This is a genomic window from Prolixibacter bellariivorans ATCC BAA-1284, from assembly GCF_000621705.1.
Lineage (GTDB): Bacteria > Bacteroidota > Bacteroidia > Bacteroidales > Prolixibacteraceae > Prolixibacter > Prolixibacter bellariivorans.
On the sequence record NZ_JHXO01000001.1, the window covers coordinates 1 to 733612 of the forward strand.

At 45.1% G+C, this 733612-nt stretch carries 591 protein-coding genes, 6 tRNA genes and 2 pseudogenes; 305 read left to right on the forward strand and 294 right to left on the reverse strand.

Features of this window, described 5'->3' with window-relative positions:
* Positions 1 to 671 precede the first annotated feature (671 nt).
* A complete protein-coding gene (locus T426_RS0100010; protein WP_025862462.1) occupies positions 672 to 1115 on the reverse strand; it encodes a hypothetical protein in 444 nt (147 codons plus the stop codon).
* Positions 1116 to 1618: 503 nt separating this feature from the next.
* Here T426_RS0100010 and T426_RS0100015 point away from each other — a divergent pair.
* The gene (locus tag T426_RS0100015) at positions 1619 to 2386 is read left to right on the forward strand and encodes a DUF6261 family protein (RefSeq protein WP_027585118.1); all 768 of its coding nucleotides are present in this window, start codon (positions 1619 to 1621) and stop codon (positions 2384 to 2386) included.
* 651 nt (positions 2387 to 3037) lie between these two features.
* Here T426_RS0100015 and T426_RS0100020 read toward each other — a convergent pair.
* Entirely contained in the window at positions 3038 to 4165 is a 1128-nt protein-coding gene (locus T426_RS0100020; protein ID WP_025862467.1) for a GNAT family protein, read from the reverse strand.
* A gap of 257 nt (positions 4166 to 4422) precedes the next feature.
* Here T426_RS0100020 and T426_RS0100030 point away from each other — a divergent pair, with 257 nt between their 5' ends.
* Positions 4423 to 4908 carry a glutathione peroxidase gene (locus T426_RS0100030; RefSeq protein ID WP_025862468.1) on the forward strand — a complete coding sequence of 162 codons (486 nt, stop codon included), beginning with the start codon at positions 4423 to 4425 and terminating at the stop codon, positions 4906 to 4908.
* A gap of 3 nt (positions 4909 to 4911) precedes the next feature.
* Here the strand turns inward: T426_RS0100030 and lipB are convergent, their stop codons facing one another.
* Both lipB and lipA read right to left on the reverse strand, forming a co-directional pair.
* Positions 4912 to 5613 (reverse strand): lipoyl(octanoyl) transferase LipB, encoded by a 702-nt coding sequence (gene lipB / locus T426_RS0100035; RefSeq protein WP_025862469.1) that lies wholly within the window; start codon positions 5611 to 5613, stop codon positions 4912 to 4914.
* Between the two features lie 144 nt (positions 5614 to 5757).
* A complete protein-coding gene (lipA, locus tag T426_RS0100040; protein WP_025862470.1) occupies positions 5758 to 6615 on the reverse strand; it encodes a lipoyl synthase in 858 nt (285 codons plus the stop codon).
* Positions 6616 to 6737: 122 nt separating this feature from the next.
* Between lipA and T426_RS0100045 the strand changes: the two genes are divergently transcribed.
* The 8 genes from T426_RS0100045 to frr all read left to right on the forward strand — a co-directional run bounded on the left by T426_RS0100045 (position 6738) and on the right by frr (position 14201).
* Complete coding sequence (locus T426_RS0100045; protein ID WP_025862471.1) at positions 6738 to 8192, forward strand: MFS transporter; 1455 nt, start codon at positions 6738 to 6740, stop codon at positions 8190 to 8192.
* Between the two features lie 172 nt (positions 8193 to 8364).
* Complete coding sequence (locus T426_RS0100050; RefSeq protein ID WP_027585119.1) at positions 8365 to 9528, forward strand: hypothetical protein; 1164 nt, start codon at positions 8365 to 8367, stop codon at positions 9526 to 9528.
* Positions 9529 to 9857: 329 nt separating this feature from the next.
* Entirely contained in the window at positions 9858 to 10313 is a 456-nt protein-coding gene (rplM, locus tag T426_RS0100060) for a 50S ribosomal protein L13 (RefSeq protein WP_025862474.1), read from the forward strand.
* A gap of 5 nt (positions 10314 to 10318) precedes the next feature.
* Entirely contained in the window at positions 10319 to 10705 is a 387-nt protein-coding gene (gene rpsI / locus T426_RS0100065) for a 30S ribosomal protein S9 (RefSeq protein ID WP_025862475.1), read from the forward strand.
* 111 nt (positions 10706 to 10816) lie between these two features.
* Positions 10817 to 11788: a 30S ribosomal protein S2 gene (gene rpsB / locus T426_RS0100070; protein WP_025862476.1), complete on the forward strand. Its 972-nt coding sequence runs from the start codon at positions 10817 to 10819 to the stop codon at positions 11786 to 11788.
* Between the two features lie 33 nt (positions 11789 to 11821).
* Positions 11822 to 12649, forward strand: a complete 828-nt coding sequence (gene tsf, locus T426_RS0100075; RefSeq protein ID WP_025862477.1) for a translation elongation factor Ts — start codon at positions 11822 to 11824, stop codon at positions 12647 to 12649.
* 176 nt (positions 12650 to 12825) lie between these two features.
* The gene (gene pyrH / locus T426_RS0100080) at positions 12826 to 13536 is read left to right on the forward strand and encodes a UMP kinase (protein WP_025862478.1); all 711 of its coding nucleotides are present in this window, start codon (positions 12826 to 12828) and stop codon (positions 13534 to 13536) included.
* Between the two features lie 98 nt (positions 13537 to 13634).
* Positions 13635 to 14201 (forward strand): ribosome recycling factor, encoded by a 567-nt coding sequence (gene frr / locus T426_RS0100085; RefSeq protein ID WP_025862479.1) that lies wholly within the window; start codon positions 13635 to 13637, stop codon positions 14199 to 14201.
* A gap of 73 nt (positions 14202 to 14274) precedes the next feature.
* Here frr and T426_RS0100090 read toward each other — a convergent pair whose 3' ends face one another.
* Entirely contained in the window at positions 14275 to 15075 is an 801-nt protein-coding gene (locus T426_RS0100090) for a BtpA/SgcQ family protein (protein WP_025862480.1), read from the reverse strand.
* Between the two features lie 614 nt (positions 15076 to 15689).
* On the opposite strand from T426_RS0100090, the gene T426_RS0100095 reads away from it, so the two are divergent.
* A complete protein-coding gene (locus T426_RS0100095) occupies positions 15690 to 16184 on the forward strand; it encodes a thioredoxin family protein (RefSeq protein WP_025862481.1) in 495 nt (164 codons plus the stop codon).
* Positions 16185 to 16223: 39 nt separating this feature from the next.
* Here T426_RS0100095 and T426_RS0100100 read toward each other — a convergent pair whose 3' ends face one another.
* From T426_RS0100100 to rbfA, 7 genes are all read right to left on the reverse strand, one after another.
* Positions 16224 to 17270 carry a DUF4421 family protein gene (locus tag T426_RS0100100; protein ID WP_025862482.1) on the reverse strand — a complete coding sequence of 349 codons (1047 nt, stop codon included), beginning with the start codon at positions 17268 to 17270 and terminating at the stop codon, positions 16224 to 16226.
* A gap of 81 nt (positions 17271 to 17351) precedes the next feature.
* A complete protein-coding gene (locus T426_RS22220) occupies positions 17352 to 17786 on the reverse strand; it encodes an SPOR domain-containing protein (protein WP_081782319.1) in 435 nt (144 codons plus the stop codon).
* Positions 17787 to 17964: 178 nt separating this feature from the next.
* Positions 17965 to 18924: an aldo/keto reductase gene (locus tag T426_RS0100110; protein WP_148303635.1), complete on the reverse strand. Its 960-nt coding sequence runs from the start codon at positions 18922 to 18924 to the stop codon at positions 17965 to 17967.
* Between the two features lie 241 nt (positions 18925 to 19165).
* Positions 19166 to 21241 carry a sensor histidine kinase gene (locus T426_RS0100115; protein ID WP_036984085.1) on the reverse strand — a complete coding sequence of 692 codons (2076 nt, stop codon included), beginning with the start codon at positions 21239 to 21241 and terminating at the stop codon, positions 19166 to 19168.
* 198 nt (positions 21242 to 21439) lie between these two features.
* Positions 21440 to 22666 carry an FtsX-like permease family protein gene (locus T426_RS0100120; RefSeq protein WP_025862486.1) on the reverse strand — a complete coding sequence of 409 codons (1227 nt, stop codon included), beginning with the start codon at positions 22664 to 22666 and terminating at the stop codon, positions 21440 to 21442.
* 12 nt (positions 22667 to 22678) lie between these two features.
* Positions 22679 to 23512: a class I SAM-dependent methyltransferase gene (locus T426_RS0100125; protein ID WP_025862487.1), complete on the reverse strand. Its 834-nt coding sequence runs from the start codon at positions 23510 to 23512 to the stop codon at positions 22679 to 22681.
* Positions 23513 to 23547: 35 nt separating this feature from the next.
* On the reverse strand, positions 23548 to 23889 hold the full coding sequence (rbfA, locus tag T426_RS0100130; protein WP_025862489.1) for a 30S ribosome-binding factor RbfA: 342 nt from the start codon (positions 23887 to 23889) through the stop codon (positions 23548 to 23550).
* 326 nt (positions 23890 to 24215) lie between these two features.
* Between rbfA and T426_RS0100135 the strand changes: the two genes are divergently transcribed.
* The 5 genes from T426_RS0100135 (at position 24216) to T426_RS22235 (ending at position 30899) form a co-directional block, all read left to right on the forward strand.
* Positions 24216 to 24947 carry a GntR family transcriptional regulator gene (locus T426_RS0100135; RefSeq protein WP_025862490.1) on the forward strand — a complete coding sequence of 244 codons (732 nt, stop codon included), beginning with the start codon at positions 24216 to 24218 and terminating at the stop codon, positions 24945 to 24947.
* Positions 24948 to 25068: 121 nt separating this feature from the next.
* A complete protein-coding gene (locus T426_RS0100140) occupies positions 25069 to 25509 on the forward strand; it encodes a YqaA family protein (RefSeq protein WP_025862492.1) in 441 nt (146 codons plus the stop codon).
* A 112-nt stretch (positions 25510 to 25621) separates the two neighbouring features.
* A complete protein-coding gene (locus T426_RS0100145) occupies positions 25622 to 26134 on the forward strand; it encodes a dihydrofolate reductase family protein (RefSeq protein ID WP_027585121.1) in 513 nt (170 codons plus the stop codon).
* Positions 26135 to 26329: 195 nt separating this feature from the next.
* On the forward strand, positions 26330 to 27343 hold the full coding sequence (locus tag T426_RS24785; protein WP_025862494.1) for a YeeE/YedE thiosulfate transporter family protein: 1014 nt from the start codon (positions 26330 to 26332) through the stop codon (positions 27341 to 27343).
* Positions 27344 to 28112: 769 nt separating this feature from the next.
* The gene (locus tag T426_RS22235; protein ID WP_025862497.1) at positions 28113 to 30899 is read left to right on the forward strand and encodes a hypothetical protein; all 2787 of its coding nucleotides are present in this window, start codon (positions 28113 to 28115) and stop codon (positions 30897 to 30899) included.
* A gap of 108 nt (positions 30900 to 31007) precedes the next feature.
* Here the strand turns inward: T426_RS22235 and T426_RS0100160 are convergent, their stop codons facing one another.
* The 5 genes from T426_RS0100160 to T426_RS25965 form a co-directional block, all read right to left on the reverse strand.
* Entirely contained in the window at positions 31008 to 31784 is a 777-nt protein-coding gene (locus tag T426_RS0100160) for a toll/interleukin-1 receptor domain-containing protein (RefSeq protein ID WP_025862499.1), read from the reverse strand.
* Between the two features lie 100 nt (positions 31785 to 31884).
* Positions 31885 to 32619 carry an Ntn hydrolase family protein gene (locus T426_RS0100165; RefSeq protein WP_025862501.1) on the reverse strand — a complete coding sequence of 245 codons (735 nt, stop codon included), beginning with the start codon at positions 32617 to 32619 and terminating at the stop codon, positions 31885 to 31887.
* Between the two features lie 259 nt (positions 32620 to 32878).
* A complete protein-coding gene (locus T426_RS26160; protein ID WP_262502771.1) occupies positions 32879 to 33010 on the reverse strand; it encodes a hypothetical protein in 132 nt (43 codons plus the stop codon).
* A 22-nt stretch (positions 33011 to 33032) separates the two neighbouring features.
* Complete coding sequence (locus T426_RS25905; RefSeq protein ID WP_169737663.1) at positions 33033 to 33209, reverse strand: hypothetical protein; 177 nt, start codon at positions 33207 to 33209, stop codon at positions 33033 to 33035.
* Between the two features lie 56 nt (positions 33210 to 33265).
* A complete protein-coding gene (locus tag T426_RS25965; protein WP_025862503.1) occupies positions 33266 to 34984 on the reverse strand; it encodes an acyltransferase family protein in 1719 nt (572 codons plus the stop codon).
* A gap of 196 nt (positions 34985 to 35180) precedes the next feature.
* Between T426_RS25965 and T426_RS0100185 the strand changes: the two genes are divergently transcribed.
* Positions 35181 to 37271, forward strand: a complete 2091-nt coding sequence (locus tag T426_RS0100185) for a helix-turn-helix domain-containing protein (protein ID WP_211253546.1) — start codon at positions 35181 to 35183, stop codon at positions 37269 to 37271.
* A 337-nt stretch (positions 37272 to 37608) separates the two neighbouring features.
* Here T426_RS0100185 and T426_RS0100190 read toward each other — a convergent pair whose 3' ends face one another.
* Together T426_RS0100190 and T426_RS0100195 are read right to left on the reverse strand one after the other, a co-directional pair.
* On the reverse strand, positions 37609 to 38202 hold the full coding sequence (locus T426_RS0100190) for a MarC family protein (RefSeq protein ID WP_025862504.1): 594 nt from the start codon (positions 38200 to 38202) through the stop codon (positions 37609 to 37611).
* Between the two features lie 168 nt (positions 38203 to 38370).
* Positions 38371 to 40581: a GH92 family glycosyl hydrolase gene (locus T426_RS0100195; protein WP_036984087.1), complete on the reverse strand. Its 2211-nt coding sequence runs from the start codon at positions 40579 to 40581 to the stop codon at positions 38371 to 38373.
* A 251-nt stretch (positions 40582 to 40832) separates the two neighbouring features.
* Between T426_RS0100195 and trpS the strand changes: the two genes are divergently transcribed.
* Entirely contained in the window at positions 40833 to 41840 is a 1008-nt protein-coding gene (gene trpS, locus T426_RS0100200; RefSeq protein ID WP_025862506.1) for a tryptophan--tRNA ligase, read from the forward strand.
* 328 nt (positions 41841 to 42168) lie between these two features.
* On the opposite strand, the gene T426_RS0100205 is transcribed toward trpS, so the two are convergent.
* The 7 genes from T426_RS0100205 to T426_RS0100235 all read right to left on the reverse strand — a co-directional run bounded on the left by T426_RS0100205 (position 42169) and on the right by T426_RS0100235 (position 49585).
* Positions 42169 to 42633, reverse strand: coding sequence for a MaoC family dehydratase (locus T426_RS0100205; RefSeq protein ID WP_025862508.1), 465 nt, complete (start codon positions 42631 to 42633; stop codon positions 42169 to 42171).
* 96 nt (positions 42634 to 42729) lie between these two features.
* A complete protein-coding gene (locus T426_RS0100210; RefSeq protein ID WP_025862509.1) occupies positions 42730 to 43827 on the reverse strand; it encodes an AI-2E family transporter in 1098 nt (365 codons plus the stop codon).
* A gap of 169 nt (positions 43828 to 43996) precedes the next feature.
* Entirely contained in the window at positions 43997 to 45196 is a 1200-nt protein-coding gene (locus T426_RS0100215) for an ABC transporter permease (RefSeq protein ID WP_025862511.1), read from the reverse strand.
* A 12-nt stretch (positions 45197 to 45208) separates the two neighbouring features.
* Positions 45209 to 46390, reverse strand: coding sequence for an ABC transporter permease (locus tag T426_RS22240; RefSeq protein ID WP_169737664.1), 1182 nt, complete (start codon positions 46388 to 46390; stop codon positions 45209 to 45211).
* Between the two features lie 50 nt (positions 46391 to 46440).
* Complete coding sequence (locus tag T426_RS0100225; protein WP_027585125.1) at positions 46441 to 47439, reverse strand: HlyD family secretion protein; 999 nt, start codon at positions 47437 to 47439, stop codon at positions 46441 to 46443.
* A complete protein-coding gene (locus T426_RS22245) occupies positions 47429 to 48904 on the reverse strand; it encodes a TolC family protein (protein WP_169737665.1) in 1476 nt (491 codons plus the stop codon). The genes T426_RS0100225 and T426_RS22245 overlap by 11 nt, the downstream gene beginning before the upstream one ends.
* A gap of 69 nt (positions 48905 to 48973) precedes the next feature.
* A complete protein-coding gene (locus T426_RS0100235; protein WP_025862514.1) occupies positions 48974 to 49585 on the reverse strand; it encodes a TetR/AcrR family transcriptional regulator in 612 nt (203 codons plus the stop codon).
* 409 nt (positions 49586 to 49994) lie between these two features.
* Here T426_RS0100235 and T426_RS22250 point away from each other — a divergent pair, with 409 nt between their 5' ends.
* Positions 49995 to 51434 carry a sodium:solute symporter family protein gene (locus tag T426_RS22250; RefSeq protein ID WP_025862518.1) on the forward strand — a complete coding sequence of 480 codons (1440 nt, stop codon included), beginning with the start codon at positions 49995 to 49997 and terminating at the stop codon, positions 51432 to 51434.
* Between the two features lie 228 nt (positions 51435 to 51662).
* On the opposite strand, the gene mnhG is transcribed toward T426_RS22250, so the two are convergent.
* From mnhG to T426_RS0100280, 7 genes are read right to left on the reverse strand one after another with little or no spacing between them, the layout of a single operon-like run.
* Positions 51663 to 52022: a monovalent cation/H(+) antiporter subunit G gene (mnhG, locus tag T426_RS22255; protein WP_036984089.1), complete on the reverse strand. Its 360-nt coding sequence runs from the start codon at positions 52020 to 52022 to the stop codon at positions 51663 to 51665.
* The gene (locus T426_RS0100255; RefSeq protein WP_025862520.1) at positions 52012 to 52299 is read right to left on the reverse strand and encodes an MrpF/PhaF family protein; all 288 of its coding nucleotides are present in this window, start codon (positions 52297 to 52299) and stop codon (positions 52012 to 52014) included. Before T426_RS0100255 ends, mnhG begins: the two co-directional genes overlap by 11 nt.
* A complete protein-coding gene (locus tag T426_RS22260) occupies positions 52296 to 52634 on the reverse strand; it encodes a Na+/H+ antiporter subunit E (protein WP_025862521.1) in 339 nt (112 codons plus the stop codon). The genes T426_RS0100255 and T426_RS22260 overlap by 4 nt, the downstream gene beginning before the upstream one ends.
* A 12-nt stretch (positions 52635 to 52646) precedes the next feature.
* Entirely contained in the window at positions 52647 to 54143 is a 1497-nt protein-coding gene (locus T426_RS0100265; protein ID WP_025862522.1) for a Na+/H+ antiporter subunit D, read from the reverse strand.
* A gap of 3 nt (positions 54144 to 54146) precedes the next feature.
* On the reverse strand, positions 54147 to 54488 hold the full coding sequence (locus T426_RS0100270) for a Na+/H+ antiporter subunit C (RefSeq protein ID WP_025862523.1): 342 nt from the start codon (positions 54486 to 54488) through the stop codon (positions 54147 to 54149).
* Positions 54488 to 54913, reverse strand: a complete 426-nt coding sequence (locus T426_RS0100275) for an MnhB domain-containing protein (RefSeq protein WP_025862524.1) — start codon at positions 54911 to 54913, stop codon at positions 54488 to 54490. The genes T426_RS0100270 and T426_RS0100275 overlap by 1 nt, the downstream gene beginning before the upstream one ends.
* On the reverse strand, positions 54910 to 57225 hold the full coding sequence (locus tag T426_RS0100280; protein ID WP_027585127.1) for a putative monovalent cation/H+ antiporter subunit A: 2316 nt from the start codon (positions 57223 to 57225) through the stop codon (positions 54910 to 54912). The genes T426_RS0100275 and T426_RS0100280 overlap by 4 nt, the downstream gene beginning before the upstream one ends.
* 394 nt (positions 57226 to 57619) lie before the next feature.
* Here T426_RS0100280 and T426_RS0100285 point away from each other — a divergent pair, with 394 nt between their 5' ends.
* From T426_RS0100285 to T426_RS0100295, 3 genes are all read left to right on the forward strand, one after another.
* A complete protein-coding gene (locus T426_RS0100285; protein ID WP_036984090.1) occupies positions 57620 to 59404 on the forward strand; it encodes an ATP-binding response regulator in 1785 nt (594 codons plus the stop codon).
* A gap of 135 nt (positions 59405 to 59539) precedes the next feature.
* Positions 59540 to 60739 carry an acyloxyacyl hydrolase gene (locus T426_RS0100290; protein WP_025862531.1) on the forward strand — a complete coding sequence of 400 codons (1200 nt, stop codon included), beginning with the start codon at positions 59540 to 59542 and terminating at the stop codon, positions 60737 to 60739.
* 77 nt (positions 60740 to 60816) lie between these two features.
* Positions 60817 to 61614, forward strand: a complete 798-nt coding sequence (locus T426_RS0100295; RefSeq protein ID WP_025862532.1) for a DUF2797 domain-containing protein — start codon at positions 60817 to 60819, stop codon at positions 61612 to 61614.
* Here the strand turns inward: T426_RS0100295 and T426_RS24795 are convergent, their stop codons facing one another.
* The gene (locus tag T426_RS24795) at positions 61615 to 62574 is read right to left on the reverse strand and encodes a DUF3667 domain-containing protein (RefSeq protein ID WP_025862534.1); all 960 of its coding nucleotides are present in this window, start codon (positions 62572 to 62574) and stop codon (positions 61615 to 61617) included.
* 291 nt (positions 62575 to 62865) lie between these two features.
* Between T426_RS24795 and T426_RS0100305 the strand changes: the two genes are divergently transcribed.
* Entirely contained in the window at positions 62866 to 63888 is a 1023-nt protein-coding gene (locus T426_RS0100305) for a branched-chain amino acid aminotransferase (protein WP_262502772.1), read from the forward strand.
* Positions 63889 to 64011: 123 nt separating this feature from the next.
* On the opposite strand, the gene nadA is transcribed toward T426_RS0100305, so the two are convergent.
* The 3 genes from nadA to T426_RS0100325 form a co-directional block, all read right to left on the reverse strand.
* Entirely contained in the window at positions 64012 to 65001 is a 990-nt protein-coding gene (gene nadA / locus T426_RS0100310; protein WP_027585129.1) for a quinolinate synthase NadA, read from the reverse strand.
* A gap of 143 nt (positions 65002 to 65144) precedes the next feature.
* Entirely contained in the window at positions 65145 to 66050 is a 906-nt protein-coding gene (locus tag T426_RS0100315) for a patatin-like phospholipase family protein (protein WP_025862536.1), read from the reverse strand.
* Between the two features lie 158 nt (positions 66051 to 66208).
* A complete protein-coding gene (locus T426_RS0100325; RefSeq protein ID WP_025862537.1) occupies positions 66209 to 68890 on the reverse strand; it encodes a TonB-dependent receptor in 2682 nt (893 codons plus the stop codon).
* A gap of 966 nt (positions 68891 to 69856) precedes the next feature.
* Here T426_RS0100325 and T426_RS0100330 point away from each other — a divergent pair.
* The 16 genes from T426_RS0100330 (at position 69857) to T426_RS0100415 (ending at position 90062) form a co-directional block, all read left to right on the forward strand.
* Complete coding sequence (locus T426_RS0100330) at positions 69857 to 72439, forward strand: TonB-dependent receptor (protein ID WP_025862538.1); 2583 nt, start codon at positions 69857 to 69859, stop codon at positions 72437 to 72439.
* A gap of 41 nt (positions 72440 to 72480) precedes the next feature.
* Complete coding sequence (locus T426_RS0100335) at positions 72481 to 74361, forward strand: choice-of-anchor J domain-containing protein (protein ID WP_025862539.1); 1881 nt, start codon at positions 72481 to 72483, stop codon at positions 74359 to 74361.
* A gap of 161 nt (positions 74362 to 74522) precedes the next feature.
* Entirely contained in the window at positions 74523 to 76322 is a 1800-nt protein-coding gene (gene typA / locus T426_RS0100340) for a translational GTPase TypA (protein ID WP_025862540.1), read from the forward strand.
* Positions 76323 to 76964: 642 nt separating this feature from the next.
* Entirely contained in the window at positions 76965 to 77420 is a 456-nt protein-coding gene (locus T426_RS0100345; RefSeq protein ID WP_025862541.1) for a hypothetical protein, read from the forward strand.
* Positions 77421 to 77443: 23 nt separating this feature from the next.
* Positions 77444 to 77770 (forward strand): PadR family transcriptional regulator, encoded by a 327-nt coding sequence (locus T426_RS0100350; RefSeq protein ID WP_025862542.1) that lies wholly within the window; start codon positions 77444 to 77446, stop codon positions 77768 to 77770.
* A 32-nt stretch (positions 77771 to 77802) separates the two neighbouring features.
* On the forward strand, positions 77803 to 79368 hold the full coding sequence (locus T426_RS0100355) for a PspC domain-containing protein (RefSeq protein ID WP_025862543.1): 1566 nt from the start codon (positions 77803 to 77805) through the stop codon (positions 79366 to 79368).
* A 45-nt stretch (positions 79369 to 79413) separates the two neighbouring features.
* Positions 79414 to 79917 carry a DUF4252 domain-containing protein gene (locus T426_RS0100360; protein WP_025862544.1) on the forward strand — a complete coding sequence of 168 codons (504 nt, stop codon included), beginning with the start codon at positions 79414 to 79416 and terminating at the stop codon, positions 79915 to 79917.
* Positions 79918 to 79938: 21 nt separating this feature from the next.
* Positions 79939 to 80148, forward strand: a complete 210-nt coding sequence (locus T426_RS0100365; protein WP_025862545.1) for a PspC domain-containing protein — start codon at positions 79939 to 79941, stop codon at positions 80146 to 80148.
* Positions 80149 to 80388: 240 nt separating this feature from the next.
* Positions 80389 to 81885 (forward strand): DNA/RNA non-specific endonuclease, encoded by a 1497-nt coding sequence (locus T426_RS0100375; protein ID WP_025862546.1) that lies wholly within the window; start codon positions 80389 to 80391, stop codon positions 81883 to 81885.
* Positions 81886 to 82677: 792 nt separating this feature from the next.
* The gene (locus T426_RS0100385; RefSeq protein WP_025862547.1) at positions 82678 to 82905 is read left to right on the forward strand and encodes a hypothetical protein; all 228 of its coding nucleotides are present in this window, start codon (positions 82678 to 82680) and stop codon (positions 82903 to 82905) included.
* Between the two features lie 38 nt (positions 82906 to 82943).
* Entirely contained in the window at positions 82944 to 83522 is a 579-nt protein-coding gene (locus tag T426_RS0100390) for a non-canonical purine NTP diphosphatase (protein WP_025862548.1), read from the forward strand.
* A gap of 9 nt (positions 83523 to 83531) precedes the next feature.
* Entirely contained in the window at positions 83532 to 85541 is a 2010-nt protein-coding gene (locus tag T426_RS0100395; protein WP_027585132.1) for a YfhO family protein, read from the forward strand.
* Between the two features lie 42 nt (positions 85542 to 85583).
* Entirely contained in the window at positions 85584 to 87896 is a 2313-nt protein-coding gene (gene porZ / locus T426_RS24800; RefSeq protein ID WP_051568904.1) for a type IX secretion system anionic LPS delivery protein PorZ, read from the forward strand.
* A 4-nt stretch (positions 87897 to 87900) separates the two neighbouring features.
* On the forward strand, positions 87901 to 88626 hold the full coding sequence (gene recO, locus T426_RS0100405) for a DNA repair protein RecO (protein ID WP_025862553.1): 726 nt from the start codon (positions 87901 to 87903) through the stop codon (positions 88624 to 88626).
* Between the two features lie 118 nt (positions 88627 to 88744).
* Positions 88745 to 89905: a methionine aminotransferase gene (locus T426_RS22275; RefSeq protein ID WP_025862555.1), complete on the forward strand. Its 1161-nt coding sequence runs from the start codon at positions 88745 to 88747 to the stop codon at positions 89903 to 89905.
* An 82-nt stretch (positions 89906 to 89987) separates the two neighbouring features.
* Positions 89988 to 90062, forward strand: a tRNA-Arg gene (locus T426_RS0100415).
* Positions 90063 to 90101: 39 nt separating this feature from the next.
* Here the strand turns inward: T426_RS0100415 and T426_RS0100420 are convergent.
* Both T426_RS0100420 and T426_RS0100425 read right to left on the reverse strand, forming a co-directional pair.
* Positions 90102 to 91448, reverse strand: a complete 1347-nt coding sequence (locus tag T426_RS0100420) for a sensor histidine kinase (RefSeq protein WP_027585133.1) — start codon at positions 91446 to 91448, stop codon at positions 90102 to 90104.
* The gene (locus T426_RS0100425) at positions 91438 to 92790 is read right to left on the reverse strand and encodes a sigma-54-dependent transcriptional regulator (RefSeq protein WP_027585134.1); all 1353 of its coding nucleotides are present in this window, start codon (positions 92788 to 92790) and stop codon (positions 91438 to 91440) included. Before T426_RS0100425 ends, T426_RS0100420 begins: the two co-directional genes overlap by 11 nt.
* A gap of 304 nt (positions 92791 to 93094) precedes the next feature.
* Here T426_RS0100425 and T426_RS0100430 point away from each other — a divergent pair, with 304 nt between their 5' ends.
* From T426_RS0100430 to T426_RS0100455, 6 genes and pseudogenes are all read left to right on the forward strand, one after another.
* Complete coding sequence (locus T426_RS0100430; protein WP_234406328.1) at positions 93095 to 94354, forward strand: efflux RND transporter periplasmic adaptor subunit; 1260 nt, start codon at positions 93095 to 93097, stop codon at positions 94352 to 94354.
* A 102-nt stretch (positions 94355 to 94456) separates the two neighbouring features.
* A pseudogene (locus tag T426_RS0100435) lies at positions 94457 to 96748 on the forward strand (ABC transporter permease); the annotation flags it as partial.
* A gap of 84 nt (positions 96749 to 96832) precedes the next feature.
* A complete protein-coding gene (locus T426_RS0100440) occupies positions 96833 to 97510 on the forward strand; it encodes an ABC transporter ATP-binding protein (RefSeq protein ID WP_025862562.1) in 678 nt (225 codons plus the stop codon).
* 134 nt (positions 97511 to 97644) lie between these two features.
* Positions 97645 to 99996 (forward strand): ABC transporter permease, encoded by a 2352-nt coding sequence (locus tag T426_RS0100445; RefSeq protein ID WP_025862564.1) that lies wholly within the window; start codon positions 97645 to 97647, stop codon positions 99994 to 99996.
* 27 nt (positions 99997 to 100023) lie between these two features.
* A complete protein-coding gene (locus T426_RS0100450) occupies positions 100024 to 100701 on the forward strand; it encodes an ABC transporter ATP-binding protein (protein WP_025862566.1) in 678 nt (225 codons plus the stop codon).
* A gap of 58 nt (positions 100702 to 100759) precedes the next feature.
* Positions 100760 to 103177 (forward strand): ABC transporter permease, encoded by a 2418-nt coding sequence (locus tag T426_RS0100455; RefSeq protein WP_025862567.1) that lies wholly within the window; start codon positions 100760 to 100762, stop codon positions 103175 to 103177.
* A 55-nt stretch (positions 103178 to 103232) separates the two neighbouring features.
* Here the strand turns inward: T426_RS0100455 and pepE are convergent, their stop codons facing one another.
* The 9 genes from pepE to T426_RS0100505 all read right to left on the reverse strand — a co-directional run bounded on the left by pepE (position 103233) and on the right by T426_RS0100505 (position 112563).
* The gene (gene pepE / locus T426_RS0100460; RefSeq protein WP_025862568.1) at positions 103233 to 103943 is read right to left on the reverse strand and encodes a dipeptidase PepE; all 711 of its coding nucleotides are present in this window, start codon (positions 103941 to 103943) and stop codon (positions 103233 to 103235) included.
* Positions 103944 to 104052: 109 nt separating this feature from the next.
* On the reverse strand, positions 104053 to 104862 hold the full coding sequence (locus T426_RS0100470; protein ID WP_025862570.1) for an outer membrane beta-barrel protein: 810 nt from the start codon (positions 104860 to 104862) through the stop codon (positions 104053 to 104055).
* 98 nt (positions 104863 to 104960) lie between these two features.
* A complete protein-coding gene (locus T426_RS22280; RefSeq protein WP_081782323.1) occupies positions 104961 to 105884 on the reverse strand; it encodes an outer membrane beta-barrel protein in 924 nt (307 codons plus the stop codon).
* 55 nt (positions 105885 to 105939) lie between these two features.
* On the reverse strand, positions 105940 to 106992 hold the full coding sequence (locus tag T426_RS0100480; RefSeq protein WP_025862573.1) for an anti-sigma factor: 1053 nt from the start codon (positions 106990 to 106992) through the stop codon (positions 105940 to 105942).
* Positions 106992 to 107477 carry an RNA polymerase sigma factor gene (locus T426_RS0100485; RefSeq protein WP_025862574.1) on the reverse strand — a complete coding sequence of 162 codons (486 nt, stop codon included), beginning with the start codon at positions 107475 to 107477 and terminating at the stop codon, positions 106992 to 106994. Before T426_RS0100485 ends, T426_RS0100480 begins: the two co-directional genes overlap by 1 nt.
* Positions 107478 to 107624: 147 nt before the next feature.
* Entirely contained in the window at positions 107625 to 109253 is a 1629-nt protein-coding gene (locus T426_RS22285) for a S41 family peptidase (protein ID WP_025862575.1), read from the reverse strand.
* Position 109254: 1 nt separating this feature from the next.
* Positions 109255 to 109707: a dCMP deaminase family protein gene (locus T426_RS0100495; RefSeq protein ID WP_025862576.1), complete on the reverse strand. Its 453-nt coding sequence runs from the start codon at positions 109705 to 109707 to the stop codon at positions 109255 to 109257.
* Between the two features lie 109 nt (positions 109708 to 109816).
* A complete protein-coding gene (locus T426_RS0100500) occupies positions 109817 to 110191 on the reverse strand; it encodes a response regulator (protein WP_025862577.1) in 375 nt (124 codons plus the stop codon).
* Positions 110192 to 110331: 140 nt separating this feature from the next.
* On the reverse strand, positions 110332 to 112563 hold the full coding sequence (locus T426_RS0100505) for a DUF5916 domain-containing protein (RefSeq protein WP_025862578.1): 2232 nt from the start codon (positions 112561 to 112563) through the stop codon (positions 110332 to 110334).
* Positions 112564 to 112732: 169 nt separating this feature from the next.
* Here T426_RS0100505 and T426_RS0100510 point away from each other — a divergent pair, with 169 nt between their 5' ends.
* The gene (locus tag T426_RS0100510) at positions 112733 to 113188 is read left to right on the forward strand and encodes a transposase (RefSeq protein ID WP_148303639.1); all 456 of its coding nucleotides are present in this window, start codon (positions 112733 to 112735) and stop codon (positions 113186 to 113188) included.
* Between the two features lie 52 nt (positions 113189 to 113240).
* Here T426_RS0100510 and T426_RS0100515 read toward each other — a convergent pair.
* Positions 113241 to 113324 (reverse strand) — tRNA-Leu (locus tag T426_RS0100515).
* A gap of 82 nt (positions 113325 to 113406) precedes the next feature.
* Complete coding sequence (locus T426_RS0100520; RefSeq protein WP_027585139.1) at positions 113407 to 114786, reverse strand: MFS transporter; 1380 nt, start codon at positions 114784 to 114786, stop codon at positions 113407 to 113409.
* 257 nt (positions 114787 to 115043) lie between these two features.
* Between T426_RS0100520 and T426_RS22290 the strand changes: the two genes are divergently transcribed.
* From T426_RS22290 to T426_RS0100545, 5 genes are read left to right on the forward strand one after another with little or no spacing between them, the layout of a single operon-like run.
* A complete protein-coding gene (locus tag T426_RS22290; protein WP_025862580.1) occupies positions 115044 to 115700 on the forward strand; it encodes an RNA polymerase sigma-70 factor in 657 nt (218 codons plus the stop codon).
* A complete protein-coding gene (locus T426_RS24805; RefSeq protein ID WP_025862581.1) occupies positions 115697 to 116704 on the forward strand; it encodes a FecR family protein in 1008 nt (335 codons plus the stop codon). The genes T426_RS22290 and T426_RS24805 overlap by 4 nt, the downstream gene beginning before the upstream one ends.
* A gap of 22 nt (positions 116705 to 116726) precedes the next feature.
* Positions 116727 to 118289: a PDZ domain-containing protein gene (locus T426_RS0100535; protein ID WP_027585140.1), complete on the forward strand. Its 1563-nt coding sequence runs from the start codon at positions 116727 to 116729 to the stop codon at positions 118287 to 118289.
* Between the two features lie 4 nt (positions 118290 to 118293).
* Positions 118294 to 119787 carry a carboxypeptidase-like regulatory domain-containing protein gene (locus T426_RS0100540; protein ID WP_153637578.1) on the forward strand — a complete coding sequence of 498 codons (1494 nt, stop codon included), beginning with the start codon at positions 118294 to 118296 and terminating at the stop codon, positions 119785 to 119787.
* 10 nt (positions 119788 to 119797) lie between these two features.
* Positions 119798 to 122383, forward strand: a complete 2586-nt coding sequence (locus tag T426_RS0100545) for an MG2 domain-containing protein (protein WP_025862587.1) — start codon at positions 119798 to 119800, stop codon at positions 122381 to 122383.
* A 68-nt stretch (positions 122384 to 122451) separates the two neighbouring features.
* Here T426_RS0100545 and T426_RS0100550 read toward each other — a convergent pair whose 3' ends face one another.
* Entirely contained in the window at positions 122452 to 123219 is a 768-nt protein-coding gene (locus T426_RS0100550) for a TIGR00266 family protein (protein WP_025862588.1), read from the reverse strand.
* Positions 123220 to 123510: 291 nt separating this feature from the next.
* Between T426_RS0100550 and sucC the strand changes: the two genes are divergently transcribed.
* Positions 123511 to 124650, forward strand: coding sequence for an ADP-forming succinate--CoA ligase subunit beta (gene sucC / locus T426_RS0100555; RefSeq protein WP_025862590.1), 1140 nt, complete (start codon positions 123511 to 123513; stop codon positions 124648 to 124650).
* 62 nt (positions 124651 to 124712) lie between these two features.
* Positions 124713 to 125585, forward strand: a complete 873-nt coding sequence (sucD, locus tag T426_RS0100560) for a succinate--CoA ligase subunit alpha (protein ID WP_025862591.1) — start codon at positions 124713 to 124715, stop codon at positions 125583 to 125585.
* A gap of 76 nt (positions 125586 to 125661) precedes the next feature.
* On the opposite strand, the gene T426_RS0100565 is transcribed toward sucD, so the two are convergent.
* Positions 125662 to 128052, reverse strand: coding sequence for a TonB-dependent receptor (locus T426_RS0100565; RefSeq protein ID WP_027585142.1), 2391 nt, complete (start codon positions 128050 to 128052; stop codon positions 125662 to 125664).
* Positions 128053 to 128143: 91 nt separating this feature from the next.
* Positions 128144 to 128521: a VOC family protein gene (locus T426_RS0100570; protein WP_025862592.1), complete on the reverse strand. Its 378-nt coding sequence runs from the start codon at positions 128519 to 128521 to the stop codon at positions 128144 to 128146.
* Positions 128522 to 128817: 296 nt separating this feature from the next.
* On the opposite strand from T426_RS0100570, the gene T426_RS0100575 reads away from it, so the two are divergent.
* The 5 genes from T426_RS0100575 (at position 128818) to T426_RS0100595 (ending at position 134193) form a co-directional block, all read left to right on the forward strand.
* Positions 128818 to 129657 (forward strand): alpha/beta fold hydrolase, encoded by an 840-nt coding sequence (locus T426_RS0100575; protein WP_025862593.1) that lies wholly within the window; start codon positions 128818 to 128820, stop codon positions 129655 to 129657.
* Between the two features lie 142 nt (positions 129658 to 129799).
* Positions 129800 to 130486, forward strand: coding sequence for a succinate dehydrogenase cytochrome b subunit (locus T426_RS0100580; protein WP_025862594.1), 687 nt, complete (start codon positions 129800 to 129802; stop codon positions 130484 to 130486).
* Between the two features lie 24 nt (positions 130487 to 130510).
* On the forward strand, positions 130511 to 132451 hold the full coding sequence (locus tag T426_RS0100585; RefSeq protein ID WP_027585144.1) for a fumarate reductase/succinate dehydrogenase flavoprotein subunit: 1941 nt from the start codon (positions 130511 to 130513) through the stop codon (positions 132449 to 132451).
* Between the two features lie 69 nt (positions 132452 to 132520).
* Positions 132521 to 133282: a succinate dehydrogenase/fumarate reductase iron-sulfur subunit gene (locus T426_RS0100590; protein WP_025862595.1), complete on the forward strand. Its 762-nt coding sequence runs from the start codon at positions 132521 to 132523 to the stop codon at positions 133280 to 133282.
* Between the two features lie 179 nt (positions 133283 to 133461).
* A complete protein-coding gene (locus T426_RS0100595; RefSeq protein WP_025862596.1) occupies positions 133462 to 134193 on the forward strand; it encodes a hypothetical protein in 732 nt (243 codons plus the stop codon).
* Here the strand turns inward: T426_RS0100595 and T426_RS24810 are convergent.
* Positions 134190 to 135155, reverse strand: a complete 966-nt coding sequence (locus T426_RS24810) for a CPBP family intramembrane glutamic endopeptidase (protein WP_148303640.1) — start codon at positions 135153 to 135155, stop codon at positions 134190 to 134192. The genes T426_RS0100595 and T426_RS24810 overlap by 4 nt on opposite strands.
* Before the next feature lie 179 nt (positions 135156 to 135334).
* Between T426_RS24810 and dusB the strand changes: the two genes are divergently transcribed.
* On the forward strand, positions 135335 to 136348 hold the full coding sequence (gene dusB / locus T426_RS0100605; protein WP_025862598.1) for a tRNA dihydrouridine synthase DusB: 1014 nt from the start codon (positions 135335 to 135337) through the stop codon (positions 136346 to 136348).
* A gap of 40 nt (positions 136349 to 136388) precedes the next feature.
* Positions 136389 to 136769 (forward strand): YkvA family protein, encoded by a 381-nt coding sequence (locus T426_RS0100610; RefSeq protein WP_025862599.1) that lies wholly within the window; start codon positions 136389 to 136391, stop codon positions 136767 to 136769.
* 115 nt (positions 136770 to 136884) lie between these two features.
* On the opposite strand, the gene T426_RS0100615 is transcribed toward T426_RS0100610, so the two are convergent.
* The gene (locus T426_RS0100615) at positions 136885 to 137766 is read right to left on the reverse strand and encodes a metallophosphoesterase (protein WP_081782324.1); all 882 of its coding nucleotides are present in this window, start codon (positions 137764 to 137766) and stop codon (positions 136885 to 136887) included.
* Positions 137767 to 137879: 113 nt separating this feature from the next.
* Between T426_RS0100615 and T426_RS0100620 the strand changes: the two genes are divergently transcribed.
* Complete coding sequence (locus tag T426_RS0100620) at positions 137880 to 138638, forward strand: sulfite exporter TauE/SafE family protein (protein WP_025862601.1); 759 nt, start codon at positions 137880 to 137882, stop codon at positions 138636 to 138638.
* Between the two features lie 145 nt (positions 138639 to 138783).
* Here the strand turns inward: T426_RS0100620 and T426_RS0100625 are convergent, their stop codons facing one another.
* The 3 genes from T426_RS0100625 to T426_RS0100635 form a co-directional block, all read right to left on the reverse strand.
* Positions 138784 to 139593, reverse strand: coding sequence for an SDR family NAD(P)-dependent oxidoreductase (locus tag T426_RS0100625; protein WP_025862602.1), 810 nt, complete (start codon positions 139591 to 139593; stop codon positions 138784 to 138786).
* Between the two features lie 86 nt (positions 139594 to 139679).
* Positions 139680 to 140411 (reverse strand): head GIN domain-containing protein, encoded by a 732-nt coding sequence (locus tag T426_RS0100630; protein WP_025862604.1) that lies wholly within the window; start codon positions 140409 to 140411, stop codon positions 139680 to 139682.
* Positions 140412 to 140474: 63 nt separating this feature from the next.
* Complete coding sequence (locus T426_RS0100635) at positions 140475 to 141266, reverse strand: CPBP family intramembrane glutamic endopeptidase (RefSeq protein ID WP_025862605.1); 792 nt, start codon at positions 141264 to 141266, stop codon at positions 140475 to 140477.
* Between the two features lie 403 nt (positions 141267 to 141669).
* Here T426_RS0100635 and T426_RS0100640 point away from each other — a divergent pair, with 403 nt between their 5' ends.
* Complete coding sequence (locus T426_RS0100640) at positions 141670 to 143901, forward strand: tetratricopeptide repeat protein (RefSeq protein WP_025862606.1); 2232 nt, start codon at positions 141670 to 141672, stop codon at positions 143899 to 143901.
* 29 nt (positions 143902 to 143930) lie between these two features.
* Here the strand turns inward: T426_RS0100640 and T426_RS0100645 are convergent, their stop codons facing one another.
* Positions 143931 to 144701 (reverse strand): type III pantothenate kinase, encoded by a 771-nt coding sequence (locus T426_RS0100645; RefSeq protein ID WP_025862607.1) that lies wholly within the window; start codon positions 144699 to 144701, stop codon positions 143931 to 143933.
* Positions 144702 to 144855: 154 nt separating this feature from the next.
* Here T426_RS0100645 and T426_RS0100650 point away from each other — a divergent pair, with 154 nt between their 5' ends.
* The 3 genes from T426_RS0100650 (at position 144856) to T426_RS22305 (ending at position 146547) form a co-directional block, all read left to right on the forward strand.
* Entirely contained in the window at positions 144856 to 145053 is a 198-nt protein-coding gene (locus T426_RS0100650; protein ID WP_025862608.1) for a YwbE family protein, read from the forward strand.
* Between the two features lie 26 nt (positions 145054 to 145079).
* Entirely contained in the window at positions 145080 to 145820 is a 741-nt protein-coding gene (locus T426_RS0100655) for an inorganic diphosphatase (protein WP_025862609.1), read from the forward strand.
* A gap of 226 nt (positions 145821 to 146046) precedes the next feature.
* Entirely contained in the window at positions 146047 to 146547 is a 501-nt protein-coding gene (locus T426_RS22305) for a response regulator (protein WP_025862610.1), read from the forward strand.
* A gap of 68 nt (positions 146548 to 146615) precedes the next feature.
* On the opposite strand, the gene T426_RS0100665 is transcribed toward T426_RS22305, so the two are convergent.
* Both T426_RS0100665 and T426_RS0100670 read right to left on the reverse strand, forming a co-directional pair.
* On the reverse strand, positions 146616 to 147587 hold the full coding sequence (locus tag T426_RS0100665) for an NAD(P)-dependent oxidoreductase (RefSeq protein WP_025862611.1): 972 nt from the start codon (positions 147585 to 147587) through the stop codon (positions 146616 to 146618).
* Positions 147588 to 147666: 79 nt separating this feature from the next.
* Entirely contained in the window at positions 147667 to 149352 is a 1686-nt protein-coding gene (locus T426_RS0100670; protein WP_025862613.1) for a S41 family peptidase, read from the reverse strand.
* Positions 149353 to 149814: 462 nt separating this feature from the next.
* Between T426_RS0100670 and rsgA the strand changes: the two genes are divergently transcribed.
* Positions 149815 to 150765, forward strand: coding sequence for a ribosome small subunit-dependent GTPase A (rsgA, locus tag T426_RS0100680; protein WP_027585145.1), 951 nt, complete (start codon positions 149815 to 149817; stop codon positions 150763 to 150765).
* 7 nt (positions 150766 to 150772) lie between these two features.
* On the opposite strand, the gene T426_RS0100685 is transcribed toward rsgA, so the two are convergent.
* Positions 150773 to 151069 (reverse strand): hypothetical protein, encoded by a 297-nt coding sequence (locus tag T426_RS0100685; RefSeq protein ID WP_025862614.1) that lies wholly within the window; start codon positions 151067 to 151069, stop codon positions 150773 to 150775.
* Between T426_RS0100685 and T426_RS22310 the strand changes: the two genes are divergently transcribed.
* Both T426_RS22310 and T426_RS0100695 read left to right on the forward strand, forming a co-directional pair.
* Positions 151068 to 151970, forward strand: a complete 903-nt coding sequence (locus tag T426_RS22310; RefSeq protein ID WP_025862616.1) for a prephenate dehydrogenase — start codon at positions 151068 to 151070, stop codon at positions 151968 to 151970. The genes T426_RS0100685 and T426_RS22310 overlap by 2 nt on opposite strands.
* Before the next feature lie 4 nt (positions 151971 to 151974).
* Positions 151975 to 153066, forward strand: coding sequence for a chorismate mutase (locus tag T426_RS0100695; protein WP_025862617.1), 1092 nt, complete (start codon positions 151975 to 151977; stop codon positions 153064 to 153066).
* A 64-nt stretch (positions 153067 to 153130) separates the two neighbouring features.
* Here T426_RS0100695 and rnpA read toward each other — a convergent pair whose 3' ends face one another.
* The 3 genes from rnpA to T426_RS0100710 form a co-directional block, all read right to left on the reverse strand.
* A complete protein-coding gene (rnpA, locus tag T426_RS0100700) occupies positions 153131 to 153544 on the reverse strand; it encodes a ribonuclease P protein component (protein ID WP_025862618.1) in 414 nt (137 codons plus the stop codon).
* A 74-nt stretch (positions 153545 to 153618) separates the two neighbouring features.
* Positions 153619 to 154368 carry a uroporphyrinogen-III synthase gene (locus T426_RS0100705; RefSeq protein ID WP_025862619.1) on the reverse strand — a complete coding sequence of 250 codons (750 nt, stop codon included), beginning with the start codon at positions 154366 to 154368 and terminating at the stop codon, positions 153619 to 153621.
* Positions 154369 to 154408: 40 nt separating this feature from the next.
* Positions 154409 to 155491, reverse strand: coding sequence for a DUF4271 domain-containing protein (locus T426_RS0100710; protein WP_025862620.1), 1083 nt, complete (start codon positions 155489 to 155491; stop codon positions 154409 to 154411).
* Between the two features lie 126 nt (positions 155492 to 155617).
* Here T426_RS0100710 and T426_RS0100715 point away from each other — a divergent pair, with 126 nt between their 5' ends.
* Together T426_RS0100715 and ybaK are read left to right on the forward strand one after the other, a co-directional pair.
* Positions 155618 to 156580: a tRNA dihydrouridine synthase gene (locus tag T426_RS0100715; protein ID WP_036985331.1), complete on the forward strand. Its 963-nt coding sequence runs from the start codon at positions 155618 to 155620 to the stop codon at positions 156578 to 156580.
* A gap of 12 nt (positions 156581 to 156592) precedes the next feature.
* Positions 156593 to 157060 carry a Cys-tRNA(Pro) deacylase gene (gene ybaK / locus T426_RS0100720; RefSeq protein ID WP_025862621.1) on the forward strand — a complete coding sequence of 156 codons (468 nt, stop codon included), beginning with the start codon at positions 156593 to 156595 and terminating at the stop codon, positions 157058 to 157060.
* 19 nt (positions 157061 to 157079) lie between these two features.
* Here ybaK and polA read toward each other — a convergent pair whose 3' ends face one another.
* Entirely contained in the window at positions 157080 to 159869 is a 2790-nt protein-coding gene (gene polA, locus T426_RS0100725; RefSeq protein WP_027585147.1) for a DNA polymerase I, read from the reverse strand.
* A 153-nt stretch (positions 159870 to 160022) separates the two neighbouring features.
* Positions 160023 to 160325, reverse strand: a complete 303-nt coding sequence (locus T426_RS0100730; protein WP_025862622.1) for an ArsR/SmtB family transcription factor — start codon at positions 160323 to 160325, stop codon at positions 160023 to 160025.
* Positions 160326 to 160592: 267 nt separating this feature from the next.
* On the opposite strand from T426_RS0100730, the gene T426_RS0100735 reads away from it, so the two are divergent.
* A complete protein-coding gene (locus T426_RS0100735) occupies positions 160593 to 161609 on the forward strand; it encodes a polyprenyl synthetase family protein (RefSeq protein WP_234406332.1) in 1017 nt (338 codons plus the stop codon).
* 56 nt (positions 161610 to 161665) lie between these two features.
* On the opposite strand, the gene deoC is transcribed toward T426_RS0100735, so the two are convergent.
* From deoC to dtd, 3 genes are read right to left on the reverse strand one after another with little or no spacing between them, the layout of a single operon-like run.
* A complete protein-coding gene (deoC, locus tag T426_RS0100740; protein ID WP_025862624.1) occupies positions 161666 to 162532 on the reverse strand; it encodes a deoxyribose-phosphate aldolase in 867 nt (288 codons plus the stop codon).
* Between the two features lie 16 nt (positions 162533 to 162548).
* A complete protein-coding gene (locus tag T426_RS0100745; RefSeq protein ID WP_234406333.1) occupies positions 162549 to 162884 on the reverse strand; it encodes a nucleotide pyrophosphohydrolase in 336 nt (111 codons plus the stop codon).
* A complete protein-coding gene (gene dtd / locus T426_RS0100750) occupies positions 162885 to 163337 on the reverse strand; it encodes a D-aminoacyl-tRNA deacylase (RefSeq protein ID WP_025862626.1) in 453 nt (150 codons plus the stop codon).
* Between the two features lie 104 nt (positions 163338 to 163441).
* On the opposite strand from dtd, the gene lplA reads away from it, so the two are divergent.
* Positions 163442 to 164422, forward strand: a complete 981-nt coding sequence (lplA, locus tag T426_RS0100755) for a lipoate--protein ligase (protein ID WP_025862627.1) — start codon at positions 163442 to 163444, stop codon at positions 164420 to 164422.
* 27 nt (positions 164423 to 164449) lie between these two features.
* Here lplA and uvrC read toward each other — a convergent pair whose 3' ends face one another.
* The 7 genes from uvrC to hemW all read right to left on the reverse strand — a co-directional run bounded on the left by uvrC (position 164450) and on the right by hemW (position 174057).
* Positions 164450 to 166282 carry an excinuclease ABC subunit UvrC gene (gene uvrC, locus T426_RS0100760; RefSeq protein ID WP_025862628.1) on the reverse strand — a complete coding sequence of 611 codons (1833 nt, stop codon included), beginning with the start codon at positions 166280 to 166282 and terminating at the stop codon, positions 164450 to 164452.
* A gap of 9 nt (positions 166283 to 166291) precedes the next feature.
* Entirely contained in the window at positions 166292 to 166825 is a 534-nt protein-coding gene (locus T426_RS0100765; RefSeq protein ID WP_036984095.1) for an adenine phosphoribosyltransferase, read from the reverse strand.
* 67 nt (positions 166826 to 166892) lie between these two features.
* Positions 166893 to 168779: a tRNA uridine-5-carboxymethylaminomethyl(34) synthesis enzyme MnmG gene (mnmG, locus tag T426_RS0100770; RefSeq protein WP_234406334.1), complete on the reverse strand. Its 1887-nt coding sequence runs from the start codon at positions 168777 to 168779 to the stop codon at positions 166893 to 166895.
* Positions 168780 to 168791: 12 nt separating this feature from the next.
* Positions 168792 to 169214: an rRNA maturation RNase YbeY gene (ybeY, locus tag T426_RS0100775; RefSeq protein WP_025862631.1), complete on the reverse strand. Its 423-nt coding sequence runs from the start codon at positions 169212 to 169214 to the stop codon at positions 168792 to 168794.
* A 2-nt stretch (positions 169215 to 169216) separates the two neighbouring features.
* Positions 169217 to 169627 (reverse strand): ATP-binding protein, encoded by a 411-nt coding sequence (locus tag T426_RS0100780; protein WP_025862632.1) that lies wholly within the window; start codon positions 169625 to 169627, stop codon positions 169217 to 169219.
* Positions 169617 to 172895 (reverse strand): coiled-coil domain-containing protein, encoded by a 3279-nt coding sequence (locus tag T426_RS0100785; RefSeq protein WP_025862633.1) that lies wholly within the window; start codon positions 172893 to 172895, stop codon positions 169617 to 169619. The genes T426_RS0100780 and T426_RS0100785 overlap by 11 nt, the downstream gene beginning before the upstream one ends.
* A gap of 34 nt (positions 172896 to 172929) precedes the next feature.
* Complete coding sequence (gene hemW / locus T426_RS0100790; RefSeq protein WP_025862634.1) at positions 172930 to 174057, reverse strand: radical SAM family heme chaperone HemW; 1128 nt, start codon at positions 174055 to 174057, stop codon at positions 172930 to 172932.
* Positions 174058 to 174089: 32 nt separating this feature from the next.
* Here hemW and T426_RS22315 point away from each other — a divergent pair, with 32 nt between their 5' ends.
* On the forward strand, positions 174090 to 174476 hold the full coding sequence (locus T426_RS22315; protein WP_025862635.1) for a VanZ family protein: 387 nt from the start codon (positions 174090 to 174092) through the stop codon (positions 174474 to 174476).
* Here T426_RS22315 and T426_RS0100800 read toward each other — a convergent pair.
* Together T426_RS0100800 and T426_RS0100805 are read right to left on the reverse strand one after the other, a co-directional pair.
* A complete protein-coding gene (locus T426_RS0100800) occupies positions 174473 to 174919 on the reverse strand; it encodes an RrF2 family transcriptional regulator (protein ID WP_051538391.1) in 447 nt (148 codons plus the stop codon). The genes T426_RS22315 and T426_RS0100800 overlap by 4 nt on opposite strands.
* Positions 174916 to 176295: a lactate utilization protein B gene (locus T426_RS0100805; protein WP_025862637.1), complete on the reverse strand. Its 1380-nt coding sequence runs from the start codon at positions 176293 to 176295 to the stop codon at positions 174916 to 174918. The genes T426_RS0100800 and T426_RS0100805 overlap by 4 nt, the downstream gene beginning before the upstream one ends.
* 731 nt (positions 176296 to 177026) lie before the next feature.
* Between T426_RS0100805 and T426_RS0100810 the strand changes: the two genes are divergently transcribed.
* Both T426_RS0100810 and ruvB read left to right on the forward strand, forming a co-directional pair.
* On the forward strand, positions 177027 to 177431 hold the full coding sequence (locus T426_RS0100810; protein WP_025862638.1) for a response regulator: 405 nt from the start codon (positions 177027 to 177029) through the stop codon (positions 177429 to 177431).
* A 56-nt stretch (positions 177432 to 177487) separates the two neighbouring features.
* Positions 177488 to 178513, forward strand: coding sequence for a Holliday junction branch migration DNA helicase RuvB (gene ruvB / locus T426_RS0100815; RefSeq protein ID WP_025862639.1), 1026 nt, complete (start codon positions 177488 to 177490; stop codon positions 178511 to 178513).
* Positions 178514 to 178570: 57 nt separating this feature from the next.
* Here ruvB and T426_RS0100820 read toward each other — a convergent pair whose 3' ends face one another.
* On the reverse strand, positions 178571 to 179650 hold the full coding sequence (locus tag T426_RS0100820) for a glutaminyl-peptide cyclotransferase (protein ID WP_025862640.1): 1080 nt from the start codon (positions 179648 to 179650) through the stop codon (positions 178571 to 178573).
* A gap of 289 nt (positions 179651 to 179939) precedes the next feature.
* Between T426_RS0100820 and T426_RS0100825 the strand changes: the two genes are divergently transcribed.
* The 5 genes from T426_RS0100825 (at position 179940) to T426_RS0100845 (ending at position 185823) form a co-directional block, all read left to right on the forward strand.
* Positions 179940 to 181409 carry a lipopolysaccharide biosynthesis protein gene (locus T426_RS0100825; RefSeq protein ID WP_025862641.1) on the forward strand — a complete coding sequence of 490 codons (1470 nt, stop codon included), beginning with the start codon at positions 179940 to 179942 and terminating at the stop codon, positions 181407 to 181409.
* A gap of 83 nt (positions 181410 to 181492) precedes the next feature.
* A complete protein-coding gene (dut, locus tag T426_RS0100830) occupies positions 181493 to 181927 on the forward strand; it encodes a dUTP diphosphatase (RefSeq protein WP_025862642.1) in 435 nt (144 codons plus the stop codon).
* 36 nt (positions 181928 to 181963) lie between these two features.
* On the forward strand, positions 181964 to 183733 hold the full coding sequence (locus tag T426_RS0100835; protein WP_025862644.1) for a tetratricopeptide repeat protein: 1770 nt from the start codon (positions 181964 to 181966) through the stop codon (positions 183731 to 183733).
* 2 nt (positions 183734 to 183735) lie between these two features.
* On the forward strand, positions 183736 to 184617 hold the full coding sequence (gene lolB1, locus T426_RS0100840) for a lipoprotein insertase outer membrane protein LolB1 (protein ID WP_487042761.1): 882 nt from the start codon (positions 183736 to 183738) through the stop codon (positions 184615 to 184617).
* 3 nt (positions 184618 to 184620) lie between these two features.
* Complete coding sequence (locus tag T426_RS0100845) at positions 184621 to 185823, forward strand: murein hydrolase activator EnvC family protein (RefSeq protein WP_025862646.1); 1203 nt, start codon at positions 184621 to 184623, stop codon at positions 185821 to 185823.
* A 40-nt stretch (positions 185824 to 185863) separates the two neighbouring features.
* On the opposite strand, the gene T426_RS0100850 is transcribed toward T426_RS0100845, so the two are convergent.
* On the reverse strand, positions 185864 to 186562 hold the full coding sequence (locus tag T426_RS0100850; protein WP_025862647.1) for a Crp/Fnr family transcriptional regulator: 699 nt from the start codon (positions 186560 to 186562) through the stop codon (positions 185864 to 185866).
* A gap of 102 nt (positions 186563 to 186664) precedes the next feature.
* On the opposite strand from T426_RS0100850, the gene T426_RS0100855 reads away from it, so the two are divergent.
* From T426_RS0100855 to folK, 7 genes are all read left to right on the forward strand, one after another.
* A complete protein-coding gene (locus T426_RS0100855; RefSeq protein ID WP_025862648.1) occupies positions 186665 to 187078 on the forward strand; it encodes an OsmC family protein in 414 nt (137 codons plus the stop codon).
* A 3-nt stretch (positions 187079 to 187081) separates the two neighbouring features.
* Positions 187082 to 187972: a helix-turn-helix domain-containing protein gene (locus tag T426_RS0100860; RefSeq protein WP_025862649.1), complete on the forward strand. Its 891-nt coding sequence runs from the start codon at positions 187082 to 187084 to the stop codon at positions 187970 to 187972.
* Between the two features lie 83 nt (positions 187973 to 188055).
* On the forward strand, positions 188056 to 188649 hold the full coding sequence (locus tag T426_RS0100865; protein ID WP_025862650.1) for a YceI family protein: 594 nt from the start codon (positions 188056 to 188058) through the stop codon (positions 188647 to 188649).
* Between the two features lie 34 nt (positions 188650 to 188683).
* Entirely contained in the window at positions 188684 to 189394 is a 711-nt protein-coding gene (locus T426_RS0100870; protein WP_025862651.1) for a pirin family protein, read from the forward strand.
* Between the two features lie 85 nt (positions 189395 to 189479).
* Positions 189480 to 190199, forward strand: a complete 720-nt coding sequence (locus tag T426_RS0100875; protein ID WP_025862652.1) for an SDR family NAD(P)-dependent oxidoreductase — start codon at positions 189480 to 189482, stop codon at positions 190197 to 190199.
* A 72-nt stretch (positions 190200 to 190271) separates the two neighbouring features.
* Positions 190272 to 190622, forward strand: coding sequence for a dihydroneopterin aldolase (locus T426_RS0100880; RefSeq protein WP_025862653.1), 351 nt, complete (start codon positions 190272 to 190274; stop codon positions 190620 to 190622).
* Entirely contained in the window at positions 190619 to 190996 is a 378-nt protein-coding gene (gene folK / locus T426_RS0100885) for a 2-amino-4-hydroxy-6-hydroxymethyldihydropteridine diphosphokinase (RefSeq protein ID WP_025862654.1), read from the forward strand. Before T426_RS0100880 ends, folK begins: the two co-directional genes overlap by 4 nt.
* Positions 190997 to 191017: 21 nt before the next feature.
* Here folK and T426_RS0100890 read toward each other — a convergent pair whose 3' ends face one another.
* Positions 191018 to 192193, reverse strand: a complete 1176-nt coding sequence (locus tag T426_RS0100890; protein ID WP_148303642.1) for a DUF6051 family protein — start codon at positions 192191 to 192193, stop codon at positions 191018 to 191020.
* Positions 192194 to 192532: 339 nt separating this feature from the next.
* Between T426_RS0100890 and T426_RS22320 the strand changes: the two genes are divergently transcribed.
* The 4 genes from T426_RS22320 (at position 192533) to T426_RS0100915 (ending at position 198489) form a co-directional block, all read left to right on the forward strand.
* Positions 192533 to 193393: a LytR/AlgR family response regulator transcription factor gene (locus T426_RS22320; protein WP_051568907.1), complete on the forward strand. Its 861-nt coding sequence runs from the start codon at positions 192533 to 192535 to the stop codon at positions 193391 to 193393.
* Positions 193394 to 193815: 422 nt separating this feature from the next.
* A complete protein-coding gene (ileS, locus tag T426_RS0100905) occupies positions 193816 to 197256 on the forward strand; it encodes an isoleucine--tRNA ligase (RefSeq protein ID WP_025862657.1) in 3441 nt (1146 codons plus the stop codon).
* Between the two features lie 93 nt (positions 197257 to 197349).
* Positions 197350 to 197727 (forward strand): TraR/DksA family transcriptional regulator, encoded by a 378-nt coding sequence (locus tag T426_RS0100910; RefSeq protein ID WP_025862658.1) that lies wholly within the window; start codon positions 197350 to 197352, stop codon positions 197725 to 197727.
* A 114-nt stretch (positions 197728 to 197841) separates the two neighbouring features.
* A complete protein-coding gene (locus tag T426_RS0100915; RefSeq protein WP_051568908.1) occupies positions 197842 to 198489 on the forward strand; it encodes a lipoprotein signal peptidase in 648 nt (215 codons plus the stop codon).
* An 87-nt stretch (positions 198490 to 198576) separates the two neighbouring features.
* Here the strand turns inward: T426_RS0100915 and T426_RS0100920 are convergent, their stop codons facing one another.
* From T426_RS0100920 to T426_RS0100950, 7 genes are all read right to left on the reverse strand, one after another.
* Complete coding sequence (locus tag T426_RS0100920) at positions 198577 to 199035, reverse strand: toxin-antitoxin system YwqK family antitoxin (RefSeq protein ID WP_025862659.1); 459 nt, start codon at positions 199033 to 199035, stop codon at positions 198577 to 198579.
* A 336-nt stretch (positions 199036 to 199371) separates the two neighbouring features.
* On the reverse strand, positions 199372 to 199728 hold the full coding sequence (locus tag T426_RS0100925; RefSeq protein WP_025862660.1) for a carboxypeptidase-like regulatory domain-containing protein: 357 nt from the start codon (positions 199726 to 199728) through the stop codon (positions 199372 to 199374).
* 298 nt (positions 199729 to 200026) lie between these two features.
* Complete coding sequence (locus T426_RS0100930) at positions 200027 to 200503, reverse strand: hypothetical protein (RefSeq protein WP_148303643.1); 477 nt, start codon at positions 200501 to 200503, stop codon at positions 200027 to 200029.
* Positions 200504 to 200515: 12 nt separating this feature from the next.
* Positions 200516 to 203347, reverse strand: coding sequence for a TonB-dependent receptor (locus T426_RS0100935; protein ID WP_036984096.1), 2832 nt, complete (start codon positions 203345 to 203347; stop codon positions 200516 to 200518).
* Between the two features lie 150 nt (positions 203348 to 203497).
* The gene (locus T426_RS22325; RefSeq protein ID WP_025862663.1) at positions 203498 to 205219 is read right to left on the reverse strand and encodes a hypothetical protein; all 1722 of its coding nucleotides are present in this window, start codon (positions 205217 to 205219) and stop codon (positions 203498 to 203500) included.
* A 583-nt stretch (positions 205220 to 205802) separates the two neighbouring features.
* Entirely contained in the window at positions 205803 to 208589 is a 2787-nt protein-coding gene (locus tag T426_RS0100945; RefSeq protein ID WP_025862664.1) for a glycoside hydrolase family 2 protein, read from the reverse strand.
* Positions 208590 to 209148: 559 nt separating this feature from the next.
* Positions 209149 to 211395 (reverse strand): inorganic phosphate transporter, encoded by a 2247-nt coding sequence (locus T426_RS0100950; RefSeq protein WP_027585154.1) that lies wholly within the window; start codon positions 211393 to 211395, stop codon positions 209149 to 209151.
* Positions 211396 to 211593: 198 nt separating this feature from the next.
* On the opposite strand from T426_RS0100950, the gene T426_RS0100955 reads away from it, so the two are divergent.
* The 3 genes from T426_RS0100955 to T426_RS0100965 all read left to right on the forward strand — a co-directional run bounded on the left by T426_RS0100955 (position 211594) and on the right by T426_RS0100965 (position 213948).
* Positions 211594 to 212646 (forward strand): sensor histidine kinase, encoded by a 1053-nt coding sequence (locus T426_RS0100955; RefSeq protein ID WP_027585155.1) that lies wholly within the window; start codon positions 211594 to 211596, stop codon positions 212644 to 212646.
* 79 nt (positions 212647 to 212725) lie between these two features.
* On the forward strand, positions 212726 to 213427 hold the full coding sequence (locus T426_RS0100960; RefSeq protein ID WP_025862665.1) for a response regulator transcription factor: 702 nt from the start codon (positions 212726 to 212728) through the stop codon (positions 213425 to 213427).
* A gap of 80 nt (positions 213428 to 213507) precedes the next feature.
* A complete protein-coding gene (locus tag T426_RS0100965; protein WP_025862666.1) occupies positions 213508 to 213948 on the forward strand; it encodes an SPOR domain-containing protein in 441 nt (146 codons plus the stop codon).
* On the opposite strand, the gene T426_RS0100970 is transcribed toward T426_RS0100965, so the two are convergent.
* From T426_RS0100970 to asnS, 3 genes are all read right to left on the reverse strand, one after another.
* Positions 213916 to 214521, reverse strand: coding sequence for a hypothetical protein (locus T426_RS0100970; RefSeq protein WP_025862667.1), 606 nt, complete (start codon positions 214519 to 214521; stop codon positions 213916 to 213918). The two genes, T426_RS0100965 and T426_RS0100970, sit on opposite strands and share 33 nt — an antisense overlap.
* A gap of 41 nt (positions 214522 to 214562) precedes the next feature.
* Positions 214563 to 216020 (reverse strand): RNA polymerase factor sigma-54, encoded by a 1458-nt coding sequence (gene rpoN / locus T426_RS0100975; protein ID WP_027585156.1) that lies wholly within the window; start codon positions 216018 to 216020, stop codon positions 214563 to 214565.
* Positions 216021 to 216136: 116 nt separating this feature from the next.
* Positions 216137 to 217576, reverse strand: a complete 1440-nt coding sequence (gene asnS, locus T426_RS0100980; protein ID WP_025862669.1) for an asparagine--tRNA ligase — start codon at positions 217574 to 217576, stop codon at positions 216137 to 216139.
* A gap of 168 nt (positions 217577 to 217744) precedes the next feature.
* Here asnS and T426_RS24815 point away from each other — a divergent pair, with 168 nt between their 5' ends.
* On the forward strand, positions 217745 to 218092 hold the full coding sequence (locus T426_RS24815) for a hypothetical protein (RefSeq protein ID WP_148303645.1): 348 nt from the start codon (positions 217745 to 217747) through the stop codon (positions 218090 to 218092).
* Positions 218093 to 218327: 235 nt separating this feature from the next.
* Positions 218328 to 218723, forward strand: a complete 396-nt coding sequence (locus tag T426_RS0100990; RefSeq protein WP_025862671.1) for a hypothetical protein — start codon at positions 218328 to 218330, stop codon at positions 218721 to 218723.
* A 7-nt stretch (positions 218724 to 218730) separates the two neighbouring features.
* Here the strand turns inward: T426_RS0100990 and T426_RS0100995 are convergent, their stop codons facing one another.
* Complete coding sequence (locus T426_RS0100995) at positions 218731 to 220764, reverse strand: thioredoxin domain-containing protein (protein ID WP_025862672.1); 2034 nt, start codon at positions 220762 to 220764, stop codon at positions 218731 to 218733.
* 209 nt (positions 220765 to 220973) lie between these two features.
* Between T426_RS0100995 and T426_RS26270 the strand changes: the two genes are divergently transcribed.
* The gene (locus tag T426_RS26270; RefSeq protein WP_051538405.1) at positions 220974 to 221171 is read left to right on the forward strand and encodes an HTH domain-containing protein; all 198 of its coding nucleotides are present in this window, start codon (positions 220974 to 220976) and stop codon (positions 221169 to 221171) included.
* A gap of 449 nt (positions 221172 to 221620) precedes the next feature.
* Here T426_RS26270 and mgrA read toward each other — a convergent pair whose 3' ends face one another.
* Positions 221621 to 222610, reverse strand: a complete 990-nt coding sequence (gene mgrA / locus T426_RS0101005) for an L-glyceraldehyde 3-phosphate reductase (RefSeq protein ID WP_025862675.1) — start codon at positions 222608 to 222610, stop codon at positions 221621 to 221623.
* A 163-nt stretch (positions 222611 to 222773) separates the two neighbouring features.
* On the opposite strand from mgrA, the gene T426_RS0101010 reads away from it, so the two are divergent.
* From T426_RS0101010 to T426_RS0101020, 3 genes are all read left to right on the forward strand, one after another.
* Positions 222774 to 223490 (forward strand): hypothetical protein, encoded by a 717-nt coding sequence (locus T426_RS0101010; protein ID WP_148303646.1) that lies wholly within the window; start codon positions 222774 to 222776, stop codon positions 223488 to 223490.
* A 52-nt stretch (positions 223491 to 223542) separates the two neighbouring features.
* Positions 223543 to 224163, forward strand: coding sequence for a flavin reductase family protein (locus T426_RS22340; RefSeq protein ID WP_025862677.1), 621 nt, complete (start codon positions 223543 to 223545; stop codon positions 224161 to 224163).
* A 171-nt stretch (positions 224164 to 224334) separates the two neighbouring features.
* Complete coding sequence (locus T426_RS0101020) at positions 224335 to 226443, forward strand: M3 family metallopeptidase (protein ID WP_027585157.1); 2109 nt, start codon at positions 224335 to 224337, stop codon at positions 226441 to 226443.
* Positions 226444 to 226530: 87 nt separating this feature from the next.
* Here T426_RS0101020 and T426_RS0101025 read toward each other — a convergent pair whose 3' ends face one another.
* Both T426_RS0101025 and T426_RS0101030 read right to left on the reverse strand, forming a co-directional pair.
* Positions 226531 to 228987, reverse strand: a complete 2457-nt coding sequence (locus T426_RS0101025) for an FAD-dependent oxidoreductase (protein ID WP_025862678.1) — start codon at positions 228985 to 228987, stop codon at positions 226531 to 226533.
* A 265-nt stretch (positions 228988 to 229252) separates the two neighbouring features.
* Entirely contained in the window at positions 229253 to 230266 is a 1014-nt protein-coding gene (locus tag T426_RS0101030; RefSeq protein ID WP_025862679.1) for a glycoside hydrolase family 18 protein, read from the reverse strand.
* Positions 230267 to 230443: 177 nt separating this feature from the next.
* Between T426_RS0101030 and T426_RS0101035 the strand changes: the two genes are divergently transcribed.
* The 7 genes from T426_RS0101035 to pheS all read left to right on the forward strand — a co-directional run bounded on the left by T426_RS0101035 (position 230444) and on the right by pheS (position 236802).
* Positions 230444 to 230845, forward strand: coding sequence for a hypothetical protein (locus T426_RS0101035; protein WP_025862680.1), 402 nt, complete (start codon positions 230444 to 230446; stop codon positions 230843 to 230845).
* Positions 230846 to 231005: 160 nt separating this feature from the next.
* Positions 231006 to 232475, forward strand: a complete 1470-nt coding sequence (locus T426_RS0101045; protein WP_025862681.1) for a hypothetical protein — start codon at positions 231006 to 231008, stop codon at positions 232473 to 232475.
* Between the two features lie 163 nt (positions 232476 to 232638).
* On the forward strand, positions 232639 to 232869 hold the full coding sequence (locus tag T426_RS0101050) for a helix-turn-helix transcriptional regulator (RefSeq protein ID WP_025862682.1): 231 nt from the start codon (positions 232639 to 232641) through the stop codon (positions 232867 to 232869).
* Positions 232856 to 233185: a HipA N-terminal domain-containing protein gene (locus tag T426_RS0101055; protein WP_025862683.1), complete on the forward strand. Its 330-nt coding sequence runs from the start codon at positions 232856 to 232858 to the stop codon at positions 233183 to 233185. The genes T426_RS0101050 and T426_RS0101055 overlap by 14 nt, the downstream gene beginning before the upstream one ends.
* Entirely contained in the window at positions 233182 to 234174 is a 993-nt protein-coding gene (locus T426_RS0101060) for a HipA domain-containing protein (protein WP_027585158.1), read from the forward strand. Before T426_RS0101055 ends, T426_RS0101060 begins: the two co-directional genes overlap by 4 nt.
* 171 nt (positions 234175 to 234345) lie before the next feature.
* A complete protein-coding gene (locus T426_RS0101065; protein WP_025862685.1) occupies positions 234346 to 235671 on the forward strand; it encodes a DEAD/DEAH box helicase in 1326 nt (441 codons plus the stop codon).
* Positions 235672 to 235782: 111 nt separating this feature from the next.
* A complete protein-coding gene (gene pheS, locus T426_RS0101070) occupies positions 235783 to 236802 on the forward strand; it encodes a phenylalanine--tRNA ligase subunit alpha (protein WP_027585159.1) in 1020 nt (339 codons plus the stop codon).
* Positions 236803 to 236879: 77 nt separating this feature from the next.
* Here pheS and T426_RS0101075 read toward each other — a convergent pair whose 3' ends face one another.
* From T426_RS0101075 to T426_RS0101125, 11 genes are all read right to left on the reverse strand, one after another.
* A complete protein-coding gene (locus T426_RS0101075) occupies positions 236880 to 237470 on the reverse strand; it encodes an outer membrane beta-barrel protein (RefSeq protein ID WP_025862686.1) in 591 nt (196 codons plus the stop codon).
* A gap of 129 nt (positions 237471 to 237599) precedes the next feature.
* The gene (locus T426_RS22345) at positions 237600 to 238451 is read right to left on the reverse strand and encodes a DUF6599 family protein (protein ID WP_025862688.1); all 852 of its coding nucleotides are present in this window, start codon (positions 238449 to 238451) and stop codon (positions 237600 to 237602) included.
* 81 nt (positions 238452 to 238532) lie between these two features.
* Positions 238533 to 239711 (reverse strand): aldo/keto reductase, encoded by a 1179-nt coding sequence (locus T426_RS0101085; protein ID WP_027585161.1) that lies wholly within the window; start codon positions 239709 to 239711, stop codon positions 238533 to 238535.
* 84 nt (positions 239712 to 239795) lie between these two features.
* Positions 239796 to 240356: a hypothetical protein gene (locus tag T426_RS0101090; RefSeq protein WP_025862689.1), complete on the reverse strand. Its 561-nt coding sequence runs from the start codon at positions 240354 to 240356 to the stop codon at positions 239796 to 239798.
* A gap of 200 nt (positions 240357 to 240556) precedes the next feature.
* Positions 240557 to 241954: an alpha-amylase family glycosyl hydrolase gene (locus T426_RS0101095; protein ID WP_027585162.1), complete on the reverse strand. Its 1398-nt coding sequence runs from the start codon at positions 241952 to 241954 to the stop codon at positions 240557 to 240559.
* A gap of 23 nt (positions 241955 to 241977) precedes the next feature.
* Positions 241978 to 244341: a glycoside hydrolase family 31 protein gene (locus tag T426_RS22350; RefSeq protein ID WP_153637579.1), complete on the reverse strand. Its 2364-nt coding sequence runs from the start codon at positions 244339 to 244341 to the stop codon at positions 241978 to 241980.
* Positions 244342 to 244423: 82 nt separating this feature from the next.
* A complete protein-coding gene (locus T426_RS0101105; protein ID WP_027585163.1) occupies positions 244424 to 246277 on the reverse strand; it encodes a glycoside hydrolase family 13 protein in 1854 nt (617 codons plus the stop codon).
* A 4-nt stretch (positions 246278 to 246281) separates the two neighbouring features.
* Positions 246282 to 248612, reverse strand: a complete 2331-nt coding sequence (locus T426_RS0101110) for a family 65 glycosyl hydrolase domain-containing protein (protein ID WP_027585164.1) — start codon at positions 248610 to 248612, stop codon at positions 246282 to 246284.
* A 180-nt stretch (positions 248613 to 248792) separates the two neighbouring features.
* Positions 248793 to 249443: a beta-phosphoglucomutase gene (gene pgmB, locus T426_RS0101115; RefSeq protein WP_025862692.1), complete on the reverse strand. Its 651-nt coding sequence runs from the start codon at positions 249441 to 249443 to the stop codon at positions 248793 to 248795.
* A gap of 5 nt (positions 249444 to 249448) precedes the next feature.
* Positions 249449 to 250822, reverse strand: a complete 1374-nt coding sequence (locus T426_RS0101120) for an MFS transporter (protein WP_025862693.1) — start codon at positions 250820 to 250822, stop codon at positions 249449 to 249451.
* A 280-nt stretch (positions 250823 to 251102) separates the two neighbouring features.
* Positions 251103 to 252119 (reverse strand): LacI family DNA-binding transcriptional regulator, encoded by a 1017-nt coding sequence (locus T426_RS0101125; protein ID WP_025862694.1) that lies wholly within the window; start codon positions 252117 to 252119, stop codon positions 251103 to 251105.
* A 379-nt stretch (positions 252120 to 252498) separates the two neighbouring features.
* On the opposite strand from T426_RS0101125, the gene T426_RS0101135 reads away from it, so the two are divergent.
* From T426_RS0101135 to metF, 8 genes are all read left to right on the forward strand, one after another.
* Positions 252499 to 255486, forward strand: coding sequence for a SusC/RagA family TonB-linked outer membrane protein (locus tag T426_RS0101135; protein WP_025862695.1), 2988 nt, complete (start codon positions 252499 to 252501; stop codon positions 255484 to 255486).
* A gap of 19 nt (positions 255487 to 255505) precedes the next feature.
* Positions 255506 to 257119, forward strand: coding sequence for a RagB/SusD family nutrient uptake outer membrane protein (locus tag T426_RS0101140; RefSeq protein ID WP_025862696.1), 1614 nt, complete (start codon positions 255506 to 255508; stop codon positions 257117 to 257119).
* A 19-nt stretch (positions 257120 to 257138) separates the two neighbouring features.
* Entirely contained in the window at positions 257139 to 258212 is a 1074-nt protein-coding gene (locus T426_RS24820; RefSeq protein WP_025862697.1) for a SusE domain-containing protein, read from the forward strand.
* Positions 258213 to 258224: 12 nt separating this feature from the next.
* Positions 258225 to 259838, forward strand: coding sequence for a SusF/SusE family carbohydrate-binding protein (locus tag T426_RS0101150; protein WP_081782327.1), 1614 nt, complete (start codon positions 258225 to 258227; stop codon positions 259836 to 259838).
* 82 nt (positions 259839 to 259920) lie between these two features.
* The gene (locus tag T426_RS22360; protein WP_051568912.1) at positions 259921 to 261894 is read left to right on the forward strand and encodes an alpha-amylase family protein; all 1974 of its coding nucleotides are present in this window, start codon (positions 259921 to 259923) and stop codon (positions 261892 to 261894) included.
* A 42-nt stretch (positions 261895 to 261936) separates the two neighbouring features.
* Positions 261937 to 264705 carry an alpha-amylase family glycosyl hydrolase gene (locus tag T426_RS0101160; RefSeq protein WP_025862701.1) on the forward strand — a complete coding sequence of 923 codons (2769 nt, stop codon included), beginning with the start codon at positions 261937 to 261939 and terminating at the stop codon, positions 264703 to 264705.
* A gap of 861 nt (positions 264706 to 265566) precedes the next feature.
* The gene (gene metH / locus T426_RS0101165) at positions 265567 to 269241 is read left to right on the forward strand and encodes a methionine synthase (RefSeq protein WP_025862702.1); all 3675 of its coding nucleotides are present in this window, start codon (positions 265567 to 265569) and stop codon (positions 269239 to 269241) included.
* A 231-nt stretch (positions 269242 to 269472) separates the two neighbouring features.
* A complete protein-coding gene (metF, locus tag T426_RS0101170) occupies positions 269473 to 270426 on the forward strand; it encodes a methylenetetrahydrofolate reductase [NAD(P)H] (protein ID WP_025862703.1) in 954 nt (317 codons plus the stop codon).
* A 54-nt stretch (positions 270427 to 270480) separates the two neighbouring features.
* Here metF and T426_RS0101175 read toward each other — a convergent pair whose 3' ends face one another.
* Positions 270481 to 270987 (reverse strand): GNAT family N-acetyltransferase, encoded by a 507-nt coding sequence (locus tag T426_RS0101175; RefSeq protein WP_025862704.1) that lies wholly within the window; start codon positions 270985 to 270987, stop codon positions 270481 to 270483.
* Between the two features lie 324 nt (positions 270988 to 271311).
* Here T426_RS0101175 and rnr point away from each other — a divergent pair, with 324 nt between their 5' ends.
* Positions 271312 to 273456 carry a ribonuclease R gene (gene rnr, locus T426_RS0101180; RefSeq protein WP_027585167.1) on the forward strand — a complete coding sequence of 715 codons (2145 nt, stop codon included), beginning with the start codon at positions 271312 to 271314 and terminating at the stop codon, positions 273454 to 273456.
* A 138-nt stretch (positions 273457 to 273594) separates the two neighbouring features.
* Positions 273595 to 274197, forward strand: a complete 603-nt coding sequence (locus T426_RS0101185; RefSeq protein WP_025862705.1) for a TetR/AcrR family transcriptional regulator — start codon at positions 273595 to 273597, stop codon at positions 274195 to 274197.
* A 61-nt stretch (positions 274198 to 274258) separates the two neighbouring features.
* On the opposite strand, the gene T426_RS0101190 is transcribed toward T426_RS0101185, so the two are convergent.
* From T426_RS0101190 to T426_RS0101210, 5 genes are all read right to left on the reverse strand, one after another.
* Complete coding sequence (locus T426_RS0101190; protein WP_025862706.1) at positions 274259 to 275041, reverse strand: radical SAM protein; 783 nt, start codon at positions 275039 to 275041, stop codon at positions 274259 to 274261.
* Positions 275042 to 275080: 39 nt separating this feature from the next.
* On the reverse strand, positions 275081 to 276280 hold the full coding sequence (locus T426_RS0101195; RefSeq protein WP_025862707.1) for an amidohydrolase family protein: 1200 nt from the start codon (positions 276278 to 276280) through the stop codon (positions 275081 to 275083).
* The gene (locus T426_RS0101200; protein WP_025862708.1) at positions 276267 to 276647 is read right to left on the reverse strand and encodes a DUF4296 domain-containing protein; all 381 of its coding nucleotides are present in this window, start codon (positions 276645 to 276647) and stop codon (positions 276267 to 276269) included. The genes T426_RS0101195 and T426_RS0101200 overlap by 14 nt, the downstream gene beginning before the upstream one ends.
* A gap of 419 nt (positions 276648 to 277066) precedes the next feature.
* The gene (locus T426_RS0101205) at positions 277067 to 277846 is read right to left on the reverse strand and encodes an ABC transporter ATP-binding protein (RefSeq protein ID WP_027585168.1); all 780 of its coding nucleotides are present in this window, start codon (positions 277844 to 277846) and stop codon (positions 277067 to 277069) included.
* Complete coding sequence (locus T426_RS0101210; protein WP_025862709.1) at positions 277843 to 278583, reverse strand: MlaE family ABC transporter permease; 741 nt, start codon at positions 278581 to 278583, stop codon at positions 277843 to 277845. The genes T426_RS0101205 and T426_RS0101210 overlap by 4 nt, the downstream gene beginning before the upstream one ends.
* 344 nt (positions 278584 to 278927) lie before the next feature.
* Here T426_RS0101210 and T426_RS0101215 point away from each other — a divergent pair, with 344 nt between their 5' ends.
* From T426_RS0101215 to T426_RS24825, 4 genes are all read left to right on the forward strand, one after another.
* Positions 278928 to 280016: a mannose-1-phosphate guanylyltransferase gene (locus tag T426_RS0101215; RefSeq protein ID WP_025862710.1), complete on the forward strand. Its 1089-nt coding sequence runs from the start codon at positions 278928 to 278930 to the stop codon at positions 280014 to 280016.
* Between the two features lie 112 nt (positions 280017 to 280128).
* Entirely contained in the window at positions 280129 to 280956 is an 828-nt protein-coding gene (locus T426_RS0101220) for a peptidylprolyl isomerase (RefSeq protein WP_025862711.1), read from the forward strand.
* Positions 280957 to 281076: 120 nt separating this feature from the next.
* Positions 281077 to 281892: a peptidylprolyl isomerase gene (locus T426_RS0101225; RefSeq protein WP_025862712.1), complete on the forward strand. Its 816-nt coding sequence runs from the start codon at positions 281077 to 281079 to the stop codon at positions 281890 to 281892.
* 9 nt (positions 281893 to 281901) lie between these two features.
* Positions 281902 to 283227, forward strand: coding sequence for a peptidylprolyl isomerase (locus T426_RS24825; RefSeq protein WP_159103275.1), 1326 nt, complete (start codon positions 281902 to 281904; stop codon positions 283225 to 283227).
* On the opposite strand, the gene T426_RS0101235 is transcribed toward T426_RS24825, so the two are convergent.
* A complete protein-coding gene (locus T426_RS0101235) occupies positions 283228 to 283929 on the reverse strand; it encodes a 2-C-methyl-D-erythritol 4-phosphate cytidylyltransferase (protein ID WP_025862714.1) in 702 nt (233 codons plus the stop codon).
* A 106-nt stretch (positions 283930 to 284035) separates the two neighbouring features.
* On the opposite strand from T426_RS0101235, the gene T426_RS0101240 reads away from it, so the two are divergent.
* From T426_RS0101240 to T426_RS0101265, 6 genes are all read left to right on the forward strand, one after another.
* Positions 284036 to 284701 carry a DUF2461 domain-containing protein gene (locus T426_RS0101240; protein WP_025862715.1) on the forward strand — a complete coding sequence of 222 codons (666 nt, stop codon included), beginning with the start codon at positions 284036 to 284038 and terminating at the stop codon, positions 284699 to 284701.
* A gap of 295 nt (positions 284702 to 284996) precedes the next feature.
* Positions 284997 to 285677 carry a DUF5020 family protein gene (locus T426_RS0101245; protein ID WP_025862716.1) on the forward strand — a complete coding sequence of 227 codons (681 nt, stop codon included), beginning with the start codon at positions 284997 to 284999 and terminating at the stop codon, positions 285675 to 285677.
* Positions 285678 to 285703: 26 nt separating this feature from the next.
* A complete protein-coding gene (locus T426_RS0101250) occupies positions 285704 to 286996 on the forward strand; it encodes an NCS2 family permease (protein WP_025862717.1) in 1293 nt (430 codons plus the stop codon).
* Between the two features lie 104 nt (positions 286997 to 287100).
* A tRNA-Val gene (locus T426_RS0101255) sits at positions 287101 to 287175 on the forward strand.
* Between the two features lie 323 nt (positions 287176 to 287498).
* On the forward strand, positions 287499 to 288860 hold the full coding sequence (locus T426_RS0101260) for a sugar MFS transporter (RefSeq protein WP_025862718.1): 1362 nt from the start codon (positions 287499 to 287501) through the stop codon (positions 288858 to 288860).
* A gap of 94 nt (positions 288861 to 288954) precedes the next feature.
* Entirely contained in the window at positions 288955 to 289935 is a 981-nt protein-coding gene (locus tag T426_RS0101265) for an ROK family protein (RefSeq protein WP_025862719.1), read from the forward strand.
* A gap of 94 nt (positions 289936 to 290029) precedes the next feature.
* Here the strand turns inward: T426_RS0101265 and T426_RS0101270 are convergent, their stop codons facing one another.
* The 4 genes from T426_RS0101270 to T426_RS0101285 all read right to left on the reverse strand — a co-directional run bounded on the left by T426_RS0101270 (position 290030) and on the right by T426_RS0101285 (position 293381).
* Positions 290030 to 290209, reverse strand: a complete 180-nt coding sequence (locus T426_RS0101270) for a hypothetical protein (protein WP_025862721.1) — start codon at positions 290207 to 290209, stop codon at positions 290030 to 290032.
* Positions 290210 to 290306: 97 nt separating this feature from the next.
* Entirely contained in the window at positions 290307 to 292433 is a 2127-nt protein-coding gene (locus tag T426_RS22365) for a TonB-dependent receptor (protein WP_051568913.1), read from the reverse strand.
* Between the two features lie 29 nt (positions 292434 to 292462).
* Entirely contained in the window at positions 292463 to 292891 is a 429-nt protein-coding gene (locus T426_RS0101280; RefSeq protein WP_211253547.1) for a pyridoxamine 5'-phosphate oxidase family protein, read from the reverse strand.
* 82 nt (positions 292892 to 292973) lie between these two features.
* Positions 292974 to 293381, reverse strand: a complete 408-nt coding sequence (locus T426_RS0101285) for an OsmC family protein (RefSeq protein WP_025862725.1) — start codon at positions 293379 to 293381, stop codon at positions 292974 to 292976.
* A gap of 104 nt (positions 293382 to 293485) precedes the next feature.
* On the opposite strand from T426_RS0101285, the gene T426_RS0101290 reads away from it, so the two are divergent.
* Together T426_RS0101290 and T426_RS0101295 are read left to right on the forward strand one after the other, a co-directional pair.
* Complete coding sequence (locus T426_RS0101290) at positions 293486 to 294091, forward strand: riboflavin synthase (protein ID WP_025862726.1); 606 nt, start codon at positions 293486 to 293488, stop codon at positions 294089 to 294091.
* Positions 294092 to 294553: 462 nt separating this feature from the next.
* Positions 294554 to 295237 carry a ComF family protein gene (locus tag T426_RS0101295; protein WP_025862727.1) on the forward strand — a complete coding sequence of 228 codons (684 nt, stop codon included), beginning with the start codon at positions 294554 to 294556 and terminating at the stop codon, positions 295235 to 295237.
* Here the strand turns inward: T426_RS0101295 and T426_RS0101300 are convergent.
* The 3 genes from T426_RS0101300 to T426_RS0101310 all read right to left on the reverse strand — a co-directional run bounded on the left by T426_RS0101300 (position 295234) and on the right by T426_RS0101310 (position 297226).
* On the reverse strand, positions 295234 to 295809 hold the full coding sequence (locus tag T426_RS0101300) for a UbiX family flavin prenyltransferase (protein WP_036984101.1): 576 nt from the start codon (positions 295807 to 295809) through the stop codon (positions 295234 to 295236). The two genes, T426_RS0101295 and T426_RS0101300, sit on opposite strands and share 4 nt — an antisense overlap.
* Positions 295810 to 295904: 95 nt before the next feature.
* The gene (locus tag T426_RS0101305; protein WP_025862729.1) at positions 295905 to 296513 is read right to left on the reverse strand and encodes an outer membrane beta-barrel protein; all 609 of its coding nucleotides are present in this window, start codon (positions 296511 to 296513) and stop codon (positions 295905 to 295907) included.
* A gap of 23 nt (positions 296514 to 296536) precedes the next feature.
* Positions 296537 to 297226 (reverse strand): SIR2 family NAD-dependent protein deacylase, encoded by a 690-nt coding sequence (locus T426_RS0101310; RefSeq protein ID WP_025862730.1) that lies wholly within the window; start codon positions 297224 to 297226, stop codon positions 296537 to 296539.
* A 200-nt stretch (positions 297227 to 297426) separates the two neighbouring features.
* Here T426_RS0101310 and T426_RS22370 point away from each other — a divergent pair, with 200 nt between their 5' ends.
* Positions 297427 to 298176 carry a YkgJ family cysteine cluster protein gene (locus T426_RS22370; RefSeq protein WP_025862731.1) on the forward strand — a complete coding sequence of 250 codons (750 nt, stop codon included), beginning with the start codon at positions 297427 to 297429 and terminating at the stop codon, positions 298174 to 298176.
* Between the two features lie 28 nt (positions 298177 to 298204).
* On the opposite strand, the gene T426_RS0101320 is transcribed toward T426_RS22370, so the two are convergent.
* On the reverse strand, positions 298205 to 298618 hold the full coding sequence (locus tag T426_RS0101320) for an RNA recognition motif domain-containing protein (protein ID WP_025862732.1): 414 nt from the start codon (positions 298616 to 298618) through the stop codon (positions 298205 to 298207).
* A gap of 254 nt (positions 298619 to 298872) precedes the next feature.
* Between T426_RS0101320 and dnaG the strand changes: the two genes are divergently transcribed.
* Both dnaG and T426_RS0101330 read left to right on the forward strand, forming a co-directional pair.
* On the forward strand, positions 298873 to 300840 hold the full coding sequence (dnaG, locus tag T426_RS0101325) for a DNA primase (RefSeq protein ID WP_025862733.1): 1968 nt from the start codon (positions 298873 to 298875) through the stop codon (positions 300838 to 300840).
* A gap of 82 nt (positions 300841 to 300922) precedes the next feature.
* Complete coding sequence (locus T426_RS0101330; RefSeq protein WP_025862734.1) at positions 300923 to 301951, forward strand: NAD-dependent epimerase/dehydratase family protein; 1029 nt, start codon at positions 300923 to 300925, stop codon at positions 301949 to 301951.
* Between the two features lie 1514 nt (positions 301952 to 303465).
* Here the strand turns inward: T426_RS0101330 and metK are convergent.
* A complete protein-coding gene (gene metK / locus T426_RS0101335; RefSeq protein WP_025862735.1) occupies positions 303466 to 304725 on the reverse strand; it encodes a methionine adenosyltransferase in 1260 nt (419 codons plus the stop codon).
* A gap of 227 nt (positions 304726 to 304952) precedes the next feature.
* On the reverse strand, positions 304953 to 305864 hold the full coding sequence (gene gldA / locus T426_RS0101340; RefSeq protein ID WP_025862736.1) for a gliding motility-associated ABC transporter ATP-binding subunit GldA: 912 nt from the start codon (positions 305862 to 305864) through the stop codon (positions 304953 to 304955).
* 272 nt (positions 305865 to 306136) lie between these two features.
* Between gldA and ispG the strand changes: the two genes are divergently transcribed.
* Positions 306137 to 308002: a (E)-4-hydroxy-3-methylbut-2-enyl-diphosphate synthase gene (gene ispG, locus T426_RS0101350; RefSeq protein WP_036985333.1), complete on the forward strand. Its 1866-nt coding sequence runs from the start codon at positions 306137 to 306139 to the stop codon at positions 308000 to 308002.
* Positions 308003 to 308027: 25 nt separating this feature from the next.
* Here the strand turns inward: ispG and T426_RS0101355 are convergent, their stop codons facing one another.
* Entirely contained in the window at positions 308028 to 308651 is a 624-nt protein-coding gene (locus T426_RS0101355) for an HAD family hydrolase (protein ID WP_025862737.1), read from the reverse strand.
* A 117-nt stretch (positions 308652 to 308768) separates the two neighbouring features.
* Between T426_RS0101355 and T426_RS0101360 the strand changes: the two genes are divergently transcribed.
* Entirely contained in the window at positions 308769 to 309587 is an 819-nt protein-coding gene (locus tag T426_RS0101360; protein WP_025862739.1) for a glycoside hydrolase family 97 N-terminal domain-containing protein, read from the forward strand.
* 77 nt (positions 309588 to 309664) lie between these two features.
* Positions 309665 to 310630: a DUF1848 domain-containing protein gene (locus T426_RS22375; protein ID WP_025862741.1), complete on the forward strand. Its 966-nt coding sequence runs from the start codon at positions 309665 to 309667 to the stop codon at positions 310628 to 310630.
* Between the two features lie 3 nt (positions 310631 to 310633).
* On the opposite strand, the gene T426_RS0101370 is transcribed toward T426_RS22375, so the two are convergent.
* A complete protein-coding gene (locus tag T426_RS0101370; protein WP_025862743.1) occupies positions 310634 to 311083 on the reverse strand; it encodes a hypothetical protein in 450 nt (149 codons plus the stop codon).
* 188 nt (positions 311084 to 311271) lie between these two features.
* Here T426_RS0101370 and T426_RS0101375 point away from each other — a divergent pair, with 188 nt between their 5' ends.
* Entirely contained in the window at positions 311272 to 312066 is a 795-nt protein-coding gene (locus T426_RS0101375; RefSeq protein ID WP_025862744.1) for an ABC transporter ATP-binding protein, read from the forward strand.
* A gap of 6 nt (positions 312067 to 312072) precedes the next feature.
* The gene (locus T426_RS0101380) at positions 312073 to 313737 is read left to right on the forward strand and encodes a hypothetical protein (RefSeq protein ID WP_025862745.1); all 1665 of its coding nucleotides are present in this window, start codon (positions 312073 to 312075) and stop codon (positions 313735 to 313737) included.
* 65 nt (positions 313738 to 313802) lie between these two features.
* Here the strand turns inward: T426_RS0101380 and T426_RS0101385 are convergent, their stop codons facing one another.
* Positions 313803 to 314468 carry a PQLLE family protein gene (locus T426_RS0101385; protein ID WP_025862746.1) on the reverse strand — a complete coding sequence of 222 codons (666 nt, stop codon included), beginning with the start codon at positions 314466 to 314468 and terminating at the stop codon, positions 313803 to 313805.
* A 463-nt stretch (positions 314469 to 314931) separates the two neighbouring features.
* Here T426_RS0101385 and T426_RS0101390 point away from each other — a divergent pair, with 463 nt between their 5' ends.
* From T426_RS0101390 to T426_RS0101410, 5 genes are all read left to right on the forward strand, one after another.
* Positions 314932 to 318945: a hybrid sensor histidine kinase/response regulator transcription factor gene (locus tag T426_RS0101390; protein WP_036985335.1), complete on the forward strand. Its 4014-nt coding sequence runs from the start codon at positions 314932 to 314934 to the stop codon at positions 318943 to 318945.
* Between the two features lie 331 nt (positions 318946 to 319276).
* Positions 319277 to 320098: a glycoside hydrolase family 16 protein gene (locus tag T426_RS0101395; protein WP_025862748.1), complete on the forward strand. Its 822-nt coding sequence runs from the start codon at positions 319277 to 319279 to the stop codon at positions 320096 to 320098.
* Between the two features lie 17 nt (positions 320099 to 320115).
* Positions 320116 to 323307, forward strand: coding sequence for a SusC/RagA family TonB-linked outer membrane protein (locus tag T426_RS0101400; RefSeq protein WP_027585173.1), 3192 nt, complete (start codon positions 320116 to 320118; stop codon positions 323305 to 323307).
* Positions 323308 to 323348: 41 nt separating this feature from the next.
* Entirely contained in the window at positions 323349 to 325019 is a 1671-nt protein-coding gene (locus tag T426_RS0101405; RefSeq protein ID WP_025862749.1) for a SusD/RagB family nutrient-binding outer membrane lipoprotein, read from the forward strand.
* 36 nt (positions 325020 to 325055) lie between these two features.
* Positions 325056 to 326312, forward strand: a complete 1257-nt coding sequence (locus tag T426_RS0101410) for a hypothetical protein (protein ID WP_025862750.1) — start codon at positions 325056 to 325058, stop codon at positions 326310 to 326312.
* A 217-nt stretch (positions 326313 to 326529) separates the two neighbouring features.
* On the opposite strand, the gene T426_RS0101415 is transcribed toward T426_RS0101410, so the two are convergent.
* The 6 genes from T426_RS0101415 to T426_RS0101440 form a co-directional block, all read right to left on the reverse strand.
* A tRNA-Ile gene (locus tag T426_RS0101415) sits at positions 326530 to 326603 on the reverse strand.
* 72 nt (positions 326604 to 326675) lie between these two features.
* Complete coding sequence (mtnP, locus tag T426_RS0101420) at positions 326676 to 327422, reverse strand: S-methyl-5'-thioadenosine phosphorylase (protein ID WP_025862751.1); 747 nt, start codon at positions 327420 to 327422, stop codon at positions 326676 to 326678.
* Between the two features lie 37 nt (positions 327423 to 327459).
* The gene (locus T426_RS0101425; protein WP_025862752.1) at positions 327460 to 328059 is read right to left on the reverse strand and encodes a class II aldolase/adducin family protein; all 600 of its coding nucleotides are present in this window, start codon (positions 328057 to 328059) and stop codon (positions 327460 to 327462) included.
* Positions 328060 to 329163, reverse strand: coding sequence for an S-methyl-5-thioribose-1-phosphate isomerase (mtnA, locus tag T426_RS0101430; RefSeq protein WP_025862753.1), 1104 nt, complete (start codon positions 329161 to 329163; stop codon positions 328060 to 328062).
* 172 nt (positions 329164 to 329335) lie between these two features.
* The gene (locus tag T426_RS0101435) at positions 329336 to 330007 is read right to left on the reverse strand and encodes a DUF7847 domain-containing protein (protein WP_025862755.1); all 672 of its coding nucleotides are present in this window, start codon (positions 330005 to 330007) and stop codon (positions 329336 to 329338) included.
* A 100-nt stretch (positions 330008 to 330107) separates the two neighbouring features.
* Positions 330108 to 330323, reverse strand: coding sequence for a hypothetical protein (locus T426_RS0101440; protein WP_025862756.1), 216 nt, complete (start codon positions 330321 to 330323; stop codon positions 330108 to 330110).
* Between the two features lie 170 nt (positions 330324 to 330493).
* Here T426_RS0101440 and T426_RS24830 point away from each other — a divergent pair, with 170 nt between their 5' ends.
* Complete coding sequence (locus tag T426_RS24830) at positions 330494 to 331429, forward strand: helix-turn-helix transcriptional regulator (RefSeq protein ID WP_025862757.1); 936 nt, start codon at positions 330494 to 330496, stop codon at positions 331427 to 331429.
* Here T426_RS24830 and T426_RS0101450 read toward each other — a convergent pair.
* The gene (locus T426_RS0101450) at positions 331426 to 332451 is read right to left on the reverse strand and encodes a 2-hydroxyacid dehydrogenase (protein ID WP_025862759.1); all 1026 of its coding nucleotides are present in this window, start codon (positions 332449 to 332451) and stop codon (positions 331426 to 331428) included. The genes T426_RS24830 and T426_RS0101450 overlap by 4 nt on opposite strands.
* Before the next feature lie 192 nt (positions 332452 to 332643).
* On the opposite strand from T426_RS0101450, the gene tsaA reads away from it, so the two are divergent.
* Positions 332644 to 333126: a tRNA (N6-threonylcarbamoyladenosine(37)-N6)-methyltransferase TrmO gene (gene tsaA, locus T426_RS0101455; RefSeq protein ID WP_027585174.1), complete on the forward strand. Its 483-nt coding sequence runs from the start codon at positions 332644 to 332646 to the stop codon at positions 333124 to 333126.
* A gap of 151 nt (positions 333127 to 333277) precedes the next feature.
* Here tsaA and T426_RS0101465 read toward each other — a convergent pair whose 3' ends face one another.
* The 7 genes from T426_RS0101465 to T426_RS0101495 all read right to left on the reverse strand — a co-directional run bounded on the left by T426_RS0101465 (position 333278) and on the right by T426_RS0101495 (position 341480).
* Positions 333278 to 333739 (reverse strand): DoxX family protein, encoded by a 462-nt coding sequence (locus T426_RS0101465; protein WP_025862760.1) that lies wholly within the window; start codon positions 333737 to 333739, stop codon positions 333278 to 333280.
* A 267-nt stretch (positions 333740 to 334006) separates the two neighbouring features.
* Entirely contained in the window at positions 334007 to 336583 is a 2577-nt protein-coding gene (locus T426_RS0101470; RefSeq protein WP_025862761.1) for a beta-mannosidase, read from the reverse strand.
* Between the two features lie 260 nt (positions 336584 to 336843).
* Positions 336844 to 337839 carry a sugar phosphate isomerase/epimerase family protein gene (locus T426_RS0101475; RefSeq protein WP_025862763.1) on the reverse strand — a complete coding sequence of 332 codons (996 nt, stop codon included), beginning with the start codon at positions 337837 to 337839 and terminating at the stop codon, positions 336844 to 336846.
* Between the two features lie 13 nt (positions 337840 to 337852).
* Positions 337853 to 339025, reverse strand: a complete 1173-nt coding sequence (locus tag T426_RS0101480) for a Gfo/Idh/MocA family protein (RefSeq protein ID WP_025862764.1) — start codon at positions 339023 to 339025, stop codon at positions 337853 to 337855.
* A gap of 148 nt (positions 339026 to 339173) precedes the next feature.
* On the reverse strand, positions 339174 to 339626 hold the full coding sequence (locus T426_RS0101485) for a DUF3192 domain-containing protein (RefSeq protein ID WP_025862765.1): 453 nt from the start codon (positions 339624 to 339626) through the stop codon (positions 339174 to 339176).
* Between the two features lie 191 nt (positions 339627 to 339817).
* Positions 339818 to 340552, reverse strand: a complete 735-nt coding sequence (locus T426_RS24835; RefSeq protein WP_025862766.1) for a class I SAM-dependent methyltransferase — start codon at positions 340550 to 340552, stop codon at positions 339818 to 339820.
* Between the two features lie 34 nt (positions 340553 to 340586).
* Positions 340587 to 341480 carry a coiled-coil domain-containing protein gene (locus T426_RS0101495; RefSeq protein WP_025862768.1) on the reverse strand — a complete coding sequence of 298 codons (894 nt, stop codon included), beginning with the start codon at positions 341478 to 341480 and terminating at the stop codon, positions 340587 to 340589.
* Between the two features lie 256 nt (positions 341481 to 341736).
* Between T426_RS0101495 and pdxH the strand changes: the two genes are divergently transcribed.
* Positions 341737 to 342372, forward strand: coding sequence for a pyridoxamine 5'-phosphate oxidase (gene pdxH / locus T426_RS0101500; protein WP_148303649.1), 636 nt, complete (start codon positions 341737 to 341739; stop codon positions 342370 to 342372).
* Position 342373: 1 nt separating this feature from the next.
* Here the strand turns inward: pdxH and T426_RS0101505 are convergent, their stop codons facing one another.
* The gene (locus tag T426_RS0101505) at positions 342374 to 344002 is read right to left on the reverse strand and encodes an amidohydrolase (RefSeq protein WP_025862771.1); all 1629 of its coding nucleotides are present in this window, start codon (positions 344000 to 344002) and stop codon (positions 342374 to 342376) included.
* A 100-nt stretch (positions 344003 to 344102) separates the two neighbouring features.
* On the opposite strand from T426_RS0101505, the gene T426_RS0101510 reads away from it, so the two are divergent.
* Complete coding sequence (locus tag T426_RS0101510; RefSeq protein WP_025862773.1) at positions 344103 to 344492, forward strand: DUF3859 domain-containing protein; 390 nt, start codon at positions 344103 to 344105, stop codon at positions 344490 to 344492.
* A gap of 52 nt (positions 344493 to 344544) precedes the next feature.
* Here the strand turns inward: T426_RS0101510 and T426_RS22390 are convergent, their stop codons facing one another.
* Complete coding sequence (locus T426_RS22390) at positions 344545 to 344832, reverse strand: hypothetical protein (RefSeq protein WP_025862774.1); 288 nt, start codon at positions 344830 to 344832, stop codon at positions 344545 to 344547.
* 147 nt (positions 344833 to 344979) lie between these two features.
* On the reverse strand, positions 344980 to 346845 hold the full coding sequence (locus T426_RS0101520) for an Ig-like domain-containing domain (RefSeq protein WP_036984103.1): 1866 nt from the start codon (positions 346843 to 346845) through the stop codon (positions 344980 to 344982).
* Positions 346846 to 346976: 131 nt separating this feature from the next.
* Between T426_RS0101520 and T426_RS0101525 the strand changes: the two genes are divergently transcribed.
* On the forward strand, positions 346977 to 348209 hold the full coding sequence (locus T426_RS0101525) for a hypothetical protein (protein WP_025862777.1): 1233 nt from the start codon (positions 346977 to 346979) through the stop codon (positions 348207 to 348209).
* Positions 348210 to 348260: 51 nt separating this feature from the next.
* Here the strand turns inward: T426_RS0101525 and glmS are convergent, their stop codons facing one another.
* From glmS to T426_RS0101540, 3 genes are all read right to left on the reverse strand, one after another.
* Positions 348261 to 350099, reverse strand: a complete 1839-nt coding sequence (gene glmS, locus T426_RS0101530) for a glutamine--fructose-6-phosphate transaminase (isomerizing) (protein ID WP_025862778.1) — start codon at positions 350097 to 350099, stop codon at positions 348261 to 348263.
* A gap of 69 nt (positions 350100 to 350168) precedes the next feature.
* Positions 350169 to 351473, reverse strand: coding sequence for a DUF4270 domain-containing protein (locus tag T426_RS0101535; protein ID WP_027585176.1), 1305 nt, complete (start codon positions 351471 to 351473; stop codon positions 350169 to 350171).
* Between the two features lie 41 nt (positions 351474 to 351514).
* Positions 351515 to 352318 (reverse strand): glycogen/starch synthase, encoded by an 804-nt coding sequence (locus T426_RS0101540; protein WP_025862780.1) that lies wholly within the window; start codon positions 352316 to 352318, stop codon positions 351515 to 351517.
* A gap of 149 nt (positions 352319 to 352467) precedes the next feature.
* Between T426_RS0101540 and panC the strand changes: the two genes are divergently transcribed.
* The 3 genes from panC to radA all read left to right on the forward strand — a co-directional run bounded on the left by panC (position 352468) and on the right by radA (position 355131).
* A complete protein-coding gene (gene panC, locus T426_RS0101545) occupies positions 352468 to 353316 on the forward strand; it encodes a pantoate--beta-alanine ligase (protein ID WP_025862782.1) in 849 nt (282 codons plus the stop codon).
* 9 nt (positions 353317 to 353325) lie between these two features.
* Positions 353326 to 353676, forward strand: coding sequence for an aspartate 1-decarboxylase (panD, locus tag T426_RS0101550; RefSeq protein ID WP_025862783.1), 351 nt, complete (start codon positions 353326 to 353328; stop codon positions 353674 to 353676).
* 90 nt (positions 353677 to 353766) lie between these two features.
* Positions 353767 to 355131, forward strand: coding sequence for a DNA repair protein RadA (gene radA / locus T426_RS0101555; RefSeq protein ID WP_025862784.1), 1365 nt, complete (start codon positions 353767 to 353769; stop codon positions 355129 to 355131).
* Between the two features lie 62 nt (positions 355132 to 355193).
* Here the strand turns inward: radA and T426_RS0101560 are convergent, their stop codons facing one another.
* From T426_RS0101560 to T426_RS26275, 3 genes and pseudogenes are all read right to left on the reverse strand, one after another.
* Positions 355194 to 357545: a penicillin-binding protein 1A gene (locus tag T426_RS0101560; RefSeq protein ID WP_027585178.1), complete on the reverse strand. Its 2352-nt coding sequence runs from the start codon at positions 357543 to 357545 to the stop codon at positions 355194 to 355196.
* 646 nt (positions 357546 to 358191) lie between these two features.
* Positions 358192 to 359826, reverse strand: a complete 1635-nt coding sequence (locus T426_RS0101570; protein ID WP_036984104.1) for a tetratricopeptide repeat protein — start codon at positions 359824 to 359826, stop codon at positions 358192 to 358194.
* Between the two features lie 186 nt (positions 359827 to 360012).
* Positions 360013 to 360324, reverse strand: a pseudogene (locus tag T426_RS26275) (helix-turn-helix domain-containing protein); the annotation flags it as partial.
* 382 nt (positions 360325 to 360706) lie between these two features.
* Here T426_RS26275 and topA point away from each other — a divergent pair.
* The 7 genes from topA to porN all read left to right on the forward strand — a co-directional run bounded on the left by topA (position 360707) and on the right by porN (position 370269).
* Positions 360707 to 363145, forward strand: coding sequence for a type I DNA topoisomerase (gene topA / locus T426_RS0101575; RefSeq protein WP_027585179.1), 2439 nt, complete (start codon positions 360707 to 360709; stop codon positions 363143 to 363145).
* A 106-nt stretch (positions 363146 to 363251) separates the two neighbouring features.
* Complete coding sequence (locus T426_RS0101580) at positions 363252 to 364373, forward strand: arginase family protein (RefSeq protein ID WP_025862786.1); 1122 nt, start codon at positions 363252 to 363254, stop codon at positions 364371 to 364373.
* Positions 364374 to 364501: 128 nt separating this feature from the next.
* Positions 364502 to 365443: a PorP/SprF family type IX secretion system membrane protein gene (locus tag T426_RS22395; protein WP_025862787.1), complete on the forward strand. Its 942-nt coding sequence runs from the start codon at positions 364502 to 364504 to the stop codon at positions 365441 to 365443.
* Between the two features lie 47 nt (positions 365444 to 365490).
* Positions 365491 to 366828 carry a T9SS ring complex lipoprotein PorK/GldK gene (porK, locus tag T426_RS0101590; RefSeq protein WP_027585180.1) on the forward strand — a complete coding sequence of 446 codons (1338 nt, stop codon included), beginning with the start codon at positions 365491 to 365493 and terminating at the stop codon, positions 366826 to 366828.
* A 31-nt stretch (positions 366829 to 366859) separates the two neighbouring features.
* A complete protein-coding gene (porL, locus tag T426_RS24840) occupies positions 366860 to 367753 on the forward strand; it encodes a type IX secretion system motor protein PorL/GldL (RefSeq protein ID WP_025862788.1) in 894 nt (297 codons plus the stop codon).
* Between the two features lie 22 nt (positions 367754 to 367775).
* Entirely contained in the window at positions 367776 to 369326 is a 1551-nt protein-coding gene (porM, locus tag T426_RS0101600) for a type IX secretion system motor protein PorM/GldM (RefSeq protein ID WP_051568915.1), read from the forward strand.
* Positions 369327 to 369417: 91 nt separating this feature from the next.
* Positions 369418 to 370269, forward strand: coding sequence for a type IX secretion system ring subunit PorN/GldN (gene porN, locus T426_RS0101605; RefSeq protein ID WP_025862790.1), 852 nt, complete (start codon positions 369418 to 369420; stop codon positions 370267 to 370269).
* A gap of 341 nt (positions 370270 to 370610) precedes the next feature.
* Here the strand turns inward: porN and T426_RS22405 are convergent, their stop codons facing one another.
* The 3 genes from T426_RS22405 to T426_RS0101620 all read right to left on the reverse strand — a co-directional run bounded on the left by T426_RS22405 (position 370611) and on the right by T426_RS0101620 (position 376660).
* On the reverse strand, positions 370611 to 374084 hold the full coding sequence (locus T426_RS22405) for an efflux RND transporter permease subunit (RefSeq protein ID WP_051568916.1): 3474 nt from the start codon (positions 374082 to 374084) through the stop codon (positions 370611 to 370613).
* 30 nt (positions 374085 to 374114) lie between these two features.
* Positions 374115 to 375239 (reverse strand): efflux RND transporter periplasmic adaptor subunit, encoded by a 1125-nt coding sequence (locus T426_RS0101615; protein WP_036984151.1) that lies wholly within the window; start codon positions 375237 to 375239, stop codon positions 374115 to 374117.
* 80 nt (positions 375240 to 375319) lie between these two features.
* Positions 375320 to 376660 (reverse strand): TolC family protein, encoded by a 1341-nt coding sequence (locus T426_RS0101620; protein ID WP_081782329.1) that lies wholly within the window; start codon positions 376658 to 376660, stop codon positions 375320 to 375322.
* A 796-nt stretch (positions 376661 to 377456) separates the two neighbouring features.
* Between T426_RS0101620 and cysS the strand changes: the two genes are divergently transcribed.
* Together cysS and T426_RS0101640 are read left to right on the forward strand one after the other, a co-directional pair.
* On the forward strand, positions 377457 to 378932 hold the full coding sequence (cysS, locus tag T426_RS0101635; protein WP_025862794.1) for a cysteine--tRNA ligase: 1476 nt from the start codon (positions 377457 to 377459) through the stop codon (positions 378930 to 378932).
* A 151-nt stretch (positions 378933 to 379083) separates the two neighbouring features.
* On the forward strand, positions 379084 to 379455 hold the full coding sequence (locus tag T426_RS0101640; RefSeq protein WP_025862795.1) for a hypothetical protein: 372 nt from the start codon (positions 379084 to 379086) through the stop codon (positions 379453 to 379455).
* A gap of 75 nt (positions 379456 to 379530) precedes the next feature.
* On the opposite strand, the gene rfbB is transcribed toward T426_RS0101640, so the two are convergent.
* Positions 379531 to 380586, reverse strand: a complete 1056-nt coding sequence (rfbB, locus tag T426_RS0101645; protein WP_025862796.1) for a dTDP-glucose 4,6-dehydratase — start codon at positions 380584 to 380586, stop codon at positions 379531 to 379533.
* Positions 380587 to 380632: 46 nt separating this feature from the next.
* Positions 380633 to 381661, reverse strand: a complete 1029-nt coding sequence (gene galE, locus T426_RS0101650; RefSeq protein ID WP_025862797.1) for a UDP-glucose 4-epimerase GalE — start codon at positions 381659 to 381661, stop codon at positions 380633 to 380635.
* Between the two features lie 160 nt (positions 381662 to 381821).
* Here galE and T426_RS0101655 point away from each other — a divergent pair, with 160 nt between their 5' ends.
* The gene (locus T426_RS0101655; RefSeq protein ID WP_025862798.1) at positions 381822 to 382850 is read left to right on the forward strand and encodes an HU domain-containing protein; all 1029 of its coding nucleotides are present in this window, start codon (positions 381822 to 381824) and stop codon (positions 382848 to 382850) included.
* A 154-nt stretch (positions 382851 to 383004) separates the two neighbouring features.
* On the opposite strand, the gene T426_RS0101660 is transcribed toward T426_RS0101655, so the two are convergent.
* The 6 genes from T426_RS0101660 to metG form a co-directional block, all read right to left on the reverse strand.
* Complete coding sequence (locus T426_RS0101660; RefSeq protein ID WP_027585185.1) at positions 383005 to 387447, reverse strand: LamG-like jellyroll fold domain-containing protein; 4443 nt, start codon at positions 387445 to 387447, stop codon at positions 383005 to 383007.
* Positions 387448 to 387837: 390 nt separating this feature from the next.
* A complete protein-coding gene (locus T426_RS0101665) occupies positions 387838 to 388626 on the reverse strand; it encodes a gluconate 5-dehydrogenase (protein WP_025862801.1) in 789 nt (262 codons plus the stop codon).
* A gap of 3 nt (positions 388627 to 388629) precedes the next feature.
* On the reverse strand, positions 388630 to 389472 hold the full coding sequence (kduI, locus tag T426_RS0101670; RefSeq protein ID WP_025862802.1) for a 5-dehydro-4-deoxy-D-glucuronate isomerase: 843 nt from the start codon (positions 389470 to 389472) through the stop codon (positions 388630 to 388632).
* 14 nt (positions 389473 to 389486) lie between these two features.
* A complete protein-coding gene (locus tag T426_RS0101675) occupies positions 389487 to 390638 on the reverse strand; it encodes a glycoside hydrolase family 88/105 protein (RefSeq protein WP_174820387.1) in 1152 nt (383 codons plus the stop codon).
* A 10-nt stretch (positions 390639 to 390648) separates the two neighbouring features.
* Positions 390649 to 391674 (reverse strand): LacI family DNA-binding transcriptional regulator, encoded by a 1026-nt coding sequence (locus T426_RS0101680; protein ID WP_025862805.1) that lies wholly within the window; start codon positions 391672 to 391674, stop codon positions 390649 to 390651.
* A gap of 597 nt (positions 391675 to 392271) precedes the next feature.
* On the reverse strand, positions 392272 to 394305 hold the full coding sequence (gene metG / locus T426_RS0101685; protein ID WP_025862806.1) for a methionine--tRNA ligase: 2034 nt from the start codon (positions 394303 to 394305) through the stop codon (positions 392272 to 392274).
* Positions 394306 to 394493: 188 nt separating this feature from the next.
* Between metG and T426_RS0101690 the strand changes: the two genes are divergently transcribed.
* The gene (locus tag T426_RS0101690; RefSeq protein WP_027585186.1) at positions 394494 to 395297 is read left to right on the forward strand and encodes an ion transporter; all 804 of its coding nucleotides are present in this window, start codon (positions 394494 to 394496) and stop codon (positions 395295 to 395297) included.
* 36 nt (positions 395298 to 395333) lie between these two features.
* Here T426_RS0101690 and T426_RS0101695 read toward each other — a convergent pair whose 3' ends face one another.
* A complete protein-coding gene (locus T426_RS0101695; protein WP_027585187.1) occupies positions 395334 to 395642 on the reverse strand; it encodes an isoamylase early set domain-containing protein in 309 nt (102 codons plus the stop codon).
* Between the two features lie 297 nt (positions 395643 to 395939).
* Between T426_RS0101695 and T426_RS0101700 the strand changes: the two genes are divergently transcribed.
* Together T426_RS0101700 and T426_RS0101705 are read left to right on the forward strand one after the other, a co-directional pair.
* Positions 395940 to 396845: a S66 peptidase family protein gene (locus tag T426_RS0101700; protein WP_025862807.1), complete on the forward strand. Its 906-nt coding sequence runs from the start codon at positions 395940 to 395942 to the stop codon at positions 396843 to 396845.
* Positions 396842 to 397210 (forward strand): YraN family protein, encoded by a 369-nt coding sequence (locus T426_RS0101705; RefSeq protein ID WP_025862808.1) that lies wholly within the window; start codon positions 396842 to 396844, stop codon positions 397208 to 397210. Before T426_RS0101700 ends, T426_RS0101705 begins: the two co-directional genes overlap by 4 nt.
* Positions 397211 to 397213: 3 nt before the next feature.
* Here T426_RS0101705 and T426_RS22410 read toward each other — a convergent pair whose 3' ends face one another.
* Entirely contained in the window at positions 397214 to 397612 is a 399-nt protein-coding gene (locus T426_RS22410) for a response regulator (RefSeq protein WP_025862809.1), read from the reverse strand.
* 220 nt (positions 397613 to 397832) lie between these two features.
* Between T426_RS22410 and T426_RS0101715 the strand changes: the two genes are divergently transcribed.
* The 3 genes from T426_RS0101715 to T426_RS0101725 are packed head-to-tail and all read left to right on the forward strand — an operon-like array spanning position 397833 to position 399492.
* Positions 397833 to 398186, forward strand: coding sequence for an MmcQ/YjbR family DNA-binding protein (locus T426_RS0101715; RefSeq protein WP_025862810.1), 354 nt, complete (start codon positions 397833 to 397835; stop codon positions 398184 to 398186).
* A 12-nt stretch (positions 398187 to 398198) separates the two neighbouring features.
* A complete protein-coding gene (locus T426_RS0101720) occupies positions 398199 to 399281 on the forward strand; it encodes a C1 family peptidase (RefSeq protein WP_025862812.1) in 1083 nt (360 codons plus the stop codon).
* Position 399282: 1 nt separating this feature from the next.
* Positions 399283 to 399492 (forward strand): RNA-binding S4 domain-containing protein, encoded by a 210-nt coding sequence (locus T426_RS0101725; protein WP_025862813.1) that lies wholly within the window; start codon positions 399283 to 399285, stop codon positions 399490 to 399492.
* 291 nt (positions 399493 to 399783) lie between these two features.
* Here T426_RS0101725 and T426_RS0101735 read toward each other — a convergent pair whose 3' ends face one another.
* Positions 399784 to 400332 (reverse strand): GNAT family N-acetyltransferase, encoded by a 549-nt coding sequence (locus T426_RS0101735; protein ID WP_025862814.1) that lies wholly within the window; start codon positions 400330 to 400332, stop codon positions 399784 to 399786.
* 163 nt (positions 400333 to 400495) lie between these two features.
* Positions 400496 to 401689 carry a phosphoglycerate kinase gene (locus T426_RS0101740; RefSeq protein ID WP_025862816.1) on the reverse strand — a complete coding sequence of 398 codons (1194 nt, stop codon included), beginning with the start codon at positions 401687 to 401689 and terminating at the stop codon, positions 400496 to 400498.
* Between the two features lie 196 nt (positions 401690 to 401885).
* Between T426_RS0101740 and holB the strand changes: the two genes are divergently transcribed.
* From holB to porX, 8 genes are all read left to right on the forward strand, one after another.
* Entirely contained in the window at positions 401886 to 403013 is a 1128-nt protein-coding gene (gene holB, locus T426_RS0101745; RefSeq protein ID WP_027585188.1) for a DNA polymerase III subunit delta', read from the forward strand.
* A 131-nt stretch (positions 403014 to 403144) separates the two neighbouring features.
* Positions 403145 to 404350, forward strand: a complete 1206-nt coding sequence (locus T426_RS22415) for a PSP1 domain-containing protein (protein ID WP_025862821.1) — start codon at positions 403145 to 403147, stop codon at positions 404348 to 404350.
* A complete protein-coding gene (locus T426_RS22420; RefSeq protein WP_051568917.1) occupies positions 404319 to 404822 on the forward strand; it encodes a gliding motility lipoprotein GldH in 504 nt (167 codons plus the stop codon). Before T426_RS22415 ends, T426_RS22420 begins: the two co-directional genes overlap by 32 nt.
* 65 nt (positions 404823 to 404887) lie before the next feature.
* Positions 404888 to 405637 carry a tRNA (guanosine(46)-N7)-methyltransferase TrmB gene (trmB, locus tag T426_RS0101760; protein ID WP_025862822.1) on the forward strand — a complete coding sequence of 250 codons (750 nt, stop codon included), beginning with the start codon at positions 404888 to 404890 and terminating at the stop codon, positions 405635 to 405637.
* A gap of 19 nt (positions 405638 to 405656) precedes the next feature.
* On the forward strand, positions 405657 to 406007 hold the full coding sequence (locus T426_RS0101765) for an MGMT family protein (protein ID WP_025862823.1): 351 nt from the start codon (positions 405657 to 405659) through the stop codon (positions 406005 to 406007).
* Positions 406008 to 406067: 60 nt separating this feature from the next.
* Positions 406068 to 407159 (forward strand): Mrp/NBP35 family ATP-binding protein, encoded by a 1092-nt coding sequence (locus T426_RS0101770; protein WP_025862824.1) that lies wholly within the window; start codon positions 406068 to 406070, stop codon positions 407157 to 407159.
* A 173-nt stretch (positions 407160 to 407332) separates the two neighbouring features.
* Positions 407333 to 411016, forward strand: coding sequence for a type IX secretion system periplasmic lipoprotein PorW/SprE (gene porW / locus T426_RS0101775; RefSeq protein WP_027585190.1), 3684 nt, complete (start codon positions 407333 to 407335; stop codon positions 411014 to 411016).
* A 56-nt stretch (positions 411017 to 411072) separates the two neighbouring features.
* On the forward strand, positions 411073 to 412626 hold the full coding sequence (gene porX / locus T426_RS0101780; protein WP_025862827.1) for a T9SS response regulator signal transducer PorX: 1554 nt from the start codon (positions 411073 to 411075) through the stop codon (positions 412624 to 412626).
* Positions 412627 to 412633: 7 nt separating this feature from the next.
* Here porX and T426_RS0101785 read toward each other — a convergent pair whose 3' ends face one another.
* The 3 genes from T426_RS0101785 to T426_RS0101800 all read right to left on the reverse strand — a co-directional run bounded on the left by T426_RS0101785 (position 412634) and on the right by T426_RS0101800 (position 414736).
* Positions 412634 to 412828 carry a DUF4177 domain-containing protein gene (locus T426_RS0101785; RefSeq protein WP_025862829.1) on the reverse strand — a complete coding sequence of 65 codons (195 nt, stop codon included), beginning with the start codon at positions 412826 to 412828 and terminating at the stop codon, positions 412634 to 412636.
* 84 nt (positions 412829 to 412912) lie between these two features.
* A complete protein-coding gene (gene rlmN, locus T426_RS0101790) occupies positions 412913 to 413956 on the reverse strand; it encodes a dual-specificity RNA methyltransferase RlmN (protein WP_027585191.1) in 1044 nt (347 codons plus the stop codon).
* A 99-nt stretch (positions 413957 to 414055) separates the two neighbouring features.
* Positions 414056 to 414736, reverse strand: a complete 681-nt coding sequence (locus T426_RS0101800; protein ID WP_051538430.1) for a ferredoxin--NADP reductase — start codon at positions 414734 to 414736, stop codon at positions 414056 to 414058.
* Positions 414737 to 414934: 198 nt separating this feature from the next.
* Here T426_RS0101800 and dcd point away from each other — a divergent pair, with 198 nt between their 5' ends.
* The 5 genes from dcd to T426_RS0101825 all read left to right on the forward strand — a co-directional run bounded on the left by dcd (position 414935) and on the right by T426_RS0101825 (position 418333).
* Positions 414935 to 415453 (forward strand): dCTP deaminase, encoded by a 519-nt coding sequence (dcd, locus tag T426_RS0101805; RefSeq protein ID WP_027585193.1) that lies wholly within the window; start codon positions 414935 to 414937, stop codon positions 415451 to 415453.
* Positions 415453 to 415722: a membrane protein insertion efficiency factor YidD gene (yidD, locus tag T426_RS22425; protein WP_025862832.1), complete on the forward strand. Its 270-nt coding sequence runs from the start codon at positions 415453 to 415455 to the stop codon at positions 415720 to 415722. The genes dcd and yidD overlap by 1 nt, the downstream gene beginning before the upstream one ends.
* 9 nt (positions 415723 to 415731) lie before the next feature.
* Entirely contained in the window at positions 415732 to 416622 is an 891-nt protein-coding gene (locus tag T426_RS0101815) for a metal ABC transporter solute-binding protein, Zn/Mn family (RefSeq protein ID WP_025862833.1), read from the forward strand.
* Between the two features lie 110 nt (positions 416623 to 416732).
* Positions 416733 to 417488: a metal ABC transporter ATP-binding protein gene (locus T426_RS0101820; RefSeq protein WP_025862834.1), complete on the forward strand. Its 756-nt coding sequence runs from the start codon at positions 416733 to 416735 to the stop codon at positions 417486 to 417488.
* A complete protein-coding gene (locus tag T426_RS0101825) occupies positions 417488 to 418333 on the forward strand; it encodes a metal ABC transporter permease (protein ID WP_211253548.1) in 846 nt (281 codons plus the stop codon). The genes T426_RS0101820 and T426_RS0101825 overlap by 1 nt, the downstream gene beginning before the upstream one ends.
* Here the strand turns inward: T426_RS0101825 and T426_RS0101830 are convergent.
* From T426_RS0101830 to T426_RS0101840, 3 genes are all read right to left on the reverse strand, one after another.
* Positions 418319 to 418747 (reverse strand): hypothetical protein, encoded by a 429-nt coding sequence (locus T426_RS0101830; RefSeq protein ID WP_025862836.1) that lies wholly within the window; start codon positions 418745 to 418747, stop codon positions 418319 to 418321. The two genes, T426_RS0101825 and T426_RS0101830, sit on opposite strands and share 15 nt — an antisense overlap.
* Positions 418748 to 418877: 130 nt before the next feature.
* Positions 418878 to 420671 (reverse strand): bifunctional metallophosphatase/5'-nucleotidase, encoded by a 1794-nt coding sequence (locus T426_RS0101835; RefSeq protein ID WP_025862837.1) that lies wholly within the window; start codon positions 420669 to 420671, stop codon positions 418878 to 418880.
* 153 nt (positions 420672 to 420824) lie between these two features.
* Positions 420825 to 420897: transfer RNA gene (locus tag T426_RS0101840), tRNA-Met, on the reverse strand.
* A gap of 74 nt (positions 420898 to 420971) precedes the next feature.
* On the opposite strand from T426_RS0101840, the gene T426_RS0101845 reads away from it, so the two are divergent.
* From T426_RS0101845 to T426_RS0101865, 5 genes are all read left to right on the forward strand, one after another.
* Positions 420972 to 421964, forward strand: a complete 993-nt coding sequence (locus T426_RS0101845; RefSeq protein ID WP_159103277.1) for a M23 family metallopeptidase — start codon at positions 420972 to 420974, stop codon at positions 421962 to 421964.
* A gap of 10 nt (positions 421965 to 421974) precedes the next feature.
* Complete coding sequence (locus tag T426_RS22430; protein ID WP_025862839.1) at positions 421975 to 423132, forward strand: 1-deoxy-D-xylulose-5-phosphate reductoisomerase; 1158 nt, start codon at positions 421975 to 421977, stop codon at positions 423130 to 423132.
* Between the two features lie 21 nt (positions 423133 to 423153).
* Positions 423154 to 424485, forward strand: a complete 1332-nt coding sequence (gene rseP, locus T426_RS0101855; RefSeq protein WP_025862840.1) for an RIP metalloprotease RseP — start codon at positions 423154 to 423156, stop codon at positions 424483 to 424485.
* A gap of 78 nt (positions 424486 to 424563) precedes the next feature.
* Positions 424564 to 424779: a twin-arginine translocase TatA/TatE family subunit gene (gene tatA / locus T426_RS0101860; protein ID WP_174820388.1), complete on the forward strand. Its 216-nt coding sequence runs from the start codon at positions 424564 to 424566 to the stop codon at positions 424777 to 424779.
* Between the two features lie 271 nt (positions 424780 to 425050).
* The gene (locus tag T426_RS0101865; RefSeq protein WP_027585197.1) at positions 425051 to 426133 is read left to right on the forward strand and encodes a DUF4837 family protein; all 1083 of its coding nucleotides are present in this window, start codon (positions 425051 to 425053) and stop codon (positions 426131 to 426133) included.
* Positions 426134 to 426221: 88 nt separating this feature from the next.
* Here T426_RS0101865 and mqnC read toward each other — a convergent pair whose 3' ends face one another.
* On the reverse strand, positions 426222 to 427340 hold the full coding sequence (mqnC, locus tag T426_RS0101870) for a cyclic dehypoxanthinyl futalosine synthase (protein WP_025862844.1): 1119 nt from the start codon (positions 427338 to 427340) through the stop codon (positions 426222 to 426224).
* A 130-nt stretch (positions 427341 to 427470) separates the two neighbouring features.
* On the opposite strand from mqnC, the gene T426_RS0101875 reads away from it, so the two are divergent.
* The 4 genes from T426_RS0101875 (at position 427471) to sov (ending at position 438260) form a co-directional block, all read left to right on the forward strand.
* Entirely contained in the window at positions 427471 to 428895 is a 1425-nt protein-coding gene (locus T426_RS0101875; protein ID WP_025862845.1) for a leucyl aminopeptidase family protein, read from the forward strand.
* A gap of 119 nt (positions 428896 to 429014) precedes the next feature.
* On the forward strand, positions 429015 to 430076 hold the full coding sequence (gene pdxA / locus T426_RS0101880) for a 4-hydroxythreonine-4-phosphate dehydrogenase PdxA (protein ID WP_027585198.1): 1062 nt from the start codon (positions 429015 to 429017) through the stop codon (positions 430074 to 430076).
* A 44-nt stretch (positions 430077 to 430120) separates the two neighbouring features.
* Positions 430121 to 430702, forward strand: coding sequence for a Holliday junction branch migration protein RuvA (gene ruvA / locus T426_RS0101885; protein ID WP_025862846.1), 582 nt, complete (start codon positions 430121 to 430123; stop codon positions 430700 to 430702).
* Between the two features lie 49 nt (positions 430703 to 430751).
* A complete protein-coding gene (gene sov / locus T426_RS22435; RefSeq protein WP_027585199.1) occupies positions 430752 to 438260 on the forward strand; it encodes a T9SS outer membrane translocon Sov/SprA in 7509 nt (2502 codons plus the stop codon).
* 23 nt (positions 438261 to 438283) lie between these two features.
* Here the strand turns inward: sov and T426_RS0101895 are convergent, their stop codons facing one another.
* Positions 438284 to 439726 (reverse strand): oligosaccharide flippase family protein, encoded by a 1443-nt coding sequence (locus T426_RS0101895; protein WP_025862847.1) that lies wholly within the window; start codon positions 439724 to 439726, stop codon positions 438284 to 438286.
* 100 nt (positions 439727 to 439826) lie between these two features.
* Between T426_RS0101895 and T426_RS22440 the strand changes: the two genes are divergently transcribed.
* The 7 genes from T426_RS22440 (at position 439827) to T426_RS0101935 (ending at position 452048) form a co-directional block, all read left to right on the forward strand.
* Complete coding sequence (locus T426_RS22440) at positions 439827 to 440960, forward strand: glycosyltransferase family 4 protein (RefSeq protein ID WP_025862848.1); 1134 nt, start codon at positions 439827 to 439829, stop codon at positions 440958 to 440960.
* 25 nt (positions 440961 to 440985) lie between these two features.
* The gene (locus tag T426_RS0101905; RefSeq protein WP_025862849.1) at positions 440986 to 441585 is read left to right on the forward strand and encodes a ribonuclease HII; all 600 of its coding nucleotides are present in this window, start codon (positions 440986 to 440988) and stop codon (positions 441583 to 441585) included.
* Positions 441586 to 441769: 184 nt separating this feature from the next.
* Positions 441770 to 445132, forward strand: a complete 3363-nt coding sequence (locus T426_RS0101910; protein WP_025862850.1) for a CPBP family intramembrane glutamic endopeptidase — start codon at positions 441770 to 441772, stop codon at positions 445130 to 445132.
* A 64-nt stretch (positions 445133 to 445196) separates the two neighbouring features.
* Positions 445197 to 447353, forward strand: a complete 2157-nt coding sequence (locus T426_RS0101915) for a S46 family peptidase (protein WP_027585200.1) — start codon at positions 445197 to 445199, stop codon at positions 447351 to 447353.
* A 79-nt stretch (positions 447354 to 447432) separates the two neighbouring features.
* The gene (gene rnhA, locus T426_RS0101920; RefSeq protein ID WP_027585201.1) at positions 447433 to 447906 is read left to right on the forward strand and encodes a ribonuclease HI; all 474 of its coding nucleotides are present in this window, start codon (positions 447433 to 447435) and stop codon (positions 447904 to 447906) included.
* A gap of 61 nt (positions 447907 to 447967) precedes the next feature.
* Positions 447968 to 449197 (forward strand): 3-deoxy-D-manno-octulosonic acid transferase, encoded by a 1230-nt coding sequence (locus tag T426_RS0101925; RefSeq protein WP_025862852.1) that lies wholly within the window; start codon positions 447968 to 447970, stop codon positions 449195 to 449197.
* A gap of 301 nt (positions 449198 to 449498) precedes the next feature.
* Positions 449499 to 452048: an adenosylcobalamin-dependent ribonucleoside-diphosphate reductase gene (locus T426_RS0101935; RefSeq protein ID WP_027585202.1), complete on the forward strand. Its 2550-nt coding sequence runs from the start codon at positions 449499 to 449501 to the stop codon at positions 452046 to 452048.
* Between the two features lie 195 nt (positions 452049 to 452243).
* Here T426_RS0101935 and T426_RS0101940 read toward each other — a convergent pair whose 3' ends face one another.
* From T426_RS0101940 to T426_RS0102035, 20 genes are all read right to left on the reverse strand, one after another.
* Complete coding sequence (locus tag T426_RS0101940; RefSeq protein WP_025862853.1) at positions 452244 to 452441, reverse strand: hypothetical protein; 198 nt, start codon at positions 452439 to 452441, stop codon at positions 452244 to 452246.
* A 148-nt stretch (positions 452442 to 452589) separates the two neighbouring features.
* Complete coding sequence (trpA, locus tag T426_RS0101945) at positions 452590 to 453378, reverse strand: tryptophan synthase subunit alpha (protein WP_025862854.1); 789 nt, start codon at positions 453376 to 453378, stop codon at positions 452590 to 452592.
* Between the two features lie 28 nt (positions 453379 to 453406).
* Positions 453407 to 454594: a tryptophan synthase subunit beta gene (gene trpB / locus T426_RS0101950; RefSeq protein WP_025862855.1), complete on the reverse strand. Its 1188-nt coding sequence runs from the start codon at positions 454592 to 454594 to the stop codon at positions 453407 to 453409.
* 26 nt (positions 454595 to 454620) lie between these two features.
* Positions 454621 to 455283, reverse strand: a complete 663-nt coding sequence (locus T426_RS0101955; protein ID WP_025862856.1) for a phosphoribosylanthranilate isomerase — start codon at positions 455281 to 455283, stop codon at positions 454621 to 454623.
* Positions 455280 to 456068 carry an indole-3-glycerol phosphate synthase TrpC gene (gene trpC, locus T426_RS0101960; RefSeq protein ID WP_025862857.1) on the reverse strand — a complete coding sequence of 263 codons (789 nt, stop codon included), beginning with the start codon at positions 456066 to 456068 and terminating at the stop codon, positions 455280 to 455282. Before trpC ends, T426_RS0101955 begins: the two co-directional genes overlap by 4 nt.
* Entirely contained in the window at positions 456065 to 457060 is a 996-nt protein-coding gene (trpD, locus tag T426_RS0101965) for an anthranilate phosphoribosyltransferase (RefSeq protein WP_027585203.1), read from the reverse strand. Before trpD ends, trpC begins: the two co-directional genes overlap by 4 nt.
* 30 nt (positions 457061 to 457090) lie before the next feature.
* A complete protein-coding gene (locus tag T426_RS0101970; RefSeq protein ID WP_025862858.1) occupies positions 457091 to 457657 on the reverse strand; it encodes an anthranilate synthase component II in 567 nt (188 codons plus the stop codon).
* 18 nt (positions 457658 to 457675) lie between these two features.
* Complete coding sequence (locus T426_RS0101975) at positions 457676 to 459085, reverse strand: anthranilate synthase component I family protein (RefSeq protein WP_027585204.1); 1410 nt, start codon at positions 459083 to 459085, stop codon at positions 457676 to 457678.
* Positions 459086 to 459104: 19 nt separating this feature from the next.
* Positions 459105 to 459314 (reverse strand): hypothetical protein, encoded by a 210-nt coding sequence (locus T426_RS0101980; RefSeq protein WP_025862859.1) that lies wholly within the window; start codon positions 459312 to 459314, stop codon positions 459105 to 459107.
* Positions 459315 to 459499: 185 nt separating this feature from the next.
* Positions 459500 to 459733, reverse strand: a complete 234-nt coding sequence (locus tag T426_RS0101985; RefSeq protein WP_025862860.1) for a hypothetical protein — start codon at positions 459731 to 459733, stop codon at positions 459500 to 459502.
* 154 nt (positions 459734 to 459887) lie between these two features.
* The gene (locus tag T426_RS22445; protein WP_025862861.1) at positions 459888 to 461123 is read right to left on the reverse strand and encodes a DUF4857 domain-containing protein; all 1236 of its coding nucleotides are present in this window, start codon (positions 461121 to 461123) and stop codon (positions 459888 to 459890) included.
* Positions 461120 to 461791 carry a hypothetical protein gene (locus tag T426_RS0101995; RefSeq protein ID WP_025862862.1) on the reverse strand — a complete coding sequence of 224 codons (672 nt, stop codon included), beginning with the start codon at positions 461789 to 461791 and terminating at the stop codon, positions 461120 to 461122. The genes T426_RS22445 and T426_RS0101995 overlap by 4 nt, the downstream gene beginning before the upstream one ends.
* A 16-nt stretch (positions 461792 to 461807) precedes the next feature.
* Positions 461808 to 462692, reverse strand: coding sequence for an ABC transporter ATP-binding protein (locus T426_RS0102000; protein ID WP_025862863.1), 885 nt, complete (start codon positions 462690 to 462692; stop codon positions 461808 to 461810).
* Between the two features lie 10 nt (positions 462693 to 462702).
* Complete coding sequence (locus tag T426_RS0102005) at positions 462703 to 464379, reverse strand: T9SS type A sorting domain-containing protein (RefSeq protein WP_025862864.1); 1677 nt, start codon at positions 464377 to 464379, stop codon at positions 462703 to 462705.
* 85 nt (positions 464380 to 464464) lie between these two features.
* A complete protein-coding gene (locus T426_RS0102010) occupies positions 464465 to 466012 on the reverse strand; it encodes a DUF6850 family outer membrane beta-barrel protein (RefSeq protein WP_169737666.1) in 1548 nt (515 codons plus the stop codon).
* A 1-nt stretch (position 466013) separates the two neighbouring features.
* Positions 466014 to 467258 carry a DUF4876 domain-containing protein gene (locus T426_RS0102015; RefSeq protein ID WP_025862867.1) on the reverse strand — a complete coding sequence of 415 codons (1245 nt, stop codon included), beginning with the start codon at positions 467256 to 467258 and terminating at the stop codon, positions 466014 to 466016.
* Entirely contained in the window at positions 467259 to 469970 is a 2712-nt protein-coding gene (locus tag T426_RS0102020) for a TonB-dependent receptor (protein WP_025862868.1), read from the reverse strand.
* A 166-nt stretch (positions 469971 to 470136) separates the two neighbouring features.
* Positions 470137 to 472863, reverse strand: coding sequence for a YCF48-related protein (locus tag T426_RS0102025; RefSeq protein WP_159103279.1), 2727 nt, complete (start codon positions 472861 to 472863; stop codon positions 470137 to 470139).
* 147 nt (positions 472864 to 473010) lie between these two features.
* Positions 473011 to 474933 carry a 4Fe-4S binding protein gene (locus T426_RS0102030; RefSeq protein ID WP_025862870.1) on the reverse strand — a complete coding sequence of 641 codons (1923 nt, stop codon included), beginning with the start codon at positions 474931 to 474933 and terminating at the stop codon, positions 473011 to 473013.
* A 45-nt stretch (positions 474934 to 474978) separates the two neighbouring features.
* Positions 474979 to 475428 carry a hypothetical protein gene (locus T426_RS0102035; protein ID WP_025862871.1) on the reverse strand — a complete coding sequence of 150 codons (450 nt, stop codon included), beginning with the start codon at positions 475426 to 475428 and terminating at the stop codon, positions 474979 to 474981.
* 208 nt (positions 475429 to 475636) lie between these two features.
* Between T426_RS0102035 and T426_RS24845 the strand changes: the two genes are divergently transcribed.
* The gene (locus T426_RS24845; RefSeq protein ID WP_025862872.1) at positions 475637 to 476221 is read left to right on the forward strand and encodes a DedA family protein; all 585 of its coding nucleotides are present in this window, start codon (positions 475637 to 475639) and stop codon (positions 476219 to 476221) included.
* 80 nt (positions 476222 to 476301) lie between these two features.
* On the opposite strand, the gene kbl is transcribed toward T426_RS24845, so the two are convergent.
* Entirely contained in the window at positions 476302 to 477492 is a 1191-nt protein-coding gene (gene kbl, locus T426_RS0102045) for a glycine C-acetyltransferase (protein WP_025862873.1), read from the reverse strand.
* A gap of 276 nt (positions 477493 to 477768) precedes the next feature.
* Here kbl and T426_RS24850 point away from each other — a divergent pair, with 276 nt between their 5' ends.
* Both T426_RS24850 and T426_RS0102055 read left to right on the forward strand, forming a co-directional pair.
* Positions 477769 to 478185: a QcrA and Rieske domain-containing protein gene (locus T426_RS24850; RefSeq protein ID WP_159103280.1), complete on the forward strand. Its 417-nt coding sequence runs from the start codon at positions 477769 to 477771 to the stop codon at positions 478183 to 478185.
* Between the two features lie 191 nt (positions 478186 to 478376).
* The gene (locus T426_RS0102055; protein ID WP_025862875.1) at positions 478377 to 478802 is read left to right on the forward strand and encodes a QcrA and Rieske domain-containing protein; all 426 of its coding nucleotides are present in this window, start codon (positions 478377 to 478379) and stop codon (positions 478800 to 478802) included.
* Between the two features lie 102 nt (positions 478803 to 478904).
* Here T426_RS0102055 and T426_RS0102060 read toward each other — a convergent pair whose 3' ends face one another.
* Together T426_RS0102060 and T426_RS0102065 are read right to left on the reverse strand one after the other, a co-directional pair.
* Positions 478905 to 479477 (reverse strand): DUF502 domain-containing protein, encoded by a 573-nt coding sequence (locus tag T426_RS0102060; RefSeq protein WP_027585206.1) that lies wholly within the window; start codon positions 479475 to 479477, stop codon positions 478905 to 478907.
* Positions 479478 to 479488: 11 nt separating this feature from the next.
* Positions 479489 to 480268: a CHAD domain-containing protein gene (locus tag T426_RS0102065; protein WP_025862877.1), complete on the reverse strand. Its 780-nt coding sequence runs from the start codon at positions 480266 to 480268 to the stop codon at positions 479489 to 479491.
* Between the two features lie 162 nt (positions 480269 to 480430).
* Here T426_RS0102065 and gltX point away from each other — a divergent pair, with 162 nt between their 5' ends.
* The 3 genes from gltX (at position 480431) to T426_RS0102085 (ending at position 489924) form a co-directional block, all read left to right on the forward strand.
* Positions 480431 to 481960, forward strand: a complete 1530-nt coding sequence (gltX, locus tag T426_RS0102075) for a glutamate--tRNA ligase (protein ID WP_025862878.1) — start codon at positions 480431 to 480433, stop codon at positions 481958 to 481960.
* A 432-nt stretch (positions 481961 to 482392) separates the two neighbouring features.
* Positions 482393 to 488806 carry a cadherin domain-containing protein gene (locus T426_RS0102080; RefSeq protein ID WP_081782333.1) on the forward strand — a complete coding sequence of 2138 codons (6414 nt, stop codon included), beginning with the start codon at positions 482393 to 482395 and terminating at the stop codon, positions 488804 to 488806.
* 203 nt (positions 488807 to 489009) lie between these two features.
* The gene (locus tag T426_RS0102085; RefSeq protein ID WP_027585208.1) at positions 489010 to 489924 is read left to right on the forward strand and encodes a DNA adenine methylase; all 915 of its coding nucleotides are present in this window, start codon (positions 489010 to 489012) and stop codon (positions 489922 to 489924) included.
* Here T426_RS0102085 and T426_RS0102090 read toward each other — a convergent pair.
* The 4 genes from T426_RS0102090 to T426_RS0102105 all read right to left on the reverse strand — a co-directional run bounded on the left by T426_RS0102090 (position 489921) and on the right by T426_RS0102105 (position 493908).
* Positions 489921 to 490403: a DUF7004 family protein gene (locus T426_RS0102090; RefSeq protein ID WP_027585209.1), complete on the reverse strand. Its 483-nt coding sequence runs from the start codon at positions 490401 to 490403 to the stop codon at positions 489921 to 489923. The genes T426_RS0102085 and T426_RS0102090 overlap by 4 nt on opposite strands.
* A gap of 33 nt (positions 490404 to 490436) precedes the next feature.
* Positions 490437 to 491099, reverse strand: coding sequence for an NADPH-dependent F420 reductase (locus T426_RS0102095; RefSeq protein WP_036984160.1), 663 nt, complete (start codon positions 491097 to 491099; stop codon positions 490437 to 490439).
* A 47-nt stretch (positions 491100 to 491146) separates the two neighbouring features.
* A complete protein-coding gene (locus tag T426_RS0102100) occupies positions 491147 to 492139 on the reverse strand; it encodes an isoaspartyl peptidase/L-asparaginase family protein (protein ID WP_027585210.1) in 993 nt (330 codons plus the stop codon).
* A 152-nt stretch (positions 492140 to 492291) separates the two neighbouring features.
* Entirely contained in the window at positions 492292 to 493908 is a 1617-nt protein-coding gene (locus tag T426_RS0102105) for an ABC-F family ATP-binding cassette domain-containing protein (protein ID WP_025862883.1), read from the reverse strand.
* A gap of 237 nt (positions 493909 to 494145) precedes the next feature.
* On the opposite strand from T426_RS0102105, the gene T426_RS0102110 reads away from it, so the two are divergent.
* The 5 genes from T426_RS0102110 (at position 494146) to T426_RS0102135 (ending at position 496960) form a co-directional block, all read left to right on the forward strand.
* Positions 494146 to 494718 carry an RNA polymerase sigma factor gene (locus T426_RS0102110; RefSeq protein ID WP_051538442.1) on the forward strand — a complete coding sequence of 191 codons (573 nt, stop codon included), beginning with the start codon at positions 494146 to 494148 and terminating at the stop codon, positions 494716 to 494718.
* Between the two features lie 57 nt (positions 494719 to 494775).
* Entirely contained in the window at positions 494776 to 495204 is a 429-nt protein-coding gene (locus tag T426_RS0102115; protein WP_025862885.1) for an anti-sigma factor family protein, read from the forward strand.
* Between the two features lie 7 nt (positions 495205 to 495211).
* Positions 495212 to 495757, forward strand: a complete 546-nt coding sequence (locus T426_RS0102120) for a Spy/CpxP family protein refolding chaperone (protein WP_025862886.1) — start codon at positions 495212 to 495214, stop codon at positions 495755 to 495757.
* A gap of 117 nt (positions 495758 to 495874) precedes the next feature.
* Positions 495875 to 496327 carry a Spy/CpxP family protein refolding chaperone gene (locus tag T426_RS0102125; RefSeq protein ID WP_148303655.1) on the forward strand — a complete coding sequence of 151 codons (453 nt, stop codon included), beginning with the start codon at positions 495875 to 495877 and terminating at the stop codon, positions 496325 to 496327.
* 252 nt (positions 496328 to 496579) lie between these two features.
* Positions 496580 to 496960, forward strand: a complete 381-nt coding sequence (locus T426_RS0102135) for a (deoxy)nucleoside triphosphate pyrophosphohydrolase (protein ID WP_025862889.1) — start codon at positions 496580 to 496582, stop codon at positions 496958 to 496960.
* Between the two features lie 293 nt (positions 496961 to 497253).
* On the opposite strand, the gene pgeF is transcribed toward T426_RS0102135, so the two are convergent.
* The gene (gene pgeF / locus T426_RS0102140) at positions 497254 to 498081 is read right to left on the reverse strand and encodes a peptidoglycan editing factor PgeF (protein WP_025862890.1); all 828 of its coding nucleotides are present in this window, start codon (positions 498079 to 498081) and stop codon (positions 497254 to 497256) included.
* Positions 498082 to 498277: 196 nt separating this feature from the next.
* Between pgeF and ppk1 the strand changes: the two genes are divergently transcribed.
* Positions 498278 to 500344, forward strand: coding sequence for a polyphosphate kinase 1 (ppk1, locus tag T426_RS0102145; RefSeq protein ID WP_081782335.1), 2067 nt, complete (start codon positions 498278 to 498280; stop codon positions 500342 to 500344).
* 37 nt (positions 500345 to 500381) lie between these two features.
* Positions 500382 to 500936 (forward strand): hypothetical protein, encoded by a 555-nt coding sequence (locus tag T426_RS0102150; protein WP_025862892.1) that lies wholly within the window; start codon positions 500382 to 500384, stop codon positions 500934 to 500936.
* Here T426_RS0102150 and T426_RS0102155 read toward each other — a convergent pair.
* Complete coding sequence (locus T426_RS0102155) at positions 500909 to 501421, reverse strand: hypothetical protein (protein WP_027585212.1); 513 nt, start codon at positions 501419 to 501421, stop codon at positions 500909 to 500911. The genes T426_RS0102150 and T426_RS0102155 overlap by 28 nt on opposite strands.
* Positions 501422 to 501626: 205 nt before the next feature.
* Between T426_RS0102155 and T426_RS0102160 the strand changes: the two genes are divergently transcribed.
* The gene (locus T426_RS0102160) at positions 501627 to 502253 is read left to right on the forward strand and encodes a YgjV family protein (protein WP_025862894.1); all 627 of its coding nucleotides are present in this window, start codon (positions 501627 to 501629) and stop codon (positions 502251 to 502253) included.
* Here T426_RS0102160 and T426_RS24855 read toward each other — a convergent pair whose 3' ends face one another.
* Entirely contained in the window at positions 502254 to 502892 is a 639-nt protein-coding gene (locus T426_RS24855) for a DUF3267 domain-containing protein (RefSeq protein ID WP_025862895.1), read from the reverse strand.
* Between the two features lie 308 nt (positions 502893 to 503200).
* On the reverse strand, positions 503201 to 503770 hold the full coding sequence (locus tag T426_RS0102170; RefSeq protein ID WP_025862896.1) for a peptidylprolyl isomerase: 570 nt from the start codon (positions 503768 to 503770) through the stop codon (positions 503201 to 503203).
* Between the two features lie 142 nt (positions 503771 to 503912).
* On the opposite strand from T426_RS0102170, the gene T426_RS0102175 reads away from it, so the two are divergent.
* Positions 503913 to 504173: a CPF_0552 family protein gene (locus tag T426_RS0102175; RefSeq protein WP_025862897.1), complete on the forward strand. Its 261-nt coding sequence runs from the start codon at positions 503913 to 503915 to the stop codon at positions 504171 to 504173.
* A gap of 9 nt (positions 504174 to 504182) precedes the next feature.
* On the opposite strand, the gene T426_RS26165 is transcribed toward T426_RS0102175, so the two are convergent.
* Complete coding sequence (locus T426_RS26165; protein ID WP_025862898.1) at positions 504183 to 506651, reverse strand: helix-turn-helix domain-containing protein; 2469 nt, start codon at positions 506649 to 506651, stop codon at positions 504183 to 504185.
* Between the two features lie 182 nt (positions 506652 to 506833).
* On the opposite strand from T426_RS26165, the gene T426_RS0102185 reads away from it, so the two are divergent.
* Positions 506834 to 507043, forward strand: coding sequence for a dodecin family protein (locus T426_RS0102185; protein ID WP_025862899.1), 210 nt, complete (start codon positions 506834 to 506836; stop codon positions 507041 to 507043).
* A 101-nt stretch (positions 507044 to 507144) separates the two neighbouring features.
* On the opposite strand, the gene T426_RS0102190 is transcribed toward T426_RS0102185, so the two are convergent.
* Together T426_RS0102190 and folB are read right to left on the reverse strand one after the other, a co-directional pair.
* Positions 507145 to 507215: transfer RNA gene (locus tag T426_RS0102190), tRNA-Cys, on the reverse strand.
* A gap of 129 nt (positions 507216 to 507344) precedes the next feature.
* Positions 507345 to 507695, reverse strand: a complete 351-nt coding sequence (gene folB, locus T426_RS0102195) for a dihydroneopterin aldolase (protein WP_025862900.1) — start codon at positions 507693 to 507695, stop codon at positions 507345 to 507347.
* Positions 507696 to 507800: 105 nt separating this feature from the next.
* On the opposite strand from folB, the gene T426_RS0102200 reads away from it, so the two are divergent.
* A complete protein-coding gene (locus tag T426_RS0102200; RefSeq protein WP_234406354.1) occupies positions 507801 to 509585 on the forward strand; it encodes a glutamine--tRNA ligase/YqeY domain fusion protein in 1785 nt (594 codons plus the stop codon).
* Positions 509586 to 509659: 74 nt separating this feature from the next.
* Here T426_RS0102200 and T426_RS24860 read toward each other — a convergent pair whose 3' ends face one another.
* Together T426_RS24860 and T426_RS0102210 are read right to left on the reverse strand one after the other, a co-directional pair.
* Positions 509660 to 510115, reverse strand: coding sequence for a DUF4395 domain-containing protein (locus tag T426_RS24860; RefSeq protein ID WP_025862902.1), 456 nt, complete (start codon positions 510113 to 510115; stop codon positions 509660 to 509662).
* A 24-nt stretch (positions 510116 to 510139) separates the two neighbouring features.
* Positions 510140 to 511504 carry an MATE family efflux transporter gene (locus T426_RS0102210; RefSeq protein ID WP_027585213.1) on the reverse strand — a complete coding sequence of 455 codons (1365 nt, stop codon included), beginning with the start codon at positions 511502 to 511504 and terminating at the stop codon, positions 510140 to 510142.
* Between the two features lie 180 nt (positions 511505 to 511684).
* On the opposite strand from T426_RS0102210, the gene T426_RS0102215 reads away from it, so the two are divergent.
* From T426_RS0102215 to pulA, 6 genes are all read left to right on the forward strand, one after another.
* A complete protein-coding gene (locus T426_RS0102215; protein WP_025862904.1) occupies positions 511685 to 514405 on the forward strand; it encodes a 4-alpha-glucanotransferase in 2721 nt (906 codons plus the stop codon).
* 101 nt (positions 514406 to 514506) lie between these two features.
* Entirely contained in the window at positions 514507 to 515247 is a 741-nt protein-coding gene (locus T426_RS0102220) for a LiaF transmembrane domain-containing protein (RefSeq protein ID WP_027585214.1), read from the forward strand.
* Between the two features lie 18 nt (positions 515248 to 515265).
* On the forward strand, positions 515266 to 516336 hold the full coding sequence (locus T426_RS24865; RefSeq protein ID WP_051568918.1) for a sensor histidine kinase: 1071 nt from the start codon (positions 515266 to 515268) through the stop codon (positions 516334 to 516336).
* 49 nt (positions 516337 to 516385) lie between these two features.
* Positions 516386 to 517138, forward strand: a complete 753-nt coding sequence (locus tag T426_RS0102230; protein WP_025862907.1) for a LytR/AlgR family response regulator transcription factor — start codon at positions 516386 to 516388, stop codon at positions 517136 to 517138.
* Positions 517139 to 517449: 311 nt separating this feature from the next.
* Positions 517450 to 517983 (forward strand): hypothetical protein, encoded by a 534-nt coding sequence (locus tag T426_RS0102235; protein WP_025862908.1) that lies wholly within the window; start codon positions 517450 to 517452, stop codon positions 517981 to 517983.
* Positions 517984 to 517986: 3 nt separating this feature from the next.
* Positions 517987 to 519933 (forward strand): type I pullulanase, encoded by a 1947-nt coding sequence (gene pulA / locus T426_RS0102240; RefSeq protein WP_025862909.1) that lies wholly within the window; start codon positions 517987 to 517989, stop codon positions 519931 to 519933.
* Here the strand turns inward: pulA and T426_RS0102245 are convergent.
* Positions 519930 to 521147: an alanine dehydrogenase gene (locus T426_RS0102245; RefSeq protein WP_025862910.1), complete on the reverse strand. Its 1218-nt coding sequence runs from the start codon at positions 521145 to 521147 to the stop codon at positions 519930 to 519932. The genes pulA and T426_RS0102245 overlap by 4 nt on opposite strands.
* A gap of 11 nt (positions 521148 to 521158) precedes the next feature.
* Entirely contained in the window at positions 521159 to 521578 is a 420-nt protein-coding gene (gene tsaE / locus T426_RS0102250) for a tRNA (adenosine(37)-N6)-threonylcarbamoyltransferase complex ATPase subunit type 1 TsaE (RefSeq protein ID WP_036984164.1), read from the reverse strand.
* 189 nt (positions 521579 to 521767) lie between these two features.
* Between tsaE and gcvH the strand changes: the two genes are divergently transcribed.
* Positions 521768 to 522148 carry a glycine cleavage system protein GcvH gene (gene gcvH / locus T426_RS0102255; protein ID WP_025862912.1) on the forward strand — a complete coding sequence of 127 codons (381 nt, stop codon included), beginning with the start codon at positions 521768 to 521770 and terminating at the stop codon, positions 522146 to 522148.
* A 67-nt stretch (positions 522149 to 522215) separates the two neighbouring features.
* On the opposite strand, the gene infB is transcribed toward gcvH, so the two are convergent.
* From infB to rimP, 3 genes are all read right to left on the reverse strand, one after another.
* Positions 522216 to 525338, reverse strand: a complete 3123-nt coding sequence (infB, locus tag T426_RS0102260; RefSeq protein WP_025862913.1) for a translation initiation factor IF-2 — start codon at positions 525336 to 525338, stop codon at positions 522216 to 522218.
* A gap of 84 nt (positions 525339 to 525422) precedes the next feature.
* Complete coding sequence (nusA, locus tag T426_RS0102265; RefSeq protein ID WP_025862914.1) at positions 525423 to 526661, reverse strand: transcription termination factor NusA; 1239 nt, start codon at positions 526659 to 526661, stop codon at positions 525423 to 525425.
* A gap of 13 nt (positions 526662 to 526674) precedes the next feature.
* The gene (gene rimP / locus T426_RS0102270) at positions 526675 to 527139 is read right to left on the reverse strand and encodes a ribosome assembly cofactor RimP (RefSeq protein ID WP_025862915.1); all 465 of its coding nucleotides are present in this window, start codon (positions 527137 to 527139) and stop codon (positions 526675 to 526677) included.
* Between the two features lie 213 nt (positions 527140 to 527352).
* Here rimP and T426_RS0102280 point away from each other — a divergent pair, with 213 nt between their 5' ends.
* From T426_RS0102280 to lpxA, 4 genes are all read left to right on the forward strand, one after another.
* Entirely contained in the window at positions 527353 to 528603 is a 1251-nt protein-coding gene (locus tag T426_RS0102280) for an HD domain-containing protein (protein WP_025862916.1), read from the forward strand.
* Positions 528604 to 528644: 41 nt separating this feature from the next.
* The gene (lpxD, locus tag T426_RS0102285; protein WP_025862917.1) at positions 528645 to 529685 is read left to right on the forward strand and encodes a UDP-3-O-(3-hydroxymyristoyl)glucosamine N-acyltransferase; all 1041 of its coding nucleotides are present in this window, start codon (positions 528645 to 528647) and stop codon (positions 529683 to 529685) included.
* Between the two features lie 130 nt (positions 529686 to 529815).
* Entirely contained in the window at positions 529816 to 531207 is a 1392-nt protein-coding gene (locus tag T426_RS0102290; protein ID WP_025862918.1) for a bifunctional UDP-3-O-[3-hydroxymyristoyl] N-acetylglucosamine deacetylase/3-hydroxyacyl-ACP dehydratase, read from the forward strand.
* 48 nt (positions 531208 to 531255) lie between these two features.
* Complete coding sequence (gene lpxA, locus T426_RS0102295) at positions 531256 to 532038, forward strand: acyl-ACP--UDP-N-acetylglucosamine O-acyltransferase (protein ID WP_025862919.1); 783 nt, start codon at positions 531256 to 531258, stop codon at positions 532036 to 532038.
* A gap of 68 nt (positions 532039 to 532106) precedes the next feature.
* On the opposite strand, the gene thiL is transcribed toward lpxA, so the two are convergent.
* Positions 532107 to 533159, reverse strand: coding sequence for a thiamine-phosphate kinase (gene thiL / locus T426_RS0102300; RefSeq protein ID WP_027585217.1), 1053 nt, complete (start codon positions 533157 to 533159; stop codon positions 532107 to 532109).
* A gap of 163 nt (positions 533160 to 533322) precedes the next feature.
* Between thiL and sufB the strand changes: the two genes are divergently transcribed.
* The 13 genes from sufB to glgP all read left to right on the forward strand — a co-directional run bounded on the left by sufB (position 533323) and on the right by glgP (position 549491).
* Positions 533323 to 534768 carry a Fe-S cluster assembly protein SufB gene (gene sufB / locus T426_RS0102305; protein WP_025862920.1) on the forward strand — a complete coding sequence of 482 codons (1446 nt, stop codon included), beginning with the start codon at positions 533323 to 533325 and terminating at the stop codon, positions 534766 to 534768.
* A gap of 32 nt (positions 534769 to 534800) precedes the next feature.
* A complete protein-coding gene (gene sufC / locus T426_RS0102310; RefSeq protein ID WP_025862921.1) occupies positions 534801 to 535553 on the forward strand; it encodes a Fe-S cluster assembly ATPase SufC in 753 nt (250 codons plus the stop codon).
* A 1-nt stretch (position 535554) separates the two neighbouring features.
* The gene (gene sufD, locus T426_RS0102315) at positions 535555 to 536928 is read left to right on the forward strand and encodes a Fe-S cluster assembly protein SufD (RefSeq protein WP_027585218.1); all 1374 of its coding nucleotides are present in this window, start codon (positions 535555 to 535557) and stop codon (positions 536926 to 536928) included.
* A gap of 122 nt (positions 536929 to 537050) precedes the next feature.
* On the forward strand, positions 537051 to 538268 hold the full coding sequence (locus tag T426_RS0102320; RefSeq protein WP_025862923.1) for a cysteine desulfurase: 1218 nt from the start codon (positions 537051 to 537053) through the stop codon (positions 538266 to 538268).
* Positions 538269 to 538319: 51 nt separating this feature from the next.
* Positions 538320 to 538751 carry a SufE family protein gene (locus T426_RS0102325; protein WP_025862924.1) on the forward strand — a complete coding sequence of 144 codons (432 nt, stop codon included), beginning with the start codon at positions 538320 to 538322 and terminating at the stop codon, positions 538749 to 538751.
* 3 nt (positions 538752 to 538754) lie between these two features.
* Positions 538755 to 539060: an iron-sulfur cluster assembly protein gene (locus tag T426_RS0102330; protein WP_025862925.1), complete on the forward strand. Its 306-nt coding sequence runs from the start codon at positions 538755 to 538757 to the stop codon at positions 539058 to 539060.
* Between the two features lie 61 nt (positions 539061 to 539121).
* Positions 539122 to 540054 (forward strand): tRNA epoxyqueuosine(34) reductase QueG, encoded by a 933-nt coding sequence (queG, locus tag T426_RS0102335; RefSeq protein ID WP_027585219.1) that lies wholly within the window; start codon positions 539122 to 539124, stop codon positions 540052 to 540054.
* 63 nt (positions 540055 to 540117) lie between these two features.
* Positions 540118 to 540948 (forward strand): alpha/beta hydrolase, encoded by an 831-nt coding sequence (locus T426_RS0102340; protein ID WP_025862927.1) that lies wholly within the window; start codon positions 540118 to 540120, stop codon positions 540946 to 540948.
* Entirely contained in the window at positions 540945 to 541940 is a 996-nt protein-coding gene (locus tag T426_RS0102345; protein ID WP_036985338.1) for a GSCFA domain-containing protein, read from the forward strand. Before T426_RS0102340 ends, T426_RS0102345 begins: the two co-directional genes overlap by 4 nt.
* A 109-nt stretch (positions 541941 to 542049) precedes the next feature.
* The gene (locus T426_RS0102350) at positions 542050 to 543993 is read left to right on the forward strand and encodes an amylo-alpha-1,6-glucosidase (RefSeq protein ID WP_025862928.1); all 1944 of its coding nucleotides are present in this window, start codon (positions 542050 to 542052) and stop codon (positions 543991 to 543993) included.
* A 35-nt stretch (positions 543994 to 544028) separates the two neighbouring features.
* A complete protein-coding gene (locus T426_RS0102355; protein WP_025862929.1) occupies positions 544029 to 545342 on the forward strand; it encodes a glycosyltransferase in 1314 nt (437 codons plus the stop codon).
* A gap of 12 nt (positions 545343 to 545354) precedes the next feature.
* A complete protein-coding gene (locus tag T426_RS0102360; RefSeq protein WP_027585222.1) occupies positions 545355 to 546737 on the forward strand; it encodes a glycoside hydrolase family 57 protein in 1383 nt (460 codons plus the stop codon).
* Positions 546738 to 546899: 162 nt separating this feature from the next.
* The gene (glgP, locus tag T426_RS22475) at positions 546900 to 549491 is read left to right on the forward strand and encodes an alpha-glucan family phosphorylase (protein WP_051538450.1); all 2592 of its coding nucleotides are present in this window, start codon (positions 546900 to 546902) and stop codon (positions 549489 to 549491) included.
* A 65-nt stretch (positions 549492 to 549556) separates the two neighbouring features.
* On the opposite strand, the gene T426_RS0102370 is transcribed toward glgP, so the two are convergent.
* Together T426_RS0102370 and T426_RS0102375 are read right to left on the reverse strand one after the other, a co-directional pair.
* Positions 549557 to 551209: an AMP-binding protein gene (locus T426_RS0102370; RefSeq protein ID WP_025862930.1), complete on the reverse strand. Its 1653-nt coding sequence runs from the start codon at positions 551207 to 551209 to the stop codon at positions 549557 to 549559.
* A 12-nt stretch (positions 551210 to 551221) separates the two neighbouring features.
* Entirely contained in the window at positions 551222 to 551797 is a 576-nt protein-coding gene (locus T426_RS0102375) for a helix-turn-helix domain-containing protein (RefSeq protein WP_025862931.1), read from the reverse strand.
* 306 nt (positions 551798 to 552103) lie between these two features.
* Here T426_RS0102375 and dprA point away from each other — a divergent pair, with 306 nt between their 5' ends.
* Both dprA and T426_RS22480 read left to right on the forward strand, forming a co-directional pair.
* Positions 552104 to 553213 carry a DNA-processing protein DprA gene (gene dprA / locus T426_RS0102380; protein ID WP_025862932.1) on the forward strand — a complete coding sequence of 370 codons (1110 nt, stop codon included), beginning with the start codon at positions 552104 to 552106 and terminating at the stop codon, positions 553211 to 553213.
* A 287-nt stretch (positions 553214 to 553500) separates the two neighbouring features.
* A complete protein-coding gene (locus tag T426_RS22480) occupies positions 553501 to 554976 on the forward strand; it encodes a DEAD/DEAH box helicase (protein WP_199898430.1) in 1476 nt (491 codons plus the stop codon).
* Positions 554977 to 554997: 21 nt separating this feature from the next.
* On the opposite strand, the gene T426_RS0102390 is transcribed toward T426_RS22480, so the two are convergent.
* From T426_RS0102390 to T426_RS0102420, 7 genes are all read right to left on the reverse strand, one after another.
* A complete protein-coding gene (locus T426_RS0102390; protein WP_025862934.1) occupies positions 554998 to 555561 on the reverse strand; it encodes a manganese efflux pump MntP in 564 nt (187 codons plus the stop codon).
* 136 nt (positions 555562 to 555697) lie between these two features.
* Complete coding sequence (groL, locus tag T426_RS0102395; protein ID WP_025862935.1) at positions 555698 to 557332, reverse strand: chaperonin GroEL; 1635 nt, start codon at positions 557330 to 557332, stop codon at positions 555698 to 555700.
* Positions 557333 to 557373: 41 nt separating this feature from the next.
* Positions 557374 to 557652, reverse strand: a complete 279-nt coding sequence (locus T426_RS0102400) for a co-chaperone GroES (protein WP_025862936.1) — start codon at positions 557650 to 557652, stop codon at positions 557374 to 557376.
* A 300-nt stretch (positions 557653 to 557952) separates the two neighbouring features.
* On the reverse strand, positions 557953 to 558267 hold the full coding sequence (gene secG / locus T426_RS0102405) for a preprotein translocase subunit SecG (protein WP_234406355.1): 315 nt from the start codon (positions 558265 to 558267) through the stop codon (positions 557953 to 557955).
* Between the two features lie 51 nt (positions 558268 to 558318).
* Positions 558319 to 559206, reverse strand: coding sequence for a hypothetical protein (locus T426_RS0102410; RefSeq protein ID WP_036984111.1), 888 nt, complete (start codon positions 559204 to 559206; stop codon positions 558319 to 558321).
* An 11-nt stretch (positions 559207 to 559217) separates the two neighbouring features.
* A complete protein-coding gene (locus tag T426_RS0102415; RefSeq protein ID WP_025862939.1) occupies positions 559218 to 559748 on the reverse strand; it encodes an LptE family protein in 531 nt (176 codons plus the stop codon).
* A gap of 8 nt (positions 559749 to 559756) precedes the next feature.
* Complete coding sequence (locus T426_RS0102420) at positions 559757 to 560998, reverse strand: sigma-54 interaction domain-containing protein (RefSeq protein ID WP_025862940.1); 1242 nt, start codon at positions 560996 to 560998, stop codon at positions 559757 to 559759.
* Positions 560999 to 561183: 185 nt separating this feature from the next.
* Here T426_RS0102420 and kdsB point away from each other — a divergent pair, with 185 nt between their 5' ends.
* The 4 genes from kdsB (at position 561184) to T426_RS0102440 (ending at position 565763) form a co-directional block, all read left to right on the forward strand.
* Complete coding sequence (gene kdsB, locus T426_RS0102425; RefSeq protein ID WP_025862941.1) at positions 561184 to 561963, forward strand: 3-deoxy-manno-octulosonate cytidylyltransferase; 780 nt, start codon at positions 561184 to 561186, stop codon at positions 561961 to 561963.
* 31 nt (positions 561964 to 561994) lie between these two features.
* Positions 561995 to 564007 carry an alpha amylase C-terminal domain-containing protein gene (locus T426_RS0102430; RefSeq protein ID WP_234406356.1) on the forward strand — a complete coding sequence of 671 codons (2013 nt, stop codon included), beginning with the start codon at positions 561995 to 561997 and terminating at the stop codon, positions 564005 to 564007.
* A gap of 88 nt (positions 564008 to 564095) precedes the next feature.
* Positions 564096 to 564293, forward strand: coding sequence for a CDGSH iron-sulfur domain-containing protein (locus T426_RS0102435; protein ID WP_025862943.1), 198 nt, complete (start codon positions 564096 to 564098; stop codon positions 564291 to 564293).
* 111 nt (positions 564294 to 564404) lie between these two features.
* A complete protein-coding gene (locus tag T426_RS0102440) occupies positions 564405 to 565763 on the forward strand; it encodes an LVIVD repeat-containing protein (protein WP_027585224.1) in 1359 nt (452 codons plus the stop codon).
* Between the two features lie 76 nt (positions 565764 to 565839).
* On the opposite strand, the gene T426_RS0102445 is transcribed toward T426_RS0102440, so the two are convergent.
* Positions 565840 to 566298, reverse strand: coding sequence for a hypothetical protein (locus T426_RS0102445; RefSeq protein WP_025862945.1), 459 nt, complete (start codon positions 566296 to 566298; stop codon positions 565840 to 565842).
* An 86-nt stretch (positions 566299 to 566384) separates the two neighbouring features.
* Here T426_RS0102445 and aroB point away from each other — a divergent pair, with 86 nt between their 5' ends.
* Complete coding sequence (gene aroB, locus T426_RS0102450) at positions 566385 to 567458, forward strand: 3-dehydroquinate synthase (protein ID WP_025862946.1); 1074 nt, start codon at positions 566385 to 566387, stop codon at positions 567456 to 567458.
* Between the two features lie 12 nt (positions 567459 to 567470).
* Positions 567471 to 568715, forward strand: coding sequence for a 3-phosphoshikimate 1-carboxyvinyltransferase (locus T426_RS0102455; protein WP_025862947.1), 1245 nt, complete (start codon positions 567471 to 567473; stop codon positions 568713 to 568715).
* Between the two features lie 22 nt (positions 568716 to 568737).
* On the opposite strand, the gene T426_RS24870 is transcribed toward T426_RS0102455, so the two are convergent.
* From T426_RS24870 to T426_RS0102470, 3 genes are all read right to left on the reverse strand, one after another.
* Positions 568738 to 570354 (reverse strand): M28 family peptidase, encoded by a 1617-nt coding sequence (locus T426_RS24870; RefSeq protein WP_051538454.1) that lies wholly within the window; start codon positions 570352 to 570354, stop codon positions 568738 to 568740.
* A gap of 45 nt (positions 570355 to 570399) precedes the next feature.
* Positions 570400 to 571104, reverse strand: a complete 705-nt coding sequence (gene deoD, locus T426_RS0102465) for a purine-nucleoside phosphorylase (protein ID WP_025862949.1) — start codon at positions 571102 to 571104, stop codon at positions 570400 to 570402.
* A gap of 99 nt (positions 571105 to 571203) precedes the next feature.
* A complete protein-coding gene (locus T426_RS0102470) occupies positions 571204 to 571647 on the reverse strand; it encodes a nucleoside deaminase (protein ID WP_027585226.1) in 444 nt (147 codons plus the stop codon).
* 158 nt (positions 571648 to 571805) lie between these two features.
* Here T426_RS0102470 and aspS point away from each other — a divergent pair, with 158 nt between their 5' ends.
* Positions 571806 to 573563, forward strand: a complete 1758-nt coding sequence (aspS, locus tag T426_RS0102475) for an aspartate--tRNA ligase (protein WP_025862951.1) — start codon at positions 571806 to 571808, stop codon at positions 573561 to 573563.
* 138 nt (positions 573564 to 573701) lie between these two features.
* Here aspS and T426_RS0102480 read toward each other — a convergent pair whose 3' ends face one another.
* The 8 genes from T426_RS0102480 to gdhA (T426_RS0102515) form a co-directional block, all read right to left on the reverse strand.
* Positions 573702 to 574175, reverse strand: a complete 474-nt coding sequence (locus T426_RS0102480; protein WP_025862952.1) for an ExbD/TolR family protein — start codon at positions 574173 to 574175, stop codon at positions 573702 to 573704.
* 15 nt (positions 574176 to 574190) lie between these two features.
* Complete coding sequence (locus T426_RS0102485) at positions 574191 to 574769, reverse strand: ExbD/TolR family protein (protein WP_025862953.1); 579 nt, start codon at positions 574767 to 574769, stop codon at positions 574191 to 574193.
* A 60-nt stretch (positions 574770 to 574829) separates the two neighbouring features.
* The gene (locus T426_RS0102490; protein ID WP_025862954.1) at positions 574830 to 575279 is read right to left on the reverse strand and encodes a hypothetical protein; all 450 of its coding nucleotides are present in this window, start codon (positions 575277 to 575279) and stop codon (positions 574830 to 574832) included.
* A 21-nt stretch (positions 575280 to 575300) separates the two neighbouring features.
* Positions 575301 to 576101 (reverse strand): MotA/TolQ/ExbB proton channel family protein, encoded by an 801-nt coding sequence (locus tag T426_RS0102495; protein WP_234406357.1) that lies wholly within the window; start codon positions 576099 to 576101, stop codon positions 575301 to 575303.
* A 264-nt stretch (positions 576102 to 576365) separates the two neighbouring features.
* A complete protein-coding gene (locus T426_RS0102500) occupies positions 576366 to 577388 on the reverse strand; it encodes an asparaginase (RefSeq protein ID WP_036984112.1) in 1023 nt (340 codons plus the stop codon).
* 177 nt (positions 577389 to 577565) lie between these two features.
* On the reverse strand, positions 577566 to 578330 hold the full coding sequence (locus T426_RS0102505) for a TatD family hydrolase (protein WP_025862957.1): 765 nt from the start codon (positions 578328 to 578330) through the stop codon (positions 577566 to 577568).
* A gap of 167 nt (positions 578331 to 578497) precedes the next feature.
* Positions 578498 to 579832 carry an NADP-specific glutamate dehydrogenase gene (gdhA, locus tag T426_RS0102510; protein ID WP_025862958.1) on the reverse strand — a complete coding sequence of 445 codons (1335 nt, stop codon included), beginning with the start codon at positions 579830 to 579832 and terminating at the stop codon, positions 578498 to 578500.
* Positions 579833 to 580194: 362 nt separating this feature from the next.
* Positions 580195 to 581562, reverse strand: coding sequence for an NADP-specific glutamate dehydrogenase (gene gdhA / locus T426_RS0102515; RefSeq protein WP_025862959.1), 1368 nt, complete (start codon positions 581560 to 581562; stop codon positions 580195 to 580197).
* 258 nt (positions 581563 to 581820) lie between these two features.
* On the opposite strand from gdhA (T426_RS0102515), the gene leuS reads away from it, so the two are divergent.
* From leuS to T426_RS22490, 3 genes are all read left to right on the forward strand, one after another.
* A complete protein-coding gene (gene leuS / locus T426_RS0102520) occupies positions 581821 to 584481 on the forward strand; it encodes a leucine--tRNA ligase (protein WP_025862960.1) in 2661 nt (886 codons plus the stop codon).
* A 90-nt stretch (positions 584482 to 584571) separates the two neighbouring features.
* Complete coding sequence (locus T426_RS0102525) at positions 584572 to 585429, forward strand: YitT family protein (RefSeq protein ID WP_025862961.1); 858 nt, start codon at positions 584572 to 584574, stop codon at positions 585427 to 585429.
* 54 nt (positions 585430 to 585483) lie between these two features.
* Positions 585484 to 586812, forward strand: coding sequence for a peptidoglycan DD-metalloendopeptidase family protein (locus T426_RS22490; protein ID WP_025862962.1), 1329 nt, complete (start codon positions 585484 to 585486; stop codon positions 586810 to 586812).
* A 41-nt stretch (positions 586813 to 586853) separates the two neighbouring features.
* Here the strand turns inward: T426_RS22490 and purN are convergent, their stop codons facing one another.
* The gene (gene purN / locus T426_RS0102535; RefSeq protein ID WP_025862963.1) at positions 586854 to 587414 is read right to left on the reverse strand and encodes a phosphoribosylglycinamide formyltransferase; all 561 of its coding nucleotides are present in this window, start codon (positions 587412 to 587414) and stop codon (positions 586854 to 586856) included.
* A gap of 211 nt (positions 587415 to 587625) precedes the next feature.
* Between purN and T426_RS0102540 the strand changes: the two genes are divergently transcribed.
* The 6 genes from T426_RS0102540 (at position 587626) to rprY (ending at position 592500) form a co-directional block, all read left to right on the forward strand.
* Entirely contained in the window at positions 587626 to 587862 is a 237-nt protein-coding gene (locus T426_RS0102540; RefSeq protein ID WP_025862964.1) for an acyl carrier protein, read from the forward strand.
* A gap of 32 nt (positions 587863 to 587894) precedes the next feature.
* Positions 587895 to 589145: a beta-ketoacyl-ACP synthase II gene (gene fabF / locus T426_RS0102545; protein ID WP_027585230.1), complete on the forward strand. Its 1251-nt coding sequence runs from the start codon at positions 587895 to 587897 to the stop codon at positions 589143 to 589145.
* A 16-nt stretch (positions 589146 to 589161) separates the two neighbouring features.
* Positions 589162 to 589878 carry a ribonuclease III gene (gene rnc / locus T426_RS22495; protein ID WP_159103282.1) on the forward strand — a complete coding sequence of 239 codons (717 nt, stop codon included), beginning with the start codon at positions 589162 to 589164 and terminating at the stop codon, positions 589876 to 589878.
* A gap of 352 nt (positions 589879 to 590230) precedes the next feature.
* Positions 590231 to 590521 (forward strand): SH3 domain-containing protein, encoded by a 291-nt coding sequence (locus T426_RS0102555; protein ID WP_025862965.1) that lies wholly within the window; start codon positions 590231 to 590233, stop codon positions 590519 to 590521.
* Between the two features lie 89 nt (positions 590522 to 590610).
* Complete coding sequence (locus T426_RS0102560) at positions 590611 to 591807, forward strand: sensor histidine kinase (RefSeq protein WP_169737667.1); 1197 nt, start codon at positions 590611 to 590613, stop codon at positions 591805 to 591807.
* A gap of 3 nt (positions 591808 to 591810) precedes the next feature.
* Positions 591811 to 592500: a response regulator transcription factor RprY gene (gene rprY / locus T426_RS0102565; protein WP_025862966.1), complete on the forward strand. Its 690-nt coding sequence runs from the start codon at positions 591811 to 591813 to the stop codon at positions 592498 to 592500.
* An 83-nt stretch (positions 592501 to 592583) separates the two neighbouring features.
* Here rprY and lepA read toward each other — a convergent pair whose 3' ends face one another.
* Positions 592584 to 594371, reverse strand: a complete 1788-nt coding sequence (lepA, locus tag T426_RS0102570) for a translation elongation factor 4 (protein WP_027585233.1) — start codon at positions 594369 to 594371, stop codon at positions 592584 to 592586.
* Positions 594372 to 594722: 351 nt separating this feature from the next.
* Here lepA and T426_RS0102580 point away from each other — a divergent pair, with 351 nt between their 5' ends.
* From T426_RS0102580 to T426_RS0102600, 5 genes are all read left to right on the forward strand, one after another.
* Positions 594723 to 595442 (forward strand): glycosyltransferase, encoded by a 720-nt coding sequence (locus T426_RS0102580; protein WP_027585234.1) that lies wholly within the window; start codon positions 594723 to 594725, stop codon positions 595440 to 595442.
* Complete coding sequence (locus T426_RS22500; RefSeq protein WP_025862968.1) at positions 595442 to 596119, forward strand: lipid-A-disaccharide synthase N-terminal domain-containing protein; 678 nt, start codon at positions 595442 to 595444, stop codon at positions 596117 to 596119. Before T426_RS0102580 ends, T426_RS22500 begins: the two co-directional genes overlap by 1 nt.
* Entirely contained in the window at positions 596116 to 597768 is a 1653-nt protein-coding gene (locus T426_RS0102590; protein ID WP_036985339.1) for a glycosyltransferase family 39 protein, read from the forward strand. Before T426_RS22500 ends, T426_RS0102590 begins: the two co-directional genes overlap by 4 nt.
* The gene (locus T426_RS0102595; protein WP_025862969.1) at positions 597768 to 598739 is read left to right on the forward strand and encodes a GDP-mannose 4,6-dehydratase; all 972 of its coding nucleotides are present in this window, start codon (positions 597768 to 597770) and stop codon (positions 598737 to 598739) included. Before T426_RS0102590 ends, T426_RS0102595 begins: the two co-directional genes overlap by 1 nt.
* 97 nt (positions 598740 to 598836) lie before the next feature.
* The gene (locus T426_RS0102600) at positions 598837 to 599715 is read left to right on the forward strand and encodes a cation diffusion facilitator family transporter (RefSeq protein WP_025862970.1); all 879 of its coding nucleotides are present in this window, start codon (positions 598837 to 598839) and stop codon (positions 599713 to 599715) included.
* A 6-nt stretch (positions 599716 to 599721) separates the two neighbouring features.
* Here T426_RS0102600 and T426_RS0102605 read toward each other — a convergent pair whose 3' ends face one another.
* Positions 599722 to 600885, reverse strand: a complete 1164-nt coding sequence (locus T426_RS0102605; protein WP_051538465.1) for a metallophosphoesterase — start codon at positions 600883 to 600885, stop codon at positions 599722 to 599724.
* A 218-nt stretch (positions 600886 to 601103) separates the two neighbouring features.
* Between T426_RS0102605 and T426_RS0102610 the strand changes: the two genes are divergently transcribed.
* Positions 601104 to 601595 carry a DUF6452 family protein gene (locus T426_RS0102610; protein ID WP_027585236.1) on the forward strand — a complete coding sequence of 164 codons (492 nt, stop codon included), beginning with the start codon at positions 601104 to 601106 and terminating at the stop codon, positions 601593 to 601595.
* A complete protein-coding gene (locus tag T426_RS0102615) occupies positions 601546 to 602358 on the forward strand; it encodes a DUF6048 family protein (RefSeq protein WP_025862973.1) in 813 nt (270 codons plus the stop codon). The genes T426_RS0102610 and T426_RS0102615 overlap by 50 nt, the downstream gene beginning before the upstream one ends.
* Here T426_RS0102615 and T426_RS0102620 read toward each other — a convergent pair.
* The 9 genes from T426_RS0102620 to T426_RS22515 all read right to left on the reverse strand — a co-directional run bounded on the left by T426_RS0102620 (position 602355) and on the right by T426_RS22515 (position 612229).
* Positions 602355 to 603125, reverse strand: a complete 771-nt coding sequence (locus T426_RS0102620; protein WP_025862974.1) for an HvfC/BufC N-terminal domain-containing protein — start codon at positions 603123 to 603125, stop codon at positions 602355 to 602357. The two genes, T426_RS0102615 and T426_RS0102620, sit on opposite strands and share 4 nt — an antisense overlap.
* Positions 603109 to 603951, reverse strand: a complete 843-nt coding sequence (locus T426_RS0102625; protein WP_025862975.1) for an HvfB family MNIO-type RiPP peptide maturase — start codon at positions 603949 to 603951, stop codon at positions 603109 to 603111. Before T426_RS0102625 ends, T426_RS0102620 begins: the two co-directional genes overlap by 17 nt.
* 108 nt (positions 603952 to 604059) lie before the next feature.
* Entirely contained in the window at positions 604060 to 604515 is a 456-nt protein-coding gene (locus T426_RS22505; protein WP_025862976.1) for an HvfA family oxazolone/thioamide-modified RiPP metallophore, read from the reverse strand.
* Positions 604516 to 604603: 88 nt separating this feature from the next.
* Positions 604604 to 604918: an anti-sigma factor family protein gene (locus T426_RS22510; RefSeq protein ID WP_036984114.1), complete on the reverse strand. Its 315-nt coding sequence runs from the start codon at positions 604916 to 604918 to the stop codon at positions 604604 to 604606.
* An 18-nt stretch (positions 604919 to 604936) separates the two neighbouring features.
* Positions 604937 to 605506, reverse strand: coding sequence for a sigma-70 family RNA polymerase sigma factor (locus tag T426_RS0102640; protein ID WP_025862978.1), 570 nt, complete (start codon positions 605504 to 605506; stop codon positions 604937 to 604939).
* Between the two features lie 109 nt (positions 605507 to 605615).
* Positions 605616 to 606791, reverse strand: a complete 1176-nt coding sequence (locus tag T426_RS0102645; RefSeq protein WP_027585237.1) for an alkaline phosphatase — start codon at positions 606789 to 606791, stop codon at positions 605616 to 605618.
* A 180-nt stretch (positions 606792 to 606971) separates the two neighbouring features.
* On the reverse strand, positions 606972 to 609020 hold the full coding sequence (locus T426_RS0102650; protein ID WP_027585238.1) for a DUF5074 domain-containing protein: 2049 nt from the start codon (positions 609018 to 609020) through the stop codon (positions 606972 to 606974).
* A 280-nt stretch (positions 609021 to 609300) separates the two neighbouring features.
* Positions 609301 to 611346: a DUF5074 domain-containing protein gene (locus tag T426_RS0102655; protein WP_027585239.1), complete on the reverse strand. Its 2046-nt coding sequence runs from the start codon at positions 611344 to 611346 to the stop codon at positions 609301 to 609303.
* A gap of 223 nt (positions 611347 to 611569) precedes the next feature.
* Entirely contained in the window at positions 611570 to 612229 is a 660-nt protein-coding gene (locus tag T426_RS22515; protein WP_081782338.1) for an AlbA family DNA-binding domain-containing protein, read from the reverse strand.
* Positions 612230 to 613653: 1424 nt separating this feature from the next.
* Here T426_RS22515 and T426_RS0102665 point away from each other — a divergent pair.
* The 3 genes from T426_RS0102665 to yjjX all read left to right on the forward strand — a co-directional run bounded on the left by T426_RS0102665 (position 613654) and on the right by yjjX (position 616278).
* A complete protein-coding gene (locus tag T426_RS0102665; protein ID WP_148303657.1) occupies positions 613654 to 614010 on the forward strand; it encodes a helix-turn-helix domain-containing protein in 357 nt (118 codons plus the stop codon).
* A 63-nt stretch (positions 614011 to 614073) separates the two neighbouring features.
* Positions 614074 to 615720: a glycoside hydrolase family 9 protein gene (locus T426_RS0102670; protein ID WP_027585240.1), complete on the forward strand. Its 1647-nt coding sequence runs from the start codon at positions 614074 to 614076 to the stop codon at positions 615718 to 615720.
* A 15-nt stretch (positions 615721 to 615735) separates the two neighbouring features.
* Positions 615736 to 616278 (forward strand): inosine/xanthosine triphosphatase, encoded by a 543-nt coding sequence (yjjX, locus tag T426_RS0102675; protein WP_025862984.1) that lies wholly within the window; start codon positions 615736 to 615738, stop codon positions 616276 to 616278.
* A gap of 59 nt (positions 616279 to 616337) precedes the next feature.
* Here yjjX and T426_RS0102680 read toward each other — a convergent pair whose 3' ends face one another.
* Positions 616338 to 616685 (reverse strand): carboxymuconolactone decarboxylase family protein, encoded by a 348-nt coding sequence (locus T426_RS0102680; RefSeq protein WP_025862985.1) that lies wholly within the window; start codon positions 616683 to 616685, stop codon positions 616338 to 616340.
* Between the two features lie 6 nt (positions 616686 to 616691).
* Complete coding sequence (miaB, locus tag T426_RS0102685; protein WP_051568919.1) at positions 616692 to 618041, reverse strand: tRNA (N6-isopentenyl adenosine(37)-C2)-methylthiotransferase MiaB; 1350 nt, start codon at positions 618039 to 618041, stop codon at positions 616692 to 616694.
* A 183-nt stretch (positions 618042 to 618224) separates the two neighbouring features.
* Here miaB and T426_RS0102690 point away from each other — a divergent pair, with 183 nt between their 5' ends.
* The 3 genes from T426_RS0102690 to T426_RS0102700 all read left to right on the forward strand — a co-directional run bounded on the left by T426_RS0102690 (position 618225) and on the right by T426_RS0102700 (position 621457).
* A complete protein-coding gene (locus T426_RS0102690) occupies positions 618225 to 618974 on the forward strand; it encodes a YebC/PmpR family DNA-binding transcriptional regulator (RefSeq protein ID WP_025862989.1) in 750 nt (249 codons plus the stop codon).
* A gap of 80 nt (positions 618975 to 619054) precedes the next feature.
* A complete protein-coding gene (locus tag T426_RS24875; RefSeq protein ID WP_025862990.1) occupies positions 619055 to 619537 on the forward strand; it encodes an SPOR domain-containing protein in 483 nt (160 codons plus the stop codon).
* 18 nt (positions 619538 to 619555) lie between these two features.
* Entirely contained in the window at positions 619556 to 621457 is a 1902-nt protein-coding gene (locus T426_RS0102700; protein WP_027585243.1) for an amidophosphoribosyltransferase, read from the forward strand.
* 75 nt (positions 621458 to 621532) lie between these two features.
* On the opposite strand, the gene T426_RS0102705 is transcribed toward T426_RS0102700, so the two are convergent.
* The 4 genes from T426_RS0102705 to glsA form a co-directional block, all read right to left on the reverse strand.
* The gene (locus T426_RS0102705) at positions 621533 to 623128 is read right to left on the reverse strand and encodes a M56 family metallopeptidase (protein WP_025862991.1); all 1596 of its coding nucleotides are present in this window, start codon (positions 623126 to 623128) and stop codon (positions 621533 to 621535) included.
* Entirely contained in the window at positions 623128 to 623520 is a 393-nt protein-coding gene (locus T426_RS0102710; protein ID WP_051538473.1) for a BlaI/MecI/CopY family transcriptional regulator, read from the reverse strand. Before T426_RS0102710 ends, T426_RS0102705 begins: the two co-directional genes overlap by 1 nt.
* A gap of 211 nt (positions 623521 to 623731) precedes the next feature.
* A complete protein-coding gene (glsB, locus tag T426_RS0102715; RefSeq protein WP_025862993.1) occupies positions 623732 to 624703 on the reverse strand; it encodes a glycine N(alpha)-acyltransferase GlsB in 972 nt (323 codons plus the stop codon).
* 66 nt (positions 624704 to 624769) lie between these two features.
* On the reverse strand, positions 624770 to 625612 hold the full coding sequence (glsA, locus tag T426_RS0102720) for a 1-acyl-sn-glycerol-3-phosphate acyltransferase (protein WP_025862994.1): 843 nt from the start codon (positions 625610 to 625612) through the stop codon (positions 624770 to 624772).
* Between the two features lie 297 nt (positions 625613 to 625909).
* Between glsA and T426_RS0102725 the strand changes: the two genes are divergently transcribed.
* Genes T426_RS0102725 through T426_RS0102795 form a run of 15 tightly spaced genes read left to right on the forward strand, consistent with a single transcriptional unit; the run spans position 625910 to position 643029 of the window.
* Positions 625910 to 626371: a division/cell wall cluster transcriptional repressor MraZ gene (locus T426_RS0102725; RefSeq protein ID WP_025862995.1), complete on the forward strand. Its 462-nt coding sequence runs from the start codon at positions 625910 to 625912 to the stop codon at positions 626369 to 626371.
* Positions 626372 to 626390: 19 nt separating this feature from the next.
* Positions 626391 to 627290, forward strand: a complete 900-nt coding sequence (gene rsmH / locus T426_RS0102730) for a 16S rRNA (cytosine(1402)-N(4))-methyltransferase RsmH (RefSeq protein WP_025862996.1) — start codon at positions 626391 to 626393, stop codon at positions 627288 to 627290.
* Between the two features lie 2 nt (positions 627291 to 627292).
* The gene (locus T426_RS0102735; protein WP_025862997.1) at positions 627293 to 627640 is read left to right on the forward strand and encodes an FtsL-like putative cell division protein; all 348 of its coding nucleotides are present in this window, start codon (positions 627293 to 627295) and stop codon (positions 627638 to 627640) included.
* 6 nt (positions 627641 to 627646) lie between these two features.
* A complete protein-coding gene (locus T426_RS0102740) occupies positions 627647 to 629782 on the forward strand; it encodes a penicillin-binding protein (protein WP_025862998.1) in 2136 nt (711 codons plus the stop codon).
* On the forward strand, positions 629783 to 631249 hold the full coding sequence (locus T426_RS0102745) for a UDP-N-acetylmuramoyl-L-alanyl-D-glutamate--2,6-diaminopimelate ligase (protein WP_025862999.1): 1467 nt from the start codon (positions 629783 to 629785) through the stop codon (positions 631247 to 631249).
* Positions 631250 to 631255: 6 nt separating this feature from the next.
* A complete protein-coding gene (gene mraY, locus T426_RS0102750) occupies positions 631256 to 632506 on the forward strand; it encodes a phospho-N-acetylmuramoyl-pentapeptide-transferase (protein ID WP_027585244.1) in 1251 nt (416 codons plus the stop codon).
* A gap of 2 nt (positions 632507 to 632508) precedes the next feature.
* A complete protein-coding gene (gene murD / locus T426_RS0102755; RefSeq protein ID WP_027585245.1) occupies positions 632509 to 633849 on the forward strand; it encodes a UDP-N-acetylmuramoyl-L-alanine--D-glutamate ligase in 1341 nt (446 codons plus the stop codon).
* Positions 633850 to 633861: 12 nt separating this feature from the next.
* The gene (locus T426_RS22525) at positions 633862 to 635088 is read left to right on the forward strand and encodes an FtsW/RodA/SpoVE family cell cycle protein (RefSeq protein ID WP_025863000.1); all 1227 of its coding nucleotides are present in this window, start codon (positions 633862 to 633864) and stop codon (positions 635086 to 635088) included.
* Between the two features lie 37 nt (positions 635089 to 635125).
* Complete coding sequence (murG, locus tag T426_RS0102765) at positions 635126 to 636238, forward strand: undecaprenyldiphospho-muramoylpentapeptide beta-N-acetylglucosaminyltransferase (RefSeq protein ID WP_025863001.1); 1113 nt, start codon at positions 635126 to 635128, stop codon at positions 636236 to 636238.
* On the forward strand, positions 636235 to 637620 hold the full coding sequence (murC, locus tag T426_RS0102770; protein WP_027585246.1) for a UDP-N-acetylmuramate--L-alanine ligase: 1386 nt from the start codon (positions 636235 to 636237) through the stop codon (positions 637618 to 637620). Before murG ends, murC begins: the two co-directional genes overlap by 4 nt.
* On the forward strand, positions 637613 to 638365 hold the full coding sequence (locus T426_RS0102775) for a cell division protein FtsQ/DivIB (protein WP_025863002.1): 753 nt from the start codon (positions 637613 to 637615) through the stop codon (positions 638363 to 638365). Before murC ends, T426_RS0102775 begins: the two co-directional genes overlap by 8 nt.
* Before the next feature lie 6 nt (positions 638366 to 638371).
* Positions 638372 to 639712: a cell division protein FtsA gene (ftsA, locus tag T426_RS22530; protein WP_082229514.1), complete on the forward strand. Its 1341-nt coding sequence runs from the start codon at positions 638372 to 638374 to the stop codon at positions 639710 to 639712.
* Between the two features lie 33 nt (positions 639713 to 639745).
* Positions 639746 to 641095 carry a cell division protein FtsZ gene (gene ftsZ, locus T426_RS22535; protein ID WP_025863004.1) on the forward strand — a complete coding sequence of 450 codons (1350 nt, stop codon included), beginning with the start codon at positions 639746 to 639748 and terminating at the stop codon, positions 641093 to 641095.
* Between the two features lie 35 nt (positions 641096 to 641130).
* A complete protein-coding gene (gene ftsZ / locus T426_RS0102790; RefSeq protein WP_027585247.1) occupies positions 641131 to 642555 on the forward strand; it encodes a cell division protein FtsZ in 1425 nt (474 codons plus the stop codon).
* Positions 642556 to 642579: 24 nt separating this feature from the next.
* The gene (locus T426_RS0102795; RefSeq protein WP_025863006.1) at positions 642580 to 643029 is read left to right on the forward strand and encodes a GatB/YqeY domain-containing protein; all 450 of its coding nucleotides are present in this window, start codon (positions 642580 to 642582) and stop codon (positions 643027 to 643029) included.
* 169 nt (positions 643030 to 643198) lie between these two features.
* Here T426_RS0102795 and T426_RS0102805 read toward each other — a convergent pair whose 3' ends face one another.
* From T426_RS0102805 to nadB, 8 genes are all read right to left on the reverse strand, one after another.
* Entirely contained in the window at positions 643199 to 645307 is a 2109-nt protein-coding gene (locus T426_RS0102805) for a peptidylprolyl isomerase (protein ID WP_025863007.1), read from the reverse strand.
* A 95-nt stretch (positions 645308 to 645402) separates the two neighbouring features.
* Positions 645403 to 646671: a hemolysin family protein gene (locus T426_RS0102810; protein WP_025863008.1), complete on the reverse strand. Its 1269-nt coding sequence runs from the start codon at positions 646669 to 646671 to the stop codon at positions 645403 to 645405.
* 18 nt (positions 646672 to 646689) lie between these two features.
* Positions 646690 to 647301, reverse strand: coding sequence for an LPS export ABC transporter periplasmic protein LptC (lptC, locus tag T426_RS0102815; RefSeq protein ID WP_025863009.1), 612 nt, complete (start codon positions 647299 to 647301; stop codon positions 646690 to 646692).
* Positions 647273 to 648892, reverse strand: a complete 1620-nt coding sequence (locus T426_RS0102820; RefSeq protein ID WP_159103284.1) for a tetratricopeptide repeat protein — start codon at positions 648890 to 648892, stop codon at positions 647273 to 647275. The genes lptC and T426_RS0102820 overlap by 29 nt, the downstream gene beginning before the upstream one ends.
* A gap of 25 nt (positions 648893 to 648917) precedes the next feature.
* Entirely contained in the window at positions 648918 to 650201 is a 1284-nt protein-coding gene (gene bamG, locus T426_RS0102825; protein WP_025863011.1) for a BamG family beta-barrel-assembly machinery protein, read from the reverse strand.
* A complete protein-coding gene (locus T426_RS0102830; RefSeq protein WP_025863012.1) occupies positions 650185 to 650919 on the reverse strand; it encodes a type III pantothenate kinase in 735 nt (244 codons plus the stop codon). Before T426_RS0102830 ends, bamG begins: the two co-directional genes overlap by 17 nt.
* An 8-nt stretch (positions 650920 to 650927) precedes the next feature.
* Positions 650928 to 651779, reverse strand: a complete 852-nt coding sequence (nadC, locus tag T426_RS0102835; protein ID WP_036984116.1) for a carboxylating nicotinate-nucleotide diphosphorylase — start codon at positions 651777 to 651779, stop codon at positions 650928 to 650930.
* Position 651780: 1 nt separating this feature from the next.
* Positions 651781 to 653361: an L-aspartate oxidase gene (nadB, locus tag T426_RS0102840; RefSeq protein WP_025863014.1), complete on the reverse strand. Its 1581-nt coding sequence runs from the start codon at positions 653359 to 653361 to the stop codon at positions 651781 to 651783.
* Between the two features lie 563 nt (positions 653362 to 653924).
* Between nadB and T426_RS22540 the strand changes: the two genes are divergently transcribed.
* From T426_RS22540 to T426_RS22550, 3 genes are all read left to right on the forward strand, one after another.
* On the forward strand, positions 653925 to 655061 hold the full coding sequence (locus tag T426_RS22540; RefSeq protein ID WP_051568921.1) for an efflux RND transporter periplasmic adaptor subunit: 1137 nt from the start codon (positions 653925 to 653927) through the stop codon (positions 655059 to 655061).
* Between the two features lie 120 nt (positions 655062 to 655181).
* The gene (locus T426_RS22545; RefSeq protein ID WP_051568922.1) at positions 655182 to 658460 is read left to right on the forward strand and encodes an efflux RND transporter permease subunit; all 3279 of its coding nucleotides are present in this window, start codon (positions 655182 to 655184) and stop codon (positions 658458 to 658460) included.
* 25 nt (positions 658461 to 658485) lie between these two features.
* Positions 658486 to 659814, forward strand: coding sequence for a TolC family protein (locus T426_RS22550; RefSeq protein WP_025863017.1), 1329 nt, complete (start codon positions 658486 to 658488; stop codon positions 659812 to 659814).
* Between the two features lie 92 nt (positions 659815 to 659906).
* Here the strand turns inward: T426_RS22550 and T426_RS0102860 are convergent, their stop codons facing one another.
* From T426_RS0102860 to T426_RS22555, 3 genes are all read right to left on the reverse strand, one after another.
* On the reverse strand, positions 659907 to 660134 hold the full coding sequence (locus T426_RS0102860; RefSeq protein ID WP_025863018.1) for an OST-HTH/LOTUS domain-containing protein: 228 nt from the start codon (positions 660132 to 660134) through the stop codon (positions 659907 to 659909).
* Positions 660135 to 660246: 112 nt separating this feature from the next.
* A complete protein-coding gene (locus T426_RS0102865) occupies positions 660247 to 660936 on the reverse strand; it encodes a response regulator transcription factor (RefSeq protein WP_025863019.1) in 690 nt (229 codons plus the stop codon).
* Positions 660929 to 662560 carry a sensor histidine kinase gene (locus T426_RS22555; RefSeq protein WP_025863020.1) on the reverse strand — a complete coding sequence of 544 codons (1632 nt, stop codon included), beginning with the start codon at positions 662558 to 662560 and terminating at the stop codon, positions 660929 to 660931. Before T426_RS22555 ends, T426_RS0102865 begins: the two co-directional genes overlap by 8 nt.
* Before the next feature lie 154 nt (positions 662561 to 662714).
* On the opposite strand from T426_RS22555, the gene T426_RS0102875 reads away from it, so the two are divergent.
* Positions 662715 to 663443, forward strand: a complete 729-nt coding sequence (locus tag T426_RS0102875) for a hypothetical protein (RefSeq protein WP_025863021.1) — start codon at positions 662715 to 662717, stop codon at positions 663441 to 663443.
* 90 nt (positions 663444 to 663533) lie between these two features.
* On the opposite strand, the gene T426_RS0102880 is transcribed toward T426_RS0102875, so the two are convergent.
* The 14 genes from T426_RS0102880 to nagB (T426_RS0102950) form a co-directional block, all read right to left on the reverse strand.
* Positions 663534 to 665027 carry a Gfo/Idh/MocA family protein gene (locus T426_RS0102880; protein WP_027585248.1) on the reverse strand — a complete coding sequence of 498 codons (1494 nt, stop codon included), beginning with the start codon at positions 665025 to 665027 and terminating at the stop codon, positions 663534 to 663536.
* A gap of 153 nt (positions 665028 to 665180) precedes the next feature.
* Complete coding sequence (locus T426_RS0102885) at positions 665181 to 666674, reverse strand: Gfo/Idh/MocA family protein (RefSeq protein ID WP_025863022.1); 1494 nt, start codon at positions 666672 to 666674, stop codon at positions 665181 to 665183.
* Between the two features lie 276 nt (positions 666675 to 666950).
* Positions 666951 to 669422 (reverse strand): TonB-dependent receptor, encoded by a 2472-nt coding sequence (locus T426_RS0102890; protein ID WP_025863023.1) that lies wholly within the window; start codon positions 669420 to 669422, stop codon positions 666951 to 666953.
* A gap of 182 nt (positions 669423 to 669604) precedes the next feature.
* The gene (locus T426_RS25680; RefSeq protein WP_148303659.1) at positions 669605 to 669799 is read right to left on the reverse strand and encodes a hypothetical protein; all 195 of its coding nucleotides are present in this window, start codon (positions 669797 to 669799) and stop codon (positions 669605 to 669607) included.
* A 54-nt stretch (positions 669800 to 669853) separates the two neighbouring features.
* The gene (locus T426_RS22560) at positions 669854 to 670411 is read right to left on the reverse strand and encodes a YdeI/OmpD-associated family protein (RefSeq protein WP_025863025.1); all 558 of its coding nucleotides are present in this window, start codon (positions 670409 to 670411) and stop codon (positions 669854 to 669856) included.
* Between the two features lie 65 nt (positions 670412 to 670476).
* Entirely contained in the window at positions 670477 to 672264 is a 1788-nt protein-coding gene (locus tag T426_RS0102905) for an MFS transporter (protein WP_027585249.1), read from the reverse strand.
* A gap of 2 nt (positions 672265 to 672266) precedes the next feature.
* Positions 672267 to 674738 (reverse strand): bifunctional glycoside hydrolase family 9 protein/polysaccharide deacetylase, encoded by a 2472-nt coding sequence (locus tag T426_RS0102910; RefSeq protein WP_025863026.1) that lies wholly within the window; start codon positions 674736 to 674738, stop codon positions 672267 to 672269.
* Between the two features lie 18 nt (positions 674739 to 674756).
* On the reverse strand, positions 674757 to 676109 hold the full coding sequence (locus T426_RS0102915; protein ID WP_025863027.1) for a SpoIID/LytB domain-containing protein: 1353 nt from the start codon (positions 676107 to 676109) through the stop codon (positions 674757 to 674759).
* 450 nt (positions 676110 to 676559) lie between these two features.
* Entirely contained in the window at positions 676560 to 676706 is a 147-nt protein-coding gene (locus T426_RS25685; RefSeq protein WP_153637582.1) for a hypothetical protein, read from the reverse strand.
* Between the two features lie 102 nt (positions 676707 to 676808).
* On the reverse strand, positions 676809 to 677828 hold the full coding sequence (locus T426_RS0102930) for a DUF4922 domain-containing protein (protein WP_081782341.1): 1020 nt from the start codon (positions 677826 to 677828) through the stop codon (positions 676809 to 676811).
* Positions 677825 to 679279: a glycosyltransferase family 2 protein gene (locus T426_RS0102935; RefSeq protein ID WP_025863029.1), complete on the reverse strand. Its 1455-nt coding sequence runs from the start codon at positions 679277 to 679279 to the stop codon at positions 677825 to 677827. Before T426_RS0102935 ends, T426_RS0102930 begins: the two co-directional genes overlap by 4 nt.
* Positions 679280 to 679307: 28 nt before the next feature.
* Entirely contained in the window at positions 679308 to 680864 is a 1557-nt protein-coding gene (locus T426_RS0102940) for a glycoside hydrolase family 10-like protein (protein ID WP_027585251.1), read from the reverse strand.
* Positions 680865 to 680872: 8 nt separating this feature from the next.
* Positions 680873 to 681976, reverse strand: coding sequence for an acyltransferase family protein (locus tag T426_RS0102945; RefSeq protein WP_025863031.1), 1104 nt, complete (start codon positions 681974 to 681976; stop codon positions 680873 to 680875).
* Positions 681977 to 682044: 68 nt separating this feature from the next.
* Positions 682045 to 684030, reverse strand: coding sequence for a glucosamine-6-phosphate deaminase (gene nagB, locus T426_RS0102950; RefSeq protein ID WP_027585252.1), 1986 nt, complete (start codon positions 684028 to 684030; stop codon positions 682045 to 682047).
* A gap of 115 nt (positions 684031 to 684145) precedes the next feature.
* Here nagB (T426_RS0102950) and T426_RS0102955 point away from each other — a divergent pair, with 115 nt between their 5' ends.
* The 8 genes from T426_RS0102955 (at position 684146) to T426_RS0102990 (ending at position 697722) form a co-directional block, all read left to right on the forward strand.
* Complete coding sequence (locus T426_RS0102955; RefSeq protein WP_027585253.1) at positions 684146 to 684979, forward strand: hypothetical protein; 834 nt, start codon at positions 684146 to 684148, stop codon at positions 684977 to 684979.
* A gap of 44 nt (positions 684980 to 685023) precedes the next feature.
* A complete protein-coding gene (murQ, locus tag T426_RS0102960) occupies positions 685024 to 685827 on the forward strand; it encodes an N-acetylmuramic acid 6-phosphate etherase (RefSeq protein ID WP_027585254.1) in 804 nt (267 codons plus the stop codon).
* 166 nt (positions 685828 to 685993) lie between these two features.
* On the forward strand, positions 685994 to 689014 hold the full coding sequence (locus T426_RS0102965; RefSeq protein WP_025865668.1) for a SusC/RagA family TonB-linked outer membrane protein: 3021 nt from the start codon (positions 685994 to 685996) through the stop codon (positions 689012 to 689014).
* Positions 689015 to 689034: 20 nt separating this feature from the next.
* Positions 689035 to 690603 (forward strand): RagB/SusD family nutrient uptake outer membrane protein, encoded by a 1569-nt coding sequence (locus T426_RS0102970; protein ID WP_025865669.1) that lies wholly within the window; start codon positions 689035 to 689037, stop codon positions 690601 to 690603.
* Between the two features lie 250 nt (positions 690604 to 690853).
* The gene (locus T426_RS0102975) at positions 690854 to 693847 is read left to right on the forward strand and encodes a golvesin C-terminal-like domain-containing protein (protein ID WP_027585256.1); all 2994 of its coding nucleotides are present in this window, start codon (positions 690854 to 690856) and stop codon (positions 693845 to 693847) included.
* Between the two features lie 6 nt (positions 693848 to 693853).
* The gene (locus tag T426_RS22565) at positions 693854 to 695014 is read left to right on the forward strand and encodes a C40 family peptidase (protein WP_025865670.1); all 1161 of its coding nucleotides are present in this window, start codon (positions 693854 to 693856) and stop codon (positions 695012 to 695014) included.
* A 32-nt stretch (positions 695015 to 695046) separates the two neighbouring features.
* Entirely contained in the window at positions 695047 to 696201 is a 1155-nt protein-coding gene (locus T426_RS0102985) for an enolase C-terminal domain-like protein (RefSeq protein ID WP_025865671.1), read from the forward strand.
* Positions 696202 to 696297: 96 nt separating this feature from the next.
* A complete protein-coding gene (locus T426_RS0102990; protein ID WP_082229515.1) occupies positions 696298 to 697722 on the forward strand; it encodes a transglutaminase-like domain-containing protein in 1425 nt (474 codons plus the stop codon).
* A gap of 339 nt (positions 697723 to 698061) precedes the next feature.
* On the opposite strand, the gene T426_RS0102995 is transcribed toward T426_RS0102990, so the two are convergent.
* The 3 genes from T426_RS0102995 to T426_RS24880 form a co-directional block, all read right to left on the reverse strand.
* Positions 698062 to 700728: a SusC/RagA family TonB-linked outer membrane protein gene (locus T426_RS0102995; protein ID WP_027585258.1), complete on the reverse strand. Its 2667-nt coding sequence runs from the start codon at positions 700726 to 700728 to the stop codon at positions 698062 to 698064.
* A 119-nt stretch (positions 700729 to 700847) separates the two neighbouring features.
* Entirely contained in the window at positions 700848 to 701657 is an 810-nt protein-coding gene (locus tag T426_RS0103000; protein ID WP_025865675.1) for a hypothetical protein, read from the reverse strand.
* A gap of 56 nt (positions 701658 to 701713) precedes the next feature.
* Positions 701714 to 702784: an AbiH family protein gene (locus T426_RS24880; protein WP_051539150.1), complete on the reverse strand. Its 1071-nt coding sequence runs from the start codon at positions 702782 to 702784 to the stop codon at positions 701714 to 701716.
* Between the two features lie 501 nt (positions 702785 to 703285).
* Here T426_RS24880 and T426_RS0103010 point away from each other — a divergent pair.
* From T426_RS0103010 to T426_RS0103040, 7 genes are all read left to right on the forward strand, one after another.
* The gene (locus T426_RS0103010; protein WP_025865677.1) at positions 703286 to 703849 is read left to right on the forward strand and encodes a hypothetical protein; all 564 of its coding nucleotides are present in this window, start codon (positions 703286 to 703288) and stop codon (positions 703847 to 703849) included.
* A 1216-nt stretch (positions 703850 to 705065) separates the two neighbouring features.
* Positions 705066 to 705725, forward strand: coding sequence for a TetR/AcrR family transcriptional regulator (locus T426_RS24890; protein ID WP_025865679.1), 660 nt, complete (start codon positions 705066 to 705068; stop codon positions 705723 to 705725).
* A gap of 4 nt (positions 705726 to 705729) precedes the next feature.
* Positions 705730 to 706581 (forward strand): ABC transporter ATP-binding protein, encoded by an 852-nt coding sequence (locus T426_RS0103020; protein WP_025865680.1) that lies wholly within the window; start codon positions 705730 to 705732, stop codon positions 706579 to 706581.
* Entirely contained in the window at positions 706578 to 707276 is a 699-nt protein-coding gene (locus tag T426_RS0103025) for a fluoroquinolone export ABC transporter permease subunit (RefSeq protein ID WP_025865681.1), read from the forward strand. Before T426_RS0103020 ends, T426_RS0103025 begins: the two co-directional genes overlap by 4 nt.
* Before the next feature lie 10 nt (positions 707277 to 707286).
* Positions 707287 to 707997: an ABC transporter permease gene (locus T426_RS0103030; protein WP_027585259.1), complete on the forward strand. Its 711-nt coding sequence runs from the start codon at positions 707287 to 707289 to the stop codon at positions 707995 to 707997.
* A 272-nt stretch (positions 707998 to 708269) separates the two neighbouring features.
* Positions 708270 to 709940 (forward strand): SulP family inorganic anion transporter, encoded by a 1671-nt coding sequence (locus T426_RS22580; protein ID WP_025865684.1) that lies wholly within the window; start codon positions 708270 to 708272, stop codon positions 709938 to 709940.
* Positions 709941 to 710153: 213 nt separating this feature from the next.
* Positions 710154 to 711449 carry a hypothetical protein gene (locus T426_RS0103040; RefSeq protein ID WP_025865685.1) on the forward strand — a complete coding sequence of 432 codons (1296 nt, stop codon included), beginning with the start codon at positions 710154 to 710156 and terminating at the stop codon, positions 711447 to 711449.
* A 36-nt stretch (positions 711450 to 711485) separates the two neighbouring features.
* On the opposite strand, the gene T426_RS0103045 is transcribed toward T426_RS0103040, so the two are convergent.
* The 5 genes from T426_RS0103045 to mfd all read right to left on the reverse strand — a co-directional run bounded on the left by T426_RS0103045 (position 711486) and on the right by mfd (position 720120).
* The gene (locus T426_RS0103045) at positions 711486 to 712211 is read right to left on the reverse strand and encodes a FadR/GntR family transcriptional regulator (protein WP_027585260.1); all 726 of its coding nucleotides are present in this window, start codon (positions 712209 to 712211) and stop codon (positions 711486 to 711488) included.
* A gap of 75 nt (positions 712212 to 712286) precedes the next feature.
* Positions 712287 to 713843 (reverse strand): glycoside hydrolase family 10-like protein, encoded by a 1557-nt coding sequence (locus T426_RS0103050; RefSeq protein ID WP_025865686.1) that lies wholly within the window; start codon positions 713841 to 713843, stop codon positions 712287 to 712289.
* Positions 713844 to 713952: 109 nt separating this feature from the next.
* Positions 713953 to 715941 carry a glucosamine-6-phosphate deaminase gene (nagB, locus tag T426_RS0103055; RefSeq protein ID WP_025865687.1) on the reverse strand — a complete coding sequence of 663 codons (1989 nt, stop codon included), beginning with the start codon at positions 715939 to 715941 and terminating at the stop codon, positions 713953 to 713955.
* A 98-nt stretch (positions 715942 to 716039) separates the two neighbouring features.
* On the reverse strand, positions 716040 to 716672 hold the full coding sequence (locus T426_RS22585) for a DUF4294 domain-containing protein (RefSeq protein WP_051539151.1): 633 nt from the start codon (positions 716670 to 716672) through the stop codon (positions 716040 to 716042).
* Positions 716673 to 716751: 79 nt separating this feature from the next.
* Positions 716752 to 720120 (reverse strand): transcription-repair coupling factor, encoded by a 3369-nt coding sequence (mfd, locus tag T426_RS0103065; protein WP_027585263.1) that lies wholly within the window; start codon positions 720118 to 720120, stop codon positions 716752 to 716754.
* Between the two features lie 668 nt (positions 720121 to 720788).
* Between mfd and T426_RS0103075 the strand changes: the two genes are divergently transcribed.
* The 3 genes from T426_RS0103075 to T426_RS0103085 all read left to right on the forward strand — a co-directional run bounded on the left by T426_RS0103075 (position 720789) and on the right by T426_RS0103085 (position 723911).
* Complete coding sequence (locus tag T426_RS0103075) at positions 720789 to 721277, forward strand: GNAT family N-acetyltransferase (protein WP_051539154.1); 489 nt, start codon at positions 720789 to 720791, stop codon at positions 721275 to 721277.
* A gap of 106 nt (positions 721278 to 721383) precedes the next feature.
* Entirely contained in the window at positions 721384 to 722217 is an 834-nt protein-coding gene (locus T426_RS22590; RefSeq protein WP_025865690.1) for a patatin-like phospholipase family protein, read from the forward strand.
* 437 nt (positions 722218 to 722654) lie between these two features.
* A complete protein-coding gene (locus T426_RS0103085; RefSeq protein WP_025865691.1) occupies positions 722655 to 723911 on the forward strand; it encodes an aspartate kinase in 1257 nt (418 codons plus the stop codon).
* A 42-nt stretch (positions 723912 to 723953) separates the two neighbouring features.
* Here the strand turns inward: T426_RS0103085 and T426_RS0103090 are convergent, their stop codons facing one another.
* The 6 genes from T426_RS0103090 to T426_RS0103120 form a co-directional block, all read right to left on the reverse strand.
* Complete coding sequence (locus T426_RS0103090) at positions 723954 to 724556, reverse strand: hypothetical protein (protein WP_025865692.1); 603 nt, start codon at positions 724554 to 724556, stop codon at positions 723954 to 723956.
* A 113-nt stretch (positions 724557 to 724669) separates the two neighbouring features.
* Positions 724670 to 725233 carry an outer membrane beta-barrel protein gene (locus T426_RS0103095; protein WP_025865694.1) on the reverse strand — a complete coding sequence of 188 codons (564 nt, stop codon included), beginning with the start codon at positions 725231 to 725233 and terminating at the stop codon, positions 724670 to 724672.
* A gap of 1012 nt (positions 725234 to 726245) precedes the next feature.
* Positions 726246 to 727454 carry an aminotransferase class I/II-fold pyridoxal phosphate-dependent enzyme gene (locus tag T426_RS0103105; RefSeq protein ID WP_025865695.1) on the reverse strand — a complete coding sequence of 403 codons (1209 nt, stop codon included), beginning with the start codon at positions 727452 to 727454 and terminating at the stop codon, positions 726246 to 726248.
* Between the two features lie 898 nt (positions 727455 to 728352).
* On the reverse strand, positions 728353 to 728835 hold the full coding sequence (locus T426_RS0103110) for a hypothetical protein (protein ID WP_148303830.1): 483 nt from the start codon (positions 728833 to 728835) through the stop codon (positions 728353 to 728355).
* Between the two features lies 1 nt (position 728836).
* Positions 728837 to 730201: a dihydroorotase gene (locus T426_RS0103115; protein ID WP_025865697.1), complete on the reverse strand. Its 1365-nt coding sequence runs from the start codon at positions 730199 to 730201 to the stop codon at positions 728837 to 728839.
* Between the two features lie 220 nt (positions 730202 to 730421).
* Entirely contained in the window at positions 730422 to 731153 is a 732-nt protein-coding gene (locus T426_RS0103120; RefSeq protein WP_025865698.1) for a polyprenol monophosphomannose synthase, read from the reverse strand.
* A gap of 118 nt (positions 731154 to 731271) precedes the next feature.
* Here T426_RS0103120 and T426_RS0103125 point away from each other — a divergent pair, with 118 nt between their 5' ends.
* Positions 731272 to 732426, forward strand: a complete 1155-nt coding sequence (locus T426_RS0103125; RefSeq protein WP_025865699.1) for an AraC family transcriptional regulator — start codon at positions 731272 to 731274, stop codon at positions 732424 to 732426.
* Positions 732427 to 733402: 976 nt separating this feature from the next.
* On the opposite strand, the gene T426_RS25970 is transcribed toward T426_RS0103125, so the two are convergent.
* A partial coding sequence (locus T426_RS25970) for a hypothetical protein (protein ID WP_027585266.1) occupies positions 733403 to 733612 on the reverse strand: 210 nt, incomplete at its 5' end.

Genomic DNA, 733612 nt, shown 5'->3' on the forward strand with positions numbered 1-733612 from the left:
AAAAACCTTTTAAGTGGTCCGCAACATCTCTTCTCATCACCTTCTGAACGCTGCCTCCCTTTCGGAAAGCGGATGCAAAGAAAGCGTATTTTTTCCGTTCCCTCCAAACCTTTTTCTATTCTTTTTTCACGTAAAGATTCAAGTACCTGAGGGACTGGCCCGTTTTATTTCAAAAAAATACTTAAAAGATGTTGGCCGACCGGCGGAGGCGGGGAAAACGGCTTCCGGAAACGACGGGATGAGAAATACGGGAATAACCCGCCACAGCTTGTACGCGGACGTTGCCTGTCCATACTTTATCTGTACTTAATCTCTATTTTTTCCTACTACTTCTGCAACTGCTTACTCTTAAAATACAAACGGATTAGCTGTTCTTTTGGCTTGTCCCAAAAGAACGAAAAAGACAAGTCAAAGTGATCCTTCCACCCGCGTCAAGGTTTTGTCTTTCCTGCCCACTTCCCTGAATTCCCGCACAAAACCATTCCCGCTCGCTCCTGCCCGGACTACTTTGACCGGCCAACCCGCTTTTCGTCTGACGACGAAATGAGGGACGAAGCGTTCTTGAAAAGTTTACCATTGACGCAGAACAACAGAAACAATTCCAACAACAGGAACATCAGAAACCACAAAGCGCAACCTGTAACTTGAAATTTTGAAACCTGTAACCGAATTTACCCAATCACCACATCCAGTTGACGGCCTTCTTCTTTGGCCTTTTTATCCATTTGGGTTCCCACACCTGCTCCAATGGCCAGGCCTATAGGCAGGCCAACTCCCAGGTAAGCAATATTCCCTAAAGCCTGGCCAATGACAACACCGATGGGAAGTCCAAAGGCAGCCATTCCGATTGCCGTCCAAAGGTTTCGGTAATAGCTTTTCGGAACGAGCTTCAACCGCTTCTCCAGTTCTTTCACCACATATGCTTTCGACTTCACCAACTGGCGGGCAAAATCCTTCTCGGAAACGGAATTTAGTCGCTCAATTTCCTGGTTAATTAGTTCCATCATTTCATCCGGAAGTGTTCGCTTCTTCAATTCCTCAATCAATTCTGTAAACTGCGTATAGTTCTTCATCTCCCGTCCGGAAGGTTGTCTGTTTAATTCGGTAAACGTCATCTGCTTTTTTATGAAATTATAATAATGATGGAAACCGCTGCCAAAGCGGCGACTGGCACCTCTGCGCAACCGCCCGCTATTGCCTGTCGGCAGCACATGAAAGTATAAAAAATCCTCCGACCATCATAACCAGGGCACTAAAACCCGATGCATTTGAACGGTCGACCGGTTCCCGCCAGCATAATCGTTTCGATGAACAGCCCTGACGAAAGATATCGTCATTCTTCGTTGGATAAGCACCGCAAAACGATTTTCGGGTGCCGATTTCACATGTCCACAGCCTTCCCTTCGGAAAAATAGCGACGTGAAGATTTAATTACAATGTGATATCATATGTTTTCATTTATTCATTAATTGAAAAATATTTATTTCATCTCTATTCTTTCTATTCATTATATAATTACTTAATATCATTAAGTTATATCTCTATTATATTGAATAATGACATTTTGAAATAATCTGTTTTCACTATTTCATTATCTGTTTATTCATCGTAACTTATTATGAGTAATGCCTTCCGGATGAAGAACAGTGTCCGGAAGGGAAAAAGTCTCGTAATCATGCTGACCAAACTCATGACCAACTGCCGCGCCACCGAAGCAGGAAGCGTATCGGGCGAAATACTGATTGCATACCGTCGTGCTGCCATTAACGGCGACAGCCACCTGGCGAACATCATGGAGGCGATGGAAAAACAAACGAAAGCTCTGACGACAGCCATCGATCGGGACCGGGCCAAATCGGCGCTGAAGGAGAAGAATGCCGCACGCCACAATCATTGGCGGAGCCTGTCGTACCAGCTACTGGGAGCGGTTCACCATCCCGCCACCGAGGTGCAATCGGCCGGGGAAAAGGTGTATCATGTGTTTGAAAAGTACGGACTGGCCCTGATGAGGAAAAGTTACTCCACGCAAACAACGCTCATTCGCTCGTTTTTGATGGACCTGTCGGAACCGGACATGCAACAGCCGATTGAACTAATATCGGGGTGCACCGAGCGGCTGACACTCCTGGAAGCGGCCCAGGAGGAGTTTGAAGACAGTCGGTTAAAATTACAGACAGCCCGCGGAAAAGAGCGCAAGCTAGTGAGCGCGACCCGGCTGAAACAAGAAGTGGTGAGCCTGGTTAATAAGCAACTGGTCGTTCACCTCAGGGCCATGCAACAGGTAGACGATGCTACTTACGGCAACTTTGCCCGCACCGTGGCGAAGATGGTTGCCGGAACCAATTTGCAGGTGAAAAGACGGAGGAAGAAAACAGAGAAGGCGTAAGCTTTTCCAATGTTTGAGACTTTGGAAAAGCTCAGGGCAATGAAAGCACCCCTCCCAACCTCCCCAAACCGGGGAGGGATTCGGTCGCGAAGGACGGAGCGTTGAAGAACGAGACAGCAACCCAGGGCGTCAGACCTTCAGCCTGGCGGGCTCCGGTCGGCCTGAAAGGCCAAATTATTTCAGCCCAATGGCAACGCCTTGGGGAATGAGGCTATAGAGTGAAGCGGTCGTGTCATGATTGTGTTTGAAAATGAGAGGTTGTTTCGACCGCAAGGGCGATGGAGCGGATAGAAGATATTTTAATCGTAGTTCCTAAGTGTGGCGCAACAACGTTGTCTCTATATATAATGGCCGGAAGGTGCGCCTCTCGCTTTCACGTGTATCCGAACCCCGGGGTAAGGCATCCCAGGCTAACAACAACAGAAACGTTTTTAACGATAGAAACAACAGGAACGGCAAAGCAGCCTAACCTGTAACATGAAATTTTGAAACCTGAAACCGTCTCCCGCGGCAGGGCGGAGGCCGGCAGCCGGACGAAGCGGGGCCGGTTGGACGGACGGGAGAGCCGGGGCGACTGAAAGAAGCCCCCGGAACGACCAGTGCGACCACGGCCACGCAAGTACGCTAAAGGCTGCAGACCGTGAAGCCGCCCTAAACTAATTTTTTACGGTAACAGCGTTTGCGCTTGTGCTGGATATGGTCGAAGTTCTTCCAGTGCTGAATGGCCTTGTGGTTGGTTTCGATCATACCGGTGGTTTCGAGGTGCTGCACGCCGCTGCCAATGAGCTCTTGTAACAATTCGGAGAAGAGCAGCGAAACCATTCCCTTCCCCTGCCAATCGGGATGAACGCCTGTGAGCAACAAATCGCACTCAGTCGGATTTTTCAGTGCTTTGCGAATGTGGTAAAAACCGAAGGGAAAAACCTTGCCATTGGCTTTTTGCAATGCTTTGGAGAGCGATGGTAGCGCGATGATGAATCCGGCAATGTTGCCTTCGCCATCCTCAATCATTTTCACAAATTTGGGGTTGAGCAGCGGGATATACTTATTCAGATAATAACTACTCGTTTCCTGATTGAATTCGACCACGCTGAACAGGTCGCGGAAAGCAGAATTTAATATTTCGAAAACCCGCTGGCCACATTCGTGTAGCTCTTTCCGCGATGTAAAATTGATGACTTTGAGACCGTAACGACGCTTCACCATGTCGTTGACGCGCACAGCTTTTTCGGGCAACGAAAAACCGGCCAGTGAAAGTCGAAACTCAACCCAGTCCATCTCCTTGCTGTATCCCAACCGCTCCATGTGCTCCTGGTAATAGGGTAAATGATATTCGGAAACGACAGACGGAATATGGTCGAATCCTTCGACGAGCATGCCCTGGTGATCGAGATTGGAAAATCCGAGCGGACCATGAATGCCGCTCGCACCTTGCTCTTTGGCCCATCCTTCAGCTTTCGCGAAAAGCGCATCGACCACTTCAGCATCATCGACAAACTCGGCCCGGGAAAAACGAACCATCTTCTCCCCGGTTTTTTCGTTGTGCTTGTGATGAATGATTCCGGCAAGCCTTCCCACACATTTGCCGTCTTTACGGGCCACCCACAAGATTGTATCGCAATCGCGCATAGCGGGATTTTTCTGTGGTAACAAAGCTTTTCGCTCTTCGCTTTTGATGGGAGGAACCCAATAAGGATTATCCCGATAGAGTTCAAAAGGAAATTCAACAAATTCTCTCAATTCATCAGTTGACCTGACTTCAACCACTTCAATTGCCATTTGATTATGTTTCGGTTCGGAAATTCCAAAGATGCTCATTTTTCATCTTCGAATCAATTCGATGCCCGGTTTTCAAAATCTGCTGTTGTGAACTAAAAATCCACATACCACTCGCAGCCAACTGCATATCAAAGCATTGTCGGCGAGGTATAATAATTTATCTGTTCTATTTATGAATAAGCCATTTACCCTAGCAGGCAGACCATTGAACTTTGCTGAATCAACTGCGTTTTTGAAATCACAGAAAAACGAACGAGATGAATGATATTTACGACTTTGAAGCTGAAACGCTGGACGGAAAAAAAGTAACACTGGACGCTTATCGCGGAAAGGTAGTGCTGATTGTGAATACGGCCAGCAAGTGCGGTTTTACCCCACAATACGAAGGACTGGAAAAAATTTACGAGCAATATAAAGATGATGGTCTGGTCATTCTTGGGTTTCCGTGCAACCAGTTTGCCAACCAGGAGCCCGGAGGCAAAGAGAGTATTGAGCAGACATGCCGGGTAAATTACGGCGTTACCTTCCCGGTGTTTTCGAAAATTGATGTGAACGGGAAGAGTGCCCATCCTTTATATCAATACCTGAAAAAAGAAAAACCCGGTTTCCCGGGAAGACGTATCAAGTGGAACTTCACCAAATTTCTGGTCGACCGAAACGGAAAGCCGGTGAAACGTTTTGCTCCTTACTTTAAACCGGAAAAACTGGGCGAGTACATCGAGCCGCTGTTGAATAACCGTTGACGGTTAAATCATTTCGGCACCAAACACCTCGGCAAATTTCTGGCGTGTCAAAGCTTTAATGGCTTCGAAATCCCGCTCTTTGCCTAACTCCTTTTGCAGCGAAGTGACTCCCTTGTCGACAAATCCGCACGGATTGATGTGCTGAAAATAATCGAGGTTGGTATTCACGTTGAAGGCAAAACCGTGCATGGTGACGTGGCGTGAGCTCTTTACCCCGATGGCGCAAATTTTCCGTGCTGTGGGTTTGCCTACGTCGAGCCAAACGCCGGTAGCACTTTCGTCGCGCGAACCTTCCAGCCCAAATTCAGCAATGGTTTTGATGATGGTTTCTTCGAGATTATAGATATACTGGCGCAAACCAATATCGAAATTCTCGAGGTCGATGATGGGGTATCCTACAATTTGCCCCGGACCATGATAGGTAATATCGCCACCACGGTTGGTGCGGAAGAACGTAGCATCATTTGCCTGTAATTGAATGTAATTAAGCAGCAGGTTGTGTTCGTCGCCGCTTTTCCCCAACGTATACACATGAGGATGCTCGACAAAAATCAAGTAATTGGGAGTTTCCTTCCGGGAAGAAGGTTCTGCATTTTTATTATCCAGTTTCATCTGGATGGTTTCCCCCATCAACTCTTCCTGACGATCCCAGGTATGTTTATATTCGGCTACACCGAAATCGAGATACTGAACTTTATGATTCATTTGGGTTGTACTCCTAATTCAGGCCAATAAAATTCACCCCTCCAAACCTCCCCTGAAGGGGAGGCTTAAGTCCCCTTTAGGGGATTTAGGGGTAAAAATAACTTCGTCACATATTCAACGTGACCTCTTGTCCGGTAAAATTAATTAATTCACCCGGGGCCTGATATGACGTTCGGCATGGTAGGATGAACGAACGAGCGGTCCACTCTCCACAATCCGGAAGCCGCGACGCAAACCTTCTTCCTTCAACGAACGGAATTTATCAGGATGAACGTATTCCTCTACCGGAAGATGAATCTTCGTAGGCTGCAGATACTGTCCCATGGTCAGGATTTCGCAACCATTGGCCACCAAGTCATCCATTGTTTTATAAATCTCATCGAGAGTTTCTCCCAAGCCGAGCATTAATCCGGATTTGGAAACGGTTCCCGATTCGGAAATCGTCTTAATTACTTTCAGGCTGATATTATATTCCGCCTTACTCCGCACCTGCGGCGTCAAACGCTCAATGGTTTCCAGGTTGTGTGAAATGATATCGGGCTTGGCGTCGATGATTTGTTTCACCAGTTCCGGCTTTCCATCAAAATCCGGGATCAACACCTCCATGGTGGTATCCGGATTCACTTCCTTAATCTTGTTGATGGTTTCCACCCAGTGAGCGGCGCCTCCATCGGGCAGGTCATCACGGTCAACCGATGTAATCACGGCATGTTTCAGATTCATCAATTGCACCGAACGGGCCACATTGGCCGGCTCATTCGGATCGAGGGGTTTCGGGCGACCGGTTTTGGTAGCGCAAAACTTACACGAACGGGTACAGATTTCCCCCAAAATCATGAAGGTTGCGGTTCCGGCTCCCCAGCACTCACCCATGTTCGGGCACTGTCCGCTGGTACAAATGGTATGTAGATGGTGATCACGAACGACACCTTTTACGTGACGGTAATTTGTCCCAATCGGCACCTTGATTTTCAGCCAATCGGGCTTTCTTCTAGTCTCCATAGCGAATCTACTTTTTTAAAAGTTGCGCAAGATAAGCATTTTACAACAAAGCACCTTTTCGTACTTATCTGGCATATTTTTATAATTTTGGCTCCATTGTTCTCTCAAAAAACACAAAACAAATGAAGGCACTTCAGGTTTTTAAAAAATTTCCACGCACATTTTGGGTTGCGAATACAATGGAGCTGTTCGAGCGTTGGGCATGGTATGGTTTCTATATTCTTTTTGCATTATATCTTACCAAATCTACGGATGAAGGAGCATTAGGATTCACCCAGGTTCAAAAAGGTTGGATCATGGGAGTCGGTACCGCCATCTTATATTTCCTCCCACTCATTACCGGGGCCATTTCCGACAAAATCGGTTACAAAAAGACGTTGTACATTGCCTACTCAGTCTATACGACCGCTTTCCTAGCTATGCCATTCTTTCATTCTTTTGTTTCCGTATTTGCTATTTTCCTATATCTCGCACTTGGTGCTGCCCTTTTTAAACCCATTGTTTCGGCAACTGTGGCCAAAACCACCGATAAAACCACTTCTTCCATTGGTTTCGGTATTTTTTACATGATGGTGAATATCGGGGCATTTGTTGGCCCTTTTGTTACCGGTCACTTTCAGAAAATTGCCTGGGAATATGTTTTCATTTCCTCCGCACTGGTAATTGCCTTCAATTTCGTCTTGCTAACCTTTTTCTACAAGGAGCCCAAGCACGATGACGAGCCGGAAAAAGTAAAAGAACCTCTCGGGAAAAATATCGCCGGAGCATTTAAAAATATCGCCGTGGCGCTAAGCGACGTCAAATTCGTCATCTTCCTGGTTATTATTGCCGGGTTCTGGACCATGTATAACCAGCTATTCTTCACGCTACCGGTATTCATCGATCAATGGGTAGACACTACCGGTGTTTATAATTTCCTTGCCAATGTATGGCCCTGGCTGGCACACAAACTTGGGACTGAACAGGGAACCATTTCAGCTGAATATTTAGTAAATGTCGATGCCGGTTCCATTATTCTGTTCCAGATTATCATCTCCTCCATCGTCATGCGGATGCGTCCGCTAAACGCCATGATAAGCGGAATCTTTGTGGCTTCGATTGGTATCGGTTTGTCGATGATGACCCACAGCGGGATGTTTGTGGTTCTCGCTCTTTTCATTTTTTCAATTGGCGAAATGTCAAGCTCACCGAAAATCACCGAGTACATTGGCCGCATTGCTCCAGCCGACAAAACAGCACTCTACATGGGTACCTCGTTTCTGCCGGTTGCCGCCGGAAACTTTTTCGCCGGTATCATTTCCGGTAATGTGTACCAGCAGATGTCCGATAAAGTGCAATTGGCCAGAGACGAAATGGTTGCCCGTGGAATTCACCTGCCGGCTATCAGTCACAAGTTTACCCAAAATGATTTTCTGGAGGCAGCAGCACACAAACTTAACATGAACACGCACGAATTCCAGATGTTCCTCTGGGATAAATACCATCCGTCACACATTTGGATGGTTGTAACCGGAATCGGACTGGGCGCTACTCTTCTGCTATTCCTGTACGACCGCTTGCTACTGAAAAAGCAATAAGCCGACGATATAAAACGAATTCATCCGGAACATTGGAATCTACCTTTCCTGTTCCGGATTTTTTATTTATCCGCTACCGCGAAAAACTTTCAGAGCAGGAAAAATAAATGTATTTTCAGCCGGATTTATTATTGTCAACTTCCGCGAGAAGCTCTTAATTGAAATGCATTTCATGAAACAATTATTCTCATTTCCTGTTTCCCGTTTCATCATTCCTGCCGGGATTGTTTTTATCCTGATTTCATTCGTTAACCTGAAGTCAGCTTCCGCACAAAACGATTATCACTTTTTCCGGTACACCGAACCTTACCTGCCCGATACCACCGGCAACATCTATTTCGCACTCGACAATACCAATTTCTTTAAGAACAACGAATACAGAGGCACTATTGCCACTGGTGCCACGATTCTGGGCGCCTGGTTCCGGCCCAAAGCAGTGTACTATCCCTCCAGTCAGCTTCGGCTCGAACTGGGTGTACATATATTAAAATATACCGGCCGCACCGACTACGAAAATATTAGTCCGTGGTTTACGGTCCGCTATCATCCTACTTCCGCACTAACGCTCATCATGGGCAACCTCGACCAGGATGAGAACCACATGCTGCCGGAGCCGGTATACGACCCGCAACGGTTTTATACCGACAAGCCGCAGGGTGGCATCCAGGTAAAGTACGAAACAGAGAAGCTCTACACCGATATGTGGATCAACTGGAGACAAATGATTCTTCCGGGTGACCCGTTTCAGGAGAAATTCTCGTTCGGGGTCATGAATAAATGGACTGCTTGGGAGAACGGCACCAATCAGGTATCTGTTCCGCTGAGTTTTTTCGGCACCCATGCCGGTGGCCAGATTAACGCGGCCCCATCCCGTGTCCGGACCTACATCAGCGTTTCGCCCGGCGTGATGTTTAACCACAATACCGGCGGCCATTTTCTGACGGATATCGGTACCAATGATAATTTTTTCATTACTACCGGCCCGAAGGATGATACCGTCTCTCCTTTTTCGAAAGGAAGTGCCGTACTGCTTTCAGGATACGTCAACACACGTTTGGGAAATATCACGGCTGCCTATTGGCACGCGCATCACTTTTATGCGCCTTTCGGCGGAATATTGTACCAGAATGTTTCGAGCCGGCATCCCGGCACGTCGGTTGAAAACCGCGAACTGGTGAACCTGAAATATCATTTCGACAAACTCATAACACCGCAAACCCACATGGGATTCATGTTCGATTTTTATTACGACACCATCGAAAATAAAACGATGAATGCTGCAGGTTTATATCTTGTCGTAAATTTTGGTGTTGTTCCCCGAAAAAAGCGACAATAAGCAAGCATTTCAACGAAAGTGAGGTATTTCCCGCTGTCGGATTCAGGCAAAACTTCAAGACCTAATGATTTTCTACTGTTCATCACAGCATAAAATGATCTTTTGTATTGATTTTGTAGCAGTTATTTTTTCCCACCCCAGTTGTATAATTAAAAAATAACAAATACTTTTGCAGTCCCGATTATCATCCGTACTTGCAAACATGCATGGAGGACGACAGCGAAACTGCCTTAGCAACAGTGCCGGACAACCGGCAACCTGCTGTTGAAAATCCGGGAAAAATGCATGTGCGTTAATAAGTTGTTTCATTCATTAAATTAAAGAAGCAAGTGGATACTTTGAGTTACAAAACCGTTTCGGCAAATAGTGCTACGGTAAATAAAGAATGGATTGTGGTTGACGCCACTGATCAGACCCTTGGTCGGTTTGCCAGCAAAGTTGCCAAAATCATCAGGGGTAAGAACAAACCGAACTTCACCCCTCACGTTGATTGCGGTGACAATGTAATTGTTATCAATGCAGAGAAAATCCGTCTAACCGGAAACAAGTGGAATGCCAAAGAGTACATCCGCTACACCGGATATCCGGGTGGTCAGCGTACGCAGACTGCCAAGGAAATTCTGGCCAAACATCCGGAAAGACTGGTTGAAAAAGCTGTAAAAGGCATGCTCCCGAAAAACCGTTTGGGACGCAAGTTATTTACAAACCTGTATGTATTTGTGGGTAGCGAGCATGACAAACAAGCTCAGAACCCAAAAGTAATTAACATTGATAACATTAAATAAAAAACATGGAAATCATTAACGCAATCGGTAGGAGAAAAGCCGCTGTTGCCCGTGTTTACGTCACCGAGGGTAAGGGGAATATCACTATCAACAAACGGGATTTGGCAGAATATTTCCCGGTTGATACAATGCAGTATATCGTAAAACAACCGCTCAACCTGCTCGAAGTAGCTGGTCAGTACGACATCAAAGTGAACCTTGACGGTGGTGGTGTGAAAGGACAGGCCGAAGCGCTTCGTCTCGGTATTTCACGTGCATTGATCAAAATCGACGAAGAGAGTCGTCCGAAGTTGAAAGCTGCCGGATTCCTGACTCGTGACCCACGCGAAGTGGAACGTAAGAAGCCAGGTCGTCCGAAAGCACGTAAACGCTTCCAGTTCTCTAAACGTTAATCTTATTTGCCGAATCATTAACAGTTTTTGTTTAGCATCTAAACTGTCCGGACTCGGAGTGCCCGACTACCGGATGGTTGCTTGAACAGAACGTAAACAAAAAACAATTTTATGCCTAGAACAGAATTCAAGCAATTGCTCGATGCCGGTGTTCACTTTGGACACCTGAAACGTAAGTGGAACCCGAACATGGCTCCGTACATCTTCATGGAGAAAAACGGAATCCACATTATCGACCTTCAGAAAACGATTGTAAAAGTAGACGAAGCAGCTGCTGCGTTGAAATCCATTGCCAAGTCAGGACGTAAAGTTCTTTTCGTTGCAACGAAAAAACAGGCAAAAACAATTGTTTCGGAGCGCATCAAGGAAACCAATATGCCTTACATTACTGAGCGTTGGTCAGGTGGTACACTCACCAACTTCCCAACCATCCGTAAGGCCGTTAAGAAAATGACCTCCATCGATAAAATGATGAAGGACACAAGCTGGGATAACCTCTCAAAACGTGAAAAACTGCAGATTACCCGTCAGCGTGCCAAGCTGGACAAAGTGCTCGGTTCTATTGCCGACCTGACCCGTTTGCCTGCTGCCCTGTTTGTAGTTGACGTAATGAAGGAAAAAATCGCTGTTCGTGAAGCTCAGCGCTTGAATATTCCCGTTTTCGCTATGGTCGATACCAACTCGAATCCCGAAGGAATCGATTTTGTTATCCCGGCAAACGACGATGCTTCTCAGTCAATTGATCTCATCATCGGTGTAATGGCCGAAGCCATCAAAGAAGGTCTTTCGGAGCGCAAAGTTGAGCGTGAGAAAGAAGGTGGCGATGAAAAACAACAAAAACAACCGGCCAGACAAAAACGTGGAAGCCGTAAAGCTGCAGCTAAAGAAGCTGAACCCGTAAAGGAAGAAGTAAAAGAAGCTAAACCTGCAAAGGAAGAAGCTCCTAAAGCTGAACCTGTTAAGGAAGAAGCTAAAAAAGCTGAGCCGGTAAAAGAAGAAGCTCCTAAAGCAGAGCCTGCAAAGGAAGAAGCTAAAGAAGCTCCTGTTGCCGAAGAGAAAAAAGACGAAGAAGCTGAAAATTAATCGCATTCAAAAAATCAAATAAATCATTTCAACATGGCTATTTCTGCTGCTGATGTAATGAAGTTGCGTAAAGCAACCGGTGCCGGTATGATGGACTGTAAAAAAGCCCTCGGCGAAGCCGACGGTGATTTCGACCGCGCTGTTGAAATCATTCGTGAAAGAGGTAAACTCGTGGCTAACAAGCGTGCCGACCGCGATGCAACCGAAGGTGCTGCTCTCGCTAAAGTATCGGACGATAAAAAATTCGCCGCTCTGGTTGTCCTGAATTGCGAAACCGACTTCGTTGCGAAAAATGAAGGCTTTGTTGCTTTCACCGAAAAGATCCTGGATTTGGCTATTGCCAACAAACCGGCCGATCTTGAGGCACTGAAAGCTCTCGATATGGATGGTCGCTCAGTTGAAGCTCATGTTACCGAACAAACCGGTATCATTGGCGAAAAACTGGAGCTATCAGCTTATGAAACTGTTCAGGCTGAAGATACCATCGCTTATATCCACCCGGGTAATAAACTGGCAACTATTGTTGGCTTCTCGAAAGAAGTTGCTGACGAGCACGTAGCCAAAGATATTGCAATGCAAGTTGCTGCAATGGCTCCGGTGGCTGTTGACAAAGATGACGTTCCTGCTGAAGTTGTTGATCAGGAGCTCAAAATTGCCAAAGAGAAATTCCGTCAGGAAGGCAAACCTGAAAACATGCTTGACAAAATCGCGCAGGGTGCTTTGAATAAATTCTTCAAAGAAAGTACGCTGTTGAATCAGATTTACGTAAAAGATGGAAAAATCACCATCCGTGAATTCCTTGCGTCTAACGACAAAGAATTGAACGTAACTGATTTCAAGCGTTTCACGCTGAATGCCTGATTACGGTAAAGAATATACTGAAAAGCTGCTTCGAACGAGGCGGCTTTTTTTATGTCTCCCACTCGGAAACCTCTTATTTCAGAAGAATAAGACCAGAACCAGAGAAAAAGCATTTTGAAAACTCGGCGGTTTTTATTGTTCATCGTATCTTTACCGAAATTAAATCCAACGCACTCATGGGAAAATTTAAACGTGTATTGTTGAAACTGTCCGGTGAATCGCTGATGGGCAACCAGCAATATGGTATCGACAGGGAACGCCTGACGGATTACGCCAACGAAATTAAAGAGGCCGTCGGTCTGGGAATCGAAATCGGTATTGTTATCGGTGGCGGAAATATTTTTCGCGGACTGAGCGGTGCTGCTAACGGTTTCGACCGTGTAAAAGGCGACCAGATGGGTATGCTGGCAACGGTAATCAACAGTCTCGCCCTTAGCTCTGCCTTGCAGGCCACCGGCGTTAAAACGCGCGTTCTTACCGCCATTCGAATGGAACCCGTTGGTGAATTTTATGCCAAAGAAAAGGCTATCGAATCGTTGGAGAAAGGCGAAGTAGTCATCTTATCGGCCGGAACCGGAAATCCTTATTTCACGACCGATACCGGCTCATCGCTTCGGGGCATTGAAATCGAAGCGGATGCGATGCTAAAAGGTACCCGCGTGGATGGAATCTATTCGGCCGACCCGGAGAAAGATCCAACCGCCACCAAATTCGATGAGATTACCTATGATGAAGTATACAATCGGGGCCTAAAAATTATGGATTTAACGGCCACAACCATGTGTAAGGAGAACAACCTCCCTATCGTGGTTTTCGACATGGATACGCCCGGTAATCTGCTGAAATTATTGAAAGGTGAAAAGATCGGCACGTTGGTTCACAATTGAAACGACTGAATATCTGTAGTATATATATTTAATACTTTGATATCTTTCAATTTTTTCTAAATTTGTTTATATCAACATCCTGGAAAAATAATCGCTCTATGAACGAAGAAATTCAAATGATATTGGATGACGCCCGTACCCGGATGGAACAGGCGCTTGAGCATCTCGAAAAAGAACTGGCACACATTCGTGCCGGGAAAGCTAATCCGCGTATGCTGGATGGTCTGATGGTTGATTATTATGGCTCGCAAACACCGCTGAACCAGGTTTCCAGTGTCAGCACACCGGATGCCCGTACCATCGCTATTCAACCTTGGGAAAAGAAATTGATTCCAGAAATTGAAAAGGCCATTATCAATGCCAATCTTGGTTTTAATCCTGATAATAATGGCGACATCATCCGTATTAATGTACCTGCTTTGACCGAAGAACGACGTAAAACACTGGTAAAAGACACGCACCGCGAAGGTGAAAATGCCAAGGTTAGTATTCGTACGGCACGGAAAGATGCCAACGATTACCTGAAGAAATTATTGAAAGAGAAGGAGATTTCGGAAGATATGGAGAAGATTGGTGTTGATGAGGTACAGACCATTACCGATTCTTACATCAAAAAAGTTGATGAAGGAATCGAAAACAAAGAGAAGGAAATCATGACGGTATAATTACCCCATGAAAACTAAAATATAAAGGCTGCAATCATAAACATTGCAGCCTTATTTTTTTTGCATTTACTTCTTACTTTTCCCTCAGTTCTTTCACCTTTTCCATTAGTGAATCGACCCGGTTTTTATCGACCGCGTTCATCCAATAACCGTCTTCCTTCAACGATGAACCGATAATAAAACCATCGGCGAACGGCCAATAAGACTCGATATTTTCCTCCGATATGCCGGACCCGATCAGAACCGGAAGCTTAGAAGCCTTTTTAGCCGTCTTTACATCCTCAATAGCGGCTTTTTTCCCGGTCGCTGCACCTGTGATAATAATTCCGTCGGAAAGGAAAAATTCGGCCGCCTGAATGGTTTCTTCGAGGTTCACGTCTGCTGTAATATTGTGCGAGGCATGTTTCTTCCGGATGTCGGTAAAAATGCCTACATCATCTGCTCCTATCGATTTCCTGTAGCGCATCAGAAGGGCAGCGTCTGAATCCATATAACCTTCATCGGCCACATGACCAAACACATAACCCTCGGCCCTCACAAAAGCGAGGCCGGCCGCTTTGGCTATCGCGACAGCATCAGTGTTAGCCCCTGCCAAAACCTGAATTCCAACCGGTATTTCAATTTCCTGCTGAACAGCCAGTGCGACAGCCGTCATGGCAGCGGTAATTTCCGGTCCTACCTTCCGGTTCAGGTAGGGCACATCGTGCATGTTCTCAATCATGACGGCATCCAACTCATGACTGTTATAAATTAAGGCTTCCTTTACCGCCGTTTCAATAATTTCGGTCATGCTCATCTTATGTCGGGGTGTCCCCGGCAATGCTCCCAGGTGCACCATTCCAATAATGGCTTTTCGTTTAAACGATAATTTCACTTTTTTGGATTTTATCTAATGATTCGTGAACTGATTCAATTTTCTCATGATTGCTGAAAACGCATGATGAAAGATAAAAATAAAACCTACGCACTTCGGCGCATCAAATAGAATTTTACAAGAATCTGATATCTCTTGTGCCATAATTGTCAATTTCAGATGATAGTTTTCAACTGTTTTTTGTTAAGAACTTTCCAATTTTCGTAAAGATTCATCGATGAAATATTCGTAATTTGAATAGCGAAACCAATCGATAACCTCCCTCCTCTTTTTTAATAACTTACAATGGATATTGTAAATTATTTTAACACTATTTTTACTCGCGAACAGCGTATGTTCATACATAATATTACACCTTCTTCGCATTCCTCTTCCCATATAAATTAGCCCCCATCCACATTTCGCTTAAATCCAAAATTTAATTCCCAGATACGAACGAAATTCTCCTTCGCCGGAAATAACATTCACGGAATATCACTACCATGAAACTTACCGTTGGATATTACGTTAAACTTTGACATATTATCGCCAGACAAATCAGATGATCATTAAAAGGCGATCCATCGTTTTGAATAGCGCTTCATTAAAATTCTTAAAATCAAATTTTATTGTACATGAAAAGAATTGTTTTCGCTCTCCTTTTTGTCCTCGGACTATCCGTTAACCCGATTTTTGCACAGGGGGTACATATTTACAATCCACAAGCCAATGCCACCGAACAAATCGCTGCGGCTGTAAAAAAAGCCCATACTGAAGGGAAAAACGTTTTTCTGCAGATTGGTGGTAACTGGTGTCCCTGGTGTGTGAAATTCCACGGATTTTGCGATAATACCCCTGAAATTCATCAATTGATGGAGAAAGATTATGTAAGGGTAATGGTGAACTATAGCAAGGAGAACAAAAATCTGGACGTGCTTGCCAAATTAGGTTATCCGCAGCGTTTTGGTTTTCCGGTTTTAGTTATTCTGAATGACAAAGGGGAACGTATACACACACAGAATTCGGCCTATCTGGAAGAAGATGGAGGTTACAGCATCAAAAAAGTGGCCGGTTTTCTGAAGAACTGGAGCCCGGATGCGTTGAACCCGGCACACTACGCTTCGAAATAAAAATTACCGGAAAGCGGGGCATAACATCGTTCCGCTTTCTTATTTCTTACCAGGAAAAATCTTTATTTCCTTTTTCAAACTAAACCGATACGCAATATTGGCCCTGATATTCCCCGATCGATAGTGAGTTTTGGTCTTGTCAAGAGGCAAATTGAACAGCATATCCATGTTCACACATGTCGCTCCAACATACACTCGTCCATACTGATAGCCCAATCCAAAACGTTCAGTCAACTTATAAAATGGTGTGTACGTGTGATAATCACGACCGTCCATATCGGCAAGCATACTTCGTCCCACTCCAACTCCGCCAATAGCTGAGAGCATGACAAAGAACCGCTTATCAATTACAAAAGTATACGCATAGCCACCAGTTGTCGCTAAAGCCAGCAATTCCCATCGTTTAAACGCTACTCCATCATAAAAATCCGGAATAGCAATACCCGATGGAACGAATGAAGAATCAGCGTCCGAGCCGCCCCAATAGATTCCGCCACCTGCGAAAAAGCTTCCTGCACTCCTCTTCTGCCACTCGTCCTGAAGAAAAGGCGCCCGGAAACTAAAACGGGAGTAGTTGAAATTGTAATTGACCTCAGCGTTCACAGCATATGAGCGAATATCCGGACGGGCGTAGTAAAAGCCTTTTTCGGGAGGGACACTTAACATACTTGAACTGTTGGCCAGATATTGTCCCCAGAAGACATGAGAAAACAGATCGAAGGTAATCCGCCGCAGGTAAACGTGAGACTGTAACTCGAAGAAAGATGTTTTCCCATACTTGTCCGGGGATCTTCTCATCGATGGAAGACTGAATCCGGCATTAATCCCCAAGAGTTTGTAATTAATACCGAAACCGACCAGGTAATTATTACTGGGTTGATAACTGAGACTTTTTGATGCAGAACCATCAAGGAACTGTTGCCCCATATATTTACGGGAGGTATATAACCTAACGATGAGATCGTTCCGGTAGGAGGCAACAAAACTGGTATCAGGCGGTGAGTTCAGTTTTTTCCAAAACGAATCCTGCCCGTCAACAGTATTGGAAAGGAAAGAAAATACAACCAGAAAGAGAATCAACCGCATAACCCCATTTTCAAACCACTGCAAATTTTGCGGGGGGAAAGGTATAAAAAAAGAGAGCGCTCCGGCTCTCTCAATATGTTCTTAATCTTCCTTTTTAATCAGTAACCAGACATCACTATACTGCTTATACTTGTTCCGTATATCCGAAACCTTACTCCGTGCCGTATTTTCGTCATCGTAACTATCTACACAAACCCGGTACAAACCGTTTTCGTTGACCAGAATTCCGGGATAAAAACCTTCGTGCATCAACTCACTTTTAAACTTTTGTGCATTCTGATACACACCAAAACTTCCAAGGATCACATAAAAACGCTTGCTGTCCAGAGATTTTTCTTCACCGGCAGGAACACTTACGCGTTCTTCTTTCACCACAATTTTCGGTGCATTGTCAATCTTAGCGGTTTCTGGTTCTTTTATTTGTTCGGGAGTTGTAGCTTCCGGCATCAAGTGTTGGGTTTGACAACCGAATACAAATGCCAGACTAAGTATGAAGAGGACTCTCAGAATTTTCATAAGTACAAAATTAAGAATAGGAATATGTAAAACGAATATAAGAATATTTTACCAGTTGCTTATCATTTCATTACACAGCTGTTGAAAAATATACCTCCCTGATGTCATACATCCGTTTCCCGAAAACAGGAAAAAGAAATTTCCGCAAAAAGAAAGTGGCACTTTCGTGCCACCATAATTATGCCATTGGATACTGGAAAATGGGAGTTCCGGCTTTTCCTTTTTCTTTCATCATCTTTATCTCTTCATCGGATAAGGGCTTGATGCGGGACGAAAGCTCCAGCGCCATTTTGAACAGTTTCTCGTTGCCCGGAGGAAGCGCAGCTGTAACCGGATGCGAAAGTGTGAACCGCAATCCCATCAAGGCTTCTTCCGGGTCGGTTAATGGTTGATACCAGCATTTGGGCACTTTGCTCGTTGTTCCTTCCGGATAGGGGCTTTTGGCCATCGCTTTTAATGCGAGAATTCCCATTTGTTTATCATGCGCCCTTTCCAGCACCTGCGGACCGAAGTTCCCGCCGTACCATGTCGTATAATTCACGGGAAACAGAACTGTATCGAAGTTGTGCTGATCCATCAGGGCATTGGCGGCCTCCACTGAATGAGCGGAAAAACCAAGGAAACGAACCTTGCCCTCATTACGAGCGGCCAGAAAAGTTTCCATAGCGCCACCCGGAGCGAAAATCTGTTTCACGTCATCGGGGGTCGTCACTGCATGCAACTGGTACAGATCAAAATGGTCGGTCTTCAGCCTTTTCAATGACTGCTCCAATTCTTTGCGTGCTCCGTCCCTGGAACGCTCCGTTGTTTTACACGCCAGAAAAACGTCCTTACGGTAAGGTTCAAGTGCAGGTCCCAGTTTGATTTCCGCATCGCCGTAACTGGGTGCCACATCAAAATAATTGATACCATGGTCGATGGCTTCGCTCACTCTGGAAGAAGCTTCCTTCGGTGTAGCATCCATTACGACAATTCCACCGAATCCTAACATCGACAATTTTTCTCCTGTTTTTCCGAGCGAACGTTTTTCAATCTGCCCGGGAGGAGTTTCCCTAATCATGCCAGCCAGATCAGCCGGGAAAAGACTGAGGAGAGGAACAGCTTCCGCCGTTGTTTTAATGAAATTTCGTCTTTTCATCATCATTGCATTTTTTTATTGGATTGTTCTACTTGCGACCGGTCTCGGCCGGAATACGTGTACATCAACATTGTGATTACACACAAAAACGTTTTTTGTTGATAGAACATTCGAGTGGAAATAAATCGTTTGAAACAGCATAGTCTAATGCTGACTTCAAATGGCACAAATAAAGTTATGATTTTTTAAGAAGGAATGGAATCAAACAACGGTTGATGTTTTAATGCCATCAGTATATTACTTAAAGAGAATACTTAACATACTTATGTACCAACATGACAAAATCACTTCCTTCGCCGGGGTGACTCCAGATTTCCAAACTGCCTTTGTTTTGAAGTGCAAGCTCCCGACACAGCTGCAAGCCTAAGCCGGTTCCCTTTTCGTTATTGGTTCCGGCTGATGTGAATTCAATTCCTTCCCGCAATTTTTTCAACGTCTCTTCATCAATCCCAATACCGTTATCCTTTACATGAATTTCGAGCATATTATCAGCTACAGATCGAACAAATACGTCTACCGCCCCGCCTTCGGGTGTAAATTTTATGGCATTGGAAATGAGGTTTCGGACAGCCAACTGAATGGAATTCGAATCAATAACGGCTTCGTAATCTTCCTTCAACTCAAGACTGAGTTCGATTGATTTTGCCTGTGCTGTCTGTTCCAACTGCTCCACGCTGTCCTTCAATATTTTTGTCAAACTATGCCTTTTCAACTCATACTTTACCTGGTTATTCCGGCTACGTCCCCAAACCAACAGATTATCGACCAGCCCCACGAGCGAACGGGCCGAGACCTTCAGCTCTTTTCTTAATTCCCGGCGGCTATCTTCGTCCAGTTCGTCGCTGTCCATCATATCCATTGCCTGTACAAACACGGCCAACGGTGAACGCAAGTCGTGTGCAATAATCGAAAACAGACGATTCCGGCTAACCACATCCTCTTTCAACTGCTCGTTTTGTTTCGAAATCGACCGATTTTTATGCTCAATCTCCTCTTTCTTCTGATTAATCTCTTCCGTTCGTTCTTCTACCAGCGACTCAAGGTTGGCATTGACAACTTCCAACTCACCCGTCAATTTCTTCTCGCTACGGATGGTCAGCACAAAACGCTTTAACAAGATGGCGGTTTCAATGTAAATGAATACTACAAAGCCATACTTCATCAGGTATCCACCGTAATGCACTTCAATGGCATTTGCGACCAATATATCATGTAAAATGATGACGAGAATTAAACTAATTCCGATTAAGTGATATCGGGCAAACAATACCTTTTCTTCTGCCAATTTCAGCGAGAAATAGAAAATCAGTAATCCTGAAAAGAAAACGAGTCCGTAGAAAATGAATAACGAATAGGCAAATATTCTTACCGGGAGAAAAAGGATCACCAGCCCACAAAATAAAGTTATATAGGTGAGTAGCCTGTTCCACGCATAAAAAGCCTGATTCCGGTAGAAGTAGTAGTAATACCAGTTGAAGAACATCAGGGCCAGGAAAGTCGACAAATATTCAATTCGGATAAGCCAGTCCCACGACAAAGTGAATATATCATTGACCAGAAAATTATCGTTCGCCAGACTGCGCAATACGACAAACCAAAGTGACAGGCTAAAATACAACAGCGATTTCTCTTCGCGATAGTAGAAAGCAAAAATGGAGTAGAAAATGCCAAAGGTTATCAGGAAAATCAACGCCGCGAAGACCAAATGCCCATGGCTATGAGCTTGCCGGGCAATGGAATGTGGTGTTCCCAAATAGATTGACTTCCAAAAGCCGCCCCGACGATGATGAAAATTCGAAACCTGTATGACTATATCAACAGGATTTTTGCCGACAACGAAGTTGACACGTCCCGGACGATAATGCGGAACGGATGAACCAATAGAAGTACCTACTTTACCGCTCGTGTAACTCAGGTGCCCGTCAATATAGAGTTTGAAAGCTGAATCGAAAATGGGAATCAGCAAGCTCAATGTATCATTTTCACCTCCTTCGATGTTCAGTCGGGCATAGTAAGTGGCATACCCCCTTCCGGGCAGAGATTCCCCATTCAGTGTATATTTGGTCCAATAAGCCGGGACATGGACCAATTCCGAAATTTCAGAAAAGGAGGACGCTGAGCCAAGACTGTCAGGAGAAACCAATTTGTGCCAAAAAAAATGCCAGGTGCCATCCAGTTTAACCGGCTCACCTTGCTTTATCTGAGTAATTGGAATATTTGCTTTACCATTTGAAACCAATTCAGCTCGCAAATGGCCCGGCAGACTACTCCAAATAATCAGTAAAAAAAGTATATACAGAGCACCTTTCTGTCTCATTTTTTCCTGGTAAAAAAACATACTAATGAATCACCCCAGCACATCAGAACAACCACCTGAAAACAAACCCGTAAAGCTAAAAATACTCGTCTGGCACCGGTCTCTCACTATGATGGTCATATTCCGTTTCAAAATACTAAAACGTACCAGCTGCACAAATATTCTTACAGGCTAATAATTTTCTCAGAAAAAAGTATGTCAGTGTGATTCGTTGGTAAGGTATTTACCTGAAATAAAGCGAACCGGGAACCAGGCTGCAAAGAAGCCGATGACCAGTACAGAGATGAAAATAGCGGTTACATCCATGGGGATGATTTTTACAGGATACGCGTCGATAATGAAGGAACTTCCGCCGGTAAGTTTCAGCAAACCGTATTGCTGCTGAATCCAGCTGACAGCCAGCCCGAGGAAAGTTCCGACGACAGCACCAATGATGGAAATGGACCAGCCTTCGAAGAGGAAGATTTTACGAATGAGACTGTGATTGGCGCCCATACTTTTCAGGATGTTGATGTCTTCCTTCTTATCGAGGATAAGCATGGTCAGCGAGCCAACAATATTGAACGATGCAATGAGTAAGATAAAGACCAGAATGAGATAAACAGCCCATTTCTCGCTTTGCATAATTTTGTATAGGTAGTCGTGTTGCTGGTACCGGTTTTTCACCACAAACTTATCGCCCAGCATCGCCTGGATTTTCTGCTGTACTTCCTTAACCGGAGCATCTTTCTTTAGCTTCAATTCGATGGCACTCACACCGGTAGGCATCTCGAACAAACGACGGGCAAATGCCATGGGAACGATTACATATTTTGAATCGATTTCCTGCTGAATACTGAATATTCCGGTAGGAAAAATAATATCATGATTGAAATTCCCTACCAGGCCCAACCCAGAGGTTCGCCCCCGTTGCGGAACATACACCTGAATGGGATTGATGAAGTTAAGCCCGACAGACAGGTAATAAGCTACTCCCTGACCTATCACGGCGTAATAGTTATTGGCGTCCTCCAGTTTAAACTTGCCGTCCACCAACATGGTATCGATGCCGGTCATTTGCTGGAACGACGGACTGACACCCATAACGGTGGCGATGTATTGCTGATTGCTGTATCGAAGCAGCGCGTTCTCCTCAATAATTTGAGCATAATCGGCCACCTCGGGAAGGTGACGCAATTGCTGAAAGACCGTGGTACTGTCCTGGAAACTCTTCCCTTCAGCAACCGTAATTTTCAGATCGGGATCGAACGATGAAAAAAGCGATTTGATCAAGCCGTCGAAGCCATTGAACACCGACAATACCACCACCAGCGCCATGGTTCCCACCGACATTCCCACGATGGAAATTCCGGAGATGATATTGATGATGTTGGTCTTCTTCCGCGAAAGCAGATAACGTTTGGCTATGTATAACGGCAGATTCATCGCTTTCCCTTTTTATTTCGATGGCTTTTCAGCTTTCACCATCAATCCGGTTCCGGTTTCATGCTTTCCGTGTACATCGAAGTAATTCAGCAAAGCTGAAACTGGGTAGGCAATCAGGTAATAAAAAGGTAGCAACACAAAGAAAATTTTTGAAACACCCAGCATCTGAATCGGATACTTCATGGAAAGACGCCAAGAGATTTTTCCCGGTTTCCCGTATGTGTAGCGAACATCAATGTCCGAAAAACCGGCTCTTTCCAGCTTTTCGCGAATATCTGTCACACCGTAGCCATCGCGCACGTGCTCGTCGATAAAACCATGGACATCTTCTTCATGGTCGTGATCGTGACTGTCGGACCCCCCTTGATCAGAAGGAGTGGAAATGAACAGCACGCCACCCGGCTTCAATGAAGCGTTAAAATTGCGGAACACCTGTTCGTCTTCCAGGATGTGCTCCATCACGTCCACCGACAGAACTAAATCGTAAACCTCCGATTCGTTGAATTTCGTCAGGTCGGCTTCCTCAAAATGCACCTGTTCTCCCTTACCAATACGGGTGAAAAACTGGTTGCAATCGGCAATCTGCTCCTCTTTAACATCCACTCCTTTTATCTGCGAAAGCGGAAAAAGACGGCTCATGCGATAAGTGTACTGCCCGAAACCTGAACCGGCATCAAGGATTTTCAGTTCTTTACCGGAATGTGATTTGCCCCATTTTTTCAGCTCACGGCTCACGTGCCAGGCACGCAGTAAAAGCATATCGAGCAGGGAATAGAAAACTTTGCGTAGAAAAGGCGTCCGGTTGAAAGCTTTTCCCAGAACGCGTTTGATCGGATCGTATTGCATGTGCCTGATATCGTTTTAAAATGGAGAAATCGTATTTATTTCAGCAGGTTGTCGAGATTTTCGATGTAATCGAGACTGTCGTCAAGAAAGAACTCCAGATCGGGGATAACCCGTAACTGGTGACGCACAATCCGTCCCAGTTCGCCACGCAGGTGGCCTTTCCGGTCATTGATGTTATCCAGAATCTCCTGTGCATTTTCGGACGGGAATATACTGAGGTAGCAACGGGCTAGCGACATATCGCGGGTCACCCTTACAACCGTTACGGTAATCAATTTTCCCCGAAAAAGCATCTGGCTTTCACGACGAAACAACTCGCTCATCTCCTTCTGAATCAACCGGCCAATCTTATTTTGACGGGTACTGTATTCTTTCATTTCTGTCTTCTTTCTTTTAGCTAACAAACATATGCCCGCAAATGACGGGAGCATTTCAATAACCTAAACAGGCTTCACTTGATTCATATGTCAGATTTTAAGCGCAAAGGTAAATAATTATGGCGGAAGATAATCTATCGCCAAAACACACCACTTCATTTATGAAAAGTTTTCGTTGCGTTTTTCACTTAACCATTGACTTTTCGCCGAATCACCGTATATTTATATGTGCAGACATACTGTCTGAATCATTTATTAATCGTGAGTAACATCAAATTCGTTTGTCAGAATTACGAATATGACCATCCAATTCATTTAAGTACTTTATGAAACTCAAAATCGACCACAACAGTTCAAAGCCCCTGCATGCCCAGGTTGAAATCATGTTGCGTAAACTGATGGAAAAACCCGAGTACCAGGAAGGCGCCTATCTGCCCAAAGAGGTTGATTTAGCTAAAAAATTGGGCATTTCGCGGAATACGGTCAGACAAGCTATCAATAAGCTGGTTTTCGAAGGGCTTCTCGTCCGGAAAAAAGGACAGGGAACCACCGTCGCCAAAAACGGAAATCATACACTGCAGGAAACCGGCAAGGCTGTGGCCCGTGAGGCGATGATAGATGAAGAGCCACTTACCGATTTACAAACTCAAATAACCCGCGAGGATGCCAATGAAGCCTTAGCCAGTTTCATGCAAATACCGGAAGGAACGCCGGTTTTGAAAATCAGCAGACTGCAGGGAAAGGATGATGCCCCTATCGTCTTTCTCGAAAGTTATCTGCATCCAAGGCTGGAACTGACCGGTGAAGAGGATTTCTCCAGGCCATTACACGAATTGCTAACGAAGGATTTATCGATAGTACCATCGCTTTCGCGGGAAAAAGTAGAGGCTAAGACCGCATCCACCATCACGGCCAAACGGCTGGGAATAACCACCATCGATCCCGTACTGGTTCGGGAACGCTATCTCTACGATACCGAAAACCTGCCTGTTGAATTCTCCATTAGTTTTTTCAACGCCTATAAATACGCGTATAATATTGAGATTCAACACGAATAGATCAGCTTGCCAATCAATAAGATTCTCTATTTAAAACGAAGACGGAATTTTCCGTTCTTTGTTGTTATATCTCTGGTTGACGACTTCACCAACCCTTTATGTTTAAACATAGAATTTTCGAATGGAAGCACTGGCAACATACGGTTTAATTGGCTTATTTGTAGCAGCCTTTGTAGCGGGAACGCTCATTCCGTTTAATTCGGAAATCGTGCTGAGCGCTGTTTTGGTGGCCGGTGCCGATTTAACCACGGCGCTCATCGTCGCTACAGTTGGCAATACTCTGGGCGGACTGGTCACCTATTACATGGGGCACATCGGGAAACCGGAGTGGTTGGAAAAGTATGGTAAGGTAAAACACGAAAAACTGGTGGAGATAAAACCTCAGCTCAATCGCTACGGACCCGCTGCCGCTACGCTGTCGTTTGTTCCCGGACTTGGAAATGTTATTATTCTCGGACTCGGCTTTTTCCGCATTGCGCCGTTCTGGAGCTTCATTTTTATGACATTTGGTAAACTTGCCCGTTACGCTGTCTGGGGATATGCCACTGATTTAGTGATTTAACACCCCAAAAAAAGATCGAGCGAACTGAACCAACTGTTGCCTAAATGGTTGTATCTTTTTACACGGGAATGAATTTGTTGCAACTTGAATAATACCCCTATCCAATGAGTCCATGCGAAAGCTCATTTTGAATATTGCCCTAAGCCTCGATGGTTGTATTGAAGGCCCGAACGGTGAATTCGACTGGTGTTTCACTGATCAGGACTACGGAATGACCGAATTCTTGAAGCAGATCGACACCTTGTTGATGGGAAGGAAGAGTTACGAAATCTTAACAACTACTTCCACGGATCCTTTTCCCGGTAAAGAAATGATCGTTTTTTCGAGAAGACTAAGAAATCTCCAACCTCCGGCACGACTTCATCAGGGAAACCTGAAACATACAGTAACACAATTAAAAATTCAAACTGGCAAAGATATCTGGTTATTCGGCGGTGCCGACATCGCCGGCCAGTGCCTCGATTTGGGGTTGGTAGACGAAATGCAACTGGCTGTTCATCCACTGTTCATCGGCAACGGGAAATCATTGTTCCAGTCGTTGCACAGGCACAGCCGTTGGAAACTAAGCGAAATAAAACGATTCGATACAGGCTTGATTCAACTCTTCTACAAGAAGGATCAGTAGTCAGAAACAGTTATTCAGGCTATTCATTTTAATGACATCAATAACCTCACGTTATTGATTATAATCGAATTGTATTTGTACATCCGACTGATTACCACTTATTTTGACACCATACATCAACTATTTCAATTATGTTGATAATTAAAGTCTTTCCTATCGGGAAAAACATAACCGAAACGATAAAATAAGACAACTATGAGCCTTCAGATTTTAGTATTTGGGTTCCTCTTCGGAGCCATTCTTCAGCGGGCACAGCTGAACAAGTACAACACCATCAGCGGGATGGCCACACTGGAAGATTACACCGTGGCTAAAGCCATTCTCGTCGCCATTGGGTTGGGTGTTATGCTCATCAATTTCGAAATCGGAACCGGCCAGGCACTCTATCACGTGAAACCGTTCATCGCCGGTGGCATAATGCTGGGCGGATTGATTTTCGGAGCAGGTATGGCCATACTGGGTTACTGCCCCGGAACCATGGCAGTCTCGCTGGGCGAAGGCTCCATCGATGCCTTAGTCGGTATCGTTGGTGGATTGCTGGGCGGCGTTGTGTTTACAGCTGTTCTGCCAGCCATCAATCCTATTCTGGGTCCCGATTGGGGGAAAATTTCCCTTTACACCATCATGGGAGGTCAAACAACGTATCTTTTTTATTTTATCACAATGTTGCTGGGAGCCGGGTTTATTCTGCTGGCGTTTTACTTCGACAAGAAACATAAAGCCCCGAATTACCGCTGGTTGTTTGCCGGTTTGGCTTTAGCGGTTCTTAATGCAATGGTCTTCCTGAAGGTGACTTCTAACCGTCCCATTGGCGCCTCAACCAGTTATCCGTACGCTGCCAACCAGCTCACAGGAATGACCGGCAACGACTATTTCAGCAAAATTGCTACTCCCGGTCATTGGGAAATGATCTTCCTGCTGGGCGCCATGATCGCCGGACTGGTTTTTTCGCTCATGTCGAAAGAATTCAAAATTACAGCCATTCACAGTCGCTGGGAGCATTATAAAGGCAAATCAGTTAGCAAACGACTGGTTGCGGCTTTCATTGGCGGATTTATCCTCATCTTCGGAGCACGTGTGGCCGGAGGTTGTACCAGCGGACATATTCTTTCGGGGGGCATGCAATTGGCCGTGAGCAGTCTGGTATTCGGCATCTTCGTTTTTGCCGGCCTGCTCATTACCGGAAAATTGTTCTACAAGAAAAAGTAACTTCCACTTAAATAACCCATTCGGGGAAAAACTCCTTTCTATGTTCGAACATATTGAAAGGAGTTTTTTTTTAAGGAAGTGCCAGACGCCAGACAGAAGAAATTCCAGGTTTTAGGTTGCAATTAGAAGGGTTCCTGTCATTCCTATGGTTACAGTTGTTGTGCTCCAATCGACAACACCGCTATTGCGGTCGAAACGCCTCCCGTGTTTCAACCTTCACCCGCTCGCGACCACTGAAGGCGCATCCGCACCCTGATCCCGGAGTGCCCTCAAAGCATCATTCTACCCCAAACCATCCCTCAATTTTCCATTGTTCCCTTTCCCTGTATCATGGCGGAAGCCAAATACCAGTTAGCGGAGTCTGACCACTACTTAGCGGGCAGTCCCCACCAGTCAGCGGAGTCCGCCCACCACTTAGCGGACGATCCCCACCAGTGGTTACCCCCGGGTGTGGGCCGGCCGCCAACGCTATGGTACCGGTTCGCTTTATGGAAGTGGTGTGGTTTGCCGCCGACCGAAAAAGACATATAACAAAGCGCCTAAATCGCCCGGTTAAAGGCTCTTATTTTATTATCATTTCGTGATTTTTCTATTGCAAAATCACGACACTTGCGACCAGATGAAAAGCTATCCATCTCACTTTTTTCGGGTTACCAACATAAAGTTTTCGTCATCCCGCCAATCGCTTTTGTAACCCGTTGGATATCCTCAGCCAAACATATACCTTAGAATGGTTCAAAACAGACTTGACAACTGACAATTAAATACTATGAAAAAGCTTTTCACTGCTTTTGCGGTACTCGCATTCGGGCTGATTCTTTGGTCCTGTCAGCCGCAAAAGAAAGAGGCCGCAGTGCTAACGGCTCCGGCCGGTGACCGTCCCACGAAAATTATGAAGGGTGGCGAAACAGTGCTTCCCAACGGACGACTCATTACACCTTTCGGGAACACCTTTACGGTAGCTCCACACCCGTTTGGTTTAACACTCAGCCACGACGGAAAGGTAGCCGTCACTGCCAACTCGGGAACATCGCCGCTTTCTATCTCTATTTTAAAGAAAATCACCTCTAAAAAGCCGGATATCCGGCAGGTACCTCCTGGTCCTTCGACCGACCGTGGCGTGCTGGCTTCGGTGTTCATGGGACTGGCCATTTCGCCGGACAATCAAGTGGTGTACGTAGCGGGCGGACAGACCAACCAGATTTACCTGTTCGACATGAACACCGGTGCCAGACTCGACTCCATCGACTGCAACGTGATGGCCGATGGCGAGAAAACGCCTTATGGTTACATCGGCGACATGGTGCTGAGCAAGGATGGCAAAACCCTTTACGCTGTCGACCAGATGAATTTCCGCCTCATCATCGCGGACACGCAGACGAAAGAGGTATTGTATTCGGTTCCTACCGGACGATATCCATTCGGGGTCACCCTCTCGCCCGACGAAAGCAAAGCATACGTGGCCAACGTAGGTATGTTCGAGTACAAGAAGATTGATGACATCGAGTCGGAACACAAGATTGACAAGGCGTTGAAGTTTCCGGCGTTTGCTTACGGCTCGAAGGAAATGAAAGAAGGCACCGTCATCGACAGCATGAAGGTGCCGGGCCTCGGTGATCCGAACGTTCCCGAGTCGTTCTCGGTGTGGGCCGTATCGCTGAAAGGCACGCCACATGTAACGGCCAAAATAAAAACCGGAACAATGGTCGGAGCCAAAGTGGAAGGTATTCCGGCCGTGGGCGGTTCGAGTCCAAACTCGGTTGTGGCCACCGATAAATACGTTTTCGTGAGCAACGGAAATAATGACAATATATCCGTTATCGATGCACAGAAGGATACCATCGTCAAGGAAATCTACCTGAAACCAGCCGACCCGCTCAAACATTTCCGCGGAGTCATTCCGTTTGGACTGGCGGTTTCTCCCAAACAGAAAAGATTGTACGTGGCCGAATCGGGTATCAATGCCGTGGGTGTGATTGATATCCCGACATTGAAAGTTCTCGGCCACATTCCGGTAGGCTGGTTCCCATCGAAACTGAAGGTAACGCCTGACGGGAAAAAGCTGATTGTGGCAAATGCCAAAGGGTACGGTGCCGGTCCAAACGGAGGAAAAGACTTCAAGGAAGGCCCCGAAGGAACCTACATTGGTAACCTGATGAAAGGAACCGTGACGGTGATGAACATTCCGGACGACCGGGAACTGGCTGCTCTGACGCAAAAGGTCATTAGCAACAACTTTAAAATTCAAACCGTGAAAGAGGCCATGAAAGGCCGCGAGAACAATCCTATTCCGCTTTACGGCGGACAGAAAGAAGCACCCATCAAGCACATTGTTTTCATCTCGAAAGAGAACCGCACGTATGATGAGATTCTCGGTCAGCTGAAAAAGGCCAACGGTGACCCGACCCTGGCGCGCTACGGAAGTGACGTGAGCTTTACCAACCACGAAGGCACCATGAAAGTGGAGCACGCCACCGTGATGCCCAATCACCTGAAACTGGCCCGACAATTCGGCATCGGCGATAACTTCTATGTGGATTCGGATGTATCGGCTGACGGACACCGCTGGCTCGTGAATACCTATCCCAACGAGTGGGTGGAAACCTGTACGCCGGCCAGCTACGGAGGCAACCGCCGTTACAATCCGGAATCGACGGCACCCGGTGCTTTGGCCATGAACGGCGCCGCGGGAGCCATCTATCCTGAAGATTACAACGAGGCAGGTTCGCTGTGGGACCACCTGGAACGCAACAAAATCGACTTCTACAACTTCGGGTTCAGCGTGATGTTCGAGCCGGCTTTCTACGACAAGTCGTACAAGTACACCGGCATTAAGCAGTTTGCCAACTTCCCGGTGCCGCAGCCCATCTTCACCCGCTCATCGAAGATGTACCCGACATTTAACATGAACATCCCGGACCAGTTCCGCATCAGCCAGTTCATCAAGGAATTCAATCAGAAATGGATCAACAGCAACGATACGATGCCGAGCGTAATGACGGTCATCATTCCCAATGACCACGGCGCCGGCGAGCGGCCCGACGAAGGTTATCCTTTCCGCGAAAGCTACATGGCCGACAACGACCTGGCAGTGGGACGCATTGTCGAATTCCTGTCGCACACGCCGTACTGGAAGAATATGGCGATTGTAATTACCGAGGACGATGCGCAAAACGGGGTTGACCATGTGGATGCGCACCGTAGCGTGCTGATGGTGATTTCACCTTACGCGAAACATCATTATGTGGGCCATGTGCATTACAGTTTTGGAAGTATTTTCAAAACCTTCTGGAATGTGCTGGGACTACCTTACCTGAACCAGTACGATGCCGGCGCTACCGATCTGGCGGATATGTTTACCGACAAGCCCGACTTTACACCATACGAAGCCGTTCCGGTAGACCAACGCATTTTCGATCCGAAGAAAGCGCTCGATCCGCTGGACGAAAACTTTGACTGGGCCGCCCTCAACAAGGGCACGAAACTCGACGACCCGGATGACATGGTGAAAGACCAGAAGGAACAGCCGGAGTACCGGACGGAAGATCAGAAATGAATGGAATCCCGAGAATTCGGGAGATAATGGAAAATTAAAGTCCCTGAGGTTTCGGGGACTTTAATTTTGTCTAAAGTCTCATCATACAGCGGCGAAATATTCAGTTTTCTATTGCTTAATTGGAATCGGTTGATACTCCTCTTCAGATGTCTGGTGAAGTACTCCGATAAACTTGAAATCAACTCCGTCTGTCTTTTTCATCAAAATACGTAGAGGAATCGTAGGAGTTATCCCTCTTGGAGCTCTCATCAATTGGGCATTAACAACCCTTCCATTATTTAATGGTACCCCCTTGTTAAATCCACCGACAAACATGTTCTCGTTCGGTAATTCAAACTTCAATTCACCGTCCTCATTATCAACCAAAATCAGAAAATTTGGAATGGGTTCCAAATAATAATTTGCTGCTATTTTTATTTCAAGTTCATTTTCCGACTTCTGTGTTAATTCAAATGTCAAATTTGAAAATACATTATTTGATGAACTAAAAGTTGAATTTCCTTGGATCACATTTACCATTTGCCCTATTGAAGCATCCAATCCATTAGAATATAGATCAATATATAGACTCTGCGAAAGTATGGCTGGCATTGAAGATGAATCGAGTCTAACTGGAATTACCTTACACTTTCCATTCGATGCTTTAAAAATGGCATTTTGCCATTCCATTTTGACCATGTTACTTTTCAAACTATTGGCCGAAACGAAAAAGAAAAAATGCGTAGTTTTTTCCAACCCCTCATTCATTTTATCAATGATACCATCACCTGGTTGCATTGACCAAGAATCATAAAAAACCTGATCCTGTCCAAATATATCAGCAAGCCTGATTGCAATAGGTTCAATAATACCCTTGTCGTTATGATTGTGACTTAAAAAGATCATCTGCCTGTTTATTGAAAATGATTAATCTAAAGTTACTTCTCCACACACAAATAATTGGAACGATAGTTTTCTTTTGCTCTATTCCGATATAAAAGCAAATTTAGTTTTTTGTCAATTCCTTTTTTGAAATCCAAATAGACTCGCTTGGTTTTATTACCAAAACATCTATTGGGCCTCCGACGGTCTTGGCTCTTGGTAAAAACCTAACCGAGTCTATAGTTGTACGAATTGCATACACGGCGAAATCTATAGCATCTTGTAACGTAAAAAATTGCCACGGAATAGGAAAAAATGGTAATTGTTGGTAATCCCCATTTTCATCTCTCGAAAAGACAGGCTGTATTAATCGGGCAAGAATATCCCCTTCTCCACCCCATGCTGCTCCCTGAGTCGGATCGCCATTGGGTAAATCGGTGTTCTTGATTTGAACTAAATCATGTAATGGAGCAACCTGATATACCATTTGCTTAAGACCATATTCTGTGTCATCATATCCCGCGACATGAAATCCAACATCAGGAATAGGATCAAATGTTCTAAAATGAGTATTTAAATCATTTGCAAATTCTGAAACAGAAGGATCTTCTGATTCATGTTCTCGAATAAATTTCTCTATAAAACTACTAACTGGGGCACCTTTAATATCTGCTTGGCCAAAAGTAGAAATACCTATTTTGTCTTGGAAGAGAAACGTTTTATTATTAGAATCACTCATTCCTGCTGCCAAAAGCAGTTTTTTCCCATCAGGAGTTTGTTGCTCGGAATTAATAGTAACACGGCTATCCGATGCCATTACAATTCCGTCTCGCGTATAAAGTGTAATAATAAACGACATAGCTTTTGCTTATTAAATTATAATTGTACACAATTTTAAATAGTCAAAAAATAATATTCCCTAAATAATGACTACTCAGAAAAAACAGTAGTGAAGCTTATCCTCATCAATTGTTTTTTTGTCTGTCTTTAAGCATCTAATTTACATTTTTATGTTTATACGCTTTACCAAAATTATAAGTTCTTCAGCATAACTTATTATAATAAAAACAAAAAACCGCCTGATAGGCGGTCTCCAATCACTTCATATGGGCTCATTTCTATTCTTCTTTTACCGCCCCCACTTCCTCATCAATTAACGCTATCAGCGTTTTGATATCCTCCTGGGCCTGGTTGTAGGCACCTTCTTTGCCTTTGGTGAGGAAGAGGCTTTCGATGAGAAAGGCTGCCATACAGCCATAAAAAATCCCGGTTTTAAAACCGGGAAATGATAGCCGTCAGGATCAAGCCCAGACCGAGACCACCAATGAGACAGCCCACAAAGGCCAATGCAGATGTTTGCAGGAAAAAGAATCCGATACCCAACCCCAGCAGTAATCCGCCACCAATAGCCCAGGTACTCTTGTCTTCAATTTCGCTTTTTTCGTTCATTTTTAGTTCCTCCGTTTACGTTTATCGTTCATCAATTAGTTGGAAATCAATTAAAGTTATGACTGTTGCAGCATTTTTGCAATTTCGGGACGAGTGGTTTTGATACGTTCGTAGTCCAGTTTCAGTCCAAGCGGACCAAATACCTTCCCGAAATAATCGTAAATACCTTTCACCGCTTCGAAGGGAACCTGTACGGATTCGAGGGCTGTAGAGCCGGCGTTGTTTTTAATGGATGCATCAGCACCATGTGCCAGCAACGCCTCAACAATTTCCGTACGGCAGAAGAATGCAGCCGTATGCAAAGGCGTGGAACCATCGTTGTTCCGAAAGTTGACATCGGCTCCCGCTTCAATCAAGGCCAGCGCCATTTCTTTCCGGCCAAAGGTGGCTGCCGTTATCAGCGGACTCGAACCGCCGGAAGGTTCTTTGATATTCAGGTCGGAACCCGCTGCGATGTGCCGCTGAACAGCTTCCATATCACCCAGAATGATGGCTTCATGCAGACTGACTTCCGGCGCGGTTTTTATTTCTACCTGCTTTGCCGGTTGTACCGTCTCTGCAGTAGCCGGTTTCTCACTTCCCAATACAATGAAGGCAAACAACCCGCCTACCAATACGGCAACGGTAGCCAGTTTTAGTGCGACATTCGGCTGGAAAACCCGGTGGTACACGATAACCAGCAAATTGCTCACGGCGTATGTCAAAATGGTCAGTACGGCGTATTTGACCAACGCCGGAACAGGCGCATGCATAAGGCCAACCGCAATCAATCCCATCACGATAACGTGAATGATGTACACCGAATAAGAGCTTTTATTCAATTCGTCCGTCAGCCAGTTGGTCTTGTTCAAACTGAAACGGAACGCATGGATCAATACATACAGGAAGCTCAGCATCGAAAGCATGGATGATACATTGTACAAAAGCCTGTCGACGAACGGGGAAACGAAGTAAAAATTCCTTCCGGGATTGATGATATTGAAGAACAGGTTCAACGCTACCGCCGTGAAAACCAGCAATGAGAAGGTCAATACCACATTTGATTGTATGTACAGCTTTTTATTTTTCGTGTTCGACTCAAACACTTTCAACTTATTGCAGAGGGTTCCCAACAGGAAGGACATGAAATAGATCAACAACCTTTCCCGCTGAAAATCGAAAACTGCTGTGTGCGTCCAACCTCTCAACCCGGCCTCGGAAATGACCATGCCGTAAAGCACCCCAAACAAGAAAGTCAAAACCACACCCGTTTTCAGTGAAATTTTGAATGATAACAGGTTGAGTTTGTCAAGTGCCAGGTAAATCATCTGGAACAGAAACAGGATGGGTAAAAACCACAGCCAGTTCTGGGTCGGATTATTGGCAAAAAAGTACAGATCGGTTCCGGCCCGTTGGAACACATGGAAATAGGTGTACCAGGCTTCCTGCGGCAGTCCTCTTGAGAAAAGGAAGATCGCTTTGTAGGCCGGAATCAAGGTAACTACGGCAATTAACCATGGAACCATGATTCGTTTCAGTTTCGATTTCACGAAACCCCAGGTGTTTTTACTTTTTAATGAATATGGAATAAAGTATCCGGAGATGAAGAAGATACTGAACATCACAAAGAGGTCCAGGTACATGCGTAATAATCCAATGGAATTATTCTTTACCGGATCGACTACGATCCAATTTCCTTCGAGAACTTGTTCATAAACCAAACCGGCGTGCAGCAGCACCACCAGAAAGATGAGGAAGGTCCTCAGATTGTCCAAAAAATAGATTCGTGTTTTCATGACCGCATCGTTTAAATTTCAACTTCTAATTGACAGTGTAAAGTTCTGTCAGGCGCTGGCGCAAAGCCTATCACCCATGCGGTGAATCGTATCAAGTTTGAAGAAGCCATGAAAATTATGACGCAGGCATATCAATTATGACGCAAACGGCGACGAAACGGCCTGAAATGGGGGTTTAAAACTTTATGCGTAACTTTTGCACAAAATACCTGATGCGAAACTGACCATGCCCGAATCCGGAACCATAGAAAACGAATTTTTAAGCAAAGCGACGGCCATTATCGAAGAGAATTTGTCGAACGAGCAGTTCGGTGTGTCGGAGCTGGCGAACGAAATGGGCATGAGCCGTTCCAACCTTCTCCGCAAGGTGAAAAAGCTGACCAATCTTTCGGCCAGTCAGTTTATTCGTCAGGTACGCCTGGATGCAGCTATGGAACTGCTGAAAGAAACGTCGCTGACTACCTCGGAAATTTCGTACCGGGTGGGATTTGGCAGCACCTCTTACTTCATCAAATGCTTCCGCGACCAGTATGGCTATCCGCCCGGCGAAGCAAAAGGAAAGGCTTCCGCCGAAGAAGAACCGGACCGGGCCGACCTTCCGAAAAAAAAGAGAAGTCTGGTTTGGCTGTGGGCCGTTATTCTGGTTGTCATTACGGCCAACATCATCTACCTCATCATCGGGCCGATGGCCCAAAAGCCCAAAACACAGGAGAAATCCATCGCGGTGTTGCCTTTTATCAACGACAGCAACGACTCCACCAACGTGTACATCATCAACGGCGTGATGGAATCCATCCTCAACAATCTTCAAAACATCAAACATATGCGGGTCATTAGCCGCACTTCCGTGGAAAAATACCGTCACCATCCCGAACTCATTTCCGAAATCGCCAAAGAGCTCAACGTGACCTATGTGGTGGAAGGCAGCGGACAGAAAATCGGGGATCACATCCGGCTGAATGTCCAGCTAATTGAGGCCAATGGCGACAAACACTTGTGGGCGGAACAATACAACCGCGAAACGAAGGATATTTTTTCACTGCAAAACGAAATCGCTAAAAACATCGCTGAGAAAATCGAAGTCATCATCACGCCGGAGGAAAGGAAACGCATCGACAAAGTACCCACAAAGAATTTGGTCGCTTACGACTACTTTCTGAAAGGAATGGACTACTTCCACGAAGGAACCGGTGAAGGCCTGAAAAAAGCCCTCCCATTGTTCCAAAAGGCGGTAGAACACGACCCGAAGTTTGCCCGCGCTTACGCCGATATCGCCATTGCATACTATTACCTGGACATTAACCAAACGCATAAGCAGTACAGCGAAGAGATTAACGAAAATGCCGACAAAGCGCTGCTATACGATGCACAATTGCCACAAAGTTTGATAGCCAAAGCGCTCTCGTACATGCACGGTAAGGAGTATAAGCTGGCAGAGCCTTATCTGCAAAAGGCGCTGGAATATCATCCCAATTCTGCCATCGTCATCAACCTCCTGTCTGATTTTTATTCGACTTACTCCCCCAACACGGAGAAGTACCTGGAATATGCCTTGAAAGGCACCCAACTGAACATTGCCGCCAACGATTCGGTGACAGCCAGCTTCATTTTCCTCCACATCAGCAATGCATTCATCCAGAGTGGCTTTGTGAATGAAGCTGAAAAATATATCAACAAGTCACTTGCTTATCATTCCGATAATCTCTACTCTCAATATGTGAAAGCATACATACAGTATGCCCGGAATCCAGACTTACAGAAATTGCGAAATCGTCTGATTGCCGTGCTGAAAAAGGATACGACCCGGCTGGATGTGTTGCAGGAGGTGGGAAAAATCTGTTACTACCAGCGTGATTACGAAAGCGCTTATCGCTATTACAAACCGTTCATTGCTGCCAAAGAGAAGTATCACCTGGCGATTTTCCCGGGCGAAGACGCCAAGATTGGACTGGTACTGGCCAAAGTAGGACAAACTGCCAAGGCAGCTGAATATTTGCAGAATTACAAAGCTTTCGCTGAAGGCGACCAATCCATCTACAAGCACTTAAGCCTGGCGATGTATGAAGCCTACGAAGGCAACACAGCTAAAGCAATTGAACAGTTGAAACTGTTTTCACAACAAGATGATTACCACTACTGGGTGGTTCTATTCCTTAAGATCGACCCGCTCATCGATAACGTGAAAGACAACCCCGACTTCAAGAAGATTTTGCATACCATCGACAGCAGATTTCAGAACCAACACCGCGAAATGAAAGCCTCGCTGGAGGCAAAAGGGGTGATATAAGTCAAAACAATGTTCTTCCTGACAATTACATGCATTTCTCTTTACCGGATCAAAGCTCTCAAATCCGGCAACTAATTTCCCTCAGTCAGAAATTGATTTCTCGTATTCTGGAATTCATTTCTCACATCGGACAAAACATGTCCCTTGTTTAGAATCCTTATCTCGTATCCGGAGATGTATTTCTCCTGTTCAGAATCTATTTCTTACATCCGGCAAGACATTTCTCTCGTTCGGAAACCTATTTCTCTTATCCGGCAATGTATTTCTTCCTTCTGATCATGTATTTCCCGTTTACCGGAAGGCATTTCGAGCAAATGGGAACTGTTGTATCAAGAACTTACAGTATTTCCTTAAAGCCGTCAAGTAGCATCTGTACAGCCATCATCACCAAAATCATTCCCATGAAACGTTCGAGGGCAATCAATCCTCGCTGTTTCAACACTTTGATGAGGGCTGGTGCCACCAACAGGATAATGAAGGACATGATCCAGGCAATCACCAGGGAAAGGACTAAGCCGACACGGTTCGCGGGACTCCCCTGGCTCATCAGGATTAACATGGACAGGACGGATGGCCCGGCTATCATCGGAATGGCAATAGGAACAAGAAAAGGTTCGCCTCCGGGTGTTTGGCCCATCACTCCTTCCGGTTTCGGGAAAATCATTCGTAAGCCAATAATCAAAAGGATGATTCCTCCGGCGATGGTCACGGCCTCTTTTTGCAAGTGCATAAAATTCAGCAAGGGCTTTCCGGTGAAAATGAAAAATACCAAAATCCCCAGAGCAATCAGCAGCTCCCGGATGATGATGGTCCGCTGACGTTTAAGCTCAATTCCTTTCAGCACCGCCAAAAGTATGGGTATGTTGCCAATCGGGTCCATGAGCAAAAACAACAAAACGGCTGCCGACCAAATAGTATTTCCTGTGTCCATGATGGTTAAAATTGATTAGGTTAAGACTTTCGTCCAAATTAGAATAGAGAACAAGATTCCGACAGAATAGTTTCCGGCTGAATTTGCCTTTGCAATAATAAGCAAACCCGCCAGGTTTTGGAAACCTGACGGGTTGAGCAGCGGGAACGAATTCCCCTATGATATCATTTACTGAAACAGGTTCTTGTTCGGTTCCGGTCCCATTTCAAAAACCAGCGTATCGCCGTTCATAATTTCTTCCTGCGTGATGTACGAACGGTGCAACTCCTGTCCGTTCAGTTTTACCGACTGCACATACAGGTTATCCTCCGAAGCATTCGGTGCTTTTACGGTGAACACCTTGCCGGGAGCCACCGTAATTTGCGCCTCCTGCACGATGGGCGAACCCAGCTGATATTGCTGGTCGGAAGGACTGACCGGATAAAATCCCATGGCGCTGAACACATACCACGCCGACATCTGTCCGCAGTCTTCGTTTCCACAAAGACCATCGGGTGCGTTGTAGTACATCTCGGTTTGAATCTGACGGTTCAGTTCCTGCGTACGCCACGGCTCACCAGCATAGTTGAACAGGTAGGTAATATGGTGACCGGGCTCGTTCCCCTGTGCATATCCACCAATCAAACCAGAAATATCGGGTGACGCTTCGGCGCCTTTTACACCATGCTTCAGCGCAAAAAGCGTATCGAGTTTATTGGCGAAAGCATCTTTGCCGCCCAGCAAATCAATCAAACCGGGCACATCCTGCGGCACTTCCCACAGATACTGCCACGCATTTCCTTCGGTATAATCGCTCTGGCGATGTTTCGAATAAGCCGGATCGAAATCGCCTGTCCAGCTGCCATCTAATTTTTTCCCACGGAAGAAACCGGTTTTGGGGTCGAAAATATTTTTGAAATTCCGCGACCGCTTCAGAAAGTAATTGTAATCATCGGTCTTGCCCAATTTCTTCGCGACAAGCGCCACGCTGTAATCGTCTATGGCATATTCCAGTAATTTGGAAACCGACTCGTTCACCTTATCGGCCGGGATGTAGCCAAGCTTTTTGTAGTAATCCAGTCCGTCGCGATCCGACATCATGGTATTCTTCATCGCTTCATAGGCTTCTTCACGGTCGAAATTGCCTATGTTTTTCAGAATGGCTTCACCAACGACCGGTACGCCGCTGTTTCCTACCATGCAGAAGGTTTCATTGCCTTCGAGTTCCCAAACAGGTAACAGGCCGGTCTGCTTGTAATGGTCGAGCATGGTTTTCACCATATCGTTCACCCGGTCCTGATGCATAACCGTAAACAGCGGATGCAGCGCGCGGTAGGTATCCCAAAGCGAGAACACGGTGTAGCGATTATAACCTTTCGCCTTCAGGGTACTGCCGTCGACACCTTTAAAATCGCCGTTTTTGTCCGAAAAAAGTGCAGGTGCAACCATCGTATGATACAACGCGGTGTAGAAGGTCGTCTTCTGATCGGGGTCGTTCGATTTGATGCGAACTTTATCCAGCTCTTTTTCCCATGCATCGCTGGCTGCCTGGTGTACTGCATCGAAATCCCAGTTCTCCGGTGCCGATGTGAGGTTGGCTATGGCATTGTCCACCGAAACGGAGGAAATTGCCACTTTCACCATCACATGGTTTTCGCCGAACGTGAATACGCCCACTTTCTCGGCATCCGTCGGTGCATCGAAAATTTTTGATTTCTGAATTGGGGCACTGAACCGGGCTACGAAGAAAACGTGCTGGTCGGCTGCCCAACCGTGCGAAAAACGTTTCCCGGTAATGGTATGATCATCCACTACCGTGATGGCGGTTTCGTAAGGTTTGTCCCAGTTGATGGCGAAACCGAGGTTCAGCATGATGTTGTGCTCTCCCTCGTCGGGAAAAGTATAACGCTGCCACCCGGAACGCTCGGTCACCGTCATTTCGGCCCGCACATCGCGATCCTGCAATGTCACGGCATAATATCCCGGTGAAGCCATCTCTTCGTCGTGCGAGAAAGTAGCTGCATACTTTTTGGTAAAGTCAGCATTTTTTTCACCCGGCTTGTAGGTTACGGGCTCATTCACCGGAAGGAAAGAGATATCGGCCAGATCGCCGATGCCGGTTCCGCTCAGATGCAAATTGGAAAATCCGGAAATGATGCTGTCGGAATAGTGATAACCTGAACACCAGTCCCAGCCCGAAACGCCGTTATCGGGGCTCAACTGTATCTGTCCGAACGGATAAGCCGCTCCCGGATAGGTATGTCCGTGGCCGGCGGTTCCGATAAACGGGTTGACAAAGTCGGTCAACCGCTCCGGTTGCTGCACTGTCTTCTTTGTTGGTTGGCAAGCCACTGCCAACAACATAATCCCGGTAAGTAAAGGAAGAATGTTACGAATCATTGGTCACAAAAGTTTGTTTTACAAATAGGATAAAAATTCACTGATAAAAATACCGAAAGTTCCAGAATAGACTAAAAATTATAAAAGTAAATCCATTTGAAAACATTTCTCGTTTACGAATTTCCTACCTGCAATGATTCAAACCGGAAACAATTGCCTAAGCCGGAGCCGATTCATCCTTCCCCTTTCGGGAACATTTGCTATTTTTGCATCTGTTTTTATTCATCCGTAAATCATAACAACACAACGATATGAACTCCAAAGTACCAACAGTCGTCAGCGGAATCCGCTCAACCGGCAACCTTCACCTGGGAAACTATTTCGGGGCTGTGAAGAATTTCGTGCAGATGCAGCATGACATGAACTGCTATTTCTTTATTGCCGATATTCACTCGTTAACCACACACCCGCATCCCGATCACCTGTACCAGAATGTACGACAGGTACTTTCGGAATACCTGGCCTGCGGACTCGATCCGGAAAAAGCCACGCTGTTTATACAAAGCGATATTCCGGAAATTACCGAAATGTACACTTTCATGAACATGAATGCGTACCTGGGCGAGTTAGAAAGAACGACTTCATTTAAAGATAAGGCCCGGAAGCAACCCGATAATGTGAATGCCGGCCTGTTGACCTACCCGGTGCTGATGGCGACCGACATTATTATCCACAAAGCACACTTTGTCCCGGTAGGAAAAGATCAGGAGCAAAACCTGGAAATGGCGCGTACATTTGCCCGCCGTTTTAACCGGATGTACAAGGTGGAAGAGTTTCCCATTCCCAAGCCTTTCACATTCGACGGAAAGGATATGATCAAAATCCCCGGACTGGACGGCTCAGGAAAAATGGGTAAATCGGAAGGTAATGCTATTGGTTTAGCGGAAGATCCGAAAAGCATTCGCAAGAAAGTGATGCGCGCTGTAACTGACGCCGGCCCGACCGAGATGAACCAGGAAAAGCCGGAACCCATTCAGAACCTGTTTACTCTGATGGACGTGGTTTCGACACCGGACACGGTAAAACATTTCGACGATGCTTACAACAACTGCTCTATCCGTTACGGCGATTTGAAAAAACAGCTGGCAGAGGATATTATTAACTTTACGACGCCCATACGCGAACGAATTGAGGAGATTGTGAAGGATGATGCCTATCTGGGTAAAGTAGCCCAAATGGGCGCTGAAAAAGCCCGTGAATCGGCTTCTCAAACGCTGAAGGAAGTGCGTGAAATCATTGGTTTCCGGAAATTCTATTAATGGATTAATCCACTTTATCACGATAATATTGAAGACCCTGGCTGATGCCGGGGTTTTTCATTTGCGGCTATTGCACGCTGCTATAGTTAAGGTGCGTCATTCCTCTGAGGGATGATATCCTCATATAGGAAGCCTAAAAGCCAATCGGTGGCAGACTTTCCCAAGCAAACCGGAGGCTCGGGATGAGTGGAAAGTACGGATAAAACAAACGTCGCCAGTAATCCGGCGACGTTTGTTGATATCATCAATCCCGCAATAATGCCGGTATGTGGAAAACATGCTTCATAATGAATTCCGTAACACCCGGCTTACCAGGAACCCAAATGGTTTATTCGAAGTGGTAAAGGAAAATCAGCGTAGCAGTAAATGCCGGCTTTTTCTTGTCTTTGATTTCCAGTTCCACATTAAGTTCTGCCTTGGTCGTGCCACGAAGATTTACCACCGATTTCAGTTTGGCCCGCAAACGAATCTCATCTTCTACACGAACCGCCTCGCTAAACTTCAATTTATCGATTCCGTAGTTGACCAGCATTTTCACATTGTGAAACTCTGCAATCTGCTCCCAAAGATAAGGAAGAACAGAAAGCGTCAGATATCCGTGGGCAATGGTTGTTTGAAACGGACTTTCCGTTTTCGCTCTTTCGGGATCGGTATGAATCCATTGGTGATCGAGTGTCGCATCTGCGAAAAGGTTGATTTGTTCCTGCGTAATTTTCAGGTATTCGGAAACACCCATCTCCTTCCCGTCATACGCCTTGAATTCTTCAAAGCTGCCGATAACTAATTTACTCATCGTTCAATTTGGTTTTAATTTTGATTCAGCTGGCAAGATAAATCATTTTCGCCAATCATCCGACGAAAAATCGAAGCCGCTGACGGCAATACACTGTCAATCTTCTGTTTTCATTTCTTGGTTTTCCAGTATATTTTCACCTTCAACTTTGTTGGTATCACTCAGAAAAACAGCAAAAGGTCGTAGGCTGGGAACCTCTTCCAGGATAATTTTCACCACACCAACAATCGGGATGAACAGCACCATGCCTGATACTCCCCAGACCATCCCCCCGACGATGACTGAGATGAGCACCACGAAAGCATTGATTTTAGTGGAAGAGCCCACCAACCACGGCCGTACCAGGTTTTCCTGCAACATGTTGGCTGCCCACAACAATCCGAGTACCAGAAGCGGAATCAATAAGGAATCGGAGGTGAGCAACGCATAGCCCACCACCACAATCATGGCAATCAGGTTTCCCACATAAGGAATCAGGTTGAGCAGCGCAATCATTACCGCGAAGAAAAGGGCATAGTTAACGCCCAAACTTATCAGGACGATGAAATCCATGACAGCTGTGGTCATGGTCAGCCAAAGTACACCGACCATGTACTTTTCGATCATCTTCTGAATCTTGAAGAAAATATGACTTACCGATTCGCGGTTTTCCCGGTCGCGATAACGTTCCTTTACGAATTGGGCCGGTAATTCACGATAGTACAAAAGGAAATAAACAAACACCGGCATCAGGAAAACATACATGAGCGTTTGCCCGATGGTGGTTACGTGTTTCAAAAAGTAGGACGCCACTTTCTCAACCTGTCCAACCAAAAGCTTCTGCAAGTCGCTCCCCTGCGGAATAATATTTAAATGTGCCTCAACAAAGTCTTTCACATCGTTAATGTACACCGACAGCTTCCCCGTAATGGAGGGCAATTCACTACTGATGGCCACCACCTGCGAACCCAGGAAGTAAATGAGCGCCCCAATAATGATGAGAAACAATATCAGTGAAGTGAGAATGGCCAACGGCCGTTTCCATCCGTGCTTTTCCAGGAAAATGACCAGGGGGACCAAAAGAAAGGAAAACAAGATGGCCCATGCCAGCGGCACCAGGATACTACGTCCAACAATCAGGAATACGATCATCAGAGCAATCGTGGCGCTCCAATAGAAATACGCGGGAATATTCGGCTTGATGTCTTTCTCCATAATTGCTGTCTGCTCAGGTAGTGTTGTCTGACTCAATAAACCAACAAACGCATTATTTCGTTCATCAAATTACGAAATCCGCTGTATGGCACAAAAAATAGTCCCCGCAATCCGGAAAAACCGGGACAGGGACTATCGCTTAAATAACCACAGTGCTACGAAAAGCGTCTTACATCCTGCGATGTTTTTTTACAATTCCTGTAAACGAAATCCAGGCAGTACCAAAATAGAAAAATGCCATTACCCAAAGAATAAACCACTCACGGCTCACCTGATGAAACGTAGCACTCATCTGGTGAAGCTTAATAAAGCCTTCGATGCCCGGCGTGCTCGGAATGATTTGTGCCAGCCCGCGCCAGAAAGCAGGCATGGATTCCACCGGCCATGAAATTCCGCTTAAAAAAAGGATGGGAATGGAAAGAAAGATCAGGAACATGATGGATTGTTCCCGTTTCCGGAACCACGAAACCATCGTCAGCCCGAGGAAGGTAACCGCGAGCATCATTGGGAATATAAACACCAGAACTTCGGGCAATGAACTTCGGACCGGGAGATGAAATACCCGGAAGACAACGCCGAAAAGATAAATGGCATGGATTAGGTATATGGAAATATAGGCTCCTGCTTTTCCCAGAATAATAGTGAGGGCGCTATTGACCGTGCTCCCTTTAAGTATGGCAAAATGGAAAGAATTCTGCTCGCGCTGGCTTCCGCCCAGCATACCAATTCCAATAAGCAACGTTTGCTGCAAAATCAATATCAACACCGCCGGCATTACATAGGTACCATAGCCTCCGGTTCGGTTATACAACGGTGTTTCCACCAAACCAAGCGGAGTTGTCTGCGCCTTTGCTTGTATGAGGGTAGCGCCATGGGCCATCGCCCGCTGCACTTTGATTTGCCCGGCAAGGGTTCCGGCCGCGTAATTGGCGCCCTGCAGCACCTGTTTGTAATTCATGAAATAGCTGGCATCGCAGTACACCGAAACAGTTGCTTGCTGCTGTTTATAGATATTAGCAGCAAATCCTTTCGGAATAAGCAATACACCATCTACTTTCCCCTTGTAGAAATCGCTCTCTGCCTCATTCAGGCTTCCAGGCATCTCCTTGATCTTCATCTCTTCAGTCGCATCAATCATTCGGGTCAACTGCCGGCTGAGGCCGGTCCCGTCCAGATCGACCAGCGCTACCGGAGCATCGCGTAACACTTCGGTACTGTATGCGTAGCCATATAGTAACGGATAGGCAGCCGCGGCAATGACAAGAATGAGCAACACCCCGAAATCGGACAGAATGTTGATATACTCCTGCCTCCAAACGCTAAACACGCTCCGTATCCCTCCTATCAGTCCTGTTTTATTTTTTCTCATAGTCGAAAACGCTTAAATCCTGTGCCAGTATTCCGGAGCATAACTTACCCGTTTGAGCTTATGCAAAGCCAGCCATGGAAGAACCAGGAATGCACTCAAACCAGCAATCGTCAGCAGATCGACAGCTAGAGGCGCTCCCCGGAACGCCTGATCGATAAACAGCTTCAGGAAATGACTAAACGGAAAAAGCATCCCAAACAACTTTGCTCCCAAAGGCATCGCGGAATACGGAAACGTTAATCCTGAAAAGGTAAAAGCCATGGCTCCATATGACGAGGCTATGCTTAGGCACATGCGAAGACTGGGAAAGACGCTGACAAAAAAAATACTGACCGCCTGGTAAGTAACCACAAACAACAGTGTTCCAAACAAAATCAACCCCAAACTTCCCCGCAAGGGCATCCCGAAATAGCTGAATTGCCCAATAACCATAAGAAAGGCAATCAACAGGAATACCAAACTGTAAGGCAACATTTTTCCAAACAACCCTTTTATCACATTTCCGCCTGCACTGTCGAGCCAATCGGATGCCGTTCCGTCTTTGAGCTCCGTTCCCAGGGCATAAACGGTAACGGTCATAATAAAAATCTGGAGCATCACCGGAAGGAAACAGGATACCAGATAATAGAAATAGCTAGTATACGGATTGAACAACACGTGAGTATCGAGGCGGATAGGTTGGATTTGAGCCATGGCCTGGTTTGGTGTGCTCCCTTTCTTTTCGCTGGTCGATAAGGCGATGCCGGCCGAAACCGTTCCAACCACCGTTTTAATATCACGCTGAAGCAAACTGCCCGGTATCAGGAACGCATTGTTGTAATAAGCCACCACATTGGGAGCGGTTCCGCGATAAACATCCTTTTCCATCCCGGTAGGAAAAACAACTAAGCCATATACCTTTTTCTCCTGCAACAATGCTTTCCCCTGAGCCAAATCATCCACTTCACGGGTAATCCGGATGGAAGAAGTCGCATCGATCATGCGGGTTACCTGCCGCGAAAGAGAAGAATGATCGGCATCGTAAACCGCTACCGGCAGATTTTCGGGCTTGCCCCCCTGAAACATGGTGATAAAAAACACGAATGTAGCCAGGGGCAAAACGAGCATCAGCAACAAATACACCCGGTCGGAGGCCATGCGCCCCAGCTCTCGACGTAAAGTATTCCAGACTCCGTGCTGTGAATTATCGCTCATTGCCATAGGATCTTTCCATTTTACAATCCGGCCCAAAAGGCGCCGGGCACTCAACGATTCAACGGTTTATATTTATCCCAGTTAATCAGGGCACTCATTCCGGGACGCATCCCATCAAGCTTTTTCACCGGAACAGCACGCACCTCAAAGGTTTTCATGTCGAAATCACCGGTACTGCGCGTGGCCCGCCATGTGGCATAGTCGCCCAACGGATTGATGTACGTAATCTTCACGGTCACCTCTTGTTTTCCGAGTGCAGGAATGCTTACGTTGAATTCGTCACCCATCCTCATTTTGGCCAGCATGTCTTCACGGATATTAAAGGTTACCCAGATGTCATTCAGATCGACAATCGTGATCACCGGAAAACCGGTACTGATCAATTCGCCTTCACCGGGAATGATATTCGAGATTTCACCGTCAATGGGTGCCTCCAGTTTTGTTTCTTTCAAATACGATTCGACTTCCGAAACGGCGCCGTTGGCTTGTTCCACCATAGCATCTGCAGCTGCCTTATCTTCCGAACGGGCTCCCTTCACAGCCATATCATATTGAGCCCGTGCCGCACGGGCTGTCATCTCTGCCGCTTCCTTTTGCGTTTCAACTTCATCCTTTTGCTGCAACGGAATCACGCCTTCGTTATAAAGATTCAATACCCGCTCATAAGTTTTGGCCGCCAACTCCGATGCCGCCTCCGCCTTCATCCACATATTCTTAGCCGCGACAATCTTCTCAACCCTGGTCCCTTTATCCGCCTTGTTTTTCTGCGCTACAGCAGCTGAACGAGCCGCACGGGCCTGTTCCAGTTTGGCTTCTACTTCCGAACTGCTAATGGTGAGTAAAACCTCACCGCGCGTTACTTTCTGCCCTTCCTTTACCGGAATGCTGTTAACACGACCTGCCAGCTTCGATGCAACCTTGATTTCCTTCGCATCCACTTCGCCCTGCAACATGGTAGGCGCCGGCTTAAAAGCAAACCACCCAACCAATGTCAGGACAACCAACGCAGCTACAATCGCTGCTCCGATAGTTAAATTCTTATTGTTCATAGGATATTCCTTGATTATTCATTCGAATGGTTTCAAAATCGTTGCTCCGGCCACATATCTCCAGCATTTTAGCCAGCATAACATCAAATTCATACACCACTTTCAGGCGTTCAATACGGGTTTTGGAGAGATTAAGGCTGGCATCCACCACATCAGTCGATGAAGCCAACCCTTGCTGGAAGGCCTTGTTCTTCACCCGAAGATATTCGTCGGCAAATTCCAATGATTTCCCAAGCGATTGGTATTGTTCGTTATCGTTTTGCATTTCGAGGTATAGCTTGGTGACTGCTGTTTGAATATCAAACCGGACTTTCCTTTCATAAGCTTCCACCTGGTCTTTTGCCGATCGGGCAGCATGAATTTTATTGACCCGGGCACGCCCGTCAAACAGATCGAACTTCAAACCAACGCCCACATACCAGTCCGGCATATACTCTGACAAATCCTTGTTATACACATTGGCGGTTCCCATCATATACACATCGGGATACCAGGCCGATTTTTCCTTTTTGATACCCTGGTCAGCCAGCATCTTTTTTGACTGGATTTGGCTCAAGCCAGGATTGTTGGCCAGCGCTTCGCTTTTGAACTCCTCCAAATCACCGAGGTTGGCCGTGAGGAACAGACTTGTTGACGGAAAAAAGTTACCATTCTTTTCCAGCGTACTTTGAAGTGAAGTCCGGATGAGGTCGGCATCGCGTTGTGCTTTGTTAAATTCCCGTTCCGCATCCGCATAGGCCACTTCAGCATGTAATCGCTCGGCAGCTGCAATCATTCCATTTGCTTCCAGTTTACGTGCATCGTCCAGGTGCTTGGCCATTCCTTCCATCACCTCCCGGCGCACTTCCACTACTTTTTCAGCCAGTCGTAATCCAAAATACCGCTGCACCAAGTCGGAAACCTGCTCTGCCGAAGTTGCTTTCAGTTTTGCATCTGCAACCTCAACTTTAATTTCGGCTGCTTTATTTGCCGCATCTATTTTTCCTCCGGTGAACAATGGCCAAAACATAGTCGCGTCAACGGTTCCAAACCTGTCTTTCTGAATAATCTGGATCCAATTCGTTCCCTCAATCTGTTCCAGACCGGCAGCCAGTTGTTGCCTGATTTGCGGCGTGGCAACATCAGGAGAGAAGCTTCCGTAGCCAGCCAGCGTTTGATACAAAGGGGTGATGGCATCCTTAACCGGTGTCAAATCGAGGTGAATCGGATCGGACATTGCCACATAGTTGGCTGATAACGAAACATGCGGAAAACGAAGGCCTCCGGTGGCTTTCTTCTCATATTCGCTTTGCTTCTTTTCCGAACCGGCCATTTTGATCATCCCATTGGCCTCATATAGTTGATGCAACGCGTCAGCAAAAGAAATAGTCACCGTATCGGCAGCATCACTTTCCCCTTCCTGCGCCCATGCTGACGGGACGGTTAGTGTCATCAAAATTCCCAGGAGAACAGGAAACTTTTTCATTTTTTTTCTTGTCATTTTATGTATTCTGCCAGTTGTTTGGTATCCTTCCGAAAACCTGTGAAAAATTCATCATCCACGATTTTCTCCGTCTTTTATTCCATCAAAAATAACATCCACAATTCCATTAAAAACCTGTTCCGGCGTATGTGGAATTCGCTGCTTCAAAGCTGGCGGCAACGATTCGCGATACCGCGGATCCAACAAGTTTTCCACCGAGATCAAAAAAATGAGCAATCCCATATTTGTCTTGTCATTTTCCTGTAAAAAACCCTGTCTTACACCTTCCGCCAACAAATTGTTCAGGTACATCAATGCCGCTTCCTTCTTGAACTGATTCAGTACTTCCCAGGCATCGGGTACATGTTCGCGAATGTCTTTTGAGAACACTGCTACGTCGTTCAGCCACATGCCCACCACTGTTAGCTGAGCTTTTAGTATTTCCCGGTAGGTAAGGCCCGGCTGATTCATTGCGGCTTCAATATCCTGCTGAAACTTCTGTTTGATGAGCTCAATTACTTCATCCAGAATCTCTCTTTTACCGGTGAAATGATTATAAATCGTTTTTTTACTAATCTTCATTTCCCGTGCAATCTCTTCTACCGTAATACGGCTGTACCCGAAACGGAAATAGAGAAGTCTTGCGGTTTCAACAATCTTCTGATAATTTACGGACTTTTTCACACTCCCTTAATTATACTTTTTTCGTTTTTTTAGTTTCCACACAAAAGTAGCGAAGTTTTTCGTGTAGTAATCATCCAACACTATCCGTAACAAAAAATTAATCCTTTATCCGGTTGCCCCCAAAATAAAAGGAAGGTAATCCGAGGTATTCCATTAATGAGATAACACCACTTTTGGTCAAACGCCCGTGATTCATTATTTTAGCAAAAGGGTGGGCCAGTTCGGTATGACTCTCCCTTTTTTTATGTTCATCGCTGAGACAGGTGAACAACCGATACCTGCTGACGGGAATCCGGGGCAAATCATAAGCCTCATTCCGCCTAACCCTTTCGGGGAAATACATCCGGGTATTGTCAAAAAATATTCATACCGAAATCTTTTTTTAGCCTAATCAAAATATTGAGTTGTTATGACACTGATTGATGCAGTCGTTCTGATTATTTATTTCATTGTTGTTTTAGCCATCGGTATTTACCACCACCGGAAAAACGAAAGCGAAGAAGATTATTACGTGGGCGGACGCCAAATGGGAAGCTTTCATATCGGCCTCTCGGTCGTCGCTACCGATGTGGGTGGGGGATTTTCCATCGGACTTGGCGGGCTGGGTTTTGTGATGGGCCTTTCGGGAAGCTGGATGTTGTTTACCGGTTTGATTGGTGCCTGGCTGAGTGCCGTCATCCTTATTCCTAAGATTTTTCAGTCAGCACGTGATCAAAATCTGCTTACTTTTCCTCAACTTCTGGGTACTCATTACGATAAACGAGTAGCTTTTGCGGCCGGAATTATTTCAGCCATTGGTTACATCGGTTTTACCAGTTCGCAGCTGCTGGCGGGAGCAAAACTGGCAACTGCAACCTTCCCGGAAATTGACACCAAAATTGCCCTGATTGTGATGGGTGTGATTGCCGTTGCCTATACTGGCCTTGGCGGCCTGAAAGCGGTAATTTACACCGACAGTTTCCAATGGGCCATCCTAATGTTTGGACTGGTCTTCATTGGAATTCCATTGGGTTTTATCGGGATTGGCGGAATGGATGGTATTAACGCTACTTTGCCTGACAAATTTTTCTCGTTACAAAATATTTCCATTGCCAAAATCATCAACTGGAGTATTACCATTATTCCTATCTGGTTTATAGGAATGACGCTTTACCAGCGGATTTATGCCTGCAAAGATGAAAAGACGGCGAAACGCGCCTGGTACATCGCCGGCTTGTTCGAATATCCGCTGATGTCGTTCATGGGCGTTTTACTCGGAATGTTTTCCCGTGTGGCCACCATCCAGGGGATGTTTGCTGATGCCGGTTTCGCCGATGTTAATAGCATTGATGCAGAGCTGGGACTTCCATTGCTATTGAAATATGTACTTCCTGCCGGCGTCATGGGGCTTATGCTGGCGGCTTATTTTTCAGCTGTCATGTCCACCGCCGACAGTTGTTTGATGGCTGCTTCCGGAAATATTCTGACTGATATCTTCAAATTCAAAGGCAAATCCGGACGGGGCAAAATGGTTGTCCCTCAGATAGTGACCATTATCGTGGGTGTTTTTGCCATTCTGCTGGCTTCCAGCATGCAGAATGTGCTGGAGCTGATGCTTTATTCCTACGCCTTCATGGTTTCCGGCCTCCTGATTCCCGTTCTCGGAATTCTGTATTTCAAACGAAAAGACCCCGGTGCCGCTTTCTGGTCAATGGTAACCGGCGGAACACTAACGATTACATTGACGCTCATCAAGAAAGATTTGCCATACGGCCTTGATCCTATCTTCTTTGGTATCATTGCAGCTTTGTTAGTATTTATTCTGGTTAACCGAATAAAAACGCCAAAGCCTGCCTACCTATATAAGTGATTAGGCATTTAAACGAAAAGGGTGACCCGCAAACAGGTCACCCTTTTTTTAAAATTATACGTTGGCATTTAGCAATGAGTGCACTTAGGTCATGCTCCCAATCTATTTAAACTATTTCTTTAAGAAAACGGAAGGATGTACATCTTCAGTCTCTCGTGAAAACTTTATCGAAATCACTTGAATACACTAATTAACTGTAGTTTACATGGAATATATTAAAGTATTACATTAATCATCAGTTTTACCTCCCTTTTCATCATAATGAATTCGATTTTCCAGCTCGTCGATGATTGTTTTTTCCCATTTTGGCACTTTTAACAAGTGGGCAATCCGACCAATCATGTGTGAGGCGACCGGAGCGGTGATGAAAATGAAAATAATGACAAGCGCCGCTTCGATGATCACATAAGCAACCGGAAAATGGATGGATACCGCCACCAGCATTAACAGTGCTCCAAACGAAGAGGCTTTAGTGGCAGCATGCATTCGAATGTACAAATCGGGAAGACGCAACACGCCAATGGCAGCCAGCAACATAAAAAAGGCACCCAAAACCAGTAATACCGCCGAAATCCATTCACTTATCATAGTATCGCTTTTTTAGATAGATGGCAAAAGCCACCGTTCCCATAAATGTGATGAGCGCAATCATCACCGCTACGTTCAGGTAAACTTTTTCTCCGCTTAAAAAAGTTATGGCGAGCGTAATTCCGATCACCAGAGAAGCAATCAGATCGAGTACAACCACTCTATCGGGCAAACTGGGTCCTTTCACCAGCCGCCAGAAAGCCAGAAAAAATGCGAGCAGTAACATACCCATCGCCACGTTGGCCGCATTGGTAATAACCGTTGAGAGAAGTATCATGACCAAACCTCCTTTACTCTTTTTTCAAGCCCTGTTTTCACCTCTTCCCTGTAGGCTTCCGGGTCCTCCAAATACAAAACATGTACATACAGCCTTTTCTTGTCTTCCGACACATCTAGGCTCAAACTCCCCGGAGTCATGGTGATCAGGTTCACCAACGTGACGATTTCCGCATCACTTTTTATGTCCAGCGGAATTTCCACAATGCCGGGTTTCATGTGATGCGTCGGCGTTAAAATATCGTACGCCAATACCAGATTAGCTTTGAGCAGTTCCCACAAATAAAACCCGGCGAACGCGATGACCTGAACTATTTTCACAAAGATGTACTTCATTGTTTTCCGGTATTAGTTTCCTAAAACGGCTTTTATATAAGATGACGGATCGAGCAATTGATGAGCTGCCGTCATGCAGAAATCGAAAAAGAAACCGACGGCAACCCCCATCCCGATAGAAAAGAGCGCCAGTACCACTGATGGAAATATCATGGCAAACCCCAATTTCTTTTCCTGGTAAGCGATCACCTCTTCTGCGTCTTCCGGCTGCTTTTTCCAGAATCCTTCATTCCAGATCTTCATCATCGAAAAGAGGGTGATAAGCCCCACAAACAATGAGATGGCTGTCACCAGAAAATGGTGCGAATCGAAACCGGCTTTTACCAAAATGAATTTCCCGAAGAAGCCGGACAAAGGCGGGACTCCGGCCAGTGCAAACGCCGGAATCACAAACAACAGTGCCAAATAGGGATGTGATTTGTACAAACCTCCAATACTCTTTAACTCAAAAGTGCCTTTTAGCTTACTCACCATGCCCCCGACCATAAACGTATTGGTTTTGGCCACAATGTTGTGCCCCATATAGTAAATGGCTCCGGCAATCCCCAACGGCGTGAAAAAACCGAGTCCCATAATCATGTAACCGATTTGGGAGATGATGTGAAACGACAAAATCCGCCGGATATCGTATTGCGATGCAGCCGTAAAGACACCAATCAGCATTGTCAGGCCACCGGTTATCAGGAACAGCTCTTTCCAAATTCCGCCAAGCGGCATAAAAAACAGGGTAAAGAACCGAATCATGGCATACACCCCCACTTTGGTTAGCAACCCGGCAAAAAGTGCCGTAACCGCCACCGGCGGCGTGTGATAGGATGCCGGCAACCAGAAAAAGAAAGGAAAAACAGCCGCCTTAATACCAAAAGCAATGAAGAACAACATCGCAGAACTATTCACCAGATTCGAAGCAGGCTCGTGTTGCAACTTTACCGCCAAATCGGCCATATTCAGTGTACCCATCTTTCCGTAGAGCAATCCGGCTGCCGCCAGAAAAAGCATCGACGAAACCATGTTGATGGTCACATATTTCACCGCTCCTTCCAGTTGTTTACGTTCTCCGCCCAGCGTAATCAAAACAAACGACGAAATGAGCATCACCTCGAACCAGACGTAGAGATTGAATACATCGCCGGTTATGAAAGCGCCATTCACGCCCAACAGCAGAATATTGAACAGCAAATAGAAATGGAATTTCAATCGACGTTCGTCCATCATCCCCAGTGCATACACCGAAACCGTAAAGCCAATAAGTCCGGCAAAGAAAAGCATGATGGCACTGAACATATCAGCCACCAGCGTAATGCCAAACGGTGCCGGCCAGCTTCCCACTTGCAACACCAGAATGCCATCGCGGTAGACTTTAACCAGAATAACGATAGCAACCGCCAGTTGCGCCAGCGTGAAAAACACTCCCGAAGCCTTTCGGAAGTTCAGGCTGTTTTTTGCGAACAAACTGACAATTGCCGCTAAAACAGGAAGAACCAAAGGTAACATGAGTAGGTTTTCCATCTGCTAATCCTCTTTTAGTTGGTCGAAATCAACTGTTCCCGACGATTGATAAAAACGGTAAATCAATACCAGCGCAAACGCTGTAATCCCAAATCCAATCACCAGCGAAGTCAAAACCAACGCCTGCGGTAACGGATCGGCCACACTAGCCTGCGCCACTTTCTGTCCTTCCTGCACAAACGGCGGACTCACTTTCGACAGACTTCCCGCCAGGAAAACCAACAAATTGGTGGCATGACTGAAAAATATCAACCCGAGAATCAGCTTCACAATGCTTCGCCTCAACAGAAGATAAACGCCTGCTGCATATAAAACGCCGATGACAATAGCCAGTATGATTTCCATTATTCTATGTCGATTATATCAAACATGATGGTTAATAACACCCCGATGACCGCCAGATATACTCCCGCATCGAAGAGCACCGGAGTTCCCAAATGAAGCTCCTGCCCGAACGGCAGATGTAAGGTCGTCCACATGCCGGTCATAAACGGCTCGCCAGCCAAAACACTCAGCAAACCAGAAACCAGGATAACAGCCAAACCTGTTCCCAGTAAAGCGGAGGTGGAAAGTGGTAATTTCCTTCTTGCTTCCGCAGAATTGAAGGCTAAAGCGTAGAGAATGTAAGCTGAAGCTGCCATCAATCCGCCAATAAAACCACCTCCCGGCTGTTGATGCCCGCGATACAGGACGATCAGCGAAAGGATGAACAGCAGCGGTCGTAATTTCGTGGCTGCGATGCGGAAGATATTCGAATACGGATTACTCATTCTTCCTTCTTCTTTTTGGGTTTCAACTTCAATAGCGAAAACACTCCTATGGCCGCAATCATCAGCACAACGGTTTCACCCATGGTATCCAGTCCCCGGAAATCAACCAGAATGACATTCACGATGTTGCGGCCATGGCCTTTGGTAAATGCTTCTTTCAGGAAATAGTCGCTGATGGGCGGACTGATTTTGATGAACTCGGCTTTTAAAACCAGCGCTGTCATAAAACCGCCGAAAACCAAGGCAATGATTCCATCCCTGATTCGGCTTGTCGGTCGGGAATACTTGGGCATGTACGATGGCAAATGATACACCACCATCACGAAAAGGACCAGCACCAGCGTTTCCACCAGGATAAGCGTAATTGCCACATCGACTGCTCCATACAAAATGAATATAAAAGCCATGGCATAACCGATAACCCCCAACAAAATGATGGCAACCAAACGGGAGCGCGTAAACACGGCGCCCAACGCGGCCGTAATGATAAGCAGACTTATCCCGATAAGGTAAAACGGAACTTCCTCCCAGTTGGCCTCAAATCCCCAGCCACGCGTGTGGTAAATCTGGTACCAAACCAGCAACGACGAAACAATAAAAATCAACATCAGGTAGAAGCGGTGATAACCATGCTGAACCACTTCAGTATGCCTTTTTGTAAACGAGAGGAAGCTCTCTACCAGCTTCCGGAACAGGTCGGCAAACTCAATCTTGAAATAACGTTGATTAAATTTTCGCAGGGCTTTTGTCGCTGGTTTCCGAAAGAAAAAGAGCGTTAGCCCCAGCGTAACCGTAATTACACTTAGCAGAAATACCAGATTCAGCCCGTGCCACAATTGAATGTGGAGTTTAACCGGACTGGCATTCACCGCATCGATGGCCGGCAGCACCAGCGGTTGTGTTAGTATGGCCGGATAAATTCCCATGAACAAACTGGTCACCGAAAGTACTACCGGACCAATCAGCAATGGAATGGCTGGCTCGCGTGGAATTTTGGGTGGGTCTTTTTTCTTGCCGAAGAAAACACCATGACCAAACAAGAACGCCACAGCGACCATGAATATATTGGCCGCAACCGCCAGTATGGCCAGGTAAACAGCAATTTCAGGGGCCTGTACTTTCGCATCGTAGATAACTTCCTTCCCAATGAATCCAAGGAACGGAGGTAATCCCGCCATGGAAAAAAGTGTTAGAAATGTTGCGACAGCTGCTACCGGCATCACCGGCCACATGCCTCCCAGGTGTCTTATGTCACGGGTACCTACGGTTTTATCAATAGCCCCGGCAATCATAAACAATGCACCTTTATACAAGGAATGGACAATCAGAAAGATGACCATGGCTGTAATGGCCAGCTCGGTGCCTATTCCAACCAGCAGCACCAACATTCCCAGCGCACTAATGGTCGTATAGGCCAGTATTTTCTTTAAATCGAATTGCGTAAACGCGAAGTAGGCTCCTACCAACATCGTCATGGCGCCGGCCAAGCCCAGCGAAAATTGCCAGAGATCTGTCCCGCCCAAAATAGGCTGAAGCCTTGCCAGTAGGTATATTCCGGCTTTTACCATCGTCGCCGAATGCAAGTAAGCACTTACCGGAGTGGGTGCTTCCATGGCGCCGGGAAGCCAGAAATGAAAGGGAAATTGCGCCGACTTAGTGAATGCTCCCGCCAGAATCAATAACACCAACGGCATGTACATTTTGCTGCCTTTCACCACAGCACCATCCTGCAACAGGTCGGTCAGCTCGTAACTTCCGGCTACATTACCCAACAGAACAAATCCGGCCAGCATGGCTAAACCTCCAAAGCCGGTAATCAACAATGCCTGCAGTGCTGCCGCCCTGGCTTCCGGACGTTCATGATTAAAACCAATGAGGAGAAACGAGGAGAAACTGGTAATTTCCCAAAACAGGAACAGCGTAATCAGGTTATTGGCCAGCACCAAGCCCAGCATTGCTCCCATAAACAGAAGGATATAGAAGTAAAATCTTCCCCGCATGGGATAATGCTGCATGTAATAACCTGAATAGATAAAAACCAGCGTTCCCATTCCGGTTATCAGCAAGGCAAAAAGAAGACTCAATCCGTCCAGGTAAAACGATAAGTGGACATGCAACAATGGGAACCAATCGATTGACTGAATGATAAAATGCCGATCGATAATATCCGGAAGCTGCTTAAGCAACAACGTAAATAGTAAAGCCGGCAGTAAAGCATACAGGTAGCCGGAAATCTTTCCCAGTCGTTTGTCAATGAACGGGGTCAGAAATGCCAGGAAAAAAACTACACCGACAATCCGGATTAACTGCATAAGTAAAAGGTTTAGTCAGACTCGAACATCGTTCGAAGTTGTTGTTTAATTGTTTTTTAAGAATACAACTAAATTATGGTTTTGTTTATCTCTTTATTCGTAAAAACACCCGACTATAAAAAAATACTTTATTATTTCGCTACGGCATTGGTATCTTATGATTTTAAACATTTAGCCTTTTAAAGCTGTTTATTTAGCGTTATCTTCAGGTCATTAAATGTCAATACATCAAGACAATAAACAATCGTTCAAAAAATATTGACCTGTCTGATTTAAGTTAGTAAGCTATTGGGGAGCCGACTGACTGCTAACGAAATAAATATTTCGGGTTGGGTTAAAGACATCGTTACCGGCTAATGAATGTATGCAGCAACCAACAAATGAAAAGCGAAAGGTGAGAGGGAAAACTGAAGTACGCATCACCATTATCTACTTAGTCATTGGTATTCTTTGGATCACTTTATCCGATGAGGCTATCCTCATGCTGGGCCAAAGCGCCGAGGACATCACCCGTCTGCAAAATTACAAAGGTTGGTTCTTTGTTATTTCCACTTCCTTACTCATCTTCTTTCTTATCAGACAGGAAATTCGGAAGCGAAATGCCGTTGAAGATCTTTTACGCTTAAGAAACGAAGAACTTTCTGAGAGCCTGGAAACCATCCGCCAATATCAAACCGAAAAACGTTCGAGCCAAAAGCGTTTTCTGGGTTTATATGAAAATATACGGGAAGGGTTTGCCTGGTTGGATATTTCCGGAAATATTAAGGGAGCCAATCCTGCTTTTCTGAATATGCTCAATTTTGCTTCGGAACAGTTACTCGGGAAACACTACCGTGAACTCTGCCCCATCGGTTTCACCCGGTTTTTATCCGAAATTGAGGAGCGAGGTTATACGGATATTATCGATATTGAACTGTTAAATTCAACGGGTCAAAAAGTTCCGGTATCGCTAATGGCCTACAAAATGCCCGCTCCCACAGGAGATAGTGAGGAAATCTGGGTAATTGTTAAAGATATTGTCGATCAGAAAAAAGCGGAAAAGGATATCTTAAAAGCAATGCACCGTGCCAAGCAAAGCGAACGATTGAAATCAGCATTTCTGGCTAATATCTCGCATGAAATACGGACGCCAATGAACAGCATCATTGGTTTTGCCGAGCTTTTGGGAAACGACGATCTACCCGACGAACGAAGAAAATGGTATAGCCGCATCATTGCCGAAAATGCTGAGATGTTGCTGGCAATTGTCAACAACGTATTGGATATCTCCCGCCTGGAAACCGGGCAGCTAAAAGTGGTTCGCCACGAAACCGATTTGAATAAGATCATCTCGGATATTTATGACCTGTTTACTCTTCAGGCTCAGGAGAAAGGCATTGAACTAAACATTAAGAATCTTCTTCCCAAAGAGTTGGCCATTGTTCATACCGATGAATCGAAACTCAAGCAAATTCTCATCAATCTTACCGGTAATGCAATAAAATTTACCCATGAGGGACAGATAAATATCAGCTGCTCCGTTGAAAACGGCGAAGTTTATTTCTCTATCGCTGATACAGGTATAGGTATTGCTCCCGAGGACCAGAAAGCCATTTTTGAGCGATTCCGTCAGGTAGACGATTCGACGACCCGGAAATATGGAGGAACCGGCCTGGGATTGACCATTTCACTTGGCTTAACCGAACTTCTGGGAGGCTCATTGAAACTCGAATCTGAACACGGAAAAGGTTCCGTATTCCACGTCCGCATTCCGGTACAAACTCCGGTCCCTGGAAATGAGACGACTTTGAAGAAAGATTCCGTTCTCTCCCGTAAACCGGAAGGTGCTTCCATTCTGGTTGTTGAAGACGGGCGGGCCTCCTCTCTCCTTATCAAAGAGGCCCTAAGAGAACTCGATGCAAATATCATCCTTGTTAAAGACGGAGAATCAGCCATTGAAGTCTGCTCCGAAAACACGGCCATCCGGCTCGTTCTTATGGATTTAAACCTACCGGGAATAGACGGAACAGAAACGGCCCGCCTGATAAAAGAAAAATGCCCGGGAATTCTAATCATTGGTCAAAGTGCGCAGCAGCCCAGTCATCAAAATTCATCTAAACAACAGACCATTTTCGATGATTTCCTTCTCAAACCCTATCTCCCGAAAGAACTCGTAGCGTTAGTGAAAAAGCATATTTGATTTTTTTGTAAAAACTGCCCTTTCCGGCACACCAATTGAATAAGTTTACCAAACATATTTCCTATTTTTAGTCTCCTTATCCTGCTTGATCATTACCGACAAAAAAGTTAGATTATTCATCCCAAATCACTCACAATGAAGAAATTCATCGTGTTCTTTTTCATGTTAACATCCGTTCAACTGTTTGGAAAAGGGCTACTTAGCGACACACTGCGGGCGAAGGTCCAAAAACACCTGTTCATTGGATTGAAATATGCCCCGGGATTTGTCATGCAGACATCCAACTTCTTTAGGGGCTATAATGAGAACTCTACCCCAATCGACCACAATCATTCGGAAACTGTCATCCTGGGGTGGCAGTCGTATGGCGATCGCGAATGGGAACAATATTACGGTTATCCGGCATATGGAATTGGCTTTTATACGGCAACCTTCCCAGGACAAAACAATGAACTGGGTAAGCCCATCGCTATCTATGGCTTTTTCAGAGGGCCTTTTAAACGATTCAATAAAGTAGCATTGAACTACACGGTTGGATTGGGCCTTACCTACAACTGGAAACCATACGACCCTGTTACCAACCCATGGAACACCGTGATTGGCTCGAAAGAAACCGTATATATTGAGTTTGGCACCAACGTATCCATTCCGCTATCCAAACATTTTGAACTGGTTGCTGGTGGTCAGTTCAACCATTTCTCCAATGGTTCCTTGAAGAAGCCCAACAAAGGCATCAACCTGGTGGCTCCGTTTGTGCAGCTGAACTACCAATTCAACGAACGACCGGAGTTCAAATGGCAGTCCCCTGCCCCCATCTCGAAAATCTGGGAAACCAACATCTCCATGGGCTATGGTGTAAAACAACTGCAACTCGATATATCGAAGATGCCGGGAGTTTCTCCATGGAATGACAAATTATTCAATGCCTGCAACCTGAGCGTGAACTTTCAGCGACCCGTAAGCCACATTGTAAAAGCGGGGTTCGGTACCGATGTGGTGTACGATGAAACTTTTAATACGACGTTAGCTTTCGACGACCAGGATAATCCTTACAAAGTGCACGGCAATTTCTGGGATGGAATCAGCCTGGGCTTTTTCGGCTCAGCCGAATTCTATTTGAACCGGTTTGCCGCCTGGACTCAAGTGGGATATTACGTTATCCGGAAAAACGACAACGAGGACGGGCACAAACTCTTCCAGGTCGTTGGCCTGAAGTTTTTCTTCCTGAAAAATACTTTTGCGGCCATAGGCCTGCGGGCTACCGAGTTTTCTAACGCCGATTACATTGCCTGGACCATTGGACACCGGATAAAATGGACCCGAAAAAGTCGGTAGTTCATCCAAAGTTCGTTAAACTCTTCGAAGATTTTTCCGTTACCTTTAACATCACAAAATTGTAGCGAAATATTACCATGCAGCACGAAGGAAACCTGATTAAAATGAGAACGGAAGCCGAAAGTCCCGTCCGTTATTTTTTACCTCTTGGCGAAGAAGTTATTGCCATGAACGATCTGATTGGAAGCCAATTGACTATTAGCTTTTCCGGGCAAATCAATTGCATCCATTGCGGGAAAAAGACCAAGCGTTCCTTCGGACAGGGCTTTTGTTACCAGTGTTTCCAAACGGCTCCGGAAGCTGATCCCAGTGTAATGCGGCCGGAATTATCGCGTTCACACCTTGGAATTGCCCGGGATTTGGAATGGGCGCAAAAGCATGACCTGATTGACCATTATGTTTATTTGGCTGTGACGGATGCCCTAAAAGTGGGGGTTACACGTCATCATCAGGTACCAACCCGATGGATTGACCAGGGGGCCAGCTTTGCCATCAAACTAGCGAAGACGCCCAATCGCCACATCGCCGGTGTAATAGAAGTATTCCTGAAAAATTATCTGAACGATAAAACCAACTGGCGCGCCATGCTGCGAAACCAAGTGGATGAATCCATCGATTTGGCTGATGAGAAGGAACGGGTTGCAACCCTGCTCCCGGAAGAGCTCCGAAAATACCTCAGCGACGAACATGAAATCATGTCGCTTACCTATCCGGTAAACAAATTTCCTGATAAGATTAAAAGCATTTCACTCGATAAAACACACCAGGTAGAAGGGGTGCTCAGTGGCATCAAAGGGCAATACCTGCTCTTCGATGACGACCGTGTTTTCAATGTCCGGGCTCACAACGGCTACTTCGTGGAACTCAAAGCCTGATTACAGGAATTTGAACGAAATATATACCGCTGCCGAGAGCATGATCATTAACGAGATGAAATAGAAAAAGGAAACCCAGATAAACCGTTTGACAGTAACCCACCAGCTCCGTTGGTAGAACTTTCGGATAGCCAAAAAGAAATAGGTGCCTGCTGCCACAAAAAGCAACGTGGTAATATAGCCGTCGAGTTTGGGGCCGGCCACCCAAATTCCCAGTAAAGCAATGATTCCGGCCAGATAGAGAAAGGCATGAAAATGCACTGTAAAGATCAAATGATTGATGTAATACGGATGCGTTTTCCGGAAAAACAAACTAAGAAACAGTGCAAACACCGGAATTAACAAAAATACCAGCCAGGAAGTCGTCTGCAGCAACTTAGACATAAAGACTTCAGGATATTTCAACAACATCGAAACCTTCTGAAATATTTCCTTTTCCGACGAATTGGTAAGGGTATCTTTTCCAGCCTCCATCTGTTTTGAAACTTCCTGCAGAATATCGCCGTGCGTCTTCATCTTCTCCACGGCTTTATTCTGCAACGAATCAACTGGCAAACCCCGGCTACTGATCTGCTTTTCGATTTTGTCTGCATCTTTGAGATGAGATCGGAGAACTCCTCTGTAATGAAAACTCAACAACAAGAAGAATACAAAACTGAAGAAAAAAAGCAACCGGAATGGCGGAACATAACGCACCCGCTTCCCGGCCAGAAATTCTTTCGTCAACTTTCCGGGCCGGAGAAAAAGCGGTTTGATGGTATGCCATAACCGGGTATCGAATGCGGCCACATTGCCCAGAAAATCGACAGCTACCATACCAAAAGGTTTCTGAAAATCACGCACCGACTGTCCACATTCAGGGCAATAATACCCTTGAAATGTTGTTCCGCAATTTTTACAGGTCTCCTGATTTTCAGGCTCAACAGGCATGTTATTCAACATTAAATCCGACTTTGTCATGAGCGATAAACCGTTTGGTTAGTGTTATTGGTAAATATAATATTATGAATTATTCTTATAAAATTATCACCAATAATTCCATCCGGGAATGAATTTCGAATTCAAAAAGCCGATACGATGATTAATTGATTTCAGGCAGGTATCCATCTAAAAATAGCTATCTTCGCATCTGGTCTGAAATTAAGACCTGTGGCTCGGGTATAGGGAAGAAAATCATTTTATTTTCCTGTAAATTTACCTTAGTTTATCATTCATTCGAGAACTGTGAATGATCGTTTGAATAATATAATTATGCATCATATGGAAACTATTGACTGGAAAAATTTAGGATTCGGCTACCGGAAAGCCGATTATAATATCCGGTGCTGGTATCGCGATGGAAAATGGGGCGAATTGGAGGTATCCGATTCGGAACAGGTAACCATGCATATGGCAGCCACCGCACTGCATTACGGCCAGGAAGCATTTGAAGGACTGAAAGCTTTTCGTGGAAAAGACAACAAAGTACGTGTTTTCCGCATGGATGAAAACGCCAAACGTCTGCGCAATTCTGCTAACGGAATTATGATGGCTCCCGTTCCGGAAGACCTTTTCATGGACGCTATCCGGAAAGCTGTTAAAATGAACGAAAAATATGTGCCTCCGTTCGAATCAGGCGCAGCACTATACATTCGTCCACTATTGGTTGGTACCGGACCTCAAATTGGCGTAAAACCTGCGGAGGAATACCTTTTCATGGTATTTGTGATGCCGGTAGGACCTTACTTTAAAGAAGGCTTTAAACCGACTGATTTGGTTATTTATCGCGAATATGATCGGGCTGCTCCTCACGGAACCGGTATTTATAAAGTGGGTGGTAACTATGCTGCTAGTCTGCAGGCCGGAACCCGTGCACACAAAGAAGGATACTCTGCCGTTCTTTATCTCGATGCCAAAGAGAAAAAATACCTGGACGAGTGTGGACCCGCCAACTTCTTCGGTATTAAAAACAATACTTACGTAACGCCGAAGTCGACTTCCATCCTGCCTTCCATTACCAACATGAGTCTTCGTCAGCTGGCAGCTGATATGGGAATGACAGTGGAGGAACGGAAGATTCCGGTAGAAGAGCTGGCCGAATTCGAGGAAGTGGGAGCCTGCGGTACCGCGGCCGTTATTTCGCCCATCAAACGGGTTTACGACGCCGATATCGACAAGGAATATACCTACGGAAAAGAGCCCGGCGTTGTCAGTCAGAAATTGTACGATAAACTTCGCGCCATTCAGTACGGAACCGAACCGGATCCTTACGGATGGACTGAAGTAATTGAATAAGAAATAAGAGTCAGCTCCAACTGGCTTTCAACCGTTTTCCCTACCGGGAAGACGGTTTTTTTATACAAAAAATCCCCGCCCAACAAAGGACAGGGATTCTTTCAGCTATTTTGAAAGTATCTTTTAAGAAAGCTCCAACATCCGCAGAATAGGCGCTTTCGCTTTTTCGATGGTTTCAGCGTCCAGGTTAATTTCCGGGCGCTCGTGTTTCAGTGCCAGGTACAATTTCTGAACCGTATTCAGCTTCATGTAGGTACAATCGTTGCAACCACAGGTCGAATCGATGGATGGCGCCGGAATAAAAACCTTATCGGGACATGCCTTCTGCATCTGATGCAAAATTCCGCTTTCAGTGGCAACAATAAACTTTTTAGCCTCGTGCTGCTGAACGTAATTGAGTAGTGCCGTTGTTGAACCTACGTATTTGGCCACCATCAGCACTGGCCTTTCGCACTCGGGATGAGCGATGAATTCCGCATCAGGATTCGCATCCATCAACTCCAAAATCCGCTCCAGCGAATACTTTTCGTGGACCATGCAGGCACCGTCCCACAACACCATGTCACGTCCGGTTTGCGAGTTGAGGTAATTGCCCAGGTTTTTGTCCGGGGCAAAAATCAGTTTCGCATCTTCCGGGAACGAATCGACAATCTTCTTCGCGTTCGAGGAAGTAACAATCACATCGGAGAGTGTTTTAATATCGGCGGTGCAGTTGATGTAGGAAATGACCTTGTGGTCGGGATGTTCGGCTTTGAATTTGGCAAAAGCTTCTTTCGGCGCCGATTCGGCCAATGAACAACCGGCTTTTAAATCCGGGATAATCACTTTCTTGTCGGGATTCAGAATTTTGGCGGTTTCGGCCATGAAATGAACTCCCAGAAAAACGATGACATCTGCATCTGTTTCCTGCGCTTTTCGAGCCAAAGCCAACGAATCACCTAAAAAATCAGAAATATCCTGCAGTTCAGGAGTGATATAGAAATGTCCCAGAATGACCGCATTTTTTTCCCGCTTCAGTCGCTGAATCTCTTCAATCAGGTTGACCTGCGGGGAAACAGGTTCGTCAATGAACCCTTTGTCCTCCAGCATTTGCCGGATTGCTATTTCTTCCATTCCTCTGCTCAATCTTTAAAGGTTATGTTTGGATGCCACAAGGCAAAATAACGGAGGCAAAGGTAAGAATTTATCGGCAAATGAAATGTGAATGCAATCTTCCCGTAATCAGTTCAGCGCAATCCAATATAAGCGCTTCAGTTTCATCCGGCCGATTTGATGAGTCGCTTTTCTTCCCAGGCATCCAGTGCTGATATGGCAATTTCCCGCCCCTTTGCCCGGATTTCAGCTGAGCGATCGAATTCCCAGGGAGTGGCCAGTTGGAAAGGTATGTTCATGACAATATCGGGCTGATAATTTTGAATCGTCAAGGCGGCAATTTCCCGCTGCATTAGTTCAAAGGTTTTCCCGATGGTTTCAAGGTAGTCAAACTTAATCCCAGGCATCTGGAAGGTAAAAAACTGTGATAGTTTTTGTTTCAGTGTTTGCGTCTCCTGCTCCTTCTGGTCTATTGCGTGCTGATTTCTTTTGCTCTTTTTCTTCTCTCTTATGACATTCTTGTCACCCGATAAATTAACCACTACCAGAATATCGCCCTCTGTTCTCTCAATATATTGAATGGGAATAGGCGAAATCAGGGCACCATCAACCAACCGCTTTTCTCCCAGCTCAACAGGCGTAAAAACATCGGGAACCGAAATAGAGGACCGTATCGCAGTAAACAGGGACCCACGGTTGAATACTTCCAGTTGATGCGAAACCAAATCCGTAGCCACAGCAGTAAACGGAACCGGCAAATCCTCGATATTCACATCGTGGGTAAACTCTTCGTGGATGGTTTTGAATATCCGGTCGCCTTTAACAAAGCCGCGGCTGCTAATGGTCAAATCCATGTAATGCCAGAGGTCGCGCATAGTCAGTGAACACATTCGTTTGGCAAAAGGCTCCAATACGCCGGCGGCATAAAAACCGCCAACCATCGCTCCCATCGATGTGCCGGCAACGGAACTGATTTCATAGCCACGAGCTTCCAGCTCCTCAATAACTCCTATATGAGCCAATCCCCGGGCACCACCGCTGCCCAAAACTAAAGCGACCTTCTGTTTCATATGCTTCATTTATATACCACTAATACAATCATTCTTGCCACAGGTTCAAACAACGTCTCTTCCTGCTAAGTAAATGTAATGATTACCAGTATTGAAAAAGAAAAAGGGCTGCCTAAAAAGACAACCCTTTTGTTTATTATCTGGTATTTCGGTAATTCTTAGAAGTTCACACGGAGTGAGAAGTTGAAGTTACGTCCGAATCCCCAGAAACCAACCATGTTATCGCGGGTGTGTTTTCCAACACCTGAACCACCATCCCATGCATCAGCAATGTACGATGTATTAAATACATTGTAGCAGTTCATATTTAAATATGAATCAAGTGTTCCGATTTTGAAAGCATATCCCACGCGCGCATCCAGCGTATTGTAGTTCGGGATTTTCCAGGGTTGCTCACGATCAGCAGCACTTGTGCGTTTTTCAGGAGAGAACTTGGAGTAGAAATCAGCATTGTACAACCAATTCAAACCAAGATCAATCTGCTTGGTCAGATTTGCTTTAGCTGCCAAACCAAATTGTGTTTGCGGAGCATCAGCTACTTTCAGACCTTTCGTATAAACGGTTGCCGAACCAATTTTCTGGCGATTGGCATCGAAAATATCAACATTTACGTCTTTAGTATAATGCCAGTCGTTAACAGACCCCTGAGCAGCCAGACGCAACCAGTGAGTCGGATTGTATTTCAACTGTGCCTCAATACCCTTGTGCAACTCGTTAAGACCCTTGAAATAAACAGTGTGCTTGGTTGATGCATCATCATAATAGGAACCCTGTGTCCACCGGTCATTCCACTGTGTGTAATAGGCATTGATTTTCGCATCGAATTTTTTCGATTTGTATCCATAACCTGCTTCAATCGACGAGATTTTCTCTGTTGTATAATCCGGATTTACGTCGTTCGAGTAGTTAATAAATACATAATCGAAGTAAGGTGCACGAGCATAATAACCAGCGTTCACAAAGAAATTCGAACGTGGAGAAACGTTCCAGTTAACACCACCTTTTGCGTCGTAACCCAGCTGGTTTTTAGTCGGGCTTTTTACGCCAGTGTAATTGGGAGCACCATTGTAGGTACCGTCATTGTATTTGTTGCTGTCGTAAGTAAAGTAATCGATACGCTTGTACCAGGTATTCGAAACGGTTGCAGCAACAAAAGCTGACCAAATATCGTTAGACCACTCCAACTGCGAGAAACCACCCAGGTAATTTACCAGACCATCATCATAATAATCGATTTTATCACCTTTTTTGGCCATGGCATTACCCGACTTGTAACCGGCATATGAATCATCGTAGTAGGTTGCACCCAACAGATCGCGTACTTCGCGGTAGTGCATACCTTTATACATACGGCCATCGATACCGGCTACCAAATTGAGGTGCTCACCCAGACGTTGGTTCAGTGATGAAAGAATACCTTCCCAGTTGTGCTGGTTCACCGAATTACGGAGAATTTGTACAGCACCCTCACCGTTTGATGCAGCATCAAGGTTGGCAGCTCTGGAGATATTAAAGTCTTCCAGCTGATAATGATCAGCTATATTCCATCCGGCAGAACCAATACCAGCTCTTGGAACATCATATTTATAATTGAAGTTTGGTACTTCCTGACCATTGTACTGGAAAGGTCCATATTTACGTCCCAACAAACCGGAACCACCACCACGGCCAACGGAAGCGTAAACTGAAGTCTTTAGTTTTGCGTTATCGCTGATATCCCAGTACCAGTTCAATGCAAACTGAGGTTTGTGGTAGTAATTTACCTTTTCGTTCATCTGCTTACCATCGAGGTAACCATAACGATAGTTGTATTTGGAACCCATAGCGTTGTGTTCTGCATCTGTCAGGGCAGAATACTCATCATTCGGACGCTGACCATGCTCCTGAGGAGCACCAATAGCAGTGAACTGAAGCAGGTTCTTGTCGTTCAACTGTTTTGAAACAGAGAGGAAGTAAGACCAGGCATTCACCCAGGTTGCATCGATATAACCAGTTCCTTCGGTACGGCTGCCAATGAATGATACGGCCCAACCATCTTTCATCAATCCGGTGGACAATCCAATCATGTATTTACGGCGACCGTAATCAGTCATTCCGTACTGAGCAAATCCACCTTTTTTCGCGTCGGTCGTTTTCGTGATGATGTTCAACGTACCTCCAACAGAGCTGATGGCCAGTTTAGATGCACCCAAACCACGCTGAACCTGCATCAAGCGGGTAGCGTCAGACAGACCAGCCCAGTTTGACCAGTAAACCCATCCGTTTTCCATATCGTTCACCGGAATACCGTTAATCAAAACAGCCACATTCCGTTGGTCGAAACCACGAACATTGATACGGGAATCACCGTAACCGCCACCTAATTTACTGGTGTATACACTCGGAGTCATTTTCATGATTTCAGGAAATTCCTGAGATCCAAGTTCCAACTGAATGGTTTTGGCATCGATGGTGGAAACAGCCACCGGAGTTTTACGGCTCACTGCAACGTTAGCCATTACGTTCACTTCCGAAAGACCTACCGCGTCATTCTTCAGCGAAACTTTCTTCATATCGACCATGGCACCGTTTTTTACCGTTACGGTTTGCTTTTTCTGCTCATAGCCAATATAAGAGAATACAACGGTTTGCTCTCCGGCAGGGACCTGCAACTTGTAGCTTCCATTGAAATCGGTTGCCGTTCCAATGGTTGTGCCACGAACTGTAACCGCGGCACCAATCAGGCTCTCGCCTGTTTCTGCGTCAACTACCTTTCCGGTAATTGTTCCCTGTCCAAAAGCGGTGAATGAGTAAAGCCCCATTATCATTCCGAGAAGGACAGCAAAGACTGACTTTTTCATAAAATATTGATTAGTAAAATTCCAGTTAAACTATGTAATGATGCTACTATTAATAGAAATCAAATCGATGTTTCACAATCTGCTTTTTAACGCGCTGTAAAATTATGTTCTTACCAAACGGCGAACTGCAAGCAGCCATTAACGATTTGTTAAGTGAATGATAATCAAAAATTACAAACATGTTACAGAGCTAAATCAATACGGATACACATCCCTAAAAATCAGGGCACTAAAATTTTGTTTGAATATATTGTCTTCAAAATCTTTTCATCACTATTGTGAAAACTCATAAAACTGCACGGATTTAAAAAACTGATATAAACAATGGGTCTTTGAAATTGGGCAAGCATGATTTGCCCCGACTGGATGGAAAAGTAAAAATCTCATATAAGGAAATCTGGAAATTTTCATGTGATACGTTACCAGAAAAAATAAGATTCGGAAAATCCGATAACTCAGATCTTCAACTTTTATTGTCGGCGAATTTAATCTTGTTTAACAAATCCACAAAGTCCATTTTCGAATCTTAACAATGAATTCATTTTCAACATTAAGTTAATTATGAGCGCTTAAACAAACTTATTAAGAATTAGACTAAATTATCCTCCTGGTAATCAAGACTGTATTTTTATAAATAAACATTTTTTAACATTTACAACACATAAGACCAACAGATCAACCTCATCTTTGTTATGTTCGTTTTTTGAATAAGATATTATGCAACATAATTGCTAAACTAATTGAGGAAAGTTCAATATCTTAGGCCGACCTATGAGACCATCTAGAACTTACAAACCTGCAATATACGTAGCTAAACCGCCTATTTCAGGCGGATCAATTCTACACGAGCTTTTTCGTTTCCCATTTTCCAATGTTGCTTTTTACCTACCCATTACCTGCACTTTTTACTATTCCATTCAAATAATTATTGTTCAACAAGTTAATTTGTAATCTAACCTAGAAAGTATGAAAGCAAGATTTATTAGGGTTTTCCTTTTAGCTTTTCTATCGCTATTCTCTGTTACGGCCTTTGGACAAGGTACCGTAACCGGAGTATTAGTCGATTCATCAACAGGTGAAAACCTGGTAGGTGCTGCCGCAGTTGTGAAAGGCACCTCAATTGGTACAGCCTCTCTTTTCGATGGAACCTTTACACTTAAAGTTCCAGCAGGCAAACAGACGCTGTTATTTTCCTACATCGGTTACATCCCTTCCGAGAAAGAGATAACCGTAAAAGATGGCCAAACGCTTGATCTGGGTAACGTACCGCTGAAATCCAATACAGTAGGTCTCGATGAAGTATTGGTTGTCAGCTCTTTTGCCCGCGACCGTCAAACACCGGTCGCTCTTTCCACCATTCAACCTCAGCTTATTCAGGAAAAACTGGGTAACCAGGAATTCCCGGAAATTTTAAAATCCACCCCATCGGTGTATGCTACCAAGCAAGGTGGAGGTTATGGTGATTCCCGTATTAACCTTCGTGGATTTGATTCCAATAACATCGGGGTACTGATTAATGGTGTTCCGGTAAACGGTATGGAAAATGGTAAAGTATACTGGTCAAACTGGGCCGGCCTATCCGATGTAACGCAAACGATGCAGGTACAGCGTGGTTTGGGTGCTTCCAAACTGGCTCTCTCTTCGGTGGGAGGTACCATTAACATCATTACCCGTAGTACCGATGCAGAAAAAGGAGGATCGGCATATGCTGGAATTGGAAACGATGGTATGCACAAATACATGTTTACAGCGTCAACCGGTTTGTTGGAAAATGGTTGGGCAGTAACGTTATCAGGAGCTCACAGCTATGGTAACGGTTATATCCGGGGAACCAATTACGACGGATACTCCTATTTCCTGAACGTTTCCAAACAAATCAACGACGCCAACCGCCTCTCTTTTACCATCTTTGGTGCACCTCAGTGGCATAATCAAAGATATAATAAACACAAAATTGCTACCTACCGTGGAGAAAATCCTGAAATCCCCTACCAGGTGCAAGATGGCTACAAGTACAATAGTGACTTTGGCTACCGCAATGGCAAGGTATATGGAGGTGGTTATGGATACAACGTTTATCATAAACCGCAAGCCTCGTTGAACTGGTACTGGAAATTGAACGAGGAAACCCTCCTGTCTACAGCTGTTTACGCATCCATCTCTTCAGGAGGAGGCCGTCGAGTGGACGGTACTGGCAGTAATATGCTGAACTGGGACTACCGCAACGACCGTCCCTATAGTACAACTAAACTTACACCGGAAGGTTATTATGACTATAATGCCGTAATGGATGTCAACAAGGCTTCACTCAATGGATCGGAAGCCATCATCGGTATGAGCGTGAACTCTCACCAATGGTACGGTATACTGTCTACTTTGAATACCAAAGTGAATAACATCAACATCACGGCAGGTCTGGATGGACGTTACTACATCGGTAACCATGCCAAACAAGTTGATGATCTCTTGGGTGGTGCATTCTTTATCGATAACGCTAACATCAATCGTCCTGCCAATTCTCCACTGAGAAAAGGTGATTATTACTCCTATCACAACGACGGGATCGTTCGCTGGATTGGTCTTTTCTCTCAGGCAGAATACGTAGTCAATAACTTCTCTGCCTTCCTTTCCGCTTCTATCTCATCTCAGTCATATAACCGGAAAGACTACTTCCAGTATACTCCTGGTAACCAGATGTCAGGATGGGTGAACTACATGCCCTGGAGTGTAAAAGGTGGTGCCAACTACAACATCAACAAGCATCACAATGTGTATGTAAACGGAGGTTATTTTACCCGCTCACCTTACTTCAACATTGTCTTTCCTAACTATACGAACGATATCAACAATGACGCGAAATACGAACGTATTCTCTCTACAGAAGTTGGTTATGGATATACCAGCAGCAAGCTGAACGTGAAACTGGGAGTTTATCGCACCAACTGGATGGACAAAGGCTTGCGTGTATCGCTCGGACAGGTCAGTTCGAACATTAGTGGTTTGAACGCGCTGCACCAGGGAATTGAATTGGAAGGTAACTATAAGCCGATTCCGAAACTGAGTCTTCGTGGTATGGTTTCCATTGGTGACTGGAAATGGCAAAACGACGTTTCCTTCGACGTATACGATGACAACAATGTTTACCAGGGAACATACAATGCCTATTTGAGCGGTATCCACGTTGGAAACTCAGCTCAGACTACTGCGGCCTTTGGCGCTGAAATGGAAGTATTAACCGATCTGAAGATTGGTCTCGACTGGAACTACTACGGACGCAATTACGCCGACTTCGACCCGTCGAACCGTACCGACGCAGCGGATCGCTCGGATGCATGGAAAATGCCCGACGCAGCACTCTTCGATTTGAACATTAACTACGGTTTCAAAATCGGTCCTTTCGATGCATCGCTCTATGGCAACGTGAACAATTTGCTTGGCAATGTTTACATCACCGATGCGACGGATGGTAAAGAACATAATGCTACTAGTGCGCTGGTATGGTACGGTTTTGGCCGGACCTGGTCTACCGGTTTAAAAGTCAGGTTCTAATCCATGCATAGAATGATTTAACCGTGAAAAATCTGATAAGAATGAATAAGTTATATAAATTTCTGATCGTCATCGCCGTTGCTCTGGCAGGCTGTAATCCGATGGAGGATATTAATAACCAGATAGATCAGCAGAAAGAAGCTCCTACGGCAGAATTTGAATACACACTCTCTGATGCGGATTATTCAACGATCTCATCTGAAGCTCTCGCAATTGCTGCCAGCAAAGAAGATTCAACAACGGCTTCATACATCAAATCGAGCCTGTCTCTTCCCGAAGGTTTTGCAGCGGATTATGTACCGGCTGTTTTGAAAAGTATGTATCCGGCACTGGGTAAAAACTCAGTAGCCAAGGTAACCTACAACTATAATAATGGCCCTAAAACCTACCTGACTGAGTATACCGATGCAGGTGAGTACTACATCAGTTCTTCTGATTACGAATCAATTGGTGGTGCTGTAAAAGTGTACAAATATTTCTCACCATCTAACCCACCGGAAACTTATCTGCCCGATTTGCTAGCGAATAAATATCCGGATGCAGCCGACAGTACGCTTAAAATGGTAACGTACAAGTATGCAACTACCGACCCGGCAGGTGGTGAAGTAGGTATTTATACCGAAGAATTTACGACCCTGAATAATGTCAGTACGTTCGATGTTGTTGGCGACCAAAGCTGGTATGCTTCTTCTTATAAACAGGATGACTTTGCTAAAATTTCGGGTTATGTTTCCAAGGACACTGCTTCATATGACAACGAAGATTGGTTGGTATCAGCTGCTATCGATTTGAATGGATTTACTTCTCCCGTTATGCAGATTAGCCAGGCCATCAATTTTCTGAATGACCAATGGGATCAAATTAATATATTAATCTCAACTGATTTTGATGGAACAGATGTCAGCACAGCTACTTGGACTCCAGTCAATATTACTACTCTTCCAACAGGAAGTAGCTGGAGTTTTGTCACTTCTGAGCGCATCGATCTTTCGGCATATGAAGGACAAACCGTTTATGTTGCATTTAAGTACATTTCATCGACAACTAATGCCGCCACCTGGGAAATAAACTGGTTGAAAGTTTATGGAACCATCGAAGGAAGCGGAAGTGGTACAGCTGATCCGGAAGTTATCACCAAAAGCGATTTCTATCGTCTGGATGGAACAACCTGGAAGATGGAATCAGATGGTGTTTATGCGCTTAGCTCTCAAGATTATGACTCGATGGGCTCACCAGGTAAATACAATAACTTCAGTAGTTCAGATAATCCCGATGACTATCTGCCGCAATTCCTGTCGATGAAATATCCGTATGCGCAGGAAGGTGATAAACTGGCCGTTGTATACAAGTACTACTCTGGTGGCACCTCGACCCGCGCTGATGAATACAGTTTCAGCATGAACGAATGGACCAAGTATGATCCGGTTGAAGTTAAAACTGACCAGTTCATCAACGTTGGTTCCAAGTGGATTTTCGACCCAACGGTTAAATTCACGATGGCCTCAGCTGATTATCAATTAATCGTTGATGCAGTAAAAGCCAATCCAGATACCAAAAATCTTGTCGACAGTTACGGAACAGGCGAGTTCTATTATGGAGCAAACTCTCATTACAACAACTTCGATATTCGTCTTGTGAAACGCACAACAGGTGATTTTGCCCAGGCAGAATACAGCGATCTCACAGAAGAAGAAGCCAATGCTTTGATCATGGATCGAATGGCTGAAGGAGTGGGTGTCATGCTAAAAGCTAAATTCCCCAACGCAGTTGCTCAGGTGAGTGGTGTCGACGTAATGTACGAAGTAACCGTCAGCACATACGAAAATGACGGAAGTTACGGTACTTACGTGGTTACCCTCCAGTGTACCAAGTCAGGACCTGACCCAAGTTTCGAGCTGGTAGAAGGACCAACCAAGCAATAATAGACACATTTTTTATCTTTTTGATTAGGGGGCATTTGCCCCCTTTTTTTATACTCATAACACCAAAACGGTTTAAGCCAATGTTATCGTTTGGTTTAATCTTTCAACCCCAAGAGACTACACGGATATAATTCATATATTTGCCGACTAAATTTTTGAAGATGCAGAACATTCGCAATATTGCTATTATTGCTCACGTCGACCACGGAAAAACTACGCTGGTGGACAAGATGATCCTTCACTCGAACCTCTTCCGTGACAACCAGAAGCCGGGTGAATTGATACTCGATAGTAACGATCTGGAGAGGGAGCGCGGGATTACCATCCTTTCTAAAAACGTGTCCGTAGTTTACAAGGATACTAAAATTAACATCATCGATACCCCTGGTCACTCTGACTTTGGAGGGGAAGTGGAGCGTGTGCTGAATATGGCCGATGGTGTATTGCTGCTGGTTGACGCTTTTGAAGGAACCATGCCGCAAACTCGTTTCGTATTACAAAAAGCAATCCAGCTGGGGCTGAAACCCATCGTGGTGATTAACAAGGTTGATAAGCCAAACTGCCGTCCGGAAGAAGTTCAGGAAGAAGTTTTTGACCTGATGTTCTCGCTTGACGCCACCGAAAAGCAGCTGGACTTCCCAACCATATACGGATCAGCCAAACAGGGCTGGATGAGTGCCGACTGGAAAGAGAAAACTGACAATATTATACCGTTGCTTGATGCGATTGTTGAACACATTCCTGCTCCCATCGAAAATAAAGGAACACCGCAAATGCTCATCACCTCGCTCGACTATTCAAAATATGTCGGACGAATTGCTATTGGCCGGGTCAACCGCGGAGAGCTGAAAGAAGGTATGAACGTTTCGATGGTAAAACGTGATGGTAAAGTCATCCGGACCAAAGTCAAAGAATTGCAAACGTTCACCGGCCTCGGTCGCGAGAAAGTTAATTCTGTTCAAAACGGTGACATCTGTGCGCTTGTCGGAATTGATGGTTTCGATATTGGCGATACGGTTTGCGATTTCGAAAATCCGGAACCACTCGACCCAATTGCTGTCGACGAACCAACCATGAGTATGTTATTTACCATTAACAACTCACCATTCTTTGGTAAAGAAGGAAAATTTGTGACCAGTCGCCACATTCACGACCGGTTGATGCAGGAGCTGGAAAAAAACCTGGCACTTCGGGTTGAAACCACCGAGTCAGCCGATGCATGGAATGTACACGGACGCGGTGTATTGCACTTGTCGGTATTAATCGAAACCATGCGTCGCGAAGGTTACGAAATGCAGGTTGGCCAGCCACAGGTTCTCTTCCGCGAAATTGGAGGAGAGAGACATGAGCCGATTGAGTTGCTGCACATCGACCTTCCGGAAGAGATGAGTGGAACAGCTGTCGACATGGTCACCCGGCGAAAAGGCGAAATGCTGAATATGGAGCGGAAAGGCGAACGAATTCACCTCGAATTCGAAGTTCCTTCACGCGGTATTATCGGCCTTCGTACCAATATGTTGACCGCAACGCAAGGTGAAGCAGTAATTTCGCACCGGTTCCACAAATATGATTTGCATAAGGGACCGATTGAAACACGCCTCAATGGTTCATTGATTGCCATGGAAACCGGAACCGCTTTCGCTTACGCGTTGAACAAACTGCAGGATCGTGGTCGTTTCTTTATCGACCCACAGGAAGACATTTATGCCGGTCAGGTAGTAGGTGAAAATAGTCGTGAAGGTGATATCGTTCTCAATGTCACCAAATCGAAGAAGCTGACCAACATGCGAGCTTCCGGTTCCGACGATAAAGTACGTTTGGCTCCTCCTATCCGGTTCAGCCTGGAAGAGGCACTGGAGTACATTCAGCGGGATGAATATGTGGAAGTAACGCCCAAATCCATCCGCCTGCGTAAAATCTTACTTGACGAAAATCAGCGCAAACGCGCTTCGAAGAATTAATATATCCAACCATTTGGGTTAAACCACTCCAGCTTTTAGGAGTGGTTTTTTTATGTCATCACTTTTCCAAAAAGGTGATTTTTCCCTCAATAATATCAACGTGAGAAACCCAGCCCTGTCAACTTTTTGGCCACCCGACAGACCAATTGTCTATCCATACATTTCAAGGCTTACAGACTACTTTGTATAAAATTTTTACGATTTGACAATTAGATTTTACTTTCTGGACAGTCCGTATTGTGCATTTACTATTTCTTAGCGTCACATAAAATGTGTTTAAAGAAACAGTAAGCCCAATTAAATAACCAATCTTGAAACCCCAAAGGCTGCCTCCGGACTATTTTTCGGCAGGCAGTCTTTCTTTTTTCCTTCCGGAAGAAGACATAATTATTGAAATGAGCTGAAAAATTTCAGCTTATCTCAAAGAAAATCATTAAAAATATTCTTTCCCAAAAACACTGCGAATTCCTTTTACACAAAGGTTTTCAGTATGATAATCACTCCTTCAGTCTGAAAAAAAATAAACTTTTCTTGAAAAATATACTACTTTGTATTGCATGGTACTGTTTTTTGTACATATATTTGCATTACATACTTCAATGCCTTAAAAGGTATTTTTGAAATGTAAACCGAAAAGTAGTCATGAAACGAATAGGAAATCACATCAAAGTAACCCTGGCACTGACAACCCTGTTGGTTTTAAGTTCCTGTACGAGGACAGTCAGCTTTTACCCAGCTTCCCTGCTGGTTGGAGAAGGTTCAAAGAGCACGGTGATTTCCACGGTTCTTTTAAAACTTCCCGGAAAATTGATCGATGCAGCAGCTACCGAAATGGAAACTCATTTTCAAAAGGATAAGCAGAAGCACAAAAAGAAAACAAAACAAAATGCTTCCGACAAGGTGCTGAGTCTTCCTATACATACACGGATTGCCAACCCCATTCCGTTAAAGAAAGACAACAAAACACTGAAAGCAACAAAAGCATCAAATAACAATAGCCATACAAGTACTAGTGGGACTACTAAGCTGGAGAATGATAACAAATCGAACCCGGATACTAAAAACCAGGATACCCCGATTTGTTGCCGGCTGATGTAAGTATAAAGAAAGGGATCACAATAATGAAACTGGAAAATACAAAAGCTCAAATGCGTAAAGGAGTTCTGGAGTACTGCATACTCCTGATACTCTCCAAGCGCCCATCCTATGCCTCCGACATCATCGGTGAGATGAAGTCGGCACGCATGATTGTGGTGGAAGGCACGCTTTACCCGCTGCTCACCCGGTTAAAAAATGCCGGTCTGCTCGGATATCGCTGGGAGGAGTCATCACAGGGACCTCCCCGTAAATACTACGAATTAACCGAAAACGGCAGCCAATTTCTTTCCGAACTGGAAGGCTCGTGGCAGGAACTGGTCGGGGCTGTCGCTGAAATCAAAAACAGTTAACTGCATTCGCCCGAATCACAAAAATATTGGACATGAAAAGAACACTAACCATTAATATCAGCGGAACCGTTTTTCACATCGACGAAGATGCTTACGAAAAGTTGCAGGCTTATCTTCTCGACATTAACCGATACTTCGGTTCCGATCCGGAAGGAAGAGAAATCATTATGGACATTGAGGCCCGTATTGCAGAGCTCTTCCAGGAAAAAACAAAATCCGACGGCAACGTGGTCACCATACAGCATGTGGAAGAAGTGATTGAGGTAATGGGACAACCTTCTGATTTCGCCGCCGAAGAAGAGGAAGAAGAACCTGCTTCCCATCATAAAAAGCGCACTTTTCGAACCGGTAAACGACTCTACCGCGATCCGGAACACACGGTGCTCGGAGGTGTCTGTGGCGGATTGGGAGCCTACTTTAACCTGGATCCTGTCATTTTCCGTTTAGCTTTCGTTTTACTGTTCCTCGTTTCACACGGAATCATCGTGTTGCTTTACCTGATTTTCTGGATTGTCGTCCCGAAAGCTTCCAGCACGTCACAACGACTGGAAATGAGAGGTGAAGATGTCAACATCGACAATATAAAGAAGACCATTAAAGATGAATTTCAGGACGTAAAAAAAAATTATCAAAAGTTCCGAAATTCCCCTTCGTACGAGCGGGGACGGGAAAAAGTAAATGAAGCTGGTAGTGTGTTGGGTTCCGTTCTCCGCGTGATACTGAAAGTTTTGCTAATCATTATTGGAGTCGGACTGATTGTCGGTGGATTGCTCACCATCATCGGTTTGGTCGGATCGTTATTCGTATCGAATGCCTTTCTGGGAATTGTTCCCTGGGGCAGCCATATGATTCCACAATTCTTCCATTTTTATGTAGGAACTGACACCTTAAACTGGTTAATGATTTCGGTTGCTGCATTGGTCGGAATTCCGTTGCTGGCGTTGATTTACCTGGGAACCAAACTGGTCTTCCGGTACAAATCGAATAATGCAGCGGTTGGCCTCAGTGCTTTTGCTCTATGGATTATTGCCCTGATGATTTTACTCGGAACCGGCATCAGCAAAGTCAACTATTTCAAACGTCAGGGAACGTTTACGCAACGGCGTGAAATCACGACCAAAGCCGATACACTTTACCTGAAGCTGGCTCCGGATCAGTACCGCGATTATATCAACGATGACATCCAACTGGATGACATGCGCATAGCCACACTCAACGGACGCGATGTACTGGTTGGCCATCCTTCTTTTGATATCGAATCAACTTCGGGAAGCGAACCGGAACTAATCATCCGGTCAAAAGCGCGTGGGAAAACAATCGACATGGCGCAGGACAACGCGGAAAGTGCTAATTACAAGATTATCGTCAGAGACTCACTGGTCAACTTCTCTCCGTGGTTCGAAATTGCGGAAGGAAAACAATGGCGCGACCAGGAAGTGCATGTCATTCTGCGTCTTCCGGTAGGAAAAACCGTTTACCTCGGTGATAGAATGATCAAGATTATTAACGACATCGAAAATACGACAAATACCTGGGATGGCGACATGGTCGGAAAATTCTGGACAATGACTCCCCAGGGACTCTCACTGGCAAAATAATCCGTTTGCCGGACAACAGAATTCATCCATAAAAACAAAACCGAGATGAGTTTGATTTATAAAATCGGAATCATGATTGCGCTGTTGTTAACCTCGCTGGTTTCCAACGGGCAAAGTAAATCGTACCGGATTTACAACGAATTTGATCATCAGGACGGCTTCTCCTGGTTTTCCGTATCGAAAAGCATGCTCGATGTGGTGGACCTGACACTAGACGATGAGAACAAAAAAGTGACCGGCGATTTGAAAGAAATCCGGGTGATGGTTTTCAATCCGAAAAAGGCGGAACTGCACAAAAACTTTTACCGGATGATGAACCATAAGCTTTCGCGAATGCACTATAAAAAGGCGGAACCTGAAGACAGCGATCCGTCCGATAATGTTACTTTTTGGATCAAAGGCAACAAGCGAAAAGTGCGCGAATGTCACATTGTTATCGGGAACGATAATCCGAATGGATTGAACTGCCTCATCTCTTTTTATGGTGACATGGATGTCCGTAACCTCGATGAGTTGAAATCGATCGGCGAAAGCCAGATAGACCTTTAATCGACAAAATTTTAGTTAGCTATGCAGAAAAGATTAACCCGGTCGTATCACAAAAGCTTACTTGGTGTATGCGGCGGCATTTCCGAATATTTGAATCCACAAATGGACCCGGTATTTGTGCGAATAGCCTGGGTCGTATTATCATTTATAAATCCGCTGATGGTAGTGCTCTATTTCGTACTGGCCATCATTATGCCCGAACCTGACTATCGTTATCATAGCGGGTACTAGTCCGGCTTTCGGGCAAACCTTTGAAGAGGCAGTTTTTCGAATGCACTGCCTCTTTTTTTGTTTTCTAACTTCCGCTTCTGAGCACTCCCTCGCATTTTTATATCCTCAAATCGGATAACCGCTGGTTCCATTTAGAATTTTAACACTTTATCCGTTGTAATTTTCCTAAGTTTGGGGCTACCAATGATTAACTGACAGAAAACTCCCCCGTTTCAGCGAGTTTTAGAGGATTTTTATGATATGAAGAAACTACCGACAAATCTGCAACGATGGCTGTTCATGGCCTTCGTTATTCTGGCCGTGGCCAGCTGTACAAAAAATGACACACCGGTTACCCCAACCGACGGCAATCAAACCGGCACCGATTCGGGTTCCGATTCTAATTCAGATTCCGGCTCACAACCAGGAACGAATACCGATCCTTTTTCGATAACCGAAACTTTCGAAAGTGGCCAAAAAACGGCATATGCAGACGCAGATGTAACGTTAAGCACCGGCAGTTGGCAAATGGATGATGCACTCCTCGGAAATCTATCCAGCGATGCCAAAGACGGTAATCAATCAGTGCGTTTGCGTAATGGAAGTATTGCGATGAATTTTGACATCAATGGTGTGAAAATGCTTTATGTGAAACATGCAAAATTCGGAAGCGACGGTAATTCCACCTGGCAGTTGATGATATCGGACGATGGCGGCTCGACATACACTCAAATCGGAAGCGACATTTCCGAAACGTCCACCACACTGAAAACCGATTCGTTCAGCATCAGTGATACGCTGGCAGTACGGTTTAAAATCATGAAATCCGGCGACAACCGGGTCAATCTCGACGATATTACGTTCAAAGGAATCGGCAATCCCGGCGTTTCCGTTTCGGAGCCCGATACGACCTCAACCGGTGGCGGAGGAGGTTCGACATCGGATGCAGCTGAACCAAGAAATGTAACCGTCGGAAGCGACGCGCCTCCCACATCAGGCGACAACAGCAACATGTTGTTGGGAAATCCGTCAGACGCCGTTAATTCCATCGTATCGAAAGACAATTACCTCATCGACATGGGTTATTACACCGAGTCGTACAGTGCGAGCCGGGCTGAGCCCAACTGGGTCAGCTGGCACCTCGATGCTTCGAACATTACCCGTGCCGTGAGCCGGCAGGATAATTTCGCCGCGTGGGCCGATTTGCCCTCCGACTGGTTCCAGGTGCAGGATAACAGCTACCACGGGAGTGGTTTCGACCGGGGACACAACTGCCCTTCGGCCGACCGGACCAGCTCCTACGACGCCAACTCTGCTACTTTTCTCATGACCAATATGATTCCCCAGGCTCCCAATAACAACCAGCATACCTGGGCCGACCTGGAGAATTACCTGCGCGATGAAGTCAGGAATAAAGGCTACGAAATCTACATCATCATGGGGTCTTACGGGGAAGGCGGAAGTGGCTATTACGGAACCACGGTGAACACCATCGATAACGGAAACATTACCGTGCCGTCCCATATCTGGAAAATTGCGGTCATGCTCAAAACCGGCGACAACGATTTGAGCCGCATCGATTCCAATACAACCGTTTTGGCGGTAAATACACCCAACACGAATAATATTGATGCCGACTGGACCAAGTACATTGTCACCGTAAGGGACATTGAAAAAGCCACCGGATACAACTTCCTGTCGGAGTTGCCGCAATCGGTGCAGGACGCCATCGAAACAAAAACTTACTCGCCCAACTAACCATAGTCGATAAAAACACCGAAACGGCCGGGAGATATTTCCGGCCGTTTTTTCTTTTACAGGAAATTCCTTTCGACCGTCGCCCTCCCCTGGCCCACTTTCTTTACCGAAAAGTTCGCCGAACAAGCGCCGGAGTTCTTCGAACGGCTCGCTGAGTTCTCTGCACGCCTCCCGACTGTCATTGCAGCAGTCACGACTGCCATTGAGTCAGTCAAGGAGTTCTCTGCATAAACCTTCGAGTTCTTTGAACGGGAACACAAGTACTTTGCATGACCTTCGGAGTAGTTTGAACGACAAGCTGAGTTCTTCGAACCACGAACCGAGTAGTTTGCAGCTCCACCCGACCTCTTTGAACCAAACGTGGAGTAGTTTGTACGAGTTCTGAATGTCCCTGAAACAGATTTAAACAATCTATTCACTCAGCGATGAAGTAGTTGTGTCAGCGTAGGCAGACATGTCAGCGGCACTCGTTGGCTGGATTTTTATCTACTCACCCCATCCGGACTGCGTCCGAATTGCCCCTCTCTACAAGTAAAGATGGGCGGCGGCCGGTGATGGCATCGACGTTTGTATTTCCATTTTTCCCGATAGGATACCAGGTTGTTTTTGGAAATGATGCCTTGCCAATTCGCAGCGGCGTGAGTCCTTCTCTATGATTAGAGAAGGGTTGGGATGAGTAGAACATTCCCGCGGCGTCGCCACCGGCCTTAATTAATCCGGGGCTCATTCTTCTTTTCTCCCTTTCCCTGCTTCTCCTTTTTTCGTACCTTATTCTTACTAAAACCGCTGGTCATGAATACATCACGAAGAAATAACCGGCGAATCACCTGGCTGGGCCTGGCTGTTCTATCGGCCATTGCGGGCCTCATGCTAATGGTGATTTCCCGCTACGACCCTTCGCTGCTGTTCCTGTCCGGACTCTTCATCGGTGTTTCGCTCTGCATCACCATCCGTTTGTTCTTCAACTCCCGCTCGAAAAAACCACAGAACCTTCCCCGTGAAAACGACGATTCGCCCTAAATGCTTTACATTTGTGCCAAACGCATTTAAGGTCATTTATGAAAAAACTCGTTTTTGCCACCAACAATCCACACAAACTGAGAGAACTTCGCGAAATACTGGGTGAACAATTCGAACTGCTCAGCCTGAATGACATCGGCTGTACCGACGATATCCCGGAAACGGGTGATACGCTGGAAGCCAATGCCGCACAGAAATCGTTTTATATTTGGGAGCGCTATCAAATCAACTGCTTTGCCGACGATACCGGCCTCGAAATCGATGCGCTGAATGGCGAACCGGGGGTTTACTCGGCCCGCTATGCCGGTGAGGCAAAAGATGCCCGCGAAAATGTGAAGAAGGTATTGCGCCTGATGAATGGCGAAACGAACCGGACTGCCCGCTTCCGCACCGTTATTTCGCTTATTATCGATGGGAAAGAAACGCAATTCGATGGAATAGTAGAAGGCGAAATACTCGATGAAACACGCGGTGATGCTGGTTTTGGTTACGACCCGATTTTCCTTCCGGAAGGAAAAGAAAAAGCGTTTGCCGAGATGGAAGCCGACGAAAAGAACGAAATCAGTCACCGGGGCCGTGCCGTGGCCAAACTGGTCGACTACCTGATGAAAAACTAAACCTCCATTATGCAGCTAACGCGAAAAAAGACCTTGCTCATTTTGCTGGTGGCCGTGCTGGCCGCTTTCTGGCAGGTGGCCTTTTTTCGCAACACGCTCAAGTGGGACGCCCTCGATATTTCCTTTCCGTGGCGATTCATCATCACCGCTACGGCCTGGCACGGTGAGTTGCCTTTGTGGAATCCATTCCAGTTTTTGGGATTTTCGCAGCACAGCGACCCGCAAACCTGGTATCCCATCTTCTGGCTGTTTGCCCTTGCCGGGAAATACACCCTTTACTCACTGAGCCTGGAGTTTTTACTGCATATTTTTCTGGCGGGTTGGGGGATGTTTCGCTTGTCGCGAAGCCGTGGACTACTTCCGGAAGTCGCCCTCTTCTGTGCCATCGGGTACATGTTTTCGGGCTTCTTTGTGGGAAATGCCCAACACCTGGGCTGGATTATCAGCGGAGCCTGGTTGCCTTTTGTGCTCGAAGCGTATCTCCGTTTCCTGGAAAAGGGAAAACCGCGCCACTTAGCATTGACGGTTCTTTACCTCTTTTTCCTGTTCACCGGAGGTTACCTCGCCTTTTTTGTCACTACGGTTTATATTCTTCTGGGAATATTTCTGTGGCGTACCTACCGGGAAATCCGGAACAAGAATTTTGCACGGCTGACCCGCCAATGGAAAAGCCACCTGTTGCTCGGCGTTATCTTCGCTGCGGTTAGCGCGGTGGTATGGATTTCAATCCTCGACTTAATGCCGGTGATGCACCGCGGAAACGGCATCTCGCTGGATCGGGCTCTCTCCGTTCCGTTCTATCCGGTCGATCTGCTCTCGCTCTTTTTTCCCGCTGCCGAAAACTACAGTCGCACATTTTGGATTGGCGACCAGTCAATGGTCAACGTTTTCTTTGGCATACTGCCGCTCGTGCTGTTCGTGAGCTGGCTTTTCACCAAAGGAAAGAAACGAACCGAATGGTGGTATTTCGCAGGAGCTATTTTTTTCCTGGCCGTATCGCTGGGACAAAGCCTGCCGTTGCGCTCCTGGCTTTATTACACGCTGCCTTTGTTCAACTACTTCCGCATCCCGGCCCTTTTCCGGCTGTTTTTCGTGTTTTTTAGCCTGCTGCTGGCCGGGACATTCCTCAACCGGATGATCGCACATCACAAGCGCCGGTTGCGAAGAATGACGGCTGTTGCCCTCTTTGTTTTTCCGCTACTCGCCTCTCTCCTGCTCTTTTTCCTAACGGGAAAACTGGAAGACAAGGCACTACATGCTATCTTCCGACAAGCAGTGTTGGAGGAAATTCTTCTGTTCGTTTTCTGGTATTTCGTTCTCCGGATGAAAAAAGCGAACTGGAGACTGGTGATGCCCGGCCTTATTTTCATCGACATGTTGTTCGCTGTTCAAAGCAACATTCACATGTCAGTCATCGACGATTTTCGGCCGGCCCAAACCCAAGCCGAACTAAACCGGTTGCCCAAAGGTTTTCCTTTTCCGGATTTGAGCCAACGAATTGCCACCGTTCGCCAACGAACACCCGATATTCGTCCGCTGTGGCGGAATGTGCCAACTTTCTACAAGCAAATTAGTTTCGACGGTTATTCGCCGTACCAATACCGCAACTGGCTTGCACTCGAAGATTCGTCCGTTTTTCGGGTGGTTATCGACCATCCGTTGCTCTTCTTCCGGAAGGGAAATAACAACGATTCCACCCGAATTGCCATCACCGGATTTGGCGCTAATTACATCGAAGCAGATGTTTCGCTAAATGAACCTTCGGAACTAATTTATCTGCAGAATTTCAAAAACGGCTGGCAGGCTTTCATCGATGGCAAAGCGACAACGATTCAACCAGTCTACCGGGCCTTGATGAAGATTCCGGTTCCAGCCGGTGAGCATCACATCCGGCTCCGTTACCACCCGACGAAAGTGGTGGAAGCTTTTGCGGTGTCTGCCATCAGTTTTTTCCTGTTGGTGTTGTGGCTCCTTTGGGACACTTTTCTGCGGAAGCAAAAAAAGAAAACGGTTGCCTGACGCGATTTTTTTAACTTGGGGCAAGAAAACAAACCTGACGGAATGCACAAACGAATTTACCTTCTCCTGCTTTTACTGGTTACCGGAATCACCCAGGCCCAGGTGCCTTTGTATCACTGGCGTTCGCATCTTTCGTTCAACGATGTGATAGCCGTGACCGAAGCCGACGGAAAAGTGTTTGCGGCGACCAGCCAGGGACTTTTCAGCTATAACCAGAGCGATAACAGCGTAGAAACCTTCACCCGGGTGGAAGGATTATCGGATGCCGGAATCTCGGCCATCGGCTGGTCGGATGCGGCAGGCATGCTGGTGATCGGTTATTCCAACGGCAACATCGATTTGCTGGAGGGAGAAACCATTCACAACATTTCCGCCATCAAACGGAAGACCAACCTCACCCGGAAATCCATTAACCAAATCACTACCGATGGCAGCGATGCTTACCTCAGTTGCGGCTTCGGCATCGTGAAACTGAACCTGGAGAAACGAGAAATCAGCGAAACCTGGCTGATTGGAAATGGTGGCGCTTCGGTGATGGTGAATGCGCTGACCATCGATAATACGTACTATTGGGCAGCTACCGCCAACGGAATTTACCGGGCGCGAAAAGACGAACCCAACCTGCAGGATTACGCCAACTGGGAACAACAAACCTCGGTTCCGGGTTCCACCGACGACTTTACCGCCATCGCTTCTTTTCAGAACGAAGTGTATGCTTTCGATAATACAGCCAAACAACTATATCGCTGGAACGGAAATTACTGGCAAACAGCTTTTACCGGCATCAACGATTGTCTGAACCTGACCAGTAGTGACGACCAACTGGTGATAACCCGAAGCGGGTCGGTTGATGTGTTCAATGGCTCTTCGCTTTCGTCCATCACCACCTACAGTCCGGAAATCGTGCAGTGGCAAACCATTTCGCCCTCCGATGCATTTGCCGGAAACGGAGGCAATCTTTGGATCGGTGACAGCAAATTTGGAATGGTTGAGCGAACCGCGGGTGGCAGCTTTCAGCAAATCATTCCCGATGGCCCGGCTGACAATTTGGGCGCTTCACTCTCTTCAGGCGACGGGACCGTTTTTGCCGCCACCGGTTCCAAAAGCGGCGACGTATTCCTGCCCGCTGAAGTTCATCTTCTGAGCAATGGCGAGTGGCACACCATCAACGCTAATACCACGACGAATCTCGACAATGTAAACGATTTGGTTCGTGTGGCTTCCGTACCCGGAAATCCCGATAGGTTTTACGGTGCTTCGTGGGGAAAAGGATTGATTGCGTTCGATAATCTCCAGGCAACGGCACATTACGATGCTTCCAACTCGCCACTGGAAGCTTACGGTGATAATCTGTGCTGGATTGGCGGCCTGTCGTTCGATCGCAACAACAACCTCTGGATGACCAATGCATTCGTCGAGCACCAGGTGAAAGTGCTGAAAGAAGACGGTAGCTGGGTCAGCCTGAAATATCCGGGACTGGAAAGCACCGACAATTTTGTGGGCGATATTCTGGCTACAAAATCAGGCATTAAATGGGTTATCATTACCAACGTGGGTTTGTTTGCTTTCGATGACAACCGCACCATAGACGACCAGACCGACGACAAATACCGGAAGCTAACGGTGAGAAGCGTCTTCTCCAACAACGAAACCACCATCTCCAGGCTCTATTCCAACATCCAGTGCATGACCGAAGACCACGATGGCGCACTTTGGGTGGGAACCGGGAAAGGCGTGGTGGAATATTACAATCCCGATAAGGTTTTCGACACCTCCGACTTTTACGGCATCCAACCCGGCGTTGATTTGGGTGACGGCCTCTATCACCCGCTGCTGGAAAAAGAAGTAGTGACTTCGATTGCAGTGGATGGCGGCAACCGGAAATGGTTCGGAACGAAAAACTCCGGGGCCTTTCTCTTCTCGGATGACGGGCAAACACTCATTCGTCAGTTCAATACTGACAATTCGCCGCTTCTCTCCAACAACATTAAGTCGATAACCATCAATGCGAAGAATGGCGAAGTATTCTTTGCAACCGATTACGGCATCCAGTCGTACATGAGCGATGCATCGGGCGGCAACCAAACATTCGAGAATGTCTACGTGTTTCCTAACCCGGTGAGGGAAACGTACCACGGCGATATTACCATCGACGGCCTGATGGACCAATCCACCGTGAAGATTACCGACATTGCCGGCAACCTGGTTTTCCAGACCACGTCGAATGGTGGCCGAGCCATCTGGAACGGAAAAGATTCCTACGGACGCCGTGTGAACACCGGCGTGTACCTGGTCTTCTGCTCCGACCAGAACGGCGATCAGAGTTTTGTTTCCAAACTGCTTTTTATCCGGTAAACCAATGCAACAGAAAACACGCGCCATCGTCCTGCATTACCTTCGCTACGGCGAAACCAGCATGATTGTCACGCTGTATACCGAAGCCTTCGGACGCATGTCGTTCATGATGCAGGGCGTGCGGGGAAAAAAGTCGCGCAGCAAAGCTAACCTGTTGCAGCCGCTCTTTCTGCTAGACATGGAAGTATCGTACAAACCGGGGCGGGAATTACAGCGGGTGAAAGAGATGCGAAACGCTGTTCCTTATAACTCCATTCCTTTCGAAATCGGGAAATCCACGCAGGCCATGTTCCTGGCGGAAATCCTGTATAAAGTGTTGCGGGAGGAAGAACCTCGCCCGGAACTTTTTGAGTTCCTGTTTCATTCGGTACAATATCTCGATTTGGCTACGGAAGGAACCGCCAACTTTCACCTGGTTTTTTTGCTGCAGTTTGCCCGTTACTTGGGATTTGGCCCGAGAGACAATTACTCCGAAGAAAAGCCTTATTTCGATCTCCGGAACGGTGTGTTTGTGACCATGCCTCCTCCTCATCCTGACTACCTGATGAAAGAGGAAAGCCGGATATTCGCGAAATTAATCCACGTTAACTTCGATTCGCTGGAAACGCTGAAACTCGATCACAAACTCCGCGACCGCTATCTTGAGGCCTTGCTGAATTATTTCAGTTTGCATCTTGAGAGTACCATCCACATTAAATCCCTGTCGATCCTGCGGGAATTGTTTTCGTAGGACAATCTTGCCACAGGCGTTTTCTCTTCCCGAAAAATCAAGTAAATTGTAGGTGGAAAAAGGCTGTTGCGCCAGCCAAATAATTACTACTTTTGACCCCAATCTTCTAAAATAATCTATGGTTTCATCAAAGTTGCCAACATCAAGAAGAAGTATCATTGCGATGATGACCCAATTGGCAAGAGAACATCATGCAATTGACCTCGCTCTGTCGGTTTCTGATCTTCCCAGTCCGGAGCCGCTCGTTGAGCTGATGCATAAGTATGTATTGGAAGGATACAACAACTATGCGCCCATGGAAGGGATTGAGCCACTTCGCCAGGTCATTGTCGAACGCATTAAGCAACTACACCAAAACGAATACAATCCGAATACCGAAATAACCATTACGGCCGGTTCGACCCAGGCTATGGCCACCGCTATCAGCGCCTTCATTAAGGAGGGTGAGGAAGTGTTGCTATTCGAGCCGGTTTCGGAATCGTACATCTCGGCCATCGAACTGAATGGCGGACGTCCGGTATATGTGAACCTGAAGAAGCCCGATTTTCATATCGACTGGGATGAGGTAAAGAAGCTGATGAACGCCAAAACCCGGATGATCATCATCAACAACCCGCAAAACCCAACCGGACGGGTGATGAACGAAGAGGACATCAACCAGTTGAAAAGGCTGACCAACGGAACGCGGATTGTGATTCTGAGCAACGAAATTTTCGAGCACATTGTCTTTGACGAAGAGAAACACCGCAGCATGTCGTCGGTTCCCGAACTGGCGGAACGTAGCCTGGTGGTTTCCTCGTTCGGACCTGTGTATAAAATCAGTGGCTGGGGAATCGCCTATGTGGTTGGCCCTGAAAAACTAATGAACGAGTTCCGGAAGATTCAGCTGTTCCAGGGCTATAGTGTCAACACGCCCGGACAGTATGCGCTGGCTGAATTTCTGCAGGAAGACAATAAATACGAAGAGATTGCTGATTTCTACCAGGGCCGGCGAAACTATTTCAACCGCCTGATGAATGAAAGTAATTTCGACGTGATTCCAGCTGCCGGAACCTACTACCAAGTAATCGATTACAGTAAAATATCGGACGAAACCGACGTGGAATTTGCCATGCGACTGGTGAAGGATTACGGTGTTTCGGTGTTGCCGCTCTCTGCTTTTCAGCACGAGAAAACCAAGTCGCGGATGTTGCGCATCTGTTTTGCCCGCAACAACGAGGTTCTGGAAGAAGCAGCCAAGCGTTTGTGCTCGGTTCCGGTGTTGCATCCGGCTGAGTAATGACAAACGGATTCGCACGGCCAGACTTGTCTGTAATTGATTTTTATCTATTTTTGCACTGCCCGAGCGCAGTGTTTTTTATGGCCCCATAGTTCAAGGGATAGAACGACAGTTTCCTAAACTGTAGATCCAGGTTCGAGTCCTGGTGAGGCTACCAAGGAGTGGAAAAATATTTCTACTCCTTTTTCTTTTTCAGCTATCCCGGCAACACCACCGTAAACGTGGTTCCCATTCCCGGAATGGAATGAAACGAGAGGGTTCCGCTATGCCGGTGTACAATCTGGCGCGAAAGGGCCAGCCCGATGCCGCTTCCGCCCTGCCGGGTGGTGAAGAACGGCACGAAAACCTGATCGGCATATTCTTCGGGAATGCCTACACCATTGTCGGCTACCACAATCCGGGTTTCCTGTTCGCCTTTCTGCACACTCAGGTTGATCTCGGCATTCTCTGTTTCCGAAACCGCTTCCACTGCATTTTTCAGCAGGTTGATCACCACCTGCGAAATCAGTTTGTCATCGGCCATGAATTCCGTGATTCCGTTCGATACGTTCACGTGGAATCTGATATTCCTTTGCTGCATCTCTTGGTGGTACAAAATCCGGAAACGCGAAAGCCAGTCTTCAATGGCAATGGGTTTTAGTACCGGTTCAGGAATTTTATACAGTTTCCGGTACCGTTCGACGAACGACATCATCAAATCGCCCTGTTCCTCAATGGCGCCGGCACTGTTCCGGATACGCTCGATATCGATTCCGGATTGCGTACAGATTTCCGAAACCTCTTCGGGCAACGAACGTCCGATGGACTGGGCAAGCGAAGTAATCGGGGCAATGGAGTTCATGATTTCGTGCGACATGATGCGGAAAAGCTTTTGCCACGATTCCACTTCACGCTCTTCCAGCTCGGCTTTGATGTTTTGCAACGCCAGTAGATGGTAATGCTTATCGCCGAAAATAAATTCGCTGGCGCGGAGCTGTAATACTACCACCTGCCCATTGACTGAAAATTTATAGAGCAAAGGCTTGCCCGGCTTCAGTCGCTGCAGTTTTTGATAAAAATCGGGCACGCGGTGTTCCAGCGTTTTCACGGAAGTGAGATGATGTAAATTGAGCAGTTGTAATACGGCCGGATTGGCGATGATGACTTTCCCTTTCTCGTCGTAAGCCAGCAAACCGGTTCCTGAATGGCCAATCAGCTCTGCGTAAAACTGTTCCTGAAAACGGTTGTGCACCCGCTCTTTCCGGATGGCACTGCGTAACCGGAGCAACGATTCCTTTAACTCGTCAAATCCCGGCGGTGCAATTCCCTTCTCGAGATTCAACGACGAATCTTCATTCAGCATTCCCTCGAAAAAAAGGCTCAAATCGCGGTTCGTTTTTCCGAGAAAACGGTACAAACGGGCTGTGACGATTATAAAAACAAACAACGACAATCCACTCCAAAGATACCAGCTGGCGAACCACAAAAAGGCCGCCAGAATAGCCAGGGCTCCCATCACCAGAACAAAGCCGGCGAGTCTCCGGTTGAATCGGTTAAAGCCCATATTTCTTCACTTTATTGTAGAGCGTTTGTCTTGTAATTCCTAGCCGCGTGGCTGCCGAGCTCATGTTGCCACCACTCTCTTCGAGCGCCTGCTCAATCATGCTACGCTCCATTTCCTCCAGCGTGGTGGGCGCCTCTTCCTGCTCGATAACCGGACGGAAATGAAAATCTTCAGGTTGCAACACCTCGCCATCAGCCAGGATAACGGCCTTTTCGATGGCATGACGTAATTCCCTTACGTTTCCCGGCCAGGAATAGCGGCGTATTTTTTCCCGCGCCATTCCCGAAAGGGTAAGATGTTGCTTGTGGTATTTCTCGCCGTAAAACTCCAGAAAATGCTTTGCCAGCAATACAATGTCTTCCTCCCGCTCGCGCAATGGCGGTGCCTCGATGCGGATGGTGTTCATACGGAACAAAAGGTCTTCCCTGAATTTTCCTTCTTCCACCATCGCTTCCAGGTTACAGTTGGTCGCACAAATCAGCCGGATATCTACCGACACGGGTCGGTTAGCTCCTACCGGGATAACCTGCCGGTTTTCCAACACCGCCAAAAGTTTTGCCTGCAATGGAAGCGAGAGATTCCCGATTTCATCGAGGAAAAGAGTGCCGCCATTAGCAATGATAATCTTCCCTTCGCGGTCGACGCGTGCATCGGTAAAAGCGCCTTTCACATGGCCAAACAGCTCACTTTCGAACAGCGTTTCGCTGATAGCGCCCATGTCGACACTCACCAATGGTTTGTTGGCCCGCTCCGAATGCCGGTGAATAGCTTGTGCAACAAGTTCCTTTCCGGTGCCGTTTTCACCCGTGATTAGTACGTTGGCCTTGGTAGGCGCCACTTTCTCGATCAACCGGAAAACATATTTCATCGCGCTGGATTGTCCCAGCAGCTCCACATTGTCCTCTTTGTGATCGCTCTTTTCTGTCTTACCTGCCGACTTTCCCAGTTTTTCCTGCGACTGCCGTACCCTGACAGCCGATTTCAGTGTATCGATTAACCGGTTGTTATCCCACGGTTTCAGCACAAAATCCGACGCTCCCATTTTCAGCGCTTTCACCGCCAGGTCCACATCGCCAAAGGCTGTAATCATCACAACCGGAATATCCGGCTTCATCTTTTTGATCTCGGTCAACCAGAAAATTCCCTCGTTCCCGGTATTCACTCCAGCCACAAAATTCATGTCGAGTAGAATAACATCTACCGAATTGGTTTGCAAAAAGAAGGGCAACCGGTTGGGATTGGAGAGTGTCGAAACCTTACTAAATTCCGGCTGAAGTACCAGTTCCAGGGCACGTAATACAGTTCGGTTGTCGTCAACGATTAAGATATTTCCGGAAGTCATAGGCACAATTTGATAATCAAAGATAAGTTGCCAATCCCCGACAATCAAGGGGTTGTAAAAACATTTGTCGAACTTGTAAAGAAACTTGACATTTCGACCAGCATAACAGAAGAATACATTCGCTTATTTTACTGAAGATGTAATCATTACATCTGTTGGCACAGAATTGGTAAATAAGGAGGCGAATCCGGGAAAGTGTACACGATAGTACCGAATCAAAGCTTTTTCGGATGAATGAAAACGAAAATTTAATTCTGAATTTTTAAAAACAAGTCGGTAAGGACTTTCTAATTTTTGAATTCTTATGTCTGGAATGGATCGCCAAATAGAGCAAAAGAAAGGATTAAAGAAGAAGCATTTCTGGATGATTGGAGGAGGACTGGTCTTCCTCGTTTTTCTGATGTCGTTGGTTTTTGGTAATCACGAATCAACCATTCGGGTCGAGCGGGACAAAGTTTCCGTCAGTCCGGTTACAGAAGGGCTTTTCAACGACTACATCCGGGTTATCGGAACCGTGGAGCCCATTCGTTTTATTTACCTCGATGCAACCGAAGGCGGGCGCGTAGAAGAAATTATCAATGACGAAGGTGCCATGGTGAAAAAGGGAGATATCATCCTGAAGTTATCCAATCCCGACTTGAAATTGAATATTCTCACGGCCGAAGCACGACTGGCCGAACAAATTAACTTCCTCCGTAACACCCGTATTCAGATGGAGCAGGACAAACTATCCCTGCAACGTAATATCCTGGAGATGGATTACGACATTCTGAAAAAGAAGCGGAAGTTTACACAAAACAAGCGCTTCTATAAAAAAGACATGATTTCGGAAGATGAATACCTGGCTTCCAAAGAAGATTACGATTATGCGGTGAAAACCAGTAAAATTCTGGATGAGCGACAAAAAACCGATTCAGCTTTCCGCGCTGTTCAGGTCAAGCAGATGGAATACAACCTCGACCGGATGAAAACCAACCTCGATTTAGTGAAAGAACGGATGGATAATCTGGATGTGAAGGCCCCCATCGACGGCCAAATTGGTTTGCTCGACGCCGAAATCGGTCAGTCTATTCCGCAGGGAAGTCGTATTGGTCAGGTAAACGATCTGAGTGCATTCAAAGTAACCGCCCAGGTTGACGAGCACTACATTGACCGGGTTAAAAAAGGCTTGAAGGCCTCGTTTACCCGACAGGATAAAGCCTATGATATGACCGTGAAAAAGGTTTACCCGGAAGTTCGCAACGGTACCTTCAAAATTGATATGGTCTTCGATAACGAAGTGCCGAAAAATATTCGCTCGGGACAAACTTACCATGTGGAACTGCAGCTGGGACAGGCACAAAAATCGGTGTTGATTCCGCGTGGAGGATTCTTCCAGTCAACCGGAGGACAATGGATTTTTGTCCTGACCAAAGACGGTAGCGAAGCCACACGCCGCAACATCCGGATTGGACGGCAGAATCCGCAGTACTATGAAGTACTTGAAGGACTGGAACCGGGCGAACAGGTGATTACCTCCGGGTACGACACCTTTGGAGATAACCAACGAGTGGTTTTTAAATAAACCTGTGAGATAAAGCATTTCATAATCTATCAAACGAGATACTTGATAACGATGATATTTAAAGGACTTAAAATTGCGCTGAAAAGCCTGCTGAAGCAGAAAATGACCACACTGCTCAACGTTTTAGGGCTTACACTGGCTTTCTTTGGTTTCCTGCTCATTATGATTTACATGCAACATGAGTTGAGCTACGATAAATTCAACAAGAATTACAACCACATATACTTGTTGACCGCCAAAATAGACCAGGGAAAGCGTCAGGCAACACTCCCTGCATTACTGAAAAAGGAAATCGGTAATTCCATTCCCGAAGTGAAGTCCGTCACCGTGTTTCACCAACTATCCAACTTAAACAATGTTCACCGGACCGACAAACCTGAAAACGATTACCTGGCTAAACCTATTTTCGCCAGCAAGGAGGTTTTCAGCACATTCACGTTCCCATTGCTTCAGGGAAACCCGGAAACAGCACTGAGCAAACCCTTTACTGCCGTCATTTCTCAGTCGCTGGCCCATAAAATATTTGGCGGCGAGAACCCGGTTGGTCGGCAGATTACGTACATACGGGGAAGAAGTCCATTCACCATTACCGGTGTGATGAAGGACATTCCGTCCAATTCGTCTGTCAAAACCGATTGCTTCTTTTCGATGGCTACCGAAACGGAAGATCCGAACAGCGGTGCCAATTTGGCTTCGGAATATAGCTATGTGTTGTTTTTTCTGTTGAAGCAAGGTGCCAATCCCGATCAAACAGCCCAAAAGATCGAAGCCAATGCGGGGAGTATGACAAAGGACTTCAACGCTTTCAAAAAGAGTGTTCATTGGGATAAACTACTTTATCTAAAACCACTCAAGGATATTCACCTCAACAGTGACGGAAGCACCGACTTCCTCAACTCTATTAATCCCCTGTTTTTGAAAATATTCGGGTCGGTAGCTTTTTTGATTTTGCTCATGGCCTTTGTAAATTATATCAACCTGATTTCCGTACAAGCCGGCAAGCGGATTCATCAACTGGGCATTCAACGGGCACTGGGGGCGACACGCTTCCAGGTACAGTTACAAATCATTTTCGAGGCTATTGCTCTCGCGTTGATAGCTTTCTTACTGGCAACCGTGGCTGTTGAGCTACTGGGAACCGATATGCAGGACATTCTTCCTTACCGGGATTTGTCCATGATGAAGCAAACGAACTTGCTTCTGCTTCCCGCGGTGTTAGCTATTCTGTTCGGCTTTTTTGCCGGTCTGTATCCGGCTTACCTCCTCTCATCCGCCGAACCCGCCAAAATCCTGCATGGGGAAGTTCAGTTTGCCGGTAACGGCAAACTCCTGAGAGGAACATTAACCACGTTACAGCTGGTCATTTCCACCGCGCTCATTATTGGGGCTTTCACCATTCACCGGCAGTTGAATTTCTGGAAAAACTTCGATACCGGTTTATCTCCCAACAACGTAGTTTACCTACAAACCGATGGCTCTATCACCCAGCATGGCAGGGCTTTCGCCGAAGAATTACTGAAGAACAATCAAATAACCAATTATACGTACGCGGGATTTGTTCCCGGACAGGTGCAAATGTCATGGGGACGCGATGTCGGCGAACAACATGTCACACTCTGGGCCTGGCCCGTTGATGAACGCTTCCTCGATTTCTTTCACATCAAAATCGATAAAGGCCGTGCCTTCTCTCAAAATATAGCTGCAGACAGGAATGACTTAATCGTAAACGAAAAGGCAGTTCAAAACTACGGATGGAAAAATCCGCTGGATGTATCTTTCCCGGCATTGGGCGGAGCCGGACACGTGATAGGTGTTGCCAAAAATGTTACGTTCTCTTCCTTGCGGGAGGAATTACAACCCATGGTCTTTTGGCTGACCGATAATCCGGGATGGCAACGGTATATCCTGTTGAAAGTACAACCTGGAAACCTGACTCAAACAGAGCAATACATCAAAAACACCTGGTCGAAGTTTTCGTCGGCTCCGGCACCGTCCCTCCAATTCCTCGATCAGAAATATGCATCATTGTACAGCCGTGAAAATAAACTGGCGAACTTCATCCAGTTCGGTACATTGATGTCGCTGCTGATTGCCCTGATTGGTATCATCGGTCTGGTAACTTACCTGACGCAGAAACGTTCGAAAGAGATTGCCCTGCGCAAAACCAACGGAGCTTCGACCATGCAAATACTTATTCTATTGAATCAAAGCTTTATTCGATGGATTGGCATTGCCGTGGTGATAGGTGTTCCTTTGGCCTGGTATTTCATGAACCAATGGTTGCAGAACTTTGCCTACCGGACTAATCTGCCCTGGTGGGTATTTGTTAGCGCTGCCATGATTGTCCTTAGTATTTGCCTGACCGTCATTAACTATTTCAGTTATAAAGCAGCCAATACCAATCCGGTTGATAGTTTACGAAATGAATAATTCTGATTAAATTTTCACAATATATTTTGAATACAAAATCTTAGCATCATGATACAAACAGAAAATCTGACGAAAACTTTCCAGACCGAAGAAGTGGAAACGACAGCATTAAATTCGGTTAATTTCAATGTTAAAAAGGGCGAATTTGTGGCCATTATGGGACCTTCGGGTTGCGGCAAATCAACGTTACTGAATATTGTCGGGTTGCTCGATAACCCTTCGGCTGGCACCTATCTGTTCGACGGCGTGGAAGTGTCGAAGATGCGGGAACGGGATCGTACCCAGTTGCGCAAGGGAAACATTGGCTTTGTCTTCCAGAGTTTTAACCTGATTGACGAGCTAACCGTTTTCGAAAATGTGGAGATGCCGCTCATCTACCTAAAGATGAAAGCATCGGAACGAAAGGCCCGCGTCGAAGCTATTCTCGAACGGATGAAAATCAGTCACCGGCGGAAACACTTCCCCCGGCAATTATCGGGAGGTCAGCAGCAACGTGTCGCCATTGCCCGTGCCGTAGCAGCCAATCCGGGCCTCATCCTCGCCGATGAGCCCACCGGTAACCTCGACTCCAACAATGGTCTGGAGGTAATGAATCTGCTTTCGGAACTGAATAACGAGGGAACCACTATCGTAATGGTGACTCACTCGCAGCACGACGCCGATTTCGCCCATCGCATTATTAACCTGTTCGACGGTCAGATTATTACAGAAAAGCATAACAGATAGGTTCATTCTACTTCATAGGGTAGATCAAATGGGATGGTGCAATTTCAATATCGATTTTGCCCATCCCGGTTCATCTCCCCGTTCAATTTAGACAGACTGTATGAAAAAGAAATGCTGAGCATAAACCTTGTCCCATGAAGCAACTTCGCTACACCTTTCGCACTTTGAAACGAAATCCGCTCCTGATCTTCGTTACCCTTCCCGGATTGGCTTTCGGCTTGGCGGCCTTTCTTTTGCTATCAGTTTATGTCCGTCATGAGCTTAGCTACGACCAGCAATTCCCCACCAAAGACCGTGTCGTTAGAATTGTCAATCACGTCGTCGAAAAACAGTCGACTGAAAACGAACCAATATGTCTTCGTGATGCTTATAACGAGATTCCCGCTAAGGTGCCCGGAATTGAGGCAGCAACACAGCTGTATCGCGGCTGGGACGTCAATGTCGATACCAAAACACAGCGGTTTGAAAAGAAAGAACTCCTTTATGCCGATCCGGGTTTCTTCAAGGTTTTCGGATTAAACCTCCTTGCCGGAAACCAGGAAACCGCTTTACGTGATTTAAACACGGTGGTACTGACCGGCCAAACAGCCAAACAGCTCTTCGGAACGACCGATTGTATTGGGAAAGTGATTTCCATTTCCGACCAGCCGTTCACCATCACCGGAGTCATCAAAAAGCTCCCCTCAACTACCCATTTTCAGTTCGATTTGCTGGCATCCATGTCGTCCGTACATCCGGAACGATTCGGAGGTTTGGATTTCTTCACATACTTCCTTTTAAACGCTCATGCCAACCGGGCACAAACCCTGGCACAAATCAACCGGGTAAATTCAGATTTGATGAAGCCGTGGGCCGCACCTTTCGACATGAAGGTTACCTCCGAAACGGAGCCCCTGACCCGGATTCATCTCCACACCAAAGCTGATTACGATTTATCGGAGAAAGGAAGCCTGGGCAGTATCTACCTGATTGCCGGACTGGCCTTTTTCATCCTGCTAATCGCCATGATCAACTACATCAACCTGTATGTCCTTCACGGAGAAAAAAGAATCAAAGAAATTGCGTCACGAAAGGCATTGGGAGCCGACAAACGAACACTGGCTAAACTGTTCTACACCGAAACCGGGATCATCAGCTTTTTTGCCTTGTTCCTCGCTGTGTGGTTAACCGGTATAGCTCGCCCGTGGTTTGCCCACCTGATGCAGCGTTCGCTGCCGGCATCCGAATTGTTCTCCCCTTCCGGGATTTTAATCGTGCTGGGCTTTCTCGCTTTATTGGTGCTAATCAGCGGTGCGTACCCTTCATTCCACTTGTCCGGCATCAATCTGGTAACCGGACTGAAAGGTCAGCGCGATACCAGACGAAAACGAAGTCCCTTATCTATTTTATCGGTTGTTGTGCAATTTTCAGTAGCCATCTTCCTGATTACCTCGCTGGTGGTTATCCGATCACAGATTCACTATTTGAAAAATGTTCCGTTGGGCTTCAATGCATCCAACGTGATTGGCATTTCCGGTTTAAACGAAGAAACCAAAGCTCACGCTAAGACAATACAGAACGAACTAAATAAGATGCCCTTTGTGGAGAGTACCGCCTATTCGCGACACCGTATGGGTAGCGGATCCAGCGGACAGGGAATCAAACTTTACGGAAACACAACCGGGAGTTTCCATGGCATTAACGAATACCGGATCCATCCAGGGTTTGGAAAAACCATGCAGCTTCGTCTTTTACAGGGCCGCTTTTTCGATGATCGGAAAACGGATCAACAGGCAATTATCCTCAACGAAGCAGCCGTGAAAATGCTGGGTATCAAAGACCCGATTGGAAAATTGGTGATTATGCATACCGATCCCATGAAAATAATTGGTGTTGTGCATGACTTCTATTATAATTCCAGCAGCAGCGAAAAGATTGCTCCGCTTGCGCTGACCAATTACGATACCGGCCTGCAGTACTTCTTCTTCCGCACTTCCGGAACGTTTACCAAGGCTGAGCAAAAGCAGGTAACTTCGGTCTTTCAACAGTACGATCCGAACTTTATATTTAGCTCTTTCCGGTTAACCGATATTTACAATGACAAGTTTGCCGGCGAAGAACGGGTACTGCACCTGATTTCGGCCGGAACCATACTGGCCATTATCATCAGCTTCATGGGTATCATGGCGTTGTCGATTTTCACCACGGTGCGCCGGACGAAAGAGATTGGCGTCCGCAAAGTGATGGGAAGCTCGGTACAGGAAATCCTGCAACTGTTGCTTTTTGATATGCTCATTTGGGTAGTTGCCGCGATGCTGGTGGCTTTTGCTGTTGATTACTTTGCCCTGAATAACTGGCTTAGCAATTATGCCAACCGAATTTCGTTGCATCCGGGTTATTTTATCCTCAGTGGGTTGCTTGCCTTACTGGTAGCCTTAGCTGCCGTTGGCTGGCAAAGCTGGAGAGCCGCGACCCGCAACCCGGTAGATGCCCTTCGATATGAATAAAATACAACGCATTAAACATATACTATCATGATTAGTCTGAAAAAAATCTACAAGTACTACGACAACAAATACGAACGGACCTATATCCTGAAAAACGTGAATCTCGAAGTCGCGGAAGGCGATTTTGTGTCGGTCATGGGGCCCAGCGGCGCCGGAAAATCGACCTTGCTCAACATCATTGGTCTGTTGGACGACCCGAACGAAGGGGAATATTTCTTCCTCGATCAGCCGGCCCATCAGCTGAACGAAAAAAAGAAAGTCGACTTTCACCGCCATCATGTGGGCTTTATCTTCCAGGCTTTTCACCTGATTGAAGAAATGACCGTTTACGAAAATATCGAAACACCGCTCTTCTACAAAGGGATGAAGAAGAAAGAACGCCAGTCGGTAATCGCCGATTTGCTCGACCGGTTCAACATGGTAGCCAAGAAAGACTTGTTTCCGCAACAGCTTTCCGGAGGACAACAGCAACTGGTTGGTATTGCCCGCGCCATCGCAGGGAAACCCAAACTTTTGCTGGCCGACGAACCTACCGGGAACCTGCATCACGACCAGGGAAAAATGATAATGGACCTGCTGAAAAAACTGAATGAAGAGGGTATGACCATCATTCAGGTGACGCACAACCAGGAGTTTGCCAACTACGGCAAGCGCATTATCCGGCTAACCGACGGAGAAATAGAAGAAGAAATACTGAATAACTAAACTCTCCTTCTCGTTTACTATTTTCGCAAAAGAACTGAACTAAACCTTCAACTGAACCATGCTACGGAATTACCTGCTGGCAGCGATTCGCCATCTGCTGAAAAACAAACTATTCACAGCCATCAATGTCCTTGGCCTGGCCATTGGGATGGCGGTTTCGCTGCTGATACTGAACTATGTGAACTTCGAGTTCAGCTACGACAACATGCACCACCTGGCCAAACGCATTTACAGGGTGGAGTCACGTTTTTTCGAAGGCAATACCCTGACAGACGACTGGCCAACCAGCTCATTCGGTTATGCTCCCGCCATGATGCAACACATCAGTGGCATTCAGGATGCGGTGCGCGTCGATATTCATGAAACAGAACAAATTGTCAGTTACGAAAATATCCGTTTCCGCGAAAGCGATGTAGCGGTTACCGAACCGTCATTCTTCCGGATTTTTGATTTCCCGTTGCTGGAAGGCGATCCGAAAACAGCGCTGGAAGGTCCCAACAAAGTGGTGATTACTCAAACCGCTGCTCACCGTTACTTTGGCGAAACCGATCCCATTGGGAAGATATTGAAGTTCAGCACAACCGGCTCGGTGAAAAATTGCGAAGTGACTGGTGTAATAGCCGATTTGCCACCTAACTCTCACTTTCATTTCGATTTTTTTATTTCGTGGAAAACCCTGCCTGATTGGATGAATAACTTCTGGTACCTGCACGAAGTGTATACGTACGTTTTACTGCAACCCAACGTGTCTCCGGCCAGTATCGAGAATGCTTTTCCCAAAATGGCCGAGCAGTATAAAACAGCAGCTGCATTGAAGAATAAAACCTGGGCCATTCATCTGAATCCGCTAAGGAACATCCACCTGACACCGCAAAAGCAATACGAACGCGAAACCAAGGGAAACCGGAACGCCGTAAACGCGCTAATGCTGGTAGCCCTGGCTATTCTGGTGATTGCCTGGTTCAATTACATCAACCTGACGACTGCGAGGGCGCTGGACCGTGCCCGCGAAGTGAGTGTCCGCAAAGTTTCGGGCGCTTCGAAAATACATATCATCATTCAGTTTCTGATGGAATCGTTACTGGTGAATGGTGTCGCTCTCGTTCTGGCCATTGGTGTCATGCTGGTTTCGGTTGGAGGGTTTAATCAACTCACCGGAAAGAATATTCCGTTCCAACTGTGGAAAGATTCCACATTTTGGATTCCCATCGTACTGGTATTCCTGTCCGGAATCTTCATTTCGGGCTTCTACCCCGCTTCGGTGCTGGCTTCCATTAAGCCTATCTCTATTCTTCGGGGGAAAAGCAAACAATCCAAAGGCACCGGTTCCATGCGGAAAGGACTCGTGGTCGTTCAGTTTGTGGCTTCGTTTGTGCTAATATTCAGTACAATTGTGGTGTACAATCAGCTCGATTATATGATGAACCAGCCCACCGGTGTGAACATCAACCGGGTGATGGCCATTAAGTTTCCGGCACAAACCGACGAATTACAACAAAAAATCATCAGCTTCAGACGAGAACTGAAAGGTTTTACCGATGTGAAAAATGCAGCGATTTCCAGTGCCGTACCCGGAATGGAAGTGGCGTTTTTTGCCTCGAACCACCGGGCTGATGACCCGAACAAACAGAACCGCCTGTACGAAATGCTGAGCGCCGATGATAATTTCGCCTCAACCTACGGCATGAAAATCATTGCCGGACGTGGTTTCTCGGAAGATTTCGGTGACGACCGGAACAAACTGGTGGTAAACGAGGAAGCATTGAAATTGCTTGACCTTCCGGACAACGAAGAATCCATTGGCCGCCGGATAAGCGTAGAGGGCGAAGAGGAGCCGTTCGAAATCATTGGTATCATGAAGAATTACCATCAGCAATCGCTGGTGAAAGCCTACACGCCCATCATGATGATAAAATACGATCGCATTCCATGGATTTCTCCCCGGTTCATCTCCGTCAAAATGACGGGTAATCCATCGGCAAAAACCATGGCCAATATCCGGAATTTGTGGGAACGCTTCTTCCCCCAATCCACTTTCGATTATTTCTTTGTTGACCAATTTTACCAGCAACAGTACAAGTCCGATCAGCGCTTTGGTTCCGTATTCGGCTTTTTCTCGGCTTTAGCCGTATTCATCGCCTGCCTCGGTTTATGGGCGCTGGCCATGTATTCGGGAGTAACCCGCAGAAAGGAAATTGGCGTGCGGAAAGTAAACGGTGCTTCGGTCGGTTCCATCATGTCAATGCTCAATGCCGATATCCTGAAATGGGTGATTTCAGCGTTTATTATCGGTGTTCCCCTCTCGTGGTACCTCATGCACAAATGGCTCGAAAATTTCGCATGGAAAACCGCCTTAAGCTGGTGGATTTTTGCTTCGGCAGCTCTGTTCACCCTCGTTATTGCTATAGCCGCCGTTAGCTGGCAAAGCTACAAAGCCGCCAACCGAAATCCGGTGGAAGTGTTGAAAGATGAATAAAACAAAAAGGGAGGAATATTATTTCCTCCCTTTTCTTTTTTCATATCCTGAATAACTACTCCTTTAACAGGAAGTTGAAATTGTCTTCACTACTTAATTCCAGTGGCTTTTGGTCCTTTTTGAAAATCCGTGCCTTGAGGTTTCCAATCAGCGAAAGCTTATCATCATCGTACTTCAGCATGGTTCCTTCACGTAAGCCCACCACATAAATATCGGGATTGACTTCCAGAAACTCTTCGATGCGCTGTTCGCGGGTTTCGCCGGCATGTCCATCCGGATTTTTATCCTGATAGTGCGGATTAATCTGGAAAGGAATCAACTTCAGACAGTCAAATCCCAGCGGATCGATGATGGGCATATCGTTGGTGGTCCGCAGTGTGGGACAAGCCACATTAGAGCCGGCACTCCAGCCAATATAAGGCATTCCGTTCGCTACGCGTTTGGCAATCGGTTTCATTAGGTTGTTGTCGTGCAGCATGCGCACCAGCTGCCAGGTGTTTCCGCCGCCCACCACAATGGCTTCGGCCTCTTCCACCGCTTTAACCGGGTCGTCGTAATGATGAATTCCACGCACATGGTGCCCGATTTCGGCAAAACGTTGCTCTACTTTCGCTTCGTAATCATCAAAAGAGAAAGTGACGGCTGCGTAAGGAATGAAGAGTGCTTTTACGGGTTTATCGCCAAGAAATTTTTTGATTTCGTGTTTGGGGTAATCGAGGTATGGCTCTCCGGCCATTGTCGAATTACTGATGAGTAAAAGTTGCATAGTTTTATTGATTCGATTTATGTTTTCGGATTGCAATTAAGTCAAATTCAGGGAATGAAAAAAGAAGGAACGGCAGGTTCGGAGTCAATTTATTCCAGGAAAATCATGCTTAAAAACTGACCAGTGTCATGCCGGCAGAAAACGGATAAAGTACCGGACCATGGCCGTCTTTGAAAAACGGAACCGGCGAATACTCTGCAAATACGTTAAACCATTTGTATCCCATACGCACCGTGTAGCTGTAACGATAATCGTTCAGATACAATTCGTCGCGGAACTTCACCTTTTCACTGATACCTTCCTGATGGTATTTCAGTTTGGTATGGCTACCCAATTTATAACCAAACACCACACCAGCCGACATCCAGAAGCGTCGCTGAAAATGCCCGATAGGTATCTGAAATTCAAGCAACAGCGGAATTCTTCCATAAAACGTACTGAGTTTGGATTTCCGCATCTCTTCGTAACCCGGATAGATGGGCTGTATAACGCCGTTTGCATCTGCTTCGATGGTTAGTTCCGGGTTAAACCGGTAATCATCGAAGCATAATCCCAAACCTGTAACCAGGCCAATGGCATCATGATACCGCTGTAAACTGATACTCTTTTGCCAAAAATTGACCTGATAAGAAAACGAGCGCCAGATTTTCAAATTCATGAACCCGTCCTGCGAAGGCGGATAAGCTGAATAGTCCTTTTGTAAAAAGGAATTAATCCCCAGATGAAAACCGCTCCAGTGACCGGAAAAATTCCGATCCCAGAAACTTCGGTAACCGTCCTGGTTCCCCATAAAATCGTTAATAGAAACTGCATGCCTGGGTTTTGCCGGCACAATCGTGATGGTATCGTTTTGTTGTGCCACCAGAATTTGGGCAAACAACAACGCGGTTATTGTGAATGTCAGGTATTTTCTAGTCATGGACCGAGGTTTGTACAAATTTAACTGAAAAAGCAGCAGAAAAAAAATGAGCCGGTTACAAGCCGGCTCATCTATATTTCAATTTTACAAACTGAGTATTACCAATTCACAAGTCCCAATCCGATGGTGAAAGGATACATTTCCGGGCCACGGTTACTTTCGTAGAACGGTGTAAAGTAATAGGTGGCAAAAAGGTTAATTCCCTTGTAACCGATTCGGGCAGTTGCCCCGTACCGGAAAGGTGAGATATTGAAGTCATCCCGGTTTTTATCCTTTGTTCCGCTGTGCTTTACTTTGGTGTGCGAACCCAGTCTCAGCCCACCGATAACTCCTCCGGAAAAATAGGCTCGCTTATACGATTTATTAATCGGAATCTGGAATTCAAACATTAACGGAGCCTGCAAATACAAGGTATTCAGTTTGGTTTTATCGATATTGTCGTAAGTAAGATAAACCGGACTGGTAACGCCGTTTTCATTCGAAAGGGTATTCCTGTTCGAGAACCGGTAGTCGTTCCAGTTCAATCCGAGCCCGGTGACCAATCCAATGGTGTTGTGCTGCTTTTGCAAACCAATACTGTACCGCAGGAAGTTGATGTTGACCTCGTAGGATTTGTTGTGGTTCAAATCCATCCAGTTAGACTCGGGAAAACCCGCATACGTGGCATTGGCAAAGGAGTTCACTCCCATTTCAAACAGCGCCCAGTGCCCTTTGAATTTAGGCCGGTGACCGGTCCATTTTTCAAATTCATCGTCATCCAGCGTATCAAAATCAACAGAGGAACCGTGCCAACCATCAGCAATGACAATCGCCTTGCGTCCCAACCGGATTTTCACCGTATCGTTATCGAAGGAATTTACATCAACCGAATTGTCACCAACCTGGACATTGGTTTTCCCCATTCCATCAATCACCGTAACGGCATTCTTTCCAAGCACTTTTACCCGCACCGTATCTTGTGCCATCATATACTGAGCGCTGAACATGATCAGCATAAAGCTTAGAAGTATTCTACCAAACATAGCTTTTTGTTTTTGTTTGTGAGTAGGACGAACCGTTGCCGGATTTTGTTACAGGTTAGCGATTTTTATTCACCGGAAGGGAGAAGGAAATTAGCCGGCTGTGGAAAGAGATGGACTTTATTTCGCCGTCATTCCCGCGCTTTCCGACCAGTCGATCGCCTGATGCCCGTGCAATCAGCTGAAGTCCACCCAACGCAATGTTGTCGGACGAAAGCAATTCCCGGTCTTCGCTGTGTAAGGAGTTTTCCAGTTTCCTGTCCAGGAGATCCACTACAGGAATTTCATCAGCCAACGCATTTCCCGGAGCCTCGTAATCCAGCACCATCACCACTTTCTCCGGCTGCACATCAAAGCGGATAACCTTCGCTTTCATCGGTTCCGGAATATTCATCGCAATACGCTCGAGCTCCGGTTGTGCTTCTTTCTGGGGTATTGCTTTTGCTTTCGCCGGAAGAATCTCAGCTACCCGCAACGGTTTTTCCCTCACAATCTTTTTCTGCGGTGGGGTCGCCAATTTGCTTTCATCTTTCACACCTTCTTTTTCCTTACCGGGAACCGCTTCCCGCTCACTATCGGTAACAGGCGCTTCGGCGACTTTCGGATTAGGCGACTGCTGAACAGTTCCATCTTTTTCGGGATAGAAAAGGAACATTCCCAACGTCAGTACTGCAGCGGCAGCAACACTCCACCAGATGGGTAGTACGCGGGTTTTTCTTTTCAGCTTTGCTTTATTGGGAAAAACAATGCTCGCATCGGGTTGCAGTTTTAACCGGGCAAACTGGCTGACGGTTTCTTCCGCTTCTGCGTGATTTTCCAGCCAGGTTTGGAACGCGGCAACTTCTTCATTAGAAAGGTCTCCTTCGGAAAGCGCAATAGCAGCTTCTTCCAGTCCTTCCGGGGTATCGAAAACAGACTTATGCAGTGAGTTCTTTCCTTTCATCGATAACTCCTCCGGCTGAAGCCTCAACGAAGAAATTCCTTCTTCATCAGGAGCCAAACGGGGATGCTCCCGGAAGAAAGCCTCCAGCATCTTCCGCGTTTCCGGATCTAATTCCCCTTCCAGGTAATCCAGAACAAACTCCTCGTAATTTTCAGTCGTTATCTTCATCACACCACCACATCAATGCTACCGATGTACTTCTTCAAAAAAACGCGGGCCCGGTAAATATAAACCTTTACCTGCGCTTCGGTTAAACCGGAAATTTCGGCAATTTCCCGATAGGAATAGCCTTCGTAATCGCGCAGCAACACTACGCTGCGTTGTTTTTCCGGCAAACGGGAAACTGCTTCATGAAGCACTTCCTGCAAATCGGAAAAACCATTTCGTTCGTGGCGGATCTCATGTTCCAACGGATCGCCAATGACTTCCCGTTTACTTTTCCGCATACGATCAATCATCGTGTGATAAGCCGTGGTAAACAGGTAGGTTTTGACCTTTGTTCCGTCAATATTATCGCGATGCCGCCACATCTTTTCGTAACTGTCCTGCACAACGTCCCTTGCCCCGTCTTCGTCGTGCATATTTTTCACGACAAAGCGGTATACTCTGTCAGTCCATTCATCTACTGCGCGGTTATATTCATCAAGGGTCATCCGGTCAGGCTACAATTACATGTTGGAAGTAAGACGACTGTTTCCTGTTAAAGTTACAGCCATCACCGGATTTTTTCAACTTCCTGATTTTTTGCCACAAAAAAAAAGGTTGCTCGTTGGAGCAACCTTCTGTATATGAATTGTCATTTATTTCTTCTGTTCGGCAGTTTGGTCCGATTCAATCACACTAATGGCCTTGCGCAGTGTGGTGTCAATCTCTTTGATGATGGGATAAAATCCTTCCTCACCAAGAATATTCCGGGCAATGTAGGCATTGAGTTGGATTTTCAGAATTTTCCCTGAAACCTTCAATCCTTTGCTATCGCGAGGAACACCATTCTTTGCGGCAAACCGGACAAATTGCGAGAATACATCCTGCTTATTCAGGTAATCCTCGATGGCTTTGGCGTCTTTCATTTTCGATAGCAATTCGCGATGCGAGTCGGCATAATCGAAGGCAAAACGGTAAACCAATCCTTTCGAAGTAATCTTGCCATAATAGTCGGAGAAACCGGTTGTATCAGCCGGAACAAACACATCCGGCATGATTCCTCCACCGCCGTAAACAACCCGGCCTGTACGGGTATGATACTTCAATGAATCGTTGAAATGGATACTGTCTCTTTGCTCAAATTCACCATGCTTGTAACGCCGGGCAATATCCTGGTAGTAAGCCTGGTTTCCATCCGTATACGGCTTCTGTATACATCTGCCGGAAGGCGTGTAATAACGGGCAACCGTTAAACGCATAGCGGAACCGTCGCTGAACGGAATCTGCTCCTGCACCAATCCTTTTCCAAATGAACGGCGACCGACAATCATCCCCCGATCGTTATCCTGGATGGCACCGGAGAAAATCTCGCTGGCCGATGCTGAGAACTCATCGATCATTACAACCACTTTTTTGCCAAGCATACTGCCCTTGCCGTCGGCCCGGAACATTTTCTTCGGCTGATGCAGACCTTTCGTATATACAATCAATTCGCCCTTATCGAGGAACTCACTCACCATCTTGATGACCGCTGCCAGATAACCACCCGGGTTACCACGAAGGTCGATGATGATATTCTGAGCGCCATCCTTGTTCAATTTGTCTAATGCTTTCATGAACTCGGCGTACGTGTTTTCGGCAAAACGGCTCACTTTCACATAACCGGTCTTTTTATCGATCATATATGAAACATCGACACTGTAAAGCGGAATATTTCCACGTGTAATGTCAAAGTCGATCAAATCGGGGATTCCGCGACGGGCGATAGAAACCTTTACATGTGTTCCCTTTTCGCCACGAAGTTTCTTGATAACCTTATCGTTCGTGATATTGACTCCGGCAATCGTGGTATCGTTAACCATCACAATGCGGTCGCCAGCCTGAATTCCAAGCTTCTGAGATGGCCCACCCGAGATGACATCGACCACAGTAACCGTATCATTTTGAATGGAAAACTGCACACCGATTCCGCCAAAATTACCTGACATTTCCTCGTTCACTTCCTGCATATCCTTTTTGGGAATGTATGTCGTGTGCGGATCGAGTTGTTTCAGTATATCGGGAATGGCGTTATTGACCAGTTGTTTTTCGTTGACCGAATCGACATAATAGTCGTTGATCAGATTCATGATGAGATCGATCTTATTATTGGCCGGCGACTTGAGGTGATCGTAAGCGGACTGTTGCCGACGCTGCAGGACAATCCCGATGAAAATTCCAACAATAATGGCAAATGCCAGTAATACCGGGGTCCAGGTGATTAATCTTCTGTTTTTCTTATCCATTTTATTCTTCCTGTCTGTTTGATTCCAAATCTATCTGTACTATTTCTATCGAAGCTCTTTTAAGCAACTCAATTCCATCGTTTAACCGGTACGAGTCGGAGAAAACAACCTTGCTGATGCCTGCCTGAATAATCAGTTTTGAACATTCGAGGCAAGGTGAGGACGTAACATATAACGTGGCATTTTCGCTGCTGTTGTTCGACTTGGCCACTTTTGTAATAGCGTTAGCCTCAGCATGCAACACGTAAGGTTTTGTTTTGTTCTCTTCATCCTCACAGTTGTTTTCAAAACCAGAGGGAGTACCGTTGTAACCATCCGAGATGATCATTTTGTCTTTCACCAGCAAAGCTCCTACCTGCCGGCGCTTACAGTACGAATTTTCGGCCCAGATACGAGCCATACGCAGATAGCGATAGTCAAGTAACGCTTGTTTGCGGTTATTCGTTTTATCCATGCAATGCGTTCGTTTTACTTAATAACTGCGTTCGGTTTAGACGGTGTCTCAGAAAAAGCACATGAAAAAAAACCGCCTTGAACGGGGCGGTATAAATGATCTCAGTCGTTCAGAGGAAGTTTTTTATTTTATCCAGAATATCTTTCGATTTAATGGGCTTGGCCCAGAAGTCGTCACACCCACTCTCCTTCGCCATTTCAACATCTTCCGGCATCACAAAGGCGGTTTGGGCAATCACCGGCAACTCTGGTCTGATCTCCTTTATCTTGCGGGTGGCATCGAAGCCATTCATAATGGGCATTTGTAAATCCATCAATACCAAACTAACCGCCGGGTTCGTTTTGACCGTTTTAACCGCTTCCTGCCCGTTCTTGACCCAAATCATTTCTGCATCAATCTTACGCAAAACAGCTTTCAGATACAGATAGTTGGACTCGGCATCTTCAACAACAAGAATGACAAATTTCTTCTCTGGGTTTTCCACTTATGTTTAGCTTTTGGGTCCTGTGAAATTCAAATATATACAAAAATATTTTAGTTATGCTTCATAGGTCGAAAAATACACCGTACATAAAATAAACGCTCAATTCAACCAACTTATTATTTCCTAAATCATTGTGATAATTAATTGAACCAATAGGTCATTTTGAAAACCAGCGCCCTGTTCTTTGCCTGCATGTTTCCCGGAAAATAGTTATCGGTGTACACCAGGTAAATATCTGATACCGGCTGATACCGCCATTGCAGCCGGGCATTTACATTGATGTTGTCAATCTGCTCATTGTATTGCACATAGGTGGTGAAGAACAGTTTATCGGTAAAGGTTACATCCAGCTTCGGGCCAACCAGCCAGTAACCGGTATCGCCCCAGGGCTGTGGTAACTTCAGGTTATTGTAACTGAACACCATCGACACATATCCAAACGGCTGGAAACGGTAGTTCAACATTCCTTCAACATGTAGGCGGTTTCCATTAAAGAAGCCACCGTAACCGGAAGAAAGTTCATACTTGAAGGTTTTTCGGTTGTCAGATTGGTAAATCAACGTGGCATCGAACCAATTGTAACCGGTACCTGCTTCAAGGAAATGGTTTCCCTGGTTGGTGGGATCGAAAGCATTGCGCAGCTTGATGTACCAGAAATTGGTTTCCAGTTCCAGATGACTCCGGTTATGAAACTGGAAAAAGTAATCGAAGCTGACTTCGCGATCGGTTAATTCCATATCTCCCGGACGGAAATATGTATCCAATTCAGTGAAAAATCCGTGATATTCCACATTGCTCTTGTCCGGATAAAATCGAACGGTGGCTGTCGGATTCAGGCGCAAATAATCCACACGGGGAACGTACCCGGTTTCCGCATTGTAGTTTTTCCCTACATAATATTCTTTGATTCCCAGGTCATATTGCTTCCGCGAATAATTTAACTGGGTTCCCTGCGCAAACTGCTCTCCGGAACTCATGCCAGGTGTAAACGAACGAAACCCGAAAAATTCGCCCGTCCAGTAATTGTTCGAACTGGCCAGATTGTATTCCAAACCAGCTACCCGGTTGTATTCGTTCCCTGTAAAACCGGAAGGAACGTTCATGTTCTGCTTATTCACAAAGATGGCTCCGATATTCGAGCGCGAAAAAACTTTCTTTTGCACCGAAGCCACAAAAAAGTTGCGTGCCAGCAAATCACCCTGCTTTTCTGTTTCCATGTCCATCACTCCAAGTCGCCAGTCGTTTCCAAGTTTTCCGCTTAAGCGGGCACCGGCCAACACCGGCGAATCCAAACCAATACGACGTGAAAAAAACGGACGGATTTGACCGGAACCATAATTGGCAAACAGGTCGCTGTTTTCGAGAAAAAACTGTCGCTTCTCGGGGTAATACAATTCGAAGCGATCGAGATTGGTTACCTGATCGTCAACTTCCGCCTGCGAAAAATCAGGATTGTAAGTGAGATCGAGGTTAAGTGATGACGACAGTCCCAGCTTGGCATCCATTCCGAAATCCTTGCGGTAACGGGTATCGGTCCCGGCTTCAAAATCGCGCGACGCACTTCCAAAAATGTAAGGGATGAGTGAAAACTGCAGTCCGGATTTTGGTGGAGGGGTTTCCCATTGCACCACTCCCGCATACGCCAACGAAGCGGTTGGAAATTGCTGCGGAACAGGTGCCCAGGCCGACTTTTCGTTCCGTTTTAGGTCCAATCTAGAAAACTGCACATTCCAGTGATCAACGCCACTTTGGTACCGGATAGACTTAAACGGAATCCGCATTTCGGTGACCCAACGGTCTTTGTAATTTTTGGTCTTCGACTGCCACTTGCAATCCCAAATCAAATTCACGCTGTGACCGTCACTCATCGTTCCGTCCCATTTGGCTCCGGCAGCATTTGCTCCGAATGAATAACCGGTAGTTTGATCGTTGTACGTATCGAGAAACAGTAAGAAATTATCATTATTACCAAAGACAAAATCGCGCCGCAACGACTCTACCGGCCTTTTACCCGGGATGGTGTCGTAAAAAACAAACGCCAGATAAAAAGCCTTGTCGCCATAAGTCATCATCACTTCCGACTTCGCGGCAGCATAACCGGTATCGTATGGCAGAACCATGTAAAAATTGGTGGCCTTTTGCGCCCGCTTCCAGTCTTCCTCATCCAGTACGCCGTCAAGTTTAATCGGGCCGGTCCGCTTTTTTACATGCAAAACATAGTCGCTGTTAATGGTATTGATGGTAACGGTGGAATCTTTCCGTGAAAACGAAAAAGACTGAGCGGTCAGACCATTATTTCCGGAAGCAGATACTCCTTCGGTTACGAGAACCAGCCAAACAGCCAGTGTCGTCAATACTTTGGTAAGTTTCATAGTTAGTTAGTATGCAGTGATTTGGACGCTACAATATAGAAAAATCAATCTTACAGTCAAAACAACAATATCATTACATTTTTCACAGTAAAATTGAGTTAACGTAATGGATGAACGCACACCAAATGAGATTATTTAGTATCTTGAAGATGAACGAACTTAAACCTCCGTGGAAAATACATTTATCAGTTGTTTGATGCATGTGGTGTTTGGGACGATGGGCCAGCGAAGTTACCTATCACCCGATATACGCTCTCAAATGGTATCTTATCTTTCGGCCATAGCCAAATCGAGGGGAACCCGCTTGATTACGCTGGGCGGAACCGAAAATCATGTGCATCTGTTATTAGCCATTCCTGCAAGACTTTCCGTTGAGTCAGCTGTACTTCCACTTAAAGAAGCTTCACAAACCTGGTTGCGACAACACTTCGATAATTGCAAAGGTTTTACCTGGCAGAAGGGGTTCGCGGCTTATTCCATCAGTCGCTCACAACTTGAGAGTACCATGCGATTCATCCAGAATCATCAGCAACATCACCTGCACAAATCCTTCCGCGAGGAGTACATCGAATTCCTTCGTTACCATCACATTCCCTTCCGGGAAGAAAAATTGTTTGGGAACTAACACGGAATTCAGGGCATAAAAAAACCTTCTCCCTTTTGGAAGAAGGCTTCAGTACCCGGGGCGGGAATCGAACCCGCACGATATTGCTATCACTGGATTTTGAGTCCAGCGCGTCTACCAATTCCGCCACCCGGGCGAGTAGACTACCGGTTTTTTCCGGCGCGGCACAAATATAGATCAAAAATTCACTTCCGAAAAATATTTTTCATGGAAAAAACTCATATTTCCTTTATTCGACGGGCATCGATGGCTGCCGTCACTTTTCCGTAAATCACCAGCGAAATGGCCGATACGATGGCAATGCCCACAAAAACAAACCAGATATAATGCGCATGATCGTATGCATGAAGCTTTTCCGCTTCACTAAGCGTCAACGGGTCGGGACAATATTTCCCGAGCAAATAACCTGATAAACCGAAGCCTACCAGCGACGAAAAAAACGAATGAAGATGACTGAATCCGAGGTAAAGTCCCTCCTCGCCCCGCGGAGCCTGCAACGAAAAATATTCGAGAAAACGGGGCGATATGAACGATTCAGCAACTCCCTGAAAAACGATTCCTACCACCATCATGAACGCGACCGGATGCATACCAAAAATCGGTTCCTGTACAATCATATTTCCGGAAGCCATGGCCAACGCCGAAAACGGCATGATGAACATGCCTACCATCATGGAGGTAATTGCCTTTTTCTTCCGCATCAACTGCGTAATTAGGCTAACCGTCAAAACCACGACCAGCGGATTAACGTTGGCATACCAAGAAGGAGATGCGCCCTCTCCTGCCATGCGCAACACATATTTGGGCATGGTGGCATACAACTGATGCTGCACCATCCAAAAGCCGGTGATGATGAGAATCAAAACAATCAAACGTACGTTGGAGACGACTTTGATAAGCGCCTGCCATATTTCTTTCAGCGATTTTCCCTGACCTTCGTGATGCGACGATTTAAACATGAAGAAAACAACGATAAATCCGAGTAAGGTTGCTCCGGCCGAAAAGTAATTCAGGGTAATCAGACCTTCGTTTCCCAACGCTTCCCGCAAGGGTTTCACAATGGTTTTTCCGGAAAAGGCACCAATATTCACCATCGCGTAAAAGATGGAAAATCCGCGGGCCCGGTTTTGCTCGGTGGTCTCTTTCGATACGGTTCCGGAAATCACTGATTTGATGAATGAACCACCAATGATGATGAGTGCCATCACCGGGAGAATGCCCCACTTGGCGGTACTCTCACGTAAACCGGAAAACTCCGTCAGGTGGCCGTAGTGCACTAACCCGGCTGACTGCAATGTGGTAGGCAACAATCCCAATCCTAAATAACCAATGGAAAGTAACCCGAAAGCCAGCAACAATCCACTTCGAAATCCGATTTTATCGGCAATCGCTCCGCTAAAAGTGGGTAAAAGGTATAGCAGCGCGGAAAAGGTCCCGGAAATGAATCCGGCCTGAACATCTGAAAAACCGAGTATCCTCGAAAGATAAAGGGTAATGACAATGAAAACTCCGTAGTAGGCCGCCCGCTCAAACAGTTCAACGGTATTAGCCACCCAAAATGCCCGGGAAAAACGCCAGGTACTTTCTCTCTCCATCATGTTAAAAGTCAAATTAGTAGTTCGGTATCTTCTGCGAAAAGCATCAAAGATAAAAAATTGCCCGAAAGTTCCGGCCCTCTGAATTTTCGACCTGAAGGTATCTCAACTGTCCAATAAATTTGTGACTACTCGTCGATTGTTGCTCTTTTTCATTAAATTAAAGCATCAATTAAAAATTATGCCTCTTAACATAAGGGTCTTTTGATGATGAACTGTCATTATACTATTATATTGATGAGGCGATGCAAAAATCTCAGATGATACAGGACGAGGATAACAGACGGCTTCAGGCTATCCGCGAAGGCGATAAACAAGCTTTTGAGGCGCTCTTCTATGAGTGCTATCGTCCGATGGTTGCTTATGCCTTTCGCTTTCTGGGCGATATGGAACCTTCGGAAAGTGTTGTTCAGGATGTGTTTCTCAAATTCTGGCAAAAACGAAAGGAACTGATGATTACCTCTTCCCTCCGAAGCTACCTGTTCCGGGCCGTTCGCAACCTGAGCCTCAACTATCTTGAGCACCGAAAAATCATGTCTGGTTATGCTCATATGGTGATGGAACGGGAATCGGACCGTTACGACTACAGCGACTTTTATGTGGAAGTAGGTTTGAAAGAGAAAATCGATACAGCGGTTTCGGCTTTGCCGGAAAAGCGGCAGGAAATTTTCCGCCTGGCACGGGAAGAAGGATTGAAGTATCGTGAAATTGCCGAGCAATTAAACATTTCGGTGAAAACCGTTGAAACGCAAATGACGCTGGCACTGAAACAATTGAGAACGTCGTTGAAGGATTATCGTCACCTGGTTCTCTTCTTCCTGGGAACAGGAAGCAACCAATCGAAAAATAATTTACCAGATCAATCCATTTCCGTTAAGGGTAAAAAGCTGATTAACTGTCTTCCATACAGATTATGAAAAGCGAGAAGAACATATCGAAACTGACGCCGGAAGAGTGGACTGCTTTCCTGAACGGCGAAAGAGGTACGGAGACGTTTTCGGGAGAGGAAACCTCTGAGATGAGAGAGATGCAAGAAGCCTGGGAGCTGAGTGGTACGGTTTTCAGCCATTCGGCTGCTGACCCGGACAAAGCCTGGGCTAAATTAAATAAACAACTGGATAAAACTCCTCAACCGGCAGAACAACCAACCCGTCGCCTGTTCCGGCGCGTTATGCAATATGCCGCTACCATACTGGTACTTGTTGCTCTTGGTGTTACCGGTTATTGGCTCAGCCGGCCTAAGCAACCCGTGACATCGCAGTGGGTTGTTCAGCAAAGCGTGGTGCAGCCGACCGTTATCAAACAAGTTACCTTACCCGACGGAACCATTGTTAGTCTGAACGCCGATTCCCGCATCGAATATCCGGAAAGTTTTTCGGGACAGAAAAGAACCGTGAAATTGGTCGGTGAAGCATTTTTTGATGTTCACCACGATGCACTTCACCCGTTTATCATCGAAACCGAAGGAGCAGAAATTGAAGTGTTGGGAACTTCGTTCAATGTGTCGGCTTATCCCGGCAAGGAGAAAGTGGAAGTGAATGTGCGTACCGGTACCGTCCGACTGGTTTCGACCCGCAAGAAAGGGAAGCAAGCCGAAGAGATCCTTCCGGCCGGACAGCGCGGATGGGTGAATTTAAGCGATGGTTCTACGTCCAGTCAACTGGGTGTTGCTCCCAATTACCTTTCGTGGGTAAACAAGGACATCCGGTTTAAGAATACGCCCCTTTCGGAAGTATTCGGCGTACTCGAAAATACGTACCACGTTAAAGTCGAAGGTGCCAATGCTCACATCGATACACTGCGATACACGGCTGACTTTGAGAAACAGAATCTTGATTTCATCGTCGATGTCATTGGTCGTACCCTGAATCTGAAGGTCTCGAAAACAGACGATGGTATCGTGTTTGCCATGAAGAAATAGTCACAGGAAAGGAGGCCGTTAGATGAAACGGCAAAAAGGGAAACGTATCATTGTTGCTTTCAGCCTGATGCTGATTTTCCTTTTTACACTTCCCTGTCCGCATACAAAAGCACAGGAAACTATCCTGCAACAGAAAATATCGCTCCGGGCAAAGGAGCAGCCGCTCATTGACATTATTCATCACGTAAGTGATACCCTCGGGTTGCAATTAACCTATAATGCCAATGCAGATGCAAATGAGTTGGTCAGTTTTCGGTGCGAGAATGAAGCGGCGGGAAAAGTGCTAAAGGAATTATTGAATCGTTACCAGCTTGACTACATGGTATCGAGCGGACACCTCATTGTCCATGATTTGTTTAACAATGACCTAAATAATTACCAGCAAATTGAATCGACAACCGGAAAACCACCCTATCAATCATTTGTATTCAATCATACCGAAAGGAAATCCGTAGCCATTCCTTTCATCGACGCCAGTAACCTCATCATCATTCCTGTCCGGATTAATAATTCGGAGAACCTGAATTTCATTCTTGACACCGGAGTGAAAGTGCCAACCATCACCGAACTTCCCGACACCAATCAACTCAACCTGAAATTTTTGCAGCCACTAAAACTTGCCGGTCTGGGAGAACTAAAAGAAGTCAACGCCTACGCTTCGTTTAATAACAAAATCGAATTTGCCGGTCTGACAGGTTATAATCAAACCATCCATGTAGTCGACAACCCCGATTTCAGAATATCACCGTTGATTGGCATCCCGGTTCACGGCTTAATTGGATTTAACCTGTTTAAAGATTATGTCATAAAAATCGATTATGCGCGCAAGATAATTTACCTTTATCAACCGGAGCACTTCAACATGAAACGGGCTTTGAGAAAATCGGAGGTTGTGAACCTGGAATTCACCGATACCAAACCGTTGATGAAAGCGACCATTTTCATGGAAAATGAAAAAAACGTTCCGGTAAAACTGATGGTCGATTTGGGTGCCAGCGAGGCAGTTTGGCTATCATCCGGCTCCGATAAACGGTTACAGCCGCCGGAAAATAGCATCAGAACATTTCTAGGGCGCGGAATGGCTGGCGATCTTTATGGAAAGAAAGGACGGATACAGGCGATACAGATAGGCAGAGTAAAATTTGAAGAACCCATCGCTTCATTTCCCGATACAAGCCACATTGGTGGTATTACCGGGAAAAAACGGAACGGAAGTATTGGAGGTGAGATCCTAAGACGGTTTATCGTCGTAATCGATTATCCAAATCGACGAATGCTGTTGCAACCGGGGCGTAAAATTCACGAACCCTTCAATTACAACATGAGTGGAATTGATATTGTGAATCCGATGCCTGGCTTGCCCTATTATAAGATCATTAATGTGCAGAAGGATTCACCCGGCGATTTGGCCGGATTATTGCCGGATGATGTAATCGTGTACATTAACCATGCGGCTGCCAAAGACATTACGCTAAGCGAGCTCAACCAACTCCTGATGAGTCGGGAGAACCGAAATATAAAAATGCTGGTGAAAAGAGACGGAAAGTTGATAAGAGCCGATTTTCGCCTGCAAAAAGTTTTCTAGACCTATGTTTAAAAAGTACGGAATTCTGTTGTGGCTTTTGTGCCTTTTTATGCCCGGAGTATATGCTCAGGAAGCTCTTTCCGTACTGCAACGCCCTATCACAATTTCCGTCGACAGCTCATCTGTCGAAAATATCATTGACAGGTTGGTAATCGAAAACGATCTCTATTTTTCGTACAACCCACAAATCCTGCCAACAGGCCTTCATTCGTGCCATGCAGAGAAAATGCCGCTGAAGAATGTTTTGCGCAAGCTTCTTCCGGGCAGCGACTATCAATTCGAGGTTATCGATAACCAGATTATTATCAAACGCCTTGAAAGAGAACCGCTGCGTGTTTCCGCGCAGGTGATCGATCGCAAAAGCCGCGATCCGGTGCCCTACGCCTCCGTAACCATTGAAGGGCAGAGCATCGGTACCATCACCAACTCCGATGGCCGCTTCGATTTGGTTATCCCGCAGCGATTGCTCGACCACGATATTCTCATCGGTTGTCTGGGCTATGTGGAGTTCCGCATTGCACCGGACAGCCTGAAAAGTGTAAGTCAAATCGATCTCAAACCGGTCTCATATCGCCTGCGTGAAGTAAGAGTAAAACCGGTAGAACCGGAAGAAATTATTGCCCGGTTCAGAGCGCACATTACAGATAACTATACGCTTACTCCCCAGTTGATGACTACTTTCTACCGCGAAACAGTGAAACAGGACGGTGAGTACATGGGCATGTGGGAAGCCGTGATGGAAATGTTGAAGAGCCCTTATAGAGGAGTTGCAAGTGACAAGGTGCGATTTGTCAAAGGCCGGAAAAGCGAATTCAGCAATTCGTATAAAGATGTCAAGTTGAAAATTCAGGGGGGCCCCTATTATATTACCAAGCTCGACGTGGTGAAAAACCTGGAGAGTTTTCTTGATCCAAAATACGAACTAATCTACCGCTACCGCTTCGATCAACCCATCGTGTACAACGGCCGGATAGCTTGGGTTATCCGCTTTGCGCGAAAAGAAAGAGTGGATTATCCCTGCTTCAATGGCTACTTCCTGATCGATGCGGAATCGTATGCCTTGATTATGGCTGACTTCTCGTTAGACAATAAGAGTTTAAAAATTCTGGGCGAATCGTTCATTAAAAAACAACCCCACGGCATAAAAACACAGCCTATCAGAGCCGAATACAGAATTACCTACCGGGAATTAAACGGAAAATGGAGTTTCTACATGGCCCGAACCGATGTTCAGTTCAGGGTGCGCAACAAGCTAAATCACAAGCGTTCAATATTCCGCAGCATTTCCGATATGGTGGTTACACAGCAGTACCGTTTCCCGCGAAGGGCACGATTTGGGCCATCAGGGATTTTTCGGTCAAACGATATTTTTACCGACTTCATTGGCAACTATGACCCGCAATTTTGGGAAAATTATAACGTGATAAAACCAGATGAAGATCTGCGTAATGCACTGAAGAAAAATATCAATCCTTCAGAAAATAACGTTCAACAATAACACCCTTGTTATGAAATCAATTATCCGTCTTATTCTGTCAGTGATTTTTCTGTTTGCCGGATGGCTGCACGCACAGGAAACAGAGAAACCTCATTTAGTTGATCAGCTTACCAATCAATTAAAAAATTACCGGTTGCAAACAGTTAATCAGGAAGTGTACGTTTCAACCGATAAATCGCTATACCGCCCGGGTGAAGACCTGTGGTTCAAAGGCTATGTCACCGATGTGCAGACACATCTTCCTTCCCTGAAAAGTCTGGAACTGGATGTCCGGTTAATCAGCGATAAAGGAGATGAAATCAAGAGCGATCGGTTCAAGCTGCAAAATGGCATTACCAATGGCGATTTCAAACTTCCGGAGACAGTGGCGCAAGGAAATTACTACCTCATTGCCTATACTCCGGAAATGACCTACCGACCAGTGAGCCAGATCTTCCACAAGCGCATCATCATCAAGCGGCCCGAACAGCAAAACCTGCACTACGACATGGTTTTCGACAAGCCTTTCTATCAGGCCGGAGAAAATGTAACCGCCAAACTTCTTGTTTCTGATCTCCGCAAAAAGCCTGAAGCGAATGTGAGAATAAAGTATTCTGTTCACTCAGGCGATAACACCCTCGCTTCCGGAAAAGTGAAAACGGAAAAGAATGGAAGTGCACTTGTCTCTTTTAAGGCTCCCGAAGATCAGCTTGAAGCGCCATTACTGCTCGACATTGAATTCAACGAGAACAAAGAGGATTATCATTTCAGTAATCATGTGCCGCTTGCGAACGACAAGCTTACCATTCACTTTTTCCCGGAAGGTGGAAACCTGGTACCTGCAGCAGATCAAATGGTTGCGTTCCGTGCTTTCGATGCCTTTGGTAACCCAATGAATGTAAGTGGCAATGTAATCGACCATAACGGCAAACTGTTGGCTAAAGCGGGGACCGTTGCTCCCGGTTTGGGCATTTTTAGTTTGGTTTCCCAGAATGACAAGCAATTGAAGCTCGTGGTTACCAGTGAGCCCGGTAAAGGTCAGGAATTTTTGTTGCCGAAACCCGACCCCGAAGCCGTTTCCATTACCGCGAGCCAAAGCAATACTGATACACTGTGGGTAACAATAAAAAGACCGGCGGGAAGCGAAAAGAATACCTACTCTATGCTGGCGGTGAATCGTGGTGACATGGTCTGGGCCTCTGAATTCAAAATTGGAGCTGCTGGACGAATTCCGGTTAACCTGAACATTTTTCGCCAAGGGGTTACGCTGCTGTCCGTTTTTGACGAAGCGGGGAATTTACGAGGCCAGAGATTGGTCAACATCAACAAAGGTAAATCGGTAAATGTAAAAGCTGAATTTCCTGAATCGATGGCAACTGAACAGGATGGGAAAATTCACATCTTGTTAACCGACGAAAAAGGCCGGCCGGTAAAAGGCGAAATCGCCGTCTCGGTAACGGATATGCAGGCAAATATTCCTGAAGCATGCGGCATATCTAGTCTAAACTGTGGAACATCATTACCAATTCCGTTGCCAGATCCTGAATCGGAAACAAATGCTGCCCGGTTTAAATTTTACCTGATGGCCAACCATCTGCAAAATTTCAATTGGAATGAAGTTCGATCATTTAAGGACTCTGCTTCTGAAACACCCGCTGAATTGAATATCGGTATTTCCGGAATGGTTTTCGACCGAAAAGATCAACCCGTGGCAAACGCCAAAGTCAATGTTGTCAATACCAGCATGCAAGTATTTACCACGACCAGTGATGCAAACGGACATTTTACCATTGACTCTCCGCTATTGTCCAACCCGAGCGATCTGACCGTCAATGCCACCGATGATTCAGGCAAGAAAGACCTAACCGTTAAGCTGGACAAAAGCTTTGCCGAAAAGGTCGTCGACTATATCCGCAGCAAACCCGAAGACGATCCATGGAAAACGGAAATGAATCTCCTTCAGACAGCTTATTTTGAAACAAATCCGGATTTGTTTGCTTCTGTTCCCGACAAAAAAATGGACGCTTTTAACAATAAAAGAAAAGACGACTTTTGGAGAGCATATCTCGATCAATCTACGAACCTGCTCGACATCATCAACATGATTAAACCCTTTGATTTGATGGGAGAAAGAATTGTCTTCAAAGGTTCACATAACAGCTTGTTGAACCAGGGAGGTGCGTTAATTGTAATTGATGGACAGCAACTAGGAACGTCTGCTTCTACGCTGAGTTCAATCCCTCCGATGAATGTAGAAGATATTCATGTCTCCACGAAACTTTCGGACGTGGCTAAATACACTGGCTTAAATTCAGTGGGCGTCATCGAAATTACCACCAAGAAGGGAAAACGTATAGAATCCAAGAAAGAACAGGGACCGGAGTATGACAAAGGATTGCGGATGTCACGACAATTTTCACCTCAACCAATCGGGAAATCCAAGTACAATCTGGAAACAACACTGCTATGGGATCCGGTTGTTTTTACCAACGAAAAAGGGGAAGCAGAGCTCAACTTTAAGACCAGTAAATTAAAGTCAACGTACAATGTCCATATCGAAGGAATTACCGTTGACGGAACCTGGTTCAGTAAAAACGAGCAACTGAAAGTGGAATAATGTAAATAATTTGACAGATCATAAAAATCCCCTGAAATCAATCGGTCTCAGGGGATTTGTCTAATATTTTAACGCTCGAAAAGTTCACCCAGAATGGATCGATCTCCGGTTCCCTGATTTTTGCCTACCGGTGACAACGCTTTAATCAATTTGCTGACCGGCATCGACTGTAACCATACTTTTCCGGTTCCGCGTAACGTAGCCAGAAATATCCCCTCCCCTCCAAATATCATGGAGCGCAATCCTCCGGCCGCTTCGATAGAAAAATCGATGGATGGCTCTAAAGCCACAATACATCCCGTATCTACGCGCAAGGTTTCGTTATTCAGCTGCCGTTCAACAACTGTACCTCCTGCATGAACAAACACCTTACCGTCACCATCGAAGCGCTGCAAAATAAATCCTTCGCCACCGAAAAATCCGGCTCCCAACTTCCGGTTTAACGCTACACCAACTTTGGTTCCGTAAGCCGCACATAAAAAGGCGTCTTTCTGAGCCAAAATAGAACCTCCATGATTTGGTAAGTCGATTGGAAGAATGGTCCCGGGGTAAGGAGCTGCAAATGCCACATGCCCTTTTCCCAATCCGCGATGGGTAAAATGTGTCAGAAACAGAGACTCCCCAGTGAGCAAGCGCCCCCCGGCTGACAATAGTTTGCCTAAAACACTTTGATTAGCCTGAGAACCGTCTCCCATGTGGGTTTCAAAACTCACCGACTCTTCCATGTACATCATGGCTCCGGCCTCGGCTATGACCGTTTCTCCCGGATCCAATTCCACCTCCACAAACTGAAGGTCTCCGCCAACAATACGATAATCAATTTCATGTGAACGCATAAGCAAATATTTACAATGGATGAATGAATTCACGATAGGTAAAACCAATCACCTATTCTTTTGTTAATGATGGAAAACCCTCTAAAGTTAACCGATTTCATTTAAGAGCGCAATCCATGCTGTTTTGAACCTGTTTCATGTGATATACAACATATTTATTTATTCATATTTTTCAATACTTTAGAGGCTTATTTACGTGGTAAATTTTACATAAAACTTTCACGTAGCGCATTGAATTTTTGTAAAAATTTTATCAAATAGTTAGTTAAGAACTCTAACAACCAGCATTAAATGAAAATTCACGAATACCAGGCAAAGCAGATATTTGCCGATTATGAGATCCCTGTCTCGGATGAGATTCTCTGCCACTCTGTAAAAGACGTGGAAAAAGCTGCTGAAAAACTAGGCCTACCCGTTGTGGTTAAAGCCCAGGTTCTCGCGGGAGGACGAGGTAAAGCCGGTGGTGTAAAACTGGCAAAAACCAAAGAAGAACTGGTTAATGCAGCTAACCAAATTCTTGGAATGGACATCAAAGGTTACACTGTTGAGAAAGTGCTGACCGCCAAAGCCATTTCGTTTACCGACGAGTTTTACGTTGGACTGACCATCGACCGGAATACCAAGTCGGTTGTATTCATGGCCAGTAGCGAAGGTGGTGTCGAAATCGAAGAGGTTGCCAAAGACAACCCCGATGCCATTCATAAATTTGTCATCGATGCAGAAATCGGCCTGATGCCTTTCCAGGCTCGTCAAATCGCTTTCAAACTTTTCGATGACATCAAACTGGTTCGCCAGGGTGCAGATTTGTTCGAAAAACTGTATCGTTTGTTTATCGATACCGATGCTTCACTGGCTGAAATCAATCCGCTGGTGATTACTGCAGAAGGTAACCTGATGGCACTCGACGGTAAAATGAACTTCGACGATAACGCCTTGTTCCGCCAGCCGGAAGTTTTGGAAATGCGCGAGCCTACCGAAGACGAAAAGACAGAAATCGAAGCAAAGGAAAAAGGACTAAGTTTCATCAAACTCGATGGTAACATTGGTTGTATGGTGAACGGTGCCGGACTGGCTATGGCCACCATGGACATTATCAAGATTTACGGTGGCGAACCGGCTAACTTCCTTGATATTGGCGGTAGCTCGAACCCGCAGAAAGTGATTGACGCCATGAACCTGCTCCTGGCCGATAAAAACGTGAAAGCCGTTATGATCAACATTTTCGGTGGTATTACCCGTTGCGATGACGTAGCTAAAGGTATCATCTCGGCACTTGAGCAGATGGATGTGAAAATCCCGATTGTCGTTCGCTTGTCAGGTACCAATGCTGCCGAAGGTTTGGAGATTTTGAAGAAAACCAACCTGGTAACGGTAGCTTCTATGGGTGAAGCTGCTGAAAAAGCCATTGAAATGGCCGGTCAGACTGTTTAATCGACGTTTTCTGAAATTAATTAACTGATTTACCCTTTGTTTCAATTTTTAATTCAAATCAAATGAGCATTCTAATCAACTCAGATACCCGCCTCATTGTACAGGGAATTACCGGTCGTGACGGTAGTTTTCATGCACAGAAAATGAAAGAATACGGAACTAATGTCGTTGGCGGAGTTTCACCAGGTAAAGCCGGACAGAAAGTTGGCGATATTCCGGTTTTCAATACGGTGAAAGATGCCGTAGCTGCAACCAAGGCCAATGCAACCATCATCTTCGTTCCGCCGAAATTTGCCGCTGATGCCGTTTATGAAGCATCCGAAGCTGGCGTGGAACTGGTGATTACCATTACCGAAGGTGTTCCAACCCTCGACATGGTGAAACTGATGCCTTACCTGAAGAAGAACGGCACAAAAGTAATTGGGCCCAACTGCCCCGGATTGGTTACTCCAGGCGAAGCACTGGCTGGTATCCTACCGGGAAATATCTTCAAGAAGGGCAATGTGGGCCTGATGAGCCGAAGCGGTACACTCACCTACGAAATGGTGAACCAGCTGACCACAAACGGATTGGGTCAGAGTACTTGTGTAGGTATTGGCGGTGACCCCGTTGCCGGACTGTATTATGAGGAGCTTCTGGAAATGTTCGAGAATGATCCGCAGACCGATGCCATTGTACTGATTGGTGAAATTGGTGGTGATGCCGAAGAGCGGGCTGCCAAATACATCAAAGAGAAAGTAACCAAACCTGTTGTTGCTTTCATCGCCGGACAAACAGCACCTCCCGGGAAACGCATGGGACACGCTGGTGCCATTATTTCCAGCGGAAGCGGTACAGCTGCCGAAAAAATCAAAGCATTTGAAGAGGCTGGTGTTCCGGTGGCCAAAAAACCGACGGAAATCCCGGTGCTCATCAAAGAGCGTTTAGGAAAGTAATTTTTTCAAGTCCATACAATGTTTAAAAAGTGGCAATATCTTCGGGTGTCGCCACTTTTTTATTTTCCTACCGGGATTAAAACTCAATCATGATGCCGATGGTAGGCAATACTGTTCCGCTTTCCGGATTAATGGTTTTCAACTCATACCGGCTCGGATCGTTCGGATCAATTACCGGACTACCGCTGGCATCTTCCACCAGCACCAGATCGGCCGGTTGATCGGCCTTAAAGTTGTATGCATTCTGTACATCCACATAAACCATTAATGACCACTTCTTAAAATAGTAGGATTTATCCACCCTGAAATCGAGCTGATGAAAGGCTTTCAACCGCAATTGGTTGTACCGGCTGTAATCGAGGTAACCTCGTCCTCGGGCATCCCAGGCAGTACGAAGCGATGAAGTTTCCATGTCCCACGGAGTGTAAGGCGCACCACCCACATAACGCCATTTAAAACCGAAATCCCAGTTTTTCTTGAGGCTTTTATTCGCCGTAATATTGAAAATGTGCCGGTTATCCCACGAAGCAGGAATGTATCTTCCTTTTCCTTCGCGAAACTCGCTCCGAACAAACGTGTAGGAAAACACGGTATTAAATCCCAGGAAATCCTTGTCGCGCCCTAAAACTTCAAAACCGTATGCCCGACCGTTGCTATTGGGAAGTACTTCCTCGTCACCGTAGGTACCGTAGTCAGCTCCCTTGCTGGCCAGCGAAACCGAATCGGCAACCGAGAAAGGATAATCGTTGTAGCCCTTGTAAAAGCCTTCTACCGAGAATTGCCGGTCGGGTTGAGGCTGCCAGGTTATTCCGGCTACATAATGATTCACCGAAATGTATTTCAGTCCATTATCCCGATTCACCAGCGTGCCCGAATTATCGCGGTAGCCCATGGTTGTGTAAGACGGTAATTGGTAATAACGACCGGTATTCATGCTCGCTGAAAGTGATGGAGTAAAATTGTAACTGGCCGAAAAACGAGGCGAAAGCTGCTGTAACGGGTTATTCATTTGAGCAGAATAATTGTTGGCATCAGCGCGCAATCCCAATGATAGTACCAGCCTTTCGTCTAAAAAGTGTCGGCTCGCCTGTCCAAAGAAAGAATACTTCCAGAACGACAAGTCGGTCCGGTAGTTCAGCTCAGTCAGTTCACCATTAATGAAGTTTTTCCGGTAGGTCCGGTTAAAATATTCGGCATACTGTAATCCGCCGCCGTAATTCAGCCGGAAACCATTTGACGCAGTGCAATTATGCTCATAGCGGAATCTTGTCTCCCGCTCATACGAATCGTAATCGAGCAACAGGTTTTCCGGTTGTTCCACATTATTCTGGTACTTGTACTGAATGTTGTTGAGTCGGTTTTGACTGACGACCCAGGTATCATAGCCCTTTTCACGGTAGTGTTTATAAACGGCACCTACCGCATAACTCCATTGTTTATTCACCGGTAAGTATCCGAGTAAATAGCGTTGCTCTTCGGTATCATTCGCGTCGGTATTCAGTTTGAACTGGTCCAGAGCACCAATTCCCGTAAAATATATTTCGTTCTTATCATCAATCTTGGTTCGTACTTTGAATTGAAAATCGTTGTAAGTGGGCAGAAAAGGAAGTTCCAAAGCACTGAAAAGAAACTGCAGATACGATCGACGCGCCGAAAAAATGGCTGTGGTATTTTCGGAAAGTGGACCATCGAGCGTCAGGGCCAAATCGGAAGCGCCCAGGGTGGCCCGGTATTTCATCTTATCACTGTTGCCGTCTTTTTGCTTGAACTCAAGCACTGAACTTAACGCGTTTCCACGGTCAGCCGGGAAAGCGCCGGAGTAAAAATCCACCTTGCGAATAAAATCGACATTAATGATTCCAACCGGACCTCCCGAAGCGCCCTGCGTGGCAAAGTGATTGAGATTCGGAATTTCCACATCATCGAGGAAAAAACGGTTCTCGGACGGACCGCCCCCCCGAACAATCACATCGTTCCGGAATGCCGGCGTTGAAGAAACGCCAGGATAACTCTGAATAACCTTGGAAATGTCGCGGTTTCCACCAGGATTCTTCTCAATTTCATCGATGCCAATACTTCGCAACGAGACCGGGCTTTCTTCCCGCCTACGAAACTGCGATGGCTTTACCGTTATCGCATCCAGATTGACGGTCGATTCTTCCATAGGAATATTTATCTCGGCGCTGCTGGCATTGGTTACCCGAAAAGCTTCAGTAATATTAATCTGGTAACCTACTGAAGAAGCCTGCAACTTGATAAAACCGGGTGCTAACCCTGTCAACTGAAAATTTCCATTGGAATCGGAAGTCGTTCCGATATTTGTTCCAAACACAACAATATTTGCAAAAGGAACGGGTTCGTTATTACTGGCATCATAAATTCGTCCTTTCACTACCCCGTTATTCTCCTGACTAAAGAGATGAGGTGCGATGAATAAGGCAATGATTAGCAATAGTGTCTTCTTCATTTGGTTAATTTTTGTCAGATAGAAAACACCAAGATAATTATTTTTGTTTAATCTTTTATAAAATACATTAAACAATTTTAAATTGTCTCATTCAATGCCTTGAATGAATCCGGATATGATTTCCTTCAGAATCAGTGAAACCTGCGTAGTATCCGATTTCGTCGGTAATTTTCGTTTTCGGAATGGTGACTCTACCTCCGGCAGGTTCCACCCGATTCAACATCGGCGTTAAATCATTTCCACCATTCAGATAAACAATCACTCCCGAACCGGAAGGTTTGAAATCGTCAAATAAAGTAATAGCTCCTCCCACACCCTCGCTTTGTGGCGTCATAGGGAGAAATCCCATTGTCTCTCCAAACCGTGAATCTACGTAAACAGGTTTTTCGAAAAGCGCTTCGTAAAATTTCCGGGCCCGGTTAAAATCGGCTACCGGGATTTCGAACCAGTTCACCAGGTTTTCTTCCATAAGACTATGAATTAGGTTTAATACATGGAAAGTTACGGAAGTTTACCTGAAAAATTATCGCAGAGATGACGCAAAATACCCGAAGAAGGTTTTTCCGAACCGGTTGAATGAAAGACTTTTTTCCTCAGCAACGGTCGGACAAATTCCAGAATCGAACCATAAAAACGAAATTATAATTATACATTTTCATATCTACATAAAATGATGTTTCAAAACATTTGATTTATCATAAGCATTGGGGATAAAATGCTTCCGATTCGCCTGCTGAAAAAGAAGAAATGTGTTAATTTGCACAGATGAACCAGACCCAGCTTTACCACTTCTCTACCGGACGTAAATTATCCTATTCCCTTTCAGGAAAAGGTGAGTTATTGGTTTTGCTTCACGGGTACCTGGAGTCGTCGGCTATTTTCGATGACCTGCTGCCGGAACTTTCCAGTCATTTTCAGATTCTGACGGTCGATTTTCCCGGGCACGGCCATTCCGATCTTCCGCCGGAAGGCTATACTTTTCTTGATTTTGCGAAAGAGTTGTACTCTCTTCTGGAAGAAATTGGCCACACAGACCAATTGACTCTGGCAGGGCACTCGATGGGTGGTTATAACGCACTGGCTTTTGCCAGCCTTTTTCCTGAGAAAGTTAAATGGCTGGCTTTATTGCACGCATCGGCTGATGAAGCATCGGAAAGCCATGTGAACATGCGCCGCCGTGAGATGGGGTTGATTGAGAAAGGAAGGCTGGAACTGATTATCCGGAACTCGTTGCACAACAACTTTGCGCCTTGCAACCGGGAACGGTTTCCGGAGTTGCATTACCAGCTGCGGGAAATGGCTTCCCGGGTATCGCCTGAAGCAGCCATTGCGGCAATCAGGGCCATTATGGGAAGACCCTCCTATCTTGAATTTCTGAATACGGCTCCTTTTCCGGCACTGATTATTGCCGGAGAAGAGGACAAAATACTGGCAGCTGCCAAACAATGGAACGAAGCACATCATATCCGAAATGCCACTTATGTCGGTTTGGAAAATTGCGGACATGTGGGCTTCATCGAAGAGAAAAGTTTATTTTTAGAGAAATTTTTGAATTTTTCGGTTGAACAGCCCGAAAACAGTGAGATTGATGGTCGGGACAGATAATTTCTGCGAAATAATAGAAACAATATAAATTATTTGGTTTGCCTCCGGTTATGTTGTTTAGCATATGACCATCGTCTACATTTGTGATGATTTTTTTGCAACACAAATCATACATGGAATAATTTACTTAAAACAAGGACTTATGAGCAGTTTCATGAAAGCCTCGATTGGGCGGAAGTTTTTTATGAGCTTAACAGGACTTTTTCTGATTGTCTTCCTGTTTGTTCACCTCACATTGAACCTGTTCCTGACGTTTGACGACTCAGGAGTTTTGTTCAACGAGGCCGCACATTTCATGGCGACAAATCCAATTATTAAAATAATGGAACCAGTCCTGGCACTTGGTTTCGTTATCCACATTATTTGGTCGGGATGGATCACCCTTGAAAATATGAAGGCGAGACCGAAGGGGTACCAGGCCGGCGACAATCTGTTGAAGTGGTATGCTCCGGCAAAGAACATGTTTATTCTGGGAGGCATGGTTCTGATTTTCCTGATTATCCACCTTTTCAACTTTTACGTAAAGATGCGTTTCACCGGCGACCCGCTGCTGAATCAACCGGGACCGGGGCTGGAAGACGGCGTTCATAACTCATACGCATTGGTAGCCAACCTCTTTATTCACTACCCGGTTTACGACATCATTTACATTATCGGAGGTATCCTGGTCGGACTCCACATTTCGCACGGCTTTTGGAGCGCTTTCCAAACCATTGGCCTGAATAACAGCAATTGGATGAAAAGACTGAAGTTTCTGGCTCACCTGGTGGCTTTCATCATTGGTGCCGGATTCGCATACATCCCGCTGTATTTCCTCATTAAGTTTTAATTGAACCTTAAAGACATTTAAGACATGAGCAACATAGATTCCAAAATACCTGAAGGCCCGTTGGCCGAAAAGTGGTCTCGTCATAAAGCTGCTATACGCGTAGTAAGTCCTGCCAACAAACGGAAACTCGACATCATTGTTGTGGGTACCGGCCTGGCCGGAGCATCAGCTGCTGCATCGCTGGGCGAACTGGGATACAATGTAAAAGCATTCTGTTACCAGGATAGTCCACGCCGGGCTCACTCCATTGCCGCACAGGGCGGTATTAACGCTGCCAAAAACTACCAGAACGATAACGACTCCGTTTATCGTCTGTTTTACGATACCATCAAAGGGGGTGACTATCGTTCCCGCGAAGCAAACGTTCATCGTTTGGCCGAAGTTTCTCCAAATATCATTGACCAGTGCGTAGCACAGGGTGTCCCATTTGCCCGCGAATATGGTGGTAACTTAGCCAACCGTTCATTTGGTGGTGTACTGGTAAGCCGTACATTTTACGCCCGAGGACAGACCGGCCAGCAGTTGCTGCTGGGTGCCTACTCTGCCCTCAACCGCCAAATTGACGCCGGAAGCGTGGAAATATTTGCCCGTCATGAAATGCTTGACGTCGTAGTTATCGACGGGAAAGCCCGTGGGATTGTTGCCCGCGACCTGACAAACGGCGAAGTCAAACGCTTTGGAGCACATGCTGTGGTATTGGCAACCGGAGGTTACGGCAATGTATTCTTCCTGTCGACCAATGCTATGGGATGTAACGGTTCTGCCGCTTGGCAGGCATACAAGCGTGGCGCTTACTTCTCCAATCCTTGTTACGTACAGATTCACCCGACCTGTATTCCGGTTCACGGTTCGCAGCAATCGAAACTGACACTGATGTCCGAATCACTGCGTAACGACGGACGGGTTTGGGTTCCGAAGAAAAAAGAAGATGCTGAACGCCTACGCAAAGGCGAAATCAGTGCAAACGATATCAAAGATGAGGACCGCGACTTCTACCTGGAGCGCCGTTATCCGTCATACGGTAACCTGGTTCCCCGCGATGTTGCATCGCGTGCAGCCAAAGAACGTTGTGATGCCGGTTTCGGTGTGAATGCTGAAGGCAAAGCCGTTTTCCTCGATTTTAAATATGCCATTGAGCGTCTGGGTCGCGATACGATTGAGAAACGCTACGGTAACCTTTTCCAGATGTATGAAAAGATTACTGACGTGAATCCCTATGAAAATCCGATGCAGATTTATCCGGCTATTCACTACGCCATGGGCGGAACCTGGGTTGATTACAACCTGATGACTTCCGTTCCCGGATTATATTCCATTGGCGAAGCTAACTTCTCCGATCACGGTGCCAACCGCCTGGGTGCTTCTGCATTAATGCAGGGACTGGCCGACGGTTATTTCATCCTGCCTTACACCATTGGTGATTATCTGGCTGGTGAAATTATGGTTCCGAAAATCGATACCAATGCTCCCGAATTTGAAGAGGCCGAGAAGAATGTAACCGGCCGGTTAGAAAAACTCTACAACATCAAGGGTGATCAGCCGGTGGATTACTTCCACAAAAAACTGGGCCACATCATGTGGGAATATGTGGGTATGTCACGTAACGAAGAAGGTCTGAAAAAGGCTATCGAAGAAATTGCCGAACTCAAAAAAGAGTTCTGGAGCAATGTGCGCATCCCCGGTGAAATGAACAACATCAATCCTGAACTCGAAAAAGCCGGCCGTCTGGCCGATTTCATCGACATCGGTGATTTGATGGCACGCGATGCACTGAACCGCAACGAGTCATGCGGTGGTCACTTCCGTGAAGAATCAGTAACCGAGGATGGTGAAGCCAAACGTAACGATGAAATCGGTTGTTATGCTTCCGCCTGGGAATTCCAGGGCGAAGACAAAGAGCCGGTTATGCATCGTGAAGAACTGGTATTCGAGAACGTGAAACTCACCCAGAGAAGTTATAAATAAGAGTTAAGTACCCGTATCCGGAAGCACATTATCCGAATACATCTTACTTAAATCTAAATAATTAAGAAAATGGCTGATAAAATCTTAAAGAAAATATACGTCAAGGTTTGGAGGCAAAATAATCCCTCCGATAAAGGTCGGTTCGAAACGTACGAGGTGGAGAATATTTCACAGGGTAGTTCGTTCCTCGAAATGATCGACATCCTGAACGACCAGCTTATTCGTGAAGGCAAAGACCCGATTGCTTTCGACCACGATTGCCGCGAAGGTATTTGTGGTATGTGTTCCATGTACATCAATGGTCATGCGCACGGACCAGACAGCGAAATTACCACGTGCCAGCTGCACATGCGGAAATTCGAAGATGGCGAAACCATTACCGTTGAACCATGGCGTGCCGGTGCATTCCCGGTTATCAAAGACTTGATTGTTGACCGGGTAGCATTCGATAAAATTCAGCAGGCTGGTGGTTATGTTTCAGTGAATACAGGCGGTGTACCGGATGGAAATACCATCCCGATTGCACAGGTTGATGCTGAAGAAGCCATGGACGCAGCTGCTTGTATTGGTTGCGGTGCCTGTGTGGCTACCTGTAAAAACTCGTCCGCTATGCTGTTTGTGGCGGCCAAAGTATCGCAGTTTGCCAAACTTCCGCAAGGAAAAGTAGAGGCCAAACGTCGCGCGAAAGCTATGGTAGCCAAAATGGATGAGCTCGGATTTGGTGGTTGTACCAATACCGGTGCCTGCGAACTGGCCTGTCCGAAAAATATTTCTATTTCGCATATCGCCCGATTGAACCGGGAATATTTGAAAGCGAAATTCTCTGATTAACAAATCACTCTAAAGCAAGCAATAGATGAAAGGCTTTCCATTACGGAGAGCCTTTTTTCGTTTTTTCACCCATCTGTTTCTAAAGTTATTGTTAAACCCTTCAGCGAATATTGAATTCCATTTCATTTTTTATAACTTCGCTCACATCCCACAATTTCAATCATAACAATAGCTTGCTCATGCCTTATCGCAGATTACCCAACACTGACCAGGCCCGCTTGCGGGCTTTAAAGGCTGCAACCGACATCGCCCTCCAGAAGTCGATTGACGACCTGGCTTTTTCTACAGCCACGTTAGCCAAAGCACGCGCCTTTTTCCCGGGCTTCGAAAGTGCTATTCTACAACTAAAACAGGCCAAAAAACAGCAATCGGCCAATAGCCGAAAATATAACGAAGTGGTGAAGAAAGCGCGGCTCTATGTCTCACACTTTATTCAGGTACTCAATTTCTGCATCCTTAGAGGCGAAATTAAGCCCGAAGTACGGGAATTCTATGGTATGGATACCCAAACCCAAAAATTACCGTCATTAATCCTTGAATCGGATTTGCTGGAGTGGGGCAAAAAAATTATCGATGGCGAACAACAGCGAAGCATGCACGGTGGAAGTCCTATTTACAATCCCGGCATCGCCGTTGTAAAAGTCAAGTACGACCAATTTGCCGATGCGTATCACTTCCAGAAGACACTTCAAAGCAATACGGCGCGCTGGTCGGAGAAAGTCGCCGAAATGCGCCACGAAGCCGATGAATTGATTCTGAACATCTGGAACGAAGTGGAACTGCACTACGGGCATTTTTCTGACGAAGAAAAGCGCATCAAAGCACAGGAATACGGTGTGATTTATTTTTTCCGCCCCAGTGAGAAGAAGAAGATGGAAGCCGACAAAATGCAGAAAAACCTTTCCTTTTAATCAGTCGGAGGGTTCGGCTCTTCCGAAGTAGTCCATAACTCTCCGGCTCCGCGAACCTGCACGTAAAACGAGCGCAACAGTACCATCACGAAAATAAGGCTAAGGATTGCAAGATACGTTCCCTGACCATCCGGTGTACCAACTTTTTCGAGGCTGGAACCAACCACTCCTTTATCAACCAGGTAAGACAATACAACCGCTGAACCGTTATTCACAAAGTGGCCAATCATCGGAATCCATAGTGAGCCGCTCCATTCGAGGAGGTAACCAAACAAGGCTCCAAGCATCATTCTTGGTAAAAATCCGAAGAATTGCATATGCAGCGCACTGAACAAGGCTGCACTCAACCAAATCGCTAAATGTGCATTCTGCGTCCAGTCTTTCAGGATACGTTGCACGATTCCTCTGAAAAGCAACTCCTCTCCGATGGCCGGCAGTAATCCAATCATAAACAGATTAAAGAACATCCCACCTAAACCATCAACATGCAGAAAGGCTTTGGTAATCTGGTCGGCCTGATCTTCAGAAGCTTTCATCCAGTCCTGAACGCCGGAAAGCCAGTCGGGTAACTGCAAGCCTGAATTAAATTCAGCCATCCAGTTAATCATCGGTGTGGCAAAATAAACCAACACAACAACCAGAATAACACTTTTGAGTGTAGTTATTTTGTCGAGATGCAGATAACCAATCGGACGTTCGCTTAGTACCCAGGCAATAATGAATGGCGGAATGACAAAAATTCCAATGGCTTGTACCGTCTGGAAATATTTCATCAGGGTAACTCCTTGCGGAGAAGAAAAATCGGTCATCACAGCACCCATATCGCCTATGCTCAAATGGAATATCGGGATAGCCATCAAAAATCCGGCAAAAAGTGCCAATACGGCTAAAACAACTACTACCAGCGTAGCAAACATCAGCTGGGTAAACGGACCTGAGGTACGTAACAATCGGAATCTCACTTGTATCTGTTTAAGAAATGATTATCAACATTCAATGAATTCATGGCAAAGTTAATATTCGAACGCAAAGCTCACGCTGAATTCAAGTTAATGAAACTGAATTTCGGCTAATATTGTTCCGGAATATTGCCGAACAAATAATTTTTATATTTGCACGCAAATTTTAAAAAACTGGTATTGTGAAGATTGGGGAACTCGAACTGGGCGAAATGCCATTGTTTTTATCACCGATGGAAGACGTGACTTACAAGTCGTTCCGGTATATCTGCAAAAAATACGGAGCCGATGTGATGTCAACCGAATTCATCTCTTCCGAAGCGCTCATCCGTGACGTGAATAAAACCATGCGGAAAATGACGCTTTTCGAGTTCGATCGCCCCATTGCCATCCAGATTTACGGCGCCAATATCGATTCGATGGTCGAAGCTGCCAAGCTTGCAGAAACCTTCCAGCCCAACTACATCGATATCAATTTCGGCTGCCCAATGAAAAAAATCGCTGGCAAAGGCGCCGGTTCCGGCTTGCTTCGCGACATTCCCAAGATGATTGAGATGGCCAGCCAGATTGTGAAAGCGGTCAATCTTCCGGTAACGGCAAAAACCCGTGTGGGCTGGGACGACAACGACAAACCCATCGTCGAGGTCTCCGAACGGCTGCAGGATGTGGGAATTCAGATGTTGGCCCTTCACGGACGTACCCGCCAGCAACTGTACACCGGTGAGGCTGACTGGGAAATGATTGGAAAAGTGAAGAGCAATCCGCGTTTTAAAATTCCCCTTATCGGGAATGGTGATATCAATGGGCCGGAAAAAGCAAAAAAAGCGCGTGATATTTCAGGAGTTGATGGATTGATGATTGGACGTGGGGCCATCGGTCGTCCCTGGATTTTCCGCGAAATCAAGCATTATTTCCAAACCGGAAAAATGTTGCCGCCTCCTACTGTCCCCGAAATTGTCGAGGTTATCAAAGAGCAAATGGAACAATCACTTTCGTGGAAAGAGTACGAAAAGCAAGCCATTTGGGAGATGCGCCGCCACTTTGCCCGCTATTTCCCGGGTGTCCCCGATTTCCGGGAGTTGCGGATAGCGCTCCTCCGGGCAGAAGAACATGCCCACGTACTGGAAATACTCGACCAGATTGTCGACAAATACAAGGACACACCTGTCGATTACACCAACATGAGTCTGAAATAGAATTGTTTGGCATTCCCGATGATTTGCCTATATTCGTTTCATGCGACTGCGAGATTTTACGAAATATTACTCTCCGTCCTCCTTCCGGGAAAAGCTGAAAATGTATGGAGGAAAAGCGGGACTAAAAGTAGTCTATCCGGCTTTACTGCTATACTACATGCTGAATGACCCGGACATTTCGTTGAAGAACAAGTTATACCTCGCCGGCGCATTGGGCTATTTCATTTTCCCCGCCGATGCCATTCCGGATTTTGCCCCGCTGATTGGCTTTACCGACGACATCAGCGTTCTTTTTCTGACACTCTCCCTGCTCAAAGAGAGCATTACAGACAAACATCGGGAACAGGCAAGTGAAAAGTTAAAGAAATGGTTTAATAATTATTCAAAAAAAGAGTTGAAGGCGATTGAAACCAGCTTCTAATTTTAATTATTTATTCTTCACAGTCTTCTTATTATAAATACCTTATCGCATCTTATAATAACTAATAGATTAATTTCATCTATTTCTATCTTATTGAAAATAATATTGTTGCTGATTAATCGAAAATTTGGTCTTTTGTCTTGCGAAATCCTCTGATTTTGATGGGTTCTTCGTTATTCAACTCAACAATCGCATAATTGTTATTTTCCAATCCGTCTCCATCCACCACAGCTTTTAAGGTGTAGTAAAAAATGCCATTGATTTCTGAGAAACTTCCTTTGTGGTAATGTCCCTGGAAAACAGCTTTCACTTTTCCCGAATCTTCCAAAATCCGGCGTACTTCATCTGCATTCACCGGACAATGCCTTTTGTCCGGAACCTTTGTCGAATCGAGCTGATGATGAATAAAAACAATAACCGGTTTGCCCGTTAACGCCAAATCGGTCTTTAGCCACTCCAGTTGCCGATGAGGAACATAAGCCTTTGTCCAATCAAAGTCGCCGTGATCGTAATCGGAACCATCCGGCGAGTAGTTGGCGTCCAGCACTACAAAATGATAGCCATGGCTGGAGAATGAGTAATAGTTGAGCGAATCGTACTGACCTTCATTCGTAATGTGATCAAGAAATTGGATTTTGGAAAGGCTGTCCATGTCATGGTTACCCAGCACGTGAAAAACCGGTCCGTCGAAATCCTGCAACTCCGACTCGATAGCAGCCAGGTAACTCAGCGTTTCACTTTCGTCCGGCGGATCGCCCTGATCCTTCAGGTCGCCAATTTCAATCAGAAAATCCACTTTCTCACGATTCATTACCTCGACACACTCGCGCACCTTCTGTAACGATTGGCGGTAATAGCGACCACTTTCCAGGTTCGGATCGCGATCGGCATAATGAATGTCGGTTAAAATCCCGAAACGGAGCGTTCTCCGCTTTCTTCTGCCAAAAGCAAATGAGGGAAACGAAATTCCGGCCAGGACTGATAATGTGGTTGCCATAAAACGTCGGCGATTAATGGTGTGATTCATCTGAAGAAACTCTATGATAACGTTCTAAAATTACAAAACCCCTGAATTAATCTTAAATTTGAGCGGAATTAAAATCCCCATTTATGCTCAGCTTGCTCAATTCCTTTCATCTCACTACACTGCATTGGATTTTGATTGCCTTGTGTGGAATGCTAATCGGTATGTCCAAAACCGGCGTCCCGGGCATGTCAATGATTGTGGTTCCTATCCTGGCCTCCATCTTCGGAGGAAAACAGTCAACCGGAGTACTGCTCCCGATTCTCATCATGGCTGATGTATTTGCTGTAAGTTATTACCACCGACATGCCAATTGGAAACACCTTCTTCGGGCACTACCGTGGGCGTTGGCAGGTGTACTAATTGCGTTGTGGGTTGGTGAGAAAGTGAATGACCTGCAATTCAAACGACTGATCGCGATCACCATCTTTGTTTCGGTGGGGATTATGCTTTGGCGTGATCGCGTGGCGAAAAAAGAATCCATCCCCGATTCTCCCTGGTTTGCAGCATTAATGGGATTGGCAGGAGGTTTTGCCACCATGATTGGCAACGTGGCCGGCCCAATATTCGCCGTCTACCTATTGGCCTTGCATCTTCCAAAGAAGGTTTTCATTGGTACCACGGCCTGGTTCTTTTTCATCGTCAATTTGTCGAAGTTCCCACTCCATGTGTTTGTTTGGAAAACCATACATTGGCCAACACTCCTGATTGATTTGCTTGTTCTTCCTGCCATAGCAGCCGGAGCTTTCCTGGGGATTACAGTCGTGAAAAAAATACCGGAATCAACCTATCGCTGGTTCGTTATCATCATCACGATAGCTTCCGCGCTGTTAATTTTCATATAATTCTATTTATCAACACTTTAAACAGATACAGTTGAAGTCTTAAATGAGATATTTACTCCAATAAGATTTCCCGAAAAGGAATCGGATTTCAATACTTGTATTAAAAATTAAAATAGAATAAACTAATAAATTTTAAAACAATAAATTAACTATTTAAATCGTTATCTAAAATCACGGTTCTTTTGTGGAAAATCGAGAGGAAAAACCGGAGTATAATCTTCCACGTTGTCAGCCAGGCAATCTTCGCATCATTTTTCTGATTCTTTAGAATTTCCTCGGCAAGAAAAGGAGCCACTGTTTCGACCCTGTCAGCCAGAATGTTGAATATCCTGATGCTTTGCTGATGGCCTTCCGGATTCTTTTTTACTGAATCGAATAGCAAATCGGTGACTACCATGCCCGGACTTAAGGTTCCTAGCAAAACCTTTTTTTCCTCTATTCCCTTTGCAAAACTACGCGTGAAATAACGAACAGCCCGTTTCGTAGTCCCATACAGAGTCATGCCCGGCATCATCCGCCCATCGCTCCCAAAACCTTCCATATTGTATATTGCTCCGTGCCCCTGCTGCTTCATGTGTAAATATGCGACACGGGTTCCGTTCATCACCCCGAGCAGGTTGGTTTGAACCACCTCGCTAATTTCTTGCGGATGAATATGATGGAATAACTCATCGGATTGACCGATTCCCGCATTGTTGATCCATATATCAACGGGTTTCCAGAGTGATGCTTTTAACCACAACTGATCGATGCTGCGGGGCGTTGTAACATCGACCACAAACCCAGATACTTTTTCCGGGCCAAACTCCTGTTGCAGTCTCCAGGCAACAGCATTTACCGATTCCCGGTGTCTCCCGGAAACGGAAACAAAATGTCCCATAGCGAGAAATGCCCGGGCTAACCCTAACCCGATTCCACGCGTGGAACCAGTAATCACAATATGTCTGGAATTCATGATAAAGCGTTCTTGATAAACAAAATGTAAAGAAACAAAAAAGGCCGGCTTCCAAAGAAACCGGCCCTTATAAGCTTCACATTTTCTTATCTCTTATTTACATCACCACCGCTGGAACTGTGCGTATTGATGGATGTAGGTGTGCCTTTGTAATAAATATCAGCGCCGCTGCTCGCGTGTGCTTCAAAATTTCCGTTTACCGTCAAACGGATATCGGAACCGCTGGAAGCTTCAGCAGTACAATCTTCAGCAGTCAAATCATATGCATTAATGTCCGAACCACTGGAAGAATCGGCATGGAAATTTTTTGCTTTTCCTCTCAAAGTCAAATCACTGCCGCTACTGGTTCCTCCGGATAGTTGATCGGCGTATACCTCCATCTTCACATCTGAACCACTGGAAACACCAATCTCCAGCGAACTAACGGTTAAACCGGTCTGACTGACAACATCGGAACCAGCGGATGCTCTCAGCTCCTTCAGGTCCTTAACCGTGACATGCACCTTCATGGCCTTTGCATTCCGGATGGATTTATCGACATATAATTTCAACCGGTTACCATCGACTTTGGTCATAATGATATCCTGCAAATTTTCATCGGCCTCAACGACAACGGATTCATTATCTCCCTGTGAGATATACAAATCGAGACCGCTGCTGACGGAGATTTCATCAAATCCGGTCAGGTGACGATCGACTTTCACTACATTTCCATTTCCTTTCACTCCTCCCCAGTTCCAGAAAGACTGGGCCGAAAGCGAAAATGAAACAAGCATCAGCGAAAGCGTAAAAACGGATAACAGAACTTTGTTTTTCATGCTTTATAAGATTTGGTATGGTTCATTCTTGAACAAAAAAATATTCATATTAAAAAGACGACTTCATTTTGCGAAGGTTGCATTCAATTTTCCTCCAGCGCTTTTTACTAAATCTTTTCTCCTAAGATACAGGACAACCATCATCATAATCGATAAATAGAGTATGAAAATCCAAAATGGCTTCATGCTGCCGGTAAACTCAGGCAAAAGCAGCAGGTAATTAAAAGCCATATTTGCGCTGATATGCGCCAGAATTGATGTCAGTACGCTTCGTGTATAATAATAAATCCACCCGATAAAAAAGGAACCCAAAACGACCCACAGCAAGAAAACCAGGAAGTTCATCTGCAAAGGGACTCCCGTTCCGATCAGATACGCTGGAAAATGCCAGAACCCCCATATGAACCCGAGTATTATTGCTGATGAGAATAAACTGAATCGATTCATCAATCGTGGTAGTAAGAATCCTCTCCAGCCATACTCCTCTCCCAATGCGATTAATACGATAATAACCATTTGGGGCATCAGCTGCGAAGTTCTCAAACTAAACTTTGCAAGTTCGAAATCCAAAGAGGTAAGCACAGCCAACGAAGCAACAAGGGGAATTCCAACCAGGGAAATGAGCAGCCATCTGAACTTCGTTTTCCTAATCATTTGTTTAACAAATAATTCAACAACTCCTTTCTTCCCTTTGTTGATTGCAGTATAAATAAGAGCAAGAACTGACGGAATGAAAACAGATAATATGGATAGATTGGAATTGTCTGTCTTGTAAGCGACAAAACAAATTAACGAACTCAGGAGTATCGCCGTTACGGAGAATACTATAATCTCTTGTTTTTCCAGTCTATTCATGCTTTACTTGATTCTGAAGAGACGAAAATTACTTCTGTTTTCGGTGATTAGGTTGTCAAGTAACTCATTCAATCTCTTTATGATTTGATTTACCCATCACATTATTGTGATATGACGCTTAAACCTCTATCTTGGTTACACACTGAGCAAACTTTAATAAGCGGGCAAAAATTCAATAATGAACCGGCTTAAGACAAAATGTCAGAAAAATGGCCATATCGTCTACTCAAGCTTAAGAAACAGTAATAAACTAACTTACTGCATTTTATTCATTCTTTTATGGTGGTATAAACACATCTCTCCGCCGAAGGATAGAACAACTGATTGATTGGTTCGGCTTTTGATCGATGAATAACCGGAAAGGCTATTTCTGCCAACAACGCTCACATAGGAAGAATACATTATGAATGATCAGGAGATAACGCAAAAGTACAACGAGATTTGTCAGTTACTTGCTTCGCGGAAGCTGAAACCCGCATTCGACCTGCTGGAACAGCTGATTACGGAAACCGGAGCGGGTGATTTTCGCGACGAATACCACAACCTCGAGCAGACATACAAATACATGCTGCAGTACACGGTCGAAGGGATTAACGACCCCGAAAGACAGAAGGTCTACCGCCATTTGCTTGTCTCGACTTTCGAGCTGGCCGATAAGGTGACCGAAACCCTGAGGATGCGTTTTTCCAACCTGTTTCCTTACCAGAAGAAAAGAGGCTTTGCGGGACTATACATCGAAAATCTTTCGGAAACACTCCAGGAAATTGAAGAGTTCCACGTGCATAACGAGCTGCAGTCATTGATTGATGAATCGATTTCGGCTCAGCCGGGAAATGAAAATGCAGCGCGCACCCACCTGGAAAAACTGAATTACGTTTTCTATCATTTCTGGTTCCGGGACTTACTAACCGATGATGAAATGAGCTTTGCCCGGAATTTCCTTTCCGGCGAAAGCATTCCGGTTCACGAAAAAGCCTTGTTTGCAACAGCACTCACATTCAGTCTGGCCCGGTATTTCGATGAGCAGAAATTCAATTTGCTCTTTGAAGTTTACGATACCACCGACGAACTGGTTCGTCAGCGGGCATTGGTTGGCCTGATGCTTACATTGTACCAGTACGATTTGCGCCTTCCCTTCTTTACCCAGATTACCGGCCGGCTGGCTATTCTGAACGAAGATCCCGAATTCAAGCGGTTGTTCGAAAAAGTGATTCTACAGTTTATCCGAAGCAAGGAAACCGAGGAACTCCAACGTCGCCTGCAGGACGAAATTCTTCCGGAAATGATGCGATTGAGTCCGAACCTCCGGAACAAACTGAACATGGACAACCTGATGGGCGAAGGAATGATGGACGATAAAAACCCGGATTGGCAGGATATTTTCAGCGAATCGCCCGGTTTGATGGACAAAATGGAAGAGTTATCGGAACTGCAAATGGAGGGTGCCGATGTGTTCATGGGCTCTTTTTCCATGTTGAAGAATTTTCCGTTTTTCAGTGAGTTTGTAAATTGGTTTATACCCTTTTTCCCGCAGCATCCCGAAATCAGTGGTATCACCGGAGACAAAGGCGACGAAGCGACCAACACTTTTATGGAAGCCATCGTCAAATCGCCGATGCTTTGTAACTCCGATAAATACTCGTTCTGCCTGAGTTTGCAAAACATTCCGAATGAATACAAAGAGATGATGTCGGGTTCGCTCAAGGCGGAAATGGACCAGATGGAGGAATTGCAACAAGATGAGATGGCCGTTTCGCCGAACAAAGCTGCTGAAGTGGCTTCCAATCAATACATCCAGGATTTATACCGCTTCTTTAAACTGCATCCCAACCACACCGATTTCGAAGATGTGTTCGCCTGGCGGCTCGATTTTCACAACAAAAACACGTTCCTGCCCCTTTTACAGGAAGATTTGGGAATTCTTCGGAAAATGGCCGAATTCTATTTTGCCAAGAATTATTTCGATGAGGCATCGGAAATTTATCTCATGCTGTTGCAGGAAAACGAAGATGGCGAGCTTCTCCAAAAAGTGGCTTTTTGTTACCAGAAAACCGGCAATTACGAGGAAGCGCTTAAGTATTATCTGAAAGCCGACTTATTCGATGTCAATAAAATCTGGAACCACAAGAAAATTGCGCTTTGTTACCGTAACCTGAAGGAACCGGAAAAAGCGTTGGATTACTACAAACAAGCCGAGATTCTGGAACCCGATAATCTGAGTACGCACATCTCTGTTGGGCATTGCTACATGGAGCTAAAAAAATACGAAGATGCTTTAAAGTATTATTTTAAGGTGGAGTATTTATCTCCTGGAAACAAAAATGTTTGGCGCCCCCTTGCCTGGTCATCATTGCTCGTTGGTAAGCTGGAGCAATCGGAGAATTATTATCGGAAACTGATTGACGGTTCGCCCAACAAATACGATCTGATGAATATGGGACATGTGCAATGGTGCCTCGGTAACCGGAAAGAAGCTTTGGAATGGTACCGGAAGAGTATCCGGAACAAAGAAAACTCGGAAGCGGAATTTATGGCTGCTTTCGACGAAGATATAGAACACTTACTCAAACAGGGAATTGATCCGGAAGATGTTCCGATTATGCTCGACCAGTTGCGCTATTCACTTGAATCGTAAAATAATATGCCGCCACTTTCGCCGGCTTTTTAATGTAGTTCAATCGTTTCACTAATCAGGCGTAAACCTTCGAGCGTCAATTGTTGATCGACAACCCGGATGTATTTTGAAATGGGCGAAAGCACATTGGCCAAGCCGCCGGTAGCAATCACTTCAGGAAGTTTCCCCAATTCGTTCCGTGTCAAATCAATCAGATGATCCACTAATCCTGAATAGCCCAGCACAATACCTGATTGCAGCGCATGAACCGTATTCTCTCCGAGTACCGAAGGTGGTGGTGTTAAATGCACCGAAGGCAACTGAGCGGTATTTCCGGTTAACGATTTAATGGCTGTTTTTAATCCCGGAGCGATGGAAACACCCAGGATTTCCCCATCATCCGAAATAGTGGTAAGTGTCAAAGCCGTTCCAAAATCGACAACGGTACACAACGAACCAAACCGCTTGTAAGCAGCCATTGAGTTGGCAATCAAATCGGTTCCGATTTCGTATGGATTGAGGACTTTCAGAGGAAGCATCGGGTAAATCTCCGGACCAACGATCAACGGTTTCACGCTAAACAACGAATCCATCATCTCGGTGAAAGCCCGTAAAAGCTGAGGAACTACGCTGCTGACCACAATCCGGTCGACTTTTTCGACATAATCGATAGAGTTCGTCAACAAGGAACGGAAAATGACTTCGTATTCGTCAGCGGTTTTATCGGCTACCGTTAAGATGCGCCATTCATTCACCCATTTTTCACTATCGTGAATACCAAAAACAATGTTCGAATTGCCAATATCGATTGCCAGCAGCATGTTTTTCAGTTTTAATATTCATGACGAAACTACACCATCCCGGCATTTTTTGAAACTTTTCACGTCAGATATTACACGATTCCACAGGAAATAACGCTGGCTTCATCTTCCGGTAAACCGAATGCGCTTTCTTTGTATCAGAAATTGAAACGCTATGGATGGAAAAAAACGTTCAAACATCAGGGCCGGATTGCATGTTTCCATTGTTCTGAAAAAAGACCAGCGAACCGGTAAACGCACCGAAGGAGTTGTGAAAGATATTCTGACCAACTCACCCACACACCCACATGGCATTAAAGTGCGGTTAACTTCGGGAGATGTAGGTCGTGTTCAGGAAATTTCACCGGATTAACTTTCCGCACCAAGATTGATTAGCGCATGTTTAGCAAGGCAATTAAAAAATACCTTCAACAGGAACAACTGAATCGTTTTGATTTAAAGGCCGTTTTCTTCGACATGGATGGCGTATTATATGATTCGATGGGACATCACGCGGCATCATGGACAAAAGCTTTCACCGAAGCAGGTATTCATTTTCATGAAGAACTGGCTTACCTGAATGAAGGTAGAACCGGTTCCTCAACGGTTTTAACGGCTGTAAAAGAAGCACAAAACCGGACAGCAACCGACGAAGAAATCCAGGCAATTTACCGTCGAAAGACGGAAATACTGCATACTATGCCGCGTGCTCTTCCCCTGGAAGGGATGAAAAACCTATTGGAACAGGTAAAGACTGCAGGTCTCGATATCTGGATTGTGACCGGCTCATCGCACATGCGGTTTATTGACAACCTGAAAGTAGATTTCCCCGATTTGATTGATCCCGATCATATCGTTAGCGGAAAGGATGTCAAACACGGGAAACCCAACCCCGAACCTTATCTGATGGCATTGAAGAAATCGCATTTAAAACAACATAATGCTATCGTGATAGAAAATGCGCCATTGGGAATTCAGGCAGCTAAAGGAGCCGGACTATTCACGGTAGCCATTAATTCCGGGATTTTGGATAATAAAATTTTGTCAGATGCAGGTTCTGATATGCTTTTTAATGATGAAAAAGAGCTGGCAAAAAACTGGGAGAAATTACTTTTTAGCATTCAAACATTTAACCAATAATCTGACTATTTGGTGGATGTTTTGCTCTGAGGTAATTTAAAATTTGAAATATTTTAACTTTCTTGGTAATAAATAATCTTAAAACCACGTTGTAGTAGAGAATTAGATGTTCAAGATGGTAATCATAAAAAATTATTATCTTCACTCTTTTCTTAAAATAATATTTTGAAAATTATTATACAGCGTTTCATCATCGCAATTGCGACTAAAACAAAATCAGGCAGACATGCAAAATCTTAAGGATCCCTTAATTTTCGTTGTTGAAGACAATCAGGTTTACAACAAACTGGTCGTTAGCTATCTTCGCTCAAAAAAATTCAACCGGGTAGAAAGTTATACCAGTGGTGAAGATTGTCTGAACGCCCTGGAGAAAAAACCCGATATCATTATTCAGGACTACTTGCTGGAGGGAATGAACGGAATTGATGTGCTAAAAGCCGCAAAAAAAGTGCATCCCGAAATTGAATTCATTTTCCTATCGGGACAGGACAGCATTGATGTCGCTATTAATACCATGAAATACGGTGCCTACGATTATATCGTGAAAGACCAGATGGCACTGAAAAAAATTGTCAATAAGATCACCAAAATTATCTCGGTACAACAACTGGTTAAGAGTAACAAACGCTACAAAATGGGCGTAACACTCTTCTTTGTTGCGCTGGTGGTCATTATCATACTCATTTTAAGTCTTACCGTATTCTTCCCAACGGAATTTGAGTGGTAAGATCCTATTTGCATGTATGTGATAACCCGCTGACGATCGTTACTCCGACGATTTTCAGCGGGTTATTTTTATGCAAAAATTTCCGGATTCACGATGGAAATATCTTTTCTTCCTGAAAAGAAACCGATAATATTTTGTGATGCTTCCCTCGCTGTTTCAATGCGCGTTTCGATGGTTCCGGTGGCATTGTGAGGGGTTAAAACCACATTCTCCATTTCAAAAAGCTCTTTGGTAATTTTCGGCTCTTCTTCGAATACATCCAGGCCGGCGCCGGCAATCTTTCCGTTTCGAAGGTATTTAACCAGCATTTTTTCGTCGATCACGGGTCCTCTCGCGGTATTGACCATAAAAACGCCATCCTTCATTTTTTGCATCCCTTTTTCGCCTAAAAGATGACGTGTTTCCTCCGTCAAAGGCGTATTCACCGAAATCACATCCGAACGCTCCAGTAGTTCGTCCATCGAGACATAGGTAGCATTGAGAGGCTTTTCCAGTGATGCATCCAGGCGATTGCGGTTGTTGTAGATAATTTCCATTCCTGAAGCCACAGCCCGGCGGGCCAAGGCTCTTCCGATTCGTCCCATGCCAATAATTCCAAGCGTTTTTCCGGTTAAACCGAAACCCAGGTTGCGCATCATTCCCCACTGAAAATCGGGATTCGTGCGCAAATTACGGTCGGTTTCAGCGATGCGGCGCATTGTAGCGAGCATTAATCCCAGGGCCATTTCAGCAGTTGGTTCGGTAACCGCGTTGGGCGTGTTGCAAACCGCGATTCCGCGACGGGTAGCCTCCGCCACATCGATGTTGTTGTAGCCGACTCCGAAATTGGCAATGATTTTCAATTTGGGGGCACGCGCCATCAGTTCAGCAGTTACAGGACGAATGAAAACCGATAAAACTGCGTCGCAATCCACAATTCGTTTTTCGATGTCAGCTGGAGTAAATTCTTCCTTTTCAGGATAAATGACATCAAATTTTTCTTCCAGTTCCCGGATGCCTTCTCTCGGAATCCGGTAGGTAATCAAAATCTTAGGTTTCATTTTCGGCTAATTGAAAAGTTATTTACTGTAAAGAAAAAATGCCCGACAAGCGGGCATTTCATATTCTGAACTTTAAGAATTATTTCATTGCACTAATCACATTATCCGGCGCCAGTAGTGCTTTGTACTTAGCAGGATTATGCAACAATTTTACTGCTGCTTGAATATCCGGATCATCACTCATGGATGCTTTGATGGCACCTTGCTGGTAATAGTAACGCGATACAATCTCGTCCCTCAGCAGGTCTTTGATATCACTGCTGAAACGATTCATATCCTGATCGATATTGGTTGACAAGTCTGCATGAAGCGTTTTAAATGCATCGGCAGCACCGTCATAGTATTTCTCTTTCTTTGCCGTTTTAATCAAATCCTGCAGAGCTTGTTCACTTTTCGACTCATAGGTAAAGTGATGACTTTTGACAAACTCTTTGAAATTATTGTAGATATCATCCGTGATTTTGAACTCACCTGCTGGTGCGATTGTCGGATGAGAGTTGGCAAACTGCGTGGCAAAATCAAATATCATAAACTTCTGAACCAGTTGTACCACCATGTTACTCAGGGTTTCCTGATCGATTTTCACATCGGGTGAAATGCCTCCACCGTCGAATACCGTACGACCATCTTTCGTGCTGAACTTGGAAATCAACGAATCGGGAATCGTTCCCACGCTTCCGTCCGGATTACGATGCGCATAATCAAGTGCCTGAATACAGCGACCACTGGGAATGTAATACTTAGCCGTGGTTACTTTCAGTTTTGAATTATAACTCAAATCGCGGGTAGTTTGAACCAACCCTTTTCCGAAAGTTCTTGTTCCCATAATAACAGCCCGGTCCAGATCCTGCATCGAACCGGTCACAATTTCAGCTGCAGAAGCAGATCCCCGGTTAACCAAAATAACCATCGGCATAATTGTATCCACTGGCTCTTCTGTTGCGCGATAAGTTTTGTCCCACTGCGCAACTTTTCCTCGTGTGCTGACAATTTCCTGTCCCTGATTAACAAACAAATTGGCAATTTTCACCGCTTCCACTAACAAACCACCTGGGTTTCCACGCAAGTCGAATACCAGCTTTTTGGCACCTTTATTATTACGAAGGTCGAGCAATGCTTTTTTCACATCGTCGCCGCAATTGGCGGTGAAACTCGAAAGGCGGATGTAGCCGGTGCTGTCATCCAGCATTCCATAATAAGGAACCGGATCAATCTGAATTTTTTCTCGAACAATATTTACCTCATAAGGCTTCTTCTCTCCGGGACGTTGCATCTTCAGTCGGATCGGCTTATTGGCCGGCCCTTTCAGCAATTCCGAAACATCCGAAACCTTCATATCTGAAGTCTTTTTCCCATCAACTTCCAGGAAAATATCACCGGCTTTCAAACCGTTTTTCTGAGCCGGAAAACCTTTGTATGGTTCAGCCACAACAATGCTATCACCATGCTTGCTGATAAGCGCTCCGATTCCGGCATACTCTCCCGTTGTCATAAAATTAAAGTCTTCCATCTCCGATTCCGGGATGTAAACGGTATAAGGATCAAGCGAGGCAAGCATGTCGTCAATACTCTCTTTCACCAATTTACCGGGGTCAATATCGTCCACATAGAAGAGATTCAGTTCCCTAAACAAGGTGTAATAGATATCCAGGTTCTTGGCAATCTGAAAATTCTTCTGATCACGATTAAATCCCCAGAAGGAAAAGGCCAAAACCAATACCAGTAAGGACGCCAGGCCCGTTTTCAGAATTCGTCTTTTTTTCATGTGCTCTTTGTTTTCTTTTCAAGGGTCAGATAGTCCCGGATAATACCGGATCCGCCATACTTTCAGCAATCTTCACTTACTATGAATTGCTTTTGGCCCGTCCCACTCGCAATATTTATATTTCTATTTAACGCATTTACATGATATCCCCTCCGTTTTACCTTTTTCCCGAAACGGAAAGTCATTGGATAACCAAATTGCCGGTAAATGATGGAATGGATTATCAATCTGTAATTTATTCCTCATTAAAATTGGAATCAAGCAAAGGTAATAAAACCAAAATTATCAATTGTTACATTTCTTGTTAAGAGATGTTATAACGCTCAGGTCCCTATTCACAAAGGATTATCCCGAATCACAAAATCACTGCGTACAGGTCAACTTCCTGATACCGCTATTTTTCACTTACTTTGAAACGGTTTTACTAACCAACTTGTTTTACGCGGTAAAAATTGTACAAATTTGGAAAAAGGATTGGTCATACGTTCAACAGGCAGCTGGTATTCAGTGAAAACGGAAAGCGGTGAGGTTATCGACTGCCGGATCAAAGGCAAATTCCGCATGAAGGGAATTCGTACCACCAATCCGGTGGCTGTTGGCGACAAGGTCAAATATACAGTTGAAGAGAATGAATCGCACAACGTAACAGGCGTTATCACTGACATCGAGGAACGGCGAAATTACATCATTCGAAAAGCCTCCAATCTTTCGAAGGAGAGCCAGATTATTGCCGCCAATATCGACCAGGCATTTCTGATTATTACCATTAAGGACCCCCTGACCCTTCCGGGGTTTATTGACCGCTTCCTGGTTACAGCCGAAGCGTACCGTATTCCGGCCAGTCTGGTCATTAACAAACTCGACATCTATAACGAAAAGGATTACCAGAAACTGGAAGAATATCTATGGACTTACGAGGAAATTGGGTATAAATGCTACCAGGTATCGGCAGAAAAAAATTTCAATATTGATACGCTCCGCGATGACATGCGGGGAAAAATCAACGTTTTGGCCGGACACTCCGGTGTTGGAAAATCAAGTATTATTAACCGCCTCGATCCGGAACTGGACTTGAAAACGGGTCAAATTTCGGATTATCACCGTCAGGGAAAACACACCACCACTTTTTCCGAAATGTTTGAAATGAATGGAGGCGGCTACCTAATTGACACACCCGGAATTCGCGGTTTTGGAGTAATTGATATGGAGAAGGAAGAGATTTCCCATTTCTTTCCCGAAATCTTCAAGTTACTGAAAGACTGTCGTTACCATAACTGCACACACATTCATGAACCTGGTTGTGCCGTCAAAGCAGCTTTGGAAAACGGCAAAATACCGGTAACACGCTATGAATCGTACCTTTCTATGGTATTAGGTGAAGACTCCAAGCACCGGCCCGATATCTGGAAATAAAACGTTGTTAAGTTACCTTACTGTTAAAATCATCACAAATTTTCATTCCGAAAGGAAAAAGCATTTGTTTTTTTAGATTATTAAGTTTTACTTTGACAACAAGAGAAAAAGATAAGTAATGAATAGATTTCAGAACAATAGCTTTTATTACTGGTTTTATTATTTCGGCCTCAATGAGGGGATCGACCGGTAAAGTATTGTCTGAATAGAAACGATATGAAACACAAGGTCCCCAAGTTGATTGGGGACCTTTTTTTATGTCTGCTTTTTTCGCAAATAACGAATTTAAGATATTATCAACCATGAATGTAACGATTATCGGACTTGGATTAATTGGTGGTTCCATTGCCAAAGACCTGAAACGAACTGGTTTTGCCACAGAAATTGTAGGCGTCGACAGTAATCCCGAACACGGGAAGCAAGCTGTTGAACTGGGTATTGCCGACCGTTATGAAGAGTTAGAAACTGCCATTAAGCAAACCGATGTAGTCGTTATCGCCATTCCGGTCGATAAGATTAAACTCGTTCTTCCGCAGGTGCTGGATTTAATTCCGGCCAATGCTACGGTTACAGATGTTGGTTCGACAAAGCGTGAAATTGTCACCGTGGTGCAAAATCATCCGAAACGAGGAAACTACGTGCCATCCCATCCCATGTCGGGGACGGAAAACAGCGGACCAATTGCTGCCATCGAGAATTTATTCGAAAACAAAATCTGTATCATTTGCGATCAGCAAAACTCGCGGCCGCAACATCTGGCACTTATCGAGAAGATGTATCAGTCCATCGGGATGTCAACAGCTTACATGACCAGCGATGAACAGGATCACAACACAGCTTTTGTCTCACATTTACCGCACGTTACCGCCTTCGCACTGGCCAACGCTGTTTTAGCCAAAGAAGACCGGAGCATTATTTTCGATTTGGCTTCCGGTGGATTTCGTTCCACCGTTCGGTTGGCCAAGAGCTCTCCGGAGATGTGGGGCCCTATTTTCAACCAAAATAGCGATTACATGGTGGAAGCCATCGAAGAGTATCAAAAGCATCTGGAAGCTTTTAAAAAGAGCATTCAGCATGAAAATACCGACGAAATGATGAAGCTCATCAAACATGCCAATGGCATTCGGACTATTCTCGACGGCGGTAATCAATCGATGATTAAAAATGAAAAAACAATAATTCAATTATTTACTCCTAAAAATTGACCCAATGGTTGCTGAATTGGATATCATGCCCATTAGCCACTGGCTGCCAAACATCGACAATCCCTTGCTGATTGCCGGTCCGTGTAGCCTCGAAACAGAGGAACAGGCGCTGGCTACCGCCCACGAACTGGCCAAAGACAAACGCGTATTTGTCTATCGCGGTGGCATATGGAAACCCCGTACCCGTCCCGGCTCTTTTGAAGGTGTTGGCTCAATCGGGCTTGAGTGGATGAAACGGATCAAAGAAGAAACCGGTTTACCGGTTGGAACTGAAGTGGCCAATGCCCAACACGTGGAAGAGTGCCTGAAGGCCGGCGTTGACGTGATGTGGATTGGAGCACGCTCAACAGCTTCTCCGTTTACCGTACAGGAAATTGCCGACGTACTGAAAGGTACCGACCAAACCGTTATGGTAAAGAATCCTGTCAATCCGGATGTTCAACTCTGGATTGGAGCGCTGGAGCGACTGAACCAGGCCGGAATTAAGAACCTCGTAGCTATTCACCGTGGTTTTACTCCCTTCCGGGAATCGAAATACCGGAACTATCCCAGCTGGAAAACAGTAATCGAGCTGAAGCGATTGCTCCCAAATCTCCCGATTATCGGCGATCCGAGCCACATTGCCGGAAAGCGTGAATACTTGCTGGAAATCTCACAGAAAGCATTTGATATGGGACTGGATGGCCTGATGCTTGAGTCGCACATCGATCCTTCGTGTGCCCTGAGTGATAAGGCCCAACAGGTAACTCCCGCTGATTTGGGTAAAATATTGGATGCCCTGGTTATCAAATATGCCAGCTCCGATGATCCGTTATTCGAAAATAAACTCGAAGAATTGCGCGGACGCATCGACCAGATTGACCACGAAATGATGGAAATTCTGGCTTCACGGATGGAATTGGTTAATCAAATCGGTGAGTATAAGAAGCAGAATAAAGTAACGGCGCTCCAGATTAATCGTTGGGCACAGATGATGGACGATCGCTCCAACCTGGCAGCTAAATTACATCTGGATGAGACATTTGTGAAAATTCTTTTCCAGTTGATTCACGAGGATTCGGTACGTCAGCAAACAGAATTGATTGAGAAGAAATAACCTGTTCACCTGTCAATTATTAACACGGGCCCCAAAGCACCTATCACGCTTATGCCCGTGTTTTTTATGCTTTTTTTTCAGTGTTGGTGCGGTTAGTCAATTCCTTTTTAAGGCGGTTAATCGCTTTTTTTACACTTCCTTCTATCTTCCGATAGCTTAGCGGTTCTTTTCCCACATAAATAAACATAACGGCCACTTGCTGACCGGTTGTACTTAAATATTCATGCAACTCATGTTTTTGTAACCGATAAGCTTCGCGTATCCTGCGTTTTAAGAGGTTTCGCTTCACGGCACGTTTGAAGTTTTTCTTCGGCACAGTAAAGCCCACCTGAACAGGCGTGTCACCATCCAGAGCTTCCGGAGTATAATAAACTACCTTTACCGGATAAGTGAGAAAGGACTGCCCCGATTCAAACATCGTTCCGATGAGCTTCCGGCTGCAAAGCCGCTCTTCTTTATGAAAAGTATAACGTACCATGCGTTTTTTTCGGTACAAAAAAGGGGGAATAACCATCCCCCTTTCTCTCCGAAGCTATCTTTTAAAGCTTGGCTTTATTTCTTGTTGTTAAATTCCTTCACGTATTTCTCCAATGCCATCGTCATCGAGGGAGCATCCGGGACCGGAGCTTCGATATCGAGTTTCAGACCAGCCTCACGAACCGCCTTGGCAGTGGATGGACCAAAAGTAGCAATCTTGGTATCATTCTGCTTAAAATCAGGGAAGTTCTGCAGTAATGACTTAATGCCTGACGGACTGAAGAAAACGAGAATGTCATAATTCACATCTTTCAAATCCGAAAGATCGCTGCTTACCGTACGATACATGACCGCCTTGGTGTACTTCAGCTTTGCTTTATCCAGTAATTCAGGAATTTCTGCCTTATGGATATCGGAAAGCGGGATAATGTATTTTTCATCCTTATGTTTCTTAAGGATGTCAACCAAATCGGCAAATCTTCCATTGCCGTAAAAAATCTTTCTCTTCCGGTAAACGATATATTTCTGAAGGTAGAAGGCGGTCGCTTCTGAAATACAGAAATACTTCATCGAATCAGGAACAGTAATGCGTAATTCCTGAGCAATACGGAAAAAGTGGTCGATAGCGGTTCTACTCGTAAAGATAACCGCCGTGTGATCCAGAATCTGTATACGCTCTTTTCTAAAATCTTTTGAAGATATCCCTTCTACCTGAATAAACGGACGAAAGTCAATCTTCAAATGGTTTTTCTCAGCGAGATCTTTGTAAGGAGATCGAGCTGAAGTAGGTTCTGGTTGCGATACTAAAATGCTCTTGATCTTCAATTTTTCAAGATTTTTTGGGTGAAAAGCGTTTGCGCCTGGTTTATACCTGCCCGAAAATGAGCTTATAAACCAAAAGCAACGGAAAAATTTCAAGGATACAAAGGTACAAAATCAAATAGAATATAGAAATACCATTTCGTAAGGCCACTAAAGCTCCCCGGATCAATGATGTTGTATAGAGAAGCGCGCTAATGGAGATTCCTGCTACAAACATAATCTTTGACCATTCGTGAGCCAAAGATGTCACAATTATGATTGGTAACAGAAAAATTCCTAACGCTTTGGTATATATTCCGTAATTGAAAAACACTTCCGAAATCACAGGACTTCTCATAAATAACGCACCGCTTAGATGATATAAAATCATCTTTCCAATCCCATAAGCTCCCAACAATACAAAATATGCCATCAACAGTTTGTAGCCACCCAGGCCGAGCCAGGTAAAACTACCGTCGTGATTGGAGAGCTGGTAAACAAAAATAGAAGTCACCACCAGAGACATGACATCCAACCGGAAAGAACCATGGGAAATTTTATATCCGCGTTCGCGGAAAAGCCGGCTGGCTGTCGAATAGTTTATCAAACTCGTCATCAGGTGATTGAGGTATTTACCGAAAACCAACCGAACCGATGCAAAAAGGATTAATGCCACCAAAATAACTCCCAATAACCAATCCTGCCGGACGGAAACAAATTCCTTTCCTTCCTTTCCCATCGGAATCATCGGCAACTCAGTTGTCAGCGTGTCTTGATGCAGGGTATCCCGAACAACCGTCAGCGAATCAATCTGGAGTGAATCCTGGTGGACAACCAACGTATCGTTGGCCTGAGCTTGCTGAGCGGCCTGAATTGAGTCTTGTTTCTGCTGTGCTTTTATTCTGGCTTGACGCGCTGCCCGGGCCTTCCTCCTGGCAGCCTGTTCTGCCTGTGCATTCGCGATGGAATCCCTGATAGCCATCTGTCTGAATATTCTGGCCGCAGCTGTATCGACTACCGTCTGGCTCTGAACTTTCAGAACCGGCTTGGCAGTATCCTGATGCGTTTCTGTTTGAATCGGTTGCACCAGCGAATCTACTCGCAGAGAATCACTTTGCTGACTTTGTAATAAAGGGGAAATCACCATAAAATTAGGCACTTTTCAGGCTCTGCAAAGATATAAAATATTGGATTACGCAATGCAATCTCACATTTTTCGATTTGATTCGTCAAAAGTTGATCGATGCCCGCTAATCCTCTTTACTTTTGCAGAATGAATACAGAGAAAAATCCTATCAGCATCTACATGGCTCCCTTGCAGGAGTATACCGATGCCGTATACCGGAATGCACATTTTCGCCTCTTTGGTGGAGTGAATAAATATTTCGCACCGTACCTGGTGCTTCAAAACGATGGCTCCGTAAAAAAATCCACCTGGCGGGATATCCTTCCGGAAAATAACCCAAACGTTTTACCGGTTCCGCAGATCCTGGCCGGAACATCCAATGAATTTGCAACATTAGCAAATAAGATTCACGAATTGGGCTACCGCGAAATGAACTGGAACCTGGGCTGTCCGTACCCTATGGTCACCCGACGTGGCCGGGGATCGGGCCTGCTACCCCATCCCGGTAGAATCAGGGAAATTCTTGATAAAGCATTCACTCTTCCGGAAATCAACCTTTCGGTGAAATTGCGGGCCGGACAGGAATCGAAAGATGAACTCTTCCCGGTTTTGGAGGTGCTCAACGATTTTCCGGTAACGGAAATCATCCTCCATCCACGCATCGCCAAAGACTTGTATAAAGGCGAAGCCGACCGGAAGTTATTCGCGGAAGCGAAAGAAATTTGCCAGCATCCGCTTATTTACAACGGTGATATTACGACGGCAGATGATGCAACGAATTTTACCGAACAGGAAAACATTTCCACCATCATGATTGGACGCGGAATCCTGCAGAATCCCTTTCTGGCTGGTGAAATAAACGGGACTTCTGTTCCTGACCCAAAAGAAAAAAATCAGCTACTCCGGGAATTTCATGCGGAAGTTTATTCTGCTTACGCTGAAAGGCTAAACGGTTTTAGTCACCAGCATATGCGGATGATTAAGTTTTGGAGCTATTTCAGCGAAAACTTTCCGGAACCGAGAAAAGCAATGAAGAAAGTGAAAAAAGCAACTTCCGATGCGAAATACGACGCGGCAGTCGGCGAAGCGTTTCGTCAATTCGAATGGTAAAAACAGAGAATAATGAAGAAAACCAACGCAGCCCGTATACTCGACCGTTTGAAAATCAACTACAAACTGGTTACCTATACCGTCGATGAAAATGATTTGAGTGCCGAACACCTGGCCGAAACGGCCGGACTTCCGGTGGAGAAAGTTTATAAAACGCTGGTAGCACGCGGCGATCGTAACGGGATTTTTGTTTGTGTAGTTCCGGGTGCCGCCTCACTCGATTTGAAAAAAGCCGCCAAAGCCTCCGGAAACAAAAAGGTCGCCATGGTTTTGATGAAGGAATTGGAACCACTGACCGGCTACATTCGCGGCGGTTGTTCTCCTTTGGGGATGAAAAAGAATTACCCGGTTTTTGTCGATGAGTCGGCATTAGAACAGGAGGAGATTTTCATTAGTGCCGGCCAACGTGGCTTGCAGCTTCATCTTACTCCTTCCGATTTACAAAAAGCAACCGGAGCCCAGGTCGTATCGCTCACCTGACACTCCGGCATATATTTTATCAGTGTGCCTCGAGCCAGTTGTCAGCCGACTGCATATCGACCGTCAGTGGTACTTCCAGCTCGAAAGCGTGTTCCATTTCCTGTTTGACCAACTTTTTCAGATCTTCCAATTCGTCTTTTCGCGCATCGAAGTTCAATTCATCATGCACCTGCAGAATCATCTTCGACTTCAGACCTTTTTCCTGCATTTTCCTATGAATATTGATCATTGCGACTTTAATGACATCCGCGGCTGAACCCTGAATCGGTGCATTGATGGCATTTCGTTCGGCTACGCCACGCACGACGGCATTGCTCGAATTAATATCGGGCAGGTAACGCTTCCGGCCCATAAGGGTCTCCACGTAGCCTTTTTCGCGGGCATTGTGAATCTGTTCATCCATGAACTGCTTCACGCGACTGAAATTCTCAAAATAGCCGTCAATAAGCTGTTTCGCTTCCGTTCTGGGAATATTTAACCTTTGGGATAGCCCAAAGGCAGAAATGCCGTAAATGATGCCGAAATTGGCCGTCTTGGCCTTACGACGCATGTCGGATGTGACTTCGTCCAACGGAATACCGTAAATCTTCGCTGCCGTGGTCGCATGAATGTCCTCGCCGTTGCGGAATGCTTCAATCATGGCTTTATCGCCCGAAATGGCGGCCATGATGCGCAGTTCAATCTGGGAATAATCGGCAGAAAGATAAACATGTTCGTCATCAGACGGAACAAATGCTTTCCGGATTTCCCGCCCGTTTTCATCGCGAATAGGAATATTCTGCAGGTTCGGATTATTCGAACTTAAACGGCCGGTAGCGGCAACTGCCTGGTTAAACGAAGTATGAATTTTTCCCGTACCGGAATTGATCAACTTGGGCAAGGCTTCCACGTAAGTACTTAATAATTTCTTCAAGCCGCGATATTCAAGTACTTTTCCGACTATCTCATGCCTATCCTGCAACTTTACAAGAGTCTCCTCGTTGGTTGAATATTGCTTGGTCTTCGTCTTCTTCGCCTTGCTGTCCAGATTCAGCTTTTCAAACAAAATGACTCCCAGCTGCTTCGGCGATGAAACATTGAACTCCTCGCCAGCCAGCTGATGAATATCTTTCTCCAGTTTGATGATCTGTTCACGGAGTGTTTCGGCGTAAGCGTCGAGCGCTTCTTTGTCGATTTTCACACCGGACTGTTCCATGGCAACCAACACTTTCAGTAATGGCATTTCTACTTCGCGGAAAAGCTTTTCGACGCCGGTTTTCTCCAGCTCGCGGGCAAGAATTGGTTTCAATTGCCAGGTAATATCGGCGTCCTCGCCGGCATATTCCTTTATTTGAGAAACCGCTACATCACGCATGGAGCGCTGGTTCTTTCCTTTTTTGCCAATCAGTTCTTCAGTCGCCACTTTCTTGTAGCCAAGGAACAGCTCACTCAGGTAATCGAGGTTATGGCGCAATTCCGGTTGCACCAGATAATGGGCAATCATCGTGTCAAAGATTTCTCCTTTTACCTCGATGCCGTAATTTCCCATTACCAGGATGTCGTATTTCAGGTTTTGCCCGATTTTTACAATACGTTCGTCGGCAAAAATGGAGCGGAATTCATCAACCAGCGCCTGTGCTTCTTTCTGGTCGGCCGGAACCGGGACATAAAAGGCTTCGTGATCTTTCCACGAAAAGGACATACCGACCAACTGCGCGTTGTGCGGATCGATATCGGTGGTTTCTGTATCGAAACAGAATTCCTTTAATACACACAAATCGGCACGCAAATCGGCACGCAATTCCGGTGTATCCATCAGGAAATACTGATGATCGGTTGAGTTGATGTCTGAAATATTTTCCGGTGCTGTTTCGACCTCCTGCGTCGGTTCCGGCGCACCAAACAGTGTGCCTTGCTGGAAGTTTTGCTCCTGCTGAACAGGTACCTCCTCATCCAAAATGCGTTTGGCCAATGTGCGGAATTCCAGCTCACTGAACATGTCCCGTAAAATATTTTTATCCGGTTCCAAACGAACCAAACCATCCGGCTTGACATCCAAGGGAACATCCAGAATAATGACAGCCAGTTTCCTGGAAAGGCGAACCTGCTCCTCATTCTCTATCAGTTTCTCTTTCTGTTTACCTTTCAGCTTGTCAATGTTCTCATAAACGCCATTGATGCTCGAAAAATCAGCTATCAATTTCATGGCTGTTTTGGGACCAACACCGGGGCACCCGGGAATGTTATCTGCTGTATCGCCCATCAAACCAAGGATATCGATGACTTGTTCCGGCTTTTCGACCTGGAAATTTTCGCTCACTTCTTTCAGTCCCCACACTTCCAAATCGTTTCCGCTACGCTTGGGTTTGTACATGAAAATGTTCTCCGAAACCAGCTGCGCGTAATCTTTATCAGGAGTTACCATGAACACTTCGTATCCCTCTTTTTCAGCCGATTTAGCCAACGTACCGATAACATCATCCGCCTCATAACCTTCTCGTTCGACAATAGGAATACGATACGCTTCGATTAGCTGACGGATATAAGGGATGGATTTCCGCAAATCCTCAGGCATTTCTTCGCGATTAGCCTTGTACGGCTCGTACATTTCGTGCCGAAAAGTTGGCGCTTTTAAGTCGAAGGCAACGGCAATATGACTCGGATCTTCCTGTTTTAAGATTTGTTCCAACGTATTTAAAAATCCCATGATGGCTGAAGTATTCAGTCCTTTGGAATTATATCGCGGATTTTTGATGAAGGCAAAGTAGGAGCGGTAAATCAGTGCATATGCGTCGAGCAGAAACAGTCGTTTCGGATTTTTTTCGGCCATCGTATTGATTTTCTTGAGTTATCGGATTGAAGTTACTGTAAAGTCCCTGCTTTGTCAAGTAATCGGCAGGGCTCAGATGGCCAAATCTACGGAAAGTAAAGGCAAAAAAAAACCGCCCCGGTAAGCAGGGCGGTGGTTATCGCAATTCGCTGTTTATTCACTGCAGGTACACTGGCCAATGCAATCAACCAGTTTACTCAGACTTTCGTGTTTTAGAAAATAGAAGGTGTTTTTGCCATCGCGCTGCGAGCAAAGCACTCCTTTATCTTTCAGAATTCCCAAGTGGTGCGAGGTTGTAGACTGCTCAATTCCGAGTCGTTCGTGAATTTCGGTTACGGTAAGTTTCGTGTCCCCCTCTAAAAAGCTGAGAATGGCAATCCGCATTGGGTGCGCAATTGCTTTCAACATATTGGCAGCTTTTTCCAGTTTTTCGCTTTCAAGTTCAGTTATATTCATCCAAAAAGCATTTTAACGAGTTATCATTCAGGTTACTTCTATCATATATCATTCAAAGATGCAAATATATAAATATATTATGCGAGTGTCACCTTGTTCATGCTTAGGGCATTGGCTATTTTTTCCCGCTAATTCTATTATATGTTATAAAACATTGAATATCAAAGCTTAAGAATCATCTATAAAAGCATTCTATTTTACTTATAATCAGTAATTTAGAAAGTTTCAAAACAAGTTGACGTTCGCAGATCAAATTAATTCTTACCTTTGGACGTTGCGGATTATAAGGATAGTACGATAAAGATGCCAACTGTTTCGATTGATCAAATAAAGAATCCAATAGCTGAAGAGCTCAAAGGTTTCGAGCCGTTTTTCCGTAAGTCAACGAAAACGGATATTCCACTGCTCAATTCCATTATTAACTATATTCTCAGGCGTAAGGGTAAGCAGATGCGCCCCATGCTGGTTTTTTTGACAGCCAAGCTGAACGGAACATTCAATACCCGAACCTATCATGCTGCCCTGACCATCGAATTGCTTCATACGGCAACGCTGGTACACGATGATGTAGTTGACGAGTCGTACCAGCGCCGTGGATTTTTTTCAGTAAACGCCATCTGGCGGAATAAACTGGCTGTTTTGGTTGGCGATTTCATTCTGGCCAAAGGAATGCTGTGGTCTATCGAACACGAGGACTACGACCTTCTTCAATTGATTTCCAAAGCAGTAGGTGACATGAGTGAAGGAGAAATTCTTCAGATTGAGAAAGCCCGGAAACAGGATATCGATGAGGAAGTTTATTTCGAAATTATTCGGAAAAAGACAGCATCGTTGCTCGCCACCAGTGCTGCAGTAGGTGCCAGTTCGGTTAGTACCGATAAAGAAGTGATTTCAAGGATGCGGCAATTAGGTGAATTTGCCGGAATTGCCTTCCAGATTAAAGATGACTTGTTTGATTACGAAAAGACCAACCTGGTGGGTAAACCTACCGGGAATGATATTCGAGAGAAAAAAATGACACTCCCGCTCATCTATGCTTTGAGCCAGTCGAAAAACGGAGAAGCGAAAAAAATTCAGAAGATCGTTAAGAAGCGCATCAAATCAGCCGAAAATATCGAGGAAGTTGTCAATTTCGTGAAAGCAAACGGTGGAATTGAATATGCTCACCAGGTGATGCTCGATTACCGAGACAAAGCGCTAAATATTTTGGCTGATTACCCCGAATCAGACGTTAAAACGGCACTTCAGCAATACATCTACTACATTACCGACCGAAATAAATAAACCCCGTAAAAAGCGCTTAAACGGCGTTTTACGGGGCCACTATTCTTTTTCAGGAATCAAAAGTATTTCACTTCCTCTCCTACCAATTCCGTTAACAGATTATTAGCCAATCGACTGGCACCAATTCGGAAGAGTTGATTGTTCATCCACTCCTTGCCTAGCACCTCGTCCACAACTGTCAGATATTGTAGGGCTTCATCTGCTGTCGAAATTCCGCCGGCAGGTTTGAATCCCACTTTTCGTCCGGTTTCTTCGGAATAGTGACGAATGGCCGTTGTCATTACCCAGGCTGCTTCCAATGTGGCCGCCGGTTCCATTTTCCCGGTAGAGGTTTTGATGAAATCGGCACCGGCATGCATCGCAATCAACGAGGCTTTCCAGATTGCTTCCGGCGTTTTTAACGCTCCCGTTTCCAGGATAACCTTCAAGTGAGCATCGCCACAGGCTTCTTTCAATTGCTTGATTTCATCGAAAACAAACTCATAGTCTCCGGCCAGAAAATCACCGATGGAGATAACTATGTCAATTTCGTCAGCGCCCAGCTCCACTGTCTTCTTCGTTTCCATCACCTTCACATCAGCGAAAGTCATGGAAGAAGGAAAGCCGGCTGAAACCGCTGCAATATTTACGCCCTCTGCTTTCAAATTTTTCCGGACAACCGGAACCAGCTTCGGATAAACACAAATGGCTCCTACATTAGCGAGGCCTGGAAATTGTATACTGAAATTGGAAACATTGTCGGCAAATTGTTTTCCGCGTGATTCGGTATCCGTTGAATTCAACGTGGTAAGATCGATGCAGGAAAAAGCCAGTTCCAGCGTTTCGTCATTACGGTAACCAGCATATTTATTTTGCACATTTTCAATGGCTTCTTTTACTTCTTCGTCCGCAAATTTGCGTTCGAAACCGTTGATGGATTTCATTCTAATAACTTTATGTTTATAATTTCTGATTATTCTTATGTCGCTCGCTATCGCGATTTGTTTTCTTTTCCAGGTTTTTACGGAAAGCCGAAGTAATGTCTACTCCGGTTTGATTGGCCAAACAAAGTAGCACCCAAAGTACATCGGCCATTTCGTCGGCTAATTTACTGCCATCTTCTCCTTTTTTGAATGACTGATCTCCATATTTCCGTGAAATAATGCGGGCCAATTCTCCCACTTCTTCCGTCAGGATAGCCATGTTGGTCAGCTCGCTAAAATAGCGGACGCCGTACTTTTTGATCCAGTCGTCCACCATTTTCTGAGCTTCCTGCAGTGTCACCTGTTCTTCCATTTATTCCTTGTTTTTGGTATCGATGAGAATCGTAACCGGTCCGTCATTCGCCAACTCAACGTCCATGTGCGCGCCAAATTCACCGGTCTGCACTTCTTTACCTAAATCTTTCGATAATTGTTCCACAAAAGCTTCGTACATCGGAACAGAAATTTCCGGTTTGGCTGCTGTGATGTAGGATGGCCTGTTTCCTTTCTTCGTCTTCGCGTGAAGCGTAAACTGACTAACAACAAGCATCTCTCCACCAACGTCTTTAACCGAAAGATTCATTACATCATTGTCATCATTAAATACTCGTAGTTGAGTAATTTTATTACTCAACCATTGAATATCTTCTTGTCCGTCAGCCTCTTCAATTCCCAATAAGACAAGTAACCCTCTGTTAATGTGCGACTTAATATTTCCATCTATGGTTACTGAAGCCCGGCTCACCCGCTGAATGACTACACGCATAATACCTCCAAATTTTGGAGCACTAATTTAAGGATTTACTGCTGTATGAAGCAAGATTGAGTGCAAAACCCTATTTTTGCCAGCGTATTGACAAACATCAAGCTATGTATTACCTGGTTTCGTCGTCGAATGACCCGTATTTCAATATTGCATCGGAAGAGTACTTGCTAAAGAACTTCACCGAGGAGTTCTTCCTGTTATACATCAACGAGCCCTCTATTATCGTGGGTAAACATCAAAATACGCTTTCAGAAATCAATCTCGATTATGTGGAAGCTAACGGTATTAAGGTGGTTCGGCGGTTATCGGGTGGCGGTACTGTCTTTCATGATTCAGGAAACCTAAACTTCTGTTTTATCCGGAATATCGCTGCCAATGAGGATATCTCGTTCAAACGATTTACCCAACCTATTGTAAATGCGTTGGCCACCATCGGCATTAAAGCAACATTTTCGGGCCGGCACGATTTGCTTGTGAACGGCAAAAAAATATCAGGTAATGCTATGCATGTTTTCAAAAAGCGGGTTTTGTCACACGGAACATTGCTTTATAATTCCCAAATCGGGAGGCTTTCCAGTGCTTTGAAATCAAATCCTTCGTTTTTCCAGGATAAAGCAGTCAAATCAAATCGTTCGCGCGTTGCCAATATTTCCTCATTTCTTTCCTCTCCTCCATCGATTGAAGAGTTTACACTGCAAATTCTGGGACATATCCGTGAAGTTAATCCCGATGCAAAACCATATACTTTTTCCGGCGAGGAATTAGCTGCGATCGAACAATTGCAAAAAGAAAAATTCGGAACATGGGAATGGAACTATGGCTATTCTCCTAAATATGTATTCCGGAAAGACGGGCTAGTTTCAGGAAAAACTGCTTCACTTAGCCTGAAAATAGAGAAAGGCAGGATTAAAACGGTGGAATTAAAGAGTGAGATTTTACCGGCCGAATTGGTGAAAGCTCTTTCCGGGAAATTGATGGATACCTTCCACGAACGAAAAGATATAAAAGAGAAATTACAGCAGTTTTTGAAGGAAAATGAGCTGAAGAGTATAAAAATGGAGGAATTGCTGAACCTTTTTCTTTAGTTTAGCTACTAAAAATTCAAGTAATATTTATTTATTAACTGATTTACTGCGATTTGATTTAATGTAAGAAATCACCTTTTCAGCTTTTGACTGCCCAATCACTCCAGCAATTTCTTCTACCGAACGGCTTTTTATTTGTTCCAAAGATTTAAATTCCTTCAAAAGTGCTTCAACCGTTTTAGGGCCGACACCTGGGATATTATCCAGTTCTGATTTAATAAAACCTGCAGAACGTTTATTGCGGTGAAAGGTAATTCCGAAACGGTGTGCTTCATCGCGCAAATGCTGAATAATCTTTAAGGTCTCTGAGTTTTTATCGAGGTAAATAGGAACGCTGTCACCCGGGAAAAAGATTTCCTCCAGCCTTTTTGCAATACCAATTATGCTGATTTTTCCTCTTAAATCGAGTTTTTCCAAAGCATTCAATGCAGACCCCAGTTGTCCTTTTCCCCCATCAATCACGATTAGTTGCGGCAGTTCTTTCTCCTCATCCAACAACCGACGATAGCGACGAAATATAATCTCCTCCATCGAGGCAAAATCGTTTGGACCTTCTACTGTTTTAATATTGAAATGTCGGTAATCTCTTTTAGCTGGTTTTCCATTCCGAAAAACAACACACGATGCCACCGGATAATTCCCCTGGATATTGGAATTATCGAAACACTCGATATGAACCGGCGCCTCTTTCAATCGCAAATCAGTCTTCATGGTTTCCATGATACGGTCCACTTTGTTTTGAGGATTGCGAAGCGATTGTTGTTTTCGTTTTTCCAATTTGTAAAACCGTGCATTTTTCTGCGAAAGCTCTAATAATTTCTTCTTGTCTCCGCGCTGGGGAATCGTAAAATTGATTTGATCAAAATCAGTATCCGGAGAAAAAGGAACCACAATCTCCCGAGAGTTAGAAAATACTTTTTGCCGGATTTCGACGATTCCAAGTGCCAATAACTCTTCTTTTGATTCATCCAAACGCTTCCTCATTTCGATAGTATGCGATTGGATAATGGCTCCATCGACTACTTTCAGGAAATTGACATATCCAAATTTCTCATCTTCATCGAAAGAAAATACATCCAGATTGGTAATAGAAGCACCAACAATTGTGGACTTACTACGATACTTTTCGAGGATATCGAGCTTCGATTTTATTTCCGCCGCTTTTTCAAATTCATACGAAGAAGCATACTCATCCATTACTGATTTGAGATGCGACGTGACCGAATTCAGATTTCCTTTGAGGATGTTTTTAATCTGAGCAATCATCTCGTTGTACTCCTCTTCTTCCTGAAACCCCTCACATGGACCTTTACAATTTCCTAAATGGTATTCCAGACAAACCTTGAATTTACCTTTAGCAATATTCTCCTGCGCCAAATTATAACCACAAGTACGGATGGTGTACAGTTGTTTTATGACATCCAGAATCGTCCGTACCATTCCCACCGAAGTGTAAGGGCCAAAATAAAGAGAACCGTCTCGCACTACTCTTCGGGTAGAAAACACTCTCGGAAAAGGTTCATTCTTGATACAAATCCAGGGATATGATTTATCGTCCTTGAGAAGGACGTTATAGCGTGGCTGGTATTTCTTGATGAGATTATTCTCCAGAAGAAGGGCATCTTCTTCTGTCTCGACCACCACATGTTGAATATCGGCAATCTTCCGAACCAGAATTTCTGTTTTCCGGTTATCGTGGCGTTTGGTGAAATAGGAGGAAACCCGCTTTTTAAGGTTTTTGGCTTTACCTACATAAATGATTTTTCCATCGGAGTTGAAATACTGATAAACCCCGGGAGATTCGGGAAGGACCCGAACCAGTTCTTTCAATCGTTCGTTCCGCAGGTTTTCCTCACTCATATTCTCTGCTTAAAAATGAATCAACGACCAAACAGGTACCTGCTTATCGATCTTTTCACTCCCCTTCAGGAAATCTAACTCAACGAAAAAATTGACAAAAATCTTCTTTACCCCAAATTTACGAACCAAATCAATTGTAGCACCAACCGTTCCCCCTGTAGCCAATAAATCGTCATGAATTAAAACCACATCATCCGGAGAAAGTGCATCGGTATGCATCTCCAGCGTATCGGTTCCATACTCTAATTCGTAAGATTGTTTATATGTTTCGGCGGGCAATTTACCAGGCTTACGAACCGGCACAAAACCGGCATCCAATTCATAAGCCAAGGCACTACCCAAAATAAATCCACGGGACTCCACTCCCACAATTCGGGTTATTCCGAGGTTACGATAATGAGCGGCAGTCTCCTCCACAATAAAGCGGAAAAGCTCAGGCTCTTTAAATGCAGTGGTTACATCCTTAAACTGAATTCCCGGCTTCGGAAAGTCGGGAATATTTCTGATAGATGCCTGTACAACATCCAAATTAATTTTAGTCATTTTATCTCTTTAATTGTAGGAAAATCAATAAGTCTGCAATATCTATTTTTATGTTCCACGTGGAACATTATCGTCCTAAAAGCACCAAAAGTACATTAATATCACTTGGCGAAACCCCTGAAATTCGACTAGCCTGCCCAATCGTATCGGGCTGAATCCGATCCAATTTCTGCCTTGCTTCAGTAGACAGTGATTCCAACGAAAGGTAGTCGAACTTACCAGTGATATCGATATTCTCAAGCCGGCTCAATTTATCAGCAATCCCTTTCTCTCTTTCGATGTATCCGGAATATTTCATGAGAATCTCAGCGGACTCCAAAATCTCGTCTCTCCTATCCTCTGGTAACGATTCGTACAATCGTTTCAATCCTCGAACCGTTCCCAGTAAATCGAAAATCCTAAGCTGCGGCCGCAGAACCAGATTAAACAATTTTGTTCCTTGCTTAAGCGGTGCTGTATTTTTTGACTCAAGAAGCTCGTTTATATATTGTGGCTTGACAGAATACTCTTTGCAGAACTCAATCACTTTATCCCGCAAGGATATTTTCTCCTCCAACAGTGCATAACGCTTCTCGTCTGCCAGGCCAAGTCTATAAGCTTTTTCAGTTAATCGAATATCAGCATCATCCTGGCGAAGAAGAATCCGATACTCTGCGCGACTGGTAAACATGCGATATGGCTCATCAACTCCCTTTGTTACCAAATCGTCTATCAGCACGCCAATGTAGGCTTCGTTCCGACTTAACGTGAATGGTTCCTCACCATTAATTTTCAAATGGGCATTGATTCCTGCGATGATACCTTGAGCCGCTGCTTCCTCATAACCCGTCGTTCCATTAATCTGTCCTGCAAAGTACAAATTAGAGACCATCTTAGTCTCAAGGGTATGATGTAACTGGGTCGGATCGAAATAGTCATATTCAATGGCATAACCAGGTCGCAGTATCCGCGCATTCTCTAAACCTTCCACTTTGTGGATGGCTTTGATCTGAACATCCCAGGGCAATGAAGAAGAAAATCCGTTCAGATAATATTCAATGGTGCTCTCACCTTCGGGTTCCAGAAACAATTGATGTTTTTCCTTATCGGCAAACGTTACCAACTTGGTTTCAATACTCGGACAATATCTTGGCCCCAGCCCCCCGATACTTCCGTCGAACAGCGGAGAAAATGCAAATCCGGTGGAAAGTTCTTCATGAACTTCCTTGTTTGTATATGTAATAAAACAACTTTTCTGCTTTAACGAACTATTATCAGATTCCGTGAGGTAACTGAATTTCCCATAAACTTTGTCGCCGGCCTGCTCCTGTAATTTACTAAAATTAATAGAGCGGCCATCTATCCGAACCGGTGTTCCAGTCTTCATCCGTCCAACCTTAAATCCGAAATCGAAAAGCTGAGCGGACATACCTTTTGAAGAAGGCTCTGAAATACGCCCCCCTTCAATTTGGGTTTTTCCAAAGTGCATTAAACCGTTCAAAAAAGTTCCGTTTGTCAAGACAACCGCCCTCCCAAAAAATTCAACGCCTAACTCTGTCCGAACTCCTGAAACCTTATTTCCTTCAAAAATCAAATCTTTTACAGTTCCTTGCCAGAAATCAACGTTCGGAATGCCCTCCAAAACGGTTCTCCAATTCTCTGAGAATCGCATCCTGTCGCACTGAGCCCTGGGACTCCACATTGCAGGCCCTTTAGAGCGGTTTAACATTCTGAACTGAATTGTACTCTTATCAGTTACAATTCCCATATAGCCACCAAGCGCGTCTATCTCCCTAACTATTTGCCCTTTAGCGATGCCTCCAACAGCAGGATTACAACTCATTTGCGCAATCTTGTTTAGATCCATAGTTATCAATAAAACCTTCGAACCTAAATTTGCTGCTGCTGCTGCAGCCTCACTACCGGAATGTCCGGCTCCAACCACTATCACATCATATTTTGGCAGCATTGTCATCACATCTAAAATTTAAATATTATGATAATCTAAAATTGACTCATTTTCCTTTTGCGTCATCACTTCCTGATCGGCTTCATTTTTGTCATTAAATCCGATCAAATGAAGAATGCCATGCGAAATGACACGCAGCAACTCTTCATCATAAGAAACATTGAATTCAACAGCATTTTCGGCTACGCGATCAGTACTAATAAAAACATCACCAGAAACCGTGTTCTCTTCTGTATAATCGAACGTAATAATATCCGTCAAATAATCATGATCGAGATATTGCCTGTTTACCTCCAGTAGATACGAATCGCTACAAAAGATGTAACTAATCTCGCCAACTTCTTTTTCATGCTTTCCTGCAATGAAAAGAAGCCATTTTTTTACGCGTTCAGTATCGAGATGGGGTAACACCACATCTTCATTGTAAAATTCGATATTCACAGCTAAATCCGGATTACTAATTTGACGATATTCCCTTTACCGATAACCTGAAAATCATCGCAAAGGTTTTTAATAAAGAATATTCCCCTTCCGTTCTCTTTTATCAAATTATCGCCACAGGTAGGATTGGCAATACAATCGGGATCAAAACCATTCCCTTCATCTTCGATAAGAACCTCAATGACAGAGTCATCTACCGTTAAGCTGATCGTGACCTTCTTACTGTCATCCATTTTATTTCCATGGATAATAGCATTCTGAACAGCCTCAAGCAACGAAGTTTGAAAAGAAAAGTAGGTATCACAATCAAGCGACAATGAATCACGCATATCATGACAAACCCGAAGGCATGTCTTCAATTCTTCAATGCGGGAATCAATCTGTAGTTGTCGTTTGATTATGTTACTGACCATTAATGTTCTTTAGATAAGAATTAAACTTTTTACGATAGAAATAGTTCATTCTCCACGCAGAGCTAGACATTATGTCAAACTCATTTTCTTTCGTTTTATCGTTGTTAAAGTAGCTCTTTGGATGACTAACCAATTGATTTTTTGCACTTTCGGACTCCCTTTCATTGTCGGAATTTCGCTGCATTTTGGCATTTCTGGCATCCAATAAATGTTCAAAGATAAGATTTTGTCTGTTAACAGTCTGTTGGGTAACGTTTTTACTTAACAAATCATTCCGATTTTGATTAAGCAACCGTTGTGCCTCTTTTAATTGGGTTTCCACATCCGGCCCCAAATTACCTTTCAATACCTGTTCCTGAATAGCCTGTTGAAGAATCTCTTGCTGCATCAACATTTTCCCAATTTGTGCATTTCCTGGTTTTACACCATTCTTCAAATCATTCATCATGCTTTGCATCTGCTTCTTCAACTTATCTTGAATAGCCTTTAGTCCAGGCATCGAACTACCATTTCCCCCAGGTTTATTGCAGCTTCCATCGCCAGGTTGTGCATTCTTCATCATATCCATAACCTGCTGAAGCGCTTCCGATAAATAAAGAGCCAGATTATTCGCAGAGGCCATCGAAAATTGCTGATTTACCCTTCCTTTTGGGTATTGGCTCTCTTCCAGATTGGAAAGTGCCTTATCCGTGTAAAACTTCCAGTTTAGGGATTCTTTACCAATTTGCGCATTAATCTGCGGCGCTTGTTTCGACAATAAATACAGCGTGTCTCGTAACTGAGCTTCGAACTGAACAAGATTTTTCTGTTTATCCAGGTAACTTGTCAACGAAGGATCCAATGCCGAAACACCGGTCATATCCATCATCAACTTTTCTTGCTCAAAAGAAAAAGTCAGAATATTCGCAGCCAAATATTGTAATCGCCTGATTTGAACCCAATCAATCTCCATCTGAGAAGACAACATACTCTTTTTCAAATTGTTTGCCATCTGTTTCAACGATCGTGCGATACGTTCGGAGATCTCACTCTGTTGCCGTCGTTTCCCTTTTCCATCCATATCAGAAAGAGTATTCAAATCTTTGCTGATTTTATTCTGCAGAGAACCTGATTTATTGATCGAATAAGGTCTGTCCAACTCTTCGTTTTGATGCGCGGCTGAGTCAAGTGCCGAAAAAGTTTGATGAATCTCTTCACTTTGCTGCCGTAACATATTCCTCAATGAATCGGTAGTCATATGTGAAGACCGCTTCACATCATCAGAAAATTTCTGTTGTCCGTTTGCCAACTTTTCCAAATTATTCTGAATATCCTGAATGGATTTTTCCACCTGCATTTTCTTCAACATCGCAATATTGCGATCCAACTGCTTATTCAAATCATCCAGCCGATAGTTTAAATCCTTTGTCAATTCATCGAATTTCTTTTGATCAAACTGATTGAGCAGCGAATTAAACTCATCAAATAACTTCTTCAACTCATCGGAATACAACTGGTCCATCAACTGCTCGACCTGTTTCTGCTTCTGTAACAACACAGGAGACAATTGAGAGAAATTTTTGGAAAGATTATTCAACCGGCGGTTTTCATTACTTACATTTTGCATCAGTTGTTGTAGCTGGCCGCTCTGCTTTTTGATTCCCTCGGTTATCTGCTTCTTTTCCCAATCAGTTAACTGACCGTTGAGCATTTGTCTACGCATCTTCTCAAAATCCTGCTGAATATTCCGGGTTACCTCTTTACCTTCAGTTAAGTTTTCCTGAAGCTGGCTATACCCGCTTTTATTTTGCAACTCAATTTCCTTAAAACCAGGAAAACGAAAAGTGAAAACTTTGCTTTGCTTCTCTTTAAAATGATGCAGTACGTCATTGTCAGCCACTGTGAACCAATATCGATAAACGCCAGGTTTCATGCTGCTGAAATTATATCCATAGAAAAAATCCTGTGGATTTCGGTTGGTATGAATAGCCACATTTAAACCGGTATCAATTTCACCGCCAGCAACATGAAATCTCACATTCTTTATTCCATAATCGTCAGAGATACCGCCATGAAAATAAAAGGAAGTAAGATTCACGGTATCCTGAACCTGATTTACCGCTATCGTAGGCGATTCATCATTCAAAATCTTCAGATTATAAACTAATCCATCGTTTGTAAAGTATTGATTGCTTGCGCGGAAAAAGTATTCCATTTGAGAACTAACCGATGAATCAACGCTAAACGAATTCCTTATTCCCTCTTTCATCGGCTGCAATAATTTACCAAAGGACAAAAACAACGAATCTGCATCAACGGAATTTACCGTCCAAAACAGATGGCTCCCAACAGGAACTTCAGCATCACCTTGATTTTGTAAAACAAACTTCTTCAATCCGGTATAACCAGGTGGAACAACCTCCAGGGAAAATGAGCGAACAAGGGGTACCGGCAAACACCTGATATGGTATACGCTTGAGTAATAGTTGCCTCCATTCAGCTGAAACTGCAAATCATGGTACACATTCCCGATAGAATAGCTAAACGAACCGTCTCCATTAACCTTCATCGCCATCCGGTTTCCATTCATGACGACATTGAGTTGCTCCGGAAAGTTCCTCCCTTGCAATCGAGCCTCAATTTTAAAGGAACTTCCTTTCTTTACGGCGAGTGAATCGTTCAATAAAACGAATGTAAAATCAGGCGAAGGCGAAAACTCCTGACGGTAATGCGTGTATTGAAAGAATCCTTTGGAAACAAAATTTGACTTACCTATACCAACCAATAAAACAACACTAGCTAAGAAAATTAGGCTCCATTTTTCGGCGCGGGGCAAAACAAAACGAAAGGCATCTGCCAATGGAAACTGCTTGACGACATTCAATTTCTGTTGAATACTGGCCTCCGTTAATTCATTACCAGAATCATTTCCCTTAAACACATCAACCAATTCCAGCATATTGATGAACCGATCAGCTATCGCAGGAAATTGAGATTTTAGAATATTATTAACCTCCATCCTTTTGACACCCGGAATAAATCGAAATCGCTGCGCCAAAGGCCTAATAACCCATAAAATCAACAGGGAAAGAAAAAGCAAAATAAAGAGGTAAAAAAGGAATGTCCTTACCCAGGAACCAAAGTAGTAAACGTACTGTAATCCAATGAAAAGAAAAAACATTCCGCCCATTGCGACCACGAACCGAACTATGCCCAACAGTGTCTTATTGCGGTAGTAAAGGTTGCAAAGCCTCTGGTAAATTTGCTGTATTTCCTTCCAATCCTTCATTGCACCAAAGTTCCGTACTGACTAAGTTAATCAATCACGCATAAAAGAAGTCCTCCATTATCCGGTCGGAAACGAAAATTCCTTTTTCAGTCAAGCGCAGGACTTGATTTTCGAGATAAACCAAATCGGAATCAATATACTTATTCAAAGCCCGTTGAAAATACGCTGCCAACACGTCATTATATGTATTATCAATACGTCGAACGTCAATTCCCCATATGGTCCTTAAAGAGGTAATAATGTAATCGTTATACCGATCAACTTCACTCAGTTCTTCAATTTCGAAAAATTGCTCTCCCTGGCTAATCAACTGAACGTACTGCGGATTACTCCGAATATTCCATTGCCGGGTTTGTCCGTCATAACTATGAGCTGAAGGCCCTATACCTAAATATTTTCTTTCTTTCCAATAAGCAGAATTATGTCGTGAATAAAAACCAGGCTTTGCGAAATTGCTCACTTCGTAATGTTCGTAACCAGCTTTCTTTAATGCCCTGATGAGATACTCATACTGCTCCAGACTCACTTCATCAGGGACCTCACTCAACTTTCCGTCCTTCAACCGTTGATACAACACAGTTCCTTCGTGATAAGTAAGATGATATGCTGAAACATGTTCCACATCCAAATCTATTACCATATCAACAGATCGCTCCCACGCTTCTTTGCTTAAACCGGGAATTCCGTATATCAAATCAACTGAAATATTATGAAATCCGGTCTCTCTCGCCAACAAAACCGATCTAACTGCTTGTTGCGCATCATGCCGTCGATTTAAATAGGTGAGAATTTCCCCATCGAAACTCTGAGTGCCGATACTCAATCGATTAAAACCTGACTTCTGTAAATCAAACAGATACCTTTGCTCTAAATCATCGGGATTAGCCTCGAGTGTCCACTCCGCCTCTTCACTAACCTCAAACAGGGATTTAACGGAGTTCCGAATTCTCGATAAATATTCCAGATCCAACAGTGAAGGTGTCCCTCCGCCCAAATAAACAGTATCAACCGACTCCGAGCCAATATAATTTTTCCTGAGAGAAAGCTCTTTAAATTCGGCCTCCATAACACCAGGTAAGTCAGCCAACCGGCAACTGGTATGGAAGTCGCAATAATGACAATGTGTTTTACAGAAAGGTATGTGAAAGTATATGCCCGCCATTTTTGTATATTCGCAATTCAATCTAAATCAAAATGCAAAAGTACATTAAAATTATTGCCTGGTTTGTTGTTATTCTCTACTTAAGTTTAACTCCGGCCGGCGATATTCCAAAGTTGTCGATATTATCGTTACCTGGTTTCGATAAAGTGGTTCATTTCACGATGTATTTCGTTATGTCACTGCTTCTCGCAGGCTACTTTCATCAGTTCAAAAAATATTCCAACGGAAAAATTATTCTCATTAATGCCTCGCTGCTAATCTTTGTAGGAGGCCTGCTTGAAATACTTCAATACGAGTTACCCATTAACCGCGATTGCAGCTGGGGCGATTTTTTCTTTAATTCCATGGGAGCCATTACCGGTACGATAATTTACCTGTACTGGTTGAAGAATACATTTATTGGTAAGTGGTTAAGTTAGAATTTCATTTTACCCGGAAAACCGTCTGTTTCAGAAAGTAAATCAGAAATCATTTTCTCTTTAAAGGTAAGAATCAGTTGTTTTCGGATATCGGAATAACTATCGTGAAGCGCACAAACGTGAGATGCTTCCCTGCGTCCATCACAAGTATCATCGGAAAGTACGCAGCTTTCAAACAATTCCTTTCCATCAATAATTTCGACCACTCGATATAACGAAATCTTATCTGGTGGAGCCGCTAGCGCAAAACCACCGTTAGGTCCTTTATTGGAAATCAAAACATTGAAACGCGCTAGTTTCTGAAGTATTTTACTTAAAAAAGGCGCTGGTATTTGTAATTCCTCAGCCAGCACTTTAATTCCACACTTCTGATCTTCCCTATAATTTGCAGCCATATAAATGACCGCGCGAACCGCATATTTACACGTTTTTGATAACATCATCCGTTTTTACTTTTTATTTTCCATTGCCGCGAAAAGGAGAGCTCTTCAAAAGTCGGCATCGATTTATTTTTTCCCATTAAGTTTTTTCCGGATATCGAAACAGCCGAATTTTTTAAACGGCCTTGTGTCAAATCCATCAGTTTTCGGTTAGAGCTAATGTATTCAAAAAATTTCATACCTGTGTCCCATCGCCAATCATTGCCTCCATTTTCGTTTGTTAGTTTTCGGTTTAAAAGTAATAATCTGGGCAATGGAATCATAACCGGGCATACTTCTTCACATTTTCCACACTGCGTACAGGCTGTATTGAGGTGACCAAATTCTTTAAAACTGGTCGTGTATGGTGTAATAACGGAGCCAATAGGGCCACTATAAACCGTATTGTACGTATACCCGCCAACCACTTTGTAAATCGGACAAGCGTTTAAACAAGCGCCGCATCGGATACATTTCAAAGCTTGCCAATGTTCATCGGTATCCAACAACGCTGAGCGTCGATTATCGATTAAAACAATAAATTGCTTATAAGGACCGTCCGATTCATTGCCCTTCCTGGGGCCGTTAAAAATCGAATTATACGCCGAAATCTTTTGTCCGGTTCCATGTCCAGCCAGCAAAGGCCAGATAAAACCTAAATCCTTCATCGAAGGAATGACCTTCTCAATGCCGGAAATGACGATATGTACCTTTGGAAAAGAAGTACTCATCACTCCATTTCCTTCGTTTTCGGTTAAAGCAACACTTCCGTTATCGGCAATAAGAAAATTAGCACCGGTTATACCAGCGCCGGCCTCCTGATATTTAATACGTAGTTTTTCCCTAACAAAGTTTGTCAGCTCAACCGGGGTTGAGCTAAGCGGTGTTTGAAAGTGTTCATGGAAAAGCTCTGCTACGTCTTCCTTTGATTTATGCATAGCCGGTGTTACAATATGAAAAGGCGGTTCACCGGCAGTCTGAACGATAAATTCCCCCAAATCAGTTTCCTGACTTACCATCCCCAGTTTTTCCAACTCTTCATTTAAATGAATTTCCTCACTGAGCATGGATTTGCTTTTAACGACCAATTCTACCTTCTCATCCAAAAGTATATTAGTAATCAACTGAATGGCTTCTTCTTTGTCGTTCGCCCACAAAACCTGACTTCCATTTTTAGTAGCATTTTCCTCAAATTGAACCAGAAAATCTTCCAGGTGAGAAACAACCAAATCCTTTATATCCGAAGCCCTTTCTCTGAGAGCTTCGTGATTGGTAAAGCGATTAATTCCTGTATAAAACGCTTTATCATATTGTTGAATATTGTACTTCAGCTTCTGTCTTAAATCCACGTTTCGGGAAGCGTTTTGAGAATCGATAATAAAGCGCTTTTTCTTCTTCATTGTAACATATTATGTTGTTCACTGACCATCCGGTTCTGGATACTTCTTCATCCTGAAATTAACTACCTACAAAACCGTAAAATTGCTAAAATCCCCGGTTTTCAACAGTAATTAACAACGTTGATAACTCCGTAAAATTCTGTTCTTCATACCCTCTTTCAAGTTAAACCCCAAAAAAGTGATTCTTATGTTGAAATAGAATGTTTCAATCATGTTAAGAAATAAAGACAAAATCTGAAAAATATTTTTGGCGAATAGAAAATTAATTCCATTAAAACGACCCATTGCAAGATCCAAAAAAGTTAGCGATCAATTTCACTCAAAAAAATCAACTCCTTTTACACGGAATTAACACGTTTCAACAAAATAAACAGCTATTGACAAAACGATCTTAACAAGCTGTTGAAATCACGCTAAAATACTGAATAATACGGAAAAGTTATGTTTATTACTTGTCGGAATAAGTAAAATGGAGGTTAATAAGAACTATTCCTAGAGAATAAATATGAACTTTTGATCGTTATAAACCGTATATCATTAACATCATTATTTTTAATTTTTAATCTTATCTTTAATAATAATAAATGAAGATGTGGATTCAGATTTGTTTATTTCTCCGCGAATAGATTTATTTGTAGTACAACTTTGAAAATAATTTGAATTCAAAGGGTATCCTTTTACATAAAAATCGTATTAATATGTAAAGGGATTTGTTTCTAAACTCTGCTGATTTGAAAATTGAAGATCAAAATAAAGAAGGGCTGTCCATACTGCTGGTAGAGGATAATTTTCTAAATCAGAAAATTACTACTTACAATCTGCGTAAGTATAACCACAAGGTTTCTATTGCTAATAACGGACTGGAGGCGGTGAATCTTTTCAAAGAGAAGAAATTTGATTTGATTCTGATGGATATAATGATGCCTGTGATGGATGGATTGGAAGCGACTAGGGAGATAAGAAAAATTGAAAAAGAGCATAAGCTGAACGAATACACTCCAATCATCGCTGTTACTGCCAATACGCTCGATAATGATCGTGAAAAATGCCTTTCGTGGGGAATGGATGAGTTTATTGCCAAGCCCTTTGATATGAATCAGCTCAATGAGATTTTGATGAGTCTCAAGATTGTCTGATTATTGTTTTCCTCCCTTCATTCACTAACTTTACCTGGTAAAGAATCCCTTATACTATGAGCGACTTCATTGATCTCAGGGGCAATCAGGTTTCTGAAACTGAACGTGAATTTGATAATAAGTTACGTCCGCTTCGTTTCCAGGATTTTAAAGGGCAGGCTAAGATTGTTGAAAACCTGCAGGTATTTGTCAAAGCTGCGCTCATGCGGGGTGATGCTCTCGATCATGTCTTGCTTCACGGCCCTCCCGGATTAGGAAAAACTACCCTCTCAAATATTCTGGCCAATGAATTAGGTGTTAATTTAAAATTGACTTCCGGACCGGTATTGGATAAACCAGGTGATTTGGCCGGATTGCTGACCAACCTCGAAGCAAATGACGTACTGTTTATCGATGAAATACACCGGTTAAGTCCTGTTGTGGAAGAATATCTGTATTCGGCTATGGAAGATTACCGGATTGATATCATGATCGATAAAGGTCCCAGTGCTCGTTCCATTCAGTTGGAGTTAAATCCGTTTACACTAATTGGAGCTACTACCCGGTCGGGTTTGTTAACAAGTCCGTTGCGCGCACGTTTTGGAATCAACTGTCACCTCGAATATTACGATACGGAAATACTGACAGGTATTGTGCAACGATCGGCTTCCATTCTGAATGTTCCGATTAATCGTGATGCTGCACTTGAAATAGCCTCACGAAGCCGTGGTACGCCGCGAATAGTGAACGCTCTCCTTCGCCGGGTACGTGACTTTGCCATGGTGAAAGGAAACGGCAAAATAGACATCGAAATCACCCGTTTTAGCTTAGAGGCCCTCAATATTGACAAACATGGGCTGGATGAAATGGATAACCGTATTCTGACGACTATTATCGATAAATTTAAGGGAGGCCCGGTTGGAATCAGTACGATTGCTACTGCAGTTGGTGAAGATGGAGGAACCATTGAGGAAGTTTATGAGCCTTTCCTTATTAAGGAAGGCTTTTTAAAAAGAACACCCCGTGGGAGGGAAGCTACAGAGCATGCTTATCATCACCTGGGAAGATCGAAAATTGACGGAGATAATCCATCTCTGTTTTAAAATAAAAAGGCCGGTACAAATGAAGTACCGGCCTTTCTTTTATCTTTTTTCCTTCATTTATTTCTTTACAGGGACAATTTCGAAAAGTTTTGGCCACAGTTTTCCGGTTACGTAAATGGCGTTGGTTTTGGCATCCCAGGCAATTCCGTTCAATACATCAATCGGTTTATTTTCATCGCGGTACATTACACTGAGTAAACCGGTTAAATCAATCCTTCCAAGTACTTTTCCATTGTTAGGGTCAATTCTGACAATCGTATTCGTCGTCCAGACATTAGCCCAAATTTCACCGTTGATGTATTCCAATTCGTTCAGAAATTTTACGGCGCCTTTGTTATCGTAAACACTCAATGTTTTTATAACCTGAAGATTGTCAGGGTTGAGAAAACGGAGGTTTTCTGTTCCGTCACTCATGATGAGATTCGTTCCATCGTTAGTCAATCCCCACCCTTCTTTGGCGTCAAAATGCCAATCTCCGGTTTTATCGAATGTTTTGGCATTATAAATAAAGCCGGTTTGCGCCTTATAGGTAAGCTGGTAGAGTTTGTTGTTTAGTATGGAAATTCCTTCACCAAAGTATTTGTTGTCCAGCTTCTTCTCCTGTACAATTTTTCCAGTCTTCAGAATTTGTTTAGCAATTACTGATTGACCTTTTTCCCCCGTTCCTTCGTACAAATAACCGTCGTGAATCAGTAAACCTTCGGTGAAAAATTTAGTATTGTGAGGGTAGGTTGCAGTAATTTTGTACGTGTAATCAACGGGCTTGGTATCGGAAACAATGGTAAAATCGGAATAGTTTTCACCCGTTACGCTGTCAGTTTTGATGGCGGTAACCTTTATGGAATGCTTTCCCATCGACATTTGATGAGTCGCTACCTTAATTTCGTTTTCCAGTGTTTTTCCGCTGAAGTAAGTTTTTCCGTCAACCTCTACAGTTATGTTCTGGATGGTGCCGTTTTTTACATTGGTTTTAGTTTGGATGGTCAATGGAGTTCCTTGTGGGTACAGTTTACTTTTGGGCAAAACCTCGATGGATGTTACCGGTTTTCGGGAACGCTTCGGGGTACTTGAACATTGGAACAAAAGAATTCCTGTTAATGACAGGAAGAATGTGAGAACAGCTAACTTTTTCATCATATCAACTGGTAAACAAACAACGAAATTTAAAAATGGTAATGGTCAGCGGCAAATTTTCAAAATTTTCGGCAGTTATTAACAATTTTGCCTGATTTATTAAAATTGCTTCACGTGGAACGCTTTTGTTTACTGCTTTCCACGGTAGTGAAGTGTCAATAATTCATGTGAATAAATACGTTTGAGCGACGAAGTAAAAAATTTTGCGCTTTCTCGCAAAGTCTCTTCGATGTACAACGGCTAACCTTATATTTGTAAAAGTAAAATAATTCATCGTTAATAAAGCACCGATTTGAGCGCACTGAAAAAACTGGCCGGAGAAACCGTCATTTATGGTGGTTCGAGCATCATTGGACGATTTCTTAACTGGTGGTTGGTTCCTTTCTATACCCGGATGTTTCTTCCGGAACAATATGGTATTGTCAGTAATGTTTATGCCTATGTTGCATTTTTGCTGATTCTGCTAACCTATGGAATGGAAACTTCTTTCTTCCGGTTTGCCGGAAAAAGTAAAAAACCTGACGAAGTTTATAGTACAACGCTTATTTCGTTGCTGGTTACATCAATCTCATTTGTGCTGGCAGTTTTTGTCTTTTCAGGAAATATTGCTGACTGGATGGAATACCCCAGTCATCCTGAATATATCCGTTGGATGGGATTAACAGTAGCGCTCGACGCATTTACCTCCATTCCATTTGCGCGGCTTCGCCTCAAAAGTCGGCCGGTTCGGTTTGCTTTCGTGAAGCTAACAGGAATATTTGTCAACATCGGTTTAAATATTTTCCTGATTTATTACTGTCCTAAAATTATTGATGCAAATCCCGATTCCATTTTCAGGTACATTTACAATCCTCATATCGGAATTGGGTATGTGTTTATCTCGAATCTGGTTTCATCTGCTGTTATGTTGCTGCTTCTCTTTCCCGATTTCATCAGAAAGAAAATGGTATTCGACAAGCAATTACTGCTGCAGATGCTTCGGTATGGATGGCCTTTGCTTATTGTTGGTTTGGCCGGAATGGCAAATCAGAATATCGAAAAAATACTGATGCCAAAATTATTACCTGCATCAGTTGATGGTTTGAAACAACTGGGAATTTATGCGGCCAACTTCAAGCTGGCTGTTCTGATGAACCTCTTTATTCAGGCATTCCGTTATTCGTTCGAACCGTTTTTCTTTTCACATTACAAAGGAGAAGATTCGAAAATGACTTATGCCCTGGTGATGAAATACTTTGTCATTTTCGGACTGATCATCTTTCTGGGCGTGATGCTGTACATTGGTATGGCCAAGTATTTTATTGGGTCCCGTTATTACGAGGGTTTGCGAATTGTTCCCTTCATCCTGATGGGATATTTCTTTCAGGGAATATTTTATACCCTCTCGCTATGGTACAAACTGACCGATAAAACCAGTTACGGCGCCAAACTGGCGTTGTTGGGAGCTGTAATCACCATTGGATTAAATGTGTTGTTTATTCCGGTTCTGGGATATATGGCATCAGCGTTGGCATTTTTGGTCGCTTCGGTTGCTATGACCGTTGCTTCTTATATTCTTGGACAAAAACATTTCCCGGTAAAATACGATTTGAAAAGAGTAGCACTTTATTTTGTCGTTGCCTTGGTCCTTTATGCTGTAGGAGTGAACATCAACATATCGAATATTGTCATTCATTATGCCCTTCGGACAATTGTCATCTTGATTTTCCTGGGATTTGTTGTTGTAAAAGAAAAAAGAGAACTGAAACGTTTGTTTGTTTAGGACTTGACAAGGCAAAACATTTTTTAACTAATTGGTTTCGCTTAAGTTTTATATCTTAGCGAGTTAAATACCGAAATGAACATATGGAAGTGAAAATTGTCAATCATTCAGGTCACCCTCTGCCGCACTATAGCACTGAACACTCAGCCGGTATGGATTTGAGGGCCAGCCTGAAACAAGATATTGTTTTAAAACCCCTTGAACGTACGCTGGTTCCTACTGGACTTTTTATTGAACTTCCTGTAGGATACGAAGCACAGGTTCGACCCCGTAGCGGTCTTGCTTTGAAAAAAGGCATTACCGTTTTGAATTCTCCCGGAACCATCGATGCTGATTATCGTGGTGAAATTAGGGTTATCCTCATCAATCTTTCCTCCGAAGAATTTGTTATTTCCGATGGCGAGCGTATTGCACAAATGGTAGTCGCTCAGCACGAAAAAGTGGAATGGGTGAAAGTGACTGAATTGGTTGAAACAGTTCGCGGTGAAGGCGGATTCGGGCACACCGGAAAAAATTAAATTATACACAGGCACACGGTGCTATTAATTAACACCATGATTAGAAAAAATACAATTACCTACTGGGTTCTGTTTCTGGCCCTCGTTGGTTTGTCATCTTGTACAGCAACAAAACAAGTGGCACAGAAAACTCCTGAAAAACAGGTGGCACAGGAAACAACTCAGGTTACCAAAGATCAGGAAAGGGAATTTCAATATTTGTTAATTGAAGGGTTAAAGCAGAAAGCATTGGGAAATATTGATAAAGCCATCCCTATTTTCTCGCGTTGCCTCGAAATTGATCCTTCTTCTTCGACAGCCATGTTCGAGTTGGCAAATATTCACATTGCCAAAGGGGATTTTACCAGCGCGATGTTATTGCTCGAAAAAGCAGTTGCCAACAATCCCGAAAATGAATATTACCATTTGATGTTGGCGCGCGTTTATCAGCAAAATAAACAGTTCGATAAAGCGGCCGACCAATACGGACAGCTGGCCATTCTGGTTCCCGGAAACGATGATTACAAGTATTATCATGCTTCATTGCTGGCCCAGGCTGGTAAGTACGAAGATGCGTTGAAAGCATTTGATGTACTTCAACAATCGACAGGCCCGCTGGAACAAATAGCGGTGGCGAAACAGCAGCTTTACCTCAAAATGGGGAAAAAGAAAGAAGCATTTAATGAAATTGAAGGATTGATTAAAAACAATCCGAAAGATACCCGTTACTACGGTTTGTTGGCCGATATGTACCTGGCCGACGGAGATAGTGCGAAAGCATTGGAGTTTTACCATAAAATTTTGAAAATCAATCCGGATAACGGTTTTGTGCAAATTTCGCTGGCTAATTTTTATCGCGAAAGCGGAAAACCGGATGAAGCATATAAACATTTGTTATTAGCGTTCAAAAATCCAAACCTGGATGTTGATACGAAGATTCAGATGTATGCGATGATTGCTCGTAAGGATAGCGACAAGGTGACCGATGCTCAGGAGCTCGAATTGCTAAAAGCAATGATGAATGCCAACATGGATGATGAGCGTCCCCGTGCCATGTATGTGGATTACCTTATCCAGCAGAATAAGATTGAAAAGGCCCGTGATGAGATGCGTATTGTGGTGGGAATGAATAAGGATAATATTCAGTACTGGCAACGATTGCTGTTCCTCGACAATAACTTGCAGGACTGGAAGGCCATGTACACCGATGGTGATGATGCGCTCAAATACTTCCCGAGTCAGCCGCTTGTATACATCATGAAGGCAGTTGGTGCTTTACAAATGGAAAAATACCAGGATGTTATTTCTATTTTAGACAAGGGGCAACAGTATGTCGGCGATAATAATCAGGTGAGCTCGCAGTTTTATATGTATCGTGCGGAAGCGTTGTACAAAATGAAGAAACTGAAGGAGGCATACGCCATGTTCGACAAAGTTGTACAGCTCGATCCGACCAACTACACCGCGATGAACAACTATGCGTACTATCTGTCATTGAGAAACGACAGTTTACAATTGGCCGAAAAGTTGAGTGGTAAGGTTGTGCAAGCCAATCCGGATAATGCAACCTTCCTGGATACTTATGCCTGGGTGCTTTTCAAGAAGAAAGATTACAAGTTGGCTAAATTCTATATGGAGTCTGCCATCCGGAACGACAACGATAAAAATCCGGTTCTGCTCGAGCATTATGGCGATATTCTTTATTTCCTTGATGAAAAAGACAAAGCTTTGGAAAATTGGGAAAAGTCGGAGAAAATGGGAAATGACTCACCTACGCTGAAAGAGAAAATTAAGAAGAAAACCTACATCGAAGAAAATCCGAATTAACCGTGTTAAAAATTACCAGGAGAGTTGTATTCCGTTTTATCTGGGTTGGCATCATAGCAACACTTTTATTTTCATGTAAATCGACTGAAAAAATTACGACGGCCAGGAAGATTAGGCACATGAGCTGTGGACGTATTTTGAAGAACGTTTCAGTGAATGAGCCATCTTATGAAAACATGTCTGTTAAACGAGTTTCAGTTAGTGTGGAAGCGCAAGGTAAGAGCCATTCATTCAGGGCTTCGTACCGAATTAAAAGAGATAGTGTTATACAGATTAATGCACAGAAAGCTACCATTCCGGTAGGTAAACTGGAGATTACCCCCGATACCTTCCGGGCGGTTTATTATATCGACAAAGAGTATTACGAAGGTGCTTTGAATTATTTATCAAAGCGAATGGGGATGGACATTGGCTTTGATATGTTCGAAGCAATTTTCACCAACCAGCTCTTTTCGTTTCGAAATAATCCGAAAGACCGCGATTTCAGAGATTTTCATTGTGTAATTGATGATGGTATGTACCGGATTTCGTCAATGAAAGATCGAAAGTTGCGGAAGGTTATCCGGAAGGAGGAAAAATTGGAACGATACCGAAACCGCTTTGATGAAGAGCATTTAATAAGGCAGGATATTTACGTGGACCCGAACAGGTTTGTGATACGAAAACTGGTATTTAACGATATCGATTATAATCGTACCATGAGTTTGGATTTCTCCCATTTTGAGATGATTGATGGTCGATGGTTTCCGGAGGAAATCCGTCTCAAATACACCGGCAAGGAAAATTACGAGGTAAAAGTAAAACTCAGCCGGATTTCGTTTGATCAACCGGAATCTTTTAATTTTAGAATTCCATCGAAATACAAACAAATATTGCTGAACTAATCCATGAAAAGGTGTACTGGCATTTTGATAGCTTTGTTTTTTGTGCTGGCAGGAGTCACATCGGCTTCAGCTCAGTCGCTTTCTGAGCTTCGAAAGAAAAAGCAAAAAACAGCTGAAGAGATCAAGTATACCAATCAATTATTGGAAGAGACCAGTAAACACGCGCAGACTTCATTAAACCGGCTGGCGCTTCTAAATAGGCAAATCAGGTTACGTACACAGCTAATTAGTGAAATTAACGGTGAAATTGCTTACCTCGACAGTTCAATTTCCGACAATGCATACGTAGTCAATAGCCTGACTTCCGATTTAAAGAAGATTCGGGACAATTATGCTCAGATGATTCGGTATGCCAGGAGGAACGCTGATGCCAATAGCAAGCTTTTGTTTTTGTTATCAGCCGAGGATTTCAACCAGGCTTACAAACGGTTTCTTTACTTGCGGCAATATGCCGATTACCGGAAAAAGCAAGTGGAAGCAATTGTTGCTGTGAAAGATATTTTGGACAGCAAACTGGCTGATTTGGAAAAGCGCCGCAAAGAGAAGGAAGAGATGTTGGGGCAGAAGCGAGACGAATCAAATCAAATACGTCAGCAAAAGAACCAGCAAAACCAGTATTACGCTAACCTTCAGAAAAAGCGGCGCGATTTAAAGAAGAAGTTGGAACAGCAGCGTAAGGTTGAACAACGTCTTCAAAATGAGATTGAGCGCATCATTGCTGAAGAAGCGAAGAAAAGTGCAGCCAAAAATAAGAAAGGCTTCAGTTTAACGCCCGCCGAAAAGGAACTGTCCGCTGATTTTGGAAAAAACAAGGGACGTTTCCCCTGGCCGGTTGACCGCGGTTTGATTACTGAGGAGTTTGGGGAACACGCCCATCCGGTACTGAAACGTGTGATGGTGCGGAATAACGGTATCGATATTACAACGAGTGCAGGTGAAAAAGCACGTGCTATTTTCAGAGGAACGGTTTCGCGCGTAGTGGCTATACCGGGCGGTAACATGGCCGTAATTATCCGCCACGGAAATTACCTTACCGTTTATTCCAATCTGAGCGATGTGTTTGTTCGTGCGGGACAAAAAGTGGAAACGAAACAGGAAATTGGAAAAATATACACCGATCCGGGAGATAACAAAACCGTTTTGAAGTTTCAGCTTTGGCACGAGAATAAAAAGCAAAATCCCGAGGATTGGATTGTAAAAAAATAGCGAACAAAAAAAGCTGTCCCCCAAAGACAGCTTTTTCATTTTATAAGTTGGCTACCCTTGTCAATCCGGGTAAATCGATGATTCGTATTTTCCTTCCGTGAAGCTCGATCAATTGGTCGTGTTTAAACTCCGAAAGAAGCCGAATAACGGATTCTGTCGCCGTACCAACCATATTGGCCAATTCTTCCCGCGTAAGCGAAATTTGGAGCGTTTTATTGTCGTCCAGGTCAAAGCTGTCTTTCAACAACAGTAAAACTTCAGCAAGTCGTTCGCGAACCGTTTTCTGTGCAATGTCTGTGATGAAATCGTTGGCATCTTTCAGCTCGGCACAAACAATACGCAGCATCGCCAGCGAAAACTTCGAGTTTTCATCAATCAGATACAGCAAAGTCTTGTATGGAATGTGGCATAAAACGGCGTCTTCGATAACTTTGGCGGTGGTACATGCCGATTCCTGACTAAGTAAAGAACGATAAGCAATGATATCTCCTTTCTTTACAAAGCGGATGATCTGCTCTTTGCCGTCGATTCCGGTTTTATAAATTTTCAGAATCCCACGGGTGATACAGTAAAATCCGGTTAACCGGTTACCTTCCCTATAGATTACGCTTCCCTTCTTGTAAAATGAACAGGTCTTTTCATAATTCAACCTTTCCATTTCGTCCGTTGTTAATGTCTGAAAGAAACGGAATTTGGAAAGATCGGCCTCCTCCTCTATGGGTTCATTATAATTTCTCATTCTGAAAATGCGATTGAATTGAATAGTTTTTAGATTTCGTAAATATACAATTTACGGTTCGAATAACTAAAAATGCTTGATTAACACTTAAAGCCTGATATTATGAAACATATGGTGGATTTAGCATGGCATGAAAACATGTTTTTCGACACGGTTTTAGACGGACACCGCCTTACGATTGATGCTTCGGAAGAAAACGGTGGCACAGATAAAGGACCCCGGCCCAAGAAACTAATGCTATTAGCATTAGCAGGTTGCACTGCCATGGACGTGATATCGATGTTACGAAAAATGAAAATTATACCCGATAAATTCAATGTTATCGTTGAAGCGGATGTAACAGATGAACATCCGAAGAAATACGATAAGATGAAAGTAATCTATCAGTTTAGCGGAAAAGACCTTCCGTTAGCTAAGCTGGAGAGAGCTGTTCAATTATCAGAAGAAAAGTATTGTGGCGTAAGTGCGGTTTATCGCGAAGCATTGGATATGACTTCGGAAATACGAATCGTCTGACCTATGGTTATACCTGTAATCGAAAAATTAGACCCGCATAAAGGCTGGACCAACGACCAGTGGTTCTTTCGGTTGATGACTATTTGTGATTACAAAGCGGAAAATCAATCGGAGGCTTTTCATTTGCATGATTACTATTCAGTCTTCTGGATAAAAACGGGTGAAGTGGTTCATGCTACCGATTTTGTTGAATATACACTGGCGGGAAACAGCATTCTGTTTGTTCCGCCAGGTATCCGTCACCGAATGATTCTCGATAAGTATTGCGATGGCGTTACCTTCATTTTCAATGAAGAATTCATCCGGATGAATTTTGATTCCAATATTCCTGTCCGCGAATACGAGATATTCTTCAATCATACTTTCAAAAGCATGATTACACTCACCGATGAAGACATTCCTGCTTTCGAGATGATTGTGGACAAACTGATGAAGGAGTATAACCGGCACGATAAATTTTCACGCAGTATTGTCCTTAATTTGCTCAACTTGTTTTTTCTCGAAGCATCGCGTATTTACGAAGAGCAGAATCAGGAAGAAGAAGTTGAAGCCGGAGATGCTCCCAATTCTTCTATTATAGAATTTAAATCGTTGATAAATAAATACTACCGTGAAGAGAAAGGCGTAGCGTTTTACGCCGAAAAACTAAATATGCAGCCCTCGTGCCTGAATAGCGTTACCCGAAGGACTTCCGGAATTACAGCGGGCGAAATGATTCGTAACCGCATTATCACGGAAGTTAAACGACTTTTGTTTACTACCGATATGTCTATCAAGGAGATTGGTATTGAAATGGGATTTGACGATCCTGCCTATTTTAGCCGGTTTTTCAAAAAGTACACCGGTACTTCCCTTTCTGATTTCCGAGAACTCTCGCGTAAAAAGTACAAGTAAAGTATATTTTTGTCCATTTACGGGAATACCAGTCAGTTATACCTTTGTATCATAATTCAATTAAAAACCAAAAATTGACAATTATGAAAGTAAAGGTAAATAAACTGGCTGTGGTTCTCGCTTTGCTTGTAGGGACTGTAACTCCTGCATTGGCTCAGTCCTATCAGGTTAATAAAGATGCGAGTACAATTAAATGGACAGGCAAAAAGGTGGCTGGAAGCCATCATGGAACGATTGCTTTTAAAGAAGGTAATCTGGACGTGAAAGACAATCAATTGACTGGTGGAAGTCTTGTTGTCGACATGGCCACTATCAAGGATTTGGATTTAACCGACCCGGAATGGAATCAGAAATTGATTGGGCATTTGCGTTCCGACGATTTCTTTGGAGTAGAAAAGTATCCGGTTTCGAGATTGGTGATTAACAAAGTAGAATCCAAAGGTGGAAATCTGTATCATTTGACAGGAGATCTGACCATCAAAGGAATTACAAAGCCGGTTGAATTCGATTCAAATATTTCGGTAACTGGAAACAAGCTGGAAGCCACCGGAACAATTCCTGTCGATAGGACAAAGTATGGTATCAAGTATGGTTCCGGATCGTTCTTTTCCAATTTGGGTGACAAAATGATTGACGATGTTTTTACCCTGGAATTTAGTTTGGTAGCTGAAAAGTAACCAATCAACTTTCAGAAACAGAAAGGAAATTATCATGCAAAAAGTAATTCATAGAGCCGAAACCCGTGGTCATTTCAATCATGGGTGGCTCAATACCTGGCACTCATTCAGTTTTGCTGATTATTACAATCCCGATCGCATCCAATTTGGTTTGCTTCGGGTACTGAACGATGACATCGTGAAACCTGGAATGGGCTTCGGAACGCACCCACACAATAATATGGAAATTATTACCATTCCGTTGGAAGGACAATTGGAACACCGCGATAGCATGGGGAATGGTTCCGTCATTGAAGCGGGCGAGGTTCAGGTTATGACTGCTGGCTCGGGAATTACGCATTCCGAGTTTAATCCTTCTCAGGAAGAAGAGGTGAATTTGCTGCAAATCTGGGTTTTCCCGAGCGAGCGGAATTTAACACCGAGGTACGATCAGAAACGATTTGATACCTCGAAGATGAAAAATCAGTTCCTGACTGTGGTGACACCCAACGGGGAAGGCGAATCACTTTTCATTCATCAGGATGCCTGGTTTTCATTGGCCGAAACAGATGCTGATAAAGAGATGAAATATCTAATGCATTCCGGCAACAGTGGTGTATACCTGTTTGTGATTGACGGAGAATTGGAAGTGGATGGAGATACGCTGAAAAGCCGCGATGGAATGGGAATTTACGATGTTCCCGAGTTTTTGGTAAAGAGTAAAGAACAGGCGAAATTCCTCGTTATGGAAATTCCCATGAATTAATTTTCGCAATAGTAGTAAGGGTTTTTCGACCTTTTTATATGATTCTCTTTCGTCGTACCTTTAGTGAAAATAAAAACCACGAGGTATGCGAAAAGTGGCTCTAATTACCGGAAGTGCCAAACGTATCGGACGAGCCGTTGCATTGCACCTGGCACAGTCAGGATGGGATTTGGCACTTCATTTTCACCATTCGGAAACAGCAGCAGCTGAATTAAAGAAAGAGCTGAAACATATCAATAGTCGCGGAACCTATCGTTTGTTTCAGGCCGATTTGAATCATGTTCCGGATGTCGAAAGTTTGATTTCCAACGTAATCAGCGTTTTTGCCGGGCTCGATTTGCTGGTTAATAATGCTTCTGTTTTTCAGCCGGGCACGATACAAGATACCTCTTCCATGTTGTTGCAGAGAAATCTGCAGGTCAATTTTATCGCTCCTTTCATTCTTACCCGCGAATTTGCTATTCACGCCGACAATGGCGTCATTGTCAATTTGGTGGACACCCGGGTACGGAAGAACTCCTTTTCACATGCCGCTTACAGTTTGTCCAAGAAAGTACTCTGGGAACTTACCCAAATGAGTGCTGTGGAATTGGCTCCGGCATTCCGGGTAAATGCTATTGCCCCTGGTGCCGTTCTTCCTCCGGAAGGAAAGGATGAAACCTATCTGAATACGTTAGCTGAGTCAACTCCACTGAAAGAGCCGGCGGGTTTGAAGCCGGTTTTGCAAAGTCTTTCCTATATTTTGGAGAATGAGAATCTGACCGGGCAGGTTTTATTCTGCGACAGCGGCGAACAATTGCTTTAACTTTTCACCAATCATTTTGTTTTTATTTATCGAAGTGCTATTTTTTGCTTGCTAACTTAGATTCTCCATTTTATGGCCCTCATACGCATTAAAGATCTGCTGATACGAACCATTATCGGATTTAATCCCGACGAGCGCAAAAACCGTCAGGATGTGCTGATAAATATCGAGATAGAAGTCGATACTCAAAAAGCAATAGAAACCGATGAATCGGAAGGTATCTACGATTATAAAGCGATTACCAAACAAGTGATAAGCCTTGTACAGGAGAGTGAGTTTAATTTACTGGAACGGCTAACCCACGAAATTCTCTCACTCATTATGAAAGATGAGCGGGTAATGCGCGCCAGGGTAGAAGTAGACAAACCCCACGCTTTGCGATTTGCCGAATCGGTTTCGGTTGTAATGGAGGACGAGAGATGAGCAAAGTAAACACCTGTGTGGTTGGTGTCGGTTCCAATATTCAACCGGAAGAGAATATCCGGGAAGCACTTCGCATTTTGGAAGAAGAACAGACACTTCTATCGGTTTCGGCGATGGTAGAAACCGAACCCATCGGTATTACCGATCAGCCGGCTTTCATGAATGGCGCCGTCAAGGTTTCCACTTCGATGAAGCAGTTGGAATTCGCAGCATACCTGAAAAATATTGAAGATCGGTTGAAACGGGACCGCTCGCAGCCCCGTTTCGGACCCAGAACCATCGACCTTGATGTAGTTGTATGGAACGGTAAAGTAGTCGATCGCGATTATTATTCCCGTGAATTTTTAAAGAACGCTGTCGACGAAGTGCTCTGAATCAAAACCAATCTTATGTTTTTAGCTTAAAAAAGCAGCCGCTTTGCTGAATACCTGGCGGAAACTTTCATCTACATCTTTCGCTATTCCATTATTACTTACCGGAAAAGGATTTTCGTGGCTGTAAGAAAACGGAAAATCAAGCACTTCCATGGGAACCGGCACGTCGCCCTTTCTTCCGTGTAGTGTCCGATCGATGGCATCGGGCGGCATAACTTTATCTTTTACCAGGGCAATGGAATAAATCTGTTGATTGTATTTTTTGAAGAAATGCTCTCTTTTTCGTTGTTTTTTTTCAATTCGCAACATGGTCACGAAGGACCTCCACATCTCGCGAAAGCGGAGAATGCCGTACATCTTCAGAATTGCCCGTATCTCCCGGTTTCGTTTGTGAAAAAACATCTGACGCAGGGAGAGAAAAGCCTGGTTGTCCATGATGTATTTTGACGCTCCGTTCATTTGGTCGAAAGTCGGGCCACCGCAAAACATAAACAGCCGCGCATCCTTCAGCAAACCCTTCGGATTGGACAGAAAAAGGATTTCCGAAAGGAATGCTCCTATGGAATAAGCAAAGAAGTCAATTTTAGTTCCTTCCGGGAAGAGTTCATGTTCTCCCTTCGTTATTTGTTTCAGCAAACTGACGATATCCTGGTAGCTTTGAGCGCCTGAAAGAAAAAACTGCTCGGGACGTTCATCCAACCGCGAACTTAATGCAGCGTTAGCGAATGAAAGCTCTTTTAATTCTGACGAGCTGGTTTTCCGTTCTCTTACCACCGAGTTCATTTCTCTCGGATTGGTCCACTTTTTCGGAGAGCGGTTCATGTGAAACGCGATGGGAAACAAGATGACAGGTTTGCCAGTATGTTCGGCCAGATAATCTGCCCATGAGAAATACTTGTCCCAGGTTCGTTCATTCAACCCATGTAATAACAAAATGGCTTCGTCTGGTTTTCTGTTCTCATGTGGTACAAAAACAGGATACCAGAACTGGTCATTTTCCGGATAACTGGTCGCCAGTAACTCATCACCAGACTGTGAAGCCGGGAATAAATCTTTCCAACTGCGCTTTTTCCTGAATTCCGAATGAAATTGAAAATTCCGAATACGAACCTGGCAATTTTCTAATTTAATTTCCGGCTGGTCCGCCACAAAGTTTGCCGCAATCATCTGTTGCATCTCTGTATACTCTCTTGTCATCGCAATTTTCAGTATGGTTGATAATCAGTATTTTCACTTGCAAGTTAGGTCAATATACCGGCTCGGTTATAGTGATTTTACCCCGTTGTTATAAATGCTCCCGATTTGGGATGGAAACTTTATTTAGGGGATGAAATTTCGTATTCAGGGATAAAATTCGGGGCAAATTGGGTGTGCTTATTCTTATTCGAAGTGGTCGCCATTTTCAAATTTTGCGGATTTGCCACGGAAGTGTAGTTTTGAATGGAAATTCGAATGGGATGCTGCCTCGTTCGAATATTGGCAGTTGAAATATGTTTACTTTTATCGCAAGAATAAGTTAATACCACCCCCTTGTTTATGGAAAGACCCAAAAACATACCTGAATATTTCATCAGTAAACGAAACATTTACATTCAGATAGTTTTTACAACCGTCTTTGCATACGCATTTATCAATATTTACGAGCCGTTTGGTGCTGCTCACTGGTATGCCATTACCAAATGGCAGTTTCTACTCTATTCCGGGTTGTTGGTTTTGCTGGGAATGGCGGTTGTTGTCGTGAGCCGGGTAATCATGTACCAGATAAATAGAGTGCGGCCGGTTTCCATTTTACAGTACAGCTTAATGGTGGCCGGTGAAATCTTCATCATGGCCGCTTTTTTTGCGCTCATCGAGGATTATGCGCTCGACGATTCGCGCAGTTACGCTGAGCTTTGGTTTGTCGCGATTCAGAATACGGCACTTATTCTGTTAATTCCCTATCTGATTAGCTTGCTCTATTTTGCTTTTCAGGAAAAGAAAATCAAGCTTGAAAATCTTACTTTCGATTACTTTCGGAAACCTGTCATCGATTTTATTCCCTTCCGGGATGAAAATGGTGTGATGCGCCTGAGCCTCAAAAAAAGTGATCTGCTTTTCCTCGAAGCCAGCGAAAATTATGTGCTCGTTCATTATCGTGTCCGGAATGAAGTGAAGCAGTACTTGTTGCGAAACAGCCTGAAAAAGCTTGAAAATGAAATGAAGCCTCACCACATTTTGCGTTGCCACCGTTCCTACATGGTCAACATTGGACAGGTAAAAATGATGCAAAAGGGAAAGAAGGGCCTGGAACTTCATTTATCAGTACCTGAAAATGTAGTCATCCAGGTTTCCAAAACTTATGAGCCGGCAATTATTGCCGAACTCGACTTGTTGCCTTCTACCGACCAATCCGTGTAGTTGAACCAATGACGGTTTCATTCCCAAAGCATTATTATTAAATACCTTTTTGAGCCCTAGTAAAAAAGAACAAGGGAAGTTGAAATCTTTCTACTGTTCTTTTTCCATCTTTCTAAGTAGGAGTACTGATCACTTATAAGTAGAAGTTTTCAAAAAGAACAGTAGAAGTTGCTGAACTTATACGTAGAAGTTTTTGCTGCCCGACCAGACCTTTGTTTTTGAGAATAAAATCACTTTCACAAGTGCTGTGGTAAAGAATTGTATTTAGGTTTTATGATAAACTACGGACACCTGAAGTTCTCAATAATTTCGTCAGAAAATTGTACACTTTGACCCCATTTGGAAAGCCATAAAACATCTGAGCTTCAATAAAAATTTTCCTATATTTGTAGACTTTTAAAAACCGGAGGTTTTCAATCATTATGACGAGGAAATTCAGGGAATATAAGGAGTTTGATCTATCGCAAATAAACAAGGATGTCCTGAGCTATTGGGAGCAGGACGACACGTTCCATAAATCCATGTCGACCCGCGAAGGACGACCGACATTCGTGTTCTACGAAGGTCCACCTTCCGCCAATGGTCAGCCGGGTATTCACCATGTAATGGCCCGCGCTATCAAAGATGTTTTTTGTCGCTACAAAACCCAACAGGGTTACCTGGTAAAACGGAAAGCCGGCTGGGATACCCATGGACTTCCGGTTGAACTGGGCGTTGAAAAAATGCTGGGCATTACCAAGGAAGACATTGGTAAGAGCATTACCGTTGAGGAATATAACGCTGCCTGCCGCAAAGAGGTGATGAAATACACCGACATGTGGGAAGAGCTGACCCGCAAAATGGGTTACTGGGTGAACATGGACGACCCGTACATCACATACGATAACCGGTACATCGAAACACTTTGGTGGCTATTGCGCCAGTTGTACGACAAGAATATGTTGTACAAGGGCTACACTATCCAGCCTTATTCGCCGGCTGCCGGGACCGGATTGAGCTCACACGAGCTGAACCAGCCGGGTTGCTACCGCGATGTGAAGGACACCACCTGTGTGGCTCAGTTCAAGGTCATTCGTGACGAGAATTCGGAGAAGCTTTTCAACGGCGTCGATACGGAATTATTCTTTATCGCCTGGACCACTACTCCCTGGACGTTGCCTTCTAACACGGCGCTGGCTGTAGGTGAAAAGATTCAGTATGTCCGCGTAAAAACATTTAATCCTTACACCGGAACTCCGGTAACAGTTATCCTGGCCAAGGATTTGCTGAGAAGCTATTTCCCTGAAAAGAATGAAGAACTTTCGCTGGATGAATACCAACCCGGCGATAAAAAGATACCCTACCAAATTACTGCCGAGTTTAAAGGCTCCGATTTGGAAGGTTCTGCATATGAGCAATTGATTCCCTGGGTTAAACCGATGGGGGATGCCTTCCGGGTTATCACCGGTGATTTTGTGACAACGGCCGATGGTACCGGAATTGTGCACATCGCTCCCACGTTCGGTGCGGATGACGACCGTGTAGCAAAGAGAGCAGGTATTGCCCCGTTGATTCTGATCGACAACGAAGGACGTCGTCAGCCGATGGTGGATAAAAAAGGCCGTTTCTTCCGCACGGAAGACCTGGACAGCTCTTTTATTAACGAATTTGTTTCTACTGATTTATATGCTGAATATGCCGGCCGGTATGTGAAGAATGCCTACGATGAGAGTTTGGCTGATGATGACGCAACACTGGATGTGGATATTTCGGTGATGCTGAAGAAGGAAAACAAAGCCTTCCGTGTCGAAAAGCACGAGCACAACTATCCGCACTGTTGGCGTACCGATAAACCGGTGCTCTACTACCCGCTCGATTCCTGGTTCATCAAGACGACAGCGGTTCGCGATGATTTGATAGAGCTGAACAATACCATCAACTGGAAGCCGAAATCGACCGGAACCGGCCGTTTTGGTAACTGGCTGGAAAACCTGGTTGACTGGAACCTGTCTCGTTCGCGTTACTGGGGAACTCCGCTGCCAATCTGGAGAACCGAGGATGGTTCGGAAGAGAAATGTATTGGTTCGGTGGAAGAGCTTTACGGAGAAATTGAGAAAGCGGTAGCTGCCGGATTCATGGATAAGAATCCATATGAAGGATTTGTACCGGGTGATTACTCGAAAGAGAATTACGACAAAATTGATTTGCACCGTCCCTACGTCGATAACATCGTGCTTGTCTCACCGAATGGTGAAAAGATGATGCGCGAGTTGGATTTGATTGATGTTTGGTTCGATTCGGGCGCGATGCCGTTTGCACAGATGCACTACCCGTTTGAAAACAAAGAGATTTTTGAACAGGTTTTCCCGGCCGACTTCATTGCTGAAGGTGTTGACCAAACCCGTGGATGGTTCTTTACATTGCATGCCATTGCTACCATGACGAAAAAGTCGGTAGCATTCAAGAATATTATTTCTAATGGTCTCGTTCTCGATGCCAAAGGAAACAAAATGTCGAAGCGACTCGGCAATGCAGTCGATCCGTTTGAATCGATTGAAAAATACGGTTCCGATCCGTTGCGGTGGTACATGTTGACCAACTCCCAACCCTGGGACAACCTGAAATTTGATATTTCGGGAGTGGAAGAGGTGCGCCGTAAGTTCTTCGGAACGCTGTATAATACCTATAGCTTCTTTTCGCTTTACGCGAATGTAGATGGCTTTACCTACAGCGAGCCGGAAGTAGCAGCTGCCGATCGTCCCGAGATTGACCGTTGGATATTGTCGTTGCTGAACAGTTTGGTGCTGGAAGTGAGCGATGCTTTGGAAAGCTATGAGCCAACCCGTGCCGGACGCGCTATTTCGGAGTTTGTTACCGAGAATTTGTCGAACTGGTACGTACGCCTGAGCCGGAAACGTTTCTGGGGCGGCGAGTATGGTACCGACAAGATTTCGGCTTACCAGACGCTATACACTTGTTTGGAAACAGTTGCCAAACTGGCTGCTCCTATCGCACCATTTTACATGGAACAGCTGTTCCGCGATTTAAATGCGGTGACCGGACGTGATGAAGATATCTCGATTCACCTGACTGAATTCCCAAAAGCAGACAGTTCGCTTATCGACAAATCGCTGGAAGAGCGGATGGATATTGCACAAAAGGTTTCTTCCATGATTCTTGGCCTTCGCCGGAAGGAAAAACTGAAAGTGCGTCAGCCGCTGGCGAAAATCATGGTTCCGGTGCTGAATGCACATTTCCGTGAGCAATTTGAGGCTGTCCGGGATATTATTTTGACGGAAGTCAACGTTAAGGAAGTAGAGTATATCGATGATACAGCTGGTATTATCAAGAAAAAGATAAAACCGAATTTCAAGACGTTAGGTCCGAAGTACGGAAAAATCATGAAGCAGATTGCCGGTGCTATCAACCAGATGACGCAGGATGATATCGCCCGCTTCGAAAAGGAGAATGCTTATGAACTCGCTGTTGGTAACGAAAGCGTTCATCTCGGACTGGAAGATGTGGAAATTCTTTCGGAAGATATTCCGGGATGGTTGGTTGCCAGCGAAGGCGGACTGACCGTTGCTTTGGATATCGAAGTGTCGACCGAATTGCGACAGGAAGGAATTGCCCGTGAGTTCATCAACCGTATTCAGAATCTCCGCAAGGAAAGCGATTTTGAGGTAACCGATAAGATTAACCTTCAAATTGCCCGCCACGATGAGATTAATGAAGCGGTCGAAAATTTTAGTGATTACATCAGTAACCAGACATTGGCTTCGAATCTCGAACTGGTGGACGCCATAGAGGATGGAAAGGCCAGACTGGTTGAGATTGATAAAGGAGTCGAAACCTATATTATGGTTGAGAAAGTGGGAAAATAATTTCCCCTGTTATCAGCCATGGTAATATAAGCTGAAAAAAGTTATATTAGTCAGCTTATTTTAAGCCTGTATTCACCTTAATACTTTTACATTATGGCTGAAAAAATGCGATATTCAGATGAAGAATTGGCGGAGTTCAAGGATATCATACTGAAGAAACTTGAAAAAGCGAGGAAAGATTACGAGTTGTACCGAAATGCTATAACCCACGGCGACGGAAACGACACGCAAGACACTTCGCCTACATTTAAAGTGCTGGAAGAAGGAGCTGCCACGCTTTCGAAAGAAGAAGCCGGAAAACTGGCTCAACGGCAGCAAAAATTTATTCAGCACCTGGAAGCTGCATTGATCCGTATAGAGAACAAAACTTACGGTATTTGCCGCGAAACAGGAAAATTAATTTCGAAAGAACGACTGCGTGCCGTTCCTCATGCTACGCTCAGTATCGATGCAAAAAACAAGCAACGGTAATTGGTCGCACAGCGGGAACTGGATGAAAGTTGTAAGAAATAAATGACTTATTTTGTCCGGAGTGGAATTCTACGCTCCGGATTTTTTATAATGGTTTGTTGAAAGATTATGGTAATGGGTAAGAAAACCAGCTCGTTGTTGATCGTATTCCTGATTTTACTGGCCGATCAGACATTGAAGTTTTGGGTGAAGACGCATATGATGCTTGGACAGGAGTTTTCCATTTTCGGAAAATGGTTTGTCATTCATTTTGTGGAGAATAACGGAATGGCCTTTGGGTTTGAGTTTGCCGGAAATTATGGTAAGATTTTTCTGAGTGTTTTCCGTATAGCTGCTGTGGGCGGTATTGGTTGGTACCTGACCAGGCTTTGGAAGCGAGATGTACCTTTCGGTTTGATTGTCAGTGTTTCCCTTATTATGGCTGGAGCGATTGGCAACATTCTGGACAGCGCATTTTACGGGATGATTTTCAACGATAGCTACGGACAGGTGGCCACGCTTTTCCCTCCCGATGGAGGTTATTCAACCTTTTTGCATGGAAGAGTGGTAGATATGCTCTATTTCCCGATTCTTGAAGGGCATTACCCGATGTGGTTTCCGTTTTGGGGAGGACAACAGTTCATCTTTTTCCGTCCGGTTTTCAACTTAGCCGATTCATCGATTACCATTGGAATATTTATGATTCTGCTTTTCTACCGACGTTTTTTTGATCGGCATGAAACGGTCAGTGCTTCGGTTACTCCAACTGAAAATGTTGAATAAATGATAAAGAAAAAGCCGGTGTTTAAACCGGCTTTTTCATTCCATAAGATGTAATCTATTAACCCGAATTTTTGATTCAAAGAATCATTAAAAGGTTCGTTCACTCAGTAATTTTCCTTCTGAGCCATATTTTTTCCATGTGCCTGATTTCTCACCATTCACATAATTCATTTCATAAATCAGACTTCCCTGGTCGTCCCAGATTTTCCATTCACCATCTTTCTTTCCTTCTTTGTAGTTGGCAACAGCAACTTTCACTCCCTGCCGGTTATAGGTAATCCAGGTACCATCCATTTCGTTGTTCTTATACGAACAAATTCCTTTCAGTTTACCATCTTCGAAATAGAGTTTTGCTTTTCCATCCTTTAAACCTTCTTTCAGGTTCATTTTCATTTTCGGATTTCCATTATCGTAGTACTGGGTATATTCGCCTGAATACGGTTTCGAATCGGCGTAGTACGTACCATCAATTTTGCTGATATCCTGTGCGAATGTATTGGGTAAAAGGAAAAGCAATATCGCGATTAATCCAATCAACTTCTTCATAACAACCTCCTTATCTCTAACATGTTTTATTATGCTAAAGTTAAGTAAAAGTTAACTGAATTGATTTTGGGTTAACAGAAAATTAATGTTAAATATTTATTTCAAAATGAAAATTACAAATAAAGAAGAGAGATTATAATGATAGTATTATGGTGCAGTAGTAATACTATAGATAACATAATGTGAATATTGGGCTTTTTTTGTAGGCTTTATTTGCTGTCTTATGTCAGGAATGAGTGGTTGTAAAACGCTGCAACGAGTGCGAATTATGTCAGAAAATTCAATAAAAAACCCGTTCCGGGGCAACAGAACGGGTTAGCATGCTAGAAACAAATTTTAGTTCGAATTCTTCAGACTAAAATCAACTTCATTGGCTTTGGGTGTGAGTTGAATATTTTCGACTGTCGAATTTTCATAAGAAATATAGGAAGCTGTCAATTTGTATTTACCGGGCTTCAAATTGTCGAAGCTGTATTTTCCATCGAAATCGGTGTAGGCAACTTCGTTGGTTCCGTCGATGGTTACTTTTACGCCGACCAGTGTTTCATTCGTGTTTTTGTCAATTACTTCTCCATAGAGTTGGGTTAGTGCGGCAGTGTTACTCGATGCGTTTTCCGACTTACTTTCTTTGTTGGCAGCCATTGCCAAAACTGTGCTTCCAATCAATAAAAAGGATAAAACAAATTTTTTCATTTCGCTAGTGTTTATTCACAAAGAAAAGTATGGCTAAATAATTACAGAGTGGTTACAAAAAAGTTAAGATCCGATGAAGATTAGAAGCTTAATTTGAGCATAATTGATTGATTATAATGTTTGTTCATAATGAAAAAATGCCCGCTCTCTTTTGAAAGCGGGCGTTTTCAGGTCTTAAGAATGAACCAGATCTGGTTGAAGATACTGGTTCACTCATCCTGTTTAGCGCCATCAATTCAGTAGAATTTTACAATTCCGCATGCTGTATAGTTAAATTGAAAGCGTAAACAGTTATACTTTAGTCTTTCAGTTTAAAGTATATTTTGAAATTTTGTTTGGGCCCCTTCTTCTTGCTTCCAACCAAATAGTAGTTCACTACTTCATATTCCGGGTAGATATTTTTCCACATGAAATAGGCGCTACTATCGCTGCTGGTTGGCTGTTGAAAGGGTAAGCCAAATTTAGTAATGCTCTGGGGTATGTAATCTACCGGAGGGCTATTCACGATGATTTCAATCAGTTTGTTCTTCTTGAAACGAAATTCAGCAGAGTCCATCGAATTGTAGAGTTGGATGAATCTGCGCTGACCGAAATACCAACGGTAATAACTCGTATCAGGTTGAGCATGCAAAAGCTTTTTAACCTCTGTCGTATCCGGATGCCCTTTTATTTGCGTCGCGTCAAAAATGAGGCTGTTTCCGGACTTATTGTTGCCACAGCCAAATACCAGTGCCGTTAACACGACGAGAATGAAAATTTGAGCAGATTTCTTCATCTGAATCATGTTTTACTGTTTACTTAACCGATAGTTGAAAGTTATTGCATACGTGCGTCCCTGCTGGTATTTGGTGGTGTAGTAAATGTTATCGCCTAGGGTGATTTGCTCCTTATAGGTATTGTTCAGGAGGTTCTTGGCTTTAAACATCAGCGAACAGCGCTTCGACAGGTCTTTTTTCAGTGTGAAGTTCATGTCAGGCATAGGCTGCAGATAAATCGACGGAAGGTCAATCTGGTACACAATCAACCGTTTTCCACTTACGTTGAAACTCAGTGTCGATTCCCATCCTTTTTCAGGATTGTCGTACGATAAACTTCCGTTGAATGTGTAAGGTGCCTGGTTGTACATCGGCCGCGTATCACTTGCGCCCGGGTCCCAACTGCGAATGGCTAGCAGCTCTGCAGGTGTGACATTGACGTACGAATAGACGTAGGTGAAGTTGGCCGAAACACGGAAGTTTTTTAGTGCTTCGGCGAAGGAACCGAGGTTCTTCCGAACTTCTACTTCTGCTCCATACAAACTGGACTTATCCACATTTTTGAACTGGAACTGACTGGTTGATCCGCCTGCTCGTGGCAGCTGAGCATTTTCAATCGGATTGAAGAACTTTTTGTAGAACAAGCTGGCCGAAAGATATTCTCCCGGACTCGGGAATTTTTCCCAACGCAGGTCGAAGTTGTTCACCAGCGTTCGCTTCAGCTCCGGGTTACCGTTCTGAATATAACCACCAAAGAAGTCGTAAGTAGCCAGTGGTGCAAACTCTCTGAATGACGGACGGGCGAGCGTTCGGTTGGCCGAAATGCGAATATTGGTTTTGTCGTTGACGTTGTATGTTAATGCCAGCGACGGAAGGAGATCGTTCGTGTTAATTGTACCAGTCGAATCATTGAAGGCGCGTAGGTTCATGTCGGTTTTTTCCATTCGCACACCGGCCGTAAGATTCAGTTTTTTAGCAATCGGGCTTTCAATCATCGCATAGGTTGCCAACAATCGCTGATAGGCATCGAAGTTGTTACCGTCGATGTTTATCATCATCAGGTAATTTTTCAATACACCATCTACATAACCGAGATTTTGGTCCAGGAAGAAGACGCTGATATCGCCATCGAAGTTTTTGTTTGCCTGAATATTGTACTGGTAAATATTCTCCCGGAATGTACGGTTTTTATACGTATACAATCCGCCAAACTTCACTTTCGACTCGCGTCCGCCGAATAATTTTGCCGGAAGGGTAAAATCAAGTTTCGAACTATTGTTGGTCTCTTTCAGATCACGGTAGAAACGTGAAGGACGGTCGAGGTTTCCCATATAATACAGCGTATCTCCCTGCGGATTGATGGTGTATTGGTTCCTGATCATCCGCGTATCAGGCTGCTTAATGGAAGAGGTGGTAAATGAATTGCTCCATTTCACATTCAGGTTGTGCAAGCGAGGAAATACATGTTCACCTCTCAACTGTCCATTCCGGAAAGCTCTTTGCGTATAAGTGATAGCGCGGTTTTGCAACCGGGTTGTTGAGTCCGGATTTGCGTCCAGCAGGTAACCTTCCTGGTAGCGTGCTTCGCTGGTTCCGCTTTGGTTGGTTAAAAGACTCAATCCAATTTTGTTGTTACTGTTGAACTTGTAGGAAGTATTAAACATGGCTCCCAACAACACTTCGTCTTCTGATTTTTGCTCTAAGCTGGACGTATGCACATCTCTGTTCAGTGTTGTTTGCCCTTCGCTAATACCTTCGTAAGCATTCTGGACTCCATCGGTATAATTTGAATATTTCCGGTTATACGAAAGTCCTAAAATATATCCGAGTGGTTTATTGAAGAGCTTAACCTGATCACCTACCGAGAAACTGAAACTATGATTCAGGAACTGCGAAGCTTTTCCGGGATTGAACTGCCTGTTCTTGAATGCTCTGGAAACATTTGTGATTTCTGTTTTATTCATGTACGGATCGGGAAAATCGCTGGCACTGTATTGACTGATTTCTTTTGGCAAAGCCCGGAAACCGTTGTCGTAACCAAGGAAATCGGTTGGACTTCCCTTTGGAGCCAGGAAATCGCTGTTAAAGTTGGCTTGGGGATTGTATTCAAGCCCCAGCGAAAAAGTAAGATTAAAGGATGTTGGAAAATCTTTGGTAGTGATATCAACCAATCCGCCGGTAAAATCGCCAGGCAGGTCGGGTGTGAATGTTTTATATACAATAATATTGTCAATCAGGTTAGTGGGGAACAAATCAAGTTGGACCGAGTTTTTATTCGGGTCCAGACTGGGAACATCCGATCCGTTCAGAACCGATTTACTGTATCGGTCTCCCAAACCTCTGACAAAGACATATTTTCCTGATTCAATGGTAACACCGGTTACCTTTTTTAATGCTCCGGCTGCATCGCTTACGCCCATGCGCGAAAACTGGTCAGCAGTAATTGCATCGAATAGCTTCGGCGATTTTCGTTGCAAGGTTAGCAGGGCATTTTCACTATTCTTGGCTGCTTTAGCGGTGATGACTACCTCATTGATTTCGAGATCTGCCGGCTTTAGATGAACGGTGAGTTCTTCGGCTTTGCCCGCTTCTACTTTGACATCACTGATGACGGTAGTTTGGTATGAAATGTAGGACACCCTGATGTTGTAGGTGCCTGAATTTATATCGTTGAGTGTGGCAATTCCATCAAAATCGGTAATGGTACCTTTTGAGGTCCCTTCAATCATGACAGTTGCTCCAATCAATGTTTCACCGGTTTTATCGTCAACCACTGTTAACCGGATGGAACCTGTTTGAGCAAAGGCAGTAAAAACACTACCAATTACCAACATTAGACTGAATACAGCATGCTTAAAATTCATAATAAATCTGTTAAATTCTGAGATTGAGTAAGGGAAGGACTAGCTAAGTTGGTTTGTTATTAAGGTGTTTTTATGTAAAGGTTTTGTCACATGTTATTTTAAAAAAAGGGCCAAGATGAATTGGCCCTTTTCTTATATAACCTCTGGGTATTATCTGTTAATGACTTCCCAGGTGTACGACCAGTTGGCAAAGAATGGAGTGCCGTTCGGGTCAACTGCTCCTTTGTAAGCCGGAGTAGTAAGGCCGAAAGATGAAACATCTGCCATGTTGCTGGTTACGTCAGCGGAGCTGGGAGTAAATTTGTCAGCTCCGGTTCCAAAACCCGGGTCAGCAATTTTGTTGTGAGCCATCAGGTATTGCTCAACTTCATATTCTTTAGCTGCGTCAGTTTCGTCGCTAAGCTGGAATACATTGGCAAAACCAGTTGAATCGTTAGAAAATGAACTGTTGGTGTAAATCACGTTATTTTCAATTTTCAAATAACCATAACCACCGTTGGCAACTGATACCCACATGTCGTAGCTACTTGCTGATTTGTTATCAGCAGCGTTGATTTTGTCGGTTCTTCTTTCCATGTCAATCGGGCCATCGAATCCGTAGAAAATGGAGTTATAGAAGCTACCACCCCAACCGTCGCGCATGTAGAAAGTCTGCTTGTTGCTGGCAGTCAGGTTGTCATTGGTACCTTCGTTGAAGAGTGTAATGTTGGACATTTTGGGAGTAGCAAATGGCTTTGCAGCTTCGTTGGCACCAACACCACCATCAAGTTCTGCACCACGAGGGTCGCTACTTTCGTTGGTAGAAGCTTTTTTCCATACCAGTGCATACTGAACCGTTCCGTGGAAACCTTCGTCTTCGTCCAGACCGTCATCACCTGTGTACGACAGCACAACGTTGGTCAGGTTCGGGGCACCTCCGAAGAACTCAATGCCATCGTCGAAGTTGGAGAATACTTCGATATGATCGAGCGTTGTTTTGGAACCTACAGCGCCCAGTGAAATACCGTTGATTTCGTTATCGGCACCAATCACACTACCGCCGTGACGAACCGATACATATTTCAGTACACCTGAATTGTCAGCATCATCGGTACCACCGTACAATCCGCGTGATTCAGTTTCGGGAATACCTTCGATTGATTTTTCACCGCCTTCAGCTACGTTGCTGGTTGTTGCTTTACCCAGGATAATTAAACCACCCCAGGTTTGGTTGGCATCGTCCGGTAATGAGCCATTTAGGTCATCTGCTTTACCAGTCATAATGATCGGTGCTTCAGCAGTACCTTCTGCCATGATTTTACCACCACGGGCTACAATCAGAGCAGAAGCTCCTGAACCTTGACCGGGAAGTCCTTTAATAACAGTACCTGCTTCAATCGTCAGGGTCTGACCATCGTTTACAAAGATAAAGCCGTGGAGAACATACACAGTATCTTTGCTCCATGTTACTGTTCCGGTACCATCAGCGCTGGCATAGATGTCTTTAATTGCACCGTTACTTTTGTTAATGAGTGCGGTTGCTTTGGTTGAGTTTTGATTGGCATCGGTAACGGTTAGACTAATTGAAGCAGCACCTTCGTCACTGTCAGCGGTAAAAGTTACGACAACATCTCCACTCGTTGCTGCTGCGCTAGGTTCACTTTTCACTGTTGCGGTACCACCGGTAGCGTTAACCTGAGATGCACCATATCCTCCGGGAACAGTTGCGGTGAATGTTACATCGACATTCGATCCGGTCTGAACGTCAGCAGTGGTAGGAGTTGTTAATGCAGGCCCGTCTGGAACAGCATTGTTGTCATTGTTTGAGCAGGAATTCAGAATTGCCGCACCCAAGATCAGCGACATGAATACCCATAATTGCAGTTTTTTCATAATCCTCTTTAAGTATTTAAATTAAAATTCGGGTTCTGTTTTTGTGTTTAGTATTTCAAATTGTATGTTATGATTCGGCATTATTTATGTTCACTAACTCCTTGCAATTTTGTCTTTGATATGACTGTATTTTGTGAAGAAATTAACTGTTACATTTTTGTCATATTTTTGAATATCAATCCCTTTGGATTTCGATGTGAAGAACGACGTAAAATATTACACAGTGATTAAGGAATATTAACTTTTGTGTTACAATCCATTGAGGGCTGTTACATTTGGTGTGTATGGTAAAAGCCAGTAATACAGGTTGTAGTTGGCGTTTAGGGCGCGTTTTTCCGAATGATTTTGTAACAAGGAAGTCGGTCTGTTCGCAAATTAGATTTTGGTGGATTTTAGCCATTTTTTGACTAAATAATGAAGAGTAACGAAGGAGTGAATAATGAGGGAGATTAACTGTAATATAAAGATTTGACTGGCTTGGAGAGAGTACTAAGTAAGGAACAAAATAGGGTGTTACAATTTCATTAAAATAAAAAAGGGTGGAAAGAACTTCCACCCTACTCTATATTTATTACATACAGAATTACTCGTTTGTCAGGAATTCAATTTGCGGATTGACTGGATATTTTCCGGATTCGGCTCCGTAAATAGAGAGACCTCCTTTCTCTGATGTCAGACGAACAGTGATGAATCCTTTTTTCACGGCTTCTTTCACTTGTTCAAGCGATAATCCTACTGAGATTAGATATCCGTATGAACCCGCTTCATCGAGCATCCATTTTTTCCCGGTGTTTTCTCCCCACTTATCTCCGGGTTCCTGATTCATCCAAGAAAGCATACCCTGGTGGTCAGCCGGATCATCGTCCAGGTGAATTTGGTTCAGTGGTTTTCTATCGATGGAAATGGAAAGCAAACCGGAATATCTCTTTTCATCGGTCTGCGGATATGAGTTTTGTCCGTAGCCCGGGTCTGTTCCTTTTTCGGTCACAATTGTCATCCCGATATTTTCGGTGTCGCCAATTTCCAGGTACTTGCTCTGTGGATATCGTGAAGCTACTTCGCAACGGAAAACGGCTCCGGTAACATTATCTTCCGGTAGGTTGGCCGGAACTTTGAATTGATATTCAAAATAACCGGTACCCATACCCCACACTTTTTTCCCTTCCTGGGGTTTCCGGTACTTGAGGCTCCAATCAGCTTTGCTGAATTGTGAAGGAGAAACAGCTACTGTGTTTTCGGGCAATTTTGCACCGGTTGCCCGGAAAGGAAGAAAATTTCGATTAACAATGTTCCCGTTTTCGTCTTTTAACAATGTAACGAGCATCCCGGATGCCAGGTTTCCAGGAATCGTCGTCGTAATATCTTGTTGAGGAATAGCTTCAAATGCTTTTACTACAGCGGGGACAGAACCTGTCTCTCCTTCAATTAATTTTCCCGAAGGAGAATATCCTTTGACATACCACGAGATTGTTGCGTGTTCTAAATTGCCGTTGGTAACCGATGAAATTGTTACCGGAATACTTATTTTCTCGCCGGCATTGTATACTTTGAAGAAATCATTGCCGGGGATGACATAGTGGTCGGAATGAAAATCCTGCATACTCATTCCCGGAACCAGTTCCGATAATCCAAAAATTTTCTTGCTACGGTCAAACCGGTAATAGCCGTTCCATTCATTAATCACATCGTGGAATTCAGTGAACAGGAAGCCAGCGATTTTCGGCCTGCGCCGGAATTCGTTCATCATGATGTGATACTCCCAGGTCAGATCAATGTCGCCGGTGCTGCCGGCATAACCCCAGACAGCACCGCATTCTGAATTCAGCATTGGGACCTCGCCTTGTTTGTTTCCACCGATAAAGTTGAACGTTGAGCCAGGAAAGGTTTTGGCAACAACGTTGTCCAGAAAGTCGGACCATTGCCTTGCCGGAAGATACGCATGCCAGGTATTGAGGTCAGTCTCCACATGGTCGTAGTTACAAGGCGAGTTGTCTTCCACCAAACGGGTTGGGTCCATTTCCTTTGCTTTGTGATACCAGTTGGCGACCCATTGTTGTGTTGCCGGTGTGTATCTTCGGTTATCTCCTTTGCCGGAAAAAAGTCCCCAGGTTTCGTTGAACAGTACCCACGAAAAAATGGATGGATGATTGAAATCGCGATTGATTTCGGCGACAGCCAGTTCTTCCCAGTTCTTTTTGGCTTCAGGAGTTGGTGGCCCCCAGAAATTGGGAATATCTTCCATAATAAGCAAACCAAGTTTATCGGCCCAGTAAAGCTTTCGTGGAATTTCTGCTTTGATATGAATTCGGAGGCCGTTCAAACCGAGAGCCTTTGCGCGCTCGATTTCGTCCTTCATAAATGCATCCGAAGGAAATGTATAGAAGCCTTCCGGATGATAACTCTGGTCGAGCGTTAGTCGAAGGTAAATTGGTTTGTTGTTCAGGGCTACGTACCAGAAATCCTGTCCGGGAAGTTTCACCGACGATATTTTTCGCATTCCGAAGTAAGTATGTACTACGTCGGTTTGGGAGTTATTTCCGGTTGTTACCGTTACATCATACAAAAACGGGTTATTCAAATCCCATAAATGCATATTCTTTACCGGAAGGGTGAATTCAGCCATTTTATCGTTTGCCGGAATTGTTTCTTCTATATGCAAACGGTTGTTGTTTCCTGTTAAGGAGAAAGGCCAATCGGTTTCTGTCTTCCGCGAAAGCGTTATCCGAACGGTTACCTCCTTTTTGTCGATATTGGGAAGGAAATGAACTTGCTGTATGAATACATCCGGACGTTTTTCGAGGTAAACGGTTTGCCAGATTCCCCTCGCGTTTCCATAATATTGTTTCCCGGCTGGACGATTGTCCAAGTCTCGATCCTCGACGCGTACCACTAGCCGATTCTTTCCTTGTTGCAGGTAAGGTTGAATATTGAAATCGAAAGGAACGTAACCACCGCGATGCTCACCTACTTTTTGGCCATTTAGCCAAACTGTTGAATGAAAATCACTGGCCATAAAAACCAGATAGGTTTCCCCTCCGGATGCAGTGAGTTCATCATTCAATGTGAATTCCCGGGTGTACCATCCGTAATGTACGTCGGATTCTTCTATTCCCGACTTGGGACTGGCCCATGAAAACGGAATCAGGATTTGCTTCTCAAATTTTTCCGGATGTTTTTGCCACTGCTGTTTCATCCCTCTATTCTTTTTATCGCTCCGAAAACTCCATATCCCGTTCAAATTTTGGAACGTTTGACGCTGAAATCCCGGGCGTGGGTGTTCTTTTAACGGGATATTTTCGGTAGCGTTCAGTGCTGCAAATGATGCAAAGGAAAAGCAGCAAAAGATGAGTAGTGATAATGTTAGTTTCATTGTTTGGTTTATTTTGGATTAGAACACATTAAAGATAACCACATTCCGTATTGAAATGAAGTTTGAGTTAGTGCTGGTACAAAAAAAGGGCACCCGACGCTTCAGGTACCCTTTTTGGAAAGGAAAGTTACTTGCCATCTAACAAATGGCTTCTTTAAAATATTATGTCCGTAAATTTTCAGTCACCTATAATGTTTGCAGACCTACCGAAAAACAGACAGAATTGTTATGAACCTATTGTTTGTATTAATCTATGCTTGTACCGGATTTTGCAGTAGAAAGGAGATGATGGTGAGTTCTATTTCGTTTTCATTCCAACCTTTATGCAACACAACAAAACTAGATATGCAATGAAAAGTAAATGCTAATCAGAGTTAAATAATTGTTTACCATATCATTGCAGTTGTATTTCAGTTGTATTGCGTAGATATTACGGAGCAATGATGAACTAACAAATGCTCACAAATGTCCTGAAAAAGAGGATTGGCATTTGATGGTAAAAAGAAAACCCCTCCCGGGCGGGGAAGGGTTTAGGTTATCGGAGCAACCAGTTTTATTGTTAATCCATTGGAGTATGGGTAATAAAATCTCTGGTCGATTTTACCATATTGACGGTTTGCAGCAATAAGTTCTTGGTTTCAGACATGATATTGAAAAACAGAACCGAGTTGCGGCTGTTAACTTCCTTTTTCTTGATCCGGCGAATCTGATTTTTCTCCAAATCACGAATGTTATTAATGATGACTTGTCTTTTTTCAATCAGTTCTTCAATCTGCTCGAATTCACTCTCTTTAATAATGCGAAGAGCAAAATTCATGAAATCAGTAATTTGTGAACTGAACTTGGTTAAATCTTCAACCTGGTCATCGTTAAATGGCTTATGATTGTTCTCTACGTGTTGATGCAATGGTCCGACAACATACTTGATAGAGTGAGCCATTTCACGCAGGTAATCCACTATTTGTACATAAAAGTGACCTGTCTCAACTGAATCTTTCTGCAGCTTCTGCACAACTTTGGAAATATTGGCTTTCAGTTTTCTGGCTTTTTGATTGAATTCTTCAACGTCTTCATCAATCTTGGCCAATTGCTTGCGGTTCTGTGCAAAGAAACTTTCCAGCCCGAGAAAATAAGCTTTTGATGTGGAAATGATGGCGGCGATTACTTTCTGGTTGGATTTATCGAGTACTTTTTCTACTTCAACGGTTGCTTCCGGGAAATCTTCCTCTTCCAGCTTTTTGGCTTCGCGTTTACGGAAGAATACATAGGTGCGGATAACCATAACGGCGGCTACAGCCGCGAACACGAAAATCATGAATTTACCGCCCAACGCAATCAGCGTAGCAACAATGAGTGAAACGGTGAAAGCCACAAAGGCTGTCAGGAACCAACCACCTACTACCGTGAAGACACCCGAAATCCGGTAAACTGCCGATTCGCGATCCCATGCGCGGTCGGCCAGCGAAGTACCCATGGCGACCATGAAGGTAACATAGGTTGTCGAAAGTGGTAGTTTCAGATTGGTACCAATGGTAATTAAAACCGATGCAACAATCAGGTTGCTTGCTGCCCTGATTTTATCGAAAGACGGGCGATCGGGATTGGTATCATCTACCGGAACTGCTTCGAAACGACTTTCGACCCAGCTAGTAATTCTATTACCCAGTATTTTTTTCAGACGATCGCCGGTGCGAATAGAGGAGCGAACCAATGCACGTGACGCATATGATGAACCAAACCTCTCATCTCCTTCAGCCTGACGAGCCAGGTCGACCGTCGTGGCAACTACCGATTTCGCTTTTTTGGAAGCGATAAGGGTTCCAATCATGATCAAACCGGCAATTAACAGCATATAGGTATCAGTTCTGACCGGTTGGTTCAGGATGCTCATTGTATATCCATCAGGATTGACTGCACCGGCTGCTATCCATGCTTTAAACGATTCAAATCCGGCAAGGGGTACCCCGATAAAGTTCACCAAATCGTTTCCGGCGAAAGCCATGGCTAAGGCAAAGGTTCCGACGAGAACAATGAACTTAAGGACATCGAATTTCTTGAAAACGAATTGCAGGATTTGCAACAAAATGGTCCAGCCTATGAAGCTGAATAGCAAAATCAGCCACATGTTGTTTTTGAGGTACGCAATATTTTCCGGTGTTAACCACGATGCACCTTTTGCACCTTTAATGACGATGAAGTAGGTAATTATGGCAAATGCGAAACCTCCGAACATGGATCCGATGTAGCGGATTTTTTTCTCGTATTTGAAGGTGAAGACCAGTCGGGTAAACCACTGGACAATTGTTCCGACAGTAAATGCTATGACCACCGAAACCAGAATTCCGGAAATAATAGCGAGCGCTTTTTCAGTATTAATGTATTGAGCCAGTTCAACCATCGAACCCGAAGATTCTTTGATTTTTACAGCGGCCACTGCAACAGCGGAGCCTAACAACTCGAATACGATGGATACCGTTGTGGAGGTTGGTAAACCAAATGTATTAAACATGTCCAGCAGGATGATATCCGTTATCATCACCGCCAGGAAAATGGTCATGATTTCGGAAAAAGCAAACATGTCGGGATGGAAGATTCCTTTCCGGGCTACTTCCATCATACCGCTGGAAAAGGTTGCACCAATAAGAACACCTAAACCGGCGACACCCAAAATGAGCCATTTGGGAGCGGCTTTGGAACCTATGGCTGAATTCAGAAAGTTAACGGCATCGTTACTTACCCCGACAATCAGGTCGGACACAGCCAAAGCAAACAGGATAATTACAAGGATTAGATAAAAGTTTTCCATTGATTAGATTTTTGTAAAAAACTCGTGCCAAAGATATTGTTACACAGTTGTTACCCATGTTAAGAAATGTTAAAATAATGTTAACTGGTTATCATTATCTCGATTTTCTTATTTATTGTTTAGTTTAGGTTTACTGGATGAACAATTCCTATATTTGCTGATATTTAGAGTGTAATAGAATTGAAAAACGAACAATTAATGAATACTTCTTCTCCAAGAAGGATGTCGGTACTACTGTCGGTATCCCTCACGCTTGTGTTCACCCTTTTGTTGGCAGGCTCATTTTTCATGCATGTAACTTACTGGTACTGGAGTTTTCTCTTTGTTCCGGCTTTCTTCGGCGTTGCCTATTTGCTGATTCACTATATTTTGAATCATCTGATATACGATAAAATTACCCCAATTTACAAAACCATTCGGGAAGTTCCGGTGGAAGGGAAAAAACAATTGAAACGACAGGAAGGAAGCAGCGATATTATTTCGCAGGTGAACATAGAAGTGAAAGCATGGGCCAGCGAAAAGTTATCGGAAATTGAACGCCTTCGTGATTTGGAAAAATACCGGAAAGATTTTCTGGGAAATGTTTCGCACGAGCTGAAAACCCCAATTTTTAATATTCAGGGATATGTTCTCACGTTGCTTGATGGAGGAATGGATGATCCGAAGATCAACCGCCTGTACCTGGAACGCACAGAGAGAAGTATCGACCGGATGATTAGTATCGTGGAGGATTTGGAATCGATTACGAAGCTGGAGTCAGGTGAATTGAAGTTGAATTGGGAGACTTTCGACATTGTGAAACTGACGGAAGATGTTTTTGAGCTCGAACTGATGGAAGCTCAGGAGCGTCGTATTTCGCTTCTTTTCCAGCAAACCAATACCAAACCACTTTGGGTATTGGCCGATAAAAAACGCATTTTCGAAGTCGTTAGCAATTTGGTGATGAATGGTTTGAAGTATGGGAAAAAAGGTGGCTATGTAAAAGTAGGCTTCTTCGATATGGATGACCACGTACTGGTGGAAGTGAGCGATAATGGACTTGGTATTTCCAAGCAGGATTTACCCCGCATTTTTGAGCGTTTTTATCGTGTTGACAAAAGCCGTTCGCGACAGCAAGGTGGCACCGGTTTGGGATTGGCAATTGTTAAACATATTATTGAGGCACACGATCAAACCATCCAGGTACGAAGTGTCCTCGATAAAGGAACAACCTTTACCTTTACGTTAGAAAAGGGTACTCCGGGCAAATAATTTTTCCGGAATGCTTCAAACCAAATTAACATTTTGTAATTTGGGAGGGTAAAACTGACCCGGCATAATCATAATCATTATGGCAGAAAAAGAAAACAACTACAAAATTCTCCTGGTAGACGACGAAGAGGACATTCTTGAATTTATCAGTTACAACCTCGAACGTGAAGGGTTTAAAGTTTATTCGGCGCGAAACGGAGTGGAGGCCATTAAAATGGCTGAAAAGAAAAAACCGGATCTGATTATTCTTGATGTTATGATGCCTGAAATGGATGGTATTGTGGCCTGTGAAGAAATACGCAAGATTCCGTCATGTAAGGATACAGTGATTGCCTTCCTCACTGCACGTGGTGAAGATTATTCGCAGATTGCCGGTTTTGAGGCTGGCGCCGATGATTATATTACCAAGCCCATCAGGCCAAAGGTGCTTATCAGTCGTGTAAAAGCTTTGCTGAAGCGCTCGGGTGTTGTCGCTGCTGATATGGCTGCTCCGGAACAGGTTATTGTCATTGGTAATCTGACGATTGATAAGGAGCGCTATCTGCTGAAAATCGATGATAGGGAGATGATTCTTCCCCGAAAGGAATTTGAATTGCTGTCGTTACTCGTTTCAAAGCCGGAAAAAGTATTTACCCGGGAGGAGATTTACAATGCGGTTTGGGGCGAAAATGTGATCGTGGGCGATCGAACCATTGATGTGCACATCAGGAAATTACGCGAGAAAATAGGTAACGATCATATCAAAACTTTGAAAGGTATTGGTTATAAGTTTGTGAATTAACCCCGTTGTCCGGATAGTTTTCATAATGGAATTCAACCGGATAATTATTACATTTGTTATAATCACGTAAATTCACGCTTATGAAGAGATTTGTGATTGCCGTAATGGTTATTGTCGTCGCATTTTCCTATTCCTGTAAAAATAAGGAAAAGCCGGCGCCACCTCCACCGGCACCTCCAAAAATTGAGACTCCTAAGCCGAAACCAAAACCCGTAGCCAAGTCTAAACCGGTTGTTAAGGACGAAGGAGTTAATCTTAATGACAAGTTTTTTGTCATTGTAAATAGCTATACGATTCCTGAATATGCCCGAGAAAAAAGTAAAGAATGGAGCAAGAAGGGATTTAAACCGCGCGTAATTATGCGGAATATGGATGGCTATTATCGTTTAGCGGTTAAATCGTTTAACGATTATTCTGATGCCATGGCTGCTGCGTTAAAACTTCGAAATGAATACCCGGAGTTTAAAGATGCCTGGGTGATGAACCGCTCAGACAAAATTGAAGATGAGGAACAAAATTGAAAATCCTAAGATATACCCGGCATAAACTTGTGCCGGGTTATTTTTTCCCATAACCAGCCGGGCATAACCGGTAAACCCTCCTGCCAACAAAATCAATCCGATCAGCATCATATCGTGTTGCCCCAGACGCAGCATAATGGCCAGTACAATGCCAAACAAGGCTCCTAAAGCGGTCATATGTGAGCTAATGTTCCAACGGAGTGAAATTAGTGCAAGTGCGACGAGAACAAGTGTACCTGCAAGGAAAATAGCATTGAAAAAACCGGCAACCGGTAATTTTGATATCAAATAGTAGCCGGCAAAGTAACTCACACCGGAAATCAGATAGGTTAACGTTTGCACCGGCATTTTTTCCCAGGATTCAACTCCATTTCTAAGTGTTTTTCCGGTAAGAAAAAATAAGGCAGGAATTGCTCCTGTGCTGATAAACGTGCTAATGATAATCACTTGTTTCAACGTTCCGGATAAAAAGGTAATGTACAAATCGGTCTGAAACAGAAGAAGTAAACCAAGTGTGGGGAGTAATAGCGGATGAAAAATAATCGATATACTGCGGGCTAAGAATTTTTCCATTTGGGTGTCATTCAAATAATTATTGTCGTTTGCCTTTGTCTTTATAACTCCTTTCGCATCCGGGCTACCGGAATATCCATCTGCTCACGATACTTGGCGACAGTACGACGTGCAATCGGGTATGATTTCTGTTTGAGTATTTCGGCCAAAGCCTGGTCGGTTAATGGTTTTCGTTTGTCTTCGGCTTCAATGCATTCCTTGAGTATCTGTTTGATTTCTCTGGTAGAAACTTCCTCGCCGGTGTCTTTTTGCATCGATTCGGAAAAGAAATATTTGAGTGGAAAAATCCCGAAATGTGTTTGAATGTATTTACTGTTCGAAACGCGCGAAACCGTGGAAATATCAAGTCCGGTCCGGTCGGCGATATCTTTCAGGATCATCGGCCGCATCCGGGTTTCATCACCTTCTAAGAAGTATTCTTTCTGGTAATCGATGATTTCATTCATCACCAGAAGAAGCGTCTGTTGTCGTTGACGAATAGCATCGATAAACCACTTGGCCGAGTCGAGCTTTTGCTTCATAAACATTACGGTATCCTTATCCTGCCGACTCAGATTTTTCCGGTTTTCCTGGTATGCTTTGAGCATGTTGGCATAATGCCCGTTAATGTGAAGATCGGGTACGTTACGCTGATTCAGCGAAAGCTGAAGGTCACCATCCATCAGTTCCAAAATAAAATCCGGAATAATGGTTTGGTTGGTGCGGTTGATGGTGTTACTGAAGGAACTTCCCGGCTTGGGATTTAGCTTTAATATTTCATCAATTGCTTTTTTCAAATCGTCTTCGGAAATACCAAACTTCCGAGTTATTTTGTCATAATGCTTTCGCGTGAACTCATCGAAGGTGTCGCGAAGAATACGAGAAGCCAGTTGTATTTCCGGTTTCGACAAATCTTTCCGTTCCATCTGTAAACGAAGGCATTCCCGAAGGTTGCGTGCACCAACGCCAGGCGGATCAAATTCCTGGATAACCCGGAGAATGCGAAGCAGTTCAAACTCATCGGTGGTGACATTTTGCATGAATGCCAAATCGTCCATTATCGATTCCAAATCGCGGCGCAAATAGCCATCTTCATCGATGTTCCCGATGATTTGCTCAGCTAATACTAATTCGTCTTCCGAAAGCGATACTTCGGTCAATTGTTGTTCGACAAATTCGTGGAATGATGATCCGGCCGAAAATGGTATTTCTGTATACTTATCGTCTTTTGAATAATTCTGTGAGGAGTATTTGTACGAAGGGTAATCTTCGTCATTCAGGTAATCGTCTACTGAGAATTCTTCATTGTCCTTGTCATCGTTGGATTTCAGGTCAGTATCATACTCTTCTTCCTGAGAATCTGAACCTTCATTGTCGAGATCGAGTACCGGATTCTCTTCCAGCTCTTTCTTGATGCGCTGCTCCAACTGCATCGTAGGAATTTCCAACAGCTTGATAACCTGTATCTGCTGTGGTGAAAGTTTCTGCAGTAGCTTTTGTTGAAGACTTAGTTTTTGCATCTCTGGCTGTATTATTCTGTCCGAAATTTATAAAATAAAGAACAATAATCAGTGAAAATAAAACCCCGCTAATACAATAATTAACGGGGTTCATGTATTTTAAGTTTTTAACTTAATTAAAATTCACAGTTTTTTGGCGTGCGCGGAAATGGAATAACGTCTCGAATGTTGCCCATTCCGGTGACGAACAGCACCAATCTTTCGAACCCCAGTCCAAATCCTGCATGCTGACATCCGCCAAAGCGACGGGTATCGAGATACCACTGCATTTCATCGGCGGGAATATTCATTTCTTCCATACGACTTTCCAACACATCTAAACGCTCCTCACGCTGCGAACCACCAATGATTTCGCCGATTTGCGGGAAGAGAACGTCCATGGCTGCGACCGTTTTATTATCGTCATTCATTCGCATGTAGAATGCTTTGATTTCTTTCGGATAGTCGGTCAGGATCAACGGTTTCTGGAATTTTTTCTCTACCAGGTAACGTTCGTGCTCGCTTTGCAGGTCGGTTCCGAATCCTTTGATCGGATATTGAAATTTGCCTTTTTTATTTTGTTTCGAATTCTTCAGAATATCGATAGCTTCGGTATAAGTCAGGCGAACAAATTCGTTGTCGGCTACAAACCTGAGCTTTTCGATGAGCTCCATCGAACGTTGGTCGGCCGGCTTATTCTTCTCTTCTTCCTGAAGGCGCTTGCTGAGGAATTGCAAGTCGTCCATGCAGTTATCCAACGCATAGCGAATAAGATATTGCAGGAATTCTTCCGCCAAATCCATGTTGTCGTTCAAATCGAAGAATGCAACTTCCGGCTCAATCATCCAGAACTCGGCGAGGTGACGCGAAGTGTTGGAGTTTTCAGCACGGAATGTAGGGCCAAATGTGTAAATACGTGACATGGCCATCGCGAACAACTCGCCTTCCAGCTGACCCGAAACGGTCAGGTTGGTCGATTTTCCGAAGAAATCCTCGCTGTAATCAATCTGACCTTCTTCCGTTTTGGGAAGATCGTTCATGGGTAAAGTGGTTACCCGGAACATTTCGCCGGCACCTTCAGCATCCGAACTGGTGACAATGGGCGTATGTATGTTGTAAAATCCCCGCTCGTTAAAGAAATTGTGAATGGCGAAAATCAACTTGTGCCGAATGCGGAAAATAGCGCTGTAGGTCGCCGTACGAGGGCGCAAATGCGCAACCTCGCGCAAAAATTCAAGCGAATGGCGTTTGGGCTGAATTGGGTACTTATCCGGATCGGCTTTACCGATGATTTCGATTTTCCCGGCCTGTAATTCTACCGACTGACCACTTCCGGTGGACTCGACCAGTTTTCCGGTCGCCGCAATAGCCGCACCCGTATTGATGTGCTTCAGAATCTCTTCTCCAAAATTTTCAGCATCAGCTACCACCTGCAAATTATTGATGGTTGAGCCGTCATTTAAAGCGATGAAACTTACATTTTTGCTGCCGCGACGGGTTCTAACCCAACCTTTCACTGTAATTTCGGCACCGACCTGGCCCGATTCCAGAATGTCAATAATTTGATTCTTCTTCATTGTAAAATATTTTATAGCTGATTGAACAGAAGTACAAAAGTAAGATTTTTGTTTTTTACAGGGTGACCACAACTTTAAATCTTTTTAATTGTCAAGGAACAGAGTGACAGAAAAACGGTATAGCCGACTTTGATGTCTTTTTTTACCTTTGTAAAAAAGAATAAGAAAATGAGTAAACCGCAAAATTGGAAAGAGTTGTGTGACCGGCTGAGCGATATGTTCGCTATGGACGTTGACCTGAATGGCGTGTTATACCTGGTTGGAGTGAGGGAGCGCGGATTGACTCTACGTAAATTCTCCAAATTTGAGAAATGGAGTCTGATAAATTTGGGTAGTTGTGTGCTGTATAAAGAAATCGGGATGGTAGAAGAGATGGGGACCGATCGGGATGGCTGGCCGATGTTTCGCGAAAAATCTCTTTTGACGAACTGGACCGAAGAGCGAAAACAAAAAACGCTTCAGGATTGCGCGATTCGTTATTTCTCCAAGGTTTTTGAAGATAGTGCTGCGGAGTAATGCGTTGATCTTTTATAGTTTGTTTCTCCTTCCGTTTGGAATAATCATTTTTTCAGGATAAATTCGGGATAGAAAGACAGATAACATCTGGGTAAATAAAAAAAGAGGTCAAATCTTCAATTGCTCTGTTTGCAAATTAATGATTGCCGCCGGAAAGTATGACTTGCATAGCTAACTGTAATGTCGCAGGGAATGAATCTGTCTACATTTGTTTGACTAATTAATCTTTTTTAGAATGGCTAGAAGAGTTGCCTCTTCAGTGAAACAAGATCATCTGTTGCTATTACTGGCCTACTTGTTCACACTATCCATGGCAGTAGTTTTTGTGAATTGGGAAGCTACACCTTATAATCCTGGGTATGCTTGTGTCCAAACCGTGGAAGTATTTGGTATTTTACTATTCACATTCGTTTTAAGTGATTATCCTGCACGAAAATATATTAAGCACCAGTTTGGGCAGTTTTTGTTTCGGTTGGTCGTTCTTTTTGGTGCTTCTTTGCTTATTATTCGTTTAAATATTGAGTTCACTCCTTATAACGTGGAGTTTGTTTTGCTCCGTGCTTTGAAAGTCTTTGCAACGCTTTCGTTGTCAATGATTATCCGGTTAATTTTTATCCGATATCAAAAGTAGAGTTAAACTATTTTAGCATAGCCAACGCATCTGCTACATCTTCCACTGGAAGTTGACATGCCCGGTTTACACACACGTATATTCTCGTTTTATCTTCGGCAAACCGCTCTTTCAGAAGCGGTATTTCGCTGGGTTTATTACCCGGACATATCACCGTATTGGGTAAATAGTACTGATTGATTTTATTCGAAACGGTCAGGGCATCAGGTCCTGAAATAGCTATTTCGAAGTATGGATTTGCCAGATTGAGCAACAATTTTCCCCAGTTGGCAAAAGCCCCCGGAAGTTTCATAAACAGCTTTTTGTGTTGAAGTGCCATACGTGAAGCTAATTCAATCCATTCCCTGTTTTCAAGTAAGTGCCCGAGACGAAAAAGTGCATTTGCCATGACTGAATTGGCTGCAGGAATGACGTTGTCGTACGTTTCGTACGAATTGGTAATAAAAGCCTCTGCTCCTCCGGGAGAATAATAAAAAAGATTGTCCTGTTCGTTGTAGAACCGATGAAAACAGGTTTGTGTCAGTTGTTCTGCCCGCGTCAGCCACATAGAATCGCCGGTTATCTCGAACAGCCCAATACTGGCTTCGGTCAGCATAGCATAATCATCAAGAAAGCCATCAATATTACTTTTGCCGTTTTTATAATTCCGAAGCAGATTTCCTTCCGGCGAAAGCTGATTGGCGAACAAAAAATTGCCGTTTTGAATGGCAAGGTTTAGAAATTCGTTTTCGCCGAAAGCCCGGTAGGCTTTTACCAGACCGGATATCATAAGTGCGTTCCACGAAGTCAGTGTTTTGTCATCTAACCCCGGACGTTCGCGTTCGTTCCTGGCTGCCATTAACTGCGATTGCCAGCTTTCTGTTTTATTCTGTAAAACAGTTAATTCAATATTTTTTTCTTTGGCAAACAGCTCATCACTTTGCGTTCGGTAAAGGATATAACTTCCTTCTTCCCAATGTCCAAGGTCATTGACGTTGTAATAGTCGGAAAATAGCGGGAAATCTTCACCCAAAATCTGTTTCAATTCGGCTTTTCCCCAAATGTAAAATCGACCTTCTTCTCCTTCGCTATCGGCATCGAGTGCGGAATAAAATGCTCCTTCCGGTGAGGTCATTTCACGCTTGATAAATTCGATGGATTGATAGACCACTTGTCGATATAATGCCTTTCCTGTTTTCTGAAAAGCCTCAGCGTATACACCTATCAGTTGCGCATTATCATACAGCATTTTTTCGAAATGAGGTACTTTCCAGATTTCATCTACCGAATAACGGGCAAAGCCTCCTCCAACCTGGTCGTAAATTCCGCCAAAGGCCATTTTTTGCAGCGTATTTTCGAACGCGCGGAGTACTTCCTCATCCTTCAACAAGTGGGCTGCCTGTAACTGGAAACTGAGATTAATGGGCATTGGGAACTTGGGGGCCCCTTTGCTTCCTCCGTATTCATCGTCCGTATCGCCGAGAATGTTCTTTAGTACTGTATCCAGCTCTTTTTTTGTAATGGGTTCTTTATCGGTCGGCTCTAAAGCCAGTGATGTTTGAATGATGCCCTGGTTGAGCTGTTCGGCGTATTCAACGGTTTTTTGCCGGTTATCGCGATAAAAACCTGCAATGGTATTCAGGTAATGTGTCCATTGTTCTTTTGGGAAATAGGTTCCCCCCCAAATTGGCCGGCCATCGGGAAGGGCAATGCAGTTCAACGGCCATCCGCCCTGTCGCGTCAGCAATTGAACAGCTGTCATGTATATTTTGTCGACGTCCGGTCGTTCTTCCCGGTCAACCTTAATACACACATAGTTTCGGTTCATTAAATCTGCGACTTCCGTGTCTTCAAAGCTTTCGTGCTCCATTACATGACACCAGTGACAGGCAGAATAGCCAATGCTAATGAGGAGAAGCTTATTTTCCGATTTAGCTTTTTCCAGCGCCTTATTCCCCCACGGATACCAGTTAACCGGGTTGTGGGCATGCTGAAGCAGATAAGGACTGCTTTCGTTAATAAGTTCGTTACTGAATTCAGGTCGATGAGAATCGGTTTTCATTTTACTCCTCCACTAACTTTTCATTTGTGTCGCTGCTTTTATCAAACGGAATCGGGAATAATAAGTTTATTTTTTGTGGTGATAGAACGAAAAGAATTACGATTGGTATGGCATCATACTTGCAATATCATTTACCATTTTGTAAAATTGTTATTCCGTAACCTGAGTAACTGGATGAGCTAATGAAAATGGTTGATGTGCTTGAGCGAATGGAAGAATCCATTCACCAGGCGAGTACAGGAGCGCCCGACGAATTTGCAAGGCGTTTGGGGATATCTACCCGCACGCTTTATAATTATTTGCATTTTCTTAGGGACCGAGGTGCGCCAATACTATATAGTCGTGCACGGGAAACCTATTATTATGAATTTCCCGGAAAAATGATGATCAAGTTTGAGCCCGAGTAACGGGCTTTTTTATTTTGTTAAAATTCGTTAAAGATTATGAAAAAGAGCCTACTGCAACTGAATTGCAGTGGACTGACATATATTTGCGTTGGCCGGAAAACCGGTTTGTGTGATAGTAAGTATTAAATTTTTTCTTTTGAGTTTAGGTGGTAAACTGCCCTGTATTCCGGGGCAGTTTACTTAATTCTTTTCCGGAAAAGTTTATTGGTTTATTCCTATTAAAGATCAGGCGTTATTGCCTTGGTTTAGCACTTTTTAATGGAAAAAGAATTGAGAGAAATGTGTGAGCTATCTAAGATATTATCATGGTAATATGATTGTATTATTAGGTAGTTGTGAAGCCAAAGCGGGGAAGAGTGGTTGCTTCCCCGCTTATTTTTTATAAAAAGCTAACGGTAACGTTGAACGACAAAAGCCGGAGTCAGGCCGTCAGCTATCGAATTCCTTACTTACTTCAGAATTTTCTCGATCTGATTCAGTTCCGATTCACTAAATTCCAGATTCTTCAATGCCGAGAGGTTGTTCTGCAGTTGTTTTACTGAACTGGAACCAATCAGCACGGAAGTTGTTCTTGGGTCACGCAGCAGCCAGACGATAGCCATTTGTGCCAACGACTGTCCGCGTTTTTCTGCCAGTTGATTCAGTTTTCTCACTTTTTCCAATGCCGGTTCAACAGCATCTTTCTGCAAAAAGCCCCACGATTTGGCTGCGCGTGAATCTTCCGGAATACCATGAAGATAACGGTCGGTTAAAAGTCCCTGCGCCAGCGGTGAAAAGGCAATCAAACCAATTCCTTCCTCTTCCAGTGTATCAGTGAGTCCGTCTTCTACCCAACGTTCGAACATCGAATACTTGGCCTGGTGAATCAGGCAGGGCGTTCCCAGTTCTTTGAGAATACGGGATGCTTCTTTGGTGGCTTCTTTCGGGTAATTGGAAATGCCGGCATACAATGCTTTTCCTGAACGAACAGCGTAGTCGAGTGCACCCATTGTCTCTTCCAGCGGTGTTTCCGGATCGAAACGATGCGAATAGAAAATATCCACATAGTCCAAATCCATGCGCTTCAGACTTTGGTCTAAACTCGAAAGTACATATTTACGTGAACCCCATTCTCCGTAAGGGCCATCCCACATCAGGTAGCCGGCTTTGGTGGAAATGATCAGTTCATCGCGGTGAGGCATAAAATCCTTTCTCATGATGACACCGAAGTTTTCTTCAGCTGAACCGGGAGGCGGGCCATAATTGTTGGCCAAATCGAAATGTGTTACACCATGATCGAATGCATAACGCAGCATGGCACGGCCATTTTCCATGACGTCCACCCCACCGAAGTTATGCCAGAGTCCCAGTGATATAGCAGGAAGTTTCAGCCCGCTTTTTCCGCAGCGGTTATACGGAATTTTGTTATCGTAGCGATCGGATGCCGGTAAATAGTTCATTTGATTTTTGTTTTACGATTAGTTGGTTAAAGGTAGCAAGAAGTAGAGGAAATATGCAATCTGTATTTTGTACAACATTGCGTTTCCTTTTCCTCTGATATGACTTTCAGCAGCATTGATAAAAATCCTGTTTGATGTTTTTCCGGTTGCTTTTCTTCGCCGTATGAAAAAGTGGCTTATTGTTTCGTCTTTTTTCCTGTTTTTCTTACCAGGAAATGGATTCGGTGCGGAAAATGCAACAGCAGAGGATGATTTTTCCATTGCCGGAACGTTTTTGCTACGTTCTTCTCATATTTGGAGAGGAATTCCGGTGAGCATGGATTATTGTTTCGAGCCTGAGTTGACGATTGGCAAGGGAAACTGGGCATTTACTTCGTGGGCGGCCCGCTCCTTCGATGGTAACTATAATGAGTTCGATCTCATCCTTTCATGGAAAACACCTTTCGTGGAGTTAACGCTTTACGACTATTATAATCCGGTCAGAGGAGAAACCAACCGTTTTCTACAATGGAATGGCGCTCAGCAGCGGCATTCAATGGAAGTGTCCGCCGAAATATCTGCCATCGAGCATTTCAGCCTCTTCGGAGCGACTTTTCTGACTGGGGACAATGATGAAACGGGGCGACCTTTTTACAGTACCTACATCGAAGGACGCTGGGAGCAATCCATCAACAAAATAGATTTTCAGCTCTTCGCGGGAATGACACCTTTTAAAGGTTATTATGCATCAGAAGCTTCGTGGCTGAATCTGGGAGCAAAAGGAGAATATGTTTTTCCGGTAGGTAAAAAGCTGAACATGCCTGTCGAAGCGGCCTGGCATTACAATCCTTCTCTTCGTCAGCATTTTCTGGTTTGGAGTCTTGGGTTTACCGGTTGGTAACAACAGGCTACATCGCCCTCTTTTTCGTATTTTAGCCTAAATTTTCGAAGATATGGGAAAACAAAACTGGAAACCCGGAAACATGGTATATCCGTTGCCGGCTGTCCTGGTAAGCTGCGGACATACCCCGGAAGAATATAACCTGATTACGATTGCCTGGACCGGAACCATCTGCTCCGATCCGCCCATGTGTTACATTTCGGTTCGGCCCGGAAGACATTCCTACGACATCATCAAACGCACCGGCGAGTTTGTTATTAACCTGACGACGGAAGAAATGGCCAACGTGACCGACTGGTGTGGTGTACGCTCGGGCCGCGATTACGACAAGTTCAAAGAAACAGGATTAACTCCTGCCGAGGCATGGGTGGTAAAATGCCCCATTGTTGAGGAAGCGCCGGTGAGTATCGAATGCCGGGTGACGGAAATCAAGCCGCTGGGAAGCCACGACATGTTTATGGCGGAAGTGGTAAATGTAATTGCCGACGACAGGTTCATTGATCCGGAAACGGATGCTTTTAGCCTGATTCGCTCTAAACCGATTGCTTATTCACACGGTCATTACTATTCACTGGGAAAAGAAATCGGGCGGTTTGGTTACAGTGTAATGAAGCCGAAGACAAAAAAGCGCTTGGCCCGGAAAGGGAAAAAACCGGCTAGCGGGAAGAATTAATTTTCCTAAGGATTTCGAACTAAACTATTCCATGGTACTACTGTTACTATGGAATTGCGACCGGTTAATGATTTTTAATCAGGATGTTTGCCCGTTTATGTAATAAAAAGGAAGTTATGAAGACTTAAAAAGAAAAATAATAATAACCAGAGTAACTAACCATTGTTAATCATGAAAAAAACAATTCTATTGTCGATGATGATTCTATTTAGCATAGCTTCTTCACAGGGAGCTTCCGAAGGAACGGAAAGCAATCCGCTATTGATGAAGTGGAATACGCCGCACGAAACGGCACCATTTAATTCGATTAAAACAGAAGACTTTGTTCCGGCTATCGACGTGGCTCTGACAGAGGCCCGCAAGGATGTTGACGCGATAATCAATAATTCGGACCCGGCAACTTTTCAAAATACCATTGAAGCACTGGAGGTTTCCGGCGAGAAACTCGATCGGGTAGCCGGCGTGCTCTTCAATCTCAATTCAGCCGAAACGAACAAAGAGTTGCAGGCGGTGGCCCGTGAAGTTTCACCGAAGTTGTCAGAATTTGGTAACTACGTTTCGTTGAATGAAGATCTGTTCAAGCGCGTAAAGGCGGTTTACGATAAACGTGAATCGCTGGATTTGACGGCAGAGCAAGCCAAGTTGTTGGAGAATTCCTACAAAGGTTTTGTTCGCCGGGGAGCCAATCTTCAGGGAGAAGCTAAAAAAAGATACGCTGAAATCACTACGGAGCTGGCCCAGCTTTCGCTGAAATTTGGTGAAAACGTGCTGGAGGAAACCAACGCATTTGAGCTGTTGATTACCGACGAAAAAGACCTCTCCGGTCTGCCGGAAGCGGTTCGCGAAGCGGCTGAACAGCTGGCGAAGTCGAAAGGCAAGGAAGGCTGGATGTTCAATTTGCAATATCCAAGTTATCTGCCGTTTATGAAGTATGCCGATAATCGCGAACTGCGTGAGAAAATGTACAAGGCTTATACTTCGCGCGCCTTCAAAGATAATGAATACAATAACGAAGAGACGATTCACAAGATTGTGAATCTCCGTTTGGAGAAAGCCAATTTGCTCGGCTTTAAAAGCCATGCCGATTATGTGCTTTCAGAAAGAATGGCCGAAACTCCCGAGAAGGTGAACAGCTTCCTGGAGGAGTTGCACGAAGCATCGAAACCTTATGCAGAAAAGGAATTTAAGGAAGTGACCGATTTCGCGAAAGCGAAAGGGCTGAAAGGCGACCTGCAACGTTGGGATTGGGCCTATTATTCGGAAAAGCTGAAAACGGAGAAATTCGGTTTCGACGAAGAGGAAGTGAAACCATACTTCCAGTTGGAAAAAGTGCGTGAGGGCGTTTTCGAACTGGCGCACCGTCTGTACGGATTGAACTTTAAAGAGAATAAGGATATCCAGGTTTACCATCCGGATGTGACCGCGTATGATGTGTTCAACGAGGATGGTTCATTCCTGTCGGTGTTGTACCTCGATTTCTTCCCACGGGATGGAAAGCGCGGCGGCGCCTGGATGAATGACTTCCGTGCCCAGAGCAATATTAATGGTAAGATGGAGCGTCCGATTATTACGGTCGTGACCAATTTTACCAAGCCCACCGAAACGAAACCTTCGTTGCTTACCTTTGACGAAGTAGAAACGTTCCTGCACGAGTTTGGTCATTCGCTGCATGGCATGTTGGCCAATACGGTTTACCCGAGCATGTCGGGAACAGGCGTGTATCGCGATTTCGTGGAGTTGCCTTCTCAGATTATGGAAAACTGGGCAACGGAGAAAGAGTGGCTCGACCTGTTTGCTGTGCATTATAAAACCGGTGAAAAGATTCCGGCCGAGCTGGTTCACAAACTCATCGAAGCCCGCAATTTCCAGTCGGGTTACCTGAGCGAACGCCAGTTGAGCTTTGGAATGGATGACATGGCCTGGCATTCGATTACCAAGCCAGTTACTGACGATGTGATTTCCTTTGAGCAGCGGGTGATGAGTAAAATGGAGCTGTTCCCGCACGTGGAAGGTAGCTGTTTTAACACCGCCTTCTCGCACATCTTTGCCGGTGGTTACGCGGCCGGTTACTACGGTTACAAATGGGCCGAAGTACTCGATGCCGATGCTTTCTCGATGTTCAAGAAGAACGGTATTTTCGATAGAGCTACGGCCGAATCGTTCCGCAAGAATATTCTGGAAAAAGGTGGAACGAAACACCCGATGGAACTGTATAAAGCTTTCCGCGGACAGGAGCCAACTGTCGAGGCGTTGCTGGAACGCAGCGGACTGAAAGATTAATCATACTGCACCATAAATGAAGAGGGCATCCTAAAACGGGATGCCCTTTTTCTTTGAATGATAAACTTATGTGCAGGTTTATAAAAGTTACACAAACAGATTGACGTTCGACTGCTCGGCTTCTTCGAGGTAGTTGGCTACCCCGCCAATGTTCACAGGGTCGAGCAGTTCCTCTTTTGTCACACCCATGATGTCCATGCTCATCTGGCAGGCAATCATGTTTATGCCCATTTCAGCCGCCTTGTCAATCATCCGCTCCAGCGCATCCACGTTCTTGGCCTTCATGCGCTGACGCATCATCTTTGAGCCGATACCGCCCATGTTCATGTTCGAAAGTTTCAGCTTTTTGGCGCTGGTCGGCATTAGTTTGTTGAGCATACTAACGGTAAACTCTTTCTTCACTCTGGGCTTTTCTTGTTTCTTAATCACGTTCAGTCCCCAGAAGGTAAAGAACATGGTCACCTTTTTGCCCATTGAGGCGGCGCCATTGGCAATGACAAACGAGGCCAGTGCTTTGTCGAGATCATCACTAAAGACGATGAGCGTTTTATTGCCTCCCTGGTTCATTACCTTCACTCCTTCAGTCGGCTGTGCTTTCTCGATGATGGCTCTGATTTCACCGTTTTCACGCGAACGTGCTACCAGGCGGTTTCCGGTTACGTTACACCACGACTCCACATCTTTATAAAAACCAGCGTCGGTGGCCAATACGCGCATCCGTTCGCCCGGCTGAATCTTTGCAATGTCTTCCTTCAGCTTCAAAATGGGACCGGGACACTGCAGCCCGCAGGCATCGACTTCCAATGTTTTTACATTGAAATGGTTTTTGGCATGTTCGGTCGGTTCGCTTTCGTGGACGTAAAGCTCTTCGTGGTAACTAATGCGATTGGATTGCTCGGCGATGGCATCCTTGCACACTTTCAAGCCGCCGGAGAGGTTGTACACCTCATTGAAGCCTTTTTGGCGGAGAATACGTGCTGCTACATAACCGCGAAGTCCAACACCGCAGTAGATGTATATCTTTTTGTCCTTCGGAATGCGATCGAGATTGTCGCGAATGCTGTCTACTTCAATATTGGTTGCATCATCGAGGTGATCCAGCTGAAATTCTTCCGGGGTGCGCACATCCAATACGAATGTATTTTCTTTTTCACGTGAGTGAAATTTGTACGGCGACAGTGGTTTGAACAGACCTTTGATGATGTTCTCGGCATTGAAGCCGGCCTGGTTTACCGGGTCTTTGGCCGAGCTGAACGGCGGTGCATAAGCATGCTCGAGTTCCTGTAAATCGTAAATATCTCCACCTTTTTTGATAACGGCTGCCAGCATGTCCAGGCGTTTGTCGACGCCTTTGTAACCGACTACCTGTCCGCCGTATAATCTTCCGGTTTCCGGATGGAACGAAACTTTCAGCACCATCTGCATGGCACCGGGATAATAACCCGCGTGCGAACCGGCATTCACGATAGTGGATTGGTAAGGTAAACCGGCTGCTTCGAGCGCTTTATCGCTCAAACCGGTAATACCGGCGGTTTTGTCGAATACTTTGGCGATGGCTGTCCCGATGGAACCCTGGTATTTTCGCAAATTTCCGTAAACCATATTGTCAGCCAGGATGCGGCCCTGCTTGTTGGCCGGACCAGCCAGGAATGCCAGCGAAGGCTTTCCGGTAACCGGATGCGGAAACTCAATGCCGTCACCTACCGCGTAAATATCTTTGACCGATGTTTCGAGGTATTCGTTCACAATAATTCCGCCGCGCTCACCGGTTTCGATGCCGGCCTTTTGGGCCAGACGCGTATCGGGCTTCACCCCGATGGAAAGAATCACGAAGTCGGCCTTGAGCTTCTTGCCACTGCCCAGGCTCACTTTTAGCTGGTGACCGTCGGGTGTAAATTCCTTTACGGCATCGTCGAGGTAAAGTGCTACCTCCATCTCCTTGAAATGCTGATGTAGCTGGGCGGCCATTTCGGGGTCCATCATGTTCATCACCTGCTCAGCAGCTTCCACTACCGTGACTTTTACGCCACGGCGATGCAGGTTTTCGGCCATTTCCAACCCAATGAATCCGGCGCCAATAACAATCGCCGAATGCGGTTCGTTGTCGTCAACAAAAGCCTTGATGCGGTCGGTGTCCTGTACATTCCGCAAGGTGAAAATATTGGGTGAGTCGATGCCCGGAATGGGAGGCCGCATGGGTGACGCACCGGGCGATAGTACTAGCTTATTGTATGTTTCGTAGTACGTTTCGCCGGTCCGGGAATTGTATATTTTTACTTTTTTGTTGGTTGCATCGATGTCTTTCACTTCGGTGTGAATACGCACATCGATATTGAAACGGGAACCAAAGCTTTCGGGGGTTTGCACCAAAAGTTTGTCGCGCTCTTTGATGACTCCGCCTATGTAATAAGGTAATCCGCAGTTGGCATACGAAATGTGCGGACCCTTTTCACACATAATGATTTCTGCCTCTTCATCTACTCTCCTCAGCCGGGCTGCTGTGGTCGCGCCACCGGCTACTCCTCCTACAATGATGTACTTCATGCTCTTTTTTATATCAACTCGTTCGACTGTCTGCACTGGTGAACAGACAATATTTTTACCTTTTTAAATTGTTCTTTTGATTTACTGACAGGTTGGATGGTTGACTCTATTGGTTTGCTTTTCGGGCTGCAAATATATAAAAATGGAGGTGTCTGGATATGTAGATGATGAGATTATAAGGAATCCTTAACCTTCTGCATGCCCTCTTAAAACAGGGGTAACATAGAAGTCGATATTATTCGCGCTAAGCGGAAAATGAAGTCATTTAGCGGGCGGTGGTTGCTTCGGTATGAATAGCACGAAGGAGCGATGTGGCGGCTCCCGGAGCCACATCCTGAGTCAGCTCCCAGGCCATGATACCGCTGTACCCGTTGTCGATGAGGTAGCGGGTCTTCTGCGTCAGCAAATCGGGGCCGTTGTAGGAGTAATTGCCAGCCTTGTTCATGCTCACATCGGGTTGATATTTCGCGACGATTTGCCGGTAGGTGAGCGCTGAAGGCTCGCTGCTGGTGTTGTCCCAGGGTTTTCGTCCGTAAAACGGAACGCCTCCTATCAGTTTGGCTTTGGGAATACTAGCCTGGCTGAATGCAGTGAGTGCACTGACAAATTGTTGGTAGGTGGCCTGATTGTCGTTGCTATCGAACGAGTCGTAAATCATCAGGTTAATGTAATCGGTGTAGTTGGCTACTGCGAGGGAACGATCGACATTGTAAGTAGTTGCCGCCACCGAGAACATCAGCTTTTGCTTATGTAAGGATGCTGACAAGTCCGAGCAGAGTGCTTCGTAACCCTGCTGCGGGATGGTTTGCGGGTAATCTTCCCAGTCGAGGTCCACTCCGGCGAGTTTTTCGCTTACGCAGAAGTCTGTGATATCGGCGACATATTGTGCCCGTTTTTCGGCGGAAGCCGCCATCGGGAAAATGGTTTCTGATTCGTACCAACCGCCCAATACCAGGAAGAGCTCGATATTCTGGTTGCCAATAGCCGATTTGACCTCACGAATGTGCGCCGTCATTTCCGGAGAAATGACAAAGTTGCCCGATGAATCAGGAGCTACCGAGAAGAAATAGACGCGCGACAGTAAATTCAGTGCGTCGAAATCGAAGCTGCTGAAGCTGTAATCGGGCAAATAGCCGGCGATGATGACGGGACTTTCAATGGTTGCGGGTTCCGGCGGCGTTACAGGGCTGTCGTCCTTTTGGCACGAAGCAAGGATAAACATCAGCGGCAGTATCCACACCAGCCACTTCAGTTGAAATCGGAGCAGGTTATTTTTCATTGATCGGTCAGGTATTCGTCTGGAAAAGCATGGTACGGTGCCGAAGATAGTCATCTGCGACATGACTGGCAAAACTTTTCAAATGTGGAAAGAGTCAGAAAGAAGGCAGGGTTTAACGACGGAGCCGGGTGGTTGTACCGGACAGATCAGATTGGCTGAAACACCCGGTCTTACTGGTTGGAACAACTCCGTCCGTCGTTGGAAGATGTCAGCGGTTGGTTGGAACTACTGCGACAGGTGTTGGAACTACTCCGTCATGCATTGGACGAAGTCAGCGGGGCGTTGGAACTACTAATGCAGCCGTTGGAACCACTTCCCCGGTCGTTGGAACTACTTCGCGAGTCGTTGGAACATGTCGGCCGTTGGTTGGAACCACTCCGTCATGCCTTGGAGGAACCCGGCGGTCAGTTGGAACTACTCCGTGCGTTGTTGGACAAACTCAGTGACTCGTTGGAACATGCCGCTGCGTTGTGGGAACTACTCGGGGGAGAGCAGAATGAACTTCCGGGGCACCGGAATCGACTTGCTGCCGGGCAAAACGGGGATGACGGGAGACTTTTGTGTCAAGGCGGTGAGTGATGGAGGCGGCATTGCCGAAAAATCGTTACTTTGGACTTCGTTATTGGAATATTCCCTTACCGGGAAGCTGAACTTACCTCGGCGGTTGAGGTTTTTTCGCGCGCCGAAGAATGAGAAAACAGCGGAAATTCCTTTGCCATTCAACTGACTTAAGCGATTGATGAAAAAGACAGGCTACATCCTGATTACCGGCATCATTTTCCTGTTGTCGTTCCGATTGTATTCGGCGTTGTTTTATCCGGCCCTTAATTCGGATAATGCTGTGGGTATATTGATGGTGCACTATTTTCATCTGCCACACGACTGGTATGCCTGGGGACAGGACCGGATGGGCAGCCTGATTCCGTTGCTGGCACAAATCCCGCATCGCCTCTTTCACTGGTCGGCTCTAACCTCCGAGTCGGTTATCCATTACGGTATCCTCCTGCTCGGGTTTCTGGCTTTCGCCTCTTTCCTGAAATCGAAGTTCTACCGGGTTGTCTTTGCCATCGTCTGGTTTTTTCCGCCCATGCGCCTCATCGATGTAACGCAGTTTGCGTTTGGTATTCAGTACAGCCTCATTGCCATGGCGTGTTACCTGCTTAGCCGGTCGGACAAAGCATCGGTTCGCGGGAAGCCGGTTGTGTACCACCTCATTCTTTTAGCAACAGTGCTGGTATTGATAAGCGCCGTTTGGGTGTCCGATTTGGCCGTGGTATCGGTTGTTTTGTTGCTGGGTATCCGTCTTTTCTTCCTGGTAAAGGAAAACGGGCCGCAATCTCCGGTACTCCGGAATTCGGGAATATATTATGCCGTTGCCACTATCGTGGCGGGCGGATGGTTTATTCTGTACGCCAAAGCGAATGCCGGCGCCGGGCACAACTATGCCGCTATCGACAGCCTGCATACCTTCGGGCGTGCCCTGGGCATTTTCACGAAAACCGTGGTCGACTTGTTCCTCTTCCGGGCCAACGAACCGTTCACCAGCGTTTATTCGTGGCTGGTTTTACTCATCCTGGGCTTTGCGGTATCCCGTATCCGGAAGATGGAATGGAACGACACCATCCGGAAATGGGGCATCTTTTTCCTGCTTGATGCAGTGGTGGTGTTTGCCGTGATTATGCTTTCGCGATGGACGTTTCTGAACAACGTACCACGACGGTATTTTACCTGCACGTATATCTCCCTGTCGTTTGTGGTGTTGCTGGTTTTCGATAATGGACACTTACGTGGAAAGCAGCTGAAAATGTGGCAAGCCTTTATTGCCCTGACGGTCGTCATTGGCGGGGCGGGCACTATCTATAACCTGAAATACATTTGGCCCGGTACTTTAACACCCAAGGTGAAGGTCGTGGGTGAATTTAAACAACTGGGGAAAATCGGGGTGATTGCGGAGTATTGGAATTCGTACATTACGTCGTGTGTCGATCCGGAAATGATTAAAGCAACGCCTCACGATACCACCTGGGCAGTAAAAAGCCGGGAGCAGGTGAAGGAAGTTTTTGAGCAAAAAAACATCTACGTCATCCGGGATATGTGGCTGAAGAGTTTCCCGGATACCCTAAAGGAATTTGGACATACCCTGCTGAAAGACGGGGAGCCGTTTCATATCGGCGATTGCGATGTGTGCAAGTACGCGAAGACGGAATGATTGTTTCATTTCTGTTGTTTTATACCCATACGGGTATACCTGGGGTGGTTTGAGTATTTATTATACCCGTACGGGTATGTTTCTATATTAAAATCACTATTTTATACCCGAACAGGTATAATTAACCAGAATAATGTTATTTTTATACCCGAACAGGTATATTATGGATAGTAAGAAGGTACATCAATTTGTTAAGGAGAAACGAAAGGCTTTGGGGTTAACCCAGGAAGAACTTTCGTTTAAAGCCGGTGTCGGCCTGCGGTTTGTCCGTGAGCTCGAACAGGGTAAATCAACTTTGCAAATGAACAAGGTGAATCAGGTACTTAAACTTTTTGGGTACGAACTGGGCCCGGTTCCTGTCGACAGAAATGATTTGATCCATGAAGGAAGCTAACGTTTACATGCATGATAATTTGGCTGGCTTGCTCATTGAAGATGAAAATGGGTATCGCTTTCAATACAGCCGGGCCTACCTTGAGCTGGACGACCCTGAACCGGTTAGTCTGACTTTGCCGTTAACCAAAGACGCATACCATAGTCCGGTGTTGTTTCCGTTTTTCGACGGATTGATTCCGGAAGGCTGGCTGCTGGATATCGCTGAACGAAACTGGAAGCTCAATCCCCGCGACCGAATGGGGATTCTGCTCGCTACCTGCCGTGATTGTATTGGTGCTGTTTCCATTCACCCCGTTGAAACCGATCGCGTATGAGCAGGTGTTTGTATTGCTATAAAGAACTCACCTACGACGAGCTGAAACAGCCAGCCGGAAAAGCTGGTTATCACACAGCCTGCAGCCGGAAGCTTTTTGGAAAGGCAGTTCCTCCGGAGTTACCCTATACCGAAAATGACATCCTTAGGTTGGCTGAGCAGGTTGTGCGAAGTCAAAAAATTGTGACCGGCGTGCAACCCAAGTTGTCGCTGGGGATTGAAAAGATGAAGGAGAAGGATGCGCCGGATCGGTTTACAATCATTGGACTGTGGGGAGAATACATTCTGAAACCCCAGACAGAGCATTTTTCGCATTTACCCGAAATTGAAGACCTCACCATGCATTTAGCCGAGGCAGCGCGAATCAGTACAGTTAACCATGGATTGATTTACTTACGATCGGGCCAGCTTGCTTACATAACGAAACGGGAAGATCGGAACCGGGGCAAAAAGCTGCATATGGAGGACATGTGTCAGTTAACTGAGCGATTGACCGAGCACAAGTACAAAGGTTCGTACGAGCAAATAGCCAAAGCAATACTCAAATATGTTGCTCATCCCGGATTGGATGTGGTCAACTTTTATGAGCAGGTCGTTTTTAGTTTTCTGACGGGAAATAACGACATGCATCTGAAGAATTTTTCCTTGCTAAAGGATGACCAGCGAAACTACAACCTTTGTCCTGCTTACGATATGGTGGCATCGGAGTTGGTAGTAGAAGGTGATACTGAAGAGTTAGCTCTCAACCTGAATGGGAAAAAGCGGAAATTGAAGCGAAGTGATTTTGAAACGGCCATGCTGAGAGCCGATATTGATGCCAAGGTCATTGCCAATATTTTTAAGCGTTTCACGCGAATCTTGCCCAAATGGCACGAATGGGTCGATACGAGTTTTCTTACCGAAGATTTAAAGAATGCCTATCACGAAATGCTCGACCGGAAAGCGAGACAGCTGGAACTTGTGTCAGGTAAGGAGTCAACTGAAGTCTAACGGGCTGTGTCCGATCGTGTTTTTCCTCTCTTCCTCGTGAAAGTCCGGTGATTATATTGATTGTTTTATAGCTTTGCCATTCAGAAAAAATGTTCGATAAAGCCGAACAATTGATGAAGGGGATTGAGGCTATGGTAGCCCAGTCGGTTGAAGAAACGGAGCAATGACACCATGACAAAGACGATTAAAAATCAAAAGAATATACTGGATAAATTGAACATCGGGAAGCTCAATCCCATGCAGGAAGAGGCTCATCTGGCCATTCGTTCCTGCTCTGATGTTATTCTGCTTTCGCCTACCGGAACCGGAAAAACACTGGCTTTCCTGTTGCCGATTATTGAAGAACTGAATGCGGCGTGTGACGAAGTTCAGGTTTTGATTATTGTTCCTTCACGGGAATTGGCGATTCAGATTGAACAGGTTACCCGGGAGATGGGGACCGGTTACAAAACGAATGCGGTATACGGAGGGCGCGCAGGCTCGAAGGATAAGATTGATTTGAAACACCGGCCCGCTATTCTGATTGGTACGCCGGGCCGGATTGCCGACCACCTGAGGAGGGAAACGTTTTCGGCGGAACATATTCGGGTACTTGTGCTCGATGAGTTCGACAAATCGCTGGAGATTGGCTTTGAGACGGAAATGAGTGAAATTGCGGCATTGCTGCCGAAGGTTCAAAAAAGAGTGTTGACATCGGCTACGCAGGACGTGCGCATTCCCAAATTTGTGGGACTGAAGAATCCAACTATTGTCGATTATCTCCACGAAGGCACACCGCAGTTGAAGGTGAAAAGCATCCTTTCTCCTTCAAAAGATAAACGGGAGACGCTGGTCGAGGTGCTTGCTCATATTGGCAATCAGCCGGGAATTATATTTTGCAATTTCAAGGATACGATTCAACAGGTAAGTGATTTTCTTACCGAACGGAAGATTAGTCACGGCTGCTTTTACGGCGGAATGGAACAAATCGATCGGGAAAGGGCGCTCATCAAGTTTCGTAATGGCACGCACCAACTGATTGTTGCCACCGACCTGGCGGCAAGAGGCATCGATGTTCCGGAGATAAAATTCATTATTCATTATGAACTGCCTCACCGGAATCATGAGTTCATTCACCGGAACGGACGAACAGCCCGGATGCATAATGAAGGAACCGCTTATATTCTGCAGTCGGAGCATGAAAATATACCGGATTTTATTCAGGACTTGAATCCTGACCGTTTTAAGAGCAGCGAATTGAAGAGAGCTTCCGTGACTGCGGTGCCCCGATGGAGAACTCTTTATATTTCGGGGGGAAGGAAAGATAAAATTTCAAAAGGAGACATTGCCGGATTATTTCTAAAACAGGGTCAACTCGGCAACGACCAATTGGGAACGATAGAAATAAAACAAGACTGCGCTTTTGTTGCGGTTGAGAAGTCAAAAGCGAGTCAGATTATTCAATTACTAAACAACAGCAAGCTTAAAAAGAAGAAAGTACGCATAAGTTTGGTTTAGCTTCACAGTGCATCTGCTTTAACCACTGTTTTTTCTCTGTTCATCATGAAAGTCCGGCGATTATGCTGATTATTTTATAAATTTGCCCTTCAGAAAAAAAATCCGGAAGGAATGCTAGATAAAATCGAACAACTGAAGAAAGAGATTGAAGCCATGGTGGCTCAGTCGGCTGATGAGGTGGAACAATTGCGTATTAAATACCTCAGCAAAAAAGGAGAGGTTTCAAAACTTTTTGCTGAATTCCGGAATGTTCCGGCTGAGCAAAAACGCGAAGTTGGACAAGCCATTAATACCCTGCGGGATTTTGCCCAGGAACGCCTTGATGTTTTGCGAAGTGGTGTTCAGGAGCAAAAAGACAGTTCAGTTGGCGTTGATTTGACCCTTCCGGGCGAATCGATGAAACTGGGAACCCGTCATCCGCTTTCCATTGTGCGAAATGAGATTCTCGATATTTTCAAGCGACTGGGTTTTGTGGTTTCTGAAGGTCCTGAAATTGAAGATGACTGGCACGTTTTCTCGGCGTTGAACTTCCCTGAGGAACATCCCGCGCGCGACATGCAGGATACATTCTTTATTCAGCGGAATCCGGATGTTCTGCTGCGTACGCATACTTCATCGGTGCAGGTGCACGACATGGAAGAGATGGAACCGCCGATTCGGACGGTTACTCCGGGACGTGTTTTCCGGAACGAAGCAATTTCGGCACGTGCTCATTGTATGTTCCACCAGATTGAAGGTTTGTATATCGACGAAAATGTATCGTTTGCCGACCTGAAACAAACGCTGCTTTATTTTGCCCAGGAACTGTTCGGTGAGGGAACAAAAATCCGGATGCGTCCGTCGTACTTCCCGTTTACCGAGCCATCGGCTGAGATGGATGTGTCATGTTCCATCTGTGGCGGCGAAGGATGTAATGTTTGTAAGTATACCGGCTGGCTGGAAATTCTTGGTTGCGGTATGGTCGATCCCAATGCGTTGGAATCGTCCGGTATCGACAGTCGAAAATACACCGGCTTTGCCTTTGGAATGGGAATCGAGCGCATTGCCATGCTGAAGTATGGAATCAACGATTTGCGTCTGTACTTCGAAAATGATGTACGCTTTCTGAATCAATTTAAATCGGCACACTAAGAAATTTATCATATAGAGAAAGAAAGGCTGCCCATTTTAGGCAGCCTTTTTCATGCGAAATATATGATAACAGGTTCTCAAAATGCGGCAAATAATCCAACGTTGACAATCCCCCGGTAGCCAAATCCTCCTTCGAGAAAGGCTCCAAAACCACGGCCGACTTTTATTCCCAACGCATTAATCTGGAAATTGATGGTTCCTTCGTTCACCGTGTTCGGCGTATCGCCTGAACTGTTGGGCGTATATTCCTGGTTGATTTGGGTAAACCCAATACCGATTCCTGAATAAAGTTTGAAAGCCGGATTGGCTACATAGTTGAAATCAGCCCGGGCGGCAAATGTGTAAAACGATTTGTCGGTTGTTCCGACCTGCTGGTCTCCTGATACAGCATCGGCTGTCATCGACTGGTAGGTGAAGTCGGCTCCCAACGAAAAGCGTTTGGTCAGATAGTATTTGTAGCTGGCACCGTACGCTGCTGAAATGTCTTTGTTTTCCTCTTTGTAATAACCCATTGTAAACGTTGTGGTTAAAACGCTGGTGTAAAGGTCGAGGATGTCGTTGGTGGTAAGGGCTCCGGCACTTACTGAGAACTCGTGCTTCCGGTCGCGTGCCTGTGTACTGCCTATGATAAAGGATAGCAGCATCATAAGGGTGATTAGTCGTTTCATGGTTATTGGTTGTTGGTTTTCAATAGATAACGTTATAAAAAGCTCTTTTCGTGTGTAATTACACAAAAAAACGAAAGACCACCCGGAGGTGATCTTTCTGTATTCTAATATTTTATTGGTATTGGAAGGTTATTCCGGTTTCAGATTATTCATTGCCTTTTCGGCCAGCTTGAAGGCCTCTTGAGATGTTACTTTGCCCGAAGCTCCTACCAGATAATTTCCTTTCCACAACAGGTAAACGGTACCATTAAAGGGATCGTTTATGGTGTATTCTCCCTCTTTGGTTCCGATGGTCTCAGCCTGACTAAACTCCTGGTATTTTTTCATAGTTTCGGCTGCAGCTTCCTTATCTTTCTTATGCATAATGAAAAGTGTGAAATCACCTTCGCTGCCGGTATATTTTGCCCTGAAAGCCGATCCCATCATGCTTAAACCCATAAAATTAGTAGAGACATACTGCTGTGAATGTGGTACTCTGTTTTCTTGCGGAAAAGCAGCATACTGAGCCGGTAGCTTCGGATTTTTGCACAAGGTAGGCGCCATTTGTTGTGCGACTTTCATTAGTAACGCTTCTCCGGCATCGTCTACATTGTACGTATTCATCTTTACGTAGTATTTTCCTGTCGTGAAGTTTAGTGTGGCATCATCATAGTGACCTTCCAGGCCAATAGATTTGGTGTCGGCTGATGCCGGACGTTCCATACTGTAAATGCCGTATGCATGAACCGGATCGTGTTGGTCGTAAATTTCTATGGTCAGCTCGGCATCTCCCTTTTTGTATTCTGCGACGTACAGCTTTTCGAATGCATAACTGAAGTAGAATTCCGAGGCTCCGTCGATGCGTTCGAACAGGTTGTCGCGATTGTAGGTTTTTACGTCACCATCGCGTTGCCAACCATCGACGTCAGGAAATTCGACATTTTCAGCGAAAGCTAAAACCGGAAATAAGAGGACGAGCAGAATCAATGATTTCTTTGACATGAATTAAAAAGTTTAGCGTTAAAAATTCCGGGAATGATCACTGAATCATTCCCGGATAGTTGAAGGTTAATTGATTTATGATTATACCAGGAATTCTCCCGGAATATTCCGGATACGGGCAATATCGGCCACCCGTTCGCCTACATTCAAACCATTTGGGCAAGTAACGGTACATTCGTCGCAGTTGGCGCACGGATTTTCCGGAAGCGAAAGGGCTGCTACTGTTTCGTATGCTTTGGCCGGATAACTGTAACCGTAGTTGTACATATACGAACGCATCAAATCGGGGATGGGCAGGTTTTGCGGACACTGGCCACTGCAACTTTCACAACCGTGGCAATACAAGCCCACCTCGTTGGAAGCCAACTGGAGATCGCTCATTTCCTTTGCATCCAATTTAATATCGGAAGCAACCGACCAGTTTTCCATCAGCATTTCGTAAGTGGTAAAGCCGGGAATGCAGGTATGAACATCCGGATTGGAAAGGGCCCATTTTAAGGCCGCTTTACAGTTCACCGGTTTTTGTTTTTCCTTGTCGAGGAAACCTCCGGCCATGTTCTTCATCCCGATGACACCCAAACCTGCTTCGTTGGCCCTTTTCAGGGCTTTGTGCAGCTTTTCGTCTTTCGCCAGACGGAAGTTATAGGAGGTTAAAACGACTTCGTAGATTTTGCTGTCTACTGCCGCATTGATGACCTCTGCCATGTTGGTATGAGTTGTCACTCCCAAATGTTTGGCTTTGCCTTCTGCCTTGGCTTTTTTCAAAGCTGCCAGGTAGCGTGGATCGAGTGTATAATCCTTGTCGTTGGCAGCATGCAGATAAAGAATGTCGACGTGGTCCATCTTCAGTCTCTTCAGACTGATGTCGAGCATTTCCATGAATTTTTCAGTGGAGATGCCTCCGCGGTCAGGATGGATTTTTGTGGAAACGATGAAGGAATCGCGCGGTTTGTCTTTGAAAAATTCACCAACCATCTCTTCATTTCGGCCACCCTGGTAGCCATGGGCCGTGTCGAAATGTTTGATACCCATCTGGTAGGCAGCTTTCAGTATGTTGGGATTGTCAGCACGCATAACGCCCATGCTGACAACAGGAAGTTCGATGCCGGTATTACCCAGTTTGCGGGTGATGACTTTTTTGTCGGCTTTCGAAGAAGCCCTTGCATTTTCGGGAGTGAAAGCAACGGCAGTTGTTAATCCGGCCGTAGCAGCTGCTCCCAGCCGTAGAAAATGACGGCGGTCTAGTTTCGGTTGAGCCATGACGTGTTTCGTTAGGTTAATTCGCACTTAAGTTATAAAAAATACCTGTTATTCAGTTTGTATCATTTTTACGGAAAAACTGAATTAATCGATATAGACGGTGATACTGCCTTTAATCGTATAAGTGAGGGTTAGTGTGATGGGGGTTGAATTTGCAGTGCCGCTTAGCGTCATGGTAGCAGTATGCGGACTGTTTTTCATCATTAGTTGCAATTTGTTTAATCCGGCTGTTTCCGGATCAATGGTTTGTTCCTGGTTTTGAATATCGGCAAGGATCATGTTGGTGGCGGTTGCCAATATCTCTGCACCGTTTCCTGAACCATCTGCAACACTGAGTGAGGCTGTAATTAATTCCTGGTTTTCAGGACCATTGAAATTTGTGATGATGTACTTGATTTGTTTTACTTCAATACTCTTGATTTTTCCGTCAAATTCATCGAAAGCTTTGTTGTAATCGGTTGCCTTCAGCACAACTGATTCCGAGAATTCTTCCGTTTCATTGTTGACAACGATGGCCTGGGTGAAGCTGAAATCCTGCGTTTCTTCGGAAGTGAGATCTTCTTCGTCACTGGATTTGCTGCATGACGTGAATGCGAAAATGCATATGCACATCAGCATGAGCGGGATGTACCATTTGATTTTCATGTTAAAGGTTGTATTGGTTTCCGGTTAGGTAATACAAGTTACGCTGATACTGTCAGAAACAAAAGAAAGGCAGCATTCAATTGAGCAGGTTTTGTGAACTGTAGCTGCCCGCATTTGGGGATGCTGTTTTGAGATCAAAAAAAGCACCTTCCCCGAAAGGAAGATGCTTCAACGATAAAAACTAACTAAACCAAACTAAACTATTTTACAAATATCTGGTAACCCCAGGGAGCAAGCTTGAAAATGCCGTTTAACGTACGTTCTTGTCCGGTAAAGGCTTCTTTGAATGTTCCTTCCGGGAAAGAGCCGGTAATTTCGAATGATACCGGATCCGGGGAGAGGTTAAATACAGATACTACCTGGTTGCCATTATTTTTGCGGGAGAATGTGAGCACTTTTGGCATGGCTGAATTTTCCAGCGTAACGAAGTCGCCGCCTGAGTTACCATTCCAAAGTGCATTATTATCTTTTTTCAGCTGGATAAGTTTGTGGAAGAAATTGCTCATGGACAGATCGCTCCAATCGATTTCATCTTTTTCAAAGAATGAGAGACGCTTGTGCAATCCTGCTTCCTGACCACTGTAAATAAGCGGCATTCCGGGAACGACAAAGGTCAGTGCCGAGAAGGTTTTTACTGCATCACCCAGGCGTTCGTATGCGGTACCATTCCATGAGTTTTCATCGTGGTTGGTGGTGAAGATCATCGGATAGGAGCCTTTGGGATATGCGGCATATGTTTTCTCGTAGTAATTTATAATATCGGTTGCATTTTTCTTCCCTTTGTAAAGCTCATTCATGATGTGGAGGAAAGGCCATCCGTAATTGGCATTGAATGCTTTCTTCAATAGGTTCATGTTATCCGCATCTTCGGCCAGCATGAAAACGGGTTTGATGGCATCCAATTCGGCACGAGCCTGGTTCCAAAAGTCAACCGGAACACTACCGGCCACATCACAACGATATCCATCGATGTTAGCTTCCTTTACCCAGTATTTCATAGCGTCAATCATGGCGGCGCGCATGTTCGGGTTGTTGTAATTCAAATCAGCTACGTCGGTCCAATCCGGAACGGGCGAGATAATGTGTCCCAGTGAATCCTGTGTGTACCAGTCGGGATGTTCAGTAATCCATTTGTTGTCCCAGCCAGTGTGGTTGGCCACCCAGTCGAGCAGCACATGGAAACCCATCTCGTGGGCTTTATCTACCAAATGTTTGAAATCAGCTAAATTCCCGAATTCCGGATTTACGCCTTTATAATCCTGAACTGCATAGTACGAACCTAATGTGCCCTTGCGGTTCTTTTTGCTGATGGGATTGATCGGCATAATCCAAAGAATATCTACACCTAGCTTTTTCAAACGAGGGAGGCTCTTTTCGAAAGCGGCGAACGTTCCTTCTTTGGTATATTGACGAATATTTACCTCATAAATGGTTGCATCGCGGGACCAATCAGGAAAGATAGCTTCTGACTTAACAGAACCAGCAGCAGCTTTTTCAGTGGCTGCTTTCTCGGTTTTCTTCTTCGATGTGCCGTTGCATGCGGTAAAAAACACCCCAGCCATCAGGGTCATTACCAGTAAGTTTCTTAATCTAAGCATCACTTTCTTTTTTATAATAACGATTAATTCAGTTGTATGGTCACTTCATCACTCATCTTCCATGGGAAATGAATAACGAGATTATCATCTTTTAATTCAGCAGAATAATCTGATTGTTCTTTATTCTCGTTGACCGGAATTTGAACATTGTCAACCTGTACCGTATTGATAACTCCTGCATGATGAACAACCAGTTGCATCTCCCTGTTTTTCGGCGCACCGGAATAATGTCCGCCATCACGCGTGAAGCGGAATGTCATGCCATTTTTGTTTGACCTCTGCGTGAAGTGCAGCAATTCATACTCGCCTTTTTGGTAAGCATCCCGCGTATGACCATCGTCTTCGTACATTGTGTATTCAGCTTGTTTTATTTCAGGCGAATGGTAATAGTCAACCGTCAGTTGTTGGCTTGAATACTGATTGGTAGAATAGAACACCGGTACCGATGGAATAAAGCTTCCGGCTTTGACAAATACCGGAATGGTTGAGTCGTTCAAATTATAATGAACCCAGCCATTACCATCATATTCCTTTCCGGTGAAATAATTGAACCAGGTACCGCGCGGGAGTAAAATATCCTTTGACTTTTCGCCTGCTTCCAACACCGGCGAAACGAGAAAAGCATCACCCCAATAATACAGGTCGTTGTTGGACCAGTATTTTTTGGGATAAGCCGATTTGTAAAAAACGGGGGAGGCCAGCGGTTCTCCTGTTACGCTTTGTCGCCATGCCAAGGTATAATTATAGGGCATCAACCGGTAGCGCAGTTTAATGAAATGACGCACGATCGTTTGCGTTGAATCGGAATAGTGAATGGGTTCGGGTGGTGCTGTTCCCGAGTGTGGCCGGAATATAGGATTGAATACGCCAAACTGTAGCCAACGACGATACAATGCTTCGTCCTTTTTTCCAATGGAGAAGCCACCCAAATCGGAGCTGGCGTAGGGAATCTGGCACATACTCATGCCCAGCATGACGGGAACCTGCGCTTTCAAGCCGGCCCAGGTGTGCCCCACGTCACCCGACCACGGGAAGCTGGAGTAGCGCTGCGAACCGGCAAATCCGGCACGGTTGAGGTGGAACAACCGTACATCCGGGTAGTTGGCGGCGTATTTGTCATGCAGCATTTTACTCCAGACGAGGCCGTATGCATTTTTCACATCGTTGGCTTTTCCGTTGATGAAAACCAGGTTGGACGGCAGTGTTTCGGGTTCACCCAAATCGCCCCACCAACCGGAAACGCCATTTTTAATTTGTTTGTTGTATTTCTTCCAGAACCAATCCTGTGCTACCGGATCGAACATATCGATGAGGCCGGCTTTTCCGAAGTAAAAGTTCTTGATGATACCGGTTTTGCCACTTTCGTCATCGGCCAGGATGCCTAAGCTGTCGGCTTCCGGGAAGTTTTTAGACGATTGCAGAATGTAAGGTTCGGTAATGAGGATCGTGTGAACGCCTTCCTTTTTGAAATCGGCGATCATTTTCTTTGGTGTCGGCCAGTTCTGTTTGAACCAGTCGAGGTCGCCCATGCGCCAGTCTTTTTCTCCCTGGCCAAACCAATAGAGGTCAAGGATAATTCCGTCGAGCGGATAGCCGGCCATTCGCATACTGTCGACCATATTTCGGGCCTGCTGCTCGGTTTGGTAGCCGAAGCGCGATTGTAGGTTGCCCAGTGCCCAACGGGGAGGCATGGGCTGTGTTCCGGTTAAATGTGCCAGCGAATGGTGCAGTTTTTCGAAAGTTTTCCCCGCCAGGAAATAATAAACCAATTGACCACCGGTTGCTCCCAGTTCCATCGTGTTCGCATTCTTCTTTCCTAAGTCTGCATAACCGATGGACGGGTTGTCGAACAGAATACCGTATTCGTTGGATGACACAAAATAGGGAACCGAGAAATTCAGGTTCTCTTCGCCCCAGCCGTAACCGTAGTGGGCTTCGTTGTTGAGGCGCAGACGGTAACCTCTTCTATTCATGGAAATGGCCCGCTCTCCTCCACCGAAAATCATTTCACGTGGCTGTAGCCGGAAACGGAAACCAGCTGTATCCTGTTTGGAAAAAGTTGCTTTTTGAACGGCAATGGTATCGGTTGTTCCTTTGCGGATGAAAGCGATTTGAAGCGGGTTCCTCAGGACCGAAATTTGAAGCGAAGGCAGGTTCATGGTAACAGAATTCTTGTCTTTCCTGACAGTTACACCTGCTGTATCAGGATGAGCAACGACTGCATACGATCGTTGCAACTCTCCGTTTTCGGTCAAAGCTACACGCACCATTTTCGGTCCGAAAGGTGTCAATGTCAGAATACCTTCATTGGTGGAAATACGCAATTGTCCATTGGCGTAAACCGATGAACGGTACTGAGGATTAAAAAAAGAATTCTCCCCTGCCATGAGGGGAGAAATCAAAGCTAACTGTAAAAATAAAACCGCAAGTTGTTTTACATACTTCACTGCGATATGCTTTTTAGTTCTGTTACTTTTTCAATTCAATAATCATGGGCGACATGGCCGGAACCGTGATGGTTGACAAGTCGGTAATGTTATCACCACTAACTACATCATGTCCACTGTTATATCCGTTCATGATTTCAGCAAAGCGTGCTGTTGACAGAGATTTGGCTTCGGTGTTTTTGTTCAGAATGACCATAACCATGCCTTTGTCGTTGTAACGGAAATAGACATAAATGTTGTCATGCGGAATGAAGTGCATTAGTTTACCATGTTCTACCACTTCATTCGATTTCCGCCAGTTGACCAGTTTTTTGACAAACTCCTGGGCGGTCTTTTGCTGCACTGTCAAGCCTTCGCCAGTGAAAGCATTTACTTTATCACCAGCCCATCCGCCGGGGAAGTCTTTCCGTTTGAAGCCGTCACCTTCGCCATTGGCACCACCGGTACTCAGGATTTCTGTTCCGTAGTAAATCTGCGGAATGCCACGTGTGGTTAAAATATAAGCTATTCCCAACTTAAACTTGCCGAGATTTTCACCGATGCTCGAGAAGAAACGTTCGGTATCGTGGTTGTCGGCAAAAACCACGAGGTTGTCCGGATCCGGGTACAAAAAGTCCATGGCCAGTGTCCCGTAAAGCGGCATCCAGCTGTTGCCGGTAAGCGACTTGGTGAGTGCATCCTGTATGGGGAAATCCATCAGGCTGGGAAGACATGATTTGTAACCGTTCGGATTTTTCTTGCCCCGTTGCCAGTAGGAAACGATGGCGGGTGAAGTGTCCCATTCTTCTCCGACAATGTTGAAATTTGGGTATTCTGTCATGATGCGGCAAGTCCATCGTGCCATCATATGCATATCGGGAAAAGAATAGGTATCCATGCGGATGCCGCTTAGTCCGGCATATTCAATCCACCAGATGGAATTCTCAATCAGGTAATTGGCCACATACGGGTTTTTCTGATTCAAATCGGGCATCGAAGGTACGAACCAGCCGTCGTACATTTGGTTGTAATCTTCTTTCGATACATGCGGGTCTTGAGCCACGGTTTTCTGGAAGTTGCACAGTTCATAATTCGGATAACCGTTGAGCCAGTCTTTCATTGGCATGTCTTTCATCCACCAGTGGGAGGAACCAATGTGGTTGAACACCATATCCATGATAAGACCAATCCCTTTTGCCTTTGCTTTCGCTGAAAGCTCTGCATATTCCTTGTTGGTTCCCATGCGCGGGTCAACCTTGTAAAAATCAGTGGTTGAGTAACCATGGTAGGAATATTTGGGCTGATTATTTTCCAGTACGGGGTTTAACCAGATTTGCGTGTATCCCTGTTTGGCAATGTAACCAAGGTGATCGATTACCCCCTGGATGTCGCCTCCGTGACGGCCATTGGGATCGCTCCGGTCTGCCTTTTCAAGCATTCCATCCATCGAGTCATTCGACGGATTGCCATTGGCAAAACGGTCGGGCATGATTAGATACATGACATCACTATCCGAAAAACCTTTTCGTTCAGCTGAGCCTTTTCGCCTCTTCAACAGCTTGTAAGTATACTGTTGAACGGTTTTCCCTTTTTGGGTGAAAAGAATAGGGAATGAGCCCGGCTTCACTGTGTCGGCGAGCATCAGATCGATGAACAGGTAGTTGGGGTTTTCCACGGAAGTGACACCTTCTACCCGAACACCCGGATAATCGATTTTTACTTTCGTATCCGAGATATTCTGTCCGTGCACCATCAGTTGCAGGTGCGGATTTTTCATTCCGGCCCACCAGTTTGGCGGTTCAACCCGGTCAAGTTTAGGTTTTACGGCTGCCTGTGTTGCTAACGTCGTTAGCAACATCAGGGCGATCAACGCTAATAGATTTCTATACCTTGGCATTGTTTTAAGATTTGGTGATTAGGCTTTGGTGTTCAACCTCGAGGTTTTGATTGCCCTCTAGTGTGTAATCATTTCCGTAAATATTCAGCGGACAAGCGACATCCGAATGGTTCTCGATGTATACCGTTCCCTGACTGGCTTTAATTTGGAGCCAGGCGCCCCGGAAGTTGATGCGGAATGCATACGATTTCCAGGATTTATTAATGAAGGGATTCAGTACAACGCGACCATCGCGTACACGCATACCACCAAAACCCATCACAAAGGCCATCCAGGTTCCACCCATGGAGGTAATGTGGCAGCCTTCGTCGGTGTCGCTGTTGTAGTCATCGATATCAAGACGAGCAGTACGCAGGTACATTTCGTAGGCTTTTTCCTCTTTACCTAACGTTGAGGCCAAAATGGTATGGATACAGGGCGAAAGCGAAGATTCGTGAACCGTGATAGGCTCGTAGAAATCGAAGTGACGCCTGATGGTCTCCTTGTCGAATTCATTTTCGTACAGAAAAATGCTTTGCAGTGTATCGGCCTGCTTGATGTAGCATGAACGCAAAATCCGATCCCACGACCAGTTTTTATTCAACGGACGTTCTTCTGCCGGAAGCTGGGCAGCAGGAGTCAGATCTTTGTCGAGGAATCCATCCTGCTGGAGGAAAACACCGCGTTTTTCATCAAACGGGAAATACATCTTCTCAATGATGTCGGCCCACTTGCTCAGTTCTGTTGTTTCGTCAAGATTCCATTTTTTAACCAGCTCAGCATATGTGTCGGCATGATTTTTTTTCATGAAATCAATAGCCTCCAGTGTATACCGAAGTGTCCACTGAGCCATGCGGTTGGTGTGGAAGTTATTGTTGACGTTATTTTCGTATTCGTTCGGACCGGTAACGCCGAGCATCACATATTTCTGTTTGGCTTCGGACCAGTTCACGCGCTGTGCCCAGAAACGGGAGATGCCGAGTAATACTTCAAATCCGTAAGGTGCGAGATAGTCCTGGTCGCCGGTGTATCGGATGTAATCGTAAATGGCAAAGGCGATGGCACCATTACGGTGAATTTCTTCGAAGGTGATTTCCCATTCATTGTGACACTCTTCACCATTCATGGTTACCATGGGATAAAGGGCTGCACCGTTTTTGAAACCGAGTTTCTCGGCGTTTTCAATGGCTTTTTGCAAGTGCTTGTGGCGGTAAAGCAACAGGTTGCGCGAAACATCCTGTGGAGCTGTAGCCAAGTAAAATGGCACACAATAGGCTTCGGTATCCCAGTAGGTGGAACCGCCGTACTTTTCTCCGGTAAATCCTTTGGGCCCAATGTTCAAACGCTCGTCTTCACCGGTATAGGTTTGATTCAACTGGAAGATGTTGAAACGAATTCCCTGCTGAGCCGATACATCGCCTTCGATAATGATATCGCTAGTCTCCCATTTTACTGCCCAGGCGTCAATCTGTTCTTTTAGCATCCGGTCAAAGCCTTTTGCATAAACCGCGTTTAGCAACTCTTTGGCTCTCGTCTGAAGACCTTTTTTCGGGTGATATTCTGATGAGAGGTTGACACCGAATTTCTCGATGGTAATTTCATCTCCTTCAGATACCTTTACAGTGAATGTGTTAGCGATGTATTTATTCCGCTCTTCGGTGGCGGCATCAACTTTTATTTCCTCGCCGTTTTTCAGCACCCTGAATTTCATTCCCGAGGTGACGTGGAAAAAAGTTTTCCGTACTTCGGCAGTAACGTAACCTTCTCCTCCGTTCACTTCTTTGCCAACTTCGTCCCAGAATTTTTCGTCGTAATTGGAATCTTCATTCTTAACATCGAAATCGACATACGGACGAAGGGTAATTTCACCTGAAAAATTAGTTGCTTTCAACGAGTAACGAATGACTCCGGTGGCTGAATCGACAATACTGAGTAGTCGTTGCGAATGGATGGAAACCTCTTCTCCGGAAGGAAGTTTAGCCGCTACTGTACGGGTAAGATGCCCCTCCTTCATGTTGAGTTCGCGACGGAAAGATTTCACTTCAGCCTGACCCAGATCGAGTACGTTGTTGTTTATGCGCACATCAATGCCCAACCAGTTGGCTGCGTTCAGTACTTTGGCAAAATATTCAGGATAACCGTTTTTCCACCATCCCACACGGGTTTTGTCGGGATAGTAAATGCCCGCGACATAATTACCCTGGAGGGTTTCACCAGAATATTGCTCTTCGAAATTAGCCCGATGGCCCATTCGGCCATTGCCGAGACTCATCACGCTTTCTGAAATCTTATTGTATTCCGGGTGAAATTTGTCCTCTACAATTTTCCACTCGTCATTGATCAGGTACTGTTTCATGTGTTTATAAATTATTCTTTAAGACCACACGAAACTCGCCATATACCATCAGGCATTTGATCATGGCGCGTTTCATTTTCCGTTTGGTTTATCAAGTTCCATCCTCGTGTTTCTCAGACGAACTTCTATTTCACTTTTCTATCGGGTGACTACTTGATTGATAAATAGTCAGTATCTTATTTAGTCGAACTTCAGTTTCTCAATGGTCATCTCTTCAAAACCCGGAATGACAAAATCCGCGTTCTTCAGGTTGTCGGGATGTCCGATACCGATAACATGCATTCCGGCATTACGGGCAGCTTCGATTCCCGCCTGTGCGTCCTCGAAAACCACACAGTCACCTGACTCAACGCTAAGTGCCTCTGCACCCTTCAGGAATACTTCCGGATCGGGTTTCGCTTTCGATACGCTGTTCCCATCGATGATGGCATCGAACATGTGAGTTAAACCGATTTGTTTCAGGATTAACGGTGCGTTTTTACTGGCCGATCCCAGTGCGATCCGGATTCCGTTCTCTTTTAGTTTTTTCAGGAAATCTTCCACCCCGGGAAGTATTTCATCCGGATTCATTCGCTGGATGTAGCCGACATAGTTTTCATTCTTTTGGGCTGCGAGTTGTTCTTTTCGTTTGTCATCCAGTTCGATACCGCCAATTTCGAGCAGAATCTCCAGCGAACGTACCCGACTCACACCTTTCAGCCGTTCATTGTCGGCTTCGGTGAAATCAAATCCCAGTTCCTGTGCCAATTCTCTCCACGCAATGAAATGATACTTAGCGGTATCAACTACTACCCCGTCCAGATCGAACAAACAAGCTTTTATCTGTGTCATGAAAATTATTCGATGGTTAAAACTTCGTGTTTTTTCACTTTTACAAAAAATACGGTTGCGGCACCAAGCAACATGGATACACCGCAGATGATCATCATATAAATGGCATGGTTGCCAAAAATGTCGCGCACGAGGGTTGCTCCCACAATTCCTGAAATGATTTGCGGGCCTGCAATCGTGAAGTTGAAGATTCCCATGTAAACGCCCATCTTATCTGCCGGAAGTGCATCGGACAGGAGGGAGTAAGGCATGGCCAGAATCGCTGCCCAGGCAATACCAATACCCACCATCGATATTAGTAACGAATTGGGAGTGTTGAGGAAATACATGGAAATGTAGCCTATTCCACCCAATGCCAGTGCCAGTGAATAGGTTGATTTTCTTCCAATCACGCTGGCAATTTTGGTCATTACAATGGAGAACAGGGCGGCGAAGAGGCTGTATGCACCAAATAAAATGCCAACCCAGTTTCCGGCTTCATTGTAAGCAGCCGATGAAGAATCTCCGATTGGAGTTCCATAGACATGCTGGGCAACTGCCGGAGTGGTGTAAACCCACATTAAGTAAAGGGCGAACCATGAGAAAAATTGAACGATAGCCAATTGAGCCATCGTTTTAGGCATTTTAACAAAAAGCTCAAAAAAGTTTTTCAGATTGGTGAGCAACGATTTTTTCTCTGTTTTAGCATTTTGCCATACTTCGTAATCCAGGTCATTCTGCTCACAGTACTCTTCCGGAGGGTATTCCTTTGTGCGGAACACAGTCCAGAGGACTGATGCCAACAAGATACCTCCACCAATGTAAAAGGACCAGATAACTGAGGGAGGTACCTCACCGCTGGGAGCTGTATTCCGAACATGCAGAATATTCGTCAGAAAATACGGCAATACTGAGCCGATGACTGCCCCTGCGTTGATTAGAAAACTTTGGATGGAATAACCCAAGGTCCGCTGTTCTTCGGGTACCATATCGGCAACCAGTGCCCGGAAGGGCTGCATCGTAATATTAAAAGAGCCATCCATTAGAGCGAACATCATGGCCCCGAAAATAATGGGAGGAATGATGGCCACCAGTGCCGATGCATTCGGCATGAGCCACATAGCGATGGTGGCTACCAGTGCACCTCCAAATATGTATGGACCGCGCCTTCCCAGTCGGTTCCATGTGCGATCACTTGCAGCGCCAACAATGGGCTGGACAATTAATCCCATAAGGGGAGCAGCCAGCCAGAAAAATGAAAGCGAATGCAAGTCGGCGCCCAGATTTGAAAGAATACGGCTGACATTGGCATTTTGAAGGGAGAATCCGATTTGGACTCCCAGAAAGCCGAAACTGACGTTCCAGATCTGCCAAAAGTTTAGGCGTGGTTTTTTTGCCATACGTTTAAATAATTATCGTCTGAATTAATAATTGAAACAGAAGTATATACCAATGCAATTAAGCATTCGCAGTTCGATGTTTCGTTCCTGGAAAGTAGATAGATCAACTATGTGCCGGAAGCAATTCCGTGCTAAGTGGAAAGATAGAATGGAATGATTTTCGGTTCAAAAATAGTTAAGCCACATGTTTTTTGCAAGTGGTAAACGCTTTTATATCAAAAAAATATGGATGCTGTTTCTATACTTCCTTTTTGCAATCGTTTGCGATGAATTGTATGTTTTACAGCGTGCGCGTCGATTCCCGAATCACCAGGTTGGTATCGATGACTTTGGTTTCGCCATAACTATAATCCGGATTAGCAATGCGTTCCAATAAAATTCGGGTGGCTTCTGCGCCCATTTCATAACCATGCTGGTCAACCGAACTTAATTTTGGAGTGGTAAAATCGGAGAACCGGCCTGCTGAAAATCCCATGACGCTGACATCTTCGGGAATTCTGTATTCCCTCCGTTGAAGGGCTTTCATCGCTCCTATGGCCGTTAAATCGTTATTGGCAAATAAACCGTCAGGCGGTTCAGGCAGATGCATCAGGTATTCAATGGCATTTTCCGCCAATTCCACAGAGTCGGCCGGATAGACATATTCTTCTTTATAAGGAAGTCCTCCATCCCTTAATGCATCCTTATAACCTTCCAGCCTTTTTTCACCGATGGCCAGGTTTTGGGGAGCAGCCAGGTGCGCAATGCGTTTACAGCCAGTTTTAATCAGGTGCTGTGTTGCAGTGTAAGCAGCTTTATGATCATCAATAACAACCTTATCAGAAGTAAAACCTGTTGCTATCCGATCGAAAAATACCAAGGGTATATTACTGTCCTCCAGCATGTGGAGGTGCTCAAAGTTGTGAGTTTCTTTCGACACCGAAACCATAACGCCTTCGGTACGGTTGGCCAGAAGAGCCTGCGCGTTGGTTACTTCGCGTTCATACTTTTCGTTCGACTGGAATATCATCACATTATATCCTGCGTCGTAAGCAACATCTTCCACACCACTAATAACTGATGAGAAAAAGTAATGGACAATTTCCGGGATAATAACACCAATGGTATTCGTCCGACTGCTTTTTAGTGATAGTGCAACGGCATTGGGTTTATACCTCAGTTTTTTGGCTAAGTCATTGACCATCCGTTTGGTTTCAACACTGATATCAGGATGATCCTTCAATGCTCTCGAAACAGTTGATGCTGATATGCCTAATTCTCTGGCTATGTCTTTGATGGTTACCTGGCTACCCTTCATTTTTGTTTTCCGCTGGTCAAAATATTATGAAAAGCACTACTAATGTCAAAGTAAAGAAAATTTAAAGTAATCCAAAATAGTTGAATCACATTATCTCATGTCAATTTCTATGCTAAGGAGGAGAGTTTTTCCTTAATGTGTTGTAAAACATGTTCGGCGCAAACGTCATCGCAATCGTTTGCGTTAAGAAATTGTGACCTGGTAAACATAATGGTATATTTCATGAAGGTTAAAAAATGTTTATTTGAATCGGAAATTAGTGTGATCAACTCTGTTTCCGGAAAGAATGATGGATGATTTTCAACTGTTTTATTCCTTTCTAAAGGGAACTATTTCAATCGTATTAATTCTGTTTTTATGAACCTATAATTTGATCCTTATGAAGTTTGTCTTTGGAAAATTGCATGTTTTGTTGCTGTTCTCAGCACTACTCATGGCAAACGTGTCATTTGCGCAAGAAATGACAATTACCGGTAAGGTCACAGATGCATCCACAAAAGAACCATTGGTGGGTGTTACCGTTGTGATCCAGGGAACAACAAGCGGTACGACAACCGACTTTGATGGTAACTACCGGTTAAATGTAGCCAAGGGACAGAATCTGGTATTCTCGTTTATTGGTTACAAATCACAAACCATTACCATAAGCGACCAAACGACTCTAAATGTAGCCTTGGCAGTTGAAACCAAAGGTCTCGATGAAGTCGTTGTGATTGGTTATGGTCAGGTGAAGAAGAGTGATGCTACTGGTTCGGTAGTGGCTGTTGATTCGAAAGATTTTAATAAGGGAGCCATTACCTCACCACAGGACTTGTTGGTAGGTAAAAGCGCTGGTGTCGTTATTACTCCCGGAAGTGGCGCTCCCGGAAGTGGCGCAACCATTCGTATTCGTGGTGGCTCTTCTTTGAATGCTTCCAATGATCCGTTGATTATTGTCGATGGAGTGCCATTGGATAATAATACAATCTCAGGTAGTAGCAACTTCCTGTCGTTCATGAATCCGAATGACATTGAGACGTTCACTGTGCTAAAAGATGCTTCTGCTACTGCTATTTATGGTTCTCGTGCATCGAACGGTGTCATCCTGATTACTACCAAAAAAGGGAAAGCCGGTGCTCCGATGAAAATCAGCTACGATGGTAACACTTCAGTAGCGACTCCCGAGAAATATGTAGATGTATATTCAGGTGACGAAATGAGACAAATCGCTGCCGCAAATATGGATTTGTTTGGTGCGGAAACCCTGAGTAAACTGGGACAGGAAAATACCAACTGGCAAAAAGAGATTTTCCGTACAACGATTTCTCAGGAACATAACCTGAGTTTGTCCGGTGCCGTAAAATGGATGCCTTACCGTGTATCGGTAGGTTATACCGACCAAAATGGTATTCTGAAAAATACCGGATTGAAGAGAATGACCGCTTCAATCAACCTTAACCCTACGCTGCTGAATGGCGATTTGAAATTCAATATTAGTGCGAAGGGGATGAACACCGATAACAATTTTGGTGATACCAATGCGATTGGTTCGGCCATTAATATGGATCCGACTCAGCCGGTCAAAGATGGTAATCCTAAATCTGACGGTTATTTCCAGTGGGAGCATTACGGTGCCAATTTAGGTACTGCCAACCCGGTAGAGCAAGCTTTGGCTGTTGATAACAAGGCTAATGTGAAGCGTTTTGTCGGTAATGCTCAGGTAGACTACAAGTTGCCTTTCCTTCCCGATATGCATGCCCATTTGAATGTGGCAACGGATTACACCAAAAGTGAAGGACATAACAATCGTCCGACGACTGCTCCTTCGGTACTTACAAGTCCGACGTGGGGACGGTTGACGAATTATAATGGTAAGAACTACAACAATTTGCTTGATTTCTACCTGAACTATGCAAAGAACATTGAGTCAATCAACAGTAAAGTGGATGTAACAGGTGGTTATTCATGGCAACACTTTAAGCGTGAAAATTTCAACTATGCACGTGGTATCGTCGATGACCTTCATCCTTACCAGAAAACTGATAGTACGACTACTGCTACAGAAAACTATCTGGTTTCGTTCTTTGGTCGTGTTAACTATACGTTAGCTGATAAATATTTGTTGACATTCACTATCCGTGATGATGGTTCTTCTCGTTTTGCTTCCGGCAATCAATGGGGTATTTTCCCATCAGCCGCCTTTGCCTGGAAAATGAAAGAGGAATCCTTCCTGAAAAACGTAAAAGCGATTTCTGAAATGAAACTGCGTTTAGGTTGGGGTATCACCGGTCAACAGGATATTGGAAGCGATTACCCGGCACAGGCTAAATATGTATTGTCGAATGAGGGGTATTATTATCCAATTGGAGGGGAGTTTCTTCCTACTTTGCGACCGGATGCTTATGATCCCAATATTAAATGGGAACAAACCACGACTCAAAACATCGGCCTTGATTTCGGTTTCCTGAATAACCGCATTTACGGTTCGATTGATGTTTACAAACGTGTAACGGATAACTTGTTGAATCAGGTGACCATTCCCAGTGGTAGTAACTTTTCCAACACCTTGTTGACGAACGTAGGTAGCCTGGAAAATAAAGGAGCTGAATTCTCTCTCAACATGGTCCCGATTTCGAAAAAGGACATGTCGTTGAACATTGGATTCAACGTAACTTACAATAAAAACAAGATTACCAAGCTGCTGCTGACAGACGATCCGACTTATATTGGTATCTTGTATGGTAGCGGAATGACAGGTCAAAATCAGGTAACCCGTGTTGGCTATCCTGCTTATTCTTTCTTTGTAAATCAGCAGGTTTACGATAGTAATGGTAAGCCGATTGAAGGACTGTATGTCGATCGTTCAGGTGACGGTGGTACGGTGAGTGGTGATAATAATGATAAATATATCTATCACAATCCTGTTCCGGATTATACCATGGGACTGTCACTGCGTTTCAACTACAAAAACTTCGATCTCTCTGCTTCCTCAAGAGCAAGTATTGGAAACTATGTATACAACCAGAACGCTGCTGGTTCATCCTTAGATCAGATGCAGCAGATTGGATACTGGAAGAATTTCCCGAGGGTTTTGAACGAGACGAATTTTGTTAAGCGTCAATTTAGCAGCGATTATTTCGTTCAAAATGCTTCTTTCTTCAAGTTGGATAACTTGAGTGCTGGTTATCAGCTTGATCATATTTTTGACAAGCTAAGTGCCAGGGTGAGTTTCACCGTTCAGAACGTATTTACTATTACCAACTATAACGGCCTTGATCCGGAAGTTACCTATTCAGAGGTTGGTGGTGTGAAAAACGTCCCCGGGATTGACACTAACTTTTATCCCCGGGCACGCACATTTGTGCTTGGTGTAAACCTGACTTATTAATCGATGAACAGTAAGTAACATGAAGAAAATACATATCATATTAGGAATATTTCTTTCCGCACTGCTGATGCAGTCATGTGTGAAAGATTTGGATGTGAAGCCAATCGATCCCAATACGATTATGGCAGGAAACTTAGGTGACGATCCTGTCTATATGAAACAAGTACTGGGAAAAATCTACGCCAGTTTTATCGTTTCTGGTCAGAGCAATGACAACGCTGATATCAGCGCGTCAGATGCTAACTTCTTCACGACTTCCCGGGCTCTTTGGAACCTGCAGGAAATTACGACAGATGAGGCGATTTGTGCCTGGGGTGATATCGGTATTGCCGACCTGAACACTCAGACCTGGAGCCCGAGTAACCCGTTCCTTACAGCATTGTACCAACGGTTGAGTTTGAGTATTACCTATGCTAATGACTTTATTTCAAAAACTGAAGGTAACACCGATCCAACGGTACAGCGTTATACGGCTGAAGCTCGTTTCCTGAGAGCCTTAGCTTACTATTACCAGATGGACTTGTTTGGTAATCCGCCCTTTACAACCGAAAAAGATGGAGTGGGTAAATTCTTCCCTAAACAAATTAAGCGGGCAGATTTGTTCAACTACATTGTTTCTGAGCTTCACGCTATCGAACCGACACTTGGTGAGCCCGGATTTTCGTATCCTGAGGCTGATAAAGCTGCAGACTGGATGTTGCTGGCTCGTGTTTACCTGAATGCTCAGGTTTATACCGGAACAGCCAAATGGGATAGCTGTAAGATTTATTGCGATAAAGTAATCAGCAGTGGTAAATATTCACTGGCTACCGACTATCGCCAGAACTTCAGTGCCGACAATGATGGTAACCATAACCCGGAAATGATTTTTGCTTTCGAGCAGGATGGAGTCCATACCCAGGGTTATGTGGGAACGACTTTCATCATTGAGTCAAGTAGTGATGCAACCTATATCCCGGCCGAGCAATATCATGGATTAACCTCCAACACGAACTGGAACGGTAACCGTACGCGGAAAGATTTCATGAATGTTCTGGTTGATACCCTGGCAACTTATGGTAACAATCCTGTTCCGGCTTCCGATACGATTTTTGCTCAGTGTCCAGATCATCGCGTATTCCTGAGACAGAAAAGAAGTCTTAATATCCCAAGTCCTTCTTCCAGTGGTGACTTTGGTGTGGGTGTCTATAAATTCACAGCCCTCAATCATGACGGTTCAAAACCGGCAGATTATAACCCGGCTTTTGCTTGTACCGACTTCCCCATCTTCCGTCTGGCAGACGCTTACTTAATGAGAGCAGAGGCGTTACATCGTATGGGTAATGATGCAGATGCCGTTAAGGATGTGAATATCGTTCGCGAGCGCGCATATGGTAACACCAGTGGTGATATTACTGCTGCTCAACTTACGGATCAGTTCCTGTTGAATGAGCGTGGACGTGAATTCTATTACGAAGGACAGCGTCGTACCGATTTGATTCGTTTCGGTCAGTTTACCGACGGTACGTATAACTGGACCTGGAAAGGTGGTACCTATGCAGGTACCAGTACGGACAGTCATTTGAATCTCTTCCCGATTCCGGGTGATGAGGTGTCTGCTAACCCGAATATTCAACAGAATCCAGGTTACTAATCCTTAAAAAATCGAAACAATGAATAAGCATTTCAAAATATTACTGGTTTTCATTGGATTGATCGGACTTTTCACTTCGTGTGAGAACGACGGCATGAAAGTGGTAATGCTGGACAATCCAATCGTACCAACCTTAACAACTGTGCCTGATTTGGCCCTTCAGCGGTCAATGGGTAACGATACGCTGACGTTTACAGGAACCGCCGTTGATCCCGGTTTTGATGCTTCGGCCAATTATTTCCTCGAAGCTTGTGCCAGCGGAACCGATTTTGCCGACCCGGTAACTTTAATGTCTGGCATTAGTCCTGATGCAATGAAGATTACTGTTGGGGATTTAAACACACAGTTGTTGAAGAAATTCCCTGCGGATAAAACAACTTCCATTGATTTAAGACTGCGTGCTAATTTAGTGGTTGATGCTGGTACCGGTGCATTAGGTACAACTTCAAAACCACTATCCTATAGCTCTGATATCAAGACGGTAGATGCAACTCCTTATGGTTTACCTCGTCTGGATCTGATCAATTCTGGGATAGATCAGAAAATCGAGTCTGCATTGGGTGATGGTAGCTACACGGGTTATGTGAAGCTTGATGTGGCCAATCCATTTACATTGAACAATCCCGATACCAATACAAGCTATGGAGACAACGGAAATGGTAGTGGTACCCTGAAGGTAGATGGTTCTGCAATCGCAGTTCCCAGTGATCCCGGCAATGGCTGGTATAAAGTTTCAGCTGATATCAATGCACTTACGTATAGTGTCGATCCATACATGATTGGACTGGTTGGAGATGCAACACCAAATGGCTGGAGTGCTCCTGACAGTAAGATGGACTATAACGCGCAAACCGGACTGTGGCAAATCACGCTGGATTTGAAAGTTGGTTCTGTGAAATTCAGGCTTAACGACGACTGGGGTAATGGCATCAATTTAGGTATTGGAGACGCATCTCATCCTGAGTACACAATCGATAATCTTTGGAATGATGGCTCAAGTCAGAATATTCCGATTGATGCAGCTGGCAACTATACAATTACCTTATCGATTGGAAGTTCGACGTACAGCTGTACCATTACTAAAAACAACTAATACGATATTTCTATGAAAAGGAAATCAATATATATGATGATAGCATCCTTTGTTACAGCGGCAATTGTCTTTGCCGCCTGTACAAAGGAAATGTCGGAGGTGCGCCTGGAGTCCAAGCTCACCACAACCGAGAAAATGGACGTCACTTCTGATTCAGCAACTGTCGTTGGCCTTATCGTGTCAGAAGGACAAGGAATCACTGAAAAGGGTATCGTTTATAGTACGGATTCTCTTCCTACTGTCGACGATAACAAGGCGGTTTATTCCGGTAACGAGAAGACAGCGGCCTTTACAGTGAAAATTGGTGGTCTGGATTATGCTACCAAGTATTATGCAAGGGCATATGGTATCACATCATCGGGAACCATATATGGTGCTCAACTCACCTTTACAACACTTCCTGTTCCTCCAACCGTAACAACGGCTGATATTACCAGCGTTACCGGTAGGACTGCCACCGGAGGTGGTGAAGTAACGGTTTCCGGAGGTGCTGACGTTACCGCACGTGGTGTTTGTTACAGTACAGAACATAATCCAACCCTTTCGAACAGTTTCACTACCGATGGTGATAGCCTGGGTACTTTTACCAGTAATCTGGAAAACCTGAAGGGAAATACCACCTACTATGTTCGTGCCTATGCTACCAACAGTGCCGGGACAAATTACGGTCCCGAAGTATCGTTTAAAACGGAAGTCGCATTGCCAATTGTAACAACGACTCCGATTTCAAATCTGGTTGCCGATGGTGCAACCTCGGGAGGTAGTGTTACGGACAATGGTGGTGCGGATGTAACCGTGCGTGGAGTTTGTTGGAGTACCAGCGAAAACCCGACTATTTCTGATAGCAAAACAAGTGACGGAACCGGTACTGGTCCGTTTACCAGTACAATCACAGGTTTAGCCATTTCTACAACGTATCATGTGCGGGCTTATGCTGAGAACTCGGCCGGTGTTGCATATGGTGAGGATATTCAGTTCTCAACGTATCCTACTGCTTTGTATATGGTCGGTGATGGGGTGATTTCTGATCCGAGCCATATCTGGGACTGGACAGTTGATCTACCAATGATACCAGTGAACAGCCATCCTAACATGTTCTGGAAAATTGTCTGGATGACTGGAACCGGCGGCTTTAAAATGAATTCGGTGAAGGATTGGGATGGTAATCAATTTGGAACGACTGGTGATGTGACAGGTAGTATTAATGACCCTGCCGGTCTTGTCTACACCAAAGGTGGAGAAAACATTCCGGTACCTGCGACTCCGGGGTATTACATGGTAGTTGTCGATTTCGCAACAGGTAAAATATCTATTTCCAAGCCTGCAGTATACTTGATTGGTAATGTAATTGGTTCTTGGGATACTGCTAATCTGGATGGTTTATTTACAGTCGATAATGCCAATAGCGTTATTAAGATTACCAAAACACTGGCTAATGATGATATCAGAATGTATGCATGGCATCCTTGGTTCACCGACTGGTGGCAGTCTGAATTCATTATACTAAATGATCAGATCGTATTCCGTGGTACCGGAGGAGATCAAACACGAGTAAATGTGCCTGCCGGAAGCAATACGGTTGCACTTAATTTCAAAACAGGAGCTGGTTCTATTACCCAACCCTAGTTCCTTAACGCATAGAAAAAGGGACGCCATAAGCGTCCCTTTTTTATACTTAAAAATTTAATTATCCGGGCTTTCCTAATCCATGAAAAAACTATTTATCATACTAACTCTGATTTTTGCCTTCATCTTCAAAACGGAGGCTCAGTCCGATGTCATGATGCAGGCGTTTTATTGGGATCCACCGGTAGATGCAGCACATTTAAATGGCATTTGGTGGGACAAACTGGCCGGTGAAATACCCGAGTTGGAAGCTGCCGGAATAAAAGCGCTGTGGATTCCTTCTCCCTGCAAAGGGAACTGGGGAATATACGATATGGGTTATGGCATTTATGATCATTACGACCTTGGTAATTTTAAACAATGTGGTACCGTAGAAACGCGTTTCGGATCGAAAGCCGAATTGATGAACCTTTTGCACGTGGCGCATGATACGTCGAAAGGTCAGCGAATGGACATTTACGCCGACATTGTCATGAATCATATGTATTCCACACAGGAAAAAGATTTGGAGCGAAATCCTGTTGTGAAGAAATACATGCAGGAACAGGCTGTGATAAAAGGGAAAGCACATGCTCCGTACCCAACCAATGAGATTGCCTGGCAATTTATTCCTTCCCGGCCCGGCAATTATATTTTCCACATCCGCGGATTTCATCTGAACTTTGATGCGCCCGCATCGGAACGTTTTTTTCAATTTGAATGCAATCTTCCGGCTCGTGCCGGAAATAGCTCTGAGGAAACACCTCAAAAAAAATATTACAGGACAATTCAATCACCTGAAAGTGAACAGGAATTTCAGGTGGATGTGCCTGCCGATAAGACAACCCAACCTGTCGAAATTCGCTTAACTGCCCAAAAGAGTCTCGATGGTAAGAACTTTCAGTGGACCGACCAAAACAATGCCTATTATGTTTTCGATGTAACTTTGGCAGGAAAATCGGTAAACGATTCACTCTTTGCGCTAACGCATACCGGCATACACTATGTCGATCACGGAAATCTTCCCAACCTGAAATGGCATTATTCCGATTTTCATCCCTCCGATGCAACCGACTCGCTTGGTTTTCCGGGAAAACGGGATACACTGATGACCAACGTGAAATGGTTTGGAAACGATTTGAATACATTGAAGCCAGAAGTTCAACAACGTTTTTTGGCTTGGGGCAAGTGGCTCTCCGATTCCATTGGCTTCGATGGTTACCGGCTCGATTTTGTTCAGGGTTACCAACCGGAAATGGTCGCCAAGTGGGTGACGAACCTGCCAGTCGATGCAAATGGGAAACAGCCGTTTATTGTCGGTGAATATTTCACCAATTATCCCGATAGGATACATGACTGGGTACAACGAGTGGATAATTACCGTTTTCACGGAAAACATCCCAATGTTACTGCTTTCGATTTTCCACTGAAAAAAGCCTTGACTGACATGTGCAATGGTGATGGAAAGTCTTTTTCGATGAAGCGCTTGGCAACGGCCTCAATGAGTAACAACGGAAAATATGAACTCCCGGCATCATCGGTCGTCAGCTTTGCTGAAAATCATGATACGGGGAAGGAACACGATAAATGGATCGTGAAAGACTGGCGAATGGCCTATGCGTACATTTTGTTTGCGCCGGAACGGCCTTGTATTTTCTATCCACATTACTACGGTGTAAAGCAGCACGATTTTAACAACAAGGAATTTTCGGTGCAGGCACCGGATTCGTTGCGGGTTTTTATTGATAGATTGATTAAAATCCGGGCAAAATACCTGGACGGTTCAATGATTCCATTGAAGTTTAGTGAATGTCCTGCTCCCGGTAATTTATTTGTGGCGAGACGTGAAGGTGGAGAGAAGAACTCCGGTGCCATTTTAGTTTTAAACAATAATGGCTCAAAAGAGCTAAGCTGCGTGGCTGACACGAAAGCAAAGTGCTACTCCGACTGGGCTGGTAAAAAGCTCATTAATTTGCTCCGGTTCGGCGATGAAGCGAATGTATCGAAAGATGGATTTGTGGAACTAAAAGCACCTCCAAGAGGTATATCTATTTATGTACCGGTCGAAGAACAATAGTAAATTATTACCATTCATAATATTGATAACCAGATGACACTGATGAAGAAAACACTATTCCTGATAGCTATCCTGCTTTTGAGCTTGACGGCAGGAGCACAAACGGTGACAGATTATTCTGTTTCTACTGAACCGGCTTTTTTCACTGCGAACCAACAGGTGAAAGTCATTTTCGACCTGAAGAGTTTTGATACAGCAGCCAACTGGGGAGGCGACGTTTACCTTTGGATTTGGCTCTCCGATCCCGATGTGGGAAATCCCTCCGACCAGGGAACATGGGCCAACACCGCCGATGCGTACAAAATGACTTATGAAGGGAATAATCAGTATTCCTTTACGTTTACGCCATCTAGTCTTTGGCCTAATGTGGATGCCTCAACCATTAAAAAGATTGGGGTAATTGCCAAGGCTAAAGATGGTACGGGAGATAAAAAAACCTCTCCTGACTATTTGTTGGATGTGACGGCCCCGGGAGTACTGGAAATTCAAAATTCAGTGACCTCTCCATATATTGGAACGGCTGGGGAATCGCTACCGGTTTCTATTACTACAAGTGAATCTGCAGATATTACTCTGTCGCTTGATAATACGGTATTGCAAACAACAACCGGAACTAGTTTAGATTATACCGCTACCCTGCCACAGTCGGGCGATCATTGGTTGATTACAAAGGCTCAGGCTGGCACTGAAATAAAATATGATTCGGTGTTTGTCACCATTCGTCAGGATTTGACAGGAACTCTTCCGGCAGGTTACCACAAAGGAATTAATTACGTTGATGATACCACAGTTGGTCTGGTGCTGTGGGCTCCATACAAACAAGATGTTTATGTATTGGGTGAGTTCGACAACTGGCAACCTTCTGCAGCGTACCAGATGCATAAAGATGGCGATTATTACTGGATTACTTTAAAGGTTGAGAAAGGTAAGGAGTATCTGTATCAGTATCTGGTTGATGGGACCATCAAGATTGCCGATCCCTATACCGAAAAGGTGAGTGATCCCTGGAACGATCAGTACATTTCCAGTACCACTTATCCCAATTTGATTGCATATCCTACCGGGAAAACGACCGGAATTACCTCTAGTTTTCAAACGGCGCAGACACCTTATAACTGGCAAGTCACCAATTTTACTCCACCTTCTCCTGATTCACTGGTTGTTTATGAGTTGCTGGTAAGAGATTTTGATGCATCACATTCTTTTCAGGGAGTGATTAATCATCTTGATTACTTGCAGGATCTGAATATCAATGTGCTGGAATTGATGCCGGTAAACGAATTTGAAGGCAATAGCAGTTGGGGGTATAACCCGGATTTCTATTTCGCTCCGGATAAATATTACGGTCCGAAAAACGAACTGAAGAAGCTGGTTGACGAATGTCATAAGAGAGGAATCGCTGTAGTGATTGATTTGGTTTTGAATCATTCGTACGGCCAAAGTCCGTTTGTGCAGTTATATTTTAAAGATGGTGCGCCCACAGCACAGAACCCGTGGTATAACCAGAAAAGCAATTTTGAAAATCCGGATGCACAATGGGGATACGATTTCAACCACGAAAGTGCGGCAACGCAACAGTTGGTCGACAGCATCAACTCCTTCTGGATGAGTCAGTATAAAGTGGATGGTTTCCGGTATGACTTCACGAAAGGTTTTTCCAATAACTTCAAGCCGTTGGCAACCGATCCATGGGGAAGTAAATATGATGCCGATCGGATTCGGATTTTGGAACGAATGGCCGATCAGGTTTGGAAGCGCAAATCGGATGCACTGGTGATTTTTGAACATTTGGCTGATAATAATGAAGAAACGGTTTTGGCTGATTATAATAAAGGCATTCTACTCTGGGGTAATATGTCAGGTTCTGCACAAAATGCGGCAAAGGGAAATGTGGCTAATAATAATTCTGATTTTTCGTGGGCTTCATATACACAACGTGGGTGGATTAAGTCCAGGGTGATGGGTTATATGGAAAGCCACGATGAACAGCGGGTTGCTTACGTTGCTGAATCGGAAGGTTATTCGAACGGTGATTACAACATAAAAGATGTGCCTACTGCTTTAAAGCGAATCGAGCTGAATGCTGCGTTATTCTTTACCATTCCCGGTCCGAAAATGTTCTATATGTTTGATGAGTTGGGCAACGACAAGGATATTAACGTTCCGAGTCGTACTGGTGAGAAAGAGCCTTTGTGGAGCTACGTGGACGATCCCAATCGTACCGATGTTTTCCAGACGTATGCCAAATTATTTTACCTGAAACGCAATTATGACATCTTCTCGACCACTGATTTTACTTATTCATTGAACGGTGTTACAAAGTGGATAAAACTGAATAAAAACAATCAGCATGTCGTTGTTGAGGGAAACTTTGGATTAACTGATGCCGATCTGTCTGTCGACTTTCCGGTTACCGGGAAGTGGTATGAATATTTTACCGGCGACTCAATTAACCTTACCAACAATTCGTACATGGTTAATTTAGCTCCGGGTGAGTACCGGCTATATTCAACGCAGAAGTTCACAAAAGATAAAATTGTAACCGATGTGCCGACTGTTCCGGTTAAGGATAATCCATTGCAGGTATGGCCCAATCCGGTTCAGAATAGTTTGAACTTGTCGGCTGATGAAGACATGAACCGGGTAACCGTGTATTCCATTACCGGCCGGGTATTGCTTGATAAAGGCTTTCCCGGGTACGGAAAAACATCCGTAGCGATTCAGGCTGACGGATGGCCGCAGGGAACTTATATTGTAAAAGTAATTACCACTTCCGGGAAACTGGAAACGCGGAAGGTGATGAAATATTAATTCTGATTGCTGAAAACTGTATGATTTTTTGCCTGAAATTGAGGTTCTGATTTTCCGTTTAAAGAAAGGATCCGGTCATTCACCACATAAAATCGACCGTTCGTCAAAATTTTTTTTCTGTTTGCACAGGAATACCTTAATTGCTGCCAGGTAAAAAAGCAAGGATACGCAGTAGTACCTTCATCGTTGGTTTGTGAAGGCTACTTACTTCAGAAGTAAGACTGCAAAAAATGAAAGTGTCGTGTTCGGAAGGATGCGGCACTTTTTTGTGCTCCTTCGCCTCTTATTTCTGAGGTTTTTTTGAAGCAATTGCTGACTCACTATTTCGACCTTTGTAAACCATCGGACAATGTGCTATATTTGCACGAAATTATTTTTTATTCAGTCTAAAAACTGATAATCTGAAACAGCATTCTTTTTTCATTTGTAACATGATTGAAAGAGCAAGCATAGAAAACCTGAAGCCGTCTACCCGGAAATCGCACGGGAATGGTTTGTTTATGGTCAGCCATATGCATTTCTCCAATCAGTGCATGCGCTGATTAGCGCTGTTTACTACTCCATTTACCAATCTCCATAATTTTTTGGACAATAGTTTGTGTACTGCACGGAAATAGTCGATTGATAGCTACACCTGTGTACTTCTGTTTTCTGGCATTGTTGTTAATTAGAGCAATGAGCTGAGTGGTTCTGTTTTACCTGTTACACAGGAAAATGAACCGGACTGATGGTTCACTGTTTAGGAGTTGGTTAAAGTAACCACTGGAGGTTTCAACCTTTATTTTGAAGATGTTTTTCTGAAACACATAGTTTTGTACAAACAAAGGAACAATCTGTTTTTAGCGGATTAGAAATATGGATATGACAAAAAAATACAATATACAGGAAGAAATCAAAAAGCGTGTTCTCGTGCTTGACGGAGCTATGGGAACGATGATTCAAAAATACAAACTGGAGGAGGAAGACTTTCGGGGTACCCGTTTTGCGGATTGGAAACAGTCGCTGAGAGGGAATAACGATCTTCTTTCGATCGTGCGGCCCGACATCATCCGTAAAATCCATGAAGAATTTCTGGAAGCAGGTGCCGACATTTTGGAGACCAATACGTTCAATGCCAACCGCATTTCACAGTCCGATTACGGAATGGAAGAGTTGGTGTACGAACTGAATATTGCTTCTGTAAAGGTAGCGCGTGAGGCTGCCGAGAAATATTCGACACCGGGAAAGCCGCGTTTTGTTGCCGGTTCTTTAGGCCCAACCAATAAAACAGCTTCCATGTCACCCGATGTGAACGATCCGGGTTTTCGTGCCGTTAGCTACAACGATTTGAAAGAGGTGTACCGGGAACAGGTGGATGGGTTGCTTGACGGTGGTGTGGATTTGTTGCTGGTAGAGACCATCTTCGATACGCTGAATGCCAAAGCTGCTTTGATGGCCATTGACGAAGCGCTGGAAGCACGGGGGATTCGTAAACCAGTGATGGTTTCGGGAACGATTACCGATGCCAGTGGACGTACGCTTTCCGGGCAAACGGTTGAGGCCTTTCTCAATTCGGTTTCGCACATGGATTTGCTGACCATTGGACTGAACTGCTCGCTGGGTGCAAAAGATATGCGTCCCTACCTGGAAGAGCTGGGCCGCAAAGCACCGTTCTACATCAGTGCGTATCCGAACGCCGGCTTGCCCAACCAGTTTGGCGAGTACGACGAAACGCCGGAAATGATGGCCGAACAGGTAAAAGGTTTTCTTGACAAGAGCACGGTAAATATCGTGGGAGGATGCTGTGGTACCACGCCGGATCATATCCGGGAACTGGCCAAGCTGGCTGAAAAGGCGAAGCCGCACCAAAAAGTAAATCCGGAAATTGCCATGCGACTTAGCGGACTGGAGCCCCTTACAGTGAATCAGATGGCGAACTTCATTAACGTGGGAGAGCGTTGTAACGTAGCCGGATCACGAAAATTTGCCCGTTTGATTCGGGAAGAAAAATATGAGGAGGCGCTTTCCATCGCTCGCGAAATGGTGGAAGGTGGCGCGCAGGTCATCGATGTGAACCTGGATGATGCCATGCTTGATGCAAAGAAGGAGATGGTCCGCTTCCTGAACCTGCTGATGGCTGAACCGGATATTGCGCGCCTTCCTGTCATGATCGACTCTTCCAAGTGGGAGGTGATTGAAGCGGGACTTCAGTGTTTGCAAGGGAAAGCGATTGTCAATTCCATCAGCCTGAAAGAAGGCGAAGAAGAATTTAAAGCACATGCCCATAAAATAAAACAGTACGGAGCGGCGGTGGTCGTTATGGCTTTTGATGAAGACGGTCAGGCCGACAGCTATGAACGCCGTATCCAAATCTGTGAACGGGCGTACCGTATTCTTACCGATGAGGTCCATTTCCCGGCAACGGATATCATTTTTGATCCTAATATTCTGACGGTTGGAACCGGTATAGAAGAACATAACAATTATGCAGTTGATTATATCCGTGCAACCAGGTGGATTAAGGAAAATCTGCCCGAAGCAAGGGTCAGTGGTGGTGTTTCGAATGTGTCGTTTTCCTTCCGCGGAAACAATGTGGTTCGCGAAGCGATGCATTCTGCCTTTTTGTATCATGCCATAAAAGCGGGTATGGATATGGGAATTGTCAATCCGGGCATGCTCCAGATTTATGATGAGATTCCAAAAGATTTGCTCGAACGTGTTGAGGATGTTATCCTGAACCGCCGTCCCGATTCTACGGAACGATTGCTTGAATTCGCCGAACAGGTAAAAGATTCAGGTCATAAAGAGGTGAAGAAAAATGTGTGGCGCGAATTGCCGGTAAAGGAACGGCTTGAGCATGCGTTGGTGAAAGGCATTCCGGATTTTGTGGAAGAAGACCTGGTGGAGATTTTGCCACTATATGATGCCGCACTCCATATTATTGAGGGGCCGCTCATGGACGGGATGAACATCGTGGGCGATCTGTTCGGAGATGGCAAAATGTTCCTTCCGCAGGTTATCAAATCGGCCCGTGTGATGAAGAAAGCGGTTGCCTGGCTGCAACCCCACATTGAGCGGGAAAAAGCCGAAAATGGTACGGAAATAAAGAATCGCACCAAAGTTTTGCTGGCTACCGTGAAGGGTGATGTGCACGATATTGGTAAAAATATTGTCGGGGTGGTGCTGGCCTGCAACAATATTGATGTGATTGACCTGGGTGTGATGGTTCCAACGGAAACGATTCTGGCGAAAGCCGAGGAGGAAAAAGTCGATTTGATTGGAGTCAGCGGCCTGATTACGCCTTCGCTGGAAGAGATGGTACTGGTGGCCCGTGAAATGGAAAACCGGGGGTTGAAAATCCCTCTCATTATTGGAGGAGCTACTACGTCAAAAATTCATACAGCTGTTAAAATTGAGCCTGAATACAAGCACCCGGTAGTGCATGTTAAGGACGCATCCCGTGCTGTAGGTGTGGTGCAAAGTTTAACAACCGGAGATCAAAAGTACATTAATGAAATCAGAGAAGAGTATGTAGGCATTCGCGAATTTCATGGGAATAAAAAGCCGAAGTCGTACTTAACGTTTGAGCAGGCAAAGAAAAATGCTTTCCGTCCTGATTGGAAAAAGCAGCCGGTTTACACGCCGAAATTCACCGGTGTGAAAGTTTTTGACGATTACCCGCTGGAGGAGTTGCGCGAATACATCGACTGGACCTTCTTCTTCCTGGCATGGGAGCTGCGTGCGCATTTTCCGGATGTGCTGAATGACCCGAAGATGGGCGAGGAAGCGCGTAAGCTTTTTGCCGATGCCAATGCCATGCTTGATGAAATTATTGAGAAGAAAATGCTCAGGGCCAGTGGTGTGTTTGGATTATGGCCTGCAAACGCCGTCGGTGAAGATATCGAATTGTATATCGATGAATCGCGAACAGAGAAGGTAGGAACCTTCCACCATCTGCGTCAGCAAACCATCAAGAAAGAGGATGGCAAACCCAACTATTGTCTCAGTGATTTTGTAGCGCCTAAGGAGAGTGGCGTGAAGGATTACTGTGGTGGCTTTGCCGTGACAGCCGGAATTGGGTTGGAGAAATGGGTGGAGGAGTACAAAGCCGATCACAACGATTACAAGGCCATCATGCTGGAAGCGCTGGCTGATCGTCTGGCCGAGGCTTTCGCCGAAAGACTACACGAACGAGTCCGTAAAGAGTTCTGGGCTTATGTTCCGGATGAAAATTTAACGAAAGAAGAATTGATTCGGGTTAAGTACCAGGGAATCCGTCCGGCGTTGGGTTATCCGGCCTGTCCGGAACACTCGGAGAAAGAGAACCTGTTTAATCTGTTGGATGCAGAGAAAAACACCGGCATTAAGCTCACCGAGCATTTTGCCATGTATCCGACAGCTTCGGTGAGCGGACAATATTTTGCACATCCCGACTCCATTTATTTTGGGGTGGATAAAGTAGGTAAAGAGCAGGTGGAAGATTACGCGCGACGGAAAAATGAATCAGTCGAATTCATCGAGAAATTCCTTCCAGTAAACCTGAATTACGAACGGTAATCGAATTTCTATTTTTCTGTGATTAGTGTATCAGAGGATCTATGCATCGGGAATCAATTCTCTTTCCCGATGCATAGATTTATTATCCTTATGCTAATTTCTTCCTTAAATAAGGAATTATAAACTACTGCTTCTTTTCAATTCGTAACTTTGTGGTAAGTAATACTAACATATTTGAAAAGCTCATCAGGTTCTGATGCGTTTATGTGGAAGAAGAAAATTGATTTGTGAATGAAAGTAATTGACATCATCAACCAATCCGATAAAACGGTTTTTTCCTTTGAGCTCTTACCTCCGCTAAAGGGTCAAAATGCTGATAAACTCTACCGGACAATTGAAGAGTTGCTGGAGTTTGACCCCAAATATATTAACATCACTACTCATCGTGACGAGATGGAGTACCGAACGCTGCCCAATGGATTGCTCGAGAAACGAACCATCCGGAAACGGCCGGGAACGGTAGCCATTGCGGCTTCCATACAGAATCGTTACAATGTGCCGGTTGTACCACATGTGGTATGTGGCGGTTTTACCAAAGAGGAGACCGAGAACATGTTGCTCGATCTCAACTTTATGGGCATTAAAAATGTGTTGGCGCTCCGCGGTGATAAACTGAAGTCTGAGTCAATCTTCAAGCCGGAGCCGGAAGGGCATGCCTACGCCAACGAATTGGTGAAGCAAATCGTCGATCTCCGGCAGGGAAAGTATCTCGATCCGGAGTTGAAGAACAACACCCCGATGGACTTTTGCATTGGCGTTGCCGGTTACCCGGAAAAGCACTCCGAAGCAACCAATCCCGATGTGGACCTGATAAATCTGAGAAAGAAAGTGGAATCCGGGGCCGATTACATTGTGACCCAGATGTTCTTCGATAATCAGAAATACTACGATTTTGTCGATCGTTGTCGTGCTGCCGGAATCAATGTTCCGATCATTCCGGGAATTAAGCCGCTTTCACTGAAAAACCAGGTATCAGTTCTACCGGGCATTTTCAGTATCGATATTCCGGAAGAGTTTGCAAAGGAAGTACGGAAATGCAAAAACAACGAAGATGCCCGTCAGGTTGGAACGGAATGGGCCATTGCGCAGGCAAAGGATTTGATTGCTCACAATGTGCCTTGTTTTCACATATACACCTATGGCATTTCAGATAATACCCGGCAAATTGCCAACGCGGTGTTTTAATCTCTGATAAGAAATTGAATGTGACCTGCCTCGTTTTTCGGGGCAGGTTATTTTTTAATCGATTCCAACCACTTTGCTGCGTCGCTCCATAATCACAGTATCGCGCCAAACACCGTCCATCTTTCCCACTTTTTCACGGTAGCCTATTGTGCGGAGACCATACTTTTCGTGAAGTTTGATACTGGCTTCGTTTTCAGGAAAAATACTTGATTGAAGCGTCCAAAAACTTTCTTTCTCACTTTCGTCGATTAAGTTTTTCATGAGTCGATTGCCAATTCTCATTCCGCGGAAATCTTTTCCAATGTACACACTCACTTCGGCCACGCCGGCATAGACAGCACGTGAAGAAACGGCTGACAGGGCAGCCCATCCGGCCATGGTTCCTTCAATAATGGCTACCATGCGGCATGATTGGACGTGTCCGGTATTCCATTCCTCCCAGGTGGGAACCACTTGTTGAAAGGTTGCGTTTCCTGTTTTCAGACCTTCGTCATAAATACGGGCGACTTCGGGCCAGTCATCCGGGGTCATGGCACGAAGTTTTACGGATGCGGTTGTCATTGTTGTTACGGTTAAATACGATAGTGAAGATAGTGTCTGAAACTGAAAAAATAATCTTTCGACAGGTAATTTTAGTAGATTATCGTAAACTGTTTTACTGATTCAAATGTTTGAGAGGATAGATTTTATATCATGATTAGAATAGGTTTTGTGTTTTTACATTATTTTCTTTTTACAACAGCGATAGAAAATCCAGAGAGTGTGTGATTTATTTATTGAATCTCTGAGATTTGTGAGGAGGATGGCTTTGCGATCCTCCTTTTTCGTTATCGAATGACGGATTTGGGAAAAATCCGTTAACTTCAATCATCAAAATCAAACCACATGGTCAAGAAGAAAAAAAAGAAGAAACTGAAATTTAATAAAGCCGGCTTAAAGAAGGCGGTGCTCGATATTTTTTACGCGAACCCGAAAAAGACGTTCAATTACAAGCAATTATCGTCCGAGCTGTATATTCGCGATATGCCCACCAAGAAGTTGATTCATGTCGTGCTGGAAGAGTTGAGAGACAATGAGAACCTGGAGGAAATCGGGCGCGGAAAATACAAACTGCGCTCAAAAGGTGGTTACGTTACCGGTACGGTCGAATTGACACAGCAAGGATTTGGCTTTGTTATTTCCGACGAAATCGATCAGGATGTGTTTGTTTCGGCAGCCAACCTGAAGCGTGCGATGCATGGCGATAAGGTGAAAGTATATCTATACGCCCGGAGGAAAAAACACAATCCGGAAGGCGAAGTAGTGGAAATTCTGGAACGGGCGAAAACCACTTTCGTGGGAACGGTAGAAGTTTCGAAGTTTCATGCGTTCCTGGTGCCCTCCGGTAAATCACCGTTCGATCTTTTTATTCCGAAAGAAAAACTGAACGGCGCCAAAGATGGACAAAAGGCAATTGCGAAGATTATTGAATGGCCAGAGCGTTCGAAAAATCCTTATGCCGAAATTATTGAGGTACTTGGAAATGTAGGCGAGAACGACACCGAGATGCACGCCATCCTGGCTGAATTCGACTTGCCGTTTAAATTTCCTGAACAGGTGGAGCACGCGGCCGACCAGATTCCGTTGGAAATTCCGAAAGAGGAATATGCCAACCGGCGCGATTTCCGGAAAGTCCCCACCTTTACCATTGACCCGGCTGATGCCAAGGACTTCGACGATGCCCTTTCCGTTCATAAACTCGACAATGGTTTCTGGGAAGTTGGTGTCCACATTGCCGATGTAACGCATTACGTGCAGCCTAATTCTATTCTCGAAGAGGAGGCTTATAGCCGGGCTACTTCGGTTTACCTGGTCGATCGGGTGGTACCGATGTTGCCGGAAAGGCTGTCGAACGGAGTTTGCTCGCTCCGTCCGAATGAGGACAAGCTCTGCTTTTCTGCCGTCTTCCAGCTCGACGATCAGGCTAAGGTACATCATAGCTGGTTTGGTCGCACGGTCATTCACTCCGACCGACGTTTTGCTTACGAAGAGGCGCAGGAAGTGATTGAAACCGGCAAAGGCGACATGAAAGAGGAAATTCTAACCCTCGACCGCCTGGCGAAGGAGTTGCGGAATCAACGGTTTCAGGCCGGTTCCATCTCGTTCGATCGCATCGAGGTGAAATTTGATATTGATGACGCCGGGAAACCGCTGGGCATTATTTTTAAAATATCAAAAGACGCCAATAAACTCATCGAAGAGTTTATGTTGCTGGCCAATAAATATGTGGCCGAATTCATTGGGAAACCGACAGCCAATAAAAAAGCCAAAACCTTTGTTTACCGTATTCACGATAAGCCTGATCCGGATAAACTCGATTCGTTCAATCATTTCATTAAACGGTTTGGTTATGGTATTCAAACCAACAATCCGAAAGCAGTTTCCGATTCGATGAATAAGCTGCTGACCAACGTGGAAGGAAAGAAAGAGCAAAATGTTATCGAGACGCTCGCTATCCGGACCATGGCCCGGGCGGAATATTCTACCCGGAACATAGGTCACTACGGCCTGTCTTTTGACTATTACACACATTTTACGTCGCCCATCAGGCGTTATCCCGATATGATGGTCCATCGTCTGTTGGCTCGTTATCTCGATGGAGGTCGTTCGGTGGTTGCCCAGAAATGGGAGGAAATGTGTCATCACTCTTCCGATATGGAAGTGAGAGCCAGTAATGCTGAACGCTCATCGGTGAAGTACAAGCAGGTGGAGTTTATGAGTGACCGGATTGGAGAAGAGTTTAAAGGCGTTATTTCCGGCGTCACCAATTGGGGAATATACGTTGAACTGGAAGAGAACAAGTGCGAGGGCATGGTTCCTTTACGCGACCTGACCGACGATTTTTACGAATTTGATGAGAAAAATTACTGCATTATCGGAAGTCATTCGCACAAGCGCTACCAGTTGGGCGACGAAGTGAATGTGGAAATTGTCCGCACAAATCTTCAAAAGAAACAGATGGATTTCCGTTTGGTGGAAAATGGTGAATAACATATTTTTCTCACTATTCTATAAAATTCACAGTGAATTAGACTGGTTAACAGGTGATTTCATCGGATTGTGGTGAACGGGCGGGGCGAAAATTCGAAAAAATCATCTATATTTGACACAATAGTAAGTTAAATAGAAATGACTACTGAAAACGGAAGTTCAAAACGCGATGCCGTTCGGGAAAACATTCTGACCATTGCACAGGAGATTTTTAGTAAGTATGGTTACAAAAAAACCACGCTCGACGACATAGCCAATGCCGTTAGAAAAGGGAAAAGCTCCCTATATTATTACTTCAGCAGTAAAGAGGATCTTTTCCAGGAAGTGGTGCAAAAGGAAGCCGATATTCTCCGTGCAGAATTATCGAAGGTGCTCATGAAAAACATTAGTCCCGAAGAAAAACTGAAGGACTATATCATGACGAAAATTACCACGTACCGTCAACTGGCCAATTTTTACAATGCGATTGAAAATGATTTAGCTGCTGTTGAGTTTGTGGATAAAATCAAGTCGCAGTACGATCAGGAAGAAATCCGGATGATGAAACGTATCTTGCTGGAAGGAGCCCGTCGCGGGAAATTTGCCGTACGTGATTTTACGCTGGTAGCTATCGGGATTACCACCGCGATTCGCGGATTGGAGATGCCGCTTTCGGCCGGCCCCTACAAATCAACCGATCTCGAAAAAAGTGTGGATGCCATTGTGCGCATCATCAATTACGGTATTATGAAAAGGGACTAATTCCCTGAAAAGATAATTAACCTAACCTGTCAGCTTTTCCTGACAGGTTTTTTTGTGTCGGTTATCCACTTACCTGTACCTCTATGCCCAGCTCTGACTGAACGCGTGCAGCAATTCTTTCAAGTTCATCAATCGAAACTTTTGAGAGATTCTGCGTCGGTGTATCGCGGGCAATGGTATATATCATTACCCTTTCGGGACGGATGTCAGCTAATAGTTTTAACCAGGCCGATAGTTCACCTTCTGTGGTATTGTCAATTTTATGTTCGGAAAATTCTCCCCGGATGAACATGGTCTGGATGGTGAGTTTGCCATCGAATTTTTTCATGTTATTGATGACTTCCACCAGGTGAAACCTGCCCAGTGGGCAGTCTAGTAGCTGGATGGTTTCCGGTATTCCGGAATCGAGTTTCAGAATATTGTCATCCACCTTTTTTAGCGCCTCTATCACATTCGGTTTGTGTAGCATGGTGGAATTGGAAAGGACCGCTATCCGTGCTTTGGGGAAATATTTATCGCGAATGGTAATGGTGTCATCGATAATCTCGGCAAAGTCAGGATGAAGTGTCGGCTCTCCGTTTCCGGCAAAGGTGAAAACATCGGGAGCTTCTCCGGCGTTTTGCATTTCCTTCAGTTTCTCGCGTAGCAACCGGGCAACGGTTTCCCGCGAAGGAAGTTCAGCTTTCTTTTCCCGTTTGTGCGGCGTCCATCCGCATTCGCAGTAAATGCAGTCGAACGAACAGACTTTGGTATCGTTGGGTAGTAAATTGATGCCGAGCGAAACGCCCAGCCTCCGGCTTTTGACGGGGCCGAAAATAGTTTGGTCGAAAAGAAATGTGGACATGGTAATAATTTGCTACAAAGATGGGAAATTCTTCTCCAATCAGATTAATCGTTTTACCCGCGAATCCGGAAGAAGTTTCATTTTTTGCAAATCCATACCGGTGATGAGGTTCAATCCGGGCTTTTTCCCCGGTTCAATTGTGCCGAGTTGTTCCTCCATCCGAAGTGCTTTCGCACCGTTTCCGGTAGCCCATTGCACCAATTCTCCGAAAGGTATACCCGGGAAATGTTGATGCAGGGTGATCATTTCATCTAACACCGATAACGAATGGTTGGACGACAGACTGTCGGTGCCCAGGCAAATGTTCAGGCCGTTGGAACGAAGGAGTTCTACATCGGGAAGTCGATCCTCGATAAACAAATTGGAGTTGGGGCATAACACCAGCGATGTTTTACCTTCTTCGCGGTTAGCATGTATCCAGACGAGTTCTTCTTTTCCGGTAAACGTATTGTGCACCAGGAGTAGCTGACTCGATGCCGGCAAAAAAGGCAGTACACTTTCCAGCGAATTTTTCCCGGTAGGATGAAATGATTTCAGATCGATGCCGAGATTCTTTCGGATGTGTTTGGCAATCTTGCCTTTTCCCGTTTGGTAGAGTTCGTTTTCCTCGCTGCTCTCCTGGTTATGCATGGTGAGAATCGCATCTTGCTCCCGGGCCAGTTTGCCTATTTTCCTGAAAAGTTGCTCCGAAATAGAATAAGGAGCATGGGGAACCACGGAGGCGTTTAGCCCATGGTCGGCCGCTTTCTGTAGCAAGACTTTTGTGTATTCAAACGCCGCATCGGCCCTTTGAGGCGAAAATCCCAATGCTTCGATGAAGGTGTGATATTGAATGGAAGACTCCTTTTTGATATCGAACGCCAGCGGATTGTTGGCAATGTCGCCAACCGCCACAATGCCGTTTCTCTGCATTTCTGCATCGGCAATCCGTGCCGCTTCTTTGATCAGATCTTCCTGTATTTTGCGCTGTTTAACAATGCGGGAGAGGAATCCGGCCATTCCTGTTTTCTCGGGGAATGTATTGCGAAGGTGCGATAACTCAAGGTGGCAGTGGGCATTTATAAATCCCGGAACAATCACGCCACTGTAGAATTTTACGCCCGCCGATTCGGGGGGGCGACCACCCGTGTCGATAATCTCTTTGATGGTGCCATCGTTGTCGGTGACAACAATCCCGTTTTTGTAAAACTTTCCGTTTCCGGTGAAAATATAATGTGCTGCGAACTTATTTTTTCCCATCGTCGGGTTTGAGTTTGGGTGCCTCTTTCTTCACTTGTTCCTCCATCTCGTTGAGCTTGTTCAGCACCTGGTCGTAGATGACATCATATTGTTTTGGATGTTTGCCATAATAGAGAGCTGATTTGGCAAACACATCCGGGTCGACATCGTGTTTTTTGCAAATGGAAAAATAGAGGTCGTTGGAAAAATTCTTAGTGGTTTGGTCGAGGCGAAACCGTTGACCGTTGATGGCCTCGGAAAGATGCATATCAACCAGCAAATCCACCATCTGTTTTTGGGAAAGAATTCCTTCCGGAATCTTGTTGCTGTCGGAGCACGAAGCCAGTAGCCATAGTGCCGATATGAATATGAATATTTTTACCCGCATGATTCTGTTTTAATGAGACCAAAGATACTTACCCATTGCATGAAAGACAAATGTTAAAGTTGTTGAAAATTGGGGGATGCAACTCGCAAACGATCTATTTCGGGATGTGAAAGGCCATTTTTTATCCCTGAATTTGCTGTTTTATGTCATATTTTCCCCAAAGGATAACAAACGTCAGTCTTTACGATCGGCGAAAAATATATTTTTGCTACTGGTTTAGAATACGATCAGTTAAAATATTGGGGTGGCAGTTGGCTGGAATTGTACCGGAATGATTAGGGGTGATGAAATGCCAGCCGGCGGAAAAAGAGAGTGTGAGCGACCGACATCGGATGGTTTGGATTTCCGGTTGTCCGTTGAAGGTCTGTAAATACGTGTGGAATAGCTGGAAAACGGTAGTCAGGCGGCTACCGTTTTTTTTATGATTGCTCGTCTTTTAGCTCCTGCTTTTTCAATGTTCGCATTTCGCGGTAAAGCGGCGACGCAAACACAAAGTCATTCAGCTTTTCATTGGATGTGTACAGAATTTCATTCTTGTTGCCTTCCCACCATTTTTCTCCATGAGAAATGAACAGAATGTTATCGCCAATTTCCATTACCGAGTTCATGTCGTGAGTATTGATAATAGTGGTGATATCCAGGTCCTGCGTAATTTGATTAATCAGGTTGTCAATCAAAATGGAGGTCATCGGATCCAGTCCGGAGTTGGGTTCATCGCAGAAAAGGTATTTCGGATTCAATACAATGGCCCGGGCGATAGCTACACGCTTGCGCATCCCTCCTGAAATTTCAGCCGGATACAAATCATTGGCACCTTTGATATCGACTCGATCGAGACAAAATTTTACCCGATCGACTTTTTCCTTATCTGTTTTTTTCGTGAACATGTCCAGTGGAAATCGCACATTTTCTTCTACTGTAAGTGAATCAAACAAGGCACCTCCCTGGAAAACCATCCCGATATCCTGCCGTAGGCTTTTTCTCTTTTTATCTGACAAATGAGAAACATCTTCGCCGTTATACAGAATTTCACCCTCGTCAATATCGAGTAATCCAACAATGGATTTTAGTAAGACAGTCTTTCCAGATCCACTCTGTCCGATAATCAGGTTAGTTTTCCCTTTTTCGAACTTGGTGGAAATATCTTTCAGAATGGGACGACCTTCAAAGGATTTACATAGGCCTTTTATTTCAATCATTTGAAGAAGATTTGCGTGAGAACTAAATCAAAAAACAGAATCAGAATGCTGGTCGTTACGACTGATTGCGTACTTACTTTACCTACTTCGAGTGCACCTCCGTCGACATAATAGCCCAGGTAGGCCGGTACCGAGGCAATCAAAAATCCGAATGCCAGTGTTTTCAATCCCGAAAAAGTAACATAATAAGGTACAAACGCGTAAGTGACCCCGTTCAGGTAGTCGGCTGTGGTAACAGCGCCCGACATCGGTCCGGCGATTAATCCTCCAATCAATCCGGTGGCAATACTTAAAACAAACAGCATCGGGCTGACAATTACAACAGCCAGAATTTTGGGAAGTATCAGAAATGAAGCTGAGTTGATTCCCATTATCTCCATCGAGTCAATTTGTTCCGTGATGCGCATACTGCCAATTTCAGTGGCAATGTTCGAACCTACTTTTCCTGCCAGCATCAGGCTTAGAATGGTGGATGAAAATTCCAGAATCAAGGTATCACGGTTTCCTAAACCTATCAGATAAGAAGGCATAAACGGATTGGAGAGATTATAAGTTAACTGGAGCGTAATAATTCCTCCCATAAAAACCGATATAATAACCACAATGCCAATGGAATCGATCCCTAGTTTTTCGATCTCAACCAATAACTGACGCCAGTATATCTTATGGCGTTCCGGCCTGCAGAATACTCTCTTCATCAGCAAAATATACTGGCCCAGGTGGAAGAAGAATTTCATATATCTTGTTTTTTCTAATTCTAATGTTTCATCGCTTTTGCCAATCAGGTTTGAATGCAAAAAACATTTTACGCTCAAACCGAATCTTTGATGTAATGTTGCACAAATATGCGCGTTTCTTTGTTCTCGTTTTTAAATCAGTTCCATGGTCATCTATTTTCTTTACCGGAATTTAATCCGGGGCGTACGGGTAGAGTAGATTACCCGTATGATTATGAATCTAAAAGTACAAAATTATTAAGGAATGCTCTTATTTCTGCCTTTTCTTAGCCATTTGATCATCCTGAAGGATTTTGACCTTACCTTTGCAAAAATTTGGATAAATTTGATACAAAACCGTTCTCATGGACAATTGTAATAATTACTGTGTTATTATGGCTGGCGGTATCGGAAGCCGATTCTGGCCACTTAGTACACAGGACAGACCCAAACAATTCATTGACATTCTTGGAGTGGGAAAATCGTTGCTCCAGCTTACCTTCGATCGCTTTAACAAGATATTCCCGGCTGAAAATATATTGGTGGTAACCAGCGAACGCTATCGCGAAATGGTATTGGAACAGTTACCTCAACTGACTTCCGACCAGGTGTTGTGCGAACCGCTGAGAAGAAATACGGCACCGTGTGTGGCTTACGCTACGCATAAAATTATCAATCGCTGCAAAGATGCCAATATTGTGGTCGCTCCATCTGATCACCTGATCCTGAAAGAGGATATTTTCCTGGAAGAAATTCGAAAAGGAATGGAGTTTACCGAGAAGAATAAGGTTCTTCTTACCCTCGGAATTAAACCAAGCAGACCGGAGACGGGATATGGTTATATCCAGGTAGCTGATAATTGCGAAATGGATGATTACGATAATCTGTATCATGTAAAAACATTTACTGAAAAGCCGGATCGTAAAATGGCTCAGCTGTTTATGGATACAGGTGAATTCTTCTGGAATTCCGGCATATTTATTTGGTCGGTTCAGGCTATTCACGAAGCGTTGGCGAAGTATCTTCCTGATGTCAATACCATTTTTGAAAAGGGATACAAATACTACCATACGGAGGACGAGATTCACTTTATCAACAAAGCCTATTCGGAGTGTCCTAATATTTCCATCGATTACGGAATAATGGAAAAGGCTGATAATGTTTACGTGCTTTGCTCCGACTTTGGTTGGTCTGACCTGGGAACCTGGGGATCGCTTCACGAAAATCACCGCGTTGATGAGAATCAGAATGCGGTGTGGGGAAACAAGGTTCTTCTGTATGAAACCAGAAACAGCATCATCAACATGCAAGAAGGAAAAACAGCGGTGGTACAAGGACTTGATGGATATATTGTGGTGGAAACAGATAATACCCTGTTGATTTGCAAAAAAGATGACGAGCAGCAAATCCGTCAGTTTGTTGCAGATGTGAATCTGGCAGAAGAGAAAAAATAACACGTAGGAAAAACGACATAAGCACAGGCTTCCAAAAACGGAGGCCTTTGTTGTTTTGTCTGTCACCTGATATAACTGATCTTTTATACCTTAGGCAACAAATTCGAAAATTATGCAACGAAAAATCCATTTCTTCCTGGCTTTGACCATATTGTTTCTAACGTCCTGTTCTCATTCCGGAAAAACGGAAAAACAAAAAGGACCGGTTGTGCTTGTCAAAACGGAATACGGCGATATGAAAGTGCTGTTGTACAACGAAACGCCGCAACACCGCGATAATTTCCTGAAACTGGTGAAGCAGGGATTCTATAACGGATTGCTTTTTCATCGTGTCATACCTGAGTTTATGATTCAGGGCGGCGATCCGCAGTCGCGCGATGCAGAACCAGGACAGATGTTGGGAAATGGAGGTCCGGGTTATACGCTTCCTGCCGAATTCAGACCCGATTTGATTCATAAGAGAGGAGCATTGGCAGCCGCGCGATTAGGCGATCAGGCCAATCCGGAGAAACGCTCGTCCGGTTCGCAGTTTTATATTGTCGAAGGGAAAGTTTTTACTCCCCAGGCACTCGATTCGCTCGAAACAATGCGAACTCAACGGGAAGCGCAGGATATTTATCATCAGATGTTTATGAAAAAGGCCGATTCGGTGAGAATATTACAGGAGCAGGGAAAGCAAATTGAGTACGCCGATATGCTCGATCGGTTGGAAAAACAGGCTCAGGACAGTGCTGCTTTGCATCCTTTTCATTTTACTAAACAGCAACGGGAAACCTATACAACTATTGGCGGAGTTCCTCACCTCGATGGCAATTACACGGTGTTTGGCGAGGTAATTGAAGGATTGAATGTCATTGATTCCATCGCTCATGTAAAGACGGATGATCACGACAGGCCATTGCAGGACGTGAAGATGAGTATGAAGATATTGAAGGATTAGAAATCGTTCTGTGCGGTTACATAAGCGGCGACGGGATAATCCATTCTCAATGAAATGCCATTTGCCTGTTTATTCAATTTTCATTTTATTCATGGAAAACATTCAAAAACAGACCGGATTGTGAAGAAGATCGTTTTCTTATTGGTTTTACTTTTTGCAGTAGTAGGGGCTAGAGCTCAGAAGCTGGAACATATTGTCGTTATCTCGACTAATCTCGGCGATATGAAGTGTAAGTTGTACAATGATACGCCCAAACACCGCGATAAATTTCTACAAGAAGTAAAAAAGGGATACTACAACGGAACTTTATTTTATCGGGTCATCCGCAATTTCCTGATTCAGGGTGGAGCTGCCGATTCCCGAAATGCTCCTCCGGGAAAACGTATTGGTTATGGCAATCCGGCTTTCACGGTTGATGATGAAATCCGTCCGAACCATTTTCATAAAAAAGGAGCTTTGTGTGCTCCCCGCCAACCTGATGATGTGAATCCGTTCAAACAATCCGATATCTCGCAGTTTTACATTGTGGAAGGACGTGTTTATCGCCCCGGGGAGCTGGATACAATGGAGTTGGCGAACAATGTCCCGATTAAGAAACAGATCATTAGCCAGATTTTGACTCCTGAAGTTAAAGCTAAGCTGGCAAAGCTGAAGAAAGAGAAAAAGGTGACGGAATTTAGGGCACTTGCTAATCCGTTAAAGCAACAAATCGAAACGGAATACGCTTTGAATCCTCACGTTTTGAAGTTTTCGAAAGCGCAACGAAAAGCCTACACAACGGTTGGAGGTTATCCGGAGCTGGATGGTAAGTACACGGTTTTTGGCGAAGTGATTGACGGTTTTAATGTGATTGACAAGATTGCATCACTAAAGACCGATAAAAATGATCGGCCCCTGAAGGATGTGAAAATATTAAACATTAAAGTGATCAGGTAAATGGTACGGATGAGACAATTTCTGATTCTTACGTTAGCCTTGGTATTGGCTTCCTGCGGAGGTTCCGGGAAACAGGGAAATACTTCGGGAAAAAATAAGAATACGACGGAGAAGAAAGCACCGGAGAAAGTCTCGTTCGGAAGTTTGTTGCCATCCATTTTTTCAGTGACTACGTACGACGGAAAGCGTCGACTGGAACAGGGTATGGGATTCTTTCTAAACGATAGCGTTGCCGTAAGTCCATATTCTCTTTTCGGAAATTCGAATCGTGCAGAAGTACAACCCTTGGATGGAAATGCAACTTACGAGGTTGCCGGATTTCTGGCGGTTGACCGGATCAACGATTTGGTTCTGTTGAAAATAAAGAATCTGCATCGGCCCGGCCTGAAATTATATACCGGTCACGTTCCCCGGGGAGCGCTGACCTATGTTGTTAGCCCCATACGGGGAAAAACGGTTCCGATTGGTAAAGGGAAAATGCTCGAGAAATCAACGATTCAGGGGAACAATGTTTTTCGGATTTCTAACATTATTTACAGCTCAACCAATGGGCGACCGGTCTTTTTGAATAACAGGAAAGTCCTGGGAGTTGGAAAAATGTATTCAGCGGGTATCGATCAGGATTACGTGGCTGTCCCGGCAGAGGTTGTTGCCAAATTACTGGAAAAGCAAAATGAGCCACTGAAACCGCTTTCACGACTTGGTGGAAAAGTACCTCCGGAAGTGAGTGCCGCCAATGCTAAAATTAAAGGCGTGCTGGTGGAAACTGATTACGGAAATATCACCATCAGGCTCTTTAATAATATGCCGCTTTACCGCGACAATTTCCTGAAACTGGTTCGCGAACACTATTACGACTCGTTGCTGTGGCATCGGGTTATTGCCAAATTTGTCATTCAGACCGGTGCGGCTGATACACGGCATGCCGAGCCTGATGATATGGTGGGCTGGAAAGGGCCTGGTTACACGCTTCCGGCTAATATCAATCCGAAGTATTTTCACCGCCGTGGAATGGTCGGAGTTCCCCGTCTTCCCGACAGGCAAAACCGATTCAAACGTTCGGACGGAAGCCAGTTTTATATTGTAGTGGGACGAACTTATTCCGATAAGGAGCTGGACGATATCGAAAAGGAAAATCACATCAAATTTTCACCCGAACAGCGCCATGTGTATAAAACGATCGGTGGTGCACCGACACTTGATGGCGAATATACCATCTTCGGTGAAGTGACTTCGGGAATGAATGTGGCAGACAAAATTGATACCGTGAGCGTGAACAAATATTACCGGCCCTTGCGTGACATCCGTGTGAAGCGCATCCGTATTCTGAAGTAATTATTTTCTTCCCGGTCGGGAAAGAAAAAACTCGGCAATCCTCAAGTCTACGGGATGGGTGATTTTGATGTTTTCGCGGTTTCCTTCCACAAGTTTAACCCGAAAACCGGCACTTTCAACAACCGATGCATCATCCGTAAATAAGGCATTGAAATCCTGTTCGTAGGCTTTCAACAAAGTTGAGGTGCGGAAAATTTGCGGCGTTTGCACTGAATAGTAACGACTACGGTCCACCGGGGCAGATTCCTCCATGTTTCCTTCGCGCAACGATTCGATGACCGGCAGCACGGGAATGGCAGCACCTTGTTTTTGTGCAATCGAGAAACAATTCTCGATGGTTGTTTGGCTCACCAATGGTCGGACACCGTCGTGAATGGCAACCAAATCGCAGACACTCAAGGCAGACAAACCATTTTTTACCGAATGAAACCGGGTGTCTCCGCCAGCTACTACTTGATGACGAATGACGAAATCATGATTCAGGCATAATTGTTCCCAGAAGGGAATCTGGTCAGCAGGTAACACAACAATCAAATCTATGGTGGAATCAAACCGGTTGAAGGCTTCCAACGTGTACATCAGGACCGGCTTTCCCAATAATTCCAGGAACTGCTTCGGTCGGTCACTTTTCATCCGTGAGCCGCTGCCTCCGGCAACAATAATAACGGAGCGTTGAGTGGAATGAAAGTCGGTTTTATTCATGACGATTCAGGTCTGATTTCGGTTTTGCATACAAATTTAGTCTTCCCTTTACAAACCTTACGGTGATTTCGAATAAATTTGATGAAACAGCTTAAGTGATTTTACCATGAAAGATATTCTTGATTTTCTGGCCGATTTGGAAAAGAACAATAACCGCGAATGGTTTGTGCAAAACCGGAACCGTTATGAAGAAACACGGAAAAAATTTTTAGTGTTTACAGAGCTTTTGAATAACGAAATCAGGACGTTTGATCCGGAAGTTCCGATGCTCGCTCCAAAAGATTGCATGTTCCGGATTTTTCGGGATGTCCGTTTTTCAAATGACAAGCGCCCTTACAAAACAAATTACGGAAGTTTCATCTCTCGTGGTGGCCGAAAATCGGGATATGCCGGATATTACCTGCACCTGCAGCCCGGAAGTTCATTCCTCGGCGGGGGTGTTTATATGCCACCGTCCGACCGGCTGAAAGCCATCCGGCAGGAAATCTACCTCGATCCGGAGGGATTTATGGCCATAAAAGACGATCCGGAATTTCAGAAACATCTGCCCGACGAATATGATGACAAGTTGAAAACCGCTCCCCGCGATTTTCCGAAGGATTGGGAATACATCCACCTGTTGCGGAATAAATCGTATGCCTATGGCCGGAATCTGACCGAAGAGGAAATTCTTTCTCCTTCCTTCATGGAAAATATCCTGGAAACCTTTAAGGTGCTTTTGCGAATGAATCATTTTTTGAACCAGGCCATCGACGATCATCTGAAATCCTGAATTCCGCTCTATTTTTTCGCTCCATCAGTAAAATCGGGAGAAGCAAAAAGGTACTGAAATGTAGATTTATTACAAACTATCGTTCTGATTTACTATTCTGTAAGTCAATTTGTAAATATTGTTAATTTCGTGACGGATTTGTTAATATTTTTTAAAATCGTCGCAGGGATATTTCATTAGTTTTGCAACGATTTCCGTAATAAACTCTCATTTCATGAAGCAAATCATCAATATGGTATAGCAGATTCAGATTGATGGTAAGTGACATGTGACAACAAAAACAAACTACTATCACATGAAAAAGCTCCTTTTTGCACTTGCTTTTCTGATGGCCTTTTCGGCCCTCGAAGCCCAGGACATTCAGCTGCATTATGACATGGGCAAAGATCGAAAGTACCTGACCTCAACGGTAGAGATGTTTAAGCCAGACCAGTACGGTAGTACCTTCTTCTTTATTGATATGGACTACGGCGCCAATGATGTGCAGGGGGTTGCACTGGCTTACTGGGAAATCGCCCGCGGGCTCAAATTCTGGGATAACCCTTTTGAAATTCACGTGGAATATAATGGCGGTTTCGGACAGTATGCACCCGGTGGTGCCTACCAGATAAACGATGCCTGGCTGTTTGGTGGTAACTACACCTGGAATACGGCCGATTATTCCAAGATTTTCACCTTACAGCTGATGTACAAAACCATCCGCGGAAAAAACAAAAACTCTTTCCAGGTTACCGGTGTATGGACCTTGCAGTTCTTCAACAACAAAGTGACACTGGATGGATTCGCCGATTTCTGGCGCGAAGACAATACGTTTGCAGACAAGGATACCAAGTTTATTTTTCTGAGTGAACCACAGTTTTGGTACAATGTCACCAAAAACTTCTCGGTGGGTAGCGAAATTGAATTGAGTACCAATTTTGGCGGACACGAAGGATTTATGGTGAATCCGACCATTGCAGGTAAATGGACATTTTGATACCGGACATTGCTAAATAAACCGTTATGTTAGAAAAGCTATTTAAACTTACACAGAACAAAACATCGGTGAAATCCGAAGTGGTGGCCGGAATCACCACATTCATGACAATGGCATACATCCTTGCCGTAAACCCGACGATTCTTTCGGAAACCGGAATGGATAAAAATGCACTTTTTACGGCGACAGCTGTGGCTTCCATTATCGCTACACTGGTAATGGCATTATATGCGAATCTTCCGTTTGCCCTGGCTCCGGGAATGGGCTTGAATGCCTTTTTTGCCTTTACCGTTTGTCTGGGTATGGGCTTCAGTTGGCAATTTGCCCTGACGGCTGTTTTCATCGAAGGAATTATATTCCTGGTTCTGACTGCATTTAATATCCGTGAGCTGATTGTGAATGCGATACCGATTAACCTGAAACACGCTGTTTCTGCCGGTATTGGTTTGTTTATCGCGTTCATTGGAATGCAGGGCTCAGGTTTGATTGTGAATAACGATGCCACACTGGTTGGATTGGGTGACATGAGCTCTCCTACCGTATTGGTTACCCTTTTCGGATTGCTGCTTACGGGCGTATTGCTGGCTCTTCGGGTAAAAGGCGCGTTACTGATTGGTATCTTTGCCTCTACCATTTTGGGTATTCCGCTCGGCGTGACCCATCTTCCGGAAGGACATATACTAAGCTTGCCTCCGTCGATAGCACCTATCGCTTTTAAATTTGACTTTTCACAACTCTTTTCACTTAATATGGTGATTATCCTGTTCACGTTCCTGTTTGTCGATATGTTCGATACGGTGGGAACATTGGTAGGCGTGTCATCAAAAGCGAACATGCTGGATGCTGAAGGTCGTGTACCAAGAGTGAAGCAGGCCCTGTTTGCCGATGCTATTGGAACAACATTTGGTGCAATGCTGGGAACTTCAACGGTTACCACTTATGTGGAAAGTGCTTCGGGTGTTGCTGAAGGTGGCAGGACCGGATTGACATCGCTGACTGTTGCCGGAATGTTTTTCCTGGCTTTGTTCCTGGCTCCGCTCTTCCTGATGGTTCCGGGTGCAGCAACGGCTCCGGCTTTGATTCTGGTTGGTTCGTTTATGATGTCGCCGATTCTGAAAATTAATTTCGACGATTATACCGAATCAATTCCGGCTTTCCTGACCATTATTATGATGCCGTTGACATACAGCATTGCTGAAGGTATTGTTTTTGGTATGCTTTCGTACGTGTTGTTGAAGGTTCTGTCTGGTAAATTTAAAGATGTCAGTGTCATCATGTATGTGCTGGGGGTTTTATTCGTCTTGAAATTCTTGGTATAGATTATAATTTATTCCAGATATATACTATTGAAAAAGGCCTTTCCGAGTTTTGGAAAGGCTTTTTTTATTCGGGCAAATATCCTATTTTTGGCTTCACTACAAAGGGGACGTTAGCTCAGTTGGTTTAGAGCGCTACCTTGACAGGGTAGAAGTCACTGGTTCGAATCCAGTACGTCCCACACTTTTCCTGAAATACCACAACAAGTTAACTGCCGGAATCCTAAAATTGACCATACAATGAATTTGTTCAATATCGGAATGTATATAAGTTTTGTGTCTGAACTGACAACGATTAAACCTCATTGATTTAGGATTACTTATTGGTTGAATAACAGTATCCCTTTAAAAAAAGGTGAGATATCGGTTGGGAATATTGAAAGTCGCAAGAAGGAAACACGTAAAGATTGAGATCTTTCATGACGAAAGACAGATTAATTTTTATATTTGTTCAAACTTGAAATGATTTATTCTAAACCAAATCATTAACTGAAAACAAAGCATAATGGAACAAAAGCACGCTAACTACGGACTAGGTATGTCCGTTTTCGGAGCCATTTTCTTCATTTTTGGTTTCGCAACTACCTTCATCATCACGTTAAGTGCCCCGGTGAAGGTAATCTTTAACTTGTCGGAATTTGAGGCACAATTGCTGTCTTCGGCCTTCTTTATCGCCTACCCGATTATGTCAATCCCTACCGGAAAGTTAATTGACAGGATTGGCTATAAGAAAACGGTCATTGCCGGCCTGATTTTAATGGCTCTGGGAAGTTTCATTTATGTCCCGGCTGCGAGAATTCCATCATTCCCGGTTTTCCTTTTCGGAACATTTGTTCTGGCTACTGGTGTTGTATTTCTTCAGGTGGCCGCCAATCCATATGTAACTGCAATTGGTCCGGATGAAACTGCATCCAGTCGTTTGAACCTAACACAGGCGTTGAATTCGATTGCTACCATGATTGCTCCCTGGTTGATCGCAACTGCTATTTTCAAAGGTCTTGATTTACCGATTGACACATCGCAAACCTCACCGGCTGTAGCCATGGAAGCAGCTTCACGTGTTCCGCTCCCATTTATCATTATGGGTGTGATTGTATTGATTGTGGCTGTTGCTATTCTCTTAATCAAATTACCTGTCCTTCATGGTGAGAAAAGTGAAAAGAAGAGCGTTTGGAAGCATCCGCATGTGATTCTGGGTGCGATTGGAATCTTTTTCTATGTAGGCGCAGAAGTTGGTAACGCCGGTTTGTTAGTGAATTACCTGAAGAACAGCCTGGGACAATCTGCCCAAATGGCGGCTAATTATGCTGCTATCTACTGGGGTGGTGCTATGATTGGCCGATTCTTTGGTTCATTCATGTTCTCGGATATGAAAAATTCGAAAAAGATTACATACGCCCTTCCGGTATTGCTTTTGGCTTTGGTTTCAGGTGCTTTTGTTACTGATTGGAACTGGAAAATTGGTGTTACGTTCATGATTATTGCGTTAGTGAATTTCTTCATTATGCAATTTGGTCGTGGAAAAGCTGCCAGAACATTGGCTGTTTTTGCTTTAATCGCTGCCGTTCTTGATTTGACTACCACATTTACGATGGGTTCCGTTGCTCTTTGGACTGTTATCTCTATCGGTTTGTTCAACTCCATTATGTTCCCGAATATCTTTGCACTGGCTGTTAAGAGACTCGACAACGCCGAATTGAGTAGTGCGTCCGGACTGATCAATGCCTTAATTCTTGGTGGTGCCATTCTTCCTCCTCTGATGGGAAGTATTGCTGATGCCGCTGGTTATACATGGGCATTCCTGGTACCGGCCTTTAGTTACGCATATATTTTCTTCTATGCAGTAAAAGGTCACAAGCTTGCTTAAGTAGTTATTTAATGATATACACTAGTGGGACAAAAGGATCGGAATTGGTTGACTTTTTCCGATCCTTTTCCCGACTTTAAAACATAAAATGCACATGAAAAGAGTTGCGATAGGTATTGATATCGGCGGAACCAACACTGTTCTTGGTGTGGTGGATGAAAATGGCGATGTACTCGTTAAAGATTCTATCTCTACGCCTACGCACGGAGATGCTAAAAAATATGTTCACTCACTTAGCGATAGCATTAATGAACTCATCGATTCTGTTCATAAGCTGAATGCTGATGCTGAGGTGATGGGAATTGGTATTGGTGCTCCTAACGGGAACTATTACAAAGGAACCATCGAACAAGCTGCCAACCTCGCTTTCAAAGGGGTTGTGCCGTTGGTTGACATGTTGAGAGAGAATTTCCCTCACTTGAAAGCGCTGGCCTTAACCAATGATGCTAACGCTGCTGCTATGGGTGAAATGATTTATGGAGGAGCCAAAGGCATGAAAAACTTCGTGATGATTACCCTCGGAACGGGTTTGGGAAGTGGTATTGTGGTTAATGGCGATCTGGTTTATGGTCACGATGGCTTTGCCGGTGAAGTGGGCCACACAACTGTTATTCCTCACGGACGTGTTTGTGGTTGTGGCGGTGAAGGTCACCTCGAAGCTTACTGCTCAGCACCCGGTATCAAACGTACTGTGTTCGAGTTGTTAGCAAAATATAACGATGGCGAAAGTGAACTGGCGAAGTATTCTTTTGGTGAACTCGACTCGAAGAAGGTGTATGAAGCGGCTGAGCGTGGTGACAAAATTGCTATCGAAGCATTCGAAATTACCGGCGAGCATCTTGGCCAGGGACTTGGCGATACTGTTTGCCACTTGAGTCCTGAAGCGATTTTCCTTTTTGGAGGTCCTACTGCTGCCGGAGATTTTATCTTTAAACCGACCAAGGAGAGTATGGAAAGACATGTGCTTCCTATTTTCCGGAACAAGGTGGAGATTCTTCCTTCCAAACTGAAATCTGGTTCGGCTGCTATTGTTGGTGCCAGTGCATTGGTGTGGAAAGAACTGGAAAAAGAATAAAAGAAAATATATTCGATATGAGAAAAAGGCTGTTCCAATGCGGAACAGCCTTTTTTTGTTCCGTTTTCAAACCGAAATACCATGAAGAGTGGTCTCAGTACTCTTTGGTTCCGGTGTGTAACTTCTCTTTCGCAGGAAAGATGCCCGAAAGTTGAGGAAAGAAAGGAGCTTGGGCTGGAAGAAGTGCCGATAGAGCTGGAATGATCGGTAAAATACCTGGAATAACTTTATTTTTTCCTGGAAAGACATCTTGTTTTGCTGGAATGGCTTCCAAAAAGAATGGAATTGAAAGACATAATTGACGTTTTGATACTTTGCTAAAAAAGAAAGGCCAGAGTGACCCGGCCTTTCCTGAAATATTATCAGAATGTTTAAAAGCGCAGTGTCATGCCGCCAAGTATGGTAGCTCCGGGCATTGGATAACCGTAATTGATTTCGTAGTTCGCTCCGGTCAGGTTGTTCCCCGATACGTAAATATCAAGATACTTGTTGACTTTGTAACTGAGTTTGCCGTTTGCCACTACGTAGTTTTGGCTTATCCGGGTATCTCCTTCCACAAGAGTGTAGAGTCCCGAGATCCATTGCATGTTGGTATTTAAGGTGAATTTTCCAAAGAGGTAGTTCACGCCAAAATAAAGCTGATGTTCGGGCGCAGCCAGTTTGGGCGTATCCATGTGCAGGTAGCTGTAATTAGCATCAAATGCCAGATTGGGCAGCGCGTGGTATTTGGTTTCAATCTCTAGTCCATAGTGTTTAAAAGCCCCCGTATTCTCATTTCTCATAGGCGGGAATGAACCTGTCGGAACCAACTGGATGAGATTTTTCCCTTTCAAATAGTAAACATCAACACCGAAGTGTAATTTTTTATTCAACAGCGACTGGTTGTAACCAACTTCATAGTTCCACATACTTTCGGGTTGCAAATCCGGATTGGCCGGAGGGAAAAGGTACAGTTCGCGAACATTGGGACTGCGAAAACCTTTTGAGGCCAACAACTTGATATCGCTGTTTTCTGTTGTTTTGAAAGTAAGAGCGAATTGTGGAATCCACTCATGACCGAAAGTGGTGTGGTGTTGATAGCGCAAACCTGCATTCGCGGTTAGCCAACCGAAAAAAGTTTGCTGAACAAAAGAGTAGATACCTGTTTCGTTAATCCAAATCCATTGGTTGTTATAGGGTGATGGAACCATGGTGGGCGGCCCGTTTGGGTTCATTTGCGGAACCATTACCGGGGCACCTTTTCCGCCATAGCGGTTCCAGTCAATACCAATTCCAATCAGGTTGTTGTCAATTAGTTTTAATCCCTGGAAGAAGTTGACACCGAAATTCTTGTCAATGGAATTCCAGCCATCGTATAGATGATGATTTCCGCGGTTGAAAAAGAGCTTCAGTTTTCCATCGGCTTTGTCATAGTGGTTGGATAACGTTAGCGTGGTATTTGACCGTTTAATGTCGTTCCAGGCGCCATTGTTTGCATAAATTGTGTCGGATGCGTTGACCGGTCCCGGATCGTGTGCTGTGAAATTTACGTAGCTTCCGTCCCAAACTAAATCCAGGTGATCATTGAACTGATAACCCGTTTTCAGATAGGCTGTGTTGTTCTTAAAATCCGAATTTTCGCGGGAACCATCGGTAGAATCGTAATTGTACGAAGCAAACAGATTAAAACCGTTTTGGCGATAGCCTGCCGAACCTGCTGCTTTGACTGTATTGAAGGAACCGTACTGTCCGCGGATTTGACCTGAGAAACCCTCTTTGTCCTCTTTGCGGGTAATGAGGTTCACCACGCCTCCCATGGCATTGGTGCCATACAACAAGGAACCCGGTCCACGAATGACTTCCACTTTTTCCAGATCGGAACTAACATAACTGTCGGGAAAAGGATGTCCCATTAATCCCATCATCTGTGGTTGACCGTCAATCATTACCAATACTTCTGAGGTAGCTCCATTCAGACCTACACCGCGAATCGTGATTTGCCCGGCCGAACCACTTGCGACTCCAAACCCGCTATATCCGCGTTGGGTGACAAACATGCCCGGAACTTTGGCACTCAGCAATGGCAGGATATTGGTTTGCGAGCTGTTCTCGATTTCCGCTTCGTTTACCACGGAAGTGGTTAGCGGAACCAGTTCGCGGGTGGTGGCTACCTGGTTCCCGGTGACCAGTATTTGTTCCTGCTGGTAAATTTTCGAAATCAAATGAAAATCAGCCTGGGTGGTTTTGCCGGCTTTTACGGTGACTTCCTTTTCAGTTGGTTCGTAACCGATAAAGGAGACGTTCAGTTGATAAGTGCCCGGTTTCAGATTTTCGAATTTGTATTGTCCTTCTTTGCCGGCTATCCTCCCCATACTTGTTCCGCGAATGCTGACCGTTGCTTGTTGCAGTGGAGCTCCTGTTTCGCTATCGGTTATTCTGCCCTCAATGCTTTGGGCAAAAAGTTGATAAGCCGGAAATAGCAGGAAAGATAAAAAGAGGAATGCGCAAATTTTCTTCATTATTTAGTTAGTTAATTTATTGTTCGTGATTAGGACGGCCAAAAGAGTTTCTTACCAAATCCAAGCCGGTTATCTGTCATTTTCATCGATTCAATATTCAGCACCCATAATTTAGTCTCCATTAGCGCTGCATACGGAAACTTTTTCAGATATCGTTTTTTGACTTTACCGGCTAATTCTCCTTCGGGTAATTCCAGTTTTCCTGTCATCTGCAATCCCCGGATTTTACCAACAACACTTGTTTCCAGTACAATGGAAGCGGCAACCTGCTTATTTGCTAATGCTTCCTGAATGTGACGGGTCTCATCATCCGAGGTGAAGATAAGCACATTCTCATCTTCGTGATAAGCATAAAAACAGTTCGCACACCAAGGTTGTCCGTTTTGACTGGTAGCCAGTGTTAATACATGATGTTCGGTAATAAAATCGCGAATGCGTTTGTCGGGTTTTTCCATCATTTGTGTCTTCAGCTATCAAAAATAGAAATTCTAATGTTAATCTACCTGATTGGTGTTTAATGTGGAGGCGTTATAAATTTCTTTACGGCCAAATGAATTGAATGTTTTGCTTTATTTCCGGATGGAGACTTAGTGCCACAGGACAGGTTTTCGAAACCGCCTCAAGCATCCTTTTCTCTTTTTCGGTGTAAAGCTTATCAGGAAAGCGAAAGGTAACCTGAATTTCGCCAATGCGACGCGGATTTGCTGCCATTATCTTGGTGATTTCGATTCGGGTACCGTCCAGGTCGATTCCTTTATCGCGCGCCTTAATACCCATGATGGTCATAATGCAGTCACCGAGTGCCGTGGCAACTAAATCGGTCGGTGAAAAAGCTTCACCACGTCCCTGGTTATCCAGCGGCGCGTCGGTAATCAGTTTACAACCTGATTGGAGATGTTCATTTTCTGTTCTGAGTTCTCCCGGATATACGGTCTTAACGGTTGGCATACAAATAACTATTATTGTATTACGGTTACGGTATTGGAACGGTTGTTCCTCTTTTCTCTCTTCAAAAATAATTACCTTCGTAAAAATTTTAAAGATACGCGAAAATGTTCTCAGGAATCGTCGAAGGAATGGGCACCGTGGTGGCCATCGATAAAGAACAGGAAAATGTTCATCTTACACTGGAGTGTGACTTTGTTAATGAATTGAAGATCGATCAAAGTCTCTCACATAACGGAGTTTGTCTCACGGTAGTGAAAAGGACCGATAAGACTTATACGGTGACTGCTATTAAGGAGACGCTTTTAAAATCGAATCTGGGCTTGCTGAAAGTCGGTGATAAGGTTAACCTGGAACGCAGCATGCCGATTAACGGACGGCTGGACGGGCACATTGTTCAGGGGCATGTCGATCAGACCGCTGTTTGTCAGAAAGTAGAAGAAGCTGACGGAAGCTGGTATTATACTTTCACTTACGATTTCGATATTGCGAAAGCACGACAAGGCTACATGACGGTCGAAAAAGGTTCGGTATGTGTGAACGGTGTCAGTCTCACGGTGGTGAATGCAAAGGATAATAGTTTCCAGGTGGCAATAATTCCTTATACACAGGAACACACAAACTTCCATACCTTTGAACCGGGTTCGGTCATAAACATCGAATTCGATATTATTGGAAAATATTTAAGCCGGTTGAATACGTATAACCAATAACCGACTGCAAAAATACAGATGAAAAGCCCGTGAAAAGCGGGCTTTTTTTGTGGACTTAGGTGAAGGTAGTTTTCTGATTTTTAGTGCAAAAAAAAGGTTGCAACTCGTGCAACCCCTTTTGTGTATTTAAGGACAACATGTTCTTCTGGGAATTGGGAAAATGGAAAAAGAATAACAAAGTTTGCCCTTAAAATGCCTGCTTTTAAAATCTTCTGCAAAGTAGTAGTTCTACGAGATCTAACCAAATTTTTTTATTAACATTTGTTGCGTTCATATCTGCTTTCTGCTTCTCATAAGGTGCTGGATGTCTTATATGATTGGCAGTAATTAACGGGAGCATTTCAAACAGCAATAGTTTTTATGTTCATACATATAAAATTGCATGTTTCAATCACCCAATTACGGCAATGTTGTATACTGATTGTGGCTGAAAAATAGTAACTTGAATATCGAAGATAAGTTATGTCTCTCGTTAACGATTTCATATCACTTTTCTTTCCCCGATTATGTGCCGGCTGTGGCGAACCTCTGGTTCACGGCGAGGAGGAGGTATGTATTCGCTGCCTTGCCGATCTTCCCCGAACGGGATTTGCCCGATTTACTGATAACAAAGTGGCGCAGGTTTTTTGGGGACGCATTCCGCTCGAACATGCTGTTTCACTTTGTTATTTCGAAAAGGGTAGCCGGTTGCAGAAAATGTTTCACCGGATGAAGTACCAGCGAGAACCCGGAGTTGGTAAAGTGCTGGGAAGGGAACTTGGACTCGAATTGTTCTCCAGCTCCATGTTTGAAACACTGGATGCTGTTATACCGGTTCCTTTGCATCCGAAGAAACAAAAGAAACGGGGTTATAACCAAAGTGAATACATTGCTAATGGTATCAGTGAGGTGATGAATATTCCGGTTATTACCGATGCACTGATCCGGAATGTGCACACATCATCACAAACCCGCAAGAGCCGTTACAACCGGTGGGAAAATGTGGAAGGTATTTTTCAGGTGGCAAATCCGGAAAAGCTGAAAGACCTGCATTTGATGGTAGTCGATGATGTGGTGACTACCGGTGCTACCCTGGAGGCTTGTTGTGTGCCATTACTGAAGGTTCCGGGTGTGAGAGTCAGCATTGCGACTTTGGCATGCGCTTAATGGCCCGAATCTCCCGGCCACCGGTAACTGTCAAGTTTGAGTCCCGCCAAATCGATTACCCGGTTAATCACAGTTGAGGCAGCCTCCTCGAGAGTCTCGGGGCGGCTGTAAAATGACGGACTTGCCGGACAAATAATAGCCCCGGCCTCAGTCAGGCGCGTCATATTTTGCAGGTGAATAAGACTGTAAGGGGTTTCACGGGGAACAACAATAAGTTTTTTACGCTCTTTCAACATCACATCGGCAGCTCGTGTGACCAGGTCGTCTGAAACACCTGCTGCAATTCTGCCTAATGTTCCCATCGAGCAGGGTACAATGAGCATGGCATCATAGCCCGCTGAACCAGAGGCAAAGGGTGCGTAAAAGTTACTTTTCTGATATTCAAGAAAAGGATATTCCAGAGTGGGTGGTTCACTGTTCAGCTCGTACGACCAGATGTCGCGTGCGTTCGAGGACATAACAACACCGCAGGATTCGATTTGATCTTTGATGCTTTCCAGTTTCTTCAGCAATGTTGCTGCGTAAATCGAGCCACTTGCTCCGGTAATGGCAACCACCAGTTTTTTTCTCATTATATTTTTTATTCTTTTCCGGTTAACCGGGAAAGTGTTTACAGAAGAAACGAAAGATAAGGGATAAATGTTTCTTTAGGATATAGATGACAAACTTACCAGTCGATTTGGTAAAAAAGTGTAGTGGTGATGGCTTGGCTATATTGGTCATCGCGTATGTACACGAGCGATTGTCCGGGTAAATCCCGGATAGAGGTTAACGAAACAGCATAACGGATATCGACTTGTAACTTGGGGCGGACATTGAAGCGTGCTCCTGCCAATACATCCCAGGTATTTTCTTTAAATGGTAACGTTTCCTGTGGGGGCAAATCTCCGTAATTGTCGAATTCACGTGAGTTGACTAACCGGTTGTACGACAATCCGGCTAGTACAGAAAGCCAGCCTTCTGCTCTGTACCCAATGATTACAGGCATTTCGACGTATCCGAGACGCATGACATATTTTCGTAATTCGCCTGTTTTCGGATTCGGATTCATCCGGCTTCCTTTTTGGGTATATTTGAGTTCCATCCCACTCCAGAGTTTGGGCTTCAGGTCAATTTGGACCCAACCTCCTGCTACAATTCCCGCTTTGTTGAAGCCTGCGGATAGATCCCCTTCCACCTGAGTGGCATTCAGGCCTCCCTGCAGACCACCATAAAACTTCTGCGCATATAGAAGTGATGGGGACAGAAATAAAATAATAACGAATAGCTTTTTCATCTATCGGGATAATTGCCTGTTTTTCACAGACCTTTTTGTTTCAGTATTCTTTTCAGTTCGGTGATTCCTGTGCCTGCTTTCATGTCAATAACGTGTACCTCAGGTGAAACCTGAAATGGAGGATTGGGATCAATTAAAAAAATCGGCACGTTTTCACGAGTATAATTCAGTAGTCCTGCTGCCGGGTATACATTTAATGATGTGCCTACGACCACCATTATATCAGCCGATTCAACAATAGCTACAGCTTCAGGGATTGCCCTGACGGGTTCGCCAAACCACACAACGTGCGGACGGAGCTGACTTCCTTTCTCACAAGAGTCTCCCAGTTTAAGTTCCCAGTTGTCGAGCTCGTAAACCAGCGCTTCATCAATTGTGCTGCGCGCTTTCTTTAATTCGCCGTGCAAATGGAGGACTTTCCGGGAACCAGCCCGTTCGTGCAAGTCATCGACGTTTTGTGTAATGATTTGAACATCGTATTCATTCTGCATTTGCGCCAAAACTTTATGCCCGGCATTCGGCTCACATTCAAATAGTTGTTTTCGGCGTTCGTTATAAAACCGGAGCACCAATTCCGGATTTTTATGCCAGGCTTCCGGACTTGCGACTTCTGTAACATCGTACTGATCCCACAAACCTCCCATTTCCCGGAAGGTCCTAATTCCGCTTTCAGCTGAAATACCGGCACCTGACAAAACTACCAATCGCTTCATTAGTAGGATAACTCTTTAGTTTAATTGTTCGTATGAAATGAGCATGATCCTGGAAACACGAATTGAAATGACTATTTCCAATCATGCGAATTCCATGTGGCAATTAAAAAAATAAACACATGAAAATATACGAATAAAGAGTGAAACGACTGTACCAATCCATTATTTCGATACCTTGTTATAGTTCTAATTTGTTCTGTATGACAGAAAAAACAAATGATCCATACGCTGAAATAGATAAAGCATTTTTTGCTGATGGATACCGGTTGGCCGCAAGTAATCTGGATGACAAGCTTGCAAAGAATTCACTCCTGATGCATTTGAACACGCAATACAGCGTAATCGATAGTCTGTTGGACGCTTTTCAACATAAGGTGGTAGCAAGTGGTGCCCGTATTGATTGCCGGCTTGGTTGTTCGTGGTGTTGTCATCAACAGGTTTTAGTCATGCCGGCCGAAATGCTGTTAATAGTAGATTTTATAGAGAAGAATTTTGATAAAGAGACAAAAGGAGCAATTCTCCGTCGTGCAGTTGACAAGGATGAGAACGTGAAAAAGCTGTCGCCTGAAAAGGTTTTGCTGGCAAAAATTCCGTGTCCATTGCTTCGTGACGGAAGTTGCAGTGTTTATCAGGTTCGTCCGATGGCTTGTAGGATTTATCTATCGTCAAATGTGGACAGTTGTTTTCAGGAATTTCATCATCCAGAGAAACCAGACATCTTTCCTGAATTGTTCGATTTTCCACTTCACGCCGGACGGATGTTGAATGGTGGATTGATTCACTACCTGAAAGAGAAAGGGATTTCGATATATGAAAATCGGCTGGAGAAGATCCTCCGTTTGCTATTGACCGAACCGGATAAAGGAACAAAGTGGTTGATGGGTGAGGAAGATTTTAGCGATGGATACGAACAGGTGGAAGACATTGTCAGACTTAGGGAAAAGCCATAAAAAAAAGCGGGCATTGCCCGCTTCCTTTTTAGTACCTTCTGTCGGAGCGACGGTTGAAATCTCTGTTTCCACCATCCCGATTAAAATCTCTGTTTCCACCCTCGCGGCGGTAACCTCCTTCACGGCGATAACCACCACCGCCACCGCCACCGCGGTTGCCTCCGTCGCGACGAAAATCACGGCGCTCTTCACGTCCGCCTTCACGGGGGGCTGATTTCTTAACGATAATAGTGCTACCCTGAAGCTCTGAATCGTTCAATTCACTGATTGCTTCATAAGCCTCGGGGTCGTTAGGCATTTCAACAAATCCATATCTTTTGGAGTTCCCGGTTTCCCGGTCAAAGATAACTTTGGCGTAAGCAACTTCGCCATAATGTGAAAAAAGATTCTCAAGGTCTTCGCTTGTAGTCTCGGAGCTAAGCTTTGCTACAAAAATGTTCATGATAAATAAAAATTATTAAATAAATAAAAGGGTGATGAACGCGGTAGAAGAGAGACAAGCAAAGCAAGACATCTTTCTATTAACTCACTGAACTTATTTCTAATCTATAGATCAAAAGTAACCTAAAAATTTCAGATTGATACCAACCTTGGGTAAAGATTTTTTCAATTATGTGTTAATTAACAATTGTATAGAATAATTTTCAAATCAACCCGATACAGGTTCAAACCATCAATTTTCATTACTTTTGCTCCATGATTGATCAGGGTACCATACAACGCATTTTAGACAGTTCAGAAATTGTTGATGTCGTTGGAGATTTTGTGACGCTTAAGCGACGCGGAACCAATTTTATTGGCTTGTGCCCTTTCCATAACGAGAAGACACCTTCGTTTAATGTTTCTCCTTCCAAAGGAATATATAAGTGCTTTGGTTGCGGAAAAGGCGGAAGTGTGGTCAATTTTGTGATGGAGCACGAGCACCTTTCTTATGTGGAGGCCCTGAAGTGGTTGGCGAAAAAGTACAGTATCGAGGTGAATGAACGGGAAGAAACGCCCGAAGACATTAAAGCGCGGAACGATCGGGAGAGCCAGATGATCGTCACCTCTTTTGCTCAAAAATATTTTACAAGCCAGCTTTGGGACAGCAACGAGGGCCGGATTGCTGCATTGGGCTATTTTCGCGAACGCGGATTGCGTGATGACATGGTTCGGAAATTTGAACTGGGTTATTGTCCGGCCGGGAACGATAATTTTACTCAGGAGGCGTTGAAGGCCGGTTACGAGATGAAGTTCCTGGAAAAGACGGGCCTCACAATCAAACGGGAAGACTGGATTCGGGACAGGTTTAGCGGGCGTGTGATGTTTCCCATTCACGGCGTATCGGGCCGGGTAATTGCTTTTGGTGGACGAACGCTTTCGCAGGATAAAAAAATTGCCAAATACCTGAACTCGCCGGAATCGGATATTTATCACAAAAGCCGGGTATTGTATGGGATTTACCAAGCGAAACGCAGTATCATACAAAATGATAAGAGTTACCTGGTGGAAGGATACACCGATGTCATTGCAATGCATCAGTCGGGAATTGAGAATGTAGTGGCTTCGTCGGGCACTTCGCTCACGACAGATCAAATACGGTTGATTCGTCGGTTTACCAATAACATCACCATTATTTATGATGGTGACCAGGCCGGTATCAAAGCATCTCTGCGAGGAATCGATTTGGTGCTGGAAGAAGGTGTGAATGTCAAAGTCCTTCCTTTACCGGAAGGAGAAGATCCCGATTCTTTTTCACGTTCTATGAGTTCTTCCGAATTGCAGCAATATATCACCGAAAATGAAACGGATTTCATCAAGTTTAAAACGCAGCTGTTATTGGAAGGGACCGAAAACGATCCGATTACGCGTGCCCGTTTGACGACCGATATTGTACGTTCTGTTTCGGTTATCCCAGACGGAATTGTTCGGGCGGAATATTTGAAAGAGTGTAGCCGCCTGATGAATGTACGCGAGGAGGTGCTTTATGAAGAGTTGAGGAAGCTGAAACGCAAGCGCGATGATGAGATGTTCCGGCGGGAACAGCGAGACCAGGTTCGTCGCGAAAATATTCCGGAAGCTCCTCCGGTTGTTGAAGTAAAGAAGGAGGCTGGTCCGGTCAATAATCCGTGTGCCATCGAAGAGCGCGAAGTGTTGCGCATGATGCTGAAGTACGGCGATCAGAAACTCTTCGAGGTGGAGAACGATGAAGGCGAAAGCGAAGTAATTACCGTAGCCGATTATTTCCTATCGGAACTGCAAGCCGATGGCATCGAATCGGTCGATCCGGTTAACAGGAAAGTGTTCGAGGAGTGTGATGAACACTTTGGTGAAGAGGGGTTTGACCCGTTGCGCTACTTCGTTCAACATCCCGATTCATCTGTCAGTCAGCTTTGTTCAAATATCCTTTCGGAAAAATATACTGAAAGTCAGTTTTGGAAAAAGCAGGGAAGTTATGTCGAAGAGGAGCCTGATATTTTGTATGTGTTAGTGCCCCGGATATTACAGGAATATAAACTCCGGATGGTGCGTTTTTTAACCAATCAGGCATTTGATGAGATGAAGGATGCTGCTAAAAGTGATAATTTTGAACGAATTGCCGATTTGCAACGCAATATTCAGAATCTGAAACAGGTAGAGAAGGAATTGTCTGATAAGCTCGGAAAAAGAACAATTAATTTTTGAACTCATTGAGATACCGATTGGTTATCTCAAAACCACATACGATCTTTGTGGTTTGTTTCCTTTATATAAAAAGAATTCGTTAATGATATATGTAACTGGGGGGACCGGAATGCTGGGAGCTCATTTGCTTTATCGCCTGACAAAATCGGGCTACCAGGTAAGAGCATTGAAGCGTGAAACCAGCAACCTGAACCAGATAAAAAAAATATTTTCTTATTATAGTTCCGAAGAAGAAGCGGAACAGCTTCTGGCAAAAATTGAGTGGGCAGATGGCGACTTGCTTGACCGCGATTCTATCAAGTTGCATCTGAAAGGTGTTAATTTCATTATTCACGCTGCTGCGATGGTTTCCTTCAGTCGAAGGGATCGTAATGCAATGTTGCACAATAACGTGGAGGGAACCGCGAATTTGGTTGATTTAGCCAGAGAATCAGGAATCAGCCGTTTCTGTCATGTAAGTTCTACTTCGGCGCTGGGAAATCCGCCCGAAGGTGTACCTGCTTCCGAAGAGCATGTTTGGAATAACAGCCGGAAACGCACCGCTTACGGCAAGAGTAAATTCCTTTCCGAAATGGAGGTTTGGCGTGGTATGAACGAAGGAATGGAGGTGCTGATTGTGAATCCGGGGGTGATTATCGGTCCAGGCAATTGGGATACGGGTAGTCCCCAACTTTTCAAAACGATATGGAACGGATTTCAGTTTTATACCGAAGGAGGAACCGGTTTTGTTGATGTCCTTGATGTGAGTGAGGCCATTGTATCAATGATAGATCAGCCACAATGGGAAATCGTCAGGAATCAACGATATGTGTTGGTGGCCCGGAATGTGAAGTTCCGCGAGTTCTTTAATCTGGTTGCTGATGATCTGGGTAAAAAGAGACCGACTATTCCTGTGGGCGATTGGCTTTTGGCGATTGCGTGGCGACTTGCCCTTGTTGTCTCTTGGTTCAGTTCTTCCAGACCTGCGATTACCCGCGATAGTGTCAATGGTTCAAACCAAATGAGTGATTATGATGGTTCTCATATAACCCGTATGATTCCTTTTCAATACCGTACTATTGAGGAAAGTGTGGGCAGAGTTGCAAAAATATTTCTGAATGAGCATCGCTAAGCTAATTTTCAACTGAGAGATTTGGTTAAGGATATTTAAGGACACTTGAATTTACTTAACAGAATAATGCCTCATCTTTGTTCCTAAGGAAGAGCAAGTTTTTCATTGATATGTTAGAGTTAGTTGGTTTAATCAGTTAGGTTTTACAAAGCCGGGTTCTCAGCCCGGCTTTTTTTTAACAGCTATAAGGTTTAACTTTCTTTAATACCTGTTCGAATCAGTTAACAGAAAAAACGGACATCTTTGTCAACAGGAAAAGCAAGTTTTTTCATAGGAATCTTTAAGTTAGGTTAGTTTGGTTTAGTTAGGTTAGAAAAAGTCGGGAACACAGCCCGACTCTTTATTTATGTGATAAGTATTCGTGCCCTTCTTATCGGAACATTTCGTATTCTCTACTTACCATAAGGTTTAACTTTCTTTAATACCTGTTCGAATCGGTTAACAGAAAAAACGGGCATCTTTGTCAACAGGAAAAGCAAGTTTTTTCATAGGAATCTTTAAGTTAGGTTAGTTTGGTTTAGTTAGGTTAGGTTAGTTTATTAAGAGTCGGGTTCTCAGCCCGACTCTTTTTTTTTGTGATAAGATTCGTGTCCTTTTTATCGGAGCATTTCGTATTCTCTATTTACTATAAGGTTTAACTTTCTTTAATACCTGTTCGAATCAATTAACAGAAAAAACGGGCATCTTTGTCAACAGGAAAAGCAAGTTTTTTTCATAGGAATTTTTAAGTTAGGTTAGTTTGGTTAGGTTAATTTATAAAAGGACCGGGTTCTCAACCCAGTCCTTTTTTTATGGACGGTAATTTGAAACTAATCTGATCGCTGAAAATTTGATTGAGTGATTAAGGTGTTTGGGCGGGGTTTGATTTCTCGGGTATCCGACTAAAGGACTGAACTAAATTGTGTACCACCTTTGTTAGCACGAAAAGCAAGTTCTTTTTAAGTCAGTCTGGTTAGAATAATTAATGAAAGAACCGGCTTCCTTTTCAGGAACCGGCTCTCTTATATGTGAATCCGTTTCAATTGATGGTTGATTGGCTCAAATTGCTGTAGGGCAACTTGATTTTTTCCCCGGATCCACCATATATGGCATTGGTTAGTACAAATTATCCTTTTTTAGAATGTTTGTTTTTCCTTTGTTTTCAAGCAAACACTAAATCCGGAAAGCCGGACTTAGTGTTGCATGTCTTTCAGAAATAAAACTTAATTAATGAATGCATGTACAAAGGTGAATTTGGGTTTTGGTTTCGGGTTCGAAAATATGGGAACCTTCGTATATTCACGAAACAAATGGTCAAATCAATTGCACAAAAGGTAAATTCCATTGTTCAAAAGATAAATACTGAATTGTGTAGTTCATAGAACAACTTCATCAGTGTAAATTGTAAGGGGCAAGTTTCCAGATAAATGATAATTGATATTGCCACATCAATTTTGGCGAATAGGAAGATTTACTGAAACGAAAAAGATCGCCCCCAATGAGCGATCTTTTGACAATTCTTTAAGATGTGATATTTATTTGAGCTTAAAATGCTCTTTTATTTTCTCAACATAGTCGAGTTTTTCCCATGTGAAGAGTTCAACTTCGCGTTCCAGCTTGCCGGAATATGGCGATTCAAAATTCTTGACAACCGTTCTTGGGGTACGTCCCATGTGTCCGTAGGCAGCAGTCTCCTCGTAAATGGGATTGCGAAGCTTTAACCGTTTTTCGATAGCAAATGGGCGAAGGTCGAAAATCTCCCTAATCTTTTCTGCAATTTCACTGTCTGACAGGTCGACATTTGACCGGCCATAGGTGTTAACATAGATGTTTACGGGTTGTGCTACGCCAATAGCATAGGCCAGCTGAACCAACATTTCGTCGGCAACGTCGGCAGCTACCAGGTTTTTGGCGATGTGGCGGGCAGCATAAGCAGCCGATCTATCGACCTTCGACGGGTCTTTACCCGAGAATGCTCCACCTCCGTGTGCACCTTTACCTCCATATGTATCGACAATAATTTTGCGTCCGGTTAATCCGGTATCACCGTTGGGGCCTCCTATTACGAACTTTCCGGTAGGATTAACGTGCAGAATATATTGATCGTCGAACAGTTCCTTCAAGCGTTCGGGCAATTTGGCAACCGTGCGAGGAATCAGAATTTTGCGAACATCGTCCTTGATTTTGGCCAGCATGCGCTCGTCATCGTTGTCAAAGTCGTCGTGCTGTGTCGACACTACGATGGTGTGAACCCGCAGCGGCTCGTTTTCTTCGTTGTATTCAATCGTTACCTGTGATTTGGAGTCGGGGCGGAGGTAAGTCATTTCTTTTCCCTCACGGCGAACTTCAGCCAACTCAAGCAACAGACGGTGTGACAATTCCAGGGGAAGCGGCATGAAATCATCGGTTTCTTTGCATGCATAACCGAACATCATTCCCTGGTCACCTGCTCCCTGGTTCTCGCGATCTTCGCGATCGACGCCTCGGTTGATGTCAGGAGATTGTTCGTGAATAGCTGTCAGGATACCACAGGAGTCGCTGTCGAACTGATACTCCGCCTTGGTGTACCCAATGCGGGCAATCACATCGCGGGCTTCTCTCTGAACGTCAATGTACGTCTGTGTTTTTACCTCGCCGGCAATTATTACCTGCCCTGTGGTTACCAAGGTCTCAATCGCCACTTTCGAGTCCGGATCATATGCCAGTAAGGTATCTAACAATGCATCGGAAATTTGATCGGCCACCTTATCAGGATGTCCTTCCGATACTGATTCTGAAGTAAACAGAAATCCCATAATTATAATTTTTTGGACGGCTCAGGCCGACCATCGATGAAACAAATACAGAACGGGACGTTAAATGGTTGATTGATAATAGACGGGAAGGCGTTGCTTTAGCATTTTTTTCCGTGGTTGCAATCAATCAAATCTATCCACATTCGAGGCACAAATGTACATCGAAAATATTTAAATACGTAAAAAGATGCATAAAAATTGGATTCAGGGCATTGTCCGGTTTCGGTTCAATGGCCGGTCACTTCCAGGAAGACTTTCTCAAGCGTGGTGGTTTCGCGTTGCAACGTGAGTAAAACAAATCCATGATCTGCAGCAAAGCGGAATACGGCCGGCCTGATATCTTCAGCGGTAGTTCCGGTTAACAACCATTCGGCATCGCCTGTTTTTTCGACATGCTCAACACCTTCAACAGAAGCCAGCATCTCTGCGGTAACTTCTCCTTGCGTTTCAATTCGGACCAATTGAGGTGCATCGGTTCGAAGGGCATGAAACTGTGAGCGGTTTTTGTCGGCAACAATTTGTCCATTGTTGATGATGAGAACCCGGTTACAAATAGCCTCCACTTCCTGCATAATGTGGGTGGACAGCATGACGGTTTTATTCCGACTTACTTCCTGAATGAGTCGTCGTATTTCGATCAGCTGAGCCGGATCGAGCCCGGATGTTGGTTCATCAAGAATGAGAACTCCCGGATCATGAATGAGTGCCTGTGCAATGCCTACACGCTGCCGGAAACCTTTTGACAGCGAACCGATTTTTTTCCCTAGCTCAGGAACCAGCCCGGTGAGGTCTATCATTTCATCAACTCTCTCTTTCCGGTTTTTTATCGGGTACATACCGGCAACCAATTCAAGATATTCCCGAATGTACATATCGGGGTAGAGGGGATTGTTTTCTGGCAGATAACCAATTTGCCGGCGTATGTCGATGGAATGTTCCCGAACGGGCAGGTCGTTTACCATTACTTTACCCGAAGAAGGCGTAAGCAAACCCGTGATTATCTTCATCATGGTTGATTTTCCGGCACCATTCGGTCCCAGAAAACCAGTCACTTCACCGGTATGAATGGAAAACGTAACATCGTCCAATGCTTTCTGTTCTCCAAATAGTTGTGTAATGCTTTCAACCTGTATCGACATAATTCTGCTTTTGTACAAAAATAACTTTTCCTTCCATTTTACAAGGGAATGAGGGTTCAAGCATGGAAATCTTGTTTGTTTTTGATGACTTTGTTTCCAAATAGCAATATGCAATGACAATTTTCATATCTCTCTGAAAATCTTTGCTAATTTTGTGGCAGCGAACCATGAATCAACTATTTTCGAGAATTTCAAGCAGACTTATGTGTTGTCGATGAAACGTTGTGCAATGAGTCTGTTTTACAGTAAAATGTCCCGGAGCGACGAAAACCATGAAGGATCAGAATTTTAATTTTGTGAATAGTTTATTTCGATACGAGCGGCAAAAAACTGCCACCGTACAGGTAGGAGAAGTAAAGGTTGGAGGAGAGTATCCTATTCGTTTACAGTCGATGACGGATACAGATACGAACGATACGGATGCCACGGTTGAGCAAATCATCCGGATTATTAAGGCTGGTGCCGATTTTGTCCGTATGGCTGTTCAGGGACTCCGCGAAGCAGAAAATCTAAAAAGTATTCGGGCTGAATTAGACAAACGTGGCTATGCCGCAATACCACTAGTGGCCGATATTCATTTCTCTCCGCAAGCTGCTGAAACTGCCATTAAATATGTGAAGAAGGTTCGTATCAATCCTGGTAATTTTTACGATCCACGAGCTAAATTTCAGAAGGTAGATTATACCGATGACGAGTATCGTGATGAACTGGCCGGTATAGAAGAACGCTTTATCCCTTTTTTAAAAGCATGTGCTGAGCGTGGAACTGCTCTCAGGATTGGAGCCAACCACGGCTCTCTTTCCGACCGGATTATGAGTCGTTATGGCGATACGCCGGCAGGAATTGTGGAATCGGTCATGGAATTCCTCCGCATTTGCAAAAAGGTTGAGTTTCACAATGTGGTTATTTCTATCAAGGCAAGTAATACCCGACTGATGGTATACACTGTGCGTTTGATGAACTACCGGATGCGTCTGGAGGGAATGAATTACCCGTTCCACATCGGCGTTACGGAAGCCGGAGAAGGTGAAGATGGACGTATTAAATCAGCTGTTGGTTCGGGGACATTGCTGGCCGATGGAATTGGCGATACGATTCGGGTTTCGCTGACAGAAGATCCGGCCAATGAAATTGGTTTTGCCCGTAAACTGGTTGATATTTTCAAGGGGCGCGAGAATCATGCTCCGATATCCGCTCCGATGATTTCACAAACTAATCCGTTCGAGTATGAGCGGAGAAGTAACCGGCCGGTAGGTGATATAGGCGGTAAAAAAGCAGTGGTTGTTATTGCATCGCTGAATAACTATACACTGGAAGAGGTGCGCTCGCTGAATACAGGGATGGAACCTGATTACTATTACGATGGCAAACGCATTTTCAATAAAGCTGGTCGCGCATTTCCGATACTGTCGTTGGAAGATTACCTTTTCAACGATATGTATACCAATCAAGAGCGGTTTATTCGCGCCAGCAAACCGGAATACGATGCCTTGAAGGCAGAAAACCCGGAAATTGTTGAAAAGCTGAAGAATGAGCGGAAGGCCATTGTCATTATGGAGAGCGATAACCTGAACAGTTTTGCTGAGTTACGTGCTTTCTTCATGGAGTTGGATGCTCATATTTGTAAAAATCCGGTCATTTTGCATCGTTCCTACCGGGAAGATAACTACGAAGATCTGCTGATAGAAGCTTCCACTGATTTGGGAGGACTGCTGATTGATGGTTATGGTGACGGCATTTTATTATCGAACCAGGGAACCATTGGTTATAATGAGTTGAAGGACCTTTCGTTCGGATTGTTGCAGGCGAGCCGCATGCGGGTAACTCGGACTGAATTTGTTTCCTGTCCGGGATGTGGACGAACCCTTTTCGAACTTCAGGGAACCTTGGCCGAAGTGAAAAAACATTTCCGTCATCTCAACCACCTGAAGATTGGTGTGATGGGCTGCGTGGTAAACGGCCCGGGCGAAATGGGCGATGTGGATTACGGCTACGTTGGTTCCGGCCCCGGACATATCAATCTTTACAAAGGCCAGAAACTGGTAAAACGTCACGTTCCATCTGAAAGAGCTGTAGATGAGTTGAAAAAGCTGATGATGGAATACGGAGACTGGTACGAACCAACACTTTCCAGGTAGAAAAATTACTCAAAAACAGTTTGTCCTATTCGATAAGAAAATCCGGTAATGCTTGGGTCAACGTTCCTGGTTCGAGATGCAATGCCTGAATTCCAAGTTCGGACGCAGCCTTGATGTTCGCCTCTGAATCATCAATGAATAAAGTCTCTTCGGGTATTAATTCATGATTTTCCAAAACCCGTTTAAAAATGTCGGGATCGGGTTTTCTCATTCCCATTTGATGCGAGTAATAATCTTGCTCAAATAACTCAGAAAAAATAAAACCATACGCCGATTGGAAATCCCGGAAGTATTGTTGCCGGTGAATTTCATTGGTATTACTCAATAAAAAAATCCGGAATTGTTTTTTTAAGCTTTTCAGGTATTCAACCCGGTCTGCCGGAATATCGAGAATCATGGCACACCAGGCGTGATCAATAGCTGAATCCGGAATGTCCCGATTGAGCAACCGGCGTACATTGTCACGAAACTCTTCAGGCGACGAAGCTCCTTGCTCCAACAAGTAGAACAAATCGTGATGGTAGAACCAGCCACGTTCTCCCAACGGATTTTCCAGCCCAAGTGCTGCAAATGCTTCAACAGTTCGTTCTGGTGCGATATTGAGAATGACGCCGCCTAAATCGAAGATGATATTTTTGATGGTACTCATATCGGGATATTTTGTGGCAAAAGAGCTTCCAGTAAAAAAGCGCCCGGTAAAGTTAGAATATTATCATGAAAGCATTTACTTTGTCTACATGATAACCTGACTTAAAAACTTAGAAAGATGACACGAACCGGGAACCTGTTTCAAAAAGCGACGAACCTTTCGGCCATTTTCGTATTTCTGTTCCTACTCTCAGGGTGTTACCAGCCCAAGAAAGATTTTTATCGTTTTAATGGAGAAAACGCCTTGGAGATGCGTGCTCCAAGTGGTCAAATTAAGTTGTTTTTCGAGGCTTTCCCACAAAAGGGAATTTTATTCAGTATCAATTATAAAGGACGAAATATTCTTGAGCCATCACGACTTGGGCTGACGAACGTACAGAACAGGCCTTTCTTGGCTCAACCTGAAATCGAAAAGGTGATTGGTCGTTCATACCGCGAGCAACAGGCCGGCGAAGCGGCTGCCGGGCATAATTATAACGAACTCGCCATCTACCTGCGAGGCAAAGAAGTTCCGGACCGGCGCATGAAATTATTGGTGCGGTTGTATGGGAACAATATCATGGCATTCCGCTATGAAGTCCTTTCCGGTTTATCGGAAAACATCGATATCAATGGGGAATTGACAGAGTTTATTCTTCCAAAAGGAAGACAGAATAATTTCTATAGTGGCCAGTTGGGCGACAATCCCATTCAACCTGATACGCATATCGATTTTCCGGTATGGTTCAGTTCAAGAAATGCCTGGGTTCGGATTAGCGATGTCGAAAAAGTACCTACTGCTTCACTCCGGAAGACCGGCGACTTCACCCTTGATATCATTAGCGAGACCGGCACGGTTATCAATTTCTTTCCGTTTCCATTTCCCTGGCGGGAAATAACCATCGCCGATTCAAAAGAAAAAATTGTCAATACGGAGATCCCTTCCTCGTTGAAATAGCTGGGCTTGGTCACTCACCGGCTGCCTCCGTCGCGTGCTGTGGGGAAGATATTGGATAACACTGGAAAGACGGCTGTATGAATTGGGAGAAGACAACCATACAATTATCCGACGGAAGCGAACAGAAAGCGGTCGTCCCGCTTATTGTCTCGGCCAGTCGCCGCACGGATATACCAGCAAATTACGTTGGGTGGTTCAAGAAGCGGTTGGAGGAAGGCTATGTGAGTTGGAAGAATCCCTACAATCAGCAAGTCAGCTATGTGTCCTTCGCTCAGGTGCGACTTTTCGTCTTCTGGAGCAAAAATCCTGCTTCGTTTTTTTCGATTCTTCCATTGCTCGATGAGCGTCATCTGAATTACTATTTCCAGTTTACACTGAATGATTATGAAACGGAAGGTATTGAGCCTTTTGTCCCTCCATTGGCGAAACGAATAGAGACGTTTCGGAAGTTGTCTCAAATGATTGGACCGGAGAAAGTCATCTGGCGCTTCGATCCGTTGTTACTTACCGGTGAACTTTCGTTGAAAAAGTTGATGAAACGGGTGGAATTCATTGCCAGTCAATTGAGAGGGTATACCCGAAAGCTGGTGTTTAGTTTTGCCGATATCTCGGTTTACCGGAAAGTAGAAAGAAACCTGCGGAATGCTCAGGTGGATTACCAGGAGTTCACACCCGAATTAATGCACGAAGCAGCACAAATGTTGGAGGTGATCGGGAAGAAAAATGGCCTCGAATTACGCTCTTGTTGCGAAGCGATTGACTTGAGCCAGTATGGTATTCGTCCGAACAAATGCATTGATGACGATTTGATCCGGCAATTATTCCCTGACGATCAAAAGTTGATGGCTTTTGTCGGAAGCCAGGATACGCTTTTTCCCGGCAAGGAAGATGGCCGGTATTTAAAAATTAAAGACAAATCGCAACGCGCTGCTTGTGGTTGCATTGCTTCAAAAGATATTGGTGAGTACGATACCTGCCCGTTGGGATGCGTTTATTGTTATGCCAATCGGATTCCGGGAAAAACTCATCCCATCGGACAATAGAAATCAGGGAACAATCAGGGTGTCGACTTTGTCAATCAGGTACACTTTGGTTTGGTCGGCGGAAATATTTACCTGGAATTTTCCCGAAAGGGCGAAAACTACGGTATCGCCGCGCGTGACATTAACCAACTGATTGTATTGGGCAGTTAACCCGTCGATAATGGCGAAGTTATATTTATGCTCAATTTTTCCGGTTTGATCCATCGTTAATTTCCAGTAAGAATCTTTGGCATATGGTTCAAGCGAGCCTTTGTATTCGGGGTGATTTATCGCTTTGCAGTCGACATTAACAGTGACCGGGTGAATGGAGTCGGTCGCACCGTCAGGCGTTGTGTACGAAAAGCTCACATTGGTTTGGGCAAAATATTCCGGTATATCCTGTTTTTTGCACGATGTTACCAGTAGGGTGAAGGATATTAATAAAATGACCGGTATATACTGCTTCCTTTTCATTTTCGTATGGTTTGCTACAAAGTTAAAAGGGATTGGTAAAAGTCAACCTTTTCGGTGAAAATAAATGTGCAAACCAATTTCTTTCAGCAGGAAGCACTTTAAATGGACTTAACTTTTCGATTTGCCCCTATCCATTTCCGGAACAAAATTCTATCTTTAAAATCAATTATCTAAACTCACCTGGTTTTATGGAGTCTCAACATAATGTCATTGAAATTCGTGATCTGTACAAAAGTTTCTGGAGTGGAAGTTCAGAAAATGAGGTATTAAAAGGGATCAACCTGGATATTAAAAACGGAAATATTATTGGGTACATAGGTCCGAATGGCGCCGGTAAATCCACTACCGTGAAGATATTGTGCGGTTTAATTACCGACTTTGAAGGTGATATCCGGATGATGGGAATGGATTTGCGAACCGATGCGATGGAGATAAAGAAACGGATAGGTTACATTCCGGAAAATGCTTCGCTTTACGATTCTTTGACGCCGCTGGAATTCCTTTCCTTTTTGGGTGAAATGCGCGGAATGGAACCGGGGAAGGTAACCGACCGAGCGATGAATCTGTTGCGCATTTTTGAAATGGAGAAGAATGCGAATCAGCGTATTTCCACTTTTTCCAAGGGTATGCGCCAGAAAGTGCTGATTATTTCGGGCATGATACATAACCCGGAGATTATATTTCTGGATGAGCCGCTTTCGGGTCTCGATGCGAATTCGGTTATCATGGTCAAGGAAGTACTGACCCAGCTGGCCCGTGACGGGAAAACCATTTTCTACAGTTCGCATTTGATGGATGTAGTGGAAAAAATTTCTGATCGCATTGTGTTGATTGATAAAGGAAATGTAATAGCCGACGGCACTTTTAATGAGTTAAAAGCCCAGGCAAATGATGAATCGCTGGAGAAACTGTTTACCCGCCTGACGGGTTCCACCGGACATTCCGACAGGGCTGAGGAATTCATTCATTCTGTAGAAAAGTAGTTGGCTATGATTAAATTTATCGTTTCCCTCTTTTTACCCTTCCGGAAATTGATTGAATGGACCGGTGTCGATTACGGGCAATTCATTACGATATTAAAACTTAAGCTGCTGATGGATAACCGTCGCAGTACTTCGTTCTCGTCTAACCGGGGTGGAGAAACCCGGAATATGTTGTTGATGCAAAGTGGTGTTTTTGCTTTGTTTGGAGCAATTCTCACGGGTCTCCTTCATGTGATTCAGTCGGCATTCGTGTTTTATTTCGTCATCCATTCTATGGTGATGATTTTTACGGCCATGTTGATTATATCTGAGTTTTATGCCATCCTGTTTGCCACTTCCGATAACAGCCTGATTCATTCTCTTCCGGTAAACGGGCAAACCGTAAACCTGGCCCGAAATGCGCATATTTTTGTGTACCTGTTTTTGCTTGGCTTTAGTTTATCGTTGTTTCCCATGATCAGCGGGGCGTTCAAGTTTGGGTTGGCCTCGTTGTTGGTTTATGTTATTTCGCTGGCGCTGAATGCTGCCTTTACTTTGTTTTTAACCAACATTATGTATTTGGGAATTATGAAGTTGGCATCGGGGGAGAAATTGAAAAACCTGATGATGTATTTTCAGGTGGCTATCGCGATTTTTTTCATGGCATTTTACCAGTATGGAATCCGGCTCATCGATAATACCGATGTTTTCAATATGTTTTTAACGATTCATTGGTACACTTTTCTGTTACCACAATCGTGGTTTGCCGGTACAATCGATGCCATTGCAACATTCAATTGGGACCTGAATCATATCATTTTTCTGGCTTTGACCATTGGTATGCCGTTAGCGGCAGCTATTATTACCAGTAAATACCTGACGCCACTTTTTAACCAAAAGTTGGCTGATTTGGAGCAGGGGGACAAGAGTTCTCCAGTAAGAAGAACCAGAAAAACTGGTGGAAAATGGAGTCGTACAGCGGCGAAAGTTTTCACGCGAAAAGCGGAAGAGCGGGCCTCGTTTACGGTGATGTGGAAAATGATTGGGCGGGAAAGGCAATTTAAATTGATGCTGCTCCCATCCATCGGATATATTCTCGTGCTTCTTCCATTGATGTTTCAAGGGAAAGGTATAAATGATGTGGTTTCCGGTAAGCTGTATATTGCTTTGTTATATTTTCCGATTCTTATCTCGGCCACATTAGCCAATGCTGTATTGGTTGGAGAACAGAAAATGAGTGGTTGGATATTTCGTTCCAGCCCAATGGATTCGCCGGCTGAGTTGTTTAAAGGAATTATTAAGGCGGGTTTTGTCCGTTTCCTGATACCCGTTTACATTATTCTGGCTGCCGTAGTTATCTTCTTTTGGGGACCATCCAAAATTGGTGACATCGTTGTTGCGCTATTGGCCAATTATCTGATGTCCATTATCTTGTTTTACTACCAGACACCCCGGTTTCCATTTACATTGGAAAAATCTGCTGTTCAGGGAGGTTCCAATGGAATACGAATGATGGCCTCGATGTTTCTGGTTTTGTTGATCGCTCTGCTTCACTATGGGCTGATAAGTTATAACGTTCGGGCAAGTTTGTTGCTTATTCCATTCTATGTTGCCCTGATTTGGTACGTCGATTTCAAATGGGTGTACAGCCGGATTACATGGAAGGAAATTGACCGGAATAACCGTTACTAGAAAAAAAGAGCGTTGAAACTGTTATTATTCCAGTCCCAACGCTCTTTTCTCTTAGCTATTCAGCATCAGGCCTCCTCAAACCGAATAATATTTTCGAGATAGCGGTTGTCATCTTCTTCACAAATCAACGGAACAAGTTCCGATAAATCGTTGCACCAGTTTTTCAATCTTTCGAGCTTGGCATTTAACCGCAGTAGCGATTTGGGGAAAACACCGCCTTCTGTCAGCATTTTCTCCTGGAGATCTTTCAGCTCGTTTATTTGTTGATAAAGCTGGTTAATTACTTCGTGTGTGTAACCAAATGGTTCGAGAGGTTTTCGCCACATTGGGTGTTCGAGCAAGGCCTCGTAGAATAGCGTCACAAAGTTTTGCCACCGGTCGATTCGTTCCGGAATCATCAAACCTAGGCGCAGTGCCTGCCAATTGGCCAAATCGCGACGGAAAATATATTGTGCAATTTTGCGGACCCGCCGAAAGTGGAGGTCCACAATTTCTTTTAATTCCAGATAGGTCCGGATAGTCTTATCTTTTGCCTCCGATTCACTCCTTTGTTGTTTCAAAAGCTCATCCACCTCTTCACATAAGGCTAACCCTTTTTGAAGGTGCGATTCATTGTAACCAAACGGAGCGAGGCGGTTGCGAATGCAGGTGACTTCATTGGCGTTTTTGATAATTTTCCGATATCCATCCAGAATGGCTTCGTAACGAATGTCAATTTGCTTGTAAATCATAAATTTCCTCCTGTCCTGTTGAGCCTTGAGAATATACAAAATCCAGCGACCAATGACAAGCTTACAGCATTCGGGGAGTATTAAAAATAATTGATAATGTAAAGTTTTCGGAAAAGAAAGAAGGGAAACAGACGAAGTATTTCCCTTTGATGTGGGCCCAGCTGGGCAAGTATCGAACTATTTATTAAATGCTCTCGAATCCGATAATATCAGATTTAATATTTCTTTTCAAGTGGTTGAATAAATCCTTAAAAAACCACTATAGTTTGTTTTAATCTAGAATATCGGAATGCTTTCTTTTTTTATAACTAAAAGAACTACTACATAACAGTATGTTCTGATGTGAAATAGTTATTTTTGCAATATGATTTAGCATATATGGCTTAAGTATTTGTACGATATTAAAGACATCGAAATTTCTTAACCCCATTATTCATTATCATGCATTTGTGGAGTTTGTGTTATGAGAATACTGTTGAGATATATCATTACTATTATATTGTCGACTGTAGTCATTGCCGTCAAGGCTGAATTGACCAATAACATATTCGACATTAGGCATATCGGCTATTCGGAAGGTCTCAGCAGTCAACGCGTCTTTTCGATTGTTGAAGATCAGAACAGCGCAATGTGGATTGCTACAAAAGCAGGAATAGATCGCTATAACGGCAATACCATAAAAAGCTATACGTTATCAGGCAACTTTTACTATGGCGACATGGGCGGGCGTACACTTCGTTTGCTGTACGACAAACATTACGGACTATGGGCATACGACAATACTGGGAGAATCTATCGTTATTCTATCCAAGATGACAGTTTCGAACAGTACATGTACCTGGCCCAATACATCAACGAAGAAATCATTTTAAACAAGTTGTGCCTGGATCAAAACGGAACATTATGGTTGGGGCTTAGCAAAGGGCTATATAAGAAAGAAGCTGATAAACCGATCACTCCGGTCATAAGCGGACAATATGTAAATGACATTATATCTACAGGCGAATCGCTTTTTGTTGGTACATCCACTGGGGTGTTACAGCTTTCGTACGCGCATTTAGACAAAGCGCATTGGCTGCTAAAAGGAAAAGATGTACAGACGCTATACCACAACGTAAACGGCCATGAACTTTGGATAGGTACTTTCAACAATGGCCTGTGGGTGATGAATCTAAACACTTCTGACCTGCTCCATCTGAAAGAACAAAGCTCCGGTTTTCTGAACCCGATAAGAGCGATTACGAGCTATGACACGAATACACTGCTGGTAGGAATAGACGGAGGAGGAGTGTACGCAGTTGACCGAGACTCGAAAAAGTGCCATCTGCTTATGAGTACAGAAGATAGTACCGATATTTTCTTACCAAGCAACGGGATCTATGCCGTCACCAAAGACAACCAGGGAAACATTTGGATAGGAAGTTACACCGGGGGTGTATCCGTTGCCATTCTCTTGAAATATCCGATTACGATATTAACGCATCAAAGGGGAAATCCGCAATCATTGGCAAATAACAATATCAATGATATCGAAGAGGATGCCAACAGAAATCTATGGTTTGCCACTGACTTCGGAATTAGCATCCGCAACAAATCTTCGCATCTGTGGAGTCAAGAGTTAAAGGGTGTCGTAGTAGTTGCCCTATGCAAAGGGGAGGATGGTTCAGTGTGGGCAGGAACTTACGGAGACGGCATCTACCTTCTGAACAGCCGGAAACAGGTCGTCCGTCATCTTACCAAACAGCAGGGAGGACTTACAACAAACTATGTTTTTGCGCTCAAACAAGATACAGACGGGAACTTATGGGTGGGTGGCCTGGATGGACAACTGCTGATGATGGATAAACAAGGACGCCCTGAACGAACATACGATATTAAGTGGATTCATTCCATAGAGGTGATAAATAATGACGAAATAGCCGTAGCCACGGTGAATGGGTTCTGCCTGGTGAATAAACGTACCGGAGAAATCCAACGCTATGCAACGTCTCAGGAATATCACGAACAAAATGTTAGTGCCTATATCATATCCATGCTTTTTAATGGTGACAGCACTGTATGGCTGGGGACAGAAGGGGGCGGGCTAAATCTGTATGATATGCGAACCCGGAAGTCGAGGATATTCACCATGCAGGACGGTCTTCCGTCTAACGACGTGTACAGCCTGCAACGAGATGCCAGAGGACGTCTGTGGGTAAGTACGGGAAAAGGACTTGCACTAATCGAGAACTTTCAGGTATCGAACCTCAATTATTTGGGTGACATCGACAAAGAATATAACAAATCTTCTTTTGCACGGCTGACAGACGGGAGATTTGCCTACGGCAGTACAAACGGCGCTGTCTTAGTCACGCCCGACGCGATAACCATGACAAACTATCAGGCTCAACTGAGATTTACCGGCTTGACAATAGATTATTTGACTGCTGATGAAGAAAAGCGTTTACGTCCTGCAATCTATGACATGCTGACTAAAGGCGTGGTTGAACTTGACTACAATCACAACTCATTCTCAGTCACCTTTGAGTCGATCAATTACCGCTTTCAGCGTGACATCGCATACCAGTATATTTTGGAAGGATACGATAAATCATGGAGTAGCCTATCGTCCAATGGTATGGTGAGGTACACCAATGTATCTCCGGGTTCTTATCTTCTCAAAGTACGCAGCTTGCGCCGGAATAATGGGAAAACGATATCCGAACGAACACTTGTTGTAAAAGTCGCTCAACCCTGGTGGAATTCGTGGTGGGCATGGATGGTTTACATTTGCGTCGCAGGTATTGTCTTGTCCTTTATTTGGCGTTATAAGAGCAATCAGCTTCAGAAACGGTACGATGAAGACAAAATAAGGTTCTTCATTGATACTGCACATGACATCAGGACACCTGTAACACTTGTTATGGCACCTTTGGACGACCTGTATAAGGAGAAGGGGCTCTCGGACAAAGCCCTTTACCTCCTGGAACTGGCCCACAGCAACACGAACAAGCTCTATAAACTCATCACTCAGCTACTCGAATTTGAAAAAGCAGACACCCATAAGCAACAGATTGTATTAACTCCATTAAATCTCAACGATATCCTTGCAGAAGAGATTGCCGGTTTCCAGCCAATGTGCGACAAGAAACAATTGCATTTAAGTCTTTCGTTGCCCGATGAAGACGTTTACATTCTGGCAGATTTGCATATTGTAGAGATACTGCTGGACAATCTCGTCTCCAATGCTATTAAGTATACGATGCCGCAGGGTGATGTCCGCATAAGTTTAAATTACACAAAACGAAAAGCCATTATAGAAATCAAAGACAGTGGCATTGGCATTCCCCAAAAGGCAAAGAAACACTTGTTTACGGATGTTTACAGAGCCGAAAATACGCAAAAATCGAACGAAGGCGGAACAGGTTTTGGACTCTTACAGGCACGCCGGATAATAAAAATACTACATGGAAAGATCACTTTTCAATCCGAAGAGAACAAAGGCAGCACCTTTACGGTAACACTGCCAAGAACGTATACGATTCCTACCTCCGTCTCTAAGGAAGCTGTTACCGCCAGAGAACGTATGTTCCCGAAAACGACAGATGCTGCAGAACAAAAAGCAAGCAAGACACGCCGCGTAAGCCGGCAAACAGGAAAAGATACATTGCTTATCGTGGAAGATCACGAAGCCCTCCGCTATTACCTGCGTAAAACTTTTGAGAACGACTACCGGGTGGTTGACGTTTCTGACGGGCAAGAAGCTCTCACATACCTCTCAAACGAATACCCAGACCTGATCCTATCCGACGTCATGATGCCGGGCATACAAGGAGATGAGCTTTGCAGGCTGGTCAAAGAAAATCCGGACACATCGGGCATACCTTTTATCCTGCTTACTGCAAAAGTTAGTCATGATGCTACTGTTGAAGGATTAAAGAAAGGCGCAGACGACTATATTCCCAAACCTTTCAGCACAGAGATTCTGAGACTGAAAGTACAGAGCCTGATTGCCAACAGAAACAGACAACGGGATTTCTTCATGCGGCAAGCTATTTTACAGGTTGAAGCAGAAAAAGGACGCCCGAATAATAATGAAAGCCACGAGATAATCACAAAAACTGACGACAATAAGACGGATGAAGCGGCTTCGGATATGCTATCGGAAAGTGATCGTCAGTTTATCATACGAGCGTCTCAACTTGTCATCGCGAACATGAGTAATATTGATTTCAACATCAATACCCTTTGTCAGGAAATGGCCATGAGCCGGACCCTTTTTTACAGCCGCCTAAAATCGCTGACAGGGAAAGGGCCACAAGAGTTTATACGTATCATCCGGCTTCAGAAAGCAGCCGAACTATTGAAAGACGGTAGAAGCGTGACAGAAGTTGCCGCAGACACCGGATTTGTAAATACAAAATACTTTAGTTCGTTGTTTAAGAAACAATTTGGCATACAACCCAGCAAATACAATCAATCCGATTCAGCTTCATAGCGAATTAAGGCTCTGGCCCTTTTTTGTCAGATTGATGACAACGTAACGTTATTGCCGCTTCTTAATTCACAAAAAATCCGATTTTACAGCTCCTTCTACAGGCAAAAAACGACTGAAAGCCCCCTTGCACAGGGTGTGATCGAAAAATTGTCTGGAATCAAACCTTATTTGTCAGCTATCAAACCATCGTTTTTACCTGCTATTCCCATTTTTACGCTGCTATTTTGAACAAAAGGAAAAAACGATCTTCCGAATGCGCTTCCGGGAGATGTTTAATTCCGGCCTAACTCAAAACAGCCAAAGAAACAAGTCTAATCCAAACAGTTGTAATATGAAAAAAACGGCAGTCTTACTGCTCTTGGTATGTTTGATGCAACAATCCTGCTCATCAAACGATGATGTGGGTACAAGAGAACAAGGGAATTTCTTTTTCAAAGACGATTTTGAATCTTTTGATGAGAATATCTGGACCAAAGAAGTGCATGAAGCCGGATGGGTAAACCAGGAACTGCAAGCTTACGATGCAGCGCATGTTTCCGTGGGTACCGACGAAGGTAAATCAGTGCTGATTTTAACAGCCGAGCGTAAAGGCAATAAAATCTACTCCGGACGTGTAAATACCAAGGGGAAAAAGAACTTCAAATATAAAAAGATAGAGGCAAGTATTAAGCTTCCCAAAACCGCTAACGGACTTTGGCCGGCTTTCTGGATGATGGGAGACAACGGAAAGTCATGGCCGCAATGCGGAGAAATAGATATTATGGAGATGGGCGAACGTAATGGAATTACCGAAGCTACAACCGAAACATTCCTGAACACAGCGATCCACTACGGAACTGATGCCGGCCCCGGACATCAGCAAGAATACCAGGCTGCAAACGTCTCCCACAGTTTACAGGACGGCCAATACCATGTCTATACCTTAGACTGGAACGAAGATCGCCTGACAGTATCGGTTGATAATATAAAATTTCATTCGTTCGACATTAGCGAAACCAGCGGACGCTCTGCGTATTTCCACGACAATTTCTTCATCTTATTTAATCTTGCCGTAGGTGGTTCTTTTACCGGCATCTCCGACATAAACGAAATTACGGCTTTAAAAGACGGTGAAAAGGTGAACATGTATATTGACTGGGTGAAAATCTATTAATCTTAACTATAAATCCTATGAAAATAAAAGCTAACAAATACATTTTGTTTTGCGGACTATTAGCTGTCTGCCTGTTTGGAAGCGTATTCCAAATGAAAGCGGCAGGATTAAATGATTCCGCTACAGAACAACAAGAACTCAAAGCTACAGGAGTGGTGAGGGATGCTCATGGCACCATCATTGGAGCAACTGTTGTTGAGAAAGGAAATCTCAGCAATGGGACGATAACCAATGAAGAAGGTAAGTTCAGCCTAAGTGTCCGTCCGGGAGCCACTCTTATCATTAGTTATATCGGTTATAAAAGCCAGGAAGTAGCGGTCGGTCAGGCTCCGCTGGATATTGTTTTAGAAGAAGACAGCAAAATGGTTGACGACGTGGTTGTTACTGCTCTGGGGATCAAAAGGGAACGCAAAGCACTGGGCTATAACGTGGCCGAAGTAAATGGCGACGCCTTTACAAAGGCCAAGGAAACCAATGTCATTAATTCAATGGCAGGTCGCGTGCCCGGGCTGATCGTGAGTCAAACCGCAGGCGGTCCATCTGGATCCACCCGTGTTCTCCTGCGCGGTAACACCGAAATGACCGGGAATAATCAGCCTTTGTATGTGATCGATGGCGTTCCCCTCGACAACACCAATTACGGCAGTGCCGGTACATCTGGTGGTTTCGACCTTGGCGATGGTATTTCAGGCATCAACCCCGATGATATCGAAAACATATCTGTACTTAAAGGTCCTGCTGCATCCGCTCTTTATGGCAGCCGTGCCAGCCATGGTGTCATCCTGATTACCACCAAAAAAGCCGAAGGCAAGAACAGTTTCGATGTCGAATACAACGGAACGATGACTTTTGATACGCAACTTGCCAAATGGAACGACATACAACAGGTCTATGGTATGGGCAGCAACGGAACCTATAGTATCGATGCTGTATCCAATACCAATAAAAGTTGGGGTGCGAAAGCTGATGGAAGCAACTCACTGAAATACTTTGACGGCGTAGAGCGGCCTTACCTCATTATTCCTAACAATACCTCGGGCTTTTTCCGTACAGGTTTTACAGCCACTAATAGTGCCATCATCAGCTCAACCAGTGGTAATAACGGCGTGCGCTTCACTTATACCGACATGCGCAACAAAGACATTGTTCCGAAAACCCATATGAGCCGTAACATCTTTAACCTGCGTGCGAATACTTCGCTGGACAAGGTGGATTTTGATTTCAATGTTAACTACACGCGAGAGGCCGTAAGAAATCGTCCCGCGCTAGGCGATAGCAAGTCGAACATTGGTAAAAACCTGATGACACTGGCCACCACCTATGACCAACGATGGCTAAAAACCTACCAGGATGAAAATGGCGAGTATGCCAACTGGAATGGCATGGATCCCTACAATGTGAATCCCTATTGGGATGTCTATAAAAATACCAACGACTCGAAGAAAGATCAATTTCGCTTCAGCGGAAAGGCTGCCTGGAATATCAATAAGCATATGAAGTTACAGGGAACAGCGGGCGCCGAACTCAACTGGTTTACTTTCGAAGACTATAAAGCCCCTACCACGCCAGGTTTTGAAGCAGGACGCCTTCAAAACAGTTCTTTTCAAAACCGGATGTATAATTTTGAGCTACTCGCCCTTTACAACAATAGCTGGGGAGATTTCGACCTTAATGGTACCCTCGGAGGTAATGTGTACAAGGTGGATAACAAAACCACTGTCACCACTGCTCAGGATATGCAAATTCGTGACGTAGTAGCATTGATGAGCTTTAATGAAATCAGCGTAGAGCCAAGTAGTTACCGCAAGCAAATCAACTCGGTCTATGGTGCTGCCAATCTGGGTTGGAAACACATGCTCTATTTGGATGCCACGCTGCGCGGCGACCAGTCATCGACCCTTCCTACCAGCAACAACATCTATGTCTATCCCTCTTTTTCAGGCAGCTTTGTGTTCTCCGAACTCGCTCAGTTAAAGAAAATCATGCCTTACGGAAAGCTCCGTATGTCGTGGGCCCAGGTAGGTAGCGATACTGACCCCTACCAGTTAGGGCTGGTATATACCAAGTCTAAATTTACTTATCCAGGCTACACCATCGGCTATATCAACAACAACACGATTCCAAACAAGGACTTAAAACCGACAAAAACAAACTCTTTTGAGATAGGTCTGGATACAAAGTTTCTAAATAATCGGGTTGGCGTTGATTTTACCTACTATACACAGACCAGCAAAAACCAGATTATGGGAATGGCCAATTCCTGGACATCAGGCTACAACTACCGACTGATCAATGCCGGCGAAATTGAGAATAAAGGTGTAGAAATAGCCCTCAATACACGTCCCATTGAAACCAAAGACTTCTCCTGGGATTTAAATCTGAACTTCGCGAAGAATAGCAACAAAGTAAAAAGGCTCGTCGACAATATGGATATGTTTGAATTGGAAAAAGCTCCTTGGCTCGATGTTCAGGTGGCTGCCAAGGTCGGCGAGGATTTTGGTTCGATTGTAGGACCTGACTTTAAATACAATGACAATGGAGATATACTCATCGATCCGCAGACTGGATTGCCTCAATATGACAAGAGCAATCATGTGCTGGGGAATGCATCTTGGGACTGGACCGGAGGTGCAACTACGACCTTGACTTACAAAAGGCTGTCGCTGTCTGCCGTCTTTGATGTAAAAGTGGGAGCAGACCTCTACTCCATGTCTGCCCGTGCGTCTTATGAATCGGGCAAGAGCAAAAAAACACTTGCCGGACGTGAAGGATGGTACCAATCCGAAGAACAACGTCAGGCTGCCGGCATCGCCAAAGGCTCTTCCGATTGGACTCCAACTGGAGGGTTTATCGCTCCCGGCGTAATTGACAATGGCGACGGCACTTATCGTCCCAATGACATTTATATCAACCCCGAGGATTACTGGATGAGTGTAAGCCGCAATGCGCCGTCAATGTTTGTTTTTGACAACTCGTATGTGAAATTACGCGAATTAACGCTGAGTTATAGTGTTCCAAAATACTTGTTGAGAAATGTTGTAAAAAGTCTCAATCTCTCATTTGTTGCACGTAACCCATTTATCATATGGAAAAACATTCCGAACATCGATCCGGATTCCAATTACAACAACACGACTGGTATGGGCTTAGAGTATGGCTCATTACCATCGCGTAGAAACTATGGGTTCAATGTAAATGTTAAATTCTAAATGAATTTAAAGTTTAATTCATTCACAAAGAATATAATACAATGAAATACAATCTATCCTATATTGTTATAATGTTGGTGACCTCTGTGCTGTTCTTTACTGCTTGCAGTGATAAGTACATGGAAGACATGAACACCGACCCCTCGAAGGCTGCCTCTATTGACCCCAATGCCCAACTTACTACTGCACAGTTGCAAACTTATGGCGACTTGGGTATGGTCGAGATCTATCGCAACTATCTCTACGCATTCAATCAACAGCTAATGGGATGTTGGAATACCACAAATTATGGAGGACGTCACACACAAGATAATAGTGAGATGAGCCGTATCTGGACATCGTTTTATCCAATGGCCATCAAAAACATCACGGATGCGGAATACCAGACTGCTAACGATTCCCTAAAGGTGAATATTAATTCAGCCTTGCGTATATACAGAGTCTATCTCATGTCTATTATCACGGACATTTATGGTGATGCACCTTACAGCGAAGCTGGCAAGGGTTTTCTCGAAGGAAAGTTCAATCCCCGTTATGATACGCAGGAAGAAATATACAATGATTTCTTTCTGGAGTTAAGTACTGCTGTTGCAAACTTTGACGCCAGCAAAGACAGAATTACGGGTGACGTTATTTATAAAGGAGACATCGCAAAATGGAAGAAACTGGGCAATTCTCTTCGTCTGCGCTTTGCTATGCGAATCTCCGATGTCGCACCGCAAAAAGCTCAGGAAGAGTTTGAAAAAGCACTGCAAGCTGATGGCGGAATCCTGGAGAACGCCAGCGACGATGCACTTATCAAATACATGGATATTTCGTTCAGCTTTGGACAGGAAGCTTATTCCGATTATCGGGGTAATGCCTTATCGCAGTTACTCTTCGGTAATGACCCTGCCAATAATCCCAGCTATCTCTGTTCTACCTTGTACAATGAACTTTATAACACGGGTGACCCCCGTACTTTCAGAATCGCTCGCTTCTATTACGATGGGCTTATGAGTGCCACAAGTCCTGACAACCGTATTGACTTAACTGACGAGATAATCGCCAAAGGTATCCAAACTAACCCCCGTGATCCGGGAGCTTTCTCCTGGGAACCGTGGCCTACTGGTTACGACAGCGATATATTGAAGGAACTTGCCAAGACCAATCCTTCAATCAACCCCAGTGTAGCTCGCGAAACCGAACCCAAACTGGCCAATAATTTTCTCAAAGGTGATAATCCCGGGGTCGTGATAACTTCGGCAGAGGTGAAATTTCTGTTAGCGGAAGCCAAATTAAAAGGATGGAATGTTGGGGATGCCTCTGTTAATGACCTGTATATTCAAGGAGTACGGGCATCTATGGATTTTCTGACCGATAATTATAATTGTGAGGCTGTATCCGACGACGAATTCAATACGTTCATTCCGAATATCAGCATAGGATACACCGACGAGCAGAAAAAGAAAGCGATTAACACACAAGCGTGGATTCTCCATCTCACCAACCCGGCCGAGTGCTGGGCCAACGTTCGCCGCTCAGGCTATCCCGCGCTTAAATCTCCTGCTGATTACGGCTTCGGCCAGTTCCTCACCGGAGGTACTGAAATCCCGGTACGCCTTTGCTATCCGGTACTCGAATCGTCATACAACAAAGCAAATTATGATGACGCATTGAACCGAATGGGTGGTAATGATAGCTGGCACACACGCGTATGGTGGAATAAATAATTACGGAATAAGAATAAAGAAGTAAATAGAAGAAATATGAAAACGATATATTTTATACTACTTGCTGTACTTGTTGCGAGTTTTACGTTCACAGCGTGCAACAACGAAGATCCGTTCTCAACAGCTACCGCCGGTGACTACCCGCGGATACTCGACCCCGTTTTCCCGGATCGCGTAAACGGAGAACTGCCTGTCATCGCCAATATAAGCAGGGATGCCAACCTCACAATGGAACTGACAGTCACTCCGGCCGATTATACCACTATTTCATGGCAGATCGACGGAACTGAAGTACAAACCGGAACGATGCTTGATATCAGTCTCAAAGCAGGTACATACAATTTTAAAGTAACCGTTTCAACTGAAGCCGGTAAATCGACCTATCGCGAGGGTATTGTACAAATAAATCCGTTACCGGATGACCCTTGGGCAACAGAAATAGGCTTCGAGCGTATCATTGCGCCGGGTATAAATGCTCGACTTTATGGCAATAATCTCAGCAACGTAAAGAGCATTATCATCGATGGAACAACCATCACCAATATCGTTTACGTCGATTCAGAAGACAATGCCTATATCGAATATGAAGTTCCTGCCGACCTGGCCGAAGGTGAGCATCGCGTAATACTGGTAGACAATGACAATAACGAGTATGGTGGCAACGTCGTCAAAGTCACACACACGGCGCTTATCACTGCAGGAGCCGACCGGACCAATGCGAATAGAGAATGGGTAATGACCGGTATCAATCTCGACCAGATTGCTTCACTGACATTCGCAGGACAAACTATCACCGAGTTCACACGGCAATCGCCCACGGAAATCGCACTTACCTGTCCCCAATTGGAAGACGGGGAATATAAACTGACAGGTAGTACAAAAAGCGGAACAGACTTACAGTTCTATCGTGATAAGGACGTCTTTACCGAACAGACAGTCACTGTCTCTTCAACCACAGTGCTCTGGCAAGGACACCATTACGTATCGTGGGATCTTCCGGACGATAGTCCGAACAAAACTTTTAACTTGATTGGCAGCGATGTGTTTGCCACGTTAAAAGCCGGTGCAGTCCTGAGTATTCACTATTCAGTAGCCCCCGAAGACGATTATCATCAGTTACGGACCACTACCGGCTGGTGGAATGATTTACCAGGCACTTCTGTAATCGAATTCTCGGAAGACGGTGTGAAGGAGGTACAGCTAACACAAGAGGTCCTAAATAAAATTCAGGATGAAGCCGGATTTCTTTGTGTAGGGCATGGCTACTATGTGGATATGGTAACCGTACAGTAATAAGCGCCAGGAAGACTTAATCATTGGATTATAACACTGAAGAGAGTACTACTAATTTTATCATCGAATATTAAGGCTGCCTGCGTAATGCAGGCAGCCTTTCCTTCAATTGCGAAAGAGCCTCAGATAGAGCAGTAGGAATCTGTCAAACTTGTTGTAGCTGACCTGAAAATAAACAAGGCACTTCCATCGCTGAAAGTGCCTTGTTTATTAATAGTGGGCCCAGCTGGGCTTGAACCAGCGACCTAATGATTATGAGTCATCCGCTCTAACCAACTGAGCTATGGGCCCGGAAATTCATTTAGAATTTCGGAATGCAATTTTAAGGATTTGTCCCGTATTTCACAAGCATTTTGTTTGTTTTTAGATTAACGCGATGGCTTTCGTTAAAAGGCTTGTAACATTTTGGACGTTCTGATTGAATACCTTCAGAATTTCTTCCCACGAAACGGGTGTTTCATCCGTTTTCCAACTGTCGTAATCAGTAGCCATGGCGACGGTGGCATAGGGTATGCCTAATTCATTGGCCAGAATGACTTCCGGCGCTATGGACATGTTGATAATATCCGCTCCCCAGATTTGAAACATTTTGGATTCAGCACGTGTCGAAAAACGGGGTCCCTCAATGGTTATCACCGTCCCTCCGTCATGTGCTTTGATATCAAGTTTTCCGGCGCTTTGCAACAAGCGGGCGCGTAAATCTTCGTCAAAAGGATCGGCCATTGGCGTATGTTTCATTTTGCCAGGTTTGAATTTCTCGAAGAACGTGACCGGACGTCTCCGGGTAAAATCGATGAACTGATTAGGCACCACCAACTCGCCTCTTTTTATCTCTTCTCTCAAACTGCCACAGGCGGTGGTTGATAAAATGTGTGTGCAGCCCAGTTCCTTAATGGCCCATATATTAGCCCGGTTATTCACCTGGGTCGGAGGGATGGTGTGTTCGCGCCCGTGTCGTGACAGGATAACCACATCCACTCCGTTTATTTTTCCGGTGAGAAAATCAGAGCTGGGTTCACCGTAAGGAGTTTCCACATCAATTCGTTTCGAGTCTTCCAAAATATCAGGATTTTCGAGTCCTGAACCACCAATTATGGCAATGTACTTCATCTGTTTGCTTCCGTTTTTTTATTTCTGTTTTATAAAGTTATTCAAGAGTAAGGAGAATTCCACAAGCCTCCTCCAGCGATTTTCCAAATGCCAGCATTCCTTCCCGGTGCCCACCCATGATGAGAATTCCTTTTTCCCGGTTCTCCGGAACAGCTAGAAGCCTTGAGATTTCCATTGCCATTTCGGGTGTTCCGTAAGCTGTCGTTTCAGCTGTTGTCGGCAGCACATTTTTCCATTTCTCCCATCGCTTAATATCATGTACATGAACCACCGCATTCACTTCCCGCAAGGTCTGGTAAACGATGGCATGTGATAGCGACTCGCTGGAAGCCCTGACTTGTCCGGTGCACCAGACTTCATTGGTATCAATTCGAAACGAATCGACCCGGGCGTAATGTTCCATAGTGGTTTCTACCAATTGGCCGGTAGCCGAACCTGTAACGATGAATTGATTATCCTTGTTTAGCCGGACGGAAATATTGCCAAAGCCAATCCCATCGGGATAAATGCCAATTAGCTGTTGCTGATAAAGTTTGCTTCGCCAATGGTTTAGTTGCTCTATTGCCTTCGGCGGAAAATTCACTGTTTGCTGATTCCAGTGACAGTTGAATTTGATATATCCCTCTTCCTGTGACATTTATTTTTGAAATAAAGAAGATATGCTTTCGCGGTTGGCTTCGCAAATGCCCCTTTCGGTGATGAGGCCGGTAACCAGTCGGGCCGGCGTAACATCGAAGCCGTAATTGGCTACCGGACTACCTTCCGGCATGATGCGAACAGTATGAACTTCTCCTTCCGGCGAAATGCCTTCCATTTCATTCACTTCGCTTGCTCCTCGTTGTTCGATGGGAATTTCCTGAACGCCGTCATTCAGATTGAAGTCGAACGTGCTGGAAGGTAGCGCCACGTAAAATGGAATTTGATTGTCTTTCGCCGCCAACGCTTTCAGGTAGGTTCCGATTTTGTTGGCCACATCGCCGGTAGCTGTTGTTCGGTCGCTACCCACAATACAAATGTCGACCATCCCGTGTTGCATGAGGTGGCCTCCGGTATTGTCCGGAATGACCGTATGCGGAACACCTTCCTGTTCCAGTTCCCAGGCGGTGAGCCTTGCTCCCTGGTTACGCGGCCGGGTTTCGTCGACCCAAACATGTACCGGGATGCCTTTCAGGAAGGCTTTGTAAATAGGAGCGGTGGCCGTTCCCCAATCAATGCAGGCCAGCCAGCCGGCGTTGCAGTGTGTGAGAATGTTCACCGGAGCGCCGTTTTTCTTTTTACTGATGGCTTCGATAAGCTCGCAACCGTATTCACCGATTTGCTCCGACCACGAAATTTCGCGGTTCTTCAGCTCTGTTGCTTTTTCCAGTGCGAGCTTTACCACTGTTTCCTTATCGGCATAATCGCTTAATGCATCGACCATTTCGTCAATCAAAATGGCTAGATTGACAGCTGTTGGCCGGGCTGTTTTCAGAAAGGACGCTTTTTCGTTGAGGTATTCCTGCAAGGAATTTTTTTCATCGAAGTGCAAAAGTGCCAGGTATATTCCAAAGGCACCGGTCACACCAATTAGAGGCGCTCCGCGGACCGTCATGTTCCGGATCGCTTCGAAGGCATCGCTCTCGTTTTTTAAATGTACCGTCTCAAAGGAAAAGGGCAAACGCCGTTGATCGATGACATCGACAATGGTTGCATCGTTTTCGTTTACCCAAATGGTATGATAATGTTGATCGTTAACTCTCACTGGTGCAGGTTTTGCTTTTTTTAAAGAGAAATTTCTCCGGATAAAAGTAAGAAGGCTTTGTGAAAGCACCACGGAACTTCGTCATATTCCTGAAAAAGGGATTCTGTGAGAGCAAAAAAAACGCCCCGGATTCAACGGAGCGTTTTTGAACTGGTTAATTGATATTTTGTGTTTACTGTGCAGGTTCAGGTTCCGGTACGCCTTCTGTTTCGTTCAGTACGGCTTGGTAAAGGCTCGCGAATGAGGCATTTACCCAGATTCTTGCGGGAATAATTCCGACAACGAGCATGATTAGGCCGGCAAGGAAAATGAAGATGGAGACAATCGCCATCCAGAAAATCCGCCATCCGTGTCCACGGGTCATCCGCCAACTTTCTTCCACGGCTGAAATCGGATCGAGGTGTTTGTCCATCACCAGGTACGATACGAATACCAATCGGCAGGCGAAAATGATTCCCGGAAGAATAATAGCTACAAATCCAAGTCCGACAATAGCTACCGTTAAAAGATTTGCCAGAATGATGTTCAGGTAATTTTTAAAACCAACAAGAAAAGTTTCTACTTCAATTTTTTCACCCCTAACTGCCTGAATGAACATCAAGTCGGCCGCATATTTAATAATTGGAAGAAACAGGAAATAGTAGGCCAGCCCGAAAATACTCGTGAGAAAAATAGCCCATCCCATGTTCCCGTCATGTTGCATTATTTTCATTGGAAATTCCAAAATGGACACAACCATTACCACCAGGAAAAGGTGGAGAAAATAGGTCTTCATGATCTCCCAGCCGAAGCCAAAGGCTTTTCCGGAACCGGGTTTCAGTTGTTTGTAATCAATGACTTTCATGGCGTATATTTTTTTCGTTTGTTTGACATATATTTTGATGTAAAGCTATGCATCCCTTTATTTACAGGCTAACTACCAAAGTAGTGTTTTGCCGTTTTCGTTACTTTAATGTGCATTTTCCTACCAGGATGGAAACCATCTGTGGTGAAGAATGATGTTGTACCTCGTGCGATTGTTTTTGCTGAGGTGCGGCAACCAGAATGGTTAACGTGACTGCCAGCAATATATATACCAGGTGATTCATTACCCATTGTTTTCCTTCGGTTAATATTCTGTTTACCTGATTTTCCGATTTTGTATTTGTTGTTGCTTTCATGACCAATCGTTTTTGATTGAATTTCTACTTCAAAAGTACGACGGGCCAACACCGGATTTTAGCGACCTAAGTAGTGTTCGATCTTTTTCCTACTTTGGTAGGGAGTAACACTACTTTAGTTGTCTGCCTGATTTTCACGCGTTATTAGAAATATTACGTATTTTTATGTTATGCTATTTTATCTGCTACTTGTCATATTTGCATTTAGCTCCGCACTCACTGCCGGTGGTGTGATGTTGTCGCAACGGTTGAGGAACCGTTTTGAGACTGGTTTTCTTACGTCGGTGCAGTATTTTCAAATATTTACGTATGCCTTTGGTTTCTATGGACTTTGGGGAAGTGTGCTGCTCCGTACGTTCATATCTTCGTTTGTTCAAACGGATTTGACAGAGCGGATTACCGGAATCATGACGTTTATCGGAATTCCGTTTTTAGTAGCTTCCTGGTACATGCTGGTCAGGGCTTCCATTGAAATGTCAGGACGGTCGACACGCCGATCGTTTATTATATTTTTCCTGCTTTTTAATCTTGTCGGGTTGGCTTTGCTCGGAGGTGGAATTTACCAATATCCCGATATTGAAGTCCGGATACTACTAAAGTATTACTACATTTCTTTCAATTCACTCTTCTTTTTGCTATCCGCCATCCTGATTTTGATGGATGGAAAGAAGCAAAGTCTGGTTTTTTCCGACCGATTGTGGGTGGCGGTTGGATTTGTTATCGTCGCCGTTGTTCAAGGAGTTTTTCTGGAATTCTATCGTGAAAATCATTATATCGGAGCAATTTTCATTCTGTTCTATTTTCTTGGGAACGCTTTTTTGCCCATTTTCCTTACCTATTTAGCCGATTTATCGATGATGGAGGCTGAGAATACCGGGAAAGGGAACATGTCGTTTAAATCGTTTTGCCGGAAATATGAGATTTCGCCCAGGGAGGCTGAGATTGTCCTGGAAATTTGCAAAGGGCTCACCAATCAGGATATTGCAGACAAACTGTTTATCAGCCTGCAAACCGTGAAGGATCACACCCATCGCATTTATCTCAAAACTTTCGTGAAAAACCGCACGCAGCTGGCTAACCTCATTAAAGAGAAAACAGATCTCTAATTTTTCTCGCTAAAAACGACTTCGTTGACCAATTTTTCGCCTTCCAGGAATGCCCGGATGTTTTCCATGGTCGTGCCGGCAATGTTGAGCATTGCTTCGCGGGTGAAGAATGCCTGGTGCGACGTAATGATAACATTGTTGAAGGTGAGCAGGCGTGCCAGGGTATCGTCGAACAACACGCGGTCAGAAAGGTCTTCAAAGAAAAATTCACTCTCCTCTTCGTACACATCCAGTCCGGCCGAACCAATCTGTCCCGATTTTAATCCGTCAATTAAATCAGACGTTTTGATCAGTTTTCCCCGTCCGGTGTTGATGACCATCACGCCCGGCTTCATCATGTCAATAGCGTCTTTGTCAATCAACCATTTGGTTTCCCGCGTCAGCGGACAATTCAACGATATGATGTCCGACATTTGCATCAGGGAATCCAGATCAGTGTAACGGAATCCGACCTCTTCCGCATATTTCTTATCAGGATACGGATCATAAGCCAGAACCTCCATGTCGAATCCACGAAGGATTTTCACCAGCGCTTTCCCGATTTTTCCGGTTCCGATAACGCCGGCCGTTTTTCCCTGCATGGTAAATCCCATCAGCCCGTTGAGCGTGAAGTTGGAGTCGCGGGTGCGGAAATAGGCCCGGTGAATTTTCCGGTTCAACGTCATCATCAACGCGACGGTGTGTTCAGCAATGGCGTTAGGCGAATATGCCGGAACACGGACAATGGGGATTTTCCCCTTGGCGTATTTCAAATCGACGTTGTTGAAGCCTGAGCAACGCAGGGCAATCAGCTTTACACCGAATCCTGTCAGCTGGTCAATCACTTCTTTGGAAATAATATCGTTGACAAACACCACCACCACATCGGCGTCTTTCGCCAAAATACAGTTGTCGGGGGTAATGTGATACTGGAAGTACTTTATTTTGAAGCCGTACTCGCTGTTCAGTTGATCGAAAACTTCCTTGTCGTAGGGTTTCGTATCGAAAAGGGCGATTAGGGGCTGTTTCTTCTCTTCGGTCATGATAAAGATTTATGGTTATGCAATCTGTTCGTTAAACAGCTTATGGTAACTAAAGGTTCGTTTCAGGAATCATAGGTAAGCAAGTAAACATCTTCGGAAGCGTTGGAAAACAATACTCCCATTTTCAAAACGATTTTTTATTACCTTGAAATCCTCCTACTGAAAAGAATTAAATGAATATTTTACTGCTTTATGTCGATATCATTTCTACCCATCGGAACTATTTTCACACCGTTTAAAAGCAAAGAAGGAATGCCCATTCAATCGCGTTTAGCGAAAGGCGCCAAAGGCCGGATTGAGTTGAAGGAGGAATTTGTGCCCGGCTTACTCGATTTGGATGGATTCTCCCACATTATCCTGGTTTATTATTTTCATGAATCGAAAAATTTTGAGTTGCAGGTAGAGCCTTTTCTCGAGAATAAGAAACATGGAGTATTTGCAACAAGAGCTCCCAAGAGGCCTAATGCCATTGGAATGTCAGTTGTCAAGCTGTTGCGTATTGACAACAATATTCTGGAAGTGGAAAATATCGATGTGCTTGATGGTACTCCGCTTCTGGACATTAAGCCTTACATCCCGCAGTTCGACATCCATCAGGTAGAGAAAAGTGGTTGGATTGAAGACAAAGAGGATGATATGAAGGATATTCAATCGGACGACCGTTTTGATAAATAATTATCAATAGAGCCAAAGAGCGAATTATGGCAGACTCGCTCTCTGGCATTGGGAAATCGATTTTTTCGGCCGTTTTGCATTTGTATTATCGGGAACCTTTACTCGATACTCGGTTCGATAATCAAATTCAAATTTCCTATGGTTGAGGTCGCTATCTCCTGGAATTTATCGCTAATTGTCCGTCAATACTGGCTTTGCCTCCGCCGGCTATCAGAACAATGATGGCCAGTCCGAATAGCAGAATAAAATATTCCAGGCCCTCGGTCTTGTTGGCTTGTCCGTACCAGTTCATGAAAAAGCCGGCATGGATATGGACACTTAGTACAACTCCTATAAAGTTTGCTATGATTCCGAAGGCTGCTACTCTAGTCAGGAATCCAAAGAAAACAAATAGTGAACCAAAAAATTCAATGATGATGACCAGTAGTCCAATTACATAAGGCAAACCAATTGTGCCTGTTAAAAAACCCATGGTTCCTTCAAAACCACCGCCTCCGAACCAACCCAAAAGTTTTTGCGCTCCATGCGGAAAGATCACGATGGCCAAAGCTAACCTGGCCACCAGAGCCAGTACGTTTGAAGTGTCAGTAATCAACAGATTTTTCAATTTCATTTTCTATAATTTAAATGATACTTGGTTTTCAAAAAACACCACCTTTAAGGTTACTGGGGAATTTCAACGAATCTTCTATTCTCTTTTGCACTAGTATGCATAGGAAAGGAGATTTTTTGGGGTTGTATACGCTTTTGCCTCTGGTAAGTTCTATTGGGCTTATTTTCAGCAAGCGTTGCTGCCATTCAGAATACGATATACTGGCAAAATAAAAGGCTGCCTCTGGAGAGAAGCAGCCTCGTTGTATCGTTGAAATAAACTCTCTTTTTAATACGTATCGGCAAGGGTCTGGATTTTCAGCTTATCGGCCAAATCCGGAACACTTTTCCCCTTGGTATAACATTCGATGGTTACCTTCTCGTTGGGCAACAGGTCGAAATAGTTGTCGGTAAAGAACAGGTCGGCATCGGTGTCTGCGCTCAGGTAAACATTTTTCGCGAGCTTATCTGTCGAAAGCGTGATGCTGTAACCATTGGGCAACTCAAACAGTTCCGCTTTGACATGTGCTTTTGGCAGCGGCAAATTTTTGATGTCGTGGAAATATAAATTATTAGTTGAAAGCGTTTTGCCGTTTTCTGAAACCGTGCAAACCAACAGCGAATGATGCGTGTCGATGGGCTTCAAAACATTGTCTCTCCGGAAATCGACATATGATTCTGAAGCGTTGGGTTTAATGGTGGTTTCAACGTCTTTTTGCCATAAAACATTTCCATCGAAATCGACAATTTGCAGGTGAATTTGCCCGTCGAAAGCTTTCAATCGGTCGCTAACCACATACACTTTGATAAACTTCTTCGTTTCGATGGGCGAAATGAGTACCGGAGCAAAAGCTTTCTTCGCGAAATATTGCAGGGCTTTCCAACGTTGGTAGTAGTCGGTACTCGACCACGATGCCACCGGCCAGCAATCGTTGAGCTGCCAGTAAAGCGAGCCCATGACATACGGCATAGCCCGGCGGTGAGCCTCCATAGCCTCTCTAACGCCCTCGGCTTGCAATACCTGTCCAACGTACAGGAATGACTCGAAATCTTTCGGTTTCTTGTAATGACGATCCATGTATTCCACAATGGTTCCGTTACCGATGGATGAGCGCTGATGCGATTTCATCACATCGGAATAAATGCTGAAATCCTTCGGTTCAGCATACTGTTTCACGGTCTTCAATTCCGGGAAACTCTGGAAGCCATATTCACTCATGAAACGGGCCAGATGGGTATCATAGCTGCTGAACGGTTCTTTTCCCCACCAAACGCCCCAGTAATGATCGTCGCCACTCACCAGGTCCGGAACCACTCCGGGACCCGACGATGGGCTTGAACTCCAGTAAGCACGTGAAGGATCGTATTCCTTTACAACCGAGGGCAAAATATCGTGGAAGATGGTGGTATATGATTTCCAAATGGAATCGGCATCTGCTTTGTTCTTTGCTTCCTCTTTCTGCTGCCATCCCCATTGTTTCCAGGCAGCCAAACACTCGTTATTTCCGCACCATAAAGCGATGGACGGATGATTGCGCAGCCGCTTCACATTGTCGATGGCTTCCTGTTTGACGTTGTCCAGAAAGGCTTTGTCGCCCGGGTACATGGCACAGGCAAACATGAAATCCTGCCAAACCAAAATACCGGCTTCATCGCACAGATTGTAGAAAATGTTGTTTTCGTAAATACCACCGCCCCACACGCGCAGCATGTTGAAGTTCGATTCTTTGGCAGTCTCGATGACTTTCTTGTAATTTTTATCGGTTACCCGTGATGGGAAAATGTCGTTAGGAATGTAGTTGGCACCTTTCATGAAGACGGGTACACCATTCAGTTCAAAATAAAACGTGCGGCCCTTGTCATCTTTTTTCTGAACCAGTTTCAGCGTCCTGATACCAATGCGCACCGAGCGGGTTGCTGTAGTGACATCGGTCTTCACTTCACCGTTAATGGTGTATAGATTTTGTGCGCCCAACCCGTTTGTCCACCATAGTTTGGGATTTTGGATGGAGAATTTTACAGGGTAGGTTTGAGTTCCCTTTTGCAAATTGACATTGGCTGTTGCCAGAACCTTTCCATCGTTGCTAACGGTTAGTTGCGCTGGTCCATCTTTCTCCGCATCGATTTCAAAAACAGCGGTCATTTCTGCCTGTGCTTTGGAAACGCTGTCCTGGACAATATGCAGATCAGCAATCCGGTCGGAGTCCCATGCCTTCAGGTACACGGGACGCCAAACGCCGCTGGAAACCAAACGCGGGCCCCAGTCCCAACCATAGTCGTAACCGGCTTTTCGGGTGTAAACTGACACTTTTTTATCTCCGGGCACTTTTCCCATTTCGGCCAGGTCATTGTCCGAGACGGGAATAACGTATCCGTTGGCGTCGTATTTTTTAATTCCTTCATTGATGGGCGATTTGAAAACAATGCGCAAGTCGTTTTTGCCTTTCTTCACCACGTCCTTTACGTCAACCTGCCACTCACGAAACATGTTGTCGGCCGAAAGTACCTGTTCATCGTTAACAAAAACATCGGCATATGTGTCGAGGCCTTTAAAATCGAGTGCAATTCGATCATGACGCATCATCGCCGGTGTTACCTGGAAAGTGGTTTTGTATTCCCAGTCAACTTTATCAACCCACTGCACATCATGCTCGTTTAATCGGTAGAACGGATCTTCTATTTTTCCGTTTTTCATCAGGTCGGTATGGACACAACCTGGTACATTTGCCGGCAACCAATCATTTTTATCAGCCTGACTGAACTGCCAGCCGTCTTTCAGTTCTACTTTAATGGCCTGGTGAGATGCACTGCTGCAGCCCATCAGCGCTATAAGTCCCATTAATGCCAATGCTTTAAGTTTGTTCATGTCCTTTTGTTTGGTAATTGGTTCTTCGTTTTACCTGTTGCCATTGCTGAAAATGGTCAGCCTGATCTTCTATTCCCAATAACGGTTAGTTGTTCGTAGTTATTATGTATAGTCAGCTTTCAAAATACGAGCAGCCCCAAGATATAAATTATGTTTTAACAAGAAGGCAGAAAGTCGGTTTTAGTCTTTCTGAATAATGGGATTATGAAGGTATGAAATCCTTTTGGCTACTCCTCTGTATCTTTTAATGCTACCGAAGACTAATTGTTTTTCATCACGGAATCGAATGCTTGTCCGCTGGGCGAGAAGTCAATTCGTTTGGTGAATTCACATGATTCAATGGCTCCCATTTCGCGGTCCATGCCGCTGTCTTCCCATTCTACCGAAAGTGGTCCGGTATATCCGATGTCGTTTAGCGCACGGATGATGCGTTCGAAATCGATACGGCCACGACCTACGCTGCGGAAGTTCCAGAATCGCCGGTTATGGCCGAAAGGCAAATGCCCGCCAAAAACACCGGACGTTCCGGGGACATCATTCCAGGTTACATCTTTCATGTGCACATGAAAAATACGATCACTGAATTCGTCAATGAATTTGACGTAATCGACACCCTGGTAGCCTAAATGACTTGGATCGTAATTGAAGCCGAAAGCCGGATGATAGTCGACTGCCACCAACGCTCGTTTGGCAGTCTCGATATCAAAAGCAATCTCGGTTGGGTGAACTTCCAGGGCGTATTTCACACCGAGTTTCTCATATTCGTCCAAAATAGGCTTCCAGCGTTTGCCAAAGTCTTTGTATCCTTCGTCGATCATTTTGTCGGGAACGGCCGGAAAGGAATAGAGCAAATGCCAGATGGAACTTCCGGTAAATCCTACCACGGTATCGATGCCCAGTCGTTTGGCTGCTTTCCCGGTTTGAATGATTTCTTTTGCAGCCCTTTGGCGAACGCCTTCCGGGTCACCGTCACCCCAAACATAATCGGGTAAAATGCCTTTATGACGCTGGTCGGGATGATCGCAAACTGCTTGTCCAACCAGGTGGGTCGAGATGGTGAATAGTTTTAGCTGATGTTTTTTTAATGCTCTTAGTTTGACATCGCAGTAAGCCTGATCGGCTTTGTCAATTTCCATATGGTCGCCCCAACAGCCCAACTCCACGCCATCGTAACCAAAAGCTTTGGCTTTTTTCAGTACGGTTTCAAAAGGCAGGTCGGCCCACTGCCCGGTAAAAAGTGTGACAGGTCGTTTCATATGCTTGGTTTAGTTATTTGTTTGGTTCGTCTGGAAATTTTACCCATTTGGTTTCTTCATCATATCCGGCTTTTACAATGGTATCGATGAATTGCATGCCGCGGATTCCATCATTGATATCGGGAAAATCAAGCCACTCTGGCAGCGGTTCTGTGTCTTCCAGCCATGCTCCGATGGTAAGTGCCACATTGCGGTAGATGTTGGCAAAAGCTTCGAGATAACCTTCGGGATGTCCTCCGGGAGTGCGGGTATTATGCGCGGCAATGCCGCTCATGTAGCCCAGTCCGGTGCGGATGATTTCAGAAGGATAATCGTTCCATTTTAAAATCAAGGTATTGGGGTCCTGTTGCGCCCATTCCAGTCCGCCTCTTTCACCATAGACCCGGATTTTGAGTGCGTTTTCTTCTCCGGCAGCGATTTGCGACGCCATTAAAACGCCGCTGGCACCGTTGTTAAACCGAAGCAATGCAGCTCCGTCATCGTCGAGTTGCCGGCCTTCCACAAAGGTGTCGAGTTCAGCACATAACTGAGTGGTCTTTAAACCCGAAATGTACTCTGCTAACTGTAGCGCATGTGTCCCGATATCGCCCATACATCCGGCTTTGCCCGAGCGTTTGGGGTCGACCCGCCAGGAAGCTTGTACATTTCCTGAATTTTCGACCTTTTCTGAGAGCCATCCCTGTGGATATTCCACATAGATTTTCCGAATTTTCCCGAAATCACCATCCGAAACTCTTTTCCGAGCTTCTTTTACGGCTGGGTATCCCGAATAGGTGTGTGTCAATGCCAGAATCAAACCGGTTTCTTCTACTTTCTGCCTAAGCAAAAAAGCTTCTTCCAAATTATAAGTAATCGGTTTGTCAAGTATTACATGAAAACCATGTTCCAGCGCGATCATGGCTGGCTCAAAATGAAGGTGGTTGGGAGTGACAATGGATACGAGGTCCATTCGTTCATCTTTCGGCAAAAGCGACTCTTCTTCGAACATTTCCCGGTAGGAACCGTAAATCCGGTTATCAGGAAGAAACAGGGAACGTCCGGAGCGCAAGGAGACATCGGGATTGGAACTGAAGCATCCGCAAACCAGTTCCATTTGTCCGTCCATTTGGGCTGCGATGCGGTGAATGGCTCCGATAAAAGCGCCTTCACCCCCACCGACCATGCCCATGCGTAGTTTTCTTTTCATTCGTCAGGTTTAAATCGTTTGATAGTTAGGCTGGTGGGATTAAATATACAAAACTAACGCTAAAGGGAGAGACTAAACAGGGTGTAAAAAAAGAAGAGCCAGTTGTCTGACTCTTCTTTTCTTATGTTTTTTATGTTCTCGTTGCCGGTTATTTGGCCTCTGAGCTATCGGTGGTGGCTTCGTCGCTGATAGGTTCGGCATCGCGTTTTTCAACGGGTAGCTTTTTCAGTTTAAAAAAGTCCTGGTAAAACTTCCAGCCAATGGCTACCACCTTGTCGTTATCCAGCACAATAGGGGTCAACTCGGCCTGGTTGATGATGCCATCGGCATAAACCTGGTCGGTATAGTACCACAGAACTTCGACAATATCGTCGGGGTTTACCTGAAACATTTCATAGTGATACGGATTTACCTGTAGTTTCCCGAACTCATCGGGCTTGGTTTCCACACCTCCCATGATGCTGATAACCTCAGATTTTGACATCCCCGGTTCGATTTGCAACATGTTGTTTTTGTTGGTCGTACGGATTTTTCCCGGCGAAACGCAGGATGTTACAATGAACACAAATCCGGCAAGGCTAAATAGCAATAACTTTTTCATTGCAGTGGGTTCAGGTTGAAAATCAATTATTATCGAAAATAACAAAAAAGGCCGTAACCATTGCTATCCCCGTGAAAAAATAATGTTATAACCCCTGATGTTTGAGAATAGGTTTGGGACTTGCGGGCAACTCCTACCGGGAAAGGAGGAAGTAATTTTTGGGTGTTAGATATGCTAATCGTAGCAGACTATCAGCGTCCAAAACCACTTTTCAATCCCATGATACAAACCTGAGGTGGACGCATAAAACCGTGTGTTGAGATATTTTCTTTAATCGTTTCGGCTCGTTGCTCGAACTCTTTGGCACGTTGATGCCCTGCAAATTCGATAACCCGCTGGTCGAGCATCCGGAAAAAACGCCACATGCTTTCGCTGGAATTTAACAGCGGTTCTTTGTCGAACGCCAGAAACACCTTGTCGACCACAATGGGAAGATCTTCTACCATGTTCACTATCTCATCCCGGGTAAACGTGTGGCGGTGAAAATGTCCGGCAGCCATATCCATATCGGCTTTGAGGTGATGGTAGGAAAGATGCGCCTCCTGCGCAGGAGTCAAATCCTCACATACCAATTCGCTAATCAGCAATAATCCTCCGGGTGCCAGTATCCGGGTCATCTCTTTTAATACCTGCCGCGGATTGCGGAAGTGATGTAATGAATTGGAAACACTTACTGTATCGAAGTATTCGCCTTCGAAATCCAGTTTTTCGGCATTTCCTTCCATCAGCGTGACTGCAGGATTGGACAATTTTCCCTCTGCTACTTTCAGATTCGCCGGATTCATATCGAGGCCGGTGCCCGATTCGTACAACGCAAATGCATTTAACAGGAAAGCCAGAAAATCACCCTCACCCGTGGCGATGTCGAGCAAATGCCCGGCATTGCGGTTTTCCAGGTTCTTTCTCAGTTCAGGTAGTTGATACATGGACAAACTCCGGGTTTCAATTAATAAACAGTGGTTATTTTACTTCGAAGGTTGTCGTTCCGATATTGAAACCATCGGTAAATACGTCAACAGTATAGGTACCATCCATCAGCCTCGGTTCATCGGTATTGTCCCAAAAAATGTTTACAGGAAGCTGAGCCCCTTCATATTCAACTGTACGCATTGCCGAATAAGGGATTTTCAGATCTTCAAATTTGAAAACATTGTCCTTCGATTTGACCAATAGCAATTGATCAGGACGTTGAATACGGACATAGATATCTTTGGAACCACGCTTGGCGGTCACGTTTTTACTAAGTGTAAAACTGATTTTAATCTTTTCGATTTTGTTCGACTTCGGTGTATCTTTTCCTTTCCGGTTGATTCCGGTGGCAGTCAGATTTAAAGCGTCCAGCTGTGCTGCCAACGAAACTTTTTGCTCCAGTTTTTTCTTCTGGTCTTCCAGTTGCTTGTTCTGGGTCTTCACCTCGGTGTACTGCTGCTTGACCTGTTTGTTCTCGGCCATCAGTATTTTGTTACGCGTGTTCAGTGAGTCAATCTGAACAATATAATTCCGCATAATGCCCCGCAATGTATTGACTTCATCACGGTAGTTGGAAATCTGTGCATAGCTGGCTTTTTTCAGCTGTACCACTTCCGTCAGCAAGTTCTGAACCTTGGTCCGGGCCAGTTCAATATGCGTATTCAGTGTATCGTTCTCGGTATGCAGCGAGTCATAGGAGGTTACCATCCGGGAAAGTTCAGCTTTAATCGAATCTTTCTCCACATTCAACTGTTGAACCATTTGTTGGTTATTCTTTCGCTGAAAAAAGAACAAAACTCCTACCACAACCAATAAAACGGCCAAAACGATAACAATGATGTTATTCCGTTTGTCGACCGATGATTTATTTTCCTGATTTGCCATGTTTTCCCTGTATTGCAAAGGTTTCAACCCAATTAGAGTACGTACAAAAGTAATATTATTTTAGTCCTGATCAAACGGAACAATGGGGGGTAGTTTAACAGAAAATATTCTTTTTTTCATGAATGATATTTCGTCGATAGGCAACAATCTCTCTTAAACTGTTGTTTTATGACACATCATGCGGTAGCCGGAAAACATTCGATAAAACCAGTTTTTCCTGTTATTGCTCGGAATGAGACAAACTGAAATGAGTGCAATGAATTTATCCGACATACGAAGAGATTATCAATTAAAACAACTCGATCCCAAAGAGGTCGATAACGATCCCATTCGGCAATTTGAAATCTGGATGAACGAGGCGTTGGATGCGAAAACATCCGATCCCACTGCCATGACATTAGCTACCGCTTCCGCGGAAGGAAAACCTTCGGCACGGATTGTTTTGTTGAAATATTTTAGTCACGACGGTTTTTTCTTTTTCACCAATTACGAAAGTCAAAAAGGCACCGAACTGGAGGAGAATGACCAGGCAGCGCTTCTCTTTTTCTGGCCCGAGCTGGAGCGGCAGGTGCGCGTGGAAGGACATGTGTTGAAAGCGAGTCCGGAGTTGTCTGATTCGTATTTTGCATCGCGTCCGCTGGAAAGCCAGTTGAGTGCGGCCATTTCGCCACAGAGTAAAGAAGTAAAGGATCGTTCTTCGCTGGAAGATCTTTGGTCAAAGAAGCAGCAGGAGCTTGGCGACGAAAAAATTGAACGACCAGATTTCTGGGGCGGTTACCGATTGATTCCTGATAAGATCGAGTTTTGGCAGGGACGGGCTAACCGTTTGCACGATCGTGTACTTTACCATCGTGACGGAGAAAACTGGAAGCTGGCGCGTTTGGCCCCCTAATTTAATCTTTCCGGTAGACAATCTCTCCGTTGGAAACGGTTAGCAATACTTTCGATCCGACGAGCTGATCTTCTTTTGCTTCCATTAGGTCGGTATCGAGCATGACGAAATCAGCCAGTTTTCCGCTCTCGATGGAACCTTTTTCCTTTTCTTCGAAGGCTGCTTTAGCAGCCCATATGGTCATGGCTTGAAGTGCTTCTTTTCGGCTGATGGCATTTTCGGGCTGGAAGCGTTCGGGTGGCCAACCAGCCGGATCTTTCCGTACTACACCTGCATAAAATCCCAGAATAGGATTAATTTCTTCGATGGGGAAATCACTTCCGTTGGCCAACCAGCCATTTTCATCGAGCAACTGTTTGTAAGCGTAGGCATATTTAATCCGGACACCGATTCGTTCTGCTGCCCAATACATATCGCTGGTGCAATGTGTGGTTTGCACCGAAGGGATCACATTCAATTCGCGGAAGCGGGCGAAATCTTCCGGAGCGACAATTTGTACGTGCTCGATTCGCCAGCGACGATCATTCGGCCCACCAAGAATTTCCTGGTAAATATCAAGGATGCGTTTCACTGCAGCATCGCCAATGCAATGCGTGTTTATCTGAAATCCTGCTTCATACGCCTTTTGGCAGATATTTTCCAGATATTCTTTCTCATTCACAAAAATCCCGGATGTTTCCGGTGCATCCGAATAAGGCTCTAACAGTTTGGCCCCTCTCGAACCGAGTGCTCCGTCGGCATAGAGCTTTATCGAAGCTACGTGCAGGCGAGGCTTGACCACTGGTCCGTTGGCGAGTTGCTGCATGTTTTCTTTGTCGGGCGACATCATGCTGTAAATGCGCATTTTCAAATCGCCTTTTTCCTGCAGCGAATCGATTAAGGCAATGTCGCCGTGTGGAAGACCAGCATCGTGTATCGAGCTAAGTCCCACAGCAAAACAGTTTCGTTGCGCTTTCAGCAGCGCTTCTTCCTTTCTTTTCCGGGAAACCGGAGGAATGGCTTTTTTCAGTGCATCGGCGGCATTTTCCAGGAAAATGCCGGTCATCTTTCCGTTTTCGCGGATGACTTCATCCTCCGCAAAGTTGTCGGGATTAATACCCGATGCGATAATGGCTTCTTCGTTGGCCAATACAGCATGACCATCAATACGGGTCAGAATAACGGGTACGGTAGGGAAGAGCTTGTTCAATTTTTTGTTGTCAGGAAATTCTTTCACCGGCCAGTCGTTGTGGTCCCATCCGGTTCCTTCCAGCCAGCCTTCCGGATTTTGCTGGTAATGCTTTTTTAAAATATCCAGTATTTCATCGAATGATTTGGTGTCGCGCAGATTGGCTTTTTGCAGTGTCTGGCCATACATTAAAAAATGGCAGTGTGCATCGATGAATCCGGGATAAATGGTTTTTCCATTAGCATCGATAATGTTATTGCCGGTGAACTGGTTGAGTATTTCCTCGTTGGTACCAACACCAACAAATAAACCATCTTTTACGGCTAATGCCTCAGCTTTCGAAAATTCCGGATCGACCGTATATATTTTTGCATTCTTGATGATTAAATCAGCTGTTTGTCCCTTGGCGGGCATGGAGAACAGAATGGTGGAAACTATCATAACAAGTGTATATTTTATCATGTCAGGAAAGTGTTTGGTTCTTGCTAAGATAACGAATTTCATCAGGCTTCGGATTTTCGTAAATGTAAGTGGTTGGTTAATTTTGCAGAAAATTGTTGGGATGGCGAAACGAAAAGTTGAAATCGAAATTTACAGTTACGGCGAATATGCCGAATGGAATAGGGAAAGTAAATCGATACCGCGATTGGTGGCGATTACCGAAACGATTGAGGCAACTGTCGGAACAGAGTTTGGCTATGTTTTGAGAATCCGGCATGGCAAAGGCAAAAGGCTTGATTTTCGTATTGACCATCCGCCTTTTCCCGATAAGGAAGGCAAAGTAACGCCGCCATTTACCGGCGAGTATTTTGTGAGAAGCAACGATTACGAATTTTTTCTGGGCGATTGTATTTGGGAACCTCTTCACGATAAGTTAGGCAACTGGACCATGACGACCTGGCTGGAAGGTAAAATCGTGGCGCAAAAAACACTGCGCCTGATCGCTAAATAAAAAAGGAACCAACTTCTCGGTGATTCCTTTTCCGTTTTTCCGCGAAAGCGGTTTATTCTTTTACGAGCTTCTCGAGCCCGGCATAAGCATCGTCGATACCCTTTACAAAATCTTCCTGCAGCTTATTGTAGTGGGCTTTCACCAGTTTGGGATTGTCTTTCCCGTCGGGGTGATTGGCTCTGTCTATGGCATCGTTGTGCATTTTTACCGCGTCGCTGATGATGGCGATGGCTTTTTCTTCGTCTGCATTATCGAAATATTCAACGTAGTCGATGCAATCGCCGATAAGCTGCGCTGTCAGCTCTACGATGTCTTTTTTTAATCTTCTGACACTTGCCATAATGGTCGGTTTTCTGTAGTCAACGGCATTCATTTCGTTAGGCGAACCGCTGATGCCGTATAAGCAGTCCGGTATTTATAAAAGAGGACCAACTTGCGAAGTTTCAGCCCCAAAGCAAGATACAAATCGCTTTGCTTTTAACCAAGATTAAAAGGCCTTGCTATTGCGTTGTTTTTTCTTTTGCTTGGCTTCCTCTTCCTGTTTTTCCTTGTCAATGATTTCTTTCTTAAATACCTGTTGTGTGGGTATTTTCCACGTCGGATTCATGGTCCAGTTGGAACGCAACTTCAATACTTCCGGATAATAGAATACCTCTTCCGGCTGCTCATGAGCTTCCAGGTTACCGGTATCCCATTTGCCGTTGTCGTTGCGATCGAAGATGGCTTTTACCTTGTACTTCTGCGGTTCCAGGAAGGGAAATTCAACTATCCCATCTTTGTAGATGGTTTTCGCCCGAACCACTTCCTCCTTATCGTCGTTTTTTAGTAGCTGGATAATTGTTGGACCGGTTACATTTTGCATGGCAAAATTGATCTTACCATAATGTTCTTCTTCCTGGGTGACGAAAGTATTCTCGACGCTGTCCGATACAGCTCCGTAGATCGTGGTTACGGCTGCCGAGTCAATTTTCAACCGGTAGGTCGTTTTGTAATCCCATGGATAATGGATAAAAAATCTGCGTTTATTGACTGAATCAGGTAGTATCTTAAAATTAATCGGATTAAATACGGTATCCTGTTTCAGAAACAAATGAATCATGGTGGTGTCCATGTTTTTTACCGGCTCCGGCGATTCTACCGCAACGTCTCTGTAAACATCGAAGCCGTTGGAGCGTGTGTTCAAACTGAGTGATACGTTGATATCTTTCTTTTCGATTTTTCTGCGGTCTCTCCGTCCCCGCTTTTTATCGGTCGGCGCATCGCTGAAATACAGGTTGATGGTATCGTTGTAGGCGTATTTAATTCCCGTCGAATCTTGCTGTTCATAGGTAACCCGGAACTTCAGTGTATCTTTTTTATACACCATCGAATCGGTCAGCCAGATACGAAGCGAGTCGTCGTTGGCCGAATGTTCAATATATTTCCAGTTGCCTTTCGGTTCGTAGTTTAAAAGCTGAATATCGAAGGTATCTTTCACCGATTGAGTAAAAGTCAAATCAACGTACTTGCGGGTTGGGCGTTGTTCATTATCCAATCGCAGGTCGAAGAAGGGCTGCTCGAATTGTAGCAAGTACAATGGATTTGGATAAAAACGAGTCTTTCCGAAAACCAATAACGTATCCATACCCACCACTGTAGTATCCTGTTTAGGGAAATATTTTGCCGATGGTGATACGGTCGAGTCCATGAATGCTACAGGTTCAGCTGTCGATGTCAACATCATGTTGTTGTCGTTGTCGGTAACTGCGTAGACGTTATAGGTGGCCTTGGGCAGATTGGTAACTGCGAAAAAGCCGTTGGCATCGGTCTTGGCAATATAATCGGGCTTGGTTGTCAAAACTGCCGTATCCGACAAATTTTTGTAAAGCATGACGTATGTGCCTTCCGATGGCTCGAGATTGAAAGAGTTCAGTACAAAGCCTACCACCCGCAAGCTGTCGAGCACGGGGCCGGTGGAAAAGGCTAGGCGGAAATTCTTCAACGGATTTTTCTCGTTGTTGTCGACAATGGCGTCTTTAAAGTCGAGCGAATAGGTGGTGCTGTCCTTTAATTTTGCCCCGTTTAAATCGACGATTAGTGATTTTCCTTTGGTTCGAAAACGCGGACGTTTGTCGATCGGGGGCGAAATGACAAACTTCTCACTTAGCTTTTCGGGTACCACAAATTCATCGAAAGTTATCTGGAGTTGGTCTTTATTGAAATTGGTTTGATTCGCTTCCGGAATGCTCCGTAAAACAACCGGTGGAATGGTATCCTTGGCTCCTCCTGAAGGCATGCCCATGTTGGCGCAGGAGGTATACAATGTTAATGAGCCAAATACAAGGATAATCAGATAAAGAAATTTCTTGTCCAAACTGTTGATATTATGGATTTACAAACGCTACAAACTTACGAAAACTGGCCTAAAGAGGTTTTACCGGGCATTCTTTTTTTCGGTAAAACCGGTAACTTGGTCCGATATTCACGGTAAGGAAGGAAAAATAGATGAAGAATATCCGTTCTGCAAGTATTTTAAACGATTTGCCCACAACCGAATTCGATGTGGTTTTGCTGGGAGTTAATCTGCCTGGCGTGTTGTTGGCCTGGCATTTGGCTTCCGCCGGAAAGAAGGTCGCTTTGTTTTGTGCTGATGATTTTGCCCGACGGGACGATTTCCGGTTTACCCAGATTTTTCCCGGGAATATAAAGAGCGTGGCCAAAGCCAGGCCCCAATTGGAAATGGCTGCAAAAATGCGGCGACATGCTCCGTATCTTTTCCTGCAACAACGAATGATTTGGTTGCGCGGTAATCCTCTGGCCAATAAATTAGTCACCCAGGCATATAACCAACTGTCTGTGAGAAGTCATTCGGAGCGAGCCGGAACCTTAAACTTGACTGACTATCCCGATTATGAACTCTTTGCTAAGAACGGATACTCGCACGGTATTCTTTGTCGTGAATATCGCTACAATCATTCCCGTTTGGTGATGGAATGGTTGAAAGCTGCTTCCCGCGCTGGCGCTTTTGTCGGAAATTTCGTGGAAGCCAATAGACATGAGGGAAAGGCCCTGCAACTTGATGATAAAATTTCAGGTGAGAGCAAAATGATTGATGCAGAGAAAGTCATTCAACTGATATCCAATCCCCGGCTATTCACATTTACAGTGAACCTGCCCAATGATGAGTGGAACAATCCTGTCCGCATTTCCGGCGAAAAGGCCGATTACATTCTCTCACCAGAAGGAGAGGTCGTTCGGGTTACTGCATATTGTAATATTGCACCAGACGCTAAGGGACTTATTCATAAAGAATTTTGTCAGCTTTTTTCCCTTCAGGAAGAAGATATTTCGCCGGCTGAGAATAGGGAAAAAAATTTTGCTCATCCTGTTGAAAGTGATTTGACACTTTCCGATCTTCCGGTAGAAATAATGGAAGAAGAATTGTCTCGTCTTTTTCCGGAATATATGGAATGGAAGCTTCCTGATAATTGGTTTCGTGGTGAAGATGACCGACACATTAGTCAGGTATTTGAAATGGCGCAGCGAAAATTTTATGAGGCCAAACAGACCGGCATTGATGAAACCTGGTTCATGGAGCTTTTTTATCGTTACGGCAATGCAATTGACGAGCTGACAGAGATGGCTTATGGGGGAATGAGTGAAACGCGTGATCCAATTTTACTTTGGGAAAAGAGCATCCTTAAATTTGAGAGAGAACAGGAATGGCGAATGCAATAAAAAAGCCGGCGAAGGTTAACTTGCCGGCTTTGCTGATATTCTTTTGTTCTTTTATTCTACTGTAACCGACTTGGCCAGGTTTCGTGGTTGATCGACATCTGTTCCACGCAATATTGCAACGTAATAAGCAAATAACTGCAATGGAATGATGGTCAGTAGCGGTGCCACGGCCGGGTGCGAACGGGGAATCTCGAAAATATCGTCACACATTTTATCAAGTTGCGTATCACCTTCTGAAACGACCGCAATGATGTTTCCTTTCCGTGCTTTTACTTCCTGGATGTTGGAGACCACCTTTTCGTAATAACGATCTTTCGCTGCAACCACTACAACAGGCAGGTTGTCGTCGACTAACGCGATCGGTCCGTGTTTCATTTCCGCGGCCGCGTAACCTTCGGCATGCAGGTAAGAAACTTCTTTCAGTTTCAGCGCACCTTCCAATGCTACGGGGAATAAAGCTCCGCGTCCAAGATATAAAGCGTTCACCGCGTCTTTGTATTTGTCGGCCACCTTCCTGATATGATCGGTGGTTTTCAGTATAGTTTTGATTTTCTCGGGCACTTCCGAAAGCTCCTGAATGATGACGCGGTAATCTTCCAAACTTAGTTTACCCCGTTCTTTACCAAGAAGAGCAGCCATCATTGTCAGGATGGTTACCTGTGCGGTGAAGGCTTTGGTGGAAGCCACACCGATTTCGACACCTGCGTGGATGTACACACCTCCATCGGTTTCGCGCGGAATGGACGAGCCCACCACGTTACAAATTCCCAATACAGTTGCACCCCGCTCTTTGGCCAACTTTACGGCGGCCAGGGTATCGGCGGTTTCACCGCTTTGACTAATGGCTATCACGACATCGTCTTCATCGATGATGGGATTACGATAGCGAAACTCTGAAGCATATTCCACTTCTACCGGAATGCGGCAATATTCTTCAAACAGGTATTCGCCTACCAGACCAGCATGCCATGAGGTTCCGCAACCAATGATAATGAGGCGGCGGGCATCCATTAATTTAGGCATTACGTTATGAAGACCACCTAAAACGATATCGCTGTTGTCGGTTTTTATGCGTCCCTTAAACGATTGCTCGATGGTGTTGGGCTGTTCGAAGATTTCTTTGAGCATGAAATGGTCGTAACCATTTTTCTGCAGCTCGCCGATGCTTAAATCAACCTGCTTGATTTTGGCTACGAGCGGGTCGTTATTAATATTTTTCAGCGTGAGGCTGCCCCGCTCGATGATAGCGACATCGTGATCGTTGAGGTAAAGCACCTGATTGGTGTATCCTACAATAGGTGTCGCATCGGATGCCAGAAAATATTCATCATTGCCAATACCGATAACCAGTGGACTACCTTTGCGCGCGGCAATAAGTTTATTGGGTTCTTCGTTGCAGACAATAACGATTCCGTAGGCACCTACTACTTTTTTCAGGGCAGCACGAACAGCAATTTCGGCAGATTTTTCTTCACTGTTTAGGTATACGTACTCAATCAGGTTGACCAGCACTTCCGTGTCGGTCTGCGATTGGAATGTATAACCCAGCTCGATCAAATCATCGCGTAAGCGGGAATAATTTTCGATAATGCCATTATGAACGAGTGTGAAATGACCGTTCATAGAGGTGTGGGGATGAGCATTCTGGTCGGTTGGTTCACCGTGAGTGGCCCAGCGGGTGTGTCCGATTCCGATTTTCCCGCTGGTATCTTTATCAGAAACCAATTCTTCCAGGTTGGCAATTTTTCCCTGGCATTTGTACACGCGTTGCTCGTCTCCTAAAAGAGCAATACCGGAAGAGTCGTACCCCCGGTATTCGAGCATTTTTAATCCATTAATTAAAATGGGGTAAGCATTCTTGTCGCCAATGTAGCCTACGATTCCACACATAATTTCTTCTTTTGAGGTTAAAAAATTTATCTGTCAATCAAGGAAACAACGGACAACGATACCGTTATATTACTTATACCGTGTATAATTCACTTCCAACTGGATAGGCTGGGAGCTTTTACTTCCTTTTAATACGACTCTGTCAGCTGATTCTTTTCGAGTGGCAGAAACAAGGTAAAAACCTAAATTCTGAACAGTTCCGTCAAGAATCGCTTGTAAATGCTGAGTAATATTAAATGTGTACGTTGCATCAGTCGAATTGTACACACCACCATAATAAGACAGCGAAAGTTGGCTATCAATCGGAAAGGCCTCGCTTCCGTCTTCCTTAATTATTTTTAGAAAAAGTTGGTTTGGCATTGGGTACTGACGGAAATCAGACATGGTCGTATCAGCATGAAATGTCAACGTTGCCTTATTTATCATGCAATTGGTCGAGTCGGCCCAACTGTCAAGAGATGGGACATCTATTTTCACCTTCGTTCCTCCGGTTGGTTGAACAAATATCAGCGAATCTTCGACGTCTTCCTGATTCAGATGATCGGCGAACCATGCATTTGTATAATCATGTTCGAAATAAGGTACATCAGCCGAGTTGGTCGTCAATTGGTAATAGAAAGACAAACTGTCGGTATCAGCAACATGGTAATATAAATGAAGCAATGATGCATGCGCTTTCAGAAAAACCAATCCACCGCCGGATTGTAACGGCTGCGATTCGACATACAAACCTTTGAAAAAGTTGAGGAATGCCTCATTATTTACCATATCCAGCGAATCGGCGTGTAACAACTGATTGCCAACTTCATCGTTTAAGCGAACAGCAATTTCCTGAACGATGGTATCCTGACCGGTTGAATCGGTTCTGAATTTAGGCGTGAAATCAGCCATACCAACAACCGTGTCGTTTGTCAGTGTTTTCGGATCGAATGACGAAAGATACTGAGCATCAAAATTCAGCGGTTCAACCAATTTATACACTTTCACTTGTTGGGGCGTGATGGTGTCACCGTATACCTTCCGGTAAACAAGGCTTAAAACGGCCGAATCGAGAACAGCGTTCTGACTATACGATGGATAATAAGGTAAACGAAACTGAGCTGCAAATGATGCAGTTGTACGTCCGAATAGTGGGTCGTTGAAGCTCCCGAAAATATTGAAACCGGGTTTATCGACTCTGATCTTATTGTCGGTAAAGGTATATGACGAAATGGTGCCTGTTTCGTTGCTGTAGCGAGCATTAAGCAAATTGCTACCGGGTAGTAAATCAAGACCCAGCGACTCATCGTTCTTTTTACATCCTCCTAACATCAGCAGGGTGAGGGCCAAAGCTATTACCACACCCCCGGGCTTGAAAAAATATTTGTGTATCAAAGTATTTCCGTTTTTAGTAGTTTTTGTAAGAGACGCGGAAATTATAAAATTTTATCGTAAAACTCTGAATAGGCATCAATGTATGTATCAGTCGGTTGATGATCAAGGAAGAGCTTTCCTGACTGCTTCATGTAATTCTCAACCTCTTCATTGATGCTTTCACTCCCTTTTATGGTTGCGTCAGAATAATCCACCGCAAGTTTACTCAAATTTACAAAGGTAGGATCGGACAAGACAGAAATATCTTCTTTCGGAATGCCATCTTCGGCAATTTTTGAAATGATTTGACTGTTTAATGGAGTTTTAAATGCGTCGTTATAAGCGGAGTAAACTACCTTTGAGTTGGCAAATAATGGATTGTCTTTATAGACTTTTTTGATGAACATGGGTACCAAACCGGTAAACCATCCGTGACAATGAATTAAATCGGGAGCCCAGCGCAGTTTTATTACGGTTTCCAAAACTCCCCGTGCAAAAAAGATGGCACGTTCATCGTTGTCTTCGAATTCTTTTCCTTTTGAATCTCCAAATTTGGCTTTCCTGTGGAAGTAATCTTCATTATCGATGAAATAAACCTGCATGCGTGCTGCCTGTATCGAGGCAACTTTGATGATCAGTGGGTGATCGGTGTCGTTTATAACCAGGTTCATTCCGGAAAGCCGGATAACTTCGTGAAGCTGATTTCTGCGTTCATTCACGCTGCCGTATCTTGGCATAAAGGTCCGTATCTCTCTCCCTCTCTCCTGTATACCCTGAGGTAAGTGACGACTAATTTGTGAAATTTCTGATTCTGGCAGGTAGGGGGTAATTTCCTGAGAGATGAATAAAACCTTCTTCTTTTCCATGATCTTTTGAGAATTTATCCTGCAAAAATAGAAAAAATCCATCAGATATTCAACGTTAAAAGGGTTATGGGCCTGTCAGCAAGGAGTGAAAGAGTGTTTTATCGTGTTTATATATTTCGTTACTTTGCACGCTGTAACCAAATGAAAAGATGAAACTTTTTACTACCCGGAATGAGCTGAAAGAGGCTTTGGATGCTTATCGTAATCAGGGGAAAAGCATCGGTTTTGTGCCTACGATGGGAGCGCTTCACGAAGGGCATCTCTCGCTTGTCAGCCAGGCCGGAAAAGAGAATGAACTAGTGGTTGTTTCCATTTTTGTGAATCCTACTCAGTTTAACAATCCGGCTGATCTGGAACGATATCCCAGAACACTGGAAGAGGATATGAAAAAACTTGCAACTATTGGCGATCCAATGGTTTTTGCCCCTTCGGTGGAAGAGATGTATCCCGAACCCGATACCCGGCAATTTAACTTTGGAGACCTCGAAACGGTCATGGAAGGTCGTTTTCGCCCCGGGCACTTTAACGGTGTAGGTCAAATTGTCAGCAAGCTCTTTGATGTGGTGATGCCGCGTCGTGCCTACTTTGGCTTGAAAGATTTCCAGCAACTGGCCATCATTAAGGAAATGGTACGCCAATTGCACTACGATATCGAAATTGTTCCCTGTGAAATTGTTCGTGAAGCTGATGGTTTGGCGATGAGTTCCCGTAATCAACTTCTCACGTCAGAACATCGTGCTGCTGCGCCAGTTATATCACAGATCCTTTTCGAAGCAAAGAAACTGGTCGGGGAAAAAAGCGTAGAAGAATTAACAGCCTGGGTGCAGGAAAAAATAAACAAAAGTCCTCTCCTCGAGGTTGAATATTTTGAGATAGTTGATGATAACTACCTTCAGCCAGTAAAAACATGGGACGAACCTACCGTGAAAGTGGGTTGTATAGCAGTACACGCCGGTAAAGTCCGGTTAATCGATAATGTAATTCTTGAAAAACATTAAATTCAGGTGATGAATATTGAAGTTTGCAAATCCAAAATTCACAGGGTAACCGTTACAGCTGCCGATTTGCAGTATGTAGGGAGCATTACCATTGATGAGGATCTAATGGATGCGGCCAACCTGATTGAGAACGAAAAGGTGCAAATCGTCAACATTAACAATGGTGAGCGACTTGAAACATATGTTATCAGAGGTGAACGGGGTTCCGGTGAAGTGTGTTTGAATGGTCCTGCCGCTCGCAAAGTGGCCGTGGGTGATGTTGTCATCATCATTTCCTATGCGACTATGGATTTCGAGGAAGCAAAAAAATGGAAACCCAGCTTGGTTTTTCCGGAAACGGAAACCAACAAGTTGGTTTAAGAAATAAAAATATTTTCCGTGCTAATACCCCGTGGGTTTTCCCGCGGGGTTTTTTAATTTTGGTACATAACAACTTCAAAATCCCCGAAAATGGCTAAAGCCAAAACCGTTTATACCTGTCAGAGTTGTGGTGCCCAGTGGCCCAAGTGGATGGGACAATGTAACAACTGTGGTGAGTGGAATACACTGGTTGAAGAAATTGTTGTAAAGAGCAAGCAACCGGTGCAGGCTGTACCAAAAAGCTATTCAAGCCCTTTGCGCCTGGAGCAAATCACCAGCGGTAAACAGGAGCGGATTGATACCTGTAACAGTGAGTTGAATCGTGTGCTGGGAGGTGGATTGGTTCCTGGAAGTTTGATTCTTCTCGGAGGAGAGCCGGGTATTGGAAAATCGACCTTAGTGTTACAGGTGGCCTTGGCGCTGAAGGATCGGAAGGTGTTGTATATTTCCGGAGAAGAAAGTTTGCAACAGTTGAAAATGCGGGCTAAGCGTTTGCAACAGGACAGTGCCGATTGTCTCTTTTTAAGTGAAACTTCGCTGGAGAGTATTCTGGCACATATGGAAAATGAAAAGCCCGACCTGGTTATTATCGATTCAATTCAAACGCTAACTGCAGATGGATTGGAGTCGGCGCCGGGTAGTGTGGGGCAAATCCGGGAATGTGCTTCTGCTATACTGAAAACCGCCAAACCTGCTCATATTCCGGTGATTTTGATAGGGCACATTACAAAGGATGGAAACCTGGCCGGACCGAAGGTGTTGGAGCATATTGTTGATACAGTTTTGCAATTCGAAGGCGACCGGAATTATTTGTACCGGATTCTCCGTTCGGTGAAAAATAGGTTTGGATCAACCTCTGAGCTGGGAATTTACGAAATGCGACAGGATGGTTTGCGGATTGTTTCCAATCCGTCGGAGATGTTGATGCTGCAGCATAATGACGGATTGAGTGGTACCAGTATTGCTGCCTCCATCGAAGGAATGCGGTCGTTCATGATTGAAGTACAGGGACTGGTTAGTTCAGCTGCCTATGGAACGCCGCAACGCTCGGCTACTGGTTTTGATTTGCGGCGTTTGAACATGTTGCTGGCCGTTTTAGAGAAGCGTGCCGGTTTTAAATTGATGGCTAAGGATGTCTTTCTGAATATTGCCGGTGGTCTGCGTGTTGATGATCCGGCCATGGATTTGGCTGTTATGATGTCGATTCTTTCATCGAACTTCGATATTTCGGTGAGTAAACAATCCTGTTTTGCGGGTGAAGTGGGATTGACCGGCGAAATCAGGCCGGTAAACCGGATTGAACAGCGGATTACGGAAGCTGAAAAACAGGGCTTCAGCGAAATTTATATCTCGAGATATAACAAGGGAGTAGATTTTTCCCGGTTTAAAATACAGGTAAACCAGGTCGACCGGATTGAAAAAATGGTTCGGATGGTTTTTTCCCAACAAAAATAAGAAAGGCGGAATGTTGAGTTCCGCCTTTGGGGTATCTGTTTTATTCAAGGATTTTTTTCTCCTTAGAAGAAGTCATCCTGAGTTGTTGTCTTGTTTTTCTGACTATTCTGCTTGTTTACCTCGTCACAATTAAGGTTGATATTGAAATTCGGTGGCCGGTCGAACTTGGTGTCCTGAGACAAATTCAATGTTGAGTCGGCATACACTTTATTCATAAATCGACCGTAAATTGGTAATGCCATATTGGCTCCCTGCCCGAAATGAATGCCTTTGAAGTGAATGCTTCGCAAATCAGCTCCAGTCCAAACCCCTGTTACCAGTTCCGGCGTGATACCGATAAACCAACCGTCTGACTGGTTCTGTGTGGTTCCGGTTTTACCGGCAATATCAGCAGTTAGATGACCATAAACAGGGTGCCAGCGTAACCGTTGACTGGTTCCTTCGTTAACAACGCCCTCCATCAGATTCAGCATCAGATAGGCTGTCTTCTGATCAATCGCTTCATGTTGCTGTGGAGTAAACCGGGCCAGCACGTTTCCGTCTTTGTCCTCAATCCGGTCAACGAAATAGGGCTTGGTATAAACGCCATGGTCTCCAAATGTTCCAAAAGCTCCGACCATTTCGTAAAGCGAAATATCTGATGTCCCCAGGAACATGGATGGTACAGCATCGATAGGACTAATAATACCCATTTTCCGCATCACGTTTTTCATGGATTGCGGATTGAATTTCTTCATGATCCACGCCGAAATTTGATTCACCGAATTGGCCAATCCCCATTTCAGGGTAACCATTTGTCCTTCACGCTCCGATGAAGAGTTCTTCGCCGTCCAGGTTGTTCCATCCGGGAGGTAGAAAGTTTGCTCGGTATTGGGCACTAATGTACAGGGCGAATAACCATTCTGCATGGCCAGCGTGTAAAGGAATGGCTTCACGGTGGAACCCACCTGGCGCTTTCCGCCGGTTACCATGTCGTACATGAAATATTTGTAATTGGGTCCGCCTACGTAAGCTCTGACTGCCCCGGTTTTTACATCCATCGTCATCATCGACGAGCGGAGGTAGCTCAGGTAATACTTGATGGAATCAAGCGGTGTCATGGTGGTGTCGACTTCTCCTTTCCAGGAGAATACGTTCATCTCAACGGGCTTGTTAAACTCTTTCTTTATTTCATCAAAATTTAACCCGCGTTCATGAAGTACCCGGTAGCGTTCGCTTTTGCGAATTTCCCTGTCAAGGATACCTTCAATCTGACTGACAGATAGATCGTCTGAAAAAGGTGGGTGCTTTAATTCCTTCAGTTTGCTGAAGAAAGTGGGCTGTAAATCGGTACTCAAATGTTCTACGACCGATTGTTCGGCATATCGCTGCATCCGGGAATCGATGGTTGTGTATATTTTCAGGCCATCGTTGTAAATATCGTAATTGGTGCCATCCGGTTTCAGGTTTTTAGAGCACCAGCCGTACAATGGATTGGTCTGCCATTCAATCGAATCCTCTTTGAATTTCTCGCCCTGCCACGAAGCATAGTTGCTGCGGTCGGGTTTCGATGCGGTCATAATTACGCGCAAATACTCTGTGAAGTAGGTGCCGGAACCACTTTTGAAGTCTTCTTTCTTGTACTTTAAATTAAGTGGCTTGATTTTCAGTGTGTCGTATGCAGCGGGTGTCAGATAGCCATATTTTGTCATCTGCGAAAGCACGACATTTCTCCTGCCAAGTACCATTTCGGGACGACGTACCGGATTGAATAGAGACGGATTTTTGGCCATCCCGACTAATGTTGCCGATTCGTCAACATTCAGACTGTCGGGAGTTGTATTAAAATAAATTTGAGCAGCCGATTTTACACCAACGGCCAAATTCAGGAAATCGAATTTATTCAGGTACATGGTCAGAATTTCCTCTTTCGTGAAACTCCGTTCCAGTTTCACGGCAATTACCCATTCCCTGAATTTCCGGATAACGAAATCAATCTTGTTCTCGTAACGTTCTCTTGGGAAAAGCATTTTTGCAACCTGCTGAGAAATGGTACTACCTCCACCGGCGCTATCATTCCCGGTAAGTACACCTTTTGCAACACGAAAAAGACCACGAAGATCGATTCCGGAATGTTGGTAAAAACGCACATCTTCGGTTGCCACAAGGGCATTAACGAGATTAGGACTTAAATCCTCATAGCGCACATAAGTACGGTTCTCCTTGAAAAACTTCCGAAGCACTTCTCCATCATGCGTATAAACTTCCGAAGCCAGAGCTGGTTCAGTGTTTTCCAGTTCCTCAAATGTGGGCATAAAACCCAAATCTCCTTTTGCAATCAGAGTAAACAGAATCACAACTCCCAGTACGCCCAGAGCATACAAACTCCAGAACGCTATGAGGTATTTTCTGAATGGTTTTTTATTTTCTGTCATGGCGCCAATCCTAATGAACACGGACAAAGATATAAAATAAATGCTCCTTCCGTTAAACGGTTATTGAGATGTAATTAAGTTAGTGTTTTGTTAAAGTAATCGATATTGTTTTAAAACTTCTTTGCCTCTGTCGACTTTCATTTGCCGGGACGAGTCAAATCCATGTTTCTTGAACAATGACTATACCCAAAAGGAGTTTTGACGAGCTTTTTTTGACTACACAAAAAATGAGCACATAAAATGTGCTCTCAAATGGTCTGTTGCAATTGTCCGAACGGTTGGTCTTATTTCTGGATAAGTTCGCCTTCCCATTCACTTACATAGTCTTTTTTAGAGGAAAAATATCCGGAATACCGGAAGGTGCCTCTAATTTGTCTCTTCGGACTTTCTTAGCATAAGAACATGATTGTCATTCACTTCAAAAGTTTGTTGATGGATCAGGGAAGAGGTCGTTTTGCCTGCAATCTTAGTTTTCTTTAGTTCTTTGGTTTCCATTTTGTCCCTCCTTCTTTTGGGTTTAACATGAATATAAAATTCAGAAAATGGAGACGGGGATAACAAACAACTAGGTTGAAATGAATGTAAAAATTTGATATCGATTTAGAGTTATGTTGCAAGAGGTTTGGAGAGGATGGAAGCTGTGCTGTCAGAGGTTGGGTTCGTTTTTATATAATCGGGCTAATTTTTCCGCATTTTTTTCATGTCCTTTCTGATATTTTGCTTCCACGTTGTTTACTATTTCCAAAAATTCCGGGGCGCCTCTCAGATTATCAAATAGTGGGTCATTTTTGATTAAATTGACCAACCATAAGGGCACATATTTTTTTTGGTCGAAAATCCTCAGGTCATGGTATGCTTTTTCTTTATTTCCCAGAAAGGCATTCACGGCGGCTCGATCATAGTAAGAGTAATAGTTTTGTGCCCAAATGCTTTTGGAGGCTATCAGCTTGTCGCATATTTCCAGTTGTAAGTCAAAATAATATTGTGCTTCATCTCTAAAACCGTTCTGCCAAAAAGCATACCCGATCCGGTGCAGCCCATTATCCTTTGTCTCCTCTCTTTTATCAGCACTATTCAACCATTTTCTGAAATAATAAAGAGACTCCGTATCGTTTCCTGCTAAACTAAGATTGTAGCCTAACGAGTATAAAATATCGAATGCACTCCAGAAGAAGTATATATAAGTAGAGTCCTTCTCATATGCTTTTTGATACCACTGAGCAGCTGTTGTGAAATTCCCTTCCACACCTTCCAGGGCACCCATGCAAGAGAAATATAATATTGAATCTCCAAATAATCTCAGGGTCTCTTCATTGTATTTTACTGTTTTCTTGATAAATCCGGCACCTCCATATGCCACTATCATTTCCCTCATGATGAATTTCAAATCAGTGCCATGGACTCTTGACGCGGCTTCCTGGTAATTCTCGATGCTCTTTACCGGGTCGCTATCAATGAATAAGACGCCCTTCCCTCTGTAGGCTTCCCATAAATTTGGATCAAGATCAAGTGCCTTATTGTACTCTTTTAAGGACTGTTTTCGTTTGCCCCGGTACCAGTAATACATGCCTTTAATGGCATATGCTTCTGCTGTCTTATCCTCAAATATCAGAGCGGAGTCTGCTAAAATCCGAACCGAATCCAGGAAATGAACATTGGAATATTTTCCACGTTGAAACTTCTCTTTATACACTTCGGCCAAGCCTACATATGCTTTTGCATAACCAGGGTCATGTGCTATTGCATTCCTGTAATATTCTTCCGCCTTATTCAGTGGGGCGATGTTTTTATTGTCCAATGAGTATTTATAGTATTCTTCCCTGCCTCTTAGATAGAACTCGTAAGCCGTTAAACTGAAGGTTGGAGGTTTTTCAATTAATCTTTTTTCTTCCGGTTCTATCGCCGCATTCAGTTCGACGGCAATTTTTTGTGCAACCGAGCTCTGTAAGGAAAAAATCTCTTTGATTTCTCCTGAATATTGTTTGGACCAAACCTGGCTTCCATCGCTGGTTTTTATTAATTGGACAATTAACTTCATGTTGCTTCCTTCCAGTTGAAAGCTTCCACCTAACAAGTAGGTAAGGTTCATTTCCTTCCCAATTGCAATGGCGTCCCGGTCTTTGTCCCGATATTTCTCCAAAGAATATTTTGACATGACCTTCAGGTCTTTAATTTTTGATAGGTTGTGTAAAATGGCTTCCATCATGCCATCGGAGAGGTATTGTTTTTCTTTGTCGTGGCCGATATAGGTAAAGGGAAAAACCCCAATCGACTTTTCCAAGATTTCTCCTTTTGAAGGGCTTCTCATGTAGTGACTTAGGAGAAGAACCGATGTAACTAATGCGATTAATATAACGGACCATTTTATCAGTTTACCTCTTAAGGGTTTAGTACTTGGATGCGCATAGGAATTGGAATTTTCAGCGCCGGACTCTGTAGGTCCGATTTCTGCAGATTCACGAGGAGAGAAACCAAAAAAATGGTGAAAACAAGTAGAGAAATAAGTAACACTGTGAAAACCGGATTCAAATGCGACTTCAGCTACCGTTAATTCTGTATTTTGAAGTAATTCTTTGGCATATTTTAGTCTAACCTGAGAGATGAACTGGCTAACAGAGACCTTTGTAATTGATTTTATTTTACGGTACAGATTTGATCTACTCATTCCCATTTCATCAGCTAATTGACTTACACCAAACTGTTCGTTGGATAAATTCGATCTGATGATATCAGTAATACGATTGAGGAATAATTCGTCTTTTGGAGAAACGAGGTCCATCTCAAGTATCTGATAATGCTGTTTGTAGCAAATAGTAAATTACAAATAATCGAGAAGGGATGCAAGTAAGTGGCTTAATGATAATTGTGTTTAATTCAATTTTTTCTTAACAATATATTGATAGGTTGGCGGTTGAATTATTATTAGGAAAACTCTTTCAGTTGATGATAGTGTAAGGCAACCTAAAAGTCACCAGTGAAGTATTTTGAGAATATGAATGACGAGGGTGACTCTGGTGGAAATTAACACCTTTAAAAGGGCTTTTTCTAAAAAAGTTCGTGTCAATTGAATAAAGAAGGGAAGAAAAATTTTGAACATAGGTAGTGATTTCCTTTACTTTGCAAAGTTTTCACTGCATATTGCATAATTATCGGGAAGGAAAATGGAAGAAAACCTAGTCATTGTCGAGTCGCCTGCAAAGGCTAAAACGATAGAAAAATTCCTGGGAAAAGATTTCCAGGTTACCTCCAGTTTCGGACACATCCGTGACCTGGATAAAAAAGATTTTGGTGTAGATCTCGAAAATAAGTACCAGCCCAGGTATATTGTTTCTGATGATAAAAAGAAAGTCGTCAGCGAACTGAAGAAAATGGTCAAGAATTCCAAGCGAGTTTGGATTGCATCCGATGAAGACCGTGAGGGAGAGGCGATTGCCTGGCACTTGATGGAAGTTCTGAAACTTGACCCCGATAGCACCAATCGTATTGTTTTTCATGAGATTACCAAGGATGCCATCGTTCAGGCAATCGAAAGCCCGCGGAGGCTGGATAAAAACCTGGTGGATGCACAACAGGCCCGTCGGGTGCTCGACCGTTTGGTAGGATTTGAAATTTCCCCGGTCCTTTGGAAAAAGGTGAAACCTTCTCTGTCGGCTGGCCGTGTGCAATCAGTTGCGGTGCGTTTGATTGTAGAGCGTGAACGCGAAATTAACAATTTTGTAAGTACTTCCTCCTTCCGTGTTAGAGCCTTATTTATGGTTCCCGATAAGAGTGGGCGAATGGCTCCGCTCGAAGCAGAACTCGACAAGCGTTTTAAAACAGCCGATGAAGCGAAGGCATTTTTGGAAAAATGTGGTGTTGCTGATTTCGATATCGCCGATATTGTTACAAAGCCGGCAAAAAAATCACCCGCGCCGCCATTCATCACTTCGACGCTACAGCAGGAAGCCAGCCGGAAACTTGGTTTTCCCGTGAGCATGACCATGTCGGTTGCTCAGCGGTTATACGAAGCAGGACAGATTACCTACATGCGTACCGATTCGGTGAACCTGTCGAAGCTGGCAATTGGTTCTGCGAAAGCAAAGATTACCGAGTTATATGGCGACAAGTACGTGAAAACACGGCAATTTAAGACGAAAGCAAAGGGTGCGCAGGAAGCACACGAAGCCATTCGGCCAACTGATTTGAACAGAGAAAATATTTCTGGTTCACCGCAGGAGCAGAAACTGTATAACCTGATTTGGAAACGCACCATCGCTTCTCAGATGGCAGAGGCTGAATTGGAAAAGACAACGGTAACTATCGATGTAACCGGAGCCCAGGAACATTTTGTGGCCAACGGCGAAGTTTTGAAATTCGATGGTTTTCTGGGCGTTTACCTTGAATCGACGGATGATGAAGGACAGAATGAGGAACAGAAGGGATTGCTTCCGCCATTGAATAAAGGTCAGAAGCTGGAGCTTGATAATATTATCGCGTCGGAACGTTTTACTTTGAAACCACCGCGTTACACGGAAGCAAGTCTGGTTCGGAAACTGGAAGAACTGGGTATTGGACGTCCTTCAACGTATGCGCCGATTATTACCACGATTCAGAACCGGAATTATGTGGTGAAAGAAGATCGTCCCGGCGTTGAAAGGAAATACAAAACCATCCTGTTGAAAGACAGTAATATTCAGGAAGAAGAAAAAACAGAAATAACCGGAGCAGAGAAATCCAAGCTCTTCCCAACGGATATTGGCCTGGTGGTAAATGATTTTCTGTTGAAGTATTTCCCGCGCATCATGGATTATAATTTTACCGCTTCTGTTGAGGAGCAGTTCGATGATATCGCGTTGGGCGGATTGCAGTGGCACGAAATGATTGACACATTCTATCGTCCGTTCCATGAGAATATTGAAGAAGTACTCAACGTCTCGGAACGAACCCGGGGTGAGCGTATCCTGGGAGATGATCCGGTAACCGGAAAAGAAGTGTCGGTTAAGATTGGTCGCTACGGAGCGTTCGCTCAGCTTGGAGAAGCATCCGAAGAATCGGATGAGAAACCTCAGTTTGCCAGCCTTCGAAGTGGGCAGAGCATCGAAACGATTTCGTTGGAAGAAGCGCTCGAACTGTTTAAACTTCCTCGCGATGTTGGTGAATACGAAGGAAAGAAAGTGGTGATTGGTATTGGTCGTTTCGGACCTTACGTGCGCCACGACGGGAAATTTGTTTCGTTGAAAAAAGATGTGGATGATCCGCATACTATCGATCGGGATCGGGCGATTGAACTAATCGAAGAGAAGCGGGAGAAAGATCGGAAAGCGATTATCAAGATCTTTGATGAAGAGGAGCCGGAAATCAGGGTGCTCCAGGGACGCTGGGGGCCTTATATTTCTTTCGATAAGAATAATTATAAAATACCCAAAAGTACCGAAGCTGAAAAACTGACGTTGGAGGATTGCAAGAAAATTATTGAAAAAGGTCCAACGTCCGGGAAAAAGGGAGCGAAGAAAACCGCTGCCAAAAAGACAACAACGAAAAAGGCATCGACGACAACCAAAAAGAAAACAGCAACGGCTAAAACAAAGACGGCAAAAACGACGAAAAAGAAAACAAAATAAAGAACTGAAAGGGGCAAATACTTAAACGGGTTTGCCCCTTTTTTATAACGATTTAATATTAGCTCTTTACTACCAAACCAATCTCAGATTTCGTATTTTGTTGCCTATGTTAAACGACCTGCTTATTCCGGCTAACGAGCTGACTGTGGTTCGATTGTTTCAGGGATCTTCTGATTCTCTGGGAAAGCAATTGATTCAAAGCGAGGCTTGGGGCGAGAACCCGAAGCTGAAGGTAGCGATTCTGGGTATTCCGGAAAGTCGTTTGTCGCGATTTGAAGGACTGGAAAATGCTCCCGACTTGATTCGAGAGCAATTATATCAGTTGACATCGGTCAGTGAATCTGCACTTGTTGCTGATATCGGTAATGTGCGTCCGGGAAATACGCCTGCTGATACGTATGCGGCGGTTCGAATGGTTGTTGAATCATTGGCGGCGAAAGGTGTACAGGTTTTAGTTTTTGGCGGAAGCCAGGATTTGACCTTGCCTTTGCTAGCAGGAAAGCAGAAAGCGAATCAAACCTTGACTGTGATTGATGATCGTCCCGATTATAAAGCTGGAGATGAGTTTGGTGTGGATGAGAACTTCCTGGAAAAACTGCCGGCAGGTTCAACCCTTCATCTGCTGGGGACACAAGCCTATTTCTCTTCCTCTGATAAAACCGAAGATTTACTGAAACAATACCGGGGCATTCAATTGCCGTTGGGAGACTTGCGTGAAAATATCAGTGAAAGCGAACCGGTGTTGCGCGAAGCGGATGTTATCAGCTTTGATTTCGGTGCTTTAAAAGCGCATGAAGCGCCGGGCCAACAGCGGTTGTCGCCTAACGGGCTTTATGGTGAAGAGGCTTGCCAACTGGCCTGGTATGCAGGAATGAGTACCCGATTAAATATCACGGGTATATTTGGTTATGCTCCGTCACTCGATTTGCAACGATGGGGAGCAATGATGGCCGCACAAATTGCGTGGTATTTTTTGAAGGGCGCAGTGAAACAAAAGGATGAAGAACCCCAGGGAGAAGCAACTGATTTCCTGCATTACATGGTTCCGGTTGAAGGTTTGGACGAGCCAATTGTTTTCCTCAAGCATCCCATATCCGGAAGATGGTGGATGGAGGTAAATTCGAAAAAGAATGAAGAAGTTCGAATTGCCTGTTCTGAAAATGATTACCTTTTGGCGCAGAAAAATGAAATCCCGGAAAGGTGGATTCGTCACTGGGGCATTGGATAAAAACAACCAAACAATATTAGTGTTAGGAGCAAGTTATTAATTTACAGACTAAGCGATTTTAAACGGTAGAATTAATCATTTTTCGACCTGGCCTCAGGAGTGGAAATTCGACAAGGTTAGCGTACTCTATGAAGCGATTACTAATATTTTTGTTTCTTTTAATTATTGTTAATTTCGTTGCGAGCGCCCAGCAGGACCCTCAGTTTAGTCAAAATATGTTCAATGATTTGACTATCAATCCGGGATTTGCAGGTAAAAGTGACGCAATTAATGCTTCCTTGCTCAATCGTTTTCAGTGGGTAGGATTTCCAGGAGCACCAGTTACCACCGTTTTTAATGCAGATGCTACCGTTGGCCTGATTGGTCAGGAGGATGGTATCGGTTTTTCAGTAATGAACGATGAGATTGGTTACGAAAAAAATATTTCTGTTAGTCTGATGTATGCCTGGCGTACTGATGTAGGGAACGGAAAATTGGGAACCGGAATATCCATCGGATTGATGAATAAAAACCTCAAACCAGACTGGAGCTCTGATGCCGGCGCCAGTTTAATCGATCAGGGAGATCCGTTGATTCCTCAAAGTGAGGTAAATGCGTTGGTTCCTGATGTCGGGTTGGGGTTGTATTATGAAACTAAAGATTATTATCTGGGTCTGTCAGTAAAGCATTTGAACCAGGCAGTATATACTTATGAAGAGAGTGGAAAATATTCGTTGGTAAGAAACTATTATTTTTCCGGCGGATACAATATTCGTTTATCCGACCCGTTATTTGAAGTACAGCCATCGTTATTGTTTAAGACAGATGCTGCCAGTTATCAGATTGATTTGGATGTTAATGTGCGTTATGATAAGCGTATATGGGGAGGACTGGGCTATCGATTGAATGATGCTGTAATCGTTTTGCTGGGGACTGAGTTTCGAAATGGAATAAAGTTAGGTTATTCATATGATTTGACCATTTCACCACTCGCCCGGTATAGTTCGGGTTCTCACGAGTTTTTTGTCGCTTACTCGTTTAATCTGAACCGAAGAAGAGAACAGAAATATAAAAGCGTTCGGTTTTTATAATAATTTATTGAAGCATGAAAATATTTGTGCCACATATGAACAATAATATGAGACGATTATTCTTCTTTGGTAGTGTAATTGCCATCGTCCTATCTCTGAGTAGTTGTAACCGCGGAGGAAACGGAGAACTTGTCGGAGTGGGTAAACGAGGTAAATATTTTGAGCCCGTTCCTTTTGGAATGACCATGGTTCCAAGGGGAAGCTTTACCATGGGGCCGAGTGATCAGGATATCTCTCATTCAACCCCACCCTCAAGAACTGTTTCTGTAGATGCATTCTGGATGGATGAAACGGAGATTACCAACAACGAATACCGACAGTTTGTGTACTGGGTTCGGGACTCGATTGCCCGTCGAATGCTGGGTGTTCAATTTGACGAGTTTCTGAATACAGAAGATAGAGACGGAAATCCAATCGATCCCCCAACATTGAACTGGAACGAGCGTATTGACTGGAGTGATCCAGATTACAAGGAAGCACTTTCAGGATTATATTACGCCCCCAAAGATCGCTTGTTTGGAAAGAAAGAAATTGACACGCGAAAACTTAATTACAAATATTTCTGGGTTGACCTGAAACAGGCTGCAAAGCGTGCTAATGCCTATGATTACAAAACCCAAAGTTATAAGGGAACCGTACATGATATTGATGGCAAAGAAGTCCCAATTGAAGGACGCTCCAGTTTTATCATGAGCGACGCGGTGAATGTTTACCCGGATACGTTGGTATGGATTAGAGATTATACCTATTCGTATAATGAACCATGGGCAACGATGTATTTCTGGCATCCCGGTTTTGACGATTATCCTGTTGTAGGTGTTAACTGGAAACAGGCAAAAGCATTTTGTATTTGGCGAACCCGGTATAAAAATGCAGCACTTGCTGAGCAAGGAGAATATGCTGTTCAGGATTATCGTTTGCCTTCGGAGGCTGAATGGGAATATGCTGCCCGGGGTGGCCTCGAAAATTCTATGTATCCATGGGGAGGTTACTATACCCGTACACAGGAAGGTTGCTTTTTGGCAAACTTTAAGCCCATGCGGGGAAATTATATCGATGATAAAGGTTTGACAACGGTTAAAGTCGGAACATACGATCCAAACGGATACGGCTTGTACGATATGGCTGGTAATGTCGCTGAATGGACCATTACAGCTTATGATGAAGCAGAGTATAACTTCATAAATGACTTTAACCCGAATTATGAATACAACGCTCTTCCTGACGATCCTCCAGCGATGAAAAGAAAAGTTATTCGAGGTGGTTCATGGAAGGATATTTCATACTTCCTGCAGGTAGGTACCCGTACCTATGAATATCAGGATACCGCGAAATCGTACATCGGATTCCGTTGCGTACGATCGTCATTTGGAGATGAATTTTAAAAAGGAATTAAACAACTAAATTGCTTTTGCCATGGGATTGACCGATTTTACCCATTCGAGACGATGGAAGGTCTTCATGAATTATGTATACAGTATTGGAGCTTCCATTGTACTTCTGGGTGCATTGTTTAAACTTCAGCACTGGCCCGGTGGTCCGATTATGCTGACCATTGGAATGTCGACCGAAGCGCTGATATTCTTTCTATCTGCTTTTGAACCATCAAGCGAAATGCCGGATTGGACAAAAGTGTATCCACAGCTGAAAGAAGATTTTGCTCACCTGGACGCCGATGAACTTTTCGAAGAATCGATGAACAGGAAGCCTAAAAGCACATTCGATATGGATACCTTCCTGGAGTCGACGGAGATATCGCCCGAGTTACTGAATAAGCTGCAAAAAGGACTTACTGATTTGAGCAATACGGCTCAAAGTTTTGCAGACATTTCCTCAGCCACTATGGCCACCGATGTTTACGTGAAGAACCTCAATGCAGCTTCTGAATCGATGAACATGTTTGCAGAGGTGAATACCCGGGCAGGTGAGAGTGTTGACAGCACCGTTACCAAGGTAGTTCACTCAGGTGAGAAACTGGCTGAATCCTATCACGAGTTCGTCAATACCATTCAGCGAGATTTCAAGGTACTGAACGATCATTCTGGTAATTATACTGAAGAATTGGAGAAAATCAATTCGAATCTTTCATCATTGAATGCCTCCTATGAGGCTCAACTGGAAGGCGCCCGTAAACAGGCGGAAACAGCTTCTTCTGTGCATAAGGATTTCGCTCAAATGAATGAGTTAGTATCCAGTTCAGTAAAAGAGGCTAAAAAATATCAGGCCCAGACAGAAGAGTTAAATAAAAATCTTGAAGCGCTCAATAGTGTATATGGAAATATGCTTGGAGCCATGAACATCAAGAAGTAATTCACCAAATTCTCGATTCGAAATGAGTGCAAAAAATTGTCCGGAAACTCCACGGCAACGAATGATTAGCCTGATGTATCTGGTGCTGATGGCGCTATTGGCACTGAACGTAGATAAATCAGTGCTGGATGCTTTTGAAACTGTGGATCGTGGGTTGTCAACAACTATCGAGAATTTCAATTCGAAGAATGCGAGGGTTTATGCCGATTTTGCAAAGGCAGCTCTAGAAAATCCTGAAAAGTCCGGTGATCTGAATGCAGAAGCAAAAACTGTTAAAGCTAAAACGGATTCACTCTATAATTACATTACAGATCTGAAAAAGATGCTGGTTGTTGCGGCAGATGGTGAAGGCGCTGACATACACAGCATCAAGAACAAGGACGATACCGAAACGGCACCGGAATTAATGCTGGTAAAACATCAGGGGCGTTTGGCTAAAGAATTGAAGCAATCAATAGAGTCGTATCGTGCGTATCTTTTGTCGTTGGTCGATCCCAAGGATACCGCGTTGATTTCAAGTATTAAAAGTAGTCTCGATACGTCTGATCCACCTCCTGTTGAAGGGAATTCTCCTTCATGGGCAGAATCCATATTCCAGGGATATCCGTTGGTTGCAGTGGTTACTTTGATGTCGAAAATGCAAAGTGATATGCGTAATACGGAATCGGATGTAGCTAACTATTTGTATGCCAAGATTGATGCTAATTCTTTTAAGTTCAACAAACTGAAGGCTCAGGTGTTGCCCAAAACTGATTATGTGTTAGAGGGTGGTACCTATGAAGCCCAAATCTTTCTGTCAGCAGTCGATACGACTGCCGAGCCTCAGATTATGGTGAATAACAAGCAGATACCTATTGTGGCAGGCGAAGGAATGGGTTTGTATAAAGTACCTGCAACCACTGAAGGATATCATAAATGGAACGGTGTTATCAATTTCAAAAATCCGTCTGGTCAGATTGTTCAATATCCATTCGAAGGAGAATACCAGGTGGCCAAACCAACCATGACGATTTCGCCGACGAAAATGAACGTTTTTTATGCCGGATTGGCGAACCCTGTTTCTATCTCAGTTCCGGGTGTGCCGTCGGATAAGATAATTCCGTCGATAACCAATGCGACCATGAAGCCGAACGGTAGGAATTATTTGGTATATCCGAAGAAGCCAGGTGTTAAGTCAGTGATTACCGTGAAAGCGGAAATAGATGGTCAGGTAAAAACAATTGGTTCAACTGATTTCCGCGTTAAGCGAGTGCCAGACCCGGTTGCAACAGTTGGTGGCAAGAACGAAGGTCAGATTACAAAAAACGAATTATTACTCGAACAAGGGGTATATGCTGAAATCCCCGATTTCGATTTCGATATGAAATTCACGGTGACCTCATTTGTGGTTTCGACTACGCGCGGAGGTTTCGTAGTGGATAAAAAATCTAACAGCAATCTGTTTACACCGGATCAGGTCAATCTGATGAAGAGTCTTAATTCCGGTAGTCGACTGTATATTGAAAATATTGTAGCTAAAGGTGAAGACGGAACGACCCGTAACCTTTCAGCCATCAGTTTCAGAATCAGATAATCCTACTGAACCTTATTTAGGATGTAATGGAAATACTTAACTGATTCACTAACTGGTAGATTATTAATTTGGAAGAACAAACTTGAGAAGAATGAAAAAGCTATTTTTGATTCTGTTTGCCATAATTCTGGCTTCTGCTGCAACCAAACCAGTAGCTGCCCAGGTTGTTGATGGTCCTTACCAGAAAAAAATTACCCGCGACCGGAAACCAGCTCCGCTTCCTGCAGTCAGGGAGTCAGATGTATTCTGGTCAAAAACTATCTGGAGAATCATCGATCTGCGTGAGAAGATGAACCAGGACTTGTATTATCCGACTCGGGAGATGCACGGTCGATTGAGTCTCATTAATCTTCTGCTGAAAGGCATTAAGGAAGGGCAGATTACTGCCTATGATGCCTCTACCGATAATGAGTTCAAACTTCCCATGACGTTCGATCAGGTGAAGGAGGCATTTGGAGCCGTACCGAAGGTTGTCGAGCGCCGGAATTTTGAAACGGGTGAAATGGAAAATGTCAAAGTGGATCAGGATATTAATCCGGAGGATATCAAGCAGGTCATGGTGAAGGAAGTTTGGTATTTCGATAAGCAGACTTCGACGCTACAGGTTCGTATTATCGGCCTTTGCCCCATCCAGGAATTCTTCCGTGACGATGACGTGAATCACGATCGTCCACTTCGTCGTAAGGTGTTTTGGGTATATTACCCGGAAGTTCGTCCGCTGTTGGCAAAATATGAAGTGCTGAATCCAAACAATGACTCTAGAAGCCTCAGTTTCGATGATGTCTTCCTGTTGAGAAAATTCGACAGTTATATTACCAAGGAGTCCAATATCTACAACAATCGGGCAATCAGTCAATATGCCACAGGTCAGTATGCGACAAACGAATCGCGACGAATCAAGAACGAGATTTTCAACTTCGAGCAGGATCTTTGGGAATATTAAATTCCCTGAATAATTCAAATAGCACTCTCATTCAAGTTTATATACGCCGGAGGATATTTCCTCCGGTTTTTTTGTGCTTCAAAAGATGATACGTTTCTCTTTGCGTCTTTATACGGTTCTCATCCAATCTTTATACGTTTCTCCCTTCTCCCTTTATACTGTTCTCCCTACCACTTTTATACGGTTCTCGTCGAAGCTTAATACGGTTCTCATTGGAGCGTTATACTTTCCTCATAAAAAAGACATATAATTCAAGATCACTTTAAGTATAATGATTGTGACTTAAAAAAGACGACCCGGTATGGATCGTCTTTTATCGCGTTTTAATCGTGGATGCTTTTCTATTGTATCAATTCCTGACCGTAATCATCGGTCATTACTTCAGTAGGAATTTTCCCTTGCCACTTCCGTATGGTGTAATTAACTTTTACTGTAATCAGGTACATTACCGGTGCGATTACCAGCGTAAGGAAGGTCGCAAAGACCAGTCCGAAAATTACCGTCCACGACATCGGTCCCCAGAAGGCAGTCATTTCCCCTCCAACATAAAAATCAGGGTCAAATGAAGTGAATAGCTTGATGAAGTCGAAGTTCAATCCGATGGCCAGTGGGAGCAATCCCAACACAGTGGTGATTGCTGTTAGCAATACCGGACGAAGCCTTGTTTTTCCAGCTTTTACAATGAGACCCTGCAGTTCTTCCAATTCCAGGAAAGCGTCCGGTCGGTACGAAAGTTTTTCTTTCCGGCGCTGGCGCAGCAAATCAATGTAATCAACCAATACAATTCCGTTATTCACCACGATTCCGGCTAACGAAATGATTCCAATTCCTGTCATCAGAATAACAAACTGCATTTTGAACGCACCAAGCCCCAGGAATACACCAATGGTACTGAATAATACGGTTCCTACAATAATCAACGGCCTGATTAATGAATTGAACTGGGTTACCAGGATGATTAAAATCAATGATAACGCGATTATCAACGCCTGGGTAAGAAAAGCCATTGTGTCAGCCTGCTCCTCTTGTTCGCCGGTGAAATCGATCTTGTAACCCGGAGGCGGAGTGAATCCTATTAAAGTCTGACGGATACGTTGATTAATCTCATTGGCATTGAAACCCTCCTTTACTCCGGAATACAGCGTAATAACACGGGTGAAATCCTTCCGGTTAATTTTGTCATAAGTGGTTCCGTATTGGAAATCTGCTACCGCTGAAATCGGAATGGCTTTTTGGGGACCGTCGCCACCACCATTCACGTCAATTCGTTGGTTCATCAGTGAGGCAACATTGTTGCGGTATTTGTCCTTGAACCGGAGCATGATGTCATACTCGTCTTCTCCCTCTTTGTACTTCCCTACTTTCCGGCCGTATAATGAACTTCGGAGCGCATAGGCGACCTGTTGGGTCGACAAACCAAAACGTCTCACTTTATCGCGGTCTACGTCTACTACCATTTCCGGCTTATCCACATTCAGGTCGATTTTCAACTGATCGATACCCGGAATATTTTCTGCGTCAATTTCTGACTTAACTTCCTTTGAAAGTTTGATGAGCTCGTCAAAGTCATCGCCCGAAATTTCCAGGTTGATGGGATTACCAACCGGTGGTCCCATTTCGTCTTTATCCAGCGATATTTTGGCCCCGACAAACCCCGATAGGTTATCTGTCAGTTTCTGCATAATCTCTGATGTATTCTCTCCGTGGCGGTATTTAAATTCCTTGAATGAAATAGTGGTCAGCGACTTGTTGGTTTCGCGATTCGAGCCCATCATCTGACCTTTACCAACCCCCACAACGGTGTTGACAGACTTGACAATATCCATATAGGGTTCAAGCGTTTTGTAGACAATCGACTCTACTTGTTTTGATACTTTATTGGTCCGATCCAAATCCGTTCCTACCGGGAGTTCCATGGTAATGTAAACCGAAGTCGGATCGACGTCCGGGAAGAACAGCACTCCTGATTGACGACTCATGAAAAACATGATAGAGAAGACCAGAACAATGAATGTTCCCGTAACAAAGAGCCAGGGTTTTCTTCCTTTCAGCGCGAAAGCGAGCGTTTTCTCATAGGATTTTTCCATGCGCGGAATGAAGTGTTCCTGGAAAGCTCTCGCCAGCGGACGCATTATATAGTGATTACCAATTATGATCAACGTGACGACAGCCAGTAAATTACCCAGCCAGTACACTTTCATAAAATAGAAAGGAATGGAGAGAATGGCGAAAATTGCTGCATTACGCCACAGTTTGCGCATATTCTTTTTCCCGTGTAAATTCTCGAGCTTCATGAAGGTCGAAGTAAACGCCGGGTTAAGAATCAAGGCTACAAACAGCGATGAACTAAGTACGATGATTAAGGTAATGGGAAGAAATTTCATGAATTCGCCCATGATTCCTTTCCAGAATACCAGTGGGAAGAACGCTGCCAAAGTAGTTGCCGTCGACGAAATAATCGGGTAGGCAATTTCACTTACGCCTTTCTTCGTGGCTGTCATGGCATCACTTCCGTGGGAATAGAGCCGGTAAACGTTTTCAACCACAACAATCGCATTATCGACGAGCATTCCAAGGGCCAGAATCATCGAAAAAAGTACCATGAAATTCAGCGTGTATCCCATTTGTTTGATGATGATGAACGAAATGAACATCGACATCGGGATGGCTAAGCCCGAGAACAGCGCGTTGCGAGGTCCCATGAAGAGGTACAGGATGAACATGACCAGCAACATTCCCATGATAATGGAATTCTCGAGGTTGTTGATTTGGTTTCGGATGTATTTTGTATTGTCGTCGGTTACAACCACATTTAAACCTGAAGGAATGGCTCCGCTATCCTTATTTTTTTGAATAATTTGGTACACTTTGTCGGATGCATCCAATACATTGGCTCCACTTTTTTTGACAATGGAAAGATTGACAACTGGCATCTTATCCAGTCGCGAAATGGTTGTCCGTTCCTGAAATCCGTCGGTAACGTTTCCCATGTCGCGCAGATACACAATATTCCCATTCTCCGATTTCACAATGGTGTTGCGAATCTGGTTCATGTTGGTGTAGTCTGCCTGCGTACGAATGGAGCGGCGTGTATCATCGGAAACCATTTCACCGGCACCCATGGTGACGTTTTCAAACCGGATGGCATTTTCAATATCCTGAAAGCTGACATTGCTCGCTTCGAGCATATGCGGGTCCACATCAATCTGAATCTCCCGTTCGTCAATTCCCTGGATATCAGCTTCCGATATTTCGGACAATCCTTCCAGTTCATCCTGCAATTTTTCGGCATAACGCTTCAACTCCGAAAGACTGTAGTCTCCATAAAGGTTGATACTCATGATGGGAAACTCTTCAAAGTCGAAATCTTCCACCGAAGGGTCATTATCCAAATCATCGGGAAGTTCGCTTTTGGCTTTGTCAACCTGGTCCTTGGCGTCCTGCAGTGCCTGTTTTACCGGTACGTCGGTTTCAAATTCAAGAACAATCAGACTCATATCCTGGTAAGAGGATGAGCTGACATTTTTGACGCCTTTCAGGTTTTTGAGCTCCTTCTCGATAGGACGTGTAATCAGGTTTTCAATATCGACCGGTGAGTTTCCCGGGTAAACCGTCGTAATCATCACGTAGGGAATTACAATCTCCGGATTGAGCTCCCGGGGCATCTGCTGATACGAGAGCCATCCAAAGACCGCCAGAATCGCTGTCAGGATAAATACCGTTGTTTTATTCTTCAATGCCGCATACGTCGGCTTGAAAATCCGGTGGATATTCTCGGTATTAGATGAATTATTGTTGTTTTCAATATTCGACATCGGAATCAGTTATTTCAAGGTGTTTGGCAATTAATTGATCGAGATGGGCGAACCGTCGACGACCTGTTCGTAACCTTCTACAATGAGTTTTTCTCCGGGTTTTAACCCTTTGCTCAGCATCGTGTAATTGTTGTTATTTCGGCCGGTTTCAACATACCGTTTCGAAGCTTTCCACTTTCCGGAATTTTCGGCAGCGACAAAAACATACTTACCGTTGAAATCATTCTTGATCAAAATCGATGGAACGACAATCGCATCAGCGGCTTTGTAATCGGTGATATGAAGCAACGAAACCAGGTTCGGACGAATTTCCTTGTCCGGATTATTCAGGTTAATCCTCACCTGAAATGTGCGGTTGTCGGGATTGATGGTACTCGATTTCCGGAAAATCGGTGCAGTGACCGTTTTGTTCAGAGCCGGGAAGTTGATTTCTACTTCCTGTCCGGCATGAATGGAGGTCAGATATGATTCCGATACATCGGCATAAATCCGAACGTTGGAAATATTTACCACCTTGGCGAAAGGAATCGCCGGCCCGGCAATTTCGCCCTGTTTTTGGTAAATGCGGTCAACTACACCGTCTATAGGTGATTTGATAGTGGCCATATCTAGTTGTGCCTGTAGACCTTCCAGCTTGCGCTCGAGCGATTCTTTGTTCGATTTGGCCTGCAGGTATTCAATTTCGGAACCGATGTGCTGGTCCCACAGTTTCTGCTGGCGCTCGAAAACGGTTTTGGCCAATTCAAGCTGAATCTGCAAATCTTCAATATTCCGTTGAATCGCTTCGGTATTCAACCGACCCATAACGGTTCCTTTCTTCACATGTTGGCCTTCTGTTACCACAATAGAAATAATGTTTCCCGGGGTCTCCGGGGCAACCGTAATATCTTCGTTGGCTTCCACATTACCCGTAACCTCAATGGTATGCGTGAACAGTTTTTGGGCAATGGTGTCGACCTTAACGGGAATCGTTTTATCGGCTTTTGTGGTGCCCAGTTCTTTTTCCAATTGGGCAATTTTCTGCTTCAGTTCGGTTGCCTGTTGGCGATAATCCTGCAGCAGTTGTTCCTTTGCTTTGCGGTCGCCTTCGTCGGTTGTTGTAGCGCTGCAAGCGAACAAAAAGGCGAGTGGCAATATGAATAGTAGTTTTTTCATGTTTCCGGGTTGTATCAATTTCAGTTCTTTAAGCTGGTATGTGTTCATTTTGACAGGTATTTAAACCGTTGAGCATTGTTCTATAGATTTCCTTCTGCTTTGTCGAGATTTACTTTCGATTGCAATAACTGCAGTATGGATATCAGGTAATTGGAATAAGCCGTCAGATACTGCGTCTCATTTTGCGATAACTCGGTGCTGGTGGCAATTCCGTTATTGAATTTTATCTGGGTTTTATGATAGATTCGCTGTGCGATGGATCTGTTTTCCTTGTCGTTTTTATATTTATCCATGGCACTTTCCAGGTCTGTCAGTGCGGTTAGGTATTGCATCTGGAGGTTCTGGATATTTTGCAATTGTTCATTTTCAGCTTTTTCCAATTCAAGTTTTGCCTGGTTGATTCGTGAGGTCCGGGCTCCGGAATAGGTGATGGGCAGCGTAAGTTGTAATCCAACCATCGAGGACGGGTACCAATCGGCAGCAATGACATTGAATTCGTTTGAATAGGCTGTTTTCTGATAATTGTAAAAGGCATTTAGCTTGGGCAGAAAACTGACCTTCTCGAGGCTCAGCAACGATTTCTGTGCTGCTACCTGTGTTTCCTGTATCCGGTAATCGATGTGTTGGGTATAGTCAAACTTTTCTGTTAACGCAGCTCCTGTCCGTATGGGTTGAATGAATCGTTGAAGGCTATCCTTCAACTGGATGTCTTTGTCTACACTCATCCCCATGGCGAACTTCAGGACCATTTTTGATACCCTGATTTCCCGTTCGGCTTTTATCACTTCATTTTCGGCCTGCTGTTTCATCAACTGCAGCTGCTCTACATCCTGCTCTTCGCGGAATCCGTTTTCGTAGTAAGCTTTTGCTTCCTTCAATAGTTGTTCACTATTGAGGAGGTTGTCTTTTACAATGCCCATTTTTTCTTCCGCAATAAGTGTGGTAAAATAGGCGCTGGTAACTGCTTCCCTTACGGCAATATTGGTTTTCTCTTTGGCATTACGGGCCAGGTCGACATATATTTTGGCCGATTTCAAACCAATGAGGTACGAGCCGTCGAAGATCATCTGAGAAACCGAAAAGCCAAAATTGGAGTTGTAATCCTGTCCGAATTTCACCGGTATGTAGGTTCCGGGCTCGCCACCGACAAATTCAGCGGGAATAAGAGATACAGGCAGATTCAGGTTGGCGGTATATCCAGCCGATGCATCTACCTGCGGCAGTCCGGAAGCAATGGTTTCCCACACTTTTTTCTGTGACGTATGCAAATCAATGTCGGCATTCTTCGAATTGAACGAGTGCTCCATGGCATATTGAAGAGCTTCGTCAAGCGTGAAGTATAACGTGTCCTGTTGCTGTGCCTTTGCCGTATAAACGAGCATCAGGCAAAGTATAGCAAGTGCAATTTTTCCTCTCATCATCGATTATTCAGGTTAATGCTAAATTGTCAAGACTCACGGTTAGTCAGTGTAAGTTGGGGGACACAGAACGGTGAGTAGTACGATTGTTATTCCGTTGAATAATAAAAGTTACTGCAAAAATAGGGGTGGGACAAACTCTGTTTCAAGGAGGAATCGGTAAACGGCGGTGTCAAGTCGGTGAATGGCAGTCTGGACGAGATTTCGGAATCTTCAGAATGAGTAGATATCCTTTTTGCCCCTGACATTCTGAGCTGCTCGCTTGACTGGCAGTAGCTTCCATTTGACATACCAGTGCCAATCGAACCAGCGATCGTGCTCGTGGCACTTTTTCCCGCATCGTTTGCAATACTCATCTTCACTCGAACAGGCATGGATCGGATCGAAATTATGTCCGAACAAAAAACAGACGATATGGAACTGTTTTCTTTTTAGGGACTTTGCAATATTGTTTTTCATGATTTTTCGCTTTTTCATTAGACTGGTGAAATCTGTCAATTGGTTGCACCCGGCTGAAACCTGGTTTGGCAAAACTAGAACGAAGTGCTTGTCCGGTCGTCTCATTTTCCGAAAACGGGAAATCCTTATGTCTTTTATTTCCAATCTGTGATATCAATCTTTTTAAAGACAAATCAAAAATCGAATAACCTGAACGGAGATAAAACAAAAAATCGGTGAATGGCGGTGATCGATCGGTAAACGGCAGCCTGATGTTTTCCGGGAAAGGTGCCATAAGCCTCTTTTTCATCCTCTCTGATTTTCCTACCTTTGTGCATCAATTTTTTAATTCTTAACCCGAATGGACAAGCTCGTCATTTACAATACGCTTACGCGGAAGAAAGAATTGTTTAAACCTATTCATCCCGGAGCTGTGGGAATGTATGTTTGTGGACCTACAGTTTACGGTGAAGCACACCTGGGACATGCCCGGCCAGCTATCACGTTTGATATGCTTTTTAGGTATCTGCAGCATCTGGGATATAAAGTACGCTATGTGCGGAATATTACCGATGTGGGGCATCTGGTTGATGACGCTGACGAGGGTGAGGACAAAATTGAACGGAAAGCGAAGGTCGAGCAATTGGAACCGATGGAGGTTGTGCAAATTTATACCAATAGCTACCGGGGAAACATGGCCCGGCTGAACAACCTTCCGCCGAGTATTGAACCAACAGCATCAGGACATATCATCGAGCAGGTTGAGGCGGTGAAGAAGATTTTGGAAGCCGGATATGGCTACGAAAGCAACGGCTCGGTTTATTTCGATGTAGAGAGATTCTCGAAAGACCACCATTACGGCAAACTTTCCGGAAGAAAAGTGGAAGACCTTTATTCGAATACCCGGGAGCTGGACGGACAATCGGAGAAGCGCTCATCGATGGATTTTGCTTTGTGGAAAAAAGCAACGCCCGAGCATATTATGCGCTGGCCTTCGCCGTGGAGTGACGGTTATCCGGGCTGGCACATGGAGTGCACGGCGATGAGCACTAAATACCTGGGCGAACGATTTGACATCCACGGAGGTGGAATGGATTTGCTGTTTCCCCACCATGAAGCGGAAATAGCACAAAGTGTAGCCTGCACCGGACACGAGTCGGTAAACTACTGGATGCACAACAACTTGATTACCATCAATGGACAGAAGATGGGCAAGTCGCTGGGGAATTTCATTACACTCAATGAGTTGTTCGAAGGCAAACACGATTTGCTGGAGAAAGCCTACAGCCCGATGACGATTCGTTTCTTCATTCTTCAGGCACATTACCGCAGCCCCCTTGATTTCTCGAACGAAGCACTGCAGGCGGCGGAAAAAGGAATGGAGCGTTTGATGAAAGCGATTGAAGTGCTGGAAAACCTGCCCGCTTCTTCTGAATCGACTGTGGACGTAAAAGCGCTGAAAGAAAAGTGCTACGAAGCGATGAATGATGACTTGAACAGCCCGATTCTGATTGCGCATTTGTTTGACGGCGTGAAGATGATCAACTCCATCAATGATGGGAAAGAAAAAATATCGGCCGCTGATTTGGCAGAGCTTCAGAAACTCTATCATGATTTTGCGTTTGATATTCTGGGCTTGCAGTCAGAGGAACAAGCAACAACTGGTGGCGACGAAGATACGATGACACACGTTGTGGATTTACTGCTGAATCTGAGGGTAGAGGCCAAGAAGAATAAAGACTGGGCAACCGCCGATAAGATTCGGAACGAATTAAGCGCTCTTGGATTTGAGATAAAAGATACCAAGGATGGTTTTTCCTGGGACCTGAAAAAGTAGGGAAAAGGTGACCATCAAAATTTAATAAAACCTGTCGTTAACTGGCAGGTTTTTTTGTGCCGTTCTTATTTTTATTGTTCAGAAAATGCTCTTAAATTTAGAAAGTTCCAAGCATGTGAAATCAAATTCAATAACTACTAAAAACTAGCTTATGAAAACTTTCCGAATAATTGCAGCATTCGCTGTAATCTTGATGCTTTCTTTCCAGGCACAGGCCCGTACTGACGGTTTTAAAAAGATTGCCGGAACGTGGGAGTATTCAGCTCCTACGGCTCCTTACCCTTATACATCCGGTCAGATTGTGCTGATGAACACCGATAGCGGACTGGCTGGTGAACTTGTCGTAGATGGAAACCACATGAAAGCTTCTTCCGTTTCGTTTGATAACGATGAATTGATTATGGAATTGGAGATAGAATATAATCCGGTTACCGTGAAGTTTAAGCTGATCGACGGGAGTTTGGTTGGCGAGGCCAATAGTCCGGATGGACCTGTTGAAGTGAAAGCTTCCAAAGTTGACTAGAACAGTTATAATGAAATAGAAAAGCCGGAAGTTGTTTTATGCTTCCGGCTTTTATTTAGTTTGATGAACCGATAGCTACCGGTTTCCATACATTTCACGGTAGTAATTTTCATACGTACCATTCACAATATTTTCCAGCCATTCCTGGTTTTCCAGGTACCAGTTTACGGTTTTTTCAATACCTTCCTCAAACTGTAGCGATGGTTTCCACCCCAATTCATTCATCAACCTGGAAGAATCGATGGCATAGCGCAAATCATGACCGGCACGGTCTTTCACGAAAGTGATGAGTTGTTCAGATGTTCCGGGTTCCCGTTCAAGTTTTATATCCATTACTTTGCACAAAGTGCGGATGAGAGCAATGTTGGTCCATTCGTTATTCCCACCAATGTTGTAGGTTTCGCCTTGTTTTCCGTCGTGGAAAATAAGATCGATGGCCCGGGCATGGTCTTCAACGTATAGCCAGTCACGGATATTTTCTCCTTTTCCGTAAATCGGAATCGGCTTGTTGTTTTTGATATTGTTGATAGCCAGCGGAATCAATTTCTCGGGAAACTGATTCGGGCCGTAATTGTTCGAGCAGTTCGAAATAACCACCGGAAGTCCGTAAGTATTGTGATAAGCCCGGACCAAATGATCGGAGCTGGCTTTGGATGCAGAATAGGGGCTTTGCGGATCGTATGAAGTGGTTTCGGTAAAGAAACCGGTTGCCCCCAGCGAGCCATATACTTCATCGGTGGAAATATGGTAAAAACGTTTGCCGGGATAATCATCTTTCCAGATTTCGCGGGCTGTATTCAGCAAATTAACCGTTCCCACGATGTTGGTCATGATGAACTCCATTGGGTTGCTGATGGAGCGATCGACATGCGACTCAGCAGCCAGGTGCAGAACTCCGTCGAAATGATATTCCTGGAAAAGCTTTTGAATAAAATCTCCATCGGTAATGTCGCCTTTTACAAACTGGTAATTGGGCGCGTTTTCAATGTCTTTCAGGTTCTCCAGATTACCGGCGTAAGTAAGCGCATCGAGGTTGACGATTCGGTATTCCGGGTAACGGTTCACGAAACGGCGAACTACATGTGAGCCAATAAATCCTGCTCCTCCGGTAATTAAAATGGTCTTTTGCATGGTCGTGTTATTTCAGCAATCCTAAAGGTAATAACATTGGTTCTCGTTACTGAATATTCCGTACTTTCTTTTCCCAGTTCCACGCCGAAAGAAGTGTTTCTCCCAGTGTTTTTTCAGCTTTCCAGCCAAGATCTTTATTTGCCTTTGTGGTGTCGGCATACGTTTGCTCGATGTCACCAGCACGGCGGTCTACAATCTGGTAATTTAAGTTTACTCCGGTAACTTCAATGAAGGTTTTCACCAGCTCCAGTACCGAGGCTCCTTTTCCGGTTCCGATATTGAAAAACTCATAACGAGCCTGGTTTTTCTTATCTAGAAGTCGTTCGATAGCTACGACATGGGCTTTTGCTAGATCAACCACGTTGATGTAGTCACGGATAGCCGTTCCATCCGGTGTATTGTAGTCATCACCAAAAATGCTCAGCTTTTCGCGGAGTCCGGCTGCTGTTTGCGTAATGAAGGGGACCAGGTTATTGGGAACGCCGCGGGGCAGCTCACCAATGAGCGCTGACGGATGTGCACCAATGGGATTGAAATAGCGCAGCGCAATAGCGTTGATTTCTTCCATGGCTTTTACGCTGTCGCGAATAATGTCTTCGGCAACGGCTTTGGTATTCCCGTATGGCGATTCAGCTTCTTTACGAGGCGTGTCTTCAGTTACCGGGAGAACATCCGGCTGACCGTATACCGTGCAGGACGATGAAAAAACGAAGTTAGAAACACCATGCTTGAGCATCAGTTCCAGCAAATTCATCAGCGAAACCAGGTTGTTCCGGTAATAGAGTAGTGGTTTTTCCACCGACTCGCCAACGGCTTTGCTGGCAGCAAAGTGGATGATGGCCTCGATGTTGGGATACTTTTCAAAGAATGATTCCAGTTTCCTGTAGTCCTGAAGGTTAAACTCTTCAAATGTCGGACGGATACCGGATATCTTTTCGATGTTATCTACTACATCTGCACTCGAATTTGACAAATCATCGATGATGACTACGTCGTACCCGGCTGCCTGAAGTTCCACAACGGTATGGGATCCAATGTAACCTGTTCCTCCGGTTACCAGAATTTGCTTTTTCATGAATAGGTTCCTTTCGTTTTATCGAAATCCAAAAATAGGAATAATAGGATAAAATTTTGCCTTTCAGTTGGATCTGTTCTCAACCGATTTAGTTTGACAACTTTATTGTAAAGTAGAGTTTGGCTTCACCTATTTTTTCGCTACATTTGATTGCTAAGAAATGCTAAAACGGAAAATGGATATCAGCATCTATCTTATTGAATTAGTTCGAATACACGATTGTGTAATCGTTCCTGAACTGGGTGGTTTTATCTCGAATTACCAACCGGCCGGGATTGATTATAACCGAAATACGTTTGCTCCTCCGCGTAAAGAGATTGTTTTTAACAGCAAACTAACCGGAAACGATGGTCTGTTGGTGAATCACATTTCTGAGAGCGAAGGAGTCGGGTATTTGGAAGCCCGCCAGATTATCGCGGAGTTTGTTGACGAAGCATGGTCGAAGCTCGAAAATGGAGAGAAACTGGAATTCAGTTATATCGGTTCGTTGCATTATGACAGGCACGAAAAGCTGATTTTCGAGCCGGAGTTGACAGAGAATCTCTTGATTGATTCTTATGGAATGGGAGATTTCCATTTTCCGAAGATCGAGCGTACCGATTTAGTTCGGGCCACTTCCCGTTTCGAAGACAAAGAAGCTGTGCGGGTCGTTTTCAATTCCCGGACGGCAAAAAAACTACTTATTGGCGTTCCGCTGATGTTGGCACTGACCTTGATACCGCTGTCCAAGCATATGCAACGGGGAGATGTGCCGACAGGAGATCAGGCGTCGACCACTTCCTCTGTTTTGTCGGTGATTGATAGTACGCCGGCTGATACGTTTGTTGCCGCTGATAAAATTCCGGCTGAGTCGGTACCGGTCGAATCGAAAGTCCAATCGAACACAGATGAAGCATTGGCAGACAATCAGGCTGTTAGTGAACCTATTGTTAAGGTCGATAAGCCCTCGTCAAATGCTGATGCCAGCCTTTTTTACCTGGTTGGTGGAAGCTTTAAAAGTAAGGTAAACGCAAAAAAATACCAGGATGAATTGGTTCGTCAGGGGTACGATTCCCAGATTTTTAATCTGGACAACGGTTTCTATCGTGTAACCATTCAATCGTACAACGACCGGGATCAGGCAATGGCGGTGTTGGATAATTTGACTAAGGCCAATCCGAAATCGGGAATCTGGTTACTGGAAGAATAGAAAATATTGACTATCCATATCGGGCTGGCATGATTGCCGGCCTTTTTTATGTGCGAAAAAAGCCATCCCGGTTGAACGGGATGGCAAAATGGAGGGAGCATCCGGCTTTTGGTGCTTCTACAAAAGGGGTGCCGGTTTTGGGGTATGGTTTTAGTTATTTCAAGATGATTGTTTTGTTGGTCGTTTCATTTCCGATTGTTAATCGGGCAAAATAAATGCCGGAAGGATAACGACTCAGATTAATCTGTTCATTTTGTTGACAGCCGTGAACCGGAATCTGTCGCTCCCAGATTTTGTTTCCGGTAGCCGAATAAATTTCCAACAGAATCAATTCACCTTCCATATCGTTAACAGACAGATTCAACTCGCCATTTGTCGGATTTGGGAAAAGTGTCCATGATTCATTCATGGAAATCAAATCGTCCGAACTGGTTACCAGGGTTTCGGCATCGTAGGTCGTAGACGTTTCTTCCGTGTTGCCAACATTATCGGTGGCCACACTGTAAAACTTGTAGACAGAGCCCACTTCGCCACCAAACTCCGCCGAAACATCTTTGGTATGGACTAGCCAGAGTACCGGGTCTTCATCGTTTACTTTTACATAGATGTCGTAGTATTCAATTCCGGCGGCGTTGTCAGTGCCATTCCAGGTAACGGTGAAGGTAGTCGGCCCTGTTTGAGCTTCCAGTTGCTGTACCTGACTTTCAGGAGGGATAACATCCACTATATTTTGCCAGATATTGGTCTTGATGGGCTCATTTGCATCGAAAACAATGGTAGCCTGGTTTTCATAAACCGTTCCGTTGGCAGCCGGGTCGTGCACTCCTACCGTGAAGGAGACAAATCCTTCTCCTTCGGGCGCGGTGACGTTGGGCGGCAGAAATCCTATAGCCGGGTCTTCATGAATATCCATGGTCAACGGGTCGAGCGATGCAAATTGCCAGCTAATCACGCCCGTCAGGGTGTCGATTTGCCCGGTTACCCGGAGAAGCAAGTTCGCGTTAAGTTCAACATCGGAGGAAAAACTGTACGTTTCCTGGGTGTTGGGCGTAATTATCGTATCACTGAATCCGAAAGAGCCAAAGCTGAAATCGCTGGCGCGGAAGCGTGTCAAATCAAGAGTGTCGGTAACTGTCACGATATGTGCCGGCGCTGAAGCTGTAGCTTTGTTCTCGAAGTAAATGGAATAGGGAAAACGCTGTGTTTCGGCGATGTATTTTTCTGCACCAGGGCCATCCGGTCCAACTATTTCATTGGGATCGAACGAAGATACGGCTGTTATATCCCGATCCTTCTTCGACTGTTTTGCCAGTTTGCGACATTCCTGATCTTTCTGATAATTATCGTAAATATCGGCTCCAAACTGGAAAACTCCGATGGCCAGGTCGTAGGCTTTGGCAGCTGGTACAAAATCGACGGCACAACTGGCTACGGTTTTGGCGTAATTCCAAATCATACTTCCCCACGAAGGTTTCTCATCGGCCTTCGGTTTAGAGAAATCCAACGGGTTCCAGATGTAAGTGGTCACCACATCTTTCACACATCCGGCACCGGGAATGGCACTGGCAGCGAGATTGACCAATCCGTTGGCAACGGCTCCGGCCTGGGCGCGTAGCAGGCAATCCTGAATTTCTTCATCCATTGGCGAGCCAAAAAATGGTTCGGAAACCCAGGCCAGAACCCTTACATCGGACGGCGATTTTAGTCTGATATGTACTTCATTGCTCGAATTAGCGGGAATAATCGGCACATAAAACGGATATACTTTGGCATGGAATTCTTCTCCCATTACCTGAGTTGTTTCATAGTAAGGTTGTAGCAATTCCGCTGGAATTTCCTCTCCGTTTGACTCTGCGTAACCGTTAAAACTGATGGTAAAATCAATCAATTCGACTTCCGTTTCCCAGGGAACAACGATGAAAAGAGGTACACCCATGGCATCCACATTACTATCGTTACCGTAACGTATGGTATAGGTTTGCCACATGTTAAACATAATCTGCCCCCGGCCCTGTATTTCGACCCATGGCGAGGCTTCTTCTCCTTCCACTACCGTGAAACCTTCGGGAATGGTGACGGTTCCTGAACCGGATTGTACCACGACATCCCATTTCCCAACGGCTTTTTCATGCAAATCGAGTGTTCCGATAAGTATTCCGGGTTGATACAAACTGATTTCTTCCGCAACAACTTCTTCGCCACCCATCGTAATTTTGAAGGTAGAGTTTTCATTTAGTCCACCGCCATAAATCTTCACGGTAGCATAACCTGTATTTCCGGCTACATTATCTTCAATTTTGGCAATTCCCTCGATGGTTACGGTTTTGGTAGCCGAGAAGGATGTTCCATCGTTTGAGGCTGTCAGTGTTACTACGTATTCGCCCGGTCCGGAATACTCGTGCGTTGGATTAGCCAAATCAGAGGTTTCATCATCTCCAAAATCCCAGGAATACTGGGTTGCGTTTTCTGATTTTTGGTTGAAACTAACGGTTTGTATATTCTGATACGCTTCAAAATTTACTACCGGCGGTTGTGGCGGATTGGCTGTAAACTCGCCAGTAGCCAGATTGAAACCGTCGGCACCATGACCGGTCAGGTCTTTCAAACTCTCGTTGCAGTTGATATAAACCAGTAAGCTGTCTTCCGTTCCGGTCAACGAATGCGTGGCGCTTTCCATGATTTCCTCCGTCGTCAGGCCTTTTCCCCAAATCCGGATTTCATCGAGTCCGAGATTTAATGCATTGCTGAGATAATTAGGACCAAAAACGAAAACGCCCGGATCGGGTTCAATCTTCCCGGTAACGGTTTGGCGGGCAACTTCTTTTCCGTCAACAAATAGTTTGTAGTTGTTCAGCCCGGCACGCGCGTTGTAGCTATAGCCAATGTGATGCCACTTATTATCGTACAAATCGATATCTGCATCATTCACAAACGTTCCTTTGTCAGTAATCAGTGTTCCTCTCAGTCTGGGGTTATTGGTGGTGTCGTATTTGCGCATTACTTCGATTTTGAACCCGGCATGACTGTCGAGCTTTTCGAAGAGGATGAAACTCGTGCTTCCTTCAGTGGTAATGTCAATCCGGGTCCAAAACTCGACCGTGATAGCAGAATCGATAGCTACTTCCGGAGTTTCGGGAATCTCGAGGTAGGATGGATTATCTGCGCCTTTGGTGATTGTATAGGCACTGTTGGTTTCCGAAGGTGTGACAGCAGGAAATAACCGACCAAAAATCACCTGATTTTCTTCATCAGAGGTAATTCTTCCGTTTCCGAGGAATAAAACGTTCCCTTCTTCATCTGTAAAGAACTCGCGCAAATTCATTGCGTACATGTATGTTGAATAGGGATAGAGCATTTGACCGCCGTCAAATGTCTCAGCTTTATCTGTTGAATAGCGTACAGTTCCGGGTCCCCAGGCTGCAGCCACTTTCTCCGTTGTAAGAGATAGCAATGGCAGGTCTCCTTTCGGGTAACTGTAATCGGCACTGAGTGTTTTTACTGCAGAAAAGCTATCACCATTATCATTTGAGGATAAAAGATACATGGAAGAAGCCTTGTTAATGATGTAATCGGGAAACATGATGTAGATCTCTTCTCCGAGGGTTTTCATGGTGACCCGATCAGCACGGATAGTTCCATTAACATCGTCATCACTTGCCAGAGAGACTGGTGCTGAAAAAGTGTCGCCGTTATCGGTAGAGTGAGCAAACCGCAGGTAATTTTTCTCTTCGGAATCATAAAGCGACCAGACGACTGAAATCGTTGAGCCGGATTTCCCGATGCGGGGAGCATTCCGGTCGGTAGAAGCTAGCGCACGATGTCGGTCATCGGTATATCCCTCAGCGGGAATGGAAAGCTCTTTTTCATTGAAAGTACTTCCCCCGTCATGCGAGACTGCCATTTTCACGATTCCGGAATTGAAACCGTAGTAGTAATAGGCATAGGAATATAACACATAGAGGTCGTTTCCGTCAGCCAGAAAATCGTCAATACCCCATGAGTCAAGGGCCAGAAATGGTGAAACGCTTACATCAGCACCGTCATTTGTTGAGCGCAGCAAATAGAACTGTGTTCCTCCATTATTGTTGTTATGGGTGACGAATACATTGTATAAAGTGCCATTGGTGTATTGTACATAGGAATGGTCGACTGAGTAATATTCATCACCTTCATAAACTGATTTCGGGCTACTGAACGTGGCTCCGCTGTCTGATGAGGATGTTAGGTAAAGAACCGCTTTGTCATCAACACTTCCAGCCTGTATCATTACAAAAACCTTGTCTCCCGATACCGCAAGTCGCCTGAAGTTATTACTCGTTTCCATACTTTGCCACGATTCCGGATCGGATGAGAACAGGGTTTTTACGGGTTCCCATGTTACGCCGCTATCGGTCGATCTGCGGTAGTTCATGGTGTACGTATTATCCGCATTCCGGGTTATCCATATGGTGTGAATCGTTTCTCCGGACACGGCCATCTCCGGGGCGTAAACCGGATTTCCTGATTCGTTTAAGTCGGTAAGACTAAAAGGAAGGGTTTGGCCAGCCGATAACAGGCTGATAGTTGCCAGCATGAAGAACAGGATGAAATGTTTCATACACGACAAACTTCTTCGGGGCATAGTGAGACGCAACATGTCGATAGGTTTAGGTTAAGAATTTGATTTTTCGGTACGTGTTTTTTCTTCACGCAAATGACTGTGCTGTGCAGAGGACGAAAAGTGGGATACGCACAGATTTCAAAAGACTGGGAAGAAGAAGCACCAAACAAAAGTTACGACTGAAGTCGTCTTCGATAGATTTCATATTGTACAATCAGGCATTCAGATCGTAAAAATGTCAGTCTGTATTGTTCGTATTGGGGGACTTCGGGGAAATAAAAAATCCCGGCCAGAGCAAAGTGCCCTTGACCAGGATTCATGAAATGGATTTTATAATCTGCTTTATTAACCTACTGTTCGTTGTTGAATTTTTGGTGAAATGTAGGATTATTCATTTGAGGGCTTGCCAATAGTGGCCAGAATTCCCCCGTCGACATAAACCACTTGTCCATTCACAAAGTCTGATGCTTTTGAAGCCAGGAAAATGGTGGTTCCTGCAAGGTCCTCAGGTTCGCCCCAACGCCCTGCCGGTGTACGACCAACAATGAAATCGTTGAACGGATGTCCGTTTACGCGGATAGGAGCAGTCTGTTCGGTAGCGAAATAACCAGGACCAATGCCGTTTACCTGAATGTCGTATTTAGCCCACTCGGTAGCCATATTCCGTGTTAGCATTTTCAGACCGCCTTTGGCTGCAGCATACGCGCCAACGGTATCGCGGCCTAATTCGCTCATCATAGAGCAGATGTTGATGACTTTGCCGCCGGCTTTACGTTTCTGCAACCGTTTTACCACATTGCGTGCCATGATAAACGGAGCTACCAAATCGATATCAACAACGGTGCGGAATTCTTCCACATCCATTTCGGTCATGGGTACCCGTTTGATGATTCCGGCGTTGTTAACCAGAATATCGACGGGGCCAACCTCTTTTTCGATGATATCGAGATTTATGATGACTTCTTCTTCTTTGGTTACATCGAAGAGATAGCCTTTCACCTGAATACCATCTTCAGCGTAAGCGGCGAGTGCCTTTTCCATTTTATCGGGAGTGTGGCCGTTAATGACCAGTGTTGCACCTGCCTGTGCCAGCGCTTTGGCCATCGCCATCCCCAAACCGTGAGTGGCACCGGTTACCAGCGCCACTTTGCCTTTTAAGTCAAATAAGTTCATCATGGTTTATAGCAGTTCATCGGGTTGACTAAAGTCCATATCACTGTAATCGAGGTTTTCACCCGACATTCCCCAGATAAAGGAGTAATTGGAGGTTCCGGCACCACTATGAATCGACCACGAGGGCGATAATACCGACTGTTCATTGTGTATCCAGATGTGTCGGGTTTCTTTCGGCTCACCCATGAAGTGGCAAACGCTTTGTCCTTCAGGTACGTTGAAATAGAAGTAAGCTTCCATTCTCCGGTCGTGGGTGTGAGCTGGCATGGTGTTCCAAACGCTTCCGGGCTGCAGCTCGGTAAGGCCCATTTGGAGCTGGCAGGTTTCCACAATGCCATTAATGATCAGTTGGTTGACCTTGCGTGCATTCGACGATTCGAGTGTGCCTAGCTCCAGCACATTGGCATCGGCCATGGTGACCAATTTGTTTGGGTAGCTCGTATGCGCCGGTGCTGAGTTGATGTAATAGTGCGCCGGCTTGCTGGCATCCACACTTTCAAAGGTTACTTTTTTCGTTCCTCTACCGAGATAAAGTGCCTCTTTGTAGTTGAGCTCATAAGTCTCACCGTCGGCGGTAATTTTCCCTTTTCCGCCCACGTTGATAATGCCCATTTCTCTCCTTTCCAGGAAATAATCTGCTTTCAATGGCTCAATGCTTTCCAGTTCCAGTGCTTTGCTTTTCGGAATAGCACCTCCAACCATGTACCGATCGATGAACGAATAGATGAAATGAATCTTGTCATCATTCATTAGGTTATCGGCTAAAAATTCTTTACGCAGACGCTCGGTATCGTACCGTTTGGCGTCGTCCGGGTGGACGTTGTGTCTCTTTTCGTATGTTGTGCTCATATGACTTTATAATTTCATTGTAACATCTTGTAAATCTCGCTTCCTGCCAGCAAAAAACCGCCTACACCGTATACTTCGGTCATGTCGCTGGTCACATGTTTGGGGTCGGCACCAATGGGTTGCACCCAGCCCAATTTACCATCCAGATGAACGGCCTGAATCAGCGCGTTCCATCCTTTTTGCACTACCGGGAGATAGGTTTCTTTGTTCAGAAGGCCATTGGCAATTCCCCAGGCCATCCCATATACGTAAAATGCGGTAGCGCTCGTTTCCGGAGCCGGATACGATTGCGGATCGAGCAGGCTGGCATGCCAGTACCCTGAAGAGTCCTGTAGTGTCGCCAGCTTGGTTGCCATCTTTTTGAAAATATCTTCGAAATAAGGACGTTCTTTATAGTTCTCAGGTAATTCTGTCATGATGATGGCCAATCCGGCAAACACCCATCCGTTACCACGACCCCAGAATATTTTTTTGTCATTGGCTTCCCGCATATCGAAATACCGGTCATCTCGGTAGAACAAATCCTCATTTGTATCGAAGAGGTAATCGGCAGTGGCCTTATATTCTTTGGTCATGAATTTCAGGTACTTTTTTTTACCGTTTACATTGGCCATCGTGGCCCAAACGGTTGGTCCCATAAAAAGTGCATCGCACCACGACCAGCGATCGGTGCAGTTGTTTCCTTTTTTGTACGAGAAATTCTTGATACTGGCGTGCGAAGGATGTTTCATGATCCAATCCAGGCTTTTCAGCGTTGGTTCCAGCATTTTCTTTTCATGGTACTTCCGGTACATCTCGAGGTACATCATACCTACCGCATGGTCGTCTGCAAGGTATTTACGTTGCCCCAGTTGCCAGTTTGTTTTCTCGCCTACTTGATAAAGCCAGTTGTAATATTTTGATGAATCGGCAATTTTTGCCCACTCAACCATCCCTTTATACAGAGCACCATTCGTCCAGTCGGTGAGGTTGTGTTGCAGAGGCGTATTCAGTTGCCAGTCAGCGACCTTTTCCATCGCCTGATAAACAGCGGGACGCGTTAATTTACCGGATAATTGCGAAGTTGTTTGTGCATTGTTTACATGAGCTGTCAGCAACAAAACAAACACAATTGATAATCGTGTTACCCAGCTGTTTCTATTTTCGATGCAATCGATTGTCTTCATAGGTAAATTTTTATTTTAAGGTTGATTTTCGGATGACTAGTTTGGGTTGAATGTATTGTTGTTTAGAACTTTTATCAGAGTCGTCAGCATCAATAATCCGAAACAACATTTCCGCTGCGCTTCGTCCCATCTCTTCGGCAGACTGGTCGACGGAGGTCATGGGCGGCTCCATGAATTCGGTGAAGGGTTCGTTGGCGAAACCTGCAACTGCCACCTCCTCCGGGATACGAATTCCCGACTTTTTCAGGAACAGAATGGCTCCCAATGCTGAATAGTCGCTGCAAGAAAAAAGTCCGTCGGGACGATTGGGCGTTGATTGGCCAAAGACCTTTTCGGCGAAAGCGGCACCTTCTTCCCGCGTAAGCGATTGTTCGGCCAGCCAATTTAGATTGACCGGAAGGTTGTGTTTCTTCATGGCATCCATGAAACCTCTTTTTCTTTCGCGGTAGTTATTCAGGTAATCGGGACCGCCCATAAAAGCAATTTTCCGGCAACCTTGCTGAATGAGATGTTCCACTGCCTGAAAAGCTCCGGAATAGTCGTCTAGCATCACTTGATAATTACTATTGCCTTCATATACCCGGTCGAAAAATACGATGGGAATATCTCTCTTCAGTACTTCCTGAATGTGCTCGTATTGTTTGGTTTCAGCTGAAAGCGACATGATAAAACCATCAACGGGGATGCGCAAAAATGCTTCCAGTCCGGATTTTTCATTCTCCAGATTTTCGTGTGTTTGGAAAATGACCACATTGCGTTTGGTCGCGCTGCAAACTGCTTCGATTCCGGCAATCGCATTCGAGAAGAAGTGCCGGCTAATGCGAGGGACCAATACGCCAATGGTGTTGCTTCGTCCTTTGCGCAGGTTCGAGGCATTGCTATTGGGCTGGTAGTTCCATTTGGTCGCCAGTTCGGTCACTTCCTTCCGGGTTTTTTCGCTGATGCGCGGATTGCCCTGGAGTGCTCTCGAAACGGTAGAGGAAGATAGCCCCAACTCTTTGGCCAGGTGGTGTATGGTGATGCGTGGGTTTTTCACCTTACAATATTAAGCAATGTGAGAAAGTTGCGCAACCGATTGCGCACTAAATATTTGCCGGAACCAGAAAAAAATAGTTCACTGTAAAACAGTTGTTTAATGTCTGGTGACTCATTGTTGTTCTTTAAATCCCGCATTGTGGATATGAAGAGTGTGTTTTATCGGAGTGATTTTGACAGGAAAGTGCTCGCGTTGCGAAATGTATGCCTCTTGTAATATTGCCCGCAGCAAGCCGGGCCGACCGATACATATTCAGTTATTTGCCTTCTTCCGAAATGATAAGTCTGAAAGCTTAAAAAGTGAATTCAATTCCTCTTTTTTCAAAACCACGCCTGCTTTGGGTAGAAACCACGTGTGGTATAAAGTAAAACCTGCGGTGGTTTTGTGCAAACCGTCAAAATAACGCCCTGGCGACTTTGTTTGCAAATTTTTTCCGGGTTACCAGAATAGCAATAATGCCACGCTCATAATTCGATCTATACGGTCTGTCTTTTGGGGAATGGTAGCTCATAATGACCAACACGGCTGGCTGAAAAAATAAGCGGTCATCCCGGAATATCCGAAATGACCGCCTGTTCATATGTTTTTACCGAAGGCTTAGCGAACTTCACCACCGTTTTTAATGGCTTTGTCCGGTGAAACGAACGCCAGGGTTCCGTCCGGATTTTCAGCCATCAGAATCATGCCTTGTGATTCGATGCCCCGCAGTTTTTTCGGAGCCAGGTTCACCAGGATCGAAACCTGCTTGCCGATGATCTCTTCCGGCGTGTAGTATTCGGCAATACCTGAAACGACTGTCCGTTTGTCGATACCGGTATCGATTTTCAGTTTCAGCAGCTTCTTGGTTTTTGCAACTTTTTCGGCTTCGATGATGGTACCGACGCGGATATCCAGTTTCGCGAAATCGTCAAATTCGATATTCTCTTTCGCTGGTTTGGCTTCCGCAGCTTCCAGTTCGTTGGCTTTTTTCGTAGCCAGTAACTTGTCAACCTGTGCCTGAATGGTCGCGTCTTCAATTTTCTCGAAGAGCAACTCTGGTTTATTGACTTTATGACCCGCAGCGACTAAATCGGTACGTCCAAGGTTCGACCAATCGAGTCTCTCCAGATTCATGAAACGGCGAAGTTTATCCATGCTGAAAGGGAGGAACGGCTCAAAAACAATCGTGAGGTTGGCCGTTATCTGCAGGCAGACATTCATGATGGTTTTCACCCGCTCCGAATCGGTTTTTATCACTTTCCAGGGCTCCATATCGGCGAGGTACTTATTTCCCAAACGGGCCATATCCATGGCACCTTTCAATGCTTCCCGGAAACGGTAATTATCGAGCGATTTCTCTACGTCATCTTTCAGTTTGCTGATGCTGGCCAGGGCTTCTCGGTCATATTCTTCCAATTCGCCTGCTGCCGGAATTACACCATCGTAATATTTGTTGGTCAACACCAGTGCCCGGTTAACGAAGTTGCCGAGGATGGCGACCAGCTCACTGTTGTTCCGTGTCTGGAAATCTTTCCAGGTGAAATCATTATCCTTGGTTTCCGGGGCATTGGCAGTCAGTACATATTTTAGCACATCTTCCTTGCCGGGAAATTCTTCGAGGTATTCGTGCAGCCAAACGGCCCAGTTTCGAGACGTCGAAATTTTGTCGCCTTCGAGGTTCAGGAATTCGTTGGCCGGAACATTATCGGGCAGAATATAACTTCCTTCGGCTTTCAGTATCGATGGGAAAATAATGCAATGGAAAACGATGTTATCCTTACCGATGAAGTGGACCAGTTTGGTTTCCGGATCTTTCCAGTATTTTTCCCAATTGGGTGTCCACTCCTTAGTCGCCGAAATGTACCCGATAGGTGCATCGAACCAAACATAGAGCACTTTGCCTTCGGCGCCTTCCACCGGAACCGGAACGCCCCAGCTAAGGTCGCGGGTAACGGCGCGGGGATTTAGTCCACCATCTAGCCACGATTTGCACTGCCCGTATACATTCGGTTTCCACTCTTTGTGTTGCTCGAGGATCCATTCCCGTAACCACGGTTCATACCGGTCGAGTGGCAGGAACCAGTGTTTGGTCTCTTTTAAGATAGGTTTGTTTCCACTCAGTACCGATTTCGGGTCGATGAGGTCGGTGGCGTTAAGTGACGAACCGCAACTTTCACACTGGTCGCCATATGCTTTTTCGTAATTACATTTTGGACAGGTACCGGTAATGTACCGGTCAGCCAGAAATTGATTGGCTTCTTCGTCGTAAAATTGTTCGGAAGTCTGCTCGATAAATTCACCTTTATCATAAAGGGTTTTGAAAATCTCGGATGCAGTTTCATAATGAATTTTCGCGCTGGTGCGGGAATAGACATCAAAGGAGATGCCGAATTTGGCAAATGATTCCTTGATAATGCCATGATATTTGTCGACGATATCTTGCGGAGTAACGCCTTCTTTTTTTGCTTTCAGGGTAATGGGAACGCCATGCTCGTCCGAACCGCCGATGAACGCCACTTCCTCTCCTTTGAGACGAAGGTAGCGGGCATAAATATCGGCCGGAACATATACGCCGGCCAGGTGACCGATGTGAACCGGGCCATTGGCATAAGGTAATGCCGAGGTGATAAGCGTTCGTTTGTACTGACTCATGTTGTTTGAAATATCGTTGATGAATGATTTTTTTCTATTGAAGCACAAAGATAATCAATGCCTACGGAAAGCAACGGGGTTTATCAGGGAAATTCCGGATACGAAAATTGAGATTGTCTTTTGCGCGATACCTGAACGTGATCCGCTACTTCTTCACTTTTATTATCTTGGTATAAATTTTCCCGCGAATGCAAAAATTGAAACATATTCTCTATCGCATCATCTTCGGAACGGAAACGCCGGCAGGCCGGGCATTCGATGTGGTTTTGCTTTGGGCCATCCTACTAAGTGTACTGACAGTTGTATTGGAAAGTGTCAAATCGGTCCGAGTTGCCTATCCCGGCACATTTCAGTTTCTGGAGTGGTTTTTCACCATCCTCTTTACGGCAGAATATATTTTACGGATTCTGACACATCCGCGGAAATACATCACCAGCTTTTTCGGGATTATCGATTTACTGGCTGTTTTGCCTACCTATGCTGGATTGTTCTTTCTGCGTTCGCATTTCCTGTTAACGGTAAGGGCATTCCGATTGCTCCGGATATTCAGGATACTGAAACTGGGAAGGTATATGCACGAATCGCAGGTGTTGATATCGGCGCTGAAAAAGAGTATGTACAAGATCATCGTCTTCTTTGGAGTGGTGTTAACACTGGTGCTGTTTCTCGGAACGCTGATGTACCTGGTCGAAGGTGAGCGAAACGGTTTTACCTCCATACCGCAAAGTATTTACTGGGCTATTGTGACTATCACAACGGTCGGCTATGGCGATATAGCACCGGCCACGGTGTTAGGGAAGTTTATTTCATCGGTGGCGATGCTGATTGGTTATTCCATCATTGCCGTTCCTACCGGAATAATTACCGTGGAGATCAGTGATGCTGTAAAAAGCTCGCAACAACAGAAACAACTGACTTGCCCATCGTGCGACTACCGTGAGCCTGATAAGGAAGCACGGTTCTGCAAAAAGTGCGGAACAAAATTGGAATAAAAGCAAAATGCCGGTGGGGTACCGGCATTACTCATCTCATAAGGTGTTAACAACTGAATTTTCTTCGCCAAAGGCATTGGGGATATAGCCATCAGCTTCCTCATCATTAATCCAGACAGATTTATTGACCAGGTAGCGAAATTGGAAGGATTGATTTTGCGATAATTCCATTGTCACAGTAAAATCACCCGATTTCAGTTTTTGCATCGGTGTAACTTCTTCTTTCCAGTTGTTGAAATCTCCAACTACAGTTGCTTCATTGGCTTCAGGAGCCATCTCTTTCGGAATCCGGAATGTTACTTTACATACCGGCTTTGACTTTAACGTCTGTTTTTTGATACTCATTTAAGCGAGGTTTTGGTGAAACTTATCTTCCTGTAACTGCAGGAATTATAATTCTAAAGATAGAAGCAATTCATTTACGGTAAACAGATAATTGCACTGAAAAGCAATTGTTTATGAAATATTCACACTGGAGAAACAATTTGGAAACAAATACCGGGACTGAGGAGTATTCAGGAACTGTTTTGTATGGCCGCCTTCTTTTCTTAATTTCATAGTCTCGTTAAAATGGGAGTCGGAAAAATTCTGGTTGACCGGAATCAGCTGGTTCTGAATAACAACAAAATCAAACACTTTTTTATGATATACCCTCCATACCTGAAAGTCGGCGACAAAATTGCCATTGTTTCTCCTGCCGGAAAAGTAAATCCTGAAATCGTCAAACATGGTGCTGAACGTCTCAGGGAAGAAGGTTTTGAGGTCGAAATCGGAGAACATGCTTTTACTGAGACGGGCATCTTTGCCGGAACCGATGTTGAGCGGGCTGGCGATATGCAAAAGGCTCTGGATGACGGATCGGTGAAAGCCATCATTTTTGCCCGGGGAGGCTACGGAAGTCTGCGAACGCAACAACTGCTCGATTGGAGCAATTTTATGCAGCAGCCCAAATGGCTTGTCGGCTTTAGCGATATAACGGTATTTCATGCTTTTCTTTATCAGCGGGGAATTGCTTCCGTTCATGGTGTGATGCCGGCCTTTTTTGATCAGAACGGCGTTCCTTCCGAAAGTTTCCGGCTAACGATCGATTTATTGAAGGGAAAAACTCCGTGGTTTAAAGAAGCAAATCATCCGTTAAATCGGAATGGTGAAGCATCGGGTAAGCTGATTGGTGGAAATTTATCGATCGTTTACAGCTTGCGTGGAACACCGCTCGATTTATCGCCTGAAGGCAATATTCTGTTTATCGAGGATTTAAGTGAGTATCATTATCACCTCGACCGGATGATGATGAACCTGAAAACATCGGGTGTTTTAGAGCAACTTAAAGGTTTAGTCGTCGGTCATTTTTCGGATATGAAAGATGGTGACACAGCCTACGGGAAAGAGGCAGCAGAGATTATCCGGGAGGCTGTCGATGATTATGACTATCCGGTAATGTTTGGTTTCCCGGCCGGTCATGTCATGCCCAATTATCCGTTAATCATGGGTGCTCAAATACAGTTAAGTGTCGGAGAAAAAGAATCTCGTCTAAATTTTCAGCTATGACCCGTAAATCAAAGGAACTGGGTGAAAAAGGTGAACAGATAGCTGCTGATTATCTAAGCAGGAAAGGATATCGGATTATCGAACGGAACTGGATTTTCGATCATAAAGAACTGGATATTATTGCCTATGACGGCGATGATCTGGTTTTTGTGGAGGTGAAAACCCGAACGGGATATCAATATGAACATCCCCTGGAGGCCATTTCAACAGGAAAAATTAGAAATCTGGTGGTGGCTGCAGATGCTTTTCTGCGTATGCGAAATCTGGATGTAGAAAGCCGGTTTGATGTGGTTACGGTTGTATTCTATGGCGAGAAGTTCGAGCTGCAACATTATCCGGGAGCCTTTATTCCTCCCGTGAATTAGGATCTATTCCGGAGCAGTTGTGTGCGTGAATCTAGCGTACATTTCCTCGATGAGGTCTGACATTTCTGCCGGGCGAAAGGGTTTTGGAAAGAATCCGTTCATACCGGCTTCGGTACATTCGTCGGTCACGCTGGAAAACACATCGGCCGTAAGTGCCAGAATCACAGTGCGGGGTGTTCTATTCTCCAAAACTTCGATTTGACGTATTTCCCGGGTGGCTTCCACGCCTGTCATTTTAGGCATTTGGATATCCATCAGAATAACATCGTAGGCATTATTGCGAAATAATTCCACCGCTTCTTCCCCGTCGTTCGCAACATCGACATGATAACTTTTTAACCCCAGCAGTGCCAGTTTTTGACTCATCAAATTATCTTCTGCCAGAAGGATTCTTTTAGTCATTTTGTTACGATTCTTGATGAAGTAGCTAAAATATAAAATTATCCGTGGATCAAAAACTGTGACTCGTCATTAAAAAGGTATTTTTAGCAACTTGTTATTATATTAATATTGCAGATGGTGGACGAGATGCTACTGCGCAAATAGGATGTATGCAGTTAGTCATTTCGGATGATTAGTAAATCATGTAATTTTAGTCGGCTACAATTTAATATCAGACCAAATGAATATAGAGTCGTTACGCGAATATTGTCTCTCGTTGAAGGGGACGACCGAAGGTTTTCCTTTCGATGAGGAGACTCTGGTATTTAAAGTGGGTGGGAAAATGTTTGCTTTGACAAGTCTTGGCGGTCCGCTTTCGGTTAACCTGAAATGCGATCCGGAAAAGGCAATTGAGTTGAGGGAAAATTTTCCGCAGGTTGTTCCGGGATATCACATGAATAAAAAACATTGGAATACCGTCACGATTGACGATAGTATTCCGGATACGTTAATTCAGGAATGGATTGATGATTCGTATTGGTTGGTTGTGGCGTCGTTGCCCCGAAAAGTAAGAACGGAAATAGAATCAAATTAAATACTCTTTTATATGAAGAAATTATTCTTTGTCCTGTTGGCAGGACTTCTTTGTGCGGGCCAGTTAGTTGCTCAGGATGTCAGTTCGTTTAAAGTGGTTAAAGAAAATGCGTATACCCCGGTTAAAAATCAGCAACGTACGGGAACTTGCTGGAGTTATGCGACCACTTCTTTTCTTGAATCGGAATTACTCCGGATGGGAAAAGGAGAATATGATTTGGCTGAAATGTATTTTGTGCGGAACGCTTATCCTGCAAAAGCAAAATATTTTGTTGAATTACACGGGCATGCCAACTTCGATGAAGGTGGACAGGCACATGACGTGCTGGATGTGATGCAAAAAGACGGAGTCGTGCCACAAAGTGTATATCCCGGAAATCTTTATCATCCCGGACATGCCAACCATACAGAATTAAAGGCTATGATGAAGGGAATGCTGAAAGGTTTGGTTTCCGATAAAATGAACTCCGTTTCGATGGTATGGGCAGACGCTCTTAATGGCGTGTTGGATGCATATATGGGAAAAGATCCGAAAAGTTTCCAGTATGATGGGAGAACATTTACGCCTGTATCATTTATGCAGTCGCTTGGACTTGACCCGAATCAGTATGTCGAGATTACTTCCTATACGCATCATCCGTTTTACCAGCAGTTCAGTCTGGAAGTACCTGATAACTGGTCGCACGATTTGTATTACAATGTGCCGGAAGATGATATTATCAAGACGATGGATCACGCCCTTATGCAAGGTTACACGGTAGTTTGGGATGGCGATGTGAGCGATAAGGGCTTCTCGCACCGAAAAGGACTTGCTGTATTGCCCGACAGTGTTTCGGTGAATCAGGAAGCTCGTCAGAACGCATTCCTTACCTGGAAGACCACCGACGACCATTTGATGCACATTGTTGGTATCGCAAAAGACGCTGATGGAAATAAATATTACATTACCAAAAATTCATGGTCGGCCACGAGCAACGCTTGGGGCGGTATGCTTTATATGTCGGAGCGCTATGTGCGGTTGAATACGATTGCCATTACGGTGAACCGGAATAGTATTCCACAGGAGGTCAGTACGAAAATCTTTAAAAACAAGTAAAATGGAATATGCTCTGAAAGGAACAGAATTCATCGAGCTGATTCGATTGCTCAAGGTTCTCCGGATTGCCGAATCAGGAGGACAGGCAAAACTGATGGTCGAAGATGGGGAAGTGAAGCGAAACGGGGAAGTCGAACATCGCAAACGGGCTAAAATCAGGGCCGGCGAGGTGATTGAGATTTTTGGAGAGCAGATTAAAATTACAGAATAATAAAAAAAAGGGATGCGGGAGCATCCCTTTTTGGGGAGGCCAGCAGGGGAACCGGCCTGTTAACAATAGCATGTGCTTTTGGTGGGAAAAGAGAAAACTTAAAAAAAGGATTTGTTGATTCTCATTTCTGAAAGCTGAAACTAAGGTAAAAGGTGAGGCTCGATAAAAAAAAAATTTTTGACGAACGGTCGTTTTTTTTTGATGAACGTATCGATCTGGTATGCGAACGGAAAATTTCAATGAAAAAAAGACTTTCTATTTATCAATAAAAAGACGCTGTTTTTAAGCTTATCACGCTTGCTTTTTCCATTCGCTTTTTAATAAACTGAAAATTTCCAGATCGAAATACAACTCATCGTGCTTCTCACCTTGTCTTTCAATGCCTTCAAATGTGAAGCCGAGCCGTTTGGGTACAGCGCTGCTTCGGGTATTTCCCACTGCACATCGAATGGTAATTCGATTCATTTGAAGTCGTTTGAACGAAAGTTTGATTAATTGTCTGGTTGATTGAGTGATAATACCTTTCCCTTCTTTGCTTTTTAGCAGCCAGTAGCCAATTTCTGTTTTCCTGTTGACACGGTCGGTATTCACGTAACCAATCAAACCTGCGAATTCTTCTTCATACCATATGGTAAAGACTTCCTCTTTTTCATGCGGTTTTTTGTTAACAACCGCGGAGATAAACTCTTCTGTGTCTTCCGGTTTCCTTGTAAAACTGACGAAGGGAAGCCATTTACTCAGATGTTCCCGATTATTATCAATAGCCTCAAACACGATATCGGCATGCTCCATACCCAAACTTTCGAGGTAAAATCCCGGACGGATACTAATTCGGCTCATAGGACGGTGTTTTTCACATGATTAAAACTGTCTTTTTCTAATCGTATGGAGCTCGCATTTATAGAAATCATTGTTTGTTGCTACAATTGCCATGCTCGTTTCATGCAAATTAAAAAACCCGGACAAAATTGCCCGGGTTTGAAGCATATATTATGCAATTAATTTATTGACGTACGGCTGCAATTCCCGGAAGGTCTTTTCCTTCGAGGTATTCGAGAAGCGCACCACCTGCAGTTGAAATGTAGGAAACGCCATCGGCAATGCCGAATTTGTTAACAGCTGCAACGGAATCACCGCCACCTACGAGTGAGAATGCTCCCTTTTGGGTTGCTTCAACAATAGCAGCACCAATAGCTTTGGTACCTTCGGCGAATTTGTCCATTTCGAACACGCCAACGGGACCGTTCCAGAGAATGGTTTTTGAATCACCGATGACCTTATTGAATTTTTCAATGGTTTTCGGACCTACATCCAGTCCCTGCCATCCGTCTTCAATATCGTTGGCGGGAACAACCTTGGTGTTGGCCGTTTCTGCGAAAGCATCAGCTTCCAGGACATCAACGGCGAAGTGCAGTTGAACGCCTTTTGCTTCGGCTTTTTTCATTAGGTCTTTTGCCAAATCGAGGTATTCATCCTCGCAAATGGAATCACCGATTTTGCCACCCAGTGATTTCACGAAGGTGTAAGTCATTCCACCGCCAATGATGAGGTGATCGACACGCTCAAGCAGGTTTTCGATGATGGTAATTTTGGAAGAAACTTTCGAACCTCCCATGATAGCGGTGAAAGGACGCTGCGGTTCTTTCATTACTTTTTCAAGGCTCGCAACTTCGCTGCCAACCAGGAATCCGAACATTTTGTCATTCGGGAAATACTGGGCAATCACAGCGGTTGAGGCGTGTGCACGGTGAGCTGTACCAAAAGCATCGTTCACCCAGCAGTCACCCATTTCGGAGAGTTTACGGGCAAATTCAGCATCCCCTTTGGTTTCTTCGCCGTGGAAACGAAGGTTTTCCAGAATGAGTACTTCACCTGGCTGCAATGAGTCGGCTACCTTTTTGGTTTCCTCGCCAATGCAATCGGGAGCAATTTTCACGGTACGTCCGCCCAACAAATCGGAAAGGTGAGCGACCAGATGTTTGAGGGAGAACTTGTCTTCCGGTCCGTTTTTCGGACGGCCCAGGTGGGACATAATTACCGGTGAACCGCCTTTTTCAATCACTTTTTCAATGGTAGGTAACGCGGCGCGCATCCTTGTATCATCAGTAATTTCGAACTTTTCGTTCAACGGCACATTGAAGTCGACGCGAATCAACGCCTTTTTGCCGGAAAAATCGTAAGTCTCTATTGTCTGCATGTTTCGCTGTGTTAAAAATTTAGCTTCCCCAAAGATAGGAAAATCATGCTATATAACATACCTAAACCCCTTTTTTTGCGGTAGCCATTTCCCTCTTTCTGCATTGGAAGGGTTGCACAGTTTTTTTCTACCTTTGAGGGAAATTATTGTAAAACTCCGGTAGAAAATTGGAAAGGACCATTTAACTGAAAATTGCATGCAGTTTAAAGATATTATTGGACAGGCTGAGGTGAAAAGGCAACTGATACAAGAAGTTGCAGAAGATCGTATTCCGCATGCACAACTTTTAACCGGACCGGCCGGAAACGGAAAACTGGCATTGGCTTATGCCTTTGGGCAATATTTAAACTGTACTAACCGGAAAGAAGGCGATTCGTGTGGAGAGTGCAGTTCGTGCCGAAAGTTTTCGAAGTTGATTCACCCCGATTTGCATATGATTTACCCGGTGGTGAAAAATGAAAAATTTAAGGAGCCAACCAGTACGGATTACATCGATAAGTGGCGGCCGTTTTTCCTGGAAAACACCTACCCGGCATTCGATAAATGGATGAACTTGATTGCCGATGAAAATAAGCAAGGCTCCATTTATGTGTACGAAGCCCGGGAAATTATCAGGAAATTGAATCAGAAAGCGTTTGAGAGCGGCTACAAAGTGGCCATTGTTTGGTTGCCCGAGCAGATGAATGCCGAGTGTGCTAACAAGTTGCTTAAGATGATTGAGGAACCACCGTCTCGCACGGTTTTTCTTCTGGTGGCCGAAGACGAAGAGCAGATCATCAGTACCATTCGTTCGCGTTGCCAGGTGATTCGTATCCCACGTATTGGCGACCACGATTTGGAAGCGGGGCTGGCAAATCATCCGTCGATTGGTACGCAGAATCCGGCTACTGTTGCCCGGCTGGCAAGAGGCAACTTCATTTACGCATTGGAGTTACTGGAAAACGATGAACTGCGAGCCTTCAATCACGAAAATTTTACGCGGCTCATGCGTTTGGCCTATTCCCGGAAAGGGAATTCAGAGTTGTTGAAATGGACCGATGAGATTGCAAGGATTGGGCGGGTGAAACAAAAAAGTTTTCTGCAATACAGCAGTGAATATCTCCGTGAAAATTTTGTGCTCAATATAAAGGAACCTGAGTTGGTTTACATGGATGACCAGGAATCGGAGTTTTCGGCCCGTTTTGCTCCGTTTATTCACGAACGAAACGTGATTCCTTTGTTTCAGGAGTTCGAAAAGGCCTACCGGGACATCAGTATGAACGGTAATGCACGCATCATTTTTTTGGATTTGGCTCTGCAGGTTGCTATCTTCCTGCGTTCGTGAAAGCGCGAACATCCAAAATCCGGCTTTGGCGGAAGCCGATCGCGGTTTCGTGTAAATCATTATTTTTGTAGAAATTCAGTACAATCACGCCTTCCCGAAAAGGTTGAGGGCTACTAAATATATATACCCGTATGAGTTATCAGGAAAAGCTGGCACGAGGGTGCCCTTCTTCCAGTATTGGCGGTTCGAGCGCAAAGCTGGATGTTTATAATTGGTTAAAAGACGTTCCCAATATTCTCAACCCGGATGATATCGTTGAAGTCCGGTTTAAAAATACCCGTAAAGATTACTACCGAAATGTGAATGGCCTGAAGTTGAAAGAGGGCGAAGTGGTAGCCGTGGAGGCTAGTCCGGGACATGATATCGGAGTGATCTCACTGGTTGGTGATTTAGTTTTAAAGCAGATGAACCGTCACAAAGTTACTTACGTCGACGGTGAACTACGCAAAGTCTACCGAAAAGCCAAACCGGTGGATATTCAGAAATGGGAAGAGGCGATGGCGCTGGAGCACGAAACGATGCTGAAAGCCCGTAAAATTGCTGAAGATCTCCGTCTTGACATGAAGATTGGAGACGTGGAATACCAAGGCGATAAAACGAAAGCAATTTTCTATTACATCGCCGACGAGCGTGTGGATTTCCGGCAGTTGATTAAGGTGTATGCCGAAACGTTCCGTATTCGGATTGAAATGCGCCAGATTGGAGCACGTCAGGAAGCCGGAAGGATTGGCGGAATAGGTCCATGTGGACGCGAACTTTGTTGCAGCTCGTGGATTACCAACTTTGTTTCGGTAACAACAAATGCGGCTCGTTACCAGGAAATTTCGCTAAATCCGCAGAAACTGGCCGGACAGTGCGGTAAGTTGAAGTGCTGTCTGAACTATGAGCTCGATTGTTACATCGATGCACAAAAAGATTTCCCGCCGAATAACATTCCGCTGGAAACGGAGAAGGGAATTTACAACTTCCTGAAAGCCGATATCTTCAAACGGATGTATTGGTACGCACCGGCCGATAATCAACCGGGAGGACAGGTTGCCATTTCGGTGGACAAAGTGAAAGAGATTATCCGGCTGAACAAAGCAGGGAAAAAAGTTCCGCAACTGACAGCGGAACCAGTAGCCGTAGAGAAAAATGAAGTCCTCGATTACCATAAGGTAGTTGGTCAGGATAGTCTTGACAGGTTCGATACCCCCTCATCTTCTTCGCGGAATCGTAGGAAAAAGAAGAGACGGAAACCAGCGAGCCGAAGTAATAATCCATCATCAACCAATCAGAAACCTTCCGGTAATAGTCAACAAAATCATGGGAAACCGAGAAAACCGAGGAAACGTTAAATGGGTTGCCGGCCTGATGCTTCTGGTCTGGGCTGGTATACTTTATTCGTGCAGTGGTGGTGCTGTATACGATGAATATCATCAACTGACAGGGTCGAAATGGAATAAAGATTCGGTATTGAATTTTACCGTCAATATTCCCGATTCCACCACGTTGTACAATATCTATTTTAATGTTCGGAACGAAGGTTCCTATCCGTATCAGAACCTATGGCTGTTTATTAAAGTTACCCCGCCCGAAGGCGGTAAGCTGATGCAGGATACCGTGGAACTGATGCTGGCAAACGAAGCCGGAAAATGGTATGGTTCCGGAATCGGAGATTTGTACGATAAAAAATACCCGTACAAACACCAGGTTTATTTTCCAAACCCGGGCGATTATACCTTCTCGGTACGCCAAGGGATGAGAAGTAAAAACGGCATATTGAAAGGCATACACGACTTCGGTTTTCGGGTAGAAAAAGTGAATTGACAATACAAAATAGAGAAAGGGCTGAATAGGCCCTTTCTTATGAATAATAATTACACAAAGCAATCGTGGGGAAAAATAAGTTGTCGAAGTTTGCCGAGATGGAAACTTTCGAACACGTAGTGCAGGTTCCTTTCAGGGTACTGAGCGAAGAAGGCTTCGATATGAAAGGCCTGTGGAATGAGCGCTTCTTTAAGAATGAAAATCCCATTGTTTTGGAACTGGGATGTGGAAAAGGCGAATACACCGTCGGTCTGGCCCGCAGGTTTCCTGAATTTAATTTTATCGGCATCGATATTAAAGGTTCACGGATGTGGAAAGGCGCTAAAGAATCGTGGGAGGACCAGATGAAAAATGTGGGCTTTTTACGAACCAATATCGAATTATTGAACGCTTTTTTTGCTCCGGAAGAGATTGCCGAAATCTGGATTACATTCCCCGACCCGCAAATGAAAAAAGTGCGGAAGCGGTTAACATCTACGCGGTTTATGAAATCGTACCGAAGCTTCCTGAAACCCGGCGGCATTGTTCACCTGAAAACCGACAGCAATTTTATGTACCAGTACACCCGGGCGATGATTGAAGAGAATCACCTTCCGGTGGACGTGGATACGGACGATTTGTACCAATCCGGCCTGGCCAACGAAATTCTGGAGATCAGGACGTTCTACGAACAGCAGTGGCTCGACCGCGGAAAAACCATCAAATACCTTCGTTTTCACCTGAGAGAGGGAGAGCTGAAAGAACCCGACGTGGAACCGGAGCCCGATGATTACCGCAGCTTTGGAAGAAACAAACGCCGCCAAGACGACGATTAATTGAATAGCTTCTGTTATCATGTCCGACTTTAACGAAAATGTATACGATGTGGTCCGCCAAATTCCGGTGGGAAGGGTAACCAGTTACGGTGCCATTGCCCGGTTTCTGGGTTCTCCGCAGTCGTCACGCATGGTTGGTTGGGCCATGAATAATGCCCACAATCAGCAGCCGTATGTTCCGGCTCACCGGGTGGTAAATCGTCAGGGATTGTTAACTGGAAAAGTCCATTTTGGTGGACCGGATGTTATGCAGCAATTGCTGGAAAGTGAAGGCATCAAAGTGGTTGACGACCAGATTGTCGATTTTCAGAAGCATTTTTGGGACCCCATGAAAGAACTTCCGTTTGACGAAACTTTTCCCATGCCATAAACGGATAATGTTCTCCTTATTTATAACTTTGTTTTTCAATTTCAAGAAAATACTTACGATATGGCTATTGTTCCCAAGCAGATTACCGATATTCTCCGGTCGGTAAAGTTCCCGGGTTCGGAAGAGAATGTGGTGGAGCTGGATATGGTTCAGGAGATCCGGATTGCCGGTACCCGAATTAGTTTTACCCTGGTTTTTCAACGCGACAACGATCCCAATATTCAAACCGTGGCACAGGCTTGTGCCGAAGCAATTGAAGATGAGTTGGGCACGGAAGTAGAAATCAGCATTACGCCCAAGGCAATCCACCGGATGCAGGCGCCGGTTCTTCCGGGAGTAAAGAATACCATTGCCATTGCTTCTGGTAAAGGAGGTGTCGGAAAATCAACCGTGGCAGTTAACCTTGCGGTGGCGCTGGCGAAAACCGGAGCGAAAGTAGGATTGATTGACGCCGATATTTTTGGCCCGTCAATTCCCAAAATGTTCGATGAGGAAAATGCCCGGCCGACGATGACAAAAGTGGACGGTCGTGATCTGATTGTTCCGGTAGAGAAATATGGTGTGAAAATACTTTCCATCGGATTCTTCGTGAAGATGGAAGACGCACTGGTATGGCGCGGACCGATGGCTTCGAATGCGTTGAAGCAACTGTTGATTGAAGCCGATTGGGGTGAGCTGGATTATCTGCTCATCGACTTGCCTCCGGGCACGAGCGATATTCACCTGACGTTGGTACAAACGATTCCGGTAACGGCATCGGTAATTGTCACTACTCCGCAGGAAGTGGCTTTGGCTGACGTGGTGAAAGGTGTGGCGATGTTCAAGAGCAAATCGGTAGATGTACCGGTTTTGGGAATTGTCGAAAACATGTCGTGGTTTACACCGGCTGAACTTCCCGATAATAAATATTACATCTTCGGAAAAGATGGCGGTAAAGAGTTGGCCGAGCAGTTGGAGCTTCCGTTGCTGGGACAAATTCCGCTGGTAATGAGTATTCGCGAAGGTGGTGACAATGGCGTACCGGCTGCTTCGAAGGAAGATTCGGTAACCGGTCAGGCTTTCCTCGATGTGGCGAATCAGGTGATTCACCGGTTGGATCTTCGAAACAAGTTCTTCAAACCTTCACGGAAAGTGAAAACCGAAAGAAAATAACTGCACCAGCAGTCAATCAGGAGGGCACGAAAATTCGTTGCCCTCTTTTTTTGTTCGTACTTCGGCCAGATGGCTGGCTTAATTATCTTTATATCTTTGTGGCAGGGTGACGTCTTTTTGTTACTTTATCACTTGTTTCAAACGTTGGTTTTCCATTGCTAAAGGAAAAATTATTGAAGCTGAATATCCGATATATCTTTATTCTGTTTGCTGTTAGTGGATTCATGCTGGGATGTTCGACCAGTAAGAATACGGTTGTGTCGAGAGCATACAATAACCTAACCTCGCACTACAATATCTATTTCAACGCGAAAGAGAGCGTGAAATCGGGATTGGATCAGGTCGACCAGACAGTAAAGAATGAATATACACACATCCTTCCGTTGTATAAAACCAGCGAGAAGGATGCAGCCGGTGCTGCCCGTTCGACCATGGATGTGGCCATTATGAAATGCTCAAAACTCATTACGCAGCACTCCATCACAAAGAAACCACGCCGAAGAAGTAACCGTTCGGAACGGTACAAGGAATTTGCTTCAAAGACGGAATTTAATAAATGGGTCGATGATACCTACCTCTTGATGGGGCGGGCTTATTTTTATAAACACGACTACTATCGTGCCATCGAGAATTTCTCTTATGTCATCCGTAATTTCAGCAAAGAACCTATTCGGTACGAAGCTTACCTTTGGTTAGCCCGGGCTTATAACGAAGACGGACAGTTTAGCAATGCCCGCAATATTTTCGATTTGTTGCAAGGCGATCCCAACTTTCCCAAAAAGCTGCTGAAGGATTTCGAGCTGGTGCAGACCGATTATTTCATGAAGCAGGCCGAATACAAACAGGCTATTCCGCATCTGAAATCGGCATTGAACAACCGGTTTCCCCGGGAAAAGAAATTACGCTATAATTATATTCTTGCTCAGCTGTATGCCGAAACCGATCAGCAGGCCAGTGCGGTGGCGTACTACCGGAAAGTCATTAAAATGCATCCACCATACGAGATGGCGTTCAATGCGCGCATTAACCGGGCTGAAGAATATACCGGTGCCGGAAGTGCCGCCGATTTGAAGAAGCAATTGCGTCGGATGCTTCGTGACGAAAAAAACGAAGAGTTCCGCGACCGTATTTATTATGCCATGGGAAAAGTGGCGATGAAGGAGGGCATGAAGGCCGAAGCGATTGATGATTACCGGAAATCGGCAGTTTACAGCAAAGAGAATAATGACCAGCGGGCCGAAACATGCCTGACCCTGGCACGCATTTATTTCGAAGATGAAAACTATGTGTCGTCACAAAGCTATTACGATAGTGCGTTGGTCGTGATTGACAATAATTATCCCGGATACGACGAGATTTCATCGCGGGCAGCCAGTTTGGGCCGGTTGGTAACGAACCTGAATACCATTACCCGCGAAGATAGTTTGCAGCGGTTGGCTCAAATGACGACTGCCGACCGAAATGCATTGATTGATAGCTGGATTTCAAAAATTAACGAAGAGGAAGCTCGTAAACGGGAGGAAGCCAGGAACCAGCAGCTGACACAAAATTATTACCGGTATAATCAACGACGGAATACCATTCAGGGAAGCAACGATGGCTCGTGGTATTTTTACAATCCAACCACAGTAGGAATTGGGAAAGAAGAATTCCGGCGAATTTGGGGAAAACGGAAACTGGAAGATAACTGGCGGAGACTGAACAAAACCCAACTTTCGGTAAGTGAAACCGATCAAATAGCCGAAGAAACGCAAAGCGATTCGACACAGGTTACTGTACAGCGGATATCCGATCCGCGGCAGCGGGATTATTACCTGCAGGATGTTCCGTTGACCGACTCGCTGATGGCGGCTTCCAATGACCGCTTGATGCTGGCATACTACAATGCAGCGCGCATTTATCGTTCGGAGTTCAACGACTATCAGCGTTCGGTTGAGCTACTGGAACAATTGGACCAAAAATTTCCGGGAGGAAGTCTGGAACTTATGTCGTGGTTTGATTTATACCAGATCTATAAAACGCAGGAGCAAACGGCAGATGCCGCCAAATACGAGCAATTGATTGTAGCAAAATATCCGAACTCGAAATATGCGAGATTCCTGAAGGACCCGAACTATTTTGTCACGCTGGAAGCGCAACGCGACAGCATGAACCGGATGTACAGCAAGGCATTCAGTTTGTATCAGGATCGGGACTTCAAAGGAGCAACTGAAAAGGCGCGGCAGTTGCTGGCCATGCATCCCGATACGAATTTGGTGGCAAAAACCCGCTTCCTGGAAATTGTTTCGGAAGGAACGCAGCAGGCACGCAAATTGTTTGCCGATAGCCTGAAGGCTTATATTGCTGCCTATCCACATGCGGAAACTTTGCCACTTGCCAATAAGATTTATGGACTGCTGCAAGACAGCACGCTGGCTGATTATCAGAAAATGCTTGCGGAAGGGTACATTCATCAGAACATTCAGAATCCCGAAGTAGTGGACGAGGAGAATCAAAAGAACGATGAGTTCGGCGGTAAATTCTCGTACAAGGAAGATGTCTTCCATTATTTCGTCATCGTTTTCCCGCGGCAGGCGAAAGTGGATGTGAACCGTTTGATTTTCGATATTGCCAATTACGATATTGACTATTATACACAGCAGGATTTCGATATTGAGAAGGTGAACCTGAATGCGCGTTCGGAGATGGTGGTGGTGCGCAGTCTTCCGGATAAGGAAGAAGGGCTTATTTATTTCCGTTCCATCATCCGGAAACGGAAAGTTTTCGAGACGCTCAAGGGAGTTGAGTATGTCAACTTTATTGCTTCGTCGCCTAACTACCGCACGTTGCTGGCCGATCACGATTACCATGAATACCTGAAGTTCTTCATGAAGAATTATAGCCGCTATATCAGTTCCGATTTTCCACAGGATGAGTTGGCTAACCCGGAGGAGTTGCTGGCAAAAGCCCGTAAACAGGAAGAGCCGGAAGAAAAAGGCCAGTTTGTGATGGTGAAACCAACAGTCGATCCGAATCGTTATCACCGGACGGCTGATGAAGCGCACCAGTTTGTATTGATTCCTGAAAATACACAGCAGAATTTGCAGCCGTTGCAGGAATTGTTTGCAGCATTCGATTCGACCAACTATGCCGGTTTGAATCTGAAAGTCGTAAAAGGAACCGTTTCCGGGAAACCGGCATTGATAGTGACCGGGTTAACCGGTGAAACAGCGGCGCGGGATTATTTCGGCAAGGTGGTAAAAACCCGTGAATTGTTTGCTCCGTTAACCGGTGGAAACTACCGGAATTTCTACATCTCGGATACGAATTTAAAATTGCTTGAGAAGAAGAGAGACATCGATGGATATATGGATTTCTTTTCAAGGGCATATCTGGGAAGGATTCCGCAACCGAGGAAAACGGAAACGAAGCCGAAGCCGAAGCAAGAGCAGAAGGCAACCGAAACAGTGGCACCGGAAGCCAAACAGGTACCTTCGTACAATGGACCTTACGATACCAACCTGGGAGATGACAACCGGTTTATCCTGGTTTTCCAGGCCGAAGGCGTCGATGTGGCCGCACTACAGTCCGGATTTGAGAAATTCAATCAGGATAATTTTGGCTCGGATAAAATCAAAGTTCAGACTGAATCACTTGATGGTAATCGTACGATGCTTGTTGTGAGTGGTCTGGGAGGAAAGGAAAGTGCCATGATTTATTTCCGGAAGGTAATTGCCAGTCGTCCATTGTTCACTCCGTTGGATAATAGGGAGTACCGGAACTTTGTGATCAGTGCTGCCAATGAGAGAATTCTTAAGGAAAAGAAAAATCTGACCCCCTATCTTGAGTTCTTTGGTCAGTTCTACCTGAAAAACTAGATAGTTTTTTTAAATTGGGACTGCGGTAAGACAAAGACTTAATCCTGAATGTAAATATGAAGACGATCCGAATTCTCTGGGCCGACGATGAAATTGATTTGCTTAAGCCTCACTTGTTGTTTTTGGAAGGCAAAGGTTACAATGTAACGGCTGTTACCAACGGCGACGATGCCATCGAACAGGTCAACCGAAAGAACTTTGACATCATTTTCCTTGATGAGAATATGCCTGGCCTCAGTGGTTTGGAAACGCTGGCTTCTATAAAAAATATTGTCCCGGGAGTTCCTGTGGTGATGATTACAAAGAGCGAGGAAGAGGATATCATGGAGGAGGCCATCGGTGCCAAGATTTCCGATTACCTCATCAAACCCGTTAATCCCAATCAGATTTTACTTTCCATTAAGAAGAATATCGAGAAAACCGAACTGGTGACCCGAAAGACAACCTCGGCTTACCAAAGCGAGTTTGCCAGACTCGGTATGCAGATTAATGATTCGCTGACACACGAAGACTGGGTGGAGGTGTACCGGAAGCTGGTTTTTTGGGAGCTGGAACTTGAACAGTCAGACGACCATACCCTGGACGAAGTATTGTTGATGCAGAAGAGTGAAGCCAATAACGCTTTTTCCCGTTTTGTGAAAAAGAACTACATGGACTGGCTCACACAGCCAGCCGGCGAGCGTCCGTTAATATCACCCGATTTGTTCCGTCACCGCGTTTTCCCGTTACTCGATCAGGGTGAGAAAGTTTTTGTGTTGCTGATTGATAACCTCCGATACGACCAATGGCGTGTTCTGCAGCAGATTGTCCGCGAGTATTATACCACTGATGAAGAGGAGTTGTACTTCAGTATTTTGCCTACCGCGACGATGTATGCGCGGAATGCGATCTTTTCAGGATTAATGCCGTCGGAAATTGCTAAGACGTATCCGGAATTGTGGTTGAATGAGGAAGAGGAAGGCATCAAAAATCAACACGAAGAGGAACTTTTCACACGTCAGATGGCCCGTTTCGGACGAAAGGAGAAATTCAGTTTCGAGAAAATGACCAACCTGAAGTCCGGCCGGCGTGTCCTCGATAATCTTAGCAACATCATCGAAAATCCCCTTTCGGTGATGGTCATCAACTTTGTGGATATCATGTCGCATGCGCGGACTGAAATGGATATGATTCGCGAACTGGCCAACGATGAGGCGGCCTACCGATCACTGACAGAATCGTGGTTCCGTCATTCTCCGTTGCTTGAGCTGCTGAAGGAATTGGCTTCGAAGGATATTAAACTGGTCATCACAACTGACCATGGTACCATTCGGGTACACAATGCATTGAAGGTGATAGGTGAGCGTTCTACCAACACAAACCTTCGCTACAAACAGGGCCGGAACCTGAAATACAACCGAAAAGAGGTGTTTGAAATGACGAATCCGGCAGCGGGATTTTTGCCGGCCTCCAATGTGAGCTCTACATTCATTTTCGCAAGCGGAACGGATTTCTTCGCCTATCCGAACAACTACAACTATTACGTGAGTTATTACCGTGACACATTCCAGCACGGCGGAATTTCGCTTGAGGAAATGCTCGTACCTTTCGTTACGCTTTCTCCGCGCTAAGCGAAAATTACATTCGCTTACGTTCGAAGACAAGCTCGAAATAGCTGGCTGCTCCGTACCCCGACGTTGGTGGCGCAAAAATCTGAACCAGGCGCCAGCTGTCTTTGGCCATGCGGGCAATCACTTCTTGGTAATCTTCTTTGGGTTTCCGCTGAAAAGCGGTCAGTTTGATGCGGTAAAATTTGTATTCATAGCGTTCCATGAGCCGAAAGATTAGTTGTTTCGGTCCAAGGTAAAACGAATTTCCTGAAATTCCACTCGAAATTTTTCCGCTTTCGCGATGAGTTTAATAATCCGGCTCTTCTTCTTTTTTTACCAACGCTTTAGTCGATAACAATCCACAGGCAGCATAAATATCCTGTCCTCGCGAAGCGCGAATAGTTGTCAGAATGCCTTTGCTATTGAGTAAATCCTTGAACGATTGCAAGGTCTCCTCGTTACTACTTTTGAGTGGTGTATCCGGAATTGGATGGAACCGGATTAGGTTGATGCGGCATTTGATACCGTTGAGGATGCGGGCCAGCTCTTTGGCATGTGCCGGCGTATCGTTCAGTCCGCCAAACATGATGTACTCGAACGAAACGCGGCGTTGCCGTCCAAATTCCCAACTTTTGATTTCATCCAGCACTTTTTGAACCGGGTAAGCCGTTTGAATCGGCATCAGTTGTTTGCGTTCTTCATCGAAGGGAGAGTGCAGGCTAACCGCTAAGTGAGCATTGCTGGTTTCGAGGAATTTTTTCATCCCGGGAATGATGCCGATGGTGGAAACGGTAATCCGCTTCGGACTCATGGCATAGCCCCAGTCGTCCGTAAGAATTTCGATACTTTTCAGTACATTATCGAGGTTATCGAACGGCTCGCCCATGCCCATGTACACAATGTTGCTGACCTCGCCGTTTTCCTCGATGCTGCGGATCTGGTTCACAATTTCGCCAGCCGTCAGATGTCCCTGGAAGCCTTGTTTTCCGGTCATGCAGAAGAGACAGCCCATCTTGCAACCTACCTGCGACGATACGCAAACGGTTTTGCGATCATCGTCGGGAATCATAGCTGTTTCGATGAATTTTGCATGGTCGGTGGGGAACAGATATTTCTTGGTTCCGTCGATACTGGCCTGTACTTTGGTCGGTTCGGTCAGCCCAAATTCGTAATATTCTTTCAGCGCTTCCCTTCCCTTCACCGACAGGTTGGTCATCTCGTCGATGGAACGAATATCTTTCTTGTACAGCCAGTCAGCCATCTGCTTTGCCGCGAATTTGGGTAAGCCAACCTGTGCTGCTACTGCTTTCAGTTCGTCCAGGGTTTTCCCGAATAATCTTTCCTTCTCCATGCTGCTCCTCTGTTTATGCCAATGTTTCTGATTCTGCATCGGCCGCTGCAAAGATAATCATTGTACACCGCTTCCCGAACGATGCATGTAAATCGTTCATTAAAAATAGATTTCGGCGATAATGTTTCCGTAAGGAATGCCTTTCCGGATGAGTAAGTCACGGGTTTCGACCACCATTTCCGGGCTTCCGCAGAGGTAGAATTTCTCGTCTTTCGGTAAATTATCCTGGTCATCCAAAAAATGGGTCAGTCGGCCGTGGTACACATCACCACCTTTTTCCTGCGAACAGCAGCGAATGTACCGTTCATTCAATTCGGGCAGGAATTCATCTTCGAAGTAGAAGTTCTGCAGGTAACGACCGCCATGGACTACCGTTTTATTCTTGCCTAATCCCGATTTGAACATGCTGTAAAATGGAGCGATTCCCGTTCCGGATGCGACCCACCAGGCAGGTTCGTCGTTTCCGGTGAAATCGCCCATCGGTTCCGAAATTAGAATGGGAGCGCCCGGTTGCAGTTTGGCCAGGCGTGGTGTGAGCCAGCCTCCTCCTTTTACATTGAACAGGATCTTTAGCTCATCCTCTTTTTCGCCGCTGCAAATGCTGTACATGCGGGGCGGCTCGCCTTCCGGCAGACCGATTTTCACTACTTGTCCCGCTTTGAAATCATGCAGTCGGGGCAGTGAGAGGACATAAACGCCTGGTGCTATCTCGTCATTTTTCAAAAGGGCTACCTGGAATAGCTCGTCGTCGTATTTTATGTAGTCAGTTGATTTTTTCATAAAGTATATCGCGTTTGGTTGAATAAACATCTTTTCATCCGGTTGGTTCAGCGACGGAAAAAATCATCAACTTCCCGAAAACCGACTGATGCACTTTATTTTGGATAGCCTTCTCCGAATTTCCCGTTAAAAATTTCGGCAGTCGTACTAAAAAAGGTAATTTTACAACTTGAATCTCATGGAAATAACCATCGCACGATGATCCTGTCGGGAAAGGAAATTGAAAAACAGCTGAACCGGAAGATCTTTATCGATCCTTTTCGGCCCGGGCAGTTAAATCCGAATAGTTACAATCTTCGTTTGCATAACCAATTATTGGTGTACGATGAGGATGTGCTTGACATGAAGCGCCCGAACAAGGTGAGTGAGATGGAAATTCCACCGGAAGGCCTGACGCTGGAACCGAATAAACTTTATCTGGGGCGTACCCTGGAATATACCCGTACCGAGGATTACGTTCCGATGCTCGAAGGACGTTCATCTGTCGGACGACTGGGATTGTTTATTCATGTAACGGCAGGATTCGGCGATGTGGGGTTCAGTGGTTACTGGACATTGGAAATATTTTGTGTCCAGCCGGTTCGTATTTATGCGGGAGTGGAAATCTGCCAGATTTATTACCACACCATCGATGGGGAATACGAACGGTACCAAAGTGGGAAATATCAATTGAATCAGGGGATACAACCAAGTTTACTGTACAGGGATTTTGAGTGATGGGAAAGTGGCTTCGTAAAATTTTCATCTGGATTTTGAAGATTCCGGTGCATTTCTACCGGTATTTCATTTCGCCAATGACGCCGGCTTCGTGCCGTCATATTCCAACGTGTTCGGAGTATGCGATAAAGGCGTTGGAAATTCACGGGCCTATTAAAGGTTTATATTTGGGAACCCGCCGCATTTTGCATTGCCATCCCTGGGGAACACATGGTCTTGACCCGGTTCCGCCAAGAAAAATAAAAGTAAAACCTCTTAAACTGAAGTAGCATTTCTGCATGAAAAAAATTTTGATTTTACTGACCGTTGTGTCGTTCTTATTCGGTTCCTGTTCCAACCGTTCACACAAATCATCTGCGGGTGCTCAGTCAGATTCTGCCGCTGTATTTGTGAGCATCCTGCCCCTAAAATATTTTGCCCAAAAAATTATCGGCGACCGGTTTCCCGTCGAGGTAATGGTACCGCCGGGTGCCAGTCCGGCTACCTATGCACCTACTCCCCGGCAAATGCAGAAATTATCCAATGCCGCGGCTTACTTTGCCGTTGGTCATCTGGGCTTCGAAAACGCGTGGTTAAAGCGTATCCGCAAATCGAATCCCAACATGGAAGTGTTTTTCACCGATACCGGTATTGACCTGATTAAAGGCGATACACTGCAGCATGGAGATCACGCACACCACGAAGGAGTCGATCCGCATATCTGGACTTCGCCAAAACAGGCGAAACAAATTGCTATCAATATTTTCGAAGGAATGGTGGCTATCGATCCGGGAAACCGGGAATATTACTACCAGAATTTGCAGAAACTGTTTGATGAGATTGCCCGTGTTGATCACGAGGTAAGTATGAAACTGGATCTCATCAAAGGGAAGCGGTTCCTGATTTTTCACCCGTCGCTGGGCTATTTGGCGCGCGACTACGGACTGATTCAGGAATCCATCGAATTTGAAGGGAAGTCGCCATCGCCGAAGCACATGCAGGAAATTGTGGAGCAGGCCCGAAAGCAGCACATCAAGTTGATTCTAATTCAAAAGCAGTTTGACAAGGCGGACGCCGAAACCATTGCGAAAGAAATTCACGCCGATGTGGTGCAAATCGACCCGCTGGATGAGGATTGGCCGAAAGAAACACTCTCCATTGCGGCCAAGCTGTTCGACAGTCTTTGGTGAACCTCTCCCGTACAGGGTTGTTACTTCACTGTTTAATTGCTAATTTCATTTCTTACTGACGGACATTCCATCAGAGAATGATCCGGCGGTTGAAACGGAAACGAATATACATGGAAAGTCTCCTCGAAATACGCAATATGTCGGCAGGTTACGACAAGAAAGTCGTGCTTAGCGATGTAAACCTGACGGTCAATCCCGAAGATTTTATCGGGGTGATTGGCCCCAATGGCGGCGGAAAAACCACCTTGCTGAAAACATTGCTGGGCTTGTTGCCGCCTATTAAAGGGGAAATCGTTTTCAACGAATCGATGCGGGAGGGCGACCATCATCACATTGGTTACCTGCCGCAAGTGAACCGGATCGACAAGAAATTTCCCATTACGGTATTTGATGTGGTGCGGAGCGGACTGATGTCGCGTAAGCGATTAACAGGGCGTTATTCCCGTGAGGAGAACGAACGGGCGTCATACTTGCTGGAAGAGATGGGGATTTCCGCTTTGCGAAAAAAGGCCGTTGGCGAATTGTCGGGCGGACAATTGCAGAGGGTGTTGTTGTGTCGTGCGCTGGTGAACCGGCCCCGGTTGCTCATTCTCGACGAACCCAACACGTACGTGGATAATCAGTTTGAGCGCGAATTGTACGAACGTTTGCGTATCCTGAATAAGGATATGGCCATTTTGCTGGTCTCGCACGATGTGGGTACGATTACTACGTACGTAAAAACCATTGCCTGTGTGAACCGCACACTGCATTATCACCCATCGAATAAAATATCAACCGAACAACTGGCGGCATACGAATGTCCGATTCAGATTATCTCGCACGGACAAATACCGCACACCGTTCTCATGCAACATGATCACTAATGGATAGCCTGATTTCAATTTTTCACTTCGGATTTTTCCAGAATGCCTTCTGGGCGGCACTCATGGCAAGCATTACCTGCGGGCTGGTGGGAACTTATATTGTTTCGCGACGCATTGTTTTTATCAGTGGCGGTATTACGCACGCTTCGTTTGGCGGCATTGGCCTGGGATATTTTCTGGGCATCAACCCGATTCTGGGAGCACTGATATTTGGCGTGTTGTCGGCTCTGGGCATCGAGTTTTTTACCCGCAAGGCGGATGTGCGCGAAGATTCGGCTATCGCGATGTTGTGGGCGTTCGGCATGGCGATCGGTATTATTTTCGTCTACCTGACGCCGGGTTATGCGCCCAACCTGATGAGTTACCTTTTCGGGAATATCCTGACGGTTTCGCACGCCAACCTTCTTTTTATGGGACTGATTGCGCTGGTCGTAATTGGTTTTTTCATCGCCTTCTTCCGGATGATTTTGTTTGTATCGTTCGACGAAGAGTTTGCCCTGACCAATAATGCGCCGGTGCGGTTGTTCAACCTGGTGCTGATTAGTTTGGTGGCGCTAACTATCGTGATGAATATCCGTGTGGTCGGCATCATCCTGGTGATGTCGCTACTGACCATTCCACAGGCTATCGCGAATATCTTTACCCGTAACTTCGGTAGCATGATGATTCTGTCGGTGATTTTTGCCTTTATTGGTTCCATGGCCGGACTACTCTTTTCCTATTCCTTCAATATTCCTTCCGGTGCTGCCATCATTTTTGCGCTGGTCATCCTCTTCGGAATTCTGAAACTGATTTCGGTAGGACTGAAACGAGTCGGAAAAAAATTCGCTTTACCCCGGGTCTGAAGAGACCGAAACTTTCTGCGTTTTTTCGCGCCCTGATGGTAGGGGAACAAAAACCGCCTGCGTTTTTTCATGCCCTGACTCTGGGGGAACAAAATCTGTCTGCGTTTTTTCGTGCCCTGATGCCAGGGGAACAAAATCCGTCTGCGTTTTTTCATGCCCTGATGCCAGGGGAACAAAAACCGTCTGCGTTTTCTCATGCCTTGACGCCGGGGGGACAAAAACCGTCCGCGTTTTCTCATGCCCTGATGTCAGGGGAACAAAAAGCGTCCGCGTTTTCTCATGGCCGGATGTCAGGGGAGCAAAAACCGTCTGCTTTTTTTCGCGCCGTAACATTGTGAGAGGCAGGTTTTCAAAGATTTCTCTTTTCCAATTCAACTCCGTGATAACCTTTCCGGCGAAAGCCGGATAAACCATTCTTCTCCCCCAATTAATTTGGGGGTTGGCATGCTTAAGTCGAACCAGAACCCCGAAGTGGGTTGAATAAATGAAAAAGGCTGCCTACCAAAGACAGCCTCTTCCTTATATTTTAGTGTTAGGATAACGATTACTCACCATTACCCTTGCCGAACATCATGGGCTCGTCGGTGGCACGGGCTTTTTTCTCCCAGGCTTGAGGAATTACTTTCCAGTTTTCCGGGTTAACCGGTGTGTAGGTTCCCTGTTTCTCCAGCCACTTCATCATGTAAAAGCGCAAATCCTTTTCGGTAGTGCTGATGCGCCGCGCATTCAACTCGTCATGCGGGATACCGGCTCCCTCTTCGAGGTGACCGCCGCCGCCATTTCCCCGGTAGGAATTAATCGCCACTTTGTAGATGTGGTTTTCCCGGAAGGGCGTTCCGTCCGACATGGAGATGATGTGTACGCGGTGACCGGCCGGTTTGCGCACATCAACGGTGTACTTGATGCCGCCCGCCGAATCGAAATTGAAATACGGCTTGGCCAGTGAGTAGGTGCCGCGACCTTTGTTCTCCATCAGGTGACCCTCTTTGTCCTTGCGGAAATTGATGAGGTGGTCATCGGGGCTTTTCATGGTGTTGAACCAACCGGCATACGAATATTCCAGGTATCCTTTGATTTCCTTCCCGGAAAGCTTCATCGTGTACAGCAGGTTCTCGTATTTGTACAGGCGGAACATGTCGCGGACGTACAGCTCGCCTTTTTTCAGTTGCGTGTCGAAAATGGTGGGAGCCGAAAGGGAGATGTCCGCGCCGCTCTGCGCCAGCTGTACTTTGTGGATGAGTCCCATAAAGCTCGAGCTACCAAAGAAAGCATCGCGGGTGTCGATTTCGGCTGTGAGTTTAGCCACCGGCTGGTTCACCCATTTTTTCACTTCGTTCACAAACGGCTTAAAGTGCGCCATGTATTCCGGATCGGGCTGGTAGTTTTTGGAATGCTTCACTTCCGAAGTGATTTCCTTCTTCCAGGTTTTGTCGGAGCTGTCGTAAGTCAGCTTCATTTTGGCGACCGGAAATTCGCGTGCGTGGGCTTGGGGTCCCATGACGAGCACCTTCTTGCCGGCTGTGTTGGTTACCCACTTGTTCCATTCGCGGTGATCGTGACCGGCAAAAACAATGTCGAAGCCGGGTACCTGTTCGGCTACCAGCGCTGATGCATTTTCGTTTTTGTACGTCTTGGCAGACGTTCCGCCGTACGTGTAATCGACGCCCGAGTGGAACAGGCCAATCAGCACATCGGGATGCTCTTTTTCCTGTATAATCTTCACCCACTTGCGGGCGGTTTCAATCATGTCTTCAAACTCCATCCCTTTCCAGATTTTCTCCGGAAGCCAGTACGGAATGTGCGGGGTAATCATGCCCAGGACGGCAATCTTCACGCCCTCTTTCTCGATGATGGTGTAGGGCTTAAAATACGGTTTCCCGTCGTCGGTACGGACGGCGTTAGCGGCCAGCCACGGCATGTGCATTTCGCTGCGCACCTTGTCGTACACGTGATGTCCCGCTTCGATGTCATGGTTGCCCACGGTGGCGGCGTCGTACTTCATGAAATTGTACACCCGTGCCACGATGTTAGTGCTATCGGGCTGCAGGAAATTTGAGAAATATACGTCGGGTTCTCCTTGCAGAATGTCGCCGTTATCGAGCAATATTACATCCTGGTCGGGTTTGGCCCGCTCGGCTTTCACGTAGGAATAGACGGATGCCAGCGAATGATTGGCGGTCGTATCGGTCATAAAATTCCACGGGAATAGGGAACCGTGTACATCACTGGTTTCGATGAATTCGAGGTTGACGGTTTTCTTCTGGCAGGAAGAAAGGAGAAGCGTGAGCGAAAGAATCAGCAGCAGGTACCTTCCGCGCGCAAGATGTTTCCAGTTCATAATTGAATTTTCGATGAATTTGAAATGTAAATATAGTAAAGGGTTGGAAAGGGGAAATGTTTAGGGAGGGTATACAATAAATTGGCGGCAAAACTTGTAATTAGTCGTATAAAACAAAAAACCCGAAGTCAATGACTTCGGGTTTCTCTTTTGTAGCGGGAACTGGACTCGAACCAGTGACCTCCGGGTTATGAGCCCGACGAGCTACCAACTGCTCTATCCCGCAATGTAGGCGTTGAGTATGTTTCTCAAACGCGGTTGCAAATATAGATGAGTTTTTGTCTCCTTCCAAATAATTTGGTGAAAAAACATTCCCGCTGGCCGCACTTCCCGGTGTTGTATATTGACGATGAAGCGGTAACCGCAAATAAAAAATTTCTCCTTTTTCTTATTAACTTTGGCAACCAGAGAAAACAGGACGGAATGATTACGGAAAACCAGAAGAAGCGCCTTCGCTATAAGATGAAGAATCCCTTGCGGATGGTGATTTTTAACGACCAGAACCTGCATACACTTGGGCAGTTTCGGTTTACGCCTCAATCGTTATTTATGTTAGTTGCCTCGGCGGTGATTGTGCTGATTGTCGGTGTTATTTTACTCATTGCTTTTACGCCGTTGCGGGAATATATTCCCGGTTATCCTACCGGTGAAATGCGTCAAACCATTGTGGAAAACGCCCTGATGGTCGATTCGCTGGAAAGTGAGCTGGCTGTGCGCGATCGCTATTTCCGCGATATCCGCATGTTGCTCGACGGACAAACACCTCCGGATGAAACCACTTCGCCCGATACCATTGTCCGGCTCGACCAGATTCATTTCAAAAAATATAATCACGACAGCCTTTTCCAGGAACAACTGTCGCGCGAACAATTTAATCTCTCTCTGAATAATAACGCTCCCGCCCATACGCGTGGCATTTCGGAGCTGCTGTTCTTTCCACCCGTCAATAACGGAGTTATAACCAATCATTTTGATGCGGCCAGCGGCCATTTTGGTGTCGATGTGGTGGCGAAGAAAAATACCCGCATTTCGTCGGTGCTCGACGGGGCGGTAGTATTTACCGGGTGGACCATGCAAACCGGATATGTGATTGAGATTCAGCACGAGCATAATCTGGTGACATTCTACAAGCACAATTCGGAGCTGCTGAAAAAGGCCGGAGACAAGGTGAAAGCCGGCGAAGCCATTGCCATTATGGGAAATACCGGAATGGAAACAACGGGACCGCATCTTCATTTTGAAATGTGGCAATCTGGTGTACCTTTGAATCCCGAAGATTACATCAATTTTTAGGCGGAACATCATGAAAAACATTGCCATACTGGGTTCAACGGGTTCCATTGGAACACAGGCGCTGGAAGTGATTGAGAAAAATCCCGACCGGTTTACTGTGGAGGTACTGACAGCCAACAACAACACGAAGTTGTTGATTGCGCAGGCGCGTCAGTTCAGACCCAATGTTGTGGTTATTGCCAACGAAGATAAATACGACGAGGTCCGCGATGCGCTGGCTTCGGAACCGATTAAAGTATATGCCGGTGCCAGTGCTGTAGCGCAGGTCGTGTCGATGGGCTCCGTCGATGTGGTGCTGACGGCGATGGTGGGATATTCAGGCTTGCTACCGACCATCAACGCGATTAATGCCGGAAAAACCATTGCGTTGGCGAACAAGGAAACGATGGTGGTTGCCGGTGAGTTAATTGTTCGGCTGGCCAACGAAAAGAAGGTGGATATCCTTCCGGTGGATTCGGAACACTCGGCCATTTTTCAGTGTCTGGCCGGTGAGTTCATGAACCCCATCGAGAAAGTTATTCTCACCTGTTCGGGCGGTCCGTTCCACGGAAGAACGGCGAAAGAATTGAGGGCAGTCACCCCGGAAGACGCGTTGAAGCATCCGAGTTGGGACATGGGCGCAAAAATTACCATCGATTCCGCCTCGTTAATGAACAAAGGCTTCGAGGTGATTGAGGCGAAGTGGCTGTTTGGCTTAAAGCCGGAGCAAATCGACGTGGTGGTGCATCCGCAGAGTATTATTCACTCGCTGGTCCAGTTTCAGGACGGCGCATTGAAAGCGCAGCTGGGCATGCCCGATATGCGGGTTCCCATTCAGTATGCTTTGGCTTATCCTGAAAGGTTAGCCAGTGATTTCCCGCGCTTCCGGTTCTCCGATTACCCCACGCTAACATTCGATACACCCGATACCGAAAATTTTCGTAATCTTGCACTTTCGTATGAGGCTTTGCATCAGGGCGGAAATATCGCCTGTTCACTGAATGCATCCAACGAAATAGCCGTAAAAGCCTTTCTGGAAAGAAAAATTGCTTTTACTGAGATGGCTTGTATCAATGAGGCAGTTATGATGAAAACTTCGTTGGTTAATGAACCTTCGTACGAAGATTATGTTGAAACCGATCGGGAAGCTCGCGCAAGGGCAGCCTTTCTGGTAAACGAAAATAGTTAAAAACGATTCGATAAAGATATTATGGTTGTTTTGGTTAAGGCGGCTCAGCTTATCCTGAGCCTTTCGATTCTGGTTGTCCTTCACGAGTTTGGACACTTTATTTTCGCCAAGCTCTTCAAGTGCCGGGTTGAAAAATTCTACCTTTTCTTCGATCCGTGGTTTTCGCTCTTCAAATTCAAAAAGGGCGAAACCGAGTACGGCGTCGGTTGGCTGCCGCTGGGTGGTTACGTGAAAATCTCGGGTATGATCGACGAGTCGATGGACAAAGAGCAGATGAAACAACCTCCGCAGCCATGGGAATTCCGTTCGAAACCGGCCTGGCAGCGTCTCTTCGTCATGATTGGTGGTGTGCTGTTCAACCTCATTTTTGCACTTTTCCTGTATGCGATGGTGCTGTATACCTGGGGTGACCAATATCTGCCTACTGCCAATGTGAAGTATGGAATTGTGACCAACCAAGCGGGTCGTGATATTGGCTTTCAAAACGGCGATAAAATTCTGAACGTAGATGGCAAAGAAGTAGCCGATTTCTCGAAAATCGTTCCAACCATCGTACTGGAAAAGGCCAGTTACGTGGAAGTGGAGCGCGACGGGAAAGATGTGAAAATTCCGATTACCCAGGAAGATATCGCCCGATTGCTGAAAACGAAAAGCGTACTGGGATTTCGGATTCCTTTCTCTCTGAATGTGACCGGCTTTCAGAAAAACTCACCGGCTCGCGATGCCGGCATGGATATAGGTGACAAGGTGGTGGCTATCAATGGTCAGCACTTCGCTTTTAATGACCAGTTCGTTAAGGCACTTAAAGGGGCAAAGGATAGAACGGTGGATGTGACCATCGAGCGAAATGGCGAAACCAAAACATTGCCGGTTGCGATTGGCGACAACGGAATGATGGGGGTGCAGTACAATATGGGCGACCTTCGGAAAGAGTTCAAGTTCAAGACGCTTACCTATGGATTCTGGCAATCCATCCCGGCCGGTGTAACCAAAGGTTTTAACACCATTGATAATTATCTTAAACAATTCAAGCTGTTGTTTCAGCCCGAAACGAAAGCGTACGAATCGTTGGGCGGATTTATCGCTATTGGCAATATCTTCCCCAGCATTTGGGACTGGCAGTCCTTCTGGAATCTGACGGCTTTCTTGTCCATCATTCTGGCGGTAATGAATATTTTGCCCATTCCGGCACTCGACGGGGGGCACGTATTGTTCCTGTTATACGAAATCGTGTCGGGCCGTAAACCCAGCGATAAATTTCTGGAGTACGCTCAGATTGCCGGCATGGTGATTCTGTTCGCGCTGCTGATTTTCGCCAATGGAAACGACATTATCAAATTATTTAGAGGGTAGCGTGTCATTTCCTATGTGTGAAGAACATCGTATGAAAAAAATTCTAAATTTGTAACCAAACCTTTAAAACATGACATTATGAACTTATTCGTGATAGCAGGGTTCATTGGCCCGCAGGAAATCATAATCATACTGGTCATTGTTCTGCTTCTGTTCGGAGGTAAGAAGATACCGGAATTGATGCGCGGCCTTGGGAAGGGCATGAAAGAGTTTAAAAACGCCACCAGTGATGAGGGCGAGACAGAAGAAAAGTCGAAGAAGGAAGACAAATCAAAAGAGACACTCAAAGAGTAGTCTGGAGAATATTCAGACCAATACAATACAGAACCCTGGTTCAAATGAGCCGGGGTTTGTTCGTTGATATTCTTTAACTTTTTTTACTAGAATGATTTTGTTAATTTCGAATTAACCATTGTATCATGTAGTAAGACAATGTTTGGTAACCAATTCAGCCTCGACCTCACTAATTTTTTCCCCGGAAACGGGGGTTGAATGGAGGTTTCGTCGAAAGGTTGTTTTGTTAGTTTTTATACGAAACGACAATAAATCTAAAATATAGCGTATCATGAAGAAGATACTATTTCAACTGACTGTCATCTTTGCTTTGGGAGCAATACTTTCCTCCTGCTCGGGAGACAGTAATCCAGTAATGAAAAATGCTACCGGAAAACCAGGTGAAACCATTGTAGTAATTCCCAAGAACTACTGGAAAGGCGCTGTGGGAGACACCATCTTTCACTTCCTGGCACAGCCTGTAGCTGATTTGCCTAAGGATGAGCCAATGTTGAATGTGGTGCATATTCCGCCGGAAGCTTTTAGTGAGATTTTCAAAACCGGTCGGAATATTCTGCTGACGAAGATTAGTCCATCGGTAAAGGAGCCTTCTATCAAGATACAGCGAAATGTTTGGTCGAAACCACAGCTGATTGTTACCGTACAGGCGCCTGATGAAAAGAGTTTTGTTGACTTCTTTGCCAAAAGAGGGAATGATGTTGTAAGCATCTTTGTGAAAGGCGAGCGGGATCGGTTGATGAAAATGTATGCTGACCGGAAGTTTAAAAACGAAGCGGTTGCCAGCCGGATGGAGAAAGAACATCATTTCACCATTAATGTGCCAAAAGGATTTGCGGTTTCGGTTGATACCACCAATTTTGTTTGGATCCGTTATGAAACCCCGAATATTAGTCAGGACGTAATTGCATACTGGTATCCGTATACATCCGATAGTACGTTTACCAAAAAATATTTACTGGATAAGCGGGATTCAGTGGTGAAGAAGAATGTTCCCGGCCCTGATCCGGGTACTTATATGACTACCGAGCGGCTGATACCGGTACTTTTCCGTGCCTTCAAACTCAATGGTAATTACACCGCCATGATGAGAGGTTTATGGAAGGTTCATGGTGGCTTTATGGGAGGGCCTTTTGTTAGCATTTCAACACTTGATCCGGTCCGTGGTCGTGTACTTACTCTGGAAGGTTTTGTTTATGCGCCCAAGATGGATAAACGGGAATTGATGAGACAGATGGAGGCGATGATCTATTCGGTACGTTTCCCCGATCAAGCGAAGAATGACAGGATTAACCGGATGGCTGAGATGGGCAATGACACTGAGGCAACGCCGGCAGATTCAGCTTCGACGAAATAATTCCAAAAGGAGATATAATACAAGAAGAGGCGGAAATACTGAATTTCCGCCTCTTTGTTTTTATGGTAACTGTATTAAAGTTTCATTGTTATGCCGGCTGCAGTTCGGGAACCATTTCCGGTAACTGAACATGTTCGTAAGCTTGATTACGCAGCTGAGGACGGAAGCCCGCATCGATAATCGACTGCTGAATACCTTTGGCATTCATCTGGTACGATGCTCCTGCTGCAGAAACCACATTTTCCTCAATCATGATAGAACCCATGTCGTTGGCTCCGGCTTGCAGACAAAGCTGTGCCGTATCTCTTCCAACGGTCAGCCACGAAGCCTGGATGTTGGTCACATTGTGCAACATGATGCGTGCAACGGCAATCATCCGGACATATTCCATTGGCTCAATCGGAGTGACTTCAATATTTTGGTAAAGTTCGGTGTCTTCGAGCATAACAGGCCACGGGATGAAAGCCGTGAATCCGTCGCTTCCTTCCGGCCTTTCTTCCTGAACGTCGCGAAGCTGGGTCAGGTGTTCAATTCGTTCCCTGTTGGTTTCGATGGTTCCGAACATCATGGTGGCCGAAGTGACCATCTTCAGTTTGTGGGCTTCACGCATCACATCGAGCCACTCCTGGGTATTGCACTTTCCGGGTGATAAGATACGGCGAACACGGTCCGAAAGAATTTCGGCACCCGCTCCGGGCAAACTATCCAGTCCTGAATCCCGCAATTGAATGAGTGTATCGCGGAAACTCAAACGTGAGCGTTTGGCGATGTGTGCCACTTCGGGTGGTCCCAGCGAGTGCAGTTTCACTTCCGGATAACGGCGTTTCAACTCACTAAACAGGTCGGTATAAAACTTGATACCATACCGCGGGTGCATTCCGCCCTGAAGCAACAACTGATTACCACCTTGTTTGAGCATTTCCTCAATCTTTTCGGAATACTCTTCAATGGTGGTAGTATACGTATCCTTATCGCCAATATCGCGACGGAAATTACAGAAATTACAGTGGGCCACACACACGTTGGTGGTATTTACATTCCGGTCGATAATCCAGGTTACCACGTTGCCGGGCACCTTCTTCTTCCGCAATTCATTTGCTACATGCATCAACTCCGGTGTGGGAGCATGCTCATACAGCAGCAATCCTTCATCAACGGTCAACGCCTCAAAGTTTAAGGCTTTTTGGTATATTGATTCGAAATTCATGTAGTAATAATTTGGCGTAAAGGTACTAATTTTCAAATACGATAATCGCTGATGTTTACGGCTATCCTTTTCAAAAGGATTCAACCTTTTTCGGGCAATAATGTTGCATCAGTAAATTAAAATCTTCGAAATGGAACTGAAAAGACAAAACGAATACGACAGTAATAATCTGGTATACATATTAAAAGAGGTGTCGGAGCTGGCCTTGCTTCCGCTTAGCGAAAAAGAAAAAAAATATGCCCAAAAAAGGCTGGAAGACAAATCGGAATTGATTTCCATTAACCGAATGGACGGCTGGATTTTTCTGGTAGCGCCTAAACGGGATAAGGGTGAAGAGGTTTTTTTCGAACAATGCCGGAAAAAAGGAAGCGAGCTAGCGATACTGGCTTCGGGAGAAAAGCTGGAAGAACTTGGCATATCGGGTACCGAAACGCAGGCTGTTCTGGCTGTCGCCGAAGGAGTGGCATTAAGCGCCTACCGGTTCCTGAATCATTTTACCGATAAAAAAGGGAAAGAAACTTCCTTGCAAAGTTTGTCGTTGATTGCCGAAAATCTGAATGATGCAGATGTGACGGAACTGGCTAACCTGGTGAAAAGTGTTTATAAAACGCGCGACCTGGTGAACGAGCCGCTTTCGCATATGAATGCCGAACGGCTGGCGGCATCTTTTCAGGAAATGGGAAATGAAGCAGGAATAACGGTGGACATTCTGCATAAGCAGAAAATCGAGTCGCTGAAAATGGGCGGTTTGTTGGCGGTCAACAAAGGAAGTGTCGATCCTCCCACCCTTACCATCATGGAATGGAAACCGGAAAATCTGGTGAATGAGAAGCCCATTGTTTTGGTTGGGAAAGGCGTGGTTTACGATACGGGAGGTATGAGCCTTAAACCGACGCCTAATTCGATGGACTATATGAAATCGGATATGGCCGGAGGTGCAGCTGTTGGAGGTGCCATTTATGCGGCCGCGCTGAATCGTTTGCCGCTGCACATTATCGCCCTGGTGCCGGCAACCGATAATCGCCCGGATGGAAATGCCTACGTTCCCGGAGATGTGATTACCATGTACAGCGGCAAAACCGTAGAAGTACTCAACACCGATGCCGAAGGTCGTTTGCTGTTGGCCGATGCGTTGAGCTATGCAAAGAAGTTTGAGCCGGAACTGGTGATTGATGCAGCTACATTGACCGGCTCAGCGGCCGTTGCGCTGGGTCAGTACGGAGTTGCGGGCATGGGAACGGCTAAAGCGGAAGTATTCCAAGAACTTCAAAAGGCTGGGCATGAGGTTTATGAAAGGGTGGTTGAGTTTCCTTTCTGGGACGAGTACGGCGAACTGCTGAAATCGGATATCGCTGACTTGAAAAACCTGGGACCGCGTGAGGCCGGAATGATTACCGCCGGGAAATTTCTCGAAAACTTTGTCGACTATCCGTGGATTCACCTCGATATTGCCGGAGCCGCATTCCTGATGCAGCCAGACAGTTATCGTGGAAAAGGAGCTACTGGTACCGGGGTGCGCCTGCTTTACCGTTTCCTGAAAAATATGGTTGATTGATATGCTCTGAAACCTCTATAAAATCGCGGGCTATTCAGGGATATACCGAAGAAAAGTTTAAATTTGACCATCCTTTCCCCTCTGGGGAATTGTTGAAAATCTAACATTTAGGCAAGACTATGAAGCAACATATTGTCAAAGTCGGTATTACGCACGGCGACATCAACGGAATTGGTTATGAGGTTATAATGAAGGCATTGCTGGACAACCGTATCATGGAAAACTGTACTCCCATTGTTTACGGTTCGCCCAAGGTTGCTGCTTATCACCGAAAGGCATTAGATATTAATAGTTTTAGTTTCAATCATATCAACAGTGCTGATGAAGCAGTGCCCAAGCGGCCCAATATCATTAACTGCATCGATGAGAATATCCGGGTGGAGCTCGGAAAATCGACTAAAATGGCTGGTGAAGCCAGCTACATGGCACTCGAAGCTGCCGTCAAGGATATTAAGGACGGGAAAATTGATGTGCTGATTACAGCTCCTATCAACAAGGAGAATATTCAGTCCAACGTCTTTCATTTTCCGGGGCACACCCAATACCTGGCGGAAGAGTTTAAGGTGGACGATCACCTCATGCTGATGGTGAGCAACGACTTGAAGGTGGGGATTGTCACCGAACATATTCCGTTGTCGAAGGTAGCATCGACGATTACGGCCGAGATGATTCTCAGTAAACTTCGGGTGCTGAACCGGACGTTGACGGAAGACTTCACCCTGCACAAGCCTCGTATTGCTGTTCTGGCACTGAATCCACATGCCGGCGATCATGGTTTGATCGGTGACGAAGAGGAGCGGGAGATCATTCCGGCGATTAAAGCAGCCACTGAAGAGGGAATTATTGCCATGGGCCCTTATCCCGCTGATGGATTTTTCGGTTCTTCCGATTACAAAAAATTTGATGCGATTTTGGCGATGTACCACGATCAGGGATTGACTCCCTTCAAGCTGGCTTCGTTTGAATCGGGTGTGAATTTTACGGCAGGCTTGCCGATTGTTCGGACTTCTCCGGGACACGGAACGGCTTACAGTCTGGCAGGTGAAGGTATTGCTTCGGAAGATTCGTTCCGGAATGCCATGTACCTGGCCATCGACCTGTTCATGAACCGGGAGGAGTATAAAGAGTTTTCGAAAGATCCGTTGCAGAGCCAGGAGGTCGATCGAAGCGGGGGAGAGTGATTCCACTCCCCGATTCCATGAATTAACTTGAATGAACGCAAAGGATGTACGAATACATCAAGGGAAATATTACTGAACTAACGCCTGCTTCGGTCATTGTTGAGGCCGGAGGTATCGGGTACTTTATCAGCATTTCACTAACGACCTATACCCGTTTGAACGGACGGGAAAATGTGACGGTTTTTCTTCAGCAGATCGTTCGCGAAGACGCTCATCTCCTCTATGGTTTTTCCGACCGGGATGAGCGTGAACTCTTCAGGTTACTGATATCTGTAAACGGCATTGGTGCCAATACAGCTGTCATGATGCTTTCATCGTATCAACCGGAACAGCTGAGAGAGGCCATTGCTACCGAAAATGTGAATGTACTCAAAAGTATCAAAGGCATTGGCGCCAAAACGGCGCAGCGGGTTATCATCGATTTGAAGGATAAAATCGGTAAATCATCAGAATCAGTGCAGGTTTTCGATAAAGCAGACAATACCACCCGCGAGGAAGCGTTATCTGCTTTAGTAATGCTAGGGTTTAACAAACGGGCTATCGAAAAAGCACTCGACCGGATTTTTTCCGACAATCCGGGTGTTTCTGTTGAAGAAACGATTAAAATTGCGCTGAAAAATCTTTGAGGGCTCCGTTTCCCTGTATTTTTGCGGATAAAATTTGTAGTAGCTGGTGTTGAGAAGGTACCGCAGATATGTACTGGCTATTTTCATGCTGATTATCGTTGCTTCCATTATTGGTAACAGCGATGCGTCAGTCAGAATGGGAAGAGCAGTTAGGTGGAATAATGCTGGTCCGGTTAAAGAAGAAGGTGATACGCTTGCCGTTGATACCATCGGGAAATTACCCTATCCCTTCCGGGATAAAGGCCCCTTCGGAAATTCAGGACAACAGGATTCATCCGCCTTGTATCTTCACGATCCTTCTAATATGAAGAAGGAAGTGGAGTACGACCCTGAAACCGGTGACTATGTTTTTTACGACCGGATTGGCGACTTCAACTACCGGTTACCACGCACCATGTCGTTGGAAGAGTACCGTAACTGGGATTTTCAGGAATCCATCAAACGTTACTGGCGACAACGAATGGCGCAACAATCTTTCGAACAGCAATCGCAACTTATTCCACAGCTCAAAATCGGGGGAGAGTCCTTCAACAAAATATTCGGTTCCAACACAGTGAGTATCCGCCCGCAGGGGTATGTGGAGCTTAGCCTTGGAGTGCAAACCAACCGCATCGATAATCCGTCTATTCCCGAAAGGATGCGAAAGACCACAACATTCGACTTCAACGAGAAGGTGAACATGAATGTGGTGGGAAAAATTGGAAGTAAGCTGGACATGCGGGTAAATTACAATACCGAAGCGACTTTCGATTTCGAGAATAAAATGAAGCTTAATTATACCGGTGACGAGGACGAAATAGTGAAGAATGTGGAAGCCGGTAACGTATCGATGCCGCTTACCGGTTCGCTGATTACCGGCGGAACCAATCTTTTCGGGGTGAAAACTGATTTGCAGTTTGGCAAACTTTCCGTTTCAACGATATTTTCACAACAGAAGGGAGAGACCAAAACCATCGAGACGGAAGGTGGAGCGCAGAAAACGAAGTTCAAGATTGATGTAACCGATTACGATGCCAACCGGCACTTCTTCCTCGGGCAGTATTTTTACGATCACTACGATCAGGCATTGGCCAACCTGCCGGTTATCAATTCCGCCATTACCATCAACAAGGTGGAGGTATGGGTCACGAATAAATCAAATGATTTTAAAGAGTCAAGGAATATTCTGGCACTGACCGACCTTGGTGAGCGGGGAGCCAATCGCGAGAACCAATCCATCTCTGAATTTGGTGATACGCCCGGGCTTTCGTATCCGGAAAACGTTTATACGTTCAACGACGCCAACCAGATGTATAATTCCATGACATCTACCTATTCCGGTTTCCGGGATATTGCTCAATTGACGCAGGTGATGGCTCCGCTAGCCAGTCGTGGATTTGTTGCCGGCCGCGATTACGAGAAGATAGAGAATGCCCGCCGACTCTCTCCGTCTGAATATACTGTCAATAAGAAGCTGGGCTACATTTCGCTTAAATCGGCGTTGAATTCGGATGAGGTGTTGGCTGTTGCATATCAGTATACTGCGAACGGAAAAACCTATCAGGTTGGTGAATTTTCGACCGATGGAATTGATGCTCCCCAAACGTTGGTGTTGAAATTAATAAAAGGAACCAACCTGAATCCCAAATTCAAAAATTGGGATTTGATGATGAAAAACGTCTATAATCTGGGCGCTTATCAACTTTCAAAGGAAGATTTCAAGTTTGACGTGGAGTACCAGAACGATTCCACGGGTACCAATCTTAATTACCTGCCAACAGGTCCACTAAAGGAACAAATCCTGTTGAAAGTGATGAACCTGGATAACCTAAACAAACAAAATGATCCCTATCCGGATGGTTTGTTCGATTTTCTGGATGGCGTAACCATCGATGCAGCTACAGGACGCGTATTTTTTCCGGTAGTTCAGCCCTTTGGTTCGAACCTGAAAAAGCAGTTGGGAAGCGATCAGACAGCAATTGACCGTTACGTTTTCCAAAGCCTGTACGACGAGACCAAAACGGTGGCCGAGCAGGATGCTGAGAAAAACAAGTATCAGCTGGTGGGAAGCTACAAAGGAACTGCGAGTAACGAGATTTCGCTCAATACCATCAATGTCGCGCGCGGCTCGGTAAAAGTGACTGCCGGTGGACGCGAACTGACAGAGAATACTGATTACGTGGTCGATTACGCCCAGGGGACTGTGAAGATTATTAATCAGGGACTGCTTGAATCGGGAACGCCTATTTCGGTTTCCACCGAAAGTAGCAACTTGTTCAGTATGCAACGGAAAACGTTGTTGGGTACCCACATGAATTATGAGTTCAGTAAGGACTTTAATCTTGGCGGTACGGTGATGTATCTTCACGAAAAGCCGTTGACACAAAAAGTGAATTATGGCGAAGATCCCATTTCCAACACCATGTTGGGACTGAATGCTTCGTATAAAACTTCATCACAGCTTATTACGAATCTGGTAGATGCGCTGCCGTTTCTGGATACAAAAGCCGAATCGAAAGTGGCGGTGGACGCAGAATTTGCTCAGTTATTGCCCGGACACTCCAAGGTGATTTCGAATGAAGGTGCTGTGTATATTGATGATTTCGAGGGAACGAAAACCACCATCGACATGAAGACGCAGCATGCCTGGACCTTTGCCAGTACTCCACAGGGACAGGATATGTTTCCGGAAGGCGAACTGGTCGATAATCTGGCTAATGGTTACAACCGCGCGAAACTAGCCTGGTATGTCATCGATCCACTTTTGCAGCGGAACACGGCCACAACGCCGGAACACCTGATTCGAAATAAAGATCAGCGTTCGAGCAACTATGTGCGGGAAGTGTATCAGAGTGAGATTTATCCTGACAGACAGACACCTGTGGGACAGCCTACCAATATTCCGACACTTGATTTGGCATACTATCCTTCGGAAAAAGGCCCTTATAACTTCGATACGTATCCATCGGCTTATTCTGCGGGTGTTGCTTCTGATGGTTCGCTGAATCAGCCGGCGACGCGTTGGGGAGGTATTATGCGGCAGGTCCAAACCAGTGATTTTGAAGCGGCGAATATTGAATACATCGAGTTTTGGATGATGGATCCGTTTGCGGAAGATACGCTGCAGCAAAATCCCGGTGGCGATTTGTATTTCGATTTGGGAAATGTGTCAGAAGACATTCTTCGGGACGGAAGGAAATCGTTTGAAAACGGGTTGCCGGCCGATGGCAATTACGCGGCAACATGCGATACGACGGCCTGGGGAAGGGTTTCGCGGCAGCAGTCACTTGTCAAAGCATTCGATAATAATCCACAGGCTCGTCGTTACCAGGATGTTGGTTTGGATGGGTTGGATTCGAAGGATGAGGAGACATTCTACAAGACGTATCTCGACCAGTTAAAAGGATTGGTGAGTGACAGTGTGTTTGCGAAGTATTATGCCGACCCGGCCAACGATAATTTCCACTATTTCCGCGGAAGCGACTATGACGACGAAAGTTTGGGCATTCTTCAACGATACAAGGATTATAACAACCCCGACGGAAACTCGCCCACTTCCGATATGTCGCCGGAGCCATATAGTACGGCTGCAACTTCAATTCCGGATGCAGAAGACATCAACGATGATAACACGTTAAGTGAGAATGAATCTTATTTCCAGTATCACTTGAAGTTGGATCGGCAGGATCTGCAGGTAGGAAAAAACTTCATCGCCGACTCAAAAACAGCACGGGTTGAGTTGAAGAATGGTAAAACTTCGGAAATTACCTGGTACCAGTTCAAGATTCCGGTGAAACAACCAACCTCGACGATTGGTACTATCTCCGATTTTCGCTCCATCCGGTTCATGCGAATGTTCCTGCGTGGGTGGCAGAAGCCAGTAGTGCTGAGGTTTGCCACACTCGATTTGGTGCGCTCCGACTGGCGGATATACGAGAAAGATCTATCAGAGAACAACAGTGTTCCTTCTCCCGATACCAAATTTGAAATTTCGGCTGTTAATATCGAGGAGAATGCCAACCGGGAACCGGTGAACTATGTGCTTCCTCCGGGAATTAGCCGGGTGATTGACCCGGCCAACCCGCAAATCAGGCAGCTGAATGAGCAGTCGATGGTGCTGCGAACGCTGGATTTGCCGACCGGAGATGCCCGGGCAGCATATAAAACTACCACAGTGGACATGCGGCGGTATAAAACGCTGAAAATGGAGGTGCATGCTGAAGCAATCAAAGATCATGCGCTGAACGATGATGATCTGTCGCTCTTCATTCGCATCGGGTCGGATTACCGATACAACTACTACGAATACGAAATTCCTCTGAAACTGACGCCTCCGGGTTACTACAGTAATGATTCGCAAAACGACCGGTTCATTGTGTGGCCCGAAGCCAACCGAATGTATATCCCGCTCGATCTGTTGCCAAAATTAAAGCTCGAGCGGAATGCCAAAATGCGGCAAGCCGGTTCCCAGCTTTCGATGAATGATGTCTTTGAAAAGATTCAGAATGGTGTGAACAACAACCAGAATATCATCAAGGTAAAAGGTAACCCGAACCTGGGAGAAGTGACTTCGGTGATGATTGGTATCAGGAACAAGGATGGCAGTCCGCATCCGGGAAGTAAGTCGGTGGAAGTATGGGTCAACGAGTTGCGTCTGACGGATTTTGATGAGAAGGGCGGTTGGGCAGCCCTGGGCCGCGTTTCGGGTAACCTGGCCGATTTGGGAACCTATTCGTTTGCCGGAAGAACCAGTACGGCTGGCTTTGGAAGCATCGACTCGAAGATGCAGCAACGTAGCATGGAGGATAGTCATGAGTATGATGTTTCCACAAATCTCCAACTGGGAAAATTCTTTGGTGAGAAATCGGGTGTTCAGATACCAATGTATCTCGGCTTTTCAAAGGCTGTACAAACACCTGAATATTCGCCGCTCGATCCGGATGTGAAGTTAAAAGACGCGCTGGACGCTGCCGCAAATAAATCGGAAAGGGATTCGATCAAACGGATTTCGCAGGATTATACGACCCGTCGTAGTATCAACTTCACGAATGTGCACATCGATAAGCCCAACAAAAAAGGAAAACCCAAGGTCTATGATATTTCAAATTTCGCGGTAACCTATTCATTCAACCAGTATTATCACCGTGATATCAACACCACGAGGAATGAGACGCGTAATACTCGCATGCTGTTTTCGTACAACTACAACACACGTCCAAAGGCTGTGGAGCCCTTCAAAAATGTGAAACTATTTCGTTCGCCATGGTTCTCACTGATTCGTGATTTCAACTTTTATTATTCGCCCGAACAGATCTCTTTCCGTTCGGATATGAACAGGCGGTACAGCGAGCTACAGTACCGTAATATTACCAATCCCGATTTCATCATTCCTTCATCCTATGAAAAGGATTTCATTTGGGATCGTTATTACGATTTGCGTTACAGCCTTACCCGGAGCTTGAAGCTGGACGTTTCAGCTCAGAATACATCGAGAGTCGAGGAACCTTTGGGTGCCAGGTTAAATAAGAACCAGGATGAGTATGAGGCGCGGCGCGATACGATTATTCAGAGTATTCTCGACGGAGGTCGAAATACGCATTATCATCACACGGTGAATGCATCCTATACGTTGCCGATCAATAAAATCCCGTTACTGAACTGGACTTCGGCTTCTGCTCGCTATCAGTCAACATTCGACTGGGATACCGGGCCGATTACCAGCAGCGATTACCAGCTGGGTAATATCATCCAGAATTCGCGCTCGATGCAGTTTAACGGACAAGCGAACCTGGTTAATCTCTATAACAAGGTTCCTTTCCTGCGAAAAGTGAATCAGAAATATTCCGGCCGACGAAGAACCGGTGGAAGAAGACCTTCGCCAATGCGGCCTACCGGCGGAAATGGCAAAGAGGTCCGTTTTGCAGATAAAGGTCTTAATCTGAAGGCTGGTAAAGCCCGCTCCATTTTCCATAAACTGGGAACAAAAGAGGTGAGGGTTACTGTTACTGATGCCACTGGAAAACCCATCAATGGAGATGTGAAAGTGGTGAATGAAAACCGGGTGACCTTTACAGCACCTAAAGATTATAGCAACGCCAATGTGTTGGTTATTGGTACTCAGAAACCTTCTGCAAATATCGCCTTGAAGGTGGCAGAATACACGTCGCGTTTTCTGATGATGGTTCGCGATCTGAATATTTCCTACACACAAACCGATGGTACCGTTCTTCCGGGGTATTTGCCGAATACCAGTTATTTTGGATTGAATAATTATACTCCCGATGGCAGCACGGGTAATTCGCTGGCTCCGGGTTGGCCATTTGTATTGGGACAACAAGATCCGAATTTTGCCTGGAAAGCTATAGAGAATGGCTGGATGACCACGGACTCAGTTCAAAGCAGCCCGTACCAAATGACCCATAACAATACGCTGAATTTAAGGGCAAAGCTCGAACCGATTCCGGGATTGAAAATTGATTTGACGGCTAACCGGAGTTACTCCGAAAATTCATCGGAGTTCTATTTGTATGACGATCAGGATGGCTGGGGAGCGTTCAATAAAAACTACTACGGAAACTTTACCATGTCGGTAATCACGCTTGGTTCAGCGTTCGATAAGTTGGGAACCAGTGGTGTGCAGCAATCTTCCGCATGGGACAAATTCCGTGAATATCGGCATACGATTGCCAATCGGTTAGTCGCACAACGTGTTCCCAATTCAAATCAGGGATACGATCCAACGAAAATCGATCCGGAAACGGGTTTCCCCGATGGTTACGGACCAACTGCACCTCAGGTGTTGATACCGTCATTCTTTGCAGCTTATACGGGAACCGATCCGAATAAGGTGGCTCTCGATCCGTTCCCTTCGGCTAAACACATGATGCCGAACTGGCGGGTGCAGTATAATGGTGCCGCTAACAGTATTCCCGGTCTGAGGAACTTGATGAAAACATTGAGCATTTCACATGCGTACCGCTCTTCTTATAATGTGGGTTCGTTTATCAGTAACCTGAATTATGACCAGATTGGCGATGGTTTTAGCTATGTACGTGACTTTCAGAATAACTTCCTACCCCAAAATGATATTAATGCCATTAGTATTAATGAGTCATTCAGTCCGCTGTTTAACCTGGATGTAACCTGGCTGAATAACCTGACCACTCGTTTTGAGTACCGGAAATCGCGGAATTTAACGTTGAGTTTGACGAACAACCAGCTGACGGAGGTTTACAACAACGAAATGAGTGTTGGGCTTGGGTACCGGTTTGAAGATTTGAAGTTGTTCATTAAAACCAAGAATTCGCAAAAAACATTGAATAATGATTTGCAAATCAGGGCTGACTTTGGTTTGCGGAAGAATAAAACGGTCTTGCGGAAACTGGTGGAAGCAGATAATCAGCTCACCGCGGGCCAGCAGGCGATGACCATCAAATTATCGGCTGATTACAACTTGAGTGAGGCCTTTATTGTCCGGTTGTACTACGATCGCATCGTCAACAATCCGTTCATTTCGCTCTCTTATCCTACCGCCAATTCCAATATCGGTGTAAGCTTCCGGTTTACTTTGTCACAGTAGGTTTTCCGGTTAACCGGAAATATTTATTGCTCTGTTAATATGGTTCGCAGCGTTTTTACACTGATGAGTCCGGTTCCAAAAGCCAGTAGTATGCCACCTGTTAGCATGGTCAAATAACCCTGTAACCAGTTTTGCCATCCCGAGCAGAAAACGCCCAATGTAAATATGGCTATTGTGTAAAATAGTATCCTGAGAATAAGTTTGAAATCCGGTGTAAACCGGAAGAGATAATACACTAAAATAACCTGCGACAAAGCCATCACTGATTGCGTAATCAATGCGGCCCATGCTGCGCCGGCGGCCATCATTTTCGGTATCAGGAACAAGTTGAGGCTGAGATTCAGCATCACGCCTCCCGCGGCCAGAATGTTGAGTTGTGTCAACGTCCCTTTTGCTGTTAACAAAGTTCCGAAAATATAGGTAGTGGCTATCGAAATAAAGGTAAACATCAACAAGCCAAGGATGAGCGGAGATTGTGACGTGTGGTGGTGATATAACACCTCCATGATTTCGCGGCGGAAGAACCACGAAGAGAAAGCAAGTAATAAGGCCGGTGCAATGATCAGGAGAAATGAAAAACGCAACATCGGGCGAATGTCCTCTCGTTTTTTTAACATCCTGGAAAAGATAGGTAGCAACAGTCCGGCGAAAAGCACTCCAAAATTCGAAACTGCTTCCAACAGGCGGTATGCCTGCGCATAAATTCCGGCTTCTGTTTTTCCTTCTGATACTGGAAGCAACCGTTCAATGAGAACCGAATCTAATCGTGTATATAACGACATCAATAGAATCAGCAGTGCATATGGATAGGATTTCCGGAGAAAGATGATGAAAAAGGAACGATTGAAACTAAGTTTGATATGCCCGGAATAGTGTTTCACAACACCGAAAATGATGATAGAAGCCAGCAGATAGGAAAAAGTCTGAATGTAAACAAACCACTCAATTTGCATGGTATGGCCGGTTACATTGGTAAATAGAATAATGCTGCAAAATAAAATCATTAATGTACGATCGAGTATCGATAAGAGGCTATCCGTCCGGAACAGATGGAGTGCCGTTAAATTGGAACGGAAGTAGAGACTGAAGGATATGAAGATCTGATTCAGAATCAGGAATAGCAACAATGAAATTTGTTTGGCTGAATAGCCGATGATGAGGGCTACTATCATAGAAATAATGGCATAGACAGTAGCCAGTATAATTTTCAGGCCCGAAACATTGGCCAGGTGTTTATTCAGAAGCTGCGTGTGGCGGGCAATGTTCCGGTTATTGTAATTGGTAATTCCCAGGTCGGGAATCATGTTAAGTAACAAAGTGAAATTGAGCAGAGAAAAATAGAATCCGTATGATTCGGCTCCAACCATGTTTTGTACCGTACGGTCTATCCCGAATATCCAGAATGGCTTAATCAGTAGATTCAGGACGATCAGCAGAATCAGGTTGGTGACGAATTTCTTTTGCAAGGTTAATGGTTTTGCTTTAATTCAAAATTAATAAATTTTCTGTGCGAGGTTAGCTTAGGATAAATACCTTTGCTGTTTAAGCAATTCTATTTAACGGAATATGAATATTGTTGTGAATACAAGGTTGTTGCTTCCCGGAAAACTGGAAGGAATCGGTCGGTTTACGCATGAAACCCTGCGTAGAATCACGGCTAGCCATCCGGAACACCGGTTTTTCTTCCTTTTCGATCGACCTTATTCACACGAGTTTATTTATAGTTCGAATGTTACGCCGGTCGTTTTTGGCCCTCAGGCACGTCATCCGTTGCTTTGGTATTTGTGGTTCGAAAGAGTTGTTCCGCGCGTGCTGAAGGGGTTGAATGCTCATTTGTTTTTATCGACTGACGGATTTGCTTCGCTGCGAGCAAAAGTCCCGCAAACATTGGTGATACACGATTTGAGTTTTGAGCACCGCCCTCAGGATTTGCAGTTGTCTCATCGCTGGTTTCAGCAATATTTTGTTCCGCGTTATGCAAGAAAAGCCGAACGACTGGTCACTGTATCCTCATTTTCCCGGGACGATCTGGTTCGAAAATACCATATGCGGGAGGGGAAAATTGATATCGTTCCCAACGGCGTTAGCGAGATGTTTCAACCGTTATCTGGACCGGCTATCCGGAACGTTAGAGAAAAATATACGGGGGGTCGCCCCTATTTCCTTTTTGTTGGTGCCCTCCAGCCACGCAAAAATGTTGTAGGTCTTTTGCTCGCCTACGAACAATTTTGCCGGCAAACCGATGAAGAGGTCGATCTGCTAATTGTTGGCGGAGCGATGCATAAAACCCGTGAAATTGTTAAAACGCATCGCTCAATGAAATGTGGAAATAGGGTTCATTTTACAGGGCGTGTACCCGATGTGGAATTGGTACAATTGATGGGAGCTGCATTGGCTTTGACATTTGTTCCTTTTTTCGAGGGCTTTGGCATTCCGGTTATCGAAGCGATGGCTGCCGGCATTCCGGTTATTTGTTCCAATTCATCGTCATTGCCCGAAGTGGGCGGAGAATCGGTTTGTTATGCAACTCCGGAATCTGTTGATGACATTGCTGAAGCGATGATGAAGGTTTATACGGATCAGGATTATGCCGGAGACTTGATAATGAGTGGAAAAGAGCGATCGGAAAGTTATACCTGGGAACACTCGGCTAAATTATTATGGGAATCCATGATGAAAACGGTAGAAACTCCTTCCTGAAAAGGGAATTCATTATTTTTGAAACATGCTTGCATCGTTTTTACATGAGGGATTGGTTGAAGCTGGTTGTGATGAAGCCGGACGGGGTTGCTTGGCCGGACCAGTGTTTGCTGCAGCTGTTATCCTGCCTGCCGACTTCCGGAATGAGTTGCTGAATGATTCGAAGCAGCTAACAGAAAAAAACCGGTACCTACTAAGGGAAGTTATTCAAAAGGAAGCCATTTCCTGGGCCGTCGGTTCCTACGATAATACGGAAATTGACGAGGTCAATATTCTCAATGCCTCTATCTTTTCAATGCACAGGGCGTTGGCTCAGTTGAAAGTCAAACCGGATCATATTTTGGTCGATGGTAACCGCTTCAAGCCTTACCAGGATATTCCCCATACCTGTGTGGTAAAAGGCGATGGAAAGTATTTGTCAATTGCCGCTGCTTCCATTTTGGCGAAAACCTACCGGGATGATTTTATGCTTGCACTTCATCAGGAATACCCTTTTTATGCATGGAAACAGAATAAGGGCTATCCGACGAAAGCTCACCGCGAAGCGATCAAACAATACGGTATCACTCCATATCATCGCAAATCATTCCGGTTAACCGATGACCAGCTTTCTCTTAAATTTTGAAAGGATATTAAGTTAGTCTGCTCGAACTAACATAGGGAGCATACTAAATGCACTTCGCATCATGTGCGTGGCATTTTGTTTTGCAATGGTAGACCAAACCGCAAGCGGGGCGGATATTGTTCTGGTTTTCATTTTTCACTATCTTGAAGCAATAAGCTTTTCCCTAACTTAATTTCCTTTCCGTATGGATCAATTTTCGCTTTTTCGCAAGCCGATTACCTGGGTGATACTTGTGCTTCTTTCACTGGGTAGTGGAATCTTTGTTTACCGGAATTTTGAGAAAGCCAATCCGCTCGTACATGTCGATATTACCATGTCGCGCGATTCTGCACTGGCGATGGCTTCCAGGATGTCGCAGAAATTACGAATTGGTCCCGAGCGCTTTCGGCAGGCAGCCAGTTTTACCAACGATTACCGATTCCAGAACTACATAGAGCTGGAAGGCGGCGGTCTCGATACTTTTTCGGTGGTGATGCAGCGGGGAGATTACCATCCGTATCGGTGGGTAGTTCGGCAATTTCACGAATATAACCCACGGGAAGTAATGTTTCGGTTTACACCGGAAGGAAAACCATACGGATTTAAGGAAACACTTCCGGAGGATTTTAAAGGGGCAGCTTTGGATTCAGCCCGTGCCCGGTATGTTGCGGAAGAATCAGCAGAAAAGGACTGGTACGCGAATCTGGCTGATTATCATTTGGTGGAGCACTCCATTGAGGTTCTTCCCAGTGAACGAATCGATCACACCTTCGTATACGAGAATGATAAAAAGAGTATTGCCGACGGGAAATATCGGCTGAGGTTGGTCGTGAGCGGTGACCGGTTAACGGAATTGACTTGGTTTGTGAAAATTCCGGAAGCCTTCGACCGGAAATACGAGGAGATGCGCTCATCGAACACCACGCTATCTTCCATTGCCACGTTACTGATGGCACTGCTTTATGGTCTGGGTGGTATCGTAATTGGTTTGTTCTTCCTCATGAAAAGGAGCTACGTTTTATGGCGGAAAGCATTTATTTGGGGATTTTCCATTTGTTTCTTTTCGGTATTCCTGGTAGAGGCTAATCAGTTTCCGTTATCCTGGCTATACTACGAAACGTCGACCTCGGCTTCCAATTTTATTGCCAGGACGCTTCTTTATGGATTCTTGAGCGCCATCGGAATGGGAGCTTTGGTCAGTTTGTCAATTACCGCCGGCGAAGGTATGGGACGTATCGCCTTTCCGCGCCACGCTCAATTTTGGCATGTTTGGTCAAAGCGAGCGGGTAGTTCCAAACTGATTCTCGGACAAACATTGGGCGCATACCTTTTTATGGTAATTGTGCTGGCATTTGATGTTGCATTCTATATGTTTACTACCCGGAATTTAGGATGGTGGAGCCCGGCGGGAACACTTTCTGATCCGGATATTCTGGCTACTCCATTTCCCTGGCTAAGCCCGTTTTCAATATCGTTGCAGGCTGGTTTCTGGGAGGAAGCGATGTTTCGTGCCATTCCACTGGCAGGTATCGTTTTGCTTACGCGAAACTGGAAAAGCCATCGCTTCTGGGTGATTTTGGTGCTTATTTTGCAAACGGTAGTATTTGGATTGGGACATGCCAATTATCCCAATCAGCCATCGTATGCACGTGTTGTTGAAATGCTGGTACCGTTTGTGATCTTCGGGATTATATACCTGCAGTTTGGATTACTCCCGGTAATCATCACACATTATACGGTGGATGTTTTCTGGATCTCTCTGCCTCTCTGGGTTGCGAGTTCTCCAGGAATTTGGATCGACCGACTCATCATTGTTTTATTGTTTCTGACTCCTCTGTTCATCGTCTTGTTCTTCAGGGTACGAAATAAAAAATGGACCGAGTTGCCGGATACTTATCGAAATTGGGCGTGGCGGCCTCCGGAAGCGAGCGAAGAAGAACCGATTCACAGGTCAATGTCACCTTTTGCTGTTGAAACAGGCTCAGTGAAGAAACCGGTGTTTAGGTGGATTCTTCCGGTGGCTGTGTTTGGCGTTCTTTTATGGGCATTCTTCTCAAGGTTCAACCATGATGATGAGTCGATGACCATCAAGCGAAAAGCTGCTCTCAGTATTGCACAAAAAGAGATGGCGCAGCGAATCCCAATTGACTCGGCCAAATGGACAGTCGCTACAACTGTTCGGTCAGGAGGAACCGATCACCGGTTTGTCTGGCAGGAAGGAGGTCCTGATATTTATAAACAACTTCTGGGGTCCTTCCTGGAGCCTGCTCATTTTATGGTGAGATATATGAAAACAGAAGGTTCGGTGGAGGAACGGACGGAGGAGTTTCGGATTGGAATTTCAGGTAATGGAGAGCTTGAGTCTTATCGTCACGTATTTCCGGAAAAATGGCCCGGAGCTAATCTATCCAGAGGAGAAGCGACAGAGTTGGTCGATTCGTTGTTGCACGTAGAGTTTCAAACGCGGATTTTTCGGTTAAAGGAGGTATCGGTGACTCCGGAAAAACTGGATAAACGGACAGACTGGAAATTTACCTATGCCGATACAGCAAACTATCCTTTGCGAACAGGTGAAGCGCGTTTTCAAATTCAGCTTGCCGGCAACAAAGTTGCTTATTTTGGTCGTTCTATTCACGTGCCCGAGGAATGGCAGCGCGATCTCCGTGATCACGAGAGTAAATTGTCGGTTTGGCGTACCATCAGCTGGTTGATTTTGGTTGCTGTGATAATTGCGGGAATTGTTATTGGAATCGTTCGCTGGACAAAAGGCTATTTCTCGATCAGGCTATTCGGTATCGTGACCGTTTTCCTGACTGTTGTGAAGCTGTTGGCGGTGGCAAACGGATGGAGTCGGAGCCTTTATGCTTATCCCACCGGACAGGATTTTGGGAACTACATTACGGTCGCACTTATTTTTCAGTTGCTTGGACCTCTTTTCCTTGCTTTGGGTATGGGTGTTGTTGCGGGGATGTTGCCATATACAATTGTAGCTTCCGAACGTATTGATGTTTCATCGCGAAGGCAGTTTGGATTAGGACTATTGTTGGCAGGCATTATTGCTCTTCTACGTTACTTCAGACCTGAGCTTGCACCCTATATTCCATGGTTTGGTGCCGCAAACGATTATATTCCTTGGCTGGGAGCAGTTTTTCACAATATCGATAATTTCATATTATTGCCCGTTTTTGCCTGGTTAATAACCTTGGGATTAAACCGGATAACCCATATGGGTAAAAAAAGAAATGCTGCGGGTGTAATGATTTCATTGTTGATGGGACTATCAATTACAGGAAGCTCGCTGCATCAGTTTGCGTATATGGTGCCTGCGGGTGTTGTGGTTGGGCTGATGATTTGGGGTGTCTGGTATTTTGCATTCCGGTATTCTCCGTCAATCATTCCGGTTGTTATGGCAGGAATTTTGGTTCCTGAAGCTGTACGACAGGCTGTCATATCGGCGTATCCGGGCGCAATGACCGGTGAAATAGTAACATTGGTTGTTGGATTGATTATTGCAATTTTCTGGGGCCGTGAGGTGAGGAAAATTACGACTCAAGGGGATACTGTTTGAAAAACAGTATGGAAAAGATCTAAATAAAATTAAATTTGCGGGACAGTAAATCAAAAATTAAAAGATGAAGAAAGGTATTATCGTCCTTATTGCTTTTATCGCTACGTTTTCGGGTAGCGTAAAAGCCGATGAGGGAATGTGGCTGCCTGCTCTTGTTCAGAAGCTGAATATCGACAAGATGCACGCTATGGGGTGTGAGTTAACGGCAGATCAAATATACAGTATCAATCATTCCAGTCTGAAAGATGCCGTTGTGGCGCTGGACCATGGATCGTGTACCGGTGAGATGATCTCACCCGACGGGCTGCTGTTAACCAATCATCACTGTGGTTTTGACGAGATTCAGGCACACAGTACGGTGGAGCATGATTACCTGAAAGACGGATTTTGGGCGAAGTCAAGGGATCAGGAACTTCCTAATCCGGGAAAAACGGTTTCTTTCCTGATAAGCATTACCGATGTAACTGCTAAAATTGACAGTGCCCTGACTCCTGATATGGACGAAAATGCCAGGGAAACCAAAGTGGAAGAGATTGCTTCCAAACTGGAGAAAGCCGCTTCGGATGGTACCGATTATCAGGCTCGTGTTCGCAGCTTTTTCGAATCGAATAAATACTACCTGTTTGTTTACGAAACGTTCCGCGATATTCGGTTGGTTGGCGCTCCGCCGCAGTCTATAGGTAAGTTCGGTGGTGATACTGATAACTGGCAATGGCCACGTCAGACAGGCGATTTCAGTATGTTCCGTGTGTATTGCAGCCCGGATGGTAAACCTGCCGACTATTCGCCTAAAAATGTGCCTTTTCATCCCAAGCACTTCCTGCCTATTTCGCTGAAAGGTGTCCATAAAGGCGATTTTGCCATGATTATGGGATATCCGGGAAGAACTGAGCGGTACAAAAGTTCGTATGGAGTTGAGTTTACAATGAATGTGACCAACCAAGTGCGCATGAAGGTACGGTCCAAAAAATTGGCGATTATCAAAAAATATATGGAGACTGGCCCGAAAGCACGTATTCAGTATGCTTCGAAATATGCACGTAGTGCCAATTATTACAAATATTCCATTGGTCAGAATAAAGGTTTGAAGGCGTTGAATGTGATTAGTGATAAAAAAGCGCTGGAGAAACATTTTACGAACTGGGTTGATGAGGATACTGCACGTGAAGCAAAATACGGAAAGGCGCTAAGCCTCATTAAAGACGCTTACGAAAATACCGACGATGAAGTAGCCGGCGCTTATATGCGCGAAGCTTTTCTGCGCGGTCCTGAAATCTTTAGGTTGGCTATGCGGGCAAATGGCCTGTATGAGGTAATGAAAAACCAGCCGGAGAATAAGGATGCTATTCGTGCCATGTCAGCCCGTATTCAGGGTTCACTCGATGAATTCTTCAAGGATTACAATGCACCAACCGACCAGAAACTGGCGGCTGCCTTATCGAAAATTTATGCGGATAATGTCAATCCGAAGTATTATCCGGCTTATATAAACACCATCAGAGACAAATACAAAGGCGATTACAGCAAGTTCGCTGAGAAGATGTTCAAGAAAACCATTTTCAGTAATGAGGAATCGTTGAAAGCATTCCTGAACGCTCCTTCTTTGAAGGTACTGAAAAAAGATCCGGCATTTCAGGCTACAGAACAGATAATTGACGCGATGCGTGTTATTAACAGTGATAATATGACCACTGTTCCTGAACTGGAAAAAGGACGCCGATTATTTGTAGGCGGGTTAATGGAAATGGACAAAGGCCAGAAACTATATCCGGATGCCAATTCAACGATGCGGTTGACCTACGGTACCGTTGGTGGTTACAGTCCGCGTGACGGGGTGTGGTATAAATATTTCACGACGTTGGCCGGATATATTCAGAAAGATATCCCCGGCGACGATGAGTTTGACACACCACAGCGCTTAAAAGATCTGTATTACGCGAAAGATTATGGTCAGTATGCCGATAAAGACGGAACGCTGCATACCTGCTTCCTCACCAATAACGATATTACCGGTGGTAATTCGGGTAGTCCGGTTATTAATGCCAAAGGCGAACTGATTGGAGCTGCTTTCGATGGTAACTGGGAAGCTATGAGTGGAGATATCGCTTTCGAGCCTAAAATCCAGCGGACCATTTGTGTCGATATCCGGTTTGTTCTTTGGGTAATCGATAAGTATGCCGGTGCAACCAATCTGATTGATGAGATGACGATTGTTCGTTAACAAACGAATGCTCTAAAATATAGATAGATGAAAGGACCGGTTGTACGCCGGTCTTTTCTTTATGCATACATTTGCATTTATGACTGATGTGAAGAAACCCAATATTATTGTTTATACCGATGGCGCTTCCCGCGGAAATCCGGGACCTGGTGGTTATGGCGTTATTCTACAATCGGGGCGTCACCGGAAGGAATTATCAGAAGGTTTCCGGCTGACAACGAATAACCGGATGGAGTTATTGGCGGTGATTGTGGCCCTTGAGGCGTTAAAAGTTGAAGGAAGCCAGGTGACCATTTATACCGATTCGAAGTATGTGGCCGATGCAGTGGAAAAGGGGTGGGTTTTTTCCTGGGCAAAGAAACGGTTTAAAGGAAAGAAGAATCCTGATCTGTGGATCCGTTTTCTGAATATTTACCCGAAACACCAGGTGCGTTTTGTCTGGGTAAAAGGCCATGCCAATAATCCGGGAAACGAACGTTGCGACGAACTGGCTGTTGAGGCTGCATTGCAGTCAAATCTGAAGGAAGATACAGGTTATCAGCCTGAAACATAATTTTCGGAAAAACCTTGCCTCCATTTCTCAAAAGTAATTTACCTTTGCCCGCTGAAAAGTTATGAGATTATTATACGACATAGGAGTTCGGGGGTACAAGCTACTCATCAGGCTGGCATCGTTACGCAGCGAAAAGGCGCGCAAATGGTTGGATGGCCGTCGTAATATTTTCAGTCGGCTGAAAGAAGAATTACCGTCGAACAAATCCATCTATTGGTTCCATGTAGCCTCGTTGGGCGAATTTGAACAAGGAAGACCCGTGATTGAAGCCATCCGGAAAAAAGCGCCGGATGTGAGAATTTTACTTACTTTTTTCTCTCCATCTGGTTACGAGGTGCGTAAAAATTACGAGTTTGCTGATTACGTTTATTATCTCCCACTTGATACACCCTACAATGTCAAACGATTTCTGGATATCGTAAATCCGGAGAAGGCGTTTTTTGTGAAGTACGAATTCTGGTATCATTACCTTACTGCATTAAAAAAGCGCGGAATTCCTACGTATATCTTTTCAGCTATTTTCCGCCCTTCTCAAATTTTCTTCAAGCCCTGGGGAAGCTGGTACCGGAAAGCATTGCGCGCTTATAATCATATTTTTGTACAAAATCAGGAGTCGCTTGATTTGCTTAAGAAATTCGGTTTTACTAATGTTTCCCTTTCGGGTGATACCCGGTTCGATCGGGTTGGGCAGATTGCTGACGCAGCTCCCCGACTTTCGGTACTCGATGAGTTTGCTAGCGGAAAGAAACTCGTAGTTGCGGGAAGTACATGGAAAGCTGATGAAGCTTTACTCCTTGAATATATCAACTCGTCGGAACTCCCGGTTAAATATGTCATTGCACCACACGAGGTTTCCGATAAATCAATACAGCGCATTACCGAATCCCTCAATAAAAAATATGTCCGGTTTTCGAAGGCCGGAAACGGTGATTTGAAGGGGGCAGATGTTTTAATTGTAGATGGTTACGGGTACCTGACATCGGTTTACCGTTATGGAAACCTGGCTTATATTGGCGGAGGTTTTGGTAGTGGCATTCATAATATCCTCGAAGCGGCAACCTTTGGTATGCCCGTCGTTTTTGGCCCAAACCATGAAAAGTTTCAGGAAGCATTGGATTTGCTCGAGAAAAAAGCAGCTTTTTGTATTCACGATTACGAAGAGTTCAAATCGGTCATGGATGAGTACCTGAAAGACGACAAAAAATTGCAGGTTACTTCCGATTTAGCTAGTAATTATGTTTCACAGAGCCGAGGGGCTTCGGATGTAATTGTCCGGTATATTTTCAACTGATATTTCATAATTGTTTCATTGTTTATCCGGCATACAGAGCTATTCCGGAAGGAAAAATTTTGCTTCTGTTTTTTTGAATTTATTTCTGTTTTGGTCAACTTTTAGTAGTTATCAAAAATGTAAGTTGCACGTATACAGAAAACAAACAGGTGGAAGTTGATAACTTTTACAGGAAATGGAAAATAAAGTGTTCCATTCTTGCCACATGAAAAGTAAATTGCATATCGGATTAACAGCCTCGATTCCGGGCACGAAAAAATCCGACAGACAACCGAATTACGAAACCCAAATTTAGTTCACCATGGATTTGAAAGAAGTATCTTCAGGACGGTCGGCCGCGCACTCAAAAGTATACTCGACAGAGGACGCTTTTCAGGCGTCGCTGAAGTATTTTAAGGGAGATGATTTGGCAGCCCGCGTATGGGTGAATAAGTATGCCTTAAAGGACTCCTACGGAAATATTTTTGAATTAACCCCAGACGATATGCATCGTCGTTTAGCTAAAGAAATTGCGCGTATAGAAAATCGTTACCCTAATCCCCTCTCAGAAGAAGAAATTTATAGCCTGCTGAAAGATTTTAAATATATCGTTCCTCAAGGTGGCCCGATGACTGGTATTGGAAATGAATATCAGGTAGCTTCGCTGTCGAATTGCTTTGTCGTAGGCAATAATGCCGACTCGTATGGCGGAATCATGATGGTTGACCAGGAACAGGTTCAACTGATGAAACGCCGTGGAGGAGTTGGTCATGACTTGTCTCATATCCGGCCAGCCGGTTCACCGGTAAAAAACTCAGCTCTGACCTCTACCGGTATCGTACCGTTCATGGAACGTTTTTCCAATTCCACTCGTGAAGTGGCTCAGGATGGCCGCCGTGGTGCGTTGATGCTTTCGGTGTCGATTAAACACCCCGACTCCGAAAATTTCATCGATGCCAAGATGACGGAAGGCAAAGTGACCGGAGCCAATGTGTCGGTAAAGATCGATGATGAGTTCATGCAATCGGTTCGTGAAAACAAACCTTATACGCAGCAATATCCTGTAGAGAGTAAGAATCCGTCGTTTACCCGCGATATTAATGCCGGTGAGCTTTGGAAAAAGATTGTTCACAATGCCTGGAAATCGGCTGAGCCGGGAATTCTTTTCTGGGATACCGTGATCCGTGAATCGGTTCCGGATTCGTATGCTGATTTGGGTTACAAGACTGTTTCGACCAATCCCTGTGGTGAGATTCCGCTTTGCCCCTATGATAGTTGTCGGTTGCTGGCTATTAATCTATTCTCATACGTCGAGAAACCATTTACCAAGAAGGCCAAGTTCAATTTTGAGCTCTTCCGTAAGCACGTCCGTTATGCACAACGCATTATGGATGATATCATCGATTTGGAGCTCGAAAAAATTGAGGCCATTACCGGTAAAGTTGAATCGGATAAGGAAGATGGCGAAATCAAACGGGTAGAATCCAATCTCTGGAATAAGATTCGTGAAATGGCTATTAATGGCCGTCGTACCGGAATTGGGATCACTGCTGAAGGTGATATGCTGGCAGCTTTAGGACTGGTTTACGGAACCGACAATGCCATCGATTTCTCGGTAGAGGTACATAAATTGGTTGCATTGGAAGCGTATCGTGGCTCTGTATTGATGGCGAAAGATCGTGGTGCGTTCCCGATTTACGACGCGAATCGCGAAAAAGAGAATCCGTATATCAAGCGTCTGGCAGAAACCGATCCGGAGCTGTATAATGATATGGTGAAATACGGTCGTCGTAACATCGCTCTTCTGACCATTGCCCCTACCGGAACAACTAGTTTGATGACACAAACAACTTCGGGTATCGAGCCCGTATTTATGCCGGTTTATAAACGCCGCCGGAAAGTGAATCCTAACGATAAAGGCATTCGGGTTGATTTTGTAGATGAAGTAGGCGATAGCTGGGAAGAATACATCGTTTTCCATCATAAATTCAAAGACTGGATGGAAATGAATGGATATGATATAAATAAAAAATATTCAGATGAAGAATTAGATAAGATGGTAGCAAAATCGCCTTATTATAAAGCTACTTCCAATGATGTGGATTGGGTGGCTAAGGTGAAAATGCAGGGCCAGATTCAGAAGTGGGTCGACCATTCTATTTCGGTGACAATTAACCTCCCCTCAGATGTTGATGAGGAACTGGTAGGTGAACTTTATTTCACTGCCTGGGAAAGTGGCTGTAAGGGTGTTACAGTATACCGCGATGGTTCCCGTTCAGGTGTATTGATTTCGGCAAAAGACAAGACTGAGAAAAAAGGTGTTTTCTCGACAAAACGTCCGGAAGCACTCGAAGCCGATGTGGTTCGCTTCCAGAATAGCAAGGACAAGTGGATTGCCTTTATCGGACTTATCGATGAGCAGCCTTACGAAATCTTCACCGGATTGGCAGACGACGAAGATGGAATTTTGCTTCCCCGTTCGGTTACCCGTGGAAGTATTATTAAAAGTAGGGACGAAAACGGAATTGCGCGTTACGATTTCCAGTACATTAATAAGCGTGGATACAAAACAACGATTGAAGGACTTTCATACAAATTCAATCCGATATTCTGGAATTATGCCAAGTTGATTTCCAGTGTGCTGCGGCATGGTATGCCTATCGAGAAAGTGGTGGATTTGGTAACCAGCCTTCAGTTCGATATTGATACAATTAACACCTGGAAGAATGGTGTAGCCAGAGCATTGAAGAAATATATCCCCAACGGAACATCTGTTGATGGTGCAACTTGTGCTGGTTGTGGCTCTGAAAATGTAGTCTACCAGGAAGGTTGCCTGATTTGTAAAGATTGTGGCTCTTCGAAATGCGGTTAAACGCAAATGTTCATAAAAATAAAGAGAGGTTCCCTTTTGGAGAACCTCTTTTTTGATTATGGTTATTGTTGTCGTATTCTTTCGGATAGTGCACTTCCTAAATGTTCGAGGAAAACAGCTGTAAAAGGAAATGCTGTTTTGTATCCTTCAGAACGGACGAAAATTTTAAAACAGGTAAAGCTGATGGGAATCTGCTCAGGCTGCAATGTCTGAAAAAGCATCGTCCAGAATATCCGGATAGATGGTACCAAACTGATCATAACACCAATCTCTCAATTCTTCCAATTCCTTTCCATTGTCATTCGTCCAGCCAATGCATTTCAGTAGCTCTTTTTCAAAAAGCTCCTGACTGAAACTTACCTTCGGTAAGATAACTTTTGCGTATTCCATCATAGTGTTTCAATTTTAAAAGAACGTGGTACAGAATTTTCATTCTCTTCCTCAAGATAACAAATCAGAGCGAAAAATCAGGTATGCAATCACAGCTTTTAATCTATTTTAACAATGTCATTTTTCGATTCAAAGCTGTGTTTCCGGTCATCTAATTTTCCTCCGGAAGACGAATAAAATCAACAAACTTTTTCACATTCTGCGAAATAGAACCTTCGTTCGAGAGGGCCTTGATGAAGGCACTTCCCACAATGGCTCCGTTACTATAACGGCAAGAATTAACAAAAGTTGTGTTGTTGGAAATTCCAAATCCGATCAGGCGGGGATTCTTCAGGTTCATTTCCTGAATGCGTTTAAAGTAAGCCTCCTGATGTTGGGTTACGCTCGATTTGGCACCTGTAGTGGATGACGAGGAAACCATGTAGATAAATCCGTTCGAGAGTTCATCGATTTTCCGGATACGTTCATCATGGGTTTGCGGTGTGATAAGGAAAATGTTCCGGAGGTTATTCTGCTCGAAGTAAGTCCGGTATTCGTGTTCGTAAACTTCCAGCGGCAAATCGGGTAAGATGATGCCATCAATGCCAATTTCATTTGCCTTCCGGCAGAATTCTTCAACGCCGTATTGAAGTACATTGTTGAAATAGCCCATCAGCACCAGTGGTAGTTTTACCTTCTGGCGAATATCTTTCAGTTGCCCGAATAGCAATTTCATCGACATGCCATTTTTCAATGCTTTGTCCGAGCTTTTCTGAATGGTTGGTCCGTCGGCAACCGGATCAGAAAACGGGATTCCTATTTCTATGAGATCGGCACCGCTTTTCTCCAGTTCAATAATTACTTCTTCTGTATCCTGAAGCTTGGGATAACCGGCCGTGAAATAAACCGATAATATGTTGTTTTGCTTCTCTTTAAAAAGCTGATTGATGCGATTTTCCATCTTGTTAATCTTTCGTTTCGATGTTCATCTATTGCTTGGCGTGAAAATGCTTCAGGTACGTTTCCATATCCTTGTCTCCACGGCCCGAAATGTTCACAACCACTACTTCGCCGGAAGTAAATTTTAGTTTCTCCAATGCAGCTAGCGCATGCGCTGATTCCAGCGCCGGAATGATACCTTCTTTCTCTGTTAGGTTGTAAGCTGCTTCGAGTGTTTCTTCATCGGTTACGCTCATAAATTGGGCACGGCCGGTTTCATACAGATTCGCATGCATTGGCCCTATGCCCGGGTAATCGAGTCCGGCAGAAATAGAATAGGGCTCAATTATCTGTCCGTCTTCTGTTTGCATTAGCAAACTCTTACTACCGTGAAGTACACCGGTTTTTCCAAGGGCAGTTGTTGCCGCTGATTCGCCGGTATCGATACCTTTCCCGGCTGCTTCCACAGCAATTAGTTTCACCGCCTTATCATCCAGAAAATGATAGAACGCTCCGGCTGCATTACTCCCGCCACCAACACATGCAATAACAGCATTGGGTAACTCAAAGCCTGTCTTTTCTTTCAGTTGTTGCCGCATTTCCTGACTGATGATAGCTTGAAAGCGAGCCACCATATCGGGATAAGGATGCGGGCCAACCACCGAACCAATAATGTAGTGGGTGTCTTCCGGATGGTTAATCCAATCGCGAATGGCCTCGTTGGTTGCATCTTTCAATGTTTGGTTGCCGCTGTAAACCGGACGGACTTCTGCGCCAAGCATTTTCATCTTCTCTACGTTGGGTGCTTGCCGCGATACATCGAGGGCTCCCATATAAACAATGCACTGCAATCCTTCGCGGGAGCAAACTGTCGCGGTGGCTACACCGTGCTGACCGGCTCCTGTTTCAGCGATGATGCGATGTTTCCCTAGTCGTTTTGCCAGTAAAATCTGACCAACGGTATTATTGATTTTGTGAGAACCGGTGTGGTTCAAATCTTCTCGCTTCAGGTAAATTTGTGCTCCGTATTGTTGTGACAAACGGTTGGAAAAATAAAGTGGTGAAGGTCTTCCGACGTAATCGCGGAGTAAATCGGTGTACTCCTTCCGGAATTCTTCGCTCTCAATAATTTCGAGATACCGGTTTCGGAGCTCATCCACATTCGGATACATCATTTCCGGGATAAATGCCCCGCCAAACCGTCCGTAATAGCCATTCTGATCTACATGATAACTCATGATATCTGATTTATTTCTTGTGTTCGTTATAGATAATCGGAATAAGATCTTTTTGTTCCCGTATTGTTCTGGCGAATAGTCGCGATGAATCGTTTGAGCGCCTCGATGTTTTTGAGCGCCGGTTCGGTTTCAAAACCACTGTTCACATCTACTCCGTAAAGTCTGGGATGTTGCAAGTTGCTTATGATTTCCGCATCGGTCGGACCAATACCGCCACTCAGGAAAAACGGTGTTTCGCCTGTGTATGCATCTAGTAATTCCCAGTTGAATTTCCGTCCGGTGCCGCCCAGCAGTTCGCCTTTGGTGTCGAACAGGAAGAAATCGCAGTTTCCGGTATATGGTGCTGTCTTCGTAAAATCAAAATCGTTGCCAACACTAAAAACCTTGATGACCGGAATTCCCAATTGCTTCAGGCGTGCGCTGTATTCGGGTAATTCATTGCCATGAAGCTGAACCAGTTCGAGTTTGTTGTTCCGGAACTGTTCCAGCAGCGATTCGAATGGCTCGTCCACAAAAACACCCACTTTTTGAATAAAAGTCGGGACCAGGTCAACCGCCTCGGGAGCAATTTGCTCGCCCACATACCGCTTCGATGTCGGGTAAAATATGAAACCAATATAGTCGGGGCCAAGCTCCACCAACTGACGGATATTCTCCGTCTCCCGCATCCCGCATACTTTAATTTTCATCGTTTCAGTTGATTTATGAATTCCCGGCAAGCTTCCGCCGGATGTTCCTGTTTCATGAAATTCTCGCCCATTAAAAAACCATGGAAACCGCTTTCGCGGAGATAATCCACCGTAGCCGGATCGCTGATGCCACTTTCGGCAACTTTTACCGCTTCTGCAGGAAGCTTCTCCAGCATCCGGATGGAATGTTCCAGGTCGACGGTGAAATCTTTCAGGTTTCGGTTGTTGATGCCAATCAAATCGACGCGCGGATCGACCTTCTGCAGTTCTTCTTCGGCGTGCAACTCAAGCAGTACTTCCAGTCCGAGTTTGTGAGCCAGTGTGGTAAAGTGCTCGATTTCTTCCTTTTCCAATACGGCAGCAATCAGCAGAATGACGTCGGCTTTTGTTACACAAGCTTCGTAAATCTGGTATTCATCTACCATAAAATCCTTCCGCAACATCGGCGTATCCGGATTGGCTTCTCTTGCTTTCGCAAAGTCGTTCAGGCTTCCGCCGAAATAGGTTTTGTCTGTCAACACCGAAATCCCGCTGGCTCCGGCTGCTGTATAACCTTCAGTGACAACCTCCGGCTCAACCTTATCGTTGATGATTCCTTTGGACGGGGACTTCCGCTTGAATTCGGCGATAATTCCGGAAGATTCCGGATTCCGTAGCTGTTCCTTTAGTGAGTTTCCTTTTCGGTTAGAGGGAATCTGTTTTTTCAGTTCCTCCAGCGAAACGTGTTTTTTCACCTCGGCAACTTCCTTTTTCCGGTTGGCTACTATTTTGTCCAGGATTGTCATTTCTGAATCTCCATCAGTTGGGTAAATACTTTCAATGCCTTTTTCCCGGCTAGCGACGAACGGGCTTCCTCGATGCATTGCTCAATACTTTTCTTCGGTTCGATGCAATGCAGGGCCATGGCTGAGTTGGCGATGACAGCTGAGTTTTGTGCTTCTGTGCCGTTGCCGTTTAATACATCGGTGAATATTTTTGCCGTACCCGGAATATCTCCGGTGCTGGCCAGTTCGTCGGGGCTTACTTTTGGCAAACCGATGTCTGATGGACTCAACAGTCGGTCGACGTAATTAGTTTGCATCTTGAAATCACCGGTGAGTGAAATTTCATCGTATCCGTCGAGGCTGTGCAGAATGCAAAAGTTTTTGTCTGATTTTTGGTACAAATAACTGTACATGCGGCCCAGCTCCAGACTAAAAACGCCGACCATCTGGTTCTTCGGCTGACTGGGATTCACCATTGGGCCCAGCATGTTGAAGAAGGTTTTAAGTCGCAGTGCACGGCGTACCGGCGCTACATTTTTCATAGCCGGGTTGAACAGTGGTGCGTGCAGGAAAGTGATGCCACAACTGTCGAGTTCTTTCCGTAACCGGTCGGCATCGTTGCTGAAGCGGTAGCCCAGGTGTTCCATCACATTGGAAGATCCACAGCTTGACGAAGCGCCGTAGTTACCGTGTTTGGCGACCTTGGCTCCGGCTCCTGCGACGACAAATGCCGAGAGGGTGGAAATATTGAATGTATCTTTTCCATCTCCTCCGGTCCCACATAAGTCGATGGTTTCAAAATCGGAGAAGTCAACCGGGATACGAGTTTTCAAAAGTGCATCGCGAAAACCTTCCAGCTCTTCGATGCTGATGGTGCGCATATTGAATACCGTGATGAAAGCCGCAATTTCAGCATCGGTGTATTTCCCTTCCGTGATTTCCAGAAGAATGGCTTCTGCCTGTTCGCGGGTGAGTTTTTTATATTCGAATAGGTAATTGAGTATCTCTTTCATGATCATATCTTTCTTTTTTCACGAATCGCATTAATGATGAATCCAGTTTTCCAGAATTTTCATTCCCATGGGTGTTAACACCGATTCGGGGTGGAACTGCACACCAACCATATCATAAGTCTTGTGCTGAAACGCCATGATGCGGCCCAGTTCATCCTCGCATGTAATTTCCAATTCTTCAGGGAGGTTTTCTTTTTCCACTATCCATGAGTGGTATCTACCGGCATCGAAGTTTTCCGGGACACCGTTGAAAAGATAAGATGGCTTAATCTGGATAATTGGGGTAGACACACCGTGTAACACGTTGTCCATGTTTTTCAGCCTGGCTCCAAAACTTTCAGCAATGGCCTGATGTCCCAGACAGACTCCTAAGAAGGGTTTCTTTCCGGCATATGTTTTAATGATTTCAGGCATCAGACCAGCTTCTTCCGGAATTCCCGGGCCGGGAGAGAGGACGATTTTATCGTATTCATTCAACTCTGGCAGCTCAATTTCATCATTCCGCTTCACAATAACCGTTACGCCCTCAAATTTTCGAAGCGCGTGCACCAGGTTGTAGGTGAATGAATCGTAATTATCGATAACTAATATCTTCATCTTCTGATTTTTTCGGGATTATTGTATTTCACGGGCCAGCTGGATAGCTTTCTTCAAGGCAGCCAGCTTATTACCTACTTCCTGCAACTCATTTTCTTCGTTCGATTCGGAGACAATACCTGCACCAGCCTGATAAAATAGAGTAGTATTTTTACTCAAAAAGGAGCGAATCATGATGGCGTGGTTAAAATGATTGTCGAAACCGATGTAGCCGATGCACCCACCGTAATAACCACGGTTCTGATTTTCGTACTGGTCAATCAGTTCCATGGCACGGTATTTCGGTGCTCCGGATAACGTCCCGGCCGGGAAGGAGTCGCCATTCACCCTAAACGCGTTGCTGTTTTCGGGAAGATAGCCTGAAACCTTCGAAACGAGGTGAATGACATGCGAATAGTATTGAACTTCCCGGAATTGTTCTACTTCCACGTTTTCCGCATTGCGACTTAAATCGTTACGGGCGAGGTCTACTAACATCACGTGTTCGGCATTTTCTTTCGGGTCGGCTGCCAGTTTTTTGGCCAGTTTCCGATCCTGCTCATCATCGCCAGTGCGCCGGAATGTGCCAGCAATGGGGTTGATGGAAACTTTCCGTTCTCGGATCTGCAACTGGGCTTCAGGAGAGGAGCCGAAGATTTTGTAATCGCCGCAGTCGAAATAGAATAAGTAAGGCGATGGATTAATGTTCCGTAAGGCACGGTATACATTGAATTCATCACCGTGGAAAGGTTGGTTATATTGCCGTGAAAGAACAATCTGGAACACGTCGCCGCGATGGCAATGTTCTTTCCCGCGAGTAACCATTTTCTTGTATTCTTCGTCGGTGATGTTGGATGTTTCGTCACCATGTGTTTCGAAAGTGAACGTGGCATAATTCCGGTTTGCCAGCAATCCTTCCAGTTCATCGAGCGATTCGTCTTCTCCTTCCGGAAGATTTTCAATTAGCTGTACGCGATTCATATGGTGATTGATGGCGATGATGTACCGGTAAAAAGAATACCGAATTTCCGGAATGGCGTATTCCGGTTTAACCGGATTTTTGAATTTGATGGTCTCGAAATATTGAACTCCATCGTAACTGATATAGCCAAACAAACCGTTCGCAGGAATATTTGATAAACCGTTGGTGGGCTTAAACGATTGGAAAAAAGCATCCAGCTCGTCAGCTACCTGACCGTGTTTTTCCACAGGCCGGATTTCATCCTGGCGGTCGGGATATTTGATGCGGATGTTATTCTGTTCTACCATAAAAGTTGCCTCCGGCTTGATGCAGATAAATGAATAACTGTTCTCATTGCCATGATAATCCGAACTCTCGAGCAATAGTGTGTTTGGGTAAATGTCGCGCAGCTTTAGGTAAATACTGACCGGTGTTACCGTGTCGGCAAGAATCTCTTTTACGCGTGGACTGAATTTGATGGTCTTCATGATATCTTATGATTATGTTTTAATTTCTCGTATAAAAAGAAAGCGGCTTACCGTGATTCGATAAGCCGCTTTCTTCTGCATTACTACATACCAAGCTCACTCTCTTCACGGTTGTAAAAAGTTGCGGTGCCACCACCAACGCCAGGTCATATTGTTTGTATGCAGATTCATCGTTTTTGTTTTTTCTGATAATAAAAAAGCTCACCTTGTCGAGAAGGTAAGCCGTCATATCTTAAAATTCAATATGGCTTAGCCTCTCAAAAAGAGGAAAGTGCCCCACCAAAGCCATATTGATTGATTCAATTTCATTTTCTTCACGTTTATGTGGTAAAGAAAAAATAAAAATTCCAGATTGGCAATATTTTTGAGTTAAAATAAATACAAAATTTCTAATTCCGACAATTAATGTAATTCTTAAGCTGATTTTCTGAGTCGGGCCAGAAAGCGTTCCACCATAGGAACTGTGGTTAATGTAGGTATCTTCTCGTCTTCTACCGTAACTCCAAACTCTTTTTCAAAGTAGTAGGTTAACAAACGATTATCCAACTCGTCAAGAAACAACTCTTCCTTGTTGTTGGCAATGAGTATTCGCTTTTTCTGCAGTCCTACGCGACGTAAAATTCTATACAGTTTAACTTTTGTTGTCATGTCTCTCTTCTTAATTCATCATCGACGCTTACTCTGTCAAGATTCGGGCCAAAATTAAATCGAATTTCTAAAAAATCGAAATTATCGTTTTAAAAGTCCATAATGGGAGTGTTTTAATCGCTTTAGGGAATCTTTTGACAATCTGGCAGTCAGGTTATCTTTTCACCGCAGGCAACAGAAGCACACCCAGAAATCCATATAGTCCGGTCAGAAGAATAATTACCAACTCGGCGATAACCAACCTCTTTCGTTTTCTTGCGAAGAAGATTACCAGGTAAAGTAAAAGAAAGAACAGGTTCCCGATGATAAAGAGTACGTTTTTAGGGAACTGTATCATAATCCGATGGAAATCGGAGGTTAAAGGTCCGGACTCAATTTTGAATGGAAACAGAAGATCATTAGCAATTTGGGCTCCACGGGAAAAACTGGGCGCTAGTTTTTCGTGAAATTCATTCTGAAGTATGTATTGACGGTTGCTCGCGTACGCATAGACTTCGTCGGGTTTATCGATAATGGCCAGACGGGAATCGAGGTTACCTCTTAGGCTCAGCTTATCGGTTCTGGCATTATAGTGTTTTATCGGCCAGTTTATTATGTGGTACGTGTCGGTTTGCAGAACAAAGATATGATTGTCACTTGTGATGATGTAGCCATAAAATTCCCGGTTTCTGAAATCGGTGCAATCGATGTGGAGGATGTGAAAGTCCTCCGGCAACGGAATTTCAACGCAGTACGGTAACCCTTTTTCCATTTTTAGATGAAAGAGATGTTCCTGTTTGTCGACAATGAAGTACCCCTGATCGTACTTCTTCCGAATGGTTGGAATGCCGGCGATCATCCTTACCGGGAAAGTCATTCCTTTTTTCTTTAAAACTCTTGTGAATAGCTCACTCTTTCCGGGTTTAATGCCATTGGAAGCCGGGTCGATAAATTCGATTCCTTTGTTGTTTATCCGGAAATAGTCATCGGGTTTTTCGAGTGCGACACGGCCGGATTCTGACTCAAATAGCGGGTACAATCCGGCTTGTGGAGCGTCGATATCGGAGGGTGTTATTCGCGAGAAGAAATTGGCATTGTTGATTTCTAATACGTCCACTGGTTTCCCGAAAAGGGAATCTGGCATCAGGCCGTCGGTCATCAACTGGCGGAAATGAAACAGCGGCAATTGTTGTTCGTACTGACTCCGGTTAAAGTGCCTTCCTTCAGAGTCATAGTAAAGGGTTTTTCCATCCTCCGCTTTGCGTATCACAAATTGATGGGAAACAGAACTGTACATGACGAATGGAACAGGAACATGTCGTTCGAAAGTTGTCCGAAAGAAATCTGGCAGAAAAGCGGACAAAGTAAAGATAGACAGGAGAATGAGTATGTAGCGACTTACCTTAATCATTGATGAATCCCTTTCCTGAATCGGTATGCAGTGTATAAATGCGTGAAAAATGTCAATATCGTTATGATGGCAAGTAGTGGTAGTGCCGGCCGATAGGCGCCGGTTGTAGCCGTTTGATAGAACAGCGAAATGAAGGCGGAGGCCACGAGAATCAGCGACAGCCTGCGAACAGGCATTGATTCGAAGACAATCATCGTGGTTAGATGATAAGCGGTAATGCCTCCCAGAAACCACGGAGCGACGGTGATGAACGCATCCAGAATCAGTTTTTTGGGCAATACGAATGTTATTCCAACCAAAGCAATTACCAATTCCGAGAGGAAAATGGTTAACAAAAACAGGTTGCCCATCAGTGTCAGTTGCATTAACATTTGGTTTTCGTTAACCGGAAGATGGAACATCAGCTTGATGCGTTTTTGCTGAACTTCGGGAATGAATTGCGCCAAAGCAACGGCTATTCCCGTAAGGAGTGGAACATATTCCATCCATCGGTACGGATTAAAGTTATTGAAAAGCAAGATGTCCCATAAGTTTCCAGCTCCCATCAACTCAATCTGGTGGTGAATGTCTAATAGCAATTTGGCCCCCGAAAACAGGGCGACTGCAAAGAATCCAATCAGAATCCACCGGATTTTAGTCCATTCCTTTATAAACAATGCTTTTAGCATCCTGAATTTTTTTCTATTAATATTTTCCGGTCAGGCCGATGAAGGCGTCTTCCAGATTCATGTTCTCCTGTGAAAAATTTTCTGCTAAAATTCCATTTCCATCCAGAAAGGATTTCACTTCAATTTCCTCAGACCATGTATAAAGCTCTACATGTTGGTTCAATTGTTCCACATTGACAGCCGGAGCCTGACTCCAGTCCTCCACTTTTCGATCGGTTGTGAAGGTAAACTTCCGAAAGTGCTCCATGAAGTCGTTCAGCGGTTGTTGAGCAACGACCTGCTTCGAATCCAGAATCAGCACATCGTCTATTAAGCGTTCCATATCCTGGATGATATGGGAGGTCGTAAACACTGTTTTGTTTCCGGCCCGGGCATATTCGCGCAGATAATCAATAAATAGTCTGCGATAGCCAGGATCGAGGCCCATGCTGAAATCATCCAAAATCAGTAATTCCGGATCTTGTGCCAGAATGAGCCCCAGTGCCACCTGCGACCGTTGCCCGGTTGACATGGACGAAATCTTCTGATTCGGTGCCACATCCAACTTGGCCATTAACTCGTAGTATGGTTCTTTCTTCCATGCGGAATAATAAGCAGAATAGTATCGCTCAATTTCGGCGATGGTCATGAAGCCGTATTGAATGTGCCCCTCCAGCAGATAACCGATGCGTGCTTTGGTTGTAGGGGAAAGAAGTTGCGAATCTTCGCCAAAAATGTAACACTGACCTCCGGTCGGCTGCAGAAAACCATTCAAAATATTTATCGTCGTGGTTTTGCCGGTTCCGTTCTTTCCCAACAATCCGAGTATGCTTCCGGCAGGTACATTGAAATTCAGATTTTCGAAAACCGGTTTGGTTCCGTAATGATGCGTCAGGTTTTTACACTCGATGATATTCTCCATACCGGTTCTACTAATGTTGAATGATCAATTTATGATTGTTTGTTCCCTGTGTGCTGGTTACCCGCAAAATGTATACTCCTTCGGGCAGACCCGAAACGGCCAACTGGTTTTGATAATCGGTCGATTTGATGAGTTGTCCGCGCATATCGTAAAGGGTCGAGCGAACGATATTTTCGCCCGGTTGCGGTACGAGGTGAACGTAATTGCTGGCCGGATTGGGATACACTTTTAATTGAGCGATCGGTCGCACCAGATCTTCTGTCCCAACACTGCTGTCGTCATGAAGCGAGAGCAGAAGTCCATTGTAAATGGCGCCAGGCGCCTGGTAATTTTGTGTGCCAACGGCCAGGTTTCCTTTGAAATGACCTCCGGCAAGTATCTCGCCATTGGCATCCAATGAAAGTGTCCAAAGTCGGGCGCTGGAAACACTGCTGTTAAAATCAACCGCCCAATCGGGCACCCCTTCCGGCGAAAGCTTAATGAGCAAAGAAGCAAAGCCGTCTGTCGAATAAGTTTGCTTGTTGAAGTCCAAATCGGAACTCAGGTAATAAGCGGTGGAATAAACTTCGCCGTATTGGTTCACCGCAATATCACCCAGGTTGCCATCGCTGGCTGAGCCGCCCATGATGAACTGCCAAATCAGATTTCCTGCCGAATCGTATTTTGCTGCAAAGTAATCCATGCCATCGGCTGTTGCCGAATAGAAGTTTCCATCGGCTGAATCCATCGTGAAATCGCCGTTCACATTTCCTGAAATGAAAATATTATTATCTGCATCAGTCGCTAGCGCATATGCATAATCGTAGCTGGTTCCTCCGATTCGCTGGCTCCAGAGCAACGAGCCATCAGTAATATCAATCTTTCCGGTGTAAGCATCCATGTTCCCGGCCGATTGTTTCATGGGAAATTGTCCGGAGACCGCTGTCGAAGATACATACACGTTCTCGCTTGCCTCGACGGCAAAAGCAATATTTCCGTCAGGTGAAAGATTGACTTCCCGCAAGAAACCAGACTGTGTGTTAAATACATCGACATACAGCAGTTGACCGGTAGCATCGAACACGGCGATAAACGGTGTATGTTCGTCGGTAACCCCCGGATAAGTTGATTGGAGTGTGGTACCATCAATCGTCATGGATTGTGTGAAGGTTCCTCCGGCTACGATGTGTGATTGGTTGGCGGAAACCGATTCAACTCTGGAACTTCCGTTACTGGAAAATGCTTTGGCCCAGCTAACCGTTCCATCCGGATTGTAGCAGGTTAAGAAACCGGTTGTTTGAGCAGTGGATGTGCCGGAAAGTTTTGTATTATCGTCGAATCGCATATCGTTGTAGAACATTCCTCCCGTGTAAACGCGGTTATCGGGTGCTACGGCCACCTTGTATGGCGTGAGTGTATAAATTGAGGAATCGGAACCTGCTGTTTGACTCCATATAATTTGTCCGTCTTTTGAAGTTTTCAGCAACAGCATTTTTCCGGCAGTGTCGGTTGGTTGAATTTGATAGCTGTCGATGGTTAAATCTTTTCTGAATTTCGCTAACCAGTAATAACTTCCGTCAGGTGAAGCCGCGCAAGAATAAACTTCCACGTCATCCGGGCTGGACAGAAAATCTGACCAGCTTTCTTGTTGTGCGCTCACTGTTTGAATGGTGGCAAGCACAAAAATGACCGGAAGAAGTCTTTTCATAGTAAGTGCTAATGAATCGTCTAATAATAATTCGCGTCCAGGGGGAGTGAAAACGCAAGTGAGGAATGCCGGAATTCAGGTTGTATTAAAAATAGCTGCCCAAACCTATTTCCACAAAACTGTTTGTTTCCTCCATTGCTGTGAATCTGTTTGCTCCGCCTGCTAAGCGAATATAAGCATTTGGCGCGGGTTTCCATTCAGGATACCAGGTGATTTGAGAGAAAACCTTCACATCTCCAGCGGAAAGATAGCGGAAATTATGGCGAACAACCGGGCCTGTTATTTCTGATGTTTGCGGAATAAATACCGAGGCCGGAGCAATATTCAATGTGCTTCCCAAATCGGTTTCCCACGAAGCGGCCAACTCAGTTTCAATTCGTCCTTTTTGACCTGTAAAAAAGGAATGAAATACAGAACCGTGTGCTGTCAGTGTTTCGAGCTTTTGGTATCCGTACAAAATATTATTGGTTTTTCCGGAAAGGAGATTGACACTGGCGTTGAAAATCCAACGAACCTGCATTTCCTCTTTCAATAATGCCTTCCAGTCGATTTGAGCATTCAGGTATTGCGTGGTTAAATTTGTCTGCGCGGATTGGGTCATGAAATTTCTTCCATCGTTGTACTGCGCGGCGACACTGAAATGCTGATTCCATTTTTCTCCCGGAAGGGTAAATGAAACTAGGCCGTCAAATCGTTCCAGCGAATATTGCGCATCGGTTTCCGGATTGGATTCAAGTCTTCCGGTTTCCTGATTTAGGCTACTGGCATACGGTGTTTCAATCGCTGATTCTTCCCATATTTTGTAGCCCAGTTTTCCAGTCCATCGCTTTCCCCACGAAACTTTATTCTGAAAGAAAATGGTTCCACCTTTACCTGTTGCATCGTACCGGTAACTGAAGTTGATGCGGTTCAGGGGATGTCCGTATAGACTCAAACCGTTGATGAAAAAGTAGTCGTAACCAACATTGTTCTGGTAGGTCAGAAAATCAATGTCCTCCCGCGAACCTCGATACCACCCCTCGATTCCCAAATTCCAGTTCCCGGTTCGGTAAGTCAATGACGGTGTTACCGTGATTTCGAAAGCATTGTTGCCTGCCCGGGGATTTTGATCTTTCCCGCCGCTTTCGACCCGATAATTGAGGCCGAGTCCGGCTGCCCAATGTTGAGTAAGTGGAGCCAATCCGTGTACTTGAAGATGATACTGGTCTTTTTTCCAACTTCCGCCAATCGAATCAACTAATTGAAATGGATTGACCGGATGCGAAGATAAACGGTCGTGCCACATGATGTTGTCCTCGGTGCTGTGCCCGTAGTCGAATTTTCCAAAGAACCGTAATTGTTTGACCTGCTTGTAACCGTACGTCGAGAAGTTAAGGCCTTTAAACTTATCCGGAGTCCCGGTTTCCCGGAAAGGTTGACGGCGGATTGTTCCTGATAGTTCAAGCCGGTTAAAGTCCGGAAGTGAATCACCCAAAATAAGAGAAAAGGGAAGCTCGGTTCCCGGTTTCCCGAAGAGGAAAAGAGCTTGCTCATCCATTTCTGTTTGAACTGGATTTTGTGCAAACCCGGTTAGGGAGAGGAGCATGAAACTCAACATGCAGAGGATAATATGTCTGTTCAGAAATCTTTTCATGCTAATTAAACGTGCCGGGGGTTGGAAATGGAATCACTTCAAAATCTTCGCTTGAGTTATTGGTATCCGTCAGAATGATGCGACCATCTTGGTCCTGTTCAATCTTTCGCCGGCAACTTTGCAGGTTGAAGTTCCCATCGCAGTAAACAAAGCCGGCATCGATAGAATAAGGTATATGGTGGTACGCTCCGGCATCTGCCGAAGCCAGTGCTTCCACGCCGTCAAGTACCCATTCAGCCGGAATAACCATTAATGTCCTGCCCTTGGTGTCGTTAGGGCGGGGAACAAAATGGACTTCACTTGGCTGGTAGTTGTGGTAAATGACTATCCCGGTTCCGTAACTACTGAAAATCCAATCAAACGTCGACTGCATGCTGGCGAAGATTTCAGTCAGATTTGGTACTTCGGCAAAGTCAATATCCCGTTGTTTGTCGGGACGGTAAAGGAATGTTTCCCAATCGGCGTGTGACAGGTCGATGCTGTTTGGATTTCCGTTCGGGTCGTCCCGGTGGTTCATTCCATCCTGGGCAATCACGATGCTTTTTCCCGGTTCCAACGGATGTTGCTTTCCGGTTCCGGGAATCATCCAGACAAAGTCGAGGAAAACACTGTCCTGCACGCTGGCATATGGTGAAGGAGCAATGGCTGTCGAATTTCCGCTGGCGCCGTAAACACTGGCAATGTAAAGGCTGTCGAGGTAGATGGTTTCATCGCTGTTGTTAAAGATTTCGACAAACTGATCGGACCAGTAGGCTTTTCCATTGGGTGTCCGGGAACCGGTGTAATACAACTCTTTGATCACCAGTAAGCCGGCCAGGCTTTCTTTCAGTGTTTTACTACCTAAATCTGTATTCCCGGTTACGGTAATACCGGCCTGGCTGTAGTTGAGTGAAACATCCCGGTTTTGCAAAATATCTCGATCGGTGACTAATGATGACCCCAACGAGCGTGCTTCGGCTGCTGGATACTTTTTACCAGCCCACAGGCGGTAGTTCCCGGAAGTTACTTTATGAAACGTACATTGTCCATTGGCATCCGTCACACCTTCACTCGCCAACTGGTTATCGATGTTAATCAACCGAACGGTTGTATTTTCAGGTGAGCCACCAGAATAGTTTTCAGGTAATGATAACTGAATCGAAATATCGTACAACTGTGGCTCGATGTCGAATTTGTCATCGCGGCATCCGGTCAGTAAGAGCAGTGCCCAGAGCAAAAGAAATCCTATGTTCTTTAGTCTTTTCATTTAAAAGTGAAATGCCAGTTCTCCGCCAAAATAGAGATTGGGATTTCGTTTTTCAATGTATCCGGTGCGATTGTTCGCGTAAGCCGGGTTGTGCATAAACATGTTATTGGCAAAAAACGAGAAACGATAATTCTTCCCGATTTCTTTTGCCAGTTTCAGGTTGAGATTCCATAATGCCGGGCGGTTAACCGTTTCATAGGTTACCGGATCGATCGTTCGTATCAGAAATGGAAAATCGTTTTCCGCCTGTGCGGAAGTCAAGGGAATTGTATTGCCGTTTTCATCAATATATCCTACCGGGACGGAGCCCCGAAAAGTTGATTCGTATTTGTAAATCCATTTATTTTGCAGCGCAACCGTTGCCACAAACCGAAGTACCGGAATGTGCTGAACAATGCGAAAAGTTGTCAGAAATAGTTCACGCCGGGTCTTGTTTGACTCGTATAGCCCCATGTATCCGTTGGGATTGTTCGGGAAATTCCGGCTAATTTCGAGTATGTCCGGGGCGTCACTCCAGGATGTGTTGGTCGACCAGGCACCGCTTAGATTGAAGGAGGTGCCTGTTTGGGTAATTTGGGGTGATTGAATTGTGAATTCGATTCCTTTGCGGTCGATGTTCAGCGAATTATTCGGTTTTAGATAAGCACTCCGGTACGTTAATGTATCAACATTCACTTCGTCGAGTTGTGGCTTTTCCCCGTTTCCCGGAAGGTAAAAATAGGTGTCGTACACCGGATATGGAAATGCGGCCGACACATCGGTAAATGAATAGGCATTCCTTGTGTTTTCGTTGAAAAGGGTAGTATGAGCGCTCCATTTTCCGCCTTTTAAGTCAATTCCAATTTCTGCTTTCCGGTTAGTCATGAACTTCAGTTGATTATTCTTTGCATCGAAAACCCGGGTGGTCATCAACGCCAGACTTTCATCGGGATAGGTAGCCGAATAATACATGTAGCTGACCGCATCGAAGTAAGCCGCTTCGGGATAGAGATATACCAGGGAAGGAGCCTTGGCCGTGATTCCGTAACCTCCGCGAAGGCGTAAAAACGGGAATAGTTGATACGTTAAATTTGTTCTCGGCTGCCATTTCGTGTCGAAGCCACTTCTAAATAATCCGTCGGGTTGCACATTGTCGAACCGGATACCTGCCTGCCACCGGACTGATTTTCCTGCTAACGGAAAAGTGAAAGTATTTTCGGCAAAAAGTGAAAACTGATTCAGTGCCGGAACATCGTTATAAGATCTTGGTCGGTATGACGACGGTGGCAGATAACCTGTGTCGAATGTTTTTCCATTTCCGTGATTGACATCGGTTCGCCATTCGGCTCCGACAAAAAAACGGTCGCGGACTTTTTCTCCGCTTACAGCGAAATGCTGAATGAGTGACGCGAAAAAATTCACTGGTTTGCCCTCGATGCGTGTGGCCGTGTAGTATTCAGCGGGAGCAAAGGGAACTTCGAATGTTCCTGCAACCTGACTTGTGGGCAGAGGTTGTGCTTCGCCTGAACGGAGTTGTTTATTGTAGGCATCCTGATTCCGCATGGAAAGGGACGCCTTGTAGGTTAGCCTCTTCAGTATTTTTTCGCCGGATTTGATTTCACCTTTCGTACTTAAACGCAATCCTTTATCGCTGGCATATCGATTTTCTTCCAATGCAGCGTTCTTGTCTCCTTTATCCTGATCTTTTGCGTACAGGAAGGAAAGATTCACCTGGTTTCGCCAGTTCTGGTTGTCGCTATGCGAATCCCAGTTGATATTGGCTGTAGCCCGGTTATAAGTGGGTACGGGAATACGTAAATCCTGCTGTGAATGTGTGAGATCAAATCCGATGTTCAGTGTCTGGTTGCTTTTCCCCAAAGCAATTCCTTTTCCTAAACTGGCTTCCTGTGTGGTTGGGTCGAGACGAACTTTCCCTCGAAAGGGAGCTTTGCCCTGTGTGGTTTCCACACGGATAACACCTGACGTGAGATTCCCGTATTGCACGGAAGGGATTCCGCGAATGACTTCGACCTGACTGATTTGGTCCGCGGGAATGTCGCGCAGGTCGATTCCTCCACCACTTACAGTTGAGAAAAGTCCGTTGGCACCAATGGTGGCTGTGTTGCTCACTTGCAAGTTCGCATCGTTTGAAAGAGGTGTTCCATCGACAATAATGGCCGTTCCCAGTGCATCAATCTTATCCTCGGTTGAGGAACCGGTTCCTCTTAACTGTGCTTGCCCGGCTGAATTGAGGTCGGGATTTTGTGCCGGTCGTCCGGGAAGAAGTTGTAGGATATCGCCCAGATTGGTGGCCTGAACCAGTTCGATGGCTTGCTGCCCTATCGTGGTGGCAGAGGTCAGACTTTGCTCGTTCTCTCGGGCTAAAACCTTTATTTCTTTGAGACCAAGGGATTGAATCTGTAAGTTGATGTCTCGCTGAATGGACTGACCGGGAGAAATGTCTATCGCAAATGCTTTAGGATGGTATCCGAGGTGGCGGATGATGATTTCTGATTTCCCGGTAGGTACTTTTAGATGATAATTCCCCAGACTGTCTGTTAAATTCCATTCCCCTGTCTCGCTGCTGATAACGGATACATCGGATATCCCTTTTCCGTCGGGCCCGATAATTCTGCCATACAATTCGCCTTCATTTGCCTGCGCAAAAAGTACAGGAATACTGATTATCCAGAAATAGATAAGTAAGATGTATTTTTTGAAGTGAACTGTCATGTATGGTTAAAAACAAGGATGGTAGCAAATAAAATAATATTTATCGAAACATCATGTTTTTAACAGCATGAAACCTGAAATTCCATGGAAGATCAGTGTTTATGAGAATATTTATTTCTCAGTTAGGAAACGGAAGTCTATAATTATTTATCATAAAATTACAACGCTATCTCCGGATCAACTTAAATGTTTTCGGATGACCGGAATTATCGCTGACCTGCAGTAGGTAAATACCCGCGGGTTTATTGCTCAGGGAAACGGCCAGGTTATTTTCGCCGGAATGTACTTCTTTTTTCAGGATGGTTGATCCGGTCAGGTTCATAACCGAAACTTCATACGTTTTATCCGATGTTCCCAGATTTAACATGAAACGACCGTCGCTGCTCGGGTTGGGGTACACATTCATCTGGTCTGCCAATGGCGTATCGACTGCTGTATCGATAATGACATTATCCACAGTAATTGTATCGCGTGCAGTACGATTCGAGGCAATTAAACTTACCTGATATGTTCCGTCGAAAGCATAGTCGTGAATGGGATCAACTTCATTACTGGTCGATTGGTCGCCAAAATCCCATTCATAGTTAATGGCATTTGTCGATGTATTGGTGAAAGTCACCTGTTTCCCATCGGCCAGCATTTCAAACCCGGCTTTAGGTTTGAGGAAGTTATCTTGCAGACTGAAATATAAAGCACTGTTGGATAGAATGAAAACTTTATCGCCGAAATTGGCCAGTTCGTAAAAATAGGCCGGCCGGCCGGCATCTGCCGATTCCCAGGTGGTTCCCCAATCATCTGAGGTTTGAATCAACTGATCGATTTTTCCGGCAATAAGCGTGCTGTCACCTACCTGAATCATATCGGTTAGTACCGATGTGCTGAGTAAATTGAATGTCGCCATGCCGTCTGTACTGGCTACCATACCGGCTGAAGAGGACATATATATTGTATCAGGATTGATAACCAGAATATCGGAAATTACTCCCATGTTAGCATCTGCTATTGTTGTCCAGGTTTTGCCGTAATCGTTCGTTTTCCAGATGGTTTTATTTCCGCCTAAGTACCCGGTTTTTCCGTCAACCGAAAATTCCATGGCGAACAGATAGGATGTGTAACCGCTGTATAAATCGTCTGATGTTTCCGTCCAGGTGGTTCCATGGTCAGTTGATTTGAATATGAAGCCATGATATTCCTTGCTGTCAGCCGGGTTAGTCCAGCGAGCAGCGGTATAAACCGTATCACCGACTGTAGCTAATGGCATGAATTTGATATTGGCTCCGGCTACCAAATCTGTGAGATAATTTCCTGAGCCGTCCGAGAAATTGGACAAAGGCAGCGGGCTCCAGGTTTTTCCTGAATCAGATGTGGCTATAATAAAGTTGTTATTTCCTCCAAAGTAGTATGAAATGTAACCATGTGTACTGTCTGCCTCAAATTTCATATCCATTGGAGTGTAGGCTGAAAGTGAATCGCTTACTACAACTTTAGGCCAGGTCAATCCTCCATCGGTACTTCTAAAAATCTCTCCTTTCAGACCAAGAAGTACTGCAGAGCGGTCATTCAGTTGAACCAACTTGGCCAGGTGTGTATTCGAATTGATAGGAACCTGCGTCCAGAGGCTGGTGATATTATTCACTGCAACGCTTTGCGCTGCAGATGTCACTTTGGCAACAGCATTGGTCGCCGTAAGGGTGACGTCGTATGCCCCAAAGGCGGGATAACTGTGCGTGAGGTCTATACCATCCATAACAACACCATCACCGAAATCCCATGTCAGCGTTCCGAAATTCTCGGCCTGATTGGTAAAGGCGTATTCGTTATCCGTTTGTGTATAGGTAAAATCTGCTTTTGGATCCAAAATTTCATTGGGACCTATGTGTTCCATGATTCCATTGCTGCCTAAAGCCCAAACTTTGCCGGCGAATTCGTCGAGATGAAAGAGTGTGGTATTTTGTCCAATATTGGCCGATTGCCACGTTTTTCCTTTATCGATTGTGCGGGCCGTTTTGGTATCACGGCCTCCTATGGAAAGGAATGTGGTATCGTTCAGCACGAACGCATCGAACGCATAAATGATGCTGTCGCTGGGAACGATTGTTGTTCCGCCATCTACGGTTGTGGAAACACCATACTGACCGGCAATTACAGCTGTGTCACCGAGCGCAGGAATAATATCGTTGAGTGAGCCAAGTGTTGAGCTTGAAAGATCGTTCCAGGAATCGCCACGGTTGGTTGTTGTGAGAAAAGCGCCCAGCGAACCGACTGCATAACCTCTGCTGGCATTAAATGCTATTCGGTTGATTGTCGAGCGGCCAAAATCGGGCGAAGTAATGTGCCAGCTCACTCCGGCATCGGTACTTCGGAAGATGTAGCCGTAAGTTGTTCCGGTAGCCGGATCGGCCCAGGAAAGAGATGTGAGAATGGTATCGCTATTTAAAGCTACTACCGATGAAAAGTTGGCCTTTTCACCTGCCATCGGATCGGTGGTTATATTGGAAGAACCATCGCTGAAAGCACTCAGAGGAACAGGAGTCCATGTGTCGCCACCGTCGGTAGTGTGCAGCATGGTTCCGTTCTGATAAACTCCGGATAAATCTTTCGCTTTTGTTCCGGCTACGTAGCCGTTCAACTGCTCGGAAAAAGAAATATCCATGAAATCGTACGGAATTTTCTGCGGCAGCGTGAGTTGCACCTGTGTCCAGGAATTTCCACCATCAGTGGTCTTCATAAGCAGCGTATCCTTTCCGGAAAGCATCGCTTCTTGTGTGCTAATCGGATATAATTTCATCAATGTTTTGCCGGTTCCGGTATCATACGGAATCCATTGGGCATATACGGAAGGAGAAAAAACAAAAAGCGTAACAATCAGGATGAAAAGTGCAAATCCTTTCATTGCTGTCGGGTTTAGGTAAAAAGCAAAAACTAAATTGCGGTTTTGAGGGAAAAACCAATCGCTCAAATTTAATGTTAAAAATTTGGACATCATATTTTTCAGGGATAAAATTCAAATCCCTGAAAGAGAAACGTATATGTTAAAGAATTAATTTTCGGAACGAAATGGATTATTTTTGGAACCCGTTTTTCCATTGGCATAATGTATTTCCAGCATATCGGCATTTGCCCATTCATTTATTTGGTTCGCGCTTGCCTTTTTTTTGTTGAAAAAGATTTGAAGTTCCGGATTATTCTGTACAATGGTTGTTCTTATTCCCAAAACGGGCGGGTGAACTGATAGGTGACTTGTCAGGTAAGGAAGCATTCGTTGGTAACTACTTTCTCCCGGGTGGTTGTATTTCAGTCGTAACGTGTCAATTAAGTTTATCGGCGTTTGTTCAAACCGGCTAAAAGTTTGTCGAAAGGGAATAAACATCGTTTTTATAAAGTCATTTCGTGCAATGGAGGTGTCTTGAATGGCTGTACCCGATAGTTGATAATTGAGTTTTACCTTCCGGATATTCAGTCCGTTTTCGATGCGTATTTCTCGCTTTTCGATAATTTTTTTTAGCGTATTTGGGCCAATATTGGTTCTCTTGTCGTAATAGATATTTACCCTCACCGGACAATCGAACGTTGTTTCGAAACCGTAAACTGCCGGTAAATTTTGCAGCAAGAGATGTTGCAAATATTCGGCGTCGTAAATGTCATATAATTGGTCGATGCCAGCTGTTATCACGCCGAGTTCTTTGACCTCTGGCAGAACGGGTTTAATTTGACGTCGAACGGGGGTGAAAATATTTTTCCTGATATCGGTGGGGGTCACTTTGCTGGCATCGTACCAAATTTTGACCGAATGGTTGTCTACATAAGTGGCAACGCCCAGCACACCATTCACCTTCTTCATCCCGGAAGCAAAAGCCATGGAACTTCCGTAGCATTTCACATTGTCAAGTCCGCTGAGGGTCATCGTTGATGCATTTTCCATATCTGCCGTCTCTCCCCATTGCTGCTCGATTGTGGGGATACGTACCGAAGCGCCCAAAAACAAGCCTAAAACGATTAGTAAGGATGCAATGGCTATCGGATACCATTCGCGGTAGCGGTGATTGATGGTTAAACTCTTTTGTTTGTGGCAGGAAGCTACACAGGCTCCGCAAAGGTTGCAATCAATGTGGCGCACCTCTGTTAATTTTCCTACCGGGATGCCCTGCGGACAGCTATCGGTGCACTGTTCACAGTTATTGCAGGTGTTGTTGTTGCGGGTAATTCGGTGTAACGGCAACGGGAAACTGGCCTTTCGCTGAATTTCGAATAACCAGGCTAAAATGGTCACGGCAGCCAGCGGCCAGACATATGATAGTTGTAATCCTGCTGCATTGGTCAAAATGTATGCAATGGTCACCACGCTGAACATGAGGAAGTACCTGAAAATATTGGAGACTGCACCTAACGGACAGAGATACCGGCACCAGGCAGTGCGGATAAAAATGGGGGTCACAATGAAGACCAACAGGGCGATACCAGCCCACAACGGATTCACATCGGAGCCAAAGCCAGTGGTGGCTGCATAATATGGGTCGTATGTCTTGCAGAATAGTTCGCTGCTGCCAACGGTGTAGTAAACGGTTACAAATAGCAGGATGTATTTCAGGCTGCGAAGGAACTTGTCAGCAATTTCAGGGACTTGTTTTACCTGCAATTTCCATTTCCGCCCCAGCGATGAGAGTTTTTCGGTAATGGTTCCCAGCGGACAGACTACGCCACAAAATAATTTGCTGAAAATAATAACACCGATGGCGAGAACTGCTCCCATGACAATTTGCACACTACTCATAGTGCAAGCCAGCGAGCCCTGTTCGAAAAGACTGGCAGCTGCCTGCAGACCGCCGAAAGGACAGTAAGCTTCGTAATCGGGTTGAAATGCCCGGTCGAAGAAGCTACGTACAACGAGATAGAGAATCCAGGCAATGACGCCGAAGCGGAAAAATTCGCGCCACGGATGGAGCGATTTGATCCTTTTGAACATCAGGTTAATTGTTAGTTAGTCGGTTTGTTGTATAATGTTGCCGGGTTATTCCCCCAGCCAGCCGTGTTTTTTCAGGTATTGGCGGGCTTCTTCACGCGTTTGCCAGAAAGCCCCTCGTTTTTCCCAATAGGTTTGTCCGCTCTTTACTTCTGCCGGGCAGTTTTTAGCCGGAGCAACCATTACCGATTCCAGAAAACGGAGTTTCAGTTCCCTGTCAGTTTTGCGAATAACACGTGCTTTGATTGGCCGGCCATAATAATGACCATTAATCGGAGCGGTTACGACAGCGTATCCTTCTGTACCTTCCTTTACCCAGCCTAATTTTCGCTGAAACTCTTTGGCTGAAATAGCGGTCGTATCGCGTGGACCTGCCTTCGCCTTTTCCAATGTCATTAGGTATTCACCTTCTGTTTGCGCCGCCTTTTTGTCGACCCGGTGACAGGCGGAAAGAAATCCTAAGCCTGACAGTAATATGATTAATAATGAAATTTTCATGTTAATACTTGAACGTATTTCAAAGGAAATAAAAATTGGTGAATTTCGATTCAAAACAACCGGCGATTGCCATATTATATAGATAAATAGTATCACTTATTAACATTATGTATCTGTTTTTAGAAAAAATAACATTTAGATGCAGATTTGGAGTACGAAAAGGTAATATAATTCGTTTGTATGGAAAAGATTTTGATTTATTTCGGGCATGGATGCAATATTAACACAACAGCTTCACATCTGGACACCATTGATTTATGTAATCCTCTTTGTAGGGTTGCTGATTGAAGGGGAAAGTATTCTGTTTGCAGCATTCTTTTTGGTGAATCAACAGGAGCTGCAACTGTTTTATACTATCGTGGTAGCTATCGCCGGTGTCCTTACAGGTGACTTGCTCTGGTATTATGGAGGAAAGTTGCTAATGCGCGTACCATTCGTACAACGTCTGTCGGAGCGTATGCCTAAAACCATTGACCACTTTATCCGGCGAAAGCCAATACTAAGTATTGTAGGTTCTAAATTTTTATACGGAATGCACCGGCCCACTTTGTTGCGTCTGCATGCGGCCCGTATCAATGTGAAAACCTTTCTGCGTGCTGATATTCCCGGAACCATTGTCTGGATTGCGGTTATCGGAATTGCGGGTTACCTCTTTTCCGAGTCCGCCGACTTGCTCGACGGAAAAATGAAGTACTGGCAACTGGGAATGATTGGTGGCTTGTTGGTATTTACCGTGGTAACTCATTTTGTTTCCAGATTGGTTGTAAAATACATTACAGTAAGAAAAAAGTAATTGATCGGTTTGAGAACTTAAGACATACAGAAAAGGCTGTCCTAAACGGGCAGCCTTTCGTATTTATATATGATGGTGTGTTATTTCAACACGTTCAGCTCTTTTCCAATTTTGGTAAAAGCAGTAATGGCTTTGTCCAGATGAGCCCTATCGTGGGCGGCTGACAACTGAACACGAATGCGAGCCTGACCTTTCGGGACAACCGGATAATAGAACCCAATCACGTAAATACCTTCCTCCAGCAGTTTGGCAGCAAACTCCTGCGACAATTTGGCATCGTACAGCATTACAGCACAGATGGCCGACTTGCTGGGCTTGATATCGAAGCCTGCTGCCTGCATTTTACCCATGAAGTATTCCGTATTTTCATGCAGTTTGTCTTGCAGTTCAGTGGTTTCAGCCATCATATCGAACATCCGGATTCCCGCATTAACAACTACCGGCGGCAGCGAATTGGAGAATAGATACGGACGGGAACGTTGGCGCAGCAGCTCAATGATTTCTTTCTTCCCGGTAGTAAAACCGCCAATGGCGCCACCGAAAGCTTTACCCAATGTTCCGGTAATGATATCTACTTTCCCGCGAAGGTTGAACAACTCGGTTACACCGCGACCGGTTTCGCCTACCACTCCGGCAGAGTGACATTCGTCGACCATTACCATGGCATCGTACTTCTCGGCCAGTTCGTTGATTTTATCCATGGGAGCTACGTTGCCATCCATAGAAAATACACCGTCGGTGACGATGACGCGGAAGCGGGCTTTTTGAGCTGCTTTTAGTTGCTCTTCCAAATCGGCCATATCGGCATTCTGGTAACGGAAGCGTTGTGCCTTACACAACCGCACGCCGTCGATGATGGAGGCATGGTTCAGTGAATCGGAGATGATGGCATCCTCATCCGTAAGAAGTGGCTCGAATACTCCGCCGTTGGCATCGAATGCAGCGGCGTAGAGAATGGTGTCCTCGGTGCCGAAGAATTCGGCGATTTTCCGCTCCAGCATTTTGTGCAAATCGGTGGTACCGCAGATGAACCGGACGGATGACATCCCAAAACCGTGACTGTCGAGCGCCTCTTTAGCCGCTTCAATCAACTGCGGGTGGTTTGACAAGCCCAGGTAATTGTTGGCGCAAAAGTTTAGTACTTCCTTACCGTCTTCGAGATGGATAACCGCACTTTGCGGTGAAACAATAATGCGTTCGTCTTTGTACAAACCCGCTTCCCGGATGTTATCCAGTTCCTGTTGCAGGTGATTTTTTATTTTGCCGTACATAATACTTATGGTATAAAAAGTTTGTCGAATTGTGTGGAGAAAATACTCTCTGTTTTACCGGCCTGCTATTGGTCAGTCCAAAATCAATTACAAAAATAACGGAAAATTCACGGTTTGAGGGATGATATTTGGCAGGGAAGCAAAGAACGTTTCGCAGACTTCTACGAAAGGATAATTTGTGATTTCACTTTTTTTAACAAAAAACCCATGTCTCCGGACCAACTTTTAATGTTCGGTTGCGTATGGATAAGTTGGAAACTCAACAAAAATAAATTTATGGACAGACGTAAAGCCTTACAACGAATGGTAACCGGGAGTGCGACACTCTTTATGGTACCCACCGCCCTGGCTGCATGCGGAAACACTAAAAAGAAAAGCGCAGACAATTCTCAGCTGACGGTAAACCTGGCTGATGCTGCCAATGCACCGCTCAAACAGCAGGGGGGATTTGTGGTAACCGACAATACCATTATTATCAATACTGCTGCTGATGGTATCATTGCGTTGTCGAGTATTTGTACCCATAAGGGATGCACGGTAGAGTACGATAAAACGAACAAAGACATTCTGTGTCCGTGTCACCAATCGGAATTTGCTTTCGACGGCAGCGTACTCCAGGGACCCGCTGTGAAACCGCTCCCAAAGTATAAGGTGACGCGTAACGGCGATACGCTGACCATTGATCGTTCATAAGACTACAATTCATAATCTCCCCCTCTGTAATGTTGACCTCGGCCCGGAAATTTTTCCGGGTTTTCTTGTTTTGTCCTGCTTCCGGTTCGTTCATAATTTATTGTTCAGTAGTTTTTAAGGAGGTTTTAATTTTTCGTCTTATTCATTTTCAGCATATTGCTATTGTATTTAATGAGTCTAAATAATGATTTATGGAAAGACGTAAAGCCCTTCAGCAAATGTTTTTAGGAACCGGAACACTCATGGTTGTTCCTGCCGCTTTGGCATCGTGTTCCAAATCGGCCAGTGCAGGGGCTCCGTTAACAGGGGACCTCACACTTGATTTGACCAATTCGAAGTACAGTCAGCTAACACAGAGCGGAGGCTCGGTGATTGTTGGCAGTACCATTGTGGTGAATACGGGAAGTAACAATTTTATTGCGCTTTCGGCTATTTGCACGCATGCTGGTTGTCTGGTGGAGTATCAATCTTCGCAGAAAGACTTCTATTGTCCTTGCCACGGTTCGGTATTCTCTACTTCGGGTAGTGTGATGCGTGGACCGGCTGGCAGTCCATTGGCTAAGTATCAAACTACTTACGATGCTACGGCCAAGACCGTCACTGTAAAAGGCGCCTGAAAAAAATTGTATAGTCCTCTCTTTCCCGTTTCCCTGCTCGTTAGGGGAGCGGTTTTTTTTGCCTTTTAATTCCTACCGGGAAGAGAAGGTGTCGATTCTATATTATGAATTCACCCGCGTTATTCCGCCCGAGACAATAAATTTCATGGCTTCAGCCGGATTGATGTCGATGGGATGAACGCTGGAAGTGGGAACCATGTACAACTCGCCTGAGAAGTTATAAGAGTGTGGGAAATAAATCGCCACTAATTCCTTCCGGCCAATCTGTTCGAGTGTTTCCTGGGTGATGAATCCCATTTTCCACAATTGATTTTCGTGATTGATGAGCACCATGGCTGGTTGGTTGAACTTTTTCTCCTTCCCCACGAAGGCAGAGAAGAGATCGCGCAGTGACGAATAGATGACCCGAATTAACGGTGCCCGTTCGAGCAGTTTGTCGATAAAACGGGTCAACGGCCGGGCAATGATGGTTTTTCCAAACATTCCCAGGAGGGTGATAAAAGCAAATATGATTAGGATACCTAATCCCGGCAGACTTATTCCAAACCAGGCATCGAGGTTGGCGCGCAGTAATCCGTCGATGAAATTGAATACGATGAAGATAACATAGATGGTGATGGCTAGTGGCGCTATTAGCAGCAGCCCTTGCAGGAACCAGGTTGTAATACGTTTCATAAGTTTCTTGTTTATGATTTATTCAAATCAGGTGCTTTGGTAGCTGTTGTTTTACACGATTCCAGTATCTGGATTTGTTCGGCTACAATCGCCCTGGTGATTTGCGATAGCCAAAACGGCATATGTCCCCGCGGGTGAAGACCGGCAAATTGTCCGATAAATTGAAGGAGTACCTGCAGGTCGTGCCAGGCGCCCAGTTTTGCATCGAGTTTTTCTAACCTGGCTGTGATGGTTTCATCCCAAACGGATGAATCTTTTGTCAGCAACCGGTTGAGGTATATCAGCTTCTTTAGCTGTTTCCGCTGCCAGTGCAAATTCCCGGTTATTTCCGGGGCGAGGTGGGCTGCCTTAATCTTTTCCATCAGTTGCTTCATTTGCTGCGAAATGACGCCCGGGAGCTCTTCCGTAGGAATTTCGTTTCGGTGTTGCCGTTCAAATGTATCGATATCCGGAATGGAAACGTGTTTCATTTGCTTTTCTTCTGCGAGATAGCCTTGCCACAACCAAGCGGAAAATCCATTGTGCCGGATATGATTTTTCAGGCAAATTTTGCGAAAGCGTTGCCGGGCAACCGTGAAATCGCGTAGGCGGCTGGTTTGCTGGTAATAATTCCGGAAGGAAATAAATAATGATTTGGCCGGATACCGTTCGGGGAAAGCGAATTCGAGGAGTAGGCATTGCACTCGTATGGCCTTGAACCGAAGCCTGAGTTGATGCAACTCTTTTTCCTGTTCCCGACGAAGAATGTGATTTCGGGAACCAACGGTTCCGGTTTTGCTTACAGCATTCATGTCAAAACAGATCAACAATTAAGGTCGGAAATCGGTTGCAACAATCTGTTCCTGTCCGGTCTTTAGAGGTTTATTGCCGGGCTTTTTCCGCAGCAGCGTGATCATATTTCTTATCTTTGTCCCAGTTTTTTGAAAGAACGTGAAACTGAAAAATATACCATCATGAGTGATAGAAAAGTGAGGGTTCGTTTTGCCCCCAGTCCGACCGGACCGCTGCACATGGGCGGGGTGCGTACCGCGCTGTTCAATTACCTGTTTGCCAAGGGACGCGGTGGCGATTTCCTGCTCCGCATCGAAGATACTGACCAAAACCGTTACGTGCCGGGCGCCGAGGAATACATTATGGAAAGCCTGGCGTGGTGTGGAATGAAGCTTGACGAAGGCCCCAAAGAAGGCGGACCACATGGACCTTACCGCCAGAGTGAGCGTAAGGAGTTGTACCACCAGTATGCCGAACAGCTGGTTGCAGGCGGGAATGCCTATTATGCGTTCGACACACCGGAAGAGCTGGATGCTGCCCGCAGTGAAGCGGAAGCAAAAGGAGAAACCTTTACTTATAATGCCGCTACCCGTGGCAACATGAAGAACTCAATTTCGCTATCGGAAGCAGAATGGAAAAAACTGCTAGCTGACGGCGTTCCTGCAGTGGTTCGTTTCCGGATGCCCGACAACGAGTCGGTCACAGAGGATGACCTGATCCGTGGCCGTGTGACTTTCGAAACTTCGTTGCTCGACGATAAGGTGCTGTACAAAGCCGATGGTATGCCAACCTATCACCTGGCCAACGTGGTAGACGATCACTTGATGGAGATTACGCATGTGATTCGTGGTGAGGAGTGGTTGTCGTCGATGCCGTTGCACGTGCTGCTGTACCGTGCACTGGGCTGGGTCGATACGATGCCTCGTTTTGCTCATCTGCCGCTTATTCTTAAACCGGTGGGCAAAGGAAAGCTCTCGAAACGTGATGGTGATAAAATGGGATTTCCGGTTTTTCCACTGGAGTGGAAAGACCCGAAGTCGGGCGAAATTTCAAGGGGGTACCGCGAAGATGGATATTTCCCGGACGCGTTTATCAACGTTTTGGCACTGCTGGGCTGGAATCCCGGTACAGAGCAGGAGCTTTTTTCGATGGATGAATTAGTAGAAGCCTTCTCGCTGGAGCGAGTTGGTAAGTCGGGTTCCCGCTTCGATCCGGAAAAAACCAAGTGGTTCAATCATCAGTATTTGGTAGCGAAGAGCGATGAAGAGCTGGCCAAATTATTCCTTCCGCTGTTGCGGGAAAGGGGAATGGAGGCTAACCCAGAGATGGTTGCGCGGATCTGCAGTATGGTGAAAGAACGCTGCAATTTTGTTCCGGAAATCTGGGACCAGAGTTATTTCTTTTTCGAGTCACCGAGCGAGTATGATGCCAAAGTGGTGAAGAAGCGTTGGAAAGAGGGTACGCCAGAGATGATGACGGAAATAGCAGATTTCTTGGAAACCTTGGAAACCTGGAAAGCTTCGGAAATCAAAGAACCGTTCTCAGCTTTCGTAAACGGAAAAGAGTGGGGATTTGGTGCGGTCATGAATGCTTTTCGGCTTTGCCTCGTTGGCGGTGGATTCGGCCCTGACTTATTCGAGATTTGCGAAATCATTGGAAAGGAAGAAACCCTTCGTCGGATACGGAACGGTATCGCTAATATCAAGAGATAACAATATTCACTCAATATTCTGAAGGAAGGTCATCTGAGAAATCAGATGGCCTTTTTTATTTGACGTTTTTATTGAAAAAAATGTGTTGTTTTTAGGATCTATTATGATAGATGACATATGGTTATATTTCTATAAATGATAATTATGTTTTGTTTATAGGATGTTTCAGGGATAGTATTCATAATCAGAATAGTATGTTAAATGACATATGGAGAGACTACCGGACTTGTCTGAAAGTGCTAATTCTATTGACTTTTGGTTGATTTAGAGTTAACTTTCTTGAACATAATCATTCTTTATGTATTGATAATCAGTGCATCTTTGTTTGTTGTGCTCTTACATTTCAAACCTTTTTGCCTTATATTTATATACGGTAAAGATGCCTCCTGGCATCTTTCTGCGGCTTAATACTAACCTCTAACCTCAGTTTTTATGAAGAAACCTCTACTCTTGTCATTTATTATCCTATTAATCGGAATAAATGTTATGGCAGCAGGGGGACCTGGCTTTACTGACTTTTCGTCCCCCGAGAATACCTTTAACGGTGTCACGCTTTTGGCGGCGGCACCTCCCCCGACAATTACCGGTGGACAGAGTTTTTCAGTTCTGGAGAATAGCGCTTTGGGAACAGATGTAGGTACTGTTGGTGCCAGTGATGTTACGACGAATCCGTCCTGGTCGATTTCCAGTAATGTGAACCCCGATGGAGACGGTGAAGATGCCTTTGCTATTAATGCAACGACGGGACAGATAACCGTGAATGATCCCACCGATCTGGATTATGAAACCAATACTTCTTTCGTTATCGAAGTATCGTTATCCGATGATTCCGGTGCGGCTACACCTGTGAATGTGACTATTAACCTGGAAGATGTGAACGAATTTGCTCCGGTCGTTAATTCAGTGACGGCTATTGATATTGCGGAGAATTTGGCAGACAACACGCCTGTAGGTACAGCTTTGTCAGCAGATGATCAGGATGGAACAACTAATATACAGAATTGGGCAATCGCATCCGGCAATACCAATAACGCATTTGCAATAGATGGTTCAGGGCAGATATCAGTGAACTCGAGTGCTGCGTTGGACTATGAGACGACAACCACGTTTACCTTGGGAATTACGGTTGATGATGATGATTATACCAGTGCAGAGCAAACCGTGACCATTAATCTGACGGACTTAAATGATGTTGCTCCGGTGGTGACAGCCAGCCAAAGTTTTACCACTGATGAGAATACTACTGCCGGAACCGACTTGTCTCCGGTTCTTGTGGCCACGGATGGCGATGTTACATCAACGACTTTCTCCAACTGGACGATCAGTACCAATGTCGATCCGGATGGAGATGGGACGGATGCGTTCGCTATCAATGCAAGTAACGGTCAAATAACGGTAAATGATGCCGGTGATCTAGATTATGAAACAAATACATCTCTTACGATTCAAGTAACGGTATATGACGGTGCCAACACCAGTGCTCCGCAGGATGTGACCATCAATCTGAATAATCTGAACGACGAAGCTCCGGTCATCACGGCTAGTCAGGAGTTTACTGTGGCAGAAAACAGTGATTACGGAACGGTGGTTGGAACGGTAGCTGTTACCGATCCGGATGATGCATCAACGGTTTATCATGACTGGACCATTACTACCGGAAATACCAATGGAGCGTTTGCCATTAATTCAACGTCCGGACAAATTACGGTAGCCAATACCTCACAACTCGATCGGGAAACAACCGCTTCATTTACACTTGGCTTGACTGTAAATGACGGAACCAATACCAGTGCGGAGGCAACCGTAACAGTGCTCTTAAGTGATGTGAATGATGTGGCTCCGGTTATTACCGCCAGTCAGTCGTTTGATATTCCTGAGGGGAGTAGCAACGGAACCGTTGTGGGCACTGTTGCAGTGACAGATGGTGACGTAACTTCTACAACCTTCTCTAGTTGGACCATTACGAATGGAAATACGGATAACGCATTTGCGATTAATGGGACAACCGGCGAAATTACAGTGGCGACCTCTTCGGCTCTGGATATTATGGTTAATCCAACTTTCACATTAACGTTAACTGTTAGCGACGGCGTCAATACCAGCGCAGATGAGACGGTAACCATTAATCTAACGGATATCAACAATCAAAATCCGGTTGTCACCAATGGTCAGACATTTGACGTGGATGAGAATAGTGCCGCGACCACATCGGTAGGAACGGTGGCTGCAACAGACGCCGATTCCAATACAACTTTCCAGGATTGGACGATTACCAGCAATGTGAATGGTGACGGTGACGCTAATGATGCTTTTGCTGTTGATGCTTCTACGGGAGAAATTACCGTCAACGATGCGGATGATTTGGATCGGGAGGCGAATGCTTCTCTGGTCATTCAGGTTACGGTTAGTGACGGAACGAACACATCAGTAGCAGAGAACGTAACCATTAATTTGAATGATTTGAATGACGTCGATCCGGTTGTTGATAGCGGACAATCTTTCAGCATTGCTGAAAATCGTCCGAACGGGACGGTTGTCGGAACGGCTATTGCGACGGATGGTGATGTTTCATCGACAACTTTCCAGGACTGGACCATTGCTTCGAGTACCACTGCCGGTGCTTTTGCCATTAATGCTTCCACGGGAGAGATCACTGTGGCTGATTCGACTTTGCTGGATCGGGAAACTGTGGCGTCCATCACACTGGGTTTAACGGTAGGAGATGGCGTTAATACCAGCGATTCACAGGATGTGACCATTTCATTATCCGATGTAAATGATGTAGCTCCGGTGATTACTGCTGACCAGGTTTTCAATGTGGATGAGGGAAGTGCCAATGGAACAGTTGTTGGAACAGTTGATGTAACCGATCAGGATATCACTTCAACGACTTATCACGACTGGACCATAACCGGAGGGAATACCGACAATGCATTTGGAATTAGTGCGTCTTCCGGAGAAATTACCGTGACAAATAGTTCAGCTTTAGATTTCGGAGTTAATCCATCGTTTACACTGGTATTAACCGTCAATGACGGAACGAATACGAGTGCTGCGGAAAGTGTTACCATCAATTTGAACGATATCAACGATAAAGCTCCTGTTATTACAGCAGATCAAAATTTCGCGATAGACGAGAACAGTGACAATTCAACCATCGTTGGAACAGTAGCAGCGACCGATCCGGATGCAGGAACCACTTTCCAGTATTGGACCATTGTTTCCGGCAACACCGATAATGCGTTTGCCATCAATAGTTCAACGGGTGAAATTACGGTAGCGACCAGTACTGCTCTCGACAAAGAGACAACGCCTTCCTTCACCCTTAGTTTAACCGTTAGTGACGGCGCGAATACCAGTGCTGAGCAAACCGTTGTCATTACTTTGAACGATTTGAACGATGAAGTGCCGGTAATAACAGCCGATCAAACTTTCTCTATCGATGAGAACAGTGCGAATGGTTCATCGGTGGGAACGGTGCTGGCTACAGACGGTGATGTAACGGCGACAACCTTCCAAAACTGGACGATTACTGATGGTAATACGAATGGAACCTTTACCATCAATGGGTCTACCGGTGAAATCACTGTGGCTAAATCAACGGAGCTCGACAGGGAAGTAGTTACTTCTTACACGTTGACGGTAACCGTTGATGATGGAGTGAATACCAGCGACGCTCAAACGCTCATTGTAAATGTAAATGACGTGAATGATGTGTTGCCGGTGATAACCGCATCACAATCCTTCACCATTGATGAGAATAGTGTTGGGGGAACCGTTGTGGGAACCCTGACCGCAACGGATGGCGATGTGACAGCTACTACTTTCGGGTCATGGCAGATTGTTTCCAATGTGAACGGAGATGGAGACACGAACAATGCTTTTACCATAAACACCGGGACGGGCGAGATAACGGTGAACGATGCCGGCGATTTGGACCGCGAAGCTGCGGCTTCATTTACGATTGGCGTTACGGTGAGCGATGGAGTTAATACCAGTTTGCAACAGGACGTGGTTATTTACCTTGATGACTTGAACGACGAAGCACCGGTCGTAACGGCTAACCAAAGTTTCTCGCTTGATGAGAATTCACCGGACGATACCGTTATTGGAACTGTGGTAGCAACCGATATTGATGTAACGGCCACCACTTTCGGGAACTGGAGAATTGTTTCGAACGTGAACCCGAATAACGATGTTCTGGAGGCTTTCGGTATTGACGATGTGACGGGTGAGATTTTCGTGAATGATTCTTCGGATCTGGATCGGGAACAAAATGCTTCACTGACCATACAGGTGACGGTTTCGGACGGAGAAAATACCAGCGATCCAGTGGATGTGGTAATCAATTTGAATGAATTGAATGATGTAGCGCCAGTAGTTACAGCCGATCAGTCGTTTACCATCAAAGAAAAAAGTGATGTTGGAACGACGGTTGGAACACTTGTGGCAACTGATGGTGATATAAGTGCCACCACTTTCCAGGATTGGACCATTGCAACCAACACGGATGTGGATGGTGACGGAACTGGTACTTTTGCACTGAATACCGATACAGGAGTACTTACTGTTGCTGATTCAGATGATTTGGACCGTGAACAAAATGCGTCACTGACCATTCGGGTAACGGTTGGCGATGGTGTCAGTACCAGCGATACTACTGATGTGGTCATTAATTTGAGTGACACTAACAACCAGCCTCCTATGGTTACAGCAGGACAAACTTTCCCGGTTGATGAGAATGCTACCAATGGAACCGAGGTAGGAACTGTGGCCGCGACTGATGCCGATGTAACAGCTACCACGTTCCGCGATTGGACTATTGTTGGTGGTAATGATGCCGGAACATTTGCAATCAATGATTCGACAGGAGTCATTACGGTTGCGGACAGTACGCTGCTCGATCGGGAAACGATTGAATCCATTGTGTTAAGTATTACGGTGAGCGACAGTATTAATGTAAGTACTCCGGAGGATGTAACCATTACATTGACCGATGTGAATGATGTGGCACCGGTTGTAACCGCCAATCAATCATTTACGATTGAAGAGAATAGTGCCAACGATTTGGTTATTGGTACGCTGGCAGCAACCGATGGTGATGTGTCGGCTACTACGTTCCAAAACTGGAGTATCCTTACGGGAAATGCTTCCGGAACCTTTGCGCTTGATGAATCCAGTGGAGCATTATCCGTTGCTGATAGTACGGCGCTCGATCGCGAAACAACATCCTCAATTACGATAGGTGTTGTTACAGGCGACGGAGTGAATACCAGCGATACGTTAGATGTAGTCATTAATCTCACGGATGTGAACGATGTAACGCCGCTCGTTACGGCCGATCAGTCATTCAATGTCGATGAAAACAGTGCGGCTGGCACGACCATTGGAACGGTGCTTGCCACGGATGGTGATGTAACCCCAACAACCTTTACGAACTGGACAATTAGCTCGGGAAATGATGACAATGCTTTTGCCATCGATAGTTTGTCGGGTGTTCTCTCAGTCAATGATCCGGCAACGCTTGATCGCGAAGTCCTCGATTCATTAATTATCGGTGTATTTGTCAGCGATGGATTGGATACCAGTGCTGTGCAGAATGTAACGATACATCTGAACGATGTGAACGACGTTCTTCCGGTTATTGCAGCTGATTCGACGTTCACCATCGACGAGAATAGCCCTGCTGGTACTATTGTAGGAACTGCTTCAGCTACGGATGGGGATGTGACAGCAACCACTTTTTCCAACTGGGCTATTATTGATGGAAATACCGAAGGAGCTTTTGCCATTGATGGTAGTTCCGGCCAGATAACGGTTGCACAAAGTTCGGCATTGGATCGGGAGAAAATCGATACCCTGAAGCTGAGTGTAACGGTTAGCGATGGAGTGAATACCAGCGCTCCAGAATTGGTGATTGTAACACTTAACGATGTGAACGATATTCTGCCGGTGATTGCTGCCGGACAATCCTTCACCCTTCCCGAGAATACGGTGGCAGGAACCTCTGTTGGAACGATCCAGGTAGCTGACAGTGACGTAACGGCGAGTACATTCAATAACTGGCAAATATCGACCAATTTCGACGGAAACGGTAATGGCAATCCCGCTTTTGCCATCGATAGTTTATCGGGTAACTTGACGGTGAACGATCCGGGCGATCTGAATTTCGAAACAACACCGGATTTCAACATTGCGGTAACGGTTGACGACAGTGTAAATACCAGCCTTCCGGTAGAAGTGGCATTGCATCTGACTGACAAAAATGACAATGCACCGGTTATCATCACAATGCCGTATTTCACCATTCAGGAAAATTCCGAAATCGGAACGTTGGTGGCCCAGTTTGAAGCTACCGACGTAGACGTTACGCCGGCAACCTTCACCTGGCACATTGTCAAAAATGCCGATCCCGACAAAGATGGAGCGGAGGCATTCATCATCAATGAAACGAATGGTAACCTGTATATCCGCGACAAGGATGACTTCGATTATGAAACCAACGACGAACTGAAAGTCCAAATTTCGGTTTGGGATGGCATTAACCGGAGCGATTATCTGGAAGTGATTGTCGGGATAACCAACGATACAAGCGACGACGTGACAACCGGTCTGGACGATCTTGCCTTGAAAGAAGTGAAGGTTTATCCGAACCCGGCTCAAAGTTACTTCTATATCGACGGTCCTGTCGGGGAAACCGTACAACTAGTCGACATGAATGGCCGATTGGTTAAAACGGCGTTGATGGAATCAAACATCCAGCGCTTTGATCTATCCGGAACTCCAAAGGGAATCTACCTGGTGCAGATACAGCACAAAACCGTATCGAAAGTAATTATCAGGTAATTTCCGAATTTCTCCTACAATCCGGGGCTCTCCTGTTTCAGGGGAGCCTTTTTTATATTAATACAGTCCGCTTAATGGCGACTGCGATAAATTGAAGATTAGATTATGTTTTGTTGAAAATCAAGACTTTTTTGTTATTTCTTTGGCAGCGCGTTCCCGAAACAGTATTTTCGTGGTAACGAGACGTTCGCTAATCATCTGTTATGGTTTATACAACACATCAGAAAAAACCGGTTACTGCCCGACCCTTTCTTAAGTGGGCTGGTGGAAAGAGGCAGCTTTTGCCGGTCATTACAGATGCTTTGCCGAAGAATTTGGCTCGGGATGCATTCGTCTACGTCGAGCCTTTTGTGGGGAGTGGTGCTGTTCTTTTCCGTATGCTACATCATTTTCCCAATATCGAAAGAGCCGTTATCAACGATGTCAATGAAGATTTAATTGACGCCTACCGAACGGTTCAGGAGGAACCGGACGCATTGATCGATGCCTTGCAGCAACTGGAACGGGAATATTACGGTAACCCGGAAGAAGAATTCCGGCAAATGCATTACCAAATGGTTCGCGAACTGTTTAATGGCCGAAGCGCTTCGCGGGCGAATCATACAGCTTACCTGATTTTTCTGAACCGGACCTGTTATAATGGATTGTACCGGGTAAATAAAGACAATCAGTTCAATGTTCCTTTCGGGAAACACAAGAATCCCAGAATTTGTAACGAAGCGAATATCCGTTTGGTACACGAAGCGTTGCAGAAAGTGGAGATTCGGTTGGGCGACTTTGACGCTTTGAGCGATTTAGTGACACCCAACGCATTTTTCTATTTCGATCCACCTTACAAGCCCATTAGCTCAACGGCTTCGTTTAACGCTTACTCGCAAAATGGCTTTGGTGATGGCGACCAGGAGCGCCTGAAAGCTTTTTGCGATAAACTACATAAAACCGGGTCCCGCTGGATGCTTAGTAATTCTGATCCGAAAAACGAAAATCCGGAAAATCATTTCTTCGACGAATTGTATGGCGACTTCCACATCGAACGTGTGAAGGCACGGAGGGTTATCAATTCACGCGGAAGTAACCGGGGTGAAATCAGTGAGTTGCTAATTCGGAATTACGACTAAAATCCTTTTTCCAGCATCAGCTTATCTAGTTCGTTTGCCGATTTTCCTTTGCTGAAAGTGGCAGCCTGTTCCGGTGATTTGTCCTCTATTAATATTTGATGAATACCCAGCCGCTTGACACGTTTCTTCAGGATCGCATGCTCCTTGTTTTCTTCCGCAACCATGCCATAATAAACGACGGTTAGCCATTGTTCCACTTCGTCGGTCATCTCACCGTATTGCAACGAAAGTTGTTTGATGCGCCATAGAATCAAGGGGTCGATTATTTTCCCGGTAGGTGCATAAACCGATACAAAATCGTTGTGCAATTTTTGCCTGCCGAAACGATTTCCGATGGTTTTAAGCCTTTGAAAATATGCCACATCACGCGGTGCAGTTGTTTTTCCTTCCGGAGAACGAAGGAAAACGCACCACGCATCGAACTTGCCACGGCCAAAGAAAACGACCGCCCCATTGGTTAGCCTGGTTGGATCGTGCATTGGTAATCTCCATTTCTGTGAAAATAACCCGGTCTAAGGTTTCCGTACAATATTGAAATTGAATTCCACCGTTCCAATTTTGCTGAACAAGCGAAGCCAGAGCGGAAGCAACATTTCGGTTCCACGTGCAGCAGTAATATCGCCTAAATCGGTGATATTATCAGCCTTCCATCCGAATTCCTGAAGCAATGCGGATACCTTCATCCTTGCATCGGAATCGTTGCCACAAACGAATACATTGTGATCGCCGGGAATGCCTTCGGGATGCAACATGATTTCGCAATTCATTGTGTTGAGGGATTTCACTACGCGAGATTCGGGGAAATGTTGCTGAATCTGTTCACCCAATGAACTATCGTTGCAGAAAAGCAATTTAGGCGGCATACCGTGTGTAAAATCAAGCGGATTGGCCACATCGATGATGATCTTCCCTTTCAAATTATCGGCACCTGCCAGTTCAAGTGCTGTAATGGATGCATGCCCGTTGGTACAGTTGAAAACAATTTCGTCGGCAAAAATAGCCGCATCGGCAAAAGTTCCGTTTTCGGCTAAGTCACCGTATTTTTCAGAGAAAGCCAGGGCTTTTTCATTTTCCGCTGAGCGTGATCCCATGCAGACCTCATAACCTCTTCCAACTAAGCGGGATGCAATGGCCTGACCGACCATCCCTGTTCCCAGAACACCAATTTTACTCATAGCTTTTGTCATTGGTTATATTATACATGATTAGGTTGATTTCAGAATTATTTTTCGTCGCCGTAAATAGCCACCTGCTTTTCTCCATCCGATTTTACGAAGCCGCGAAACATGCCCGGTGTGTTCGTCATCATCACGATATTTCCCTCTTTATCCACACCAATCATACCGCCATCGCCACCAGCTTTTACCAGTTCGTTATTGATAACTTCATCGGCGGCGTCATGAAACGAAAGATGTTTGTATTCCATCAGGGCGGAAATGGTCCGCGCAACGGTGTACCGGATGAAAAACTCGCCGTGGCCGGTACAGGAGATGGCACAACTTTGATTGCTGGCGTAGGTGCCGGCACCGATAATGGGGGAGTCGCCAATGCGGTGAAATTTCTTATTCGTCATTCCGCCGGTGGAGGTTCCGGCCGCCAGATTGCCATACTGGTCGAGCGCGGCACAACCAACGGTTCCGAATTTGTTTTTTCCTTCGGTGGCTAGATAATGCTGCAGCGCGTCCCAGCGGTTTTGCGTAAAGAAGTAACTGCTGTCGACGGTGGTCAAACCTTGTTGCCGGGCAAATTCCGATGCCCCGGAACCGTAAAGCATTACATGCTCCGATTTTTCCATCACTTTCCGCGCCAGCGAGATGGGATTTTTTACATCGCCAACTCCGGCTACAGCTCCGGCATTCAACGTTTTGCCATCCATCAAAGAGGCATCCATTTCGTTGGTACCATAGTGCGAAAAAACGGCGCCTTTCCCGGCATTAAATAACGGGGAATTTTCCATTACCCTAATAGTATGCTCTACGGCATCGATGGAGGTGCCTCCACGACTCAAAACTGCCTGTCCGGTGTCAAGTGCTTCACTAAGCTTATCGCGAAATTGTTTCTCCAGCTCCGGACCAAGATTTTCGCGGCTGACAACACCAGCACCTCCGTGAATCACCAAAACATATTTCGGTGGCTGCGCTTGTGCCGGCCCGGATAGAAAGCTTGCGAAGAGGAGTAAGAAAAGAAAACCCGGGAGAAAGGCTGTTCGGTTCATTTTGCAGGTATTGGATTCTTTCTGATGAAGATAGGAAAAACCGCTGCCAAATGAAAAGCCTTCAAACAGGGAAAAAGAAAAAGGCTGCAACGGACTTTATTCCATCGCAGCCTTTGATACTATATTATTAATCAGTCAAGCCTTGAAAATGCTTATTGCTTGTACATCGACTCACGCAATTCCTTGATGCGATCGTCGGAAATATAATCGTCGTAATCTATCAGTTTGTCGATGATGCCGTTTGGTGTCAATTCGATGACACGGTTACAAACCGTTTGGATGAACTCGTGGTCATGCGATGACATTAACACGATGCCGGGGAAACTAATCAAGCCGTTGTTGAATGCCTGAATGGATTCCAGGTCAAGGTGGTTGGTTGGATTATCCAGCATTACTACGTTAGGATGTCGCATCATCAAACGTGAAATCATACAACGCATCTTTTCACCTCCTGAAAGCACCTTCGAGTTTTTGAAAATCTCCTCGCCCGAAAAGAGCATCTTTCCGAGGAACGAGCGAAGAAAGCTGGCGTCTGTATTGTTGGTATATTGCGCTAACCAGTCGACCAGCGGCAAATCGTTTTTAAAGAAACGGTTATTATCCATCGGAAGGTAGCCGGTGGTTACCGTTATTCCCCATTCAAATTCGCCGGTGTCGGGTTTATCATCTTCGTTTAGAATATTGAAAAGAGCTGTCATAGCACGCGTATCGCGCGACAGGAAAACCACTTTCTCATCCTTCTCAATGGTGAAATTGACGTTGTTGAATACTACTTCTCCATCGATACTTTTGCTCAGGTTCTTCACCGTAAGGATGTTGTTACCCACTTCCCGCTCGGGTTGGAAAATAATTCCGGGGTAACGGCGGGTCGATGGCTGAATCTCTTCCACATTCAGCTTTTCCAGCATTTTTTTACGGCTGGTGGTCTGTTTCGATTTGGCTACGTTGGCGCTAAAGCGCGAAATAAACTCCTGAAGCTCCTTCTTCTTCTCCTCCATTTTCTTGTTCTGCTGAGCCATCTGGCGGGCAGCCAACTGACTCGAGTGGTACCAGAAGGAGTAGTTTCCACCGAACATGCGTACTTTTCCGAAATCGATATCTACCGTGTGGGTAGAAACACTGTCGAGGAAGTGACGGTCGTGCGAAACCAGAATCACTGTATTGTTAAAGTTGGCCAGAAAGTTCTCCAGCCACATCACAGTTTCCAGGTCAAGGTCGTTGGTAGGCTCATCGAGCAACAGGTTGTCGGGATTTCCGAACAATGCCTGAGCGAGCAATACACGAACCTTTTCTTTCTGCTCCAGATCGCCCATACGACGGTAATGCAAGCTTTCGCGAATACCCAGTCCACTTAGCAGCGCAGCTGCATCGCTCTCTGCATTCCATCCGTCCATCTCCGCGAATTTATCTTCCAATTCGGCGGCTTTCATCCCGTCCGCTTCCGAGAAATCGGGCTTGGCATAAATGGCATTCTTCTCCTGCATGATGCTCCACAACTCCTGGTAACCCATCATTACGGCATCGAGGACGTTGTATTCATCATACGCGTGGTGGTCCTGGCTGAGCACTGATAATCGTTCGCCGGGCCCCATGGAAATAGAACCCCTGGTCGAATCCTGCTCTCCTGAAATCATTTTCAAAAAAGTAGATTTTCCGGCTCCGTTGGCTCCAATCACTCCGTAGCAGTTTCCGGGTGTAAACTTCATGTTCACATCCTGAAAAAGTATTCTTTTACCAAACTGAATGGCTAAATCTGAAACTGTAATCATTTTTATAAAAGGCTTTTGAGGCCGCAAATGTAGAAAAAAAACGATGCAGAACTGGCAATTAGGCGTTAAGAAATCGGAACGATTATATAAACAAACGGTAATTAAACCGTTTGCGGAATCTTTAATCCAACATAACGAGTAAATGAAAGCCGCGAAAATCTTTTTTCAAATTCCGGCGCAAGTTTTTTTACCTTGAAGTGTCCAAAAGAAAAATCCGGACAACGATTGAACCCATTAATGGACGAAAAACAACTGGTCATTGATTTGCAGGCAGGCGACGAAAAAGCTTTTCGTCACCTTGTCGGGAAGTACCAACAACAGGTATTCCGGACGGCTATGGGATTTGTCCACGATGGTTCGGATGCGGATGACATTGCACAGGAAGTTTTTGTGGAGGTTTTTCGTTCGGTCGACAAATTTCGGGGCGAGGCAAGTCTTTCGACCTGGATTTACCGGATGACCGTCAACCGTTCGCTAAACCGGTTACGGAGCCGGAAACGAAAAGGCTTTTTTCAGCGAATCGAAGCGTTCTTTCAGGATGATGCAGATTGGACCGGAGAACCGGAAGCTGATTGTTCTATCCACCCCGAAACGGTGGTAGGTAACCAGGAAATGGCTCAGGCGTTACAACAAGCGCTGGAAAGTCTACCGGAAAATCAACGGACTGCTTTTGTGCTTTATCATTACGAAGATATGGCTTACAAGGAAATCGCTTCCGTAATGAAGGTATCGCTGGCTTCGGTTGAGTCGCTGATTCACCGGGCACGTAAGAATCTGCAAAAGAAACTGATGAATTTTTACAAAAAATGATGATCCCGGCGCAAGTTTTCCCGGGCAACGGTGTCAAACAGTAAAACGAGGTAAAAAATGATGAACGAGCAACATATCACAGACCAACTTTGGGAGTTCCATCTGGGAAATCTTTCGGAAGAGGAAAGCCAACAGGTTCAACTCCACCTCGAAGTTTGTGAAGCGTGTCTTCGTGAATCGGAGGTGGTGAAGCAAGCCGTTCAGGAGATGGCAGTTGAACGTTCGCAGGAAGTTCCGCCTTTTCTTTTTACCCGGATTCAGGGACGGCTGGAATCAGTAAGAAAACCGGCACCATTGTGGAAACGTACCCTGGTCACCTCATTGGGAACCATTTTGTTATTAGTGAGTATCTGGGGTGGCGTGAAGCTCGGGACGATGGATGTACGACAAACTTCCGGCACTTCGTTGGAAAACCCGATGGGAAATCTGGCCATTAACGAGATGGTGAATGAGCCGATTGAGGGCTACTTATTCGACTTTAATTGATTCGGCGATGAAAAAAACACAATTCCTGATATGGGCAGTGATTATCTTGTTTGCCATGAATGTGGCAACCATCGTGACGATTGTGGTGAGCCGCAGCCGGACCGTTAAACAGGAAACGACCAATGTTCAGCCCCCTCCGACCGATCCGGACGCTGTTCGGTTTCACTTTTTTGCACAGGAATTGGGACTGAAGCCGGACCAGATGGACGCGTTCCGGAATGCCAACCGGAATTTTAACCCGCGGGTTAGGCAACTCTCCATGCAAATGGCTGGCATGCGGCAGGAGATGGTCAATGAACTGGGTAAAGAGAATCCCGACAGGCAAAAGCTCGATTCTTTGGCAGCTGCCTTTGGAAATTTACACCGGGAACTGAAGGAACAAACCATTAATTACTATATGGAATTACGCTCGGTATGTACACCTGAGCAACAACATCAACTGCATGTACTGTTTCGTACGATGCTGAATCCGAACAACGATCTTCCTTTGCATCGTTACGGAAGAGGCTGGCGACACGGTCGGGGAATGGGTAGAGGCAGACCCGGAAATTAACTTATCGGAATTTAATAACTGAAAAATACCCTGGTTTTCGAAAAAGCTTTGAAGGCCTGAATGGGGAAAGTATGTCTTAAAAATCAAGAATGTATCAACTTTAAAAATCAAAAAATCATGAAAAATCAAATGTTTAAAGTCGTGTTGACGATTATGTTTGCCGGTTTACTGGCATTGGGAGCCAACGCTCAACCTCGTGGTAACGGTTACGGAAAAGGTCAGGGAAATGGCTATGGTTACCGGAATGCAGGCATTTGCCAGAATATTCCCGGATTGACACAGGAACAGCAGGATAAAATTGCTGATTTACAGAAAACTCACTGGAAGCAAATGGACGAATTGCGTCTGAAACGGATGCGCGCTGCAACTTTGAAGGAACGCGACCAAATTGGTATTCAAATAGCTGAAGCTCGCGCGGCTCATCATGCCGATTTAATGGCAGTGCTTGACAAAGACCAACAGCAATGGGCCAACGATCATTTAGCTATGCGTTTCGGACGTGGCCAGGGACGCGGTGCCGGTTGTGGCAGAGGCAACGGCCAGGGACGTCACGGACGCGGTGGGTGGTAAAATCCAAATTTTTTAATCAACTGTCATATTAATTTAAGTGAAGCCAGGCCCGGGGAAATTTCTCCGGGCTTTTTTGATTGGGTGGTAGAATTCTCTGATTGCCCGAATGATTGATGACAACAGCTCTTTGCTTTGTTGCGGAGGCGAATTGAAAAATTCAACAGCGCCAAATGTTGAACCGGGAACCTTCTGAAAAATTTCAGAGCAGCCACGAAAGGTTGTGTCAGTTTGAAATCCCCTATCTTTACGGTCATGGTGAATGTAGTATGTGCAATTATTCAGGACGACGACAAATTTCTGGCTTGCCGGCGGAAACAAGGTAAAGCAAGAGGCGGAAAATGGGAATTCCCCGGAGGGAAAGTAAAAAAGGATGAATCGCCGGAAGAAGCCGTTGAAAGAGAATTACACGAGGAGTTGTCATTGGAAGTGAAAGTTGATAAAATGTTGGGTTCCGTCGTTCACCACTATCCCGATATTTCTATCCGGCTAATTGCGATGAAGTGTTTTGTCAACGGGGGAACTATCTCTTTATCCGATCACGATGAGATTCGTTGGGTGTCGCTTTCGGAACTAAAATTGGTTGATTTTAGCGAAGCGGATTGTCGTATTATTGATGAGATCCTGTTGTCCTGATTTCAGACAGATGGAATCGAGTTGTTAACAACCCGGATATTTTTGTGTGGAAAAAATAGACGAATGAGGTATTGACTTTCTACCTGCCAAGGTTGTACCTTGAACTCAGTTATAAAAAGAGTTCCTTCCTAAAATTATATCTGTCTTGAATGATGCAGCATAAAAATAATCGGGTTACGGCCATTCTTTACCTGCTAATCTCTTTCGTGCCTATACCGATAGCCGTATCAATATTTCTTCATCCCGAAGTGCTGCACAAAACAGCCTGTTGATATCCACATCGGGCTGTTTTTTTATGTCCGAATCATGATTCCTGTAGCCATGCGTCCGGTAGCTGCACCGTCGCGGCGGGCAGAGTAAAATTCTTCCGGGTGACTTAATGTGCACAATTCTGCGATTTCAATATTTTCTTCAGGTAAGCCGGTTTCCAGTAGTTGTACGTAATTTGCTTTCCACAAGTCCAGATGAGGTGATTGTTGATGGTCACTTTTTTGCGGATAATATTGGATGAGTCCGTGATTTTTGCCGAGCTGTTGATGGACAATTTCCACAACTTCAGGGCCAACTTCGTATACGTCAGGCCCGATTCCTGGCCCAATGCCAGCGATGAGATTCTCAGGAAGAGTACCGTATTCCTGCTTCATGGAATCGATGGTTTTGGCAACAATCCGGCCAACCGTTCCACGCCAACCGGCGTGGATGGCAGCCATTGCCTTGTGTTGAGGGTCGTATAGCAGAACCGGGATGCAATCAGCGGTTTTTATTGCAATGCAGATGTTGGGCACATTGGTTATTAACGCATCGGTCTCGTTAAGTTTTTCGCGACGAGTTTGATCATTCCAACTAAGCACTTCGGACGTGATTTTGGCAACACGGGATGAGTGCGTTTGCACAGTGAAAACTAAATGCCCGGGCTTCAAATCCAAGGCGTTGCTCAGTATTTCACGATTGGCTTGTACATTATATTCTTCATCACCCGAGTTAAAGCCGAGATTTAGCGTTTTATAACGACCGTGGCTTTGTCCGCCGTTTCGGGTGGTTGAAAAATGGACAATTTCCGGGTAGCCGGAAAAACGGGAAAAAACGTAAACCGGAAGCTGTTCAAGTTGTGTCTTTCTCATATTAAGTGTTTTCGAACTTTACGCAGAAAATGTGGTTACCAATAATAGAACAATCCTTCACCTGCGTAGTTCTGGCGAACTGGAAACTCTATCTTTTTTCGTTATTTTTTAACGCAGGAAGTAGCCTTTGTCAGGTTGCTTTTTCCACATAATTCTTATCTTTAAAATTTACCATAACATTATGGTCACAAGTTTTATGAGCATTGAAGTTAGAAATAAAGAAATAAGCTGGCTATCATTCAACGAGCGTCTTTTACAGGAAGCTTCGAAGAGAAATGTACCGGTTATCGAACGTATTAAGTTTCTGGGCATTTATTCCAATAACCTGGATGAGTTTTTCCGTGTTCGGGTAGCTATTCTCCGGCGTTTGGCGATGATGGGACGGACTACGATGGTAGAAGGTGCCGATCCAAGAGAGGTGCTGGATGAGATAGAACGCATTGTGGTAGAACAGGGGAAACGATTTGAGCAGATATATAAGGGCATTCTGAAAGAACTGGCCAAGGATTACATTTACCTGGTTAATGAACATGAACTGTCGGAAAGTCAGGGAAAATATGTGCGCGACTACTTTTTGCAGGAAGTCCGTCCCCGGCTGATGCCCATTATTTTGAAGAAGAGCCTGCCATTGCCCATGTTGAGCGATGATGCGATTTACATGGCGGTGGAAATGATCTGCCAGGAGAAAATGACGTATGCACTCATCGAAGTTCCGTCGGACGTATTGCCGCGTTTCGTTATTATTCCTTCGGAAGATCCCCGTGGAACTTACATCATCTTGCTGGAGGATATTATCCGGTATGAGCTGAAGGACCTGTTTTACATGTTCGAGTTTGATGAAATTGGTTCATACATCGTTAAGCTTACGCGTGATGCCGAGCTGGATATTAACGATGATGTGGCAGAAAGTTACGTGAAAACGGTAGAAAAGAGCCTGGAGAAACGGGGACAGAGTGAACCGACCCGTTTTGTTTACGATAAAAAACTTCCTCAGGAATTTCTGAAAATTCTGTTGAAGAAACTGAACTTTACGAAGGACGATACCATTATTGGTGGGGGAAGGATTCATAACTTCAAGGACTTTATGAGCTTTCCCAAGGTAGGACGAAAAGAACTGCAGTATCAATCTATTTCACCGATCAGGCACAAGCGGGTCCTTCCGGGAAAAACCTACCTGGAAAGCATTTCGGAAAAGGACCTGCTGTTTCATTTTCCCTACCAGTCGTTTATCCATTTTATCGATCTTCTGCGGGAAGCTTCGATTGATCCAAAAGTTACCGAGATAAAGCTCACGGTTTACCGGGTAGCTCCCGATTCGAGTGTCATGAATGCCTTAATCAATGCCGCCCGGAATGGGAAACAGGTAACGGTTGTGTTGGAGCTTCGGGCCCGGTTTAATGAACAGGACAACATTGAATGGGGAAACCTGCTGGACAAAGAGAATGTGAAAGTTATTTTTGGTGTACCCGGTCTGAAAGTGCATTCTAAAATATGTATTATCAACCGGAAGGAGCACGGCGAAGATAAGCTTTTTGCCTGTGTGGGAACCGGTAACTTCCATGAGGATACGGCCAGGGTATTCAGCGATCATCTCTTGTGTACCGCTGATCCACGCGTCGCCCGTGAGGTTAATTATGTGTTCGATTTTTTCGAACGTAATTATAAATTGAATCGTTTCCGGCATTTGATGGTTTCGCCGTTTAATATGCGAAGCCGGATTATTCGCATGATTAATCAGGAAATTCGCAATAAACTGGAAGGGAAAAAGGCAATGTTTTACATCAAGTGCAACAACCTGGTCGATCCGGTTATTATTCGGAAAATCCACGATGCTGCGCGAGCCGGTGTTGACGTTCGCCTGAATGTGAGAGGCATGTTCTCGTTGCTGCCAACACCGCCCGACCGGAAATATACCATTCCCTGTATCGGAATGATTGACCGTTTCCTGGAACACTCCCGGGTTTACTATTTCCATAATAGTGGAAATGAGCGCCTGTTTATTTCGTCATCCGATCTCATGTCGCGAAACCTTGACAGGCGTGTTGAGGTGGGAGCTCCGATTTATGACGATGATTTGCGCAGGGAAATTGTGAAGATGCTGGAACTACAGTGGCAGGATAATGAGGCTGCCCGTGTTTTGGACAATAATCTTGCGAATCAGCTAAGGAAAACAGATAACGAAACTCCGTTTAAGTCGCAGATGGAGTTTTACCGGTATATCCGGCAACAGCACGAAAATAACGAAGAAGACACCCGCGGTTAACCGGGAAATGACGAAAGTCGGGAGCAATACATCTGAAATGGAAAGCGTTGAAGAAATGATCGAAATGTTGCGCGGTGGCTTTGTGAACATCGGAGGCAACCAATCGGGCTTTTGGCACGAGGCTTTACACAGCAATCCAGCGTTGTTCAATCGATGTCTTGAAGTTGCTTTTTCTGATGAACATCCTGCGGCCTGGCGAGCCTGTTACCTGATCGATAATACCACGGAAAAGTATCCTGAACTGTTGAAGCCACAAATCGGAAAATTCTGTGAACGGCTTCCTTCGTTGGAAAACAGTTCACAAAAGCGGCATTTCGCGCGCATACTAACCCGCGTTTTGATTCCCGAAAAATGGTTGGGCATTGTCATAAATACCTGTTTTGATTGGTTGTATTCTCCAGAACCACCGGCTGTGAAAGTGCATTGCATGCAGATTATCTTTCAGGCTGGGAAAAAAGAGCCCGATTTGTTGCAGGAACTGAAAGCTATTATTGAAGAACAGTGGGACACGGAAGGTAAGGGATTTCGAAGTAGGGGCCGAAAATTACTGGCAGCCATCGACGCTCAACGGAAGATGGACGGAAACTTGTAGAAAAGAATGAACGATATAATGCCCCATAGGAAGATGGAGAAGATCATTAATGGCAGAAATCTTCTTTTCCGTTCATAGTATTTTTTCCCAAGAAAGGCTCCCAGCGGAATAGACAGTAAAATCGGTGTGAGAATGATGATGCCCCACATGCCGTATTTCATCCGGGTACGAACAATAAACTTGTTTCGGCGGGTAAATTTCCGACGCTGCCTGCGTCTTTCCTTAAACTGATCCAGCCAAATATCTACTCTTCGCTGAAAAGTAATTGGTGTGCAGCAGTACAATTTGGGCAGATGCTCCAGGAATTTATGGATAATGATGCCGCTCAGGTAGTAGTAGAAGATGAATCCAAGTATTCCTCCGGCTTCAACAGCCAGGAAGGTCTCCCAAAACTCAAGGTTCAATAGTTTGACATAAGGCGGTGTCCAGAAGTACTTAATGCTCGCCAAAACAAATACGTTCAATATCTTCAGCAGGTATCCCATCTTACATCTCCCCCTTAACAAAATTACGGGAGATTCTAATGCGATTGTTCTTTTTGAGGATTATTTTGATGACTTTTTTTAATCTTTCAAAGCGTTGAATTTGTTTGGTCGGAAGTAATACAACGATTAATTTTATGCTCAATTCCGAAAAAGACAAACCAAATGTGGCAGTTGGATGTTGTCTTTGGGATAGAAACTTTTACTTATGGATTTCTCTGAATATTATGAAGCGATCGGATTGGTAGCTTCGGTGTTGGTGGCGATTAGCCTGATGATGTCTTCGCTTGTTAAACTGCGGTGGTTAAATCTCGTTGGTTCTATTATATTTTCGGTATATGGTATATTAATTCATTCCATTTCGGTAGCCGGAGTTAATATCTTTATTGTTGGTGTTAATTTGGTATATCTTTACGGAATTTACCGGAAGAAGGAAGCGTTTCGCGTAGCCTTTGTCCATTCCGAGGAAAACGATTACCTGGCCGATTTTCTGGAATATTACCATGACGACATCGAGCGCTTCTTTCCCCGTTTTAACTTCAAAATAGAAGAGGAATACCTAATTATGTTTGTCCATCGTGACCTGAATATGGCCGGCCTCATTGTCCTGGAGATTAAGGATGCTGATACGCTCCATATTGTCCTCGATTATGTGGTGCCCCGCTACCGCGACTACAAGGTGGCCGATTATATCTTCAAAAGGAATATTGACCGCTTCCGGTATCTGGGATATAATATGCTTTATTCCGAAGTTCAAAACACGGCCCATAACAACTATCTCGAGAAGATCGGTTTTATCCGCGAAGGTGACCAGTATGTGTTTCGGATTAAATAATCAGGCTATTTTTTCGTAGAAATAGGAACAACGCTCATGCTTCAAATCAAAAGTGACGATTTCCTTGTCCGGATGATTTTGATAAAGACAAAGTAAACCGTAATCACCTGCACAAAAAAAGCTGTGTATCGCCATAATGCTCAGCCATAGAATAATGGCAGACGAATTTTGTCCGAGGCTCCACAAAGCCCCTGCGGCCGTAATCAGGTTGATCACAATGAAAGGAGTGAGTGCCACGAATCGAAATTGCTTTTTTTGAATCACTTCGCGGTCTGCCTGTACATAAAAGATGAAACGCCAGAAATTGGCTCCAAAGGAAATATTTTTTACTCCGGTCATCAGAAAAGCCAATGCATGTAGCAGTTCATGCAAAATCACCAGGAAAGTAAACGAGATAAGTACAGCCAAAGAAAACCATTCGAGTTCCTTTTTTGAGCCTTTAAAGAAAGATACAATGCTGTAGGTTAGTAATCCGGCCAATACTATCCCCATTACCGTTTGGTATACCATATACCGTTTGGCCAACCTCGAACCACCTGAAAACTGGTCCAGCAAAAAAGCTTTTATGTTGTCATGAGAAATTTTGGCTACTAATTTATAGCCCGGGCCGTGTTGAATCTGTTCAGGAGTTGGTCCCATTTTTTTTGCCTATTTGCTGGTAATTACCTTCAGACAAGATATAAAAAAACCCGCTGGAATGCAGCGGGGTAAAAACCAAAAATTGCCTGTTCGTTTTCGTGCGAGGCAACTTGAACTTTAATCAACCAATACAAAGATACACCTTTCGTAATATTTATTTAACAAATATTAAATTAGAATGAGCGAATAGGTATTTTGAATGATTGAATCATATGTTTGAAAGGATGAACGATGATTTTAAAATCTTTTAATGCTTTAATATACGGCACTTATTCCTTGATTTTCAGCAAATAATTTGCCCTGAAGCATCATTTTAATCTGGTTATATTTAGAATCTTTACCGGGTGCACTAAATATTGTCCTGAGTCCGGGAGCATTTGTATCTTCTTAACTATATCCATCCCCCTAACGACTCTACCGAATGCAGCAAAACCTTGCCCGTCGGGATTTCGTTTTCCGCCATAATCCAATTCCGGTTGGTCTCCAATGCAGATAAAGAACTCAGACGATGCACTACCCGGTGCATTCCGTGCCATGGATATCACACCATCTTTGTGTTTAATACCAGTTTGTTTTGTTGTTTCGTGAGGTATGGGCGGAATCTTGTCAACCAGACTGTCTTCAAACAGTCCACCCTGAATGACTTCAATCTTTACTTGATTATTGGGCTGGTTGTTCATACGAACGGTGCGGTAAAACTCAGCGTTACGGTAAACTCCTTCATCTGCGAGATGTAAGAAATTTTTGGCCGTGACCGGAGCCTTATCCGGGTAAAGTTCCACCTGAATGTTTCCCAAAGTCGTCTGGATTTCAACGATGGGTTCGTTTTGGCAAGCACTAAAGGCAACCAGAAGGAAAGCTAATACGAAATTTTTCATTGGAAAAGGCTTTAGCTATGAATGCATAAATATAAATCGTTCCATCCGGAATTTTGTGCGTGTTGATTTGCTAATTCAGTTGATGCACCGGCCGTAATTTCGTAAATTTCTTGTAATCAATTAACCAGAAAAATTTTATCCCATGAAAAGAGATGTGTTATTGCTACTCGTCCGTCATCGGAAAGACACAGCTGAACGTGTTCAGAAGATATTAACCGGATGGGGCTGTTTCATCAAAACGCGATTGGGGCTTCACGATGGAGTTTTGGATAACTGTTCTGAGAGTGGTTTGATATTCTTAGAATTGGTCGGAGATCAAACCAAACACGACGAACTGGTTCGAAAACTCAAATTAGTAAAAGGAGTTGATGCCCGGCTGGTGCAATTGGACGTGTCTGATTGAACCATTTTTTCAAGACAAATCTTCCGTCTCTATTCTTTTCAGATGATTGATCACAAAGTGCAAATCGGAGTAAGTTACCTCGTCGCCGGCCAGGTGCTTTATTTCGGTAAGGGAGCGTGTGTCATCACGCTCAATGAGTGGTATGATTGTATTTATCTTTTCTTCCGGAACAAATTCAGTGATTTCCAACTTGCCCTGTTGAATAAAATAGCCGAGGTGTCTTTCAATAGTCGCCTGAGTCAGGCCTCTTGTTTCACTGATGGTGGTAATATCCATGCCTTGCCGGTACAAGTCGAACGTGATTTGTTTGGTATTCTCTTTGTGTTTTTCAGTTGTTGATTGCCCATTGTCCTTCCTTTGCGGGATATTATTCCGGAGACAATATTCTCTGACAACTCCGAGTATATCGTCACCATGTTGGGTGAGTTTTTTCTTGCCAATACCATGAATGGAACCGAGCTGTTTTATGGTTGTTGGTAATTCGTTGGCAATTAAACGTAATGATTTCTGCGATACGATTGAGTAGAGAGCAACGCCGGATTCACTGGACAGTTGATACCGCCAGGTTTTTAGTTGTTGATAGAGTTCCGGATGGGTGACGTCTGTATCCGTCAACGCTTCAGTTTTTGAACGGACCGGTTTTGGTTCCTCTAGGTGTGCCAGCGCTCTTGCCCGAAGATATTTTTCCAGCTCAAAGCCTTCGGCAACAGACGTGAGAAAGATCTTCTTATGCGTGATGAATTCAGTGATTTTATCGGATAATTCATCTAATGATTTTAGAACGGCGGTATTGTCCGATTCATAGAAGAGTGACTCGACGACGGGTTGCCAGTCATTTTCCAGGTAATTCTTAAAATAATGGCTGGCTTTAATTATCCGTTCGTTGAAAAATGCATCGGTTTCCGGATACCGGTTTTCCTGAAAAAGGTGCTCACATTGCTTCATGAATTTCATTGAAACTTCGTTTAGATGAAGCAGGTGAGGCTTTAACAATTCCGGTAGTTTTACTTTCAGGTTACCTTGAATACTTCCTTCGTTTTCGTTGAGTAGTTTGAGAAGTTGCCTGATTAGTTTTTCCACAGTCCTGAAGTCAAAAAGCTCATTCAACAACATTTGCTGATAAGCTCTTTTCGATTTAGTGAACTCCTGCCCATCGGGCGTATGTGCTGCTACATTATTATTGAAATGTTGAACTGTGGGGTCGCAAATAACGGCATCGGTTGATAGTGGCGTACTCAGCCGCAGTCCCTCCAGCGATTTGCAGCGACTGAGCGCCACGTAGGTTTGACCGTGCGCGAATGCCGCATGCGCATCAATGACAGCTTTTTCAAAAGTGAGTCCCTGGCTCTTGTGGATGGTGATGGCCCACGCAAGCTTTAACGGGTACTGAATGAATTTGCCAATTTCCTTTTCTTCAATATTTTTCGTCTCGGGATGAATCGTATATTGAATGTTTCGCCACTCTTCCTTTTGCACATTAACCCGTTCATCCTCTCCCGGAAAGGATACCTCGATATGTTCTTCATCGAGTTCGGTTACGACACCAATTTTTCCGTTGTAGTACTGTTTCCGAAACGAGCTGTCATTTTTCAGAAACATGACCTGTGCACCTTCCTTCAGTTGCAGTTCTGCCGGTGCCGGGAAATTGTATTGCGCAAAATCTCCTTGTATTTCGGCATCGTACGAGTGAAGCTGTGATTCTAGTTTTGTCAGCTTCTGGCGATTGATGCTTTCGGCTCCGGCATTGTGTGTTGTGAGAATAATGTACCCGTCATTATCTCCGTTCAGATAGGAAGGGTGATATCGCTTATTTAGCTTTTCGAGCGACGCAGGCGTTAGTTTGTCATCTCTAATTTCATTCAGAATACGGATAAAATCGTCATCGCGTTGGCGGAAGATCGTTTTCAATTCGATATTAACGGGTTTTGCACTGGCCAGTGCCTGGCTGCTGAAGAAATAGAACGTATCGTAGTAGGGCCTTAACAATTCCCATTCTTCTTTTTTTACCACCGGCGGTAATTGCTGAAGGTCACCAATCAGCAACAGTTGTACACCTCCAAAAGGAAGCTCCGGGCGTCTGTATCTGCGAAGAACGTCATCGATTCCGTCCAGTATGTCGGCTCGTACCATACTGATCTCGTCGATGATCAATAAATCCAGCGACCTGATAATATTGATTTTAGTTTTACTGAAACGGTAAAGCCGCTCATTGCGGTTGGGTTGATTTGCGACTCCGGTCACCCGTTTGGTCAGAATCGGGCCAAAAGGAAGTTGAAAAAAAGAATGGATAGTTACCCCGCCGGCATTGATGGCTGCTACACCGGTTGGTGCAACAACAATCATGCGCTTTACCGGATTTAATTTCAGGTTTTGTAAAAAGGTCGTTTTTCCGGTCCCGGCTTTACCCGTCAGGAAAACATTCCGGTTGGTAAACCAGACGAATTTTTTGGCCAAGTCAATTTCAGGATTCTCAGTCATTGTTTTGGTGAAATTTGGCATTCGGATATTGAAGTTACGAAAAAATACCGAGGTTATCGGGTAATGAGAGACGTTTGAAAAACAGTTTTCGACGCAAGTAAATAGGTTGTCTTTAGTATTGAATATTTGTAACTTAAATAGATTTGATTACTAATTGATTATAAAAAAAAGGAGGGCTTATTATGTCGGAAAGTGTATACAAAATTATTGAACTGGTTGGTACCAGCAAGGAATCATGGGAAAAAGCGGCTATGAATGCGGTTGAGCGCGCTTCAAAATCGTTGCGTGATTTGCGTATTGCAGAAGTTTCGCAATTGGATATGCAGATAAATGACGGTAAAGTAGAAGCTTACCGAGTCAAGGTAAAAGTATCTTTCAAGTTCGAAAATTGATAATGAGGCGTAAAGACGTTTCAATTTTTTCCCGGGAAGCTTAACTGAGTCGGGAAAACAAAAGCCGCATTCCTGATATCAGAAATGCGGCTTTTGGGTTGAGGTCGGTGGCGGATTCGAACCGCCGTACGCGGTTTTGCAGACCGCTGCCTAGCCACTCGGCCAACCGACCATTATTGCGTTCGAAAATTAGGTGGGAACTCACTTTTTAGTGACGAATAACCCTTATTTTTTCGATGCGGATGCAAATATAGGCAAATTTCTTTATCCCTTGCAACTCTCTTTTTAAAAATCCCCGGCGTCAGCGTTCCAGGGTCACACTCACCCGTTCAATTTGTCCTCCCATCGGAGGATTCATTTTCGAGATCTTTATTTTAGCCCAGTGAATTTCCGGAAAAGTTGCGTATAGTCGGTCAAGAATGCGTCCGCCAATGTGTTCCAACAGATGCGATTTTTCTTCCATCTCATCTTTAATAACCTGATAAACTATCTGGTAATTCAGTGCATCTTCCAGTTTGTCGCTCTTTGATGCAGCCTGGCAGTTGGTGCGTATGGCTACATTAACCAAAAAGCGGTTTCCAACCACTTGTTCCTCCTTAAAATGCCCGTGATAGGCATAAAATTCCATGTCCTCAATTTCAATCAGTCCCATGCTGTTATTAACCCGTTTAAAAATTAACCCTTACGCGGGAATAGTGTCTTTATAACCGTTGTATGTTTTCCCAAAATTACGAGTATTTTATCAAAACCTATTTTTATGATTGATTATTACCATGAATGGGGAAACTCTTCTTACTTTTGTGAGAACATTTTGACAACAATTCCGCGAAGTAATTCATTGCATATGACGGAAAAGAAAACCGCAACAGAAGGAGCTGAGAAAAAGGCTCCCACGAATTTTATTCATCAGCAGATTGAAGCTGAGTTAGCTGAAGGTAAAAATGATGGACGGGTTCATACTCGTTTCCCTCCGGAGCCTAATGGCTATCTGCATATTGGCCATGCTAAATCGATTTGTTTGAATTTCGGTATTGCTGAAAAGTATAACGGATTGACCAATTTACGTTTCGACGACACCAATCCGACCAAAGAAGAGACGGAATATGTCGATTCCATTAAAGCAGATGTTCGCTGGCTCGGTTTTGACTGGGGCGATCGGGAATACTATGCCTCCGATTATTTTGACAAATTGTATGAGTTTGCCGTAACGTTAATCAATCGGGGACTTGCCTATGTCGATTTCCAGTCGCAGGAAATCATTAGCCAGCAACGGGGAACACCGCAACGTCCGGGAATAGACAGCCCCTACCGAAATACTTCGCCGGAAGAAAACCTGATGCATTTCGAAAAAATGCGGAATGGAGAATACGATGAAGGTCATTGTGTTTTGCGGGCCAAAGTGGATATGGCATCGCCCAACATGCACATGCGTGACCCGTTGATGTACCGTGTACTGAAAAAGACACATCACCGCACGGGTGACAAGTGGTGCATCTATCCGATGTATGATTTTGCTCACGGGCAGAGTGATTACTGGGAAGGAATTACCCATTCGGTTTGTACGCTTGAATTTGAGATTCATCGCCCATTATATGACTGGTTCGTCGATGAGCTGAAAACGGACGATTACCGTCCGCGCCAGATTGAATTCTCCCGGTTGAATTTAAGTTATACCGTTATGAGCAAGCGTCGCCTGCTCGAACTGGTTCAGAAAAAATATGTAAGTGGATGGGACGATCCGCGAATGCCTACCATTTCTGGTTTGCGCCGGCGAGGATATACACCGGAATCGATCCGGAAGTTCTCGGAACGAATTGGCGTAACAAAAGTGGATGGAGTAACTGATGTAGCGCTTCTGGAACATGCTGTTCGCGAAGATTTGAACAAGCGTGCACAACGCGTAATGGGCGTTTTGAATCCGTTGAAAGTGGTTATCACGAATTTCCCGGAAGGCAAAGAGGAGATGAACCAGGCGGTAAATAATCCCGAGGATGAAAGCATGGGTAAACGCAGTGTGCCTTTCTCGCGGGAGCTGTATATCGAGCGGGATGACTTTATGGAAGATCCGCCTCGTAAATTTTTCCGTCTGGCGCCCGGTCGCGAGGTTCGTTTGCGCTATGCTTACTTCATTACCTGTAACGAAGTAGTGAAAGATGAAAACGGAGAAATAACTGAGTTGAGATGTACCTACGATCCAGAGACAAAAGGGGGTAATGCTCCCGACGGACGGAAAGTTAAAGCAACGCTCCACTGGGTTTCAGCAAAACATGCAGTGAAAGCAGAGGTACGGCTCTATGATCGGTTGTTCAACGATCCCGATCCAGCTGGTCACAAAGATGTTGATTTCAAAGAATTCCTGAATCCCGATTCGTTGACAATTCTTTCGGAATGTTATGTCGAACCGTTCGTGAAGGACGCTCAACCGCTTGATCATTTCCAGTTCGAACGCATTGGCTATTTCAATCTCGATCCAGAGTCAACTCCTGAAAAAATGCGTTTTAACCGGACAGTTTCGCTCAGGGAAACCTGGAAGAAAATGTAATAACTCTGTACGAAATAAATATTTGAATGAGCTGTTTCCGGCATTGACCGGAGACAGCTTTTTTTGTTGTTATATTATATTTTTCCCCTGTTTTTCTTGTAGAAAGGAAGAACGGCATAGGTGTATACGTAACAACCCATGCAAAAACCGACACTCCATTCCAGGAAGGCAAACAGTGTAAGAATTCCCATTACAATTTGTGAGGCCAGAACATAATGGGCGAGCAGAAGAATAAAGGATACAATTGAAAACAGAAATCCGACCCGGGCAGCAAAGATTTTCGGTCCCTTATTAATCTCCTTCGATTGGAACGGGACGAACTGTGTGAGTCCTGCACCGGAGCAGGCCAGGATGCTGGTATTCTTCATTCCAAAAGCGCGCGAATAAAAATCAATAGCCAGAAACCCCGCCGCATACAGGTTGGGTTTAAGAGTGAACAGAATGGCTATAATAAAACTGAGCAAAGCGGTAGCTCGTACGACTTTCTCGTCGACTTTTTCATTAGAAACAGGGCAAATAAGTGAGCTCATATGTGTTCAAGTATAAGGGTTAAACTAAGCTTTAGACGTATAAGATTGTGCAACCTTACGAATTTTTTTTCGGGTATAGAAAAAAGTATAAATGGCTGCGCTCCAGTTTACGATAAAAAGGCTCCACCAGATTCCTTTTGTGCCCCAATTTAACGTTACGGCAAGAAAATAGAATAGCGGCAGCGGAACAATTAATCGCCGGTAGAGGCCTATCCATATGGCATACATCGGTTTTTTCATTCCTTGTAAAGTGGACACCGATATATTTAATAAAATGTATGAGAGAAAATAAAATGCCCCCACGTGGAGGTATTCAACACCAGTTCGTATAACCTCGGTATCGTCAGTGAAAAAACCGATCAACTGCGCAGCAAAAAAGTAAACAAGGGCTGAACCAACCAAAATGATGGCAATGCCGTAAGTCTGGCTCAATTTCCAGGTTTGATTAACTCGGTGTAGCAGAAAAGCACCCATATTCTGACCTGTCAGTGTCAATGTGGCAATATTCAGTCCGATGGTTGGAAGAAGGGCCATCTGTTCTATCCGGATGGCGATTCCGAATGCTGCTACGGTTTTCGCTCCAAATCTTCCGGCGAAAGCGGTAATGATGAAAATCCCCAAAGCGATCATCATCATGTTTAAGCTGGCCGGAAATCCTTGTTTGAATAGATTGGCAAAAAACGACTTCCGCGGGAAAAGTTCGCGGTAATTCAAATGTAGCAGGATACCTCGGCGCCGAACGACATACAGGAGATAAAACATGCCAATAGCCTGAATCATAACGGTGGATAAGGCAATACCGCCTATGCCCAAAGCAGGCATTCCCAATCCCCCAAACATGAACCATGGATCGAATCCGAGATTCAGAAAAAATCCGGCTATCAGGAAATTGCGGTAGGTTCGGGTATCTCCTCTCGATGTCAGGAAAGCGTTGAAGATATTATTCATCAGGAAGAAAACGGTTCCGAGCAATATCAAACGCATATAAACCAGGGCAGTGTCGAGATATTCTCCTTCGGCACCCATGATGCGAAAAAGAACCGGAGCGATAAAAAAACCGATAATGGTAAGTAGTATCGAGTTCGCGACAGCAAAAGAGATGGCTTGAATACCGTATAACCGGGCCTCCTTTAATTTACCTGCTCCCAGGGCATGAGATATGAGAGCGGTTGTTCCGGTTCCCAGGCCGGTACCAAGGGCCAGAATGATAAAGAAAACCGGAAACGAAAGCGACAGAGCTGCCAGTACTTTGGTCGATAGAAGTCCGCCATACCAGGTATCGGCTACATTAAACAGCGTGTTGAAAATAAAACCGACACTGGCCGGTACCGCCAATTTTTTTATCAATCCCGGTAGTGGTGCAGTGGTAAAATTAGATTGGCTGTTCATGTAAGGTTATTCTTCTGTTTTATAATTTTCTGATGCAAAGATTGACAAAGTACTTGCTAATACTGACTCTCCAACAATTTATTTTTTGTAGAGTTTCATTTTATGACAAGTTTTTAAGTTGTAAATTGTAAGTAACACCCCTCAACGCTTTGTTCACCTACATTTTTCGGAGGATAACTTATGAAAGTTTCGTTTAAGATAGATTATCAAACGGTTTGGGGACAACGGCTATGTGTTTTGGGCTCCCGGCCTGAATTTGGTGAATGGAATCCCGATCGCGCTCTTGAGATGGAGAATAACTTTCCCGGCGAATGGGAATTGGTTATCGATGTCGAGCATGTTAAATCGTGGGATTACAAATATCTTATGAAAGACGATGAAGGCGGCGTTCTGTGGGAATGGGGCGGTAACCGGCATGTCGATCTTTCAGGCGGTCAGTTTGATGAAATTCGCATTCGCGATTTTTGGAGAACATCGCAAGATGTGGAAAATACCCTCTTTCATTCGGCATTTACCCGTGTGCTGATGCTTCGGAAGCCATCTGATAAGCGTCAGAATCAGCTACATTCTGGTCGCGTTTTGCGGGTTCAGGTGCATGTTCCCCGTGTAAATCATCGATATTCGATTGCCTTGCTGGGTAATCGTCCCGGGTTGGGCGCATGGAAAGAGCGGGATGCGCTGGTGATGGATGACTCTCGTTTTCCGCTTTGGTCGGTTGACATCGACGCTTCTGAATTAAAATTTCCTGTGGAATTTAAGTATGTAGTTTATGACGAGCGCGAGCGAAAGGTGATTTCGTGGGAAGATGGTAATAACCGGATAATTCGGGATTTCGTCTGCCAGGAGGATAATAGCCTGAAAGTACATACCGATGAGAAGTTCCGTTTCCCGATTGGCGTTTGGCGGGGAGCTGGTATTTCGTTGCCGGTTTTTTCCATACGGACAGAAAAGAGTGGTGGTATAGGCGAATTTCCTGATTTGAGAATGGTAGTCGATTGGGCGAGGAAAACCGGTTTGAAGTTGATCCAGCTTCTTCCGGTAAACGAAACGGTCGCTACGCAAAGCTGGCTCGACTCCTATCCATATAAGGTTATTTCGGCTATGGCTCTGCACCCGGTTTATGCCAACATCGAATTAATGGGTAACTTGAAGGATGAGAAGACCATGCAGGATTTCCGGGCTCAGCTCTACGAGTTGAACCAGATGGAGTCGGTTCCTTACGAAGAAGTTCATCGGGTAAAGTCGCGATATTTTAAGCTGCTTTTTGACCAGGAGATGGAAGCATTTCTTAACAGCCGGGATTTTCGTCTTTTCTTCGAAGAAAACAAAGAGTGGTTGGTGCCGTATGCCGCATTCTGTTTTTTGCGCGATCAGAACAAAACGGCTGCTCACCGGATGTGGAAAAAACATGCCATCTATCGTCCGGAAGAGATACAGAAACTTTGCGATCCCTCACAAAAACAGTATCCCGATATTGCCGTTCATTATTTCATACAGTACCATCTCGACCGGCAACTCCGCGATGCTTCGAACTATGCCCGGAAAAACGGAGTTGTGTTGAAAATCGATATCCCGATAGGTGTTAGCCCCGATAGTGTAGAGACGTGGACGCATCCGGAGTTGTTTAATCTGGAAGAACAGATAGGCTCACCACCGGATGAAGACGATGATATGGGCCAAAACTGGGGATATCCTAATTATAACTGGGAGCGAATGGCATACGACGGTTACGACTGGTGGCGTAAACGGTTACTAAAACTGGGATCATGGTTTGATGCTTACCGGTTGGCTCACGTTGTTGGCTTTTTCCGCACCTGGGCGATTCCGTCGTCGCAAATGAATGCAGAGATGGGCTGTTTTGTTCCTTCGCTTCCGCTTACGCGTGATGAAATCATCGATGCCGGAATTAATTTCGTGGAAGAGAGGATGACACGGCCTTTTATCCGTGAATATTTTCTGTGGGATTTGTTTGGCGATTATACCGATGAGGTGAAGAATAGGTACCTGGAAGAGTACGGTTCCGGTAAGTATAACCTGAAACCGGGAGTGGATACGCAACGAAAGATTACAGTTCATTTTGAGCAGTTCAAGAAAGATGGCAGCCTTCCGGATAAAGAAAACCGGATTATGGAGGGCCTGAATTCTCTTGTGAGCGAGGTTCTATTTTTACGCGATCCGTACGATAGATATAAATTCCATCCGAGGATTCGCCTTCAGGATACGTACTCGTTTATTAACCTTGATGAAGAGACACGCCACAATTTTGAACAGCTTTATGTCGATTACTTTTATAAGCGGCACGAAGATTTGTGGCGCGACAATGCCATGATAAAACTTCCGGCATTATTGCGTACTTCCGACATGATGGCCTTCGGTGATGATTTTGGGATGAATCCCGATTGTGTTCAGCGGATACTCAAAGAGCTGGGTATTCTGACCCTTGAGGTACAGCGCCGACCCCACGATACCGAGGTGGAGTTTGGTCACCCGTCCGATGCGCCTTACTTATCAGTTTGCACTACTTCCAGCCATGATATGACAACTATCCGCGGCTGGTGGGAAGAAGACTATGATCGTAGCAAGCGATTTTTTCATACCCTGTTAGGACACGCCGGTGAGGTACCTCGTTTTATGGAACCATGGATTGCACGCGATATTATCAGTCAGCACTTGTGGTCGCCGGCTATGTGGGCCATATTCCCATTACAGGATTTGCTGGCCATGGATGGTGAATTGAGGTGGGAGAAAATATGGAATGAACGAATTAATATTCCGGGAATAACCTATTATTACTGGCGATATAGGATGCATCTGAAAATGGAGGATCTATTGCACTCCGATGGCTTTAATCACACAGTGCTCAGGATGATTGAGCGATCAGGAAGGAATAGTGATTATTAATTTTTCGCTGTTTACCGATAATTAAACGGGATTTACCGATTTAGCATTTTGGGTTCTGCTCTTTCGGGCTATTTTTGAGGTAAATAATAAAAATTAATATCATGATGTCAAATCATAATCAGCGTTTCCCCAAAGATGATTTTGATAAACCTTATCGTTCTCACAAAGGGAATCGTCCACTTCTCGGATTGATACTCGTCCTGGTAGGAGTTGTTCTTATTGCCGATAATTCAGGAATGATACCTTACTCGGTATCCCGAATTGTTATCAGCTGGCAGATGCTGCTTATCGTAATAGGCCTGTTTAATCTGGCCAAACGAGCTGTTACTCCTGGTCTTATTTTAATCGCTATCGGAGGTTTTTTCCTCTTGCCTCGCATTTCAGGTGTCCCCGATAATATTGTTTATAATTTCTGGCCGGCTGTGCTGGTCATTGTCGGCCTGGTATTTTTGATGGACCGGACACGGCACGGTTCGAATTTTAAAAAAGGGATAAATTCAACTGACTATTTTGACGAAGTCGCTGTGCTTGGTGGTCGTGAAACATCACTGGTAACCGATAATTTTAAAGGCGGAAAAGTGACGACTATTTTTGGTGGTTGCACATTTAATCTGTTGAAGGCAAACCCGGCAGAAAACTGCACCATCGATATGTTTACGATGTTTGGTGGTTCCAAGTTCATTGTGCCATCCGATTGGAACGTGAAAGTGGAGGTCGTAGCTATTCTTGGCGGATTTTCTGACAAGCGCTCTATCTCATTGAGTGAAGTTGATACTAATAAAGTAGTTGTCATAAAGGGATTTGCTATTTTCGGCGGAGGAGAAGTGGCCAATTTACCTTAACCATCTAACCACTAACCCATGACTCACCCGTTTATTGCTAACAGGCGTTTTCTTGTCATATATCTATCGGTCCTGATTGTAATCGGGCTCGGTATCTTTCTGGTATTGGCCTTGAATAATCCGGTGCCCTGGTGGTTTGCCTTTGTCGACAGTTTTGTCAATATTGTGCTTTTCGGAGGCATGGGATTAGGTGTATGGTATATGGTTGTATATACCGATCCGGATGAAATGAGCCGGTTGCAGTTTTTGGGGAATCATATCGCAGCTGCCCTGATATTTATTTCCCTGTGGCTATTTGTTGGAGGAGTAATCGTTCATTTGTTTGTCCAGTCGCCCACTTATTACGGGTTTTATGAGAATAGTTATCCCGGCCGTGCCTGGACCTGTCTGCTACTTTATGTCTTGTTGGTCCTGTTTTATTACCTGATTGTTTACTATCGGAATTTCAGGGAAAAAGTAGAACGCACTGCACAGCTTGAATCGATGGTGAAGGAATCAGAGCTGAAAGCTCTGAAGTCCCAAATCAATCCACATTTCTTATTCAACAGTTTGAACTCCATCGCTTCCTTGACGATGACAAGACCTGAGCGAGCCCGCGAAATGGTCGTTTGTCTCTCCGAATTTATGCGATACTCACTTAAAAGTCGTAACGAAGAAAAAGTCTCTTTAAACCAGGAATTGCACAATATCGAGCTTTACCTAAAAATTGAGAAAGTCCGTTTTGGCCAAAAGTTGATTTATCATTTCGATATTGAAGAAGAGGCCGGTGAATGTTTGGTTCCTAATCTTATTTTGCAACCGATTTTTGAAAATGCCATTAAATACGGGGTTTATGAAGCGATTGAACCTGTTGAGATTCGATTGAAGGCGGTGGTGGTCGCTGAATTTCTCGTTTTGGATATTGAAAATGATTTCGATCCGGATACCGTCCCGACAAAGGGTGAAGGTGTTGGACTCAGGAATATTGGGAGTCGAATTAGGGTAATGTATGGACGTAGTGGATTACTGGATGTCGAAAAGCGGATGAATACATTTCACGTTCATATGAAAATTCCTCAGGGTGATTCTGATAAGTCCCAAAGTGTCTAAAGAGTGGTCCTTTTATCTGAGCATTGAATCAATTGAAAACCTTTTTGTCATGAAAAAATATCGCGTCCTTGTTGTTGATGATGAAGATCTGGCTCGTGAATTATTAATTGAATACCTCAAAGAAGACCAGCGTATTGAAGTGATTGGAGAATGTTCTAACGGACTTGAAGGTGTTAAGACGGTTCAGGATCTACGCCCTGACCTTGTATTCCTGGATATACAAATGCCTAAGGTAAATGGTTTCGAGATGTTGGAGCTGCTGACAGATCCTCCGGAGATAATTTTTTCTACAGCATTTGATCAATTTGCGATTCGGGCATTTGAGATGAATGCTGTTGATTACCTGCTAAAGCCATATCCAATTGAAAGACTTTCGCAGGCTGTTGATAAAGCCATCGAACGAATCGAGAAAAAGCATACCAACGAATTGCCTGTTGAAAAGTTAGTCAGTGATCACGATGAACAGGTGGTGCACGTTGAGCGGATTGTGGTGAAGTCCGGAAGTAAGATCCATATTATACCGGCCAGTGATATCCGGTACATTGAGTCGCAGGATGACTATGTGATGATATACTGGAAGAATGAACATGCCCTGAAGCAGAAGACGATGAAATATTTTGAAAATCATCTCGATCCGCAGCAATTTATCCGAATTCATCGTTCCTACCTGGTGAACATATCGCAAATCAGTGAAATTCAACAGTACGAAAAAGAGTCGTGGATTTTGCGTCTTAATGGTGGTGAAAAACTGAAGGTTAGTAAATCGGGCTACCGCAACCTGCGGGAGCGTCTGAGTTTTTAATAATTTCTGTTGATAAACTGTGAATAACACCTATTCTTATCAACCATTCTTTAACCAGGGGCTACCCGGTTATTCACGTTAAATTACATGTTCTTCATATTTTTTACACCGATTGTCAAGGTGTGCTAACTTGTTTTCAACTTGTATTTGAACTGCGCTGCTTGGGTTATCAACGAGATATTAACATGATTTAAACAGGTGTTTGCCTTCTATTAGTTTGTTTTCGAAAATATTTTGGCAATCAGCTCAGTTTTATGATGGAATATCCATGGAATTCCGTTTTTTTGTGTGGTTAAATCCTGCACCAGAGGATGATTGCATGTGTTACACTTACGGTGGATAATTTATCGGAATTACATGATGTCGGGCCCGAAGGATATAAGATCCTCTGGACGTTGGTTGCTATACTCGCTCCACTCGTCGTGTACCTCTTGTGGAAGAAAATTTCATGGAGGAAGTTGTTCCAGGTAAAAACATATAGAGAGCAAAGTTTTGGGAATACAGAGTTGTCGATTTCGCTGAATGGTGAACCGGAATTTAAACCCATTGTTTTGTATCTCAAAATGACAAATCATTCCGGCCATACAAAAGATATCAAGGCGCCGGTGATTGTGTTTAAGCGATGGCGGAGTTCAAGGAAATTCCGGATACGGAAGGTAAATGAATCGGAAATTTATCCGCTACTGCTTGATCCCAACCAATCACATGAACTTACCATTCACCTCGAGCCCTTTTACAGGCAGGAGCCCATATTGAGAACTGCAACAAGAGTGAGGATGGAAGTAGAGGAGGTGCGAGGAAGTGAACGGCTGAGAAGCCGGTTTGTACGTTTAAAATGGATATAAACTGTGAGAAGCTGGAAATTTAATCCTGTTGAATTTGATAAATACCCTGCTTACGAAGGTAATGATTTAGGGGTTTTCTGGTCTGAGGAAAAGACCATGGTGAAGATTTGGGCTCCTTCGGCTACTCGCATTTTTTTTCGGTTGTACCGGGAAGGGGTTGGAGGAGATGTTGAGTCTGAGCACGATTTGGAAGGAAGTGAAAACGGCCTCTGGTTGCTGGAATTGGCAGGCGACTGGAATGGTTGGTATTATACTGTTCAGGTGCGTGATAATAAAGGATGGCTTCTCGAAGGTCCCGATATCTACGCACGTACCACTGGAATTAATGGTCATCGTGGAATGATATTTAATCCTGCGGATACGCAGCCGGACGGTTGGTCTGCGGATGAACATGTTCTGCCTGCTTCTCCTACGGATATGATAATTTATGAAACGCATATCCGAGATTTTTCCATGTCTCCCGATTCGGGTATTGAACACAAAGGAAAATACCTGGGATTTACTGAGACGGATACCAGGTCACCCAAAGGAGTTAAAACCGGAATTGCCCATCTTGATGAGTTTGGGGTGACCCACGTGCATCTGTTGCCTGTTGCCGATTTTTATACCGTTGACGAAAATAAGGAGACACCTCAGTACAACTGGGGATACGATCCGTTGAATTACAATACTCCGGAAGGTTGGTACTCCTCTAATCCGAACGATGGCAGAGTTCGAATTAGGGAACTGAAGCAATTGGTGAAAGCTCTCCATGACCAGGGAATTGGCGTAATTCTGGATGTTGTTTATAACCATACCGGCCTGATCAATGAATCATATTTTAATCAAACGGTTCCCGGTTATTTTTACAGGCAAAAGGATGACGGAAGTTTCTCTGACGCTAGTGGCTGTGGAAATGAGCTCGCTTCGGAGCGGGCAATGGTGAGGAAGTATATCATTGACTCGCTGATGTATTGGGCCTCCGAATATCATATCGACGGTTTCCGCTTTGACCTAATGGGAGTGCTGGATATCGATACGATGAATGCTATTCGGAAAAGCCTGGATACGATTCATCCAAATATCTTCCTTTACGGCGAAGGCTGGGCTGCTGGTAAAAGCCCTTTAGAGAAAAAGAAACGGGCTCTTAAAAGACATACCCTGAAACTTGACCGGATTGCCAGTTTTAGCGACGATATGCGCGACGGACTCAAAGGAAGCGCCTTTGACAAATTTAGTACCGGATTTATCAGTGGTCATACGCTTCAGGAAGAGCGGTTGAAGTTTTCAATGGTTGGCGCAGTGAAGCACGAGCAGATAGCGTACGAATTTGTAGAATCTTCTAAAGAGCCCTGGGCCAATGAAGCCGCGCAGTGCATCAACTATGTGTCGTGCCACGACAATTATACGCTGTTCGATAAGTTGCAATATTCTTGTCCCGAGGCTTCCAAGGTCCAAATTGAGCGAATGGTCCGACTGGCGTTGGGTATTGTCATTACCTCACAGGGAGTTCCCTTTCTGCATGCCGGTTCTGAAATGATGCGGACAAAAGGCGGTCATCACGATTCGTACCGCTCGCCCGATTTGCTGAACCAGATTGACTGGAGTCGGAAGAGTGAATTTCACGACTTGTTTGTCTTTACCCAAAAATGTATTGAACTACGCCGACAGCACCCAGCATTCAGGATGAGTTCTGCAAAAATGATTAATGAAAAAATGCGGTTTGCCGCGAAATATATTCCCGGCATTATTCAGTATGAGCTGGGTGAGTATGCCAACGGCGATTCCTGGAAAAACATACAGATGCTGTTCAATGGTAATAACTATTCGGTTGAACTAGACGTTCCTGAAGCCAATTGGCTGGTCGTTGCTGAGGATGGTGAGATTAATCCTAACGGAATGGGGCGGAGGACTACCGGAAAAGTACGTATTCATCCAACTTCGATGATGATTTTGGTTGTCGAAGATTAAAATGCCGCCAGCAACAGATTAATATCTTTAACAGGAATATCGAGAATATTGCCCAGATCGTGATTGGTTAGAATGCCGTTGAACACGTAAATTCCTTCGCAGAATCCCTGGTTGATCCGAATGTATTGTTTCAAACTACCCGAACGTCCCATGTTGACCAGGATGGGAGCGATGATATTGCTGAGGGAAATAGACGTTGTCCTAGCCATCCTTGAAGAAATATTTGGTACGCAGTAATGAATAACGCCATGTTTGGTGAATACCGGTTTTTTCAGGTTGGTAATCCGGGATGTCTCAAAGCAGCCTCCCTGAATGATATTCAAATCGATGATGACCGAGCCGTTTTTCATGTTTTCAACCATCGTTTCCGGCACAACAATTTTCGGCACCTCATTCATCGACAATGCCCCAATGGCTACATCGGCCGACTTCAAGGCCTTTTTTAGTGCTTTGGGATGAAAAACAGAGGTGAATACCCGTTGACCAAGGCGTTCCTGAAAGCGCATTAGTTTGTGAATACTGTCGTCGAATACCTTTACCACGGCGCCCAATCCCAACGCATTACGGGCCGCAAATTCGGCAGCCGTTCCCGAACCGATAATGACCACTTCTGTTGGGGATATTCCGGTAATTCCGCCAAGGATGACACCCTTACCGTTTCGGTGGGTGCTTAGGTATTCGCTGGCCACAAAAATAGCTGCGTTCCCCATTATCTCACTTAAAATCCGGGTAACCGGGAAAATGCCATGTTCATCTTTCATGTATTCGAAACCGATGGCTGTTACCCTTTTTTGCATCATTTTACGAACCGTTTCTTGGCTTTGAAAAGTGATGTATAACGGTGACAGGAGGAGCTGGTTTCCTTTCAGTAATTTTGCTTCCTCATGGGTGAAAGCCGACATCTTAACAATCACATCCGATTGAAAAATCTCAGCTTTGGTTTCGCAGATAACTGCACCCGATTCAGCGTAAGCATGATCGGAATAACTGGAACCCTCACCCGCACCTTTTTCGATAAAGACATCATGGCCGTTAGATACCAAAAGTTCGACGGCTTGTGGTGTCAACGGAATACGGAATTCTACATCCGGAACGACATTCGGGATGCCAATACTCAGTTTCATACTCTTTTTTTGCGGAATCAGCAGCTGTTCCTTTGGTAGCAACTGTGGATTGGCAAGTGAACTCATTCTTTCCGATTTCCGTTGGATCATGATGTTTTAGGTTAGTTTTTCGATTCGATCGTCCTCAATCCATCATCCATTTCAGTGATATAAACTTTGACCGTATTTTCCGGCAGGATACTTTCGATTTTTTCAGGCCACTCGATAAAACAGTGTTTTCCGCTGAAAAAGTAGTCTTCGTAACCAAAATCATAAGCTTCTTCCAGAGCTTTTATTCGGTAAAAATCGAAGTGAAAAATCTTATCGTCGGTCGACGTTTGATACTCATTTATCAATGCAAAGGTTGGAGATGTGACGTAGTCAGTCACCTGCATTTCTTCACATAACGCTTTGATAAACGTTGTTTTACCAGCCCCCATCTTTCCATAGAATGCAAATACTCTGTCGGCAGGATGTGCAGCAATAAATCGCTGTGCAATATGGTTGATTTCCTCCAGAGAATGTATCTCAGCCTTAAACATTTTCCGCGTCCGTTTTTGTTTCTCAATTTTAATCAATTTAGGGATTTAATAAAAACAGTGGGTTAAAAATTTCAGCGCTTAGTTTTTGCATTCGGATTCTGCTTTGGAGCTGATTTTATCACAGGGTTTAAACGAAAAATTGTTGTACTTTTGGGAAAGCATCTGAAAATTTTTAAAACGTTTTATCTTATGAATATTCCCGCTGATTTAAAATACACGAAAGACCACGAATGGGTCCGTGTGGAAGGTGACAAAGTCGTCGTTGGTATCACCGATTTTGCTCAGGGTGAGTTAGGTGATATTGTTTTCCTTGAAATTGAAACCGAAGGAGAAGAGCTCGCAAAAGAGGAAGTATTTGGAACGGTGGAAGCCGTTAAGACTGTTTCCGATTTGTTTATGCCTGTTTCCGGAACGGTTGAAGCGTTCAATACTGAACTGGAGGATGCACCTGAACTGGTGAATAAAGATCCGTACGGAAAAGGATGGATGATTAAGATTGCCATGAGTAACTCATCTGAATTGGATGACCTGTTGTCGGCAGATGAATACAAAGATTTAGTGGAAGGTTAATGTATCTTCAAAGACATAAAAAAAGCCGGTCAAATTTGACCGGCTTTTTTTATATAGTGAAATTTGATTATTTCAGTTTCTTGGCTACTTCCACTTCGGTGAATGCTTCTACAAAGTCACCTACTTTAATGTCGTTGTAACCATTAATGTTCAGTCCGCATTCGTAACCACGGGCTACCTCCTTCACATCGTCTTTAAAACGTTTCAGTGAACCAAGTTCGCCGGTGAAAACGACAATACCGTCTCTGATGATGCGAACTTGCGCGTTGCGGGTAATCTTTCCGTCGCGAACAATACAACCGGCGATAGTACCCACTTTGGTAATCTTGAAGGTTTCCATGATTTCTGCTGTTCCCTGGATTTCTTCCTTGATTTCCGGTGCAAGCATTCCTTCCATTGCCGATTTGAGTTCGTTAATCGCGTCGTAGATAATGGAGTAAAGACGAATATCGATTTCCTCTTTCTCTGCAATTCGACGGGCATTAAGCGACGGGCGTACCTGGAATCCAATAATAATGGCGTTGGACGCGGTCGCTAGCATCACATCCGATTCGGTAATCTGTCCCACTGCTTTGTGGATAACATTCACCTGAATTTCTTGTGTCGACAATTTGATCAACGAGTCGGAGAGGGCTTCGATGGAACCGTCTACGTCACCTTTCACAATAACATTGAGTTCCTGGAAGTTTCCGATGGCAATACGACGACCAATTTCGTCAAGTGTAATATGTTTTTGTGTCCGAAGTCCCTGCTCTCGCTGCAACTGTTCACGTTTGTTGGCAATTTGACGGGCCTCTTTTTCACTTTCCATGATGTTGAACTTGTCACCGGCCTGCGGAGCGCCATTCAAACCGAGAATCAATGCCGGTTCTGATGGGCCGACCTCTTCAATTCGCTGGTTACGCTCGTTAAACATTGCCTTGACGTGTCCAAAATATTGTCCTGCCAGTATTACGTCTCCTACCCGAAGTGTACCAGCATGAACCAATAGCGTGGCTACATAACCCCGACCTTTATCCAGCGATGATTCAATTACTGAACCAACAGCACGTTTGTCGGGATTGGCCTGCAGGTCGAGCATCTCAGCTTCCAGCAACACTTTTTCCATCAGCTCTGCTATACCGCTACCGTTCTTGGCAGAAATATCCTGCGACTGATATTTACCACCCCACTCTTCGATGAGGTAGTTCATGTTGGCCAGTTCTTCCTTAATACGTTCCGGGTTGGCTCCTGGTTTATCGACCTTGTTGATGGCAAATACAATGGGTACACCGGCAGCTGCGGCGTGATTGATTGCTTCAATGGTCTGCGGCATCACGTTGTCATCAGCAGCGATGATAATGATGGCGATATCGGTAATCTGTGCACCACGGGCACGCATCGCCGTAAAGGCTTCGTGACCAGGAGTATCCAGGAAGGTTATTTTACGTTTATCTTCGAGAGTTACGTTATATGCACCAATGTGCTGTGTAATACCACCGGCCTCACCGGCAATTACATTGGTTTTGCGAATATGGTCAAGAAGGGATGTTTTACCATGGTCGACGTGTCCCATTACCGTAACAATCGGTGGACGAGCTTGCATTTCCTCCTCGGTGTCCTCTTCTTCCGTAATCGCTTCCTGCACCTCTACCGAAATGAACTCCACTTTGTAACCGAATTCATCGGCAACAAGCGCCATCGTTTCCGCATCAAGACGTTGGTTGATGGAAACAAACAGGCCAAGGTTCATACAGGTTTCAATAATCTTGGTCACGGGCACATCAATCATGCTGGAAAGTTCGTTTACCGAAACGAATTCCGTTACCTTAATTACATTCTTATCCTGTTCAGCTTTGGCCATTTCCTCAGCCATTTTCTCACTGACGGCATGGCGTTTTTCACGACGGTATTTCGAACCTTTCGATTTCTGTCCTTTTGAAGTCAGGCGGGCAAGCGTTTCCTTGATTTGCTTCTGAACATCTTCTTCGCTAACCTCTTTCTTTGGTGCAGGTTTTTTCCGGTTCGGCTTTTTCTTCCAATCGCCCCCGCCCCGTTTGGCACCATCTTTTTGATGTTGCGGATGTTGCTGTCTGGGCTGATTGTCCTTTTTATTGTTGCTTACCGAAACGCGTTCTTTCTGATCCTTTGGAATCCTTTTACGTTTTTTCTTCCGGTTCTGCCGTTCTTCTTCTTTTTTATTCTTGTTGTTCCCCGGCTTGCGTTTGTCTGCTACCGGAAGATCAATTTTGCCGACTACGGTCGGGCCGGAAAGTTTCTTCCTTTCCAGTTTGAATATTTCGTCTCCGTTCTCAGCATTTTTTTCCTGCGATTGCTTTTCCTCAGCAACTTTACCCTTCGGTTTCTTCTGAGCTTGCTGCTCTCCGGAGGTCGGTTTTTGTTGTTTTTTCGGAGTCTCTTTTGTTTGTTTTGAGCCAGGCTTCATGGAATCGAGATCGACTTTACCAACGACTTTAACTTTGTCCTCTGCTTTTGGTGAAGCAGATTCCTTTTTTGCTGATTTTTCAGCTTCTGGGGATGTCCCGGCCTCGGGTTTTTCTGGTTTCCCTGGCTCTTTTTTCTCCTGTTGAGGAGTTTTTTTGGACTTATCTTGTTCTTTTTGCTTTTCAGGAGAAGGTGCCGGCTCTTCTTTTTTCTCCGGTGCTTTCGCTTTGGGAGGTTCCGGTATTTCTTCTTTCGAAGTCTTTTCCTCTTCTTTAGGGGCTTTCGGACCCAGATTTTCCAAATCTACGTGTCCAACAACTTTAACTTTTGGCTTTTCTTCTTTTTTCTCGGGCGCAGGAGGTGCAGGTGCTTGGGATTGTTTCGGTTTCGGAGTTTCTTCAGAAGGTTTCTTTTTCTCTTCTGTGCGGTGGGCTGAACTACTGTGGTCGGCAATACGGATGGAATCATCCTGAAAATCTTCATCTTCCGTTTCATTTTTTTCCTCCTGATGCACGTCATCAAGTGAAACGGATTCTTTTTTCGATCTTGTTTGACGTAAGTTCACCTTGTCGGCTTCGATACGTGCCTCATGATCTTTACGGAACTGCTTCTCCAGCATTTCCTGGGTCTTGTCATCAATCTTGGTGTTCGGATTGGATGATATCTCGACCCCTTGCTTTTGCAAATAATCAACCAGGGTAGAAATACCTACGTTTAATTCGCGTGCAATTTTACTTAATCTAGTACCTTTATTTCCTACAACCATATTTAGCCAAAGAGTTAATAATCAAATTGTCTGTTCCGTTTACCCCGAATCTCTGTACGGCAGATTGCTTACTGCTGACATGATTTATTCAAATTCTGTCCGGAAGATACGGAGAACCTCGTCAATGGTTTCCTCTTCGAGATCGGTTCTTTTGATTAGCTCCTCACGCGAAAGACTCAATACGTTCCTGGCTGTGTCGCAACCAATGGCTTTCAGTTCGTCAAGGATCCAATCTTCAATTTCATCGGAGAATTCTTCGAGGTTAACGTCCTCGTCATCTTCTTCCACCTGATCGCGGTAAACATCAATTTCATAACCGGTCAACTGACTGGCCAGACGTATATTTAATCCGCCTTTTCCAATTGCCAGCGATACTTCTTCGGGTTTCAGATATACCTCGGCACGTTTTCCCTCTTCATTAATTTTAATGGAGGAAATTTTTGCCGGGTTCAATGCCCGTTGAATGAATAGCTGTAAATTATTGGTATAATTAATTACATCAATATTCTCATTGCGCAACTCACGAACGATGCCGTGTATACGGGAACCTTTCATTCCAACACATGCACCTACCGGGTCAACGCGCTCGTCGTACGATTCTACAGCAACTTTAGCCCTTTCGCCAGGTACCCTGACAATCTTCTTGATGGTAATCAAACCATCGAATATTTCAGGAACTTCCAGCTCGAAAAGCCTTTCGAGAAATACCGGTGATGTACGTGACAGAATAATCTGCGGATTGTTATTTTTCATTTCAACCCTTACGACAACGGCACGAATGGTATCTCCCTTCCGGAAAAAGTCTGAAGGAATCTGTTCTGCTTTCGGAAGTAACAGTTCATTGCCTTCGTCGTCGAGTACCAGAATTTCCCTTTTCCAAATTTGGTAAACTTCTCCGGTAACAATATCACCTACTTTTGATTTATAGATGGTGTAAATGTTATCTTTCTCAAGCTCCAATATCCTCGCCGCCAGATTCTGACGAAGGTTAAGAATTGCCCGTCGGCCAAAATGAATCAACTTCACTTCATCAGAAACTTCTTCTCCTACTTCATAGTCCGTGTCAATTTTTTTCGCTTCGGATAACGAAATCTGAAGATTGGGATCGGTTAAATCCGCATCTTCCACAACCTCACGGTTTCGCCAGATTTCAAAGTCTCCTTTATCAGGATTGATGATTACGTCGAAATTTTCATCTGTGCCAAACTGTTTCTGCAGCACACTGCGAAAAACATCCTCCAACACACTCATCATGGTGGCCCTGTCGATGTTTTTTAATTCCTTAAACTCCGAGAAGGTGTCAATCAAGTTCAGATTGTCCATTTCTTTATATCTTTTATTTAAAAGAAATAACGCTTTTTGCTGTTCTTATCTTATCGAACGAAAACTGAAGGGTCTCTGTTACAGTTACCTTCTTCTTTTTTCCTTCAACTCGCTCACGCCGGCTTTCTTCCAGTATTATGCCGTTTTCACCGGCTTCTTTTAATATGCCGGTGTGTTTATCACCGTCATTGGTTGCTATTTCAATTTCGCGTCCAATATTTTTCTGGTACTGACGAAGCACCTTGAAGGGGTGGGTTAAACCGGGTGATGATACTTCTAATTCAAAATCTTCAGCATCCCGGTCAAGATTGTGCTCAACCTGACGACTAAATGCAATGCACTGATCGATGCTCAGCCCGTTGTCACTATCCAATAGAACAGATATGGCATTGCCGGGTGAAACCTGTATATCGACAATGAATATGTCGTCAGTTAGCTTCTCCTCAATCAGGCTCTGAATTAGTTCTTTATTAATCATCTTTAACCCTAATAAAATAGGGGACACACTGTCCCCTAATCCTTCGATTATTCTCCGCCGCAAAAATAATATAATTGTATGATATATCAAAACAAACCTTTTTTTGTTTCCGCTATTTTGGTTTTGGGTTTTAGGGCGTTGCCGGCTTTTCCTTCCCCTTCCGAAAACATTTTGTATTTTGCAGAAGTTTAAAATATCCTAAAAGGAAGTCATTTGAAGCCGCTTAAACGAAAAATTGTCAACGATCCGGTGTGGGGGTTTATCGAGTGGGATTCGCCGTTGTTGTTAGATTTGATAAGCCATCCATACGTACAGCGTCTTCGTCGTATTAAACAGCTGGGACTCTCCAGTCTGGTTTATCCCGGAGCTAATCATACCCGTTTCGAACACGTCATAGGAGCAACACATCTGGTGCGTTCTGCGTTGGATGTTTTAAAAACCAAAGGTCACCAAATTACCGATGAAGAAACAACCGGCGTGTTGGCTGCCATTTTGCTGCATGATGTCGGACATGGTCCCTTTTCTCATGCGCTGGAAGAGAGTATGGTGAAAGGGGTTTCGCATGAAGTTATTTCAAAGCTTTTCATGCACCAACTAAACCGGGAATTCGATGGTCGGCTTGATTTGGCTATTCAGATATTTGCCGGGGAATACCATAAGAAGTTTTTACACCAGTTGGTCAGTAGTCAGCTCGATATGGATCGACTTGATTATCTAAAGCGGGACAGCTTTTATTCAGGCGTTTCAGAAGGAATTGTTTCATCGGACCGGATTATTAAAATGCTTAATATCCGGAATGATGAATTGGTGGTTGAATCGAAGGGAATTTACTCCATCGAAAAGTTTTTGATTGCCCGTAGGTTGATGTATTGGCAGGTGTACATGCATAAAACGGTTCTCTCCGCCGAACATATGATGATTAGTTTGCTCAGAAGGGCACATGAGTTGGCTTCGGGAGGTGACACTGTTTTTGCCCCGCCGGCACTGGGAGTATTTCTTCGCGGGGATGTTAGCCGTTACCAATTTGAGTCGGGAGATCCGCAAACGGTGAAATCGGCACTTCAGTTGTTTGCCGAACTGGATGATACAGATATTCTGAGCTCTATTAAAGAATGGACCCGCCATCCCGATGTAATTCTTTCAACACTTTCAAGAGATATAATCAACCGGAATCTATTTAAAATAAAGCTAAGCAGCCATCCGGTTACCGAAAAAAAGAAAGAGGAATTGCGCAGTCAGGTTATGGAAACTTTTTCTGTAACTGCATCCGAGGCTGATTACTTTGTTATTTCGGGAATGGCGGCGAATAATGCCTATAAGCCAAGCGTAGAGCAGATTAATGTTTTATTCAAAAACGGAAAAATCAAAGATATTAAGGATGCTTCTGACATCAATTTGTCAGGATTATCGGCAACTGTACGCAAATATTTTGTCTGTTATCCGCGTGAAATAATTTCGAAGTAATATTAATTAACTATTTTTGCACGAAATTTAAAAAACAGCGCATGGAGTTTTCAGCCAACGACATTGCCGGTTTGCTGGGCGGAGAGGTAGAAGGAGATGGCAGTGTAAAAGTGAATAATGTTTCAAAAATCGACCAGGGAGTTCCCGGGACACTTGCTTTTCTCGCTAATCCGGCTTACACAAAATATATATATACGACCAAAGCATCGGTAGTGCTGGTTAATCGCGATTTTAAACCGGAAAATGAACTCCCCTGTACGTTGATTCGTGTAGACGATGCATACGCTTCCATTGCCAAATTGTTGAATTATTATGAGCAGTCGAAGCCTAAAAAAGTGGGCATCGAACAACCTTCCTATATAAGTGAATCGGCATCAGTCGGCGAACAGGCCTATATTGGTGCTTTTGCCTATGTGGGTGAAAAGGCCACTGTTGGTAATAATGTAAAAATTTATCCGAACGTATATATTGGCGATGGTGCTACCATTGGCGATGATACCATTCTTTACGCAGGAGTAAAGATTTATGCCGGCTGCAAGGTTGGTAAAGGTTGTATTCTGCACGCAGGTGTAGTTGTTGGTGCCGATGGGTTTGGATTTGCGCCTACGGCTGATGGTAGTTACGATAAAATTGCCCAGGTAGGGAACGTGGAGATCAAGGATGACGTGGAGATTGGAGCGAATACCACCATCGATTGTGCCACTATGGGGTCAACGGTTATCAACGAAGGTGTAAAAATTGACAACCTGGTACAGATTGCACATAATGTAGAGGTTGGTAAGAATACCGTTATTGTGGCTCAGGTAGGCGTTGCGGGATCGGCTAAGATTGGCGAAAATTGCATGATTGGCGGACAGGTAGGTATTGCCGGACATATTAGAATTGGCAATAATGTTAAAATTGGTGCCCAATCAGGAATTTCAAATAATGTTAAGGATAACTCATCGCTTTGGGGAACACCAGCCTTCGGGTATCGCGATTTCATGAAATCGTATGCCGTATTTAAAAACCTACCCCAATTGCGTTCCGATGTAATTGAATTGGGACAGAAATTGAAAGAGCAAGAAGGAACCGGTGAGTGATTTTTATTGAAGTAATTGATTCAGACGGTTATTTATTTATTTTTGGGAGTTCTGAAAATTAGTATGAGGGGATAAATCTTCCAAATTTCGGCAATTGCCTAACCGGATTGGACCAAATTTCTCAGAAAAAATGAGTGTGAAACAAAAGACCATTAAGAAGCCTGTTTCGGTTACAGGTAAAGGGCTCCATACCGGAGTGGAAGTTACGATGACTTTTAAACCTGCACCCGAAGATCATGGCTTCAAATTTCAAAGGATAGATGTAGAGGGAAAACCGGTTATTCATGCCGATGTATCGAAAGTAAAAGGTACTTCACGTGGAACCGTTCTTCAGGAAGGTGAAGTTTGGATTAGTACCATTGAGCATACCATGGCTGCCTTAATGGGAATGGATATCGACAATGTATTGATTGAGGTAAATGGCCCCGAGGCTCCCATCCTCGATGGCAGTTCTGCTCCGATTGTGGCGGCATTGAAAGAAGCGGGTCTGGTTGATCAGGAAGCCCGTCGTGATTACTTCGAAATCAAGGAGAAAATTGTTTACCGTAACGAAGAGCAAGGAATCGAACTTATTGCGCTTCCGGATGATGATTTTGCACTGGACGTGATGATTTCCTATGATTCAGTTGTTCTGGGAAATCAGTTTGCCACTCTCGATTCGTTAAATGACTTTGAAAAACATGTGGCCCCTTGCCGCACGTTTGTTTTTGTGCGTGAGCTGGAAATGTTGTTGAAAAATAACCTGGTGAAAGGTGGCGATCTCGATAATGCGATTGTCATTATGGATCAGCAGATGCAGCAGAATGAGCTGGATCGTATTGCTGATTTGTTTCATCACGAGCATGTTCAGGTAGACAAGATTGGCGTATTAAATAATGTTGATCTTCATTTTGAGAATGAGTGTGCACGCCACAAATTACTTGACGTGATTGGTGATTTGGCTCTGGTGGGGAAACGGATTAAAGGTCGCATCATTGCGCGCCGTCCCGGGCACATGGCCAATACCGAGTTTGCCCGTATTCTTCAGAAAGAATGTAAGCGCCAGACGGCACTGAATTCCGCCCCGGAATACGATCCCAACGCGACTCCATTATATGATATTAACAAGATCAAAACGATGTTGCCGCATCGGTCTCCATTTCTGTTGGTCGATAAAATCATGGATAAGGGAGATGATTTCATTATCGGAGTGAAGAATGTAACCATGGATGAGCCGTTTTTTAGCGGTCATTTCCCCGACGAACCGGTTATGCCGGGTGTTCTGATGGTGGAAGCCATGGCACAGTGTGGTGGCGTTTTTGTTATCAGCTCGCTGCCTTCCGATGGAGATTATTCCACCTATTTTCTGAAGCTTGATAATATTAAATTCAGAAAAAAAGTAGTGCCGGGTGATACGTTGATATTTAAGTTGAAACTTGTCGGTCCTATTCGTCGTGGAATTGCGAATATGATTGGTTACGCTTTTGTGGGCGACACCATTGTTTGCGAAGGCGAATTTATGGCTCAAATTGTTAAAAACTAAGATGATTCTGAAACGACAACCGGCGGTGTTGTCTCAAATTTTATAGTAATGAAACAACCTTTAGCGTACGTTCATCCCGAAGCTCAGATTGCTGAAAATGTAGTCATCGAGCCCTTTACAACTGTTGATAAGGACGTGGTGATTGGCGAAGGTTCCCATATTGGACCTAATGTTACCATTTTGCCGGGTACCCGGATTGGTAAGAATTGTAAAATATCTCCCGGAGCGGTCATCGGTGGTGAGCCACAGGACCTGAAATTTCAGGGAGAATACACTACTGTGGAAATTGGTGATAACACGACCATTCGTGAGTATGTAACCATTAATAAAGGTACTTCTGCCAAGGGTAAAACAGTGGTTGGAAGTAACTGCTTAATTATGGCTTATGTCCATATCGCCCACGATTGTGTGGTGGGTGATAACGTTATTTTGGTAAATTATACTGGTTTGGCTGGCGAAGTTTTTGTCGACGATTTTGCCATTCTTGGTGGTTATACTGCCGTACATCAGTTCTGTCATATTGGTAAGCACGTTATGCTTTCGGGTGGTTCGCTGGTGCGGAAGGATGTTCCTCCATACATTAAAGCCGGACGGGAGCCACTTTCGTATGTGGGTGTAAACTCCATCGGACTTCGTCGTCGTGGATACACCAACGAAAAAATCCGTGAGGTGCAGGAAATTTACCGACTGATTTATCAGAAAGGATACAACAACACGCAGGCATTGGAGGTAATAGAAGCCGAGCTTCCTGCTTCCCGCGAACGCGATGATATCCTGCTGTTTGTGAAAGATTCGAAAAGAGGAATTATCAAAGGATACTTCCCCGATTGATGATATGATATTGAAAAAAGAAAACCGCCTCAGCAATGAGGCGGTTTTTTTATGACTTGACTTTTATTTTATTCCTGATCCTTCAGAGGATTCCAACCCTGTGCCATGAGCGGGATTTCCTGACCACTGCCTGCGGTAACCAGATTGGCTCCTTCCGATTTTTCCGTGATGTGGCCAATAACGGTAATGTCCGGATGATTTCGGATTTTATCGTATTCTCCAACGGGAATGGTAAACAGCAATTCGTAGTCTTCACCACCGTTCAGGGCTGCTACCAACGGATTAATGTTTAATTCCTCTGCCATTTGCTTGGTCTGGTCATCCATCGGGATGCGATCTTCGAACAATTTGCAGCCAGTTCCCGACGCTTCGCAAATATGCATGATTTCGGATGACAATCCGTCCGAAATATCAATCATCGCTGTGGGACGAATTTTCTGGTCCGCAAAAACTTTCAGCATGTCGCGACGGGCTTCCGGTTTTAGTTGTCTTTCCAGAATATAGTCGTAACCTTCCAGCTGTGGCTGCATTTTCGGATTTACCTTGAAGACTTCATTCTCTCTTTCCAATAGTTGCAGTCCCATGTAGGCACCACCCAAATCACCACTAACGCAGAGCAGATCGGTCGGTTTAGCACCACTGCGAAAAACCACGTCTTCCTCTTCAACTTTACCAAGTGCCGTAATGGAAAGTACCAATCCTGTCATCGACGAGGTGGTATCTCCACCTACCAAATCCACTCCGTAATTGTCGCAGGCCAACCGGATACCGGCATACAATTCATCAATTGCCTCGATTGAAAACTTTGAAGACAATGCCATGCTCACAGTAATTTGCTTCGGAATGGCATTCATGGCGTAAACATCGCTCAGGTTTACCACAACTGCTTTGTAGCCCAGGTGTTTCAAGGGCACATACATCAGGTTGAAATGAACTCCTTCCGTCAGCATGTCGGTGGTCACCACCGTTTTTTTGTTATTAAAATCTAAAACTGCACAATCGTCGCCAACCCCTTTCAGGGTACTTTTGTTGTGTATGGTAAGATGAGATGTAAGCCTGTTAATCAGGCCAAACTCTCCGAGTTCGGAAAGTTGGTGAATTGTTCCTTTTTTTTCTGTCATAGAATAAAAGACCTCGAGGTTTTTTTTAGTAGAAATCAGGCTTCAAAAATAGCTTACATTTTATATCTTTGCAACAATTTAAAAGCGGTCTATTTAAATGTGTTAACGGTGTGAGGAGCGCATAATGAAGGGGTAGGCCGGCTTTAACCAAATATATGAAGTTATGGAGGACCAAAATAAATTACTTGATAAAGTAACGAAGAGCGAATATCAATACGGTTTTGTGACCGACATTGATTCCGATGCACTGGGGAAGGGTCTGAATGAAGACGTCGTCAGATGGATTTCGGCCAAGAAGAATGAGCCGCAATTCATGCTTGATTTCCGGTTGAAAGCTTACCGTAAATGGCTGGAAATGGAAATGCCGGACTGGGCTTACCTGAAAATCCCAGAAATCGATTACCAGGATATCATCTATTATTCTGCCCCCAAAAAGAAAAAAGAACTGGAAAGTCTCGATGAGGTGGACCCTGAATTGCTGAGTACTTTCGAGAAACTTGGTATTCCGCTGGAAGAGCAGAAATTGCTTGCTGGCGTTGCCGTGGATGCGGTAATGGATAGTGTGTCGGTAAAGACGACTTTTAAGGAAACACTTGCTGAAAAAGGAATTATTTTCAGTTCATTCAGCGAAGCCGTTCAGGAACATCCTGATTTGGTACAGAAATACCTCGGAATGGCGGTTCCGTCAACCGATAACTACTTTGCTGCCTTGAATGCGGCTGTTTTCTCCGACGGTTCGTTTGTCTATATACCGAAAGGCGTTCGCTGTCCGATGGAGCTTTCCACTTATTTCCGTATCAACGCTGCCAATACCGGTCAGTTCGAGCGGACACTGATTGTAGCTGACGATGACAGTTACGTTTCGTACCTCGAAGGTTGTACTGCACCGATGCGTGATGAGAATCAGTTGCATGCTGCGGTTGTGGAAATCATTGCAATGGATAGGGCCGAAGTAAAATACTCAACCGTTCAGAATTGGTACCCGGGTGATAAAAATGGCAAAGGCGGAATTTACAACTTCGTGACCAAACGTGGATTGTGTAAAGGAGAATCGTCCAAGATTTTCTGGAACCAGGTGGAAACCGGTTCAGCCATTACCTGGAAATACCCGAGTTGTATTTTGTTAGGTGATAATTCGGTTGCTGAGTTTAACTCGGTAGCAGTAACCAACAATTATCAGCAGGCCGATACGGGAACCAAGATGGTACACATTGGTAAAAACACCAAGAGCACGATTGTCTCGAAAGGTATTTCCGCCGGAAAGAGTGATAACTCCTATCGTGGTTTGGTAAGGGTAGCTCCTAAGGCAGAGAATGCCCGGAACTTCTCACAATGTGACTCATTGCTGTTAGGTGATACCTGTGGAGCGCATACATTCCCGTATATCGAAGTTTCCAATAACTCATCGGTGGTAGAACACGAAGCCACCACATCGAAAATTGGTGAAGACCAGATTTTCTATTGTAACCAGCGCGGAATTTCAACGCAGGACGCAGTTGGAATGATTGTGAATGGTTATGCCCGTGAAGTGATCAATAAATTGCCCATGGAATTTGCAGTGGAAGCTCAAAAGCTGTTGCAAATCAGCCTCGAAGGTAGTGTGGGTTAATCGGATATATACGTAAGATAAGTTCAGAAAATATGTTAATAGTAAAAGACTTACACGCGAAAGTCGAAGGTAAAGAGATATTGAAGGGTATTAACCTGGAGGTAAATCCCGGAGAGGTTCATGCCATTATGGGACCCAATGGCTCCGGAAAAAGTACGCTGGCTAACGTGTTGGCTGGTCACGAAAATTACGAAGTAACCAAAGGCGAAGTTTCTTTCTTCGGAAAAGACTTGCTGGATATGGATGCAGATGTTCGTTCGAAAGAAGGTCTGTTCCTTAGCTTCCAGTATCCGGTAGAAATTCCGGGTGTTAGCATGGTGAATTTCCTGAAAACAGCTCTGAACGAGCACCGGAAGTACCGGGGAAAGGATGAGCTGAAAGCCGGCGATTTTCTCAAACTGATGAAAGAAAAGAAAGAGCTGGTCGAAATCGATTCGCAGCTGACCAATCGTTCAGTAAATGAAGGTTTTTCGGGTGGTGAGAAGAAGAAGAACGAAATCTTCCAAATGGCCATGCTCGAACCGAAACTGGCCATTCTCGATGAAACGGATTCGGGATTGGATATCGACGCTCTTCGTATTGTTGCGCACGGTGTGAATGCTCTGAAAAGGCCTGATAATGCAACCATCGTGGTAACGCACTACCAGCGTTTGCTCGATTATATTGTCCCCGATTTTGTTCATGTTTTGTATAACGGTCGTATCGTGAAGTCAGCCGGAAAAGAACTGGCTTTTGAATTGGAAGAGAAAGGTTACGACTGGATCAAAAAAGAGGTGGGAGAGTAATATGACTGAGGCGAAAAGAAATACAGAAATCAATCAGCGGCTCGCCAACCTTTTTGAATCGAATGTTCACCTTCTGGAAGATGGCGCAGCCGGTTTTATGAATGCTGCACGCAAGCCGGCAATCGAGGCATTCCGGAAACAGGGAATTCCCGATTTTAAGACGGAGAATTATAAATATACGGACCTGTCGAAGGTCTTTGCCAGCGAAAATCACCGGCGTGTTTTTACCTATGAGGACATCAATGTCAATCTGCGCGAACTGTTTCAGTGCGATGTTCCGGAGCTGGACACCAACCTGGTGATGATGACGAATGGTTGGTACTATTCCGGTAACGAACAACTGACCGAGCTGCCGAAAGGCGTGGTTGTTACCAGTCTTCGCAAGGCTGCCGTTGAACATCCCGAATTGGTTGAGAAATATTACGGCAAGATGGCGGATCCGGAAAAAGATCCGTTGACCGCGTTAAATACGGCTTTTGCCCAGGATGGAGTTTTCATATACGTGCCGCGAAGTGTGGTTGTCGAAAAACCCATCCAAATTATCGATCTGATGCGTGGTGGAGAGGATACTTATGCAACACAGCGCAACCTGGTCATTGCCGAAGAGAATAGTCAGGTGAAAGTGATTTTCTGCGATCATACACTTGATCCGCAGGATTACATGGTGAATAACCTGACCGAAGCTCATGTGGGCGAAAATGCAGTGGTTGATTTTTACAATCTGCAAAACCAGCACAACAAGGCGGTGAATCTGAATGGTTTATATATACGGCAGGAGCGTAACTCCAATGTGTTGACCAATACCTTGTCGCTGCACGGTGGAATTGTGCGTAACAATCTGAACGTTCTTATCGACGGCGAGCACGCAGAGGCGAATCTCTTTGGATTGGCGCTGACCGATAAAAGTCAGCATGTCGATAATTTCACTTTCGTGGAACACGCGCATCCCGATTGCCAGAGTAACCAGCTTTTCAAAAATGTATTGGACGATAAGTCCACCGGTGGATTTACTGGTCGAATTCATGTTGGACGTGGAGCGCACGGAACATTGGCTTACCAGCGAAACAACAATGTGTTGCTGAGCGGTACGGCGAAAATGAATACCAAACCTCAGTTGGTTATCGATAACGACGATGTGAAGTGTTCGCACGGAGCGACTGTTGGCCGGATTGATGAAGAAGCGTTATTCTATTTGAAATCGCGTGGTATCGCTGAGCGAGAAGCCCGCCTGATGTTGATGTATGCTTTTGCACACGAAGTACTTCAGGAAGTTCGGGTTGATAAACTGGGCGAACGGATTGACGAATTGGTGAACAAGCGTTTGCGTGGTGAAGTGTCGAAATGTCACTCCTGCGTGATGGATTGTGAGAGCTGATTCGGTTTAGCTTTAGCTGATTAATTTTCTGGGTTTTCACGGTAGTGGAAAACCAGCAGGCATAAGCCGGGAGTTACAGTTGTTAAACTTAATTCCCGGTTCTATATTTTATCATTCGTACTATGAGTCTCGATTTCCGGAAAATAAGAAAGGATTTTCCCATACTGGATCAACAGGTTCACGGAAAACCGCTGGTATATCTCGATAATGCCGCCACCACGCAAAAGCCGCAGGTAGTGTTGGATAAGGTGGAAGAGTTTTACCTGAAAACCAATGCGAATATTCATCGCGGTGCTCACTTCATGGCGAACGAAACAACGGAGGCTTTTGAAGAAGCGCGCGAAACGGTGCGGCAGTATATCAACGCCGGCGAACGGAGCGAGATTATTTTCACGCATGGTACCACGGAATCAGTCAACCTGGTAGCTTTTTCTTTTGGCGAAGCTTTTGTTTCGGAGGGCGATGAGATTGTGGTTTCCGAGTTGGAGCACCATGCGAACATTGTTCCCTGGCAATTGCTTTGTGAGCGGAAGAAAGCAACGCTGAAGGTATTACCCTTCGATGAAAATGGCGTTCTGAAGATTGATGAGCTGGATGGATTGCTGAGTGAACGCACCCGGCTGGTGGCCATGAACCACGTTTCGAACACGCTGGGAACCATCAATCCGGTTGATAAGATTGTGGAAATCGCGCATAAGCGGAATATTCCGGTTTTGCTTGATGGTGCGCAAGGAATTGCCCATTACCCGCCGGATGTACAAAAGCTCGATTGTGACTTTTACGTCTTCTCAGGTCATAAGATTTACGGTCCTACCGGGATTGGTGTTCTTTACGGAAAACGGAAATGGCTGGACCAGATGCCTCCGTTTATGGGCGGTGGTGAGATGATTTCGGAAGTGAAATTCTCCGGAACGACCTTTAATGAGTTACCCTACAAATTCGAACCTGGAACGCCTAATTACATCGGAGCTGTAGCTCTTGGTACTGCCATTGACTATGTGCAATCGCTCGGAGTTGACAATCTGGCAGTTCGTGAACAGGAATTGTTGAATCTGGCAACCGCAAAACTGAAGTCAATCGAAGGGTTGCGGATTTTCGGGGAGGCTGAAAATAAGGTGGGTGTGATTTCATTCGAGATTGAAGGAATTCACTCGTTCGATTTAGGTACGCTTCTTGATCAACTGGGTGTAGCAGTCCGTACCGGGCGTATGTGCACCGATCCGATTATGGATCATTTTGGTGTTCCCGGAATGACGCGGGCTTCGTTTGCATTTTATAATACAGAAGAAGAGGTTGAGGCGCTGTACAAGGCCCTGATTCGTATCAAGGGTATGTTTTGATTTTTATCGTAAGTTTGTTCCCTCTATTCTGATTCAAAGCATTTTTTAGTTATGACTATTGAAGATATACAGCAGGAAATCATTGAAGAGTTTTCGGTATTCGAAGATTGGATGGACAAGTATGCCTACCTGATTGAACTCGGGAATGACCTGGAACCCATTGATGCGAAATATAAGATTGATGACAACCTGATTCGGGGATGTCAGTCGCGTGTGTGGCTTCATCCAGAGAAAGACGGTGATAAGATTTTGTTTGAAGCGGAAAGTGATGCGATTATCGTGAAAGGCCTTGTTGCACTTTTGTTGCGCGTTCTCTCTAATCGCTCACCGAAGGAGATAATCGATGCCGATTTGCATTTCATTGATGATATCGGATTGAAACAACATCTGTCTCCCACACGTTCAAATGGACTACTGGCCATGGTAAAGCAAATGAAACTTTATGCCTTGGCCTACGAAAAACTTTCACAACAGGAGGGTTAAAAAATGGATGAAAGAATTGACAAGATAATCGCAAGCCTGAAAGAGGTTTACGACCCGGAAATCCCGGTAAATGTTTACGATTTAGGAATGGTTTACAGCGTAGATGTGGATGAAAATGATACCGCCAATGTGCTGATGACGCTGACCGCTCCCAACTGCCCCGCTGCCGATATGATTGTTTCCGATGTGGAATTCATGACGAAAAAGGTGGATGGCGTTGAAGATTGTAAAGTAGAAATTACCTTCGATCCGCCGTGGGACAAGTCGATGATGTCGGAAGAGGCACGGCTTGAACTCGGTTTCATGTAAAATATTCAACCATCACATATTGTGGTGGTTTTTTTGTCAGAAATAATACCGTACCCGGAAGATGATGAATACCGAAAAAGACAGATACAGTGAGCGCATTAAAGCGGAGGCGAAACGTCTCGGTTTTACTGATTGCGGCATTGCTTCGGTACAGCATCTCGATGAAGAAGAACCCCGCTTGCTGAAGTGGTTGGAGAATGGTATGAACGGGCAGATGGGGTACATGGAAAGGAATGTAGAAAAGCGTCTCGATCCGGGGAAACTGGTAGAAGGCGCCCGTTCCGTTGTTTCTGTTATTCTCAATTACTATCCGGGCGAAAAGCAAAAAGCCGAAGATGCGCCGGTCATCTCGAAATATGCCTACGGAACGGACTACCATTTCGTCATTAAAGACAAATTGAAAAGTCTGCTTCATTTCATTCAGGAAGAGATTGCTCCATGTTCCGGACGACCATTTGTCGATTCGGCGCCGGTTCTCGACCGGGCCTGGGCCCGACGTGCCGGACTGGGTTGGATTGGGAAAAACTCACATCTTATTTCGCCCAAACATGGTTCCTTTTTTTTTATCGGGGAGCTCATCATTGATTTGGAGCTGGCATATGATCAACCTGCCGACACCGATTTTTGCGGTTCGTGCACACGCTGCATCGATGCCTGTCCGACCAAGGCGATTGTTGCTCCCCACACAATCGATGCAAGAAAATGTATTTCCTATCTGACGATTGAAAACCGCGATGAAATTCCGGAAACATTCAAAGGTCAGTTAAAAGATAGAATGTATGGTTGCGACATCTGCCAGGACGTTTGCCCGTGGAACCGCAACCCTTCACCTCATAATGTCGAAGCCTTTATCCCAGAACCTGATTTACTGGAGATGACCCGGGCTGACTGGAAGGATTTAGACAGAGAAAATTTCAATCAACTCTTCAGAAAATCGGCGGTAAAACGAGCCGGTTTTAAAGGTCTTCGTCGCAACATCGATTTTTTAGATTAATTAAGTTTTACTCCTGCGAAACTTTTTGCACATTTAGTTAATCAAAGATGAACCCTTGTGCCAATGAAGTTTTCGGAATACAAATGGGAATCGTTCGACGGACTGGATTACTATGCGGTCAGCTGGGCGCCTGAAGTTTACCCGAAAGCTGTGTTGGCATTGGTCCATGGGCATGGAGATCATTGCCGGCGATACGACCATTGGTTAAGTCGGTTTCCGGAGGAGAATCTGGCTGCTGTTACATTCGATTATCGCGGTCACGGACGCTCGGGAGGAAAAAGAGGCGTTCTTCGTCACTATAGCGACTTTTTGCAAGATGTTGAGCTGCTACTGAGAAAAACCCGCGAATTGTTTCCGGGCATTCCGGTCATCCTTTACGGGCACAGTATGGGCGGGAATATGGTGCTTAGTTATTGTTTGCGCAGAGCTGCCATTCCACAATTGGCCATCATCACTTCGCCGTGGATTACCTTGCGGAAAAAGCCGGGTGCTGTGATGACCGCCGCGGCTTGTTTGGCCAATCGGTTGACTCCACGTCTTACTTTTAGAACCGGACTTCGCTCAGGCGATTTCTCGGAAGATGAAGAAGCTGCACAGTCGCGCAGCAAAGATGAGTTGTTGCATAACCGAATTTCCGTTCGACTGTTTTGCGAGGTGAAACGCGAAGGGGAATGGTTGCTGGAGAATGCCTACCGTTTGAATATCCCTGTCCTGCTGATGCAGGGACTGGATGATCCCATTATGGATAGCAATGCCGGTTTGAAGTTATTCGATAATGCGGCCGACCGTATTACCTACCGGGGATGGCACGGCGCCCGTCATCAGTTGCACGATTTTGAAGAGCAGGATGAGGTATTGACATTTATTTTTCATTGGATAGAACAGAATATATGAGCCGATTCAGAACGAAAATAGCATTGCCGGGATATGAGAAGAAGCTCGATTACCGTCAAAAAATCGTGTTGATGGGCTCTTGCTTCGCCGAAAATATTGGCGAAAAGCTAACGAGTCGCTGTTTTTCCGTCGATGTGAATCCGTTCGGAATTCTGTATAATCCGGTTTCGGTTGGCAATAGCCTGGAAATTCTGATGGAGAATAAAAGATTTGGAGATGAGGATATCTTTTTTTCTAACGGAAGGTGGAATAGCTATCATCACCATAGCCGTTTTTCTCATCAGGATAAAGAAATCTGCCTCGGGCAAATTAACAAACGCGTAACAAATGGTGCTGAGCAGCTTCGTGAAGCCAGCTTTCTTTTTATCACGTTTGGTACGGCCTGGGTATACGAAAACCGTGAAGATCAAAAGGTGGTGTCAAATTGTCACAAGCAGCCGGCAAAGCAATTCCGCAGATATCGGTTGAATGTTGATGAAACGGTTGCCCGCTGGGAGACTTTGCTAACCCGTTTGTGGGAGATGAATCCTGGTTTGCAGGTTATTTTTACCGTGAGTCCGATACGTCATTGGAAAGATGGGGCCCACGAAAACCAAATCAGCAAATCTGTGTTGTTTTTAGTAATCGAAGGCCTGATAGCGAAGTTCGGAAAAGAGCGGATTGCCTACTTCCCATCTTATGAAATCGTGATGGATGAATTGCGCGACTACCGGTTTTATGCATCCGATATGGTGCATTTGAGCGAGTTGGCTGTCGATTACATCTGGGAACGTTTTTCTGATGTCCTGATAACTTCAGATAGTTTGGACATCATGAAGAAAGTGGAAAAACTGAGGTTGGCAGCAAAGCACAGACCTTTTGATCCGAAGGCCGAATCGTATCGGTTATTCCTTGACAATCAGTTAACACGGGCCGAGAACTTGATGAAACAATACCCGTTCCTTAACATTCAAGAAATTTTGGAGTATTTACTTAGTAAACTGAAGGAATAAATTTTTATAAAAGTGACAATTGGCTAAATTTAGTTCCTGTTAAAATTCATTCCTGTCACGAATTGTTCGAAATTAGTCGTTGAAGTCCTTTTAAAATAATTCTGCACCTATGAGTTATCTGAAATTTGATAAACAGCAGTTAGTCAATCTGGAGTATTCGCTACAGCGCGAATTCTTACGTACCAACCGGGCCGGAAGTTATTCTTCATCTACGCTTTCTGGTTGTAATACGCGAAAGTATCATGGTTTGCTCATTACTCAGCTGAACGAGCTGGATGGTGGTAAGCATGTACTCCTTTCATCGTTGGATGAAACCGTTATTCAGCATGATGCAGAATTTAACCTCGGGCTTCATAAGTTTCCTGGTGATCACTACGAACCTCGGGGACATAAGTATATAAGAGATATTGAGTTTGAAAAGATATCGAAAGTCACTTATCGGGTTGGCGGTGTTATTTTGTCGCGAGAGCGGATATTAGTGGAAAAAGAAGAACAGTTGCTGATTCGGTATACACTGGAAGATGCGCACAGCCCAACTACGCTTCGGTTCAAACCATTTCTGGCCTTCCGGAATGTGCATACTTTGAGTAAAGCCAATATGTTTGCTAACACTCGTTACGTCCCGGTCGAAAACGGGATTAAGATGCGTTTATACGAAGGGTACCCTTTTCTGCATATGCAGTTCTCCAAAGAGGTCGATTTTGTTCCGTTTCCAGATTGGTACTACAACATCGAGTACATGAAGGAACAAAAACGCGGTTATGAATTTCAGGAAGACCTTTTTGTTCCCGGGTATTTTGAGCTCCCGATAGAAAAGGGCGAATCCATTGTTTTTTCAGCGTCAACTGCTGAAGAGAAACCTAGTGGATTTAAACGCCGGTTTACCAATGAGACGAAGAAAAGAACGCCCCGCGATTCGTTTTCAAATTCGTTGCTTAACTCGGCCCAACAGTTTCTCTGTGTCCGAAATGATGGTGAGGACATCATTGCCGGTTATCCGTGGTACGAGTCGGTGCCAAGGCAAACGTTTCTGGCCATTAACGGTGTACTCCTGCTTCAGGGAAATTTGAAGACGTATGAGTCGATTCTAAAAACGCAGATGAAGCGACTGAAAGATGGTCTTTTTCCCAAATATGTTGGCTCAGGTGAAAGTGATTATGATGCCGCAGATGCGCCTTTGCTTTTCTTTACCAGTGTGCAGGAATTGAACGATTTTGTGGAGAAGAAGGAGTTATGGGAAAAGTATGGAAAGGCCATGAAAGGTATTCTTTCGAATTACCGGAAAGGAACCCGTTTTAACATTCACATGCAGGACGACGGTTTAATTTATGCCAAAGCTGAAGACGTTGCTCTGACCTGGATGGATGCCTATGTGGATGGAAAACCAGTTACTCCGCGGGGAGGCTTAGCTGTCGAGATCAATGCGCTTTGGTTCAATGCCGTTTCGTATGCGCTTGAACTGGCCGATGCGGCGGGGGACAAAGCCTTTGTTGAGGAATGGAAGAATCTGCCGGGAAAAATTGCTGCGGCATTTGTCAGTACATTCTGGTGCGATGAAGAAGAGTATCTGGCTGATTACGTCGATGGTGATTATAAGGACTGGTCGGTACGACCGAATATGTTGTTTGCCACATGTTTGCCTTATTCTCCGATATCGCGCGAGCAGAAGAAATCAATTGTCAGTAGGGTGAGAAATGAATTACTTACGCCAATGGGCTTACGTTCATTGTCGCCAAAAAACCCGGAATACCTGGGAATTTGCGACGGAGATCTGCCGACCCGCTCTCTGGCGGTGCATCAGGGGTCAGTTTACCCGTTTTTTATCGGCCCGTTTATCAAAGCTTACATCGGAATTCATAAGATGGGAGGGATGTCGTTTGTGAAGAATATTATGGAATCCTTTGAAGAAGAAATGACGGAACATTGTATTGGTACACTTTCCGAGATGTATGACGGAAATCCCCCGCATGAAGCCCGGGGAGCAGTTTCTCAGGCATGGAACGTGGGCTCCATTTTGTCGGCCATTGCTTTTGTCGAGAGTTATGGAGAGTAAAGTCAGTTATGAAACCCCTTAAATCGCAGAGCTGAATGAAAGTATTAATGTTCGGATGGGAATTCCCTCCCCATATCAGTGGCGGACTCGGAACAGCCAGTTATGGACTCACCAAAGGATTGGCCCATTATGATGATGTGAATGTTCTTTTTGTTGTACCCAAAGCGTACGGGGACGAGGATCGTTCGGCTGTGGATGGAATTATCGGTGCCGGAGACGTGCCCATTACCCGTAAGCAAGTTAGTTTTGAAGATCTGCAGAAAAAAGTTGAATATTTTGAAGTCGACTCTTCGTTAATTCCCTATGTCGGGGAGGAGGAATTTTACCGACTTACGCAACAGAAAGTTAATTCACGCTCTCGTTTTATCCAAACCGATTCACAAGGACGTTTGCCTTTTACAGGAAAATACGGCAGCGATTTATTACAGGAAATTGCCCGTTATGCTGTCGTGGCCGATGTGATTGCACAGGAGAATGAATTTGACCTGATTCACGCGCACGACTGGTTGGCCTATCCGGCCGGAATTGCAGCGAAGAAGGCCAGCGGTAAGCCTTTGGTAATACACGTACATGCCACCGATTTCGACCGCTCAGGTGGTAGTGTCAATCCCAATGTGTACGCTATCGAGCGTGAAGGAATGGAGGTGGCAGACAAGGTAATTACCGTAAGTAATCTTACCCGGAATATCGTAATTGAAAAATATGGAATCGACCCAGCCAAAGTAGTGACCGTTTACAATGCAGTTGAACCGGTCGAACGCACGCCAAGGTTGGGCGTCAACAAGGGAGTCGATGAAAAAATTGTGACGTTTCTTGGGCGTATCACTATGCAAAAGGGACCTGAATATTTTATCGAGGCAGCTCACCAGGTATTGCGGCGAATGGATAATGTTCGGTTTGTGATGGCTGGCAGTGGGGATATGATGAACAAAATGGTGAAGCGTGCAGCACAACTTGGTATAACCGATCGGTTTCATTTTACCGGTTTCCTCAAGGGAGACGATGTATTCGATATGTTCCGCCTTAGCGATGTATATGTGATGCCATCAGTATCCGAACCGTTTGGTATTTCACCGCTCGAAGCGATGATGTCTGATGTTCCGGTAATTATTTCCAAACAATCGGGGGTCGCCGAAATTCTTACACACGCTATCAAGGTCGATTTCTGGGATATCAATGCTATGGCCGATGCCATATATTCAATATTACAATATCCGGCTTTACCCAAAATGTTTAAAAAGCATGGTCGGATTGAAGTGGATCACTTGCAATGGCGCCATTCAGCGGCCCATGTTCGTCAGGTTTATTTATCCGCTTTAGGTCAGTCAAACAACAACAGTAACGCGTAAAAAGTTAGCCATATGAAATCCGTTTGCTTGTATTTTCAGATTCATCAGCCGTTCCGTTACCGGAAATACCGCTTCTTCGACATTGGTAACGACCACTATTATTATGATGATTATGCCAATGAAACCATCCTGAGGAAGGTGGCAAACAATTGTTATTTACCGGCTAACAAAGTGTTGCTGGAACAGCTGAAAAAGCATAAAGGTAAGTTCAAGGTGGCATTGTCCATCTCCGGGATTGCCCTGGAGCAATTCGAACTGTATGCTCCCGAGGTATTGCACTCATTTCAGGAACTGGCCGAAACCGGTTATGTGGAGTTCTTATCCGAAACTTACTCCCACTCACTTGTTTCACTATTCGATGGTGAATCGTTTGAAAAACAGGTGAAGGATCATGACGATAAAATAGAGGCTTACTTTGGTCAGCGTCCTTCCGTTTTCCGGAATACCGAAATGATCTATTCCGATGAAATCGGTGATAGGGTGTACAAAATGGGTTTCAAAGCCATGTTGACGGAGGGAGCGAAACATGTGCTGGGATGGAAGAGTCCCAATTTCCTTTATTGCAATGCCATTAATCCCCGGCTGAAAGTATTGATGCGGAACTACAAACTCAGTGACGATATTTCTTTCCGTTTTTCCAATAAAGCATGGAACGAATATCCACTGACCGCTGAGAAATTCCTCAAATGGATGAGTGAGCTCGATAAAAATGAGGAGATGGTTAATCTTTTTATGGATTATGAAACGTTTGGAGAGCACCAAACCGCGGATTCGGGCATTTTAAATTTCCTGAAAAGCCTTCCGGAGACTATCTTGAAGAATGGTTCTTTTACGTTCGATACTCCGTCGGAAATAATTGAAAAATACCAACCAATTTCAGCCGTACATGTTCCACATCCCATTTCATGGGCTGACGAGGAGCGTGATCTTTCGGCCTGGTTGGGAAACGAATTGCAGGAAGAAGCTTTTGGTAAATTATACGATTTGAAGGAGCGAATGCTGCGTTGTTTCGACCCCGTAATGATTAAAGATTGGAACTACCTGCAAATTAGTGACCATTTTTACTACATGTGTACCAAGTTCTTTTCTGATGGAGAGGTACATAAGTATTTCAATCCTTACGCTAGTCCTTACGAAGCATTCATCAACTATATGAATGTATTGAGTGATTTTAGAATCCGACTTAACGCGCTTGTTCCCGAATCGGATATCGACCGCGAAATTGCCGCGTTAAAAGAGGTGATTGATGAGAAGGACGATCGGCTAAGTAAAGCCGAAGATGAGGTGAAGACTCTGAAAAACAAACTCAAGGAAGCCAAAGGGGCTGTGCTTCCGAAAGTTGAAAAGAAGAAAACAACGGGTAAGACAAAAACGAAAAGTAAATCGGCAAAATAGAAAAACCTGCATCAGACCAGACTCTCTATTCAAACCTATGTTCTTGTAATTTAACGTACAGGTAATTTGTAATGTCTAAATTGCATGCAATTTATCGTGTGAACGTAGTTGACCCATTATTAACCGAACTCTTACAAATGGAGAGTTAAATGAATACCAATCATGGAAAAACAAGGAGTGAGATTTGTAAAATTACCTGATAACGCTGAACCAACCTGGAAAAAAATAATAGTTGAGTCCAATGTCCCGGAATTATTAGAACCGCTGAGGGTGATTTCAAGGAACCTTTGGTGGAGTTGGAATGATGATGCGCGGAAACTTTTCGAGGAAATCGATCCCGAAATCTGGGAACAAACAGCACACAACCCTATACAGTTACTCGAAGAGACAAGTCTTGAGCGGTTCAGTGAACTGGAAGCGGATATGTCTTTTATTCTCCGCATGAAAGAAGTAGAAGCTCGTTTAAGTCAATATCTTAATGAGCGGAAAGAGTTATTAGGGCCGAAAGTGGCATACTTCAGTATGGAGTACGGCCTGCATACCAGCCTGAAGATTTATTCCGGCGGCTTGGGAATTCTGGCAGGTGATTACCTGAAGGAGGCCAGCGACTCAAAAGTGGAAATGGTGGCAGTTGGATTGCTGTACCGATTCGGTTATTTCAAGCAAACAATATCTGCCAACGGTGAGCAGGTGGCTCATTACGAAGCCGAGCATTTTACCCATATCCCGGTACAACCGGTAATGGATGAAAACGGTAACTGGGTGACCATTACCATTGAAATGCCGGGGCGGACAGTTCTGGCGCAGGTGTGGAGTGTCAATGTTGGTTCCGTGAAACTATTCCTGCTCGATACCGATTTGGAAGCGAACCAGGAGCAGGATCGTTTCATTACCCACCATCTGTATGGTGGCGACAACGAGAATCGTTTGAAGCAAGAGATGGTGCTTGGTTTAGGAGGTATCAGGGCACTGGAAAAAATGGGGATATCGGCAGAGATTTATCACATCAACGAAGGTCATGCCGCATTCATTGGTTTGGAGCGGATGTGGAATCTGCAGCAGAAAGCCAATCTTACTTTTGCTGAAGCGAAAGAAGCTATTCGTGCGTCAAACCTCTTTACTACTCATACGCCGGTTCCTGCCGGACACGATGCGTTCCACGACGATTTATTCCGTGCTTACATGGAGAAATTCACCGACCGTTTGGGTATTTCGTGGGATGAATTTGAAATGTTGGGTAAGACCAATCCGCACGAGGACCATTTCAATATGAGTTTTCTGGCCGCTAATCTTTCAGAACGTATTAACGGTGTAAGTCGTTTGCACGGAAGAGTGAGCCAGGAACTATTGGTAGAACTGTATAAAGGGTTTCTTCCGGAAGAGTTGGAAAATGTTGGTTATGTGACTAATGGAGTGCACTATCCGACCTGGGCAGCCCCAGAGTGGAGGAAAATTCATGAGAAATTCCTGAAGGAAGAGCTTCCGGAAGATATTCATGATTATGATGAAGCTTCAGAAGCTCGTGCCTGGAAGAACATATACAAGGTAGAAGATGGTGTTATCTGGAATACCAAATCGACGTTGCGTGCCCGGTTGATTGAATACATCAAGGAGCGGTTTACCGATACCCACATTCAGCGTAACGAAAATCCAAAGTTTATTGCCGAAGCTCTTTCGAAGCTGAATCCGAACGCCCTGACCATCGGTTTTGCCCGGCGTTTTGCTACGTACAAACGGGCGCATCTTATTTTCCGTAACCTCGATCGGCTGGATAAGATTGTGAATAATCCAGAGCGACCGGTACAATTTATTTTTGCCGGTAAAGCGCACCCGGCCGATAAAGCTGGTCAGGATTTGATCAAGTATATCATGGAGATATCCAAGCGACCGGAGTTTGTTGGGAAGATTTTGTTTATCCAGAATTACGACATGAATCTCGCCAAGATTATGGTGCAGGGCTGTGATGTGTGGATGAACACCCCGACACGTCCGTTGGAAGCTTCCGGTACTTCGGGCGAGAAAGGGGTGATGAACGGTACATTACACTTCTCGGTGCTCGATGGCTGGTGGGTCGAAGGTTATAAAAAGGATGCCGGATGGGCACTTAATGAAGAACGCTCGTTCGACATTCAGGACCTGCAGGACGAATTGGACGCTGAAAGTATTTACAGTACGCTCGAAAACGAAATCATTCCGGCTTATTATTACCGGAACGAAAAAGGTGTGCCGGTCCTTTGGGTCGATTTTATTAAAAATACATTTGCCGAAGTGGCTCCCTATTTCACTACACGCCGGATGATGCGCGATTATTTCGACCGCTTTTATATCAAACAGGCTGAGCGTTCAAAGGGTATTGTTGCGGAAGATTATCGGCATGCACGTGATATGGCACAATGGAAAGCAAAGGTGTCGGGCGTATGGAGCGATATTGAGGTAGTAAACGTGCAACTGGCCGACGGTATTACGAATTCCTATAAAATGGGGCAGGATTATCCGTCGAAGGTTGTCCTTGACTTGAAAGGACTGACACCTGAGGAAGTTGGCGTGGAGATGATTGTCGTTACGTCTGACGAACCTGTAGAGTTTGTACAGAAGCAGGAATTTACGCCGGTGAAAACGGAAAACGGAATGACGCATTATCAGCTGGATCTCAATCTGAAACAGTCGGGAACTTTCAACTATGGTTTGCGGGTTTATCCGAAGAATGAGAATCTGGCGCACCGTCAGGATTTCCGCTACCTGAGATGGATTTAATTTCTATTCGATGATAAATAAAAAGGCCTCCAACATTGTGGAGGCCTTTCTTTTTTTACCGGTTTTTATATCGGCTCAATGCCTTCTTGTTTCAGCAATTCAAGGCTCAGTTGACTGAGTTTATACTTTTGAATTTTTCCGCTGGCCGTCATCGGATATTCATCGACAAAAAAGACATACTTCGGGATTTTGTACCGGGCAATTTGCCCGCGGCAATAATCCCTGACATCTTCTGCCGTTAACGAGACATCCTGTTTCAATTTAATGAAAGCACCGATTTGTTCGCCATATTTCGGACTAGGGACTCCGGCCACTTCTACCGATTGAATTTCGGGCATTCCATACAGGAAATTTTCAATTTCACGAGGATAAATGTTCTCTCCACCCCGTATAATCATGTCCTTTATCCGGCCGGTTACCCGGAAATATCCTTCTTCGTCACGCACGCCCAAATCGCCTGAGTGTAGCCAGCCATCTTTATCGATAGCTTTGGCAGTGGCTTCCGGATTTTTGTAGTAACCTTTCATCACGTTATAACCTTTGCAGCAAAGTTCTCCCTGTTCTCCCGGCTTCAATTCTTCGCCGGATTCGGGATTCACCACTTTTACATCAACAAAGGGAAACGCTTTACCTACCGTTGTCGATCGGATTTCAGGTGGGTCGGCTATCCGGGTAGCTGTCATTCCCGGCGACGATTCCGTCAGGCCATAAACAATGATGATTTCCTTCATGTACATCTTGTCCATAACCTGGTTCATCGTATCGATTGGGCAAGGCGCTCCGGCCATAATACCGGTGCGAAGTGATGACAGATCAAACATGTCGAACATCGGGTGATGGAGTTCAGCGATGAACATGGTCGGTACACCGTAAAGCGCTGTGCAGCGCTCTTTGTGAACCGAAGCCAGCACCATCAGTGGGTCGAAGTCTTCTACCATCACCATGGTGGCTCCGTGCGAAACAATCGCGCATACGGCCAGTACGCAGCCAAAGCAGTGAAAGAGCGGCACGCAGACGCACAACCGGTCGTCCTGCGTGTAATTCATGCACTCGCCGGTGGTATACCCATTGTTCAGGATGTTGTGATGCGAAAGCATAACGCCTTTCGGGAAACCGGTTGTTCCGGAGGTATATTGCATGTTCACCACATCATGCGGAGTAACCAACTTTTTGGTTGAGTTCAGCAGATCGTCATCAAGTTGGCTTCCCAGCAAAATTAACTCTGCTGTATTGTACATTCCCCGGTGCTTCTCGGGACCGATGAAAATAACGTTTTTGAGGAAAGGAAATTTCTCACTTTCCAGGTATCCTCGCTCGCACGACTTCAGTTCCGGCACCAGCTCATTCACCATTTTCACATAGTCGCTGTCGCGGAAACCATTGATGATACAGAGTGTTTGCAAATCGGAGTTCTTCACGAGATACTCCAGTTCGTGCAACTTGTAATTGGTGTTAATGGTCACCAGTACAACACCGATTTTTGCCGTAGCAAACATGAAAGTCATCCAATCGGGAACATTGTTCGCCCAGATGCCCAGCTTGTCGCCCGGTACCAATCCAATGTACAAAAGTCCTTTGGCCAGATTATTGACCCGCTCGTCAAATTCCCGGTAGGTGAAACGCAGGTTCCGATCGGGGTAAACCATGAATTCGTGATCGGGCGTTTCTGTGGCCCAATGCTCCAGTTGGTCGCCTAACGTAATATCAAGTAATTCCATAAAAAGCCGTTTTTAATAGGGTGCATAAACAACGGCAAGAATGGTGGCCGGTTTATCGGCGTTGGTGTGAATGTGATGCTCCACCACCGAGTCGTAATAAATGCTGTCGCCAACTGCCAGTGTGTGGCTTTCTTTCCCGTAAATAACTTCTATTTCTCCTTCGAGAACATATATAAACTCCTCGCCTTCGTGCGACGAAAGCAAATAATCTTTACGCTCCGTTGGTTTGATTTGCACGATCAGCGGTTCCATATGGCGGCCCGATTTATCGCTGGCCAGCGAATAAAAATCGAGATCGACCCGTGCGTCGCTATTTTTGTTCGAGAAGCTGGCACTGGGTTTGCTAACTCCCTTGCGGGATACAACTGGTCCCAGCTGTTCAGAATCGTCGAGGAAAGTTCCCAATCGAACGCCTAATACCCGCGATATTTTGATGAGATGCCCCAGCGAGGGTATGACGGCATCCTCCTCAAGTTTTGTTAAAACCTCTGCTGTAAACTGACACCGGTCGGCCAGTTCTTCCCTTGAAATTTCTTTCAACTGACGAATGTTGCTGATGCGTTCACCAACACTTCTTCCTTTGGTCATATCATTTTGATTTTTGGTTCCGGAAGTAAGCTGAATTAACAGGTTGTGTTCTGTCAGTAGTTAAGACAGCTTAATTCAGCGCGAAAAGTTAAAGGAATTTTGTGGTAGATTGACGTTATTTTTATTGATAAAGAGCTTGAATCTGTTTATTTATATTGATTTTAATCAGGTTGTGTTCAGCCTGTTGAAGCTGCATGGCTTGCTATTCCCAGTTTAAGAGGCGCTTATAAGGTGCCGGTCGTTTATGTTTTGGATATTCAGAATTACCCGTGGTTTTAGTAACTTAAGGTGTGATTTTCCTTTCCTATGAATGACGACCGACTATATCAAATTGGCATTTCCTTGATCCCCCTGGTGGGATGCATTACTGCGCGAAACCTGGTAGCTTATACCGGCGGAAGCCGGGAGGTTTTTCGTACACCGGAAAAAGAGCTGCGGGAAATACCGGGGATTGGTACTGTTTTAGCGCGCAACATTGCTAACAGCAATGTGTTGAAACGGGCCGAAAAAGAATTGGAATTCATCGATAAGCACCAAATCCAACCACTGTTTTATCTCGATAAAGAATATCCCGAACGTTTAAAGGCCTGCAGTGATGCGCCGGTGATGTTGTATGTGAAAGGAAAGCCCGATTTGAATATGGCCAAAATTATCAGTGTGGTCGGTACCCGAAACGCGACGGATTATGGTTACCAAATGGTTGACGAGTTGCTGAGCGAATTAGGTAATCACAATTACCCGGTCATGGTGGTGAGCGGTTTGGCTTACGGTATCGATATCCGGGCACATCGTTCGGCACTGAAGAACGGACTGCCGACCGTTGGTGTATTGGCGCACGGTCTCGACAAGCTTTACCCGCAGCTGCATGCAGGTACTGCGCGCGAAATGATTGCCAGTCAAGGTGGCTTGATTACCGATTTCATTAGCGGATCGGCTATCGACCGGAAACATTTTATTCGCCGCAACCGGATTATTGCCGGACTGGCCGATGCGACCATCGTGGTTGAGTCGGCGCATAAGGGTGGCGCCCTGGTTACCGCCGAAATTGCCAATTCGTATAACCGCGACGTTTTTGCTTTTCCCGGTAGGAAAGGCGATGCGTTTTCCGAAGGATGCAACTTCCTTATCAAATCGAACCGGGCAGCCCTGATTGAGTCAGTAAAAGATTTGGAATACATTATGAATTGGGAGCATGGTAAAAGCAACCCCGATGCTCTTCAGCCCCGTTTGTTTTCCGATTTCACGGAAGACGAAAAAATCGTGATAACCCTTTTGGAAGAAGAAGGTCCGTTGGCAATCGACATGCTTTGCATTAAAAGCGGGTTGCCCATGAATAAAGTTTCCCCGCTATTGCTCAACCTCGAATTTACGGGCCTGGTAAAAGGACTTCCCGGAAAGGTTTTTAAGTTGATTTGAAACCATTTGCCGGTCGTTTGTGCTGGCTACAAATTGTAGTTGCTTCCCGCAAGGTGACAGGAGCAAACTACAAAATGTAGTTACTCCCCGCGTCGTTTTGGCAATGAACTACAAGATGTAGTTGCTTCCCGGGTCGTTTCGGCAATGAACTACAAAATGTAGTTACCTCCCGCTTCCCAAAAAGAATGAGCTACAAAATGTAGCTGCTTCCCGCAACGTGAAACGATGTCGTTGCAAAACGCGACAGCTTCCCGCGTTGTGCGGGGAACAAACCGCGAAATGCGACAATGCTTCTCGTTGTGACGGGAACCGGTCGCAAAGCGCAATCTTGTGGAGTTAACCCGCATGGTAATGTCATCAAATCGTCACTTCTTATCATGCCCAAACAATCTGTTGAGGCAATTCGTTGGGAAAGTGTATTTTTGCAGCAAATGAATACCAGCAGAATGAAAACGTTTCAGGAATTAGGTGTAGGAAAATCGATATTGAAGGCACTGGATGAGATTGGATTTGAAACACCAACTCCAATTCAGGAAAAGGCGATTCCGGCCATTAAATCGGGACAGGATGTATTGGGCATTGCGCAAACAGGAACCGGGAAGACAGCGGCCTATCTGATTCCTCTGTTCATGAAGCTGGTAAAGGCTGAGGGAGACGATCCCCGTGCGATTATTTTGGTTCCCACGCGCGAATTGTCTGTGCAGGTGGGAGAGGATATCGAGGAGTTAACGACTTATTCCAATCTCAGGCATGCGGCTGTTTATGGCGGTGTAGGCTGGACCAAACATGCGGCTTTGGTAGAACCCGGAATCGATATCCTGGTGGCGACACCGGGACGGTTGTGGGACTTGTATAAAGCGGGCGTACTTTCGTTCAAAAAGGTAAAAACGCTGGTGATTGATGAAGCCGACCGGATGCTGGACATGGGATTCATGCAGCAGATAAACCAGCTGTTCGAAGTCATTCCGCCCAAGCGGCAAAACCTGCTTTTTTCGGCAACTTTTTCCGGTAAAGTGGAGAAAATGAGTGATGAATTTCTCGATTTTCCGGTTCGTGTTGAGGTGGCTCCTTCGGCTACACCAGCTGAAAAAGTGGAACAGTATTTTTACAATGTTCCCAATTACCGGAGTAAGTTGAACCTGATTCAATATCTTTTAAAGAATGAAGAGCAGTTTAACCGGGTATTGATTTTTTGCCGGACGAAGGAGAATGCCGAAGGTGTTTATAAAGTCATCAAGCGGAAGGCGGAGGGCGAGGTTCGTATTCTGCATTCCAACAAAGGGCAGATGACACGAATTAATGCGATTAATGCGTTCAAAAACGGAGAAGTGCGTGTGTTGATTTCTACCGATGTGTCGGCACGTGGGCTGGATGTGTCGCGCATCAGCCATGTGATTAATTTCGATTTGCCTCCAAGCGATGAAGATTACGTGCACCGGATTGGACGGACCGCCCGGGCCAGTTATGAAGGTGTTGCTATTTCGCTGGTGAATCCGGCTGAAATATATCATCTCGAACGGATTGAAAAATTAATCCGTATGGAAATTCAGGAAAAAAGCGTACCGGAAGAAGTAGAATTTGTCGAATCGACAAATCGGGAGACGCAGGAACAGGCCCGCGAAATTGATCGGATGAAAAAATTGTCCGACCCAACGTATAATGGTGCTTTTCACGAGAAGAAGAAGCATTTTAAAAAGAACTCTTTCTCATTTAACACGAAGAGTAAGCACTTGCGTGGAAAGAAGAAATCGCGGCGGAAGTAAGTTCCTTTTTTAGTAGAGAAGTTAAGAGAAAAAATGCTCCAGCAGGATTTTAAATCCGATAGCCAGCAATACAATTCCTCCGAGTAGTTCCATTCGTTTCCCAAAGCGGTTACCCACATCTTTTCCTATGCGGATTCCCAGCATCGAGAAAAAGAAGGTGACAGCCCCGATGATAATCGCTCCCCAAATGAGATCGCCCGGTGAGGCTAATGCATAAGAGAAGCCCACAATCATCGCATCGATACTGGTAGCGATGGAAAGGGTTAATATATTTTGCCACGAATAAACATTGGACATTCCTTTGGTACTTTCCTTATCCAAACTTTCGAATATCATTCTTCCGCCCAGGTAAGAAAGAAGTGCAAAGGCGATCCAGTGATCGAAATGCTCTACAAAATATTTGATTTCGGACCCCACAAACCATCCAAGCAAAGGAAGTAATCCCTGAAAGAAAGCTAAGGACAAGGCTATTTTAACTGCATGCTGGAAGGAGATTTTTCGCTCGGCCAGTCCACAACTGATGGAAACAGCAAATGAGTCCATTGAAAGACCAAGAGCGAGAATGGAAACAGTTAATAAATCCATTAAAATGATTTTGGACGAAGATAGAAAAAGAGCCGGAATCGGGCAAAAGCGATAAAAAAGAAAGCCGCCCGGAAAATCCGGACGGCCTGTTCAAAACCAATAAAAAGGTTATTATATATATTGTGTGATGTATTGCTTACATCATTCCGGGCATACCGCCGCCCATTCCGCCTGCAGGCATTGGAGGATTTTCCTCTTTCTCTTCAACAAGAACACACTCGGTGGTGAGGAACATGCCGGCAATCGATGCAGCGTTTTCAAGTGCTACACGAGTTACTTTAGCCGGGTCGATAACGCCTGATTCAAACAGGTTCTGGTATTCACCGATGCGGGCGTTGTAACCGAAGTCATCTTTACCTTCCATTACCTTATTAACGATAACGGCACCTTCCAGTCCTGCGTTAGCTACAATCTGACGCATGGGCTCTTCGATGGCACGTTTTACGATTTCGATACCGGTGGTTTCGTCTTCGTTGTCACCTTCGAGGTTTTCCAGTACACTGATAGCGCGGATGTAGGCAACACCACCTCCAGGTACGATTCCTTCTTCAACTGCTGCACGGGTTGCACTCAGAGCATCGTCAACGCGGTCTTTCTTTTCCTTCATTTCGATTTCGGAAGGAGCACCAACATACAATACAGCAACGCCACCAGACAGTTTAGCCAGACGTTCCTGCAGTTTTTCGCGGTCGTAATCGGAAGTAGTCGATTCGATCTGATTTTTAATCTGAGCTACGCGGGCAGCAATGTTGGAGCTTTCGCCTGAACCGTTAACGATAGTGGTGTTCTCTTTGTCGACGGTAATTTTTTCGGCCTGACCCAACATTTCGAGGGTGGTGTCTTCCAGTTTCATACCTTTTTCATCGGTAATCACGGTTCCACCGGTCAGAATGGCGATGTCTTCCAGCATTTCCTTACGGCGATCGCCGAATCCGGGCGCTTTTACGGCACATACTTTCAGTCCGGCACGCAGACGGTTCACAACCAGAGTAGCCAGTGCTTCACCATCGATATCTTCCGAGATAATCATCAACGGACGACCTGATTGGTGAGTTGCTTCCAGAATCGGAACCAGGTCTTTCATGGTCGAGATTTTTTTGTCGTGGATCAGGATGAACGGATTTTCCAGTTCAGCTGACATTTTCTCGGTGTCGGTAACAAAGTAAGGAGAAATGTAACCACGGTCGAACTGCATACCTTCCACTACTTCAACGTAGGTTTCGGTACCTTTGGCTTCTTCTACCGTGATAACGCCTTCTTTGTGAACTCTTTCCATCGCTTCGGCAATCAGTTTGCCGATTTCGAGATCATTGTTGGCAGAGATGCGGGCAACCTGCTCGATTTTGCTGTAGTCGTCACCTACGGTTTTTGACTGCGCGCTGATGCTTTCAACTACTTTGGCAACTGCTTTGTCGATACCGCGTTTCAAATCCATTGGGTTGGCACCAGCGGTTACGTTTTTCAATCCAACGTTGATGATGGATTGTGCCAGTACGGTAGCTGTGGTTGTTCCATCACCGGCATCGTCACCTGTTTTGGAAGCCACTTCTTTAACGAGCTGTGCGCCCATGTTCGCGTACGGTTCAGCCAATTCAATTTCCTTGGCAACGGTTACACCGTCTTTGGTCACCTGAGGTGCACCAAATTTCTTGTCAATAATAACGTTGCGTCCTTTGGGACCAAGCGTTACCTTCACGGCATCGGCAAGCTGATCGACGCCTTTTTTCAGCAACTCGCGTGCTTCAATTTCAAATTTGATCTCTTTAGCCATGTTATTTTTTCATTTTAATTTTTGTACAATCGGTCTTTTCACTATGCGATGTAAAGAACATCTGACTGAGAAATCAACAGGTAGTTTTCGTTATCAATCTGAAGCTCCGTACCGGAGTATTTACCATAGAATACGGTATCCCCAACTTTCACCTCCATGGGTTCGTCTTTTTTATCACTTCCCACCTTCACAACGGTTCCCGTTTGTGGTTTTTCCTTGGCTGAGTCGGGGATGATAATCCCTCCGGCGGTTTTCTCTACAGCGTCCTGCGGCTGCACTAAAACTTTGCCGGCAAGAATTCTACCTTTCAGTTCTGTCATCTTGCATTGTATTTTTTTGTTAGACAATAGTTATTTCATTGACATCCGCTATTCATCACATTACGTGCCAAAGGTTGTATTTAGCAGTAACGGCTGCTTTTCAGGACAAAAAATCATCCGGATACGAGCGGCTGGAGAAAAGTAATACCCTAATGTGTGTATAGTCAGTAAGATACGGATTTTTTAGATTGTCAGTTAAGGCTGACAAGCTGACATTTTTTGCGGTTGCCGGGTTGGCAATTGGCAGGCACAAAAAAAGCCCACCATATGGTGAGCTTTCTTAATTCTATCAGGGTAATATTATTTACCGTTGTTTTGTTGTGTTGCGCTGTTTGAATCCTGCTGCTGAGGTGCTGCCTGCGGGAATGTAGGCAATTCAGTCGGATCTGCTGCATTTTCAATCTGCTTTTCAATGGCAGAACGTTGTTGTACTCCCTGACGGGGAATAAACGCTGAAGCAGAAATTGACAGAATAAAAAGAGCACCAGCAAGGTACCAGGTGGCTTTTTCGAGGAAATCGGTGGTTTTACGAACGCCCATTACCTGGTTTGATCCTGAGAATGTCGAGGTAAGACCTCCACCTTTTGAGTTCTGTACCAATACGATTAAAATCATAAGGACACAGACTATGAAAATTAATACGGTTATCAGTGTATACATATCCGGTTATCTATTTAGCAGTTTCCTGACTTCTTCAATTTGCCGAGCAAAGTAAACACTTTTTTCGGGATATTTCAAACTTAATTTTTGAAAAGCTTTAATAGCTTTCTCGTAGTATCCCTGCTTTACGTAGATGTGTGCAAGGGTCTCAGTCATAAACTCATCCGTTTCCTCAGCGCTCCGTTCCGAAATATCTTCATGTTGGGCATCACCTTTTTTTGCCGGAGCAATTTTGGGTTTTGTTTCCAGAAATTTGTCAATCAGATTATCTTTTAACCCGCCTTTCTCCGGCTGTTCTTCTTGTGTTGGGTTGTTCTTCTTCGCGTTAAGGTTGATGGATTTACTAAGTTCCGATAATCCCTCAATACTTTTAACTTCTTCGCCAAGTTGATAAAAGGACGGTTCCATTACATCAAAGTCTAATAAATCGAAAGATTTTTGCGGACGCTTCGACGGAATATGATCTTTTTCGGTTGTCGCATCTGTTGTATCTTCTACTGCAGACTCTTTTACCGGAGGTGTATGTGATGATTCATCTGCCAATTCGAAGAAGCCTTCATCCTGTGTGTCTTTATCGGCGATATCCGGCTCAGGTGAAATAGTCATCTGAGGTATCTCCTCCGCAACTTTTTTCCTTGTCTCAGCTTCCTCTCGGGCTTTCGGATGCAACAGGAAATACAACATTGACCGGTCGGTTACGCTGGCGGCTGCTATTTTTAACTGGTTGGTGAAGCGAAAGCTTTTTTCGTTGAGCAAATTACGCGCATAGAGCATATGAGCCGTTTGGAAAAACGGGAATTCATCCAATATTTCCTTCAGTTCGCCCAGCGACTTCTCATTTAACTGAGTTGGGTCGTCAAGGTATCGCATCATTTGCTCTCTGTTCATCGACATAAAAACTCTTTTTACCAGTTTGCTACCGAGCGGTTGAAGATATCATCGACGAGCTGTTCAGTAATGTCGCTCACCGCCTGATCTTCCACATCACTCAGGTTTTTTGTACTATCCCAATCGAAGAAAGCGGAGAAAGTGGAATTAAAATCCTGGTCGTGATCCTTGTTGTTAACAAATTTCACTTTCACCGTTACGGTTAACCGGTTTTGGGAGGCAACGTCGCGGCCATCGTTGCTTTTTTGAATTGATAACGGCCGAATATCGTAGCCGGTAATTTCTCCGCTGAATTCCAGATCTCCCTGATCATTTCTCAGCGTCAGCCCGGTTTCGTTCACAAATTTATCCTTTAAGGCTTCCGTAAAGGTGTTACTTAACGTTGGATTAACCACCCTGGCCCTGTTGGGAAAGTAATCAATATAAACAGTTTTCACATCCGGTGCAATAGAAGCTCCGGTGAATGAATAATTTATACGGCATCCTGTTACCAGTAAAATGGAAACAAACAGCGTTGTTAACAGGAATTTCCCTGAATGCTTTGGCATATTCGTCATTAGCTGATGTTGTATTCTTTAATTTTTCGGTAGAGGGTTCGTTCCGATATGCCTAGCTCGGCAGCGGCCAGCTTCCTTTTCCCGTTATGTTTTTCCAATGCTTTTTGAATCAGTTCAATCTCTTTTTCTTCCAATGATAACGATTCTTCCACAAACTCTTCTGTATCCTCAATCTGATGATGCTCATTGTTTGACGGACCGGCGGGTACCGGTGAACCATAATTATCCGGCTCCGATTTAATAAAATCACCGTCGGCACTTTGGTAGAGTTTTCTAATAATCTGTGCATTGTCCTCGTGCACATGAGGTGTATGACCGTCTTCCAGTAAATCGTGCACGAGTTTTTTTAAATCGGTTACGTCCCGTTTCATTTCGAAAAGGATTTTGTACAAAATCTCTCTTTCCGAATGAAAAGTTTTTTCGTCGACTGACGAATAGATGGCCGGAAGCGAACCTCCACTATCATCGGGGATATAATTCCTTAAATTATTGGCGTCAATCTGCCTCTCCTTTTCGATGATGGAGATTTGTTCGGTGATATTTTTCAACTGCCTTACGTTCCCGGGCCACCGGTAACTGAGTAAAACACGTTGTGCTTCTTCAACCAGCCTTACCGGAGGCATGTGGTAACGTTCGGCAAAGTCGAGTGCAAATTTGCGGAACAGCAACAGGGCATCTTCTCCCCTATCGCGCAGGGAAAGTACATGAATAGGAACCGTATTCAAACGATAGTACAAGTCTTCCCTGAATTTTCCTTCACGGATAGCTGTCGGTAGATCGACATTGGTTGCTGCTACAACGCGAACATCGGTTTTGATGACTTTGGACGATCCGACCCGGATAAACTCACCTGCCTCGAGTACTCTGAGCAGACGAACCTGTGTTGAGAGTGGTAGTTCGCCAATTTCGTCAAGGAAAATCGTTCCACCGTCGGCCACTTCAAAATATCCTTTTCTGTCGGACAAGGCTCCTGTAAATGCGCCTTTCTCGTGACCGAAAAGTTCCGAATCAATGGTGCCTTCCGGTATGGCACCACAGTTTACTGCAATATATTTTCCGTGTTTACGATGCGAATAGTTGTGAATTATCTGCGGGAACGCTTCTTTACCGACACCGCTTTCTCCGGATATCAGAACCGATAAGTCGGTGGGAGCAACTTGTACAGCCACTTCAATGGCACGGTTTAAGCCCGTCGCATTACCAATTATTCCGAAACGTTGTTTTATTTCCTGAATATCCATCTTCCCGTTTTATATTGGATTACAAATTTATAATTAATCCCCAAAATATCGGAACGATAGCGAAGGTTACTTGTTCCATTTGAATAGAGGAAATTTACTTTACCTTAACCTGCGGAAAAACACAAGAGCTAATTTTTATCTTTAACTTCGATTAACTAACAAAATAATTTAGTGTAGGTCGCAAAATGGACAATTTTAATCAGAAGAAAATAATCGGAATTATTCCGTCTCGTTATGCATCAAGCCGGTTTCCCGGAAAACCTCTGGCGGATATCGCAGGAAAATCGATGATTCAACGGGTGTATGAAACAGCTGCTGCTGTTTTCGACAATGTGTGGGTGGCAACCGACGATCAGCGCATTTATGATGCTGTTAGTGCATTTGGCGGAAATGCCGTAATGACTTCGGAAGAGCATCCCAGCGGAACGGATCGCTGTTCGGAAGCTGTAAAGAAGGTAAGCGAGTCAACTGGCGAGACATTTGATGTCGTAGTCAATATTCAGGGCGATGAGCCATTCATTAAACCCAGCCAGCTAACGAAAATTGCGGCTTTGTTTGACGATGAGGATACGCAGATTGGCACGTTGGTTCAGCCCATTACCAAAAGTGAAGATATTTTCAATCCAAATATTCCGAAAGTTGTGCTCGCCGAAAACGGCGATGCCATTTATTTCAGCCGTTCTCCGATTCCTTACGTCCGAAATGTTGAAGAGGAGAAGTGGATGAATCATCATACCTTTTTTGGTCATATCGGACTGTATGCATATCGAACAGAAGTGCTACATGCTTTGACCCAGCTAAAGGAGGGACGGTTGGAGAAAATGGAATCACTGGAACAGCTTCGCTGGTTGGAGCATAGTTATCGTATCCGGACCGATGAAACAAACTACGATAGTTTCGGTATAGACACACCGGAAGATTTGGAAAAAGTAATGACTGAAGGAATTGAAAAATACTTGGTGTAGTTCTTTTCAGTAAAATGAATATAAAATCATCATGATGGAAAAAATCCCGATTGTAGAAAACGATCCGTGGCTGGAGCCTTTTGAGGGAGCGTTTATCGAGTGGAAAAATCTTTCTGAAAAAAAGGAGAAAGAATTAACTGGTGGCAAGTCATTGGCTGAGTTTGCTGAAGGACATCACTACTTCGGGTTATTTCGTGATGAGAAAGGTTGGGTGCTGCGGGAATGGGCACCCAATGCTACCCGCATTTTTCTAACGGGCACATTTAACGACTGGAAAGAGCGGCCCGAATTTGAGTTACATTCAATCGGAAATGGAAACTGGGAACTGAGAATGTCATCGGATGCGTTGCAGCACGGCGATTTGTTCGCTCTTTCGGTTTACTGGGAAGGAGGACAAGGAAAGCGGATTCCAGCCTGGACCAGGAGGGCTGTTCAGGATCCGGATTCGTTGATATTCAATGCGGAAGTTTGGATGCCCGAGCATCCTTACGAATGGAGAAATGAATTTTCCGGATTAACCGAAGCACCGTTGGTTTATGAATCGCATGTGGGAATGGCGGGAGAGGAGCCAAGAATACATACGTATGAAGAATTTCGAACTACGATGCTTCCCCGCATTAAAAAAGCGGGATATAATACCATTCAGTTGATGGCTGTTCCGGAGCATCCGTATTATGGAAGCTTTGGTTACCATGTGTCCGGTTTCTTTGCGCCCTCTTCGCGCTTCGGAACCCCCGATGAACTGAAAGTCTTAATCGACGAAGCTCATGGAATGGGAATGGCGGTTATTATGGATTTGGTTCATTCGCATGCGGTGAAAAATGAGGTGGAAGGTTTGGGGCGCTTTGATGGTACCCGATACCAGTTTTTCCATGAAGGTGGAAGGGGAGAGCATCCTGCCTGGGATTCGTACTGCTTTAATTACGGTAAGCCCGAGGTGCTTCATTTTCTATTTTCGAATATCAAATACTGGTTGGATGAATTCCAGTTCGACGGTTTCCGGTTCGATGGTGTAACCAGCATGCTCTACCTTGATCATGGACTGGAGAAAGCCTTTTCCGGTTACGGCGATTACTTTACTCCCAATTTGGATTATGAGGCAATTGTCTATTTCAAGTTGGCTAACAAGCTTATTCATCAAATTAAACCCAATGCCATCAGTATTGCCGAAGAAGTGAGTGGAATGCCGGGCCTTGCGTCGCCTCAGGAGGCCGGAGGATTTGGCTTTGATTTCCGGATGGCGATGGGGGTCCCCGATTATTGGATTAAAGTTATTAAGGAGCGGAAGGACGAAGATTGGGATGTCGGTCAGATTTTCTACGAACTGACAGCTCACCGCCAGGATGAAAAAGTAGTCGCCTACGCGGAAAGCCACGACCAGGCATTGGTCGGAGATAAAACCATCATCTTCCGATTGATTGACAAGGAGATGTATTTCAGTATGCGTAAGGACCAGCCAAACCTGAAGGTTGAACGCGGAATTGCACTTCACAAAATGATTCGCTTAGCTACGGCTTCGTGTGCCGGTGGCGCGTATCTTAATTTCATGGGAAATGAATTTGGTCATCCTGAATGGATCGATTTTCCCCGCGAGGGAAATGGCTGGTCGTATCAGCATGCCAGAAGAATCTGGAGTATTGCCGAAGATCCGGAATTACGTTATCACTGGTTGCAGGATTTCGACCGGGATATGATTAATATACTGAGGGAAGAACGGTTGCTCGAATTGCCCGACGTGAGATGGATTACAGATAATAAGGCTGATCAGGTACTGGCCTATCAGCGTGGAGATTTGCTTTTTGTCTTCAATTTCAATCCCGACAAATCGTTTGAAGGCTACGGAATACAGATGGAACCATCAAAATTCAAGGTGATCCTCAGCACCGATGCCCATCCGTATGGAGGTCAGAACCGCATCGATCAGGATCTGATTTATTACACCCTGCCGGTTTCGAAATTAAGTTCAAATCATTATCTGCGGCTGTATCTCCCGGCCCGGACAGCTGTTGTGTTAAAAAAGGAATCTTACAAGCGGGTCAGATAGATTGCGTAATGATTTTTAAGGTTATTCAATCAAACAATGTAAAGGAGAACTCTGTTTTTCACGTAAATAAACATTAAAAATATTTTTTATGGCTACAGAAATTAAGACCACCAAAGTTACTTTTATCGAAGATGGACCGATTATGATTGAAGGACCTGTAACCATGGAGGGGCAGTATGGAAACAAAGCTACTGAGATGAAAACAATCTATCTTTGCCGCTGTGGAGGTTCTTCCAATAAGCCATTCTGTGATGGTACGCACAAGAAAATCGATTTCAAAGGTTAGTTTATTTAGTTGATTTATAGAAAAATATTGCTTTCCTACATACTAAAACCAGGGCGAATTACGTTATTCTTCTTAGAAATGATCTAAATTATTAACCAAAAGTAACCCCTTATGAGTAGACATAGTCTTAGAAGTCTTTGGCTCCTTGGAATTATTATTGCTCTTTTTGCCCTGGTGTTGGCATCATGTACCAAGGACGATGGCAAATCGCCGTTTGACAATAACACCGATGAGGACATAACCGTTGTAAACGATGACGCGGCTTTTACTTCCAGGGTAACGACAATGGATGAAGTGATTAATGTAGCTTCATCTTCGCTGAAGTCGGCTTCTGTGGTTCCTTCGAATAGCTATACATTAAAGTTGGTAGCTCATGTCGATGCGCCCTTGGCTGATAAAGGAAAATCGAATAAATTGAGTGCATCTTTTGTTCAGGTTGTTGGCGATAAAGCTTATGTAACTTATCACCGGCAGGATGATATTGTGAAAGGAGCATTCGAAGTTATCGATATGTCCAATCCCAAACATCCCGAAGTCTCATCACAGTTAACATATGGTAATGTTGAGTTTAATGCGCTTTGCGTTGATGATGAAACGTATTCCGATCCGGAAGCTGGCACGGTAACCCGTTGTTGGCTGGCTTGCGATGACCATAAAGATGGCGCGGTTCTTCGGGAGCTTTATCTCGAAGCTAATGGAGATATCTATGAGCCCAAGGGGAAAAACCATACCATCCAACGTGACAAGGTATTGGATGCCCCTTCTTCCAATGCAGTTTTCCGTCATGGCGATTATCTATATTTTGCTGCCGGCGGTGAAGAAAAAACCATCACGAATAAAAAAGGCGAAACTGTTACTTTGAATACAGGAATTACCAAGATTGACTTGAGTGATTTTTCAACTGCTGCCAGGGTTCGCTTCTCCTATGCAAAGTATGCAGCCTACGCTTCCAGTGTCGACAAAGTGGTCGGTTTTGAAGGTGTGGAAGCAGCTAAACTGCATCTGCTTTCTCCGGATCTTTCGTCAGATGATATCGTGAATATCGGAGATTATTATTATCCGGGAAATTCAAATAATCCGGGTACCTCAGATAATCATACTACTCCTGAATATCAGGGAAAATCAACGATTACGGTTGATGGAAACCTCGTATATGTTTCCCTTGGGGCAGTTGGTTTGAAGGTGTTTGACCTGACTTCAGGCGATGCCAATCCGACCCCGGTATATCAATACCTGTTGACTGAACAGAATCTGGGTAACGTGAATGGCGTGACGCTTTTCAACGACGATATCATGATTGCCAACGGAGCTGATGGCTTGGTTGTTGCCAGTATTCCGGCGCAGGGAACCGATTTGGAAATTTTGGGAAGTTACAATCCGGATGGTTCTGTGAATTACGTCGCCGGAACAGACAATTATATTATTCTGGCAGCCGGAACCGGAGGTTTGTATATCCTGCAGAAAGAATGAAATAGAAGTTGGTCAAAAAAATAATAGATGTTAACAGATAAAAAGCGATCCGTGGAGGATCGCTTTTTTTTATGTATCATTCTTTTTTCCGGGGAATTAATTTGTTGAGTTCTTCAATGATTTGTTGTCTCTCTTTTCTTTTTATGCCGGAAAGGCTTACTGGCGGATATACCGCAACGCCTTGACGGGTTCTGACGGTTAATACCAGATCGGTTTTTATTCCGCCTAAATGCTTCTCAACTTCGGCTTTCATCAAATTCGTTACCGGGAATTCGATGGACTGAAACAAACGGCTAATGGCAAAAACAGAGAAATACCGGATGATAATTTTCTCTTTTTCGTCGAAAATGCGAATGTATTGAAGGTTCAGCGCGGCGATAAATAGAAATGCGACAACAAAAACAGCAGCGCCTATTGCTACCCAATTAAAGAGTTGAAGCAGAAGCAATGCGGTTAAACCTACCAGAATAATCATTCCACCAAGCAAGATTCTCTTTCTCAACTTGTCGGCATATTTCCGGTTACTGTATATCATCTTTGTGTGTATTTTAATGCAGAAGTATGCAATTTGAAAGTCAAAATAGCAAATAGTTTTAACTTTGTCCGGTAAACAACCGAAAAATGAACAATTCCCCATCATACCATGCAGCAGTGACCGTGACGAATGATGCTGTAACCGCTCTTTCTCAATTGATTTCCGGTTATCCCGAAGATAAGGTTTTTCTGGTGAGCGAGTCAAATACTACCCGTTTTTGTCTTCCTGTTTTACAGGATGTGAAAGGGTGGGAAAAGGTCAAGAAGACTGAAATTCCGGCTGGTGAAGAAAATAAGAAATTGTCTTCGGTGGAAAAAATATGGTTATTTCTCAGCCAGAATAGCGCCGATAGAAAATCACTTGTGATAAATGTAGGCGGTGGCATGCTAACTGACCTGGGCAGTTTTGCTGCATCAACCTATAAGCGGGGAATGGATTTCGTGAATGTTCCTACTACGCTTTTGTCGCAGGTCGATGCATCGGTTGGTGGCAAAACCGGTTTTAATTTCAATGGCTTTAAAAATGAAATTGGGGTGATTAATCAACCCAAAAATGTCATTATCGATACAAGGTTTTTGAAAACGATTGACCGTCAGAATTTCGTATCCGGATTTGCCGAAATGGTCAAGCACGGATTAATTCATTCGGCCGACCATTTGAAGGAAGTCAGGAATTATGACCTCGATTTGCTCAACTATGATGCTTTAGCCGGGTTAATTGCCCGTTCGGTTGCTATCAAAGACTACTTTGTGGATAAAGACCCAACCGAAAAAAATATTCGGAAAGCATTGAATTTCGGTCATACCATCGGTCATGCTTTCGAGAGTTATGCCATGACTTCCGGGAAACCGATATTGCACGGTTATGCTGTGGCTTACGGGATGATGGCCGAGTTGTATTTATCTCACAAAATTGCAGGGCTATCAAAACAAGCGCTGGAAGATCTTTCTTATTGGTTACTTAGTATTTATGGGAAATTTGAGATAACATCAGAGGACTACGATGCGCTGCTCAATCTGATGAGTCATGATAAGAAAAACGAAGGCAAACGGATTAATTTTACGCTGCTTCCGAAAGTTGGAAAAGTGGCGATTGATCAGGATTGCAGTCGTGAACTGATAGTTGAATCTCTGGAGTTTTACCGAAAACTTTCCCTTTAATATTTTTACTTCATGATATATCAGATAACCAGACCCAGTGGCAGGTTGGAAGGGGAAATCACGTTACCTGCATCGAAAAGTATCAGTAACCGGGTGTTGATTATTAATGCGCTCAGTTATTCGCCATATACAATCGATAATCTTTCAGACAGCGACGATACCCGCGTAATGTCATCCGTCCTAAATGCTTCGACCAACGAGTTCGATATCGGGCATGCCGGAACAGCCATGCGTTTTCTGACTGCTTTCCTTTCGAAGATAATGGGACAGTGGACATTAACTGGCTCAGAACGGATGAAGCAACGGCCGATTGGTATTCTGGTTGATGCATTACGGAAGTTAGGTGCGGTTATTGATTATGTGGAAGAAGAAGGTTATCCTCCTTTACGAATTACCGGAACAGCGCTGAAAGGTGGTGTGTTGGAACTTGATGGCAGTGTGAGCAGTCAGTACATATCAGCATTACTGATGATTGCTCCTTCTATCCAAAATGGCCTGACACTAAGGCTCAAAAATAAAATCGCTTCCCGTCCGTACATTGAGCTGACGCTGAAACTGATGAAAAAGTTTGGTGTTCGTTATATCTGGAAAGGAAATGAGATTCGCATCGAAGAACAAACATACAAACCTGTTCGATTTTCGGTTGAAGCTGATTGGTCGGGAGCTTCCTATTGGTACCAAATCGCTGCTATGACCGATGATTTTGATCTACTGCTAAAAGGACTGCGGCTACAAAGTTTGCAGGGCGATGCAATTTTGGCAAAATGGTTTGACCAGTATTTTGGCGTGCAGTCCAAACAAGAAGGTAATGATGTGCGGATAACCCGAAAAGAAACTCCGGAGCTGAAACGACTGGATTTAAATTTTGTGGAAAATCCGGATGTCGCTCAGACCTTTGCGGTATTGTGCGTGGCAAAACGAATTCCTTTCCATTTTACCGGCTTACATACGTTGAAAATAAAAGAGACCGACCGGATTGCTGCTTTACAGAATGAATGCGCTAAGCTAGGAGCAAAATTGGCTGAACCGCAGCAGGGAGAAATAGCCTGGGATGGAATTCTGGATGAAAATATTGATGCGATTGCAGCGGTAATAGACACATACCACGACCATCGTATGGCTTTGGCCTTTGCACCTGCAGCGCTTGTTTACGATACCCTGAAAATTGCCGACCCGATGGTTGTGACAAAATCCTATCCGGATTTTTACGAAGATTTGAAAAAAGTCGGATTTTCTGTTCAGGAAGTAACTGAATAATGAAACAGGTAAAGCTTTCCTTCTATTTCCAGCTGTCAGGATTCGTTGACAATTCGAAAATGTCCAGGTAACTCAACCGGATGATACTAGCCATTTTTGTGTAGTTAATCATCTCAGGCTGATCGGTAGGCTGATGGTAATCGGGATGCCCTCCGGTGTGAAACCAAAATAGCGGGACGTTATTCCTGACAAACCAGACATTATCGCTGCCACTGTCTGGTTTTTCGGAACCACTGTACGATACATCCAAATTGAGACTGTAATCACTGATATGCTGCTTCGATAAAGTAACTGCCGGCAGAAAGGCTTTCGAGTAGATCATGGTTACCTGATTGTCCGGTGCATCGGGGCCAGCATTTCGACCAATCATATCGAAGTTGAGGTAGGCCATTATTTCTCCTTTTTTTGCCCAGTGATTGACAAAATAGTGGGAGCCAAGCAAGCCTCTTTCTTCGCCATCCCAGCAGGCAAATAAAACGGTGTATTCGGGTTGAATACCTGACGCCAGCATGGCTTTGGCGATGTTCAATACCGCCGAAACTCCCGACGCATTGTCGTCTGCGCCGTTCCAGATGTAGCCATTGTGCGTACCCAAATGGTCGTAGTGTGCTCCGATGATGATGAATTTGTTTTTTTCTTTGCCTTCAATCCTGCCAAGTACATTTCTTAGCTGCAATCGTCGGTTTTTAGTTCTTACAGATAATTCAATTTTCTTCCCGCTGATGGTTTGCGATATCGCTTTTAGTTCGGAAGCATTCTTCCGGGCGTGGTTTTCCTGAAAGTCCTTACCCATCATGTCTTTAAAGACCGAAGGGGAAATACGAATAACCGGAATGGTTGCATCTGTAACGTCTGGTAAGTAAACACGCTTGTCGTAAAACGATTCAGGTTTCTTCACTCCTTCATACATTGCATCGTGATAATAATACTGGTTGGCGTTCCATTGACGGATTTGGTCACTGGTGGCGACTTCCAGAACGGCCAGTGCGCCGTGTTCTTTTGCCTGCTTATTTTTCAAGCGTTCTAATGCTCTTCCTTTAGGAGCTGTAACTTCCATTGCTGCCGAGCTGTTTGGGAATTTATCTCCCGGTAATCCGAACCAGCGAACAACTATTTTGCCTTTTACATCCGTTTTATTGAAATCATCATAACCGCTTTTTTTGTCGGTTAAACCATAACCAACAAACATAACCGGCGCTGAAATCTGGCAACTTCCGTTAGGGATAGTAATACGGAAGTCGGCGCTATTCGCATACACTTTTTTATCGGTAGCATTTCCCGAAGTGGTAATAAGGGCGAGTTCCTGGCGGCTGTCAGGTGCTACTTCTATTGCCTGAAAAGGTTGAAAAAAAGAACGATTCTTTTCCGGTTTGGCTCCCAATAATTTTTGATAGCGGTTGGGTGTAAAGGATATGGAGTCACCCATTGGTTCCAGTCCTATAAAACGGAACAGCGATGCAACATATTCACCTGCCGTTTGCCCCTGTTTACTTCCTGCCATTCGACCTTCGAGTTGGTCGCTGGCCAGAAACTGAACGGGGCTTTTCACGCTGTTCATGGTAATTGCCTGCAACCCCTTTTCTTTCGGCTTTTGCCCGAAAACAGTTAGATTAAGAAACAAAAGGAATATTGAAAACATTAAGCAGCGCATCGGCGTAGTCGTTTGGTTAGTTTGTTCTTTTGATTAGGCCAGTTTTAAGGCGATGTCCATCATTTGTGTAAAGGTGGTCTGCCGTTCTTCTGAAGTAGTCGATTTTCCTTCCGGAATGTGGTCGCTTACGGTTAACAACGATAGTGCTTTTTTCTTGTATTTTGCAGCGATGGTGTACAATGCAGCTGTTTCCATTTCAACTGCCAATACATTGAACTTCTGCCATACGGCGAACGGATCGCCAATATGATCATCGTTGTAGAAGAAGTCGGAACTCAGGACATTTCCCACGTGGATATTGACATCTTTCCCACGGGAAATGGTATAAGCTCTGTGTAACAAATCAAAATCAGCGAGCGGTGCAAACTGCAGTCCACCGAAACGAACCTGGTTCATCCCGTTATCGGTGCAGGCACCTTGCGCCAGAATTACATCACGAAGTTGGACTTTCGACTGAAGGGAACCGCAGCTTCCAATCCTGATAAGTTGCTCACAACCATATTCCTCTATCAATTCTGTTGCGTAAATTGAAATGGACGGCATGCCCATTCCGGTTCCCTGTACGCTGACCTTTTGCCCGTTGTAATAGCCTGTATAGCCAAGCATTCCACGCACTTCGTTATAGCAAACTGCGTCTGTAAGAAAGTGTTCAGCAATGAATTTAGCTCTCAGCGGATCGCCCGGAAGTAAAACGGTTTTAGCAATCTCTCCTTTTTTAGCCTGGTTATGTATACTCATTGGTTCATTGTTTAGTAGTGATTGAAATGGATTCGTTTGTAAAATAGTAAATTGTTTTCTTCCTGAAATCTATTTTAAAAAGGTGTTGAAAGCCTTTTTCTAGCGTTTCGATGAAAAGAAATCCTTAACGAGCGTCGAACATTCGGCTTCCATTATTCCTCCCAGTAACGTTGTTTTGGGGTGTAGTGCTTTTTCAGCGTTTTTCTGAAAACCTTTTTTTTCGTCGTCAGCGCCATAAACAACGCGTCCAATTTGTGACCAGCCTAGTGCTCCGGCACACATAAGGCAAGGTTCCAGGGTTACGTAAAGCGTGCAATCGATTAAATATTTTCCTCCCAACATGTTCGCGGCAGCGGTTATCGCTTGCATTTCCGCGTGTGCGGTTACATCGTTCAACGTTTCGGTCAGGTTATGCGACCGTGCGACGATTCGGTTTTGGCAAACAACCACGGCGCCGACAGGAATTTCTCCCATGTCAAAGGCCTTCTGTGCCTCGTTGAGTGCCTGCTTCATGAAATATTCATCTGAAAAAGGTTCCAGCATATTTTGTGTTTTAGGTTTAAAGGTAGTTCCGATTCTATATTGAGCAAACACAATTACCGGAATTATTTCTGCGGATGCACCTAAACCTGTGATTGATTGCTTCCTGTTTTCTATAGAACTTTTGTACTTTTGCATTCAAATTTATAAAAGAATAATCGATGTACAGAAGCCATAATTGCGGTGAATTACGTATGAACCATGCCGGAAGCGAAGTGACGTTGTCGGGATGGGTGCAGAGGGTCCGCAACCTCGGTGCAATGACTTTTGTTGACCTCCGTGACCGGTATGGTATTACCCAGCTGGTTGCTGATGAAACTGCTCCGGCTGAAATAAAGGAGGCTGTCAACCACCTGGGCCGTGAATTTGTCATCCAGATTGTTGGTGATGTCAGAGAGCGGGCAAGTAAGAACAGCAAAATTCCTACCGGAGAAGTTGAGGTAGCGCTTAAGAAAGTCACAATTCTGAATCAATCGGTTGTTCCACCTTTTACCATTACTGAAGATACCGATGGTGGTGATGAAATCAGAATGAAACATCGCTACCTCGATTTGCGCCGCGAGAATGTTCGGAAGAATCTTGAGCTGCGGGCGAAGATGGCGCATTATGTTCGTAATTATCTTAACGACCAGGATTTTATTGAAACAGAAACGCCTGTTTTAATTAAGTCGACACCGGAAGGTGCACGCGATTTTGTTGTTCCTTCACGGATGAACCCTGGTGAATTTTATGCGCTTCCGCAATCTCCTCAAACGTTTAAGCAGTTATTGATGGTTGCCGGCTTTGACCGTTACTATCAGATTGTTAAATGTTTTCGTGACGAAGACCTCCGGGCCGACCGGCAGCCGGAGTTTACGCAAATTGACTGTGAAATGTCGTTTGTGGAGCAGGAAGATGTACTCAATATGTTTGAGGGTCTGACACGGCATCTTTTTAAGGAATTGAAAGGTTTTGATCCGGGCGAATTTCCGCGTATGCCTTATGAAGAAGCGATGGAAAAATACGGTTCTGACAAGCCGGACATTCGGTTTGACATGAAAATACATGACTTAACAGAAACCGTAAAAGGAAATGGATTTAAGGTTTTTGATGAGGCTGAATATATTGGCGGTGTCTGTGCTTCTGGTGCAGCGTCTTATACCCGGAAACAGTTGGATGCATTGACTGATTTTGTCAAACGTCCGCAGGTTGGTGCCAAAGGGCTCGTTTATGTGAAATATAACGAAGATGGCTCATTTAAATCGTCGGTTGATAAGTTTTACAGCGCTGAAGATTTGAAGAAATGGTCCGATGCCTTTGGGGCTGTTCCCGGAGATCTGTTGCTTGTTTTGTCGGGAAAGAAAGAGGCAACACAAACAGCGACCGGAATTCTTCGACTGGAAATGGGTAAGCAATTAGGACTTGTTAAGGCGGATGATTTCCGTCCGTTGTGGGTCGTTGATTTCCCGTTATTGGAATGGGATGAAGAATCACAGCGCTTCTTCGCCATGCACCATCCGTTTACTGCTCCAAAACCAGATGAAATTGATTTGCTGGATACGGATCCCGGTAGGATTCACGCGAATGCTTACGATTTGGTTATTAACGGCGTGGAAATTGGTGGAGGTTCCGTGCGAATCTTTAATAGTGAGCTTCAGGCTAAAATGTTTAAGACGCTCGGTTTTACCAAAGAAGAAGCTGAGAAACAGTTTGGCTTCCTGATGAACGCGTTTAAATATGGTGCACCGCCGCATGCTGGCATTGCGTTCGGGTTCGATCGCCTGGTATCTCTATTTGCCGGCCTTGACAGTATTCGTGATGTAATTGCCTTCCCGAAAAACAACGCTGGAAGAGACGTAATGATTGACAGCCCGGCGACAATCGCTGATGCCCAGCTTGAAGAATTGTTTCTGAAAGTTGTTCCTGTAGAAAATAAATAAAGTAGTTATCGAATTCTAATATCATATGAAACGGTCGTTCTGTTGCAGAGCGACCGTTTTTTATGTTGCAAATCAATTTCTGAAACATAAAAAAAGCGGTCTGAATTTCAGACCGCTTTTTTCTATTTAGTATACATCTTAATCTTTCTCAGTTCGTTTTCTGGCTGAGTAATTGATGTGAAGAGCCTGAACTCTCCTCAATTCCTGCTTCACGTCTGAAACGATACCCATCTTGGTATATTGATCTACTTTCAGTGAAGTAATCATCAACGGAACCTCGGCCTCGTCGTGTGCTTCCCTTTCAGAGATAATAAAATCCTGGATGTCTCCAACATTGGAGAATGAATCGTTCAGCTGAATACGTGGTTCGCTACCTAATGACGCCTGGTATTGCTGTTGAGGAGGCCCGATGTAGATATAGCTCACCAGCGATTTCCTTTCCAGTTTGCTCAACTCTGTCGCTTGTGGTAACTTCACTTGAACTTTCAAGGTAACTTCACGCATAGTGGTCGATACCATGATAAAGAACAGAAGCATAAATACGATGTCAGGCAAAGCTGCTGTTGAAATCGGTGGAGTTTCTTTCTTGTCGTCTTTTCTGAATTTTGACATTCTGTATCCTCCTAATTATTTTTTACCAACTTTTTTGGGCTCAGCTTCCGAAATCTTCGATGGGTAAATCTCGCGTATAGCTTTCTGTTGATCTTCATTCAGATCTTTATACGATTTATTCCATTTCTGTTGCGCCAGCTGTTCCCGTAAGTCGTTGATAGCGCCTACCAATTCATTCTGAACTGCGATATAGGTACCATACGTCGTACCAACGTCGTTCTGCAGCGAGATGACACCTTTAGTAACTTCCGTTGGACCAAAGAAAGGAACGTCTTTCACTTCTTTTTCCGGTAGCTTGGGATCGTTATTCGGGTTTGCCATAAACTCTTCCGCTTTCTGACGAAGGTCACGGATACGCATTGGTTTGCCTTCCACCAACAACTGATCGTTCTTGTTCACCAGCACAACAAAGACGTTACGTTCTTTAATCTGTGGCTGGTTGGTCAAGTCCTGATTCGGTGGAGGTGGCGGTGGTAGCCTACGTTCGAGCCCAGAATCGGTATCCATAGTAGTTGTTACCAGGAAGAACAGAAGCAGCATGAAGGCAATATCGGCCAAAGATGCAGCATTATATTCTGGTAATTTTCTAGGCATGTTTATTAAATTTCATGTTCAGTTATGATGAAAAAGTTTCCTCTTTCATTCTGATTAATCTTATTTCCAGAAGCGGGACAATCCCGAGTAAATTACAGACAGGATTGCTCCACCAAACAAAATGTAAGTGGCATAAAGCAAGGTGTCTGTAAATTGCGCTATTTCGGGAGTTAATGTTCCTTTGTTAACCATCGCCTGAGCTCCATAGAATGTAGGAATTGCAGAAGACGAAAGTAAACGGGCAATAACAAATACTACCACAACTGCCCCGATAGCCATCAAACTCTTCTTCGCTTTTTCACCTGATTGGAACATCCCGTAGATGGCGAAACCAACTGCAACAATGGCAGCAATTCCGAAGAGTACGTATGCCCAGCGAAGGTTAAGATTTATTAGTGAGTCCATTTGCGGCGTGTCAATCTTGTCGAGCAATAGCCCGATAAACAGAGCTGACAGCGCTAACATGACCCACAGAATAATAGTCAGTATTCTTGTTACTTTACTACTCATGGGTGCGAATTAATTTTGTAATTACTTCTTCAGGTTGTGTTTTACCAGCAGGTCAAGCAGAGAGATGGAAGCATCTTCCATGCTGTTGATGATGCTATCGATTTTCGCTACACAATAGTTGTAGAAAATCTGGAGAATGATAGCAACGATAAGACCTGTTACCGTAGTAATAAGTGCAACCTTAATACCACCAGCAACCAGAGAAGGAGAAATGTCACCAGCTACTTCGATAGCATCGAATGCTGAAATCATACCGATTACAGTTCCCATGAAACCAAGCATCGGTGCCAGTGCGATGAACAGTGCAATCCAGCTAAGTCCTTTTTCCAGCAGACCAGCCTGTACACCACCGTATGATACGATTGATTTCTCTACTACGTCGATTCCTTCATCGAAACGATCAAGACCCTGATAGAAGATAGAAGCAACCGGTCCGCGAGTATTGCGGCACACTTCTTTAGCAGCTTCTACACCACCATTATCCAATGCTTCTTCGACATTTGCCAGCAGTTTTTTGGTATTGGTAGTGGCGAGGTTCAGGTAAAGAACCCTTTCAATTGCCAATGCAAGACCAAGAATCAGGGCGATAAGTACGAATGCCATGAAGCTCGGCCCCCCCTGAATGAAATATTGCTTAAGCATGCTGTGAAGAGACTTGCCTGATTCAGCTTTGGCAGCTGCTTGTTCAACAGGATCAGAGGTCATTTCAGAGTCCTGAGCCTGAGCTTGAGATACTGAATCAGTAGCCGCTTGTTCCGTTGCTGCCTTCGTGGTATCCTGCTCCTGTGCGAAAGCAACCACCGATGCGCCAAAACTAAGCATCCCGAAAACTGCAATTAACGCAAATAGTTTTTTCATAATTGGTTTTGAATTTTGATTAATAAATTGTTCTTACTATTAATTTCTATTTACGATTTATTGTTCTACAATAAATTTCCAACAAATAAATAAAAAAATCCTTCTTTCGTTCTTCAATTAGCCCAACGCTTTCTCTTTCCAAATGTAACTTTTTCGGCTGAAAAAGATTTCGGATTGGTCTAAAATTCAGGCACGCAAATTACAAAAAAAAGTTGAAAAAAAAACAACTCACTCTGTAATTTCCCCGCTCAGACTCCGTTGTAAATGAGTCTTCACTTCCTCTGTACTGAGGTCTTGTCCAAGAAGAAACATCAACTTGGTGATAGCCGCCTCTACAGTAATGTCCTTTCCGCTGATAACGCCGGCATTTAAAAGCTCGTAACTGGTCATGTATTGCCCCATTTGAACTCGGCCACCGGAGCATTGCGTTACATTTAGAAAAATGATGCCTTGCTTGATGGCTCTCCTGATGGTGTTTAAGAGCCATCGGTGGGTTGGGACATTACCCGAACCGTACGATTCGAGTACAACCCCCTTCAATCCCGGAAGGTTGAGCGCATGTTCAAAATACTGCCTGTTTATTCCCGGGAACATCCTCAGAATGATTACGTTGTCGCTAATGTTGGTGTTGACTTTTAGTATTCCTTTGTTATTCGCATAATTGATGCGATCATAACTGTACACAATATCAACTCCGGCGCGGGCCAGTATTGGGTAATTATGGGACATAAAGGCGCTAAACTTTTCCGAATCTTCTTTTGTCGTACGGTTGCCCCGGAATAATCTTGAATTAAAATAGATGCATACTTCCGGAACAATGGCACGGCCGTTTCGGCTGGCGGCAGCCAGTTCTACAGCGGTTACCAGGTTTTCTTTCCCATCTGTACGCATCACACCAATGGGCAACTGAGAACCTGTGAGGATGACGGGTTTGTCTAGGTTTTCGAACATGAAGCTTAGTGCTGAAGCAGTATAAGCCATCGTATCGGTACCATGAAGAATGACAAAGCCGTTGTATTTTTGGTAGTTCTGCCGGATCGTCCGGGCAATCCGGCCCCAGATGGTTGGGCGCATGTCGGAGGAGTCGATCGGGGGATTAAAAGCGGTGGCCGACACATCTATCCCCAGCTTGGACAACTCAGGAATCTCATTTTGAATGTGGGTAAATTTCATTGGGGCAAGCGTGTGGGTTTCGGGGTCTTCCCGCATCCCAATGGTGCCACCAGTATAAATAATAAGAATTGAAGGCATTTCGCTGTTTTTCACACCTAATGTTTTTATCACCAATCAGTGGATTGATGAAAATTTGGTTTGAAGTACAATAATATAATAGTGTAATCCTAATCCCGACACGGTAATTGTGACCAGTTTCTCAGTTTACACAGGTGAAATTGTCCTCAAAATTAGAAATATTGGAATGAAGCATGGTTAGATTCCGAACATTTCTTCAGCATTTTTTGTCGTTATTTCAGCGATTTCTTCAGGAGTAGTATTGTGCAGTTCGGCAACCTTGGCAGCTACCTGTATAATGTGTGCACTTTCGTTGCGCTTTCCTCTGAATGGTACGGGTGCGAGGTAGGGCGAATCGGTTTCGAGGAGCAGGTGCTTGGGGTCAATCTGGGCGATTACCTTGTCAACACCGGCATTTTTAAAGGTGACGATTCCATTCACTCCGAGTTTAAATCCCCAGTTAATGATTTGTTCCGCTTGTTTTAGTGTTCCGGTGAAACTGTGGAAGACACCTCTCAGATTTTCGTCGGCAGCCTTTCCTACTTCTTCAAACACTTCTTCAAACGAATCTCTAACGTGGATAACCACCGGTAGTTTTCGCTCTTTTGCCCATTGAAGCTGTACGCGAAATACTTCGGTTTGCTCTTCAACGAAAGTCTGATCCCAGAAGAGGTCAAGCCCGATTTCACCAATGCCGAAAAACTGGTGCCTGTCGAGCCAGAAGCGAACAATTTCCAGTTCATTTCGAAAATCTTCCTTAACCGAAGTGGGATGCAATCCAATCAGCGGATAACAGACATTGGGGTACGACGCCGACAGATCCAACATGGGTTTGATGGATGAGCTGTCGATGTTGGGGAGAACTATTTTTTTAATTCCGGATGTTGTGGCACGGTTTACAACTTCCGTCCGATCGATATTAAACTCAGGCGAATAAATATGTGAATGGGTATCAACAAACATTTCTCGAAATTTGGTCAAAAATAGCAAAAGCTAACTCACCAACCCATTAACAGAATGTTATCTGAATCCTAAGAGCAATTTACATTGGAAACAATTGCGCCTGTTTTATGCGAAAAGAGCCATCTCCCAAAGGGGAAACGGCTCTTTCTGCTTTTTCGGATGAGTGCTTATACAAGCCCCTGCGCCAACATGGCATCGGCTACTTTAACAAAGCCTCCGACGTTGGCACCTTTGACATAATTTATCTTACTTCCGTTACGTCCGTGAATTTTGCACGTTTCATGGATTTCCCGCATAATAATGTGTAGGCGTTGATCTACTTCTTCGCGGGTCCAGTTGTAGCGCATGCTGTTCTGTGACATTTCTAGACCGGAAACAGCAACACCACCAGCATTTACTGCTTTACCAGGAGCATAGCTTATTTCTTTGGTCAGCAGTTCTGCAGCGTCAGCAGTACAACCCATGTTCGAAACTTCGCCTACGAGGAAACAACCGTTTTTGATTAACAATTTGGCGTCTTCTTCGTCCAGCTCATTTTCAGTGGCGCATGGCATAGCAATATCAACGGGCTGTTCCCATGGTTTTTTGCCAGCGAAGAACTGAGCTCCAAATTCTTCTGCATACGGTTCAACAATATCATTGTTGGTCGCGCGTAGTTCGAGCAGATAATCTACTTTTTCGCCATCGATTCCGGCCGGATCGTAAATGTATCCGTCGGGACCGGAGATGGTCACTACTTTTCCGCCCAATTCGTTGATTTTGCTGATGGCTCCCCAGGCTACGTTTCCAAAGCCAGATACAGAGAAAGTGTGGCCTTTGATTTCTTTGCCCATTTCAGTCAGCATGTGCTGAACGAAATATACAGCGCCGTAACCGGTTGCTTCGGGACGGATAAGTGAACCTCCCCAGCCCAAACCTTTGCCAGTTAATACACCGGTGAACTCATTCCGGATACGTTTGTATTGTCCGAAAAGATAACCGATTTCGCGGCCACCTACGCCGATGTCACCTGCCGGTACATCAGTATCAGGACCGATGTGTCGACTCAACTCTGTCATGAACGATTGACAGAAACGCATGATTTCGTTGTCACTTCGTCCTTTGGCACTGAAGTCGGAACCTCCTTTTCCACCTCCCATGGGGAGCGTAGTGAGGCTGTTCTTAAAGGTCTGTTCAAACCCTAAAAACTTCAGAATACTTAAATTAACACTGGGGTGGAAACGCAATCCACCTTTATATGGACCGAGTGCGCTGTTGAATTCTACGCGGTAACCGCGGTTGATCTCAACTTCGCCCCGATCATTCATCCAGGGAACCCTGAACATGACGACTCTTTCGGGCTCCACCATACGTTCAAGAATGCGTGCTTGTTTGTAACGGGGATTTGAATCGTAAACCTCCCAAACAGATTCAACAACTTCCTGAACGGCTTGATGGAATTCCTTCTCGCCAACGGTGCGGGCCTTTAAGGCCTCCATGAATTGTTCTATACCGGTATTCATGATAACATATTTTTGTAAAAACCCCATAGATTCCGTCTGTGTGTTGGTACAATGCCTATAGGCAGTTATATCCCGACGGTTTCAATTTGTTAGAGTCAAAGGTAGAGAAAACATTTTCTCATCTTCGCAATAATTATTCAAAAAAGGAGAATGATGTAATCGCCAGTAACACAGCTGGTAGTGTGTCTTTCGAAGTATGTTTAATAGCACAAAAAACCGGAACTTTGACTTATGTCAGAATTTTGAAAGTGGATATTTAGGGTTATGAATAAAAGTGCTGTTGATTTGGTTTTGTCAGGAAAGAAAAAACGCCCCCTTGCCGGAGCAAAAGAGCGTATCGGTATAGATTGGAAAACAGAAAATCAGACGAGTCCCTGCGCCATCATTGAATTGGCGACTTTCAGGAAACCACCGATATTGGCACCTACTTCGTAGTTGACAAATCCATCTTTTTGCTTGCCGTATTTCACGCAAGTGTGATGAATATTCTGCATGATTTGCAATAGTTTCTGGTCAACTTCTTCGCGGGTCCATTTCAGACGCATGGAGTTTTGTGTCATTTCGAGACCTGATACAGCAACGCCGCCGGCATTGGAAGCCTTACCCGGCGCATAGAGAATCTTATGTTTCAGGTACAGATGTATAGCCTCAGTGGTACTTGGCATGTTGGCTCCTTCGGCTACACAGAAGCATCCGTTTTCGATCAACATACGGGCATCGTTCTCATCAATTTCATTCTCGGTGGCTGATGGCAGCGCAACATCGCATTTTTCAGCCCATGGACGCGCATTGGGAACATATTTTACACCGTATTTCTCAGCGTATTCCTTAATTCGACCTCTGCGGTTATTCTTCAAATCCATGATATATTCCAGCTTTTCGGAATCGATACCGGCCGGGTCATAAATATATCCGCTGGAGTCGGAAAACGTAATGACTTTACCACCCAGTTCAATCACCTTTTCTGCAGAGAACTGAGCAACGTTACCGGAACCAGAAATGCTAACGGTCAGTCCGTTGAAATCTTTGCCCTGTGTTTTGAGCATTTCCCTGGCGAAATATACGTTTCCGTAACCTGTCGCTTCCGGTCTGATCAGCGAGCCGCCCCATTCGACGCCTTTTCCTGTTAATGTGCCGGTGAATTCGTTTCGAAGGCGTTTGTACTGTCCGAAAAGGAAACCAATTTCACGTCCTCCCACACCAATATCACCTGCCGGGACATCAGTATACGGGCCAATGTGCCGGCTTAGTTCTGTCATAAACGATTGACAAAACCTCATTACTTCAGCATCCGTTTTGCCTTTTGGGTCAAAATCGGAACCGCCTTTACCTGCACCCATTGGAAGGTCGGTCAGACTGTTCTTGAAGGTTTGCTCGAAGGCGAGAAATTTCAGGATACTGAGGTTAACACTCGGGTGAAAACGGAGCCCGCCCTTATAGGGGCCAATGGCACTATTCATCTCTACCCTGAATCCTCGGTTAACATGAATGTTGCCGCGGTCGTCCATCCATGGAACCCGAAATTGAATAACGCGTTCTGGTTCTGTCATCCGCTCCAGAATCTTCTCTTTCATGTACTGAGGATGAGCCATAAGATAAGGAGCCAGCGATTCAACGACCTCGTGAACGGCCTGGTGAAATTCTACCTCATGTGGGTCTTTCCTGCTTAATTTGGACATGAATTCGTCTACCAATTTAGTTGGCGACGGGAGTGTGGCGGTGGTTGTCATAGCTGTTTTGATTATTTGTTTGTATAATTAATTAAGGTATGATAAGGTAGAAAATGCATTTAAGACAAGGGGTGTTCTTTAACATATCGTTGGAAATTAGACATTTTGAGGTGAGAAATGGCCCATCATCAGTCTTCGATTTATTTTAAACGCAATCAAAAGTTATTTGTATGATTTTTAGGAAGCGTTCCGGCAGTCAAAAAATAAAGTCTTATTTTCGCACTTTAGTTGAAAAAGAAATTAATAGTCTCAATAAAGATGGATTACAACTTCAGGGAGATTGAAAAAAGCTGGCAGAATTACTGGGCCGAGCACAAAACTTTCAAAACAGAGGACGATTATTCGAAACCGAAATTTTATTGCCTCGATATGTTCCCTTATCCTTCGGGAGCAGGCTTACATGTCGGCCATCCGGAAGGATATACGGCAACTGATATTATTTGCCGGTACAAAAGGGCAAATGGATTTAATGTGCTTCATCCGATGGGATGGGATGCATTCGGACTCCCTGCAGAACAATATGCTATTCAGACCGGGACTCATCCGGCAATTACAACAAAAAAGAATTGCGATAATTTTCGTCGTCAGATTCAGTCGCTGGGATTGAGTTACGATTGGGATCGGGAAATCAATACCACAGATCCGGCTTACTACAAATGGACGCAGTGGATTTTTGCCCGTTTATATAATACCTGGTTCGACGAAAACGAGCAGAAAGGACGTCCGATCGATGAATTACCGATTCCTTCGGAGATTGAAGTGGAAGGAAAAGAAGCTGTTCGCGAGTATGTCGAAAGCAAACGTTTGGCTTACTACGATAATGCCCAGGTTTGGTATTGCCGTCATTGTAAAACGGTTTGTGCGAACGAAGAAGTGTTGAATGACGGTTCGCATGAAAAGTGCGGCACGAAAGAGGTTGAACGTCGTTTCCTGAAACAGTGGATGCTTCGTATTCCGCATTATGCTGAACGTTTGTTGACGGGACTGGACGATCTGGATTGGCCGGAAGGTGTAAAGGATATGCAGCGAAACTGGATTGGAAAATCGACAGGTGCTGAAGTAGATTTTCTGCTCGATGGTGTCGATGAAAAAATCCGGGTTTACACAACCCGTCCTGATACGCTGTTTGGAGCCACGTATATGGTAATTGCTCCGGAGCATGAATTGGTTGATGTGATTACTACCGCGGAACACAAGGATGCGGTTGACGATTATATCCGTTCGGCTGCGTTGAAAAGTGATTTGGACCGGACTGACTTGGCAAAGGATAAAACCGGCGTATTTACAGGACGTTATGCCATTAATCCCCTTACGGGAGAAAAAATTCCGGTATGGGTAGCCGACTATGTATTGATGGGTTATGGAACCGGCGCTATTATGGCAGTTCCGGCGCACGACACGCGTGACTTTGAGTTTGCCAAAACATTCGGATTAAATATTGTATGCATCCTCGATCCGAAAGATGCTGAACCCGAATTGCGTGAAAAGGTCCTAAAAAGTGATGCTTGCTGGACAGATGACGGAGCTTATATCAACTCGGCGAACGAAAGTGTAGGGCTCGATATTAATGGTATGAGTAAAGCCGACGGCCTTAAAACGGTAATTGATTGGCTTGAATCGGAGAATCTGGGTAAAGCTACCGTGAACTACAAAATTCGTGATTGGTTGTTCAGTCGTCAGCGTTTCTGGGGCGAGCCTTTCCCTGTTATTCACTGGGAGGATGGTGAAGTTTCTGTTTTGTCTGATGACGATTTGCCCCTGATTCTTCCCGATGTAGAAAAATATCAACCGGGCGAAACGGGTGAATCTCCGTTGGCAAATGCCGGCGACTGGCTTTATGTAACCGATAAAAATGGACGAAAAGGTCGCCGCGAGACAAATACGATGCCTCAATGGGCCGGTTCGTGCTGGTATTACCTGCGTTACATCGATCCGAAAAACGACGAGGCTCCTTTTGATAAAGTGAAAGAGAATTACTGGATGCCGGTTGATCTTTATGTTGGAGGTGCTGAGCACGCCGTACTTCACCTGTTATACAGTCGTTTTTGGCACAAGGTATTGTTCGATTTGGGTGTGGTTTCAACCGATGAGCCGTACCTGAAGCTCTACAACCAGGGAATGATTCTGGCTTTTGCCTATGAAACTGCATCCGGCTCTAAAGTGCCTTCCGATTTGGTCGAAGATCGCGATGGAAGGTATTTCCATACCGAAACTGGTGAAGAGTTGCGGCAGATTGTGGCCAAAATGTCGAAATCGCTCAAAAACGTCATCAACCCGGATGATGTGGTGGAACAGTATGGTGCCGATTCATTACGTCTCTATGAAATGTTCATGGGTCCGCTTGATGCGACCAAACCGTGGACCGACACCGGTGTGAAAGGAGTTTATAACTTCTTGCGGAGGGTATTTACTTTCTTCTCAAATCTGGATAATGTCAGTGAAAAAGAAGACACGAAAGAAACCCTCAAACTTTTACATCAGACCATTCGGAAGGTAGGCGACGATGTAGAGGATTTGAAATTCAATACGGCCATTTCACAAATGATGGTATTTACCAACCATTGCTATAAGGCCGGTAAAGTATCTCGTACAACTGCTGAAACATTTATGCAGGTGCTGGCTCCTTTTGCTCCGCACCTGGCCGAAGAGCTTTGGAGCCTTTATGGTCACACTGCAAGTATTACTCTGGCAGAATGGCCCGAAGTCAAGGAAGAATTCCTGGTGGAAAATACCTTTGAGTACCCTGTATCTTTCAATGGAAAATTGCGTTTTAAACTGGAACTTCCGTTAGATATGACAAAGGATAATGTTGAAAAAGCAGTACTTGAGCACGAGGGAGCACAGCGGTGGACCGAGGGAAAAACCATCGTGAAATTGATTTACGTACCGGGTAAGATTATTAACGTGGTTGTTAAGTAATTGTAAAGAATAAAATCTTCGTAAAAAGCACGGAAAAATCATGATTTCCGTGCTTTTTTTTATTCTACTTTTGCGCAAATTTTTAACGAGATGAGTGGAAAAGTATTTAGTGGGATTCGAGACTACGTAATTATCGTTTTTGGATTGTTCCTGTATGCTTTTGGTGTTACTGCCTTTTTGATTCCGGCCAAGATTATTGGTGGCGGAATTACGGGTGTCGCTACGGTTATTTATTTCACTTCAGGAATTGAAACGGGTTATACCTATTTTATTATCAATGTATTTCTTGTATTGGCTGCCATTAAAATACTGGGAACTAGTTTTGGTGTGAAAACGATTTTCAGTATGGTGGTTATGGCTGTAATGCTAAATGTGTTACAGGGTATCTTTACGGAACCATTAATTAAAGACATGTTTCTGTCTTCCATTTTAGGGGGAATTATTGGTGGCGCCGGAATAGGAATCGTTTTCAATCGTGGCGGGAGCACCGGTGGAACGGATATCATTGCCATGATCATTAATAAATACCGGAATGTAAGTCCGGGACGTATTATTATGTACTGCGATGTTGTCATCATCGCGTCGTCCTTCTTCGTGCTCAAATCGGTCGAAGGCATGGTTTACGGTTATGTATCCATGTGGGTAGTTTCTTATACAATCGATTCGCTTTTGAACGGAGCAAAGCAGTCGGTTCAGATGTTTATTTTCTCCGAACACTATGACGAAATTGCCGATTATATTGTGCATCAGGCAAATCGAGGTTTAACTGTTTTCGATGGCACGGGTTGGTATACCGGGAAAAATGTAAAAATGATTATGACGGTGGTGCGGAAAAGAGAAGCTTCGCCAATTTATAAACAAATAAAACAAATTGATCCTGACGCATTTATATCCCAGAACTCAGTAATGGGCGTATTTGGTAACGGATTTGATCAAATCAAATATTAACTTTGTCTGTGTTGTGATTATTATCATATGTTAAATCAGGGAAAGTAGAAGCAAATGAAAAAATGGATTCCGGGGATTGTTTTGGTCGTTTTGGTAATAGTAGTGGTAGGATTTTTCATCATCCGGAAGAATAGTAGATCGTATCAGGGCGATATTCCGGTAAGTCAACCGGTCGACACAGTAGCGAAGGTTTTACCGCCACCTGTTTTACGATTCGGCCTGCCAGTGGACTCATTTGTTATTGAGAATAAAAAAGTACGACGGAATCAGAATCTTTCTGATATCCTGGTTAAATATGGTGTGTCTTATCAGGTTATCGATCAGCTTGCGCGGAATGCAAAAGGTGTTTTCGATGTTCGGGGGATTAAGGCCGGAAGTGCTTATTCCATGTTTTTAGCGAACGATTCCCTGCGCACGCCCCGCTATTTTGTTTACGAAGATTCTCCTGTTGATTATTATACTTTTCAACTCACTGGCGATTCACTTAGGGTGACAGCTGGTCAAAAGCCGGTGATAAGTAAACGAAAGGTAGCATTTGGGCAGATTAATTCTTCGTTGTGGAATGCGATGACTGATAATAATCTGAATCCGATTTTGGCTATCGACCTTTCCGAAATTTATGCCTGGACAATTGACTTCTTCGGAGTGCAGAAGGGAGACTGGTTTCAGATTATATACGATGAGAACTATGTCGATGGAAATTCTATTGGCGTAGGAACGATTTACGCTGCCCGTTTTAATCATATGGGTGACGATTATTATGCTTTCAATTTCGACCAGGATGGGCGGACCGATTATTTTGATGAAGATGGAAAAAGTCTGCGCAAAGCATTTTTGAAGGCTCCGCTAAAGTATTCACGCATTAGTTCGCGTTTTACCAACAGCCGTTATCACCCAATTCTTCGCATCAGAAGACCTCATCATGGTGTCGACTATGCAGCCCCTACAGGAACGCCGGTTCATTCTATCGGCGACGGGGTCATTACCCGCAGAGGATATCAGGCTCGTGGCGGTGGCAATTACTTATATATTAAGCACAATTCGGTTTACACTACTTCATACATGCACCTTTCACGGTTTGCAAAGGGCATGCATCCCGGAGTGCGGGTTAAGCAAGGACAGCTGATTGCCTATGTGGGAATGACAGGCTTAGCTACTGGTCCTCACCTCGATTTTCGGGTATACAAAAATGGTACTGCGGTCGATCCGTTGAAAGTGAAGGCTCCGCCGGTTGAGCCGGTGAAGAAAGATAATCTGGTGCGTTATGAGCAGCATCGTGATTCGCTAATGGATGAGTTAATGACTATCCCAATACCGGGTCAGGAATCGGAGCAAATTCCTGTGGCCGATGTCATTCACAGCACTCCTGTGAAGGTGCAATAGCAGCTTTCGAATTTTTGGTACGGATTTTCCAGTTACGCTGATTATTTCATTAAAAAATTTTCAATTACCTTCGGGAAGTGCTGATACTCCAATTGATGAATGCGTTCAGCCAGCGTTTTTGGAGTGTCATCCGGTAAGACCGGACATCTCTCTTGGTGCAAGACTGCCCCGTGATCGTAAACCTCATCGACCATGTGAATGGTGATGCCACTCTCTTTCTCCTTATTGGTAATAACCGCTTCGTGCACTTTATTGCCGTACATTCCTTTACCGCCGTATGCTGGTAATAAGGCCGGATGAATATTAATAATCGGAAACGTATGAATTAGATTGGTTGGTACAAGCCAAAGAAAACCAGCCAATACAATCAAATCAATGTTTCGGCTTTTGAGCAGATTTAGAAATTCTTCCGATTGATAAAACTCCTGCCTGGTGAATACACCGTTGTCAATTCCATATTTTGCTGCTCTTTCAAGCACATAGGCATCTGCACGGTTGCTCCAGACCGAGTCAACCCGGACCGTAGAATGATTCTGAAAATGCTGTATTATGTTTTGTGCATTTGTCCCTGAACCTGATGCAAGTATCGCTATGTTTTTCATAATTAGTATTTTATGTCTGGATAAAAAGTTGACTATTCGACCAGCGAATTCGAAAACATCTTCGGAATGTTGTTTGTTACTGACGAAAAGCCATATTCTGGGACAAATATTTGGAAAATAATTGGGTTTCTTTATTACTTTGCACCCGTTGATTTGAAAAAAATCAGAGTTTAAATTTATTCATAAGTATTAACGTTAAAATTTAGAAATTATGTCTGACGTTTCGGCTAAAGTTAAATCGATCATTGTAGACAAACTTGGTGTTGACGAAAGCGAAGTAACTAACGAAGCTTCCTTCACCAATGACTTGGGTGCTGATTCGCTCGATACCGTAGAGCTGATTATGGAATTCGAGAAAGAATTCAATATTGCCATCCCTGATGATCAAGCTGAAAAAATCGGTACTGTAGGCGAGGCTGTTGCTTACATCGAAGAGAACGGAAAGTAATTATTACTTAATAAAGGTCTTAAAAACTTACCATGGAATTGAAACGAGTTGTTGTTACCGGCTTAGGTACGATCAACCCGCTCGGTAAGAACATCCAGGAATTCTGGGAAGGCCTGAGAAATGGGGTCAGCGGTGCCGGCCCCATTACTCATTTTGACGCCTCCAAATTTAAAACGCAGTTTGCCTGCGAATTAAAGGATTTCGACCCGAATGATTATCTCGAACGCAAAGAGGTACGCAAACATGATATGTATGCTCAGTTTGCTTACATTGCTGCGGATCAGGCTATCAGTCATTCAGGAATCGACCTGGGAAAAACCGACAAGGATCGGGTAGGTGTAATTTGGGGTGCCGGTATTGGTGGTCTCGATACTTTCTATCAGGAAGTTACTGCCTTTAACGCGAATACGGAAAATCCGAGATTTACACCCTTCTTTATTCCTAAGATGATTGCCAACATGGCCAGCGGTAATATTGCCTTGAAATATGGATTTCGGGGCCCCAGCATAACCACGGTTACTGCTTGTGCTTCGGCAACCCACGCATTGATTGATGCAGCGACTTATATTCGGCTTGGAAAAGCCGATATGTTCGTAGCGGGTGGTTCAGAGTCAGCGATTAACCCGGCGGGTATTGGTGGTTTCAATGCCATGCGTGCTATTTCAACGCGTAATGATGATCCGAAAACGGCATCGCGGCCTTTTGATAAAGACCGCGATGGATTTGTGATGGGAGAAGGTGCTGGAGCACTTATCCTTGAAGAATACGAACATGCTGTTCGCCGCGGAGCAACCATTTATGCCGAATTGGTTGGTACCGGCATGTCAACCGATGCATACCATATGACGGCACCTGATCCTGAAGGAGGTGGTGCTGCGCTGGTAATGAAAAATGCTCTTGACGATGCAGGGCTGAAACCTGAAGATATCGATTACATTAACGTACACGGTACTTCTACCGGATTGGGAGATGTTGCCGAGCCGAAAGCAATCCTGAAGGTATTTGGTGAGCATGCTTACAAGGTAAGTGTGAGTGCAACCAAATCGATGACAGGTCACTTGCTTGGAGCGGCTGGTGCTGTTGAAAGTATTGCCTCCATTTTGGCTATGCAAAACAGCATTGTACCTCCTACTATTAATCAATTTGAATTGGATCCCGAAGTGGACCCGAAAATTGATTTTACGTTTAATCATGCAAAAGAACGTCAGATTAATTTTGCGCTTAGCAATACCTTTGGATTTGGCGGACATAATGCAACTGTAATCTTCAAAAAATTATCATAAACACGTGATAAAGGCTTTGAAGCAAAGGATAAAACTCTTTTCCTCTCCGGGGAAAGAGTTTTATTTGTTTTTGAAATCATTGCTGGGATTCTACCCGGGAACCCTGCACTTTTACGATATTGCATTTATTCACAAGTCGGCTTCCACAGTCGATTCTCATGGCTATCCGGTCAATAACGAACGCCTCGAATATCTCGGCGATGCCATACTTGGTGCTGTCGTTGCAGATTATCTTTATAATCGTTTTCCTCACAAAGACGAGGGGTTTCTCACACAATTGCGTTCCCGGTTGGTGAACCGGAGCTTTCTTACCAAACTTACTTTTAAAACAGGGCTGAATCGTTTTGTACAGTCGAATACGAACTCAGCTAACGAAACCAGTCACATCTACGGTGATGCCTTTGAGGCGCTCATCGGAGCCATCTATCTCGACAAAGGTTATGAGCAGACGAAGAAATTCATCGTTAAGCGCATCCTGACGGTTTATGTTGATATTCACAAACTGGAAAAGAAGGATACCAACTACAAGAGCCAGTTGATTGAGTGGGGACAGAAGAATAAAAAAGAGGTGAATTTTAAAACGCAGGACAATCCGGGTACTACCGGAGATAAACCTCCTTTTGTTTCTCAGGTGCTTGTTGAAGGTGAATTATTCGGAGAGGGTGATGGATATTCAAAAAAAGAATCACAGCAGCAAGCCGCGAAAGTGGCGTTGATGAAGATTCAGGATTAAAAAATTCCTGGTAAGATACTGGAAAAAGAAAAAGGCGGGGAGTACCCGCCTTTTAAACCAAAACCTAAATTCACCTTGTGAAAAAACTCAGTTAACCCCAAAAATTAAAAACCTATTAACCACGTTTTATGTTACAAACATAGTTTTTTTATTTTAAAATGCAATCGGCAATATGTTAAAACGAGTTAAAAATTGATAATGCATCAGCTCATTTTAACGACCTATTTTCCCTTTATTCATCCCGTTTCAAATGTTAATTCCGAATGCATCTGATTGCTAATCAATCTAAGATATTGTTAAATATTGTTAAGGCTTGGTTAGCAGATAGTCTAAGTAAGTTATCTTTGTGTCCATGAGCAGAAAGGTGATCTACTTCCTAAGCCTGACAATGGCAATTGCTGTTGTGGCATTGGTCTGGCTTCAGACAATGGCTATTAAGCGTACGTCGCAGCTTAAGGAGGAACACTTTAACCTGTTGGTTAACCGTGCTCTGGAGGATGTTGTTGAAAAACTCCAGAACGAAGAGATGAACCTATTTTGGTTTGGAGAAGATGATGCTACGACACCGGGAGGTGGCTCTGGTTTCTTCCCTAATTCGGGTGCGCTAAAGCCGCTTAATGAGAGGGTGCTAAGGGTGAATTGAGTCTTTCGTTTAATATGTCTGGTTCGGCCTATCGTAGTGGAGTGAAGACGGAAACCAAGATTTCTTTTGGTGACTCTAATCAGGTTCAAGTGCAGCATCGCAGTATGGGGTCCATCCAGTTTACGGATAACTCCGGGCAGAATGGAAACATGATGCAAAACAAATTCCAGCAAAGCTCTGCTCGTCAGGAACGTTTGATTCGATCGATGGAATTTAATTTAAACCGATCGAGCATTCCTGTCAATAAGCGAATCGATCCGGATTATCTAAAACATCTGCTCAATACGGAACTCCGCAATAGCGGAATTACACTCGATTATCAGTATGCTGTTGAATCGCAGATAAGCGGAAAATCAACGGTGTTAATGGGAAGTGACGGATTCGATCCGAGTCACCCCACGAAATACAGGAAGTTGCTGTTTCAAAACGATATTAATGTCAAGCCTAATTTTCTGACGGTTTATTTCCCTGAGCAAAGGGGATTTCTGATACAATCGACAGGTTTTCTGGTTATTCCGTCTATCTTGTTGACATTCATTATTATCGGAATTTTTGCCCTGACATTACATATTATTCTGAGACAGAAGAAGGTTTCACTGATAAAGAACGATTTTATCAACAATATGACGCACGAGCTGAAAACACCGATTTCTACTATTTCGCTTGCGTCGCAAATGCTAAAGGATACGTCGGTGACCCATACACCCAAAACGATTGAACATGTTTCGGGTGTAATTTTCGACGAAAGTAAACGACTAAGTTATCAGGTCGAGAAGGTTTTACAGATGGCTGTATTCAACGAAGGACGTCTGAAACTGAAAATGTCGGAAATTAACCTCAATGATGTGGCCGGTAGCGTGGCCTCTAACTTTCAAATCAGGGTCACCTCACAACAAGGTGAGTTGCATACAAAGTTTGCTGCCGAAAAACCAATCATAAAAGGTGATGAAGTGCATATTACCAATGTTCTCTTCAATTTGTTGGATAATGCTGTGAAATACAGCACGGAAAATCCGGAAATTGAATTCACCACCGAAAACAAAAATGGTTGGGTAGTGGTTGCAGTAAAAGATAAAGGAATAGGAATTCCACGTGAACATCAGAAACAAATTTTTGAGAGATTCTATCGCGTTCCTACAGGAAATGTTCATAATGTGAAAGGATTTGGCCTGGGGCTGTCGTACGTAAAACGTATTATCGATGTCCATAATGGCCAGATTAAGGTGGACAGTGCCCCTGGCAAAGGAACCCGTTTCAGAATCTATCTGCCCGTTAAAGTACAATAGATTATGGAAAAAAAGACTAGAATTCTCCTGGCAGAGGATGACGAAAACCTGGGTCTGTTACTCAAGGAGTACCTCATTGCCAAAGGTTTCGACACAGAGCTTTATCCCGACGGCGAAGCAGCCTATCAAGGATTTATGAAAAGCCAGTTCAACCTCTGTATCCTCGATGTGATGATGCCCAAGAAAGACGGCTTCTCACTGGCTAGAGACATCCGTATGGTGAACACTGATATTCCGGTGATTTTCCTTACGGCGAAAAACATGAAGGAGGATGTGCTGGAAGGTTTTAAGCTGGGTGCCGATGACTATCTCACCAAGCCTTTCAGCATGGAGGAATTGATTTTCCGCATCGAGGCTATCCTCCGTCGAACCGAAGGTGAAGGGCAGGACGGAAACCAGGAGGTTTTCAAATTAGGAAAGTACACCTTCGATTCGCAGAAACAAACGCTTACCGATGGTAAAGAAACGCAAAAACTGACAACCAAAGAGAGTGAGCTGTTACGCTTGCTTTGTGTGAATGTCAACAAGGTGCTGGAGCGTAACTTTGCGTTGAAAACGATTTGGGTCGACGATAATTATTTCAATGCCCGTAGCATGGACGTATACATTACCAAGCTACGTAAGCATTTGAAGGATGATCCGGGTGTCGAAATTATCAACGTTCACGGCAAGGGCTACAAACTGATTGTATAAAATAGTTCGTGCAAGAACTTTAATCAACAAAAAGCCCGGTTTCTGATCTAAGAATCCGGGCTTTGTTGTATGTCGTATTTTAGTTAATCGAGTTTCAGAACGGCAAGGAAGGCTTTCTGTGGTACTTCAACGTTACCTACCTGTTTCATCCGCTTCTTACCTTTCTTTTGCTTTTCGAGCAGTTTCCGCTTACGCGAAATATCGCCACCATAACATTTGGCGGTTACATCTTTCCGAACGGCTTTCACCGTTTCACGAGCAATAATTTTGGCGCCAATGGCGGCTTGAATGGCCACATCAAACTGCTGACGCGGAATTAGTTCTTTCAGCTTTTCGCAAATGCGCCGCCCAAAGTTGTATGCGTTGTCGAAGTGAATCAGCGTTGAAAGCGCATCGACCGGCTCACCGTTCAGCAGAATATCCAGTTTTATTAGCTTGGCCGAGCGGTACCCGGTAATGTGATAATCGAATGAGGCGTAACCTTTGGAAATACTTTTCAGTTTGTCGTAAAAATCGAATACAATCTCGCCCAGCGGCATATCATAAGTCAGTTCAACCCGGTCTGCGGTCAAATAATCCTGCTTTTTCAAGATCCCCCGCTTCTCCAGACAAAGCGTCATGATAGGACCAATGAAATCGGACTTACTTATGACTTGTGCCCTGATAAAAGGCTCTTCGATGTCTTCAATCAAAGTCGATTCAGGCATCCCGGATGGATTGTAAACATCCAGCACTTCTCCGGCCTTGGTATGTACGTGGTAGGATACGTTCGGAACGGTTGTGATTACGTTCATATCGAATTCCCGGTCGAGGCGTTCCTGTACAATCTCCATGTGGAGCAATCCGAGGAATCCGCATCGGAAACCAAATCCGAGAGCTGCTGACGATTCCGGCTGAAAAGTGAGCGATGCATCGTTTAACTGCAACTTTTCCATGGCAGCTCGTAGATCCTCGTAGTCATCAGTATCAATCGGGTAAATGCCGGCAAAAACCATCGGTTTCACTTCCTCAAATCCTTCGATAGCTTTTTCACACGGATTCTTTACATGGGTAATGGTGTCACCTACTTTTACTTCACGGGCAGTTTTTATTCCTGATATGATATAGCCAACATCGCCGGCACTTAGCTCTTTGCGCGGGTCCATTTTCATCTTTAGCACCCCGATTTCATCAGCCTGATACTGTTTGCCGGTGGCCACGAACTTCACCAGATCATTGGTGCGAAAAGTTCCGTTGGTTACCTTGAGTAAGGCAATAACTCCGCGAAAAGAGTTGAAAACCGAATCGAAAATGAGACACTGCAACGGGGCATCCGGATCGCCTACCGGTGCTGGAACGTCTTTTACAATGCGATTGAGGATTTCGGCAACGCCTTCTCCCGTTTTCCCTGAAGCACGGATAATATCTTCCCGCTCGCATCCGAGCAAATCGATGATTTGATCTTCCACGACTTCCGGCATCGCATTTGGGAGGTCCATCTTGTTCAGTACCGGAATGATTTCCAAATCGTGCTCCAATGCGAGGTACAGGTTCGAGATAGTTTGTGCCTGAATTCCCTGGGTAGAATCAATAATGAGCAAGGCTCCTTCGCAGGCTGCAATGGAGCGTGAAACCTCATAGGAAAAGTCAACGTGCCCGGGAGTATCAATCAGGTTGAGGATGTAATTTTGACCGTCCTGCAGATAATTCATCTGGATGGCATGACTCTTAATGGTAATTCCCCTTTCCTTCTCCAAATCCATGTCATCGAGCACTTGCTGTTTCATGTCCCGATGGCTGACCGTTTCAGTCATTTCCAGGAGACGATCGGCTAATGTGCTTTTACCGTGGTCAATGTGGGCAATAATACAAAAGTTCCTGATGTTATTCATGGGCAAATTATATCTTATGTCCTGATTTTCTTATTGTAAAAGTATATTTCAAAGTTTCGCAAAGATATTCAAATTTTGATAATGAGCGGGAAAAATTCAGCGCCATTATTGAATGGTTATTTGCCGGAGATATGCTATCTTTCAAGGGTTTCATCTGCTTGATCTTCTTCTGAAAGAATGATTTCAATGATGATTTTAAAACTCCATGTTTTTTTCGGACCGGACATATCATCTAAATTTATTGATTAAGCAGTCGTGCAATAATTGTGGTGCCTGATAATATTTTAACTTTGAACCGCCAAATCCGGAACCGATGAAATGGTTTTTGTGTTCCGGACGAATTATAGAGAAATGAAGCAAAACAATATTCTGACCGTCGTCGTCCCCGTCTATAACGAGGAAAGGAATATGGACCGGCTGGAAAAAGAACTTTCTGCATTTGTGGAAATTTCGTCCGTTCCGTCGTGCATATTATTTGTCAACGATGGTTCAACTGATGCCAGTCAGCAAAAACTGGAAGCAATGTGTGAACGGCATGAGGCGTTCTCATTTATTCAGTTCCGTCAAAACTGTGGACTCAGCGCTGCTATCAAAGCCGGTATCGATCAGGCGGAAACACCGTTGGTCGGTTATATCGACGCCGATTTGCAAACCACACCGGAAGACTTTAACAAACTTCTGCCATTTGCCAACGATTTTGCCCTGGTAACCGGGATACGCGTTAACCGGAAAGACAGCTTTGTGAAGAAACTGTCGTCGAAGCTGGCTAATAGCATCCGCCGCTCAATTACGCATGACGGCGCTTCTGATACCGGTTGCCCGCTGAAAATAATGCAAACACCGGTTGCCCGGAAAATTCCGTTTTTCGACGGAATGCACCGTTTTCTGCCGGCTTTGATTCAGTTGGAAGAGGGAATCGTGAAAGAAGTACCGGTTCGTCATTTCCCGCGAGTTGCGGGCGAATCGAAATTTCATTTGTGGAACCGCCTGGGAGGCCCGTTGAAAGATTTGTTTGCCTACCGCTGGATGAAAAACCGTTACATCCGTTACGAAATTAAGAAGCGCGGTTGATGGGAGATAACTTTTTGATATATAGCGTAGGTTTTCTGGCTCAGATACTTTTCTCCGGCCGGATGATTATTCAATGGTTTCGCTCCGAAAAAGCGGGCAAACCGTTGTCACCTACCATTTTCTGGCAGTTGAGCCTTTTTGCATCCATGTTGCTGTTCATCTACGGAGTGCTGCGAAGAGATTTCGCCATTGTCCTCGGACAACTGTTGGTCTATTTCGTTTATATCCGGAACCTGCAATTGAAGAACCGGTGGAAAACTATTCCGTTGATTTTACGATGGATATTTTACGTTCTTCCGGCCTTCAGTCTTGGTTACCTTTTTTCCGGGGCACCGAATAATATTCGTGAAATACTTGGAAACGATGATATATCGGTTGGCTTGTTGATTTGGGGTAGCGCCGGACAATTGATTTTTACTTTTCGGTTTGTTTACCAGTGGATTGATTCCGAAAGGCAAAACGAATCGGTATTATCCAATACTTTCTGGATTATCAGTCTGGCGGGCTCGTTAATGATATTCAGCTACGCCATTTTTCGCCTCGACCCGGTTTTGTTCCTTGGACAGTTAACCGGAGCATTCGTCTATTCACGTAATTTGTTGCTGGGATTGAATCATCCCGGTTTTTTGAGCCCGATCATCAGGAAAGCGGCCGCACGACTAAAGAAACGATCATGAGCAGAGAGAACCGTCAACTTTTAGCATTGCTGGTGATTACCTTTTTCGCCTTTATGATTCATAACGGCGTTCTGGATGCTAACATCATGGAGGCCAGGAATCTGGTAACAGCCCGCGAAATTTTGCAACACCACAACTGGCTGGTGCCAACCATGAATGGTGTGTTGCGATTGGAAAAACCGCCTTTGCCAACCTGGATTGCCGCCATTATGATGCAACTTTTCGGGCAGGACAGCCTGGCGATTTTACGTATTCCTGCAGCCCTTTCTGCCATGTTGCTGGTGTTTTTCCTTTTCAAGTTAACAAAAGAACTGACACGCGACGAGCACCTTCCCTTGTTGGCCGGTGGAACCGTTGCGACCAGTTTCTATATATTTTTTATGGCCCGGACCATAACCTGGGACATTTTCTGTCACAGTTTTATGCTGGGTGCCATTTGGATGCTTTACCGTGGCTGGAACCGAAAGGAGCAGGCCTGGAAAGAGTTTACATGGGCCGGTGTGCTAATGGGCTTGTCATTCCTGAGTAAAGGACCGGTTTCGTTCTTTGCCTTGTTGTTGCCTTTCCTCATTGCATTTTTTGCTAGTTACGGTTTCAGCGGTGCAAAAATGCAGTGGAAGCCATTGATGGTTGCATTGGGTATTCTGCTTGCTTTCAGTACGTGGTGGCCTTTGTATATCTATTTTCAGCACCCCGAATTTTCCGCTTATGTAGCAGAAAAAGAGTCGGCTGCGTGGATGAACCGCAGTGTGCATCCGTGGTACCACTACTGGAGTTTCCCTGTGCAGTCAGGAATATGGGCACTACCCGCTGCGGCTGCCGTGGTTATTCCGTATGCACGGAAAAAAATCGGGCAGTTTGGTAATTACAAGTTTCTGGCACTTTGGGTTTGGGCCGCTATCATTCTGCTTTCTTCATTTCCTGAAAAGAAAGAGCGCTACCTGATGCCGGTACTGATTCCTTTGGCGCTGATAACAGCCTACTATTTCCGTTATCTGATGCACGCTTTCAAGGAGAAGGAGTACACGAAGGCCGATAGTATATTGTATTCCATTCAGGGTTACCTTGTTGGGGTGGTGAGCTTCGCACTGCCGTTGGCCGTAATATATCATAATTACCAGTATCACGATGGCTTGTCAATTGGATTGCAGATAATCATATTGGTTGTTTTCTGGGCTATTGGTGGATATATTGTGAGGAGTACCTACCGGAAAAAAGCCTTCCGCTTGTGGAGTGGAACGGTTGTGATGATGCTTGCTTTTTGTTTGCTGGTGATTCCCTCGGCACGTAATTTCTTTCAAAAGAATCCGGATTACCGATCCTATAACGATCTACGCCATATGGAGAAAGTGCAGAACATGCCTTTCTTCTTCAACGGTCCTGTACCCGGAAAATTTATCCAGGTGGTTTGGAGTAGCGGACACCTGATTCAGTACTGGGATACATCGGATGCGACTGGAACCCCGGTTGCTACGCCATTGGTGGTGATGACGCACGAGCCTCCGCAGGAAGTTTTCAACGAAAGTTTCCGGGAGAAGTACGATTTTGAGGAGTTGGGACACTACGATCTCGACATGAAGAAAAAAGATGGAATTAAAATATTTTCGAATTATGTAACCATAGTTCGGATGAAACAAAACATGCCGTAATGCAAACTGTTTTAGTTACCGGATGTGCCGGTTTTATCGGTTCACATCTGTGTGAAAGTCTATTAAATAAGGGATTCCGGGTCATCGGGATCGATAATTTTGACCCGTTTTATAGCAGGGTGGTAAAGGAGCAGAATTTGCTCAACTTCATTGGTCATCCTTATTTTTCATTTGTGGAGTTGGATCTCGCCGACAAAGATGATTTGGCGACCTTTATGAGTGATAAATCTCCGGATGTTATTGTTCATCTGGCTGGAAAAGCAGGTGTGCGGCCGTCGATTGACGATCCGGCAGGTTACATTCGTGCCAATATTACTGCGACACAAAATATTCTGGATATCATGAAAGAGAAAGGTATCCGGAAAATGGCGTTTGCTTCATCGTCGTCGGTGTACGGAAATTGTCCGGAAACTCCTTTCCGGGAGGATATGGACGTTTCGAATCCGGTTTCGCCTTACGCTTTTACCAAGAAGAGTTGCGAACTTATCAATTATACTTACCATCACCTTTATCAGCTGGATATTCTGAATATGCGGTTTTTCACGGTGTTTGGTCCGCGGCAACGCCCCGATTTGGCTATCCACAAGTTTACCCGCTTGCTTCGGAATAATGAACCGATTCCTATGTTTGGTGATGGAGGAACGGCACGAGACTACACTTTTGTGGCCGACACGGTTGCCGGTATCGAGTCGGCGATTGATTATTTGTTGGAACACGAGAATGTTTACGAGACGGTGAATCTGGGGAATAACCAACCGGTGCTGTTGCGCGACATGATTCAGACAATCGCTGAGGAAGCAGGTGTCGAACCCGTCATCAACCAATTGCCCATGCAGGATGGAGACGTGAATATTACATATGCCGATATCTTCAGGGCGAACCAGCTGTTGGGTTACCAGCCAAAAACTTCTTTCCGGGAAGGTATTAAGCAATTCCTCGCCTGGTATGATGAGGTTCATCGTGACGACTAATTTAGAACGCAACGAACTTTCGTTTTTTCGGGTTTTAAGCCTGAATGGCTTAGCTTTGATGCTTTATTTTAGAGCTTAGAGTAAACTTACAAAGCGTATGAGATCGAAGAATACCAGAATGATTGTTACGGCTGGCTGGGTCTCGGTTATCGTTAATCTGGTGCTGTTCGCCTTGAAGTACTGGGCTGGAATTGTATCCGGTTCGATTGCTATCGTGGCGGATGCCTGGCATACACTCTCCGATTCGGTTTCTTCCATCATTGTTATTTTCGGTGCAACACTGGCCGGCAAGCCTGCCGATGACGAGCATCCTTTCGGCCACGGTCGTGCCGAGCACATTGCTGCCGTGATTATTGGGGTGCTGTTGGCTATCATCGCGTTTGAGTTCCTGCTGCAATCGGTCGATCGACTCCGGTCGCATACAGCTGTGCACTACGGAATGGTGGCGAAAGTTGTAACCGTTGTATCGATTTTGGCTAAAGAAGGCTTGGCTCAGTATGCTTTTGGGGTGGGCAGAAAAGCTCAATCGTCGGTACTAAAAGCCGATGGCTGGCATCATCGCTCCGATGCATTGTCTTCCATCATCATTCTTGTCGGTATTTTCCTCGGAGGTTATTTCTGGTGGATTGATGGTGTACTTGGAATTTTGGTGGCCATATTGATTGCCTATACCGCTTACGAAGTCATGAAGAATGATTTTAGCCTGCTGCTTGGTGAGAGTGCCGATCCGACCATGATAGCTCAAATCAGGGAACTGGTTGATGCAAATGTAGACAGGGAAGTGTATCCGCATCATTTTCATATGCACCGGTACGGACATCATACCGAATTGAGTTGTCACATCAAACTGCCGCCGGAGATGACGCTGGATGAGGCGCACCATATCTGTTCCATCATCGAAGATGCCATTGAAAAGGAACTGGGCATCATGACGACGATTCATCCGGAACCTCTCACCATGTCGAACGAGGATTAATTTTGGCTATAATTCTGCGGTTTCCGGTTGAAAGTGAAGATTGAAAACCACAACTTCCGGCGTGTTTCCAATACGCACGGGGGGTCCCCAGGAACCGAATCCTGAAGAGACATAGATATTGGTTTTGTCCTTTTTCAAAAATCCCCAACTGTCTTCAAAAACTGCCTGTGTAATGTAGTTGAGCGGCCACATTTGCCCGTCGTGGGTATGGCCCGACAGGTGTAAGTCGACTCCGGCTTTGGCAACTTCTTCCAGATTGAACGGCTGGTGGTTCAAAACAAACACCGGGTTATTCATATCAACATTCTCAAGTAAGTCCGGCAACTCTTTTCTTCCGCCATCGCGGTTACGTGCCGATAAATCGTCTCTGCCGACAATTTGAACACCATTAGGAAGCGTAATAATCTGATCGCGCAATACATTAATGTTGATGCTTTCCAGGTAGGGTAAGGTCTCTTTTATTCCGCCAATGTATTCATGGTTTCCCGGAATAGCGTACATGCCCATACGCGGCTTAATTTCCTGAAGATGTCTGCCAAGTTTTTTTCGTAGTACCGGAGCAATATCTCCATCCACCATGTCGCCACATAGCAACACCAAATCGGGTTGTTGCTGATTGATGATGTCAACCAATTTTTGTTCGCGTCGCTCTCCAATCAAAGCTCCCAGGTGAATGTCGGAAGCCATCAGTACTTTCATATCCGGAGCACCGCTAACTTTTTTCGGTATAGTAATCGAAATCTGTTTCACCCTTGTGTGCAAAGCATTCAGGTGTCCGAAGAAAACAACCAGGGCTACCAATGCGAATACGGTGATGCCGGTCCAAAGCCGCAGATTCCCGGGGTTGCTTTTTAATACGGCGGGAACGATGTGGAAGAATTTATCCAGTAGGCGAATAATGTCGATAAAAAGTGTGGCGATAAACAGGTACAGCATGAATGACAGCCAGAATGCACCAATGCGGTAAATCCATTCACCGGCTAAGCTCGAATGCGTGTGCTCCAGAATTTCCCCAACGATGAAAGTGGAGGCGATTACCCAGAAAAGTATTTTGTATGCGGTCTTGAAATTCCCTGTCGACTGAAAGGCCATTAGGCCATGAACGTAGATATAATAGTTGACCAGAAAGTAGACCAAAATGACGGTTCCGAAGAAAATGGCAAACTGCATGTTTCGCATATTTAAGATGGTATATCGTTCAATGAAAGATTAGCGGCAGACCTTTTTATGTTTTAATGCCGTAATGGGATTAACGAAATTAACCTTTTTTTGTTGATGATAAGCCGATTGTTTCCTGTTTACGCTTTTTCAATCTAGCTTCCTGCTTCATGCTTGTTTCCTCTCATTTTGTTTATATTTGTCAGGCAAGCGGAAACCCGTATCCGGATATGAAAAAATACATTTTACCTTTACTTGTGGTGCTTCTGGCAGTTGTCGTTTCCTGTAGCGAGGCGGACAGGTGTTACGACTCCACAGATACATACCTCGTCGCAAAATTCATCGATAGTGATTCGACTACCATTGATTCGTTGTTGATTTGGGGTGTTGCCAAGAATGATACCGGATGGGTACGTGATACGCTGCCTTCTGTATCCAAGCGTTATCCTTTACCGCTTTCGCTTGAACATGATTCCACAGCATTTGTCTTGTTCGTGAATGGTGGAGCTGACACGCTTTATATTTATCATACTATGCGAATGAAACTGGTATCGGAAGCGTGCGGCTTTGCTCCCTATTACGAACTGAAAGGTTTCTCATATACATCCCGCATCGATTCGGTCAACGTTTCGGATCCAGAGGTGGGACCCACATCTATTGATAAGCCCAATAATGAGGAAAATATTACTGTATATTTCAATTTGCCTGATAACACTCAGTAGCCCGCTGAAGGCACTGGCTCAGGAGAAACAGAATGCGGATGTATGGCGCTACGAAGGACCCCGCATCGGGGTTGACTTGTCGCGGTTCGTTTCCACGTATCTGCAATCGGCTGATCGTTGGGGTTGGGAGTTACAGGGCGATATTCCGGTTAAAGGATATTGGTTTCCTACGGTAGAAGTAGGTATGATGGGGTTGAATGATCGTCGGGATAATTTCCACTACCAGGCGAACGGTGTTTATGGCCGGTTGGGAACCGATTTCAACATTTTGCGTTATACTAGTCTCGATGACGGCGATTTGGTTTTTATCGGTTTGCGCTATGGATATAGCCGTTTTACACAACAGGCCGATGGTGTGAAGTACTCCAACTTTTGGGGCGACTACACAACTTCTATCCCGAAAAGAAATATGAATGCGCACTGGGGTGAATTTGTATTTGGAATGAAAGGTGAGATTTTTAAAAACTTCTTCCTCGGGTGGTCGTTGCGGGTAAAGTTCATGGCCAGCAAGACGAAGGACCCGAATATGTCACCTTATATCGTACCCGGGTTTGGAAAAACCAATGTGGATATTCCCATGGATTTTTCATACGGTATTTACTACCGGATTCCATTGTGGAGGACGAAGAAGATGCCTAAGGCACCCAAAATGGAAGGAGCCAAGCACATCGACGAATCAGCTACGCCGGACAACAACCAGAATAATCAGCAGAACGGCAGCAACTTTAGAAATCTCCGGGGTGGCCAGTCAGGAGGATTTTAATTGGCGTTTTCATTCGGTCGGAATCCCAGGATAACACGGTTTTTCAGCAATTCCTCGAAAAACGGCATGGCCTGTTGTAAAAGTGATTCCGGCAACACACTCGAAATTTTTTCCGCAGTATCCCGAATTAGCTCTTCAATGGTTTGTTCTCCGGCGGAAAGCTGCTCGATGAAATAGGCGTGAATCGCAGCCAATGCCATGAAATGCACTTTCCCGCTTTCCGGTTCGCGATAAAGTAATACAAAGTATTCCCCTCGTTTTTCTGCGGCTTCCTTTACAGGAAAAAGATGGAATGGATAACTCAGTTTTTCCAGACGGTACTCGGGGTTGAGCACCGGAATGTCATTCAGTAAACTTCCTTCATCACTTACAGGCCCTGCATCGATATCGGGCATGGTATGTACTTCAATTTCCAGCCATTCGAACCAAAGCAACTCATCGAGCCAGGGAAGTTCTATCTCCTCTGATATTTGATTCTCGATGACATAAGAGCAGAGTTCCGCAGGCAACTTCCACACTTGTGGCGTTTGGCAATCGTGCTCGAGGAAGAATCGAAATAACAGCTCATCCCATTGTTCATTTGTCAACACTTGTTGCGTGATGGGAAATGCTTGTTCGAGCGTATTTTTTACCACATTAAATACCAAACGGCGGTACTGTGGTAATGCCTCTTCACGCGAAAGCGGAAGTGCACCGTTGAGTTTGCCACTACGACAATAATCAGCGAGTCTGTTTTGGTATTGATATGTTTCAGTCTTGACTGACATGTACTTTCCTCCAGTGTTTGGTGGCAATTTTCCGAAGTTGATTCATTTCCCGCTTCAGATCGGCTGCTGCCGGAAAATTAAAATCGCGTTCGAGCAGTACGGGAACCAGCTCCATTAACGAAGCGGTGTAATCGAAGAGTTGGTATACCGGATCGATGATGGCCTCGCCGTGCGTATCGATGATCAAGTCGGGGCTCACCTTTTCATGTCCGGCCATGTGAATGTAGGCAACCTTGTCAAGCGGCATCTGTCGGATGAACTCTTTGGCATCGTAACCATGGTTGAAAGCATTGACATAAACATTGTTTACATCGAGCAATAGCTGGCAGCCGGATTCTTCTACAATTGAACTGATGAAGGTGGCTTCGTCCATTTCGGCAGCTACAGCCGTGTAGTACGATACATTTTCGATGGCGATGGGACGTTCCAGGAAATCCTGTGCTTCGCGAATGCGTCGTACCACATGTTTTACAGCGTCTTCCCGGAAGGGAATGGGCAGCAAATCGTACAAATGAGCGTTGGCGCATTTGGTGTAGGAGAGATGCTCCGAAAAGATCTCAACCTGGTTGTCATCCAAAAACGATTTCAATTCCTTCATGAAGCGGTAGTCAAGCTCTTCGGGGCTTCCCAGCGAAAGCGATAAACCATGGCAAGTCACCGGATATTTTTCGACAGCCTGCCTGATTTTCTTTCCCCAGTAACCGCCCATCCCAATCCAGTTTTCCGGAGCGAATTCAATGAAATCAGGTTGAATGACTTCTCTGTCGAGGAATTCTTCAATGATATCGCGCCGCAAGCCCAGGCCAATGTTTATTTCATTTTTCATGATGATTGCTTTTGCCGTTGAGGTTAATTCGGATCTGGAGGGAGGAATTCCCGGGAGGCATCCCAAAACGAGAAAAAACCTACCCGGAAAGTTTCTGTTTTCAGGATATTACTTACTCTTACTTTCGCCGCATTTTCCTTCTCCACATTTTCCTTCACCGGCTTTACCTTCCTTCGCTTTTTTGGCTTTCGCTTTTTCACCGCACTTGGCTTCGCTGGCTTTGCTATCACCGCATTTTCCCTCTCCACATTTAGCTTCGCTGGCCTTTCCTTTGGCGGCTTTACCTTCTTTCTTTTCAGCTTTTTTGCCTTCTTTTTTCTCTTTGTTTTCACCGCATTTGGCTTCAGCCGATTTGTCAAATGAAGCAGCCTGGGCGGCCAGTTCCGAAGTATAGCTGTTCATATCGAGCAGCGTTGTGCGAACCTGCGAACCGGAGCCAAGCGTTGAGAAACTGCTCAGGGTGGCGGCATCGGCGCTTCCCGCTGAAAAGGTTAACAATGCACCGGATACCAATGCACCGGCTAAGAATCCTGCTTTCTTCTGAAGTTTGTTTTCATTTTTCATGACACTGATTTTTAATGAATGATTAATTTCGGATAAAATTGTCTTATTAGAACGTGTGACCATTCGAAACCTTACACAACAATGTCAATTATTTTTTTCGGCGGGAAATTTCGTCTTGCAGTTTCTCGTCAATTTGCGTGCGGATGGTATCTGTCATCGGGAAGTTGATTACCCCCTTGTCGGCATCTTGTTTCAGGTGCCCTATTACCCGGTTGAGATAATTGAGCTGCCGCTCGAACCGACGACAGAATTTGCAGCTCCAGAGGTGAATGGTGAGTTGTACTCTCTCTTTGAATGTGAGCTTTTCGTGTTGTTTCCGGGATATTAAACCCGTGGCATCTTCACACGAAAGCATCGTATGATTCATCAGTTGGTTGATGGTATGTTCCGTTTTCTTTTTCATGGTTTTGCTTTCGGTGCGTTAAAACCAGTTACGTTCGATGCAGGCCCGCAGTTTCAAACGGCTCCGGTGAAGCATTGTCCAAATGTTTGACGGTGTCACGTCCATTTCCTTACACACATCTTCCGTGTCCATTTCTTCCACCACTTTTAGCGAGAAAATCGCTGCAAGTCGTGGAGGTAGCAAACTAAGGCAGTAATTTAAGATCCGCATGAATTCATTGTTGTCGTATAGATTATCTTTTTCGACGAATTCATGCTGTGGTGCATGCATTTCATCCCAGTGCCCTTTCAAAATTCCTTCCTGTCGGAAAGGAGAGCTACTGTCGGCAATGGGCTCTTCTTTCCTGACATTCTGTTTCCGGTAGTGGTCGATGATTTTGCGCTTCAGGATGGCAACTAACCAAGTGCGTTCCGAACTTTCGCCCCGAAAAGAGGATTGGTTGTGCAACGCCGATACAAACGAATCCTGTATCAAATCTTTAGCCAGGTCAGGTGAAAAAACACGCGAGACGGCAAAGTTGAAGAGATAGTCGCCATGCAGGTCGAGCCATTTTTCAGGCGAAAGTTTACTCGATGATTTTTCTTCCATAGGTTACGGTTACTGGATGAAAAACAAATCCGTTTGTCGAATAGTTGAAATAAAAAAAGGGAAACGCAGCGGTTTCCCTTCTAAAATAACCAGAAATTGGTTAGTGCAGTTACAGATCCAAGAGATCTTTAATTTTTTTCTGAATATCGGTGTTCTCCATAATTCCGGTAAACCTCTCAGCGCCTGGTCCAAAAGCATACACCGGAACCATAATTCCTGTGTGATGCCCGGTTGTATATTCACCCACAACTTTTCCGGTTGACATGTCACCTTCGTTGATGGACATGCCTCCGGTTTCATGGTCAGCTGTTACGATAATCAGGGTTTCGCCATCGCGGGCAGCATAATCAAGTGCGGCACCGATAGCTTTGTCGAAGTCGAGCATTTCTTCTACCACATAAGGCGTTTTGTTGGCATGGCCTCCCCAGTCAATCTGGCTTCCTTCGACCATGATGAAATAGCCTTTCTTGTTTTTGGTTAGGATATTCAAGGCCGTTTTAGTCGATTGGACAAGCATGTCACCGCGCTCCGGTTCAGCAGGATTGTGAACCGGGGCTGTGAGTCCGGCCAGTTTACCTGAAGTAACTCCGGTAATATCATCCATGTTGTACAGAACCTGATAGCCGTCTTTTCTCAACTCTTCACTCAGGTTTCGTCCATCTTTACGTTTTTCGAAATGGTCAACGCCGCCACCAATAAATACGTCAATGCCACTGTTGATGAAATCGGCGGCAATGGCTTCGTACATGTTACGCGATGGTTGGTGGGCAATAAACGATGCCGGAGTAGCGTGCGTGATGGCTGAAGTTGAAACAAGTCCGGTTTGCAGCCCTTTCTTTTCAGCCAGCTCGCGGATGTTGACAATGGGTTCTTTTTGCGGATTCATGCCAATCGCTCCGTTGTATGTTTTTTCGCCACAAGCCAGGGCTGTTCCGCCGGCAGCTGAATCGGTAACGTAGTTATCGGAAGAGTAGGTTTTGGAAAAACCGATGCTTTTGAAATTCTCGAGGAAAAGATGGCCACCGTTAGCTGTTAAGCCGGCGTATGCGTGGGCGAGTCCCATGCCGTCGCCAATCATCAGGATGACATTCTTCGGACGTTTCTTTCGGGTGTTTTGCTGGTAATGTTTTACGGGATAAAAATCACCACCGTTATATGTTTCCTGTAATTTCCGGTTGGCCGGATCCATGTATTCATTCTGGGCGTTACCCGTAAAGGTAAAACCGCCAATGATAAGGGCAAGCAGGAACGCTTGACGGACATTTCTCATCAGAAAGTTTCTCATTACTTTATGTTTCAGTATGGGTTCAAATTGATTAGGATATCAGGTTACTAAATTAAGGGTTTCTGTGAGAAGTTGTGTAAGGCTTTTTTGTAAAGAAAAAGCTAAATGTTTATTGAGAGTTTATGACAAAAAAAGCACGCCTAAGCGTGCTATTCTCATTTGAGTTGGGGATGAAAAAAACTAGGGATTATCTCTCATCAGAATCTTGAGGCCGCCGGTTCCGTTGGCCACAAAAATGTAATCGTCTACTGCTCTCACAAAATTGGCAGAGCCGTCGTAGTTGTAATTTCCGTAAACTTTGAATGTGTTTTTGTCGAGGACATAAACGCCTCCGGCGCCATTGGCTACATAGATCAAGCCGTGATCAATATCCACGCCGTTTGTATCTCCGTCGTGCGGATTGAAACTTTTAACTGCCGTGCCCGATACATCGTTCACATCAAACACCATCAATCCCGAAGTGCCTTTGCAGACATAAGCGAGGCCATCCTTGAGACGAACAACCGATTTTCCGTTTTCGGGGGTAATTTCCCCAACGGGGATGGTACGAACCGGGGTCAGTCCATTGTTTTCATCGAAGACTGATAGTTGCCCGACGCTGCCACCCTGTAAACCAACAATGGTGCTTCCTTCGCTATCGACGTATTTTGCCGATTCGGCACTTTTTGTCGTGCTAAGTGTGGTCGACGTCGGAGCCATGATGTTAAATGTTCCGCCCGAATTACCCGTTGCTATGTACAACTGATTGTTATCGGCCAGGTGTACACAGTTACCGGAGCTACTCGGCAGCTCAATCATTGTCATGTTATCCGTATTCAATTCGCCGTTTTCCAGTGTAAATTCGGCCAACGTTGCCGATGTGGATATTTTATATTTGTCAAGATTCCGGCTACCGACTACGTACAGTTTGGCACCGTCTACTTCCAGATGGTTAAAATCAAAATTGGTGTTCCAGTATTGCTGAATGATGGTTGGTGAGGTCGGGTCCGAAATGTCAAATACTTCAATCAAACCACTGTAATCAACCCCGTGTAGGTGCCACGATACATAAGCGTAGTGACCTTCAATGTCGACACTGGTTGCACTCAATACATTTCCGCGGTTATCGGTTGGTGCAGCCACATCGGCAATTTCGGTAAATGAAGTTACCGGATTGGAACCATATTCTGGAGCACAGCCGGTAGCTGCAAAGTATGCCGATTTGTAGGTAACCTTCGAGCCAACCACATTCGGGTCGGCCGGATTGATGGTTCCGTTAAAACGAATGTCAAGTTTGCCCGTTAAGCGAGCACCCCAGTTTGCTGAGAAACTATTGTCGATGATGAGTCCGGCATAATCGTCGCCAATTGATGCAATCGTGCCATTCATATTTTTGATACTGCCAACCCTTAAGATGGCTGAGTTGGTTTCTTCAATTTTGCTGCCTCCGTTCATGTTCAGATTGCCCGCAATTTTCAGGTAACTGTTGTTGGATGTCGTTCCGTTCGATTGCATTTGTTGCGCTTCCAGATGGCAGTCATTTACTAGTTTTGAACCGCCGTTGGTCGTCAGTGTTCCTTTTGTCGACACCATGGTACCATCGTTGTACAAATAACTGTTTACCATGATATTTCCATTCACGGTAACGGTTCCGTCGCTGATAAACTGAACGGTTCCGCCATTCACGGTCAGGCTTCCGAATGTTAATGTTCCGTGATTCTCAAAGGTTCCGTTGCCAAGGGTAAAATTATTGAAGCTCCAGTCGGCGTAGTTCACAAACTTAACAGCACCGTTAAAATTCAGGTTACTAACTGACACCGTGGCTGTGGGGTTCACAATAATCGTTCCTGTCCCCTGTAAGGATGATGCGGCAAAGGTTCCGGCCACTACCAGGGTAGCACCCGAATTAATGGTCAGGTTACCCGAAATTTTTGTGCCGGGTGAAACCAAAACTATTTTGCCGGCATCCACGGTCAGGTCACGCTTATCTGACGTCAGTTTCTGATCGAAATTTGTGTTGTTGATATCTACGGCACTGGTATAGCTGTAACCAGCGGGAAGCATGGCGGCTTTGGTCGTGCCGTTATCAACGGTCAGGGTAATGGGCGTATTGGTGTAATCAATGCGTGAAGTATTTGCTTCAGCCAGTGCTTCTTCGTTTGAGATGTATGTTGTTTTAATTTCATCTTTTTTGCATCCGGCGAACAGAATTGCTACAAAGGCAATTGTTATCACGGTGATCCTTCTCATTAGATGCTCCTTTCTTTTGTAAAATTAAAATAGCTGCAAATCTATAGTTAAAACGGAATTAAAGCGTATTAAGTGTGTTAAGGAATGGCAATTTTTTCTGTTTGACGTAGTTACGGTCCCGCGTTGTCCGAAATCCGGCAACTACCCCAATGCTTTCGGGCGAACCACCGCGTCGCTCTCTCCGGCTCTGTCGGTTTGAGGATGGTCATGCGCGGAAACGGGAATAACAAAAAAGCACGCCGAAGCGTGCTATTCTCATTTGAGTTGGGTATGAAAAAAATTAGGGATTACCTCTCATCAGAATCTTGAGGCCGCCGGTTCCGTTAGCCACAAAAATGTAATTGTCTACTGCTCTCACAAAATTGGCCGAGCCGTCGTAGTTGTAATTTCCGTAAACTTTGAATGTGTTTTTGTCGAGCACATAAACGCCCCCGGCACCATTGGCCACATAGATCAAGCCGTGATCAATATCCACGCCGTTTGTATCTCCGTCGTGCGGATTGAAACTTTTAACTGCCGTGCCCGATACATCGTTCACATCAAACACCATCAATCCCGAAGTGCCTTCGCAGACATACGCGAGGCCATCCTTGAGACGAACAACCGATTTTCCGTTTTCGGGGCTAATTTCCCCAACCGGAATGGTTCGGACCGGATTTAAGCCGTTATTTTCGTTGAATACAGACAGCAATCCAGCAGTTCCTCCCTGCAAACCTACAATGGTGTTTCCGTCGCTGTCAAAATATTTGGCGGTGAGTGCATCCCGGGTGTTGATAATGGAACCGTTGTCGGCATTAGCCGTTATAAACTGTCCACCGGTATTTCCTGTTGCCAGGTAAAGATTTCCGTTGTCGGCCAGGTGTACACAATCGCCCGAATAGCTTGGAAGGGTATAAAAGGTTGGTGCAACATTGGGCAACTCACCATTCTTTAAATCGATGATGGTGAAGGTGGCGGCTGTTGCAACATGTGCCTTGTCCGGGTCTTGTCCCCCGGTGACATATAATTTATTGCCATCCACTTCCAGGTGATTGAAATCGACGTTTTCAGTCCAATACTGACTGACGATGGTTGGAGCCGATGGATCGGTAATATCATATACCTCGATGAGGCCACCAAATTCTGCCCCGTGCAGGTGGTAGGAAACGTAAGCGTAGTCTCCCTGAATATCCACACTTGTTGCGCTTAGGGTATTTCCTCTGCTATCAATAGGAGCTTTTACGTTTGCAACCAGTGTAAAAGAATTTGCCGGGTTGGTGCCGTATTGTGGAACGCACTCGGTAGCCGGAAAGTAGACTGACTTGAATGTGACCTGCGGGCCCAACAAATCAGGGTCGGAGCTGGTGATTTCATTGTCGTAGCGAATGTCAATTTTTCCGGTGATCCGGGCGCCCCAGTTCGATTGAAACGAATTCCGGATAATGATGCCTGCATAATTGTCACTGTTGCCGGCAATTTTCCCGTTAAGGGAAATGGTACCCGCATCGGTTACCGATTGCGCTCCCAGCATCAAGATGCTGCCTCCGTTTACCGTTAATTGATCATCGATTTTCAGGTATTCGGTGGAATGGGTCAGTCCATTCGACTGCATCTTGGCGGTTTCGAAATGGCAAGCGTTGTTGAGGGTGGCACCACTATTCAGATTAACTGTTCCGCCAGTAATGAAGGTTCCCATGTTGTCGATGACACCATTGTTGTTTAAATCTCCGGCTAACGAGATTTTGCCGGTATTGACCACGCGGCCGGAGCTATTGTTATTCATTGCATCGAATGATATGATACTATGATTTTCCAGCGTGCCATTCAGGTTAACGTTCTTATCGACATTCCACTCTCCGTAATTAACCAGTTTCAATCCGGAGTCGATGTTTAAGTACTTACCCGTGAAAACACCGGTTGGATTGATAACAATGGTTCCGGTCCCGCTTACTGTTGTTCCGGCTAAATCACCTACTACAACCAACAATCCGCCATCGTTTACCGTAATGTTTCCCGAATAGGTTAATCCTTTCGGAAGTAAAACCGTTTGCCCGGAATATACGGTATATGTCGCATTACTGGATTGAATGATGACTTTGTCAAATACAGTATTGTAGATGTCTACTGCCGATGTATACGTATAATCTTCAGGTGACTCGGCAGATTTCAGCGTACCATTTCCAGTCAGCGTTATTCGCTCGTTGACGTAAGTAATCCGTTCAGTATTTTCCCTGGAAATTTGTTCTGTATTTGCCGTGAAATTGGTTCTTATTGTATTGTCTTTCGCGCATCCGGCCAGTAATAGCAGTAAGCTACTTACTAGGGCCAAAATTCTGTTCCTTCCCATTTTCAACCCCTTTCATTTGTTTCTCACTGATTCTCTCCATGATAGAGGCGAATCAAGAGGCTTTTTGTTTAAAACGAAGAAAAGTGTTATTTATTATTTTCGGATAGGATGAGAGTGTCAGTTAGATGACAGTGCAATCCAGTTGCTGATTGTTCAATCTCAATGACTCAGATAGTAATGAGGTTGATTGATATCCGTTTTTACTTAAAACGAGAAAAAAGTGTTATTTATTATTTTCGGATAGGATAAAAGTGTCAGTTAAATGACAGTGCAATCCATTTGCTGATTGTTCAATCTCGATAACTCCGATAGCTATGAGGTTGATTAATATCCGTTCGGTTTTCCAGCGGGAAACAGAAATTGCTTTAGCAAGACGTGCCGGATTTAATTTTTCGTGGGTAGAGAGATAGTGCAACAGTTTTTGTTCCTCTTCGGTGTACCGGATAAAAACGCCCCGCGGTTTCTGCTGCTTCTTCCATACTTCAAGTAAGATACGACTAGCCAGTATGTTCTGATCTTCAAATCTGACATAGGCCAGCCATTTCTGGTTTTCGTCTTTGGCGTAATGTGGCTTGTTCGGGCTCGGCGGAATATCGATTTGTAGAACCGTTTTTCCGTCAGTATGCCATTGGCGGGTTTCGAACTCAATTTCTGGTTTGCTGTATAACCTGGCGGCGGCCTCAATCATGTAATACTCCTCATCGGTCTTCACCCCGGCAATGTTGCCGTTGTCCTTCACACCAATGAGCAGTCTGCCACCATCGGTATTGGCAAAAGCGACAAGCGAGCGGGCAATTTTCCGCGAGTCGTTGATGCAAAACTTGAAATCCTGCTGCTGGTGTTCACCCTCCCGTATCATCTTGAATAAACTCGTATTCACCATGGCCGAATTTTTTGGGTTGATGGCAAGTTATTATTTTTCTGTATAAACTCCACGGCCGTTAGGTATTTTGAACAACCGGTATCCTACCGGGAAGAATGAAAATACATACGTCGATGTCATCAGCGACCCCCGCCCATCTTTACTTGTAGAGAGGGGCAATTCGGACGCAGTCCGGATGGGGTGAGTAGATAAAAAACCAGATAATGAGTGCCGCTGTTAGGTGAGGCGAAACAGGCTGAAGGCCTGAGATTCCAAAAACTGGGGGAGTGTTCGAAACAACGTTTTCTACTCATCCCAACCCTTCTCTAAACATAGAGAAGGGCTCACGTCGCTGCATATTCGCGAGGTATCAATTCCAAAGACAAACTTATTATCCTACCGGAAGACTGGAAATACCCGGACGGTGGTTCTCCCATTTTCCGCCCCTCTAAATCTCCCCATCCGGGGAGACTTTGGACCGATGACAGATTCACTACCGGAGCTTCATAGGGGGCCAGTGTCAAACTTTAAAGGTTTCCTTCGATGCTTCATGTAGGGTCTGCCGACGCTGTCCAGGCTGAAGGCCTGAGATTCCAAAAACTGGGGGCGTTGCCTTTGAGTGTTCGAAACAACGTTTTCTACTCATCCCAACCCTTCTCTAAACATAGAGAAGGGCTCACGCCGCTGCATATTAGCGAGGCATCAATTCCAAAGACAAACTTATTATCCTACCGGAAGACTGGAAATACCCGGACGGTGGTTCTCCCATTTTCCGCCCCTCTAAATCTCCCCATCCGGGGAGACTTTGGACCGATGACAGATTCACTACCGGAGCTTCATTGGGGGCCAGTGTCAAACTTTAAAGGTTTCCTTCGATGCTTCACGTAGGGTCTGCCGACGCTGTCCAGGCTGAAGGCCTGAGATTCCGGAGCTGGGGGCATCGCCCCCAGTGAAAGGACAGCAGCAACGTGGGAAGACTAAAGGGCTTCTACCAATGCTTCGGAATTGGAGCCCTACAGGCCCGGGCATTTGTCTCACTTCTACCCGTATGATGAAATATTATTTGATAAAAATCAAATAATATATGATAGATAACCAATAAAAACAAGAAAGTAATAAATAATCATCACACAAAATAAAATAAAACAACGACTATAATTATATCTAATGGAGCAGAAAAAATTAAAATCAGGTAAGCATGAAATAAAATGATGTATAGATGAATTAAATTTTAGTTTTAATACAATACTATTCGGTGGGTATCTAACGCTGTATGGTAGTTATCTAACGCTATGTGGTAGTTAACTAACGCTGTATGGTAGTTAGTCAGCGCTGTGTGGAGAGTATCATATTCTTTATTAGAAAAATAAAATAATTTTTTGTAATTTTAAGTAACCGATCGCTTTTGCGAAACATACGATAATATCACCACAAAATATATGGTCATGAATAACGAATTGAAATTGCCTTTTCACATCGGGAACGCCATCCGGGAGCGGCTGGTCGAACGGCAACTCACGGTTCCGCAGTTTGCCCGCAGGCTGGGGGTTTCGGAGCAGATGGCTCATTACATCCTGAATTCAAAGGATGTTAAGATAGGCCGGTTGTGGCAATTGTCGGAGACGCTGAATTTTAATTTCTTTACCTTGATTTCAAAGGAACGGGCCATCGAAAACCCGGAACAGGAGGAAACCACCCTTCTGAAACAGGAAATCGAGGGTTTGCACCAGCAGATTCACGACATGGAAACCAAAATTGAAACTCTCCGGGAGAGTTTGCGCCTGATTGGTGGCAAATCCTGACCCTTGCCTCTGTCTGCAACAGCGCATTCCGGCATATCGTAACGTGTAAACATAACCTGACGCATGAAAAAATTGTTTGTAATCCTTTCTCTATTGCTGGCTGGTTGCCACGCCGAAGCATCTGGCGGCAGTTTCCCGGTTCGTCTTAATTCGATTGGTTTCCTACCGGGAACATCAAAAAAAGCGACGATTATACAAAAGTGTTCCGGCTTTGAACTGAAGCGGGCAACTGATGACGAAAAGGTATTCTCGGGCGAAGTAACGGGGCCGTTTCATCAGGAAGATGTGAACCAGGATGCCTGGGTGGCTGATTTTTCGGCTTTCGCTGATACTGGTTCTTACTACCTGGAAGTGCCGGGTGTTGGACGTTCGGTAACTTTTCGCATCAGCGATGATGTATTCAGGTTTCCGTACGTGACAACCATGCGGGCTTTTTATCTGTGGCGTTGCGGCACTGCCGTGGAAGGTGATTTCAACGGACAACATTTCGCTCATGCCGCCTGTCACCTCGACGATGGCTATTGCGATTACCTGGACGGGAAAGGTGTCATCCGGAAGGGTACCAAAGGCTGGCACGATGCCGGCGACTATGGGAAATATACGGTGAACGCCGGCATTACAATGGGAACACTGTTTTTGGCGTGGGAACAGTTCCGTCCCACACTGGAAAAGGCGACGCTCGGTTTGCCGGAAACAGCTCCCGGTTTCCCCGAATACCTCGAAGAGTTGAAGTGGGAAACCGACTGGCTGCTCACGATGCAGTATCCCGATGGCTCCGGAAGAGTATCGCACAAGTTGACCCGTACCAATTTTGCCGGTTTTGTGCGGCCCGAAGACGATAAAGGGAAACGCTATTTCACGGAATGGAGTTCGACAGCTACCGCCGATTTTGTTGCGGCGATGGCCATGGCGGCCCGCAATTTCCAACCGTATGATGCCGCTTATGCGAAGACATGCCTCGATGCAGCGGAGAAGAGTTATGCCTTCCTGAAAAAGCATCCCGAAATGAAACCATTTGAGCAGGGCGATTTCACAACCGGTGCCTACAAGGGAAAAAGTGATAAGGACGAACGGTTGTGGGCTGCCGTCGAACTTTGGGAGACCACCGGCAACAAAAATTACCTCGAAGATTTTGAAAAGAGCGCGCCCTCCTTTACTCCCCGGATTGATAGCGACTGGGATTGGCAAAATGTGAAGAACCTGGCGATGTTCACCTATGCATTGTCGAAGAGGGAAGGGCGAAACCCAAAGCTTGCAGCAACTATTCAGCAGGCTATTCTGGCGAATGCCGATTTGCTGGTAGAAAAAGGAAAACAGGATATTTACGGCCGGCCGCTGGGAAGCCGTTATTACTGGGGTTGCAACGGAACGGTGGCGCGTCAGGCTGTCAACCTGCAGGTAGCCAATGCCATTTCACCGAATCGGGCTTATACTAATACGGTCGTTTCCATTGTCGACCATTTACTGGGGCGCAATGTGTATGACCGGTCGTATATTACCGGACTTGGGTACCAGCCCCCCATGCATCCGCATGATCGGAACAGCGGTTCCGATAACATTGAACAGCCCTGGCCGGGTTACCTGGTTGGTGGCGGCCGAACAGCAACGGACTGGCAGGACAAACAGTCGGACTATACCACCAACGAGATTGCCATTAACTGGCAGGCTGCGCTGGTGTATGCCCTGGCGGGATTGGTGGATCAACATTGATAAAGTACTTAAATAATGACGAAAAAACATATTGTGGTGGCTTCGCGTAACCCGGTAAAAATTGAGGCGGTAAAGCGAGGCTTTGAAAAACTTTTCCCGGGAACGGAAATTGAGATTGAAGGAGTGAGTGTTGATTCGGGAGTTTCCGACCAGCCCATGAGTGATGAGGAAACCCGCGCCGGCGCTCATAACCGGGCGGCTAATGCACGTGAGAAAGTTCCCAACGCCGATTTCTGGTTTGGTGTGGAAGGCGGAATCGAGCGGCACAACGAAGGGATGCAGTCGTTTGCCTGGATTGCTGCCTGTGCTGACGGGCAATTTGGCGAGTCGCGGACCACTACTTTTCAGCTTCCGCCCGAAGTAGTGAAGTTGGTTGAGGAAGGTCTGGAACTGGGTGATGCCGATGACCGTGTGTTTGGCCGGACCAACTCAAAGCAGGATAATGGCGCGGTAGGATTGCTCACCCATGATGCGATTACCCGCACCTTGCTTTATGAGCAGGCCGTTTGCCTGGCCTTGATTCCGTTTGTCCGGCCGGAGCTTTTCCCGGGGAAATGAGAGAAAAGAAAAGGGTCTTCCGTTCAGAAGACCCTTTTCTTTAATATAATATCGTTCGTTTATTCGTCTTTCAGTAACTCTTCCCAGTACTCCACGGCACGGCGGGTGTGGGGAATCACAATGGTACCGCCCACCAGGTTGGCCACCGAGAAAATTTCGAACAACTCTTCGGTGGTAACACCTTGTTCGTGGCATTTCTCCAGGTGATATTTGACGCAATCGTCGCAACGCAACACCATCGAGCTCACCAATCCGAGCATTTCTTTGGTTTTGGTCGACAGTGCGCCTTCCATGTAGGTGTTGGTGTCAAGGTTGTAGATGCGTTTCATCACCTTGTTGTCGGCCGAGAGAATTTTCTCGTTCATCCGGGCACGGTAATCCTGGAATTCGTCAATTAGCTTACTCATATTAGCTTATTCAGTTGGTTGTTCAACTTTTTCCACTACTTCGCCAATCAGCGTGGTTTGTGTGCTGCTGTTTACTTTCACCCGAACATAGTCGCCAAACTCCAAATCACCTTTCGGGAACACGACCATCTTGTTTTGCGAGCTACGGCCAAAATATTGCTCGTCACTCTTTTTGGAAACACCCTCGATCAGTACTTCGACAGTTTTGCCGATATCCTGACGGTTATTTTCCTGCGAAATGCGACTTTGCAAATCAATCACCTCTTTCAGTCGTCTGGCTTTTACTTCTTCAGGAACATCATCTTCATAATGCTCGTGTGCGTATGTTCCGGGACGAACGGAGTATTTGAACATGAAAGCGGAGTCGAATCGAACTTCTTCCATCAGCGAAAGGGTCTCCTTATGATCCTCTTCCGTTTCGCTGCAGAAGCCGGTAATTATGTCAGTGGACAAGCCACAGTTGGGTATAATCTCGTTGATGGCTTTGATGCGATCGAGATACCATTCGCGGGTGTACTTCCGGTTCATTTTTTCCAGTACCAGTGAGCTTCCCGATTGGAATGGCAGGTGAATAAACTTGCAGATGTTCGGATACTTCGCAATTACCTCCAGCAGTTTATTCGACATGTCTTTGGGATGCGAAGTGGAGAAGCGTACCCGGATTTTCGGGTCGACTTTGGCCACCATCTCCATCAGGTCGGCAAATTTCACCGGGCGGGAGCCTTGTTCGCGCCAGCGGTATGAGTCCACATTCTGACCTAACAGCGTTACTTCTTTGTAGCCCTTGTTAATCAGGTCCTGTACTTCGTTGATGATATCCTTCGGGTCGCGGCTTCTTTCCCGGCCACGGGTATAAGGTACAATGCAGAAAGTACAGAAGTTGTTGCATCCGCGGGTGATGGATACAAAACCGGATATTTTATTGTTCCCGATACGTTTCGGGATGATGGAATCGTATGTTTCGTTTGTGGTCAAATCGACATTGATGGCCTCTTCGCCACGGTTCACCTTGTCGAACAGGTAAGGAAGATCGCGATACGCATCGGGACCGGCCACCAAATCAATTTTTTTCTTTTCGAGCAGTTGATCACCAATTCGTTCGGCCATGCAGCCAATCAACCCCACTACTTTTTCGGGGGTTTTCTTTTTATGGCTCTGGAACAAATCCAAACGGGCATGAATGCGTTGCTCGGCATTGTCGCGAATCGAACAGGTATTTATTAAGATGGCATCGGCGTCCTGATGATCTTCGGTAAGGTCATATCCCTTCTCTCCCAATACGGCTGCCACCACTTCGCTGTCTGCCACGTTCATCTGGCAACCGTACGTCTCGATATATAATTTCTTGTTCGCCATTACGGTAAAATCAAATGAGAAAATTAGTTGGGCAAATTTACCATCATATTTTGAATTTGGACAATAAGGGTTTGTCTAAATAAGACTTAATTGTCCTTTCCTGAATCATTTTCTTTAAAAATTGGGATTTTCTTATCTTTACGACTCCGAGAATTCAATGTTGCAAATTCAAAAGTAAGTTATATGTCAGGACACAGTAAATGGTCGACAATTAAGCGTAAAAAAGGCGCACTTGATGCGAAGCGCGGAAAAATATTTACCCGCCTGATTAAGGAGATATCGGTAGCCGTGAAGGATGGTGGTCCCGACCCGGATGGCAATCCGCGGTTACGCCTGGCCATTCAAAATGCCAAAGGCGAAAACATGCCGAAGGATAATATCGAACGGGCGATTAAAAAAGCTGCCGGTGCCGATGCCGACAGTTATGTCGAGGTGACGTTTGAAGGTTACGGTTCGCATGGTATTGCTGTCTTTGTTGAATGTCTGACGGATAATAACAACCGGTCGGTTTCGAACGTACGCTCCATTTTTAATAAATACGGCGGAAGCCTGGGAACGAACGGTTCGCTGAGTTTCCTTTTCGACCGGAAGGGGATTTTCCGCATTCCTGCCGAAAATATAAACCTCGAGGAAGTGGAACTTGATTTGATTGATGCAGGAGTGGAGGATATTGAGGAAGAGGATGGCTCCATTTTATTGACTTCGGCCATGGAAGATTTCGGTAACCTGAATAAAAAACTGGAAGATTTAAACATCGAGGTGGCTAGTGCCGACTTGCAGCGAATACCCAACGACACGAAGGAGTTGGATGTGGAATCGGCCCAGAAGGTGCTGAAATTAATCGAGGCGTTGGAAGAAGACGATGACGTTCAAAATGTCTACCATAACCTCGAAATGACAGACGAACTACAGGAAGCTCTTGAATCAGAATAAATTTAAAGATTTGACAATGGCCGGAATTTCCCGGCCATTTCTTTTTCCGTTATATTTGCATCCTTAAAGAAAAACAGTTCATGAAGAGTATACTTTCAACTTTCGTTGTCCTTTTGCTCTTTTGGGGTAATGTGTTGGCACAGAAGCCGGCGCCGGTCAGCGAATATGGTCAGCTTCCGGCTGGCGATACCACCGGAGTCTGGACAGAACTCAATATTCACCAGAATCCGAAAACAGAAGAACTGCTTGAGCGTCAAATCCGGCTCAATAAGAATCGTCAAACCACGCCAGGGTACAGGGTGCAGATTTATTTTGGTTCGGGAAGTTCGGCCAGGATAAAAGCCATGAAGGTGAAGACCGATTTTCTCTCCTCGTACCCGGAAGTAAAAGCCTATATCATATACCAGTCACCTGATTTTAAAGTGCGGGTTGGTGACTTTCGCACACGGAGCGAAGCTCTTCGGTTACAAAAAAAGATGACACGGGATTATCCCAATGCGTTTATTGTGCCCGACGAAATTCAGTTTCCGGATCTTTACAGCAATTCAAGTTCAGAAAATTAAAATGCAGATTAAGCTGAGATGAGCGAGCTAATAAAACATGAGTGTGGGATAGCGATGATAAGGCTTCGCAAACCGCTGGAATACTACAAAGTAAAATACGGGACCTGGCAATACGGTTTGAATAAGCTTTACCTGTTGATGGAAAAGCAACACAACCGGGGACAAGACGGGGCAGGCGTTGTAGGTGTGAAGATTGACATGGCAGCGGGGCAGGATTACATTCATCGCCACCGTTCAGTGGATGCCAATCCGATTAAAGATGTGTTTGATAATATATTTGGCGAGTTTAATCACGCCAAAAACAATTTTCCAAACACGTATCACGATCCAGCCTGGGCAAAAAACAACCTTCCGTTTGTGAGCGAGCTCTATCTGGGGCACTTGCGCTACGGTACTTTCGGTCGAAACAGTGTTGAATATACCCATCCGGTGATGCGGCAGAACAACTGGCGTTCGCGGAACCTGGTACTGGCCGGAAATTTCAACCTCACCAATGTGGATGAGCTGTTCGACTTGTTGGTTGATTTGGGACAGCATCCGAAAGCTTATACCGATACGGTAACCATTCTTGAAAAAGTGGGGCATTTCCTTGATGAGGAGAATGAAATGCTTTTCCGCAGATATAAAAACGAAGGTTACTCCAATAAGGAGATTTCGCCGCTTATTGAACGAAACCTGGATTTGAGACAAACACTGGAGCGCTCCAGCCGCGATTGGGATGGAGGTTATGCCATTGGTGGAATTATCGGTCACGGAGATTCTTTTGTGTTGCGTGATCCATGGGGAATTCGGCCGGCTTACTATTATGCCGACGATGAAATTGTGGTGGTTGCTTCCGAACGTCCGGTTATTCAAACCGTGATGAACGTTTCCTGGAAGAGTGTTCAGGAAGTGAAACCAGGAGGAGCCTTGATTGTGAGGAAGGATGGAACCTTGTCGGAAGAGATGGTTCGTGTTCCGCAAGAACGGAAATCATGTTCTTTCGAAAGGATTTATTTCTCCCGTGGTTCGGATCGCGATATTTACCTCGAACGTAAAAAGTTGGGACATCTCCTCGCGCCGACCATCATGAAGGCTGTGGACAACGATCTGGAGAATACTGTTTTCTCCTATATCCCCAATACAGCAGAGACTGCTTTTTCCGGGATGATGGAAGGTATCCGCGACCTGCTGCTGGAGTGGAAGAAAGACAAAATTCATGCGTTGGGCGAGAATATGACGGAAGAGGAGATTTCAAAAATCATTTCCGTTGAGCCCCGTATTGAAAAGGTTGCCATTAAGGACGTGAAGATGCGAACGTTCATTACCGACGATTCCAGTCGTGATGATTTGGTTGGCCACGTGTATGATGTTACCTATGGCGTCGTGAAAAATGACAAAGATACGCTGGTGGTCATCGACGATTCCATTGTTCGGGGTACTACGCTGAAGCAAAGTATTCTGCGTATTCTCGATCGGCTTCATCCGAAGCGCATTATTATCATCTCATCGGCACCGCAGATTCGTTATCCCGATTGTTACGGAATCGACATGGCCGAGCTTGGCAAGTTCATTGCTTTTGAAGCGGCGATTACGCTGTTGCGGGAAACGGGTAAAAGCCATGTGATTGATGAAACTTATAAGAAATGTAAAGAGCAGCAGCATTTGCCGAAGGAGGAGATTGTGAACTACGTGAAGGAAATTTACCGTCCGTTTACCGACCAGGAAGTTTCCGATAAAATTGCTCAGTTGCTGAAGCCGGTAGATTGCAACGCCGAGGTGGATATCGTTTACCAGACAGTAGACAATCTCCATAAAGCTTGTCCGAACGATTTGGGCGACTGGTATTTTACCGGCGATTATCCAACGCCTGGTGGAAACAAGGTGGTGAATACTTCATTCATTAATTATATCGAAGGAATTAAAGGGCGGGCATATTAATCAGGGCCTTTTCAAAATATAAAAGAAGGATGTCATTTGGCATCCTTCTTTTTTGGCTAATACAACTATGTTTGATTAAAACTCAATGGGAATGGTATAACTTACAGAAACAGGTTTTCCCCGTTGTTTTCCCGGGCTCCATTTCTCCATACCCTTTATAATTTCAGCGGCTTTTTCATCGGTATACCCGGAGCCACTGCCTCTTGCGATTTTTGTCTCAGCAACAGAACCGTCAGTTTGAATGACAAAGCTAACGTAGGTTTTTCCTTTTAGCTTTTTCCCTTCCGATTCCGCTTTTTTAAGCATTTCTTCCTTTTGTTTTTCGATGTACTCTTTTAATGCTTCATCGCCACCTGGATACTTTGGCATATCCTCTACGATGAAGAATACCGTGCCATCTTTCTTCGCATTGTTACCAGCTTGCTTTGAAACAGCTGGAGGTGGTGGAGGCGGTGATGGCATTTCTGTTTTGGAAGGTTTGTTTACAGGATCAATTGCGATAACAGTTTTTTCCATCCGAAATTTTGGGTTATTTTTTTTCGCGGAAACCTGTTTGACAATTGTTTTGTAACCTACAAAAGAAATAACCAACTCACATCCATTTTCCGGAATCTCGAGTGAAAACTCTCCCTTCATATCTGCTACAGTACCTTGGGTTGTATTACGGATTACCACCGATGCACCAGGCATTGGTTCGCCATTTTCATCAACCACTGTACCATGAATCCTTTTTGTGGGTACAATAGAAGTAGTTTCTTCCGTCGTTGGCGTAATGCTATCCTGTGTCGGAGCTGCCTTCTGAAATTCAGGTTCGGCGAATGCCACCAGCATAAAAGCCAGGACGGGAATCCCCCAAGCCATGTGGAACAGCTTCTTTTTCGATGTTTTTTGTCTTTTCATCATGTTTAAACGGGTTGGGCCAAGGGCAAAATTCAGATTGTTGGTGATTCCAATGACCTGCATGCCCATTAGCTGATTAACTAATAAAGCCTGGTACCTGACGGGTGAGTGGCCCCGGGATATCACACCTTGATCGGCCAGGTACTCGTGATTTTGTTTGATTGCCAATTCAATAAACCAAATGAATGGATTGAACCAGAAAATGACTGTCAACAGTTCTATAATCAGCAGGTCGATCCAATGGCGCTCACGAATGTGCACTTGTTCGTGAGAAAGTATTTCATTGATTTCGTCCTGTTTAAGGTATTTCGGATTGATGAGTATATGGTTGAAGAATGAAAATGGCAGTGCGTAGTTGTCATTTTCATGAATGTAATAACCATCCTGTATTTTGGGCTCTGACGAATAGATAATCTGGAGTGGCTTCCACGTTTGGATAAGCAACCGTAATGCGAATAGTACTGCTCCGGTTAGGTAGACGAACAGCAAAATCATTTGCCACATTGTTTCGTAGTTATCTGATTTGGAGCCGTCTGGTATTCCTGTACGGTTTAAAACTCCGGTTAACGTAGGTAGATGCGTTGCTGACTGCAGTGTTACAGTATAGTGAAATGGAAATGCAGTAACAATCAATGCTATCAAAACTGAGGCTAACAGATAAAACCGGTTCGCCTTAAAATGAGTTGATTGACGGAGCAGCAGCCAGTACAATAGAAAAAACAGGCTGAAGCCAACAGAGGCATGTAACAGAAAGTCAAACCAGTTTTCCATTATGAATCAGTTTTAGGTTGCTCTTTTTTTAATTCTTCTTCGGCCTGTTTCATAATTGATTCCAGGTCTTCGATATTCAATTGATTTTCGCGGGCAAAGAAGGTGGCCATTTTGGGAAATGATCCACTGAAGTAGTTTTTCAGCAGCGATGTAAATTGAAGCTTTGTGTATTCTGCTTTACTGATGGCGGGTATAAAAAGGTTGGTGTTTCCGATTTTCCGCTTTTCAACAAAGCCTTTTTTCTCCAAAACTGTTAGAACAGTAGCAACTGTTGTATAAGCTGGCTTGGGCTCATCAAATTGTTCAACAACATCTTTTACCACAGTTTCTTTCAGTTGCCATACAATTTGCATAACCTGTTCTTCAGCGTTTGTCAGTTGTTTTATTTCCATTTGAATACACTTTTACTTAAATATCTACTACAAACATAGTAGATGTATTTTTTATTTCCTACTATTTCTATAGAAAACCTACTATAAAAGTAGTAAAAGTAAGAGTAATGGTTTTTTAATTCCCTTTTTATCAGTGTGTACAGGTAGAAAAAGAAAAGCCTTCTGAAATCTTCAGAAGGCTTTAGTTATCTATGAATAGATTCAATTTCTTTTACTGGAATCTTACTTTCGGATCTTCTCCTTTTTCAACCAGTTCTTCCAAATAAGTGGAAACGTGGCGGTCGATTTTTGCATCGTACATTTCGTCGATGTTAATCATGATTCCGGTCTCTTCTACATCACCAAAATGGTCGTTTACAATGGTGCCAAAGGTTCGCATCGATGGCGAAATATTCATGTAGGCATTGATGAGCGGTGGAATATTTTCACCGTAGTTTCGTACTTCCTGCGACAGAATTTTGTATGCCTCCTGGTACTCTTTGCCTTCAAAAAGTGCATTGAGTTTTTCGATGTTACGGTGCGTTGGCATGGGATTCTTGGGGCGGACCAATTCATCCGGGTCGCTGAAATAGGTTTCGAAGAAATGAAGTATCAGGTTCCGGGCCTCGGTATTGAAATGCGTGTACATCGTCACTTTCCCGAAGAAGTACTTGATTTCGGGGTGATCAACAGTTAACGCCCCCAGTCCATCCCATAGATTGTCAAGAGCGAACAGTCCTTTGGCTCCCGCTTTGCTCGACTGATATTCGGGTTGTACAAACGAACGCCCTAACTCGATGACATGAGGAAGGTACTCATCGATGAATTTTTCGGAGAAACGGAAAAGACGCGCTGTCGCCAGTTGTACTTCGCCGTTTTCGTCACGCGGCAGGCCGGAACAATGAATATACCGGTACCCTCCCAAAATTTCTTTTCTGATGGGGTCCCATACAATCAATTGCTTGTAGGGATTATTTTCACAGGTATCGTAATCGTCAATGTCAATTTCTTTACCGGTACCGCCCCCCGCTTTCCTGAAAGTCAGCTCTCTCAATCTACCTATCTCCTTCATCGTATTCGGAGCTTCGTGATAGGTAAAAATGTAAATCTCGTTCCCGGCTTTGTTCGTCTTGCGTTGGAATTTATCCTCGGTAAGTTCCGATTCAATTAGCTCCCGTGGAACGGGAGGAATGATTTCCTTCATGTTTCGAACATTTGATTTAAGTTGTCAAAAATAAGAAATAAAAGACAGGTTATGTGTAAAGTACACTTATTTTTGAGCAATCGGTGCCATATCGTAAACCTTCGCTTTAACCCATGCTGCCCACGTATTCTGCGACTTTTCTTTAGTGAAAGTCTGCCACGGAATCGGTTCACCGAATGTGATACTTATCTCTTTTCCCCTTTGTTTGAATGTTTCGTCAGGCAAAAGAAACATTTCAATATTGAATTTCAAACCGATGAACTTGCGGAAATTAGCCAACCAGTAGAAAAATCCTGAATTTCTTCCGGAAATATGAACCGGAATGACATTCCGCTGGTATTGTATCGATTTTTGTATGAAGTGTTTGTGCCAATTTAAATCCACGATCTTTCCTTTTATTCTTCTGGAAGCCAATCCGGATGGGAAAATGAGGATTTGATCGTCAGATTCATAGGCTTCCTGTATGAGCTTCGCTGCCTTTCGCTGACTGCCGTGTTTGTTGATAGGAACAAAGACCGGGGCCAGTGGTGGTATCTTTGTCAATTCGTCTCTTACCAGGAATTTCGAGGGCCCCATTTGGTGTGTTACCTGACTGAGAAGAAGTACGCCATCGAATCCGCCCAACGGATGGTTGGAAGCAAAAATGTATTGACCTTTATCCGGGAGTTTCTCAATGCCATGAAAACTGAACTTAATCTCAAAATCGCGAATTACGGCATCGGCGAAAGCTACTCCGGTCAGATGTCCATAGTTCCGGATAATTTGATTTGCTTCCGCAATGTGCAGTTTGTAGTTCAGGTAACGGTATAAGAATCCCGGAATTCGTGACGCCAGTTTGGCACTTTTCTCCGCGATAAGCTCTTTTAGTACAATCGGTTTTAACTTTTGAACCGGTTCTCTTTGCTCCATAGAAATTGTGATTCAACTGTGGCGAAATTTACTAAAAAATTGATCGTGTGAAGAATGGTGAATAATTTAAAGCCGCGGGTAGCCGGATTTACAACACGAAGTGTATCTTTGAATTCCAAAGACAGGGAAATTTCCTCCGCATTAAAGATTTCAACAAATTCCTACTGGTTGTTAACATGGTTATGAACATTGATGTCAACAATTTGTTGACAAAATTGCTAAGTGTCTCAATGTGTCATACTTTGTCAGATAGTGTAAAAAAGATACCTTTACATGAAAATGTAGGTAATCTGGGCTATGATCTCTTTCACCAGCATATATCCTGTAAATGTTGACGGTAAAGGCCGTGTCGTGCTTCCGGCTCCTTTTAAAAAGGAGATGGGAGATGCGCTGGAAGTGGTGTATGTGGTGGAGAAAGATATTTACGATAAATGTTTGAATGTTTATCCGCTCTCGGCCTGGCATCGGAAAGTGGATAAGCTTCGCCAGCGGGTTAACATGGATGATCCGCTCCACAGTAAAATGCTTTCCCGCTATTTCGAAGAGGTGGTGAAAGTGAATATGGCTGACAATGGGCGGCTCAATATTCCTAACGAAATGCTGGAATATGCCGGAATCGGCAAGGAGGCCATTTTTGCCGGTCAGGGCGAACGCATGAGGTTGTGGGAGCCTGCAAGGCACGAGGCATCACGGATTTCCGACGAAGATTTTGTGCGGCTTTACAAAGAGCTGCTTGGTGGTCCGGCCGATAGTTTTTGATTCTTCAAATTGCTGAGTGATGAGTGAATATCATGTACCCGTGTTGTTGGATGCAAGTGTGGACGGTTTAGCGCTCAAACCGGGAGGTGTATACGTCGATGTGACATTTGGTGGTGGAGGGCACTCACGCAAAATTCTGGATAAACTGGAAGGTGGCAAATTGCTGGCTTTCGACCAGGATGAGGATGCCCGCCGAAATCTTATCGAGGATGAGCGACTGATATTCGTTCAGCATAATTTTCGGTTTCTGAAAAATTTTCTCCGTTACCATGGGATTGAAAAAGTGGATGGAATATTAGCCGATTTAGGCGTTTCGTCGCACGAATTTGATGAAGCCGATCGTGGATTTTCTTTTCGCTTCGAAGGAAAACTCGATATGCGGATGAATCAGACGGCAGAGAAAAATGCGTCATCAGTTGTGAATGAATACGAAGAGAACGAACTGATTCGGATTTTCAGAACGTACGGAGAGGTGAAAAATGCGCGGAGACTGGCTTCTCTATTGGTTAATGCCCGTGCGCTGGAACCGATTAATACCATTAGTCAATTCCTTAAGGTGATTGAGCCATGCGTTCCAACAAAAATCGAAAAGAAGTATTTGGCGCAGGTTTTTCAGGCGCTTCGGATTGAGGTAAACCGGGAGATGGACGTGTTGAAGGATTTTTTGGAGGCCATTCCTGAGGTGTTGAATCCTGGTGGACGGTTTGTTGCCATCACTTATCATTCGCTGGAAGACCGGATGGTGAAGAACTTTGTGAAGAGCGGCAAGGTTGAGGGAACGATTGAGAAGGACTTGTACGGAAATTACGAAGTACCGATGAAGGCGGTGAACCGGAAGCCAATTGTACCTGACGAAAACGAAATTAACGAGAATCCGAGGGCACGAAGTGCCAAGTTGCGGATTGCAGAACGAATATAAATATGCCCGAAAAGAACAACCGAAAGAGATACCGGATTTCGTTGCGAACCATTTTAAATGGTCGGATTCTGGAGAGTGACTGGCTGCGGAGGAACCGGTTGTTGATTTTTGTCGTGGTGGTCATGTTGCTGGTCAATATTTCCATTCGGTATAAATCGGAAAAAACAATCAGGCACATCACGGCTTTGCAGGATTCGCTCAAAGAGCTGCGCTCGGAATCGGTATCAGTCGCAGCCGAGCTGATGAAGATGAGCCGGCCTTCGGAAGTGATGGATCGAATAGAGAAAAGTAACCTGGGGCTCGAGGTCTCGAAGGAACCTCCCCGAAGATTATATGTAGATAAAGAATAGTGGTTGATGGAAATCCGGAAAACCATACTAACCCGATTTAGCCTGTTTTACGTGGCTGCGATACTTTTTGCCCTCCTTCTGATGGGCAATATTTTTATCATTCAGCAGGATAAGAGCTGGGATCAGAAAGGTCAGCGGCTTAACGTAAAAGAGGTGACGATTCCTGCCCGGCGTGGTGATATCTGCGCCGACGACGGGAGGCCTCTGGCTACGTCGGTTCCGTATTATGAGTTGCGGATGGACTTGGCGGCACCCGGGGTGAAGGCGGTTTTCAATGCGAAAGTTGATTCACTGGCCTGGTGCCTGTCTCACTTTTTCAAGGATAAATCGGAAGCGGTTTACCGGAATGAGTTACGTTCGGCTTATCGCCAGGGAGCACGCTACCATTTGCTTAATCCACGCAAAGTGAATTACCTGGAACTGCAAAAAATTGAGAAGTTTCCCATTTTGCGGCGTGGGCGAAACCGGGGTGGTTTAATTGCTGAACAGGAAAATATGCGGGTTTATCCTTTCGGGAATATGGCCACGCGCACGTTAGGCCGGATGAGTAGCACGGTGTATGGTGGTACACACGGTAGCGTAGGTTATTATGGACTGGAAGAAGCGTATGAAAGCTACCTCAAAGGTGAAGACGGTCTGGCTTTGAAACGGAATATGTCTGGACGATGGTTGTATGTAAGTAAGGAAGACCCGCAGGATGGTTACAACCTGATTACAACTATCGATGTGAATTTTCAGGATATGCTGATGCATGCCCTGAAGAAGGAGATGGTGAAGAGTCGGGCTAAATATGGGACGGCTGTATTGATGGATGTGAAAACCGGAGATATTAAGGCGATTGCTAACTATGGCCGGGACGGAGACGGTGATTTGGTTGAGGGCTACCAGAATTATGCCATAGGAAATTCCGGAAATGCAGAGCCAGGTTCGACCTTTAAACTGGTGTCGTTAATGGCGGCGCTGGAGGATGGGAAAGTGGATACGTCTACGATAGTTGACACCGGTAATGGTGTTTGGAAGTACAAAGATCGCACGGTTTACGACAGCGACTGGCGACATGGCGGACATGGAAAAATTAACATGAAGCAGGTTTTCGAGTATTCTTCCAATGTTGGGGTTGCCAAAATAATTACGAAGGCTTATGCCGGGCACGAAAAAGAGTTTGTCGATCGGATATACAGCTTTGGCTTGAATCGCCCGGTCGATTTAGGCATCAAAGGTGAAGCAAAACCATTCATCAAGTATCCGGGCGGAGGTAATGGCTGGTCGGGCGTAACGCTGGCCTGGATGTCGTTTGGGTACGAGCTGAAATTGACGCCTTTGCAAATGCTGACATTTTATAATGCAGTTGCCAACAATGGACGTATGGTGGAGCCACGGCTGGTTAAAGCGATTGAGCGAAATGGACGGGTTGTCAAGCAGTTTAAAACGAAGGTGATAAATCCGAAAATTTGTTCTTCCGAAACGCTCAGTAAAGTTCATGACATGCTGAGGGGAGTGGTGGAATATGGAACAGCCAAATCGTTAAATACCCCCAATTACGAGATTGCCGGAAAAACCGGTACGGCCCAGGTGGCTAATCAAAGTGAAGGATATTTCCATGCTTCTGGACGAATTTACCAGGCGTCTTTTGTCGGTTATTTCCCGGCCGATAAGCCGCGCTATTCGTGCATCGTGGTTATCAATGGTCCCAAAGGAGCTTATTATGGCGGCTCGGTAGCAGGTCCGGTTTTCCGGGCAATATCAGATAACGTGTATGCGAGTGATTTGCGGATGCACGATGATTTGGACATTTCGGCTTTCGCCGGAAAACAGGATTATCCCGGAGAGGTTTCGGGTAAGCGAAAAGATTTGGAGGAAGTGCTGGACGATGCCGATTTACTGCATGGTTGGTTTCACGGTAGTAGCGAATGGGCTGAAATGGATACCACCAATAACGATGTGGAACTGGAGCCGCTTCAGGTTGTTCCGGGTGAAATGCCTAAGGTAACCGGAATGGGCGCATCGGATGCTGTTTATCTGTTGGAAAACAGGGGGCTGCGTGTTTCAATAACCGGACGGGGGAAGGTGGTCGCTCAATCGATAAAGGCTGGCACCAAATATCGCACCGGTCAATCAGTGGTTTTAAGATTAAGAGAGTAAATGAAGAATTTAAACGAAATATTGTCTGGATTAAGCGGACTGGAAGTGACGGGATCTAAGGATATCTCGGTTACCGGAGTCGCTTTTGATTCACGTAAAGTGGAACCGGGATTTTTGTTTGTTGCCGTTCCCGGAACACAGGTGGATGGCCATCAGTTTATTGATAGTGCCATCGCTGACGGGGCAGTGGCAATTGTTTGTGAAACGATGCCGGAAAAGCCAAGTCCGGATGTGACATGGATTCAATGCGAAAATTCGGCCTTGACACTGGGTGAAGTTGCTTCCCGGTTTTTCGGGGAACCTTCAGCACAAATGAAGGTGGTAGGCGTAACCGGTACAAACGGTAAGACCACCATTGCTACGTTGCTGTATCAGCTGTTCGGAATGCTCGGTTACAAAACAGGTTTGCTGTCGACCATTTGCAATTATGTGGATGATAAAAAACGGCCTTCGACACATACCACACCCGATCCGGTTCAGATTCATGAATTGATGGCGGAGATGGTGGCGGTTGGCTGTAATTATTGTTTTATGGAAGTCAGTTCACATGCCATTCATCAGCAACGTATTGCTGGTATTCAGTTTGATGGCGGAATTTTTACGAACCTGACGCACGATCATCTCGACTATCATAAAACATTCATCGAATACCGTAACGCCAAAAAGTTGTTCTTCGATGGATTGAACAAAGGATCTTTCGCTCTGACGAATGCCGACGATAAAAACGGTATGGTGATGCTTCAAAATACAGCTGCTCAAAAATTGACATACTCCATGCGTTCGCTGGCCGATTTTCGGGTAAAAGTGCTGGAAAGTCATTTCGATGGCATGTTGTTGAGTGTTGATGGAACGGAAGTTTGGTCGCATTTCGTTGGTAATTTCAACGCCATGAATTTACTGGCGGTATATGGTACGGCTGTTTCGCTTGGCGCGGAAAAAGTGGAAGTATTGCAGCAAATGAGTCTGCTGAAGTCGGTTGATGGTCGTTTCGAAATTATTCGATCTCCGCTGGGCGTTTTTGCCATCGTCGATTATGCGCATACGCCCGATGCGCTGAAGAATGTGCTTTCATCGATTAACGAAATTCGTACCCGGAACGAAACGCTTTTCACGGTAGTGGGAGCCGGTGGCGATCGGGATAAGACGAAACGTCCGGAAATGGCCCAGGAAGCCGCGTCAGCCAGCGACCGCGTTGTGCTAACGGCTGACAATCCGCGTTCAGAGGACCCGGAGGAAATTATTGCGGATATGATGAAGGGTGTGGAAGCGCACCAAAGAAATAAAGTGCTGGCCATTTCGAACCGAAAAGAGGCAATTCGCACAGCGGCCATGATGGCCCGGCCGGGCGATATTATCCTGGTGGCCGGAAAAGGACACGAAACATACCAGGAAATTAAAGGTGTAAAACATCATTTCGATGATCGCGAAGTTATTCGGGAAATATTCGGTGTAACCGGACAAAACTAATTTGATATGCTCTATTACCTGTTTAAATATCTTGAATCGCTGAATTTTCCCGGTGCGGGGATGTTCGAATATCTTTCGTTCCGGTCGGCACTGGCAATTATTACAGCCTTGCTATTTTCCACTTTCGTGGGAAAGAAAATCATCCGCATTTTGCAACGCCAGCAAATTGGGGAGGAGATTCGCGACTTAGGACTGGAAGGGCAGCTGCAAAAGAGAGGAACGCCTACCATGGGCGGGATTATTATCCTGTCGTCGTTGCTGGTACCGACACTTTTGTTTGCGAAACTGGATAATGTGTACATCCTTCTGATGATCATTACCACAGTTTGGCTCGGAATCATCGGTTTTGTTGACGATTACATCAAGGTTTTTCTGAAAGACAAAGAAGGACTGGCTGGTAAGTTCAAAATTCTGGGACAGGTGTCTCTGGGATTGATTGTTGCAGCCACGCTTTATTTCAGTAAAGATGTCGTGATTCGCGAAAGGGTAACGAATCCTAACGGGCAGGTAAAGACGGAGATTTTGGTAAATAGCATGACCGGTGAGCAGGAAGTTCGTCAGGTAACCCGCGATGTAAAATCGACTAAAACCACCATCCCGTTTGTGAAAAATCACGAATTCAATTATAAGTGGCTGGTTTGGTTCATGGGGAATAAGGCTTCCGAGTGGGGCTGGATTGTGTATGCGCTGGTCATCATTTTCATTATAACGGCTGTATCGAATGGAGCGAATCTCACCGATGGTCTGGACGGACTGGCGACGGGAACTTCCGCGATTAGCGGAACGACGCTCGGGGTGTTTGCCTACCTCAGTGGTAACCTGATATATGCCGATTACTTGAATATCATGTATATCCCGCAGGTCGGTGAACTGACGGTCTTTATGGCGGCCTTCATTGGTGCGGCGATTGGATTTCTCTGGTACAACTCTTTCCCCGCACAGGTTTTTATGGGCGATACGGGAAGTCTGGCCATGGGAGGCATTTTGGCAGTGTTTGCCATTATCGTTCGGAAGGAAATTCTGATTCCGCTGTTGTGCGGTGTTTTCCTCGTCGAAAACCTGTCGGTGATGATTCAGGTTTCTTATTTCAAGTATACTAAAAAGAAATACGGTGAAGGGCGCCGGGTATTCCTGATGTCGCCGCTTCATCATCATTACCAGAAAAAAGGTATTCCTGAAGCCAAAATCGTTACGCGGTTTTGGATTATTGGGATTTTACTGGCTGTACTGACCGTGGCAACTTTGAAAATGCGTTAATCATGGCCCGGAAAAAACTGGTCATATTGGGCGCAGGCGAGAGCGGAATCGGTTCTGCTATTCTCGGTCAGAAAAAGGGTTTTGATGTATTCGTTTCGGATAGTGGAACGATTAAAAATAAATACAAAAGCGTTCTTTACGAGAATGGAATCCGGTGGGAGGAAAAGCAGCATACCGAGGCTGAAATCCTATCGGCTGATTTGGTGATGAAAAGTCCGGGTATTCCAGAAAAAGTACCGTTGGTGCAGAAGCTTATGGAAAAGGGAGTGCCGGTCATCTCGGAGATCGAATTTGCCGGAAGGTACACGCAGGCAAAAACCATCTGCATTACCGGAAGTAACGGGAAAACAACCACTACGCTGCTCATTTACGATATGATGAAACGAGCGGGACTGAATGTGGGCGTTGCCGGTAACATGGGAAAAAGTTTTGCCTGGCAGGTGGCCGAGGAAGATTTCGATCTGTATGTGATTGAGCTTTCCAGTTTTCAGTTAGACGGGATGTATGAATTCCGCGCCGATGTGGCAATTTTGCTGAACATTACTCCCGATCATCTGGACCGCTACGATTACGAGATGCAGAATTACGTAGATTCGAAGTTCCGCATTTTGCAGAATCAGCGGCCGGAAGATTATTTCATCTATTGTGCCGATGACGAGGTCATTACATCCGAAATTGAAAAGCGGGAGATCGATGCACAAATGATTCCATTCTCCATAAAAAACAAACTGGCCTTTGGGGCCTGGATTGAAAATAACGAACTAAAAGTTAGCATTAATCATAATTCATTCGCAATGTCCATATTCGATTTGGCTTTACAGGGAAAACACAACACGTACAACAGCATGGCGGCAGGCTTGTCGGGAGTCGTTTTCCGGTTACGAAAAGAGAAGATTCGCCAGTGTCTCACCGACTTTCAGGGAGTGGAGCACCGGCTCGAACGCTTCATCAAAGTACATGGTATCGAATTCATCAACGATTCGAAGGCCACCAATATCAATTCTACCTGGTATGCGCTGGAAAGCATGAGTACGCAGGTGGTATGGATTGTTGGCGGTGTTGATAAAGGCAATGACTATTCGATGTTGTACGATTTGGTCAAAACCAAGGTGAAAGCCATTGTTTGCCTCGGGAAAGATAACCGGAAAATAATCGAGGCGTTCGACTGCATTGTGAAGGATATTATTGATACTGATAATATGGAAGAAGCGGTTCGGAATTCATATTTCCTTGCCGGTGAAGGCGACACCGTTTTGTTGTCTCCGGCTTGTGCCAGCTTCGACCTGTTTCAGAATTATGAAGAACGCGGCCAGATGTTTAAGCAGGTCGTACGAAACTTATAACGGGATTGTAAGATGGGATTTGGCATTTATCGGAAATATTTCAAAGGCGATAACATCATCTGGATGGTGCTGGTAGCACTCTCCATTGCTTCTATGCTGATTATTTACAGCTCGACGGGAGCACTGGCTTTTCGTGTAGCAGGCGGAAATACCGCTCACTACCTGATTCGCCAGACGTTGATGCACTTGCTCGGATTTGGAATTATCCTGGTAATGGTCAATATTATTCCCGTTAAGTTTTACAACCGGACAGCGAATTTAGGTATGCTAACTGCGTTCTTTTTCATCATCATGGGATTGGTTTTTGGCCGGGCCAGTGGTGGAACAGGGCGTACTCTGCCGCTTGGGTTTATTTCTTTCCAGCCAGCCGAGTTGGCAAAAGTGGCTTTGGTTATATGGGTGTCCCGAATTCTGGCCAACAATCAAACCAGTAAGGAGAGCCTGAAAAAAGCGTTTGGCAAAACACTGTTGGGGGCAGCCGCCATTTGCGCCCCGATTGCCGTAGCAGATTTTTCAACTGCCGGGTTGCTTTTTACCACGGTGGTCATCATGATGTTTGTCGGACGGGTGCCTTTAAAATACATGATGTTACTTGCTATGGCCGGAGTAGCGTTGGTCGCAATGCTGTATTTCATAGCGCCGCATCTTCCCGATGGCGGTCGTTCCGGTCGTATCAAAACGGTGCGGGCCCGAATCGAACGCTATATACATGGCGATAAACGTTCCGAGAAAGGATTAACGCAGGCCGACTTTGCGAAGATCGCCATTCACCGCGGTGGATTTGGCGGTGTAGGTACCGGAAACAGTACGGTAAGTAACTTCATGAGTGCAGCGTACAACGACTTTGTTTATTCCATTATTGTTGAGGAATATGGAATGTTTGGCGGAGGCGTTATCTTGTTATTCTACATCATGTTGCTAACTCGGGGAGGAATCTTGCTGAAGAAGAGTAACCGGACATTCCCGGCTTTTTTGGCTACCGGAATAACGGTGCTACTGTTTCTGCAGGCCATGATTAATATGGGAGTATCGGTGGGCATTTTACCTGTAACCGGACAACCGTTGCCATGGATAAGCTGGGGAGGAACATCCCAGCTGTTTACGGCGATTGCTTTTGGACTATTGCTGAGCGTGAGCTCTCAAAATAATAAAGAACGGCGGGAGGAAATTGAACATAAATTCCACTCGACGGAAGATCTGCCCGATGAGGATGTACAATTGAGAGAAGAGACCGTGTAATATCCTGTCGGGAATAAGTTTTTTGAATCAGAAGAAAATGAAAACATACAAATTCATCATTAGCGGAGGCGGAACCGGCGGACATATTTTCCCTGCCATATCCATTGCCGACGGACTGAAAGAACGTTATCCTGATTGTGAGATTTTGTTCGTGGGGGCAGAACACAAGATGGAAATGGAGAAGGTTCCGGCGGCGGGATATGCTATCGAAGGTTTGCCTGTGGCTGGTTTTCACCGGGGCGAGATATGGCGCAACCTTTCGTTCCCATTTAAGCTGCTTCGTTCGATGATGAAGGCCCGTAAAATTGTCACTTCTTTTCGCCCCGATTGTGTCATCGGAGTGGGTGGTTATGCTAGTGGACCGGTGCTTCGGGTGGCCACCAACAAGGGACTGCCAACGGTTATTCAGGAGCAGAACTCTTTTGCGGGCGTGACGAATAAAATTTTGGCACGTAAGGTCGATAAGATTTGCGTTGCCTACGATAAAATGGAGCGATTCTTTCCGGCCCCAAAGATTGTTTTTACCGGAAATCCGATACGGAGCAATCTGGTGGAAGGGAAGAAGAATATTGAGGAGGCGATGGAATTTTTTCAGTTGGAAGAAAACAAATCGGTTCTGTTGATTGTCGGTGGAAGTTTGGGAGCCCGTTCCATCAACGACAGTTTGATGGCGCAGTTTGATGCATTGAAAGAATCCGGAATACAGGTGATCTGGCAGACCGGAAAATTCTATTATAAATCCATCAGCGAAAAGCTGGAAGGGAAACTTCCCGGCCATATTCACCTGATGGAATTCATCCCGCGAATGGATTTGGCTTACGCAGTGGCTGATTTGGTCATCTCACGAGCTGGCGCGGGAACGATCTCTGAACTTTGTCTGGTGGGCAAACCGTCCATCCTGGTTCCGTCGCCCAATGTGGCAGAGGATCATCAGACCCGAAACGCCATGGCGTTGGTAGAAAAAGAAGCGGCCGTATTGGTTAAAGACAGCAAAGCAAAAGAGAAACTGGTTCCTGAGGCTTTGAAGTTGATCACTGACAAGCCCCAACTGGAAAAACTGGCAGCGAACAGTACAAAAATGGCTTTGCCCAATGCGACCCGCGATATTGTAGAGGTTATTGCTGAATTGCTCGAAAAACGAGAATCATGAATCTGGAGAAGGTACATAGGGTTTATCTGCTCGGTATCGGAGGCATTGGAATGAGTGCCCTGGCCCGTTATTTCCGTTTTCACGGGAAAAGGGTAGAAGGATACGACCGTACCGAAACGGAACTGACCCAAGAGTTGGTTGAGGAAGGAATTTATGTCCATTATGAGGCCGATCTGAGATATGTACCGCCGTTTAACGATTTAGATAACACACTGGTCGTCTATACACCGGCCATTCCTGAGTCGAACATCGAGTTGCAGTTCTTCCGGAAAACCGGAACGGCAATGTACAAGCGTTCGCAGATACTGGGTATAATCGCAGCCGAGAGTCAGTGTGTAGCGGTAAGCGGAACGCACGGCAAAACTTCGGTGACAACGATGACGGCACATCTGCTACATCAATCATCTGTTGGTTGTACATCCTTTATGGGAGGAATTTCGAGGAATTACCATACCAATCTCATTCTTCCTGAAAAGGAAACCAATGTGGTGGTGGCTGAAGCCGATGAATTTGACCGATCGTTTTTGCGGTTGTTCCCGCAGCGGGCAGTGATTACATCAATCGATCCGGATCACCTGGATATTTACGGTGAGTTTTCACATCTGCTCGATGCATTCAAAAGTTTTGTCGCGCAGGTGAACAAAGGCGGTGAAGTATTGTACAAAAAGGGACTTCCGGTAGAAACCGACTGGAATGAAGAGGCTCAGTTCTACACATATTCCATCAAAGGGAAGGCCGATTTTTATGGGACGAATATCCGGGTGGAAGACGGAGCTTACCATTTCGATTTGGTGACACCTTTCGGTGAATTTACAGATTTGCGACTGGCTTACCCGGGACTGATGAATGTGGAGAATGCGGTTGCTGCTTGCGGATTGGCTTTGCTTTCCGGTGTTAGCGGTGATGAAATTCGGGAAGCGTTAGCCAGCTATTTGGGCGTTGTCCGCCGTTTCGACATTCGCTTTCGCGGAAAAGAGACGGTTTACATCGATGATTATGCACACCATCCGAAGGAGTTGGAGGCGACCATTCATTCGGTTCAGGATATGTTTCCAGATAAAAAGGTGACCGGCATTTTCCAGCCGCATCTTTATTCCCGGACAAGGGATTTGGCAGAAGACTTCGCCGCGAGTTTGAGTTTGCTGGATGAATTGATTCTGTTGGATATATATCCGGCACGGGAAGAACCGATTCCGGGTGTGGATTCGCGATTAATATTCGAAAAAGTAGCGATAAAAGACAAAATACTTTGCAGCAAAGAGGATTTACCCGAAGTCGTTGAGAAGCTTGAACCAGGCGTTTTGCTGACGCTGGGGGCCGGCGATATTGATCAATGGGTAGAACCGATTGTGGAAGTATTGAAGAAGAAAGAAGATGTTTAAGAAGTTTCTGCATATCATCCTTTGGGGTGCGGCCATTGTGCTCATCGTATTTTCGCTGGGATTTTCCGCGCGAAAATACAGGCAGACGCGATGTGTAGGGCTGGTGGTCGACGTGAGTGACTCGGCCCAATACCGATTCATCGATAATGAGGATGTGGAGAAATGGATACAAAAGAAATATAACGGGGTTTTTGGTAAACGGCTCGATTCCATCAACACCAGAACCATTGAAGAAGGACTGGAAAAGTTACAAGCCATTGGTCGGGCGCAGGTTTATACTACACTCGCAAGCAGTACCGGTGATAAAGGCGGTTCGCTGGTCGTGCGTATTGAGCAGCGAAGGCCTATATTCAGAGTTTTTACCAGTGGACTGGATTACTATATGGACAACGAAGGAAACGTGATGAACTGGACACCGAAGTATACGGCAAGGGTTATTCTGGTGGGCGGTTCGGTTACCCGGAAATTTGCCAGGGAAACCTTGGTTCCTTTGGTGTCTTACATCGATTCGGATGATTTTCTAAAGGCACAGATCGACCAGATTTACGTAGATGACGACAGTGATCTGACCATGATTCCCCGGATTGGTGACCAGCGAATTGAATTTGGAAAAGCCGATGATTATCGGATCAAATTCCGGAATCTGAAAGCTCTATACACCGAAGGTTTTCGACACGGAGGATGGTCGAAATACAAAAGCATTAACCTCAAATACAGAAATCAGATAGTTTGCACAAAAAAATAACTTCCTATGAGTTCAATGAAAGAAATGACCGCTGCAGTAGATATAGGTACTGCGAAAACGACTGCCATCATTGGTCGCTATACCATTGATAGGAAACTGGAGGTCGTTGGCTATGGAAGTACGGATACGCGTGGCGTCAGGAATGGTGTTGTGGTGAATATTGAAGAAGCCGGACAATCGATACGGGAAGCGGTAGATGCAGCTTGCCGTGGATTGAAACTGAAGGTTCGCGCGATTTATGCCGGTTTGTCGGGACAGAAAATTCGTACCCGGTCGGCCAGTGGCTACCGGATGATTGATAAAGATGGTGAGGTAACCCGTGAGTTGGTTTCTTCGTTGTACGAAGAAGTTGGTCGTTACTCTTTGCAACCCGGAGAGAAGATTTTTCATGTGGTTCCGCAGGAATTCATTGTCGATGGCGAAATGGGAATCCAGCAACCGGTTGGTATGGCCGGAAACCGCATCGACGCTATGTTCAACCTGATCCTGGCGCCAGATTCGTACCGGATTAATCTTCGCCGAAGTGCGGAAAAGGCTGGTTTTGAGTTGGCTGGTGTGTTTGTCAATCCTTTTGTGCAGGGAGAGGCCTATCTCACCGAAGACGAGAAAGAAGCCGGCGTTGTATTGGTCGACTTTGGTGCCGGAACTACCGGTATTTCGGTTTACTATGAAAACCGGCTGCGTTTGGCTGCTGAACTTCCTTTTGGAGGTGCGGTGGTTACCCGTGATATCAAAGAAGGTTGTAACATCATTGCCCGGCATGCTGAACTCCTGAAAGTTCAGTTTGGACGTGCGTTGGCTGAACTGGCTCCTGACAATAAAGTGGTGCAAATTCCCGAATCGGACGGATGGCCAGCCAAAGAAGTGAGTTTCAAAAATCTCTCTCACATTATCCAGGCCCGCATGGAAGAAATTTTGGAAGGTATCAGTTTTCAGATTGAATCGACCGGGTTGATGCATAAACTGGGTGCCGGCATTGTCATTACCGGTGGTGGAGCCGGAATGGCTGAACTGGAAAAGCTGATTAGTTATAAAACGGGTTTGGATGTTCGTTTTGGCCGACCAGTTATCCCGATGAAGGAGTTGTTGTTTGCCGAACAGGTGAATGGCCCGGAAGCAGCTAATATTCTTGGATTGCTGGTGAAAGGACTCAAAAAGCGCGAAGGAATGCGGAATCCGGATACCATGGTGATCCATGAAAGCGAAGAAGAGGAAAGACCTCAAAATCCCCGCCAGCAACACAGGCCGAATGGAAACGGATTTAAAGGCGTATTCAACAATCTGTTCGAAAAAGCCCGGGATGGTCTTGGAAACCTGATCTCGGATGAGGATATGGAAATGAATTAGACTACGATGTAAACCAACCAAAAGTAATACGGTATGTCATCAGAAGAAGATTTGCTCAATTTTGGTTTTAGACATAACCAGGATTCCATTATCAAGGTCATTGGCGTTGGAGGCGGCGGTGGAAATGCGTTGAACTACATGTTCCGGAATGGAATCACCGGTGTCGATTTCATCATTTGTAACACCGATGCCCAGGCGTTGGAGAATAGCCCTGTGCCTGTTAAGGTACAGTTGGGTGTTTCGCTAACCGAGGGGCGTGGTGCCGGCAATAAACCGGAACAAGGAGAACAGGCTGCCATCGAAAATCTGGCGGATATCCGGAAGGTGTTGGCAAACAATACCCGGATGGTATTCATCACGGCCGGAATGGGAGGAGGTACCGGAACAGGCGCTGCACCCGTGATTGCTCAATTGGCTCGTGAAATGGATATTCTAACCATCGCGGTGGTGACACTTCCGTCGGAAAAAGAAGGTAAACGTCGTTTCGATCAGGCAATGGTTGGGGTCGATAAGCTAAAGAAATTTGTCGATAGCTTATTGGTTATCAGTAACGAAAACCTGCATAAGATTTATGGTGACTTACCGGCGTCAAAAGCGTTTGCACAGGCCGACAATATATTGGCCACAGCTGTAAAGGGGTGTGCTGAAATTATTACCCTTCATGGTAATATCAACATTGACTTTGCCGATGTGAACACCGTTATGCAGTCGAGTGGCGTATTTATTATGGGATCGGGGATTGCCGATGGCGAAGATCGGGCCATGCGCGCAGTCAAGGAAGCGTTGATCTCGCCGCTTTTGGATAGCAATGATATTTATGGAACCGAAAATATACTGCTGAATATTACTTCGGGTGACGAAGAAATCCGGATGGGGGAAATTGGTCAGATTATCGATTACCTTCAGGATGCAGCTGGTGATGATGCCAATATTATCTGGGGAAACGGACGTGACGAAAAGCTCGGCTCAAAGATTTGCGTGACGCTGATTGCTACCGGTTTCAAGACCAATCCCAACAGGATACTGAATCCCGAAACGGAAACGACCAGGGTTTCGTTGCAGGATGAGAAAACCGAATCGGTTAAGAGTGAATTGAAACTTCCGCTCAAAGAGGAAAAACGTGTTGAGCTGGAGAGGGAGTTTTATGAGCCGGTAGGCAAGAAGAAGAATTATCTTGACGAAGATGACCTTCAGGTAGAACATGAATACCAGAATGAGGAGACGACTTCATACCAAAATGAAAGCCGGCATAAAAAGAGTGAGGAGAAAAGACACCGAAGCAAAAAGCACAAGGAAGAAGTAACTTCGGAGCCCATTACCAACTGGTTTGTCAAACAGTTCAATACCTTCTTCAGTGACAACGACATGGAGATGGATGAATAACAAATATTAGGTAGAATTAAATTAAAGAGCGAGATATGGCCGAACTGATGAATTTTGAATTACCAGAGAAGCAGAATTGCATCATTAAGGTAATAGGTGTTGGAGGAGGCGGTGGAAATGCGGTCAACCACATGTTCCGTCAGGGGATAAAAGATGTAGATTTTGCCGTTTGTAATACTGATGCGCAGGCGCTGATTAATAGTCCGGTGCCTACTCAGGTACAATTGGGTGCGTCGCTGACAGAGGGACGCGGAGCCGGCAATAAACCGGATGTTGGGCGCGATGCAGCCCGTGAAAATATACAGGAGGTAGAAGAAATTCTTTCTCATGGAACCAAAATGGTCTTTATAACGGCCGGAATGGGCGGCGGTACCGGAACCGGAGCTGCTCCTGTTATTGCCGAAGCAGCCCGAAAACTGAATCTGTTAACGGTGGGAATTGTGACGATTCCTTTCCGGAATGAGGGACGAAGAAGGATTGAGCAAGCCATCAAAGGAATCCGCGAGATGGAAGGCAATGTGGATTCGTTGCTGGTCATCAATAACGAACGAATCCGTGAAATGTACGGTGATTTTCCTATTTCGAAAGCCTTTTCGAAGGCCGATGATGTGTTGGCCATTGCTGCCAAAGGGATTGCCGAGATTATCACGTATCACGGGTTCATCAACGTGGACTTTGAAGATGTAAAAACGGTGATGAAAGAGTCTGGCGTAGCCGTAATGGGCTCTTACCGGGCAACCGGCGACGAACGGGCTTTAAGAGCTGTTGAAGGCGCCTTAAATTCGCCGTTGCTGAATAATAATGATATTCGGGGAGCCCGGAACATCCTGGTGAATATTACTTCAGGGGAAAAGCAGGAAGTGACCATGGATGAAATGAATCTCATCAACGAATATGTACAGGAAAAGGCGGGGAACTCTGCAGATTTGATTTATGGAGTGGCAATCGAGCCATCGCTCGAAGATTCCATTTCGGTGACGGTTATTGCAACCGGATTTAAAACAAGTTCGATTCCCGAGCTACGGACCGACAAGAAAGAGCCTGCCGAGAAGGTTTCTTTGCAGGATGAAAAGGATAGAGTACCCTCCAATATTTCTGGCCAGGTAGGCATGTCCGACGATGATAAGGTGGTAAGAAAATCGGGTACTCCCGTTTTTGAAGGGGAACCGGAAGATGAATTTGAACCCTTGTATGGTCCCGTACCAAAGGATAAGCATTCAGGCGGTAAACGCACAGAAGAGCAGAGGAAACAGGTTATGCAAGTCGATTTTTCAACCCTTTCGGATGATGAGGTTGAAAAAATCAGCAATGAGCCTGCTTATGTACGTCGGATGTTGCGCTTAGAGAACGAGAAGAAAAAGAAGGCTTCTGAAATATCCCGGCTTTCTCTGTCGGATAATAAAGACGAGGGACCTAAACTTCGGCGTAATAACTCGTTTTTGCACGATAAAGCTGATTAGTTAACGTATAAATACCATAAAATCATGAGTTTGTTTGACCAAATCAATGCCGATATTAAATCGGCTATGCTCGCCCGCGACAAAGTGAAGCTGGAAGCTTTGCGGAACATTAAAAAAGTGCTGATAGAAGCGAAAACGGCAAAAAGCGGACAGGAAGAACTTGCCGACGATGTTGCTTTGAAGGCCATTGCCAAGTTGGCGAAGCAAGGAAAAGATTCTGCAAACATTTATAAGGAGCAGAACAGGCAGGATTTGTATGACCAGGAAATGGATCAGGTGAAGGTATTTGAAGCTTATCTTCCCTCAAAAATGAGCGATGAGGAACTGGCGGCCGCAGTGAAGGATGTTATTGCTGAAGTTGGTGCAGATTCGATGAAAGATATGGGGAAAGTGATGGGGGCTGCCAATGCAAAACTGGCCGGACGTGCTGATGGGAAGGATATTGCTGCGAAAGTGAAAAGTTTGCTTTCCTGATGATTGTCACCCGTTTTCTATTTTATTAGCTATACCTTTCTTTTTCTCTGGCAATCGTAGTTTCGCAGCTCTTTTATAGCCGGAGGTTATAAGAAAAGAAACCCCGCAATAACTTGCGGGGTTTTCTTTTGTGTCTCTATATTTTCCGGTTTCACCGGGAAAATTTTCATTAATAGAATTTCGAACGTTTGTCAACGATGTCGGCCTCCTTCTTCAATGTCTCGAAGGCTTGTGTGTTGGCACGATAACTCAGGCTCATCATCATCTGATTCTTGTCTCCGGCGACATCGGTATCGGCGCCTTCTTTAACATTGGTTACTTCGACCATATATACGCCGTTGTTACCTTTTACAGGGTCCGAAACTTTATGTAAGCCAAGTGTCGTTGCAGTACCGATGACGGCAGGTTCAACTCCGGCTCCCGGAATAGAATAGGAATTGAAAGTCAGGTTACTAGCCTGTTTTTCATTTACATTCAATGCGGCAGCTAACGCGACCAGACTGGACTTTCCTTCCATTTCTTTAGCCAGGTAATTACCTTTTTGTTCTTTTCTTACGGCCAATTCAACGCGATCTTTTACGCTGGAGAATGGAGCAATTCCTTTTTCCTGAACACCCGTGAGAACAGCAATAACAAAATTATCACCCAGTTCGAAAATTGCTGTGCCCTCATAGCTTACAATCAGTTTCCCTACTTCGGAATTGTTAAAGGCTGAACGAACCAGAATGCGGGCATCTTTAAGACCATTGATGTTTTGCTGATCTTCTTTGATGGTAGCATATCGTTTATCCAGTCCTTCAGCGGCAACGGCTTTGTTAAATGCTTCCTGCGTTTGATTTTCGCCGGCAAATTTCGAAGCTGTAGAGTAAACATTCTGGTAGGTTTGGCTACTCGGTTCAACTTTACGGCTGATAATGGCCAGCTGTACATTCGGAGCAGTTTTTCCTCGTTTTGTTACCTGAAGCAGGTGAATACCGTACTGTGTTTGTACTTCGCTTACTTCATTTACTTTACTGGAGAACGCAGCATCGTTAAATGCTTTCACCATTGTACCACGCCGGAACCAGCCTAAGTCTCCACCATTGTTGGCAGAACCCGGATCCTGTGAATACTTTTCGGCCAATTTTGCGAAGTTGGCACCTTTCTGAATCAGCGTTTTTAAACTGTCTGCCAAAGCTTTTGCTTTTGGGGCATCAGCCTGACTGTTTACGCGTATCAGAATGTGACGTGCTCTAACTGAATCGGGAAGACTTTCGAACTTCTCAATTTTTGCCAGTTTCCAGCTGTCACCTTCTTTGTAAGGACCGTAGATGTCACCCACTTTTCCGCTGAAAGCGAAATCTCCCAGTTCGGGCGACAGTTCATCTTTCTTGTAAAAGGAATCATCGAATGGTACATCGGAGTTCACGTTTACAAATGCCACATCATCGTTGGCACTGGCAAAATCCGACTTGATATTTTCGATCCATTTGTGCGTGTTTTCTTTATCAGCAGCTGATGGCTCTACCGGAAAAACGACATACTCAATCCGACGCGCAGCATCCTGCTGATACAATTCCTGATGGTTGTCGTAGTAGCTTTGCATTGCTACGTCGGCTACGGTTACAGCACTGTCGGGAACAGAAGCGTAAGTTTTGGCAACAAAATTGATGTCAACCTGATGATTTTTGTCTGCTACATTCTGCTTTGCTTCAGCAGTAGTAACATAAAGTCCTTTGGAGACCAAATCGTTGTACTTGGTGTATTTACGCTGAGCGACGATTTGTTTTTCCATGAACAACCAGTATGCTTTCTGCTGACTTGTTCCGTTTGTTTCCAAGTGCTTCAGAAACTGAAGGATAGCCGAACGGTTTACCTGACCGGTTTGCGGGTCGCGGAACAACTGTTGGATGATAGGACTAATGTTGTTTCCCTGAACCATATCGAAAAGTTCATCGGAACTGACGCCAATTCCCAGATCCTTGTAAATATCGCTCATGACGTAATTGCGCACCATGTTTTGCCAGGTTTGCTCTCTGAGCTGTTCCAGCGTCTTCTGGTCAACGGAATTAGTACCCGAATTCATTTTATAAATCTCGGTCAGTTCGTCAAGTTTCTGCTGGTACTCCTTGTAATCAATACTTTTTCCGGCAATCTCAGCAATTTCCATTTGTTTTCCCCGTAAAAGCGAACGTCCGGAACGAAGCATGTCGCCCAGAATGAACGCCAACAGAGCCAAACCAATAATTACTGCAACCAGAACACCAGCCTGGTTCCTAATTTTCTGTAATGTTGCCATTAATGTTCAGGTTATTTATTAAAATCTTTTGTTTAATTCTTTGGGCTACGAAGATAATAATTTTAGAGTACCCATCACTTTTGATGGAATCAAAATTACGTGTTATCCAATATTTTCAGTTCAATGAGTTCAATTCGGGTCTTCGAGCCTCTTAGTACTTTAAACTGAAACTTTTCAATATCGATGACTGTATTCATCGTTGGGATGCTGCCGTGCTGGTGAAGAATGTATCCGGCAATGGTCTCATAATTGTCGTCGACCGGCAGACCTAAGAAATATTTTTCGTTGATTTGGTCGATTTTCATTCGTCCCGAAAATATGTAATGGTTCTCATCAATTTTGCGTTCGACCAAATCTACCGTATCATGTTCATCTTCGATTTCTCCGAAAATTTCCTCCAGGATATCTTCGGTGGTGACAATACCAGCGGTTCCTCCAAACTCATCAACCACCACGGCCAGACTTTTATGTTCGTGCAGGAACTTGGTTAGTAATTTGCTGGCCTCCATGGTTTCCGGAACGTAAATAACTTTGCGAAGGGAAGCCGTAATATTTTCGGGATTGTGGAAAAGATCGGAGGAGTGTACGTAACCAATTATGTTGTCGATGCTGTCTTTGAACACAATGATTTTCGAGAAACCTGTTTCGATGAAGCGTTGACGCAGTTCATCCATCGGCGTATGCACATCGATGGATTCAATTTCAGGCCGTGGAACCAGACACTCTCTTAATTTGACCTTCGAAAAATCGAGTGCATTTTTGAAAAGCTTGATCTCATTTTCTACAGTTTCCGAAACTTCTCCTGCGGGGCGTTCGCTTTCGCCGATGAATTTATTTAGATCGACGCGGCCAAAAACCAGTTGTTCCTGTTCCTGTGCAATTTCTGTTTTGAATATTTTTCTTAATAAAAGTCTGGAAATTCCCATTGTCATCCAGGTGATAGGATAGAAGAGCAGATAAAATATTCCTACCGGTATGGCAAATATATTTAGTGCCAGGTTCGGTTTTAACCGGAAGAGCGTTTTGGGCAGGAATTCGGCAACAAACAGGATGAGCAGGGTAGACAGGAGCGTCTGTGTTATTAAGGACAACGTATCATTCGTGACGATCGGAGTAACGATCGGGTCGAGTAATTTGGCGAAGGCAATACCGTAAACAACCAATGCCACATTGTTTCCCAGTAACATGGTGGCAATGTAGTGGCCCGGTTTTCTTGTATATAGTGTGAGAAATCTGCTATTTAAAAAATTCCTGTTCTTCTCTAATTCAAGTCGGAGTTTATCGGAAGATACGAACGCCATTTCCATTCCGGAGAAAAAGGCGGAGGCAGCAAGTGTTCCAAATATGATTAGAAAGACATTCATGTTTAGCAGGTAGAACGATTATTTTTCTTCGTTTACGTATAGTGTTCCTTTGGGTTGAAGAATCTTCCAGTTTTTTAGATTTTCATCCGATTCCAGTCCAATCCCTGTAATAACCTGGTCGTTTTTGATGAGCCGAACATATTTATCTGAAAAGATACGTTTTTCCTTTCTTAGCCAGGTAAGTTTTTCGGTTTTCAGTGTATCTCCATCGGCATTCACCGCGACAACGTTGCCAATGGCCAGCCATTTTTGCTCTTTCTTGAAGCGCTTGCCATAATTAGCTGATATTCCGGATGTAACATTCTGGTTCTTATCGAACTCAACAATGTGAAATCCGTCAGGAAATTCGGTATAAGGGTCCTTTTTATTTTCATACTCAAGCAAACGGGGAGTTGTCAGCCGATAACGCACAATACCAGAATCGGTATAAGTCATTTCAAAATTGGTGGCGTCAACTGTTGGTAACTCCTCCTGTTCGATAAGTTTTGACGGTAGGTCAGCTTCGACTTTAGACTGACAAGACAAAAGAAGCATTGCTGCTCCTAATGAAAGGGCAGCAATGCTTGACTTAATCAGTATTTTAATCTTAAATGCCGTAGTATTAACGGAATCGTATTTTTGTTGTTTCATTAATCCAGCCTCCTACTTTGTAAGTATCTCCGGCATTGTATCCCTGGAAGAAAGCATTTTCCTTATTCGGGAAATATTTTTTGTAAATGTTGATATTCTTATTGGCTTCTTCTGCAACCGAAGGATCTACTGCTTTGGCTTTTTCGAAATAGTCAACCGCTAAAACGAATACCATAGCCTTATCGAAATCAATGTCGCCAAAGTTTTTAGCGGAAGCAGCGTAAATACTACCCATCAGCAGGTAAAGCTTACCATTTTTTGGTTCCAGTTTAAGTGCTTCGCGGGCGTCTCCGCGCGCAGATTGATACTGCCCCTGACTAAGCTCAACAGTTCCCAGTTCGTACAAGTCAAGAGACTTCTGTGTGGGATCTTTTTCCAGCGAAATAGCCTCTTTATAGTATTTAATGGCCTTCTCAAAGTCTTTCAGTTTGATGTACAGACGGGCCATTGAGAATGCTGATTGTGCTGACGGCTCCAACTGATACAACTTGTCGGCTGCATTTTCATAAAGTTTGCTGTCTGTACAGTTTTCACTGTTCAGCATGTACAGCATCTTGCGCAGCATCTCAACATCATTCGGATTATTTTTGAATTTCGGTGTGTACAGCTTAATTAAAGTTTCACAATCCGCTGCACCGGAACTCTCGAAGATGGTATTGATGGCAGTGACAGCCTGTTTGTAGGCTTCACTATTCGGGTCCTTAGCCAGATTGGCATTGGCAATGGCCAGTGTTTTATCGTAATTCTGCATTACTTTATCCGACTCGAATTCACCTGTTTTAAAGAGAACATTGGTTCCCTGCATCAGCTGAACAAGAACAGCAGCTTCCGTTTTGTTTCCCTGCAGTTCCATCGACTGCTCCAACCAACTGTAACCGGTCTTGTATATTTCTTTCAGTTGATCATCAGTAAGCTCATCTGCATGCTCCAGTTTATATTTCAGGTATGTAGTCGCTTTTCGTCCCAACAAGTAGCCTTTGTCATCGAAGTATTTCATTCGCTTGTCGTAGATTGACAATAATTTGTCAAGTAAAGCAGGCTTTTCTGAATCCGATGCTTTATCAAGCATTGCTTCATACATCTTGATACCTACGATATAGACATTGACAGATGATTTAGGATACTTAGTGTATACATGTTCCCACGGCTTAAGTGCCGATTTGTAATCCTTCATCCGGTAAAACTGGTCATACATGGAGTAATTACTCATGTAATCCTTGTCTTTGGCTTTCACCAACTCTGTTTGTGTCCGGAGGTCAGCACCAGCATCCTCGTTATCAGTGTTCGCCGGCTTTTTACCGATGTACATGTTGATAACATTTTTGCTATTGCCTTCAATGTCCAATTTCTCTTCGCCGGCTGCGTAAGTGAATTTCAGGTATTTTGTTTTATCACTGATTTTCAGTTTGTACTTACCGTCGAAGCTTGTGAAAAATTGGTCACTTGACCGGTTGGCTGTAACAGTAACACCTGCAGCAGGTTTACCATCAATATATACAGTACCGGTAACCACTCGCTGTGCCATTGCGCCAGCGATTCCGACCGTGTAGGTCAGGATGAGTACTAAAGCTGTTCTGATAATCGTCTTCATATCCATACCAATATGTGTGTAATTGTTAATCGAATTTACGTTTTATGAACCACCGTTCGTTAAGCATGATATGCAAGGTCAGTTTTGCATAATCTTCTTTCAACAAGTTATTGCTCGTTGTCCCTATTCTTCCTAATTCAGCTGAAAGGTTCAGGGTAGAACGGGAACGGCTCAGTGGTAATCCTACTCCAAAGGTCATGCCATAACCGCTGATTTGTGTTCCGTTGAGGTAAAGATAGGAATTCTCGTAAAACAAACCCATGCGATAGTATGCTCGATTCCAGTAGCTTCGAATGGAATACCGGTTGGGGTTAAATTCAACGCCCGCCGAGTATCGATCCCTATCGGTCAAATACGCCGGTGTTTCTCCAAATACAGTGGTTTGAGACCACGATTGGTGATAATAATCGGCACCCAATGTGATTTTGTTCTTAATGACGTAAGAAAATCCTGCTCCGTATGATACAGGTAATTTGGTTAGTTGAGAGCGGTCTTCAATATGGGCAAGCGTATCTGTGATTTGATTCGCTGTTCCGCGGAAAAGTGCTTTTTCCTGATGAAGAGTATATTTTGAAGTGTACTTTTGAGAAGGTTCAAAAGTTCCCCCAACTACCCATGTATTATTATTTTTTGTTTTGAAGTGATACTGCATTCCCAGGTTGAAACCGAAATCATGAACCATCAGGCTCTTGGTTTCATAATAATCATACATATTTTGATCAGTGGGATAATTAAGAGAGACATTGTCGCTCAGGGTCCCAAACATGTACCAGGCATTAATTCCCAGCGAAAAGTTTGGCATAATATTGAAACCGTTTCCCCAGAATACACGGGTGAGTGTTCCTTTTCCGCTAAAACTGCTGGCTATTGCCTTCCCTTCCACTTCGGAAGTTAAATTTACCTGGTAGCCCTTATCGGAGTATGGCGTAACTCCCCATGCGGTTGCCCACCATTTCGTAATGGGAAATGAAATGGCCAGATTACTTAGATTGGTATTATTGTCACCATTACTACTGGTTGCCGATTTGAATTCTGTATGACGAGAGCTGAGTCCAAAGTCCATCAGAAAAGTCATACTATCGACGGCAGTGTATGAAGCAGGGTTGGCCGTATTAATCTGATCGGAAAAACGTGTCCCAATTCCAATTCCACCCATGGCAGCGGAGCGTCCCTGCCCGTAATCACGCAGTTTTCCCAATCCGTACCTTGAATACGGAGAGCTGGTGTCATTATTTTGTTGTGCCCATGCGGCAACAGAGGTTACAAATACAACAACAACGGTAGCTACTATTTTAATTGTTTTTGACATTATATTCGAGGATTCGGTTCAACCCCAGCAGGGTAATTTGAAATTTTACAAAGATGGAACTTTTTAACTTTTTATCAAAGAATTCAGCATCGCCCCCAGTGACAATAATTGTTAATTCCGGCCACTTTGATTTCATCTTGTCAATTACGCTTTCTACTTCTGACAAAATACCTGTCAATACTCCACTTTGGATGGCTTCCTCGGTTGTTGTGCCAATGTCGGGCCAATTATCGGTCGGAGTAAGCAACGGAAGTCTTCCGGTGAATTGATGAAGTGCACGGAATCGGGTTTTCAGACCCGGTGAAATATTACCACCCATAAAGCCTTTTTTCTTGTCTACAATATCGTAGGTAATGGCCGTTCCTGCATCAATAATAAGAAGATCCTTTTCGGGGAACAGGCCGGCTGCACCTACTGCTGCTGCTATACGGTCGAGGCCGAGTGTCGCTTTCGAGCGGTAATTGTTTTTAATGGGAACAGGAGTCGTTGTTGAAAGTTCCAAAAAATAAGAGAACTCCTTTTGCAGGAGTTGGAAGAGTGTTGAATCATGTTTGGTCACTGACGAAAGAATAGCCTTATCCAATTCAGGGTACTGATTTTTCAAACGCAGAATAACTTTCTGGTCGAAATCTTCCAGTTGCACTGAATCTACCAGCCGGTTCTGATCGAAAACGGCCAATTTGGTGAGACTATTTCCTATGTCGATTACCAGGTTCAACAGGATGTTTATTTCAGGGTTACGTCTATATTCATGCTAATGTCCAGGGCTTTCACGCTGTGGGTCAAGGCTCCAATGGAAATGAAATCAACACCCGTAGCGGCCACTTCCTTCACCCGTTCAAGTGTCATGTTTCCCGATGCTTCAACTTTTGCCCGGCCATTTACCAGTTCCACACCACGCTTCATGGTTTCGTTATCCATATTGTCCAGCATGATGATGTCGGCACCGGCCGCGATGGCTTCTTCCACTTCGTTGAGATTGGTGGTTTCCACCTCAATTTTTACACCGGCGGCAATGGTGGGCCTGATGGCTTTCACTGCTTCGGTGATTCCTCCGGCCACTTTAATATGATTATCTTTAATCATCACCATGTCGTACAAGCCAATCCGGTGATTGGTGCCACCACCCATTTTTACGGCGTACTTGTCCAGAAGTCTTAGGCCGGGTACCGTTTTCCGGGTGTCCAGAATTTCGGTGTTGTATTCCTGAATGGCTTTTACATATCTGGAAGTTTCGGTAGCGATTCCACTCATGCGCTGGAGAAAGTTCAACGCAAGTCTTTCTCCGGTTAATAAAGCGCGAAATGAACCTTTTACCTGAACAAGTACATCGCCTTTTTTAACAATACTGCCATCTTCGATGTATGTCGTCCACTCAATGTCAGGATTTAGTTTGCGAAATACCCTTTCGGCAACAGGAAGCCCGGCAACCACACCATCAGCTTTAGCCGTCATCGTGGCGGTAGTTTTCATCTCTCCCGGTATCACTGCGTTTGTGGTAATGTCACCGTCAGCGATGTCCTCCTTCAATGCATATTCGATGATGGGATCGATGACGTCAAAATTCAGTGTACTCATTTCACTTTTTTATTCTTACGGGTTCGTATTGAATTTCTTTTCCTAATTGCTGAATGATGTGCTTTGCCTGCTCTGCGACTTCTTCGGGGTGATCTTCACGAATGTGGCCACCTCTGCTTTCTTTCCGAAGCAGTGCCGAGTTAATGATTAACCGGCAAATATCTATCAGATTCTTAATCTTATGACGGTTGTAATCATTCGAAGGAGCGTTGTATCTTAATGATATTTTATTGACCTCTTCAAATGCAGAGATCAAGCCTTCGTGATTACGTAAAATACCAACATGCGAATTCATTAAATCCGCCAGCTCATTTTTCACCGAAAGGAATTCTTCATCCGTTTCCTTGTTCAGGAATATGGGAGCCGGTGTTTCCGTTTCTTTGGTTTCCTGCAAATTTCTTCGTGCTTTCTCGATAGCTCTTTTTCCATAGACGAGACATTCGAGAAGAGAGTTGCTTGCCAACCGGTTTGCCCCCATTACTCCAGTCGAAGCAACCTCGCCACAGGCGTATAAACCTGGCAGGTTGGTTTGTCCCCACAAGTCCGTAAGAATACCGCCGACCATGTAATGTGCTGCCGGTGCTACCGGAATCAAATCCTGCGTCATATCTATTCCCAGTCGACTGAGATGCGCATCGATGGATTGAAACCTGCTACGGATGTAATCTGCATCGAGGTGCTTAAGACTGAGGTAAACATAGGATGAGTCTGTTTTTTTCATTTGCCGGAAAATGGCTGCTGCGACCACATCGCGGGGAGCCAGTTCTGCCATCGGATGAACACCTTCCATGAACCGTTCACCATTCACATCGAGCAACCTGGCACCCTCACCACGAACTGCTTCACTAACCAAAAACGCATCTTCTCCCGGAAGGGATAAAGCAGAAGGATGGAACTGGATAAATTCCATATCGGCCATTTGTACGCCGGCGCGCCATGCCAGTGCTACTCCGTCGCCGGTGGCAGTATGCGGATTGGTTGAACGGGTATAAAGGCGGGATAGTCCGCCTGTGGCCATAACCGTGGCCCTTCCTTTGAAGAGGATGTTTTCTCCACTCATGAATTGAAGAGCCTGAACTCCGTAACAATGACCTTCGTGGACCAAAATGCGGACAGCTGCAGTATACTCAAATGTTGAGATATTCTTCTTTTCGAGAACTTTTTTCAGCATGAAGCTGGTCATCATCTTTCCGGTTGCATCACCACCGGCATGTAGTATACGACGATGAGTGTGACCGCCTTCCAGACCGAGAAATAACTCACCATTTTCATCTCTATCGAACTCCATCCCACAAGAAATGATTTCCTGAATGCACTCCTGTCCTTCCCTGACTAAAATGTCAACAGCATCGTGATCGCAAAGACCCCGGCCCGCTATGAGGGTGTCTTGAAAGTGATTTTCCGGATGGTCGTCTTTGTCAATGGCTACGGCGATTCCTCCCTGGGCATGATACGAGTTGCTCACATCCAGCTCTGATTTGGAGATTAAAGCGACACTTCCATGGTCAGCGGCATGATAGGCCGCAACCAATCCGGCCAGTCCACTGCCAATAATTATAAAATCAAAATCAAGGGTCTTCATGCAATTGCTTTAAAGTCATCCAAATCAATGCCCGACAAAAATAACATTTCTGAAACAGTTTTAAACCTCTGTCTGTCTTTTGTGTCCAATGAGGGAGTAAAAAACAAGATCTCTTCATTTAATCAACAGTTAAGACGAACGAAGGATCTGGTTTTGTGGCAATCATCAATAATTTTCTGGTTTGTAAATAACGTATACATTTGTATGTCGTATAACTTAACTGAACCAAAAATGTGGTAATTCGCCTCTTACTAGCATCGCAGCAAATTGTTAATCGAAAAAGGAGAGAACGCTTTGTTGCTATAGCTTGTTAATGATGGAGATAGAGTGGTCGACTTGCTTTTCCAAATATCCGGTCGCACGAAATCTACTTCTCAGCATATTTTTCTTTTTCAATGATTTCGAGCTGTTTGACGGCTTTCGGAAGTCATTTTCGTTTGTGTCTGTAACTGAGAAGGGGCAGGCAATACTGATGTGTAAGTGCCGAATTGGCTGCTTGTTTTTCCATACGATTGAAAACTAACAACGATAACTGATTTAAATTCCTCATAATCAAATTAACCATGTCGAAGAGAAGAATAATTATTGTAAGCGTTGGCCTGATTGTACTTCTGGGTTTTTCGTTTGTCCTTATGCAAGTACTGGTGGGGATGAAACCTGAACCTCCCAGAAAAGCGGAAGAAGTGGTCAAACGATTTGTGAAGGCTAAACCTGTCGCCTACCATACGGTTACTGCTTCGGTGACAGCGCCGGGACGTGTATTGGCAACTAACGAAGTGATGTTGGTTGCTGAAGCTTCGGGACGAATTGAACCCGGAGAAATAGCATTGAAGAAAGGAGCTCGTTTCCGGAAGGGCCAAAAATTGCTGAATATTTATAAAGACGAGGCAGAAATGTCCCTGAGAGCAAAAAAGTCTCAATTCCTGAATAGTCTGGCTAATATGCTTCCGGATATTAAGATTGATTATCCGGATTTTTACGACCAGTTTAATCAGTTTTTTTCCTCGGTCAAACTTGATCAGGATTTGCCGGATTTGCCAAAAGTCGCTACCGGAAATAACGAGCAGCTGAAAGTTTTTCTGGCCAGCCGTAATATTCTGAGCGATTACTATTCCATTAAAAAGGACGAGATGGCCCTGAAACGGTATACTTTGTATGCGCCGTTTGACGGAACTTTTACCCAGGTGAATTTCGAAGTAGGAGCTTTTGTGAATATGGGTACGCAATTGGCTAAGATGATTAGTACCAGCAATATGGAGGTCGAGGTTCCTGTCGAGAACCGCCAGAGTGAGTGGATCAAAGTGGGCTCTTCCGCCATTATTCATTCCACAAGCCGCAATAAGAGCTGGCATGGTCATGTGGTCCGCAAGGCCGATTTTGTCGCGTCCAATACGCAGTCTAGAAGCATTTTTGTGAAGGTTGATCAGGATAATTCACGTGATGTCCTTTCCGGCGAATACCTCGAAGTGGAATTTAAAGGACAGGAAATCCCCAATGCAATGGAGGTTCAGCGAAGCGCGGTTTTCAATTCCAATTTGGTTTTCACGGTAGTGGACGGACGCCTGAAAAAAGAACCTATCAACTTGATCAAATACAACGAGGAAACAATTGTGTTCAATGGTTTAAAGCCGGGAACTGAACTCGTGATGGAACCATTAATTAATGCAAAGGAACAAACCGAGGTAGAGATTATCAGGTAGATACTGAAATCGGTATAACTAAACCTGCTATTCATTGAAACGAGCCAACCGGAAATCCATCAGGCATTTTCACAATTGCCCAAGGCGAGTTTCATGTGAGCCTAATTAACTTGTAAGCACATGAAAAAACTTGTATCACAATTTGTCAAGTTTCCGTTTTATGCCAATCTGATTATAGCGTCACTTCTTTTAGCCGGTGGTGTTAGTATCATGACCATGAAGAAGTCTTTCTTCCCCGAAGTGAAGTCTCGATATATTTATGTTACAGTATTTTATCCCGGAGCTTCGCCGCTGGAAATGGAAGAGGGTGTAACTACCCGTATTGAGGAGGCCATCAGGGGAATTGTTGGTATTAAGGAAACAACTTCTACCTCGTCGGAAAATATGACCAATGTGCGTATTGAAACGACAGGGGAATATGATATCGATGAAACGTTGATGGAGGTGAAAAACGCTGTAGACGGTATTTCATCTTTTCCAACGGCGGCTGAGCGTCCCATTGTTTATAAACAGCGGACCACCAGTATGGCCCTGTTTATGTCCCTTTCGGGCGATGTCGATTTAATGACTCTAAAGGAATACGGGCAACGGGTGGAGGAAGATTTTCTGAACTCGGGTATTATCAGTCAGGTTTCGCTTGCCGGATATCCTTCACCGGAGATCTCTGTGGAGGTGGATGAGGAGAACCTTGTGCGTTACGGCATTACCATCGACCAAATTATGCAAGCGATTTCGGCCAATAACCGTGATGTATCCGGAGGACAAATCCGTTCCGAAGACGAAGATATTCTGATTCGGTTACGTTCGCGAAGTGCCGACCCTGATAAAATCGGGGATATTATTTTACGGGGAACAGCGGACGGAGGTTATATCCGTATTCGCGATGTGGCTAATGTGAAAAAACAATTTGCCGATGTTCCACGACGCTCATTTAAGAAAGGAAAACCGGTTGTTTCGCTACGGGTCAGTAAACTGAATTCAGAAGACCTTGAGGAGATTACGGCATATTGTGAGAATTATGCCAAAAGTTTCAATGCCCAAAACAACGGCGTAGAAATGTCGGTCGAGTTTTCCTTTCTGGATCTGCTCATGAGCCGTTTGGACCTTTTGCTTTTTAACGGGATGACCGGACTGATTATGGTGATCATTTCGCTCGCTTTGTTTCTCAATTTCCGGTTGTCGTTGTGGGTAGCCTGGGGAATTCCTTCTTCCTTCCTGGCGATGTTTATCGTCGCCAATCAAATTGGTATAACGTTGAATATGATTTCCCTTTTCGGGATGATCCTGGTTATCGGTATTCTGGTGGACGATGGAATTGTGATTGGAGAGAATATCTATCAGCATTTCGAACGGGGGAAGTCTCCCATGAGAGCAGCTGTTGATGGAACGATGGAAGTTGTGCCTGCGGTAGTAACTTCGGTATCCACTACCATTGTGGCATTTATGCCGCTCCTTTTCTTGAAAAATCAGATGGAGCGGATGCGGGAGATGGCCATAATCGTTATATTGAGTCTTTTATTCTCATTATTCGAGGCATTTTTCGTCTTACCAGCACACCTTTCCAATCCCCGGGTTTTAAACCCCAGAGCAATTAAGAACGAAAGCCGTGGTCTTAAGAAATATCTGGAAAATGCGATTCGCTGGCTACGCGATAGATTATACCAGCGGGCATTGAAATGGATTTTGCATTATCGGTACCTCATGTTGGGCTTACCCATTGCCTTTTTTATGATTACCATGGGGTTACTTGGTTCAGGAAAAATCAGGACTACCATTTTTCCATCCATGGAGTTCGATAGTTTCGAGATAAATATCGCGTTTACACCGGGTTCGGGTGAAAGACAAACGATGGCCTATTTAAATAAGTTTGAAAAAGCTGTGTGGGAAGTCAACGCTGACATGATAAAAGAATACCCTCATGCTTTTGATGATATCAAACCGACCTTGTGGAGTAAACTGACAGGAAACAAAATTGATACAGCTCATACTTTTATCGATCATACCTTCGTCAATCTGGGCTCAGCATTCGACGGGTTGGAAAGTGGCTCACATGCCGGCCAGGTATCGGTGTTCCCGAGGAACCTGGAAGGTACCGGAATCAGTTCCTATGAAATTATTAACCGTGTCCGGGATAAAATAGGGAAGGTTCCTGAAGCAGAGAAGCTGACCGTCGCCGGAAGGGTTATGTTCGGAAAACCGGTTTCGCTGTCCTTGCTTGGAAGGAACATTGAAGAGCTGGGCCAAGCCCGCGATTTCATGTTCAAGAAGCTGGGTGATATGCCACAGCTCAAGGATATTGTTGATAACAATGCCATGGGAAAACAGGAGATACAGCTGAAATTGAAGCCAAAAGCTTATTTGCTGGGTCTAAACGAGGCGACGATTGCTAACCAGGTTCGTCAGGGATTTTATGGTGGCCAGGCGCAACGGCTTCAGGAAGGCCGTGATGAATTGCGTGTTTGGGTGCGTTTCCCCAGAAAAGACAGAGAGACGATTGGACAATTGGAAAACATGAAGATCATGACCTCTCAGGGGGAATATCCGTTGAATGAACTGGCTACTTATAAATTGGAAAGGGGACCGGTTGCTATCAAACGCTACAACGGCATGCGTGAAATTCGTGTCGAAGCGGATGTGGTAGATCGCAATGCATCGGTAACTGATGTTCTGAATCAGGTGGAAACCGAGGTTCTTCCAGAGCTGCAGGTAAAGTTCCCGGGTGTGAGAATGGTTGCACAGGGACAGCAACGCGAAGGACGAGAGGCGATGCAGGTCATCTTCCTCTATTACGGAATCGCCTTTTTCATTATTGTCATGATTCTGATGATTCACTTTAAGTCTTTCGAACAACCGATTCTGGTCTTGGCGATGATTCCGATGTCGCTGCTCGGTGCAGTTTGGGGACATGGAATTGTCGGAAAGCCGGTTTCCATGTTATCCATGTGGGGAATGGTTGCCTTGTCCGGAGTCATCATCAACGATGCGGTCGTATTTCTTTCGAGGTATAACGATTTGTTGTTGCAAAAACTTCCCGTTAAGGAAGCCATAATTGAGGCTGGTAAATCAAGATTGCGTCCCATCTTACTGACGACGATTACCACCACGGTGGGGTTGTATCCGCTGATTCTCGAGAAGAGTTTCCAGGCTCAGTTCCTGATTCCTATGGCTATTTCTCTGGCTTATGGTGTTGCGATTGGAACATTCTTTATTCTGATTTTCTTTCCGGCTTTAATTCTCGTTTTGAACGATATCCGGGTAGCTCGCTATCATTTATGGAATGGTGTGAAACCCGAACGTGAAGAAGTGGAAATTGCCATCATTCACAGTTTGCGGCGTATTGATGGGGAAGACGGAGAACCCGAAGTAAATAAAGTGGTCAGCGATCTCGATTTGGAGTAATCATTAATTAGTTTGAGGTATTATCATGAAGATTATCTTACATAAATACATGGTCGTTTTACTGATTATGCTCCTGCTTCCGCAACTATTGCCGGCACAGGATTCATTGAGCCTGACCAGCGCCATCCAGATTGCATTGGAGAAGAACTACGATATCCGTTTGGTGAAAGGAGACCAGCAGATTGCAGCATTGCGCAATCGCTGGGGAACCGCCGGACGATATCCGACCGTTAGTTTAAGTGCGAATTCCATCAATAAGAAGGATAATAACGAGCAGGACGATTATACACAAAATATGCTCAGTGGGGGTGTTTCGCTCAATTGGGTTCTTTTCAATGGATTCACGGTCAATATTTCCAAAGCACGATTGGGTGATTTGGAACAGTTGTCGGCCGGAAATACAGCTGTTGTGGTCGAAGGCACCATTCAGTCGGTTATTTTAGGATATTACAGAGTTCTGTTGGCCCGTAACCAGTTGAATGTGCTGAAAAGTGTGATGCAGCTTTCGGAGGACCGGTATACTTATGAGAAAACGAAGCAGGAAATAGGTAGTTCGGTCACTTTCGATGTATTGCAGGCGCAAAACGCGTACCTGGTCGATAAGGCCAATTACATGAGCCAGGAAGTAGCATATCGCAGCGCTTTACGCGATTTAAATTACCTGATGGGGCTGGAAGCGCAGAAAAGCTGGGAACTGACGGATGAGTTTGAACCAGCAACAAAAGCCTACAAACTGGGCGATTTGGAGGAAAAAATGGTGAGTGACAACAGTACCCTGAAGAACCAGTTTTTGAATCAACGATTGCTGGAACACGAAGTGTCGTTTTCCAAAGCAGGTTATTTTCCGAAGTTATCACTCAACAGCGGAATTGAGGGAACACATAACCGCATGAATTACAATACGCGGGGAGAAGTTACTTCTGATTCATGGAACTATTATGGAAACCTGACGCTGAGTTACAACCTGTATAGCGGCGGTGTGCGTCACCGGGCATTGCAGATTGCCAAAATCAACCAGGATTTGGGGCAGATTGATATTGAGTCGCTCAAGCATACGCTGGAAAATCAGTTGCTCAATTTGTATGAATACTACAATGTCCGGAATGAGTTGATGATTGTTGCGAATGAAGCGCTTGACGCGGCGAAACTGAATATGCAGATTGCCGGAGAAAAATTCCGTAACGGAGCCATCAATTCATTTAACTATCGTGATGTGCAGTTGATTTATGCAAATGCGGCATTGCGTCAGTTGCAGGCCATCTACAATCTGATTGAATCAAATGTATCGTTGATGCGGATCACCGGTGGTATCATCTCGGAATACGATGAATCAGAAGGAACACAAGCAAATTGATTTTGTTGCTGAGTTGGTTTTTTGAAAAAAATGCCACAAATAAAATGGAAGAGAAAAACAAACCCGGCTGACGTCAGTCGGGTTTGCTTTTTTTACGTTTGATTTATCAGCCTGGCATAAGCCACAGGTGGTTGCCGGCTTTCATCAATACGGGTTTCAACTAATTCGGGGAACCGGGAAATGAACTTGGACAATTTGCCATACTTAATGCCTTTCTCCCTCAGTGCTCCTCCGATTTCTGCCAAATTTGCCCAACCATCTTCGTTTGTGCAGGCAGTTATGGCTTCTGTTAAAGCTTTTTCGTTTTCGGCGTTTTCCATGTTTTATGATATTAAATCCGACTAATTACACGTAACGTGACGAATGATTAATATTGATAGAATAGCATAAAACGCTGGAATAAAGGTAATGTATTTTTAGAAAAAGAAATCCCTATTCATCCGTTATTATAAACCCACTTCCGTGAATGTTTTTGATCTCGATGGCCGGATCATCTTTTAGGTATTTCCTTAGTTTTGTTATGAATACATCCATACTTCGTGTAGTGAAATATCCATCTTCGCCCCAAATTCGTTTTAGCGCCACCTCTCTTGGCAGAAGCTGATTTTTGTGTTCGCAAAGCAGATGCAACAAAGCTGCTTCCTTGGGCGATAGCTGGCGAATATCTCCATTGAGTTCGATCGTTCTTAAATGCGGATCGAAAAGGTACCGGCCAACAGCTAACACCTGCTCCGGATCGGTCATTCGATCGGTTCCCCTTTTCAATATTGCCTCTATTTTACAAAGCAACACTTCCGTGTCGAAGGGTTTGGTAATGTAATCGTCCGCGCCGATTTTATATCCGTTGAGGATGTCTTCCTTAAGAGCCTTGGCAGTCAAATATATCATGGGCACTTTTGGAGAAATGGTTCGTATTTCCTTGCCAATGGAAAACCCATCGACGTTGGGCAGCATCACATCGAGAATACAGAGCTGATAGTCGCCGCTGTGAAATTTCTCGACGGCGTACTTGCCATCATCTACCCAGGTTATTTCATAGTTGTTGATTTCCAGGTAGGATTTCAGAACGGCTCCAAAACTCAAATCATCTTCGACAAAAAATATGCGTTTTTTCTCATCCATTTTCCAGCGTATAAGGAATGAAAATTACGAAGCGGCTGCCTTTGCCAGCTTCGCTTTGAACAGTAATGGTACCCTTGTTGGCATCGATAACGCCTTTTACATAGCTCAGTCCCAGTCCGAATCCTTTGGTGTTGTGAATATTTCCGGTTGGTTGCCGGTAAAAGCGTTCGAATATTTTCGCCTGAACGGCCCGGGTCATCCCAATGCCATGGTCCTCCACCGTAATGGAAATCCCTTTGCTGACAGAGGACGTTCGCAAAATAATCTCCGGCTTATCTGATGAATATTTTACCGCGTTGTCCAGCAGGTTGTATATAACATTGGTAAAATGAGTTGCATCCGTCATGACTACCGGATTGGATGCTTCGAGATACGTTTCAATCTTTCCTTTCCTTTTTTCAATTTGCAGGGAAATGCTCTGGATCGCTTTCTCAATCAGCTCGTGTGCATTAACTGCTTCGAAGTGATAGTCGCCGTTGTTCCGGTCCATACGGGCAATCTGGAGAATCTTTTCCACCTGCGAATTCATCCGGTGGTTCTCTTTCTTGATCATTCCGGCGAAATAGCGCACCTTTTCTGCTTCCGAGATGACTTTATCGTTGACGATGGAATCGGCTGCTACACCAATCGTAGCAATAGGTGTTTTGAACTCGTGTGTCATGTTGTTGATGAAGTCCGATTTCATCTCCGAAATCTTCTTCTGACGCAGAATGAACAAGATGCTTAATGTAAAGGTCAGTAATATGATTACGGTGAAGAGTAGCGACAAGCCCATCAACCAAAACATATTACGTCCAACGAAAGAGTCTTTATCAGGAAAAAATACGGTTAGTTTCAGATTCTGACGGAAAACATCATAAGGGAACAACCCGGTCTGGTAAGTCTGCATCTTTTCAGGAATGACATTTTCGGGTAAATCGCCACCAATTGCGCTGTCGTTGGCCATCACCAGAAAATGAAAGTCGATAGGAATATCTTTTCGCTCAAATTCCTCTTTCAGCACATGGTGAATCTGTTTCATGTTCAGTTCGCGACCTGCATGCCAGTCCTTAATTTCAACAACCATTTGTTTGGCAAGGTTTTTTAACTGTTTAGCCTTGTTCTCAATTCGTTTTTCAAACTCGGGACGAAATACCATTGAGTCTCTTACGATAATTCTTGCCAGGTTGCTGTCCTGTATACTTTTTTCTATTTTTTTTTGCGTATAAAATTGGATTAAGCTGTCGTTTGCATGGGTTTGGTGTAATGTTATAACTGAATCGTGCTTTGAGGTGAATACGCGTATTTCATTCTCAATTTTATCAACCCTGGGATTAATCTTAATCTGGTAACTGCTTGTGCTCTTGCTGTGAGTCCTGGCTTTTGACGGTGAGGAAGGCGGTGGAACAGGAGGATTAGGAGTCCAGTGTAATGAATCATTAAAGAAGTATTGGTTCACGATCGGGTAATCCTGCATCGTTTGTAAACGCTTCGATGCACTGGTCAAGGCTTCATTCACCGAACGATCGAAAAGTTCATTCCGAACCCGTGCTGCACTATGAAACCAGTAATACTGTACGGCGACAATTCCCAGCAGGGAAATTCCCATTAAAACTACCAAACCAATAAATCGCTTCTTGTTCATAATTGTAAAGATAGTCAATATCTGCAGCCGAAATTTGGCTTTAACTTTTCCTTAACTGTTTTTCACGAGGTATTAACTGGCTATTCATCAGTCTGTTCGTAATTTTGACTGTGAAAGATAGTTCGAAATGTGACAATCACTAAAACCCATTAATATGAAAAGGAAATTGATGTTTTTACCTACAGGAGCAGCCATGGTTTTGATTCTTTCTGCGTTCACTTTCAGCGGGTCTGCTCCAATGCCGGAAGAAGCATTTCTGCCTCAGAAGAAAGAGGTTTCCCGTCATGTAACCATCAAGGTGGACGAAAACGGGAAAACGGCTAAGCTTGATACGGTTTTCACCGGAAAGTCGGATGAAGAAATCCAAAAGGAGGTTGAAAAATTCATGCAAAAGCATGATGTGGCACAAAAGGAATTCAAGGTGCAGATGAAATTTTTTGCCGATTCGATGAAGAACACATTCGCAAATCTGGATTCCCTGCATAAAGAGATGATTATCATGAAGGCTAAAATGCCCAAATCGCACATTCGCGTGTTTCATGAAAAAGCATTGGGTGATTCATTGCGCGAATACCGGATAGAAGTAGTAGAAGGCGATTCGATGAAAGTAATTGTACATAAGGGAAAAAGTGATAATGATGTCATTGTCTGGAATGGGGAAATAAGCATTCCGCCGGTTCCCAAAATCCCGCCTATGCCGCCGAAAGTGATGATGCATGGTTTTCATTTCGACCGGTATTCCTTCGATTCAAGCGATAAGAATGTCATTTCTTACCAGCGGAAAAAGCTGAGTAACGGACAGGAGAAGATTACCATTATCCGCAAAGTTCCGAAGGATGAGAAAGTGCAGGAATTTGAATTTCAATCGAAAGAAACTAAGTAGTAGTAATAGCCAGATTGCCTAAAACGAGAAAGGGGTAACCATATTGGTCACCCCTTTCCTTTCCATAACCTATAAATCAATCAATGCAGATTAAGCCGGCATATCTGGTAAAGTAAAACCTTCACGATAAGTATGCTTAATCAATTCATTGGAAAATGCTTTAGCATTCATCGGATCGGTCCAGACTTTATTAAATGTCGGGTCGCCATCCTTAATCGAGAAAGCATCTTCGACACAAATCCGGAGATTTTCGTCATCCGTAATATTGGTGAACTGCATGTTGGCACCATCCCATTCCAGTTCCTTGTTTAGTCCCTGCAAGCGAACGGCAAGTACACCCATCACAACCATTTCGTTGAATGGTCCTGCTTCGCTGAACGGTGAGGCCGGTTGAACCCGGTTTTCGGGACTTTCCTTGCAGGCCCGAATCCAATCCTGTTCGTGACCACCTTGCATGGCATTTTCAACCCTGCGAAGCGTTTTTGGAACATTCGGAGTTCTTCCTGAAAGCAACCACGGGTCTTTTCCGTAACAACCACAAATCAGCTTGTCTTTGGTTCCGTGGAAAATCACACCGCCACCGGCATCATTCATGTTCTTGCCTGCTGGCCAGCCTTCTGGTTTTTTGGGCTGAAGACCTCCGTCGTACCAGGTAACGTCTACTTCCGGGAGATTCATTTTTACACCCTTTTGTTTTTCCCTTTCGGGGAATGTCAGGTTGACCATTTGCGCATTCGGCGCGCAATCAGTTAACAACAGTGTGGAACTTCCCTGTGCTTTTGTCGGATATCCGAGTTTCAGCCCCATAAATACCGGGTGCAAAACATGACAGGCCATATCGCCTAATGCACCTGTTCCGAAATCCCACCATCCACGCCAGTTCCATGGCGTGTAAATCGGATTATATTCCCGGAAGGCAGCCGGCCCGATAAAAAGATCCCAGTCCAGTGTATCCGGAACAGGCATTACCTCTTTGGGACGGTTCAGGCCTTGTGGCCAAATCGGACGATCCGTGAAAGCTTCGACTTTGGTAATATCACCAATTTCTCCGTTCCACATCCATTCGCAGGCCTGGCGAACGCCTTCGCCTGATGAGCCCTGGTTTCCCATTTGGGTAGCCACCTGGTATTTATCGGCCAGTTTGGTCAGCAACCGTGATTCATATACGGAGTGTGTCAACGGCTTCTGCACATAAACGTGTTTGCCTAGCGTCATGGCATGAGCAGCAGCGGCAGCATGTGAATGGTCGGCAGTGGCAACCAGAACAGCATCGAACTGATCGCCCATTTCATCGTACATCTTGCGCCAGTCTTTGTACTTTTTAGCGTTAGGATAGTGCTCGAAAACACGTTTGCTGTAACCCCAATCGACATCACAAAGAGCTACAATATTCTCGGTTTCCATATTTTTCAGGTTGGCAAACCCCATTCCGCCAATTCCTACAGCAGCAATGTTCAGTTTATCGCTTGGTGCTTTGTGACCAAGTCCAGCGATGGTGTTCGAGGGAAGGATGGTAATCCCTGCAGCAGCTGCAGCGGATGTTCCCAGAAATCTCCGACGGGAGACATTATTCTTTCGATCCATAAATCTGGTTAATTAATTGGTTATAAATAGGATTTCTAAATTTATTTTTATTTACCCGTATCTACAAAGATTTTATATTGTATTTGATACAAAAAAGAGCGGCTGCCTCATTTTTGAGACAACCGCTTCTATAAAAATGGATCTATTGCTTATTTAAATTTGTTGCCAACCTTCGCGATAATGGTGGCGAATCCACTCTTCTGCCGCTTTTTTGGCATTCATGGTGTCGTACTTGGTGTCAAATTTCGGATCACCGTCTACTACCTCAAACTTATCAGAGGTTACCACACGAATCTGATCGTTGTCGCCAATGTTCGTGAACTGCATGTTGGCGCCATCCCACAACAGGCGACGTTTCAGATCCTGCAAGCGAACCGCCAGTACCCCCATGACGACCATTTCGTTCAATGGACCGGAATAATCGAAATTAGAAGAAGCTTCCATGCGGTTGCTCTTGTCTTCCTTACAGGCACGAATCCAGTCTTGTTCATGACCACCTTCCATGGCTTTTGGGATACGACGCAGCGTTTCTGCCGGGCGTTTGAAGTCTTCCATTTTCGTTGTTGGAAGCAACTGCGGATTACGGGCGTAGGTACCGCACATAATTTTTCCTTTCGAACCAACAAAGATGACGCCTCCGCCCCAGTCACCCATCATTTCACCGTCAACCAGCTCTTCCGGACGTTCCGGGAGTAAACCACCGTCGTACCAGGTTACTTTTACTGCCGGCATAGCCACTTTGGGTAGATTATCCCTTTCGGGGAACCAATAGGTTACTTTTTGTGCTTCGGGAGCTGATTCAGTATTAATCTGAGTGGAACTACCTTCTACGGCAGTCGGATATTTCAGTTTGAGTGCTTTGAACACGGGATCGAGTATATGACAGGCCATATCGCCCAAGGCACCTGTTCCGAAATCCCACCATCCACGCCAGTTCCAAGGTGTGTAAATGGGGTTATACGGACGGTAAGCTGCCGGGCCGAGGAAGAGATCCCAATCGAGGGTTCTGGGTACGCGAACTTTTTCTGTGGGACGCTCAAGTCCTTGCGGCCAAATCGGACGGTTGGTCCATGCATGTACTTCTTTGATTTCGCCGATGGTTCCGGCCCAAATCCATTCGCAAATATCACGAATGCCGTCACCTGAGTTTCCCTGGTTTCCCATCTGGGTGGCAACGCCCATTTCGTTAGCTGTATTGGTCAGCAGGCGTGATTCGTATACAGAATGAGTCAGAGGCTTTTGAACATACACATGCTTACCCTGCTTCATAGCGGAATAGGCTGCCAGTGCGTGCACATGATCGGGTGTGGCTACCAATACAGCATCAATATCCTTCTGCTTGTCCAGTAACTCACGGAAATCCTTATAACGTACAGCATTGGGATAGTCGTTGAAGGTTTTGCCGGCATATTTCCAGTCAACATCGGCCAGCGCAACAATATTTTCCGTACTCATATTCTTCAGGTTGGTACGCCCCATTCCACCCACACCGATTCCGGCAATGTTCAGTTTGTCGCTGGGAGCTTTGTGCCCTAATCCGGCAATGGTATTACTTGGAAGAATGGTAAATCCTGCAGCGGCCGCTGCAGACGTGCCGAGAAAAGCACGTCGGGAAACGTTGCTTTGGTTCTTTTTAGCTTTGTTCATTTTAATTAGTTTTAGTATGAAGTCGGATATTGGTCTCTAAATATAATTTTTAATTCATGGATTTTCAAAAGTGGGAGCGTCCATGTTGTCCTAATTTAACAGGCTTTGCGTTGTTTTTGGAAGGAAGATGCGATGCTTGCCGAATGTTTGAAAGGATTTGCGGTCAGGCTTATTGTTGTTTAGACAGTTTCTAAATTTTTAGCGGCTTAAAATGAATAAAAGAAAAGGGCGCCTTTGAATAAGGATGCCCTTGGTGGAATATGTTTGTTTTACAATTTAGTATTCGCTACCCTGATCATCATCGGCAGGTGCTGAATTATTTCCATTGCGGGATTTGGACTTATAGTTATTAATAATGTAGCTCAGCGTTAGCTGAAATACCCGGGGTTCTCTTCTAAATTCAAAATCGGTTTTGAAGCCGTCGCCATACGACGTTCCGCTTCGCTTCATGGTACCGAAAATATCGCGGACCTGTAATGTGGCCGTTAGCTTTTTGTCGAACAGTTCCTGTTTCAGCGATGCATTGGCGAACATCATGCCTTTGTACTCGCCCTGGGCGGACACAGAGGGTCCCCTGTAAACCGACATCAACTGAAATCGGGTTGTCGGTGAAAACTTGACATCTGCGGTAAACCGGGAATTAAAGTTCGTACTGTTTCTATCAACACTCTCTCCGTTAATACTTCCCTCCAATTTGTAATAAAAAAGCGTACCGCTGGCAATCAGTCGCAACCACGGATAAAGTTCCAGGTTTGCCATCAATTCACTTCCGAGTGAATGGTCCCGATTGAGGTTCTCTCTGGTGTGATAGATGATCCCATCACTGCGCAATTCCTGGATTCGGGTTATCAGGTTGTTGGTCCGACGGTAGTATCCTTCCAGCGAGATAAATGACTTCTTTATGCGCTTCAATACCGACAATTCATATGAATCGGTGTATTCGGGCTCCAATGCTGGATTCCCCACACGAATGTTATAGGGGTCCATATAGGAAGGAAAGGGTTCGAGATCCCAGCCCCTTGGACGGCTGATACGACGACTATAGCTCGACTGAAGTTCAATATCACGTCCAAATTTTTGAGAAATATGAACGGATGGAAACCAATCAATTCGGTCAATGATATACGGGGCAGAAGAAGTTGTGTGGTCCATTCTGCGCTTGGTGTATTCCGCTCTTAATCCTGTTTGCCAGGAAAAAGAATTGGTGGAGTGCGACCAGATAGCATATAGGGCGTGAATATCGCGACTAAAATCGAATGCGCTGCTGAAATTGGGGTTGTTGACCCAGTTGCTGGATGTGTAATCAAAGTTTTCGAACAGATAGTCTTCCGACTCCCGGTTAATCCGTCCCTGATAGCCCGCTTCCAGTTTATTTTGATCATTTACCGGCAATGTATAATCCGAATTAATTCGGTACTCATTGTCATTCGACGATTCCACCGTCCGGATTTTATCAGGGTCTTGATCGATGGGATTACCGTTTGCATTGCTGGGGTAACGAATCTGATACTCGTTATCGGGACCTTTCCGGCCACTTGCATAAAATGTGGCAATAATCTGGTGCCCCTTTTTCGCAAAGTTATGACTGTATGTGAAGTCGGAACTCCAGTAATTCCCCTTTCGGGCCGATGTATTGTCTTCGTATATATATTCGTCTTTACCGAAATTATCGTAGGTGTGTTGCGTGGAAAGGCTGTTTCGCTGAAAAGTATATTCGCCCAAACGCCCACTTGCACTCAGGGTTGTGTTGTCAGAGATGCGGTAATCGATTCCGCCTCGTAAACCTTTCCCTTTTCTAACGCGATCCATGTTGCCAACTGTATTCAAGACGGTGGTGGTATCGCCGTTGTAAAATTCCTGATTGACTTTTCTTTCTCCGCTATAAACCATATCCTGAAAATCTCCTCCCAACAGCAATGTCAATTTGTTGCTGCGGTAGTTGAGCGTCAAATCTCCCCGGTTTTTATGCGTGTTACTTGTACTAAAATTGGCGACTCCTCCAAAGGAACCTTTGATGTGTTTTTTCATTACTACGTTGATGATTCCTGAGACTCCATCTGGATCATACTTTGCCGAAGGGTTAGTGATAACCTCGATGTTCGCAATATCGCTCGCCGGAATCTGTTTCAATGCATCGCTTCCTTCCAATACACTGGGTTTACCATCGATGAGTACTGTGAAATCGGAGCTTCCGCGAACCGAAACATTTCCTTCGATATCCACATCTACCGCTGGCGTATTGGCCAGGGCATCGACAGCCGAACCTCCGGCAGCACTGATTTCCTGACTAACATTTACCACACGCCGGTCCAGTTTAAATTCTACCCGGGCTTTGTCAGCAACCACATCTACACCTTTCAGTTCTTTTGTGGCGGGTTTTAGTTCCAGTGTCCCGATATTGGCTACCGAACGTGAACGGTTAATGTTGATTCCTGGTAAGGTATGTTTTTCAAATCCAATAAAGTTTGCCTGAAGATAGTATTTCCCTGGCGGGACATTTTTAATCTGGAATGAGCCGTCAGCTTCGGTCATGATGCCACCGACAATTGAGGAATCGCGGGTCGAATAGATAACTACGTTAGCATACTCCATAGGGGTACTGGTGCCTGCTTCGACAATTTTTCCCTTGACAATCCCCGGAGAGGCCACAGCTGATTTTCCTGCAATCCCTGGAGCCGGTGCTGGTTGTGCATATAATTGAAAGGTTAACCCTGAAATTAACAAACCGATGAGTAATATTTTTTTCATAGAATATCGTCTTCCTGTAAGTGTAATTTGCATCATGTCATCCTTGGATGACGAAAAGGATGATTGGTTTAATCGGGAAATGAGAAAAAGGGATAATATTATCCGAAACGCACGAGGGCGTTATTGTATGGAAAACAGGAATATTGAAGATAATGAAAAGGGACGCGGTTTGAATAATGGGTTTAGTCTCGGAAGCGACGCTCACGATTAATCAAATATAGTCCGTGATCAGAGAAGAAGAGGGCAACAAAAAGCAGGGTTGCAATCATGGCTTTGCTGAGGTGTATTCTTTCGAGGCAAACAGATAAAAACAATAATGCTGCTACTAATGCGAGCAGCATCAGGAAGTATCCTGCTATGTAGAGAAAGACACGCATCGGGGTTACGTTTAATCGTTTTATCCAATTTACGAAAAACGCGTCACAGAAGATTCATTTCATTCCCAGTTTTTTACCTTTTGTTAGCAAGTTAATTGCTTCGGTTGCTCTTTTTTGCCGTGTAGTGCTTTGCTTCCCGGAAGCAATCCAACGGATGTAAAGGTCTTTTTGCTTGCCTGTCAACTGTTCAAAATGCTTCAGGGCAATGGCATTTTCTGAAAGCGCCTCCCGAAATTCAGCGCTCATTTCTGTGTTTAATTCCTGCATTGGAATTTCCCCTTTCATTACGTTCTCAGGAATAACAGCGATACCTGCCGGTTCTAGCCGTTTTGCTGATTTGAGTAACTGAATTCGCTTGATATTGGTTACCGACCATTGACTATCCGGCTTTCTTGGCGTGAATTTCCGGGCATAGCGATCGTCATCTAATCGTTTAATCAAGCTGTCAATCCAACCCCAGCAAAGTGCCTCCTGAACGGAATCTTCGTAAGAGACGGAACGCTTGCCGGTATGTTTCTTATGGTATATCAGCCAGACTTCTTTTTCATCAGCATGGTTGTCCTTTAGCCATTGCCTCCATTCTGCGAGGGTTGTCGGTGCTGTTGTTTTCATTTCTTCCCGGTTTGGGGAATAAAGTTAGGACAAAAAAATCCCCGCCGGAAAGCGGGGACTTGTTTTTATGCTTTTGTCTTAGTTCCGAACTTCGGGTCGATTTTTAGCAGCGATATGAGGATGAAACCTGGAATGGTACAGAGCATGACCCAAACAAAGAAATGCTGATAGCCGATAGTTTCCTGTATCCAGCCGCTCACCATGCCGGGCAACATCATACCTAAGGCCATGAAACCGGTACATAATGCGTAATGTGCGGTTTTGTACTTACCGTCCGAGATGTAGATCATGTAGAGCATATATGCTGTGAATCCGAAGCCGTAACCAAACTGCTCAATGCCGACCGAAGCAACGACGGGCATCATGGTTCCCGGTTGGATGTAGGCCAGATAAACATACACCAGGTTGGGCAGGTTCATGGCTACAGCCATCCACCAGATGGTTTTCTTCAGTCCCCATTTGGCCGCTACAAATCCACCAAGGATGCCACCGATCGTTAGCGAGATCATGCCAATGGTTCCATATATCAGACCAATGTCGCCGGTGGTTAGCGCCAGTCCTCCGGAGGCACGACTGTCGAGCATGAAAGGTGCGGCCAGTTTTACGAGCTGCGACTCCCCCAACCGAAACAGCAACAGGAATGCCAGTCCGGCGCCAATGTTTTTCTTGCGGAAGAAGGAGGCAAAAGTTTCAATCACCTCTCGCATCACGCGTGCCAGCGATGTTGTTTCATGATTGTCGACATCTTCAGCCGGGCGCGGTAAAATAAAACGGTGCCACACGAAGAAGAGAATAAACAGGCCGCCCAGCACCATGAAGGTCAGGCTCCAGGCCAACGGGATATTTCCGGCACGGCCGGAGAATGTCGCTTCAGCTTTCCTGGTTAGTTTCGGGTCAATCTGCACGATGGCGAATGCCGGTTCGTTCCAGTTCTTGTCCGTAAAAACAAAGCGGGTTCCTTCTTTTAGATGGAAGCTTTTGTCGCCTTTGTCCATTCCAAAATTGAGAACGACTTCTTTATTGTCTTCGGGCTTTTTGTTCAACCGGTAAGCAACCAAGGCGTACCCGGACGTTTTTCCGTTAGCAACATCCGGTGTTCCGTTCAGCGAATTCTCTTCGGTATAGAAACCATGATTGATGTTCCATTCTTTCACTTTCGTGAAGAGGCTGTCAGCCTTTTCCCTGGCAACCGGTGCAGTACCGATTTGAATATTTTGTGATGAAGGCACTAAAACGTAGTCAGTGCTTTTTGTTGCCGGGAAAGAAACATCCTGTGGATTGAACTGAATGGTGGTCTCTTGTCCGGGTACGGAATGAAAGGCGATTTTTGTTTCCGGCAGACCGGTGGTGGTTTCGAGGTAACCAGCCAGAATCACCAACAACCCTTGCCCGGTGAGCATGGCAAAGCGATAAAAGGTGTTGCGAATGCCCACAAAATAGGTTTGTTCGTATTGGTTGAGGCCCATCATGTAAAAACCGTCGGCGGCAATATCGTGTGTGGCCGAGCTGAAGGCGACCAGCCAAAGAAATGCCAGCGAGTACCGGAAGAAGTTGGGCATGGGAATGGTCAATGCTACGCCGGCCAGCCCGGCACCCACCAATAGCTGCATGATAACAATCCACCAACGCTTGGTGCGCAACACGTCAACCACCGGGCTCCACAACGGCTTGATGACCCACGGCAGATAAAGCCAGCTGGTATATAAAGCGATGTCGGTGTTTGAAATTCCCAGCCGCTTGTACATGATCACCGAAACAGTCATCACAATAACGTAGGGAAGCCCTTCTGCAAAGTAGAGTGTGGGAATCCACGCCCACGGATTTCTTTTGGTTGGTTTTGCGGATTGTCGCATGCTTAGAATCTATTGGGTTGATAATTGTTTTGTTTCAGAAAATGGATGACTTTGCCCAGTTGGTCGTAAAATTTATCCTTTCGGTCGGATGCAGTTCCGAGATGAATCAGGATGATGCAGCCATTCAATCCGCCCGGATTGGTCTCCTCAAACTGCACCAAATCATTGTACAACTGGTCTGAGCTGCGATAGTTCTTCATGTCGGGCGTGGTGTAGTCGGCATTGGTGCGGATGCCCGGCGTGAAATTGACGAGCGTGAGTCCCAAATTGCGGCTCCAGTCGGCAATGGCCCGGTTGTACCACTCATAAGGAGGCATAAAAACAGTGACCTCTTTGGCGGGAATGCCGGCAGATTCCATCGCTTTGATGTTGTTGCGCAAATCGTCGGTAAACTCATCACGGGTCACCAGCAACGAATCGCGGTTGGCCCAGTCGGCATACAACAGATGTTTGTCGGAGTGCGGTCCCAGGTAGTTCCCGTCTTCGCGCAGGCGCTGAATGAGTTTTCGGTTTTCCGGATTCCGGTAAAAGTCGCCGGTGAAAAAGAACGAAGCTTTTACATGGTTCCGGCGTAATATTTTCTCGATGGTTTTGCCGCCATCGTTGGTGTCGTGTGCTGAAAAAACGAGGTAAACTGTCGATTCCAGCGAATCCATCCGGACGATGCCGCCCTGTATTTTCTTTACATTTTCGTAAGTCTTACTCTTCATTCCCTCTTTCTGAAGCGAAGAGAGAAGATAGCTAAGACTGGCCGTTCCGTCCATTGTCGGTTCGTTAGTCGAGTAGTCGCCTTCGTCGTCGTGATAGACCGCGCGTCCGTTCTGGAAGGCGGCATAGTCATCGCTGTGCAGCAAACGGATGCCGCGCAGGTTCTTGTAAATCGATGTGTAAACAGGCCCATCCACCAATCCGCCATAAGTCAGTTTATCCAAAATAAGTTTATAGGAGGAGTGCGGATTAACCGGATAATCGCCGCCTGCCGGCAAGCCAACAATCATTGATGTTCCCCAGGGGTTGCATCCGAAGAGCCAGTCGCGCAAAGCGGCTTCCATTTCCCGGTAGGTTTGGTCACTGGTGATTTGACGGTACAACCGGGCCTGAGTAACTGCCGCGGTTACCAGGTTGTTGGAGCACCAGATAAACGGTATTCCGATGAGGAACGGGTCTTTCTTTGCCCGGCTATAAATATCGGCCAACCCTTGCTTCAGGTCTGCAGCGAAGGCTTTCGCTTGCGCAGAATCGCCGTGAGCAGCCAGGTATACATGGCCGAGGTTCATGAACGGGTAGAACTGGTAATGCCGGGCACGGTTCAGTTCCATCCACGGAGTAACCGGTTCCAGTTTTCCCCAATAAGCGGCATCCTGCAAATATTTTTTCTTTCCGGTTGCTTCGTTGAGGGCTGCAGCTGCCAGTTCCAGGTCGTCGACGTAATTGTCTTCTTCGTAGAAATAGGGTGAGACATAACAAGCAGTCTGGCAAGCCCCGGGCTCCGATACGCCGAATTGAAAGGCGGCTTTGGCTTTTCGAATCAGCGTGTCCGCGAAAGCGGGATCGGACTTTTTGTAAATGTCAGCGGCCAGAGCAAAAGCTGATGCAAACTTCCCGGCTGTTGAAGCTATTCCGGTCGTGCGGTTCTTGAACTCACCCAGTCCCTGCGGTTTTCCGGTAACGAAATAAACCGGGCGGCATTTTCCCAAACCATAATTAGCTGTGTCCTTATTAGGTAACCGAAATCCGATGTGGTCGCGATCGTCGGCAATCTGATTGAACATTACACTGTCCGATGGATTCATTTTCAGCAACCAGTCAATGCCCCAGCGTGCTTCGTCCAGGATGTCGGGAACACCATTCGAACCGGGTAAACCGTTGGCCTTGTAATGGTCGCCGTACACTTCCGGATTTTCCCGGTAGGCAAACAGCATTTGTGCCACGGCATTTGCCGATGTGGTGACATACTGCAGGTAGTCGGTGGCATCGTGCCAGCCGCCGGTGACGTTGATGAACTCGCCCGAACGGGTAGGATGATCGACAATGATGCCGTCGTGCGTATGACAGGAATCGTCGAGGAACGGATTAAATCCGCACCGCTGCTGCCGCATGTATTTCAGGATGTAGTCGGCTGTGCCGTCGTACACATGTTCTGAAATACTGAATTGCGGTGATTCCAGTTTCCCGATGCGGAGAAAATATCCGCCGGGCTTTGTATAACTGCTAAAGTTGAGCCGGGCAGCACTGGGCATTCCCCAGGGTTTGCCGTCTGCCAATTCCGGTTGTCCCATGTAAACCACTTTCCCCGTAAGGGAATTGACCAGTTCGAACTGATAGGGTAACTCTCCTTCCGGTGAAAGAAAAACAGCCACCTTGATGTCATCGGGGAGGTACCCTAGTTGGTTGACGCGGATAACTCCGCGCGCCTGGGTGGTTCCGGCGAAAGCCAGCAGCAGGAAACTCAGAATTAGCAGATATCGGTTCATGGTTTGGTGTCGTTGGGTTTACGAATAGACTTTTTCGAGCAAAGCGTCTTTAAAATAGTGTGCCAAAATTTCCCGGTAGGAGTAACCTTTTTCGCCCATGACAGCTGCACCAATTTGACACAGACCAACACCGTGTCCCCAGCCGGCTCCGGTCAGGATGAACTTCGCCGGAAGGCCGTTTTCTTCACCTTCGGTGTCGACCACAAAAGCGGAACTGTAAAGATGCGACGTGGAAAGCGCTTTCCGGATTTCCAGCTCCTTACCAATGGTCAGCGTTTTCTTCGTTCCCTCGATGCGTAGCTTGATGAGACGGGCTGAATCGCCCCGTTCTACCGGTACCAATGCCTTGATGTTGCCAAAGTCGATGCCTGTGCGTTTTTTAATGAGCGCACTGATTTCTTCCTGGCTGTACTCTACTTTCCAGCGATAAAAATCGGTGGTTTCCTGATCGTAATTGTTCAGGACCTGGCTCAAAACTTTAGCATCGGTGGTGTTGCAGAACGCCGGCGGATTGGAACGAATCCATCGGTCGGCATTTTCCTCTGCCGTGAGGTCAAGATCAAATCCCTGGGGGGCTTCCGGGTTGTCGATAATTTTGACCAAATAGGGATGATGTACCGGCTCCCAGCAATTCTCGAACGATTCGGAAATTCCGCCGCACGATTTCGAGAAACGGGCGTCGGCAATGCGTTCGTTGGAGGTGAGCGCTTCGCCAAAGGTTTCGCTAATGGCGGTGGCGGCGTTTGCCGATACTACGCGGGTAATGCCTTGGTAACGCTGACAATGATCGTCGGCGCACACATCGAAGTCGGTGTGATCTTCACGGTCGTACCATTTAATCAGCTCCTCTTCGGTTTGTCGCGTGGTTACATATTTTTCTTCTTCACTTTGCAGTGATTCATGCTTGTCAACCTGTGCCAGCAACCAACTACGCGAAATCACCGCGTGAGCTTTTAACAACTCCATGCTGCTGGTGGCGCTCATTTCCGAAGAGATGACACTGACCAGGTATTGTTCTACCGGCACCAGGTTGATGGCCCGGATGTTTTCGCCTTCGCGGATGAGCTCCAAACCGCCGCGGAATTTCTGATCTTCCTTGCGCTCCCAGTGGAAGTTGATGCCGATGGTCACGTCGCGGAGCAGTAAACTGCAGGCTTCCCGGTCGGTCGGTTGAAACACCAGCTTTTCACCTTCGAAGGAAATCCCCGATTCGAATTTCGCGTGGATGTCGTTCCCGGAAAAGAAGGCTGAACCTTTGCCGGTGACTTCCTTGCTTCCGCATTGGTAAACTCCTTCCAGTTCGATTTCAATGGTCTTTTCTGCCATGATACCCACGCGGATATCGGGCTCGTTGCCGTTGTTGTATTGCATGATGTCTGGTTTAATATTTTACGAGTTTAATCGTTTTGTGCTCTTCTTTCTAAAAGAGATTCGGAGCTCCTATCAAAAAGTTTTATAACAAGTTGCCAACATGTAAGTAACTTCTATATTTTTTTACCCCTAAATCCCCTGAAGGGGACTTTAAGCCGCCCCTTTAGGGGAGGTTTGGAGGGGTGATTTACTCTTCCGACCCTCGCCGTGACCATTCCGCTCCTGCTGAAGTTGTTTCCGCCGCTTACGATCATCTTCCCGCTGTTGCGGAAGTAGTTTCCGCTCTAAGCGATCATGTTTCCGTTGCCGACGAATATGTTTCCGCTGTATGCTGTGTTCATTCCTTTACAACAGACTGAAATTCCGGCAGTCGCGACTGACTTTCCGTCACCCGGCGGGTTCATTCCGCTGTGCCCGGAGTAGTTTCCGCTGAGCCGGTTGTTCTTCCCGCTACTGCGGAAGTAGTTCCAACACCAGCAGAACTGCTTCCAACGCCCGCCGGAGTTCTTCCAACGGCTCGCCGTGATGTTCCAACGCCTCCCGGAGTAGTTCCAACCGTCGCAGAAGTAGTTCCAACACCAGCAGAACTGCTTCCAACTACCTCAGAAGTTCTTCCAACTGATTCCGGATTATCGCAACAGGCTTCCCGTCATGTTTTCTCCTCTTTTCCCCATCACGTCTTCTCCGGTTCTCGATTTCTCACTCCACCATGCGTTTCGCGTAAGCAGTGCAGAGCTCGTCGAAATAGCTATCGTTGACCGAGACCTGCGCGAAAATGTCTGTCAGGTCGGATGCTTTTATCTTGTCGAAATCCTTTTCCTGGGGCGTAATGCAAACACCACCGAAGTCCACTGATGCCGGACTTAGCAGAATATTTTCATCTCCTTCGGCAAAATACTGGTCAGGTCGGTGCTTATCACGCGGAAAGACCAGTACGCGCCATTTCCCGTTTTCGTATCCCGAAAGGATATTGAGCATGGGTTCCGGTTCCTGATGGCGTTGTTCCAGTAGTTCGTAAAGCCAACCAAATGCAGTATGCAACAGCGTAATATCGTCCGATTCGATGGCAATAAATTTACGCTGGTATTCGCTCACCGCAAATATCTCCAGATGATCATTGCTGAACAACTTTCTGTCGGAGGTATCTTTCAGTTTATTGTATTCGGTTTCAACTGGAAGAAAACCTTTGTTTCCGGCTTGAAAATGCATGTGATCGGGGGCCGAAGCACCGCATTTCGGACCGTTATAGAATACCGTATAGTTTTTGAGTGCGCGACTCAGCTCCAGCATGTCCCTAAAATACGGCTCAATAAGCTGCGGGACATGTTCCAACCTGGGAATGGTGAGATGGCGCGGAAAAATGGGATACGGATTGACCAGAATCAGGTATTCGTCGTTGAAAGGAATTCCCTTTTGCTGTGGCGGCAAGGCATCGGTGCAGAGGAAACATTTTCGCGCACTGATGCTCTTGGTGTCAACTTTGGCAGCCGATGATTTGATACGTGCCGGATTGAACTGCACTTTCATAGTGCAATGGGCATAATGGAAGGTTTTTACCTTGACCTGTTTCAGACCTTCGGCATTTTCGTTGTACAACGGCCAAACGCCCTGCTGTTGTATTTGCAGGGCGTCGGCCATCTCATCCAGCGAACTGTTTTCTGACAGGTTGAGTGCACGCTTTGAAATCGTTATGTCATCCAGGTTAACGGACTTATTCATTTTTCGCGTTGGTTTTTCAGGATTCGTGCTTTCAGTTCCAGTGTTCGCAGACGGTCCTTATAGCTGTTGTGAATATTCATTTTGTTCACGTCGAGCGAGGCATCGGAGTTGTCGTCCCAACGACGGCATAGGTATACGGGCGTAAAGATGCGCCCAATTTTGTAGTCGCGTGAAATGGCGATACCCAGCGCATAATCTTCTCCGTAACTGGAGTTCGGTACCCGCAGGTCGCGCAGTACCGGCGTGTAGAAGGCACGCGGAGCACCCAGTCCGTTAATGCGTAATGCGTTGTTCGGGCCGTTGTCGTCGGTCCACTCCTTGTGATCGATGATGCCCGGGGGAATTTCCTCCAGGTCGAAGTTGGTCATTTGGTACGAGCCGATTACCATGGCGCATTTATCGGCGTGGAATTTATCGACAATGGTTTGCAGCGTATTTTCGTCGCTGTACATGTCATCGCTGTCGAGCTGAACGGCGAAACGGCCGCACTGTTCGTTGAAAATTCCAACGTTCCAGCAACCACCAATGCCTAATCCTTTCTTCTCGGGAATCACATGAATGAGTTTGTCGCTGCCGGCAAATTCTTTTAGTATTTCCGTTGTACCATCGCTGGAGTAGTTATCTACTACAATCAGGTTAAACGGAAAGTTCGTTTTCTGCTTTAGCACTGAATCCACCGCATCGCGAATGGTTTTTACCCGGTTAAATACCGGAATAATAACCGATGCTTCTACCGGAAATCCTTCTTCAAAATCAACGGCTTTGAATTCCGGTTTCAGGTAGGCGCCAATCTCTTTCAGGTGAGTTGTACAGGCCTTTTCCATTTCAATCTGGGTGGCACGGGCAGCACCGCTCACGTAGTCGAACTGCTTCTCTCCTGATTTCCGGGTATCCGATTCTACCATGGTGAAAAGAGGTTCCGGCACCCGGATGAATTCTCCCTTCCGGGAAACGAACAAACGGAGCGAGTAGAAACCTGCAGCGTCGAAGCTCGTGGTTTCCCATTTAGCCCATTCTTTCAAATCGGCGGTGCGGATAAGCTGCACCGGTCCGAAGTTGAAATCGTCGCGTAATGCGCCCGACTGGTAATCAATCGTTGGATGTGCGGAACGCGTTTCGTTTTTGATTTCGTAGTAATCGGCATATACCAAAGCGGCATCGGTGAAGGTGGCTGCCTGAACCAAACGTTCCAGCCCGAACTGTCCCATCTCAAGCTCGGTATCTTTCAGCGAAAGAAGCGTGAATTCAGCTTCGGCTTTACCGGCGATGGCTTTCATGGCCTCGGTTCCCTGGATGCTTTTGACCGTAATGGCTTCGGTTCCTTCCGGAATGACTGCGCCTTCGGGAGCGAGTACGTAGATGGTATTCACATTCGTGGCAGCTTTTAGCTCTGCCACTGATTTTTTTGTTGCCTCTTCTCCGCTATACGCGAGAAAAATATCGGTTTTCATTTTATGCGATGGTTTTTAGATTTCTGAATTATTGTTTGAACATCATTCGTTCGCTCGGTTCGCTTTCGTTGTTGAGGCGATCGAGTGTAGTTACTTTGTAGTAATATTTCTTGCGGAAAATGTGCAGAAAGCGACGTTTCACAAAGTAGCCGTCTTCTCCGGTCACATCGATCAAATATTCCGGGTCGCTGATATCGATGCTGTCGTTTTTCCCGCAACGGTACACCGCAAAGAAGCGGGCTTTGTTCATCTCGTCGTCAGTTTGCGGCGCTTTCCAGGTAATTTCCCGGCCGTGTTTCACCTTTTCTTCTTTCAGGTTGGATGGTGCTTCCGGTGCCTGATCATCAATCCACGGCATGGCAGGAACGATGGCCGGAGTCCGGTAGTAGTCGTCCCTTAAATCTTTCTGGAAACCTTCGAGGTGGCGGGCGAAGTGTTTGGAGCTGAACCAGGCACTTCCTTCGAGTCCGGGTATCGAACGTATCAGTTTTATCTGGTTGGTTAATTCCGCGGGAGTACGCCAGTTCGGAATTTTCGAGTGTTTATCGAGCCGGTAGACCGCTTGGCCGATGTACATGCTGCGGCCATAGGTATGACGTGCCCACCAGTGTGCCAGCTCGTCAAAATCGACTGTCGGATGACCGATACGCCAGTAGAGCTGTGGCAACGTATAATCAATCCATCCCTCGCGCTGCCATTTGATAATATCGGCATATAAACCGTCGTAATTGGTGGTACCGGCATTGGTGTTCGAACCATCCGGATCGTCTTTTTTATTTCGCCATACACCAAACGGACTGATACCAAATTTCACCCATGGTTTCACCTCTTTGATGGCTTTGCTCAATTGCTGAATAATCAGGTCCACGTTGTCGCGCCGCCAATCATCGATTTGATCAGGAGCAAACCCACGATGATATTTTTTGAAGGTAGTTGAGTCTGGGAGTTCTTGATTCGCAATTCGGTATGGATAGAAGTAGTCATCAAAATGAATGGCATCAACATCGTATCGCTTTACAATGTCGCGAACGACAGATGTTACGAAGTCGCGAACATGTGGATTTCCCGGATCGAAGTACATCTTTTTGCCGTAATTCCATGCCCAGTCCAGATGTTGGTTAACGATGTTTGAAGCTGCCAATGTATCCAGTGTGTCATTCTTCACCCGGTACGGATTGAGCCACGCGTGAAACTCCATCCCACGTTTGTGTGCCTCTTTGATAAAAAAGGCCAGTGGGTCATAGAGTGGTTTCGGTGCTTCACCTTGTTTGCCCATCAGGTATTTTGACCACGGTTCCAGCTCCGAAGGATAAAAGGCATCGGCCGACGGTCTGATTTGTACAATGACAGCATTCATCCCGTTCTTTTTATTCATGTTCAGCAAATTGATAATTTCTTCTTTCTGCTTTTCATCCGAAAGGCCTGGCTTCGACGGCCAATCGATGTTGGCAACGGTGGCTACCCAAACGCCCCGGAATTCTCTTTTGGGCGGAACGGGACTTTCCGGTTTCCGGTTTTCGGCGAAAGCCGGAACAGAAAGAAGAACCGACAGAAACAGAATAAATGCTTGTTGATAAGGTTTCATTTGACAGGTCAGATTTTGATGAATATTTTTTTGCGATATAGTACGTCGGCCAGGATCCAGTATAAGAAAATCAACGTTAGTGCGAAGAAAAGGGAACCGTTCAAATTTCCGGCCCAGGAAGCAAACCCATGTTCGTAAATCAAGGTTTTCAGTGGAGTGCTTTCACCGGAAACGGGTAGTTTAATCATGTATAGCAACCGTCCGATGATTCCCGACAGGACAAAAATAAACAACGGATTCATACCAAAAACCAGTGCCGGCATCGACCATTTCTTGTATCCGCGAATATCGATGATCCAGATGAAGAAGGCAAGCAGTATCGTAGCCAAACCAGCTGTGTACAGCACATACGAGCTACTCCAGATGGGTTTGTTGAGCGGAAAAACAAAGCTCCAGATGACGCCCGCAAATGTCATGGCTGCACCAGCCAAAATCAAATCTTTGACGGCGCGCGATTTATCAGTTCTTACATCGACTTGCCGGCCTACCAGGTAACCGATCAACACAGTACCGATGGCTGGAATCGTAGACAGCAATCCTTCCGGATCGAATGGAATGCCGTAACCGTGGTACACATGGTTGGAACCGAAGATGGCTAAATCGACTGTTCGAACCATGTTGCCCTGAAGCGAGAGCGCTCCGTCACCACCCAGAATCAGCAATCCCCAGTATCCCAGTAGCAGAACCGGTAGAGCTATCCAAACGCCAATGCGTTTCCAGGCTAGTACAATCAACGACGCGACACCATAAGCAAGCGCAATACGTTGCAGCACGCCCATAATGCGAAGATGACTATAATCGATACCGAAAAAAGGAAAGGCATTTAATCCCAGTCCAATCAGGAATATCAGGGCGGTGCGTTTCAGCACTTTCTTCGTTGCTTCTCCGGTCAGGTTGTGATTGAACTTTTTGAAAGCAAACCACATGGCCGTTCCTACTGCGAACAGAAAGAAAGGAAAGACCAGGTCGGTCGGGGTACAACCATTCCATTTGGAGTGTTCCAGCGGTGCATAAATGTGCCTCCAACTTCCCGGATTATTGACGGTAATCATCAGAGCCACGGTGAATCCCCGCAAAACATCAAGAGCAACTAATCGTTTGGCTTTTTCCATGGTTGGTTATCGTTTCGTTATGCAAATTAGTGAACTTACCCCGCACTTACCCGGTCATATTGCTGAAATCACGGATAGTAACGGACAAATGCTTCGATGGCTTCGTATTCGGCCATACCTAACTGATTGTACAATTCGGCAGTGGCGTGGTTTCTATCTTCTGCACGTTGCCAGAATTCGCGGTCGTCATTTCCCATAAACATGGCACCTTCTTTTTGCGACTGATGGCGGAAAATGGCTTCCCGCTTTTTAAGCAGTTCCTGCGGACTAATGGGCACAGCCATCTCAATCTGATCGATGTCCCACTCAGCCCAAGCACCGCGGTAGAGCCAGATCCAGCTTTCCTGCATCCAGTCTTCATCTTTTAACTGTTCCAGGGCAATTAAAATCGCATCGAGGCAAACACGGTGTGTTCCGTGTGGATCGGAAAGATCGCCGGCGGCAAAAATCTGGTGGGGTTTGATTTCGTTGAGGAAATCCATTACAATGCGTACATCTTTTTCACTGATTGGTGCTTTTTGCGCTTTTCCGGTTTCGTAAAACGGAAGATCGAGAAAATGCACGTTCTTACTTCTTATCCCGGAATAGCGACAAGCGGCTTTGGCTTCCATCCGACGGATAAGGCTTTTCAGTTTCCGAAGTTCGGGTAAATCGATGTCTCCGTCTTCTTTCTCTTTCAAATGAGCAACGAGTTTATCGTACATGGCTTTCTGCTTCTCGTTGCCCTCGTCGATATAGTTGGAGAAGGAGTTGTGGAAGGAGATAAAACGGTTCGCATATTCGTCGGACACCGCCACATTTCCCGAAACCTGGTAGGCTACATGCACATCATGCCCCTGGTCGGCCAGACGAATCAGGGTTCCCCCCATTGAAATAACATCATCGTCGGGGTGTGGACTGAAAACAACCACTCGTTTTTGTGCGGGTTCAGCTCGTTCAGGACGACGCGAATCATCGGCATTGGGTTTTCCACCCGGCCATCCGGTAATGGTTGATTGCAGGTCGTTAAAAACTTTGATATTCAAGCTGTAGGCTGAGCCAAAGATGACAATCAAATCGCTTAGTCCATTGTCGTTGTAATCCTTATCGGTCAGTTTCAGAATGGGTTTGTCTGTTTTCTGGCATAGCCAAACAACCGCTTTGCGCACTAAGCGCTCATCATCCCAGTCGCAGGAAGCTACCAGCCAGGGTGTTTTTACGCGGATGAGATCGGAAGCTGCAGCTGAATCGATGATGAACCGTGCATTGGGATGATTCTGTAGAAATGATGCCGGAAGTAACGGAGTTACATTGCCTTCTACGGCTTTTTTGATAATGTTGGCCTTATTCTCGCCCAGCGCCATCAGGATGACTTTCTTCGCACTCATGATGGTGCCAACTCCCATGGTAATGGCCCGTTGCGGAACATTATGGATGCCGTTGAAAGAGTTCGATGCATCGCGGCGTGTCAGTGTGTCTAGTACAATGATGCGTGTATGTGAATTGGAACGGGCTCCCGGTTCGTTAAACCCGATGTGGCCGGTGCGTCCGATGCCCAATAGCTGCAAGTCGATACCACCCGCACTCTTAATTTTTTCTTCATAATCCAAGCAGAAATCATGGACCTGGTCGAGCGAAATATTTCCTGCCGGGATGTGAATATTCTCCGGCAGCACGTCGACATGGTCGAACAGATTTTTGTGCATGAAATGGTGGTAGCTGTGGCTCGATGACGGATCCATCGGGAAATATTCGTCAAGATTAAACGAGACGACATTTTCGAAACTAAGTCCTTCTTCTTTGTGAAGCTTAACCAGCTCTTTGTATACGCCAAGCGGCGTGGAGCCTGTTGCCAGCCCTAATACACACTTCTTGTTTTGCGATTGTTTTTCCCGGATAAGTGAAGCTATTTCCTGTGCTACAGCTGCCGAAGCATCGGTTGCTTCCTTATATATATAGGCAGGGGTATTTTCATATTTGGTTAGAAGTTCCCGTTCTGTTGGGTTTTCCGCGGGGAAAAGGTTTTCGTCTGCAAAAAGACTGTCGGTTGATTGAAGTTTCTTGCTTAAGTCCATGGTTTCTTTCTTAAATTTAAATAGAGTTTCAAAAATAAAAGGAATTTGTGAAATATTGGTAATACATGTTATGTAATATGTATTAATGTGTTATTTTTTATTTTATATTTGAAACATGAAAATGATTGCAGACAGTGGATCTACGAAAACAGCCTGGCGGCTAGTTGATGCGGAAGGAAATATTCAATCGGTTCAGACCGAGGGAATAAACCCTTTTTATCAGGAATCTGCCGAGATTGTGTCCACATTAAAGGAAAGTTTGCTCCCATATATAAAAGGACGGGTAAATGAAGTGTTTTTTTATGGTGCCGGATGTGCAAACGAGGAAAAATGCACTCTTGTAAAGAATGCTTTGCGCGAAGTTTTTCCTGGTTCAACCATCGAGGTTGCCAGTGATTTGGTCGGAGCCGCCCATGCTGTTTGCGGACATGAATCGGGAATTGCCTGCATTCTGGGAACCGGATCGAACTCGTGTTACTATGATGGAGAAGAAGTAAAACTGAATGTATCTCCGCTGGGACTAATACTGGGAGACGAAGGAAGTGGAGGTGTTATTGGACGGAAAGTGATAGCCGATTATTTGAAGGAAGTCATGCCCGGATATCTCCGCGAAAAGTTCTATGAGACTTATCAGATTTCGTCACCGGAGATTATGGATCGGGTATATCGTAAACCCTATCCGAATCGTTTTCTTGCACAGTTTACCCGTTTTTTGAGTGAAAATATTACAGAACCTTATTGCAGCCATCTTGTTGAGGAGAGTTTTCGTGAATTTGTGTTACGGAATTTGGTGCACTATCCTCACTATAAAACCTTACCGGTGAATTTTGCCGGCTCCGTTGCCTGGTATTTTTCGGAGCAGCTGGAGAAGGTCTTAAAGGAAGAAGGTCTCAGTCTGGGGCGCATTGTTCGTGACCCGATTGAGGCATTGGTTGATTATCATAGTTAAAAAATGCTTTACCTGGCTTAATTCCGGGATTGAAAAAAACGAAAATGAGTATAACGGAATCAGAATCGCTTTATAACGATCTTGAAAAGAAGAGTGTGCGTGAGTTGTTGGAGGCAATTCATGAGGAGGACCGTAAGGTTCTCCCGGCTGTACAGAAAACCATCCCACAAATCGAAGCGTTAGTAACAGCGGTTGCTCCACGCATGAAGAAAGGTGGTCGCCTGTTTTATGTTGGTGCCGGAACCAGTGGAAGGCTGGGTATTCTCGATGCGTCGGAAATTCCTCCCACTTACGGGGTTGGTTATGATTTAGTTATCGGTTTGATTGCAGGAGGAGATACAGCCATTCGCAAAGCTGTGGAATCAGCTGAAGATAATGAGGCTATGGGATGGGAAGATTTGCAAAAATATCACCTCACCGAAATGGATACCATTGTAGGTATCGCTGCCTCCGGAAGAACACCTTATGTAGTAGGTGCTTTGAAAAAAGCACGCGAAAACAATATACTTGCTGCTTGCGTAACTAGTAATCCCAATAGCGAGATGGCTAAGCACGCCGATATAGCGATTGAAGCAGTTGTTGGCCCTGAGTTCGTAACCGGAAGCACCCGCATGAAATCCGGTACAGCACAAAAATTAGTTCTTAACATGATCACCACTACTCTGATGATCCAGTTAGGAAAAGTAAAAGGGAATAAAATGGTCAATATGCAATTGACCAATCAAAAATTGGTAGAGCGCGGAACCCGAATGATTATGGAAGAGTTGGGCCTGGAAGAAGATAAGGCCAGAAACCTTTTGCTAATACATGGTTCTGTGAAGAAAGCGCTCGACGAATACCGTAAATAGCTAGGTTATATTTTGACTTATTGTTTGAAAGTTTTTTGAGTTCTCATTTTTAATCAGTTCGAAGGGTGTAATCCTCCGGAAAGGGTGAGTTATGTGCCTTTTCGTGAAAGGACGGAGGGAGAAATATACCCCTAGGCTAAATTTTAAAATCTAAACTACTAGTACCATGAGACGTTTTCTATTGCTTGTGGCAGCCATGATGGTTGCCTTCTCATCGGTTGCCCAAAAGAGGACTGTAACCGGGTTGGTCACTGACCAAAGCGGTGCACCGCTTCCCGGTGTAAACATTGTCGTCAAGGGGACCACTAATGGTACCATCACCGACTTTGATGGTAAGTATCAGTTGGACGCGAAAGCATCGGATGTACTGAAATTCTCGTTCCTGGGATATATTCCTCAGGAAATTCCTGCCTCCAACAGTGTAATTAACGTAAAACTGAAAGAGGATACCAAATCACTCGACGAAGTTGTGGTCGTCGGTTATGGTACCCAGAAAAAGAGCGACATTACCGGTGCTGTGGCGTCGGTAAGCGCTGATGACCTCAAGGGCCAGCCGGTTTCTTCGGTCGATCAGGCACTTCAGGGACGTGTAGCCGGCGTCCAGATTACCTCCAATTCCGGGGCTCCAGGTGGTTCTATCTCAGTCCGCGTCCGCGGTATCGGAACCATTAATAATGCCGACCCATTGTATGTTGTTGATGGTCTGCCTGTTGGCGATATCAACTTTTTGAATCCGAATGATATTGCTTCTGTAGAAATTTTGAAAGATGCTTCTGCTTCTGCGATTTATGGTTCCCGGGGGGCTAACGGTGTAGTTTTGATTACTACAAAAAAAGGTAAGTTGAATTCTAAAGCCAGTGTAAATCTCGATGTTTACTATGGTGTTCAGAAAGTAATCAACAACTGGAAAACAACTACTGGTCCTGAGTGGTACCAGATTCAGGAAGAACTGAACAAGACACGTACCAAGCCTATCGATCTTTCGCTGGTTGACAAAAACCAGAACACGGATTGGTTTAATGCTATTACGCGTGTTGCTCCAATGCAGAACTACAATTTCGGTGTAACCGGAGGTAGTAAGGCAATGACTTACGCACTGAGTATCGGTCACCTGAATCAGGAAGGTACGGTTGAAGGAAGTAGCTTCGAACGAACGACCGGTAAGTTGAATGTAGGTTATCAGGTTTCCAAGCGATTTAAAATCGGTACGAACCTGAATATCGAGCACAGTAAGAAATATTCCATCAGCGAGGAGAATTACCACGTGGGAGTAATTAACACAGCGATTAAAATTGAGCCGGTAATTCCGGTATGGAAGGACAAAGCCAATCATGTTTATGATTATTCAAAGTTTACCGACTATCCGAACCCGGTAGCAGCGATTCAGTATGATAACAATCATTCAGAAAAACTTCAGCTGGTAGGAAATATTTTTGGTGAGTTAGAACTGGCTAAGGGGCTGAAAGCGAAAACCAGCTTTGGACAGAGTAGCTACCGGACTGACTACTATAACTTCACTCCGGTTTATTCGGTCAATATTAACCAGCAGAATCTGGTGAATAACGTATATCGTAAATATGCCCGCGGTGATTACTGGTCATGGGAAAACACGCTGAACTACGATGCTGCGTTTGGAAAACACAGCCTGTCGGCACTGGCTGGTTACACGATGGAAGAAGGAAACTATGAATGGTTCTCTGCATCGAAAAACAATATTCCGAACGAAGATCCTTCCATGTGGTACCTAGATGCTGCAGCAGATGGGGATTTAGCAACCAGTAAGGAGTCTTCCGTTTCTATGATGTCTTTTCTCGGACGTATCAACTATTCGTATGAGAACAAGTATCTGGCAACAGTTAACTTCCGTGCTGATGCTTCCTCTAAATTTCCGAAAGAAAACCGTTGGGGATATTTCCCGTCTGTAGCACTTGGATGGAAAATCTCAAAAGAGTCTTTCCTGGAGAATGCAACCTGGTTGACCAACCTGAAACTGCGCGCCGGCTGGGGACAGATAGGTAACCAGAATATTGGAAGTTATCCTTACCAGGAAACAATGAACGGCAACTCGCAGTATCGCTACCTCTTCGGAATGACCCCGACCATCGATCAGGGTTACGTAGTGACCGGCATGGTTGACCAGTCTATCAAATGGGAAACAGTTGAATCATTGAACTTTGGTGTTGATGCATCATTCTTCGACGACCGTTTACAGACAACCATCGACTGGTACAACAAGAAAACCAAGGACATGCTGGTACAGGTGCCGATTCCATATTATTACGGATACGAAGATGGGCCAACTTCAAATGTAGGTTCGGTGAAGAACAATGGTCTTGAGGTTTCTGTTAACTATCGCGATCGGATTTCAAACAAGCTTTCCTACAATGTTGGTTTCAATATTGCTACGGTGAAAAATGAAGTACTCAGCTTGGGTAATGGTAAGCCGATTGCAGGGGGAACTTATTATGGAGGTAATGCAACCCGCACCGAAGAAGGTGAACCTATCGGATATTTCTATGGATATAAAACGGATGGTGTTTTCCAGTCACAGCAGGAAATTGATAAGGCACCGGTTCAGGAAGGAAGTAGCAACGAAGATTTGAAGCCCGGTGACCTGAAGTTTGTCGATGTGAACGGAGACGGTGTTGTAAACGATGAGGATAAAACTTATCTGGGAAGCCCGATTCCGAAATTTACCTATGGTTTCAACCTGGGTGTTACTTACGGAGCTTTTGATCTTAGCGCATTTGTACAGGGCTCACAGGGGAATAAAATCTTCAATGCCATGAAGACACACCTGTATAACTTCGATGAAACCAATAAGTCGACAGATATGCTGAATTCATGGACTCCGACGAATACCAATACCAATATGCCTCGCCTGAACGGTAATGACAAGAACAACACCAATCGTACATCAGACCGATTTGTAGAAGATGGTTCGTATGCGCGTCTGAAGAACATCACGCTGGGTTACACGCTTCCTAAATCATTGGTTCAGAAAGCCGGTATCGCTTCGTTGCGGTTCTATGTATCAGGTCAGAACCTGGTTACCATTACCAACTATTCAGGTGCTGATCCGGAAATCGGACAGAATGCAACTGACAAATATCTGACTCGGGGTGTTGATATTGGTACGTACCCGCAGGCGCAGACCTATGTATTCGGTGTAAAACTGGGATTCTAATTGAATAAGGATTTATAGTTATGAAAATTTCATTAAAGACATACACAAAGGCATTGGTTATCGGATGCCTTGGCTTGTCGGTCGTGAGTTGTTCGGACTTTCTTGACAAGCAAAAGCTAGGACAGGAAACCTCTGCGGTTTACTTTAACAGCCAGGATAAAGCCATCCACTCCGTTACGGCTGCCTACTCGGATTTGAAGGACTATCGTTTCGGTTGGTTTCAGTGGGCCTTCGGTGAAACATTGAGTGATAACGCCATTTACAGTGGCTCTGACGGCGATAGTGGAGGGTTCCAGCCATTGAAAGATTTCAATGGTACGGCCGACATGTCTCAGGTTCGGTATAAGTGGGAGTTGTGCTACCGCGGAATTAACAAATCCAATCAGGCTATCGAAGGAATTGAGGCGATGAACGATGACTTGTTCACCACGCCCGGCCTGAAAAAACGACTGATTGCAGAAGCACGTTTCCTTCGCGCTTACTATCACTGGAATCTGGTCATTACATTCGGAAAAGTTCCGATTGTGGATCACCTGATTAAAACAGCAGATGAGAAGATTGCTCCTTCTTCTATTTCGGATGTGTATGATTTTATCGCATCGGATCTGGAGGCTGCTGAAGCCGATCTTCCGCTGAAAAGCGAATATGCTGCCTCTGATATTGGTCGTGCAACCAAAGGTGCTGCCGATGCTTTCCTGGCAAAAGTGAATCTTTACCGGAAAAACTGGACTGACGCAGCTAAGTGGTCGAAGAAGGTGATTGATTCAGGCGAATATCAGTTGGATCCCAACTATGCGCATCAGTTCTCTTTCGATGGTGAAAACGGAATGGAATCGATTTTCGAAATCCAGTTCTACGATTCGCCAACCGAGACTTCGGCGTATCGTAATAATGGTAACTTTCAGACCCTGTTTCAGTTGCCGCGTAACATCACTTATGGTTACGGTATCAACCAGCCGACAAAAAATTTGTACAACGCCTTCATGGCTGAGAACGATACAGTTCGTATGCAGGCGACCCTGTTGGATACCACAGAGGTATTCCACAACGAGCTGGCTGATTTGTATACCGCTTTGGATCAGGCAGAGCAGAGCGGCGACCAGGCGACCATCGATAAGGCAAAAGCTAATTTGGCAGCCGGAAAAACGAGGCTCACTTTCGACCGTACCGGTTTTTACAACCAGAAGATTTATGTGGACCCGGCGCACCGCGCTACCCATATCCGTAACAATGGAAACAATACCCGCGTGATGCGCTATGCTGAGGTTCTGCTTATGTACGCTGAAGCAGAATATCATTTAGGAAATGAAACCGAAGCACTGGCAAAAATGAATATGGTACGCGAGCGGGTGAACCTTCCCGATAAGAGTGTCTCGGGTGATGCACTGCTCCAGGCCATCTACACTGAGCGTCGTCTCGAACTGGCAATGGAAAATGATCGGTATCCCGATTTGGTTCGTACCGGGCGTGCCAACATTCTGCCTAACTGGACAGAGGCACACGAATACTGGCCGGTACCACAGGCTGAGGTGGATATTACATCAGGTGATGTTCCCCAGAACCCAGGATATACAGCCACAGGCAACTAATATAGTTTAACGTTTTTCATAGATGAAGTAAAAGCCGGAGGATGGCAGGCAGACTTACTCTATTTGTCGCTTCCGGCTTTTTTAAAACTAATTAATTGATTGTAGAAAAGGAGGTTGTAGCTTTTATGATTGCTCTTTTTCTGCGATATTTGAAAAAAAACGTATCGATTCTCTTTATACACGGTGGTTTAGTCTTTCTGCCAACTCACTGAAATCGCCGGAAGCTTGTAACAAATAAAGTTACCAACGCATGAAAAGTCTTCTGTTCAGCATTCTCATTTTTTTGTTGGTTGTACCCGCCCGGGCGCAATCGTATTACAATAAAACGGAAGTCAATACCTTGCCCAACAAGGTGAAAAGAGCTTACCGCAGAACAAGCCGCTATCTCGACGATGCCGTGAAAGGTGATTTTAAGTACACCCCGCCGGCGCGCTCGAAAATCGATACCCTCTTCTTCAGCGGCGATACCCTTGTCGTTCAATTTAAAGACGAATTTGGTTACAAAACCCTGCGCACCATGCAGGTAAAAGATATTTATGCTCAGCTGGGCGATAAGCTGAGAGGATTGGCCCGGCGCCATCCTGTAAAAGTGGTGGTGAAAGGCTACCAACTTTCGCGCCTGGTACCCAACTACTACCGTGAAGATAAAGATCCTTCGCGGTTGATGCCCGACAGTGTGAACCAACCCATCCATGTTCAGGATATTTCGAAACCCTACCGGATTACCGAAGGACTGAACCATCGTCACATTGCTTTGTGGAACAGTCATGGTTGGTATTACAACAATAAACTCGACCGTTGGGAATGGCAGCGGGCTCCTGTTTTTACTACTGTAGAAGACGTGCTGCCAACATCATTTGTGCTCCCGTTCCTGGTTCCGATGCTCGAAAATGCAGGAGCCAATGTGTACCTTCCCCGTGAGCGCGATACGCAACCCCACGAAGTAATTGTCGATAATCAGGATTCTTCCTACCGGGAAGAGCCTTACCAAAATATTTTTACTACCGGCGAAGGCACCGGATTTGGCGTAGGAACACCGCCTTACGTGGCGGGGCAAAATCCATTTCAACAGGGAGATTACAGAGTTTTAAACCTGGAACCCGGTTCGAAAGCCAAAGTCAGTTGGACGCCCAATATTCCTGCTGACGGGAAATACGCCGTATACGTTTCATACAAAACACTACCGAATAGTTCGGATAAAGCACATTACGAAGTACGTCATGCAGGCGGAACCACTCATTTCGTCGTCGACCAGCAAATGGGCGGCAGTACATGGGTGTACCTGGGAACTTTTCAGTTTAAGAAAGGAACCAGCCCGGCGGAGGGTAGCGTAACCTTGCTGGCCAACGGTGTAAAAGGCAAAGTCCTTACGGCAGACGCTGTACGCTTTGGTGGTGGAATGGGAAATGTTGCGCGTGGCGGAAAAGTGAGTGGTCGTCCCCGTTGGACGGAAGGTGCCCGCTATTATCTGCAATATTGCGGTTTCCCGGATTCGTTAACGTACAGTTTCAATGGGGGGCAAAACGATTATGTGGATGATTACCGCAGTCGCGCCCGTTGGGTAAATTACTTGCACGGCGGAAAATACATGGAGCCCTGGATCACGAAAGGGAGAAATGTACAGGGGGAACATATCCCCATCGACTTGAGTCTTGCTTTCCATACCGATGCGGGGCATCACCTGGGAACAGATACCATAGTAGGAACATTAGCCATTTACAGCACACGCGATGCAGAGTTTAATAAAAAGTATCCTGATGGTAGGAGCCGTTTAACGAATCGAGACTTTGCCGATATGTTGTCGACTCAGATTGTTGATGACATCCGGGCGAAAGAACAACCCAACTGGACGCAGCGTGAGCTGTGGGACAAACGGTACAGCGAAGCTACCTATGCAACCATTCCGTCAGCCTTGCTGGAACTGCTTTCGCACCAGAACCTGGGCGACATGATTTCAGGAAATGACCCGGAGTTCCGGTTTGTAGTAGCGCGCGCTATTTATAAATCGATGCTGAAATTCCTGGCGACTTATCACGAAGTGCCTTACATCGTGCAGCCACTGCCGGTCGATGCTTTCAGTGCCAATCTGGATAGCGGTAAAGCACAGCTTTCGTGGCATCCGGTGGACGACCCGCTGGAGCCGACGGCCAAACCGAAACAGTATGTAGTGTATACCCGGATTGGCAATAGTGGCTGGGACAACGGTGTGTTGGTCGATCAACCCAAATATGAAACGCCTGCGTTAGATCAGGGCAAAATTTATAGCTACAAAATCACCGCAGTGAATGAAGGTGGCGAAAGCTTCCCTTCCAACATCTTGTCGGTTTGCAATAATGGAAGTGATACCACGGTGATGGTGGTAGATGCGTTCGACCGGGTTTCTGCTCCTGAGGTGATTAATCAAGGGAACTTCACTGGTTTTGCCGGTTGGCTTGACGAAGGCGTGGCATGGGGGAACGACCTTTCGACCATCGGTTCGCAATACAATTTTAATCAGTTGAAGCCGTGGATCGCTAACGACGAACCGGGACATGGAGCCAGTTATCAGAACCGTACGGCGATGTTACCGCTGGGGAACAATTTCGATCATGTGTATAGTCATGGTGTTGCCATTCAGGCAGCAGGTTACAATGTCGTATCCTGCAGCCGGAAAGCTTTGGAAAACGGAACCGTTTCCCTCACGGGATACCCAATGGTTGATGTGATTTTTGGCGAAGAGAAAACCACCGAAAAGCCAGGTGGCGTTGAGAAATATACCCTTTTCACTCCGCAAATGCAGAAAGCACTGACTGATTATTGTAGTTCGCCCTCGGCCCGCTTGTTCATCAGTGGAGCTTATGTGGGCAGTGATTCATTTGAATCGGAGCATCGAGATGTGACTGCAGGGGAGAAGAACTTTGTCCGCAATGTCCTCGGTTACTTTGGACGAACCGATCATGCGACTGCTTCGCCACTGGTGAAAGCCACTACGGGCAGCCCGCTTCCGGTATTCGACGGCAAGTTTGGTTTCAACATGGAATACCGTCCGGATATGTACCGGGTGGAATCGCCCGATGCCATTGAGCCGGCCGATAGCACCGGAACAACCATTCTGCGCTATGTTGCCAATAACAAAAGTGCGGCAGTAGCCTGCGATAAGGGGTATCGGGTAGTGACGCTTGGCTTCCCTTTTGAAACGATTACGACTCCGGAGCAACGCGCTGCGGTGATGAAAGAGATACTTGGTTATTTACGGAAGAAATAATTAGATATGATGAATAAAATCTGGTATATCCTTTTATTGGCCTTTCTGGCCGCCTGTTCGTCTCCTGCTGAACAGGGGAATGTGCAAAAAGTAATTTCCTCTGTGCAGGAAAAATACGCGCCCGATCATCGAGAGGCGCTTTTCCGGGTGACTTCCGAAAAGCGAGGGGACGAGGTCATTTTGAAAGGCGAAACAAATTTGCCCGATGCGAAATTCGAATTGATGAATACGCTCGGAGACAACGGAGTGAAAACGGTAGATTCTATTGAGGTGCTTCCGCAGAAACAGTTGGGCGATCGCAATTGGGCGCTGGTCAATCTGTCGGTAGCGAATATCCGCAGTAACCCGCGACACTCAGCCGAGCTGGCTACGCAAGCGTTACTGGGAACACCGGTCAGGGTACTAAAAAAACATGGTGGATGGTATTACATCCAAACACCGGACAACTACCTGGGATGGGTTGACAGCTGGGGCATCTATCGTGAAAACGAAGCAGGGATGAACCAGTGGCGGAATGCCAAACGGGTAATCTTTACCGCCGATTATGGTTTGATTCGTACCCAGCCCGACGAGACCAGCCAGCCGGTTTCGGATGTGGTAATGGGAAATATTCTGGTGCAAACCGGAACAAAAGGAAAATATGCTGAGGTGAGTTTCCCGGACGGACGGAAAGGTTTTCTTCCTCAGGCAGAATTGAGAAATTTCACCGAATGGGAAAACAATGTGAAACCCGATAGGGAAGGAATTTGCAAGCTGGCACACCTGTTTGTCGGACGACCTTACCTGTGGGGGGGAACTTCACCAAAGGCCATGGATTGCAGCGGATTTGTGAAAACCGTCTATTTTAATTTCGGTATCATTCTGGCCCGCGACGCATCGCTAATGGTTAGGCATGGCAAACCAGTTACACTGAAAAATGCAAAGCCGGGAGACCTGCTTTTCTTCGGCTACCACGGGAAAAACGGACCGCGCGTTACTCATACCGGGTTGTATTTGGGTAATATGAATATCGAGCATTCTGCCGGCCGGGTACGGCTTAGCAGTCTCGACAGCACCAAAAGCAATTACTTTACGTATGCTCCCGGCTATATGGTGGGCATGCGCGATGTGATTGATTCGGTGGATACCAACGGGATTGTTTCGGTCAAAAATCATCCCTGGTATTAAATTTTCAAACTAACTAACGTAACAACCTTCATATGCAAACGAACCGACGTAACTTTCTGAAGGCGGGATTGCTGACCGGAGCTGGTGTCGCAGCCGCTCCTATACTGCAGTCGTGTCAGTCATCTGAAAATAGAAACAACATGAAGCCTGGTGATCGATTGGAATTTAGTTTTCAACCATACGAATTGCAACTGAAGCACGTGTTTACGCTGGCTTCTTCGTCGCGGACCACTACCCCGGTGATGCTGACGAAAATCCGGTTTGGTGATTACGAGGGGTATGGCGAAGCATCGATGCCGCCTTACCTGGGCGAATCGCACGAGACTGCTGCCGCTTTTTATCGCAAGCTAAATCTGGCGCAGTTCAACGACCCGATGCGGATGGAGGAGATTATTGATTATGTCGATAATATCGCTCCCGGAAATCACGCGGCCAAATGCTCTATCGATATTGCCTTGCACGATTTGGTGGGTAAAATGCTGGATGAGCCCTGGTATCGCCTGTGGGGATTTTCGAAGGAGAAAGCGCCGTCTACTTCTTTTACCATCGGTATTGATACACCGGAAGTGGTGAAAGAGAAAACCCGGGAAGCTGCCGGTTTTAACATCCTGAAGATAAAACTGGGACGCGGAACGGATCGGGAAATCATCAAAGCCGTACGTTCGGTAACCGATGTGCCGATTTGTGTTGATGTGAATCAAGGGTGGAAAGACAAGCGCGAGGCTCTCGATATGGTTCATTTCCTGAATGAGAACGGCTGTGTGTTTGTCGAACAGCCCATGCCAAAGGACCAGCCCGATGATGTCGCCTGGTTAACCGGAAACAGCCCCTTGCCCATTGTCGCGGACGAAGCGGTGCAGGATTTGGCTGATATGAAAAAGATATACGGCGTGTATTCCGGAGTGAACATCAAGCTGGAGAAATGTGGTGGTTTGCGTCATGCTCACATGATGATGAATACGGCCCGTACGCTCGATATGAAAGTAATGGTTGGCTGTATGACGGCCACTTCGTGTGCGGTCACCGCCGGGGCGCAGCTTTCGCCTTTCGTCGATTGGGCCGATTTGGATGGAAACCTGCTCATTAAAAACGACGTGTTTGAAGGCCTGAAAGTGGAAAAAGGGAAAATCATCCTGCCTGACGCGCCGGGAATTGGCATTCGAAAAATCTCTGATACGGAGATATAGGATTTTTTTTGGGGTTAATTAAAAGGGCGCGGGGTGATCTTGAGCAATTACCTTGCGCCCGTTTTTATATCTTTAAGTGGATTAAACCGAAACGTTATGCAAAAACTTCTTTTCCTGTTGATATGGGTCGTGGTTGCCTGCGCATGCCAGACTCCTAAAAAGCGGATCATCGGAGTGAATGATCTGAAGCAGATGGTTGATGAAGGTCAGTTTAAGAAAGCGGCTACTCAAATTGACTCGTTGGTTCAGTCCGGCTCCCTTACGGGAAAAGATTCGGCAGATGCGGTTTACCTGAAAGATTTGATGCATCGAATTAAATTGGACTTTTCGAAAAACGAAGAGCAGGTCCGCAATGAGCTGAAACGTTACTATCCATCGCTGACGGACAGTCAGATGAACGCATGGGAAGAAACGGGTGCGTTGGAGATGCGTCTCATTAACGGACAAAAGCGTTTCTTCCGGAATGCAGTTCCAAATCTCTTTCGTATCGATTCGACCGAAGCGAAAGTGAAGCTAAAAGTGGATGGCCCCAGCGTGGATGAACTGGATGAGTTTTGTAAGGTATACGACAAAAAAATAGTGGATTCACCCAAGCCACTGACCAAGCATTTTGAGTTTACTTACACCATTACGGTCAAGCCGAATGCGGTCCCCTGCGGGCAGGTGGTACGATGCTGGTTGCCTTTTCCACGTATCTCAGAGCCGAGGCAGGATGACGTGAAGCTGATTTCTACTTCACAAAAGGATTTTCAGTTGGCAGTGAACAAAGACAACCTGCAACGCTCGTTGTACATGGAGCAGTTTGCCCGGCAGGATTCGCCGGTGGTGTTCAGCTACAAGGCTTCGTTTGCGACCCATACGCAATTGGTTTCGCTCAATCCGGCGGAAGCCGAACCGTATGATACCACCAGTGCGCTATACCGGAACTATACGGCTCAGCGACCACCGCAAATTCTTTTCACTGATGATATCCGGAAAATGACTAACCAGATTGTAGGCGACGAAACCAATCCTATTGTGAAAGCAAGAAAGATATTCAACTGGATCGATAGCAACGTTCCGTGGGCAAGTGCCCTCGAATATTCCACGTTCGATAACATTCCCGAATACGTGCTGAAGTATCGCCATGGTGATTGTGGAATGCAGACATTGCTGTTCATGACCATGGTGCGGTATGCCGGCGTTCCGGCAAAGTGGCAGAGCGGCTGGATGCTTCATCCTGGAGAATTGAATCTGCATGACTGGTGCCAGGTGTATTTCAAAGGTATCGGTTGGGTGCCGGTTGACCAGTCATTCGGACGGTTGGACGTGTCAAATGACGCAGTGCGGAATTTCTACTTTGGAGGTTATGACGGTTACCGGATGATTGTGAATGATGGATTCAGTCAGCCATTTACGCCAGCGAAGGAATATCCTCGCAGTGAACCGATCGATTTCCAACGTGGTGAAGTGGAATGGAGTGGCGGCAATTTATACTTCGATCAATGGAACTATCACATGGATATCAAAGAGGTGAAGTAGCGGAAGCGAGAAATGGAGAAAGGGAGATGGAATGAACCATAATGGCATCTCCCACCTGACAATGTCGTGAGACCTGTCAGCGTGCAGAAACGTATCCCTGTCGGTGGTGGCAGACCCCTACAGGGGTTGAACAGAGGTCATTTATTCATCACCTTCGGTAAAAAACCGACTCAGACTGAAGGTCTGAAATCCCACAGCCCGGGGCAACGCCCCGGGTAAAGAAAGATAGTACGGATGGAAGCCTGAAGGGCTTCAACCATTCCATTCTTGCGTCGTACATCCGTTTGATACATCGTGTTTCTAACAATATGCATTCCGGAGGAATTACCCCCCAAAACCCTAATAACTCACCTTCACCGACAACGAAAACGTCCGGGCACGCGGGTACATGTAATTATCCACCCCACCGGCCAGTTCCGGGTCCTGTCCTTTGTATCCGCTAATCACAAACGCATTTTGAACGTTCGCAGCCACATGGAGATTGAACTGACTCCCCGAGACGTGGTCGAACGTTCTTCCCAAACTGATGTAATCCATCCGGAAGAAACCCGCATTCTGCACGTAATAATCGGAATAAGCATAGGGGTTGTCGAAATGCGAATCATTCACCGAGCGGGAAATGTTCCGGAAGAACCCCGGAGCACTGTAAATATTCAGGTAGGCGCTCTCCTCATCCACGTTGTTGTATACGTAGTTCCCCAATTGCAGACGTCCGGAGAAGGATAAATCCCATTCATGGTGTCGCAGTGACGACGAAAGGCCCATCATCACGTTTGGAGCGACGTGCTTGTAGTGGTACCGATTGTCAAGATTTCCCCCGTTGGTCTCATTTCCGTTGGCATCCAGGAAAACTCCTTCTACGGGCTGCCCCTTGCTGTCATACACCTGGCGAAGAACATAGAATGAGTTGGTCGGATACCCAACCGTCTGAACGCGCATATAAGGGTCGGAGTTCGTATACGAAAGCCCGTCGTAACTGCCGAGTAGTGCCCCGGTGGCCTCGTATACCGAAACCTCGCTGTTCAAATCATTAATTTTGTTGTTGTTGAACGAAGCATTGGCGTTGATCTGCCATTGCCATTCATTGTTCGAAATAATGGGAGCGCTGAGGGTCAATTCAATGCCGCTGTTCCTGATTTTCCCGCCGTTGGTCATCACATAATTCCCAAAACTACCACCGGTTGGAGTTATCATCTTGAGGTACAAATCATCGCTGATTTTGGAGTAGAATTCCACAGAGCCCTGAATCCGGCTTTGGGTCAGGGCAAAATCAAATCCTACTTCACTGGAACTGACACGGGCATGCTTAATATCCGGGTCAACAGTATAATTCACGAAGCCGGGAATGGGCCAATGAGCACCCGTCGTGCCAAAACCTGCGGTGAAATCGAGCTTCGAAAAAGTCTGACTGTTTTTCAGGAAGGGTTCTTCTTTTAGGTGGTAACGAAAGGCTCCCAGTATCGATAGATGGTTTCGGTTCTTATCGTTATAAAAGGAAAACCCATCCTGCCGCACCGAAACATTGAATGCATATTTATTGAGGTGGGAATAATTCACCCTCACGTACTTCGAGTGCTGATTATCCTTCATGGAATAATCATATGTTCCAATGGTGTAAGTCGCATCCGCTGTGGTTCTGCTAAAATGGTCGGTGTAGGTGTGACGGTAGGAGGAATAGCCGGCCGTTGCATCCAGCGTGTTAGCCCCTTCCCCGAACGATTTCCGGTAGTTCAGGTACAGATCCGTCTCCTGGTTCTTAAACGTTTCATCGTTAAGTCTGATTTCACCGGCTCCGTAGTTTTGGATGGTCCAGGCTGCTGTCGCGTCGGTCATCGTGTGGTCCTTGTTGTCGGTATGGTCCATTCCGTAATTGAGTACCACATGCATATCGGGCAGGAAATGCAACCGGTAGTCCACTTTGATATTTCCAATGAGCCGGTTTCGCTTGATTTCGTCATTCTTCTGATTCAGCAGCGCCACCGGATTCGAGGGATACACCGACGACAGTTGTGCCGATGGATCTTGCCAGGTATAATAGCCTCCGTACGGACTGCCATCCTTTACGGGACGAGTTGGGTCGAAGGTAACGGCGTTCTTCACGGCATTGGGGTCAGCAACCCGGTTGTTACTGAAAATCCCATGGGCATTCAGGTCAATCGAGAGTTGATGATCGAAGAACTCGGGATTGACAGATAACCCGGCCGTGGTGCGGTCGTACAACGACGTTTTCACAATGCCGTTCTGATGTGTATTGCCCAGCGAAAGGCGGAAAGGCACGGTGTTGCCGTTGCCCGAAACGCTCACATGATGGTCCTGCACGGTAGCCGTCCGGTAAATCTCTTTTTGCCAATCGGTATTAGCTTCTCCGGCCGAAAGCGAAACACCTGGGATGTAATAGTAATTCGAATAGAAGTTGTCGACCAGACCGCGGAACTCATCGCCCGAGAAGACCGGTACTTTTTTAGGCAGCACCGACAAGCCAAACTGACCGCTGTAACTTACTCTCAGCTTATCGCCGCCTCGTTTGGTGGTGATGATGACAGCACCATTGGCGGCCCGTTCTCCATAAATGGCTACGGCTGATGTGCTTTTCAATACCCTGATACCGGCAATGTCGTTGGGATTGATGTCGGGTGGAATGGTTCCCAGCGCCATGCCATCCACCACGACCAACGGAGCACTGTTAGTAAACAGCGACGTTTCGCCCCGGTTAACAATGGTAAAGCCGGTGCCGGGAGCACCGCTGTTCGATGTGATTTGCAATCCGGCTACTTTTCCCAGGATGAGCGCCCAGGGCGACACGACATAACCTTTATTGAAGTCGGCCGAATCCAACGACACCGCCGAACCGGTAACATCACGCTGGCTAAGCAACGTTTGCGATGGTTTGGGTATAACAATAGTCGTATCATTAACGGTCGGGTCGCTTTCCGGTTGTCCGTTCACCGGAAGAAAAGTAAGAAGCTGGAGGCAAATACCCAGTAAGAGAATGGTTTGTTTGTTCATGGGTTTGTTGGTTGGAATTAGGGATAACGATTGGTATTAAGAAATATAGGGCATGTTCAAACTCCCCCCTATTAAGTTCCTGTATAGGTTATTGAGTTTTGCTCTTCTCTAATCATCTTTTAGTGTTTCTTACTTCCTGATTTTTCTATCAAATCACTAATAAAATCAATTGTTTTCTCTGCTTGTTCTTTGGTAAAAGCAACATCTCGATGTGCAGCACTATTTCTCATTCCTCTAATATCTTGAATAAAGGGAATGTCTTTCTCCTCAATAACTTCGAGTTTCATTGCTCCTTCAATTAAATCTTGAAAATGGAATCGGCGTACCCTTAAATCACTTTTGCTAATCATTCTGTATAAATGAACCTCTAAAACCTTAAATGCTTCTAGTATAGATTGTGAAAAATATCCGTCAGTATAGAGTTTTCTGGCTGTATCAAGGTCTTTTATTTCTTCCTCTTCTAATTCCTCAATTGCTTTATCTTTTCTTGCTTTCAATACTCTATGTGAGAAGTAACCTGAGAAGAAACTAGAAATCAATGTAAGTATTATTGAAATTATTACGCTTAATATATTTGAGGTTCCTCGAAGATTTCCAATTGAATTAATCAGATTTTTGCCTAAATAACTCAAGCCTATTATGAATGGGGAAAATAAGATCAGAACAAATATTGTGTAAGCTATCAGTATTACATAATTAAATCCTTTCCAATTACCAAGCCTTGTTTTATTAAGGACGCTTTCGACAGTGTAAAGATAGATTGAGAATAAGAATCCAATCACAATAACGAAAAAGTATTGAGAGAGGTTAAAATCAACAAAACCTAGGTCAATTGTAATGGCTTTTAATTCGTCCTTAAATGCGCTAAAAGAAATTACAATCGTAATAAACCCGATTAAAATCTCATATTTATCTTTTAATTTCTCCATAGTTGCATTGTCTTGCCCTGAAATTGTGATGCAGTATGCTGAATGTTAGTAGGGGCTTATTTTTTTATTTGAGGCATCTCCCTAAGATTGTCAAATGAAACTACTTTGCTTAAGAACTCCACTTTGTTTTTGAAGTGTCTTGATATTTCATACTTCTTTTCCTCAAAATCAGATTGATTATGATAAAATATTTTGATTTTTTTACAGTGGGTATGTTCAAAAATCTGTTTAAATAGAGTCCTATCTGATACTCCGCAAGAATGGCCATAAATGTGTATCTGAAAATCATCCAGATTTATAAAATGAATAAGCTTTGAATATTTATCATTATCCAAGTACTTAAATGATTTTATTTTTTTCAAAGCTTCATTGTTATATTCATCTTCAAGGGTTGTGTATTTCGGTGAAGTATCGTCACCAAACCCAAAGATTGGATTATCATCTAAAGTACCATGAATATGGATAATGTTTCCATTTTGATTATACTTTGTTAGCGTGCTTGTGTAATTAAAGTTTAGAAAGAGATTGCTTTTGGGATGTTCTAATCTTGGTTGTACTTTTTCTCCTTCATAAATACTTTCACTGAATAAATTCTCGTATTCCTCATTTATATCATTTTTCTCAAGGAACTCCCTTTCTTGGTCTTTTAAATATTTTATCAAAATATCTTGAAGATAATCGAGCTCTTCATTTAATTTCTTTATTTCAGCATGTTTATGCGAGTCTAAGTCAATTCTTTCTGCATTACTTTTGTTTGTTTTCTCAATTATATGGAATAGTTCATTAAAATACTCCGTCTCTATATCTGCCCAGTTTAATGTTAAAATCTTTTTAAAGATTGCTTTGAAGAATTTTGATTTAAACACCATAGATGCATCATCTGGACCATTGGAAGTGTTTTTATCAATCTTCTTAAATATTGATAGTGCAGTTTCGTTTGAATAGTTTAAATCATTTTTATCAAAGTAATCAGAAGAGCGTCTGATTGTCAAAAGTTTGTCTTCATAACTGCCGTTCATTAATTTGCTCCAAACTTTGGATAAATAATGTAAAACAAAATGCTTGCAAGAAGTTTCTAGACCATGTGCAAGATCAAATCCATTACCAATAATAATTAATCTATTCATTTTTTCAACTTAAGATATTCGCTCTTATGATTGCGTGTTAACGTACTTGCAACCTATAGCGACCTATTTCTTAATAATTCTTTCAGTGATAAAACGCAAGAAAGCCAGATATGTCTTCATTTCTGCCGGTTTTAAGGTCTCCTAAAATTAATCATTTGTCCCTTCTCATAGTTATCTGTTAGCACATTTCTTCGAAAAGTTATTCACCGCCGTAAGATGGTAAATGGCAGTAAATCCATACGATAGAGCACAAATGCTATCCAAAACCTGCTCATAAACATAAGAAACCTTTCGTATGAATTTTGTAAATTAAGCTATCGTTTTGAAATAGACAGACTCCCAAACATGAGTAGTATTTAATTTTTCGAACATACGGTTTCGGCCCAAACCAAGCAAAAAGCAAGTAGAAATTTTCCCCGGCCAGGCGCATTCGCTCCCTGAACGGGAAAACTATTTTCTACCCATCAATAAATCAATTATTAACTTTTAAAACGTAATGTTATGGCTAAAGTTGGAGATAACATGGTAACCACCGGTCTCAGTGGAAAACTGGGAAATTTACTCGTCTTCCGTAACCGCAACGGAAAAACCTATGTCGCGAAAGCGCCTCGCGAGCGCACCGGCGAACCGTCGGAGGCACAAAAACAGCATCAGGCAAAATTTCAGCAAGCAATAATCTATGGCCGCGGAGCCATTGCCGACCCGGCTACCAAGGCGGCTTACCAGGCCTCGGCCGAAGGTGGACAAACCGCATTCAACGTAGCCGTAGCCGACTTCTTCAATGCACCCCACATCGATGAGGTGGATGTCAGCAACTACACCGGTCAGCCCGGCAGCTTCATCCGCATCCGCGCCGTCGATGATTTCAACATCGCAGAAGTAACCGTTACCATTCAAAATGGCGACAGCAGCGAGGTCGAAAGTGGGGCTGCTCAACCCGAAGATGGTATGATTTGGTGGCGTTATACCGCTACCGCCAACAACGAATCGCTGGAGGGCGATAAAATCATCATCCGGGTATCGGATGTGCCCGGAAACATTACGGAAGAGGAAAAGGGACTTTAATCCAACCATTTCTGAATGATGAAAGGGAGGGCGCGGCTCTCCCTTTTTTATGAGAAATAGGTAGCCATCAAAAAAAGTGGGGACTTTTTCTCAATTTTTTGACACCATCACGTGAGTATAGGAGCAGTATAGGATGAGTATGGGATGAGTATAGGATAAGCAGAGAAGAAAACACCCGAAAACAGCATCCCCATCACACCCTGTCGGTGGTCGTAAACCCCGACAGTGGTTCAGACAAAACGCCCACAACACACTCACAGCTCTGTCGACGCTGTCAGGTTCGGAAGATTGGGCTAAAGCCCTTTAATACTTTGGCATCTATCATCCCATGGCTGAAGCCATGGGCAATTGAATCAAAAAAGATTTTTCCTAACAGAGAATATTGAATTGCCCCCGACTGAAGTCGGGGGAACAAGAATAGCGAACCTTCTTCCGGCTTTAGCCAAATCTTTTAATCATCATTATCCTGAAGAGATGAATTATTCATAACCTATGTTAAAACCGGACTCAGGCCGAAGGTCCGAAATCCCAAAATCGCCGATAGGCGATATGTGTGCGCAGCAACGTCAGGAGGCTCGAAACAAGTTTTTCTACTCATCCCAACCCTTCTCTAACCGTAGAGAAGGGCTCACGGCACTGCGAATTTGCAAGGCATCATTTCCAAAAACAACCTATTTATTCCTACCGGAAAGAAAAAAAATACAAACGTTGATGTGGCCACTAATCCCGGCCCCTCTTTACTTGTAGAGAGGGGCAATTCGGACGTAGTCCGGATGGGGTGAGTAGATAAAAAACGGTCATTGAGTGGTACTCACCCTGACAGGTTTGTCGACGCTGTCAGGTGTAAATCTCAGGCCGAAGGTCTGAAATCCCACAGCCCGGGGCAACGCCCCGGGAAAAGGACGATGAAGCACATGGAAGCCTGAAGGGCTTCAACCAATTGAACTGGATATTGGAAAGAGCGTGCCAGCCCTACAGGCTGGTTGTTCATATCATACGCGTTTGTCTTGGGGCGTTGCCCCAAGTTCTGAAATTGGAGCCCTTCAGGCTCAAAGATTGGGCTTTAGCCAAATCTTTTAATCGCTCATCAATTCCGACTACCATCCTTCCGGGATGATATTTCATGCCTTTAAAACACATCAGGAAAACTTTTCTATACCTATATGACCATGCAGTCATATTTTTATCCTACCTTTATGACCAAGCAGTCACAATTATGCCAAAGAAAACATTTTACAACCTGGATGAAAAGAAGCGGGAGCTGATTACCAACGCTTTCCTGCGGGAGTTTGCCGTGAAGCCGTTCGATGAAGCGTCCATCACGGTCGTGGTAAAACAGCTGGGCATTGCCAAGGGGAGTGTGTACCAGTATTTCGACGACAAACTCGACCTGTTTATGTACCTGGTGGGCGAGTGCTCGTCGGTAAAGATGAAATACGTGGGCTCCATCGAGCGGAAGAACTACCCGGACTTCTGGAATTACTTCCGTGACCTGTTCCGCTACGGTTTCCAGTTCGACAGTGACAACCCGCTGCAGAGTCATTTCCTGTTCAACCTCACGCAGAATCTCAACTCACCATCGGTCAAAAACCTGTACAATACCATGATGGAACAGACGGTAGCCGGTTTTTCGAAGATGGTAGAATATGAGGTAGCGCAAGGCCTCTTCCGGGATGATGTACCGCTCGATGTGATGGGTTTCATGCTGTACAAAGTCGGACTCAGCATTCAGGAGCACCTGGAATTCTCGGGAGTCATCAATCCCAAAGATAGCATCCGGAACAACCAGTCCGTTTATCAGGGCAAAGAAGACATCCTCATGCAAACCGTCGATAACTATATCAAACTAGCTAAACCAGCTTTTGAAAAAACGTGAAAAGATGATACAAGTAGAGAACCTGGAATTTCAGTATCCCGGTAACGATAGCCCGACCCTGAAGGGACTGAACTTCGAAATTGACAAGGGCGAAGTGTTTGGTTTCCTTGGCCCGTCGGGTGCGGGGAAAAGCACCACGCAGAAGGTTTTGTACAAAATTCTGAACGGCTACCGCGGCTCGGTGTGGATAGACGGGAAAGATTTGTCGGGCTGGGACAATACCTATTTCGGAAAAATAGGAGTGGGATTTGAACTACCCAACCACTACCTGAAACTCACCGGGAGGGAAAACATGGACCTCTTTGCTTCGTTTTATCCGGACGGAAGGAAGCAGAAGGTGGAGGAACTGTTTGAGATGGTCGATCTGCAGGAAGCACTTAACAAACGGGTAGAGGCGTACTCCAAAGGAATGAAGATGCGGCTGAATTTCATCCGGGCGATCCAGCACAATCCCGATATTCTGTTCCTCGACGAGCCCACTGCCGGCCTCGATCCGGTGAATGCGCACAAGATCAAGCAGCATATTCTCGATCTGAAAGCGGCGGGCAAAACCATCTTCGTTACGACCCACAACATGAACACAGCTGATGAAATCTGTGACCGGGTATCGTTCATTGTGGATGGTGAACTGAAAACCACCGATTCGCCGCAAAAGCTGAAGAGTCAGTACGGCAAAGAAGCCATCCGGGTGGAACTGAAAGACGGAAGAATGGAAGAATTTCCGCTGGACAAACTCGGTGAAAACACTGCATTTCTGACCTTCATCAAGCAGGCCGAAGTGAAACATATCCAAACGCTGGAAGCTTCGCTGGAGGAGGTGTTTATACAAATAACCGGAAAATCGCTGGTGTCATGAGTGGATTTCTATCACAGCTCAGGTGGCAGTTTACGCTACTACAGAAGAACAGCATTATTAGCATCAGTTTTGCCGTGACGCTGATCTACGGTGTTATTCTCTATTTCTTTAAAGAAGGAGATTATCTCGACAAAGTGCTGGTGGCAATGGTATTGAATGACCCAACGGTGATTGGTTATTTCTTCATCGCGTTAGCGATTTACACCGAAATGAAGCATGGAATATTGCCGGCATTGTTTGTCACGCCGGTCAATCTTCACCAGTTTCTCATCACCAAAACATTGTCGGTATCGATCATTGGGGTGATTTGCTCGCTGGGACTGGCAATGTCTGTCAAAGGTTTCGATTTTGGAATCGCAGCCTATGCGTTGGGCTCGCTGGGCATTTGTCTTATCTCTGCGCTATTGGGCCTGATGATGCTAACGTATGCGAAAGAGTTTCTGAAATTCACCATGATGTCGGTTCCGGTGTTCCTGGCATTCTTCAACCTGCCGCTGTTTCAGTACCTCGGTGGAGTCGATATGGGCTGGGTAAAATACCTGTTCCCCATCCAGGGAAGTGTGGACCTCATTTCGAATGCGGTGAGCGGAACAGAGCTGCACATGGGCTATTCTATTCTTTCCATCGTTGTTGTAGTGCCCGTGTTTTACTTTATAGCTTTCCGGCTATTCTCAAGGAAAATTGTTCACCAATAATGTCTGCGTCATGAAAAAGATACTGAGACTGGCACTCATCGATTTCAAAATCATCTTTCGCGACCCATCGCTCAGGGTTTTCCTGGTGTTGCCAGTTATCCTGTTTGTCCTTATCGTTTGGTTGGTTCCTTATCTGGTGGCGAAGTACGAATTCCTGGTGCCGTATCTGTCGCTCATGCTGGTCGGGGCAGTTATCGAAAACACCCAAATGTATAGCTTCATTAGCAGCATGGTGTTAATTGACGAGAAAGAGACGAATGTTGCCAAAACGTATGGCGTTGTGCCGCTTACCAAACGACAATATATCCTTTCCCGGATGCTGATTCCCTATCTGTTTACGGTTGCTCTGAATGTGATTCTCTTTTGGGTTCAGCCCTTCTTTACTATCGGATGGGGAACTAACCTGATACTCTCCCTGCTCGCCGGGCTGGTCGTTCCGGTTTATGTGTTGGCGATTAATGCCATTGCCGAAAACCGGATGCAGGGCATGGTGTACGTCAAGGCATTTAATCTGTTGGTGCTGGTTCCCATCGTTGCCTTTTTTGTTCCTGATAACTTCAAACACCTCTTTGGGATTTTCCCCACGCACTGGGTTTTCCAGAGCGTCAATAATGCCACGCTTGGTCTTCCGTTTGGCTGGCTGGCAGCTATCGGCTTTTTATTCTTCGGCGTACTATTGTGGTGGGTGTCGAAGTTGTTTATTAGGAAGCATTTTGTGTAAAACGAATTGGATGCAGTCTCGAAAATCGATTGCTGGCTGAACTCCACGCTGCTCAACCTGAAACTTGAAATTACTTTAGTCTCATGTCTGGAGTCTGCCATCTAACGTCTTTTTTTTTCTAACAACATAAACAATCCGAACTACAGAACCCTCGCGGCCTAATCTCCACATGCCCAGAAATCTCTCTCGGAGCGAATTAGTAATATTTTAACCTGGCGGCAGGACAGCGGAGATGGTTTTCAGTTACTTTTGCAGCTTACTTCCAAAATTCGATGCAGAGCATTTTCAAACCCAAATTCTTCACCATCCTGAAAGGTGGTTATTCCCGGCAAACGATTGTGAACGATCTGCTGGCCGGTGTGATTGTCGGTATTGTTGCGCTTCCGCTGGCGATTGCTTTCGCGGTAGCCTCGGGTGTATCGCCCGAGAAAGGCCTCGCAACCGCGGTGGTCGCGGGCTTCCTTATCTCGTTCTTTGGGGGAAGCCGGGTGCAGATTGGTGGGCCTACCGGCGCGTTTATCGTTGTCGTAGCGGGTATTGTCGGAACCTATGGCATCGAAGGTCTGGCTATCTCGACCATGATGGCCGGTGTGATTCTTATTTTGTTTGGGTTATTCCGGTTGGGAGCCGTGCTGAAATTTATTCCACGACCGCTAACGGTTGGCTTTACTTCCGGTATTGCGCTGGTCATTTTCACCACACAGGTGAAAGACGCGCTTGGATTGCATCCCGAACATTTGCCTTCGGGCTTTCTCCCCAAATGGGAAGCCTATTTTTCTTCGCTTGATCAAGTGAATCTGGTAGCAGTTATCATCACGGTAGTGACTATTCTGATTACCATATACGGAGGCCGTGTGTTCAAGCGTATTCCCGGCTCTTTTCTGGCTATTCTGGTCATTACGCCAGTGGTGGCATTGTTCCATCTCCCGGTTCATACCATCGAAAGTGTGTTTGGCGAAATACAGGGAACCATCTCGGTTCATTTCCCGCATTTGGACTGGACTAATCTGCAGCATTACATACAACCGGCATTGACTATTGCGATGCTGGGTGCCATTGAATCGCTGCTGTCGGCGGTGGTGGCCGATGGGATGATTGGCGGTCATCACCGTTCGAACACCGAGCTGATAGCGCAGGGGATTGCCAACCTGGCGTCGCCGCTGTTTGGTGGTATACCGGCTACCGGAGCCATTGCCCGTACAGCTACAAACGTCAAGAACGGCGGACGAACGCCGTTGGCGGGAATGATTCATGCGGTAACCTTGCTGCTCATCATGCTTTTCTTCGGAAAGTGGGCCAAACTTATCCCTATGTCGGTGCTCGCGGGTATTCTGATGGTGGTGGCTTACAACATGAGCGAATGGCGCTCGTTCCGTTCGGTACTCAAAGGTTCGAAATACGATATGCTGGTGCTGCTGACGGTTTTTTTCCTCACCGTACTCGTCGATCTGACGATAGCCATCGAGGTGGGCATTGTGCTTTCGGCGTTGCTCTTCATGCAGCGGATGGGCAAATTGTCGTCAGTAGAACCGATGGAGCAGGATACCGATGTGATTGAAAATTATTCGGCATTGCCCCGGGGCGTGGATGTATATGAAATCAGCGGTCCGTTTTTCTTCGCGGCAGCGCAGGAATACCGCGATACCCTTCGCAACATTAGCTACAAATCGAATGTGTTGATTCTGCGAATGCGGCATGTGCCGTTCATCGATTCGACGGGTATTCACAACTTCATCGAGATGCTGACGGAGATGGAAAAGCGCGGCATCCGGATTATTCTTTCGGGGGTACAGCCCGAAGTGCGGAAAGAGCTTCAGCAATATGGTATCGATAAGATGTTAGGAACGGAATATATCTGCGACAGCTTTGCCAATGCATTGGAGCAGGCCGGTCTGCATATCGCTTTCACGGAGATGCCCCATGTCCGCCAGGTAATGAAGTAGAACCGGCCGAAAAAAGACTTCGCAGAGGTTGGGCTGCGCTCTTTCCCCTTTTATTCTTCAAGCATTTCAGGGACGATGTGTCAAACATATTGTTTATCAGACAAAGAGAGATACATTTTCGGTATGATTCTCTTTGTAAATGTCTTTTAAATAATAAACGTTTTCTATAGATTTGTTCGAATTTTCCGCCATCCACCTATTTTTGAGCTAACTATGAGAAAAGGGCATACTTCGATTACAACGTATTTCGCTGTAGTTATTTTTTTGTTTTTACCATTTCAACACGTTTTCGGAAAAGAACTTCCCGGTAAGGGACGAAAGGATGGTCCGGTGCGTTTGTACCTGGAGGGAAACATCGTGGATTTTAATTACATCCGGCGGAATATCTCATTTGTCGATTTTGTAAACGACCCTGATGTGGCCGACGTGCATGTGATTGTGAAGAAACGGACGACCGGAAGCGGCGGCGCGAACTATTCCATGGCGTTCTACAGCGTCATGTTCGACCAGATTGGCGATTTTACCCTGAACTGCAATACTTATCCTTCGCAGACCTGGAACGAGGTGCGCGATGATTTTCTTCGTACCCTGAAAATGGGGGTCATGCCATTTGTGAACGAAGCTACCGGTGCCGAATCGGTGAATATCAAAGGAAATAAAAGGGACACCACTTTTGCGGAGAAGAAGCCGATGATTGATCCATGGCATAACTGGGTTTTTCGTATTCAGGGAAATGGCAGCCTGAGATTGGAAGAGCGGAAAAATAATTTCGATTACTCTTTCTCCGGCCGTGCCGATAAAGTGACGGAATACTGGAGGGTACGAAATAATCTCAATTATAGTAGTCATGTCCGGGAGTACAAAAGGACGGTAGAAACTGACACGTCGACCTACGACGAAACTGTGCGGACCGAAAATATTTATAAAGGATTTTCATCGAGTGTTGTGAAGAGTCTGTCGGACCGCTGGTCGTTTGGAGGATTTTTCAACCTTTATTCGAGTACCTACCGGAACATCAAATATTCATATAGTCTGAAACCGGCTATTGAGTATAACTTTTTTCCGTGGGACGAAGCCGATAAACGTACATTTACCATTGCGTACTATGCCGGTGGCGAAACGGTTGGATATTTCGAGAAAACCATTTTCGATAAGACTCAGGAGTGGCTATGGGCGCACACGCTGGCAGTCGATTTCGAAACAGTGCAGCCCTGGGGCGGTATCGAAGCACGGGTTCGCGGAAATCAGTACCTGGAAATGCCTGAAAAGTATAGTCTACAGCTTAATACCGGGATTAATTTCCGGGTGGCTAAAGGCCTTTCGGTGAATTTCGGTTTTAGTGCAGAGAGTATTCACAACCAGTTGTATCTGCCTTTGGGCGATATTTCGGACGAGGATTTGCTGCTGAACACGCGAAAACTACCCACCTCGTTTGAGATTTCGAGCGGTATCGGGTTGCGTTACCAGTTTGGTTCTATCTTTAACAGCGTTGTTAATACCCGGCTGTAGTAGTGCCGGGTAATCGGTCGGTCAACAAAATCGGTATTATTCTCCCTTATTCAGGAATTTTTCGTACACCTCCATGTTGCGGTTGATGTGCGCCTGCATACGTTCCGAGGCACGCTCACCGTCTTGCTCCCTAATGGCATTTACAATTTCCTTGTGGAATCCCAGGGTAATTTCCTTTTCCCCTTCTATGCTACCATAAATCAGGTTACGCATACGCGGAAGAAGGTTGTGAATCGGTTCCATGGTGACGATGACGATGGGATTTCCGGTAGCACGGGCCAGTAAAATGTGAAACCTGTTATCGATATCCGACTCCAGTTGCGTATTGTCCGGATCGCATTTATCGAACTCCAGCAGGTTCTTTTCCATCTGTTTGAGATCTTCCTCCGTACGGTTCTGGGCAGCCATTTGGGTAATCTGCGGTTCAAACGCCTTTCTTAGTTCAATGATCTGTTTTATCAGGTTATTATCAAACTTCAGATCATAGTATAAGTTTAACGACTGAATAGCATCCTGCATGCCCAGCTTAGTTACGTACATACCGCTACCTTTCCGGATTTCGAGGAGTCCACGGGCGCTCAATCGTCTTAACGCTTCGCGCAGTGCTGTCCGGCTAACGGCAAACATTTCGCATAATTCGCGCTCGGATGGGAGACGGGAACCTACTTCCAGTTTCTTATCCCGGATAGCCTTCTCAATATTGCGCTCAATTTTTTGACTGAGGGTCTGAGTGGTTCCAATCTTTTTAAAAATCTCGTCCATGGTTCGGTTTTAGTGAGGTTACAAAGTTACTCAAAATATAACATACATATGACCAGTTACTATATGCAGCAATATTTATTGCATTAATTTAAATTCAGTCCCATTTATCTGTATGAGTGGTGAAAGGGCACTTTCATTGTTCAGTCTGTCGATGGTTGATACGCGGAAACACTCGTCAGCCAGCTTGTTACGCATGGATGGGGGGATAAACAACTGGCGCTTATCCGTTACCTTGAAAACATCGGTCATCTGATTGTTCCCATCCGCATCTTTTTTTACACGATATATGACATATTGAACACGGTCGTCATTATAATTGGCCGGAAGTTTCCATTTGAGCCAGGTGCCGTTAATGGTCGATTCGAGCCTGAAATTCCCCGGAACCGGCGGAGGAATGCTATCAAGCCAGTTCATTTTCGGGATAATGGCCGGTTCTTCTTTTAGCTCCTGCCGTAACCGGTTGACTTGCTCTTTGGTGAGATCGAGCAGGTGCGACGCACTGAAAAAGGCAAAACCGCGGGCATTGTTCATCTGCCTTCCAATATCGATTTGTTTCTCAATTTCAGTTGGGTCTTTCCAGCCGGGAGCCGAACTGGTTGCTTTGTAAAGCGCTTGTCCAAAATAGAGATGACGCGTGTCGACGTTCTTATTCCACCAGCGGGCCAGTGTATCGAAATCACCGTAAGCATTCCCGCGCTCCCAGTATAGTTGCGGAATGAGATAATCGACCCAGCCATTTTTTATCCAGGTACGGGCATCGGCATATAAATCATCGTAAGAGGAAAGTCCACGTTTGCCGGCAGAACCTTTCGGATCAAGCGACAGGTTCCGCCATACCCCAAAAGGGCTGACTCCTAGTTTTACCCAGCTTTTTTCTGCTTTGATTCGCTTGTTTAACTCGCTGATGAAAAGGTTGACGTTGTTCCGGCGCCACTCTTTCATTTTGTCCGGATAATCGTCTCCTCCGTATTTTTTAAACGTTGCCTCATCGGGAAAGGCCATTGTCTTTACCGGGTAAGGGTAGAAATAATCATCGAGATGAACGGCGTCGATATCATACCTTCTTACCACATCCATGATGACATTGATAACATATTCCCGGACTTCCGGAATACCGGGATCGAGATAGCTTTTCCCGTTATAATCAACTATCCAGTTGCTGTTCTTCCGCAACGGATGATTCGGCGCAAGCTGATCGTAGCTGTGGTTTCGTACCCTGAATGGATTAAACCAGGCGTGAAACTCGAGTCCGCGCTGGTGACAAAGGTTGATGGCAAATCGCAACGGATCGTAGTAAGGCGTGGGGGCTTTGCCTTGCTCTCCAGTCAGATAATACGACCATGGCTCAGTGGATGAAGGATAGATAGCGTCGGCAGCCGGCCTGACCTGGAGGATTACCGCATTTAAGCCGGTATTCTCGATTCGGTCGATCAGATTAATGAGTTCTTTTTGTTGTTGGTCTGCAGGCAGACCTGGTTTAGATGGCCAGTCAGTGTTGTTTACCGTCGCAATCCAAATCCCTCTGAATTCCTCTTTCACCAATGGTTTTGCCATTCGGGGATTCCGGCCTGCTGCCTGAAAAGCAATGACCAGAACCAGCAGAATTGTGGGAAAAGCTTGCCGGGGTTTCATGGTTCTATTTGATAATCATAATTTAAACAAATGTAACGAATTATGAAGGTACAAAAAAAGCCTTCCCCGAAAGGAAGGCTGAAACTTATCAACGGTTCGTTGAAATCTCTCACGGATAGTACTTAACAAAGGCTTCCATGGCTTCGTATTCGGCCATGCCTAACTCGTCGTAAAGCCTTGCGGTTGCTCTGTTTCGCTGTTCGGCGCGCTGCCAGAACTCGCGTTCGTCTTCACCCATAAACATGGCGCCCTCTTTTTGTGACTGGTGACGCAAAATCGCGTCGCGTTTTCTTGCCAACTCGATAGGACTAATTGGAACAGCCATTTCAATTTCGTCAGCTTCCCATTCGGCCCAGGCACCACGATAGAGCCAAAGCCAGCAATCTTTCATCCACTCTTTCTCTTCCCGCATGTGCTCAAGTGCTATAAATATGGTATCGAGGCAAACGCGGTGAGTTCCGTGCGGATCGGATAAATCGCCGGCAGCAAAAATCTGATGAGGTTTTACCTCATCAAGCAGGTTCATGACGATTTTAACATCTTCTTCGCCAATCGGATTTTTCTGTCGTCTTCCACTTTCGTAGAAAGGAAGATCGAGAAAATGAATGTGCGAATCAGGAATGCCGAAATAACGCAAAGCGGAACGGGCTTCCATCCGGCGAATTAAACCCTTGGCCTTTCTTACGTCCGGAATATCGACTTCGTCGTCTTTCTTATTCTTAAGAAATGAAAGAACTTTTTCATTCTGTTCTTTGGCTTTCTTATTTCCCGAATCGTAAAAGTCAGCGTATTCGTGATGGAAATCGAGGTAACGCGAAATGTACTCATCGGCTACCGCGAAATTACCGGAAACCTGGTAGGCGACATGCACATCGTGTCCCTGTTCCACCAGTCGCAATAGTGTTCCCCCCATCGAGATAACATCGTCATCGGGGTGCGGACTGAAAATGACGATACGTTTCTTCGCCGGTTCAGCTCTTTCCGGACGGTTCGAGTCATCGACCTCCGGTTTACCACCGGGCCATCCGGTAATGGTATGCTGTAAATCGTTAAATACTTTGATGTTGATTCGGTAAGCTGATCCAACGGTAGCGAGCAGATCGCTCAAACCATAATCGTTGTAGTCTTTACCCGTCAGTTTCAGAAGGGGTTTCTTGGCTTGTTTGCAAAGCCAAACCACCGCCTTACGTACCAGCCGATCGTCGTTCCAGTCCATGTTATCGACCAGCCAGGGCGTGCGTACCCTGACGAGTTGCGAACTGGCTCCACTGTCGAGCACGACCTTAACATTGTGGTGTTCCTGAATAAAAGAGGCCGGTACTTCGCTATCCGGATCTTCTTCTACTGTTTTTTGAATCACCCGTGCTTTGGATTCGCCCAATGCCACCAGGATAATTTTTCGCGATTCCAGAATGGTATCGACTCCCATCGTAATGGCACGTCGGGGAACGTTAATGAATCCCTGGAATTCTGTCGCTTCCTCCTGTCGGGTTACCGGGTCAAGCGTGATAATCCGGGTACGGGTATTTCGTCCGGAACCGGGTTCGTTGAAACCAATGTGACCGGTGCGGCCAATACCCAGCAGCATCAAATCGATGCCACCAGCTTCTTTGATCAATCTCTCGTATTCACGACAGTAATCATGCACGGAGTCGAACATGATGGTACCATCCGGAATGTGAATGTTCTCTTCCGGGATGTCCACATGATCGTACAGGTGCCGATGCATGTAGTTGTTGTAACTGTGAATGGAATGTGGTGACATGGGGTAGTACTCATCAATGTTGAAGGTGACAACATTGTTGAAGCTCAATCCCTCTTCTTTGTGCTTACGAACCAGTTCGGCATAGATCCCCAGCTGTGTTGAACCGGTGGGTAATCCCAGTACACATTTTTCCCCTTTTTTTTGTTTCTTTTTAATGGAGTCGGCAATCTCATCGGCGACCGCCTGCGAAACATCTTTTCCCTCGGGATAAATGTAGGAGGGAATTTTTTCATATTTCGTGAGCATGTCCCTGTGGGTCAAATTGGTTGGGGCATACTCGCCAAATCCGTAAAAAACCGGATTGTCGCTCTGCAACTTTTTACTTAAGTCCATGATAGGCTTTCTGGTTTATTTTGAATTAGTAAAAATAAGCGAATCCGGACGTAAAAAAAAACTTCTTTAAAAGTTTTAATAAGTGATTTTATTCCCTGTTAATGAAACTCTCCGGCCTCGTACCGACGAATGATATGGTCCAACATGGCATCTTCTTCCGGGTCAAATTCCGATTTTAAACTGGAGCCGGTGAGAAAGGCCAGTGAATTCCATAAAAAGGCTTGTCCGCCCCCCCGGTATTCCTTCAGCAGATCGTATGCGGTTTCGCCGGTTTCCCGGTCGATAAGTTTGAGCAAGAGCCTGCCCTGGCGTATATTCAATGTTTTCAGGGTATCCATGTAGGTTTCCTTGATGTAATGCTGGTACCATTTCAGGTATTTCTTTCGGCGGCCGGGGGAAGTATAAACCTTGTCCATCTCTTTTTTCACCCGGTTCAGTTCTTTACTGACAATCATGGCCAGCGGGTACGTCTTCTTCACATCTTCCACCAGTTCATCATATTTTTTTTCCTGATGATGGTTCTTGAATTTAAAAGGAGGAATGATGTCAATCGATTTGAGATTGACGTGGAGAAGACTATCGTTGGCCATATCATTCTGAGTCAGGACAGTATCGATGGAAGCCGAGTAGCTTGTGGCTAAACTATCCTGCGCTGATACAGTGGCTGACAAGCCAACGCTCAGAATCAAACAAATTACTGAGGTCAATATCAATTGGTGTATGCGTTGCATCGTGGTCTTTTTCTTTGAGGGACAAAGTTAATGGAATCTCGTTGAAGTATAACGCTAATGGCTTAATTAACAATTTTTGTCAATTAGAAGCTACTACATTTTCCGGTCTGACATTCTCCGCGATTTCACTCAACAAGGTAACGGCATGTTGGATGGAAGTTACTTCGCTGAAGATAATGCTGAGCTTTCCTTTGGCTTCTTTAATTCTGGACTTGCCCGGATTGAGCTGCAGCCATTTCAACATGTTCCCGAAAAGGGAAGTCTGGTAGAACGGCGATTGCTGGTCAGCGGGGAGATAGCAAATCATCTTTTTGTTCTTCAGGATGATCTTCTCGATGTTCAGCTCAATGGCGGTCCAGCGGAGGCGAACAACTTCCAGTAATTCAATCGTCGAGTCGGGTAATTTCCCAAAGCGATCGATGAGTTGTGCGCGGAATTGTTCCAATGCGTCGTTATCTTCTATGTTATCGAGTTCGCGGTAGAGCAACATCCGTTCCGAAATACTGGAAATGTAGCTTTCGGGGAAGAGCAATTCCAAATCGGTATCTACCTGGCAGTCGTTCACAAAGCGAAGGTTGAGGAATGCTTCATTGGCTTCGCGCGATTCTTCTTCCTTGTACAACTGCTGGAATTCCTCGTGCTTGAGTTCCTGAATGGCTTCGTTGAGGATGCGGTGATACGTTTCGAAACCGATATCGGCAATGAAACCACTTTGCTCAGCTCCCAGTAGGTTCCCGGCTCCCCGGATATCCAAATCCTGCATGGCAATACTAAAACCGCTTCCTAAATCGGAGAATTCTTCGATGGCTTGCAGCCTGCGCCGTGCTTCGGGAGTCATGCTGGTCATTGGCGGAGCCAGCAGATAGCAGAATGCTTTTTTGTTGGAACGGCCCACGCGGCCGCGCAACTGGTGCAGTTCGCTCAAACCAAAGTTGTGTGCCTGGTTGATAATGATGGTATTGGCGTTGGGAATGTCGAGACCCGATTCGATGATGGTGGTAGCGATGAGCACATCGAATTCTCCGTCAATAAAATCGAGCATCACTTTCTCCAACTGTGCACCTTCCATCTGGCCGTGGCCTACCACGGTGCGTACGCCCGGAACAATCCGTTTGATCATCGCTTCGACCTCGTAAATATTCTGGACCCGGTTGTTGATAAAGAACACCTGGCCGCCACGTTCCACTTCATAAGTAATGGCTTCGCGGATAATGTCTTCATTAAAACCGTGCACCTCCGTATTGATGGGGAACCGGTTGGGTGGCGGCGTATTGATGATGGACAAATCGCGCGCTCCCATCAGTGAAAACTGCAGTGTTCGCGGAATTGGTGTAGCCGTAAGTGTCAACGTGTCCACATTCACCTTCAGGTGTTTCAGTTTTTCCTTAACGGAAACTCCGAATTTTTGCTCCTCATCGATAATCAGCAGCCCGAGGTCCTTGAACTTGACATCTTTTCCCACCAAACGGTGTGTTCCGATGACAATATCGATTTTTCCTTCGGTTACTTCTTTCAGGATTTGTCGCACTTCGGCTGGCTTGCGCAACCGGCTGATGTATTCGATGCGGCAGGGGAAATCGCTTAACCTTTCGTTGAAGGTTTTGAAGTGCTGAAAGGCAAGAATTGTTGTAGGTACCAGTATGGCGACCTGTTTGCTGTCGGTCACGGCTTTGAAAGCGGCCCGGATAGCCACTTCCGTTTTTCCAAATCCTACATCACCGCAAACGAGCCGGTCCATCGGCATCGATTTTTCCATGTCTTCCTTGGTGGCAATGGTGGCTTTCAGCTGGTCGGGTGTGTCTTCGTAAATAAAACTGGCTTCCAGCTCTTGCTGCAAATAGGAGTCACGGGCAAAAGCAAAACCGTCTTCCGCTTTGCGGTGGGCATATAAACCAATCAGTTCGCGGGCAATATCCTTGACCTTTTTCTTGGTTTTGTTTTTCAGGTTCTGCCAGGCAGCGGTTCCTAATTTGTTGATTTTGGGCTCGGTGCCGTCTTTCCCTTTGTATTTCGAAATGCGGTGCAGCGAATGAATACTCACCAACAGCGAGTCGTTGTCACGGTAGATTAACCGGATGGCTTCCTGCATTTTGCCGTCCTCCTCGGTTCTCACCAAACCGGCAAATTTCCCGATGCCGTGATCGACGTGCACCACGTAATCGCCCGGATGCAGCTTGGCCAGTTCCTTGAGCGTAATGGCTTGTCGCGCCGATTTCTTCGAGCGCAGTCTGAAGCGGTGATAGCGTTCAAAAATCTGGTGGTCGGTGTAGCAACAGAGTTTCAGGTCGTGGTCGATGAAACCTTCTTTTAGTGCAAACGGAAGGCTGTCGAACTCCTGCGGATCGCCTTTGTCCTCAAAAATGGCGTGAAGGCGTTCCACTTGTTTTTCGCTCGACGACAGAATGATATTCAGGTGCCCGAGCTGGGAATTTTCACGAAGATTGTCGCCCAGTAGGTTGAAATTCTTATTGAAAACCGGTTGTTGTTTGGTGTGGAACGGAATTTCCTGCGACTTGAAATGCGCTTTCGGCCCGATTTCGATACAGGTTAATGCTTCGGCCCGTTCCAGCAGCGTGTTTCCACTAATGATCAAATCCTCTACCGGGAAATCGGTTTCCAGGTTTTTCTCCCGGGCACTTCTGTACAGTTCGGTCATCCGTTCGGCGCTGAAGCGCAAATCATCGGTGACCAGCAATGTGTCGTCCTTCAGGAATTCGAAAAACGAAATCCGTTCTTCTTCCTGCAATCCTTCCTGTATGTTCGGGATGATAGAGATTTTATTCAGGGCATCCTTCGAAATCTGATTCTCAATGTCGAAAGTGCGGATCGTTTCTACTTCGTCGCCGAAGAAATCGATACGGTAGGGATCTTCGTGGGCGAAAGAGAAAATGTCGATGATGGAACCGCGGATGGAGTACTGTCCTGGCTCGTACACAAAATCGACCCGCTCGAAACCGTATTCAAACAGCACTTCGTTGACAAACGAGATGGAAAGCTTTTCACCCACACGGACGGTCAGGGTGTTTTTCTCCAACCCTTTTCCGGAGATAACCTTCTCCATCACCGCTTCCGGGTACGAAACCACGATGAACCGTTCTTCGGCTTCCACCAGGTGATTCAGCACATCGGTACGCAGGATGATGTTCTCGCTCTCGATTTTTTCGTATTGAACGCTGCGTTTGTAAGACGACGGGAAGAAGAGCACATGTTCTTCCAGCCCAAGCGTTTGCAAATCGTCGTAAAAATAGGCTGCCTCTTCCCGGTCGCTTAGGAGCAAGAGGGCGCCAAACGGTTTCTTTTGGAAGAGGGCTGCCAGCACGACGGACGGCGAGGAACCGGTCAGTCCTTTGGCATGTAATTTCTGTCCCTGACTGTTCCCGATTTCCCCGGCAAGGGAATGAACCGCCGGATGCTGTGTATAAAAATCAATTAACTGTTCGCGTTTCAATACGATGCTCTTTCGTTATTTACGGTGCAAAAATATAAAAAAGAACACCGGAAGCAGAATGACCGTTCAAAGCCTTAACAATCTTTTATTTTGGGTTAGAGTAAAAGCTGAGGCAGAAAGACGGAGTGCGGGTGAAAATAAAATTAATGTTGCATGGTTTTCATTGGTTATCGTTTCTATTGTTACTCTTGTTTCTGTAGTTGTGCTCCAATCAACGGCACCGCCATTGCGGTCGAAACGGCATTTGTTTTTCAATTTATACCGTCTCACGACCGCCTTGTGCGCACGCATTCGATCCCCGCTATTAAGATGATACCCCTACGGGGCAATTAGAGTCTACCGTTTAATCGAAGCCCATCCGTGTGAATCCGTGGATAAAATCCGCGAGAATCCTTGCTCCCCATCTCCCTTTCTGGCCCATCACTCGGAATCCCCGCCGAAAACCGTTCCCGCCATCGCCGGCCCGGGCGACTTTGACAGGCCGCCCCACTTTTCCGCTCCTTGAAATTATTCACGCCAAATCAAATTCTTCAAACGTTGTGAAATTCCACCAGCGTAAGCCCTTCTCTATTTTAGAGAAGGGTTTGGGATGAGTAAATTTGTACTTTTCTGAATGTTGCCGAAATGCCCCGATTTTTCTATCTTCCATCTTTCCATAATCATTCATTATGCTGACTATCCGAATGGCTTCGGGGGCTGATGTGCCCACCATAACTCGCATCTATAATCATGCTGTGTTGCATTCGCTCACCACGTTCGATACCGTTCCCCTGTCAGAGGAAGAGCGGCGTATGTGGCTGGCGATGCACAACGAAGATTACCCGGTGCTGGTGGCCCAGGTGGACGAGGAAGTCGTCGGGTATGCGTCATTGTCGAAGTGGTCGGAAAAGCAGGCCTACGACCAAACGGTGCAGTTTTCTATCTATCTGGATGAGAATTTTCGCGGACAAGGAATCGGACTGAGGCTGAGCGAGAGCATTTTGAAATACGCAAAGGAGCAGGGAATTCATAGTGTAATTTCGCTCATATCGGAAGGCAATGAGGTAAGTTTTGCATTGCACCGGAAGTTGGGGTTTCATCTGATGGGCGTAATGAAGGAGGCTGGCCGGAAATTCGACCGGTACATCGATGTGCACTTTTATCAATTGCTTTTGTAAGGTTAATGAACGAAAAAAAACTTGATTTTTCAACGGTTCAAGTCGTTGCGGGAAACGAATTAACCAGCATATTTGCACAGCAAAGACCAGCAAAAATTAATGAACGATGACCAATAGAAAAGTTCGGTTCGGTGTAGCGCTCAGTGGCGGTGGTGCCCGTGGATTTGCGCATATCGGAGCATTGAAAGCGCTCGAAGAATACGGCCTGCAGCCCGACGTGGTGTCCGGGACGAGCATGGGTGCGTTGGTAGGTGTTTTGTATGCCGCCGGTTATGCTCTCGATGAAATTTCGGAGATGATCCGCCACGAAAAGTTCTATAAGCTGATTGACATCCGGCTACGGAAGGGAGGAATTCTGAACCTGAAGAAGGTGCAGGATTTGCTGACCGAGAAGATTGAAGAGAACGACTTTTCGGCACTGAAGAAGCCGTTTTATGTGTCAGTGGCCAACCTGAATACCGGTGCAAATGAGATCCGGCATAGCGGCCGCCTGTTCGAGTTTGTGATTGCGTCCAGCTCCATCCCGCTCGTCTTCGCGCCGCAAAAAATCGACGGGCAAACCTATGTGGACGGTGGGCTGTTCAATAACCTGCCGGCCGACGCCATTCGCGACAAGGTGGATGTGGTCATCGGCATTCATGCAAACCACAACTCGCCGGTGGAAGAGATAAGCGGCACCCGCGAAATTGCCGAGCGTTGTTTTCAGCTCAGCATCGCGCAGAATGTAGAGAAGAGCCGGAAGCTGTGTGATTATTTTATCGATCCGCCCGAGGCGCGCCGGTTCGGAACATTCGATTTTCAGCACATCGACCGGATTATAGAAGTGGGCTACCAGGAGGCTGTCCGGGTGCTGGAGGAGGAAATCGTGCCCGACGGCTGGCTTCCGGTGATGAAAGAGAAATGGTCGGGAAAGCAAAACGATTTGCCGGCAAAAAAATAGAGAGGGTGATATGATTATTTGTTTTTTACCCCAAACCCCTAAAGGGGCTTAAGGGTAGCGCAAGCGTGCAATTGCAGAGCGCTTATCTAATGAGGACGAAATTTTTGATATTTTGCTGAAGCCATCGTCGAAGTGCTTAAGGAGAGTGTCCGAAAAGTCTGACTGCAAAATTAAATCTTACAAATTGTAACCGGGCCTTCCGTTTTACCCCTCCTCCCGATGTCGATCGGGACTCCCTAAATGAGGCGGCTTAAAGTCCCCTTCAGGGGATTTAGGGGTGAGATTCTGATGGTTAATTTCAATTTGATAGTTTTAAAATGTTTGATATCCTTTTGGGACACCTTTTTTAGGGGTGAAGTGGCAAAAAGCATCATTGTATAGCGAAGTACCCTTAAGGTCCCGGGTATTCGGGGTCGGGGTGAATAAAACTTTCGAAAATGAAAATATTCAAATTTGGTGGCGCCTCGGTGAAAGATGCCGCGGCCATTCGTAACCTGGCAACTATTTTGCAAACCTACCGCGACGAAGAGCTGGTGGTGGTGATATCCGCCATCGGGAAGACGACGAACGCGCTGGAAGAGGTGGTGCGCACCTATTTCTCGGGTGACGAAGCGTTGTGGAAGCACATCGAAACCATCAAATCGGAGCACTTTGCCATTATCGATGAGCTGTTCCCGGACACGGAAAGCCCCGTGCGCAACGAGGTGAACGACGAATTCGAGCGGCTGGCAGGTAGTGTTTCGGTGCCGCCTTCGCTGAATTACGATTACGAATACGACCAGATTGTTTCGTTTGGTGAGTTGCTGTCGACCCGCATTGTGAGTGCGTACCTGAACGAGAACGGATTTCCCTGCCGCTGGATGGATGCGCGTGGTTGTATCCGGACGGACGACACCTGGCGGAAAGCGGTTATCGATTACGAACTGTCGGAAGGACAGACCAAAGAGGTTGTCACTTTCCAACAGGAGAAATGTTACGTCACGCAGGGTTTCATCGGGTCGACGACCTCGAACCTGACCACCACGCTTGGGCGCGAAGGTTCCGACTTTACCGCGGCTATCTTCGGCCATCTGCTCGATGCCGAAAGTGTGACCATCTGGAAAGATGTGCCGGGTATCCTGAATGCCGACCCGCAGTATTTCGATGCCACGCTGAAGCTGGACCGCCTAACCTACCGGGAAGCGGTAGAGTTGACCTATTTCGGCGCGAAGGTGATTCACCCGAAAACCATGAAGCCGCTGTTCGAGAAGAATATTCCGCTGTATGTCCGTTCATTTTTGGATGCCGGCGAAATCGGGACGGTGATTGGCGGCGAAACGGACTCCGACGAGCAGACCCCCATTTTTGTGTTGAAACGGAACCAGGTGCTGCTCACCATTTCGCCGAAGGACTTTTCGTTTATGGGCGAAGCCTCCATCGGGCACATCTACTCACTGCTGGCCGGCTACCGGATGGAAGTGAACATGGTGCAGCAGTCGGCGCTGAGTTTGTCGGTGGCAGTGACCAAACCCGACCACGATTTTGAAACCCTGGTGGAAGAGCTGGAGGAAGATTTTGATGTGCGCTACAACAACGGCCTCGAACTGCTTACCATCCGCAACTACACCGATGAAGAAATCGAGCGGCACGCCTCCGGCCGCAGCATCTTTGTGGAGCAACGCAGTAGAAGGACCGCGAGGTTTTTGGTGAAATAAGGTGTATGATTCCTGGGGATTTGGAATCCTTTGTGCAAGGTGTTAGGGAGCGTTTTTATCTATTTTAATTTTGAATTCAGTTTTTGGGGTTCCAACCATCCAATACAATGTTACCAAGAGTGAATCAGTCTTATAACCGATATCAGTTACTTTGATAGTATTGTTTTCAATGTTAATTGGTAAAGGGGAAGATATTGCTTTAAATGAGTTTGCCGGTATATTGTATATTTTGATTGTCGTATCAAAGTTATTCAGAGAGTACGTCGATAGAAAAGCATTTTCAGCACAGAAGTCTATAAATTCGTTATTGAATGGTATTGTCCTGAATGTCGAATCATTTTTATCCTGGTAGTAAATGGTCACACTTTTGTCCTTTGGTCTTTTTTCTTCATGATATATCATATCATGGCTCACATTTTCTCTATCCGTCAGTACAATTTTTCTGATATCTCCGCTCTTCCATATTGTGGCAAGAGATTTTAACCAATAGTCTTTCTGATGAAAGGTCTGAACAACAGCTCCATCAAATTTACCGTTTGATAAAGATGCTTTAATTGTCGAGCCTTTAAACTCCTTGGTTATTTCCTTGGAGTTCTTTGAGCAGGAGCTGAGTAGTATCGCAATGACAATTGCTGTAAATCTCATTATTTGTTTCTTTTTAGGGTGTGTTAGGTGGTGCAACTTGCGTAGTGTTTTAAAGTATCTTTGTGGAGCAACGCAGCAGACGGACTGCGAGGTTTTTGTTGAAATGATTTATATTAGTTTCTCAGGGGTATGGATATTCCAATCGCGAATGCTCCAACAAACTGTTCAACTGTCGGCTGAAAGTAATAGCTAAAACTTAAATCAACATCCTTATTACGCCCCAACTCCAATCCGAAAGAGAAAGGAATATGGTAAGCAAATCCGCTTTGGTTGATATTCGTATAAGCCGTAAACGTTTCAAATTTTCCTATCGATCCACCTATCCCAATCTCGGCATATGGTGCCACCCAGGGAATCGGTGCTATAACTCTTGCTTTTCCTCCAATCAGGAAGGCATTCGATTCAGCTTTTTCATTCGTAGGTTTATCATTGAGATCTTTTCCATTCGAACGTGTCAAAATTAAACCTGCGTATGGTCTCAGTTGAAACCATGAAGTGGCGGTCAAGACATATTCTCCTTGTAAAAAAAATCCATCACTGGCAATATCCGCAACGCTATAATATGGTGAACTGATCCCATATCCAATTTGAGCATCAATTGATTTATCCTTTATGAATTGTGCTTCTGCTAGGTTAGAAGTCAAAATAACTATTAGTAGTATTAAGGTCTTTTTCATAATGTGTTACAATGTATGTGTAACCCAATCAGGTTATGTTATTTTTATGATATAGATTGTTAATATTTCTCAATTAGAGGGCATACCCCAACCTTTAAGGACCGTTGTGAATATATTACATCTTACTGGTTTTAGAGGTCCGCTAATTTAGCTCTTTGCCTACTTTTTTTCGAAGATAATTTTCAACATCCAATAGTTTATATTGAATCTAACAAAGTAAGGAACTGGGAACCTGGGATAAATAAAAATCATTTCCTATCCTGGCTTATCCAAGCCTGCTCCAAAACATAAGAAACTTTTTGTCGTAAGAAATGTCGGTCTCCGACTACTCAAAACCATTGTCAAATAGGCATCTTCAAAAGACACTTATTGTTAAATCAAGCATGGTAGCTCCGACGAAGGAAGAACGAAGGAACGACGAAGCTACAGCCTGCCGTCAAAATACAACATTACGTAAAATAGCAGCAGCGTAATGTTAAAAATCTATCGGTGGTTTTTCATCCCGGATGGGATGATAGGTTGTTAGAAAAAGGATGAGGAAACCGATGTACGACCCCGGCCGGGGTCGAAGGGTTGTGGGAGAATGAATGGTTGCTAACAATATGGGACTCCTCCGGAGTCTTTCCGGCTTCTGAATGATTAGGCTAAAGCCAAAGAAAAATTTAATGCTCCCAATACCCCCGACTAAAGTCAGGGGCAATTCAAGTTTTCTGAAAGGAGAAGTATTCTGATGGACTAAACTAATTGCCCATGGCTTGAGCCATGGGGTAAAGAAGGACTTTACTTGATTGGGCTTTAGCCTAATCTGTCGAGCCTGAAAGGCTCCAAATCCATAGCTTGGGGCAACGCCCCAAGACAAAGGTGTATGATATAAACAACCAGCCTGTAGGGCTGGTACGGTCTGTGTGATTCCAAACCTGACAGGTTCTCGAAAACCTGTCAGGTTTTTTTGTACCTGTTGCAACAACCACCGTCAGGGTTTTTAACCACTGACGGGGTCGCTGAACGAATGCTATACGAACTTCAAATCCTTCAAACACGAATGAATTAAATCGAACGTACTTTCGATATCATGGTCCAGGCCAACCGAGAACCGCACCAGGCCGGGCGACATGCCCATGGCCAGCTGCACATCTTCGGGCACCTCGCTGCTGGTTGATTTTCCGGAATTACTAAACAGGGTTTTGAAATAACCGAGGCTGACGGCATGGTAACCGACGCCTCTTTGCTGCATCAACTCCATGAGACTGGCTGCCCGTTCGGCCGTTTCCATATCGATGGCAATCATACCGCCATAACCAAATTCTTCGTTCCGGATGCTGTTCATCAGCTCATGGTCGGGATGCTCCGGCAGGCCCGGGTAGCTGAATTTCAAACCAATTTCCCGGAAACGTTTGGCCAGGTACAACGCGTTTTTGCTGTGCTGCATCATCCGCACGTGTAGCGTATGCAGGTTCTTCAGGATACTGGAGGAACGCATCGGGTCCAGAACCGGACCTAACAGCATGGCGGTTCCGTCGTTTACATCGCTAATGGCCGCAATAAATTCGTTGCTGGCACAGATAGCTCCGGCAACGCCATCGTTTTTCCCGTTGATAAACTTGGTCATCGAATAGACGACAATGTCAGCTCCTAAATTGTAAGGAGAGAGAATCATCGGCGTAAACGTATTATCGACCACCAGTTGGATATCATGCTGTTTGGCTATCTTGCTCAGTTTTGGGATGTCGGAAACCTGTAGCATCGGATTGGTGACACTTTCGGTGTAAATCAATTTCGTGTTGGGGCGAACGGCCGCTTCCACCGATTCCAAATCGGAAATGTTCACGAACGTAACGTCGATGTTGAATTTGGGCAGGTAATTCTTCAGGAAAGCATAGGTTCCTCCGTACGTGGTGACACTGGTAATGATGTGGTCGCCGGCATTGCACAACTGCAGCAAAACCGTGGTAATGGCGCTCATTCCCGAACCGGTCACCCAGGCGCCTTCAGTACCTTCCATGGCTGCTATAGCATCGGATAGTGCTTTGTTACTGGGGTTCCAGTGACGCGAATACAAAAAGCAACCTTCGGTTTCACCATGAAAAGTATCTAACATGGTTTTGGCATCCATAAAAGTAAACGTACTGCTGTCGGTAATGGAAGGATTGACACCTCCGAACTCACCAAAATTCTCCAGCCGCTGAATCCGGGTTGCCGGATCAAATTTCTTATTTCCCATTCAGTTTGAATTTAATGGAAGGAGCTGTCTCAAGAGTACAAAGAGCATTTTCAGAACTATCAAATTGTAAATACAGCCTAAGTTATTTACCCCTAAATCCCCTGAAGGGGACTTTAAGCCGCCCCTTTAGGGAGTCCCGATGGATATCGGGAGGAGGGGTAAATCCAAAGTTGCTTTCAGTTTGAATGTTAGCACTTTTTCATTTCAAATTCTTAAGACAGCCTCTTCGTCCTGTTCGTTTATTGCTTTCGTTTTATTGGTGCCCTTTTTAACAAGACTGATATGGGTTTAGTTTCGCTGAAACCTGCGTATTCCGGTAGTTATATAACATACTGTCTCAGACATTTTGGGGGTATTAACGGGAGGCCTGTTTCATCCGGGAAGGATGATATATGGTTAGGAGAGGGTACAGCAAATTGATATACGACCCTGGTCGTGATGAATATTTGTCCCTCCGGGAAGCCGGCTGAGATATAGGCAGTTTTAGGAGCCTGAAAGGCTCTAATTCCGTAGCATAGGGCAACGCCGGGGAGTGTTCGAAACGACGTTTTCTACTCATCCCAACCCTTCTCTAATCATAGAGAAGGAATCAAGCCGCTGCGAATTTGCAAGGCATCATTTCCAAAAACAACCTGAGATCCTACCGGGAAGAATGGAAATACAAACGTCGATGTCATCACCGGCCCCCGCCCATCTTTACTTGTAGAGAGGGGCAATTCGGACGCAGTCCGGATGGGGTGAGTAGATGAAAATCCGGACAATGAGTGCTGCTGACAGCATCGCCAAACCTGACAGTGTGTTAACGATAGAAACAAAAGGAACAACAGAAACCTCTTTTTGTCAAACAAAAAATCCCAGCAATTGCCGGGATTCTTTATTCTATTTGAATTATTTAAGTTCAATTAAACTCGATCCGGAAAACGGGTTTATGACCACGGAGGGTACTGTCGTTATTCCAGACTTCATAACCGAGCGTCATGGCAGTCACTTTCTTTCGCAGCCGGGCATTTTTCTCATCCCAGTACCATTTTTCATCGAACTGGATTTTCCCGATTCTATCGCGCGAAAACTCACCGGAGGCTTCCATCGCCTTCACTTCGTTTACGGTGAATTTCTTCCGGGTGAAGTAGTCCAAGGCAGTTAGTTTGCCGGCATAAACCGCATCGAAGATATCGTCGATGAGTTTTTTGCGCTCGAACTTGCTCAGGCATTCTGTTGTCCATGTGTCGTCGGCATTGGGATTCAGAATGATGGTATCATACGTAATCTTGCCCATCGACGTTCCCCGGGGGGCTGGGGTTGCTGCCGGCTCCTTCTTTTCCTGACTACATCCCGAAAAGATTAGCACCAGGGTAGCAATGATTAGAATGTTCCGTCTCACTTTACTTTCGGTCAAAAGTTAAACGCTCGCCGCGGAACTCTTCGTTGAATTTTCCTTTTCCGTCGGCTGTGGGATTTTCGTACACCAGGTTTCCATTCACGAATGTGTGGGTTACCTGGTAGTAGAATGATTCGCCTTCGAAAGGTGACCACTGGCATTTGTAGTGGAGATTGTCTTTCGAAACGGTCCAGCGCGAGGGTTCAACCAACACCAGGTCGGCTTTGTATCCTTTCCGGATGTAACCGCGTTTTTTCACGCCAAACAGTTCGGCCGGGGCATGGCACATCTTCTCGACTACTTTTTCGATGCTGATTTTACCTCTCCGGTGCAGTTCCAGCATGGCAACCAGCGCGTGTTGCACCAGCGGTCCGCCGGAAGGCGCTTTCAGGTACTTGTTATTTTTTTCCTCTTCGGTATGCGGTGCATGGTCGGTGGCAATCACATCAATCCGCCCTTCTTCCAGTGCTTTGAGAAGCGCTTCCCGATCGTTGGCTGTTTTCACCGCCGGGTTCCATTTAATGCGAGTACCGTATTTTTCGTAATCCGCGTCGCTGAACCAAAGATGGTGAACACACGCTTCCGCGGTAATCTTTTTGTCCTTTAAGGGTTTGATGTCGAACAATGCCATCTCTTTGGCGGTGGAAAGATGCAATACGTGTAAACGGGCGCCGTTCTTTTTGGCCAGTTCAACCGCTTTGGCGGTACTCAGGAAGCAGGCTTCCGCACTCCGGATCTTCGGATGTTCGCTAATCGGAATGTCTTCGCCGTATTTTTCTTTGGCGGCTGCCAGATTCGCCTGGATGGTTGGTTCATCTTCGCAGTGGGTGGCAATTAGCATCTTCGATTTGCTGAAGAGCTCAGCCAGGGTCTCGGGATTATCAACCAACATGTTGCCGGTTGAGGAGCCCATGAATACCTTCACACCGCAAACCGTTTCCGGATCGGTTTTTAATACTTCGTCGAGGTTGTCGTTGGTCGCTCCCATGTAAAAGGAGTAGTTGGCCATCGAAACTTCGGCCGCCCGGGCATATTTTTGCTCGAGTAATTCCTGCGTGGTTGCCTGGGGAACGGTGTTGGGCATTTCCATAAAGGAAGTAATGCCGCCGGCAACGGCTGCTCTCGATTCTGTTGCGATTTCGGCTTTGTGGGTTAGTCCGGGTTCCCGGAAATGTACCTGGTCATCGATAGCGCCTGGCAGGAGGAGTTTTCCGGAAGCATCAATTACTTCGGCTTTGGCCAAAACGTTTTCCGGTACTTCTTTGCGAAAAATTTTTTCAATGTTTCCGTTTCGGATCAGGATGCTTGTCCCTTTCATGATTTTACCTTCATTCACCACCTTGGCATCCCTGATGACAATGTCCTTCATTTTTAAGTTTGATTGATTTTGTTTTTAACTATATAGCTGGTGGATTGTATCCACTGGTTTACGATTGAAAATAAGCATTTTTCAATGGATTTGAAAATGATGCGATGTTTCATACTCAACGCCAATCTATCCATTTGGTTTTGGTAAAATCGTTATTACCGGTTACGGCATAAAAAAAGAGCAACTTCGAAGCTGCTCTTATATTGTTTTGTCAGCTTCATCACCGTTTGTAGGTTCTGAACCAACCTCTGATTGTCATTTTCATCACCCCGAAAAAAGCTTCTCCAAATATTCCGCCGCTCATTTTCGACGAGCCTTCCTGCCTTTCGGTGAAGATAATCGGGACTTCCACAATGTTGAATCCAAATTTCCAGGCGGTGAATTTCATCTCAATCTGAAATCCGTAGCCTTTCATCCTGACTTTATCGAGATTGATGGCTTCCAGCACTTCCCGGCGGTAACATTTATAGCCGGCAGTCGTGTCCATCACGGGCATCCGGGTAACCGTACGAACGTATACCGAGGCAAAATACGACATCAGCACGCGTCCCAGCGGCCAGTTAATTACGTTGATTCCGGTGATGTAGCGCGAACCGATGGCAACATCCGCCCCTTTTTCCGCACAAGCGTCGTACAGACGGATCAAATCTTTCGGGTCGTGCGAAAAATCGGCATCCATTTCGAAAATGTAGTTGTAGCCGTGTTCCATCGCCCAGCGAAATCCGGTAATGTAAGCCGTACCCAGCCCAAGCTTTCCTTCGCGTTGAAGCAGGTGTAAACGACCATCATATTCAGGCATCAAACGTTTAATAATGTCGGCAGTTCCATCGGGCGAATTGTCATCAATAATTAACAATTGGAATGGATGCTCGAGGCCAAATACCGTGCGAATCATCCGCTCGATATTCTCCTTCTCGTTGTATGTGGGAATAATAACTACGCTGTCTGGCACAATTGAAATTTTTTCTATGTGGTAAATATAAGATTATTCTTTGTGGTTTAAAGAGTGGTATTGAACTGTGGTTAACGTTTTTTAGTATTTTTATCGAAACGATTAACCTGACAACCTATTGGAAATTTTTCGCGACCTCGGATTATTAAGCCCGGTTTATGTACCGTTAATATTATCGGTAGTCCTTTTCTTCTCAGCCGGAAAAGACGATCATAGCAAAGTGTGGCTGGGCTGGGGGATGCTCAATGCCGCCTTCCTGTTTCTGGCCAATTATTTTTATTTCCAGAAGCACTACGAAATTTATACCTACCTGCATAGTTTGCATATTTCTTCGGTGCTCGCAGCTTACCCGTTCATTTATACGTACATCTTAAAACTGACTTCGCCTCCCGGGAAGAAGGTGAGAGCCTGGATTCATTTCCTGCCCTCCATCATTTTCTTTTTCCTTAGCGCCCCGGTTTTCTACTTCATGCTCAATGTGCAGGAGCGGGTGCAGTTTATGTCGGAGTACCGGTTTGCCCCCGATTTTTCCAATCCGTTGATGAATTATCTGCTGGTCGTCCGGTTTCTGAACATCGTTTGCCTCTTCGTGCAAATTTTCCTCTATTTCATTTTGTCGTTCCGGCTATTGAGGAAACACCGGTACGAAGCTGTTAACTGGTTTGCCGACTATGGAAAAATTGGCCTCAAGTGGATGTGGCTTTTCAACAGTCTCTTTTTCGGCATGGCCATTCTGAGTATTTTCTTCTACTCGGTCAACCCGGTCAAGCTGTTTGGCGACGATCGCTACCTGGTTATTCCTTTGTTTTTACTCGGATTACTCATTTGGGTACTGGGTGTCCTGGGCTTTCGTCAAAAGCCACTCTTCGACGAACGCGACCGGCTGGCCGTTAGGCTGGAGGGGCGTATCGAACCGGAGTCGGCCATTATCAGCCGCATCAGAACAATCTTTCAGGAACAGAAGCCCTGGTTGAACAATGATTTCAAACTGGCTGATCTCTGCCTCGAGTTAGGAAGCAATCGCACCTATGTGTCGCAGGCGATTAACCGTAGCTATGGTGTGAACTTCAGTACTTTCGTCAATCAATACCGGGTCGACGAAGCCAAACGATTGCTTTCACTGCAACCCATTTTACTCCTAGAAGATGTAGCCATTCGTTCCGGTTTTGGTTCCACGGTATCCATGTCCCGTGCATTCAAACAGCTCGAAAATGTTACGCCCGGCATGCTGCGCGATCGGTTGAGGTTTATTCCCGAACCAGGCCAGATGTAGTTTAGGGCGGCTTCACGGTCTGCGGCCTTTAGCGTACTTGCGGGGCCGTGGTCGCACTGGTCGTTCCGGGGGCTTCTTTCAGTCGCCCCGGCCCTCCCGTCCGTCCAACCGGCCCCGCTTCGTCCGGCTGCCGGCCTCCGCCCTGCCGCGAAATTCGGTTACAGGTTTCAAAATTTCAAGTTACAGGTTCAGCTTGGCTGTTTCTGTTGTTCCTATTGTTGGAATTGTTTCTGTCGTTCTGTGTCAATGGTAAACTTTTCAAAAACGCTTCGTCCCTCAATTCGCCGTCAGGCGAAAAGCGGGTTGGCCGGTCAAAGTAGTCCGGGCAGGAGCGAGCGGGAATGGTTTTGTGCGGGAATTCAGGGAAGTGGGCTGGAATGGCAAAACCATGACGCGGGTGGAAGGATCACTTTGACTTGTCTTTTTCGTCCTTTTGTGTCAAGACAAAAGGACAGTGAATTCCGGAGGAGAAGTGGCAGAGAAAACCACGAGAAAAGCAGAGGTTAAGTACAGATAGAGTAGGGATAGTGTACTAAGCAGTCTTCATTTGCGTACCGGTTGAAGTGGGGTGTCCCGTATTTCTCATCCCGTCGTTTCCGGAAGCCGTTTTTCCCACCTCCGCCGGTCGGCCAACATCTTTTAAGTATTTTTTTGAAATAAAACGGTCCAGTCGGTCAGGCAGTTGAATATTGAAGTAAAAAAAGAATGAAAAAACATTTGGAGTAAGCCGAAAAAATACGCTTTCTTTGCATCCGCTTTCCGAAAGGGGAGCAGCGTTCAGAGGGAGGTTGAAAGGGAGTAATAAGAGCCGGAGTTGTTCGGTTTTTGCCCGTGAAAATCACACCGAAAAAAATCTTGAAAAGTATTTGGAAAGTCGGGATAAAAGGGTTTATCTTTGCCGCCACGTTTTTAGCGAAAAGCGTGAGTTGATTTCCGGTACTGGAGCCAAATAAAAAAGGCGAAAAAAGATTTGGAATTAACGCAAAAGATTATCTATCTTTGCAACGCTTTTTTCGGCCCGTCCGACGGCAACTGAGGGTTGGGCAGTAAGGAGCGGGATTAAGAGAAGAGATACAAGTTCATTGAAAATATTGAAAAGGAAAGAAGATAAGCACCAGAAGTTCAATTTTCTTTTAGAGGAAAACCAATCGTGCCAGGCAAATAGACATTTAAACTTTTTGATTAC

Bases quoted from the DNA above. Each gene is read 5' to 3' on its own strand.
- T426_RS0100010 (WP_025862462.1), bottom strand. From the start codon at position 1,115: ATGACGTTTACCGAATTAAACAGACAACCTTCCGGACGGGAGATGAAG.
- T426_RS0100015 (WP_027585118.1), top strand. From the start codon at position 1,619: ATGAGTAATGCCTTCCGGATGAAGAACAGTGTCCGGAAGGGAAAAAGT.
- T426_RS0100020 (WP_025862467.1), bottom strand. From the start codon at position 4,165: ATGGCAATTGAAGTGGTTGAAGTCAGGTCAACTGATGAATTGAGAGAA.
- T426_RS0100030 (WP_025862468.1), top strand. From the start codon at position 4,423: ATGAATGATATTTACGACTTTGAAGCTGAAACGCTGGACGGAAAAAAA.
- lipB (WP_025862469.1), bottom strand. From the start codon at position 5,613: ATGAATCATAAAGTTCAGTATCTCGATTTCGGTGTAGCCGAATATAAA.
- lipA (WP_025862470.1), bottom strand. From the start codon at position 6,615: ATGGAGACTAGAAGAAAGCCCGATTGGCTGAAAATCAAGGTGCCGATT.
- T426_RS0100045 (WP_025862471.1), top strand. From the start codon at position 6,738: ATGAAGGCACTTCAGGTTTTTAAAAAATTTCCACGCACATTTTGGGTT.
- T426_RS0100050 (WP_027585119.1), top strand. From the start codon at position 8,365: ATGAAACAATTATTCTCATTTCCTGTTTCCCGTTTCATCATTCCTGCC.
- rpsI (WP_025862475.1), top strand. From the start codon at position 10,319: ATGGAAATCATTAACGCAATCGGTAGGAGAAAAGCCGCTGTTGCCCGT.
- rpsB (WP_025862476.1), top strand. From the start codon at position 10,817: ATGCCTAGAACAGAATTCAAGCAATTGCTCGATGCCGGTGTTCACTTT.
- tsf (WP_025862477.1), top strand. From the start codon at position 11,822: ATGGCTATTTCTGCTGCTGATGTAATGAAGTTGCGTAAAGCAACCGGT.
- pyrH (WP_025862478.1), top strand. From the start codon at position 12,826: ATGGGAAAATTTAAACGTGTATTGTTGAAACTGTCCGGTGAATCGCTG.
- frr (WP_025862479.1), top strand. From the start codon at position 13,635: ATGAACGAAGAAATTCAAATGATATTGGATGACGCCCGTACCCGGATG.
- T426_RS0100095 (WP_025862481.1), top strand. From the start codon at position 15,690: ATGAAAAGAATTGTTTTCGCTCTCCTTTTTGTCCTCGGACTATCCGTT.
- T426_RS0100100 (WP_025862482.1), bottom strand. From the start codon at position 17,270: ATGCGGTTGATTCTCTTTCTGGTTGTATTTTCTTTCCTTTCCAATACT.
- T426_RS22220 (WP_081782319.1), bottom strand. From the start codon at position 17,786: ATGAAAATTCTGAGAGTCCTCTTCATACTTAGTCTGGCATTTGTATTC.
- T426_RS0100110 (WP_148303635.1), bottom strand. From the start codon at position 18,924: ATGAAAAGACGAAATTTCATTAAAACAACGGCGGAAGCTGTTCCTCTC.
- T426_RS0100115 (WP_036984085.1), bottom strand. From the start codon at position 21,241: ATGAGACAGAAAGGTGCTCTGTATATACTTTTTTTACTGATTATTTGG.
- T426_RS0100120 (WP_025862486.1), bottom strand. From the start codon at position 22,666: ATGAATCTGCCGTTATACATAGCCAAACGTTATCTGCTTTCGCGGAAG.
- T426_RS0100125 (WP_025862487.1), bottom strand. From the start codon at position 23,512: ATGCAATACGATCCGATCAAACGCGTTCTGGGAAAAGCTTTCAACCGG.
- rbfA (WP_025862489.1), bottom strand. From the start codon at position 23,889: ATGAAAGAATACAGTACCCGTCAAAATAAGATTGGCCGGTTGATTCAG.
- T426_RS0100135 (WP_025862490.1), top strand. From the start codon at position 24,216: ATGAAACTCAAAATCGACCACAACAGTTCAAAGCCCCTGCATGCCCAG.
- T426_RS0100140 (WP_025862492.1), top strand. From the start codon at position 25,069: ATGGAAGCACTGGCAACATACGGTTTAATTGGCTTATTTGTAGCAGCC.
- T426_RS0100145 (WP_027585121.1), top strand. From the start codon at position 25,622: ATGCGAAAGCTCATTTTGAATATTGCCCTAAGCCTCGATGGTTGTATT.
- T426_RS24785 (WP_025862494.1), top strand. From the start codon at position 26,330: ATGAGCCTTCAGATTTTAGTATTTGGGTTCCTCTTCGGAGCCATTCTT.
- T426_RS22235 (WP_025862497.1), top strand. From the start codon at position 28,113: ATGAAAAAGCTTTTCACTGCTTTTGCGGTACTCGCATTCGGGCTGATT.
- T426_RS0100160 (WP_025862499.1), bottom strand. From the start codon at position 31,784: ATGATCTTTTTAAGTCACAATCATAACGACAAGGGTATTATTGAACCT.
- T426_RS0100165 (WP_025862501.1), bottom strand. From the start codon at position 32,619: ATGTCGTTTATTATTACACTTTATACGCGAGACGGAATTGTAATGGCA.
- T426_RS26160 (WP_262502771.1), bottom strand. From the start codon at position 33,010: ATGGCAGCCTTTCTCATCGAAAGCCTCTTCCTCACCAAAGGCAAAGAA.
- T426_RS25905 (WP_169737663.1), bottom strand. From the start codon at position 33,209: ATGAACGAAAAAAGCGAAATTGAAGACAAGAGTACCTGGGCTATTGGT.
- T426_RS25965 (WP_025862503.1), bottom strand. From the start codon at position 34,984: ATGAAAACACGAATCTATTTTTTGGACAATCTGAGGACCTTCCTCATC.
- T426_RS0100190 (WP_025862504.1), bottom strand. From the start codon at position 38,202: ATGGACACAGGAAATACTATTTGGTCGGCAGCCGTTTTGTTGTTTTTG.
- T426_RS0100195 (WP_036984087.1), bottom strand. From the start codon at position 40,581: ATGATTCGTAACATTCTTCCTTTACTTACCGGGATTATGTTGTTGGCA.
- trpS (WP_025862506.1), top strand. From the start codon at position 40,833: ATGAACTCCAAAGTACCAACAGTCGTCAGCGGAATCCGCTCAACCGGC.
- T426_RS0100205 (WP_025862508.1), bottom strand. From the start codon at position 42,633: ATGAGTAAATTAGTTATCGGCAGCTTTGAAGAATTCAAGGCGTATGAC.
- T426_RS0100210 (WP_025862509.1), bottom strand. From the start codon at position 43,827: ATGGAGAAAGACATCAAGCCGAATATTCCCGCGTATTTCTATTGGAGC.
- T426_RS0100215 (WP_025862511.1), bottom strand. From the start codon at position 45,196: ATGAGAAAAAATAAAACAGGACTGATAGGAGGGATACGGAGCGTGTTT.
- T426_RS22240 (WP_169737664.1), bottom strand. From the start codon at position 46,390: ATGAGCGATAATTCACAGCACGGAGTCTGGAATACTTTACGTCGAGAG.
- T426_RS0100225 (WP_027585125.1), bottom strand. From the start codon at position 47,439: ATGAACAATAAGAATTTAACTATCGGAGCAGCGATTGTAGCTGCGTTG.
- T426_RS22245 (WP_169737665.1), bottom strand. From the start codon at position 48,904: ATGAAAAAGTTTCCTGTTCTCCTGGGAATTTTGATGACACTAACCGTC.
- T426_RS22250 (WP_025862518.1), top strand. From the start codon at position 49,995: ATGACACTGATTGATGCAGTCGTTCTGATTATTTATTTCATTGTTGTT.
- mnhG (WP_036984089.1), bottom strand. From the start codon at position 52,022: ATGATAAGTGAATGGATTTCGGCGGTATTACTGGTTTTGGGTGCCTTT.
- T426_RS0100255 (WP_025862520.1), bottom strand. From the start codon at position 52,299: ATGATACTTCTCTCAACGGTTATTACCAATGCGGCCAACGTGGCGATG.
- T426_RS22260 (WP_025862521.1), bottom strand. From the start codon at position 52,634: ATGAAGTACATCTTTGTGAAAATAGTTCAGGTCATCGCGTTCGCCGGG.
- T426_RS0100265 (WP_025862522.1), bottom strand. From the start codon at position 54,143: ATGGAAAACCTACTCATGTTACCTTTGGTTCTTCCTGTTTTAGCGGCA.
- T426_RS0100270 (WP_025862523.1), bottom strand. From the start codon at position 54,488: ATGGAAATCATACTGGCTATTGTCATCGGCGTTTTATATGCAGCAGGC.
- T426_RS0100275 (WP_025862524.1), bottom strand. From the start codon at position 54,913: ATGAGTAATCCGTATTCGAATATCTTCCGCATCGCAGCCACGAAATTA.
- T426_RS0100280 (WP_027585127.1), bottom strand. From the start codon at position 57,225: ATGCAGTTAATCCGGATTGTCGGTGTAGTTTTTTTCCTGGCATTTCTG.
- T426_RS0100290 (WP_025862531.1), top strand. From the start codon at position 59,540: ATGAAGAAATTCATCGTGTTCTTTTTCATGTTAACATCCGTTCAACTG.
- T426_RS0100295 (WP_025862532.1), top strand. From the start codon at position 60,817: ATGCAGCACGAAGGAAACCTGATTAAAATGAGAACGGAAGCCGAAAGT.
- T426_RS24795 (WP_025862534.1), bottom strand. From the start codon at position 62,574: ATGACAAAGTCGGATTTAATGTTGAATAACATGCCTGTTGAGCCTGAA.
- T426_RS0100305 (WP_262502772.1), top strand. From the start codon at position 62,866: ATGCATCATATGGAAACTATTGACTGGAAAAATTTAGGATTCGGCTAC.
- nadA (WP_027585129.1), bottom strand. From the start codon at position 65,001: ATGGAAGAAATAGCAATCCGGCAAATGCTGGAGGACAAAGGGTTCATT.
- T426_RS0100315 (WP_025862536.1), bottom strand. From the start codon at position 66,050: ATGAAACAGAAGGTCGCTTTAGTTTTGGGCAGCGGTGGTGCCCGGGGA.
- T426_RS0100325 (WP_025862537.1), bottom strand. From the start codon at position 68,890: ATGAAAAAGTCAGTCTTTGCTGTCCTTCTCGGAATGATAATGGGGCTT.
- T426_RS0100330 (WP_025862538.1), top strand. From the start codon at position 69,857: ATGAAAGCAAGATTTATTAGGGTTTTCCTTTTAGCTTTTCTATCGCTA.
- T426_RS0100335 (WP_025862539.1), top strand. From the start codon at position 72,481: ATGAATAAGTTATATAAATTTCTGATCGTCATCGCCGTTGCTCTGGCA.
- typA (WP_025862540.1), top strand. From the start codon at position 74,523: ATGCAGAACATTCGCAATATTGCTATTATTGCTCACGTCGACCACGGA.
- T426_RS0100345 (WP_025862541.1), top strand. From the start codon at position 76,965: ATGAAACGAATAGGAAATCACATCAAAGTAACCCTGGCACTGACAACC.
- T426_RS0100350 (WP_025862542.1), top strand. From the start codon at position 77,444: ATGAAACTGGAAAATACAAAAGCTCAAATGCGTAAAGGAGTTCTGGAG.
- T426_RS0100355 (WP_025862543.1), top strand. From the start codon at position 77,803: ATGAAAAGAACACTAACCATTAATATCAGCGGAACCGTTTTTCACATC.
- T426_RS0100360 (WP_025862544.1), top strand. From the start codon at position 79,414: ATGAGTTTGATTTATAAAATCGGAATCATGATTGCGCTGTTGTTAACC.
- T426_RS0100365 (WP_025862545.1), top strand. From the start codon at position 79,939: ATGCAGAAAAGATTAACCCGGTCGTATCACAAAAGCTTACTTGGTGTA.
- T426_RS0100375 (WP_025862546.1), top strand. From the start codon at position 80,389: ATGAAGAAACTACCGACAAATCTGCAACGATGGCTGTTCATGGCCTTC.
- T426_RS0100385 (WP_025862547.1), top strand. From the start codon at position 82,678: ATGAATACATCACGAAGAAATAACCGGCGAATCACCTGGCTGGGCCTG.
- T426_RS0100390 (WP_025862548.1), top strand. From the start codon at position 82,944: ATGAAAAAACTCGTTTTTGCCACCAACAATCCACACAAACTGAGAGAA.
- T426_RS0100395 (WP_027585132.1), top strand. From the start codon at position 83,532: ATGCAGCTAACGCGAAAAAAGACCTTGCTCATTTTGCTGGTGGCCGTG.
- porZ (WP_051568904.1), top strand. From the start codon at position 85,584: ATGCACAAACGAATTTACCTTCTCCTGCTTTTACTGGTTACCGGAATC.
- recO (WP_025862553.1), top strand. From the start codon at position 87,901: ATGCAACAGAAAACACGCGCCATCGTCCTGCATTACCTTCGCTACGGC.
- T426_RS22275 (WP_025862555.1), top strand. From the start codon at position 88,745: ATGGTTTCATCAAAGTTGCCAACATCAAGAAGAAGTATCATTGCGATG.
- T426_RS0100420 (WP_027585133.1), bottom strand. From the start codon at position 91,448: ATGGGCTTTAACCGATTCAACCGGAGACTCGCCGGCTTTGTTCTGGTG.
- T426_RS0100425 (WP_027585134.1), bottom strand. From the start codon at position 92,790: ATGACTTCCGGAAATATCTTAATCGTTGACGACAACCGAACTGTATTA.
- T426_RS0100430 (WP_234406328.1), top strand. From the start codon at position 93,095: ATGTCTGGAATGGATCGCCAAATAGAGCAAAAGAAAGGATTAAAGAAG.
- T426_RS0100440 (WP_025862562.1), top strand. From the start codon at position 96,833: ATGATACAAACAGAAAATCTGACGAAAACTTTCCAGACCGAAGAAGTG.
- T426_RS0100445 (WP_025862564.1), top strand. From the start codon at position 97,645: ATGAAGCAACTTCGCTACACCTTTCGCACTTTGAAACGAAATCCGCTC.
- T426_RS0100450 (WP_025862566.1), top strand. From the start codon at position 100,024: ATGATTAGTCTGAAAAAAATCTACAAGTACTACGACAACAAATACGAA.
- T426_RS0100455 (WP_025862567.1), top strand. From the start codon at position 100,760: ATGCTACGGAATTACCTGCTGGCAGCGATTCGCCATCTGCTGAAAAAC.
- pepE (WP_025862568.1), bottom strand. From the start codon at position 103,943: ATGCAACTTTTACTCATCAGTAATTCGACAATGGCCGGAGAGCCATAC.
- T426_RS0100470 (WP_025862570.1), bottom strand. From the start codon at position 104,862: ATGACTAGAAAATACCTGACATTCACAATAACCGCGTTGTTGTTTGCC.
- T426_RS22280 (WP_081782323.1), bottom strand. From the start codon at position 105,884: ATGTTTGGTAGAATACTTCTAAGCTTTATGCTGATCATGTTCAGCGCT.
- T426_RS0100480 (WP_025862573.1), bottom strand. From the start codon at position 106,992: ATGAAGATAACGACTGAAAATTACGAGGAGTTTGTTCTGGATTACCTG.
- T426_RS0100485 (WP_025862574.1), bottom strand. From the start codon at position 107,477: ATGACCCTTGATGAATATAACCGCGCAGTAGATGAATGGACTGACAGA.
- T426_RS22285 (WP_025862575.1), bottom strand. From the start codon at position 109,253: ATGGATAAGAAAAACAGAAGATTAATCACCTGGACCCCGGTATTACTG.
- T426_RS0100495 (WP_025862576.1), bottom strand. From the start codon at position 109,707: ATGGATAAAACGAATAACCGCAAACAAGCGTTACTTGACTATCGCTAT.
- T426_RS0100505 (WP_025862578.1), bottom strand. From the start codon at position 112,563: ATGAAACTTACCAAAGTATTGACGACACTGGCTGTTTGGCTGGTTCTC.
- T426_RS0100520 (WP_027585139.1), bottom strand. From the start codon at position 114,786: ATGATGGAGAGAGAAAGTACCTGGCGTTTTTCCCGGGCATTTTGGGTG.
- T426_RS22290 (WP_025862580.1), top strand. From the start codon at position 115,044: ATGATACAGGACGAGGATAACAGACGGCTTCAGGCTATCCGCGAAGGC.
- T426_RS24805 (WP_025862581.1), top strand. From the start codon at position 115,697: ATGAAAAGCGAGAAGAACATATCGAAACTGACGCCGGAAGAGTGGACT.
- T426_RS0100535 (WP_027585140.1), top strand. From the start codon at position 116,727: ATGAAACGGCAAAAAGGGAAACGTATCATTGTTGCTTTCAGCCTGATG.
- T426_RS0100540 (WP_153637578.1), top strand. From the start codon at position 118,294: ATGTTTAAAAAGTACGGAATTCTGTTGTGGCTTTTGTGCCTTTTTATG.
- T426_RS0100545 (WP_025862587.1), top strand. From the start codon at position 119,798: ATGAAATCAATTATCCGTCTTATTCTGTCAGTGATTTTTCTGTTTGCC.
- T426_RS0100550 (WP_025862588.1), bottom strand. From the start codon at position 123,219: ATGCGTTCACATGAAATTGATTATCGTATTGTTGGCGGAGACCTTCAG.
- sucC (WP_025862590.1), top strand. From the start codon at position 123,511: ATGAAAATTCACGAATACCAGGCAAAGCAGATATTTGCCGATTATGAG.
- sucD (WP_025862591.1), top strand. From the start codon at position 124,713: ATGAGCATTCTAATCAACTCAGATACCCGCCTCATTGTACAGGGAATT.
- T426_RS0100565 (WP_027585142.1), bottom strand. From the start codon at position 128,052: ATGAAGAAGACACTATTGCTAATCATTGCCTTATTCATCGCACCTCAT.
- T426_RS0100570 (WP_025862592.1), bottom strand. From the start codon at position 128,521: ATGGAAGAAAACCTGGTGAACTGGTTCGAAATCCCGGTAGCCGATTTT.
- T426_RS0100575 (WP_025862593.1), top strand. From the start codon at position 128,818: ATGAACCAGACCCAGCTTTACCACTTCTCTACCGGACGTAAATTATCC.
- T426_RS0100580 (WP_025862594.1), top strand. From the start codon at position 129,800: ATGAGCAGTTTCATGAAAGCCTCGATTGGGCGGAAGTTTTTTATGAGC.
- T426_RS0100585 (WP_027585144.1), top strand. From the start codon at position 130,511: ATGAGCAACATAGATTCCAAAATACCTGAAGGCCCGTTGGCCGAAAAG.
- T426_RS0100590 (WP_025862595.1), top strand. From the start codon at position 132,521: ATGGCTGATAAAATCTTAAAGAAAATATACGTCAAGGTTTGGAGGCAA.
- T426_RS0100595 (WP_025862596.1), top strand. From the start codon at position 133,462: ATGCCTTATCGCAGATTACCCAACACTGACCAGGCCCGCTTGCGGGCT.
- T426_RS0100610 (WP_025862599.1), top strand. From the start codon at position 136,389: ATGCGACTGCGAGATTTTACGAAATATTACTCTCCGTCCTCCTTCCGG.
- T426_RS0100615 (WP_081782324.1), bottom strand. From the start codon at position 137,766: ATGGCAACCACATTATCAGTCCTGGCCGGAATTTCGTTTCCCTCATTT.
- T426_RS0100620 (WP_025862601.1), top strand. From the start codon at position 137,880: ATGCTCAGCTTGCTCAATTCCTTTCATCTCACTACACTGCATTGGATT.
- T426_RS0100625 (WP_025862602.1), bottom strand. From the start codon at position 139,593: ATGAATTCCAGACATATTGTGATTACTGGTTCCACGCGTGGAATCGGG.
- T426_RS0100630 (WP_025862604.1), bottom strand. From the start codon at position 140,411: ATGAAAAACAAAGTTCTGTTATCCGTTTTTACGCTTTCGCTGATGCTT.
- T426_RS0100635 (WP_025862605.1), bottom strand. From the start codon at position 141,266: ATGAATAGACTGGAAAAACAAGAGATTATAGTATTCTCCGTAACGGCG.
- T426_RS0100640 (WP_025862606.1), top strand. From the start codon at position 141,670: ATGAATGATCAGGAGATAACGCAAAAGTACAACGAGATTTGTCAGTTA.
- T426_RS0100645 (WP_025862607.1), bottom strand. From the start codon at position 144,701: ATGCTGCTGGCAATCGATATTGGCAATTCGAACATTGTTTTTGGTATT.
- T426_RS0100650 (WP_025862608.1), top strand. From the start codon at position 144,856: ATGGATGGAAAAAAACGTTCAAACATCAGGGCCGGATTGCATGTTTCC.
- T426_RS0100655 (WP_025862609.1), top strand. From the start codon at position 145,080: ATGTTTAGCAAGGCAATTAAAAAATACCTTCAACAGGAACAACTGAAT.
- T426_RS22305 (WP_025862610.1), top strand. From the start codon at position 146,047: ATGCAAAATCTTAAGGATCCCTTAATTTTCGTTGTTGAAGACAATCAG.
- T426_RS0100665 (WP_025862611.1), bottom strand. From the start codon at position 147,587: ATGAAACCTAAGATTTTGATTACCTACCGGATTCCGAGAGAAGGCATC.
- T426_RS0100670 (WP_025862613.1), bottom strand. From the start codon at position 149,352: ATGAAAAAAAGACGAATTCTGAAAACGGGCCTGGCGTCCTTACTGGTA.
- T426_RS22310 (WP_025862616.1), top strand. From the start codon at position 151,068: ATGAATGTAACGATTATCGGACTTGGATTAATTGGTGGTTCCATTGCC.
- T426_RS0100685 (WP_025862614.1), bottom strand. From the start codon at position 151,069: ATGGTTGATAATATCTTAAATTCGTTATTTGCGAAAAAAGCAGACATA.
- T426_RS0100695 (WP_025862617.1), top strand. From the start codon at position 151,975: ATGGTTGCTGAATTGGATATCATGCCCATTAGCCACTGGCTGCCAAAC.
- rnpA (WP_025862618.1), bottom strand. From the start codon at position 153,544: ATGGTACGTTATACTTTTCATAAAGAAGAGCGGCTTTGCAGCCGGAAG.
- T426_RS0100710 (WP_025862620.1), bottom strand. From the start codon at position 155,491: ATGGTGATTTCCCCTTTATTACAAAGTCAGCAAAGTGATTCTCTGCGA.
- T426_RS0100715 (WP_036985331.1), top strand. From the start codon at position 155,618: ATGAATACAGAGAAAAATCCTATCAGCATCTACATGGCTCCCTTGCAG.
- ybaK (WP_025862621.1), top strand. From the start codon at position 156,593: ATGAAGAAAACCAACGCAGCCCGTATACTCGACCGTTTGAAAATCAAC.
- polA (WP_027585147.1), bottom strand. From the start codon at position 159,869: ATGGCCGAAAAAAATCCGAAACGACTGTTTCTGCTCGACGCATATGCA.
- T426_RS0100730 (WP_025862622.1), bottom strand. From the start codon at position 160,325: ATGAATATAACTGAACTTGAAAGCGAAAAACTGGAAAAAGCTGCCAAT.
- deoC (WP_025862624.1), bottom strand. From the start codon at position 162,532: ATGAAATCCATCAACGGTTTCGAACGCAAATTTGCGGACGAAGAAGTA.
- T426_RS0100745 (WP_234406333.1), bottom strand. From the start codon at position 162,884: ATGGAAGAACAGGTGACACTGCAGGAAGCTCAGAAAATGGTGGACGAC.
- dtd (WP_025862626.1), bottom strand. From the start codon at position 163,337: ATGCGTGTAGTCATTCAGCGGGTGAGCCGGGCTTCAGTAACCATAGAT.
- lplA (WP_025862627.1), top strand. From the start codon at position 163,442: ATGTATTACCTGGTTTCGTCGTCGAATGACCCGTATTTCAATATTGCA.
- uvrC (WP_025862628.1), bottom strand. From the start codon at position 166,282: ATGAGTGAGGAAAACCTGCGGAACGAACGATTGAAAGAACTGGTTCGG.
- T426_RS0100765 (WP_036984095.1), bottom strand. From the start codon at position 166,825: ATGACTAAAATTAATTTGGATGTTGTACAGGCATCTATCAGAAATATT.
- mnmG (WP_234406334.1), bottom strand. From the start codon at position 168,779: ATGACAATGCTGCCAAAATATGATGTGATAGTGGTTGGAGCCGGACAT.
- T426_RS0100780 (WP_025862632.1), bottom strand. From the start codon at position 169,627: ATGGTCAGTAACATAATCAAACGACAACTACAGATTGATTCCCGCATT.
- T426_RS0100785 (WP_025862633.1), bottom strand. From the start codon at position 172,895: ATGAAGGATTGGAAGGAAATACAGCAAATTTACCAGAGGCTTTGCAAC.
- hemW (WP_025862634.1), bottom strand. From the start codon at position 174,057: ATGGCGGGCATATACTTTCACATACCTTTCTGTAAAACACATTGTCAT.
- T426_RS22315 (WP_025862635.1), top strand. From the start codon at position 174,090: ATGCAAAAGTACATTAAAATTATTGCCTGGTTTGTTGTTATTCTCTAC.
- T426_RS0100800 (WP_051538391.1), bottom strand. From the start codon at position 174,919: ATGATGTTATCAAAAACGTGTAAATATGCGGTTCGCGCGGTCATTTAT.
- T426_RS0100805 (WP_025862637.1), bottom strand. From the start codon at position 176,295: ATGAAGAAGAAAAAGCGCTTTATTATCGATTCTCAAAACGCTTCCCGA.
- ruvB (WP_025862639.1), top strand. From the start codon at position 177,488: ATGAGCGACTTCATTGATCTCAGGGGCAATCAGGTTTCTGAAACTGAA.
- T426_RS0100820 (WP_025862640.1), bottom strand. From the start codon at position 179,650: ATGATGAAAAAGTTAGCTGTTCTCACATTCTTCCTGTCATTAACAGGA.
- dut (WP_025862642.1), top strand. From the start codon at position 181,493: ATGGAAGTGAAAATTGTCAATCATTCAGGTCACCCTCTGCCGCACTAT.
- T426_RS0100835 (WP_025862644.1), top strand. From the start codon at position 181,964: ATGATTAGAAAAAATACAATTACCTACTGGGTTCTGTTTCTGGCCCTC.
- T426_RS0100845 (WP_025862646.1), top strand. From the start codon at position 184,621: ATGAAAAGGTGTACTGGCATTTTGATAGCTTTGTTTTTTGTGCTGGCA.
- T426_RS0100850 (WP_025862647.1), bottom strand. From the start codon at position 186,562: ATGAGAAATTATAATGAACCCATAGAGGAGGAGGCCGATCTTTCCAAA.
- T426_RS0100855 (WP_025862648.1), top strand. From the start codon at position 186,665: ATGAAACATATGGTGGATTTAGCATGGCATGAAAACATGTTTTTCGAC.
- T426_RS0100860 (WP_025862649.1), top strand. From the start codon at position 187,082: ATGGTTATACCTGTAATCGAAAAATTAGACCCGCATAAAGGCTGGACC.
- T426_RS0100865 (WP_025862650.1), top strand. From the start codon at position 188,056: ATGAAAGTAAAGGTAAATAAACTGGCTGTGGTTCTCGCTTTGCTTGTA.
- T426_RS0100870 (WP_025862651.1), top strand. From the start codon at position 188,684: ATGCAAAAAGTAATTCATAGAGCCGAAACCCGTGGTCATTTCAATCAT.
- T426_RS0100875 (WP_025862652.1), top strand. From the start codon at position 189,480: ATGCGAAAAGTGGCTCTAATTACCGGAAGTGCCAAACGTATCGGACGA.
- T426_RS0100880 (WP_025862653.1), top strand. From the start codon at position 190,272: ATGGCCCTCATACGCATTAAAGATCTGCTGATACGAACCATTATCGGA.
- folK (WP_025862654.1), top strand. From the start codon at position 190,619: ATGAGCAAAGTAAACACCTGTGTGGTTGGTGTCGGTTCCAATATTCAA.
- T426_RS0100890 (WP_148303642.1), bottom strand. From the start codon at position 192,193: ATGACAAGAGAGTATACAGAGATGCAACAGATGATTGCGGCAAACTTT.
- T426_RS22320 (WP_051568907.1), top strand. From the start codon at position 192,533: ATGGAAAGACCCAAAAACATACCTGAATATTTCATCAGTAAACGAAAC.
- ileS (WP_025862657.1), top strand. From the start codon at position 193,816: ATGACGAGGAAATTCAGGGAATATAAGGAGTTTGATCTATCGCAAATA.
- T426_RS0100910 (WP_025862658.1), top strand. From the start codon at position 197,350: ATGGCTGAAAAAATGCGATATTCAGATGAAGAATTGGCGGAGTTCAAG.
- T426_RS0100915 (WP_051568908.1), top strand. From the start codon at position 197,842: ATGGGTAAGAAAACCAGCTCGTTGTTGATCGTATTCCTGATTTTACTG.
- T426_RS0100920 (WP_025862659.1), bottom strand. From the start codon at position 199,035: ATGAAGAAGTTGATTGGATTAATCGCGATATTGCTTTTCCTTTTACCC.
- T426_RS0100925 (WP_025862660.1), bottom strand. From the start codon at position 199,728: ATGAAAAAATTTGTTTTATCCTTTTTATTGATTGGAAGCACAGTTTTG.
- T426_RS0100930 (WP_148303643.1), bottom strand. From the start codon at position 200,503: ATGAAGAAATCTGCTCAAATTTTCATTCTCGTCGTGTTAACGGCACTG.
- T426_RS0100935 (WP_036984096.1), bottom strand. From the start codon at position 203,347: ATGAATTTTAAGCATGCTGTATTCAGTCTAATGTTGGTAATTGGTAGT.
- T426_RS22325 (WP_025862663.1), bottom strand. From the start codon at position 205,219: ATGAAAAAACTGCAATTATGGGTATTCATGTCGCTGATCTTGGGTGCG.
- T426_RS0100945 (WP_025862664.1), bottom strand. From the start codon at position 208,589: ATGAAACTAACATTATCACTACTCATCTTTTGCTGCTTTTCCTTTGCA.
- T426_RS0100950 (WP_027585154.1), bottom strand. From the start codon at position 211,395: ATGGAAAACTTTTATCTAATCCTTGTAATTATCCTGTTTGCTTTGGCT.
- T426_RS0100955 (WP_027585155.1), top strand. From the start codon at position 211,594: ATGAATACTTCTTCTCCAAGAAGGATGTCGGTACTACTGTCGGTATCC.
- T426_RS0100960 (WP_025862665.1), top strand. From the start codon at position 212,726: ATGGCAGAAAAAGAAAACAACTACAAAATTCTCCTGGTAGACGACGAA.
- T426_RS0100965 (WP_025862666.1), top strand. From the start codon at position 213,508: ATGAAGAGATTTGTGATTGCCGTAATGGTTATTGTCGTCGCATTTTCC.
- T426_RS0100970 (WP_025862667.1), bottom strand. From the start codon at position 214,521: ATGGAAAAATTCTTAGCCCGCAGTATATCGATTATTTTTCATCCGCTA.
- rpoN (WP_027585156.1), bottom strand. From the start codon at position 216,020: ATGCAAAAACTAAGTCTTCAACAAAAGCTACTGCAGAAACTTTCACCA.
- asnS (WP_025862669.1), bottom strand. From the start codon at position 217,576: ATGAAGAAGAATCAAATTATTGACATTCTGGAATCGGGCCAGGTCGGT.
- T426_RS24815 (WP_148303645.1), top strand. From the start codon at position 217,745: ATGAGTAAACCGCAAAATTGGAAAGAGTTGTGTGACCGGCTGAGCGAT.
- T426_RS0100990 (WP_025862671.1), top strand. From the start codon at position 218,328: ATGGCTAGAAGAGTTGCCTCTTCAGTGAAACAAGATCATCTGTTGCTA.
- T426_RS0100995 (WP_025862672.1), bottom strand. From the start codon at position 220,764: ATGAAAACCGATTCTCATCGACCTGAATTCAGTAACGAACTTATTAAC.
- T426_RS26270 (WP_051538405.1), top strand. From the start codon at position 220,974: ATGGAAGAATCCATTCACCAGGCGAGTACAGGAGCGCCCGACGAATTT.
- mgrA (WP_025862675.1), bottom strand. From the start codon at position 222,610: ATGAACTATTTACCGGCATCCGATCGCTACGATAACAAAATTCCGTAT.
- T426_RS0101010 (WP_148303646.1), top strand. From the start codon at position 222,774: ATGAAAAAGTGGCTTATTGTTTCGTCTTTTTTCCTGTTTTTCTTACCA.
- T426_RS22340 (WP_025862677.1), top strand. From the start codon at position 223,543: ATGGGAAAACAAAACTGGAAACCCGGAAACATGGTATATCCGTTGCCG.
- T426_RS0101020 (WP_027585157.1), top strand. From the start codon at position 224,335: ATGAAAAAAACAATTCTATTGTCGATGATGATTCTATTTAGCATAGCT.
- T426_RS0101025 (WP_025862678.1), bottom strand. From the start codon at position 228,987: ATGAAGTACATCATTGTAGGAGGAGTAGCCGGTGGCGCGACCACAGCA.
- T426_RS0101030 (WP_025862679.1), bottom strand. From the start codon at position 230,266: ATGAAAAATAACCTGCTCCGATTTCAACTGAAGTGGCTGGTGTGGATA.
- T426_RS0101045 (WP_025862681.1), top strand. From the start codon at position 231,006: ATGAAAAAGACAGGCTACATCCTGATTACCGGCATCATTTTCCTGTTG.
- T426_RS0101050 (WP_025862682.1), top strand. From the start codon at position 232,639: ATGGATAGTAAGAAGGTACATCAATTTGTTAAGGAGAAACGAAAGGCT.
- T426_RS0101055 (WP_025862683.1), top strand. From the start codon at position 232,856: ATGAAGGAAGCTAACGTTTACATGCATGATAATTTGGCTGGCTTGCTC.
- T426_RS0101060 (WP_027585158.1), top strand. From the start codon at position 233,182: ATGAGCAGGTGTTTGTATTGCTATAAAGAACTCACCTACGACGAGCTG.
- T426_RS0101065 (WP_025862685.1), top strand. From the start codon at position 234,346: ATGACAAAGACGATTAAAAATCAAAAGAATATACTGGATAAATTGAAC.
- pheS (WP_027585159.1), top strand. From the start codon at position 235,783: ATGCTAGATAAAATCGAACAACTGAAGAAAGAGATTGAAGCCATGGTG.
- T426_RS0101075 (WP_025862686.1), bottom strand. From the start codon at position 237,470: ATGAAACGACTAATCACCCTTATGATGCTGCTATCCTTTATCATAGGC.
- T426_RS22345 (WP_025862688.1), bottom strand. From the start codon at position 238,451: ATGTCAAAGAAATCATTGATTCTGCTCGTCCTCTTATTTCCGGTTTTA.
- T426_RS0101085 (WP_027585161.1), bottom strand. From the start codon at position 239,711: ATGGCTCAACCGAAACTAGACCGCCGTCATTTTCTACGGCTGGGAGCA.
- T426_RS0101090 (WP_025862689.1), bottom strand. From the start codon at position 240,356: ATGAAAATCAAATGGTACATCCCGCTCATGCTGATGTGCATATGCATT.
- T426_RS0101095 (WP_027585162.1), bottom strand. From the start codon at position 241,954: ATGCTTAGATTAAGAAACTTACTGGTAATGACCCTGATGGCTGGGGTG.
- T426_RS22350 (WP_153637579.1), bottom strand. From the start codon at position 244,341: ATGGCAGGGGAGAATTCTTTTTTTAATCCTCAGTACCGTTCATCGGTT.
- T426_RS0101105 (WP_027585163.1), bottom strand. From the start codon at position 246,277: ATGCCAAGGTATAGAAATCTATTAGCGTTGATCGCCCTGATGTTGCTA.
- T426_RS0101110 (WP_027585164.1), bottom strand. From the start codon at position 248,612: ATGAAACAGTACCTGATCAATGACGAGTGGAAAATTGTAGAGGACAAA.
- pgmB (WP_025862692.1), bottom strand. From the start codon at position 249,443: ATGACACAGATAAAAGCTTGTTTGTTCGATCTGGACGGGGTAGTAGTT.
- T426_RS0101120 (WP_025862693.1), bottom strand. From the start codon at position 250,822: ATGGCAAAAAAACCACGCCTAAACTTTTGGCAGATCTGGAACGTCAGT.
- T426_RS0101125 (WP_025862694.1), bottom strand. From the start codon at position 252,119: ATGAAGGGTAGCCAGGTAACCATCAAAGACATAGCCAGAGAATTAGGC.
- T426_RS0101135 (WP_025862695.1), top strand. From the start codon at position 252,499: ATGAAGTTTGTCTTTGGAAAATTGCATGTTTTGTTGCTGTTCTCAGCA.
- T426_RS0101140 (WP_025862696.1), top strand. From the start codon at position 255,506: ATGAAGAAAATACATATCATATTAGGAATATTTCTTTCCGCACTGCTG.
- T426_RS24820 (WP_025862697.1), top strand. From the start codon at position 257,139: ATGAATAAGCATTTCAAAATATTACTGGTTTTCATTGGATTGATCGGA.
- T426_RS0101150 (WP_081782327.1), top strand. From the start codon at position 258,225: ATGAAAAGGAAATCAATATATATGATGATAGCATCCTTTGTTACAGCG.
- T426_RS22360 (WP_051568912.1), top strand. From the start codon at position 259,921: ATGAAAAAACTATTTATCATACTAACTCTGATTTTTGCCTTCATCTTC.
- T426_RS0101160 (WP_025862701.1), top strand. From the start codon at position 261,937: ATGAAGAAAACACTATTCCTGATAGCTATCCTGCTTTTGAGCTTGACG.
- metH (WP_025862702.1), top strand. From the start codon at position 265,567: ATGACAAAAAAATACAATATACAGGAAGAAATCAAAAAGCGTGTTCTC.
- metF (WP_025862703.1), top strand. From the start codon at position 269,473: ATGAAAGTAATTGACATCATCAACCAATCCGATAAAACGGTTTTTTCC.
- T426_RS0101175 (WP_025862704.1), bottom strand. From the start codon at position 270,987: ATGACAACCGCATCCGTAAAACTTCGTGCCATGACCCCGGATGACTGG.
- rnr (WP_027585167.1), top strand. From the start codon at position 271,312: ATGGTCAAGAAGAAAAAAAAGAAGAAACTGAAATTTAATAAAGCCGGC.
- T426_RS0101185 (WP_025862705.1), top strand. From the start codon at position 273,595: ATGACTACTGAAAACGGAAGTTCAAAACGCGATGCCGTTCGGGAAAAC.
- T426_RS0101190 (WP_025862706.1), bottom strand. From the start codon at position 275,041: ATGTCCACATTTCTTTTCGACCAAACTATTTTCGGCCCCGTCAAAAGC.
- T426_RS0101195 (WP_025862707.1), bottom strand. From the start codon at position 276,280: ATGGGAAAAAATAAGTTCGCAGCACATTATATTTTCACCGGAAACGGA.
- T426_RS0101200 (WP_025862708.1), bottom strand. From the start codon at position 276,647: ATGCGGGTAAAAATATTCATATTCATATCGGCACTATGGCTACTGGCT.
- T426_RS0101205 (WP_027585168.1), bottom strand. From the start codon at position 277,846: ATGATTGAAATAAAAGGCCTATGTAAATCCTTTGAAGGTCGTCCCATT.
- T426_RS0101210 (WP_025862709.1), bottom strand. From the start codon at position 278,583: ATGAAATTCTTCTTCCACCTGGGCCAGTATATTTTGCTGATGAAGAGA.
- T426_RS0101215 (WP_025862710.1), top strand. From the start codon at position 278,928: ATGGACAATTGTAATAATTACTGTGTTATTATGGCTGGCGGTATCGGA.
- T426_RS0101220 (WP_025862711.1), top strand. From the start codon at position 280,129: ATGCAACGAAAAATCCATTTCTTCCTGGCTTTGACCATATTGTTTCTA.
- T426_RS24825 (WP_159103275.1), top strand. From the start codon at position 281,902: ATGAGACAATTTCTGATTCTTACGTTAGCCTTGGTATTGGCTTCCTGC.
- T426_RS0101235 (WP_025862714.1), bottom strand. From the start codon at position 283,929: ATGAATAAAACCGACTTTCATTCCACTCAACGCTCCGTTATTATTGTT.
- T426_RS0101240 (WP_025862715.1), top strand. From the start codon at position 284,036: ATGAAAGATATTCTTGATTTTCTGGCCGATTTGGAAAAGAACAATAAC.
- T426_RS0101245 (WP_025862716.1), top strand. From the start codon at position 284,997: ATGAAAAAGCTCCTTTTTGCACTTGCTTTTCTGATGGCCTTTTCGGCC.
- T426_RS0101250 (WP_025862717.1), top strand. From the start codon at position 285,704: ATGTTAGAAAAGCTATTTAAACTTACACAGAACAAAACATCGGTGAAA.
- T426_RS0101260 (WP_025862718.1), top strand. From the start codon at position 287,499: ATGGAACAAAAGCACGCTAACTACGGACTAGGTATGTCCGTTTTCGGA.
- T426_RS0101265 (WP_025862719.1), top strand. From the start codon at position 288,955: ATGAAAAGAGTTGCGATAGGTATTGATATCGGCGGAACCAACACTGTT.
- T426_RS22365 (WP_051568913.1), bottom strand. From the start codon at position 292,433: ATGAAGAAAATTTGCGCATTCCTCTTTTTATCTTTCCTGCTATTTCCG.
- T426_RS0101280 (WP_211253547.1), bottom strand. From the start codon at position 292,891: ATGATGGAAAAACCCGACAAACGCATTCGCGATTTTATTACCGAACAT.
- T426_RS0101285 (WP_025862725.1), bottom strand. From the start codon at position 293,381: ATGCCAACCGTTAAGACCGTATATCCGGGAGAACTCAGAACAGAAAAT.
- T426_RS0101290 (WP_025862726.1), top strand. From the start codon at position 293,486: ATGTTCTCAGGAATCGTCGAAGGAATGGGCACCGTGGTGGCCATCGAT.
- T426_RS0101295 (WP_025862727.1), top strand. From the start codon at position 294,554: ATGTCTCTCGTTAACGATTTCATATCACTTTTCTTTCCCCGATTATGT.
- T426_RS0101300 (WP_036984101.1), bottom strand. From the start codon at position 295,809: ATGAGAAAAAAACTGGTGGTTGCCATTACCGGAGCAAGTGGCTCGATT.
- T426_RS0101305 (WP_025862729.1), bottom strand. From the start codon at position 296,513: ATGAAAAAGCTATTCGTTATTATTTTATTTCTGTCCCCATCACTTCTA.
- T426_RS0101310 (WP_025862730.1), bottom strand. From the start codon at position 297,226: ATGAAGCGATTGGTAGTTTTGTCAGGTGCCGGTATTTCAGCTGAAAGC.
- T426_RS22370 (WP_025862731.1), top strand. From the start codon at position 297,427: ATGACAGAAAAAACAAATGATCCATACGCTGAAATAGATAAAGCATTT.
- T426_RS0101320 (WP_025862732.1), bottom strand. From the start codon at position 298,618: ATGAACATTTTTGTAGCAAAGCTTAGCTCCGAGACTACAAGCGAAGAC.
- dnaG (WP_025862733.1), top strand. From the start codon at position 298,873: ATGATTGATCAGGGTACCATACAACGCATTTTAGACAGTTCAGAAATT.
- T426_RS0101330 (WP_025862734.1), top strand. From the start codon at position 300,923: ATGATATATGTAACTGGGGGGACCGGAATGCTGGGAGCTCATTTGCTT.
- metK (WP_025862735.1), bottom strand. From the start codon at position 304,725: ATGGGATTTCTGTTTACTTCAGAATCAGTATCGGAAGGACATCCTGAT.
- gldA (WP_025862736.1), bottom strand. From the start codon at position 305,864: ATGTCGATACAGGTTGAAAGCATTACACAACTATTTGGAGAACAGAAA.
- ispG (WP_036985333.1), top strand. From the start codon at position 306,137: ATGAAGGATCAGAATTTTAATTTTGTGAATAGTTTATTTCGATACGAG.
- T426_RS0101355 (WP_025862737.1), bottom strand. From the start codon at position 308,651: ATGAGTACCATCAAAAATATCATCTTCGATTTAGGCGGCGTCATTCTC.
- T426_RS0101360 (WP_025862739.1), top strand. From the start codon at position 308,769: ATGACACGAACCGGGAACCTGTTTCAAAAAGCGACGAACCTTTCGGCC.
- T426_RS22375 (WP_025862741.1), top strand. From the start codon at position 309,665: ATGAATTGGGAGAAGACAACCATACAATTATCCGACGGAAGCGAACAG.
- T426_RS0101370 (WP_025862743.1), bottom strand. From the start codon at position 311,083: ATGAAAAGGAAGCAGTATATACCGGTCATTTTATTAATATCCTTCACC.
- T426_RS0101375 (WP_025862744.1), top strand. From the start codon at position 311,272: ATGGAGTCTCAACATAATGTCATTGAAATTCGTGATCTGTACAAAAGT.
- T426_RS0101380 (WP_025862745.1), top strand. From the start codon at position 312,073: ATGATTAAATTTATCGTTTCCCTCTTTTTACCCTTCCGGAAATTGATT.
- T426_RS0101385 (WP_025862746.1), bottom strand. From the start codon at position 314,468: ATGATTTACAAGCAAATTGACATTCGTTACGAAGCCATTCTGGATGGA.
- T426_RS0101390 (WP_036985335.1), top strand. From the start codon at position 314,932: ATGAGAATACTGTTGAGATATATCATTACTATTATATTGTCGACTGTA.
- T426_RS0101395 (WP_025862748.1), top strand. From the start codon at position 319,277: ATGAAAAAAACGGCAGTCTTACTGCTCTTGGTATGTTTGATGCAACAA.
- T426_RS0101400 (WP_027585173.1), top strand. From the start codon at position 320,116: ATGAAAATAAAAGCTAACAAATACATTTTGTTTTGCGGACTATTAGCT.
- T426_RS0101405 (WP_025862749.1), top strand. From the start codon at position 323,349: ATGAAATACAATCTATCCTATATTGTTATAATGTTGGTGACCTCTGTG.
- T426_RS0101410 (WP_025862750.1), top strand. From the start codon at position 325,056: ATGAAAACGATATATTTTATACTACTTGCTGTACTTGTTGCGAGTTTT.
- mtnP (WP_025862751.1), bottom strand. From the start codon at position 327,422: ATGAAGTACATTGCCATAATTGGTGGTTCAGGACTCGAAAATCCTGAT.
- T426_RS0101425 (WP_025862752.1), bottom strand. From the start codon at position 328,059: ATGTCACAGGAAGAGGGATATATCAAATTCAACTGTCACTGGAATCAG.
- T426_RS0101435 (WP_025862755.1), bottom strand. From the start codon at position 330,007: ATGAAAGTCATTGATTACAAACAACTGAAACCCGGTTCCGGAAAAGCC.
- T426_RS0101440 (WP_025862756.1), bottom strand. From the start codon at position 330,323: ATGAAAGCAACAACAAATACAAAATCGGAAAATCAGGTAAACAGAATA.
- T426_RS24830 (WP_025862757.1), top strand. From the start codon at position 330,494: ATGCTATTTTATCTGCTACTTGTCATATTTGCATTTAGCTCCGCACTC.
- T426_RS0101450 (WP_025862759.1), bottom strand. From the start codon at position 332,451: ATGACCGAAGAGAAGAAACAGCCCCTAATCGCCCTTTTCGATACGAAA.
- tsaA (WP_027585174.1), top strand. From the start codon at position 332,644: ATGTCGATATCATTTCTACCCATCGGAACTATTTTCACACCGTTTAAA.
- T426_RS0101465 (WP_025862760.1), bottom strand. From the start codon at position 333,739: ATGAAATTGAAAAATCTGTTGATTACTGACACTTCAAACGTACTGGCT.
- T426_RS0101470 (WP_025862761.1), bottom strand. From the start codon at position 336,583: ATGAACAAACTTAAAGCATTGGCATTAATGGGACTTATAGCGCTGATG.
- T426_RS0101475 (WP_025862763.1), bottom strand. From the start codon at position 337,839: ATGAAACGACCTGTCACACTTTTTACCGGGCAGTGGGCCGACCTGCCT.
- T426_RS0101480 (WP_025862764.1), bottom strand. From the start codon at position 339,025: ATGAAAAGAAAACTACGCATGGGCATGGTCGGTGGGGGTGAAGGCGCT.
- T426_RS0101485 (WP_025862765.1), bottom strand. From the start codon at position 339,626: ATGAAAAAGTTATTGCTATTTAGCCTTGCCGGATTTGTGTTCATTGTA.
- T426_RS24835 (WP_025862766.1), bottom strand. From the start codon at position 340,552: ATGTATCAACTACCTGAACTGAGAAAGAACCTGGAAAACCGCAATGCC.
- T426_RS0101495 (WP_025862768.1), bottom strand. From the start codon at position 341,480: ATGGCAAATCAGGAAAATAAATCATCGGTCGACAAACGGAATAACATC.
- pdxH (WP_148303649.1), top strand. From the start codon at position 341,737: ATGAATTTATCCGACATACGAAGAGATTATCAATTAAAACAACTCGAT.
- T426_RS0101505 (WP_025862771.1), bottom strand. From the start codon at position 344,002: ATGATAAAATATACACTTGTTATGATAGTTTCCACCATTCTGTTCTCC.
- T426_RS0101510 (WP_025862773.1), top strand. From the start codon at position 344,103: ATGGCGAAACGAAAAGTTGAAATCGAAATTTACAGTTACGGCGAATAT.
- T426_RS22390 (WP_025862774.1), bottom strand. From the start codon at position 344,832: ATGGCAAGTGTCAGAAGATTAAAAAAAGACATCGTAGAGCTGACAGCG.
- T426_RS0101525 (WP_025862777.1), top strand. From the start codon at position 346,977: ATGAAGAATATCCGTTCTGCAAGTATTTTAAACGATTTGCCCACAACC.
- glmS (WP_025862778.1), bottom strand. From the start codon at position 350,099: ATGTGTGGAATCGTAGGCTACATTGGCGACAAGAATGCTTACCCCATT.
- T426_RS0101540 (WP_025862780.1), bottom strand. From the start codon at position 352,318: ATGGAAAAGAAGAAGGTTTTATTCATCTCTCAGGAAATTACCCCCTAC.
- panC (WP_025862782.1), top strand. From the start codon at position 352,468: ATGAAACTTTTTACTACCCGGAATGAGCTGAAAGAGGCTTTGGATGCT.
- panD (WP_025862783.1), top strand. From the start codon at position 353,326: ATGAATATTGAAGTTTGCAAATCCAAAATTCACAGGGTAACCGTTACA.
- radA (WP_025862784.1), top strand. From the start codon at position 353,767: ATGGCTAAAGCCAAAACCGTTTATACCTGTCAGAGTTGTGGTGCCCAG.
- T426_RS0101560 (WP_027585178.1), bottom strand. From the start codon at position 357,545: ATGACAGAAAATAAAAAACCATTCAGAAAATACCTCATAGCGTTCTGG.
- topA (WP_027585179.1), top strand. From the start codon at position 360,707: ATGGAAGAAAACCTAGTCATTGTCGAGTCGCCTGCAAAGGCTAAAACG.
- T426_RS0101580 (WP_025862786.1), top strand. From the start codon at position 363,252: ATGTTAAACGACCTGCTTATTCCGGCTAACGAGCTGACTGTGGTTCGA.
- T426_RS22395 (WP_025862787.1), top strand. From the start codon at position 364,502: ATGAAGCGATTACTAATATTTTTGTTTCTTTTAATTATTGTTAATTTC.
- porK (WP_027585180.1), top strand. From the start codon at position 365,491: ATGAGACGATTATTCTTCTTTGGTAGTGTAATTGCCATCGTCCTATCT.
- porL (WP_025862788.1), top strand. From the start codon at position 366,860: ATGGGATTGACCGATTTTACCCATTCGAGACGATGGAAGGTCTTCATG.
- porM (WP_051568915.1), top strand. From the start codon at position 367,776: ATGAGTGCAAAAAATTGTCCGGAAACTCCACGGCAACGAATGATTAGC.
- porN (WP_025862790.1), top strand. From the start codon at position 369,418: ATGAAAAAGCTATTTTTGATTCTGTTTGCCATAATTCTGGCTTCTGCT.
- T426_RS22405 (WP_051568916.1), bottom strand. From the start codon at position 374,084: ATGTCGAATATTGAAAACAACAATAATTCATCTAATACCGAGAATATC.
- T426_RS0101615 (WP_036984151.1), bottom strand. From the start codon at position 375,239: ATGAAAAAACTACTATTCATATTGCCACTCGCCTTTTTGTTCGCTTGC.
- T426_RS0101620 (WP_081782329.1), bottom strand. From the start codon at position 376,660: ATGATGAGAGGAAAAATTGCACTTGCTATACTTTGCCTGATGCTCGTT.
- cysS (WP_025862794.1), top strand. From the start codon at position 377,457: ATGGACAAGCTCGTCATTTACAATACGCTTACGCGGAAGAAAGAATTG.
- T426_RS0101640 (WP_025862795.1), top strand. From the start codon at position 379,084: ATGAAAACTTTCCGAATAATTGCAGCATTCGCTGTAATCTTGATGCTT.
- rfbB (WP_025862796.1), bottom strand. From the start codon at position 380,586: ATGCAAAAGACCATTTTAATTACCGGAGGAGCAGGATTTATTGGCTCA.
- galE (WP_025862797.1), bottom strand. From the start codon at position 381,661: ATGAAAAAGCAAATTCTGGTAACCGGAGGAACAGGTTACATTGGATCC.
- T426_RS0101655 (WP_025862798.1), top strand. From the start codon at position 381,822: ATGCTAAAACGGAAAATGGATATCAGCATCTATCTTATTGAATTAGTT.
- T426_RS0101660 (WP_027585185.1), bottom strand. From the start codon at position 387,447: ATGAAACATTTCATCCTGTTCTTCATGCTGGCAACTATCAGCCTGTTA.
- T426_RS0101665 (WP_025862801.1), bottom strand. From the start codon at position 388,626: ATGATGAACTTATTTGACTTAAAAGGCAAAGTGGCGCTGGTAACCGGT.
- kduI (WP_025862802.1), bottom strand. From the start codon at position 389,472: ATGAGCACAACATACGAAAAGAGACACAACGTCCACCCGGACGACGCC.
- T426_RS0101675 (WP_174820387.1), bottom strand. From the start codon at position 390,638: ATGAAGACAATCGATTGCATCGAAAATAGAAACAGCTGGGTAACACGA.
- metG (WP_025862806.1), bottom strand. From the start codon at position 394,305: ATGAGTCAGTACAAACGAACGCTTATCACCTCGGCATTACCTTATGCC.
- T426_RS0101690 (WP_027585186.1), top strand. From the start codon at position 394,494: ATGCAAAAATTGAAACATATTCTCTATCGCATCATCTTCGGAACGGAA.
- T426_RS0101695 (WP_027585187.1), bottom strand. From the start codon at position 395,642: ATGAGTATCAAAAAACAGACGTTAAAGTCAAAGCCGGTATGTAAAGTA.
- T426_RS0101700 (WP_025862807.1), top strand. From the start codon at position 395,940: ATGATATACCCTCCATACCTGAAAGTCGGCGACAAAATTGCCATTGTT.
- T426_RS0101705 (WP_025862808.1), top strand. From the start codon at position 396,842: ATGACCCGTAAATCAAAGGAACTGGGTGAAAAAGGTGAACAGATAGCT.
- T426_RS22410 (WP_025862809.1), bottom strand. From the start codon at position 397,612: ATGACTAAAAGAATCCTTCTGGCAGAAGATAATTTGATGAGTCAAAAA.
- T426_RS0101715 (WP_025862810.1), top strand. From the start codon at position 397,833: ATGAATATAGAGTCGTTACGCGAATATTGTCTCTCGTTGAAGGGGACG.
- T426_RS0101720 (WP_025862812.1), top strand. From the start codon at position 398,199: ATGAAGAAATTATTCTTTGTCCTGTTGGCAGGACTTCTTTGTGCGGGC.
- T426_RS0101725 (WP_025862813.1), top strand. From the start codon at position 399,283: ATGGAATATGCTCTGAAAGGAACAGAATTCATCGAGCTGATTCGATTG.
- T426_RS0101735 (WP_025862814.1), bottom strand. From the start codon at position 400,332: ATGAGCCGAATTAGTATCCGTCCGGGATTTTACCTCGAAAGTTTGGGT.
- T426_RS0101740 (WP_025862816.1), bottom strand. From the start codon at position 401,689: ATGCAGACAATAGAGACTTACGATTTTTCCGGCAAAAAGGCGTTGATT.
- holB (WP_027585188.1), top strand. From the start codon at position 401,886: ATGCAGTTTAAAGATATTATTGGACAGGCTGAGGTGAAAAGGCAACTG.
- T426_RS22415 (WP_025862821.1), top strand. From the start codon at position 403,145: ATGAGTTATCAGGAAAAGCTGGCACGAGGGTGCCCTTCTTCCAGTATT.
- T426_RS22420 (WP_051568917.1), top strand. From the start codon at position 404,319: ATGGGAAACCGAGAAAACCGAGGAAACGTTAAATGGGTTGCCGGCCTG.
- T426_RS0101765 (WP_025862823.1), top strand. From the start codon at position 405,657: ATGTCCGACTTTAACGAAAATGTATACGATGTGGTCCGCCAAATTCCG.
- T426_RS0101770 (WP_025862824.1), top strand. From the start codon at position 406,068: ATGGCTATTGTTCCCAAGCAGATTACCGATATTCTCCGGTCGGTAAAG.
- porX (WP_025862827.1), top strand. From the start codon at position 411,073: ATGAAGACGATCCGAATTCTCTGGGCCGACGATGAAATTGATTTGCTT.
- T426_RS0101785 (WP_025862829.1), bottom strand. From the start codon at position 412,828: ATGGAACGCTATGAATACAAATTTTACCGCATCAAACTGACCGCTTTT.
- rlmN (WP_027585191.1), bottom strand. From the start codon at position 413,956: ATGGAGAAGGAAAGATTATTCGGGAAAACCCTGGACGAACTGAAAGCA.
- T426_RS0101800 (WP_051538430.1), bottom strand. From the start codon at position 414,736: ATGAAAAAATCAACTGACTACATAAAATACGACGACGAGCTATTCCAG.
- dcd (WP_027585193.1), top strand. From the start codon at position 414,935: ATGATCCTGTCGGGAAAGGAAATTGAAAAACAGCTGAACCGGAAGATC.
- yidD (WP_025862832.1), top strand. From the start codon at position 415,453: ATGGGAAAGTGGCTTCGTAAAATTTTCATCTGGATTTTGAAGATTCCG.
- T426_RS0101815 (WP_025862833.1), top strand. From the start codon at position 415,732: ATGAAAAAAATTTTGATTTTACTGACCGTTGTGTCGTTCTTATTCGGT.
- T426_RS0101820 (WP_025862834.1), top strand. From the start codon at position 416,733: ATGGAAAGTCTCCTCGAAATACGCAATATGTCGGCAGGTTACGACAAG.
- T426_RS0101825 (WP_211253548.1), top strand. From the start codon at position 417,488: ATGGATAGCCTGATTTCAATTTTTCACTTCGGATTTTTCCAGAATGCC.
- T426_RS0101830 (WP_025862836.1), bottom strand. From the start codon at position 418,747: ATGGTTTATCCGGCTTTCGCCGGAAAGGTTATCACGGAGTTGAATTGG.
- T426_RS0101835 (WP_025862837.1), bottom strand. From the start codon at position 420,671: ATGAACTGGAAACATCTTGCGCGCGGAAGGTACCTGCTGCTGATTCTT.
- T426_RS22430 (WP_025862839.1), top strand. From the start codon at position 421,975: ATGAAAAACATTGCCATACTGGGTTCAACGGGTTCCATTGGAACACAG.
- rseP (WP_025862840.1), top strand. From the start codon at position 423,154: ATGGTTGTTTTGGTTAAGGCGGCTCAGCTTATCCTGAGCCTTTCGATT.
- tatA (WP_174820388.1), top strand. From the start codon at position 424,564: ATGAACTTATTCGTGATAGCAGGGTTCATTGGCCCGCAGGAAATCATA.
- T426_RS0101865 (WP_027585197.1), top strand. From the start codon at position 425,051: ATGAAGAAGATACTATTTCAACTGACTGTCATCTTTGCTTTGGGAGCA.
- mqnC (WP_025862844.1), bottom strand. From the start codon at position 427,340: ATGAATTTCGAATCAATATACCAAAAAGCCTTAAACTTTGAGGCGTTG.
- T426_RS0101875 (WP_025862845.1), top strand. From the start codon at position 427,471: ATGGAACTGAAAAGACAAAACGAATACGACAGTAATAATCTGGTATAC.
- pdxA (WP_027585198.1), top strand. From the start codon at position 429,015: ATGAAGCAACATATTGTCAAAGTCGGTATTACGCACGGCGACATCAAC.
- ruvA (WP_025862846.1), top strand. From the start codon at position 430,121: ATGTACGAATACATCAAGGGAAATATTACTGAACTAACGCCTGCTTCG.
- T426_RS22440 (WP_025862848.1), top strand. From the start codon at position 439,827: ATGAATATTGTTGTGAATACAAGGTTGTTGCTTCCCGGAAAACTGGAA.
- T426_RS0101905 (WP_025862849.1), top strand. From the start codon at position 440,986: ATGCTTGCATCGTTTTTACATGAGGGATTGGTTGAAGCTGGTTGTGAT.
- T426_RS0101910 (WP_025862850.1), top strand. From the start codon at position 441,770: ATGGATCAATTTTCGCTTTTTCGCAAGCCGATTACCTGGGTGATACTT.
- T426_RS0101915 (WP_027585200.1), top strand. From the start codon at position 445,197: ATGAAGAAAGGTATTATCGTCCTTATTGCTTTTATCGCTACGTTTTCG.
- rnhA (WP_027585201.1), top strand. From the start codon at position 447,433: ATGACTGATGTGAAGAAACCCAATATTATTGTTTATACCGATGGCGCT.
- T426_RS0101925 (WP_025862852.1), top strand. From the start codon at position 447,968: ATGAGATTATTATACGACATAGGAGTTCGGGGGTACAAGCTACTCATC.
- T426_RS0101935 (WP_027585202.1), top strand. From the start codon at position 449,499: ATGGATTTGAAAGAAGTATCTTCAGGACGGTCGGCCGCGCACTCAAAA.
- T426_RS0101940 (WP_025862853.1), bottom strand. From the start codon at position 452,441: ATGATGGAATACGCAAAAGTTATCTTACCGAAGGTAAGTTTCAGTCAG.
- trpA (WP_025862854.1), bottom strand. From the start codon at position 453,378: ATGGAAAATCGCATCAATCAGCTTTTTAAAGAGAAGCAAAACAACATA.
- trpB (WP_025862855.1), bottom strand. From the start codon at position 454,594: ATGAGTTATCATGTAGATCAGAATGGCTATTACGGACGGTTTGGCGGG.
- T426_RS0101955 (WP_025862856.1), bottom strand. From the start codon at position 455,283: ATGAAAATTAAAGTATGCGGGATGCGGGAGACGGAGAATATCCGTCAG.
- trpC (WP_025862857.1), bottom strand. From the start codon at position 456,068: ATGACAATCCTGGACAAAATAGTAGCCAACCGGAAAAAGGAAGTTGCC.
- trpD (WP_027585203.1), bottom strand. From the start codon at position 457,060: ATGAAAGAGATACTCAATTACCTATTCGAATATAAAAAACTCACCCGC.
- T426_RS0101970 (WP_025862858.1), bottom strand. From the start codon at position 457,657: ATGAAGATATTAGTTATCGATAATTACGATTCATTCACCTACAACCTG.
- T426_RS0101975 (WP_027585204.1), bottom strand. From the start codon at position 459,085: ATGAAGACCATCAAATTCAGTCCACGCGTAAAAGAGATTCTTGCCGAC.
- T426_RS0101980 (WP_025862859.1), bottom strand. From the start codon at position 459,314: ATGACGGCTTACCTTCTCGACAAGGTGAGCTTTTTTATTATCAGAAAA.
- T426_RS0101985 (WP_025862860.1), bottom strand. From the start codon at position 459,733: ATGACAACAAAAGTTAAACTGTATAGAATTTTACGTCGCGTAGGACTG.
- T426_RS22445 (WP_025862861.1), bottom strand. From the start codon at position 461,123: ATGATTAAGGTAAGTCGCTACATACTCATTCTCCTGTCTATCTTTACT.
- T426_RS0101995 (WP_025862862.1), bottom strand. From the start codon at position 461,791: ATGCTAAAAGCATTGTTTATAAAGGAATGGACTAAAATCCGGTGGATT.
- T426_RS0102000 (WP_025862863.1), bottom strand. From the start codon at position 462,692: ATGGAGAATATCATCGAGTGTAAAAACCTGACGCATCATTACGGAACC.
- T426_RS0102005 (WP_025862864.1), bottom strand. From the start codon at position 464,379: ATGAAAAGACTTCTTCCGGTCATTTTTGTGCTTGCCACCATTCAAACA.
- T426_RS0102010 (WP_169737666.1), bottom strand. From the start codon at position 466,012: ATGAAAAGATTTCTGAACAGACATATTATCCTCTGCATGTTGAGTTTC.
- T426_RS0102015 (WP_025862867.1), bottom strand. From the start codon at position 467,258: ATGAAAAGACTAAAGAACATAGGATTTCTTTTGCTCTGGGCACTGCTC.
- T426_RS0102020 (WP_025862868.1), bottom strand. From the start codon at position 469,970: ATGACAGTTCACTTCAAAAAATACATCTTACTTATCTATTTCTGGATA.
- T426_RS0102025 (WP_159103279.1), bottom strand. From the start codon at position 472,863: ATGAAAGGATTTGCACTTTTCATCCTGATTGTTACGCTTTTTGTTTTT.
- T426_RS0102030 (WP_025862870.1), bottom strand. From the start codon at position 474,933: ATGTTCAAAAGGATCAAATCGCTCCATCCGTGGCGCGAATTTTTCCGC.
- T426_RS0102035 (WP_025862871.1), bottom strand. From the start codon at position 475,428: ATGAAAATTTCATTATTAATCATATTACTGTCAGGCTTAGGATTTCTT.
- T426_RS24845 (WP_025862872.1), top strand. From the start codon at position 475,637: ATGGATGCAATATTAACACAACAGCTTCACATCTGGACACCATTGATT.
- kbl (WP_025862873.1), bottom strand. From the start codon at position 477,492: ATGTACGGCAAAATAAAAAATCACCTGCAACAGGAACTGGATAACATC.
- T426_RS24850 (WP_159103280.1), top strand. From the start codon at position 477,769: ATGGACAGACGTAAAGCCTTACAACGAATGGTAACCGGGAGTGCGACA.
- T426_RS0102055 (WP_025862875.1), top strand. From the start codon at position 478,377: ATGGAAAGACGTAAAGCCCTTCAGCAAATGTTTTTAGGAACCGGAACA.
- T426_RS0102060 (WP_027585206.1), bottom strand. From the start codon at position 479,477: ATGAAACGTATTACAACCTGGTTCCTGCAAGGGCTGCTGCTAATAGCG.
- T426_RS0102065 (WP_025862877.1), bottom strand. From the start codon at position 480,268: ATGAATGCTGTAAGCAAAACCGGAACCGTTGGTTCCCGAAATCACATT.
- gltX (WP_025862878.1), top strand. From the start codon at position 480,431: ATGAGTGATAGAAAAGTGAGGGTTCGTTTTGCCCCCAGTCCGACCGGA.
- T426_RS0102080 (WP_081782333.1), top strand. From the start codon at position 482,393: ATGAAGAAACCTCTACTCTTGTCATTTATTATCCTATTAATCGGAATA.
- T426_RS0102085 (WP_027585208.1), top strand. From the start codon at position 489,010: ATGGTTTATACAACACATCAGAAAAAACCGGTTACTGCCCGACCCTTT.
- T426_RS0102090 (WP_027585209.1), bottom strand. From the start codon at position 490,403: ATGCACGATCCAACCAGGCTAACCAATGGGGCGGTCGTTTTCTTTGGC.
- T426_RS0102095 (WP_036984160.1), bottom strand. From the start codon at position 491,099: ATGAGTAAAATTGGTGTTCTGGGAACAGGGATGGTCGGTCAGGCCATT.
- T426_RS0102100 (WP_027585210.1), bottom strand. From the start codon at position 492,139: ATGAACCGAACAGCCTTTCTCCCGGGTTTTCTTTTCTTACTCCTCTTC.
- T426_RS0102105 (WP_025862883.1), bottom strand. From the start codon at position 493,908: ATGATTACAGTTTCAGATTTAGCCATTCAGTTTGGTAAAAGAATACTT.
- T426_RS0102110 (WP_051538442.1), top strand. From the start codon at position 494,146: ATGGACGAAAAACAACTGGTCATTGATTTGCAGGCAGGCGACGAAAAA.
- T426_RS0102115 (WP_025862885.1), top strand. From the start codon at position 494,776: ATGATGAACGAGCAACATATCACAGACCAACTTTGGGAGTTCCATCTG.
- T426_RS0102120 (WP_025862886.1), top strand. From the start codon at position 495,212: ATGAAAAAAACACAATTCCTGATATGGGCAGTGATTATCTTGTTTGCC.
- T426_RS0102125 (WP_148303655.1), top strand. From the start codon at position 495,875: ATGAAAAATCAAATGTTTAAAGTCGTGTTGACGATTATGTTTGCCGGT.
- T426_RS0102135 (WP_025862889.1), top strand. From the start codon at position 496,580: ATGGTGAATGTAGTATGTGCAATTATTCAGGACGACGACAAATTTCTG.
- pgeF (WP_025862890.1), bottom strand. From the start codon at position 498,081: ATGAGAAAGACACAACTTGAACAGCTTCCGGTTTACGTTTTTTCCCGT.
- ppk1 (WP_081782335.1), top strand. From the start codon at position 498,278: ATGAGCATTGAAGTTAGAAATAAAGAAATAAGCTGGCTATCATTCAAC.
- T426_RS0102150 (WP_025862892.1), top strand. From the start codon at position 500,382: ATGGAAAGCGTTGAAGAAATGATCGAAATGTTGCGCGGTGGCTTTGTG.
- T426_RS0102155 (WP_027585212.1), bottom strand. From the start codon at position 501,421: ATGGGATACCTGCTGAAGATATTGAACGTATTTGTTTTGGCGAGCATT.
- T426_RS0102160 (WP_025862894.1), top strand. From the start codon at position 501,627: ATGGATTTCTCTGAATATTATGAAGCGATCGGATTGGTAGCTTCGGTG.
- T426_RS24855 (WP_025862895.1), bottom strand. From the start codon at position 502,892: ATGGGACCAACTCCTGAACAGATTCAACACGGCCCGGGCTATAAATTA.
- T426_RS0102170 (WP_025862896.1), bottom strand. From the start codon at position 503,770: ATGAAAAATTTCGTATTAGCTTTCCTTCTGGTTGCCTTTAGTGCTTGC.
- T426_RS0102175 (WP_025862897.1), top strand. From the start codon at position 503,913: ATGAAAAGAGATGTGTTATTGCTACTCGTCCGTCATCGGAAAGACACA.
- T426_RS26165 (WP_025862898.1), bottom strand. From the start codon at position 506,651: ATGACTGAGAATCCTGAAATTGACTTGGCCAAAAAATTCGTCTGGTTT.
- T426_RS0102185 (WP_025862899.1), top strand. From the start codon at position 506,834: ATGTCGGAAAGTGTATACAAAATTATTGAACTGGTTGGTACCAGCAAG.
- folB (WP_025862900.1), bottom strand. From the start codon at position 507,695: ATGGGACTGATTGAAATTGAGGACATGGAATTTTATGCCTATCACGGG.
- T426_RS0102200 (WP_234406354.1), top strand. From the start codon at position 507,801: ATGATTGATTATTACCATGAATGGGGAAACTCTTCTTACTTTTGTGAG.
- T426_RS24860 (WP_025862902.1), bottom strand. From the start codon at position 510,115: ATGAGCTCACTTATTTGCCCTGTTTCTAATGAAAAAGTCGACGAGAAA.
- T426_RS0102210 (WP_027585213.1), bottom strand. From the start codon at position 511,504: ATGAACAGCCAATCTAATTTTACCACTGCACCACTACCGGGATTGATA.
- T426_RS0102215 (WP_025862904.1), top strand. From the start codon at position 511,685: ATGAAAGTTTCGTTTAAGATAGATTATCAAACGGTTTGGGGACAACGG.
- T426_RS0102220 (WP_027585214.1), top strand. From the start codon at position 514,507: ATGATGTCAAATCATAATCAGCGTTTCCCCAAAGATGATTTTGATAAA.
- T426_RS24865 (WP_051568918.1), top strand. From the start codon at position 515,266: ATGACTCACCCGTTTATTGCTAACAGGCGTTTTCTTGTCATATATCTA.
- T426_RS0102230 (WP_025862907.1), top strand. From the start codon at position 516,386: ATGAAAAAATATCGCGTCCTTGTTGTTGATGATGAAGATCTGGCTCGT.
- T426_RS0102235 (WP_025862908.1), top strand. From the start codon at position 517,450: ATGATTGCATGTGTTACACTTACGGTGGATAATTTATCGGAATTACAT.
- T426_RS0102245 (WP_025862910.1), bottom strand. From the start codon at position 521,147: ATGATCCAACGGAAATCGGAAAGAATGAGTTCACTTGCCAATCCACAG.
- tsaE (WP_036984164.1), bottom strand. From the start codon at position 521,578: ATGTTTAAGGCTGAGATACATTCTCTGGAGGAAATCAACCATATTGCA.
- gcvH (WP_025862912.1), top strand. From the start codon at position 521,768: ATGAATATTCCCGCTGATTTAAAATACACGAAAGACCACGAATGGGTC.
- infB (WP_025862913.1), bottom strand. From the start codon at position 525,338: ATGGTTGTAGGAAATAAAGGTACTAGATTAAGTAAAATTGCACGCGAA.
- nusA (WP_025862914.1), bottom strand. From the start codon at position 526,661: ATGGACAATCTGAACTTGATTGACACCTTCTCGGAGTTTAAGGAATTA.
- rimP (WP_025862915.1), bottom strand. From the start codon at position 527,139: ATGATTAATAAAGAACTAATTCAGAGCCTGATTGAGGAGAAGCTAACT.
- lpxD (WP_025862917.1), top strand. From the start codon at position 528,645: ATGGAGTTTTCAGCCAACGACATTGCCGGTTTGCTGGGCGGAGAGGTA.
- T426_RS0102290 (WP_025862918.1), top strand. From the start codon at position 529,816: ATGAGTGTGAAACAAAAGACCATTAAGAAGCCTGTTTCGGTTACAGGT.
- lpxA (WP_025862919.1), top strand. From the start codon at position 531,256: ATGAAACAACCTTTAGCGTACGTTCATCCCGAAGCTCAGATTGCTGAA.
- thiL (WP_027585217.1), bottom strand. From the start codon at position 533,159: ATGACAGAAAAAAAAGGAACAATTCACCAACTTTCCGAACTCGGAGAG.
- sufB (WP_025862920.1), top strand. From the start codon at position 533,323: ATGGAGGACCAAAATAAATTACTTGATAAAGTAACGAAGAGCGAATAT.
- sufC (WP_025862921.1), top strand. From the start codon at position 534,801: ATGTTAATAGTAAAAGACTTACACGCGAAAGTCGAAGGTAAAGAGATA.
- sufD (WP_027585218.1), top strand. From the start codon at position 535,555: ATGACTGAGGCGAAAAGAAATACAGAAATCAATCAGCGGCTCGCCAAC.
- T426_RS0102320 (WP_025862923.1), top strand. From the start codon at position 537,051: ATGAGTCTCGATTTCCGGAAAATAAGAAAGGATTTTCCCATACTGGAT.
- T426_RS0102325 (WP_025862924.1), top strand. From the start codon at position 538,320: ATGACTATTGAAGATATACAGCAGGAAATCATTGAAGAGTTTTCGGTA.
- T426_RS0102330 (WP_025862925.1), top strand. From the start codon at position 538,755: ATGGATGAAAGAATTGACAAGATAATCGCAAGCCTGAAAGAGGTTTAC.
- queG (WP_027585219.1), top strand. From the start codon at position 539,122: ATGATGAATACCGAAAAAGACAGATACAGTGAGCGCATTAAAGCGGAG.
- T426_RS0102340 (WP_025862927.1), top strand. From the start codon at position 540,118: ATGAAGTTTTCGGAATACAAATGGGAATCGTTCGACGGACTGGATTAC.
- T426_RS0102345 (WP_036985338.1), top strand. From the start codon at position 540,945: ATGAGCCGATTCAGAACGAAAATAGCATTGCCGGGATATGAGAAGAAG.
- T426_RS0102350 (WP_025862928.1), top strand. From the start codon at position 542,050: ATGAGTTATCTGAAATTTGATAAACAGCAGTTAGTCAATCTGGAGTAT.
- T426_RS0102355 (WP_025862929.1), top strand. From the start codon at position 544,029: ATGAAAGTATTAATGTTCGGATGGGAATTCCCTCCCCATATCAGTGGC.
- T426_RS0102360 (WP_027585222.1), top strand. From the start codon at position 545,355: ATGAAATCCGTTTGCTTGTATTTTCAGATTCATCAGCCGTTCCGTTAC.
- glgP (WP_051538450.1), top strand. From the start codon at position 546,900: ATGGAAAAACAAGGAGTGAGATTTGTAAAATTACCTGATAACGCTGAA.
- T426_RS0102370 (WP_025862930.1), bottom strand. From the start codon at position 551,209: ATGGAATTACTTGATATTACGTTAGGCGACCAACTGGAGCATTGGGCC.
- T426_RS0102375 (WP_025862931.1), bottom strand. From the start codon at position 551,797: ATGACCAAAGGAAGAAGTGTTGGTGAACGCATCAGCAACATTCGTCAG.
- dprA (WP_025862932.1), top strand. From the start codon at position 552,104: ATGAATGACGACCGACTATATCAAATTGGCATTTCCTTGATCCCCCTG.
- T426_RS22480 (WP_199898430.1), top strand. From the start codon at position 553,501: ATGCTTCTCGTTGTGACGGGAACCGGTCGCAAAGCGCAATCTTGTGGA.
- T426_RS0102390 (WP_025862934.1), bottom strand. From the start codon at position 555,561: ATGGATTTATTAACTGTTTCCATTCTCGCTCTTGGTCTTTCAATGGAC.
- groL (WP_025862935.1), bottom strand. From the start codon at position 557,332: ATGGCTAAAGAGATCAAATTTGAAATTGAAGCACGCGAGTTGCTGAAA.
- T426_RS0102400 (WP_025862936.1), bottom strand. From the start codon at position 557,652: ATGACAGAACTGAAAGGTAGAATTCTTGCCGGCAAAGTTTTAGTGCAG.
- secG (WP_234406355.1), bottom strand. From the start codon at position 558,267: ATGATTTTAATCGTATTGGTACAGAACTCAAAAGGTGGAGGTCTTACC.
- T426_RS0102410 (WP_036984111.1), bottom strand. From the start codon at position 559,206: ATGTCGATGAACAGAGAGCAAATGATGCGATACCTTGACGACCCAACT.
- T426_RS0102415 (WP_025862939.1), bottom strand. From the start codon at position 559,748: ATGCCAAAGCATTCAGGGAAATTCCTGTTAACAACGCTGTTTGTTTCC.
- T426_RS0102420 (WP_025862940.1), bottom strand. From the start codon at position 560,998: ATGGATATTCAGGAAATAAAACAACGTTTCGGAATAATTGGTAATGCG.
- kdsB (WP_025862941.1), top strand. From the start codon at position 561,184: ATGGACAATTTTAATCAGAAGAAAATAATCGGAATTATTCCGTCTCGT.
- T426_RS0102430 (WP_234406356.1), top strand. From the start codon at position 561,995: ATGATGGAAAAAATCCCGATTGTAGAAAACGATCCGTGGCTGGAGCCT.
- T426_RS0102435 (WP_025862943.1), top strand. From the start codon at position 564,096: ATGGCTACAGAAATTAAGACCACCAAAGTTACTTTTATCGAAGATGGA.
- T426_RS0102440 (WP_027585224.1), top strand. From the start codon at position 564,405: ATGAGTAGACATAGTCTTAGAAGTCTTTGGCTCCTTGGAATTATTATT.
- T426_RS0102445 (WP_025862945.1), bottom strand. From the start codon at position 566,298: ATGATATACAGTAACCGGAAATATGCCGACAAGTTGAGAAAGAGAATC.
- aroB (WP_025862946.1), top strand. From the start codon at position 566,385: ATGAACAATTCCCCATCATACCATGCAGCAGTGACCGTGACGAATGAT.
- T426_RS0102455 (WP_025862947.1), top strand. From the start codon at position 567,471: ATGATATATCAGATAACCAGACCCAGTGGCAGGTTGGAAGGGGAAATC.
- T426_RS24870 (WP_051538454.1), bottom strand. From the start codon at position 570,354: ATGTTTTCAATATTCCTTTTGTTTCTTAATCTAACTGTTTTCGGGCAA.
- deoD (WP_025862949.1), bottom strand. From the start codon at position 571,104: ATGAGTATACATAACCAGGCTAAAAAAGGAGAGATTGCTAAAACCGTT.
- T426_RS0102470 (WP_027585226.1), bottom strand. From the start codon at position 571,647: ATGCTGGAACCTTTTTCAGATGAATATTTCATGAAGCAGGCACTCAAC.
- aspS (WP_025862951.1), top strand. From the start codon at position 571,806: ATGTACAGAAGCCATAATTGCGGTGAATTACGTATGAACCATGCCGGA.
- T426_RS0102480 (WP_025862952.1), bottom strand. From the start codon at position 574,175: ATGTCAAAATTCAGAAAAGACGACAAGAAAGAAACTCCACCGATTTCA.
- T426_RS0102485 (WP_025862953.1), bottom strand. From the start codon at position 574,769: ATGCCTAGAAAATTACCAGAATATAATGCTGCATCTTTGGCCGATATT.
- T426_RS0102490 (WP_025862954.1), bottom strand. From the start codon at position 575,279: ATGAGTAGTAAAGTAACAAGAATACTGACTATTATTCTGTGGGTCATG.
- T426_RS0102495 (WP_234406357.1), bottom strand. From the start codon at position 576,101: ATGCTTAGTTTTGGCGCATCGGTGGTTGCTTTCGCACAGGAGCAGGAT.
- T426_RS0102500 (WP_036984112.1), bottom strand. From the start codon at position 577,388: ATGCCTTCAATTCTTATTATTTATACTGGTGGCACCATTGGGATGCGG.
- T426_RS0102505 (WP_025862957.1), bottom strand. From the start codon at position 578,330: ATGTTTGTTGATACCCATTCACATATTTATTCGCCTGAGTTTAATATC.
- gdhA (WP_025862958.1), bottom strand. From the start codon at position 579,832: ATGAATACCGGTATAGAACAATTCATGGAGGCCTTAAAGGCCCGCACC.
- gdhA (WP_025862959.1), bottom strand. From the start codon at position 581,562: ATGACAACCACCGCCACACTCCCGTCGCCAACTAAATTGGTAGACGAA.
- leuS (WP_025862960.1), top strand. From the start codon at position 581,821: ATGGATTACAACTTCAGGGAGATTGAAAAAAGCTGGCAGAATTACTGG.
- T426_RS0102525 (WP_025862961.1), top strand. From the start codon at position 584,572: ATGAGTGGAAAAGTATTTAGTGGGATTCGAGACTACGTAATTATCGTT.
- T426_RS22490 (WP_025862962.1), top strand. From the start codon at position 585,484: ATGAAAAAATGGATTCCGGGGATTGTTTTGGTCGTTTTGGTAATAGTA.
- purN (WP_025862963.1), bottom strand. From the start codon at position 587,414: ATGAAAAACATAGCGATACTTGCATCAGGTTCAGGGACAAATGCACAA.
- T426_RS0102540 (WP_025862964.1), top strand. From the start codon at position 587,626: ATGTCTGACGTTTCGGCTAAAGTTAAATCGATCATTGTAGACAAACTT.
- fabF (WP_027585230.1), top strand. From the start codon at position 587,895: ATGGAATTGAAACGAGTTGTTGTTACCGGCTTAGGTACGATCAACCCG.
- T426_RS0102555 (WP_025862965.1), top strand. From the start codon at position 590,231: ATGAGCAGAAAGGTGATCTACTTCCTAAGCCTGACAATGGCAATTGCT.
- rprY (WP_025862966.1), top strand. From the start codon at position 591,811: ATGGAAAAAAAGACTAGAATTCTCCTGGCAGAGGATGACGAAAACCTG.
- lepA (WP_027585233.1), bottom strand. From the start codon at position 594,371: ATGAATAACATCAGGAACTTTTGTATTATTGCCCACATTGACCACGGT.
- T426_RS0102580 (WP_027585234.1), top strand. From the start codon at position 594,723: ATGAAGCAAAACAATATTCTGACCGTCGTCGTCCCCGTCTATAACGAG.
- T426_RS22500 (WP_025862968.1), top strand. From the start codon at position 595,442: ATGGGAGATAACTTTTTGATATATAGCGTAGGTTTTCTGGCTCAGATA.
- T426_RS0102590 (WP_036985339.1), top strand. From the start codon at position 596,116: ATGAGCAGAGAGAACCGTCAACTTTTAGCATTGCTGGTGATTACCTTT.
- T426_RS0102595 (WP_025862969.1), top strand. From the start codon at position 597,768: ATGCAAACTGTTTTAGTTACCGGATGTGCCGGTTTTATCGGTTCACAT.
- T426_RS0102600 (WP_025862970.1), top strand. From the start codon at position 598,837: ATGAGATCGAAGAATACCAGAATGATTGTTACGGCTGGCTGGGTCTCG.
- T426_RS0102605 (WP_051538465.1), bottom strand. From the start codon at position 600,885: ATGCAGTTTGCCATTTTCTTCGGAACCGTCATTTTGGTCTACTTTCTG.
- T426_RS0102610 (WP_027585236.1), top strand. From the start codon at position 601,104: ATGAAAAAATACATTTTACCTTTACTTGTGGTGCTTCTGGCAGTTGTC.
- T426_RS0102615 (WP_025862973.1), top strand. From the start codon at position 601,546: ATGAGGAAAATATTACTGTATATTTCAATTTGCCTGATAACACTCAGT.
- T426_RS0102620 (WP_025862974.1), bottom strand. From the start codon at position 603,125: ATGTCAGTCAAGACTGAAACATATCAATACCAAAACAGACTCGCTGAT.
- T426_RS0102625 (WP_025862975.1), bottom strand. From the start codon at position 603,951: ATGAAAAATGAAATAAACATTGGCCTGGGCTTGCGGCGCGATATCATT.
- T426_RS22505 (WP_025862976.1), bottom strand. From the start codon at position 604,515: ATGAAAAATGAAAACAAACTTCAGAAGAAAGCAGGATTCTTAGCCGGT.
- T426_RS22510 (WP_036984114.1), bottom strand. From the start codon at position 604,918: ATGAAAAAGAAAACGGAACATACCATCAACCAACTGATGAATCATACG.
- T426_RS0102640 (WP_025862978.1), bottom strand. From the start codon at position 605,506: ATGGAAGAAAAATCATCGAGTAAACTTTCGCCTGAAAAATGGCTCGAC.
- T426_RS0102645 (WP_027585237.1), bottom strand. From the start codon at position 606,791: ATGAGAAACTTTCTGATGAGAAATGTCCGTCAAGCGTTCCTGCTTGCC.
- T426_RS0102650 (WP_027585238.1), bottom strand. From the start codon at position 609,020: ATGAGAAGGATCACCGTGATAACAATTGCCTTTGTAGCAATTCTGTTC.
- T426_RS0102655 (WP_027585239.1), bottom strand. From the start codon at position 611,346: ATGGGAAGGAACAGAATTTTGGCCCTAGTAAGTAGCTTACTGCTATTA.
- T426_RS22515 (WP_081782338.1), bottom strand. From the start codon at position 612,229: ATGGTGAATACGAGTTTATTCAAGATGATACGGGAGGGTGAACACCAG.
- T426_RS0102665 (WP_148303657.1), top strand. From the start codon at position 613,654: ATGAATAACGAATTGAAATTGCCTTTTCACATCGGGAACGCCATCCGG.
- T426_RS0102670 (WP_027585240.1), top strand. From the start codon at position 614,074: ATGAAAAAATTGTTTGTAATCCTTTCTCTATTGCTGGCTGGTTGCCAC.
- yjjX (WP_025862984.1), top strand. From the start codon at position 615,736: ATGACGAAAAAACATATTGTGGTGGCTTCGCGTAACCCGGTAAAAATT.
- T426_RS0102680 (WP_025862985.1), bottom strand. From the start codon at position 616,685: ATGAGTAAGCTAATTGACGAATTCCAGGATTACCGTGCCCGGATGAAC.
- miaB (WP_051568919.1), bottom strand. From the start codon at position 618,041: ATGGCGAACAAGAAATTATATATCGAGACGTACGGTTGCCAGATGAAC.
- T426_RS0102690 (WP_025862989.1), top strand. From the start codon at position 618,225: ATGTCAGGACACAGTAAATGGTCGACAATTAAGCGTAAAAAAGGCGCA.
- T426_RS24875 (WP_025862990.1), top strand. From the start codon at position 619,055: ATGAAGAGTATACTTTCAACTTTCGTTGTCCTTTTGCTCTTTTGGGGT.
- T426_RS0102700 (WP_027585243.1), top strand. From the start codon at position 619,556: ATGAGCGAGCTAATAAAACATGAGTGTGGGATAGCGATGATAAGGCTT.
- T426_RS0102705 (WP_025862991.1), bottom strand. From the start codon at position 623,128: ATGGAAAACTGGTTTGACTTTCTGTTACATGCCTCTGTTGGCTTCAGC.
- T426_RS0102710 (WP_051538473.1), bottom strand. From the start codon at position 623,520: ATGGAAATAAAACAACTGACAAACGCTGAAGAACAGGTTATGCAAATT.
- glsB (WP_025862993.1), bottom strand. From the start codon at position 624,703: ATGAAGGAAATCATTCCTCCCGTTCCACGGGAGCTAATTGAATCGGAA.
- glsA (WP_025862994.1), bottom strand. From the start codon at position 625,612: ATGGAGCAAAGAGAACCGGTTCAAAAGTTAAAACCGATTGTACTAAAA.
- T426_RS0102725 (WP_025862995.1), top strand. From the start codon at position 625,910: ATGATCTCTTTCACCAGCATATATCCTGTAAATGTTGACGGTAAAGGC.
- rsmH (WP_025862996.1), top strand. From the start codon at position 626,391: ATGAGTGAATATCATGTACCCGTGTTGTTGGATGCAAGTGTGGACGGT.
- T426_RS0102735 (WP_025862997.1), top strand. From the start codon at position 627,293: ATGCCCGAAAAGAACAACCGAAAGAGATACCGGATTTCGTTGCGAACC.
- T426_RS0102740 (WP_025862998.1), top strand. From the start codon at position 627,647: ATGGAAATCCGGAAAACCATACTAACCCGATTTAGCCTGTTTTACGTG.
- T426_RS0102745 (WP_025862999.1), top strand. From the start codon at position 629,783: ATGAAGAATTTAAACGAAATATTGTCTGGATTAAGCGGACTGGAAGTG.
- mraY (WP_027585244.1), top strand. From the start codon at position 631,256: ATGCTCTATTACCTGTTTAAATATCTTGAATCGCTGAATTTTCCCGGT.
- murD (WP_027585245.1), top strand. From the start codon at position 632,509: ATGGCCCGGAAAAAACTGGTCATATTGGGCGCAGGCGAGAGCGGAATC.
- T426_RS22525 (WP_025863000.1), top strand. From the start codon at position 633,862: ATGGGATTTGGCATTTATCGGAAATATTTCAAAGGCGATAACATCATC.
- murG (WP_025863001.1), top strand. From the start codon at position 635,126: ATGAAAACATACAAATTCATCATTAGCGGAGGCGGAACCGGCGGACAT.
- murC (WP_027585246.1), top strand. From the start codon at position 636,235: ATGAATCTGGAGAAGGTACATAGGGTTTATCTGCTCGGTATCGGAGGC.
- T426_RS0102775 (WP_025863002.1), top strand. From the start codon at position 637,613: ATGTTTAAGAAGTTTCTGCATATCATCCTTTGGGGTGCGGCCATTGTG.
- ftsA (WP_082229514.1), top strand. From the start codon at position 638,372: ATGAGTTCAATGAAAGAAATGACCGCTGCAGTAGATATAGGTACTGCG.
- ftsZ (WP_025863004.1), top strand. From the start codon at position 639,746: ATGTCATCAGAAGAAGATTTGCTCAATTTTGGTTTTAGACATAACCAG.
- ftsZ (WP_027585247.1), top strand. From the start codon at position 641,131: ATGGCCGAACTGATGAATTTTGAATTACCAGAGAAGCAGAATTGCATC.
- T426_RS0102795 (WP_025863006.1), top strand. From the start codon at position 642,580: ATGAGTTTGTTTGACCAAATCAATGCCGATATTAAATCGGCTATGCTC.
- T426_RS0102805 (WP_025863007.1), bottom strand. From the start codon at position 645,307: ATGGCAACATTACAGAAAATTAGGAACCAGGCTGGTGTTCTGGTTGCA.
- T426_RS0102810 (WP_025863008.1), bottom strand. From the start codon at position 646,671: ATGAATGTCTTTCTAATCATATTTGGAACACTTGCTGCCTCCGCCTTT.
- lptC (WP_025863009.1), bottom strand. From the start codon at position 647,301: ATGAAACAACAAAAATACGATTCCGTTAATACTACGGCATTTAAGATT.
- T426_RS0102820 (WP_159103284.1), bottom strand. From the start codon at position 648,892: ATGAAGACGATTATCAGAACAGCTTTAGTACTCATCCTGACCTACACG.
- bamG (WP_025863011.1), bottom strand. From the start codon at position 650,201: ATGTCAAAAACAATTAAAATAGTAGCTACCGTTGTTGTTGTATTTGTA.
- nadC (WP_036984116.1), bottom strand. From the start codon at position 651,779: ATGAGTACACTGAATTTTGACGTCATCGATCCCATCATCGAATATGCA.
- nadB (WP_025863014.1), bottom strand. From the start codon at position 653,361: ATGAAGACCCTTGATTTTGATTTTATAATTATTGGCAGTGGACTGGCC.
- T426_RS22540 (WP_051568921.1), top strand. From the start codon at position 653,925: ATGTCGAAGAGAAGAATAATTATTGTAAGCGTTGGCCTGATTGTACTT.
- T426_RS22545 (WP_051568922.1), top strand. From the start codon at position 655,182: ATGAAAAAACTTGTATCACAATTTGTCAAGTTTCCGTTTTATGCCAAT.
- T426_RS22550 (WP_025863017.1), top strand. From the start codon at position 658,486: ATGAAGATTATCTTACATAAATACATGGTCGTTTTACTGATTATGCTC.
- T426_RS0102860 (WP_025863018.1), bottom strand. From the start codon at position 660,134: ATGGAAAACGCCGAAAACGAAAAAGCTTTAACAGAAGCCATAACTGCC.
- T426_RS0102865 (WP_025863019.1), bottom strand. From the start codon at position 660,936: ATGGATGAGAAAAAACGCATATTTTTTGTCGAAGATGATTTGAGTTTT.
- T426_RS22555 (WP_025863020.1), bottom strand. From the start codon at position 662,560: ATGAACAAGAAGCGATTTATTGGTTTGGTAGTTTTAATGGGAATTTCC.
- T426_RS0102875 (WP_025863021.1), top strand. From the start codon at position 662,715: ATGAAAAGGAAATTGATGTTTTTACCTACAGGAGCAGCCATGGTTTTG.
- T426_RS0102880 (WP_027585248.1), bottom strand. From the start codon at position 665,027: ATGGATCGAAAGAATAATGTCTCCCGTCGGAGATTTCTGGGAACATCC.
- T426_RS0102885 (WP_025863022.1), bottom strand. From the start codon at position 666,674: ATGAACAAAGCTAAAAAGAACCAAAGCAACGTTTCCCGACGTGCTTTT.
- T426_RS0102890 (WP_025863023.1), bottom strand. From the start codon at position 669,422: ATGAAAAAAATATTACTCATCGGTTTGTTAATTTCAGGGTTAACCTTT.
- T426_RS25680 (WP_148303659.1), bottom strand. From the start codon at position 669,799: ATGCGTGTCTTTCTCTACATAGCAGGATACTTCCTGATGCTGCTCGCA.
- T426_RS22560 (WP_025863025.1), bottom strand. From the start codon at position 670,411: ATGAAAACAACAGCACCGACAACCCTCGCAGAATGGAGGCAATGGCTA.
- T426_RS0102905 (WP_027585249.1), bottom strand. From the start codon at position 672,264: ATGCGACAATCCGCAAAACCAACCAAAAGAAATCCGTGGGCGTGGATT.
- T426_RS0102910 (WP_025863026.1), bottom strand. From the start codon at position 674,738: ATGAACCGATATCTGCTAATTCTGAGTTTCCTGCTGCTGGCTTTCGCC.
- T426_RS0102915 (WP_025863027.1), bottom strand. From the start codon at position 676,109: ATGCAATACAACAACGGCAACGAGCCCGATATCCGCGTGGGTATCATG.
- T426_RS0102930 (WP_081782341.1), bottom strand. From the start codon at position 677,828: ATGAATAAGTCCGTTAACCTGGATGACATAACGATTTCAAAGCGTGCA.
- T426_RS0102935 (WP_025863029.1), bottom strand. From the start codon at position 679,279: ATGAAAACCGATATTTTTCTCGCGTATAGCGGAGAAGAGGCAACAAAA.
- T426_RS0102940 (WP_027585251.1), bottom strand. From the start codon at position 680,864: ATGAAACCTTATCAACAAGCATTTATTCTGTTTCTGTCGGTTCTTCTT.
- T426_RS0102945 (WP_025863031.1), bottom strand. From the start codon at position 681,976: ATGGAAAAAGCCAAACGATTAGTTGCTCTTGATGTTTTGCGGGGATTC.
- nagB (WP_027585252.1), bottom strand. From the start codon at position 684,030: ATGGACTTAAGCAAGAAACTTCAATCAACCGACAGTCTTTTTGCAGAC.
- T426_RS0102955 (WP_027585253.1), top strand. From the start codon at position 684,146: ATGAAAATGATTGCAGACAGTGGATCTACGAAAACAGCCTGGCGGCTA.
- murQ (WP_027585254.1), top strand. From the start codon at position 685,024: ATGAGTATAACGGAATCAGAATCGCTTTATAACGATCTTGAAAAGAAG.
- T426_RS0102965 (WP_025865668.1), top strand. From the start codon at position 685,994: ATGAGACGTTTTCTATTGCTTGTGGCAGCCATGATGGTTGCCTTCTCA.
- T426_RS0102970 (WP_025865669.1), top strand. From the start codon at position 689,035: ATGAAAATTTCATTAAAGACATACACAAAGGCATTGGTTATCGGATGC.
- T426_RS0102975 (WP_027585256.1), top strand. From the start codon at position 690,854: ATGAAAAGTCTTCTGTTCAGCATTCTCATTTTTTTGTTGGTTGTACCC.
- T426_RS22565 (WP_025865670.1), top strand. From the start codon at position 693,854: ATGATGAATAAAATCTGGTATATCCTTTTATTGGCCTTTCTGGCCGCC.
- T426_RS0102985 (WP_025865671.1), top strand. From the start codon at position 695,047: ATGCAAACGAACCGACGTAACTTTCTGAAGGCGGGATTGCTGACCGGA.
- T426_RS0102990 (WP_082229515.1), top strand. From the start codon at position 696,298: ATGCAAAAACTTCTTTTCCTGTTGATATGGGTCGTGGTTGCCTGCGCA.
- T426_RS0102995 (WP_027585258.1), bottom strand. From the start codon at position 700,728: ATGAACAAACAAACCATTCTCTTACTGGGTATTTGCCTCCAGCTTCTT.
- T426_RS0103000 (WP_025865675.1), bottom strand. From the start codon at position 701,657: ATGGAGAAATTAAAAGATAAATATGAGATTTTAATCGGGTTTATTACG.
- T426_RS24880 (WP_051539150.1), bottom strand. From the start codon at position 702,784: ATGAATAGATTAATTATTATTGGTAATGGATTTGATCTTGCACATGGT.
- T426_RS0103010 (WP_025865677.1), top strand. From the start codon at position 703,286: ATGGCTAAAGTTGGAGATAACATGGTAACCACCGGTCTCAGTGGAAAA.
- T426_RS24890 (WP_025865679.1), top strand. From the start codon at position 705,066: ATGCCAAAGAAAACATTTTACAACCTGGATGAAAAGAAGCGGGAGCTG.
- T426_RS0103020 (WP_025865680.1), top strand. From the start codon at position 705,730: ATGATACAAGTAGAGAACCTGGAATTTCAGTATCCCGGTAACGATAGC.
- T426_RS0103025 (WP_025865681.1), top strand. From the start codon at position 706,578: ATGAGTGGATTTCTATCACAGCTCAGGTGGCAGTTTACGCTACTACAG.
- T426_RS0103030 (WP_027585259.1), top strand. From the start codon at position 707,287: ATGAAAAAGATACTGAGACTGGCACTCATCGATTTCAAAATCATCTTT.
- T426_RS22580 (WP_025865684.1), top strand. From the start codon at position 708,270: ATGCAGAGCATTTTCAAACCCAAATTCTTCACCATCCTGAAAGGTGGT.
- T426_RS0103040 (WP_025865685.1), top strand. From the start codon at position 710,154: ATGAGAAAAGGGCATACTTCGATTACAACGTATTTCGCTGTAGTTATT.
- T426_RS0103045 (WP_027585260.1), bottom strand. From the start codon at position 712,211: ATGGACGAGATTTTTAAAAAGATTGGAACCACTCAGACCCTCAGTCAA.
- T426_RS0103050 (WP_025865686.1), bottom strand. From the start codon at position 713,843: ATGAAACCCCGGCAAGCTTTTCCCACAATTCTGCTGGTTCTGGTCATT.
- nagB (WP_025865687.1), bottom strand. From the start codon at position 715,941: ATGGACTTAAGTAAAAAGTTGCAGAGCGACAATCCGGTTTTTTACGGA.
- T426_RS22585 (WP_051539151.1), bottom strand. From the start codon at position 716,672: ATGCAACGCATACACCAATTGATATTGACCTCAGTAATTTGTTTGATT.
- T426_RS0103075 (WP_051539154.1), top strand. From the start codon at position 720,789: ATGCTGACTATCCGAATGGCTTCGGGGGCTGATGTGCCCACCATAACT.
- T426_RS22590 (WP_025865690.1), top strand. From the start codon at position 721,384: ATGACCAATAGAAAAGTTCGGTTCGGTGTAGCGCTCAGTGGCGGTGGT.
- T426_RS0103085 (WP_025865691.1), top strand. From the start codon at position 722,655: ATGAAAATATTCAAATTTGGTGGCGCCTCGGTGAAAGATGCCGCGGCC.
- T426_RS0103090 (WP_025865692.1), bottom strand. From the start codon at position 724,556: ATGAGATTTACAGCAATTGTCATTGCGATACTACTCAGCTCCTGCTCA.
- T426_RS0103095 (WP_025865694.1), bottom strand. From the start codon at position 725,233: ATGAAAAAGACCTTAATACTACTAATAGTTATTTTGACTTCTAACCTA.
- T426_RS0103105 (WP_025865695.1), bottom strand. From the start codon at position 727,454: ATGGGAAATAAGAAATTTGATCCGGCAACCCGGATTCAGCGGCTGGAG.
- T426_RS0103115 (WP_025865697.1), bottom strand. From the start codon at position 730,201: ATGAAGGACATTGTCATCAGGGATGCCAAGGTGGTGAATGAAGGTAAA.